Here is a 655,215-nt window from a genome sequence, read left to right on the forward strand (position 1 = left end):
GAAACGGTGCATCTGTCATCGTAGAACATAATACAGTTCTTCCTGAAGCACAACAAGGTTTTGGTACAGTGCACCATGCGGCATTCCGCGTAGAAGATCGCGCTGTATTAGAAGAATGGATTGAGAGAATCAGTAGCGTAGGGCTTCCTTCATCGGGTTATGTAGATCGTCACTTCTTCGAGTCATTATACGCAAGAGTTGCACCACAAATCTTATTTGAATTTGCAACAGACGGCCCAGGATTTATGGGAGATGAGCCATACGAAACACTTGGTGAAAAATTATCTTTACCTCCATTCCTAGAGCCAAAACGTGAAGAAATTGAAAAATTAGTTCGTCCAATTGATACAGTGAGAAGTACGAAGGAATTTATTAAAGAGTAAAAATAGAGCAAGTAGTTTTAGCGGATTGCTGGAACTACTTGCTTTTTTATTTATTCTAGTAAGTTTTCTGACAATTGTTTCTCAAGTTATCAAAAAGGAAAACTTTGGTATAATTAATTTAAATATTTAATTTTCTGATAATTGTTTTTCAATGCATAGAAAAGGAGTGGTAATATACAATTTTGATAATTGTATAAAAATCCTAATTTTGTAATTTTGGAGAAAAGGGGATGCGAGTGTATGGGAGCAGATGTAGTAACGCGGGAGCAAATGAAACATTCTTTAGATGATTGGTATCGTGTAATGTTGCAGCAAAACATAGAGAAGGCCACAGAAATGAAAGAGGAGATTGAAAGTAAGATTAGTGGGTTGGATGTGGATCAGGAGGTATTGCTTTATCATGCGTTGTTGAATTTTAGATATGATGCATTAGTTGATTGGATTTCAGTTAGAGAAGATAGTTTTGATAAAGTGGAATCTTTCGAAATTCCAACAGAGGGCTTTTTAGCTTATTATTATCACTTCTTTAAAGGGTTTCATTGCACATTAATTTCAAATTATAACGAAGCGAAAGAACAGTATGAGCAAGCTGAGAAGTTATTGAAATATATTGCCGATCCGATAGAACATGCGGAGTTTAATTATCGTTATGGATATCTTTATAACCAATCATATCAACAAATGTTAGCGATTGATCAAATAAAAACAGCAAAAGAGGTTTTTTTTAAACAACCAGGTTATGAAATTAATCTTGCGTTGTGCGAAAATATGTTAGGGTTGTGTTATATTGATTTACAACAATTCGAGTTCGCTGAAGAAACGTTTAATACAGCATTGAATGTTTTCCAACAAGTTAATCATGAAAAATATATATTAATGGTTAGAAATAATTTAGGTTTATTGTACGCGAATCAAAATTTATCTGAGTTAGCTATCCGTCACTTATCAGAAGTAACAAAGAAATCTCCTAATCATTTTCGAGCACTATACTTGGAATCAGACGAATACCTAAAACTAAATGAATTAGAAAAAGCAGAGTCGTTAATAAATAAAGGGTTACGTATTTGTAATCAGTTAAAAAATCAAGAGTATCAATACCGATTCATGATTTTAAATAAAATGAATGCGACTACTGGTGAGTTTGAAAATGTTATTTTAGATGCGATTTCTTATTTTGAAAAAGAAGAATTATTTGATTGTATTCAAGAGTATACGGAACGCTTAGCAGATAAATTTTATTATGAAAAAAATCATGAAAAATCTAGCGAATATTATCATATGAGTAAAGAAGCAAGAAAAAAACAAATGATAAAAGGAGCGTTAAAATAATGAAAAAAATTGTATTAACGGTAATAGGGTTCGCATTTACTTTATCTCTAGGATTTCATGATTTTAATTCAGTTGCACTTAATAAAGGGGATGGTGGCGGAGCACCAGCAAGACCAGACTACATTAACATTGGCGACACAGGCGGAGCACCAGCAGATAATAAAGGCGACGGCGGAGTAAGCCAACTATAGTAACAAAGAAAGGGATTTCAACATGAAGTCCCTTTTTCTATTTTCAGGCCATGTAGAGAAAAGAATTGACTTACTTTAAATGTGTAACTATAATAGTTACAGAACAACCATTAGTAATAGAAATGAGTTATATTTTTTTAGTTTAATTGTAACTGTTGCGGTTACAATTAAAAAGAGAACATAAAATAACCAAAAAATGTAAAAACTTTTAAATAGCAACAAGAGAAAGGAGACGGGAACTTTGAAAAGGTTTAAGTTTTATATGATTAGCGGTATTGTGCTCGTTTTGTTAATTGTTTGTAACTTCGTTGAGAAGCCGATTGCGAAGGTTGGCGAAGTGAAAGATACTGTTATGATGAAGCTGAATACGAAAGAGAGTATGGCGCAAATTGACGGGCAGACGATTTATTTTAAGCAAATTGGTGAGGGGAAACCCCCGTTACTCATGTTGCATGGGTTTGGTGGTTCTTCTGATGGGTTTAGTGATATTTATCCGGAACTAGTGCGAGACCATACGATTATTGCGGTTGATATTTTAGGGTTTGGGCGTTCTTCTAAGCCAGTTGATTTTCAGTATTCGTTTCCTGCGCAAGTGAATTTATATTATAAGTTAATGAAGAAGCTCGGATACGATCAGTTTGCGGTGCTCGGCCATTCAATGGGCGGAGAGATGTCCCTTAATTTAGCGTATTTATATCCGGATGCAGTGACGCATCTCATCTTGGCGGATTCTACAGGGATAGAGTCTTTCCAGCAAAAAGAAAGTTATGAAGTACCACCGCTATCGACGGACTTACAAACTGTAACTGAGATTGCGAAGTATAATAAAAGTGAAGTGAAAAATAGTCGTGATGATAAAGAGCATTATGATCAGCTTACGAAAATGAGAGAGCGCCGCATTGCGATGGAAGCTGATAAAATTAAGGTACCGACTTTAATTATATGGGGACGACACGATAAAAGTGTTTCTTGGAAAAATGGTGAACTGTATCATGAGCTATTTGCGAATAGCACGTTCCACATTATTGAAAAAGGATACCACGCACCGTTTCGTCAAGAACCAATTGAGTTTATGGAATATGTACAAGCATTTTTCGCGAAGCATCCACAATAAAAATTTTAAGCATAAATCCACTTCTTTCCTCATAAAGTGAAACTAATAAGGCTTGTCTAAGGAAAGGAATGAAGTGATTTGGAAACTTTACCATGGTGGGTTTATCTTGTAATTGTCGGGATTGTACTAAGTGGCTACATGGTTTTATATACTTCGAAAAAAGAGCAAGATATGGATAATGAGTTTATCGAAAAAGAAGGCGAAGTGTATATGAAGCGCTTAGAAGAAGAGCGCGAGAAACGTAATCAGGATAGTGATAAAGATTCGGTATTGCTTTAATAGAAATTTTGAAAGGCTACCACCTAGTAGGATTTTACATCTAGGTGGTAGCTTTTTTCTTCTGGGGGAGCAGTATATGTTCATCAAGCTAAGGTTATATTAGTTTAATTTTACATGTATAAGAGAGTCATCATAAACTTTTATTGATGGCATTTATATATATTTTTCCTCATAAGAATGGAACTAGCGGGGATTTTACTGGGGGGGATTAACAATGCATAGGGATGAAACTTCATTACATCCTGATACAGGCGTTACGTCTGTAATGTTTGTTGAGCGTTCATTAAATGAAATTCGTTTTTGGTCTAGAATCATGAAGGAGCATTCTTTTTTTCTTCGATTGGGATTTAGATGTGAGGATACTCAATTAATTGAAGAGGCGAATCAATTTTATCGGTTGTTTGAACATATTGAACAAATAGCGCATTCCTATACAAATGAAACAGATCCTGAGCAAATCAAAAGGTTTAATGCAGAAGTACAACAAGCCGCAACTAATATTTGGGGATTTAAACGAAAAATTTTAGGATTAATTCTCACATGTAAATTGCCAGGACAAAATAACTTTCCACTTTTAGTTGACCATACAAGTAGGGAAGCTGATTATTTTAGAAAACGTTTAATACAATTAAATGAAGGTAAATTAGATGCTCTTCCTGATGCTATTATTAAAGAAAATGTTTTCTTTTTAAGGATTATGGCAGACCATGCTAAATTTATTGGCCATCTTCTTGATCCATCAGAAAGAAAGCTTGTAGATACAGCACGGAATTTTAGCAATGATTTTGATGAATTGATGTATCAAGCAATTGACTTAGAATCTATGAAACCACAATCCCAAACAGCTCCTCTTTTAGATCAATTTTTAGATCAAAATCGCGTGTCAGTTGCATCTCTTCGGGATTTTAAGAAAACAGCACGTGATTTAATTGAGCAATGTAAAATAAAGAGCATCATTCATCCATTATTGGCAGACCATGTTTTCCGTGAAGCTGATAGATTTCTTGAAATCATTGATATGTACGATGTTCATCTTACAAATATTCAATCACAACCTAGATATTAGAAGATAAGGAAAGATACTATTTTTTCCTTAAGCTGAGAAGTTAACAATTTATTGTTAGCTTCTTTTCTTTGCGATTAAAATTTCCTTTTAAGAACTACATAAATCCCTTTGACCAAATATGTAATTCTTTGTAAAATGATATATATGGAAAGATTATGAATATACAGGAAATCTATGGATAGTAGATTTTAATAAATTACTCGGGGGAAATTTATTAGTTAAGTATATTAACTTGTTTGCACTACATTTTACAAATAAAGGGGTATTAGTAATCATGAAAGCAAAGAAATTAGTAAGTTTGGCGTTACCAGTTATGTTATTGAGTGGTTGTATTACAATTGAAACTGATGGTAAGAAAGCTGAACCAAAGAAAGAAGAAACGCAAAAGGTAGAGAAAGAGAGTAAGGCTACTGAAAAAGAGAGTAAGTCAACTGATAGCAAGAAAGAGGATAGCTTATCTGTAGCGAAAGGTGAAGGTACAAATAGTAGTTCATCAAGTAGTCAACAAAGTTCCTCTTCAAATAATTCAACTTCTTCTAGTTCTTCAACTGGCAAGGTAACTGGTTCAGATGTTGAAAGGTACAAGGCAGAAATCATAAATAGTGCTACTCAAATTGAAAATACAATGAAATTAATTGAAGGAATAGCAGATTCAGACGTAAAATCATACAAACAAAAGAAAAGTGAAGTACAACTGAGTTTAGGTGGAGCAAAGGCAACTGCAACGAAACTGAAGAATCTACAAGCACCTCCTGAATTACAGGGAGAACAAGTGAAGATAAAGCAATCGATGGAACTGTATGCGGATTGTTTCCAACTTCTCTTTGATGCATTAGACCAAGAAGACGAGAGTAAAATGCATCAATCATTAAGTAAAGCACAAGAAGGTTCAAAACTGTTTGAAGAAGCAGCGAAGAGTATCGGTAGCAAAACCAACTAAGAGTAAATTACTTTAAGGAGTATGAGGTATGAAAGTGAAGAAACTAATAGCTGCTGCAGTTCCAGTTACATTGTTAATATCGTGATTTTATTTCAAACTCACCTGCTACTTAATATATTTTTACTACATATAGAAAAGAAACCCTAACTTCATTTTTTATAGTGAATTTAGATCAATTATGAAGTAGTAATATTGAAGAATTATAGGATCGTTTTAAAAGCATCTCATTTAGTAGAGGAAGAACCAAATGGATGCTGTTAGCTATCACAAAAAGCCAATGTGCATATGCGAATGGAAACAAAAACAGGCCATAATATAGAAAAAATCTATATTATGGCCTGTTTTTATATGTACTTTGGTTTTCTTGAGTATATGTATTTTTAGATAATCAAATAGATTAACGTAAAAATGAAAATGTAATTGATTTTTACTAGAGAGTAATTTATATTTAAATAATATAATATATAGTTTTAACATTATCAGGAGGGATGTATTATGAAAAAAAGTAAATTTCTTAATTTAACAACGGCCGCCACACTAAGTTTAAGCCTTTTATTCACAGGAGCTGTATCCGCCGCTACTGAAGAAAATTTCAGTCCAAAACAAATTAGTTTAGATAAAGTTACATCTGAAAAAATTGATATGTATCAACTAAATCAAATTCAAGATACATTTACAAAAAACACTGACAATCAGGTAACTTTTTATTGGAAAAATACACAAGGTATAGAGGAATCAATTGATCTATCTGTTCGAACAGATGCTAGAGGGAATATAACCTCCGTAAAAGAAGTCACTACACATGACAACCTAGTTGATTCTCTAGTTAAAAAGAAAAAACCAGGGAAACCAGGGAAAGGTTCGAGTCCAAAGGTACCATATAAATTAAATGGTGGAACAAATAAATCTAACTTTATTAACGAACACGCTTATAATAGACATAAATATAATCAAAAAGAAAAATCTACTTCTAGCAAAACTCAGTATGGTCGAGATGTTGACGTGAAGAAGTTAAGGGAGGAAACAATGCATAATTATGAAAATAAGTGGAGTCAAACGGATAACAAGGGTAACAGAACAACAACTTATGCTAAACAATTTGATGGTAATGTAAGCACTTCTGATTCATCAACAAGTCATCATAGGGTTATAATCAATCATTCTGACTCATCAAGAAGTACACAATTCCCATTGTACTTAAAGAACTAACATGAATACAAAAAAATTTCAAACCTATGTGGCGTTGTCAACAAAAGACTGGAGTGCTGAAACATTTGTAAGAACCTTAGAAGAGATTGTATCTTCGGCAAAAGAATATGAAAATGATTATATTGAAGTCCATCAAGTACTAGAAATGGTAGTAACAGAAGTTGAAGTTGAGTATGTAATCATTCTAAATCATACGAGAAACTTAGATGATTTGGGGAAATACCTTAAATAATAATTTTTAAATACTGTTTATAAAAAGGAATGCTGTTCTATTTGGATAGAATGGTATTCCTTTTTGTCGCTGTTAATAATATAAGGGATTTTGATATGGAATTTTAAAAAGAGAGTGTTAATATTGGCCTCTAAAAAAGGGTGTAATCAGTATGACAAAGGAAAGATTTTTGGACACTTTACGTAAAAAAAAGAAAACGCCCTCTGTTAACCTTTCTGAAACAGAGGGCGTTTTTTGCATTTTACTTAAAGTTTTTGTTGTCCATCTTCTGTTTTAAATAGTAATGGGTAGTAGACTGTTAGAGCGAAAATTGCCGAATCTATAGTAAAAGTAACCATTCAAAGCCCAATTCATACACTATGATGGAGGCTTTTTACTTCATAACCGGATGAAAAAGGAGTGTAATCATGAAGAAACGTACTGTTAATGAAGCAGGAAGGAATGTGCCACAACCAATCCGCAGCGACGGAGCAGGTGCGATTGATTCTGGACCTCGTAATGTTATGCGGGATATTCAAAATCCGAATATGCTTGTTCCGCCTATAACGGATGCAGGGTTAGTTCCTAACTTGAAGTTTTCATTCTCGGACACTTCTATGATTTTGAAACAAGGCGGGTGGTCTCGGGAGATTACTGCTCGGGAACTACCGGTTTCGACGACGATTGCCGGAGTAAATATGAGTTTAACGGCCGGTGGAGTACGAGAACTACATTGGCATAAAGAAGCGGAATGGGCGTATATGCTTTTAGGACGGGCACGCATAACGGCTGTTGATCAAAATGGACGGAATTTTATTGCTGATGTTGGACCAGGTGATCTTTGGTATTTTCCGCCTGGTATTCCGCATTCCATTCAAGGGTTGGAACATTGTGAATTTCTACTCGTTTTCGATGATGGACATTTTTCTGATTTATCTACTTTAGCTATTTCTGATTGGTTTGCGCATACGCCAAAAGAGGTGTTGTCGGCTAATTTTGGAGTACCTGAGAGTGCTTTTCGTTCTATCCCTTCAGATCAAGTTTATATTTATCAAGGAGAGGTGCCAGGTTCCCTTGAAAGTCAGGAAGTTCAATCACCGAAAGGAGAAGTTCCTTTAACATTTAAACATGAATTGTTAAAACAAAAGCCGATTAAGACGCCTGGTGGTAGCGTTCGAATTGTAGATTCCACAAATTTCCCTATTTCCAAAACAATCGCAGCAGCGCTCGTTGAGGTTGAGCCTGGTGGAATGAGAGAACTTCATTGGCACCCGAATAATGATGAATGGCAATATTATTTGACAGGGGAAGCGAGAATGACTGTGTTTCTTGGAAATGGTACCGCTCGTACATTTGATTATAGAGCTGGCGATGTCGGATATGTACCGTTTGCGACGGGGCATTATATTCAAAATACAGGTACCGAAACATTATGGTTTTTAGAGATGTTCAGAAGCAATCGTTTTGAAGATGTATCGTTAAATCAATGGATGGCACTGACTCCTAAAGAAATAGTGGAGAGTAATATACATGTTGGCCCGCAAGTAATGGATTCTCTGCGTAAGAAGAAGTGGCCTGTTGTGAAATACCCGGGGTTTTCATATAGTCCGAAAAATGATGAGTAAAAATGAAAATTTGCGTTATTCTTTCTGGAGACTGATAAGAAGGGATGGCGTATTTTTTATGCCTAATCTAGTCTTTATCCCGCTATTTGTCGGGCAGTAAGACCCACCTCAAAATTCAGCGGAATCAAAGAAGTTAGGTGGGGCGCGGGCTGTCCGTAAAAGCCCGATTAGTGAGGGCTGATTAAAGTTTCACTTTATTAGTATCCGTCCCTTGTATTATTGTTCGGGAAATTATTATTGGAGCATAGTATAGGGAAGATACATATAAAAGAGCGCCATTATAAGCTGTAACGTATAAGTTGTGCAGGAAATGCAACGATAACTCGCTTTACTCTTCATCATTTATTTGAACATAATGGGCATAGAGAGGTGATAAACACAGTATGATTTTTAGTGAGCGTTTAAAAGAAGAAAGGGAAAAAAGAAATTGGTCGCAAAATGATTTGGCTGAAAAACTTCATGTGAGCAGGCAATCTGTTTCGAAATGGGAGACGGGAAAGAACTATCCGAGCATTGAAATTATTATTCATTTAAGTGATCTGTTCGGTATTACAATTGATGAACTGCTAAGGAGTGATGAAGAATTGACGCAGAAAATAATTGAAGATAGTAAACAATTAGCATATCCAAAATGGAAGTTGTTTTTCGATAGTCTATTCACGCTTGGAGTATTTTTGTTTCTTATCAAAATCGTTGTATGGATGCTAAATAAGTTTGCAGGAGCAAGTATTACAATTGTAGCAGATGCGCCATATGTAATGAATCTTTTGCCCCTTGTATTCATGATTATAGGTGGTATAGGTTCTGATAAGTTGAAGAAAATATATAGATAAGAGAAAGATTTGAAAGAAATCCCCGACACTAGCTGTTCTTTTCACTTAAATTGTGTACTATAAAGGATAGGATGACATAAAGAAGGGGACGTATAGAATGGAATTTCATGAACAGAAAATTTTGCCGGCAGTGAGGCAAATTAAAGATTTGGAAAAGCTATTACATAGTTCGTATGAATATATCGTTATTTTAGATATTCATGTCGGCCAATTGAAGAGTGTTATATCGCTTGCGAAGCAATATTGTAAAAAGGTGTTTTTACATGTGGATTTAATTCATGGTTTGCAGAGTGATGGGCATGCGACGGAATATTTATGTCAGGAGTTTAGACCGTACGGGTTACTTTCAACAAAGGCGAGCGTTATTATGAAGGCGAAGCAAAAAGGTGTTGTGGCAATACAACGCATCTTTTTAATCGATTCGAGTGCGATGGAGAAGAGCTGCAATCTTTTAGATAAGACGAAACCGGATTATATTGAGGTACTTCCTGGAGCATTAACGGATGTTATCGCTGAAGTGAAAGAGCGTACTGGTGTACCGATTTTAGCAGGTGGTTTTATTCGTACTGTAGAAGATGTGGAAAGAGCTTTAAACGCTGGTGCGACAGCAATTACGACATCAAAACGTGAACTATGGAAACATTACCAAAAAAAGTGACGAAAATGTGAAAAAATTCTGTTGACACCGCTTTCATAAGAGGTTAACATTATAGACAAGTTAATAAACGTGACGGAGAAAAGTAGAGATCCACATTTCATTGTTTCTATATAAATTTATATAGAAGCGTGCAAAGCTGTGGGTCTTTTTCTTTTGACAAAAACGAATGGCCATTCATTTTACCTCTATCACATTTGGAAGCGTTTAAATTGATTGTGGAGGGATACTATGTCAGCATTTTTAGGAGAGTTAATAGGGACTGCGTTGTTAATCGTACTTGGTGGCGGCGTTTGTGCTGGTGTAAGTTTAAAGAAATCGTTTGCGAAAGATTCAGGTTGGATTGTTATTACAATGGGCTGGGGCTTAGCAGTAGCGGTTGCAGCGTATGCGGTTGGATCAATTAGTGGGGCACATTTGAATCCAGCTTTAACGATAGGATTAGCATTTAAGGGAGCGTTCCCATGGAGTGACGTACCAGGTTATATCGTAGCACAAATGATTGGGGCAATTATCGGGGCAGTTATCGTATATTTACATTACTTACCACACTGGAAAGAAACAGAAGATCCAGGAACAAAGTTAGGTGTATTTGCAACAGGTCCAGCAATTCCGAACACATTTGCAAACCTTTTAAGTGAAATGATTGGAACATTCGTTTTAGTATTTGGTATATTAGCAATTGGTGCAAATAAATTTGCAGATGGATTAAATCCATTTATCGTAGGTTTCTTAATTGTAAGTATTGGTTTATCATTAGGTGGGACAACAGGATACGCAATTAACCCAGCGCGTGATTTAGGTCCGCGTATTGCACACTTCTTCCTTCCGATTGCAGGAAAAGGCGGTTCAAACTGGAAGTATGCATGGATTCCAGTAGTTGGTCCAATTTTAGGTGGATCACTTGCAGGTTTATTCCATCAAGTTGTATTTGAAGGAAAACAAAATTCAGCACTTATTTATGTGATTATCGCAACTGTGATTGTACTAGCAATCTCTTATATGACAAGTAAAAAAAGCGGAAGCAATACAAATAGTAGAAAAGTAGCATAAGGGGGAAACCGATATGAAAAAATATATTCTTTCATTAGACCAAGGAACAACAAGCTCACGCGCAATTCTGTTCAATAAAAAAGGTGAAATTGTTCATTCAGCTCAAAAAGAGTTTACACAACATTTTCCAAAGCCAGGCTGGGTAGAGCATAATGCACAAGAAATTTGGGGATCTATTTTAGCAGTTATCGCAACTTGCTTAAGCGAAGCAGATGTAAAACCAGAACAAATCGCAGGTATCGGTATTACGAACCAACGTGAAACAACGGTTGTATGGGATAAAACAACTAGTAAACCAATTTACAACGCAATCGTATGGCAATCTCGCCAAACAGCTGAAATTTGTGATGAGTTAAAAGAAAAAGGTTATAGCGAAATGGTTCGCGAAAAAACAGGTCTTTTAATTGATGCATACTTCTCTGGTACGAAAGTAAAATGGATTTTAGATAACGTTGAAGGTGCAAGAGAAAAAGCAGAAAACGGCGATCTATTATTCGGAACAATTGATTCGTGGCTTGTATGGAAACTATCTGGTGGTAAAGCACACGTAACAGATTACTCAAACGCATCACGTACGTTAATGTTTAACATTCACGACTTACAGTGGGATGATGAGCTTCTAGAAATGTTAACAGTACCAAAGAGCATGCTTCCAGAAGTGCGTCCATCATCTGAAATATATGGAGAAACAATTGATTACCACTTCTTCGGCCAAAATGTACCGATTGCAGGTGTAGCTGGTGACCAACAAGCAGCATTATTTGGACAAGCTTGTTTCGGTGAAGGTATGGCGAAAAATACTTACGGAACTGGTTGTTTCATGTTAATGAACACTGGTGAAAAAGCAGTAGCTTCTGAGCACGGCCTATTAACAACAATTGCATGGGGAATAGATGGTAAAGTAAACTACGCATTAGAAGGAAGTATTTTCGTAGCAGGTTCTGCAATTCAATGGTTACGTGACGGAATGCGCATGTTTAAAGATGCAAGTGAGAGTGAAGTGTACGCAAATCGCGTTGAATCAACTGACGGTGTATACGTTGTACCAGCATTCGTTGGACTAGGAACACCTTACTGGGATAGTGAAGTACGCGGCGCTATGTTTGGTGTAACGCGCGGTACGACGAAAGAGCATTTCATTCGTGCAACGCTAGAATCTTTAGCTTACCAAACGAAAGATGTATTATGCGCAATGGAAGCAGATTCAGGTATTGAGCTGAAAACATTACGCGTTGATGGCGGAGCAGTTAAAAATAACTTCTTAATGAAGTTCCAAAGTGATATTTTAGATGTTCCTGTAGAGCGTCCAGTAATCAACGAAACAACGGCTCTAGGTGCAGCATACTTAGCTGGTCTTGCGGTTGGATATTGGAAAAACCAAGATGAAATTAAAGAACAGTGGCATATGGACAAACGCTTTGAACCAACGATGGAAGCGAAAACAAGCGAAGAGCTATATGCTGGATGGAAAAAAGCAATTGAAGCAACAAAAGCTTTCAAATAATCATAAACAGTGTTATAATGGTGACAAGTTAATAATTCGGTAGGAGATTTGGAGAGACCACAACGCGCTATAGAGGCGAAATCTATAGCGGAGTTTGTGGTCTCTTTTTTCGTTATCAAAGGGAGGAATTACCATGAAATTTTCAAGTAAACAACGTAAAGACGTATTAAACGGAGTAAATAAACAAGAGTTAGATGTGATCGTAATTGGTGGAGGTATTACTGGTTCTGGTATTGCATTAGATGGAGCAACACGCGGGTTATCAACAATTGTGTTTGAAATGCAGGACTTTGCAGCAGGTACATCAAGTCGTTCAACGAAGCTTGTACACGGTGGTCTACGTTATTTAAAACAACTTGAAGTGAAAATGGTAGCAGAGGTGGGTAAAGAGCGTGCGATCGTATATGAGAACGGTCCCCATGTAACAACACCAGAGTGGATGTTACTTCCGTTCCATACAGGCGGTACGTTCGGATCATTTAGTACATCAATTGGTCTTCGTGTATACGACTTCTTAGCAGGTGTAAAACGAAGCGAGCGCAGAAAGATGTTTAACCGTGAAGAAACGCTAAACAAAGAGCCTCTTGTAAAAAAAGAAGGATTAAAAGGCGGCGGTTACTACGTAGAATATCGTACAGACGATGCGCGTCTTACAATTGAAGTAATGAAAGAAGCAATTGAGCACGGCGCAAAAGCTGTTAACTACGCAAAAGTAGACAGTTTCTTATATAAAGATGGAAAAGTATGCGGTGTACGTGTAATCGATTTACTAGACGGTGAAGTATACGAAGTTTACGGTAAGAAAATTGTAAACGCAGCTGGTCCTTGGGTAGATACACTTCGTGAAAAAGATAACTCGAAAAAAGGAAAAGTACTTCAGTTATCAAAAGGTGTTCACTTAGTAATTGATCAAAAACGTTTCCCGTTAGGTCAAGCGATTTACTTCGATACACCAGATAAACGTATGGTGTTCGCGATTCCTCGCGGCGGAAAAACATATGTAGGTACAACAGATACGTTCTACGATAAAGACGCAGCTGTACCACAAATGACAACAGAAGATCGCACATACATCATTAATGCGATTAACTACATGTTCCCGAGCGTAAAAATTACGGAAAAAGACATCGAATCAAGCTGGGCTGGTGTACGTCCGTTAATTTATGAAGAAGGTAAGAGTGCATCTGAAATTTCTCGTAAAGATGAAATTTGGACTTCTGAATCTGGTTTAATTACAATCGCAGGTGGTAAATTAACAGGATACCGCAAAATGGCTGAAATGGTAGTAGATTACGTAACGAACTTACTACAAAAAGAAGGCCATAGTGCATATCCGAAGAGTACAACGAAACATATGCCAATCTCTGGTGGACATGTAGATGGTTCACACGGATTCCCAGCATTCGTTGCGAAAAAAGCTGGCGAAGGTACGAAATATGGTTTAACGACAGCACAAGCAGAAGAATTCGCGAAATTCTACGGCTCTAACGTTGACGTACTATTTGACTTAGCGAAAAAACATAAAGACGAAGCGAAAGAATACAACATGCCGCTAGACGTTCTAATCCCACTTGTATATGCAATGGATTACGAAATGACAGCAAAACCAGTCGACTTCTTCGTACGCCGCAGAGGCGCTGTATTCTTCAACATCCACTGGGTATACGAGTGGAAAGAAGCAGTAATTAACTACATGGCTGCGAAACTAGGCTGGAGCAAAGAAGAGCAAATGAAATACACAGCTGAATTAGAAAAAGCATTAACAGACGCTGTCATTCCTGTAGATCAACAAGAACAGGCAGCTGCGTTAGCGTAAAATAGAGAACCACCTGAAGGGGAGCCTTTAGGTGGTTCTTTTTTTTATGGAATATTCTTCTAACTATATTGTATAACGACATATGTTGTTATACGATGTATATAAGGTGGTGGTATTGTTGGACAAAGAAATCTTGAAGGGAAGTATAGATATTTTATTACTTTCTATCATTGCAAAACGTGATACATATGGATATGAAATAGCTCAAAGTTTAAAGGATGCAAGTGAAGATTTGTATAGTATGGGGCAGGGAACTTTGTATCCTGCTTTAAAGAGATTAGAGAAAAAGGAGTTTCTTGAATCTTATTGGAATGAATCTGAGAATGGGATGAAAAGGAAATTCTATACTATTACAGATAAAGGGAAAAAAGAATTGCAGAAGAAAGTGAATTCTTGGGAGAGTGTAACAGCATTAATTCAAGCTTGTCAGAAAGGAGTTATTTATGAGTGAATTTGACGAGTATATTAAGTCTATTTTAGCCTATTCAGAACTTAGTGATATTGAACAGGATGAGTTATTTCTAGAAATGTATGATCACTTGAACAGTTTGAAAGAAGAATATATGGAACAAGGTATGAATGAAAAAGAAGCGATTTATAAAGCGATTCAAAGTTTTGGAGAATCAAAAGTTATTGGCGTAGAGATTAATAAATCGGTATACGAAGTTCCTAGGCCATTAAAGGTATTATCAAAAATTTTATGTATTCCTTATATAATCATTTGTTTTATTGTCTTTTTAGGAACGTTTATTTCAACTTCTACATTTGAATCTGTTCGCAGTTTGACAGGTGGGACTGTCTATCATCCCATTGAATTTTGGCAGCAATTTTTACATATATCTGATTTAGAAACGTTATTACAACTTTTTGGAATAACACTTTGGCAAGTTAAAGATTTTATTGCACATCCAGGTCCTTGGGGAAACTCAACTTATTGGTTAAGCGTTTTACAACATATAATATTAGTAGTTCCATTCGGATTTTTCGTTCCAGTGCTCATTAATAAAGTGACTAATTATAAGAAAGCTCGTAAGTGGTATGTTATGACCTTTCTTGTTTGGGAGATATTACATTTACTAACTTTGTCTGATGTTTTTGATGTGTGGCGGATTGCTATAAATATGCTCGGTGCGTCGGTAGGATATCTTTTATTTATAAGCATGATACAAATAGATAATAAATTTAGGATAATGCGCAAGAACATATTTGAAAATTAACTTGCTATTCTGTAGTTTAAATTATACAAATTTAGTTTGATGGTAATAGAGTATCGCTGAAAACATAGGTGCTATGTAGTGAGGGGATTTTTTATATTCGTAATAGGCGTTGTTCCTTGTTTATTCATCCTGTTATGAAGCGGGTACATAATCCGTCTTTATTGGTGCTATAAATGATGAGAGCGGCACAGCTGAACTAGAAAAAGTCTAGAACAACAAGAACAGGCAGCTGCGTTAGCGTAAGATAGAGAACCACCTGAAGGGGGAGCCTTTAGGTGGTTTTTTCTCTTGACTAAAAATAAATAAAATGTGTTACAATGATGATAGAGTATTTAGTGTGAATTTTGCATAAAATAAAAAAGACAGAAGCCTGAGAAACTTCTGCCTTGTGTAACCTAACTTGCTATTGTGGTGGTAGTAGGTGCGGTTATAAGACAATTACATTAACGTTTTAGCCGAGAACCGCCCTTACCTTTTCCACGAAGCAGGGTGGTTCTCGCTTTTTTGTATACAGAAATTAGCCACGGACCGACGTATCTTCTACCGATGACAACGCCAGCTCCGGTTAGGATACCATACACTAATTTAATTACAAACATCGCGATTATATTATCACCTCCCCCTTTTTTCAAAATGGAAGAGATGATTGCCACACCTACTAGTTATAGCTTATTAAGTTACGTATTCATTGTATTATGTTTTAAAATAGGGAACAAGATATATGGATGAAAATTCCTGTTTTTAAGCAGAACATTAGTGTCAGGGGACAAGAAGTAAATAAATATTCATAAAAAAACGGTATGGACATTACCATCCGTATTTTTTTATGTATTTATAAAACTTTTCCATACAGTGCGTCGTCTAATATATGGGAAGGAGGAAATGATGTGGATGAATTAACGATAGAAGCGTTTGAAATAGAAGATAAGGAGGACCTTATCGACGAAATAATGAACAAGTATGGACAAGAAGTCCTGCAGCTTGTGTATTCGTATGTGAATAATAAAGAGGTTGCGGAGGATGTAACGCAAGATATATTTGTGAAATGCTATAAATCTCTTCATACATATAAAGGGAAATCGAATGTGAAAACGTGGTTATGGAGAATTGCGATCAATCAATGTAAGGACTATATAAAAAGTTGGTATAACAAAAAAGTTATCGTTACAGAGGGTGACTTTACGTATATGGAGAGTCAAAAAGAAAGTGTGGAACAAACTGTCATTCAAAATGCGGAGGATCGTGAACTGGCTTCTGCGGTAATGAATTTACCGATAAAATATCGAGAAGTCATTTATCTATTTTATTATGAGGAATTATCAATTAAAGAGATTGCTACAGTAATAGATGTGAAAGAAAACACGATAAAGACAAGACTAAAAAAAGCGAAGGAACTTTTGAAGGAAGGATTGGAGGAATAATCAAATGGAAGATCGATTAAAAGGCTTGCGAAAATCAATGGAGAACACAACGTTTAAACATTTGAGTTTTTCTGATCAACACCAGAAGCAGGTGCGCGAAAAAATTAAGCAATCGTCCGAAAAGGAAGAAGATATCCTTTTAGCAGTGTTACAACTTCTTATGAATGAAAAAACAGGTTATGAACTGATGCAGTTGCTAAGAGGGAGAGGGATTCAAAAATTCGAAGGTGATGAAGGGTCTCTATACACTTTATTACATCGTTTAGAACGGAATCGCTTTATCCAATCTAGCTGGGATCACGCAGGAGCTAAATATTATCAATTAAATGATAAAGGAAACAAGATGCTGCGAAAGGCAGAGAAGAATGCTACGAAGGCACGATTTATATTAAAAGGCTTAGTACAGGAGTGAGAAAAAATTGAACAAAAAAGGGGAGCGTTTTTTAAAAGAAGTTACGAACCATATTAAATCAAAAGAAGCGAAGGACTTAGTAGCAGCTGAACTAAATTTTCACTTGAAACAGGCGAAGAATATGTGGATGGATAAAGGATTAAGTGAGGAAGTTGCTGAAGATAAGGCTGTTGAACAAATGGGGAGTCCGATTAAACTTGGCCGGGAACTTAACAAACTTCATAAGCCAAAGGTGGATTGGTTCTTACTTATTTTATTAGTAGCTGCTATGGGGTTAGGGTTTTTACCAATAATCGCTCTTGGGCATACGAACGATTTACTAATGGACAAAGTAATTTTTGTAATTCTCGGCATTGCAACAGCTGTTGGGATGATGCTGCTTGATTACCGGAAGCTAGAAAGACTCGGGTGGCTGTTTTATACAATTGGAATACTTATCTTGTTAGCTATAAAATGTTTTCCGACTGGTTACGTGATTGGGGAAGCGATAATAAAAATTGGCCCCATCAAAATTGACTGTTTAATGACGATACCATTCTTCTTTTTAGCTTGGGCTTCGTTTTTCAATAATAGTAGGTTAAAGTTTATACATCTTCTCATGTTGTACGTATTTTCTTTATATTTATTTTCAACTATATCAATTCTTTTACCCATTTTCATCTACATTACGATGGTATTTGTTATGCTTTGGTGGAGTAAGTTAGGAAAGAAAACGGCATGGCTCATTACGATTTTACCTATTGTACCATTGATTATTAGGGATCTACTTTCCTGGTCTGCTGTAAAAGAATACCGTATGGCCAGAGTTTTAGGAATGTTAAACCCAGAGCATGATCTATGGTATTTACGTTTAAAAGAGGCGATGTCTTCAGCAGGTTGGTTTGGTACATATGGAAATATAAAGTCTATCCGTGCTGCCCATACTGATTTTGTATTTGCAAGTTTGACTTACTATTATGGATATGTACTTGCGCTAGTTCTTGTCGTGATTCTTTCTCTTTTTGCAGTAAGAATAATGAACATAGCTTATAAAATAAATGATGGTTATGGTAAATTGCTTCTCGTTGGCGGAGTGACTCTTTTTGTAATCCATTTTATTTGTAACGTTGGCATGACCCTCGGGATATTACCACGTGTTTCTATATCATTACCTTTTATTAGCTACGGATTGATACCAACTCTGTTTCATGCATTTATAATGGGAATTGTGTTAAGTGTATATCGACGTAAAGATATTCCTTTTAGAATGAGAAAAACACCTTGATGATTATCAAGGTGTTTTCGTTATAAGCTCAAAACTCTCCGAATCAGCCCCAAGCACAAAAGGACTAACCTCGCCAACGCTATAAAGGTGCAATTCATGCATTGCGCGCGTACAAGCAGTGTAGAACAATCTACGAACGCTCTCATCGCTGTACACATCTTTAGAAGCATCGTAAATAATAACAGCATCAAATTCGATACCTTTCGCTAAGTAAGCGGGGATCACGACAATGCCTTGCTCATACTCGGCTGAGTTACTTTTCACAAGTTTAATATTCTCGATATGAGTAAGTGCTTCGTAGGCAGCGGCGCTCTCAGCTGCAGATTTACATATAATTGCGATCGTATTGTGCTGCTCTTTTTGTAGTTCAGCAACTTTGGCAGTAATATGTTCGTGCAGTTCGCTTTCATTTGATACTTTCGTCACTGTAGGTTTCTCGCCGTCACGTTCAAAGGCGTGAATGTTCTTCCCTTCCGGTACGAGAGCACGTGTAAATTCAATAATCGGTTTTGTTGAGCGATAGCTACGAGTTAAGTTAATGCCGTTTGTTTCGTCTGGCCCGTATAAATTCGTAAGTGTATCGAAATTCACCGTTTCACTCGCATGGGCAAATATCGCTTGGTTAAAGTCTCCGAGTACCGTCATTCTTGCAGCAGGGAAGAGACGTTTTAAAAACTCGAACTGAAACGGCGAGTAATCCTGTGCTTCGTCTACGAGTACGTGTTTAATCGATCTGTTCGTTTGGAAGCCTTCAATTAATTCTTTTAAAAGTAAAAATGGAGTCGCATCCTCGTAATATAGCTTTCCTTCATCAAGCATGTTTACTGTTAATGAGCAAATGTCATCCCACTCTTTCGGTTTTTCTCCAGTAACCCATGATGCATCTGTGAAGAGCTGTTTATATATGCCTGTGAAATTGATAAAGCGCAGTGTTTGAACGCCTTTACGAAGCGGCTTCATTTTTTTACGGACAATCATACGCCCAAGTACTCTTGTTTCTTTCTCAAAGTCTTGAAAGGAGTTGTCGTCAAACTCGCCTTTTTTCTGTAAATATTTATAAGCCTTTTGGTATTCATCTTTACTAAGTAATTCAATTTCCTCTTCTACCCAAGGTTTTTTCAGTTCTGCTTTTTCAAGTGCATCTATTTGCTTATTTAGCCAATCCGTTAACTTCTCAATTCGACTATGGAAGCGGAGGGAGGAGTCAGTATTATAAAATTGCTCTGTGATTTCTTTAGCTGAGGCAATTAGTTTCCCTCTAAATTTCATTCCTCTAAATAGCATGCCTGAAGATTCAAGAGATTGTCTGTAAGCTCTAATCATCTCGAAAAATTGAGTAGATGCTTTAAATCGGATGCTAGCATTTCTCGTTTTATAGGTAGGGCTATTTGTTTCAGTTAGCATATATTCTAATTGCTCATAAGGGTCTTCAACGTCAAATGACTTGCTCAGTCTATGATTTAAATATTCTTGGAATGTCACTTGCTGCATATTTTCTTCACCGAGTTCAGGTAGTACGTTAGAAACGTAGCTATTGAACATAGAGTTAGGGGAGAAGAGAATAATTTGATCCGCTTTTAGCCATTCGCGATATTTATATAGTAAGTAGGCGATTCGCTGCAGGGCAGCTGACGTTTTACCACTACCAGCAGCTCCTTGCACGATAAGGAGTCGGCCTTCATCGTGACGAATAATTTCATTTTGTTCACGCTGAATTGTAGCGACGATACTTTGCATATGTTTGTTCGTACCTTTTCCGAGCGCTTGTTGCAAGATTTCATCGCCAATTGTAAGGCTCGTATCGAACATAGAATCAATCTCGCCATTTTGAATAATGTATTGTAATTTTTTCTCCACATTACCGTGGATTACGCCTCCTGGTGTACTGTACTCAGCTGGTCCTGGTGGATAATCGTAGTATACACTCGAAATAGGTGCGCGCCAGTCATATATAAGAAAGTTTTCTCCGCTAGCATCCGTAAGTGTAGCAACACCGATATAAATTTGATCCGCAGCAGATTCTCCTTCTTCTTTGAAATCAATTCGTCCAAAATAAGGTGCTTTATGCATGCGTTTTAGTGCGGCAAGTCGATTAAAGGTGTGCTTATGAGTAATTTGTGTAACAGCTAGTGACTGAGCTTGTTGTCTTAAGTTGATAACTGTTTCAAGATAATCATCAAAAGTATCCGTGTTCACTTTCACATCATCCCAAAAGTGTTTACGAATATTGATTACTTCTGCCCGGCGTCTGCCAGTTTCGTTTTCCAGTTTATCAATTTGCTCCTTAATCGTTTCGATTACGGTATCCAATCTTTTTTGCTCTAAATCAAGTTTTTTGTTCATACGGTAGCACTCCTTTAAAAGTGAAAAATAGAGGTTGACTGAAGATGTGTTTTGGTGTACAATTAAGATACGGATAAATACGTTCCTTTCGTTTTAGAAAACGTGTTTCTGTACTAATTTAACATAGTTTTTGAATTTAATCAATGATAATAAGATAAACCTTGGTTCTGCGTGGCGTGGATCAAGGTTTTTTTGTGTTTTTCTTTAAGGAAGAATTGCAATTTTATTGAGGAGAATGTAAGTAAAGCAAAGAAGAAAATCAGGAATAGGGGGATACTGATGCAAAAATATTTTGAGGAAGCGCATCGTTTTTGTTCTCGTAATAGAAAGCACTTAGAAAAGGATGTTATATGTGGTTGTTTCTATTGTTTAGAAATTTTCCATCCAGAAAAAATTACAGAGTGGTGGGATGATGATAACACAGCAGTTTGTCCGCATTGCGGGATTGACTCTATTATAGGAGAAAATTCTGGATTTAAAATTACAGAAATGTTTTTAAGTGAAATGCATAAAAGATGGTTTTAGTTAAACGAATGAAAAAATAAACTTTCATTAACGAAGAGGATACATAAAAAAGCTCGGGCCGAAGCCCAAGCTTTTTTTACTTCATTATTTCTTTTCTTCTTTTTTATCGTCAGCTTTTTTCTCTTCGAAAAGATCTTTTAAATCTTTATCGTCAACTTTTACGTCAGCTTTTTTGATTTCTTTCATCATAAGATCGTTCATGAATGCAGCATCTTGTGCTTTCTTTTGAACTAGATCTTTTTTGATGTCGCCTTTTACTTCATCAAATGGTTTTTGTTCTTTAATGTCTGTTACTTTAATGATGTGGTAACCGAATTGTGATTTCACAGGTTCGCTTACTTCATCTTTTTTCAGCTTGTAAGCAGCATCTTCGAATTCTTTAACCATTTTACCAGCAGTAAAGTAGCCAAGGTCTCCGCCTTTTTCTTTTGAACCAGTATCTTCAGAGTATTGTTTCGCTAACTCTTCGAAAGATTTACCTTGTCCAAGTTCTTCTTTTACCTTTTTCGCAGTAGCTTCATCTTTTACAAGAATGTGGCTTGCTTTAATTTCAGGCTTGTAGTTTTCTTTTAGTTCTTTATCAGTGATTGTTTTCTCGATAGCTTTTTCTTGAGCTAATTGAGCACGCACACCAGTTTTTATAGTTTCTTCTTTAATACCTTGTTGTTTTAATAGTGTATCGAATTGATCACCGTATTGTTTTTTCATTTCATCGAACTTTTTGTCTACATCTTTGTCTTCAACTTTGTAGTTTTTAATAAGTACTTTTTCCATAACCATGTTGTTTAGTACTTGTTTACCAGCTTGTGTCTTCATTTGATCGTAGAATTCTTCTTTTGTAATGTCACCAGCTTTAGATGTAACAATTTTGTCTGATGATGATGTTCCACATGCTGATAATGCGATTACACTTGTTGCGGCTAAGGCAAGCATAGCTTTCTTCATTCGATAAACACTCCTACTATTATGTATTTTTAATTTATCCTACACCAATGAATTTTGATTCATAAGAGCCCGATTAAGTCTCACTGATACTTTTGCTTTTTTATATTGGTAAAGCGCGCTTAACAGGGCTTACCGAGGCTGAGGATAAAGTTTTGATGAATGTTTTGTTCTATAGTATAAGCAATATGTACAAAATTTAATATATCATATTTCGAACCGTTTTCATATTGATAAAGAAAAATTAACCAGCACGTGTCAGATTTTGAAAGTGTGCCATATTGGGCGTATGCCGCATATACAGAATAGAGGAGGGGATGGGGATGAATTCTCAACTTATTTTATTACTTGTACTGTTTATTTTATTGGTTATTGTAGGTATAATTTGCTTATAGAGGAAAAAAGTGAGGAAGGGGCTTTCCTTCCTCACTTTCCATGAAATATAATTTCTATATAACTAGAAATTAATAAAATTGTTATACATACATTAATAACCCGAAAGACACCGGGCTGGCGGCTCGCAGCTATTTGTTTTCGTTCACACAGTGTATGTGTCATGAAATTCGTGTAAAATATAACAAGAAGTGCGAATGCGACAAAAACAACTGTTATAAGTGTCATGAGGCGAGACCTCCTTTTGGCTAAAATACATATACATATATTGTATCACACGATATTTTGTTCGTGTTACAAAATTCAGAAATAGAAGACTTTGTGTTAGAAAGTGAGGGAGAAAATGGACGTTGTTAGAAGATTAGAACAAGCTGAATACTATGTAGACCTACTATTTAAAATGATTGATGAAGAGAAGTGTCCATTTTATTCTTTGATCATAAAGAAAAAAGCTCGTAAAAAAGATATTGAACGTATACTAAATCTTTGTGAAAAACTGAACGAGCAATATGTAGTGGAGAAAGCAGAAGGGCTTCTTTTGTTCGATGCGCTGTTAGATCAATTTGAAAAAGCGCTTCCACATCAGCTCGAAGTACACGAAACTGCGGAAGCGCTAGCAAAACAAGGTTTATTTAAGCCGCTTATGAATGAATTCTTAAGCATGATTGCGAAAAAATAAATAGATTATTTCTTAACTAACTTTTGATCGGATTCTGTAAAGTTCTCTTCAATATCTTCTAATGATTTCTCAAAAATATCGATAAAGTCTTGTCCGTAAATATTACGCAGGATTGCAATCAGTTCGATATTTTCTGGGAACTTCCCATAAAAATTACGAAGTGCAAGAGCCCCATTAAACACTGAATTATTTTCAGGATCATACTCCTCCATTAAGCGAAGTAGTAATTCTTCCCCTTTGTCTGTAATTTCAATGTACGTATTTCGTTTATCATCTTCCTTTTTTGAGAATACAAGATAGCCACGTTCTTCTAGCTTTTTAGAGAAGTTAAACGCCGTTGATACGTGCATAACTCCAAACTTAGCAATCTCAGAAATAGAAGCCCCTTTTAAATGATAAGCGATTGTTAAAATATGATGTTCATTAATATTTAAATCGTAAGGTTTAATCCACTGCTGCCAATCTTTCTCTACACATTTCCATAACGCTTTCGATAATTGAGCAATGCGTTGGCTGAAAATCATCGCTTCTTTTACCGAGTAATCTTTTTCTCCACTTTTCATTTACTCACCCACTTTAACATTCTTTTTTCATTACTATCTATTATGCCAGTAAAATAAAAATTAATAAAGTCTTTTTGTGAGAATTGTGAAAATTTTTCGGAAAAATGACATTCTATACAAATCATGCATAACTATGGAAGCGTTTTATGAGTCGTGAATACATACGTTGTCCTTACATGTTAAGTGATAACATATATTGTAAATGCATAAAAACACGGCATATCTATACGACATGCCGTGTCAAGGTCAATTTATATAAAAAATATTTGTTATATGCAAAAAACTAAGCAGGAATTTGTTTACGCTTTTTCTGGAACAGCTTCTTGTAGTTTCTCAATTGACTTTTGGATGTCCAAAATTTCTTTCTCAATATGGCGCTTGTTTTGAGAAATATCCTGCTTCCAGTTAGAAAGTGTATCGTGCATATCGTCTTTTAATTCTTGGAACACTTCTTTACCTTCTGAAGCAGTTTCAACGATTTGACGTTTTAATAATTTCGTATCAGCTGTAATATCAGCTAAAGTCTTTTTAATATCATTTCCTTTTTCTTTTAACTTGCCGCGCATGTCTTTACCAGAAGAAGGAGTTGAGAAAAGAACAGCTAGTCCAGCAACTGCTCCGCCGCAAATAACACCTGTAATAAAGGATTTAGCTTTTGACATAAAAGGAGACCTCCTTATTTTTTGTTCGTATTCATGATGGGAAAATATGCATATCTTTCTTATATGTGCTATGCACAAACAATCATCCCTGAGCATTTTAAGTAAAGAAACAAGCCATGCGGAATTTGATGACTTCAGGGAAGTGGCTTGTTATGTATTACGCCTTCTTATAGTGTCATTATTTCACACTATTTGCAATTGTACTTGCGATGTTTTGTAAATTTTCCATAGTGTATTCATTTTGGTGTGATTTCCAAACAGCACCGAAACCATCTTTTTCACCGTAGCGTGGAATTAAATGAAGGTGGAAGTGGAACACAGTTTGTCCAGCTTTTTCACCGTTATTGTTAAGTAGGTTAAAGCCAACTGGATTAAACTCTGCTTTAATCGCATTTGCGATTTTTGGAACGACAGAAAAAATGTGTGATGCGATTTCTGGCGTTAACGCAAAAATGTCTTGTTTGTGAACTTTCGGAATAACAAGAGTATGTCCTTTTGTTACTTGACTAATATCTAAAAATGCAAGCACATGTTCATCTTCGTATACTTTTGAGCAAGGGATTTGCCCGTCAATGATTTTACAAAAAATACAATTGTCTGCTGTATGATTCATTGATCTCATCCTTTCAAATATCCTTAGCCGTATTTTACCATAATTACATAAGAGAACAAACACGAAAAACAGGAAGCTGACTCAGCTTCCTGTTTTCTGAAGAGGGATTGAAAAAGCATTATCGTAATTTACGTTTCGCAGACACCTCATTTATTTAAGAAATGCACGGTAAATCGGCTAAAGTTTCTGCCGCAGACACCCCATTTTCAAGTGAAATGAATTGCAATCTTTTTTAAAATGAAATTGTTTATTTTTTAAAACAGTATATGCTCTTTCAGAGACACCCCGTTTCGAAAATGAAACAAATGATCTGGTTATGTGTAAATTTCATTGTCCAACTTGGACACCCCATTTCATGATGACTTCACTATGTTGTTGTACTCATCAATTGGTGGTTGCTTTTTCAATGTGTTCCTTCTTCAATAATTATGATGTCCGCTTTCGGGAAATTATATGCTAATAAATTTAAAAAATTTTTTTGAGTACATGGATACTATGTAGTACAGCATAATTTTTGGTAAGATGAATATAGAATGAATACTAATGAAGAAAGTGGTGTCGTATGAGCGAGTTATTGCGTGTGGAAAATGTTACAGGAGGATATACGAAACGACCTGTATTAAAAGACGTTTCGTTCTCTGTTAATAAAGGCGAACTTGTCGGCTTAATCGGTTTAAATGGAGCTGGTAAAAGTACGACGATTAAACATATTATCGGTTTAATGGAACCGAAAAAAGGAACTGTCACAATTAATGGGAAAACAATTCGTGATGATATGACAGCGTACCGTTCTAGCTTTTCATTTATTCCGGAAACGCCGGTATTATATGATGAATTAACGTTAGAAGAGCATTTGAAATTAACAGCTATGGCGTACGGCGTGGATGAAAAACAATATGAAGAACGTGTAGGACAACTACTACAAGAGTTTCGTATGAAAAATCGTTTAAAATGGTTTCCATCTCATTTCTCAAAAGGGATGAAACAAAAAGTAATGATTATGAGCGCATTTTTAGTGGAGCCATCTCTTTACATAGTAGATGAACCTTTCGTTGGATTAGATCCGTTAGCGATTCAATCCCTTCTTCAAATGATGGACCAAATGAAAAAGAGTGGTGCCGGTATTTTAATGAGCACACATATTTTAGCGACGGCAGAGCGTTATTGTGATTCGTTCATTATTTTGCATCAAGGTGAAGTAAGAGCGAAGGGAACGCTATCTGAACTGCAATCACAGTTTAATATGCCAGGTGCAACGTTAGATGATATTTACATCGCGCTAACAAAGGAAGAAGATTATGAATAGCACAGCGTTATGGAAAGAACGATTTCGTCACTTTCTAAAAGAAGTTCGTACATATAGTAAATACGTATTTAATGATCATTTGAAATTTATTTTCGTGTTCATCATCGGTGCGGGAGCGTATTATTACCAGCAATGGTTACAAACGTTAACAACTTCGTTTCCAACTGCGCTCGTAATGGCAGTATTAATTGGACTCGTGTTAACGGCTGGATCCATTCAAACATTATTAAAAGAAGCGGATCTCGTTTACTTACTGCCAGTTGAAGAAAAGTTAAAACCTTACTTCACAAAGGCATTTCTTTTTACATTTATGATTCAGTTATACATAATCGCAATCGTAGCAGCCGCGCTTGCTCCGTTATACTTCCAACAAATGAAGCAAACAGGAGCTGGCTACATATGGATCGTACTCGCATTTGTCATTGTAAAAGCGTGGAATTTATTTGTAGCGTGGGAAAAGTCATTTTTAACAGATCAAAATATACAAAGGGCTGATTGGTTTATTCGTTTTATCCTAAACGGTTTATTTGTATATTTCCTTGTAGAACGTACTTCAGTTCTTTTCATTGGTGGAATCGTCCTTCTCATGGTGTTATACCTTGCTATCATGCATCAAATGGTCAAAGGAAAGCCACTAAACTGGGAGTATTTAATTTCCGAAGAAGGTAAGAAGATGATGCTACTGTACCGCATTGCGAACATGTTCGTTGATGTACCAGCATTAAAAGAAAGAGTAGCCCGCAGAAAATGGCTAGATTTCATTCTGTCGATGATAGGCGAAAAGCGTACATATTTATACTTATATACGAGAACATTTTTAAGATCTGGTAATTATTTTGGATTATATGTGCGTCTGCTCGCTCTTGGCGGAGTAATTCTTTACTTCATTCCATTTTTATATGGACGATTTATCGTAAGCCTTATCTTCCTATACTTAATCGGTTATCAGCTATTAACTTTATGGAAACATCATCGCATGAAAATTTGGCTTGATTTGTATCCAGTAGGGGGAGAAGAGAAGAAGAAAGATTTTCTTGCTTTATTAAACGCGATTCTAATCATCGGAAGCGTAATCTTTACAGTTATATTTGCACTAGCAACGAAAGATTTCATGATGACAGGAATTTTACTTATCGTAAGCATATTATTTAGTATCGGTTTCGTTTACCAATACGGGGCGAAGCGCATTGAGCGTTTAAATTGAAAGGAATGAACCTATGATTACATACGAAGAGAAGGTTATAAAAGAATTGGAGCAGTGGAAAGCTACATTCATGAAAGATTCTTCTATGATGACACGGTTCTCCAAAAAAGTGCAGACGAAGGTGCAACAGCTCATTCCGGCGAAAGTACAAAAGGTACTAACAGAGACGATTCGTATGATGGTGCAAACGATTAGCGCCGGGTCAAACTTTATAAAGCCGAAACTAAAAGAGACGACATGGTCACTGCAAAGACGTGACGATGAAGTTCGTAAAAAAATGGATGAGTACAAAAAAATAGCAGCGGCAGAAGGAGCAGGGACTGGAGCTGGTGGTATTCTCCTCGGTCTTGCTGACTTTCCGCTTTTACTTACAATTAAAATTAAATTTTTATTCGATGCAGCGACATTGTACGGATTTGATACGAGTAAACAAGAAGAGCGTCTTTTTATCCTTCACGTTTTCCAACTTGCCTTTTCAAGTGACGATCACCGAAAAGAAATATGGAAAGCAATCGAAACGTGGGATACAGAAAAAGAAAATCATATGGACTGGGAAAAGTTCCAAACAGAGTACCGAGACTATATTGATTTAGCGAAAATGCTTCAGCTCGTACCAGTAATCGGTGCCCCAGTCGGCGCATATGCGAACTATCAATTACTGCAAAGGCTTGGAGAAGTGACGATGAATTGTTATCGTATGCGATTGCTGAATAGAGATTAAAAACAAGGCGTCCTACATATGTAATGTAGGACGCCTTTTCTTAGAAGCTAAGTCCGATATAGCTAATTCCAGCTATAATCAATACGATAAAAAGTACAATGATTAATGAAAATCCGCTCTTACCAGCTTGTCCCGCTTCACCGCCGCCATTACCACCAAGTCCCATATGATATCCTCCTTATTCTTATATGTTGCTTTTACTTTATAACTTTCTGTATTTTCCGATAAATACCTTCTGTAGTGCTAACTAAATTGAAAATCATTTCGTTTTGTTTTATAATTTACTTACCGAACGGTAAGTAAAAATAAGTGAGGTACAGTATGACGAAGAATTTACAAACATCGCAGAACATTGTAGAGGCATCATTTAAACTTATGGCAGAACACGGCATTGAGAAGATGAGTCTTTCCATGATTGCGAAAGAGGTAGGTATTTCAAAACCGGCTATTTACTATCATTTTTCTTCTAAAGAAGCGTTAGTTGATTTTTTATTTGAAGAGATTTTTTCTGATTATCATTTTACAAAATACTTTAATGAAGAGCGGTATACGAAAGAAAACTTTGCAGAAAAGCTAATCGCAGATGGTTTACATATGCTCTCTGAGTATGAAGGGCAAGAAGGAATACTACGCGTTATCAATGAATTTATCGTAACTGCATCGCGAAATGAAAAGTATCAGAAACGTTTATTTGAAATACAAGAGGATTTTTTGCGTGGTTTCCATGATTTATTGAAGAAAGGCGCGAGACTGGGCGTTGTGTCACAACATGAAACGGAAGAAAATGCTCATACGCTAGCGCTCGTGATCGATAATATGAGCAACTATATGCTCATGGGATTCCAGTTAAAGTATAAAGAAATTTGGATTCGAAATGTGAAAAACGTAATGAAGGAGGAGTAAAAATGAAAATGCAAAAAAACTGGTGGCTCGGTTTTCTTGGATTTATTGGGGTTTATAAAATACCAGGTATGATTGAAGCTTTTCAAGCGGATGGAAATTGGATGAAGTTAATCGGTTTCATTTGGCTACTTTGGTTCGGATATTTTATTCCTGAGAAGAAAGAAGATTAAATTCCAATTTTCTGTAAAGTTACGTAAAATATAGATTGAGAGTATTCATATATTAGATTACTAGATTTGGAGTGGTTACATGGATTCATTGAAAAATGAAATTCACCCTGACATGGTCAAGGTGTGGAAAGCGCGTTCTTTAATTGAGCTAGGAATCAGTATTATAGTCATTTTTGCATATCTTTTCTTTATGATTAAGTTTAATTGGTGGGCTTGGATTTTCTATGTGCTCATCGGATTAACAATCGTATATACACCGTTTGATTACTTTACGTTTCCGAAACTACGTCAACGTTATTACAGCTACCAACTAAATGAAGAAGAACTTGAAATTCAGCATGGCCTTTTCGTTGTTAAGCGCGTATTAGTGCCGATGATTCGTGTACAGCACGTAACGATTGAACAAGGGCCAATTATGAGAAAATACGGATTAGCAGAATTACACATTTCAACAGCAGCAACTTCTCATAGCATCCCAGGTTTAACGATGTATGAAGCTGAAATGTTGAAAACGAAAATCGCAGAATTAGCGAAAGTGAGTGATGAGGATGTATAAAAGGCAGCATCCAATCACGATGTTATTAGAGTTAAAAATAACAGACTTTATACCACTCATTATTTTCATGTTTAGCTTAAACGGAAAGTTCCCGTTTTGGTATTTAATTCCCGCTGCATTCGGTTTACTCACCGTCTTTTCAGCGTTTGAAAAATGGTATTACACAACATACTGGGTTGAAAATAACGTATTACATGTGAAACAAGGTCTCTTTGTGAAAAAGGAGAGCTACTTAAATAAAGAACGTGTTCAAACGATTAATACAAGTTCTAACGTACTATATCAAATGCTCGGTTTGAAAAAAATTCAGATTGAAACAGCTGGCGGAGGCGATGAAGCAGAAGTTAGCTTAGCTGGAATTACGGTAGAAGAAGCGACAGAGCTTATCGCAATGTTAAATGAGTCGGCTTCAGAATTGAAAGTAGAAAAAACATTAGAAGAAGTAGAAGTAAAAGAAATTATTACAGAGGAAAAACAAGCGAGAGAATACAAATTAACGTGGAAAGAGATTTTAATAGCCTCTGTTACATCTGGTCAATTTGGATTATTATTCTCATTAATCTTTTTTGTGTATCACCAAGTAGATGAGTACATTCCGAAATGGATAGAGAATAGCGTAAAGTCGTATGTAATGGAACATGATATATATGGCTGGATTTTGATGATAGCTATTTTGCTCGTCCTTTCGTGGATTATATCGACAATTGGTTATGCGCTAAAACATGGAGATTTCACAGTGAATCGAAGAAATGACGAAGTCCGTATTTCGCAAGGATTACTGGAGAAAAAAGAACTCGTACTAAAATTGCACCGTATTCAAGGGATTACGATAAAAGAAGGTATTTTACGCCAACCGTTCGGTTATTGTGCTGTGCAAGTAGAAGTCATTCAAAGTAAGGGAACGGGTGACGAAAAAGAAAAAGTTACACTGCATCCTATCATTCGAAAAGATCGAGTGCAACAGTTACTCGCGCATTTACAATTACCATACGAACTGAATGCAAATATTACTTCGTTACCAAAAGCAGCATTGCGCCGCTATCTCATTGATAGTTTCATCTTTTTCGCTATGCTCGCAATCCCGCTTACTGGAATAGGCATATACTTTGAAAAGTATTACATCATGTGGGCATTACTACCGCTCGCAATCCTTATCTTTACACTTGGATACGCAACATTTAAAACAAATGGTTACAGTGTTAACGGAGAACAAATTACACTTGTCTATCGTAGCGTCGGAAAATATACAGGACTTATTAGAAGAAGACACGTCCAATCAATGGAGAAGACACAATCATATTTCCAGCGCCGTGCGGATTTATGTACGTATAAGTTTTCGAGTGCATCATCTAGTTACAAAATAGAGCATACGAGAGTAGAAGATGCGGAGAGAATGCAGGATTGGTATAAGAAGAAGTTAAATGAGAATTAAGTGGAACGGCTCGCCTTTCGCGGAAGACGGGCTATTTTTTTATGCGAAAATAATGAATAATATATGTAAAGAAACAAGCGAGGTGAATGAGAGTGAGCAAATTTTTAATACCGTATTCATTTTCTATATTAAGTTTCTTTATTTCAGCAACAGCACTTGATTTATATGATAGGATGGGAAACAATAGTGAGCTGGTTTCGCCGAACATAATTGGAAAGATAATTCAATCTACTGCGCAAATGGGAGTCCTTACATTGTATTTCGGAGTACCTATTATTTTAGGTGGCTGTCTACTTGGTGAGCTATTGTTTAGAGGTATCATTTTACGATTTAAACTCAGCTATATTATATCTTTATTATTATATCTACTTTTAGCTTTTAGTATTGTTTTCGTAACGGTAGGCATTCCAACTACATATGAAGATTCTAATACATTTTTCATGGGGATAACTATGATTTGTGCTGTTACATTCTTTGTGAGTCGGAATATATGGGAAAACAAGTTAATAATGGAGTGACAAAATGAAATACACCTGTCCATGTTGCGGATATAAAGTTTCACTTTATTGGATCAGTTAGAAAACCGACTAGTGAAGATGTGAAGGATGCTAGTTGGCAGCGAATTTGTTAAGTAGAATGTTATTACTCAATTTAATGGGAGTAATAACATTTTTTATTTAGTACTGAAAGAATTACTGCTGTCTTAAAGTAATAAGAAGGAATAAATCGGTAAATTTTATTAATGGATATATTTTCAATAAATACAAAAGTATAGATGTATAGTCAGCTTTGTGTATTTAATGTTATCATATTGAATGATATGGAAATTTTTAATAGAATAAGTAACTAAAAATTCAAAGGTAATGAAGCTTTTGTTGTATAAAGAAAATACTTAGTAGTAATCAACAATATTAAAAATAAGATTCGTATTTATATAAATTTAGTAGAAATGGGGTTTTAAAAAGGAATGAGTATAAGCATAACGCGGCAAAAGATTTTGGCGGCCGCTTCTCAAATTGTGCAATGTAAAGGGGTTGCTAAATTAACCTTAGAAGCAGTGGCAAAAGAGGCGGGTGTAAGTAAAGGTGGATTATTGTATCACTTTTCAAATAAAGAAGCTTTAATAGAAGGTATGATAGTCAGAGGGGTAGAGGATTATGAGGGAGCCATTTACAATAAAGTAGCGGAAGACGCAGAGAAGAAAGGGAGATGGGTTCGCTCTTTTGTAGAGGAAAGATTAAATAATGAGAGAAGAACAGAAGAGTTATCTAGTAGTATGATGGCAGCATTCATGTTAAAACCTGAATTACTTGAGCCATTACAACAATCATTTCAGCAACTGCAAAAGAATATAGAAAACGATGAGATAGATGCAGTTTGTGCAACAATTATTAGATTAGCAGCAGATGGATTATGGTATTCGGAATATTTAGGGGTTGGAAGACTAAGCCCTGAGTTAAGAGAAAAAGTGATTCAAGCTCTTATTAGGAATTCATATAAATAGAATATACGAACTATATAATGTAAAAATAATTCACCGTTGCTTCTTTAATGTAGTGGTGAATTATTTTTTTTATTAGAAAAATAGAACAATTTTATAGAGTATTGAATTATAACCGTCCAGACGGTATAGTAATATTTGGTTTAAGAGGAAAATGAAACAAAAAAAGAATAAAAGATATTTTTAGCACACTATTCGAAAGGATAGGCCGCAAAGCTTAGAGTCTACGGTAATACATATTGGTTACTAAGATCGTCTGGTTGCACATTTTTGATGCAACCGGACGGTCTTTTTTTGTTATATAAATATAAAAAATAGGAGGGAACTATGCAAATGAAAAGTACTAAAAGACATATTTCAATGGTTTCATTAGTTTTTCTAGTATTATTTTCAGTGCTGAATGTGTGGGCTCCAGTTATTCAAGCTGCTGTGATGAAAAGTCCAGTGGACGAAATTAATATTTCCCGTACTGATGGCACGACATCTGAACCGTATCAAGCCTCAGATGGTATGAAAGTAGAAGTGAAGTGGTCAGCTAAAGAAAAAATAAAAAGTGGAGATCAATTCACAATTGATATGCCAAAAGAGTTTCGAAAAGACCTTATGAATATGAGTTTTCCTTTAAAAGATACTGAAGGAAAAATAGTTGGTACATGTGAGATGAAAAAGGGTCTATTAACGTGTACTATGGGGGATTACGTAGAAGGAAAGAATAACATTAAAGGTTCTTTATTCGTAGAATTCTACTTTGGTCTAGAAGCATATGATGGTGTTAAAGAAATTCCATTAGAATTTAACGTTGATGGTCAAATCGTCAATAAAGAAGTAAATGTAAGTAATACGACAGAGAGACCGAAGCCACAGCCCAATACAGATAATCTATTGAAATGGGGTTCTTATAATCAAGAAGATCCTTCGATTGCTGATTGGCTTGTATATGTAAATGCAACTGGAACAGAAATGCAAGATCTTAAATTAACAGATACATTAGGACCTGGGCATGAGTTAATTACAGACAGCGTAGTATTAGAAGAGGCTGTATTTGAAGATGGTTATGCACCAACAAATATTAAGCCAGCAGATTTATCTAACATTAAAATTAATGCAACAAAGGCTGGATTTACAATTGAGTTTCCAGACAGTTCAAAAGGTTATATTTTAAGATATAAAACAAAGATTACTAATCCTTCTGCAAAGCCTCATAAAAATACTGTGAAATTAGAAGGTAAAAATATTAAAACTGAAGAAAAAGTAGGACAAGTATTCGTAAGTGGTGGAGGGGGAACCGGTTCAGGTGACGATAATCCACCTAGTATTGAAAAAAATATAGTTGATGAGAATGGCAAGCTTGTAGAGAATGAGCAGCTAACACAAATGGATCAAGTGATTCAATACCAAGTTGGTACACATATACCAAACGATCCTCCTAAATACACATCAATGGTAATTCGTGATGATTTAGAAGATGTTTTAGAAGTATTAGAGGCAAAAGTATATGATCAAAATGGCCAAGATATTACTTCTAAAGGGACGTTAAAGATAGATAAGCAAAGAAGTGAAGTAACATTTACGTTTGGTGAGAATTTTGACTATAAGTCATATGAAGACCAGATAATTAATCTTAGTATCAAGGCGAAAATTAAAAATAATGCAGACTTATCTTCTTACGTAGATAAGAAGATTCCTAATAAAGCGGAATTACATTTTGATGATAAAACATTAACATCAAAAGAAGTAACTATTACGCCGCCTGAAGCTCCAAAAGACGGTACAGTATCGATTCATAAAATAGATTCTGAGAATCTGAACAAAGGGTTAAAAGGTGCCGAATTTGAAGTTCGAAATAGTGCAAATGAAGTTGTTGCAAAACTGAAAACGGACGAAAAAGGTTTTTCAGTACCTCAACCTTTAGCTCCTGGGACGTATAAAGTATATGAAACAGTAGCACCAGAAGGATATCAAAAATTAAAAGAACCAGTAGAGGTTACACTTCAAGCTGGAGAAACAAAAACAATTGAAATTAAAAATACTATGCAAAAGGGTCAAATTGAAGTAAAGAAAATTGATTCGGAAAATGGTGAAAAACCATTAGCAAATGCAGAGTTTGATATAGTAAAAGACGGTGTAGTAGTCGAACATATTATTACAGATAAAGATGGTAAGGCAATCTCTAAACCGTTAGCACCAGGGAAATATATTTTAAAAGAAACGAAAGCGCCTGAAGGCTACCAATTAAAAGAAGCAGAGTTCGAAGTAAATGTAACAGGGGACGGCATATTCCCAATACAAGTGGAAAATGCAATGGTTGACAAAGGTAATATAGAAATTACAAAAGTGGACAAAGAGAACGGGGCAGTATTAGCGGGTGTCGAATTTGAAGTCCAAGATGAGAAAGATGGAGTAGTAAGAAAAGTAGTAACAGATAAAGATGGAAAAGCAAACGTTTCAGATCTATCAGTAGGAAAGTACAAATTAGTAGAGACGAAAAGCTTACCAGGTTATAAAAAGCTAACAGAACCAGTACCATTTGAAATAAAAAAAGGTATGACAAAATCTTTAGCAATAAAAGTAGAAAATGAGCAGTTAGACAAAGGCTCAGTAGAAATTATAAAAATAGATAAAGATAGCCAAAAAGTACTAGAAGGCGTAGTCTTCGAAGTGCAAGATGAGCAAGGCAAAGTAGTAACAGAAGTAAAAACAGATAAAGATGGTAAAGCAAAAATCTCTGATTTATCAGTAGGGAAGTACAAATTAGTAGAGACGAAAAGTTTACCAGGCTACAAAAAGCTAACAGATTCAGTATCATTCGAAATTACAAAAGGTATGACAACAGTCCTATCGTTGAAAGTAGAAAATGAACAGTTAGATAAAGGTTCAGTAGAAATTACAAAAATAGATAAAGACAGCAAAAAAGCATTAAAAGGCGTAGTCTTTGACGTGCAAGATGAAGCTGGAACAGTAGTAAAGGAAGTAAAAACAGATAAAGATGGTAAAGCAAAAATCTCAGATCTATCAGTAGGAAAGTACAAATTAGTAGAGAAAGAAAGTTTACCAGGCTATAAGAAATTAACAGAGCCAGTATCGTTTGAAATTACAAAAGGTATGACCGAGATCTTATCATTAAAAATAGAAAATGAAATGGTAGATACGGGAAATATAGAGATAACAAAGATAGATAAAGATAATAAAGCACCGTTAGCGGGAGTAACATTCATCGTACAAGATGAAAAGGGTAAGGAAGTTACGAAAGTAACGACAGATAAAGAAGGAAAAGCAAATGTTTCAGATTTACCTGTAGGAAAGTATGAATTAGTAGAGGTAGAAAGTTTACCTGGTTATAAAAAGTTAGAAAAACCAGTATCATTTGAAATTAAAAAAGGCATGACCGAGGTCCTATCATTGAAAGTAGAAAATGAAATGGTGGATACAGGGAATATAGAGATAACAAAAATAGATAAAGATAGTAAAGCTCCATTAGAAAATGTTGTATTTGAAGTACGTGATTCAAAAGGAAAAGTAGTTGCGAAAGTAAAAACGGATAAAGAAGGAAAAGCAAACGTTTCAGATTTATCTATTGGAAAGTATGAGTTGGTAGAAGTAGAAACACCGGCAGGATACAAACCACTAGAAAAGCCAATTTCATTCGAAATTGAAAAGGGTAGAGTAACAGCATTACAATTGACTGTAGAAAATGAATTAGTGGATACAGGAAATGTAGAAATTACAAAAGTAGATAAAGAAAATAAAGATGCTTTAGCTGATGCAGTCTTTGAAATTCAAGATGAAGCAGGACAAGTAGTCGCTAAAATAACGACAGATAAAAAAGGACAAGCACAAGTTACTAATTTATCAGTCGGCACATACAAGGTAGTAGAAGTAAAAGCACCAAAAGGATATAAACAATTAGTAGATCCGATTACTTTCCAAATTGAAAAAGGTATGACAAAATCTCTTGCTTTAACAGTAGAAAACGAAATGTTAGACAAGGGAAATGTGGAAGTAACAAAAGTAGATAAAAATAGTCAAAAAGTATTAGAAGGCGTAGTCTTCGAAGTTCAAGATGAGCAAGGCAAAGTAGTAACAGAAGTAACGACAGATAAAGATGGAAAAGCAAACGTTTCAGATCTATCAGTAGGAAAATACAAATTAGTAGAGACGAAGAGTTTACCAGGTTACAAAAAATTAACGGAACCAGTATCATTCGAAATCAAAAAAGGTATGACGAAAGTTTTATCATTGAAAGTAGAGAACGAACTGTTAGATAAAGGTTCAGTAGAAATTACAAAAGTAGACAAAGAAAGTGGCGCAGTATTAGCGGGCGTAACATTCGAAGTGCAAGATGAAAAAGGCAAAGTAGTAACAAAAGTAACGACAGATAAAGAAGGAAAAGCAACAATTTCAGATTTACCAGTAGGAAAATATAAGCTAGTAGAGGTAGAAAGCTTACCAGGATATAAAAAACTAGCGAAACCAGTATCATTCGAAATCAAAAAAGGTATGACAGAAGTTTTATCACTAAAAGTAGAGAATGAGCTAGTAGATAAAGGTTCAGTAGAAATTACAAAAGTAGATAAAGATGGTCAAAAAGCATTAGAAGGCGTAGTCTTTGAAATCCAAGATGAAGCGGGAAAAGTAGTAACAGAAGTAAAAACAGATAAAAATGGTAAAGCAAAAATCTCAGACTTATCTGTAGGAAAGTACAAATTAGTAGAGAAAGAAAGCTTACCAGGCTACAAACAATTAACAGAACCAGTATCATTCGAAATCAAAAAAGGTATGACAGAAGTCTTATCATTAAAAGTAGAGAATGAACTAGTAGATAAAGGTTCAGTAGAAATTACAAAAGTAGATAAAGATAGTCAAAAAGTATTAGAAGGCGTAGTCTTCGAAGTACAAGACGACAAAGGCAAAGTAGTAGCAGAAGTAACGACAGATAAAGAAGGAAAAGCAAACGTTTCAGATCTATCTGTAGGAAAATATAAATTAGTAGAGACGAAGAGCTTACCAGGTTACAAAAAGTTAACGGAACCAGTATCATTCGAAATTACAAAAGGTATGACGAAAGTTTTATCATTGAAAGTAGAGAACGAACTGTTAGATAAAGGTTCAGTAGAGATTACAAAAGTGGACAAAGAAAGTGGCGCAGTATTAGCGGGCGTAACATTCGAAGTGCAAGATGAAAAAGATAAAGTAGTAACAAAAATAACGACAGATAAAGAAGGAAAAGCAACAATTTCAGATTTATCAGTAGGAAAATATAAGCTAGTAGAGGTAGAAAGCTTACCAGGATATAAAAAACTAGCAAAACCAGTATCGTTTGAAATTAAAAAAGGCATGACAGAAGTTTTATCACTAAAAGTAGAGAACGAATTAGTAGATAAAGGCTCAGTAGAAATTACAAAAGTGGACAAAGAAAGTGGCGCGTTATTAAAAGGCGTAACATTCGAAGTGCAAGATGAGCAAGGCAAAGTAGTAACAAAAGTAACAACAGATAAAGAAGGAAAAGCGAAAATTTCAGATCTATCTGTAGGAAATTACAAACTAGTAGAAGTAGAAAGCTTACCAGGCTACAAAAAGCTAGCAGAGCCAGTATCATTCGAAATTAAAAAGGGTATGACAGAAGTCTTATCATTAAAAGTAGAGAATGAACAGTTAGACAAAGGTTCAGTAGAAATCACAAAAGTAGATAAAGATAGTCAAAAAGTATTAGAAGGCGTAGTCTTCGAAGTACAAGACGACAAAGGAAAAGTAGTAACAGAAGTAAAAACAGATAAAAATGGTAAAGCAAAAATCTCAGATCTATCAGTAGGAAAGTACAAATTAGTAGAGAAAGAAAGTTTACCAGGTTACAAACAATTAACAGAACCAGTATCGTTTGAAATTACAAAAGGTATGACAGAAGTTCTATCATTAAAAATAGAAAATGAAATGGTAGATACGGGAAATGTAGAAATTACAAAAATAGATAAAGATAATAAGGCACCGTTAGCAGGTGTAGTCTTTGAAGTACAAGACGACAAAGGCAAGGTAGTAACGAAAGTAACGACAGATAAAGCTGGAAAAGCAACAGTTTCAGATTTATCAGTAGGAAAGTACAAGCTAGTAGAAGTAGAGAGTTTACCAGGCTACAAAAAAATAGAAAAGCCTGTACCATTTGAAATTACAAAAGGTATGACAAAATCTTTAGCGTTCACTGTAGAAAATGAAATGGTAGATACGGGGAATGTAGAAATCACAAAAATAGATAAAGACAGTAAAGCACCATTAGAAAATGTTGTATTTGAAGTACGTGACTCAAAAGGCAAAGTAGTTGCGAAAGTAACGACGGATAAAGAAGGAAAAGCAAACGTTTCAGATCTATCAGTAGGAAAATACAAATTAGTAGAGACGAAGAGCTTACCAGGTTACAAAAAGTTAACGGAACCAGTATCATTCGAAATTACAAAAGGTATGACAAAAGTCTTATCATTGAAAGTAGAGAACGAACAGTTAGACAAAGGTTCAGTGGAGATTACAAAAATGGCCGCTGAAAGCAAGGAAGTCTTATCAGGAGCTGTGTTTGAAGTTCATGATGAAAAGGGAAAAGTAGTAGTGAAAGTAACAACAGATAAAGATGGAAAGGCAAAAATCACAGATCTATCTGTAGGTAACTACACACTAGTAGAAGTAGAAGCACCAAAAGGATATGAAAAATTAACTAATCCAATTCCATTTGAAATTACAAATGGAATGATAAATGCAGTTCAATTAGAAGTATTAAACAAATTGAATCATTTAGCACCACCAGGTCCAGAAACACCAGATCCAGAAAAGCCTGGAACACCGAATCCAGAAAAACCTGGAACACCAGATCCAGAAAAACCTGGAACACCGGATCCGGAGAAGCCTGGAACACCGAATCCAGAAAAACCTGGAACACCAGATCCAGAAAAACCTGGAACACCGAATCCAGAAAAACCTGGAACACCAGATCCAGAAAAGCCAGGGACACCGAATCCAGAGAAACCTGAAAAAGAATTACCGAAGACAGGGCAGAAAATGCCTGTGGAACCATATATGGGAGCACTTCTTGTAATGATGAGTTTTGGGTTACTCGTATTAGGTAGAAAACAGCAGAGATAATAAAGGTGAAAAGGTATCCTCAAAGTATTTGAGGATACCTTTTTTAGCATAAAAAAAAGCATCTAGCAAAAGTACTAGATGCAAATAAAAACACAAGGGAAGACAAAATTCTTCCCTTTTCCCGTATGTAATTATATCAAAAAATTTATAAAAAACTAGCTATATTTAAAATATAATTTTTAAAAAAGTTATATACATAAATAATTGCAATACGCGCAGTTTTATCTTTCTGAAAAATCCATTTCTTTAATTTCGAATATTAAGACTAATGTTGATAAATCTTCAGATAATTAGAAAAAATAACCAAAAGGATATATAATATTGCTTAATAAATAATTTTAATGAATTACATATATTTCATTTGGTGTATTAATTGAATATCATAATTTAAAATTTTATTAAGCAAGAATCTCGGTTACTTATTGCATTTCTAACATAGGGTGAGATAGAAAAATACAATAGTGTGGAGGTTTTTATAATGACATTTGTTCTTAGTAAAATGAATGGGTTTAGCATAGAAGAAAAGGTACATGAATTTGAATCTAAAGGATTCCTTGAAATCTCAAATGAAATCTTTTTACAAGAGGAAGAGAATCATCGTTTATTAACACAAGCACAGTTAGATTATTATAATTTGGAAGATGATGCGTACGGTGAATGCCGTGCTAGATCTTATTCAAGGTATATAAAGTATGTTGATTCACCAGATTATATTTTAGATAATAGTAATGATTACTTCCAATCTAAAGAATATAACTATGACGATGGCGGGAAAGTTAGACAGTTCAATGGCATAAATGATAGCTTTTTATGCAATCCTTTAATTCAGAATATCGTGCGTTTCGATACTGAATTTGCATTTAAAACAAATATAATAGATACAAGTAAAGACTTAATTATAGGTTTACATCAAGTAAGATATAAAGCTACTAAAGAAAGACCATCTTTTAGTTCACCTATTTGGTTACATAAAGATGATGAACCAGTAGTATTTTTACACCTTATGAATTTAAGTAATACAGCTATTGGTGGAGATAATTTAATAGCTAATTCTCCTCGGGAAATTAATCAGTTTATAAGTTTGAAGGAGCCTTTAGAAACTTTAGTATTTGGACAAAAGGTCTTCCATGCCGTAACGCCACTTGGAACAGAATGTAGTACGGAGGCTTTTCGTGATATTTTATTAGTAACATTTTCTTATAAGGAGACAAAATGAGAGAGAATAAAATAATTATGATTTCTGGAGCCAATAGCGGTATAGGTCATGCTTGTATAAAATACTTTTTAGAAAAATCATTTCATGTAATAGCGCTTGATATTCATAATAATAATTTAATAGATTATATGAAAACAGATATGCCTTTGAAAGTAGTGCAAATTGATTTAAGTAATAGCGAAGCGATTCATAATCTTTTTACTCAATTAGATTTAGAAAAGCTTTCTCCTGATATATTAATAAATGCAGCTGGTATTCGAGAGATAACACCTGTTTTACATTTATCCGATGATATGTTTAAAAAAGTAATTGATGTAAATTTAGTAGCCCCATTTATCCTTTCTAGGGAAGTAGCTAAGCGATGGTGTGAATCGAAAATAAAAGGTTGTATTGTGAATATAGCATCGGTTTCTGGATTAATGGCTGAACCAGAGCGAGCTGCTTATGTTGCATCAAAGCATGCTTTAATCGGATTGACTAAACAGATGGCTATGGAATTTGGTAAGCAAAATATAAGGGTAAATAGTATTTCTCCCGGTGTTATTAGAACTGAACTTACAGAAGAATACTTTAGTAATAAAGCCTTGATGTCTATGATAAAAAGTAATCAATCTTTAGATACTTGGGGGTTGCCGCAGGATATTGTTTCATGTATTGATTACTTGATTTCTGATCAGGCCCGCTTTATTACTGGTTCTAATTTTGTAATTGATGGTGGTTGGACTGCTGGAAAAAATTTATAATTGAGTGTTTTTGAGGAAAAGCACCTGTCCTTTTTTTAGGCTGGTGTTTTTCTCACTATAAACCGAGTTTTTATTGGAGGGGGATTAATTTGCTTCAAAAGAGTTTTAAGCAAGAGAAAACGGTACCGGCCTTAAAGATGATAGCATCAATGGTTATCTTTGGATCAGTTGGCTTTTTTTCGGTTCAAACAAACTTACCTTCGTTTGAATTAGTGTTTGTAAGGTGTATTTTTGCGACAATATTTTTAAGTGTATGCTGGTTGCTTACAGGGCAATATAAACAAGATAAATGGGAACGAAAAGAAGTTATTCAAGTTTTAATATGTGGCTTTTTCTTAGTATTTAATTGGGTTTTCTTATTTAAAGCCTTTGAAAATATGTCAGTTACAATTGCTATCTCAGTTTATCATCTTGCACCAGTAATTGTACTGTTAATTGGAAGTATCGTCTTTAAAGAAAAATTAACATTCATATCTATCATTTCAATAATTGTGTGTTTTGCAGGAGCTTTATTAATTGCTGGTATCGATGGAAGCTTCTCTTTCGGTTCATTAATGTCTTCAGGTATGATATGGGGATTTCTTGCAGCTCTCTTTTATGCATTTACAACTTTATTTGGTAAAGGGATTAACAAAATGAGTGCGTATGCAATGACATTTTTACAAACATTCTTGGGGATATTTCTTTTAATACCATTTATAGATTTAGATGCTTTTAGTGGCCTCACTCAAAGTAATTGGACATATATTATAGCTACTGGTTTTATTCACACAGGGATAGTATATTATCTGTTTTTTGATAGTTTACGCTATTTATCTACAAAAACAATCTCAATATTAGTTTTTTTAGATCCGGCAGTGGCAATATTATTAGATACTGTACTTACTGGATTCCGTCCAACTTTAATGCAAATAACAGGAATTCTTTTTATTTTTATTGGCATGACTTTAACATTAAAAAAATCTAAAGATAAAAAACTGAGCCAAAAAGAAAAGCGAATTGAAAGCGATGCTAGTATATCTCAACAATAATGAAATATATTGTGTATAAAACGATAAACCTTACATGAATCATGTAAGGTTTATTTTAGTTCAATATAATTCATATTTATAATACATAATTTTCAAAACTGAGGTGTGTGTTTCTTTAATATGCTTTTGATTCAACTATTTTTATTTGACTATAAATTTACAAAAATGTATATTAAATCTTATTTTTTGATAATATATAAGTAATAAATTCATAGAATTGGAGTGATGAGATGCAGCCGTTAGAAAGGGAGATTCATTCTAATATGCTGAAAGTGTGGCGAATTCACGCTTTAATTGGGACGGCAGTTATACTAACAGTCGTAATTGCGTATTTCTTTTTTATGATTAACTTTAACTGGTGGGGCTGGTTGTTTGGACTATTAGTAACAGGAGCTATTACATTTATTCCACTTGATTATTTTGTGTTTCCAAATTTACGTCAGCGCTATTATAGTTACAGATTAAATGAAGAAGAGATTGAGATTCAAAAGGGAATGTTCGTTGTAAAACGCGTACTTATTCCGATGATCCGTGTGCAGCACGTAACGATTGAGCAAGGGCCGATCATGAGAAAGTATAATTTAGCAGAATTACATATTTCAACAGCCGCAACTTCTCATAGTATTCCAGGTTTAACGAAAGAAGAAGCAGAACAGCTGAAAAGACAAATTGGAGAACTTGCGAAAGTGAGTGATAAGGATGTATAAGAGGCAACATCCGATTACGATATTGTTAGGTATTAGGATTGCGAGTTTGTTGCCACTTATTATTCTTGTTTTATTTAAACCTGATGAACAAGTGGAACCTTGGTATTTATTTTATCTTTTTCTTCTGGTTGTTTTATTCATCATGGCTATTTTTTCAGCAATTAAATGGTATTTTAAAGTGTACTGGATTGAGAATAATATTTTACATATAAAGCACGGTGTTTTTGTAAAGAAGGAAAGCTGTTTAAATAAAGAACGTGTGCAAAATATTAGTACGTCTTCTAACATCATTTATCAAATGCTCGGACTTATGAAGTTAAATATAGAAGTAGCCGGTGGTGGTAATGAACCAGAAGTGATGTTGGCTGGTATTAAAGAAGACGAGGCAAAACATTTAATTTCTTTATTACATAAGAAAGAAACTACTGTAAAAGAAGAAATAGAAGAGGAAGAAAGCAAGACGGTTTATCAGTTAACAGCGAAAGAGGTTTTAGCCGCAGCGATTACATCTGGTCGGTTCGGACTAGTGTTCTCTGGACTAGTACTTCTTTACACAAAGTTTGATTTTGTTCTTCCTGAAGGATTCACAAGTAAAGTAGAAGCGTATGTGATGGGAAACGGTGTTTATAAACTAATTGTAATTGCATTAATTTTAATGGGAATTTCGTGGATTATTTCCACGGCTGGATATGTGTTGAAATATGCAAACTTTAAAATTGAGCGAAAAGGGGAAGAGATTCGTATCGTTCAAGGATTATTTGAAAAGAAAGAGTTTGTCTTAAAATTGCACCGCATTCAAGCGATTACTGTAAAAGAAGGTATGCTTCGCCAGCCGTTTGGCTATTGTGCTGTTGAAGTGGAAGCAATTCAAAGTATTGGAGCAGCAAGTAACGAAGTAATGTTGCATCCATTTATGAAGAAAAAAGATGTACAGCACCTGATCACATATTTAGAGTTACCATATGAAATCGAAGCGGAGATCGTTCACTTACCAAAAACAGCGTTGCGTCGTTATTTCATTATGGGCTGGTTAATAAGTATCATACTCACAGTTCTAATTGCCAGCGTGAGTATATATTTTAAACAATATATTGCGTTGTTTTTTATTTTACCGTTATTTATCGTGTTTTCGTTATTTGCGTATGCTAGATATAAAAGTGGCGGTTATGAATTAAGAGAAAATCAACTAACGGTTGTATATCGTAATTTTTCGAAATATACAGGAATAATGCGAAGAAGACATGTTCAAGCAGTAGGTTATAATCAATCGTATTTTCAAAGAAAAGATGAATTATGTACAACTCTTGTAGCGGTAGCTGGGCGGGGTTATGAAGTAAAGCATATGAGAAAAAAAGATTCACTTCGTATATATAATTGGTACAAAGAAAAAGGAAACACCGGTGTGTAATGGTGTTTCCTTTTTGTCATTAAATTGATATCTTTAGTCGAATCGTTGATATATTTCAAGATGTGATAGATATATTCGGAAAATCGTTGATATATTCAAAGATATGATAGATATATTCGGAAAATCGTTAATATAATTTCACGTACTGTTAGTGTTGTATTATGTTTTAATTAAACTAACACATCAAAAGTAGTCACAAAAGATGGACGAGAGAAAATACTCTTTTGCTGTTCCGCATGTGGATGCGCTTGAGCTTGTCCTTCTGCTTGCGTGGGACGTTTTTTATGAGCGTTTTCGAATGAACGTGATTCTGTCCAGTCTTTAAAGTTTTGCTCTGTTTCCCACATCGTTAAGATGACGTATGTATCGTTACTTAATGGGCGTAGAACACGGATCGCTTGGAATCCTGGTTCGTTTTCAATAAGGCCTGCGCGGTTTTTAAAACGGTTTTCAAATACAGGGCGACCTTCGTCTGTGACAGAAATGTTGTTACAAACGATATAGCCAGGTTGTCCTTTAAATTCACCGACAGCATCTAGTACATCATATTGAAGTGAACCTTCTACAGATTCTTCTGTATTTTCTTTATAAAACATATTTTTTTCATCATTTTTTGCAGTGAAATGTGCTTGTTCTAGAGGTGTTTCGTATGAAATAATAGCCTTCATTTTAATGCCCCCCTTAATAGTTTGTTTCTATTATATCAACTCTCTTAAAAAACTTCGAAGATTATATACATAAAGATACTTCTTTTTCAAATAATAAATGTACCATCATTTGGAAAGAAGGACGATGTATGAAGAAAGTAAAGTGGACTTTATTAGGCGGCGTCGCAACGTTCGTAGTAGCGATTGTAATCTATAAACTTATCGTGTTAGCTGGTGGCTATATGATGGATGAAAAGCAGCTCGTTTTCCACTCTTCATCACGTATCGTTGACCAGAAAGGGAAAGAAATTACGAAATTATACGTAGAAAATAGAGAGCTCGTACCAATCGAGCAAATTCCGAAGTATGTGCAGCAGGCGTTTGTTGCGGTGGAAGATTCTCGTTTTTATGAGCATCAAGGGATTGATTATCCGTCTATATTCCGTGCTCTTTATAAAGATACGTTAGCTAGAGAGAAGGTAGAGGGCGGTAGTACCATTACGCAGCAACTCGCTAAAAACGTCTTTTTAACTCGTGAAAAAACATTTACGCGCAAATTGAAGGAAGTCGCAATTTCTCTTCAATTAGAGCAAAAATATACGAAGCAACAAATTCTTGAAATGTATATGAATCATATTTATTTTGGTCATGGGGCTTACGGTATTCAAGCGGCAGCAAAGTTGTATTTTAATAAAAATGTTGAGGATTTAACAGTAGAGGAAGGGGCAATGCTTGCAGGCCTTCCGAAGTCACCAAACGGATATTCACCGTACTATTCTGCAGAGAAGAGTAAGGAACGCCGTGATCTAGTGTTGTCACTTATGCATAAACAAGGCTATTTGACTGCAGAAGAAAGCGTTCGTTATCAAGGGAAGACAATTGCTCTATATAAAAATTTAGATGAGAATGAGCTTGCATATATGCCGTATATTGATATGGTCATAGATGAAGCCGCTCGTTTATACGGGTTGTCTCATCAAGAAGTACTTCGCGGAGGATATACGTTTGTCGTACCTATGGATGAAAAGATTCAAAAGGTAGCATATAACCAGTTTCAAGATGCAAGGAATTTCCCTGGGAAAGAAGAGGGGGCGCAAGGTGCTTTCTTATTAATGGATAATCGTACGGGAGGGATTAAAGCGGCGATTGGGGGAAGAAAGTACGTCCCGAGAGGATTTAATCGTGTTTTTGCCAAAAGGCAGCCTGGATCTGTTTTAAAACCACTTATCGTTTATGCACCAGCACTAGAAACGAAAAAGTATAATCCGTATTCTTTATTAATGAATGAAAGAAATTCTTTTGAAGGGTATGAACCTCGAAATTATAATCATGAGTATTCAAAAGAAATGACGATGTATGATGCGATTTTAGAGTCGGCAAATGTACCGGCAGTTTCTTTATTAAATGAGTTAGGGGTAGAAGAAGGAAAGCAATATTTAGAAAAAGGAAATGTTCATATTGCAGATGCTGGTTTAAGTACAGCGCTTGGCGGATTGAAAAATGGCGTTTCAACATTTGATCTTGTAAAAATGTATCGTTCATTTTTAGCAAATGGAAATATTATCGAGCCGCACGTTATTGATAAAGTATTAAATAGACACGGTGCAGTCATTGGGGAATCTCCAAAAGTAGAGACAAAAATCTTCTCGAAGCAGACAGCATGGTATATGACGAAAATGTTAGAAGGAGTTGTGAAGGAAGGAACAGCAAGAGTTGGTGTATATAACGGTGCGTTAGCTGGAAAAACGGGTACAACTTCATTGCCAAATGACGATAAGGGAGCAAGAGATATGTGGTTCGTTGGTTATACACCGAACTTAGTAGGCGCTGTTTGGATTGGTTATGACCGTACGGATAAGGAGCATCAGTTGCAAGGAGAAAGTGCATCTGCGACAAAATTGTTTAAGAAAATTTTAACGAAGGCTAATGTAGAACATAAAGAGAAGTTTATGAAGCCTGAAGGTGTGGAAACAATCGGCGCTCCGATTCGGCTGCGCAAAATTGAAGATGTAAAAATGAAATTATCATTTAGCCCTTTCGGTTTATTTAAAGCAAAATTAAGCTGGACACCACTTCCAGATAACAGAATTATGTACCGAATCTATAGAGTGGAGAATGGAATTCATACGCATGTTAGCACTGTAAATGGTGCTGGGGAATATGAGGAAAAGTTCATTAACATATTTTCAAAACCGAGCTTTTACGTTGTACCATATAATACACAAACGAATCGTGAAGGAGAAAAGTCAAAAGTAGCTAAACCATAGTTTTTCTCTGTGTTATAATAAGAATGTTGTGAAAATAGTAAGCGTTTTTACGAATGTTTGTGTCAATTTAATGAACAACGTACATAATATTATGCATTTTGTTTTTACAAGCTGTATAGTAAAAAAAGATAAATATCGAACGTATTCGAAGCATTGGTAAGGAAGGGAGCAAGGGTCTTGGTAAGAACTATAAATGAGACATTTTTAAAAGCATGTAGGGGGGAACGTACTGATTATGTACCAGCATGGTATATGCGTCAGGCAGGTCGTTCGCAGCCGGAATATAGAAAGATAAAAGAAAAGTATTCTTTATTTGAAATTACACACAATCCAGAGTTGTGTGCTTACGTGACAAAGTTGCCGGTTGATCAATATAACGTAGACGCAGCAATTCTTTATAAAGATATTATGTCACCACTACCTGCAATTGGTGTGGATGTAGAAATTAAATCAGGTATTGGCCCAGTTATCGATAACCCAATCCGTTCTTTACAAGATGTAGAAAAACTAGGGGAAATCAATCCAGAAGATGACGTACCGTACATACTAGATACAATTCGTTTATTAACGACAGAAATGTTAGACGTACCGTTAATCGGTTTTTCAGGAGCTCCATTTACATTAGCGAGCTATATGATTGAAGGCGGTCCATCTCGTAACTACCATAATACGAAAGCGTTCATGTATGCAGAGCCAAAAGCTTGGTTTGCTTTAATGGATAAACTAGCAGATATGGTTATTACATATTTAAAAGCGCAAATTAACGCAGGAGCAAAAGTAGTTCAAATTTTCGATTCTTGGGTTGGAACAGTAAATGTAGCGGATTATCGCGTATTTATTAAACCAGCAATGGAGCGTATTTTTGCAGAAGTTCGTAAGATGGGTGTTCCAATGATTATGCACGGCGTAGGAGCTGCACACTTAGTGAATGAGTGGCACGACTTACCGCTTGATGTAGTCGGCTTAGATTGGCGCTTACCGATTGAAGAAGCACGTGCACGGGGCGTTCATAAGGCGGTACAAGGTAATATGGACCCTTCATTCTTACTTGCACCATGGTCTGTTATTGAAGAACATGTAAAAGGTATTTTAGATCAAGGGATGAAACAGCCGGGTTATATCTTTAATCTAGGTCACGGTGTATTCCCAGAAGTAAATCCAGATACATTAAAACGTTTAACTACATTTATTCATGAATACTCTAAAGGGCAGTTAGCGAAGTAAAGGAGCATTGCTGTATGAAAAAGAAAATTGGTTTGCTTGTAATGGCATACGGAACGCCATATAAAGAAGAAGATATTGAACGTTACTATACACATATTCGCAGAGGAAGAAAGCCAAGTCCTGAAATGCTGGAAGATTTAACAGAGCGTTACCGTGCAATTGGTGGTATTTCTCCTTTAGCTACTATTACATTAGAGCAAGCTAAGAAGTTAGAGAAGCGTTTAAATGAAGTACAAGATGAAGTAGAGTACCATATGTATCTTGGCTTAAAACATATTGAACCGTTTATTGAAGATGCGGTGAAAGATATGCATAACGACGGAATACAAGATGCAATCGCACTTGTTCTTGCACCTCATTATTCTACGTTTAGCGTGAAATCGTACGTTGGACGAGCACAAGAAGAAGCTGAGAAACTTGGAAACTTAACAATTCACGGCATTGATAGCTGGTATAAAGAGCCGAAATTCATCCAGTACTGGGTTGATGCAGTGAAAGGTATATATAACGGTATGTCAGATGCAGAGCGTGAAAAAGCAGTATTAATCGTATCTGCACATAGCTTACCAGAGAAAATTATTGCAATGGGCGATCCATATCCAGATCAATTAAATGAAACAGCGGATTATATCGCGCGCGGAGCTGAAGTAGCAAACTATGCAGTAGGCTGGCAAAGTGCAGGAAACACACCAGATCCTTGGATTGGTCCAGATGTACAAGATTTAACGAGAGAACTAAATGAAAAGCACGGTTATACTTCATTCGTATATGCACCAGTTGGATTTGTTGCGGAACATTTAGAAGTTTTATATGACAACGACTTTGAGTGTAAAGTTGTAACGGATGAAATTGGTGCAAAATATTATCGTCCAGAAATGCCAAATGCATCGGAGGCATTTATTGATTGTTTAACAGATGTTGTATTAAAGAAAAAAGAATCTGTACTGTAAGAAGAAAGGAGGAGCCTGCTTGAGGAAAAAAGTTGTGATCGTCGGCGGAGGCATCACTGGATTAACAGCAATGTATAACTTACAAAAAAATATTCATGAAAAAAACTTGCCGATTGATACATTACTTATAGAAGCATCGGGTAAACTTGGCGGAAAAATTCAAACCGTTCGAAAAGATGGATTTACAATTGAGCGCGGACCAGATTCTTTCTTAGCACGAAAAGAAAGTGCAGCTAGATTAGTGAAAGAATTAGGTCTTGGCGATGAACTTGTAAATAATCAAGCCGGTCAATCATTTATCCTTGTAAACAATCGGTTACATAAAATGCCGAATGGATCAATGATGGGAATTCCAACGCAAATTACGCCGTTTCTATTTTCCGGGCTGTTCTCCCCAATTGGTAAACTAAGAGCTGGCTTTGATCTATTAATGCCGAGGTCAAAGCCAGTATCTGACCAATCACTCGGACAATTTTTCAGACATCGTCTTGGAAACGAAGTGGTTGAAAACTTAATAGAACCGTTACTATCGGGTATTTATGCAGGGGATATTGATGAAATGAGCTTAATGTCAACATTCCCGCAAATGTATCAAATTGAGCAGAAACATCGCAGTATTTCACTCGGTATGCGTACGCTCGCTCCGAAAGAAGAGAAAGCTGAACCGAAAAAGGGAATGTTCCAAACAGTGAAAACAGGTTTAGAATCTATCGTAAAATCTCTCGAAGCAAAGATGCATGAAGGTACGATAATAAAGGGAACTCGCATTGAAAAAGTTGCAAAACAGGGTGATGGTTATACGATTACTCTTAGTAACGGAAAAGAAATAGAAGCGGACGCCATCGTAGTGGCAACTTCGCATAAAGTATTGCCGTCCATGTTTGCTCAGTACAAGCAGTTTCGTTTCTTCCGTAATATTCCATCCACATCCGTTGCGAATGTGGCACTTGCTTTCCAAAAATCTGCAATCCAGCGCGATATTAATGGTACAGGATTTGTCGTATCACGAAATAGCGATTACACGATTACAGCATGTACGTGGACGCATAAAAAATGGCCACATACAACGCCAGAAGGAAAAACACTCCTTCGCTGTTACGTTGGACGTGCTGGTGATGAAGCGGTTGTAGAACAAACTGAAGAAGAACTCGTTCAGCTCGTACTAGAAGATTTAAGGAAGACGATGGATATTACAGAGGATCCAGAGTTTACAATCGTAAGTCGCTGGAAAGAAGCGATGCCTCAATATACAGTAGGCCATAACGAGCGAATGAAAAAGCTCACAACATTTATGGAGAAAGAGTTGCCAGGTATATACTTGGCAGGTAGCTCCTATGCTGGTGCTGGACTTCCAGACTGTATGAATCAAGGTGAGGAAGCTGCAAAGCGTGTATTATCTCATTTGGAGAAAGTAATAGATGCTGAATTAATCGCACAATAAATTATAAGAAACGCCTTCAATCATATTGAAGGCGTTTCGTTTATTATATAAAATACTTATTCGCCAATAAACATATATAAGTTATTTGGCTTTATAACAGCATCTCCTGCATAAATAACCCAATCTGTTAAGTTATCAAAATCTAAATGATAACTATTTCCTTCACTCATATCTTCTATAAAATATGGTTCATTGATGAGTATTCCTTGAATCAGGTCTTCTGTAATATGTTGCATTTCAAACCACATATGTTCGCTTTTACCCTCTTCATAGGAAACACCAAACTTAGCGAGAAAACGAAACTCTTCATTGGATTTTTCAATTTGAAAAATGTTGCTGAAATACCCGAAAGTATTTTTCACATTATAAGCCATACGATCGGTTTCACTATTTGTTTTATAGAACATGAGCCCTGTAGCTTCCTCGTGTTCTTTGAAAAAACTTTCAATATATTCTTCTGAAGTATTAAATTTGAATAAGAGAACGGATGGAGATTGATGGTATTCATCTCGGGCATCCATTCCGCCTAAGAATGTATTTTGTGCATCTATTGGTTGTAATTTCACTTCTTCATCCTCGATTGAAGATAATTGGTCCATACTCGTTTTATGCCCTATATAAGATAATCCTTTTTCCCACGGAACAGCGACTGTATGTATAGAACCTTGCTGACTATGCGCGATAACCATAGGCTCATTCATAGGGACTTGTCCATTCTCAACGGCATTATTAGCAAATGTTTGAAAGAGATCGCCAATGCCGTAGTAGGAAGAAATGCGATTTGGAATAATTAACTCTATTTCAGTTACGCCCGCTCTTAAAAGGCCGTGTGTATGAAACCAATATTGCGTAGGCTCGCCTTCTTTATCGTCTTCATAAACGGAATGAATAACGTATAAGTCAGGAATGTCAGGTAATAATTCATTTTCAACGTGATATTCAATATAGTTTCTAGATATCACTTTCATTGCTGCACTTGAATCGATTACAAATAACAAATCTGGGGCGAGGTTCCATAAAAATTGTATTTGCTGGAAAAAGCAGTCGAGTACATCGCCTACAAATAGCGTACGAGTGAAAATTTCAGTACCGAAAGCCGCATCTTCAAAATTCCGATCTACGATTGTAGAATCTTGTCTATTGTACATTTTATATTCTTCTGGGTCATTCGCCTCATCAATATGCAGTTCATACGGTATGATTGTTTCATCCATATGTAACTCAACAATAAGGCTTGTCTCATCACTATAAACAATTTTTAACTCATCAACTTTAGTAGCGATATTTTCTAGCCGTTGTTTTAACTGCTCAATTGTAATTCTAGTTGGTATAACGGCAATCATATCTGAAAAATGACGTTCTAATGTTCCATTCATAGCTGCGCGGTATGTTTCTGTTTGCACTTCCATCCAATCACTCCTATTCAAATGAATCCATTTTACATGCCAATCAAATGTCGATATTTTCTGTTTTCTCTCTCTCTAACATTATAGAGTGCATTTGTAGAAGGTGTAAAATTATTATTTTGTATTATAGTTTGAAAGCTTGTAAATTAAATAAATCTTTTGTAAAATTTGTCGAAAAATAGTTCTATATAACGAATCATTTGTTATGATAGAAATGCTGAGAAAATATGAAATAGAGAGAGGAAAATGGCTGTGAAGAAATTGTTAAGTGTCTTTTTATCATTCTTGCTATTGCTTTCATTTATTGGAACTTTAGCGCAAGCAGAAGAAACTGCTTCTATGTCAGTAGAAAAAGCAATTCAAGTATTTAAGCAGCAAGGGAAAACGAAGGGGATTGTGGAAGGATATATTGTTGGATATACGCAAAGTTCTTCTAAATATACGAAGGATCCAGCTAAGTTTGATGATACAAACGTAGCAATTGCAGATTCACCAAACGAAAAGAATCCAGACAAAATCATGCCCGTTCAGTTGCCAAAAGGTGATGTGAGAACGGCAGTGAATGTAAAAGATCACCCTGAAAATATCGGGAAGAAAGTTAGTTTGATTGGGACTCTTGAATTATATTTTAGTAACCCAGGCCTAAAATCAGTAACAGCTTATAAGTTTCAAGGTGAAGGACAGAATCGTGTTAGCGATGTAGTAGCTTCACCGAACGGCGGAGAAGTTGCTAAAGGAACAGCGGTAACATTAACGACGAATACAGAAGGCGCAACAATCTACTATACGTTAGATGGCTCTAATCCTACTAATAAAAGTGTTCGTTATAATGGACAAATTATAGTGAATGAAAATAGTGTAGTGAAAGCAATCGCAGAAAAAGAAGGACTTACTTCTTCAGCAATTTCGACATTTTCATTTATTATCGTAAATAATGAACAGGTTCGTATTCATGACATTCAAGGAAAATCACATATGTCTCCTTACAACGGGAAGAAAGTAAACAATGTGGAAGGCGTTGTCACAGCGCTTGATAAAAACGGCTTTTATATAGAAGATAATCAGCCAGATAATGATCCAGCTACTTCAGAAGGTATGTACGTATATAAAAAAGATGCGAATGTAGCAGTAGGAGATCTTATTCAAGTTGATGGAGTAGTAGAAGAATATGTTGGACCAGGATATGCAGAGCGATTTGAAACAGACTTAACGACGACAGAAATTAAGGCGAGTCGCGTTGCTGTAATCGCAAAAGATCAATCTTTGCCGGCACCGATTGTACTTGGGGAAAACGGTGTGAAAATCCCAGACCAGATTATTGATAATGATGCATTCGGTTTATTTGATCCAAATGAAGATGCAATCGACTTTTATGAAAGTATAGAAGGTATGCGTGTTACGATGCCAACACCAAAAATTATTACACCTCAGAAAAACGGAAATTTATATGTAACAGTAAAAAATGGTGGAGATAAAGTAGTAACACAATATGGCACACCTCTATTAGATGAAAATCAATTAAACCCAGAGCGCCTTTCTGTAAAAGTACCTCGTGATTATGTAGCAAAAGTAGGAGATACTTTCACTGGAGATATAACAGGGGTAGTAGGATATGATTACGGTTCTTTCCGTATTTCGCCAATAACAGAACTGCCAGCTGTAGTGGATGGTGGATTTAAGCAAGTAGGCGCAAATATTCAGCCACGTCTTGATAAGTTAACGGTTGCTACATATAACATTGAAAACTTCTCAGCGAATAAAAAAGAAACAACAGATGAAAAGGTAAAAGCGTTAGCGTATTCTATTAAATACAACTTAAAAATGCCAGATATTATCGGTGTAGAGGAAATGCAAGATAATAACGGATCAATTAATGACGGTACAACAGATGCGTCATTAAGCGCAAAACGTATCATTGATGCAGTTCTAGAAATTCGTGGACCGAAGTATGAGTATGTAGAAATCGCTCCAAACAATAATCAAGACGGAGGAGCACCAGGAGCGAATATTCGCGTCGGCTTCTTCTATAATCCATCACGCGTGAAATTAGCGCCGGTACCAAAGTTACTTGATAAAAATGTTGTTCGTATTGGAGACGAAAATCCATTATTTGAAAGTACACGTAAACCGTTAGCGGCAGAATTTACGTTCCAAGGACAAAACATTGTTGTCGTTGCAAATCACTTAAACTCAAAACTAGGAGATGCAACGCCATTTGGAAAAGTGCAGCCGCTCGTATTAAAAAGTGAAGACAAACGAATTCAGTTAGCACAAGAAGTAAATCATTTCGTGCAAGGAATTCAGAAAAAGAATACGAATGCACCAGTTGTCGTGTTAGGTGATATGAACGATTTCGAATTCTCTAAACCACTAAAAACACTAGAGGGAACAATCTTAAAAGATATGTTAAACACAGTGCCAAAAGAGAATCGTTACACGTACATTCACGAAGGAAATGCACAAGTGTTAGATCATATTTTAGTAACAAATAATATCGCACCACACACAATTGTAGATCCAGTGCACTTAAACTCAAATATAATGAAAGAGCACGGACGTGTAAGCGACCATGACCCAGTACTTGCTCAAATTGATTTGAAGAAAGCTTCTTAAAGAAAGGAACGCTTAGGTGACTAAGCGTTCTTTGTTTGCATCGTTATAGAATAGTATAAAGAGATGATTCCTTTTTTTGTAATCTAATGATAAAATTGATTGAATATTTAGTTTTTAATAAGGGGGACAACAATGCAGTTACAAATAAATGGAAAGGTAATGAATCAGTTTGCAATTTTTTTTAGTACGATCATCATGCTTCAGTTTGTAGCTGATATAACAGGACTTACAAGCAATCTAGATATTACGTATAACTTAATACATACAGCAGCTTCTTATATAACATTTAGTTTGGCGGTTATTTTCACTTTAATAGGTGCAAGAAGAGAATTAAGTAAATATGCAATTGTTTCATTATGTTTAGTAATAGCGATTAAAGCGATTTATTTTGTAGCGGTTGTTATTTTATGGGGATTGGCAGGTACACCGTAAGTGAATAGTAAATAAAACCCTAATTTCCAATATAGTAAGGAAATTAGGGTTTTATTATACTTGAAACGCTTTTCTGCACCGCTCTCTTTTTTGCAACCTTCTTCTATATTTTTTTCTATCACGTTTTACTCCTTGTATATACATGATTAAGCTAACGAAGAGGAAGAAGGCACATTGTATTGTCAAAATATATGGTGACATGCCATGCAGCGGCTGCCTTGGATCATATAAATGAATAGGTGCTCCGCCTATTGTAGGGAGTACCGTATTTAGCAGGACGTAAGGAATAGAGGTAGTTGCAAATGGAAATAGAAGCGCCATATAGTCCTTTTGGGACCATGCAGATGCAGCAAGTCCTAAAAGAGCCATCAAACCTGCAAATAAAAAATTAATTCCGATATATACAGCAATGTAAGTGATGGGAGAAGTTTCATATAAGTTTGCGAACATCCCGTTATCATTTATAATGCCTGAACCAGCCGTTGGTACTCCGTCTGGAATGGTTAATTTGCAAAATAATAACGATAAGATGAATGGAAATGTATAAAGAAGTCCGCCGCAAAAAAATGTAACGATATATTTCGTTACTGAATAAGAAAATAAAGAAATTTCTTTACTGACAAACGGTTTAAAACCATCGGACTTATCCGAGTTATAACTTGTACTAAAGGGAAGACTTGCAATAACTGGCATTAATAATAAATAAACATCCATTTCATTTCCACGAAATCCAATCCATTTAATATCCGTCGATATAGGTCCATTCGCAGCGTCTCCTAAATAACGAATTACATAATAATAATGATAAATACAAATAAGAACAAATCCACTAAACATAATAATTAAAGAAACACGATTACAAAAAGCTTGCTTTATATTTAAACGAAGCGCACGCATCATGACTGAAAAAGCCTCCACTATTTTGATAAACTTGTCTATTTTCTATATTACTATTAATTGTAAAGATTTTCTTGTTTTTTTATTTGATTATTTGAAAAAGAGGAATTTTGTTGTTGTGAAGTAAGGTTTAGCTGAAATTAATTTTTCTAAAATATGGTTGACAATTAAGTATTACATTTGTAATCTTAATTATAGATTACAAATGTAATACTTAGGAGTGAAACATACGATGACAAATCAATTACCTAAAATATCTGAAGCGGAATTAGAAATTATGAAAGTACTTTGGTCGAGTTCTCCGCAAACAGCGAATGAAATTATAGAAGAACTGGAAGATGCAATGGACTGGAAACCGAAAACAATCCGCACATTAATTAATCGATTAGTACAAAAGGAAGCCGTTTCTTACCATCAAGATAAAGGGCGTATGTACGCTTATTATCCGTTAGTATCACAAGATAATTATTTGCAAGTGGAAACGAAATCTTTACTAAAACGTTTTTGCGGTGCAGCGTTTAAGCCATTACTTGTTAATTTCTTAAAAGAGGAGAAATTATCTTCAGAAGATATTAATGAATTAAAACGCATTTTAGATGAGAAGACAGAGGAGAATAAGAGGAAGGATCGATAAAAATGATAAACACGCTTATAAATGTATACCTTCCTCATTTTTTTGATTGGCTTATAGAAACGTCACTTATGGCTAGCATATTAGTCGGATTTATTTTATGTATAAAAGTTCTATTTAGAAATAAATTAACCCCCCGGTGGCAATATATGCTGTGGATCGTATTAATGATAAGACTCCTTTTACCGTGGTCGCCAGATAGCTCTTATAGCATTTACTCATTACTTTCTTATAGTTCTAGCGTATCGGAAGTTATTCCAAAAAATATGCCGGCTACTGAGAATATAGTGAACATAGAAAGCGACCGAAAAGTGGAATTGGAATCAAATTCTAAAATGGTGACAAAAACTAGCGAACCGGAAGTAAAAGTCAGTTCGGAAAAACAGACTACATTTTCTTTATACAAACTTGCTTTGTATGTGTGGCTAGCTGGGGTAATCATAGTAGCAGCCATCACGTTTCTTACAAATAGACGTTTATATTCTTACATAAAGAAACAACCGGATATTACGGACGAACAGGTCACTACAGTGTTTAATCGCTGTAAGCAGTCTATGAAAATGAAGAAGGCAGTTTCATTACGTCTTGCAGGAAAGATTGCAAGTCCAACGGTTTTTAGTTTCTTTCGCCCGAAAGTATTACTATCAAAAAAACATATGAAAGTATTAAATGAACAACAATTACAATATGTCTTTTACCATGAGTTAGCTCATATTAAGAGAAACGATGTAGCTGTAAATTGGATTATGTACAGTTTAATCCTATTAAATTGGTTCAATCCGATTCTTTGGTACGCCTATTTTTGTATGCGAGAAGATCAAGAATTAGCCTGTGATGCATATGCACTTACTTTTATAGATAAAGAGGAACAAATTGCATACGGACATACAATTATTACCCTTCTACAACACTATTCCTATCAAGTACCAAGCCTAGCAAATTTAAGTAGAAATAAACGAACACTAAAAAGGAGAATCATTATGATTAAAAAATTCCAAAAGAAATCGTATCGTCTTTCTTTACTTGGGATTATTGCTATAGCAGCTATAGCAGGCGGATTTTTATTAAATGCAAGGATAACTGAGGGAGATGAAAGACAAAAGGAAAAGGTTGTAGAAAACAAGCAATATAAACCTGCATTTGAAAAAGCGATAGAAACAGTATATGGTACACCAGAGAATGCAAGTAGAGAATGGGGTATGTCGATAAAATCATATAAAAGAGATACAGATTTTTTGTATTTGGCAGAAAAGAATTTTACAAAAGAAGAATTTGAACAATATGTCCAATTATTTAAAGAGGCTAGCGAAATTCAGAAAAAAGCAATGGTTAAGAAAAATGTGCCTGAGAATTATGATGGAGATACAAAGGAATATAAACCTGAACGCTTGAAGAAAGCTGATCAAGAAAGACTAGCTACTATTCAGAAGAAATTAAAACCTTTTGATGATAAATTGCAGAAGTCTTTAACATATACTATGGAAGAAGCAAAAAAACATGTACCGTATCAAATTAAGCAGCCGACTTATATACCTGAAGGTTATGAGTTAAAGAGAGAGTGGGCTGACTCATATTTTGGAAGAGACGTAGAATTAGTTATTAAATCAGAATATACAAAAGGAAAATATGGTTTTACGATTTATCAGTCAAGGATGTATATGGATGGTAATGGTAATGGCACTAAGGATCCGCTACACTATATGATGCCTGGAGTAGAGAATCTAGAAAGTTATAGTTTAGATGGGAAAGAAATGGTATATAATAAATCTTCTCATGGAGAGGGGAAGTTAAGAGGCCTTAAAATGTTTGTACCAGCACAAGGTAAGAATAGTGATTATCAAATTGTCATAGTGAATGATATTTTTACAAGAGATACAAAGATATACGAAGAGATAATCGATGATGAGCTAACTAAGAAAGAAATGGAGAAAATATTACTTTCTATGTCAAAATAATAGACAGTGTTCTTAAACCTTTGGTTTTAAGAACACTGTCTATTTTATTAAATTTCTAGTGGGATCTAGTCAGCAATTATTTACGAATATATTCTAGCTTTCCATACAAGTATACTTTTTGATAAACTATGGAAAGTATGATATACACTGACTGGAATTTTTTTATACTGGAAATAATAAAAAGAGAACTTGTATAGAATGTAAGCGTGTGGTAATATCAAAGATGTACTGATTGACTATATTATCCAATTGGTCATTTTTGGAGGTGATGATGTGGCAATAGATCGAAAACGTTCTATTATTGAGGCTGCAACAAAGTCTTTTTCAGCGTTCGGTTATAAAGCAACAACGATGGATCAAGTAGCGAAGTTAGCGAATGTAGGAAAAGGAACGATTTATACTTTTTTCAAAAATAAAGAAGAGCTATTTGGTGAAATTATTTCTAATTTAATTACAGAAATGAAGCAAGTTGCAGAAAGTGCAATTCGTTCAGATGTTTCATTTTTTGAAAATGTACATAGAGCATTATATAGCATCTTGGAATTTAGAAAAGAACATCAGCTCATGATTAAATTAATTCAAGAAGAGCGCGATATGGGAACGAAAGAAGTACAAGAAGTTATGCAGCAAGTTGATGTGGAAATCGTTTCTGTTATTCAATCGTATTTAAAGATTGCGATTGAAAAAGGTGAAATTAGCAAATGTGATCCAGAAATTACAGCATTTATTATGCTTCGTCTATATGTATCGCTTATTTTTGATTGGGAAAAAAATCATGAACCGCTAGAAAAAGAAAAAATTGCAGAGTTATTTGAACTTTATTTACTAAAAGGATTGTCAAACTAAGATAATCCTTTTAATTTTATAAAAAAATGACCGAATGGACAATGTGGTCATATATTTAAGTTAAGGGGGGATATAGAAAAATATAATCATAATGAGAAAAAGTTGCATAGTAATAAATTCGGGAATAAGGCATATGTATGAACAAGTATAGCCTTTTTGTTTGGGTGAAAATGACTATATGAACATTTTGGTCATTTTATAAAAGGGGGAGAAATTATGAAAGGGAATCAGTTACTTCGGAAAGAGTTCACGGAAATTATAAAAAGTAAAAAAATATTAATTCCAATTATTGCGGTCTTATTCGTACCGATTTTATATGCAGGGATGTTTTTGTGGGCCTTTTGGGATCCGTATAAACAGTTAGATGACTTACCAGTTGCAGTAGTCAATTTAGATAAAGGCGCAGTATTTGATGGGAAACCAATTGAGGTCGGAAAAGGGCTCGTTGATAATTTAAAAGATAATAAAAGTTTTAAATGGGAGTTCGTAAGTGAAAAAGAAGCAAAGAAAGGAATGGAAGGTAGAAAGTATTACATGTTAGTGCGCATTCCAGATGACTTCTCAAGTAACGCTACAACGTTACTAAAAGACAATCCAAAGCCATTAAACTTAGAGTACATTCCAAACGAAAGTTTAAACTTCTTATCTTCACAAATTGGAGGAACAGCCATTGAAAAGATTAAAACTGAAGTATCAAGCACGTTAACGAAAACATATGCAGAGAAAATGTTTGATTCCATTCAAGACGTCTCAAAAGGATTAGCAGATGGGGCGGAAGGAGCAAGTAAACTACACGACGGATCAAGTGAGCTGCATGATGGTTCAAGTAAAGTGACGGATGGCCTTCATACACTTCAAGGGAAGTCTGGGGAGATGAAGGATGGAGTAGGGAAACTAGCAGATGGATCTAATAAGTTAGTAGATGGATCAGGCAAAGTAACAGATGGTTTAAATACGCTAAATAACAAAACCGGTGAAATGCAGATAGGTATTGGGAAATTAGTAGATGGATCAGGCAAAGTAACAGATGGTTTACATGTATTAAATAGCAATGCAGGTATTGGGAAACTAGTAGATGGATCAGGCAAAGTAACAGATGGTTTACATGCATTAAATAGTAATACAGGTATAGGGAAATTAGTAGACGGCTCGGGCAAAGTAACAGACGGTTTAAATACGTTAAATAGCAAAACAGGTGAATTACGTGATGGATCTGAGAAAGTGACCGGTGGTTTGAACCAATTAGTAAGTAAATCCGGTGAATTAAAAACAGGAACAACTGATCTATCAAATGGTATAGGAGAACTTGTTGAAGGACAAAATCAATTAGAAAAAGCGTCTCAAGAAATTCAAAAGGGATTACAAGATTTAAATAGTAACGTACAAAAGTCTGCTGCAGGCTTAGAGGAAATACAGTCGAAAATTCCTTCTATATTGAATACAGTAAATGAGAAAATAGATGCGGCTGGGGCGAATGTAAATCAGTTAAATGAACTTACGCAATCAACAGCAGGAGATGCAAAAAATGCAGCGCAAGAGGTAGTAAATTTACAAAAGCAAATTGAAAGTTTACCAAAAGAATATCAAGAGCAGTTACAACCATTCATAGCAAGTGCTGTAAAAAGTACAGGGACAGTTCAGCAAAAAGCTACCGGAGTAGCAGGTGGAACAAATAAATTAAATGAAGAAGTAAAACAAGTAAAAGGCGAAATACATCAAACAACAAATGGACTGCAAAACAAATTACCAAATCCAGAAGGGATGAAAATTCTAGCAGGTGGTATTCAGAAACTAACGAATGCACAAAATGAATTTGTTAGTAAGTTTCATGGATTTGGTGAGGGGTTAGATAATGCAAAAATAGGTGCCGATAAATTAAAAGATGGATCAGTTCAATTAATTGATGGCGTAACGCAATTACAAAGCGGCTCTGGAAAAGTGACAGCAGGATTAGGTCAATTATCTGCAGGAGTAAATCAATTAGCAGATGGGTCTGGTCAAGTAACAGGTGGTTTAGGAACATTATCTGTAGGAGTATCCAAATTAGCAGATGGATCTGGTCAAGTAACAGGCGGTTTAGGAACATTATCTGTAGGAGTATCCAAATTAGCAGATGGGTCTGGTCAAGTAACAGGTGGTTTAGGAACATTATCTGTAGGGGCAAACCAAATGGCAGGTGGCGTAAATCAATTAGCAGATGGCTCAAATCAAGTAACAACAGGTCTGGGCGATCTAAATGGTGGTCTAAATAAAATGTCAACAGGCTCAACCCAGCTAATCGATGGAGTAAATAAACTAGCAGACGGATCAGGCAAAGTAACAGATGGCCTCGTAAAAGTAAACGACGGTTCAGGTGAACTTGCTGAGAAGCTTGGCGAAGGGGCAGAGAAAACTGGTGAAGTAAAAGGAACTGATAAAACGTACGATATGTTTGCAAGTCCTGTAAAAGTGAAGACAGAGAAAATGGCGGAAGTTCCTAACTACGGAACTGGATTTACGCCGTATTTCTTATCACTCGGTTTATTCGTTGGGGCATTATTATTATCGATCGTATACCCATTACGCGATACAGTCGGCGTTCCAAAATCAGGGTTTAGTTGGTTTATTAGTAAGTTCGGCGTATTACTATCAGTCGGTATTATTCAAGCTGTAGTAGCAGATGTTATATTACTGTTCGGATTAGGTGTAGAAGTACAAAGTATTCCGTATTTCATACTCTTTAGCATCGTTACAAGCTTAGCGTTTATCGCATTAATTCAATGTTTAGTAACAGCATTCGGTGATGCAGGCCGTTTTATCGCCATCATCACATTAATTATGCAGCTTACAACAAGTGCTGGAACATTCCCGTTAGAGTTGATTCCGAAGTTTTTACAACCATTCAATGCTTGGTTACCGATGACATATTCTGTATCAGGACTGAAAGCAGTCGTATCAAGCGGAGACTTTGACTTCATGTGGCAAAACGTAGGGGTGCTCATGATTTTCATTGTTGTATTATCACTTGGAACAATTGCATCCTTAACTTGGATGCACAAACGACAATTTAGAAATATTGCGGAAAATCAATCGATTGAAGCTTAGAAAAAAGCACCTTTTTGGTGCTTTTTTATTTTAATAGAGGGCATCTTTTCCTTAGTTCATCTATAAATCTTTCTAAAAGCTATAGAAACGAAAGAAAAGGAATTACAACAATTTACAGAGAAACATAGGGTAGAGGAGTTGATATGATGAAAGGCAATCTTACTTATTATTTTATCGTAAATCCGCTAATAATCTTTCTTGTTTATGCCCTTTCACCTATATTGTTTGATAAAGAAGTATATACAAGTATGAAAGATGCATTTGGAATACTTACGTTCTATTATGTGTTAATGAGTGGATATTACTTTATTGATATTTTAAGTGAAAAGATAAAGAAAAAAAGTGATGGAGGATAACAAAATGACTGAAAGTGAAATGAAATTCCGGGATACGACCATTCGTAACTTTTTCGATAAAGAGGATCGTTTAAAATCGATTCCAGGTCAAAAGAAGAAAAAACTAGTATTGTTAGAGCATTTAATTAGCAAGTTAAATGCTGAAAATCAATATACAGAAAAAGAAATTAATACATTTATAAAACAATATCATGATGATTTTTGTACAATTAGACGTGAATTTATTGTACAGGGGTTTATGAATAGAGAGGATAATATGTACTGTATAAACGGGAGAGAAGTTTGGAAGAAGTGGGAGGAGTTAAAATAATGAATCAGCGAGGGGATCCCCGCTGATTATAAGCCTGTGCTAGTCTTGCTGTTTCTTTGTAGTAAGTCTATGAACGCTTCAACATTCGAACTTGTAATGTATCCAAGCGTTATATATTCATCTTCATAGTAAAATATTATTTTTTTGTCAAAGATTCTTCTCTTCGTTTCTATGGATAGAATTTCTTCATAATCAAATTCGGCAATGAATGTATTTTTATATTGGCTAAAAAAGAGAAGTCTTTGATTAGTAGCAAGTAACATGCCAGGATACGGGACTTTATGCGTAATCGTATAGCCAGTAAGTGAACATTTTAAAGTAGATAAAATTTTTTCTTCTTTATGTAATAGTTGTTTTGCAGCTGTTAAGATTGGATTCATTGTATACATTCCTTTTATTTTGATATATGAATATTGTATCAAGAGTAAAAAGATTCTCAATATGTAATATTGCATATTGGCCGTTTTATAGTTGTAATATTATTTTTAAAAAGAAAAAGTACGAGGTGATTCAATGATACGGTTAGTAAAAGAGACTGATGCAGAAGCAATTATGAATATTAGAAAAGAAATTATATTATCGGAAACTACTACAAAATTTTTCATAGTATCCCCAAAGAAGTTACCGAATGATATGAATGCAGAAAGAGAAAAGATACGGAAAAGTAATGAGAAAGGTAATCTTTATATCGTGTATGAAGTAGATGGGAAGGTAGTTGGCTTTTTAATTTTCAACCGATATGAACTAGAACGGTTACAACACGCAGGCACAATGGGAATGGGGATTAAAGAGGCGTATTGTAATCAAGGCATAGGCACGAAATTAATTGAATTTCTTATTAGATGGGCGAAAGGGCAGAAAGGTTTAGAAAAAATTTGTTTAGGTGTAGTTTCTGTTAATGATCGGGCAATTAAAGTGTACAAACGTATGGGCTTTGTAGAAGAAGGTAGACAACGAAAGCAAATTAAATATGAAGATGGATCATATGGAGATGACGTATTGATGGGGTTTTATATTGAATAAAAAAGAGAAGTATTCTATTGATAGAAAGTGGGAATTTATGAGTAATTGTATAGGCGGTACATATTTTAGTGAAGAGACTGCCAATATTGGCAGTCTCTTTTTGGTGAAAATGTTAAAATTTAGCGAATCTTAAGTTCCAATCTTTCTTTCTGACGAAGATGATGAGCAAAATGCATAGAAATAAGTTGAAACCATTCTATTGCATTTAAGTAACCAAGCCCAGGATGTTCGACTTTACAATCACTTGGAATAGAAGAAAGTGTTAGCTCTGTATTTTTTACAATTGTAATTAATTCTAGAAATTGTTTCTGCATTTCTTCTTTGGTGGCTGGATTTTCAGGTGTATATCCAGGATGATTTGGTACTTTAATTTGTATATTTGGGAAAGCACCAAGTTTATATACTTTTTCACCCATCTCTGTTTTTATGTTAGTTATTGATGGTGTTTCTATTTTACATTTTGTGATTGCATTTAACTGCATGTATGTGGAGGCAATTAAATGATTATACATTTGACCAAGAGACCATTCCTCACTAGAAGGCTTCATCCTAAATTGCTCTATAGAGTACTTTTCTAATTCCTCTATGTAATACGTTGCTAACTCCTCAAATTTCTTCATAGTGTTAACTCCTTTTTATAAAAATGTATTTGTTAATACCTAATATAAAGGATGGCTACTGACAACATTATGTCAGTAGTGAAATTAAAGTTTTAACATTTTTTTTGCTTCATCACGAATTTTCTCAGAAAGAATTTTTGGCTCAAGTACTTTCACTTGGCTTCCCCAGCTCAATACCCACTGAAATACTTCGTCTATGTTTCTTGATTTCAAAAAAACGTGAAAACTGCTATCTCTATGCTCGTATGAATCTATAAAAAAGTAGCGTGATTCAATAATCTTATGCGCAATATGTGATGGAAATAGTAAATGAACCGTAACAGTCCGATTGCTTTCAGGTTTATAGTTTTGTAAAGAAAAGTCTTTTGGCTTTGTAAAGAATTCTTGTTCTTGCTGTAACGTATCCATACGATCTAAACGAAAATTGCGTATTTGTTTTCGAAGTAAGCAATGTGCAACGATGTACCAAATTCCCGAAATATTGACTAAGCCGTAAGGATGGACGGTCCGCTGCATTTTTGTATTTTCCCTCGGTTTACGATAAGAAAAAGAGACAGCTTGTTCTTTTTGTATAGATTCTTGCAACAGAATCAGTTGGTTTTCAAGTTTTTTTTGTTCAGGTTGTTGCTGCGAAAATATAGGAGAAAGAAAACGAAAAGTTCCTCGTAATTCCCGGGCTTTCTTTTGTTGATCAGCAGGGAGAACAATTTCAAGTTTCTCTTTTGCTGATCGTGCATGTACAGAAAAAGAAGAAGTGAAAGTTTTCTCGATATAATCACCGCCTAATAAAAGAGTAACAGCCTCTTCAGGCGTAAGCTGAATGGGTGGTAAGAAATAACCATCCATTAATGAATAGCCGTAGCCAGGCATTGAATAAATAGGAACACCCGATTCGTTAAGTGCATCCATATCTCGATAAATAGTTCTTATACTAGTTTCGAATTTTTTAGCCAAGCTTTGTGCTGTAACAGTTTGTCTTCTTTGTAATTCAATTAATATAGCTAATAAACGATCTGTCCGATTCATGGAATATCACCTTCAAATTTTTATAAATATACCTACTGTAAACTTCTAAAAGCAGTATAAATTCCCCTGCATTAACAGACTTTTACCTATGTATAATATTAATATAGTAAAATCATAACAACCGATATTGCAGTTTCCAATAATATACTATATAATCAATTTAAGAAAACGTTTTCATGCAAAGGGGGAGAATTTCGTGTCGACTATAGAGGACGTGGCGAAATTAGCGGGGTTATCAAGGACAACGGTTTCTAGGGTGATTAATAATCATCCATATGTTTCAGATGAGAAGAAAAAAAGGGTTCAATTAGCAATGAAGCATTTAGGCTTCGTTCCTAATTCTGCGGCGAGAAGGCTTCGTAAACAAAAAACGGAAACAATTGCGGTGCTCGTTCCAAGGATTACAAATCCTTTCTTCAGTAGATTTATCGAAGCAATCGAGATTGCTGCTTCTGAACATAAATATAAACTGATTATTTGTCAAACAAGGTATTTACCGGAAAAAGAGATGGAGTATTTACAATTATTATCTACGAAACAAGTAGATGGGATTATTCTATGTTCACTAGAAAATCCGTGGGAAGATGTAGAGCCATACTTACAGCACGGTCCAATCGTGTTGTGTAATGAATATATTGAGGAAGCAAATATTCCAACAGTGAAATTTGATCATGCGCAAGGAGCATACATAGCTGCGAAGCATGTGTTAGATCAAGGATATCGTAATCTTATTTTTTGCCGTGGTAACGAAACCAAAGTCGTTAGCCAGCAGCGAAAAATGGGCTTTTTACGTGCAATAACTGAGAAGAGCCGCCAAGTAGAAGCGATTGACTTTCTTGAAAACGCTTTCTCTTGGGAAGATGGAAAACGAATATTCCATGAAGTATTAAAGGACAAAAAAAATCCTACCGCGATTTTGGCAGGAGGCGATGAGGTAGCAGCTGGAATTATCTCAGAGGCGAAACGCCATAACTGGAGCATTCCAGATGATCTCGCTGTTATCGGTTTTGATAATCAAATATTATCGCAGATTACAGAACCAGGTATTACGACAATTGAACAGCCAATTGATGAAATGGCCCGAAAAGTTGTCGACCTAATGATGGATAAAATTCATACGAAAAATTATCGAAAAAAAGAATTGTATGAGTTTGAACTGGAGCTCTTGGTGAAAGGTTCAACGATGAAGGATAAGATGTTATTAGCCTAGTAGACTATGTCTGCTAGGTTTTTTTCTGTTCACAAACTACTATTCTTCGTGAACGCAATCATCACATTTGTTATGGTATGCTTCGTGCTGCTCATCAATTTCTTTCCCGCAGTGTGCACAAGTTTTCGTCGGTAAATTTCTGAAAAACTCCATTGGTTGATCGATCATGTCAATCCCTCCATTTCCATTTCTTACTATCATTGTATTAGTACAAAAAATAAAAGTCAACAACTGTTTTATAACAAAATTGAAAATTAATGAAAAAGTTTAGGAAATGGATTATAGTTAACAATGTAGGATGTAAGCAAAACATGCATTTCTACTCGGTTTTAGAAAGGATGGATACATATGAAAATGACTGTTGTCGGCTTTTGGGGCGGCTTTCCAGAAGCGGGAGAAGCAACGTCGGGGTATTTGTTTGAACACGATGGTTTTCGTTTACTTGTAGACTGTGGTAGTGGTGTACTAGCACAGCTTCAAAAATATATAACACCGTCTGATATAGATGCAGTTGTACTGTCGCACTATCATCACGATCATGTTGCAGACATTGGGGTATTGCAATATGCGAGACTAATTACGAGTGCGACAACAAGGCAACTACCAGAACTACCAATATACGGTCATACATTTGATGAGAATGGATTCAACTCTTTAACGCATGAACCGCATACGAAAGGAATCGCGTACAATCCAGAAGAAACACTTCAAGTTGGACCGTTCTCGATTTCATTCTTAAAAACTGTTCATCCTGTTACATGCTTTGCGATGCGTATTACAGCTGGAGATGATGCTGTAGTATACAGCGCTGATTCAAGTTATATTCCTGAATTCATTCCATTCACAAAAGATGCTGATCTTTTCATTTGTGAGTGTAATATGTATGCACATCAAGAGGCTGCAAAAGCAGGACATATGAATAGTACAGAAGTAGCAAGTATTGCAAAAGATGCGAATGTAAAAGAACTTTTATTAACGCACTTACCGCATACAGGCAACCCATCTGATTTAGTAACAGAAGCAAAACAAATTTTCAGTGGTCACATTACGCTAGCGCATAGTGGCTACGTATGGAACTCATGAGGTGATACGATGTTATTTATTGATAATAAAGGAATTACAGATCCTAGAATAAACTTAGCGATTGAAGAATATTGTGTGAAGAATTTAGATATTAACGAAACATATTTACTGTTTTACATTAATGAGCCTTCGATTATCATTGGTAAAAACCAAAACACAGTAGAAGAAATTAATGCAGATTACGTAAAAGAAAAAGGTATTCATGTCGTTCGTCGTCTATCAGGCGGAGGCGCAGTATATCATGATTTAGGAAACTTAAACTTCAGTTTTATTACGAAAGATGATGGAGACAGTTTCAGCAACTTCAAAAAATTCACAGAGCCTGTAACGAAAGCGCTTAGTAAATTAGGCGTAAATGCAGAACTAAGTGGTCGTAACGACATTTTAGCTGAAGGTAGAAAAATTTCAGGTAACGCACAGTTCGCAACGAAAGGTCGTATGTTCAGCCACGGTACGTTACTATTTGACTCTGAAATCGATCACGTCGTATCAGCGTTAAAAGTAAAAATGGATAAGATTCAATCAAAAGGAATTAAGTCAATCCGTAGCCGCGTTGCGAACATTACAGAGTTCCTAAACGAAGAAATGACGACAGAGGAGTTTAGACAACTTCTTCTAGAAACAATTTTCGAAGGAGAAACAGAAATCCCAACGTATGAATTAACAGAAGAGGATTGGAAAGCAATCCATAAACTTTCTGAAGAACGTTACCAAAATTGGGATTGGAACTACGGAAAATCACCGAAGTTCAACTTACAACATTCACACCGCTTCCCAGTTGGACAAGTTGATGTTCGTCTTGAAGTGAAAAAAGGAACAGTAACAGAATGTAAAATTTACGGCGACTTCTTCGGTTCACTAGATGTTCATGATATTGAAGAGCGTCTAACAGGTATACAATTTGATAAAGATGCATTTACTGCAGCTTTAGAAGGCGTAGATATTAAACGCTACTTCGGTAATATTACAACAGAAGATTTCTTACATTTGTTCTTCTAAAAGTAAGGGAGGCTGCCGTAACTGGCAGCCTCTTTCTTTTTGCGTAGATTGTCAGGTTTTGTCGGTAAGTCGATATAACTGAAAAATCGCTCATATAATTTCATTTACCGCAAAACATAAAATCACAGGACATCTGCCTCTTATAAAGGAATATATATATTCAAAAGGAGGCGAATCGAAATGAAAAGGGTGATGTACGTTGTATTATTACTCAGCTTCGTCATCGGAATGACAGCGTGTAACAGTGGATTGCCCTCAAGTCGTACAATTTTGTCTATCGGAAAACCGGCTGAGGATAATGTTATATATTTTACGCATACAGATCACAAACGAAAGATACATGATATACAAGACATGTTTCAAAATAAGAAGTGGAAAAGAAATGAAACATTCAGCACTGTTAATAAAACGCCAGATGTCGTCTTATCAATAGATGAAAACAACAAAGGGTTACCGATGTTATATGTTACGGTGTATTTTCATGAAGATGGAGCGGACGCTCTTAACTTGCACGGCGAGCATACGACGTTAAATAAAGAGGAACTTAATAAACTTAGAGAAAAGATGAATGCATATTATCCTAAAATGATTTCTGGTCTAGTTTCATAAATTACTTACAAATAAAATCCCCTTATTTTTCCAAAGTAAACTAAGAGAAGGTGGTCTGTCTATATGCAGTTAATAGAATATCACTTGCCACTTTAATTTTCTTTTAATATAATTAATTTAGAATTTTTAAATATTCTAAATTTTATAAAGGTGGGGTTTTTGTGAATCTCGTTCAATCTTTGGCTGAAACGGCAAAAAAGAAGGGGGATAAACCGGCTTATATATTTATGGATCAGTCGGTCTCATATGACCAATTAAACAAAATGGTCACAAGGTTTTCTAGCAATTTAGCAGAAATGGGCATTGGAAAAGGGGACAATGTCGCATTAGTTGTTGGGAACTCACCACATTTTTTGGTCGGTTTATACGGAACAATGAAAGCCGGAGCAACTGTTATTCCAGTTAATCCAATTTATACAGCAGACGAAATGCATTATATTTTACAAAATGGAGATGTAAAAACAATCATCGTACTCGACGTCCTTCTACCTGTTATACAATCTCTTACAACAAGACTTCCTTCATTAGAAAACATCATCATATGCGAAACCTCATCAGATTTTAACCATACAGAAACCGAAAAAATGAAAACGTTTACTAGTTTTGTGGGGACTGGAGATACAACTTACGAAGGTCCTGAACTAGATGAAGAAGATGTAGCGGTTATCCTATACACTTCGGGTACAACTGGAAAACCGAAAGGCGCTATGCTTACACATAAAAATTTATATAGTAATGCGAGCGATGTGGCTTCGTATTTACAATATACGGCTGATGACCGTGTTGTTGCGGCACTGCCTATGTTCCATGTATTCTGTTTAACAGTTGCGGTAAATGCACCGATTGTGAACGGGGCAACGATTTTAATGTTACCGAAATTTAGTCCGAAAGAAGTATTCCGTATTTGTCGTACGTACGAACCAACGATCTTTGCTGGCGTACCGACGATGTACAATTATTTATATTTATTTGAAGAAGCAAGCGCAGAAGATGTGAAGACGCTTCGTCTTTGTATTTCCGGTGGCGCATCGATGCCTGTTGCTCTTCTACAAAACTTTGAAAAACGTTTTAACGTTATTGTTTCAGAAGGATACGGTTTATCAGAAGCATCACCAGTTACTTGTTTCAATCCGCTAGATCGTCCTCGTAAACCAGGGTCGATTGGCACAAATATTTGGCATGTAGAAAATAAAATTGTAAATGAACTTGGGGAAGAAGTACCTGTCGGCGCAGTCGGCGAATTAATCGTTCGCGGACCTAACGTTATGAAAGGATACTATAATGCACCAGAAGATACAGCTGCGACATTGAAAGACGGCTGGCTATATACAGGTGACTTGGCGAAAATGGATGAAGAAGGTTACTTCTATATCGTTGATCGTAAAAAAGATATCGTCTTAGTTGGCGGTTATAACGTATACCCTCGTGAAGTAGAAGAAGTATTATATACGCACGAATCAGTAGCGGAAGTTGTTGTAATCGGTGTTCCTGATGAAAACTTAGGAGAAGCAGTGCGAGCTTACGTCGTTCTGAAACAAACGAACGTAACAGAAGAAGAACTAATGCATTACTGTACGTTACATTTAGCGAAATATAAAGTGCCGAAAAGCATTGAGTTTTTAATAGAATTACCGAAGAATACGACTGGTAAGTTGTTAAGAAGAGCATTGAGAGAGAAAGCGATGCAAGTGTAAAAATGAGGCAACCATCTTTGAAGGTGGTTGCCTCATTTTTTATGTATTGATTAAGCTGTGGTGCCATATATTTAAAGCTTCATATGACCAACAAGGAGGAGATATACATAGAACAGAAGGGATTAACGGTTACGGCGAGTGCAATATCTTATTTGTGAAATTATGGATGAACTCTGAAAATGATAAGAACGGTAATTTTAATCAAAATGGAGTAATGAACCGTGAATCAATGGCTACGGTGTTAGTAAATGCATATAAATTAGAATGGAATGAAAATAGTAAGTTACCAAAAGAATTTGCTGATTTGAAAAATCATTGGGCTCGAAGTATGCCAATATTTTAGTTTAGTAAGAAAATTTAAAATCCAAGTTGACACATATGAATTACAGAATTAAAATGAAAAGAAATCGAATAGAATACATTAGAAGCTAATCAGATAAACTGAAGGCGCACAATGTTCACATTTGTGAATATATTGTGTGCCTTTTTCTATTGTATAAACTAAGGGGGCTTAACGATGAAAAAGTGGGGTAAGACAGCGTTTATGAAAAGTACAGGTGTTTTATTATCAGCAGTTGTACTTTTATCAGGGTGTGGTTCGGCAACATCCACTAGTAATTCTGAAGGAAGTGGAGATAAAAAAACAGTTGAGCTTTTAAATGTTTCTTATGATCCAACTAGGGAGTTATATCAAGATTTTAATAAAGATTTTGCGAAGTATTGGAAAGAGAAGCATGGGCAAACAGTAAATGTAAAACAATCACACGGGGGATCTGGAAGTCAAGCGCGCTCTGTTATTGATGGCTTAGAAGCAGACGTTGTTACACTAGCACTTGCTTATGATATTGATGCGATTAGTAAGAAAAAACAATTAGCAGAAGATTGGCAGAAGCGACTTGCGAATAATTCCACTCCATACACGTCAACAATTGTATTTCTTGTTCGAAAAGGAAACCCGAAAGGAATTAAAGACTGGGATGACTTAACGAAAAAAGGTGTGTCTGTCATTACACCAAACCCAAAAACATCAGGCGGAGCACGTTGGAACTATTTAGCGGCGTGGGGATACGCATTGAAAAAATATAATAATAGTGAAGATAAGGCGAAAGAGTTTGTTAGCCAAATTTATAAAAACGTAGAAGTATTAGATTCAGGAGCGCGCGGAGCAACGACAACATTTGTTGAAAAAGGAATTGGAGACGTATTAATCGCGTGGGAAAATGAAGCGTTATTATCTCAAAAAGAGCTTGGAAAAGATAAATTTGAAATTGTAACCCCTTCTATTAGTGTACTTGCAGAACCACCAGTAGCGGTTGTAGATAAAGTCGTTGATAAAAAAGGAACGAAAAAAGTAGCAGAAGGATACCTGGAATATTTGTACTCAGAAAAAGGGCAGGAAATTGCGGCGAAAAACTTTTATCGCCCGCGCAATGAAAAAGTAGCAGAAAAATATGCATCCCAATTTCCGAAAGTTCAATTATTTACAGTAGATGAACTATTTGGTGGCTGGAAAAAAGCACAAGAAAAACACTTTAATGACGGCGGCGTATTCGATAAAATTTATCAAAAATAATGCGTACTGCTAAAGGGGGATGAGGTGAAAGAGGATGAGGAAGAAGCGTGTTTTACCAGGGTTTGGATTATCGCTTGGATTTACAATGTTGTACATGAGCTTATTCGTACTTATACCACTTTCTATCGTATTTATTCAAACTTCACAGTTAGGTTGGAAGAAGTTCGCTGGGGTTATAACGAACGAGCGTGTGTTGCATTCCTATCAAGTTAGTTTTACAACTTCATTTGCAGCTGCTATTGTAAATGCCATTTTCGGTTTATTAATAGCTTGGGTGCTCGTACGCTACAAGTTTCCAGGGAAACGACTATTAGATGGACTCATTGATTTACCGTTTGCACTTCCGACAGCTGTAGCTGGTATTACACTTACAACGCTTTATGCGGAAAATGGATGGATTGGGAAAATATTTAGTCTGTTTCATATAAAAGTAGCTTTTACACCGCTCGGAATTATCGTTGCGCTTACTTTTATCGGTTTACCATTTGTCGTTCGAATGGTGCAACCAGTGCTGCAAAATATTGATAAAGAAGTAGAAGAGGCGGCTTCGAGTTTAGGTGCATCCCGCTTGCAAATATTTGTGAAAATCATTTTACCAGAGATCTTTCCCGCTCTTCTTGCAGGTTTTTCACTCGCATTTGCAAGAGCATTAGGAGAATACGGATCTGTCGTTTTCATCGCAGGTAATATGCCGATGAAAACAGAAATTGCGCCACTGATGATTATGACGAAACTAGAACAATATGATTATGCGGGGGCAACAGCTGTAGCGACCGTGATGCTTATTATTTCTCTCCTTTTCCTTCTCCTTATTAATATGATTCAAAGCTGGAGTAGAAGGCATGAACTAAAAAGTGAATAGGAGGAGAGAAAATGGAACCAACAGTATTAGAAAAGAACATAGTAAAAAGCGTATCAGCTAAAAAAGAATCTAAGCTTGTATCAGGCATATTAATTACGATTACAGTTTTATTTTTATCTCTCTTTCTATTACTGCCACTCATAACTATTTTTCTAAAAGCCTTTGAAAGAGGGATGGATGTATACATTGCCGCTATTACAGATCAAGAAGCATTTTCAGCAATTAGGTTAACGCTACTCGTTGCGTTAATCGTTGTGCCTCTTAATACGATATTTGGGGTAGCGGCCGCGTGGCTTATTACAAAGTTTCAGTTTAAAGGAAAACAAGTATTACTCTCTCTTATTGAACTGCCGTTTGCTGTGTCACCAGTTATCGCAGGATTAGTATTCGTTTTACTTTTCACACCGAGGGGTGCTCTTGGCGAATGGTTACTTGAACATGGAGTGAAACTCATTTTCTCTGTACCAGGCATTATTATCGCAACAATCTTTGTAACCTTCCCGTTCGTTGCACGTGAATTAATTCCGATTATGCAGGCGCAAGGGAAAAGTGAAGAAGAGGCAGCTTTATCACTTGGCGCAAGTGGCTGGAAAATGTTTTGGCGCGTTACGCTTCCAAATATAAAATGGGGTCTTTTATACGGCATGATTCTATGTAATGCCCGTGCTATCGGTGAGTTTGGAGCCGTTTCTGTCGTATCAGGTCACGTGCGCGGTATTACGAATACGATGCCGCTCCATATTGAAATTTTGTACAATGAATATCAATTTTCAGCAGCATTTGCAGTAGCGACGTTAATGTCATTAATTGCAGTGTTTACACTCGTTATAAAAAACTGGATTGAATGGCGAATGGAAAAATGACAATAAGAGGGGGATTACGGTGAGTATTCAAATTCAAGGTGTATCAAAGCAATATGGTACATTTCAAGCACTAACAGACATTCATTTGGATATTCCAAAAGGTGAACTTGTTGCCTTATTAGGCCCGTCAGGTTCTGGGAAAACGACGTTATTACGCATTATTGCAGGATTAGAAGAAGCGGATGGAGGCTCTATTTCATTTGATGGGGAAGATCTAACAGACATTCACGTGAAAAACAGGCAAGTCGGTTTCGTCTTCCAGCACTATGCGCTCTTTAAGCATATGAATGTATTTGAGAATGTCGCTTTCGGTTTAAAAGTAAGAAAGAAAAGCTTAAGACCGTCAGCAGAAGCAATAGAAGAAAAGGTAACAGAATTATTAAAGCTCGTAAAAATGGATGGCTTTGCTAAACGTTATCCAGCGCAATTATCTGGTGGACAACGTCAACGTATTGCACTAGCCCGGGCACTTGCAGTCGAACCGAAAATTTTATTACTCGATGAACCGTTCGGTGCACTTGATGCAAAGGTGAGAAAAGAATTACGCAGATGGCTCCGAAAATTACATGACGAATTTCAAATTACGAGCGTATTCGTGACACATGATCAAGAAGAGGCGTTAGACGTTGCAGACCGCATCGTTGTAATGAATGAAGGTTGCATTGAACAAATGGGAACACCGGAAGAAGTATATGAAAACCCAGCAAGTCCGTTTGTATATGACTTTTTAGGAAATGTAAATTTATTTCACGGCCGCGTTCATAAAGGAAAGCTAAATGTAGGATCGATCGAACTAGAAGCACCAGAGCATAAGCACGTTTCCAACGTAGACGGAATAGCCTACGTAAGGCCGCATGACTTATCAATATCTCGTACGAAACAAAGCATAGATGCAATCCCGGCAAAAGTATCTTATTCTCACGCAGTCGGAAATGTCGTATATGTAGAATTAAAACGAGACGGAACAGATGAATATTTAGAAGCAGAAATTACGAAAGAACAGTTCAAGCAGCTGAACATTCAAGCGGGTGATTTCGTATACGTACAGCCGAAAGAAGTGAAAGTGTTTATTCCGGAGGATTTTGTAATTTAAATAAAAACCGAACCGTCATCTAAGTGGCGGTTCGGTTTTCTTTATTTTTTCTCTACTAATTTTTTATTCTTCCAATCTAGTGTGAACAATTTATTAAATGTTTTTTGATCAACGTCTTTTACGTTGTTTCCAACCCAGTTTGCAGTTCCGAATGTGTAGCCTGGACGAAGTTGGTAGTCGTCGGCGTGTTTTGTATAAGCGACTTGTAAGTTAGATTGATCTGTATTTTTTTCAGAGATAACAACAGCAATCATACCAGGAGAGAAACCGCTATTTGTTAATGCTGGAAGTTGATCCATCGGTATTAAATTACCTTTTGCATCAGATTCATATAGGTATGTGCGAGAGTACATGAACAGTTGGTTTCCATATAAAGAATGATAGGAGTCACGTGTGTAAATACCCCAGTTTTGATTGTTATATCCGTTAAAGAATACGTTCCACTTTACGTTTTTGTTTGTTTGGTCAATTAAATTTGTTTTATAACTAGTTTGTTTATAGCTTACAGAGTCAGACCAAGTGACTTGACCAGTTGCACCAGCTTCACCGCTAGGGCCATTAGGCGTTACAGAAGCTTTAACAGAGCCACCAAGTTGATAAGATACGCTAGATGTTACAGTCGTTTCTTCTACAGCATTTGTAGGTGCTACGTTAAAGAAACGAGCGCTGTTATCTTGAAGGTTAAATGCAACATCATATTGTGAAGGATAACGTAATGTTGCACTAGCGCCAGGGATTGGGTAGTTATCAATAGGTGCATCACTTATAGTAGGATTTGCTTTTAGAAAACTACCAGTTGTATTAATAACGGCAATCTGTTTATCAGCGCTCGGGTCATCGATAAAAGTTACCTTTAAAGACATTGTCATATTATCAGCTTGATCATTATTAAATGTATTATAGCTCGTATGTGTTTTTGCATTTTGCCCGATATCTGTTACAACTTGTGACGTCGTTTGAGCGTAAGCAGCAGGTGTTGAAAGAGTTACAGCGCTACTAGCAAAAACAGCGGATAATGCTAAACACTTTAAGTATGTTTTAGAACGTTTCATACAATCACTTCCTTTTATCTTTGTCGATATATGTCGTATTACATTTATATCGTAACATGAAAATAAAACGGAATGGATGGTTATGCATAATTGCATAGGTGAGTTTTGAACGATAAAGATAATAGAATTTCATCCAACACTTAAGACTCAAAAATGTCCATTACAGCCGTTCTTAAAAATTTTAAGATAATATGTTTATCAATGTTCTTATTATGAAGATTGAAGCGCTTAATATTTACGTTATAAGTGCATAACAAGTTATAATAAAAGAAATCAATAAGGAGGCTGGCTGTGAAGAATCTTCGTTATCTCAATATATTTACCATATTAATTATATACACACTACTTATGTTTTACATCGGCTGGAACGGATGGGTTTGGCTTCATGCGGTATTTGGCTGGGAATCTTGGGGATATTATGCTTTTATAGTCGCATTTATTTCATATGCGTACATTCTCGTGCAAGTGTTTAAGTTTTTGCCATTTCTACGAACGATCGGTTCAATTTGGTTCGCGGTCATACAATACGCGCTTATGTTGTTGCCATTAGCTAATATTATGGTCTTTCTTTTACAGTTTTCAGTAGAGAAAGAAGCGGCAATTATTTGGACAGGGGCGGCTGTGATAGCTGCATTTATCTTTATCTTTGCGTATGGAGTATTTAATGCGTATAGTCCGGTAGTAAGAAAGTACGAGGTGCACATACCGAAAAAGGTAGAGGGGCGTAAAAGTTTACGCATTGCGATGGCTTCTGATATGCATTTCGGTAAACTGTCTGGCGTTTCGCATTTAAAAAGACTTGTTCGTCATGTAAATGAGATGGAACCTGATATTATTTTACTGCCAGGTGATATTATCGATGATCATCCAGGTGTGTTCATTCAAAAGAATATGGGACCAATCATGAAACAAATGAAAGCACCATTAGGCGTATATGGCGTATTAGGAAACCATGAATACTACGGCAGAGCGGTTCCAGAGTTTTTACAAGAGATGGATAAGATTGATATTCGTATTCTTTTAGATGAAGTAATTACAATTGAAGATGACTTTTATCTCGTTGGAAGAAGAGATAAAACAGAGCGAGATCGTCAAAGCTTTGAACAATTAATGAGTACGGTAGATAAATCGATGCCTGTTATCGCAATGGATCACCAGCCATTTGAGTTGAAACAAGCAGCAGCGGCAGGTGTAGATTTATTATTATCCGGTCATACGCACCGCGGACAAATGGCGCCCAATCATATTGTAACGAGAAGAATGTACGAGCTAGACTGGGGATACGCACAAAAAGGCGCGTTCCACGCAATTGTTTCTTCTGGATTTGGATTTTGGGGACCACCGCTTAGACTTGGAAGTAGGTCGGAGATTGTGCAGGTAGAAGTTACATTTGAATAGGGGTTATGAAATAGAGAGCTGATGGCTCTCTATTTTTTCAATAAAAACAAATAACAATAAATATTTATGTTGGTGCTAATTTCATAAAAGAGATAAGATTATAAGACTCGATTAAAATAAAGGGGGATTGTAAGTGATCATATCAGATGTACTATACGGAGAATTTGAAGTGGATCAAGTAGTAGAAGAATTAATTTCAAGTAAGTCTATGCAAAGGCTAAAAGGCATTCATCAAAATGGCGCAAGTTACTTAATGAACGAGAAATGGAATGTAACGCGCTTTGATCATTCAGTTGGTGTTATGTTATTAGTTAAAAAACTAGGTGGTTCAGTAAAAGAACAGATTGCTAGTTTACTGCATGACGTATCACATACTGCTTTTTCCCATGTGATTGATTACGTTTTTGATAATGAAGATGAAAGTTATCATGAGGAGATATTTAGTTCTGTTGTGAAAAACTCAGAAATTCCAGCGATCCTTGCGAAGCATGGTTATAACTATGAAGATATTTTATTAGATGATTTGAAGTGGACATTACTGGAAAGGTCAGCGCCCGAATTATGCGCAGATCGAGTAGATTATACGTTACGAGATATGTATACATACGGATATATTTCTTTAGAAGAGGTTCATAGATTTTTAGAGGATATTATTGCAGTAGAGGGGAAAATGGTTGTTCAAAGTGTCGAAATGGCAGAATGGTTTACAGAAACGTATTACAAAGAAGTAATTGATTTCTTTATGAAACCAATGAATATTTACGGAAACGATATGTTAGCGAAAACGTTAAAGTTATCTCTTCATAAAAAGGTTATTCATGCAGATGATTTTCTTCTTGAAGATGAGGAGCTTATTTCGAAATTGCAGCAATGTAATGACCCCGAAGTAGAAGCTTTATTAAGCAAAGTTCATCCAAATGTAAAGGTAAAAGAAGATAGAAACGATTATGATTTACATCAGAAAAATAAAGTGCGTCTTATTGATCCGCCGTTACTTCGTGAAGGGAAAATCGTTCAGTCATCTGTTGTGTCAGAAAACATAAGACAGATAAGTGATATTGCTTATGAAAAAGCGGTGAGAGGGATGTATGTGAAAGTGATTTCGAATTAAAAAAGAAGTAGCGCATCGTTTTTAGAGCGCTACTTCTTTTTTATTAATGATCAAACCAATTCCAAATCTCAATATCTCCAAGAGTCGCATAACGTACGTGCGGGGAGTTTTGTAATTTTAATAACTCTTTCGATGGACCAGTAATAACAATTCCGTATACTTTTACACCGTTGTCCTTTACATATTGATAACGTTTATCTAAGTTTAGTTCTTTCTCAGAAAGCGCTGCTATTTTGCTTACCGTTTTTTTATGGATAGAAAGGACGCGCATCATTTCGGTTACTTTGTCTTCTTGCGTTTTCCGCCCGTCAGTTTCATTATCGAGGAATCTTACATGTTCTGGAAACCCTATAGCTTCTCCGCCATGTAGGATATAGTCATCTACATTTTTTCTTTCTTGTCCTGTATCTAAAGCGTACCATAAAGGAGTTGGAGGGAGTTCTTGTGCCTCGAATATGCTATATAGAAGCGGTTCTAATTCTTTTAAAGTGTAAGCTTTATCAAAAGAAATTGCTACTTCTGCAACGGTCCCATCATGTACTTTTGCAAGTGTATCCCATACTTTTTTTGATGAATCTTTTAAATAATCACCCTGCTCTGTTTTTGGATGAACAAAGAAGAGTTTTGGTTGATAGAACGGATTCATCCAAGTTCGCTTCGTAACATCTACAGATGATAAGAAGCTTTTTGTTTCTATTGTACCGAGGGGCATTTCTTTTTTACCGACGGTTCGTACTAAATCAAATTGGCTATTCGTACGGAAAAAAGCTTCTACACTTGTTCCACCTCCCATAACACGGCTATTTGGGATCGTTGCTTCAAGTGCAAGCGAAGGAACCTCTCTAATTTCTTCTAGCCTTTTATCATTATTAGCTTGAAAATAAAAGGCTGATAATACCCCGCCGATTATATAGATAACGATGCAAATTGATAATATAAAACCAAACGTTTGTAAACGATGTTTCCACTTAATTCTCCAAAAAGGAATTTTAAGATTTTTTGGGGGTAACTTTTTCTTAATTGGTTCTGTTTTTGTTAACAGCTCATCTAAGTAAGCTTCACACTCTTCACATGACTCAATATGACTTTCTAACAGTTCTTGTTCATCATGCGTGAGCGTTCCATTTTCATACTTCTTCCATAGTTTTTTAAATTCTGTACAACCCATCCGTATCACTCCTTTATGCTTTTTATGTCTTTCCGTCCCCTGTGTAATTCAATTTTCACTTTCGCTAATGAGAGACCAGTCATTTCTGCTATTTCCTTATAGGAGAATCCATAGTAATCTCGTAGTAGTAGGACATTTCGTCTTTCGAGCGGAAGAGCGTATAAACTGTCTAACCAACTAGCAATCTCATGTTTTACGAAATATTCATGTTCTGTACTTGGCACGTTTGGTAAATGGAATTCTTCCACTGTAGTTGTTTTATACTTTTTTTCTTTTCGATACCAATCGATAAAGGCATTGTAGGCAATTGTAAATAACCACGGCCTAATTTCTTCTCCTTTATAATAGTCAATATGGACGAGCATTCGGTAAAATGTTTCTTGCATGAGATCTTCCGCATAGTGGGAATCTCCGGTTAGGGAGAGAAGATAGCGAAATAAATCTTGCATATGCTCTGAGTAAATTTCTTCTAATGATTGTTTACGTTTCACTACATTTCCCTCCCTTCATACATAACAACGAAATACATATAAAAAAGTTACAATTTTTTATGGAATTATAGTAAAAAACGTCAAGAATTGGATTGCGTTCTCTTTTATCATAATACATATAAGGCGGGTGAACAGAGATGGAAAGCTATGAAACACAAATTCAAAGGTCAATTGATTATATTGAGGAAGATGTAATGGAAAAACAAACGCTGCGTAATTTAGCGCGGGTTGCAGGTTTTTCTGAGTCTCATTTTCATCGTGTATTTCAGGCGTTAGTAGGTGATACGGTAATGGAGTATGTTCGAAAGAGGAGGTTAGCCCGGGCAGCTTATCAACTTTCTCATACGGATGAAAAAGTTATTGATATCGCGTTTGAACATGGCTTTCAATCTCACGAAACGTTCACGAGAGCCTTTAAAAAATTATTTCAAATGACACCGAGTGAATATCGAAAACAAGAAATCGAAACACCGATGTATTACAGAGTAAATGTAAAGCAAAGAAAATTAAATCCGTATTTAGGAGGCATACAAATGGAATATCGTATTGTAAATAAACCAGAATTTTTAGTGGCGGGTTATGAACTGAAGACGACAAGTAAAGAAGGGAAAAACCATCAAGACATTCCAGCATTTTGGCAAGAATATTTACAAAAAGATCTTGGAACGACGATTCCGAATCGTAAAGATACGAGCCAATGGGTAGAGCTTGGATTATGTACTGATTTTAATTTAGAAACAGGAGACTTCACTTATATTATCGGAATGGAAGTTACAGACTTTGAAAATGTACCAAATGAAATTGCAAAGCGTACTTTCCCGGCAGCAACATATGCAGTATTTACAACGCCGAAAGTTCCTCATGAAGAAATGGTATCGTCTATCCACCAAACTTGGAATGCAGTATTCTCAGAATGGTTTCCGCATTCAGGCTATGAACATTGCGGAGTTACAGAGTTTGAATTATACGATGAGCGTTGCCACGAAGATAAGAGTGAGTTTGCACAAGTAGAGCTTTGGATACCGGTGAAGAAAAAATAATAGGGTAAGAGCGAATCATTGGGAGATGGTTCGCTTTTTTTATAAGTGGATTGTTAAATTTGTATTGTTTTATCTGTAATACATATGAAAATGGTAAAATAAAGTAGCAATTAAATATTGCGGGTGGAAGGTTATGCCCTTTCTTCATTTTGTGAAGAAAGGAGGTGTAATCGTATGGAATTTCTTTTGCAAATTTTGTTGGAAATTACAAAAACTATAGCTAGAGAAGGTATAGTTTTTGGATTTAAGAAATTAACGGCAAAAAAGCGCAAAAAGAAGACCACCCGTCTGCCTGCGAAGCGTGGGAAGTCTTCTAAGCGCAAATAAGCTTTAGTTGCAACCTTCCACCTTGCGGTAATTAGTTGCAGTGACGGGGTGTTGGAAGCACCTCGTCTACTTCATTTTATGCAAAACTTAGTTAGTTTATACTTCTATTTATAGTATAACAGTTTAGAAATGTATTTGTTAATAGTTTTATTTTTACTTTTACTTTGTATAGTAGGGAAGTAGGTTAGTATTGTCGGTTTTTGTCGGTAAGTCGATATATCTAGAAAATCGCTGATATAATTCGAGTTGCGCCGATATATTCAAAAAATCGCCGATATAATTTCATATACCGTTAAAACACCTCAAAAAAACGATTCGCATAATTTCAATTACCGCGAAATTCTCCCAGAAAAGAAAAAAGACGCCACATAGCGTCTTTCCTACGAACGAAACGGAAATACAAGAATAATCGTCGTTCCTTTTCCGAGTGCACTATCAACGGAAATTGTTCCGTTATGAGCATGAACGAGCTGTTTTGTAATGGCTAGGCCAAGTCCAGTTCCGATGTTGCTTTCTTCTGTGTTTGTTCCGCGGTAATATCGTTCAAATAGAAGTTCTTTCGTTTTTTCATCCATTCCTTTTCCGTCATCTGAAATGGAGAGTGTAAAGGAATTAGCGTTTTGTGATAATTTTACGATGACAGTAGTTGTTTCGTTATTATGTTTTACAGCATTTACTAGTAAGTTTTCGATAATACGCTGGAACCATTTTTCTTCAATGAAATATTGAATTTTATTTGAGCTCGGTACGAATTCAATATTTTGATTTTGAAGTGTTGGATTATTAATAAATTGCAATAACACTTTTTGAACGAACTGATTGATTTCAACGTTTACGTGTTGGGCAGGAAGGCTGTTATTTTTTAATTGATACGTTAAGCTTAAATCATCAATTAATGTCGTCATATATTGAGATTTCTCTTTCATAACACTACCAAATTGTTGAATATCACGATCAGTCCAGTTATATTGATTCGATTCGAGTAATAATGCGTAGCCATATATAGAGCTAAGTGGTGTTTTTAAGTCGTGTGTTAGACCGGTAATCCATTCTTCTCGTGTTTGCTGGAGTACTTGCCTCATCGCATCATTTTTTTTGAGTGTAATAGAAAGGTGTTCTAGTGAACTTGTTACATCTCTAAACAAACGAAATGACCATTTTTCTTTACCAGATCGCCGGAACCTGACAGGTTTTCCTTTTTTACTAATAGGTTCTTCATACTTTCCACCAGCGATATTTTTAAGCCAGCGCATCGCATGTAATAACGGTTTCCCGAATTTATTACCGTACCAAATAGAAAGAATGACTAAATAAACAAATACGATAAGAAGGATTAATCCGCATCCAATGAGAAACTTCTTAGTAAATACATCTTCAATTTCGTCATCTGGATAGTAGTGCTCATTTTTTGCAGTTACAACGAGAAGGTTGCCACTATTTGCATCGTAAAAGCTAGACGTATTTTCTTTATGATTCCACGGCTCTTTTTCATTAAGGGCAATTTGTATCGCTGAAAATGTTTTTTTCTTTCCAGCTGGATAGGCAAAAACCTCTTCGCCATTTTGATTAAATATTTGAAGTGCTGCTTTTTCTTTAGACAGTAACTGTTTTTCTTGATCTGTTAATGTGAACGAATCCATCGTTAAAGAGGAGTGATCCTTTTGAATTGCTGTCAGTAACGCATTGCTTTTTAACATACCACCATAAATAACAAGTACTTTCTTTTCTTCTAATTCAATTTCCCAATATGTAAATTTATAATTACTTTCGATATGATGTTGTATATATGCGACTAAAGATGTCTTCGTATAAGCATTCGGAACATCATTTGGTGTATTAAAGTGGTAGAGGATTTTTCCGTTTTCATCTACAACTTGGAGCCAATCATTTTTCTCCTTTATTAAATCTTGCACTTCAGATTGTAACGAAATATGCCCATCTTCTGAAGAGATGTATCTTGAAATTGTAAAACTATCAGAATCTGGAATATTAGGTTCGTATAAAGTACTAGTAAGAAGAAAAATTAAATAAGTAAAAGCAGCAACTACAGCGATAAGTAATGTAACTAAAACAAAAACGTGTTGCATGATAAATTGAATAATAAGTCGTTTATTAAAATTCATATCGTCACCCTACTTTGTAACGAACTTATAACCAAGCCCGCGAACGGTTTTTATATATTCTGGTTTACTTGGATCATGTTCAATTTTTTCACGTAGTTTTCGAATGTGGACCATAACAGTGTTGTCATCGCCATTATAGGCAGGTGCTCCCCAAACTTTTTCGTATATTTCCTCTTTCGAAAATACGTAGTTCGGATTCTCGCAAAAGAAGAGTAGTAGTTGAAAGAGTTGAGCGGAGCATTCGACAATGTGCCCATCTACTGTTAGTTCTGCAGAGTGCTGATCAATTTCAAATCTTCCAAATGAAATCGAGTGTGATTTTTGTTCGTGTGGTACGGTTTGTTTCATATGTCTCCGAAGCTGTGCTTTCATGCGTGCTACTACTTCTAATGGATTAAATGGTTTCGTAATATAATCATCTGCACCGTATGAAAATCCGGATATTTTATCTAAATCAGATGCTTTTGCTGATAGGAAGAAAATTGGACAATCTGTTTGTTGGCGAATGATTGGACAAATATCAAAACCAGATTGTCCAGGAAGCATTACATCTAAAATAATTAAATCGTAATTGTTTTGCTTAGTTAGAGATAAAGCCATTTCAGCTGATGTTGCAGTTGTAATATGAGAAAAGCCTTCTTTTTCAAGAATGGTAGTTAGTAATTGTAAAATTGCTGTTTCATCATCAACGAGTAAAATATTTGCTTGGTACATAAACATCCCTCCTAATTTCCTCGAATATCATATCATCATTTTGTAACTTATGGAATTTTTAAGGAAATTTTAAGGTTTTCTTTCGCAAAAAATTAAGAATCAAATGATATGATAAAAGTAACATAGGGGAGGAGATGAGTGTGAACCCGTTTCAAGTGATGCGAGCTAGATATTTTTTAATTGTATTTGCACTATTAATTTTAATAGCGAGAAGTAGTGGCGATTTGCTAACAAGTATATTTCATATACAAAATTCTTCTTTTATAAATATTCTTATATTCTATATCCTTCCGATGGTATGGATTTCTTATGAGTATAGAAAGCACCACATTTCATTTTCATTATTTGTTAATAAAAATGAAACATTTAACTTGGTACAAGTTTTATACATTACGGTTATGTTATGCATGTTTAGTTACGGGTATCTTATTTTGTATATGTATAGTTTTGCATGGATTACACCGGACTTTATTATGAACGCCCTGCATGAACCAATTGTAGATAGTACTGGGGGATATGTATCTCAAGTCATTAGGGTCGTATTCATCGCACCAATTATCGGGGAATTTGTTTTTCGCGGATTTTTACTTCAACGTTTTGCAACAAAATGGGGAACGAGCATAGCGACCATCGTTGTAGCAATATTGTTTGCGTTGTTACATGTTGATTTCCTCGGTGCAGCCATATTCAGCATCGTATTGTCAATCGTATATATTCGTACGAAAAGTTTACTCATGCCAATTGCAATACATATGTTAAACAATGCATTTGTAATAGGTGCGTCTTTTCTAATAAGTAGAGAAAAAATTATGAGTTTTGCCGATTTCTCAAATTATACGACATTCTTTCCTGGACTTATTATTTTTATAACAGGATTAAACTTAGTACTTATCTTTTTATTTGTTAATCGCAAATATTGGAGTAAAGAAGTGCCGGTTATATATGCAGAGCAGGAAAAGAGCTTTTCAGATGTAGTCGGGAGTAAATAAGATGAAGAAGACGGTTGAAAAAATATTAAAAGACATTATAGATTCTACGTCTATTACAGATATGTGTGATAAAAGCGTTTGTCATTGGCTTCAACCTGTAGTAGATACGATTGTGTTTCCAGAGTATTACTTATTTTCTAGTACTCATTTAAAAGAAAATATTATTTCTCTTCTTATTGTGTTCGGGGTTTTACTAATATTTGGTCTAATTGTAGAAGAAATGATGAAGCGCATCTTCAGAAAGAATGAAGAGAAGTATATGTGGATTCATAAAGTATTCGAGAAAGTAATGGTGGCTTTCCTTTTGTTTTATGGTATAAAAACAATCATTTACTTTATAGCTTTGAAACATCATTAATTCGAAATTTGAAAGGGATGTATAAAATTATATGAATGAAACGATATCATCAAATAAGTTTTTTTATTTGATTTTACTTAGTCTAGTGTTAATAACGACAGTGAATGTTATTTTGCGCTGGGAGGAAGCTTATTTTTTCATGTATTTAGCGCTCCATTTGCTAGGGATTTTATGTATAAGTGGTGGAGTGGTTACTGAAAAAAAGAATGAAGAAAGCGTTAACTATATGTGTGTGATCGGTCTTGTTTTACTTTTAGCTGTACAAGGTATTATGAAATATAGTTCTTTCTCTTTACAAGATTTTAGTTTATTAATAGATGTACTTCCTTAAAGAGGCTTTTTATTTTATCTAAAAAGCAAGTAGGGTACGTGTTGGTTTGTAAGTGTGATCCTTATTACGGATTGTGAACCGAAGAAAGTGTTTAAAGATAGGTAAAACTCTTCTTATGTAGAAGAGTTTTTTTATGTAAATAAAAAGATCCAGAGCAATTCACATAATAAGCTTGTTCTAATTTAGCGTGTACGAACTTACAATAATAATAGACAGGCAGCATAGAGGAGGGAATAGCGTGAGGAAGGTTATCGGTTGGTCGCTTTTTTTGTACGTTGGATTTGCGTTACTTATATATTGGTATTTATTTGGATGGAATCATGAACTTATTCCGGACATGTATAAGGGAACGAGTGCAGATCCAGAAACGTTTATGAGTACGAGAGAGCTTACGCTAAGCCAAGATTATTCGCGCGTGAAAAATTTACTATACTTTTTAGCGACGCCTCTTGAATGGATTATTTTATTATTTGTACTTGTGCTAGGTATTTCAAGAAAGTTTGAGAAATGGTCGAAGGAAACGACTAAAATAAGTGTTTTGCAAGTTGCGATTTATTTCTTTTATTTATCATTACTGACAACAGTGCTTGCCTTACCGATGCAATGGATTGGCCGGAAAGTGTCCGTTGATTACGGCATTTCAACACAAAGTACACAAAGCTGGATAAAAGATCATGTTATCGGTTTTTGGGAAAGTTATGCGACTATGTTAATCGTAGTTACCGTTCTATTATGGCTTATCCGTAAATTTCCGAAGAGATGGTGGCTCGCAGGATGGGCGCTCTCTGTTCCATTTACAATCTTTTTAACATTCATACAGCCTGTCGTTATTGATCCACTGTATAACGACTTCTCGACGCTGAAAAATAAAGAATTAGAAACGAAAATTTTAGCGATAGCAGACAAAGCGGACATTCCTGCTAAACACGTATATGAAGTAAATATGTCAGAAAAAACGAATGCATTAAATGCTTACGTAACAGGAATTGGCCCTAACGCCCGTATTGTAATGTGGGATACAACACTTAAGCAGTTAAAAGATAAAGAGATTTTATTTATCATGGCCCATGAAATGGGGCATTATGTTATGAAGCATATATATTTTGGCGTTGCAAGTTATGTATTGCTATCGTTTATAGGTATGTTTTTAATTAGTCGTATTATAAATATGTGTATTCGCAAATGGGGAGATACATTGCAAATTTCAAAAGTAGCATGTTTCTCCATTTTACCTTTATTTTTCTTAATTTCTTCTGTCCTCTCTTTTGCAGCACAACCAGCAACAAACTACGTTTCACGTATAGAAGAAAGAGCGGCAGATCAATATGCTTTAAATATGACGAAGGATGGGAAATCTGGTGTGAAAACTTTTCAATATTTATCAAAAACAAGTTTAAGCCAAGTAAATCCGCCTGCGTTAGTAAAATTTTTCTTATACACGCACCCACCAATTTTTGAAAGAATTCATACGTTTGAACAATATGAGAAACAAAGCAAAAAGGAGTAGCATGATAGCTACTTCTTTTTTTATAGAGATATAAGTTTCATATTGGGAATATTTATCATTGCTTTTTATTGTGATTTTGTAAATAATAAGCTATAAAATTCTAAAAATCTATATATAAAGGAATAAAGGTGGAAAAATGTATTTTTTACAAAATTTAAAAGTGAAATATAAATTATTGTCGCTTATTTCATTAGCAGTTTTAGGTATGGTAATTATAAGCAGTGTAGCAATTAGTTCTATTAATAAGATTAAGCATGATACAGAGGTTGTAGTAGATGATTATCAATATTCTGCAATTTTATTAGAAGGAATGCTTCGCACACAAAATTCACTAGAATATAACCTACTAGAATTAATTACGGTATCACAAAATGAAGTGGCAAATAAAGAGGGAATAATTGATAATATTGAAAAGGATCTTAAAAAATATGATTCTTTATTAAAAGAATATGATGATGGTTTTAATTTAAGTAAGCAAGAGGATGAACTGTTTCAGAAGATGAAGAAATCTTTGCCAAGTTATAAAGATACATATAAAAAATTATTTGAAAAGGCAAAGGCAACAAACGAGCCACAAATGGTAAATGAATTTCAGAAGGAATTAAAACCGAAGGGAATAGAGTTAGCCGGTTATGCAGTGGATCTAGAATCGTATGTTTCAAATTTAGCTGACCAAGTATTTAAAGATTCTCAAAAAATGATTGATCGTTCCGTTATTACCTTTATCATACTTGTAGTAGTTACTACAATCGTTATATGTATAGTAAGTTATATTATTAGCAAGCTTATAGTTGCTCCTTTACAAACGGTTAGTCGTATGATGGAAAGAGCGAAAGAAGGAGATTTAACCGTACATGGTGATTATAATGCTAAAGATGAATTAGGTGTATTAGTAAGTAATTTTAACGAGATGATTGCAGGGCTAAGAACAAATATGCAAGAAGTAGAGAATAATATTCAGCTTTTATTTCAACATGCAGACGGAGTAGTATCTGCATCAGAAGTATCTAGTAGTGCAGCAAAGAAAATCACTATGGATATTGAAGAAGTTGCAAATGGTGCAGAGAGTCAAATGCAAGCAATGGAACAAACTGCGGGTGCGATGGAAGAGTTGACACAAGGAATGCAGAGTATAGTCAATACATCGTCCTCTGTAAATGAATTATCTGCTCAATCAGCATTAGATGCAGAGAATGGTAACAAATTAATGAAACAAATGATTCAACAGATGGATACAATCCAAAATTCGGTACATAGTGGTGTGAAACAAGTAGAGACTATGAAAGAACAATCAGAAGAAATTGTTAAAATCATTGATGTTATGCAAGGTATTACCTCCCAGATTAACTTATTAGCATTAAACGCCGCAATTGAGGCTGCACGTGCTGGTGAAAGTGGTAGAGGATTTGCAATTGTGGCAGATGAAGTGCGGAAATTAGCAGAACAATCTAGTGATTCTGCAAAACAAATTGAGAATCTTATTACTCAAGTTATGGGAACAACGAACCATACGGTACATATGATGGGGAAGGTAGATAATGAGGTACAGGCAGGTACACAAGTAGTAATGCATACCGAAAAAGTATTTGGAACAATTACAGAAAAAGTACAACAAGTATCTGAGCAAATTCAAACGGTATCTATGTCTACAGATGAAATTGCAGCGAGTAGTGAGGAAATCTCGGCTTCTGCAGAAGACATGGCTCAAATTTCCCAAAGATCATCTGACCGAACTGATAGGGTAAAAGAGTCTATTCAACAGCAAGAAAAATCTGTTCAAGAGATTTCGGTTTCAATTGAACATATGCATAACGCAGCAGGAAAACTAAAACAAATAGTTGCCCAATTTACTCTTCAAAAGTAGTAGCATATTTGAGTGTTAATAAATATAAAAAATCATCCTCTTTTAAGAAAAAAGGATGATTTTTTTATCCCGCTATTTGCTGGGCAGTAAGACCTCCACCTCAAAATTCAGCGAAAGCGAGTTATCAGTGAAGGGGAATGCTACCTCTGAAATATAAACCATGAATATAGTAGCCTCCACTAGGTATCTCCTTTAGGTGCCAATAAAGGGAAGTTATAAAGTGAAAAGGAGTTTATAAAGAGATTGTAGAATGTTTTAGTATATAACACCTTAGATGTGACAACTTCCTTTTTGAAAAAGAAAGAAGGGAGTATAAAGCAGAAAGGTAGTGGAAATATTTCTTCTAGAAGATTTACATTTTATCTTACATTCACCAAAAAATAATACTCCTGAAACAATGAAGTTCATTTTATTTGAATGAAATAGGGAGAGAGGACAATGAAGAAAAAAATATTGGGTGTAATGATGATTGCGACAATGGCAGGAGGTATATTTGCAGGGACGAATGTGACGCCTGTAAAAGCAGAAGAGTATCCACAAATGATTGTGTTTGAAGATGTTCCATACGGATTTTGGGCATATGATGCTATTATGGACTTAGCATATCATAAAATTATATTAGGGTATGGAAACGGGAAGTATGGTGTTGGCGATCTTATAACACGTGAACAAGTAGCTGGGACTATTTACAGAACACTTGAGATAAAAGAAGAAGGGCCAGTAGCGAATCCATATAAAGATGTTTCTGATAGTACAACAACTTTTAAAAAGGAAATTTTGGCGTTAACAAAACGTGGTGTTTTTTCAGGGGATGGCCAAGGGAATTTTAGGCCGAAAGCACCAATCTCTAGAGCGGAAATGTCTGTCATTTTAAAACGAGCATTTAATTTTGAAACGAAACAAAAACATACATTTAAAGATATTCCAAAAGGCCACTGGGCAGAAGATGCAATTAGTGCGTTACAATCTAATAATGTTGTGAGAGGAACTGGGAATGACATGTATGAATTAAATCGCCCTGTACCTAGAGAACAATATGCTCAGTTTATTAATAATGCGATTATTAATTATCATTTGAAAGAGGATTGGAAGTAGAGTGAAATATGAAAGCACAAATAGAAATATTTGTGCTTTTTTGTTTGTTTAAAAAGAATTATTATTCGAATTTATGTATTTTTATGGTTATACACAAGCTTTATAATCAACCCGATGAAAAAGACATGATGTGTAATATGATTCACAAAACCGTCACGAAATGTGTCGAAAAATATATTGTCACTATACCATTTATTCTGTATATTTTTAAAAAAACATATACATATTGGGGAGATAATTTGATGAGCAAAAAATTATTAAAAACAGCTACAGCATTAACAATTATGGGTGGGGTGTTATTCTCAGCAGAGAGTAACAGTGTAAAAGCGGAAAGTGCACCGTTGCAAAAAACAAATACAATTGTATTTAAAGATGTACCAAAAGGGCATTGGGCATATGAGGCAATTCATGAATTAGCGGAACAAGAAATTATTTTAGGATATGGCGATGGAATATTCGGTTTTGGGGATAATGTAACACGTGAGCAAGTTGCAGCTTTAATTTACCGTGTGTTTGATATGGAAGAACAAGATGAATATGAAAACCCATATGGAGATATTGATGAAAATTCAACAAGCTTTATCGAGGAGATATTGGCTTTAACGGAAATGGGAATTTTCCAGGGAGACGAGAATGGAAACTTTAGACCGAAGGCGACGTTAACGCGTGCAGAAATGGCACAAGTTCTTACGAATGCTTTTGACTTACAGGCAAAGGGATCTCATAACTTTAATGATGTTTCAGCAAATTCATGGGCAACGAATGCAATTAGTGCAGTACAAACAAATGGTATTACAATAGGAATCGGAGAAGGTAAATTCGGTCCGTCTATGAAGGTAACGAGAGAACAATACGCACAGTTTTTACATAGAGCAATATTGCATGATATGGAACAAGGGCAGTAATAAAGTTTAACTAGTCAAAGTGAAATTTAAAAATAATACAAAAAGGTCGTTGTTGTATAACAGCGGCCTTTTTTGTATGAAATAAAGCGCGAAAGAATGGCGTTTTGAAAAAAAAAATGAAATGAATTTTCAAAAAAAACTTCCTTTTCTGAAGATTTGTTATATAATATAAAACATAAAATCAAATCTGTTATAAAACAGTTTAAGAAGGGGATGCTAATATGTCGACGCAAACTTCACGGGTTACACTGCCCGGAGAAATGTTACCAGCGTACAACGAAATATTGACACCTGAGGTGCTTAGTTTTTTGAAGGAACTACATGAGAATTTTAATGAGCGCCGCATAGAACTTTTACAAAAACGTGTAGAAAAACAAAAGAGAATTGATGCAGGGGAGTTTCCGAAGTTTCTAGAAGAAACAAAACATATACGTGAAGCGGATTGGACAATTGCCAAGCTGCCAAAAGACTTAGAGGATCGCCGCGTAGAGATTACTGGACCGGTAGATAGAAAGATGGTCATTAACGCTTTAAATTCAGGAGCGCATCTTTTTATGGCGGATTTTGAAGATTCGAATTCACCAACTTGGGAAAACGCAGTTGAAGGGCAAATCAATTTACGAGATGCAGTAAAGGGAACGATTTCACATAAAAATGATAAAGGGAAAGAATATAGATTAAATGAGAAAACAGCTGTACTCATTGTACGTCCAAGAGGATGGCATTTAGAGGAAAAGCATATGCAAGTTGATGGGAAAAATATGTCGGGTAGTTTAGTAGATTTCGGCTTGTATTTTTTCCATAATGCGAAAGCTCTTTTAGCAAAAGGGAGCGGCCCATACTTTTACTTACCGAAAATGGAAAGTTATTTAGAAGCGAGATTATGGAATGATGTATTCGTATTTGCTCAAAAATATATCGGCATTCCAAATGGAACGATTAAATCAACTGTGTTACTAGAAACGATTCACGCTTCGTTTGAAATGGATGAAATTTTATATGAGCTAAAAGATCATTCTGCTGGCTTAAATTGCGGAAGATGGGATTATATTTTTAGCTTTTTAAAGAGTTTCCGTAATCATAATAAATTCTTACTACCAGATAGAGCACAAGTCACGATGACGGCGCCATTTATGCGTTCGTATTCTTTGAAAGTAATTCAAACATGTCACCGCCGTAATGCACCAGCAATTGGAGGAATGGCGGCACAAATTCCGATTAAAAATAATCCAGAAGCAAATGAAGCAGCTTTTGAAAAAGTGCGTGCTGATAAGGAACGCGAAGCTTTAGACGGTCATGACGGGACTTGGGTCGCCCACCCTGGACTTGTACCGGTTGCAATGGAAGTGTTTAACCACATTATGAAAACACCAAATCAAATTTTTAGAAAACGTGAAGAAATATGTGTAACAGAAAACGATTTACTAGAGGTACCGGTGGGAACGATTACAGAAGAGGGCCTTCGCATGAATATTAGCGTAGGTATTCAATATATTGCATCTTGGTTAAGCGGACGGGGAGCAGCACCCATTTATAACTTAATGGAAGATGCGGCAACAGCTGAAATTTCAAGAGCACAAGTATGGCAATGGATTCGTCATGAAGGTGGAAAACTAAATGATGGTCGTAATATTACGCTTGAATTAATGGAAGAGCTAAAAGAAGAAGAATTAGCAAAAATAGAAAGAGAGATTGGTAAGGAAGCCTTTAAGAAAGGGAGATTCCAAGAGGCGACAACGTTGTTTACAAATCTCGTTCGAAATGATGAATTCGTACCATTTTTAACATTACCGGGTTATGAAATTTTATAAAAAACGAAAAGGGGATGGAACAAATGAAAAACGAAAGAATCGAGAAGTTGCAAGAAAGCTGGGAATTAGATGAGCGTTGGAAAGGGATCACACGTCCATATTCGGCAGAAGATGTAATTCGCCTGCGCGGGTCAATTGACATTGAACATACGTTAGCGCGTCGCGGTGCTGAGAAGCTTTGGACATCGCTTCATACAGAAGACTATATTAACGCACTTGGCGCATTAACAGGAAACCAAGCGATGCAACAAGTAAAAGCTGGGTTAAAAGCGATTTACTTAAGTGGTTGGCAAGTAGCAGCTGATGCAAACCTTTCTGGACATATGTATCCAGACCAAAGTTTATATCCAGCGAACAGCGTACCTGCTGTAGTAAAACGAATTAATCAAACGCTTCAACGTGCGGACCAAATTCAGCATATGGAAGGAAGCGATGATACAGACTATTTCGTACCGATTGTAGCAGATGCAGAAGCTGGATTTGGTGGGCAATTAAATGTATTCGAACTGATGAAAGGTATGATTGAAGCAGGTGCATCAGGTGTGCATTTTGAAGATCAATTATCTTCAGAGAAAAAATGTGGCCATTTAGGTGGAAAAGTACTACTACCAACGCAAACAGCAGTACGCAATTTAATTTCTGCACGCCTTGCAGCAGATGTAATGGGAGTGCCGACAATTATCGTTGCAAGAACAGATGCGGATGCAGCTGATTTAATTACGAGCGATATCGATCCTGTTGATAAAGCATTTATTACAGGAGAAAGAACACCAGAAGGATTTTACCGTACGAATGCAGGTCTTGATCAAGCAATTGCGCGCGGTTTAGCGTATGCACCGTACGCAGACCTCGTTTGGTGTGAAACGTCAGAACCAAATTTAGAAGATGCAAAACGATTTGCGGACGCAATTCATAAGGAGCATCCAGGGAAGCTACTTGCATATAACTGCTCACCTTCATTCAACTGGAAACAAAAACTAGATGAAAAAACAATTGCAAGCTTCCAAAAGGAAATCGCATCTTACGGTTACAAGTTCCAATTCGTAACACTTGCTGGATTCCATTCATTAAATTACGGTATGTTTGAACTAGCACGTGGCTATAAAGAGCGCGGCATGGCAGCATACTCTGAACTACAACAAGCAGAATTCGCAGCTGAAAAACATGGCTACTCTGCAACACGTCATCAACGCGAAGTAGGAACAGGTTACTTTGATGAAGTAGCACAAGTGATTACAGGCGGAACTTCATCAACGACAGCGTTAAAAGGATCTACGGAAGAAGCACAGTTTACGAAATAAAAGGAAGGGGCACCTTTTTTGAAAGGTGCCCCTTGTTATTTTCTAAACGATTCGAAAAGAGAGATGGAGTTGTCGGCAAAAAACGATACTCCCTTTTCTTTATTACTAAATCAACTCCACTCAGCCCTATGATCACGAATAAACTTTATATCTTTCTCATAATGCTCTAGATGTCCTTCATCGATCATTCTTTGGAAATTCAAGTCGCCTTCTTGCGCTTTTCGTTTCATATATGTACATAATCCTTCTAATCGAAGTAACACCATTCCTAAGTAATCTTCATTCATATTTTTATCATAGGACTGAACGAACAAATTCATTCTCTCTTTAATACGATCTGCATGTTGCGATGAGTCATAATGAACGGCTTCACCGGATTCTGTATAATATACTCTACTTAAAGGCACACAAGTATAAAGTGTATAAGCGATATCCCATAGTCTTGGACCAGGAGCAGCAACATCGAAATCAATAATCCCTACTGGCTTCTCATTATTAAAAATAATGTTATATATGGCAAAATCATTGTGACATAAAACCTCAATGTTATTTGGAGTATGATCCATCGGTTTCCAATCATCTAATAACGGAAAATCACTTACAGCATCATGGTAAAGGCGGAGCATCTTTGCTATTTCTTTTAATACATCATTAGATCGCATATATTCTTTTAAAGGATAATTGCCAGCTTCTCCTTCAATAAAGGATAAAATCTCTCTATCCTTTTCATCTACACCTAAAAACTTTGGAGCATAATGAAATCCTTTGTTTTCTAAATGTTGCAATAGCTTATGAATCTTTTCACTGCCTGGCTTTAACTCTCGCCGAACAGTATTTTCAGAACGATATACGCTTGAGACGTTTCCCCCTGTTAGCCTTTCTTCTTTAGCGTAGTTTGACATGTGAAAATTCCCCCTGTAATTAAAAAATCCAATTCCAAATAGTGAATAGACCAACAACGGCAGAAAAGAGAAGGGAAGCAAGCAATGCTAGACAGCCAAAAGGAACTAGCTTATCTTGCCATGTTTCTTTATACTCATAAATTAACTCCTCTGCTACTTTCTTCTGCACTGAAGATAAAGGTTGATCTTTATACAAACCTTTTATATGGTTAGAATCGCCTTTAAACTTTAAAGCACGTGCAATATGATGAGGACTATTTCCCATTGATTTTTCAAATAATAAACATGATTCATGCATAATATCTGTTTTATGCTCTTCTAGATACCAGTAACGTCCAGCCATTTCTGGATATTGTAATGTATAATAAATATCTCCGAGTTGTTTTCGAAGATGTAATTCATTTGGGTATGTAAAGATGAGGCCGTGCAATCTATCTCTTGCTTTTCCAAGATTATTATTTTCAATATCCTCTTCAATTCTTTTTAATGTTTTTCTAGGAATTTTATTGGTCATAAACTCCTCCTTATTTAGAATAGAGATAAGTATATTTTATAAGAAATACTAAAAATTAGAAATTCTATTTTCGAAAAAGATTGTACATTTTATTTTAATGTGCTATGATGATGTCAGTTGAATAGTTAAATTAAGCAATCCATATGTTATCAAGTGCTGAAAACGAACGAGAAAAAGTATGTGAGAACTAGTTTATGTTTCGTATTTGATAATGTGTGGATTCTTTTTTTAGACAGGAAGACTAAAAAATTTAAAATTTGTATTTTCTTAGGAGGAAATAATTATGGCAGTAACAGGACAAGTAAAATGGTTTAACAACGAAAAAGGTTTCGGTTTCATCGAAGTTCCAGGCGAAAACGACGTATTCGTACACTTCTCAGCAATCGAAACTGACGGTTTCAAATCTTTAGAAGAAGGTCAAAAAGTTAGCTTCGAAATCGAAGACGGTAACCGTGGACCTCAAGCTAAAAACGTAATCAAACTATAATTTTATAGTTGATGATGGAAAAAAGGATGGCTAATGCCATCCTTTTTTTGTTGTGGGGAAAGTTTTTTCAGAGCCTGTTTTTATATCTAAATCTCTTTTTCTATGTTACAACGGGTGAAAAATTATCTGGAATGCGTATTAGTTTCTGTAGAAGAATTAGTTCAGCAAGAGCATTTGCTGCGTATGATAGTAAATAACTATAAATTTGTATTCTCTATTGAAATAGGGGAATCTTTTCCAGATAGACCTTGAGTAACATCTTTTTTGTTAGCATTGTTGTTGGAATTTTGTACGTTTTGAGATGATGTTTCTAACAGTTGTTCTTGTTCCTTACTAGGGGTATTCAGAGCATCTGAGGGGATGCTATTAACCTGCTGATTTAATGGATTTTCTTTATCCATAGTATACAACTCCTTTTTAGAATTCGATAAAAAGCAATGTAATTATAAATAGCTACTTATATATATTGTGTTTTTGAATGACATTATATACAAAACTTATATTACAAAGTTAACTAATTAACGAATTGTTAGTGATGGATAAAGATGTACAAATTTGAAGTGTTTAATAAAAATTAAAAGCGGGTAACAAGTAATACTCTTTCTCATGTTTTATATAAGGATCATATTACAAATCAAAAAAGATGTAGAGAACCTTGGAAGAAAATATAGTCGTTTTTTAGGGGGAAGAAGAATAAATAAAATGATACTACGAATGTAAAAAGACATTCCATAAAGGAAGGCCTTTTATTGTTCTTGTCCTGATTTTTTCTTCTCACGTTTTTTACATTCTGGACATTTTGATTTACGAAACGGTTTGGCAAAGAATAGCAGAATGAAAAATAAACCGAATATAATACTAGCTGAGTTTTTCACGATAATGACGCTACTATTTTTCATTTGAATCGATGGTTGGATCTCTTTTTCTTCCATAGTGGCCCTCCATATATTGGATTTACATTTTAATTATAGCAAAGTTAATTGTTTTCATGATGTGAAAATAGGAAGGGATAATAAATATTTATAGGTAGTATAAATGCTGTTTTTATAACTTTAAAATTAAATCATTACTATATCGTGATTTTTTTATTTAACAAATGTTTGATAAATGATAAAAAATTGTAAAAAAGCGGAACTTGTAAGCTATTTCCTTTTCATAGATGCTAAAATTATATATGCAGCTGCTAATATAAATGGAAAAAAGGAGATAATGGAGTATGGAAAGTAAAGTGGAACGCTATGTCGAAAATTATGTTGTAACGAAAAATACGATGGCCTTACTTCCTGTTATTCTAAGTGAAAAGAAAATTGTTACGCGAGTCGTTGAAATGAATGATTCTTTTTTCGTATTTCAAAAACCTCTAGATATTATAGAAAGAAGTTGCCGCAAGCATGGCTCTAGTTTCTTAGGCAGAAAAGAAGGAACGAAAGAGTTAACTCATATTACACATAAAGCACCGATTGCGATTAGTCCAGCAGATCAACTTTATTTTTTCCCTACCTATTCTTACTCTAGAAAAGAGTGTGCTTGGTTGTCTCATTTTTATATTGAAAGTAATAAAGAATTAAAAGATGGAAATCTTATTATTAGATTTATAAATGGCTTTGCTGTGAAATTAGAGATATCAAAAACTAGTTTTGAAAATCAACAAAATCGTACAGCAAAATTACGTACTGAATATGAAGATCGTAGGAAAAAACAAGGGAATCCTTGTTTTAAAGAGGTTGATAAAAAAGAGGAATCAACATTAAGACCCGCTTATGAGAGTGTGTATTTTGTAAAGGAAGGCGAAGTGTGAAAGGATGGGGGAATCCCCATTCTTTTTTTGTTTATCCTGTTATTTGTGGGCAGTAAGACCCCGCCTCAAAATTCAGCGAAAGCAAAGAAGTTAAGCGGGGTATCAACAAAATCCCCACTGATTAAAGTTTCACTTTATCAGTCTTTGTAGGTAAGGCGATATATTAGAAAAACCGAGTTGTAATTGTTATATTTAGAAAATCACCATTGTAATTTCATTTACCGAAAAAATCAAAAAACAATCTAAATAACAAAACGAACGACACGTCCTGTCGAATATTGATAGATTATCATAGCTAAATAATGAAGGAATTCTTATGAAAGATATGGAAACTTTAATAAATACATCTCCATATGTCGTATCTACCATTTCCTCTTTCATATAAGCAATGATACAGTAGGGATAGTATTTAGAGTAAAGGGGTAAAGTGTAGAATGGATTTTCAGACAATCAAAGAGTATTTTTCACCAGAAAATATGGATCATATTGTTGAGAGTTATAAAGCGTTCGGACCACTTCTTGGTATTGGTTTACCGATGATAGAGGCGTTGATTCCAGCATTACCGCTTATCGTATTTGTACTGGCGAATGCTGTTGCATTTGGCTTTTGGCTCGGTTTTCTTTATTCATGGCTTGGATCAGTAATGGGTGCACTACTTGTCTTTTTCATCATCCGCCATTTTGGTCGCAGTCGTTTCTTTTCGTTTGTAAATAAGCATGAGAGAGTACGAAAAGCAATGGGGTGGATTGAAAGGAAAGGATTCGCACCGATTTTTGTTATATTTTGTTTTCCGTTTACACCGTCAGCGCTCATAAATGTTGTCGCTGGTTTATCCCGAATTAGTGTAAAACAGTTTGGTCTAGCGTTAGCATTCGGAAAACTTGTGATGATTTTTATTTTAACGTATATCGGTCATGATTTAATGTCATTTATTCATAATCCGGTGAAATCAGTTATTGTAGCGATTGGTATTTTTATTTTATGGTATGTCGGTAAGAAAATCGAAGTAAAGTTAGAACTACATTAAGAATAGTCTTCTTTGTAAAGGAAAGCTTCAGTATTAAAGGATAAGGGGAGAAGCAGATGAAGAAAACTTTGAAAAAAGAAGGCATGGAGTGGATACGAACAATTTTAATTGGTGTATTATTAGCTGTATTTTTTCGAACGTTTTTCTTTTCAACGTATGTTGTAGAGGGGAAGTCAATGATGCCGACATTGCAAGATGGCAATATGCTAGTTGTAAATAAGGTGAGTTATCAAGTTGGGGACTTGAACAGATTTGACGTTGTGGTATTTCATGCGAATAAAAAAGAGGACTATGTAAAGCGGATTATCGGTTTACCTGGAGATCATATTGAATATAAGCAGGATAAGTTATATATAAACGGTCAATTTATTGATGAGCCGTATTTAGAGAAGTATAAGAAAGAGATAAACGGAAGGCAACTAACAGGCGACTTTACATTAGAAGAGTTAACGAAAGAAAAACTGGTGCCACCTGGGTTTATTTTTGTAGTAGGTGATAACCGGCTCGGGAGCTGGGATAGTAGACACTTTGGCTTTGTAAAAGCTGATACAGTCGTCGGTAAAGTTGATTTGCGATATTGGCCAATTCAAGAGGTGCAAACGAATTTTTCAAAAGGTTGATATAATAGATAGAAGTATAGAAAAAGGCAAACAACTCAGTTTGTCTTTTTTCGTGTCCTATAATACAATTATAGTAGCAAACTAACGTTCGTTATGTAAGTGAAAGGTGGGGTTACATGTCACTTCGATTTGTGATTGGTAGAGCGGGAAGTGGAAAAAGTACACTTTGTTTACGCGAAGTGCAAGAAGAGTTAAAACAATGCCCGAGAGGGAAAACAATATTGTATCTTGTGCCAGAACAGATGACATTCCAGACGCAGCAGGCGTTAATTGGAAGTGAGGATGTAAGAGGTTCTATTCGGGCACAAGTTTTTAGTTTTTCACGATTAGCGTGGAAGGTACTGCAAGAAGTTGGCGGAGCGAGTCGTCTTCATATTGATGAAGCTGGTGTACATATGTTACTCCGTAAAATTGTAGAGTCTCGTAAAGATGGATTATCGGTGTTCCAAAAAGCAGCGGAGCAAAACGGTTTCTTTGAACATCTTGGCAGTATGATTGCAGAGTTTAAACGTTACAATGTAACGCCATCTAACGTATATGAAATGTGGCAACAATTAGATGCGCATAGTAGCAGTGCCGAACAAAAGTTACTAGCGAATAAAGTGTATGATTTACAGCTATTATACGATGATTTTGAACGTGCTTTAATTGGAAAATACTTAGATTCAGAAGACTACCTGCAATTGCTAGTGGAAAAGCTTCCGCAGTCTGAATATGTAAATGGTGCGGAAATTTATATAGATGGATTTCATTCATTCTCCCCGCAAGAGTTAGAGATTGTAAGACAGCTTATGATTTGCGGAGCGAAAGTTACGATCACGTTAACGATAGATGAAAAAACGTTAGCACAGCCAGTAAATGAACTCGATTTATTTTATGAAACGACGTTAACGTATGAAAAAATAAAACAAGTAGCGCGTGAAGAGAAAATAGAAATTGAAAAAACAATTCCACTTATGGAACAGCCGCGTTTTCATTCTCCAGCATTAGCGCATTTAGAAGCTCATTATGAAGCGCGTCCGAATGAAAAATTTAACGGTGAAGCGAGTGTAACGATTAGTACAGCTGCGAATTTACGAGCGGAGGTAGAAGGTGTTGCTCGTGAAATTCGTAAACTTGTTGCGGACGAAAAATATCGTTACCGAGATATTGCAGTGCTTCTTCGTAATGGGGAAAGTTATTACGATGTGATGCGAACGTTATTTACAGATTACAATATCCCGCACTTCATCGATGAAAAGCGCCCGATGTCACACCACCCATTGGTAGAATGTATTCGTTCTGCACTCGAGATTATTAGTGGGAATTGGCGTTATGATGCGGTGTTCCGCTGCGTGAAAACAGAGCTTTTATATCCATTAGACGTAAGAAAAGAAACGATGCGTGAAGAAATGGATGAATTTGAAAATTACTGTTTAGCGTACGGTGTACAAGGAAAGAGATGGACTTCAGAGGATCCATGGATGTATCGTCGTTATCGTTCTCTTGATGATACGAACGGGATGATTACAGACAGTGAACGTGAAATGGAAGAGAAAATAAATAGACTACGTGACGTTGTAAGAATACCTGTTATTCGCATGCAAAAAAGGTTAAAGCGTGCAGGAACAGTTATGCAAATGTGTGAAGCAGTTTACTTATTTTTAGAAGAGCTGGATGTTCCGAAGAAACTAGAAGAATTACGTATACGTGCAGAAGAAAGTGGAGATTTTTTATTTGCGACAGATCATGAACAAGTATGGGAAGAAGTAATGAGCCTTCTTGATACGTTTGTAGAGATGCTTGGTGAAGAGAAAATGTCTCTTTCTATGTTTACGGACGTTATGTCGACTGGTCTTGAGGCGCTTCAATTTGCTAACATTCCGCCGTCATTAGACCAAGTGTTAATTGCTAATATTGATCACTCCAGGTTATCTGACGTGAAAGCAACGTTTATTATAGGTGTAAATGAGGGTGTTATTCCAGCAGCACCTATGGACGAAGGTATGCTTTCTGATGAAGAAAGAGAAGTTCTTGGTGCAGCAGGGATTGAGTTAGCGCCAACGACGAGACAAACTTTGTTAGAAGAACAGTTCGTTATGTATCAAATGGTAACGAGAGCATCTGAGAAGCTATACATTTCATGCCCGCTTGCAGATGAAGAAGGAAAGACGTTACTTGCGTCTAGCTTTATTAAGAAAATAAAAAGAATGTTCCCTAATGTGAAAGATTCATTTATTACGAATGACGTAAACGATTTATCACGTTCAGAACAAATTTCATACGTAGCAACGCCAGAAGTAACGTTATCTTACGTTATGCAGCAACTACAAACGTGGAAGCGATACGGATTTGAAGGGAATTTAGACTTTTGGTGGGACGTATATAATTTCTACGTAACTTCAGATGAATGGAAACAAAAAAGTAGCCGCGTCTTATCAAGTTTATTCTATCGAAATCGTGCGAAGAAACTAAGTACAGCAGTAAGTAGAGATTTATACGGAGATATAATTAAAGGAAGCGTCTCTCGTATGGAACTATTTAATCGTTGTGCATACGCTCATTTTGCGCAGCACGGTTTATCGCTTAGAGAGCGTGATATTTTCAAGCTTGATGCGCCAGACATCGGCGAATTATTCCATGCGGCATTAAAGAAAATTGCGGACAAGTTATTGCGTGAAAACCGTACTTGGGCGGATTTATCTATAAAAGAGTGTGAGCATCTTTCTGTTTTAGTAATAGAAGAAATTGCGCCGTTATTACAACGACAAATTTTATTAAGCTCAAACCGTCATTTCTATTTAAAACAAAAACTACAACAAATCATTTTCCGTACTTCAATCATTCTTCGTGAACATGCGAAGTCAAGCGGATTCGTACCAGTTGATTTAGAAGTGCCGTTCGGTATGGGTGGTACAGGATCACTTCCGCCGATGGAATTCTCATTACCAAATGGTGTGAAGATGGAAGTAGTCGGCCGTATTGACCGTGTTGATAAGGCAGAAGATGAAAACGGGACGTTCTTACGTATTATTGATTATAAATCAAGTTCAAAAGCGTTAGATTTAACGGAAGTGTATTACGGATTAGCACTTCAAATGTTAACGTATTTAGATGTCGTTACTTCGAATGCACAGACGTGGATGAAAAAAGGCCACGCAGCATCACCAGCTGGTGTATTGTATTTCCATATTCATAACCCAATCGTTGAGATGAAAGGTGACGCATCTGAAGCTGAAATTGAAAAAGAAATTTTAAAGAAATTTAAAATGAAAGGGCTCGTATTAGGAGATGCTGACGTTGTTCGTTTAATGGATAACAAACTTTCAACAGGAAGCTCAGATATTATTTCTGCTGGCCTGAAAAAAGACGGTAGCTTTAGTGCGCGTTCAAGTATTGCAAGTGAGCAAGAGTTTAACGTACTGCAAAAATATGTACACCATACGTTTGAAAATATCGGAAAAGATATTACAGAAGGTGTTATCGATATTGCTCCTTATAAAATGGGAAATAAAGCAGCATGTACGTTCTGTAACTTCAAGTCTGTTTGTCAATTTGATGAGTCACTTGAAGATAATCAGTTCCGATCGTTAAAAGATATGAAAGATAGCGAAGCGATGGAGAAAATAAGAGAGGAGGTTGGCGGAGAATGATAGAAAATTGGCCTAAAAAACCAGAAGGTAGTCAATGGACAGATGACCAGTGGAAAGCTGTTGTAGCGAACGGGCGTGATATTTTAGTTGCGGCTGCAGCTGGATCAGGTAAAACAGCAGTATTAGTTGAACGTATTATTAAAAAGATTATTAATGAAGAGAATCCAGTCGATGTCGACCGCCTGCTCGTTGTAACATTTACGAATGCAGCAGCGCAAGAGATGAAAAACCGAATCGGGGAAGCGTTAGAAAAAGTATTAATTGATGAACCAGGCTCTCAACACGTAAGAAAGCAGCTGAGCCTATTAAATAAAGCTTCCATTTCAACAATTCACTCATTCTGTTTACAAGTTATTAGAGGATATTACTACATGCTTGATGTTGATCCTCGTTTCCGTATTGCGAATCAAACAGAAAATGAATTGTTAAAAGAAGAAGTGTTAGATGACATATTAGAAGAAGAGTATGGCATCGAAGATAATACGATATTCTTTGAACTCGTTGATCGTTATACGAGTGACCGTAGTGATGATGACTTACAACGTATGATTTTAGCGCTTCATACAGAATCAAGAGCGCATCCAAATCCGGAAAAATGGCTTGATAAATTAGTAGAAGCATATGACGTAGAAGGAAAGACAATTGAGGATTTAGTATATGCTTCTTATTTATTAGAAGATGTGAAATTCCAGCTTGAAACAGCGGAACAGCATATTCGTAAGGCAACTGAACTCGCGATGCTTCCTGACGGTCCAGCGCCTCGCATTGAAACTCTGCAAGCAGATGTAGCTTTACTTGGAACGCTATCATCAGCTGCTCGTGAGTCGTGGACAAGTTTGTATGAAGCGATGCAAAACGTATCGTGGCAAACGTTAAAGCGTATTAAGAAAAGTGATTACAATGAAGATGTTGTAAAACAAGTAGACTCTCTTCGTAATAAAGCGAAAGATGAAGTGAAGAAATTACAAGAAGAGTTATTTAGCCGCAAACCTGAAAGTTTCTTACGAGATTTTCAAGATATGCACCCAGTATTAGAAAAGCTTGTTCAACTTGTAAAAGTATTTACAGAGCGTTTCCAAGCGATGAAGCGAGATAAAGGAATGGTCGATTTCACAGATTTAGAGCATTTCTGTTTACAAATTTTAAGTGAACAAAGTGAAAATGGTGAAATGAATCCTTCAGCAGTAGCGCTTCAATATCGTAATAAATTTGCTGAAGTGTTAGTCGATGAATATCAAGATACGAACTTTGTACAGGAATCCATTATTAAATTTGTAACGAAAGATTCTGAGAGTGAAGGAAACTTGTTCATGGTTGGCGACGTAAAGCAGTCAATTTATCGTTTCCGACTAGCCGAACCAGGCTTATTCCTAGGAAAGTATAAACGCTTTACGCAAGAAGGATCGGGCGGCGGAATGAAGATTGACTTAGCGAAAAATTTCCGTAGTCGTCATGAAGTGCTAGCAGGAACGAACTTCATCTTCAAACAAATTATGGGCGAAGAAGTTGGGGAAATCGATTACGATGCTGACGCTGAATTAAAGCTAGGTGCTAGCTATCCAGAAGGTGAAGATGTAGCGGCAGAGCTATTATGTATTCAGCAAACGGAAGAAGAAGTAATAGACGGTGAAGAAGGTGCAGAAGTCGAAAAAGCACAGCTAGAAGCTCGTCTTATGGCGCAGCGTATTAAAGCGATGGTTGATTCAGGTTATGAAGTGTATGATCGTAAAACGGATAGTATGCGCCCTGTACAATACCGTGATTTCGTTATTTTACTCCGCTCGATGCCGTGGGCGCCGCAAATTATGGAAGAGTTAAAATTGCAAGGAATTCCAGTATATGCTGACCTTGCGACGGGTTATTTTGAAGCGACAGAAGTAAATATTATGATGAACGTATTCCGCGTTATTGATAATCCGATGCAAGATATTCCGCTTGCAGCTGTACTTCGTTCTCCAATCGTTGGATTGAGCGATGAAGAACTTGCAACGCTTCGTGCTCATGGAAAGAAAGGCTCGTTTTATGAAGTAATGAGCTCATTCTTAAAAGGGGCACCGCTTGAAGAGGAGCAAGAACTTCATGATAAATTAGAGTGGTTTTATAACTTACTGCAAGGATGGCGTGAATTCGCCCGTCAACAATCACTTTCTGATTTAATTTGGAAAGTGTACGGTGAGACAGGTTATTACGACTTCGTTGGCGGTTTACCGGCTGGAAAGCAAAGGCAGGCAAACTTACGCGTACTATATGACCGCGCAAGACAATATGAAGCAACATCATTTAGAGGATTATTCCGCTTCTTACGTTTTATTGAACGTATTTTAGAACGCGGTGATGATATGGGTACGGCGAGGGCTCTCGGTGAACAAGAAGACGTTGTTCGCATTATGACAATTCATAAAAGTAAAGGGTTAGAGTTCCCAGTTGTATTTGTAGCTGGACTCGGTCGTCGTTTTAATACACAAGACTTAATGAAACGTTTCTTATTGCATAAAGATTTCGGTTTCGGTTCGCAATTTATCGATCCGCGTAAACGAATTAAATATACAACATTATCACAGCTTGCGATTAAGCGTAAAATGAAAATGGAATTAATTGCGGAAGAAATGCGCGTACTATACGTAGCATTGACGCGTGCGAAAGAGAAGTTAATTTTAATCGGCACAGTTAAGGATGCAAATAAGGAAATGGAAAAATGGCTTGATGCGAGGGAACATAGTGAATGGTTATTACCAGATCACATACGTGCTGGAGCGTCTTGTTATTTAGACTGGATTGCACCTTCATTATATAGACACCGTGATAGTGAAATGCTTCTTGAATTAGGACAAGGAAGTATTCCAGATGAAATTTACGAGTATGACACTAGCTGGAAAGTAGAAGTTGTGGACGGTAACACGCTACTTGCACCAGAGCCAGTTCAAGAAGAGAAACAAGAATTGTTAGAAGCGCTTCGTGAGAAACAGGCTGTTCCCCTGCAAAGTGAACGGAAAGAAGAAGTGTACGACAGATTAATGTGGAAGTACGGATATGAGGATGCGACATCTCATCGTGCGAAGCAATCTGTTACAGAAATAAAGAGGAATTATCAATCTGAAGAAGGTAGCGATAACGCCTTTATTAAAAAACTACGTGCACCAATTAAAACACGCCCGCGATTTATGGAGAAAAAAGGGTTAACGTACGCAGAGCGCGGAACAGCAGTCCATGCCGTTATGCAGCATGTTGATTTGAAGAAGCCGATTACGATTGAGGTTCTTCAAGAGCAAATTGCTGGAATGGTAAATAAGGAATTATTAACATTCGAGCAGGCGGAAGAAATAGCGATTGAAAAAGTAATTTCATTCTTTGACAGTGACTTAGGTAAAAGGGTATTAGCGGCGAAAAGTGTTGAGCGTGAAGTACCATTTACGATGATGCTTGCAGCAGAAGAAGCATATCAAGATTGGCAAGGGAAGAGCGGGGAAATGATTCTTGTCCAAGGGGTTATTGACTGCATGATTGAAGAGGAAGATGGCATTACGTTAATCGACTTCAAAACAGATACGATTGAAGGGAAATTCCCAGGCGGATTCGAACAAGCGAAACCAATTTTAGAAGATCGATATAAAGTGCAGCTTTCGTTATATGCAAAAGCACTGGAGAAAAGCTTACAACATCCTGTAAAAGAGAAATGTTTATACTTCTTTGATGGGAATCACGTTGTAAATATTGAAGAATAGAGGGGCTTGAAAATGGTAACGGAAAAAACGTTAAGAACTTGTGAACAGGGACACGAGTACTATAAAAGTAGCGATTGTCCAACTTGCCCAGTCTGTGAGAAAGAGAGAAAACCAAAAGAAGGTTTTCTCTCTCTTCTTTCAGCGCCAGCAAGAAGGGCATTAGAGCACCGTGGAATTCAAACTGTAGAAGAACTCTCAAAATATAGTGAAAAAGAAATTTTAAAACTGCATGGTATGGGACCTGCGTCTTTGCCGAAGCTTAGGAAGGCTTTGGAGGAGAGTGGGTTATCATTTAAATAAAATAGTGCCTCTTCACTACTTACTTGTTTATACCACTATTTGTGGACAGTCAAGCTCTTGCTTATTAAAATTTCATTTTAATAATTTTGAATTAGATAAAAGAAAAAAGTAGGAGAATATCTCCTACTTTTTTTACGCTGTTCCAATCTGATCTTGATCTGCCACATCAGAATCAAATGTATTCGTTGCACTAACACCGTTAAACGTATTCACGACAAATCCAACATTGGAAGCTCCGGACCCATTATAAGCTTTCGTGTTTTCTTTCGGAGAAACGTTATAAAAATCTCCTAAATTGAAAGAACCGTTACTGTTTTGAACGACGAGATTTCCAACAACAGAAGGCATATCCATCCACCTACTTTACTAAACTTTGTAATTACTATATGAATTATTGTGCGGAAGGTTCATCTGTAATATATTGGCGGATTTGCATAATACGAGAGTTATTAAAAACATAATCAACATTTCCAATTTGAAATCCACCAGAGTTTAAAAGTGTGCGCAATTCAACGTTATTCACTTCAATAAAAGGGCATTCATTTACAATATTTAATTTTACATCTGTCGTTCGTTTTGGAATTGTAATGTGTTCATCTGTAAAGATTTCAAAAGCATCAAAGCTACCTTCTCCCCGTATATAACAAGGAATTTCACGGTGGACGGCAATAGCTCTACTTTTTAATTCCATTTGATTGGCATCTCCAACTTGAAATACGGCAGCAATCCCTAACGAAACAATAGAAACATTTTGGACAATAGACACATGATGCAACATAATTTTTCAGTCTCCTTAACCTGGAGTAGGAGGGACATCTGTTACTAATGGTACAAATGGACCCTCTGTAACTGTTTCAAATGGTGTATCGAGAATAGAAGATAGAATGAGGAGATTTGCATCTCCAATTAAAAAGAGTGCGGACGACGATACACCGTTCATTTTAATCTGTCCGACTTTTAACTCACGGTTTACAACGTTAAGGTTCATACCTACTTACTCCTTTCGGAAATTTCCCGGTATGTGCTGAATAAAGGAGAGAAAGGCTTTGTCAATATCTTGTTTCATTGCCTGAATAATGATATCTCGTAAATAGTCTGGATCTGTTGAAATACCTTCATATGATTGCGCTTGTGATAAATAATAAGGGAGTCGATGCTCCATCTGTTTTTTTATGTCATCCACCATCATTTGTCGATACATTTCATCAAGCGGTGTTCTCTCTTCTTGTTCAAAATGGAGAATACGATTATATGCTTCTTCATCTAAGTATCGATGCATTTCTTGGAGGATACCTTGATAAAAGTCTGGGTTTGTTTCGGTTTCAGGGTTTACCTTCAATGTTTCTGTATCCACTTGAAAATCTTCAATTTGTTGTCCTTTTGCTGAAAATGGGTTTAAACCAATATTTAAAGTACCATTTAAATTTTCGACTTTTAATTGATCGAATTTGTATTCCACTTTTCCTACAGAAGAGGAGGGGCGATTTTTTAATTCGTTAAGCTCTTCTTGGAGTTGGCGCACTTGATCTTCTAAATTCAGGATGGTTGCTTGTTGTGTTTGAAGAGCTTGTTGAAGTTGGTGTAAGTAAGTATATATATCTTGATTCATTTGTGAAACCTCCTTTTCAATAGGGAGGGTAAAAATATTCCTGCTATATATTTATGACAAGGATGTCTTAAGAAGAACTAGTTGATGGTTTGATAGAAATAATTTGTCCTTTCGCCTGTAATGGGCGAAGCGGTTCCGTAAATCCGCCCGTATTTGAAAATTTAGATAGGGCTTTAATACTTCCGGCAGTACCAATTTGGAACACAGAAGAGGTTGTAATGCTATCAATTTTAATACTGTTGATGATGATACTTTGGTTTACATAAAAATTCAATGCAATTGCCTCCTTTAAGTTGAGCCAATTATCGCTTGATCGATTACATCTGAATCGTTGACAGTCGTTGCACTTTGATAATTGTAGACAGAAACATTATCTCCAACGTTGAAAGAGCCGGCCCCGGCGAAAGCACGTGAGTAACTAATAGGCCTAATCGCAAATACATCTCCAATATGAAAAATACCACTTGATCCAATATTGACGATACGAATATGTCCGACCATAGCTGGCATACAAAACACCCTTCGCTTTTAAAATTTTCTTTTCTACTATTGTATGGGCGTTTCCAATAAAATGTGTATTTTTTTGAAATAAAAGAAACACACGCATTATTGCGTGTGTGTTTTGAACGTTTGATTAGGGTGTAAATCCGTATGTACATGACAAATTACATTTAAGAGCCTGTCCAGTTCTTGGCTACAATCCACTGTTTTTTGAGAAGTCATTCCATAGCGTTCAGCAAAATAAATCATTTTTTCACGTTTTTTTTCAATCGCTTGCTCAAACATTGAAATCGGCTCCATCTCTAAATGAAATTTTTAGTATATATGTAGTACATATTATACAAAAACTTCATAAAAAAGAAATGCATTCGCTAAAAAAAGTAAAATTTCTACATTTTATGCCAAATGATAAAGGGGTAACGAATAGGGGATGAGAAGAATATTGTAAAAATTAGCGTGCATGAGAAGGTTTTTTTCTTGCGGATGCGAATACAATTAAAGGGTATGAGTTTTAGGATGGAGAGTGGAAATATTGCGTTTTGTAACGGTGAAGAAAGAAGAAAAGGTATTTGTAGGTATTGTAGATGAAGAAGAAGAAAAGGTATTACACTTAAGAGAAGCGCAAAGACAAAAAGGGGAAAAGGTTACAATCCCTATTACAATGTTAGAGTGTATTGAAAGAGGGACTGAATGCTTTGAGAAAGTATGTGAAATTGTAAATTGGGCAAAAGAGAACGGGGAAGCGGCGTATTATCCGTTAACAGAGGTGAAAATATTAGCGCCGATTCCAAGGCCAAGAAAGAATATTTTGTGCGTTGGAAAAAACTATCGTGAGCATGCGGTAGAAATGGGCGGAGTAGAGTCTATTCCAGAAAATATAATGATCTTTACGAAAGCACCAACAACAGTTATTGGCATAAATGAGCAAATTAATGGTCACCCTCATGCAACGGACGAACTAGATTACGAAGGAGAATTAGCTATCATTATTGGTAAGCGAGGGAAACAAATAAAAAAAGAAAAAGCGCTTGAGCATGTTTTTGGTTATACGATTATCAATGATGTAACAGCTCGAGACATTCAAAGAAAACATAAACAGTTTTTCCTTGGGAAAAGCTTCGATACATTTTGTCCGATGGGACCGTATTTAATTCATAAATCGGTGGTTAATGCGCCGAATGCATTACACATTGAAACGGTAGTAAATGGAGAAGTAAGGCAAACTTCTAACACAAATAAAATGATTTTTTCAATAGAAGAAATTATTTCAACGATAAGTAAAGGAATGACTTTAGAACCAGGCGATATTATCGCAACAGGAACGCCGGCTGGTGTCGGAAAAGGTTTTACACCACCGAAGTTTTTACATGCTGGTGATGAAGTGGTCATTACAGTAGAAGGAATTGGTACTTTACGAAATGTAGTGAAATAAAGAAAAGAGCTATCTTGTTAAAAGATAGCTCTTTTTTATGGCCTTGGGTTATAGAGGTAATCGATAACGGCAAAAGTGTAAAGACCAATGAATGCAAGTGTACAAATGCCAAATAGTATAACCGTAAGTGCGCTTTTTTCTCGTCCAAAACCAATGATAGTAAGAATAACAGCAGTCCAAAATGATGCTTTCAGTAGTGTGAGTGTAGTAGGAGTTGAGTAATGAAGCCATGTTGTGGAAAGTAGGAAACCAAAGAATGTAACTAAAATAAAAGCTGTAGCTAAATAGTTAATATGTTTACCATATCTTAATAGCATGTCGCACCTCCTTTACGATTTTAAAATACAGAAAATTACAATTTCATCTTAATATAAATGAATATAAAAAGAAAGAGGTTGTCCCAACATGTCGGACAACCTCTCTATCATTACGATAATACAGCTTTAATTTTTTGGAATGCCCACTCTAAATCTTCTTCAGAGATTACTAGAGGTGGTGCGATACGAATTACATTTTCGTGTGTTTCTTTACATAATAGACCAGCTGCTTTTAGTTGTTCACAGTAAGGACGAGCTGGCTCGTTTAATTCGATACCGATGAATAAACCTTTACCACGAACTTCAGTGATCATTGGGTTATCAATCTCTTTTAATTGCCCAACTAATTTTTCACCTAATTGAAGAGAACGCTCTGTTAATTTTTCTTCTTCTAACACTTCAAGAGCCGCGATAGAAACAGCACATGCAAGTGGATTACCACCGAATGTAGAACCGTGAGAACCTGGTTCAAATACACCTAAAATGTCGCGGTTTGCTGCTACGCAAGAGATTGGGAACACACCGCCGCCAAGTGCTTTACCAAGTATGTACATGTCAGGAGTTACATTGTCCCAGTCACAAGCAAATACTTTACCAGTACGGCCTAAGCCAGTTTGGATTTCATCTGCTACAAATAAAACGTTTTCTTTTTTACATACTTCAAAAGCTTCTTTTAAGTAACCAGCTGGTGGGATATTAATTCCTGCTTCACCTTGAATTGGCTCTAAAATGAATGCTGCTGTGTTTGGTGTAATTGCGGCTTTTAATGCTTCTAAATCACCGTAAGGAATTACAACGATGCCAGGAAGCATTGGACCGAATCCACGCTTGTACTCTTCATTTGAAGACATGGAAACAGAACCCATTGTACGTCCGTGGAAGTTATCTTCACAAACGATGATTTCAGCACGGTTTGCTTCCACTTTCTTCACATCATAAGCCCAGCGACGAACTGTTTTAATTGCAGTTTCAACAGCTTCAGCACCTGTATTCATTGGAAGTACCATTTCTTTATTAGTTAGTTTCGCAACTTTTTCGTACCAAGGACCTAATTGATCGCTATGGAAAGCACGAGAAGTTAACGTAACACGATTAGCTTGGTCAATTAAAGCGTTAATAATTTTCGGGTGACGATGACCTTGGTTTACTGCAGAATATGCACTTAATAAGTCCATATAGCGGTTTCCTTCAGGATCTTCTACCCAAACACCTTCTGCTTTAGAAATAACGATTGGAAGTGGGTGATAGTTATTTGCTCCGTATGTGTCTGTAAGTTCGATAATATCCTTAGTTTGAATCATGATTGTTCCCCCTTTTGTTATTACAAGAAGTTTGTAAATACTCTAAATATTATAGCATTTAAATGTAAAAAAGCGAAACATTTCCTGAAAATAAATGAACATGTTATCATATAGAGTGAAAAAGTGTGAAAAGAGGAGGTAAGGGATACGATGGTACATATGCATATTACAGCATGGGCGTTAGGTTTAATTTTATTCTTCGTTGCGTATTCACTTTATTCAGCAGGAAGAAAAGGGAAAGGTGTACATATGGGGCTTCGCCTAATGTATATCATTATTATTGTGACAGGCTTCATGTTGTACATGAGTATTGTGAAGACAGCAACAGGTAGCATGCACATGTGGTATGGCTTAAAAATGTTAGCTGGTATTTTAGTTATCGGTGGAATGGAAATGGTTCTTGTGAAAATGAGCAAAAACAAACCAACAGGGGCGGTTTGGGGCTTATTTATTGTTGCGCTAGTAGCAGTATTTTACCTTGGGCTGAAATTACCGATTGGCTGGAAAGTATTCTAATAAAAAATAAAGCCACCTTATAATCTCAAAGACTTGGGAGATTATAAGGTGGTTTTTTACTTTATCCCGTAAACATCAGATTGGTGAAGGCTAATAATCAGTGGGCTACCCCACTGATTAAAGTTTCACTTTATGTCGCATCGATATGCAACTCTTCTCCATTTACTTTCGTAAAACGGAACATATTTTTATTTGACGTAGTGTGACGGACGAAATGGTGCTGCAGTGTACAGATCATTTCTTCGTTATCAAACAAAAGAATATTTACTCCTTCGCGTGACTCCTCTTGCGGTAAGAAAGATAAATAATTATGACAATACATGCAATCATATAAAGAGTAGTGAAGTGATTGCAATGATTCGGTTAATAATGTGAAGACAGAGTCAGGTAATTCCTCCAGCCATTCATTATAGCTAAGAAGTAACTTTTTTCGAATACGTATCATTTCACCATTTTGCAAATGGTGTTGCTCGTTGGCGATTTGTAATACATCTTGTTCATAGAAACGGGCTGGTAGCCAATTGTTATTATACAAAATTTCAAACCCATCTTCGGCAATATCTTCTAATAAAAACGCTTCATCATTTTCATCATCAAAGAATACCCACTCATTGTTTATATATTCTACATTACCGACTGTATGAGCACGGGGCTGATTATATAAAATATGTTTACGTTGTATCATACACGATTTCTCCTTTATGAAAAGTAGTTATTCCTGTTATAGACAGTTCGTGCGTTCTTTATAACTAGACACATCTAGACATAGGTGGGCATACAATAAAACACGTTTTACTGAGTGAGAATGCTATTCCATATGTGGATAGTAGGTTATCGTCAAGTTTTTCATTTTTTGATCCGCACTCTTAGGGTGGGGATTACTGCACGTTCAAGAAAAAAAATAAGATGGAAGGATGATTTATATGTGCGGGATTACAGGATGGGTGGATTATAAACGCTCATTAGAAGGAGAAAGAGATGTCGTTACGAAGATGGCTGAGACGTTAGCGAAACGGGGGCCGGATGATAATAAAGTTTGGATTAAAGGAAATGTCGCATTTGGGCATAAGCGGTTAATCGTTGTGGATCCTGAGGGCGGTAAACAGCCGATGACTTGTTTAAAAGATGAAACGAATTACGCCATTTGCTATAACGGTGAACTTTATAACACAGAAGACATTCGAAAGGAATTATTAAGAAGAGGATATACGTTCAAAGGTCATTCTGATACAGAAGTATTATTAGCTTCTTATATTGAATGGAAAGAAGAATGTGTCGATCATTTAAACGGTATATATGCGTTTGCAGTATGGGACGAACAGAAAGAGCAAGTATTTATTGCGAGAGATCGATTAGGTGTAAAGCCACTTTTTTATAAATATGATAGCGGACGCTTACTATTTGGTTCGGAGTTAAAAGCGATATTGTCGCATCCAGATGTGAAGGCGGAAGTAACGTTAGAAGGATTATCAGAAATATTCGGGCTCGGACCGTCAAGAACGCCTGGCCACGGTATTTATGCTGGTATAAAAGAATTGCGTCCAGGTCATGCGATGACATTTTCAAAGAACGGTTTATGCATATGGAGATATTGGAATGTAGAAAGTAAAAAACATGAAGACTCTTTTGAAGAAACAGTAGAGAAAACGCGCTTTTTATTACAAGATGCTATTACAAGACAGCTTGTTTCTGATGTACCACTATGTACTTTTTTATCGGGTGGTGTAGATTCGAGCGCTATTACAGCTATTGCAGCGAAAGAATATGAGAGATTGGGAAAAGGGCAATTACACACGTATTCTATTGATTACGAAGATAATGACAAATACTTTAAAGCGAATGCATTCCAGCCAAATTCAGATGCTCCGTTTATTAATTTAATGACTGAGACATTTCAAACAACCCATCATCGCTGCGTCATTTCGAATGAAAAATTAGCAGAGTATTTAACTGAAGCAGTACTCGTTCGTGATTTGCCTGGTATGGCAGATATCGATTCGTCATTATTATGGTTTTGCCGAGAAATTAAACAAGATTTTGTCGTTGGCTTATCTGGAGAATGTGCAGATGAAATATTTGGTGGATATCCGTGGTTTTATAGAGAAGATGATTTACAATCGAGTGCATTTCCGTGGATGCGTTCTACAGAGGCACGTGAACAACTTCTAAAAAAAGAATGGAGAAATAAATTAAATTTACAACAATATGTACAAAGGCGCTATGAAGAGTCGATTCAAGAAGTTCCTATTTTAGAGGGGGAAAGTCCGCTAGAAGCAAAAAGACGCCAATTATTTTATTTAAATATGGTATGGTTTATGACAACATTATTAGACAGAAAAGACCGCATGAGTATGGGAGCGAGCTTAGAAGTACGTGTTCCATTTGCAGATCATCGTCTTGTCGAATATGCGTGGAATATTCCTTGGGAAATGAAAATGTATAAAAACCGCGAAAAAGGTCTATTACGTAAAGCGTTAGAAGGTGTACTTCCACATGACATCTTATATAGAAAGAAGAGTCCTTATCCGAAAACGCACAATCCGCACTATACAAAAGCAGTAACAGTATGGCTTCAAAATCTATTAACGGATAAAGGTTCAATTTTACACGAACTGTTTGATAAAGAGCAGTTGAGCGGATTAATTCAGTCTGGCGGCAGTGCATTTCAAACACCATGGTTTGGTCAATTGATGACTGGGCCACAGCTTTTAGCTCATTTAGCACAAATTCACGTTTGGTTTAAAGAATATGGGGTAAATATTAAGGAATAAGGGAAAAGCGGCTTACAATTATGTAAGTCGCTTTTTATTAAAGAAATTTTCATATAAAATTCAAAATCACCTTATAAATAATATTTAATTAGAATTATTATTTTGACGTATTTATTATTACTTGTTATAATTGGGAACGAATGTTCTGAAAAGTATTCTCATTTATAAAATTGAGGTGTTATATAGATGACAAAGAAAAAAATAGGTTTACTCGTAATGGCGTATGGAACACCAGAATCATTAGACGATGTAGAGGCATATTATACACATATCCGTCACGGGCGTACGCCATCAGAAGAAGCGCTTGAAGATTTAATTGGCCGCTATAAAGCGATTGGTGGAATTTCGCCGCTTGCAAAAATTACGAAAGAACAGGCGCATAAATTAACAGATTCAATGAATAACATATTTACAGAGTATCAATTTACTTGTTACTTAGGTTTAAAACATATTGCACCATTTATAGAAGATGCGGTAGAAGAAATGAAGCGTGATGGGATCGAGCAAGCGATTAGTATCGTATTAGCGCCACATTACTCTACATTTAGCATTAAAGCGTATAATGACCGTGCTATTCGTCTTTCAAAAGAAATCGGTGGTCCTGTTATTGAACCAATTGAACAATGGTACGATGAACCGAAGTTTATTTCGTATTGGGCAGACCAAATAAAAGAGACGTTTACTAATATTATAAATAAAGAGAAAGCAGTCGTAATTTTTTCAGCGCATAGTTTGCCAGAAAAAATTATTGCAGCAGGAGACCCTTATGTAGAACAACTAAAGCATACGGCAGATTTAATTGCAGAAGCTGCAAATATTCAAAACTATACAATCGGTTGGCAAAGTGCTGGGAATACTCCAGATCCGTGGATTGGTCCAGATGTGCAAGATTTAACGAAAGATTTATATGAAGAGCATGGGTACGAATCTTTCATATATTGCCCAGTTGGTTTTGTAGCGGAGCATTTAGAAGTTTTATATGACAACGATTATGAATGTAAAGTTGTAACTGATGAATTAAATGCCAAATATTTTAGACCAAATATGCCGAATGCACAATCAGCATTTATCGACTGTTTGGCTGAAATTGTTTCCAAAAAAGTGAAGGAAATAGTTGACAAAGATTTAGTTTTGAATAATAATTAATTTATAATAATTTTAAATAAATAATAATTACTACGAAATAAAGAGGAGGATCCCCCTAGATGAATCCAAATAATCGCTTAACAACAAACCAAGGTGCTCCAGTTGGAGACAACCAAAATTCTCGTACAGCTGGTCGTCGTGGACCAGTATTATTAGAAGACTATCATTTAGTAGAAAAACTTGCACACTTTGATCGTGAACGTATTCCAGAGCGCGTTGTGCATGCACGTGGTGCAGGTGCTCACGGTGTATTCGTAACGAAAAATAGTATGAAGCAATATACGAAAGCGGCATTTTTACAAAATGAAGGAACTGAAACGCCTGTATTTGTTCGTTTTTCAACGGTTATTCATGGTCAAGGTTCTCCTGAAACAGCACGTGACCCACGTGGGTTCGCTGTTAAATTTTATACAGAAGAAGGAAACTACGATATCGTAGGTAATCATTTACCAGTTTTCTTCATTCGTGATGCAATTAAATTCCCAGATATGGTACATTCCTTAAAACCAGCACCTGATACGAATATTCAAACGCCAGATCGTTATTGGGATTTCATGACGTTAAGTCCAGAATCTACACATATGATGACATGGGTATTTTCTGATTACGGTACACCAGCAAGCTATCGTGAAATGGAGGGTTTTGGCGTCCATTCATTTAAATGGATTAATGAAGAAGGTAAAATTGTTTATATAAAATACCACTGGAAACCACAGCAAGGTGTACGTAACCTAAATGCGAAAGAAGTGCAAGAAGTACAAGGGAAAGACTTCAATCATGCAACTCGTGACTTGTTCGATGCAATCGAAAAAGGAAATCACCCAAAATGGGATTTACACGTACAAGTTATGCAATTAGATGAAATGGACTCTTTAGACTTTGATCCACTAGATCCAACGAAAGTGTGGCCAGAAGATCGCTTCCCATTAATGGAAGTAGGGACAATGACGTTAAATCGTAATCCGAAAAACTTCTTTGCAGAAGTAGAACAAGTAGCGTTCTCTCCAAGTGCAACTGTAAATGGTATTGAGCCATCGGAAGATAAATTATTACAAGGTCGTTTATTCTCTTACCCAGATACACAACGTTATCGTCTTGGGGCAAATTACTTACAAATTCCTGTAAACTGCCCATACGCAGCTGTTCATAACCAACAACGTGATGGTGCGATGCAAGTAAATCAAAACCCATCTACAATCAACTACGAACCGAGCCGTCATGCTGAAAATCCAGTTGAAGACCCAGCTTACCGCGATTCAACTATGAAAGTAGAAGGCTATGTATCTCGTGAAAAAATTGAGAAACCAAATGACTTTAAACAAGCAGGTGAGCGTTACCGTTCATTCTCTAAAGAAGAGCAAGATAACTTAATTGCAAACTTAACAAATGACTTGAAAGACGTAAATGAACGCACAAAATTATTAGCTGTTTGTAACTTCTTCCGTGCAGATCAAGAATACGGTATGCGTTTAGCGCAGGCATTAAATGTTGATATTACGCAATATGTAGGAAATGCTCCGAAATAAATAGGAAAAGACGACCGGGCTTCGGTCGTCTTTTTTGTATAAAGTTATGTGGGGTATTTCGCATGTAAAACATGTCGGAATTTGTTGGTAAATCGATATGTTGTGTCGAACCGTTGATATATTGAAAGAAACAATCGATATATTTGAAAAATCGTTGATATATCCAAAAAACCGTTAATATATTTCCAGTTATATTAGGTGGGGTATGTTGCCCGGTACGCAAAAAAGAGATGCAATCTATCATCGATAGATTGCATCTCTTTTTTAGTTCACTCGCTCAGTATATTCATAAGCTTTCTCCCCATGCATCGAAATATCAAGTCCCATATGTTCCTCGTGCTCATCTACCCGGACAGGGAGGAAGAAGTTGATTGCTTTAATAATGGCATACGTCATTATAATTGTGAACGCATATGTTGCGCCGATCGCTACAAGTTGTTTCAACAGCAGCGAGGCGTTTCCGTAAAATAATCCGTTAGCGCCATCACCGTTTACGGCAGTAGTTGCAAATAATCCTGTCGCAATACCGCCCCAAGTTCCACCGATGCCGTGACATCCGAATGCATCGAGTGTATCGTCGTATCCGAATTTTGTTTTTAAGAAAAAGACCGCTCCGAAGCATAATACGCCGCCAATTGCTCCGATAAGAAGAGCTGAGAAAGGTGTAACGAACCCGCAAGCTGGTGTAATAGCGACTAGACCGGAAACGGCGCCACAAGCAGCTCCCATCGCAGTCGGTTTTGATTGGAAGAACCACTCTGAAAGCATCCAAGTTAATGCTGAGGCAGCAGCAGCTATATTTGTATTAATAAATGCAGTTAAAGCTACATCATTTAAAGATAATGCGCTTCCGACGTTAAAACCGAACCAGCCAAACCATAATAATCCTGCGCCTAACATTGTAAATGGCAAATGGTGAGGAGAAGAACCATTTATGTTTTTTCGTTTTCCAAGGAAAATAGCTAATACAAGACCAGCAACTCCGGAAGTGATGTGAACGACGTTTCCGCCAGCGAAGTCTAGTGCACCAAGTTCCCTTAGCCACCCGCCGACGCCCCATACCCAATGAGCGACAGGATTGTAAACAATCGTTGTCCATAGAAGGATAAAAATAAGAAAGGCAGAAAATCGCATTCTTTCAGCAAATGCACCTGAAATTAAAGCTGGAGTTAAAATGGCGAACATGAGTTGAAACATCATGAATAAATTGTGAGGAATAGTAGATGAGTAGTCTGGATTTGGTGCGTAGGTAACTCCGTTTAGACCGAACCAATCAAGTGTACCGATAAGCCCGTGCCAATCTGGTCCGAATGATAAAGAATAGCCGATAACAATCCATTGAATCGAAACGATAGCCATTGCACTATAACTATGCATCGTTGTACTGAGTACATTTTTGCTGCGAACCATACCTCCATAAAAAAGTGCCAATCCTGGTGTCATCAACATGACCATTACTGTCGTCACAAACATAAAAACTGTATCTCCCATATTCATGAGCTCTCCTCCTGTAATGTTAGAAAAAATAACATCTTTTTGTTATGTTTCATATCATATTCGAAAAGGAACTAAAAATCAACTAAAAATTCAGAAAAATATATACATGATGTTAGAAAATGTAACATAGATTATTTTGTGAGGATTGAAATCGACATATGCGTTTCTCTCGGATAATTGGTATAATATTCTTACAATTAAAAACTTGGGGGATGCGTGTGGGAAAAATACGGACTAGGAAACTATTCATTTGTTTTTGCTTAGCTTTTGTTTTGTTTGTACCAATACATACTTTTGCAGACGAAAAAAGAGAGTGGAAAGATGAAGTTATATACTCCATTATGATTGATCGCTTCAATAATGGAGAACCGAAAAATGACAAACAATTAGAAGTTGGTAATTTAGAAGGGTATCAAGGCGGGGATATAAGAGGAATTATAAAAAGGTTGGATTACATAAAAGAAATGGGTTTTACTACCGTTATGCTTTCGCCGCTTTTTGAAAGTGGAAAGTACGATGGATTAGACGTGCGAAATTTTAAAAAGGTAAATGAACATTTCGGGACAGACAATGATGTGAAAGAACTTGTAAAAGAAGCTCATGCAAAAGGAATGAAAGTTGTATTTCAATTTCCGCTTGGAGAAAACGAACGACAGGTAATTGACGCAATGAAATGGTGGATAAAAGAAGTTGATTTAGACGGAAGTTATGTTATACATAGTGAAAAAAAGCCGCGTTCCTTTTGGGATAACGCGCAAAAAGATATGCAAGTGATAAAGAAAGATTTTCGTATTATGACAAAGGAGGATAGCGAATACAACGAAAAAATAGTAGAATCGTTTTCCGAAGCGGATGTATCGGTGAAATCGTTATACGATGTGAGTAAAAAAGAAGGGGACTTTGTTACGTTTTTAGATGATCAAGAAACAAAAAGATATGCGCGTATTGCAAAAGAAAATATGTATTATCCGCCATCACGTTTAAAGTTGGCGCTTACTTATTTGTTAACATCACCTGGGATTCCGAATTTTTATTACGGAACTGAAATTGCATTAGATGGAGGAAGTGTACCCGATAATAGACGATTAATGGATTTTAAGTCAGACGAAAAGTTTATGCAACACATAACAAAACTAGGTGAACTTAGGCAGGCGAGACCGTCTTTACGACGCGGTACGTTTGAGCTTCTGTATGATAAGAGCGGGATGAGTATACTAAAGAGAAAATATAAAGATGAAGTAACTTTAGTAGCAATTAATAATACGAAAGAAACACAAAAAGTCTCCTTACCTGCAAGTGAAATTGGTGAAAAACAAGAGTTAAGAGGATTGTTAGAGGATGAAATTATAAGAGAGGAAAACGGAAAATTTTATCTCGTTTTAAAGCGTGAAGAATCAAACGTGTATAAAGTTAACGGAGAAACAGGTGTGAATTGGTTATTTATCTCCTTAATCGTTGGTGTGAATGTATTATTTATTGCGTTTCTAATTGCAGTTAAAAGGAAAGGTAGATGAGATGAGAAGTTACTCACTCTATGTTCATGTCTTCTTATTGGATTTGTAAGTTTGTTCGGTGGGGCCAGGTTAGGGAGAAAGTCTTCTTCCTAGCCTGTTTTTGTGTCCATACGGATAGAGAAAGACCTTTGAAACAATAATTGCAACTATATTAATTTTACATTACATTAAAAGTTAGAGAATACTCTTATACTAATATAGTGCTAAATAGTAGGTGGGAAAATGGAGTTTTACGATTTGGGTATTACCATTAAAGAGCTTAGAATTAAAAAAAATATATCACAATCCGAATTATGTCATGGAATATGTTCACAAAGTCAAATTAGCAAAATAGAAAAAGGTGTGATTTATCCATCTAGCATATTATTATATCAATTATCAGAAAGACTTGGTATTGACCCAAATAATATATTTGCATTAACTCAAAACAAAAAATTAAAATATGTAGAAAATGTAAAATGCGTAATAAAAGATTGCTTAAAGCAAAAACAATATAGTGAACTTTATGAAATCGTGAAAAAAGAGAAAGATGAAAAGAATTTCCAGGCAAAAGAAGATAAACAATTTCTCCTATGGCATGAAGCGATTGCTATATTTGAGGTGAACAGATCCATAAAAACTGCTTTAAAGCTTTTAAATAATGCATTAAAACTAACTTTAACCAATGTTGATTTTTTATCAGAAAGAGAAATAGATATTATGCAGACAATGTCTATATTTTATGCGGAAAATAAAGAATATGATAAAAGTATTACTATATTAAGAAGGTGTTTAACTAATTTTAATAAGTTAGATTTCCCGAGAGATAAAGCGATTAAATTAAAAATCATTTTTAATTTAGCGAAATGTTTAGGTATGACCTATCAATATGAAGAGGCGGTAAAATACATTGATAAAGGAATCAAATTAGCTATTAATCTAAATACTTTATACTTATTAGGTGAACTTTACTATTTAAAGGGATGGAATTTATTAAGATTTAAACAACAGAATGAAGAAGATATTGCAAATAACATGAAAAAAGCATTATTTATATTTGAACTAACAGAAAAAGAAAATCTGATAAAAATGGTTAAAGAAAAATATTTAGAAAACCAAACTGAAAAAAGTCACTTATAATTCATTTGGAAATCACTTGAAATATAATAAAACCTACAGGGAAAATCTCTGTAGGTTTTATACTTATAAACTTGCTTCTAAAATATTAGTGTTTAATATAAATTTTTGAATAAGAGTTTACTTAGTGTACTTTTTATTTTGAAGTCTGCATCTTTATTAACAATTTATGCTTCTTTTTAATCACATCCAAATATTGTTAAGATTGAGATGATTCAAGTCGGAGGAAGGCACTTTGAGGTGTCTTTTTTTTATGACCTTTATCATTAACTATTTAATGTTTTTTTAAATGATTACATGACATATTTTTTTTGTACCAAGCTTTGTTGATACAGTTAGACTTATCCGTTAGTGTATTCGTATTATTAGAACATCCTACAGTATTTAGGGAGAATGTGGCCAATAAAAACCATAATATTAATTTCTTCAAATAACCACTTCTAACTCTTTTTTAATTAACATTTTTTAAAATACTTATTAATTTTACATTACATTAAAGGTTGGAAAATATTCTTATACTCATAAATTGTTACGTTTCGGCGAGGAGAGGAATTATGAGTTATAGCAATTTTTAAGATGACTTTGGCCTAGGATGTAATTGCTAAGAAAAGTAATTCAAATCGAAGGGAAAACGTCTTAAGGTGTCTTTTCCTTATTTTCAATTTACTTAGCGATTTTTACCGCACATACCCTTTTTTCTATGGTTTGTTCTTGTAATATTGTCTCTACAAGACAAAAAGAAAACTCCTCTAATTAAGAGGAGTTTTCTTTTTAGCGGTAGTTAATGAACTGTACGTCGATTGGTAAATCAGCGCTACGAACAGCTGTGATTACTGCTTGTAAGTCATCACGGCTTTTCGCTGTAACACGTACTTGATCATCTTGTACTTGTGTTTTTACTTTTAATTTCATTTCTTTAATGATGTTGTTAATTTTTTTCGCGTTATCTTTATCGATACCTTGTTGAAGTGTTGCGCGTTGGCGAACAGTGTTGCCAGTTGCAGCTTCAACTTTTCCGTAATCTAAGTTCTTAATTGGAACGTTACGTTTTACAAGTTTAGAGATAAGAACGTCTTTTACTTGCTCTAATTTAAACTCGTCATCAGAAGTTAAAACAAGTACTTCTTTTTCTAATTTAATATCACTTTTACTTCCTTTAAAGTCATATCGGTTTTGGATTTCTTTTAATGCGATGTTAATTGCGTTTGTTACTTCAGGTAATTCTACTTTCGAAACGATGTCAAAAGAACTATCTTTTGCCATAGTTAGCACCTCCAAATAAATTTCTAATCTTGTTATGTACTGTACATACTAAAGTATAGCTGAAAACGAGTCTAGACTTAAGTGTTTTCGTACTTATATTCATGTAACCTCATTTTATTATAGTGAATTTTGGGCAGTTGGACAAATACAGGAAAAATCATGTTATAATTAACTTTTGTTTGGAATGATAAAAAAGATAATTTTATATATATAGAAGGGAATTAAAAAATATGTATTTGCAAATAGGATCGATTGAACAGGTAACTGTTTTACGCGAAACGGAAATCGGATATATGGTTGGGAATGAAGAAGAAGAAATTTTCCTACATAAAAACGAAGTAGCTGGAGAAATTGAAGAAGGCGATACGATTGATGTATTCTTATACCTTGATCACCAAAATCGTATTTCAGCAACAATGAAGGAACCAATTATTACAACTTATGATTGGAACTGGGTAAAGGTTGTAGAAGTTATTCCTAGTTTAGGTGTGTTTGTTGATATTGGTGTGTCAAAAGATATACTAATTCCAGCTGATGAGTTCCCGATTTATATGCCGGTATGGCCAGAAGTAGGCGACGAATTATATTGTACGTTAAAATTAACGAATCGTGATCGTTTAATTGCTCTTCCGGCAAGAGACAGTGACATGCAAGAAATTATCGTAGATGCAACGCCATCTATGCGTAATAAAAACGTAAATGGACGTGTATATCGTTCGCTTCAAGTAGGTTCATTCGTTTTAACAGATGAACATTTCCGTGCTTTCTTACACCATACAGAAAGAAAAGAACAAGTCCGCATCGGTCAGCGTGTAACAGGCCGTATTATTGACGTAAAAGATGACGGTACAATTAACATTTCACTTCTTCCTCGTAAAGAAGAAGGAATGGAAGACGATGCTGCAGTAATTTATGCATATATGGAAGAACGAGGCGGAGCAATGCCGTTTTGGGATAAGAGCCATCCAGAAGATATTAAAGAACGCTTTAACATGAGTAAAGCTGCATTTAAGCGTGCACTTGGTAAGTTGATGAAAGAAGAAAAGGTTTACCAAGAAGAAGGTTGGACTTACTTTAAGAAATAAAGTAGATGAAAGATTAAAAAGCACAACCTTATTTAAAAAAATAAGGTTGTGCTTTTTTAATTTCCTTGCGGAGAAACAAGAGTAAATGTATCTTTCAAATCACTATCATTTATTTTAATATTTGCCTTTTTTAATTCCTCTTGTAACAATTTTTTGCTGAATACAGGATCAGCAGTACGTTCTTCCTCTAAGTTTTTGCGAATAGAGTTTTTTACTTCATCGTAAGGTTTTAAATCTTTTTTATCAGTTAATTTAATAACGTGATAACCGTTTGATGATTTTACGGGATTGCTAATTTGTCCAACATTTAGTTTGTAGGCAGCCGTTTCGAATTCAGGAGCCATTGTACCTGAATTGAAGTATCCAAGGTCTCCGCCTTTATCTTTTGATAGTAGATCTTGTGATTCTTGTTTTGCTAATTCTTCAAATGAAGCACCAGCATCTAGTTTACTCTTTATTTCTTTCGCTTCATTTTCGTCACTTACTAAAATGTGACTCGCTTTAATTTCTGGCTTATAGTGGTCTTTTATGTCTTTTTCTGTAATGCTTTTCTTAATCGCTTCATTCATAGCAAGTTTGAACTTAATTTGATTTTTGAAATCCTCTTCATCTTTTAAACCATAATTTTCTAATACTTTTTTGAATTGATCTCCATATTGTTTTTTTACTTTTTCTACTTCTTTATTTACCTCTTCATCAGGTACTTTATATTTTTTTGTGATGACGTCTTGTGCCATCATTTCGTATAGCATGTCTTTTCCGTAACGATTTTTCAATTGTTTTTCGAAGTTATCCTTTGTAATGGTGGAGTCTGTTGCTGTAGCGACTGTAGCTGAGCCATTCTTTTGTTCGCAAGCAGATAGCATCAATATACTTATTAGTGCAGTAATAATGAAAATATGTTTCCCTCTCATGCCAACACCTCATCCGAATATGTTATCGCTATTGTAGAATATAGAAGTGAACATGAAGTGAATTTTTAATGTTTTTTTCCTTTAAAATGTAAAAAAGTACATCAACATAATTGTTGATGTACGATGGAATCAAAGGTGATCGGTCTTTTTAGAATATGCACGTTTACCTTGCTGAATATTTTTTTGCTCTTGCTCATTTTTTTGTGTGCGTTTTGCGTTATTATCGCGTGCTTTTTTGTCGTTATCACTCGTATGTGGCATATGTATCAACTCCATTTCTAAACGTTGTACGTTTATCATTTCCTTTTTCGTAAAGACTATGTATAGCGGTGCATTTATGAAGGGTAAAGGTGGATTCGAAATGGATTTGAAGTTGAATTATACTGAACTTATAAAGAAGTTAATCGTTGTAATCATCGCAGGTTTATTAAATGCGATTGGGATGAATTTATTTTTAACGCCAGCAAAAGTGTATGCGAGCGGCTTTGCTGGATTGTCTCAATTATTATCACAAATATTAGGTGATTTTTTATCGATTCACATATCTACGGGAGTATTGTTTAGCTTATTTAATATTCCTGTCGTTATTTTAGCGTGGAAAAAGGTTGGAAAGGCCTTCACCTTTTTCAGTTTTCTTTGTGTTATATTTATGACTTTGTTTCTAGAAGTCATCCCTGTTAGAGCGGTTTCGAATGATATCATATTAAATGCGATTTTTGGCGGGATTATTTCGGCGATTGGAGTAGGGATTGCTTTAAAGTGGGGTGCTTCTACAGGTGGATTAGATATTATCGCCATGATTTTATCAAAAATAAAAGATAAGCCTGTCGGTACATACTTTTTCTTTTTTAATGCAATTATCATTATCGCTGCTGGCTATGTATATGGATGGGAAAAAGCGTTATATACGTTAGTGACTTTATATGTATCAACGAGAATTATTGATGCAATTCATACTCGTCATGTAAAGATTACAGCATTAATTGTTACGAAGAATGGGGCAGATGTAAGAAAGGCGATTCACTCGCGATTAGTAAGAGGAATTACAACGATACCAGCAACAGGTGCTTATACGAATGAAAATAAAGAAATGTTAATGATGGTTATTACCCGTTACGAGTTATACGAATTAGAGAGGATTATTAAACAAGTGGACCCAGGTGCATTTACAAATATACTGCAAACAGTTGGGGTGTTCGGATTGTTTCGGAAAGATTAAAGAGGACCGAAGTTGGTCCTCTTTTTTAATGTAAATTCGTAATGTTTTGCAATTGCTCTTGCATTTCACGGAGCTGAACTTTTTCAGCAGTTGAAGAGTTTGCGTAAGCGGATTGCAAAGCATTTTTTGCTCTATACACGAGATCTTGTTGCTCAGTACCGCTTGAACAAGATACGGCATTTTCAACAGCATCTCTAGCTTGTTGGAATAGTAAGTTCCCCATTTAAACCCCTCCAAAAGAAGAGTTACTTCTTGCTTTTTCTGCCTCAGCTAATGTACCTCTGTACGGGAATCTTGCATCATGCTTCATAACAGCATCGGCTCCTTGTTGGATAAAACGTTTTGATTTGTTCTTTTTACCCATTCGAAAAACCCCCTTTATTTAGCTGAAAACAATCGACGCAATGTCTCATGCGTCTACTTATAGTATGGACATTTGGCAGGAAACTATAAGTAGGAAATTTTTAGATTACAACCCAAGAACCTCTTCTAAATATAAAGCAATACCATCTTCTTCGTTCGTTAACGTCGTATGGTTTGCGAGTGATTTTAATTCAGGGATGGCATTTCCCATTGCGATGCCGTGACCAGCAAATTCAATCATTTCAAAATCATTATCTTCATCACCGAAAGCGATAATTCGCTCTTGTGGAATGTTGTAATGACTAGAAATTTTTTGTAATCCAACTGCTTTATTTAATCCGCTTTTCACAATTTCAATAATCGGCCAAGGTGCGCCCCATTTTCTATGGTCGATTACTTCCGCATGCATATCGGTTAAATGTTGACGAATTGCAGTAGAATGCTCGTCATGGGCGTCAATTAATAAGCAAGTTGGATGATCGTTTAAAATATTTAATAAGTCTCCCGTAAAAATCTTAGGAGAGCCGAATTCGAAAATGTGTTTTTTATCTTCATCAATTTCACGAACATACACATCGTCCATTACTTCCGCGTATATATTTTTTACGCCAAAATCAAAGCAAGCTCGGACAATTTCTTGCGCTGTTGCTAGCTCAAGAGGAGAGTGATGTGTTCCCCAGTTTGAATCAAGAGGATGATGTACGTAAGCGCCGTTAAAGTTTACGATAGGTGTGTTAAGATCAAGTTCTTTATAGTAATCATAACTAGCACGGAATGGACGTCCTGTTGAAATAACGACAATATGTCCCTGTTCCTTTGCTTTTGCAATTGTATGTTTCGTTCGAGTGGAAATTATTTTGTTGTCTGTTAATAAAGTGCCGTCTAAGTCTAATGCGATTAAATGTTGTTTGTTCATAATTTCACCTCTTATAATAATTTTTTTGTATCTATCTGTATTTCCGTTTTTAATATGCAGAAATAAGAGGTTAGACTCGGTGGAATCACCATAGATGGAAATTTCACTATATATCCATCTTACGTCTCAAAGTGCTATGGTGTCTACTATTTATCGTTGGAAATTAAGAAAAGTCAACATCTTTTTAGAAAGTTCAAACAATGTTTCTTTCATTATGTACAAATTGTGAAAAGGGTTACATTGCTCGTGTGATGAGGCATATAATGAACATGTAATCTTCTCGTATATGTTTGACTCTCCTTTGAAACTAGCCTAGAGTAGGTTGGTTTCTTTTTTTTTCTACAAGTAGGAAAGAAATCCCTGCTTACGCTTGTGTCATTCATATATATGTACAAGAATGAGATGTAGTACTGTTTCCTAAACATGACAGAAAAGCTTTCTTTTAAAATGGATATACTAATGAGGCAAGACGTCATGGAAGGAGAATGAAGATGGGACAAAATCGCAGGTTTCGTTCTGGACAAAAAGCGCCGAATGATGGCATTTACGTAGAAATTGGTGAAACGGGAAGTATGGTGAAAGATCCGCAAATGGTGAAATTAACTGCCGGTGAAAAGTTTCCGGATAACACGAATCATAACCGCCAGTGGACATATAAAAGAAAACCGTAACAGAAGCCGCAATCATTATTGCGGCTTTTTTGTCGTTACACATTGTAATTTCATTTACCGTATTTTTTAGCGGTATAATGAATGCTCTCTTTTTCTTTTTCAAATAATAAGTTTGAAAATACATAGGCAAAATTATTGTATAAAAAAGTCAGTTGGCGTATAATCAAATCAAAGGTCAAAGAAAGTCAAACTTTTGGAGGGCTGTAAAGATGGACTTAAATCAAATGACAACAAAAACACAAGAGGCGATTATGAGTGCCCAATCTTTAGCGGTATCTCATCATCACCAAGAGGTGGATACTGTTCATCTATTATTTGCATTATTAGAAGAGCAAGATGGGTTAGCGGTACGTATATTTCAAAAAATGAATGTTGATATAGAAGCATTAAAGCAAGGTGCTGAAAGTTTAATTAAAAAGAAACCTTCTGTAACGGGGAGCGGTGCAGAAGTTGGAAAATTGTATGTAACGAGCGCTCTGCAACAACTGCTTGTAAGAGCAGGGAAAGAAGCAGAAAAACTGCAGGATGATTACATTTCAGTAGAACATGTATTGCTTGCTTTTTCTGAAGAAAAAGGCGATATAAATCAATTATTTACAAGATTGCATATTACGAAAGATAACTTATTACAGTCTTTAATGACAGTTCGGGGGAATCAAAGAGTGACGAGTCAAAATCCAGAAGCAACTTATGAAGCGTTAGAAAAATATGGTCGTGATTTAGTGGCGGAAGTGAGAGCAGGGAAAATTGATCCTGTAATCGGCCGTGATAGTGAAATACGACGTGTAATCCGTATTCTTTCACGTAAAACGAAAAACAATCCGGTTTTAATTGGGGAGCCAGGTGTTGGTAAAACAGCAATCGTTGAAGGGCTAGCCCAGCGTATTGTGAAAAAGGATGTACCTGAAGGATTGAAAGATAGAACGATTTTTGCGTTAGATATGAGTGCACTCGTAGCTGGTGCGAAATTCCGTGGTGAGTTCGAAGAGCGTCTGCAAGCTGTATTAAATGAAATTAAAAAGAGTGAAGGACGCATTTTATTATTCATTGATGAACTTCATACAATAGTTGGAGCTGGTAAAACAGAAGGAGCCATGGATGCAGGAAATATGTTAAAACCGATGCTTGCACGTGGTGAACTGCATTGTATTGGAGCCACAACACTAGATGAATATCGCAAATATATTGAGAAAGATCCAGCGCTAGAAAGACGTTTCCAACAAGTATTAGCAGAAGAGCCAACTGTTGAAGATACGATTTCCATTTTACGTGGATTAAAAGAACGCTTTGAAATTTATCACGGTGTAAATATTCATGACCGTGCGATTGTAGCAGCATCTGTTTTATCAGATCGATATATTTCAGATCGCTTCTTACCAGATAAAGCAATTGATCTTGTTGACGAAGCGTGTGCAACAATTCGTACAGAAATTGATTCTATGCCAACAGAATTAGATGAAGTAACGCGCCGCATTATGCAGCTGGAAATTGAAGAAGCGGCTCTTGGGAAAGAAACGGATCGTGGTAGCCAAGAGCGTCTAAAAACATTGCAACGTGAATTATCGGATTTAAAAGAAGTTGCCAGTGGCATGAGAGCGAAATGGGAGAAAGAAAAAGAAGACATTCACAAAGTTCGTGACTTACGTGAGCATTTAGAACGTTTGCGTCGTGAATTAGAAGAAGCAGAAGGCAATTACGATTTAAATAAAGCAGCCGAACTTCGTCACGGGAAAATTCCCGCAATTGAAAAAGAGTTAAAAGAAGCGGAAGAAATGGGCGCGCATAATAAACAAGAAAATCGTTTATTACGTGAGGAAGTAAGTGAAGAAGAAATTGCAGATATTGTTTCACGCTGGACTGGTATTCCTGTTGCGAAACTCGTGGAAGGTGAACGCGAGAAATTATTACGCTTAGAGCAAATCTTATCAGAGCGTGTCATCGGACAAGAGGAAGCAGTAAGCTTAGTGTCAGACGCGGTTCTTCGTGCTCGCGCTGGTATTAAAGATCCGAACCGCCCGATTGGTTCTTTCATCTTCTTAGGGCCAACAGGTGTTGGTAAAACAGAACTTGCAAAAACGTTAGCCCAGTCTTTATTCGATAGTGAAGAGCAAATGATTCGCATTGACATGTCTGAGTATATGGAAAAACACGCCGTGTCTCGCTTAATTGGTGCACCTCCTGGATATGTAGGATATGAAGAAGGCGGTCAATTAACAGAAGCGGTAAGACGTAAACCATATTCCGTTGTTTTATTAGATGAAATTGAAAAAGCACATCCAGAAGTATTCAACATTTTATTACAAATGTTAGATGATGGACGCATTACAGATTCGCAAGGTCGTACAGTGGACTTTAAAAATACAGTTATTATTATGACTTCAAATATTGGATCTGCTCATTTACTAGATGGATTAGAAGAAGATGGTTCGATTAAAGAGGAATCAAGAGACCTTGTAATGGGGCAATTAAGAGGACATTTCCGCCCTGAATTTTTAAACCGTGTGGATGAAATTATTTTATTCAAACCTCTTACAACGAATGAAATTAAAGGCATTGTTGATAAAATTGTAAAAGAACTACAAGGTCGTCTAGCTGACCGTCACATTACAGTAGAATTAACAGATGCAGCAAAAGAATTTGTTGTGGAAGCCGGTTTCGACCCAATGTACGGAGCTCGTCCATTAAAACGATACGTACAGCGTCAAGTGGAAACGAAATTAGCACGAGAATTAATTGCAGGAACAATTACTGATAATAGTCACGTAGTTGTTGATGTAGAAAATAACGAATTAGTCGTTCATGTGAAATAAAAATAAAAAAGAGTTCGGATAAAATCCGGACTCTTTTTTTAGTGTTGTTCTACTGGCTCGTTTGGAATTGCAGCTGAAATTGCTAGTACTAACACAGCAAGAACAACTGAGAAAATAGACGCTTGGTTAAAGTCGTATGTACCGCCAGTCATAGAGCCGATTACATAGCTCATCATATGTACAAGTAAGAACGACCAAATTAATGCCCAAATGAAACGCATATTTTACACCTCTATTCGTTCAATCTGTCCTTATTGTAACACAATTGAAAAAAGAATATAGAAAAATATTTGTAGATTTTTCAACGCAAATTTGCATTCCGTTCATACATTATAAAAGAGTACTTTTATATGTTTAGAAAATAAGGCGGGGGAAAAATGAGTATTACGGAACGTTTTTTTTACTTAGAAAAAGAACCATGTGTCATTTATTTACCGGAGAAGCCAAATGGATTTTCTGTTATGCTCCTCGGTGATTATAACTACTTTATTGAGAATGGTACAAGTTTATGGACACAACATGCGGGTAAATCTTATTTTTTACATGGTCTTATTGAACAAGGCTACACGGTCTTTTCCTCTAATTTATACGGAAGACATTGGGGAAACGATCAATCTGTTCGTCTGGCAAAACGTTTATATGATGTTGTTTTGAGAAAAGAGACGTTAAATGCGAAAATGCACATTATGGCAGATGGTATGGGAGCGCTTGTAGCACTTGAAATGATGAACAAATATCCTGAATGTATTCGTTCTGTTGTTATGCTAAATCCGTGTTTAGATTTACCGGAATATGTAAGTTTTGAGAAAGAGCATAAATTTTTTTACAAGAGACTCGTGAAGGAATTAAGTTTGGCGTATGATGCCAAAGAAGAAGAATTAGAATCAAAAATAAATAAGAAATCATTTACGCTTCTTCCATCTTGTGTACCTGTTAAAATTTTCGTATCAACACAAGAAAAAAGAGGAAGAAAACAGCAGTTGCGTAGATATGAGAAAATGAGGCAACTAAATCAATGTGATACTTCTGTCTTGTTCCATCTGCAAGATGTGAAATATAAAATGGTTAGGCAAACGACTGATTTCTTTAAAAAATATGAAGAAGAATTATGAAGCTCCCATATACATAAATGAGGAGCTATTTGTTTCAGAGGGAAAGGGTTGGTGGTATGGAACGCGTGCTGATAATAGGTGCACTTACGTTTGTAGGTTATCACCTTGTAAATAAAATGATTGCAGAAGAAGTGGAAGTCTATGGTCTTGATTTTGATGAATTCGATAGTATGACGAAAATTAATGAAGAGAAGTTATTATTAATTGGGCGAAATGCGTTATTTACGTATTATTCGATAAGAGATGAAGATGGATGGAGATCGGTTGAGGAAGAGAGATTCGATACTGTTTATTTTTGCTTATATGAGCCAAATCAGCAAAGTGGATTTCGGAATGAAAGAGTCATATTACAATATTTAAAGCGAATTATAAGAATGTGTGAAGAACAAAAAGTGAAGTTAAATTTAATTTCTTCTATTGAAGTAGGCAGTACAGATGAATCCGAAAATAAGCGCCTATTTTTGAAAGTAGAAGAAGGATTGAAAAAAGGGAATTTACAATATAGTGTATTTCGAGTTCCAACATTATATGGACCGTGGCAACCGTCCTTTATGATGTTTCATCAGCTTATTTTATCAGAATTAGGTGAAAAAGAGTGCCGTTGTACGATTGAGGAAAAGGGGAATGATTTACTTTACGTTGAAGATGTATGTGAATACTTATGGGAAAATGGAACGAACGGGGCGCAGCTTGGTATATACAATTTACTTAGTGGTAAACAGTCATTATGGGAAAAAGGTATGAATCTTTTACGTGCGGATGATAAAGTAAATAAAAATAATAACGAAGTAAGAGATGAGGCTATCGAGGTAATTTCAATAAAAAGAAATACTCCGTTAGAATACGGTTTAAATAAACAACTGGCACACATGAAAAAATATAAAGAGTTATACGAAGGGTAGTACGCGTGTTACACTATTGTATGTGAAAGTTTTAATGGAGAGGAAGAGCATAATATGAACGAAAAAAGCATGCAGTTTTTACAAATCGCAATGAAGCATTTACCGGAAGCAAAGGCAATTTTAGATGATAATGGAATTGCACTTGATATGGAGAAGGCACAGCCGGTGTTAGAGTTGTTAATGAAAGTTATGAACGAGGCCTATGAGCTCGGGAAAGCAGATAAAGAATAAAAAGAATAAAAAGAATAAAAAGAATAAAAAGAATAAAAAGCATCTTCTTAAGATGGAAGAGAGGCTCGAACCGTGAATAGAAGCGGTCAGGGCCTTTTTTATTCTCGCCTGGGAGAAAACCAGAGATATGAAGAGGATAAAGGAAAAGTAGTGAGGAGAACTCTCTAGTTTAGAAGGAAAGCAGATCAAGAATAAAAAGCATCTTTTTAAGATGGAAGAGAGGCCCGAACCGTGAATAGAAGCGGTTTGAGCCTTTTTATATTTAAGAGGTATGTTTCTGTTTCTTTTAATGAAAAATAACGTGAATAATGCGTTAGCTTTCTGTTTTATGCGAAATATATTCTAGACAAAAATACATTTATGTTTTAAAATTAGTACCAAGTCATAATAATTGATATAAAACGGAGGGCTGCGATGTGAACGTGGGCATTTTAGGGATCGGAAGATATGTGCCAGAAAAAGTAGTCACAAATCACGATTTAGAGAAAATAATGGAAACATCCGATGAATGGATTCGTACGAGAACGGGAATTGCAGAAAGACGCATTGCCGATGATACAATAGATACTTCATATATGGCCGTAGAGGCTTCTAAAAAAGCACTTGAAGATGCAGGAATTAGCGGAGAGGATATCGATCTTATTTTAGTAGCAACAGTAACACCAGATCGTGCTTTTCCAGCAGTTGCTTGTGTAATTCAAGAAGCAATAGGAGCGAAACATGCAGCTGCAATGGATTTAAGTGCAGCATGTGCCGGTTTTATGTACGGAATGATTACAGCGCAGCAATTTATTCAAACAGGAACGTATAAAAATGTATTAGTAGTTGGTAGTGATAAACTATCTAAAATTGTAGACTGGAACGATCGAAATACAGCAGTACTATTTGGAGACGGAGCCGGTGCTATCGTAATGGGAGCTGTTTCAGAAGGTAAAGGTGTTCTATCTTTTGAATTAGGAGCAGACGGAAGTGGCGGCAAGCACCTTTATCAAGACGAGTATGTTATGATGAATGGCAGAGAAGTGTTTAAATTTGCCGTTCGTCAACTTGGTGATTCTTGTCTTCGCGTTTTAGATAAAGCTGGTCTTACGAAAGAAGATGTGGATTTCTTAGTACCGCATCAAGCAAACATTCGTATTATGGAATCTGCAAGAGAGAGGTTAAATTTACCACAAGAAAAAATGAGTATGACAATTGAGAAGTTCGGTAATACATCAGCTTCTTCCATTCCGATTGCAATGGTAGAGGAATTGCAAAACGGACGTATTCAAGACGGTGATTTAATTATACTTGTTGGTTTTGGCGGCGGATTAACATGGGGAGCAGTCGCTCTTCGTTGGGGTAAATAAGGACTGAGAGAAAAAAAGGAGTGTATTTTGTATGGAAAAAAAGAGGGTCGTAATTACAGGACTAGGAGCTGTTACACCGGTCGGAACAGATGTTGAAACAGCGTGGGAAAACATTAAAAAGGGTGTATCTGGAATCGGGCGACTTACAAGAATTGATCCAGAACTATTTCCAGCAAAAGTAGCAGCGGAAATTAACGACTTTGAAGTCGAGAAATATATTGATAAAAAAGAAGCGCGCCGTATGGATCGCTTTACACAATATGCAGTAGCAGCAGCGAAAATGGCAGTTGCAGATGCAAAGCTTGAAATTACAGAAGAAAACGGACCTCGAATTGGTGTATGGATTGGATCTGGTATTGGCGGTATGGAAACATACGAAGAACAATTTAAGATTTTTACTGAGAAAGGCCCACGCCGCGTGAGCCCATTCTTCGTGCCGATGATGATTCCAGATATGGCAGCAGGTCAAGTATCAATCGCAACAGGAGCAAAAGGAATTAACACTTGTTCTGTAACGGCTTGTGCATCTGGTGCAAACTCAATTGGTGATGCATTTAAAGCAATTCAGCGTGGTGATGCTGATGCAATGATTACAGGCGGAGCAGAAGCGCCGCTAACAAGTATGGCATTCGCAGGATTTAGCTCAGCGAAAGCATTAACATTTAATGAAGACCCAGCAACAGCTTGCCGTCCATTTGATAAAAACCGTAGCGGTTTCGTAATGGGTGAAGGTTCAGGTATTCTAATTCTTGAAGAATTAGAGCACGCATTAGCACGCGGTGCTCACATTTACGCGGAAATTGCTGGTTATGGTGCAACTGGAGATGCATTCCATATTACAATGCCTGCTCCTGGTGGGGAAGGCGGAGTGCGTGCAATGCGTCAAGCTTTAGCTGATGCAGGCCTACAGCCAGAAGATATTGATTACATTAATGCGCACGGTACAAGTACTGATGCGAATGAAAAATATGAAACGATGGCAATTAAAGAAACTTTCGGCGAGCACGCGTATAAAGTAGCAATTAGCTCAACGAAATCAATGACAGGTCACTTATTAGGAGCAGCTGGTGCTGTTGAAGCGATTTTCTCTATTAAATCAATTACAGACGGAGTAATTCCTCCAACAATTAACTATGAGACACCAGATCCAGAATGTGACTTAGATTACGTACCAAATCAAGCGAGACACCAAGAAGTAAATGCAGTATTAAGTAACTCATTAGGATTCGGTGGTCATAACGCAGTGTTAGTATTTAAATCGTATAAATAATAGATGAAATAAGGAGTTTTTTCGCAATAGATTGCGAAAAAACTCCTTATTTATTTTTACGCCTTTTTCTCCTGTAGCATATACATAAGAAAAAGGAGGGATAAAGATGGGGATTGTTGAAACAGCTGAATGGCTACATTTATATTATGGACGGCCAGAAAAACTTTGTGAGAAATTTACGAAGTATATTCCGTTGCCAAAAGAAAGGTTGTATCGCTTTTTAATTTCAAAAGGGATGTATCGCCCGATCATGCGCGGAGAAAAGGAAATTAAAGAATTAGAGGAAAAGGAAATTTGGAAAGAATTGAGCCTGGAGTATGATAAACTGAAAAATTGGTTAAAAGGTCCAGATGTCCCTGTCTTTATTTTATTATCAGATTCCTATAATCGAACTGTACAAGAAGAGTATAACGGTAGGGCTGGATTATCTATGCGTCATGTTATTTTCTTATTCGTATGTGGGCGGAATTCGGTAGAAGAATTAAAAGTGTTATTGGCGCATGAATATCATCACATATGCAGGTTACATCAAATTGAGACGAAAGAAACAGAATATACATTACTTGATACGATGATTATGGAAGGGCTAGCGGAACAAGCAGTAACAGAAAGGTATACAGAAAAAAACAATGCACCGTGGACGGCGTATCTTTCAAAAGAAGAGGCTGTTTATTATTGGAAAAATGTTGTACATGAAAGAATAAGTATAAAACGAGGAACAAGGGAACATGACATCTTATTAAATGGCTTTCACTCTTATCCGAAGATGCTTGGCTATGCGCTTGGATTTCATATTGTCAAAGATTGTGTAACTTTGGAAGGAGAAGATACACTTTCTTTATTATCTATAGATGCAAAAGAAATATTGAATAAAGCAAGTACATTTCATATATAAAAAAACAGGAGTTCTATTTCCTGTTTTTTTAGTATTAATAGAAGAAAAAATAATAATTAGAATATATTTCCTCAAGTGGAATAAAGTTAAGCAAAAATGAACATAATGATTGGTACAAACAGTAGTGAAGTGAGGGGTAGTGAATGTTATATCTACATGATGTATGGGTAAATTGGTTTGAAGGTGAAGAAAATGGGTATAACGTTTGTCATTTTTACGAATGGCGGAAAGATGATACGATTGAGCTATTAGATCAAGTGCCATTATTAAAAGTAGATGCCACATTATATCATTACATCGAGAACGAATTGTTAGAGCTTCCGCAAAAAATGCTGGAAGACGTACATCATAAGGCTTATATTCGTAAAAATCATGAACGTTTGCAGCAAGAGTATTGCTTTGTTGTTACAGATGGAAAAGGAATTATTGCGATTGACACAATTGGTTACAATGTACCAATTCGCAAAAGTAGACTTATACCACGCCAAGAGCAGATGGTATATGAGATGGTAGAAAACGTACAAGCAGAAAAGTATGAGTTCCAAGTAGAAGAAACAGAAAAAGAACATCACATTTTATCACCATCGCCTTTCATTATGAATGGCTTGACTCGTAAAGAAAGACAGCTAAAACAATTATTATTTATGGCGTTAGATCAATTACATACAACGAAAAACACAGCAGAAATTCGCTATTGGTTCACAGAGTGGGATCCATCAGCATATGGAATGGTTCAACATATGGAATTTGAAGATATTTGGGCTAAGCTGTATGATGAAGCGAAAACAGGCTGGTCTGATAAGCACGAACAATTATGCGAGCGTCTCGTAAAAGGACAGCCATTTTTTGAAAAGTTATGGGAAATGGAAAATGAGCAAAAGGTAAATTAAAAAACCGCCAATTGGCGGTTTTTTAATTTTGTAGTAATCTAGCTCCGGCAGCAAGAATGTTCGGTGGCTTCGCGCCTTCCTGCGAGGCAAAAAGCGCCTCTACGTCAGGAGCTCCATCCCCCTCACATTCTAAACGAGCCGCCTCCGCTTTTTGTAGAAATCCAGCTCCGGCAGCAAGCTCTTCGTGTCTAAGAACCTTTCGCATAAGAAGACAAAAAGCGTCTTCTATGCGAAAGAACCTTAGCCAGTCAGAGCTGAACGAGCTGCCTCCGCTTTATATGTTACCTACGTTTTCTGCTTAGTCCCATTGCGTTTTCTACTTTGCGTAGTTGTTTGAATGCGACGCGGTTTGCTTTTTCTGCACCTTTGTCTAGGATTTCGTCTAGTTCTGGTGAGTTGATTAGTTCGTTATATTTGTCTTGAATTGGACGAATAGCTTCTACGACTACTTGCGCTAGGTCGCCTTTGAAGTCGCCGTATCCTTTTCCTTCGTACATTGCTTCGATTTCTTCAACTGTTTTTCCAGAGAATGAAGAGTAGATTGTTAATAAATTAGAGATACCAGGTTTGTTTTCCTTATCAAATTTCACAATACCTTCAGAGTCAGTTACAGCACTCTTAATTTTCTTTTCAATTGTTTTTGGCTCATCAAGCATACTAATCATTGATTTTGGATTCGGATCAGATTTACTCATTTTTTTCGTAGGCTCTGTTAATGACATAACGCGAGCTCCTACTTTTGGAATGCGAATTTCAGGCATTGTGAAGATTTCGCGGTAACGTTTGTTGAAACGCTCTGCTAAGTCACGTGTTAATTCGATATGTTGCTTTTGGTCATCACCAACCGGCACGATTTCAGTGTTGTAAAGTAAAATATCAGCAGCCATTAATGGTGGATACGTAAGTAATCCAGCTGGAACTGAATCTCTACCAGAAGCTTTATCTTTATATTGCGTCATACGTTCTAATTCTCCAACGTAAGCAACAGATTGCATGATCCATCCTAGTTGAGCGTGTGCTGGTACTTCTGATTGTACAAATAAAGTAGCTTTTTCAGGATCGATGCCGCATGCTACATAAAGTGCAGCAAGACTGCGGATGTTTTTACGAAGCCCGACGGGATCTTGAGGTACTGTAATCGCATGTTGGTTTACAATACAGAAATAACAGTCGTGTTCATTTTGAAGCTCTGTAAACTGCTTCATTGCTCCTAAATAGTTTCCAAGTGTAATCGTTCCACTTGGTTGAATACCAGAAAAGATAACTGACATAAGTAATTCCTCCTAAAATAGAATGCGTGATGTGGGGAAGAGAAGGCAAACAAAAAAGCCCATTCATCCCAAAAAACTATAGGGACGAATGGACCGTGGTACCACCCTAATTATTTCACTACTGTGAAATCTCTCTAATCCATAATAACGTTTGGATATAACGCCAAAGCCTACTACTTTCGGTTCGGTTTGGTGCTCAAAAGCCCATTCCATACTGTACAATTACTTGTTCACACCAACCACAAGCTCTCTGAAATTGCCTCAATATGTACTCTTCTTTATCATCGCATACATATAAATTTATTTATTGTTACTTGAGCTCTTTTAATATGAAAGAACTAAAGTTTTATAACAAAATGTTTTGCTGATTATTATATCATATGGGATAGTGTTTGCAAACTACATCAAAATAGTAAAGCTAATGAGGGTCGAGAACAACCCAAGGAAGATACCTGTAATACAAATTGGATATGTCCATTTGAATGAATATGTTTTATAAATACGTTCTTTCTTATCTGTAGGTTCCTCGACTTCTTCAATTAAAGAGTCAATCTTTTTGTTCGTACCAAATACTCTTTGGAATGCGTAAATGGTTACATTGAAAAAACCATTTTGAAATATGTATAAAAAACCGCCGATAAGAATAAAAAACAGTGCAATATAAAACAAAATGTTGACAAAGTTCAACAAAAATTGAGATGAAATGAGGAATGCACCAATACTAGAAGCAATCATCGCTATAAAAATTAGTATACAAGTATGAAAAAAAACTTTATTCAAAATATTCCCCTCCGTCAAAATATTACTAGAATTATTATACTATAAAAGCTATAATAAGTACTAGGATTAATTTTTTGAAAATTATACGCAATTAAAGGTCTGATTTTAAGATGATGGTAGCAATGTTAATGTATCCCTTTACGAAAAATTAAAAATATAAATATTTTATTAAAAATTTTAACAAAAAAACAAAAAACTATATTCACAATTGTTATATTATATGTATAATGAAAATTGTAGAAACTTGGAGATTATTCTTTCAATTCTACTTTTTAACAAGTGAGGGTACAGGAAGTGCAATTAGGGGAGGCAACACAACATGAAGAAAAAGATACCGTTATTACTTGCATTAACTTTAACTGCAAGTATGTTGCTTAGCGCGTGTAGCTACCAAAAAGATGACGCAAAAGCAAAAGGGAAAGAGAACGCTACGAGTAGTAGTAACGGAAAACAGATTCTTAATTTAACAGAGTTATCTGAAATTCCGTCAATGGATGCATCATTAGCATCTGATTCTTCATCTTCTACAGCATTAAATAATACGATGGAAGGTTTATATCGTATTGGCAAAGATCAAAAGAGAATGCCTGGAGTTGCAGAAGATGTCGAAAAGCTAGATGATGGGAAGAAATACATATTTAAATTAAGAAAAGATGCGAAATGGTCGAATGGGGAACCTGTAACAGCTAAAGATTTTGTGTATTCATGGAAAAGAGCAGTAAATCCAGATACAAAAGCAACGTATTCGTACATTATGTTCGATATTAAAAATGCAGAGAAAATTCATAAAAAAGAATTACCTGCTGACCAATTAGGTGTAAAAGCGATTGATGATTATACATTAGAAGTAGAATTAGACAATCCCGTTCCTTATTTTATCGATTTAACAGTTTATCCAGTATTTTACCCACTAAATGAAAACTTTGTAAAAGCACAAGGTGATAAATTTGGTTTAGAGGCAAATACAACATTATATAACGGTCCATTCGTTATGAGTGATTGGAAACATGAACAAAGTTTCCAATTCAAGAAGAATCCTTCATATTGGGATAATAAAACGGTTAAAATCGAAGAAATCAACTTTAATATTGTAAAAAATACAGCAACTGATGTAAATTTATATGAGACAAACGCGATTGACCGAGCGGCTTTAACGTCTGAATTTGTTGATAAGTTTAGAAAAAGTCCAGAGTTCCAAACAAGAAAAGAAGCAGGGGTTGCTTACTTAAGATTTAATCAAAGTAATCAGTACTTAAGTAATAAAAACTTAAGAAAAGCAATTTCAATGTCCTTTGACCGTGATAACATTGCAAAAGTTATTTTAAATAACGGTGCAATTGGAGCTTACGGATTTGTTGGAAAAGATTTCGCTGAAGGTCCGAATAAAAAAGATTTCCGAGCTGAAAATGGAAAGCTAGTTGAAACAAATCCAAAAGAAGCGAAAAAGCTTTGGGAAACAGCGAAGAAAGAGCTTGGAACTGATAAAATCGAACTAGAATTCTTAAACTTTGATAATGAAGATGCTAAAAAGGTTGGGGAATTCTTAAAAGGTGAGATGGAAAAGAACTTACCAGGTTTATCAATTAAAATTAAACAGCAACCATTCGCACAAAAAAATAAATTAGAAGATTCTCAGCAATATGATATTGCGTTTGGTATTTGGGGACCAGATTTCCCAGATCCAATCTCATATTTAGATATGTTTGTTACGAATGGTTCTCAAAATAAAACAGGGTATTCTAATCAGAAATATGATGAGTTAATCCTAAAAGCTAAAACAGATACAAAAGATTTACAAGCTCGCTGGGACAACCTTCTAGAAGTAGAGAAGATGTTAATTAAAGAGGATGCAGTTATCACTCCAATCTTCCAAAAAGGTTCAGCGTATGTAGTAAAAGGTGCCGTAAAAGATATTATCCCAATTAACTATGGTGGTAAATTAACTTACAAATGGGCATCTGTTGAACAAAAATAATCTTTTTTTCCATCGTTTACAAGGGTATATGCCTATGATGGGCATATGCTCTTATTTTAAAAAAATAAAAGTAAGAATATTTTAAACTATCTTATTGCTTTTGAGAAAAACGGGGAGGTGCTTGATATGGGACGTTATGTATTAAAACGTTTCGTGTACATGGCTTTGACATTATTTTTAATTACTACAATGACTTTCTTTTTGATGAAATTACTTCCGGGTTCTCCGCTTAAAAACCAGGAGAAGCTATCACCGGCACAAAAAGAAATCATTCTTGAAAAATACGGATTGAATGATCCGGTACCAGTTCAATACGCACGTTACTTAGGTAACCTAGCAAAAGGTGATTTAGGGGTATCATTCCAATATGATAACCGCCCAGTAACAGACATGATTGTGGATCGTATTGGGCCATCAGCCCAATTAGGTTTACAAGCGATTATATTAGGAACATTTATCGGTTTAATTTTAGGTATTGTTGCCGCACTTCGTAATAATACGTGGGTAGATTATAGTGCAACAGTTATTTCGGTACTCGGAATGTCGGTACCATCATTCGTATTCGCCGCATTACTGCAATATTTCGTAGGGGTAAAACTTGGCTGGTTCCCAGTAGCATTCTGGAAAGGACCAGAGTTTACTGTAATGCCTACAATTGCATTATCGATGGGAGTTATTGCAACAATCGCACGTTTCTCTCGTGCAGAATTAATTGAAGTTATGCAAGCCGATTACATTTTAACAGCGAAAGCGAAAGGAATTAGCCAAGGCGTTATCATTGTCAAACATGCACTTCGTAACGCGTTAATTCCAGTTGTAACAATTTTAGGACCAATGGTTGCGGCATTAATTACAGGAACACTTGTTATCGAGCAAATTTATGCTGTACCAGGACTTGGGGAACAATTCGTTAAATCGATTACTTTAAATGACTATACAGTTATTATGGGAACTACGATTTTCTATAGTGCAATCTTCATTTTAGTTATTTTCATTGTCGATATTTTATACGGAATTATTGATCCTCGTATTCGTTTAGCGGGAGGGAAAAAATGATGAAAGATGTACAAAAATTATCTCCAGATTTATTTCAACAAGCCAATCAAAATAATGTTGATAATGAAGTCATTGCCCGTCCAAGCCTAACGTTTTGGCAAGATGTAAGAAGACGTTTATTCCAACATAAAGGTGCGATGCTTGGCCTTGTATTATTAGTTATCATTGCACTATTAGCGATTTTTGGACCGATGGTAAGTAAACACTCGTATAAAGAGCAAGATTTAGGTCGAGCGAAATTACCACCAAAAATTCCAGTTATTGAAAATGTTCATTGGTTACCATTTGACGGTACAGATCAATATGGTGTTGACCAATATGAAAAACGTGATATTAAAGAGTACTTCTGGTTTGGTACAGATGATCTTGGCCGTGACTTATGGACAAGAACATGGGAAGGTACACGCGTATCATTATATATCGCTCTTTTAGCAGCAGCAATTGACTTAGTAATTGGGGTTGCATACGGAGGTATTTCAGCATTCTACGGCGGTAGAGTAGATAACATTATGCAACGTATTATGGAGATTATTAACGGTATTCCATACTTAATCATCGTTATTTTAATGGTAATCATTATGGGATCTGGTATTTGGTCAATTACACTCGCGATGGCGATTACAGGTTGGATAGGGATGTCGCGTATTGTTCGTGGACAAATCTTAAAGTTAAAAAACCAAGAATATGTATTAGCATCTCGTACATTAGGTGCAACAAATACACAATTAATTGTGAAACATTTAATTCCAAACGTAATGGGACCTATTATCGTAATGACAATGTTTACAATTCCATCAGCGGTGTTTGGTGAAGCGTTCTTAAGTTTCATCGGTTTAGGAATTCAGCCGCCATTTGCGTCACTAGGTTCTCTTGTAAATGATGGTTATAAATCTATTCAAACGTATCCGCATATGATGTTCATCCCTGCGGTTGTCATCAGTATATTAATTTTAGCGTTTAACTTAATGGCAGACGGATTACGCGACGCGTTAGATCCAAAAATGCGTAAGTAAAAGAGGGGAGAGGCAAAGATGAAAACATTGTTAGAGGTAAAAGATTTACAAGTCTCCTTTGATACACATGCAGGTGAAGTACAAGCTGTACGCGGCGTTACTTTTGATTTGAAAAAAGGAGAAACATTGGCGATTGTAGGAGAATCTGGTTCAGGGAAATCAGTTACTTCTAAAGCGTTAATGGGATTAATTCCGAATCCTCCTGGACGCATTAAAAATGGTGAAATCGTATTTGAAGGTCGTGACTTAACGAAATTAACAGAAAAAGAAATGCAGCAAGTACGCGGTAAAGATATCGCGATGATTTTCCAAGATCCAATGACATCATTAAACCCAACGATGACAATTGGAAATCAAATTATGGAAGGTCTAATTAAACACCAAGGGATGAGTAAAGCAGATGCACGTAAAGTTGCTTTAGAATTAATTGACCTTGTAGGTATTCCAAATCCAGAAGCTCGTTTAAAACAATATCCTCACCAATTCTCAGGTGGTATGAGACAGCGTGTAGTTATTGCGATGGCGTTAGCTTGTAACCCGAAATTATTAATTGCCGATGAGCCGACAACAGCGCTAGACGTTACGATTCAGGCGCAAATTTTAGAACTTATGAAAGACATTCAGCAAAAAACAGAAGCAGCAATCATTTTCATTACGCATGACTTAGGTGTAGTAGCAAACGTTGCGGACCGAGTGGCAGTTATGTACGCTGGTAAAGTTGTTGAAATTGGAACTGTAGATGAAATTTTCTACAATCCGAAACATCCATATACTTGGGGTTTAATCGCATCTATGCCAAGTTTAGATGGTTCAGAAGAAGAGTTATATGCAATCCCTGGAACGCCTCCAGATTTATTGAAGCCGCCAAAGGGAGATGCTTTTGCACCACGTAACCCGCAGGCACTGAAAATTGATTTTGAAATGGACCCACCTTTATTTAAAGTAAGTGATACGCACTATGCGGCAACTTGGTTACTTCACGAGCAAGCTCCAGAAGTAAAACCGCCAGCAGTCGTTGAAAAACGCATTCTTCAAATGAAAGCAGGTGAACAACATGACTAAACAACGTGAGAAATTAATTGAAGTAAAAAATGTAAAGCAGCACTTCGACGTGAGTGGTGGTGTTGTCAAAGCGGTTAATGATATTTCATTTGATATTTACCGCGGAGAAACATTTGGTCTTGTAGGAGAATCAGGTTGTGGTAAATCGACAACTGGAAGAACGATTATTCGTTTATATGATGCAACTGCTGGTGAAGTATTGTTCGATGGTGAAAACGTACATGGTAAGAAATCACGCGCAGAACTGAAGAAATTCAACCGTAAAATGCAAATGATTTTCCAAGATCCATACGCATCATTAAATCCTCGTATGACAGTAGGGGATATTATCGCAGAAGGTATTGATATTCACGGATTAGCGAAAAGTAAAAAAGAGCGCATGGACCGTGTTCATGAACTATTAAACACAGTTGGTTTAAATAAAGAGCACGCAAACCGTTTCCCACACGAATTCTCAGGTGGACAACGTCAGCGTATCGGTATCGCTCGAGCGCTTGCTGTAGACCCAGAATTTATCATTGCCGATGAGCCGATCTCAGCACTTGACGTATCGATTCAGGCGCAAGTTGTAAACTTACTGAAAAAGTTACAAAAAGAAAAAGGTTTAACATACTTATTCATCGCCCATGATTTATCAATGGTAAAATACATTAGTGATCGTATTGGTGTAATGTACCGTGGCCAAATCGTTGAGTTAACAACAAGTGATGAATTATATGCGAATCCAATTCATCCATATACGAAATCACTATTATCAGCGATTCCACTTCCAGATCCAGATTATGAGCGCAATCGTAAACGTATCGTATATGATCCATCACAGCATAATTATGGTAGTGAAGCACCAACAATGCGTGAAATTCGCCCAGGACATTTCGTACTATGTTCGGAAGCGGAGTACAAGAAATATAAAGAGATTTATCAATAAGAAAAAGAGCCATTCTTCTGTTATGGAAGGATGGCTCTTTTTCTACTATATAAAAGAATTGTATACATTTGTCGGTCAGTCGATATATTTAAAGAATCGCCGATATAAATCTCATGTATCATTAGTGATATCCATATGCAAAATTACTGAACTTGAACAGAAACATTCTCCTCTTGTTCTTCAGGTTTAACAAGTGCATAACGCTCCCATGCTCTACTTTTCCAGCGGAAGAACATAATAATGGCACGTGTCCATTCGTCGATGGCGATTGCTAGCCAAATACCAACGAGCCCCATATCTAAATGAAAGGCGAAAAAGTAACCTAGTGGTAAACTCATTAACACCATAGAGAAGGCACCGATTAAAACAGGATATTTTGCATCACCAGCTGCACGAAGCGAATTAATGATGACGATATTCATCGTACGTCCCGTTTCAAGTAGTACACTTAGTAAAAGAACACTTGCGCCTAACCCGATAATGTACGGATTATCTGTAAACAGTCCCATTAATTGTGTACGGAATGTAATAACGAGAGCGACCATACATAAAGTTACACCAATCGCCCATTTTACACTTTTCCACAAGCGTTCGTATGCTTCATCTTTTTCGCCACCACCAACGAGGCGGCCAATAATAATGGCTGTTCCCATACCAATTGCAATAGCGAATAAATAAGTGAACATAGAAATGTTCGTAGCGTATTGTCTAGCCGCTAACGATTCCGTTCCTAAATATGTTGCATAGTATAAGAAGACAATTTGACAAGCTTGATACATAACTTGCTCAAAAGCAGATGGAATCCCGATTTTTAAAATTTTCCCGATATATTCTTTTGATAAGGTGAAATAATATTGTAATTTTACACGATATTCCATAACGCGGTATAGTAACCAGAAGAAAACAATAAGCGCTATAAGTCGGCTGACAGCAGAAGAAATGGCAGCCCCTTGTACACCGAGCTCAGGGAAACCAAATTTCCCGAAAATGAGTACATAGTTTCCAGCGATATGAATCATATTCATTCCGAGTGAAATAAACATCGCTTGCTTTGTGAAACCGTGTACACGGATAATTGCGGCTAATGAGTTAATAATAGCTTGTAGGAAGATGGCTCCTCCGACGATAGATAAGTAGTTTTGCGCATACGTTAGTACATCGCCTTGTAAGTTCATTGCGAGCATCATATGTTTCGAAAATAAAAGAAAACCAGCGCTTATAACGAGCCCAACTATTAAATTTAATGTGACGGCTAATGCTGATATTTTAGATGCTTCCATAAAGCGTTTGGAACCGAGGTATTGAGATACGACGATAGCTGCGCCGTTCCCGATGACTTCTAGTACCAAAATAGCGATATGGAGGTATTGATTCGCTGCACCAACCCCAGATACAGCATCGTCTGATAATGCACTTAACATGAAAGTATCAGCGATCCCCATTAACATAAAAAGAAAAACTTCTAGAAAAATAGGCCATGTTAATAAGAATAAACTTAATTTCTCAGTAGGCCCGTTTTTTGCCTGAATTGCTGCCATGTCCGTCCCCTCTTTACCGATATCTATTTTTAGCAAAATGTATCGTAACATACTTTCTTAACCTTTGCACTCATTTTAGCCTACATATTTTTATTATGAAGAGAGTGCTATTTTATGATAAAAACAAAAGGATAATTATACATAAAGTATTATGAGATATAAAATTCATTTTTCTCTGATAATTTAGAAAAGTATAAAAAATATTGTTTTTAACACTTTAGTAAGAATAATCAGCAATATGAAACGTTTACAAAGATTTATTTTTTAACAGGAAATTTTAATGAAATAGAAATATAAATATACAAAAAATATATTTGTGTGTATAATATGAATTATTAGAACATATATATATTTCTTTCTGTTTGAAAATGAAAGGGCTAACATTTTTATGGAGGGTGGAAGTATGAAAAAAAAGATTCCAGTTTTTGTAGTATCAACAGTAGCAATGAGCATGATGTTAGGGGCATGTAGCTACCAAAAAGATGAACCGCAAGCGAACGCAAAAGGGGATAGCGGGAAAAGCGGTGCGAAGCAAGTTATTAACTTAATTGAAACGCAAGAAATTCCAACGATGGATCCAGCGTTATCAGCTGATGCAGTTTCTTCAAGAGTAATGGGTAATACGATGGAAGGCTTATACAGTTTAGGAAAAGATGATAAGCTAGTTCCTGGTGTAGCGAAGGAATTCCAAAAATCAGAAGATGGTAAAAAATATACATTTAAATTACGTGAAGACGCAAAATGGTCAAATGGTGATCCTGTGACGGCAAAAGATTTCGTATACGCATGGCAAAGAGCGATTAACCCAGATACAGCTGCGAAATCAGCGTACATTATGTATGATATAAAAAATGCAGAGAAAATTAATAAAAAAGAGATGAGTCCGGATCAATTAGGGGTAAAGGCGATTGATGATTATACATTAGAAGTGGAATTAGATAATTCAATTCCATACCTTGTAGATTTAATGGTATATCCAATCTTCTATCCTGTGAATGAAAAGTTTGTGAAAGAGCAAGGTACGAAGTTTGGTTTGGAAGCGAATACAACGCTTTATAACGGACCATTTACATTAAGTGATTGGCAACATGAACGTAGCTTTAAAATGACAAAGAGCGCGTCATATTGGGACAATAAAGAAGTGAAGATTGAAGAAGTAAACTTTAATATTGTAAAAGATACATCTACGCCAATTAACTTATATGAAACAAATGCAATTGATCGAGCGTCGTTATTAGCGGAGTTTATTGATAAATATAAAGGAAAACCAGATTTCCAAACAGTAGAAGATACATCTGTATTCTTCCTTCGTTTAAATCAAAAAGATCCAGCTTTAGCAAATAAAAATATTCGTAAAGCAATTTCACTTGCTTTTGACCGTAAGCCATTCGTGGATACATTATTAAATAACGGTTCTAAGCCAGCAACAGGATTAATTCCTGATAACTTCATTAAAGGACCAGATAAAAAAGATTTCCGTGCTGTAAACGGGGATATTGTAAAACCAAACGTGAAAGAAGCGAAGAAATATTGGGAAGCTGGTAAAAAAGAACTTGGTAAAAATGAAATCGAATTAGAATTATTAAATGAAGATGTAGAGTTATCAAAGAAAACTGGTGAATATTTAAAAGGTGAATTAGAAAAGAATTTACCAGGTTTAACAGTAAAAATTAAACAACAACCATTCGCACAAAAACTAAAATTAGAAGATGCGGGCGATTATGTCATGTCATTCTCTGGATGGAGTGCGGACTTCCCAGATCCAATTACATATCTTGATATGTTTGTAACAGATGGGTCACAAAATAAGATGAAGTACTCTAATCCAAAATACGATGAAATCATTATGAAGGCGAAAAAAGATGGAAGCGATGTAAATGCTCGTTGGAAGAACTTATTAGAAGCAGAAAAAATGTTACTTGATGATGCTGCGATCGTTCCAGTATATCAACGTGGTAGAGCATATTTACAAAGAGATTCAATTAAAAATATGTATAACCATAAATATGGCGGCGATTTAAGCTTTAAATGGGCGTCAGTAGAGAAATAAGAAAAAAAGCAGGCGATCGCCTGCTTTTTTTAATACGTTCGTTTCTTATAAATGCCTTTTCCGCCAACTTGGTTCCAGCCAGATTGTACACCCAAACTTTTGTTAACAAACTTCATTTTTTCTTTTCCACCAAAGAGCTTTTCGCCGATGCTATTTGTAATGACACCAATCAATGCTGTTATTCCGATGATGAGGGCAGCAACCGTAATAAAATCAATAAAAAAAGCAATCATTTGAAAACTCCCCCTTTGCCTGTCTGTATGTTTATTGTATGAGATAAAAAATGAAAAAGAAAGAAATGTCAGAAAAATATTTAATTTACTTTAGAAATCGTGTAGACAGGAGGGAGGATATTTGTTAAAATAAGAACAAACGTTCCTTTTTATTCTCATTTGTATAGTCTTACATTTCTTAATTGATTTATCAAGAAAAAGTAAGAAAACGTTCTCTTTTTCATAGGGAAGATTATAGATAAATAACTATATATTATATGAAAAATCTATGAGAAGTGAGTAGTAAAAGGATTGAAAGTTATTGTTAAAGTACAGCTGAAGTGAGCGTAATCATGTTACATAGCAGTGAAATGCACAGAAGAGTTTTCTCAACTAGCAGGAAATTTACTGTATATTTCTTGCAAAATCTATTGTATAATGATTATAGAAGTTACTTATTAAAAGTAATTGTTGTTTATTATAAGTTGTTGCTTACATGAAATGCGATTTTTGTACTTTTCAATAAGACAAGTTATCGCGAAAAATTGCTGAAGTTAGAAATTAAAACTGTATTTAGTACAGAATTTGTACTCTTTAAGGAGAGTGAGCTTTGTATGGTAACATTATATAGTTCTCCAAGCTGTACGTCTTGTAGAAAGGCGAAATTATGGCTAGAGGAAAATCATATTCCCTATACAGAACGTAATATTTTCTCAGATCCATTAACGATTGAGGAAATTAAAGAGATTTTACGTATGACAGAAAGCGGAACGGATGAGATTATTTCTACTCGTTCGAAAGTTTTCCAAGAATTGAATGTAAACTTAGAGTCTTTACCACTTCAAGATTTATATAAGATGATTCGTGACTATCCAGGGATTTTACGTCGTCCAATTATGATTGACGAGAAACGCCTTCAAGTTGGTTACAACGAAGACGAAATTCGTCGTTTCTTACCACGTACAGTAAGAACGTTCCAATTACGTGAAGCACAACGTCTTGTAAATTAATTATAATAATATGAAAACCTTCTACCTATTATATAGTAGAAGGTTTTTTTTAATGTTTCACATTGCGTAATCGAACTTGTTGTACGATAAAGCCGATGCATAAAATAGTGAAAATGAACAAATAAGGAATGCTTGTAGTGAAACTTGGATTGTTATGAAAAAAGGTTGCAAGTCTGTCTTCATGTGTAACCATTTTTCCTGCAGTATAGGCAAGAATCGCTGCCCCGCAATAAATGAGGAATGGAAATCGTTCCATAAGTATTAAAATAAGTTTGCTGCCCCAAATAATAATCGGGATAGAAATGAGTAAGCCGATTATGACGAGTAAAAATCTCCCGTGAGCTGCACCTGCAATGGCAATAACATTATCAAACCCCATAACGAGATCCGCGAAAACAATTGTCCGCACAGCTTGAAATAAAGTTGTTTTTCCTTGAATAGAAGAAAGATCGTTGCTATTATCGGTTAATAAATTGACTGCAATTAATGTAAGTAAAACCCCGCCAATCAATTGTAGAAATGGAATGTCGAGTAAATAGACAGCTAGTATAGTAAGGATGATTCTTAGTACAATCGCTAAAAGAGTACCGATCAAAATAGCCTTATTTCGTTTCGATTCAGGTAAATTTCGGCTAGCTAGTGCGATGACGATTGCATTGTCACCACCTAATACAACATCGATACCGACAATCATTAGTACGGATGTTAAAAACTCTAAGTCCATTCGTCTGCCTCCATTTATGATGTTTTAATAAGCGAACTATATGTATGTGATGAAGAAAGTTGTTGTTAAATAATCTCTTCTAATAGAAGTTTCACTTTATTACAGTGTACGGGGGAATGTGGAAATGTATGTCCAAATTTTTTGTAAGTAAGAAATCGCTATAATAATATATTTATGTAGTTTATCGAGGAAAGATAGGCATATAACTATTTTTGTAAAATAAATCGATTTTATTTCCATTCTGGAGAATCTTATCATAAAATGAGAGTACAAGGATCTATTGATTTGTCATATGAGTGGGGAATCCCTTCATAACAATTCTAAGCAGGAAGGGAGAGTTGTATTTTGGATATTGAAAGAATTAATGATCATACGATGAAATTTTTTATTACGTACATTGATATAGAGGATAGAGGATTTAATCGTGAAGAAATTTGGTATGATCGCGAACGAAGTGAAGAGCTCTTTTGGGAGATGATGGACGAAGCTCGTGATCATGACGATTTCTTTATTGATGGACCGTTATGGATTCAAGTGCAAGCAGTCGATAAAGGGATTGAAGTACTTGTCACGAAAGCAGAGCTTTCAAAGGACGGACAAAAGCTGGAACTACCGATAGGGGTAGACAAAATTATAGATATTCCTCTAGATGAAGGCATCGAATCATTATTCCAACAAGAATTAGTCGAAGAGGTAGAAGAACAAACAGGAACAAACTTTAATGAAGATGGTACGTTTGGCTTTTTAATTAAATTTAATGATTTTGAAGATGTCATTTCATTAAGTCATCGTCTTATCTTTGAAGATATAAAAGATGAGCTGTATTCATTTGAGGACCGCTATTATGTATATGTGGAATTCGATGAAGTGCTACATGATGAAGAAGAAATCGATCGTATTTTAAGTATTATTTTAGAATATGGAGAAGAATCAACTTTAACAATTCATCGTGTAAGTGAGTATGGAAAACAAATTGTGAAAGAGCATGCGCTTGAAACGATTCGCAATAATTTTCCTGCTAAAACGTAGGCCGATTTCTGTAGTATGAAATCGGCTTTTTATATGAAGAATAGGAAAGCTTTCTTAGTTAGGAGGTAAGAGATGAAAAATACGTTAAAGCTGATTTTCTTTATACTGCTATTGTTCGCATTATTTGTTTCGTTACGTATGTTTATTGATGTAGCATTTTATTCAGATGTGATTGGGATAAAAGATGTTTCGATTTTAGGTATTATTAGTATTTTATTTACAGTATCTGCGTTTTTAATTGGTTGCGTTATTTTCTTAGAAAATCGACATCCATCTAAAACACTTACATGGTTAATTGTTTTAGGGATTTTTCCGGTATTTGGTTTCTTTGCTTATTTATTATTTGGACAAAATTTTCGAAGAAAAAGAATGTTCCAAAAGAAGGCGTTACTTGATGAACAGGCGTTTTTACAATATAAAGGGCATGAAGATTACGAAGAACGAATTTTACGCAATCATAAGCATCAAGAACTGTTATTTCGTTTAGCGGATCGATTAGGAGCTTTAAATATTTCATTTCAAACTGAAACGAGGACATTAACAAATGGAGATGAAACGTTTCGGGCTATTTTAAATGGGTTAAAACGAGCGAAACATCACATTCATATGGAATATTACATTGTGCGTGATGATAAATTAGGAACAGAAATTAAAGATATTTTAATACAAAAATCGAAAGAAGGCGTTGTTGTTCGCTTTTTATATGATGCGGTTGGAAGTTTTAAGTTATCGAAATCGTATATTGAAGAATTAAACGATGCAGGTGTAGAAATGATTCCATTCTTTCCTGTGCGCTTTCCGATTTTAAACGATAAGATTAATTATCGAAATCATAGGAAAATTGTTGTGATTGATGGGAACGAAGGGTTTGTAGGCGGATTAAATATCGGTGATGAGTATTTAGGGAAAAATAAATATTTTGGCTTTTGGCGAGATACGCATTTGTATTTACGTGGTGAAGCGGTTCAAAGTTTACAACTTATTTTCCTTCAAGACTGGTTTTATATGACTGGAGAGGCTGTGCTAGCCCCTGAATATTTACAAGCAAAAGCAGTTGAGGGTGATCATTGGGGAGGAGTGCAGCTAGTTGCAGGTGGCCCCGATAATAAGTGGGAAACGATTAAGCATTTATATTTCGCAATGATCGCTTCTGCTCGGAAATCAATTTGGATTGCAACGCCGTATTTTATTCCGGATGATGATATTTTATCCGCATTAAAGGTTGCTGCACTTGCTGGTATTGATGTTCGTTTATTAATGCCGAGTAAACCGGATAAGCGTACTGTCTTTTACGCATCGAGATCGTACTTCCCAGAGCTTTTAGATGCAGGAGTAAAGATATATGAATACGAAAAAGGTTTTCTTCATAGTAAAATTGTCATCGTTGATTCTGATTTAGCTTCAATTGGGACAGCTAATATGGATATGAGAAGTTTTCATTTGAATTTTGAAGTAAATGCCTTTTTATATGATACAGATAGCATTCGAAAACTTGTTCAAGACTTTAAAGATGATTTAGAAGAATCAAGTGAAATTCATGGTGATCATTTTCATAAAAGACGTCTTCATAGACGAATTGTTGAATCAACGTACCGATTATTATCACCTTTATTATAAAAAGAGATGTCCGAAATTGGGACATCTCTTTTTTAAAAGGAATTTGTAACAAATTGTAGAATATAAGGAGTTGAAAGGGTGTGATTACGATATTTATCGCTAAAAGAGAAAACGGTGAAAAAATTCATTTACTCTATAATTGTAATGAAGAGCTTTTGCGCCGTATGCGTCAACAAGAACGATTCTTTTGTGTAGCTTGCGGAAAGGAAGTGCAAATGAAATTAGGGAAACAAAAAAGTTGGCATTTTGCTCATAAAAAAGTGGATTCATGTCTTGCCTTTTATGAAGCGGAATCAAAGTATCATATGCATGGTAAAGAATTGTTATATAGATGGTTCAAACGTCAAAACTTTCAGGTGGATATAGAGTACTACCTCCCAGAAATTAAGCAACGACCAGATGTTTTTGTAGAGAGGGCGGGTAGAAAAATTGCAATTGAATACCAATGTGCAAACCTCGCTATAGAGCAGCTGTACAAAAGAACATATTCGTATTGGCAAGCTGGTATACAGGTCATTTGGATCGTTGGTGGAAATCAATTGAAAAAGCAATCTGCATATTGGATGAAATTTTCCTCACTTATGGCTTTCTCCTTACAATCTTATCCTCAGCCACTTCTTATTTTCTTCTGTCCGAAACAAAAATCATTTATGAAATGTGCATTTGTCACTCCCTTTTCTACAAATGTTTTTTTCTCACATACTATATATTTACCAACTGATGCGACTACTTTTGAAATGCTTTTTTCTCCTGTTCCTTTCGGGAAAGAAAGATTGGGTGAAGAGTGGAAGAAGAGAAAGAAAAACTTTCGCCAAAATGCCTTACCGATTTGGAATTATAATTATAAGTCATTATTACGCCTCTTATATCAATTTAAATGTACCCCAGCGAGCTTTCCTTCTGAAATTGGTGTTCCACTCCCTTCTGCATTTGCTTTTCAAACAAACCCATTTATATGGCAAGCTTTTCTATATATGAAGTGTATAGGGGAGCTTGCAGTGGGAGAGTGTATTTCTCTTCAATACGTGTGTAGTTATGTAAAAAGGTATACGAAAAGGCGGATACTTCCGTACTTTTCGCAGCACATATGGAAAATGGCAGTTACTGAATATATGACATTTTTATGCTATATAGGTGTTTTACGTAAAGTGGGAACTTATACGTACCGAAAAATAAGGGATGCCGTGATGTTAAAAACAGAGGAGGAAATTATGAAACATGATGAGATTTGCTTAATACATGCGCTATCTTTATTTGAGGCAAATTTTAACATGAGAGGAGGAAAAGCGGATATAATAAAGAATGATTGTGAAGGAATTACATAAGAAAAAAACGAATTGTACTTAAGTAGAGATATTTAAAGGAGGGCTTAAAGAATGTCTGAACAAAACAAAGCGAAAGCATTACCAGATCGCAACGAGATTGAAGAAGCAAGTACGTGGCGATTAGAAGATATTTTCCAAACGGATGCAGAATGGGAAAAAGAATTCCAAGCTATTAAAGAGCTATTACCGAAGTTAACTGAATTTAAAGGGAAACTTGGTGACTCTGCGGACAATTTACTTGAGGCATTGCAATATGAAGATGAAATATCAATGCGATTAGGTAAGTTATATACATATGCTCATATGCGTTACGATCAAGATACAACAAACTCTGTATATCAAGCATTAAATGATCGTGCAACAAATTTATATTCACAAGTATCTAGTAGCACAGCGTATATTGTGCCTGAAATTTTATCGATTTCAGAAGATACATTGCAAACATTCTTGAAGGAAAATAGAGATTTAAGTGTATATGAACATGCATTAGAAGAAATTACACGTCAACGCCCGCACGTATTATCAGAAGCTGAGGAAGCTTTATTAGCGGAAGCATCTGAAGTAATGAGTTCATCAAGCAATACATTTGGTATGTTGAATAACGCGGATTTAAAATTCCCATCTATTAAAGGGGAAGACGGAGAAGAAATAGAAATTACACATGGCCGTTACATTCAGTTTTTAGAAAGTGATGATCCTCGTGTTCGCAAAGATGCATTTAAAGCTGTATATGAAACGTACGGAAAATTTAAAAACACATTCGCAAGTACGTTAAGCGGAGCAGTAAAACGTAATAATTTCAATGCGCGTGTTCGTAAATATGATTCTGCTCGCCAAGCTGCACTGAGCAATAATAATATTCCGGAAGCAGTATACGATCAACTCGTTGAAACAGTAAATGACAACTTACATTTATTACACCGTTACATCGATATTCGTAAGCGTGCACTAGGACTTGATGAGCTTCATATGTATGATTTATATACACCACTTGTACCAGAAGTGAAAATGAATGTGAAATACGAAGAAGCGCAAGACCTTTTATTAAAATCTTTAAACGTACTTGGTGATGAATATGTTGATATTTTGAAAGAGGCATATGAAAATCGCTGGGTAGATGTGTATGAGAATAAAGGAAAACGAAGCGGGGCATATTCATCTGGTGCATATGGAACAAATCCGTATATTTTAATGAACTGGCATGATAATGTAAATAATTTATTTACACTTGCTCATGAGTTTGGTCATTCGGTGCATAGTTACTATACAAGAAAAACACAACCGCACGTATATGGTGATTATTCCATCTTCGTAGCAGAAGTGGCATCTACTTGTAATGAAGCACTTCTAAATGATTATTTATTAAAAACGACAGAAGATAAGAAAGAGCGTCTATATTTATTAAATCATTATTTAGAAGGGTTCCGTGGTACTGTATTCCGTCAAACGATGTTTGCAGAGTTTGAACATATTATTCATAAGAAAGTACAAGAAGGACATGCTGTTACGCCAGACATGTTAACGGAAATTTACTATGATTTAAATAAGAAATATTTCGGTGACGCTTTAGTAATCGACGAAGAGATTGGTTTAGAATGGTCTCGTATTCCACACTTCTACTACAACTATTACGTATATCAATACGCAACAGGATTTAGTGCAGCGACAGCTCTATCTAAACAGATTTTAGAAGAAGGACAACCAGCAGTAGAACGTTATATTAACGAGTTCTTAAAAGCAGGAAGCTCTGATTATCCAATTGAAGTGCTGAAAAAAGCAGGAGTAGATATGGCATCTCCTGAACCAGTAAAAGAGGCACTACAAGTATTTGAAGAGAAATTAAATGAATTAGAAGCATTATTATTTGAAGAAAAGTAATGAAAAAAGACGAGGGATTGTATCCTCGTCTTTTTGTTGAATAGATTCAATGTCGATATTTGTCGGAGAGAAAGGTGAATTTCTTTGTTTTTCTAACTGAAAGGATAGTTTTACGACTGATTTTTAAAATTAAAACCCTTTGAATCGTTTTTTATAATTGAAATAAGAGAGAGTGATAACGATGATTCCGAATAAAAGAGGTAAGGCAATAATTTTAGGAAAAGCTTGTAGTAGAGAGAGGATGTACAAGAAAAAAGAAACGATGACAGCTAGAAAGAGAAGAGCAATATAAGATTTTTTCATAAATAAACCCCCCTAAATGACCTTTTTTATAGCTTATTCAAAAATGAAAACGTTTAGAATGTGACAAAAGTGTGAAATTCGACAAAAGGGGTTGTCATCTGACGTCGAATCTTGTAATATAATAAGCGTGAACGAATTCACATACAAACATATACCCCTTTGTTTGAACGTGAAAATTTCTCCCATCCCCTTTAATATTTTTATAAGCCGTAAAGAAAAAGACCTGGTGTTTACACCAGGTCTTTTTCTTTTGCTATCCATTTCCAATAACGTTCGCATTTTACTTCTATCATTTGTACTTTTCGTTTCAGTTGTAATTTTTTTAGTTCGCGTTCAATTTCTTGTTGCGGACAATCATAAATAAATGCTACTTCTTTTGAAGATATAAATTGTGTTGCTTCTAGTAACACTTCTAAAGGTGGTAATGGTTCTGGCTCAATTTCACATTTTACAAGTTCTTTCAATAATTGTACGTATACATCGTAGGAATAATTTCCAGCGATTTTAATACCTTCTTCATCTGAGTTCGCATGAAAAAAGACGAGGGAAGGTATTTCTGTAATATGCATTTCATTCGTGAATTTCAAGTCACATTGGAAAGCTTTTTTTGCACTAGCAGAATGTAGATCTTTTTTAAATTCTTCTACATCAATATTGCTATCTTTCGCACATGCAAGTAATAGTTCGCAGTCAGGGTTTGATACATTTTCAAGGAAAATGTATTCTTGGAGTTTTCGCAAAAACTTCGAACCTGCTTTTCGGCCTTGCAACTCCGCTGCCTTAATTGCCATCGAAACTAAATATGGTGTTGACGATGCTTCTTGCATATGTACCTTTCCATCACATGAAAAACCTTGTAAACTGGTTGTCTTTTCCCACACAAATCGAATATTAGCAGGTTTATTCCATTTGTGTGAGGAAGCGTTCGTTCCATCCACTTTTCCTGTTACGATATGACGAATAGAGAAGTATTTCCCGTATTCAAGCCATAGTTTAATAATAAAAGGCTCAATTTCCCAGCAATCTTTACAAAGTGGATCAATAAATAAATATGCTTCTACAGACTTATGCTCGCATGCGGAAGGAGATGGCATATTTATATGCTTTGCTTCCTGCTTATCCATTACACTTCACCTGTTTCGTTTGGAGTATTAACCATATGCTGAGCGGTTAATGCTAAACGTTCAAAAACAAACTCTCTTATATGACCATGAACTCCAGTATCATCCATTGCTTGCTCCATACATGATAGCCAAGCCTCTGCTCGTTTTGGAGTAATCTCAAACGGAAGATGGCGTGCTCTTAACATAGGATGACCATGTTCTTCAGTGTACAAATTAGGACCACCTAAATATTGTGTTAAAAATTGCTTCTGCTTCCTAGCGGTTTCTGTTAAATCTTCCGGGAAGATGGGAGATAAGTCAGGGTGTTTACTGACATAGGAATAAAATGTATCTACTAATATTGCAATGCATTGTTCACCGCCAATTGCTTCAAATGGTGTCATCGGTTGCTTGCTCATCCTTTATAAACTCCTTTTTCCATGAAATGTATATCTATTGTAGCAATGGAATGTTCGAGAGGGCAAATAAACAGCTTTCTCAAAGATTCTTTGCTTATTCTACGGGTGTAAACTTTTTTAGTGAGATGTATCCACTAGTGAAACATATTCACTAGTGGAATTTTCACTTTAGCGTGCTTTTTTTTGTTTGGCAAGGAAAAAGCGTTTTACTTTGTTATTTGTATGGCGAACAGGTATGTTATGTTGCGTTAATAAATGAATAAATGCAGCTTTTCCTGTTTCTTCATCTTGCACTTCAAATTCAATTTCATAATCATCGTGATTGTAATAGAAACTATGATCAAAGACAAGCGTTCCGCCTTTAAATAATGTTTCTGCTCTTTCTGTTGTTAAACTACCCATATATGTTAAAGCAGAAACAGGAATTTGTAATTTGTGTAATTGATCTACTACTGCTCCTTGAATGATTGTGTTTGTTTCCATCATCATTTTTGCTTCGTCTTCTGTTACGACTTGATGCGTTTCTAATAAACCGATTTCTGCAGGTTGTTTCAACGTTAACGTATAAGTTTCTCCTTTATGACGAATACGAAGTGCAGAGCCAGCTTCTTTTAACGAGAAGTCAGGTGTTTCAAAGTAGTGATTCACTTGTTTTGTAAATGCTTCAATAGAAAACGATTTACATAATGTATCGAATTCTTCTTTTGTAACGATATTTTTGAATTCAATTTCAATTTCTTGTGTCATTGTATAATCTCCTTTTGAAAAATAATTCTTTACACATTATCGCTTTTTCATAAATTTGGTTCAATGTTTTATTTGTTTGCGTCCATGTTATGATACAATAATACTGTTAAGTAAGACAGGAAGTTGAGATGGAGGAGTTAGAGCATGCAAAATAAAATCCAAGTTAAGAGCGTAGAAAAGAGAGAGAATGCTCTTATTTTTTGTGCGGAAAATAGTGAAATAGAGGTAAAGGAGTTAAGTACGCGTAATCACGTACTTGTAGACTCAGACAATTTATCATTTTTATATATCTTAGAAAATGAATCATCTTTCATTTATGTAAGTATTCCGCACACATGCTGGGAAGCAATGCATGAAGCGATGAATAACGATGTGGTTATGTTCGTTCGCGTGAATGACATTGAAATGGAATTAGAAGGATTAAAAGAAGAAGTAGAATATTTAGTTGAAAATATTGAAGGTAATGCAAATTACGGAGAAGAATTAGTAACTGCTGTAGAAAAAGTATTTCTATAAGCAAATGGATTGATTTTGGTGGTGGTTGAAATGAATCGAAATTGGGAAGAATTTTTAGCACCTTACCACCAAGCGGTGGCAGAGCTAAAAGTGAAACTAAAAGGAATGCGTACTCAATTTGCAATGTTAACAGAGCATTCTCCAATTGAGTTTGTAACAGGAAGGGTAAAGTCGGTTGCAAGTATTATTGATAAAGCGGAGAAGAGAAATGTACCGCTAGACCGATTGAGAGAAGATATGCAGGATATTGCTGGGCTTAGAATGATGTGTCAATTTGTTGATGAGATTAAGCCTGTTGTAGAATATCTTCGAAAACGAAATGACTTTGAAATCGTGGAAGAACGTGATTATGTCACGCAAAAGAAAGATAGCGGTTATCGTTCTTATCATGTTGTCATTAGTTATCCTGTTCAAACGATTCAAGGTGAACAAAAAGTATTGGTAGAAATCCAAATACGCACGCTAGCAATGAACTTTTGGGCAACAATTGAGCATTCTTTAAATTATAAATATAGTGGACGTTTTCCTGAAGATATTAAAATACGATTGCAACGTGCAGCTGAAGCGGCGTTTTTATTAGATGAAGAAATGTCTTCTATTCGTCTTGAAATTCAAGAAGCGCAAAAGGCTTTTTCAAGAAAGCAAGAAACGAAAGATTCCGAATCATAAACTAAAGGGTGTTGGGCGATGAAATTTACAATTATGTCAAAGGGAGATCAATCATCAGATACACTGGCAAGCACGATGAAAGAGTACTTGCTAGATTTTGGATTTATAATGGATGAAAAGGAACCCGATATTGTAATTTCTGTTGGGGGAGATGGAACGCTTTTATATGCATTTCATCGTTATTATAATCGATTGGATGAAACAGCATTTGTTGGTGTACATACAGGACATCTAGGTTTCTATGCAGATTGGTTACCGACAGAAGTAGAGAAATTAGTAATTGCGATTGCGAAAACACCATTCCAAGTGGTGGAATATCCGCTTTTAGAAGTTATTATTCGCTATGTGAATGGAAGTAAAGAGTCACAGTATTTAGCGATGAATGAGGCGACTGTAAAAAGTGCAGAAGGTACATTAGTAACAGAAGTAGAAATACGCGGAGAATATTTTGAAACATTCCGCGGAGATGGCCTTTGTATCTCTACTCCTTCAGGAAGTACCGCGTATAATAAAGCGCTTGGCGGAGCAATTATTCACCCATCTATTGAAGCGATTCAAATTGCAGAAATGGCGTCCATTAACAATCGTGTATTTCGTACTGTAGGATCGCCACTCGTATTGCCGAAGCATCATACATGTGTGTTAAAGCCAGCTGCAGGAATGAACTTACAAATTACAGTGGATCATTTAACGATGGTTCATCAAGATGTGAAATCAATCCAGTATCGCGTCGCAAACGAGAAAGTACGATTTGTTCGTTTCCGCCCATTCCCGTTCTGGAAACGAGTTCGTGACTCGTTTGTTGCAGATAAATAGAAAGGGTTATATATTTGAACAGATTTACATTGAAATGGGATATAGGGCCGGCTGAAGAGGGAACTTTAGTTAGGGAATTTTTGAAAACGAAAGGTATTTCTAAAGCCGCTTTAACGGATATAAAGTTTCATGGCGGAGCAATTGAAGTAAATGGTCAACATGCGAGTGTTCGTCATCAGTTGCGTGCTGGTGAAGAATTACGTGTCTTTTTTCCAGTGGAGGAAAGAAGTGAAGGGATGATGGCAGAAGATATTCCTTTATGCATTATATATGAAGATGACGCGGTTCTTATCATTAATAAAGAGGCGAATATGTCAACGATTCCGTCTAGAGAACATCCGGCAGGAAGTGTTGCCAATGCGCTGTTATCTCATTATGATAAGCAGCATCTTGCAAGTACAGTGCACATCGTAACACGTTTAGATCGTGATACTTCGGGGCTTATGCTTATTGCAAAAAATCGTTTCGTGCATCATCTTTTATCGAAGCAGCATCAACAAAAAGCTGTGAAACGAACGTATGAAGCAATTGTTCACGGAAAGATTGTAGAACGAGAAGGAATGATTGATGCACCAATTGGTCGAAAATCTGATAGCATTATTGAGCGAACGGTTTGTGAGGATGGACAAAGGGCAGTTACTCATTTTAAAGTAATTGATAGTACATATCATAAGACACATGTAGCGCTTGAGCTTGAGACAGGAAGAACGCATCAAATTCGTGTGCATATGGCTCATATAGGACATCCATTACTTGGTGATAGCTTATATGGAGGGAGAAGGGATGAAATGAAACGGCAAGCACTTCATAGTAAATCTTTGACGTTTTATCATCCTATTTTAGAGAAAGAGATGTCTTTCACTATAAAGCTTCCAAGCGATATGCAAGAAGTGTTGCGGCATACTTAAAAAAGGGAACAAAATTCTTATATTATAAAGAATTTTGTTCCCTTTTTTCTTAGCGGAATAATATTAAAATTTGGTTTTCACCCGTACGCTTTATAACGAAAAATCCACTTTCGGCTTTTGTAGCAATGCCATTGTCATTTGGAAGGCAAAATTCATGTGCTTCGCAAGTGCCGTCATCACGTACTAACATTTGTCCAATTAATCCGACAGGAAGCCACTCGGCGCGATCTTTTCTTGCTACATATTTGCGAGTTGGATCCCATTCTGTATTTAAAAGAGGTTGTATTTCTTCGGTTTCCGTCCATACATATTGGCGTTTTCCAAAGTTATCTGTTTTATAACGTTTTTCCCAACTTAAAGCCCCGCTATTTCCTATAAGGGCAGGGGTTGCACTAGATATTCCTAAAATGAACGAGTCGTGTGAAGTAGCTATCCGAATTTTTTCTTCGCTACTAAATGTAACGAAATAACCGACATCAATAGGTTTATGATCTTCGGTTTCAAACATTTGTGCAAAATCCGTTCCACTTGCATTGTAAGACGCACCCTCAATGTACATTTCTCCATTATGGGCAAGCCATTTAGCCCCGATATTATGGTCGGTGTCGCTTACACCATTTGCAATAAACCAAGAATAAGCTTCTTCTGCAGTGCCGAAGCGCCCCATAATATGGCTACCTGCAAAATGAGCTGTTGATGTATGATGACCTTCCGCATGAGAAGAGGATCCGTTAGCGATAGTTGCGGTTCCTTCTGCGTGTGCTGCTTCGCCTAAAGCAATCGTCTGTTTACCCTCTGCATGAGAATAAGCTCCGCCTGCTGTCGTTTCACTTCCCTCACTATGGGAACTATGTCCGGTTGCTTTTGAGTTTGATCCCTCTGCATGAGAGAAAGAACCTTTTGCGTGTGTTAATAAGCCTTCCGCATGTGCTGCCATGCCCTCCGCATGAGAGTGAAGCCCTTCCGCATATGCATATCGGCCGCCCCTTTTAACTTTTGTATTTTCAGGTGTAGGTGTCTCAATTATGAGTGGTTTTTCAGTTTGTATATCATTCGATGAAGCCAATGCCTCTTTTATTTTTTTTACTTTGTTTATAATAGCAGCTGGAATTTCTGGTTCCACTTTTTTATTTATTGCTACAGAAATATTTTCTTCCGTCTTTTCTTCTGTTTGATTAGAATGTATTACCTGTTCATCTTGATTTGAGAGCTGTTTATTTTTTTGTTGCATCTTTATTTTTCTGCGATCGATTATGCGGCTCATCACAGCATTTTCTAAAGAGACATATGTTGGTTTTACTTTGCTTTTTTTTGATGACTCTTGTTCTTCCAGTTCTTCTATCGCTGCAGCCCGAATACTACACCAGTTGTTAATTCCGTACATGGGCAGATATAAAGGGGGAAATTTTCTTTTTTGTTTAGAAGATTTTTTCTTCATTCTGTCACCTCCTGCGACATTATATGTAGTGTAATTAAAAAAAGATGCACTTTATTGCATCTTTTTTTAATTACTTTATCTAGTTTTATATGAGATCTGCCTAAATAATACGGTAATCTTTCGCTAAGTAAGGTAGTTATGAAATTGGACGGAATTTCTCAGCGACAAAAGGTAAAGAAGAAGGAACAGAGATAGTCTCCATTTCAGGATAACGTAATCCGGTTAATTTGCCACCAAATACAGCACCAGTATCAATATTGACTGTCTGATTGACGAATCGAGGTTCTGCTACTGGTGTATGTCCATATACAATCCAAGCTTGCCCCTTGTACTCTTGCGCCCAATCGCGACGGACAGGTGAGCCATCGGCATGCTTTTCTCCTGTAATATCGCCATATAATACAAAGGTTTGTACTTTTTTATCTCGTCTTCCTATGTAATCTTGCCGAATCCCAGCGTGACATACGATTACTCTTTTTTCATCTAGTATGTGGTAGAGCGGTGATTGTTCATAAAGAGTGATAAACTTTTCTTTTATAACGTTTTGCTTATGAGAAGGAAGTGCCTCATATTCAGCAACAGTTGTTTCAAGTCCGTGAGCGACTGTTACATTATGCCCAAGGAAAAATCGATATAGTTTATTACAGTGATTTCCAGGAGCGTAATAAGCTTCTTTTTTATGTATGACAAGTTCCCATACAATTTCAATCATACGTAATGAATGAGGACCACGGTCTGTAATATCGCCAACGAATGCAAGTTTACGTTGGTCAGGGTGAACCGGTAGACCGCTACTCCAGTTATATCCTAGCTTCTCTGTTAAATTTTGAAACTCTTGGAAGCATCCATGAATATCTCCTATAATGTCATATTTCATATTTAAACCTCCATCGTATTTTTCATTAGTATATCTAAAAAAGGATAGAGATAAAAATATAGCATTTTTGTGTTGTTCATTTAAACATAAAGATTTTCGTTCTTGAGCGAACATTTAAAATGAATCCAATCGCAATCATGTATGTAAGCAGTGAACTTCCTCCGTAACTCATAAGAGGTAATGTTATCCCTGTAATGGGAAGTAATCCGATTGTCATCCCGATATTTTGGAATACTTGGAAAGTAAACATTCCGATTGTACCAGCGCAAATGTAACTACCGAAAGGGTCATTACTTTCTAAAGCAATATGGATCATTCGAAAAATGAGTAAGAAAAAAAGAGAAATAATGACACTTGCGCCTAGAAATCCAAATTGTTCAGCGACATTAGTGAAAATAAAATCTGTATGTGGTTCTGGAAAATATACTTGTCCATTTTCCCACCCTTTTCCTTGCATTTCTCCGGATCCAGTCGCTAAGAATGCTTGTCTTAATTGATAGCCTTGTGCATCATATTTGTAAGGTGCTAACCATCCGTAGAAGCGATTTAATTGATATTCTTTTAAAATGTGTGCTTTAAAGAAATCTGTGTGAGTAAAAAAAATATATATTAATGTAGATCCAGCAACGAAAGTACCTGAAACTAATCCAAAAATAAAACGCCATCGGATGCCAGAAACTAGTATCATTGCTGCAAGCATCGCTGAAATGACCATTGTGTTTCCTAAATCTGGTTCTTTTGCAATAAGTAGTAGTGGTGGCAAGCTTGTCGCAAATATTTTTCCAAGTAGTAAAAAATCGTCATGTATCGTTTGGGAAAAATATTTCTCATTATGATTTGCTATAATTCTTCCAATGACGATAATTAAAAACAATTTCATAATTTCAGAAGGCTGAAAATTTCCAATGCCTGGGAGCCTGTACCAAGCGGTAGCGCCTTTAATTGTAACGGCACCTGGTACTTGAAGTTCTAGTCCAATAAGTAGTACCATTGCAAAGCTATACAAATACCAAGCAATTTTTTGATAACGATCGAAATCGATAATCATAATAACACCAATGGCTATAAATCCAATGAAGTACCATTGGATTTGCTTTAGTACAAAATTGACGTTTTGTAAAAATGGCGGTAAAGAGGCTTGCGCACTTGCAATAGCACAACAACTAACAATCCCAATGGCAAATAAAATAAATAGTAATACGTAGTCTATTTGATATTGAGAATTTGGATCTTTCAATGTAGGTATTCCTTTCTACTGCTCTTTATAGTAATGGATTTTATCCCGCATTAATGGGCAGTAAGACCCCCACCTCAAAATTCAGCGAAAGCGAAGAAGTTAGGTGGGGGATCAACTGCCCGTAAAAGCCCGATTGGTGAGAGCTGATTAAAGTTTCACTTTATAGTATGAGAAAGAATGTATGAACTATACGAATGATTCACATATAGTCCATACACTTTTAATTTTGCAGAGTAGTTTAATTGTTTAGCTCTTTAATAATTATATCCAAACAATGGGAGAGACGTACATGTGCGTCAGGAAAAATATCTAGTTGATGAAGATAGTATTTTAAGGAACTTTTACACCATTGGTAAGCACTAAGTAGAGCTGCTCTATAGTCCGTAGTATTTTGTAAAAAGCCATATTCTTTTGCTGTTATAACAAGGTGTGTGAAATCTTCACAACCTTGAAGGAGCTTATTGTGTATTTGTTGTCCAGCATGGTAGCGAAATTGACTTAAAGGCTCAGAAATGTATATTGCATTTCCTTTAGAAAGTAAAGAAATCCATGAGGCCATATCAACACTACAAGAATATTGTCGCTCTTTAAGGGTGCCAAAAGGTTCAGTGAGCAATTCCTTTCGGAACAAAGTAGTTGTAGGCTCACCGATAATGTTGTGTCCGCCCTTTAACATCCAATTACCTAAAAATATCCCGTTTAATGGGGTGTCTTCACTATATAACCTTTGTGTTGGATGGGAATCACCTATTAGATTTCCATGATCATCAATGCGTACTCGATAAGAAGTAACAAGAGCAAGATTTTTATTGGGATCTTGCTCAAAATAGGTCATCATTTTTTGTATTTTATGCTTATAAAACACGTCATCGTCCATTAAAAAATTTATATACTCACCATTTGATTTTTCTATGAGCATAAGGTCATTGTGAAATTGTCCTAGAGTAGGGGTATTTCGAATGTATGTTATATTTTTATAATTTGGTAAGTATTGTTCGCGTATTAAAGTTGCTGTTTCATCATTTGTGCTGTCATCTCCAATGATAATTTCAATATTAGAATAAGTTTGTGCCAATGCACTTTCTAGAGCAATTTTGAAATAATGAGGCCGATTATAAGTAGGAATAAGGATGGAAACGAGAGGTAGATTTTTTTCATTCATCATACATAACTTCCTTTCAGAAGCTTTTTTTTGTAAGAACAATATCTTGGTAACTTGTATATTCATGTCTGCCGCACCATAAACCGTAATGCGGCTTATTGATTATTTCTAGGCCGTACTTATTCAATAGATTGCAAATATCTGTCTCAGGATAAGCAACTGCGAAATTCGGAATATCTTTATTTACAACGTAGCAATTTTCGATTCGATGATAAAAACCTAATGTACTTTGTCCTGCATTTAAATAATAGGACGATTCAGGATTTATAAGAAAGAATGTAATGAAACATCTCCCGTCTTTTTTTAATACACGTACAATTTCAGATACGTAATGTTCTAATTCTTTTGGAAGAAGATGCGTAAATACAGAAGTTAAAAAGATAAAATCGAATGTCCCGTCTTCATAGGGAAAACGATATTGAGAGGCATCTTCTTTTCCTTCTGGATTATAGAATTGATTGTATATGTCAACATGTTCAAAGTGAAAATTATTACGCATAGTTGAAATGTTATTTTGACACCAAGCAATTCCATCTTTAAACAAATCAAATCCATAATACGCCCCATCATCATTTAAGTAATTCAATAATGGTACAGCCATTCGGCCGACGCCGCAGCCTACATCTAATACTTTTTCATTTGGTTTTAAAGCGCCAATTTGAATAAAATGCTTTAGGAACTCTTTTCCAACTCTTTTGAAGTCGCCACCTACATATTGGACGAGTTCAGGAGGGGGGAGTAAAGTCATTTCTTTGTTAATTTCGCTCATGAGTATACCCCTTTCTTGTATGAGAAGATGCAGTAAATCTATTAATAAAATTTTCAATTTGTAGTGAGAGAACACAGGAAAACAATTGTTATATGTAGGGAGATTCCGAAAAAGAATACTTAATTGGATTAGAAGTAAGAGAAGAATGAGTGAAAATGGAATCTCCTATAGATTAAATCTTTTTTATTCTTTTCTCCAATAAACGCCAAATACATCAATTTTAGTAATAGGGGCTTTTAAATTTCGTTGGTTTCTAAAGTCTGTCACAGCCTCAGCGCATGGCGGTAGCCCGTAGTCATCGATAATTATATAGCCACCTTTAGAAACTTTATCATATAAGTTCACGAGACCATCCATTGTGGATTCGTACATATCACCATCAAGCCGTGCAATTGCAATTTTTTCGATTGGTGCTGTTGGTAAAGTATCTTTAAACCAGCCTTTTAAAAATTTCACTTGATCATTTAGTAAATCATATTTTTTGAAATTCTCTTGTACTTGTTCTAAAGAGACGCGTAAGTAATCGAATGTGTGTAAATAATCACCGTAATCTTTTGGATATTGTTCTAGATTCGGTGCTGGCAAACCTTCAAATGAATCTGCAACCCACACATTACGATTCGTAATGTTGTTTGCTTGTAAAAAACCATTCATAAAAATGCATGAACCTCCGCGCCATACACCTGTTTCAATAAAATCACCTTCTATATTTTCACGAACAACGGTTTCCATCGCCTCTTGTAATTGGTTCATACGTTCTCGACCAATCATACTATGTGCTGCTCTTGGCCAATCCATTCCATCATGGCGTTCACTTTTTGAAACATTTGGTTTTACAATTTTTAAGTTATGGTTTTCAGCATATTGCTTAATGAATAAAGGGAGGGGGACTGTAACTGGCTCGAATTCTAGTTCTTTCGAAATATGTAGAGATGCGGGTAAGTATGCCTCATATTCTAACCATATTTCAAATAAAATTGTCTTCTTTAGCAATTCGAGATAAAGCTGAACAGCAGATTTACTTTCCATATTTGTGCCTCCTGCAAAATGTCATACAACAATATGATTATGTAGATAGCGAATGTTTCATGATTGAATTTGAAATTGAAAAAGCAGTAAAACTGATATCAGTTTTACTGCTAAGTAAAAAATTAAGCGATTTTTTCAATAATAATAGATGCATTTGTACCAACAGCTAATGATAGCCCAAGCCCTGTAACGATTACTTCAACTAATGATGGAGTTGTCGTAATTTGCGTAATTGCTTGAACAACGATAGGTGCTCCAACTGAGATTAAAGTGGCCCCAGTACCTGGAACAGATACCCCATTTACTTGGATTGTAAGTCCTCCTAATAGACTTACTGCTGCAGTGTATACGATAACGGTAATTTTATAGAATCCAGTTTGACTAATTACAAAAGTATCAGGATCTAATTGAGAAATTGCTGTACCAAACTGAGATCCAACAGTATTAAATGGTACTGGAGCATTAAGTCCAATATCCAAAGAAATCCCAGCGGAGTTAAATGCATACAATCCTGCTGGAAGTCCTAGTCCGGATGGTCCAGTAGGTCCAGTCGGTCCAGTAGCCCCAGTCGGCCCCGTAGGTCCAGTAGCTCCAGTGTCACCAGTCGGCCCCGTAGGTCCAGTAGCCCCAGTGTCACCAGTCGGCCCCGTAGGTCCAGTAGCCCCAGTGTCACCAGTCGGCCCCGTAGGTCCAGTAGCTCCAGTGTCACCAGTCGGCCCCGTAGGTCCAGTAGCCCCAGTGTCACCAGTCGGCCCCGTAGGTCCAGTAGTCCCAGTGCCACCAGTCGGTCCAGTAGGTCCAGTTGGCCCCGTAGGTCCAGTAGGTCCAGTTGGCCCGGTAGGTACAGTCGGCCCCGTAGGTCCAGTAGGTCCAGTCGGCCCGGTCGGCCCAGTCGGAAGGGTAAACGGTGGTATCGGTGGTAATGTTGGTCCTACAAGATTAGGGTCAAATGCACTAGCAGATAAAGATTCATCGGGATTTAATCCATTTGAATAATTATTATTTGACATAAATTCACCTCCATAAAGCGTTCATTATATAGTAGATGCAAAACCGAAAGAAAATGACACGGACATTTGAATTATTGAAAAGAAATCTTAAACTACTTGAACAATTTAAAAAAATGGAAAGTTTAGTATATGTATAACATATGATTGATTTGGAAGAGGGTGATTATGTTGAACAAGCAAGGAATTACAATTAGTTTATGTATGATTGTTCGAGATGAGGAGGAGACAATAGCCCGTTGTTTAGAAACAGTTGAAAAAATTGTGGATGAAATTATAGTAGTTGATACAGGTTCCGTCGATCGAACGAAAGAAATCGTAGAGAAATACACTTCTAACATATATGATTTCCAGTGGATTGATGATTTTGCAGCAGCAAGAAATTTTTCTTTTTCAAAAGCGACGCAAGAGTATATATTGTGGCTAGATGCAGATGACGTCTTATTAGAAGATGCTCAAGAAGCATTGAAACTTTTAAAAAGTGAATTAGATCCTAAAATTGATGCTGTTTCGATGCCTTATCATCTTGCAATGGATTCTAACGGGAAACCTTTATATTGTACAAAAAGAAATCGACTTGTAAAGCGTGAAAAACAATTTCAATGGTTTGGAAAGGTTCATGAGTATTTAGCTATTTCTGGTGAGGTTTTTAGTAGTAATGTTGCTATTACACATAAAAAAGAAAAAAAAGTAACAAATCGTAATTTGAAAATTTTTCAAAATACTGTAGCGGCAGGTGAAGAATTAAGTCCGAGAGATTTATTTTATTACGCAAATGAATCGACGGATAACCAAAAATATGATGATGCAGTTCTTCTATATGAAACATTTCTTAATCAAGACGAAGGATGGTATGAAGAGAAAATTTATGCATGTGGTAAGTTAGGAGATTGCTATGCAAAGCTCGGAATGTGGGAGAAGGCAATCGAATCTTGTGTGAAGTCGTTTCGGTATGACGTCCCTAGAGGAGAGAATTGTACAAGAATAGGATATATATATATGGAACAAGAAAAATATAATGAAGCGATATTTTGGTTTAAACTTGCAACGGAAGTACCAATGGCAACGGAGAGTCCTTTCCATAGTCCAGCTAGCTACACATGGTTACCCTATTTACAAATGTGTATTTGTTATAGCAGGTTAGGGGAGCAGGATAAAGCGTATTATTACAATGAATTAGCAGCTTCTTATGTTCCAAATAATGCTGCAATTGAATATAATCGTAAATATTTTCGGGGGGTTTTTGATAAACCATATAAAGTGTAATAGGTTTCGTTTTTTAGAAATGATGTATCTTTATTCTAACTCTAATAGATTGGTTATATATTAGAGTATCAGTAACGTAACCAATATAAATAAAAGATTTTATACTACTATTTGTGGGCTAATAATCAGTGGGGGATGAACAAAATCTGCACTTTATAGAATTCATATGAGATTTATATTTCTAATTCAATTTGCATAAGGAGTGTGTGAAATGAGTCGCGAAAAAAGTTCTTTATATGAAGAAAAATCCGAGCATTATTATAATGCAGCGAATCCGAATTTATTAAAGCATATAAAAAAGGAATGGAAAGAAGTTCTTGATATTGGTTGCTCGAGCGGTGCATTGGGAGCAGCTATTAAAGAAAACGGTACACGTGTATCAGGAATTGAGGCATTTCCAGAGGCGGCAGAAAAAGCGAAGGAAAGACTAGATCATGTTATTTTAGGGGATGTAGAAAAAATAGATCTTCCTTATGAGGAGGGGCAATTTGATTGCGTCCTATTTGGGGATGTATTAGAGCATTTATTTGATCCGTGGGCTGTGATTGAAAAGGTTAAGCCATATATAAAGCAAAATGGTGTGATTTTAGCAAGTATACCAAACGTTGCTCATATTTCAGTATTAGCTCCCTTGCTTGCTGGAAATTGGACGTATACAGAATATGGTTTATTAGATAAAACACATATTCGTTTCTTTACATTCAATGAAATGCTAAGAATGTTTTTAAAAGCAGGATATTCAATTAGTAAAGTAGATCGTGTATATGTTGATCATAAAATGTATGAGCCGCTTATTGAGGAGTTATATGGAATTTGTAAAAAATATCGTCTTGGAAGTGGCTTCATGGCTGAGACAGTTGTATTTCAGTATATTATTGAAGCTGAAAAATCACAATTATGAGTGCTGCAGACAAAACAATATTATTTGTTACATGTATAAATGATCGGAAATTGTATGCAAACTGCGTTCGACATATATTGCAATTGTTAGTACCGCCAGGGTATATTGTACAATTTATGCCGATTCGAAATGCGAAAAGTATGACGAGTGGATACAATCAAGCCATTTCGCATCCAGCGAAGTATAAAGTGTATTTACATCAAGATGTTTTTATTATAAATAGGGCTTTTTTATACGGATTACTTCAATTATTTGAGGAACATGAACACCTTGGTATGATTGGGATGGTTGGAGCGCAATATGTTCCTCCGACTGGTGTATGGAACGAAGGGCGTGGAATTGTAGGAAAGGTCATTGGTTATATGAATGATTTGTTTTATATGGCAAGTTTAGAACAACCGTATCATGAATCAAAAACATTTATTCCTGTAGAATGTATTGATGGTTTATTAATGGCGACACAATATGATGTTCCGTGGCGAGAAGACTTATTTGACGGATTTGATTTTTATGATGTATCTCAATCATTTGAATTTAGGAAAGCAGGATATACAGTTGGTGTACCTGTACAGCGCGATGCTTGGTGTATCCATTATCATTTTGATGTGAATATGACGAACTATGAAAAGTATCGGAAAATATTTGTGGAACAATATATGTCAGATATAAATAAGGAAGAATAAAAGGGGGGACAAAAATGAAAGATCATACAATATTAGTCGTTGTTTGTGTAAATAATGAGGAGCTTTTCAAACAATGTGAGAGCCAAATAAGAAACATTTTTGTTCCCCCAGGTTATGTCGTGCAAATTTTTCCGATACGAGATGCACAAAGTATGGCAAGTGCATACAACCGAGCCCTTTCATATCCAGCGAAATACAAAGTGTATATACATCAAGATACATATCTTATTAATCGAGACATGTTTTCTACACTTATATCTCTTTTTAAAGAAAATGAAAAGCTTGGTTTAATAGGAGTCGCTGGGGCTCAGTTTTTACCGAATAACGGGATATGGTGGGAAGGAAAAAATTTAGTAGGGAAAGTGATTGAGTATAGAAGATGGAATTATCAATTATTAAATTTAGATCAGGTTTTTTATGGTAATCAACCATTTTTGTCAGTTCAGGCAATTGATGGCTTATTCATGGCAACGCAGTATGATATTCCGTGGCGAGAAGATTTGTTTCAAGGGTTTCACTTTTATGATGTGTCACAGTCTTTAGAGTTTCAAAGGGCTGGTTATTTAATCGGTATCCCAAATCAAGCAAATTTATGGTGTATTCATTACAACGGGGATGAGTTTGATGCGGATACATATGAGAAGTACCGGAAAGTGTTTGTAGAACATTACAAAGATATATTATCTCCATCATAAAGGAGAGATGCAAAGTGAAAGGAATTATTTTAGCAGGTGGTACTGGATCGAGATTATATCCAATAACGAAAGTAACGAATAAACATTTACTTCCTGTTGGTCGGTATCCGATGATTTATCATGCGGTATATAAGCTAAAACAATGCGATATTACAGATATTATGATTATTACGGGTAAAGAGCATATGGGGGATGTTGTTAGCTTTTTAGGGAGTGGTCATGAATTTGGAGTGTCCTTTACGTATCGTGTGCAAGATAAAGCGGGCGGGATCGCACAGGCGTTAGGGCTTTGTGAAGATTTCGTCGGGAATGATCGTATGGTAGTTATATTAGGGGATAATATTTTTTCAGATGATATTCTTCCGTATGTTGAAGAGTTTGCAAATCAAAAAGAAGGTGCGAAAGTGCTATTGCAATCTGTAGAAGATCCCGAAAGATTTGGCGTAGCACATATTCAAAACCGAAAAATAGTTGAAATTGAAGAAAAGCCGAAAGAGCCGAAAAGTTCTTATGCGGTTACGGGAATTTATTTGTATGATTCGAAAGTCTTTTCTTATATTAAAGAATTAAAACCTTCTGCACGGGGAGAACTTGAAATTACAGATATAAATAATTGGTATTTAAAACGAGGGGTACTTACTTATAATGAAATGAACGGCTGGTGGACTGATGCGGGAACTCATGCTTCGCTTCAAAAGGCGAATACGTTAGCGCGTGATATTAATTTTGGGAAACAGTTTAACGGAGAATAGGTGAGAATATGAAAGTTGTAGAAACAAATTTTACCGATGCAAAATTGTTAGAACCGAGGTTGTTTGGAGACGAGCGTGGCTTTTTTTCAGAGAGTTATAATAAGCAGGTGCTAGAAACATTAGGGATAACGTATTCATTTGTACAGGATAACGTATCTTATTCGGCTAAGGCAGGAACGATTCGGGGACTACACTTTCAAAAAAAACCGAAAGCACAAACGAAACTCATTCAAGTTATGCAAGGGGCAATTTATGATGTTATCGTTGATTTACGAAAAAAATCACCAACATTTAAACAATGGAAAGGATATATTTTAAGTGCAGATAACCATCGGCAATTACTAGTGCCAAAAGGGTTTGCGCATGGATTTTGCACGCTTGTTCCGCATACTATCGTTATGTATAAAGTAGATGAATATTATAGCGCAGAGCATGACTCAGGATTACTTTGGGAAGATAAAAATTTAGCAATTCCTTGGCCAGTAACCGATCCTATATTGTCCGATAAGGATCAGATATTACCATTATTAGAGGAATATGAAGATAGTTTTTAAGTAGGAGCGTTGTTTATGAATATATTAGTAACAGGTGGGGCTGGATTTATTGGAAGTAATTTCGTTCATTACATGCTACAAAGTTATGAAACATATAAAATTATTAATTACGATGCATTAACATATAGCGGGAATTTAAATAACGTAAAATCTCTTCAGGATCACCCGAATTACTCTTTTGTAAAGGGAGAAATTCAAAATGGAGAGCTATTAGAACACGTTATAAAAGAGCGGGATGTACAAGTGATTGTAAATTTTGCAGCTGAATCACATGTGGACCGTAGTATTGAAAATCCGATTCCTTTTTATGATACAAATGTAATTGGGACGGTCACTTTATTAGAACTAGTTAAAAAATATTCGCATATAAAACTTGTGCAAGTATCAACGGATGAAGTGTATGGCTCTTTAGGAAAAACAGGGAAGTTCACAGAGAAAACGCCGTTAGCTCCAAATAGTCCATATTCTTCAAGTAAGGCGAGCGCGGACATGATAGCTCTATCTTACTATAAAACATATCAATTACCGGTTATAGTAACGCGTTGTTCTAACAATTATGGGCCGTACCAGTATCCCGAAAAATTAATTCCGTTAATGGTTACGAATGCACTGGAAGGAAAAAACCTACCGTTATATGGTGATGGTTTAAATGTAAGAGATTGGTTACATGTAATGGATCATTGCAGTGCGATTGACGTTGTTTTGCATAAGGGACGTGTAGGAGAAGTATATAATATAGGTGGAAATAATGAAAAAACAAATGTAGAAGTTGTGGAACAAATTATTACTCTTTTAGGAAAAACAAAAAAAGACATTGAATATGTTACAGATCGTTTAGGGCACGATCGTCGTTATGCGATTGATGCAGAGAAAATGAAGAATGAATTTGATTGGGAACCGAAATATACGTTTGAACAAGGATTACAAGAGACGGTGAAATGGTATGAAAAGAATAAGGAATGGTGGAAACCACTAAAAGACCAGTAAGGGGCATGTTAAATGAAAGAGAGGGTTATCATAACAGGAGCAAACGGTCAATTAGGAAAGCAACTATTTGAAGAGTTAGACTCTGAAGAATATGATATATATCCATTTGATAAAAAGTTATTAGATGTGACAAATATATCCCGAATACAACAAGTGGTACAAGAAATAAAACCACATATAATTATTCATTGTGCTGCCTATACGAAAGTAGATCATGCGGAGAAAGAACAGGATCTTGCATATAGAATAAATGCAATCGGAGCTCGAAATGTAGCGGTTGCTTCACAATTAGTAGGGGCGAAGCTAGTTTATATTAGTACTGATTATGTATTTCAAGGCGCCAGACCAGATGGATACGACGAATTTCATAGTCCAGCGCCGATAAATATATATGGGGCCTCTAAGTATGCGGGGGAGCAGTTCGTCAAAGAGTTACATAATAAATATTTTATCGTTCGCACATCGTGGCTATATGGTAAATATGGGAATAATTTCGTGAAAACGATGATGCGATTAGGAAAAGAAAGAGATGAAATATCTGTTGTAGCGGATCAAGTTGGCTCTCCTACGTATGTGGCGGATTTGAATATGGTTATTAATAAGCTCATTCATACTTCTTTATACGGTACATACCACGTATCAAACAGAGGCTCATGCTCTTGGTTTGAATTTGCACAAAAGATATTTTCGTACGCCAATATGAAAGTGAATGTATTACCTGTTTCAACGGAAGAATTCGGGGCTGCGGCTGCGAGGCCCAAATATTCTATTTTTCAACATAACATGCTAAGATTAAATGGTTTTTCACAAATGCCGTCTTGGGAAGAAGGATTAGAGCGGTTTTTTATAGAAACCAAAAGTCATTAACAAATTTCTGTTAATGACTTTTTTGTTTGCCTTTAAGCGGTTTTATGGTACTATAATTATAGTATCAGGTACTAATAACAAGTATAAGTATTTCTGGGAGGATATATCATGGAACTATTACAAGGGAAAACATTTGTTGTTATGGGCGTTGCGAACCAAAGAAGTATTGCATGGGGAATAGCTCGCTCTTTGCATAATGCAGGTGCAAAATTAATATTCACATATGCAGGAGAACGTTTAGAAAGAAACGTTCGTGAATTAGCGGACACATTAGAAGGACAAGAATCACTTGTATTACCTTGTGATGTAACGAATGATGAGGAACTTACAGCTTGCTTTGAAACAATTAAACAAGAAGTAGGTACTATTCACGGTGTAGCACATTGTATTGCTTTTGCAAATCGCGATGACTTAAAAGGTGAATTTGTAGATACTTCTCGCGATGGATTTTTACTTGCACAAAATATTAGTGCATTCTCTTTAACAGCTGTAGCAAGAGAAGCAAAAAAAGTAATGACAGAAGGCGGAAATATTTTAACGTTAACATACCTTGGCGGCGAGCGCGTTGTGAAAAATTATAACGTTATGGGTGTTGCGAAAGCTTCATTAGAAGCGAGCGTGAAATATTTAGCGAACGATTTAGGTCAACACGGTATTCGTGTTAACGCTATTTCTGCAGGACCAATTCGTACGTTATCTGCAAAAGGTGTAGGCGATTTCAACTCAATCTTAAGAGAAATTGAGGAGCGCGCACCACTTCGTCGTACAACAACGCAAGAAGAAGTTGGCGATACAGCAGTATTCCTATTCAGTGATTTAGCACGCGGTGTAACAGGAGAAAACATTCATGTTGATTCAGGGTATCATATCCTAGGATAAATATAATATTAATTTTTAAAGGACAATCTCTAAATGCTGAGATTGTCCTTTTTATTTGTTCTGAGAAAGAACGATTTTTAACGAAAGTTCTTACCACGTGATGAATATAACTATAATAGTACACGATTTATTTAGCTACGTATGGAAGTGGGAGGGACGAGTGTGAAGAATAAAAATAAAAGTTCAACAGTTGGAAAACCGTTGTTATATATCACGCAAGTAAGTTTAGAACTTGCTGCACCGAAAATAAAAAGGATTATTCTGACAAACTTTGAAAATGAAGATCAAAAAGAGAAAAGTAATAGACAAGAAAATATTGTAAGTAGTGCTGTGGAAGAGGTAATAGAACAAGAACAACAAGAAGAGCAGCAAGTGGAAGAAAAAATAGAAGAAAAAGAAGAACACGCAGAACAAGAAGAGCAAGAACCAGAACCAGTAAGAACTGTCCCGTATAATAAATCATTTAAGGATATGAATAATGATGAAAAAATTCATTTTTTACTAAACCGCCCTCATTACATTCCGAAAGTAAGGTGCAGAATAAAAACAGCTACAGTCTCATATGTTGGATCGATCATATCGTATCGAAATGGCATTGTATCTATTATGCCGCAAAATAGTATGAGAGATATTAGGCTGTCTATAGATGATATCCAATCGATTAGTATGGCCGGTTTTTAAATATGTAAAGGTGGTAGAAAGCTTCTACCACCCCAATAGTTTTTTAGTTTACTTTACGATAGAAACGTCGCGTAAGCATTGAATCGCACAGAAACAGCTTAAATCAACAGTAATGCAAGTAGTTGTAGATATTAATCTTGCATTTGGTACAGCTAAAAACGTACAAATTGGATCGTCACCAGGTGGTACCGGAGAACTGTCACCTAAAACTACAGTTAATACACGTAGTACAGCACAGCTATCGTCATCTACACTTTCCACACGGAAAATTGGAGAACGGCAGCTAGTAAGGCTTGATGATGGTGCAAATGCTTCAAAAGGTTCTCCAGTTTTTGTGTATAAAATAAAAGGGCGTGTATTAGCTACTGATGCAGTATTGTGTGCACCTAAGAATGGGATTTCACAACCAGATCCACATGTTGTTGTAGAACAATCTTGTAATTCATTGATGAATTTTACAACGTCAACTACACAATGAGAAGAGCCATGGTGTTTATTTTCGTTACAACTCATTAATGTCACTCCTTATCTTCTTGTTTGTATTTACATTAATAAGATATTGGAGTCGAGGAGATTTGGTCACAATCTCAAGACCTTTTTTTTTAAATAGGCGAAAGAGGATAAGGGAAGGTGGAATCATGCTGTTTACAAGCTGGCTTTTATTTTTTATTTTTGCGTTAGCTGCTTTTAGGCTCACTCGTTTAATTGTTTATGATAAAATTACAGCCTTTTTGCGAAGACCATTTATTGATGAATTAGAGATTACGGAGCCGGATGGAAGTGTATCAACGTTTACAAAAGTGAAAGGTAAAGGATTAAGAAAGTGGATTGGCGAATTGTTAAGCTGTTATTGGTGTACAGGTGTATGGGTTAGTGCTTTTTTATTAGTCTTATATAATTGGATTCCTATCGTTGCAGAACCGTTACTTGCATTATTAGCTATTGCAGGAGCAGCAGCAATCATTGAAACGATTACAGGATATTTTATGGGAGAATAATATATTTTCATAATACGAGAAAAAGCGGAGTTTAAAAGAATGAGGGAACGGAAATAAAGAGTTGTTCATATAGTAAATAGACAGAATTGACAGTAGAGGAGATGTTTGCTGTGAGCAATAATCCAAGGCAAAATTCATATGACCTGCAGCAGTGGTATCATATACAGCAACAACACCAAGCACAACAACAGGCATATCAAGAACAATTACAACAACAAGGATTTGTGAAGAAAAAGGGATGCAATTGTGGGAAAAAGAAGAACACAATAAAACAATATGAAGAATGAAACACTCATGCTACTGTGAGTGTTTTTTATTATATATAAAAAGCGGTATTTCTGTATTAGAAATACCGCTTTTTACTAGCTAATTTGTGCAACTGTTAATGCTGCAGCACGAATGTCTACAGTTCCAATTAACTGAACTGGCACAATTTGAATTAAGTCACCAGGATTTAAGTTAATAAGAATAACACCGCTGGATACGTCTACTTCACCAGTACCAATAACGTTAGAACGAACTGCTGTACCTGATCCAGGAATAATGTTAGCTGGTGTATTTAATGATAAGAAGAAACGACCAGCTTCTGGTGCAACAGGTGAGTTATCAAGACTAATTGTTAATGTATAACTGATTTGATAAATACCAGCTCGTAGAATTCGAATGCCATCTCCGACACTTACTGTATCATTTATTACAGGAACAGTAATATTTGGGTTTGGACTTACGCTAGGTAATAATAGTGGTGTAAATAGTGAAGCAAACTGAGGTGCAGACGCGTTGAAAGCAAAACCAAAGGCAGGTAGTGTACTAGCTGGCTTCGCCTCGCAATCGATTTTAGTAAATTCGCAATCAGAAGAGAACATGTTTTTCACTCCTTTATCTGTTTCTACTTTCAGTTAATGAAAAGGACAGGTTCTATGTTCTAGACAAGTTCCCAATTTTAAGAAATTTACATAAGAATACTCTTTAAGCATGGATTGGGTGGCAGAATTATCTGCCACCCAATCCATGCTTAACTCATTATTTAGTTTTAAATAGAAACATCGCGTAAGCATTGAATAGCGCAGAAGCAACTTAAATCAACAGTAATGCAAGTGGAGGTTGATATTAGTCTTGCATTTGGTACAGCTAAAAACGTACAGATTGGGTCGTCACCAGGTGGTACAGCGGTACCATCACCTAAAACTACAGTTAATACACGCAATACAGCACAGTCATCATCATCTATACTTTCTACGCGGAAAATGGGAGATCTGCAGCTAGTAAGGCTTGAAGATGGTGCAAATGCTTCAAAAGGTTCTCCAGTTTTTGTGTATAAAATAAAAGGACGTGTATTCGCTACTGATGCATTGTTATGTGCACCTAAAAATGGAACTTCGCAACCAGATCCACATGTTGTCGTTGCACATTCTTGTAGTTCATGTATAAAACGAACAACATTCGATACACAGTTGAAATCACACTCATGTTGATGATCTTCATTACAATTGCAGCTCATTATGTTCACTCCTTCTCGTGAGTTCTGACATACACTATTACAATATGAGTGGAATATGGCTGATATTACGTTAATTCTCACGATAAAAACAAGGAATTTATATAGGAGGGATGTACATAACGTGATATAAAAAAAGACATCCTTATTTAGTGGATGTCTTTTCAGGTAAATCTTTTCGCACAGTATATAAAAAACGAGATATATCTAATTTCTTTCCTCTGAAAAATTGCGGAGAAGAAATATAAAGTTCTTCTTTCGCACGTGTAATGGCGACATACAGTAATCGGCGTTCTTCTTCTAACGCTTCAGAAGTTTCCGTAACACGATCATTTGCATCTTTTAAAGAAGAAGTATGAGGCAGGATTCCATCACTTGCTCCAAGTAAAAAGACACATGGAAATTCAAGGCCTTTTGCGTTATGGATTGACATAAGTGAAACGGCATCTTTTTGCGGCATTGTTTTTAATGCTTCCATTTCTTTTTGACCTTGAATCGCCTCGTCGATAAATTGTAAATAAGCTGGAATATCGGTGAAACGAGTTGCAGACTCCATTAATTCTTCCAACATTTCTTCTTGTATGTCTTTATGCATCGTAAAGGAAGAACGATCGTTATTTTGTAAGTACTCTAAATATTTTCCTTTACCATAAATGATTTCTTTTAATGCTTTTTTCGGTTCTAATTCTTTAATAAACTTAATAAAATCGATGCGCTCATTTACCTTTTTCACTTGAAAAGGTTTTAAGCTTGGATTTAATAGTAAGAAATGAAGAAGAGAAGGGAAGCGTCCCTCACCATATTTCCATTGTTCACGTTCAATAAATGAAATACAATCATCACGTCCGATATACATCGTCGGCAATATGTTTGAAAGTGATTCTAGTCGAAACGGCTCAATCACGAGTCTTAAATGATCTAATACAGGCTTGATTAAAGAATGTTCATAAAATGATTGGCTCGCCCCGTGTTTAATAAACGGGATTTTATGAATGGTAAGCTGATCAAGTAACGAACGACTTACAGAATGTGTACGATACAGTAAACAAAAATCTTTAAAGTTACGTTCACCACTCTCTACTTTTTCTTGAATAAGCTGCAAAATTTGATTTGCTTCGTCAAGAGTCGTAGCAGGTCTTGCATAAAAAGGTTGTACACCTTCCTCACGAACAGAGTATAGCTCTTTATCAAAACGTTCTTGATTTAATTTTATAACTTCATTTCCAAGCCCGACGATAAAGGGATTGGATCGATAATTCGTATTTAGTGCAATGATTGTTGTGTTATCAAATTCTTTTGGAAAAGATAAAATAATTTGGTGACTTGCCCCTCGCCAACCATAAATTGCTTGATCATCATCACCTGCGATGAACAAATTATTTCTTGGCGTGGCTAACAATTTTACGATTTCATATTGTGCATAGGATGTATCTTGAAACTCATCGACTTCAATGTAGTGAAACCGTTGTTGTAATTGAGTTAGTAAAGGAGCATTATTTTCTAACATATAATATGTTTCCAATAAGATGTCATCGAAATCAATATAATTGTATCTTTGTTTTACCTCTTCAAAACGTTCGTATACTTCTTTAAATTCTTGTTCGACTGGTGTTTTCGCTTTTACATCTTTCGGACGATTTAATTTGTTTTTCTCAAGTGAAATCATCGCGAGCATCGTTTCCGCATCATAATCGTCTTTTAAACGCAATTCTTTTAAGATTTTCTTTATCATAATTTGTTTATGTTTTTCATTTGCTAAAATTTGCTGATTATAACCTTGACTACGAAGTAATTTTAAGAAAACAGAGTGGAATGTACCAGCAACAACGTAGCTACTTGCTGCATGATTCATACCTGGTAACTTCGCAACACGACTTCGGATTTCTTCAGCTGCTTTTTGTGTAAATGTAAGTAATAAAATATTTCGTGGATGAACTTGTTTTACATTTACTAAATAACCAACGCGAGTTGTTAAAACCGATGTTTTCCCGCTTCCAGCACCAGCTAGTGTAAGAACAGGACCTTCTGTTGTGCGCACGGCTTCTAATTGTTTTTCGTTTAAAAAAACATTTTGTTGTTCAAGAGCGCGGAAATAAGCCGCGTCTACATCTTCTTCCATAATTAAATGGGTAGATGTTTTCGGAATATGATATGTCGCACGCGGAATATCAGCGTGTGTTAACGATTTTTGTGAAAATTTTTCTTGTGTCATATGTTCACCTTCAAAACTATAGCATCAACATTTAACTTTAGCGGAAGAAAAAGAAAATAGCAATGTAAAAAAACAGGAGGGGTCACCTCCTGTTTTCAAATTACAATTTTTTTATCATTACGACGTGCGGGATATTTGCTTCCATAAATACATCAGAACTTGTTACATATCCAAGTTTTTTATAGAAATCTTCAGCATGTGTTTGAGCGTGAAGTTTCAATTTTGGTAGCGAATTTTCTTTTGCATACGCTTCAAGAGAATCCATAACAATTTTTCCAATCCCTTTTTTGCGATGGGAATTTAGCACGCAAATGCGTTCCATTTTTCCTATACCATCAAGGATGCGAAAACGTCCAGCACCAACTGGAACATCATTGTCATATATAACAACGTGTGTTGAAGTTTCTTCAAACTCATCGTACTCTTCTTCAGCAGAGACACGTTGTTCATTTACAAACACTTGTTTACGTACAGAGAATGCATCTCTTAGTTGTTCGTCCGTTTGTACAATCTGTGCGTGCAAATTAGTTGTTCCCCTTTCCAAGACGGAATGTTTCGTGTACAGTCCATGTTCCATTTTCTAATTGATATAGAAGATGGAAACGATCAATTGGTTGTTCGTAATAGAAATCTTTCATACGTAATCGGCCCAACACATCAGCATGCTCTGCATCTGATAAGCCTTGTCCGATTGTTAAATGAGGTACGAAAGCATATTCGCGTTCTTGCGTGAATAACCCGCTATGCATTTCTTCATTTAAGAAAGTAAGTTCAGGTGTTTTTTCTACTTTAAAGTAAAGGACGTTATTAACAGGTGCGAAAGAACCAACTTTCCCAACATGAAGGGTGAAAGGGTTCGTTTTACTTGCGATTGTATGTAACTCGTTTACAATCGACTCTAATTGTTCATCTTGCGCCTCAAAGGGTGTTTTCAATGTAATATGTGGCGGAACTAATGCGTAGTGCGGGTCATAACGTTTACGCAATCCGTTCGCTTTATCTTGAATCATTTTAGATGGAAAAATTACAATGCCTAATTTCATGTTCCAATTCCTCCCTTTGTAAGTCTAGTTAGATTTTGAGATAAATCTCTTTATCTATTATATCAAATTATTCTGAATACTGCTCTCTATTATTTCATTGATAGAATATGAGAGAAGGCTTTCGGTAAATCAGTCTGCCAATATTTCCAAGTATGATTGCCTTCAAATTCCTCGTAATGCGTGATGAAGTTTCTATCTGTAAGAAGCGTATTTAACTCACGGTTCGGCCCTACGAAATCAGATACTTGTCCATCAGTACGCTTTACAGCCGTTTCTTCTGTACCGATGACGTGATACAGTTCTAACGCCTGTGGATCTTTGAATTCTTTTGCTAAGTTCATCACTGTCTCATCCACAAATGGTGATTGCATAACGACTTTACCGAATGTATGCGGATACATAAGTGCAGTCATAAAGGAAACTGTTCCGCCAAGAGAATCACCAATTAAAACACGACCTTTTCCCATTTGATACGTTGGATAATTTTCATCAATATATGGTGCAAGTTCATGAGCAAGGAAACGAATATATGCAGCATTTTTCACTTCATTTGGGAAATATTTTTCTTTACGATCATGTACATTTTTATATGGAATACCGACAATAATTGTACGGTCAATTTCTTCGGTTTCACGAAGGCGCTCAATTACACGGTGCGCTTTACCGAGCTGAAAATAATCTCTACCATCTTGTGCAATTACAACTGTATGTTTGTGCAGTGGTGTGTAATTTACTGGTAAATAAACGAGAAGTGTAACATCTTCTTGAAGTGATGCGCTATAAAATGAAATTTCTTCAATTCTCCCTATTGTTTGACTCATGTAGATCCCCCTAAATAAAAATTTACTGTAACGATTGTAAGAGCGACGCTTGTAGTGAAAAGGAAAGAAATATTCACTAATTGGTGCCTTAATTTCTATTTTACCATAATGGTACGAAGAATCTAAAAAATTAGTATTTAAGTTACGAAAGAAAACGGATATAATGAAGTGGGATTTTTGACAGGTGAGAGGGGAGACAGGATTTGAAACAAGAAAAATCAATCGCACTACCATTGGCTATTTCTATAATTGCCATTTCCTTTGCAGCAGTTTTTGTAAAGATGTCCTCAGCACCATCTTCAATATTAAGTATGTACCGCTTATGGATTATCGTACTTATTATGCTGCCTATCGTATGGAAAAAAAGAGAGGAATTTAATAGGATTCAAATGAAAGATTGGGGCTTTTTAATTGGATCTGGTTTCTTTTTAGCACTTCATTTTCTTTTATGGTTTGAATCTTTAAAGCATACAACAGTTGCTAGTTCAACAATTATTTTGGCACTTCAACCAATCGTATCTTTAGTTGGAGGTTTTTTTCTATTTAAAGAAAGAACAACATATTCAGCCATTGCAACGATGGGAATCGCTATTTTGGGAGTAATGTGCATTGGTTGGGGAGATTTAGGTTTAAGTAAGCAAGCAATTTATGGTGACATATTATCCTTTCTAAGTGTAATAGCGGTTGTCGGTTATTTATTTATCGGGCAAACGACAGTGAAGAAAGTATCGCACTGGATTTATAGCTTTACAGTCTTTGCGTTCGCAGGTCTTTTTATGGGGATTTATAATGTCATATTACAAGTACCCTTTACAGGTTATACGAAGTGGGATTGGACTGTTTTTCTTTTACTTGCGGTTGTGCCGACAGTGTCACATGTAATTAATAACTGGCTATTAAATTATGTAAATGCAACGACAATTTCAATGAGTATTTTAGGAGAACCTGTTGGAGCATCTATACTTGCGTTCTTCTTACTTGGAGAAAAATTAAATGCAATGCAAATCATCGGTAGCATGCTCGTATTGTTTGGTGTATCTGTTTTCTTACTACAGCAACAAAAGCGAACAGCAAAAAATGTCGTAAACGAGCCGGTATATACACAGGAATTATAGTGTTAGGGGAGAAAAGAGAAGTTGTGATACTTCTCTTTTTGTTTTATAGGAATATGGGCATAGAAGGGGGATGGAAATCGAATTTCCATCAAAAAAAGATACATGGTTATATCCAATTTTTGTAGGGAGAGAATATTTTCTTTTGCTTTTTACAATTCCATTAGCAATGTTGTTTAGTTGAAGTTGATTTTTGGCAAAATATATTGCCGGGAAAGAAACAATTACGATTAGATCGGGTCTCATTACAAAACGTATATTTATACGAGATATAAAACAAATTTCAAATACGAAAAATCCAATAGCAACTCATGCATTATCATTTGACTGACTTGAAATTGTTTACGATACACATAAAAACAGAAATTATTTCTCCAAGAAATAAAGAACAATTTATTAACTTTGTAAAAAGTAAAAACTCAAATATTGAAACAAAGTAAAAGAGTGGCTACGAAGCCACTCTTTTACTTTGGGTTTGTCATATAAGGTTGTACGTGAATGACACATAGGTCACGGAATTTGCCTTCAGCAGTTGTGACAATTACGACTGCTTTACCTGCACTTTTTCCAGTAATCGTCACGGTGTCACCTTTTGGATATATGGTGATGATATCAGAATTCATATTTGACCAAATAAGCTCTTTATTCGTTGCTTGTATTGGCAAAATGGAAGCTGCTAACACAATGTTTTGTCCCGTTTTTATTTTTAATTTATGTTTTTCCATATGAACACCGATGACTGAAATAACAGAAGGAGCAATTGAAATTTTAGGCGGGTTAGGTTGCATGTTTAAACAAGATGCAGAAGTATTTGTGATAGGTGAAAATTTTCGTGTTTGTTGTTGCTGGAAAGCTGCTAACATGTTGGAGTCCCCTTTCTGTATAAGTGCTGATATTCATACTATAAAGGAGTAGTGTTATGTTAAATTTAACGAAACATAAAGAATTTGTTAAATTTGATAAGAAGATTGTCGAACTGTAAAAAAATCTCTGCTGTTACGATAACAGCAGAGATTTTTTTATAAATTATGACGATGTTGTTTTTCGAAATCCTCAAATTGCTCTTCAACTTCTTTTGAAGGTTGTGTTAGTAAACTAACAATTACGATGGCTAGTAAACTAATAGCGAAACCTGGAATCATTTCATATAAGAAATCTTTTAAGAATTTGAATTGAGTCCAGATAATAACAGTAGCGGCACCAGAAATCATACCAGCAAGCGCGCCCCATTTCGTCATACGTTTCCAATATAAGCTTAATAAAATAGCAGGTCCGAATGAAGAACCAAAACCAGCCCAAGCGTATCCAACAAGAGCTAAAATCGTATCATTTTGTTTAAACGCTAAAGCGCACCCAACTAATGCAATAACAAGTACAGCCATACGACCGATAAATACAAGTTCTTTATCAGATGCAGAACGTTTGAAGAATGTACGATATAAGTCTTCCGTTACGGCACTAGAAGTAACGAGTAACTGAGATGAGATTGTACTCATAATTGCTGCTAAAATAGCGGCTAATAAAAATCCAGTAATAAGTGGGTGGAATAAAATTTTCCCAAGTTCAAGGAAAATTGTTTCTGGGTTAGATAATGTTAACTCTTGTTGTGAATAGTAAGCAATACCAATAAGACCAGTAAACATAGCTCCAACAACAGAGAAAATCATCCAGCTCATACCAATTCTTCGTGCGCTTTTAAGTTCTTTTACAGAAGAAATTGCCATAAAGCGTACGATAATATGAGGTTGTCCGACATAACCAAGGCCCCATGCGAATAGAGAAATCATTCCTAAAGTAGAGGCACCTTTAAAAATATCTAGACGTGTTGGATCTACAGATCGAATTGTATCAAATGCAGGTCCAAGTCCGTTCGAATTCATAATTGTTACGATAGGAACAAGAATAAGAGCAACTACCATAATGATTCCTTGCACGAAGTCTGTCCAACTTACTGCTAAGAAACCACCAAATAATGTGTAAGCGACAACAACGCCAGCTACAATGAATAATCCAACATGATAGTTCATGCCAAATGAATTTTCAAATAATACAGCGCCTGAAACTAATCCTGAAGCTACATAGAAAGTAAAGAAAATCATAATAACAAGTCCAGATACTAAACGTAGCATATGAGATTTGTCGTGGAAACGGTGTTCCAAAAATTCTGGGATAGTAATAGAGTTATTTGCAATTTCTGAGTAGGTACGTAAGCGAGGAGCGACATATAGCCAGTTTGCGTATGCGCCTAGTGTCAGGCCGATCGCAATCCAACTACTACTTAATCCAACGCTAAACATTGCACCGGGTAATCCCATTAAAAGCCAACCACTCATATCGGATGCTCCAGCGCTTAATGCTGTTACTGCGGGGCCTAGTGTACGCCCGCCAAGCATATAATCTGTTAAGTTGGACGTTCGTTTATAAGCGAAATAGCCAATGACTAACATCCCGAGCATGTAGATAGAGATTGAAGTTAAAGTTAACATCTGCGTACTCATGTAGTTCCCCTTCCTTTTGTCATGTCTTTTGATGCGTTATGCATATTTATCCCGCATAAACGGGCAGTAAAACTCCCACCTTAAAATTGGCTGGGCAAGGAAATTAGGTGGGAGATCAACTGCCCGTAAATGCCCGATTGGTTCAACTAATAATCAGTGGGGAGAACAAAACCCTCACTGATTAAAGTTTCACTTTATAATCTATCATGATTATTCTGAAAAATCCATATAGAAATACGAATTTTCAGAAATGTAAGCGTTTTTTGATGTCATTTTACTTTTTTAATATATAATATTCATACAAAAAACCTTATTTTTAATAGAGTATTTATTATATTTACATAAAAAGAGGTTGTTTTGTCAATATAATATTGAAAGGAAAGAAAAATAAAATTTTTGGAAAAGTATTGACTTGTGAAAAAAGTTAGGTCTATAATGAGTGCAACTTAAAAAAATGCAAGCGTTGATGAAGAAGAGTACACATGATGAACATGTCAGAGAGCTGATGGTTGGTGCGAATCAGTATGGAATTGATGTGGAATGGGCTTCGGAGCTTCCAAACCGAAACGAAAGAAGTAGGCTTTGGCGACATGATCTCATCGATACAAGAGACACGTATTGTTTTTGATACGGTAAAGTGCGTTACATTTGTAACGAATTAAGGTGGCACCACGGGAGTACCCGTCCTTTCTATAGGATGAGTACTCCCTTTTTGTGTATAAAAAATTAAATAAGTGAAATCGTTTAAGTAAGAAGAGTACGTATATTGGAGACGTTACAGAGAGCCGGGAATAGGTGGGAGCCCGGTACGGTGCCATATACGGAATGGGCTTACGAGAGGTATGCTGAACAATTATTTTCAGTAGGCAACCCGGGTTCCGCCGTTACAAGGATAAGGTATAAATTTTGTACCTGAACAAAGCGGGATGCTTTTGCATCCAACACGAGGTGGTACCGCGGTATATTTATCGTCCTCTACATATTTTCGATATGTAGAGGACTTTTTTATTTTTCAGGGCGAGGTGAAGGACATGATGACGAAAGAAGAATTTATAAAACAAAAAAGAGAGAGAAAGACATTTTTAGTAATCACTGAAGAAGAAGGAGATAGCATTACGCCAATTTCTTTATATAGACGTATGAAAGGGAAGAAGAAATTCTTATTAGAAAGTTCACAGCTTCATCAAGATAAAGGGCGTTATTCTTACTTAGGATGTAATCCTTATGGAGAAGTGAAAAGCGTTGGTACGGAAGTGGAACGAACGATTTACGGCCGGTCAGAAAAGTTGCAAAGTAACGTACTTCAAGTGTTAGAAGAAGTGATCGCGTCAGCTCAAGTAGAGAGTCCATTTCCATTTTGCGGGGGAGCAGTTGGTTATATTGGATATGACGTCATTCGGCAGTATGAAAACATTGGAGCGGATTTACACGACCCATTAAATATTCCGGAAGTACACCTTTTACTATATCGTGAGTTTATCGTTTACGATCATTTACGCCAAAAGTTGTCGTTTGTATATGTATGCAGGCAAGATGATTCAGCAGATTATGAAGAAGTATACGAAAGGCTACGAGTATACAAAGAGGAAGTGCTACAAGGAGAAGAAGCTGAAGTAAATGCAATACAATCCCCATTATCATTCACTTCTTCTATAACGGAAAAAGAGTTTTGTGAGATGGTAGAAATGGCGAAAGAATATATAAGAGCGGGAGACATATTCCAAGTTGTACTGTCACAGCGTTTACAAAGTGAATGTATTGGTGATCCATTCGCGTTATATCGAAAACTTCGAATTGCAAATCCATCACCATATATGTTCTATATCGATTTTCAAGATTATGTTGTACTCGGTTCTTCGCCAGAAAGTTTACTATCAGTAAGGGAGGATAAAGTGATGACGAATCCAATTGCTGGTACAAGGCCGAGGGGGAAAACGAAGAGGGAAGATGAGGAAATCGCAAAAGAACTGTTAGGCAATGAGAAAGAGCGAGCAGAGCATATGATGCTTGTAGATCTTGGGCGAAACGATATTGGTAGAGTGAGTGAAATCGGCTCGGTTACGATAGATAAATATATGAAAGTAGAAAAATATTCTCACGTTATGCACATTGTATCCGAAGTTTACGGAACATTGCGAAAACAAATGGGTGGATTTGATGCGTTAGCGTATTGCTTACCAGCAGGGACGGTTTCTGGAGCTCCGAAAATTAGAGCGATGGAAATTATAAATGAACTAGAGAATGAAAAAAGAAATGTATACGCTGGTGCAGTTGGATACGTTAGTTTTTCAGGAAATCTTGATATGGCGCTCGCCATTCGAACGATGGTCGTAAAGGATGAAAAAGCATATGTTCAGGCAGGAGCAGGAGTCGTTTACGATTCAGATCCAGTAGCTGAATATGAAGAAACATTAAATAAAGCGAGAGCGCTTTTGGAGGTAATGAAATGATTGTACTTATCGATAATTACGATTCGTTCACATATAACTTGTATCAACTGTTAGGCGAACATAAAGAAGAAATTGTAGTTGTAAGAAATGATGAAATAACGATAGAACAGCTAGAAGAGGTGAATCCAAGAGGAATTGTACTTTCACCAGGACCAGGAAAACCAGAGGATGCTGGCATTTGTATCGACGTCATCCGTCATTTTTATAAGAACGTTCCCATATTAGGGATTTGTCTTGGCCACCAAGCGATCATAGCTGCATTTGGAGGAGACATTGTTAGAGCAGAATGTATTAAACATGGAAAAACATCGCGTGTGAAACATAACGGAACGTCAATCTTTTCATACGCTACACAGCCGCTAACGGCAATGCGCTATCATTCCCTTGTTGCAGAGCAAACGAGCTTGCCAGAGTGTTTTGACATATTAGCAACAGCGATGGACGACGGAGAGATAATGGCAGTCCGTCACAATTATTATCCGCTCTTCGGATTACAGTTTCATCCGGAATCAATCGCAACAGAAGAAGGCGGAAAGTTAATACGTGCCTTTTTAACAGAAATAAAAGAGGAGGAAAGAGTATGAATAACTATCTTCGTAAATTAGTGGAGGGTCAACATTTAACAGAAGGGGAAATGTATAAAGCAGGACTACTTTTATTAAGTGAAAACATATTAGAAAGTGAAATTGCAGCTTTCTTAGTCTTACTGAAAGCGAAAGGTGAAACTGCAGAAGAAATATACGGTCTCGTTCGAGCTCTTCGCGAAAAGGCATTGCCGTTTTCGAACCATATACAAGGAGCAATGGACAATTGCGGGACGGGTGGTGACGGTGCTCAAACGTTTAATATTAGCACAACATCAGCATTCGTACTGGCAGGAGCAGGTGTAAAGGTTGCAAAACATGGTAATCGTGCTGTTTCTAGTAAAACAGGAAGTGCAGACTTATTAGAAGAACTAGGTGTAAATATTAGTAGTACGCCAAACGAAATTGATTATTTACTAGAGCATGTGGGCATTGCATTTTTATTTGCACCAGTGATGCATCCAGCACTAAGGCGCATTATGAAAATAAGAAAAGAGTTAAACGTGCCGACGATCTTTAATTTAATTGGTCCTTTAACAAATCCAGTGAATTTAGAAACACAATTTGTCGGTATTTATAAACGAGATATGTTATTACCAGTTGCAGAAGTATTACAAAAGTTAGGCCGGAAACAAGCGCTTGTCGTAAATGGAAGTGGTTTTTTAGATGAAGCGTCATTACAAGGGGAAAATCACGTAGTCCTTTTAAAAGATAATGAAATAGTAGAAATGAGTATTGATCCAGAAAAGTATGGTTTTTCAAGAGTGAAAAATGAAGAAATTAGAGGGGGGAATTCAAAAGAAAATGCAAAGATTACGCTTGAAGTATTGAGCGGAGAAAAGAGTGTTTATCGTGATACAGTTTTATTAAATGCAGGTCTAGCTCTTTTCGCAAATGGAAAAACGGAAACGATTGAAGAAGGAATTAAACTCGCGGCACATAGCATTGACTCTGGAAAAGCATTAACCAAATTAAACTTATTAATTGCAGCAAGCAATGAAAAATTAGAAAGGGTGAACTAAAGTGGGGACGATTTTAGATGAAATTGTAGAACAGAAGAAAAAGGAAGTTGCGGAGTTGTATGAAATATATACACCAGTAAAAACAAAAAGAAAGACACATTCACTTGTAGAAGCGTTACAGCAGTTTACTGTCATTGCAGAAGTAAAGCGAGCATCACCATCAAAAGGAGATATCAATTTACACGTTGACGTACGAAAACAAGTGGGAACATATGAGAAATGTGGTGCAGGAGCAGTATCTGTTTTAACAGATGGTCAATTTTTTAAAGGGTCGTTTCACGATTTACAAACAGCAAGAGAAGAAAGTAACATTCCGCTTTTATGTAAAGATTTCATAATCGATAAGATTCAAATTGATAGAGCATATGAAGCGGGAGCAGATATTATTTTACTAATTGTAGCAGCGTTAACGAAAGAGAAGTTAAAAGAGTTGTATAGCTACGTGTTAGAAAAAGGATTGGAAGCGATTGTTGAAGTTCATGATGAACAGGAATTAGAAACTGCGATTGTATTAAATCCGCACGTTATTGGCATTAATAATCGTAATTTAAAAACGTTCGAAGTAGATTTAAGCCAAACTGAAAAGCTTGGAAAAAGATTGAATGAGGAGAAACTACTTTGGATTAGTGAAAGTGGCATTCATTCAAAAGAAGATATTATTCGTGTTAAAAGAGCTGGGGCCAAAGGTGTATTAGTTGGAGAGGCGCTTATGACATCATCTTCTATTAGTAGTTTTTTTGAAGATTGTAAGGTGAATATATGAAAGTGAAAATTTGCGGCATCACTGATGTGGAAACAGCGAAAAGTGCGTGCGAATACGGCGCAGATGCACTCGGATTTGTTTTTGCAGAAAGTAAACGGAAAATCACTCCAAAGAGAGCGAAAGAAATCATTCAGGAGCTTCCAGCCAACGTGTTAAAAATTGGTGTTTTCGTAAATGAATCAGTAGAAGTGATCCGGAAAATTGCAGATGAGTGTGGGTTAACACATGTACAACTACATGGGGATGAAGACAATTATCAAATTAGAAGATTGAATATTCCGTCTATAAAATCGCTAGGAATAACTTCAGAGAGTGATATGAAAAACGCTCAAAGGTATGAAACGGATTATATATTATTTGATAGCCCGAAAGAAAAGTTTCATGGAGGAAATGGAAAGACATTTTCATGGGAACTACTTGGACATATGCCAAAAGAATTGCGAAAGAAAACGATATTAGCTGGTGGATTAAACGCTCTTAATATAGAAGAAGCAATTCGAACTGTTCGGCCATACATGGTCGATGTGAGCAGTGGAGTAGAGACAGAAGGAAAGAAAGATGTAGAGAAAATAAAACAATTTATTATAAAAGCGAAGGAGTGTTCCAAATGAACTACGCATATCCAGATGAAAAAGGACATTACGGTATATACGGAGGACGATATGTTCCAGAAACGTTAATGCAATCTGTACTAGAACTAGAAGAAGCATATAAAGAAGCGATGCAAGATGAAGCATTTCAAAAGGAATTAAATCATTATTTAAAAACGTACGTCGGAAGAGAAACACCGCTATATTATGCTGAAAATATGACGAAGTATTGCGGTGGTGCAAAGATTTATTTAAAACGTGAAGATTTGAACCATACAGGAGCTCATAAAATTAACAATACAATCGGTCAGGCACTACTTGCAGTGCGAATGGGCAAGAAAAAAGTTGTCGCTGAAACAGGAGCTGGACAACACGGAGTTGCAACAGCTACTGTATGTGCTCTTCTCGGATTAGAATGCGTCATTTTTATGGGAGAAGAAGATGTAAGACGTCAAAAATTAAATGTGTTCCGAATGGAATTACTCGGAGCGAAAGTAGAAAGTGTAGCGGCAGGTAGCGGTACATTAAAAGATGCGGTAAACGAGGCGCTTCGTTACTGGGTTTCACATGTGCATGATACGCACTACATTATGGGATCTGTTCTCGGACCACATCCATTCCCGCAAATTGTCCGTGATTTCCAAAGTGTAATTGGAAATGAAACGAAAAAACAATATGAGGCGTTAGAAGGAAAGTTACCAGAAGCAGTCGTTGCTTGTATTGGCGGTGGTAGTAATGCGATGGGGATGTTTTATCCGTTCGTACACGATGAAGAAGTTGCTCTTTACGGCGTAGAAGCAGCTGGAAAAGGCGTTCATACAGAAAAGCATGCAGCAACTTTAACGAAAGGAAGCGTTGGCGTTCTCCACGGATCAATGATGTATCTTCTGCAAAACGAAGAAGGACAAATTCAAGAAGCACACTCTATTTCAGCAGGACTTGATTATCCAGGTGTTGGTCCAGAACATAGCTTGCTAAAAGATATTGGCCGCGTTTCCTATCATTCGATAACAGACGAAGAAGCATTAGAAGCATTTCAATTATTAACGAAAAAAGAAGGCATTATCCCGGCGTTAGAAAGCTCGCATGCTGTCGCATACGCATTAAAATTAGCGCCGCAAATGAAGAAAGATGAAGGGCTTGTCATTTGTTTATCTGGCCGCGGTGATAAAGATGTAGAGAGTATAAAACGTTATATGGAAGAGGTGTAAAAAATGGGAGTAGAAAAAATTAAAGCAGCGTTTGAAAATGGCAAGAAAGCATTTATTCCGTACGTAATGGGCGGAGATGGTGGCCTTGAAAAATTAAAAGAAAGAATTCGTTTTCTTGATGAAGCAGGAGCAAGCATCGTTGAAATTGGTATTCCGTTTTCAGATCCAGTTGCAGATGGCCCAACGATTCAAAGAGCAGGGAAACGAGCGCTAGATAGCGGCGTAACATTAAAAGGCATTTTTCAAGCGTTAGCAGAGGTAAGGAAAGAAGTACAAATGCCTTTTGTTCTTATGACATATTTAAATCCGGTACTTGCATTCGGAAAAGAGAGATTCATTGAGAACTGTATAGAAGCAGGTGTAGACGGCATCATCGTTCCAGACTTACCGTATGAAGAACAAAATATTATTGCGCCGTTACTTCGAGAGGTAAACATTGCGCTCATCCCACTGGTTACCGTAACGAGTCCTATTGAAAGAATTGAAAAAATTACGAGTGAATCAGAAGGGTTCGTTTATGCTGTTACAGTAGCGGGCGTAACGGGAGTACGTCAAAACTTTAAAGAGGAGATTCATAGTTACTTAGAAAAAGTAAAATCACACGTCAACTTACCAGTAGTCGCTGGATTCGGCATCTCAACAAAAGAACATGTAGAAGAAATGGTTACAATATGCGACGGAGTTGTCGTTGGAAGTAAGGTCATTGAGCTTTTAGAAAATGAAAAGCGAGAAGAAATATGTGAATTAATATATGCAACAAAACAAAAAGAAGAGGCGTAGTCTCTTCTTTTTGTTTTGCGTAATAAATGTTAAAATATACAGAAAATACATATAATTCAGAGGGGGAGAAGGCATGCTAAGACGTAAATTACTATATCTATTTTTAACTGTACCGTTATACGCTTGGCTCATTAGCATGACGAAAATAGAGTTAATGGCTCTATTTTTAGGGTATGTATTCATCTTTTCCAACTTAAATCGCATTCAAGAACAGTCTATTTTAGAAATATGTCTATTTTCGATTAGTATAGAATTATTTAGTATCGTTTCGATTGTATTATTAAACGAACTATTTCTACGGATTCATTCATTTACATTAATGAAATTTTGGAATATTATATTGCAAGCAATATGTACTTACATTGTGTTTGTTGTGTTGAAAGAAATAGTCGGAAAGCAGACAGTTTTTCAGGATAATAGAAAATGGGAGTGAATGAAAAGGAGCCGTTTGGTTCCTTTTTTGAATCTGTTTTAAAAACAATTGAAAATTATAGCATCTGTTATATAATAGTTAAAAATTGTATTTTAAACGAAATGAGATGATAACATGGCCATATTGTTGGCACTTATCCCAATTATGATGATTTTCATTTGTTTATTTTTATTTAAACAAACGTCATTAAGGTCTTCGTTAATTTCTTATGCTGTATGTGTTGGAATCGTTTTACTCTCGCCAACGTTTCAATTAGGGATAAGTGAAACTGTACACGCAACGATTAAAGGATGGTTAATTTGTTTTATTGTCGGGTACGTTTTATTTTTCGGTATTTTTTTATTTCACCTCATGAACAAAATGGGGTACATCGATCAAGTGGCACGTTTTCTAGAAGCAGTGACGCAAGATCGCTTATTACAAATGCTGCTTATGTGTTTTGGCATTTGCCCGCTTATTGAATCAGTAAGTGGATTCGGTATCGGCTTCATGGTTGCAGCACCTATTTTTCTTTCACTAGGATATAAACCATTTCAAGCTGTACTACTCTCATTCATCGGCTTACTAGCTAGTTCATGGGGCGCAATGGCAACTGGTACGATTATCGGTTCGCAGCTAATAAATATGCCTCTTACAACACTTGGCACAAATACAGCGCTACTAAGTATTCCGATGTTTGCTTACTTCGTTATTCTTTCTTTACACGTTGTTGGCGGCTGGCAAGCGGTTATAGAAAAGTGGAAAGAAGGAGTAGGATTCTTTCTATTATTTTCTCTCGGAATCTATCTTTCTAATGCATACGTAAGTGTTGAACTAGCCGGGATATTAAGTTCTATCGTTACGATTACATTTGGCTTTTTTATCATTAAATTAAAAGGAAAAAGTGGGCAAAATCTTATAACAGAGCATGCGGCTGCAACGGAGAGAGAAGTATCCATTATAAAAATTATTAGCCCTTATATATTTCTAACAGTTTGTATTTTACTTTCTCGCCTCGTTCCAGCATTACATGATTTGTTCAGATCATATGCGGTTCTTGATTTGAAATCATACTCTTACAAACTAGAGTTACTATATTCACCAGGATTTTGGCTCGGTATGACTTGCTTATTTACTATTATTTTCTTCCGCATCCCGTCTAATATTATTAAACAATCACTCTCACAAACGATCAAACAATGGATTCCTTTTGCGATTACGACGACAATGTTTATCGCCATTTCAGAACTAATGGGTGCATCAGGCATGCATTCATTACTCGCAAAGACAGCTGGTGATACATTTGGAACATTTTTCGTTTTCGTTGCGCCGTTTATTGGCGCTATTGGTGGATTTTTAACAGGTAGTAACGCAGGATCAAATGCAATGTTTATAAAACTACAAATGCAAACCGCACAAAACGTAGCACTCCCGTGGCAATATGTCACAACACTTCAAAACACCGCATCATCAGTAGCGACAATCGCTTGTCCATCACGGATTACACTAGGTGCTTACTTATGTAATATCCCTTACCGTGAAAATGAACTATTAAAGAAGACGACGTTAATGATTTTTGGTGCGGTTTTGCTTGTAGTGGTAGAGGTTATTGTTTGGTATATGTTGAGAAATTAAAAATCCTCTTAACATAGGAGGATTTTTTTTATGAATGGATAATGTTTTAAATATGAAAAGCTTCTACTAGATGAATAGGAGATGAAATGTATGCCCTTAAAAAATTATGGTGTGTTAAAAGGTACCGTTATACAATCTAAGATCGGAAAAGGGAAAACTCCTCATTATCAAGTTCATTTACAAGGCGAAGCAGAAGTAGATTATCGTATTGCAATTAACGTAAAATCGCAAAGCTATCCATCAGAAGTTTTATATTTTGCGAGTAACAATATTAAGTCAGAGGCGATTCATATTTTACCGACATTACCATTCGGTTTTACAGAAATAAAAAACAATGAACCGAAAGTAGCTTTAGATTATGTAAGAGGAAATCTATTTGACTCAAATCAAATGATTCCTTTGCCTCCCGAAAAAGCAGGAGCAGATAATGATTTAAATGAAAAAATAGAACGTTATATAAAACGAGCAATAGAAGAAAAAGCAATTATTTACGCGTTTGGTGAAAGATGGGGACCAGAAGAAAATACACCAGATTCCTATTTTCATTTCAAACCAGGAAACGGTATACATGATATTCATATGAATCAAGGGAATGTAGAAAAATGGCAAGGTGATGATGGCATATGGCAAGACGGAGGAATACTCATTCACTTTGAAAAGGAAGAAGAATGGATTGGTATCTTTCTTGCATTCCAATCACAGTCATGGTGTACCGATGAAGAAGGACATGCTCGGGTGCCGGTTGAGCATTGTGATTATAAGAGGAATAAGTGAGGAGAAGAGCTAGTCTGAAATGGACTAGCTCTTCTAGTTGGAGTACATTCTGTTCTAAAAAAATTGTTGTTAATTTGCAATACTAAATAATAGGGAGATGATTTGAATTTTTAAACATTATATATTAATATAATGTTATATGTATTGTTTAAAAGTGCTAGGAGGAGATTTTTTCTTGGGTAAAACTGAATATTTAGAAATGTTGCGAAGGACAAAAGAATTTTTACAAAAGAATTTCTCTTTTATAAAAGTAGGATTCTTTGGTAAGCGGATTATTTCAATTATAATCATTTTAATATCATCGTCAGTGGCATATTTTTCCGGATATCTGTTTTTATGGGGATACTATTTTGGAGGTGAAAAGGACCAATCACTGTTATCAGTTGCAGTTAATTTAGTGCCTATTGATCGTGTGATAGCTTTTTCTGTGGGCTTCTTTTACATCATCTTAATTGGAATTATTGTTTTGTTTTTTGTAGCTATATTAAAAAATAAAGATAGTTTTGACTCAGCTTTTTTAATAGCGTTGGCATTAGGTTTAACAAACATAGCGATTGTATATTTTTTTGCAGCAGAAATAACATTTATGGCATATATTCAGACGTTATTACTTTGGGTGTTACCTTTACTTCTTGTACTTATAAGTGCAAATTTTTATTTTTGTTTTAAAGATTTTTATACTTTTATAAGTTATGAGGTATATTGTTACACTACATATATTAGTTTTATAATAATATCCAAATACTTTAATTTAACATCGCTAGGGGATTTATTATCCAGATTTGAATTTTTTATATTAATGTTTATTATTGGTGCACCCACGATATTTCTAATAAATCAGATAAAAAATCAAATGATTTTATTTACAGTGAAAAAAATATTGAAATCCATTGTGATAATTCCGATACTTTTAATGCTAGGGTTACATATTTATGTAGACGCATGGGCTAAAGCAATTTTCACTGTATTTATTATTAATACTATGATTTATATAAGAGTACGGAGGGGAGAAGATAAGACGACAAAAATATTAGCAGATGAAGGGCGTAGGGGAGTTACAAAGCCACTATATATTACGAAACCGTTCACGGTAATATTATATATGTTAGTGGTGTTTTTTATTATAAGTAATTTAACTCTATATTCTTTGGTTCAAGGAGGAAAATATATGTATTTAATTCTTCAACCAAATAATTATCAGACAATAGAGTATATATGGGATGGAAAATTGAAACGTATAAAGGGGAATATTATTTCTAGTCAAAATGATACGTATTATATATCAACAACTGAGAGAAAATTAATGATTTTAAAAACAAAGGATATAATTATAGATTCAAATCAATAAGAAGAGGGCGTTCAAAACGAACGCCCTCCTCTTATTTTATAAAACCCAAAACTAACAAGTGTAGAAAGGCAAGAGAACAGCAGTGCCACACTAGAAAATGCAATGAGGTACATATTATATTTCATCACTTTGCCAATTAGTTGATTACTGTCGTATTGAAATAGTCCTGCGATTATGTTGAATAAAAATAATACGATAAACATGACGATCACACCGTCTATTGATCCTTTAATATCTGGTTTACTTAAAGCGATATGTGCAGAAATACAAATGGCGATAAATAAAAATAGCCAAAAGGAAGGATTCAATAAATTACTTATTGTAAATAAGCTTTTCAATAATACAAACGTCGACAAGAGCATGTTTTGAACCATTTCTATATTAATAGAAGTAGAAGCGATTGTTTTTTCGAGAGTTGTATTAAATAAGAAATATGAATTCGGTACGAAATAGCGCATTAAAAGGATTAACGCAGTAATACCAGAAATAATAGGACCAATTCCAATGAAGAAGTTCCCAATTCGTTGATATACACTTTTTTGATTGTATTGATGTTGTACGTATCCTAAAGCACCTTGACTTGTATCTGTTGGGAAAAACTGCGTTCCTACAATTTTATGACGAAATAGCACACACATAATGGCATGTCCAAGTTCGTGAATCGGAACACCAATCCAAGCCGTTAAAAGGAATCCTTTTCTTCCGAAAGCTCTCGACCAATACATGCGTGTGAGAGATTCTAAATATCCTAATAAAAATCCAATTACAATGATAACGCCAATTAAAGATAATAATTGGATTACGCTTGTAAGGAGTATTTGAAAAATTGAGTTTACCAATTCCATTGCCAGTCATCCAATCTGTTAAAAATATTATTTATTCTGTTTCATAATAGCATTTTTTTTCAAGATTACTAGCACATATATTTTCTTTCGGAAGAAGGATTTCAGAATCTTTTTCTTGTAGTCATGTTTTATGTCCAAAGTCATATATTGAACTTGTAACACCCTATATGGTATATGCTTAAGGAGGGATAAGAGAATGAAATGTCCGTCATGTCATACAGAAAATGCAGCGGAGGCAAAGTTTTGCGGGAATTGTGGACATTCGTTAACGGAAGAAGTAGTGGCAAGTAGTGGCCAAGAAGAAGGGCCGGAACAAGCACGTGCGGCACAAGCAAAGGAAGCTCGGCCAAATGAAACGGTAGAGCAAGCGAAGCGGTTCGCGAGCGGCTATTTTCAATTTTTTAAACATGCATTACAAGCACCGACAGCGATTATGAAAAGCGGCGCTATTGAAGTGCGAAATGGAATTGTAAGTCTTGTTCTTATTTGTTTTTTAGGAGCATGTATTTTTTATAGAATGATGAGTGCAGCATCAGCAGTTACGAGAACATTTGCACCAGATATATCTACTCCCACGTTTTTTGGAGAATCTATAACGGTCTTTTTCTTTTTATTAATTTTAACTTTATTTGTCGGATTTATTATTTTTGTAAGTGGCAAGATGATGAAATCATCTTTTTCGTTTCTTGAAGTATTTGGTATATGGGGAACGATAGCGACGCCGGCTATTGTCATATTAGTCCTTTCTTTTCTTTTTAGTTTCTTATTAATCTTTTTCTTACCTATATTATTATCCGTAGCTGCAACTTATATAGGAATTAGTATAACTGTAGCCGTATTAAAGCTAGACAATGGCGGATTAGATCTCGTTTACACACTTATTATTGCAAATGTTTTAATTGGAATTGCAACGTTCATTGTACTTTGGTCTTACATTAGCACGATAATTCAAGCCTTAACAAAGGGAATAACTGGCTTCTAATGAAAAGGTGGTTGACTGAATGAATGTATGTACAAAGTGCGGAGCTCAGTTTGAAGATGGTGTGCAATTTTGTCAAAACTGCGGGTCGAAGAGGGGACGTCCTGTAGTAAAGAAGAACATGAGCGGCGGTACAAAAGTTGGCATTACACTGTTAGCACTATTTGTTATAGTGATTATTGGCTTGTATTTGTACGGAGCATCGTATTATACGCAGGTGGCACAAGTAGACCGGATGATTACGATTTTACAAGAGCAAGACGGAGAGAAATTAGCTGAGATCGTTACGGCAGATGATCCATCGGTTATGATAACGAGAGAGAGTGTAACGCCCCTATTTTCATATATAAAAGAAAATCCATCTTACGTAAATGAATTAAAAGGATATTTGAGACAAGGTGAAAAACAACGGGACGGAATAGAAAGAGCTGATTTTTCATTAACGAAAGACGGAAAGTATTTCTTTATATTTGATCGATATAAATTGAAAGCGAAGACGTACTATACAACTTTGCTTACAAATGAAAAAGGCGTATCGTTAAAAATGAACGGAAAAGAAATTGATAAGACAGATGACAAAAAGTTTGAGAAGCAATATGGGCCATTTCTTCCGGGAAATCAAGTGTTTCAATCAGATTATAAAAATGACTATGTAAAATTATCTCGTGAGGAAAAGGTTGTACTTATGAAACAAAGCCAAAATAACGTAACGATAGATTTAACGTTGCAAGGTCAATATATTACAGTTCAAACGAACGCGCCTGGTGCAACATTGTACGTAAATCAAAAACCGGTTACAGCGCTGGCAGGAGAAGAAATTACATGGGGGCCAGTAGCGACTGATGGAAGTGCGACGATTTATTTAGAACGAAATGGAGAAAGCGGACGGGAAACGACACAAGTAGAGACGGTAACGGCACTTTCGTCTTATAATCTTCCATTCCAAAAGAAAAGTACAGAAAAAACAGTTGTTTATAATGTTACTCCAACGCCCGCGACTGGGTATGTATATAATGGTTTCATCTTTCCTGATAGTGATATTCGAAAATTAACGAGCGCAGATTTAACATATTTATCGAAAGAGCAGTTGAAAATTGCTAGAAATGAAATATATGCAAGGCATGGACATATTTTTCAAACGAAAGATATGCAAGCGTATTTTGCAAAACAGTCTTGGTATAGAGAAAATCCTTACTTTACAGGAACGTTAACAGATATCGAAACTTATAATATTGAACTAATCAAATCAAGAGAATAGAACACATGAAAAAAGTACAGTGCATAACTGTACCTTTTTTATGGTTTTTTATCTGAACCAGGATCCCTTGAGAAAAAGATATGAAAGAGAAATGTGACTTTACTTGCTCCTCCTGATGTACTTGCTTGCACATCAGATAAACCATTAGATGTTAAAACACCTTCAGAATGAGGGGGTACGACTATTTTGAGATTATCATCTGATTCTGATGATGCAGTAACTGTTATTGTATCATCAGATAAGTTCAAAATTTTTACAGTGCCGATTGGTAAGATGGACTTGCCAGCGTGTGATGCTGAAGCGAAGCGAGAGCCTTTCCAAATCGTTTGTGGGAAAGTCTCATCATTAGATAACCAAGCACGAGCACTATAGATGGTTGCGTTAATAGAGAATTCTTGATCAAGCGACAAGGCGGGTTTTGGTTCTTTCGGTTCCTCTGGAGTTTGAGCGAGAAGGCCGGCGCACATGTATGTTTCACCTACTTTCAATTGTTACTGTTATAGCATATTAAACATATTGTTTATAAGACACGACAGTTACCTATTCAAGCATAGGTTTGTGCACAAAATTTGAAGATGAAATTCTCTTTCTTTACAATGGAAGTAGGTGTTATTTCTATAAAATATGGAAAACGTAAAGAGTATGTAAAAAAGAAGGAGTGGTAAAGTGAACTATGTCATTATTGGCGGAGATGCAGCTGGTATGAGTGCAGCTATGCAAATTGTTAGAAACGATGAAAATGCAAATGTTGTAACTTTAGAAAAAGGTGAAATTTATTCGTACGCTCAGTGTGGATTACCGTACGTCATTAGTGGTGCTATCGCTTCAACTGAAAAGTTAATCGCGCGTAACGTAAAGACGTTTCGTGAGAAATATGGAATTGATGCGAAAGTGCGTCATGAAGTAACGAAAGTAGATACGGAAAAGAAAATGGTGTACGCAGAGCATACGAAGACGAAAGATGTCTTTGAATTTCCGTACGATCGATTATTAATTGCGACTGGAGTGCGTCCTGTTATGCCAGAATGGGAAGGACGGGAATTACAAGGCGTTCATCTTTTAAAAACAATTCCTGATGCTGAGCGCATATTAAAAACGCTAGAAACGAATAAAGTTGAAGATGTAACGATTATTGGCGGTGGTGCCATTGGACTTGAGATGGCAGAAACATTCGTCGAACTTGGTAAGAAAGTAAGAATGATTGAGCGAAATGATCATATCGGTACGATTTATGATGCAGATATGGCAGAGTACATACATAAAGAAGCAGATAAGCATCATATTGAAATTTTAACGAATGAAAATGTAAAAGCATTCAAAGGGAATGAACGAGTAGAAGTAGTTGAAACGGATAAAGGTACGTATAAAGCGGATCTTGTTTTAGTATCTGTCGGAGTGAAGCCAAATACTGATTTCCTTGAAGGGACAAATATACGTAAGAATCATAAAGGGGCAATTGAAGTAAATGCATATATGCAAACGAATGTGCAAGACGTATATGCAGCTGGTGATTGCGCAACACATTACCACGTTATAAAGGAAATTCATGATCATATCCCGCTCGGAACGACTGCCAATAAACAAGGGCGACTTGCTGGACTGAACATGCTGGATAAACGAAGAGCCTTTAAAGGTACGTTAGGTACAGGTATTATTAAATTTATGGATTTGACGCTTGCAAGAACAGGATTAAATGAAAAAGAAGCGAAAGGGCTACACATCCCGTATAAAACAGTTAAAGTAGATTCTACAAATATGGCGGGCTATTATCCAAATGCAAAACCACTTTACTTGAAATTACTATATCGATCCGATACGAAACAATTATTGGGCGGGCAAGTAATTGGAGAAGAAGGCGTAGATAAACGGATTGATGTGATTGCAATGGCACTTTTCAATAAAATGAGTATTCACGATTTAGAAGATGTCGACTTAAGTTATGCACCACCATATAACAGCGTTTGGGACCCAATTCAGCAAGCGGCAAGGAGAGCGGAATAGCACTTTTTAAAGTGCTATTTTTTTTACAATGAGGGAGTAAATAAAGTTTCACTTTATTTTGAATATACCCTTTCCCCTTGAAAACATATTACGTATCGCTTATATTTTCATATAGTATTTATTTTTTAAACGAAGCAATGAATGAACCAGGGGGCGCAGTATGGCAATTAACATGAAAACAATCGAAGAATGGATTGCTGAATCAAATGCAAGACATGAAGAAGACTTTGGACACGTTGTGGAAGAAATGAAAGAAGTATGTGTCGGACTTGATAACGCGACATTAATTTATACGAAAAATGTATTTTGTTTCGGTAAAAAAGTAGAAGTATTTTTCTTCTTCCAAGACCATGTCGTGATTGGACAAGAAAAAGACGAATATATTGAAATTGAAAAATTAAAGTATGATGACATTACAAATAGTAACTTAAAAACAAATGACAAAAATACTACGTTAGAATTAAAGTTTGCTAACGGACAATCTATCAATTTAGATAGTTTAAATGATAACTACGGTACGAAAAATTGGTTATTTGCTAGACAAATTAAGAGTATTTTTAAGTTAATCTAGTAAAAAAGCACGCCGATAGACGGCGTGCTTCTAACAATGCAAAGCCCCTTTTAACCAATTCCGCGCTCGATATGCCCCAACTGGAACTTGAATAAGAGATGTTTCATTCCCAGCATCTATTCCGTACAATTGATCACATGAATTTGTATCAAAACTAAGTAAAGGATGCCCGCCCATCCCCATCGCGGTCGCTGCAAAAACGAGTTTATGAACGAGTATACCTGCTTCCATTTGATGGATACGGTACCCTCTATAGCCTAATGCATTTGTATAATAATCTTTCTTTCCGACTACATGTAGGCAAAGTGGTACTTGAAAAAGGTTTACGTTATCCATCGTCATACTAGACTGAAGTGGGTAGCGAAGGTCTCCATATCGAATTGGTTGTATGGAATGTGTTTTACTGTTATAAGCGTAAGCTCCGTTTTCAATATTTTTCACGTTATAAAAACATCCATATAAGGAGACGCGTGTATTTTTATTTGTATACTTACCATCAAGGTCGTTGTAATAGGGGAAGGAGAGGCTCGCTTCTTGTAGTAAAGTAGCGAGCTCAGCTGCATCCCATTTCGTTAAAGTAAAGTCAGCATCAGGGGAATACCGTTTTCTGCAAAGTTGCAAGAAATCATAAGATAAATGCTCTACTTTCGGCAGTTGTACAGCATACTCATGATGTTGATAGTGCTCTTCATGAGCTAGTGTTTGGAAGTGTGCTGTCGATTCGATCATAGAAGCTTCATTTATTTTTGTTATCATCGGATATTCATCTACATGTTTTGAGCGAACGAAATGTTCATGTGCGAGCGGCGGAATTTGTTGCAACAACTCATGAGAAGTAACTGTTTTATTTTCACGGTAATCATTGTGAAACCAATTAGTTTCTGGCTCTGTACTTAAAGGAATAACGGCATACACACTTTCTTCACCTTCTGACAATCCGAGTAAATGGTTCAGTGCACGGTCTAGAAATTGAAAGTATACGCCGTTCGTATAACCGAACTGATTTGCACATTCTAGTAATTGTCCAATGAGAACCCCGCTATCTAATCCTTGAAGTCGATATGAAAAGTTATTGTATTTAAAGAAGTTTTTCCAAAACATAGTGGATACGAATGCAGCACCGAAACAATCCTGTATGTTACAGCGATTACCGAGTGCGTCTGCTAAATAAGAATCGAAATTTCCTTCGCGAAGTAAAATAAGTCGGTGATGCGCGGCGTCATAATGGTAAATGCCGTCTGGATAATCGTCAATCTTTAAATAGATATACAATTCATTCGGGTATAAGGCACCGCCTGAAGGAATGGATCTACGTAATACATTTCTCTCGCTATTTAGCTGACATAATTGTGTTACACCAAATGAATACCAAAGGTAGTGACCAATCTCATTTAGAGTAGGTGTAGTAGAAGAGTTCGATAAAGATAACGGGATTTCTAAGGAGAGCGGGATGGTAGGTACATTTCGATATAATTTATAAGGAAGCGGTGCGTCTTTCCAGTCCACCTCATGATTTGGCATAATTTCATCGATAGAGAAATGGAGATGATGTAAAAAAGTATCTAGCTGCATGAAATCCCTCCTTTACTATGGAAACGGATGTGGATGTGGATTTAATCTTTCATTTGTTAAAGGTTCGTCTGTATATCCAATTGTCATCGGTACGGTATATACCCGGTCCAGTCCTGTAACCCGAGTAAGATGGTGTCCGAACGTCATCGGTAACATACCTGGAATAATAACTTTTACACAGTGTAGTCCGTTCTTTTCTATAAGGGGAACGGTTTGATCTACAACGATTACTTCAAGGTCAGATTGATGCAAACGATTTAAAAGTTGGTGGAGATCGGATGTTAAATCCATATCAAATGATTGTGATACATTTATTTCTTGGAACGTTTGCACCGGTGCATCTTCTCGTAAAAGGAAGTGAAGACGTTCTTCCGTTTCTTTCAATCCGTACAGCATACTATGGTCTTCCATTTTATTAACGAAATAAGGATCTTGTAAGCACTTTTCGTAGTATTCTCTTTTGTGCTCGAGCTCATCGTCTGTTATTAGTAACATGCCTGCTATTTCTTGAATGGCGCTTTTTAAGGCTCGAATAGGATCTAAATGAGCGCCTCCCGCACAAACAACGTTCATTCCATTTTCACGCGTATTTTTTGCAATTACCCATAAGCTCGGGATGCCGTGTTCCATCGTCGCATTAAAAGCGTGTAATTCATACCCGGTAATCGTACGTAACCGCTGGATCATTAATTGTAATTCTGTATCATTTGCTGAACTCAGATCAAGGCGGGGAAGAGGTAATTCTGCATACCAAGTGAGTAAGAAGGCATCACGCTCTACAATTTCTAAAATACCGTGAAAAATCGCTTCTTCTAAACTACCGCCAATTGCACATCCATTTGATGTTTCATACACGAAAGCATCTCGATGACCGAGGCTATAATAAGCAATTGATTCAGGAACTAAAAGCGGTCTGTTTTGTGATAAAGAATATCCCCATACCCAGTTTTGCTCATAATCAGGATCAAACGGCTTAAATGGAAAATTATCACGATTGTAATGTTCATTTGCATGTACACCGAGTGTGAGGGGATTTAGTGCATGTTCCTCTAAATCATGAAAACTACCATGCACATTTGTCTTTTTCCCGCGAGGCGACATACCGCAATATCGTTCTAAACCTTCTAAAATAGCAGTTGCTTCACTCACTGCAAATGAATGAGTTCGGCCTGCAACACCTTCATTTCCGAACATTAATGGCATGTTTATAATGACGTCAGCGAATGGTAATAATGAATGCTGCATTTTGCCGTTTAACATACCGACCCGATAATCTAAATAGTCTCGCGTTAAAAATGTGTTTAATTCATGAATGGAACGGCAGCGATACGTTTCGGTGCTTACTTTTAAACTCGGTTGTAAAGAAACTTCCGCCGCATCCGCAGTATCATCAGGTAAATTACTACATACAGGACAGAGAGGATCTGGAAGAAAAGAATGCCGCGTACATTGTAATGTTTGTAAGTTTAGTAAAATAAGTTCATTTTCTAAAGAAGAATGGTTATGAGTTAATATTTTTTCTGTTTCTGCGCAAATAAGATGGCACATTTGTAACATTCCATTTTGGGTGGCACGTACATCACGCCTCGTTACATTATCTGCTTTAAAGGCATATTTCCGTTGTAGTTCCCACATTTCTTTTTGATCAAAGCCAGCGATAAAACGGCGTCCATCAGAACAATGGGAACATCCGGGCGTAAGAGGATGAATGTAAGGACCGATAATACCTTCGCCAAATGAAGTAAAACCACGTAACCACGGAATATGATTTGACCGAAAAATTAGCTCAGCGTCATGATGAATAGTAGAAGGAGATCCGTCATGTAATACGAGAGCGAGATGAATATTTTCAGGAAGTTCTTCTGTAAGGGTATGCTGACGAATGATGGAATATTGTTTGCATAATTGATCATGTACATAGTCTGCAAGAAGGCCATCCCCTATAAGTAATATATTTTGAGTCATAGACCGTCCTCCTTTGCAATTAATACCCCATACACACCGTCTAAGTTTTCTTTCAAAAATGGTTCGATTGCTAAATCAAACACGAAGGGATAAAAATTATGTTCTTCTAAATGCTGTAAGGCAAGCTGTAAAGATTGCACACTTGGAATTTCTTCTTCCGCTTGTATTTCCACTCTAAAAGAATCCGTGTCATATAAAATAATAGATGATTCAGGCAAGATATTAGCTCTGTAAGGAGTCTCTTCACTTTGAATGTGTAGCAGTGATAGTTGTAGTGCGCTTCGTAACGCTAACGTCATATTAATATTAGATGCACCGTACCATCTATCATTTATACCAATCCAAATGACTGGAAAACTGAGAATCTCTTCACTCATTGCAATTTTAGGTGTTTCATGAATTGTAGCAAGAGCATCGTAATAAAATCTACAATGTTTATCGTGAATATCAGTTAAATCAATCGTTGTAAGTTCTTCTAGCATATGTGACTGCCGCTCATACAGTTTATTGTTTAAATGTTGTTGTAGTGCCCGGTAAAATCCTTCTGTCATCGTTTCTCCAGCACCGATACCGATATCGTTATGTTCAGGAATAAGGCGGTGAATGATTTCTGCTACATATGTTTCAATTCCTGTTAAACCGGCTTCTCGGCGTGCTTCATTATGAGTCAATCCACTGCAAGTCATAAGAGGCAGAAGGGGAGCTGGGCCATCTGATAGTGGAGTGGCTACTTGAATATAGCACTGTGATAACGGTAATTGATATGAATCTTGTTCATCCCATACATGGAATATACCGGCTTCTTTAGAAGTTAATGAGTCGAAAAAGCGGAATACATCAGTTGAAGTATGTTGGCCATACCGATGCTCAAGTTTTTCAGAAAGATTTTCTATCGTATCAATTGTAAAACTTTCATCAGTTGCAAGAGGGTGTTTTATAAAAGGATGCCACGTTCCTTCAAGTGTTTCATAGTTTAATAAAAAGAATTGTGATTCTTTTTCACGATATGAATCATCCGCGACATGTTTAAACAATTCAAAAACGATTACATTTGCTAACATGGCAGATGCAATTTGTGAGAAGGAATCCGATGAATTTTCATTTTGCAAAGTCGTTTCATGTAGTCGATGCCATGCGGATTCCCAGCATTCATCACGGTTTTCCATTACGACAGGTCCAGCTATACCGAGTGTTGATAAACAAATAGCTGGTATAAAATTCTTTTTCGTTTCTCTACAAATAGTGTGAACTGTTTTTAAACCGTCAATGTCTCCGTTTTGAGAAACATATAAAATCCAATCAAAAGGTTCGAATACTTCATGCAAGGGACGGTCAATTGTAGTATCGATTTCTTGAAGGAGTACACTGTTATCAACTTCATATGCACGTTCTATTAGCTCATGTATTCTGTCATAGTTTGTTTCATCCCGATCTGTAACGAGGTAATAAAATGTAGGTAAACCAGATTCTAATAAAGAAGAAACTAAGGAAGTGAGCATATCCCCAGAACCAAGTACAAGGACATTTGCTCCGCGGTACGTTTCGAATTTTAAAGCACCTGAATGAGAATCGGCTTCTAAAAATTCAATTTGCGAAGCATATCTGTCGAGTAATGTACTGTTTAATTCATGAGGTGCATCTTGATTTGCATCGCGAACGAAACCATTTTCATATAAAATCTCTCCAATTTCAAATACCCGATTTTGATAGGGGAGAGGGAGGCCATCGGTTATTTCTGCTAAAGAATAATTTCCGTTAAACATTGGCATTAATTTTTCAATCCAGTCATAAATTCCATCACCGTCCATGCGAAATGAACTGGCGTTATTTCGAAAATAGACACCCCCGTTTGAATCGGGAAGGAAGAAAGTATCCTTATTTACTTTAAGTTTTGCATGAATTGGAAGGTTATTCATTTTAATCCTCCTTACGTTTAGGCATACATTATTACTTTATGTCATGAAATTTGTCCCGTATGAACACAATAAAAAAAGGCTGTAGAATGATTCATTCTACAGCCTTTAATAGATTTTTAATCTATCAACCTTCTAATAATAATGACTTTGGATCTTCAAGCATATCTTTAACAGCAACAAGGAAGCTAACTGCTTCTTTACCATCAACAATACGGTGATCGTAAGATAAAGCAATGTACATCATTGGGCGGTTTTCCATACGCTCGTTATCAATTGCAACTGGGCGTACTTGGATTTTATGCATTCCTAAAATACCAACTTGAGGGCTATTTAGGATTGGTGTTGACATTAGAGAACCGAATACACCACCGTTTGTAATTGTAAATGTACCACCTTGTAGTTCTTTTAATGAAAGTTTGTTATCGCGTGCTTTTTTACCTAATTCACGAATTTCGCTTTCGATTTCAGCGAAGTTTAATTGGTTAGCATCGCGTACAACTGGAACAACTAATCCATCTGGAGCTGCTACTGCAATACCGATATCATAGAATTTTTTAATGATAAGCTCGTCACCTTGAATTTCAGCATTTAATAATGGGAATTGTTTTAATGCTGCAACAACTGCTTTTGTGAAGAATGACATGAAGCCAAGACGTACATCATGTTTTTTCTCGAAAGCATCTTTGCGTTCTTTACGTAATTCCATGATCGCACTCATATCAACTTCGTTAAATGTTGTTAACATTGCAGATGTTTGTTGAACTTCTACAAGACGTTTTGCAATTGTTTGACGGCGGCGGGACATTTTCACGCGCTCAACTGGTTTTTCGAATTCCGTTTTTGCAACTGGAGCAGGAGCTGGACTCTTTGGAGCAGCTGGTGCTTCTTTTGGTGCTGCAGCATGAGCTTGTACATCATGTGGTCTCACGCGTCCAAGTGGATCTGTACTACGTACGTCGTTTAAGTCGATTCCTAATTCACGAGCCATCTTTCTAGCAGCTGGTGATGCGATAGGACGGTTTGTATTTGGTAACCCTTGTAGTGTTGCAGTTTGCTCAGCACTTGGTGCCGCAGCTTTCGGTGCTTCAGCTGTTTCTTGTTTTGGTTGCTCAGCAGCCGGTGCAGGTGTACTTACTGCAACTGGTGCTCCATTAGCATCTAAAATTGCGATAGTTGCGCCAACTTCAACTGTATCCCCAGGTTCGCCTAGTAACTTCGATACAATACCTGAATCTTCTGCAATGATTTCTACATTGACTTTATCAGTTTCAAGCTCAACAACGCTGCCACCTTTCTCAACTTTGTCGCCTACGTTGATAAGCCATTGTGAAATAGTTCCTTCAGTAATAGATTCTGCAAGCTCAGGTACTTTAATTTCGATCATTTTAAATGTCCTCCCCTTATTTGCCTAACGGTGTGTTTTTTCTTCTTTTGTCTTCGGTAATCTCCATTTGTTAGCCTGGCCTTGGGCAGAATATCTGCCCAAGGAACAAGCTAGAAACATTCATTGTTACTTTTTAGTTGCTGTAAACTTCAATTTCTTGTTTATCTTGACGGAAGTTATACTTCACATCTAAAGCATGTGCAACAATTAGCTCTTGCTCAGCTTTGTGAGCGAATGGATCGCCGCCAGATGGACTAGAGCGATCAGGACGTCCAATGTAGCCTGTTTTCACTTTATCTCCAGCAAGTTCGAACAGAATTGGAGCCATGTAATGCCATGCGCCCATATTACGAGGTTCTTCTTGAACCCAAATGATTTCTTCTAAGTTTTTAAAGCGTTTAATAATAGATTGAACTTTCTCAGCAGGGAATGGGTATAATTGCTCAATACGAACGACATGAACTTCGTCTAAGTTGTACTCATGTTTACCAGACTCGATTTCTGCTGCTAAGTCAATCGCCATTTTACCTGTGCTTAAAACAAGACGTTTTACTTTATTTGGTTTCATGCCAAGGTTTTCTTGTTCTAAAGCAGGTTGGAAACGTCCTTCGCTTAACTGACTAGCAGTTGAAAGCGTAAGTGGGTGACGTAATAAACTCTTCGGCGTCATCAATACTAATGGTCGAACAGCTTCTGTTCCTAAGATAGATGCTTGACGACGCAGGATATGGAAGTATTGAGCCGCGCTCGTTAAGTTTGCAACTGTCCAGTTATTCTCAGCAGCTAACTGTAAGAAACGCTCTGGACGTGCACTAGAGTGCTCTGGTCCTTGACCTTCATAACCGTGTGGTAATAGAAGAACTAAGCCAGATTTTTGACCCCATTTTGCTCTTCCAGCTGAAACATATTGATCAAATAATGCTTGCGCAGTATTTGAGAAGTCACCATATTGCGCTTCCCACATAACAAGAGTTTCTGGAGCGAATACGTTATAACCATATTCGTAACCAACAACAGCAGCCTCTGATAACGGACTGTTATGAACAGAGAACGATGCATTAATGTTTGGTAAGCGATGCAATGGTGAATATGTTTCGTTTGTATCAGTATCGTGTAATACGATATGACGGTGTGCGAATGTACCACGCTGTGAATCTTGACCAGTTAAACGAATTGGCGTACCTTCTTGTAAAATAGAAGCGAATGCTAACGATTCAGCAAGTGCCCATTCAATTTTACCGTTCTCTTCAAGAGCATCTTTACGGCGCTCAAGAATTTTCTTCACTTTCGGATATACGTTAAATCCTTCCGGCCAAGATAGTAGACCTTCATTAATTGCACGAAGTGAGTCAATCTCAACACCAGTATCAATTGACTGAATACCTTTTGCAACAACATCTGGTACTTTAACGTGAATTGTTGCGTCGCTCGTATCAGCTGGTGGTACTTGTGCATAGTCGGATTTTAATTGCTCTTGTGTAAACTGTGTAATTGTTTCAACCTCATCTGCATTTAGAACACCAGCAGCTTGTAATTGATCTGCATAAATTGCTCTTACAGTTGGATGGTTTTTAATTTTTTTGTACACTTGTGGTTGCGTAACTGCTGGATCATCCATTTCGTTATGACCGTAGCGGCGGTAACCAATTAAATCGATTAAGAAATCTTTTTTGAACAACATGCGATATTGAATCGCAAGGTTAGCAGCTGCAAGACAAGCTTCCGGATCATCAGCGTTCACGTGAACAATCGGAATATCGAAACCTTTTGCAAGGTCACTAGAATATTTCGTAGAACGAGAATCATAGCTATCAGTTGTAAAACCAACTGCATTGTTTGCGATAACATGAATCGTTCCGCCTGTTTGATACGCGTTCAATCTGCTTAAGTTGAGTGTCTCAGATACAATACCTTGACCAGGGAATGCAGCATCACCATGAACTAAAATTACGAATGATTTTGAAGTATCTTGATCTGGAAGACCAGATTTTTTACGATTCTCTTGAGCAGCACGTGCGAAACCTTCTACTACAGGATTCACGAACTCAAGATGACTCGGGTTATTTGCTAATGTCACGCGAGTGCTAACTTCTTCGTTACTAACGACTTGTTCTCTACCTAGGTGGTATTTCACATCGCCAGTCCAGCCAGAATTAGCCACTGCGCCTTCTATTTTTGCATGTTTGAACTCAGCAAACATGTGGCTATATGGTTTTTCTAATACGTGAGCAAGTACGCTTAGGCGACCGCGGTGAGCCATACCAATCATGACATCCTCAACGCCGTTTTTAGCACCTTCTAGAACAATTTCATCTAAAACAGGTACAAGCATATCAACGCCCTCGATAGAGAAACGTTTTTGCCCAACGAATGTTTTATGCAAGAATTGCTCGAAACCTTCAACAGCTGTTAAACGTTTTAAAAGAGCAGTTCGTTTTTTATTTGATAGTGGTTGACGCAATGAATTTGATTCCACCATTTGATGCAACCACGCGCGTTCTTCACTATCTTGTATATGAGAAAATTCATAAGCTAAAGATTTTGTATAAACGTCTTTTAATCTATGAATTACATCAAGTGCAGTGTGAATACCTTCTGGTGCATCTGGCCATACTGTTTTCGCTGGAATCGCTTTCAAGTCAGCATCACTCAGTTCGCTCATTGCTTTCTCAAGAAGAGATTGTCCATTTGCAGCATCTTCCATCGGGTTGATGTGAGCCAACGTGTGCCCGAAAGAACGAATCTGCTCAACAAGTTGAACGACTTTAAGAATTTTTTCAATGTTACCTGTGTTTTGAGGAGAAAAATGTGTTGCTGTGTTGTCCCCTGTTACGACATCATCTTGAAACGAAGGAGCTCCAAAAATTTCAAAAAGCTCTTGTAATTCCGGATCAACAGAACCTGCTCCAGTTACGTAAAGATCATACTGTTCAATAACATAACCAAGGTTCGGACCGTGGAACTTGGCCCAAGGGTTTGTCGTTGTATTCTTCCTCGTCATTTGTTTAAACCTCCCAATGCATATAATCCTTTTCCATACAAAGGTGCATTTTGCTCTTTTTCAATAAGTAATGAATCAATAATCAATGTAAATGTTTTCTTTACTCTTATGTTATTACAATAATTTACATAATACCAAACACTATTACTTATCTGTTTTGTAAAAAAACATTCACAATAACTTATCACCCAAGTTAATCTTTCATGTTATAAAGTAATTTTACAGAAAAATGGGGTGGATATATTTGGTATGCCTATACTAATAGCTATAATTGTTGCATTTAAATATAGGTATAATAGTTAGAATGTTTCGATAAAATCGGTTTGAATTATGTATATTGAAATAATAAGCGCTTTCATAGATATTATACAACAATATAACGGAATATAGTATAAAAAATAAAAAATTATGAATTTATCGTAAACTTTATTTAGATAGTGTTAAATATTGAAAGGAAAGTGAAGGATTTCTACAAAAAAAGTTGCTAAACATAAAAAATGCTCCATAAACAGTTAGTTTCTATAAATATGACGAAAAACACCGTAAAACAAATAACGTATTTCGTGAAATAAAGAAATAAATGAAATATTTTAAAAGGATAAAACAAATATGGAGATATTAAATTTAAAAAAAAGAAGTGAGGAGATATAGTAACAGTTATTTACAGTGTTCCGTGTTTCGCTTCAAAATAGACGTGCTGAAATTGAAAAAAGTTTCTTCTATATAAATAGCGTGAATAATAATCAAAATATATGTAAAGGGAACTTGACGTAAAGTTTCCTTTACATATATACTCGGTATATGGAAGGAGGGAGAAATTTCCTTGGAAAATAAAATGGTCGAATACCGAAAAAAATTTGGACTATCTCAAGAAAAGTTGGCTGAGAAACTTGGAGTTTCCAGACAAACCATTATCTCAATTGAAAAAGGGAAATACGATCCATCACTTCCGCTAGCATTTGAAATAGCGAAAACATTTCAGACAACGATAGAACATGTATTTATTTATGAAGGAAAAGAAGAGGGGGAATAGGGATGAATTATTCACAAAAGTACTTTGTAATTATGGGGATTATTTTTCTATTTATGAGTGGATTTATGATATTAACAGGTATAATGACGCATTCTGCACCGCCAGCCATAACGTATCCATTGCTTGGGATGATGATTATGAGTTTCTGTCTAAGCTACTTGCACCCGCAATTTAAAGAAAAAGATGAGCGAATGAAACTTATTCGTTATAAAGGAATGTTTGTAACCTTTTTTGCGTTAACGGCATATTATCTTCTTTTCTCTATCGGCTTAAACTTAAAAATACTTACACTATCTGCTACTGAATTATTAAATATACTTATGGCACTTACAATGAGTACAGTTTTTATCTCATTTGTTGTTTTATCAAAAAGATATTAAGATGGAAGAGAGAAAGGAAGATTAACATATGCAAATGATGTATGCTTTTGGCATTGGGCTTGTATTATTTTTAGCCGTATTCTTATTTATTCGTAAAGACGTTCAAGGCGGGAAGTTAACGAAACGAGGATTTTATAAATTAATCGCCTGTTTAGTTGTTATGCTTATAGCGATTATTGTAATGATTGTTTTAATAAGTCAGTCACTATAGAATGTAAAAACGGAACCTTACTTCGGTAAGGTTTTTTTATATTATTCAACCTAAAAAATACCATTAAATCCATTTACTATAAATAACTTATATTATATAATCCAATGAAATGATAGATAAGGAGTGTAGTATATGAATAAAAAAACTATCTTCTATTTATTAACTTGTCTACTACTTGTAGCTAGTACTACTTATATAATATGTAACAAAAGAGAACAAGTGCCACCTATATTAGTATGGGACGAACAAGAATATTATGTTACGAATGAACCTGCCAAAGTAGAAGAAGTTGGGCGAAAACTTGGCGAAGTAACAAGGGAAATTAAAACAAGTAAAAAACCTACTAAAAATAGAGAATCTAATACATTACAAGAGAAAACAGAAGTATTCACAATGATTGAGGAAGAAAAAAGTGAATATCCGCCTTTAATCATAAAGGAAGCTTATAGTGATGAATATAGGGTAGTGAGGCCGATGTCGAAGCAGGTATTGTGATGAAAAGGAGAATCTTTTGTAGACAGTAATTTAGTATTCGTGGTCGTTAAGAAAAATATTTGTCTTTTCCTCCTATCGGTGCCGTTTACATTTTGATGAATAGAGGAGCAATGCAAAAGAGAGATTTCATTTTATATTTATTATTTACTGCTATTAATATATCGCTTTGGTTATCGTTTATGATTTTTGATTGGAGTATGTGGATGGTAGTAGGGCATTATTTGTTTGGAGCAGTTGTTATTGTTTTTTCGAATATGAATAAGAGCTAAGCCAGCAACCTTAAAGTTGCTGGTTTTTATTTTGCTATTTATAATGAAGAAACAAATTTTTAATAGAGAGTAGTGGGCGTTATGAGATGGAAAGAGGGAACGTTTGAAAAAATAGACACGAATGACTCATCTGTTGAGCAACTTATAAACACGTTTAAGGAACAAAACTTAATTGGTGGAACAATAATAAGCTGTTTTAAAGTGCATAACGAAAATTTTTTTAAAGAAATACCACATTCGAAAGATGGACATGAGCACTTCTTTAGAAGAATCTTCAACTCTTTAGACATAATCAATAACTTAGAAGAGTTAAAAATACATACATCAGACAAATATAAGTTTCGTTTTAAAGAGCAGCTGGCAGCTATGCTTGATGGTAGCATTGCTGCGCAAATTTTGTGGGGCGGAGCATATGAAGGGTTTAAGGAACGACCAGTTATCGCAAAACAATTAGCAGTCAATGTATGTCAATATATGTTCCAAGATCGATACGAAGATATTAAAGTGTTCGAAAGCTATCGCCCTTGGACAGATTGGTTTTACGATGTTGCGTGGGATGTTACTTGGATGGTGTTAGATAGTAGGGAACAGAAAATGTGGTTCATTTGTGCTACGGATACAGATTGATAGAAGAGGGTCTTGTAGGAATGCTGCAAGGCCCTTTATCTTTTGGGAATTAATAGAAAACGAATCATATAAATGCTATACTAAAAAATGTTTGTAATGTCAGTTTCATAATATTGTATGATGCTGACTTACTAGAAAAGATAAGAGGAGAATGAGCGTGCAAAAGATAAAGAAATTATTGCTATTAATGATGGTAGTAGGATTAACAGCAGGTGTTTTAGCAGGGTGTGCAAATCCCAAAGATACTACAGAAGAATTTTTAACAGCGATACAAAAAGGTGATGTAGAAAAGGCTCGTACATTTGTTGAGAGTGACAAGGAATTTAATAAGCTAAATGAAAAAACAGATGATGCTGAGGCAAAAGCAATGCTAAGTGCAATTACAAAGAACTTTAAATTTGAAAAGATAGAAGAAGTATCGAAAAAGGATGACAAAGCAGAAGTGAAAGTGAAAATTACATCTGCTGATCTATCCGTTGCTGTAACAAAAGCAGTGGGAGAAGTTATGCCAATGGCGTTCGCTAGTGCCTTTAGTGAAGACAAAGAACAATCTGAAAAAGCTATCGAAAAAACAATGACCTCAACTATCGTCAAAAACTTAGCAGATAAAGATGCAGCAATGGCAACTCGCGAAGTTACCTTGAACTTAAAGAAAGACAAAGATGACGACTATAAAATCGTTGCTGACGATAACTTGAAAGAAGTATTGTTTGCCAATGCAAAGTCTTTGGAGAAGATGTTTGGTGGGAAGTAATTGAATGAGATAAAAAAGAGACACTATATCACGTAGAAGGTTGATATGGTGTCTCTTTTTTATATGACCCCGGAGAGGCTCGAACTCACGACCTCCACCCTGTCAAGGTGGCGCTCTCCCTGCTGAGCTACGGGATCCCAACTATAAATGTTACCATCAGCAATGTATTTTCATTTCATTCGTGTAATCGGAGGATTTGTACAATTTGTTGGGTATTGTAACATTTGATGTATTCCTATAATAGCAACAAACTTTAATGGTGTAAAGATGTAATTTTCTGAATATTTATATTCTAATTTTTGTATAAAAAAATAAGCCCCGAAGAGCTTATTTTAATAATAATATCAACGCAATTATCAATGATATTTTCAAAAATACAATCATAAATAATGGAGCTTGTTCATAAGCTATCGTCCTGTAACTGTCATTCCTGCTGTGTAAATTGTATCAATAGAACCGTCAGCGCCTTTTATTTCGACTTTATAACGATATGTTCCATCCTCATAAATATCATCGCCATATCCTGTGAAAGTTGCAATTTCATCATTGCTTCCAGCTGGGACCCATTGATTTTGCCAACGGAAGTTGGTTTCAAATTCTCCCCATCTATCGCCATATTTCTTTTCAAGGCTGACATTGTAATGAATTTCTTCAGCTCGGTCATTTGTAATTCTTGCAATTACGCTGTTACCAAAAGTAACTTGTGTAGAGTGTACCTGAACTGTAACACCCTTCACCGTTTCACCAGGACCACAAATGTAATGACAACCATCCCATTCGTCAGCATGTGCTTTTGGTGTTTCAATGTTCATAACCGTTAAACCGCCTAAAGCTAAAGCTCCTGTTAATAATACTTTACTAAATGTTTTCACTTGAAATTCCCCCTAAGTATATTCTCAATTCGTTCCATAGATATCACATTAAGTAGTTTTATAACATTAATCTAATCGAACGCTTTTTTTCTCGAGTGTATTCGCTATGAATCTTTCATCTTGTAGTAATCTAACCTCTACATATAATTTCATAGTTTTGATTCCATATATGTATCATGATTTACATAGAGCAAATCTGTTAATACGTTTTGGTTATTTGCTTATCCCACTACTCTTTATTACCTTTTATTGGTAAAACGTTGATTTTATTATATACCATTATTATCTATTTACAAGAGAAAACAATACTGTATGCAAAAATGCATAATAAAAAACACTACTTGTATTCTGAATTACAGAATACAAGTAGTGTTGGGTTTCAATTAATATTTAATTGGAACCTAATGCTAATTTTTTATGTTTAACAGTATACATATATCACTGTTTTTTTAGTCATAATTGATAAAATTTGTTCAGGGGACGCTCTTCCTGTTGAGCTATGGGATCTTTAAAAGGGAAAGTATAAGCGATTATGAGAGTAATGTATGAAGGGATAATGATGAGAAGCGAATTTAGTAGAAAGTAGTCTTTGGATGTAGAGGTTATATTATTTCCGATACCAATCCAAAGGACCTTCATCACTCAAATCAACAAGAAAAGGGAACAAGAAGTGTAAAGGTAAGCTTATAAGTTCTGGCATAGCGTTCACTGTTTTCTTTGATAGATATTGCCTCCCAAAACAATACGGACAATCTTTTTCAAATGTCACGAGTATTGACCATACATCTTTTACTTTCCATTTCGTTTTACAATACGTACAATGCGCCATTGAGTTCCTCCTCAGTTTAAGGTGTTTTCTAATATATTCTACTTTATTGTACGAAAGTCATTTGAATTTGATGTGGTAAAATGCAAAACAAGCCTAACCTCTTTCTACATTCAGGAAGGGGCTAGGCTTGTTTTAATTACGTTCAAAGTCTCTTTGTATCAGGCTGTTTATACATTGCCTAGATAGCTTCGCGTTAAATTCGGGAGAATAATTTTTCCATCTTTACTGTATTTTTCGAATAGCTCTGATAGGAGAAAAATAAAGTTTTTATACTGTTCGTCATTTTCTTTCGGAGCATAAGATGCTGATAAATTCCTTCCCAAAAACCCTTCATAATCAAAAAGTAAATCATTTTGATATTCTTTAAAATCATACTTTCCATCTTTAAAAAAGCTGTTAAATACTTCTGGAGTTTCATCTATTCCACCGCTAAATCCTTTAAAGGTTGGGCAGGTTTTCTGGCAAATTTCTGCGTTCTCTTTAATAAGTGGACTAGTTAAATCTCTACTATTCCAAACAAGTGCAACATTTGCTTTTTGTTTTAAAATTCGTTGGCATTCGATTTTGAAAGCCTCTTTATTAAACCAATGAAATGCTTGGGCAACAGTTACTAAATCTACACTATTTTCTTTTAAAGTGGTATGTTCAGCAGTTGCTTTTATGGATTGAAAACGAGAATATAGTTTTAACGATTGCTCAGCGATCTTCCTCATATCATCATTTGGTTCAACTCCAATAACATGTAAACCACTTTCAAGCAGCTGGTGGCTAAATATCCCCGTACCTGAACCAATATCAGCTACAATCCGATTCCCTTTCAGTTGGTTAGCTGAAAGCAAGTAATCAATATATTCATTAGGATAACTAGGGCGATATTTTGCATATATATCGGCCCTGTCAGTAAAATTTTCTGTTGTTTTCACAGTACTACCTTCTTTCTTACGATATGATGTACAGAAATAGAAATTAAATATGAATTCAGGCATCAGTCTTTAAGTCTACAACTTAAGAATCCAGCTAAATAGAGGGCCTCAGTTTCTTTATTCAAATATCCTTTATCCGTTTAGTATACTATTTTAGATAATATCTTCCAAAAGACTAGAATGGCTTACTCAATTATGTTTTAAAGTGTATATTTTTATGGATTTATTTAATAATTTATGAGCGATTGTATGTCGTATTACGTTTACGTAGGTAAGAGATTTTTATTTTTGCTATTTAAATTGGCCAATATATCCTTTTTACAATTTACTGAAAATCATGTATAACAGAGATACATGATTATTTTATCTCGCTATTTGCGGGCAGTAAGATCCCTTACCTCGAAATTCAGCAAAAGTAAAGAAGTTAGGTTCGGGTTGGAATGCCCGTAAAAGTCCGATTCGTGAGGGTTGATGAAAGTTTCACTTTATAAATATTCAGAAGTAGAGGGAGAAAAGTTGTAATGGTAAGAAAAACGTTCAAGATGCGCGTGTCTAAAAATAGAACGATTTCGATTAATGGATCGATTCTTGATGTGGATGTTACACATGATGAATTTTTACAAGAGTTTGTTGAGTGGGTCGATTCTAAAGGTTGGTCGTTTATGGGAATAACAGATGAGATTACGCCCGAGGAAGCTAGTCAAAAGTTAATAGATTCGTTGATTGATGAGAAGGATAAGAAAGAGTAATTCCTTCTTATTTTTATTGTATATTTATGTTCTTTATCGTAAAAGTATGATATAGTAAAAAATAGTGAAATTTCTTCCAATATAATACAAATTACATATGATTGGTAGATTTATTATTTTGTTAAGGAGTAAATGGAAAAGGGAGAGTCATATGGTAAATTTTAAGAAAATTTTGGTTTTTATTACAGTTATTTGTTCGTTTTTTTTGACGCCCATAACATTGCGTGCTGAGACGAATATTGGAGTAAATCCAGAACAAGTTGCACCACCACCTGCGGAAGGACCGAATGTTTTTAGTCAGTTTGCAACGACAATTGATGCGAAAACAGGAGATGTTTTGTATGATAAAAACGCATATCACCGAGCATATCCTGCTAGTACGACGAAGGTGTTAACAGCGATTTTACTCATGGAGCATACAAAGCCAGAGGATCAATTTACATTTTCACAATTAGCATTAGATCAAGAGAAGAGTAATTATCAAATTGAGTTTCAACCTGGAGAGACAATTAATAGAAATACTGCGCTTATGATTTTAATGGTGCTGAGTGCGAATGATGTGTCGTATGCGATTGCGGAGCGGATTGGCGGGAGTGTTGAGAATTTCGCTAATATGATGAATGAGAAAGCGAAGCAATTAGGGGCGAAAGATAGCCACTTTGTAACACCGAATGGATTACATGATCCGAACCATTATACGACGCCGTATGATATGGCTATGATTACGAAGGGTGTGCAAAAGTATCCTGAAATTTTACAAGCGATGAATACGAAAAGAACGACAGTTACGACGTCTATGCAGACGGTGTCTATTTTTAATAAATCTAATTTTTTTGAAAATCCATATAGCATTGGCGGTAAAACAGGGTTTACGAATGAAGCGCGTAATACACTTGTTTTATTAAATGAGAAAGATGGAAATCGTATTATAAGCGTAGTAATGGCTTCTCAAAGACCTGAAATTTATGAAGATTTGAAGCAGATGGCGGAATATTCTTTCGGTCAATTTACGAAGCAAATGGTGCTTGATAAACATAATTGGCATCAAAAAACAACATATTTAAATAAAGATGTTAATTCTGAGTTGGAACAAAGTGCAGAGCTTATGCTTAAGAAAGATGAAGGGAAAAATGTGAAAACTATTTTCCGGGCGGCTTCATTAGATAAAGAATCTTTATATCATAAAGGAATACATCGTGGTGAGGTAGTTGGTGCAGTTGATATTACGAAAAATAATCAAACAATTGCGACGGTAAATGTTCTTTCAACAGAAGATGTCACTTTTGCGATGCCTAAAAAAGATACAACTATGCCTGAAGTAAAAGACTCAAATATGAAAGTAATAAGTGTTGGGATAGGTGCGATTGTATTATTTGGAGCAATTTTATATGTAGTGTTGCGCCGAAATACAAAAGGAATGAAATCAGAAGGTAAATAAATTACTAATAAAAAGACTGTGTAAAATTTTGGCACAGTCTTTTTTCTATATTTTAAATAACTAATAATTGTAAATTTTCTTATTGCAATAACTTAAAGTTCGTTATATCATTTACTTGTGTTCTTGTTAAAGAACAAAGTGGATATTGCATACTTCAAATAATATAAAACAACGGAGAGGGAGAGAGACGATGAAATTAATATGGAAGATAATTAGCAACGCGATCTCATTTGTTTTATTTGCATTGATGGTTTTTTTAGCTTTTGTAGTTATTTCTTCAAAAGCAAGCGGTGGTGATCCGACAGTGATGGGATATCAATTTAAGAGCGTTCTTTCAGGATCAATGGAGCCGACGTTTTTAACAGGATCAATCATTGCAATAGAACCAAACAAAGATGGTTCTAAATATCAAAAAGGTGATGTTATTACCTTTAAAGAGAAAAATCAAAAAATTATCACTCACCGTATTATCGGTGTGAAAGATACAAATGGAAAAGTAATGTATGAAACAAAAGGGGATAACAACAACGGACCAGATTTAGAGCCAGTACTTGCAGAAAATGTAGTTGGAAAGTATGCAGATATTACAGTTCCATATGTTGGTTATTTACTGAATTATGCGAATTCGAAAGCAGGAGCAGCATTACTTCTTATTATTCCAGGAGTCTTTTTGCTTGGTTATTCCGCTATTTCTATTTTTGGTGCTATTCGTAGCATTGACGGAGAAAAGAAAGATAAAAAAGTAGAACAATCCGTCTAGTTCGTTTGGTTATACTTTCCGTTTAGGAAGTTAACAAATATATATTAAGGGGATATGGACATGACTTTAAAGAAAAAATTAGGAATGGGTATTACATCAGCAGTATTAGGAGCAGCTTTAGTTGGTGGAGGAACATTTGCATTTTTCAGTGATAAAGAAGTGTCAAACAATACATTTGCGGCTGGAACACTGGATTTAGCATTAAATCCATCAACAGTTGTTAACGTATCGAATTTAAAGCCTGGGGATACAATTGAAAAAGAATTTAAACTAGAAAATAAAGGCTCTTTAGATATTAAAAAGGTTCTACTGAAAACAGATTATAATGTAGAAGATGTAAAGAAAGATAATAAAGATGATTTTGGTAAACATATTAAAGTAACATTCTTAAAAAATGTAGATAAGCATGAGACAATTGTGAAACAAACTACTTTAGATAAATTAAAAGGTGACACACTTACAGCTGTAGATAATGATTTATCGGCTTGGTTCTGGGATGAAAAAGGTATTTCAGCAGGTAAATCTGATAAATTCAAAGTGAAATTTGAGTTCGTTGATAATGGAAAAGATCAAAATCAATTCCAAGGCGATAAGTTACAATTAAATTGGACGTTTGATGCACAACAAACAGCAGGTGAAGAAAGATAATAATAAAAAGGGCTATCACATGGATAGCCCTTTTTCTATTTTTCTAGTATTTGTCTATCAATTTTAATAGTTCTTTACTATAATATAGATAATGTTCTGTATAAAGAACGTAATGTTCGATGGGAGAGATTAAGATGCTGAAAAGACCGCGTAATTTTAAAAAGATGCTTATATTGCCGTGTATGTGTTCTATTACGTTTTATTTAGGATCTCAAATTATGACGCATACAGAAGCGGCGTTCATTCATGAAACGAAAGTAGAAGCGACGCTTTCTACAGCAATTATATTTCCGAAAACAGTTAATACGTTAAAAGAGCAATCTGAGAAACATAAACAGTTTATTGAGCGTGAGTATGGAACGATGAAGGGGAAATCGAAAGCAACTTCTATTGAAGAAATAAAACAGGCGATTTCTGTATGGCAACAAGGGCGTGAGAAAATTGTTGCTGAGAAGGAAGCTCTGCAAAATGTATATACTGAAATAGAAGCTCCTTACAATCAAATACAAGAAGAATTAAAGGTAAATAAAGATGAGTCGATGCAGCAAGTGTCCATATATGTAAATGAAGGCTTTCGCAGTATCAAAGAGAAGCGTGACTATATTGAGAAAGAAATTAGCTTGAAAGCTATTGATGAGCAAATTCAGGCTCTTCAGCAACAATTAAACGTTGCAATTGAAGCGGAAGGACAAAAGAAAGTAGAAGAACAAAAGAAAGCCGAAGAACAAAAGAAAGTAGAAGAACAAAAGAAAGCCGAAGAACAGAAGAAAGTAGAAGAACAGAAGAAAGTAGAAGAACAGAAAAAAGTAGAAGAACAGAAAAAAGTAGAAGAACAGAAAAAAGTAGAAGAACAGAAAAAAGTAGAAGAACAGAAAAAAGTAGAAGAGCAAAAGAAAGCGGAAGAACAGAAAAAGCTAGAAGAGCAGAAGAAAGCGGAGGAACTGCTTTAGTGAAACAGCTAGAAAACAAGAATGTGGTGTAAGAGAGAGTGAACGAATAAGCAAGACTAGTAATATTTATACGAGTGTGAGGGAACGTTAGCCCTCACCTCTTTGTTTTTCTTTTTTCTTATAGTATTAAATGATTTGAGTGTGAAAAAAGTTATAAATTATCATCATTTTTTCTGAAAAGTCTAAATAATATTGAGAAATAAAAATAACTGAAAATATTAATAAATATGTGTTGTGTTTATATAGGGTTGTTCGTTATAATGAACATAAGGTTTTTAAAAAAGAACACATATTAGCTAAGCTAATATAGTTTTCTTTACATCTCTTATTGAAAAATAAGTGATAAAAATATAAAAAAAAGCTAGGGGGAATTGATTGTGAGTCTGAAAAAGAAATTAGGTATGGGAGTTGCATCAGCAGCATTGGGGTTAGCTTTAATTGGTGGAGGAACATTTGCATTCTTTAGCGATAAAGAAGTATCAAACAATACATTTGCAGCTGGGACGTTAGACCTTACATTAAACCCTAAGACGCTTGTAGATATTAAAGATTTAAAACCAGGGGATTCTGTTAAGAAAGAGTTCTTATTACAAAACAGCGGTTCGTTAACTATTAAAGATGTTAAATTAGCAACAAAGTATACTGTTAAAGATGCAAAAGGTGATAATGCTGGTGAAGACTTTGGTAAGCACGTTAAAGTAAAATTCCTTTGGAACTGGGATAAACAAAGTGAGCCTGTATACGAAACAACTTTAGCAGACTTACAAAAAGTTGATCCAGATCTTTTAGCTAAAGACATCTTTGCTCCTGAGTGGGGAGAAAAGGGTGGATTAGCAGCTGGTACAGAGGATTATCTATGGGTACAATTTGAATTTGTAGATAATGGAAAAGATCAAAATATCTTCCAAGGTGATACATTGAATTTAGAATGGACATTCAATGCTAACCAAGAAGCTGGGGAAGAAAAATAATAAAAAAGCGGGTATCCCCCGCTTTTTTTATAAAGAAAAAGAAGTGCTACTTGTAAGCACTTCTTTCTATTTATTATTTTGCTTCCACTTTGTAAATTCAAGAAATTCACGAAATTGTTCTTTGGAGACACCAGAGTTCATTGCATCTTTAACGAGTTGTGTCCATTCGGAGTCTAGGTTAGTTTCCTTTGTTGTTTCATCATGAAGTAAAGTATCAACTGGAATTTGTAGAACTGCTGCGATCTTTTCAAGAAACTGAATGGAAGGGTTTTTTTGTAAATTTCGTTCTATAGAACTAATGTAAGATTTAGCAACGCCAGCTTTTTCGGCAAGTTCAGTTAATGAAATCCCTTTTTGTAAACGAAGGCGTTTTATACGTTCTCCAATCATATTTGCGCACCTTTCTATCAATATGTAGTTGTCTTATGATGTCATTATTATAACATAAACTTCGTTAAAAAGAACAAACCTATTGAGCCTGACTGGATGGCTTCATACGTTGGAAAAATTGCTCGATGTCTTGCATGGCGATACCAGCATCTAGAGCTTCAAGTATTAAATCAATCCATTCTTGATCCAGTGCGTCTGTCTTATCTTTGTACAAATGTAATTCCTCCCTAATTATCGGTCATAATTGCTGCTACAGAATACATGATAATGCAATTGGATTTTGTGTTTTATATAGTGAATTATCAAATATTGTGTAGATGAAACAAAGATAAAATCCCCATTAAACTCCCTCTATGGAAATTATAAATTGTTCGATAAAAACTTTCAATATTTTCAGAAAACATTGTTGAATTGTGATATATTCGTATGCTAACTATGAAATTTTTACAAATATATTAAAAATATTACATAATATGACTAAATATTGAAAAAATATTGAATTTTTAATAAAATTCAATTTGTAATACATATTATTTATTAGGGGAGGAAATAAGGGATGAACAAGAAACCGTTCAAAGTTTTGTCATCAATCGCTTTAACAGCTGTATTAGGCCTTTCATTCGGGGCTGGCACTCAATCTGCATATGCTGAAACGCCTGCGAATAAAACGGCTACGAGCCCAGTTGATGATCACTTAATTCCGGAAGAACGTTTAGCAGATGCGCTAAAAAAACGTGGGGTAATTGATTCGTCAGCTTCAGAGAAAGAAACAAAGAAAGCTGTCGAAAAGTATGTAGAGAACAAAAAGGGTGAAAATCCTGGGAAAGAAGTACCGAATGGGGATCAACTTACGAAAGAAGCATCTGATTTTTTAAAGAAAGTGAAAGATGCGAAAGCAGACACGAAAGAAAAATTAGATAACCCTGCAACAGGAACACCTGCAGCGACAGGCCCAGTTAAAGGCGGTCTAAATGGTAAAGTACCAACTTCTCCAGCGAAACAAAAAGACTATAACGGTGAAGTTCGTAAAGATAAAGTACTCGTTTTACTTGTAGAGTACGCTGACTTTAAACATAATAATATCGACAAAGAGCCTGGATATATGTATTCTAACGATTTTAATAAAGAACATTATGAAAAAATGTTATTCGGCAACGAGCCGTTTACATTAGATGATGGAAGTAAAATTGAAACGTTTAAACAATATTACGAAGAGCAATCTGGTGGTAGTTACACAGTGGACGGAACAGTTACAAAATGGTTAACAGTTCCTGGTAAAGCTGCTGATTACGGTGCAGATGCTGCTAGCGGCGGTCATGATAATAAAGGACCAAAAGGCCCACGTGATTTAGTAAAAGATGCATTAAAAGCAGCTGTAGATAGCGGTCTTGATCTATCAGAGTTTGATCAATTTGATCAATATGATGTAAATGGTGATGGAAATAAAAATCAACCGGATGGTTTAATTGATCACTTAATGATTATTCATGCAGGTGTTGGACAAGAAGCAGGTGGGGGTAAATTAGGTGATGATGCAATTTGGTCACATCGCTGGACAGTTGGACCAAAACCATTCGCAATTGAAGGTACACAAGCGAAAGTTCCATATTGGGGTGGAAAGATGGCAGCGTTCGACTACACAATTGAACCAGAAGATGGAGCAGTTGGTGTATTCGCGCATGAATATGGTCATGATTTAGGTTTACCAGATGAGTATGATACACAATATAGCGGTGCTGGTGAGCCAATTCAAGCTTGGTCTATCATGAGTGGCGGAAGCTGGGCTGGTAAAATTGCAGGTACAACACCAACGAGCTTATCACCACAAAATAAAGAGTTTTTCCAAAAAACAATCGGTGGTAACTGGGCAAATATCGTAGAAGTAGATTACGAGAAATTAAATAAAGGTATCGGCCTAGCAACATATTTAGACCAAAGTGTTACGAAATCTAACCGTCCAGGTATGATTCGTGTTAACTTACCAGACAAAGATATAAAAACAATTGAACCGGCATTCGGAAAACAGTATTACTACAGCACAAAAGGTGATGATCTTCATACGAAGATGGAAACACCACTGTTCGATTTAACAAATGCAACGACTGCAAAATTTGACTTCAAATCATTATATGAAATTGAAGCAGAGTATGATTTCCTTGAAGTACACGCTGTAACGGAAGATGGTCAACAAACGTTAATTGAAAGACTTGGTGAGAAAGCAAATAGTGGAAATGCAGATTCGACAAATGGAAAATGGATTGACAAATCATATGATTTAAGCCAGTTCAAAGGTAAGAAAGTAAAATTAACATTTGATTACATTACTGATGGTGGTTTAGCATTAAATGGTTTCTTACTTGATAATGCTTCATTAACAGTAGATGATAAAGTAGTATTCTCTGATGACGCAGAAGGTACGCCACAATTCAAATTAGATGGTTTTGCTGTTTCTAACGGAACAGAGAAGAAAAGCCATAACTACTATGTTGAGTGGAGAAACTATGCTGGTTCAGATAACGCGTTAAAATTTGCACGTGGTCCAGTATATAACGCTGGTATGGTCGTATGGTATGCAGATTCAGCTTATACAGATAACTGGGTTGGTGTACATCCAGGACACGGTTTCCTAGGTGTAGTTGATTCTCATCCAGAAGCAATTGTAGGAACTTTAAATGGTAAACCGACAGTGGAAAGTAGTACACGATTCCAAATCGCAGATGCGGCGTTCTCATTTGATAAAACGCCAGCTTGGAAAGTCGTATCTCCAACGCGTGGAACGTATACGTATGATGGTTTAGCAGGTGTACCGAAGTTTGATGATTCTAAAACGTATATTAATCAACAGATTCCAGATGCAGGACGTATTTTACCGAAGCTTGGTCTGAAGTTTGAAGTAGTAGGACAAGCTGATGATAATTCTGCAGGTGCTGTTCGTTTATATCGTTAATACTGTAAAACTACCGAGAGATTTTCTTTCGGTAGTTTTTTTGTGAGCAATGAATTTTATATAGCTGAAAAAGTCATATATAATGTAACCTTAAGAATAGAAATTTGTTATATATGAAGTCTATATAAATAATGAAAGAATTGGATAAAAATAGTGGGAGAAGGTGAGTGAATGAGTATTTCCTCTATTGTAAGTAGGCAAAAGGAATATTTTTTAAAAGGGCATACGAGAAGCATCGAAATGCGAAAGAATAATTTGAAGAAGCTTTATGAAGGCATTCAGCATTTTGAAGAAGAAATATTTCAGGCATTGAAATTAGATTTAAATAAGTCAGTTCACGAGTCGTTTACAACGGAAGTTGGATATGTATTAAAAGAAATTTCCTTTCAATTGAAACATATTTCATCGTGGAGTAAACCGAAACGAGTTCGAACAGCACTTACTCATTTTGGATCAAAAGGAAAAGTAGTGCCAGAACCGTATGGTGTGACGCTTATTATTGCACCGTGGAACTATCCTTTTCAATTAGCAATTGCACCACTTGTAGGAGCACTGGCAGCTGGAAATACAATCGTTTTAAAGCCGTCAGAGTTAACACCAAGCGTTTCAAAAGTGCTTAAGAGAATGTTAGATGAATTATTCCCAGAAGAGCTTGTAGCGGTAGTAGAAGGTGGCGTTGAAGAGAGTACATCTTTGCTGAGGGAACCGTTTGATTATATTTTCTTTACTGGTAGTGTTGGCGTTGGAAAAGTTGTAATGGAAGCAGCAGCGAAGCAGTTGACGCCGCTCACTTTAGAACTTGGCGGGAAAAGTCCTTGTATTGTACATAAAGATGCAAAGATAGAGATGACAGCAAGAAGAATTGTTTGGGGTAAGTTTTTAAATGCGGGGCAGACGTGTGTAGCGCCTGATTATATGTATGTGCATTCTTCCGTGAAAGAAAAGCTAATTGAGGCACTGCGACATGAAATTATAGAGCAGTATAGTAAAGAACCTTTGCAAAATGAAAATTATGTGCGTATTGTAAGTGAGCGCCATTTCGAACGATTATGTGGATTTTTACAAGATGGTCAAGTCGTAATTGGTGGAAACTATAAGAAAGATACATTACATATTGAACCGACAGTACTAGCGGATATTACATGGAAAGATACTGTTATGGAAGATGAAATTTTTGGTCCGATTTTACCAATCATAGAGTACGACAACATAGAAGATGTAATTGGCACAATCCAGCAACATCCGAAGCCGTTAGCGTTATATGTATTTTCTGAAGATAAAGAAGTACAAAAGAAAGTGACGAGTAATATTTCATATGGTGGAGGCTGTATTAATGATGTTGTCTATCATCTTGCCACGCCATATTTACCTTTTGGGGGTGTTGGAAGTAGTGGATTAGGGGGTTATCATGGGAAAGAAAGTTTTCGGACTTTTTCACATTATAAAAGCATTTTAGCCCAATCTACAGCATTCGACATGAAAATTCGTTACTCTTCTACAAAAAGTGCTTTAAAATTCATACGAAAGTTGTTAAAATGATGATGGTGTTTATCAGTAGGCGTAGCCGTATGATAATAGCCCCTTCGCAATGGAAGGGGTTTTTCTGTTCGACGTTATGTATCATGCGAAAATGAATCAAACATACTACATAAAGAATAGAAACGAACGCTTGTTAAATAACCATTTTTGTTTGGATCGAAACAAAAAATAGTCTATAGAACATAAATATTTATTCATGAATATAAAAATTTAAAATTTAAGGTAGATAGGACGGGAAAATGAAAAAGATTATTAAAGTTGAAGCAGTTGAAAAACATTTTGGAAATCAAGTGATTATCCCACCTCTTTCTTTAGATATTAAAGAGGGAGAGTTTTTAACAATTTTAGGGCCGAGTGGCTGCGGGAAAACGACTTTACTTCGTATGATCGCAGGATTTGAAACTCCAACTAAAGGGAATCTTTTATTAGATGATGAAAGAATTAACGATTTGCCGCCATATAAGCGTCATATGAACCTAGTGTTCCAACATTACGCACTATTCCCACATATGACAGTAGAGAAGAATATTTGTTTTGGTATGAAAATGCAGAAAGTATCAGCAGCAGAGCAGAAAGAGCGTGCTGAAGAGGCAATGCGTTTAACGCAGTTACTTGAGTTCCGTAATCGTAAACCTGCGAAGCTTTCTGGTGGACAACAGCAGCGTGTTGCAATTGCAAGAGCGATTGTAAATAATCCGCGTGTATTACTATTAGATGAGCCACTTGGAGCGCTTGACTTTAAGTTACGAAAAGACTTGCAACGTGAATTGAAAAACTTACAACGTAATTTAGGAATTACGTTCATATACGTAACGCACGATCAAGAAGAAGCAATGAGCATGAGCGATCGTATTGTCGTTATGAATAAAGGACATATCGAACAAATCGGAACGCCGAAAGAAATTTATAATAAGCCGAAAACATTGTTCGTTGCGACATTCATCGGTGAAAATAATATTGTGAAGAACGGGGAAGGCTATGTAGCAATTCGCCCTGAAAATGTAAAAGTACGTTCGGTTGAAGAACCAATTTTAAAAGAATACCATCTTGGACATATTGAAGATATTGAGTTTGTCGGAAATATGGAGAAGCTTTATGTACGTGATGAGAAAACATCAGAATTACTAATGGCATATCAAACTGCTGAAGAGGCAGCGCAGTGGAGCATTGGAGATAATGTATATGTAGGCTGGGAGCAAGAGGACGAGGTGACCTTAAATTGAAAAAAGGGAAATTACTCGCACTACCTACAGTCGCGTGGCTGTTAATTTTCTTCCTAATCCCGCTCGTATTCGTATTAGGATTCGCCTTCATGCAGCGCGGAGCTTACGGGACAGTAGAAATGCAATTTACGCTGGAGAATATATCCCGTGTATTTGATCCATTGTACTTAGGAACGTTATGGGAAACTGTTAAGATCGCAGTTATTACAACAGTAATATGTTTATTAATTGGTTATCCGTTTGCGTATACAATTACAATTGTTGACCGCAAATACCGCTCTATTCTTTTATTATTGGCAACGATCCCGTTTTGGATTAACTTTCTTGTTCGTTCATACGCATGGATTGTTATTTTACGTTCACAAGGTCTTGTGAATACGTTGTTATTAAAGCTTGGCATTATTAGTGAACCGTTAAATTTATTATATAATACTCCTTCTGTAATACTCGGAATGGTCTATTCTTTATTACCATTTATGATTTTACCAGTGTATGCAGCAATTGAGCAGCTGGATAAGCGTAAGCTAGAAGCGGCTTATGATTTAGGAGCAACACCAATAAAGGCATTTTGGAATATAACAGTGCCGATGACGATGTCAGGAATTGCGACTGGTTCTATTTTAGTATTCGTTTCTTCTATCGGAATGTTTGTTGTATCAGACGTGATGGGCGGATCGAAAGTAGCATTAATCGGAAACGTTATTCAAAATCAATTCTTAGGTGCACGTGACTGGCCGTTTGGATCTGCGTTATCGATTATCGTTGTTCTATTCTCTGTTCTGTTAATTTACTTATATTATCGTGCAACGAAAGTATATAAATATAATGAGAACGGAGGGGAATAGGCAAAGATGAAGAAGTTTTTAGTTTCTTATTCTTGGTTAATTTTGTTATTCTTGTATTTTCCAATGATGGTTTTAATGGTCTATTCTTTCAACGACTCTCGCATTAATGCGGAGTGGGAAGGTTTTACATTCCATTGGTATACAGATTTATTTCAAAAACAAGATGTTATTGATGCATTTGTAAATAGTATTACGATTGCAGTTATAACAACGATTGTGACAACGGTACTTGGTGTATTCTTTGCAATTGCTTTACATCGTTATAAATATCGTTTCGAAGGGGCTATTAATGGCCTTGTATATTTACCAATTTTAATTCCTGATATTTTAATGGGATTATCTTTACTAATTCTTTTCAGTCAGTTAGGAATGGAACTTGGACAAACAACGATTATTATTGCACATATTACATTTAGTATTTCGTTTGTTGTTGTTATTTTAGCTGCGCGTCTTTCAAGTATGGGACGTGACTTAGAAGAAGCTGCAAATGATCTAGGAGCAACACCTTGGCAAACGTTTCGTTATGTAACGTTCCCAGCAATTGCACCGGGAGTTATTTCGGCAGCATTATTAACATTCACATTATCAATTGATGATTTTGTAATTAGTTTCTTCGTATCAGGACCAGGATCAACAACATTGCCACTATACATTTACAGTATGGTTAAGCGCGGAGTATCACCAGAAATTAATGCTCTTTCTACAATTTTAATTGTTGCTATCGTAGGATTAATGGTTCTATCTGAAATCTTCCGGAACAAAGGTGCAGATGGTGAAGAAAACTCTGGAGGACACCTTCCTTTATAATACGAACGATATAGAAAGTACAAGGGGGTAATAAACCGATGAAATTAATGAAAAGAATAGCTGGCGCAGCAATTAGCTTTAGCCTTGTTGCTGGTGTGCTTGCTGGTTGTGGTGAAAAGAAAGAAGAATTAAATATTTATAGTTGGGCTGACAATTTTGATGAGCAAGTGCTAAAAGATTTTGAAAAGAAGTATAATGTGAAAATTAACTATGACAAGTACGCAAGTAATGAAGAAATGCTTGCGAAATTACAAGCTGGTGGCGCAAAGTATGACTTAATTCAGCCGTCGGATTACATGGTTAAAACAATGGCGAAAATGGACTTATTAGCTCCGTTAGATAAAAAGAATATCCCGAATATCGAAAATATGGTTTCTAATTTTAAAACACCTGCGTTTGATCCAGAGAATAAATATTCTTTAGTGTACACTTGGGGTGTAACAGGGATTGCATACAATAAAAAGTATGTGAAAGAAGCACCTACAAGCTGGGCGGACTTATGGAATGAGAAATATAAAGGACATGTAACGTTACTGAACGATTCTCGTGAAGTATTAGGAGTGGGTCTTAAGAAGCACGGGTTCTCAAACAGTACGAAAGACGATGCACAATTAAAGACAGCAGCAGATGATTTAAAGAAGCTGCTTCCAAACTTATTAGCATTTGATACAGATAACATTAAACAAAAATTCATTACAGAAGATGCTTGGATCGGAACAGTTTGGTCTGGAGATGCAGCATTTATCGCAAAAGATAATAAAGATGTAGAATATGTTGTACCAAAAGAAGGCGGCACAATTTGGGCTGATACGTTAGCAATTCCAAAAGGTGCAAAACATAAAGAGCTTGCTGAGAAATTTATGAACTACTTACTAGATGAAAAAGTAAGTGTGAAAAACTACGAGTCAATTGGTTACAGTAATCCAAATGAAAAAGCTCATCCTCTTCATAGTAAAGAATACCGTGATAATCACATGATTTTCTTAACGAAAGAAGAGTTAGATCGTACAGAATGGCTTGTTGATGTAGACGATAAGTTAAAAGACTATGATCGTTACTGGACAGAGCTAAAAACAAAAGGTAAATAAGCAAGGAAATGCGGTTTCTAAAGTAGAAATCGCATTTTTTCATAGTAGGAGGAAATCGTTTGAAGAAGAAGTTACATAAGTATGAGGTAATGTGTATCGGTTTGTTATTTGCTGTATTTGGTATTGTTGCTTGGCGCGTACATGCAGGTGGCGTTACAGTGATGGATACATATGTCCGTGGATTAGTAAGAGGGCTACAAACGGAAAGTTCTCTTACATTTTTCTCGTGCTTTACAAAATTGGGATCAGCAATTGGGATAGTCGCTACGCTCGTTATAAGTTTGCTTGTTTTTTGGAAGAAGCGTTATTATGCTGCGATGATTGTATATCCAATGGGAATTTTAATAACACATCTTGTGAATAAAGGGATAAAAGAGATTGTAAAGAGAGAACGTCCGTCATTAAATGAAGCGCTAGATGCACTTGGGTATAGTTTTCCTAGTGGACATGCAATGTTATCGATTATGACATTTGGATTTCTTACTTATATCATTGCTGCTAATTTGAAAAGCGTAGCTGGGAAATGTGTCACAACGATTTTGATGGGTATAGTAATTCTATCGATTGGATTAAGTAGAGTCATTTTAAATGTACATTACCCAACTGATATTTTAGCTGGTTACTGCGTAGGTGGTATTTTGTTAATTATCGCGATTTACTACCATCGTTTACTTACTGAGAGATTAGGGCTTAATAAAGAGAGATAGAAAAACGTCTGGAAAAACTATTATTATAGTTTTTCCAGACGTTTTTTGTTTATATCAAGATGTGATACAGTATAAGTGACAATTGAATTATGTAAAGTAGGTGAAAATGTGTGAAGACAAATGTACATAAAGTTGATAAGTGGGGGAAGTTAGGAGCCTTTTTGTATCAGTTTCGTTATACAGTAATTGTAGCGTTACTGTTGCTCGCAATCGCACTTGGGATTTTTGCTCCAAAGCTACCGGGAGTATTAGGTGGTGACGGTTTCCAAACGGAAGGCGACTATCAAAAAACGAAAGAAATTTTAGATAAAGATTTTAAGAAGTCTCAAGATACGCTGCTGCTCGTTTTTGAGAAAAATAAAGATGCTTCGCATGAGGAATTTAAAAAGCGAATAAATGAAATTGTAAAGAATGTTCAAGAGAAAGAGAACTATGAATCTTTCCATCACCCAATCCAAAATAAAGAAATGCTACAAGATGACATCGGCTATGCGACAATTTTATTTTCCGGGAAAACAAATAAGGAACGAATGGAAAAGACATTACAATTTGCTGATGAGATTGAGAAAGAAAGTAATATAGCATTAAAAGTAACACCTACAGGGTTTCCGAAAATTAATAAAGAGATTAATGAAAGAACGCAAAATGATTTAAAAGTAGCAGAGATGATTGGATTACCAATTGCGTTTCTTGTATTACTATTTTCGTTTGGTAGTCTTTTGGCATCAATTTTACCGATTTTGAATGGGGCGCTTAGTGTTATTAGTACGATGGGTATATTGTATTTCATCGGTGTTGATAAAGAACTATCTATTTTCGTGTTAAATGTTGCACCGATGATTGGACTTGCATTATCTATTGATTTTGCGCTATTATTTGTGAACCGTTTTCGAGAGGAAGTTGCTAAACGAACGGTAAAAGAAGCGATAGCAATTACATATCAAACGGCAGGACGTGCGATTGTATTTTCAGGATTATGCGTATTTGTTGGGTTATCCGGTTTGTTTTTCTTTAAGATAGATTATATTCAATCTGTCGCGATTAGCGGAATGATTGTTGTCATTATGAGTATTTTATTCTCACTCACACTTCTTCCAGCACTATTATCGTTAATCGGTAAAAGAATATTAAAAAAGAATCAAGTAGCACATACGCCGGCAAAAGCATGGCGTAAATTTGCACAATTTGTGATGAAACATCCAATTGCAATGATTATTGTTGTTACAACATTTATTGTTATTTGCTTATTACCGTTACGTACAGCTAATTTGCAGTTCCCTGGTGTTGAAGCTTTACCTGAAAAGAGTGATACAAGGATTGCATATGAAAAGTATGAAGAAGCATTTAATGAAACTGTCAAAACACACGCTGATGTTACATTAGTTGTAGAGACGAAAAAAGATATGAAAGAAAAAGAAAGTCTACAAAAGATAGAAGAAGTCGTTCAAAAGTTAAAAGATGATAAGAAAGTACATGAAGTAAGAAGTTTATACGACGGGTTAACTGGAATGAAAGCAGATCAAGTTGTTGGAATGTTGCAGTCGCCAGAATCAGCGAAACTAACTCCTGTATTTGAAGCATACACGCAAGGGAATAAGACGACGATAGAAATCTTTTTGAAAACAAAACCACGTACAGAGACTGCAAAACAGTGGGTACGTGACTTTAAAAAGAACTATAAAGAAACGGATGTTACGTATTATCTAGGCGGAATGACGACGTTTCAACAAGAATTAGAAGATGAAATTAAAGATAAAGTTGTAATTGGTATGTCTGTTATATTTGGATCGACCTTTGTTATATTATTATTTGCATTCCGATCTATACTCATTCCAATTAAGGCAATTGTTATGAATATACTTAGTTTAAGTGCAACCATTGGAATTGTTGTTTGGTTATTTGAAGGTGGTCATTTCGGTTTAGAAGCAAGTCCGGTTCTGTTTGTCTTACCAATCTTCATTTTTGGCCTCGTATTTGGGCTTAGTATGGATTATGAAGTATTTCTTATTTCACGTATTCATGAGCTCTATGAAGAAACAGGAGATAACGATCAAGCAACGTTAGAAGGGCTCGTTTCAACAAGTAGAATTATTACATCAGCTGCTTTAATAATGATTGTTGTAACTGGTGCATTCGCATTTACTGATATTTTACCAGTAAAGCAGATGGGTCTTGGCGTTGCATTAGCAATATTTCTTGATGCAACAATTATTCGTCTTATGCTCGTACCAAGCTTAATGAAGTTATTTGGAGACTGGAACTGGTGGTTACCATTTCGAAAAAAAAGAGAAAAAGCATCATAAAAAATGCTCATCAATATGATGAGCATTTTTTATGAATAGCAAAGCCTACATTTTGCAAATAGTATGTGATAAGAACATTACATAATAAGTAGGTGAAGGCAATGTTTCGTTATTTTAAGTTTAAGTTAAATGATACAGTACAGTTTGCCGAGAACGATGGGCATATGTATCGCATTGTCGGTTATCGGTTAGAAAAAGGGTTTTATCCAAAAGATGAATGGACTCATATCATTTATGAACTACTTAGAGAATTTGACGGGTATACGATGGATGCAGAAGAGGAAGAACTTGTAAAGGTCGTTCAAGTAGAGGATGAGTATTACAAAATACAAGAAGTATCAGGTTATCGCTATCCAGTAAAAATGAAACAAAAACAACAAGTGATGAAAATAGAAAAGATGGACGATTTATTAGATGCTTACAATGATTATAAAAGGTTGGCGGATTTCTTTAAAGATTTATCGTATGAACAAAAAGCTGAAGAAGTATTGTTAGAAATGAAAAGACTTAGAGCTTGAGGGGCAGTCTATTATAAGACTGTCCTCTATTTTTGACGGTGCATCAAAGTGTGTTTTCCGTTACAATGAGAGAATCAATAGAAATAAGGTGATAAACAGTATGGAAACAAAGAAAAAGGGTGAATGGTGTGAAATTATCGTTCCAGCTAAATGGAATGGTATAAGTATTGAATCGGTATTAAAAGTAGAATGGGAAATACCGAAAAAGCTATTACATCAGCTTCGTATGGAAAAAGGTGTTACGGTTAACGGGGAACAAAGAAGATGGAATGAGCTTTTAAAAGAGAACGATAAGTTACAAGTCCATATGTTTGCTGAGGAAGAGTACGGTGTAGATCCAGAATATGGTGAATTACATGTAGTATACGAAGATGATCACGTACTTATCGTAAATAAACCAGAGCAAATGGACACGCACCCTGCTGAAAAAGGTGGAACCGGGACGCTTGCAAATCTTGTTGCTTTTCATTTTCAAATGCAAGGTTTAGAGACGAAGGTGCGTCATATTCATCGTTTAGATAAAGATACGACAGGTGGTGTCGTGTTTGCTAAGCATAGAATTGCTGGTTCAATTATGGATCGCTTATTAATGGAAAGAAAAATTAAAAGAACGTACGCAGCGCTCGTTGAAGGGAAAGTAAAGAAGAAAAAAGGAAAGATTGATGCTGCTATCGGAAGGGATCGCCATCATGCTACAAGGCGTCGTATTTCTCCAAAAGGTGACCAAGCTATCACATATTATAAAGTAGAAAAGTATTTTAAGAAGCAAAACACGACTTTCGTAACGTTACAATTAGAAACGGGTAGAACACATCAAATTCGTGTTCATATGAGTCATAATGGTAATCCATTAGTTGGGGATGTATTATATGGTGGACAAACAAAATATATGTCCAGTCAAGCATTGCATGCGATGAAGATAAATTTCTTGCATCCAATTACGAAAGAAGCGATTGAAGTTGATGTGCCGTTTCCTACAAAGTTAAATAATAAAATAAAAGAATTTCAAAAAGAAAATGCGTAAAGTATAAGTTTTAACTTGAAAAAAGTAGATTTTTGCAGGGATTTCTCTAAAAGAAGCGAAGCCGTTAAGAGAAAAGAGAGGTGAGAATCACTTGATTAAATATAAGTATGTACTGGGAATATTTTTCGCTTGTCTTTTACTTACTCTATTTCTCTATCCCTATTTACCAAATCGTATGGCAGTACATTGGAATGTAAATGGTCAGCCAAACGAGTTTATGAGTAAACAAGTCGTTGTAGCATTTATTCCCTGTTTTATTATTTTTTCATATGGATTTTTGTATATTATTTCACATAATATATTTAAGTTTAATGAAAGAGAGCATGGTATTATAGGCGGATTTATAAAGAAAATTACGTTATTTATGTTGTTTATTCATACGCTTATCCTCTTTATTAATTTTGGGGATTTGATATCCTTTCAAACAGGATTAACGATTGGGATTAGTATGTTTCTTTTTATGCTGAGTAAAGAATTTAAGAAAATAAAAGGCAAAGAAAAAGAAAAAGATCCAATTAAATTACAAAAAATTTGTTTAGTGAGTAGACGGATTTTTCAAGTGATGGCATGTGGCATATTGTTTTCATTGTTTTTGAACTTAGAGTGGGGATTTTATGTATTGCTTAGTGTAATAAGCTGTGGATCTATGTTGTTTATGTTATATATTTTCTATTCATACATAATAGAAAGCTATGAAACTTAAAAAAGAGTCTTCTCATTATGAGAAGACTCTTTTAATCTATTTACTTCGTAATAAATTGTTGTGTCCAGTAGTTGCCGCTTTCTACATAACCAACACCGATGTGAGTGAAGCCGTTATTTAAGATGTTTGCACGGTGTCCAGCGCTGTTCATCCAAGCTTGTACTACTTCTTCAGGTGTACGTTGACCTTGAGCGATGTTTTCACCTGCAGATGTATAAGAAATACCAAATTTCTTCATCATGTCAAACGGAGACCCGTATGTAGGGCTGTTATGATCAAAGTAGTTGTTTTTTTGCATATCTTCAGACTTAATACGTGCTACTTTGCTTAATTCAGTATCGATTTTTAGTGCTGGTAAGCCTTGTTTTGCACGCTCAGCGTTTGTTAATTCAACAACACGTTGTTCAAACTCGCTTAAAGATTTTGCTTCTTCAGCAGGCTTTTGCTCAGCTGGTTTTTGCTCAGCTGGTTTTTGAGTATTGTTGTTTTCAGCAGGCTTTTGAGCTTCTGGTTTTTGAACTTCTTCAGCAGGCTTTTGCTCGGCAGGTTTTTGCTCAACTGGCTTTTGAGTTTCTGGCTTAGCTGTTGGTTGCTCAGTTACAACATTTTCAGTAGGTTGTTGACCAGGAATGAAGCAGTTTGGTTGGAAGTTTCCTTGTTGCCATTGTGCTAATGATTCAACTCCCATAGATTGTAAGAATGCTTGTAATTCTTGTTGGCTCATTTGTTTCATCATTACTTTTGAATGCTGAATATTTTGAACCTTTACGTTAGATGGTTGTACTGTTGCAGCTTGTGCATCTAGAGAAGATACTCCTAAAGTAAGAGCTGTTGCAGCAGCTACAGATAATAAAACACGCTTTTTCATGATGTGTGTCCCCCTATATAAAGTTTTAATTTGTTTTCACACGATTTGTTTTTGACAGCCTGTCTGACTGACAAATTCATCGTAGCATACAATTTGCAAGAAAAAAGATGGAAAAAAATTCATAGACTTTAAAATTACCTAATTTATCCTAAGAGAAGAAGGGAGTAAAAATAAGAGAAATATAGAGTATAAAAGGAATTTATAGTGTTTTTATACTTGGTTTTAAGAGGGGATTTTTGGATAAAGTTACCTAAATAGAAAATGAAGAATCCTATTGTATCAATGGTTTGAACGATTTTTCGAGGAATATAATGGATTGATTTTTACAAAACTGTAATGTTTCTGTTGTTCTTTTTTATAATAAAGTAACATATTTTTAATGTTGTAGCAGACAAAAAAGCGGCTATCTCTTTACATAGACGAAGGAGATAGCCGTTTTCCTATTATTACGTATGTTACGAGTTATTACGAGTTAGTTTCAATTGCTTCTAATAATAAATCCACAATGTGAATTCCTCTCATTTTATGAGAAAGCCCTTCTCGCTCAATGCCCAATTTCATTTGTAATAAACAACCTGGATTTGCAGTAACAATGGTTGCTGCTTCTGTTTCATGCACACGGTCCATTTTGTAATCTAGAAATTCCATTGATAACTCTGAATGAACAATATTGTAAATACCAGCAGAGCCACAGCAGCGGTCGGCATCTTTCATTTCTCGATATGTTGCACCTTGGATAGCCTCTAGTAACATACGAGGTTCAGAAGATGTGCGCATAACATTGCGTAAATGACAAGAGTCTTGATACGTAATAACCTGCGGCGTGAGTCGTAAGTCAGTTCGCTTATGGAAGTCTAGTTCTACTAGTATAGCAGTAATATCTTTAATTTTAGAAACAAACTGCTTAGCACGTTCAGCCCAATCCGGATCATCCTTTAAAAGATAATCATAGTCTACAAGATAAGCCCCGCAACCACCTGCATTCGTAATAATATAGTCGATGTTTAAATTTTCGAATGCTTTTATATTTCGCTTTGCTAATTCTTTTGCTCCACTCTTTTCACCAGCATGTCCATGCAATGCACCGCAGCAACTTTGTGTTTTCGGAATAACGATATCACAACCAGCTAATTGAAGAAGTTTCATCGTTGCATTATTTGTTTCTAAAAACATCGTATCCATTAAGCAGCCTGTAAAGAATGCAACTTGTTTTTTCTTTGTACTTTCTGCAGGTAAAAATGAAGGACGATCTTTCATCGCTTTCATTTTAGGGACTTTTGGTAAAACGAGATCCATCGTTGCAAGGGTTTCAGGGAATAACTTCATAATCCCTGTTTTATGTGTTAGCGTTTGTAAACCAGAACGTTGATAAAATCCGATTAGTCCAGTTAATGTTCTCATTCGATTTTGATGGGGGAATAATCCTTCAAAAACGACTTTTCGAACAGCTTTCACTGGCACTGAGAATTTTTTATTTTGATTAATAATATCACGAGCTTCTTCTAATAAATGTCCATAATTTACACCAGATGGACAAACAGGCTCACAAGCACGGCAACCAAGACAAACGTTTAATGTATGTTCAACATCTTCATCTGGTTCGATTAAACCATCAACGACTGCTTTCATTAATGCAATACGTCCGCGCGGTGAATGTGACTCTTTATATCCGGATTGAATGTAGGTAGGACAAGTAGGTAAACAAAAACCGCATCGCATACAGTTTAGTAATTCATCTTCACTTAATCGTTCTTTAAATTCTTTTTGAATATTTTCTTTATTTAATGTGGTCATCGCTCAACCACCACTCTTTTTCGAGTGTCTTTCGCGAACATTTTTCCAGGATTCATAATGTTATTTGGATCGAAAGCTTGCTTTATTCCTTGCATAGCTGCAATACCTTCTTTACCTAATTTCATTTCTAAATATGGAGCTTTCATTGCACCAACACCATGTTCACCAGTAATTGTGCCACCAAGTTCAATTGCTTTCGCAAATATTTCAGCAAAAGCTTGCTCAGCTCGGTGCATCTCTTCTGCATTACGAGCGTCTGTCATACAAGTTGGATGTAAATTACCATCACCAGCATGTCCAAACGTACAAATAGGAATATTATATTTTTTTGCAATGGCATTAATAGCTTCAACCATCGGAGCGATTTGTGAACGTGGTACAGTCGCATCTTCTAATATTGTAGTAGGTTTTAATCGTGCGAGCGCTGATAGAGCACTACGGCGAGCGGTACGAAGCGCATCTGCTTCTGTTTCACCTTTTGCAACGCGAACATCAACCGCATTCATAGAGTGACAAACGTTAGCCATGTTTTCAATATCTCGATTGACTACTTCGGGCGGACCGTCTTGTTCGATTAATAAAATTGCTTTTACATCTGTAGGTAAACCGATTTGTGCAAACGCTTCTACTACTTCAATTGTCGGTTGGTCTAAAAACTCCAGTGTTGCTGGAATGATTTTATTTGCAATAATAGAAGAAACAGCACGTGCAGCTTCATTAATATCTTCATATAGTGCAAGCATTGTTTTCTTTGTTTCAGGCATAGGAACAAGTTTTAATATAGCTTCTGTTACCACGCCAAGTGTTCCTTCAGAACCGATAAATAAACGAGTTAAATCGTAACCAGCTACATCTTTTGCTAATTTACCACCAGTGCGAATAATATCGCCATTTGGTAAGACAAGTTCAAGCCCCATTACATAATCACGTGTTACGCCATATTTCAAACCGCGTAATCCACCTGAGTTTTCATTAATATTACCGCCGATTGTAGAAATTTTCATCGAGCTTGGATCTGGTGGATAAAATAAACCTTTTTCTTCTACCGCTTTAATAATATCAAGTGTAATGACACCAGCTTGTACAGTAATTGTTAAGTTTTCTTCATCAATTTCTAAAATATTGTTCATATGGCGGAAAATAAGGACGATACCGCCTTCAAGTGGACATGTTCCTGCGCAAAGGTTTGTTCCAGACCCGCGCACATACACAGGGATTTTGTGAGTGTTACATACTTTTAACACTTCAGCTACTTCATTTGTATTACGAGGAGCAATGACTGCATCAGGCATTGCTTGGAAGTTTGGAGTGGCATCATAACTATAAGTTAAACGCCCCATATTGGATGTATCTACATTATCTTCGCCAACAATAGATACGAATGAATGAATAATTTGTTTTTCTAACATTGGAAATCCCCCTCAAACTGTTAACGTGTTTAGTTATAATAAACAACGTGGTAACAGTGCTTTCATTATAATGATAAAAAAGTCGAGGGATTCTTTCTATGTATAATCATCTAAAGATTAATCTGTTTTATCATTCTTTTTTGTATAATTATCTAATAGGAGAAGTGCGAAGTACAAAACGTTTAAGTCTTTGAATTGTTTTGGATCAAGTCCTGTATGTTCTTCAATCTTTTTTAGCCTGTAATGTAATGTGTTAATGTGTATATGTAATTGTTTAGCCGTCTGTTTATAAGATTGGTTATAATCGATAAATAAGCGTAAAGTTTGCATAAGCTCAGGAAATGATAATAAGTTTTCGATGGTACGCTCTAGAAATTGTTCACGCGTTTCGACAGAAATATCTTGTAAACACATTTCTAAACGTAAATCTTCATTAAATACAATTTTTTTCGTCTCCAATGATACAGAAAGAGCGCGTAATGCTTGTTCGTAACATATGCTCATATTGTTTGGGGTAACTGTTTGTCCAATCCCTATATATAAAGGAATAGAAAATAAAGTTTCGCAGTCTTGTTTTAACCGTTTTAAAAATTGATAAGTTTGTTCTTTGTAGCTCATCGCTGTAAATAAAATAAAACGATCATTTCCCCAGCGAACAAATAGATGCTCTTTTGTTAAAATATTACGTATGTGTTGCCATATTTTACGCTGGAGCATCGTGTCATTTTTGCCAATAGAAAACAAAATAAGTTGTTTTTTCTTATATAAATCAATGCCAAGTGTTTTGGCGCGATCAAGAAAACTTGGAGACCACTCTGTATTTTGAAGCCAATCAAAGACAAAAGCTTCATAAGAACGGTGCTCAAGTTCTAGTTGCTCTAAAAAGTAGTTTTCATGAATTAATAATTCGGTCATCTTACGCAATATTTCTCCGTAGCGTGAAATATTTTCAGGTTCTCCTGTAATTCCAATGACACCAATTACTTCATCATGAAATAATAAAGGAAGATTCATCCCAGCCTTTACACCTTGCAATCGCCTTTCATCTTCTTTTGTAATGATGACGGTTTTCTTTTGTTTGGCACAGCGGAGTGCACCTTCATGAAATTGACCAATTCTTTCTGTATCTGTACTTGCGATAATAACGCCTTCTATATTAATGATAATAATATTTTCTGTAATTAGTCTGCGTACTTCTCGTACAATTTTATTCGCTAAATCAGGAAATAGCATAATTGACACACCTCAAATTCTATTTGTTGTACATTATATATGTAAATTGAGTAAGAAAGGGAAATTTCACACTTTCCACACATTTATTTGTTATTTTACAATTATAACGAAATCATCCGAAGATGGAGGGAATCTTTTGAGAAAGTATGTTTTTCTTCTCTGTTTTTTATTTCTACTAGTAGGGTGTCAAGGAAGTTCATATACACCAATTGCTAAAGATAAAAATGTTATTATAACTACGAATATAAAAGAAGGCAGCATTAGTTTTATTGATAAAAAAGATAAAAAGTTAATTACGACATGGGAACTAAATGAGCCAATGGCCGGAATCACACTGCTTCCAAATGGCGATGAAATACTTGTATACGGTAAGCAATTAGAATATATGTATGTATATTCACTAGCGGAAGGAAGGCAAGTGGGAAAATATAAAACTGGAAAGGGCATTGTAAATGTGGTCGTATCAGCAGATAAAAAACAATTATTTGCTGCTGATCAAAATGTTCAAAAGGTAAGGTTCTTTACGATAAATGGGAAAGAGACAGGAAATGTTTCAACAGGAAAAGGGCCTATAACGATGGTAGAGTATCAGAATCGGTTATCTGTACTAAACTTTTATGATACGAAACTAACGACAATTGATACGAAGAAAAAAGAAGTTATTCAATCCTTTATGATTCCGCCAGCATCAACAGGAGCGACGATTAGTCCTGATGGGAAAGAAATATGGATTGGCGGACATGGTGATGGAAATCAAGTAAATGAGAAAGTGTTAGTGTATTCTTTACAGAGTGGAGAAATGGTGCGTTCTTTACACGCTCCATTTATGCCTGTGAATATAACGAGGGATAGTAAGTATGTATATGCACTCAGTCATGGGTCGAATACACTTAGAAAGTTTGATATTAGAACATATAAAGAAATAGCTTCTGTAGAAGTAGGGTCGAATCCATTTGCATTTTTTGAGAGCGGAGCAGAAGGGTATGTAGCCAGTTATGATAGTGATGAAGTGTGCGTTATAGATATGAAGAATTTGAAAATAAAACAAACAATTAAAGTCGGAAAAGGACCGTTTCAACTCATAGAGAGGGAAGGGAAGGACAATGAATAAATATAGAGTGCTAGTTGTAGATGATGAAAGTGATATGAGACAGCTTGTTGGAATGTATTTGGATAACTTTGGATATGAGTGGGGAGAAGCTGAGAATGGAAAAGAGGCTCTTAAAAAACTAGAAACGGATCATTATGATTTCGTTGTATTAGATATAATGATGCCAGAAATGGATGGACTTTCAGTTTGTAAAGAAATTAGAAAAACGTCAGATGTGCCGATTATATTTTTAACGGCAAAAGGTGAAGAGTGGAATAGGGTGAACGGCTTACGTATGGGAGCAGATGACTATATTGTAAAACCGTTTAGTCCTGGTGAATTGGTTGCCCGTATGGAAGCTGTGCTAAGAAGATATACAAAGCAAGAACAGCAAGAAGAGATTCAATTTGGACCAATTCTTATCAATGAAAAAAGTAGACGAATAGAGGCGGATGGTGAGTCGATTTCTCTTACTGTAAAAGAGTTTGATTTATTATATTTTCTTTGCCAACATACAGGACAAGTATTTAGCCGGGAGCAATTACTTGAAAAGGTATGGGGATATGATTATGCCGGAAGTACAAGAACGGTAGATACGCATGTGAAAACGATGCGCTTGAAGCTTGGAGAAAGTGGAAACTACATTCAAACTGTTTGGGGTGTAGGCTATAAATTTGAGGTGTAACGTATGTTTACGATGGTACAAAAACTTTGGCTTACAGTAGTATGTGCAGTATGTGTAACAGTGTCCTTTCTTTATTTCGTATCTTTATACTCGTATGAAAAATTATACGTTGATAATTTAAAAGCTTCGTTAGTAATGGAAGGAAAAAGTCTTGCTGCTCAATATGATAAGCGTGAAGGAATATCAACTTTTGAAGAGAAAGTAAGATCGTTTGATCAAATATCTAGTTCAGACGTTATTTTCGTGTCTAATCCGCGTGATTTAAGCGCATGTTTGCCTTTTGATGTGCATCATCATTCTCTTATAAGTGAAGGAGATAGGCAAACGCTATTAGACGGGAAAACTGTGACAAAAATAGGATATGAAGAACATTTTGACCGTAATATTATGGGGGTTGTCATCCCTGTATTGGAAAATAAAAAATTAGTCGGAATTGTCTATTCGTATATTCCTTTAAAAAGTATAAAAGATTTAATCTATGATATGGGTCTTATTTTAGCACCGTTAGCAATTGCTATGATTTTAATTACGATATGGGTTGGAAGGAAAATTATAATTGCAATTACGAAGCCACTTTCGCAAATGGAGCGGGTTGCAAATCATTTGGCTACGGGAGATTTTTCGGAGCGGATTACAGTTTCTTCAGAGGATGAAATTGGACGATTAGGAAAAGCATTTAATAAAATGGCAAATTCATTAGAAACAGAAGATGTAAAGCGTAAGGAATTTTTAGCAAATGTTTCGCATGAACTTAGAACACCACTTAGTTATATAAAAGGGTATAGCGAGGCTATTTTAGATGGTGTTGCAAAGGGACCGCAGCAGGAAAAAGTAACGCAGCTAATTCATAAAGAAGCAGGTCGTATGCAGCGTCTCGTTCATGACTTGTTAGACTTAGCACAATTAGAAGGTGAGCACTTTCCGTTAAAGAAGCAACCTATCGTTTTTTCACAGCTGATTGAAGACGTATTAGATACGTATGAGATTAAGTTTATAGAAAAGGAAATTCATATTTCAACTAATTTAAATCCAGAGGTCATTGTCATGATTGATGAAGATCGTATGCAACAAGTGCTTCATAATGTGTTAGATAATGCGATACGGTATACAAATCAAAAAGGAAATATCGTTATAACTTTAGAGCAAATCGATGATTACTGTGAATTAAAAATAAAAGATACAGGAATTGGTATTGATATAGAACATTTGGAGAATCTTGGAGAACGCTTTTACCGAGTTGATAAAGCGAGAAGTCGTCAACATGGTGGAACAGGTTTAGGCCTTGCTATTGTGAAACAAATTGTTCATATACATGGTGGACAGTGGAAAATTGAAAGTGAAAAAGATAAGGGAACAACGGTTATTATTAAACTGAATGTACAGGATGAGGGGAGCATGTTCTAATTTTTAGGACATGTTCTTTATATTGAAGAAAATATTTATCCCGCTATTCGCCGGGCAGTAAGACCCTCACCTCAAAATTCAACGGAAGCAAAGAAGTTAGGTGGAGGCCCTGCTGCCCGTAAAAGTCCGATTCGTGAGGGCTAATAATCAGTGGGCGATGAACAAAACCCCCACTGATTAAAGTTTCACTTTATACGTAAAAATATAAATTAATATGTAATAAATATCGAAAATTTGACTATTTTATGAACAAAACATTTGTACTTCTTATCAATTCGGTCTAAAATAGTTATGATGCAAAGTTCTTATAAATCGTTTCAATTGTTGTTTGGAAGATACTGAGGTGATTTAACTGGAGTACAAATCTATTAAACCGAAAAAAATTTACGAAGAAGTATCTGAAGCTATTTTAACAATGATTAAAAATGGTACGTTAAAACCTGGTGACAAACTACTCCCTGTGCATCAATTAGCTGAGCAGTTTCAAGTTGGCAGATCTGCTGTTCGTGAAGCGCTAAGTGCGCTAAGAGCGATGGGCTTAATTGAGATGAAACAAGGAGAAGGTACATATGTGAAGAACTTCGATTCTTCTTCATTAACGAAATCATTAAACAATAGATTATTAATGAAGAAAGAAGATATTTTGAATTTATTAGAAGTACGAAAGGTGCTTGAAGTGGGGGCAGTTCGAGTAGCGGCGGCAAAACGTACGGAAGATAATTTACAAAATATGAAACATTGGTTAGATGAAATGGCAAAGAGCATTGGAGATGAAAAGGCTGGCGAAAAAGCCGATTTTCAATTTCATATGGGAATTGCAGAGTCTTCGCATAATAACATTTTGCTTGAACTCATGAATCATGTTTCAGAGATGATTGCTGAAACAATTGGTGAATCAAGACGCATTATTTTATATGGTGAACAAACGACATCAGAACGACTTATAGAAGAGCATCAAGTTATATATGATGCGGTGTTAAAACAAGATGTAGAATTAGCGCAGCAAGCAATGCTAGATCATTTAACAAATGTAGAACATATTGTCACAGGTAAAAACGATATAAATTCGTAATTTAATCTTTTAAAAATTTAATTTTCTGATAAAATAGAGAAAGATTAAGTAAGCGTTTTCTTTAGAAGAGGGAGAGGATAGGCCACGGTTGAGCCTATTTCTTCTCTACTAAGTCATCTGATGACCATATGTTTGTTGGTGAAGTTGTAAAAAGGGGGAGTAATAGTTATGAAAGTTACTTTATTTGTTACTTGTTTAGTCGATATGTTTGAAACAAATGTCGGCAAAGCAACAGTTGAAGTGTTGGAGCGTTTAGGTTGTGAAATTGAATTTCCAGAAGCACAAGTTTGTTGTGGGCAGCCTGCTTATAATAGCGGCCATGTAGAAGCAGCAAAAGAAGCGATGAAACATATGATTGAAACTTTCGAAGATGCAGAATATATCGTTACGCCATCTGGTTCTTGTGCGACAATGTTTCATGAGTATCCGCATGTTTTCAAAGATGATCCAAAGTGGGCTAAACGTGCACAAAAAGTTGCTGATAAAACTTATGAATTTACACAGTTTATTGTAGATGTTTTAAAAGTTACAGATGTTGGTGCAAGTTTACCAGGGATAGCTACTATTCATAAATCATGTCATATGACGCGTATGCTTGGAGTAAAAGAAGCACCAGGAATTTTATTATCAAATGTAAAAGGATTAACTGTGAGAGATTTGCCAAACGTGCAAAATTGTTGCGGGTTTGGGGGAACGTTTTCAGTTAAGATGACTCCAATTTCTGAGCAAATGGTAGACGAAAAAGTAGATAGTGTCATGGAAACAGGTGCAGATTATTTAATCGGTGCAGATTGTGGGTGTTTGTTAAACATTGGCGGACGTATTGAGCGTTTAGGAAAAGAAGTAAAAGTAATGCATATTGCTGAGGTACTGAATAGTCGCTCATGAAGGGGGAACATAAGCTATGTCTATGAAAATCAGTGAGAAAAAATTTAATGATCGCGTTGGTGATGGAATTCAAGATTCGTTTATGCGCGGAGCAGTATCTTCTGCACAAACGCGTTTATATACGAATCGCTTAAAAGCTGCAGATGAATTAGGAAACTGGGAAGAGTGGCGTGAACTAGGTGAACAAATTCGTCAACATACGTTAGAAAATCTGGATTATTACTTAATGCAGTTAAGTGAAAATGTATCAAAAAGAGGCGGACACGTGTACTTTGCGAAGACGAAAGAGGAAGCTGCAAAGTATATTCAAGACGTTGCCAAAAAGAAACAAGCGAAAAAAGTAGTAAAATCAAAGTCGATGGTAACAGAAGAAATTAGTATGAACCATGCGCTTGAAGAGATTGGCTGTGAAGTGTTAGAGAGTGACTTAGGAGAGTATATCTTGCAAGTAGATAACGATCCACCTTCACATATTATTGCACCTGCACTTCATAAAAATAGAACGCAAATTCGCGATGTATTTAAAGAAAAGCTAGGCTATGAAAATTCTGATGACCCATATGAAATGACAAAGTTTGTTCGTAAACAACTTCGTGAGAAATTTATGGATGCAGAAATTGGTGTAACTGGTTGTAACTTTGCTGTTGCAAATACTGGATCTCTTTGTTTAGTAACGAATGAAGGTAATGCAGATCTTGTTATGTCAATTCCTAAAACACAAATTGCGGTAATGGGTATGGAACGTATGGTTCCGACAATGGAAGAATTAGATGTTTTAGTTGGTTTACTATGTCGTAGTGCAGTAGGTCAAAAATTAACAAGTTATGTAACAGTAGCAGGACCAATTCAAGAAGAGGAAGTTGATGGACCTGAAGAATTCCATTTAGTGGTTGTTGATAATGGTCGCTCTCAAATTCTTGGATCTGAATTCCGTTCCGTATTACAATGTATTCGTTGCGCTGCTTGTGTTAACGTATGTCCTGTATATCGTCACGTTGGTGGACATTCATATGGATCGATTTACTCAGGACCAATCGGTGCGGTATTAACACCGCTTCTAGGTGGATATGATGATTACAAAGAGCTTCCTTATGCATCTAGTTTATGCGGAGCATGTACAGAAGCTTGTCCAGTAAAAATTCCATTGCATGATTTATTATTAAAACATCGTCAAGTCATCGTTGAGCAAGAAGGTCGTGCACCACTTGCAGAAAAACTAGCGATGAAAATGTTTAGTATGGGTGCTTCTTCAGCTGCTTTATATAAAATGGGTTCAAAAATGGCACCAGCGGCAATGAGTCCATTTACATCTGGTAATCGTGTATCAAAAGGTGTTGGACCACTTAAAAACTGGACGGATATTCGTGAATTCCCAGCTCCAAGTAAAGAACGATTCCGTGATTGGTATAAAGATCATAAGAAAGGCGGGGATAAATAATGACAGGATTAATTCAAAACCGTGATGCCTTTCTAGATAACATTGCAAAAGAACTTGGGCGCGCACGTAAAACAGAAGGTGTAGAGCGTCCAGTATGGAAAAGTAATGTGAATATAGAAACGTTAAAAGATTATTCACAAGAAGAATTACTAGAAGTGTTTAAAAAGCAATGTACAAACATTCATACAACTGTAGTAGAAACGACAAATGACCGTTTAGGTGAAGACCTTCAAAAAGTAATCATGGAAAACGGCGGGGGACCTATTTTATTATCAGCAGATGATCGTTTTGATGCATATGGTTTAACATCTTTATTTAAAGAAGAACTTCCAAAGCGAGACGTTGAAGTAAACGTATGGGATCCAGAGAGAAAAGACGAAAATATGCGTTTAGCTGAAAAAGCGAATATTGGTATTGCATTTAGTGATTATACATTAGCCGAATCTGGTACAATTGTTGTACAAAGTCATAAAGGGCAGGGACGTTCTTTACACTTTTTACCGACTGTATATTTTGCTATTATTCCACGTGAAACACTTGTGCCTCGTATTACACAAGCAGTTCAGGATATGAACTCACGCGTAGAAAATGGGGAGACAGCGGCATCTTGTATTAACTTTATTACAGGGCCAAGTAACTCGGCTGACATTGAGATGAATCTTGTTGTCGGAGTACATGGACCATTAAAAGCAGTATATTTCATCGTATAAAAGAGGGGAAAGCAGGCCGGAAAATGGCCTGCTTTTTTAGTAGAATAAAGGATAATATGAAGTAGAAGTTCTCTCCTTTTTTTGCTATGTTTTTTTGGAAAGGAGAGGAAGGGATGTTCACTTATTTATATGCACTGTTAGCAGGGATGGTGTTTGGTTCTTTTTTTATGTTAGTTGCGGTGAGGGTTCCATTAGGTGCGTCTATTATTACCCCGCGTTCACATTGTTATTATTGCAAATATGTGCTAAGGCCAAAAGAACTAATCCCCATCATTTCATTTTATATACAAAGAGGCTGTTGTACGAATTGTAAGAGGAAAATTCCAATTATATATGTAGCATTTGAATGTATAACAGGAAGTATATTTCTTCTTACCGTGTATATGATTGGAATAGAACGAGAACTTATTATCATTTTATCCCTTTTTTCGCTACTTCTTATTATTTCAGTTACAGATTACTTATATATGTTAATTCCTGATTGTATTTTAATTTCGTTTGCCGTTTTACTCATTCTCGAAAGTATTTTTGTACAATTAGTTACTTGGACAGATAGTATAGTTGGTAGTGGTGTTATATTCCTTTTGTTATATTGCATGCAAAAGATATATCCAGAAGGGCTTGGCGGAGGAGATATAAAACTACTTTCGTTACTTGGTTTTATAGTAGGAGTGAAGGGAGTTTTTATCGTTTTATTTTTAGCATCTTGTTTTAGTCTTTGTTTTTTCGGGATTGGTATCGTATTAAAACGTATAGAAGTAGGAAAGCCAATTCCATTTGGTCCTTTTATTAGTCTTGGGGCAATGTGTTATGTATTGGCCGCATATTCAAATTAGAGAGGGAGTCAAAAATGAACGTATATATGGATGATCAAAGAAGTTGCCCGTTCGGGTATGTGTCCGCAACTACGGTAGAATGTGCCTTGCAAATGGTTCGGAATTATGATGTGAATATTCTTTCCCTTGATTTTAATATGGGGTGGAGAGCAAAAAATGGACTAGATTTTGTAGAAGCTTTTTGTACAGAGGGATTATATGTGAATGAAATTCACCTTCATACGAATGATGTCATCGGTATGCACAAGATGAAACAGAGAATGGATAAGGGAAAAGAAGAAGGAGAAATTAATCCTCACCTTGTTGTTAAATACGTGGGAAGCTAAAAACTCCAAAGTAAAACTTTGGAGTTTTTAATGTTTCATATGTGCTTGTAAAGGAATAATCTCTTCTTGTTGAGCTGCTGCGATTTCAGTTTCTTCCTGTTGAACTTCAGGTGTTTTCTTTGTTAAGTAGTGGTATACCATACCGACAAATACTGATCCGCCAATAATGTTACCGATTGTAACAGGAATTAAGTTATGAATAGCACCTGAAAAAGAAATTGTCTCAGGATGCGGTGAAACTAAAGATAAAGCAAAGAGTGATAAGTTTGCAATACTATGTTCGTAACCAGATAAGAAGAATGTGAAAACAAGTAGCATCATGACTATTATTTTTGCTGTGTCACCTTTAACCTGAGAAGGTAAGAAACAAGCAAGACATACGAGCCAGTTACATAAAATGGCTTTAAAGAATAACTGCATTGTAGGTGTGTTCATCTTTCCTTCAACGACTTTACTCATTAAGTGACCGTGATCAATTGCTTCAAAAATTCCAGTTGCGTAAAATAGTAAGGCAAAGAATAACGCGCCGGCTAAGTTACCTGCATAACAAGCAACCCAGTTACGTAGTGTATCAGAAATCGTTGTTTCTTTTCTTAAAGTTGCTACAGTAAAGTACATTGTGTTCCCAGTAAACAATTCAGCACCGCCATATATAATAAGTACGAGAGCAATCCCGAAAAACATAGAAGCAGCTAAATAAGTTGCTGGTGAATCTGCAATGTGAAAAAAGTTACCTAATTTAAAACATAGTACAATAATAAAACCGATATAAATACCCGCAAGTGCAGCACGAATGAAATATTGCATTGGGTTTGTATCTAGTATTTTCTTTTTGCTTTTAGCCAGTTTGACAACATAATCTAGTCCTTGTTCTAGCATGAGTAATACGCTCCTTTAGTAAATCTTCTATAAATACTCCTTATATGAATAAAGTACATGGAATTGTTCTCACTTTCAATAAGTTTGTGCAATGTTTCACAAAAAGGACATACATACATTAAGAAAACGTTTACAAAAGGTAGTATAATGGAATTTTTTCTGGACATTGGGAGGAAGAAAGAAAAAGAAAAAGCGCTGTAATTACAGCGCTTTTTCGTCTAAATTCTTTTCTACTTTTACTTCTACTTCTTTTGAGAAGAACCAACCACCAACTGCGATTCCGACTAATACAATCCAGAATGTAAGCTTCCACGGAGTGGATTCTGGGAATGAATGTGGAATTACATTTAATGCAGGGTGTGCTAATGTATAAACTGCTAGCTTCACACCAACCCAACCTACAATTAAGAATGCTGCGGTTTCAAGTCCTGGTTTACGTTTTAAGATTTGTACGAAAGCAGTTGCTGCAAATCGCATAATGATTAATCCGATAAGTCCACCTACAAAGATAACAACGAATTGCCCAGTATCAAGACTACCAATTGTACCTAATCCTGTTTTTGGTAAAGTCATTGCTAGTGCAACAGCAGCTAAAATTGAATCAACTGCGAAGGCGATATCAGCAACCTCAACTTTAAATACAGTCCACCAAAAGTTCTCTTGTTTTTTCTTTGCTTCTTTTTCTTCTGTTTCTTCATCTGTGTTCTTTTTAACATATGTTTTAAATAAGTGATTACCAGCGATAAACATAAGGTAGATGGCACCGATTGCTTGCACTTGCCATACATCGACTAAGAACGAAATCATAAATAACGATCCAAATCGGAAAACAAATGCCCCCGCTAATCCATAAAATAGTGCTTTCTTTCTTTTTTCTTCTGGTAAATGTTTTACCATAATTGCAAGAACAAGAGCGTTATCAGCCGCTAAAATCCCTTCAAGTGCAATTAGGATGAGTAATACCCAACCATACTCCAATAATAATGATACATCCATGTACATTCTCCTCTCATTTCTATAAGTTCTAAATAAGTGAAGAATTTCCCCACTATTTAGTTTCCCCATACTCCTGCCTATTAACTTTGGAAGAATCTGGAAGTGAATGCAAAAAAGACCTCTGCCGTTAATAGGCAAAGGTCTTGCTAGACATATGTAATAAAAAATGCCAACAAAGCCGGAAGAACTAAGTTCTACGTAATGACGACTTTGTTTCCAAGAAATATTCTTGGACGCTACTCCCCTTTGGAGATATGTTATTGTATTCTCATTATATGGATAATTTATACGGTTGTCAACCTGTTAAAATATCTTCATTCGGATATTTTATTTTCAGGTTCTTTTTACGAGCAAATGAAAAAGCCAATGTTAAAGGACCCATTTTCCCGAAAAACATCATAAAGATAATAATAGCTTTTCCGATTATAGTTAAGTGGGGTGTTAAATTCATACTGAGGCCAACAGTCCCAAATGCTGAAAATACTTCGAAAGCACTCATCAATAGAGGAACTCGCTCAGTAATACTCAAAATTAAAATAGCAAAAAAGATAAATGAAATTGAAATAATAGTAATGGTTAATGATTTGACAATGAGAGTATCTTTAATGGATTTTTTAAATACGACAATATCCTCTTGTTGTTGTAAAAATTTAAATACGCCAAAAAATATGATTAAAAATGTTGTTAACTTAATCCCACCACCAGTTGAAGCGCTACCAGCACCAATAAACATAAGGAGCATCATTAATAGAAGAGAAGGTTTTGACAATGTAGAAATATCAACTGTATTAAACCCGGCAGTTCGCGTTGAAATTGCTTGGAAATAAGAGGCTAATCCTTCTTCAAATGGGGTAAAACCTCTCATAGAAAGGGAGTTATGGAACTCGAATATAAAAATAAAAAGGGTAGCAATAATGTTGACGATTAGAGTAGAAGAGAGCATAAGTTTTGAATGTAGTGTAAGGTTTTTAAAGTTTTTCTTTCTTTTTATGTCTACGATTACTGTAAAACCAATTCCACCTAAAATGATGAGAGAGGAAATGACGAGATTGACAAGAATGCTATGAGAATGGGACATTAAATTATCGCTCCACACAGAAAAGCCAGCATTGTTAAAGGCTGAGATTGAATGGAAAAAACTATAATAGATCCCTTTCATAACCCCATATTTTGGTACCCATTCAAAAGAAAGAATTATAGTAGCGATACATTCGACTGTAAAAGAGAATAAAAATAATGCTTTGGCAAGACGGATGATGCCGCCGATATTCGTTTGATTTAATGCTTGTTGCAGTAAAATCCGATTTTGAAGACCGATTTTTCTTCCGAGCATAATCGCAATTAAGACAGCAAAGCTCATAATGCCAAGCCCGCCAACTTGTATAAGCGTTAAAATGACACATTGTCCAAACAAAGTAAATACTTTTCCAGTATCTACAACACCAAGCCCAGTAACAGTACAAGCGGAAACGGTTGTAAATAAGGCATCGAGCCATGAAATGGACGTTGTCGTAGCAATGGGTAGTTTTAATAAACATGTGCCGACAACTGATAATACAAGAAAAGACAAAGTAAGAACGCGGGGAGGGCTCATGCTAATATTAATCCGTTTCATTTCACATATCGCTCCTTTCGTTTTGCTTTGATTAGTATGTGAAAAAGCACCATTATGTATGTTGAAAATAGAAAGAGGCAGAGAATATCTGCCTCTAAGCCATATGTTATATTATTATCCACGTAATTGTTGTTGAGCTAAAGCAACAAGACGTTTTGTTACTTCACCGCCAACTGAACCGTTAGAACGAGATGCTGTATTAGATCCTAAACTTACACCAAATTCTTGTGCAATTTCATATTTAAATTGTTCAAGTGCTTGTTCTGCACCTGGAACTAATAATTTGTTTGTTTTTACCATGTTGATACACATCCTTATGAGTAGTCCAGTTCAGCTAAGTTCTTATCTAAACTGGTAACGTTATTTTATGTGGAAACGACGTACTCATACGCGGAAGTAATCGGTGCGATTAGAAGTTCTTGGATAGAAAAAAGAGTAGCAAATTTGCTACTCTTTTTTTAGTATTGTCGCTGTTCCTTCCACGACAATATCATCTGATTGATTATATATGTTTGTTTGCAGCGTAATGATTTTTTTATCATCACGCTTCTTAATAACCTCTGCCACAACGCGAAGTGTATCACCGATTTTGACAGGGGCACGGAATGAAACATTTTGGGATAAATAAATCGTATTTTTGCCTGGGAGTTTCGTTCCAAGGATGGTAGAAATAAAACTCGAAACGAGCATACCGTGAGCAATACGTTCTTTAAACATTGTCGTTTTTGCAAAAGAATCTAAAATGTGAATAGGATTCACATCCCCAGTCAATTTTGCAAAATTGATAACATCTTCATCTGTAATTGTTTTTGTAAGGGATGCTTGATCACCGACTTGAATCTCATCATAACGAAGCTCCGGAACAGTTTGTGCTTCTTGAAATGGATTCATTTTGTCCTCCTTCTTTTCCATATCGAAAAATGTTAGCCATCTTGATGTAGTAGGAGGAAGAAAGAGTTTTGTTTGTGCTGCGGTTAGCTCCCACATTTTTCTTACTTGATGGAAGTAAATAGATTTTTTGAGTTTTCCTCGAACTTTTTTGCGAGTTCCAACTGTTTTGACTTGAACTCTTCCAAAAAACCCTCTAACTGTTTTTGAGCCTCTTCACGTTGTAATTGTTGTTGCTCAATAAATTGTTTTGTTGTTTCTTCAAATTGGCCGCTTGTTTGGGTAAGAATTGACAATGATGTTTTTGTAGGAGAAACAGTAAGCTGATGCATATGAGCAGAAAGTTCCTTCCATTTGTCCTGCCACTCGTTAATTTGATCATTTAAGGAGTTTCCAGTTAATTGTTTCACGTAATCTGTATATTGGTTATTGAACTGAGCAGTGAGTTGTTGTAGTTCTTTTTCTAGTTCATCTACTCCTGATGTTAATTTATGCAAAGCGTCTTGTTGTTGTTTTAATGTTTCTAAAGTAAGTTGCTCTAATTGCTTCCCAGCTGAAGAGAAAAGGGAAAGTGATTGAGACCAGTTTTTCCAAAATGCATCGACTAATTCGTATGGTTTAGTTTCCATTGTTTGACCCCCAAATGTTTTTTTGCATATTGTGAACGCAGATTACTCTGCTGTACCACCAGGTGAAGATGAAGAATCCGTTTCATCCTTTTCTGGAGAAGTAGAAAATGGAAAGAATGCATTGGTGTATAACGTGAAAAACGTTCGCAACATATTTTGATAATGTTCAAAAGAAGTCGCACATGTTGTTAAATATTGCTCTCCATATTCAGTTAAAGAATAAATTCTTTTTGCCGGCCCTCCATCGCTTGTATCCCAAGTAGAAGAAATAAGGTTTTCTTTTTCTAATTTGCGTAGTGTTCTATAAACATTACCTTGGTCAACAGAAGAAAAGCCGATATCCATTAGCATTTGAATAAGTTTGTAACCATGAAGACTCCAGTCTTTTAGACAGAGAAGTAAGAAGGGAACTAAGAAGTTTTTTGGCATGGAGTTTGGTTGTTTCGCTTGGTTGCTCTCCAAACTTTCGCGTTGTTCTGGTTCATTTTGTAGCATGATTGTGCATCACCTCATGAATCAGTTAGATGGAATTTTTTGCTTATAAGTGCAATTTACACCTATCTGTTTTTAAAGTCAACACATTTGTTAGAAAATAGAAAAAAATAAAATATAGACTTGAAGTTTTATTCAGAATATTAGAAAATAGTGAATAGGTTGAATTGTTTCAAAAACGAAAAAGGGAGTGTAGGTAAAGTGATTGATCAAAAATTCGATCCACTACAAGCATGGAAAAATGCTTATGAACAAACCGAAACATTTTGGGGAAAAGCGCTCAATGAAACAATTAAAACAGAAGAATATTCTGCTTGGATGGGCAGCGTTCTAGATTTGAATTTGTTTTATCAAAAAGCATTAAATGATACGACAAAAAACTATTTAGAACAAGTAAATGTGCCGACGAAAGAGGATATCGCAAGAGTGGCTACGCTTGTTATTAACTTAGAAAATAAAGTAGATAACATTGAGGAGTTTCTAGAGGAGAAAGTAGATTCTTTAGGGCAAGCTCCTACATTAAAGCGTGATGTAACGAAAGTAAAACAAGATATTCGTACGCTTGAAACAAAAGTAGATCAAATTTTAGAATTGCTAGAAAAGCAAAATGCAGTACTAGCTAAACTACAAGTACCTGTAAAAGAAGAGGTAAAGCCTGCGAATAAACCAGAAAATAAAAAATGATAAAAGCGCTTGTTTATAACAGATAAAAGAGAGAGGGAGAATCTCTTTTCACGTATAAACAGCGAAACATAATTATATATGGACTCTATAGTATGAGTACCAAAATGATTCATAACAATCGTTCACAAATTCATTTAAGGGGGAAAAGAAATGGTTCAATTAAATGGAAAAGTAGCAATCGTAACAGGTGGAGCAAAAGGAATTGGAAAAGCAATTACAGTAGCATTAGCACAAGAGGGAGCGAAAGTAGTTATTAACTATAATAGCAGTAAAGAAGCAGCTGAAAATTTAGTAAATGAATTAGGAAAAGACGGACATGACGTTTATGCAGTGCAAGCGGATGTTTCTAAAGTAGAAGATGCAAACCGACTTGTAGAAGAAGCTGTGAATCATTTTGGTAAAGTTGATATTCTTGTTAATAATGCTGGTATTACAAGAGACCGTACATTCAAAAAGTTAAATCGTGAAGATTGGGAGCGCGTAATTGACGTGAATTTAAGCAGCGTATTTAATACGACAAGTGCGGTTCTTCCATACATAACGGAAGCAGAAGAAGGAAGAATTATTAGCATTTCTTCTATTATTGGTCAAGCAGGTGGATTTGGCCAAACAAACTACTCAGCAGCAAAAGCGGGGATGTTAGGATTTACAAAATCATTAGCGTTAGAACTTGCAAAAACAAATGTCACTGTAAATGCTATTTGCCCAGGATTTATTGATACTGAAATGGTAGCAGAAGTACCAGAAGAAGTACGTCAAAAAATCGTTGCAAAAATCCCGAAAAAACGTTTTGGTCAAGCTGATGAAATTGCAAAAGGTGTAGTATACCTATGCCGTGACGGTGCGTATATCACAGGTCAACAATTAAACATTAACGGCGGATTATATATGTAATGAAGTAAGAAAAAAGTGCATATCCATAGCAGGAATGCACTTCTTTTTTTTAAGAAGGAAATCGACCAAAAAGGAGATAGAAAAATGACTACATTCGCAACAGAATGGGAAAAGCAATTAGAGCTATACCCAGAAGAGTACCGAAAAGCATACCGCCGAGTGAAAAGGGCGAGTGAAATTTTATTACGTGAACCAGAGCCGCAAGTCGGATTAACGCCGAAAGAGGTTATTTGGACGAAGAATAAGACGAAGCTTTATCGCTACATTCCAAAACAAGAAAAAACACAAAGAGTTCCAATTCTGTTAATATATGCTCTTATTAATAAACCATATATTATGGATTTAACTCCTGGAAATAGTTTAGTGGAATATCTAGTGGATCGTGGTTTTGATGTATATATGCTTGATTGGGGCACATTTGGTTTAGAAGATAGTCATTTGAAATTTGATGATTTCGTGTTTGATTATATTGCAAAAGCAGTAAAAAAAGTAATGCGAACTGCAAAATCGGACGAGATTTCTTTACTTGGTTATTGCATGGGTGGAACGCTAACTTCTATTTATGCAGCGCTTCATCCGCACATGCCAATTCGTAATTTAATTTTCATGACAAGTCCTTTTGATTTCTCTGAAACAGGATTGTATGGTCCTTTATTAGATGAGAAATACTTCAATTTAGATAAAGCGGTTGATACATTTGGAAATATTCCGCCAGAAATGATTGATTTCGGAAACAAAATGTTAAAGCCAATTACGAACTTTGTTGGTCCATATGTTGCTCTAGTAGATCGTTCAGAGAATGAACGCTTCGTCGAAAGCTGGAGATTGGTTCAAAAGTGGGTTGGTGATGGTATTCCGTTCCCAGGTGAATCATACAGACAGTGGATTCGTGATTTTTATCAAAATAATAAATTGGTTAAGGGTGAACTCGTTATTCGCGGACAAAAGGTAGATCTTGCAAATATTAAGGCGAATGTCTTAAATATTTCCGGGAAACGTGATCATATCGCTTTGCCATGTCAAGTAGAAGCATTACTAGACCATATTTCTAGCACAGATAAACAATATGTATGTTTACCGACAGGGCATATGTCTATCGTTTACGGTGGAACAGCTGTAAAACAAACATATCCGACGATTGGAAATTGGCTTGAAGAGCGTTCTAATTAAAAATAAAAAATCCAACTAGCCTATGTTAGTTGGATTTTTTTATGAAAAATAACAAAACATAGAAAGGAGAAATTTATATTTTAGGAGTATAATTATGAAACTTATGATGGGTAAGTTGTTTTGGAATACAGGAGTTTCTGTACCTTGTTATCCACTGTTAGAAAATGATATGATATGTGATGTGCTCGTAGTCGGAAGTGGCGAAGCCGGTGCTCATATAGCGCATTCGTTAGCGAAAATTGGCATGAGTGTTACACTTATTGAAAAAAGAGTAATTGCATGTGGTAGCACAGCTGCTAATACAGGTTTACTACAATTTCTTCATGATAAATCGTTAACCTCTCTTATCCATACATTGGGTAAAGAAAAAGGGGTACGAGCATATAAGCTTTGTTATGAAGCGCTAAGAACAATGGAAGAGGTTATACCGACTCTTGATATTAATCCCCATTTTATTTCGCGAAATAGTTTATATTATGCAAGTAAAAGTGAGGATGTCTCATTTTTACAAGAGGAATATAATACGTTACAGAATTATGGATTTCCAGTTGAATATTTTACAGAAGCTGATATTAAGAAACGTTATCCTTTCATAAAACAAGCGGCATTATATACACACGGTGATGCCGAGGTGAATCCGTATTTATTAGCGCACAGTCTTTTGCATAAAGCAAATCAAATGGGAGCTAATATATATGAACATACAGAGGAAATACATATAAAAAAACGCAAAAATGATTTAATTTGTTACACGAAAACAGGAAATCAAATTGTAGCAAAGAATATTATTATGGCGACAGGTTATGAAGCGCTTTTTGGAAAGAAAGAAAGAAAAAATACAACAGTAGACACCTCTTATGCAATTGTAACAAATGAAATAGATCAGTTTGAAGGCTGGCATGAGCGATCGTTAATTTGGGAAACGGCACGGCCCTACTTATATTTTCGAACGTATCGAAACCGCATTATTGTAGGCGGATTAGATGAAGCGCTGCAAATTCAAACAATTGGTGATACGAAATTATTGCATAAGCGTGATATCCTTATTAATATTGTAAAAGAGATGTTCCCGCAGTATAAAAATATACAGGCAGACTACTATTGGGCAGCCGCATTTGGTGGTACTCATGATGGTCTCCCCATTTTAAAAGAAGACGAAAAGATACATAATTTGTTTTACGCATTGCCGTATGGAGGTAATGGAACTGTATATGGAATGGTCTTTGCTAAATTATTTGAGCAGTTATTTACAAATAAAGAAAGTAAAGATTTTTCTTTATTTAATCGATAGAAAAAAGGTAGCGAAGTGATGGAATGAGAGATATAAAAAAGTTTTTACAAAAATTACGTCCTGTACAACTCATCGTCTTGTTTTATTTATTAGCGGTAGTTGTATCGGTGATATTGCTTAGTTTACCGTTTGTTACGAAGCCTGGTGTGAAATGGACATTTATAGATGCGCTTTTTACATCGGTTAGTGCGGTAAGCGTTACGGGACTGTCTGTTATTACGATTTCAGATACGTTTACTACAGCAGGAATTATTGTTTTAGCCCTTATTCTACAATTAGGCGGCTTAGGAATTATGGCGCTTGGTACATTTGTTTGGATCATTACGGGGAAAAAGATTGGTTTGCAAAGAAGAAGATTAATTATGGCAGACCATAATCAAGGGAATTTATCGGGTCTTGTAGAATTGATGCGTTCTATTTTGATTGTAATTATTTCAATAGAACTTATTGGAGCAATCCTATTAGGTACAAGATTTTTACTTTACTTTCCGACTTGGCAAGAAGCTTATTTTCACGGTTTCTTTGCAGCTGTTAGTGCGACTACGAACGGCGGATTTGATTTAACAGGACAATCATTAATTCCGTATAAAAAAGATTATATTGTTCAAATGATTCATATGTTACTAATTATTTTGGGAGCGATTGGTTTCCCTGTGCTAATGGAAGTGAAACAATTCCTTAGTAAAAGGAGACAACAATTATTCCGTTTTTCATTATTTACAAAATTGACGACAACAACATTTTTTGCACTCGTTGTTGTTGGTACAATTATGATTTTTTTACTGGAGAGAAATCATTTTTTAGTAGGAAAGTCATGGCATGAAACTGTCTTTTATACATTATTCCAATCTGTGACGACGCGAAGTGGTGGACTTGCTACGATGGATATACGTGAATTGTCACAACCGACGCTTTTATTTATGAGTATATTAATGTTTATAGGGGCATCTCCAAGTTCGGTTGGGGGCGGAATACGTACAACAACATTTGCTGTTAGTATATTGTCACTATACACCTTTGCAAGGGGCGGTAGAACAGTTAGAGTCTTCAAACGTCAGCTACATGAAGAGGATGTACTGAAAGCATCTGTCGTTATGACGATGGGGATTTTGTTATGTGCTACTGCGCTATTCATTTTATCTATTACGGAAAATGTACCGCTTATGAGCTTAATTGTTGAAGTTTGTTCGGCTTTCGGAACGACGGGACTATCAACAGGTGTTACGCCTGATTTAACAACTGTTGGGAAACTTGTACTTATTGTGCTTATGTTTATCGGACGCGTTGGCATTTTAACATTTATTTTAGCTAGTGGTGGAAGGGAACAACCACCTCGCTATAAATACCCGAAAGAGCGGATTATTATTGGATAGTATGAAACCATTCTACCTACGTTAGGTAGAATGGTTTTTTAGTCGTTAATGCCAAATTGTGGATGCATAAAAGCTTCATTTTTATTATCCGCTTCGTTTTTTAGCAATTCTTGATTTTCTTCTGAAATCCAGCCAATATCATTTGTAGGATGGATCCACTCATCGCCAGCCATAATGGCAGGATCTACTTCATCACTCCAATTGTTAAGCGGACTGTTCTCGGAATTATATTTACTGTCTCCAATTACAACATCATATTGATTCACAAAAGGTTGTTGCATCGTTTTTCCTGTTCCTTTAAAAGATGGAAAATTCATTTGATGCGGGAGCGTTTCGTCTAAAATCGGTGATTGAATCTTTTCTTTTTTCTTCAAAATCATCGCTCCTTTTTATAATGGTTTCTTCATATGTAGTATTTCCATCGAACGCCTCTTATGTACTTGTTAACACTTGCCAGTAATAATTATTTTAAGTTGTTTCAAAATAGAGTAGAAAGTGATTTCTTGAGAGCAGGTGAATGTATTGGTAAAAAGAAAAGTGAAACAAAATGCGGCAATCAATAATAATAAAACTCCGAAAGAAAGCTTACCAGATGCAGAATTTGCATTAGAGTATGAAGGAGAAAATAGCGCAAAGTATGCTAATCGTAATTCAAAAAAAGGGAAACAAAAATGAGGCGTTTTTTACAAACGCCTCATTTTTTTGTGGGATTATAAAGGTTTTTTTAATTATTTGTAAATTTAGTGTTTTCTATTAGCAGAAAAATGCGAAAAAACATAGAAGTAGCAACGTATTACACAAAAACAAACAACAAACAAAAGATTAATGTTGGTTTAATACTGCTTTTACACTAGTTGTTTATATTTGAGTTGTACATAAGATTTGTAAAAGGAGAGAGAAACAGTGAAAAAAACAATCTTTAAAGCTGTAGCGACTGGAATGGTATTTTCGTTATTAATGGGGTGTGGTGCAAAGAAAGAAGAAAGTGCTGGAGCGAAAGTGAAAGATGACAAATTATCTGGATCATTAACTGTTTACACAGCCATTGAAGAAGAGCTTGTACCAATTTATCTTGATTCCTTTAAAAAGAAATATCCTGATGTGAAATTGAACATTGTACGTGATTCAACAGGAGTTATTACTGCGAAATTACTAGCTGAAGGGAAAAATACACAAGCAGATGTTGTATGGGGAACTGCGGCATCAAGTCTATTAGCTTTAGATAAAAAAGATATGTTAAAAGGATACTCTCCAAAAGGAGCAGATCGTGTTCTTCCACAATTTAAAGATGATAAGCAACCTGAAAAATGGGTAGGAAATACTGCATTTATGACGGGGATTGCTGTAAATAAAGAAGAGTTAAAGAAGAAAAATTTACCGATGCCAGAATCATATGAAGATTTAACGAAACCAGAGTATAAAGGAACACTTGTTATGCCACATCCAGCATCATCTGGAACAGGATTTTTAACAGTTTCTGCATGGCTACAAATTATGGGTGAAGATAAAGGCTGGGATTACATGAAGAAACTTCATGATAATATGGCAAGTTATACGCATTCAGGTTCAAAACCAGCGAAATTAGCAGGAGCAGGTGAATATCCAGTCGGTGTATCAATGGTTTATAGTGCTTTAAAAGAGAAACAAAAAGGTGCACCAGTTGAAGTTGTACTGCCGAAAGAAGGATTAGGATGGGAAGTAGAAGCGAACGCACTTATTAAGAAAGATAATGCGAAAAATGATAAATTAGCGCAAGCATTTTTAGATTGGGCAATTACTGATGATGTAATGAAGTTATACTTTGAGAAAAATGGATTTGCGACAATTAAAAATGACTATAAACTTCCAGAGGGATTCCCGAAAGATGTTACGGAAAAATTATATAAAAAGAATGACTTTAAATGGGCAGCAGAAAATCGTGACAAAATTTTAGAAAAATGGGAAAAAGAGTTTGGCCAAAAAGCAGAACCGAAAAAGTAAGTGAGTGGGAGAGAGAAAAATGAGCGAATATTTATCAATTCAACACATTCAAAAACAGTTTGATGCATTTACAGCGTTAAAAGATATTTCTTTTACTGTGAAAAAAAATGAGTTTGTTTGTTTATTAGGCCCAAGTGGCTGTGGGAAAACGACGTTGCTTCGCATTTTAGCGGGACTAGAGGAACCAACGACTGGCAGTATAGCTGTGAATGGAAAAGATATTACAGCATTGCCTCCTGGAAAGAGAAACTTCGGAATGGTTTTCCAATCGTATGCTTTATTTCCGAATTTAACAGCACTTGAAAATATTGAATACGGCTTAAAGACAAAAAAATATGGGAAAGCAGAAGTGAAAGAGAAAGCGCTAGATGCGTTAAAACTTGTAGATTTGCTGAATGTAAAAGATAAATATCCTGCTCAAATGTCTGGTGGACAACAGCAGCGAGTAGCACTTGCACGTGCGCTCGCTCTGTCTCCAGATATTTTGTTACTCGATGAGCCGTTATCAGCTTTAGATGCAAAAGTGCGTGAAAAATTACGTAGGGAAATGCGTGATTTGCAAGAGAAAATAGGAGTAACGACGATTATGGTAACGCATGATCAAGAAGAGGCATTAACGATGGCTGATAAAATTGTTGTAATGAATCATGCGGAAATTATGCAGATTGGAACACCAGAGGAGATTTATCAAAGACCAGCCAATCCGTTTGTGGCAGATTTTATTGGTTCTATTAATTTCTTTTCGAAAAATAACGAAGAACATGCAATTCGTCCTGAACATGTAACAATTGTACAAAAGGACGGTATTAAATCAGTTGTGGAAAGTATGGAATTTCGCGGATCTGTATATCGGACGGAAGTGCGAGTCTTAGAAGAAAACACACACCTTTATAATGAGAAAATTGTAGTGGATATATTAGCATCAGAAGTAGAAGCAACGGCTATTAGAAAAGGAAAGCCGATTCAAATCTCTTTCTCAGAAAATCATATGTTGTCATATGGAAAGAAGGTCATTGTATAGATGGAGATGTTAGAAAACTATAAGGTAGAAAGTACGAAAAAAAAGATTAAGAGAAGTATAGGGAAAGAGGAATGGATCCAAAGGCTCGTAATTATCGGTATGATTTTTTCTTTCCTTATCATACTTGTATTACCGCTATTACAACTATTTACACAAGCTTTTTATAATAAAGATGGAGCTTTCGTTGGTTTATCGAATTTCAGTAAATATTTCACAACACCAACTTTAGTTCAGTCTTTACAAAATACAGTATGGATTTCGGGCGCAACAACAATTATTTCAGTTGCAATCGCATTCGTTTACGCATATGCAATTGCCCGTACGAATGTTTTTGGAAAGCGTGTATTTCAGTATGTAGCGTTATTACCATTGTTTGCACCAACGATGATGCACGGTATAGCACTTACATATTTATTTGGTAATCAAGGGCTAGTAACGAAAGGAATGTTTGGTTTATTTGAAGGTATACAAATCCCTTTATATGGACCAGTAGGAATTGTAATAGCTGAAGTTATGTATACATTTCCGCAAGCCTTTCTCATATTGCTAATTGCCTTTCAAGGATCTGATTATCGTTTATATGAAGCTTCTAATATGTTAGGAGCCAGTAAAACAAAGCAATTTTTCACGGTTACTTTACCTAGTGTAAAGTACGGATTAATTAGTGCAATGTTTGTTGTGTTTACACTTAGTTTTACTGATTTTGGGGCACCAAAAATTGTTGGTGGGCAATATAATGTGCTTGCTACTGACGTATACAAACAAGTAATTGGACAGCAAAATATGCCGATGGGTGCAACTGTCGGAATGATTTTATTAATCCCAGCTATATTCGCATTTGTAGTTGATCGTATTACGCAAAGAAAGCAGGCGAATTTCTTATCTTCAAAAGCAGTACCATACAGAATAATAGCTAATAAGAAAAGAGATGTAATCTCATTCATATATTGTAGTGTGATTACCCTTATGATCATTCTATTATTTGTTGCAGTTGGTATTGCTGCAAGTGTGAAAGTATGGCCATATAATATGAGTTTTACATTTGAGCATTTTAATTTTTCAAGTTTAACAGGAGATGGACTTGAAGCATTTAAAAATAGCGTAATTGTTTCAGCAGTTACAGCAGTTATTGGGGCGATCTTAACATTTGTATTCGCATATGCAATTGAGAAAATAGACCAGCTACAATTTTTTAGAAAAACAGGTTACTTTTTCTCTATAGTGCCGTTAGCGATACCAGGTTTAGTACTCGGATTAGGATATGTCTTTTTCTTTAGTCAACCAACGATTCAAATTCTTGGACTATCAGTAACGAATCCGTTTCATTCTTTATACGGAACAATCGCTGTATTAGTACTAGTAAATATCATTCATTTTTATTCTGTAACATTTGTCACGGCAACGACTGCCTTAAAGAAATTAGACCGAGAGTTTGAGCTTGTTTCGCAGTCGATGGGTATTCCGTTTTATAAAACATTCTTCCGAGTAACAGTACCAATGTGTTTACCAGCAATTTTAGAAATGGTAATGTACTACTTCGTAAATTCAATGGTAACTGTATCGGCAGTTGTGTTCCTATATGCAGCTGATTTTAAACTAGCTGCCGTATCAATCGTAAATATGGATGATGCAGGAAATGTAGCGCCAGCAGCTGCAATGAGTGTACTTATTGTTGTTACAAATATTGTAGTGAGAGTTGTATATGAATGGGGAACGAAAGCACTTCGTAACCGAACTTCACAATGGCAAAAAAGATAAGTAAGAAGGGTGATGGACAGAATGAAAATTGAAGCAGTTATTTTTGATTGGGCAGGTACGACGGTTGATTACGGATGCTTTGCACCGCTAGAAGTATTCATGAAGATTTTTCATAAACGCGGCGTTGAAATTACAGCAGAAGAAGCACGTAAGCCAATGGGATTATTAAAAATAGATCATGTAAGGGCACTAACAGAAATGCCTCGTATTGCGGATGAGTGGAAGCGTGTCTTCGGTCAATTACCAACAGAAGCAGACATTCATGAGATGTATGAAGAGTTTGAAGAAATTCTCTTTTCTATTTTACCAAGTTATGCTACGCCGATTGATGGGGTAAAAGAAGTAATCGCTTCTTTACGTGAGAGAGGCATTAAAATCGGTTCAACAACGGGCTATACGAGAGAAATGATGGAAATTGTAGCAAAGGAAGCAGTGTTACAAGGATATAAACCTGATTTTCTTGTTACGCCAGATGATGTTCCAGCAGGCCGTCCATATCCATGGATGTGCTATAAAAATGCAATGGAACTTGGTGTGTATCCGATGAACCATATGATAAAAGTAGGGGACACAGTATCAGATATGAAAGAAGGTAGAAATGCTGGAATGTGGACAGTTGGTGTAATTCTTGGAAGTAGTGAGCTTGGTTTAACGGAAGAGGAAGTGGAGAGTATGGATTCGGTAGAGCTTCGTGAAAAAATAGAAATAGTTCGTAATCGGTTTGTTGAAAATGGGGCTCATTTTACGATTGAAACGATGCAGGAGCTCGAAAACGTAATGGAACATATCGAGAAACAAGAACTTATTATTTCATAAAAGGGGCACGGGATCATGAATGAAAATCACTACTTATTATTAACACCAGGACCATTAACGACAACAAAATCAGTAAAAGAAGTTATGCTATACGATTGGTGTACGTGGGATGATGAATATAATACGATGGTGCAAGAAGTAAGAGCTAAACTTGTATCGTTAGCGACGAAGGAAGAAGAGAAATATACAACAGTGTTAATGCAAGGAAGCGGTACGTTTTCAGTTGAAGCAGTAATTGGTTCTGTTATTCCGGCAAATGGGAAGCTTCTCGTTTGTACAAATGGTGCGTACGGTAAGCGAATTGTGCAAATGGCAGAGATGTTACAGATTGATGTAGTGATCAGTCAAACAGAAGAGTGGGAACCTACTAATATTGTAGAAGTAGAAAAGTTATTGCAAGAAGATAAAGAGATTACGCATATTGCAGTTGTTCATTGTGAAACAACGACAGGAATTATAAATCCAATTGTAGATGTATGTAAATTAGGACAACAGTATGGAAAGGTTACAATTGTTGATGCGATGAGTAGTTTCGGCGGGATTGAAATAGACATTGCTGATTTACAAATTGATTTTTTAATTAGTAGTGCAAATAAGTGTATTCAAGGGGTTCCTGGATTCGGATTTGTAATCGCAAAACGTGATGAATTATTGAAGTGTAAAGGGCAAGGACGCTCTTTATCTCTTGATTTATATGATCAGTGGGAAACGATGGAAAAACAAAATGGGAAATGGCGTTTTACTTCACCTACACATGTTGTACATGCTTTTTATCAAGCGCTACTTGAGCTAGAAAAAGAAGGTGGAGTAAGAGCGCGTTACAATCGATATTACAACAATCAAAAACTACTAATGAATAGAATGGGAGAAATCGGATTTAAGCCACTAGTAGATAAGAAATATCAATCTCCTATTATTACATCTTTCATTTATCCAAAAGAGGGGTTTGAGTTTCAACAGTTATATAATGAATTAAAGCGTTATGGATTTGTTATTTACCCTGGGAAAATTTCGAAAGTAGATACGTTCCGCATTGGAAATATCGGTGATGTACATGAAGAAGATATTAATCGCTTAGTTGATTGTATGGCTAAAGGAGCTGTTATTGGGTGAAAGTATTTTGCTTAGGTGGAGCAGGTAAAATTTGTCGTGAAGCTATTTTGGATTTAGTTCAATTTTCATCTTTTGAGACGATTACTGTAGCCGATTTTAACGAGGAAGAGGGCCGTAAAGTAGTAGAATGGCTCAACGATCCTCGTGTTGATTTTGTAAAAGTAGATGTAACGAATCACGAGGATACGGTTGCAAAAATGAAAGGTTATGACATTGTAATGGACGGTACGACGATAAAGCTAAACGGATTGTCGACTCGCTGTATTGCAGAAGCAGGCTGTCACGGTGTGAACTTAAATGGATTTGGTGAAGAAAATGAATCGCATGCTATATTTGTTCAAAATGAAAAAACATGTTTACCTGGATTTGGCATGACGCCAGGTGTAACGCAAATGATGGCAATGCATGCAGCAAATCAACTGGATACTGTAGAGTCCGTCCGTGTAAGTCACGGTTCGTATCGTCCGATTGCTTTTTCTGCTTCAATTACAGAGACAACGACATATGAATATGATCCACATTTATCATCGCGTATAGTGTATGAAGATGGTGAATTTAAGCAAGTACTTCCGTTTGCGCGTCCGAGAGAAATAGAATTGCCAGCGCCTTATGGTAAGGCAACACAGTATATCATTCCGCATTCTGAAACGATTACGTTAGCAAAGGCACTAGAAAATAAAGGTGTCAAACTAATAGAGACGAGAGGAACTTGGCCAAAGCAAAATATGCAACTTGTACGTGCTTTATATGATTACGGCATATTGCGTAATGATCAGATTGAAATAAACGGGAAAGAAATAGGAATTATGGATTGTATTTCGCAGTATTTATTGCAATCGAAAGAAGGTCAAGAAACAGAGCTTTATGGTTATGCACTTCATGTAGAAGTAATAGGTATGAAAAATAATGAGAAGCAAAGACATGTGTTATATCATACACATCCGTTATCTGATGGTTCTGTTGTAGGATGGGAAAAATTAAGAGCGTATACGAGAAACGTCGGTATTCCATTTGGGGTTGCTACAGAGTTAATTGCAAATGGAAATGTAAATAGGGTGGGTGTTGTTACGCCTGAAGAAGCCTTTGAAAATCCACAATTGATTTTTGATGAGCTAGCAAAGCGCGGTATTCATATTCATGAAGAAGTTTCTACTTATAAAGAAAATTATAACTTTGTATAAGTAAGGAAGTTTATAAGGGAGATATAAATGAGGTGAAGCTATGTCTGTAGTAGGAGAAGAAAGAAAGCGAACCATTCTTGAAAAGGTAGAATTTAAAGGGAAAGTAAAGGTCTCAGAATTAGCGAGAGAATTTGCTGTATCAACAGAAACGATTCGTCGATATTTAGAAGAATTAGATCGTGAAAAGAAGCTGAAAAAAGTGTATGGTGGAGCTGTTCAACTTCCAGGCGCTGGAGTAGAGGCACCAATGTTAGAAAGAGAAATGCTACATATAGAAGAGAAGAAAAGAATTGGTTATAAAGCAGCGACATTTGTAGAAGATGGTGATGTCATTGCAATTGATGATGGAAGTACACCGCTTCAGATGGTTCCATACCTTGTTCATCGTAAGAACTTAACAATTGTAACAAGTTCATTTCCAGTCGCAACACAATTAATTTCTTCTATTAATAAAAAGATGTTTCATGGTGAAGTTTTATTTATAGGTGGAAAAGTATCTCCAAAGCATTCGCGTGTATCAGGGTCTATTTCTCAGCAAGTCATACAGCAATTCCATTTTCATAAAGCGTTTGTTTCGATTGATGGGTTATTACCTAGTTTTGGAGTTTCCAGCTTTGAATTAGAGAAAGCGAAATTGTCAGAGGCGATGATGAAATTAGCTGAGAAAACATATATTTTATGTGATCATACGAAGGTAGGCGTGAAAGGGAATTATCGTATAGCAGCAATTTCGCGTATTCAACACGTAATTTGTGATAAAAAAATGCCATATAGCTTTGAAGAAGAACTTATGAAGCATAATATTCAGTGGACAGTTTGTTAAATACAGTGAAAGCACATAAACTCCCACCTAATTTTTAGGAGGGAGTTTTATTATCTGTAAATCGTAAAATAAAAGATTTGCAGTTATGCAAAAAGTGGACACATTTTCTCACCTCTTTCATATAATTTACCAATACAAAAAAAGTTGGTCGAAGGAAAGAAGGGAGAACATGTCAGAACGAATATATAATAAACTTGTATTGTACGCGAATATTTTGCAAAAAATAGGTGTCATCAATGAGAAGGAAAAAAGTGAAATTCTTCATACGATAGGTAAAAAAGCCCTTTGAATAAAGGGCTTTTTTATTTTGTACCTTTAAAAATATAAATTTAATGTAATATTCTCATTGACAATGATAATGAGATTCATTATCATTTATTTGTGATTAATTGATAAATATTATCAATTGTGAAAATTATATATGATAGGGGATATTATTTTGAAAAAAAATTATATGAAGGCGCTAGTAGTAGCGACAACATTAGCGATTCCATTTGCTACGTACTCTACTCCAGCATTAGCGGCATTAAAAGTTGAAGCAAATCAATCGGTAGCAGCAGCGAGTGATCGCACGTATGATACTGAGATTAAAATATATAAGGACCAAAAAGATGAGCCATCTATGGTTTCTCAATATATAAAAGATCCTAAAGTAACGATTGCAGCTGGCAAAAAAATTGTCACTGTAACAATGCAAGATAGCGATTATTTTCAATATCTTAGAATAGAAGATAAAAACCAGCCTGGTGTATTTCATGATGTGAAGGTTTTGTCAGAAGATAAGAGGAAGAATGGAACGAAGGTAGTTCAATTTGAAATTGGCGAGTTTGAGAAGAAGCACAATATGCAAATGCATATACTTATTCCAGCTATTGGATATGATCACAAATATCAAGTTCAATTTGAAATTAAAGATCCAACTGTAGGTAACAAAGAAACAGAGAAACCAGATGATAACTCTAATTCAGGAAATACGGAAACGGATAATCCAGTTGATAATCAAAATATGATAACAGATAACAAATTAAGAGAGCTTGTTAATAAAAAAGTATTTAATAGAAAAGATTTAAATACACCAATTACGAAAGAAGATTTATTACAAGTAAAGGATTTGTTTTTAAATACAAATGAGATACTTGATTATAGTGCATTAAAATATATGCCAAATTTAAAATCTTTAACAGTTGCGAATGCGAAGATAAAGGATCCGTCGTTCTTTGCGAACTTAAAGCAATTAAATCATTTAGCTTTGCGTGGTAATGAATTTGCAGATGTAATGCCACTTGTTAAGATGGATAATTTAGAATCCCTTGATTTAAGTAATAATAAAATTACAAACGTTGCACCACTAACTGAAATGAAAAATGTAAAAAGTTTATTTCTATCAGGCAACCAAATAGAAGATGTAACAGCATTAGCGAAAATGGAACAACTAGATTACTTGAATTTAGCAAATAATAAAATTACGAACGTTGCTCCATTAAGCAATTTGAAAAATGTAACATACTTAACTTTAGCAGGTAATCAAATTGAAGATATTAAACCGCTTTATACGTTACCGTTAAAAGATTTAGTATTAACACGTAATAAAGTGAAAGATTTATCAGGCATTGATCAATTGAATCAATTACAAGAGCTATGGATAGGGAAAAATGAAATAACAGATGTTACTCCTCTAAGTAAGATGACACAGTTGAAAATTTTAAACTTACCCAACAACGAGTTAAAAGATATTACTCCATTATCAAGTTTAGTAAACTTACAAAAGCTTGATTTAGAAGCGAATTATATTTCAGACTTATCACCAGTTAGTAATTTAAAAAAATTAGTATTTCTAAGTTTTGTTGCAAATGAAATCCGTGATGTCCGACCAGTTATAGAACTAAGTAAGACGGCTTATATTAATGTCCAAAATCAAAAAGTATTTTTAGAGGAAACAGAAGTAAATAAAGAAGTAAAAGTACCTATATATGAAAAAGATGGTGAGATTTCTACGAAAATCCGTCTGAAGAGCGATAATGGTACGTATAGTAATGGTGTAGTGAAATGGAGTACACCAGGTGAGAAAGTATATGAATTTGGTGTGAAAGATTCATTCGCGGATACAGGAATCTTCTTTACAGGATCTGTTATTCAAAATGTAGTAGAAAGTAAAGACGGTAATACATCTAAAGAAGATGAGAAAACAGAAGTGGTAGAATTTAAAGATGTACCAAAGGGACATTGGTCAGAAGAAGCAATTAATTACTTAGCGAAAGAAAAATTATTTATAGGCTATGGAAATGGTGAATTTGGATTTGGTGATAACATTACTCGTGGACAAGTAGCACTTCTAATACAAAGATATTTAAAATTAGAAAATAATCTAGAACAAAAAACGGCATTTACAGATACGAAAGGAAATATGTATGAAACGGCTATTGATGCAGTGGTTCAAGCTGGAATTATGACAGGCTATGGAAATGGTATGTTCCGTCCGGATGGAGTATTAACTCGATATGAAATGTCAGTAGTACTACAAAGAGTATTTCAGTTAAAAGAAAATGAAAATAGTGCAGAGAATTTTAAAGATGTACCAAATGGCCATTGGGCGAAAGGATATGTGAAAGCTTTAGTGGATAATAAAATATCAAAAGGCGACGGGGAAGGGAATTTTTTAGGAGATAATTTCGTAACACGTGAACAATACGCACAGTTTTTGTATAATGCAATAAAGAAATAAAGTGAAACTTTATTCAGTGGGGGTTTTGTTCATTCCCCACTGATTAGTAGCCCTCACCAATCGGGCTGCCCGTTAATGCGGAATAAAAAATGAGGAAAATACGCTATTCTTTAATTAAAGAATAGCGTATTTTTTATGTGCAAAATGAAATAGGAAATAGATAGGAGTATAGACATATGAATAGCCTATTTTAAAGAAGAACCACGAAACTATATTGACAAAAAAGCGTTCTCATGTGATAATTCAATTAAATTTTTAGAATAATCAAAAAATATTCCTTTTACATAGAAAGGATTCGAACCTTATATGAATATTATGCCGGGGGTGACGAAATGTTATTTTTTCTGAAGAAATGGAATGAATTAAAAGATGTGAAATCTGAATTGGCACTTCGTGATTGGTTTTATGGTACCAAAATTAGCTTATCGCTATGTACGTCAAAAGAGCCGTTAACATTTTTAGTAAATGTTGAGGGAAGAGATAAAGGGCTATTTTCGGAAGAAGATTTTATTGTCGTAAATTGCATGTGCGAGTCAGTATTTGAAAATGAAGAAAAACCAGCTGCAGAGTCATTTATGCATGCGGATATTTATAAAAAAAGTAGTGCAGGATGTATTTTACAAGTGCAGACTGTAGATAGTCATTTAATATCAGAGTTATATGGGGAAGAAGGAGAAGTAACGTTCGATAAACGCAGTGTGGAGCGTGTTTTCGGAAAAGAAGGTATAACAGAAATGACAATTCCAATTGTAGAAGATGAAAAAAAATTCGCTGATTTATTAGAAAGCAATGTTCCGAATTTCATTGAAGGTGGAGGAGTAGTTCTTGTTCATAATTACGGCATGATTGTGTGGGGAAAAACGCCAGAAGAAGCGAAAAAATGGCTAGAGGGTATAGAATATTTAATGAACTATCATGTAAAGTTATTAATGATTAAGGGTGCAAGGAGCTCTGTTATATAAAAATGGATGTGATATGGATACAAGTTAATAAACAAATGAAAGCGTTTTAAAAATAATTTCACTCATAAAATATAGGTCTCCTTATTATATATAGATTACATGTTGACATGTAAGGAGGAACATATTTTGCGAGTTAAATATCATTTTCTGCCAAAGCAGCAAGTAACATTTTGCAAGATAAATGATTCTGGTGAAGAGGCACTGCAAATGATGAACGAAACGGGATTTCGAGCCATCCCGGTATTAGCAGAAGATGAGAAGAAATTCACGGGGATTATTTATAAAGTAGATTTATTAGAAAAAAAATGCAATAGCGGATTAGAGCATGTAAGTGCAGGGGATATGCTTGATGATTCCAATGCATTTATTTTTGAAAAGGATTCATTCTTCAGAGCTTTTTATGTAATTCGTCGGCTTCCGTTTTTAGCCGTGCTAAATGATTATAATGAATTTGTCGGTATGTTAACGCATTCGAATATATTTGATGTTATTGAAGATTCATTTGGTATGCGAACAGGTGGTTATATATTAACAATTGCAACACAAGATTGTAAGGGAACGATTAAAGAGCTTGGGACATTGTTAAAAGCATATAATATCGGTGGCCTATTTACGTTAGATAACGGTGATCAATATATCCGCCGCGTTATTGTAAATATATCAGATGAGTTAGATGAAACAAGATTAAAGCAATTAATCGGAAAAATAGAGAAAAAAGGATTCAGAGTGAGTCATGTAGATTATATTTAAGTTAAAAAAAGTACCTATCTGTTATATATAGATAGGTACTTTTTTGTCCCGCCATTTGTGGGCAGTAAAATCCGAGCCTCAAAATTCAGCGCAAGTAAAGAAGTTAAGTGGGGGGACGGATTGCCCATAAAAGCCCAATTGGTGAGGGCTGATTATATGTGAGTAATGAACTTTATTTTGAAACAGGAGGCGGGGATAATGCTAGATCAGATAAGAAAATAAAGTCTGCATGCTCACGAATTTTAGGGATAGAAGTTTCAATAACGCGTGATGTAATTTCACCTGGAGGGCCCACATGCCCGATAGCTACCATAATAGGTTTTTCTTGAATTTTTTTGATGAGTAATTGGGCTTGTTTTGAAATATGTCCTGCTGTATACACATCATCAAAAAATAGTTGGTTTTCAATAATAGGAACTCCTAATTCTTTTCCGATTTTTGGGACGACACTATTAGGATTCGTTTTACTATCTAAGTAAAATAAACCGTGTTTTTTACAAGCAGCAAGTATAAGGCGAACAATTCTTTCATCCGCTGTTACTTTTGACCCCATATGATTGTTCATTCCAATTGCATGCGGTACTTCTTGAATCGCTTGTTCAAGTCGGTTGTTTATTTCTTCATCGCTTAAATCAGTTGTAATTGCTTTCGGCCCAAGCCATTCTTTTTTACCTTTTATAGGTTCCATTGGCATATGTATAATAACTTCATGGCCTTTCTTATGGGCAGCTATTGCATCTTCTTTTGTGGAAGGAAGAAAAGGCATAACAGCAACAGTGAGTGGAATGGGAAGTGATAACATTTGATTAGTCCCCTTCATATTATTTCCGAAATCATCAATGACAATAGCAACTTTATTCGTATGAGCATTTGCTTGAATAGGAAATAAGAAGGACGGTAAAAACAAAACAATGATGAATAATGCAATCGTATATTTTCGCATATAAATATTTCCTTTCTATTGTTATCCCGCTATTTGTGGGGAGTAAGACTCCCACCTCAACATTGGGCTGGATAGGTGGGAGACCCACTGCCTATAAACGCCCGATTGGTGAATGCTAATAATCAGTGGGGGCTGAACAAAAAACACTGATTAAAGTTTCACTTTATCAATCATCATTATGTTTTGCTTTTTTATATAAATTAAACAAAAAATGTCGAAGAAAAGTAGATGGAAAATTAAGAATCCCCGGTTTACGTAGAATTTATAAAAAAACAAGATGAAAAAAATGTCTATTATTGCGAATGTATTTACAAAGATAGAATAATTTGTAATAATTCTCAAAGTGAGGGTAAAGATTTGTAAATTACAGGGAGAAAATGTTAAATTTTCTGATTCTTCAAATTTGCATATGATTAAGTAGTTAAAAAAGTCAATGGAGAAGTGAAGTTAAGAGCATGGAAGTATAATAAGGGGGATATGGATGTTTACTGTAAAAAGGAAGTACACATTAGAAAAGCTTTCACGTGATATTCATATGAAACGTGAAGAAATGATTCAACTAGGATTAACAAGTGGGCTAAATAGTAGGGAGACAATTCAAGTTAGTCAAGAATTGGACAAGCTTATTTTACAATATCAATGTTATAAAGAAAAACAAACACCGAAATGGTTTTCAATTATAAAAATACCTATTTTCCAAATCGGGTATGAAGGAAAATCAAATAATTTTTGGCGAATGCTTGTGGCTGGTTTTATGAAATAAGTATAATTACCCTTATAGGATAAGGATAATTATACTATGTGTAACGGAATTTCGATATGAACTGTTGTTCCTTCGTTTTCTGTACTGTCAATAAAAATATGCCCATTATACATCTCTACAATTCGTTTACATATGACAAGTCCAAGACCTGTTCCAGTATCTTTATTAGTAAAGAACGGATGAAAGAGGTGTTTTTGAATATGTTGCGGAATCCCTTTTCCAGTATCTATAATCTGCAATTGTGCGTGTGTTTCATTGTTTTTTACTACAATGGTTAGTGTATCACTAGAAGTCATGGCCTCAATTGCATTTTTTGTAATGTTTAAAACCACTTGTTTCATATGGTCTTTCGAACAACGGATATGAACAGGATGGTCTGGCAAATGTAAATGGAATACAATGTTATGTAAATTCGCCTCAGATTGAATAATTAATGCTACCTCATTTAGAATTGTTCTTACATCATACGTTTGTTCGATGATGGCGGTTGGCTTTCCGAGAATAAGAAATTCACTTACAATTTCATTGATTCGCTCTATTTCTTGTTCAATTACGGAAAAGTAGAACTGATCTTGCTCATCTTTATATTTCTCTTTTAATAGAGCGACGAGCCCTTTAATTCCAGTAAGAGGATTACGGATTTCGTGTGCTGTACTCGCTGCAAAAGTTCCAACTAATTCAATTTTCTGTAGTTCATTTTGTTGTCTTTCAAGTTTTGTTTGCCGTTTTAACAAAATATATTGAGCAAGTAAAAATAAAATAGACATTAAAAATAAAGTAGCTATACACTCTATTGTAACCCACTGGTATAAGGTTTTTTGATGAATAGGTAATGGAGAAACAGAGACCTTCCAATTTAATCTTTGGAGTGGGGTAGTAAGCATATTAGAATGCGTATCACTTGTGTCGTTATTATCATCGGTTAGAAAAACTACATCATGTTTATCAGTTACCTCAAAATGGTATTGTGGTTTAATGGCATTTAAAGAAGATGAAATGTAATCAAAGCGTAAACTAGCTAATAATAATCCTGAGAGCTCCTTCTGTTTATTAAATATGGGGGCAGCAATTATAATAGCTTTATGTCCAAGAACGCGATCAGTAATGACTGATGATACAGTGGTTTTTTTAGTTTGGAGCGCGTCTTGAATATATTTACGGTCTGAAACATCTATAGGCTTTGATTCATCTTCAGATGCGATTGTAATGACTCCTTCTGGTGTAGCGTAATATAGACCAGAAAAGCGTGCATCGTTTCCATCTGTATCATGTACAATTTGTTTAATGCCATTTATATTACCAGTCTCGGTGCCTACAACTTTTGCAAGCATGTCTAAAGCAGAAATTGCTTCACCAAGATGATGATCCAAATAATCTCTATATAAAAAGAGAACTGTATGAGCAGATAATTTGTTTTCCTGTTTCATTTTATATGTATGATACGAATAAAATGTAGCACCAATCCCTATTGTCGGTAGGATAACAAGCAATATATATACAATTATGCTTTGGAATTTGACTTTCAAATGTGGTACTCCTTCTTTTTTTATTATCATTATATATAAACTATGTTAAAATTGTCATGTTTTTATTCAAGAATGATTCTTAATATATTAGGGGAGAGGAAATGGATGAGTGAATGCTCATTCGGAATTCACATGAAGTATGAAGTGGCATTTTCTTTTTATTGCTGAGAATTTAAGTGAAGGGTTGAAAGTTGTATGACATCAAATAATGAACGAGAAGATATTTCTCAATCTTTAAAAGTATTTATTGCATTATCTCGTGTACATCGTTCTGTTATGGATACTACAAATAAATCTATACAAAGTAACGGATTAAATCCAACTGAATTTGCTGTATTAGAACTGCTATATCATAAAGGCGGTCAACCACTTCAGCAAATTGGTGAGCGTATTTTAATAGCTAGTGGCAGCATTACATATGTTGTAGATAAGCTGGAGAAAAAGGGATTAGTAAAGAGAATTCCATGTCCGAATGACAGACGTGTTATTTACGCGCAATTAACTGAGTCTGGCGAGAACTTTATTGCTTCTATTTTTCCGGGGCATGAGAAAGTTATACATCAGTCTTTTGAAATGTTAACGAAAGATGAAAAAGATGAATTACTTGATTTATTAAAAAAAATTGGGAAGTATGAAAAATAATATGTTCCAAAGGAGCTTTGGATAAATAAATCCAAGGCTTTTTTATTTGTAATGAACTCAGGGCAGTCACTGCCGAAATTTGTTGAAAATTAAGAGGGAATTCAAGAATACGTATTGAATTATAATAAAGGTATGTAATGGAGAGGAGGCTCGTTCATGTCATTTAAAGACTATGAATATAAACGCCCAAATATTGAAGAGTTAAAAGAGAAATTTACTGTTGCTTTAGAGAAGTTTGATAACGCAAAAACTGTAGAAGAACAAAAACAAGTCATTCATTCAATTAATGAGATTCGCAACGATTTTGGTACAATGGGAAACCTTTGTTACATTCGCCATTCTGTTGATACGACGGATACTTTTTATAAGGAGGAGCAGGATTTCTTTGATGAATTCTCTCCAGTTGTACAAGGATATGGTACAAAATATTATAAGGCACTCATTAATTCTCCATTTCGTGAAGAATTAGAGGCGTATTATGGAAAACAATTATTTGCTCTAGCAGAATGTGATTTAAAAACATATTCAGATGAAGTCGTGAAAGATTTACAATTAGAAAATAAATTATCATCGCAATATACACAGTTATTAGCATCTGCAAAAATTGACTTTGCTGGAGAAGAAAGAACGTTATCGCAACTGATTCCGTTTATGCAAGGAAAAGAAAGAAGCGAACGTAAAGCAGCAAGTGAAGCATACTACGGATTTTTAGCTGGAAATGAGGAAGAACTAGATCGTATTTATGATGAGCTTGTTAAAGTGAGAACGAAAATCGCAAAATCTTTAGGTTTCAAAAACTTTGTTGAACTTGGATATGCAAGAATGTACCGTACAGATTATAATGCGGAGATGGTGGCTAATTACCGTCAGCAAGTGCTAGATTATATCGTTCCCGTTACAACGGAATTAAGAAAGCGACAACAAGCACGTATCGGTGTAGAGAAGTTAGCTTATTACGACGAAAACTTTGAGTTTGCTACAGGTAACCCAACTCCAAAAGGAGATGCGGATTGGATTGTTGATCATGGAAAGACAATGTATAAAGAGTTATCGGCTGAAACAGATGAATTTTTCAATTTCATGCTAGATAATGATTTATTAGATTTAGTTGCGAAAAAAGGAAAAGCTGGTGGCGGATATTGTACATATATTGAGAATTATAAAGCGCCATTTATTTTCTCAAACTTCAATGGAACATCTGGTGACATTGATGTATTAACACATGAAGCAGGTCATGCCTTCCAAGTATATGAAAGTCGTAAATTTGAAATTCCAGAATATAATTGGCCAACATATGAGGCGTGTGAAATCCACTCTATGAGTATGGAATTCTTTACATGGCCATGGATGAAGCTATTCTTTGAAGAAGATGCAGATAAATATTACTTCTCTCACTTAAGTTCAGCACTTCTGTTTTTACCTTATGGTGTATCTGTTGATGAATATCAACATTATGTATATGAAAATCCTGAAGCATCACCTGAAGAGCGTAAGACAGCATGGCGTAACATAGAGAAGAAATATTTACCACATCGTGATTATGAGGAGAATGATTATTTAGAGCGCGGTGGTTTTTGGCAACGTCAAGGGCATATTTATAGCTCACCGTTCTATTATATTGATTACACGCTTGCTCAAATTTGTGCGCTACAATTTTGGAAACGTGCAAGAGATAATAGACAAGAGGCGTGGGAAGATTATGTGAATCTGTGCCAACAAGGTGGAAGTAAATCGTTCTTAGAATTAGTAGAGGTTGCAAATTTAACATCACCATTTGCTGAAGGCTGTGTGAAAAGTGTTATTACAGAAATTGAAGCATGGTTACATGCGATTGACGACACAAAATTGTAAAAAACATGCGCTTTTTTCACATGTTTAACATCGACATAATGGGAAAATGATGAGATAATAAAAGAAAATTCAGAATACTGAAGGGGTGTTTCTAATAAGGAGCACCTCTTTTCACCAACAAAAGGGGGGAACAAGTATGCTTCAATCTAATATGGATGTAAGTTTAGAAAGTTTAGTAAACTCATTACAGGCTACTCGAAGCACGCTATTATCAGAAATTGAAATGTTAAATGACACAGAAGTGAATGTAAAGCCACGCCGTGATAAATGGAGTATTATTCAAATTTTACACCACTTGCATTTAGTTGAACAATCTGTCACGTCTGCCCTTGTATATGCTTTACAAAAAAATGAAAGAAACATGACTCCATTTAAAGACCTCCAACTTACGCTTAATCGCACACATAAACGAGAAGCTCCTCAGCAAATGCAACCAACAGAAACTTTAATGAAAAAACAGCAAGGAATTCAATTACTAGAACATTCACGCCAAGAACTATTACACGCGCTTCATAGTGTTATAGATGAAAAAGATTTATTTGAAAATGGATTAAAGCATCCTGTTTTTAATGATCTGAATTTGTATCAATGGGTTCAATTTCTTGATTTGCATGAACAAAGACATCTTACGCAGTTAAAAGAGGCGAAACATGCAATTTTGCAACGCTAAAGTGGAAGAAGTGGGAAACCACTTCTTTTTTGATACGTGCATAGTTTTCTTTCTTATTTTGGAATACTACATGGAGAAAGAAAAGAAGGAGTTGAAAAAACATGTCTAAGAAGAAGCGAGAAGAAGAGCGCGCCTGGAAAGCACGTAAAGAAAATCAACAACCGCACGGAAAAGTGAAAGCTTTTGCTGAATTAGTTGAAGGAACAGAAAAAACGTGATGAGTATTTCATCACGTTTTTTGTATGAGTGGAAAAGTTAATAAAAAGGTTGTACCGATTCCTTTTTCACTTATAATATCAATTTTTCCATTCATAGCTTGAACAACACTGAATACGACCATCATTCCAAGTCCAGTACCTTTTTCTTTCGTTGAATAAAAGGGCGAACCAAGACGTTTTACTTGTTCTGAATCCATACCGACTCCTGTATCTTTTATATATAACTGAATATGCTTATGATCAGGAACTAATGTGAAATAAAGATCACCGCCTTTTGGCATAGCCTCAATGCAATTTTTTAAAATATTTAATAAACATTGATTTAGTTTTTGCTTTTCTCCAGCGATAAAAAAAGAAGTGCTTTGCTTTATATAATGAGTACGTACATTTGTTAAATTAGCAAGCGGTGTAATTAACGACAATGCATGTAGTAATTCTTCTTCTAACTGTAATGTTTGTTCTTTTTCAATGCTTGGTTTAGCAAAGGTTAAATAATCTGTAAGAACATGATTTGCTTGTTCGATGCCATTAATGGCAATGTCGATATATAATTTTCGTTCCTGCTCAGTGCATGTATCTGATTGTAACAGTTGTAAAAAACCTTTCGTTGAAGTTAATGGATTGCGAATTTCATGAGAGATAGACGCTGCCATTTCACCAATTAAATGAAACTTTTCAGCATTTATAAGTTCGTTTTGGAGACGAACTTGAGTTTGTAATATGTGTAGTAAATATAAAATTAGAATCGTACCAAGCATTGAACATAATTCATACACAATAATATGCGGTATATAATCAGTCTTATTTGTAACCTTTGAAAGGAAGAAGGGTATCCAACTAAATCCGTATGTGAGACTGTAGATAATAGCAAGTGTTATTTTTATACGATTAGAAGTTCGATTGAAAAATTTATATGTTAATAATAGAACAATAAATAGAAGAACAGAACCGATAAGAGATGGGAAAACACCTATCCCACCTAATAATAAGCGATATATGTTTAATACAACTAAGATAGAACCACCAGCAATAGGCCCTCCCGTTAATGTACCGACAATTAATACAATATGGCGCATATCAAATTGAAAACCATTATTTGTTTTTGCTGCAAATGTAATACAGAGTACGGTAGCAAGGCAACAGAGTACAATGAATATAGCTGAATTTAATTTAGGAGAGCGTTTCCCTTTTTGATTCCAAAATAAATGATATACGAGCATTGTAATCAGGATGAATAATATATTTAAAAAGAGATAAATAATAAAGGGTTTCAGTGGGATGCCTCCTCTCTTCTTATATTAAATTAATCATACTATAAAATGAAATAATAAATAGCTGAAAAATCAGAAATTTTTACGCTAGTATACAATATGTTACAATAAGCTGTGTCAATGAAAGAAGAAATTCCGTGCACCGCGCGGGAGAGGTTCGCGAACTCCCTCTATAAAAAACTATGGAAACAACAATATCCTTAGGTATTGTTTTGTTTTTTTATTGTGACAGTTCAAGAACGTTCTTTCTTCTTATTTATAGTAGAGAAGGAGAATGAGTGAAATGAAAAAAGAAAAAGCAGTTGTTGTTTTTAGTGGAGGACAAGATAGTACGACATGTTTATTTTGGGCAATAGAGCAGTTTGCAGAGGTAGAAGCTGTAACGTTTAATTACAATCAACGTCATAAGCTAGAAATTGATTGTGCAGCGGAAATTGCAAAAGAACTAGGAATAAAGCATACGGTACTAGATATGAGTCTATTAAATCAACTTGCTCCAAATGCTTTAACGAGAACGGATATGGAGATTACACATGAAGAAGGTGAATTGCCATCGACATTTGTAGATGGACGAAATTTACTCTTCTTATCATTTGCTGCTGTATTAGCAAAACAAGTTGGAGCACGTCATATTGTAACGGGTGTATGTGAAACTGATTTCAGTGGTTATCCAGACTGCCGTGACGTGTTTGTGAAATCGTTAAATGTTACTTTAAATTTATCTATGGATTACCCGTTTGTCATTCACACGCCACTTATGTGGATTGATAAGGCTGAAACATGGAAATTATCAGATGAACTTGGAGCATTTGAGTTTGTTCGAGAAAAAACATTAACATGTTATAACGGAATCATTGGTGATGGTTGCGGTGAATGTCCAGCATGTCAACTTCGTAAAGCAGGATTAGATACGTACCTACAAGAACGCGAAGGAGCGAACAACTAATGGATAACTTTTTTGGATTTCGCATCGTAGAGAATTTGCAAAAAATGGACAAGGATATTCAGCGTAAACAACTCAAATACCATAATAAAAGAGTAATGGTCAGCAAGGAATTTACATTTGATGCAGCACACCATTTACACTGTTATGAAGGGAAATGTAAAAACTTACATGGTCACACATATAAAGTTGTATTTGGAATTAGTGGATATGTAAATGAAATAGGTCTTGCAATTGACTTTGGAGATATAAAAGAAATTTGGAAGAATGAAATAGAAATTTATCTAGATCATCGTTATTTAAACGAAACGTTACCTGCAATGAATACGACTGCTGAAAATATGGTCGTTTGGATTTATGAAAAGATGGCAGAAGCACTAACAAAAGAGAATCGAGTGAACGAATATAAAGGAGCTCGCGTTGAATTTGTTCGTCTATTTGAGACGCCGACTAGTTATGCGGAAGTAAGACGGGAGTGGATGCTTGATGAGTAAAATCCCTGTCTTAGAAATATTCGGTCCGACTATTCAAGGTGAAGGAATGGTTGTAGGGCAAAAGACAATGTTTATCCGTACAGCTGGTTGTGATTATAGCTGTGCTTGGTGTGATTCTGCTTTTACGTGGGATGGATCAGCTAAAGATCAAATTAGACAGATGACACCAGAAGATATTTGGGATGAGCTTGTTGCAATTGGAGGAGAAAATTTTTCTCATGTTACGATTTCAGGTGGAAATCCGGCATTACTGAAAAATATTGAGTTTCTTCTTTCTATATTAAAAGAAAATGGAATGCGAACGGCAATTGAAACGCAAGGGAGTAAATGGCAAGATTGGTTACTTCAAATTGATGAGATAACAATTTCTCCAAAACCACCAAGTTCAACGATGAAAACAGATTTTCAGAGGTTAGATGCTATTATTCAGAAACTAGCAGGAAAAGATATTAGTTTAAAAGTAGTAGTATTCGATGATCATGATTTTGAATATGCAGTTAAGATGCACGAACGTTATCCAAAGGTACCATTTTTCTTACAAGTAGGAAACGATGATACAAAAACAGTGGATGATGCGATGCTTATAAAAAAATTATTAGATAAGTATGAATGGCTGATTGATAAAGCTGTAAATTGTAAAGAGATGAATGATGCAAAAGTATTGCCTCAGCTTCATGCGTTAGTATGGGGAAATAAGCGCGGCGTATAACGAGAAGGGATGTTTAAAATGACAGGAAGATTAGATGAAGATTTAAAAGATGTAACATTACTAGGGAATCAAAATACAAAATATTTATTTGAATATAGCCCAGAAATATTAGAGGTATTTGATAATAATCATCCAAACCGTGATTATTTTGTAAAATTCAATTGTCCTGAATTTACAAGTTTATGCCCGAAAACAGGACAACCAGATTTTGCAACAATTTATATTAGCTATATTCCAGAGCAAAAAATGGTAGAGAGTAAATCTTTAAAGTTGTATTTATTTAGTTTCCGCAATCATGGTGATTTCCATGAAGATTGCATGAACGTTATTATGAACGATTTAATTAAATTAATGGATCCACGTTATATTGAGGTATGGGGGAAATTCACACCACGTGGTGGTATTTCAATTGATCCATACTGCAACTACGGGCGCCCAGGGACGAAGTATGAACAAATGGCTGATTACCGCATGATGAACCACGATCTATATCCGGAAACAATTGATAATCGTTAATAGAAAGAAAGGGCCTGTATAGTATACAGGCCCTTTCTTTCTATTATATTATGCATTTTGATTAATGACAGTATAGTTTTTATGACTTACAACTGTAAGAGGTTCCATATCTAGTTCTCTAAAATTCTTCATAATTGTTATATCAACAATAACAGAGTTTTGATTTACTTTTTGAACACGGCCTTGCATTCCACCTTTAAATTCGATGATATCTCCAGTTTCTGCGATCTGCATAAGCAACTCTCCTTGTTACAGTTTTCCCAAAAAAAGAATAAATTTGGGTTTTTTTATTTCCTCCTATTTTGAACCATATTTCCTACTTTGTAAATGTTTCCAAAGTAAAAATTCGAAAAATATTCACTTTTTGTAAGAAAATATGTAGAAAATCCATGTTTTTTGAAAAAAATAGCAAAAATGCGAGAATCTTTATATCGAGGTATAATGAAAAAGTAGAATAACCTGCTGAAGTGGGAGAAATTAGAGGCGGTAAAATGATGTTTGAATTTGTGGGGAGTGTTATAGCTTTAATTTTATTTTTATTTTCTTATATGCATTTAAAAAAGATTCGTCAATATGATACGAGTACATATTTTGATGGGATGGATGGTATCCATGCTTCGATAACACATGATAATGGTGGGGAGATGTAAAGGTATATAACTTTATTTTCTTGCGTGGTATGATGTTTAGAACTAGTGCATAATAGAGTTCATAAGTGATGAATGGAGAGTGAAAAGAATGAAGATTTCTTTTATTCGTCATGGTCGCTTAGATTGTACTATAGAACCAATGACGGTTACATCCTTTCATGAATGGATAAAAGGATATGACTTACATACTATAACAGAAAAACAACCTATACCATTGGAAACAAGAGAAGCGGTTGAAGTAGCGAAATTGATTGTAACGAGTGATCAAAAGTGTGCTGTACAGTCAGCAGCTGAATTAATGGATTCTTTATGTTTTATACAAAATTCTCTTTTTAGGGAAGTGGCAGTTCCGGCGAGCTTTTATGCGCCAAAATGGTTGAAGTGTAAACTTAACGTATGGATGTGTATTGGACGAGCATTATGGATACTTGGTTACCATAAAAATGTTGAATCTTATAAGGAAGTAAGAGAGAGGGCAAGGCAAGCAGCTTACGTATTACATCGTTATGCTCTCGTACATGGAAGTATTGCTCTTGTAGGTCATAATTATTTTAATTCGATGATTGGAACGGAGCTGAGGGCAATGGGATGGTCTGGTTCGCCTATTTTGCATAGAAAGCCATGGGGATGTACAACATATACGTTTCACGAGGCGATGGATGGAAATATATTAAATACGAATTTAACATAAAAGCACACGATTTATATAAATCGTGTGCTTTCTTTTTAAGATACAGAAATTTTGACGTTTAATGGTTTTACGAGATGAGCATAAGGTTCGCCTACTAGCATAACAATTTCATCTTTTTTATAACCTAACTTTTCGTATAGTGAATAGGCGCGTGTGTTTTCTAAATTAACAAGTAAAGCGATTTTTTCATGCCCTTTTTCAGTTGCATAGATTTCGGCAGCTTCAATTAATTTAGAACCGATACCTTTTCCGCCGTGTGCACTTGAAACTGATAGTGTATCAATGTAATACTCATCAAGCTCAGCTTCTTTTTCTAACGTAATTGATTCATCTTTATGTAATTCTCTTAAGTGATGTACAATTGGTGCGTCAAGCTGTGTTGCTTCACTACCGTGATAAGCGACAATAACTCCAACTGCACTCTCGTCTTGTTCATAGACAAAACAGTTTTCGTAGCTCAGACGGTTATTTTCTTTTGAGAACCATGTCTCAAGTCCTAGTAATACTTCTGCTTCATCTGTGCTACCTGTGATTTTTTCAGCAATTTCATGCAGAGCATTATACAATAAAGGAGCTATTGCCATTGCATCTGTCTTTTTTGCTTTCCGAATCATAGTATCCCTCCTAGTTCTATTTGTATATTGTAGCATAGTGGTATGGAACTTTGCATAATTGAATGCCGAAATGTTTGATATAGAGAAGTAGCTATGTTAGTATATGATATTTAGTGGACATATAGTAAAACGATATTGTTTGCGAAATAACGAAAATAAAATCATGGCATAACAACGAGATAAAGTGAAACGTTAATCAGTAAGATTTTTTGTTCATTCCACGACTGATTAGTAGTCAACACCAATCGCACTACCTGCAAATAGCGGGATAAATTTACAGTTGTTGACCTATAGAATATACGATAAAATAAAATATTGCAGAGAGGTGAAATACATGGATAAAGAATTAGCAAATACAATTTTAGATCAGCTAAAAAATGGTGAAATAAAGGAGTATGTTGTTACGAAAGATGTATTTTATACGTTCAGAGAAGTTGTTGTAAATAGAGAAGACTTTAAGCATTTCATTGGTAACGCACAGCGAGGCGGGCAAGTGATTTATACATATTCAGAAACGCCACGTTCATAAAGGGGAATTTTGATCAGCAGGGCATCTCTCACTGATTAGTAGCCTTTCACCAATCGGACGTTTAATGCGGGATAAATAAAAGATAAAGGAGAGGGGAATTATGGGCGATTTTAAACAAGGCATTTTACCACATTGGGATTATATGTGGAAAGATAGAGCCGGCAATCGATTTATGGGAATGGTTATGTATCCAGAGAAACGAAAATGTTCAGCAAAAATGCTTCAGAAAATAAAAAGAGCATATGAAGAAGCAGTAGAAATTAAAGTAACTGTACAAGTTCGACATACATATCAGTACGTAGAAGGAATGATTGTATACTTTGATGAAGAGGCTCCGGTATGTACAATGATTGATAAAGATGAAAATCCGCATCATATATTTGTAAAAGATATTTTGCGCATTGAGCACTCTGAATAAACTTTTCATAAATAAATTGAAGTTCCATAATAATAATCTTTTTCTATAATAGTTATCTTTTAGTATGTAACGAGAAACGAAAGTATATGTATAATATATTTAATAAGGTAAATTTGATAAATGTAATCGTTTTTTAGAGCAGATTATAGTTTCATATCTGTTCTTTTTTGCGTGATGCTGGAGAAATATATTTCTTCAGCATCTACCGTTTTATGACAAAATATATTGTTAACTTTTTTAAAAATAAGGTTAAATTCGTTGACAACTTTTTTGAAAAGCACTTTATTGACATGAGTTTTAGAATGTTGTTTCATAGTCATTGTATTGAAAAAAAACGGCTATCATGTCGAAAAGTAAAAGTTAAAAAAAGAAAGAATTTATACATATATCTTGTGTCTTATTTTGAAACGTAATACAATATATAGAGAAATCAAGAACAACATATAGAGAATATAGATTTGAGAGGGAGGGTCGGAAATGTTAGTTGCATATGATTCTATGACAGGAAACGTGAAGCGTTTCATTCACAAATTAAATATGCCGGCCGTTCAAATTGATGAAGATCTAGTAATAGATGAAGACTTTATTCTTATTACGTATACAACAGGTTTTGGCAATGTACCAGAACGTGTTTTAGACTTTTTAGAGCGCAATAATGAAAAATTAAAAGGCGTATCTGCAAGCGGCAATCGTAACTGGGGAGACATGTTCGGTGCAAGTGCTGACAAGATTTCTACTAAATATGAAGTGCCTATTGTATCAAAATTTGAGTTATCTGGAACAAATAACGATGTAGAATATTTTAAGGAAAGGGTGCGGGAGATTGCGACACATTGAACTGAATAATGAAATCACGCAAATGCAGGACGGTTTTTATCAGCTTCATAAAGATAAAGAGGCATTAGAAGTCTTTATGGAAGAAGCTAGAGAGAATACCGTTCCTTTTAATAGCGTGGCAGAGCGAATGGAGTATATGAAAGAACATGATTACTATTACAACGTTCTGGACGAGTATAGCTTGGAGGAAGTAGAGGAAGTATATAACATCGCTTATGGTGAAAACTTCGAGTTCCAATCTTATATGGCAGCATCTAAGTTCTACAAAGATTATGCGTTAAAAACGAATGATCAAAAACAATACTTAGAAAGCTATGAAGATCGTGTAGCAATTGTTTCATTATACTTAGGACGCGGTGATGTTTCGAAGGCAAGACAATTCGCAAGCATGATTGTAAAACAAAACTACCAACCAGCGACACCAACCTTTTTAAATGCGGGAAGAAGCAGAAGAGGAGAAATGGTGTCTTGTTTCTTGTTAGAGATGGACGATAGCTTAAATTCGATCGGCTTTAACATTAATACTGCGATGCAATTATCGAAAATCGGCGGGGGAGTAGCTTTAAACTTATCTAAGCTACGCGCACGCGGTGAGCAAATTAAAGGTATCGACAACGCTGCAAGTGGCGTAGTACCTGTTATGAAATTGCTTGAAGATTCGTTTTCATATGCGAATCAGCTTGGCCAACGAAAAGGTGCCGGTGCAGTATATTTAAACATTTTCCATTGGGATATTATTGAATTCCTTGATACAAAAAAAATAAATGCCGATGAGAAGAGCCGTATTCAGTCTCTATCAATCGGAATTATCGTTCCAAGTAAGTTCTTTGAGCTTGCTGAGAAAAACGAACCTTTCCATGTTTTCGCGCCTTATACGGTTTATAAAGAATATGGCAAGCATTTAGATGATATTGACATTGATGAAATGTACGATGAATTAATGAGCAATCCGAAAGTGAAGAAGAAGCCACTAGATATTAGTGCACGTGATATGCTTATTAAAATCGCTATGATTCAGCTTGAGTCTGGTTACCCATACTTAATGTTTAAATCAAATGCAAATAATCAACATCCATTGAAGGATATTGGAACTGTGAAGATGTCGAACTTATGTACAGAAATCTTCCAGCTTCAAGAAACTTCAGAAATAAATGATTACGGTACAGATGACATTATCCGTCGTGATATTAACTGTAACTTAGGATCGTTAAATATCGTAAACGTAATGGAAAATAAAGAAATTCGTGAAGCAGTTCATGCGGGAATGGAAGCTTTAACAGCTGTTTCTGATATGACGATTATTCCGAATGCACCAACTGTGAAAAAAGCAAATGACGAGCTTCATTCAGTTGGACTTGGAGCAATGAACTTACACGGATATTTAGCAAAAAATAAAATCGCTTATGAAAGTGCAGAAGCGAAAGAATTCGCTCGTACATTCTTTATGATGTTAAATTACTACTCTATTGAGAAAAGTATGGAAATCGCTACAGAAAAAGGTGAGACATTTAAGGACTTCGATAAATCTGATTATGCGAATGGCACATACTTCGAAAAGTATGAAACGACAGATTACAGCCCAGTAACTGAAAAAGTTCAGCAACTATTTGAAGGAATTCATATTCCAACAAAAGAAGATTGGACAAGTTTAAAAGAGCAAGTACAGAAGAATGGTTTATACAACTCATATCGTCTTGCCATTGCTCCAACACAATCAATCAGTTACGTTCAAAATGCAACTTCAAGCGTAATGCCGATCGTAAGTCAAATCGAATCAAGAACATATGCGAATGCGACAACATATTATCCAATGCCGTATTTATCAAAAGATACGTTCTGGTACTATAAATCTTCTTACGATATGAATCAGTTTAAATTAATTGATTTAATCGCAGAAATTCAAGAACATATTGACCAAGGAATTAGTACAATTCTTTACGTTAATAGTGATATTTCAACACGTGAATTAGCACGTTACTACATCTATGCACATAAAAAAGGCTTAAAGAGTCTGTATTATACGAGAACACGTAAATTAAGCGTGGAAGAGTGTGTGGCTTGTACCGTTTAATATAAAAAGTGAGACATGATGAGCAGGGTTTTCTGAACCCTGCTCATGCTTAGTTATCATATTTAGAGAAGGGGCGATTTAATGCGTGCGGTAAACTGGAACAAAAAAGAAGATGATTTTAGTTTAATGTTTTGGAAGCAAAACATCGCTCAGTTTTGGACAGAAGAAGAAATTGCGGTTTCGTCTGACAAAAATACTTGGGTGCAATTATCGAAAGAAGAGCAAATTGCTTATAAGCGTGTATTAGGTGGTTTAACACTTTTAGATACGAAACAAGGTGGCGAAGGAATGCCACTTGTACTGGTTCATCTTGAAAATTTACAAGCGAAAAGTGTATTAGCTTTCATGGGAGCTATGGAAGAAGTACATGCGAAAAGTTATAGTCACATTTTCACAACATTAGCTACAGAAGAAGAGATTGATGATATTTTTGACTGGGTAGACAATCATCCGTTACTTGAGAAAAAAGCTGGTATTATTACTAGTTACTATCGTCGTTTATTAAAGCCTGAAGTAACAAAAAAAGAGTTATACATGGCAATGGTAGCAAGTGTGTTCTTAGAAAGTTACTTATTCTATAGCGGATTCTTCTATCCACTTTACTTAGCTGGTCAAGGAAAACTAACAGCAAGTGGTGAGATTATCAACTTGATAATTCGTGATGAGTCAATTCACGGCGTATTCGTCGGTATTTTAGCACAACAAATCTTCGCAGAACTTTCTGCAGAAGAGCAACAAGAAGTGCAAAAAGAAACACAAGATTTATTAATGGAACTATATGAAATTGAAATGGCCTATACAGAAGAAATTTACACTTCTATCGGTCTTGTAGAAGATGTAAATCGTTTCGTTCGTTACAATGCGAATAAAGGGCTTATGAACTTAGGACTTGAGCCGAAGTTTGAAGAAGAAGAAATTAACCCAATCGTTTTAAATGGTTTACGTACAGATACGAAAAACCATGATTTCTTCTCTGTAAAAGGAAATGGTTACGTAAAAGCAACGAACGTTGAAAAGTTAGCTGACGATGACTTCGTGTTTAACTTTTAATATAGGATTATAAAGAAAAACTGTCTTATTCATTGATAAGACAGTTTTTCTTTATAATTTTGTTTACATAACACTATTATTTTTGTATAGCGATTTATATTTGGGAAGTTCTATTCGTTTAACGGATAGAACTTTTTTGTAATTAAATGGGTATTTACAAACCTTTTGTATCGGTGTATTATTTAACTAGTACACCGATACAAAAGGAGGGAAGAAATGAAAATAGAGTTTTCTCCAAATACACCAATTTACATTCAGGTAATGGAATACATAAAAAAAGAGATCGTAACAGGACATTTATTGCCTGGTGATAAAATTCCCTCTGTCCGTGAATTAGCGAGTGAATTACAAGTGAATCCAAATACGATTCAGCGTACATTTCAAGAGCTAGAACGGGATGGAGTTGTTGTCACACGTAGAGGAATGGGACGGTATGTAACGAATGAAGGGGAGAAAATTATGGAGCTGCGAAAAGAGATGGCGAAAGAATTACTTCATTCTTTTATAGATGGAATGGACAATTTAGGTTTTTCAGAAGAAGAAATTCTTACAATTCTTCGTTCTTCATTACATGATAAGAGGGAGGAGAGCCAATGACAGAGCTATTGAAAATAGAAAACTTATGGAAGAGATACGGATTAAAAGCAGTGATCCGTGAATTAAACATAGAGATTACGGAAGGGAAAATCGTTGGGCTTGTTGGAGATAACGGGAGCGGGAAAACGACGTTATTGAAAATGATTGCAGGCTTGCAACACCCTTCTGAAGGTAGTATTACAATAGACGGTAAAAAGGTAGGGTTACAGACGAAAGAAATTGTTTCATTTATGTCCGATAAGCCAATCTTTGATGATTGGATGACTGTAAAAAACGCTTTATTTTTCTATCGAGATTTTTATAAAGACTTCGATATTCAAAAAGCGGTAGATACGATTGCAGAATTTAAAATACCGTTAGAAGAAAAAATTACAGCATTGTCAAAAGGTATGGTTGAGAAGTTGCAGATTATTTTAACGTTTTCTCGAAAAGCGAAGCTATATGTACTGGATGAGCCATTGGGCGGGATTGATCCTCTTTCTAGAGAACATGTATTGGATCTAATTCTACAGTTCTATAGGGAAGATTGTACGATATTAATTTCCACTCACTTAATAAATGAAATTGAAAATATTTTTGATGAAGTGATCTTTTTAAAAGATGGAGAAATGGTTCTATATGAAAATGTAGAAGAAATTCGTTTTCAGAGAGGAAAAGCAGTTCATGAATTGTTTAAGGAGGTGTTTAGTAAGTGAAGTCAGTACTTTCCTATTTATGGAATGTAAATAAGAAAAGATATATTGTTACTTTTTTATTCTTTGTGCTAATTGAAGCTGTGTTATTTTCACAAATGATTGTAAGAAAAAGTGATGCGGCTATCAGTAGACAAGAGGGTATATTTGGAATCATTATGATTATATTTTTCTTTTATATTGTTTATATGTTTATACAAACAATGAAATCATATTCACGCTTACTAACTAATCCAATGTTACGACTTACAGCAATATCTGGGAAACAATATGTAATTTCTATGCTTATTTTCTCATTTATCGCAATGGCTATATGGTATGGGATATGTGGAATTCTTTTCTACGTAAGTTATGTATTAGCTTTTCCTACGACTTCTGTATATGTAGAAGCAAAAGAGATTATGCAAGTAGGCATAATTAATAATTTAATATATACGATAAGCGATTTATTTGAGTTTTTGTTTAGTGTTTTACAAATCATATTGGTAATTACTCTAGTAAAGTTACTTACGAAAAAGAAAAAGGCGCAAAATATACTAATCGTTATTATTTTTCTAGTAATAAATATCGCGATTACTTTAGCGACAACCTTGCTAGGAAAATTAGCTCCAGCTTTCCAAGTATTGCGAAGAGTAGAATATCATAGTGAAAGCAAGAGTCTGTTTATTAATATGTTTCAAGAAAATGGATTTAACATTTTTAATATAAGTTTCATGGTAATGGTTAGTGCTCTAATAATATATGTAATTGCTTATATTATCGATAAAAAACTAGAAGTCTAAAGGAGGAATCAGCATTGGGAAACGTAGTAGTAAAGTTAGAGAATGTTCGAAAAAAGATTGGTGGAACGGAAATTATTCGTGGTTTATCATTTGAGGTTCGTGAAGGAGAAGTATACGGATTCCTTGGACCGAACGGTAGCGGTAAGACGACGACGATCCGTATGATGACAGGTCTTATTTCAATGACAGAGGGCGATATTACAATTTGTGGACATAGTATTCGCTCGGAGCGTGAAAAGGCACTAGAGCAAATTGGAGCGATTGTAGAAAATCCTGAACTATATGATTATATGACAGGAATGCAAAACTTAAAGCATTTTGCGAACATGGCCATTACACCAATTAGTAAAGAGCGCATTGCTGAGATTGTAAAGCTTGTTGAGTTAGAGCATGCGATTCATAAAAAGGTGAAAACATATTCACTTGGTATGAAACAACGTTTAGGAATTGCACAGGCATTACTTCATCAGCCGAAAATCTTAATTTTAGATGAGCCGACAAATGGATTAGATCCAGCTGGTATTCGCCAAATTCGTGATTATTTACAACGTTTAGCGAAAGAAGAGAATATTGCTGTAATCGTATCAAGTCACTTATTGAGTGAAATTGAATTAATGTGTGATCGCGTCGTTATTATTAAACAAGGTGAGTTTGTACAAGAGTACAACTTACATGAAAAAGTGAAACATGATGAGGCAGTCGTTGTAGCGTTTGAAGTAGATGAAGTTCAGAAAGCGAATGAAATCATTAAAGGTAAAGCAAAAGGGAATGTAATTGTAGCATCTGTAACAAAAGACAACATTCCGCAACTTGTAAAAAAACTTGTTCATGCTGATGTGCTTGTATACGGAGTTACTGTTCAAAATAAAACGTTAGAGGATGAGTTCTTAGCGATTACTGGGGGAGTGAAAGCGTAATGTTTAAATTAATTCAAAATGAATTTTTAAAGTTGCATGCGAAAAAAGGTATGTATATTTTAATTGGTGTCATTGCTTTATTGGAGATTTTAGGAGCAGTAGTACTGGCGAAATGGGGTGAAGCTGGTAGTTTAAATGGATCTTACTTAGATTTTGTAAGTTCAGATATCGGCTTAATTATGATATTCGCAACGATTTTTGGAATTACAACAGCTTCGCGTACAATTACAGATGAATTCCAAAAAGGAACGATTAAACAATTATTAATTCGTCCAAGAAAACGAATGACAGTTTTATTTTCTAAATATATTACAGTGTTATTAACGATGTTATTTATTGTATTTGCTAGTACGTTAATTGCTATGATTATTGGATTAATTGTAATGGACGGTAGTAAAACTGAATTAACGTTAGGAATTGTTTTAAAAACAATATTATATCAGCTGCTATCACCATTTTTCTTTGCAACACTTGCATTTTTCTTAGCAAACGTATTTAGAAAATCTGTATTACCATTAATTATTACGATGTTCCTATTCTTCTTACAAGGTGCAATTAATATGGTATTAATAATGTTTGCAAAAGGTGTAGCGAAGTTTGTAGTATTCAACCATTTGGATTTAAGAGCTTACGATAGCAATAAATTAATCAATGGTGGAATGGAACCAACATTTACAGAATTTACGTTTACAACTTCATTATTACTTGTAGCTGCATACTTTGTTGTGTTACTTGTAGCATCAAGTGCATTATTCCAAAAACGTGACGTATTATAATAAAAGAAATCCCCGCTTGTAAAAACGGGGATTTTTATTACATAAATTTCACTTGGATTGCAACTTGAAGAACAGCGATATGGTATTTTAAGAGATATGCTGTTTAAAAAAATGAGAAAAATAGGAAGGATTTCAACTATATTCATATTATAATTTAGTTATCCTGCTATTTATAGGGAAAGGATTGCCTATAAAGTACTAATTAAAGTTTTATTTTTACTATCTTTGGGGGTGTTTTATATGCACTATGCATTTTCACGTATAAGGCTACGTAGCTTTTTTGGATGGATGATTATAGGGGTGTTCCTTATAATGATTCCATTAGATCTAACAAATGTTTCTGAGAATACGATGGAGGTTATTTCACAAATAACTGTATTTTTTGTATTTCCGTTACTTTGGCTATACGTAAAAACAAATAAAAATAATGTTGTATTTAACAGTTTTTTTGATAAGCCAGGACGTTTATCTTGGGGATTAATTGTATTAGCAACGATAATGGGGATGATTTTTTCAGTTGGCATATCTCAGATTCAATTTTACATATTAGCACATACGTTACCGAATTTCTTAGTTACTATGCTAGAAGACGGAAATGTTATTAATACGAGTAACGTATATATGACGATATTTACTTTCATTTCAGCATGTGTGTTAGCACCTATTATGGAAGAGGTTATTTTTAGGGGATTTTTCTTACAGCGAATGGCTTATAAATGGGGAATTAAAAAAGCTGTAATTATATCTTCAATTATTTTTGGCTTAGGACATTTTGATGTTATTGGTGCGTTCATGTTTGGTGTCGTTATGTGTCTTTTATACATAAAGACAAAAAATATATGGACGAATATAGCTGTGCACGCTCTAAATAATTTGATTGCAACAAGTATGCAATTTTTCGGTGGAGAAGAAAGCGGTACAATCTCAATTACTGAATTACAAGCGCAAAGTAATTTATGGATTGGTATCGGTCTTACAGTTGTTGGATTGCTTTGGTTAATTCCTTATGTTTGGAAACAATGGCGTACAGTAAAAGAAGTTGGCGTGCCACCAGTACGTTTTATAAATGAGCAAAAAGTAGTGAGTTCATCACAAGAAAATGAAGTGTATAGTCAAGTGATCTTAACCGATAGATTGATGGCCATAGAGTTACCAGATGAGGCTGTAAATAAGCTTCGGTTAGAAGAAAATGATTATGTAACAGTATCTGTAGAAGAAGATAAAATCGTTATAAAGAAAGCACATAATAGATAATTAAAAAGTAGCTCCTAAAGAGCTACTTTTTAATTTGTAATAATTTCTACTCGAAAATTATTACCGTTCTTTACATATTTAATATCTGTAACAGTGCGGACCGTCTTTAAAATCTCCACTTTTTCACCAATTCGCGGGATGGTTGGAACATTGTCCCAAATACCAAGCAAGTCATCTAATTGTGCCGTTTTTTCATAAAACCAGATTTTCAATGTAAAGCCCCTTTCTCGAACTTTATGTATTTTAATACATAATATATTATTTTTATTCTTATTGTAAGGGGTTTTTTTATATTTTTTGAATAAAAATAAATTAATCTTCTGGGAAGATATGTTCAATATCAGGAGTAAGAGATACTTCTGATAATACGATATGAGAAACTGTCGTTGCATATGAAGAAACATCATTGATAAATTCTTCAAGTTCAACGAGTGAAGGAACAGAAATTTTTACAATGTAGCATAAGCTTCCTGTTACTCGGTAACAAAAACTTGCAGATGGATAAGACTGAATAAATTGTTGCATACGTGTTGTATCACCATTTTTTAAAGTGATTTCTAAAATACAATCTAAAACGAGTCCTGCCTTTTTATAATCAATATCGATTGTGTATTTTTGAATAACACCTTCGCTTTCGAGCTTACGAACACGTTCTGAAGTAGACGGAGCAGATAAGTTTACTCGTTTCGCCAATTCACGCATCGAAAGGCGACTATCATTATATAATTCATTTAAAATTTTTCGATCAACACGGTCTAATTGCATTTGTAAATATACCTCCAGTAAAATAATGATTTTTGTAAAGGGAAAATATAAATTAAGATTCATATGAAATGTAAAGTGAACGTTATTTATTTTACAATAAAACAGAAGGAAATAGGAGGGGAAATGATGGAGAGAATTTCATTATCAAATGTAGGAGATACAAAGTTTCAAAAGTTATTAGGGCATAATTCGGATATATTACATTCGTGGAGTACGTTAGAAGATACACTGTACAATACAGGAACTCTTTCAGCAGAGTTGAAGGAGCAAGTGAGAAGAACATTAGCGTATGGGAATGAATGTCCGTACTGTATGGCAAAGGGAAGACCTGATGATGTGCAAAAGGCAGAGGAGATTGGTGTAGCTGTTACTTTTGCGCATACATTTGTTCATGACCGAAAAGCAATAGATGATACTATGTTTCACGTATTAAAACAATATTGGACAGAAAAAGAAATTGTAGAGCTTTGCGCCTATGTTTGCTTTATTACTGCGTCACAACAACTTGGTTTTCTATTTCAATTACAGCCAAATTAAGGGGGAAATGATGACAAATCAAATAGCACTTATCATAATCGATGTACAAAAGGCATTTCAATTACCAGATTGGGGCGAGAGAAATAATATTTTTGCTGAAAAAAACATGAGAATTTTGTTAGAAGAATGGAGAAAAAGGGAACGACCAGTTTTTCATATTCAACATGTAAATAAAGAAAATGCTCAGTCAATGTTTTATGAGAGAGCGGAAACGGTAAACTTTAAAGAAGAAGTGCAACCACTACTTGGTGAAGTGGTTATTCAGAAATTCGTTAACAGCGCGTTCATTGGGGCAAATTTAGAAGAGCAATTAAGAAAGAACAAATGTAATGCAGTAGTGGTTGTAGGATTAACGACAAATCATTGCGTGGAAACTACGACACGAATGGCAGGGAATTTAGGATTTACAACATATTTAGTGAGTGATGCAACGGCTACGTTTAACCGTAAAGGTTTAGATGGTAAGGAGTATAGTGCAGAGGATATTCACAATATGACACTTGTAAATTTACATGAAGAGTTTGCTACGATTGTGACGACAAAAGAAGTATTAAAATTATTTTAAGAAAATAATTGCGAATTATGTAGAAAAAAATAAGAATATTTCGTATAATCTAAGTACAATCATTTTGAAAATAGGGGTGGCATCATATGGAGCAAATTTCAGTAAAGAAATTAGAAGAGGTACTTGTTGTAGCAGGGGATGATAAACAGAAGCAAAAGGAATTTTATGAATTGCTCTTATCTACTGAGTTTTATGTTGCTGGTTCACTAGAAGCAGAGGACGGGGCAACAGAAGGAATACTTCGTTTGCGTCATTTCCAAGGAGAAGGTAGATGGATCGTTCCGTTCTTTACACAAATGGAATTTGTAAAAGATGTGTTGCCAGAAGGAACGCCCCTTATTACGATACGTGGGAAAGAGTTATTTGGTAGCATTGAGAAAGATGCTACAGCTGTATTAAATGTTGGCACTGATATAAGTAAAACATTTATTCCAGAAGAAATTGCAGATATCGCATCTGGACGAATTTTTAATTATTATAAGTAAAAGGAAAAGCGTAATCGCTTTTCCTTTTTAATTTGAATATGGAGTGGCTATACCAGAAGAAATAGAGACTGTTTTATTATTCGTGTTTATTGTTGCTGTAGCTCCAAGTGGAATACCGATGTTTGGACTTATATGTCCAATTGGTAAATCGAATAGGACAGGTATATGATATGGCGCGAAATATTCATATAATATTGTTTGCAATGATTGAGAGGGCTTTGAAGGAGTGCAGTCGTGACAACTTGTGAAAATAACGCCCCTGCATTCATTAAACTTTCCAGATAAAAGTAGCTGATTTAACATACGGTCAATGCGGTACGGTTCTTCACCAATGTCTTCAAGTAATAAAAGTGTATTGTCCGTATTTATCTCGTAGGGCGAGCCAATTATACTTGTTAACACAGCTAAATTTCCTCCAACTAACGTACCTGTAACTGTACTGTGAGAGCTAGGTACGATACATTCTGATGCAGATAAAATGGTTGAATACGGATGGAATAGCTGATTAAAAGAGGATAAAGATAGGGAATCAATGCCTTTTCCTAGTTCTTCAATCATCGGACCATGAAATGTTATAAGCTTTGCATAACGTGAAACAGCAGTATGTAAAGCTGTAATATCGCTATATCCCCAAAAGATTTTTGGATTCTGCCTAATAACTTCATATTGAATGTGAGGAAGAAGACGAGCACTTCCATAACCACCTCGTGCACAAAAAATTGCCTTCACTTCATTATTTGTAAATGCTTCATGTATATCGTCAAGCCGAACTTGATCACTTCCGGCTAAAAATCCATATTTCTCGTAAACACTCTTCCCGATTATTACGGATAACCCCATCTCTTGTAATACATTCACACCTTTTAATACATTTTCGATTGTAGGTGGACCAGATGGTGCAATAATCATTACTGTATCACCTTGTTTTAATGCATTTGGATAAATCATTAAGCTCAGCCTCCTTCTCTTTCAATATATTCGCTTCATATGAAGTTCAACCCTTGCAAAAGCAGGGGAAAGCTTATCAAATAAAGAAGATATAAAGGAAATAGGAGGGGAAATGATGTTTACAAGTCGAGTAACAGACATATTAAAAATTGAGTATCCCGTTGTTCAAGCCGGTATGGCAGGCGCGATTACGACGCCAGAACTTGTTGCAGCAGTAAGTAATAGTGGAGGATTAGGGACGCTTGGAGCGGGCTATATGAGCCCAGAACAAATTCGTGAAGCGATTTATAGAATAAGAGAACTAACAGATAAGCCTTTCGGTGTTAATTTACTTGTAACGAAAGAGATAGAAATAGAAGAAGAGAAGGTAGATGAGGCGAAAGTATTACTAAGCGGAGTGAATAGAGAATTAGGTATAGAAGTAGAAGGAACGTTAAAGCTTCCAAAAAGCTATAAGGAACAATTACAAGTGCTATTAGATGAAAAAGTACCGGTCGTTAGCTTTGCATTTCAAACGTTAGAAAAAGAAGAAATAAATGATTTAAAAAGAAGTGGAATAAAAGTTATCGGAACAGCTACCCATGTGAAGGAAGCGAAAGTACTTGCTGAGCTAGGAGTAGATATTATTATTGGGCAAGGTAGCGAAGCAGGAGGGCATAGAGGAACGTTTATTGGGAAAGAACGAGATGCTATGATTGGTACGTTTGCGTTAATACCTCAGTTAGTAGGGGCTGTTCCGCATATCCCAATTGTCGCAGCAGGTGGTGTAATGAACGGACAAGGGCTTGTTGCGGCATTGGCACTAGGAGCAGAAGGTGTTCAAATGGGATCAGCCTTTTTAACAAGTGAAGAGAGTATTACGCACGATGTGTATAAAGAAGCGGTTTTACATAGTACAGATACGAGCACAACTGTAACTCGTGCGTTTTCCGGGAAATATGCACGCGGTATTCGGAATGAATTTATAGAAAGATATGAAGGAAAAGAAGAAGGGCTTCCGATGTATCCAGTGCAAAACGTATTAACTTCTAAAATACGCCAAGAGGCAGCGAAGCAAAATAAGGAAGAATATATGTCACTTTGGGCAGGACAGGCAGCATCATTGGCACGAATCGAATCAGCTCAGCATGTAGTGGAGCGAGTTATGAAAGAAGCGGCGAATGCAATCGAGCAATTACAAAATATATACAAAAAGACCACTTGAGTAATTCAAGCGGTCTTTTCGTTAGTTTGCTTTATAAAATTGTTGGATGGCTTCGTCGATGTAAACCCAGCCTTTCCAACCTAAGTGCATATGATCTTTTAAGAAGTATTTATCGTATTCATGATTTGAGAAGTCGGCAATTGGATAACCAGCTTTTTCAATTTGCTCATGAACTTTCTTATAGTATGCTTCGCGGCGTTCTTTCGGGAAGCCAGCGTAGTCGTACCAAGGACCTTTGACAGGAACAGAAATGAAGAGTGGTTTTGCACCAGATTGTTTTAATAAATCAAGTACAATTTGTAAATCTTCATATTCTGGCGATTGGTCATAAGCATCATTTTTTAAGTAACCTTCACGTTGCTTTAATTTTTTCTTAATTTTGCTATTGAAGTAACCATCTTCGATACCATATTCATTAGATCTAGATTCTGCTGCACCTGTTTGATCCGCATGTTTACGAGCCTCTTCCCAGTTCATTTGTTTTAATGAAGAATCGAGCTTCTCTTTGTGCGGTTTAATATTAAACATAGCTGTAAATAAATCTTTACGATCTAAAATGTTACGGTAAATATAAGCGAAAGGTTTAGCAGCAAGTGCTTTTACTTTATACTTCGTATCATCATAAGCGATACCTTCAAGCGAAATTTTTAATAAAGTTTCTTTTTTTACAATCTCAAAGTTTAATAAACGCTTTGCAATTTGTTTTTTCATTTCAGGTTTTAAATCATTGTTGAAAATGAAGTGGTAACCTTGTTGTTTTGAAAAGTTAGGTGCAAAGTGCGTTTCGTCAATACCTTGTGGTACAAACCATTGCGGAGAAAGAACGAATACCATTTTCTTATCTTTCAATTGATCCATTGTAGATGCGAAGTTTAATACATGTACAAGGTCTTGTGTTCCGCCGCGTCCAAGAAGGAATGGCGTAAATCCTTCAGGCTTTACTTTAAAATAATTAGATGGATGGAAAGCATCCATACGTGCGAATTCCGATGAACCGTACATCGGAAGATATTTTGGATCTGCTAACATCTTTTGCTGTAAAATCATACTTTGAATTTTTTCTTCTTTTAAAGAAGTAGCAGCTTGTTCTACTTTTTCATCACTTAAAAGTGGAAGTAGGAAGCGCGTTGGAATAAGTAAGAATACAGCAAAAAGGGCCAATGCTAAAAGCATCGGACCAAATTTTGCTTTGTTCATCGGATTTCTTCCAACTTTTTAATAACCATGTTTGGTGTAGCCCACTCGTCACGGTCAAAATCAGAAATAGAAACTTCAATATCTAAACGCTCTTGGAATTCAACTAATAAAGATACTACAGCGAAAGAATCAAGGATACCTTCTTCAAATAATTGAACATCTAAGTTTTCTTTCACAATATCGTTTTCACATACTTCTTCTAAAATATCTAATACTTGCTCTTTGAATTCTGCCATTTTTAAAATCTCCTTTATATCCGAAATTATTATATGTGCAACTTCTTAATGGAATAAGAAGGGTGCATTAAAAGTATCTGTTAAGGTGTCCAGAGAAGATTAGGAAACCGAAACATACAACGTGGAACGTAATTACAATCGCAAGGATGTGTGTAAATTTATTGTTTGGCCAAAACTTATGCTTCTTGTTTTTTCGTTCAAAAATATCGAATAAAATAAACAGTGCGGCATGGTATAGACCATAAATAACATACTGCGCAACAGCGCTTCCTTGGATGTGCCAAATTCCCATAATGAAGAAGTTTAAAAATGCCCCGATATACGAAATAGTGTAACGGTTCTTAATTAACTTTTTCTTCGTTGCAAAAAAGACGAAACGCATGTAAATAAAATCACGGAACCAGAATGATAAACTCATGTGCCAGCGGTTCCAGAAGTCTTTAATATTACGACTAAGGAATGGCTTATTGAAGTTTTCTGGCGTTTTAATTCCCATCATGTAACTTACACCAATTACAAAAGAGCTATAACCAGCAAAATCAAAGAATAGATATAAGCTATAGCTATACATGTAAATCATATTTGAAAATATTGTATCGTGTTGAGCGAATGCTGGATCCATACAATATTGCTTTATTAAGTAAGCAATAATAAATTTATACAAGAAACCTTGGAAAATACGATTTAGTCCTGTATATAGTAAATTTTGATATTCTTCAGCGCTAGGTGGCTTTTGAATATCTTTTTGGAATCTTCGGTAACGATCGATAGGTCCTGTTGAAATTGCAGGGAAGAATAAAACGAATTCCCAGAAGTTAAAGAAAGAAAGCTCTTTAATTAAACCATCACGAACTTCAAATACCATTTGAACTGCTCTGAATGTTACGTAAGATATACCTAGGAAAACAACAAGTTTTAACTCAGGTAAAAACGATGCAAACGGCGCGATTTTTGCCAAAATAAGAGGCAAAATCGATAAAATAACAGCTATGCAAAATGTGAATGTACTATTATTTTGTTTTCTTAAAATTAAATAGCCTTTAATTAAGGCATATTGCCAAATAATAAATGCAGCTAGCATCATTGCTTGCTTTGGTTTATCTGAGAAGATAATAGCAATCATGACTAATGTTAAAACGGCATTATATTTGCGCAACATTTTACCTTTTAATCCAGCTATGATAGTAGGTATTAATAAAATGCCCACTATAGCGAAAAAATAAAATGATCCATATGCGGTCATGCTGTAACCTCACTCAATAATTTTTTGCGATCTACCTTTCCATTTGGTGTCATTGGAATAGAAGATTGATACATGAATTTACGTGGAATCATGTAGTTTGGTAATCGCTCATTGAGTTCTTTTTTGATTGCAGATGTTAATTTGAATTCTTTTTCAAACGAATGCTCTCCAGGAACAACAACCGCTAATAAATAATCGTATTTCTCACCTTTTTTAATTGGAACGATAACTGCTCCTTCTACGTAAGAACACGCACGAAGGTGATGCTCAATTTCTTCTAATTCCATTCGATAACCATGCAGCTTAATTTGGAAATCAAGACGACCATTATAGAATAGAAGACCATTTTCAACATAGCCAGCATCGCCTGTTTTATAGGCGCGCTCACCGTCAATCATAGTAAATGCTTTTTCTGTTAATTCAGGGCTTCCTAAATATCCAACGCTTACGCTTGGACCGACAATTACGATTTCACCTTTTTCACCATCAGGTGCAATCGTGCCATCTTCTTTCATAATAAGAAGGCGACAGTCTGATTTACAATAGCCAACTGGAAGTGATTTGTATTGATCAAGCACTTCTTCTGTAACGTGAATACCTGTTACAGCGACAGTAGCTTCTGTTGGACCATACGTATTCATAATTGTTGCTTTAGGGAAACGCTCAATTAATTTTCTAGCTACTTCATTTGGTAACACTTCACCGCAGAATAAGAATGTTTTCATGTTCGGTAGCATACTCTCAGAGAAAGATGCTTCCATTAAACACATTTCAGCGAAAGAAGGTGTGGAAGTCCATACTTGAATATCCGATTGCTCTAAAGAAGCAAACAAGTCTTTTGGACGCGCAATCATATCTTTATCGATTGCCCAAAGTGTACCACCTGTTACTAATGATGGGTAAATATCCATTACAGATAAATCAAATGAGAAAGGTGCTTGGTTTAAGAATACTTGCCCTGTTTGTAAGTTGAAATCTTCTACAGCCCATTTTGTAAAGCTAACAAGGCAGTTATAAGTAATCTGAACCCCTTTCGGATTACCTGTGCTTCCTGATGTGTAAATAATGTAGAAGTTCTCATCACCTTTTACCGCATGTTCAGGATTTGGAGTGTTCCCTTTATGAGTAAAGAAAATATCTTTTAAGTTGTCTTCACTTACGATGCGAACTGGTAAATCAGTTACAGTTACTGCTGTTGCCGATAAAAGTAATTTCGCACCAGAATTTTCAGCAATACGTTGTACACGATCAGCTGGGATAGATAAATCTACAGGAATGTAAGCATGTCCAGCTTTTACACATCCTAAAAAGTTAATAATCATTTCAGGTTGCATATGGCCATACACCATAATTGGTGAACGATCGTCTGGATACTCAGAAGAAATCCAATGTGCCAACGCATCAGAATCTTCCTTTAATTGTTTGTACGTAATTTTCGCATCTCGCCAAACAAAAGCGGTTTGATCAGGCGTTTCTGCAGCCCACTTTTCAATTTGTTCTAATAACTTCATAACGTTCCCACCCTAGAATTCATTGTAAATAAATGTACTTGTGTTTGTATCATGGAATCCATACAACCAAAGTAATGCAAATAAAATTGCAAGATAATAAACCGTCTTTGCAACCCATTGTGTGAGTGGTCGAGACCATATCTCTTTTAATCTTTCCATGTCTTTCCCTCTCTTAATGAAATAATAGCTCTTTGTAGGTATCATGTCCTACATTATTGTGAAAAAAACAAAATCCCACATTTTAGGTAAAAATAAGTCAAAAGGCTCTTTTTTGATATTAGCACTAAATACTAAAAAAGAAAATCCCTAACTTAGCAATTATATTACATTCAGCATGAATTTGTAATGGGTTTGACATGTAAATAGAAAGTGGATTGTGTGAATACATAAAAGTGGACTATAAGAATACGTAAAAATACAGTGTTTGTTTTTATTAATCATTTAAGACGGAGTAAACTTTTAAATTTCTAGTTCTTTTGAAAAGGAGGAAATTATCATGAATAGAGTGTGGAAGAATCTAATTTCGGAAGAAAATATCGTGAAATGGAGAAGGCATTTCCATAAGTATCCGGAATTATCATTTCATGAAAAAGAAACTTCGCAATTTATATATGATACATTATGCTCATTTTCTTCTTTTGAAGTAACGAGACCGACGAAGTATAGTGTACTAGCAATTAAAAGAGGTGTGAAGCAAGGGAAAGTAATTGCGATTCGAGCTGATATAGACGCTTTGCCAATTCAAGAGGAGACAAGTAAATCTTATACATCTGTGAATAAAGGAATGATGCATGCATGTGGGCACGATGCTCACGCAGCTATTTTATTAAGTACAGCAGAGGTGTTATCAAATATAAAGGAAGATTTTGCAGGTGAGATTCGTCTATTCTTTCAGCACGCAGAAGAGGTGTATCCCGGTGGGGGACAAGAAATGGTTGAGGCAGGTGTAATGGACGGTGTTGATTATGTAATAGGTTTACATGTTATGTCAGGACTTGAGAGTGGAAAGATAGGAATTGCATATGGACCGATGATGGCAGCTCCAGACGTATTTACAGTTGAGATTCAAGGCAAAGGAGGACATGCGGCGCGACCAGAAGAAACGATAGATCCTATTGCTATCGGAGCACAGATTATTACAAATCTACAACATATCGTATCAAGAAATACAAGTGCTTTTATGCAAAGGGTTGTTTCAGTTACACAATTTCATGGGGGAACGGCTGACAATATTATTCCTAGTACAGCAACTTTAATGGGAACTGTTCGTTCATTTAATCAAGCATTGAGGGTGGAAGCAGAAGGGAAAATCGAGAAAATTGTGAAAGGAATTACAGAAGCACATGGAGGATCGTATACATATACGTATCGATATGGATATGATCCGGTTATTAATGATGAATATATTACGAAAATAGTAGAAGAAAGTGCACTACATTTGTTTGGGAATGAGCGTGTTGTGAAGCTTGAACCTTCTATGGGTGGAGAAGATTTTTCAGCATATTTAAGAAAAGCACCTGGTTGTTTCATTAAATTAGGAACAGGTAATGAAAATATATATACTTGTTATCCACATCATCATCCGAAATTTGACGTGGATGAATCAGCATTAATTTGTGGAGTGGAGCTATTTTTAGAGACGACTATAAGATTACTAAAATTATAGAAAAACAAAAAAAGGCAACTGCACTCTATTGCAGTTGCTTTTATTTCTTTCCGTCAGAGAGGGCTGAGAAAGAACTATGCTCATTCATAGTATATGAATAGCTAACGGACAAGCTTGTACATTTTAATCATTTTTTTAAAAATAGTTATTGACATTGATAATCAATGTCAATTAATCTAAATATAGTTGAAATTGATAATTATTATCAATAGGATGGATGCGACATGTTAATGAGAAAGAATTTTCACCTTCTGCGGAGGGGATTAAAAGATAAAAATAAAGATGTTGATCAGCATATGGAATGGCAAAGAAATGTAATTCGGTCTGAATATGTAGATGAGAAGAAGAGCATTCAAACAGAAAAAGAGATACAAAGTAAAGGGAGAGGTTCAGTTGAGTAAGTTAGTAATGATTTTTGCAAGTATGAGTGGAAATACAGAGGAAATGGCTGACCATATTGCCGGCGTAATTCGTGAAACAGAAAATGAAATTGAAGTTATTGATATTATGGATTCACCAGAAGCTTCTATATTAGAACAGTATGATGGAATTATTTTAGGTGCATACACTTGGGGAGATGGCGATCTTCCTGATGATTTCTTAGATTTTTATGATGCAATGGATTCTATTGATTTAACTGGGAAAAAAGCGGCAGTATTCGGATCATGTGATTCGGCTTATCCGAAATACGGAGTGGCAGTTGACATTTTAATAGAAAAGCTACAAGAGCGCGGGGCAGCAGTTGTGTTAGAAGGACTAAAAGTAGAATTAACGCCAGAAGATGAAGATGTAGAAAAATGTTTACAGTTTGGAGCTGAATTTGTAAAACACCTTTCTTAATGGCAGAAGGGAGATGAAGAGCAAGTGCATGAGAAAATCTCAATCAAAACGATGACAGATTATCATTTGTATGATTTTATGCGTTGTCCGCATAAATTTTATTTTCGTCACATAAAAAGAAGAGAACCTTCTTCATTTGAATGGCAACAAATAGCACAAATGATTGTCAATCAAATTATTAACGAGTATTACACGCTACCTGCGGGTCAACAAACGAAAATTGTACTTTTAATATTAATAGAAAAGTATTGGAAAAAAGTAAGGATTAATATGTTTGCTTCGAAGACGGAATACTATATTGTATTAGCGAAGCTAACGGATCACTTATTACAGTTCGTTGAAAAGGATGATAGTCAGACACCACCATTGTTTTTATACGAGAAGTTTCAAACATATATGGAAGAGTTAGGTGTCCACATGTCATTGACATTTGAAGTTGGTGAGTGGAGTGCTGAGTCGTTTGTAATTAAAAAGTATGTTGTCGATGCAGATGAGGAAATGCTTGCTCTTTGTCAGAAGCTAATGACAGTATTCAGTTATAAAGCTTTCGGAGTTCTTCCAGGAAAAATTGAAGTTATTAATTTAATAGAAGGAACTAAGTATGAGTACATTCCGAAACAGGAAGATATTATAACTGGAATGGCTGATTTATCTAGAATGAAAGAAATGTTAGAGCAACCTGAGCATTATACAGAGCGTCATTTTCGTTCTGAGTGTATAAGTTGTGCGTTTCGTAGTGAATGCCAAGGGGAAGAAGTAAAGACAGAAGCGAAACAGAAGAAAAATATAGTTCATTAAAGGATGCAACTTTGCATCCTTTTTTGTTATTGACATGAAAAGCTTTTCATCATTTACGGTATATTTGTAGCAGATTTTAATAAAGTGAAACTTTAATCAGTGGGGGTTTTGTCAATCACCCACTGATTATCAGCCCTCATTAATCGGGCTACCCACAAATCAGAATAAAGGGAGGAATAATCAATGAAAGATGAAACAAAAGTATTTCAATGGTTAAAAGAACAAAATGCTCCTTTTGAAATTCAACTGCAAATTTTACAGGCGTTTCAATTGTATAAAGTTATTGTTGAAATGGATAAAAAGTTAATGATGTATGAGGAGAGAGTATATAGGGAGAGAATGTAATCTCATCCCTGTAATATCGTTTTTAGCTGTTCTGTGCCTGTAATGAATTCGAGTTCATTCTCTGACTCAAAATTATAAATAATATTATGTAGTAAAGGACTGTATTGATAAAAGGTAGTAATACGATGAATGAGTAATGGATCATGATGAGAAATAAGTGTACTGTACTGTTCATATACAGATGTAGTAAACTCATGTCCGAAATCATAATATAGTCCTGCAAAATCAAAAGCAGGATCGCCAATTTGCGCATCACCAAAATCGATAACACCTGAAATGCTTTTGTTATGCTTGTTAAATAAAATGTGATGATGAGTAAAATCAGCGTGAATGATTGTGTTTTGAAAAGTGGATGTAGCTAAACATGCAAAGAAATTTTCAAATAAGCGATTTAAGGCTAGTTTCTGTAATGAAGTAAGGCTAGTAGTGAGATATTGGTTTAATTTTGTTTGTAGCTCTTTCCAGTAGGTACATGTTTTTTCAATAGGGAAACATAGCGTTGTAACTTGGTGTAAAGGAATACTATGTAGTACCGCAAGGAAAGTAGCTAATTGTGTAATAATTGCTTTCAGCTTTGGATCCTCCAGCGTGGCAACTGTTTCTGTTTTTAATGGTTCACCATGAATGAGAGTATAGTAACTACAAAGAGGAACCTCATCAGATTCATTTTTATAAATTAGGTGATATTGTGGAACTTCGATTTCTTGTAGTGATTGAGTGAGAATTGCGCATAGTTCTTTTTCTAACGGAATTCGCATCGCATATTCCTGTTTTCGCGGGAAACGAAACAGTAGCTCATCATTTACTATAACTGCTACATTATCCCATCCTTCTTCATTTTGTTTATATGAATGTATAGAAAGATTAGGCAAAGCTTCTTTTATATAATGTTTGTAAGAGTCCATAATTGTTCCTCGTTTCTGAGTTAAGTTATTCTATTTTATGATATCAGAATTTTCTTTCTATATGTTAAAATATATCTATTATTATGAAGAAGGGCGGGAGTATTACGAAAAAAAGACTGTTAATCATTTCTCTATGTATCGCTTTTGTATTGTTTTGGTCATATAAAGAGGAGGTTTTTGCTACCTTTAAACCGATTGATCAGTACGAGTTAAATAAGGAGTTAAAGAACAAAAGTATAGAAAACTTAACTCATAATGAAATGAAAAAGGTAGGAGAGCATTTTGTGACCGAGCAACTATCAGTGTTTGGGTCTACTAATAAAGAAGATGTGAAACGAAAAGGTGAAGAACTATTTTTAAATAGAGGGTATGAACAATTAATGGGAAATTATTATCCAAATCGTTTTCAAGATTTAGAGTATAAATTTACAAACGAGGAGATACGTGAAGAGACCAATGAGAGTTTTCTTTATCAAGCTGTAGCGTACGTTGCGGGTACTGAAAATGGTAAGAGTAAGAGAAGCGAAATGAAATTGAATTATGAAGTGAAAATTGTAAAGGTTAATAATATATTTATGGTGCTAGAACAAAAGCAGCGCGTACAATAAAGGAAATTCATTGCTCAATAGAACATTTGAGGGTGTATTACTTAATGCGGAATAAAAAGACCCTTAAGGAATAAAGGGCCTTTAAAGATTTTCATTTTGTTGACCAAGTTCTTTTTGAGCAATATATAAATTCCCTTGCTCGACTTGTTTAAGAGTATGAACAGAATCTCCTGCATATCCTTTTTGTGTTTTAACAGTTCTTTTTGAACGATTGGAATCTTGTTTCTTCATATAATAGGCCACCTTTCATCAAAAATAAACGAAAATGATAAGTATGAGTAATACAGCAGCGAAAATGGTAATGCCCATTAAAAACGAAGTGTTTTTATATTTAGGTGGCTTATGTACATCTTGCCGATATCCAGGTGAAATTTCAGGGGCAAATTCTTCATCGAATGATTGCTTTTTTTCTTTGTCGTCCATATGTACCCACCTTTCTTTTTCATTATATTATACGTTACAAGAAAAAATATGCATAAAGAAAACAGCCGCTTTATTATTAGCGGCTGTTTTGTGTTGTATATTTTCGTTGTACTTGAAAGAGACGGATAAGTAGGAAGGCAGCGCCAAATGCTAGACCGATAATAAGACCGATCCAATAGCCTTTCGCGGCCCATTCTGTATACGTCGCTAATATGTAACCTAGTGGTAGACCTATTATCCAATAAGCAATTAAAGTCATAATTAGAGCAACATTTACATCTTTATAACCACGCAAAGCTCCTTGTACAGGGGTTGCAATTGCATCTGAAATTTGAAATAAAATTGCAAAGATAAGAAATTCTTTTGCTAAATGATGAACTTTTGCATCTGTCGTATAAATAGAAGCAATTTGATCATCAAAGAAGTAGAGAAGAATCGAATATAATAAAGCAAAGGCAAGGGCTAATCCAATTCCAATCAGTCCGTATTGTTTTGCATTATCGTAACGTTTTGCTCCAACTTCGAATCCAACCGCAATAGTCATTGCCATTGCTAAACTTAGCGGAGTCATATATAACAAGGAAGCAAAGTTCATAGCTGCTTGGTGAGCTGCAATAGTTGTCGTACTAAAATTACTCATCATGAGCGTTACCGCAGCGAAAATACTCGTTTCAAAAAAGATAGCAAATCCGATAGGGACGCCAAGTTTTAAGAATGCTATCCAACTCGAAAGAGAAGGTCGGTATAATTGTTTGAAAATGTTGAAAGAGGCAAAAGGCTCTTTCGTCTGAATAATAATGACTGTAATAATTAAAATGCACCAATATGTTGCAGTGGAAGCAATTGCTGCTCCGACACCACCGAGCTTTGGGAAACCGAAGTTACCAAAAATTAATAGGTAATTTAATATTACATTAATTGGTAATGATAATAATGTAATAATCATCGTTGTTCGAGTTTTTCCTAATGCATCAATAAATCCACGTAAAACAGTGTAAGTGAATAAAGGTATAATTCCTATTGCGATAATACTTAAAAATTGCGCTGCAATACGTTCCACAGGTTCTTCTAAGCGCATGCCATTTAAAATAGGTGAAACGACGAAAAAACCGATGAGGATAACAACGAAGCTAGCACAAATTGCTAAATAAACTGCTTGTATGACAACGTGGGGAACGTCCTCTTTTTTCTTGGATCCAACGAGCTGTGCAACAATGGGAGTAGTAGCCATTAAAATTCCTGTTAACCCCGTACTAACTGGAATCCATATACTTGTTCCAATTGCAACACCTGCTAAATCAGTTGGACTTGCATGTCCTGACATCGTTGTATCAAAAAAACTCATCGCAAATAATGACATTTGCGTTACGAAAATCGGAAAAAATAGTAATACAAATTGCTTTAACTTTTGTGAGAATGAAGTAGTTTCTTTCATAAAATCCCCTTTCCGTATAAAAAAACAAACTCTTACTATCATACAATTTAATCAAAGATTAGAAAAGAAATACGCGCCTATAACATATGAAGCCAATAAAAAAAGGATGCACTTTGAAAAGGGATAAGGTATTATGATAAGGTGTGAAAAAATTACATATTATTTGTTATTAAGGAGGCACTACTTGTGGCTGATTGGTTAATTGGTTTAATCATGGGTGCTGTTGAAGGGTTAACAGAGTTTCTACCAGTATCATCAACAGGACATATGATTTTAACAGGACATTTAATTGGATTTGACGATGAGAGAGCGAAAGTTTTTGAAGTTGTTATCCAATTGGGATCGATTTTAGCAGTTGTTGTTATATTTTGGAAGCGTCTATGGTCGTTAGTTGGAATAGGTAAAGTAACAGACGGACCATCGTTAAATTTATTACATATTATTATCGGGATGATTCCTGCCGGGGTACTTGGCGTATTATTCCATAGCACTATTAAAGAGGTTTTATTTGGTCCAGGACCAGTTGTTATTAGCTTAGTAGCCGGTGGTATTTTAATGATTGTTGCTGAGAAGTTTTCGAAACCAAGTACAGCAAGAACGTTAGATGAAATCACATATAAACAGGCATTTACAATTGGAATGTTCCAATGTTTAGCTCTTTGGCCAGGATTTTCTCGTTCTGGTTCTACAATAAGTGGTGGTTTATTAGCTCGCGTGTCGCATACAGCGGCAGCTGAATATACGTTCATTTTAGCGGTACCGATGATGGTAGCTGCAAGTGGCTTAGATTTAATTAAAAGCTGGGATGTATTAAGCTCAGCAGATATAACGCTATTTGTAACAGGATTTGTAACTGCATTCGTTGTTGCGATGCTTGCAATTGTTTCATTCTTGAAATTATTATCTCGTGTAAAACTAACACCGTTCGCTTATTATCGTTTCATTTTAGCTGCGGTATTCTATTTCTTCATTATGTAATAAAAAAACCTGCCGAGCTCGGCAGGTTTTTATTTTACTACTTTTTCCATCATGTTTTCCATTACATGTTCCCAAAGAGAAGTATCATCAGCTAATGTAGCACGGAAATTAGCATACATTTCTTTTTGTTTTTCTTCGAAAGTTGGATCTTCTTTTTCAGGTAATGTAGCGCGCATTGAAGTTACTAATTCTTGTACTTTTGGAGCGCGTGGTCCCCAAACAGCTTGTTCATTTCCATCTTTATCAATGAAAATAAAGATTGGAATCGCACGTGCTGTTCCATTTGTTAAATATTGATCCATTAATTCTAAGTTTTCATCGCGAATTAATAAACTCATATCAATATTTGCAACTTCAGAAATTCGTTTCATAACAGGTACGCATAAAAGAGCATCGCCACACCAATCAGCAGTTAATACGATAACACGCCAGCCATCATTTTGACGTTCTTCTAATACAGGAAGTAATTCATTTGGAATTAAAAAATTATTGTAAATGTGTAGTAGCTCGTATTGGTTTACTTGCATTTCATTCACATATGTATCAAAGGACATACCTTTATCAGCCCATTGTTGTAAGTTCATAATTAACACCTCTTTAGTAAGATTTGCTTTCATTGTACCAATTTTTATATAGAAAAGCTTGTATTCTTACTCTTTCTTGTCACTTAATAATTTATTTAATAGAAAAAAGAATAGTACGACACATAATTCAGTTAAGTTGGACATTTGTACGCTTTCTATCCAATCATCAGCAGTATGAATGACGAACCAATCTAGTGTAATTTCAATGAATGAGAAAAGAGTGAGAGAAATCCAATTTGGCATGTTTTGAGTCAATGGATATAGCAGCGCTTTGAAGAAACTGAAAATAAATAATGTAATACCATCTAAGAAAGTGATTAATAAAAAAAGAGAAGTAAAGCAGTACGTGAACTATACGCTATACCTGTAATTTGAAAGATTCCTACATATACAAAAAATATAAATGTAAAAACTATAATGAGAAAAAGAGCAATAATACTAATGATAATTGTTTTATCTTTTAGGCTGAGATTTGAGAACCTATCCTCCTCATGCATTAAAATACCCCTTTTTCTGGAAGTTGACTGCATTTTATCATGAAATACATATTAAAAAACTACGAATTATGGGAAAATAAGGTGACAAAAAGTAAGATTTCATGTAAAATTATTAATAAGGTTTTTATTTAACTAAATGAAATAAAAGGAGCTGTCAATGTTGTCTCAAAATCGAGAGCAATTAATGGAAGAACTATCGACAAATGTGTTTGCTATGTTTCGCACGTTGCGTAATGATATCGGAAAAATATTTGGTGGTTACATACCGTGGAATGAATTCATCGTCCTAAGAATATTAAATCGTACGAATAAAGAAATGGTATCGCGTGTAGCAAATGAATTAAATGTGTCGAATAGTCATATTACAGCTGTTACAGAAAAATTAATTAATAAGGGTTTTGTAACTCGTTCACGTTCTACATCAGATCGCCGAGTTGTGTATTTAGAGATTACAGAACAAGGGAAAGATTTAGTTGCGAAAATGGAAGATGCGAAAAAACAATATTTACAAGAAAGATTCTCTGCACTTTCAGAAGATGAAATGAATGTAATGATTTCAATTTCCAAAAAACTTATTTAAGTGATTATAAACAAGAAAACGCTTACGTGATAAAATAGAAGGTCTTCCTTATAGATGGGAGATCTTCTTTCGTGTGTAATAGATGTTAATAAATAAAATGTGTATGAAAAAAGATAGAGCGCCATACTACTAATACAAGGAAGGAGGGAGAAATATGACGAATCGTAACGGTAGTAAAGGGAGCGGTAATCAAGGATCACCAAAGTCCGGCCAGTTTAATCAGGAATTTAGCACTGAATTTGAAACTGGTAATGATAATAAAGGGAAAGAATATCGTTCTAAAAAAGGGAGTAAATCAAAAAAGGAGTGAAATAATTCACTCCTTTTTTGATTTACGATGCTGCCGATTGATCCGTATTATATTTTTCTTCTGATTTTGCGACAATCATTGCGCAAATTGCATCACCAGAAATGTTTACAGCTGTTCTAGACATATCTAGAATACGGTCAATACCGATAATTAAAGCGATACCTTCTACTGGTAGATTTACTTGATTTAAAACCATTGTAAGCATTACAAGTCCAACACCAGGTACACCAGCAGTACCGATACTAGCTAGTACAGCAGTTAATACGACCATAGCTAATTGCGGTAATGTAAGTTCAACTCCGTATACTTGAGCGATAAATACAGTGGCTACTCCTTGCATAATGGCAGTACCATCCATATTAATAGTTGCCCCTAGTGGTTGTACAAATGAGCTTATCGCTTTTGGAACGCCAAGCTTATCTTGTGCTGTTTTCATTGCAAATGGAAGCGATGCATTAGAGCTAGATGTACTAAATCCAATTGCCATTACTGGTCCGAAATGTTTAAAGAAACGAACAATACTTTCTTTTGCTAATACCTTTAATAAGCCGCCATATACAAAGACCCCGTGAATAATGAGTACTAACATAACGACAATCATATACTTGAACATCGCAGCGACGCCTGCAAGCCCCATTTTACCAACGGATGAAGCGAGCAAACCGAATGTTCCAATTGGGGCTAATTTCATAACGAGATTAACAAGATACATCATTAATTCGTTGCCCTGTTCAAGTAATGAATGGATACCTTGAACTCGTTTTCCTAAAATAGCTATACCGAGTCCAATCAATACGGCAAAGGCAATGATTTGTAACATGTTTCCGTCAGCCATCGCTTTTGCTGGGTTATCTGGTACGATATTTAGCAATGTGTCGACGAAAGATGTTTCAGTTTTTGCACCTTCATACTTAAGACCTTCTGTTTTAAAATTACCGCCAGCTCCTGGTTTTATAATAAGTGCAAATGTAACCGCTATAGAGATGGCAACCGCAGTTGTTACGAGAAAGAATGAAATTGATTTTAAACCGATTCTTCCAAGTTGTTTCGGATCTCCAAGGCCGGCAGCACCAAGTACGATAGAAATGAACACAACAGGAACAACTAGCATTTTAATAAGTCGAATAAACAATTGACCAATTGGGTTGAACACATATTGATTTAGTGGCTCAAAGATAGATGGAGCAGCTAAATTTAGAGTGAGTCCAACAACTAGACCTAGAAATAATGCGATTAAGATTGCTTTTGTTTGTTTCAATAAAATCCCCCCTTTTGTTTTTGTGAAATTTCTTTCTAAAGTAATTATACCGAAAAAAATCCCTAATTTAACAATATTTTCTGAATTTTTTGGTTTTTAGGTGTAGATAGACTGATTTTGTGTTTGGAAAATAAAATAGACCATCACATAGGATGGTCTAGGGAAGGGGACAATTTATGTCAATTTAATTAGGGATGGAAGTTGCTTTAAGACACTGGGGAATGTCTTATAAATTAGGGAGGAACAACTTCAATACATATACTATAAAAGGTAGGTGTGACTCTCATGTGAACATAGGGTGAAAGAGAGAGGGAGTTTTAAATAAAAGATAGAAAGACAAAAAAATAAGACCATCACATAAGATGGTCAAGGAAGGGGACAATTTATGTCAATTTAATTAGGGATGGAAGCTGTTCAAAGACACTGGGGAATGTCTTATAAATTAGGGAGGAACAACTTCGATACATATACTATAAAAGGTAGATGTGACCTCTGTGTGAACATAGAGTGAAAGAGAGAGGGAGTTTTAAATAAAAGATAGAAAGACAAAAAAATAAGACCATCATTTATAAGATGGTCAAGGAAGGGGACAATTTATGTCAATTTAATTAGGGATGGAAGCTGTTCAAAGACACTGGGGAATGTCTTATAAATTAGGGAGGAACAACTTCGATACATATACTATAAAAGATAGATGTGACCTCTGTGTGAATATAGAGTGAAAGAGAGAGGGAGTTTTAAATAAAATGAAAATTTAATGAGTGTTTTTTGTTCATCCCCTGTTGATTATTAGCCTTAACCAATCGGGCGTTTATTGCCCACAAATAGCGGAATAAAAGATAAAGCAAACAAAAAATAAGACCATCATTTATAAGATGGTCAATGGAAGGGGACAATTTATGTCAATTTAATTAGGGATGGAAGCTATTCAAAGACACTGGGGAATGTCTTATAAATTAGGGAGGAACAGCTTCGATACATATACTATAAAAGGTGGATGTGACCTCTATGTGAACATAGAGTGAAAGATATGGGGATTTGAAAGATAGTACATATGAAATTGTTATTGCTAGCAATATAGAATTAGGATATAGAGTTTTCCAGCATAAAACGAAAAGGAATCTGAATATAAATAAAAGTTGTAATCTATGAAAAAAAAGATTATGCTCAACTATATTATGAGAATATAAGGTTTGTCCCAATTATTTAAGGGCTTTTAAAAAGCTTTTTATTGTATGAGGGGAAGCTTCACTTTAATAAGGGAGTTAGTGATATGGACGTAACAAAAAAACAAGGGCTGTATAATCGTCTTATACGATTAAACCCACCACAAATATTAGCATTAGGCTTTTTCTGCTTAATTGTGGTTGGCGGTTTGTTATTAAAATTACCATTCGCAACGAAAGTACATATTAGTTGGGTAGATGCTTTCTTTACAGCAACGTCAGCAGCGACCGTAACTGGTTTGGGAGTAGTGGATACAGCAAGTACATTTACGATGTTTGGCGAAATTGTTATTATGTTTTTAATTCAAACAGGTGGTCTAGGCCTTATGACAATTGCCATTTTAATTGTTTGGGTACTAGGTAAAAAAATCGGATTACGCCATCGTTTATTAATTGGAGAAGCATTTAATCAAACAAATATAGGTGGTCTTGTAAAATTAGTAAAACGTGTCTTTATATTTTCGATTTGTATTGAACTTATTGGGGTCATCTTTTTATCGTTTCGCTTTATTCCAGAGTTTGGTTTTGGAAAAGGTTTATACTATAGTATTTTTCATGTAATTGCATCTTATAATAATGCAGGGTTTGCTTTATGGCCAGATAATTTAACAAGATATGTAGGGGATCCCATTATTAATATTGGGATTTGCTCTTTAATTGTAATTGGTGGACTCGGTTTTACCGTATTAATTGATATATGGTATAGTCGCAGTTTTCGAAAATTATCACTTCACTCAAAAATAATGATTATTGGAACAGTAGTACTAAATGTTATAGCAATGATTGTGATTTTTGTATTGGAATATAATAATGTGAAGACGTTAGGGAATTTATCTTTAAATGAAAAACTATGGGCTTCCTTCTTTCAAGGTATTACTCCGCGGACAGCTGGATTTAATACGGTTGACTATGGAGGTATGGAAGAATCATCTATATTATTTACGATGATTTTAATGTTTATTGGTGCAGGAAGTGTATCAACAGGTGGAGGAATTAAATTAACGACGTTTGTTATCTTAATTACATCTGTCCTTTCTTTCTTTAGAAAAAAGGAGGAAATTGTTTTATTTCAGCGTACAATTAAAATGTCGACAGTAACGAGGGCCTTAGCGATTGCTGTTGCCAGTCAAATACTTATTTTAGCAGCGGTATTCATATTAATGCTTACAGAAAACTTCAGCTTTATTCAATTATTATTTGAGACAATATCAGCGTTTGGCACAGTCGGATTAACGATGGGAATTACTGCAAAGCTATCGGCATTTGGAAAATGTATTATTATGTTTGTTATGTTCTGCGGATTAATTGGACCATTAACACTTGTGTTCTCTTTAGCGCGACCAGCAAAACAAAAAATAAAATATCCATCGGAAGATGTGTTTACAGGATAAGGTATCCCGCGTTAAGCGAGATACCTTTTTCTTTTTTAGAACAGGGAGAACAATAGACCAATAAGTGCTACTCGGAATAAAATTGCGATAAGTGCAGCAATTCCACCGACAACTGCAGCGATACCGCCAGTTACAGTAGCTCCGCGATTATAAGCGTAAATACCGAGTAAAACAGAAACAAGACCAAATAGTGTTGGAAATGTAAATAGCGATAAGATAGATAGCGCAAGAGCGATAAAACCAGCAGTTGATCCAGCAGCGGACGATTTTACAACATCTTTATCGTCTTTATCATCGTAATCATAATCAATGCGTTGTGGTGCAACCTCAGCGGCGTACTCTTCTTTATAGTCACTATAATCACTATCTATTCTATCTCTTTTTTTATAATCATCAAATTTCTCAGTCAAAGTCATGACTCCTTTCATAACAAGGTTCAATAGTAGTATGTATCTCTTTTTCTTTTTTATCCCGCTATTTGTGGGAGTCGAGCTACGTACACATCCCACTGATTAAAGTTTCACTATACCGGAGCATGTACAGGGAGTAGTATCTTTTAAAAAAAGGAAAATGTTTTTTTGAAATAGGAAAAGTTAGTATGACTTCCTCTATTTTGGAAAATATAAAAAGGAATAATGAGGAAAGGGTGCAATACATAATGGAACATCCAATTGAAAATTTAATGAAAACGGCAATGACAAATTTAAAAGAGATGGTAGATGTAAATACAATTGTTGGGAGCCCGGTTTCAACAGCTGACGGAAATGTAGTATTAACAGTATCTCAAGTGGCTTTTGGTTTTGGAGCTGGTGGAAGTGATTTTAAAGGGGATTTCATCACTGAAAAACATAACGGTGGGCAAAATCAGCATAAAGAGAACAAACAAGGGCATCCATTTGGAGGAGGAAGCGGGGCTGGGGTTTCCATTAGTCCAGTAGCTTTTTTAGTAGTTGGTTCTAATGGGGTGCAAGTATTACATCTCAACAGCAGTACACATTTAATTGAAAAGGCTTTAAATACTGTACCAAGCACTGTAGATAAATTTGTGAATGGTCGTCAAAAGTGAACTTGCATTTTTTAGGAATTATGATATATTAGAAAAAGTGCGCTTTAGGATGATCGGAATAATTGAAATGTAAATATATATGATGTGTGGAATAAGGGAGAGGAATTTATGATTAATATCAAAAACTTAGTAGTTGGCTTATTTATGTTAGTAAGCGGCTTTGTTGTATATGTAATAAAAGAAAAAGCTCCATTCTAAAACAGACAAACCGTTAATGTCTGTTTTTAATTTGCGGAAAAAAGTTGACAAGTTATTGTATTGGTGTTATAATTTTAATTCGTGTCTCGGTTACAGCTAGTGTAAAGTAAATATCTCTTATGAATGCAATACGAAAAGTTTGCGAAAGATCGGGTAATTTTATCAACAACTTTTGTGAACAAACCCTATAAATTGTATTTGTAAGCTATATATGTATACTAGTGAATCAAGGAGCGGTCAGTGGAACCGTAATGATGAGAGAGAGGTAGGGCTTTCATCCAGTATATGTTACTTTCCCGTTAGGTGAATATAAAAAAGAGGACTCCTTTTAAAAGGGGTCCTCTTTCATTTTTTAAGTGCGACTTTCAACTTGTTGACAAATTTCATCCGTTGTTAAACCGTGAGCTGTAATGACTGATCCTTTAATTGATGTATCTGCAATGCCCATCACATTAGAATCTTGCCCAGTTACAACGCAACAATCACACCCTTGTGCATCCTGTTCTGAGTTAAGTGTAACAACTTCATGACCTTGTTGTTGAAGAGCTTGTTGAACGTCTGTTAATGAGTTTTCAACGCCAATTCTAGCCATAATTCTCACCTCCTACCATCTAATTGCTAGTATGCTCAAGTTCACTGCATATATTTATGAAAAGACGGTAGGAAGTAAATCTTTGTTTAGTCGTTATATACGCCAGTAAGCATTTGACTAACGAATTGATCGTTTAATGTATCTTGTGCTGAAGAAGTATTTGAATGGATGTCGATTGAAGCAATAAAATGATTATGTTCTTTCGTATTTGGTTCTACCTCTACGTAATTATCGAATTTACAAAAACCTTTCGTATCCATTAGATCAAATAATTGCAGCATTTCTACTACCTCTTGTCTCGTTCCTTTAATTTGTACACACGCCATATTTATTTCCTCCTTTATTTTGACAAATTGTTTTTTAAAAATAGGATTATGATTACGAAATGAAAAATATGAATGTTATTTTTAGACAGCGCTATTTTTGTTATTTTCCCCCTTTTTCAGCAAAAGTCGTTATATATCCCCGGATTTATAAAATCGGACGTCCGTTTATTGAATACAATAGATTCGTATCAATTGATGAAAATCCTTCTTTTAAACAAATATTTTTTTAGTGGAAATTGGCGAAAAAAATTTTTTGACTTTTTGTAAACGTTAACAATGTTGTTAAATCAGTATAAGCAAAGAAGTACGTATGATTAAAAATTATAAATTTTCTAAAAATTAACTTGATTTATTTAGAAAGGAGAGTAAACTAGGAAACAATAAAAAATTCATAGAACATAGGAGGCGCTTCTAGTGAATGAGCAATGGATTTTCTTAAATGGAGAATTTGTTCCAAAAGATGAGGCAAAAGTTTCAGTATATGATCATGGCTATTTATATGGCGATGGAGTGTTTGAAGGAATTAGAGTTTATAGTGGTAATGTTTTCCGTTTGAGAGAGCATCTTGTCCGGCTGTATGAATCAGCAAAATCAATCCTTTTAGAAATTCCATATTCATTAGATGAAGTAACAAATATTGTTGTTGAGACGATTCGACAAAATAAATTATCTAATGGATACATTCGCCTTGTTGTATCAAGAGGAGCAGGAAATCTTGGATTGGATCCCGATTCATGTAAGAAGCCGAATGTAGTAGTAATTGCAGAACAATTATCTTTATTCCCACAAGAATATTATGAGAAAGGGATTCCAGTTGTAACAGTTGCAACGCGCCGAAATCGTCCCGATGTTTTATCCCCTCAAGTAAAATCTTTAAATTACTTAAACAATATTTTAGTTCGTATTGAAGCGAAATTAGCTGGAGTACAAGAAGCACTTATGTTAAATGATCAAGGATATGTAGCTGAAGGATCAGGAGATAACGTGTTTATTGTTAAAGGAAATAAATTAATTACACCACCAAGTTCTGCTGGAGCGTTAGAAGGTATTACACGAAACGCCATTTTAGAAATCGGCGAAAAACTTGGGTATGACGTAAGAGAAGAGTTATTTACAAGACATGATGTATATGTAGCTGATGAAGTGTTTTTAACAGGAACAGCTGCTGAAGTGATTGCTGTTACGACAGTAGATGGTAGAACGATTGGCTTAGGGCAAACAGGTCCACATACGAACCGTTTATTAGAAGAGTTTCGTAAGTTAGTTGTAGAAGATGGAGAGAAAATTTACGAAGAAAATAAAGTTGGATAACAACTTTTTTAACATAAGAAAGCGTTGATAGGGAGGAGTAGTTGATTGTGAAGCCTCACAGAGAGTCGGTGGTTGCTGAAAACCGATGGTTCACGTCGACGAACATCGCCCTTGAGTGCTAAGCTAAAGCATTTGTCTAGGCTTAGACGGTAGCTCCGTTATTAGCTAGATCCATTTATGGATCACTGAGGCAAGAGTATTCTTGCAAAGAAGGGTGGTACCGCGAAATCTTTCGTCCCTTCAGCACATAGCTGGAGTGTGGACGTAGGATTTTTTTATTGTATAAAAGGTTGAAAAAGGGGGCTTATAAGAACAATGTCTTCAAAAACGGAAGAGAAACTGGAAACTGGTGCACAGCTATTGTTAGAAGCGCTAGAAAAGGAAGGCGTAGAAGTGATTTTCGGTTATCCGGGTGGTGCCGTTTTACCTCTCTATGATGCATTGTATGATTGTGAAATTCCGCATATTTTAACAAGGCATGAGCAAGGGGCAATTCACGCTGCTGAAGGGTATGCCAGAATTACAGGGAATCCAGGGGTTGTAATTGCAACGAGTGGACCAGGTGCTACAAATGTAATTACGGGTCTAGCTGATGCGATGATTGATTCATTGCCACTTGTAGTATTTACAGGCCAAGTAGCAACAACGTTAATTGGGAGCGATGCTTTTCAAGAGGCAGATATTATGGGACTTACGATGCCAGTGACAAAACATAACTATCAAGTGCGAAAGGCCTCAGATTTACCTCGAATTATTAAAGAAGCATTTCATATTGCTAAAACAGGAAGACCAGGACCAGTCGTTATTGACCTTCCGAAAGATATGGTAGTCGAGAAAGGTGAGCGATGTAGCAATGTACAAATGGATTTACCAGGATATAACCCTAATTATGAACCGAATCTACTTCAAATAAACAAATTACTCAAAGTAATTGAAACCGCAAAAAAACCGTTAATTTTAGCTGGAGCGGGTATATTGCATGCGAAAGCTTCGAAAGAATTGACAAGTTTTGCTCGTAAATATGAAATCCCTGTTGTGCATACATTACTTGGACTTGGTGGTTTTCCACCAGATGATGAACTATTTCTAGGGATGGGGGGAATGCACGGTTCTTATACAGCCAATATGGCATTATATGAATGCGACTTACTCATTAATATAGGCGCGAGATTTGATGATCGTCTTACTGGAAATTTAGCTTTTTTTGCTAAAGGGGCGACTGTTGCACATATCGATATTGATCCAGCAGAAATCGGGAAAAATGTGCCAACAGAGATTCCTATTGTTGCAAGTGCTAAGCAGGCGTTAGAAGTATTGCTTCAATCAGAAGGAAAGAAAGAAAATCATCATGAATGGCTCTTTTTATTAAAGAATAGAAAAGAAAAATATCCATTCTCTTATAAAAGAAATTCTGAAAGTATTAAACCTCAATATGCGATTGATATGCTATATGAAATTACGAAGGGAGAAGCGATTGTAACAACAGACGTTGGGCAACACCAAATGTGGGCAGCGCAATATTATCCACTGAAAAATCCAGATAAATGGGTAACTTCTGGTGGATTAGGAACGATGGGGTTCGGATTTCCAGCAGCAATCGGTGCGCAAATTGCAAAGCCTGAAGAATTAGTTATTGCAATTGTTGGTGATGCTGGGTTTCAAATGACTCTGCAAGAATTAAGTGTATTAAAAGAACACGCTTTACCCGTTAAAGTATTTATTTTAAATAATGAAGCTTTAGGAATGGTAAGACAATGGCAAGATGAATTTTACAATCAAAGATATTCACATTCTTTATTACCATGCCAACCAGATTTCGTCGCTCTTGCAAATGCATATGGCATAAAAGGTGTTCGTATTGACGATCCACTTCTTGCAAAGAAGCAAATCCAGCATGCGATCGAATTACAAGAGCCAGTCGTAATTGATTGTCGTGTACTTCAATCAGAGAAGGTTATGCCGATGGTTGCGCCAGGAAAAGGTGTTCACCAAATGGAGGGAGTGGAAAAAGGGTGAAGAGAATTGTTACAGCGACAGTTCGAAATCAAAGTGGTGTGTTAAACCGAATTACAGGGGTTATGACACGAAGACATTTTAATATTGAAAGTATTTCAGTAGGTCATACAGAATCATCAGATATATCGCGAATGACGATTGTTGTACACGTTGAAAGTGAACAGCAAGTGGAGCAGTTAATTAAACAACTGCATAAGCAAATTGATGTTCTGAAAGTATCAGATATTACAGAAGAAGCGATGATTGCTAGAGAGCTTGCTCTTATTAAAGTAGCAACTTCTGTAGCGAGGGCAGAATTATATAGTTTAATTGAACCGTTTCGAGCCGCTGTAATAGATGTTGGGAAGGATTCCATAGTTGTGCAAGTAACAGGTACGCAAGATAAAGTAGAAGCGTTAATTGAATTACTTCGTCCATACGGTTTGAAAGAAATTGCTAGAACAGGTGTAACAGCATTTACACGTAGTATGAAAAAACAAGATAAGCAAGTTATGTTAATTCAATAATCATTTAAATATAGGGGGAAATGAAAATGGCAAAAGTTTATTATGAGAAAGATGTAACAGTAAATGTATTAAAGGAAAAGAAAGTAGCAATCATCGGATATGGCTCGCAAGGTCATGCGCATGCGCAAAATTTACGTGATAACGGATTTGATGTAGTAGTAGGTTTAAGAAAAGGTAAGTCTTGGGATAAAGCGAATGAAGATGGGTTTTCTGTATATACAGTAGCAGAAGCTGCGGAAAAAGCTGATGTAGTAATGATTCTATTGCCTGATGAATTACAACCAGAAGTATATGAAGCTGAAATTGCACCAAATTTACAGGCTGGAAACTCTCTCGTGTTCGCACATGGATTTAATGTTCACTTTGATCAAGTAAAACCACCAGCTAATGTAGATGTATTTCTAGTAGCGCCAAAAGGACCAGGGCATCTCGTACGCCGTACGTTCGCCGAGGGCGGGGCTGTTCCTGCATTATTTGCAGTATATCAAGATGCAACAGGAGTTGCGACTGAAAAAGCACTTTCTTATGCTGACGGAATTGGAGCAACGAGAGCTGGTGTACTAGAAACGACGTTTAAAGAAGAAACAGAAACAGATTTGTTTGGAGAGCAAGCTGTACTTTGCGGCGGAGTGACTGCACTTGTAAAAGCAGGGTTTGAAACGTTAGTTGATGCGGGATATCAGCCTGAACTTGCATATTTTGAATGTTTACATGAACTGAAGCTAATCGTTGACCTTATGTACGAAGGTGGACTTGAAAATATGAGATATTCAGTTTCAGATACAGCGCAGTGGGGAGACTTCGTATCAGGACCACGCGTTGTGACTGAAGATACGAAGAAAGCGATGGGGGCAGTATTAGCAGAAATTCAAGATGGTACATTTGCAAGAGGGTGGATTGCAGAACATAAAGCAGGAAGACCAAATTTCCATGCGACAAATGAGAAAGAGAATAAACATGAAATCGAAGTAGTTGGACGTAAATTACGTGAAATGATGCCTTTCGTACAGCCGCGAGTAAAGGTAGGGGTTAAATAATATGAAGCAGGTTTTGTTCATGGATACAACGCTTCGTGATGGCGAACAATCACCAGGAGTAAATTTAAATGAACAAGAGAAATTACAAATTGCTAGGCAATTAGAGAGGCTTGGTATTCATGTAATGGAAGCTGGATTCGCGGCAGCTTCCGAAGGCGACTTCCAATCGGTAAAACGTATTGCGAATACAATTCAAAATGCTACGGTTATGAGTTTAGCTAGAGCGAAAGAAAGTGACATTCGAAGAGCATATGAAGCTGTGAAAGGCGCTGTATCTCCTCGTCTACACGTATTTCTAGCTACGAGTGATATTCATATGAAATATAAACTTTGTATGTCAAAAGAAGATGTGTTAAATAGTATTCATCGCTCGGTTACGCTCGGAAAATCATTATTTCCGACAGTACAATTTTCTGCAGAAGATGCGACAAGAACATCGAGAGTATTTTTAGCTGAAGCAGTAGAAATTGCGATTCGAGCAGGAGCGAATGTAATTAATATTCCGGATACAGTTGGATATACAAATCCGGAAGAGTATTATTCTCTTTTTAAATACTTACAAGAATCCGTTCCATCATATGAAAAAGCGATTTTTTCTTGTCATTGTCACGATGATCTTGGTATGGCAGTAGCAAATTCGTTAGCTGCGGTTGAAGGGGGAGCATTGCAAGTAGAAGGAACGATTAATGGCATTGGAGAAAGAGCAGGGAATGCAGCGTTAGAAGAAGTTGCGGTAGCTCTTCATATTAGAAAAGATTTTTATAAAGCAGAGCCTTCGATGACTTTAAAAGAAATTAAGGCGACGAGTATATTAGTAAGCAGGTTAACGGGTATGGTTGTACCGAAAAATAAAGCAATCGTTGGAGCGAATGCATTTGCTCATGAATCGGGCATCCACCAAGACGGGGTTTTAAAAGAAGTAACAACTTATGAAATTATCGAACCAGCGCTTATAGGAGAATCTCAAAATCTCTTTGTACTTGGGAAACACTCTGGCCGTCATGCGTTTACGGAAAAAATGAAAGAGCTTGGTTATGAATTTACAAATGAAGAGCGAGATGCGGCATTCGAAGCATTTAAAAAATTGGCTGATCGTAAAAAGGAAATTACTGAAGAAGATTTACGCGCACTTATGCTTGGTGAAGCAGCATTTGCAGCTCAGCAATATAACATTACGCAATTACAAGTACATTTCGTATCAAATAGTACACAATGCGCAACAGTTGTGCTGAAGGATGAGGAAGGAAATGTATATGAAGATGCAGCCACTGGTTCTGGTAGTATTGAAGCGATATACAATGCGATTCAAAGGATTTTAGGATTAGAATGTGAATTGGCAGATTATCGCATACAATCTATTACACAAGGTCAAGATGCACTTGCTCACGTTCATGTTGAATTAAAAGAAGGTAGTCACCAAATATCAGGTTTCGGAGTTGCGCAAGACGTATTGGAAGCGTCGGCGAGAGCTTATGTCCATGCAGCAGGGAAATTAAAATCTCTTATAGCGCTTGTGAAATAAATAATTGATAGGTGAGAGAAGCTTTCCTCACCTATCAAATTAAAGTTCTGAAAATTCAGTTAAAAGGAGTGTTAAAAATGGAAAAACGTATCGTTTGTTTAGCTGGTGATGGTGTCGGTCCAGAAGTAATGGAGAGTGCGAAGGAAGTATTGCATATGGTAGAAAGGCTATATGGACATCATTTTCATTTGCAAGATGAGTACTTTGGTGGTGTTGCTATCGATTTAACTGGGCAACCATTACCACAGCGAACACTTGCCGCCTGTTTAGCGAGTGATGCGGTTTTACTTGGAGCAGTAGGTGGACCAAGGTGGGATAGTGCGAAAGAAAGGCCTGAGAAAGGATTATTAGCATTAAGAAAAGGACTCGGTGTATTTGCGAATGTTCGCCCTGTAACGGTAGAAAGTGCAACTGCACATTTATCACCATTAAAAAACGCTGATGAAATTGATTTCGTTGTCGTTCGTGAATTAACAGGCGGAATTTATTTTTCTTATCCGAAAGAGCGAACGGAAGAAGTGGCGACAGATACACTTACGTATCATCGCCATGAAATTGAACGTATCGTTTCGTATGCTTTTCAATTAGCAAATAAGCGGAAGAAAAAAGTAACATCTATTGATAAAGCGAATGTTTTAGAGTCTAGTAAATTATGGAGAACTGTGACAGAAGAAGTAGCACTTCGCTACCCAAATGTGGAAGTAGAACACATTTTAGTAGATGCAGCAGCTATGGAATTAATTCGGAATCCAGGAAGATTTGACGTTATTGTAACGGAAAATTTATTTGGTGATATTTTAAGTGATGAGGCTTCAGTATTAGCTGGATCATTAGGAATGCTTCCATCAGCAAGTCACGCTGAAAAGGGACCTTCATTATACGAGCCTATTCACGGATCAGCACCGGATATTGCGGGGAAAAATAAGGCGAATCCAATTGCGATGATGCGTTCTGTTGCAATGATGCTTGGGCAATCGTTCGGATTAACGAGAGAAGGATATGCAATTGAAGAAGCAGTTTCTGCAGTCCTTAAATCAGGGAAATGTACAGCAGATATCGGGGGGACTGAAACGACAACTTCATTTACAAAGGCAGTTATTCAAGAAATGGAAGAGCAAGCGTTAGTAGGGAGAGGGAGATAATGGGAAAAAGGTTACTAGATAAGCTTTGGGAAAGACATGTAGTTGCGACTAATGAAAATGGATTGGATTTATTATATATCGATCTACATCTTGTTCATGAAGTAACGTCACCGCAAGCCTTTGAAGGCTTGCGGCTTACAAATCGAACAGTCCGCAGACCAGATTTAACATTTGCAACGATGGATCATAATATTCCAACGAAAGATGTTTGGAATATTACCGACCGCATTGCGAAGCAGCAACTAGATACACTTCGGCAAAACTGTAAACAATTTCAGGTGCCATTAGCGGATATCGGAGATGAAGAGCAAGGGATCGTTCATGTAATAGGACCAGAACTTGGACTCACACAGCCAGGAAAAACGATTGTTTGTGGTGATAGTCATACAGCAACACACGGTGCTTTTGGCGCACTAGCGTTTGGTATTGGTACGAGTGAAGTGGAACATGTATTGGCAACGCAAACGTTATGGCAACGAAAGCCGAAAGCGATGGGCATTGAGTTAAAAGGGAAGTTACCGCAAGGTGTCTATGCGAAAGATATTATTTTACACCTTCTTTCAAAGTACGGAGTAGCAGTTGGAACAGGTTACGTAATGGAATTTTATGGAGAGGCCATTCATGCTATGGATATGGAAGAGAGGATGACGCTTTGCAATATGGCAATTGAAGGGGGAGCAAAGGCTGGCATTATTGCACCAGATGAAAAAACGTTTGCTTACGTAAAAGGGCGTAAATATGCACCGAAAGACTATGAATCTATTAAGAAAAAATGGTCAGAACTTTATACAGATTTAGATGCAGTTTATGATTTACATATTCTAGTAGATGTTACGGATTTAGCGCCGTACGTTACGTGGGGAACAAATCCTAGTATGGGTGTTCGGATCGATGAGAAATTGCCAGAAAAGCATGATGCAAATGATGAAAGAGCGTTTTCTTATATGGGATTGAGTCCCGGACAAAGTACGTATGACATTCCAGTTCAACATGTTTTCATTGGATCTTGTACAAATTCCAGGCTTTCTGACTTAGAAATTGCTGCATCTGTCGTGAAAGGTAAAAAAGTAAAAGAAGGTGTGCGAGCACTTGTTGTACCTGGATCTCAAAGGGTAAGAGAAGCAGCGATGCATAAAGGATTACATCGCATATTTGAAGAAGCTGGATTTGAATGGAGAGAGCCCGGATGCTCAATGTGTCTAGGTATGAATCCAGATCAAGTGCCTGAAGGAGAACATTGTGCCTCTACGTCCAATCGCAATTTTGAAGGAAGACAAGGAAAGGGAGCACGAACGCATTTAGTTAGCCCGGCAATGGCGGCAGCGGCTGCGTTATATGGTCATTTTGTTGATATTAGAAAGGAGAGTTATGATGGAGCCATTTCGTATTCATAAAGGTACTGCCGCAGTACTGATGAATGATAACATTGATACAGATCAAATTATTCCGAAGCAATATTTAAAGAGAATTGAAAGAACTGGGTTTGGGAAGTTTTTATTTGATGAGTGGCGATATGATAATAATCGCCAAGAAAACCCTAATTTCCCGCTTAATGCACAAGAAAGAAAAGGAGCCAGCATATTAATTACAGGTGATAATTTTGGATGTGGCTCGTCAAGAGAACATGCTCCATGGGCACTTGCTGATTATGGTTTCCGCGTTATTATCGCTGGAGGATTTGCCGATATCTTTTATATGAATTGTATGAAGAATGGCATGTTACCGATTGTAATGGATAAAGATATGCGTGAACAACTTGCTAAAACAGATGCGAGGGAACAAATTACAGTTGATTTAGAAAATGAAATAATGACAACGAATACGCATAGATTCCATTTTACGATCGAGAAAATGTGGAAAGAGAAGTTATTAAATGGTTTAGATGAAATTAGTATTACAATGCAATATGAACAAGAAATAAAAGAGTATGAAAGAAAAGTGGCTTTACATTAAAAAATGACGGAATATTAAAAATGTATTTACATTCAAAATTAACTGTTATATACTATGTGAAAATCAGAGGAGAAAGGGAGTAAGTATTATGAATATCGTGCAATCTATTACAATGCTTACACAACTACATCATCATACATGAAACCCTTGAACCTAGCGTGAAAACGTGTAGGTACAAGGGTTATTCCCGTTGTACCTACACTCTACTGAAGAGCCTTGTAGGTATTTTGTCTACAAGGCTCTTTTTATTTTCGGCTTAGGGGAATGAAATAGGCATACATTAGAAGGGGAAAGGTGTGAAAATTTAGATGACAAAATGGAAACGAGCAAACCCGAATGGAACGAGAGATTATTTATTCGAAGAATGTACGTTAATTGAAGAAGTAGAACAAAAATTAAGGCTTACTTTTTTAGAGAGAGGTTATGAGGAAATAAGAACACCTACAATTGAATTTTATGATGTTTTTGCATTTCAAAATAGACCGATAGATGAAGAGAAGATGTATAAATTTTTTGATGAAAAGGGAAGGATTATCGTTTTACGTCCAGATATGACAATTCCTTTAGCGAGAGTTATTGGAACACAGAGATGGGATACGCCACTTAAAGTGACGTATAGCGGGAATGTATTTCGAGCGAATGAATCCCATTCTGGAAAATATAATGAAATCGTACAAAGTGGTATTGAAGTTATCGGGATTGATAATGTAAGAGCTGAAATTGAATGTGTAATAAGTGTCATTCAAGCACTTCAAAAGTTGAAGGTGCAATCTTTTACAATTGAGATTGGGCAAGTACAGTTATATAAATGTATTGTAAAAAAACTCTCCATCCAGGATGAAGAAGAAAGGGTACTTAGAACGTATATAGAAAGTAAAAATTATGCAGCCCTCTCAAATTTTATCGGAGAAAAGAAATTAGATCGATGCGATGAGACAGTAAGATTACTTGAGAAATTGCCAAGGCTATTTGGAAATTTAGAAGTTATTGAGGAAGCAGAAAAGCTTGCTTCAAGTAATGAAATGAAAATGGCAATTGCAAGAGTAAAAGAAATGTATGAAACAATTGAAATGTTAGGATATGGTTCTTACATATCAATTGATTTGGGCATGATTCAACACTTAGATTACTATACGGGTGTTATTTTCAAAGGATATATATATGAAATTGGAGAAGAAATCGTTAGTGGCGGAAGGTACGATGAGCTAATTGGGAATTTTGGAGAAATGCTGCCAGCTGTTGGACTCGCGGTACAAGTAAATCAAATTGTGAAGGCGCTGCAAGAGCAGCAAGAACCATATGAACGAAATCAAATTGATATTGTGATTCATTATGAGTTAAATAGATTAGCGGAAGCAGAAAGGCTACGAAATTTACTTCGAAAGGATGGGAAAAATGCTTGGTTATCTCTATTCTCTAATTTAAGCGATACCTTTCAATTTGCAAGAAAAAATAAAATAGGAACGGTCGTTGAGGCAAAGAATGAATACTTAGTGGAATATGTATGGAATGAGAAATGGGTAGTCCAGAAAGAAGGAGAGGCTTCATGCGTAACATTCAAATTGCGTTAACGAAAGGAAGATTAGAAAAACATGTCATTCCACTTTTTGAGCAGATTGGAATTGATTGTTCCGAGCTCAAAAATAAAGGTCGGAAGCTTGTATTTCAAAGTAAAAATACAAATGTTTCATTTATTTTAGTAAAAGCGATTGATGTTGCTACTTATGTAGAACATGGGGTAGCTGATATTGGCATCGTTGGAAAAGATATTTTAATGGAAAACGAGAAAGATATTTATGAAATGCTGGATTTAGGAGTGGGGATTTGTAAGTTTTGTGTTGCTTCTATTCCTACGTATAATCCGAAGAGTTACCGGAAGAAAAGAATCGCTACGAAATACCCCCATATTACTTCTACTTATTATCATGATAAGGGAGAGGATGTAGAAATTATTAAGATAGAAGGTTCTGTAGAAATCGCTCCTCTTCTTGGATTGGCAGATGCGATTGTAGATATTGTTGAAACAGGAAAAACATTACAAGAGAATGGACTCATTGTATTTGAGGAAATGTACTTTATATCGGCTCGGATGATTGTAAATAAGGCAGCCTTAAAAACTAAAAAAGACGAAATATTCAGCATTATAAATATGATGGAGCAAGAAATCTTATCAAGGAAATAGGAGGATTTAAAATGGAAATCATTTATGAAGAATTTAAGGAGGCATTATCTAAAATAAAAGTGCTAAGAGAAAACGCTAATATAATAGAAGAAACTGTTCAAAGAAGTGTAAGAGAAATCATTAGACATGTAAGGGAAGGGAAAGATGAGGCTTTATCTTTCTATACAAAAAAGTTTGATGGTGTAGAGATGAAAGATTTTCGTGTAAGTGAAGAAGAAATACAGCAAGCGAGTATGTTTGTAGAGAATTCATTTTTAGAAGCTTTAAAAGAGGCGAAGAAAAACGTTGTTTCGTATCACGAAAAGCAAAAGAAGCACTCAATATTCGATTGTGAAAGTAAAGGGATAATTAGAGGGCAACTCATTCGGCCGTTAGAAAATGTAGGTGTATATGTACCGGGTGGGACAGCCTCATATCCTTCTTCAGTATTAATGAATGTATTGCCGGCGAAACTCGCAGGTGTGAAAAAGATTGTAATGGTAACACCGCCGAGGAAAGGAGGAATTGATCCGCATATATTAGCTGCTGCAGATCTTGCGGGAGTAGATGAAATTTATACGATAGGTGGCGCACAAGCAATTGCTGCTTTAGCATACGGGACGGAATCGATTCCGAAAGTGGATAAAATAGTTGGACCGGGAAATTTGTACGTCGCTCTAGCGAAACGAGAAGTATACGGAATAGTAAATATCGATATGATTGCTGGTCCATCAGAAATTGTAGTTGTCGCGGATGAAACAGGTAATGCAAAATATATCGCAGCGGATTTATTATCGCAAGCAGAGCATGATGAGAGAGCAACGGCGATTTGTATTACAACGAATATAGAACTAGCTAAAGAAGTAGAAAAAGAGGTAGAAAGACAGTTAGAAACGTTACCAAGAAGTGAAATTGCACGTGAATCAATAAATAGAAATGGAGCCATCTTTATCGTTCCTTCTTTAGAGGAGGCGCTAAAGTTATCAAATGAAATTGCTCCAGAACATTTAGAGTTACATATAAAAGAACCGATGAATGCTCTAGATTATGTGAAACATGCAGGTTCTATTTTCCTTGGGTCATATGCACCTGAACCGCTCGGGGATTATTTAGCGGGACCGAATCATGTATTACCAACGAGCGGAACGGCAAGATTTTTTTCTCCGTTATCAGTCGATGATTTCGTGAAAAAATCAAGTTTTATTTCTTATACGGAGGAAGCATTAAAAAATGTACAGCATCATATTGTAGAGCTTGCAAATAAAGAAGGGTTACATGCACATGCGAGAGCAATCCAAATAAGGTTTGAGGAGGAACAATAATGCGTCAGTCCAGTCAAGTACGTGAGACGACAGAAACAAAAATTAAATTAAGTTTGCAGCTTGATGAAAGTACAAATGTATCTATTCAAACGAGGGTTGGTTTTTTCGATCATATGCTTACTTTATTTGCTAGACATGGAAGATTTGGATTGCAAGTTGAAGCAGAAGGTGATGTATTTGTCGATGCACATCACACCGTTGAAGATGTTGGAATTGTACTCGGAAATTGCTTGAAAGAAGCATTGCAAAACAAAGAGGGAATTAATCGTTACGGTTCTGCGTATGTACCGATGGATGAATCTTTAGGATTTGTCGCAATTGATATAAGTGGACGCTCATATTGTGTATTTCAAGGGGAATTAACAAATCCGAAGCTTGGGGATTTTGATACAGAATTGACGGAAGAATTTTTTAGAGCAGTTGCACATGCTGCCAATATTACATTACATGCGCGCGTTCTATACGGAAGTAATACGCATCACAAAATTGAAGCATTATTTAAAGCTTTTGGTAGAGCGCTTAGAGAAGCGGTCGAAAAAAATGCCAACATTACTGGTGTAAATTCAACGAAAGGGATGTTGTAATTGATTGCCATTATAGATTATGGAATGGGGAATATTCGCAGTGTAGAGCAAGCATTAAAATATATTGGCGCAGAGTACATTGTAACGAGTAATAAAAAAGAGATATTGAGAAGCGATGGCGTGATTTTACCGGGAGTAGGTGCATTTCCGAAAGCGATGGACGTATTAGAAGAAAGAGATTTAGTGTGTGTACTAAAAGAGGTTTGTGATATAGGAAAACCACTCCTCGGTATATGTTTGGGCATGCAGCTTTTATTTGAACGAAGTGAGGAACTAAAAGATTGTAGCGGGTTAGGTTTACTACCAGGGGAAATTCGTAAGTTAAAAGTTTCGTATAAAATTCCTCATATGGGATGGAATGAATTAAGGAAGGAAAGAGAATTTCCGCTTTGGAATGGATTAGTGGATGGTTCTTTCGTGTATTATGTTCACTCATATTACGCGGATTGTCCAGATGAAATTGTATGCGGAGTAAGTGATTATGGAATGCAAGTACCAGGGTTTGTAGCGAAAGGAAATGTATTTGGTGCACAGTTTCATCCAGAAAAAAGTGGTGAAATTGGCATGCAAATATTAAAAAATTTTCAAGGGGTGGTAGAAGCATGGAAATCTTCCCAGCTATCGATTTAAAAGAAGGACGATGCGTTAGACTTTATCAAGGAGAGTTTAGTAAAGAAACGGTGATGAATGAAGATCCGGTAGCGCAGGCAATCATATTTGAAAAGCTTGGAGCGGAAATACTACACATTGTTGATTTAGACGGTGCAATTGCTGGCGAGTCGTTAAATTTGCCCGTCATTGAAAAAATCTGCAAGGCGGTACGTATTCCTGTGCAAGTGGGAGGAGGAATTCGTTCACTTGTAGCGGTGGAGAAGTTATTGTCAGTAGGTGTAGAAAAAGTGATTTTAGGAACAGCAGCTCTTTATGATAAGTCATTTTTAGAGGAAGCAGTTCGTCTATATAAAGAGAAAATCATTGTTGGAATTGATGCGAAAAATGGTTTCGTAGCAACGAGAGGTTGGCTTGATCTGTCTGAAATTTCTTATATTAGTTTAGCGAAACAAATGGAAAGTTTAGGTGTTCAAACGATTGTGTTTACAGACATTTCGAAAGACGGGACGCTTGCAGGGCCAAATTTTGAACAATTGGCGTTACTTCAAAAAAGTGTGGGCATTCGTCTCATTGCCTCTGGAGGAGTGGCATCTATTCAAGATGTGAAAAAGTTAAATGATATGAATATATATGGTGTCATAATTGGAAAGGCGCTTTACGAGAAAACGATTGATTTAGAAGAAGTGTTACAGGTAACGAAGTTATGTTAGCGAAACGAATTATTCCATGTCTAGATGTGAAAGAAGGGCGAGTCGTAAAGGGTGTAAATTTTATAGGATTACAAGATGTCGGTGATCCGGTTGAAATAGCTGAAGCATATAACGTGGCAGGGGCAGATGAAATCGTATTTTTAGATATTACAGCGACTCATGAAGGAAGAAAAACGATTATAGATGTTGTAGAAAAAACAGCAGCTAAAGTATTTATTCCTCTTACGGTTGGCGGGGGGATTTCAAGTGTGAAAGATATGTACAATTTACTAAGAGCTGGAGCAGACAAAGTTTCAATAAACTCAGCGGCAGTGCGAAACCCGAAGCTAATAGAAGAGGGCGCAGAACACTTTGGATCACAATGTATTGTCGTGGCAATTGACGCTAGAAAAGTAGCAGAAGATAAATGGAACGTATACGTCAACGGCGGAAGAGTTGACACAGGAATGGATGCCATAGAATGGGCGAATCGTGTTGTTAAACTTGGGGCAGGTGAAATTTTGTTAACGAGTATGGATGCAGATGGAACGAAAAGCGGATATGACCTTCGTTTAACAGAAGAAATTTCAAAAAGTGTTTCTATTCCAGTCATCGCATCAGGGGGCTGTGGTCATACGGATCATATTATAGAAGTTTTTCAAAAGACAACAGTTGATGCAGCGTTAGCGGCATCCATCTTTCATTATGGTGAGGCGACAGTGCATAGTGTAAAGCGAAAATTAAGAGATGCAAATATTGAGGTGCGGTTATGAAACCTAATTTTTCAAAAGGATTAATACCGGCAATTGTCATCGAAGAAGGTACGAAAGACGTTTTAATGCTAGCTTATATGAATGAAGAAGCATATGAAAAAACGTTAGAGACGAAAAGAACATGGTTTTATTCTCGTTCGAGGCAGTCGTTATGGAATAAGGGGGAAACATCAGGGAATGTTCAATATGTGCAATCTTTATATTTAGATTGTGATCAAGATTCAATTGTTGTGAATGTGAAACAAGTAGGACCTGCTTGTCATACGGGAGAGAAGACATGTTTTCACTATCAAATTATATAGGGGGATACATATGGAAAATGCCTTTAAGTTGCTGTATAAAACAATTGAAGAACGAAAGGGAAGCCCACTTCCTGAATCGTATACAAATTATTTATTTTCAAAAGGAGAAGATAAAATTTTAAAGAAGATTGGTGAAGAGTGTGCTGAAGTAATTATCGCATGTAAAAATAATGATAAAGAAGAAGTAGTGAAAGAAATGGTTGATGTATTTTATCACTGTTTCGTTTTATTAGCTGAAAAAAATATTGCATTGGAAGATGTCATGCGAGAGGTGAAAGAACGAAATGGAAAGCTTTCGAGAGTTGGGGATAGAAGGGAAATAGATACATTATAAGGGGGAATGTATATGAAAGTAGATTATCATCTTCACTTAGAAGAAGGACCGTATTCAATAGGATGGCTTGCTAAAATAAATGAAGCGTTGGAATGTTATGAACCGCTTCAAGAAAGACATTCTATTGATTGGCTTATGAAAACACAAGAGCGTTTGCAAAAGCGTGTGAAGGAAGGGCCATTTACAACAGAATGGATAGATCTATATTTAGAAGAAGCTGTACGAAAAGGAATAAAAGAAGTGGGAATTGTTGATCATCTATATCGTTTTCATGAAGCAAAAGGATATTATGAAAAATATGTAGATATTAGTGATTCTAAGCTCGGTCGTATACAGAAAGAATGGTTGGATCAAGTAAGGGTAGTTTCACTGTATGATTTTACAAAGGCAATTGAAGAGGCGAAAGAACGATGGGGGAAAAGAGGTGTCACACTTAAACTTGGAATTGAAGCGGATTATTTTATTGGTTGTGAAGGAGAGTTAAAAGAATTATTAGCGCTAGGAGACTTTGATTATGTAATTGGTTCCGTTCATTTTCTAAATGGCTGGGGATTTGATAATCCAGATACGAAAGAATATTTTGAGGTGCATGACCTACGCGCATTATATGATATGTTTTTTAAAACAGTTGAGAGTGCGATTCGTACCGAGTTATTTGATATTATCGCTCATCTTGATAATATAAAGGTATTTAATTATCGATTGGATGAGAATGAACAGCTTTCTTATTATGAGGAAATTGCCTGTGCGTTAGTAGAAACGAATACGGCAACAGAAATAAATGCAGGATTATACTATCGTTATCCTGTTCGTGAAATGTGCCCAAGTCCACTATATTTACAAGTATTAGCTAAGTATGGTGTTCCAATTACGATTTCTTCGGATGCCCATTACCCAAATGATTTAGGGAATTATGTACAAGAAAATGTACAAACATTACGAGCTCACGGTGTTACTCAGGTTGCAACATTTACGAAGCGAGCAAGAGTAATGAGGTCGCTTGAAGAAGAAGTAACAAATTCAAAATGAAACGCAATTTTTTGATGAAAACGGTCCTTTTTGTTCAAAATAAGAAAGAATGAAAAGGAGGGTAAGAAATGGCGAAACAACAAAATAAACAAAATGTACAAGGTGCACAGCAACAAGCTTATACTTCTGAAACGAATGCTGCATCTCAATCGGTTATTGAGGAGCAAATTAGCGATACGGTTGCAGAAGGAACTATTGATGTGAAGCTCGGAAAAGAATCGCAGGAAAAAGCGTAAGAAAAGGGGAGAGTTGCATCTCCTCTTTTTTCATGGAAAAGTGTCGATTTTCAAAACTATAATCAAATTCCTTGGTTTTTATATGTGGATTTCTTACAATGAAATATAAGAGATGTCTTATTTTCTATAGAAGAGGTGTTAGTAGTGGCAAAAATATTAGTAGCGGGAAAAATTCCGGAAATTGGATTAGAACTATTAAAAGATCATAATGTAGAAATGTACAATAAAGAGGAGTTAATTTCTATAGATGAATTAACAGAGCGTGTAAAAGATAAAGATGCATTGTTAAGTTTACTTTCGACAAAGGTGCCAAAAGAAGTTATTGATGCAGCGCCTCATTTAAAGATTGTTGCAAACTATGGTGCTGGTTACGACAATATTGATTACACGTATGCGGGCGAAAAAGGAATTGCAGTTACGAATACACCGAAAGTATCAACGGAAGCGACTGCAGAATTAACATTTGCACTTCTTTTAGCAGCGGCGCGTAGAATTCCTGAAGGGGATACGTTATGTCGTACGACTGGATTTAACGGATGGGCACCGTTATTTTTCTTAGGACGAGAAGTTCATGGTAAGACAATCGGAATTATAGGTCTTGGAGAAATTGGGAAGGCTGTTGCAAAACGTGCGAAAGCATTTGGAATGGATGTTTTATATACAGGGCCAAATCGTAAGCTTGAAGCTGAAAGTGAACTGGGAGCAACGTATGTGACGTTGGAAGAATTATTACAAACAGCAGACTTTATTACAATTAACTGTGCTTATAATCCAAAATTACATCATATGATTGATGAAGAGCAGTTTAAAATGATGAAGAAAACAGCGTATATTGTAAATGCTTCACGTGGACCAATTATGAATGAAGCAGCACTTGCTCATGCATTAAAAACAAATGAAATTGAAGGAGCAGCTCTTGACGTGTTTGAATTTGAACCGAAAATTACAGAAGAGCTAAAAGAATTAAAGAATGTAGTACTTGCTCCACATGTAGGGAATGCAACATTTGAAACTCGTGATGCGATGGCTGAAATGGCTGTCAGAAATATTTTAGCTGTATTAAACGGCGAAGAGCCAGTAACACCTGTAAATCAAAAGGTATTAGTTACAAAATAAAAAGAAACCTTCCGGACTTGGAAGGTTTTCTTATTTTTCTTTATTCGCTTTTTTAGACGGTCTTTGTCTAATGAATTGAGATAACATGTACAAAATATATAGTGGAATGGCAATGAATAAGAAAACAGAAAAATTTCCAAATCCTGTTTGATACATTGTAATAATGATTCCAACTAAAAATAGTGTAATAATGATGCTATATCGTGGAATTGGTACATCTTTTAAACTTGGGATACGAATGCGGCTCACCATTAAAAATGCGAACGTTACAAATACGGTAATAAGAACGATTTTTGGAATGGTATGTGAAAATAATGTTAAGAAAGCAACAAGCCCTCCCGCTGCTGTAATCGGTACTCCAGTGAAATATTTCATTGAAGTAGAAGATGGTGTTACATTAAATCGTGCTAAACGATATGCTCCGAAAAGAGGGAATAATCCCGCTATGTATAATCCGATGATTCCGTAGTTTGAGAAAGATGTGTAATACATTAAAACAGCTGGTGCTGCACCAAATGTTACGACATCTGCAAGCGAGTCGAGCTCTTTTCCCATTTGTGAATCAACACGTAATAAACGAGCAACACGACCATCAAGACTATCTAACATCATCCCGATAAGTACTAAAATAGCAGCTGATTTATAATATCCTAAAGATGCATAGCCGATTGATAAAAATCCGCTATATAAATTTCCGAGCGTAAATAAGTTTGGAATAGCTGCTCTATACAAAATCTGATCCCTTGCTTTCTGTAATAAATTCTTAATTAGTGTATGAAAGTTTACTTATTTTATCATACCATAAATTTATTCCTCATACGAAAGAAATTACCAATTTGTGAAAGATTTCATAGAAGGATGGTTTGAAAATTAAGTGAAAATAAAAAGAGGAAGCAACTTGTATAAAGTTGCTTCCTTTACTATTCAAATTTCGTTGTCATCGTTCCAGTTTTATATCGATTATTAGGATCGAAGCGTAATAAATCTCCATAAATTAATTTGTCGGAGAATTTTAATTCTGTTTTTGCTTTTTCAATATACGGCTGACATAGCGTCATGTCAGCTTCTTCACCCGTACTTCTTTTGTAGCACATATTTTTTGTATAAACATACTCTTCAGAAACAAAGCTACCATCACGCATTACCATAAGCGGGTCTTTCTCTTTAATAAATAAGTCAGTTCCAAATTCAACGGATTTATTTGTTTTAATACCAAGTAAATGAAGGAGCGTTGGCTTAATATCAATTTGACCGGATACTTTAGAAACAACTTTTCCTTCTTGGCCAGGCACATGAATAATAAGAGGAACTCGTTGTAATTGCATAGAATCGAATGGTGTAATAGTATCTTTTCCTAGGAACTGTGCCATAGCTGTGTTATGGTTTTCGGAAATACCGTAATGATCACCATAAATGACAATAACGGAATTATCATATAATCCTTCTTCTTTTAATTGTTGAATAAATAATTTAAGAGCTTCATCTGTGTAACGAACAGTTGGGAAGTAGCGGTTTACAACACCACTTTCCGAGTTGAATTCATCAACATATTGATCTTCCGGATTTAGAAGAAACGGAAAATGATTTGTTAATGTAATAAATTTTGTATAGAACGGTTGCGGTAAAGATTTTAACTTTGGAATAGATTGTTCAAAGAACTCTTTATCTTTTAATCCCCAACCGACAGACATTTGCTCCGTTCCTGCGTAATCATTTAAATTAAAATAACGATCATATCCAAGCGCAGGATACATTACATCCCGATTCCAAAACGTTTTATCGTTTGAATGGAAGACGGCAGAAGAATATCCGTATTTCTTTAATTGTTCTGGTGTCGCTGTGTATTCATTTGTTGCATGAGTAAAGAATACAGAACCACGATCTAGCGGATAAAGTGAGTTTTCAACGATAAATTCAGCATCAGAAGTTTTGCCTTGTCCAGTTTGATGATAGAAGTTATCGAAATAGAAACTATCCTTAATAAATTCATTTAAAAATGGTGTAATTTCTTTTCCATTTATTTTTTTATTAATAACAAAGTTTTGTGTAGATTCCATTGAAATTAAAATTACATTTTTACCTTTTGCAGCTCCAAATAAGTTTTTATCAACTTGTTTGTCTTTTGAGTCTGTATAGTTTTTAATTTCAGAAAACCCATCCCCACTTGCAAATACACGCTCAGCTGAAGACTTGGATTGAAGCGTAATATCAAATAGATGGTATGTGTATAAACCTAAATTCTTCACGACAGTTTGACGGTCAAATGAGCGCGAGAACATTTGTGGTTTATAAATAACTGATACAACAATTTGTAGTGCTAATAAAGCTGTTACACCGCTAAAGAAAGTTCGCTTCTCTGAGCGGGAAAGTGGTGTTTTGTCGCCAAATGATGGGAATTTACGTGAAATAAACATTAAAATAATTGCATCTGCAAATAAAAGTAATGTTTTGTACGTAAAGAGTTCTTTTATACTTGTCCCTAAATCAGCCATATTGTTTGTTTGGAATAAAACCGGGAAAGTAACGAAATCGTTATAGAACCCATAAAACATTGCGTTTCCAAATAAAATAAATGACAGTATAAAACTGATTCCAATTATAATTCGGTTTCGGTGCTTAGATGCAAGTAAAGCTAAGCCGAAAAATAAAAGTAACGCAGCTAGTGGATTGATAAAAAGCATGAATTCTTCAAAGAAATTATCAATTTTAATATCAAATGCTAGCTTGTACACAATATATGTTTTAATCCATAGTAAAACGACTGCAACGAGTGCAAATCGCAGTTTTGGAAACAGATGTTGTAGCATAATATACTCCTCTCCTAAAAAGCATGACAGTTCTTGTGAGTCAGTTTGCTTAACGACTCATTTTATATATACGAACAGTCCTTTGTTATTATGATTATTATACTATGAGTATCATTATACGAAAATAAAAGAAGGTTGTGGGCTTTTTTATAATAATCGAGTAGAAAAAGAGTGGTGGGAGACAATAAAACAGAATTTCTATGTATGATAATTATCGTACGCAGAAAGAATCGCGTGATTATACGGAGGTTATAATGCGAAAATTATTATATTTTATAGCATGCAGTAGTGTTATACTTTTTACTTCACCGAGTGTGTCGGTAGCCCAATATGATGCACCTCTTATGGAAGATGCACTTTATTCTGTTTTATTTCCAAAAATAAATAAAGCAATTGAAAAACAATATGGAAGTTTGAAACCTTATCAATGTCCTAAAATTATTAGTTTAAAAAAAGTGTATAGCGGTACATATTTATTTCAAGCAAGTATTGAAGTGACAAAGTATGAACGTGTTGCTGGGAAAATTGCTCCACCATTTGAGAAGGTAACGATTACATTTAATAACGAAGAAGGCGAATGGGAAGTGACAAAGATTTCAGTAAAGCGCTTACCAAATGATACGAAACTAAACTGTAAAAAAACAATATAAAAAATTGTTTGACAAATAAAATGGTCCTTTGGTATTGTTAATAGCAACAATTAGATGTTTGAAAATTAAATAGACTTACCTCATCTACTCTCAAAGGTAGAGGCCGCGATAGGAAAGAGTAAGCTATGGGAGATTTAATGGAATCTGTGATCATAGGTTGAAAGGGACTATTGCCGAAATATAAGAATAACCATCTTATTCATATATTGGGACTGCATTGAATAAATGTAGTACTGTCATAAGATTTATTTTATGGAGAGCTATTTGGAGATGTTGATGCGGTTTCTTATTTTGAGGAGATAACAACTCGTTTATTTTTTCAATATATATTTTTCCTAATAAGAAACGCGTGTGAACATTGTTCCGCGCGTTTTTTGTCTATCTAAAAGCGTGCTGCAATGAATAGAAGATTGGGGTTATGAGTTTTAGAGGAAATAAGGGAGGAATTAAAATGTATTTACACGGCACAAGCCGAATTAATGGGCAAGGACACTTAGAAATTGGAGGGTGCGATACGACGCAGCTAGCAAAGCAATACGGAACACCACTTTATGTATACGATGAAGAGTCTATTCGAGGAAAATGCCGAGCATTTCATCGTGCTTTTAAAGAAAGTGGTTTCTCTTATCAAGTAGCATATGCAAGCAAGGCGTTCTTGTGCATGGAGATGTGCCGAGTAGCTCGTGAAGAGAGTATGTCATTAGACGTTGTTTCTGGGGGAGAATTATATACTGCGCTCCAAGCAGGATTTCCGGCATCACGTATTCATTTTCATGGAAATAATAAAACAGAAGAAGAAATAGTGATGGCTCTTCAGGCGAATATCGGTTGTTTTGTCGTAGATAATTTCTTTGAATTAGAAGTTTTACACGATTTAGCGATGCAACATGGGAAATTTGTGAACATATTAATTCGTGTAACGCCTGGAGTAGAGGCGCACACACATGAATATATTACAACAGGTCAAGATGATTCGAAATTTGGATTTGGTGTTTCAAACGGTCAAGCGATGCAGGCAATTGGATTTGCTTTACAAAAATCAAATTATAATGTGCTAGGGATCCATTCACATATTGGGTCGCAAATATTTGAAACAGCTGGTTTTGTTCGAGCAATTGAAGTTCTTCGCCAATTTTTAGAAGAAGTGAGAGAGCAAACAAACTATGTAGTAAAAGTGTTAAATGTAGGCGGGGGATTTGGAATACGTTACACAGAGTCAGATACACCATTAACTCTTGAGACATATGTGCGAGCTGTAACAAGTGCAGTGAGAGAACAATTTACTGTATGTGAATATCCATTGCCAGAAATATGGATTGAGCCAGGCCGTAGCATTGTAGGTGATGCTGGGACAACAATTTATACAGTTGGATCTGTGAAAGATATTCCTGGTATTCGGAAATATGTATCAGTCGATGGTGGAATGACAGATAATTTAAGACCTGCTTTATATAGTGCGCGTTATGAAGCGATGTTAGCGAATCGAGGGAATGATGAGAATGAGGAACTCGTTTCGATTGCTGGGAAATGCTGTGAGAGTGGAGATATGTTGATTTGGGATATTCATTTACCGAAAGTCGCTGCTTCTGATTTACTAGCAGTTTCCTGTACAGGAGCATACGGGTACTCGATGGCGAATAATTACAATCGGATTCGAAGACCAGCCGTTGTCTTTGCAAAAGGCGGAACATCGCAAGTAGTTGTGGAACGCGAAACATATGAAAATATTATTGGGAACGATCGCATACGTATTAAAGAGCTTGTCTAAATAGGAAAAGGAGTTGTTCGAATGGACAATTCCTTTTTTATAAAATAAAATAATTAAAATATATCGGAAAACTAGGATTGAAAAAAATCAGAATTGTGATAAAATACAAATACAAAGCTTATCAAGAGAAGCGGAGGGAACTGGCCCGAAGAAGCTCGGCAACCTGCTTATAGAAAGCAAGGTGCTAAATCCAGCAAAATGGGATCCATTTTGAAAGATAAGGTAAAATATATTACCGAACAGTCTTTTCGAAATGGGAAAGATTTTTTTTATGAATAAAAAGGGGGGCTGTTCGCGTGAGTGTACGGGAACATTTTGATGAAGTATCCGAGAAGATTGAAGCGATGCTTGCTGATATGAAATATGGTTCAATTACAATTGTTGTGCAAGATGGAAAAGTAATTCAGTTAGAGAAAAGTGAAAAAGTACGTTTAAAGTGAAAAGCGCTGACTAGAAAAACTAGAGGCGGTTTTAACCTATTTTCATTAGGTTAAAACCGTCTTTTTGCTTTTACAGGGGGAAAAAACATGTTGACGTATGAAACGTGGGAAGAAAATGTTGTTTCGTTTTCGGAAGAAGATGAAACAAAAGGTGCGTTATCAGTATTAAATTGGGCTTATAAAGAATATAAAGATGAGGTTGTCTACGCATGTAGCTTTGGGGTGGAAGGTATGGTATTGCTGCACATTATAAACCAAGTAAATCCATCTGCTAAAGTTGTATTTTTGGATACAAATGTTCATTTTCAAGAAACGTATGAATTAATTCGAAAAGTGCGGGAACGATTTCCTTCATTGAATATTATAGAAAAACAGCCAGAACTTACACTTGATGAACAGGCGAAGTTGCATGGTGAAAAACTGTGGGAGAGCAATCCGAATCTTTGTTGTAAGATTAGAAAAATTTTACCTTTAGAAAAATCATTAGTCGTGGAAAAAGCATGGATATCGGGCTTAAGAAGGGAACAATCAGAAACACGTAAGCATACAAAGTTTATAAATCAAGATCATCGTTTTCAATCTATTAAAGTTTGTCCACTCATTCATTGGACGTGGAAAGAAGTTTGGCGATATGTATACAAACATAGCTTGCCGTATAACCCGTTGCATGATGTTGGCTATCCAAGTATTGGGTGTGAGAAATGTACGTTACCTGTAGGGGATGGTGGCGATTCAAGAGATGGTAGATGGGCTGGAAAAGTGAAAACTGAATGTGGTCTTCATTACCAATAAGATGAATCTTGAAATAAAGCGAAGAGAGGATATAGAAAAATGAGCATAGTAAACGAATTAGTAAACCGTATAGATGAGACATATGACGTATCACAAATTGAAAAAGAGATTAAATTAGACAATATTGCGTTAAGTGATTTAGAACTATTGGCGACAGGTGGATATAGCCCCCTTACTGGTTTTTTAGGGAAGGAAGATTATGATTCTGTTGTAGAAACGCTTCGTTTAGCAAATGGTAGTGTGTGGAGTATACCGATTACATTACCGGTAACAGAAAAAGTCGCAGAAAGCCTGAAGGCTGGAGAGGAAGTAAAGCTTGTCAACAATGGAAATATATACGGTGTCATTCAAATAGAAGATATTTTTGTACCAGATAAAGAAAAAGAAGCGTTACTTGTATATAAAACAACGGATGAGGCTCATCCAGGAGTGAAAAAATTATATGAACGACCAAACGTTTACGTTGGAGGAACTATTATTCTAACAAAACGCTTTGAAAATAATCAATTTCCTTTTTATCATTTAGACCCAATTGAAACGAGGGAAGCATTTAAAAAACGTGGGTGGAAAACAGTGGTCGGATTTCAAACGAGAAACCCGGTACATCGTGCCCATGAGTATATTCAAAAATCTGCTCTTGAAATTGTAGATGGTCTCTTTTTAAATCCGCTCGTTGGAGAAACGAAATCGGATGATATTCCTGCTGATGTAAGAATGGAAAGCTATGAAGTACTTCTTCAAAACTATTATCCGAAAAATCGTGTCTTTTTAAGTGTATTTCCTGCTGCCATGCGTTACGCAGGACCAAGGGAAGCGATATTTCATGCGTTAGTAAGAAAGAATTTTGGATGTACCCACTTTATAGTAGGGCGTGATCATGCTGGAGTAGGAGATTATTACGGAACGTATGAAGCGCAAGAAATCTTCACAAATTTTACGATAGAAGAGTTAGGAATTACACCACTATTCTTTGAGCATAGTTTTTACTGCACGAAATGTGAAGCGATGGCTTCAACGAAAACATGTCCGCACGGAAAAGAAGATCATGTTATTTTATCGGGTACGAAAGTAAGAGAATTATTAAGAAACGGTGAGATTCCGCCAAGTACATTTAGTCGTAAAGAAGTAGTGGAAGTGCTAATTAAAGGCTTGAAAAAAGAAGTAGTAACAGAATAGGGAGAGAACGAGATGGATACGAATATTACTTGGCATACAGCTTCGGTTTCAAAAGATGAGAGAAGAGTGAAGAATGGACATCATAGTTTTGTAATTTGGTTTACTGGTTTATCAGCTTCGGGTAAATCTACAGTAGCGAATGCGGTCGCTCGTAAACTGTTTGAAAAGAATATTGGAAATTATGTGCTGGATGGGGATAACATTCGCCACGGTTTAAATAAAGACTTAGGATTTTCTGAAAGTGATCGCATGGAAAATATAAGACGTATTGGCGAAGTGGCAAAGTTATTTGTAGACCAAGGAGCAGTTGTCCTTACAGCATTTATTTCACCATTTCGAGTAGACCGCAAACAAGTAAGAGATTTATTAGCGGCAGATGAATTTATTGAAATTTTTGTGAAGTGTCCGATTGAAGAGTGTGAGAAACGTGATCCGAAAGGACTTTATAAAAAGGCAAGAAAAGGTGATATTAAGGATTTCACAGGTATTGATTCGCCTTATGAAGAGCCAGAGCAAGCGGAATTAATTGTAGAAACGCACAAATATTCTATTGAAGAATGTGTAGAACAAATCGTGAAGTACTTACAAGAGCGTAGTTTTATATAGGGGGATAAACAATGAGTTATGAAAAAGTGTGGGCTAACAATGAAAAATTAAATCAGACCGAGAAAAATAAATTAGAAAAAGATGGCTTAGAAATTTTTAATGATATTCCTTACTATGCGGAAAATGGTTTCGAATCTATTCCGAAAGAAGAGTGGGATGCCTTTAAATGGGCAGGCTTGTATTTACAAAGACCGAAAGAAGCTGGTTATTTTATGATGCGGGTAAATATTCCGTCAGGGATTATTACAAATGCACAGGCAGAAGTACTTGCTTCTATCGCTGAAGATTATGGACGTAATGTAATAGATATTACGACGAGACAGGCGATTCAGTTTCACTGGTTAGAAATTCAGCAAATTCCAGATATTTTTAAAAGATTAGCAAGAGTTGGGTTATCTTCAGCGGGGGCTTGTGGTGATATAACGCGGAATATTACAGGTAATCCGCTTGCTGGCATTGATGCAAATGAACTATTCGATACAACGCATATTGTAAAAGAAGTATATGATTACTTCCAACATAATGAGGAGTTTTCTAACTTGCCACGTAAATTTAAAATGTCTATTAGTTCTAATATTTATAATTCAGCAAACGCAGAAATTAACTGTGTTGCATTTACGCCTGCAACGAAAGAAATAGATGGTGAGAAAAAAGTTGGTTTTCATATAAAAGTAGGTGGAGGATTATCAGCTCGACCGTATTTAGCTGATGAATTAGATGTATTCGTTTTACCAGAAGAAGTGAAGGCGGTGGCGATTGCGATTGCTACTATATTCCGTGATTTTGGATATCGTGAAAAACGTCATTTAGCTCGGTTGAAATTTCTTGTTGCGGACTGGGGAGCAGAGAAATTTAAAGAGAAACTAATAGAGTATACAGGGCCTTTACAAAGTAAAGGGGAAAGTGCACTCAAAGGATGGAATGCAGGCTATTTTTATGGTGTTCAAGACCAAAAACAAAAGGGATTAAAATATGTAGGTTTTAATGTACCGGTAGGTCGTTTACATGCAGAAGAAATGTTTGAGATTGCAAGAATCGCAAAGCAATATGGAAATGGACAAATTCGTACATGTAACTCGCAAAACTTCATTATTCCGAACGTTCCTCCAGAAAATGTAAAAGGATTACTTAGTGAACCGCTGTTTGAAGCGATATCTGCTAGCCCGAAATCATTTATTGGTCATGCGGTTTCATGTACCGGTATTGAATATTGTAATCTTGCACTAGTAGAAACGAAAGAAAGATTACGAAAAATTGCAGAATACTTAGATACACAAATTGCACTCGATGTTCCAGTTCGAATTCATATGGTAGGCTGCCCGAATTCATGTGGTCAACGTCAAATTGCTGACATTGGGTTACAAGGGGTGAAAATGAAAACGAAGGAAAAAGGTATTGTTGAAGCGTTTGAAATATACGTAGGTGGAACATTGTTAGATGGCGGTGCCTACAATCAAAAGTTAAAAGGAAAAATAGATGGCGAGGATCTACCTGATGTACTCGCATCATTTATAAGTTATTTCAAAGAGAATAAATTACCAGCCGAAACATTTTATGATTTTGTAGGTCGTGTTGGTGTAGATACATTACAAATAGCGTTAAATAACGTGCTAGAAGAAGTAATAGCGTCTTAGGAGGGACGATATGGATTTATATCGATTTGAAGCTGTGTTAGTAAATAGTATTGTTCCGATTGTTGTTGTTGCTCAAAGTGAAGAACAGGCATTTAAGCTTGCGGAGATTGAGCTTGAAAAGCATTTTTTACCGTTGCCAGAGGTAAAAGAGATTTCTTTGTTTGAAAAAAAGAAGATTCGAAAAGGTGGGGCATTTGTTATCCATGAGTAGAGATCAGTAATACGAAAAAATAAAAACTTCCATTCTTATATACGAATGGAAGTTTCATTTTAATAGAAGAAATGAGGAGAGATGATGGGAAAGGTTTATATTGTTGGAGCGGGTCCTGGCGATCCAGATTTAATTACTGTTAAAGGGTTGAAATGTATTGAGAAGGCAGATGTTATTTTATACGACCGACTTGTGAATAAAGAGCTGCTTTCATACGCAAAGCCTGACGCGGATTTAATTTATTGCGGAAAACTCCCGAATTATCACACGATGAAGCAAGAGACAATTAACACGTTTCTTATTAAGTATGCGAAAAAAGGAAAAGTTGTAACGAGGCTTAAGGGCGGCGATCCATTTGTGTTTGGTAGAGGGGGAGAAGAAGCTGAAGCATTAGCAAAGCAAGGTGTACCATTTGAAATCATTCCTGGTATTTCAGCTGGAATAGCTGCTCCTGCTTATGCGGGCATTCCAGTGACGCACCGTGATGCAAGTGCAAGTTTTGCTATTGTGACTGGGCATAGGAAAGAAGGTGCTGAAGAAGAAGTGAAATGGGAAAGTTTAGCGAAAGGTGTAGAGACTTTAGCGGTATATATGGGGGTTAGTAATTTGCCCTACATATGTGAGCAACTTATGAAGCATGGAAAAGATAAAAGTACGCTAGCTGCTATTATTGAGCAGGGGACGACGTCTATGCAACGCACAGTTGTTGGAACGTTAGGGACAATTGTAGATGTTGCGAAAAAAGAGCAAATTCAAAATCCGAGTATGATTGTAATTGGAGAGGTTGTCCGTTTTAGAGAAAAAATTCATTGGTTTGAGAAGCAGACAGAAAATGCTTATCAAGTAAGTGGAGTGTTGTAAAATGAAAGCCGTCTTATATATATGTCATGGAAGTCGTTTGAAGACAGCGAAAGAAGAGGCGATTCAATTTATTACATCATGCATGAGCCGTATAGAAGCGACTATTCAAGAAGTTTGTTTTTTAGAGTTAGCGAATCCTTCTATTGAAGATGGTTTTCGTACATGTGTGAAGCGTGGGGCCACTGAGATTATTGCTATCCCTGTTTTTTTATTAGCGGCAGGTCATGTAAAAAAAGATATCCCTTTTGAATTGGAAAAGTTAACTAATCAATTTTCGGATGTTAAAGTGACCTATGGTAATCCGTTTGGTGTATCAGAAACACTTGTTAAATCGGTGTATAGCGGAAGTGGCATCGAACAGGAAGATAAAAATGAAGTGACGTTACTTCTTGTTGCAAGAGGGAGCAGTGATCCTGAAGTATTAAGAGATATAAACTGGATTGCTTCTTTATTTCAAACAAAAGAGAAGGTTAAAAAAGTAGAAGTTTGTTATTTAGCGGCTGCAGAGCCAAAATTTGAGGAGAAGTTAAAGGAAGTTGTAGAACGAAAAGAAAAGAACATCGTTGTACTGCCTTACTTGTTATTTACAGGTTTACTTATGAAACATATTGAGAAAGAAGTGCGCCAATATGAAGTGGAAGAGATAAAAATCAGTCCATATTTAGGGAAGAATGAAGCGTTTCAAGATATGTTAATTCAGAAAACGACGGAGTTATTGAAAGGAGATCAGTATGTATCCACTTACAGTGCGAGTTAATGAGAAACGCGTTGTTGTTATTGGCGGGGGAAAAGTTGCAGGATTTAAAATTATTCCTTTACTCAAACAGGGTGCGGATATAGTTGTGATAAGTCCAGAATTAGATGCGAATTTAGTAAAACTTGTGGAAGAAAAGAAAATTCGTTGGTATCAAAGAGAATATGAAAAAAGTGATATTAAAAGTGCTTTTTTAGTTGTTGCAGCGAGTAGTGATTCAATATTAAATGAACAAGTTGCTGAAGATGCCGCTGAGAATCAATTAGTAAATATTATTACAAATCCGGAAAGTGGTAATGTTCATTTTCCGGCAGCGATTCATCGTGGTTTACTTAATATAGCAGTTTCTACTGGGGGAGCGAGCCCGAAGCTCGCAAAAAAAATTCGAGATGATATTGCAAATAAATATGATGAGACATATGAATCGTATTTAGATTTTTTATATGAAGTAAGGTTGAAGTTAAAAGATTTACAGTTAGAAAAGAGGGAACGAAATATATTGCTCCAAGAAGTGTTGAAATCAGTATATGTGCAAAATGAGGGGAAAAGAGAAAGTTTTTTACGTGAGTTAGAGGAAAAGGTTTTAAAATAATAAAAGATAAAGTGCGCTTTACAAATATAAAAATATAATTTATAATCACAAGTAACTTCAATAGATGAAATCGATGAGCAAGAAGAGTACGTATATTTGATGCGTTCAGAGAGCTGGGGTTAGGTGGGAGCCCGGTACGATAAAATATACAGAATGGGCTTGCGAGAGGTATGTTGAACATTGTAGTAGGCAACCCGGGTTCCGCCGTTAAAAGGATAGAGTATCGGAATTATTCCTGTACTTGAACAAGTGGGATTTATCAATCCAATTGAGGTGGTACCACGGTATTTACATTACATATATCGTCCTCTACATGCATATTTGCGTGTAGGGGACTTTTTTATTTTCTAAAGGAGGTGTGCGAGTATGAAATGAAAGTGTATAATTAACAAAAGTTTAAATATTCAGAAAAGGAGAAATTATGATGAAAGAAACACAGCAATGGACGTCGAAAATAGGCTTTGTACTCGCAGCAGCCGGAGCCGCAGTAGGTCTTGGTGCGATATGGAAATTTCCATATGTTGCAGGTAATGGCGGGGGAGGCGCATTCTTCCTTGTATTTTTACTATTAACTTTATTTATAGGTATGCCTCTTTTAATAGCGGAGTTTGTTATTGGACGTAGCACGCAAAAAGAGGCCGTTACAGCTTATAAAGTACTAGTGCCAAATAGCAAAGTATATCCTTGGATTGGTCGTATGGGAGTTGTTACTTGTTTTAGTGTACTATCTTTTTATAGTGTTGTAGGTGGATGGATTTTACTTTATTTATATTATAGTGTGACAGGAAGTTTCTGGAATGGTGCAGCTGATTATGGACAATTGTTCGGTGAAACGATTTCAAATCCATTAAGTGCGATTGGAGCACAATTTATCTTTATGCTTTGTACGATTTTTGTTGTAAGTAAAGGTGTAGAGAAAGGTATAGAAAAGGCAAGTAAGTACATGATGCCGCTATTATTTATTTTATTTATTGCGATTATTGTTCGTGCGTTAACACTCGATGGTGCTTTTGCTGGAGTAGAGTTCTTCTTAAAGCCAGATTTTTCAAAGCTTACAGCAGATACAATTTTATATGCGATGGGACAATCTTTCTTCTCGCTAACTGTAGGTGCCTCGGTAATGGTAACGTATAGTTCGTATTTAAAGAAAGAGGAACATTTAGCGAAATCGGCAACATCTATTGTAAGTTTAACTGTTTTTGTTACAGTACTTGCAGGATTAGCAATTTTCCCAGCGATTTTCGCATTAGGAGTAAAACCAACTGAAGGACCAGGATTACTGTTTATCGTCCTTCCAGCAGTATTTGCAAAAATACCATTTGGTCAATTTTTCTTTATTATGTTTTTAATTTTATTCTTCTTTGCGACTTTAACATCAGCAATTTCAATGCTTGAAATTGTAGTAGCATCTGTTGCGAAAGGTAATGAGAAGAAGCGTCCGTCAGCATCATTATTAATTGGTATTCTTATTTTTGCAGTCGGTATTCCATCAGCGTTATCATTTGGGATTATGAGTGACGTGAAAATATTTGGGAAAACGTTCTTTGATTTAGTCGACTTTTCGGTAAGTAACGTATTGCTACCGTTAGGAGTACTAGCTATTTCATTATTTGTACCAAATAAAATGAGTAAAGAATTGTTGATGAAAGAATTAGAAGTGACGGAAACGAAAGGGAAAACGTTATTTAACATTTGGTTCTTCTTACTTCGTTATGTTATTCCGGTAACTGTAATAATTGTATTTTTAAATGCGATAGGTGTATTTAAAATGTTTGCATAAAAAAAAGGCGGGGATCTCCCGTCTTTTTTTATGTTGATGAATGTAATAGACGATTATACGCTTTATAGGCTGTGGTGACTGCGAGGAATGAACCGATTAAAAATAAAACTGAGCCGCCAAATGTAAATATTCGGCCAATATACGTTCCTCTAGCTTCTTCTATTTTTTGTTGTAATTGCGTATTCATATGGATCACCTCGTCAACTATAGGCATTTAGTTATAGTCTATGTAGAACGCCTATATTGTGTGAAGTGTAAATGAAAAACCTCGGTAGGCACCGAGGTTTTTTATAATCCGATATAAGGAGATGGGTCAACTGCGTTTGTCTTGCCGACATTCCATTCTCCAAGATGAAGTTCGAAGTGTAAATGTTGTCCGTATGATTGGCCCGTATTCCCCATAAATCCAAGCTGATCGCCTTGTTTTACAGTTTGTCCATTCGATACAGAACGACTATTCATATGAGCATATACTGTCGTATATGTTTTTCCGTTTATACGGTGAGATAAATACACTACGTTTCCGTAACTAGATGATAATTCTGAGCGAATAACAACGCCATCTGCAGCAGCGATAATTGGAACCGTTCCCGAAGCAGCGATGTCAATTCCTTTATGGTTATCTAAAGAACGTACACCAAATCCGGAAGTTTTTGATCCAGCTGCTGGTTTGATAAAACCACCGATATTTGTATCATGTGGTGTTGGGGCCGCTTGAGCAGATTTAGTAGCTTGTTGTTTGCGAGCCTCTTCTGCCTGGCGGGCTTCTTCCGCTTTACGAGCTTCTTCCGCCCGTTTTTCTTCTTCAATTGCTTTTTGAACAGCTTGACGTTGATTTTCTAAAATGCCCTTGGATTCTTCTAATCCTTCAATCTCTGAATCTACTTTTGCTACTTTCGTATGTAGATCGTTAATAAGAGTTTGTTGCTGCTGTTGATTATTTTGTAATTCTTGTTGTTTTTGTTCTAGTTTTTGTTCAGAGTCTTTCAGTTGTTGTTCTTTTTTCTCAACAGCCTCTTTTTCTGTCGTTACAGCATTTTGATCAGATGTTTGTTTTTTTACAATATCTGTATCGTTGTTTAATATTAAACTTACGGAGTACATATTATCAACAAGATCAGCAATGTTTGTAGAGTTTGTTAATACTTCTGTAATGATATTTGTACGCGGTTTTTCTTGCATAGATTGTAATCGTTGTTTAATAACTTCCTGACGTGTATCTATGTTTGTTTGTAATTGTTCTATATGTTTCTTTTTGTCAGTAATTACTTGTTGTGTTTTGCTAATTTCTTTTTTTGTATCGTTTAATTCAGTCTCATTTTTATTAATGGAAGTAGTTAATTCATCGATTTTCTTCTGTAATTCTTGAATTTCTTTTTCTATTTGTTCTTTCTCGACTGATTTATTTTGTAAGTCACTTTGTTTGCCTTCTAATTCAGATTGAATGTTAGATAATTTATCTTGATTCGTTTCAGCGTATACGGGTGAAAGTAACGGGGAAGCAAAAATCGTTCCTGCTGCTAAAACGCTAAACGCTGCAAATTTCTTTTTCATTGTTGTCTGACTCCTTTCCCTATGAATGTTATATATCATAAGAAGAAGGGTGTCTATCGTTGTAATCATAATGTAAAGAAAATTTTATAAAATTGCTAAGTTTTGTCGGAATTTATCATTTTTCAACTGTAATTGTCATAGTGCTTACATTTTATTCATATGTGTAACAAAGGTAAATTTTGGGATTTATCTGTGGAATGAAGGAGGAAAGTAATCGTTTTTATGAGGTGAAATATTACTTGGAAAGCTAATAAAACACTAGTAAGGAATCGTTCTCATGTTAGGTTTTCTAACATTGGTCTGCTTTTTGTCAAGAAAATTATTTGTGTTCGGGCAAAGTTATTTTGTTGTCAGATTTAAATTTTTGATTTATGATTTTTAACAGGGACAAAATGTAGTGAATTGTCGAATAATATGTAATACTCTTAATTTCTTAGTTTTATAGAGATAGAATGAGAGATAGAGTGACACATCGAAGAGGGGGTTACAACAAATATGAAAAGAATAGGACTTGCATGGCAAATATTAATAGGACTTGCGCTTGGTATTGCGGTTGGTGCGATTTTCTTTGATAATCCAGCTGTTGTGAAGTACTTACAACCAATTGGTGATATTTTCATCCGATTAATTAAAATGATCGTTGTACCGATTGTTGTAGCAAGTATTGTTGTTGGGGTTGCTGGTGTTGGCGATGTTAAAAAACTAGGTCGACTAGGCGGAAAAACAATTCTTTACTTTGAAATTATTACAACAATTGCAATTATTGTTGGTCTATTAATAGCGAATATTTTCCAACCAGGAAAAGGCGTAAATATGGAGCAGTTAACAAAGACAGATATTTCGAAATATACACATACGACAGAGCAAGTACAAAGTCATTCATTTGCAGATACATTTGTAAATATTGTTCCAACGAACATTATGAAGTCGTTAGCTGACGGAGATATGCTTGCTATTATCTTCTTCTCTGTACTATTTGGTTTAGGTGTAGCAGCGATTGGTGAAAGAGGAAGACCAGTTCTTCAATTTTTCCAAGGTGTAGCTGATGCAATGTTTTACGTAACAAACCAAGTTATGAAATTTGCACCATTTGGTGTGTTTGCACTAATTGGTGTTACAGTTTCTACATTTGGTCTTGCTTCATTAATTCCGTTAGGGAAATTACTAATTGTCGTATATGGAGCAATGATTTTCTTCGTCGTAGTTGTCTTAGGACTTACAGCGAAAATATTTGGAATTAACATTTTCCAATTCTTTAAGATTTTAAAAGACGAGCTGATCTTAGCGTATTCTACAGCAAGCTCAGAAACAGTTTTACCAAAAATCATGGAGAAAATGGAGAAATTCGGTTGCCCGAAAGCAATTACATCTTTCGTTATTCCGACAGGTTATTCATTTAACTTAGATGGATCAACTTTATATCAAGCAATTGCGGCTATTTTCTTAGCGCAAATGTACGGTATTGATTTATCTATTACACAACAAATTACATTGTTGCTTGTATTAATGGTTACATCAAAAGGTATCGCAGGTGTACCGGGCGTATCATTCGTTGTATTATTAGCGACACTTGGTACAGTAGGTATTCCACCTGAAGGCTTAGCGTTCATTGCTGGTATTGACCGTATTTTAGATATGGCTCGTACAGCAGTTAACGTTGTAGGAAACTCTTTAGCAGCTGTAGTTATGTCTAAGTGGGAAGGTCAATATGACGCTGAAAAAGGACAAGCTTATTTAAAAGAGATTTCTGAAAAGGGTCAAGCGGCTTAATTATAATATGAACAAGCTCTCACATAATATGTGGGAGCTTTTCTGTATATAGAAGAGGAGCAGACATAATGAAACGAAAATATGGTGACGGTTCTTCGTGGAAGAGACTAATAGAAAAGAGTTATACGGTTAAGCAAGTGGAAGAGGGAATGCTCGGAATACTGGATATAAAAAAGGTGAGAGAGCCTAGTTGTAAAGAATATGATGGTAAAGAAATTTGTATTGCAAGTGATGGGTATACGTGGGTTCAATATTTCATTAATGGAAAGAACTTTGCGATTACCGCTATGTTAGATGATAGGCACAATTTAGTGCAATATTATATTGATGTGACGAAAGAATATGAAATAGACGATCGTGGTTTACCGTATTTTGATGATTTATATTTAGATGTAGTATTATTACCCAGCGGTAAGGTGTATATATTAGATGAAGAAGAGCTAGAGGATGCTTATAAAAGTGGCGATGTCACGAAGGAAGAGTATGAGTTAGCTTGGTACACTACGAAATGGATATTAGCAGCAATAAAAAATAGTGAATTTTATTGGATTTCAATATTGGAAGAAGAAATCGAAAAGTTAAAATGATTGTTGTATTCGAATTTTTGTATAATTACCAAAAAAATCTATACAAAAAATAATTGACTTTTGTTTTGTAAGCGAGTAAAGTTAGGGAAGAAATTATTATTAAAAAATAAATATGAAACCTTCTTATAAAGAGAGGCGGAGGGACTGGCCCTACGATGCCTCGGCAGCGGACTCGATTTCAGAGTGCTGTGCCAAATCCAGCAAGCATGTGCTTGAAAGATGAGAAGAGCGTTTCTTATAGATGTATAAGACCTCTTCTCATCGGAAGAGGTCTTTTGTTATTCATTAGAAAAAGGTTGAAACTAGGGAGAGATGGTACTTTGAAAGAAACGAGAGGAAATGGTTTAGCTTTATTACCACTTGGGATATTTTTGGCGCTATTTATTGGTTCTGGAATTATTACAGGTGATTTCTATAAATTGCCGATACTTGTAGCGATTTCAATTGCTGTAGGAGTCGCTTTAGTGATGAATCGTAAAGAAAGTTTTAATGTGAAAGTAGAGCGGTTCGCTAAAGGTGCAGGAAATCCGGATATCATGATTATGGTATTAATTTTTGTGCTTGCAGGTGCATTTTCTGAAACTGCTAAAGGAATGGGCGGAGTAGACTCAACTGTTAATTTAGCGTTAACTATTTTACCGCCAGGATTTATCGTAGCTGGAATCTTTGTTATTGGTGCATTTATTTCATTAGCGATGGGAACTTCAATGGGAACAATTGCAGCATTAGCGCCGATTGCTGTAGGTATTAGTGGTCAAACCGATATCTCAATTGCGCTTGCAATGGCTACTGTTGTTGGCGGAGCGATGTTTGGTGATAATTTATCATTTATTTCAGATACAACAATCGCAGCTGTTCGTTCACAAGGAACAGAAATGAAAGATAAGTTTAAAACGAACTTTTTAATTGTGTTACCAGCGGCTATTATTACAATTGTACTATTAGTAATAGTTACTTCAGGAAGTGACACGCAGATTAAAGCACATAGCTTTGATTGGATAAAGATTTTACCGTACGCAGGAGTACTTATTACAGCGCTACTTGGCTGGAATGTACTTATTGTATTAACTGGTGGAACTGTACTATCTGGTGTTATCGGCCTTATAGATGGAAGTTACACGTTAGAAAGTTTCTTTAAAAGTGTAACGACTGGAATGGGCGGTATGATGGAGTTAGTATTACTTGCTATATTAATTGGCGGTATGGTTGAATTAATCCAATATAATGGTGGTATTCAATATTTAATGAATGTATTAACACGTAATATTCGTTCGAAAAAAGGAGCGGAATTTGGTATTGCTGGTTTAGTGAGTATGACGAATATGTGTACAGCGAATAATACGATTTCAATTATCTTTACAGGCCCGCTTGCAAAAAATATTGCAGATCAATATGAAATAGACCCTCGTAAATCAGCGAGTGTATTAGATCTTTTCTCATGTTGTGTGCAAGGATTAATTCCGTACGGTGCCCAAATGTTAACGGCAGCAGGATTTGCAGCGTTATCTCCGGTTGAATTGTTGCCATATGCATTTTATCCAATCTTAGTTGGAGTATGTGGGATTGCTTCTATTTTAATTGGGTTTCCAAGGTTTTCGAAAGTAGCTGAGAAAAAAGAGTATCATAAAACAGCTTAATTTAATATGAATGTTAGTAATTAAAAAACGTGCAGAGGATAGACTCTGCACGTTTTTTTGCGTAAAGGGCTGAATATGACTCGGTCTTAAGTCTGAGTTAAAAACGGTTCTTAAGCTCGTTATGGAAAGATGAAAAAATAGTTAAGATAAGAGTATCAAATCGAAGGGAGGCAAGCACAAGATGAAACAATTTCTAGCGTTTATCGCAGCCGGTATTTTGGCTTTAATTGCTCTTGGTAGTCTTGCTGGTATTGTAGGATTTGCAATCGGAGCAGGAGTTGTATATTGGAGCTATAAATCATTTGTGCGAGCTAAATCATTTTTTGGAAAGTTAGCTTGGGGGATTGTTGGTTTAATCGGTTTATCCATTGCACTTTCTCATTCGCCAGCATTAATCGGTATCGCTGCTTTAGTGGTTTTATACTACGGATACCGTGAGTGGAAAAAAGAAAAAGATGTAGTTGTTGAATCTGCTCCAGAAAGTTCTAAACCATATAGCAACTTTGAAGATGAGTGGAACAAATTAATGAAAAACTAAAACAATAAATCAAATTATAATTAAAGTAGAAGAGAGGAAGATTTATAATGAAACAATCTTTATTCGGACGTGTACGCGATGCAATTTTAGCTGATTTTCATAACGTGTTAGATGAGAAGGAAAGAAAAAATCCAATTGCGATGTTAAACCAATATTTACGTGATAGTGAGCGTGAAATAACAAAAATTGAGAAGTTAATTGAGCGTCATAAAACATTAAAATCTAACTTTGCTCGTGAGCTTGAGCAAGCACGTTATTTCGTTAATAAAAGATCAAAGCAAGCTATCATTGCTCAAGAAGCAGGCGAATTGCAATTGCACGAACGTGCGTTAGAAGAGGTAGCTTATTATGAAGGTCAAGTAACTCGATTAGAAGAAATGTATGCAGGTGTTGTAGAGCAAATTGATGAGTTAGAGCGTCGTCTTTCTGAAATGAAAAATAAATTAAAAGAAATGCACGCAAAGCGTATGGAACTAATGGCACGTGAAAATATGGCACATGCAAATCGTCGTATGAATACTGCGATGCATAAAATGGATGAAAATAATCCGTTCTTACGATTTGAAGAAATTGAAGATCACATTCGTGACTTAGAAACTCGTATGAATGAAGAGCATGAGCGTGATACATTTGATATGAAAATTGCAAAACTTGAGCGTGAAATGAAAGAAAAGAATGATGTATCGTTAACGAAAGAGTTAACAAAATAATAGTAGTATATTATAAAACAGGCTTATGATATAGTGATAGGAGAAAAGGTGTTGGAAAGCAATGCCTTTTCTTCTATGTATATGTGACAAGAAGGGGGGAGCTGAAATGAAGAAACATTTTTCAAAGACACAATTAATGGGGATGCTCCTCATCATATTTGGATTCGGTCTTTTTCTTGATATGATACTTGGACATTTTGAACCAGGTGGTCTCATTTTTGCATTTATTATGCTTATGTTTGGAAGGCATTATCGTAAAAAGAATCGTTATGTACGGGGAAATGTATTTTTATTTGTTGGTGGTATCGTATTTTTATTTTTCTTATTTTCATCAGCAGCATTTGTTCTTGTCGTATTTGCTTGTTTAGCTTTAATTGGTTATCAATTGATTCAACAAGGGCATCAGCAAAAAGCAATGAAGGTTGAAATTAAAGAAAAAGGGATTATAGACGAAGAGAAGCAAATATATCGTACAGAAACATATTTGAAAAATATGTTTGTAGGCAATGTGCGAATGATGGATCATATTTATGAACTTGAGGATATTAATGTTCAATATGGTGCTTGTGATGTGGAAATAGATTTAACAACTGCTATGATTCCAGAAGGGGAAACGGTAATTGTTATTCGGGGTGTCGTTGGTAATATTCGTTTATATGTGCCGTATGATATTGAACTTTCTTTAAATCATTCTGTTATTGTCGGACGTGTGCTCTTGCCAGGTCATGAAGAGACAGGGTTTAACCGCAATGTTACATTTAGAACAGAGCAGTATAAAGAGGCTCCTCGACGTATTAAAATTATTTCTTCGCTTGTCGTAGGCGACACGGAAGTGAGGAAAGTATAATGAAGAAACAAAAAAATATTTCGTGGATGTATATTCGTTATTCTATGTTGTCCTCTGTTAGTATCGCACTCATTTGTACAATTGTATATGTATGGAAAAGCGAGCAACAAGTGTATGATTTATTATGGAAGGAATCCATCGCTTCTGTTCCAATTGGCTTGTTTATTATGACTACAAGTTTACTTATCGGGGGAATTGTAGGATATGCAATCGGTTATTATATAGAGCAGCGTATACAAGGATTAAATACTTTTCTATTTGAAGTAGAGCGAGGGAATTTTCCGAGCGATGTTTCGTTTACTGCAGATGATGAATTTCATGAAGTGGAACGAAAAGTAATCGTTCTGGCTCGTCGATTAGAGGAGCAAGCTGGACTCTTTCAAAAAGTAACGAATGAACGAGCTCATTGGAATGAAGAGATGAGACAAGAAGCGATTTCTCAAGAAAGGCATCGTTTAGCAAGGGAGTTGCATGATTCAGTAAGTCAGCAGCTTTTCGCAATGTCGATGATGATGTCAGCGATTAATGAACAAATAACTGAATTTCCAGATGTGACAAAAAAACAATTGCAACTTGTTGAAAATATGGTTGTAAATGCTCAATCAGAAATGAGAGCATTGCTCCTTCATTTACGTCCTGTACAATTGGAAGGTAAGAAACTGACAGAAGGTATAGAGGAATTATTAACGGAATTATCGCGAAAACAACATATGAAAATTGAATGGCTTATTGAGCCAATAGAATTAAAAAAAGGTGTAGAAGATCATTTATTCCGTATTGTGCAAGAAGCGCTATCAAACACGTTGCGACACGCGAAGGCAAAGAAAACAGAAGTGCGCCTTCGAAAAATTGATCAATATGCGATTTTAAAAATCATTGATGACGGCGTTGGGTTTGAAGTAGGGGTTAATAAGGCTGGTTCATATGGCCTAAGATCGATGCAAGAGCGTGTTCATGAAATTGGTGGGACACTTAAGGTACTTAGTTTCCCGGCCAAAGGTACACAAATAGAAGTAAAAGTACCGATTATGATTGAGAGAGGGGGAGAAGTATGATAAAAGTATTGCTTGTCGATGATCATGAAATGGTTCGTATGGGTGTATCGGCATATTTATCAACACAGCCAGATATTGAAGTAGTAGGGGAAGCTGAGAATGGAAGAAAAGGATCAGAATTAGCATTGCAATTAAGGCCGGATATTATTTTAATGGACCTTGTTATGGATGAGATGGATGGTGTCGAAGCAACACGTGCTATTATTCAAGAATGGCCAGAAGCAAAAATTGTAGTTGTAACAAGCTTTTTAGATGACGAAAAATTGTATCCTGTTATTGAGGCTGGGGCGACCAGTTACTTATTAAAAACATCAAGAGCAAGTGATATTGCTGATGCTGTACGAGCTACTTATGATGGAGAAACAGTATTAGAGCCGAAAGTTACCGGGAAAATGATGTCCCGTATGCGTCAAAAGAAAGAGCAACCTTTGCATGATGATTTAACGGAAAGAGAGTTTGAGATTTTGTTATTAATTGCAGAGGGAAAAAGTAATCAAGAGATTGCGGACGAGTTATTTATTGCACTGAAAACGGTAAAGACACATGTGAGTAATATATTAAATAAATTGAATGTAAGTGACCGTACTCAGGCGGTTATTTATGCATTTAGGCATCAATTAACGAAGTGATAAAGTGAAACTTTAATCAGTGGGGAGGTTGTTCCTCTCCCACTGATTATCAGCCCTCACCAATCGGACTTTTACGGGCAGTTAATGCGGGATAAAGTAAAACTTTAATTGGCGGGGAATTCCTCGCTGATTATTGGCTCGATGCAATATAGATTTGGCGTTAAAACAATTGAATGTTTTTATTGACGACAAATAATGTAAGCGTTATCATTGAGGTGTTAACAGTACATATAAAGGGGAGAATGTATATGTTAGTTCAAACTATATTCGGAATGGATAAGTCTAAAAAATTAGGGGATTATGTGAACGCATTACAAGCGCTTTGTGAACAATATAATGTTGAAACAGATAAAATTGCGATTATTGAGGCAACAGAGGAATACTATTTATTTTTAGTAAAGCAAGAAGAGCGCTATGATGTTGTCAAGGTAGAAACAGTTGATACGAATATTGAATATTATACGAAGGCTTATAAAATAAGCAGTTTTAATCATGCTGCGTATCAAATGTAAAAAAAACTCCCTTTTGGGAGTTTTTTTAGGAGGCTTTTACTTCGTGAGATTCGGTTACTAATGGAACTTTTTTCGTACCGCTTAACTTAGCCATTGCAAGACCAATAAGAGCTCCTACTAATGCTGGTATTAGCCAGCCGATTCCTTCATTATATAAAGGGATAAATTCAAAATATGGTGTGATAAATGAAACTGAAATACCACCTTGTTTTAATCCATCAAATACGCTCACTACAGCTGCTCCAATTAAAGCACCTACATAAACAGAGCGATATCCACCGAAGTATTTATGAAGTAATGATAGTAGTACGAGTACAATCGCAATTGGATACACAACAAGTAGAATTGGAACAGAGATTGCGATAATTTTCGTTAAACCTAAGTTGGCAACTAGTAATCCTAATGCGCAAATGATACTCGCGAACGTTTTGTATGAAAATGTAGTCAATAATGTTGAAAAATATTGGCTGCACGCAGATACGAGTCCAACGCATGTCGTTAAACAAGCGAGTGTAACGATAAGAGATAATAGGAGCAAACCGTATGGACCGAATAATTGTTGTACGATAACAGTAAGTAGCTGTCCGCCATTTTTTGCATATCCGAGCGAGACGCTAGTTGCCCCAAGCCAGCCGAGTGCACCGTATACAAGTACGAGCCCTGTAGCGGCAATAAGCCCTGCTTTTGCTGTGGCGATGGCAATGGACTTACGATCATTCACACCTTTAGAGCGAATTGCATTTACAACGATAATTCCGAATGCAAGTGCTGAAATAGTGTCCATTGTTAAGTAGCCTTCCATAAAGCCTTTGAAGATTGGAGAAGTTTGATACTCTTGCATTGCTGGTCCTGATTGCCCAAGTGGTGTAAATACACTTTTAACAAACAATAAGAAAATAGAGAGTAATAAAATAGGTGTTAATACATTTCCAATACGATCAACAAGTTTAGATGGATTCAAACTCAGCCAAAATACGATAGTAAAGAAGATGATTGTATATACAAATAGCACTAGGCTGCTAGAGCGGATTGTTTCTGGCAAGAAAGAACTAACCCCCATTTCATAAGCGACATTTGCAACACGTGGGATGCCCATGGATGGACCGATAGCAATGTATACAACTACTGTAAAGAAAATTCCGAATAATGGATGGACATGACTTGCAAGTTGCTGCATTCCATTTCCTGATAGAGAAATTGCGATAACAGTAAGTAGTGGTAAGCCAACTCCTGTTAGTAAAAATCCAATCATTGCTGGCCAAAAGTTTTCACCTGCGTTTTGCCCAAGCATGGGAGGGAAAATTAAATTACCTGCCCCAAAAAATAAAGAAAATAGCATAAGACCCGTGAAAAAAATATGTTTTTTTGATACAGTGTTCATTGTTTTTCCTCCTTTTTCATTCATTTGTAAGAACACAAAAAACTCGTCCCTAAAGAAAGGGACGAGTTATATTTACCCGCGATACCACCCTAATTTACACATGTAGAAATAAATCTATATGTATACGGCTTTGCAACGTACAACATGATACGTGTTCCTTGTAACGGGGGACGGCCGGTAAGAACTTACTGTAACATTCGGTTCTACTTCTCGGAGATGATTTTCGGTTACGCACTGAACGTTGGCTTTCAGCAAATCGCCAACTCTCTGGGGAACAGTTCTATAACGTACTCGTTCTCGTCAATGAATTTTTATTCAAGTATTCTGACAGTATTGTTGCATGTTTTTTTTAGAAAGTCAATATGTTTTTTGAAAGATATATTTATATACGGAAATATCGAAAGTGATATTCGTTGTTGCAAAAGGAATAATGAATTGTAAAATAGGAGTAAAAATTTACGGAGAATTGTAAAATTTATAGAGAAAGTTGATATTTATAAGAGTAAAGAAGGGATTGTTTGAATTTACAGAGAATAATACAACAATCCACTTGCTGGAAAGAACAAACCAAAAGAGGTGACTGAAATGCTTGCGATGGGAGTATTATTTGGCATTATTGCTATAATTGGTTTTATGTGGTTATATTATTCGCGTTCGTTTAAACAAGCAGAAGTTTTACTCTTTCAAAAAGGTAGTTTATTGACAAATCAGTCTAGATATTTAGTATGTCCGAAGTGTGGAAGTGCACAGGCCAGAAGTGGAGGATATCAAGAGTGTTGCAAAATTAGATTATGAAAGAAAGGAAGCCTCACATTATTTTGTGAGGCTTCCTTCCTTACAACTTCATGGCGCTCCAAATTGTCCATCGATCTCTTTCAATAATAGGAGAGACGTTTTGTAATGCGGTCTGTATATGTTGTAGAAGTTGAGAAAGTTCATCATCTGTTAACTCATATAGAATAGATCGACCTGTTCGAGGAGATAAATCTTGCAATAATGCTTCTACAGAATCATGTATTTTTCGTATTTCCCATTGTGTTTGTGTGGGAAGTACATGAAGAGAATGTTTTTGTAATTCTGTCTGTATAGTGTTGGTTTTTGGACGTCTTTTTGACTCTATTTCAATAAGTTTTGGAAATAGAGAGAAAAAATATCCGCGAATGTGTTCGGGACTTCCTGGAATTGTACAATCTTCAATTGTTCGATCTTGTAAAATAAGTACACCGTTTTTATTTAATATACGAGAAGCTTCACGTAAAAATGTAGGAATGTCTTGTAAATGATGAATAACTGCACGCGAAATAACTATGTCGAATGTTTCATTAGGGTATGGGATATTATGTGCATCACCGTGGATGAATGAAATGTTTGAAAAGTTGTTACAATTTTCTTTTGCAGCTTGTAATATTTCTTTTGAAAAATCAAGTCCCACAACATTATTGGCTCCCATAAGAGCGAGTTCTTTCGTATAAATCCCACCACCACAGCCGATATCAATTATTTGCTTGTTTTGTATTTCTGTAATGTTTTTTACCATTTCAGCCCAAGAAATATGAGCGTTTCTTGTTGCGTATGTGTACTTATTATTTTCATCATGAAAATTAATGGACATGATAAAGACCTCCTTTCAATGATTAGTATAGCGTATTTAATAGGATGTCACGTTTTTGTTTTATGTATGAAGATTATAAGGATTTCTTATCGTAAGAGGAGGATTAATTTGAAAGGGAAATATGTATTGGTGTTGTTGTTTGTTATGTTACTAGCAGCTTGTGGTCAAGTTGAACCGAAAAAAGAAACAAAAAAAGTAGAAGAGACGGTGAATGAAGTGAAAGAAACAATAGGGGTAACCGTTATACAAAAAAAACATAAAGAGAAAAAGTTGCAGGAATCAGAAGCGAAGTTAGTAATAGACATTTTGAATAAAGCTGAGAAACAAGAAATAACAGGAAGCTTCGGTGAACCTGAATATGAAATACAAATTAGTAGAGATGGGAAAAAAGAAACTTATTATGCATGGTTAAGGGGAGAAGATAGACGAGGATGGGTGCAATATAAGAAAGCTATGTATATGTTGAATGAAAAAGATACGGAAAAGCTTTTGAATATATTTCCAAATGTCTCAGAACAAAAAGAAGATGAGATGCAGGTAAGCCCTTTAACGGAAGTAACAAAAAAAGATTTGCAGATTACCGCGTTTCATATTAAAACAGGCGATCAAAACGTGAATTATACGGTACGGTATACGATTTCACAATCACTATACAATAAGTTAGTGAAGGAGCAAGAATATTATTTGCAACTCAATTTTCCAGAAAAAGTTCAAAAATTAATTGGAGCAAAAGAGAGTGAAATGATTTTAGGTGAAAAAGTAAAGGAAGGGTATAAGCAATATGAATTACATGCTACTGTTCCGATAAAAAGCGCTTCAGAATCACAATTAAAATCATTAGAAACATATTACGAAAGTTATGATTTGAAAATATTAAACAGTGAAAAAGAAAAAATAGGTGTGTTTCAAAATATAATTCAGATTGTTAAAGATTATGGTGAAAAAATGAATTTTCAAAGATAAAGTGAGACTTTAATTAGCCCTTACGGATTGGAATGAATATAAACTCGTCAAATCTATATGACCTTTCCTAGGAAATGATAATAGAGAGGGGAAAGCACCCCTCTCTATTACTTTGCTTTTGTAGATGGCTCATTCATTGATTTTCGTGTAATAAGAAAAGAAATCATAAGAGCGGAAAGGATGACAAGGGCAATAAATACGTGATTGGGCAACAAATCTAATAATAATACGTAACTAACGGTATAAAAAATAAGAGTTGAAGCTAAAAACGATAGAGCACCTATTATAAGAGATTGTAAATTCATTTGTGTACACCTCCTTTTATTTATATTTTTGGCTGAAAATGGATTATATAAACATTATTTCTAACAATAGAAAAAAATATGTCATAATAGAGAAAAGAACAAGCTTTGATGAATGATATGATTCATTAATGAGAGATAAAGGAGAGGAATATGAAAAATAATAAAAAAGGATTATGGGGAATTATTGTTGCGATAGGTCTATTTTTACTGTCTAAGTTAAAGTGGGTATTTGCAATTTTTAAATTAGCAAAGTTTTCAACGGTATTTAGTATGTTTCTATCGCTTGGCGCATACGCAGTTCTATATGGTTGGAAATTTGGAGTGGCGCTCATTTATTTGTTGTTTGTTCATGAAATGGGCCATTTATGGGCTGCGAAAAGAAAGGGGATCCCAACATCGCCAGCAATCTTTATTCCATTTATGGGGGCCCTTATTGGAATGAAAGAGATGCCGAAAAATGCGAAAGATGAAGCTTACATTGCCTATATGGGTCCGCTTTTCGGACTTCTGTCATTTTTACCAGCGATACCGCTTTATATAATGACGAAAGAGCCATTTTGGGCGCTTGTTATTTTGCTTGGAAGTATGATTAATTTCTTTAATTTAATTCCCGTTTCGCCGCTAGATGGTGGGCGAATTATTTCAGTTGTCAGTACTAAAATTTGGGGAGCAGGCCTTATTTTATTACTTGGCTATTCAATTTACTTTAAAAGTATTTTGGGAGGATTTATTGTTATTATCGGTTGTATGGAGTTATATAGAGTAATAAAGAGAGATGAGCCGATTAAGGAATTAGGGCATAAAATTGATGGGATGAAAGAATATGTTACTAGGCTTGAAGAGGAATTAAAAGAAACGGGTGCTGTACATCGGACTATATACGTGATGCATCATGAGATGAATGCATTAAGACAAAGAGAACGGGAAAAAGAGTTACAAATAGGTGAACTTCAAAAAATGGAAGTGTTAGAGTATCTTTTACCGAAGTTCGAACCGTTAGATTATGTTCCATATGAAGATGAAAAAGATGAGTATACAATTCACATAAGGGAAGCATTTGAAGCGTCAGAAAGAAAATTAAATGAATGGAAAACAGAAAAGGAACAACAAGAAAACTATTATAAAGTGGATGCGAAAACGAAATGGACAGTATTTGCTTGTTATATCGGATTAATGGCTATACTCGGTTACACAGCTTATGAAGGATATATTGTTTTACAAGAACATTTGCCAACGAGAAATGTATAGAAAAATATTGTCGAAATGATAGGAAGAATTTATACAGGAATTATATTTCTACGAGAGAAAGTTACAAGTATAGTCATACATTGTAATATTTTTAGTAGAGAAGGAGTTCTGTATATGAAGAAATTGTTAAGTGTATTCGGGATTATTATCGTGATGATCATTGCAAGCTATAGTCTTATGAAAGTGCTGTTACATTATGCGAATAAGCCTGCTGAGGTAAATACAATAGCTCAAATAGAAGATGTGCAAGAAGAGACAAAAGTGCTAAATTTTATTCGAATGACACATGAAAGCTATAATAATTTCTTAAATTACGGTAAAGCAGAGAATTATACAGACGGGGATTGGAATCAATTTAAGCAATGGTTTCAACAACAAGAATCATCGTTAAAAAATATACATACAGAAATAAAGAATGAAAAAATAAAACGCGATGTAAATAGAAGCTATGAAATTGTAAAAAAAGGTGTGGAACTTCAAAATATTGAGTATGTAGTGTATGCCCACCGTGTATATCATGACTTGGATATTATCGTAAATAAATATAGAGGTGAAACGAATATCTGGGGATATACGGAGTTTGGCGATGGGAAAGATATAAAAGTAATTGAACAAGCTATACAAACAAAATAATAAGCTAGCTAGAATTCTAGTTAGCTTATTTTCTTTTGTAAATATAATGTTCATATATTATTCACAAAAACACCGTGTTAATAGTGATTAAAATCACAATCTGCATTATAAGATTCAGTTAAACTAAAAACAGTTAAGGAAATAGAGGAGTGGGATACAATGTTAAGTGCAAAAACAATTGAAATCGTAAAGTCAACAGTACCATTATTACAAGAAAAAGGCGTTGAAATTACAACGAAATTTTATGAAATTTTATTTTCGGAACATCCGGAGTTATTGAATATTTTCAACCATACAAATCAGAAAAAGGGAAGACAACAACAAGCGTTAGCGAATGCTGTTTATGCAGCTGCAACGTACATTGATAATTTAGAAGCTATTATTCCAGTTGTAAAACAAATTGGTCATAAGCATAGAAGTTTAGGTATTAAAGCAGAGCATTATCCGATTGTAGGTACATGTTTACTACGTGCCATTAAAGAGGTCGCAGGTGCACCTGATGAAGTTTTAAATGCATGGGGAGAAGCATATGGTGTCATTGCTGATGCATTCATTAGCATTGAAGCAGAGATGTATGAAGAAGCTGCACATAAAGAAGGTGGATGGAAAGACTTCCGCAACTTTGTGATTGTAAAAAAAGTGAAGGAAAGCGATGTTATTACGTCATTTTATTTGAAACCTGAAGATGGAGGGAAAGTTTCTTCATTCATCCCAGGTCAATATGTAACGATTCAAATCAATATTGAAGGTGAGACATATACACATAATCGTCAATACAGTTTATCCGATGCTCCTGGGAAAGAATATTATCGTATTAGTGTAAAAAAAGAAAAAGGTGTAGATACACCAGACGGTAAAGTGTCTAATTACTTACATGAACATGTAAAAGAAGGAGATGTTTTACCAGTAAGTGCACCAGCGGGAGATTTCGTGTTAAATATGGATTCAACATTACCAGTTGTACTAATTAGTGGTGGAGTAGGGATTACACCGATGATGAGTATGTTAAATACGTTAATTGAACAAGATTCAAAACGTAATGTATATTTTGTTCATGCAGCAATAAATAGTAATACACATGCAATGAAAGAACACGTTAAGGCAGTAGAAAATGAATATGAACAAGTTAAAGCATATACTTGTTATTCTGCACCGACTGAAAAAGATTTAGAAATGAAGAACTTTGATAAAGAAGGTTTCATTGAAAGTGAATGGTTAAAAACTATTATTCCGACAACTGAAGCAGAGTTCTATTTCTGTGGTCCAGTAGCATTTATGAAGCATATAAATGCTGCACTAACTGATTTAAGTGTGAAACAAGAGCATATTCATTATGAATTTTTCGGCCCAGCAACAAGCTTACAATAAGCAAAAAAACGAGGTATTTATTTTACCTCGTTTTTTATTTGTTCTCGTAATAAACGGTTTACTGTTTCACGGCGTATACCTATCAGTTGGCCAATTTCGGTTTGTGTTAATATTTCATATATAGGAATGTCACCTAAATATAGAGTGAACCATTCTTGTAAACGATGAAGACGTTCTTTCGGAGAGACGGTTGTCAATTGATCAATTCGTTGTTGCATCATTCTTAATTTAGATTGCAATTGCATAGCAATGTTAGCATACGATTCGGGATTTGCTTGAAGCCTCTCATACCATTCACTACTAGTGATCGGTTCCACTTCTGTTTTTATTAAAGCGATAGCTGTACCGTGATATTCTTTCGGTGAAATTAAAGAATGATGAGGTATCGTTTCACCTGGAACGATAATATTGAATAAAAATGGTGTTCCGTTTTCTTCTAGCCGAACTACTTTTAATAAGCCTGTTTTTATAAAGTATAAAGGACCGTCCTCGCCTTGACGGAATAGTACATCTCCTTTGTGTAGAATCAATGTTAGCCCCCCATTAATATGTTTCTATTTCTTCTATTTTAGCGTATATGTATATAGACAATATGCTATTTCAACAGCAATTTCATTGACGAAATGTATGCTATTACAGTAGTATACTATTTAGTGTGTAATAGTACTAGCAATGAATACGCTGTAGGGGGTTTAGTATATTGTTAGATGCGATGAGAATGACGGATATGAGAATTCCGGCGAATGCTATCATTCATGTAGAAGAGATGAAAGGTGGAGTCGTTTTATCCGTTGAAGTAGACGGCCAAATTATTTATACGATGGCTTATGATGAAGAAACAGATAGCTATGCTGAATTATATGATCGAAACGATAAGAGGGCGTGCCAAGTACATGAAGACTTCATGGGGTGGTCACTTCTTCATTAAAAAAGATGTCAATATGACATCTTTTTTTATTAAATCGATAGAATATACAAAGAAATGAAATATAAGGATAAAATTTGTAATAATTGATTTTGCATTGTTAGCACTCTGTAACTGCAAGTGAACTATTTTTTCGCTATCATAAAGATAACAGTCGCAGTTATAGGAGTGGTCAACTTGAAGAAAGTACATATTTCAAATTATATGTTATTATGTGTTTGTTTAATTTTATTTGTTCTCCTCGGAGGATTTTTATATTCATGTGTATAAGAAAAACGCATTCTAAAAAGAATACGTTATAAAAGGGAAATAATGATTAATCTAGTTCCAAGAATAATCAACGTAATACGTAATAAATTAATTACGGCGTTACCACTTAGTTTTGTATTAATGTAAGCCCCGATTTTTCCGCCAATCCATGCACCCGGAATCAGGATTAATGCATAAATCCAGCTGACATTTCCAAGTGAGATGTGAGTTGCAGAACTTACAATTGCTGATAGAAATACGATGAACATTGAAGTTGCTACTGCAATATGTGCTGGGAATGCAAAAAGAAGCATCATTGCTGGAACAAGTAAGGCACCGCCACCAATTCCAAATAATCCAGATATAAACCCAACTATAAAGGCGATAAAGATAGCAAGAAACGGTGGGAATTGGTAGTGTACAGTATTTCCATCATTATCTGTAAAAGAACGCTTAATTACAGACGTATTTGAGAGGGAAAGAGGTTTTAATTTGTCTCGAAGCATAAGTAGAATTGAGACGAATATAAGGAAAATCCCAAAGTATAAAGAAAATGTGTCTTGGTTTAAAAATTTATTTGCCCATGATCCGATAATACCACCAGGGCCGCTTCCGATAAATAAAATAAGTCCACTTTTATAATCTACTCGCTTATGCTTCATGTAAGTAAGGGTGGAAGATAGTCCTGTGAAAACGACTGTTACCATAGAAGTCCCTACTGCAAGTTGTGGTGATAAACTGTGTAATCCAATTAATAACGGAACAATAATAATTCCGCCTCCAAGCCCAACTAGGCTGCCGACTGTTCCGGCGATTAGTCCGATGAAAAGTAACATGATGTATTCCAAAATTGCCAACTCCTCTAAATAACTTATCCACCAATTATTATACACGCTTTTTAATGAGAAATAGGCTTGTTCACAAAAAAGTCGTCTTCCTAGAAAAATAAGGAAGACGACTTTTGATTAGAAAACAAAATATAATAGGTAGTAAAACAGAGCAGCTAAAGAAGCTGAAATAGGAAGTGTAATAACCCATGTAATTAACATGCGTTTTGCAGTTCCCCATTTTACCCCTTTCACACGGTGAGAAGCACCAACCCCTAAAATAGAAGAAGAGATAACGTGCGTCGTACTAACCGGTAAGTGAATGAATGTTGCACCGAAAATAACAAGTGATGATGATAAATCGGCAGCTACACCATTTACAGGACGAATTTTCATAATTTGTCCACCGACAGTTTTAATAATTTTCCATCCGCCGACAGAAGTACCAAGCCCCATTGCGATAGCACAAGATAATTGTACCCAGAACGGGATATCGCTAGAAGTATGATAGTTATTAGCCATAAGAGCCATCGTAATGATTCCCATTGCTTTTTGTGCATCATTCGTACCGTGTGTGTAGGCTTGTAATGCTGCAGTGAAAATCTGGAATATACGGAAGTTCTTATTCGTTTTTGTTAAGTTAAAGTTTTTAAATACTACTTTAAAAATACTGTATACGGTATAACCAATAACGAAAGCGATAATCGGTGAAATGATTAAAGCTTCAATAATTTTAATAAATCCTTTAAGATTTAGCGAGCTAATCCCAGCGGCCGCAATTGCTGCACCTGCGATTGAGCCGATAATTGCATGCGAAGAACTACTTGGAATACCGTAGTACCAAGTAATTAAGTTCCAAGCTATTGCCGCAAGCAAAGCAGCTAAAATTACAAGAGAACCATTTTGTAAGGCGAATGGATCAACGATATCTTTTGTAATCGTTTTTGCTACACCTGTAAATGTCATTGCGCCTAAAAAGTTCATAATAGCCGCCATAATAATGGCATGTCTAGGCTTTAGAGCTTTCGTTGAAACAGCCGTTGCAATAGCGTTTGCTGTATCGTGAAATCCATTGATAAAGTCAAAAGCTAAAGCGCAAATGACTACTAAAACGGTCAGTATCAAGAGTGTATCCATGATCAAACTCCTTACGCGTTCTTCATAATAATTGTTTCTAATACGTTTGCAACGCTTTGACAGCTATCAGCTACTTCTTCAAGCTCTTCGTAAATCTCTTTAAATTGAATAATCTTAATCGGATCTTTTTCACGAGAGAATAAGTTCTTAATCGCATGACGGCGAATATCATCACACTGTGATTCATAATCCTTAATCTTAATCGCATTTGTACGAATGTCGACTAATTTTTTGTTAGACATTAATTCAACAGAGTTTGCAATCTCAATCGCACATTGATTAATTGCTTCTACGAATTTAATCATGTATTCATCAGCTTCTGTAATAGAATACATTTCGAACAGACCAGCACTGTGATCTAATCCGTCTAATACATCATCCATACTCATTGCAAGTTGTAGGATGTCCTCACGCTCAATCGGAGTGATAAACGCTTTGTTTAACTCCATAATGATTTCGTGAATAAATGAGTCACCTTTTGACTCATACTCTTTCATGCGCATAGAAAACTCTTTTAAATCGCTAGCATTTTTAATTTTATACTCCACGAAAAACTGCGCGCCTTCTTTTAAATTTTCGGAAACATTCATTAACATTTCAGAAAATTTATCTTTTTTTGATTTAAAGACCATTATTGTTACCCCCACAAAAGTAATATATGTAAAATATATTGGCTAATCAATTCTAACAAAAAACTGTCGTTTTTTAAAACATTTTATCGAAAAGTTTACAAAAACTTAACATAACTCTCGTTGTTCTATTAATAATATTAATATCCAATAGTGAATATCTTACTTGTAGAATGTCCTTTTCTTGCAAAAAGTATGAATGCAAAAGAAAAGCTTTACACTATAGGAATGACTACGTTATTATAATAAATTTAAAAGGCGGTATATTCTTCCTTTTAAAAAGAAGAGTGTAAATAAATGAAGGAAGTGAACGAATGAAATTGAAGAACACTCATTTTAAAAAAATGCTTGAGTGGTTCAATAAGAGGAAGAAACTTCGTAATTCATTAATTGTATTGGGAAGTGTATTCGTTACTCTATTTATTGCTGTAAATATAATAATTTCCATTCAAGACATATCTGAATTAAAACAAGCTGTTCCACAACCGACTTTAATTTATGATGCAAATAATGAGGTCGCAACTAAATTAGCTTCTTCGAAAACAGAAGGCGTTAAAAGAAAAGATATTCCTGATATTATGGTTCAGGCAATTGTTGCAGTAGAAGATAAGGAATTTTTTAACCATCATGGTATTTATTATAGTGGAATTATAAGTGCGGTTTTTAAAAATATTACAGCAGGAGAAGTTGTAGCTGGGGGAAGTACAATTACACAGCAGCTTGCGAAGAATGTATTTCTGACACAAGATCGTACATTTTCTCGTAAAATAAAGGAATACTTTTTAACAAAAAAAATAGAACGTACTTATACAAAAGATGAAATTATTGAAATGTATATGAATCAAATTTATTTTGGGGAAGGTGCTTGGGGGATAAAGAGGGCAGCTAAATCTTATTTTGATAAAGAGGTAAAAGATTTATCAATTTCAGAAGCTGCAACGATTGCGGGATTAATTAAAGCGCCGTCTGCGTATTCGCCTTATAAAAACTTTAATAAATCAATTGAACGACGTAATGTCGTATTAAGTTTAATGAAAGAGCAAGGGTATATTTCTGACGAACAGTATAATAAAGAAAAAGAGTCAGGCCTTGTATTAAAACGTGGGGTTGATGATAAATACAAAGGTAAATACTCCCAATATGTAGACTATATAGTTAGGGAAGCGATGGATAAGTATGAATTAACACAAAATGAAATTTTAGCAGGTGGTTATCGTATTTATACAGAGCTTGACCCGAAAAAGCAACAAGCTGTAGAAGATGTTGTGAATAATGATAGTTATTTCAAAGATAGTGGCTCAGATCAACTTATGCAAACGGGTGTAGTCCTTATAAATCCCAAAACAGGCGGTGTTCCAGCTTTAGTTGGTGGTAGAGGACCATATCAGTTTTTACAATTTAATCATGCTACGCAATTAAAAAGACAACCAGGTTCAACGTTAAAGCCTCTAGCTGTATATGTACCCGCTTTAGAACAAGGGTATGAAGTATACGATATATTAAAGGATGAACCATTTCATATTAAAGAATATGAACCGAAAAATAGTGATCAGGCTTTTCATGGTAATGTGACAATGTATGAAGCGGTAGCAAAGTCGTATAATGTTTCCGCTGTGTGGCTATTAGAACAAATAGGATTAGATAAAGGATTGAAATCTTTAGAGCGATTTGGTATTCCATTAGTACCAGAAGACCGTACGTATCCAATTGCTTTAGGTGGGATGCATGTAGGGACATCACCATTTGTAATGGCCCAAGCATATAGTACATTTGCTAATGATGGGGTTCAAGTAGAGGCTCATGCAATTAGAGAAGTTCAAAATGCTGAAGGAGAAATAATAGGGAAATGGTATAAGAAAGAGACACGAGTGACGAGTGAGAAAATTGCTCAAAAGATGACGTATTTATTAAAAGGTGTTGTAGAAAAGGGAACAGGTGGAAAAGCGAAAGTTACTAATGTTGATACAGCAGGAAAGACAGGGACTACTCAACTTGTAAATGGTCCGAGCGTAGGGGCAAAGGACTCGTGGTTTGTAGGATACACACCAGATTTAGTAGGTGCGATTTGGGTAGGATATGACAAAACAGATAGCGAGCATTATGTTCCAGGTGGTAGTCAAATTACAACGACGATGTTCCGGGATATCATGAAAAAAGCAAATGCAAACCCAGCCCAAAAAGCGTTCCAATTGTCGTTAATATCTGAAGCGGACTATAAAAAACAATTGCAAACAATTGAAGAAGAAAAGCGAAGAAAAGAAGAAGAAAAGAAAAGGCAAGAAGAAGAACAACAAAGGAAAAAAGAACAGCAAGAGTGGTTTAATAAAGTGAAAGAGTGGATTCCATCATTATGGTAAAAAAAGAGGCGAATTTCGTTATTCGCCTCTTTCTCATGTGAAAAATAAAGTTTGCTCATAATTTGTGAGGTAAATGCTACTATTCATTAAGAGTAATGTTCGTACTGCCAAAGGATTGGGAATCGTATGTGATGATTATTGTTCCTTTACTAATCGGTTCGTATAGTAATTCTTCTTCATAACTACCATTATTTTCATTATGGATAGACAGCGTGATTTCATCAATTCCTTTATTTGTATATTGATTTTTAATCGTTTCAGCAATTTGAAGTAGAGTTTCGTAACTAGGAGCTTCCGTAATAAGCATTCCTTTTATAACTTTTTTTTCATTATTTGTGGAATTGGAATAAAGGATGTTGTTTTGTTTCGTATACAAAAGTGTGTATGGAACTGTTTTTCTCTCTGCTTTTGAAATAGTGGAATATTTTAGAGTTAAAAAAAATCCTACACATAAAATAATGCATATCATAAGAGCAAACCAAATGCGTATTAGTGACATAACTCTCATTTTCATCCCTCTTTCATATCTTTGACTTCATTATTTATCATACAAAAAGAGGATTAAGATAGAGTAAATTTGAGGTAAAGAAACGTAAAGAAGGAGCACTTATCCTCCCAAATAAGTGCTCCTTTTTATTAAAAGAGAGATTTAATAGTCAATCAAAATCACATCTATTACTTATAAATGTGCCTAGTCCTCCCAAAATATTTTCGGAAATTGTGGTTAGTAAATTCGGAAGACAGATAGTGTCGCAGTTGTATCGCCCGCAGGTCCTTGTTGAGGCCCTTGAGCACCAGTAGTCCCCGTAGTTCCTCCGCCTAGGCAACCAGATCCATATTGAACTAGAATAGCTTGACCAAGAGTTTGAAGAAGTCTAACAAATTCTGTAAGTTCTGACTTAGGGATGTTAATGTGACTGCAAGTTCTGACTTCACAACAATCATTACCATAAAATACTTTTCCTTTATTTTTATTGTTCATCTTTTCATTCTTTTCTTTCATAGAATCATTAGTCATTACTATATATTAAAATGAAATTTATACTAAATTCGTGATGGACAAACTACCATTTCTAAAAAAATAAGAAATTGGCCCACCTAGAAAGAAATAAGTAAGATATAGAGAAAGGTTTATATAATGTAAAGAAGAAAAGTGCAACATAAAAAACTACATGCTAATTGTTGGGAGTGTTTAACAATTGGCATGTAGTTCGTGCATTAGTCCTTTATTTACATTGATTTAATTTTTCAAGGGTTGTTTTAGGTAAGATTGGAATAGAAATAGTGAAAGTTGTACCGTTTGAAGCACTAGTCATTTTGAGCGTGCCGTTATGATTTTGGATGATTTTTTTTGTTACTGACAAGCCTAGTCCTGTTCCCGAATCCTTCGTTGAGAAGAATGGATCAAAGATATATTCTTGAATAGCTGGAGGAATACCAATTCCATTATCTGTGAAAGTAATCCGAACGAAGTTATCAAGGCGATAACTAGTAATTTGAATAGAAAGAGGTTCGTCGCCTTGAGCATCGACGGCATTTTGAAATAGATTTAAAAACACTTGAACAAGTTCATGTCGATCAATATTGACTAAAATATCATCTAATTCATTAGAGAAGTTATAATCAATTGAAATATTATGCAAGGAAACTTCACTAACTAGTAACTGTTGAATATACTCACGTAAAAATGTATTAATGGGAAAGGGTTCTCTTTTAAATTCACGTGTTTTTGAAAGAGATAAAAATTTTGTAATGATACTATTTGCTCGATCTAATTCAGGAATAAGTAAATTTTTAAATAGTTCTTTATTAGATGGAGAAACACTTTCTTGTAAAAATTGTAAATATCCTCGTACTGTTGTAAGAGGATTTCGTACTTCGTGTGCAATTCCAGCTGCGATTCGCCCTGCTAACGAAAACTTCTCTGCATCACGTTCTGTATTTAAATAATGAAAGACACTAATAACTCTAAAAATCTCCCCGTTATAATCACGAATAATTCGGTTATTTATAATGCCATAGTTTTTGTCTAAAACTTCTTCATTATATATTTCTGTTCCCGTTTTTAATGTTTCAATCGCTTTAATTTTTTCTTCCGGCAAGTTTAGTAATTGTTGAATCGGTTTTCCGATAATATCATTTCGTATTACACCGAAATCATCTGCAGCAACTTGATTACATAAAGTAATATTCCCTTTATTATCGACAAAGGTTACATGATGTGAAAAGGCATCAAAAATATGTACAAAGTGTTTTTCGAGTTGTTCAAATAAAAATAATGAATCACAAGTAAGTTGAAAATGAGCCTCTTTATTCTCTTTTGGTATTTCTTGAATGGAATGGGTTGTTCTAGTTTTCTTTATTCGTAAACCAATATGTGGATTTTTGTATGTGAAATGATGTGGTAATTGATTCACAAGTTCTTCATAAAAACGTACTTTATTTTCTAGTTCTTCAATTCGTTTTTCATGAGATACAGTAGCATCGTTTGGAAGCATAAATAAATAACCCCTCATTTTAAAAATTCTTCCATATAGTATATCATATTTTTATAAGGATACTCTTAAAGAAAAGGCTACATGATGCAAAGTGTTTGGAAAGTGAATAGAAGATGAAGTTAAAAAGGGAGGGGTATATGTGCTGTTTATTGGAGTGACAGGATGGGGAGATCATGATTCTTTATACATAAATCCCTATGAAAATAGAAATAAATTACGAACATACAGCGAGTATTTTCCTATAGTAGAAGTGGATAGCTCATTTTATGCGATGCAACCTGCACGAAACTATACAAAATGGGCAATGGAAACACCGAAAGATTTTTCTTTTATCGTAAAAGCATATCAAGGAATGACAGGACATATGAAAGGTGAAATTCCTTTTTCTACGTTCGATGAGATGTTTGATGTATATAAACAATCTATTCTTCCTTTAATTGAAGCTGGTAAATTAAAAACGATTTTATTTCAATATCCACCATGGTTTGATTGTAAAAAGAAAAATGTAGATTTTCTCCGATATACAAAAGAAAAAATGGAAGGTTTACCATGTGCAATAGAATTTCGAAATCAAACATGGTTTTATCCAGAAATGAGAGATAGGACGTTACAGTTTCTAGAACAAGAGAAATGGATTTATACAATTTGTGATGAACCACAGGCTGGGATAGGTTCTGTGCCACTCGTGTTAGAGGTTACGAATTCAGACATGGCATTAATACGTTTTCACGGTCGAAATGTTCATGGTTGGCTTGATAAAGGGGAAAACTGGAGAGCGGTTCGCTGTTTATATCGCTACAACAATAAAGAATTAGAAGAATGGGTAGAAAGACTAGAACAATTAAAAAAGAAGACAAAGGACATATACGTACTGTTTAACAACAATTCAGGTGGGGATGCAGCAGATAATGCGAAACAGCTTATGAAAATGATGAACATTACATATGGTGAGCCGAAGCCGGAGCAATTAAATTTTTTTGAATGATAATAAACAAGAAAGGCACTGTACAAACAGGGGGAATGTACAGTGCCTTTCTATATGAAAAAGAGGGGTAACAATGTTACTGAGCGTTTGGTTGATTCATCAATTGTTGGCTTCATAATAAATGATAATGGTTATCATTATCATTGTCAATGGTTTTTCTAAAAATATATATAAAACTTTGTATATTTTAAATAGAGATAAAAAAAGAACAGCATTAATGCTGTTCTTTTCCGTTGACGAATTGTTGTAAATCAAAAGGAGTTATCGCCTGGATAAATTCTTTTGAGATAAGTGTTTGAACGAGAGTGCTCTCAGAGATAGAAGCACCTGTTTTCTTTTCATAAGCTTGTTTTAATAAATCAAGTTTTTCAGCCGTTTCTTTCGGTAATTCAATTGTAAGTGTGTTCATAATTTCTCCCCCTTATTATTAGAGTACCACTACAGTATAGGAGAGACAAGAAAAGAGAATATGAAATATAAAAAAGGTTACCAAATTTTCAAATGGTAACCTTTTTTATGTATAAGAGTTATTAAGCAATACCGATATACTTTAAAGTTTTTGATGGAGTACTGTGATCAAAGAAGTGTTGTAAAAATGCAATATCAACACCTGATTTGTATGCACAATAACCCCAAGTTTTTCGAAGTGTATGTGAGCTAATCCCTTCTAATCCAACTTCTTTTGCAGCTTTGTTTAAAATGTACCATGCATGTTGTCTCGTAATAGATTTTGTTCCTTTTTGAGATTTTAACAATGGTTCATTACGTTTCCAAGTTTTACGTTCTTTCATGTAGTCTTCGATTGCGTGCTGTAAGTCTTCATTTACAGCAAACCATTTATGTTTCTTCACTTTTTCATTGTAAAATAAAATGGAATGGCGAACATTTTCATTTTCATCGATTACATCACTAACTTTTAATTGTAAGATTTCACTTACTTTTAAGCCAGAATTTACAGCTAATACGAATAATAAGCCATCACGTTTCGAAGATTGTAAAAGTATATTTTTGATAGTTTCTAATTGTTTTTCATTTTGAATAGGTTGTCCTGCTTGTTTCATTTCACGCACTCTCCTCTTTTATATGTGTAAAGGAAAGGATTAACTTGTTTCTTACTATAAAGGGAGAGTGTGAATTTCATGTGAACTCCTAGTGAAATTAAGACAAATTATTTGACTTCTTTTACTTTTTGTAAATTGAAATAGAATACAACACTGTTAGTCGTATTATACACACCATACTCGGCATGATGGAGGTCTAAAATGTTTTTTACAATAGATAATCCGAGACCGGTACCTCCAGTGTGACGGCTACGCGATGCATCTAGACGATAGAAGCGATCCCAAATTTTTTCAAGACTTTCTTCAGGGATAGGGTTTCCTGTATTCTCGATTTCGACTTTTACGGTATCTTCTGCTTCTATAATGGAGACTTGTATTTTTTCTCCCTCTGGCGTATAACGGATTGCATTACTTAGTAAGTTCACAACTACTTGCTCAATGCGACTGCGATTTGCTTTAACAAGTATAGAAGAGTCTGCATCGATGTTCACTTGTAAATGTTTTTCTTCCATGCTAAATAATAATTTTGTGTAGACTTGTTGCGTTAATTCACCGATTGAGAACGTCGTCATATCTAGTTTGTAAGTACCAGATTCCAACTTTGCTAATTCTAACATTTCAACAATCAGCCTGTTCATATTTTCTGTTTCTTCTAAAATAACATCAGTATAATACGAAGTATCCTTACTAACACCATCTTTAATTCCTTCTGCAAAACTTCTAATTACACTTAGCGGTGTTTTTAATTCGTGTGATACGCCAGAAATGAATTCTTTTCTTGTTTTTTCTAATTGACGTTCACGTTCAATATCTTGTTGTAACTTTGTATTAGCAACATTTAATCGATCGATTCGATCTTTTAAATTTACAGATAATGTATTGATACTGCCAGAAAGCCCGCCAATTTCATCGTCAGCTGTAACAGGTAATTTCTCGCTGAAATCAAAATTAGCCATTTTTTTTGTAACACGATTTATTTTAATTAATGGCTTAACAATGATTTTTGAGTAGTAGAAGGATAACAAAATAATTACGAGAAACACGATGATTAAGGCATAGACATAATAATCTTTTAAAACGAGCATCGCTTCATTAACAGGCTGCAAAGATGCTATCGCAAAAGCGTATTCTGTAATCCTTCCATTTTCTATAATCGGTTTTACAAAGATACTATTTTTTATATTTTCTCCGCCATCTAATATGAAAGTACTTAATTGGTTCGAGTTAGAAGTTCCCTCTCTAATCATATCTGCAAAATATTGAACGGCTTGTAATGTTTCAATATCATTTGCAAGACGAACCTCCGCTTTGGATGGGAGCTGTAACTTAGTTATAACACCTGTAAAGACAATTCGAGTTGTAGATTTGTATCGGCTTGCAAGTCTGTTCTTAGAAGGGTTACCATTAATTGACTGAAAATCCGAATAGAAATGTTCGTTCTGCCATTGATTATAATTCGTTCCTAATTTTTGTGGTGTGATTATATTATTCTCTTGTACGACTCCATCAACATTGATTATTACATCTTTTTTTAAACCTAAATTTTCGAATTTATTATATTCTTCTGGTGTTAAAAGATTATTGAGTGGAATGGAATACTGTTTATTATTGTTGGGATTAAATACATCGATATAGTAATTGTTATCACTTTTAATAATACCGTTAGAATCCAAAAACTGCATATCGGCATTTGTTTTATCATGAAATTCTTGTTTTAATTTTCTAACCTGCTCATAACTTTTATCACTTTTATCATAATTATCTACGAATTTTTCAAAAGCAGTTTGGACTGTTTTTACTTTCTTATTAATATAAAATTTCTCTAAAAATAGAGATTGTCCTAGGAAAAAAAGTAGGAATATGATTGTAAATAAAGTGGATGTTAATAAAAATAGTTTAAAGACGATACTTCTGTTTTTCACTGCGTCACCTCTTATGAGAAATACTGTAAATGATTTCTTTATCCCGCTTTAACGGGCAATAAGACTCCCACTTCAAAATTCGGCGAATACAAGGGAGTTAGGCGGGAGATCAATTGCCCGTAAAATCCGATTGGTTCAACTAATAATCAGTGGGGGATGGAAAAAACCTCCACTGATTAAAGTTTCACTTCATTATAACAAACGTTACAAGAAAGTAGAGGGGAGAAATCTGTCTCTTTATAAAGTAGTTATTTATAAAAAGTCACATAAAAAGAACTCGCCAGACGTATGACAAGTTCTTTAGTGTATTATTGTTGAATTGCTGCATCTAAAGCGATTTCAATCATTTCGTTAAATGTAGTTTGACGCTCTTCAGATGTTGTTTCTTCGCCAGTGAAGATGTGATCGCTAACTGTTAATACAGATAATGCATTTACACCGTATTTCGCTGCTAATGTGTAAAGAGCAGTTGTTTCCATTTCTACTGCTAATACACCGTAATCTCCAAGTTTTTTAACCATGTCCATGCTTTCACGATAAAACACATCTGCTGTTAAAACGTTACCGACACGAACGTGTAATCCTTTTTCAGTTCCAGCATCATAAGCTTTCTTTAAAAGGTCAAAGTTTGCAGCTGGTGCAAAATCAAATCCTGGGAATGTTAAACGGTTCATATTAGAATCAGTACAAGCCGTCATTGCGATAATAACATCACGAACTTTTACATCTTTTTGAATTGCACCGCAAGTTCCAACGCGAATTAAATTTTTAACTCCGTAGCTTTGGATTAATTCGTTTACATAAATAGAAATAGAAGGAACACCCATACCTGTACCTTGAACAGATACACGTTTTCCTTTATAAGTTCCAGTGAAACCTAACATACCACGCACATTATTATAGCAAGTAACGTCCTCTAGAAATGTTTCAGCGATATATTTTGCACGTAATGGATCACCAGGTAATAGAATAGATTCAGCGATTTCGCCTTGTTTTGCTTCGATATGTACACTCATAAAAAAGTCCTCCTTATAATGTATTGATAGAAATCAATATCATTTGCATTATACACTACGAATCCTTTCAATTAAAATCTTTTTATTATTTGTAATATGTACAAAATAGGAGGATTTCATAAATCATAATCTAGAATATATATCTTAAGAAGTTTTGTATGAATAGAGACAATAAAAATGGTAGGTGATGTTTTGAAAAATCTTGTCATTGGGCTTATTGCGTTAGTACTTATTGTGGCAGGAGGATTTTACATAAAAAAATATCAAGAAAACGAAGAGACTGTAGGAGATGTTCAGGAAGTAAAGTGGGATGTTTCAAATGGAAAGGGAAATGAGAAAGTAGATATTGTATTTCAGTTGTTAAACAACAAGAATAATGAAATTCGTGGTGTAAATGATCAAATGCGGGCAGTGATTGTAGATGGACAGTTAAAAAACATACAACAAATTAAACCCACATTTGCAGGGAACGGGTCATATAAGTTATCTTCCAAAATAGCGAAAGACGAAGAATATACAATATTTTTATACGAAGACAAAAATAAGTCCGTAGAGTCATTCGCTAGGAAGAATTTTGGTAGAACGAAAGAGGAGAACAATAAGAAAAAAGTGAAATTTCCAATCGACAGTGTACTTACAAAAAAAATAGGAGAGTATGAAGTTTCTCTTTTATTTGGCGCATTACATCCGAATGAACCAGTTACGTTAACATTTCAGTTTCAAGCGAAAAAGGGTGAAAAATTGAAATTGCATTCAGAGAGAGGAGAAGTAGAGTCACTCTATATAGTGGATGAAATGAAGGAGAATTTTTTATACGCTATGCCTGTAGATACGGATGAGCAATTACAATACCGAATTACATTTCCTGCCGAGGGCACGTATAAAATGTGGGGGAATTTCTATATAAATGGTAAGAAGTATGAAAAAGAATTTATTGTACAAGTTCAAAAAAGAAAAAACAGCTAAGAATTTAGCTGTTTTTTCTTTTTCCTATTAATTTTGTTACAGAGAGCATTGTAATTGGTAAAGAATGATTCTTCCTAAATGCTAAATATTTACCGCTCCATGCTGGTTTATATTTTTCTTTAAAATGTCGTAATCCGCTGAAACTATACGTATAACGAACGTTATTAAAGATTGCAGCAGCCACTCGTTCAGACCAGAAAGACTGTGTGGATAAACCAACATTTGAAAGTGGTGCCATACCGATATTAAAGGAGTGGTATTCATTTTCTTTTGCCCACTGGAATAAGTGGATGAAAATTGCGTCCATAATGCCGCTAGGCGCATCTGGATAATATCGCATTAAATCGACAGATAATGATCCGTTTTGATATACAGGCATGAATGTTGTGAATGCAATAATTTTTCCATCCGCATCAGATAATGTTGCGATAGGAGCGCGACTAATATATTCACGATCGAAGTATCCGAGTGAAAAACCTTTCTCTTTTTTTCCACCAAGCCATGCATCTGAAACTTTTCTTAACTCTTCATATAATTCGTCGGAGAAAGGTGGCTCATGAATAGAGAATGTATAGCCTTCTCTTTCAAAACGGTTGAAAGTAGCTCGCATGCCAGCGCGTTTCTTTCCTGTTATTGTAAAGGTATTTAAATCAACAACAGCTTCTTCACCAAGCTTAAAGAAGTTATAACCAAAATCGTGGTATAAACTCATCCATTTACTTTCAATTTGATAGAATACACAAATGTATCCAAATCGATCAGCCTCAGCTAAAAACTCTTGCAATACAGTACGATAGGAGGAAGGGGCCCCAATTGGATCACCTAGTACAATAAGTCGTTTTCCAGTTATTGAGAAGAGAATGAGTGCTTTTCCATCACTACTGAAAAAGAATTGTTTATCTCCTAAAAAACCTAAATGACTAAGTACATTTCCACCATGTTCATCTAAGAAGTTTTGTAATCGTTTATCATTAGCTGGTTGCCCGGGAAATTCATTTCGATAACGATTTGCAATGAGTGAACCAATTAGTAAAAAAGTAGGAACAAAAAAGGCAGCTGCTAATGCACTTCGTTTTACTTGTGTAATATTACGAACGACAAAATCAGGTTTGAAAGCTTCTTTTGCACCTGCAAATAAAATACCTAAGTTTTTATATAAATATAACGTTACAAGTAGGAATATAAAAACTTTTACGATATCGGAAAGTGAGACTTCCATTTTCTCACGTACAAACCTTTTACGAAGCATATACAATACAGCGAGTACGATTAATAAAATAAAAGTTTCTTCAACATCAATTCCTTTTAGTGTGTTAAAAATAGCCGCTCCAATTAAAGAAACAATCGTCATATAATAAGAACGTTTTGTTCCGTAATATATCCCCCGCGAAAGAATGAGGAGGAGGATACCGAATGTTAGCGATAAGCTAAAAGAAAATTGAATAAGATGTTTTGGAGCTAGAATATGTAAGGCGTGTGCCCGATTTATACTTGTCGGTAGAATGGTTGATAAAATAACCATTAAGCCAGCAAATACTGTTAAAGCAGCAGATGCCCAAGAACCTAACTTTCCTAGAAAGTCACGCTGCAAAGTCCATATAACACCAGTTGTCTCTAATGCAGGCGCAATAAAAGGTTTATCTTCAAACTTTTTAATGGCTACTCCTGTCATTTCAAAAGCTGCAAAAATGAGACCAAGGCAGAAGGGCAAGATGTAATAGACGAGACGATATAATAACATAGCAGGGAGTAAAACACCTGTATCGATGCCGTATTGCCCAAGCCCAGTTAAGAAGACAAGATCAAATGATCCAAGGCCACCAGGAACAAGACTAACGACACCAGCTAAAGCAGCAATAACATATACGCCTAAAAACTTTTGGAATTCAATTTCAATGCCAAATAATAGTAATATGACGTACATAACAATACCAGCAGATACCCATTCGACTAATGAAACTAATGAGTATAAAACAGTTGGGTTTTTCTCCTCTTCTTCTTGTTCCTCTGTTTGCGTCGCTTTTCTATTTTTTAATTTAGAAAATCCGATATATATAGGGACGAAAAGAGCGAAGAAGATAAGAACAGGCCATAGCCATGGTTTTTCATGCAAAATAAATCTCGTGTCTAATATTCCGATAAGACCAAGAAATGAAAGAATGGCTAATCCATTAATAAAGGCAGTTGTCATCCAAGCGATACTTTTAATAAGTTTTCCATTTTCTTTTATATATGGACGATAAAGCATTGTGCGTACGCCGGCTCCAACAAGACCACCAAACCCGATAAATCCATTTAAAGTATTAGCAATCCACGAGATACGGAAAATCTTTTGGACAGGAATATCAGCTTTTAAGTAACGAAGCATAACATAGTCATAAAAGAACATTGTTGATACAGCGAATGCACCAAGTGTAATTGCTAAAAAGACTCCTCCAGTTGGAATGTTTTTAATTGTATCAATCGCTTCTAAAAAAGAAATGCCCGCTAATTCTTTTTTTGCTTGAAAGAATACAATTGTTAATACAACAAATGGGAAGATAATTTTCCCGATTTGTAAGAAACGTTTCCATGAAAACGACATAAATACAACTCTCCTTGTATAAGAAAACTGAGACAATAATATTATTATGACAAACTTCAAGAAAAATAAAAAGGTAATTTCCTGTATAGGGGAGCTATTTTTTATATAGGTATATTTAAAAGAATATTTTGTTTATCGGAAAATTAAGTTAGAATAAGGTGAAAGAAGGGTGAGGGGGGAGTATATGATTATAAAAGGTTACGTAGGATATGAGTTAGAAAAAGAGAAACCTAATACATCAGAAGATTTTTTTAACAGATCTGAAGTGACATATATATTAAATGGTAAAGAGAAAACTTTTTCGGTTTTATACGTTCGATATTTTGAAGAAGTTTTACAAGAAATTACTCCTTTTGAAGGAAATCCAGTGTATAAAGTAGAAGAACAAAACATATATTTGCGCGATATTGTAGCGATATGTTGTTTAATGAAAGATAAGGAGCTTCGTGCGCAAAAACGTTTGTATTTAAATAATATGGAAGAATTTCAACAATATTTTGATGAGGGAACGGTGTCGAAAGTACAAGAAATATTGGCTGAATTACATAAAAATAAAAGAGTAGAAATAGCGTGAAATGGCAAAGGAGAGAGAAAAAATGTCTAATTTGATGGTTGAAAATCAAACAGAACAAGTTTCTATATTTTTAGAAGATGCTATTAATTTGATAACCAATTATGTAAATTATCATACGTTACCTTCTTTATTAGAGGAAACACCAGCAGGGAATGAGCGATATTATAAAGGGTTATTAGCATCAATGAGACGACTTCTCGTTTTTTGCGAAGAAGGACAGGATGCATGTTTTGTTTTGTTGAATAGCCAGCCATTTCGAAAAACAGCAGCTGAAAAAATTTTATATAAGATTTACCATCAAGTAATTGCAGAGTTTTTTTCACCGAAGAGTGATCATTGGTATGAAAATAGTCGGTCTGCATATACAGGGAAAAATTCTATCGTTTTTCAACAAACACCACCTGCATCTTTAGAGCAAGTGATGAAGAGTTTAGAAGGTAAATTTCAATTGATGCGTGAAGAACTAGAATATTATGAGACGGATTATCAGACAAAGATGTTACACAAATATTGATTGAGGAAAAGAAGCTAAGGTGACTTAGCTTCTTTTCCTTTTGTACAGTTATATAAGGGATTTTCATTGAATATAGTTAAGTGGATAGCATTAGGGAGGTGCAACATGAATCAGCAAGGTGTATTTACAGATTACTTTCATGAAGTAGAAAATTGGTGTGAAAGTGTTCTTCACGTATTAGATAGTCGCGCAATGGAAGTGTATGATGTCCATATGCTTGCTTATAAAATTCAGACGTTATTAGAGCGTATGAAAGAGCATGAGTATGAAACAGATGCAGAGTTTATGTATGAAATAAGCGATGATGTAGAACATATTCAGCATCACTTGCAGGAAGTATTTATGCAAGAAGAAGAGGAATATGAATTATATGAAAGAGGGGATAGTGAACGAGCTGTCCCAATTGGAGGACATACACTCCCGCCATTACCTTATCCATATAATGCGTTAGAACCGTATATTTCTAAAGAGATTATGATGTTACATCATGATAAACATCATCGGAGTTACGTGGAAGGATTAAATAAAGCAGAGAAGATGATGGAAGAAGCGAGAAAAACAAATAAATTTGATTTAATTAAGCATTGGGAAAGGGAAGCGGCTTTTCATGGGTCAGGTCATTACTTACACACGATATTTTGGAATAACATGAAAAAAGACGGTGGTGGAAGTCCAAGAGGAACTTTTTCACAACAAATTGAACAAGATTTTGGGAGCTTTTTACGTTTCCAAAAACATTTTACAGAAGCAGCCTCTAAAGTAGAAGGTTCAGGCTGGGCAATTCTCGTTTGGGTACCCCGGTCTGGAAGGTTAGAAATTTTGCAAAGTACACTTCATCAATTATTTACACAATGGGATACGATACCGCTCCTTGTACTAGATGTCTGGGAACATGCGTATTATTTACAATACCAAAATCGAAAAGATGAATATATTAAAAACTGGTGGAATGTTGTAAATTGGCCTGATGTAGAAAAAAGGTTTGAAACTGCGAAACAAATTGAATGGACACCATATTAGACGCAAATTCTCTGCGTCTTTTTTAATGGAAGTAGAAGGAAGATTTCGTTCATATTTTAAAAGGCCAAGCATACACTTGTACAAAAAGTGCCAAAAGGACGTGGGGGGAAATATGAGACGAATTTGTGTAATCATTACGCTTCTTATGATGTATGCAAGCGTTATGCCGATTCCTACATATGCAAAGATGAACAGCAATGTTAGTGCTCGAAATGCTGTATTAATGGAGCAACAGTCTGGTCGTGTATTATACGGAAAGGCAGAACATGAGCCTCAAAAAATTGCTAGTATAACAAAAATTATGACCGCCTTATTAGCTGCTGAATCAGGGAAGATGAAAGAAATGGTATCAGTTAGTAATGAAGCGGTGAGGGTGGAAGGATCGGCAATCTATTTAAAGCCTGGACAAAAAGTGAAGTTAGAAGATTTAGTATACGGACTCATGCTTAGATCTGGTAATGACGCAGCGCAAGTAATTGCTGAAAGTGTGGGTGGGAGTATAGATGGATTCGTATATTTAATGAATCAAAAAGCGAAAGAAATTGGAATGAAAGATACGCACTTCTCAAACCCTCATGGCTTAGATGGAGATGGATCACATTATTCGTCGGCTTACGATATGGCATTATTAACGAAATATGCAATGGGAAACGAGACATTTAAGAAAATCTTTGGAACCAAAACATATAAATCAGATTCTTGGGATTACCCGTGGAAAAATAAACATAAGCTGGTAACGTCTTATTATGAATTTGCAACAGGGGGAAAAACAGGCTTTACGAAGAAAGCTGGGCGAACGCTTGTTACAACGGCATCAAAAGGTGGACTAGATTTAATTGTCGTAACTTTGAGTGCCTCTAGTGATTGGGATGATCATATGAATTTGTTTGATAAAGGTTTTGACCGTTTCAAACAAACGAAAGTTTTAGGACAAGGAGCAATTGCTGAAATAAATGAAAAGAAGTATGCCAACCATGTTTATACGAAAAATAGTTTTTCGGTACCGTTAACTGAAGAAGAAAAAAAGAACGTAGTATTAAAAGTTGAACTCGATAAAAGTACAAAACTTACGGATGGAGTAAAGGTTGGGAAGACAGACATTTATGTTGGTAATGAAAAAGTTGGAGAACGGAATTTATTTTATAGTAAACGAAAGTTAGTAGCTACAACGGGACTTTACTGGAATAATGTGAAAGAAATTTTTTCTTACATGATAGGTGTTGGGAACGATGGTTAATCTCGTATGGGTAGCGATGGCTGTCATTGGGATTGTATACGCCATGATAAATGGAACGATGGAAGAAGTGAATAAAGCTGTATTTGACGGAGCAAAAGATGCGGTAACGATTTGTATAGGACTTATTAGTGTTTTAGTATTTTGGCTCGGTTTAATGAAAATTGCAGAGGAAGCCGGATTGTTAAAAAAATTAGTTACACTTTTTATGCCGATAGTAAAAAGGTTGTTTCCAGAAATACCAAAGAATCATCCGTCTATGGGATTTATTCTATCAAATATGATGGCAAACTTTTTTGGTCTAGGTAATGCAGCGACCCCTCTTGGTATTAAAGCGATGGAACAACTGAAAGAGTTAAATGGAGGAAAGGATTCGGCGAGCCGTTCTATGGTGACGTTTCTAGCATTAAATACATCAGCTATTACATTAATTCCTACGACAGTCATTTCCATTCGAATGACGTATGAATCAGCGAATCCTACTGAAATTGTTGGGGTAACATTTATTGCACAAGTACTTTCTATGATTGGGGCAATTTGGATTGACCGCTATTTTTACCGAAGAAGGAGTAGAAAGGGGCGGAAAAAATGAGCATTGTAAATACAATTTCCTTATGGGTAATCCCTTGTGTAATTGGTTTTATCCTTTTATATGGCACAATAAAGAAAGTACCGACGTATGAATCGTTCGTTGAGGGAGGAAAAGAAGGGATTCAAATTGCAATTTCCATCTTACCGTTTATGGTTGGAATGCTTGTGTCTATTTCTATATTCCGGTCTTCAGGTGCGTTAGATGCAATGATATCGGTAATGAAGCCAATGTTAGATTTGATCCATGTTCCAGCAGAAATTGTACCCTTAGCACTTATACGCCCTATTTCAGGCTCTGCTGGTTTAAGTATTACGACCGATTTAATTGCAACATATGGGCCAGATTCGTTTATTGGGAGATTGGCTTCTACGATGCAAGGGAGCACAGATACGACTTTCTATATTTTAACTGTATATTTTGGAGCGGTTGGGATTAGAAAAATGGGGGATGCACTAAAAGTAGGACTTTTTGCAGATTTAATCGGGATTATATGCTCAATTGTGTTCGTTTCTTTATTGTTTCAGTAATACTATTCATTTTTTACGCTATTTCGCTTATAATACGTATACGACCACTATTAAGGTGTAGCTTAATAGTGGTTTTTTTATGTGGTATTTTTGACAAAATGATGAACTTTTATTGTGAGAAATATGAAAAATATGGACAATAATAAAGGGTAAAAACATGATTTGACCTTTATATGTTTATTATCATCGCTATGTTGTTTAAGTAAGATGAAGCGAATAGCCGTAAAGCGTATGCGGTTGCCAAGTCTTTCTAATGTAAGGTAAGATAAATTCGAGGTGAAAAAAAGAAATGGAACGATTACAAAAAGTGATTGCGCAAGCAGGTATTGCATCGAGAAGAAAGGCTGAGGAATTAATTCAGCAAGGAAAAGTGAAAGTTAATGGAAAAATAGTGAAAGAGTTAGGGACAAAAGTAACTCCTCAAGATAAAGTAGAAGTAAATAACATCCCTCTTGAAAAAGAAGAACCTGTTTATTTTTTACTATATAAACCAACTGGCGTAATTTCAAGTGTATCAGACGATAAAGGAAGAAGTGTTGTAACGGACTTTTTCCCGGAAATTACACAACGTTTATTCCCAATCGGACGCTTAGATTATGATACGTCTGGCGTATTATTAATGACAAACGATGGGGACTTCGCAAACGTATTAATGCATCCTAGATATAAAGTTGAAAAAACATATGTTGCAAAAATAAAAGGGCCATTAACAGGTGAGAAAATTCGCATGTTAGAACGCGGTGTTACGTTAGAAGACGGTAAAACAGCACCAGCACGTGTGAAAATTATTTCTTGGGACAAGCGTAAAGAGATGGCTATTGTACAATTAACAATTCATGAAGGACGTAATCGTCAAGTACGTCGTATGTTTGAAGCGTTAGACTGTAAAGTAGTGAAATTAAAACGTGAACGTTATGCTTTCTTAGAAGTAGGAAGCCTGCGACCTGGTGATGCGAGAGAATTGACACCACATGAGGTGAAACAATTACGCGCGCTTGCTTCTACAAAGCCAAGATAAGCTATAGAGTTAAAAATTCACCAGTGGAGTGCTCTGCTGGTGATTTATTCAATACAACATTTACAGAAGATAATACATAACATTTACCGAGGAGAGGAGAGGTAATATGAAGAAAAATCGCTTATTATTTCGCGTTATTATTCTACTCATTTTATGTGGTGCTGTAGGATTTACCCTTTATCAAGGATTCTTTGCTAATAAAGAGAAAATGCAAATCGGAAAAGAAGCACCTAACTTTATTGTGACGGATTTAGAAGGAAAGAAAATTGAACTAAAAGATTTAAAGGGAAAAGGTGTATTTTTAAACTTTTGGGGCACGTGGTGTAAACCTTGTGAAAAAGAAATGCCTTATATGAATGAATTATATCCAAAGTATAAAGAAAAAGGCGTTGAAATCATAGCGTTAGATGCAGATGAAACGGATATTGCAGTAAAGAACTTTGTGAACCAATATGGTTTGAAATTCCCAGTTGCCATTGATAAAGGACAAAAGATTATAGGAACATATGGAGTAGGTCCTTTACCGACAAGCTTTTTGATTGATAAAGATGGAAAAGTAGTGGAGCAAATTATAGGGGAACAAACGAAAGAACAGTTAGAAGGGTATTTAAAGAAAATTACTCCGTAATAAAGAAAGCCTTTACATAAGGGGTGCGTGTTTATAGTGCCTCTGGTTTAAAAATTCTGAGTATTGCGGTAACTCGAGGTTAGAATATACAATAGTACATATAGATACAGGGGCGGTGAGAGTGTTGAAAGAAATTAAATGTGAATGTGGACATGTTAATCCGATAGGAACCGTTTTTTGTGAAGCTTGCGGGAAACCATTTGAAAGCAATGAAAATGCAAAACTATTGGATATGCGCTATGAGGGGAGTGCACGGAGATCTCTCACGCAGACAAAAACGATAGTCGATAAAATTTGGAGCTTTTTCTCTTCTGTAAAAGTAGGTGTATGGCTAATCGTAATAACTTTAGCTGCATCAGCGATAGGAACTATATTTCCGCAAGAAATGTACATAACTCCAGGTATTGCACCAGCTGAATATTATAAACAAGAATACGGATTTTTAGGACAATTATACTATCAATTAGGGTTTAATAATTTATACGGTTCATGGTGGTATATGATTTTGATTGCTTCTATCGGTATTTCACTTGTGATATGTAGTTTAGACCGCGTTATTCCACTTTATAAAGCTTTAAAAAAGCAAGGCGTAAAAAGACATCCTAGTTTTTTAAAGAGACAGAGATTATATGGGACTGGTACACCGCAAGAAGGTGACCTGGAAAGAGTGCAAGAGAATTTAAAGAAAAGAAACTATAACGTGAAAGTGGAAGACGGAAACGTTTTAGCAGAAAAGGGACGCTTCTCGCGTTGGGGTCCATATGTAAATCATATCGGTCTTATTATCTTTTTATTCGGTGCGATGCTTCGTTTTTTACCGAGTATGTACGTAGACGAAGCACTTTGGTTACGTGACGGTGAAACGAAAGAAATACCAGGGACGGATGGACAATACTACTTAAAAAACGAGAAATTTATAAAAGAAGTTTATGATAAAAGTAAGGACAAGGAAGTTTTTGATGAAGCGATTGATCGTGTAGGAGATAAAATGATTGCGAAAAACTTCCAAACGAATGCCGTATTATATAAAGCAGTAGGAGAAAATATAACAGGACAAAAACCGAAATTAGAAAAAGTAAAAGAAGCGGAAATTCGAGTGAATGAACCACTGAAATTTGATCAATTTGCAGTGTATCAAGTGGATTATAAAGAAAGTGAATTTAAAAGTATGTCCTTTAACTTGCAAAATAAAGAAAATAATCAAAAGTGGGGACCAATTAAAGTAGATTTAACGAATCCTAAGGAAAAATATGATTTAGGAAATGGTTATTCTCTAGAACTATTAAGCTATTTTCCTGATTTTTATTTTGATGAGAATGGAAAACCAAATACAAAAACGAAATTACCAAACAATCCTGCATTTGTATTTAAAATGTTTACACCTGAAACACCAGATGGTGAAGTGAGTTTTGTTGGTATTCAGCAAAATATAGAACCAGATGGAAACAACAAATATAAAATGTCGTTTGCAGGTGTTGAAATGCAAAATGCAACAGCACTTACTGTAAGAAAAGATTTAACGCTTTGGATTCTCGGCATTGGAGGATTTATATTTATGGTTGGTGTCATTCAAGGTATGTATTGGAATCATCGCCGTATTTGGATACAACGTGTTAATGATGAATGGTGGATTGCAGGGCATACAAATAAAAATTGGTTCGGTTTAAAGAAAGATATTGAAAGAGTACTAGAAGGTACAGCAATTCCACAGCCAAATGATAAAGTAATTGATAAAAAAATTAGTTAAGGTGGGGAAACGATATGGTGCAAATAAGTAGTAACTTTCTCTTTACCGCATTTATTTTATATTTAATTGCCACTCTATTTTTCGGGGGAGCAATTAAAGAAAAGGGTCATAAATGGGCAAATGTAGGAATAACGATTACAATTTTAGGGTTTATTGCACAAACAGTATATTTTGTTACAAGGTGGATTGCATCAGGACATGCGCCAGTTAGTAACTTTTTTGAATTCGGTACATTTTTCGGCATGATGCTTGTAGGAGCATTTATTGTCATGTATTTTATGTACCGTGTAAGCATAATCGGACTATTTGCATTACCAGTTGCGCTTTTATTAATTGCCTATGCAAGTATGTTTCCGAGGGAAATATCTCCGCTTATTCCATCTTTAAAAAGTAATTGGTTACATATTCACGTGACGACGGCAGCAGCAGGACAAGCCATTTTAGCGATTAGTTTTATTACAGGTGTTATGTATTTATTGAAAAATGTAGATCAATCGACGAGAAGTAAACGTACATTTTGGCTAGAGACGGTAGTATTTACACTTGTTTGTACAGTTGGATTTATTGGAGTAACAACGGTATTTTCTAGTATGAAATATGAAGCGAAGTTTCAATGGATTGATAAAAATGAACAACAAGTGGAAATGAAATACAATCTTCCGGCTTTAGTTGGACCGCACGAAGGGAAGTTACTGACAGAAAATAAATTAGAACCGGCAGTTGAAGTTCCAGCGATTGTAAATGCGAAAAAATTAAATACTGTTATTTGGTCAGTGTTAGTTGGAACATTACTGTATATTGTATTAAGACTTGTTTTACGGAAGCGAGTATCGGCGGCACTTCAGCCGTTAGTAAAGAATACGAATAGTGATTTACTAGATGAAATCGGATATCGATCTATTGCAATTGGATTCCCAGTGTTCACATTAGGTGCATTAATTTTTGCGATGATTTGGGCACAAATAGCGTGGACACGTTTTTGGGGTTGGGATCCAAAAGAGGTTTGGGCACTTATCACTTGGCTCTTTTATGCGGCAGTATTACATTTACGCCTATCAAAAGGATGGCATGGAGAGAAGTCAGCTTGGCTTGCAGTAATTGGTTTTGCAATCATTATGTTTAACTTTATTGTAGTAAACTTAATTATTGCCGGTTTACATTCATATGCATAGAGAAATAAAATAGGGGAGTGCATGTCACTTTCCTATTTTATTTTTGTCAACTTTTCTTCTTTTTTGAGAAAAACATGACAAAGTAGCGGTTGATTTTGTAAAATGATGTCGAGGACATTATATGCTGTTCAAAAAAAATACATAGTTTTGGAAAAAAATTGAACAAAATTTATTATTCTTGTGAAGCATAATATGGGAAGTGAAACATTTAGAAGATTGCTTAAATAAACGAGAATAGCGCAACATAATAGTTAAAGAAGGGTAGGTGTGAACCGCTGAGGTGAGAGTGCGCAGCGGGTAGAGATGGAAAATGAATCAAGAATTTTAATTGTAGATGATGAGGATCGTATTCGTCGTTTATTGAAAATGTACTTAGAAAGAGAACAATATACGATTGAAGAAGCAGATAATGGTGATACAGCTTTAGAAATGGCGTTGCAAAATGATTACGATTTAATCTTATTAGATCTTATGATGCCTGGTAAAGATGGCATTGAAGTATGTAAAGGGGTTCGTGAGAAGAAAGCGACACCAATTATTATGCTGACAGCAAAAGGTGAAGAAGTAAATAGAGTACAAGGATTTGAAGTTGGAACAGATGATTATATTGTAAAGCCATTTAGTCCACGTGAGGTCGTACTACGTGTGAAAGCGGTATTACGTCGTGCTGTACCAACAACATTCTTTACACAAGATACAACGACAAAAGATGTTACTGTATTCCCGCACTTAACAATTGATAACGATGCACACCGTGTTACTGCAGATGGTAATGAAGTAAACTTAACGCCGAAAGAATATGAGTTACTATTATTTTTAGCGAAAGCTCCTGATAAAGTATTCGATCGTGAGCAACTGTTAAAAGAAGTATGGCAATATGAATTCTTCGGAGATTTACGTACAGTTGATACACATGTAAAGCGTTTACGTGAGAAGTTAAGCAAAAAATCACCAGATGCAGCGAAAATGATCGTTACTGTTTGGGGTGTAGGTTACAAATTTGAGGTTGTGAACGACTGATGCTTTGGAGAAGTGTAGTAGGGAAGTTATGGATGACCATATTACTTCTCGTTTCGTTTGTTCTTGGATTTGTTGCGATTTTACTTTCACAGTTTTTTAGAACGTATTATGTTGATATGAGTGAAGCTAGGCTTCAAAAAGTTGCAACAAGTGTTTCAGAGTTAATTGAAGAAGGTGCCGATGTAAAAACGATTGAGAATATCGCTTACAAATTCTCTGACCCACTTTCAAGGATTATTATTGTAGAAGATGGTAAAGAAATCTCTTCTTCACCGAAACAAGAAGGGTTAGTCACTCTTACAATGGATGACTTAAAAGAAGATAAAGAATTAGCGGCTGTGTTTACAGACAAAAAAGAAATTAAGAATAATATTAGAAAAGCGTCTAATAGTAGGAAGAATAAAAACACCGAAAATGATATTATGATCGTCGGAAAACCAGTGCAATCAAAAAATCAAAGTGCAGTGTTCGTATATGAATCTTTACAAGTACCGATACAAGGTATGGAAAGAACAACTGATTTTATTTTCTTATCGGCTGGAATTGCGATTATATTAACAACTTTCTTTGCGTTCTTCTTATCTACTCGGATTACAGCACCGCTTCGTAAAATGCGTGAGGTTGCTTTTGAAGTGTCACGTGGGAAGTTTGATGCAAAGGCTCCTATGGTATCTCAGGATGAGATTGGTGAGCTTGCAACGGCCTTAAATCAAATGGGAAAACAGTTGAAGTTTAATATGAACGCCTTGCAACAAGAAAAAGAGCAGTTAGCAAGTATTTTGAGTAGTATGGCAGATGGGGTTATTACGTTAAATCAAGAAGGTGAAGTCGTTGTAATCAATCCGCCGGCCGAACATTTCTTACAAGTTTGGCAAGAAGAAAAAGAGATAGAGTTAAGTAAAAAATTACCTTCTGAACTTGTGGAATTATTCCATCTCGTTGTAGAAAGCGAACAACAACAAGTTGTTGAAATTAATTTACAAAAAGGAAACTATGTAGTTCTTATGACGCCGCTTTACAATCAAACGAAAATTCGTGGAGCTGTAGCAGTGCTGCGAGATATGACGGAAGAACGTCGTCTTGAAAAGATGCGTCAAGATTTTATTGCGAATGTATCACATGAACTTCGTACACCAATGGTCATGCTGCAAGGGTATAGTGAAGCGATTTTAGATGATATTGTGCAAACGAAAGAGGAAATAGATGAGTTTGTTCAAATTATTTATGATGAATCTGTTCGTTTAGGTAAACTTGTAAATGAATTGTTAGATTTAGCTCGTATGGAAAGCGGTCATGTAGAGTTACATATTGGTGAAGTGGATATACATCCGTTTGTTGAAAAAATTGGTCGTAAATTCCAAGGGATTGCAAAGGATAAAGAGGTCGCGTTAACGGTTGATTTCAAAGATCCAATTGAACAATACCCGTTTGATGCAGATCGTATGGAACAAGTATTGACGAATTTAATTGATAACGCAATACGTCATACGAATGCAGGCGGACATGTAACGCTTGTAATTGATACGAAAAATAACGGTCTTATTTTTGAAGTACAAGATTCGGGTGCAGGCATTCCAGAAGAAGATATTCCATTTTTATTTGATCGTTTCTATAAAGCTGATAAAGCAAGAACACGTGGGAAAAAGGGTGGAACAGGACTCGGGCTTGCGATTGCGAAAAATATTGTTCAAGGCCATGATGGTAAAATTTCTGTATCAAGTGTTGTTGGAGAAGGAACTACATTCTCTGTATATTTACCGAATCGTATAATTTAGATATGCGTTTTTAAAGTTGATAATGAATAAAGTTCTGCTGTTTTTTATTTTTTTGTAAACTCAATTAAATAAAGAATGGTAGAACTTTTTTCTATGTTGCTCGAATTAAAAATAACAAGAGAGGTGCTGTGAAGAAATGAAATTATATACAAAAACAGGAGATAAAGGAACGACAAGTGTAATAGGTGGCAGGGTTGATAAAGATGATATCCGTGTGGAAGCGTATGGAACAATAGACGAGGCAAATTCTCATATTGGATATGCAATGACTAAGCTTCAAGGTGGGGCTTTTATAGATATTTACAATGAGCTCGAAAATATTCAACATGAACTATTTGATTGTGGAGGAGACTTGGCAATAGTGGAACAAAAAATTCCTTATAAAGTGACAATTGAGATGGTTGAAAGTTTAGAAAGAAAGATTGATTTATATATAGAAGAAGCCCCGCCACTAGAACGCTTTATTTTGCCAGGTGGTAGCGAGGCGGCGGCTACTATTCATATTGCACGTACTGTTGTAAGGAGAGCAGAACGCTCTATAGTATCATTGCAAAAAGAAGTGAAAATAAATGAAGTTGTATTAAAGTATGTAAATAGATTATCTGATTATTTGTTTGCGATAGCTCGAGTAATAAATGCCCGATTACAAGTGAAAGATGTGGAGTATAACCGTAGTGCATTAGTTTTTCGTGATAAAAAAGAGAAGGAAGTGGAGTAATTCACTTTCTTTTTTTGTATACTTTTTTCTGTAATATACCAAAATAGAGAAGGTATGGTGGTAATTAGAAAACGGAGGATGTATATGAAAGTTTTAAAATGCGGTGTCATGTTATTGAGTATACTGTTTGTATCTCAATTACATGTTTATGCAGAAGAAAATCGATGGACATGGCCTGTTGAAGGTCAGATAAGTGATTATTTTGGGACAAGGCATGGAAAACACTATGGTATTGATGTAGCTGCGCCGATTGGAACGCCTGTGGCAGCTATCCAAGATGGTAAGGTAACGAGGTCTTATTATTCAAGTAGTTATGGAAATGTTGTATTTATTAAACACGGAGAATATGAGGCTGTATATGCACATTTAAATAAGAGATATGTGAATCAAGGAGATTATATTTCCAAAGGAGAAAAAATTGGAGAAGTAGGGAACACGGGAGAATCGCGAGGTGCGCACTTACATCTAGAACTTCATCAAGGAAGATGGACGATGGCGAAAAAGAATGCGATGAACCCATTGCTTGTTTTAAGTGAACAAAGAAATGAAGTTGTTTCTTCGTCATTATATGTCGTACAAAAAGGCGATACTTTAGTTAGTATTGCACGGAAATTTAGTATGACACTTAAGGAAATTAAAGAAAAAAATGGATTGCAGCAAGAGCTAATTTATCCTAATCAACAATTATATGTTAAGTAAAGGAAACGCCTCAAAAATTAAACTTTGAACAAATTTATGTTCTTCTTAAATAAGATTCAATGTAAATGAAATTATATGGGCGCTTTTGCTAGAACTATTGAGTGAATCAGAGCATCTATATCTAAAAGAAAACCGTCCCAAAATTTATTTTGGGACGGCTTCTTTTACCAAAAAATAAAGACACATATAAATCCAGAAATAGCTAAATAGCTATATAAGTAAAAAACTTTTGTTCTTGTTTTCTCTTTTGTTCGAAACAGTACGATAGTCGGTTCAATTAAACCGATTGTCAAACAAAGTAGGCCAAGAAGCATACAACCAATCGAAATAGAATACAGGGCGATTTGTGGTGCTTGAAATGGAATCATCCATTTTAATAAAAATGCAATAAGTGCAGTGTAACAAATACTACCGATGTATTTATTCAGTGGTGTATTAGAACGAAAACCAGGAAGTTTTTTTAAGAAAGAGCGGGAAACAACTTCTGTTTGTAAAGATGTATGCTCTTCAATAATTTTTTGAGCTTCTTTTCCTTTTTGAAAAAGAGATAAGATCCAATTTCGCTCACCCTGAAAAATAAATTGAGAAGTTGTCAAATAGTGATCAATCTTCACTTTATTCCAACTCTTCCACGGATGACGCTCACACAATTTTAATTTACTTTCTGTTTTTTTATCATACTGATAAATACTGATGCCATCTTCATCGAAAGTAGCATAGTATGTCTCGTTTGAGAATGTGCCTAAATCAATTGGGCAGTAGAAAAGTAATTCTTTTTTTAAGTAAAAGTATTCTTTTCTTAAGTTTTTTTTCATTGCTTCTCGAATAGAATGTCTCTTGTCTTTTTTCATGACATTTCCTCCATAACTCAGAAAATGTTCTTATCTTAACAATTCAATATCTTATCACTTTTAATTATATATGACTAGGTAATTCAAAAGAGAAATGCCGAATAATAAAAAATATGGATTGTATTGTAAAATATCTCGCAATTTATTTTTTGTTACGAAAAATAAATAACTAATTTTAAATAAGTTACAATTTTTTAGTTCACAATGTTATGAGGTTGTTGTATAATGAAGGGGAAAATAGAATATCGGTCTATCTTCGGGGCAGGGTGAAAATCCCGACCGGCGGTGATGAACTATTTATGATTTTGTTCTAAGCCCGCGAGCCGTTAAGGCAGGATTTGGTGTGATTCCAAAGCCGACAGTATAGTCTGGATGGGAGAAGATGGAGGTTCAAGCGTTCAAAAAAGATATGGATTTGAACGTCTGTTTGATGTGCCTTAAATTCTCCCTTTGTGTAAAACACAAAGGGTTTTTTCGTTCTATGAAAAAATAGGCATAGCAGAACCTTTCCACTTTCCATGAGATGATCGATGGAAAAGGAGAGAGAAAGATGAAACAAAAAAACAGTGTAGTGCAGATGGTGAGTGTAGCGATGCTAAGTAGTATTGCATATTTACTAATGATGTTGGATTTCCCGTTCCCAGGGCTTCCGCCATTTTTGAAAATTGATTTTAGTGATGTACCAGCTCTAATTGCGGCAATTATCTTTGGACCAGTAGCAGGAGTGATTGTAGAGGCGATAAAGAACATTTTACATTACGGGATTCAAGGAAGTCTAACGGGAGTACCAGTTGGAGAAATTGCAAACTTTATTGCAGGATGTTTATTTATTGGGCCAGCAGCTTTCTTATTTAGAAAGTATCGTACTGTGAAGAGTTTAACTACAGGATTAATGCTAGGGACAATTACAATGGCACTTATTATGAGTGTATTAAACTACATCATCATATTCCCGGCGTACACTTGGTTTTTAAATTCACCAGCTATGTCTAGCGAAGCTATAAAAACAACGGTTGTAACGGCAATCTTACCATTTAATTTAATTAAAGGGATTGTTGTAACAATTGTATTTGTAGCATTATTCTCACGCCTGAAAGTATGGGTGTTTGCAAAAATGAAAAATGCATAATATATACTAAAACCATTAGTAGTGTGAAACTACTAATGGTTTTTTATTAAGGAAAATAAAATTTAGATACAAAAAACGCCCCTCATCAATAGGAGGGGCGTTTTTTGAAGTTAATAAAAGACTATTCGAATTTTAAAGCGTCTCCGTCGAATGATTCGTCAGCAACTTTAATTGAGTCAGTTGGACAGCCTTCGAATGCATCCATCATATCTTCAATTAATACATCTGGAATTTCAACGATACCTTGGTTATCATCTAATGTTACAAATGCAATACCTTCATCATCATAGTCATAAATGTCTGGTGCAGCAGCGCCACAAGCACCACATGCAATACAAGTATCTTTATCAACGATTGTATATTTTGCCATCTTTTTTCCCTCCTGATAATATGTATGTGAAAAGCTCGCCATAAAAATTATAACCTTATTGTAAAACGGTTTGTAAAACTTTTCAACATAAAATTATAATGATAATGCTTATCAATTAGAGTGTCAACTTATTTTTGAATTATGTCATAAGATTTTCAAAATACGTAAATATGATTTCGTTTGATACAATAGAATATATACAAGTATATAGTTCTTATATGATAAGTTTAATGAGCGACAGTAGATAGTGTAATTGTACTGAAAAGAATGAAGTTAAGATTGGAAGGTGGAAGCGGTCATGCAAATACAATATACTTTGTTGCATTGTTTAAAACAATTGAATGGTGAAAGAACCGTTTCTTCTATTTATTATTTACTAAAGGGCAAACGTTCTTCGCAAACTTTACAAGATGGAAACATGTTCCGAATTTCTTTTTTGTTCGGAATATATAAATCATTAAATAGAAATGACTATGATGGTGAAGTTGCAAAGTTGTTGCAAGCGGATTTTATTCAAGAAATACATGAAAATACATATGTGTTAACACCTACGGGTAAAATGCAGTTACATAAATGGGAGGAAGTTTATGCTTTTCCGGCGCATTTGCATGGTTTACATTATGGTGAATTAGGTGAAACATTTTGGAAAAGATTATCATTAATTATTCAAACCATATCAAATTTACAACAGAATAATACGAGGTTTATTCCAATTCAGCAAGATACAGAAATAATGATGTGGGTGAAACGTTTTCTAACAGGAAGGCCATATAAGAGAAGTGAGTTGGCGAGAAAACTATGGACGGAAGTACATAATCTTTTAGAAAAGAGTAATGCGATAGAAGCGACGATTGTAACATATCGATTAACGGGTTATGAACGCATTGGTTGTACATTGCAACAATTAGCAGAAATTACGAAACAAGATATATTCAGGGTGTATTTTTTATTTTGGGGTACAATACATTTCTTTATACAAGAAGTTCGTGATAAAGAAAATGAATTTCCGCTATTAGCTGAAATTATATCTTATCCAAATGAGAGAGCTGAATTATTTAGTTTATCCACGAAAAAAACATATAATTTTTGGAGACAAGGACGTTCTTTAGAAGAAATAGCGACGATTCGGAATTTAAAGGTTGCAACGATAGAAGATCATTTTGTTGAAATTGCTTTGCGAGAAAAAGATTTTTCTATTGAAATGTTTATGGAAAAAGAAAAGATAGACAAAGTAATAAAAGTAATTGAAGCATTGCAAACGCGGAAGTTACGTGTTTTGAAACAAGCGGTTGGAGAAGATATCTCTTATTTTGAAGTTCGTCTTGTATTAGCGCGGATGGAGGGTGTAAATGAAACTTGAAGAATATTTATATAAGTGGTTTGGATATTCTGAATTTCGTCCAGGTCAAAAAGGAGTAATTACAGATTTATTAGAAGGAAAAGATGTGATAGCAATGCTTCCGACTGGAAGAGGGAAATCTATGTGCTATCAGTTTCCGGGGCTTATGCGAGAAGGAACAGTGCTTGTTGTATCACCGTTATTATCTTTAATGGAAGATCAAGTGACACAATTAAAGTATGTTGTGAAAAACCGAGTGATAGCATTTAATAGTTTTCGGACATTAAATGAAAAAAGAGAAGCGATGAAAAAATTATCTTCATATAAATTTATTTTTGTTTCACCAGAGATGTTGCAGTCGGAGTTATTAATTAGGGAATTGAAGAAAATTCATATTTCATTATTTGTTGTTGATGAGGCTCATTGTATTTCTCAATGGGGTTATGATTTTAGACCGGACTATAAAAAACTAAATGTAGTTATTGAAAATATTGGTTCTCCTACAGTATTAGCATTGACAGCCACAGCGACAAAAGGGGTACTGCAGGATATCGCAGATAGTTTAAATTTAAAGGGTGCCGCGGAACATGTATACTCTATTGATCGTCCTAATATTGCAATGGATGTGCAATTTGTAGAGACGATAGAAGAAAAGAAAGAGGCGCTTTTAGAGCAGGTGATGTATTTACAAGGGCCGGGGATTGTATATTGCTCAAGTAGAGCGTGGACAGAAAGGTTAACGGAATACTTGAGAGGGAAAGGTGTTACTGGTGTAGCTTTTTATCATGGTGGTATGGAACATGAAGAGCGTATGTTAATTCAACAGCAGTTTATGAACGATCAATTGCAACTTGTAATATGCACAAGTGCATTTGGTATGGGGGTAAATAAGGCGAATACGCGATATATTATTCATTTTCATTATCCAACTAATATAGCCTCTTACTTACAAGAAATCGGAAGAGCTGGAAGAGATGGCGAACCGAGTATAGCTATTTTATTATGTAGTCCGTTGGATCATGATTTACCAATTTCAATCATTGAGGATGAATTGCCAAGTAAGTCACAAATAAAATTTTTATTTTCTTTACTACAAGAAAGAATGTTTCAAACGAAGGAATTACCAATAGAAGATGTAGAAGAAATTTGTTATAATGCAGCAAGATTTAATGAGCAATATTGGCGTTTCGTTCGTTATCATCTCGAACAGGTTGGAATTATACAACAACGAAGATTATTATTAGAAGGTTTGTCAGATGAAATCATGAACCGATTAATAGCTGAAGTAGAAATAAGGTTGCGTAATAAATATAGTGAGCTAGAAAATATGAAGTCATGGATACAAGTTAAAGGGTGTAGACGTGAATATGTGCTGCAACAGTTCGGTTATAGGAAAGAGCAAGAGTTAATTAATTGCTGCGATTATTGCGGTATTACCAAAGAAGATTATAAAAAAAGACGAGCGCAACAATCGGATTTCGACTATAATTGGGAAACAGAGTTACAAAAGCTTTTCGGCCTAGAAAAGATGGAGGAATGATGAACATTCAAAGGCATAATGTTGAAGATATGAGTCCGCAGGAAATAAGGCTGAATCTATATATAACACAGTTAATTATTATCGGTATTGGCTGTTTACTGGCATATATATTATTTCAAGATGTAAAAGAAGTCTTTAATTTATGGAAATGGGAACCAGTATCTATACTTATTATAGGTGGTTTGTTAGCGATTGGTATTGTGTTATTAGATTATGTTGCAATGCGAGTGTTTCCGGAGTCTTGGTTTGATGATGGTGGTATTAACGATAAGATGTTTCGAGGAATGTCCGTTCTACACTTACTCGTTATTACGTTCTTGATTGGTTTTGCAGAAGAATTTTTATTTAGAGGTGTAGTACAGACTCATTTTGGAATTGTAATTGCGAGCTTCGTATTTGCAGTGTTACATATTCGTTATATAACAAAGCCATTTTTATTTTGTTTCGTCTGTTTCATTAGTTTTGTCTTTGGTTATGTATTTGAATGGACAGGAAATTTGTTTATAACAATCTTTGCACACTTTCTTGTTGATTTTATAATGGGACTCCAATTAAGAAAATAAATGGAAGGTGGTGGTGAACAACATGAGGAAACGAATTCCTGATTTTGAAGAGGAATTAGAAGTTGAGCGAGTGGAAGAAAAAGAAAGTTTACCGCCGCGTAGTGAAATTCATAGAAATAAAGAGAAAAAACAAAAGTTTAAAATAAATCACATTTTCGTCCGGGTTTTAACATTTCTATTCATTCTTCTGCCGATTAGTATTTTGTGGTACACGGATAAATATATTCAGGTGAAGGGTGATAGTAATAGTGCTGGAAAAAGTGCGTTTGAAGTAATCTTCTTTGATTCAGCTAAATCTGAGTCGCAGAAACATTCTGAAAAAGTAATAACGCATACTGTGAAAGAGGGAGAAACTTTAGAAAGTATAGCGAAGCAATATTTTTCAGATGGAAATGGAATTGAAGTAATTAAAAAGTATAATAACTTGCAGGAAGATGAAGTGAGTGCAGGTCAAGAATTAAAAATTCCGATAAAAGATAAGTCCACAAAGCAAGAAAGCTAGCGAGTTAAGCGATCACAGTTTGTTATAAAAGCCTAGGATTATCTTTATGAGGAGGGAGTCAAAAATATGATATGGATTATATTATTCAGTACTCTCATAGGCATGGGGATTTTATTACTTTTTGTGATGTATAAAGAAGCGATGCGTAATACGGTGTTGGAACATACTTTAGTATTTAAAGAATTTCCGAAAAGTTTTCAAAAAGTAAATGTGTTTTTTATTTCTGATATTCATAGAAGGGTCATTTCGAATTTGTTAATTGAACAAGTAAAAGGAAAAGTAGATCTCGTAATTATCGGAGGAGATTTAGCAGAGAAAGGTGTCTCTTTATCAAAAATCTCTGCGAATATTCAAAAGTTAAGAGAGATAGGTCCTGTATATTTTGTGTGGGGAAACAATGATTATGAGATAGAATATCATGAATTAGATGCGTTATTATTAGAAAATAACGTAAAAGTTTTAGATAATACAAGAGTGGTATTTGAGTCTGAATTAGGAGAGAAAATTTGTTTGCTCGGTATAGATGATGTTGGATTGCACCGTGATCGTCTAGATTTGGCATTGGCGGATTGTAAAGAAGATGGTTTTCGTATCCTAGTTAGTCACAACCCTGATATAATAAAAAAAATGTCTGGAAATGAACAGATTTCACTTGTGTTAAGTGGACATACGCATGGAGGACAAATCCGATTATTCCCATCTAAAAAATATTTAAAAGGTGGCGTATATAACCATTTGAATACGATTCTCTTTGTTAGTAATGGGTATGGAACAACATTGATACCACTTCGTTTCCGAGCACCTGCTCAAACACATATCATTACATTGTGCGGAGGGAAATGATGCCAACTCTTAGTGGGAAATATAATATAAAAGCCGTTTCGAATATAATTGGAGTTCAGCCGAGTACGCTTCGTGCATGGGAAAGACGATATCAAATTATTGCCCCAAAGCGGAATCAAGCTGGGCATCGCTTATATACAGAAGAGCATATTCAAATTTTAAAATGGTTAATGGAAAAAGTTTCTTCCGGTATGATGATTGGACAAGCAGTTCAGTTATTAGAAGAGAATCGTTTGCAGAGTACAGTTCAAAAAGAGATACATTTCGATAAAGAAGTTGTTTTAGTGGACGATTTGCTACAAGCTTTGTTAAAATTTGATGAAATTACAATTGCTGCATTATTAAACGAAGCTTTTAGTATATATTCAACAGAAAAGGTTGTTGCCAGTATCGTTCTTCGAGTGACAGACAAATTATTAACGTCAAAAAATAATAATGAGATTTCAATGGTGCAATTTCAATATGCACTATCATTTTTACAAACGCGTCTAGGGATGGTGTATCACAATGCCTCAATGTTTTCCTCTTTACACAAAGTTATTGTGTTAGAAAAGGATGCATTGAAAGGATTTATTTTTTCAACTTATTTACGCTTAAAAGGATATGAGGCGATATATATTAGGACAAGCTTAGCTGAAGATGGTATGTTATCAGCGGTAGAGGAAATACAGCCGAAATATGTATTTATATCTTTTGCTGACGAACAAGAAATGAAAAAGACGATGAACTTTATAAATGTATTACAAGAAAAAAGGGAATCTCTTTCTGTTGGATTTATCGGAAAGCTAGGCGTTCTAAACCAGTTGGACATTGAAACAATCTTAATTGGTGATACGAAAGAAGAATGGGATGGATGGTTAAAAATGTCGGAATAGTTGTTCGAAAAGAACCATCTATTTTCTATTTCATATAATAAAAATTAGATGCATTGGTTACGTAGGGAGGGTATGAGATGAGGCTGGAACGATTAAATTACAATAAGATAAAAATTTTTCTAACATTTGATGATTTATCTGAACGAGGATTAACGAAAGAAGATTTATGGAGAAATGCACCGAAAGTACAGCAATTATTTCGTGATATGATGCAAGAAGCAAATAAGGAATTAGGGTTTGAAGCAGATGGTCCGATTGCAGTTGAAGTGTTTTCTCTACAAGCACAAGGGATGGTTGTAATTGTAACGAAAGAAAATCAAGAAATGGATACAGATGATGAGTTCCGTGACGAGTTTATTGAAATGCAAGTGACTCTAGATGAAAGTGAGCATATATTATATGAGTTTGCTACGCTAGATGACGTAATTAACCTGTCGAATCGCTTATATAACCTTGGTGTAACTGGCGGAAAGCTATATACGTGGGATGAGCGCTTCTATCTTTGGGTGGAAGAAGAGGAACAAATTCAATTGTTAAAGGCGGATTTTATAGCTATTTTAGCGGAATACGGTAATCCGTCTACAGCAACCATTTATCGCATCATGGAGTACGGTAAAGAATTAATGGATGTTAACGCGATAGAACAAATACACAATTACTTTGTGAAAAAACAAAACCTCAGCTAATACAACATAGCTGAGGTTTTGTTTTTATTTGGAGAAGGGAAGGGAGGATTGTAAATACTCGAACATACTTTTTGAAAATAAAATATGCAGTTTTATGGGAGTGTGGTTGATGGGAATAAAAAATATTTAAATATTTAAGTATTTTACTTTTCTAAAAGTAATAAAAGGACTATAATAATAGTGAAAACGCTTGCAACAGAAAATAGTTTGTATATATTTGTTAGCGTTTTCTATTGCATTCCAAATTTAAGGGTGTATACTAGGCAATGAAGGTTTACTAAACAAGTGAAATTACAGGGGGTTTACTTACTATGGTAGCCGAAAAGGGAACTCAAACAAAAACACAACAACAAAGGGAACAACATTTTGAACTATTGAATTCAACACAAATTGTTATTAGTGAAGCGTTAGAAAAATTGGGTTATCCAAACGAAGTATATGAATTATTAAAAGAACCAATTCGTATGATGACAGTGAAAATACCAGTTCGTATGGATGACGGGACTGTTAAAATATTTACAGGATATCGTGCGCAACATAATGATGCTGTTGGTCCAACGAAAGGTGGAATTCGCTTCCATCCGAATGTAACAGAAAATGAAGTGAAAGCACTTTCAATCTGGATGAGTTTAAAATGTGGTATTGTTGATTTACCATATGGTGGAGGTAAGGGTGGAATTATCTGTGATCCACGTGAAATGTCATTCCGTGAGTTAGAAAGATTAAGCCGCGGTTATGTACGAGCAATTAGCCAAATCGTAGGTCCGACGAAAGATATTCCAGCTCCAGATGTATTCACAAACTCTCAAATTATGGCGTGGATGATGGATGAGTATAGCCGTATTGATGAATTTAATTCACCAGGATTTATTACAGGTAAACCGCTTGTATTAGGTGGATCACATGGACGTGAAACAGCAACAGCGAAAGGTGTAACAATTTGTATTCGCGAAGCTGCTAAAAAACGTGGCATTGATATTAAGGGTGCACGCGTTGTTGTTCAAGGATTCGGTAATGCTGGTAGCTTCTTAGCTAAATTTATGCATGATGCAGGTGCGAAAGTTATTGCAATCTCAGATGCTTACGGCGCGTTACATGATCCAAACGGATTAGATATTGATTATTTATTAGACCGTCGTGATAGCTTCGGTACAGTAACAAAGCTATTTAACAATACAATTTCAAACAAAGAATTGTTAGAACTTGATTGCGATATTTTAGTACCAGCTGCAATTGAGAACCAAATTACAGAAGAAAATGCTAATGATATTAAAGCAAAAATCGTTGTTGAAGCTGCAAATGGTCCAACAACATTAGAAGCGACTAAAATTTTAACAGATCGCGGAATTTTGCTTGTTCCAGACGTGTTAGCAAGTGCTGGTGGTGTAACAGTATCTTACTTTGAGTGGGTACAAAACAACCAAGGTTACTACTGGACTGAAGAAGAAGTAGAACAACGTTTAGAAAAAGTAATGGTAAGATCATTTGATTCTATTTATGAAACAGCACAAGTTCGTAAAGTGAACATGCGCTTAGCGGCGTACATGGTTGGTGTTCGTAAAATGGCTGAAGCAAGCCGCTTCAGAGGTTGGGTATAAAATATTATATCTTGAGAAAACGTGATTTCCTTTCGAGGGAATCACGTTTTTTTGTTGAAGTATTAAATGAGGTGTTGTATATGGAGAATGAAATGCTGGAACGAGTAGAACAATTAGAAGAGAAGGTTAAGAGGTTAGAGGGAGAACTTGCAAGAACGATGAAAGCTCGAAAAATAAGTACCGTTCGGATGTTCGGGGAAGGGCTACTGTTTTTGGTATTTGGTGTGGTTGTAGTAGGGCCGATTATTGCCGTTGTAATCTCGATTTTTACTTGGCTTGCTGAAAAATAAAATAAAATAAAAATAAAAAGAACGCTTGTTCTATACGAACAAACGTGCTATACTCTCCTTAGATAAACAAAACGGAAATGATTTTAAGGAGAGATAAATGATGAAAATGACAGTAGACCAAAGATTTATGATGCCAGCAGATGTTGTAGAGCGAGTGGAAGTATTACGAAACAAACAAAGCAAGCGTGGCACATTATTACAATCGGTAAATAAATTTTTCGGTTTAGATACGAAAGAAGATTGTGTTTGGTTTTACGGTTTTTATGGAGTGGCTGTAAGTATCTTGTTGTTTATGGTGTTCACTTCAAATATTTTCGATTTTCTCTTCGCGTAAGAAATATGCGATAAGGACATTGCTACCGAATACATATATAAGGAAGTAAGGTAATCTTCTAGAGCGGGAGTTGGTAGCAATGGCGATGTTTCCTATAGAGCGCAACTATATTGGATATGGAAGTTCACGACCGGGGATTCCTCTGACTAAAGTGAGATTTATTGTAAGCCATGATACGGGGAATCCTGGAAGCAATGCGATAGGGAATCGAGATTACTTTAATGAATTACAACCGAAAGCTTCGGCGCATACATTTATAGATGATAAAACAATATTGGAGATTATTCCTATAAATGAAGTTGCGTATCATGTTCGATATGGTGTGCCGACGGATAATGACTTATATGGCTATGACGCGAATAAGGCGGCCATTGGAGTGGAACTTTGTTATGGTGGTGATGTTAACTTTTGGGAAGCATATAATCGTTTTACATGGTATCATGCGTATTTATGCCAAAACTTTGGCTTAAATCCGAAAAAAGATATCGTGTCACATAAAACGCTTGATCCAGCTAGAAAGATTGATCCTGAGAATGTATTAGGGAAACAAGGTATTAAATTTCAGCAGTTTTTAGCAGATGTCTATCGGATGTACGTTTCGTTTAGATGACAAATATATGAAAAATGAATACAATAAAGATAGGTGCCTACTGCTGTAAGTAGGTTTTTTCTTGTTTTTATAAATAGTGTATTGGTAGAAGACTAGGAGTGGACGAGTATGCAGAAAGAAACAGTTATTATAATCGGAGGCGGTCCGTGCGGATTAGCGGCTGCAATTTCGTTGCAAAAGGTAGGGATAAATCCGTTAGTAATTGAAAAAGGAAACATTGTAAATGCCATTTATAATTATCCAACTCATCAAACATTTTTCTCTTCTAGTGAAAAATTAGAAATTGGTGATGTAGCTTTTATTACAGAAAATCGTAAGCCAGTTCGAAATCAAGCGCTTGCGTATTATCGTGAAGTAGTAAGACGTAAATCTGTACGTGTAAATGCTTTTGAGCGAGTGGAGAAAGTTCAAAAAGATGGAGAAGTTTTTCAGGTTGAGACGACAAAGCGTGACGGAAGTAAGGAAATATATATAGCGAAATATATTGTTGTAGCAACTGGATATTATGATAATCCAAATTATATGAATGTTCCAGGTGAGGAATTGAAGAAAGTAGCTCACTATTTTAAAGAGGGGCATCCTTATTTTGATCGAGATGTAGTAGTTATAGGTGGGAAAAACTCGAGTGTAGATGCCGCGTTAGAACTTGTTAAATCTGGTGCACGTGTAACGGTACTGTATCGTGGAAGTGAGTATTCACCAAGCGTAAAGCCTTGGATTTTGCCGGAATTTGAGGCGTTAGTACGAAATGGTACAATTCAAATGCATTTTGGGGCTCATGTGAAAGAAATTACTGAGCATACATTAACGTTTACAGTTGATGGTGAAGCTCTTACAATCAAAAACGATTTTGTATTTGCGATGACTGGTTATCATCCTGATCATAGCTTCTTAACGAAGATGGGTGTTCAGATTGATGAAGAAACAGGACGTCCAATTTATACAGAGGATAGAATGGAAACGAATGCTGAAAATATTTTCATTGCAGGTGTCATTGCTGCTGGAAATAATGCAAATGAAATATTTATCGAGAACGGAAGATTTCATGGAGATGCGATTGCGCAAACCATTGCATCAAGAGAAAAATAAAAAGGAGCTGTCGGGAAAACCTCGACAGCTCCTTTTTATTCGTGCATAAACATATTTTGAATGGATTCATGAGAATTTGTATTCTCTAATGCAACAAGTAATTTAATGCGTGCTTTTTGTGCATTTAAGCCGTATGTGAATACAATGCCCATATCTTTTAAGTGTTTACCGCCACCTTCATACGAATATACGTCTTGAACGATACCGTTGAAACAGCGAGAAACTAATACGACAGGAATACCTCTATTTAATAATCTTTCTAGACTAGGTAGTGTTCTTGGAGGGAGATTACCTTGTCCAAGAGCTTCGATAACAATGCCGTCTACAGGAAGATTTTCGATTGCTGCTAATAATGTATCATCCATGCCAGCATATGCTTTTAGAACAACTACATTTTTAGACACTTTGTTTATCGTATATGTTTCGTGATGTACTAAAGCGTGATGGAAGACAACGCCGCGTTTTGTTACCATTCCAATTGGTCCGTATTGTGGGCTTTGGAATGTTGCAACATTACTTGTATGTGTTTTCGTTACATTTGTAGCGCAATGAATTTCGTCGTTTAATACGACTAAAACACCTTTTTCTGCAGCTTCATCACAACTAGCAACTTTTACAGCTGATAAGAAGTTATATAGACCATCAGCACCTAACTCATTGCTAGAGCGCATTGCACCTGTCACTACGATCGGAATAGTTGCTTGTACTGTTAAATCTAAGAAATAAGCTGTTTCTTCTAATGTATCCGTGCCATGCGTAATGACTACGCCATGAATGTTGTCTTGTTTTACTCTTTCATCAATGATGACTTGTAATTGTAACATTTCGCTCGGTGTCATATGAGGAGATGGTAGGTGGAACACATCTTCAACGATTAAATCAACATCGCCTTCTAAATCAGGAATGAATTTTAAAAGAGGATTTTTTTCACCTGGTTGTACGACCCCAGTTTCTTTATCTTCCTCCATTGCAATTGTTCCACCTGTGTGTAAAACTAGGATTCTTTTCAATGCTTATACCCCTTTCAAGTAAAAAAATACATTTAGAACATAACATGTTTTGAGTAAATTCGACAATGGAAATGTATAAAAGTATGCCTCGAAAATGACAATAAAATTAACTGCTATATGTACGATGTATAAAATTATGAAACGAAATGTGCAAATATAGTATAGGAGGGAAGAATTCCGGTGAAAAAGATGGAGAGAATTTTTATTCGTATATTAATAATACAATTCATTTGTCTTTCTGTTGTGCAATTGTTATTTATACATAAGTCATCAGTGAAATATTTATCTAAAATTGTTTATTATGAAGGTGTCATGGTAAAAAACAAAGTGGAAATCTTGCAGGTGAATAGGTAGTTTTCATTTTCTTCTATGAAGGATTATGCTACAATAATTGAGGATTTAATGACGTGAAGCAAATGAGAAGAAGCAGGGTGAACACCTGCTTTTCGTTTTGTTTTATAAGTGAAAAAATGAGGTGTTACAATGGATAAACGAATTTCAATTGCTATAGATGGTCCAGCAGCTGCTGGGAAAAGTACAGTGGCAAAAGTTGTTGCGAAGGAACTTTCTTACGTTTATATTGATACAGGCGCAATGTACCGTACGCTTACATATGCAGCCCTTGAACAAAAAGTAGACATTGAAAATGAAGAGCAGTTAATGGAAGTTGTAAAGAATGTAAATATTGAGTTTCAGCAAGGAGAAAATACACAGCTTGTATTTTTAAATGGACAAGATGTTTCTGAAGTAATTCGTACACCTGATGTGACGAATCGAGTATCTATTGTAGCGAAACATCGCCTTGTTCGTGAAGAAATGGTACGTCGTCAGCAAGAGTTAGCGAAAAAAGGCGGCGTTGTAATGGACGGCCGTGATATTGGTACACATGTATTACCGGATGCTGAAGTGAAAATCTTTATGCTTGCTTCTGTTGAAGAAAGAGCGGAAAGAAGACATTTAGAAAATTTAAATAAAGGTTTCGATTCTAATTTAGAGCAGCTAAAAGAAGAAATTGCTCAGCGTGATAAATTAGATTCAGAACGCGAAGTTTCTCCACTAAAAAAGGCTGATGATGCATTGGAATTAGATACGACTTCTTTATCAATTGAAGAAGTTGTCCAAAAAATTATGAGCATTGTTTCTGGAGTGTTTGCGAAATAAAGAAAGGGGATAGTCCTCTTTCTTTTTTTGTTTAAATAGAAATGTAAAGGATACGTGAATTGTGAGTCTCTTTCCTTGACAAATGAGCTGATTTGTAAGAAGTTAGTTAAAGAGGAATGAAACTGTCAGAATATATTCGCTATTATATTTCAAAACATACTTTTTTCAAGCTGGTTTTGCTGTATACTATTTATATAGGTTTAATATATTTTCTTGTGAATGTTATTGAAAAAGAGTATGTGATGAGAAATTCTTAAACATGCAAATGAAAACTTTGTTTTCATTTCGTATATACATAAAAAATGCTTTGTCAATTCTGTAGGGAGGTATTTCCATGGTAGAGAAAATGAATGAAGAAGTTATGGATTCAAAAGAATTACAAGTTGGTGACGTTGTTACAGGTTCTGTAACGAAGGTTGAAGAGAAACAAGTGCTTGTAAATGTTGGATACAAAACAGATGGCGTAATTCCAATTAGTGAATTAGCTAACGTTCATATTGAAAAAGCAAGCGATGTTGTAGAATTAGATCAAACACTAGAGTTGAAAATTATTAAATTAGAAGAAGATGATCTTGTCTTATCTAAACGTGCTGTTGATGCAGAAAAAGCATGGGTAGAACTACAAGAGAAATTTACTTCTGGTCATGTATTTGATGTTACTGTAAAAGATATTGTGAATGGCGGATTAGTTGTGGACCTTGGTGTTCGCGGTTTTATTCCAGCTTCACTTGTAGAAGTACATTATGTAGAAGACTTTACTGACTATAAAGGTAAAACATTAGCGGTGAAAATTGTTGAATTAGACCGTGAAAAAAATCGTGTAATCCTTTCGCATAAAGCGGTAGTAGAATTAGAACTAGATTCTAAGAAAAAAGAAGCAATTTCTTCATTAAAAGAAGGGGACGTTGTTGAAGGAACAGTACAACGATTAACTGACTTTGGCGCATTCGTTAACGTTGGTGGAGTGGACGGTTTAGTTCACATTTCACAAATTTCACACGAACGTGTAGAGCAACCTTCTGAAGTGTTAGAGCAAGGTCAAAAGGTTAAGGTAAAGGTGTTATCTGTTGATGCTGATACACAACGTATTTCTTTATCAATTAAAGCAGCTCAACCAGGACCTTGGGAAAACGTTGCTGGCGAAATAAAAGCTGGAGATATTCGTGAGGGAGTAGTAAAACGCCTTGTTACATTTGGTGCATTCGTTGAGATTTTACCGGGCGTTGAAGGGCTTGTACACGTATCTCAAATTGCAAATCGTCACGTGAAAAATCCGAATGAAGTATTGGAAATGGGACAAGAAGTAAAAGTGAAAGTACTTGAAGTTCACGTAGCAGAGAAACGTATTTCTTTAAGTATAAAAGAAGCGCTTGAGGAAAATAATGTAACTGAAGATTATAGTCAGTATGAGCCAAATGCTGATTCTGCTACTTTCCAATTAAGTGATATTATTGGTGAACAACTGAAAAAATTAAAGAAATAATGAGGGGTACAAGTGGTAAGGGCAAAACGTAAATTAGATCATATTGAATACGCTCTTTCTACTGGTCAGTCTCGTACGCATGGCTTTCATGATATTGATTTTGTGCATCAAAGCTTGCCAAATTCAAATTATGACACAATAACATGTGAAACAAAAATCGGCGAACTTTCACTAAGTTCGCCGATTTTTATCAATGCGATGACTGGTGGTGGAGGAGAGAAAACGTTACATATTAATGAGCAATTAGCATATGTAGCGAAACATCATAACCTTGCTATGGCTGTAGGTTCGCAAATGGCGGCGTTAAAAGATGAAAGTGAAGCTGCTTCTTATAAGGTGATTAGAAAGGTAAACCCAAATGGTATTTTCTTTGCTAATTTAGGTAGTGAGGCAACTATCGAGCAGGCAGAGCGCGCCGTTGATATGATTGAAGCGAATGCATTACAAATTCATTTAAATGTCATACAAGAGTTAACGATGCCAGAAGGAGACCGTGATTTTACTGGAGTACTTCAGCGCATTGAGAAAATTGTTTTAAATAGTAAAGTTCCTATCATTGTAAAAGAAGTTGGATTTGGGATGAGTAAGGAAACAATGCAACAGTTAGTGAACGTAGGTGTAACAGCAATTGATATTGGTGGGCAAGGTGGTACGAATTTTGCTGCTGTTGAAAACGAAAGAAGACAGCGAATGCTTTCTTATTTTAATAACTGGGGCATACAAACAGCAACCTCGATTATTGAAGCAACCACTACAAATAATAACCTCTCTTTTATTGCATCTGGGGGTATACAAACAGCGCTTGACGTAGCGAAAGCAATCGCATTAGGGGCGAATACAACTGCGTTTGCTGGTTATTTTTTACGTATTTTAATGCAAGATGGTATCGAGAAGTTAGTAGATGAAATTGAGCTTCTACATACAGATTTGAAATTTATAATGGCAGCTCTTGGTGCGAAGACGATAGAAGAGTTGCAATCTGTACCTCTTGTTGTAAAGGGTGAAACATATCATTGGTTAATGCAGCGTGGTATTGATACTGCGCATTATAGTAGGAGATAAAAAATCAACCATTCGGTTGATTTTTTTTTGTTCTATTCTTTTTCGTAATATAAAGTGGAGAATGGAATTAGCATTATATAAAAATATCATTTCGTAAAAATTGTAATTGAAAAAGGGTTGAAAAATGTAGATGGTGTGTTGTCGAATTACTGGAGAGAACTTAATTTTTAATGGGAATAGGTGAAGGTAAAAAGAAGTAATGGGAGGATATAGTGCGCGAAATATTATTTCAATATAAATAGAAATCATTAAACTGATTATGTAAAAGACGGTTTCGTACAATATAGAAACCGTCTTTTGGTATTAATTAGTGCTGGTTTTGTTTTCGAGCCTGTTCTGGTGTATCAAGTCCAGTTGCACCTGGATATTGTAGTGATTGATCACGATCGGATTCAACGCGGCGTGATTCTCGTAGTTTTCGTTCTTGGCGATCTTTACCCATAATGAATAACACCTCCTTGTTAAAAGTGTTGCTGTTATAAGAAAAAACTATGCGTAAATAAAGTGGATTAACTTTCATAAAAAGTTCCCATAATGGAAAACATAGGAGGTGAAGTTGATGGATGGAAGTACTTTTTATTTTGTAGCTTGGATAGGGTGGATCATTGTAACCTTTTTTATGAAAAAGGACCCTATCCGGTGGAAGTTAGGCGCTTGTATACTGATTTTTATAATTTGCTCTCCGTTACATGTAACGATTGCCTCATTCGTGGTATCAGTAAATGCTCTTTTACTTTGTATTATTTCTTTTATAGGGATCACGCTATATTCTGTCTGGAAAAAAGTGTATAGCTTACTTTCGGCACTTATTATTGCAATGTTATATACAAGTTTTCATCTGTTAGAAATATATGATCCGATTTGGATTGTGGTGGATAGAGTGTTTCTGCTAAGTAGTGCTCTTGTGTATGCATCGGTGTTATTGCATGGGGATCGCATATTACGATTATGTTCTCTATATGTAGGGATGTTACAAGGAGAGCTGCTAGTGACATTTATTTTTAGGAAATTGAATTTTCCATATGATTACGGTAGTTTAGCATTTTTTGATATCGTCGCCATTTCTACATTATTCATGGCAATATTGTTTTGGATTGCAAAAGCATCAGTATACATGGAACGGTTTAAGAGAAAAATACGTAAAAGAAAGGCGAGGGTAATACATGACTGAATATACACCAGCCATTTTATGCGGCGTAATAGCGGGGACAGTTACAAGGGTGCTAATGCTTCGGACGGATACGCGGCAATATCCGACGAGGCTACATGGGAAAATTATTCATATTGCAATGGGGTTAATTGCAGCTGCTTTAGGAGCGATTGCAATCCCGTCTATTTTGAAAAAAGATTTTTCTGCCATTACATTTCTTACATTAGCAGCGACACAATTTCGTGATGTACGTAATATGGAAAGAAATACGCTTCAACAATTAGATGGGTATGAGCTCGTACCGCGTGGAAATACATACATTGAAGGAATTGCATTGGTTTTTGAAAGTCGCAACTATTTGGCAATGTTAACGTCGTTTGCAACGACGTTTGCGTATATAGGATTCCGTTCATGGATTGCAGGAGTAATTATGGCTATAATCGCATTTTTTATCGCGAAAAAATTAATGTCTGGTAAAAGGCTACATGATCTTGTTGAAATTGAGCACGTTCCGCTTCGTTTTGAAGGAGCAGGGCTTTATATTGACAATATTTACATTATGAATATTGGATTGCCAGCAAGACAAGAAGAAATTATGAAATATGGTATGGGTTTTATTTTAAAGCCGAAATCAATTGATGCGATGGTTACAATCTCAAATTTAGGGCAACGACAAGCTATTTTACACGATGTTTCAGTAGCGTTAGGGATTTATAGAGATTCTGGTACACCAGCGCTTGTACCGTTAGCAAAGCGTGATTTAGAGGATGGCAGGGTTGGGATTTTTGTCCTGCCGCAAGATCAAGATGCAGAGAAAGCGATAGGTGTCATAGGAAATGTACCAACGTTAGAAAGTGCTGTCCATATGTCATCGGAAGCCCCAAAAGGAAGGGGAGATAAGAGATGATGTTAGAAAGTGTTATTCTGGCAGTTATAACAACGACTCCAGAAAAATTTGCAGGTGGTGCTCCTTTATTCGTTTGCGAATCGACGGAGGAACTAGAATTTGTTGCAAATAATTTAGAAGCAATTTTAGATGGTATTGCACATCGCTTACAAGAGAATGTATATATTATTGTGAAACATTAGCAACGTGTGTTATAATGTGAGGTGTTTTGATACGTTGAGAAATATTCTGGAATGCAAATCCCTTCTTGCACAAAGAAGGGTTTTTTACATAATAAACAGAAGCAAGTTGAAAGGATGAAAGTATATGCCGAAACCAGTAATAGCGATAGTAGGTCGCCCGAACGTAGGGAAATCTACTATTTTCAATAGAATTGTTGGAGAAAGAGTTTCAATCGTAGAAGATATTCCAGGTGTAACGCGCGATCGTATTTATAGCGCTGGAGAATGGTTAAATCATGAATTTAACATTATTGATACGGGCGGAATTGATATTGGAGACGAGCCGTTTTTGACACAAATTCGTCAACAAGCTGAAGTAGCAATTGATGAAGCGGATGTTATCATTTTTATGACAAACGGTCGTGACGGTGTAACAGCAGCTGATGAAGAAGTTGCAAAAATTTTATATCGTTCAAATAAACCGGTTGTACTTGCAGTAAATAAAGTGGACAATCCGGAAATGCGCAGTGACATTTATGACTTTTATGCATTAGGATTTGGCGAACCATTCCCAATTTCAGGTACACACGGATTAGGGTTAGGTGACTTACTAGACGAAGCTGCACAACATTTTCCAAAGATTGAAGAAGACGGATATGATGAAGACACAATTCGTTTCTCTTTAATTGGACGTCCAAACGTAGGGAAATCATCACTTGTAAATGCTCTTCTTGGTCAAGAGCGTGTAATTGTTAGTAATGTAGCAGGAACAACTCGTGATGCTGTCGATACACCATATAGTAAAGATGGAAAAGATTATGTAATTATTGATACAGCTGGTATGCGTAAAAAAGGAAAAGTGTATGAAAGTACAGAAAAATATAGTGTACTTCGTGCGCTAAGAGCGATTGAACGTTCTGACGTTGTTTTAGTCGTTTTAGATGGTGAAGAAGGAATTATTGAGCAAGATAAAAAAATCGCTGGATATGCTCATGATTCAGGGCGAGCTGTTGTTATCGTTGTAAATAAATGGGATGCAGTGAAAAAAGACGAAAAAACAATGAAAGCATTTGAAGAAAATATCCGTGCTCATTTCCAATTCTTAGAATACGCACCAATTGTGTTCTTATCTGCAAAAACGAGAAAACGTACACAAACATTAATACCGGTTATCGATGAGGTAAATGAAAGTCATAGTATCCGTATTCAAACGAACGTATTAAACGATGTAATTATGGATGCGGTAGCGATGAATCCGACGCCAACTCATAATGGTAGCCGTCTGAAAATTTTCTATGCAACACAAGTTGCGGTAAAACCACCGACATTTGTTGTGTTTGTAAACGATCCAGAATTATTGCACTTCTCATATGAGCGTTTCTTAAAGAATCGCTTACGTGAATCATTTGGCTTCGTAGGAACGCCGATTCACATTATCGCTAGAGCAAGAGACTAATGGAGAGGATGTGATTTTATGACAAAAATCACAGTAGTAGGAGCAGGTAGCTGGGGAACAGCGTTAGCGATGGTATTAGCTGACAATGGACATGATGTACGTATTTGGGGAAATCGCCCAGAACTTATGGATGAAATGAATACGAAACATGAGAATAGTCGATATCTCCCAGGCATTACATTGCCAAGCACAATCGTAGCCTACTCTTCTTTAGAAGAAGCATTAGTAGATGTAAATACAGTACTGCTAGTAGTACCAACGAAAGCGTACAGAGATGTATTACAAGAGATGAAAGAAATTGTTACTGAACCAATTACTTGGATTCATGCGAGCAAAGGAATTGAACCTGGTACGTCAAAACGTATTTCGGAAGTGATTGAGGAAGAAATTCCAGAGCACTTAATTAAAGATGTTGTTGTACTGTCTGGACCGAGTCATGCTGAAGAAGTCGGTTTACGACAAGCGACAACAGTTACGTCTGCAGCAAAGCGTATGGAAGCGGCTGAGGAAGTACAAGATTTATTTATGAATAGTTATTTTCGTGTATACACAAATCCAGATATCGTTGGAGTTGAACTTGGTGGTGCGTTAAAAAATATTATCGCATTAGCTGCTGGTATAACTGATGGTCTTGGATTAGGTGATAATGCAAAGGCGGCATTGATGACACGTGGTTTAACAGAGATTGCTCGTTTAGGAAGAAAAATGGGCGGGAATCCGTTAACGTTTGCTGGTCTAACTGGTATGGGAGACTTAATTGTAACTTGTACAAGTGTTCATAGCCGAAATTGGCGCGCTGGAAATATGCTTGGAAAAGGACACTCTTTAGAAGAAGTGTTAGAAAGCATGGGTATGGTTGTGGAAGGTGTAAGAACAACGAAAGCTGCTCATGAATTGGCAGAGAAAATGGAAGTTGAAATGCCGATTACAGCTGCTTTATATGACGTGCTGTTCAATGGGAATAACGTAAAAGATGCAGTAGGCTCATTGATGGGACGTGTTCGAAAACATGAAGTGGAAGCTATACCTGATTTACTGTAAAGAAAAGCGACAGAAGTACATTTGTACTTCTGTCGCTTTTTTATTTTTTGGGTCTTTTCACCATTTTTTCATTTTTGCATAGGATGAAGAGTAACTTGAGGAGAGGGTGAAAAGAATGGATAATAATATTTTTAATAATATTGAGAAGGAAGCGAAAGTAAATAAAGAGGATATTTTTAAATTAGCATCATCCGTGCAAAATGCGAATTTACGTGATGAAACTGTACTTCGTCAATTAATTCATCAAGTGGCTCTTATGGCGGGACGTGAAGTGCCGAAAGAGCAAGAGGATCAAATTGTAAAAGCGATTATTAATAATAATATGCCAACAGATTTTGGCTCGTTAAGCAAAATGTTTAAAAAATAAATTATGAGAAACAAAGAGTTTGGAGATTGCATATGATAGCCATGAAAGAATGGGAATAGAGCTGTTTTTGGGCATATTTGGTCAACCGAAGCGAGAGATACAATCGCTTCGGTTTTATTTTTTCCTAGATTGGTGAGAAATGCTGGAAAACCTATTGATTAAAGTTACATACTCGCGATTTGTAGTAAAATGTTCTTTTTGTATTTGTTTAAAGATTTTAATTTGTTAAAATAGTATAAAAATAGATTAATAAAAAGGGGTGTGTATATGTCAGAAGGGCTTATGAAAATGTGGTTGGCTTTAGGGGCAATTGGATTTATGTTTTTTGCAGTAAGTTTTATTTTATTAAGTAGACATAGAATAAAGAATAAATTTTTGAAAGGGATTACAGCGTTAGTAGCGTACACCCTTATGATTGTGTCAGGAATTGTTATTTTTCTTGTTGTATTTAGTGGACCTGTACAGCAGTAAATGGAATGGTCTCGAAAATACTACATACGGAGCAAATTAGATTAGTATGAAAAGGTGATGCTAGTGAAAAAATTCCATATTATTTTAATATTTTGTTGTATGAGCCTTTTAACGGGGTGTCTGTATCCGAAAGAAAATATGAAGCAAAATGCGGTTCCTTATGAAGATCAGCTACAGGTTGTTCAAAAAGCTGTTGTGACATTTAAGGAGCAAAATGATGGGATATTGCCAATTAAGACGAGGGATATGAGTACACCTATTTATCAAAAGTATCCAATCGATTTTCAACAGATTGCCCCGCGTTACATACAAGAAGCGCCAGGGAATGCGTATGAAAGTGGAGGAGTATATCAATACGTATTAATAGACGTTGAAACAAATCCGACAGTAAAGTTAATTGATGTTAGGATGGCTGAACAAATTCAGGAACTATCTTTAAAGCTTAGGATGTATCGTGATGAACATCAATATCCACCTTTTAAAAAAGTAATTTCAGATGGTGTATATGAATTGGATTTCAAAAAACTAGGATATAAAGATGTGCCACAAGTGACAAGTCCATATTCTGGTAAAGGACTTCCTTTTGTAATTAATGAAAAAGGAGAAGTTTTTGTTGATTATAGAATCGACTTATATGACGCTTTGAAAAAAAATGAAGGGCAGTTTACAGAGGGAGAAGATATTCGAAATATCCTTTCGAAAGGTTCCCCATTTGTACCAGCTTATTCTTTACCGTACACAGTAAAGGACGGAGAACCAATTTTTTTAAAATGATAAGTCATGAACCTTTCTTTTAGTGAATAAGTTCTAGAAGAAAGGTTTTTTATGTTATACAACTTACGATGCAAACAAAAGATATTTTTTAATAGTCATATGAAATTGGACAAAATTATATGATATATTGTCCGAACTTCTAGAATACCATTATATTATATCAGATATTATAGGCAACGTTAGAGAAGGTATTAGTTGACTATAAACGCGGAATTATTCCCAAAAATTTTGAGGGAGGGAATCACTTGGAAAAGGTAGATATTTTTAAAGATATTGCAGAACGAACAGGCGGTGATATTTATTTTGGAGTTGTAGGAGCTGTTCGAACAGGGAAATCAACATTCATTAAAAAATTTATGGAACTTGTAGTTATTCCAAATATTGAGAATGAGTCTGACCGTCAAAGAGCGCAGGATGAATTGCCTCAAAGTGCTGCTGGTCGTACAATTATGACGACGGAACCGAAGTTTGTTCCAAACCAAGCGGTTTCTATCGAAGTAGATGAAGGACTTGAAGTGAATATTCGATTAGTAGATTGTGTTGGATATACGGTTCCTGGAGCGAAGGGCTATGAAGATGAGAATGGCCCGCGTATGATTAATACCCCTTGGTATGAAGAACCTATTCCATTCCATGAAGCTGCAGAAATCGGCACGCGTAAAGTAATTCAAGAACATTCAACAATTGGTGTTGTAATTACAACAGATGGAACAATTGGTGAAATTCCAAGAAGAGATTATATAGAGGCAGAAGAACGCGTTGTAAATGAGTTGAAAGAAGTAGGAAAACCTTTCATTATGATAATTAATACGGTACAGCCGTATCATCCAGATACAGAGCAATTACGCCAAAGTTTATCAGAAGAATATGATATCCCGGTTATTGCAATGAGTGTGGAGAGTTTAAGAGAAACAGATGTATATAATGTACTTCGTGAAGCGCTATTTGAATTCCCTGTATTAGAAGTGAATGTGAACCTTCCGAGTTGGGTAATGGTGCTAAATGAAGGGCATTGGTTGCGTCAAAGTTATCAAGAAGCAGTTCAAGAAACTGTGAAGGATATAAAACGTCTTCGTGATGTGGATCGCGTTGTTTGGCAGTTTAGTCAATATGAATTTATTGATCGAGCGAGCCTAGCTGGCATTGATATGGGGCAAGGTGTGGCGGAGATTGATTTATATGCGCCAGATGAATTATATGATCAGATTTTAAAAGAAGTAGTAGGAGTAGAAATTCGAGGGAAAGATCATTTATTAAAGCTTATGCTCGATTTATCTCATGCGAAAATAGAGTACGATCAAGTGGCGGATGCACTGCGTATGGTTAAGCAAACAGGATATGGTGTAGCAGCACCTGCATTAGCGGATATGAGCTTAGATGAGCCAGAAATTATTCGTCACGGTTCAAGGTTTGGTGTGAAGTTAAAAGCGGTAGCGCCATCTATTCATATGATTAAAGTAGATGTAGAGTCAACGTTTGAGCCGATTATTGGTACTGAAAAGCAAAGTGAAGAATTAGTTCGTTATTTAATGCAAGATTTTGAAGATGACCCGTTATCAATTTGGAATTCTGATATATTTGGACGTTCACTTAGCTCGATTGTTCGAGAAGGAATTCAGGCGAAATTATCTTTAATGCCAGAAAATGCTAGATATAAATTAAAAGAAACGCTAGAAAGAATTATTAATGAAGGATCTGGCGGATTAATTGCGATTATACTATAAGAAAAAATCCCTCTCATTGTAGAGGGATTTTTTGTTTTTTTTGATTATAAAATAGAAAAATAAACAGTCATTATCTAATACATTGTTGTAAATTGTCAAGTTTCATCAGATTTTCACATTTTAAGAGTAACAATTTCCTTAAAAATATTGAATTATAAAGGAGAATCGTATAATATAGGCGTTGATAATGATTTATCTACATCTTTGTAGTATAGAATTTGCAAAAATTGCCTACAAATGAAAGTAAGACTCATTTTATGATCATTATACAGTCTTATCTTTGGGAGGAGGTGAATGGCATGAACAAGACAGATTTAATCAATGCTGTTGCAGAAGCAAGTTCCCTTTCTAAAAAGGACGCAACAAAAGCAGTAGACGCTGTTTTTGATTCTATCTTAGAAGCTTTAAAACAAGGTGATAAAGTACAACTGATCGGATTCGGTAACTTCGAAGTTCGTGAGCGTGCGGCTCGTAAAGGTCGTAACCCACAAACAGGTGAGGAGATTGAAATCGCTGCAAGTAAAGTACCTGCATTCAAACCTGGTAAAGCGTTAAAAGATGCGGTTAAATAATCCTTACATATTAACAGGGAAGAAGAGTTTCCTTTTTGGGAACTCTTCTTTTTGCTTTTAAAAACATAAATATGCTAGAATGTGTTCGTATCACTTTTAGGTTTTCGGGAGGGCTAGCGGATGGCAAAAGTTAATTTAGAACAAATTGAACATGCAGTACGCCTTATTTTAGAGGCGATTGGGGATGACCCAAATCGTGAGGGAGTACTTGATACACCAAAGCGTGTTGCAAAAATGTACGCAGAAGTGTTCTCAGGTATGCATGAAGATCCGAAAGAGCATTTGCATAAAGTATTCGGAGAAGATCACGAAGAGCTTGTACTAGTAAAAGATATACCATTTTATTCGATGTGTGAGCATCATTTAGTACCATTCTATGGAGTTGCTCACGTTGCATATATTCCGCAAGGTGGAAAGGTAACAGGGTTAAGTAAATTAGCTCGTACCGTAGATACAATTGCACGTCGCCCACAACTGCAAGAACGTATTACATCAACAGTAGCGAACTCTATTATGGAAGTACTAGAGCCTCATGGTGTAATGGTAGTAGTAGAAGCAGAACATATGTGTATGACGATGCGTGGTGTGAAAAAACCAGGTGCGAAAACAGTAACGACAGCAGTGCGTGGTGTGCTTGAAAATGATGCTGCAGCGCGCAGTGAAATTTTATCGTTTATTAAAACGAAGTAAAGAAAAGCGGGAAACTGCTTTTCTTTTTTTTTTTTAGTAAATAAATGATATAGTTTTAACTAGACAGAGTGAGATTAGAAAGATTGCTTACATGAATGGTAGGTGTAGCCAAGTTTTGGTTATAGAAAATAGAGTGTATGTGTTATAATAAGTTTTATGAATTAGAAAACAAGGGTGATTTTTTGTGTGTGACATCTACGGAGGGTATGCGGGTATAAAAGAAAAATTGATGGAGAAATTACGCCATCCTTATTTTATAAACTATATTGAAGAACCATTTATTGATGAAGAAAAGATAGCATTGTTATATGGTGCTTTAAAGAGTGCAAACTTACATATAGAACAAATTGAGCATTACGTAGTAACAATTATGCTTGTACAAATTGCGCTTGATACGCATGAAAGGGTATCAAATAAAGCAGGCGAGGAAGAGATTGGATTCCATAAATGTCGTCAATTAACAGTACTTGCAGGCGATTACTATAGTGGACTATATTATTATTTATTGTCTATGAATCGTGATATTGTTTTAATTCGTGCACTTGCTGAAGGAATTAAAGAGATAAATGAACACAAAATTATGTTATACCAAAAAGCGCATGAAACGACGGATGACATAATGAAAAGCATAGTAACGATTGAGTCTGCGCTCCTTCAAAAAACATGTGATCATTTTCAGTTATCACATTGGAAGCCATTTATCACATACGTATTAGGTGGAAATCGCCTTCAAAAAGAAATTCAATTGTATGCTGATAAGCAACATTCACCTGTTTTTCAAGCTATGCAAGATGCTTTAGGGGATAAAGCAGAAGTAGTGATTAATGGTTGGATGAAGGAATTGAGAAAGAAAGAAAAACAATTTTTAGAAAATCACACAGACATAAATGAAATAAATTCTGTGTTAAGGAATAAATAGAAGACATAAGCAATTTTACATTGGAAGAAGGTACGAGCATGCAACAATCAAAAGAAGAAAGAGTACATGACGTATTTGAAAAGATTTCTGATAAATACGATGTGATGAATTCTGTAATTAGTTTTCAAAGACATAAAGCGTGGCGGAAAGAAACGATGCGAATTATGGATGTACAACCAGGCAGTCAAGCGCTTGATGTATGCTGTGGAACCGCAGATTGGACAATTGCGCTAGCTGGAGCCGTAGGTGAGCAAGGAAAGGTTGTTGGCTTAGACTTCAGTGAAAATATGTTATCTGTCGGTAAGCAAAAGGTAGAGGCGTTACAATTAAAACAAGTAGAACTTCTACATGGGAATGCAATGGAACTTCCGTTTGAAGATAATACGTTTGATTATGTGACGATTGGGTTTGGTTTACGTAACGTACCGGATTATATGCACGTATTAAAAGAAATGACGCGTGTAGTAAAACCAGGTGGAAAAGTAATCTGTTTAGAAACATCTCAACCAACAATGATTGGTTTTCGACAAGGGTATATTTTATACTTTAAATATATCATGCCGTTATTTGGAAAGATGTTTGCGAAAAGTTATAAAGAATATTCATGGCTTCAAGAATCTGCTAGTACGTTCCCAGGGATGAAAGAATTGGCTCAAATGTTTGAGCAAGCTGGACTTGAACGTGTGCAAGTGAAACCATTTACTTTTGGGGTAGCAGCAATGCATTTAGGAATTAAACCAGAATCAAAATAGAAAAAAGAAGTTTTAGGTTAAGGTGAACAATATGAAGTTACAACTTATGTACTCTTTTTTACGATCGGATATTAATGTGATAGAAAAAGAATTAAAAAAGACAGTCGCTTCTGAACAGCCATTAGTAGAAGAGGCAGCATTACAGCTTATTGAAGCTGGTGGGAAACGAATTCGTCCTGTATTTGTGTTGCTTGCAGGGAAATTTGGAGATTATAAGTTAGATGCGATTAAGCATGTTGCTGTTGCGTTAGAACTTATTCATATGGCTTCTCTTGTTCACGATGATGTTATTGATGCTGCATTTTTACGACGCGGCAGTGCGACTGTGAATGCGAAATGGGGAGATCGTATTGCGATGTATACAGGGGACTATCTGTTCGCTAAGTCTCTTGAATGTATAACCAATATCGAAATTCCAGAGGCACATCAAGCGTTATCACATACTATTTTAGAAGTCTGTAAAGGTGAAATTGAACAAATTAAAGATAAATACAATTATGACCAAAATTTAAGAACGTATTTAAGAAGAATAAAGCGAAAAACAGCATTATTAATTGCCGCGAGTTGTCAATTGGGAGCGATTGCTGCTGGTGCTAATCGTGATACGGTAAATCGTCTATTTTGGTATGGGTATTTTGTAGGAATGTCTTATCAAATTATTGATGACATTTTAGACTTCGTTTCTACAGAAGAGAAACTTGGAAAACCTGCTGGTGGAGATTTACTACAAGGGAATATTACACTTCCTGCTTTATATGCGATGGAAGATCCCGTACTTCGTCAGAAAATCACATCTGTACATGAAAATTCAACAGCAAGTGAAATGCAAGAAATTATTGATGCTGTAAAAAATAGTACAGCAATTGATCAAGCATTTGCGTTTAGTGAACGTTATTTACATAAAGCTTTAGAAATAATAAAACCACTCCCACGTGGAAAAGCAAAGTACGCATTACAAAATGTTGCAAAGTATATTGGAAAACGAAAATTTTAAGGTTTATTCTAAAAAATAAAATAATCTCTCTATTTCAAAACTATTGCACAATTGTGATAAGGGTGATAATATGTGTGTGGGGATATACAATTACATACATAATTCAGAAGTGGAGAGATTTTTTATGGAAAAAACATTTCTAATGGTAAAACCAGACGGTGTACAACGTGCCTTCATTGGGGAAATTGTAGCTCGTTTTGAGAAAAAAGGCTTTCAATTAGTTGGTGCAAAATTAATGCAAGTCACTCCAGAAATTGCTGGACAACACTACGCTGAGCATAAGGAAAAACCTTTCTTTGGTGAGTTAGTAGACTTTATTACATCTGGACCTGTATTCGCAATGGTATGGCAAGGTGAAGGTGTAGTAGATACAGCTCGTAACATGATGGGGAAAACAAGACCACATGAAGCAGCTCCTGGAACAATTCGTGGAGATTTCGGTGTAACTGTTGCGAAAAACATTATCCATGGTTCTGATTCTTTAGAAAGCGCAGAGCGCGAGATTGCTATTTTCTTTAAAGAAGAAGAATTAGTTGACTACTCAAAATTAATGAATGAATGGATTTACTAATTATTTTGAAATAATTTGTAAACGCTTTAATCACTGTGATAATAGTAAAAAGTGCAAGGAGAATAGGGGTATTCTTCTTGCACTTTTTTTATTTTCAGTTAGTTACGAAGTTTGAACTGTTATGATATGTTGATATTTAAATTAGGACTATCGGAAATATAGAATAAGAAAATGGTCGATTTATGATATAATTTCTTTAATATTTTTAGAATGATAAAAGTTAATATAGTGAGATAAATACATATACGAAAAGAGGAATAACGTATGCGATATATTACAGCTGGTGAATCTCATGGTCCACAACTTACAACGATTATAGAAGGTGTTCCGGCAGGATTGTCTTTAGTAGCAGATGATATAAACGAAGAGTTAGCTAGAAGGCAAAAGGGATATGGGCGCGGTAGACGCATGCAAATTGAAACGGATCAAGTGCAAATTTTAAGTGGTGTTAGACATGGAGAAACATTAGGTTCCCCTATTGCACTTGTTGTTGAAAATCGTGATTTTGCACACTGGACAAAAATTATGGGGGCGGAGCCTTTAACTGAGCAAGAAGAAAAAGAGATGAAAAGGAAAGTGACAAAACCAAGGCCTGGGCATGCTGATTTAAATGGTGCGATTAAATATGGTCATAGAGATATGAGGAATGTACTGGAACGTTCGTCAGCGCGCGAAACGACGGTGCGTGTTGCTGCTGGTGCGGTTGCTAAAAAGGTGTTAGCAGAACTTGGTATTAAAGTAGCGGGCCATGTAATTGAAATTGGCGGTGTACAAGCTAAGGAGATTACGTATAGTTCAATTGAAGAATTAAAGAGTATTACCGAAGCATCTCCTGTACGTTGCTTAGATGACGAAGCTGGTAACCAAATGATGAAAGCGATTGATGATGCGAAAGCAAATGGTGATTCAATTGGTGGAATCGTTGAAGTAATTGTGGAAGGGATGCCAATTGGAGTAGGTAGCTACGTGCATTATGATCGAAAACTGGATGCGAAATTAGCAGCTGCAATTATGAGTATTAATGCTTTTAAAGGTGTCGAGATTGGAATTGGTTTTGAAGCAGCGCATAGACCAGGAAGTGAAGTTCATGATGAAATTCTGTGGAATGAGGAGCATGGATATACACGAAGAACAAATAATGCAGGTGGATTAGAAGGCGGTATGACGACTGGAATGCCAATTGTTGTGCGCGGTGTGATGAAACCGATACCTACACTTTATAAACCTCTTCAAAGTGTAGATATTGATACGAAAGAGCCTTTTACAGCGAGCATTGAACGTTCAGATAGTTGTGCAGTGCCAGCAGCTAGTGTCGTTGCAGAAGCGGTTGTGGCTTGGGAATTAGCGACAGCTTTAATAGAACAATTCGGATTAGATCGTATGGAACTAATTCGTGAAAATATTGAGAAACATAATGAATATGCGAGGGGATTTTAATGGGAAACATACATATTCAAACGAAATCAAAAGAATATGATGTACATGTTGGTAAAGAAGTGTTGTCAAACTTAACAACGATCGTTCAGAATATGCAGCCAGCGGTATCTAACGTAATGATTATTTCAGATGAAGCTGTTGCATCACTACATTTACAGACAGTTATCGATGCATTACAAGTAGAGCAGCACGTGTTTTCGTTTGTTGTACCAAGTGGCGAAAAAGAGAAGTCTTTCGAAAATTTCTATGCGGCTCATACGTCAGCTCTTCAAAATAAATTAGATAGAAATTCTTTAATTCTTGCACTTGGAGGCGGAATGATTGGAGATTTAGCTGGTTTTGTTGCTGCATCGTTTATGCGTGGTATTCGCTTTGTGCAGGTTCCGACAACTTTATTAGCGCACGATAGCGCAGTGGGTGGGAAAGTAGCGATTAACCATCCGTTAGGTAAAAATATGATTGGTGCATTCCATCAGCCAGAAGCAGTTGTATATCATACACCGTTTTTACAGTCTCTTCCTGAAAAAGAGTGGCGTTCAGGTTATGCAGAGGTGATAAAGCATGCTCTTATCGGTGATGTGGAGCTATACCATTGGTTAAAAGAAGAAGTGCAAACATTAGCGGATCTTCATGATGAGAAGTTAATCCATATATTAACGAAGGCGATTCCTGTAAAGGCAAATGTTGTGTCACAAGATGAAACAGAGAAGGGTGTACGTGCTCATTTGAATTTTGGACATACGTTAGGACATGCTCTTGAAAAAGAGCTAGGGTATGGAAATATTACTCACGGTGACGGTGTAGCGGTTGGAATGTTATTCGCCATATTTTTAAGTGAGCAAGTGTACAAGGTTGATCTTGCTTATGAAGATATGAAGCAGTGGTTCTTGAAATACGGCTATCCAAAAATGCCAGGGGATTTGAATGTAGAGCGCCTCGTTCAATTGATGAAACAAGATAAGAAAGCAAATGCAGGAGCAATTCATATGGTGCTTATGCAGGAATATGGGGTAGTGAATGTCGTATCTATTTCAGATGAGACTGTTCATATTGCGTTAGAGGCATTTCAAAAAGATATGGTTTAAAATGATAGCGAAGTGCTGTGAAGTGCTCATTTAGAGGTATTCTCGTAATAGTGACGGTTATGACAAAAGATTACAGTAAGGGGCTATAACCGTATTGTAATCAAATTGAATGAAATGACTGGGGGAAGAAAAATGAGAGTGAAAGAGCAATTGTTAACTTTGAGAGCGTATGTGCCTGGGAAAAACATTGAAGAAGTAAAACGAGAATATGGTTTATCAAAAATTGTGAAATTAGCATCCAACGAAAATCCATTCGGTTGCTCAGCACGTGTGACAGAAGCATTAACTTCTTTAGCGAGCCAATATGCCCTTTATCCAGATGGATATGCCTTTGAACTTCGGACAAAAATAGCGGAACATTTAGGTGTAAAAGCAGAACAACTACTATTTGGTAGTGGATTAGATGAAGTCATTCAAATGATTAGCCGAGCGTTACTACATGAAGGAACAAACGTTGTAATGGCGAATCCTACGTTTTCACAATATCATCACCATGCTGTTATTGAAGGAGCAGAAGTTCGTGAAGTATCACTTAAAGATGGTATTCACGATTTAGATGCAATGCTAGAGCAAGTAGATGAGAAAACGAAAATTGTATGGATTTGTAATCCGAATAATCCAACAGGTACATATGTTGAGAAACAAAAATTACTTTCATTTTTAGAATCAGTTCCTAAGTCGGCTCTCGTTATTATGGACGAAGCATATTATGAATACGCGGAAGCAGAAGACTATCCGCAAACATTACCACTTCTTGAAAAGTATGAAAATCTTATGGTTTTACGCACGTTTTCAAAAGCATATGGTTTAGCTGCTTTTCGTATCGGATATGCGATTGGGGATGCGAAGTTAATCGGACAGCTAGAAGTAGCTAGGTTACCATTCAATACATCAACTGTAGCCCAATCTGTAGCACTCGCTGCATTAGAAGATCAAGCTTTTTTACAAGATTGTGTGCAAAAGAATGCTGAAGGTTTAAATCAGTATTATGCATTTTGTAAAGAATATAACGTATTCTATTATCCATCTCAAACAAATTTCATTTTCTTAAAACTCGGTATACCAGGTAATGAAGCTTTCGAACGATTAATGAAAAAAGGATATATCGTTCGTTCTGGTGCTGCATTTGGTATCGATGATGGTATTCGTATTACTGTCGGTTTGAAGGAAGAAAATGATGAAATTATAGAGTTACTGAAAGAGCTTGTAAATGAGCAAGTACAGAAAGAAGAAACATATTCTTAAGAGATTGTGAAGGCTCCTATTATAGGAGCCTTTTTTATCGCATTCAAAATAAAGGTTGAAGACTGCTAATTAAGTTATTCTGTAAACCACGGTTTGTATGGCTTGATAATTAGTGAGAGAAGTTATTTGCACGGTCATAAAAGAAAGCGGTACAATAGAAGATGATGATAAGGTATCGGTGTCATATCCGAACCTTTTGAACAATTAACTACTCTGTAGGAAGAAGTATAAGAAGAAGCATGCTCATTCTAAAGGTTGCGTTCTAACAGTGAGTTGCTTATGATAAATGAACAGAAGAGAATATTTTTTAGAATTAAAGGAGACGTTTATGCAAAAGTTTGAACAAGCTGTTTCATATATTGAAAATGGTGAAGCAGAAAAAGGATTACAATTATTAAAAGAACAATTAAAAATTGCGAATGATGAAGAGAAGTATGATATCGCTCGTTACTATCATACACTTGGATTTACAGATGAGGCATTAGCAATTACTGAAGACTTACGTTTACTGTATCCAGAAGAAAGTGAATTCACTGTATTTTTAGCAGAATTATATATTGATCTAGATAAAGAAGATGAAGCGATTGAAGTGCTTCATGATATTCCAGAAAATGACGATTTATATGTTCAATCGTTATTACTTGTTGCAGATTTATTCCAAATGCAAGGTTTTGATGATGTAGCAGAGCAAAAACTATTAAAGGCGAAAGAAATGATGCCTGATGAACCTGTTATTACGTTTGGGTTAGCAGAATTATATAGTAGTAAAGGTGAAGAACAAAAGGCAATTACTTATTATGAATCGCTATTAGCGGAACATAAAGTAATGGGTGGTGTTGTGATCGCACTTCGCCTCGCAGAAACGTTAAGCGCGATCGGAAACTGGGAAGAAGCGATTTCTTATTATGAAGCAGGCCTAGAGGAACAAAAAGATATTCACTCATTATTTGGATATGCCTTCACATTATACCAAGGTGAAGAATATCAGAGAGCAATTGGTGCTTGGCAAGAACTAAAAGAATTAGACCCTGAGTACGCATCACTGTACATGTATTTAGCGAAAAGCTATGAAAAAGAAGGAATGCTTCAAGAAAGCTATGAAACGCTTCATGAAGGAATTAAAGTAGATGAGCTTTCAGTTCCATTTTATGTAGAGTTAGCGAACATTGCGGCGAAATTAGGAAAAATAGTAGAAGCAGAGGAAGTTCTTCAAAAAGCGCTTGAGTTAGATCCAGGGCATTTAGGTGCAACATTAAAATATGCATATATCTTAAAAGAACAAGAAAAGTACGAAGAGTTAATTGCAATTGTAGAGCGTGCTATTGATAGTGGAGAACCAGATACACAACTACTTTGGGATCTTGCGTATGCAAAAAAACAATTAGAAATGTATTCGGATGCATTAAAACACTATGAAAGTGCATATACTTCTTTTAAGAATCATCCAGACTTCTTAGAAGAGTACGGTTATTTCTTATTGGAAGAAGGAAAACGAAAAGAGGCGAAAGAAGTATTTACCCAGTTATTACAACTAGACCCGACACAAATTCATATTGAAGAGTTGTTATATAATTTAGAGGATTTTTCATAAGTTGGAAGGAAACTGAATGCCGCTTCTTGAATCTAAAAAGAAAAGAGAAAGACAGAGGAGGGACTTAATTGCTATGAATACCCCTGTTTCTGTAAACGAGAAGAAGGATTTTGTAAAATGGTTTTTGAATAATTACCAACTGAAACAGCGTGAATGTGTATGGATTCTGAATTATTTAATGAGTCACGACCAATTGATGCATAAAGTCCACTTCGTAGAGCATGCAAAATATTGTCCGCGTGGCTTAGTGATGTCAGCGAATTGTGTGAAAGACACACCGTTTCACTTTTTTAAACAAAATGTTATGACAACAGATGCTGAAAAATCGTTTCATGATATTCGTTTAAATCGAGATGAGGATATTTATATTCAACTCAACTTTAAATCATCGTTTCAAAATGCGAATTATGTAGCTGTATTAGAAGAAAACCCATATCTACCAAAGCATATTGAAGTAAATGAAAAAGATCGTTTACTTGCAGAAAGGTTTTTGGAAGAAAGTGTATTTTCGTTTAGGAGAGAACGCCTTTTGAAACAAATTGATGAAGCGTTAGATAAGCAAGATAAGGAAGCGTTTCATAGATTAACGGCAGAGTTAAAAACTTTATAGAATTTATTTGGATTAATAAATTTTTACAAATTTCAGACTTTCATCAAGAAAAACTACCTATATTGGGTAGTTTTTCTTTTTTTACCTCTTTTAGTATGGTTTAATATATATAAAGTGAAAGTTCTGTCATTTGCAAGTGAAGGAGGGAAGGAATTTGAAGTGGATTGTAAAAGATGTGGAACAGTTTGAGCAAGCAAGAGAGTATGTTGATACAGGAGTAATACCGCTGTTATCAATTTCGGCAGCAAAAGAAATGAAAATGGTTGTAGAACAAGGTGAATTTATCGAATTGTTGAGCACGGAATTGGAAAGAGAGTATAAGGGAAGAGTGCTTTTACTGCCTGCGTTTACGTATTTGGTAGAAAGTCAAAAGAATGAAAAAGGTCGTTTGCAAGAATGGACAAATCATTTACGAAGTGAAGGTTTTAAGCATATTGCTTATGTTACAAGTGATTTTTCATGGAAAGAGGATATGCAAGAGTTACAGGGAGATTTGTTTTGGTTTCCTTCATTAGCATTAGAACAATTTAGTGATCAAGCAAAAAGAGAAGTTATTCATGCACATATAAAAAATATAATGGTGATGTTGGAAGAGAAATGGGGAAACTCATAATAAACAGAAAGTTCTTATTATTATGAGTAGTATGATATTGACCTGTGCATGAGCGTATTATATCATGATAGTGTCCTAGTTTTTATTTTTTATATAATTTATCACGAGGGGACAATTTCTGATAGAGGGGGGAAATTTTCGTGAGCGAGAAAGAACATCGCGTGTCAAGAAGACAATTTTTAAATTACACACTCACAGGGGTAGGAGGCTTTATGGCTGCCGGTATTTTAATGCCGATGACGCGATTTGCGCTTGATCCGGTGTTAAGAAAAGAAGCGGGAACGGATATGGTTGCTGTTGCGCAAGTAAAGGATATTACAACAGAGCCGAAGCGTTTCGATTTTAAAGTGAAGCAGGTTGATGGTTGGTACAAGTCTGAAGAACCAAAATCAGCTTGGGTTCATAAAGATGAAAGCGGAGACATTGTTGCGTTCTCTCCAGTATGTAAACATTTAGGATGTACAGTTAACTGGAATTCGGACAAAGCACATCCGAATCAATTCTTTTGCCCATGTCACGGGGGTCGTTATACAAAAGATGGGATTAACATTAAAGGTACGCCACCCCTTGCTCCGCTTGATGTGTACGAGTCTAAAGTGAAAGATGGAACGCTGTATCTAGGAAAAGCGAAGCCAAGAGGGGGTGCAAAGTAGATGTTAAATAAAATTTATGATTGGGTGGATGAAAGATTAGATATTACACCAATATGGCGTGATATCGCTGATCATGAAGTACCTGAACATGTAAACCCGGCACATCACTTTTCTGCATTCGTCTATTGCTTTGGAGGACTTACCTTTTTCGTTACTGTAATTCAAATTTTATCTGGAATGTTTTTGACGATGTATTATGTGCCTGATATTAAAAATGCTTGGGAATCAGTTTACTATTTACAAAATGAAGTTGCTTATGGGCAAATTGTTCGTGGTATGCACCACTGGGGTGCTAGTCTCGTAATTGTAATGATGTTTTTACATACACTCAGAGTTTTCTTCCAAGGTGCGTATAAAAAGCCCCGTGAGTTAAACTGGATTGTTGGTGTTCTTATTTTCTTTGTTATGTTAGGTCTTGGTTTTACCGGATATTTATTACCGTGGGATATGAAAGCTTTATTTGCTACAAAAGTAGGGATTCAAATTGCAGAGCAAACACCGCTCATTGGTCCTTATATTAAAACATTACTCGCTGGTCATTCCGAAATTGTTGGCGCTCAAACATTAACTCGCTTCTTTGCTATTCACGTCTTCTTCTTACCAGCAGCACTTCTAGGTTTAATGGCCTTCCACTTCATCATGATTCGCAAACAAGGTATTTCCGGTCCACTATAAGAGATTGCTAAATTAAAGGGGAAAGAACTAAAGGAGGGAGATTATGCATCGCGGCAAAGGGATGAAGTTTGTAGGAGATTCTCGGGTACCAGTAGCTCGGAAACCAAATATTCCAAAAGACTATTCTGAATACCCAGGGAAAACAGAAGCATTTTGGCCGAACTTCTTGTTAAAAGAATGGATGGTTGGTGCAGTTTTTTTAATCGGTTATTTATGTTTAACAGTGGCGCATCCGTCGCCGCTTGAGAGAATGGCGGACCCAACAGATGCTGGATATATACCACTTCCAGATTGGTATTTCTTATTCTTGTATCAGTTATTAAAGTATTCGTATGCTTCCGGTTCATTTACTGTAATTGGAGCATTTATTATGCCAGGGATTGCGTTTGGAGCATTACTGTTAGCTCCATTTCTTGATCGAGGTCCAGAAAGACGTCCATTGAAGCGTCCTGTGGCAACTGGATTTATGCTTTTAGCAATTGCATCGATTATCTTTTTAACTTGGGAATCTGTAGCACACCACGACTGGGAAGCTGCAAAAAAACAAGGAGCAATTGTAAAAACAGCGCCAGTTGATAAAAATGATGATGGCTATAAATTAATGCAAAAAAATACTTGTTTAACATGTCATGGTGACAATTTACAAGGCGGGGCAGCAGCACCGGCACTGCAAAACTTAACTTTAAAGCCAGAAGAAATTGCTAAAATTGCGAAAGAGGGAAAAGGTTCAATGCCTAAAGGTGTATTTAAAGGTACGGATGAGGAACTGAAGAAGCTTTCGGAATTCGTTGCAAAGTATAATAAAAAATAATAAAAAAGCTGACTACAAAATTTGTAGTCAGCTTTTCTATTTAGTTGGATGAAGTTTGTTATAATAGAGTAGGATTTAGTGAATGAATTACTTTGCTTGAAAGGTGTTGGACATACGGATTGGTGTACTTGTATGCAATGTTAAGACAACGCTCGGTATTATTATTTTTATTAATTGTTAACTTATTAGGTACAATTTATGGATTTATATGGTACGGAAATCAATTGAAAGAAACGTCACCTATATTTTGGCCGTTTGTACCAGATAGTCCTATGGCGACTCTCTTTTTTGTCTTTGTTTTAATTGCTTTTTTGGCAAAGAGAAACTGGGGATTAATAGAAGCGTTAGCGATTGTAACTTTAATAAAATATGGTATTTGGGCTGTTGTTGTAAACGCGATTATGATTTACGTAAAAGGGCCTATAGGCCTTATGGGCTACATGTTAATGCTTTCGCACTTCGCGATGGCAATACAAGGATTTTTATATGCTCCATTCTATCGTATAAAAAAATGGCATTTTATAGTAGCAGCTGTGTGGACGTTGCATAACGATGCAATTGATTATTTATTTTGGCAAATGCCGCGATATGGAATTATGCATTTGTTTGTAGAGGAAATTGGTTATTTTACGTTTTGGTTAAGTATTGCTGTACTATGTATTACATATTATTGTTGCTTACGTGAGCAAAGAAAACAATTTTCTTTATGATGGTTAGAACATTTAGGGGGAGAACATGGAGAAAAATAAGAGTGGTACAAAAATATTGGATCGATTGATTACTTTAGTTGTTTCATATAGCATAGCATTTTCTATTTTTGCACTCGCAACAACGGCAGTTGTATATGGAAAATGGTTGTATTATTTTGAAATTGATTTTTTAAATATTCCTGATTTAGCGGATATGACGAAGGATGAAATTAAAAGAAATTACGATGTGCTTATTACATATTTATCCCCGTTTTATGACGGAGCATTACATTTGCCCACATTAGATATGTCCACAAATGGCCGTATTCATTTTGTAGATGTTAAAAATATTTTAGTAAAGATTCAATATGTAATGTATGCGACAATTATGATTGCAGTGATAGGCGGAATTTATTTATTAAAAAAGAAAAATGAAAAGTTTTTACTGCACGGATCGATTTTAACAATCATTTTTCCGATAGCGCTTATGTTACCAATTGCTATTAATTTTGAAAAGAGTTTTGTATTATTCCATAAACTTTTATTTAGTAATGATTATTGGGTTTTTGATCCTGAAAAGGATCCAATTATATTAATGTTACCAGAAGAGTTCTTTATGCATGCTGCGTGTGCTATTTTATTATTCATTTTAGGTGGGAGTATACTTTGTTACAGCTTATATAGATATCTCGTAAAAAAGAAAAGGATGTCACAGAAAAAATTCTCTGCTTAAAGAGAATTTTTTTCTTTGTAAAACGATAATATATTTTTCGGTCTAGTTCTGTTCTATTCTTGTCCAAATTAACATATTTTGTACTAGTAGTTAAGGGGGGACCGGGATGAAGAGAACATTAATTGGATTGATAGCATTTCTAATTATAATGTTTCCGTTACGTATATATGCTGAAGAGTGGAATGAGCTAACAGGGTTGTTAGACGACTCGTTACAGTTAGTGAAGCGTAATGAAGATGAAAAAGCGGTACAAGTATTACAACATTTCTCGGAGCAGTTTTTAATAAAGGGGAATGAAAAGAAGCAGGAAGTAACACCAGATCAAGTTAGAGTTATTTCTTTAGCTTACGATAAGGCGCAACAATCGCTCTCTGAAGAAGGTTTAGGTAAGCAAGCTAAAATTGATAATGTGCTGGCATTACAACTTGCTGTTGATGCACAAGTATCGAAATATCAACCACTTTGGATGGAAAGAGAAAGGAAAGTAATGGATGCCTTTTCTCAAATGGAAAAAGCGATGGAAAAAGAAGATGCTGGGCAGTTTCAACAAACGTTAAATACGTTTTTAAATGAATTCAATATTATTTATCCAAGCTTAATGATTGCTTTGCCAGAAAACGAGGTCCAGCGTGTAAATGTTCATTTATCTTATTTAGATGAATTTCGTAACGTTATGTTAAAAACGAAAGGCGGCCAAATGCAATTAGGGATTATTAAAGGGGATTTGCAAAAGATATTTCACACAGTAAAAAAAGATGAAATTGCACCCTCTCTCATTTGGTTTATGACAATTACTGGGGGACTTATTTTATTCACATTAACTTATGTTGGATGGAGAAAGTATAAAGGAGAGAGAGAAAAAAGAAAAAGTAATGTACATTCTAAAAATAGATAATGCAATAAATAAAGATATGGATTGTAAGGTTTATTCATTGACAATAGTGGCAGAAGAAAATAGAATGAGAAGTACTATAATTAAAACTTCAATGGAGGTTCATGATGTTTTATTTAATTTACTTCGCGATCATAATGATCATACCGTTGTATGCACAGTCAAGAGTACGTAGTGCCTATAGCAAGTATTCACAAGTTTATTCAACATCAGGTATGACAGGAGCGGAAGTGGCTCGAAAAATTTTAGATGAAAATGGATTATACAACGTAGCTGTAGAAGAAACACCAGGTCATTTATCAGACCATTATGATCCAACCGCTAAGACGGTTCGATTATCAACAGATAACTATTATGGACATTCAGTTGCTGGTACAGCAGTTGCAGCACACGAAGTAGGACACGCAATTCAAGATGCAAAAGATTATAAATTTATGCGCGTTCGTCATTCGTTAGTGCCAGTTGCAAACTTTGGTTCGAATATGTCTTGGATTTTCGTCCTAATCGGTATATTTGCACAAATGTCTGGTTTGTTGTTATTAGGTATCATTTTAATGGCAGCAGGTGTTGTGTTCCAGCTCGTTACATTGCCAGTTGAGTTTGATGCGTCAAAGCGCGCAATGCAACAAATTGAAGCGTTAGGTATTGTATCAACAGATGAATATGGGCAAGCTCGTAAAGTATTAAATGCGGCAGCATTAACATATGTAGCAGCTGCAGCTGTAGCGGTATTTGAATTATTACGTCTCGTATTAATGTATACTGGTATGCAGCGTAGCGACGACTAAAGACTATCAATTTTGATAGTCTTTTTTTGTTGTATGGATTGAATTATATAATGTATTGCAAATAGAAATAATAGAAGTAATGCGGAAAGGTGGTGGGGGAAATGAAATATCCAGACCATTTAGTAAAACAAGTACAAGAGCGTAGTGCTCCTTACCAACTAGAAGGTTTTTTAAGTGGACAAGGTCCTGAAAATCCCAAATTTATGTTGTTAGGAGAAGCACCTGGTGAAACAGAAATTCATAATGGGATTCCGTTTAGCGGGAGGGCGGGAAAACAATTAATGGTTTTTTTAGAGCGTATCCACGTTACAAGGGAAGAAGTATATATTACGAGCGCTGTTCGGAGTAGACCTTATAAATGGCGAGAGAAAAAAGAACGAAATGGTGAAATCATACAAAAAAAGTATAATAGAACGCCAAATCAGGGAGAAATAGTTGCCCATGCGCCTTTGTTAGATTATGAATTAGAGAAAATACATCCGAAGCTTATCGTCACGCTTGGAAATATCGGTCTTCAACGTTTAACAGGAAAAAATAAAAAAATCACAGATGTACACGGGCAATTATTAAAACAGCCCATTCAAAAATTAAAGGATATGCAAAGTGCAGAGTTTACATGGTCAGAGAAAGAATATCATGTTTTTCCGACTTTTCATCCAGCTTCCATTTTTTATAATCGGAGTTTATTGGAGCTTATTCATGAGGATTTTGAGAAGCTTAAAAGACTTGTAATAAAAAACTAGAAAAGCTAAGGCGCTTTTCTAGTTATATTTAATTATGTAAAGGGTTTTTATTTTCATCTAACGTAAACCCTTCACCAACTACATCATGTACATCACTTACAGCGACAAAAGCATGAGGATCTACAGAAGTAATGATATTCTTTAATTTCACGATTTCATTTTTAGCAACAACGCAATACAATACATTACGTTCCACTTTTGTATACGATCCAACAGCTTTTAAAAAGGTTGCTCCGCGCTCCATTTCAGATAAAATTTTGGCAGCAATTTCATCGTTTTTCTCTGAGATAATAGTCGCTCCTTTGGCAGCATAAGCTCCTTCTTGCATAAAATCAATGACTTTAGCACCGATAAAAACAGCAACTAGCGTATACATGCCCTCGCGGTATGATAAATAGGTAAGAATAGAGACGACGATAACGACAGCATCAAACATAAACATTGTTTTCCCCATACTCCAGCCAACATATTTGTGCGCTAGTCGTGCGATAATATCTACACCGCCAGTAGTCCCGCCATATTTAAATATTATTCCAAGGCCGATACCGATAAATGCCCCGGCGAATAAAGCTGCGAGTGTCATATCATTTTGCAAGTTTAAATGTAAGTTGAGTACTTCGTAACGCTGGAAAATCCATAGAAATAAAGATACGCTAAAGGTTCCAATTAATGTATATAAAAATGTCGTTCTGCCAAGTAACCTCCAGCCAATAAAAAATATAGGGATATTTAAAATTAAGTTTGAGTAGGAAGGATCAAACTTAAATAAAAAATACAATAATAGTGTAATACCAGTAAACCCACCCTCTGCAAGGTGGTTTTCAATATTGATATTGACAATACCGAAAGAAAATATAGCGGAACCAATTAAAATAAAAATAATATTTCGCATCTTCAATTTTGATGTCATATAGAAATCCCCCTAATTATGTAATGATTGCATTGCTCCGCTGAAACGGTAAAACATAATAATAAGTAATTTCTAGTTGCTAGTGAAAATAGTAAGAACCTGATTGATGTGGGCTGATTTTTTGTGAAAAGTGCAAAAGAAAGTTTCACTTTATCCCGCTCTAAAGGCTGATAGGAGATGAAGCAAAGAAGAGGGGCAAACCAGCCGTAGGAACCCGATTGGTGTGGGCTGATCTTTTGCAAAAATCGCAAAAGAAGTTTCACTTTACCCCGTACCAACGGCTGGTAGGAGATAAACCTCTGAAGAAAGGCAAACCAGCCGTAGGAACCCGATTAGTTCAACTAATCTTTTGCAAAAAAATCACAAAAGAAGTTTCACTTTATTATAGTCTATCCAAAAATGGGTCGCAAATAGGTGTTTGGCGGGGAATAATATTTGTCAAATCGCGATGAATTGGCTAACATGAAAGAGGAAGGATTAGAGGTGAATAGTATGGAAGCAAAAACGATGAAAGATATGCAGAAAGAAGTAGATGCATATATTGGTCAGTTTAAAGAAGGTTATTTCAGTCCGCTTGCAATGATGGCTCGTTTAACGGAAGAAATGGGAGAGCTTGCAAGAGAGGTAAATCATTATTATGGTGAGAAACCGAAGAAAACAACTGAAAAAGAAAGAAGTATTGAAGAAGAGCTTGGAGATGTATTATTTGTTATGATTTGTATGGCAAATAGTTTAAATATTGATTTAGAGACAGCACATAACATTGTAATGAATAAATTTAATACACGTGATAAAGATCGCTGGACACGTATTGATGAGGGAGAGAAAGAATAATGAAAGAAATTAAAGTAATTATCGCCGGACCAAGAGGACGTATGGGACATGAAGCAGTCCTTCTTATGGAAAGAACGGAACATTTTAATTTAGTAGCAGCAGTGGATTATAAGCATGGTGGTGAGAAGATTTCTGATTTACCTGGCATGCCAGCATTACATGCGCCGATTTATGCTGATTTACATACTTGTTTAGATGAAGTAGAAGCAGATGTGTTGTTAGATTTAACAACACCAGAAGTGGGGAAACAACACGTTACACTTGCAGTTGAGCGTGGACTTCGTTCGGTTATTGGTACAACTGGATTTACAGAAGAAGAATTGACACGTTTAACAGAGAATGCAAAAGAAAAAGCAGTAGGAACAATTATTGCTCCAAACTTTGCAATTGGTGCAGTTCTTATGATGAAATTCTCACAAATGGCAGCGAAATATTTCCAAGATGTTGAGGTAATTGAATTACATCATGATCAAAAATTAGACGCACCATCTGGTACAGCTGTAAAAACGGTAGAGTTAATTCGCCAAAATCGTGAATCAAAGCAGCAAGGTCATCCAAATGAAGTAGAGCAACTAGCAGGTGCACGAGGTGCAAATGTAGACGGTATTCACATTCATAGTGTACGTTTGCCAGGGCTTATTGCACACCAAGAAGTAATGTTTGGTGGAGATGGACAAATGTTAACAGTTCGTCATGATTCATTCAATCGTGCATCATTTATGTCAGGTGTAAAACTATCAATTGAGACAGTAATGAACCTTGATCATCTTGTGTACGGTTTAGAAAATATTATCGACTAAAGGGGAGACAACGGATGAAAATTGCCTTAATCGCACATGACAAAAAGAAAAATGATATGGTTTCGTTTGCATACGCATATAAACCAATTTTTGAACAACATGAATTATTTGCAACAGGAACGACAGGGCTTCGCATTATGGAAGCGACTGGATTAGTTGTAACAAGATATCAATCTGGCCCTCTTGGTGGAGATCAAGAAATTGGTGCAATGATTGCAAAGAACGATTTAGATATGGTGATTTTCTTCCGCGATCCATTAACAGCACAGCCGCATGAACCGGATGTGAATGCATTACTTCGTTTATGTGATGTATATGCGATTCCACTTGCAACGAATATGGCAAGTGCTGAAATGTTAATGCACGCATTAGAGCGAGGAGATTTAGATTATCGTAAGTTAAGAAAATGAGGGGAACAATTATGAGTGGATTACATATATTAGCGTTTGGTGCTCATGCCGATGATGTTGAAATCGGCATGGCTGGTACCATCGCTAAATATACAAAGCAAGGGTATGAAGTAGGTATTTGTGATTTAACAGAAGCTGATCTTTCTTCAAATGGAACGATAGAGTTGAGAAAAGAAGAAGCGAAGGTCGCAGCTCGTATAATGGGAGTAAAAACGAGGCTGAATTTAGCGATGCCAGACCGTGGTTTGTATATGAAAGAAGAGTATATACGTGAAATTGTCAAGGTGATCCGTACATATAAACCAAAACTAGTTTTTGCGCCGTATTATGAAGATCGCCATCCAGATCATGCAAATTGTGCAAAGCTTGTGGAAGAGGCTATTTTTTCAGCAGGAATCCGTAAATATATGCCGGAACTTTCACCACATCGTGTGGAGTCTTTTTATAATTATATGATTAATGGTTTTCATAAACCGAATTTTTGTATAGATATAAGTGAGTACCTCTCTATAAAGGTGGAAGCATTAGAAGCGTATGAAAGTCAGTTTTCAACAGGGAGTGATGGTGTTAAGACACCGTTAACAGAAGGTTACGTTGAAACTGTGATTGCTCGTGAGAAGATGTTTGGAAAAGAAGTTGGAGTCTTGTATGCCGAGGGATTTATGAGTAAGAAACCGGTTTTATTACATGCTGATTTATTAGGGGGATGTAAATGAAATTAAAAATAGGTATTACATGTTATCCTTCTGTAGGTGGTTCTGGAGTTGTTGGAACAGAATTAGGAAAGCAATTGGCGGAACGTGGGCATGAAATTCACTTTATTACATCGGGTTTACCATTCCGGTTAAATAAAGTATATCCAAACATTTATTTTCATGAAGTGACGGTAAATCAATACTCTGTATTTCAATATCCACCATACGATTTAGCGTTAGCAAGTAAAATGGCCGAGGTTGCACAAAGAGAAAACTTAGACATTTTACATGTGCATTACGCAATACCACATGCAATTTGTGCATATTTAGCAAAACAAATGATCGGAGAGCGTATTAAAATTGTTACAACCTTACATGGAACAGATATTACTGTGCTAGGTTCTGACCCTTCGTTAAATAATTTAATTCGTTTTGGTATTGAGCAATCGGATGTTGTTACTGCTGTCTCGCATTCATTAATTAACGAAACACATGAGCTTGTAAAACCAAGTAAAGAAATTCAAACGGTATATAACTTTATAGACGAACGTGTATATTTCAAGCGTAATATGTCTCAATTAAAGAAAGAATATGGTATAAGTGAGAGTGAAAAAGTACTTATTCATATTTCGAATTTCCGTAAAGTGAAACGTGTGCAGGATGTTGTTCAGGCATTTGCTAAAATTGTTAAAGAAGTAGATGCGAAGTTGCTTCTTGTTGGAGACGGACCAGAATTCTGTACGATTTTACAGATAGTGAAGAATTTACATATTGAAGATCGCGTTTTATTCCTAGGGAAGCAAGATAATGTTGCAGAACTACTTGCGATGAGTGATTTAATGTTGCTTCTATCAGAGAAGGAAAGTTTTGGTCTTGTTTTATTAGAAGCAATGGCGTGTGGTGTACCTTGTATCGGAACACGGGTTGGAGGTATTCCAGAGGTTATTCAACACGGGGAAACAGGATATTTATGTGAAGTTGGCGATACAACAGGAGTGGCAAATCAAGCTATTCAGCTATTAAAGGACGAGGAACTTCACCGTAATATGGGAGAACGAGCAAGAGAAAGTGTTTATGAGCAATTTCGCTCAGAAAAAATTGTTTCACAATATGAAACGATTTACTATGACGTACTAAGGGATGACAAAAATGGAAAGATTTAAAAAAGCTAGTTCTATTATTGAGACATTAAAGCAACAAGGACATGAGGCTTACTTTGTTGGTGGGAGCGTACGAGATCTTATTATCGATAGGCCGATTGGAGATATTGATATTGCGACATCTGCTCTACCAGAAGAAGTGATGGCTATATTCCCAAGAAATGTTCCTGTTGGTCTTGAGCATGGAACTGTAATTGTTGTAGAAAATGGTGAGCCCTATGAGGTAACTACTTTTCGAACAGAAAGCGAATATGAAGATTTTCGAAGACCTAGTAGTGTTCAATTTGTTCGTTCATTAGAAGAGGATTTAAAACGTCGTGATTTCACGATGAATGCAATTGCTATGACAGAAGAAGGCAAAATGGTCGATTTATTTGCTGGACAGGAAGCCATTCAACAGAGAGAAATTGTGACAGTTGGAAATGCTGCGGATCGTTTTCAAGAAGATGCCCTGCGAATGATGCGTGGTATTCGGTTTGTAAGCACGTTAGGTTTTTCATTAGAAATGAAAACGAAGCAAGCGATTGAAACGTATGGGCATTTGCTAGAACATATAGCAATTGAGCGTATTACAGTAGAGTTTGAGAAACTGTTAACTGGTACATATTGTGTGAAAGGTCTCAAAGAATTAGTAGAGACGAAGCTATTTTCTCATTTGCCATATTTACAAATGTCAGAAGAGAGACTGTTAAAAGCTACGCAGTATAAATGGGATTCTTTCGAAACGGATATTGAGGCGTGGGCATTTTTCTTATATTGTATCGGAGAAGAACATCCATCTGTCTTTTTACGTCAATGGAAGTTTTCGAATAAAAAAATAAAAGATATTGTTGCAGTTTTATTGACAATCCGTACTAGAAAGGAGAAGGATTGGGATACAGTCCTTCTTTATAAAACGGGAATTCATATCGCTGAAATGGCAGAGAGAGTATATGAAGCGATGATTGAACGCTATGACCCTACATCTGTTGAACGAGTACAATCAATGTTTCATGCATTGCCAATCCAGGAGCGTCAAGAAATGAATGTGACTGGTAATGATTTATTAAACTGGGCAAACAAAAAGCCTGGTCCGTGGGTTGCTGAGATGCTTCAGAAAATCGAAGAAGCAATCGTACAAGGAAACGTAGTTAATGAGAAAGAGCGTATAAGGGAGTGGCTACAAGGATGCAATCTACTATAAGAAAGCAGTTATTGCAAGTTTTTTCTGAAGCGGATGGCGAGTTTGTATCCGGCCAAACAATTAGTGATAAACTTGGTTGTTCAAGAACTGCTGTGTGGAAACATATGGAGGATCTGCGGAGTGAGGGATATGAACTTGAAGCTGTGCGTCGATTAGGTTACCGAATTGCAAGTAAGCCAGACAAAGTGACCGCTAATGAAATTCAGTTAGGGCTACAAACGAAGCGGATTGGTAGAACAGTGTATTTTGAAGAAACTGTTGAATCAACGCAGCACATTGCAGCAAAACTTGCTTATGAAGGTGCAGAAGAAGGAACAGTCGTTGTAGCAGAAGAACAAACAGCGGGAAGAGGTCGTTTAAGCAGAAAATGGCATTCACCAAAAGGAACAGGGATTTGGATGAGTATTATTTTACGCCCATCAATCCCAGTTCATCATGCACCGCAACTTACTTTGTTAGCGGCCGTTAGTGTTGCACAAGCAATTGAAAAATGCACGGGTGTAAACGTAGGAATAAAATGGCCAAATGATATTTTAATTCAAGGTAAAAAGGCTGTAGGTATATTAACAGAAATGCAAGCGGATCCTGATAAAATTAATGCTGTCATTATGGGCATCGGTATTAATGCGAATCAAAAGCAAGAACATTTTGATGAAGAAATTCAGCACATTGCTACTTCATTAGCGATTGAATCAGGTAAGCCGATTGTTCGTGCAGAACTTATGCAACAAATCTATTTACAACTAGAAAAATTATATGAAGAGTATTTACAAAATGGTTTCTCTGTCATTAAAATTCTTTGGGAAAGTTACGCTGTGAGCATCGGGAAAGAAATTACCGCTCGAACGATGAGAGAGACAATTACGGGGTTAGCAAAAGGAATCACAGAGGATGGTGTATTACTTCTGGAGGATCATGAGGGGAAAGTACATCATATTCATTCTGCAGATATTGAAATTAAGTAAAAGAAGTTCCTCTTTTGGAACTTCTTTTTATTTCAATAGTTTTGAGTTGAATTTGTAACATGATAATAAATTTTTTTCATATTTAAATTTCATTTCAAAATATCTTCCGCCTAATTGGCAGGGCATGTTATTTGACGATTACTTTGCCTGCCATTCCTTTAAGAAGATGGTATCGACATATTAATTCATATGTACCAGTATTTTTAGGTTTCACGGTAATATTCTTTTCTTTTCCTGACTCGATTACGACGTCAATGCCGAGTTTTTTCACTGTAAAGGTGTGCTCGTTTTTACCTTTATTTTTCAATAGTAATGTTGTTGATCCTGCAAGCGGAATCGTGATAACATTTGGATTAAAGTAATCATCATTTAGTTCAACCTCAATCACTTTCGTTAAATCGGTGGGGGGTGTTACGACAGTAAATGAGGCAAATACATGGGAGGATCCTAAAGACATCCACCATACAATCATTACAAGCAAACTGCTGAATCGAAATAACCACCTGTTCATAGACATCTGCAATTCTCCTTTGTTAAGTACTTTCCTCAATTAACCTGCATCATTAGTTTAAGAGTTATACTATACAGTTAAATGGATTACAGAAAAAATTAACTTGGACTTTTTTAGCATGCGTTGAAAAAACATGTATCTTTTCAGGATAGAATTCTCCATAAAAACTGTATAGCATATATACTCTCGTGTTAAATTTCATATACCGTAATAAGAATAAAAAATTATTTTTTCAAAAAAATGTAGTAATTCCTTTTTGTAGTTTGCTATAATTAGTTCGAATGTGGGCAGTATCAGAGCGAACTGCACCATGATTCGAAGTCATACGAAAAATAATAACTTGGATTCTGCCTTGATCCAATAACGGACTGGGACAGAGGGATGAATAATGCCGACTAACACACAACCCTTCTGCCCTTTTATGGTCAGAGGGGTTTTTTATATGATTTCGGCCATCTCCTCTCTCCTGCATAAAGGAGGAGTAGTTTTTGAAAACAAAAACAGATTTTTTGAAGATGAAAGAGCAAGGTGAGCCGATTACAATGCTAACGGCGTATGATTATCCATCTGCTAAATTAGCAGAAGAAGCTGAAGTTGATATGATTCTAGTTGGAGATTCTCTTGGAATGGTTGTACTCGGATACGATTCAACAGTACCTGTAACAGTAGAGGATATGATTCATCATACGAAAGCTGTACGCCGTGGAGCGAAAGAGACGTTTATTGTAACTGATATGCCATTTATGTCGTATCACGTATCATTACAAGAAACGATGGTGAATGCACGTCGCATCGTTCAAGAGAGCGGGGCACACGCACTGAAGGTAGAAGGTGCTGGAGAAGTTATATCGACGATTCAATATTTGACGAACGCAGGAATTCCTGTTGTAGCGCATTTAGGTTTAACCCCTCAATCGGTAGGAGTGTTGGGTGGATATAAAGTGCAAGGAAAAGATGCGGAGAGTGCAAAAAAATTAATAGAAGATGCAAAGAAATGTGAAGAAGCTGGTGCAATAGCGCTTGTGTTAGAATGTGTACCAATGCAGTTAGCAGAACTTATTTCAGAGCAACTAACAATACCAACAATTGGGATTGGTGCAGGACAAAAAGTAGATGGACAAGTGCTTGTTTATCATGATCTTATCTCATACGGCGTAAATCGTGTTCCGAAATTTGTGAAGCAATATACGTCTGTTCAAGAGGAGATTGTGCGTGGGATTTCACAATATGTTACTGAAGTAAAGACAAGGCAATTTCCTGAAGAAAAACATTCGTTCACAATGAAAGAGGAAGAATGCTTAGCGTTATACGGAGGAAAACAATAATGAAAATCGTAACTACAGTGCAAGAGATGCAGCAAATTACAAGCGAACTTCGTGCAAGTGGAAAGAGTATTGGTTTTGTTCCAACAATGGGTTATTTACATGAAGGCCATGCTACTTTATTACGTAAGGCAAGAGAAGAAAATAAAATTGTAGTTTTAAGTGTATTTGTAAACCCGCTACAATTCGGCCCAAATGAAGATTTAGATCGATATCCTCGTGATATTGATAGAGATGAAAATGTAGCAAAAGAAAACGGTGTAGATTATTTATTTTATCCGAGTGTAGAAGAAATGTATCCAGCAGAACAAACAACAACAGTAGAAGTTGTGAAGCGCACGGACGTATTATGCGGTCAACAAAGACCTGGTCATTTCGCTGGTGTTGCAACTGTACTGATGAAACTATTTAATATTACGGTGCCAACGCGTGCTTATTTCGGTATGAAAGATGCTCAACAAGTTGCAGTAATTGAAGGATTTGTAACTGATTTCAATATTCCAGTTACAATCGTACCAGTTGATATTGTAAGGGAAGAAGATGGTTTAGCGAAAAGTTCTCGTAACGTGTACCTATCACAAGATGAACGTGAAGAAGCTCTTCATTTATACCGCAGCCTATGTATAGCGAAAGAAAGAATTGAGGCAGGTGAACGTAATCCGGAAATCATTACAAATCTTGTGAAAGATTATATTGAGACGCATACGAAAGGCACTGTAGATTATGCGGATTTATATGCATATCCGTCATTAACAATGGTAGAGAAAGTCGAAGGAAGAATCATTTTAGCTATTGCAGTTAAGTTTGAAAATGTAAGATTAATTGACAATATAACATTAACGGTTAAATAAGGGGGAGCATCTATGTTTCGCACAATGATGAGAGCAAAGTTACATCGTGCAACTGTAACGGAGGCAAATTTAAATTATGTAGGTAGTATTACAATTGATGAAGACTTAATGGATGCAGTAAATATTGTAGAAAACGAAAAAGTCCAAATTGTAAATAATAATAATGGTGCTCGCTTAGAGACATACGTTATTAAAGGGGAACGCGGTAGTGGTGTTGTTTGTTTAAACGGTGCTGCGGCAAGACTTGTACAACCAGGGGACAAAGTAATTATTATTTGTTATGGGCTAGTTACGGAAGAAGAGATTCATACACAAGAACCAAAAATTGCAGTACTAGACGATAATAATCAAATTATTGAAATGTTAGGTGCTGAAAAAGCGGGTACGATATTATAAGTAGAAAGGCTATCTCCATTGCGGAGATAGCTTTTTTGTGCATCTTTTCATTAAGATGAGATAAAACGTGGTATAGTAACATTATATAAATTATTGTTGTTTGAAAGGTAAGAAATTGAGGTGTTACATATATGAGTAAGCGTTATGTCGTTGTTGATTTAGAGACGACAGGGAACTCCTGGAAAGATGGGAAGGATAAAATTACCCAAATTGCAGCTGTTGTAGTAGAAGATGGAGAGATATTGGAGATTTTTTCGTCTTTTGTTAATCCAAAGAGAGAGATCCCACCATTTATTACAGAATTAACAGGGATTGATGAAAGTCTTGTAAAACAAGCCCCGTTATTTCAAGATGTAGCCCCGATGATTGTTGAGCTATTACAAGGTGCGGCTTTCGTTGCGCATAATGTTCACTTTGATTGGAATTTTTTAAATGAAGAATTAAGGCAAGCTGGATATACAGAAATACATTGTCCGAAAATCGACACGGTTGAATTGGCTCAAATTCTTTTGCCGACAGCCGATAGTTATAAATTACGTGATTTAGCTAAGAAGCATGAACTAGAGCACGATCAACCACATCGTGCGGATAGTGATGCTCTTGCAACAGCGGAATTATTTTTACAATTTTTAAATGAAATTGAAAAGTTACCACTTGTCACGTTGCAATCGCTTTATGAATTAAGTGATGTGTTCCAAAGCGATATAGCTGATGTGCTTTCTGAAAATATTTTAAAGAAAGTAATGCACGGTAAAGAAGATATAGCGGAGTATGAAATACATCGAAATATTGCGCTGAAAAAGCGGAACTATTCCTTAAACCTTGGAGAAACGTGTTCATCAAAGTTTGATGCTTTCTTGAATAAAACGATGGATAAATTGGAATCACATATGCCAAAGTTTGAAAGAAGAGAAAGTCAACAACTGATGATGAAAGAGATATATACGGCGTTAAGAGATTCTCGTTTTTCACTAATTGAAGCCGGTACAGGAACAGGAAAGACTCTCGCTTATTTGCTTCCTAGTCTTTATTTTGCAAAGAGAAAAGAAGAACCTGTCATTATAAGTACACAAACGGTACAACTCCAACAACAAATATTAGAAAAAGAAATTCCGTTATTACAAAAAATAATGCCATTTTCATTTGAGGTAGCTCTTCTAAAAGGAAGAAAGCATTATTTATGCTTACATAAATTTGAGTATGCTTTGCAAGAGGAAGAAAAAAATTATGATATGGCACTTACAAAGGCGAAGATTTTAGTTTGGCTATTGCAAACTGAAACAGGTGATCGAGACGAATTAAATATTCCTGAGGGCGGAAAGTTACTTTGGAATCGTATTTGTAGCGATGCGTATAGTCCAGGCGGTATGCAAAGTAATTGGTTTAGTCGTTGTTTTTACCAGCGAGCGAAGAATAAAGCTTTATTTGCAGATATCGTTATTACAAATCATGCGTTATTATTTCAAGATTTTTCAAGTGAAGAACCGTTGTTTGCTTCATGCGAACATATTATTTTTGATGAAGCTCACCATATTGAAGAAGCCGCGAGTAGAACATTGGGTGAACAGTTCTCTTGTATGTATTTTCAATTGGTTATATCTCGTCTTGGGACACTAGAAACAGAAGATGTACTCTCCAAAGTATATAAAATGATGAAAAAATCAGAGCAAGCATCTCGTTCAACTTTCCGTATGATAAGTTATAGTTTGAAGGAACTTAAGTTTGATGCGGATGAACTCTTCCAAATGTTACGTACTTTTATATTTAAACAAACAAAGCAAGAGCAAGGAACGAATAATATGCCGCTCATCTATAGGTATAACGCAGAACTAGAAAAAGGTAAGTTGTGGGATAGTATCGTCGAATTAACAAATCGTTTTATATATGAATTAAGAAGGGTAGTAACTGCTCTTGAGAAGCAAGTGGATATATTGCAAAGTAAGTTAGAATGGGAGATGCATGTTGTAACAGGTGAATTTATGCATTTAATTGAGTTGCTGAGAAAGATGGCAGAATCATTACAGTTACTCGTATTAGAAAAGAATTCGTATGTAACTTGGATGGAGACTGAAACGAAAGGGACGATTCATTCAACAGTTCTATATGCACAGCCTGTTCATATTGGTGAAAGATTTGCTGATGAATTTTTAACAGAAAAAAAGAGTGTTATTTTTACATCCGCAACACTAACAGTTAACGATACGTTTGATTATATAAAAGAGGAACTTGGTTTACATGATTTCGCTCCAAATACTTTAAAGGTTCCGTCGCCATTTCGTTATGATGAACAGATGAAATTAATGGTGTCAACGGATGTACCTTTTATTAAGCAAGTAAGTAATGAGCGATATATTGAATCTATATCGGAACATATTGCAAAGATAGCGAAAGCCACAAAAGGCAGAATGCTCGTTTTATTCACTTCGTATGAAATGTTAAAAGAAGCGTATGCGAATTTAAAAAATAATGATGAATTAGAGGGTTATTTATTACTCACCCAAAGTGTGAATAATAGAAGTCGAAGCCGCTTAATTCGAAAGTTTCAAGAGTTCGACAAATCAATTTTATTAGGGACGAGCAGTTTCTGGGAAGGAATAGATATTCCTGGAGATGCCTTAAGTTGTCTTGTTATAGTCCGTCTACCATTTACACCTCCTCATCAGCCGATGATGGAAGCGAAAGGTGAGTGGCTAAAAAATCAAGGTGAAGATGTATTCGCTAAATTAGCGCTCCCACAAGCAATATTACGTTTCAAACAAGGATTCGGCCGCTTAATTCGAACGAATACAGATACAGGAACGGTAGTAGTGTTAGATCGTCGTTTGACGAGTTCTTCCTATGGAAAACGATTTCTACAATCGATTCCTAACGTACCTCTTTATGAAGGACCATTAGAAGAATTGTTAGTACAATTAGAAGAACCATCAAATGAATAAAAATGGAAGAAAAATACGCCTGAAGTACTTATAAACTTCAGGCGTAAAAAATGTGGGTAGGAGGAATTTTATTTTTCTTACTTCTTGTATACAAAATGTGTTGGTTTTCGACTTGAAACCTTTTTTTGCTGTACATGTCCTGCTATAATAGATGGGTGATGAAGCAGGGGTTGTAAAGAATGTACTCTTATTGTAACCGCATTGCGTTCTTCTATAATTAGAAATTTTTGTGTAACGGAGGAGTTTTTTCATGGATAAGAAAATCGAAGTACTATCAACGACGCGTATTAAATATTCGTCGGATTTGTATAAAATTGTTGATAGTTTAAATCGTACGTTAAAAGAGCAGGACCTCATGTTCGGACTAGCATTAGACGAAAAAGATAAAGAAACAGCTGTATTTACGATTTACAGAACGTAGTGATACAATGAAAAAGTGGATCTTTGCAATCATTATTGTTATCGTTGCTAGCGGAATATATGGGGCGTATGTTTATAATAAAGCGATGGGAAAGAAAATTCCAAAAGAGTCGAAATTTGTAGAAATTGCTAAAGAAAAAGCAAAGCTTACAAAGGTGAAATCTGTTGATTATTACAACGGAAAATCTGCATATATAGTCGTGCAAGGTACAGATGAAAAGGGAGAACAACTTATCGTTTGGGTGCCTGAGAAAAAAGGGGATACTGTAGTAAGGAAAAAGAGCGAAGGTATTTCTGAAAAAGAGGCTATACAAAGAACAATAGAGCAAGTCGGCAATGAAAGTAAGGAATCAAAAAGTAAGCCGAAAGAGATTATGAAAGTGAAATTAGGCTTTGAAAATGATGTACCACTATGGGAAGTTACATATATTGATGATGACAATCGTTATAGTTATTACTATCTTGAATTTAAAGATGGAAAATTTTTAAGACGATATAGCATTGAAAAATAGATGTAGGGGGAACTACAAATGAAATTAGCAAAGCGAGTAGCTGCTTTAACACCGTCTTCAACTTTAGAAATTACAGCAAAGGCACAAGCATTAAAAGCAGAGGGTCATGATGTAATTGGATTAGGGGCAGGGGAACCTGACTTTAATACACCAGAGCATATTATGGATGCTGCACATAAAGCGATGTTAGAAGGGCATACGAAGTATACACCAACAGGTGGATTACAATCGTTAAAACAAGAAATTGTGAAGAAATTTACTCGCGATCAAGGTATTGCGTATGATCCATCTGAAATTATTGTATGTAATGGTGCAAAGCATGCATTATATACATTATTCCAAGTATTACTTGATGAGGGAGATGAAGTTATCATCCCAACTCCTTACTGGGTAAGCTATCCAGAGCAAGTAAAGCTTGCTGGCGGTAAGCCGGTTTATGTAGAAGGTTTAGAAGACAATGAGTACAAAATTACAGCAAAGCAGCTGCGTGAGGCAATTACAGAGAAAACGAAAGCAGTTATTATTAATTCACCGAGCAATCCAACAGGAATGATTTATAGCAAAGAAGAATTACAACAGCTTGGAGAAGTATGTTTAGAACATGATATTTTAATCGTTTCTGATGAAATTTATGAAAAATTAATTTATGGTGGCGTAGAATATACTTCAATTGCCCAGCTTTCTAATGCATTAAAAGAACAAACACTTATTATTAATGGTGTATCTAAATCTCATTCTATGACAGGATGGCGTATTGGATATGCTGCAGGAAATAAGCAGCTTATTAAAGCAATGACGAATTTAGCGAGTCATAGTACGTCAAACCCTACTTCAATCGCTCAATACGGCGCAATTGCGGCATATGCAGGCTCACAAGAACCTGTGGAAACAATGCGTCAAGCCTTTGAAGAGAGATTAAACATCATTTATGATAAATTAATTCAAATCCCTGGCTTTACTTGTATTAAACCGCAAGGGGCATTTTACTTATTCCCTAACGTAAAAGAAGCTGTAGCTTTATCAGGATATGCAACAGTTGATGATTGGGCAAAAGCTCTATTAGAAGAGGAAAAAGTGGCTCTTGTACCAGGTACAGGATTTGGTGCTCCAAATAATGTTCGTTTATCATATGCGACATCTCTTGAACAAGTAGAGAAAGCATTAGAGCGCATCCATACATTTATGAAAAGTAAAGTGCAAGCTTAATTTTATATTTCATTCATGTAATATAAAAAACCTCCCTATTAATGGGGAGGTTTTTTTGACGGATTGTGGCAAAAAGAAATAGCTAAAGGTGTGTTATACTAGAGAGCGAGGTGTTTGGTGATGAAAAAGAAAATGATGTTACAGTGGTTTGAGCAGGGAAGCATTGCAATTCCAAAATTGCTTATGATGCATTATAAAAAATTAGGTTTAAATGAGACGGAATTTATGGTTGTACTTCATGTACACACATTTTTAGAATCAGGTAATTCGTTTCCGACTCCTTCAGAGATTTCTGAACGGATGACGATAACGGAAATGAAATGTATGGAAGTAATTCAGACGTTGATTCAAAAAGGTTTTTTATCACTAGAAGGTGGACAAAGATCAGAAGCGATGATGTGCGAAAGTTATTCTTTACAACCGTTATGGGAAAAAATATTACATTTCTTAATGGATGAATCAATAGAGGAAGAGCAAAAAGAAAAAAAACAGCTACAAGTAAATTTATATACAGTATTTGAAAAAGAATTTGGAAGACCACTTTCGCCGTTCGAATGTGAAACGTTAGGGATGTGGGAGGACCAAGATCAACATCATCCAAATTTAATTCAAGCGGCTCTTAGAGAAGCTGTAATGAGTGGAAAACTAAATTTCCGATATATTGATCGTATTTTATTTGAGTGGAAAAAGAATGGAATTAAAACGGTAGATCAGGCTCAAAATCAAGGTCAAAAATTTAGAGCGAATCAACAAAGGGCACAACAAATGACAAAACAAGAGACGAAATTTACTGGAAAAGTGCCTTTTTATAATTGGTTGGAGCAGTAATATAGGAGGAAAAATATGCTTAACAAAACGCAAATCCGTTATTGTTTAGACACAATGGCGGATATGTATCCAGAAGCACATTGTGAATTGGTTCATGATAATCCATTTGAACTTGTAATCGCGGTGGCGTTATCTGCACAATGTACGGATGTACTTGTAAATAAAGTGACAAGAAATTTATTTCAAAAATATAAAACACCAGAAGATTATTTAAGTGTTTCTCTAGAAGAATTACAACAAGATATACGCTCTATCGGATTGTATAGAAATAAAGCAAAAAACATTCAAAAATTATGCCGAATGTTATTAGATGACTATAATGGAGAAGTACCGAACGATCGAGATGAACTTACGAAATTACCAGGTGTAGGAAGGAAAACAGCGAATGTTGTAGTTTCCGTAGCGTTTGGAATTCCGGCAATTGCTGTTGATACACATGTGGAGCGAGTGAGTAAACGATTAGCTATGTGTAGATGGAAAGACTCTGTGTTAGAAGTAGAAAAAACATTAATGAAGAAAGTACCAATGGATGAGTGGGGAGTTACACATCATCGTATGATTTTCTTTGGACGTTATCATTGTAAAGCACAACGACCGCAATGTGAGGAATGCAGACTGTTAGAAGTATGTCGTGAAGGAAAGAAGCGAATGAAGGTGAAATAAAGGATGGAACGAGTTATAGAAATACCGAAAGAATTTCACTGTTTACCATTTTTTAAAGAAAGTGTAAATTTAATTAAGTATCATACAGACAATTCTTTTGAAGAGATAATACAAAATACTTACTTTATATTTGATATTGAAAGACAGTATGAGCCATGGAAGGAAATTGAAAACAGCATTCCAGTGATGTTGAATGTATGGAAAAATAAGCATGAAGACATTGCTATACTGTTTCGAAATAGAAATAAGCAAGAGGCTGAGGGACCAATGATTCTTTTTGCAGCTCACTTGTTATCGGTTGTCTATTGGCTAAATGAACAACCTGTTCATAGTTTGAATGAAATGCAAATAAATACGAATAAATTAAAAGTGCAACCTGTTAATTTTATGGAAAGATATTCATTCATTATAAAGAAACCGAGTAATTATCATTCTTATATTCAATTAGCGCAGTTGTATATCGAAATAGAAAAGCTGTATGTAAAGAAAATGATAACAAAAAAGAAGTCCGCTTCTCGTTAAGAGAAACGGACTTCTTTTTTTGTATATTAGGACTCTGTTGTAACAACAGCACCGTCTGCGTGAGGTGTCTCTCCTCCGGGATTTTGGTGTTGCTGTTCTTGTTGTTTCTTAGCCTCTTCTTCAGCTTTTTTCTTGGCCTCTTCTTCAGCTTTCTTCTTAGCTTCTTCTTCAGCTTTTTTCTTAGCTTCTTCTTCAGCTTTCCTTCTAGCTTCCTCATCAGCTTTCTTTTGAGCTTCTTCTTGCTGTTTACGTTGTTGTTCTTGCTGTTGTTCTTGTTGTTTCTTAGCCTCTTCTTCAGCCTTTTTCTTAGCTTCGTCTTGTTTTACTTTATCTTCATTAGCCTTTTTCTGGGCTTCCTCATCAGCTTTTTTCTTAGCTTCTTCATCGGCCTTTTTCTTAGCCTCTTCTTCAGCTTTTTTTGCATCTGGAGTTCCGCCAGGCGCAGTGAAGGATGCACCAACTGCTGGGCTTGTGCCAGTACCTTTTTTCGCTACTACAGAGAAGCTGTAAGTAACACCTGGTTTAATACCACCAAGAGTAGCTGTCGTACCACTTATTGATAGGCTACCACTTGAACCGTCAGTTGCTTTATAGCTGGCTGCATATGCATCAACTTCTGCTGGTCCAGACCAGTTTAGTGTAACTGTGCTAGCGCCATCAAAAGTGACATTCAGACCACTAGGGGCATCTACTTTAATTTGTTTAATTGCATCTTTTTTCGCACCTTTTACGTATAACTCTCCGTTTATTTCTTGTACAGAAGAAGGACGTTCAAAGCGTGATTTATCTGTAGCGAATTTGCTCATCATTACTTGGAACATTTGCTGTGCAATTCTAGTGGAGCGATCGCTAACATAATTTTTTGGACCATCTTTTTCGTAACCGGTCCAAACAGCCATTGTGTATTGTGGCGTATATCCAGCAAACCAGCTATCTCTGTTTGCATCAGCTGGGATGTCATATTTTTGAAGAACTGATTCATCAAAGTTTTGTGTTCCTGTTTTACCTGCTACGTCAACACCTGAAACGTATGCTGTTGGACCTGTACCACCAGAACCAGGTTTTACTACGTCACGAAGAACGTCAGTAACCATATAAGCTGTATAGTCTTGCATTGCGCGATGTTCTTTCGGTTTAAAGCTTTTCTTTTTCCCGTCCGGGAAGGTTACTTCTTTTACGAAGTGTGGTTTATTATAGTTACCACTATTACCAAAGGTTGCATATGCACCTGCTACTTCTAATGGAGAACTATCGTTACTACCGATTGCTGTTGATTCGTAGACTTTTCCTTCTTTAAAGGTCATGCCTAAACCTTCAGCAAATTCTTTTGACTTATTAAGACCAACTGTTTGTGCTGTCTTTAAAGCTGGAATGTTTAATGACTTTTTCAAAGCTTCACGTAGTGAAACGTCACCTTTGTAACTCTTTGTTGCATTTTGTATTTTCTTACCATTGGAATACGTATACTCTGAGTCGTTTAATTGATGGTATGTAGACCATTGTAAATTTTCAATTGCCGGACCGTAGTCGAAAATTGGTTTCATTGTTGAACCAACTTGGCGTTTTAAATCAGTTGCCATATTATGACCTTTGAAAGTAGACTTACTTTCTTTACGTCCAGCACCAATTGCTCGAACTTCTCCAGACTGTGTATCCATAAATACGAATGACCCTTGGAATTGATCGTCCGGATACTTAATAAGATTGCCATCCATAATTTTGTCGGCGTAATCTTGAGCATCTTGATCAAGTGTTGTATGAATCGTTAAACCATCTGAACCGATATTTACATCAGGATATTCTTTTTCAACTTCTTTTACAACCGCATCTAAAAATGCTTGATACTTCATCTCAGTTACTTCTGAAGACGGTTGAAGGCCCTCGGTTACTGGAATCTTAACGGCGTTATTCATTTCTTCTTTTGTTATATAACCATGTCGATTCATTAATGATAATACGACATTACGACGATTTGTTGCTCGTTCAACATTTTCCTTTTTTGTTGGATCATAAATGTTTGGACCTTGGGGTAAACCAGCGAGCATAGCAGCTTCATGTAATTGCAAGTCTTTTAAATCTTTACCATAATATTTTTGCGCTGCTGTCGCAATACCGTATGAACGGTTACCTAAATTAATCTTATTTAAGTACATTTCTAAAATCTCATGTTTAGAGTATTGTTGCTCTAATTTGTAAGATAAGTACCATTCTTGTACTTTTCTTTTAGCAGTTTTGTCCATCGTTAGAAAGTAGTTTTTAACGACTTGCTGTGTAATCGTACTACCACCTTGGGAACCGAAACCACCAGTGACATTTTCCATAACTGCTTTTGTAGTTCGTTTAAAATCAATTCCATTATGATCATAGAAACGCGAATCCTCAGTTGCAAGGAATGCATTTTCAACTACTTTTGGAATTTGATCATAAGTAACGTGTGTTCGTTTTTCAGCACCGTATTCATAGAAGAAATTCCCGTTTTTATCAAGAAACTTTGTTGATAAAGGATTAACAAGTTTGGCTTTGTCTAATTTTGGAGCATCCTTTACCATAACAAAGAAAGCGGAAACGCCGGCTACAAGACCAACGATACCAAGAAGTAGACAACCTATAAGAAATTTCTTGAAAAAGGAGCCTTTTTTCTTTGGTTTTTCTTCTTTATGTGTTTTTTTCTCTTGATTTTTCACATGATTTCGTTCTGTACGAGAACGATAATTATCTGACATTATACTTTCTCCTACCTTTCATTCTCTCCCCCAAAAGTCGAAAAAAGAGCCTTAGTGATGACTCTATCACGAAAAATAAACCATGTCTAGTACACGGATATAGTCAATCCGAGGGTGATAACCGCATGATAATAAGGATCCATGCTCTTCTATTTCTTCTTTCGTAATCGACTTGCGTCCACCAGTATTTTGACGATTCCAAAATGCAATAATATGTTTTGCATCTAGTAAATAAAATTCATCAAAAAGTGTAAATTTAATAATAACAAATGCAATTCCATTATGAGCAACCACTTGCTTCATATGTTCAATTTGATGAAGGTGGAAGTTTTGAAGTGGGAAACTAGTTTTATTTTTTGTTTCCTTTGCTTCAAAATCGATGTATTTCCCTTTGTATACACCGTTGTAATCTGTTGTAGAAGGTTGTTTAAAATACGCTTCTTTTACCACTGCAGCACTTCGAGCGGGGTAATCTACTTTTACAATTTGAAGAGGTGTAGGCTTTTTATGTACACATGCAATATTATGGGTTAAGTAATATTGATTTGTTTCATTCAATTCCTCTTCAAGGGACATACCTCTATTACTATAAGTATGTGTTTTTATAGGTGTTTTTTGAGGTTGTGAAGCTTGATTATACCTTTTTCCATTTGGGTAACGAATGGTCATAGTGTGTCCACCCCCAACTTGCTAAGAATTACTTACAAAGGTGATTATATCAAAAAATGAAAAAAGATGTGACCTTTTTGATGAAAGGTATGATGACTTATTTATGTTTACATGGAATGATTATATGAAAATGAAACAAAATCGAGAAAAAAATTTTTGTACAGAGGAAGAAAAAGCAATCATTCACAATATTAAAAAGAAAACAGAAATAGCTAATGTGGACAATATTTCTCGGACACAATCTTATCAAGAATATTATTTAAGAAATAGTGAAATCAGGTGGGCCTTTTTAGCGAGTATGGTTTCGAGAAATGCGGGCTGGAATATGACTGATTTAGAAGGGAGATATTATGCTACTGTTTTACCTAGAACGATAAAAAAACATTTATTTATTCTGTACGAACAGGCTAATTGGATTATTTTTTTAGATGCATTTCCTCAGCTATTATTGTATGAGGAAAGTAAGAAGAGACGTGCACCTCTCTTTCATTTGTTGCAATATTTCAACGTATCAATTTTTATGGAAAAAGAATGGTTACTTTTCTGGGAAAGAAGAGATATGAATAGGCTTATGACAGCGCTTATTATAAATGAACAAAATAAAATTCAAAAACCAGTCATTGAGAACACATATTTTAAAAAACATGTATTCCATACTGCACTTTTTAAAGTACAAGAAAGACTTCATATTAGTGCAGTTATCTTCCCAACAATTGAAGGGAGAATGTATGGATTTTCGGTTTATCAATTTGAAACGTTACAACAGCGCATAGAACTAGGAAAAAAATTAGCATGGTTATTGTTTCATCCAATTTATAATGGTTCGTTTTATAAGTTTGCATTGCAAACTACACATACTGGGTCTAGAGAAGATTATGAAGTTTACGCAAAGGAAACTCGAAAGTCTTATACGCCAACACTTAGAGATATTTATCCTGTTATTTTACATGAAGAAATAAAAATGAGAGATTGGTTTTGTGCAAATATGAAAATGAATGTGCTATTTGTACCTGAAGAACCTAAAGGGGAAGTTAATATAACAGAATGGTATAGAAGAAAGAGAGAACAAATCTATAGGCTATCTATCGCAAATCGTTTTGCTAAAAGGATGGATGAGTTCATGATATAATAAAAAAGAAGTCCCGTCTTCCATTTTGAAGACGGGACTTCTTAATTTGAAACAATCCTGCTATGTGTGCTACAACTTTAATCTCAAAACGCAATGCTAGTAGGAGATTAAGGGTGACTTGAAATTTAACTGTTCGTAATAAAGTCTCGCTTTATGTAGCAGGGAAGTTTGGACCATCTAGCTTTGGATTGCCAGTCTCGGGTTTATTTTGTTGTTTGTTTTGGTTTTTCTTTTTTTCATTTTTGTTCTTTGCCATTGTAATACACCTCCTTTTTGTATTGTTACCATTTCTATAAATGACATACGAAATGATTTCTTTGACGAATAACAACTAGTTTTGTCATGTGGGCAGGAGTGGTGAATCATTCGGCGAAATTACATGACAAAGGAAAAGCAAAGAAGGAGGCGTTTTGTATATGGCGATGGTTCAGAAGGAAGATGTAATGAAAAAAATGGATCAAATGTTAAGTTCTCTCGATTTGCTGGAAATGAATATAGGGATTAGAATGAATCATGCATTAAAGGATGCGAGTGAAAAAATATGCAATAAGATAGAAATAACAGAAATGCATATTGAACATATGGAAAATAAATTAGTGCATCACGAAGAGAAAGGGAATTGGGTAAAGACATTTCAAAACGTCGTAGTGAGTGCATAATAAGGTGGGAAAGAAATGAAGAATGAAGCATTAATACAGTCTTCAGAAAAACTCATGCAGTATAATAATGAAGCGAATGTAAAAAAGAGAGAACTAACCGAATACGACTTTTATAAGGATATGAAACCGTTTGTAGATATGGTAGATGAGGAATTAAAGAAGTGGAAAGAATTAGCTTATAAGTGGATTAAAGAAGAAAAGCCAAAATATATACATGTACAGCAAATTGATCAAGTATATGATAATTTACAAACGAATGTGTTGCAATGCTTTGTAAATAAAGGTAAAGGTAAACGATTCTTTGAAACACACCAAGCCATTTCGTATACTTTGCAAAATATAGTTGAGCAATGTAAATAACAAGAGGGAGAGCCCTCTTGTTATTTTTATGCTTCTGTCATTGTTGTAGGTTTTGTTGCGCCGTTTATTTCTAATTCTTTTATTAATGTTCGATAATCTGATATGCATATTTTTCCTTCGAGATACCAATGTCTCGCAAAGTCTAATAATTCATTTGCATTCTCTGTGCAATACCCCTTTTTTTGAGAAAACGCTTGTTTTAAATCCCCTAATACCATGTTGATTCCTCCCCCATGAGAATCTTCTTCTTCATTATCATAGCATGGAAGGGTTTTCTTTTTTAATTTTTTAAAAATTTAAACTTCCGACAAAAATAGACAGATACTCCATCACACATATTATTTTATAGGTACATATTATATATGTAGAAACTTATGTGAAGGAGGAGAGAATGCATGTTTCAACAACCTAACTTATATCAGCAAACGAATCCATATGCACAGCAAAATATGTACCAATATAATACGGATACATATTTACGGTATAATATGTATCCTTTCGAGCCTTATTATGGAAATCAAAATTATTATCAACCGTTTGAAGTGTCCTTTATGAATCAAGCTCAACAACCACAACAGCAGCAACCTTATGTGAATCAAGCTCAACAATCACAAGCTCAGCAACCATACATGAATCAACCACAGCAGCAGCCTTATATGAATTCGCAATATTATATGCCACCACCATCTCCGTATGCTAATCAACAAGCGATGTTTTATCCACCAAAACAACCGTACCCGACGCAGGGTAAGCAAAAGCAACAACAGCCAAGTCAGTTTTCTAGTTTTGTTTCTCAATTTAAAACATCAGATGGTAACTATGATGTAAATAAAATGATGAATACAGCTGGACAAATGATGAATGCGATGAATCAAGTGACAGGTATTGTAAAGCAAGTTGGAGGCTTTTTTGGTAAGTGATGTTGAAGGATTGTCTATAAAAACAATGTAAATGAAATAAAGGACTAGACAAATTTCCTTGTAATAAATGGGTATATATAACAAACGGCTTTCTCTCTTTTCTCATACTGTAAAGTGTAATCAGATTTTTTTAACGAGAGAGGAGAGAAAAAACTATGCATCATTGTCATCCTTGCTTTGGAGGGCATAAGCCTACAGGACCTATTTGTACGACTGCTCCTGTCATTCATCCGACGAAACAATGCGTAACACACTCTTTTTCAACAACGGTGGTGCCACACATTTTCCCAACACATACAACACATGTACATCATCAACAAATTAAAAACCAAAACTTCTTCCCGCAAACAAATTCAAATGTAAATGTTGTGGACCCAATCGACCCAGGATTCGGTGGCGGATGTGGACCGTGTGGCCATGGTCATCATCATCATCACCACGGTCATCAAATATCTCCATTTGGGCCAGGACCGAATGTATCACCGTTTGGACCAGGACCAAATGTATCACCGTTTTTACCAAACAATGTATCACCAGTAGGTCCAAATATCGGACCAAACGTTGGTGGAATATTTAAAAAGTAAATGATATGTTAGAACTAGCGAAATGCTAGTTCTTTTTTTGTAATTGGAGTGTTGATATGAAAGTTATTGCAGTAACAGGATATAAGCCATTTGAACTTGGAATATTTAAAAATGATCATCCAGGAGTGGAGTGTATAAAGAAAGCATTACACCGTAAATTAATCACTTTTGTAGAAGATGGTTTAGAATGGGTTATAATAAGCGGCCAATTAGGTGTAGAATTATGGGCTGCTGAAGTTGTTTTTGAAATGCAAGTAGAATATCCTGATTTAAAATTAGCGGTATTCACTCCGTTTTTAGAACAAGAAGAAAATTGGAAAGAAGATAATCGTGAATATTACGAATTTATTCTTTCTCAAGCAGACCATGTTGATAGTATCACGAAACGGAAGTATGAAAGCCCAGAGCAATTTAAATTAAAAAATCAATTTTTTATTGAAAAAAGTGATGCGCTTTTAGCGGTATACGATGAAGAAAAACCAGGAAGTCCCAAATATATTGTAGAATCAGCAAAGAAAAAAGGGGAAATAGAAAATTATCACAGTTATTTCATTCTTTTTTCTGATTTACAAGATATAATAGAAGAGGAACAGTGGAATAATGCAGAGTAATATGTAATATAGTACTCGTATATATGATTGACAAAAAGCATTGTTTCTGAAAAAATTTAGTTAATGAAAGTTTTGGTAAAAATTTGAGGTGAAGAAAATGATTTCGGATAAAATTAAATTAACAGCGAAAGATATTTTAGAAAAAGAATTTAAAACAGGTATGAGAGGTTATCAGCAAGAAGAAGTAGACAAGTTTCTTGATATGATCATTAAAGACTATGAAGCTTTCCACAAAGAGTTTGAGCAATTAAAGCAACAAAATGCTCGTTTAAAGCGTGAATTAGAGGAACAAAAACTAGCAGTAACGCAAGTTCCACAACAACCTGTACAAACACCAGTTGCACAACCGGTTTATAACAACACGAATACGGATATTTTAAAACGCTTATCTAACTTAGAAAAAGCTGTATTTGGAAGTAAGTTATACGAATGATGTAAGGTGGGAAAAGTTTTAAGCATTTTACATAGAAAAAAACGTTGCAAAATCTTTTTGTTTCCACTATACTAATGGATGTCATAACGTTTGGGTAATCGCTGCAACGCCAACGTTGTAGAGGAAAGTCCATGCTCGCACGGCCTGAGATGGCTGTAGTGTTCGTGCCTAGCCAATTCATAAGCTAGGGTATTCTGGCTGTAAGGCTGGTTTAACGGCAGGGAAAAAACCTAAGTCCTTTCGGATATGGTTTGACTACCTTTAAAGTGCCACAGTGACGAAGTCCTTGAAGAAATGATAGGAGTGGAACGAGGTAAACCCCACGAGCGAGAAACCCAAATAATGGTAGGGGAATCTTTTCCAAGGAAATGAACGACGGGAAAGGACAGGTTTTATAACCTGTAGATAGATGATTGCCACCGGAGTACGAGGCGTGGGCCGTTTGTAGTACAAAGGAACAGAACATGGCTTACAGAACGTTATGAACCAACTATGAAATAACTCAGCTCTCCTTTGTTAGAGGAGGGCTTTTTATTTGTATGAAGTTATAAAGTATGAGTTAAAATGGTTAATGAGAAAATTTTTCGTAAAATGTAATAATTAATAGGACCAATTGCTATTAATTATTGTTTGAATATACATAAGAGGTGAATGCAAATGGGAAAAGTTACTTTAATTGCAACAGCGGCAATGGGTATTGAAGCGTTAGTTGCCCGAGAAGTTCGCGATCTTGGTTATGAATGTCAAGTAGAAAACAGCAAAGTAACATTTGAAGCAGATGAAAAGGCGATTTGTCGTACGAACTTATGGTTACGTACTGCGGACCGTGTAAAAATTAAAGTTGGCGAATTTAAAGCAACGACATTTGATGAGCTATTTGAAAAAACGAAAGCATTAAACTGGGGAGATTATATTCCAGAGAATGGTGAATTCCCTGTTATCGGTAAATCTTTAAAATCTGAATTATTCAGTGTTTCGGATTGCCAACGTATCGTTAAAAAAGCTGTCGTTGAAAAATTAAAAACAACATATAAACGTACAACTTGGTTTGAAGAAGATGGTCCGTTATTCCGTATCGAGATTGCAATGCTCAAGGATATTGCAACATTAACAATTGATGCGAGCGGTGTTGGGCTTCATAAACGTGGATACCGTATGGATCAAGGGGAAGCTCCGTTAAAAGAAACATTAGCTGCGTCTTTAATTAAATTAACAAACTGGAAGCCAGATCGTCCATTTGTTGATCCATTCTGTGGATCAGGTACAATTCCGATTGAAGCAGCATTAATTGGACAAAACATTGCACCAGGATTTAACCGTGGTTTCGCATCTGACGAGTGGGGCTGGGTAGGTAAACAAAACTGGCGTGAAGCTCGTCAAGAAGCTGAAGATTTAGCGAACTATGATCAACGATTACAAATTATTGGATCAGATATTGATCATCGTATGATTCGAGTTGCTCAAGATAACGCAGAAGAAGTAGGCTTAGGCGATTTAATTACATTTAAACAAATGCAAGTAAAAGATTTCACAACAAAAGAGGATTATGGCTACGTTGTAACGAATCCTCCATACGGAGAACGTTTAAGTGAAAAAGCACTCGTTGAACAACTGTATAAAGAAATGGGACAAGTATTCCGCCCATTAGATACATGGTCAGCGTATGTATTAACAAGCTACGAAGCATTTGAGAAGTGTTACGGAAAAGATGCGTCGAAGAAGCGTAAGCTGTTTAACGGATTTATCCGTACAGATTACTACCAATACTTCGGAAAACGTCCACCGCGTAATTCATAGTATAAAACTCCTCTAGCGCGCATATACTGGCTATTATGTAATGCGTAAAGGAGGAAGTCATATGGATAATTTTCAATTATCAATGATTCAAAAAGCTATTCACCGTACGTATGATGAGCTCGGAAAAGAAGTGGATAGTCAAGGTGCGATTGTAGATGAAATACAAAAAGCACAAGAAGAATATTTGTCAGCTCTTTCACATGAAACAGCGATTGATAAACGGTATTTAAAGTCATTAATATAGAAGAAAATTTTCCTTTTTCGAAAGGAAAATTTTTTTTCGTGAATTTCTATGTATTGCAACAGGGGAAAGTGGCTGCACACATATGCGTAGCAGTTGCTATTATCTTTTTATAGAAAAACTTTTTGGTTGGAGGCTAAGGATGTTTACTGAGAAGAGATTACCATTTGAAGTAGGAAAACAAGATAATTTTTATGATAAGTTGAATGAGTGGATTGGAGATGTGTTTTACGACATCCTTCCGGAAAAAGGCTTTGAAGAGCGTGATGAACAAATTTTTATGGCGTTTCAGTTAGAACGCGCTTTCCAAGAAAAGAAAGTTATGTTCGCAGAAGCTGGTGTAGGAACAGGGAAAACAATTGTATATCTTCTATATGCAATTTGTTACGCGCGTTATACTGGGAAACCAGCTATTATTGCTTGTGCAGATGAAACGTTAATTGAGCAGCTTGTGAAAGAAGAAGGGGACATCGCTAAGTTATCTGAAGCATTAGGGCTATCTGTTGATGTAAGGCTTGCAAAATCAATGGATAATTATTTATGCTTACGTAAACTTGAAGATGTTATGAGTGGACGAGCTCCAGAAGTAATTGAAGACGTATATTACGAGTTACCACAGTTTGTATTCGATCATGGTACGATGCAAAACTTTACTCACTATGGTGACAGAAAAGAATTTCCACTTTTAAATGACGAAGAATGGTCAAAAGTAAATTGGGATTACTTCCAAGATTGCTTTACTTGTGATTCTCGTCATCGTTGTGGACAAACTCTTTCTCGTGAACATTATCGTAAAGCAGCAGATTTAATTATTTGTTCTCAAGATTTCTATATGGATCATATTTGGACGTACGATGCTCGTAAGCGTGAAGGGCAAATTCCATTATTACCAGAAAGTAGCTGCGTTGTATTCGATGAAGGACATCTTGTAGAATATGCAGCTCAAAAAGCTTTAACATACCGTTTAAAGCAAACGATGATGGAGCAACTATTAACGAGATTGCTACAAAACGATATTCGTGAGGAGTTTGCACATTTAGTAGAAGAAACAATTTGGCAAACTGAACGATTCTTTGATGTGTTACAAGAGAATAAAAAGGAAATTGCCGGTTCTGATCGTCTAGAAATTACTGTGACAGAAAAAGTAACAGCTGAAGCGAAACGACTTTATGCAAAAATCGGTGAAGTTGGAGATGCATTAGTATTCGAAAGTGAAATGCATACAGTAAACACGTATGATTTAAATATTGTTGATGAGCATTTAGATGTATTAGAACATTCACTTCGTCTGTTCATGCACGAGAAAAATGTAATTACTTGGGGTGAAGAAGGTGATGGTGCCTTCACGTTAGTTATTATGCCGCGTGCAGTTGAAGAAGTGTTACAAGAGAAAGTATTCTCGAAGAAAATACCGTATATTTTCTCTTCTGCGACATTATCGAACAACGATTCATTCGCTTTCACAGCTAATAGCCTAGGGGTAAAAGATTACTTGTCATTCTCAGTTGCTTCACCGTTTGATTACGAAGAGCAAATGACAGTAAACTTACTATCACATACGAAAGAAAATGAATGGGAAAGAAAGTGTCAATATACACTTGAAAATATACAAAAAACAAATGGACGTACGCTTGTATTATTCCGTACAACGCAAGAGCTTGCAGCGTTCAAAGAGTATGTAAGTAAAGAGCAAATGTCGGTTCCGTTCTTATATGAAGGAGATCAGGAAATTAGCCAGCTCGTTTCTCGTTTCCAAAATGAAGAAGAGACTGTACTTTGTGCGGTTCATTTATGGGAAGGTTTAGATATTCCTGGTTCATCATTATCGCACGTTATTATTTGGTCTTTACCATTCCCTCCAAACGATCCTGTGTTTGAAGCGAAACGTAAGCACGTAAATGATCCATTCTGGGATGTAGATGTACCATATATGATTTTACGACTTCGTCAAGGAATTGGGCGTTTAATTCGTACAAGTGAAGATAAAGGTGCTATATCAATTTTCTTATCTGATTCAGAAGATGAGAAAGTAGTTGCAGCTGTGAAAAATGTACTGCCAGTAGAAGGTAAAGAATTATAAGGAGAAAGCTTGGCGCTTGCCAAGCTTTTTTTCTATTATAAAAGGAATTTATGTTTCTGTGTCGAATTAAATTTGAGGTAGAAAAAGGAGGCTTTTATACGATGACAGTTGCTACATATGAAGTAGAAAAACAATTTTTAACATACGTGAAGAAGATACAAAATTACGGAGAAGCATTAAGTTTAATGTTTTGGGATTTAAGAACAGGTGCACCAAAAAAAGGTGTAGATCAGCGTTCAGAAGTAATTGGTATGCTTTCGTCAGAAGTGTTTGCTATGTCGACTTCAGATGAGATGGGAAACTATTTAACAGAGCTTGAAGCTTTAATACGTGAAGATAAACTTTCTGAAACAACGAAGAAAATGGTTGAAGAGTGTCGGAAAGAATATGATAGAAATAAAAAAATTCCACAAGCTGAATATGAGGCTTATGTGAAATTAGAAGCGAAAGCAGAGAGTGTGTGGGAAGAAGCTCGTGAAAAATCTGATTTCGAAATGTTCCGCCCATACTTAGAAAAAATTGTTGAATTTAAAAAGAAATTTATTACATATTGGGGTTATGAAATATATAAATATAATACATTATTAGACATGTATGAGCCAGGTATTACAGTAGAAGTTTTAGATCACGTATTTGGTCAACTTCGTGAGCGCATCGTGCCGCTTGTAAAAGAAATCTCTGAGTCTAAAAAAGGATTAAAAACAAGTGCTTTATCGGAACAATTTTCAAAAGAAAAACAAAAGAACTTTACATTAGAACTATTAAAGCAATTGAATTATGACTTTGAAGCAGGTCGTCTTGATGAAACAGTGCATCCTTTCGAAATTACATTAAATAGAGGGGATGTTCGTATTACGACACGCTATGATGAAAAAGATTTTCGTATGGCTGTTTTTGGAACGATTCATGAATGTGGTCATGCAGTATATGAACAAAATATTGCAGAACAATTTGAAGGTACACCACTTTGCAGTGGTACATCTATGGGTATTCACGAATCACAATCATTATTCTTTGAGAACTTTATCGGCCGTAATAAATCATTCTGGAAGAAAAATTATGATTTATTAAAAGAGTATAGCAATGGTCAATTTGATGATATGTCAGTCGATGAATTTTATGATGCAATTAACGAATCGAAGCCGTCATTCATTCGTATAGAAGCAGATGAGCTTACATACCCGCTTCATGTTATGGTGCGTTATGAATTAGAGAAAGAATTATTTGATGGTACATTACAAGTGAAGGACTTACCAGCAGCTTGGAATGATAAGATGGAAGCATATTTAGGAATTCGTCCGGAAAATGATGCACAAGGTGTATTGCAAGATGTTCACTGGGCTGGTGGCTCATTTGGATACTTCCCATCTTATGCGCTTGGTTACATGTATGCAGCGCAATTTAAGCAAAGAATGTTAAAAGACATTCCGAACTTTGATGCATTATTAGAAGAAGGAAACGTAACACCGATTCGTGAATGGTTAACAGAACATATTCACCAATATGGTAAAACGAAAAAGCCGCTTGAAATTTTAGAAGATGTAACAGGTGAAGGCTTAAATGCAAACTACTTAGCCGATTATTTAGAAGCGAAATATAAAGAGATTTATGAGTTGTAAAAAAAGAGCTGCTTAATTGCAGCTCTTTTTTAAAGGGGGATGGGAGAATGGACTATACATATACAGTAATGACGCAAGAAGAAGCAGAAGAAATTGCATACAACTGGCATTATGAAGGGAACTATTCCTTTTACGATATAGAGGCAGATGAAGAAGATTTAGCTGAATTTTTACATGATGAAAGTAGAGGGAATCATACATTTTCTGTGAAGGAAAATGGCACTCTCATTGGTTATTTTACTGTTTGTAAAATAAATGACGGAACGGTTGATATTGGTCTTGGAATGAGACCTAATATAACTGGGAACGGATTTGGTTTACAGTTCTTAAACGCTATACTAGCTTTTAGTAAAGAAAAATATGGATGCAAGTATATAACACTATCAGTAGCTATATTTAATGAGAGAGCGATTAAAGTGTATAAAAGGGCAGGATTTGAAGTAGTTGGAACGTTTATACAGAAAACAAATGGTAGTTGTTTTGAGTTTTTGAAAATGAATTATATATGTAAAAATGATTAAAAAACAGAAGAATCTCCTTCTGTTTTTTTATGCAGAAATAAATCATACTTTTTGTAATTGGAAGTTTTGAAATTTTGGAAGAGGATGTGTATGATTGAAGTTTAATAGTAAATAGCAAGTTTAGTAAGGAGAGACAGCATGAGTATAATTAAAACGAAAAATGAAATAGAGTTAATGCATGAATCTGGAAAATTACTTGCTTCATGTCATAGAGAAATTGCGAAGATGATGAAACCAGGTATTACTACAAAAGAAATTAATACGTTTGTTGAAGCATATTTAGAACAGCATGGTGCAACGTCTGAGCAGAAAGGGTACAACGGATATCCATATGCGATATGTGCATCTGTAAACGATGAAATGTGTCATGCGTTTCCGGCCGATGTTCCTTTAACTGAGGGTGATATTGTAACAATTGACACGGTAGTAAACTTAAATGGGGGTCTTTCAGATTCTGCTTGGACGTATAGAGTTGGAAAAGTTTCTGATGAAGCAGAAAAGTTGTTGTTAGTAGCTGAGAATGCTTTGTATAAAGGAATTGACCAGGCGGTAATTGGTAATCATGTAGGAGATATTGGCTATGCAATTGAAAGTTATGTAACAAATGAAGGTTTTTCTGTTGCAAGAGACTTTACGGGGCATGGAATCGGTAAAGAGATTCATGAAGAACCAGCAATTTTTCATTTTGGGAAACAAGGACAAGGACCTCAGTTACAAGAAGGAATGGTAATTACAATTGAACCGATTGTAAATATAGGTATGCGATATTCTAAAGTAGATTTAAATGGGTGGACTGCACGAACGATGGACGGGAAATTATCAGCTCAATATGAGCATACAATTGCGATTACAAAAGATGGGCCAATCATTTTAACGAAGTTGTAATTGGAAATGAAAGAGTTTGCAAAACTCGAACAAAAATAGTAGTTTTTAAAAATTTGTACGTGTTTTTTCGATAAATGCTTTTCAAAGCATAAAAAGTACGTTATAATCCTTCTATAAAATAAATAGTTAGCTACACTCATATAATCGCGGGGATATGGCCTGCAAGTTTCTACCGAAGTACCGTAAATACTTTGACTATGAGTGAGGACGAATATAATTGCTTGTTTAGCATTCTTTTTTTGCGAAACTCAAAAAGCGCGTCTCTCACTTGTAACGAGTGGTGGTGGCTTTTGGAGTTTTTTTATTGCATAAGAGGGGGAACAAACATGAAAGTATTACAAGAAAAGATTTTGAACGAAGGAAAGGTTTTATCTGGTGACGTATTAAAGGTAGATGCTTTTTTAAATCATCAAATTGATCCAGTACTTATGCAAGAAATCGGAAAAGAATTTGCTAAACGTTTTAAAGAAGAGAACATTACAAAAATCGTGACGATTGAATCTTCAGGCATTGCACCAGCAGTTATGGCTGCATTAGAGCTTGGTGTAAAAGTAATTTTTGCACGAAAACGTAAATCGTTAACGTTACAAGATAATATGTACGTTGCAAACGTATATTCATTTACAAAACAAGAAACAAATGAAATTTCATTATCTCGAAATCATATCGATGAAAATGATCGTGTATTAATCATCGATGACTTTTTAGCAAACGGTCAGGCTGCTTTAGGTTTAATGAGTTTAGTAGAGCAAGCTGGAGCGAGTATTGCAGGAATTGGAATTGTTATTGAAAAAGCATTTCAAGATGGAGGAAAGAAGCTTCGTGAACAAGGCGTTCGTGTTGAATCACTAGCAGAAATTGCATCACTTGATAACGGCACAGTTACATTTGTACAGCAAGAAACTGCGGAGGTGAAATAAACGATGAAGCAGCATCCATTTAAAATTGCATCGCTTGGTATGCAGCATATGCTTGCAATGTATGCTGGAGCAATTATCGTTCCGCTTATTGTGGGCGGTGGACTTGGTTTAAATCAAAAAGAGTTAACATATTTAGTCTCAATTGATTTATTAATGTGCGGCGTTGCGACAATTTTACAAGCATTATCAAATCGCTTTTTCGGTATAGGACTTCCCGTTGTACTTGGTTGTACATTTACAGCCGTTGGACCGATGATTGCGATTGGAAAACAATACGGTGTGTCTTCAATTTATGGAGCAATTATTGCTGCTGGGTTATTCGTTGTTATTTTTGCGAAATTATTTGGAAAACTTGTAAAACTGTTTCCACCTGTTGTAACAGGATCTGTTGTTACTGTAATTGGAGTTACACTTGTTCCAGCAGCAATTAATGATATGGCTGGAGGAGTAGGAAGTAAGGATTTCGGTAGTCTTGAAAATTTAGCATTAGCATTTGGTGTGTTATTATTTATCATCATTATGTATCGTTTCTTTGATGGATTTATTCGTTCAATCTCTATTTTACTAGGTCTATTGTTCGGTACTATCGTTGCAGCGTTTATGGGGAAAGTAAGTTTGCAAGCGGTTGGAGAGGCGGATTGGTTCCACGGTATTCAACCATTTTACTTTGGTACACCAACATTTGAATTAACACCAATTATTACGATGATTCTCGTTGCTTGTGTAGGGATTGTAGAAGCAACGGGTGTATACTTTGCATTATCTGATATTTGCAATAAAAAAATCGGTGAAAAAGAATTAACAAAAGGCTATCGCGCAGAAGGATTAGCGATGGTGTTAGGTGGCATTTTCAACGCGTTCCCATATACAACATACTCTCAAAACGTAGGACTTGTTCAATTAACTGGAGTAAGAAATCGCGTTATTATTTATACTTGCGGTGGTATGTTAATCGTACTTGGTTTCATTCCTAAAATCGCAGCTATTACAACAATTATTCCGAAATCAGTACTGGGCGGTGCGATGTTAGCGATGTTCGGTATGGTTATGGCATATGGTATTAAAATGTTAAGTAGCGTTGACTTCGGAAGACAAGAAAACTTATTAATCGTTGCATGTTCTGTCGGAATTGGGCTTGGCGTAACAGTCGTTCCTACATTATTTTCACAACTTCCAGAAAGCATTCGTATTTTAACAGATAACGGAATTGTACTTGGAAGTGCGTCAGCAGTACTTTTAAATATCGTATTTAATATGGTGCCGCAGCGCAAAGTGAAAGTAGAAGAAGAGCCAGTATCTATGCAAAATGCAGTAAGAGAAGCGTAAAAAAGCAAGGTCTCGTTACGAGACCTTGCTTTTCTTTTTAAGTGGCATCATTTTCCCGTAAGTACCAAGACGCCAAATGTACTCAAGTGGCCCGTATTGGTACTGTGAAAGCCACCAGCGGCTAATAAAGATTTGTAACGTGTAGAAACTAATGCAGAATATTGGTCCAACCCATAATGGAGCAGGATAATAATTTTTAAGAAATAGACCAAATACAAGTAATGTAACAATTGTATGCGAGATGTAATTTGTTAATGCCATTCGTCCAACGTATTGGAATGGACGTAATAACGTTTGCCATTTTTCTTTTTGTAATAAACGCATTAGTGTGAAAATGTAGAATATGAATAACGTTTTTCCGCTAAACATTGTAAAGACCTGCATATAAATTGGTTCATAAAATGGTTTTGATAAGAAGTAACGAACCATGAAGAACCACATTGGTAATGTAAAAAGGAACATAATAATTTGCCATTTTTTAAGCTTTGGATCTAACTCTTTCGCGCGGCGGAAAATATCCTTTTTGCCGGCGTATAAACCAAGTAAAAACAGCCCAACTGTTTCTGGGAGCATAAGTAAATTTAATCCAATTCCATCAGCGTAAAATGCATGGAAACGATTTTGTATTTGTGACAGCCAGTCTTCTAATGGCATGATAGGTAAGGAAAAACCTAGCTCTTCCTTTGGTACCAATGCAACCGTAATACCAGCCATTAGCATAATGAATTGAAAAATACTCAATAAAACGATAGCCCATATTAAAATAGTACGAGGTTCTCTCTTATAAAATAAAAATAAGAAAAATCCAGCAATTGCATAAGTATGTAAAATGTCTCCGTCCCATAAAAGAACGTAATGTAAGAAACCGAATAATAATAAAATAAGTAAGCGGCGAACAAATAAAATTTTTGGATGATCTGTTTTCGCTTCAGCACGACTCATAAAAATATAAAAACCTAATCCGAATAAAAACGAAAAAATTGTATAAAATTTCGTTTGAATAAACATATCGTAAAATAGGCGAATGTAGCTGTCTATCCCTTCGTAAATTCCTGAAAGATCACGTGAGTCAACCCCGGCGATAACAGGCCAATTCACAAGAAAAATACCTAGTACAGCTATTCCTCTAATAATATCAATGGAGTGTATCCTCTCGCCTTGTGTGAGATTTTGTGTCATTTTTTTCCTCCTTGTTAAGTAATTCCCTTTTATTATACGAAATGTAAGGTGGAGGGGATAGGGGATATTTCCATTTTTTTAAACTGTTAAGTTATGTAGGATGAGATATAATAAGAGTGCACAACAAGTTTTAACCTTTTTCAAAACAGGCAGTAAAGCTCCTTCTTATAAGGAGCTTTCTTTATGAAAAGTGTTGATAATGATTCTCTTTAATGATAAACTGTATTCAAAAGTGATAATCATTATCAAAAAGGTTGGTGCGTAAGTATGGTATATGCATTAGTAGCAGGTACAGTCGCTGTATATGCAGTTATTGCGAAGTATGTTTTAAATGGAGTAGGAACAGCAAAATGAGTGATATGACATAAAATCCCTTTCATTTGTAAAAAGAATGAAAGGGATTTTTTATTTTTAATGAGAATATGCTGAAAATTTAGTATGATAGTAAAGTGAAACTGTAATCAATGGGTAGGTGTAACTCTCACTGGTTATGAGCTCGCAAATAGCGGGGAAAAGTATATACATCTTGGATAAAGGGGAACAAGGGGATGACAAACATAGTACAGACAAACGGTATGAAAAAACTTGTTTGTTTTTATGAAGAGTGGCAAAAACACGGCGATGCAGAGAATAGTTTAAAGTTGTTTGAGGTAATTCAAAAATATAAACAAGAACAGCTTATGATAGCGTTCTGCGGTCACTTCTCTGCAGGGAAATCAACGATGATGAATCATCTATATAAAGCGCAGTTGTTACCGACAAGTCCAATTCCGACAAGCGCTAACGTTGTCAAAATTGAAAAAGGAATGGATCGTGTTGTTGTAACGGTTAAATCTGGAGAGCAGTACGAATATGACGGTGCATATTCAGCAGAAGAATTAAAACAAATTTGTAAAGACGGCGATGAAGTAATTGGTGTTCATATTTATCGAAACGACGCGCCGATTCCTGAAGGGGTTATGTTAGTTGATACACCAGGGATTGATTCAACAGATGATGCCCATCAATTAGCGACAGAGTCGACACTTCATCTGGCAGATGTCATTTTTTATATGATGGATTATAATCACGTCCAATCGGAAGTGAATTTACAATTTGTTAAAGAATTGAAACAACGTAATAAAACGGTTTATCTCGTTGTAAATCAAATAGATAAACATAAAGAAAATGAATTATCGTTTGAGAATTATAAAGATAGTGTAAAACAATCATTCTCTAACTGGGATATTGAAGTAGATGGTGTTTATTATACGTCATTACGAATGATGAACCATCCACATAATGAAATTAGAAGCTTAGAAGCGTTAATTACTTCTATTATGAAAGAAAAAGAGCAGTATGTAAGGACTGGAATGGAGCGAGAAACAGAATATTTAATGGGAGAACATTTCTCGTTTATTGTTTCTGAAAATGAAAAAGCTCTCTTGAAATATGAGGAAGAGTTAGCATCACCACTTTCTATTTCAGAGGTAGTTGAAAAGAAGGAAGAGTTAACGGAAGCGAAAAATCGTGAGGCAAGTAAAGAATCTCATGTGAGAAACGAATTTATAAAAGGTTTACAAGCTATATTAGATAACGCTTATTTAATGCCATTTGAAATGAGAGAATTGGCAAATGCATATTTAGAAACGAAATTAACAAAATTTAAGGTCGGTTTGCTATTTTCGAAAGGAAAGACGGAGCAAGAAAAACAAAGACGTGTAGAGGCGTTTTATTCTGCCCTTCAAAAGACTGTTGAAACGCAGCTTGATTTTCATGTGAAGGAATTTATTGTAGCCTTCTTAAAAGAAGAAGGATTGTTCACGGAGGAAATTGGGAAAGACATATATGGGTTAGAAATTGCTTTCGGACCAGAAATGTTGGCCGAAGTAATTAAACAAGGTGCAGGTTTCACAGGTGATTACTTACTTCTTTATACAGCGGATGTAGCGAATGAACTGAAGAAACGTTATTTTATAAAAGCGCAGCAAATTTTTGATAAAAGTGCGGTCGTTTTAAAGCAAAAGGTGAGAGAAGCAGTTGCTCGTATTGAAGAAGAGATTGAAACATATACGATGCTGCAAACGGCGAAAGAAACACAATTACAATACAGTAACAATTTGGAGGCATATGAAGACTATTTACGAAATGTTTGGCACGATCATGTTGCTACGCCTGAAGGGCTGCAAATAGATGAGATATTGCAAAGGGAAAAGCAAATTGTTAGTGAGAAATTTACACTACAAGAGCAGGAAATCGTAAGCGATAACGTAGCGGTTCATGAAGAAGAGCTGAAAGGAACGGCGGCTTTAAATATTCAGCGGATATTAGAGAAAGTGAAAAAAGCTGAAACGATATTAGAGCCATTGCCAGCGCTGAAACATGTACAGCAAGAGGTAATAGAGAAAAGAAGACGTGTGGAAACAAAACAATTTACAGTAGCGTTATTCGGGGCATTTAGTGCTGGAAAATCATCATTTGCCAATGCCTTACTCGGTGAGAAAGTACTTCCTGTATCACCAAACCCGACGACGGCAACGATTAATCAAATTTTGCCGGTTACAGAGGAAAAACCACACGGAACAGTAATTGTTCAGTTTAAATCAAAGCAAGCGTTATTAGAAGATATGAAAGCTGTTTATAAGCTGTTTCATTATGAGATTGCTACGTTAGATGAAGCGTTAGCACAAATTGATAAAGTTATGAAATATCCTTCACCAACTGGGAAGCAAAAAACAACATTTAGCTTTTTACGAGCGGTACAAAAAGGATATGATGCAGTTTCTACTTATTTAGGAGAACAAGTACAAGTTACATTAGAAGAGTTCTCTGATTATGTAGCGAATGAAGAGAAATCATGCTTCGTTGAGTATATGGAACTTTATTATGATTGTGCTTTAACAAGGCAGGGAGTAGCGCTTGTAGACACACCTGGAGCGGATTCTATTAATGCTCGCCATACGGATGTTGCATTCCAGTATATTAAAAACGCAGATGCTATTTTATTTGTAACATATTATAATCATGTATTCTCTCGTGCTGACCGTGAATTTTTAATTCAGCTTGGTCGTGTAAAGGATACTTTTGCCCTTGATAAAATGTTCTTCTTAATTAATGCGGCGGATTTAGCAGAGTCTGAAGAAGAACTTGAAATGGTAAAAGGTTATATCGCAGATCAGCTGCTGCAATACGGTATTAGAAATCCGCGTTTATTTGCAATTTCAAGTTTATGTGCGCTTGAAGAGAAACAAGGAAAGAATGTTGAAAAAGAGAAGTATGGTATTTTACAAAACTCTGGGATTACGAAGTTTGAGGAATCATTTACGTCCTTTATGATGAGAGATTTAATGCTTGTTTCTGTGCATGCTCTATATGGTGCTTTGCAAGGGGCAGATCAGCTTTTAGTAAACATGATAAAGGGTGCAAAACAGGGGAATGAAGAGAAAGAGAAGCAAACGAAAAAATATGAAGCAGAGCGTGATCAACTACTTCATATCATTTCATCATATAGTGTACTTGCTGAAGAACAGGCGATGCAAAATGAAGTGAAAGAGTTGCTTTATTACGTGCAACAGCGTCTATTCCTACGCTATAACGATGTGTTTACTGAATTTATTAATCCGGCGTCACTTCGAACGGATGGAAATGTGAAAACACAATTGCAACAGTGTGTTATGGAATTAGTAGCATTTATTCAGCATGATTTATTGCAAGAAATGCGTGCGACATCATTACGCCTTGAAAAATGGATAGACGAAGCGATGAAGCGTGCAAAGGACGAAATTGTAGTGAACTGTAAAGTAGAAAATGAATCAATTTCTATGAATGGAACAGTGGAGTATGAATATAAAGATATTACACATAAAGAACCGTTCCCTTCAGTTGAAATAAAAGATTTCAAAAAAGCACTGGCACATTTTAAAAATGAGAAAAGCTTTTTTGAAAAGAATGACAAAGCTTTTATGCAAGAAGACGCTAAATCTGTATTAGAACCGTTCGTATCAAACTATGTAGCTGATGAAAAAGATTTATTTGTTCATCATTATAAGCAAGAGTGGGATATGAAGTGGAACTTATTCCAAAAAGTGATGCAGCAAGATGTGATGAACTATTATGAAAGTATATTGTTTGCATTGGCTGAAACGATCGATGTATCTCTATATGAACAAAGTAAAGAACAATTGCAAAAGCAGTTAGTAGAGATTGAAAAAGAAATTTATGTTATATAGTCGTTATGAGAAAAAGATTCGTTCAATTTTCTTTTGCAGTACAGTATCTAAAGATTTTACAAATCCAGCAAATTCATCGGTAGAAATCATATGAGTAAGAACGAGTCGTCTGCCATCTGGTGTTTCACCGCATAAGACGAATGAAGAAAATTCATATGTTTTGTTTTCAACTACTAATTTTGGATAGGAATACGTGTCGCTTTTCTTCTTCTTTCCATCAATAGAGATGACGTTGCATTTTTTCTCATTGTTGTCCATGGTGAATCCCTCCTTTCTATTACTTATGGTAGACAAGGAGGGTTTAGAACAATAGAGAAGGGGGAATTTTTTATGTCTGTTGTAATAGAACGTATTCCAAAAGAGGCTATACCGAAGTCTTTATTGCTACTTGCTGATCCAAGTGAACGGCAAATAGCTACATATGTACAAAGAGGATTAACATACGTAGCTAAGCAGGGGGGGAGCGTTATCGGTGTATATGTTCTTTTGGAAACAAGGCCAAAGACGATGGAAATCATGAATATTGCGGTTGCAGAGCATTTACAAGGAAAAGGGATTGGGAAGAAGCTATTAAGGCATGCTGTAGAAACTGCTAAAGGATATGGTATGTCAAAACTTGAAGTTGGTACAGGCAATTCTAGTGTTTCACAACTTGCTTTATATCAAAAATGTGGATTTCGTATTTTTTCTATTGATTTTGATTACTTTTCGAAGCATTATGAAGAAGAGATTATTGAAAATGGGATTGTATGTCGTGATATGATCCGGCTTGCAATGGAATTGAATAAAAACGTATAACTATTTAGGGGGAAGAGAAGATGGAAGTACATAAAGCAATTACAGCACATTCTCGTAAACAAAATGAAAGTGTAAAAGCATGTTTACAATTAGATGCACAGCGTGAAGCAGCTATTGAAGCTGCCGTATCTCTTGCGTCAAATGGGAAAGAATTTTCGGTTGATGTCATTAATGTTGTAACGAAGCAAATTAATGATCTTGCAAAAAATGGTGTTACCTTGCAGCGTAAATATGTTACAGAAGAAATGGTTATGGAGTATGTAAGTCGTTTGAAAAAGAAAGAAGGTCGTTAAAGATGATAGTTACAGTCGAATGGTTACGTGAGCATATAGAAGATGAGAATGTCCGTATAATCGATTGTCGTTTTGATTTAGCGAATCCTAATTGGGGTAGAGAAAAGTATGAAGAAGGACATATTCCTCATGCGTTATATTTTGATTTGAATTTAGATTTATCAAGTCCTATAGCAGAACATGGTGGCCGCCATCCTTTACCAAATATTGAGGAGTTTGCAGACAAGCTTTCGGAGGCTGGTATTGATGAGCATACGACAGTAATTGCGTATGACAGTCAAGCCGGTGCAAATGCTGCTCGTTTATGGTGGTTATGTAACTATGTAGGACATGAGAAAGTATATATATTAGATGGTGGTTTCCCGGCTTGGAAAGAGAATGGACTACCGACAACAACGGAAATTCCTGTTGTTATACGAAAAACATTCAAAACAAACATACAAGATCATATGCTTGTAACGATGGAAACGGTCAGAGAGAATATCCGTGCAGGTGCGGATGTTACATTAATTGATTCTAGAGAGCCAAAGCGTTATGCTGGTGTCGAGGAACTTGTCGATCATAAAGCAGGTCATATTCCGACAGCGGTAAACCATTTTTGGAAGGATGGAATGTTGCAATCAGGACAATTTAAGAATGGAGCTGGGCAACAAGAACGCTTCCAAAATCTTTCGAAAGATAAGGAAACCATTGTATATTGTGGTTCTGGTGTTACAGCGTGCCCAAATATCGTTGCATTAAAATTAGCTGGATTCCAAAATGTTAAATTGTATGCAGGTAGCTGGAGTGATTGGATTTCTTATCCAGAAAATCAAATTGCAAAAGAAGAAGATTAATCACTTGCATGCAAAAATAATTTGTATTAAAATAAGGTCACAAGCAAGAGATTGCTCGAAAAACTTTGTATTTTACACATTGGAAACAATGTGATAATATAACGACAAGTAAATAATACATCCTGCGGTGTACGTAACTTATTTATGTCTAAAACCGATGTTAGTTATACGGAAGCTCAATATTTAGCGACCATCATCAAGCCTTCCTTGTGGAGGAAGATGTACGGTAACTGTGAGGGCATCCACCTGCGAGTAGCGGGTTTTTGGACATTTACGAGGAGCGGCACGTGCGGGGGTCTTATTTCAACTAACCTTATATAAAATTCCTACGGTGTACGTAGCTTATGCATGTCTTAAACCAATAAGTTTAATATGGAAGTTCAATATTTAAATGTAGCTAACATGCCATCTTTTTAAAAAGGAAGTTACAAACATTTGTGAGAGCATCCACCTGTGAGAGCAGGTTTATGGACATCTAGAGAGAACGGCATATGTGGGGCTATATAAAAACCTTACGTTTTATACGTAAGGTTTTTTTGTTGCATAGATATATCAATATTATCTTGATTCACCTGTGAAGTTTCCGTAATAAATGTAGCACTTTCTGTCTTCATCAATCTCTCTTGAATCTAAGGAGAACTCCATAGACATGCCGTCTCGCTGAATATATATAATATCTGAATGAAGAGATGGTAAAATTTCTTCATAGTTCCATACATCTTGACTATCTACTATGTTTGAACTCGTTTCACTTAGTTCTCTAATTTCAAAACCGATGTAGGAGTATGTAGGGTCTGAAGGGTCATTTGCGAAAACTTCTTTTTGAATATAAATAACTGCTGTTCCGTCTGGATCAACCGAAGTTGCAGTAACAACATAAGTATTTTTCTCTTTAATAAAATATTCACAAGTCATGCGTGCGATAATTTCAGAATTAGAAATATTGGCGTAGTTCCATAAAGCAGGATACCCTTTCGTTTCATCATTAAGTCGATATTCTAAGCGCATTTAATCCCTCTTCTTCCTTTTTCTTCTACTTTATCATGCCATCCTATATAATAGGAATAGAATTTAAAAAGGGGAGTGCGAAGGTGACAAAAACGAAATGGCTAGTAGGTGGTGTCGTAACGTCTTTAATGACTGGCACTTTATTTGGTTGCGCACAAGATCTTCCCCCAAAACCAAATGATAATAGTTGTTCTGATTGGGATTGGGATGATGAACTTGGGGTATGGCAGTGTGATGATAGTAGTTCAGGTTATCGTGGGCATTATTTCTATGGTGGGCGATACTATCAAAATAAATCCACTTTTAAAAATTCATCGGCGTTTAAATCGTATCAATCGTCTGCTGAATTTAAAGGTGGAATTGGAAGCGGTTCAAAGGGAGGATTTGGGGGCTAAAATATGTCGCAATACATAAGGGATCGAAAAGAATTTTATTTAAAATATCCGGATTTTTGGTCGGATTTATATGAATGTGAGTATAGTTTGTTTCATGTTTTTTCTATAACAAATCAGACTTTGGACCAATTACACTTAGCGACTGAACGAATGGGGAAAATATTTTTTAAGACTGCTAGACTGCTGCGTAATTTAAGTGACGAACAGCTTCTAGATCTTGGCTTTCCATCCGCGAGTTTATCTTTCATTAGAATGAAAGGGCTCTATCCTGAATCTGTAATTTCGCGATTTGATTTTGCTGTAACAGAGGATAACAAAATCAAAATGCTTGAGTTTAATAGTGATACACCAACTTTTATTGTGGAATGTTTTCAAATGAATGGGAAAGTATGTGGAAATCTAGGCTATGATGATCCAAACTCGGATCAAGAACGATTGCTATCTTCTGGTGTAACGAAAGCAGTAATGGAAGCGACAAAGGGATTAGATAATCCAAATGTTGTTTTTACAGCACATCATGAACATATCGAGGATTGGAATACCACTATGTATTTAAGTCAGCTATGCCATGTTGAAAATAAAGTAGTGCCAATGTCAGAACTTAGAATTACAAAGGATGCTCTAGTCGATAAAGATGGGGCGAAGATTGATGTTTTATATCGCCAAACATATCCGATAGAAGATTTAATTGAGGATCAAGATCCTGAAACAGGAGATTTGGTAGGTGTGGAATTGTTACAACTTGTAAAAGCCGGAAAGCTTTTTATAATAAATCCTTTGTCAGCATTTTTACTTCAGCCAAAATCAATTCAGTGTCTTATTTGGGGGTTAGCAGAAGAAGAGGCCTTTTATACAAATGAGGAACAACAGTGGATTAAAGAATATATGTTACCTACATATTTAGAACCAGATTTATTTTTAGGAAAAGGTTCTTTCGTTCAAAAACCTTCATTTGGGAGAGAAGGAGATACAATTACGATTCGCGATAAAGACGAAAATATTATGCTTCAAAATGCACACCAAACATATAAAGCGTCACTGCCGATATTTCAAAAGTATATCGAACTGCCAGTCGTATCCTTGGAAACAGAAAAAGGGATCGAGAAACTGTCATATGTGTTTGGTTCGTTTTTAATTGCTGGAAAAGCGAGTAGTATCGGTATTCGTGCGGGAGAAAAGATTACAGGAAATGAATCGTACTATTTACCGGTAGGTATAAAAAGGAGGGGAAAAAATGATTAATTTTTTATTATATTTAGTAGTAACACTCGGCCTTTTATGTATAGGTCTGTTCTTGATGGAAGTGACAACGAAAGTAAAGGAATTTAAGTTAATGGCTCAAGGAAATAAGGCGGTAAGCTATGTGCTTGGAGGACGATTACTTGGGTTAGCTGTTGTTTTATATTCGACAGCAGCTAATTCAATTTCACTTCTTGATATGATTTCGTGGGGAGCAGTTGGGATTTTGGCTCAAATTATCGTCTTTTATTTAGCTGAGTGGCTTACACCACGCTTTAATATAAACAAAAGTCTCGAAGAAGATAATCAAGCAGTTGGTCTTTTTCTTATGTTTTTATCAATTTCAATTGGGATTGTAATTGCTGGTTGTATAACTTATTAAAAACTTTACGTTTAAACGTAAAGTTTTTTATTTTATCCCGTAAAAGCCCGATTGGTGAGGGCTAATAATCAGTGGGGGATGAACAAAACCTCCACTGATTAAAGTTACACTTTATATATGTTAGTTTGCCATACCTTTTGAAAAAATTGTAGGCTACGGTTGACATCTATTTTAAATAAGAGTAACATTTTCAATGTAATGAAAATAAGTCTCTGTTAGGTGAGGCTCCTGTATAGAGAAATGCTACTGCCCAAAAATGTCGAGAGACGCCAATGGGTCAACAGGAATGATCGAATTAAGGTTTTTCTTAACGTAGCTGGTAATGTACCTATGCTATACAGTGCTAAAACTCGGTGAGGGAGAGGTCCGTAGATTTCTAATTATATTAGAAATCGTTTATTTGTGTATGTAATGGCCGCTACTCTCTTAAGGGTAGGGGTCTTTTTTGTTACCAAGCTATGAGTAATTTCATAGTATAAACTATAAAATTAAACGAGGAGGTGAGGAGCATGTCAAATTCTGACTCGGTTCCGTTACCCATATACTTCAAATCAAAAATATATGATGTAGGCAGGAAACGATTTGTTCCTCCCTCTATATTTATCACAATGTAGCGTTTATAAAGCGCGAGACACTTTCACAGTAAAGTGGATAAATTGAGAAACAAAGCGTTTCTTCCTATGTTGTAAAGGAGGAGACGATAATATGTTATATGCAAACAAAACTGTGGGTAACACGTCATATAAACTAAGTAAAAAATCAATAAAAGAACAAACAATGCTCCAAAAAAATAAAGATTTATTAATTGAAATTGCAACAAGAGATGTAAAATCTGTATTTGCATATTTTAAAACAACAAGAGACGGACTATCAATGAAAGAGGCGCAAAAACGTATTCAAGTATATGGCCGAAATGAACTAACTTCAAAAAGAGCACTTCTCGCAGAAGTAATGATGAAGCTTGGTGGCATGATTCCAGGTTTTTCAAAACAACGTGTGTGTGATGAATTACAACGTGAAACGATTACTGTATCTAGAGTAGAATGTTCTAGTAGTACAGGGTTAAATAGTGAACTGAAAATGATGGAGATACCAGTGCAAGAACTTGTACCTGGAGATATGATTTTTCTTTCGGCTGGAGATGCTGTGCCAGCTGATGTACGTATTATTTATGCAGATGATTTATTAGTGAATGAGTCTGTGTTAACGGGAAACGAAGCGAATATAGAGAAGTTTGAGAGCTGCTATCACCTTGAACGTAAACGATTTATTCCATTAAAACGGATGAAAGATTATAATCCACTTGAGCTTGAAAATGTATGTTTTAAAGGTTCGCATATCGTTAGTGGAAATGCAAAAGCTATCGTTGTTTCTACTGGAAAAAATACGTATTCAGGCATATTGCATACTTGTTGTAGTAGAATGTCTTAATGTGTTAATGGTGCTAAATATACAAAAACAATGTATAATAGACAAAGTTGAGCAAAAACGTAGAATGGTAATCTATTTATATAACCTTACGTGATAACGTGAGGTTATTATTTTTTTAATAGGAGAGGAATTATGAAAAAAGTATTATTAGTTGATGGTATGGCACTATTATTTCGTGCTTTTTACGCAACAAGTGTCTACGGACAATTTATGAAACGACAAGATGGAACCCCTACGAACGGGATTCATGGTTATATGAAACACTTGTTAACAGCTACGCAAGCGATCGAACCAACACATATCGTTACATGCTGGGATATGGGAAGTACGACATTTAGAACAGAATCGTTCTCGAATTATAAAGCAAATCGTGCAGCGCCACCAGAAGAATTAATTCCTCAATTTGATTTAGTGCAAGAAATGACTGCGAAATTATCCATTCCAGTTATCGGTATGAAAGGCTACGAAGCGGACGATTGTATCGGTACGCTTGCAAAACAATACTGCAATGAAGCTGAAGTTTATATTTTAACTGGTGATACAGATTTACTTCAACTTGTTGATAAGAACGTTACAGTTATGCTTCTGCGTAAAGGAATTGGAAATTACGAATATTACACACCGGAGAAAATCATGGAAGAAAAAGGTGTAGAGCCGTGGCAAATCGTCCATGCAAAAGCTTTCATGGGAGATACAAGTGATAATTATCCAGGTGTAAAAGGTATCGGTGAAAAAACAGCGTATAAGCTTATTCAAGAGCACGGAACAGTATCCGCTGTACTAGAAAATGTAGAATCATTAACAAAAGCGCAGCGTACGAAGATTGAAAGTGATTTAGAGAACTTAAATATTTCGTTACAATTAGCCCAAATTCACTGTGAAGTTCCAATTTCATGTTCACTAGAAGAAGGATTACACACAATGGATGAAGAAAAACTTAGATTTGTTTGTGAAGAAATGAATTGGGGAAGACCTGAAATATTAATAAATATGCTATAAATAGTTTGGGAAGAGGGATGTTGCATAAGTCGAACTTTGACTTGGTGACACCTTCTTTTTGTTTTTGTAAACAGTATTATAATAAATAAAATTATGTCGAACTCAATTTTAAATATATAAATATTTCGACAAGATATAATGATAAAAGTTGATGAAAATAATAACTTTTATCATGAAGTGAATTAATTTCAACATAGTTTTAGATAATCATTTTTTCGTGTTCACAAAGTTGTCAGAAAATAAACGAGATTTTCATATGAAGTTCAAATAGAATTCACAACAATCAATTATTATAAGGACACACAGATAATTCTTTATCTTTTATATAAACCATCCCCCAAGGAGGACAATGAAAATGAGAAAAAAAGTGAGAAAATCTTTTAAACAATTATTAATTGAAAATAAACAATCACTATTAAATAATAAAGAAAATATGAAGGAAATTGAAGAGAGAATTGAGAAACGACATGTAGCATATAGTGGTGCTAGTAATTAAATAAAATAAAAAAGATAGCCTATGTAGGCTATCTTTTTTATTTTATATTGAAAAAACGCTATTCAGCTCTTTAATTTTGTAAATATGCAAGATATTTTTATAGCGTTTTTCTATCAATATTACTCATTTTTCGAGGTTGAAATTGGTATATACCAATTTTTGAGATTTTCTATTCAAAATATTACAAAAAATGTTACAATACACTCAAATTTATACTATAAAATCATTTTAATATGAAAAATTGGAATGAAAAGAAAGGAGAGGAATATGAATAAAGATGTCGCTTTGAAATGATTATTATCATTTCATTAGGAGTTGATGTAAAAAGATGAAAAGATACGAAGAATTGGACTCTATAAGAGGGATTTCTTCATTAGTAGTAATGATCGGTCATCATTTAATGATTTTTTCAGCATTTCAAAATTACAGTTATGAAGATAATAAACCATTTGTTGTGTATCTATTAAAAGAAACGCCTGCTCGTCTAATTTTTAGTAGTGGTAACGAATCAGTTATTATCTTTTTTGTTTTGAGCGGATTTGTTTTGTATGAATCTATTCAAAAAAACTATAGTAGCTATGGGTCATACCTTTTAAAACGTATATGCAGAATATATATTCCTTATATTGTGGCAATAATTATAGCTATTGTATGCCAGATTACAATTAGTGAATATGGTATTTCTTATTTAAGTGAATGGTTTAATCGCTCATGGACGATTGAAAGTTCTTCAAGCTTAATCGCACAACATATTTTATTGGTTGGGAAATATAATACAGATGCATATAACGGTGTGATTTGGTCACTTGTCCATGAAATGCGAATATCAATAATTTTCCCGTTAATTTTGATGATTTGCTTACGAAAAACGTTAAGGTGTTCATTACTATTATTGTTTAGTTTTAGTATATGTTCTGTCGTAATATTATTTTTGTTTCGCTCGGGCTTAACATTAACAAGCTATGCATTAACATTGCATTACACAGTACTGTTTTTACTAGGAGCACTAGTTGCGAAGTATAAAAATAATTTAATAGTTTTTTATAGTAATTGTACTAAAAACACGAAAATTGCATGGTTTTTATTTGCGATTTTACTTTTTATGTATGAAGGGCTTATAGGAGAAATGAAAGTGCTCAATAATTTTATATTTCGAGACTACGTAGTGGCGATAAGTGCATGTTTATTTGTCATATTAAGTTTGTCAATATCAACTTTGTCGTCCTTGCTACATAATAAATATTTGTTATATTTGGGGAAGATTTCTTACAGTCTTTATTTATACCATATTATATCGTTGTTTTCCCTTATATACATGCTCCATGAAATATTACCGTTGCCTATTATTTTAATTTTTTCACTTGTTTTTTCGTTTATACTTGCAATGCTTTCGTATGTATATGTAGAAAAATTTGCATTCGGAGTCGGAAAGTATGTAACAAAACAAGTGGATAGAAGAGAGAAAGGGTTATCTGTAAAGAGTGAATTGCAGGATGTTATTCAGAAAAGGGCGGTGAAATAATTGAAGCAAGAAATGAGTATAAAAGATTTTCAACAATTACTGAAAAGAAGATTCGTAACGATTATTTTAACGATGTGTTGTTTAACCGCTTCTTTAGTTCTTATCTCTATGTATGTTTTAAAGCCGTCATATCAATATTCAACGCAAATTCTTGTTGGGAATTTAGATGAGTTTAATAAGGAAAATTCAACAAATAAAACACAAGAAAATAAGCAACTAGTAACATCGTATGTTGATATTTTAAAAAGCCCATTAATTATTTCAACAGTCAAAAAAACTTTGAAATTAGAGCAATCAAGTTATGAATTAGCACAAAAAATCTCGGTTGTGAATACGGACAACTCACAAATTGTAACTGTTACAGTAAAAGATTCCAATCCGAAAATCGTGAAAGACATTGTAAAGACATTGGCAGAGCAATCACAAAAAAGCTTTCAACAGTACACAAATGTACAAGGGGTGAAAGTATTAACTGATCCTGAGTTACAGGAACAGGCTGAAAAATTGTTTCCGAAATTTCAACTAATCATTCCTATTTCTTTAATTGTTAGTTTTTTTGTTGGGATAGGTTTAGCTGTATTTCGAGATTATTTTGATGAACGTATATACACGGAACAGGATTTAGAGAAAATAACAACAGTCTCTGTTATTGGTCACATAAATATGGAACCGAATAGAAAAAAGAAACCTACAGAGGTTGATAAAAAATCATCTATATATCGAGGTGAACATGTCGATGTTTAGGACAAAGAAGCAGCTGCCATTCAATTTGCATGATGATCTGATGAAAGAGCAGTTTTATACGGTGTATCACGAGCTGAAAAAATCCGGAAAACAACTGTTCACAGTTAGTTCAACGAAGGACAGAGGTGTTGTTGCCTCGCTTATAGTAAATATGGGTCTAGTGTTTGCGGAAATGAAAAAAAAGGTGTTACTTATTGATGTGAATTTTTCTGACCCTAAACTACATGTATTATTACAAAGTGATCACATGATAACAGTAAACGATATAATAAGCTCTTCCTCCTGCAATTATGAATCTTTTTCTAGTAATTTGTCTAATTACTTATATTGTATTCCTGCAAAAAAAACAGTACATACAGGGACGCCTTTAGTTGCTATGGATGAATTTGATAATGCGATTGCTAAGTGGAAAGAAGATTTTGATTACATTTTCGTTTATTCTTCTGAAGTATTTGAACTTCCTGCTACGCACATTATTGCAGGGAAATGCGATGGAGTGGTCTTAGCAGTTAAAAAGCGAAAAGATTCACTACGTACAGTGCAAAAAGTAATAGCGGATATAAATAGGAAAGAATGTGAATTAATAGGTATAATTTTATATTCTTGAATGTGGGGGTAACGATCCATGATTCGTGAAACAAATCAAGCCAAGTTGTATACGATTCCGGCTCAAGAAAAGCCTAGCATATTGAATCGAAGTGTAAAACGCTTGTTTGATATTATATTTTCAATCATATTGTTACTATTAACAATACCAATTATGTTGTTCTTTTGTATTATGATTACCTTGGAAACATCAGGGGCTCCAATATACTTTCAAGAACGTTTAGGTATAAACGGGAAGAAGTTTAATGTATTTAAATTAAGGTCGATGGTAAAGGATGCTGAAATGAACGGACCACAATGGGCAAAAGAACATGATCAAAGAATTACAAAAGTTGGATTGTTTATAAGAAAAACGAGAATTGATGAATTACCGCAACTTTTAAACATTTTAAGAGGAGATATGTCTTTTGTAGGCCCTAGACCAGAGAGAGAGTTTTTTTATAATGAGTTTGATGCGTATATTCCAGAATTTAAGGAACGTTTAATAGTAAAACCAGGATTAACAGGATGGGCACAAATAAATGGAGGGTATAATCTTGATCCAAAGGAAAAGTTGAGGCTGGACATGGAGTATATTGAAATGAAAACATTTCGGATGGACATCCGTATTTTATGTAAAACCGTTTTAATTGTATTGAACGGTAATGGTGCAAGATAAATATATATGTAAACAAACAACATATGTAAGTAGGTTACTTGCAAAGGAGAACTTGTATGGGTAGATCTATTCTAAGCAATATTATCCATCTATTTTATAGTACGATTTTAGCTAACCTTCTTCAGGCCGTCAGTTTAATTGTTTTAGCAAACTTTTTTAACGCACAACATTATGGGATGTTTAGTGTTGCCATAGCAGTGACGTTTGTTATGTTATTTTTTACAGACTTAGGACTTAGTAATACGTTTCTTCGAGAAGGGGCAAAGGATGGAGCAGATTTAGAGAAGATTTTATCATCGTATATAAAAATAAGGATGATTCTACTTATTTTTATTTCTATCATCGGTTATATTGCTATTCATTATATGTATGCGGATAAAAATTTAATTTATATGATGATAAACGTAATGTTTTTCATGTTAATAGGATTAACTTGGCAAAACATAGGGATTGCCTATTTTCAACTGACGGAACGTATGAAGTATATAGCGCTCATAAAAGTTGTATCAGCATCAGTTGTCATTATAATTACATGTTTTTGTATTTTCGGAGAGTTACCGGTGTATGTAACAGCTCGCTTATATGCTTTTGGGTATATGATTGGTGGTTTATTCAGTATATATATCATGAGAAGAAAGACGAAAATGAATATGAAAGTCGTAATTCATAAAGCGTTATTTTGGCAATTAACTCCCTTTATTATTAGCGGTTTTTTAATAATGAGTACGCCACAATTAGCACCTATCTTGCTCAACTATACATTGCCATTAAGTATGGTAGGTGTTTTTGCAGTGGCGTACCGGATGCCGGCAGCTTTATATCAAGTACCAGGGGTAATTGCAGGTGCATTTTTTCCGGTGCTCTTTAAGCATTATAACCAGAATAATATAGAAGAGCATACGAAATTAAATTTACTTCAAATTAAATCAATGGCGATTGTAGGAATATGTATGACGATCGGTTTATATCATTTAGCACCATACTTTATTTCTATATTTTTTCATGAAGAATGGAGGAATGCAGTAGAACCACTCCAAATATTATCATTTCTTATTGTGCTACAAAGTTTAAATATTGCCATTGCTGACGGTTTAACGACGAGTGGTTGTCAAAATAAGAGGACTGTTGTGCAGTGTGTAGCATTGGTGATAGGTGGGGTTATGCTTTATAGCTTTAGTAGTCTTGGTGGAGTGATAGGAGCGGCATACGCTATGGTTTTATTTGAAATAGTCGCTTTAGTGGGATATATAGCGGTAAGTGTAGTGAAGAAAAAAATTGTATTCCAAATTGTAATACCGTATACAATTTATTTTGGTGTAACCTTTATTGGAGTGCAATATATATTGCATACATATCATTTAATTGCGCTTGTTCTTAATATACTAATTGTACTAGCTGCCATATTCCTATATGATTATGAGCTAAAAAAACTTCTTCTTTCTTTTATAAGAAAAATACGCAAAAAGGATTATATTACGAAACAGGGGATATAGCCTATGGAAAATAATATGAAAGTATCAATGGGATGGATTATTCTTCTAATATTATTTGTCATGTTAAGTAAATACAATTTATATATTGGATTTTCATTGAAGATATATATGATTTTTTTAGTCATATATTTTTGTTTAACAATTAAAGGCTTTCATATTCAAAAGTTATATTTTCATGAAGTTATATTTTTACTGTTTTATTTCATTTATTGTTTAAGCGGAATTCTTTCTATGTATTTAAATGCTAGTATTCGTATGATTTTTGGCGTGCTACTCGTTTTAGGATGCTATTTTATAATGAGAAATTTATTGGGGAATACTGAAATAGTGGTACTTGAATCATCTATTGCTTATGTAGGAGTAGTATTTAATGTTGTAAGTCTAATACTCTATATAATCGGTTTACAATACTTTAGTTTATACGGTGGAGAAGAGAGAGAAATTTTTGCTGGTTTATTAGTTGATAGAGGATATCCACGGTTAATTGGATTGCTAGATGATCCTAACATCTTTATTTTCTATAATACAATATTTTTTATGTACTATATGACGAATTTACAAAATATCACTAACATTCTAGGGTTAATTTTATGTGTTACGACGAGTTTATTAACCTTTTCAAGGGGTGGTATACTAGCGCTTGTGCTTGTCGTTTTTGTATATATATGTATGTCTAGTTTCGCTAAAAGAATAAAAATAATTATAAGTTTAGTATTGTTTAGTGTAGTTATTTTTAGTTTATCGAATAGTGTAATGGGGGGCCAATTAGATGACATATTAAATAAACGAATTTCTGATTTTTCCCATGATAATGGAAGTGGTAGATTTACATTATGGGAAGCTGCTTTTAAATATTATTTATCCAATCCATATATCGGAATCGGTGCTTTTAACTTTTCGAATTATTATGAGTATCAATTTAATGAAAAATTATATGTACACAATACATTTTTAGAAATCTTGTCTGAATCGGGTACAATTGGTTTTCTTCTATATAGCGCGTTTTTATTCATATTAATGTTCAAGCTAGCGCAGCATACTTTGTTTCGTGAAAAACCATATCTTCTATTGACTATGATTGCATTTATATTTCAGATGATGTCATTGTCACTCATTATTAACGAAGCGTTCTTTTTATTTTTAGCAGTTGTTGTGAAGTATATTTCAATATATGAAGGAAGGGGAAAGATAGATGGTAAAATGTCTATCAGCACATAATAAGGCGCCTCATGTTTCTGTAATAACACCTTCTTATAATAGTAGACGATTTATAGGTGAGACAATTTTATCTGTACAGAATCAATCGTATGAAAACTGGGAAATGATTATCGTTGATGACTGTTCAACCGACCAATCTGCCGCAAAAATTAAAGAGATAATAGAAGGAGACTCACGTATTAGGTTATTATCATTAAAAGAAAATGTTGGTGCTGCTAAAGCTCGGAATTTAGCGATTCGAGAGGCGAGAGGAAGGTACATTGCCTTTTTAGATAGTGATGATATATGGTTGCCGCATAAATTGAAGACACAATTGTTATTTATGGAAGAAATGAATATTGCTTTTTCATATGCGTCGTATAGTTTAATTGATGAAAATGGTAATGAATTAAATCGCGAAGTGAGTGTACCAAAATCTGTTGATTATCATTATTTAGTAGGAAATACAATTATCGGGTGTTTAACGGTGATGATTGATCGTGAAAAAATTCCGTATGTCGAAATGCCTAGTGTACAGCCGGAAGATACAGCGTTATGGCTGAACTTATTACATGAAGGGCATGAAGCAAAAGGGATACAGCAAGTATTAGCGAAGTATCGAATTGTAGCAAATTCTGTTTCGAGAAATAAAGTTAGAGCAGCTTTTCGGTATTGGAAATTATTAAGGGACCAAAAAAGTCTTAATGCAGTGCAAAGCTTTTACTATTTTAGTAAGTATGCTTATCATGCTTATAAAAAAAATAAAATCAATGTAGTTGGGAAGACGCAATTATGAACATACTGTTGATGACAGATAAATTGATAACTGGCGGAGCCGAAAATTATTTCTGTAAATTAGAAAATAATTTGCATTATGAGGATTTTAAGATTTATACAGCTGCAGGTGATGGAGAACTATATGAATCCCTTACTAGAAAAGAAAATTTTATATTACTTAGTCGATGGAATCATTTGAGAAATATTTATTATTTACGAAACGAAATTTGTAAACGAAAGATAGAACTTATTCATGCAAATAGTTTGCGAATGGTATTATATGCTTTTCTACTTCAAAAGTTTATTAAAAAAAAGATGAAAATTGTTTATACGAAACACAATGTAACGATATTAGAAAAGAAAATGCCAACGCTTTTTCGGTATTTCATGAATAAATATGTGAACAATATTATTACAGTAAGTGAGTTTGAAAAGAACAATTTAATTTCAATTCATGTAGCAGAAGAAAAAATAAATACAATTTATAACGGTGTTGATATTGAAAAGTTTTTATTCCAGCAGAAAAAGAAAGAATCTACATATAAAATAGGGATATTAGCTAGATTATCCAAAGAGAAAAACCATCAACTATTTGTCAAAATTGCAAATGTGTTGAAAAAGAGAAATGATTTTATGTTTTATATTGCTGGTGATGGACCAGAGAAAGAATCGATTATGAAAGAAATAGAAAAATATGGATTGCAGCAAAGGGTGAAGATGCTAGGGAATATTTCAGAGCCGCATGAGTTTATAGGGAATATGGACGCCTTACTTTTATTATCTTTTCGTGAAGTGTTTCCAATGGTAGTAATTGAAGCGATGGCTACAGGGACACCAATTGTTTCAATAGATGTTGGTGGAATACATGAAGCGGTAATAGATGGAGAGTCAGGTGTTTTGATATCTGAATATTGCGAATCTGAATTCGCAAGTGCGCTTGAGGAACTACAAGGGAATGAAGAAAAGGTAACTGCTATTAGATTGAAAGCACGAGAGAAAGCAATGAGATATTTCTCGTTAACTAAAATGATAGAGGAAACGAAAAATATATATGAATTAAACAAATGACCGAGTAGGTCGTTTGTTTTTTTTATTATAGAAACTTTTAAGAGACAACTCACATATTATATGAAAAAGGTAATATGAGGAGTGAATTTATTTTGTCAGAATATATTTCATCCCAAGAAGATTGTGCGCCAGAAAGTAGCGTTCATATTGATTGTTTTGGCGCAGTTCCAAACTCGGGAAATGATAGCTCATTAGCAATTCAGCAAGCTATTGATTATTGTGTAGCGAATCGAATTTCGACGGTTAGAATTACAGGGGTAAATACGTACAAAATTGTAAAGCCGATTGTTATTAAATCAAACGTAAGATTAGAGTTGGATCCTACCGTAACACTGCAAATTGATGGGGATTTTAATGCATTTGAGCTACAAAGTAACGCTTCGATAGTTGGTGGTACTCTTCAAGTTATAAATCCATTGTTTCAATCTGCTGTTATTTATGTTTCTGGTTCACAACAAATCGAAGTACCTAATCAATCTGTTATATCAAATATAAATATAATAAATACAACTCCATCGTATAAAGGAAAAGCTATACATTTTTATTGTCAAAAGGCATGGGATTTTATTAGTTTCTTTCAAGTTAAATTTATTCAAATTAAAAACTTTCAAACTGCAATACATTTGAAGACAGAATATATAAATGATATCAATACACCTTGCTGGATTAACGCCAATGTATTTCAATCTATATTTATTGATGGATGTGTGTATGGGATTGAAGTAGATGGAAATAGTGATTTGCCAAATGAAAGTTCAGGAAATACGTTTCATGATATTCAAGTGCAATGTAGACAACAAACGGAAAAAGTAATTCGTTGTTCAGGTGCGTATAATACATTTAATTGTATGATCTGGGATACGTACCGGATGAGTAGTGAACAAATTGTTATTGAATTTTCTTCCAATTCTCATCGTAACTACCTTTTTTCAAATCTGCTTTCGACAACTATTGTAGATAAAGGACAGTACAATGTTTGTAAGTCTACTTATGAAGAATCCCTACGAATTCAGTTACCTTTGACGTTAAATAGACCTCATTTAATAGGAAATCAAGATGATATTTTAGTAAATGCTCAGCAGAAATATAACGTTAAGCAAGTAAGTGGAAAAGTGCCGTACGGGGGAAATCTCACAAATTGCTTTAATTTAATAGATGAACAAAGTGTAAACTATATTGACGTTCCAGATAGTAATCCAGTTGTAATTGAAATGGATTTTACGAAAAAACCAATACAAATGTTAAATTGTTTTGGAATGTATTTTGGATGGGGAGAGAGCCCAAAGAAAATTAAAATTGAATATGCATTAAGTGCAACTGGAAGTTGGGTTATCGCGTTGGATGTTCCATTAAATGTTGGCGATACAATTATATCGAATATGAAGGCCAGTCAGTTATATAAAGTTAGAATTACATTAAGTGGTTATTCTCAAGATCATAAACGTTTTCGAATTAATCGTATCTTTGCAAGATCTTCTATGGAAAATGGGAGTGCTTGGTTAGCGACAACTGGCGGAAGAATGTTTGGAGATATTGAAATAGAGGCAAGTAAAGGTATAATTATGAAGACTGCTAGTGGAGTGAAATGGAAAGTTACCATTAATGAAGCTGGCCAACTTATTACGACTAAAATAACTTGAGGTGGTGTTTAATCGTATATCCTTGGACGAGTTACAACGTAGTGGAATATAGGTAATGAAAAAGAGATTGTAATTTGGTTTCAACCAAACTACAATCTCTTTTTTGTTTCAATTACTTCCACCAAATCCAAGTCCAAAGGTAGTTTCGTACATTTCGAGGAGTAATGCGAATGAAGCGTTCACCGTCAAAGAAGCAATTTAAATTTGGAAGTGTTTCATCTGGATTTTCTGGAACAAAGGTGACGATGTTTTCGTTACTTGTAACGGTTACTGTAATTGGTGGGTCGGTAGGCGAGACTTGAAGTTGTAACGAAATATTGGCCGTATTTTTAAACTCATTATTAACAGGTGGACTTATTACTTGTACTGTGAATAACACGATAATTGTTTCGTTTGGTTCCAAATTAGTAGCAACTAGGAAACCGATATTCGGATTCGCTAGTGGAGAGCGTTCACCGTTAATAAAGACAGTGCCATTTATAAATTGTAAACCTGCTGGAATAGTATCTTGTAACGAAATATTTGAGAGTGAAATTTTGGAAGTATTTGTAATGCGTACCGTGTAATCAAAATATTGATTTAAATAAGCTGAGCTGACGGAAGCATTTTTCGTGACTGTTGCAGTTATAAATTGAACTGGTATACGAACGATATTTGAATTAACAATGAAAGTAATAATTGGATCCTGTGGTGTCAACTGAAAAGCAGCGGTAACTGTTGCAGAATTTATAATTGTACTGTTTGAAGGAATAGAAGTTGCGAGAACTTGAAATGTTATAGTTGCTACTGTACCTGCAGATAAAGAACCAATATTAATACCAGTGTCTGGACGAACATTTGGAACGGGAGTGCCGTTAATGGTTACGCTGTTTTCTATAAATGTTGTACCAGCTGGAATTGTGTCTATAACAGAAGTACTGATTGTAGGAATTGGGGAATGATTGAATACCGCTAATGTGAATGTAATGATATCTCCTATAACGACAATAGATTTGTCAGCTGTTTTTTCAATGCGAACCATCGGATCAATAACTGTCGTTGTAACGGTATTTGTTTGTTTTGTAATTGTAATAGGTGGTTTTGTTGGATCAATGATAACGGTATAGGAAACAGAAGCATCATTATTAATTGTAGATTGAAGAGTAGAAGAAGATATTGTCACTTGGAACGTAATAATAACAAATTCATTAGGAGCAAGATTTCCTAACGTAATACCATTTTCAGGATTCTCATTAGGCTGATTGATTCCGTTAATCGTAACACTACCAGCAACAAAAGTCGTATCTATTGGTACGGCGTCTATGGCAAGAAGGTCTTCAATCGTTACATTACCGCTATTCGTAATCGTAATTGTATACGTTAAAGTTTGACCAGGTAAGGCGTTTGTTACATCAGCAGACTTAAAAGCAATGACATTATCATTTTGGACAGTAGTTTTGACAGTATTTGTTGTAGTCGTATTTGTAACAGGTACGTTATTTGGGTTGACTATATAGTTAAAAGTAGTAATTGCGTTGTTGTTTAGTTCATTTGGTGTTGGAATAGAAGTCACAGTTACTTGGAATGAAACGATAGCATCTCCACCAATAGTTATAGTACCAATTGGTATGCCGCTTACTGGATTCACTCCTGGAAGAGTTTCTCCGTTTACAATGACGCTATTTTCTATAAACGTAGTACCTTGAGGAATAATATCTTGAATGATTACATCATTTACTGCAACATTACCGGTTTGATTTAGTGTAATCGTATACGTTAACGTATCACCAACCGTTGCAAATGCAAGGTCAACAGCTTTATTACTATTCAAATTCGCATGATTAATTTCTGTTAAAGCAGCTGATGAAATAATAGTTTCGGTAATAGGTGGTCGATTTGGTACCGTGTATTCATATTCAATTGTACTCGTGTTAGAGATTGGATTTGTTTGTGGAATCGAAGTAACCCGTACTTGGAATAGAATGGTTGCTGTCGTATTAGGCGGAATGTTATCAATTTGTATACCGTTAAGTGGATTGTCATTTGGCCGAGCGTTGCCATTCACGATAACACTATTCTCTATAAAGCTCGTATTTGCTGGGATGATATCTGTAACAATAATGTTTTCTACTTGTATATTCCCATTGTTTGTAATGGAAATAGTGTAAGGGATAATAGTTTGTAGGTCAGCATATTGGATAGGTGTTGTTTTTGTCGCAATTACATTAGCAGAAATAACTTCAGTGAAGGTAATATTGCTAGTCGATATTTGTTCTTCCACGTTTATTGTATAACGAGAAGTTGATTGATTTTGAACACGACCGCTGGCTGGAAGAGCTACGACGGTAACAGAAAATGTGACTGGGATAGAAGTGTTAGGAGCAATCGTTCCTACAAGTATACCAGCACTTGGATTGGCATTAAGCTGAGGAATGTTATTTACTAAAACGCTACCGTCAATAAAGGTTGTTCCATCAGGTATATTGTCTGTAAATACAACAGCAGTTGCATCCGTATTCCCCGTATTCGTTAAAGTTGTTGTATAAGTTAAAATGTCACCAATCGTTACAGAGGTCAAATCAACAGTTTTAAGTGAAACGATATCAGCATCATTAATTTGAACAAAAGTAGTATTGGAAGTAGTAGATTTTTGAATTGGTGCAAAGTCAGAATTGAAAATAAAGTCGTAGACGATGTTTGCAGTATTAGGTGTTGGATTTACAGCAGGTAAATTCGTAACGGAAACTTGGAATGTTATTGTAGCCATTTGACCTGCTGCGACATTAGGAATGGAAAAGCCGATATTTGGATCTGCTGCAGGAAGCACAGTATTATTAACTATTACACTTCCTGGAATAAATACTGTTCCATTCGCTATAGTATCTGTAAAAAAGATGGAGTTAGTTGTAGTCGATCCATTATTTTGAATGAATACTGTATATTCAATGGTTTCATCAATGTTAGCTAATACAGTATTAGTGGACTTTGTAGCAATAAGAATAGCATCAATAAATTGTATGTTTGTAGCATTGGAAGAGGTCGTTTCTGAAATTGGTGGTGTGCTTGGGTCTGGTCGATACTCATAGTGAATGACGGCGATATTATTAATGTTATTTTGTGGCGGTATAGAAACTACGCTTACTTGGAACGTAACAATAATCGTATTATTTGGAAGAATTATATCAAGATTGATACCGGTAATTGGATTTTCGTTAAGTCTTGGTACGCCATCTACAAGAATGCTATTTGGAACGAATGTGGTGCCAGAAGCAATTGCGTCAAGTAGGAGAGTATTTGTAATAGGTATTGTACCGGCGTTTGTAACTGCGACTGTATATGTGATGATTTGACCGATACGTGTAATGGATCTGTTAGCGGATTTAATTGCACTAACATTTGCCGTTCGCACTTCAGTATTTACTGCATTTGATAACGATCTACGCTGAATAATTGGAGAACTAGGGTCAATTTGGTATTCGTACGAAGTGTCTGAAATATTAATGACTGTATTGCCCTCTGGTATATTTGTAAGTTGTACTTGGAATGAAATAGTGACTGTTTCATTTGGTTGTATCGTGCCGAGAGTTACTCCGTTTTCAGGATTCACGCCAGGCTGAATTACATTATTTATTGCTAAGCTATCTTCAATGAATATAGTACCTTCTGGAATGGTATCAATGAACACGATATTGTTAGCCGGAACGGTTCCTATATTTTGAAGTGTATTTGTGTAGGTAATCATTTGCCCGATTGATACGAAATTTACATCCGCACTTTTAACAGAAATAATATTTGCATTTTGAAGTGATGTTGTAACAATGTTAGAATTTGCAGAGCGATTTACTGGTGGGGCTGTAGGAATACTTACATATTGGTAAGTTGCTGAAGATTGATTTACAATTTCAGTTTCATTCGGTGGATTATTTGTTTGCACTTGAAATAGTATCGTTTTGGAACTGTTTGCTGGAATTGTTCCAATCGGTATTCCGTTTTCAGGGTTTACACCTGGCTGAAGGACACCATTAATTGTGACACTATCGGGAACGAATGTAGTCCCAGCAGGGATAGAATCTGTAAAATTAATATTTATTGCGTCAACATTACCGATATTTTTCACTTCAGAAATATAAAGGATAGTTCCACCGATATCTACAGTTGTTGGATTGGATGTTTTTGTAATTGTCAATTGTGCTTGCACGAAATTTGTAATAACGATATTACTAGTAGATGTTTCAGTAATAGGCGGTTGCCCTGGGTCTGGTTGGATTGTATATGTTGTATTGGATTGATTTGTAATCGATTCTTGGGAGAATGAATCGTTAATAAGAATTTGGAACGAAATAAGGTGAGTAGCGTTTGCTGCTAAAGTAGGTAAAGTAACACCTACATTTGGATTGGCACCAAGTATAGTTGTTCCGTTAAGTGTAAAACTATTTTCTACGAATGTAGTATCTTGGGGGATCGTATCTGAAAATATGAGATTCGTAGCTGGAATATTTCCGGTATTTTCTAGTGTTATTGTGTAAGTCAAAATATCACCTGTTGTTGCTTGCTGTGCATTGACTGCTTTTAAAGAAAGGATAGTCGCATCCGAAATTTGTGTGAAAGCAGGATTAGACGTAATTGTTCGAGAGATGATAGGAGCAGTTGGATCGGCGATAAAAGTATAGTCAATACGGGCTGTATTAGAAATTGGGTTTACGCTTGGAATAGATTGAACGATAACCTGGAATGCTACAGTGACGATTTCTGACGGTGTGATGGAGTTTAATGGTATTCCTATGTTAGGATCAGCATCTGGAACGGAAACGCTATTAATAGTTACGCTATTCGGAATAAAGGCAGTTCCTTCGGGGACCAAATCTGTTAAAGTAACTGTATTTGCAGTAGTATTTCCGTTATTTTGAACGACTACTGTGTAAGTGATTGTACCGTCAGTAGATTGAACGAGAGAATCTGTACTTTTAATTACGGATAACGATGCATCAACAACAGCTGTATTAACCGTATTAGACGAGGATGTTGCTGTAACAGGAGGTTGACTTGGATCGACAATATACGTGTAACTTGTAAGTGCTTGATTTATAATTGCTCCTTGCGGTGGAATAGAACTTGCAAGAAATTGGAACGTAATAGTAGCGGAATCACCTGGTGCGATAATACCAACTGGAATACCGAGAGTTGGACTTGCATCTGGAAGTGAAATCCCGTTGAGCGTAACACTATTTGGAACAAATAATGCTCCTTCAGGAACTCCGTTAATGAGTAATACAGAGTTTGCAGGGAAGTTTCCAGTATTCGTTAATGTTGCTGTATACGTAATTATATCCCCGATAGATACAATTGAGCGATTTGCTTGTAAAACAGTTGTAACAGTCGCGTTATTAATTTGTGTTGAAGCGCTATTAGAATTTATCGTGCCTGTAACAGGAGGAGAGGCCGGATCAACGATGAATGTGTATTGAATAGATGCTACGTTTGTAATCGGATTTGAAGGTGGAGTTGATGTAACTATGACTTGGAAAGTAACGGTTAAGGAACTATCCGAGCTAATTGTTCCGATATTCACTCCGTTATTTGGATTTGCACCTGGAATGGTACTTCCATTTACAGCAAAACTATTTTCAACAAAGGTTGTTCCTGCTGGAACTGGGTCTGAGAAATTTACATTCGTAGCGTTTGTATTGCCGCTATTTTGAATCAAAACTGTATAAGTGATCGTATCTCCAATATTTGCAAAGGCTGTATTAGCAGTTTTTACAGCTGAAAGTATTGCTGTATTAATAGAAGTAACGAAGACATTCGTTTCCACATTGCCAGGCTGAGCCAGTAATGCATTGCCTACGTTATATTGGAAGTTAACAAATCCTAAGTTTTGGAGTTCAGGTGTGAACGTTGTTGGATTACTTACGATTTGTACTTGAAATATGATTGTAACAGTTTGATTTGGATTGATTATATTTATGCCAACACCGTTAATAATCGAAGCGGATGGTAATGGAGTGCCATCAACAATAACTGATCCTGCAACAAATTGTGTCCACGATGGTAAAGGGTCTGAGAATATAGCGTTGTTAGCAGGAATATTGCCTGTGTTCGTAATAGTCGTTGTATACGTAATCGTATCACCAATCGTCGCAAAAGTTTTATCTCCTATTTTAATAGTATTTAAAATAGCACTTTCAATTTTTGTTGTAACGTTGTTAGAAATAATATTTTTTGAAACTGGGGGATTAGCTGGATTAACGATATGTTGAAAGCTAACGCTAGCTTGATTAGTAATTGGATTTATAGGCGGAATTTCATTGGCGATAATGTGAAATGCTACGATGACAGATTCGTTTGGCGCGATATCACCGATTGGAACGCCTGTAATGATATCTGCATTTGGGATGCTAGTTCCGTTCAGTGTAAAGCTATTCGGTTCAAAGGAAGTTCCGTCTGGAATAAGGTCGGTAAAAATAACATTTGTTGCACTCACATTTCCGCTATTTGTAATTGTAACGTTGTAGGTAATATCCTGCCCGATATCTACCGTAGATACATTTGAATTTTTTTGTGCAGTAAGGATAGCGCTATTAATTTGTGTTGTCGTTGTATTAGATTGATTAGAAGTTGTAATAGGTGGCTGGCTAGGATCAACGACATAATGATATGTGGTAGAAGCAGAGTTAGAAATGGGATTAAGTGTTGGAAGTGTAATAACAGTTGCTTGGAATGTAACGATTGCCGTATTACCACCATTAATGGAACCAATATTTACACCAGTTGATAAATCGGCGTTTGGAATGGTTTGCCCATTAGCTGTGAAACTATTTGGAACGAAACTTAAATTGCTATCAAGAATATCGATAATAGTTACATCAGTTGCGGTCACATTCCCGGTATTAGGAAGGTTAAGTGTAAATGTTATTGTATTACCAACATCCGCAAAAGTAAGATTGGCTGTTTTGGTGCTAATAATAGTTGCGTTGTTTATTTGAAGGAGTGTAGTGTTGGAAGTAGCTGCACTTGAAACGGGAGGATTAACAGGATCAACAGTAAATTCATACGTCGTTGATGCTGTATTTGGTGCTGGGTTACTAGGGGGAATGCTGTTCACTGTAACTTGAAAGACGATACTATATATTTCGTTTGGTGGAAGTGTTGCAAGTAATACACCTGTATTTGGATCCGCGTTAGGTTGTAAAACGCCATCGACAGTTAATGTGTTAGGAACAAATGTGAGTCCACTTGGTAATGTATCTGTGAATACAATATTAGTTGCATCGGTATTGCCTACATTGGTAATAGAAGTAGTATAAAAAGCAGTTTGCCCGATATCTGCAAAGGATACACTTTCATTTTTCGTCATAGACAATATTGCTTCGTTAATTTGGGTTGAAACAGGATTACTAATTGAAGTTTCTGCATCAGGTGGTGAGACTAATTGATACGATGTTGATGAGAAATTTACAATTGGGTTTTGGTTTGGTAATGATGTTACAGTAACTTGGAACGAAACTGTTACTGTAGTCCCGGCTGTTATTGTCCCAATATTCACACCGTTCGATGGATCCGCCCCACTTTGAGGAACTCCGTTAATAGAAAATGTGTTTGCAATAAATGTAGTGACGCTTGGCACTGTATCTGTAAATATAACATTTTGTGCAGATGAGTTTCCATTGTTTGTTAAAATGACAGTATAAGTGAGTGTGTCTCCAATACGACTAAAGGATTTATCGACTTGTTTTAATGAAAGAATGTTAGCTGTATTAATCGTAGTAAACACTGTGTTTGAAGTAACGTTTCTTGAAACAATCGGTGCATTTGGATCAGCGATAAATGTGTAAGAAGCAGTAGCGGAATTGGCTACAGGATTTTGGTTTGGTGTAGAAGTAGCAGTAACTTGAAATACGATAGATATTGAGTTGTTAGGAGCAATTGATCCGATTGTTATACCTGTATTAGGATCGAGTCCGATGTGTGTACTGCCATTGATTGTGACACTATTCGGAATGAAAGTTGTGCCGTCTGGAATAAGATCAGTGAAAGTAATATTCGTTGCATTTGTATTGCCATTATTCGTTAAAATGGTTGTATAGGTAATAGTATCACCTAGTGTAACAATTGTTTGATCGACCGATTTTACCATCGTTATCATAGCATCTAGTACCGGATTTGTAACGATATTCGTTGAAGTAGAAGTTGTAATAGGAGCGGCACTTGGATCAACAGTATAAGAGTATAAAATTGTATCGTTATCCATAATTGAACTTGAAGGAGGCACAGAAATAACATTTACTTGGAAAGTAACGGTTACTGTTTTACCAGGAGCGATATTTGGTATAGTTACTCCGAGCGCTGGCCGTGCACCAAATTGCGGTATACCATTGATTGTGAAAGAATTTGGTATAAATGTAGTGTTAGCTGGAATAGCGCTTGTGAATGTAATATTGGTTGCTGTTGTATTTCCTGTATTTGTAATAGTAGATGTATACGTAATCGTATCGCCAACAGAAATAATGGATTTATCAGCATTTTTTGTGGTAGTTAATATTGCGCTATTTATTGTCGTAGTAACGGTATTCGATGAAGCAGTTTGAGTTATAACTGGTTGATTTGGATCGACAATATGCTGAAATTGTACAGAACTAAAATTAGAAATTGGATTTATACTTGGAATGTTTGTAACAAGTACGTTGAGAGTAATCACGGCCGTTCCATTTGGGTTTATATTTCCAATCTGAATCCCGTTAGATGGATTTCCGATTTGCTGTGTACCAGAATCGTTTGTAAGAGTGCCAGATATGAATGTCGTCCCATCAGGTAAAGTATCCGTGAAAATTATATTTTGTGAAGTGACATTTCCAGGGTTACTTAATGTAATTGTATAAGAAATTGTATCACCAATCGTTGCGAAAGTTTTATCTACAGATTTGATTGCCACAATTTCTCCAGAATTTATTTGTGTCGAAACAGAATTAGATGTCGTATTTCGTGAAACAAGTGGTAAATTAGGTCCTGTCATAAATTTATAATCAATAGAAGCGCCGTTTACAACCGGTGAGTTTGGTCCGCCTGGTCCAATTGTGAAAATTGGATTTGGAATGCTAACTACTTGCACACGAAAGGTAACATTTATAAAATCTCCTGCAATAATATCTCCAATTGGTATCCCGTTCGCTGGATTTACTCCAGGTAATAAAACTCCGCCTACTCGAACGCTATCTTCTATAAATACTGCGTTATTTGGAATCGGATCTGTAAAAATGATATTCGTAGCAGTTGTGTTTCCTACATTTTCTAATAAAACTGTATACGTTAAAAATGAATTTCCAGGTGCTATGTCAGAAAATAGCCGATCCACACTTTTCGTTGCTTGAATAATCGCTTCGTTAATTTGAACTAAAGTTGGATTACTTGTAGCTGTTTCTGTCACCGGCGGCTGGGTAGGATCAACAATGATCGAGTATGTCGTGCTAGACTGGTTCAAAGTTGGATTTGTAACTGGTATTGAGCCAACGATAGCTTGAAAGCTAATTGTTGTCGTTCCTCCAACTGGAATTGAGTCTAAAGAAATCCCGCTATCTGGTCTAAATCCAAGTTGTGGGATGGTATTAATTTGTACGCTATCAGGAACGAATGAAAGTTCAGGTGGTAATATATCGATAAAAACAGGTGTGTTTGCGGCAGTATTTCCGCTATTGGTGAGGGTAGTTGTATACGTAATTGTATCTCCAACAGCAGCAAAAGCACTGCTTGCAGTTTTTGTTGCGATGACAGAAGCAGTATTTACTTGTGTAAAGGTTTTATTAGATTGAACTGTTCGTGAAACTGGCGGTTCATTTATATCTACAATAAAGCTATATTGAAGCGATGATTTATTCGGGATTGGATTAGGGTTTGGAAGTGTTGTAATGTTTACTTGAAAACTGAGTGTAGCAGATGCATTTGAATTCAAGTTACCAATATTGATACCGTTTTGTGGATTTGCATTCGGAACGGTTACACCATTTATCTTAAAGCTATTTGGGATAAAGGTAGTACCGTTTGGAATTGTATCAGTAAAAATAATGTTGTTCGCAGTAGTATTTCCGTTGTTTGTAACAGCTGAAGTGAATGTAATTGTATCACCAATTGTAGCGAAAGTTGTACTAGCGCTTTTATTTATTACTAAAGTAGCGTCAATAATTGGTGTAACTGTTGTATTTGTTACAGTGCTACCAACAGCAGGGGATTGGTTTGGATTTACGGTATATTCATAATTTACAAGAGCATTATTTGTTAATGTGCCACTAGGTGGTATCACTAAAATTTGTGCTTGAAAAGTAATGAATACAGTATCTCCTGGCGAAATATCTGCCAAGTGAACACCAAGTGATGGATCTAATCCTGGTTGTGGAACATTATTGATCGTTACGGAGTTTTGGATAAATGAAGCTCCTGCGCCAAGCCCATCTGTTAAAACAGTTGCACTAGCAGGGATATTACCTATATTTGTTACTGCAATCGTATAAGTAACAATATCACCAATTGCAGCTGTCGGTGTATTCACAGACTTAGTAGCGACAATAGTAGCGTTATTAATTTGAGTTGTTATTACGTTACTTAACGTATTGGCGGATGCTGGAGGTAAGTTAGGATCTACGACATACTGGTACGTTGTATTACTTTGGTTCGGGATTGGATTTGGATTCGGGATAGAATTTACTTGTACTTGGAATGAGATGATTGTATTTGCATTCGGATTTATTGGGTCGATTGCAATTCCGCTTGCTGGATTGACATTAGGCAGTGTATTCCCATTTACAGTAACACTATTAGGAATAAACGATGTTCCGTTTGGAATTACATCTGTAAATATTACATTTGATGCAAGTGTGTTCCCGTTATTCGTTAAAGTAGTCGTGTACGTAATAATATCATTTACGTTAGCAAACTGTTTATCTGCAGATTTAGTAGCGGCAATTGAGGCGTTATTAATAGTTGTCTGTACAGTGTTAGAAGCAACCATCTGCATCACAGCAGGTTTGGATGGATCATACGTATATTGGAATGTTGTGCTTGATTGATTTGTAATTGGGTTTACAGCAGGGATAGTTGGTACAAAAACTTGAAATGCAACGGTGCGTGATGAATTCGCTCCTATCGTACCAATTGAAATGCCGGTGGCAGGATTTGCGTTAGCTACAGGGACATTATTAATCGTTACAGTATTAGGAATGAAGAGGGTACCCGCTGGAATGATATCTGTAAACGTTACATTAGTAGCAGAGATATTCCCGTTATTTGTTAAAATAGTTGCATATAGTATGACATCACCAACATCAGCGAAGTTTGTGCTTGTGAGTTTTGTAGCAACGATATTAGCAGTATTAATTTGTGTAGTTACTATATTGCTAGCAGTGTTTCTAACGAGAGCGGGTAAGTTTGGATCAGCGATAAAGCTATATTGAAGTGAAGCGCTGTTTTGAATTGGGTTTGGTGAAGGTAGCCTATTTGCACTTATTTGAAAAACAATTGTTGTAAAACCACCTGAAGGAATGGAGCCGACTTGAAGACCGGTACTAGGGTCTGCACTTTGTTGTAAAGTACCACCTATAAAAATACTATTTGGTACGATAGTGGAGCCATTAGGGATTATATCGGTAACAATAACATTATTTGCTGTAGTATTTCCAAGATTAGCTAAAGAAATTGTATATGTGATTGGTTGCCCGACATCGGCGATAGTTAAATCTACTTCTTTGACAATCACTACATTTGCCAAATTAATTTGTGTACTTACAGTATTACTTACAGATGTTTCTATAGTTGGTGGATCGCCCGGATTTAGAATAAAGCTATACTGTGTACTAGATGAATTTAATGTTGGGTTTTGTGTTGGTAAAGAGGTGACGGTTACTTGATAAGAGACAGTAAGTGAGCCATTAGCAGCAATGGAAGGTAGTGGAACACCTATATTTGGATCTGCGTTATTTTGGAGTACACCATTAATAAGAAAAGTGTTTGGGATAAAGGTAGTACCGTCTGGATTCGTATCTACGAAAGTAGGACTATCAGCAGAAACACTTCCTGCATTCGTCAAAGTAACAGTATAAGTTAATATATCCCCTACGGTAGCGAACGCTCGGTCCACTGTTTTGGCTGAAATGACATTTGCATCGTTTACTTGAGTAAATGTAGTAGTTGAAGTAGTGTTCTTACTTACAGGTGAAGCGTTTGGATCAACGATAAAGTTATAGGAGATGGAAGCGCTATTTGAAATAGGGTTTGGAGTTGGAATGCTAGTTATTACTACTTGGAATGAAGCTGTAATTGTAGTATTAGCATTGATGCTACCAATATTGATGCTAGCTGGTGTAACGCCTGGCTGAGTAACACTGTTAACTATAACGCTGTTTGGGACAAAGGCGGTTCCATTCGCAATTGAATCAGATAGTAATATATTGTTCGCTGCAACATTTCCATCGTTAGTAAGAGCAAAGGTGTAAGTTAATACATCGCCAACTTCCGCAAACGTTTTATCTACAGATTTATTAACATGGAGATTTGCTAGTCTAATTGTTGATGTAACAGAATTAGAATTTGCTGTTTTTGAAGTCGGTGGCAAACTTGGATTTACAGTATATAGATAAGAAGCGAAGGCGTTATTAATGATAGGATTTTGGGTCGTAATATTGATGACTGTTACTTGGAAAGAAAGGGTAACAGTAGCCCCACCAGGAATTGTGCCGATAGGTAAAGCAACGAGAGAATCTACATTTTGTAAAACTCCGTTTAGTGTTACAGTACCAGGAGTCAATATCGTTCCGTTTGGAAGTGGATCTGTTAGTTGCACGTTATTAGCGGCTGTATTTCCACTGTTTGTAATAAGGATTGTATAACTTATTGTTTCGCCAATTGTAGCAAATTGTTTATTTGTTGATTTTGTTAATGTTACATTCGCATTGTTAATTTGGGTGGAAACGAGATTCGAAGAAATATTTTTTGTAACAGGTGATTGGCTAGGATTGACAGTATATTGATAAGAAGCGCTTGATCCGTTAGATACGACATTTGACGTGGGTATTGTGTTTACTACTACTTGAAATGCAACATTTTTTGTTGTGCCGCTTGTTATGGATCCAATGTTCACGCCGGTAGCGGGATTTGCACCCACTTGTGTCGTGCCATCTATTGTTAAACTGTTTAGAACGAAAGTTGTTCCAGTAGGGATGATATCTGTAAAAATAACATTGTTCGCATTTGTATTACCTGTACCTGTAAAGGAAACGGTGTACGTTAGTGTATCACCAATATCTGCAAAATTTTTATCTACTGCTTTCGTCATTGTTACAGTAGCATTATTCACTTGAGTGGAGACAATATTTGTCGTATCAGTCCCACTTACTGCTGGTTGATTAGGTACAGGAATGTATTGATATGTTGTTGTTCCACTATTTAATATTGGGTTTGTTTGAGGGATAGAAGGAACGAGCACTTGGAATGAAATAGTAGTAGTGGAATTTGCGGCAATTGAACCAATTGTTATACCATTAGCGGGATTTGCGCCAGCTTGAGTAACTCCGTTCACAGTTACACTCCCTGGAATGAAAGTAGTCCCGCTAGGAATCGGATCCGTATATATCACATTCGTTGCAGCGATATTTCCTATATTAGCTAAGGCAATACTGTAAGTTAATGTTTCACCAATATCGGTAAAAAGTTTGTTAACTGATTTTGTTCCATTAATATCTGCAAGGTTAATTTGTGTTCCAGCAGAGTTACTTGTTGCAAGACCATTAAAAGTTGTTCCTCCGGCGATTGGTGTATATTGAAATGTAATATTAGCAGTGTTAGAGATAGGATTTTGACTTGGAAGAGAAACGACAGTAGCTTGGAAAGTTACTATACGAGAAGCACCATTATTAATTGTTCCAAGAGATATACCAGCCGCAGGATTTGCATTTGTTTGTGGTACGTTATCTACTGTTACAGTGCCGGGTATAAAAGAAGTACCGTTAGGGAGACTATCTATAAAAATAGCGTTATTGGCAGGAAGAAGCCCGGTGTTAGGGATAGTAACTGTATAAGTGAGAATATCTCCAATTGCAGCAACACTTTTATTTACGCTTTTCGTTGCTTGTATATTTGGGGAGTTTATATTAATTTGTAAGCCGACTGTATTTAACATATATGCATCTCCGTTAGTAGTTAAACGGATTGCAGCGGATACTTGTGAGTTTGTTAAATAAGGAGAAATATCAATAGAAGTAATATCCCAGCCCTGTCTTCCTGCTGAGATGTTTGTACTTGTAGAAGCACTTTGATTTCGCGTTCCAAATGTCCCTGTTGTATCTAAGTTTCCTGCAGCATTATTAACTTGAGAACCGAAGAAATTATTTATGGCATTATTTGGCCCAGATAAAGCATTTAATGAACTGAAATTTGGTCCAAATAAAGCTTGATCCCCGGTTAAATCTGCATCTCCTTCGGTAGAACTTAAAAATAATCTCCCGCTTACTGGTCCTCCTGAAGGTGTTAAAAATCCAGAAACAGATACATCGGCACTACCAGTTTCTGCAGAAACACGGTTACCAGCTACATAAATGGTTAAGTTTCTTGCTGGCAATGTCCCATTTTGATAAGCAACGATAAGCGTCCATCCAGCTGAATTAATTGTTCCATTAGAAGCATCTATAGGATCTACAAGTCCAGGAACCGCTCCTGTAGTATAGGAACCAGCACCTCCCGCTTGAATAAGAGTTGTTACGTCTGCTGAACGAGTGTAAAAGCCAAATGTAATAGAGTTTGAAACGAAAGTTTGATTTGAAGCCGTAACAGCTGAAGGAGTAATCGAGTATGTTGAAACAGGTGTTGTAAAAGAAACTGGGTTTCCTAATACACTCGTAATGTTTTGATCACGAGATAAATAGTTTCCACCCCAAACGAGTTCTGCGTAAAGAATAGTACTACCAGCAGGGATATTTAAAATAGCGGTAGAACTATTTTGTGTATAGTTTAATGTTGTACCAGCAGGAAAAGTAGTTACTTGTAAAGCGGTATTCGTAGTTGCGAATGCACCAATTGCCCCGATTGTACCAGCACGGTTTTGATTGCTGATTTTACTTAAGCCTAAAGTATTACCTGTAATAGCGAGTGCGCCGTTAGTGGTGGTAGAAAATCGATTCGTAATGGGCATGTTGTCACCTCATTTACAATATAGTCTTGGTCAAAATAACATATGTGTGTGACAAATAAAGGGAAACATGTACAAGTTGATTTCGTAATAATGATTTAAATGTCTAGATAAGGGGATGGAGTATGAGTGAATTAGAAATTAGGTTGGAGCGTCTTAGGGAAGAACAAATAGGCAATATTGTATCATTATCTTCTTATATTGGTTGGGATTATAACAGAGAAGAAATTGAGACTATTTTTAACGCAGGGATTGTATACGGTGTTTGGAATGAGAAAGAGGAACTAATAGCTAGCGCGGCAATAATATTATATGGGGAGAAATTAGCATCTATCGGAATGGTGATTGTACATCCAGATTATAAGGGGAGAGGGATTGGAAAGATAATAACGGAAGCGTGCGTTAAAAGCGTATCAGCTCATACTCCAATTATGCTTATTGCTACGGATGAAGGGAAACCTTTATATGAAAAGTTAGGATTTAGGGCAGTAAGTTATGTTTCTAAATACATATGTAACTCATACAATGCGAAAGATTATTGTGTAAGAAATGAAGATTATGTGATGAATTATGAAGAGGGTGATTTAGAAAAAATAATAAAAATAGATGAATATGCGTTTGGAACAAATAGAAAAGAGTTTTTAAAGAAAAGAATTATGCAAAGTGAACAGTGTATCGTTGTAAAGGACAAGGAACAAAATGTATTAGGTTACGGTTTAAGCATACAAACACCAGAAAATAAGATAATAGGGCCGGTTGTTGCTAAAAATGATGAGATGGCAATGAGAATTGTACATGATTTAGCAAAAGGGCATAATGGTAAATTAAGAATTGATGTACTAGAAGGAAAGAAAGATTTTATGAAAGTATTAGAGATTGCTGGTTTTAAAAAGGTGAATACACCACCAATTATGATGAAAAATAGCGGTCAATTATTAAAAAGGAATAATGAGCTATATAGCATTGCAGCACAAATTTTTGGGTGAAAAAGAATCCTTCTGAATGAAGGATTCTTTTTCGCTAATCACGATATTGATCATGAGTCGGCTGAAAGAGGTCTTCCTCGATATCTCTCACCATAGAAAAATGATCAACGTTATAATGACCGTGTAAAGTTTTATTGTGATGACTAATAATTTGTTCTGCAGACAATACGTTAGAATCAGTTGTTGAATGACCGTTTTTAATTAATGTAACGTCAAATCCTTGTACAGTTGCTGCTCTAACTGCAGTGTCAATGCAATGTTCTGTTTTACATCCGCCTATAACAATATGATTAATGTTTTCTTCTTTTAAAAGTTCAAGTAAAGAAGTGCCGTAGAATGAATTGGTTGCTGCTTTATTAATAAAGATTGCAGACTGAGGTATTTGAATTTGATTATGTACTTCAAATCCTTCGCCACTACCAGAAGCAACATCGATATCTCTTACGAAAACAATAAGGGCATTTGAATCTATTGCTTTCTGCAGGGCTATATTTAGTGTAGATAATAGCTCAGTTTTACGAAAAACTTCATTTTCTTGCTCATTTCCATCAATTAATTCTTGCTGAGCGTCGATAATTAATAGTGCTTGTTTCATCGTGTCTCCCCTTTAATATGAAATAAGTTCCACTGTACATATTCCTTCAGATTGTTAGAAAATCCTCCATTGTAAGCGAAGTAGAAGATTGATTTACAAAGTTGTCAAAGAAATTTCATTCTCATAGCGTGTAAAAACATGTATGATAGGAGATGGAGAATTTTTGAGTAGGTGGGAATAACATGCAAACAGTAGAAGATTATCTTTCATTCTTACATACGAAAGGATTTAAATTATCAGAGGAAGCACAAGGGTTTATTATGTTTGGACAAGGATATACTGGTGCGTCTGATGGGATTGTGAACGCAGCAATAGAAGCCACAATTAAACATCAATTGCAGTTTGATGGTAGTTATTTCGTTGCGTTATTAGAACGATTGAAAGAGGAAGAAATTACAGATAAAAAAAGCGCTAAGGCTTTTATGCGGAAGTTACAAGCGTAACTTCACGCAGCCTGCGCTTCTTTTTTTGTTTTGGAAGGTAATTCAACAAAAATCATGCCTAGAAAAATACATAGACATCCGATAATAGCAGAAATAGAAAGTTGTTCATTTGCAACGAGAACGCCTGTTAATGCAGCAAAAACGGGCTCCATTGCGAAAATAATTGCTACTCTCGTTGGAGAAGTGTGTTTTTGTGCCGATGTTTGAATGAAAAAAGCAATAGATGTTGCAAACAGGGCAGTTAGAAAGAGTGCGAATAAAAAGGATTGATTCGTCCATAGTGATACTGAAAATAACTTTTCCCAATCTTCAAACAAGAAAGCGCAAATAGAAGAAAATATACCAACAGCTAATACTTGAGATGTGCTTAATAATAAAGGTGATATTTTTTTAGAAAAGAAGCCGTTAATAAGAATATGGGCAGCGAAAGCGACTGCACAACCAAGAACAAGTATATCTCCTATATTTAATTGGAAAGAATCAGCAGCTGTTAATAAGTACAAACCTGTTGTAGCTACAGCAATACCAAGTACGATGAAAATGGTGGCTTTTTGTTTTAAAAAGATAAATGATAAGATTGGGACCATAACAATGCTTAGCCCAGTTAAGAAACCTGCTTTTGAAGAAGTTGTATAAAGTAAGCCAAATGTTTGTAATAAATAGCCGACAAATAAGAAGAACCCAACCATTAATCCAGCTAAACTACTATGTTTTAATTCTTGTTTTGAAGTTTTCTGTGAGAAAATAATTTGAACGAATAATAAAATAATTCCAGCGAATAAAAAGCGAATACCATTAAAAGTAAATGGATCAACGAAAGACATAGCGTTTTGAACGACAACAAACGTAGCTCCCCAAATAAAAGAGACAAATAATAAAGCAAGAGGAGCAATCCACTCTTTTTTCACACTCATACCCCCGTTAATTTTGTAAGATAGCTTTTCTAGCTAATTCATCAGCTACTTTATTTTGACTACTTGGAATCCACTTAATAAAAAAGAGATCGAAGTTTTTTATGTACTGCAGTGCTTCATCTAAAAGAGGTGCAAATATTTTATTTTTTGCGTATTCCTTTTCAACAGCCCGCTCAACAAGCTGCGAATCTGTACGAAAAGAGACAGTGCTATAATTATGCTCGATGCAATATTTTAATGCTAAAAGTAAAGCGCGGTATTCTGCTTCATGATTGGACATTGTTCCAAGTGGTACTGATAATTGTACAGGTGGCTGAACGCCTTTAATAAACACTCCTGCACCAGAAGGACCAGGATTTCCTTTTGATGCACCATCAATATATACTTCAATCAAAATGAGAAACCTCCAAATTATAAGATGATCCCCTACTTAAATATTTTTTGAAGTAGGGGATAGAGTAGTTATCCGATTGTGATGCTGTAACGACATGTAAATGTTTCATTCGCTTGTAAAGATTGAATTCCCTTTTTGTCCTTGAAATCTTTTGCTGGATTTACTTCATCAGCGATGCCATACCAAGGTTCAATACATAAGAAAGGTGCGTTATCCCCTGGTGTCCATACGCCAACAAATGGGAATCCATCAAATTCTACTTTTACAAATTTATTATGTTTATGAGAACGAATCGAAATTTCATTCGTATTCATATGTTCAAAAATAAGTGCATCATTTTTGAATAAATCATATGTAAGTGGCAATTCAGTCGTATTTTCAGCGATTAATTGCTTTTTGTTTGAAAGATAAGGTCCTTCTAATACGCTTGTTTCTAAGCGTTCCGAACCATTAAACGATAAGTGATAATCTGTAAATGATTCACCGTCCAATAAAGGGAAGTTGAATCCAGGGTGTGCTCCAATTGAGAAGAACATCTCTTTTGAAGTAGGATTGTTTACTTCATATGTTACATGAACACTTTGTCCATCTAGCTCATAAGAAACGAGTAATTCGAATTCGTATGGGTATTTTTTTAATGTTTCTTCATTACTAGTAACGATATAAGTGATCTTTGTTTCGCTTTGTTCTTTCACAGAGAAAGTAAGATCACGGGCGAAACCGTGTTGTGTTAATGAATATGGTTTACCGTCTACGTAGTATGTATTATCTACTAATCGACCGACAATTGGGAACAAAATTGGTGCACGGCGTCCCCAATAAGTAGAATCACCTTGCCATAAATATTCTATGTTGTCTTCTTTTAAGCGAACGCTCTGTAATTCTGCACCTTTGTCAGAAATGGAAACGATCACTTTTTCATTTTGAATTGTTGCTGTCATGAAGTGAAACCTCCTAAATCTTTCATATGTTTTATTATACGTTGTCTAAAAGAAAAAAGGTAGTTCACGATAGGAATCTATTGACGAAAGAGGGGCTACCACGTAAAATATAATCTTGTTGCTTAAAAAACGAATAACGTGGTTCGAAACCATCCCACGTAAAAAAACTAAGGAGATTTTGTCATGAATATTAGAACATTAGTCGGTAATGGTATTTTAGCGGCATTATATATTGCTGTTTCTATGCTTATTCAGCCATTTGGCTTTACGAATGTACAATTTCGTATTTCAGAGATGTTTAATCATCTCGTTGTATTTAACAAGAAAGCAATTTACGGAATTGTATTAGGTGTATTTTTAACGAATCTCTTTTTCTCACCTATGATCGCTTACGATTTAGTATTTGGAGTAGGGCAATCTATTCTGGCGTTAGTTGCAACGATTATTTCTATGCGATTTATTAAAGGTGTTTGGGCTCGTATGATTTTTAATACAGTTATCTTTACAATTACAATGTTTATGATTGCAATTGAACTTCATCTTGCATTGGGTTTACCATTTATGTTGTCTTGGTTAACTTGTGCAATTGGTGAATTTGTTGTCATGGCGATCGGTATGCCTGTAATGTACTGGATTAATAAGCGAGTACAATTTGAAAGATTTATGTAATAGATGAAAGAGCTATTCCTATAGGGATAGCTCTTTTTGTATGTAATCATATTGAATATAATGCTGTGACTCTAGATAAAATATAATAAAATAAAGTGAGGCTTCAATTAGCCGGATATATATAAGAAGTCTTACATAAGGGGAATGTAGTATGAAATATAAAATTCATTGGTTGTATAAAACGAAGCGTGGATTGCAGACGGAATTAACAACAGAGTATATGAACATAGAAGAAGTACTTCAATTTGCAGAGGATTTTGAGAAAACAGGAAGAGCTAAGGAACTTTTATTTTACGATGAAATGGACGCAGAATGGTCATTAAAAGAGATGAAAAAGTTAAGTAAGCAAGTAGAGGAAGAGCCCCAAGAAATACTCGTTTATTTTGATGGGGGGTATGATGTGCAAACGAAAGAAGCTGGCGTTGGTATATGTGTGTATTATAAAAAAGGAAATACAAACTACCGCATTCGCCGTAATGCATATATAGAAGGTATATATGATAATAATGAAGCGGAATATGCATCATTATTATACGGTATGAATATACTCGAGGAACTAGGGATTAAGTATGAAGCAGTTACACTTCGCGGAGACTCACAAGTGGTACTGCAGCAATTAGCCGGAGAATGGCCTTGTTATGATGAACATTTAAATCATTATTTAGATCAAATTGAACAAAAGGCGAAGCAAATGAAATTAAAACTTATATGTGAGCCGATATCTAGAAAACAAAATAAAGAAGCACATCAATTAGCTACGCAAGCATTGGAAGGAACAGTTATTGATAGTCATAAAGAAATAACTGAATAGAGAGGTGCAAAGGTGGATAAAAAGCAACTCATTACAGAGGTAAATGACTTATTAGAAACGTATTGTGAAGGCTGTTTTTTGCGAGAACATAATCGAAAGACAAATAGTAAATATTATGCTCATTCATTTTGTATAAGGCAATGTACAGTTGGAGAAACATTGAAAAAGTATGGGGACCAGTTGTCATGAAAAACATCCAGAGAAAATTCTCTGGATGTTTTTTAGTGTCTTGCTTCGTTTAGTTGATGCTCACATTTATTTAATTTCTTTTCCTCATTCATTAAAAATGGTTCATCTAAATCAGTTGCAACAGATTTCATAATTTCAAGCTGAGAGCGAGCTGCTTCTACAGCAGTAGTAGCATGCTCTAATGTATCTGGATCCATTGAAATTGTTGCTGATCCTACCATTTTTTGTGCTGTTTCTACACGGAATTTCACTTCTTCAAAATCATTTACTTCTGATCCCATTAATAATTCCTCCTTTGTATAGTGCGCATTTCACATAGTTTTTGCTCTGTAAAACGGAAATATACAAAGGAATAACAAAGGAGGTTACCAAGTAAGGTAACCTCCTGTTATATGTTGGATTAAAGTTTTACTACGTTAGCAGCTTGAGGTCCGCGGTTACCTTCAGTAATGTCGAAAGATACTTCTTGACCTTCTTCTAAAGCTTTGTAGCCGTCGCCTTGAATAGCAGAGAAATGTACGAATACATCGTCAGCGCCTTCCATTTCGATAAATCCAAAACCTTTTTCGTTGTTAAACCATTTTACTTTTCCTTGCATGTTACAATTCCTCCTAAAAGCGTTTACTATTTTCATTTAGTGAAATTCATTTTAAAAAAATAATATAAACTAAAAATGCTATATTCTTGAATATTCTGCTAAATGATTAATTTAAATATACACGAATTGGGAGAATTTAGTCAAGTAAGCGATTTTATTTTTTTGTATTTTTAAATAATTTTTCAGTCAAATTTTTAAATAGGTATAGGACAGGCTGAGTATATAATATTCTTAATTGAATGCTATACATAATGAGGTGAAAGAATGAATAAGTCTTACTTATTAGATAATGAAGGAATGAGAACGAGAACCGACATACCGGATTGGGTTGCAAAAGAATTTGAGATTTTTTCAAATGTTGTGTTAGAACCAACTTTTCCATGTTATTTCGGTTTAACAGCTTTGAAAAAGAATGAACTTCGTTATTCATTTCTTTCTCATAATGATTGGAGTCATTTACCACATACAATGTTATCTTTTTTAGAGTTAATGAAAGAGAGGCCGATTGTAAGAAGGGGCTTTTTCCTTTTTGTAGAACCGGAATGTGAAGAACAGCCACTCGAATATTACCGTGATTCCTTTTGGAAAGTGTTACAGTATTTACATGAAAACGATAATCAAGCATGGCCAAAGCAAATTCCTGAAGATCCAGACCATTATTTATGGGAATTTTCATTTGGTGGTGAGCCAATATTCGCATTTGGAAATGCGCCAGCTTATAAACAACGAAAAACTAGACATTTAGGGAATTCTCTCGTTATTGGGTTTCAGCCACGCACTATTTTTGATGGATTAGAGGGAGATCGTCCTAAAGGAGCATATTCAAGACAAATGGTTCGTGAGCGAGTTGAAAAGTGGGATCAATTGCCGAAACATCCTAACATTAGTCATTATGGTGACCCAGAGCATCGTGAATGGAAACAATATTTCATAGGAGACGATGTAGAGCCAATAAAAGGGAAATGTCCTTTTCTTCATAGGATAGAAAAGTAAGAGCCATCACCTAGATGGCTCTTTTGTATATTTTGGATAAAAAAGGGTATTTTATTATGAAAGCTAGTCTATTTTTTCAAATTACATCATTAACTAGTAGTAAAGAGAGTAGAAAGGATAGAGCGATGTTTGGAGCAATTATACAGCAAATCGTATTAGGTATATCATTAGCTGCGCCAGTAGGGCCGATTAATATTGAAATGTTAAAACGAGGAATTGAACGTGGGTTTTGGCACGCTTGGGTTGTTGGAATTGGTGGAATGACTGCAGATGTTTTATTTATGCTTCTCATTTATTTCGGTTTATCTTCTGTGTTTATGTATACATATGTACAAGCCTTCATGTATTGCACGGGTTTTTTCTTGTTATTTTATTTAGGATTTCAAAGTGTAAAACAAGGAATTTTCGACTCGAATATGGAATATAAAAAAGAAGAGGTAGGTGGCCTTAAGCAATCGTTTATGGCAGGATTTTTAATTGCGATATCCAATCCATTAAATCTTGTTTTTTGGTTTGGTATATACGGAAGTACACTTAGCTCATTACTTACGAAGGTAACGAAACAAGAAGCTTTTTTGTACAGTCTTTGCATTATTGTTGGTATTATTTTATGGAATTTAAATATTGCTTTTTCTGTACATTTTGGAAGAACTTTATTAAAACCAAAAGCGCTTGGCTACATAACAGCCGGAGCAGGTATTATTTTAGTAGGTTACTCTATACATTTTGCATACAAAGCTTTACAGTTGTTCACATAAGATTGAAGGGGAGATTTTTATGTATCGAACCACTATTGACGGAAAAGAAATTATAATTACGTTAGCGCCAAAAATCCGAAAAGAAATTACTGATAGAAATCCACTATATGAAGCGGTATTTCATAATGCTGCAAGATTGTTACAAACAAAGCAACCGACGTTTGCAGTAAATCATGAAATATTTGGGCTCATTATTGGAGAAGTGCAAAGAGGAGAAGTAACAGTGTTTGCAGTGGAACATATTATTCCCAAGCAAAATATATTTGGACCAAACAATTTTTTCTCGACAATAGAACAGCAGGCAAATTTGTAAAGTGAATAGAATAAGAATAGAAAAGAAATAGTCGTAACGATATGTTGCGGCTGTTTTTTTGGAAAAGGGGGAAACAAGATGAAGAAAGTGGGGAAAGAGTTCTTTTTACAACATGATATCGTTATTATGTATAGCATTCTATTTGTTTTCATTATTATTTTAAAAATGCAATTTTTTACGTGGTTTGGCATGTTAGCATGTATGTTTGGGATTGTTTTCTATACACTTAATGAATATATGACACATCGTTTTTTATTCCATATAAAGCCACCTAAAAACACATTTCTATTAAAAATGTTAAGAAGATTGCATTATGATCACCACGTATATCCAGATGATTTAAAACTTTTGTTTTTACCTGTATGGTTTAGTATACCTAGTTTTACTATATATTTACTTATAGCATATGGTATTACAAAAAGTGTTACTATTACACTTTCATTTGGAATCGGAATGATTATTATGCTGCTCGTTTACGAATGGAAACATTATATTGCTCATAGACCGATTCGTCCTGTCACTAAGTTTGGAAGATGGCTAAAAAAACAACATATATTACACCATTATAAAAATGAAAAGTTTTGGTTTGGTGTTTCAAATCCAGTATTCGATTTTATATTTGGAACACTGAAAGACGGAAAAGATGTTGAGCTAAGCGAAACGGCTCGTAATTTAGAAAAGGAAAAAAAGACAAAAGTAGTGCGTTAAGCACTGCTTTTGTCTTAATGAGGATAAATAAGTAAAGTGTCACTTTATTTTGAAAAAGTATATTAAAAATTTAGGGGAAATTGCCGAAAAATGTCTATCAAAAAATCTTTGCATGAATGCATGGATTGTCTAAAATGAATGTAAGTTTCTGAATATTTATAAAATTTAGTCTTCAGTTATGCAAGGGGGAAGTGTATTTCAAGTAAGAGAGGGGATCGGTTAATGAAACGAGACGATACGTCAGCACGTAAGTTGCAAAATGAGGTGAATTATACAGAGGTCGTTCAGTCGGAAGAATTTCAATTGTTATTAAATACGAAAAAGAAGTTTATCATTCCAATGAGTATTTTCTTTTTTAGTTTTTTTATCGCATTACCTATTTTAACATCGTATTCAAAGGTACTTAATACACCTGCATTTGGAGACGTTACATGGGCGTGGGTATTTGCTTTTTCCCAATTTATCATGACATGGGCACTATGTATGATTTATAGCAAAAAAGCAGAATCATTTGATGAAATCTCCCGGAAAATTCTGCAAGATATGCAAAAAGGGAGGGGCTGAACTTGAATACTACTGCATTTGCACTATTTTTAATTATTGTTCTTGGTACGCTCGTCATAACCTATTTTGCATCGAAAAAAACGAAAAATGCGAGTGAATTTTATACGGCTGGAGGGGGATTAACTGGTTGGCAAAATGGTCTGGCCATTGCTGGAGATTACATGTCTGCTGCTTCATTTCTCGGTATAGCTGGAGCAATCGCATTAACTGGGTTTGATGGATTCTTTTATAGTATCGGTTTTTTAGTTGCTTATTTAGTTGTACTATATCTTGTTGCAGAACCGCTTAGAAATTTAGGAAAGTACACTTTGGCGGATATGATTGCAGCACGCTTTGATGCGAAAAAAGTTCGCGGAGTTGCAGCTCTTAATACGATGACGATTTCTATCTTTTATATGATTGCACAATTAGTTGGCGCGGGTGCACTTATTAAGTTATTATTAGGGATTGAATATACGACATCTGTATTAATCGTTGGAACACTTATGACGGTGTATGTTATTTTTGGTGGTATGACAGCAACGAGCTGGGTACAAATTGTAAAGGCTGTATTACTTATGGCTGGTACGTTTATTATTTCTGTTATCGTTTTCGCAAAATTCAACTTCAGCGTGACTGAAATGTTCGCTCAAATGAAAACAGCTACCCCTTTAAAAGATTCATTTTTAAATCCAGGTGTAAAGTATAAGGATGGTCTTGATACACTGTCTTTAAATTTAGGACTAGTACTTGGTACAGCTGGATTACCACATATACTTGTCCGCTTTTTTACAGTACGTGATGCAAAAACTGCACGTCAATCTGTCGTATATGCGACGTGGTTAATTGGTGCATTTTATATTATGACGATTTTCTTAGGATTTGGTGCGGCAGCGTTTGTAGGAAATGAAGCGATTATTAAAGCGAACCCAGCTGGTAATATGGCGGCACCTTTATTAGCCAAAGCGTTAGGTGGAGACTTCTTATTTGCTTTCGTATCAGCAATTGCTTTTGCAACGATTTTGGCTGTAGTGGCAGGTCTTGTATTAACAGCAGCATCAGCATTCGCTCATGATTTTTATAATGAAATCATTCGCAGAGGGAAATCAACGGAAAAAGAGCAAGTATCTATGGCTCGTTATGCATCTATTGGAGTAGCGATACTATCTATCATACTTGCATTATTTGCCCAAACATTAAACGTAGCATTTTTAGTATCATTAGCATTTGCAGTTGCAGCGAGTGCAAATCTACCAGTGATTTTATTTACAATATATTGGAAGCGTTTTAATACAACGGGCGCTATTTCTGGTATGATTGTGGGTCTCGTATCAGCTATTGTTCTCGTAGCGTTGAGTCCGAATGTTTGGAACCCTGTAGCTGGAAAAGCTATTTTTGTTGGGGAAGCGATATTTCCATATACGACACCAGGAATTATTTCAATTCCGCTCGGATTTCTTGCAGCATATTTAGGAACTGTTTTATCTAGTAAGAAAGAAGATGCAGCGAAATTTGATGAAATTCTCGTAAAATCTAATACTGGTCACGGTATTAGTGATGTGTCTTCACATTAAATAAAAGAGGAGCTTTTCGATAGATAAGAAAAGCTCTTTTTTCTTTTGTCATTTTCTTGTAAATATTACTGATTTGTAAGTAGGATTTGTCTTAATTTTGTGGAATGAAAATAGCAGGGAGAAATTTAAGTCATCATGGCACCAGCGCAGCTTTTGTGAAAAATAAGTTGTTATGGAAGGTGGAAGTAATGATGAAAACGAAGCAAACTGATGAATTATTAGCAAAAGATGAGCAATATGTTTGGCACGGAATGCGTCCCTTTAGTCCAAATAGTACAATGGTAGGGGCAAAAGCTGAAGGGTGCTGGGTTGAAGATATACAAGGAAAAAGATATTTAGATGGTATGAGTGGCCTTTGGTGTGTCAATAGTGGATATGGAAGAAAGGAGCTCGCAGAAGCGGCTTATAAGCAATTACAAACATTATCATACTTTCCAATGTCACAATCCCATGAGCCAGCTATAAAGCTTGCTGAAAAGTTAAATGAGTGGCTTGGGGGAGAGTATGTTATTTTCTTCTCAAATAGTGGTTCAGAAGCGAACGAAACAGCTTTTAAAATAGCAAGACAATACTATGCTCAAAAAGGTGAACCACATCGTTATAAATTTATGTCACGTTATCGTGGGTATCATGGGAATACAATGGCGACAATGGCAGCGACGGGACAAGCGCAGCGTAGATATCAATATGAACCGTTTGCTTCAGGTTTTTTACACGTAACACCACCGGATTGTTACCGTATGCCTGGGATTGAAGGGCAGCATATTTATGATGTAGAATGTGTGAAAGAAGTCGATCGTGTTATGACGTGGGAATTAAGTGAAACAATTGCCGCTTTTATTATGGAACCAATTATTACAGGCGGGGGCATATTAATGCCACCACAAGACTATATGAAAGCTGTTCATGAGACGTGTCAAAAACACGGTGCCTTGCTTATTAGTGATGAAGTAATTTGCGGTTTCGGTCGTACAGGAAAAGCATTTGGGTTTATGAATTATGATGTGAAGCCAGATATTATTACAATGGCAAAGGGCATTACGAGCGCATATTTACCATTATCTGCAACAGCTGTGAAAAAAGAAATATATGAGGCTTTTAAAGGTAAAGGAGAATATGAATTCTTCCGCCATATTAATACATTTGGTGGAAATCCAGCAGCTTGTGCATTAGCACTTAAAAACTTAGAGATTATGGAAAATGAAAATTTAATCGAGCGATCTGCGCAAATGGGTTCCCTTTTATTAGAGCAACTAAAAGATGAAATTGGGGAACATCCGCTTGTTGGGAATATTAGAGGAAAAGGCCTATTAGTTGGAATTGAATTAGTAAATGATAAAGAGACGAAAGAGCCAATTGATAACGACAAAATTGCAAGTGTTGTAAATGCTTGTAAAGAAAAGGGCTTAATTATAGGACGCAATGGTATGACAACAGCAGGGTATAATAACGTCTTAACATTAGCACCGCCGCTTATTATTTCAAGTGAAGAAATTGCCTTTGTTGTTGGAACGTTGAAGACGGCGATGGAACGTATTTAATAAATAGAGAGAGGAGCGAGCTTTAATATAAGGCTCGCTTTTGTTTAGTAGGAGGGGACTTTTAATGGATAAATATGATCCGAACAAACATTATCACATCGGATATTATGAAGACGGATATGATTTAGAAGTGACGGCGTATAAAAGAATAAATGAACCAGTTTGGGATGCTTATCTTCCGCACTATGAGGCAGACGATTTTTATAAGAAAGTGGAGGAAATGAAACTGGGTGAATATATAGATGATTATGGTATTAAGGTGTATTCATTTAGTAATGATATCAATGATGAAGAAGCACGAACTATTTTTGAAAAATGGTTAAAAAAGAACGAGATTGTTTAAAGATAAAACAAAAAGGAGATTGCTATCTTATAAAATAGCAATCTCCTTTTATTATAGTAAACTTATTTACTTGCTTTCATTGCTTTATCTTTTGCACCAAAAGTGTATTTTAACATTGGTGGTGTAATCATTGTAGTTAAAATAACGACAATAACGATTGCTGTAAAGTAATCTTGTGCCAATAGACCTGAAGAAAGTCCTGTTCCTGCAATGATAAGTGCAACTTCACCACGAGAAACCATTCCAGCACCGATAATTGCAGAAGACTTAGCGTCAAATCCAGTCATTCGTGCACCGAATCCACAGCCGATTAATTTCGTTAATACAGCGATAACAGTTAATGCTAAGATGAACCAAATTTGATTGCCGATACCGTCAAATGTAATATTCATACCGATACTAACGAAGAATACTGGAACGAACATAGCGTAAGCAATTGGTTCTACTTTCTTTTCTACTTCATGTTTGTAGTTTGTTTGAGAAATTGCAATACCAGCAGCGAAAGCACCGATAATACCAGCAATTCCTAATAATTCGCCGAAATATGCGAATGAGAAACAGATGATAAGGGCCGCGCTCACGATAGACTCAGATACGCGCAGTGGTGATAACCAGCGCATAATCGCAGGAACACCTTTCCATCCGATTAAAATAATAGAAGCGAAGAATACTACTTTCTTCAAGATAACCATTGTTAAGTTAACATCATCAGTACCTAAGAAGCTCATTGCAAATGCTAATAAAATAACGACAAGAATGTCATCAAATACAGCTGCGCCTAGCATAGTTGTACTTTCACGTGTTTTCATCTTTCCTAAATCGCGAAGTGTTTGAACGGAAATACTAACACTTGTCGCACATAAAAGTAATCCTAAGAATACAGCGTTTCCTTGTTCCATTCCCATAATAAGGCCGGAAACGTAACCACCTACGAATGGAAGAATGATACCTCCGAGTGCAACTGCTAAAGAAGAATTACGATTTGCGTTTAATTCTTCTAAGTCTGTTTCAAGTCCAGCCATAAACATTAAGAGAATAACCCCGACATTACTTAATTGAGTTAGAAGCTCTGAATTTTCAATCCAACCTAATACAGCTGGACCGATAACGATACCGACAATTAATTTACCTAGTACAGAAGGTTGACCTAATCTAACACTAAGATCACCAGCAAGCTTTGTACTTAATAAAATAAGTGCAATTTGAAAGAAAAATTCGAATTCCATCTGATCCTCTCCTCGTCATTTTTAATTTTATCATACGATTTCTCGGAATTTGCCTAATGAAAATATGTAAAACCCATTAAACAAAAGGGTCTGATTACGAGTTCTTTTGAACTCGTAATTTGAACCTGTAATTAATATATAATAGATTTTATAAAAAATCAATGAAAAAATGGGAGCTTTTTGAGGAAGAAGCTGTCTTATTGGGATATAGGTGTAAGAGTAGTGTGTGAATTTTATATGTATAAAATAGTATGAAGTCCTTTTCCATTACAAATAATAAATTCTACATACTATTTCACGAACTATAACTGTGAAAGGGAGGATTTATAATTTGAAGGCATTAAAAAATAACTTGTCTATTGTTGCTTTAGGTGGAGTAAATGAAATAGGAAAAAATATGTATGCTATCCAATATGAAAATGATATTGTCGTCATTGATTGTGGATCTAAATTTCCAGATGAAAGTTTATTAGGGATTGATTTAATAATTCCAGATGTCACATATTTGCAAGAAAATAAAGAAAAAATTCGCGGTTTAATAGTAACGCACGGGCATGAGGACCATATTGGCGGAATACCATATTTTTTAAAACAACTAAATGTACCAATCTATGCAACAAAGTTAACGTTAGGTTTAATTGAAATTAAATTAAAGGAACACAATCTTCAAAATGATACGGAATTAATCGTTATTCATTCAGAATCAGAAATTGATTGTGGTTCTATTAAGGCAACTTTTTTTAAAACGAACCACAGTATTCCGGATTGTCTCGGTATTGTTTTTCATACACCAGAAGGTACTGTAGTACATACAGGTGATTTTAAATTTGATTTAACACCAGTAAATAATCAACATCCTGATATTCATAAAATGGCTAAAATAGGAAGTGAAGGTGTACTAGCTTTATTATCTGAAAGCACAAATGCAGAACGCCCAGGTTTTACTCCATCAGAAAGGTCAGTAGGAGAACGGATAGAGGAAATATTTATGAAAGCAAATAGAAAAGTAATTATTTCTACGTTTGCTTCTAATGTGAATCGTGTTCAGCAAATAGTTGAAGCATGTATAAAAACAAATCGAAAACTAGCTTTGCTAGGGAGAAGTATGGTAAATGTAGTAGAGGTTGCTCTAGAGAAAGGTTATTTACATATTCCAGAAGGTATGTTGATTGAAGCAAATGAGGTAAATCGTTTAGATCCAAAGCAGGTTGCAATACTTTGTACAGGAAGTCAAGGAGAACCAATGGCAGCTTTAGCGCGTTTAGCTAGTGGAAACTATAGGCAAGTGGATATTTTACCAGAAGATACGGTTATTATAGCCGCGACCCCTATCCCAGGAAATGAACGTAACGTTTCTCGAATTATCGATAATTTATTTGCATTAGGAGCAAAGGTGATTTACGGATCAGGTAGTTCTACTGGAGTGCATGTATCCGGTCATGCATATCAAGAAGAGTTGAAGTTAATGCTTACATTAATGAAGCCAAAATATTTTATTCCAATTCATGGAGAGTTTAGAATGCTACATCACCATAGTTTGTTAGCAGAATCAATTGGTATTGAAAAGGAAAATATCTTTATTGTACGTAATGGAGATGTTGTAGATATAAGTAATGAAGTGGCAATTCAATCTAGAAGAATACAGGCAGGAAATATATATGTAGATGGATTAGGAATTGGAGATGTTGGAAATGCATTATTACGTGATCGTAAACAACTTTCAGAAGATGGAATGCTCGTTATAGTTATTACTTTTAATAAAGTGGATGGAGAAATAATTTCAGGTCCAGATATTATTTCTCGTGGATTTGTCTATGTCCGTGATTCAGAAGAATTTCTAAGAGAATTAAATAAATTAGCTGTTATTACGATTAATAATTTAAAGAAAGAGAATGTGAATAGCTGGGGTATTTTGAAAAGGGAGGTAAGAGAAGCATTAGGGAAGTATATATATACAAATACAAAACGAAAGCCGATGATTCTTCCTATAATAATAGAGGTTTAATAGTAAAAAAGAATTCTCGTATGGGAATTCTTTTTTGTTTTGAAGAGAAAATGAACATATAATGAAATAAATAGAAATGGAAGGAAATAAAAGATGTTATTAAATAAACGTTTTACAATTGGAGAAATGGCGAAAATGCATAATATCGCAGAATCTACATTAAGGTATTATGATGAAAAAGGAATTTTTCATCCGTCCATTGTGGATCCTCAAACGAATTATCGTTATTATACAATCGATCAATTTTCACTGTTAGATACGATTAAATTTTTACGCCAGTTAAATATTCCGTTAAAGGAAATTAAGAAATATATTGATGAAAGAAATCCAGCATACGCACTCAATTTACTGGAAAAACAACAAGAGATGATGCTGAAGAAACAAAGAGAAATTGAGTATGCTTTGGCGAAAATGGAGCATAGAATTCATTTAATTAAGAAAGCAACAAAAGCAAAAGCTGAACAAATGGTAATTAAAGAGATTCCGCAGCGAAAAATAACAGCTATTGCGGTTGCCCCGAATACGACGGATGATATGTTTGAGTACTACATTCATTCGTTGCAAAAAAATATGAGGCAAATGGATGATAGTCTATTTTCAGGAGATATAGGTGTGACAATTTCCAAAAAAGCATTAATGCAAAAGGAGTTTCAAGCATATAGCAGCGTATTTATTCTTTTGGATTATATGCCGTATGAAGTGCATACTTCAGATGAAATTAAAGAAGGTTTATATGCTTGTTCTTATCATCATGGACCGTATGAAGAAACAGATGCAACGTACAAGGAGTTACTTACATACATTGATAAAGAAGGTTACGAAGTACATGGAGATTCGATTGAGATTGGATTGATTGATTGGTCTGTAACAGAAAATCCAGAGGAGCAAGTAACAGAAATTCAAATTCCTGTAGTAAAAAAATAAGATGAAAACCTTTGAATTGATTACAAATTTACATTCATTAATATAATTCAGTTACCTATTTTTTAATTCTCTCTTGACCTTCAAGTTACTTGAAGGTTTAAACTGTGAACAGAGAGTTGAAAAAGGAGCATAATAGTATGGAAGCAACAGAAAAATTAAGAGAAAAACCAATTAAAAGTTTATTTATTTCATATTTAATACCAGCCGTTCTTGGAATGGTATTAATGTCAGTGAATATTGTAATTGACGCGGTCATGATTAGTAGAGGAGTTGGGGCGAACGGTTTAGCAGGAGTAAACGTGGCTATTCCAGCGTTTTCGATTTTCTTCTCTATTTCATTATGGATTGGAATGGGCGGGGCAACGTTATATTCCATTGCATTAGGTGAAAATAAACGAGAAAGAGCAAGGTCTATTTTTACTCAATCCATGACGGTAGCAGTTGTTATCGTAGGGATTTTAGCAGCGATTTGCTTATGGAGAATAGAAGATTTAGCATATTTATTTGGTGCAAATGAAGTGATTCTACCATATGCGTTAGACTATTTACACGTATTATTAACATTTGGAATGATATACGTTTTAGAAAATATTTTAAGTACATTCATACGAAATGATGGAAATCCTAATTTAGCAATGGCTGGTCTTGTTGTAACAGCTGTATTAAATATAGTGTTTGACTATATCTTTATTTTTATCTTTGGATGGGGTGTAACAGGTGCTGCTTCAGCGACTATTCTTTCGGCAGCGATTGGTTTCCTTGTATTATTAACTCATTTCTTTAGAAAAAGTAGTATTTTAAAGTGGACGAAATTCCATTTTGAATGGGATACTGTCAAACAAATTATGGTGATTGGTTTCCCAAGTTTTACAGCAGAAAGTACGGTTGCAATCGTAACGGTTGGTTTTAATATCGCATTCGTCCAATATGCAGGAGAAGTAGGAGTAGCTTCCTATGCGATGGTGAATAGTATTCATGCAATGACATTACTATTATTCTTTGGTGTTGGAGCAGCATTACAGCCAATTGCTAGTTTCCATTATGGGGCAAATTTATCAGAGAGACTTCGTGAAGGATTGAAGTTTGCTGTGAAAATTGCAGTTGTCCTCGGAGGCATTGCGATAATTGTCGGATTATTCTTCGGGAAATATATCATTGGTTTATTTGATGTTCAATCTCCAGAATTATTGGAGTTAACCTTAACAGGTATTAGCTTATTCTTTATCCAATACGTATTTTTAGGTTATAACATTGTGTATGGAGAGTATTTCCAATCAGTACGACAAACGAAGAAATCAGTACTTATTATAATGAGCCGAGGATTACTATTTATTATTCCATTGTTATGGATTATGCCGAAATTATTTGGTATAAATGGAATTTGGCTCGTTATGCCAGTTGCTGAAGTAATGACAGCAATTATCGTATTTACGATGAATCGCATGAAACATCCTGTGCCATTAAATATGGCAGGAGAGAAAGAAGCGATATGATGAAGAAAATCCCCTTAAGCAATTAAGGGGATTTTTTATTCCTTTAAACTAATCGCAAAAGATCCATCTGTTTCTTGAACAGAAGCAAAGGCAACGTTTTTAATATTTGTAATTCCTTTTTCTTTTAATTCTTTATATAACCATTTTTCATCTTTATGTATTAACTTTAAGTTATCGTATTGAATTTGTGAATCGACGATAAGTGCAATTGGTAATCCAGCATACTTAACTTCTATGTTTAAATCCTTTGGAGTTAATGGTACAAGTTCTCTTTTTGGTAAAATACTAATAGCGCCGTTCGCTTCTAAAATAGCGTATTCAATTTCATGAACACTTGGATATCCTGCAACGCGAAGATTAGAAAGTAGTTCTGCAATGGGGTATCTACTTTTTTGTAAGTTCTCAAAAATAATATCACCATGTTTAATTAAAATGATAGGGTGTCCAAGAATAAAACGATTTAGTTTGTTGAATAGGCTTAATTTTGTAAGAAGTAAATGTAAACATGTGATAACAACCATACCGAGAAATGCTTGTAAAGCACCAGAGACGGGTATGGCCTGGAAAGCTAAATAAGATAAAAAGATTATAGCCCCAAAATCATGAGGAGTTAGTTGTGCTAACGCGGATTTACCGAGTAACTTAAGCGATAGTAAAAATAAGATAAAAAAGAACGACACGTTACATAAAAAGAGAAGCAATAGAGACACTCCTTCGTGTAAAGTTGTACTTACTATTCCCGAAAGTAATATAAATATTACCTTTCAGAGGATAAATTAGGGTTTATTGGAATCTGTCTGTATACAAACAAATAAATGGATATTATCATGAAGGAAGTAAAAGAAAATAGGAGTATATGAATATGAGAAAGAAGAAAATAATGAAGGGCATTTTAGTTGTTATAATGATTTGCGCCGTGTATGCGGGTTTTTTACAATATCACATTTATAAGCATGGGCATATGAATGCAACCTACGATGCTGATTACATAATTGTACTAGGATCGAAAGTAAATGGGACGAAACCATCTTATTCATTGCAATATCGTATTGATAAAGCAGCTGAATATTTAAAATCACATGAGAAAACAATCGCTATCGTATCTGGAGGACAAGGAAAAGGCGAAGACATTTCAGAAGCATTAGCAATGAAACAAGGACTAATAAAACAAAATATCGCAGAAGACCGCATTATAATGGAGGACAAATCTACGAGTACAGATGAGAATATTACATTCTCAAAACCGTTAATTCCAGCCGATATGAAAAAAGGTATGATCGTAACAAACGATTTTCACATGTTTAGAGCGAAAAAAATAGCGGCCAAACAAGGTTTACAATTAGAAGGTCTTCCGGCAAAAACACCGAAACCAATCATCATTCCATCGAATGTACGAGAATATTTAGCAATTACAGAGTATTGGTTTATGAATCGAATATAGTGAAAGTGATCCCGTCTGAAACTCAGGCGGGATTTAGTTTGAGGAAAATCTTACAAATATGTCACGTTCGTGAAAGGTAAAGCGATAGTTTCTAGAATGATTTCCTGACATAATGAAGGTAACAAAAACTATTTAGAGGTGAATCGGATGAAAGGAAATAATATTTTATCTTCGTTATGTTACTTTAGTATCTTTTTTGCACCATTTTTACTACCAATTATCGTGTACTTTGTTGCAGAAGATGAAGTGAAGTATCACGCGAAAAAAGCATTTTGGTCACATGTTTTCCCATACGCAATCTTATTTGGAGGACTAGCAGTATCAGGCATGTACGGTTTAGGTTTCAATCAATCTGACGGTGCTGGAATTGGAATGGCTATCACATATGCAGTGTTCATTCTTGTAGGAATTTACTACTTCATTTGGAATATCGTAAAAGGTATTAAAGTTTTGAAAACGGCGTAATATGATAAGTGTAATTTCATTTACCGTATCGATAAACGTTTTAAAAAAGAGCAGTTCAAAAAGAATTGCTCTTTTTGTGCTTATAAGTTGTGAAAATTGAAAAAGATATGTTAATTTTTCATTATGAAGAGAAAAAAGGAGTGATTTTCATGAATGAGATCATACATAAGATGGAGCAACATGTTTCAGTTCGTAAATATAAAGAAGAATCAATTCCGAAAGATGTAGTAGAAAAGATGGTGCACGCTGCGCAACATGCAGCTTCATCACATTTTGTACAGGCGTATTCTGTTATATATGTAACAGATCAGGAATTAAAGGCTAAACTAGCAGAGCTATCCGGAAATCGTCATGTGAAGGACTGTGCAGCATTTTTTGTTTGTTGTGCAGATTTAAAACGACTTGAAATTGCATGTAAAAAACATAGTACAGAGATAAAGCATGAGGGAGTAGAAGACTTTATCGTTGCGACGGTAGATGCTTCGCTTTTTGCGCAAAACTTAGCACTAGCAGCAGAATCGCTAGGATACGGTATTTGTTATATTGGTGGTATTCGTAATAATCCGAGAGAAGTGAGTGAACTGCTTCATTTACCTGATAAAGTATATCCTGTATTCGGAATGACAGTCGGCGTACCAGATGAAGATCATGGAGTGAAACCACGTTTACCAGTAGCAGCAATCCTTCATGAAAATGGATATGATGAAAAGAAATATGATGAATTATTAAATGAATATGATGAAACGATGAGCGCGTATTATAAAGAAAGATCATCAAACAAGAAAAACGTAACATGGACGGAATCAATGAGTTCGTTTATGTCTAAAGAAAAAAGAATGCATATGAAAGAGTTCTTAAGTGAAAAAGGATTAAATAAGAAGTGAGTAAAGAGGCAAACCTGTGATGTAGGTTTGTCTTTTTTGGAGGAGAAAGGTCATTGTCTTCGAATAAGTATAGAGGGAGGGGATAATATGAAAAAAGCTTTAATCTTTTTATTTGATGGATTTGCAGAATTTGAAGTGAATATAGCGAGTTTATTTTTGATCAGTAAGGAATTCGAAATAATAACAGCAACAGTAGATGGAAAAACAGTTACAGGAGAAGGCGGGTTTTTGTGTCAACCACATGTCTCTATGGAGCATATTGAAGTAGCGGACTATGAAGTGTTTATCGTACCAGGAGGACATATTTTTGATCATTTAGAAAATGAACAATTGTTATCTATCGTGAACGAATTACATAAGCAAAATAAATGGATAGCGGGTATTTGTGCAGGAACATCTTTACTACATGCGGCTGGAGTGCTTAATAAGAAGAAATTCTCAACATCATTAACATCTGGTGAAAAACAGTTAGCACATTTACATGAATGGGAATATAAACAAAATAAAGATGTAACTGTTGATGGAAAAATAATAACAGCGGTAGGGTCTGCGTACGTTGAATTTGCTACTGAAATAATGAAGCAACTCAATTTATTTAATGAAGGTGAAGCGAAGGAGAACCTGCAATATTTTAAAAATGTAACAGAGATTTGTGATAAAACTTTAGTATAAGTGAATAGTTTGATTGTTAATACCTAAGCCCAGAAAGTTGTTTATTCTTTCTGAACTTAGGTATTTTGTTTGTTATCATATACATAGAAATAAAAATTAATAATTTTTTACAAAAGTGATAGAAAATGAGAATGAAATGCCAATAGTAAGTAAAAGCGGCATAATAGCCGCTTTTTATCGTTTTATTTAGTATTTGATTTGAAATGTTTATCTTATGAAAGAAAGATTATTGCTAATTGTAAACTGTCAATAAAGTTATTTAAGTTTTGATATGGAATACCCTGCCGGAAAATACAGCAATAATTTTGTTTGAACATATCTGTTATGGCGCAATCTAAAGCATCTTCTATAACAAGTTCAAACTTTCAATAAGAAGATACCCCCCTGTACAACTTAAAAGAATGTACGTAAATATTTTAAAAATCCGTTGATTAAGCCATTTAAAAATAATTTGACCTATAAACAAACCTAAAAATACAATTGGAATGGCATAAAAACTTGATTCCCAAATGGTTTTGTTTGTGCCAGTAAAGAGTATTTGAGTTACTAGGCTAATGAAATATATAAACAAATAAAAAGCTAATGTAGTTGCTCTTAACTTCTCTTTTTCAGTATCAGTTCCTGTAAAATAAAGTAACAGGGGTGGGCCGGGCATACCGATACTTGTCGTTAAAAGACCAGATAATCCACCAACTATGAAATCTCTAGATTGTGTTGATCTAATCTTAACGTTGCATATTAGCAATAATGTTAATAGTAAGAGTAGGATGCTAACTGCTAATTTAAAAGTGTTTATGTTAACGGAAATGAAAATTAAAATGCCAAAAGGAACACCAACTATACTTCCAAAAATAAACCTTTTCAGTAGAACAAAATCAACGTCCATTCTTATTTTCCAAATGAGTGAAATGGAAATAATTAAAGATAAAATAATGTTTATTTGTATAGCTTCTTGTGGTAGAAATAACATAAGTAAGAAAGGGGTTGCCATTATGGAAAAGCCAAAACCTGTACTTGCTTGCAGAATAGAAGCCACTAATATAATACATACGAAAATGAATGTTATACCCAAAACAGCCCTCCTATTTAATCAAGTTTAACTAGTTAAAGTCTATTATTTAAGTGCAATATTTCACAAACTCATTTGTATTTTAACATAAATATCTAGTTTTTTCTCAAATAGTATTGCCATATAAGGCTCTTTAACTAAAAAATCCGACTTACATTTTGAAACAATTTTATTATGGGGAAACAAATAATGAATGGGATCAAAATGTATTGATTATCATTAATTTATTCACTGAGATCCCCGCGATAAAACAAGAACAGCCATATAAAACTTACAAAAATACAGCATGTAGCTAATAAACTGCCAATCATTTGAGGAGAAAGAATTTCTAACAGCCCTCCTGTAAAAAACATCGATAACTGAATAAGAGATCCGTAAATAGAATAATGGAATGAAAAAACTTTACCTATCATATTTTCGTGTGTGTAAGTTTGAAGTAATGTCGTATCAAGTGGAACGATGATTCCTCCTGCTATACGCATACAGAATAAAGTAATGATACCGATAATAAGTTGATCGGATAGAATGAATCCGAGAAAGAAAATTCCTTGTAATAAGTAGGCCCAACCGAATACTTTTTTCATTTTTTCTTTATTATGGGATATATAAAGATTAACGAGAAGGCTTCCTATCATAAGCCCAGCCCCTTGAACCGTATATAAAATCCCAATGTTCGTATGGAAAATTTTTTCGGCATAGATCGTTAGAAGTAGTTGATAAGCGCCTCCAATAATGCCCCATGAAATGCCGACAAGAATTAATGTTAAAATGATTTTTGTTTGTAATATGTATGTATAACCATCTTTTATATCAGTGAAAAATGTTTCTTATTCCATAGTAAACAATATGTTGCTAGTTGAAATCGCAAATAAGAGGGATATAAATTCATACGAAAGTATGAAAAAAAACAGCTCATATTTGAGCTGTTTTTCTATAGTTTTTCGTTCATTTTTCAAGGATAGGATATATTAATATCCGTATCCGCCGCCACCCCAACAGCTACATCCGATGATGATTAGAAGGATGAATAGTACGATAAGCAAAGCAAATCCACCGCCGAAACCAGCGCAACTTCCACCATAACTCATATGTTTTCCTCCTTTTTAGTAAGTTAATCTATATGGTTCATGGACTACTATATACAGTATGTTTTTTGTATAGAAAACGAGCCAGTCTCATTTATAATTAGACAAATGCCTGTAGATTCATTAGGATTGCATGTTAGTGATTTGTAAATAAACCTTTACGTAATTCATAATTTAGGCATAAAAAATAAAAAATTGTAAAAAAAACCATTTTCTTATTTTTTTATGAGAGAATATGTACTATAATTTTACAAGTAATATTATGGGAAAAGGGAGTTTTAGTATAGAGATGGAGATGGGACAATTAAAAAATAAAATAGAAAACAAAAAGAAAGAGTTAATTCAACTTGTTGCGAGACACGGATTGGATCATGATAAAGTTTTGTTATTTAGCCGAGATTTAGATATACTTATTAATAAGTTTATGAATGTAAAAGACAAAGTGCATAAATAAAAAATTTATAGTTTTTTATATTAAGATGTTTCACGGAAAGGGGGGACAGTAATTGGAACATTTACAGGAAGAATTGTATAAACAAATAAAAGAAGAAAAAGGTACAGTTACAATTTTCTTAAAGAGTGGTGTTAGAATAATAGGAGAAGTTGTTGGAGTAGATAAATTTACAGTTTTAATCTTAGTGGATGGAAAACAACAGCTTATTTATAAGCAGGCTATATCAACAATAATGAAATAAGACACTCTTGTTGAGTGTCTTATTTCATTATTGCTTGCATGCCTCAACATCAATGCCGGCAGCAATTAACTTCTTTTCTCCATCTTGTTCAATAATTTTTTGTAATTTAGATAGGAAAGAATCAAAGTTTGTATGCTTTGCTACTTGGAATGTCATTTTATGTTCAATTGGTAGCCACGTATCAATATCAGCTTCGTTATGCTGAATTTTTACCTCAAGTTTATCGAGTGCATTAGCAACTTTTGCTTCGTACGTTTCTTTCGCTTCAAACTCTATCCATAAGTCATATAATTCCTCACCGAGAGAACCTGTTAATGTTTGTTTAATATTTAAAATAGCTTCTAGTTCATTTTTTTGTTTTTGTAGCTGTAATTCATGACTATTCATTGTATCAAATGCAGGGATATCACCAGCTTCGGCTTCGACTAGGTCGTGAATAATAACCATTTTAAGTAATTTCTCAATATTTACTTTTTGATCCAAATAAGGTTCAACTAAAATGGCCATTAGAGACATACGCCATGTATGTTCGGCAACACTTTCTTGACGTCCGTTGGAAAGCCAGCTATGTCGCATTTCATATTTTAGTTTTTCTGCTAATGCAATGACTTGTAAAATGTTGTGTTCCATCGTGATCCTCCTCATTTATTCATACCATAATTCTAATATAGAAATGAAATGTGTCAATTTAATGAGTATATTGCGATAAACAGATGATAAGCGTATAATACATGTTATATGTGAAAACGTATTATTAAAATAAAAAAATGTTATATAAAAATGGAAAGGAAAGGGCAGAAATATGGGAGAGAAAAATCAAGTATTAGCTAGACCACAAAGAAGAAAAAGGAAGTTTGATATTTCTAGCCCAGTGGGCATTATAGTAGGTTTCATTATAGTGATAGCGGCAATTATGCTTGGCGGCGGTGGAATAAAAGCTTTCAAAAACTTTTTAGATGTTTCATCTATTTTAATTGTCATAGGGGGAACAACAGCGACAATTGTTGTGGCATATCGATTTGGAGAAATAAAAAAATATACGAAAAGCATTTTTACTGTTTTACATAGAAGAGAAGAAGATTTAGAACAGTTAACGGATTTGTTTGTCGATTTTTCGAAAAAGTCTAAAAAGCACGGCTTGCTTTCTTTAGAGGTAGATGGAGAGCAAGTGGATAATCCTTTTATTCAAAAAGGAATTCGATTAATGTTAAGCGGTTACGATGAAGATGAATTAAAAGAAGTGTTATTGAAAGATATTGAAACGGAAGTGTATGAGTTAAGAAAAGGAGCAGCATTATTAGATAAAATTGGTGATTTTGCTCCAGCTTGGGGCATGATAGGGACTTTAATTGGTCTTATCATTATGCTCCAAAACTTACAAGATACATCGCAAATTGGTACAGGGATGGCAGTTGCGATGTTAACGACATTATATGGGTCTGTACTTGCGAATATGATTGCAATCCCTCTTGCGGAAAAAGTATATCGTGGTATTGAAGATTTATATACAGAGAAGAAGTTTGTAATAGAAGCAATTTCAGAATTGTATCGTGGACAAATCCCTTCTAAATTAAAGTTGAAACTGGATACATACGTATACGAAACAAAGGTAAAAAAGGTAAAAGGAGCAGCCTAATATTTCAAGGAGTGGTATGATGAGTAAAGGACCGCAAAAGGGATCGCCTCGTTGGATGACGACTTTTACAGATTTAACGATGTTATTATTAACTTTCTTTGTATTACTAGTTGCTACATCAAAGCAAGATGCAGTAAAATTGTCAAAGATGCTTGAAAAGTTTAGTGATACGGGGCAAGTAGATGCAAAAGTAATGGAAAATACAATACCAGATATTTCACATGAAAAAAATGATGAAAAAATGATCTCAAAAAAGAGAATGGATGAATTATATAAGAAGTTAAAAGCGTATGTAGATAATAACGGTATTAGTCAAGTGAATGTATATCGGGAGGATACAGGGGTAAGCGTCGTTATAGTAGATAATTTAATATTTGATACAGGCGATGCAAACGTTAAGCCCGAAGCGAAAGGGATAATAAGTCAATTAGTTGGATTTTTTCAATCCGTACCTAACCCAATTGTTGTAGAGGGACATACAGATAGTAGACCTATTCATAACGAGAAATTCCCTTCTAATTGGGAGTTATCTTCAGCACGAGCGGCAAATATGATTCACCATTTAATTGAAGTGTATAATGTGGATGATAAAAGGCTAGCTGCGGTAGGATATGCAGACACAAAGCCAATTGTACCAAATGATTCACCGCAAAACTGGGAAAAAAACCGTCGCGTTGTTATTTATATAAAAGAGTAGTATATTATTATTTTAATAATAAAATAATAAAAATACGAAAATTCTTTTAAAAAAATATTAAATTTTATCATTTTATTTTGTATAATGAGTGAGAATGATAAGGTGAAATATTAAGATATATTTATACATAGAAGGAGAGAATTAAAAAGAATGGCACATAAAATTTTAGTAGTAGACGATGCGATGTTTATGCGAACGATGATTAAAAACTTATTAAAAAGTAATGCTGACTTTGAAGTTATCGGCGAAGCAGAGAATGGGGTAGAAGCGATTCAAAAGTATAAAGAACTTCAACCTGATATTGTAACATTAGATATTACTATGCCAGAAATGGACGGGCTTGAAGCATTAAAAGAAATTATTAAAATTGATTCAAGTGCAAAGGTTGTTATTTGTTCTGCAATGGGACAACAAGGTATGGTATTAGATGCAATTAAGGGCGGGGCAAAAGACTTTATTGTAAAGCCATTCCAAGCCGATCGTGTAATTGAAGCTTTAACAAAAGTAGCAAATAGTTAATATAGAAGGGGTGCCACAAGGAATCAAAACAGTGATAGCAGATCGACGTGTGGCCCCCTTTTTTCTCATTGTAAAACACTAAATTGTTATACATAAATGAAATGTTTGTTAGACAGGTAGGGGATAAAAATGCAAACAGATCTATTAAATATATTTTTCGAAGAGTCAGAAGAACATTTACAGTCGCTAAATGAAAATGTGCTAGTGTTAGAGCAAAATCCTGCTGATATGGATGTTGTGGGAGAAATATTCCGCTCCGCTCATACATTCAAAGGTATGTCTGCGAGTATGGAATTTACGGAGATGGCTGATTTAACGCATAAGATGGAAAATGTGTTAGATGAAATTCGTCATGGAAATATAGTTGTAAATGCGGATATTATTGATGTGATTTTTGAGTGCATTGATAATTTGGAGAAGATGGTTGCAGATGTGCAACAAGGTGGAATGGGCAATATTGATGTAGCCTCAACTAAACAGAAATTAGAAGCGTTATTGAACGGCAATGTAGAAACTCCTACGGAACATATAGAGCAAAATCATATAGACAACGATGATGCAGTTTCGCATGAAGTGCATATAACAGTTGAACAGCAAGCGATTTTAAAAGCAGTACGTGCCATTATGTGTATTGAAGCATTGCAAAATGTAGGGAATATACAAAAAACAGCTCCGAGTATTGAAGAAATTGAAGCAGATGCTTTCGGATTTGAATTTACAGTATTTATGGATACGGATTGTAGTATAGAAGAATTGAAACAAGTAGTACTTCATGTTTCTGAAATTGAGAAAGTGGAAGTAAAGCAAGGAGAACCTATATCGAAGGAAGTAGCTTCTAAAAAAGTCGTTACACAAGAAGTTGTGCAAGTAGAAGAAAAGCTACAACCAGCTGTGGCTACGCAGGTAGAATCACCAATAGAGGCAACGAATCAACCTTCAAGTGCTATGCCAGCTAAAAGTACTACAAAAACGAAAAATGCTAAAGTGGAGAATCGTTCAATTCGTGTTCAATTAGAGAAAATCGAAAGATTAATGAATATGTTTGAAGAAAGTGTAATTGAACGTGGGCGCATTGATGAATTGGCTCAAACGATTCAAAACAAGGAGCTAATTGAACATTTAAATCGATTAGGCGATATTTCAAAAGATATTCAAAATGTACTATTAAATATGCGTATGGTGCCGATTGAAACTGTGTTCAATCGTTTCCCGCGTATGGTACGTATGTTAGCGAAAGATTTAGGGAAAAAAATCGATTTACAAATTACAGGTGAAGATACTGAAGTAGATAAAATTGTTATTGATGAAATCGGTGATCCGCTCGTTCATTTAATTCGAAATGCAATCGATCACGGTGTTGAAACTGTTGAAAAACGACGTGATGCAGGTAAAAATGAGACAGGTACGATTAAATTAGAAGCCTTTCATAGTGGAAATCATGTCGTTATTCAAATTACGGATGATGGAAACGGTATTAATAAAGGGAAAGTATTAGAAAAAGCGATTAAAAATGGCGTTGTAACTGAAGCAGATGCGAATAGATTAACAGATCGTGAAGTGTTTGATCTTATTTTCCAACCAGGATTTAGTACAGCTGAAGTTGTATCAGATCTTTCTGGACGCGGTGTCGGATTAGATGTTGTAAAACATACGATTCATAGTTTAGGTGGACATTTAATTATTGATTCTGAGGAAGGAAAGGGAAGTACATTTAGAATTGAACTTCCATTAACGTTGTCTATTATTCAATCTATGCTTGTTCAAACGAATGATAAGCGTTATGCTTTACCTCTTGGAAATATCGTTGAAGCAATTCGAATTAAGAGAGAAGACATCCAATCCTTACAAGGGAAAGATGTGTTAAATTATCGTAATCAAATTATTGAAGTGAAACATTTAAGTACTGTATTTGGTGAAAAAACAGTAGATGAGGCGTTTGCGTCATATGATGGTCAAATGGTTCCTGTGTTAATTGTTCGTAATACACATCGCAGCTATGGACTTATTGTAAACACAATTATCGGTCAAAGAGAAATAGTCTTAAAGTCATTAGGTGACTTCTTTGCAGAGAGTTCTAACTATTTCTCTGGTGCGACGATTCTCGGTGATGGACGAGTGGTCCTCATTTTAAACCCAGAAGGTTTATAATAGGAATGAAGGAAAGCTCCCCACTTGTATACAATTGGGGAGCTTTTTGGCTAATTGCTACGAATCTAATAATGGGATACATAGTAACGTTTTATACTAATGAGTTTGCTAAAATAAAATAAGAGTTTATATTATTTGATAGAAAAACAGAAATGAGGAGGCAGGGAAAATGCCTGAGCAACACACAAAAGGGGATACGAGCACGATTGTGCTAGAAAAAGAAAATGAGCATTTAACGCCTCAAGAATGCGATATTCTTGGCGAAATTGCAAATATATCATTTGGTTCAGCTTCGACTGTATTATCAACAATTTTAAATAGGCAAGTAAGCATTACTGCTCCTCGCATAGAGTTGGTAGATTTATATGATTCAAGAGATGTCGAAGTTCCACATGTTGTATTAAACATTCATTTTACAAAAGGATTAGATATGGAAAACCTTCTTGTCCTTAAGCAAGATGTTGCATTGTCCATTGCTGATTTAATGATGATGGGAACAGGTGAAATCGAGGACGGAAAAGAACTTGGTGAATTAGAGCTAAGTGCTGTACAAGAAGCGATGAATCAAATGATGGGATTCGCAGCTACATCTATGTCGGAATTCTTCCAAGATACAGTAGATATGTCTCCGCCGACGATTAAAGTTGTAAAGTTATCAGAAGAAATGGAGAAAATCTCTGAAATTGATGGGAATCATACGATTGTTAAAGTGTCTTTTGATTTAAAGATAGATAATCTTGTAAACTCTAAACTTGTACAAATTGTTTCAGTTGATCATGCGAAACAAATGGTAAATAAATTAATGCAATTATCTGGTGAAGTAGAAGAAACAGTCGAACCAGCAGAAGTAGTGGAAACTGAGATTGTAGAAGAACAAGTTGAAAAAGAGCATTTAACACAAGAAGAGAAAGATGTACTTGGTGAAATTGCAAATATTTCAATTGGTTCCGCTTCAACAGTATTGTCAACGCTTTTAAATCAGCCAGTTACAATTAGTACACCAAATGTGGAAGCAATCAATGTTCGTCATTATGATGGAGTACCAGTGCCATTTGTTATTTTAAATGTTGACTTTGTTGAAGGGCTAAAGAATGAGAATGTATTCGTATTTACGAAAGATGTCGCCTTAACAATGGTAGATTTAATGATGATGGGAACAGGGGAAGTTGATCCGGAAAAAGAGCTTACTGAATTAGAACTGAGCGGTATTAAAGAAATTATGAACCAAATGATGGGTCATGCTGCTACGGCGATGTCAGAAATGTTCCAAGAAAAAATGGACATGACGCCGCCAAATGTTAAATTTGTAACGTTAAAAGAAGAAATGGAGTATTTGGGAGAGTCAATGGAAGTGGACGAACTCGTTCAAATTACGTTCAATCTTGAAATTGGTGATCTGCTTCAATCGAAAATGTATCAAATTTTGCCAATTTCTGAAGCGAAAGAAATGGTAAGGCGACTTCTGTATCCAATGGTGGAAGAAGAAGAGATTGCCACAGAAGAAATTGAAGAAGAAAAAATTGTAGAACCAGTTGTGCAACCTATTGAATTTAAAGAAGTAAAACAAATGGAACCAGTATATATGGACACGTCCATTCTACAAAATGTAGAAATGAACGTGAAATTTGTATTTGGAAGTACAGTGAAAACGATTCAAGATATATTAAGTTTACAAGAAAATGAAGCAGTTGTGCTAGATGAGGATATTGATGAACCAATTCGTATTTATGTAAATGATGTATTAGTGGCGTATGGTGAACTTGTAAATGTAGATGGATTTTTCGGAGTAAAAGTGACGAAATCACTATAAGGCATTGAAATAGGAGTTTGAACTAGTAGATGAAAAACGTAAAGTTTTTTCTAATGAGTTGGCTATGCATACATGTATGCTTGTTCTTCCCCTTGCAAAGTCAGGCTGAGGAACAAATTGAGTCAGATCAAAAAATAAATGAAGTGAATGTACAAGAAGAAAATAAGGAATCTCAAGAATCGTCAGAGCAAGTGGAAACGAAGCAAGATGAAGAGAAACAAAAAGAAGCAGAACAACAAGAAGTAGTAAATAAACAATTGAGTGAAAGAAAGATAGAAACAGAACAGGGAATTATTACAGTAAATAAGCCGGAGCTTAAAGTTGGCGAAGAGGTGCGAATTGCTGTAGAACCAAATGGGAAAAACATTCAAAGTATGAAAGGTATATTGCAGTTACAAAAAAATGGGGAGCAATATGCGCAAGAAAGAATGTTATCTTTTGAGTATGATGAAGAAACGAAGAGCTGGGTTGCTAACTATAAAGCAGGGGATTTTGATTTGCAAGGTGATTGGAATCTTCAGCTCGTTCAAAGTTACAAAGAGAATGAGAAAGAAGAGCTCATAAAAAATGAAGTGAAAGTCCCGCTCATTCGTATTAAAAATGAAACGCCAACTATAGATAAAGAATTGCCAAAGTTACAGAAAGTTACTATTGATGAAGTAAAAGAGAACTTAGTTGAACGAAAACAGGGAGATTCTATACATATACGAGTAAAAGCATCAGATATAGAATCGGTTGTAAAAGAAGTGCGCGTTACATTAAAAGGGAAAGAAAATAAAGAGCTTTCGTTTTTATTAGACTACAACAAGCATGATATGGATTGGCAAAAAGTATTTGAAATAACAGAAGCATTGCCGGCTGGGCCATACGAATTACTTGTAGAGATAATAGATGCAGCAGGTAATAAACTTGTTGAGGAAAGTGAATATACCATTTCTGTTTTGGTGCCAAAAAATGAAGATGATAAAAAGATAGAAGAGAAAGAAGATAAATTAGATAATAAACTAGAAAATGAATTAGAAGATAAGAAAGAAAATGAGAAGCAAGAAGATTCCAAAGTCAAAAACCCGGTTCCAGAAGAAAATTTGCCAGTTGTTCAAATTCCGAAGCGAGATGAGAAAGTAAATAAGTTTATAAAAGAACCGTTGGAAGAGAAAGAGGAATTTACTTACGTTATAAAAGAGCCGTTCGAAGACAACAAGGAAGTACATAAGGGGAAGGACCAAAAAGAGAAAAATAACAAACAAGTTGTCTCTAAAAAGAAAGAACAAAAAGAAGAACCGAAAGACAAGAAAGAAGAAAAAGGTGAACAGGGAGTGCAAGCTTCTGATGTGTTTACTATCATGTCAGGTTTATTCGTACTGTTTTTAGTTTTAAAGAGTAATAAAGAATGGGGCTAATTATTTCATAGTAGTGGAGGCGCTTAAATGGAGATTAAACGTACGACAATTGAAGATAAGGCGTTACAACCATTAAAACAGCCTGCAGCTATTTCAGAGCATGAAATCCAGAAAGAACGAAAGCGTAGCAATTTAGTGTTTACTGGACAGTCTAAAATTATTTCGAAAAATAATGAAATAGGTATTTTACTTGCAAGTTTAAGTGATGGAAAGATTATGAAGGAAATGCTTTCTAAAGAGATGGATACAGTGTTACAACTTTTTAAAAAGTTACATACGTTATCTGGAGAAGGTAAGCAAACAGAAAAAATATTTGAACAAGTAATTAGAAGCCTACAAGGGCTTGTTAAGCAGGCGCATATAAAAGAACTTCCTTTGTTAGATGGAACATATGATTTCGCTGAAGTACAACTATCATTTGGTAGAAAAGTACATATTCCGTTACTAGATGTGAGTGCACTTATCTCTAGAGTGGAAAGTGATTCTTCAGAAGGAAATATAAATTTGATGGTAACGGTTATTACTGCTTATATAACGAAATTGTCTAACGAAACAATTTTAATTAGTGTTACAGACCGCATTGCTAAAGATCGGGATGTAAGTGTATGGAGAGCGCTTGCGGAAATGAACATGACACAATTATCACAGGCATTGAAACAAACGATGCAAGAACATAAATGGTCTATGACGCTTCTTTTTCTCTTTATATGGATTGTCGGTATTATTTTAATTCGAGTTATGTAAAAAGGTCGTCACTCCATTGTGACGACCTCTTTTATATTTTTTCGTAGAAGAATGTATCAAATCGCTGAAGATTGTAACGCTCGGGTGTTAAAATTTGTTCCGTACTACCAACAAATAGTACACCGCCTTTTCGTAAAGAACGACTAAATTTTTCGTAAAGTTTTACTCTTGCTTCTTCTGTGAAATATATCATTACATTGCGACAAATAATCAAATCATAATTTGTATCGAATGACTGCATTAAAAGGTCATGTTGTTTAAACGAGACGTTTTGTTTAATGTTTTGATGCAATGAATATAGATCATTCTCTTTTGTGAAATGACGTTCTTTCAAATCAGTAGGTAATTCCTTTAACGAACGTTCTGTATATTGAGCGCGTTTTGCGGTTTCTAAAATATGAAAATCAAGATCTGTTGCTTGAATTTCAAAACGAAATGGAGCTAGATGCTTTGATAAAATTAAAGAGAGTGTATATGGTTCTTCACCAGCAGCGCAAGCGGCACTCCATACCTTTAATTTTTCGCTATTTTGTTCGAGTAATTTTGGTAGTGCTTTCGACTCTAAAGTTTGCCATCGTTCTTTATTTCTAAAAAACTCTGAAACGTTAATTGTAATATAGTCAATAAAATTTAAAAATAAATTTTGATCAGCGCGTAATTTGTTTAAAAAATTAGTGTAGTTTTCGAAGCCTTTTCTCGAAATGAAAGCATCGATTCTACGGCGCATTCTATCTTGTTTATATGAAGCGATGTCCATATTGAATTGTTGTTTAAAACTCGCGATAAAATGATCATAATCTTGTTCAATTATCATATTTACAATGGGCACAATAATGGTATTGTGCCTCCCCCTTTACATCATACGAATTTTTTGTTCAAAGCTTTTTTTCATTTGCTTTTCATGTAATCCTGGTAAATCATAAATGACAGCATCAATACCTGCTTCTTTTGCAACATCGACAGGGATGACAGATGTATGTTTGTCACCATTATAAAAACAGAGAACTAAATCAGTGTCTTCAATAATTTGTTTAACAAAAAACATATAATCTGATCGGTAAATGGAGTCGGAAGGATGATCAAAAGCAACATATTCGGCTCCGTGTTTTTTTAAGTAATCAACGACTTCTTGAAATTCATCTGTAATTGCTTGCAATGGTTGCAGCGTGTAAAGGCATAAATTTTGAGCGAGTCTTTCATTCTCAACGAAAAAACGAAGAACCTCATTTTCAATAGTTTTATAACATAATATGTAAATTTTATGTTTGTGAGCATAGTCAGTTAAAAATTTTTTAATTTCTTCTTGATCTAATGCTGTTAATTGATTTGAACCACAAAGGAAAATATTCATAGAATTGTGCCACCTCATGCTAAATTGTAACATATCTTTTATAAAAAATAACTGCAAAATATTACTGTTCAGAGTATAATTATAAATAACTGGATTTTACGATTAAGTTTAGGAAGAAATAAAAAAATAAATAGGTGATATATATGCTACGTTCTATCTCGCATAATCCAATTTTATCGCATATACCGCCTGCTACTCAAATGCCGAAAGAAGCAAATGTCAGGACAGGACTTGCATTTTCGGATAATTTGCATGCAGATCCGAAAAAAGATAAATTGCTAGAACAAATGGAAGCGTTTGTCGATAATATTGGAGAAATTAAAGAGAAAATTGAAATGGAATTAACGCTTGATAATGTAATGGAATACAAAAATACAGTAAAATCATTTTTGAATTTTTACGTTGATAATGTATTGCAGTATAAAGATGTCATGTCTCGTCACCCGCGTTACGGATATTCACAGAAAATGACGATTGTGAAACAGGCAGAAATGGGATTGAATGAATTAGAAGATGTTATGAATTTAATTAATACGAAAACAGGACATTTAGAAATGTTAAATCAAATTGGAGAAATCCATGGTTTAATTGTGAATTTAGTCTTGTAAAAGAAAGGAAGCTATATGTACATACAATTATATGAAAAACTCGTTATTATTCAAAAAGCGTATGAAAATATTCAAGCGCTTGGAGAGCAAATATATGAGAATTTAAAAAATAAAAATGTAAATGCAGTTCAAAAGTTGCAAGTAGAGCAATTGCAGTACATTGATGGTTTAAAAGGGTTATCAAGCTCATTTGAAGAAATGGTTGTTCAGTTCTGTAAAGAACAAGGGGTTGAATCGTTTCGTGTAAGTGCGTTATTTTCGTATTTTTCTCAAGAAGAAATTGAAAAAATGGAAGAATTACAAAAAAACGTAACTGAATTAGAAGAGAATGTAAAAATGATTCTTTTGAAAAATCAATATTACTTAAACGTACTATTAAAAACTACAGAAAGTATTGTGGATTCTGTTTCTGAATATAACTTAGAGCGAAACAATAATTCGCAAATCTTTATGAATGAACTATTGTAAAGGAGAAGTGAAGCTTTATGAGATTATCTGATTATAATACACCGCTATCGGGTATGTTAGCGGCTCAAATGGGGTTACAAACAACGAAACAAAACTTGTCTAACATTCATACACCGGGTTATGTTCGTCAAATGGTGAATTACGGATCTGTTGGAGCAAGCAATGGTCATACGCCAGAACAGAGAATTGGTTACGGTGTACAAACGCTAGGTGTTGACCGTATTACTGATGAGGTAAAAACGAAGCAGTTTAATGATCAATTATCTCAGCTCTCTTACTATAACTATATGAATTCGACTTTATCACGTGTAGAGTCTATGGTTGGAACGACAGGGAAGAATTCATTATCTAGTTTAATGGACGGTTTCTTTAATGCCTTTCGTGAAGTAGCAAAAAATCCAGAGCAACCAAACTACTATGATACATTAATTTCTGAAACTGGGAAGTTCACAAGTCAAGTGAATCGTCTTGCGAAAAACTTAGATACAGTGGAAGCGCAGACAGCAGAAGATATTGAAGCGCATGTTAATGAATTTAATCGTCTGGCTGCTAGTTTAGCAGAAGCGAATCATAAAATTGGACAAGCGGGTACACAAGTGCCGAATCAACTTTTAGACGAACGAGATCGCATCGTTACAGAGATGTCTAAGTATGCAAACATCGAAGTATCTTATGAATCTATGAATCCTAATATCGCGAGTGTTAGAATGAATGGTATTTTAACAGTAAATGGACAAGATACATATCCACTTCAATTAAATAAAGAAAAAGACCCAATGTCAGTTGAGATTTACGGTTCAGAAATCTCTGTAACTAGCGGAGCGATAAAGTCAGCGATTGATACGAAAGCAAAGATTGTTGATTATAAAAAAAATCTCGAAGACTTAATGAGTTCAGTGAAAAATCAAGTGAATACAGTGATGGGAAAAGATTTCTTCGTTGGAGATTATGCGAAGGATATGAAGTTAAATCCAGAATTCCAAAAAGATGTTTCGAAAATGAAAATATCTGCTGAAACAGCAAATAAACTAGCAGCAATTACAGATGGAGATTATAAAGAAGGTCTTTCTTATAAACAAGCATTAGACCAATTTATAGTTCGTGTAGCCTCTGATAAAAGTGCAGTGAATGCTTATCAAAAAATTCATGGAGACTTACTAGAAGGTATTCAGCAAGAAAAAATGAGCGTCGAAGGGGTAAATATGGAAGAGGAAATGGTAAATTTAATGGCCTTCCAAAAATACTTCGTCGCAAATTCTAAAGCTATTACTACGATGAATGAAGTGTTTGATAGTCTATTTTCGATTATTCGATAAGTGATAGTAATTGATTGGAAATATATAAGGAGGAGATAGAAATGAGAGTATCTACATTTCAAAATGCAAACTGGGCAAAGAATCAGTTAATGGATTTGAATGTGCAACAACAATACCATAGAAACCAAGTAACTTCAGGGAAGAAAAATCTTCTTATGAGTGAAGACCCACTTGCAGCGAGTAAATCATTTGCGATTCAACATTCATTGGCAAATATGGAGCAAATGCAAAAAGATATAGCGGATTCGAAAAATGTATTAACACAAACTGAAAATACTTTACAAGGTGTTTTGAAATCTTTAACGAGAGCAGATCAATTAACAGTACAAGCATTAAGTGAGCAAAATGGTGAAAAAGAATTGAAAGCAATCGGTGCAGAGATTGATCAAATTTTAAAACAAGTTGTATATTTAGCGAATACGAAAGAGCAAGGCCGTTATATTTTCGGTGGTGATAGTGCAGAGAAGCCACCATTTACAGAAGATGGTACATACCAGGGCGGAAAAAATGATGTGAACTGGCAACTAAATGACGGTTATGAATTCAAAGCGTTCCGTAACGGAGAAGCATTATTATCCCCGGTTATAAAAACGTTAAAACAGATGAGCGAAGCGATGCAAAAAGGTGACCAAAAAGCGTTACAACCGTTATTAGGAGAAAATAAGAAAAACTTAGATGGCATCATTAACCGTACAACTGAAGTTGGTTCAACAATGAACACAATGGAGACGTTTAAAACAATTTTAAGTGAACAAAATTTAGCGCTTCAAGAAAATCGTAAAGAAATTGAGGATGTCGATTTAGCGGTCGCAATTTCTGACTTAGCATATATAAATGCAACGTATGAAGCGACGCTTAAAGCAGTTAGTACGATGAGTAAAACGAGCATTTTAGATTATATGTAAACGAATAAGGAGTGATACAACATGGCAGGAACATTAACAGGTATTGGCGGTAGACAACAAATTTGGAACCTCGGAAATAATATGATCGATACTTCTAATCTTGTAGAATTAGAACTACAAGCATTAAATATGAAAAAAACACCCTATACAACGGAAAAACAACAACTTACACAAGATAAACAATTATACACAAGTTTAAAAACAGAATTTAGTTCTTTTACACAAACATTTAAAAACTTAGCATCATTTAAAGGAAATGAAAAAAAAGTTACAACAACACAGGATGGCTATATTAATGTAATAGCTGATGGCGGAGCAATCTCGGGAACATTCAATATGACAATTAAGCAACTTGCGCAACGCCATCAAATTGCTTCAAATGATATTAAAATTGATGAAAAATTACCTGCAGAAGAAACATTAGAAATTAATGGGAAACCACTTAAAGTAACAACGGATATGACTTATAAGGACTTAATTAATAAAATTAATGATGGTGACTATGGTGTTTCTGCATATACGCTTGGTGGCAAAGTATTTATGTCTGCTAAAAATGAGGGAATGGGAGGCGAAATTAAGTTTACAAGTGAAAAATCTGATTTGTTCCAAAAAATGGGTTTATCTACAGTGGATGGTAAAGCAGTGAACGTCATTAATGAAGCACAGGATGCAATATACAGTATTAATGGCATTGAAGGGAAAAGTGCTAGTAATACAATTGAAACACTCCCTGGTGTAAAAGTGGAGTTATTAAAAGTAACTGAATCGAAGGTAACGGACGGTGGAACTGGTACAGACACAAAAGGAATAGATTTAAAATTTACAGTAAGTGATTCAAATGTAACCGACGCATCCAACCTTATTAAAAAAATGGTGGCAGATTATAATAAAGCGGTTTCTACAGTAGATCTTTTTGCTGGAAAAGGTGGAGCCTTCCAGGGACAAGTAATTATGCAAAGCATACGTCAAGTAATGAATAGCGTTGTAACATTTTCTCAAGATGATAATTATTTATTTAATTTTGGTATCCAAATAAAGCAGGATGGGACATTAGAAGTCGATGATGAAGCTCTAACAAAGGCATTAAAAGAAAAGCCAGATACAGCTAAACAGTTTTTCTTTAGCTCAAATGGTTTAGGGAAAATGATGGAGGCCCCGCTTGAAAAGCTTTTCGGTGATAAAGGTGTCGTTGGGGAACGAGTAAAGAGTATAGATTCGCGTGTAAGTGATTTAGATAGAAAAATTAGCGATATTGATATGCAAAATAAACAAAAGCAAGATGAAATTGTGAAGAAGTATCAAAAGCTAGAAAGTACATTGGCGGCGCTTGATAGCCAACTAAAAACAATTAAAGCAATGACAAAACAAAAAAGTGATGATTAATGAAAGTTGAGGAAGTGATCGTATGCAAGCATGGCAACGTTATATGCAAAATGATATTATGACGAGTAATCCGATTAAAAATACAATTTTTATTTATGAAAGATGTATTGTAGAGTTTCGTAATTTAGAAGAACTTTTACATACTTTTAAACTACAAGAAGGGGACGCACTTCTTGAAAAATTAGAACGTATTTTTGAAGAACTAAAGCTTCAATTAAATCCTGAGATTACGAAAGATTTATATGACAGTCTCTATGGTTTATATGATTGGATTAGCATTCAAATTCAAACGATGAAAGTAACGCGTGAAGCGAAAGATATTGATGCAATTGTGAAAGTGTTACAAGATTTAATAGACGGCTACCGCGGAGCACTTGAAAATGAACAATGATATTTATCGGACGTTTGTCGACTGTTTTAATGAAATCGGTGAATTGCAAGTGTCAGATGAAGAGTTTGCTGAGAAGAGTGAGATGTTAAATCGCTGGATGATGACACTAGATGAAGAAAGACGTGCACAAGTTGCAGCAGAAGTAAGCCCATTCATTATTAAGGCAGCACAGCACATTCGAGATAAGCAAAAGATTTTGGAAGAAATGATAATGGCAAATGATGGGCGAATGAAGGCTAATTCATTTTACGGTAAATATTAATAATAACGTCTGGAAACAGATTCCCCTTTTAAAAGGGGGTCTATTCCTTCGTTTACATAAAGAACTCCGCTGATTGAGGTTTCATTTTATGACTGTGATGAAAAAATAATAGTAATCTAAATAATAGAAAAATGGACTTTAGTTTATAGTTTATATATTGAAATGTTCTATAGATTACTATGTGTATACAGTTTTTTGCATTCTTTTTTTATATTTTTGTATTTTTCTAAAGACAACAATGAAAAAATGGAATAAAATATGTAAGGGTACGTAATAGTAAATATTTTAATAAACGCATATAAGAAAATAAATAATGAAGTGAAACTTCTATCAGTGGATCATTACGTTAGAAAAGGAAGGGTGTGGAATATGCCAGATTTAGTGAGTGATGTAAGCCATTATATGAATTATTTAGTAACGAAACGAAATACTGTTTCCAGTAATATTGCAAATGCGAATACACCTGGCTATAAAGCACAAGATGTAACATTTGCTGAGCAGATGAATAAAAGTAGTGCATTATATAAAAACAATGCGGCTGATTTAAAGAGCAATCCAGATTTATATCAAACGAATGAAATGCACTTGCCGACAGTAAATACGAAAAATACATATGCAAAGATTCAAACAAAATCAATGCAAACGAATAAAGACGGAAATAGTGTGGATGTAACGACAGAAATGCTAGATTTAATGAAAGCAAATCAGTTATACGGTATTTCAATTAACGCAATTAATACACAATATGCAATTAACCAAGCGGCACGCGGACGTTAAAAGTAGAAGGAGAGACAACGAATGTTTCAGGCAATTAATGCAAGTGGCTCAGGGCTAACAACAGCGAGAAAGTGGATGGAAGTTACTTCTAACAATATTGTAAATGCAAATACGACGGCGGCTCCGGGGGCAGATTTATATGAGCGTCGTAGTGTGGTGCTAGAATCAAACAATAGTTTTGCAAGTATGCTAGATGGGGCTCCTACTAATGGAGTAAAAATAAAAAGTATTGAAGCAGACAAAACGGAAAATTTAGTGTATGATCCGACGCATCCGCACGCAAATGAAGAAGGATATGTACGTTATCCCAATATTGATGTAACTGCTGAAATGACGAATGTAATGGTTGCTCAAAAAATGTATGAAGCGAATACGAGTGTATTAAATGCGAATAAAAAAATGCTTGATAAAGATTTAGAAATCGGCCGAGGATAAGGGGGAAGATAGTAATATGAAAATTCAACCAATGTTACATACACAACCATTTGGAGCAATTCAGTCAATTGGTGCACCGAAAACTTCTCAAACATCTGTAGCTCCGGAGAAAAAGTTTATTGATTTATTGGAAGATATGAATCAAACACAAAACAATGCACAAACAGCAGTATATGATTTACTAACTAAAGGGGTAGGAGAAACACATGACGTTTTAATTCAGCAAAAGAAAGCTGAGTCTCAAATGAAAACGGCTGCTCTCGTACGTGATAATCTTATTGAAAATTATAAGTCACTAATTAATATGCAAATTTAGGAAAGTGGACGGGTGTGTTTAAATGGAAAAGATGAAAAATGTTATCCAATCGTTAAAAACGTGGCATAAGTTAGTAATCGGTGCTGCGCTTTTAGCGATTGTAACAGGAGCACTTTTATATTTCACCTTGCCAGATAAATATGTTGTTGTATATCAAAATTTAAATGATGCAGATAAACAAGAGATTACAGCAGAATTATCGAAGTTAGGTGTCGATTACCAATTAGCGGCCGATGGTTCAATTCGTGTGCAAAAGAATGATGCTCCATGGGTTCGAAAAGAAATGAATGGGATGGGCTTACCGTTTAATTCGAAAAGCGGTGAAGAAATTTTATTAGAAAGCTCTCTCGGTTCAAGTGAACAAGATAAAAAAATGAAGCAAATTGTCGGTACGAAGAAGCAATTGGAACAAGATATTGTAAGAAACTTTGCGACAGTTGAAACGGCAAATGTTCAAATTACATTGCCTGAAAAAGAGACAATTTTTGATGAAGAAAAAGCGAAAGGAACAGCGGCGATTACGGTTGGAGTGAAACGTGGACAATTGTTAACGGCTGATCAAGTTGCAGGTATACAGCAAATGATTAGTGCAGCGGTTCCTGGTGTGAAAGCAGAAGAAGTAAGTGTTATTGATAGTAAAAAAGGTGTTATCTCAAAAGGAGCAGATGAAGCACATTCTAGTAGTTCCTCTTCTTATGAGAAAGAAGTAGAGATGCAGCACCAACTTGAAGGTAAATTAAAGCAAGATATTGATGCAACGTTAATGACGATGTTTAAACCGAATGAATATAAAGTGAATACGAAAGTATCTGTAAACTACGATGAAGTTACACGTCAGTCAGAGAAGTATGGTGATAAAGGTGTACTTCGTAGTAAACAAGAGCAAGAAGAAAGCTCTACTGCGCAAGAAGGGGCAGATACGAAGCAAGGTGCTGGTATTACAGCGAACGGTGAAGTGCCAAACTACGGTACGAACAATAATCAAAATGGTAAAGTTGTCTACGATAATAAAAATGGCAACAAAATCGAAAACTATGAAATAGATAAAACAGTTGAAACAATTAAGAAACACCCAGAATTAACGAAAACAAATGTTGTTGTATGGGTAGATAATGATACGTTAGTAAAACGAAGAATTGATATGACTACTTTCAAAGAAGCAATTGGAACAGCGGCAGGACTTCAAGCTGATCCGAACGGTAACTTTATAAATGGTCAAGTTAACGTTGTAACTGTTCAGTTCGATCAGCCGAAAGCTGAAAAAGAGAAAGAGCCAGAAAAAAGTGGTATGAACTGGTGGTTATTCGGTGGAATTACAGCTGGCTTATTAGCAATCGGTGGTCTAGTATGGTTCTTATTAGCAAGACGTAAGAGAAAGAAAGAAGAAGAGGAATATGAAGAATACTTAGCAGAAGATGAAATTGCTGCAAGTAATGAAAGTATCTTGGAAATTCCTGAAGAAAAAATAGTGCCAGAGCCAAAACCTGAACCAGAAGAACCGAAAGAACCAACGTTAGATGAACAAGTGCAGGATGCTACGAAAGAACATGTAGAAGGTACTGCAAAAGTAATTAAAAAATGGTTAAACGGACAGTAAGGGAGGAACAACGATGTTAGATGAAATCTCCTCCAAAGAAAAAGCTGCCATCCTCATTCGTACATTAGACGAAGGGGTGGCAGCAAAAGTCATTGAATATATGACAGCTGAGGAAAAAGAAGTATTACTTCGTGAAATTGCGAAGTTTCGTGTATATAAACCAGAAACGTTAGAGAATGTACTAGGAGAGTTCTTATATGAACTAAATGTAAAAGAATTGAACTTAGTCACTCCAGATAAAGAGTATATTCGTCGTATATTTAAAAACATGCCAGAAGACGAACTGGAAAAATTATTGGAAGACCTTTGGTATAACAAAGATAATCCATTTGAATTCTTAAATTCACTTACAGATTTAGAACCACTTCTTACAGTGCTTAATGATGAGTCACCACAAACAATTGCAATTATCGCTTCTTATATTAAACCGCAACTTGCGTCTCAATTAATTGAGAGATTGCCAGATCATAAGCGAGTAGAAACGGTAATGGGTATTGCGAAACTAGAACAAGTTGATGGTGAATTAATTAATCAAATTGGTGAGTTGTTAAAAACGAAATTAAATAATATGGCATTTAGTGCAATTAATAAAACTGATGGCTTGAAAACAATCGTAAATATTTTAAATAATGTTTCACGAGGTGTTGAAAAAACAGTCTTTCAAAAACTGGATGAAGTCGATTATGAGTTATCTGAGAAAATTAAAGAAAATATGTTTGTCTTTGAAGACTTACTTGGTCTTGAAGATCTTGCGCTTCGCCGTGTATTAGAAGAAATTACAGATAACGGTGTTCTTGCGAAAGCACTTAAAATTGCAAAAGAAGAAATTAAAGAGAAATTATTTACATGTATGTCTTCAAACCGTAAAGAGATGATTCTAGAAGAATTAGATGGCTTAGGACCGCTTAAGATGACGGATGCTGAAAAAGCGCAGCAAACGATCACTGGTACAGTGAAAAAGCTAGAGAAAGAAGGAAGAATTATCGTTCAAAGAGGTGAAGAGGATGTCCTTATTTAAAAACAGAATTCCGAAGAATTCTGTTTCTTTTTCTGAAGAAACGTATGAATTACAATTTCCAAGACCAGCTTCAGTTCAAATAGAAGAGGAAGAATTACAAGCTGATCATGCAGAACTTCGCGCCCAGCAAGAATCGTTACATATGGAAATGAATCAGCTAAGGCAAGAGAAGCAAATGCTAGAACGAGAGCGGCAGCAGTTATTACAAGATAAAGAACAATTTCAAATGCATATTCATGAGCAAATGGAACAGATGGAAGCAGCGCGTGTGCAATTTCAAAAAGAACAACAAGAAACAGCGTATGAATGGACAGAGTTATTATGGGATCAATCTTTTCATCTAGCAGAAAAAATCGTGAATCAAGCGGTAGATTCACGATTGCTTGATGTGTTACCTATTTTAACTGGCATCGTGCAAACACTGCCAACTTCGTTTGAAAAATTAATCATTACAGTACATCCAGAAACGTTTGAACGTATTCAAGAAGAGAAGGAGAATTCGAAAGAATATTGGTTACTACAATTAGTAGAATGGAAATATGATTTCTCCCTGCAGTTTGGTGAATTTGTTCTGGAAGAAGAGAAAGAGTTCTTTGAATTTAAATTTGCACCTATATTTGCGAAACTTCGTCAGAAATGGGAAGAAGAGAAGTTATTTGAGGAGCAAAATGTATGAGCCGCCTGTTAATGAATGAAAACGAAAAATGGAATAAGTTCATTGAAACACCGCTGTATACGAAAGTAGGCAAAGTTCATAGTGTACAAGAACAGTTTTTCGTAGCAAAAGGGCCGAAAGCGAAGATCGGAGATGTTTGCTTCGTTGGAGAACATAACGTCTTATGTGAAGTGATTGCCATTGAAAAAGAAAATAATATGCTACTTCCATTTGAACAGACAGAAAAAGTATGTTATGGAGATTCAGTGACATTAGTTTCAGAAGATGTTGTTGTACCACGTGGTAATCACTTGCTCGGAAAAGTGTTAAGTGCAAATGGTGAAGTGTTAAATGAGGAAGCTGAAAACATTCCATTACAGAAAATAAAACTAGATGCACCACCTATACATGCATTTGAACGTGAAGAGATTACCGATGTATTTGAAACAGGAATAAAATCAATTGATTCTATGCTAACAATTGGTATCGGTCAAAAGATTGGTATTTTTGCTGGGTCAGGTGTTGGTAAATCAACTTTACTTGGAATGATAGCAAAAAATGCAAAAGCTGATATAAATGTTATTAGTTTAGTAGGAGAACGTGGCCGGGAAGTAAAAGACTTTATTCGAAAAGAGTTAGGCGAGGAAGGTATGCGAAAAAGCGTCGTTGTTGTAGCGACGTCAGATGAAAGTCATCTTATGCAACTTCGTGCAGCGAAACTTGCAACGTCTATTGCTGAATACTTCCGTGATCAAGGCAATAACGTATTACTTATGATGGACTCTGTTACTCGTTTTGCCGATGCACGAAGAAGTGTTGATATTGCTGTTAAAGAGTTACCGATTGGTGGTAAAACACTGTTAATGGAAAGTTATATGAAGAAGTTGTTAGAGCGTTCCGGAAAAACACAAAAGGGATCTATAACAGGTATTTATACGGTGCTTGTTGATGGGGACGATTTAAATGGTCCTGTACCAGATTTAGCACGTGGTATTTTAGATGGACATATCGTATTAAAGCGTGAGCTTGCAACGCTTAGTCATTATCCTGCAATTTCAGTATTAGATTCAGTAAGTAGGATTATGGAAGAAATTGTTTCGCCACATCATTGGCAACTTGCAAATGAAATGAGAAAGATTTTATCAATTTATAAAGAAAATGAATTGTATTTTAAGCTAGGAACGATTCAAGAAAATGAAGAAAATGCTTATATTTTTGAATGTAAAAATAAAGTAGAAGGCATAAATACATTTTTAAAGCAAGGTCGATCGGATAGTTTCCAATTTGATGATATCGTTGAAGCGATACAGCATATAGTATAAGGCCTCTGCATAAGAGGTCTTATTTTTTTGTTTTTTAATATTTCACAGATTTTTTTGGGAAAAAACTATATAATAGAAAAAGAGAACGTTATAATAGAAAGGGGTTATGAAAACAGGTGGATAAACAGCAGTACGACACAATAAAATTGCAAATAAATCAAGAAAAAGAACATATTTTAAAAGAAGTGTATGAATTAACAGCTGAAAAAAGAAAAATAGAACAAAAAAAAGAATATGATTTATATGTTGTGAAATCGCGTAGTAAAGTCGTACAAACTGGGCAACGTATTATGGCTGGTATGCTTTCTTCACATACGTTTTCACCTGAAAGAATAGAAGAATGGAATCGAAAAATTAAAAAAACGGAAGGTTTTATTCAAAAAAATGAAAGCCTTTTAGAGCAAGTAAAAGAAAAAGAACGTGTCATTGATGAGATGTATCAAGAAGATTGCAAAAAGCTTGCGAAAGCACAAGAAAAGCTGGAAGAAAAAATGCTTCTGGATTTGAAAATGTGTATGAATGGATGAGGTGAATGTAGTGATACAGTCTGTATTACCGGTGCAACAAAGTTTACCTCCGCAAAAAGAAAAAGGGCTAGAAGTACAATCAAAAAATGAAGATTCTTCATTCGATCGTACGATGAGAATGGAAAATAAAAAACAGCCGCAAACGGAGAAAACGAAACGAGAAGAAGCACCAAAAGAAGAGAGAAAAGATTATATTCTTTCTAAAAAATCGGTAACGGAAGAAGAACCTATTGTAAAGAAAGAAGAAAAAAAAGAGACAGAACAGTTGTTATTAGCTGTATCTGAGCAAATGGTTGCAATTGAGCAATTACATGTGCAGCCGGAATTGTTATATCAATACATACAAAAAATACAAGAGCTATATAAAGAATATGGCAATATTAAACTTAATGAATTACCTGCAGCTGAATTACAACAATTACAAGAACTTCTTTCAAATATGAATATCAAAAATGCTATATGTTTAGAAGATACAATGCAAATGGTATTAGAAAAAATGAAGATGCCAGAGCAAGCGATGCAAGCATTGAAGGCTGTAGAAACAGAAACTTGTAATATTGCAAAGGAACAAGAAGAGTTTAAAGACGTAGATCTTCCGAAACTTGAGAGCGATGATACAAAGGTAGAGTTGCCTGAGGTTGATGCATTAAACGATTCGAGCTCTGCAGGTGCAGAATTATTAAATAAAACGACGAGTACCGAACAAGTAGGGAAATCAAATAGTGGTGCTGAGAAAGTTTCATTACCTGACTTAGGAAAGAAAATGGAAGCGCAAGTAGAAGCGTTGCAAAAATTTGTAGTGAAACAAGAACGTGTTTTATTCCAGTTAAATCCAGAAAAACTTGGTACATTAACAGTGTTTATGAAAAAACACGGAGATCAAATTGACGTTCACGTAGAAATGGAAAAACACGATGCGAAAAAACGTGTTGAAATCATTTTTGATGAATTGAGATTAAAGTTAAAAGAAAAAGAAATCAATATTCAAATTAGCTATTCAGATAAAGATGAAAATCGCAAAGAACAGCGAGAACAAGACCAAAGGCAAAAACAGAAATTAGCAAATACAAATCATGAAAAACAACAATCAACAGAATTTGCGGGATTATTGGAGGAATAAAGCGTGCCAACAGTTGGATTAAATACAACGAGTACAAATCATATTCCGTTACAAGCAGGAGTGCAAAAAAGTAATGTACCTGTTAATGGTGTACAATCGCCAGTGCAACAAAGTAATGGAGTTTCAGCAGGAGCGCAAAAGACTCCTGGGGTAATGGGGAAAGATGATTTCTTAAAATTGTTTTTATCAAGTTTCCAACATCAAGATCCATTTAATGCGATGGATATGAATCAAATGATGAATCAGACAGCGCAGTTATCTCTTATGGAACAAGTACAGAATATGACGAAAGCAGTAGATAAGCTGCAATCAACGATGTATTCAACAGCACTTGATGGTGGAATGAAGTTTTTAGGGAAATACGTAAGAGGTGTTGACGGTGACGGAAACAAAGTAACCGGTCAAGTAGAAACGGTTCGTCTTGCGGAAAATAACGATGTACAGCTCGTTATTAATAATAAAGTTGTCTCTCTTCGTTTCGTTGAGAGAGTGTCTGATAAACCGATTGGGGAAACGAATCCAGAAGACGCAAAGAAAGACGATCAAAAAGTAACTGAAGAAGTAAAAACTACAAATTCATAAGGAGTGTCCATACGTTATGATTAAAGCGTTATATACAAGTATTACAGGGATGAATGCAACACAAAATGCATTAAGTGTAACTTCAAATAATATTGCCAATGCACAAACAGTAGGTTATAAAAAACAAAAAGCAATGTTTGATGATTTACTATATAACAATTCGATTGGTGCAAAAGGTGACGGTAAATACGCCGGAACAAATCCGAAAAGTATTGGTAACGGTGTGAAAATGAGTGGTACGGTTACGGATTATAGTGATGGTACAATTACGTTAACAGGTGGTAAAACACAAGCGGCAATGGAAGGTAATGGTTTCTTCGTTGTGGGTGATTCAAAAGGCGGAAATATGGAATTTACTCGTAAAGGTACGTTTGGGATATCTTCAGATTACTATATTACGAATACTGAAGGTCAATACGTATTTGCATACCCTGCAAATGAGGCAACTGGTGAAGTTGATTTATCTGGAATTCCAGGACCGTTGCAAATTCCAATGGGAACAGCAATTGGTGGTATTCGAACATCGAAAGGGACAATTAAAGGGAATATTCCAACTGGTGAAAAACAAATTACACAAGATTTACCTGTATATGATAATGCGGGGAATACATGGACAATGCGTGTAGAGTTTAAACAAACGAGTGAACATAACTATACATATAAAGTACAAATGCGTAATGACTCGAAAAAAGAAACAGAGTTTAAGGATGTTCCAGGTGCAGGTGGTAATATGACATTTGATGCTGTCGGAAATCCAAATCCGAAAGAGCAAGGAGCCAATATTCCATTTGATGGCGGTTCTATAAAATTAGACTTAAGCCATTTAACAAATCATCCAACAGATAAAACATTATCAGTAACAGACGTAGATGGTAGAGCAGCAGCGACGGTTAAAGATTGCTTCATTGCTGACGGTGGATACGTAATGGTAAAATATTCTGATGGAAGTATGAAATCTGCAGGTCAATTAGCTGTTGCAATGTTCCCGAACGAAGGCGGACTAATGAAAACAGGTAATGGTAACTATACAGCAACGAATACAACAGGTATTTTAGCTCTTGGTGCATCTGGTCAAAACGGTGCAGGTAAAGTACGTGGTGGTGCACAAGAAGGTGCAAACGTAGATTTATCTGTAGAATTCGTTGACTTAATGTTATACCAACGCGGATTCCAAGGAAATGCGAAAGTAATTAAAGTTTCAGATGAAGTATTAAATGAAGTTGTAAACTTAATTCGATAATATATCGTAAGGAAAAAATGTAATGGAGTAGAAAGGGTTTTTTATTCGTATGACAAGACAAGAGCGAATTTTACAATTGCCTTTTTTCGAAAATAAACGTGAACTTGCCGAGCAAGTATTAAAAATAGAACGAGAAGAGCATGTATATTTACCAGATCAATTTGAAATTAAGCAAGTGCCTCCGTATTCATTTGGCGAAAAACAAGCAATCATTGGCCGTATCCATGAGTTTTATTTCATAAGTGTTGGTAGCGATACTGTTTGGAAGTATCAACTGTTTAAGGATGAGATGAAGTGTCGTGAGTTTTTTGTTATGTTGCCAAATATTACGGATCAGCAGATAGCGTTTTGGTTTAATAACATAGAGTTATTGAAAAGTTCTTAAAAAGATCTAAAAAGCTCTTTTTAGGGTTGATGAGAGGACCTAGCGTTGTTTTTGAGCGGTTAGTGCCTAATAGGGCCTCGACTGGTGTGTAAGGACAAAGGTATGGAGAGTTACTAGGGTAGTATAAAAAGAGGTAAGCAAAGTTTAGTGTGGATAAACAGTTATGGTCCAGAAGAGCTCCTAGTTGTAAGAATAGAGCTATGAAGGCGTACTGAGATAGTTGGAGATGAGATAATCATTTTATAGTAGGACAGTGCCTTCTGGATAGAATGTGACGATAGATTTTTATAAAAGGAGAGGTGAGGAGGATGGCGCAAAATAAGTATCGCGTTACATTCATTTCGCCGAGTGAGGTTGAGCAGCGGACTGTAATGGCGGCGAATAGTTTGCCAGATTTAATTCGTAAAGTAGAAAGTATTATCGCAGATCCAAACGGTTATTTTGTGAATGATAAAAAAAATAATTGTTATTTTAAAGTGATTAAAGAAAATGTTACGTTTATTCAATATGAGTTACTATTTTCGGATAAGGAAATTCATATTGAAAAATTAAAACATATAGCACCGGTAGTATTAAAGCGATTATTCGAAAAAATAAATGACCCGGAATTATATGCACTCGCGCTACTTGATGTTGATATAGCAACGAAAGAATATGTGCTAGCAGAAATGAATTCTGAACTGAGAATAAGAGTAGAGACAGAGCTTTCGAAAAAATGGGAAGCAATGCCGACGGAAATTGTAGGTGCACAAGAAGTTTTATTAGAGGCACTTGCTTCGTTTATACAAGATTAATTGTTTTTTAATAAAATGAATCGTTCGACTATCTATATTTTTTATATAGGTAGTTGACTTTTTCTCTTTTATAAAGCTTAATAATTAGATATACGGAATTAATGGAAGGGGAGCGACACCTTTATGTCACAAGCACAAAGTATTTTATTAGAAAGCGGAACAAATGAATTAGAGATTGTTACGTACACTGTTGGTGAAAACCTATTTAGTATTAATGTAATGAAAGTACGTGAAATCATTAATCCATTCCCTGTTACAACTGTGCCAGAATCTCATCATGCAGTTGAAGGTGTTGTTCAAGTACGTGGTGAAATTTTACCTGTTATTAACTTGGCAATGGCTCTTAATTTAAAGTCAACAAAGCCACTTGATCAAACGAAATTTATCATCTCAGAATTAAACCAAATGAAAGTTATTTTCCGCGTTGATGAAGTGCATCGTATTCAACGTATTTCGTGGGAACAAATTGATGAACCAGCTTCATTATCTATGGGACTAGAAGAAACGACATCTGGTATTGTAAAACTAGATGGAAAAATCATCTTACTATTAGATTATGAAAAAATTGTATGTGAAATTAGCGGCACTGGTTATGACAATAAATCAATTGCAGGATTAGAACAAAAAACAGATCGAGCTGAAAAAGTAATTTACATTGCAGAAGATTCAGCGATGCTTCGCCAAATATTAGAAGAAACATTATCATCAGCTGGATATACAAAAATGAACTTCTTCAGCAATGGTGCAGAAGCGTTAGCGCAAATTGAAAAATTAGCGAAAGAGCAAGGCGAAAAAATGTTTGAGCATATTCACTTGCTAATTACGGATATTGAAATGCCAAAAATGGATGGACATCATTTAACGAAAGTGGTTAAGGATAGTGAAGTAATGAATCGTTTACCAGTCATTATTTTCTCTTCATTAATTACAAATGAATTATTCCATAAAGGTGAAGCTGTAGGAGCAAATGCTCAAGTAAGTAAGCCAGATATTCAAGAGCTAATTGGTTTAGTTGATAAGTTAGTGCTTTAAAAGCTTCTATTTAGCCGGAATAGAAGCTCTAGCTAAGTGTTGAGCGGTCAGTGCTTAATAGAGCCCTATGCGATGTTGAGACCAGAGATATGGAGTGGTTATAGGTAAGTAGAAGAGCTGGCGTATAACATTTTTCTATTTAGTAGGAATAGAGGAACTACTTATGTAAGGAAGTTTTCAGTGCTTAATAGAGTCTCATGCGATGTGAGTTCAGAGGTATGAAGTAGTTTTAGGTAAGAAGAAGTGAGACTTTGATTGAGGATTTGAAGACTGGTTTTATAACTCTATTCTGTTAGAGAGAGGAAGGAATTAGCCAATGCTACATATGGCTAATTCCTTTTTAGTATTCTATACTTTAAGCTGGTAGAAAAATGAAAGGTTTCTTGGGTGTTTGTCGCTGTATGTGTGAATAATCTTTATTTAGAGATTTTTAATTTAAAAATATAAGTGAACGTATTTTTTTGATTACTTTAGTAACATTTCGTGGTAACGCAAAGTTTTTCGGTGAAAAAACATTCAAAATACCATATAATATAATTAAATGTAATTAATATGCAATTTTACATATTAATAAAAAACATTTTCCAAATTTTTATACTTTCTATACATTTTTGTATGTTTATTATTTGACAGATAATTTCGAACTGTTATAATATGGATATGTAAAAATTGCTATTTTCTTAAAAGACATGGGAGTCAGATGAGAATTGTGAAAGGATGAGGGGGAGTGGCACAGATTATGTATCACCACACAGCAATTAATGTATTAGGTCTTTTACAAAACATGTCAAATAATAAAATGAACGATATGCAACTAGAGGTGGAATTAAAAAAAATAGAAAAAGAATTCCAAGTAAAGTATGAAGAGTTAGTTGATTTACATAATAGAATGGTATTATTTCAAATAGATATAGAAAAAAATGGCGGGATGCGTGCATATGAAAAATCAACAATTACATGGCTGAAGTCTGAACTAGAGCTACTGTATGAAGTGTATCAATTTTGTCAACGTCACGGTTTAAACATTTTAAATATTTCAAAATACGTAAGTAAAAATGAACTAAATCTTTTTCCTAAAACAGAAAGTCAATTGCAAAATACGTATTATAAATTGAAAAAACGTGAAATACCATTTGAAAATATTGAAAAACAAAAACCGGGACGAAAGCGAAAATATATACCAGTAAAAGAGACAATCGTTGCAAGAAAACAAGAAAACGAGTACGAATTAAAAGAAGAAATCCAGCATAAAGAGGATGAAAAAAATCTTGTAACAGTTATATCTGGTATCGTTGATAACTTTGAAACAATTAATCAATGTAGTGAAAGGAAAGAAGACGAACTACATCAGTTTATGGAAGGTATTTATAAGCTTTCTAGCATGGCAGCAGGGCGTTCTAGAGAAGCAAAGAATACACGTAGTCTAGAAGGCGAATTGCAGTCGTTACAACTAGAAAATGAAAGGCTAAAACGAGAGAAAGAAGAGCTTGTACAAGATATTAAAGGTATGACGCAGCTTTTAATTCATTTCATTACAAGTTCTGATATCGATCAAATTCGTAAATTACCAACTTTCGTACAAGATTGTAAAATGGAATTACATAAACTCGGGCTATATAATGCACAAGACGGAAAAATGAAAATAATGGTTGACCGTAGCGGACAAGTTATGACGGTAACACAGTAATAAAATTTGGGTACAAAACAAAAGGGAGATACATAGTTTATATGTATTTCCCTTTTGTTTTGTATGGAATCGTTCCAAAAATGGAAGATTAATTTTTATGATTGTAGTAGTTTAAAGACCATTTGCGGAATTTGGTTTGCTTGTGAAACCATACTAAGTGCAACTTCAGTCAATAATTTGAACTTTAAAAAATCACTCATCTCCTGCGCCATGTCTGCATCTTCAATTCGAGATGCAGCATCTGTTAACGCCATACTTTGGCTATTTAAATTTTCAATATTAAACTGTAAACGATTTATCATTGCACCAAGGTCGGCACGATGAAATGACACACTTTGCAAAGCCTCTTCGATTTTACGAATTGCCGTTCTTGCTTCTTGTTCCGTTGAAATCTTGATGTCATGTTGTGTAGGGGAAGGGGGAATATGTTTCGTCATATTTATTGTATGACCGATATCGTCTAATGTAACAGGGCGGTTTTGACCGTCAAATACGGATAAATCATTAAACTCAGTCGTTTCGCCAATATAGCCAATTTGTTCTGTTAAAGATTGAAACTCTTTATTTAGTGAATGACGGTTTTTATTTGAATTTGTACCGTTTGAGGATTGAACGGCTAAATCACGCATACGCTGCAAAATATTTATCACAGTTTGAAGTGCAGCTTCTGCCGTGCGAAGCATCGATATCGCATCCTCATTATTACGAATCGCCACGCGCATACCACTTGCTCTCGCATGCATTCGAGTCACAATTGCAACATTAGCGGGATTATCAGAAGCATGGTTTAACTTCTTACCAGTCGCCAAATGCTCCATTGACACATTCATACGTTTCTCATTCTCATACAACGACTGCCTAGCATTTATACTCAAAACATTTGTACCAATACGCATAATAGACACTCCTTATAGATTGATATAGTCAGTGTTCTAAAGCTAATAAACGGTTATGAAGAGAAAAAGAGACTTATGCTCACTTTATCTTTTTGTTTTCATACACGGAACGAGAATAAAATAGGCCCTGACCGCTACTAAATATGGCTAGAGCTTCTCTTTAAGCTAAAAAATCTTTCAATCTATCTATATAGAAAAAATAAACCTCTCCGCAAGCAGAGAGGTTTATTCGGGAAACTAACTCAAATGGCTTATTGTAATAATTTAGAAACCATTTGTGGAGTTTGGTTTGCTTGAGAAAGCATGCTGATACCAGCTTCGTTCAAGATTTTGAACTTAGTCATTTCAGACATTTCTTTCGCCATGTCAGCGTCTTCGATTTGAGAAGCAGAAGCTGCCATAGAGTTTTCTTGGCTCTTAAGGTTTGTTACGTTAAAGTCAAGGCGGTTTAATGTAGCACCTAAAGTAGCACGGCTAGAAGCAATTTTTTCAATTGCTTGATCAATCTTTTCAACAGCTGAAGATGGATCGAATGCTGCTCCTGTAGGTTTCGTTAGTTTTGCAAATTCTTTATTAATGTTTTCTGCAGCAGCTTTAAGAGCAGCTTCATTAGCTGTTGCATCAGCAATTGGATTAGCTAATGCTTTATCATAAGCTTTGAAAACATCATTCATTTTCTCTACGTCTGCTGCTGAGTAACCTGATTTGACTTTATCAAAAGCATTTTTTGCATCTTTAACGTCTTGAGCTTGTACTGCTCCATCTGTAGCAGGTTTTTCTAGTCGTTTCATAGAATTATCAAGAGTTTCAAGATCATTTTTGTTAACTGTGTTTGCACCAATTGCTAAATCTTTAATATCTAAGTTTTTAAGTGATGCAGAATCAAGTGAAATTGTAATTTGTTTAGTTTTATCATGTGAGTCAAGAGTTTGGATATTAATTGTATTATTAGATCCATCTAATAATTTTTTGTCGTTAAATTCAGTGTTGTCCGCAATGTATTGAATTTGTTCTTTTAATTGATCAAATTCTTTTTGCATTGCAGCTTGGTTTTTATCAGTATTAGTACCACTTGCAGATTGGTTTGCAAGGTCACGCATACGAAGTAAGATGTTTGACACAGAGTTTAAAGCTGAGTCAGCTGTACGAATTAAAGACATACCGTCTTCTGTATTACGGGCTGCAACGTTTAAGCCACCTTCACGTGAACGCATACGAGTTGCGATTGCAAGACCTGCTGCATCGTCAGAAGCGTTGTTGATACGTTTACCGCTTGATAAACGGTCCATAGAATTGCTCATTTTTGCTTGGTTTTGGCGCATGTACTCTTGAGTACGCATGCTGTTAATGTTTGTATTAATTCTCATGTTAAGAAACCCCCATTTTTTTATATTGACTTTTCTGCAAATTGAAAAACGGTAATATGCGAAAAAATCAATTTCGAGATTTATTGTAATCCTTGCCACAACGGGTGTCAACTAAAAATTCGAATTAATAAATATAAAAAAATAACAGTTTAACAATATATTCATTTTTTTATTACATAATTATTAAAAGGATTATTGCAAACTTTAAAAAAAAACTCTAATATTAGATTATCTTTGTTTACCGAAAAGGTGATATTATGATAGTTGGAAATATAGTAAAAGAAGTGCTTGCATATAAGAAAGGGCAAATTCAGCAAAAGCTAAGTAGTCCACAAGCATTCGTTAGTAGTCGTTTTCAAGAGAAGTTGCAGAGTGAACCTGCGAAGGAGACGAAAGAAACTACGCAGCCGGCAAAAGTAGAAGATATGAGTCAGCCGGTACAATCTACGAAAATAGAAGCGGTTGTTAATAAACCGGCAGAAACTATTAATAAAGTAGAGGAAGCGAGTAAGCCTGAAGAAAAGGCTGAAACGAAGAAAGTAGATGAAGTGCAAGTTGCGCAAAAAGAGTTTGAACGACGTTTCCCAGAAACGAAAAATGAGGCCGCTGATACGTGGGAATTAACGAAGAAGTATAATATTCAAAAAATACGTTCTTCCAATGAAGGGAAGTATGAGGATATTATTGATCGAGTAAGTCGTACATATGGAATTCCGAAAACGTTAATTCAAAAAATGATTGAAGTAGAGTCTAATTTTAATCCGAAAACGGTGTCACATGCCGGTGCGATGGGTCTTATGCAGCTTATGCCAGCGAATGTGAAGGAGATGGGTGTGAAGAATCCCTTTTCACCAGCTGAAAGTATTGAAGGTGGCGTGAAAGAGTTAAGCGGTTATTTAAAGAAAAATAACGGCGACTTAGTATTGGCGCTTGCTTCTTATAATGCTGGTCCTGGTAATGTGAGAAAGTACGGAGGCGTACCGCCATTTAAAGAAACGCAAGGATATATTAAAAAAATATTAAATATCGACGTTTCAAAATAAGAAGTTTCATATATAGAGAGAACATGAAATTTTCGTGAACATGATATGGGAGTTGGCTAGATTTGAAATTACAAGATGATATTCCGTTAACAATTTATTTTGAAATCGGAAATACGAAAAAGAAAATTGAAGATCTGCTTCATATTACGAAAGGTACATTGTATCGTCTTGAAAATTCAACGAAAAATACGGTGCGTCTTATGCTTGAGAATGAAGAGATTGGAACCGGAAAGATTTTGACGAAGAATGGAAAGATGTACGTTGAAATCGTTGAATTGAAAAGGTAGGGAAGGGGATTGTCATGAGTGGCGAAAAATTAAGCCAAGAGCAAATTGATGCCCTGCTGAAGGCGGTAAATGAAGGCGAGGAAATGCCAGCTTTCGCACAAGAAGCAGGAAAGCAAGAGAAATTTCAAGAGTATGATTTTAATAGACCAGAGAAGTTCGGTGTTGAGCATTTACGTAGTTTGCAAGCGATTGCTTCTACGTTTGGAAAGCAGACGTCACAGACGTTATCAGCGCGTATGCGTATTCCGATTGAACTAGAACCTTCAACAGTTGAGCAAGTTCCATTTACGAGTGAGTATGTGGAGAAGATGCCGAAAGATTATTATTTATATTGCGTAATTGATCTCGGTTTACCAGAGCTTGGAGAAATTGTTATTGAGATTGATTTAGCATTCGTTATTTATATTCATGAATGTTGGCTTGGCGGAGATAGTAAACGTAACTTTACGATGCGTAGACCGTTAACAGCGTTTGAGTTTTTAACGCTTGATAATATATTCTTGCTTCTTTGTAAAAATTTAGAGCAATCATTTGAAAGTGTTGTTGCGATTGAACCGAAATTTGTAACGACAGAAACAGATCCGAATGCACTAAAGATTACGACAGCGAGCGATATTATTTCATTACTTAACGTAAATATGAAAACAGATTTTTGGAATACGACGGTGCGTATCGGAATTCCATTCTTATCTGTTGAAGAAATTATGGATAAGTTAACGTCTGAAAATATTGTCGAACATTCTTCAGATAAACGTAAAAAGTATACGTCTGAAGTGGAAGTGAAAGTAAATCAAGTGTACAAACCTGTTCACGTTGCAATTGGTGAGCAGAAAATGACAATGAGTGAGATTGAACAAATTGAAGAAGGCGATATTATTCCGCTTCATACGAAAGTTTCGGATGAATTACTTGGTTATGTAGATGGAAAGCATAAATTTAATTGTTTTATTGGAAAAGATGGAACGCGTAAGGCGCTCCTATTTAAAAGTTTTGTAGAGTAGGAGGATCCATATGAAGCATGAAGTATCTCCCGTGTCATTAATGGGATTAGAAGATTTTGCAGGAAAGCGAAATGAAGCAGGTAAGGCACATATTGATACTGTTTCAGATATTTCGATTGAACTCGGTGTAAAGCTTGGAAAGTCATCTATTACACTTGGTGATGTAAAGCAGTTAAAAGTTGGCGATGTTCTGGAAGTAGAGAAAAACTTAGGACATAAAGTAGATGTGTATTTAAGTAATATGAAAGTCGGCATCGGTGAAGCAATCGTAATGGACGAGAAATTCGGTATTATCATTTCTGAAATTGAAGCTGATAAGAAACAAGCGGCGCTTATGAAAGCCCAAAGTCAAATGCAAGATAAAGAGTAGAGGAGGAGTCATATGTCGTATATGACGACCTTATTTCAAGTCGTTTTACTGTTTGGTGCGCTCGGTTACGGTGCATATTATATGACGAAAAAGACGCGCAAACAGCAGTTTTTTAAGCAGGGTGAAAATGGCCATATTCAAGTAAAAGACGGCGTGTATTTAAATCATCAAACGAGTGCCTTTTTATTTGAAGTGGACGGAAAGCAAGTGTTCACTGTTATTAGTAATAACGGTGTGCAGTCTGTGCAATTAACCGGAACAGGAAATCAGTTTCAACAAGCACTAGAAGACGCGGTGAAGACTGAAACGAAAAAAGTAGAGGATCCATCATGAGAATAAAGAAACAGTTATCATTATTAGCCGTTATTTTCGTATTTTCTATCGTTTTTTCAATTATTTTTGTAAATCCAGCGTATGCGGCCCCGAACGGTTTTATTAATTTCGAAAATGGAAAAGAGTTTACGAGTAATTCAAGTGTACAACTATTTGCGCTCGTTACCCTTTTATCATTATCTTCTTCTATCGTTCTATTATTTACACATTTTACTTATTTTATGATCGTTCTTGGGATTACACGTCAAGGACTTGGGGTAATGAATTTACCACCAAACCAAGTGCTTGTTGGACTTGCATTATTTTTATCACTCTTTACGATGCAGCCTGTACTCGGGCAACTGAAGAGCGATGTGTGGGATCCGATGACGAAAGAGAAAATAACAGTAAGCCAAGCTGCGGAAACGACAGCTCCTATTATGAAAGAATATATGTCAAAGCATACGTATAAGCATGATTTGAAAATGATGCTGAAAGTACGCGGAGAAGAGTTGCCGAAAGATTTGAAAGATCTTTCCTTATTTACACTTGTACCATCCTTTACGCTAACGCAAATTCAAAAAGGTTTACTAACAGGGATGTTCATTTATTTAGCGTTTGTATTTATAGATTTGATTATTAGTACACTTTTAATGTACCTCGGGATGATGATGGTACCGCCGATGATTTTAAGTTTACCGTTTAAAATACTCGTTTTCGTATATTTAGGTGGATATACAAAAATTGTCGATATTATGTTTAAGACGGTCGCCTGAAGCGTTTGATGCTATGTGATAGGAGTCATATAAATGAATACGTCACCAATTATAGATATTTTCCAAACCTTTTTTTATAAAGGGGTTATGATTTTAATGCCGATTGCCGTTGTAAGTCTGATTGTCGTTATTATTATCGCGGTTATTATGGCAATGATGCAAATTCAAGAGCAAACGCTGACGTTTTTACCGAAAATGGCGAGTATTGTGCTCGTTATTATCATTTTAGGTCCGTGGATGTTCCAAGAGTTAACGATGCTTATTTTAGATTTATTTGATAAAATCCCATCGCTATTGCGTTCGTACTAAGATAGGTGAACTGAAATGAATATGGAATTATGGGCGGCAACGTTTTTTGCGTTTTGTCGCATTACTTCATTTTTATATTTTTTACCGTTTTTCTCAGGCCGATCCATTCCAGCAATGGCGAAGGTTACTGTTGGACTTGCTCTTTCAATTACAGTGGCTGATCAAGTGGATGTCTCTCACATCAAGACAGTTTGGGACGTTGCAGCTTATGCAGGAACGCAAATTGTAATTGGATTATCACTTTCAAAAATTGTAGAAATGCTGTGGAACATTCCGAAAATGGCCGGGCATATTTTAGACTTTGATATCGGTTTATCACAAGCAAGTTTGTTTGATGTAAATGCGGGCTCACAGTCTACTTTACTATCAACCATTTTTGATATATTTTTTCTCATTATTTTTATTTCACTTGGCGGCATTAATTATTTCGTTGCCACGATTTTAAAGTCGTTTCAATATACAGAGGCGATTTCAAAATTGCTGACGACTAGTTTCTTAGATAGTCTACTCGCAACGCTATTATTTGCGATCACATCAGCGGTTGAAATTGCTCTTCCACTTATGGGAAGTTTATTCATCATTAACTTTGTTCTAATTTTAATTGCAAAAAACGCTCCGCAATTAAACGTTTTTATGAATGCATACGTAATTAAAATTACATGTGGTATTTTGTTTATTGCGATGAGTGTACCGATGCTCGGTTATGTGTTTAAAAATATGACGGATGTATTACTTGAAGAATATACGAAACTATTTAACTTTTTCTTAACGAAGTAGGGGGACGCGCATGGCAAAGGATAATAAAACAGAAAAGGCCACCCCGCAGAAGCGTAAAAAATCGCGTGAAGAAGGGAATATTGCCCGGAGTAAAGATTTAAATAATTTATTTTCCATTCTCGTATTAGCAGTTGTCGTTTATTTCTTCGGAGATTGGCTAGGGTATGAGATTGCAAATTCCGTAGCGGTGCTGTTTGATCAAATTGGAAAAAATACAGATTCAACCGAGTATTTTTATTTAATGGGGATTTTATTACTGAAAGTATCGGCTCCGATATTAATACTCGTATACGCTTTTCATTTATTCAATTATATGATTCAAGTCGGCTTCCTATTTTCTTCTAAAGTCATTAAACCGAAAGCGTCACGTATTAATCCGAAAAACTATTTTACGAGACTGTTTAGTCGTAAAAGTTTAGTAGATATTTTGAAATCACTATTTTATATGGGATTAATCGGTTACGTCGCTTACGTTCTCTTTAAAAAGAATTTAGAGAAAATTGTCAGTATGATTGGATTTAACTGGACTGCATCACTTACTGAAATTATTAGGGAAATTAAATTTATTTTCTTAGCAATTTTAATTATTTTAATCGTTCTTTCTATTATTGATTTCATTTATCAAAAATGGGAGTACGAGCAAGATATTAAGATGAAAAAAGAAGAAGTGAAACAAGAGCATAAAGATAATGAAGGGGACCCGCAAGTTAAAGGGAAACGAAAAAACTTTATGCATGCAATCTTGCAAGGAACAATTGCGAAGAAGATGGATGGCGCAACGTTTATTGTAAACAACCCGACTCATATTTCGGTCGTACTTCGTTACAATAAACACGTTGATGCAGCACCAATTGTCGTTGCAAAAGGGGAAGATGAGCTCGCATTATATATACGAACGCTTGCCCGTGAACAAGAAATACCAATGGTGGAAAACCGTCCGCTTGCTCGTTCTTTATATTATCAAGTCGAGGAAGATGAGACGATTCCAGAAGATTTATATGTAGCTGTAATTGAAGTTATGCGCTATTTAATTCAGACGAATGAACTTGAAGTATAATAGCGCGTTTGGAGGAGATCTCTTTGTTTAAGATAGATTCTGCAAGAACCTATTTTTCTATCTTTTTAGCAGCGTCATTCGTAGTGGCGCTCTTAATTCCACTTCCACCATTTATACTTGATATCATTATCGTTTTTCTACTAAGTATGTCAGTGCTTATTTATATGCGAGCGACAAGTATTAACGAGTGGGATGAATTAAAGTCATTTCCAACGATGTTGTTATTAATCGGGATTTTCCGCGTATCGATTAACGTTTCGACGACGCGAGCGATTTTGACAGATGGAAATGCAGGTCATGTTATTGAAGAGTTCGGCCAGTTCGTAATTGGCGGAAACTTATTAATTGGTATCGTTATTTTTACAGTATTAATCATATTCCAGTTTATCGTTGCAAACGGTGCGTCTCGTACAGCTGAAGTTGCAGCTCGTTTTACACTTGATTCTTTACCAGGGAAACAAATGTCTATCGATGCTGATTTAAACCAGCGTATTATTTCAGAAAAAGATGCACAAGCAAAACGAAAAAAATTAAATATGGAAACAGAGTTTTACGGGGCGATGGATGGTGCCGGAAAGTTCATTAAAGGGGACGTTATTTTCGGGATTGTCATTTTATTCGTAAACATTATTTTCGGTTTAATTGTCGGAATGATGCAGCAAGGGATGAGCTTTGCAGATGCGGCTCTTCATTATACACAGTTAACTGTCGGTGACGGAATCGTAAACCAAATTGGATCGCTAATGCTTGCAATTTCAACAGGTATTATCGTAACGCGTGTATTTGACGGCTCACCGGATACAGTAACAGAAGGTATCTTTAAAGAGTTATTAGCGCATGAAGTCGTTGTATATGCGCTCGGTGGTTTATTTATCGCAATGGGTATTTTTACTCCGCTACCATTTCTACCATTCGCACTCGTTGGCGGAACAATTATCTTCTTAGGAATTCGTAATAAAAATCGAATAAAGAAAGAAAAAGAAGACGAGCTTCAAAAAGAAATAGAAATGATTCAAGGCGAAGATGAGCAACTGCAACAAGTGGAAGATTCATTTGGAGTATTTACGGATAAATATCCAATTATAGTAGAACTCGGTTTAGATTTAGCAGCACTTGTAAAGCAGAAAATTAACGGGGAAACAGCGCGTGATAAAGTTGTTCTTATGAGGAAGTCAATTATTACTGACCTTGGTATTAACGTTCCTGGAATTAACTTTAAAGATAATACGAGTTTTAGACCACGCGGACGTTACATTATTCGAATTAAAGGTGCGAAGGCGGCTGAAGGTGTTTTAAAATCAGGTTATTTATTAGCACTGAAAACACCGAACGTAATGGCTGATTTAGATGCAGAGCCAGCGAAAGATCCAATTTTCGGTGAAGATGGATATTGGATTTTAGAGCATATGGTGCAAGATGCACAAATGAAAGGCTATCAAGTGTTAGAGCCACTTAGCATATTAATTACACATTTAGATGTTGTCGTTAGACGTAATCTTCACGAATTAATTCAGCGTCAACATGTAAAAGACTTAATTAACTCGCTTGAAAATGATAATGGCGTTCTATTAGAAGAGATTAAGAAGAAAGAAATTGATTTATCACTCGTTCAAAATGTTATTAAACAACTTCTAAAAGAAGGTATTTCTATTCGTGATTTACCAACAATTATTGAAGGTATTATTGACGGCAAAGAAATTTATCAAAACCACGTGGATGGTGTAACATCATTTGTTCGTGAATGTATTTCAAAAGTTATTTGTGAAAATGCGAAAAATCCAGATGGAAAAATATATGCAGCGCTTTTCTCTGATTCAATTGAGTTAGATGCGGATGTTGTGAATAATTCATATCAAGGTTACTTATTAAACTGGGATTTAGATTTAGAAACACGTGTCGTTGAGCAAGTGCAGCGCGTCTTTAAACAAGCACGTTTAATGGGAAGAGAACCAGTGTTATTAACACGTAGAAAAGATTTTAGATTTGCGATTGTAAGACTGCTAGAACGTTATCAAGTGGAAGCACAAGTACTTTGTATTAGCGAATTAGCACCAGAAATTGTTGTGGATCAAATTGCCTATATTGAATAGTAGGGGGTGAAGTAATGGAAAGTACAGAAAAGAAAGAAGCGTTAATGCGAATAAAAGCAGCTTCGAAAAATGAATTGTATCGAAAGTTATTTGACCAATATGGTACAGATTATTATTACGTTGTCGATGAAAGTGTAAAACGAAATATACCGTTTTTTTGGAAAAAGGATTATGAAATGTTAGTTGCTTTTCCAGAAGAAAAACAGGAAGAAGTGAATGAAGGTACAGCTCAATTTCATGAACAGTTAATGGATGTTGTGAATGATCCTTCAGAACAAATTGTGAAGGCGAATGGAATTCAATCAGTACTGCACAATTTAGAAAACGTAACGACTCCTATGTCATACGCGGCGATGCAAACAGGAAATAGTGAAGAATGGGCAAGAAAAAAAGAGAAACTATTAAAGCTGTTTGAAAAAGGAATTGTCGTGGTGAAACCGATGAAAGAAACGGAAGTAACGAAAAAGAAAAAAGTTGTGAAACAAGTCGTTCCACTAAAGAAAGAAGAAGTGGTTACAAAGAAAGAAAACCAAGAATCTGTACCGTTTATTATTCAAAAAGTAATTCGGATGCTAGAACAAAACGATGTGGAACAATATTTCATTCATGCATATGCTGAAAAGTTAAAAATAAAGTTTGAAAATGCAACGATGATTACGGAAGAAGAAGTTATCAGGTACATATTGGAAGATATGAAATCTCATTTCAATACGGAAAACGTCTTTGAAAAAGAAGTACAAACAATTGCATTAATCGGTCCAACTGGCGTTGGTAAAACGACGACACTGGCGAAAATGGCATGGCAATTTCACGGTAAGAACAAAACAGTTGGTTTTATAACGACCGATCATTCGCGCATAGGGACAGTGCAGCAATTGCAAGATAACGTAAAGACAATTGGATCTGAAGTAATTGCTGTGCGTGATGAAGCTGCAATGACAAGAGCGCTTACGTATTTTAAAGAAGAAGCACGCGTCGATTATATTTTAATTGATACAGCTGGAAAAAATTATCGTACGTCAGAAACAGTAGAAGAAATGATTGAAACGATGGGACAAGTAGAACCAGATTATATTTGTTTAACGTTATCAGCTTCAATGAAAAGTAAAGATATGATCGAAATCATTACAAACTTTAAAGATATTCATATAGATGGTATTGTGTTTACGAAATTTGATGAAACAGCAAGTAGTGGCGAATTGTTGAAAATTCCAGCAGTATCATCAGCTCCTATTGTATTAATGACAGATGGCCAAGACATAAAGAAAAATATACATATCGCTACAGCTGAACATTTAGCAAAACAAATGTTACAAACATCGTAGAAAAGAGGTGAAGAATAAGGCGCTTGCCTTATTCAAACGAATATGAACGGTCTTTATATAGGTTCTATGGGCATGATGAATTACATGCAGCGCATTAATGTTCATTCGAATAACGTTGCAAATGCTCAAACGACAGGATTTAAAGCAGAAAATATGACGTCTAAAGTATTTGATGTACAAGACACATATCGCCGCGGAGATGGGGCGGTAACAAATATCGGTTCGGTCGATTACGCTGTAGTACCAGCTGCAACGCATGTGAATTTAGTACAAGGAAATATACAAATGACAAATAGCGCTACAGATTTCTTTTTAGATGACGGCGCGGCCGGCACAACATCATTTTTTGTTACTTCTAAAAATGATGAAACGTTTTTAACGAGAGATGGTAGCTTCACATTAAATAGTGATCGATATTTACAAACATCTTCAGGTGCTTTCGTAATGGGAGAGAATAATGAGCGTATTCGTATTCCAGAAGGAGCAAAGGTTGCTGTACAAGCAGACGGTACATTATATGATGAAGTAACACAAAATAATATTGCTCGTTTGCAAACAAAAACAGTAGATGCAGAAACGAATGCACGTCTCGTACAACGTGAAAATAAAAGCTTTACACTAGCAGAAGGAAACATTGCTAATTTACCGAACGGAACAGGAATAGTAAAAAATCATATGCTAGAAAATTCAAATGTAGATATGACGAAAGAGATGGCAGATCTTATGACAGATCAAAAGATGATTCAAGCATCACAGCGCGTTATGACGTCATTTGATAAAATTTATGAAAAAGAAGCGAATGAAATATTAAGATAGTGGACTCCTAATAAAGGAGTCTTTTATTAATTTTAAATTTCAGAATTATCAATTGACTTTACAGAGCTTCTTTTTTATATTAGTAGGTATAACTATAACTACTAAAGAGGTGAGAGTATGACAACGGCATTATATTTAGAAGATGCATACAAAACGAGTTGTGAAACAGAAGTGATAAAAGTAGAAGGGAATAAAGTATTTGTGAAAGAAACAGTTTTTTATCCAACTGGTGGAGGGCAGGAATGTGATACGGGTGTCATTGTACAAGATGGGTCTGTATTTGAGGTTGAAAAAGTAAAGAAGGAGCAGGGAGAAATAGTTCACTATATAAAAGATGAAGCTCAAGTAAAATTAGGTCCAGTTAAATTAGAGATGAATTGGGAAAGACGTCATAATTTAATGCGTCATCACTCTTTACTGCATCTTATCGGAGCTGTTGTTTATGAAAAGTATGGAGCTCTATGCACCGGAAATCAAATTTATCCTGATAAAGCACGTATCGATTTTAATGAGTTACAAGAGTTATCGAGCGTGGAAGTAGAAGAAATTGTTGAGGAAGTGAATAAACTTATTAAGCAAAATAAAGAAATTTCCACTCGTTATATGAGCCGCGAAGAAGCAGAAAATGCTGTAGGAATGATTAAAACAGCAATAAATCTCCTGCCAACTACCATCCAAGAAATCCGCATTGTTACAATTGAAAATTTAGACGAACAAGCTTGTGGAGGCACACATGTGAAAAATACGAGTGAAATAGGAACACTTGTTATTGATAAAGTAAAAAGTAAAGGGAAGCAAAATCGTCGTTTTGAAGTAAGGGCGATTTAGATTGTGAGGGGTTACCGATGGATGAAATTATAAAGGAGTTACAAAAGTTAGGATTTTCCCAGTATGAATGTAAAGCGTATATTGGATTGTTAAAACATTCGCCAGTAACGGGCTATGAAGTGAGTAAACAAACAGGAGTACCTCGTTCTATGATTTACGAGGTACTCGGTAAGTTAATGGATAAAGGAGCGGTGCATATTGTACCCTCTGAACCAGTTAAATATGTACCAGTACCAGCTACCGAATTAATGAATCGAATGCGAAAAGACTTTGAAAAGTCCTTTGAATTTTTAGATGAGAAATTAAATTGTTTAGAACAAGAGCGACAAATAGATGTAATTTCGCATATTCGTTCAAATGATCGTGTTTTAAAAGAGATATGCAATATAATTAATAGGGCAAAGGAAGAGTTATGGATTTCTGTATGGGAAGATCAAGTGCATGAAATTGAGCCATACATTCATCAAAAGGAAGAGGAAGGCGTACATATATTTTCAATCTTATTTGGAGCCCCAGAAACAAAAATAGGAGCGACGTTTCACCATAATTATATGACGCCCCACGTTGTTGAAAAGAGAATGGGTGGTCATTTAACTGTTATTGCTCGTGATGGAGAGGAGGTATTAATTGCGAACTTTTCAAATGATAGCACTTCATGGGCCGTTACAACGTATGACCCAGCGCTAGTTCTCGTTGCTACAGAGTATGTGCGGCACGATATTATGGTTGAAGAAATCACAAAGGAATTTGGAGCTGATAAGTTAGATACGTTATGGCGTGAAAATATAGATTTAGTTCATGTCGTAACAGGAAAACGAACTTTAGAAGGAATGGAGAATGATAGAGATGAGTAAAGCTCAGGCACATGTAGCTTTGCAGAGTGACGATACATTTCAGCAAGGAGTAAAAGATTGTTTACCAACTGTATTTGGTTATTTGAGCATCGGTATAGCAGCTGGTGTAATTGCAAAAACAGCAGGTTTTTCTATCATTGAAATTGCATTTATGTCGACTTTAATTTATGCAGGTTCTGCCCAATTTATATTAGCTGGTATGTATGCAGCCGGTGCTCCTGCTTCCGCAATTATTTTTACTGTGTTTTTTGTTAATTTACGCCATTTATTAATGAGTGCTGCCCTCGCACCGTACTTTACGAAACTACCTCTATTAAAAAACGTCATTATTGGTTCGCAAATTACAGATGAAACGTTCGGCGTCGCAGTGCAGCATGCAGCGCAAAAAGGATATTTAGGCGAAAGATGGATGATTGGGCTAAATGTAACGGCTTATTTAAACTGGATTCTTGCTACCATTATTGGTGGTCTGTTTGGTGAGTGGATACCAGATCCACATACATACGGGATGGATTATGCATTACCAGCGATGTTTATCGGATTATTTGTACTTCAACTCATAAGTAGTAAACCAAAGCTAGCAATTCATTTAAGTGTTGCAATTGTAGCAATTATTATCGCATACGTTTCACACCTATTTATGCCAGATAGTATAGCGGTTATTATCGCAACCTTACTAGCTGCGACGATTGGAGTGGTGATTGAAAAATGGAAATGAGATTAGATGTATTATTACTTTTACTAGCAGCAGGAGCTGTTACACTCGTGCCACGTATTTTACCTCTACTCGTATTTAGCAAACTACAAATTCCAGACTGGGGTTTAAAATGGTTAAATTACATACCAATTGCAATATTAGCAGCACTTTTAGCACAAGTATTATTTATGCATGAGACGGTGCAATGGGATTACCTGATCGCAGCAATTCCAACATTTCTTGTAGCCATATATACTCGTAGTTTATTAGGTACAGTATTAACAGGAGTGGTTGTGATTATTTTGTTACGTTTCTTTTTCTAAAAAGGATTACGCTCATATAATAGCGAAAGGTGTAATAACATGAAAATATAGGGGTGGTGTTATGATACTTTTAACGATAGGAGCAATTTTGTTAACGTTGTTTATTTTCTTTATTATCGGTTTCGTTACGTTTATGATGTTTGTTGATAAGGCGACACCTCAAATATATTATACACCTTGTGAATCAGTGACAGTGAAAACTAAAGGTAAACAGAGAAGGAAGAAAAGTTGAAAGTTGGCTTTTCTTCCTTCTTCTATTACATCCCCAAAAGAACTAACAACAATAACCCAAATAAAAAACTAATAAAGGAAAGAAGAACGATACATATGGAAAATACACGATTATTTCTCCATTCGCGCAAGAAAGTTATAAAACCTAAAATACAAAGGAAAAACCAAATGGGTAGGAATAGGAACTCACTAATTTTCTCGGGAAGTAACGCATAAAAAGTTGATAAATATAAAATCCAATTTGTAAAAAAAATGCAAACGATAATAGATTGTAAGTAGGGCCGTTTGGAAAACTCCCCCTTTTTTACGGTTACGAAAATAATAGTTAGCACTGAGAAAAAGGCAATGAATATGAAAATAAGTAAGAGTAATGTAAGTGTCATTTACATCTCCTGTATAAGAGTGTTTTTTACAAGAAATGAATCTATTACATTATATGCTTGTTTTGTAGAGTGCCCGTTATATTTTTCAGTGTACGGATTTAGAAAGCCATGTTCACCGTGTAGTTGTTTTATTTCTAATAAAGGGTTATTCTGTTGCTGCAATGTTTGAATGAAAGCGGATACTGAAAAACTAGCTTCTTTTTCAGGGAATATAAGTAGTGTAGCGCATGTAGGCTTTATGTGAACATAGTCACGTATACGGGAACCGTAGCATCCGATAATAAAATCTATTTTCGGATTGTTACTACATAGCCATGAGATGGTAGCTCCAACACTAAAGCCGATAAGTCCAATATGTGTGTAACGACTAGAAAGATGAGTAATGAATGTTTCAATTTGCTTTTTTCCATCTTCAAATCCAATATGATTCATAAAAAAATGATATGCTTTTTCTTCATCAATATAATGAAATGCAGGTTGCGATTGTAGCAGATTAGGACAGAATACATCTATATGAGATGAAGTAAAGTGCTGGGTAACGTGATGCATATGGTCGTTCACACCATATATTTCATGAACAATAACGAGAGCTAATTTTTCCTTCATAGTTATAAAGTACCTCTATGAAACTTAATTTCTTTCTCAACAAGACAAATACGCAGGTGGAAGTTTTCATACCATTGCTCACGACCTCTTTTTTTCGCTTCTTTATGTAAGGTGTTCTTTTTCCAATTTTCAATCGCATCAAGTGATTCCCAATAAGAAATTGTTATTCCGAGTCCAGAATTACCTCTTGCATTTTCTACACCTAAAAATCCAGGTTGTTGCTTTGCAAGTTTCTCCATTTCTTCGGCAACGGTATTATAGTCTGTTGTATCATTTGATAAATTAGAAGTGAATATAACTGCATAATAAGGCTTGTTTTTTTCTAAAGTAGATGCCATTATTTTTCCTCCTTAATGTATAGTACGAATAATTAATCCATAGTTTGTATTTTAGCAGGTCACAAAAAGAAAAGAAGTAGAAAATTCTTATTTTTTCAGCTCCTGTAAAATAAAGGGTTGAAGAAATTTATAATAAGTAATCTGAAAGAAGAAAAATGCCACTTCAAAAGAGAAGTGGCATTTCTTATATTTCCTCTAAGCTATTAACTGGAACAGTTAATTCGCGTCCTGGGTTTTTTACTTCATATATGCGGGCGGTTTCATTGCTTTCATCGACGTGTTGAATCATAACAGGCATGCCTTGAAAATTGACATTGGCTTGTTCTGCTGACATAGAAAGCTCTTTTGCACGTTGTATATTCATTTATATTCCTCCCATCATTATTATCTTTGCTAAAAAAGAGGAATAATATACCATTTAGAGACATTCTTAAAGTTTTTGTATTATTTGTAATGTTTCTTTAATAAATGAAGAAAAGATGGAATCAGGATAACCATCTATCGTTTGAACTGCTTCTTTTGCTTCTTTCAGAGCAGCTGGTTTATCTTGAAGTTTTATATGACACAGGGCACGATAAGACCCAGCTGTTAATACCCACGATTGATCAAGTGGATGACTCATATAATCTGGTATGGTAGCGTGTTTTAATATTGCCAAAGCTTCCTTATAACGTTTTAAGCCATACAAAGATTTTCCTTTTTCAAGATAATATAATCCATCGTCTTGAAAGATTGGTTCATCTTTTAGTTTTTCTCGGAATTGTTCTAGATGTTCTAATGCGATTGTATATTCATTAGTAATTGTGTTGTAGTAGTAAGCTTTTAAAATATCAATAATCGCAATGGATAGAATATCTTCTGTAAAAATGGCAAATTGCTCCGATTTTTTTATGTAATATAAATACTGTTCTTTATCAGCTGTAATGACTTTTTGGTAAGATAAAATGCGATAAAATTCATCTGTTTTATAATACACTTGATGTTTTTTTGAAAATGCAAGTGCATCTAAAATGACTTTTTCACATTTTTCATAATTGCCGTATGCGAGTAAAATAATGGCTTCTTTTAAGTATAATTGTATATGTGTAATGAGATCCATTTCTAAATTCTTCGCTTTATATTCATCACGAATTGTAGCAATCATCTGTAAACATTCTTTATATTTTTTACGTTTGAAGAGCATATAGTAAAACAGTAGTTTCGTTTCAGTGCTTTCTCGATATAAAGTATATTTTTCAAATATAGAAACAGCAGTTTCAACGTAATATTCAATATGATAATCGTTCATAATAGTTGCTCCTGTTAGGAACTGTTTATATAAGCGAGCTGTATTTAAAGTAGAAGGTAGCTCTGTTTGAACGATAGGTAGTAAAGTCTTGTATACTTCATCGCATTTATTTGCCTTTATTAGTTGCTCCATTTTTTGAATGAGTTCTACAATTTCTCCTTCATCTTCTTCTAATAAAAAGCTCGTTTCACATTCAAGTTTTTCCGCAATATATTGTAATGTTTTCATAGAAGGTGTAGCTTTTCCATTTTCAATTTGACTAAGCATACTTTTTGTCAGTTCCGAACCTGCCAGTGCTGTTTGCGTAAGCTTTTTTTCTTTTCGTAATGCTTTAATTTTTTCGCCGAGAGTTGCCATATTGTTGCTCCTTTATATTTAAAAAGTTTAATTGTATTTAACTTTTTGTTGTGAAAATTGGAAAGTTGATTATATAATAAGTTTAACACAATTTAACTTTTAAGGGGAGAGAGTCAAAAATGGGAGATATAAGTATAGGACAACATGATTCAAGAATGAAGATTGCAACTAGAAATATCATTTTAATGATGATTGGAAAAATGACGTCTTTATTAGGCGCAGGTATTTATACGTTCGCAATGGGGTTATATGTATTAAAGACTACTGGTTCAGGGATGGGGTTTGCAATTACGCTCGTTTGCGGATCACTTCCAAGGATGATCTGTGGCCCAATTGCTGGTGCTGTAGCAGACCGTGTGAATCGAAAATGGCTTGTCATTGGTACTGATTTATTAAGTAGTTTAACGATGCTTAGTATGTTTATTCTTGCTACTATATTTGGGCCATCACTTCTTTTTATTTATATTTCAGCAGCATTATTATCAATTTGTGCAAGTTTTTATTCTGTTGCATTAACTTCGTCTATTCCGAGTTTAGTAGATGAAGGACGTATTCAAAAAGCGAGTGCTTTAAATCAAACGGCAGCTTCTTTATCAAATATTTTAGGACCGATTATTGGCGGAGTTGTATATGGTTTCTTTTCAATTAAATCGTTTTTCCTATTAAATAGCATTACGTTCTTTTTAGCGGTTATTTTGCAATTATTTATCGTATTTGATTTATATAAAAAAGAAGTGGCTGAAAGTACAGAGCATTTCTTGATGAGTATAAAAGAAGGTTTTTTATATGTAAAAAGACAACGTGAAATATATGGTTTAATGAAAATAGCATTGTGGGTAAACTTTTTTGCGTGTGGTCTAACAGTTGCACTTCCGTACATTATCGTCCATACATTGCATTTATCTTCAAAGCAACTCGGTACTGTAGAGGGAATGTTAGCAGTCGGGATGCTAATGGGAGCGATTGCTTTATCAGTTCGTAAAGAAGTGAATAATCCGTTTCGTTCTATTTATACTGGACTGTTTTTGTTTGCAGGTTTAAGTTTATGTACAGTCTTTCCGTTGTTAGTTATCATTCCAAAAGTAGCAAGTTTTATTTACTATATTGCTTTTATGATGTTAACTGGTATAGCAATTATGATTGTAAACATTCCAATGCAAGTACATATGCAAAAAACGACAGATCCGAGCTACCTAGGGCGTGTGTTTGGCCTACTTGAAACAATTGCGACTGCAATCGCACCGCTTGGTATGATTGTATATGGACTACTATTAGATATGTTGCCAACTAGCATTGTTATGATGACAATAGGTGGAGGGTTATTGTTAGTTGTATTAGTTGGAGTAAAGCAACATATGGCGAAAAAACAAGTAGATGTGTCCGCTTAAAAATAAGAAAATAATAAAAATTTGACTTATCATTATAAAAATGACTAAATTAGTATTTTAGTTTTTGAAACTCTTTTTCATGTATGTTAAAGTAAAGTGAGCTTGCAAAGAAAAGGAGACAACAGCATGAAAAAATTAAGTTTTGTTATGCTTTTTCTATTAGTCGTAATGGCTGGATGTAGCAATTATGACACATATATTGAAACAGGTATGCAATCATTGAAAGATGAAAAGTATAGTGATGCAAAAATGTGGTTCGAAAAAGCAGAAAAAGAGAAATCAGGAAATGAAGCGAAATCATATAAAGAAGTTGCTGAGAGAATGGATCACGGAGCAACAGCATTAAAAGACGGTAAGTATTTAGAAGCGAAAGACATTGCAAATGAAGTGTTACAAAAGAAAAAAGATGCTGAACTTGAAAAAGCTGTAACATCAAATGCAGAGAATATGCTTCAAAAAGCAAAAGATGTGGAAGAGAAAGTAAATGAAAGAGTGGCAAAGCGTAGAAAGGTAGAAGAAGAAGGAATCGATAAAATTATTAAAGCTGTCGATAGTATAGATGAAGTGAAAGAAAAAGAGAAGAAAGTATCAGAAGCATTAGATAAGGCTGAAGAGGCGCAAGCAAAAATTGAGGCAAAGAAAAATAAATAGATTTATAGTTTGAAAGGCTGTCGTGCATAACGACAGCCTTTTAATTTTTTGTTGCAAATGAAGTGATGCTCTGTAGTAAAAAAGAAATGATTTTAGAATTCCATCTGTCCTCATGATGAATCGTATAAATGTTACGCTGAAATTCAAATTCAGGGATTGGTATATAGCATAGCTCATTTCGTTGTATTTCTTGCTCGATAGCAAGTTTAGAAATAAAGGCAATTCCATTACCATATTTTAAAATTTGTTTCATCGTTTCTAATGAGTCTAATTCAATTTCAGATTGGAATGTAATGTTGTGCGCCAACGTCCATTGTGTAAGTAAATCTCTCGTTGTAGATGGATTACGATGCAATAGTATGCGTTCCTTTTCGATATTTTGTAACGATACATTGTCTTTCTTTGAAAAATGATGTTCTTTGGAAAAGGCAAGAACAAGTGTATCGGGCATTATATTCGTTTGTTTTAAAAGTGGTTCATCAAATGGAGCAGCGGAAATTATCCCAAGATCGATTTCGTGATTTTGTAGCATCATTCGAATTTCAGGGGCTGTTTTCACTAGTAGCGTTATTTTTATATTGGGAAATTCACATTGAAATTGATGAACGACTTCTGGCAAAAGATAAGTCGCTGGTACATAACTAGCGCCGATTGTTATAGCACCTTTATGAAAATCTTTAAACTCTTGCGTGACACGTCTAGCTTCTTTCATAAGTGCATCTATTTTACAAGCATAATGGTGCAAAGCCTCACCAGCCTCTGTTAAGAAATACCTTCCAGAACGTAATTCGAATAGAGATACACCGAGTTCTTCTTCTAAGCTTTTTATATGAAATGTAATAGTTGGTTGTTTAACGCCAAGTTTTTCTGCAACGATTGTAAGCTTTTTGTATTTCTTAATAAGTACTACAATTTCTAATTTTAAGAGATTCATTATGAATTGCCGCCTTTTTTATTTTAACTATAGAAAAAATCTATAGAAATAAATAGTTTATTAGAAGTTTTTTAATTTAATCTTTACAGTACATTAACATTCAGTATAAATCTTCCATATAGAATGAAAGCAGGTTAAGAATGAGGGGAGAGAGGTGAAGCAATGGATATTACAATTAGTGGATTAGAAAAGGCATTTGGAAAAATACAGGCGTTAAAGACGTTGCAGATTGTAATGAAACAAGGGGAATTCACTACACTTTTAGGACCTTCGGGGTGTGGGAAAACGACTTTACTTAGAATGATAGCAGGGCTTGAAGAACCAGATAAGGGAGAAATATATTTTGGAGACCAGTGCATGTATTCTGCTGCAAAAAAGATAAAGACATCTCCTCATGAACGGAATATCGGTATGGTATTTCAAGATTTTGCTTTATGGCCGCACATGACTGTTTTTGAAAATGTTGCATTTGGTTTAAGAGCTACAAAGCAAACGAATCAATTGCGAGAAAAAGTAGAAGATGCGATAAAGCGAGTTCGCCTGCAAGGTATGGAGAAAAGGTATCCACACGAACTTTCTGGTGGACAGCAACAACGTGTCGCATTCGCTAGAGCAATTGTAACAAAACCTCATTTTATTTTGTTTGATGAACCGCTAAGTGCACTCGATGCAATTTTGCGAGAAGAAATGAGAATAGAGCTTATGGATATCGTTCATTCCATTGGTTTAACTGCACTGTATGTCACTCATGACCAAACAGAAGCAATGTCAATGTCAGACCAAATTATTGTCATGAAACAAGGAGAAGTATTACAAAAAGGAACACCGGAAGATATTTATGTGAAACCGTCTCATGAATTTGTTGCCAAATTTGTTGGTAAGGCGAATTGGCTTGTAGAGGGTAAAAAAATGGTTCGTCCAGAGCATGTGAGCTGGACGAAAAATGAAGTGTGCGAAATGTATACAGGTGAAATTAAGCACGTTACATATGTAGGAGAACGGTATGAAATAAAAGTAAACATGGGGGCACTCGGAATATGGACAGCTTATCACAATAGTAAATTAAGCATCGGTAAACCAGTATCGTTATATGTGCCAAAAAAATGTATTCATCATATAGGGGGAGAATCATATGAAGAAATTCAGTTCGCTTAAGTCTTTATTTGTATGTACTTTATTATTTTCGGCTGTAGTAACAGGGTGTAGTTCAAAGACAGGCAATGCAGATGCAAAAAGTAAAAATACGACTGAAAAGAAAATTGTTGTATATAGTGCAGGGCCAAAAGGGTTAGCAGAAAAAATTCAAAAAGACTTTGAAAAGAAAACTGGTATAAAGGTGGAAATGTTTCAAGGGACAACTGGTAAAATTTTAGCGAGAATGGAAGCTGAAAAGAAAAATCCAGTCGTTGATGTAGTCGTACTTGCATCATTACCAGCGATGGAAGGATTAAAGAAAGAGGGTCAAACGTTAGCTTATAAAGAAGCGAAACAAGCTGATAAGCTGCGTTCTGAATGGTCAGATGATAAAGGACATTATTTCGGGTATAGTGCTTCAGCATTAGGGATTGTGTACAATACAAAAAATGTGAAGACAGCGCCTGAAGATTGGAGCGATATAACGAAAGGGGAATGGAAAGGAAAAGTGAATCTTCCAGATCCAGCACTTTCAGGTTCAGCTTTAGACTTTGTAACTGGATATGTGAAAAAGAATGGAAAAGATGGATGGAATTTATTTGAACAACTTAAGAAAAATGAAGTTACAGTAGCAGGAGCAAATCAGGAAGCGTTAGACCCAGTTGTAACAGGTGCGAAAGATATGGTAATTGCGGGTGTTGATTATATGACGTACAGCGCAAAAGCAAAGGGTGAACCTGTTGATATCGTATATCCAAAAAGCGGAACAGTTATTAGTCCACGCGCAGCGGGAATTATGAAGGATAGTAAAAATGTAGAAGGCGCAAAAGAGTTTATTGATTATTTATTATCCGATGATGTACAAAAACAAGTTTCTAAAGCGTATTTATTGCCTGGTAGAACAGATATAAAAGCTGAAAATAGACCAAATGTAGAAGAGATTCCAGTATTAAATATTGATTGGAAAACAGTTGAGAAAGAGCAAAATGAAATAGGAAAACAATTTAAGAAAGTATTTCAATAAGATGGTGATTCCATGGTAAATCGATTCGTATCAGTAAGACAAGTTGGAATGACGGTAGCGTTATTGCTTGTGGCGATGTTAATCGTCATTCCCCTTTTTCTTATTTTATTTTCTAGTATATATGAAAATAGCAGTTGGAACTTTTTAAAGCCTTTTGAAGTGATGCAGAGTGGTGGATTAGCTGGGATTTTTCTAAATTCGATGCTTCTAGGTGTACTCGTTGTAATAGGAGCTACAATATTTGCATTTCCATTGGCATTTATTATGAGCAAAACAGATGTAGGAAAGTATAGTAAGTTAGATATTGTTTTTACGATTCCATTTATGACACCGCCGTATATTGGATCAATGGGCTGGATTTTGTTCATGCAACCTAACGGCTATTTTGAACAATTTTTTCCGATGCTAAAGACAGTTTCATCATCGTTTTTTAGTTTAGGAGGTATGGTCTTAATTATGAGTCTGCATTTATTCCCATTCCTTTATTTCATGCTGAAAAACACGTTACTTCAGATTGGGAGTAGTAAAGAAGAAGCTGCAGCAGTTCATGGCGGAAGTTTTTTCTATCGTTTAAGAAAAATAATATTGCCGTTATTAGTATCAAGTTATGTAATGGGTGCTTTACTCATTTTCGTAAAGACGATTGCTGAATTTGGAACACCGGCTACATTCGGACGTAGAATAGGATTCCACGTGTTAACATCAGAAATCCATAAATTTATTTCGAGTTGGCCAATTGATTTTAGTAGTGCAACAGCATTATCTTCTTTATTACTTAGTGCTTGTATGCTTATTTGGTATATGCAAAATGTATTGAATCGAAAGTATTCATATGCAATGGTTAGTGGAAAAGGTGTGAAATCTAAAAGATATACTTTGTCTATATTTACGCGCGTTGTAGCATGGATGTATGTAATTGGTTTATTAATAGTATCAATTGGAATTCCATACTTTTCTATACTTATTGCTTCTTTGTCAAAATTAAGAGGCGGCGGTTTACATGTAAATAACTTTACAACAAGCCATTATGAGGCATTGTTTACAATAGGATCTCCGGGATTAGAGGCTTTATGGAATAGTTTTCTTTTTTCACTCGTAACAGCGATTATCGCGGTAATGATTGGAGTCTTTTTGGCACTTATGATTCGAAAGGGGAAAAAAACCTCTGAAAAATGGCTTGATATGTGCGGTATGTTACCGAATATGGTACCAGGAATCGTTATGGTTGTAGGTCTTATTCTATTTTGGAATTCACCATATATGCCTATGTCAATTTACAATACACCAATCATGGTTATCGTAACGTATGTTGTTCTGTTTTTACCTTACACGGTGCAATATGTAAAATCATCACTCGGACAAATTGATGATTCTCTCATGCAGGCAGGAAGTGTTTTTTCTGGAAATTATATTTATATTTTTAGAAAAATAATAATGCCTCTTATTATCCCAGGCATTATTGCTGGATGGGCGATGACATTTACAATTTCGATAAGAGAGTTAGTAGCATCGCTTCTCGTATTACCTCCATCAGTAGAAACGTCAGCAACGTTTATTTTTGCTCAATTTGAACAGGGTGAAGTATCTATAGGCATGGCGATGGCCGTTGTTTCTGTTGGACTTACAACAATGTGCTTATTACTGCTGCAACATATGGAGCAAAAACGAAAAGGGGTAGCATGATGAGAGTAGAAGTATGGGGAGGAGCTGGAGAGTACGGTCGCTCCTGCTATTTTGTAAAAAATAAAGAGACGAAAATAGTATTTGATTGTGGTATTAATCGATCTTATGAGGATAGTTATCCAAAAATAGAGAGAGAAGCTGTTCCATTTCTAGATGCGGTATTTTTATCACATATTCATGAAGATCATACGATGGGTTTACCTTTATTAGCGAAGTATGGCTATAAGAAAAAAATTTGGACGACTCGTTATACGAAGGAGCAACTTCCAACTTATTATGAAAAATGGAGAAACTACAATGTGACGCGAGGATGGAATGTACCTTATAGTGACCAAAACATAAAAGATTTAAATTATGTATATATTGATGAGATTAGTAATCCGAATGAATGGATACAAATTACTCCTTCATTGCGGTTTCAATGGGGATATAGTGGACATGTATTAGGGGCTGTTTGGTTTTTAGTGGATATGAGTCATACATATGTATTTTATTCTGGCGATTATTCAGCAGAGTCTAACATACTACAAGCGAATTTACCTGAGAAATTGCGTGGCGATATAAAAGTTGCAATTGTAGATGCCGCGTATCATACTGATGATATTTCGCAACATGAACGAGTAAACGAACTATGTGCAGAAATTGAACGAGCTGCGGGGCAAAAAGGGATAGTATTACTACCTTTGCCACCCCTTGGTAGGGCGCAAGATATCGTGTTGTATTTATATAAAAAATATAAAGAACTTCCCATTATAGTAGATCAAGAAATTTTGGATGGATTCGAAGAAATGATCGTATATAAAGATTGGATCAAAAATAATGAAGAACTTGAAGAGCTGTTGGAGAGTTTAAAAAGAAACGTAATAGTTATGGATGATGACAGCGGTACGCAATATAGTTTTGGAATAGTTGTAATGAGTGATGCGAATATGCAAACGAAACGAGCGCAGTTATATTATGAACAAATTCGACGTGACGAACGAAATTCTATTATCTTTACTGGACATATTGCTAAAGGGAGTTTTGCAGAAAAAGTTATGAAAGAGCATGTAGGTAAAGAATGTAGGGTGAAGCGAGTTCCATATAAAGTTCACCAAAGTATAAGAGACGTTAAAGAGATGTTAAATACATTATTACCAGAACATACGGTGCTAGTGCACGCTTTGAAAGAGGATACGGATCGATTACAACAAAAGCTAAGTTCAGCAGGATATGAAAATGTATATTCACTTGCAATGGAACGTATAGAAGTCATTTAAAATGCAAAGGGGATAGGTATATGAAAAAAGTATTTGTATTCGTAAGCATTTTCTTTTGTTGTTTCCTTTATAACGTTAAGGAAGGGTTTGCTGCTAGTCCAATGAAACCTAGTTTTGAAGTAAAGTTATTATTGAAGCCAGAACAAGTATTAGGTGATAACAAAGAGATGAAGCAAGAGGTGTTAGAACATTTCCAGGCTGGTACAAAATATGAAAGAATACAAGTGCAATTTTTAGATACTGCGAATAAAAGTTTAAGCGAGGAAGGTTGGTTTGCTAGAATTCGAAAGAAAGAATTTAGTAAAGATTTTGAACTAACATATAAAAAAAGATATCCTATTCCAAATGGTGTAATTCAAGATGCACTAGAAGTAGCTAAAAAAGAAGGATTCGATAGTAATACGGATAGTTATGAGGCGGAAATAGATTGGGGATTTGAGAAGAAAACATTAAGCATTTCAAATAAGAAAAGCTACAGTGCTAAAGGATATGGGATACTTGATTTACCAAATGAACAAGCTGCTCAAAACATGTTAATAGAAAAATTACCAGGGAAAATGAACAAATGGTTGTATACAAATTGGGGAGAAGAGATGTTAAAGAATTCCCGTATTTACGGTCCTGTATTAATGAAGCGATATACAGGAGATTTTGAAAACATAAAAGCAAATATTGAAATTTGGCCATTAAGTAATACTGGGAAATTAGAAGATGACTTCGTAATAGAAGTGTCATTTAAAACAAATGAAGAAAGTATTGCGACAAAACAAAGGGAATTATTAATAGCGAGTTTAGAGAAAAAAGGCTGGTTGTTACCGAAAGATAGTTTAAAGACAGAGCTTATTTTTCAGTAAATAGTAAAAAGGAATCCATATGCCATGGATTCCTTTTTATATATGAGTATTAAGCTAAATCAGCTGACACGAACATATCACTATTTTGAAGGTTTTTAGAGCGTAAACTATAAGCAACTACCTTCTTTTTATATTGTTTTACAACATCAACATGCTCTTCATGACTATAAATATAAAATGTAAAATCTTTTTTACCACGTTTTGCATTGATAATTAAAGGTGTGCCTTCATTATGGGGTGGTGCATAATAGCGATCTAAAAATAAACCTTCGTTAAAATCATGAATAATTTTTGATTTCTGTTCGCCTACTAAGTTATTTCCGTTCATTGTAACAGTCACATTCTCTTCTTCGAGTTGTGGATGTGTTTCAAAGCGACTAATAATGGATTCAATAACAGAGTTAGGAAGGCTAGAAACGATAATTTTAAATGCTCCAAATACAACTAACATTACAATAAACCAAGTCGTCATAGTATATCATCCCCTTTATTCTATTTAATAATATAACTCATATGGTAATAGTACATATGGTGAAGTTTTGTATAATTTGTGAAAAATATGCCATTTTCACGAACGAAATGTTAGAAAAATCAATTTTGTTACAAAAAGTTGAAATCGAAGTATTTTAAAAGAAAAAGGTTTATAATAAAAATATAACTAATAACCACATTACTAATTATAAGGAAGTGTAACTATGAGTACTGTAGCAATCGTATATGGTATTATTCTTTCCACAATTATTGTTTTGTTTTTTGTTGGGGTTTCACGTTATATTCATAAATGGAAAGAAGGCGTTGCGAAATTAAATCACATTGAAGAAGAACTTAGTGATTTAATGTTACATCATGGTAAGTAAACATTTATTTTTTAACTAAACAATGTGAAGGATATCACAAAACATGCTTTCCTAATGAAGGCATGTTTTTTTGTTGTTTAAGAAAAGAAGTGTTTTTGTATAAATAATCTAATTATTACTTAAAAAGGGAAATTTATTTAGTATAATATATAATATGTTTATTTTAGGGGGAGTATCATGAGGGGATTAAAAGTTGTTGGAATTATAGCTGGAATTACTATAGTAGGCTGTATAGCTTTCTTTTCAGTGAAGGAATATGTCAATTCCAAAGAAGACTCTAATTATGTGCTAAATTATATAAAAGAACATAAGGATGATAAAACAACTTCTTTAATTGTTAAAAGAAATGGTGAAACATTGACATCAATAAATGAAAAAGAAAAACTACCGCTAGCAAGTATGTCGAAAATCGTTATAGCAATTGAATATGCTAAGCAAGTAGCTGAAGGGAAAATAAGAAAAGACGAGCAAATTTCATTGAAAGAATTAGAAAAATACTATGTGAAAAATACTGATGGTGGTGCACACCCTGCCTGGCTAGATGATGTAAAAGTTAAAGAGTTAGTGAAGGGTGGTCAAACTTCTTTAGAAGAAGTAGTGAAAGGAATGATCCATTATAGTTCGAATGCGAATGCATCATATTTATTGGACAAGCTTGGAGCAGCGCGGATAAATGAAAGTTTGAAAGAGTTAGGCTTAAATAGTCACGATGAATTTTATCCAACGTATACAGGGGCATTATATATGAGGGGCTATGTTGAAAAAGAACTGCATATTCCTCAAAATAAAGCATTGGACAAGCTACGTAATATGTCTAATGATGAATATGTTAAGCATGTATGGCAAATACATGAATGGATGAAAGACGAGAAAGAATGGACAAAACGCGAGATATCTTTAAGAGCCGATATGGACTTTCAGCGTATTTGGTCAGATCGGTTTATAGGTGCAAATGCGAAGGATTACATGAGTTTACTGGAAAAGATAAATAGCAGAAATTATTTTACACCACAAATGCAAGGTGAGATTGAGAATATATTTAAAGGAACCGTAGGAGAGGGTATGTTCGAATTTGCTGGACAGAAAGGTGGTTCTACGGCATTTGTATTAACAAATAGTTTCTATGGTACTGATAAAAAAGGGAATAAGATTGAGATTGTCTTTATGATGAACAATTTGAGTGAAAAAGCATTTGAAAAACTTCTAAGTAATATGGATTACTTTATTCGAGATATTGTCATAAGTGAGGAATTCAGAAATAAATTATAATGAAATAATTTTATTATGTAAACAAAGGGGCACTTATGAAAAGTGCTCTTTTGTAATACAGGATTTTCCAATCTTATTATTGAATATAGATGGAAAATAAGATTGGAGGTTAAAAAATGACAACAATATATTTCGTTCGCCATGCCCATTCTACATATACAAAAGAAGAACGGGAGCGACCTTTATCTGAAAAAGGGCACTGTGATGCAGAGAATGTAACACATTTATTAAAAGATAAACATATTGATGTTGTTATTTCTAGTCCGTACAAAAGAGCAATCCAAACTGTACAAGGAATTGCGAATACATATAAATTATCAATACAAACAGAAGAAGATTTGCGTGAAAGATTATTGAGTACAGAGCCAGTATCAAATTTTAATGATGCTATGCAGAATGTGTGGGAAGATTGGAGTTTTGCATACGAAGGCGGAGAATCGAATGATATCGCACAAAGGCGCGCTGTAATATGTATGCAAAATATATTAAAACAATATGAAGGTAAGAATATTGTAATAGGTACGCATGGAAATATTATGGTATTACTCATGAATTATTTTAATTCGAAATATGATTTTGAGTTTTGGAAAACACTTCATATGCCTGATGTGTATAAATTAAATTTTGATAAAAATCGTTTCATTTCTGCTGAAAGAATAGAGAAAACAGGTCATCGGTTAAATATTTTGTAAAAGTTTATCAAAAAAAGAGGAAAGAGAGAAGTTATTGTAGAAGTATGACTTTGTAACATAAAAAATATATGTTAAAGGAGGCTGTTTACATGTTTGAGAAAGAGAAAGAAGGGCTTATTGAAGTTCAAAACGTATATGAAATTGCACCAGAAGATGGAACAATCATTGGTATGGCAACGGAAGAAGAAATGGAAATTGCTGCTGAACTAGAGTTACAGTACTATGCCCATTCTCGTTTGTTAGAAGCAAATATTCAGTTAGACGGTTCCTCCTACAAAGAGTTACTTCAGGAGTTCCAGGAGTACGAAAGAAAATCAATGAGCTTTTGGCGAGCAATACATAAACGTTTAGCTGTGCCATGGGCGTGGGTACTACGTATTGATGTTGCGAATGGCCCTATATATGTAAGTAATGGGAGTTCATATTACGAAGAAATCGATGATGAAGAAGATTATGAATAGATAAGTAAGGAAGCAGCTTTAGTTGCTTCCTTTTTTGATATGTAAGAAATGAATCGCTTCAATAATAATATCTGGTCGATCATTTTCTATACCGTGACTAGCATGTTCGGCAAGAATATATTGGTTGTTAGTTGAGAGGTGTAATTGTTCGTGAATTAGTTCTTGCCACATTGCTTCAAGTTGTGTTGCTTCCTCTTTTGGCATGCCACCATTAGTCAATTGAGTAATAGAATATTGAGGATCTCTACCGATAACGATTAATGGTATTTCTAATGTTTTACATAGCTCTTTTAGTGAGAGAGCACAGTTTTTCCACTCCGATAGTTCAGAAGCTGTCGCTTTATATAATGAAGGCGAGGTAGAGAATTCAATTTGCTGTTTTGATTGATCGGTGAAAATAGGTTTTAGTTCATTATAAAGTGTGTCTACATCCATTTTGGAATATATATTATATTTTTGAAACCAAACATCATCAGAATCAGTTTGATCAGAAATTGGTAAATGAAGTTCATCTAAACGGTGTAAGTTCATCGAAGTAGAATCAACTAAAATAAGTGCTTGCAGCTTATCTTCATGTAACATCGCAAAATGTTGTGCACATAATCCTCCATAGGAATGACCGATTAGAATAAATGGTTCTTGAATAGCTAGTTTGTTTAGTAACATATGTAGCTCTTTTGTAACTTGCCTTATTGTACGCGGCTGATTGCCTAAATCACTTTTTCCGTAACCTGGGCGATGGTATGAAACAACTGTAAAGTGCTCTGAAAGCTTTTCTATAATAGGAAACCAATCATAAAATGAGCAAGTCATTCCGGTTTGAATGACTACAGTTTGTTTACCATCTCCTTTTATATGTACTTCTATATTTTGCCCCATTATTTCTACAAATTTATGAATGTTAATTCCTCCTAAGCTTGAAATAATTTTTGACAAGCAAAAACGATACACCAAACACCTATACCAAGTAGGACAGATGTACTAAGTGTAAATGAATTTTTTAAACCAATATAGACAATAAATAATAGTAGTGCTGATGCGGGGAATCCATATAATACCCCTAAAGCAAATTGACTCAATTCTTGTTTATTTCCGCCTTCGAATGAAATCCAAAATAGACTAAGTAAACTCACGAGAGGAAGGGCAGCAATAAAGCCACCTATCGTACTGTAATGTTTAGCGACTTCAGTGATAACGCCGATAATAAGTGCCGAAACGATTATTTTAACGAGGAAATGCATATTTTGCCTCCTTCGCTAATAAGGAAAATGCTTTTTCAATTAATTGTTGTTCTTCTTTTGATAACTGTGATTCTAATATTTTTATCTTTTCTTTATCTAGTAAAGTATGTTTTTCTAATACTTCAATTCCTTCAATTGTTAATGTAAGGTTTACCACTCTTTCATCTTTTTTATTTCTCTCTTTAACGATGAAACCCTTTTGAATAAGGCGTTTTATATGTTCAGATGCTGTGTTATGAGAAAGACTAAGCTCAGTAGCGACTTTTCCAATTGTTATATCTTTCTCACGAGAAACGATTTGTAAAATACGAATTGCTTGGTGGGAAAGGTTGTCCTCGTATTCGTATCGTAAGTGATAATAAATGCTCTCCCAATGTTGATTAATGTTGTTCATAATAATAAATCCCCTTTTTATATCGTATAGTAAGATATATTCGTTATTTTAGAAATAAAATCCTTTTATTTGGATAAAAAATGTTGAAAAAGTTTATTTTTATTGAAATATAAGGTAATCTATGTGTAAAGGTATACATTTAGCAAGAGAGAGGATGATAGCTGTGAATACATTCAAATGGATTAGTCATGAACAGATGTATGTAGATGAAATACATGTTGAAAAATGTGGTCCTCTTTCAGTCGGCGTATATGGGGGAAATCAAGAGAGTGATGCATATGAACGAGGAGATGCGGTGCTTGCTTGGTGGGATCCTGAATTACACTTTGAATTTGTTATGATTTTTGATACACATCACAAAACAAAAAATATAGATTATATAATAGAAGCGATTTCGGAAAGAAAAGAAAAACTAAAAGAGTTATTCTCATATCCAATACATTTAGCTTTTCATCATACACATATGTACTTATTAGCGTTATTTACAGATGAGTTATTTATTAAAAAGTGTGATCAAGATGATGAGGAACTCGCTTGCTTAATTTGTTTACGAAAAGGCGAATTTTTATATTGGTTATCAGTTGGTGATTGTTTCGCGTATTTATTCCATTCTGAGAAAACGAAAAATGGAAAAGGACGATTAAATAAACGGAAAAATTACGAATATATTGGCAGGAAAAATATTTTTGCAGCAAATACACCTTGCTTTACGTCAGGTGTAAGAGGATTAGAAAAAGGAATGAATCACATTGTAATGGCAACGGACGGTATTTTAGAGTGTGATAAACGAAGGTTTGATGATGATCAATCTTTAGTAGAAATATTACATGACGGGAATAGCTTGCAGATTGAGCCAGTATTAACAAATGTACTGCAGTGGAAAGGTAGAGATTGTGCCACGATTATTGGGTGGTCTATTGATACTGATAATAAACAATGTGCTAATTAATATAAAAGGAGTTCAAGGCTTTTATCCTTGAACTCCTTTTTGTTAAGCAATATGAATATGATATGTTTTTAACCATTCATTTACTTGTAGCATATACTCCATGGCACTTCTTGCCTCAAAATTGTTAATCTCTTTATTACTTTGATCAGCAATTGAAAGTAAGATGGAATGGTTAATAAGTGAGAAAATAGGATTGTTTTTATTGCTACACATATCAAGTGTTAAATTACGGATTGTTTGTAAGTAGTGTGGATCTTGTGAAGTTGGATAAGCGCTTTTTCTTCTATTACGTACATCGTCAGGTAAAGCTGGTTGTAGTGCTCTACGTAAAATGCCTTTTTCAATATTATCAATACTTTTTATGTTGAAAGGAACATTCCATAAATATTCAACTAATCTATAATCGCAAAACGGTACACGAACTTCAAATCCAACAGCCATACTCATGCGATCTTTACGGTCAAGTAAGAAAGGAAGGAATCTTGTTAAAAATAAATAAAACATTTGGCGTTGTTTCGCGGATTTTTTACTTTCCCCTTCAAGAGTAGGTACTTCAAGTATCGCTTCTTGGAATCGTGTATCAATATAGTTTTCTAGATTACATTGGTTACTTACTTCATTTAGTAGAAGAGGAGATGTATTTTTCCAATTTGTTAGCCAAGGAAACTTATCTACATATAGTAATTCTTCTTGATGAAACCAAGGGTATCCACCGAATACTTCATCAGCCGATTCACCGGATAAAGCTACGGTCGCATCTTTTTTCATTTCGCAAAATAGTAAATATAGTGAAGTTTCCATTTCACCAGCACTCGGTAAATCTTTCGCATGAAGGGGAACGAATAAGTGATTTGCTAATTCTTCAGCATTCACAATAATATCATGATGCGCTGTCCCTACATGTTCAGAAACGCGTTTTACCCAAGGAGCGTCTAAACCAGTGCGAGCAAATGTCAGCTCGAAATCTTTTGCACTATTTACAAAGTCAACGGAATACGTATGAAGTGTTTTATTTTCCGCAGCAAATTCTTTACCCGCAAGTGCAGTAATACCGCTAGAGTCTAATCCGCCTGATAACATACAAACGAGAGGAACATCGGCAATTAATTGTCTTTTTACTGTATCTTGTAAAATAGATAAAATATGCGAAGATGTATCTTCTATAGAGTCTGTATGGAACTTACTTTCTAAATTCCAATACTTCGTAACTACTTTTTTATGACGTGTAAACGTTATACAATGTCCAGCACGCACTTCTTGAATATGTTTAAAGACGCCACATCCTGGAGTGCGAAATAAGCCTAATCCAAATATTTCATTTATTCCACCCGCATCAATTTCAGCAGGAACAGATGGATGCGCTAATAATGCTTTTATTTCAGATCCGAAAATAATGCTGTCATTTCTTTCTGTGTAAAAGAGTGGTTTTACACCTAAATGATCACGCGCTAAAAATAATTGTTGCTTCTGATCATCCCATAAGGCGAAAGCGAAAATTCCGTTTAAATATCGCACGCAGTCTTCTTTCCATTCTAGATAAGCATGTAGTAACACTTCTGTATCTGAATGGGTTTCAAATGCATGCCCACATTTTTGAAGCTGCTCTTTAAGTTCACGGAAATTATAAATTTCTCCATTATAAGTAAGAGCATACGTATAATCACCAGCACGGAATGTCTTCGGCTGTGTACCGCCTTCTGGATCAATTACAATTAAACGCCGGTGTGCAAAGGCCGCATGAGGTGAAAACCAAAATCCTTCAGCATCTGGACCACGATGCTGAATACGATTTGCCATCTTTTTTAAAATAACATGTTGATTTGAAAGGTCTTCCTTCCAATCTACCCAACCTGTAATTCCACACATACACATCTCATCTCCTAAATTAAAATAGTAGATTAACGAAATAAAATGTACATCAAGTTAAAAAATGACTATATAAATAGTGTACTACATGAATTAAATTACAGACTTGAGAAAATTTTCTTTGAACGCATAGTTATGTGAGACAATGGCTAAGGGAAAGTATTCCATTACATACAAAAAATAAAAAAGATGAGAGAAAAAATTTTTTCAGACGTTATATAGGATGTAAAAGCTTTTACAAAACAATAAGGGGAATCGCTACATGAAATCAAATGAGAAAAATTTTATAAAAAGATTACAGCGGCAAAAAGAAGACGCGTTAGAATTTGTTGTCGATACATACTTACCACTCATAAAGGGGATCACGCATAAAGTTCTACTCCCAATTCAAAATGATGGACTCATAGAGGAATGTATAAACGATATATTTCTTTCCATTTGGAATAACGCAAATAAATTTCATGGAGAGCCGAGTGATTTTAAAAAGTGGATTGCAGCGATTGCGAAGTTTAAAGCAATTGATTATTACCGGAAATCGACTAAAACAGTAGAAATCATTTCAGATGAGTTTCATATCAGTACAGAAAAATCAGCAGAAGACGAATTAATCGTTATGGAAGATAGGGAAGAATTATTGAAGCTCATTAATCAATTAGAACCGCTAGATCAAAAGGTGTTCATTATGAAATATTTACTTGGTATGAAGACAGAGGAAATAGGTGGCAAGTTAGGATTAACTCGGGCAGCAATTGATAATCGAGTGTACCGGGGGAAAAAGAAACTACAACAAAATGCTACGAATATTAGTTTTGGAGGTAGTGCAATATGAAAGACATTTATGAACTATTAAATGATATTGATATAGATGAAAAAGAACTAGAAGAAATTGAGGCTTCTGAAATTGAAAAGGAAAAAGTAAAACGAAATGTAAAACAATCGATACGTACGAAGAAAAAGATGAAAAGTTGGAAAAAAGGTGTCGCTGCTGCATCTATTTTAGTAGGATTATCAGTTGCAACTCTTGGTATCGGTTTTCCTACATATGCTGGAGGGTTGCCAATTGTAGGTGACATATTCCGATTTTTAGATAATGGTAGAACGGGGTTATATGAAAACTCTAAAACTGACGCAGGGAAGATAATGGAGCCTCATTATAATTATAAACAATACACTACAGTACTAAATATGACAAAAGAAAGCAAGGGAATAAAGATAACGATTAATGATGCCATTTTTGATGGGAAGACAGTATCAATAAACTATTCTATAGAAAGTAACAGAGATCTAGGCGAAAATCCAAGTACGTTGGATTTTTTAACTATTAAAGGAGCAGGTACCCAATCAGGTAGCAATAAAATTACTAAAGTCGCAGATAGAAAATATACAGGTTTAATAAAAACAAGTAGCGATCTAGTTGGTAGTAAAGAAACTATAGTGAATGTTGAATGGAATGTACAAAGTATAGCCATTTTAGAAACTGAAGAAGAGATAAAAGGGGATTGGAATTTTAATATTAATCTAAAAGGAATAGAAAATAAAGAGACATTGATTGGAGGTAGTACAGAAAAAGATGGTGTCAAAGTAAATATGGAGAGAATGGAAATAACACCAATTTCGTTTATTCTATATTACAACCAAGAAGTATCTCAAAAGATAAGGGGTGTATGGGATGGAGTGGATGTCGATTTAGAAGTGAGAGATGATTTAGGTAATCAGTATTATGGAGAAGGAAATGGAGGTTCAGGTGAAGATTCTTATAATTTTAATTGGAGTAAAACATTCCAACAACTTAATGAGAACGCTACTAAGTTAATAATAACACCTCACGTTAATTTAAGAATCCACACTCCTGAAAATTATGGATCGGTAACAATAGTTGAAGGACAAGTAAAGGAGCGTTTTGTACCTCGAAGATTGGGAGGCAATAAGGGTATTGTATTAGATGATATTGTCATTGATTTAAAGAAATAAAAGAGAGACTGCCTAAAATCATTTAGGCAGTCTTTTTTCGTTAAGAACTAGTGACGAATAGTGCATGCGGATGCTGCGTTTTATACTCATCTTTCCACGGAATGTTTAGTTGTTCCCACGATTCGCCGCTATCATTGGATTGAAAGACGCCATTGTTATTTAACGTGTAAAACGTATGTGGTTCGGCTTCGTTTGTAGCAAACATCGAAATGACTGTACCGATTGCAGATGGTAGTCCTTGTTGTACTTGCTGGAACGGAGTATCTTTCGTTTTTCGATAAATATAAGATTCATAAGGGATACGATGATGAGCGAGATCAGCACTTGGCGCAGCAGAAACGAGAATCGTATCACAATCAGCTGGATCGATAGCCATGCTGTATAAATAATGATTTTCAAGTCCTGCACTACATGAGATCCAACTGTTTCCATTGTTATAACTCTCAAGATAAGCACGATCAGGTCCGCCCATAAATCCGTCACCACATGATGCATAAAGGCGATTTGGTGCTTTAGGGTGCATAAGTAATTGATGAGCATCGATAGGAGCACCGAATTTTTTATCAATCCATGTATGCCCTTTATCGTTACTTTGAATAACAGCACCAGCTTCGATTGAAACGTGTATTGTATTAGGGTTATTTGGGTCAACTGTAATCCAGCGTACGTGATGGGTAAAAGGTCTAGGCGGAAATGCCCACGTATAAGAAGATAATAATGATTTCATATTTTTAAGTTCAGTCCACGTTTCACCACCATTTTCAGAGCGAAATAAAGCGCTCGGTTCTGTGCCGACATAAACGACACCATATCCGTTAACTTGTTCATTTGAGCTTATTGTTATGGAAGTGATAGAGGAGTGCAAAATACCATCTTCTTTAGGGAAATCAAAGTAACGATAAGAATCTCCAATTGGTCTCCATGAATCCCCACTATCGTCACTTAACCATAGACCTCGTCCAAATGTTCCGCAATATACACGATTCTTTTGAAATGGATCAACAGCGATACAGGTAGGTTGCATATTTTGTAAGTGATAAGTCGTTTCATAGTTATCATTGTGTTCTTTCACTACAACAAGTTCACGTTCCATACAGAGAAATAAACGTTTCATTTAAGTAACCTCCTTAAAAATTCTTTCATTAGTAAACAATATGAAAATAAAAAAGAAGTAGTCTTGTTTTATTTGAGAAAAAGGGATTGTTTAAAAAATAGCGAAGTGTGTATACAGAGGAAGCGGGCGTTTACAATCAGTCAATTCGGGATAAAGATGGGGAGTTTGTTTCATACTAACATACAGATATTGTACTTAAAGGAGTATAAGTATGGGACATTCGCATGATCATGGTCATTCAAAAAATAAAAAGGCGTTACTAATTGCCTTCCTACTAACAACAAGTTTTATGATTGCAGAAGTTGTTGGTGGATTTGTAACAAATAGCTTAGCACTACTATCTGACGCGGGGCATATGCTAAGTGATGCAGTATCTTTAGCTTTAAGTTTACTTGCGTTTAAACTTGGAGAAAAAACAGCAACAACTGCGAAAACATACGGGTATAAGCGAGTCGAAATGTTAGCAGCATTATGTAACGGTGTCGTTCTTATTGTCATTTCGGTATACATTTTTATTGAAGCAATCCGTCGTTTTAAAGAACCAGTTGAGATTGCTAGTAATGGGATGCTCATTATTGCAGTCCTTGGTCTGCTTATTAATATTTTATCAGCTTGGATATTAATGAGAGGCGGAGATGTGAAAAGTAATTTGAATTTAAGAAGTGCTTTCCTGCACGTACTAGGCGATCTATTGGGTTCCGTCGGAGCGATTATTGCTGCGTTACTTATTAAATTTTTCGGATGGACTGCTGCAGATGCGATTGCTAGTATTCTTGTGTCTATTTTAGTCATTATTAGTGGATGGCGTGTAACACGTGATACGGTTCATATATTAATGGAAGGTGCACCACAGCACATAAATGTTGAAGAGGTAAAAAGTACGTTATTAAATATTCCGATTGTCAAAGAAGTTCATGATTTGCACATATGGTCTGTCACATCAGATTTTCAAGTATTAACATGTCATCTTATTATTAAAGGGAATGAAACGCAAAGTGTATTAAAAGAGGCTACGTATGTATTAAAGGAGAAATTTCATGTAGAACATGTCACCATTCAAGTAGAAATAGATGGTGAATTTAATCATGATGAGACAACTTGCAAAGTATGAAAGAAAAAGGATAAGAAAAAGTGTCATAACATTTTTCGCACGGCATACATATATATAATGTGGCCACAAGTACTTTGCAAGGTAAATATTTCATGAAATTACTTTACTTATAAAGAGTCATCTTTTATAATCAAAAGTGGTAATTGATAGAGATTATCATTTTCAATGATCGTAGAAAGGAGTTTTTTAAAAGATGAGTAGTCAACTCCGTTTTGCTGTTGAAAATCGTAAGAGGCATTTAATTGATGAGTTAATTGGAGCAGGTGTGTTTAAGATTCGCGACCGACAATTATACGAGCTGTCTTTAGAGGAATTGGAAAAAGAGTACGAAGATATGGAAGATTATGCGAATATTCAGGCGTAGCTATATAGATTAGTAAAAAGAGAGCTGGTTACGATTTTGTGTAACCAGCTCTCTTTTTATTTCGTAGAAATTATTTTTTGTATTTCTTTCATGGGACGGAGCCAGTTTTGGGTCATTATTTGTTCCATTTGTTTTTCGTCCTGCTTCTGTAATGCTTGAATGATAGAGTGATGTTCTTCAATAGATTGACTTGCTGGAACAAAGTTTTGGAAAAACAAATATTCAAGACGTAAAACGTGAAGTTGCATATTTTCTAAAAAGGGTTCAATATATTGGTTTTTAGCAATAGAAGAAATTGTATTGTGGAATTGTATATCTAATTCTAAAGCTTGTTTTGCGTTTTTTTTCTCTATAGAGTGCTGAAAATGATCATTTATTTCAGAAAGTAGTTGAATATCAGCGTCTGTAATGTTTTGAAGAGCTTGCTTTCCTATAATAGAGTGAAGACCAGCCATCGTTTCATAAATGATAGATACGTCGTCTAACTTAATAGGAGCAATTTTTGTTTTTTGCCCTGGTACCATTTCCACTAATCCAGAAAGCTCTAATATTTGAAGTGCTTCTCTTACAGGTGTTCTGCTTACTCCTAGTGCCTCAGCCAATTCCCCATCATTAATTTTTTCATTGGGCTTCAGTACACCTTCAATAATCCAATTTTGTAGTTGATTTAAAACGAGTGATTTTGCTGAAATTCTTCCTGGTTTTTTATAATTTTGAGGGACAGGCATAGTGAATTCAATCCTTTCATTGTATATTTTCCTTTTTTGCATGAACAAGCTTTAATTTTTGTTTCCCTTCATCCGGCTTTTGGCTTAAGATGAGCACCATTACAATGACACAAAAAGCGCCTAATAACTGAAAAGATTGAAATGGCACGTGCAATATAAGTACAGAAGAAATAATAGCTGCGAGTGGTTCTGTGCAACCAAATAATGTTGTTTCTTTCGGAGTCAGGTATCGTATGCTGTCTAAGTATAAATAAAAGGCAATAAGTGTCCCGAAAATGACGACAAATGTGATGAGCGGTAGGGTACTTAGTTTTACATATTTCATAGTTGATAATAAAATGAATTCGTTTGTAGAAATAAAGTGTACAATCGTTACACCAATACCCCCAATAATCATGCCCCATCCAACGATAACGGAGGAAGACCATTTTTCTAACAATTCCTTTGAATATAAACTATAAAAAGCGAGAGATAATCCAGATAAAATACCCCAAATAATAGCTGGTGTAGAAACAGCCAAGTTATGAACAGACCCGTTTGTTAGTAAGAGAAAAGTGCCTACTAATGAAAGGGTAATTGAAATGAAATCAATTTTTGATGGACGAACGTTCCATTTGAAAAGTAAGTATACAGTGATGAATATAGGAGCTAAATATTGTAATAATGTTGCCACGGCGGCATTTCCTTCTTTAATTGAAGCGAAATACGTATACTGTACAGCAAGCATACCGAATAGACCAAACAAAATCATTTTAATAGCATCAGATTTTTGTTTCCAAATGCCAAATATCTCTTTTTTTCTCGTTCCGAATGAGGAAATAATGAGCAAAATAATTCCAGATATAAGTAAACGGATCGTAACTAACCATTCGGTTGAAACATTGTCATATTGAAAAAGTTGTTGTGCAGCTGTACCAGACAAGCCCCATAAACAAGCACCGATTATGACCATTATAATTCCTTTTAATCGATTTGAATCCATATGATCTAAAATTCTCCTTTCTAAAAATACAAATTGAATACAATATGCAATATATCACAGAATGACTCGTTAATAAACTGAAATTTCTAATTTTATTTTTTTTATGTATAGTAAAATATTGTAGAGGAGGGGGAGGATATGTTAGCTGGATTTTTAGTTTGTTTATTTGTTGGGTTACTTATCATTTTTTTAGGGTATCAAATACATGTGAAAAAGAGGTTGTTTTTGTTAGCAGGATATCAAGAAGAAACGTTTGTTGGAGATAAAAATAAATTAGCGAAGCTTTCAGGAGCATTTTCTTATATAGTTGGAGTTGCTACTATAATATTACCGCTTGGCTTAGAAAAAATAGGTAATGTAGTTGGTATCGTATATGCTATATTAATTGTTTTAGGTACAATTGTATTCATAATTAAAGCAAACTTATTAAATAAGAGTACTATAAAGTAAAAAAGGCTTCATTCTACTGAAGCCTTTTATTAATTGTTATGAAGTATAAGTAAAAGCTGGAATAGGATCAACAAATATATCCCAATCTTGTTTCATTTCTTTCTCTGTTAATAGACAACTATCTAATGATTGTTCAATTAAAGAACGGTTCATATCAATTCCGATAAATACGAGTTCGGTTATTCGATCTCCATATTGTTTATCCCAGTTTTTCAATACTTCTGGTTCTTCTGTAATCATTTGATTTCTTTCAGTTTCAGATAATGCCGCTATCCACTCACCGGCTCCTTGAATTGTAATAGAGGAACCTGCTTGAGATAGAAGCCCTATCATATTATTACGAGATGCCAGCCAGAAGAATCCTTTCGCTCTTACAACATCTAAAGGCCATCTTTCTAGCCAATTCATAAGGCGCTCGGGATGGAAAGGATATTTGCGGCGGTAAACAAAGGAATTGATACCGTATTCTTCCGTTTCCGGTGTATGATGGTCACTATTTAATTCTTGTATCCAGCCGGCCGATTGACTGACTTCTTCATAATTAAATAGATTTGTGTTTAAAATTTCTTGTAATGGTACTTTGCTAAACGAAGATTCAAGAACTTTTGCATTAGGATTTAATTTTTTTAGTAAATGATGAAGCTCTATCACATCTTCTTTTTCTAGCAAATCTATCTTATTAAGAATAATTACGTTTGCAAATTCAATTTGATCTATTAATAAATCAATAACTTCTCGGGTATCATTCTCATCGATTGCTTGTTTTCGGTCTAATAAACTTTCTCCATCTGCAAAATCATCCCAAAATCTATTTGCATCTACAACTGTAACCATCGTATCGAGGCGACAATTTTTCGTTAAATCAATGTTAAGGACTTCGTCTGTATAAGTAAACGTTTGAGCAACTGGAATAGGCTCACTTATCCCAGAAGATTCAATAATAATATAGTCAATATCACCATTTTCCACAAGACGATTCACTTCTATCATTAAATCTTCTCGTAGTGTACAACAAATACAGCCATTTTGAATCTCTACTAGTTTTTCCTCCGTACGTGAAAAACCACCCTTTTTTATAAGAGATGCATCAATGTTTACTTCGCTCATGTCATTAACGATGACAGCTACTTTTAAGTTATTCTTATTAGTCAAAATGTGATGTAGTAAGGTAGTTTTTCCAGATCCTAAAAAACCACTTAATACAGTGATAGGTACTTTTTTCATGAAATGATCTCTCCTTTAAATCGTAATGATTACGTTTTATGTTAAACGATAGGAAAAGAAAAAGCAAGAATAAATCATAATGATTACGATTTAAGAATAGAAATAGACTATAAAATTTGTGCTGTAGTATGGAGCATTTGGACAAGCACATGTTTACATATAAATAAAATGGAGGCGAGAAGCTTGGTCTTTAATAGGGTTTCAAAAGAATTAGTAGGCATAGCTCTTATCGCTATGTTTCTCTTTTTATTATTTTTTGTAGATTTTACAAGTCTAGCAAATTTGCACAAAAATATGCCACAGGAATGGTTGAATGTGAATACAGTATTTTTAAGTATCATTTTTGAAGCAATACCCTTTATTTTATTAGGGGTAATTGTTTCTTCATGTATTCAAGTGTTTGTGACGGAAGATATGATTCAAAAAGTAATGCCGAAATCTCCGATTGTTGCAATGATTCCAGCAGTATTTGTGGGAGTTCTTTTTCCAATGTGTGAATGTGTCATTATACCAATTGTAAGAAGGCTCATTCAAAAGGGGCTACCACTTCATGTAGGCATTGTTATTTTATTGAGTGCACCCATTATGAATCCAGTTGTTCTTTTATCTACTGTATATGCGTTTCAAAAAAATGATTACGTTGTATATGCACGCTTTGGGATAACAATTCTAGTTGCTCTATTCATAGGTCTAATTGTGTATTATTGCTATCGCGAAAGAAATGTTTTAAAAGACGTAGAGGTTTCAGTTCAAATAAGCAAAAAAAAGAGTTGGAAAGATGTTATGAATCACACTGTAGATGAGTTTTTTGATACTGGTAAGTATTTATTGATTGGTGCTTTTTTAGCAAGTGTATTTCAAACGTTTTTTGATCGGAATGTACTGGATGCAGTAGCACATAACGAAGTAATTGCTCCCATTATTATGATGGGGTTTGGTTATGTTTTATCAATTTGCTCTGCAGCCGATGCTTTTATAGCTGCGTCTTTTGGACATGTTTTCTCGATAAAGGCACTTCTCGCATTTCTTGTGTTTGGGCCTATGCTTGATATGAAAAATACGTTAATGCTATTTGCGTATTTTCAAAAAAGATTTGTATTCTTTTTGATGGGAATTGTCATTGTATCTGTGTATACCATCCTGCAAATCATAATGTTATAGGAGGTGAGAAAGAATGGAGAAAGAGGAGCAGAAGGCATATCATCGCTATATTCGTGGCATTATTTTAATTGGTTTAGCAATGCTCTTATTTAAACTACTTGTAACAGGGAATATTTATAATTTTATCGCTCCAAAAATGATCAAATTTACGTATATAGCTTTTGTAGTAATTTTAATTTTTGGTATTGTACAAGTTTGGGGAGATGGAAGAGAAAAACAGCATGATTATAATTGTTGTAAACATCATACAACATCAAAATCAGGGATAAAAAGTTTCTTTGTATATGTTTTATTTGTTGTTCCGATAGTTAGTGCTTTTCTCTTTGGAAGTGTAACAATTGATGGAAGTTTAGCAGGAAAAAGGGGTATGAATCAAAGTGTACAGGCGAGAAGTCTGGAAAGAAACGAAAAAGAGGGGAAACAGGTTAAGTTTGATGAGCGAGAAGTATTAGTTGATTCAGAAGAAACATCAAATTTAGCAACGACTTATAAAACGGAAGAGCAAGTAGTAAAAAGTATGTTAGGACAGCGTAAACTACAAGTAAAGGATAAGGATTATGTTCAAACAATGAATGTAATTGGTCAAAATGTTAATTGGTTTAAAGGGAAAGAAATTACATTCTTAGGGTTTATATATAAGGATAAAGATGTGACGGGGAATCAAGCAGTAGTGGCTCGATATGGCATAACTTGTTGTATTGCGGATGCATCAGTCTGGGGGATGATTGTTACCGGGAAAAATATTGAAAAAATTCCAGAAGAAACATGGGTAAAAATAACAGGATTATTAGATGAAACGACATATAAAGGAACAGTCTTTCCACTTGTAAAAGTAAACAAAATCGAGAAAATTAATAAGCCAACTGACCCATATGTATATGATGCTTTACCTCAATAGAAAAGAATAAATTCTTCATATTTTCATGAAATAGAATCATAATCAAGGCGATAAAAAAATAAAGATAAGAGTAATTTGGTTTGTTAAAAATATGTGCAGAAGGAGTTATGCGATGAACTGGGTTACTCATAAACCATCATTTGAATTTGAAACATTTAGTCCTATTATTCGGTCACAATCTGCGTGGAGTGGACATTTAGATTTTGCATATGACTTAGTACGATTTGAAAAACCAGAAACTTTAGTTGAGTTAGGTACACATTTAGGAGCTTCCTTTTTTAGTTTTTGTCAGGGAGTAAAAGATGGAGGGTTATCGACTAAATGCTTTGCAGTAGATACTTGGGCTGGAGATGGGCATACAGGTCCATATGGAGAAGGGGTTTTTCAAATAGTAGAAAAAGTAGTGAGCGATAACTACCTTAATATAGGAAATTTAATTCGATCTACTTTTGATGATGCTGTAGACCGGTTTCAAGATGAAACGATAAATCTTTTGCATATTGATGGCTATCATACGTATGAAGCTGTTTCTCACGATTATAATACATGGCTACCGAAAGTCGCGAAAAACGGTATTGTATTATTTCATGATATTGAAGTTAGAAGTAGTGATTTCGGCGTATATAAGTTTTGGGATGAGGTAAAAGCGAAGTACCCTCATTTTCAATTTGCGCATTCATATGGACTGGGAGTGTTATTTCCGAAGGGTTGTAGTGATAAGTTTGAGGAAATACTTAAAAATAAAGAAGAAATACAAAATATGTATAAATAAAGATAGGGCATACATCATTTTTATGATGTGTGCCCTATTTTTTATGTAGAAAATAATGGTGTGAATTAAAAAGCGAAGATAGTTGTAAAAAGTTTTATTGCAGCAAATATTAAAAAAGTTAGTATGGGATTTTTCTTTGTAAATAAAGTGAAGCTTTAATACGTTCATATCAATTCGGAATTTTACAGTAGTTAATTTCTTACCTAAGTGCTTTGCACTTACTGAATTTTGAGACGGGGGTCTTATTGGCCGAAAATATTGGGATAAATAAAAATACAACATTTTTTATATTTTTCATTGCGAAAAACGTAATCTACTTTTACAATAGAAAGGGTTGTGAATATATTATACTGGAAAAATAAATCGAAATAATATGAAAATTTTGTTTTGTCTTCGCTAATTGTATATTACATACATGTAAGACGACATACGTCATGTTATCGACTTGTAAGGAGAGAAAAAAATGAAAAGTGTAAGATTACCATCGATGCTAGAAATCATAGTTCTTTTATTACTATTTCTTGCTGTTGTCTTTTCCTTCCAAACGATTTTTGATCTCCCAATTCAATTAGCGCTATTTATTTCATGGTTTTTAGTAATTGCGCTTGGATTAAGATTAGGATTTCGTTATCAAGAATTGCAAGATGCAATTACGAAAGGGATTTCTAACGGATTAGAAGCGATACTGATTTTAGTTGCAGTAGGTGCTTTAATTGGAACATGGATTGCTGGTGGGGTAGTACCAACATTAATCTATTATGGATTAGAATTTATTCACCCTAGCATATTCCTATTAGCAACATTAATTATTTGTTCTATAACTTCTATCGCAACAGGAACGTCTTGGGGAACAGTGGGAACAGCAGGTATTGCTATGATGGCGATTGGTGAAGGACTTGGTTTACCACTTCCGCTTGTTGCTGGTGCAGTTCTTTCAGGAGCTTATTTCGGCGACAAATTATCACCACTTTCTGATAGCACAGTTCTTGCAGCTTCTATGGCGAAAGTAGATGTTATTGCTCACGTTCGAGCTATGCTCGTATTAGATGTTCCAGCTTATATTATTACTAGTATTATGTTTACTGTAGCTGGTTGGATGTATGGCGGCGATAATGTAGATTTGAATCGAGTAGAATTTTTAAAAGAAGCTTTATTAAAGCAATTTGATATTAAAATATGGATGCTTGTTCCGGCGGTCATTGTTATCGTTCTATTAGCGATGAAGAAACCGTCTATGCCAACAATTGCAATGGGAGCTTTAATTGGTGCAATTTGGGCAACCCTTTTCCAAGGGATGAACTTTGGAGAGGCGATTGGAACAGCTTATAACGGATTCTCAATTCAATCTGGTGTTGAGTTTGTTGACAAGTTATTAAACCGTGGTGGAATTAACGGCATGCTTGGCTCAGTAGCCGTTATTATTTTCGGTTTAGGATTTGGTGGATTACTTGAAAAACTAGGTGTTTTAAAAGTAATCGTATCAAAATTTGAGAAGAAATTAAATTCTGCAGGTAATGTAACATTGTCTACATTAATCGTGGCATTCTTAGCTAATATATTTGGTTGTGCGATGTATGTATCACTAATTTTAACACCAAAAATTATGGAAGATAGCTATGATAAATTAAAAATAGACCGTCGTGTATTAGCGCGTAACTCAGAAGTAGGTGGAACGTTAACTTCAGGTATGGTTCCATGGTCTGATAATGGTATTTTTATGGCTGGTATTTTAGGTGTAGCAACGTTCTCATACGTTCCGTTTATGTGGTTAAGCTTCGTATCGTTAATTTTAGCAGTTATTTACGGATATACAGGCAAATTCATCTGGTATGTAGATGATGCAGATAAAGGAAAGCAAGCATCATAAAATAAAAATCACCTTCTACAATATGTAGAAGGTGATTTTTTTATTTTTTAATAGCATTTGCTGAAGTTATTTCATTCTCATATTTAGCAATTTTTTGTTGTATCTTTTTTAAGTTTTTTTCAGTGTCTTGAATGAGCTGTAAGACATTGGTCTCCTGTTGTTTCATTAATTCTAACCTTTGAAGGATGGTAGATTCTCCTTCCATAGACCAGTCGATAAATTGTTTTATTTTTTGAATTGGCATACCAGTGTTTTTTAAACACAAAATCATCTCTAAATATTTCAGTGCTTCTTCATCAAAAACTCGATCTCCTTTTTCGTTTCTTTGCAGAAAAGGAAACAGTCCTTGTTTATCGTAATAACGTATTTGAGAAATAGTTAAGTGTTGCATTTTGGCGACTTGCCCAATTGTATAATACATATCATTCATCCTTTTATTACCAAGGTATAATGCCATCTTTGTTAAGTATTTTACCATTATAGTTTGTTTCACTTAATGCATATTTAATAATAATTTTAGCACTTTCAGTGGTTGTATGGCCACCGGGGGAATTTCCATTAAGATCCGTAGTTGTAAAACCAGGAGTTACCCCAAATACTTCTGGACCGTTAGTGGCAAATTCTTTACTAAAAGCTAATGTTAAAGCATTAATAGCTGTTTTTGAAGAATTATATCCTAGTGTATTAATTGGATGTGTTTCACCATTAGCAAACATTGTTAGTGAGGCCATGTCAGTTGTTACATTTATTATTTTACTGTTGCTTGAATTCTTTAATAATGGCAAAAAGGCTTGCATCATTTGGAAAGTTCCAAAAAAATTAACTTCAAATCCTTGGCGTAAAGTTTCAATATTTAATTCACTAGGTAGTGTATTGAAGTCTAGCGCTATGCCTGCGTTATTAATTAATAAATGTAAGTGGTCAGTCGTTTCGTAAATTTTCTTTATTGCTTCTTGAATGGATTGTGAATTTGAAATATCTACTTGAATATAGGAAACGTTTGAAACATTTAAAGATTCTACGGCTTGTTGTCCAAGTTGTTCATTACGAGCACCTAAAAATACGTGATAATCTTTTTCTGCTAATTGACGAACAAGTTCATATCCAATTCCTTTATTTGCACCTGTTATAAAAGCATATTTTTTCATATTGAATTCCTCCAGTAGTGTTATAGTAGGTTACACTGGAAAGGATACAGCCTAAACTTAAGTTTAGGTCAAGAGGAATTTTTTTAAATAAATATAGAATATCTATATATAAGAGTGAGAATTCTTATCATTTAAGAGAAAGTCTGTTATTATAAGAGATGTAGGTATTATATTTTCAAGGGGATGAAAACATGGAGTACAGAATTGAAAGAGATACATTAGGAGAAATAAAAGTTCCAGCTGATAAATTATGGGCAGCACAAACACAACGTAGTAAAGAAAACTTTCCAATTGGAACAGAGCAAATGCCGCTTGAAATTGTAAAAGCATTTGCAATTTTAAAGAAGAGTGCAGCGCTTAGTAATCAAAAATTAGGAAAGCTATCAGAAGAAAAAGCAGAAGCAATTGTAGAAGCTGCGGATGAAGTGATTGCAGGGAAATGGAATGAACATTTTCCGCTTGTCGTATGGCAAACAGGTAGTGGTACACAGTCAAATATGAATGTGAATGAAGTAATTGCAAATCGTGGGAATCAAATTTTGAAAGAGAAGGGATCTGACGTACATATTCATCCGAATGATGATGTGAACATGTCACAAAGTTCAAATGATACATTTCCAACGGCGCTTCATGTAGCTTGTGTAATCGCAGTAGAAAATCACGTATTACCAGCAATTACGAAATTAAAAGAAACTTTAGCAGAAAAAGTAACTGCATTTGAACATATTATAAAAATTGGTCGTACACATTTACAAGATGCAACGCCGTTAACTTTAGGGCAAGAAATTAGCGGATGGCACCGTATGCTTGAAAAAACAGAGCGTATGATTGCAGAGAGTAATACATATATGAAAGAGTTAGCAATTGGTGGAACTGCGGTTGGAACAGGTATCAATGCTCATCCTAAATTTGGTGAGATGGTATCAGAGGAAATTAGTCAATTTACAGGTAAACAATTTGTTTCTGCACCAAATAAGTTCCATGCATTAACGAGCCATGATGAAGTTGTATATACTCACGGTGCATTAAAAGCATTAGCTGCAGATTTAATGAAGATCGCTAACGATGTACGTTGGCTTGCAAGTGGTCCACGTAGTGGTCTTGGAGAAATTATTATTCCAGCAAATGAACCGGGAAGCTCTATTATGCCAGGGAAAGTAAATCCAACGCAAAGTGAAGCATTAACGATGGTTGTAGCGCAAGTGATGGGGAATGATGCAACAATCGGATTTGCTGCGAGCCAAGGTAACTTTGAGTTAAATGTATTTAAACCTGTTATTGCCTATAACTTCTTACAATCAGCTCACTTATTAGCGGATGCAATTGTTTCGTTTAATGACAATTGTGCAGTTGGTATTGAAGCAGATGAAGAAGTAATTAATGAAAATGTGAATCGTTCACTAATGCTTGTAACAGCGCTAAACCCACATATCGGATATGAAAATGCAGCGAAAATTGCGAAGCATGCTCATAAAGAAGGGTTAACTTTAAAAGAAGCAGCATTGCAATCTGGGCTACTAACAGAAGAGCAATTTGATGAAATTGTAGATCCAAAGAAAATGATTGCTCCAAAAGAGTAATAGAGAAAGCCAAGGTTCTTAGTATAGAATCTTGGCTTTTTTGATGTTCATTTTTATGTTTCATCTACTTGCAATACTACAAGCTTCAAAATATATTATTTGTTAGCAGGCGTATTCATTACTTTCATCTGTGGGCAGTTCTCTTTTAAGAGTGAAATGAATTTTTCTTCTTCTAGTGGTACGAAAGTGGTCACTGAGTCAAATAAATTGTAATGGATTTCTAATTGTTGTCTAGTCCATTTTTTTGAATGAAGTTTTTTACCAGAGTATTTAACGTGACGAATATCTTCAAATGGAATTTCAGTATGAAAAATGAAACCGTGTTTTACAACAAGAGATGATTCCGTTATGTTGTAGTGAGAGAAATAGAATGAAGAAAGATTCACGATGTTTAATAGCATCATGAGGGTGAAAAAAATAGAATTTTCATTTTGGAAGAATAGCGAAATGAAAAAAATAATTATAAATAATGTAATAAAAATGACGTGGAATGGATTTTTTTTCGCTTTAAACTTCAAGTTAGTCACCTCAGTATACTTGTCCTTTAACTAAATTAAATCATAACATTGTGATAAAACGTGTGAATATGCAGAATTGCATATTTATACATTTTATTATTCATGTGAAATTTCTTGATGGGATAAATTCAAAAGAAGTTTTGTAATAGTGGAGTGGCATAAAGTGACTTACAAGAATAGAAAGATAGCGTTAGTCATAATTAGTTGTATGATGATTATGAGTAGTTGTGCTAATAAATTTGTTGAAGATAGAAATCGAAAGCATACATTTGTACAAGCAAGTAAGGTTTTAGTAGAGACTGTAAATAGAATATATAAAGTGAAACGTTAATCAGTGGGAGGCTTACTGCCCGGTAAATAGCGGGATAAAAAGTAAAAGGTGTTTTCTTATACGGAAACATCTTTTTTGTAGTTAAAATTGAATACTGAAGTTTTGGAATGAGTGAATACCGGTTTCATATTCACTAATCGCATATGTATTCTGTGCAATTTACTTAACGGTAAACCATAGGTCTTGAAGAATATTCATGTTCTATTTTACATCCTATAAAATGAATTTGTATAAACATATTCGCTTTTCGTTGTATTAAATCCTTTCGATAGATGTTTTTATAAAAGTTTATAAAATGGGCAAACGAAACGTTGAAATGTTTGTTTGTGTTGTGATAAGATGATGAAGTGATAATAAACGATATAGTGATTTGTTTGGTTTTTAAATAAACATTTTGAAGGAGTGTTTAGTATGAGCGATATTTCAGAGAAGTTTTGGGATGCGTCAATAGAGGAATTAAAGAAAGGGTATGTGTTTGATGAAGAAAAAGAGGGGTACATTTGCTTAGCTTGTGGTGAAACATTTATTAAAGGTGTTATTTATCAAGATAATCAAGTTTTGTATGAAGCAGAGAAGTTCGTCCAATTGCATATTCAAAATGAGCATACGTCTATGTTTGATTATTTGCTAAATATGGATAAGAAATTTACTGGATTAACGGATTTACAAAAGAAAATGGTTCAGTTTTTCTATACGGGACTGAATGATAAAGAAATTGTAAAAGAGTTGGATGGCGGGAGTACATCAACAATTCGTAATCATCGATTTACACTGCGAGAGAAAATGAAGCAAGCAAAAGTATTTTTAGCGCTAATGGAATTATCAGAAGAAAAATCAAAAGTACAAACGAAATTTGTGCCAATTCATAGAACAGCAACGATGGTGGATGATCGATACAATATTACGGAAGAAGAAAATAATGAAGTATTAAAAGCTCATTTTCCAGAAGGATTGGATGGACCTCTCTCTAAATTTCCGAAGAAACAAAAGCGTAAATTAATTATATTGCGCCATTTAGTGAAGAAGTTTGATAGTAATAAAAAGTATACTGAAAAAGAAGTAAATACAGTGATAGAAAATGTATACCCTGATTTTGTAACTTTAAGAAGATATTTAATCGAATATGGATTTTTAGATCGAACAGCCGATGGAAGTCAATATTGGGTGAAGTTATAATCATACGAAAAGAAAATGAATAGAAGCACAGTATTATAACAACTATACAAAGAGATAGAGATTGAAAATAGATTTTTAATAAAAGGAGAAATGACATTTGAAACCACCTGCAGATAACAATAAAGAAGGTGCGGAGTCACATAAGTTGGAAAGTGAGAGTAAACCGATTTGGAAATCGATGTCGATGTTTTTAGTACCGTTATTATTAAGTAATGTACTACAATCGGTTGGACAATTATTTGGTATGGTAGTAGTAGGAAGATGGCTTGGAGTTAATGATTTAGCGGCTATATCAGCATTCTTCCCATTATTTTTCTTGCTCGTTTCATTTGTAATTGGTATAGGTTCAGGAAGCTCTATTTTAATTGGTCAGGCGTTTGGTGCTAAAAACGAAGATCGTTTAAAAGCTATCGTTGGTACGACGCTGACATTTACCTTTATTATTGGAGTTGTGTTGGCGATAATAGGCAGTATTTTTGCGATGGATATTATGCGTCTAATGGGAACGCCAGAAAATATCATTGAAATAAGTGTACATTATGCACGGATTTTATTTATATCGATGCCAGTATTATTTTTATATTTCGCATATACAACATTTATGAGAGGTACAGGAGATTCTAAAACGCCATTTTACTTTTTAATTGTAAGTACAGGGCTAAATATGATTTTATTACCAGTTCTTATTTTTGGATGGTTAGGGGCTCCGAAATTAGATGTGTATGGAGCAGCCTATGCCTCTGTTATATCTACAGTTATTACGTTTATTGTCATGCTTGTGTATTTAAAGAAGAAAAATCACCCATTACAACTAGATGGAACAGTTAGAAAATACCTTCGAATGGATGGAGAGTTATTAAAGCTATTACTAAGGCTCGGTATTCCAGCGAGTATTAATATGATATTAGTTTCATTATCTGAAATTGCCGTAATCGCATTTGTAAATCGTTACGGTTCGGATGCAACAGCTGCTTACGGCGTTGTGAATCAAGTTGCAAGTTATGTACAAATGCCAGCAGTTAGCCTTGGTATTACAGTTTCTATTTTTGCGGCACAATCGATTGGTGCGAATCAATTTGATAGATTGCAAAAAGTTGTGAAGGCCGGAATTATTATGAACTACGTCATCGGTGGTGTGTTAATATCTCTTATTTACTTATTCTCAAGAGACATTTTATCACTATTTTTAACGAGTCAAACTACAATTGAAATTGCTCATAGCTTAGTTATGATTACGTTATGGAGTTATTTAATTTTCGGTCATGCACAAATTATTAGTGCGACAATGCGAGCGAGCGGTACAGTACTTTGGCCAACTGTTATTGGAGTTGTTTCAATTTGGCTTGTAGAAGTACCCGTAGCATATTATCTTTCTTACCATACAAGTCTTGGAATAGAAGGCATTTGGATCGGGTATCCAGCAGCATTTATTGTCAGCTTACTATTGCAGTATGCATATTATAAGCTTTCATGGCAAAAGAAACGAATTACACGATTAGTTAGTTAAATAGAAAAATGTCCCTAAGTTATTAGACTTAGGGACATTTTTTCGTAAGTGCAGGTTTACAAATAGCTTTTTAAAGTTATATCAAAATGTTGTCTAATGAGTGTTTTATCACTCATATAAAACTCCCATGCTTTTTCCGATTCACCGATAATCTCAAAGGATTCCTCTGTAATATATAAAGCGCAATTATCCTCCAGTGCAATTCCTTCTATATTCCCTTGATGATTTTGTAAAAAGGAATGGAAGGCGTTCATTCTGTTTAATTGATTATAATGTGGACAGAATCTTTTATTAACAATTCCCCAACCGTTACTCTCTATATAACCAGAACCCTCATAATCTGATCGGATACTAGACGTGAACCAACACATAGCACCAGCGCTATAACCAGCAATAAGTGTTCCTTGTTGCAGAGCCAATAATAATTTTTCATCGAGTCTATGTTCTTTCCATTGCGTAAGCATGTGAATATAGTTCCCGCCACCTAGATAAATTAAATCGGCTGAATGAATCATCTCGTCTATTTCATACTTAGAAGGTGAATCTGTTGTAATGCGTAAAATTTGTACTTCACAATGTAATTGTTTTTCAAACGTGTCTAAAAATAATTTTATATAGCTTTCATCATCATGACTAGCCGTTGGAATAAACAATATTTTTGGGTACTGTTTATTTGTTAATTCTATAAGGCGTTCATTAATAGGCAAGTGATTTGAATCTTGTAAATCACCGCCACCAATGACAGCTAATTTCATAGTAAAGCACCACCTAATTATTTTTGTTATATAAAAATTCGATAGAAGAGAGTTACATTCCTTCCGTAATGTAATCAATAATTAGAAAATGTAGCTTAAGTATATCGGAATAGTAAAGAAACTACTGACTATATATACCAATGCATTAGAAACCATACATTGATATATAATATTTCATACTAATGTTTCAAAATATGGAAAAAATATGTTTAAATAGATATAATGACGCATTGATTCATATTGAATTTATACTTATATTTTAAAAGGGTATCGGAAATAATAGCGATTTTTTAAAACAGTTTTTACTTTTAATAGGAAGTTGTATTACAATATGTTAAAATTATTTCAATATATTTATTTAATATGAAATACAAAGAAGGAGCGTGAAAAAAGTGGATTTTCGATTTGAATTTACAACGAAGCTGAAAGAATACTTAGACGATGAGAAGGATGAAAAAATAATAAAAGATGGACACAGAGATGTAATTTTTCACTATTTATATGCGTTAGAGACTGAAATTGGCGTTGTTAAAAATCCTAATTTTACTTTTTTTGCATCAGGAAGACGTTCACATATAGTGTTAGAAAACGTTGAATTTAAAACAGAAGTAAATGTAAAAAGTAATATAATTGAAATTACAAAAATAGTGGATAATGTAGCTATTCCGTTAGATACTATCGTAGCGAAAGATCGGGAATTATTTGCACTTGGACGTAATGAGAAGTTTAGTGTACAAATATTAGAGCAGTATCTTTTTGATACATTTGGAGAAAAATTAGGTTTAAAATGAATGGAATAGCCTATGTATTTATGGGTAGTTAATTTTCATATATATCATTTACGTTTGACCTTTCATTTAATTTATACTACAATTCGTAGTGTGAAAGGAGTTGTACAATGTTTACTCAAAACTATAAGTTAAATGAGCACGGGTTAAATCATTTCTTTGGACCGCTTGAAGCGAAAATTATGGAGATTGTTTGGTCTAGCGATGGTATTACTATTAAAGAAGTGCAGCAGAAATTAAGTGAAGAATCACCTGTGAATTTTAACACTGTTATGACAGTTATGAACAGGTTAGTAGAGAAATTACACTTAGAAAAACAGACTGTGAAAAGAAGTGGTATATATCGTGCTGTACAAACAAAAGAAGAATTCTTATCCAATCAAACGAAGAAAATGACACAGGAATTGATGGGGGAATTTGGAGATTTAGTTGTAAATCATATGTTAGATGAGTTAGAGCAGGCTGATCCGACTTTAATAAAAAAGTTAGAAGACAAATTGAGTCAGTTAAAAAGAGAGGATTAATGAAATGAAATGGCAAATGCGTAAAATCGTATTGTTAGCAGTAATTGTTAGTATCCTTTTTTTCAGTATGTTAGTGTATTACGTTACATATCCATTTCTGTTTCAAAATAAGATGTTCCTTCTTTCAAATTTTTGCTTGTTCCAGTTAGAAAAACATATGAAAGAATTATCGCTGATTCGTATTATAATCGCTGGATTATTATTACTTACTGTATTAATCGTGTGCAAAAGAATTTGGCGACAATTTTTCTATAGTAAAAAATTACAAAAAGTACTTATCCCTTTCGTCCGAAAAAGAAAACAAATATATATATTGCCGACTACGGAAGTTGCGGCATTTACAATTGGGCTATTTCGTCCGAAAGTTGTCATATCGGAAGGGTTGCTTCAAACATTTTCAAATGAAGAAATTGATGCGATTATTTTCCATGAAGAATATCATCAAAAGAATTGGGATCCGCTAAAATTATTTTGTTTTACGCTATTAGCAGAAGGAATGATGTACATACCGATATTAAAAGGGTTGTTACAGCGATATCATACGTATCAGGAGCTAGCTGCTGATAAATATGCGATGCAAAAAATGGAATCTTCATTTGAGTTAGGTAGCGCGTTATTAAAATTAATTAAAATAAAGACAATGGAAAATCGATGTGTTACAGCTTCATTTGCAAAAACAGCAATAAATTTACGAATCGAGCAAGTGTTAAATGAAAAGGTTGTTAAGCTTACTATTCCGTTACATACGAATTCGGTATATGTAACAGTAGGTTTATTCTGTATGTCGGTTGTACTTATTGTCGGAGAGTGCATATAGCCTCTTTTTTTAAGAATAAACACTACTCATTGTAGTGTTTTAGGGGGAATAAAATGAATGCAGCAGATTTAACAATTTGGCTTGTGGCTGGGGCGGGAGTATTGTCATTTATATCACCGTGCTCTTTACCGCTATATCCATCTTATTTATCTTATATTACAGGTGTGTCTATTCAAGATTTAAAAGAAAATCGTGGGATTATGCAAAAATCAGCGATTATACATACAGTATTTTTTATGATCGGATTTTCGGTTATATTTTACGCGTTAGGTTTATCGGTAAGTTGGATTGGAATAACATTTTCATCTAACCAAAAATTGATTCAACAAATTGGTGGGATTTTTATTGTTTTAATGGGGCTATTTATGACGGGCTTGTTTCAGCCTAAGTGGCTTATGGCAGAGAAAAAGGTGCAGTATAGAAGTAAATCGACTGGATATATTCGCTCGATTTTAGTCGGTATGACATATGCAGCAGGTTGGACGCCATGTGTTGGACCGATATTTTCAGCTGTACTCATGCTTGGCGCGACGAATCCTGAAGGGGCGCTTCTTTATATTACAGCGTATACTCTTGGGTTTGCGGTTCCATTTTTCGTGATGGCATTCTTTATTGGGAAGGTAAAATGGATTGTTACATATGCCAATGTCATGATGAAAATTGGCGGTGGAATGATGATTGTAACAGGTATTTTATTGTATACAAATCAAATGACGAAAATTACAGCATTCTTTATTCGTCTATTCGGTGGATTTACAGGTTTTTAAAAATGAGGAGGAAGAAAAGTGAAGAAACTAATTGCTATTATACTAGTAGGTGCTCTCGCTTGGGCGGGGGTTAACTTTTATAATTCAAAGAAAGAAGAAAAGGAAAGAAAAGCAAAGCAAGCAGAGTTACAAGAGAAAGAAGTATTACCACAAGTAGGTTTTAAAGCACCTGGCATCACATTAAAAGGATTAGACGGAAAGTTGCAGTCGTTAAATGATGCCAAGGGAAAACCATATATTATTAATTTTTGGGCATCATGGTGTGGGCCGTGTGAAATGGAGGCACCTGACTTAGTTCATATGTATGATAAATATAAAAAGGATGTTGAAATTTTTGCGGTGAATGCAACTGTTAGTGACCCAGTACAAGAAGCAAGCGCATTTGCTAATCGCTATGGATTTGAGTTTCCGGTTCTACTAGATATGGACGGAGTAGCTGGACTAGATTATAAAGTATTCTCTTTACCGACGACATTTTTTGTTAATAAGGATGGAATTATAGTAGATCATGTACGAGGTGTATTGCCACCAGATCAATTAGAAAAGAAATTTAAGAAATTGATTGAGAGCTAAAAGGGGATTTCGTGATGATGGAGTGGATCGTGAGATTACAACCCGTATCTCTTATAATTGGAAGTCTATTTGGATTTATGTTGATGAAACGAAAGATGAGGCATCAAAATGTATCATATGAAAAAATGATGGATGCCGTAACAAATGCGTTTCTTATCATCGTATTTGTATGGAAGTTTGCACCAGCAATTTTAAATCCTGTATGGGCTTTTGGATCGCCAGTGCAAGCAATATTAGCTGTTGGAAGTATGCAACATATTGTAGTAGGATGCGTAATTGCTAGTGTATACATTGTTTGGAAAAGTAAAAAGGAAGAATTTTCGCTTCGTATTTTACTTGATGTACTGCCTTTTGGATTGTGTGTGAGCATTATCTTTTATTTTCTATTTCATCATGAAGTAGGTGCACAAACGACACTACCATGGGGAATGAAAATATATGAATCTAAACTATTATATCACCCTATTTTCGTATACGAGATCATCCTTGCTCTTTGTATAATGGGCTTGTTATGGATGAAAAATGAAAGGCTCGGAAATGGAAGGAATATAAGTATTTTTCTAATTGTTGAGGGGTTTGCTCATATTATTATTTCGCTTGTTAGTGAACAAAATTCGGTTCTGTTTGGTCTATCAGCACAGCAAATAATGAGCTTTTGTATTATTAGTTTAGGGATTTTGTTGGTGCCTAAAAAATAAAAAATAGCCATTAACGGATATTCCCCGTACATGGCTATTTTTTTATTACATATATTAAAAAATCGGCGGAGTAACAGAAAATAAGACTACCGCATTTTTCTCAAAATGATTCACCCATTTATGCTTTAAATAAGCAGGTATTTTTACACTGTCACCAGTTTCTAATACGTATTCTTCCTCATTTAAATATAATGTGATTTTCCCTTCTAAGACAAATGCTAATTCTTCTCCTTTATGTTCTAGCACATTTTCTGATGAAGCTGTATTAGGCGGGACGGTCATAATTGCTGTTGCTAAATTTCCAGTGAAATCAGGTGAAAGCATTTCATATGATAAATTATCGATAATCATTTTCTTTCGTTTATGGGAACGTACAATTAAATCGTCTGTATTTGTATCTTCAAGTAAAAAGCTAAATGTTGGCACATCAAGAGCTTTAGCAAGCACTTTTAATGTTTGAATAGAAGGGTTAGCGGACCCACGTTCAATTTGACTTAACATTGATGGTGTAATATTGGCCATCTTTGCTAGTTCTTTACTAGTTAAACCTTTTTCTTTTCTTTGTTTTTCAATTTTTTTACCAATATCTATATTTTCCATAATGAAAATCTCCTTAAGAATCATTAAATTATATTTAAATAAATTAAATTAAAATTAACTAAAGTGAACGATTTGTGTTAAACTATATTAAAATTAATTTAATTATAATTTATTATATGGTGAGCTACAAGGATATAAGGAGGAAACAAAATGAAAGAAATAGGGGCATTACAAGCAGAATACCCATTAGTGAATAAACTTATTGCAACAGAAGAAGTATTTTGGATAAACCCACACATAGAAAAGTATGAAAGGGCAATAAAAGATTCACCACTTAATGAAGAGAATGTAAAAGATGCGGAAGAGAGATTAAAGCGTTTTGCACCATATATTGCGAAAGTTTTTCCTGAAACGAAAGGGACGAACGGCATAATCGAATCACCTTTAGTGAAAATATCTTCTATGAAAGAAGCTTTAGAGACAACTTACAAGCAACCTATTTCAGGAGAATTATTATTAAAATGTGATAGTCATCTTCCAATATCAGGATCAATTAAAGCTAGGGGTGGCATTTATGAAGTGCTAAAATATGCTGAACAATTAGCTTTGCAGCACGGTATGTTAACAGAAGAAGATGATTATTCCATTTTAGATAGTGATACATGTAGAGAGTTTTTTGCCAAACATTCAATTGCAGTAGGTTCTACAGGGAATTTAGGACTTAGCATAGGGATTATGAGTGCGAATCTAGGTTTTAATGTAACTGTTCATATGTCAGCAGACGCAAAAGAATGGAAGAAAGATTTATTAAGAAGTAAAGGTGTAAACGTTATTGAATATGAAGATGATTATAGTAAAGCAGTAGAAGAAGGAAGAAGACAAGCGGATGCGGATCCTAGCTGTTATTTTGTAGACGATGAAAACTCACATGATTTATTTTTAGGATACGCAGTAGCAGCATCACGATTACAAAAGCAATTAGAAGAGTTAGAGGTTGTAGTAGATAAAGACCATCCTTTATTTGTTTACCTTCCGTGCGGAGTAGGAGGAGGACCGGGTGGAGTAGCATTCGGTTTAAAGTTATTGTATAAAGACAATGTTCATTGTTTCTTTGCAGAGCCTACGCACTCTCCATGTATGTTACTCGGCTTAATGACAGGCCTTCATGACAAAATTGCCGTTCAAGATATCGGAATTGATAATGTAACGGATGCGGATGGACTTGCGGTAGGAAGGCCATCTGGATTTGTCGGGAAAACGATGGAACCATTTTTGAGTGGGAATTACACAGTAAGCGATGAAGAGTTATATAGATTGTTAAAAGAACTAGCTGATACGGAGAATATTTATTTAGAGCCTTCTGCACTAGCAGGTATGATAGGGCCAGTGAAAGTATGTAAAGAAGATGAGTATTTACAAAAGCAACAGTTAACAGAGAAGGTGAAAAAAGGTACTCATATTGTGTGGGGAACGGGTGGAAGTATGGTTCCAAAAGATGTAATGAATGAATATTATAGGAAAGGTTTGGAATTAACGGTATAAGAAAAATGAGGCTAGTTGTAGCCTCATTTTTTCATGTACATAAAAATCTTTGTTATTTTCACAATAGTTCTTTATAGTATATATAAAGGATAACTAATATTGAATAAATACAACAAAAAGCTTTATTTTACATAATAAGAGGATGTGTATACGATGTCATTACAGACTAAATATATAGCGGGTATTTCGCTTGGGGTTATGGGTGTAGGCTTTGCGGCTTCTATCCCTTTTCAAGGAACGATAGCTGGAGAGATTATACAAGGGGGATTTGAAGCTGGGTTAGTTGGCGGGCTTGCAGATTGGTTCGCAGTTACAGCATTATTCCGTCACCCGATGGGAATTCCAATTCCGCATACAGCTTTGTTACCTAAAAACCGTAAACGAGTAACGAAAGGGCTCATCAATACGTTAGAAAATGAGTGGCTAACGAAAGAAAGTATTACGAATAAAGTAAAAGAAATGCAGCTAGCACAAATGGTGCTACAAATTGCAGAGAGAGAAATACAGTCTGATGCTGTGAAAAAAGGCATTGTAACGATTGCTGAGAAGGCGATTGTTTCAATCGATCCAGAAAAATTAGCGGTTATTATTGAAAAAGAATTAAAGACGTATTTACATACAATTAATACAAGTAACATCTTACAAGTGCTTGTTGATCAATTAGTTGTGCAAGAATATGATGAGAAGACACTTGATTACATTTTAGTAAAAGTGAAAGATTGGACAGCGCAAGATGAAGCACGCTACCAGCTTGGAAGTTTAGGTATGAAGGCGATGGAAAATATAAAAGTAGATGGATTCTTACAGTTTACATTGAAATCGTTTATGAATATTGTAGATGAAGATAAAATTGGCGGCATTTTGCAGAAGTTTATTATTAGCAATATTAACAGCTTACAAGATGCAGATAATAGCACGAGACAACTTATATTAGCGAAAATTCGTCAAGAAATTATAAATGTAAAAGAAAATGAAGCGTTACTACAAGAATTAGAAAATTGGAAAGAAAAATGGATTGCCAATTGGAATGCTACTGACAAAATAAAAGAGATGCTAGAGCAAGTACAGCAAAGAGCAGTTGCTTTTGTAAATAATGAAGAATTTGCTGATAAATATGTTATTCCATTTTTACAAAAACAAATGAATAAAATAAAAGAAGATGAACAGACAGTTCAAAAAATAGAAGATTGGTTACAAAAACAAGTTGTAAGTCTTGTTGAGAAGAACCATTCGAAAATTGGTAAGCTTGTACAAGAAAACCTTGATAAGTTAGATGATAAGACGTTAATCGAAATGATTGAAAATAACGTCGGTAAAGATTTACAGTGGATTCGAGTAAACGGGGCTGTTTGCGGATTTATGATTGGATTAGTGTTAGAAGGAATTAAAGCGATTATATGAGAAAAACCTTCCGCAATTGCGGAAGGTTTTTTATTTTTCGAGAACACTCATATTCAAATTATAAGCTTTCTCAATATTTAACTTGTACGTCCCATTTCCAGTTTTAATCGAATTTTTATACCAATGTTCTTGGCTGTTTAATTCTGGATGTTCTTCTGAAGAAGTATTTTCGTTTTTCGTTAAATCTTCTACTTGTTCCCAAGGTGTACTTCCATGTGTTTCTTTTTGATTCGTTACTGCTGTTAAAGATACATCACTTTCTTTTGCAAGATGGACAGACACTCTTGAGCTTTCCTGTACAAACCAATTATTTTGTAATTGACCTGGATAAAGAGATAGTTCGTTATTTGAAGCACGGATTTCCACATTTTTATTTTGTGGAAGAACAAGCGTTGGTTTCACCTGTGGTGCTGAATTAAATAACGTATGCTGAACAGGTAATGATTTTAAAGTGATATACATCGTTTCTCCAGCCGTTTGAACTGAAAGGAAATCATCTCGTTTTAAATTGAGTTTTTCATTTGCTTTCGTTGTCATTTCATAAGTTCCCAAAAGATGAATTTGATTTGTATTATTTCCCTCTATCGTTAGAGGTTGATGTCCTGCATCTACTACGATTTTTTTGATAGATTCAGGTATATCAAATTGTCCGTCTGGAATATTACTCGTTTGCCTCGTTGTGTTAATAGAGTGACGAACTTCTTCTAGTAATCCAGTTGATAATAAACAGTAAAAAGCAATTCCGACGCTTCCTAAAACGCCGATAAAGAAAATACTAAAAATATCATATTTAATAAATGATTGTTCCTTCTTAGAAAATAGAAGGTATAGTAAAACTTCGGCTCCAAGTATGATAAGTAAAACTGGCCACCATGCAGTTAGTGTATCTAATACTTGAATTCCTTTTACGACTGAAAATAGTAAAAAGCATCCTAACGATATAATAGAAAACCCCATTGAGAATGTTCCAACACGCCAAGTCCTCATTCGCTTGTCCCACCTTTGTTTTCTTTATTTCCAAGTAACAATTTAAAGCCGCCGCCAATTAAAAGGAGCGCAACGATAGATGTTTGGAAATAGCGATAATATAGTTCACTAAGATGAATATTAAATATAGTTGCAAAATAATCATTCAAAATAGGAAGGACTGTTTGATTTAATAAATAATAACCACCGAGTGTAATTAATCCGATACCGATCCATCTTTGATGATTTATAAAATAATCGATAATGGGTTCGTCTTGAACTCGTTCTTTTCCGTATTTTGCTGTTTGCTGTAACGCATCAAAAAAGCTATAGAACCAAATGATTGGTACTAAAAACAAAAATGCAGAAAGTCTTAATAAGTCGAGTAAATAAATAGATAGTAAGAAGGCTGCCATAAGCTGAAGACCACGGCGTTGTAAGCCTAAATACATATGACCTGCTCCAGGGAACATCGCTAAAATAGAAGCAAATGTTTTACTTTTCTTTCCCTGCTCTTGATGTTCTTCAAAATCTTCGAAAATAGTACGGTCAATTAATTGCTCGTCGCGTTCTTTTTTCTGTAGTTGCTGAACAACGTCAAAGAAATTATAAATCCATAAAACAGGTAATGTAATAAGGAAGATAAGGAAACTTCCTTGAGATGTTAATAAAGTCACAAATATAATCATGCTGCCTAAGCCAGCGCAAGCGACTAAAAACGTAAGACCGCGTTGCATAAGTCCTAATTGGAAATGGCCAAGTCCAGGGATGATAGATAGGAGAATGATATAAAATCGTTCGCTCTCTTTAGAGGAATTTATCAATTCTCCAGCTTCTTGTTTTTTCGGTTGTTTTATAATGGTGATAACTAAATCTAGTAAGTTAATTGCCCATAGAACGGCTAGTAAAAATAGAGAAAGAAAAGCAATATCACGTTCTCTTACTACTATTGTACAAAATACTGCAAAGGAGAATAGAAATAAAGATCCTCCGCTATATAAAATAAACCGTCCTAGCTTTTTTAAGTATAAATGTCCAAGCCCAGGAATTAGCCCTAATACAAGTGCTAAAAAGGGATTTTTATTCATGCTTTGAACCTCCGTCCTTTTTGGATGTGTCTACCGATTTGTTTACAATTTGTTGTGAAATAGAAGACTCGTTATGTTTTGAAGATTTCTCGAAATTTGATGTCGCTGTAAAAATATATTGGAATAAACCACTTACCATAAAAATAATTGTAGCCGCAGTCGCAATTATGTAGTGAATGATTGTGCGCTTTAGTGAGTTTGTTTTTATATTTTTATTAGACTGTAGTGTTTCAAAATTAATTTGCGTCATAACTTCGTTCGTAAATGAATCATCATTTATCATTGGAAGGTTTTCATGTTGTTCATCAATACTTTCCATATAAAGTGCTAAACAATCATCACATTCATAAAGATGTTCTTCCATAGATTCACGTTCATTGCTTTCTATAAAATCTAATGTATAATTGCGCCAATCTTCTTTTGAATAATGCATCATAGAAACTCTTCCTCCTTCCAATGTTTTTTAATCCATTTTCGTGCCCGATACAGTTTCATTTCGACTGTTTTTACTTCGATGTTTTCCTGTAAAGCAATTTCTTGATAACTTTTTTCTTCTAAGTAATGTGCGAGAACGACGTCACGGTAATTTTCGGGAAGTTCTCTCAGTTTTTGAGCAATGAGTAATTTTTGCTCTTTCGTCAATAGTAAAGCTTCAATGTTATGAGAGGATTTTATATTTTCCTCTGTTTCTTTACATAAGGAGAGTTCTTCGTTTTCTCTAGCTTTCTTTCTCTTATAATCAATAGCGTGATTGGTGGCAATACGTGCCATCCACGTTTTTAATCCGCGAAATTGATAATTTGGGAGAGAGGTGTGAATTTTTACGAATACTTCTTGTGTAACATCTTTCGCATCTTCTTCATGTCTTAAAATAGAAAAGATAACTTGAAAAATATAATGACGATATGTTTGTACAAGGATACGAAAAGCATGCTCGCTTCCTTGCTTTGCTTTTTCAATTAATTGTTTTTCCTCAATCGGTCTCTCCCTCCTTTTTGACGCATTCTATTATATAGACGTAAAGAATGATAAGTCACCCTACACATATTGTAAAAAAAGAATAATATATTTTTTGCAGGAGAGCTAGATGAAAAAAGGTGTGAAAAAATGGTAAAGAGAAGTATATAATGAGCAAGTAGGAAATGTTACGGGAAGAAAGGATGTGAATGTTAGTAGGGGAAGGGCCATACTAACAAACATGAAAATTAAAATATTAATAGCGGATGATAACTCTTTTATTAGAGAAGGCATGAAAATTATTTTAAATACATACGAAGAGTTCGAAGTGGTAGATACTGTAAATGATGGGGAAGAAGCTGTAGCATATTGTAAAAAGCATGAAGTTGATATTGCTCTTTTAGATGTTCGTATGCCAAATATGAACGGTGTAGAGGCGACGAAGTTCATTTGTGAAGAGACGAAAACAAAACCGCTTATTTTAACGACGTTTGATGATGATGAGTATATTTTGGATGCAGTAAAAAACGGAGCGAAAGGTTATTTATTAAAAAATAACGATCCGGAGCGTATTCGTGATGCGATAAAAGGAGTATATAACGGTCAAACTGTTATGCAAGATGTTGTCCTCGATAAAATTAAGTCTAATTTAATGGAAAGTAAAGAGGAAGAATGTAAAATTGATAAGAGTCTTTTCACAGAAAGGGAGCTTAGTATTATCGCATTAATTGCAAAAGGTTTCTCAAATAAAGAAATTTCGAAACAGCTTTTTATATCTGAGGGAACAATTGCAAATTATATTACGTCAGTTTTAGGGAAAACTGGACTTGAACATCGCACACAAATTGCGATTTATTACTTAACAGGGAAAGTAGATTAATGATATGGAGTTTTGGTTAACTGTAAGTAAATTAATTGTCTTTTTATATATTGTGTTTAGTTATATTTACGCAAATGTAGCGAATTTACCATGGGTTATATTTACATTACTTATTTACCTCTCTGTAAACGTAATGATTTCTATATTTAAAAAAGATATGTATAAAAAAATATTAATCTGTATGTCCATTGGCATAGTTATGTTATTTACATGGAGGGTTCATCCATTTTTTATTTTGTTTTTACCATTGAACTTATACGAAATTACATTCCATTACATAGAAAAGAATTGGCCACGCTTTGTCGTTATGATGCTCCCAATTACGATTGCAGATGAAAGTATTCGAATGACTTATGGATTAATTGTTGCATTTTCTTTTCTCGTTTTAACTATGGCAGATCGATATATATCGCGTGTAGTAAAGCTTGAATCGCAAAATGATAAGATGCGAAAAGATATGCAACGACTTACGAAAAGCTTACATGAAAATAAAGAGTACATAAGACAATCTGAATACACATTTAAGCTAGAAGAGAGAAATCGGTTATCGCAAGAAATTCATGATAAAATTGGTCACTCGATGACGGGTGCACTTATTCAAATGGAAGCAGCAAAAAGATTAATGGAAATAGATAAAGAAAAATCTGCGGAGTTATTACAAAATGCAATTCACATTTCAAAAGATGGAATTGAAAGTATTCGCATTACATTAAAAAATATGAAGCCACCAACTGAGCAAATTGGCATTCATCGTATGAAATTATTCATAGAGGAATTTGCCGGTAAGAATGATGTGAATATTCCTTTTGTATACAAAGGGAACTTAGATATGATTTCTCCCATTCAGTGGAAAATTATCGGTGAAAATGTTACAGAAGCACTAACAAATGCAATGAAATATGCTGATGCGACAGTTATTTCTATAGATATTCATGTGCTTAACAAGATGGTTAAGGTGCAAGTGAAGGATAACGGGAAAGGCGCAGCTTTTGTTAAGAAAGGTCTCGGTATTATGGGGATGGAGGAGCGAACAGCATCAGTAAACGGAAAAATTATTGTAGATGGAACAAGTGGTTTTTCAGTGACAATGTTGTTTCCGATATAAGAGAATGGGATGAAGATGAACCATCTCATATGAAAAAAGTGAATATTCTCATGTGAAAAGAATGAATTTCTGCACTGAGCAGGTTCATTCTTTTTGTTTATAATAACAGCAGAGAAACCGAAATAGGGGTGAAATGATGAATACATTAGAAATTAAAAATTTAACGAAAAAATTTGGTGATTTCATCGCAGTTGATAATATGTCTTTATCTATTAAAGAAGGAGAAATATTTGGCTTTTTAGGATCAAATGGTGCTGGTAAGAGTACAACGATAAATATGATTGCTGGTTTGTTAAGAAGTAATGAAGGTGAAATTAGCATATTAGGAAAAAATATAAAGAAACATAATCGATTTGCGAAAATGAATATCGGTATTGTTCCGCAAGATATTGCGATTTATGAAGAGCTAACTGCCTATGAAAATGTGAAATTCTTTGCTGGATTGTACGGATTAAGAGGGGCCGAACTAAGAGCGAGAGTAGAGGAAGCACTTCAATTTGTAGGACTTAGTGATAAACAGAAAAGTTATCCGAAAAACTTTTCTGGCGGGATGAAAAGAAGATTGAATATTGCTTGTGCAATTGCACATAGACCGAAGTTAATTATTATGGATGAACCGACAGTTGGAATTGATCCACAGTCAAGAAACTATATTCTTCAGTCTGTCCGGAAGTTAAATGAAATGGGAAGCACTATTATTTATACGAGTCACTACATGGAAGAGGTAGAAGAGATTTGTACGAAAATAGCGATTGTAGATCACGGTAAAGTGATTGCAGAAGGTACGAAAGAACAACTAAAATCGATTATTACTGATACGAAAGATATTTGGATTGAAGTGAAGTCGGTGGAAAATTTAGACGTGGAAAAATTAAAAGAGATAAACGGTGTGAAAGCAGTTCAAATTGAAGAAAACGTAATTAAAGTGAATTCTGATGCGGGATTAAATAATTTAAATAAAATCATTCAACACTGTATCAATCATGATATTGAAATTCGTTCATTAGAGGAGCAGGCTCCCAACTTAGAAACAGTATTCCTTACATTGACGGGAAGAAACTTACGAGATAAATAAAAAGTAAATGAAGAAAAGGTAAAGGGAGGTTCATCAATTGAACATCTTCAATATTGCAATTATGCATATTAAAAGAGATTTCAGAGACGTAAGAACTTTAGTTTTTATGTTAGCATTTCCGATTGTGCTTATGCTTGTGTTAGGAACAGCGTTAACCAACGCATTTAATAGTGATAGTCATTCGATTAAAGATATACAAGTGCTATATAAAGATGAAGCGAGTAGCACGTTTTCTCAATCATTTGAAGCATTTACGAAAGAAGTGGATAAATCAGGTATTCATTTTAAAAAAGCTTCCGGCAGTATAGATGGGAAAGAAGAAGTGAAGAAAAATAAATATGCTGCTTATGTAGAGTTAAATAAAGATGGTGCAAAATTTTATGGGAGTGACAAAAGTAGTATTGAGGGAAGTATTGTGGAGGGAATGCTTACAACATTTGTTGATAAGTACAATGTAGCGGTCGAAGTTGCAAAAGTAGATCCTACTAAGGTTAGTACGGTTATTTCAAACGGAAATCATAATGATTATATAAAAGAAACATCTTTACAAGCTGCGAAAAAACCAGGTTCTATGGATTACTATGCGGTTGTAATGACAACGATGATTGCACTATATGCTGCGATGGGAGCGAGTTCTTTAATTCGAGGAGAACGAATACGTAAAACAGGAGATCGTCTCATTGCTGCACCTATAAGTAAAGCTGAAATATTCATTGGAAAAGTACTTGGTAGCCTAGTAGCAAATGCCCTGTGCATATTACTCGTCATGTTATTTAGTAAATTTGTTTTTCAAGCGAATTGGGGCGACCATCTTGGAATCATATTTCTTATTTTATTAACACAAGTCTTTCTAGCAATTAGCTTCGGTTTAGGAATCGGATATATCACGAAAACAGCTGAAGCGTCTAGGGCAATTATTATGGTTGTTGTGCAATTAGCTTCTATTTTTGGAGGTGCATATTTCGTAGTAGAAGAAAATTTCGTTACGAATTTATCGCCATTAACTTGGGCAAATACAGCTGTTATGAAAATTATTTATGCAAATGATGTAGGGGCAGCACTACCAGTCATTTCTTTAAACATTGGAATTTCAGCACTCTTTTTATTAATTGCAATTATTGCATTACGTAGACGGGAGGGGCTATAGCATGAAGGATATTTTATGGCTCATACAAAAAACGTTATCTGTGCTTTTGAAAAATAAAAAAAGTTTACTCATTATAATTAGCTTGCCGATAATAGGGACGCTCATTTCCTTTTCGATATACGGAAATGCAGGGCAAGGAACGTTAAATATCGGGATTGTAAATAAAGAAAATGAGCCAATAGCAAATGATACGATAAAGTTTTTAGAAGGATTAAATCATGTGAATGTGAGTAAGGTTAAGGAGTCTGAAGTAGAAGATAAACTCACTTCCAAAAAACTTGATGGAGCTATTACATTAGATTCTGGTTTTTCAAAAAGTGTTCGAGAAGGGAAACCAGAGCATATTGAAATTTCATCGATTAAAGGTGATCAAGTAACAGGATTTATAAAATCATATTTATATAATTATATTGATAATATAGCAGCTATTAGTAAAGTAGCAGGAACAGATCAAAGTATATTCGACAATATGTACGCAGGGTATCAAAAAAGTTCATTTAAAATGAAAACTGAGACGCTAGAAGATACTTCGAAAAATAAAGATATGACAAATCAAACGATGGGTTACCTTATTATGTTTATGCTGTTTTCAGCAGCGAACTTATCAGGTCATATTTTAAAAGAAAAAGAGAATAGAACGTACTTTAGACTATTATCAACGCCGATAGATGGGAAGAAGTTCATATTATCTAATGTCGGGGTAAATATGATAATACTAACAGTACAAATTTTGATTACAATCCTATTCCTAACGAATGTTTTTCATACGAATATCAATATGCCTTTCATAGTGATGATGGGCGTACTAATGCTATTTGCATTAATCGCAATTGGAATATCATTAGTCCTTGTAGCTTTTTCGAAAAACTCAGCATCGGCAAATGCGATGCAAAACATGGTCATTGTACCAACATGCTTACTAGCGGGTTGTTATTTCCCATATGACATTATGCCAAGTGCAGTACAAAAAGTAGCTAATTTTCTTCCACAGCGCTGGTTGTTAGACACAGTATCGAAACTACAACAAGGAATACCATTCTCGGAGTTGTATTTAAACATTTTAATTTTATTCGCTTTCGCAATTGCATTCTTCTTAATTGCTATTTATAAGTTTGGAAGAAATAATGATGCGAGGAATTTTGTTTAATGTGAAAAGGTGTGGCTTAATGCCATACCTTTTTTTGAAATTTAGAGTATCTTTTGTAGTATAGGAATGCTTTTGTAGAGCACTTCGTTATGTGAAGCATGCAAAACATATTTATTTCCCTCTAGAAGAAAAACGCTATGTAGAACAGCGTTACCGTCACCATGTTTTGTAAGTAAATCACCGACGACTTTGCCGTCTGTCCATTTCAGTTTGGAATGTGAAGGGACGACTTGTAAATATTGAATTGTTTCCTCTCCATCTCCGGCAATGAGTGTCGTTTCAATATTTCTTTTTTGTATAATAAATCTATTTTCATTTAATGTATCGAGGAAAGGGTTTTTCGTTTTCATCTTACTATAAGGAAGAAATGTAATAGAAGAGCCGGATCTTATAAATAAATAATTTCCGTAATCTTTACAAGGAATAACATCTTGTAATCCTGGAAAGTAAATGTGTATCGCCTCAACTTTATTCATTTTATGTAAGATGCTTAAGTAACAAATATATTGTTCCACATAAAAATGAACGATATTTATTTTAGAAGAGGCATGGATAGGGAGAGTACCTCCAGTCCAATAACTATAATTTGGTGAAGATCCAGCGTTTGGTGTGCAGAGTATTATAAGCTGATTTACATCATTTTTATATGTTGCACTTTGAACGTAAGAACGTCCAAGAAGGCCGCCCATACTATGACAAATTAGATTTAGTTTATCGCAACCTGTAATCTTTTTAGCATAAGCAATCGTTTGTAATAAATATTTTTGTGTAGAAAAAACAATACGCTGCCGCCAGTCATAAAAACAGATGAACAAATCTTTATTTCGTTCGTACCCCATACTTTCTAGCATCATGATGAATGGTTCGTAAACAAATGCAGAAAGTCCAAAACTCCAATTACCAGTGCCGGGAATAATAATATTGCTCATTGAACCGAAAAGACCTGGGATAAAAACAATAGGAGTTTTCCCTTTTCTCATATTCGTATCTCCTTTAACTGTTTAGTATCAATAAAAATAAGAAATACATTTCGTATGAAAACATATTTAAATGAAACACTACGAAATAGTAAGGAATATGATTGGAAGGAAACCAAAATGATTAAAAAAATATTAAGAGTTACTTCTATTATTATTGCTATTTTCGTTTTTATTTTAATTTGGATGCATATCGATGTTACCTTAGGTAGGAAAATGGAAGCCGGGAAAAACATGCCGACAGAGTATGCGCCTCATTATAGTGACTTTCAATTATATGTAGAAGGGAAGTCTTTTTATAAACAATTATTTACTGATATAAGAGAAGCGAAAAGCTCCATCTACACTTATTTCTTCATTTTGTCGGATGATAAAAGTAGTCATACTTTTTTAAACTTATTAAAAGAGAAGGCAAAAAAAGGAGTAAACGTCTATTTATCAGTTGATCGCATTAATGATTTATCATTTGAAAGAAAGGTGATAAATGAATTGCGGAAAAGTGGTGTACATTTTACATATAGTAGAAAACCTACATTGCCATTCGGATTTTATTCACTTCACCATCGTAATCATCGCCGTATTACGACGATTGATGGGGAGATTGGCTATACAGGCGGATTTAATATAGGAGATGAGTACTTAGGGAAAGATAAGCGATTTGGATATTGGCGTGATTATCATGTACGACTTAAAGGAGAAGGAGCAAAAGATTTAGAACAGCAATTCGCTTTAGACTGGAAACGAGATACGAAAGAAGAGATAAAGAGAAGTACGAATAAAGCTAGTAAAGGGAATACATTACATACTATGACTAGTTACAATGGGCATTACGTTGCTGAAAAATATATAGAGCTCATAAAACAAGCTCAGCACTCCATTGTAATTGCAACGCCGTATTTTATAGCAAAAAATAAAGAGTCCATGAATGCTTTAATCGCAGCACAAAAGCGTGGTGTTACAGTAAAAATACTTTGGTCATATAAACCAGATCTACCTCTTATAAAAGAAGCGGCGTATCCATACATACGTCAAGCTGTTAATAATGGGATTACTGTATATGGGTATAAAAAAGGAATGTTCCATGGCAAATTAATGCTTATTGATAATGAATTAACCGTTATTGGTACAACAAACTTTACTTCGCGTAGCTTCAATATAAATGATGAAATGAATTTTTATATTTATGGTGGTCCTATTGTAGGACAAGTTAATAAGGCGTTAACAGAGGATTTTCATGATTCGAAAGAAATGACGAAAGAGTTTTTTGAAAAGTTATCTTTTTGGGAGCGTTGTAAGGAGAAAGTGGCGGGATTGGTTGACTTCTATTTGTGATGATGAATTAGGAAAGGGTGCCTACAAAAGACACCCTTTTTTGGTGGGAAATCATTATTTTTCATGCACCAACATCGTAACATCATCATTAATCAACGTCCCCACATGTTCGCCTAAACATATTTTTTTCATGACTCCAGGCTCATCAAAGTTAAAGACATGTGCTGGTAAATTGTAGTCCCGGGCAAGCAGTAATGCCGCTTGATCCATAACTTGTATATTTTGTCTAACGACATCATTATAGTTTAGTTTGCTGTACATTTTTGCTGATTTGTTATGCTTCGGATCACTTGTAAAAACGCCATCGACACCCTGTTTTGCGACTAATATGGCATCACTATTCATTTCAATGGCTCTTTGTACACTTGGATAATCTGTCGTCACGAACGGTTGCCCGTTTCCGCCTCCAAAGATAACGATATAACCGTTATCTAAATGGTGGACTGCACGCAAGCGAATGTATGGTTCAGCTACTGCATTAAATGGAATGGACGTCATAACGCGTACTTCTCTATTTGTTTTACTTGTTAAAACACCGCGAAGCATTAAGCTGTTAATAATTGTACCTAACGTACCGATATTATCAGCTTCTACGCGATCGATTCCCCATTCTTCAGCTAGATGCCCCCTAAAAATGTTACCGCCACCAATGACGATGGATACTTCGATACCTAAATCAACAATGGATAAAATTTCGTTTGCGATATGTTCTAATCGTTTGGAGTTAAAGCTATTTCCAGTTTGATCGGCAAGTGCACCGCCGCTTAATTTAATTAAGACACGTTTATATGGTCTCATAACAATTCCCCCTATATAGATCGCAATAAAAAAGGAACAAAGGCGAATGCCTTTGTTCCTTTTTAAGAAAATGAAAAAGAAAAGAAGAAGATAGGACGAAGTGCTTTGTATAGTTTTTCATAACATCCACTCCTTTTCATTTTGATTTGTTTTAAGTATATATCTTTTTGATTATACGAAACAATCTGATTACTTATCAAGTTTATTTTATCGTTTTTTAACAAAATGGTGTCAATGAAAAAAAGAAGAAAAATATTTGAATTTTTTGTGACGAACTTGTAGGTTTTTGTATGATTTTGTAGGTTCGCTTATAAGATGTGTGAGTAGCTTTTATAAATTCAAATTGAAAGCGTTCGCATGAAGGGGATGAACATAAATGAAAAAATTCGGATTGGCAACACAAATTTTTGTCGCGCTTGTTTTAGGGATTGTAGTAGGGGCAGTCTTTTATGGCAATAAAACGGCGATTTCTTATATCACACCAATTGGGGATATATTTATTCACTTAATTAAAATGATTGTAGTACCAATTGTTATTTCAGCATTAATTGTTGCAGTAGCTGGTGTAGGAGATATGAAGAAGCTTGGGAAACTGGGTGGTAAGACAATTCTTTATTTCGAAATTATTACGACGATTGCTATTTTAATGGGATTACTTGCAGCGAATATATTCCAACCAGGTACTGGTGTTGATATGAGTAATTTACAGCAAAGTGATATTTCTTCTTATAAACAAACTGCAGATGCAACAGAGAAGAAAGGTTTTGCTGAGACAATTGTTCACATTGTACCGAAAAACGTATTTGAATCGATTGCACAAGGTGACCTATTACCGATTATATTCTTCTCAGTACTATTCGGCTTAGGAGTTGCAGCAATTGGAGAAAAAGGAAAGCCAGTCTTTAACTTCTTTGAAGGTGTACTCGAAGCCATGTTTTGGGTTACAAATCAAGTTATGAAATTTGCACCATTTGGTGTATTCGCATTAATTGCCGTTACGGTTGCAAAATTTGGTGTAGCAACATTACTTCCGCTAGGAAAACTAGTGCTAGCTGTATACGTAACTGTTATACTATTCGTTGTGATTGTATTAGGTATTAATGCACGAATGGTTGGAGTAAACATTTTTACATTAATGAAAATTTTAAAAGAAGAACTGATTCTTTCGTTTACGACAGCAAGTTCAGAAGCTGTTTTACCTAATATAATGAGAAAAATGGAAGAGTTCGGTTGTCCAAAGGCAGTTGCCTCTTTCGTAATTCCGACAGGTTATACATTTAACTTGACTGGATCGGCTATTTATCAAGCGTTAGCGGCATTATTTGTTGCACAAATGTACGGTGTGCACATGTCACTAACGGAGCAAATAACGTTATTATTCGTTCTCATGTTAACATCCAAAGGTATGGCGGGAGTTCCAGGTGCATCGTTCGTTGTTGTATTAGCAACGTTAGGTTCGATGGGGCTACCACTAGAAGGTATCGCGTTAATTGCGGGAATTGACCGCATTTTAGATATGATTCGCTCATCTGTCAATGTATTAGGAAATGCATTAGCGGCCATTGTTATGTCGAAGTGGGAAGGCGAATTCGATAATGAGAAAGCAAAACAATATGTAGAAACAGTCAAAGAAACAAAAGCAGCATAAGAAATCGTTAAGGAGTGAATAATCATGGCAACATTAACTGAAGTTAAAAATGGTGTTCGAATTGAAAAAGATTTTTTAGGTGAAAAAGAAGTACCAAACTATGCATACTACGGCGTACAAACAATGCGTGCAGTTGAAAACTTCCCAATTACAGGATACAAAATCCATGAAGGC

At 35.3% G+C, this 655,215-nt stretch carries 685 protein-coding genes, 1 tRNA gene, 3 other RNA genes, 7 pseudogenes, 10 riboswitches and 6 other annotated features (1 of these 712 only partly in view); of the genes and pseudogenes, 505 read left to right on the plus strand and 191 right to left on the minus strand.

Annotated features, from left to right (window positions below):
• The 21 genes from ACZDYH_RS08080 to ACZDYH_RS08180 form a co-directional block, all read left to right on the plus strand.
• On the plus strand, positions 1–383 hold the 3' end of the coding sequence (locus ACZDYH_RS08080; protein WP_088859426.1) for a ring-cleaving dioxygenase. Its footprint begins 595 nt before the window's first position; the window shows 383 of its 978 coding nt (coding positions 596–978); its start codon lies off the left edge, out of view; it ends in the stop codon at positions 381–383.
• A gap of 240 nt (positions 384–623) precedes the next feature.
• Positions 624–1,712 (plus strand): response regulator aspartate phosphatase, encoded by a 1,089-nt coding sequence (locus ACZDYH_RS08085; RefSeq protein ID WP_290102218.1) that lies wholly within the window; start codon positions 624–626, stop codon positions 1,710–1,712.
• Positions 1,712–1,903, plus strand: coding sequence for a hypothetical protein (locus tag ACZDYH_RS08090; RefSeq protein ID WP_229175409.1), 192 nt, complete (start codon positions 1,712–1,714; stop codon positions 1,901–1,903). Before ACZDYH_RS08085 ends, ACZDYH_RS08090 begins: the two co-directional genes overlap by 1 nt.
• Positions 1,904–2,144: 241 nt before the next feature.
• Entirely contained in the window at positions 2,145–3,017 is an 873-nt protein-coding gene (locus ACZDYH_RS08095; protein ID WP_152121445.1) for an alpha/beta fold hydrolase, read from the plus strand.
• 78 nt (positions 3,018–3,095) lie between these two features.
• Positions 3,096–3,296, plus strand: coding sequence for a sporulation YhaL family protein (locus tag ACZDYH_RS08100; protein ID WP_000449223.1), 201 nt, complete (start codon positions 3,096–3,098; stop codon positions 3,294–3,296).
• Positions 3,297–3,510: 214 nt separating this feature from the next.
• Complete coding sequence (locus ACZDYH_RS08105) at positions 3,511–4,362, plus strand: DUF2935 domain-containing protein (protein ID WP_000554479.1); 852 nt, start codon at positions 3,511–3,513, stop codon at positions 4,360–4,362.
• Positions 4,363–4,636: 274 nt separating this feature from the next.
• Positions 4,637–5,302, plus strand: a complete 666-nt coding sequence (locus tag ACZDYH_RS08110) for a DUF7018 domain-containing (lipo)protein (protein WP_046392426.1) — start codon at positions 4,637–4,639, stop codon at positions 5,300–5,302.
• 495 nt (positions 5,303–5,797) lie between these two features.
• Entirely contained in the window at positions 5,798–6,511 is a 714-nt protein-coding gene (locus ACZDYH_RS08115; RefSeq protein ID WP_434713679.1) for a hypothetical protein, read from the plus strand.
• A 1-nt stretch (position 6,512) separates the two neighbouring features.
• Entirely contained in the window at positions 6,513–6,743 is a 231-nt protein-coding gene (locus ACZDYH_RS08120) for a hypothetical protein (RefSeq protein WP_001093032.1), read from the plus strand.
• 407 nt (positions 6,744–7,150) lie between these two features.
• A complete protein-coding gene (locus tag ACZDYH_RS08125) occupies positions 7,151–8,347 on the plus strand; it encodes an oxalate decarboxylase family bicupin (RefSeq protein WP_434713681.1) in 1,197 nt (398 codons plus the stop codon).
• A gap of 383 nt (positions 8,348–8,730) precedes the next feature.
• Complete coding sequence (locus tag ACZDYH_RS08130; protein ID WP_025687725.1) at positions 8,731–9,180, plus strand: helix-turn-helix domain-containing protein; 450 nt, start codon at positions 8,731–8,733, stop codon at positions 9,178–9,180.
• 97 nt (positions 9,181–9,277) lie between these two features.
• Complete coding sequence (glpP, locus tag ACZDYH_RS08135; RefSeq protein WP_000394285.1) at positions 9,278–9,838, plus strand: glycerol uptake operon antiterminator GlpP; 561 nt, start codon at positions 9,278–9,280, stop codon at positions 9,836–9,838.
• A gap of 228 nt (positions 9,839–10,066) precedes the next feature.
• Entirely contained in the window at positions 10,067–10,888 is an 822-nt protein-coding gene (glpF, locus tag ACZDYH_RS08140) for a glycerol uptake facilitator protein GlpF (RefSeq protein ID WP_001272200.1), read from the plus strand.
• A gap of 13 nt (positions 10,889–10,901) precedes the next feature.
• The gene (gene glpK / locus ACZDYH_RS08145; RefSeq protein ID WP_000760009.1) at positions 10,902–12,392 is read left to right on the plus strand and encodes a glycerol kinase GlpK; all 1,491 of its coding nucleotides are present in this window, start codon (positions 10,902–10,904) and stop codon (positions 12,390–12,392) included.
• 133 nt (positions 12,393–12,525) lie between these two features.
• On the plus strand, positions 12,526–14,208 hold the full coding sequence (gene glpD / locus ACZDYH_RS08150) for an aerobic glycerol-3-phosphate dehydrogenase (RefSeq protein WP_016122054.1): 1,683 nt from the start codon (positions 12,526–12,528) through the stop codon (positions 14,206–14,208).
• A gap of 118 nt (positions 14,209–14,326) precedes the next feature.
• A complete protein-coding gene (locus ACZDYH_RS08155; RefSeq protein WP_000356630.1) occupies positions 14,327–14,659 on the plus strand; it encodes a PadR family transcriptional regulator in 333 nt (110 codons plus the stop codon).
• On the plus strand, positions 14,652–15,425 hold the full coding sequence (locus ACZDYH_RS08160) for a permease prefix domain 1-containing protein (protein ID WP_434713685.1): 774 nt from the start codon (positions 14,652–14,654) through the stop codon (positions 15,423–15,425). The genes ACZDYH_RS08155 and ACZDYH_RS08160 overlap by 8 nt, the downstream gene beginning before the upstream one ends.
• Positions 15,426–15,929: 504 nt before the next feature.
• A complete protein-coding gene (locus ACZDYH_RS08165) occupies positions 15,930–16,154 on the plus strand; it encodes a hypothetical protein (protein ID WP_162871148.1) in 225 nt (74 codons plus the stop codon).
• 158 nt (positions 16,155–16,312) lie between these two features.
• Positions 16,313–16,846: a sigma-70 family RNA polymerase sigma factor gene (locus ACZDYH_RS08170; protein WP_048534227.1), complete on the plus strand. Its 534-nt coding sequence runs from the start codon at positions 16,313–16,315 to the stop codon at positions 16,844–16,846.
• 4 nt (positions 16,847–16,850) lie between these two features.
• Positions 16,851–17,258: a PadR family transcriptional regulator gene (locus ACZDYH_RS08175; RefSeq protein ID WP_000390150.1), complete on the plus strand. Its 408-nt coding sequence runs from the start codon at positions 16,851–16,853 to the stop codon at positions 17,256–17,258.
• A 7-nt stretch (positions 17,259–17,265) separates the two neighbouring features.
• Positions 17,266–18,522, plus strand: coding sequence for an FtsW/RodA/SpoVE family cell cycle protein (locus ACZDYH_RS08180; RefSeq protein ID WP_434713688.1), 1,257 nt, complete (start codon positions 17,266–17,268; stop codon positions 18,520–18,522).
• A 6-nt stretch (positions 18,523–18,528) separates the two neighbouring features.
• Here ACZDYH_RS08180 and helD read toward each other — a convergent pair whose 3' ends face one another.
• Entirely contained in the window at positions 18,529–20,865 is a 2,337-nt protein-coding gene (helD, locus tag ACZDYH_RS08185; RefSeq protein WP_088362537.1) for an RNA polymerase recycling motor HelD, read from the minus strand.
• 279 nt (positions 20,866–21,144) lie between these two features.
• Between helD and ACZDYH_RS08190 the strand changes: the two genes are divergently transcribed.
• Complete coding sequence (locus tag ACZDYH_RS08190; protein WP_001174905.1) at positions 21,145–21,390, plus strand: hypothetical protein; 246 nt, start codon at positions 21,145–21,147, stop codon at positions 21,388–21,390.
• Positions 21,391–21,474: 84 nt separating this feature from the next.
• Here the strand turns inward: ACZDYH_RS08190 and prsA (ACZDYH_RS08195) are convergent, their stop codons facing one another.
• Both prsA (ACZDYH_RS08195) and ACZDYH_RS08200 read right to left on the minus strand, forming a co-directional pair.
• Positions 21,475–22,335, minus strand: a complete 861-nt coding sequence (gene prsA / locus ACZDYH_RS08195; protein WP_000710058.1) for a peptidylprolyl isomerase PrsA — start codon at positions 22,333–22,335, stop codon at positions 21,475–21,477.
• A 423-nt stretch (positions 22,336–22,758) separates the two neighbouring features.
• Positions 22,759–22,953, minus strand: a complete 195-nt coding sequence (locus tag ACZDYH_RS08200) for a hypothetical protein (protein WP_000172690.1) — start codon at positions 22,951–22,953, stop codon at positions 22,759–22,761.
• Positions 22,954–23,068: 115 nt separating this feature from the next.
• On the opposite strand from ACZDYH_RS08200, the gene ACZDYH_RS08205 reads away from it, so the two are divergent.
• Positions 23,069–23,404, plus strand: a complete 336-nt coding sequence (locus ACZDYH_RS08205) for a DUF1878 family protein (protein WP_000383655.1) — start codon at positions 23,069–23,071, stop codon at positions 23,402–23,404.
• A 5-nt stretch (positions 23,405–23,409) separates the two neighbouring features.
• Here ACZDYH_RS08205 and ACZDYH_RS08210 read toward each other — a convergent pair whose 3' ends face one another.
• The 3 genes from ACZDYH_RS08210 to ACZDYH_RS08220 all read right to left on the minus strand — a co-directional run bounded on the left by ACZDYH_RS08210 (position 23,410) and on the right by ACZDYH_RS08220 (position 25,242).
• Positions 23,410–23,967, minus strand: a complete 558-nt coding sequence (locus ACZDYH_RS08210) for an HTH-type transcriptional regulator Hpr (RefSeq protein ID WP_000834924.1) — start codon at positions 23,965–23,967, stop codon at positions 23,410–23,412.
• A gap of 299 nt (positions 23,968–24,266) precedes the next feature.
• Complete coding sequence (locus ACZDYH_RS08215) at positions 24,267–24,629, minus strand: YtxH domain-containing protein (protein ID WP_000030300.1); 363 nt, start codon at positions 24,627–24,629, stop codon at positions 24,267–24,269.
• 178 nt (positions 24,630–24,807) lie between these two features.
• Entirely contained in the window at positions 24,808–25,242 is a 435-nt protein-coding gene (locus ACZDYH_RS08220) for an HIT family protein (protein ID WP_001016835.1), read from the minus strand.
• A 562-nt stretch (positions 25,243–25,804) separates the two neighbouring features.
• Here ACZDYH_RS08220 and ecsA point away from each other — a divergent pair.
• The 3 genes from ecsA to ecsC are packed head-to-tail and all read left to right on the plus strand — an operon-like array spanning position 25,805 to position 28,473.
• Positions 25,805–26,548: an ABC transporter ATP-binding protein EcsA gene (gene ecsA / locus ACZDYH_RS08225; RefSeq protein ID WP_001292603.1), complete on the plus strand. Its 744-nt coding sequence runs from the start codon at positions 25,805–25,807 to the stop codon at positions 26,546–26,548.
• Positions 26,541–27,752, plus strand: a complete 1,212-nt coding sequence (gene ecsB / locus ACZDYH_RS08230) for an ABC transporter permease EcsB (RefSeq protein WP_001089131.1) — start codon at positions 26,541–26,543, stop codon at positions 27,750–27,752. The genes ecsA and ecsB overlap by 8 nt, the downstream gene beginning before the upstream one ends.
• A 13-nt stretch (positions 27,753–27,765) precedes the next feature.
• The gene (gene ecsC, locus ACZDYH_RS08235; RefSeq protein WP_000634142.1) at positions 27,766–28,473 is read left to right on the plus strand and encodes an ecs operon protein EcsC; all 708 of its coding nucleotides are present in this window, start codon (positions 27,766–27,768) and stop codon (positions 28,471–28,473) included.
• A gap of 40 nt (positions 28,474–28,513) precedes the next feature.
• Here the strand turns inward: ecsC and ACZDYH_RS08240 are convergent, their stop codons facing one another.
• A complete protein-coding gene (locus ACZDYH_RS08240) occupies positions 28,514–28,639 on the minus strand; it encodes a YjcZ family sporulation protein (protein WP_074619092.1) in 126 nt (41 codons plus the stop codon).
• A 155-nt stretch (positions 28,640–28,794) separates the two neighbouring features.
• Between ACZDYH_RS08240 and ACZDYH_RS08245 the strand changes: the two genes are divergently transcribed.
• The 12 genes from ACZDYH_RS08245 to ACZDYH_RS08300 all read left to right on the plus strand — a co-directional run bounded on the left by ACZDYH_RS08245 (position 28,795) and on the right by ACZDYH_RS08300 (position 45,262).
• Positions 28,795–29,376 (plus strand): TetR/AcrR family transcriptional regulator, encoded by a 582-nt coding sequence (locus tag ACZDYH_RS08245; RefSeq protein ID WP_434713695.1) that lies wholly within the window; start codon positions 28,795–28,797, stop codon positions 29,374–29,376.
• A 2-nt stretch (positions 29,377–29,378) separates the two neighbouring features.
• Positions 29,379–29,546, plus strand: a complete 168-nt coding sequence (locus ACZDYH_RS08250) for a hypothetical protein (protein ID WP_000783813.1) — start codon at positions 29,379–29,381, stop codon at positions 29,544–29,546.
• 79 nt (positions 29,547–29,625) lie between these two features.
• On the plus strand, positions 29,626–30,102 hold the full coding sequence (locus ACZDYH_RS08255) for a PH domain-containing protein (protein ID WP_000377670.1): 477 nt from the start codon (positions 29,626–29,628) through the stop codon (positions 30,100–30,102).
• On the plus strand, positions 30,095–31,534 hold the full coding sequence (locus tag ACZDYH_RS08260) for a PH domain-containing protein (RefSeq protein WP_326304040.1): 1,440 nt from the start codon (positions 30,095–30,097) through the stop codon (positions 31,532–31,534). Before ACZDYH_RS08255 ends, ACZDYH_RS08260 begins: the two co-directional genes overlap by 8 nt.
• 92 nt (positions 31,535–31,626) lie before the next feature.
• A complete protein-coding gene (locus tag ACZDYH_RS08265) occupies positions 31,627–32,052 on the plus strand; it encodes a hypothetical protein (RefSeq protein ID WP_063535832.1) in 426 nt (141 codons plus the stop codon).
• Positions 32,053–32,501: 449 nt separating this feature from the next.
• Positions 32,502–33,038, plus strand: a complete 537-nt coding sequence (locus ACZDYH_RS08270; protein WP_000028016.1) for a TetR/AcrR family transcriptional regulator — start codon at positions 32,502–32,504, stop codon at positions 33,036–33,038.
• 172 nt (positions 33,039–33,210) lie between these two features.
• Positions 33,211–33,303, plus strand: a riboswitch (cyclic di-GMP riboswitch).
• Between the two features lie 59 nt (positions 33,304–33,362).
• Entirely contained in the window at positions 33,363–40,157 is a 6,795-nt protein-coding gene (locus tag ACZDYH_RS08275) for a SpaA isopeptide-forming pilin-related protein (RefSeq protein WP_474886136.1), read from the plus strand.
• Positions 40,158–40,635: 478 nt separating this feature from the next.
• On the plus strand, positions 40,636–41,373 hold the full coding sequence (locus tag ACZDYH_RS08280; RefSeq protein ID WP_000144812.1) for a 2OG-Fe dioxygenase family protein: 738 nt from the start codon (positions 40,636–40,638) through the stop codon (positions 41,371–41,373).
• Positions 41,370–42,116, plus strand: a complete 747-nt coding sequence (locus ACZDYH_RS08285) for an SDR family NAD(P)-dependent oxidoreductase (protein ID WP_139849529.1) — start codon at positions 41,370–41,372, stop codon at positions 42,114–42,116. The genes ACZDYH_RS08280 and ACZDYH_RS08285 overlap by 4 nt, the downstream gene beginning before the upstream one ends.
• 89 nt (positions 42,117–42,205) lie before the next feature.
• Positions 42,206–43,147, plus strand: a complete 942-nt coding sequence (locus ACZDYH_RS08290) for a DMT family transporter (protein ID WP_000939621.1) — start codon at positions 42,206–42,208, stop codon at positions 43,145–43,147.
• A 230-nt stretch (positions 43,148–43,377) separates the two neighbouring features.
• Entirely contained in the window at positions 43,378–43,854 is a 477-nt protein-coding gene (locus tag ACZDYH_RS08295) for a PH domain-containing protein (RefSeq protein ID WP_001182725.1), read from the plus strand.
• Positions 43,847–45,262 (plus strand): PH domain-containing protein, encoded by a 1,416-nt coding sequence (locus ACZDYH_RS08300; protein ID WP_474886140.1) that lies wholly within the window; start codon positions 43,847–43,849, stop codon positions 45,260–45,262. Before ACZDYH_RS08295 ends, ACZDYH_RS08300 begins: the two co-directional genes overlap by 8 nt.
• A gap of 170 nt (positions 45,263–45,432) precedes the next feature.
• On the opposite strand, the gene hmoB is transcribed toward ACZDYH_RS08300, so the two are convergent.
• On the minus strand, positions 45,433–45,930 hold the full coding sequence (gene hmoB, locus ACZDYH_RS08305; protein WP_000644063.1) for a heme-degrading monooxygenase HmoB: 498 nt from the start codon (positions 45,928–45,930) through the stop codon (positions 45,433–45,435).
• A gap of 128 nt (positions 45,931–46,058) precedes the next feature.
• On the opposite strand from hmoB, the gene ACZDYH_RS08310 reads away from it, so the two are divergent.
• The 4 genes from ACZDYH_RS08310 to hemY all read left to right on the plus strand — a co-directional run bounded on the left by ACZDYH_RS08310 (position 46,059) and on the right by hemY (position 51,791).
• On the plus strand, positions 46,059–48,176 hold the full coding sequence (locus ACZDYH_RS08310) for a transglycosylase domain-containing protein (RefSeq protein ID WP_474886142.1): 2,118 nt from the start codon (positions 46,059–46,061) through the stop codon (positions 48,174–48,176).
• A 177-nt stretch (positions 48,177–48,353) separates the two neighbouring features.
• Positions 48,354–49,400, plus strand: a complete 1,047-nt coding sequence (hemE, locus tag ACZDYH_RS08315) for a uroporphyrinogen decarboxylase (protein ID WP_168411106.1) — start codon at positions 48,354–48,356, stop codon at positions 49,398–49,400.
• Between the two features lie 14 nt (positions 49,401–49,414).
• On the plus strand, positions 49,415–50,350 hold the full coding sequence (gene hemH, locus ACZDYH_RS08320; RefSeq protein ID WP_000726779.1) for a ferrochelatase: 936 nt from the start codon (positions 49,415–49,417) through the stop codon (positions 50,348–50,350).
• Positions 50,351–50,369: 19 nt separating this feature from the next.
• A complete protein-coding gene (gene hemY / locus ACZDYH_RS08325; protein WP_001228101.1) occupies positions 50,370–51,791 on the plus strand; it encodes a protoporphyrinogen oxidase in 1,422 nt (473 codons plus the stop codon).
• Between the two features lie 56 nt (positions 51,792–51,847).
• Here the strand turns inward: hemY and ACZDYH_RS08330 are convergent, their stop codons facing one another.
• The gene (locus ACZDYH_RS08330; protein WP_474886146.1) at positions 51,848–53,200 is read right to left on the minus strand and encodes a DUF4026 domain-containing protein; all 1,353 of its coding nucleotides are present in this window, start codon (positions 53,198–53,200) and stop codon (positions 51,848–51,850) included.
• A gap of 243 nt (positions 53,201–53,443) precedes the next feature.
• Here ACZDYH_RS08330 and ACZDYH_RS08335 point away from each other — a divergent pair, with 243 nt between their 5' ends.
• A complete protein-coding gene (locus ACZDYH_RS08335) occupies positions 53,444–55,810 on the plus strand; it encodes a DUF6359 domain-containing protein (protein ID WP_474886150.1) in 2,367 nt (788 codons plus the stop codon).
• 132 nt (positions 55,811–55,942) lie between these two features.
• Entirely contained in the window at positions 55,943–56,242 is a 300-nt protein-coding gene (locus tag ACZDYH_RS08340; RefSeq protein ID WP_001176843.1) for a hypothetical protein, read from the plus strand.
• Between the two features lie 54 nt (positions 56,243–56,296).
• Here the strand turns inward: ACZDYH_RS08340 and ACZDYH_RS08345 are convergent, their stop codons facing one another.
• Entirely contained in the window at positions 56,297–57,142 is an 846-nt protein-coding gene (locus ACZDYH_RS08345) for a hypothetical protein (protein ID WP_000984145.1), read from the minus strand.
• Positions 57,143–57,371: 229 nt separating this feature from the next.
• Here ACZDYH_RS08345 and ACZDYH_RS08350 point away from each other — a divergent pair, with 229 nt between their 5' ends.
• The 6 genes from ACZDYH_RS08350 to ACZDYH_RS08375 all read left to right on the plus strand — a co-directional run bounded on the left by ACZDYH_RS08350 (position 57,372) and on the right by ACZDYH_RS08375 (position 64,321).
• A complete protein-coding gene (locus ACZDYH_RS08350) occupies positions 57,372–57,773 on the plus strand; it encodes a BlaI/MecI/CopY family transcriptional regulator (protein WP_000184509.1) in 402 nt (133 codons plus the stop codon).
• 2 nt (positions 57,774–57,775) lie between these two features.
• Positions 57,776–59,725: a M56 family metallopeptidase gene (locus ACZDYH_RS08355; protein WP_088361827.1), complete on the plus strand. Its 1,950-nt coding sequence runs from the start codon at positions 57,776–57,778 to the stop codon at positions 59,723–59,725.
• A gap of 273 nt (positions 59,726–59,998) precedes the next feature.
• Positions 59,999–60,571 carry a TetR/AcrR family transcriptional regulator gene (locus ACZDYH_RS08360; protein ID WP_000963381.1) on the plus strand — a complete coding sequence of 191 codons (573 nt, stop codon included), beginning with the start codon at positions 59,999–60,001 and terminating at the stop codon, positions 60,569–60,571.
• 216 nt (positions 60,572–60,787) lie between these two features.
• The gene (locus tag ACZDYH_RS08365) at positions 60,788–63,655 is read left to right on the plus strand and encodes a YhgE/Pip family protein (RefSeq protein WP_474886156.1); all 2,868 of its coding nucleotides are present in this window, start codon (positions 60,788–60,790) and stop codon (positions 63,653–63,655) included.
• A 143-nt stretch (positions 63,656–63,798) separates the two neighbouring features.
• The gene (locus ACZDYH_RS08370; RefSeq protein WP_025710375.1) at positions 63,799–64,011 is read left to right on the plus strand and encodes a hypothetical protein; all 213 of its coding nucleotides are present in this window, start codon (positions 63,799–63,801) and stop codon (positions 64,009–64,011) included.
• A 4-nt stretch (positions 64,012–64,015) separates the two neighbouring features.
• Positions 64,016–64,321 carry a DUF2087 domain-containing protein gene (locus tag ACZDYH_RS08375; RefSeq protein ID WP_000140290.1) on the plus strand — a complete coding sequence of 102 codons (306 nt, stop codon included), beginning with the start codon at positions 64,016–64,018 and terminating at the stop codon, positions 64,319–64,321.
• Positions 64,322–64,347: 26 nt separating this feature from the next.
• Here ACZDYH_RS08375 and ACZDYH_RS08380 read toward each other — a convergent pair whose 3' ends face one another.
• Positions 64,348–64,701: a PH domain-containing protein gene (locus ACZDYH_RS08380; RefSeq protein WP_001068223.1), complete on the minus strand. Its 354-nt coding sequence runs from the start codon at positions 64,699–64,701 to the stop codon at positions 64,348–64,350.
• Between the two features lie 133 nt (positions 64,702–64,834).
• On the opposite strand from ACZDYH_RS08380, the gene ACZDYH_RS08385 reads away from it, so the two are divergent.
• Entirely contained in the window at positions 64,835–65,344 is a 510-nt protein-coding gene (locus ACZDYH_RS08385) for a GNAT family N-acetyltransferase (RefSeq protein ID WP_000620466.1), read from the plus strand.
• A gap of 119 nt (positions 65,345–65,463) precedes the next feature.
• Here the strand turns inward: ACZDYH_RS08385 and ACZDYH_RS08390 are convergent, their stop codons facing one another.
• Positions 65,464–65,964, minus strand: coding sequence for a DinB family protein (locus ACZDYH_RS08390; protein ID WP_049107261.1), 501 nt, complete (start codon positions 65,962–65,964; stop codon positions 65,464–65,466).
• An 84-nt stretch (positions 65,965–66,048) separates the two neighbouring features.
• On the minus strand, positions 66,049–66,990 hold the full coding sequence (locus tag ACZDYH_RS08395; RefSeq protein WP_049107262.1) for a helix-turn-helix transcriptional regulator: 942 nt from the start codon (positions 66,988–66,990) through the stop codon (positions 66,049–66,051).
• Positions 66,991–67,186: 196 nt separating this feature from the next.
• On the opposite strand from ACZDYH_RS08395, the gene ACZDYH_RS08400 reads away from it, so the two are divergent.
• Positions 67,187–68,200 carry a LacI family DNA-binding transcriptional regulator gene (locus ACZDYH_RS08400; protein ID WP_000103715.1) on the plus strand — a complete coding sequence of 338 codons (1,014 nt, stop codon included), beginning with the start codon at positions 67,187–67,189 and terminating at the stop codon, positions 68,198–68,200.
• A gap of 39 nt (positions 68,201–68,239) precedes the next feature.
• Here the strand turns inward: ACZDYH_RS08400 and yhfH are convergent, their stop codons facing one another.
• Entirely contained in the window at positions 68,240–68,368 is a 129-nt protein-coding gene (gene yhfH / locus ACZDYH_RS08405) for a protein YhfH (protein ID WP_000567010.1), read from the minus strand.
• A gap of 180 nt (positions 68,369–68,548) precedes the next feature.
• Between yhfH and ACZDYH_RS08410 the strand changes: the two genes are divergently transcribed.
• From ACZDYH_RS08410 to ACZDYH_RS08450, 9 genes are all read left to right on the plus strand, one after another.
• The gene (locus ACZDYH_RS08410; protein WP_063535849.1) at positions 68,549–69,283 is read left to right on the plus strand and encodes an MBL fold metallo-hydrolase; all 735 of its coding nucleotides are present in this window, start codon (positions 68,549–68,551) and stop codon (positions 69,281–69,283) included.
• 9 nt (positions 69,284–69,292) lie between these two features.
• A complete protein-coding gene (locus ACZDYH_RS08415; protein ID WP_434713717.1) occupies positions 69,293–70,282 on the plus strand; it encodes a lipoate--protein ligase in 990 nt (329 codons plus the stop codon).
• Positions 70,283–70,462: 180 nt separating this feature from the next.
• Positions 70,463–70,891, plus strand: a complete 429-nt coding sequence (locus ACZDYH_RS08420; protein ID WP_434713719.1) for a hypothetical protein — start codon at positions 70,463–70,465, stop codon at positions 70,889–70,891.
• A 161-nt stretch (positions 70,892–71,052) separates the two neighbouring features.
• A complete protein-coding gene (locus tag ACZDYH_RS08425) occupies positions 71,053–72,585 on the plus strand; it encodes a fatty acid--CoA ligase family protein (protein ID WP_001055178.1) in 1,533 nt (510 codons plus the stop codon).
• Positions 72,586–72,751: 166 nt separating this feature from the next.
• On the plus strand, positions 72,752–72,928 hold the full coding sequence (locus ACZDYH_RS08430) for a hypothetical protein (RefSeq protein ID WP_001986183.1): 177 nt from the start codon (positions 72,752–72,754) through the stop codon (positions 72,926–72,928).
• Positions 72,929–73,102: 174 nt separating this feature from the next.
• Entirely contained in the window at positions 73,103–74,158 is a 1,056-nt protein-coding gene (locus tag ACZDYH_RS08435; RefSeq protein ID WP_000758702.1) for a sulfate ABC transporter substrate-binding protein, read from the plus strand.
• A gap of 34 nt (positions 74,159–74,192) precedes the next feature.
• Positions 74,193–75,020: a sulfate ABC transporter permease subunit CysT gene (gene cysT / locus ACZDYH_RS08440; protein ID WP_001227879.1), complete on the plus strand. Its 828-nt coding sequence runs from the start codon at positions 74,193–74,195 to the stop codon at positions 75,018–75,020.
• Positions 75,021–75,031: 11 nt separating this feature from the next.
• Positions 75,032–75,883 (plus strand): sulfate ABC transporter permease subunit CysW, encoded by an 852-nt coding sequence (cysW, locus tag ACZDYH_RS08445; RefSeq protein ID WP_434713722.1) that lies wholly within the window; start codon positions 75,032–75,034, stop codon positions 75,881–75,883.
• 19 nt (positions 75,884–75,902) lie between these two features.
• Positions 75,903–76,976: a sulfate/molybdate ABC transporter ATP-binding protein gene (locus ACZDYH_RS08450; RefSeq protein ID WP_029442090.1), complete on the plus strand. Its 1,074-nt coding sequence runs from the start codon at positions 75,903–75,905 to the stop codon at positions 76,974–76,976.
• Between the two features lie 41 nt (positions 76,977–77,017).
• Here the strand turns inward: ACZDYH_RS08450 and cytK2 are convergent, their stop codons facing one another.
• Positions 77,018–78,028 carry a beta-channel forming cytolysin CytK2 gene (cytK2, locus tag ACZDYH_RS08455; RefSeq protein ID WP_000830629.1) on the minus strand — a complete coding sequence of 337 codons (1,011 nt, stop codon included), beginning with the start codon at positions 78,026–78,028 and terminating at the stop codon, positions 77,018–77,020.
• 143 nt (positions 78,029–78,171) lie between these two features.
• Positions 78,172–78,285, minus strand: a pseudogene (locus ACZDYH_RS08460) (TetR family transcriptional regulator); the annotation flags it as partial.
• A 34-nt stretch (positions 78,286–78,319) separates the two neighbouring features.
• Here ACZDYH_RS08460 and ACZDYH_RS08465 point away from each other — a divergent pair.
• Both ACZDYH_RS08465 and ACZDYH_RS08470 read left to right on the plus strand, forming a co-directional pair.
• A complete protein-coding gene (locus ACZDYH_RS08465; protein WP_000793735.1) occupies positions 78,320–79,426 on the plus strand; it encodes a metallophosphoesterase in 1,107 nt (368 codons plus the stop codon).
• A 133-nt stretch (positions 79,427–79,559) separates the two neighbouring features.
• Positions 79,560–80,537, plus strand: coding sequence for an HD domain-containing protein (locus ACZDYH_RS08470; RefSeq protein WP_000587068.1), 978 nt, complete (start codon positions 79,560–79,562; stop codon positions 80,535–80,537).
• 43 nt (positions 80,538–80,580) lie between these two features.
• Here the strand turns inward: ACZDYH_RS08470 and ACZDYH_RS08475 are convergent, their stop codons facing one another.
• Entirely contained in the window at positions 80,581–81,705 is a 1,125-nt protein-coding gene (locus ACZDYH_RS08475) for an anti-sigma factor (protein ID WP_074619146.1), read from the minus strand.
• Positions 81,706–81,710: 5 nt separating this feature from the next.
• Entirely contained in the window at positions 81,711–82,196 is a 486-nt protein-coding gene (locus ACZDYH_RS08480; RefSeq protein WP_434713726.1) for an RNA polymerase sigma factor, read from the minus strand.
• Positions 82,197–82,333: 137 nt separating this feature from the next.
• On the opposite strand from ACZDYH_RS08480, the gene ACZDYH_RS08485 reads away from it, so the two are divergent.
• Together ACZDYH_RS08485 and ACZDYH_RS08490 are read left to right on the plus strand one after the other, a co-directional pair.
• Entirely contained in the window at positions 82,334–83,236 is a 903-nt protein-coding gene (locus ACZDYH_RS08485) for an AraC family transcriptional regulator (RefSeq protein WP_000446855.1), read from the plus strand.
• A 174-nt stretch (positions 83,237–83,410) separates the two neighbouring features.
• Positions 83,411–83,563, plus strand: a complete 153-nt coding sequence (locus ACZDYH_RS08490) for a hypothetical protein (RefSeq protein ID WP_000394943.1) — start codon at positions 83,411–83,413, stop codon at positions 83,561–83,563.
• Positions 83,564–83,943: 380 nt separating this feature from the next.
• On the opposite strand, the gene ACZDYH_RS08495 is transcribed toward ACZDYH_RS08490, so the two are convergent.
• Together ACZDYH_RS08495 and ACZDYH_RS08500 are read right to left on the minus strand one after the other, a co-directional pair.
• Positions 83,944–85,686, minus strand: coding sequence for a sensor histidine kinase (locus tag ACZDYH_RS08495; protein ID WP_001010447.1), 1,743 nt, complete (start codon positions 85,684–85,686; stop codon positions 83,944–83,946).
• A 9-nt stretch (positions 85,687–85,695) separates the two neighbouring features.
• Positions 85,696–86,400, minus strand: a complete 705-nt coding sequence (locus ACZDYH_RS08500; protein WP_000283871.1) for a response regulator transcription factor — start codon at positions 86,398–86,400, stop codon at positions 85,696–85,698.
• Between the two features lie 140 nt (positions 86,401–86,540).
• On the opposite strand from ACZDYH_RS08500, the gene ACZDYH_RS08505 reads away from it, so the two are divergent.
• From ACZDYH_RS08505 to aceA, 10 genes and pseudogenes are all read left to right on the plus strand, one after another.
• Complete coding sequence (locus tag ACZDYH_RS08505; protein ID WP_001067985.1) at positions 86,541–87,389, plus strand: CPBP family intramembrane glutamic endopeptidase; 849 nt, start codon at positions 86,541–86,543, stop codon at positions 87,387–87,389.
• A 1-nt stretch (position 87,390) separates the two neighbouring features.
• Entirely contained in the window at positions 87,391–87,747 is a 357-nt protein-coding gene (locus ACZDYH_RS08510) for a hypothetical protein (RefSeq protein WP_000754334.1), read from the plus strand.
• A gap of 31 nt (positions 87,748–87,778) precedes the next feature.
• Positions 87,779–88,078, plus strand: a complete 300-nt coding sequence (locus ACZDYH_RS08515; protein ID WP_001006050.1) for a DUF2101 family protein — start codon at positions 87,779–87,781, stop codon at positions 88,076–88,078.
• 238 nt (positions 88,079–88,316) lie between these two features.
• Positions 88,317–89,585 carry a M48 family metallopeptidase gene (locus tag ACZDYH_RS08520; RefSeq protein ID WP_001233329.1) on the plus strand — a complete coding sequence of 423 codons (1,269 nt, stop codon included), beginning with the start codon at positions 88,317–88,319 and terminating at the stop codon, positions 89,583–89,585.
• A 136-nt stretch (positions 89,586–89,721) separates the two neighbouring features.
• Positions 89,722–90,501 (plus strand): annotated as a pseudogene (locus ACZDYH_RS08525) (MCP four helix bundle domain-containing protein); the annotation flags it as partial.
• 156 nt (positions 90,502–90,657) lie between these two features.
• A complete protein-coding gene (locus ACZDYH_RS08530; protein WP_406940645.1) occupies positions 90,658–91,449 on the plus strand; it encodes a methyl-accepting chemotaxis protein in 792 nt (263 codons plus the stop codon).
• Positions 91,450–91,887: 438 nt separating this feature from the next.
• Positions 91,888–92,544 carry an S-layer homology domain-containing protein gene (locus ACZDYH_RS08535; RefSeq protein WP_140159368.1) on the plus strand — a complete coding sequence of 219 codons (657 nt, stop codon included), beginning with the start codon at positions 91,888–91,890 and terminating at the stop codon, positions 92,542–92,544.
• A gap of 137 nt (positions 92,545–92,681) precedes the next feature.
• Positions 92,682–93,449 (plus strand): S-layer homology domain-containing protein, encoded by a 768-nt coding sequence (locus tag ACZDYH_RS08540; RefSeq protein ID WP_139304517.1) that lies wholly within the window; start codon positions 92,682–92,684, stop codon positions 93,447–93,449.
• A gap of 221 nt (positions 93,450–93,670) precedes the next feature.
• Positions 93,671–95,260 carry a malate synthase A gene (gene aceB, locus ACZDYH_RS08545; RefSeq protein WP_086411905.1) on the plus strand — a complete coding sequence of 530 codons (1,590 nt, stop codon included), beginning with the start codon at positions 93,671–93,673 and terminating at the stop codon, positions 95,258–95,260.
• 23 nt (positions 95,261–95,283) lie between these two features.
• Complete coding sequence (gene aceA / locus ACZDYH_RS08550) at positions 95,284–96,561, plus strand: isocitrate lyase (protein ID WP_000787346.1); 1,278 nt, start codon at positions 95,284–95,286, stop codon at positions 96,559–96,561.
• 110 nt (positions 96,562–96,671) lie between these two features.
• On the opposite strand, the gene ACZDYH_RS08555 is transcribed toward aceA, so the two are convergent.
• A complete protein-coding gene (locus ACZDYH_RS08555; RefSeq protein WP_000073793.1) occupies positions 96,672–97,463 on the minus strand; it encodes a phosphotransferase in 792 nt (263 codons plus the stop codon).
• Between the two features lie 19 nt (positions 97,464–97,482).
• Positions 97,483–97,977 carry a DUF6584 family protein gene (locus tag ACZDYH_RS08560; RefSeq protein WP_000182396.1) on the minus strand — a complete coding sequence of 165 codons (495 nt, stop codon included), beginning with the start codon at positions 97,975–97,977 and terminating at the stop codon, positions 97,483–97,485.
• 283 nt (positions 97,978–98,260) lie between these two features.
• On the opposite strand from ACZDYH_RS08560, the gene cspA reads away from it, so the two are divergent.
• Positions 98,261–98,464, plus strand: a complete 204-nt coding sequence (gene cspA / locus ACZDYH_RS08565; protein ID WP_000301518.1) for an RNA chaperone/antiterminator CspA — start codon at positions 98,261–98,263, stop codon at positions 98,462–98,464.
• 197 nt (positions 98,465–98,661) lie between these two features.
• On the opposite strand, the gene ACZDYH_RS08570 is transcribed toward cspA, so the two are convergent.
• Together ACZDYH_RS08570 and ACZDYH_RS08575 are read right to left on the minus strand one after the other, a co-directional pair.
• The gene (locus ACZDYH_RS08570; RefSeq protein ID WP_000356924.1) at positions 98,662–98,865 is read right to left on the minus strand and encodes a hypothetical protein; all 204 of its coding nucleotides are present in this window, start codon (positions 98,863–98,865) and stop codon (positions 98,662–98,664) included.
• Positions 98,866–99,210: 345 nt separating this feature from the next.
• Positions 99,211–99,396 carry a hypothetical protein gene (locus ACZDYH_RS08575; RefSeq protein ID WP_000391373.1) on the minus strand — a complete coding sequence of 62 codons (186 nt, stop codon included), beginning with the start codon at positions 99,394–99,396 and terminating at the stop codon, positions 99,211–99,213.
• 284 nt (positions 99,397–99,680) lie between these two features.
• Here ACZDYH_RS08575 and ACZDYH_RS08580 point away from each other — a divergent pair, with 284 nt between their 5' ends.
• The 6 genes from ACZDYH_RS08580 to ACZDYH_RS08605 all read left to right on the plus strand — a co-directional run bounded on the left by ACZDYH_RS08580 (position 99,681) and on the right by ACZDYH_RS08605 (position 109,564).
• On the plus strand, positions 99,681–100,262 hold the full coding sequence (locus ACZDYH_RS08580; RefSeq protein ID WP_000444443.1) for a competence protein ComK: 582 nt from the start codon (positions 99,681–99,683) through the stop codon (positions 100,260–100,262).
• A gap of 434 nt (positions 100,263–100,696) precedes the next feature.
• Positions 100,697–101,290 (plus strand): TVP38/TMEM64 family protein, encoded by a 594-nt coding sequence (locus ACZDYH_RS08585; protein ID WP_000347517.1) that lies wholly within the window; start codon positions 100,697–100,699, stop codon positions 101,288–101,290.
• A 56-nt stretch (positions 101,291–101,346) separates the two neighbouring features.
• Complete coding sequence (gene lepB / locus ACZDYH_RS08590) at positions 101,347–101,910, plus strand: signal peptidase I (protein ID WP_000751919.1); 564 nt, start codon at positions 101,347–101,349, stop codon at positions 101,908–101,910.
• 116 nt (positions 101,911–102,026) lie between these two features.
• A complete protein-coding gene (gene addB / locus ACZDYH_RS08595; RefSeq protein WP_434713735.1) occupies positions 102,027–105,542 on the plus strand; it encodes a helicase-exonuclease AddAB subunit AddB in 3,516 nt (1,171 codons plus the stop codon).
• Positions 105,539–109,264, plus strand: a complete 3,726-nt coding sequence (gene addA / locus ACZDYH_RS08600; RefSeq protein WP_088361814.1) for a helicase-exonuclease AddAB subunit AddA — start codon at positions 105,539–105,541, stop codon at positions 109,262–109,264. Before addB ends, addA begins: the two co-directional genes overlap by 4 nt.
• A 12-nt stretch (positions 109,265–109,276) precedes the next feature.
• Entirely contained in the window at positions 109,277–109,564 is a 288-nt protein-coding gene (locus ACZDYH_RS08605) for an RNA polymerase alpha subunit C-terminal domain-containing protein (protein WP_000255728.1), read from the plus strand.
• A 132-nt stretch (positions 109,565–109,696) separates the two neighbouring features.
• Here the strand turns inward: ACZDYH_RS08605 and gerPF are convergent, their stop codons facing one another.
• From gerPF to ACZDYH_RS08640, 7 genes are all read right to left on the minus strand, one after another.
• Positions 109,697–109,912 carry a spore germination protein GerPF gene (gerPF, locus tag ACZDYH_RS08610; protein ID WP_001141566.1) on the minus strand — a complete coding sequence of 72 codons (216 nt, stop codon included), beginning with the start codon at positions 109,910–109,912 and terminating at the stop codon, positions 109,697–109,699.
• A 43-nt stretch (positions 109,913–109,955) separates the two neighbouring features.
• Positions 109,956–110,342, minus strand: a complete 387-nt coding sequence (locus tag ACZDYH_RS08615) for a spore germination protein GerPE (protein ID WP_000902333.1) — start codon at positions 110,340–110,342, stop codon at positions 109,956–109,958.
• 15 nt (positions 110,343–110,357) lie between these two features.
• The gene (gerPD, locus tag ACZDYH_RS08620; RefSeq protein ID WP_001052807.1) at positions 110,358–110,552 is read right to left on the minus strand and encodes a spore germination protein GerPD; all 195 of its coding nucleotides are present in this window, start codon (positions 110,550–110,552) and stop codon (positions 110,358–110,360) included.
• 6 nt (positions 110,553–110,558) lie between these two features.
• Complete coding sequence (gene gerPC, locus ACZDYH_RS08625) at positions 110,559–111,173, minus strand: spore germination protein GerPC (RefSeq protein WP_025709865.1); 615 nt, start codon at positions 111,171–111,173, stop codon at positions 110,559–110,561.
• A gap of 67 nt (positions 111,174–111,240) precedes the next feature.
• On the minus strand, positions 111,241–111,447 hold the full coding sequence (gerPB, locus tag ACZDYH_RS08630; RefSeq protein WP_001012508.1) for a spore germination protein GerPB: 207 nt from the start codon (positions 111,445–111,447) through the stop codon (positions 111,241–111,243).
• A 14-nt stretch (positions 111,448–111,461) separates the two neighbouring features.
• Entirely contained in the window at positions 111,462–111,683 is a 222-nt protein-coding gene (gene gerPA, locus ACZDYH_RS08635) for a spore germination protein GerPA (protein WP_001111187.1), read from the minus strand.
• Between the two features lie 96 nt (positions 111,684–111,779).
• A complete protein-coding gene (locus ACZDYH_RS08640) occupies positions 111,780–111,959 on the minus strand; it encodes an aspartyl-phosphate phosphatase Spo0E family protein (RefSeq protein ID WP_000462841.1) in 180 nt (59 codons plus the stop codon).
• A gap of 247 nt (positions 111,960–112,206) precedes the next feature.
• On the opposite strand from ACZDYH_RS08640, the gene ACZDYH_RS08645 reads away from it, so the two are divergent.
• The gene (locus ACZDYH_RS08645) at positions 112,207–113,106 is read left to right on the plus strand and encodes a fumarylacetoacetate hydrolase family protein (RefSeq protein ID WP_336456220.1); all 900 of its coding nucleotides are present in this window, start codon (positions 112,207–112,209) and stop codon (positions 113,104–113,106) included.
• A 35-nt stretch (positions 113,107–113,141) separates the two neighbouring features.
• On the opposite strand, the gene ACZDYH_RS08650 is transcribed toward ACZDYH_RS08645, so the two are convergent.
• Together ACZDYH_RS08650 and rocD are read right to left on the minus strand one after the other, a co-directional pair.
• Positions 113,142–113,423 carry a hypothetical protein gene (locus ACZDYH_RS08650; RefSeq protein WP_000926857.1) on the minus strand — a complete coding sequence of 94 codons (282 nt, stop codon included), beginning with the start codon at positions 113,421–113,423 and terminating at the stop codon, positions 113,142–113,144.
• Between the two features lie 110 nt (positions 113,424–113,533).
• Complete coding sequence (rocD, locus tag ACZDYH_RS08655) at positions 113,534–114,724, minus strand: ornithine aminotransferase (RefSeq protein ID WP_000616658.1); 1,191 nt, start codon at positions 114,722–114,724, stop codon at positions 113,534–113,536.
• Positions 114,725–114,874: 150 nt separating this feature from the next.
• Between rocD and ACZDYH_RS08660 the strand changes: the two genes are divergently transcribed.
• A complete protein-coding gene (locus ACZDYH_RS08660; protein WP_000233494.1) occupies positions 114,875–115,240 on the plus strand; it encodes a YisL family protein in 366 nt (121 codons plus the stop codon).
• Between the two features lie 130 nt (positions 115,241–115,370).
• Here the strand turns inward: ACZDYH_RS08660 and ACZDYH_RS08665 are convergent, their stop codons facing one another.
• Positions 115,371–115,925 carry a DUF2777 domain-containing protein gene (locus ACZDYH_RS08665; protein WP_000616046.1) on the minus strand — a complete coding sequence of 185 codons (555 nt, stop codon included), beginning with the start codon at positions 115,923–115,925 and terminating at the stop codon, positions 115,371–115,373.
• Positions 115,926–116,163: 238 nt separating this feature from the next.
• Between ACZDYH_RS08665 and asnB (ACZDYH_RS08670) the strand changes: the two genes are divergently transcribed.
• From asnB (ACZDYH_RS08670) to katB, 3 genes are all read left to right on the plus strand, one after another.
• On the plus strand, positions 116,164–118,011 hold the full coding sequence (gene asnB / locus ACZDYH_RS08670) for an asparagine synthase (glutamine-hydrolyzing) (protein WP_000333997.1): 1,848 nt from the start codon (positions 116,164–116,166) through the stop codon (positions 118,009–118,011).
• Between the two features lie 186 nt (positions 118,012–118,197).
• Positions 118,198–119,157 (plus strand): ferrochelatase, encoded by a 960-nt coding sequence (hemH, locus tag ACZDYH_RS08675; RefSeq protein WP_000162629.1) that lies wholly within the window; start codon positions 118,198–118,200, stop codon positions 119,155–119,157.
• A 59-nt stretch (positions 119,158–119,216) separates the two neighbouring features.
• The gene (gene katB, locus ACZDYH_RS08680) at positions 119,217–120,683 is read left to right on the plus strand and encodes a catalase KatB (protein WP_001069179.1); all 1,467 of its coding nucleotides are present in this window, start codon (positions 119,217–119,219) and stop codon (positions 120,681–120,683) included.
• Positions 120,684–120,947: 264 nt separating this feature from the next.
• On the opposite strand, the gene ACZDYH_RS08685 is transcribed toward katB, so the two are convergent.
• Positions 120,948–122,180: an ammonium transporter gene (locus tag ACZDYH_RS08685; RefSeq protein ID WP_001055855.1), complete on the minus strand. Its 1,233-nt coding sequence runs from the start codon at positions 122,178–122,180 to the stop codon at positions 120,948–120,950.
• A gap of 158 nt (positions 122,181–122,338) precedes the next feature.
• Here ACZDYH_RS08685 and ACZDYH_RS08690 point away from each other — a divergent pair, with 158 nt between their 5' ends.
• Both ACZDYH_RS08690 and ACZDYH_RS08695 read left to right on the plus strand, forming a co-directional pair.
• On the plus strand, positions 122,339–123,694 hold the full coding sequence (locus tag ACZDYH_RS08690; protein WP_140421502.1) for an alpha-amylase family glycosyl hydrolase: 1,356 nt from the start codon (positions 122,339–122,341) through the stop codon (positions 123,692–123,694).
• 222 nt (positions 123,695–123,916) lie between these two features.
• Positions 123,917–124,813: a helix-turn-helix domain-containing protein gene (locus tag ACZDYH_RS08695; protein WP_016122099.1), complete on the plus strand. Its 897-nt coding sequence runs from the start codon at positions 123,917–123,919 to the stop codon at positions 124,811–124,813.
• Positions 124,814–125,581: 768 nt separating this feature from the next.
• Here ACZDYH_RS08695 and ACZDYH_RS08700 read toward each other — a convergent pair.
• The gene (locus ACZDYH_RS08700) at positions 125,582–126,073 is read right to left on the minus strand and encodes a YajQ family cyclic di-GMP-binding protein (RefSeq protein ID WP_434713742.1); all 492 of its coding nucleotides are present in this window, start codon (positions 126,071–126,073) and stop codon (positions 125,582–125,584) included.
• 230 nt (positions 126,074–126,303) lie between these two features.
• On the opposite strand from ACZDYH_RS08700, the gene ACZDYH_RS08705 reads away from it, so the two are divergent.
• Positions 126,304–127,158, plus strand: coding sequence for a CvfB family protein (locus ACZDYH_RS08705; protein ID WP_000281262.1), 855 nt, complete (start codon positions 126,304–126,306; stop codon positions 127,156–127,158).
• A gap of 56 nt (positions 127,159–127,214) precedes the next feature.
• On the opposite strand, the gene prsA (ACZDYH_RS08710) is transcribed toward ACZDYH_RS08705, so the two are convergent.
• Positions 127,215–128,072: a peptidylprolyl isomerase PrsA gene (gene prsA / locus ACZDYH_RS08710; protein WP_434713744.1), complete on the minus strand. Its 858-nt coding sequence runs from the start codon at positions 128,070–128,072 to the stop codon at positions 127,215–127,217.
• 129 nt (positions 128,073–128,201) lie between these two features.
• Complete coding sequence (locus tag ACZDYH_RS08715; RefSeq protein ID WP_001120851.1) at positions 128,202–128,333, minus strand: DUF3941 domain-containing protein; 132 nt, start codon at positions 128,331–128,333, stop codon at positions 128,202–128,204.
• A 100-nt stretch (positions 128,334–128,433) separates the two neighbouring features.
• Here ACZDYH_RS08715 and ACZDYH_RS08720 point away from each other — a divergent pair, with 100 nt between their 5' ends.
• Entirely contained in the window at positions 128,434–129,291 is an 858-nt protein-coding gene (locus ACZDYH_RS08720; protein WP_000364444.1) for a YitT family protein, read from the plus strand.
• 25 nt (positions 129,292–129,316) lie between these two features.
• On the opposite strand, the gene ACZDYH_RS08725 is transcribed toward ACZDYH_RS08720, so the two are convergent.
• The 3 genes from ACZDYH_RS08725 to ACZDYH_RS08735 all read right to left on the minus strand — a co-directional run bounded on the left by ACZDYH_RS08725 (position 129,317) and on the right by ACZDYH_RS08735 (position 130,570).
• Positions 129,317–129,514, minus strand: coding sequence for a DUF3813 domain-containing protein (locus ACZDYH_RS08725; RefSeq protein ID WP_000527407.1), 198 nt, complete (start codon positions 129,512–129,514; stop codon positions 129,317–129,319).
• Positions 129,515–129,655 carry a hypothetical protein gene (locus ACZDYH_RS08730; protein ID WP_000516816.1) on the minus strand — a complete coding sequence of 47 codons (141 nt, stop codon included), beginning with the start codon at positions 129,653–129,655 and terminating at the stop codon, positions 129,515–129,517.
• A 105-nt stretch (positions 129,656–129,760) separates the two neighbouring features.
• Entirely contained in the window at positions 129,761–130,570 is an 810-nt protein-coding gene (locus tag ACZDYH_RS08735; RefSeq protein ID WP_001041232.1) for a Cof-type HAD-IIB family hydrolase, read from the minus strand.
• A gap of 491 nt (positions 130,571–131,061) precedes the next feature.
• On the opposite strand from ACZDYH_RS08735, the gene ACZDYH_RS08740 reads away from it, so the two are divergent.
• Positions 131,062–131,241 carry a YjzC family protein gene (locus tag ACZDYH_RS08740; RefSeq protein WP_000531421.1) on the plus strand — a complete coding sequence of 60 codons (180 nt, stop codon included), beginning with the start codon at positions 131,062–131,064 and terminating at the stop codon, positions 131,239–131,241.
• Between the two features lie 209 nt (positions 131,242–131,450).
• Positions 131,451–134,051, plus strand: coding sequence for an ATP-dependent chaperone ClpB (gene clpB / locus ACZDYH_RS08745; RefSeq protein WP_088361810.1), 2,601 nt, complete (start codon positions 131,451–131,453; stop codon positions 134,049–134,051).
• 38 nt (positions 134,052–134,089) lie between these two features.
• On the opposite strand, the gene ACZDYH_RS08750 is transcribed toward clpB, so the two are convergent.
• Complete coding sequence (locus ACZDYH_RS08750) at positions 134,090–134,272, minus strand: YjzD family protein (protein WP_001211116.1); 183 nt, start codon at positions 134,270–134,272, stop codon at positions 134,090–134,092.
• Positions 134,273–134,428: 156 nt separating this feature from the next.
• Here ACZDYH_RS08750 and ACZDYH_RS08755 point away from each other — a divergent pair, with 156 nt between their 5' ends.
• The 7 genes from ACZDYH_RS08755 to ACZDYH_RS08785 all read left to right on the plus strand — a co-directional run bounded on the left by ACZDYH_RS08755 (position 134,429) and on the right by ACZDYH_RS08785 (position 140,700).
• On the plus strand, positions 134,429–135,163 hold the full coding sequence (locus ACZDYH_RS08755; protein ID WP_000028691.1) for a lipase family protein: 735 nt from the start codon (positions 134,429–134,431) through the stop codon (positions 135,161–135,163).
• A gap of 29 nt (positions 135,164–135,192) precedes the next feature.
• The gene (locus tag ACZDYH_RS08760; protein WP_006921015.1) at positions 135,193–136,065 is read left to right on the plus strand and encodes an NAD-dependent epimerase/dehydratase family protein; all 873 of its coding nucleotides are present in this window, start codon (positions 135,193–135,195) and stop codon (positions 136,063–136,065) included.
• Positions 136,066–136,119: 54 nt separating this feature from the next.
• Entirely contained in the window at positions 136,120–136,296 is a 177-nt protein-coding gene (locus ACZDYH_RS08765) for a ComZ family protein (RefSeq protein ID WP_001986215.1), read from the plus strand.
• A 416-nt stretch (positions 136,297–136,712) separates the two neighbouring features.
• Positions 136,713–137,645 carry a beta-ketoacyl-ACP synthase III gene (fabH, locus tag ACZDYH_RS08770; RefSeq protein ID WP_001100545.1) on the plus strand — a complete coding sequence of 311 codons (933 nt, stop codon included), beginning with the start codon at positions 136,713–136,715 and terminating at the stop codon, positions 137,643–137,645.
• 31 nt (positions 137,646–137,676) lie between these two features.
• Entirely contained in the window at positions 137,677–138,915 is a 1,239-nt protein-coding gene (gene fabF, locus ACZDYH_RS08775) for a beta-ketoacyl-ACP synthase II (RefSeq protein ID WP_000412656.1), read from the plus strand.
• Positions 138,916–139,021: 106 nt separating this feature from the next.
• Entirely contained in the window at positions 139,022–139,810 is a 789-nt protein-coding gene (locus ACZDYH_RS08780; protein ID WP_000513278.1) for a DUF2268 domain-containing putative Zn-dependent protease, read from the plus strand.
• 143 nt (positions 139,811–139,953) lie between these two features.
• A complete protein-coding gene (locus ACZDYH_RS08785) occupies positions 139,954–140,700 on the plus strand; it encodes a YjbA family protein (RefSeq protein WP_000966127.1) in 747 nt (248 codons plus the stop codon).
• 22 nt (positions 140,701–140,722) lie between these two features.
• Here ACZDYH_RS08785 and ACZDYH_RS08790 read toward each other — a convergent pair whose 3' ends face one another.
• The 3 genes from ACZDYH_RS08790 to ACZDYH_RS08800 form a co-directional block, all read right to left on the minus strand.
• Positions 140,723–140,905: a hypothetical protein gene (locus ACZDYH_RS08790; protein ID WP_001233404.1), complete on the minus strand. Its 183-nt coding sequence runs from the start codon at positions 140,903–140,905 to the stop codon at positions 140,723–140,725.
• A gap of 76 nt (positions 140,906–140,981) precedes the next feature.
• Entirely contained in the window at positions 140,982–141,971 is a 990-nt protein-coding gene (gene trpS / locus ACZDYH_RS08795) for a tryptophan--tRNA ligase (protein WP_000110982.1), read from the minus strand.
• A gap of 77 nt (positions 141,972–142,048) precedes the next feature.
• Positions 142,049–142,265: a binding site (T-box leader), on the minus strand.
• A 105-nt stretch (positions 142,266–142,370) separates the two neighbouring features.
• The gene (locus ACZDYH_RS08800) at positions 142,371–142,751 is read right to left on the minus strand and encodes a DUF3899 domain-containing protein (protein ID WP_001044997.1); all 381 of its coding nucleotides are present in this window, start codon (positions 142,749–142,751) and stop codon (positions 142,371–142,373) included.
• Between the two features lie 319 nt (positions 142,752–143,070).
• On the opposite strand from ACZDYH_RS08800, the gene ACZDYH_RS08805 reads away from it, so the two are divergent.
• From ACZDYH_RS08805 to ACZDYH_RS08825, 5 genes are all read left to right on the plus strand, one after another.
• The gene (locus tag ACZDYH_RS08805; RefSeq protein WP_102956172.1) at positions 143,071–144,726 is read left to right on the plus strand and encodes a peptide ABC transporter substrate-binding protein; all 1,656 of its coding nucleotides are present in this window, start codon (positions 143,071–143,073) and stop codon (positions 144,724–144,726) included.
• A 126-nt stretch (positions 144,727–144,852) separates the two neighbouring features.
• Positions 144,853–145,782, plus strand: coding sequence for an oligopeptide ABC transporter permease (gene opp3b, locus ACZDYH_RS08810; RefSeq protein WP_000534172.1), 930 nt, complete (start codon positions 144,853–144,855; stop codon positions 145,780–145,782).
• Positions 145,779–146,795 (plus strand): oligopeptide ABC transporter permease, encoded by a 1,017-nt coding sequence (gene opp3C / locus ACZDYH_RS08815; RefSeq protein ID WP_000974106.1) that lies wholly within the window; start codon positions 145,779–145,781, stop codon positions 146,793–146,795. The genes opp3b and opp3C overlap by 4 nt, the downstream gene beginning before the upstream one ends.
• Before the next feature lie 18 nt (positions 146,796–146,813).
• Positions 146,814–147,857 carry an ABC transporter ATP-binding protein gene (locus ACZDYH_RS08820; protein WP_000854346.1) on the plus strand — a complete coding sequence of 348 codons (1,044 nt, stop codon included), beginning with the start codon at positions 146,814–146,816 and terminating at the stop codon, positions 147,855–147,857.
• Positions 147,850–148,785: an ABC transporter ATP-binding protein gene (locus tag ACZDYH_RS08825; protein WP_000166348.1), complete on the plus strand. Its 936-nt coding sequence runs from the start codon at positions 147,850–147,852 to the stop codon at positions 148,783–148,785. Before ACZDYH_RS08820 ends, ACZDYH_RS08825 begins: the two co-directional genes overlap by 8 nt.
• 143 nt (positions 148,786–148,928) lie before the next feature.
• Here ACZDYH_RS08825 and ACZDYH_RS08830 read toward each other — a convergent pair whose 3' ends face one another.
• The gene (locus tag ACZDYH_RS08830) at positions 148,929–150,374 is read right to left on the minus strand and encodes an MATE family efflux transporter (RefSeq protein ID WP_002164600.1); all 1,446 of its coding nucleotides are present in this window, start codon (positions 150,372–150,374) and stop codon (positions 148,929–148,931) included.
• Positions 150,375–150,726: 352 nt separating this feature from the next.
• Here ACZDYH_RS08830 and ACZDYH_RS08835 point away from each other — a divergent pair, with 352 nt between their 5' ends.
• Positions 150,727–152,373: a peptide ABC transporter substrate-binding protein gene (locus tag ACZDYH_RS08835; protein ID WP_114556157.1), complete on the plus strand. Its 1,647-nt coding sequence runs from the start codon at positions 150,727–150,729 to the stop codon at positions 152,371–152,373.
• A gap of 29 nt (positions 152,374–152,402) precedes the next feature.
• On the opposite strand, the gene ACZDYH_RS08840 is transcribed toward ACZDYH_RS08835, so the two are convergent.
• Complete coding sequence (locus ACZDYH_RS08840; protein WP_000559972.1) at positions 152,403–152,606, minus strand: hypothetical protein; 204 nt, start codon at positions 152,604–152,606, stop codon at positions 152,403–152,405.
• Between the two features lie 593 nt (positions 152,607–153,199).
• Between ACZDYH_RS08840 and spx the strand changes: the two genes are divergently transcribed.
• Entirely contained in the window at positions 153,200–153,595 is a 396-nt protein-coding gene (gene spx / locus ACZDYH_RS08845; protein WP_000258267.1) for a transcriptional regulator Spx, read from the plus strand.
• A gap of 49 nt (positions 153,596–153,644) precedes the next feature.
• Here spx and ACZDYH_RS08850 read toward each other — a convergent pair whose 3' ends face one another.
• The gene (locus tag ACZDYH_RS08850; protein WP_000362607.1) at positions 153,645–154,319 is read right to left on the minus strand and encodes a TerC family protein; all 675 of its coding nucleotides are present in this window, start codon (positions 154,317–154,319) and stop codon (positions 153,645–153,647) included.
• A 345-nt stretch (positions 154,320–154,664) separates the two neighbouring features.
• Here ACZDYH_RS08850 and mecA point away from each other — a divergent pair, with 345 nt between their 5' ends.
• The 4 genes from mecA to pepF all read left to right on the plus strand — a co-directional run bounded on the left by mecA (position 154,665) and on the right by pepF (position 160,168).
• Positions 154,665–155,348 (plus strand): adaptor protein MecA, encoded by a 684-nt coding sequence (gene mecA, locus ACZDYH_RS08855; protein WP_000350713.1) that lies wholly within the window; start codon positions 154,665–154,667, stop codon positions 155,346–155,348.
• A 72-nt stretch (positions 155,349–155,420) separates the two neighbouring features.
• Positions 155,421–156,965 carry a cardiolipin synthase gene (locus tag ACZDYH_RS08860; protein WP_000799194.1) on the plus strand — a complete coding sequence of 515 codons (1,545 nt, stop codon included), beginning with the start codon at positions 155,421–155,423 and terminating at the stop codon, positions 156,963–156,965.
• A gap of 80 nt (positions 156,966–157,045) precedes the next feature.
• Positions 157,046–158,290 carry a competence protein CoiA gene (locus ACZDYH_RS08865; protein ID WP_000628315.1) on the plus strand — a complete coding sequence of 415 codons (1,245 nt, stop codon included), beginning with the start codon at positions 157,046–157,048 and terminating at the stop codon, positions 158,288–158,290.
• A gap of 51 nt (positions 158,291–158,341) precedes the next feature.
• Complete coding sequence (gene pepF / locus ACZDYH_RS08870) at positions 158,342–160,168, plus strand: oligoendopeptidase F (protein WP_000003348.1); 1,827 nt, start codon at positions 158,342–158,344, stop codon at positions 160,166–160,168.
• Positions 160,169–160,297: 129 nt separating this feature from the next.
• Here the strand turns inward: pepF and ACZDYH_RS08875 are convergent, their stop codons facing one another.
• From ACZDYH_RS08875 to ACZDYH_RS08890, 4 genes are all read right to left on the minus strand, one after another.
• Positions 160,298–160,471, minus strand: coding sequence for a hypothetical protein (locus ACZDYH_RS08875; protein ID WP_000750355.1), 174 nt, complete (start codon positions 160,469–160,471; stop codon positions 160,298–160,300).
• A 230-nt stretch (positions 160,472–160,701) separates the two neighbouring features.
• The gene (locus tag ACZDYH_RS08880) at positions 160,702–161,595 is read right to left on the minus strand and encodes a ClpXP adapter SpxH family protein (RefSeq protein WP_000360645.1); all 894 of its coding nucleotides are present in this window, start codon (positions 161,593–161,595) and stop codon (positions 160,702–160,704) included.
• Positions 161,595–161,993, minus strand: coding sequence for a globin domain-containing protein (locus tag ACZDYH_RS08885; RefSeq protein WP_000043386.1), 399 nt, complete (start codon positions 161,991–161,993; stop codon positions 161,595–161,597). The genes ACZDYH_RS08880 and ACZDYH_RS08885 overlap by 1 nt, the downstream gene beginning before the upstream one ends.
• Positions 161,994–162,161: 168 nt before the next feature.
• Positions 162,162–162,740, minus strand: coding sequence for a CYTH domain-containing protein (locus ACZDYH_RS08890; protein WP_000191121.1), 579 nt, complete (start codon positions 162,738–162,740; stop codon positions 162,162–162,164).
• Between the two features lie 144 nt (positions 162,741–162,884).
• Between ACZDYH_RS08890 and ACZDYH_RS08895 the strand changes: the two genes are divergently transcribed.
• The 4 genes from ACZDYH_RS08895 to ACZDYH_RS08910 are packed head-to-tail and all read left to right on the plus strand — an operon-like array spanning position 162,885 to position 165,649.
• Positions 162,885–163,256 (plus strand): UPF0738 family protein, encoded by a 372-nt coding sequence (locus tag ACZDYH_RS08895; protein ID WP_048564983.1) that lies wholly within the window; start codon positions 162,885–162,887, stop codon positions 163,254–163,256.
• Between the two features lie 30 nt (positions 163,257–163,286).
• Positions 163,287–163,925, plus strand: coding sequence for a GTP diphosphokinase (yjbM, locus tag ACZDYH_RS08900; RefSeq protein ID WP_001081482.1), 639 nt, complete (start codon positions 163,287–163,289; stop codon positions 163,923–163,925).
• 18 nt (positions 163,926–163,943) lie between these two features.
• Complete coding sequence (locus ACZDYH_RS08905) at positions 163,944–164,741, plus strand: NAD kinase (RefSeq protein ID WP_000673190.1); 798 nt, start codon at positions 163,944–163,946, stop codon at positions 164,739–164,741.
• Positions 164,742–164,755: 14 nt separating this feature from the next.
• A complete protein-coding gene (locus tag ACZDYH_RS08910; protein ID WP_001079136.1) occupies positions 164,756–165,649 on the plus strand; it encodes an RluA family pseudouridine synthase in 894 nt (297 codons plus the stop codon).
• Positions 165,650–165,698: 49 nt separating this feature from the next.
• Here the strand turns inward: ACZDYH_RS08910 and ACZDYH_RS08915 are convergent, their stop codons facing one another.
• The 7 genes from ACZDYH_RS08915 to ACZDYH_RS08945 form a co-directional block, all read right to left on the minus strand.
• Positions 165,699–167,087 (minus strand): peptidase G2 autoproteolytic cleavage domain-containing protein, encoded by a 1,389-nt coding sequence (locus ACZDYH_RS08915; RefSeq protein ID WP_434713761.1) that lies wholly within the window; start codon positions 167,085–167,087, stop codon positions 165,699–165,701.
• Positions 167,088–167,223: 136 nt separating this feature from the next.
• Positions 167,224–167,964 carry a bis(5'-nucleosyl)-tetraphosphatase PrpE gene (gene prpE, locus ACZDYH_RS08920; protein ID WP_474886196.1) on the minus strand — a complete coding sequence of 247 codons (741 nt, stop codon included), beginning with the start codon at positions 167,962–167,964 and terminating at the stop codon, positions 167,224–167,226.
• A 76-nt stretch (positions 167,965–168,040) separates the two neighbouring features.
• Entirely contained in the window at positions 168,041–169,201 is a 1,161-nt protein-coding gene (locus ACZDYH_RS08925) for an FtsW/RodA/SpoVE family cell cycle protein (protein WP_000654702.1), read from the minus strand.
• A gap of 238 nt (positions 169,202–169,439) precedes the next feature.
• The gene (locus ACZDYH_RS08930) at positions 169,440–170,366 is read right to left on the minus strand and encodes a glycosyltransferase family 2 protein (protein WP_012593172.1); all 927 of its coding nucleotides are present in this window, start codon (positions 170,364–170,366) and stop codon (positions 169,440–169,442) included.
• Positions 170,367–170,379: 13 nt separating this feature from the next.
• Positions 170,380–171,132, minus strand: a complete 753-nt coding sequence (locus tag ACZDYH_RS08935; protein ID WP_001289841.1) for a class I SAM-dependent methyltransferase — start codon at positions 171,130–171,132, stop codon at positions 170,380–170,382.
• Positions 171,133–171,315: 183 nt separating this feature from the next.
• On the minus strand, positions 171,316–172,161 hold the full coding sequence (locus ACZDYH_RS08940) for a TylF/MycF family methyltransferase (RefSeq protein ID WP_000444386.1): 846 nt from the start codon (positions 172,159–172,161) through the stop codon (positions 171,316–171,318).
• 122 nt (positions 172,162–172,283) lie between these two features.
• The gene (locus ACZDYH_RS08945) at positions 172,284–173,171 is read right to left on the minus strand and encodes a BclA C-terminal domain-containing protein (protein ID WP_000069728.1); all 888 of its coding nucleotides are present in this window, start codon (positions 173,169–173,171) and stop codon (positions 172,284–172,286) included.
• 165 nt (positions 173,172–173,336) lie between these two features.
• Here ACZDYH_RS08945 and ACZDYH_RS08950 point away from each other — a divergent pair, with 165 nt between their 5' ends.
• The 10 genes from ACZDYH_RS08950 (at position 173,337) to ACZDYH_RS08995 (ending at position 181,433) form a co-directional block, all read left to right on the plus strand.
• Complete coding sequence (locus tag ACZDYH_RS08950; protein ID WP_000932915.1) at positions 173,337–174,434, plus strand: glycosyltransferase; 1,098 nt, start codon at positions 173,337–173,339, stop codon at positions 174,432–174,434.
• Between the two features lie 211 nt (positions 174,435–174,645).
• Entirely contained in the window at positions 174,646–175,335 is a 690-nt protein-coding gene (locus tag ACZDYH_RS08955; protein ID WP_434713765.1) for a class I SAM-dependent methyltransferase, read from the plus strand.
• Positions 175,332–176,018 (plus strand): glycosyltransferase family protein, encoded by a 687-nt coding sequence (locus ACZDYH_RS08960; RefSeq protein ID WP_434713767.1) that lies wholly within the window; start codon positions 175,332–175,334, stop codon positions 176,016–176,018. The genes ACZDYH_RS08955 and ACZDYH_RS08960 overlap by 4 nt, the downstream gene beginning before the upstream one ends.
• 14 nt (positions 176,019–176,032) lie before the next feature.
• Positions 176,033–176,713 carry a glycosyltransferase family protein gene (locus tag ACZDYH_RS08965; protein WP_000651528.1) on the plus strand — a complete coding sequence of 227 codons (681 nt, stop codon included), beginning with the start codon at positions 176,033–176,035 and terminating at the stop codon, positions 176,711–176,713.
• A 14-nt stretch (positions 176,714–176,727) separates the two neighbouring features.
• Positions 176,728–177,465, plus strand: coding sequence for a sugar phosphate nucleotidyltransferase (locus ACZDYH_RS08970; RefSeq protein ID WP_000676157.1), 738 nt, complete (start codon positions 176,728–176,730; stop codon positions 177,463–177,465).
• Positions 177,466–177,473: 8 nt separating this feature from the next.
• On the plus strand, positions 177,474–178,019 hold the full coding sequence (rfbC, locus tag ACZDYH_RS08975; RefSeq protein ID WP_434713769.1) for a dTDP-4-dehydrorhamnose 3,5-epimerase: 546 nt from the start codon (positions 177,474–177,476) through the stop codon (positions 178,017–178,019).
• A 15-nt stretch (positions 178,020–178,034) separates the two neighbouring features.
• Positions 178,035–179,006: a dTDP-glucose 4,6-dehydratase gene (gene rfbB / locus ACZDYH_RS08980; RefSeq protein ID WP_474886200.1), complete on the plus strand. Its 972-nt coding sequence runs from the start codon at positions 178,035–178,037 to the stop codon at positions 179,004–179,006.
• Positions 179,007–179,018: 12 nt separating this feature from the next.
• Entirely contained in the window at positions 179,019–179,873 is an 855-nt protein-coding gene (gene rfbD, locus ACZDYH_RS08985; RefSeq protein ID WP_000664653.1) for a dTDP-4-dehydrorhamnose reductase, read from the plus strand.
• A 108-nt stretch (positions 179,874–179,981) separates the two neighbouring features.
• Entirely contained in the window at positions 179,982–180,752 is a 771-nt protein-coding gene (fabI, locus tag ACZDYH_RS08990; RefSeq protein WP_000421886.1) for an enoyl-ACP reductase FabI, read from the plus strand.
• A gap of 141 nt (positions 180,753–180,893) precedes the next feature.
• Positions 180,894–181,433, plus strand: coding sequence for a CotO family spore coat protein (locus tag ACZDYH_RS08995; RefSeq protein WP_080348333.1), 540 nt, complete (start codon positions 180,894–180,896; stop codon positions 181,431–181,433).
• A 48-nt stretch (positions 181,434–181,481) separates the two neighbouring features.
• Here the strand turns inward: ACZDYH_RS08995 and exsY are convergent, their stop codons facing one another.
• Positions 181,482–181,946: an exosporium assembly protein ExsY gene (gene exsY, locus ACZDYH_RS09000; RefSeq protein WP_001277744.1), complete on the minus strand. Its 465-nt coding sequence runs from the start codon at positions 181,944–181,946 to the stop codon at positions 181,482–181,484.
• A gap of 125 nt (positions 181,947–182,071) precedes the next feature.
• Between exsY and ACZDYH_RS09005 the strand changes: the two genes are divergently transcribed.
• On the plus strand, positions 182,072–182,431 hold the full coding sequence (locus ACZDYH_RS09005; RefSeq protein WP_000899662.1) for a DUF1360 domain-containing protein: 360 nt from the start codon (positions 182,072–182,074) through the stop codon (positions 182,429–182,431).
• 101 nt (positions 182,432–182,532) lie between these two features.
• Complete coding sequence (locus tag ACZDYH_RS09010) at positions 182,533–182,718, plus strand: hypothetical protein (protein WP_029948404.1); 186 nt, start codon at positions 182,533–182,535, stop codon at positions 182,716–182,718.
• 75 nt (positions 182,719–182,793) lie between these two features.
• Here ACZDYH_RS09010 and exsF read toward each other — a convergent pair whose 3' ends face one another.
• From exsF to ACZDYH_RS09040, 6 genes are all read right to left on the minus strand, one after another.
• Positions 182,794–183,297 carry an exosporium protein ExsF gene (gene exsF / locus ACZDYH_RS09015; protein WP_000492939.1) on the minus strand — a complete coding sequence of 168 codons (504 nt, stop codon included), beginning with the start codon at positions 183,295–183,297 and terminating at the stop codon, positions 182,794–182,796.
• 167 nt (positions 183,298–183,464) lie between these two features.
• Positions 183,465–183,932 (minus strand): spore coat protein CotY, encoded by a 468-nt coding sequence (gene cotY, locus ACZDYH_RS09020; protein WP_001277719.1) that lies wholly within the window; start codon positions 183,930–183,932, stop codon positions 183,465–183,467.
• Between the two features lie 142 nt (positions 183,933–184,074).
• The gene (locus tag ACZDYH_RS09025) at positions 184,075–186,141 is read right to left on the minus strand and encodes an ATP-dependent helicase (RefSeq protein ID WP_434713776.1); all 2,067 of its coding nucleotides are present in this window, start codon (positions 186,139–186,141) and stop codon (positions 184,075–184,077) included.
• 100 nt (positions 186,142–186,241) lie between these two features.
• Positions 186,242–186,664, minus strand: a complete 423-nt coding sequence (locus ACZDYH_RS09030; protein WP_000543296.1) for a GNAT family N-acetyltransferase — start codon at positions 186,662–186,664, stop codon at positions 186,242–186,244.
• A 1-nt stretch (position 186,665) separates the two neighbouring features.
• Positions 186,666–187,184 carry a YjcG family protein gene (locus ACZDYH_RS09035; protein ID WP_000765863.1) on the minus strand — a complete coding sequence of 173 codons (519 nt, stop codon included), beginning with the start codon at positions 187,182–187,184 and terminating at the stop codon, positions 186,666–186,668.
• Between the two features lie 89 nt (positions 187,185–187,273).
• On the minus strand, positions 187,274–188,005 hold the full coding sequence (locus tag ACZDYH_RS09040; RefSeq protein ID WP_000084013.1) for an alpha/beta hydrolase: 732 nt from the start codon (positions 188,003–188,005) through the stop codon (positions 187,274–187,276).
• 203 nt (positions 188,006–188,208) lie between these two features.
• On the opposite strand from ACZDYH_RS09040, the gene ACZDYH_RS09045 reads away from it, so the two are divergent.
• Both ACZDYH_RS09045 and ACZDYH_RS09050 read left to right on the plus strand, forming a co-directional pair.
• Positions 188,209–189,120 carry a DMT family transporter gene (locus tag ACZDYH_RS09045; RefSeq protein WP_000806939.1) on the plus strand — a complete coding sequence of 304 codons (912 nt, stop codon included), beginning with the start codon at positions 188,209–188,211 and terminating at the stop codon, positions 189,118–189,120.
• Positions 189,121–189,196: 76 nt separating this feature from the next.
• A pseudogene (locus ACZDYH_RS09050) lies at positions 189,197–189,557 on the plus strand (PH domain-containing protein).
• A gap of 24 nt (positions 189,558–189,581) precedes the next feature.
• On the opposite strand, the gene ACZDYH_RS09055 reads toward ACZDYH_RS09050, so the two are convergent.
• Both ACZDYH_RS09055 and putP read right to left on the minus strand, forming a co-directional pair.
• Positions 189,582–189,980 (minus strand): Ig-like domain-containing protein, encoded by a 399-nt coding sequence (locus tag ACZDYH_RS09055; protein WP_000878730.1) that lies wholly within the window; start codon positions 189,978–189,980, stop codon positions 189,582–189,584.
• Positions 189,981–190,136: 156 nt separating this feature from the next.
• Positions 190,137–191,615: a sodium/proline symporter PutP gene (gene putP / locus ACZDYH_RS09060; RefSeq protein WP_434713780.1), complete on the minus strand. Its 1,479-nt coding sequence runs from the start codon at positions 191,613–191,615 to the stop codon at positions 190,137–190,139.
• Between the two features lie 454 nt (positions 191,616–192,069).
• Positions 192,070–192,307: a binding site (T-box leader), on the plus strand.
• A gap of 42 nt (positions 192,308–192,349) precedes the next feature.
• Positions 192,350–192,594, plus strand: a binding site (T-box leader).
• A gap of 52 nt (positions 192,595–192,646) precedes the next feature.
• On the opposite strand from putP, the gene trpE reads away from it, so the two are divergent.
• From trpE to ACZDYH_RS09115, 11 genes are all read left to right on the plus strand, one after another.
• On the plus strand, positions 192,647–194,065 hold the full coding sequence (gene trpE, locus ACZDYH_RS09065; protein ID WP_002183416.1) for an anthranilate synthase component I: 1,419 nt from the start codon (positions 192,647–192,649) through the stop codon (positions 194,063–194,065).
• Complete coding sequence (locus ACZDYH_RS09070) at positions 194,062–194,649, plus strand: aminodeoxychorismate/anthranilate synthase component II (RefSeq protein WP_000636324.1); 588 nt, start codon at positions 194,062–194,064, stop codon at positions 194,647–194,649. Before trpE ends, ACZDYH_RS09070 begins: the two co-directional genes overlap by 4 nt.
• Positions 194,646–195,671 (plus strand): anthranilate phosphoribosyltransferase, encoded by a 1,026-nt coding sequence (gene trpD, locus ACZDYH_RS09075; protein ID WP_434713784.1) that lies wholly within the window; start codon positions 194,646–194,648, stop codon positions 195,669–195,671. Before ACZDYH_RS09070 ends, trpD begins: the two co-directional genes overlap by 4 nt.
• Position 195,672: 1 nt before the next feature.
• The gene (gene trpC / locus ACZDYH_RS09080) at positions 195,673–196,434 is read left to right on the plus strand and encodes an indole-3-glycerol phosphate synthase TrpC (RefSeq protein ID WP_016124289.1); all 762 of its coding nucleotides are present in this window, start codon (positions 195,673–195,675) and stop codon (positions 196,432–196,434) included.
• Positions 196,431–197,045 (plus strand): phosphoribosylanthranilate isomerase, encoded by a 615-nt coding sequence (locus ACZDYH_RS09085; RefSeq protein WP_434713787.1) that lies wholly within the window; start codon positions 196,431–196,433, stop codon positions 197,043–197,045. The genes trpC and ACZDYH_RS09085 overlap by 4 nt, the downstream gene beginning before the upstream one ends.
• Positions 197,042–198,235, plus strand: a complete 1,194-nt coding sequence (gene trpB / locus ACZDYH_RS09090) for a tryptophan synthase subunit beta (RefSeq protein WP_016124290.1) — start codon at positions 197,042–197,044, stop codon at positions 198,233–198,235. Before ACZDYH_RS09085 ends, trpB begins: the two co-directional genes overlap by 4 nt.
• Before the next feature lie 3 nt (positions 198,236–198,238).
• Positions 198,239–199,015 (plus strand): tryptophan synthase subunit alpha, encoded by a 777-nt coding sequence (trpA, locus tag ACZDYH_RS09095; protein WP_000537825.1) that lies wholly within the window; start codon positions 198,239–198,241, stop codon positions 199,013–199,015.
• Between the two features lie 73 nt (positions 199,016–199,088).
• Positions 199,089–199,448 (plus strand): DUF4029 domain-containing protein, encoded by a 360-nt coding sequence (locus ACZDYH_RS09100; RefSeq protein ID WP_000946131.1) that lies wholly within the window; start codon positions 199,089–199,091, stop codon positions 199,446–199,448.
• Between the two features lie 114 nt (positions 199,449–199,562).
• Complete coding sequence (locus ACZDYH_RS09105; protein WP_017672804.1) at positions 199,563–201,062, plus strand: L-lactate permease; 1,500 nt, start codon at positions 199,563–199,565, stop codon at positions 201,060–201,062.
• A gap of 90 nt (positions 201,063–201,152) precedes the next feature.
• Complete coding sequence (locus ACZDYH_RS09110) at positions 201,153–201,836, plus strand: DUF2278 family protein (protein WP_434713789.1); 684 nt, start codon at positions 201,153–201,155, stop codon at positions 201,834–201,836.
• Between the two features lie 175 nt (positions 201,837–202,011).
• A complete protein-coding gene (locus ACZDYH_RS09115) occupies positions 202,012–203,184 on the plus strand; it encodes a hypothetical protein (RefSeq protein WP_000520587.1) in 1,173 nt (390 codons plus the stop codon).
• Between the two features lie 11 nt (positions 203,185–203,195).
• On the opposite strand, the gene ACZDYH_RS09120 is transcribed toward ACZDYH_RS09115, so the two are convergent.
• A complete protein-coding gene (locus ACZDYH_RS09120; protein ID WP_434713791.1) occupies positions 203,196–204,029 on the minus strand; it encodes a hypothetical protein in 834 nt (277 codons plus the stop codon).
• Between the two features lie 196 nt (positions 204,030–204,225).
• On the opposite strand from ACZDYH_RS09120, the gene ACZDYH_RS09125 reads away from it, so the two are divergent.
• A complete protein-coding gene (locus tag ACZDYH_RS09125) occupies positions 204,226–205,011 on the plus strand; it encodes a zinc ribbon domain-containing protein (RefSeq protein ID WP_325863543.1) in 786 nt (261 codons plus the stop codon).
• A gap of 19 nt (positions 205,012–205,030) precedes the next feature.
• The gene (locus ACZDYH_RS09130; protein WP_434713794.1) at positions 205,031–206,266 is read left to right on the plus strand and encodes a TcaA 3rd/4th domain-containing protein; all 1,236 of its coding nucleotides are present in this window, start codon (positions 205,031–205,033) and stop codon (positions 206,264–206,266) included.
• Positions 206,267–206,304: 38 nt separating this feature from the next.
• Here the strand turns inward: ACZDYH_RS09130 and ACZDYH_RS09135 are convergent, their stop codons facing one another.
• Entirely contained in the window at positions 206,305–206,733 is a 429-nt protein-coding gene (locus ACZDYH_RS09135) for a hypothetical protein (protein ID WP_000332414.1), read from the minus strand.
• A 199-nt stretch (positions 206,734–206,932) separates the two neighbouring features.
• Between ACZDYH_RS09135 and ACZDYH_RS09140 the strand changes: the two genes are divergently transcribed.
• Both ACZDYH_RS09140 and ACZDYH_RS09145 read left to right on the plus strand, forming a co-directional pair.
• Complete coding sequence (locus tag ACZDYH_RS09140; RefSeq protein ID WP_025709879.1) at positions 206,933–208,267, plus strand: CoA-disulfide reductase; 1,335 nt, start codon at positions 206,933–206,935, stop codon at positions 208,265–208,267.
• A gap of 160 nt (positions 208,268–208,427) precedes the next feature.
• Positions 208,428–208,838, plus strand: coding sequence for a DUF3908 family protein (locus ACZDYH_RS09145; RefSeq protein ID WP_000996781.1), 411 nt, complete (start codon positions 208,428–208,430; stop codon positions 208,836–208,838).
• A gap of 30 nt (positions 208,839–208,868) precedes the next feature.
• On the opposite strand, the gene ACZDYH_RS09150 is transcribed toward ACZDYH_RS09145, so the two are convergent.
• From ACZDYH_RS09150 to odhA, 5 genes are all read right to left on the minus strand, one after another.
• Complete coding sequence (locus ACZDYH_RS09150) at positions 208,869–210,410, minus strand: SagB family peptide dehydrogenase (protein ID WP_434713797.1); 1,542 nt, start codon at positions 210,408–210,410, stop codon at positions 208,869–208,871.
• 15 nt (positions 210,411–210,425) lie between these two features.
• Complete coding sequence (locus tag ACZDYH_RS09155; RefSeq protein WP_434713798.1) at positions 210,426–212,375, minus strand: TOMM precursor leader peptide-binding protein; 1,950 nt, start codon at positions 212,373–212,375, stop codon at positions 210,426–210,428.
• Positions 212,372–214,291, minus strand: coding sequence for a putative thiazole-containing bacteriocin maturation protein (locus ACZDYH_RS09160; RefSeq protein ID WP_434713800.1), 1,920 nt, complete (start codon positions 214,289–214,291; stop codon positions 212,372–212,374). The genes ACZDYH_RS09155 and ACZDYH_RS09160 overlap by 4 nt, the downstream gene beginning before the upstream one ends.
• Positions 214,292–214,415: 124 nt before the next feature.
• A complete protein-coding gene (gene odhB / locus ACZDYH_RS09165) occupies positions 214,416–215,675 on the minus strand; it encodes a 2-oxoglutarate dehydrogenase complex dihydrolipoyllysine-residue succinyltransferase (protein WP_000569896.1) in 1,260 nt (419 codons plus the stop codon).
• A gap of 133 nt (positions 215,676–215,808) precedes the next feature.
• Entirely contained in the window at positions 215,809–218,676 is a 2,868-nt protein-coding gene (odhA, locus tag ACZDYH_RS09170) for a 2-oxoglutarate dehydrogenase E1 component (protein WP_000197158.1), read from the minus strand.
• Positions 218,677–219,499: 823 nt separating this feature from the next.
• On the opposite strand from odhA, the gene ACZDYH_RS09175 reads away from it, so the two are divergent.
• From ACZDYH_RS09175 to ACZDYH_RS09205, 7 genes and pseudogenes are all read left to right on the plus strand, one after another.
• Positions 219,500–219,709, plus strand: coding sequence for a helix-turn-helix transcriptional regulator (locus ACZDYH_RS09175; RefSeq protein WP_000428506.1), 210 nt, complete (start codon positions 219,500–219,502; stop codon positions 219,707–219,709).
• A 2-nt stretch (positions 219,710–219,711) separates the two neighbouring features.
• Complete coding sequence (locus ACZDYH_RS09180) at positions 219,712–220,089, plus strand: hypothetical protein (protein ID WP_001109902.1); 378 nt, start codon at positions 219,712–219,714, stop codon at positions 220,087–220,089.
• A 28-nt stretch (positions 220,090–220,117) separates the two neighbouring features.
• Complete coding sequence (locus tag ACZDYH_RS09185) at positions 220,118–220,300, plus strand: DUF3976 domain-containing protein (RefSeq protein ID WP_434713804.1); 183 nt, start codon at positions 220,118–220,120, stop codon at positions 220,298–220,300.
• 132 nt (positions 220,301–220,432) lie between these two features.
• Positions 220,433–220,795 (plus strand): hypothetical protein, encoded by a 363-nt coding sequence (locus ACZDYH_RS09190; protein ID WP_001036583.1) that lies wholly within the window; start codon positions 220,433–220,435, stop codon positions 220,793–220,795.
• 55 nt (positions 220,796–220,850) lie between these two features.
• Positions 220,851–221,064, plus strand: a pseudogene (locus ACZDYH_RS09195) (hypothetical protein).
• A gap of 81 nt (positions 221,065–221,145) precedes the next feature.
• Positions 221,146–221,691: a hypothetical protein gene (locus tag ACZDYH_RS09200; protein ID WP_434713806.1), complete on the plus strand. Its 546-nt coding sequence runs from the start codon at positions 221,146–221,148 to the stop codon at positions 221,689–221,691.
• A gap of 157 nt (positions 221,692–221,848) precedes the next feature.
• The gene (locus ACZDYH_RS09205) at positions 221,849–222,445 is read left to right on the plus strand and encodes a hypothetical protein (RefSeq protein WP_459070458.1); all 597 of its coding nucleotides are present in this window, start codon (positions 221,849–221,851) and stop codon (positions 222,443–222,445) included.
• A 64-nt stretch (positions 222,446–222,509) separates the two neighbouring features.
• On the opposite strand, the gene ACZDYH_RS09210 is transcribed toward ACZDYH_RS09205, so the two are convergent.
• The 4 genes from ACZDYH_RS09210 to ACZDYH_RS09225 form a co-directional block, all read right to left on the minus strand.
• Positions 222,510–222,582, minus strand: a tRNA-Val gene (locus ACZDYH_RS09210).
• A 270-nt stretch (positions 222,583–222,852) separates the two neighbouring features.
• Positions 222,853–223,317 (minus strand): hypothetical protein, encoded by a 465-nt coding sequence (locus ACZDYH_RS09215; RefSeq protein WP_434713808.1) that lies wholly within the window; start codon positions 223,315–223,317, stop codon positions 222,853–222,855.
• 607 nt (positions 223,318–223,924) lie between these two features.
• Positions 223,925–224,146, minus strand: coding sequence for a hypothetical protein (locus ACZDYH_RS09220; RefSeq protein WP_000929654.1), 222 nt, complete (start codon positions 224,144–224,146; stop codon positions 223,925–223,927).
• A 167-nt stretch (positions 224,147–224,313) separates the two neighbouring features.
• Entirely contained in the window at positions 224,314–225,069 is a 756-nt protein-coding gene (locus ACZDYH_RS09225) for a class I SAM-dependent methyltransferase (protein ID WP_069604301.1), read from the minus strand.
• A 521-nt stretch (positions 225,070–225,590) separates the two neighbouring features.
• Here ACZDYH_RS09225 and ACZDYH_RS09230 point away from each other — a divergent pair.
• From ACZDYH_RS09230 to calY, 6 genes are all read left to right on the plus strand, one after another.
• Complete coding sequence (locus ACZDYH_RS09230) at positions 225,591–225,818, plus strand: hypothetical protein (RefSeq protein ID WP_000251856.1); 228 nt, start codon at positions 225,591–225,593, stop codon at positions 225,816–225,818.
• 151 nt (positions 225,819–225,969) lie between these two features.
• A complete protein-coding gene (locus ACZDYH_RS09235) occupies positions 225,970–227,256 on the plus strand; it encodes a D-alanyl-D-alanine carboxypeptidase family protein (RefSeq protein WP_048538165.1) in 1,287 nt (428 codons plus the stop codon).
• Positions 227,257–227,446: 190 nt separating this feature from the next.
• Positions 227,447–228,016 carry a signal peptidase I SipW gene (sipW, locus tag ACZDYH_RS09240; protein WP_048655964.1) on the plus strand — a complete coding sequence of 190 codons (570 nt, stop codon included), beginning with the start codon at positions 227,447–227,449 and terminating at the stop codon, positions 228,014–228,016.
• A 60-nt stretch (positions 228,017–228,076) separates the two neighbouring features.
• Positions 228,077–228,664: a CalY family protein gene (locus ACZDYH_RS09245; RefSeq protein ID WP_000172852.1), complete on the plus strand. Its 588-nt coding sequence runs from the start codon at positions 228,077–228,079 to the stop codon at positions 228,662–228,664.
• A gap of 134 nt (positions 228,665–228,798) precedes the next feature.
• A complete protein-coding gene (locus tag ACZDYH_RS09250) occupies positions 228,799–229,614 on the plus strand; it encodes a DUF4047 domain-containing protein (RefSeq protein ID WP_157418863.1) in 816 nt (271 codons plus the stop codon).
• Positions 229,615–229,991: 377 nt separating this feature from the next.
• A complete protein-coding gene (calY, locus tag ACZDYH_RS09255; protein WP_000053714.1) occupies positions 229,992–230,585 on the plus strand; it encodes a biofilm matrix protein CalY in 594 nt (197 codons plus the stop codon).
• 66 nt (positions 230,586–230,651) lie between these two features.
• Here the strand turns inward: calY and ACZDYH_RS09260 are convergent, their stop codons facing one another.
• Entirely contained in the window at positions 230,652–230,975 is a 324-nt protein-coding gene (locus ACZDYH_RS09260) for a helix-turn-helix domain-containing protein (RefSeq protein ID WP_000578884.1), read from the minus strand.
• 79 nt (positions 230,976–231,054) lie between these two features.
• Positions 231,055–231,189 (minus strand): anti-repressor SinI family protein, encoded by a 135-nt coding sequence (locus ACZDYH_RS09265; RefSeq protein WP_000276219.1) that lies wholly within the window; start codon positions 231,187–231,189, stop codon positions 231,055–231,057.
• A 342-nt stretch (positions 231,190–231,531) separates the two neighbouring features.
• Between ACZDYH_RS09265 and inhA1 the strand changes: the two genes are divergently transcribed.
• The 11 genes from inhA1 to ACZDYH_RS09320 all read left to right on the plus strand — a co-directional run bounded on the left by inhA1 (position 231,532) and on the right by ACZDYH_RS09320 (position 244,679).
• A complete protein-coding gene (gene inhA1 / locus ACZDYH_RS09270; RefSeq protein ID WP_001035937.1) occupies positions 231,532–233,922 on the plus strand; it encodes a M6 family metalloprotease immune inhibitor InhA1 in 2,391 nt (796 codons plus the stop codon).
• Between the two features lie 171 nt (positions 233,923–234,093).
• Entirely contained in the window at positions 234,094–235,461 is a 1,368-nt protein-coding gene (locus ACZDYH_RS09275) for an aldehyde dehydrogenase (RefSeq protein ID WP_025709888.1), read from the plus strand.
• A 239-nt stretch (positions 235,462–235,700) separates the two neighbouring features.
• Positions 235,701–236,684 carry a spermidine/putrescine ABC transporter ATP-binding protein PotA gene (potA, locus tag ACZDYH_RS09280; protein ID WP_000720333.1) on the plus strand — a complete coding sequence of 328 codons (984 nt, stop codon included), beginning with the start codon at positions 235,701–235,703 and terminating at the stop codon, positions 236,682–236,684.
• Positions 236,681–237,529: a spermidine/putrescine ABC transporter permease PotB gene (gene potB / locus ACZDYH_RS09285; RefSeq protein WP_000715500.1), complete on the plus strand. Its 849-nt coding sequence runs from the start codon at positions 236,681–236,683 to the stop codon at positions 237,527–237,529. Before potA ends, potB begins: the two co-directional genes overlap by 4 nt.
• Positions 237,530–237,535: 6 nt before the next feature.
• Positions 237,536–238,336, plus strand: a complete 801-nt coding sequence (gene potC, locus ACZDYH_RS09290; RefSeq protein ID WP_000714192.1) for a spermidine/putrescine ABC transporter permease PotC — start codon at positions 237,536–237,538, stop codon at positions 238,334–238,336.
• A 38-nt stretch (positions 238,337–238,374) separates the two neighbouring features.
• Positions 238,375–239,424: a spermidine/putrescine ABC transporter substrate-binding protein PotD gene (gene potD / locus ACZDYH_RS09295; RefSeq protein ID WP_000772485.1), complete on the plus strand. Its 1,050-nt coding sequence runs from the start codon at positions 238,375–238,377 to the stop codon at positions 239,422–239,424.
• 59 nt (positions 239,425–239,483) lie between these two features.
• Positions 239,484–240,131, plus strand: coding sequence for a phosphatase PAP2 family protein (locus tag ACZDYH_RS09300; protein WP_140421610.1), 648 nt, complete (start codon positions 239,484–239,486; stop codon positions 240,129–240,131).
• Positions 240,132–240,241: 110 nt separating this feature from the next.
• Positions 240,242–242,434, plus strand: coding sequence for an MMPL family transporter (locus ACZDYH_RS09305; protein WP_000856409.1), 2,193 nt, complete (start codon positions 240,242–240,244; stop codon positions 242,432–242,434).
• Between the two features lie 101 nt (positions 242,435–242,535).
• Positions 242,536–242,952: a hypothetical protein gene (locus ACZDYH_RS09310; RefSeq protein ID WP_000490301.1), complete on the plus strand. Its 417-nt coding sequence runs from the start codon at positions 242,536–242,538 to the stop codon at positions 242,950–242,952.
• A 100-nt stretch (positions 242,953–243,052) separates the two neighbouring features.
• On the plus strand, positions 243,053–243,976 hold the full coding sequence (locus ACZDYH_RS09315) for an RluA family pseudouridine synthase (RefSeq protein WP_088363118.1): 924 nt from the start codon (positions 243,053–243,055) through the stop codon (positions 243,974–243,976).
• A 91-nt stretch (positions 243,977–244,067) separates the two neighbouring features.
• Complete coding sequence (locus ACZDYH_RS09320; protein WP_006917704.1) at positions 244,068–244,679, plus strand: DUF1648 domain-containing protein; 612 nt, start codon at positions 244,068–244,070, stop codon at positions 244,677–244,679.
• A 40-nt stretch (positions 244,680–244,719) separates the two neighbouring features.
• Here ACZDYH_RS09320 and ACZDYH_RS09325 read toward each other — a convergent pair whose 3' ends face one another.
• The 4 genes from ACZDYH_RS09325 to ACZDYH_RS09340 form a co-directional block, all read right to left on the minus strand.
• Positions 244,720–245,547, minus strand: a complete 828-nt coding sequence (locus ACZDYH_RS09325) for a CAP domain-containing protein (protein ID WP_000747596.1) — start codon at positions 245,545–245,547, stop codon at positions 244,720–244,722.
• Between the two features lie 465 nt (positions 245,548–246,012).
• On the minus strand, positions 246,013–247,341 hold the full coding sequence (locus ACZDYH_RS09330; RefSeq protein WP_025687758.1) for a (Fe-S)-binding protein: 1,329 nt from the start codon (positions 247,339–247,341) through the stop codon (positions 246,013–246,015).
• The gene (gene glcD / locus ACZDYH_RS09335) at positions 247,338–248,750 is read right to left on the minus strand and encodes a glycolate oxidase subunit GlcD (protein WP_434713820.1); all 1,413 of its coding nucleotides are present in this window, start codon (positions 248,748–248,750) and stop codon (positions 247,338–247,340) included. The genes ACZDYH_RS09330 and glcD overlap by 4 nt, the downstream gene beginning before the upstream one ends.
• Positions 248,751–248,867: 117 nt before the next feature.
• The gene (locus tag ACZDYH_RS09340) at positions 248,868–249,992 is read right to left on the minus strand and encodes a CdaR family transcriptional regulator (RefSeq protein WP_116269183.1); all 1,125 of its coding nucleotides are present in this window, start codon (positions 249,990–249,992) and stop codon (positions 248,868–248,870) included.
• A gap of 127 nt (positions 249,993–250,119) precedes the next feature.
• Between ACZDYH_RS09340 and ACZDYH_RS09345 the strand changes: the two genes are divergently transcribed.
• From ACZDYH_RS09345 to ACZDYH_RS09385, 9 genes are all read left to right on the plus strand, one after another.
• Positions 250,120–251,094 carry a YncE family protein gene (locus ACZDYH_RS09345; RefSeq protein WP_001234152.1) on the plus strand — a complete coding sequence of 325 codons (975 nt, stop codon included), beginning with the start codon at positions 250,120–250,122 and terminating at the stop codon, positions 251,092–251,094.
• Positions 251,087–251,758, plus strand: coding sequence for a response regulator transcription factor (locus tag ACZDYH_RS09350; protein WP_001046397.1), 672 nt, complete (start codon positions 251,087–251,089; stop codon positions 251,756–251,758). The genes ACZDYH_RS09345 and ACZDYH_RS09350 overlap by 8 nt, the downstream gene beginning before the upstream one ends.
• A gap of 3 nt (positions 251,759–251,761) precedes the next feature.
• Complete coding sequence (locus ACZDYH_RS09355) at positions 251,762–253,162, plus strand: sensor histidine kinase (protein WP_000494796.1); 1,401 nt, start codon at positions 251,762–251,764, stop codon at positions 253,160–253,162.
• 382 nt (positions 253,163–253,544) lie between these two features.
• Positions 253,545–254,234, plus strand: coding sequence for a FadR/GntR family transcriptional regulator (locus ACZDYH_RS09360; RefSeq protein ID WP_254904515.1), 690 nt, complete (start codon positions 253,545–253,547; stop codon positions 254,232–254,234).
• A gap of 168 nt (positions 254,235–254,402) precedes the next feature.
• The gene (locus ACZDYH_RS09365; protein WP_000869148.1) at positions 254,403–255,122 is read left to right on the plus strand and encodes a (Fe-S)-binding protein; all 720 of its coding nucleotides are present in this window, start codon (positions 254,403–254,405) and stop codon (positions 255,120–255,122) included.
• Between the two features lie 16 nt (positions 255,123–255,138).
• Complete coding sequence (locus ACZDYH_RS09370) at positions 255,139–256,560, plus strand: LutB/LldF family L-lactate oxidation iron-sulfur protein (protein WP_000061930.1); 1,422 nt, start codon at positions 255,139–255,141, stop codon at positions 256,558–256,560.
• A complete protein-coding gene (locus tag ACZDYH_RS09375; RefSeq protein WP_000147187.1) occupies positions 256,560–257,270 on the plus strand; it encodes a LutC/YkgG family protein in 711 nt (236 codons plus the stop codon). The genes ACZDYH_RS09370 and ACZDYH_RS09375 overlap by 1 nt, the downstream gene beginning before the upstream one ends.
• 113 nt (positions 257,271–257,383) lie before the next feature.
• On the plus strand, positions 257,384–258,106 hold the full coding sequence (locus ACZDYH_RS09380) for a prepilin peptidase (protein WP_000495725.1): 723 nt from the start codon (positions 257,384–257,386) through the stop codon (positions 258,104–258,106).
• A 14-nt stretch (positions 258,107–258,120) separates the two neighbouring features.
• Positions 258,121–258,432 (plus strand): cyclic-phosphate processing receiver domain-containing protein, encoded by a 312-nt coding sequence (locus ACZDYH_RS09385; protein ID WP_001103771.1) that lies wholly within the window; start codon positions 258,121–258,123, stop codon positions 258,430–258,432.
• Positions 258,433–258,459: 27 nt separating this feature from the next.
• Here the strand turns inward: ACZDYH_RS09385 and ACZDYH_RS09390 are convergent, their stop codons facing one another.
• The 7 genes from ACZDYH_RS09390 to phaQ form a co-directional block, all read right to left on the minus strand.
• Complete coding sequence (locus ACZDYH_RS09390; protein ID WP_000893026.1) at positions 258,460–259,311, minus strand: formate/nitrite transporter family protein; 852 nt, start codon at positions 259,309–259,311, stop codon at positions 258,460–258,462.
• 201 nt (positions 259,312–259,512) lie between these two features.
• Positions 259,513–260,307, minus strand: coding sequence for a TerC family protein (locus tag ACZDYH_RS09395; RefSeq protein WP_000383326.1), 795 nt, complete (start codon positions 260,305–260,307; stop codon positions 259,513–259,515).
• Positions 260,308–260,397: 90 nt separating this feature from the next.
• Positions 260,398–260,564, minus strand: a riboswitch (yybP-ykoY riboswitch).
• 38 nt (positions 260,565–260,602) lie between these two features.
• The gene (locus ACZDYH_RS09400) at positions 260,603–261,922 is read right to left on the minus strand and encodes a TrkH family potassium uptake protein (protein WP_000822361.1); all 1,320 of its coding nucleotides are present in this window, start codon (positions 261,920–261,922) and stop codon (positions 260,603–260,605) included.
• A gap of 114 nt (positions 261,923–262,036) precedes the next feature.
• Positions 262,037–262,222: an alpha/beta-type small acid-soluble spore protein gene (locus tag ACZDYH_RS09405; protein ID WP_000241212.1), complete on the minus strand. Its 186-nt coding sequence runs from the start codon at positions 262,220–262,222 to the stop codon at positions 262,037–262,039.
• Positions 262,223–262,369: 147 nt separating this feature from the next.
• Positions 262,370–262,813, minus strand: coding sequence for a MaoC family dehydratase (locus ACZDYH_RS09410; RefSeq protein ID WP_001067916.1), 444 nt, complete (start codon positions 262,811–262,813; stop codon positions 262,370–262,372).
• Between the two features lie 101 nt (positions 262,814–262,914).
• A complete protein-coding gene (phaP, locus tag ACZDYH_RS09415; RefSeq protein WP_000448594.1) occupies positions 262,915–263,439 on the minus strand; it encodes a polyhydroxyalkanoic acid inclusion protein PhaP in 525 nt (174 codons plus the stop codon).
• A 42-nt stretch (positions 263,440–263,481) separates the two neighbouring features.
• Positions 263,482–263,934, minus strand: a complete 453-nt coding sequence (phaQ, locus tag ACZDYH_RS09420) for a poly-beta-hydroxybutyrate-responsive repressor (protein WP_000939956.1) — start codon at positions 263,932–263,934, stop codon at positions 263,482–263,484.
• Positions 263,935–264,132: 198 nt separating this feature from the next.
• Here phaQ and phaR point away from each other — a divergent pair, with 198 nt between their 5' ends.
• The 5 genes from phaR to ACZDYH_RS09445 all read left to right on the plus strand — a co-directional run bounded on the left by phaR (position 264,133) and on the right by ACZDYH_RS09445 (position 269,343).
• The gene (gene phaR, locus ACZDYH_RS09425) at positions 264,133–264,615 is read left to right on the plus strand and encodes a polyhydroxyalkanoic acid synthase subunit PhaR (protein WP_000566942.1); all 483 of its coding nucleotides are present in this window, start codon (positions 264,133–264,135) and stop codon (positions 264,613–264,615) included.
• A 150-nt stretch (positions 264,616–264,765) separates the two neighbouring features.
• Positions 264,766–265,509, plus strand: a complete 744-nt coding sequence (locus tag ACZDYH_RS09430) for an acetoacetyl-CoA reductase (protein ID WP_000250407.1) — start codon at positions 264,766–264,768, stop codon at positions 265,507–265,509.
• Between the two features lie 84 nt (positions 265,510–265,593).
• The gene (gene phaC / locus ACZDYH_RS09435) at positions 265,594–266,679 is read left to right on the plus strand and encodes a class III poly(R)-hydroxyalkanoic acid synthase subunit PhaC (RefSeq protein ID WP_000206336.1); all 1,086 of its coding nucleotides are present in this window, start codon (positions 265,594–265,596) and stop codon (positions 266,677–266,679) included.
• Positions 266,680–266,773: 94 nt separating this feature from the next.
• The gene (locus ACZDYH_RS09440; RefSeq protein ID WP_434713829.1) at positions 266,774–267,970 is read left to right on the plus strand and encodes an NAD(P)/FAD-dependent oxidoreductase; all 1,197 of its coding nucleotides are present in this window, start codon (positions 266,774–266,776) and stop codon (positions 267,968–267,970) included.
• 23 nt (positions 267,971–267,993) lie between these two features.
• Positions 267,994–269,343: a TrkH family potassium uptake protein gene (locus tag ACZDYH_RS09445; RefSeq protein WP_001204707.1), complete on the plus strand. Its 1,350-nt coding sequence runs from the start codon at positions 267,994–267,996 to the stop codon at positions 269,341–269,343.
• Between the two features lie 38 nt (positions 269,344–269,381).
• Here the strand turns inward: ACZDYH_RS09445 and ACZDYH_RS09450 are convergent, their stop codons facing one another.
• Entirely contained in the window at positions 269,382–269,717 is a 336-nt protein-coding gene (locus ACZDYH_RS09450) for a DUF3905 domain-containing protein (RefSeq protein WP_000726024.1), read from the minus strand.
• A gap of 148 nt (positions 269,718–269,865) precedes the next feature.
• Between ACZDYH_RS09450 and ACZDYH_RS09455 the strand changes: the two genes are divergently transcribed.
• The 11 genes from ACZDYH_RS09455 (at position 269,866) to cbpA (ending at position 282,469) form a co-directional block, all read left to right on the plus strand.
• The gene (locus ACZDYH_RS09455) at positions 269,866–270,018 is read left to right on the plus strand and encodes a hypothetical protein (RefSeq protein ID WP_000240799.1); all 153 of its coding nucleotides are present in this window, start codon (positions 269,866–269,868) and stop codon (positions 270,016–270,018) included.
• A 228-nt stretch (positions 270,019–270,246) separates the two neighbouring features.
• Positions 270,247–271,323, plus strand: a complete 1,077-nt coding sequence (locus tag ACZDYH_RS09460) for a putative 2-aminoethylphosphonate ABC transporter substrate-binding protein (RefSeq protein WP_000750893.1) — start codon at positions 270,247–270,249, stop codon at positions 271,321–271,323.
• A gap of 19 nt (positions 271,324–271,342) precedes the next feature.
• Positions 271,343–272,344, plus strand: coding sequence for a putative 2-aminoethylphosphonate ABC transporter ATP-binding protein (locus ACZDYH_RS09465; RefSeq protein WP_000006189.1), 1,002 nt, complete (start codon positions 271,343–271,345; stop codon positions 272,342–272,344).
• Positions 272,345–274,102 carry a putative 2-aminoethylphosphonate ABC transporter permease subunit gene (locus tag ACZDYH_RS09470; protein ID WP_434713833.1) on the plus strand — a complete coding sequence of 586 codons (1,758 nt, stop codon included), beginning with the start codon at positions 272,345–272,347 and terminating at the stop codon, positions 274,100–274,102. It begins immediately after the preceding gene.
• Between the two features lie 21 nt (positions 274,103–274,123).
• On the plus strand, positions 274,124–274,918 hold the full coding sequence (gene phnX, locus ACZDYH_RS09475; protein ID WP_006917745.1) for a phosphonoacetaldehyde hydrolase: 795 nt from the start codon (positions 274,124–274,126) through the stop codon (positions 274,916–274,918).
• A gap of 15 nt (positions 274,919–274,933) precedes the next feature.
• Positions 274,934–276,031, plus strand: coding sequence for a 2-aminoethylphosphonate--pyruvate transaminase (gene phnW / locus ACZDYH_RS09480; protein WP_434713835.1), 1,098 nt, complete (start codon positions 274,934–274,936; stop codon positions 276,029–276,031).
• Positions 276,028–277,212 (plus strand): saccharopine dehydrogenase family protein, encoded by a 1,185-nt coding sequence (locus tag ACZDYH_RS09485; RefSeq protein WP_000862165.1) that lies wholly within the window; start codon positions 276,028–276,030, stop codon positions 277,210–277,212. The genes phnW and ACZDYH_RS09485 overlap by 4 nt, the downstream gene beginning before the upstream one ends.
• A 40-nt stretch (positions 277,213–277,252) precedes the next feature.
• Entirely contained in the window at positions 277,253–278,035 is a 783-nt protein-coding gene (locus ACZDYH_RS09490; protein WP_000117668.1) for a DeoR/GlpR family DNA-binding transcription regulator, read from the plus strand.
• Positions 278,036–278,456: 421 nt separating this feature from the next.
• Positions 278,457–280,757 carry an NEAT domain-containing leucine-rich repeat protein gene (locus ACZDYH_RS09495; protein WP_434713838.1) on the plus strand — a complete coding sequence of 767 codons (2,301 nt, stop codon included), beginning with the start codon at positions 278,457–278,459 and terminating at the stop codon, positions 280,755–280,757.
• Between the two features lie 332 nt (positions 280,758–281,089).
• On the plus strand, positions 281,090–281,719 hold the full coding sequence (locus ACZDYH_RS09500; RefSeq protein ID WP_000896006.1) for a class II aldolase/adducin family protein: 630 nt from the start codon (positions 281,090–281,092) through the stop codon (positions 281,717–281,719).
• A 126-nt stretch (positions 281,720–281,845) separates the two neighbouring features.
• Entirely contained in the window at positions 281,846–282,469 is a 624-nt protein-coding gene (cbpA, locus tag ACZDYH_RS09505; RefSeq protein WP_001264208.1) for a cyclic di-AMP binding protein CbpA, read from the plus strand.
• Positions 282,470–282,641: 172 nt separating this feature from the next.
• Here the strand turns inward: cbpA and ACZDYH_RS09510 are convergent, their stop codons facing one another.
• Entirely contained in the window at positions 282,642–283,412 is a 771-nt protein-coding gene (locus ACZDYH_RS09510) for a divergent polysaccharide deacetylase family protein (protein WP_001234107.1), read from the minus strand.
• A gap of 481 nt (positions 283,413–283,893) precedes the next feature.
• Here ACZDYH_RS09510 and ACZDYH_RS09515 point away from each other — a divergent pair, with 481 nt between their 5' ends.
• A complete protein-coding gene (locus tag ACZDYH_RS09515; RefSeq protein ID WP_000495536.1) occupies positions 283,894–284,175 on the plus strand; it encodes an aspartyl-phosphate phosphatase Spo0E family protein in 282 nt (93 codons plus the stop codon).
• A 29-nt stretch (positions 284,176–284,204) separates the two neighbouring features.
• Here the strand turns inward: ACZDYH_RS09515 and ACZDYH_RS09520 are convergent, their stop codons facing one another.
• Entirely contained in the window at positions 284,205–285,701 is a 1,497-nt protein-coding gene (locus ACZDYH_RS09520; RefSeq protein ID WP_025687770.1) for a DUF3149 domain-containing protein, read from the minus strand.
• A gap of 195 nt (positions 285,702–285,896) precedes the next feature.
• Between ACZDYH_RS09520 and ACZDYH_RS09525 the strand changes: the two genes are divergently transcribed.
• From ACZDYH_RS09525 to ACZDYH_RS09540, 4 genes are all read left to right on the plus strand, one after another.
• Positions 285,897–286,343, plus strand: a complete 447-nt coding sequence (locus ACZDYH_RS09525; RefSeq protein ID WP_000203336.1) for a MarR family winged helix-turn-helix transcriptional regulator — start codon at positions 285,897–285,899, stop codon at positions 286,341–286,343.
• 156 nt (positions 286,344–286,499) lie between these two features.
• A complete protein-coding gene (locus tag ACZDYH_RS09530; RefSeq protein ID WP_000008577.1) occupies positions 286,500–288,194 on the plus strand; it encodes a M3 family oligoendopeptidase in 1,695 nt (564 codons plus the stop codon).
• 136 nt (positions 288,195–288,330) lie between these two features.
• Positions 288,331–288,864: a DinB family protein gene (locus ACZDYH_RS09535; protein ID WP_000941962.1), complete on the plus strand. Its 534-nt coding sequence runs from the start codon at positions 288,331–288,333 to the stop codon at positions 288,862–288,864.
• A 101-nt stretch (positions 288,865–288,965) separates the two neighbouring features.
• A complete protein-coding gene (locus ACZDYH_RS09540; protein ID WP_000038355.1) occupies positions 288,966–289,082 on the plus strand; it encodes a DUF6254 family protein in 117 nt (38 codons plus the stop codon).
• Between the two features lie 11 nt (positions 289,083–289,093).
• Here the strand turns inward: ACZDYH_RS09540 and kinB are convergent, their stop codons facing one another.
• Positions 289,094–290,302 carry a sporulation sensor histidine kinase KinB gene (gene kinB, locus ACZDYH_RS09545; protein WP_000964151.1) on the minus strand — a complete coding sequence of 403 codons (1,209 nt, stop codon included), beginning with the start codon at positions 290,300–290,302 and terminating at the stop codon, positions 289,094–289,096.
• A gap of 197 nt (positions 290,303–290,499) precedes the next feature.
• Positions 290,500–290,543: riboswitch (PreQ1 riboswitch) on the plus strand.
• 93 nt (positions 290,544–290,636) lie between these two features.
• On the opposite strand from kinB, the gene queC reads away from it, so the two are divergent.
• Genes queC through queF form a run of 4 tightly spaced genes read left to right on the plus strand, consistent with a single transcriptional unit; the run spans position 290,637 to position 293,015 of the window.
• The gene (queC, locus tag ACZDYH_RS09550) at positions 290,637–291,299 is read left to right on the plus strand and encodes a 7-cyano-7-deazaguanine synthase QueC (RefSeq protein ID WP_000711595.1); all 663 of its coding nucleotides are present in this window, start codon (positions 290,637–290,639) and stop codon (positions 291,297–291,299) included.
• Positions 291,299–291,790 carry a 6-carboxytetrahydropterin synthase QueD gene (gene queD, locus ACZDYH_RS09555; RefSeq protein ID WP_000368414.1) on the plus strand — a complete coding sequence of 164 codons (492 nt, stop codon included), beginning with the start codon at positions 291,299–291,301 and terminating at the stop codon, positions 291,788–291,790. Before queC ends, queD begins: the two co-directional genes overlap by 1 nt.
• Positions 291,783–292,499, plus strand: a complete 717-nt coding sequence (gene queE / locus ACZDYH_RS09560) for a 7-carboxy-7-deazaguanine synthase QueE (RefSeq protein ID WP_000036294.1) — start codon at positions 291,783–291,785, stop codon at positions 292,497–292,499. Before queD ends, queE begins: the two co-directional genes overlap by 8 nt.
• Before the next feature lie 18 nt (positions 292,500–292,517).
• The gene (queF, locus tag ACZDYH_RS09565) at positions 292,518–293,015 is read left to right on the plus strand and encodes a preQ(1) synthase (protein WP_001986050.1); all 498 of its coding nucleotides are present in this window, start codon (positions 292,518–292,520) and stop codon (positions 293,013–293,015) included.
• Between the two features lie 48 nt (positions 293,016–293,063).
• Here queF and ACZDYH_RS09570 read toward each other — a convergent pair whose 3' ends face one another.
• Positions 293,064–293,249, minus strand: a complete 186-nt coding sequence (locus tag ACZDYH_RS09570; RefSeq protein WP_001165082.1) for a YkvS family protein — start codon at positions 293,247–293,249, stop codon at positions 293,064–293,066.
• Between the two features lie 260 nt (positions 293,250–293,509).
• On the opposite strand from ACZDYH_RS09570, the gene ACZDYH_RS09575 reads away from it, so the two are divergent.
• Together ACZDYH_RS09575 and ACZDYH_RS09580 are read left to right on the plus strand one after the other, a co-directional pair.
• Positions 293,510–293,665 (plus strand): hypothetical protein, encoded by a 156-nt coding sequence (locus ACZDYH_RS09575; protein WP_000461431.1) that lies wholly within the window; start codon positions 293,510–293,512, stop codon positions 293,663–293,665.
• Between the two features lie 88 nt (positions 293,666–293,753).
• Entirely contained in the window at positions 293,754–294,356 is a 603-nt protein-coding gene (locus ACZDYH_RS09580) for a hypothetical protein (RefSeq protein ID WP_000703102.1), read from the plus strand.
• Positions 294,357–294,391: 35 nt separating this feature from the next.
• Here ACZDYH_RS09580 and ACZDYH_RS09585 read toward each other — a convergent pair whose 3' ends face one another.
• Positions 294,392–294,970, minus strand: coding sequence for a GNAT family N-acetyltransferase (locus ACZDYH_RS09585; protein WP_000619542.1), 579 nt, complete (start codon positions 294,968–294,970; stop codon positions 294,392–294,394).
• A gap of 334 nt (positions 294,971–295,304) precedes the next feature.
• Between ACZDYH_RS09585 and ACZDYH_RS09590 the strand changes: the two genes are divergently transcribed.
• The 11 genes from ACZDYH_RS09590 (at position 295,305) to ACZDYH_RS09640 (ending at position 304,893) form a co-directional block, all read left to right on the plus strand.
• Positions 295,305–295,499, plus strand: coding sequence for a hypothetical protein (locus ACZDYH_RS09590; protein ID WP_000356684.1), 195 nt, complete (start codon positions 295,305–295,307; stop codon positions 295,497–295,499).
• A 100-nt stretch (positions 295,500–295,599) separates the two neighbouring features.
• On the plus strand, positions 295,600–295,917 hold the full coding sequence (locus tag ACZDYH_RS09595; RefSeq protein WP_000502205.1) for a hypothetical protein: 318 nt from the start codon (positions 295,600–295,602) through the stop codon (positions 295,915–295,917).
• Between the two features lie 477 nt (positions 295,918–296,394).
• Positions 296,395–296,754, plus strand: a complete 360-nt coding sequence (nrdI, locus tag ACZDYH_RS09600; RefSeq protein WP_000959447.1) for a class Ib ribonucleoside-diphosphate reductase assembly flavoprotein NrdI — start codon at positions 296,395–296,397, stop codon at positions 296,752–296,754.
• Positions 296,741–298,825: a class 1b ribonucleoside-diphosphate reductase subunit alpha gene (nrdE, locus tag ACZDYH_RS09605; RefSeq protein WP_001215839.1), complete on the plus strand. Its 2,085-nt coding sequence runs from the start codon at positions 296,741–296,743 to the stop codon at positions 298,823–298,825. The genes nrdI and nrdE overlap by 14 nt, the downstream gene beginning before the upstream one ends.
• 81 nt (positions 298,826–298,906) lie before the next feature.
• Positions 298,907–299,875, plus strand: coding sequence for a class 1b ribonucleoside-diphosphate reductase subunit beta (nrdF, locus tag ACZDYH_RS09610; protein ID WP_001203028.1), 969 nt, complete (start codon positions 298,907–298,909; stop codon positions 299,873–299,875).
• A gap of 216 nt (positions 299,876–300,091) precedes the next feature.
• Positions 300,092–300,472, plus strand: coding sequence for a GntR family transcriptional regulator (locus ACZDYH_RS09615; RefSeq protein ID WP_000687512.1), 381 nt, complete (start codon positions 300,092–300,094; stop codon positions 300,470–300,472).
• Positions 300,469–301,167 (plus strand): ABC transporter ATP-binding protein, encoded by a 699-nt coding sequence (locus ACZDYH_RS09620; RefSeq protein ID WP_000137745.1) that lies wholly within the window; start codon positions 300,469–300,471, stop codon positions 301,165–301,167. Before ACZDYH_RS09615 ends, ACZDYH_RS09620 begins: the two co-directional genes overlap by 4 nt.
• Positions 301,164–301,946: a hypothetical protein gene (locus ACZDYH_RS09625; protein ID WP_000843921.1), complete on the plus strand. Its 783-nt coding sequence runs from the start codon at positions 301,164–301,166 to the stop codon at positions 301,944–301,946. Before ACZDYH_RS09620 ends, ACZDYH_RS09625 begins: the two co-directional genes overlap by 4 nt.
• 14 nt (positions 301,947–301,960) lie before the next feature.
• On the plus strand, positions 301,961–302,863 hold the full coding sequence (locus ACZDYH_RS09630; protein WP_000528788.1) for an ABC transporter ATP-binding protein: 903 nt from the start codon (positions 301,961–301,963) through the stop codon (positions 302,861–302,863).
• Positions 302,863–303,639, plus strand: a complete 777-nt coding sequence (locus ACZDYH_RS09635) for an ABC transporter permease (protein WP_000475435.1) — start codon at positions 302,863–302,865, stop codon at positions 303,637–303,639. Before ACZDYH_RS09630 ends, ACZDYH_RS09635 begins: the two co-directional genes overlap by 1 nt.
• A gap of 240 nt (positions 303,640–303,879) precedes the next feature.
• Positions 303,880–304,893 (plus strand): CPBP family intramembrane glutamic endopeptidase, encoded by a 1,014-nt coding sequence (locus tag ACZDYH_RS09640; protein WP_000558806.1) that lies wholly within the window; start codon positions 303,880–303,882, stop codon positions 304,891–304,893.
• A 29-nt stretch (positions 304,894–304,922) separates the two neighbouring features.
• Here ACZDYH_RS09640 and ACZDYH_RS09645 read toward each other — a convergent pair whose 3' ends face one another.
• Complete coding sequence (locus tag ACZDYH_RS09645) at positions 304,923–305,105, minus strand: DUF3913 family protein (RefSeq protein WP_000707107.1); 183 nt, start codon at positions 305,103–305,105, stop codon at positions 304,923–304,925.
• 100 nt (positions 305,106–305,205) lie between these two features.
• Positions 305,206–305,658 (minus strand): Lrp/AsnC family transcriptional regulator, encoded by a 453-nt coding sequence (locus ACZDYH_RS09650; RefSeq protein WP_001175505.1) that lies wholly within the window; start codon positions 305,656–305,658, stop codon positions 305,206–305,208.
• Positions 305,659–305,784: 126 nt separating this feature from the next.
• On the opposite strand from ACZDYH_RS09650, the gene ACZDYH_RS09655 reads away from it, so the two are divergent.
• The 3 genes from ACZDYH_RS09655 to ACZDYH_RS09665 all read left to right on the plus strand — a co-directional run bounded on the left by ACZDYH_RS09655 (position 305,785) and on the right by ACZDYH_RS09665 (position 307,245).
• On the plus strand, positions 305,785–306,195 hold the full coding sequence (locus ACZDYH_RS09655; RefSeq protein WP_000439759.1) for a carboxymuconolactone decarboxylase family protein: 411 nt from the start codon (positions 305,785–305,787) through the stop codon (positions 306,193–306,195).
• A gap of 10 nt (positions 306,196–306,205) precedes the next feature.
• A complete protein-coding gene (locus ACZDYH_RS09660; protein ID WP_474886248.1) occupies positions 306,206–306,760 on the plus strand; it encodes a cysteine hydrolase family protein in 555 nt (184 codons plus the stop codon).
• An 86-nt stretch (positions 306,761–306,846) separates the two neighbouring features.
• Positions 306,847–307,245 (plus strand): SseB family protein, encoded by a 399-nt coding sequence (locus ACZDYH_RS09665; RefSeq protein WP_000435265.1) that lies wholly within the window; start codon positions 306,847–306,849, stop codon positions 307,243–307,245.
• Between the two features lie 27 nt (positions 307,246–307,272).
• Here ACZDYH_RS09665 and ACZDYH_RS09670 read toward each other — a convergent pair whose 3' ends face one another.
• Entirely contained in the window at positions 307,273–308,193 is a 921-nt protein-coding gene (locus ACZDYH_RS09670) for a S66 peptidase family protein (protein WP_000640062.1), read from the minus strand.
• A gap of 115 nt (positions 308,194–308,308) precedes the next feature.
• On the opposite strand from ACZDYH_RS09670, the gene ACZDYH_RS09675 reads away from it, so the two are divergent.
• Positions 308,309–309,397 (plus strand): NAD(P)H-dependent flavin oxidoreductase, encoded by a 1,089-nt coding sequence (locus ACZDYH_RS09675; protein WP_434713854.1) that lies wholly within the window; start codon positions 308,309–308,311, stop codon positions 309,395–309,397.
• Positions 309,398–309,418: 21 nt separating this feature from the next.
• On the opposite strand, the gene dltD is transcribed toward ACZDYH_RS09675, so the two are convergent.
• The 5 genes from dltD to ACZDYH_RS09700 all read right to left on the minus strand — a co-directional run bounded on the left by dltD (position 309,419) and on the right by ACZDYH_RS09700 (position 313,743).
• The gene (gene dltD / locus ACZDYH_RS09680; protein ID WP_001030273.1) at positions 309,419–310,594 is read right to left on the minus strand and encodes a D-alanyl-lipoteichoic acid biosynthesis protein DltD; all 1,176 of its coding nucleotides are present in this window, start codon (positions 310,592–310,594) and stop codon (positions 309,419–309,421) included.
• Entirely contained in the window at positions 310,591–310,830 is a 240-nt protein-coding gene (gene dltC / locus ACZDYH_RS09685) for a D-alanine--poly(phosphoribitol) ligase subunit DltC (RefSeq protein WP_000807310.1), read from the minus strand. Before dltC ends, dltD begins: the two co-directional genes overlap by 4 nt.
• Before the next feature lie 67 nt (positions 310,831–310,897).
• Positions 310,898–312,073 (minus strand): D-alanyl-lipoteichoic acid biosynthesis protein DltB, encoded by a 1,176-nt coding sequence (dltB, locus tag ACZDYH_RS09690; protein WP_088350607.1) that lies wholly within the window; start codon positions 312,071–312,073, stop codon positions 310,898–310,900.
• Positions 312,070–313,584: a D-alanine--poly(phosphoribitol) ligase subunit DltA gene (gene dltA / locus ACZDYH_RS09695; RefSeq protein ID WP_000770505.1), complete on the minus strand. Its 1,515-nt coding sequence runs from the start codon at positions 313,582–313,584 to the stop codon at positions 312,070–312,072. Before dltA ends, dltB begins: the two co-directional genes overlap by 4 nt.
• Before the next feature lie 12 nt (positions 313,585–313,596).
• Positions 313,597–313,743, minus strand: coding sequence for a teichoic acid D-Ala incorporation-associated protein DltX (locus ACZDYH_RS09700; RefSeq protein WP_000440293.1), 147 nt, complete (start codon positions 313,741–313,743; stop codon positions 313,597–313,599).
• 337 nt (positions 313,744–314,080) lie between these two features.
• Here ACZDYH_RS09700 and amaA point away from each other — a divergent pair, with 337 nt between their 5' ends.
• The 5 genes from amaA (at position 314,081) to ACZDYH_RS09725 (ending at position 317,233) form a co-directional block, all read left to right on the plus strand.
• A complete protein-coding gene (gene amaA / locus ACZDYH_RS09705; protein ID WP_006928846.1) occupies positions 314,081–315,250 on the plus strand; it encodes an N-acyl-aliphatic-L-amino acid amidohydrolase in 1,170 nt (389 codons plus the stop codon).
• A gap of 224 nt (positions 315,251–315,474) precedes the next feature.
• Positions 315,475–315,651, plus strand: coding sequence for a hypothetical protein (locus ACZDYH_RS09710; RefSeq protein WP_000929023.1), 177 nt, complete (start codon positions 315,475–315,477; stop codon positions 315,649–315,651).
• Complete coding sequence (locus ACZDYH_RS09715) at positions 315,644–316,090, plus strand: flavodoxin (protein ID WP_000041153.1); 447 nt, start codon at positions 315,644–315,646, stop codon at positions 316,088–316,090. Before ACZDYH_RS09710 ends, ACZDYH_RS09715 begins: the two co-directional genes overlap by 8 nt.
• Positions 316,091–316,114: 24 nt before the next feature.
• Positions 316,115–316,888 carry a hypothetical protein gene (locus tag ACZDYH_RS09720; protein ID WP_000544574.1) on the plus strand — a complete coding sequence of 258 codons (774 nt, stop codon included), beginning with the start codon at positions 316,115–316,117 and terminating at the stop codon, positions 316,886–316,888.
• 183 nt (positions 316,889–317,071) lie between these two features.
• Positions 317,072–317,233 carry a hypothetical protein gene (locus tag ACZDYH_RS09725; RefSeq protein ID WP_000651086.1) on the plus strand — a complete coding sequence of 54 codons (162 nt, stop codon included), beginning with the start codon at positions 317,072–317,074 and terminating at the stop codon, positions 317,231–317,233.
• 2 nt (positions 317,234–317,235) lie between these two features.
• Here ACZDYH_RS09725 and ACZDYH_RS09730 read toward each other — a convergent pair whose 3' ends face one another.
• Positions 317,236–318,138 carry an aminoglycoside phosphotransferase family protein gene (locus ACZDYH_RS09730; protein ID WP_000378982.1) on the minus strand — a complete coding sequence of 301 codons (903 nt, stop codon included), beginning with the start codon at positions 318,136–318,138 and terminating at the stop codon, positions 317,236–317,238.
• A gap of 83 nt (positions 318,139–318,221) precedes the next feature.
• Here ACZDYH_RS09730 and ACZDYH_RS09735 point away from each other — a divergent pair, with 83 nt between their 5' ends.
• Entirely contained in the window at positions 318,222–318,746 is a 525-nt protein-coding gene (locus tag ACZDYH_RS09735) for a hypothetical protein (RefSeq protein WP_000715254.1), read from the plus strand.
• Between the two features lie 81 nt (positions 318,747–318,827).
• On the opposite strand, the gene ACZDYH_RS09740 is transcribed toward ACZDYH_RS09735, so the two are convergent.
• The 3 genes from ACZDYH_RS09740 to ACZDYH_RS09750 all read right to left on the minus strand — a co-directional run bounded on the left by ACZDYH_RS09740 (position 318,828) and on the right by ACZDYH_RS09750 (position 320,604).
• A complete protein-coding gene (locus tag ACZDYH_RS09740; RefSeq protein WP_000743742.1) occupies positions 318,828–318,977 on the minus strand; it encodes a hypothetical protein in 150 nt (49 codons plus the stop codon).
• An 18-nt stretch (positions 318,978–318,995) separates the two neighbouring features.
• On the minus strand, positions 318,996–319,169 hold the full coding sequence (locus ACZDYH_RS09745; RefSeq protein ID WP_000341062.1) for a hypothetical protein: 174 nt from the start codon (positions 319,167–319,169) through the stop codon (positions 318,996–318,998).
• Positions 319,170–319,245: 76 nt separating this feature from the next.
• Positions 319,246–320,604 (minus strand): MATE family efflux transporter, encoded by a 1,359-nt coding sequence (locus tag ACZDYH_RS09750; protein ID WP_000665546.1) that lies wholly within the window; start codon positions 320,602–320,604, stop codon positions 319,246–319,248.
• 186 nt (positions 320,605–320,790) lie between these two features.
• On the opposite strand from ACZDYH_RS09750, the gene uppP reads away from it, so the two are divergent.
• Positions 320,791–321,582: a bacitracin resistance undecaprenyl-diphosphatase gene (gene uppP / locus ACZDYH_RS09755; RefSeq protein ID WP_000796256.1), complete on the plus strand. Its 792-nt coding sequence runs from the start codon at positions 320,791–320,793 to the stop codon at positions 321,580–321,582.
• Between the two features lie 29 nt (positions 321,583–321,611).
• On the opposite strand, the gene ACZDYH_RS09760 is transcribed toward uppP, so the two are convergent.
• Positions 321,612–322,199 (minus strand): thioredoxin family protein, encoded by a 588-nt coding sequence (locus tag ACZDYH_RS09760; RefSeq protein WP_002023667.1) that lies wholly within the window; start codon positions 322,197–322,199, stop codon positions 321,612–321,614.
• A gap of 33 nt (positions 322,200–322,232) precedes the next feature.
• Positions 322,233–322,663: pseudogene (locus ACZDYH_RS09765) on the minus strand (regulatory YrvL family protein).
• A gap of 160 nt (positions 322,664–322,823) precedes the next feature.
• Between ACZDYH_RS09765 and ACZDYH_RS09770 the strand changes: the two are divergent.
• Both ACZDYH_RS09770 and ACZDYH_RS09775 read left to right on the plus strand, forming a co-directional pair.
• Complete coding sequence (locus ACZDYH_RS09770) at positions 322,824–323,243, plus strand: MarR family winged helix-turn-helix transcriptional regulator (RefSeq protein ID WP_000081432.1); 420 nt, start codon at positions 322,824–322,826, stop codon at positions 323,241–323,243.
• A 154-nt stretch (positions 323,244–323,397) separates the two neighbouring features.
• Positions 323,398–323,553: a hypothetical protein gene (locus tag ACZDYH_RS09775; RefSeq protein ID WP_000184928.1), complete on the plus strand. Its 156-nt coding sequence runs from the start codon at positions 323,398–323,400 to the stop codon at positions 323,551–323,553.
• 22 nt (positions 323,554–323,575) lie between these two features.
• Here the strand turns inward: ACZDYH_RS09775 and ACZDYH_RS09780 are convergent, their stop codons facing one another.
• A complete protein-coding gene (locus ACZDYH_RS09780; protein ID WP_000814809.1) occupies positions 323,576–324,811 on the minus strand; it encodes a dicarboxylate/amino acid:cation symporter in 1,236 nt (411 codons plus the stop codon).
• 1,273 nt (positions 324,812–326,084) lie between these two features.
• Between ACZDYH_RS09780 and ACZDYH_RS09785 the strand changes: the two genes are divergently transcribed.
• Positions 326,085–327,428, plus strand: a complete 1,344-nt coding sequence (locus ACZDYH_RS09785) for a TrkH family potassium uptake protein (protein WP_000383526.1) — start codon at positions 326,085–326,087, stop codon at positions 327,426–327,428.
• Positions 327,429–327,463: 35 nt separating this feature from the next.
• Here the strand turns inward: ACZDYH_RS09785 and ACZDYH_RS09790 are convergent, their stop codons facing one another.
• Entirely contained in the window at positions 327,464–327,838 is a 375-nt protein-coding gene (locus ACZDYH_RS09790; RefSeq protein ID WP_000136535.1) for a hypothetical protein, read from the minus strand.
• A gap of 188 nt (positions 327,839–328,026) precedes the next feature.
• Between ACZDYH_RS09790 and ytfJ the strand changes: the two genes are divergently transcribed.
• Entirely contained in the window at positions 328,027–328,494 is a 468-nt protein-coding gene (gene ytfJ / locus ACZDYH_RS09795; RefSeq protein WP_000204234.1) for a GerW family sporulation protein, read from the plus strand.
• 108 nt (positions 328,495–328,602) lie between these two features.
• Positions 328,603–328,692, plus strand: a complete 90-nt coding sequence (locus tag ACZDYH_RS09800) for a hypothetical protein (RefSeq protein WP_000608227.1) — start codon at positions 328,603–328,605, stop codon at positions 328,690–328,692.
• A 352-nt stretch (positions 328,693–329,044) separates the two neighbouring features.
• On the opposite strand, the gene ACZDYH_RS09805 is transcribed toward ACZDYH_RS09800, so the two are convergent.
• A complete protein-coding gene (locus ACZDYH_RS09805; protein ID WP_000101022.1) occupies positions 329,045–329,284 on the minus strand; it encodes a YkuS family protein in 240 nt (79 codons plus the stop codon).
• A gap of 86 nt (positions 329,285–329,370) precedes the next feature.
• A complete protein-coding gene (locus tag ACZDYH_RS09810; RefSeq protein WP_000752512.1) occupies positions 329,371–329,610 on the minus strand; it encodes a DUF3911 family protein in 240 nt (79 codons plus the stop codon).
• 414 nt (positions 329,611–330,024) lie between these two features.
• Here ACZDYH_RS09810 and ilvE point away from each other — a divergent pair, with 414 nt between their 5' ends.
• From ilvE to ACZDYH_RS09910, 20 genes are all read left to right on the plus strand, one after another.
• Positions 330,025–330,921 (plus strand): branched-chain-amino-acid transaminase, encoded by an 897-nt coding sequence (gene ilvE, locus ACZDYH_RS09815; protein ID WP_001005486.1) that lies wholly within the window; start codon positions 330,025–330,027, stop codon positions 330,919–330,921.
• Between the two features lie 15 nt (positions 330,922–330,936).
• Positions 330,937–331,164, plus strand: a binding site (T-box leader).
• A 72-nt stretch (positions 331,165–331,236) separates the two neighbouring features.
• The gene (gene ilvB, locus ACZDYH_RS09820) at positions 331,237–332,937 is read left to right on the plus strand and encodes an acetolactate synthase large subunit (RefSeq protein ID WP_000095876.1); all 1,701 of its coding nucleotides are present in this window, start codon (positions 331,237–331,239) and stop codon (positions 332,935–332,937) included.
• Positions 332,934–333,443, plus strand: a complete 510-nt coding sequence (ilvN, locus tag ACZDYH_RS09825) for an acetolactate synthase small subunit (RefSeq protein WP_000822952.1) — start codon at positions 332,934–332,936, stop codon at positions 333,441–333,443. Before ilvB ends, ilvN begins: the two co-directional genes overlap by 4 nt.
• 26 nt (positions 333,444–333,469) lie before the next feature.
• Positions 333,470–334,480 (plus strand): ketol-acid reductoisomerase, encoded by a 1,011-nt coding sequence (ilvC, locus tag ACZDYH_RS09830; RefSeq protein ID WP_001151741.1) that lies wholly within the window; start codon positions 333,470–333,472, stop codon positions 334,478–334,480.
• A 1-nt stretch (position 334,481) separates the two neighbouring features.
• Positions 334,482–336,002 carry a 2-isopropylmalate synthase gene (leuA, locus tag ACZDYH_RS09835; RefSeq protein WP_434713864.1) on the plus strand — a complete coding sequence of 507 codons (1,521 nt, stop codon included), beginning with the start codon at positions 334,482–334,484 and terminating at the stop codon, positions 336,000–336,002.
• 77 nt (positions 336,003–336,079) lie between these two features.
• Positions 336,080–337,144, plus strand: a complete 1,065-nt coding sequence (gene leuB, locus ACZDYH_RS09840) for a 3-isopropylmalate dehydrogenase (RefSeq protein WP_000415384.1) — start codon at positions 336,080–336,082, stop codon at positions 337,142–337,144.
• Positions 337,144–338,538 (plus strand): 3-isopropylmalate dehydratase large subunit, encoded by a 1,395-nt coding sequence (leuC, locus tag ACZDYH_RS09845; RefSeq protein WP_000518111.1) that lies wholly within the window; start codon positions 337,144–337,146, stop codon positions 338,536–338,538. The genes leuB and leuC overlap by 1 nt, the downstream gene beginning before the upstream one ends.
• Positions 338,516–339,097 carry a 3-isopropylmalate dehydratase small subunit gene (leuD, locus tag ACZDYH_RS09850; RefSeq protein WP_000433189.1) on the plus strand — a complete coding sequence of 194 codons (582 nt, stop codon included), beginning with the start codon at positions 338,516–338,518 and terminating at the stop codon, positions 339,095–339,097. Before leuC ends, leuD begins: the two co-directional genes overlap by 23 nt.
• Positions 339,098–339,405: 308 nt before the next feature.
• The gene (locus ACZDYH_RS09855) at positions 339,406–340,668 is read left to right on the plus strand and encodes an ATP phosphoribosyltransferase regulatory subunit (RefSeq protein WP_000170296.1); all 1,263 of its coding nucleotides are present in this window, start codon (positions 339,406–339,408) and stop codon (positions 340,666–340,668) included.
• Complete coding sequence (gene hisG, locus ACZDYH_RS09860; RefSeq protein ID WP_001244488.1) at positions 340,644–341,279, plus strand: ATP phosphoribosyltransferase; 636 nt, start codon at positions 340,644–340,646, stop codon at positions 341,277–341,279. The genes ACZDYH_RS09855 and hisG overlap by 25 nt, the downstream gene beginning before the upstream one ends.
• Positions 341,280–341,290: 11 nt before the next feature.
• Positions 341,291–342,580, plus strand: a complete 1,290-nt coding sequence (hisD, locus tag ACZDYH_RS09865; protein WP_000402930.1) for a histidinol dehydrogenase — start codon at positions 341,291–341,293, stop codon at positions 342,578–342,580.
• A complete protein-coding gene (gene hisB, locus ACZDYH_RS09870; protein ID WP_001249960.1) occupies positions 342,580–343,164 on the plus strand; it encodes an imidazoleglycerol-phosphate dehydratase HisB in 585 nt (194 codons plus the stop codon). The genes hisD and hisB overlap by 1 nt, the downstream gene beginning before the upstream one ends.
• Entirely contained in the window at positions 343,165–343,794 is a 630-nt protein-coding gene (hisH, locus tag ACZDYH_RS09875) for an imidazole glycerol phosphate synthase subunit HisH (protein ID WP_000560361.1), read from the plus strand.
• Positions 343,767–344,486 carry a 1-(5-phosphoribosyl)-5-[(5-phosphoribosylamino)methylideneamino]imidazole-4-carboxamide isomerase gene (gene hisA, locus ACZDYH_RS09880; protein WP_000402296.1) on the plus strand — a complete coding sequence of 240 codons (720 nt, stop codon included), beginning with the start codon at positions 343,767–343,769 and terminating at the stop codon, positions 344,484–344,486. The genes hisH and hisA overlap by 28 nt, the downstream gene beginning before the upstream one ends.
• Positions 344,480–345,238 carry an imidazole glycerol phosphate synthase subunit HisF gene (hisF, locus tag ACZDYH_RS09885; protein WP_000880112.1) on the plus strand — a complete coding sequence of 253 codons (759 nt, stop codon included), beginning with the start codon at positions 344,480–344,482 and terminating at the stop codon, positions 345,236–345,238. Before hisA ends, hisF begins: the two co-directional genes overlap by 7 nt.
• The gene (hisI, locus tag ACZDYH_RS09890) at positions 345,235–345,540 is read left to right on the plus strand and encodes a phosphoribosyl-AMP cyclohydrolase (protein WP_000803955.1); all 306 of its coding nucleotides are present in this window, start codon (positions 345,235–345,237) and stop codon (positions 345,538–345,540) included. The genes hisF and hisI overlap by 4 nt, the downstream gene beginning before the upstream one ends.
• A gap of 10 nt (positions 345,541–345,550) precedes the next feature.
• A complete protein-coding gene (gene hisE, locus ACZDYH_RS09895; RefSeq protein WP_000426358.1) occupies positions 345,551–345,874 on the plus strand; it encodes a phosphoribosyl-ATP diphosphatase in 324 nt (107 codons plus the stop codon).
• Positions 345,875–345,886: 12 nt separating this feature from the next.
• Positions 345,887–346,903 (plus strand): histidinol phosphate phosphatase domain-containing protein, encoded by a 1,017-nt coding sequence (locus ACZDYH_RS09900; RefSeq protein ID WP_000861838.1) that lies wholly within the window; start codon positions 345,887–345,889, stop codon positions 346,901–346,903.
• A gap of 68 nt (positions 346,904–346,971) precedes the next feature.
• On the plus strand, positions 346,972–347,139 hold the full coding sequence (locus tag ACZDYH_RS09905) for a YozQ family protein (RefSeq protein WP_001118878.1): 168 nt from the start codon (positions 346,972–346,974) through the stop codon (positions 347,137–347,139).
• 144 nt (positions 347,140–347,283) lie between these two features.
• Positions 347,284–348,255 (plus strand): NAD(P)-dependent oxidoreductase, encoded by a 972-nt coding sequence (locus ACZDYH_RS09910; RefSeq protein ID WP_001062858.1) that lies wholly within the window; start codon positions 347,284–347,286, stop codon positions 348,253–348,255.
• Between the two features lie 30 nt (positions 348,256–348,285).
• Here ACZDYH_RS09910 and pssA read toward each other — a convergent pair whose 3' ends face one another.
• Entirely contained in the window at positions 348,286–348,987 is a 702-nt protein-coding gene (gene pssA / locus ACZDYH_RS09915) for a CDP-diacylglycerol--serine O-phosphatidyltransferase (RefSeq protein WP_000285417.1), read from the minus strand.
• 188 nt (positions 348,988–349,175) lie between these two features.
• Entirely contained in the window at positions 349,176–351,062 is a 1,887-nt protein-coding gene (locus ACZDYH_RS09920) for an LTA synthase family protein (RefSeq protein WP_000939079.1), read from the minus strand.
• 254 nt (positions 351,063–351,316) lie between these two features.
• Between ACZDYH_RS09920 and ACZDYH_RS09925 the strand changes: the two genes are divergently transcribed.
• From ACZDYH_RS09925 to ACZDYH_RS09980, 12 genes are all read left to right on the plus strand, one after another.
• Complete coding sequence (locus ACZDYH_RS09925) at positions 351,317–351,712, plus strand: DUF3888 domain-containing protein (protein WP_001228823.1); 396 nt, start codon at positions 351,317–351,319, stop codon at positions 351,710–351,712.
• Between the two features lie 89 nt (positions 351,713–351,801).
• Positions 351,802–351,983, plus strand: a riboswitch (Lysine riboswitch).
• A 180-nt stretch (positions 351,984–352,163) separates the two neighbouring features.
• Positions 352,164–353,480 (plus strand): diaminopimelate decarboxylase, encoded by a 1,317-nt coding sequence (gene lysA / locus ACZDYH_RS09930; protein ID WP_000280676.1) that lies wholly within the window; start codon positions 352,164–352,166, stop codon positions 353,478–353,480.
• Positions 353,481–353,595: 115 nt separating this feature from the next.
• A riboswitch (SAM riboswitch) is annotated at positions 353,596–353,704 on the plus strand.
• A gap of 72 nt (positions 353,705–353,776) precedes the next feature.
• Positions 353,777–353,920 carry a YezD family protein gene (locus ACZDYH_RS09935; RefSeq protein ID WP_000116158.1) on the plus strand — a complete coding sequence of 48 codons (144 nt, stop codon included), beginning with the start codon at positions 353,777–353,779 and terminating at the stop codon, positions 353,918–353,920.
• A gap of 87 nt (positions 353,921–354,007) precedes the next feature.
• A complete protein-coding gene (locus ACZDYH_RS09940; protein ID WP_000959022.1) occupies positions 354,008–354,712 on the plus strand; it encodes a phosphoadenylyl-sulfate reductase in 705 nt (234 codons plus the stop codon).
• A 39-nt stretch (positions 354,713–354,751) separates the two neighbouring features.
• A complete protein-coding gene (sat, locus tag ACZDYH_RS09945; RefSeq protein WP_059303994.1) occupies positions 354,752–355,888 on the plus strand; it encodes a sulfate adenylyltransferase in 1,137 nt (378 codons plus the stop codon).
• Between the two features lie 12 nt (positions 355,889–355,900).
• The gene (gene cysC, locus ACZDYH_RS09950; RefSeq protein WP_000380500.1) at positions 355,901–356,494 is read left to right on the plus strand and encodes an adenylyl-sulfate kinase; all 594 of its coding nucleotides are present in this window, start codon (positions 355,901–355,903) and stop codon (positions 356,492–356,494) included.
• Positions 356,495–356,505: 11 nt separating this feature from the next.
• Positions 356,506–358,128, plus strand: a complete 1,623-nt coding sequence (locus ACZDYH_RS09955) for a nitrite/sulfite reductase (RefSeq protein WP_000119621.1) — start codon at positions 356,506–356,508, stop codon at positions 358,126–358,128.
• 10 nt (positions 358,129–358,138) lie between these two features.
• The gene (locus ACZDYH_RS09960) at positions 358,139–358,339 is read left to right on the plus strand and encodes a DUF3906 family protein (RefSeq protein ID WP_000366914.1); all 201 of its coding nucleotides are present in this window, start codon (positions 358,139–358,141) and stop codon (positions 358,337–358,339) included.
• Positions 358,340–358,423: 84 nt separating this feature from the next.
• Positions 358,424–359,200 (plus strand): uroporphyrinogen-III C-methyltransferase, encoded by a 777-nt coding sequence (gene cobA, locus ACZDYH_RS09965; RefSeq protein ID WP_000521261.1) that lies wholly within the window; start codon positions 358,424–358,426, stop codon positions 359,198–359,200.
• A gap of 1 nt (position 359,201) precedes the next feature.
• Positions 359,202–359,957, plus strand: coding sequence for a sirohydrochlorin chelatase (locus ACZDYH_RS09970; RefSeq protein WP_000648887.1), 756 nt, complete (start codon positions 359,202–359,204; stop codon positions 359,955–359,957).
• Positions 359,932–360,546 carry an NAD(P)-binding protein gene (locus ACZDYH_RS09975; RefSeq protein ID WP_000283353.1) on the plus strand — a complete coding sequence of 205 codons (615 nt, stop codon included), beginning with the start codon at positions 359,932–359,934 and terminating at the stop codon, positions 360,544–360,546. The genes ACZDYH_RS09970 and ACZDYH_RS09975 overlap by 26 nt, the downstream gene beginning before the upstream one ends.
• A 64-nt stretch (positions 360,547–360,610) precedes the next feature.
• Positions 360,611–360,859: a binding site (T-box leader), on the plus strand.
• A gap of 111 nt (positions 360,860–360,970) precedes the next feature.
• Positions 360,971–362,326, plus strand: coding sequence for a sodium-dependent transporter (locus ACZDYH_RS09980; RefSeq protein ID WP_000665440.1), 1,356 nt, complete (start codon positions 360,971–360,973; stop codon positions 362,324–362,326).
• A gap of 28 nt (positions 362,327–362,354) precedes the next feature.
• On the opposite strand, the gene ACZDYH_RS09985 is transcribed toward ACZDYH_RS09980, so the two are convergent.
• Positions 362,355–362,513: a hypothetical protein gene (locus tag ACZDYH_RS09985; RefSeq protein ID WP_001096006.1), complete on the minus strand. Its 159-nt coding sequence runs from the start codon at positions 362,511–362,513 to the stop codon at positions 362,355–362,357.
• Between the two features lie 101 nt (positions 362,514–362,614).
• Positions 362,615–363,880, minus strand: coding sequence for a murein hydrolase activator EnvC family protein (locus ACZDYH_RS09990; protein WP_000726086.1), 1,266 nt, complete (start codon positions 363,878–363,880; stop codon positions 362,615–362,617).
• A 495-nt stretch (positions 363,881–364,375) separates the two neighbouring features.
• Here ACZDYH_RS09990 and gltP point away from each other — a divergent pair, with 495 nt between their 5' ends.
• The 9 genes from gltP (at position 364,376) to ACZDYH_RS10035 (ending at position 372,165) form a co-directional block, all read left to right on the plus strand.
• A complete protein-coding gene (gene gltP / locus ACZDYH_RS09995; RefSeq protein WP_000821130.1) occupies positions 364,376–365,650 on the plus strand; it encodes a glutamate/aspartate:proton symporter GltP in 1,275 nt (424 codons plus the stop codon).
• Between the two features lie 68 nt (positions 365,651–365,718).
• A complete protein-coding gene (locus tag ACZDYH_RS10000; RefSeq protein WP_000824668.1) occupies positions 365,719–366,237 on the plus strand; it encodes a ribonuclease FAU-1 family protein in 519 nt (172 codons plus the stop codon).
• Positions 366,238–366,357: 120 nt separating this feature from the next.
• A riboswitch (SAM riboswitch) is annotated at positions 366,358–366,463 on the plus strand.
• A gap of 94 nt (positions 366,464–366,557) precedes the next feature.
• The gene (locus tag ACZDYH_RS10005; protein ID WP_000665494.1) at positions 366,558–367,874 is read left to right on the plus strand and encodes a Na+/H+ antiporter NhaC family protein; all 1,317 of its coding nucleotides are present in this window, start codon (positions 366,558–366,560) and stop codon (positions 367,872–367,874) included.
• A gap of 181 nt (positions 367,875–368,055) precedes the next feature.
• Positions 368,056–368,412 (plus strand): lmo0954 family membrane protein, encoded by a 357-nt coding sequence (locus ACZDYH_RS10010; protein WP_000808640.1) that lies wholly within the window; start codon positions 368,056–368,058, stop codon positions 368,410–368,412.
• Positions 368,413–368,459: 47 nt separating this feature from the next.
• The gene (locus ACZDYH_RS10015) at positions 368,460–369,122 is read left to right on the plus strand and encodes a PspA/IM30 family protein (RefSeq protein ID WP_000814127.1); all 663 of its coding nucleotides are present in this window, start codon (positions 368,460–368,462) and stop codon (positions 369,120–369,122) included.
• A gap of 106 nt (positions 369,123–369,228) precedes the next feature.
• Positions 369,229–369,969 carry a cell wall-active antibiotics response protein LiaF gene (liaF, locus tag ACZDYH_RS10020; RefSeq protein WP_000716095.1) on the plus strand — a complete coding sequence of 247 codons (741 nt, stop codon included), beginning with the start codon at positions 369,229–369,231 and terminating at the stop codon, positions 369,967–369,969.
• Positions 369,969–371,024 carry a sensor histidine kinase gene (locus ACZDYH_RS10025; RefSeq protein WP_000744326.1) on the plus strand — a complete coding sequence of 352 codons (1,056 nt, stop codon included), beginning with the start codon at positions 369,969–369,971 and terminating at the stop codon, positions 371,022–371,024. The genes liaF and ACZDYH_RS10025 overlap by 1 nt, the downstream gene beginning before the upstream one ends.
• Entirely contained in the window at positions 371,021–371,653 is a 633-nt protein-coding gene (locus ACZDYH_RS10030) for a response regulator (protein WP_000598707.1), read from the plus strand. The genes ACZDYH_RS10025 and ACZDYH_RS10030 overlap by 4 nt, the downstream gene beginning before the upstream one ends.
• A gap of 173 nt (positions 371,654–371,826) precedes the next feature.
• A complete protein-coding gene (locus tag ACZDYH_RS10035) occupies positions 371,827–372,165 on the plus strand; it encodes a DUF3922 domain-containing protein (RefSeq protein WP_002025529.1) in 339 nt (112 codons plus the stop codon).
• A 25-nt stretch (positions 372,166–372,190) separates the two neighbouring features.
• Here the strand turns inward: ACZDYH_RS10035 and brnQ3 are convergent, their stop codons facing one another.
• Positions 372,191–373,546: a branched-chain amino acid transport system II carrier protein BrnQ3 gene (gene brnQ3 / locus ACZDYH_RS10040; protein WP_001099176.1), complete on the minus strand. Its 1,356-nt coding sequence runs from the start codon at positions 373,544–373,546 to the stop codon at positions 372,191–372,193.
• Positions 373,547–373,600: 54 nt separating this feature from the next.
• Positions 373,601–373,859 (minus strand) — a binding site (T-box leader).
• Between the two features lie 272 nt (positions 373,860–374,131).
• Between brnQ3 and ACZDYH_RS10045 the strand changes: the two genes are divergently transcribed.
• Positions 374,132–374,341 (plus strand): hypothetical protein, encoded by a 210-nt coding sequence (locus ACZDYH_RS10045; RefSeq protein WP_000880630.1) that lies wholly within the window; start codon positions 374,132–374,134, stop codon positions 374,339–374,341.
• A gap of 40 nt (positions 374,342–374,381) precedes the next feature.
• Here ACZDYH_RS10045 and ACZDYH_RS10050 read toward each other — a convergent pair whose 3' ends face one another.
• Positions 374,382–375,158 carry a class I SAM-dependent methyltransferase gene (locus ACZDYH_RS10050; RefSeq protein WP_000026285.1) on the minus strand — a complete coding sequence of 259 codons (777 nt, stop codon included), beginning with the start codon at positions 375,156–375,158 and terminating at the stop codon, positions 374,382–374,384.
• 108 nt (positions 375,159–375,266) lie between these two features.
• Here ACZDYH_RS10050 and ACZDYH_RS10055 point away from each other — a divergent pair, with 108 nt between their 5' ends.
• Positions 375,267–376,121 (plus strand): YhfM domain-containing protein, encoded by an 855-nt coding sequence (locus tag ACZDYH_RS10055; RefSeq protein ID WP_474886280.1) that lies wholly within the window; start codon positions 375,267–375,269, stop codon positions 376,119–376,121.
• A gap of 107 nt (positions 376,122–376,228) precedes the next feature.
• Here the strand turns inward: ACZDYH_RS10055 and ACZDYH_RS10060 are convergent, their stop codons facing one another.
• On the minus strand, positions 376,229–376,426 hold the full coding sequence (locus tag ACZDYH_RS10060) for a hypothetical protein (protein ID WP_001053357.1): 198 nt from the start codon (positions 376,424–376,426) through the stop codon (positions 376,229–376,231).
• Positions 376,427–376,576: 150 nt separating this feature from the next.
• Between ACZDYH_RS10060 and ACZDYH_RS10065 the strand changes: the two genes are divergently transcribed.
• The 3 genes from ACZDYH_RS10065 (at position 376,577) to hmpA (ending at position 379,675) form a co-directional block, all read left to right on the plus strand.
• Positions 376,577–377,674 carry a site-2 protease family protein gene (locus ACZDYH_RS10065; protein WP_000794491.1) on the plus strand — a complete coding sequence of 366 codons (1,098 nt, stop codon included), beginning with the start codon at positions 376,577–376,579 and terminating at the stop codon, positions 377,672–377,674.
• 114 nt (positions 377,675–377,788) lie between these two features.
• On the plus strand, positions 377,789–378,307 hold the full coding sequence (locus tag ACZDYH_RS10070) for a hypothetical protein (protein ID WP_000735526.1): 519 nt from the start codon (positions 377,789–377,791) through the stop codon (positions 378,305–378,307).
• Positions 378,308–378,466: 159 nt separating this feature from the next.
• On the plus strand, positions 378,467–379,675 hold the full coding sequence (hmpA, locus tag ACZDYH_RS10075) for an NO-inducible flavohemoprotein (protein WP_434713883.1): 1,209 nt from the start codon (positions 378,467–378,469) through the stop codon (positions 379,673–379,675).
• 17 nt (positions 379,676–379,692) lie between these two features.
• Here hmpA and ACZDYH_RS10080 read toward each other — a convergent pair whose 3' ends face one another.
• Positions 379,693–380,205, minus strand: a complete 513-nt coding sequence (locus ACZDYH_RS10080; protein WP_000600589.1) for a Crp/Fnr family transcriptional regulator — start codon at positions 380,203–380,205, stop codon at positions 379,693–379,695.
• A gap of 170 nt (positions 380,206–380,375) precedes the next feature.
• Here ACZDYH_RS10080 and ACZDYH_RS10085 point away from each other — a divergent pair, with 170 nt between their 5' ends.
• On the plus strand, positions 380,376–380,603 hold the full coding sequence (locus tag ACZDYH_RS10085; protein ID WP_000883009.1) for a hypothetical protein: 228 nt from the start codon (positions 380,376–380,378) through the stop codon (positions 380,601–380,603).
• Between the two features lie 293 nt (positions 380,604–380,896).
• Here ACZDYH_RS10085 and ACZDYH_RS10090 read toward each other — a convergent pair whose 3' ends face one another.
• The 3 genes from ACZDYH_RS10090 to ACZDYH_RS10100 form a co-directional block, all read right to left on the minus strand.
• A complete protein-coding gene (locus tag ACZDYH_RS10090) occupies positions 380,897–381,697 on the minus strand; it encodes a sulfite exporter TauE/SafE family protein (protein WP_000455762.1) in 801 nt (266 codons plus the stop codon).
• A 117-nt stretch (positions 381,698–381,814) separates the two neighbouring features.
• The gene (locus ACZDYH_RS10095) at positions 381,815–382,813 is read right to left on the minus strand and encodes an inorganic phosphate transporter (RefSeq protein WP_474886286.1); all 999 of its coding nucleotides are present in this window, start codon (positions 382,811–382,813) and stop codon (positions 381,815–381,817) included.
• 11 nt (positions 382,814–382,824) lie between these two features.
• A complete protein-coding gene (locus ACZDYH_RS10100; protein WP_000231449.1) occupies positions 382,825–383,445 on the minus strand; it encodes a DUF47 domain-containing protein in 621 nt (206 codons plus the stop codon).
• A 311-nt stretch (positions 383,446–383,756) separates the two neighbouring features.
• Here ACZDYH_RS10100 and ACZDYH_RS10105 point away from each other — a divergent pair, with 311 nt between their 5' ends.
• Positions 383,757–385,799 (plus strand): transglycosylase domain-containing protein, encoded by a 2,043-nt coding sequence (locus ACZDYH_RS10105; RefSeq protein WP_086385526.1) that lies wholly within the window; start codon positions 383,757–383,759, stop codon positions 385,797–385,799.
• A 79-nt stretch (positions 385,800–385,878) separates the two neighbouring features.
• Here the strand turns inward: ACZDYH_RS10105 and ACZDYH_RS10110 are convergent, their stop codons facing one another.
• From ACZDYH_RS10110 to ACZDYH_RS10120, 3 genes are all read right to left on the minus strand, one after another.
• Complete coding sequence (locus ACZDYH_RS10110; RefSeq protein WP_166694834.1) at positions 385,879–386,307, minus strand: hypothetical protein; 429 nt, start codon at positions 386,305–386,307, stop codon at positions 385,879–385,881.
• Positions 386,308–386,523: 216 nt separating this feature from the next.
• Positions 386,524–386,802 carry a hypothetical protein gene (locus ACZDYH_RS10115; protein ID WP_025689010.1) on the minus strand — a complete coding sequence of 93 codons (279 nt, stop codon included), beginning with the start codon at positions 386,800–386,802 and terminating at the stop codon, positions 386,524–386,526.
• Between the two features lie 223 nt (positions 386,803–387,025).
• Entirely contained in the window at positions 387,026–388,297 is a 1,272-nt protein-coding gene (locus ACZDYH_RS10120; RefSeq protein WP_166694835.1) for an ATP-binding protein, read from the minus strand.
• A 139-nt stretch (positions 388,298–388,436) separates the two neighbouring features.
• Between ACZDYH_RS10120 and ACZDYH_RS10125 the strand changes: the two genes are divergently transcribed.
• Positions 388,437–389,282 (plus strand): DUF72 domain-containing protein, encoded by an 846-nt coding sequence (locus tag ACZDYH_RS10125; RefSeq protein WP_166694836.1) that lies wholly within the window; start codon positions 388,437–388,439, stop codon positions 389,280–389,282.
• 214 nt (positions 389,283–389,496) lie between these two features.
• On the opposite strand, the gene ACZDYH_RS10130 is transcribed toward ACZDYH_RS10125, so the two are convergent.
• From ACZDYH_RS10130 to deoD, 4 genes are all read right to left on the minus strand, one after another.
• The gene (locus ACZDYH_RS10130) at positions 389,497–389,691 is read right to left on the minus strand and encodes a DUF3924 domain-containing protein (protein ID WP_001094860.1); all 195 of its coding nucleotides are present in this window, start codon (positions 389,689–389,691) and stop codon (positions 389,497–389,499) included.
• A 121-nt stretch (positions 389,692–389,812) separates the two neighbouring features.
• Positions 389,813–390,343: a tyrosine-type recombinase/integrase gene (locus tag ACZDYH_RS10135; RefSeq protein WP_000806236.1), complete on the minus strand. Its 531-nt coding sequence runs from the start codon at positions 390,341–390,343 to the stop codon at positions 389,813–389,815.
• Between the two features lie 107 nt (positions 390,344–390,450).
• Positions 390,451–392,265, minus strand: a complete 1,815-nt coding sequence (locus ACZDYH_RS10140; protein WP_000797518.1) for a sensor histidine kinase — start codon at positions 392,263–392,265, stop codon at positions 390,451–390,453.
• Between the two features lie 308 nt (positions 392,266–392,573).
• Positions 392,574–393,281: a purine-nucleoside phosphorylase gene (deoD, locus tag ACZDYH_RS10145; RefSeq protein WP_000110707.1), complete on the minus strand. Its 708-nt coding sequence runs from the start codon at positions 393,279–393,281 to the stop codon at positions 392,574–392,576.
• Positions 393,282–393,458: 177 nt separating this feature from the next.
• Between deoD and ACZDYH_RS10150 the strand changes: the two genes are divergently transcribed.
• Complete coding sequence (locus ACZDYH_RS10150) at positions 393,459–394,247, plus strand: hypothetical protein (protein ID WP_166694837.1); 789 nt, start codon at positions 393,459–393,461, stop codon at positions 394,245–394,247.
• 4 nt (positions 394,248–394,251) lie between these two features.
• On the opposite strand, the gene mprF is transcribed toward ACZDYH_RS10150, so the two are convergent.
• Positions 394,252–396,831 carry a bifunctional lysylphosphatidylglycerol flippase/synthetase MprF gene (gene mprF, locus ACZDYH_RS10155; RefSeq protein WP_000010845.1) on the minus strand — a complete coding sequence of 860 codons (2,580 nt, stop codon included), beginning with the start codon at positions 396,829–396,831 and terminating at the stop codon, positions 394,252–394,254.
• Between the two features lie 184 nt (positions 396,832–397,015).
• On the opposite strand from mprF, the gene ACZDYH_RS10160 reads away from it, so the two are divergent.
• From ACZDYH_RS10160 to ACZDYH_RS10225, 14 genes are all read left to right on the plus strand, one after another.
• On the plus strand, positions 397,016–397,405 hold the full coding sequence (locus tag ACZDYH_RS10160) for a hypothetical protein (RefSeq protein ID WP_000584367.1): 390 nt from the start codon (positions 397,016–397,018) through the stop codon (positions 397,403–397,405).
• A 22-nt stretch (positions 397,406–397,427) separates the two neighbouring features.
• Positions 397,428–397,919 carry a YpuI family protein gene (locus tag ACZDYH_RS10165; RefSeq protein WP_000067557.1) on the plus strand — a complete coding sequence of 164 codons (492 nt, stop codon included), beginning with the start codon at positions 397,428–397,430 and terminating at the stop codon, positions 397,917–397,919.
• 105 nt (positions 397,920–398,024) lie between these two features.
• Positions 398,025–398,939 (plus strand): superoxide dismutase, encoded by a 915-nt coding sequence (locus ACZDYH_RS10170; RefSeq protein ID WP_001075741.1) that lies wholly within the window; start codon positions 398,025–398,027, stop codon positions 398,937–398,939.
• Positions 398,940–399,051: 112 nt separating this feature from the next.
• Positions 399,052–400,176 (plus strand): D-alanyl-D-alanine carboxypeptidase DacB, encoded by a 1,125-nt coding sequence (gene dacB / locus ACZDYH_RS10175; RefSeq protein WP_001252638.1) that lies wholly within the window; start codon positions 399,052–399,054, stop codon positions 400,174–400,176.
• Positions 400,169–400,765, plus strand: coding sequence for a spore maturation protein SpmA (gene spmA, locus ACZDYH_RS10180; RefSeq protein WP_121868160.1), 597 nt, complete (start codon positions 400,169–400,171; stop codon positions 400,763–400,765). Before dacB ends, spmA begins: the two co-directional genes overlap by 8 nt.
• On the plus strand, positions 400,762–401,292 hold the full coding sequence (spmB, locus tag ACZDYH_RS10185) for a spore maturation protein SpmB (protein ID WP_000029514.1): 531 nt from the start codon (positions 400,762–400,764) through the stop codon (positions 401,290–401,292). Before spmA ends, spmB begins: the two co-directional genes overlap by 4 nt.
• Before the next feature lie 289 nt (positions 401,293–401,581).
• Positions 401,582–402,310 (plus strand): 23S rRNA pseudouridine(2605) synthase RluB, encoded by a 729-nt coding sequence (gene rluB, locus ACZDYH_RS10190; protein WP_000440556.1) that lies wholly within the window; start codon positions 401,582–401,584, stop codon positions 402,308–402,310.
• A 106-nt stretch (positions 402,311–402,416) separates the two neighbouring features.
• A complete protein-coding gene (resA, locus tag ACZDYH_RS10195) occupies positions 402,417–402,938 on the plus strand; it encodes a thiol-disulfide oxidoreductase ResA (RefSeq protein WP_000742192.1) in 522 nt (173 codons plus the stop codon).
• A 121-nt stretch (positions 402,939–403,059) separates the two neighbouring features.
• Entirely contained in the window at positions 403,060–404,685 is a 1,626-nt protein-coding gene (gene resB / locus ACZDYH_RS10200; RefSeq protein ID WP_166694838.1) for a cytochrome c biogenesis protein ResB, read from the plus strand.
• A gap of 14 nt (positions 404,686–404,699) precedes the next feature.
• Positions 404,700–405,857, plus strand: coding sequence for a cytochrome c biogenesis protein ResC (gene resC, locus ACZDYH_RS10205; protein ID WP_000250083.1), 1,158 nt, complete (start codon positions 404,700–404,702; stop codon positions 405,855–405,857).
• Positions 405,858–406,160: 303 nt separating this feature from the next.
• Positions 406,161–406,877, plus strand: coding sequence for a DNA-binding response regulator ResD (resD, locus tag ACZDYH_RS10210; RefSeq protein ID WP_000426861.1), 717 nt, complete (start codon positions 406,161–406,163; stop codon positions 406,875–406,877).
• Positions 406,877–408,652 (plus strand): sensor histidine kinase ResE, encoded by a 1,776-nt coding sequence (gene resE / locus ACZDYH_RS10215; RefSeq protein WP_000964673.1) that lies wholly within the window; start codon positions 406,877–406,879, stop codon positions 408,650–408,652. Before resD ends, resE begins: the two co-directional genes overlap by 1 nt.
• Positions 408,653–408,788: 136 nt before the next feature.
• Positions 408,789–409,370: a cob(I)yrinic acid a,c-diamide adenosyltransferase gene (locus ACZDYH_RS10220; RefSeq protein WP_000781266.1), complete on the plus strand. Its 582-nt coding sequence runs from the start codon at positions 408,789–408,791 to the stop codon at positions 409,368–409,370.
• A gap of 84 nt (positions 409,371–409,454) precedes the next feature.
• Complete coding sequence (locus ACZDYH_RS10225) at positions 409,455–410,069, plus strand: peptidoglycan DD-metalloendopeptidase family protein (protein WP_000866119.1); 615 nt, start codon at positions 409,455–409,457, stop codon at positions 410,067–410,069.
• A 164-nt stretch (positions 410,070–410,233) separates the two neighbouring features.
• On the opposite strand, the gene ACZDYH_RS10230 is transcribed toward ACZDYH_RS10225, so the two are convergent.
• A complete protein-coding gene (locus ACZDYH_RS10230; RefSeq protein ID WP_000710837.1) occupies positions 410,234–410,920 on the minus strand; it encodes a hypothetical protein in 687 nt (228 codons plus the stop codon).
• 248 nt (positions 410,921–411,168) lie between these two features.
• A riboswitch (FMN riboswitch) is annotated at positions 411,169–411,308 on the plus strand.
• Positions 411,309–411,470: 162 nt separating this feature from the next.
• Here ACZDYH_RS10230 and ACZDYH_RS10235 point away from each other — a divergent pair.
• On the plus strand, positions 411,471–412,049 hold the full coding sequence (locus tag ACZDYH_RS10235) for an ECF transporter S component (RefSeq protein ID WP_000810855.1): 579 nt from the start codon (positions 411,471–411,473) through the stop codon (positions 412,047–412,049).
• Positions 412,050–412,170: 121 nt separating this feature from the next.
• On the opposite strand, the gene ACZDYH_RS10240 is transcribed toward ACZDYH_RS10235, so the two are convergent.
• The gene (locus tag ACZDYH_RS10240; protein WP_001151993.1) at positions 412,171–412,419 is read right to left on the minus strand and encodes a ferredoxin; all 249 of its coding nucleotides are present in this window, start codon (positions 412,417–412,419) and stop codon (positions 412,171–412,173) included.
• Between the two features lie 298 nt (positions 412,420–412,717).
• Between ACZDYH_RS10240 and ACZDYH_RS10245 the strand changes: the two genes are divergently transcribed.
• From ACZDYH_RS10245 to ACZDYH_RS10300, 12 genes are all read left to right on the plus strand, one after another.
• Positions 412,718–413,779, plus strand: a complete 1,062-nt coding sequence (locus ACZDYH_RS10245; protein ID WP_001167004.1) for a YpbB family protein — start codon at positions 412,718–412,720, stop codon at positions 413,777–413,779.
• A complete protein-coding gene (gene recQ / locus ACZDYH_RS10250) occupies positions 413,769–415,298 on the plus strand; it encodes an ATP-dependent DNA helicase RecQ (RefSeq protein ID WP_048655803.1) in 1,530 nt (509 codons plus the stop codon). The genes ACZDYH_RS10245 and recQ overlap by 11 nt, the downstream gene beginning before the upstream one ends.
• Positions 415,298–415,861, plus strand: coding sequence for a CPBP family intramembrane glutamic endopeptidase (locus ACZDYH_RS10255; protein WP_001025780.1), 564 nt, complete (start codon positions 415,298–415,300; stop codon positions 415,859–415,861). Before recQ ends, ACZDYH_RS10255 begins: the two co-directional genes overlap by 1 nt.
• A gap of 22 nt (positions 415,862–415,883) precedes the next feature.
• On the plus strand, positions 415,884–416,363 hold the full coding sequence (locus ACZDYH_RS10260; RefSeq protein ID WP_166694839.1) for a LysM peptidoglycan-binding domain-containing protein: 480 nt from the start codon (positions 415,884–415,886) through the stop codon (positions 416,361–416,363).
• Positions 416,364–416,429: 66 nt separating this feature from the next.
• Positions 416,430–417,206, plus strand: coding sequence for a metallophosphoesterase (locus tag ACZDYH_RS10265; protein WP_000637791.1), 777 nt, complete (start codon positions 416,430–416,432; stop codon positions 417,204–417,206).
• Positions 417,206–418,081, plus strand: a complete 876-nt coding sequence (locus ACZDYH_RS10270) for a MerR family transcriptional regulator (RefSeq protein WP_025709291.1) — start codon at positions 417,206–417,208, stop codon at positions 418,079–418,081. Before ACZDYH_RS10265 ends, ACZDYH_RS10270 begins: the two co-directional genes overlap by 1 nt.
• 77 nt (positions 418,082–418,158) lie before the next feature.
• Positions 418,159–418,767 (plus strand): genetic competence negative regulator, encoded by a 609-nt coding sequence (locus tag ACZDYH_RS10275; protein WP_001235402.1) that lies wholly within the window; start codon positions 418,159–418,161, stop codon positions 418,765–418,767.
• Between the two features lie 311 nt (positions 418,768–419,078).
• Complete coding sequence (gene gudB / locus ACZDYH_RS10280; protein ID WP_000225173.1) at positions 419,079–420,365, plus strand: NAD-specific glutamate dehydrogenase; 1,287 nt, start codon at positions 419,079–419,081, stop codon at positions 420,363–420,365.
• A gap of 80 nt (positions 420,366–420,445) precedes the next feature.
• The gene (locus tag ACZDYH_RS10285; protein ID WP_000426763.1) at positions 420,446–420,655 is read left to right on the plus strand and encodes a hypothetical protein; all 210 of its coding nucleotides are present in this window, start codon (positions 420,446–420,448) and stop codon (positions 420,653–420,655) included.
• Positions 420,656–420,752: 97 nt separating this feature from the next.
• A complete protein-coding gene (locus ACZDYH_RS10290; RefSeq protein WP_001983018.1) occupies positions 420,753–420,989 on the plus strand; it encodes a DUF3961 domain-containing protein in 237 nt (78 codons plus the stop codon).
• 79 nt (positions 420,990–421,068) lie between these two features.
• Complete coding sequence (locus ACZDYH_RS10295; protein WP_001240655.1) at positions 421,069–421,599, plus strand: peptidoglycan recognition protein family protein; 531 nt, start codon at positions 421,069–421,071, stop codon at positions 421,597–421,599.
• 108 nt (positions 421,600–421,707) lie between these two features.
• Complete coding sequence (locus ACZDYH_RS10300) at positions 421,708–422,688, plus strand: YpdA family putative bacillithiol disulfide reductase (RefSeq protein WP_434713900.1); 981 nt, start codon at positions 421,708–421,710, stop codon at positions 422,686–422,688.
• Between the two features lie 35 nt (positions 422,689–422,723).
• Here ACZDYH_RS10300 and ansA read toward each other — a convergent pair whose 3' ends face one another.
• Positions 422,724–423,698: an asparaginase gene (gene ansA / locus ACZDYH_RS10305; protein WP_000822010.1), complete on the minus strand. Its 975-nt coding sequence runs from the start codon at positions 423,696–423,698 to the stop codon at positions 422,724–422,726.
• Positions 423,699–423,878: 180 nt separating this feature from the next.
• Here ansA and ACZDYH_RS10310 point away from each other — a divergent pair, with 180 nt between their 5' ends.
• From ACZDYH_RS10310 to ACZDYH_RS10325, 4 genes are all read left to right on the plus strand, one after another.
• Positions 423,879–424,052: a YpfB family protein gene (locus tag ACZDYH_RS10310; protein WP_000738057.1), complete on the plus strand. Its 174-nt coding sequence runs from the start codon at positions 423,879–423,881 to the stop codon at positions 424,050–424,052.
• A gap of 129 nt (positions 424,053–424,181) precedes the next feature.
• On the plus strand, positions 424,182–424,859 hold the full coding sequence (gene cmk / locus ACZDYH_RS10315; RefSeq protein WP_000361252.1) for a (d)CMP kinase: 678 nt from the start codon (positions 424,182–424,184) through the stop codon (positions 424,857–424,859).
• 334 nt (positions 424,860–425,193) lie between these two features.
• Complete coding sequence (gene rpsA, locus ACZDYH_RS10320) at positions 425,194–426,342, plus strand: 30S ribosomal protein S1 (protein WP_000229559.1); 1,149 nt, start codon at positions 425,194–425,196, stop codon at positions 426,340–426,342.
• A 12-nt stretch (positions 426,343–426,354) separates the two neighbouring features.
• Positions 426,355–427,404, plus strand: a complete 1,050-nt coding sequence (locus tag ACZDYH_RS10325; RefSeq protein ID WP_434713903.1) for a type 2 isopentenyl-diphosphate Delta-isomerase — start codon at positions 426,355–426,357, stop codon at positions 427,402–427,404.
• Positions 427,405–427,711: 307 nt separating this feature from the next.
• On the opposite strand, the gene ACZDYH_RS10330 is transcribed toward ACZDYH_RS10325, so the two are convergent.
• Complete coding sequence (locus ACZDYH_RS10330; protein WP_000513900.1) at positions 427,712–427,846, minus strand: YpzI family protein; 135 nt, start codon at positions 427,844–427,846, stop codon at positions 427,712–427,714.
• 117 nt (positions 427,847–427,963) lie between these two features.
• Between ACZDYH_RS10330 and ACZDYH_RS10335 the strand changes: the two genes are divergently transcribed.
• From ACZDYH_RS10335 to ACZDYH_RS10475, 29 genes are all read left to right on the plus strand, one after another.
• Complete coding sequence (locus tag ACZDYH_RS10335; RefSeq protein ID WP_474886298.1) at positions 427,964–428,575, plus strand: YphA family membrane protein; 612 nt, start codon at positions 427,964–427,966, stop codon at positions 428,573–428,575.
• Positions 428,568–429,461: a YIEGIA family protein gene (locus ACZDYH_RS10340; protein WP_000141596.1), complete on the plus strand. Its 894-nt coding sequence runs from the start codon at positions 428,568–428,570 to the stop codon at positions 429,459–429,461. Before ACZDYH_RS10335 ends, ACZDYH_RS10340 begins: the two co-directional genes overlap by 8 nt.
• Positions 429,458–429,643 carry a capping complex subunit for YIEGIA gene (locus tag ACZDYH_RS10345; RefSeq protein ID WP_000979059.1) on the plus strand — a complete coding sequence of 62 codons (186 nt, stop codon included), beginning with the start codon at positions 429,458–429,460 and terminating at the stop codon, positions 429,641–429,643. Before ACZDYH_RS10340 ends, ACZDYH_RS10345 begins: the two co-directional genes overlap by 4 nt.
• 124 nt (positions 429,644–429,767) lie before the next feature.
• Positions 429,768–431,078, plus strand: coding sequence for a ribosome biogenesis GTPase Der (der, locus tag ACZDYH_RS10350; protein ID WP_001125893.1), 1,311 nt, complete (start codon positions 429,768–429,770; stop codon positions 431,076–431,078).
• An 18-nt stretch (positions 431,079–431,096) separates the two neighbouring features.
• Complete coding sequence (locus ACZDYH_RS10355; protein WP_048655807.1) at positions 431,097–432,119, plus strand: NAD(P)H-dependent glycerol-3-phosphate dehydrogenase; 1,023 nt, start codon at positions 431,097–431,099, stop codon at positions 432,117–432,119.
• A gap of 115 nt (positions 432,120–432,234) precedes the next feature.
• Positions 432,235–432,486, plus strand: a complete 252-nt coding sequence (locus ACZDYH_RS10360; RefSeq protein ID WP_000369754.1) for a stage VI sporulation protein F — start codon at positions 432,235–432,237, stop codon at positions 432,484–432,486.
• Positions 432,487–432,753: 267 nt separating this feature from the next.
• Positions 432,754–432,957, plus strand: coding sequence for a DUF2768 domain-containing protein (locus tag ACZDYH_RS10365; protein ID WP_001289008.1), 204 nt, complete (start codon positions 432,754–432,756; stop codon positions 432,955–432,957).
• A 63-nt stretch (positions 432,958–433,020) separates the two neighbouring features.
• Positions 433,021–433,731 (plus strand): hypothetical protein, encoded by a 711-nt coding sequence (locus tag ACZDYH_RS10370; RefSeq protein WP_000713407.1) that lies wholly within the window; start codon positions 433,021–433,023, stop codon positions 433,729–433,731.
• 245 nt (positions 433,732–433,976) lie between these two features.
• A complete protein-coding gene (gene spoIVA, locus ACZDYH_RS10375; RefSeq protein ID WP_000416519.1) occupies positions 433,977–435,455 on the plus strand; it encodes a stage IV sporulation protein A in 1,479 nt (492 codons plus the stop codon).
• A 299-nt stretch (positions 435,456–435,754) separates the two neighbouring features.
• Complete coding sequence (locus ACZDYH_RS10380; RefSeq protein WP_001043860.1) at positions 435,755–436,027, plus strand: HU family DNA-binding protein; 273 nt, start codon at positions 435,755–435,757, stop codon at positions 436,025–436,027.
• A gap of 120 nt (positions 436,028–436,147) precedes the next feature.
• A complete protein-coding gene (gene folE, locus ACZDYH_RS10385) occupies positions 436,148–436,717 on the plus strand; it encodes a GTP cyclohydrolase I FolE (protein ID WP_001151482.1) in 570 nt (189 codons plus the stop codon).
• A gap of 184 nt (positions 436,718–436,901) precedes the next feature.
• Positions 436,902–437,636, plus strand: coding sequence for a heptaprenyl diphosphate synthase component 1 (locus ACZDYH_RS10390; protein WP_000332854.1), 735 nt, complete (start codon positions 436,902–436,904; stop codon positions 437,634–437,636).
• 38 nt (positions 437,637–437,674) lie between these two features.
• Positions 437,675–438,388, plus strand: coding sequence for a 2-heptaprenyl-1,4-naphthoquinone methyltransferase (gene menG, locus ACZDYH_RS10395; RefSeq protein WP_001187674.1), 714 nt, complete (start codon positions 437,675–437,677; stop codon positions 438,386–438,388).
• Between the two features lie 31 nt (positions 438,389–438,419).
• Positions 438,420–439,382, plus strand: a complete 963-nt coding sequence (hepT, locus tag ACZDYH_RS10400; RefSeq protein ID WP_000776077.1) for a heptaprenyl diphosphate synthase component II — start codon at positions 438,420–438,422, stop codon at positions 439,380–439,382.
• A 124-nt stretch (positions 439,383–439,506) separates the two neighbouring features.
• Positions 439,507–439,953: a nucleoside-diphosphate kinase gene (gene ndk / locus ACZDYH_RS10405; protein ID WP_000415883.1), complete on the plus strand. Its 447-nt coding sequence runs from the start codon at positions 439,507–439,509 to the stop codon at positions 439,951–439,953.
• 264 nt (positions 439,954–440,217) lie between these two features.
• A complete protein-coding gene (gene aroC / locus ACZDYH_RS10410; RefSeq protein ID WP_001269384.1) occupies positions 440,218–441,390 on the plus strand; it encodes a chorismate synthase in 1,173 nt (390 codons plus the stop codon).
• Positions 441,390–442,475: a 3-dehydroquinate synthase gene (gene aroB, locus ACZDYH_RS10415; protein WP_434713908.1), complete on the plus strand. Its 1,086-nt coding sequence runs from the start codon at positions 441,390–441,392 to the stop codon at positions 442,473–442,475. Before aroC ends, aroB begins: the two co-directional genes overlap by 1 nt.
• A gap of 132 nt (positions 442,476–442,607) precedes the next feature.
• Complete coding sequence (gene hisC / locus ACZDYH_RS10420; RefSeq protein WP_001264019.1) at positions 442,608–443,720, plus strand: histidinol-phosphate transaminase; 1,113 nt, start codon at positions 442,608–442,610, stop codon at positions 443,718–443,720.
• A gap of 328 nt (positions 443,721–444,048) precedes the next feature.
• Complete coding sequence (locus ACZDYH_RS10425) at positions 444,049–445,311, plus strand: tetratricopeptide repeat protein (RefSeq protein ID WP_001168671.1); 1,263 nt, start codon at positions 444,049–444,051, stop codon at positions 445,309–445,311.
• A gap of 73 nt (positions 445,312–445,384) precedes the next feature.
• Positions 445,385–445,921, plus strand: a complete 537-nt coding sequence (locus ACZDYH_RS10430; protein ID WP_001095925.1) for a ReoY family proteolytic degradation factor — start codon at positions 445,385–445,387, stop codon at positions 445,919–445,921.
• A 154-nt stretch (positions 445,922–446,075) separates the two neighbouring features.
• Positions 446,076–446,534 (plus strand): YpiF family protein, encoded by a 459-nt coding sequence (locus ACZDYH_RS10435; RefSeq protein ID WP_000871313.1) that lies wholly within the window; start codon positions 446,076–446,078, stop codon positions 446,532–446,534.
• Between the two features lie 140 nt (positions 446,535–446,674).
• On the plus strand, positions 446,675–447,187 hold the full coding sequence (qcrA, locus tag ACZDYH_RS10440; protein ID WP_001290418.1) for a menaquinol-cytochrome c reductase iron-sulfur subunit: 513 nt from the start codon (positions 446,675–446,677) through the stop codon (positions 447,185–447,187).
• A complete protein-coding gene (gene qcrB, locus ACZDYH_RS10445; RefSeq protein ID WP_000932700.1) occupies positions 447,188–447,862 on the plus strand; it encodes a menaquinol-cytochrome c reductase cytochrome b subunit in 675 nt (224 codons plus the stop codon).
• Positions 447,863–447,905: 43 nt separating this feature from the next.
• Positions 447,906–448,673 (plus strand): menaquinol-cytochrome c reductase cytochrome b/c subunit, encoded by a 768-nt coding sequence (gene qcrC, locus ACZDYH_RS10450; RefSeq protein WP_000554603.1) that lies wholly within the window; start codon positions 447,906–447,908, stop codon positions 448,671–448,673.
• Between the two features lie 119 nt (positions 448,674–448,792).
• Positions 448,793–449,383: a lipoprotein heptaprenylglyceryl N-acetyltransferase LhaT gene (lhaT, locus tag ACZDYH_RS10455; protein WP_025709269.1), complete on the plus strand. Its 591-nt coding sequence runs from the start codon at positions 448,793–448,795 to the stop codon at positions 449,381–449,383.
• A gap of 25 nt (positions 449,384–449,408) precedes the next feature.
• On the plus strand, positions 449,409–450,095 hold the full coding sequence (gene lit / locus ACZDYH_RS10460; RefSeq protein ID WP_000414378.1) for a lipoprotein intramolecular transacylase Lit: 687 nt from the start codon (positions 449,409–449,411) through the stop codon (positions 450,093–450,095).
• Positions 450,096–450,201: 106 nt separating this feature from the next.
• Positions 450,202–450,990 (plus strand): sporulation protein YpjB, encoded by a 789-nt coding sequence (gene ypjB / locus ACZDYH_RS10465; protein ID WP_000831584.1) that lies wholly within the window; start codon positions 450,202–450,204, stop codon positions 450,988–450,990.
• Between the two features lie 101 nt (positions 450,991–451,091).
• Complete coding sequence (locus ACZDYH_RS10470; protein WP_058839490.1) at positions 451,092–451,775, plus strand: zinc metallopeptidase; 684 nt, start codon at positions 451,092–451,094, stop codon at positions 451,773–451,775.
• Between the two features lie 101 nt (positions 451,776–451,876).
• On the plus strand, positions 451,877–452,518 hold the full coding sequence (locus ACZDYH_RS10475; RefSeq protein ID WP_000876873.1) for a uracil-DNA glycosylase: 642 nt from the start codon (positions 451,877–451,879) through the stop codon (positions 452,516–452,518).
• Between the two features lie 28 nt (positions 452,519–452,546).
• Here the strand turns inward: ACZDYH_RS10475 and ACZDYH_RS10480 are convergent, their stop codons facing one another.
• On the minus strand, positions 452,547–453,428 hold the full coding sequence (locus tag ACZDYH_RS10480; protein ID WP_000202121.1) for a YitT family protein: 882 nt from the start codon (positions 453,426–453,428) through the stop codon (positions 452,547–452,549).
• A gap of 492 nt (positions 453,429–453,920) precedes the next feature.
• Between ACZDYH_RS10480 and ACZDYH_RS10485 the strand changes: the two genes are divergently transcribed.
• Genes ACZDYH_RS10485 through ACZDYH_RS10515 form a run of 7 tightly spaced genes read left to right on the plus strand, consistent with a single transcriptional unit; the run spans position 453,921 to position 459,475 of the window.
• The gene (locus ACZDYH_RS10485) at positions 453,921–454,262 is read left to right on the plus strand and encodes a nucleotide pyrophosphohydrolase (RefSeq protein WP_002108639.1); all 342 of its coding nucleotides are present in this window, start codon (positions 453,921–453,923) and stop codon (positions 454,260–454,262) included.
• Positions 454,262–455,062, plus strand: a complete 801-nt coding sequence (dapB, locus tag ACZDYH_RS10490) for a dihydrodipicolinate reductase (RefSeq protein ID WP_000658813.1) — start codon at positions 454,262–454,264, stop codon at positions 455,060–455,062. Before ACZDYH_RS10485 ends, dapB begins: the two co-directional genes overlap by 1 nt.
• Before the next feature lie 14 nt (positions 455,063–455,076).
• Positions 455,077–455,472: a methylglyoxal synthase gene (gene mgsA, locus ACZDYH_RS10495; RefSeq protein WP_000684765.1), complete on the plus strand. Its 396-nt coding sequence runs from the start codon at positions 455,077–455,079 to the stop codon at positions 455,470–455,472.
• Between the two features lie 11 nt (positions 455,473–455,483).
• Positions 455,484–456,188 (plus strand): bacillithiol biosynthesis deacetylase BshB1, encoded by a 705-nt coding sequence (gene bshB1 / locus ACZDYH_RS10500; RefSeq protein ID WP_000015673.1) that lies wholly within the window; start codon positions 455,484–455,486, stop codon positions 456,186–456,188.
• Complete coding sequence (gene bshA / locus ACZDYH_RS10505; RefSeq protein WP_000768305.1) at positions 456,185–457,330, plus strand: N-acetyl-alpha-D-glucosaminyl L-malate synthase BshA; 1,146 nt, start codon at positions 456,185–456,187, stop codon at positions 457,328–457,330. Before bshB1 ends, bshA begins: the two co-directional genes overlap by 4 nt.
• A complete protein-coding gene (locus ACZDYH_RS10510; RefSeq protein WP_000439321.1) occupies positions 457,317–458,510 on the plus strand; it encodes a CCA tRNA nucleotidyltransferase in 1,194 nt (397 codons plus the stop codon). Before bshA ends, ACZDYH_RS10510 begins: the two co-directional genes overlap by 14 nt.
• A complete protein-coding gene (locus ACZDYH_RS10515) occupies positions 458,495–459,475 on the plus strand; it encodes a biotin--[acetyl-CoA-carboxylase] ligase (RefSeq protein WP_001192063.1) in 981 nt (326 codons plus the stop codon). The genes ACZDYH_RS10510 and ACZDYH_RS10515 overlap by 16 nt, the downstream gene beginning before the upstream one ends.
• Before the next feature lie 127 nt (positions 459,476–459,602).
• Here ACZDYH_RS10515 and ACZDYH_RS10520 read toward each other — a convergent pair whose 3' ends face one another.
• The gene (locus tag ACZDYH_RS10520) at positions 459,603–459,992 is read right to left on the minus strand and encodes a cupredoxin domain-containing protein (RefSeq protein ID WP_434713916.1); all 390 of its coding nucleotides are present in this window, start codon (positions 459,990–459,992) and stop codon (positions 459,603–459,605) included.
• A 482-nt stretch (positions 459,993–460,474) separates the two neighbouring features.
• On the opposite strand from ACZDYH_RS10520, the gene panB reads away from it, so the two are divergent.
• From panB to ACZDYH_RS10570, 10 genes are all read left to right on the plus strand, one after another.
• The gene (gene panB / locus ACZDYH_RS10525) at positions 460,475–461,311 is read left to right on the plus strand and encodes a 3-methyl-2-oxobutanoate hydroxymethyltransferase (protein WP_000851108.1); all 837 of its coding nucleotides are present in this window, start codon (positions 460,475–460,477) and stop codon (positions 461,309–461,311) included.
• A complete protein-coding gene (gene panC / locus ACZDYH_RS10530; RefSeq protein WP_000707029.1) occupies positions 461,311–462,159 on the plus strand; it encodes a pantoate--beta-alanine ligase in 849 nt (282 codons plus the stop codon). The genes panB and panC overlap by 1 nt, the downstream gene beginning before the upstream one ends.
• Positions 462,160–462,171: 12 nt before the next feature.
• Positions 462,172–462,555, plus strand: coding sequence for an aspartate 1-decarboxylase (gene panD, locus ACZDYH_RS10535; protein ID WP_000490184.1), 384 nt, complete (start codon positions 462,172–462,174; stop codon positions 462,553–462,555).
• Between the two features lie 131 nt (positions 462,556–462,686).
• Entirely contained in the window at positions 462,687–465,491 is a 2,805-nt protein-coding gene (gene dinG / locus ACZDYH_RS10540; protein WP_000044960.1) for an ATP-dependent DNA helicase DinG, read from the plus strand.
• A gap of 250 nt (positions 465,492–465,741) precedes the next feature.
• On the plus strand, positions 465,742–465,912 hold the full coding sequence (locus ACZDYH_RS10545) for a YpmA family protein (RefSeq protein WP_000358352.1): 171 nt from the start codon (positions 465,742–465,744) through the stop codon (positions 465,910–465,912).
• Between the two features lie 7 nt (positions 465,913–465,919).
• The gene (locus ACZDYH_RS10550) at positions 465,920–466,423 is read left to right on the plus strand and encodes a cell wall elongation regulator TseB-like domain-containing protein (RefSeq protein WP_000758739.1); all 504 of its coding nucleotides are present in this window, start codon (positions 465,920–465,922) and stop codon (positions 466,421–466,423) included.
• 18 nt (positions 466,424–466,441) lie between these two features.
• Complete coding sequence (aspB, locus tag ACZDYH_RS10555; protein WP_000761571.1) at positions 466,442–467,629, plus strand: aspartate transaminase AspB; 1,188 nt, start codon at positions 466,442–466,444, stop codon at positions 467,627–467,629.
• A gap of 120 nt (positions 467,630–467,749) precedes the next feature.
• Positions 467,750–468,457, plus strand: coding sequence for a DNA replication protein DnaD (gene dnaD / locus ACZDYH_RS10560; RefSeq protein ID WP_000728552.1), 708 nt, complete (start codon positions 467,750–467,752; stop codon positions 468,455–468,457).
• A gap of 15 nt (positions 468,458–468,472) precedes the next feature.
• Positions 468,473–469,120 carry an endonuclease III gene (gene nth, locus ACZDYH_RS10565; RefSeq protein ID WP_000933034.1) on the plus strand — a complete coding sequence of 216 codons (648 nt, stop codon included), beginning with the start codon at positions 468,473–468,475 and terminating at the stop codon, positions 469,118–469,120.
• 3 nt (positions 469,121–469,123) lie between these two features.
• Positions 469,124–469,642 (plus strand): YpoC family protein, encoded by a 519-nt coding sequence (locus ACZDYH_RS10570; protein ID WP_000442652.1) that lies wholly within the window; start codon positions 469,124–469,126, stop codon positions 469,640–469,642.
• A 26-nt stretch (positions 469,643–469,668) separates the two neighbouring features.
• Here ACZDYH_RS10570 and ACZDYH_RS10575 read toward each other — a convergent pair whose 3' ends face one another.
• Both ACZDYH_RS10575 and recU read right to left on the minus strand, forming a co-directional pair.
• On the minus strand, positions 469,669–472,365 hold the full coding sequence (locus tag ACZDYH_RS10575; RefSeq protein ID WP_474886299.1) for a PBP1A family penicillin-binding protein: 2,697 nt from the start codon (positions 472,363–472,365) through the stop codon (positions 469,669–469,671).
• A gap of 66 nt (positions 472,366–472,431) precedes the next feature.
• Positions 472,432–473,034, minus strand: a complete 603-nt coding sequence (gene recU / locus ACZDYH_RS10580) for a Holliday junction resolvase RecU (RefSeq protein WP_000155598.1) — start codon at positions 473,032–473,034, stop codon at positions 472,432–472,434.
• 103 nt (positions 473,035–473,137) lie between these two features.
• Here recU and ACZDYH_RS10585 point away from each other — a divergent pair, with 103 nt between their 5' ends.
• Positions 473,138–474,163, plus strand: a complete 1,026-nt coding sequence (locus ACZDYH_RS10585) for a DUF2515 domain-containing protein (RefSeq protein ID WP_434713922.1) — start codon at positions 473,138–473,140, stop codon at positions 474,161–474,163.
• A 151-nt stretch (positions 474,164–474,314) separates the two neighbouring features.
• On the opposite strand, the gene ACZDYH_RS10590 is transcribed toward ACZDYH_RS10585, so the two are convergent.
• Entirely contained in the window at positions 474,315–474,494 is a 180-nt protein-coding gene (locus ACZDYH_RS10590; protein WP_001987054.1) for a hypothetical protein, read from the minus strand.
• An 85-nt stretch (positions 474,495–474,579) separates the two neighbouring features.
• Between ACZDYH_RS10590 and ACZDYH_RS10595 the strand changes: the two genes are divergently transcribed.
• Together ACZDYH_RS10595 and ACZDYH_RS10600 are read left to right on the plus strand one after the other, a co-directional pair.
• Positions 474,580–474,822, plus strand: coding sequence for a hypothetical protein (locus tag ACZDYH_RS10595; RefSeq protein ID WP_001252036.1), 243 nt, complete (start codon positions 474,580–474,582; stop codon positions 474,820–474,822).
• A 15-nt stretch (positions 474,823–474,837) separates the two neighbouring features.
• Positions 474,838–475,182 (plus strand): YppE family protein, encoded by a 345-nt coding sequence (locus ACZDYH_RS10600; RefSeq protein ID WP_000786939.1) that lies wholly within the window; start codon positions 474,838–474,840, stop codon positions 475,180–475,182.
• Between the two features lie 26 nt (positions 475,183–475,208).
• Here ACZDYH_RS10600 and ACZDYH_RS10605 read toward each other — a convergent pair whose 3' ends face one another.
• On the minus strand, positions 475,209–475,400 hold the full coding sequence (locus tag ACZDYH_RS10605; RefSeq protein ID WP_000242652.1) for a YppF family protein: 192 nt from the start codon (positions 475,398–475,400) through the stop codon (positions 475,209–475,211).
• A 177-nt stretch (positions 475,401–475,577) separates the two neighbouring features.
• Between ACZDYH_RS10605 and ACZDYH_RS10610 the strand changes: the two genes are divergently transcribed.
• The 13 genes from ACZDYH_RS10610 (at position 475,578) to pbuX (ending at position 487,119) form a co-directional block, all read left to right on the plus strand.
• Positions 475,578–476,102 (plus strand): YppG family protein, encoded by a 525-nt coding sequence (locus tag ACZDYH_RS10610; protein ID WP_006924368.1) that lies wholly within the window; start codon positions 475,578–475,580, stop codon positions 476,100–476,102.
• A gap of 155 nt (positions 476,103–476,257) precedes the next feature.
• On the plus strand, positions 476,258–476,686 hold the full coding sequence (locus ACZDYH_RS10615) for a CotD family spore coat protein (RefSeq protein ID WP_000546270.1): 429 nt from the start codon (positions 476,258–476,260) through the stop codon (positions 476,684–476,686).
• Positions 476,687–476,742: 56 nt separating this feature from the next.
• Positions 476,743–477,297: an SLOG family protein gene (locus ACZDYH_RS10620; protein ID WP_000862908.1), complete on the plus strand. Its 555-nt coding sequence runs from the start codon at positions 476,743–476,745 to the stop codon at positions 477,295–477,297.
• Positions 477,298–477,394: 97 nt separating this feature from the next.
• Positions 477,395–477,730, plus strand: coding sequence for a cell division regulator GpsB (gpsB, locus tag ACZDYH_RS10625; protein ID WP_000622431.1), 336 nt, complete (start codon positions 477,395–477,397; stop codon positions 477,728–477,730).
• Positions 477,731–477,816: 86 nt separating this feature from the next.
• Positions 477,817–478,207, plus strand: an RNA gene (rnpB, locus tag ACZDYH_RS10630) — RNase P RNA component class B.
• Positions 478,208–478,387: 180 nt separating this feature from the next.
• Entirely contained in the window at positions 478,388–479,527 is a 1,140-nt protein-coding gene (locus tag ACZDYH_RS10635; protein ID WP_000521224.1) for a THUMP domain-containing class I SAM-dependent RNA methyltransferase, read from the plus strand.
• Between the two features lie 61 nt (positions 479,528–479,588).
• The gene (locus tag ACZDYH_RS10640; RefSeq protein WP_000368570.1) at positions 479,589–479,771 is read left to right on the plus strand and encodes a DUF3921 domain-containing protein; all 183 of its coding nucleotides are present in this window, start codon (positions 479,589–479,591) and stop codon (positions 479,769–479,771) included.
• Between the two features lie 139 nt (positions 479,772–479,910).
• Positions 479,911–481,848, plus strand: a complete 1,938-nt coding sequence (locus ACZDYH_RS10645; RefSeq protein ID WP_000493709.1) for an ATP-dependent DNA helicase — start codon at positions 479,911–479,913, stop codon at positions 481,846–481,848.
• Between the two features lie 101 nt (positions 481,849–481,949).
• Positions 481,950–483,467, plus strand: coding sequence for a carboxypeptidase (gene ypwA / locus ACZDYH_RS10650; RefSeq protein ID WP_410990351.1), 1,518 nt, complete (start codon positions 481,950–481,952; stop codon positions 483,465–483,467).
• A gap of 47 nt (positions 483,468–483,514) precedes the next feature.
• Positions 483,515–483,988: a GNAT family N-acetyltransferase gene (locus tag ACZDYH_RS10655; protein ID WP_017657091.1), complete on the plus strand. Its 474-nt coding sequence runs from the start codon at positions 483,515–483,517 to the stop codon at positions 483,986–483,988.
• A 138-nt stretch (positions 483,989–484,126) separates the two neighbouring features.
• Complete coding sequence (locus tag ACZDYH_RS10660) at positions 484,127–484,873, plus strand: type I methionyl aminopeptidase (RefSeq protein WP_000022487.1); 747 nt, start codon at positions 484,127–484,129, stop codon at positions 484,871–484,873.
• Positions 484,874–484,989: 116 nt separating this feature from the next.
• Positions 484,990–485,091: riboswitch (purine riboswitch) on the plus strand.
• 108 nt (positions 485,092–485,199) lie between these two features.
• The gene (locus ACZDYH_RS10665; RefSeq protein ID WP_000866483.1) at positions 485,200–485,793 is read left to right on the plus strand and encodes a xanthine phosphoribosyltransferase; all 594 of its coding nucleotides are present in this window, start codon (positions 485,200–485,202) and stop codon (positions 485,791–485,793) included.
• A gap of 3 nt (positions 485,794–485,796) precedes the next feature.
• Positions 485,797–487,119: a xanthine permease PbuX gene (gene pbuX / locus ACZDYH_RS10670; RefSeq protein ID WP_000809224.1), complete on the plus strand. Its 1,323-nt coding sequence runs from the start codon at positions 485,797–485,799 to the stop codon at positions 487,117–487,119.
• A gap of 15 nt (positions 487,120–487,134) precedes the next feature.
• Here pbuX and ACZDYH_RS10675 read toward each other — a convergent pair whose 3' ends face one another.
• Positions 487,135–488,298 (minus strand): DUF418 domain-containing protein, encoded by a 1,164-nt coding sequence (locus tag ACZDYH_RS10675; protein ID WP_434713929.1) that lies wholly within the window; start codon positions 488,296–488,298, stop codon positions 487,135–487,137.
• A 548-nt stretch (positions 488,299–488,846) separates the two neighbouring features.
• On the opposite strand from ACZDYH_RS10675, the gene ACZDYH_RS10680 reads away from it, so the two are divergent.
• Positions 488,847–492,506, plus strand: a complete 3,660-nt coding sequence (locus ACZDYH_RS10680) for a dynamin family protein (protein ID WP_016124333.1) — start codon at positions 488,847–488,849, stop codon at positions 492,504–492,506.
• Between the two features lie 3 nt (positions 492,507–492,509).
• Here the strand turns inward: ACZDYH_RS10680 and ACZDYH_RS10685 are convergent, their stop codons facing one another.
• Positions 492,510–492,764, minus strand: a complete 255-nt coding sequence (locus tag ACZDYH_RS10685; protein ID WP_000369740.1) for a DUF3931 domain-containing protein — start codon at positions 492,762–492,764, stop codon at positions 492,510–492,512.
• A 72-nt stretch (positions 492,765–492,836) separates the two neighbouring features.
• Here ACZDYH_RS10685 and ACZDYH_RS10690 point away from each other — a divergent pair, with 72 nt between their 5' ends.
• The 5 genes from ACZDYH_RS10690 to ssrS (ACZDYH_RS10710) all read left to right on the plus strand — a co-directional run bounded on the left by ACZDYH_RS10690 (position 492,837) and on the right by ssrS (ACZDYH_RS10710) (position 494,937).
• Positions 492,837–493,304, plus strand: a complete 468-nt coding sequence (locus ACZDYH_RS10690) for a GNAT family N-acetyltransferase (RefSeq protein ID WP_000117689.1) — start codon at positions 492,837–492,839, stop codon at positions 493,302–493,304.
• 20 nt (positions 493,305–493,324) lie between these two features.
• Positions 493,325–493,597 (plus strand): YpbS family protein, encoded by a 273-nt coding sequence (locus ACZDYH_RS10695; protein ID WP_000451819.1) that lies wholly within the window; start codon positions 493,325–493,327, stop codon positions 493,595–493,597.
• Between the two features lie 2 nt (positions 493,598–493,599).
• Positions 493,600–494,433, plus strand: a complete 834-nt coding sequence (locus ACZDYH_RS10700) for a sulfurtransferase (protein WP_000637560.1) — start codon at positions 493,600–493,602, stop codon at positions 494,431–494,433.
• 116 nt (positions 494,434–494,549) lie between these two features.
• Positions 494,550–494,732, plus strand: a non-coding RNA gene (gene ssrS / locus ACZDYH_RS10705) — 6S RNA.
• Positions 494,733–494,753: 21 nt separating this feature from the next.
• A non-coding RNA gene (gene ssrS, locus ACZDYH_RS10710) (6S RNA) lies at positions 494,754–494,937 on the plus strand.
• Between the two features lie 54 nt (positions 494,938–494,991).
• On the opposite strand, the gene ACZDYH_RS10715 is transcribed toward ssrS (ACZDYH_RS10710), so the two are convergent.
• Complete coding sequence (locus ACZDYH_RS10715) at positions 494,992–495,441, minus strand: hypothetical protein (protein ID WP_001235523.1); 450 nt, start codon at positions 495,439–495,441, stop codon at positions 494,992–494,994.
• 83 nt (positions 495,442–495,524) lie between these two features.
• Between ACZDYH_RS10715 and ACZDYH_RS10720 the strand changes: the two genes are divergently transcribed.
• From ACZDYH_RS10720 to ACZDYH_RS10790, 15 genes are all read left to right on the plus strand, one after another.
• The gene (locus ACZDYH_RS10720; RefSeq protein WP_000169030.1) at positions 495,525–495,836 is read left to right on the plus strand and encodes a hypothetical protein; all 312 of its coding nucleotides are present in this window, start codon (positions 495,525–495,527) and stop codon (positions 495,834–495,836) included.
• A gap of 3 nt (positions 495,837–495,839) precedes the next feature.
• Positions 495,840–497,078, plus strand: coding sequence for a glutathionylspermidine synthase family protein (locus ACZDYH_RS10725; RefSeq protein ID WP_000084933.1), 1,239 nt, complete (start codon positions 495,840–495,842; stop codon positions 497,076–497,078).
• Complete coding sequence (locus ACZDYH_RS10730; protein ID WP_000606868.1) at positions 497,071–497,457, plus strand: DUF350 domain-containing protein; 387 nt, start codon at positions 497,071–497,073, stop codon at positions 497,455–497,457. Before ACZDYH_RS10725 ends, ACZDYH_RS10730 begins: the two co-directional genes overlap by 8 nt.
• A gap of 204 nt (positions 497,458–497,661) precedes the next feature.
• A riboswitch (M-box (ykoK) riboswitch) is annotated at positions 497,662–497,827 on the plus strand.
• A 335-nt stretch (positions 497,828–498,162) separates the two neighbouring features.
• Complete coding sequence (locus ACZDYH_RS10735) at positions 498,163–498,888, plus strand: P-type ATPase actuator domain-containing protein (protein ID WP_474886300.1); 726 nt, start codon at positions 498,163–498,165, stop codon at positions 498,886–498,888.
• A 132-nt stretch (positions 498,889–499,020) separates the two neighbouring features.
• On the plus strand, positions 499,021–499,887 hold the full coding sequence (locus ACZDYH_RS10740) for a 5'-3' exonuclease (protein ID WP_000757072.1): 867 nt from the start codon (positions 499,021–499,023) through the stop codon (positions 499,885–499,887).
• A 355-nt stretch (positions 499,888–500,242) separates the two neighbouring features.
• Positions 500,243–500,383 carry an FbpB family small basic protein gene (locus ACZDYH_RS10745; RefSeq protein ID WP_001228048.1) on the plus strand — a complete coding sequence of 47 codons (141 nt, stop codon included), beginning with the start codon at positions 500,243–500,245 and terminating at the stop codon, positions 500,381–500,383.
• 328 nt (positions 500,384–500,711) lie between these two features.
• The gene (locus ACZDYH_RS10750; protein WP_074554069.1) at positions 500,712–501,905 is read left to right on the plus strand and encodes an acyltransferase family protein; all 1,194 of its coding nucleotides are present in this window, start codon (positions 500,712–500,714) and stop codon (positions 501,903–501,905) included.
• Entirely contained in the window at positions 501,906–502,649 is a 744-nt protein-coding gene (locus tag ACZDYH_RS10755) for a YveK family protein (protein ID WP_000807055.1), read from the plus strand.
• Positions 502,636–503,256, plus strand: a complete 621-nt coding sequence (locus ACZDYH_RS10760; RefSeq protein WP_002133101.1) for a CpsD/CapB family tyrosine-protein kinase — start codon at positions 502,636–502,638, stop codon at positions 503,254–503,256. The genes ACZDYH_RS10755 and ACZDYH_RS10760 overlap by 14 nt, the downstream gene beginning before the upstream one ends.
• A gap of 18 nt (positions 503,257–503,274) precedes the next feature.
• A complete protein-coding gene (locus tag ACZDYH_RS10765; protein ID WP_000617648.1) occupies positions 503,275–503,913 on the plus strand; it encodes a sugar transferase in 639 nt (212 codons plus the stop codon).
• Between the two features lie 56 nt (positions 503,914–503,969).
• Positions 503,970–505,406 (plus strand): oligosaccharide flippase family protein, encoded by a 1,437-nt coding sequence (locus tag ACZDYH_RS10770; protein ID WP_434713934.1) that lies wholly within the window; start codon positions 503,970–503,972, stop codon positions 505,404–505,406.
• Between the two features lie 3 nt (positions 505,407–505,409).
• A complete protein-coding gene (locus ACZDYH_RS10775; protein ID WP_163093191.1) occupies positions 505,410–506,624 on the plus strand; it encodes an O-antigen ligase family protein in 1,215 nt (404 codons plus the stop codon).
• Positions 506,599–507,399: a glycosyltransferase family 2 protein gene (locus tag ACZDYH_RS10780; RefSeq protein ID WP_000237694.1), complete on the plus strand. Its 801-nt coding sequence runs from the start codon at positions 506,599–506,601 to the stop codon at positions 507,397–507,399. The genes ACZDYH_RS10775 and ACZDYH_RS10780 overlap by 26 nt, the downstream gene beginning before the upstream one ends.
• Positions 507,396–508,448, plus strand: coding sequence for a glycosyltransferase family 4 protein (locus ACZDYH_RS10785; protein ID WP_001023684.1), 1,053 nt, complete (start codon positions 507,396–507,398; stop codon positions 508,446–508,448). The genes ACZDYH_RS10780 and ACZDYH_RS10785 overlap by 4 nt, the downstream gene beginning before the upstream one ends.
• A 92-nt stretch (positions 508,449–508,540) precedes the next feature.
• Positions 508,541–510,088: a glycoside hydrolase family protein gene (locus ACZDYH_RS10790; RefSeq protein ID WP_434713936.1), complete on the plus strand. Its 1,548-nt coding sequence runs from the start codon at positions 508,541–508,543 to the stop codon at positions 510,086–510,088.
• Between the two features lie 112 nt (positions 510,089–510,200).
• Here ACZDYH_RS10790 and ACZDYH_RS10795 read toward each other — a convergent pair whose 3' ends face one another.
• Positions 510,201–525,233, minus strand: coding sequence for a DUF7507 domain-containing protein (locus ACZDYH_RS10795; RefSeq protein ID WP_434713937.1), 15,033 nt, complete (start codon positions 525,231–525,233; stop codon positions 510,201–510,203).
• 122 nt (positions 525,234–525,355) lie between these two features.
• Here ACZDYH_RS10795 and ACZDYH_RS10800 point away from each other — a divergent pair, with 122 nt between their 5' ends.
• Complete coding sequence (locus tag ACZDYH_RS10800; RefSeq protein WP_163093194.1) at positions 525,356–526,216, plus strand: GNAT family N-acetyltransferase; 861 nt, start codon at positions 525,356–525,358, stop codon at positions 526,214–526,216.
• A 34-nt stretch (positions 526,217–526,250) separates the two neighbouring features.
• On the opposite strand, the gene ACZDYH_RS10805 is transcribed toward ACZDYH_RS10800, so the two are convergent.
• Positions 526,251–526,811, minus strand: coding sequence for a cysteine hydrolase family protein (locus ACZDYH_RS10805; RefSeq protein WP_025688374.1), 561 nt, complete (start codon positions 526,809–526,811; stop codon positions 526,251–526,253).
• Positions 526,812–526,993: 182 nt separating this feature from the next.
• On the opposite strand from ACZDYH_RS10805, the gene ACZDYH_RS10810 reads away from it, so the two are divergent.
• The gene (locus ACZDYH_RS10810; protein WP_001195212.1) at positions 526,994–527,254 is read left to right on the plus strand and encodes a DUF6123 family protein; all 261 of its coding nucleotides are present in this window, start codon (positions 526,994–526,996) and stop codon (positions 527,252–527,254) included.
• Between the two features lie 2 nt (positions 527,255–527,256).
• Here ACZDYH_RS10810 and ACZDYH_RS10815 read toward each other — a convergent pair whose 3' ends face one another.
• The 3 genes from ACZDYH_RS10815 to ACZDYH_RS10825 form a co-directional block, all read right to left on the minus strand.
• Positions 527,257–528,162 (minus strand): DMT family transporter, encoded by a 906-nt coding sequence (locus ACZDYH_RS10815; RefSeq protein WP_134266157.1) that lies wholly within the window; start codon positions 528,160–528,162, stop codon positions 527,257–527,259.
• Positions 528,163–528,175: 13 nt separating this feature from the next.
• Positions 528,176–528,562, minus strand: a complete 387-nt coding sequence (locus ACZDYH_RS10820) for a reverse transcriptase-like protein (RefSeq protein WP_000573880.1) — start codon at positions 528,560–528,562, stop codon at positions 528,176–528,178.
• Between the two features lie 68 nt (positions 528,563–528,630).
• A complete protein-coding gene (locus ACZDYH_RS10825; protein WP_000127397.1) occupies positions 528,631–529,503 on the minus strand; it encodes an aldose 1-epimerase family protein in 873 nt (290 codons plus the stop codon).
• Positions 529,504–529,635: 132 nt separating this feature from the next.
• Positions 529,636–529,680: riboswitch (PreQ1 riboswitch) on the plus strand.
• Positions 529,681–529,686: 6 nt separating this feature from the next.
• Here ACZDYH_RS10825 and ACZDYH_RS10830 point away from each other — a divergent pair.
• The 3 genes from ACZDYH_RS10830 (at position 529,687) to ACZDYH_RS10840 (ending at position 531,172) form a co-directional block, all read left to right on the plus strand.
• Positions 529,687–530,172, plus strand: coding sequence for a QueT transporter family protein (locus ACZDYH_RS10830; protein ID WP_001026474.1), 486 nt, complete (start codon positions 529,687–529,689; stop codon positions 530,170–530,172).
• 151 nt (positions 530,173–530,323) lie between these two features.
• Entirely contained in the window at positions 530,324–530,983 is a 660-nt protein-coding gene (locus tag ACZDYH_RS10835; RefSeq protein ID WP_048538189.1) for a ribonuclease H family protein, read from the plus strand.
• Positions 530,984–530,995: 12 nt separating this feature from the next.
• Positions 530,996–531,172: a zinc-finger domain-containing protein gene (locus ACZDYH_RS10840; RefSeq protein ID WP_002023738.1), complete on the plus strand. Its 177-nt coding sequence runs from the start codon at positions 530,996–530,998 to the stop codon at positions 531,170–531,172.
• Positions 531,173–531,204: 32 nt separating this feature from the next.
• Here the strand turns inward: ACZDYH_RS10840 and ACZDYH_RS10845 are convergent, their stop codons facing one another.
• Both ACZDYH_RS10845 and cspB read right to left on the minus strand, forming a co-directional pair.
• The gene (locus tag ACZDYH_RS10845) at positions 531,205–531,453 is read right to left on the minus strand and encodes a DUF2564 family protein (RefSeq protein WP_000534392.1); all 249 of its coding nucleotides are present in this window, start codon (positions 531,451–531,453) and stop codon (positions 531,205–531,207) included.
• Between the two features lie 119 nt (positions 531,454–531,572).
• The gene (cspB, locus tag ACZDYH_RS10850; RefSeq protein ID WP_001161731.1) at positions 531,573–531,770 is read right to left on the minus strand and encodes a cold shock-like protein CspB; all 198 of its coding nucleotides are present in this window, start codon (positions 531,768–531,770) and stop codon (positions 531,573–531,575) included.
• Positions 531,771–532,034: 264 nt separating this feature from the next.
• On the opposite strand from cspB, the gene ACZDYH_RS10855 reads away from it, so the two are divergent.
• The 8 genes from ACZDYH_RS10855 (at position 532,035) to ACZDYH_RS10890 (ending at position 538,543) form a co-directional block, all read left to right on the plus strand.
• A complete protein-coding gene (locus ACZDYH_RS10855; protein WP_001043767.1) occupies positions 532,035–532,763 on the plus strand; it encodes a YqcI/YcgG family protein in 729 nt (242 codons plus the stop codon).
• Positions 532,764–532,777: 14 nt separating this feature from the next.
• The gene (locus ACZDYH_RS10860) at positions 532,778–533,521 is read left to right on the plus strand and encodes a LysE family transporter (protein WP_001196841.1); all 744 of its coding nucleotides are present in this window, start codon (positions 532,778–532,780) and stop codon (positions 533,519–533,521) included.
• 19 nt (positions 533,522–533,540) lie between these two features.
• Entirely contained in the window at positions 533,541–533,834 is a 294-nt protein-coding gene (locus tag ACZDYH_RS10865; protein WP_000286361.1) for a hypothetical protein, read from the plus strand.
• Positions 533,835–533,912: 78 nt separating this feature from the next.
• Complete coding sequence (locus tag ACZDYH_RS10870) at positions 533,913–534,542, plus strand: sterol desaturase family protein (protein ID WP_000755401.1); 630 nt, start codon at positions 533,913–533,915, stop codon at positions 534,540–534,542.
• A 222-nt stretch (positions 534,543–534,764) separates the two neighbouring features.
• The gene (locus tag ACZDYH_RS10875; protein WP_000817366.1) at positions 534,765–535,106 is read left to right on the plus strand and encodes a DUF485 domain-containing protein; all 342 of its coding nucleotides are present in this window, start codon (positions 534,765–534,767) and stop codon (positions 535,104–535,106) included.
• A gap of 2 nt (positions 535,107–535,108) precedes the next feature.
• Positions 535,109–536,659, plus strand: a complete 1,551-nt coding sequence (locus ACZDYH_RS10880; protein WP_001098243.1) for a solute symporter family protein — start codon at positions 535,109–535,111, stop codon at positions 536,657–536,659.
• Between the two features lie 191 nt (positions 536,660–536,850).
• On the plus strand, positions 536,851–538,200 hold the full coding sequence (locus tag ACZDYH_RS10885; RefSeq protein ID WP_000850964.1) for an aspartate aminotransferase family protein: 1,350 nt from the start codon (positions 536,851–536,853) through the stop codon (positions 538,198–538,200).
• Between the two features lie 64 nt (positions 538,201–538,264).
• Positions 538,265–538,543 carry a DUF3986 family protein gene (locus ACZDYH_RS10890; protein WP_000362149.1) on the plus strand — a complete coding sequence of 93 codons (279 nt, stop codon included), beginning with the start codon at positions 538,265–538,267 and terminating at the stop codon, positions 538,541–538,543.
• 62 nt (positions 538,544–538,605) lie between these two features.
• Here ACZDYH_RS10890 and ACZDYH_RS10895 read toward each other — a convergent pair whose 3' ends face one another.
• On the minus strand, positions 538,606–539,769 hold the full coding sequence (locus ACZDYH_RS10895) for a cation:proton antiporter (protein WP_000393889.1): 1,164 nt from the start codon (positions 539,767–539,769) through the stop codon (positions 538,606–538,608).
• Between the two features lie 331 nt (positions 539,770–540,100).
• Between ACZDYH_RS10895 and ACZDYH_RS10900 the strand changes: the two genes are divergently transcribed.
• The 3 genes from ACZDYH_RS10900 to ACZDYH_RS10910 all read left to right on the plus strand — a co-directional run bounded on the left by ACZDYH_RS10900 (position 540,101) and on the right by ACZDYH_RS10910 (position 544,191).
• Positions 540,101–541,774: a ribonuclease J gene (locus ACZDYH_RS10900; protein ID WP_000645618.1), complete on the plus strand. Its 1,674-nt coding sequence runs from the start codon at positions 540,101–540,103 to the stop codon at positions 541,772–541,774.
• A 93-nt stretch (positions 541,775–541,867) separates the two neighbouring features.
• Positions 541,868–542,698 (plus strand): MerR family transcriptional regulator, encoded by an 831-nt coding sequence (locus ACZDYH_RS10905; protein WP_000925932.1) that lies wholly within the window; start codon positions 541,868–541,870, stop codon positions 542,696–542,698.
• A gap of 137 nt (positions 542,699–542,835) precedes the next feature.
• Entirely contained in the window at positions 542,836–544,191 is a 1,356-nt protein-coding gene (locus ACZDYH_RS10910) for an MATE family efflux transporter (RefSeq protein ID WP_325863655.1), read from the plus strand.
• Positions 544,192–544,226: 35 nt separating this feature from the next.
• Here the strand turns inward: ACZDYH_RS10910 and ACZDYH_RS10915 are convergent, their stop codons facing one another.
• Positions 544,227–544,892: a DUF421 domain-containing protein gene (locus ACZDYH_RS10915; protein WP_000923924.1), complete on the minus strand. Its 666-nt coding sequence runs from the start codon at positions 544,890–544,892 to the stop codon at positions 544,227–544,229.
• Positions 544,893–545,053: 161 nt separating this feature from the next.
• Here ACZDYH_RS10915 and ACZDYH_RS10920 point away from each other — a divergent pair, with 161 nt between their 5' ends.
• The 4 genes from ACZDYH_RS10920 (at position 545,054) to ACZDYH_RS10935 (ending at position 547,653) form a co-directional block, all read left to right on the plus strand.
• Complete coding sequence (locus ACZDYH_RS10920) at positions 545,054–545,632, plus strand: YdcF family protein (protein WP_006928736.1); 579 nt, start codon at positions 545,054–545,056, stop codon at positions 545,630–545,632.
• Positions 545,633–545,779: 147 nt separating this feature from the next.
• Complete coding sequence (locus tag ACZDYH_RS10925) at positions 545,780–546,097, plus strand: magnetosome magnetite crystal formation protein family (protein ID WP_000678055.1); 318 nt, start codon at positions 545,780–545,782, stop codon at positions 546,095–546,097.
• 149 nt (positions 546,098–546,246) lie between these two features.
• Positions 546,247–546,981 carry an oxygen-insensitive NADPH nitroreductase gene (gene nfsA, locus ACZDYH_RS10930; protein WP_016122206.1) on the plus strand — a complete coding sequence of 245 codons (735 nt, stop codon included), beginning with the start codon at positions 546,247–546,249 and terminating at the stop codon, positions 546,979–546,981.
• Between the two features lie 87 nt (positions 546,982–547,068).
• A complete protein-coding gene (locus ACZDYH_RS10935; RefSeq protein WP_016122207.1) occupies positions 547,069–547,653 on the plus strand; it encodes a type 1 glutamine amidotransferase family protein in 585 nt (194 codons plus the stop codon).
• Positions 547,654–547,999: 346 nt separating this feature from the next.
• Here ACZDYH_RS10935 and ACZDYH_RS10940 read toward each other — a convergent pair whose 3' ends face one another.
• From ACZDYH_RS10940 to ACZDYH_RS10950, 3 genes and pseudogenes are all read right to left on the minus strand, one after another.
• Positions 548,000–548,725 (minus strand): sulfite exporter TauE/SafE family protein, encoded by a 726-nt coding sequence (locus tag ACZDYH_RS10940; RefSeq protein WP_016122208.1) that lies wholly within the window; start codon positions 548,723–548,725, stop codon positions 548,000–548,002.
• A gap of 221 nt (positions 548,726–548,946) precedes the next feature.
• Positions 548,947–549,549, minus strand: a pseudogene (locus ACZDYH_RS10945) (MFS transporter); the annotation flags it as partial.
• A 141-nt stretch (positions 549,550–549,690) separates the two neighbouring features.
• Complete coding sequence (locus tag ACZDYH_RS10950) at positions 549,691–549,810, minus strand: YjcZ family sporulation protein (protein WP_000120179.1); 120 nt, start codon at positions 549,808–549,810, stop codon at positions 549,691–549,693.
• A gap of 232 nt (positions 549,811–550,042) precedes the next feature.
• Between ACZDYH_RS10950 and ACZDYH_RS10955 the strand changes: the two genes are divergently transcribed.
• Both ACZDYH_RS10955 and hfq read left to right on the plus strand, forming a co-directional pair.
• Positions 550,043–550,261, plus strand: a complete 219-nt coding sequence (locus ACZDYH_RS10955) for an aspartyl-phosphate phosphatase Spo0E family protein (RefSeq protein WP_000291689.1) — start codon at positions 550,043–550,045, stop codon at positions 550,259–550,261.
• Between the two features lie 52 nt (positions 550,262–550,313).
• Entirely contained in the window at positions 550,314–550,502 is a 189-nt protein-coding gene (gene hfq, locus ACZDYH_RS10960) for an RNA chaperone Hfq (RefSeq protein ID WP_000400664.1), read from the plus strand.
• 27 nt (positions 550,503–550,529) lie between these two features.
• On the opposite strand, the gene ACZDYH_RS10965 is transcribed toward hfq, so the two are convergent.
• Entirely contained in the window at positions 550,530–551,132 is a 603-nt protein-coding gene (locus tag ACZDYH_RS10965; RefSeq protein ID WP_000400766.1) for an HD domain-containing protein, read from the minus strand.
• Between the two features lie 172 nt (positions 551,133–551,304).
• Between ACZDYH_RS10965 and ACZDYH_RS10970 the strand changes: the two genes are divergently transcribed.
• The 7 genes from ACZDYH_RS10970 to ACZDYH_RS11000 all read left to right on the plus strand — a co-directional run bounded on the left by ACZDYH_RS10970 (position 551,305) and on the right by ACZDYH_RS11000 (position 559,456).
• Positions 551,305–552,138, plus strand: a complete 834-nt coding sequence (locus ACZDYH_RS10970; RefSeq protein ID WP_000504191.1) for a flagellar motor protein MotP — start codon at positions 551,305–551,307, stop codon at positions 552,136–552,138.
• Positions 552,139–552,157: 19 nt separating this feature from the next.
• The gene (locus ACZDYH_RS10975; protein ID WP_000033627.1) at positions 552,158–552,835 is read left to right on the plus strand and encodes an OmpA family protein; all 678 of its coding nucleotides are present in this window, start codon (positions 552,158–552,160) and stop codon (positions 552,833–552,835) included.
• A 150-nt stretch (positions 552,836–552,985) separates the two neighbouring features.
• On the plus strand, positions 552,986–553,354 hold the full coding sequence (locus tag ACZDYH_RS10980; protein ID WP_000940565.1) for a response regulator: 369 nt from the start codon (positions 552,986–552,988) through the stop codon (positions 553,352–553,354).
• Positions 553,355–553,483: 129 nt separating this feature from the next.
• Positions 553,484–555,502 (plus strand): chemotaxis protein CheA, encoded by a 2,019-nt coding sequence (locus tag ACZDYH_RS10985; RefSeq protein ID WP_001192608.1) that lies wholly within the window; start codon positions 553,484–553,486, stop codon positions 555,500–555,502.
• 169 nt (positions 555,503–555,671) lie between these two features.
• The gene (locus ACZDYH_RS10990) at positions 555,672–557,312 is read left to right on the plus strand and encodes a flagellar motor switch protein (RefSeq protein ID WP_001115001.1); all 1,641 of its coding nucleotides are present in this window, start codon (positions 555,672–555,674) and stop codon (positions 557,310–557,312) included.
• Positions 557,313–557,341: 29 nt separating this feature from the next.
• Positions 557,342–558,712: a transglycosylase gene (locus ACZDYH_RS10995; RefSeq protein WP_434713951.1), complete on the plus strand. Its 1,371-nt coding sequence runs from the start codon at positions 557,342–557,344 to the stop codon at positions 558,710–558,712.
• A gap of 27 nt (positions 558,713–558,739) precedes the next feature.
• Complete coding sequence (locus tag ACZDYH_RS11000) at positions 558,740–559,456, plus strand: hypothetical protein (protein ID WP_000403950.1); 717 nt, start codon at positions 558,740–558,742, stop codon at positions 559,454–559,456.
• Positions 559,457–559,487: 31 nt separating this feature from the next.
• On the opposite strand, the gene ACZDYH_RS11005 is transcribed toward ACZDYH_RS11000, so the two are convergent.
• Positions 559,488–560,270, minus strand: a complete 783-nt coding sequence (locus ACZDYH_RS11005; protein ID WP_434713953.1) for a CheR family methyltransferase — start codon at positions 560,268–560,270, stop codon at positions 559,488–559,490.
• A 39-nt stretch (positions 560,271–560,309) separates the two neighbouring features.
• Entirely contained in the window at positions 560,310–560,807 is a 498-nt protein-coding gene (locus ACZDYH_RS11010; protein ID WP_006922662.1) for a hypothetical protein, read from the minus strand.
• Positions 560,808–560,950: 143 nt separating this feature from the next.
• Here ACZDYH_RS11010 and ACZDYH_RS11015 point away from each other — a divergent pair, with 143 nt between their 5' ends.
• The 22 genes from ACZDYH_RS11015 to ACZDYH_RS11120 all read left to right on the plus strand — a co-directional run bounded on the left by ACZDYH_RS11015 (position 560,951) and on the right by ACZDYH_RS11120 (position 579,627).
• Positions 560,951–561,415, plus strand: a complete 465-nt coding sequence (locus tag ACZDYH_RS11015) for a YaaR family protein (RefSeq protein ID WP_000946323.1) — start codon at positions 560,951–560,953, stop codon at positions 561,413–561,415.
• A 15-nt stretch (positions 561,416–561,430) separates the two neighbouring features.
• Entirely contained in the window at positions 561,431–561,883 is a 453-nt protein-coding gene (locus tag ACZDYH_RS11020; protein WP_000275878.1) for a hypothetical protein, read from the plus strand.
• A 17-nt stretch (positions 561,884–561,900) separates the two neighbouring features.
• Entirely contained in the window at positions 561,901–563,199 is a 1,299-nt protein-coding gene (flgK, locus tag ACZDYH_RS11025) for a flagellar hook-associated protein FlgK (protein WP_001239713.1), read from the plus strand.
• A gap of 41 nt (positions 563,200–563,240) precedes the next feature.
• On the plus strand, positions 563,241–564,104 hold the full coding sequence (locus tag ACZDYH_RS11030) for a flagellar hook-associated protein 3 (RefSeq protein ID WP_001266413.1): 864 nt from the start codon (positions 563,241–563,243) through the stop codon (positions 564,102–564,104).
• A gap of 21 nt (positions 564,105–564,125) precedes the next feature.
• Positions 564,126–565,487, plus strand: coding sequence for a flagellar hook-associated protein 2 (locus ACZDYH_RS11035; protein WP_006922666.1), 1,362 nt, complete (start codon positions 564,126–564,128; stop codon positions 565,485–565,487).
• A 22-nt stretch (positions 565,488–565,509) separates the two neighbouring features.
• Entirely contained in the window at positions 565,510–565,878 is a 369-nt protein-coding gene (locus ACZDYH_RS11040) for a flagellar export chaperone FliS (protein ID WP_001149516.1), read from the plus strand.
• Positions 565,868–566,140 (plus strand): flagellar biosynthesis protein FlgG, encoded by a 273-nt coding sequence (locus tag ACZDYH_RS11045; RefSeq protein ID WP_434713955.1) that lies wholly within the window; start codon positions 565,868–565,870, stop codon positions 566,138–566,140. Before ACZDYH_RS11040 ends, ACZDYH_RS11045 begins: the two co-directional genes overlap by 11 nt.
• A 318-nt stretch (positions 566,141–566,458) precedes the next feature.
• Positions 566,459–566,917 carry a flagellar basal body rod protein FlgB gene (gene flgB, locus ACZDYH_RS11050; RefSeq protein WP_370445031.1) on the plus strand — a complete coding sequence of 153 codons (459 nt, stop codon included), beginning with the start codon at positions 566,459–566,461 and terminating at the stop codon, positions 566,915–566,917.
• Between the two features lie 21 nt (positions 566,918–566,938).
• Positions 566,939–567,352 carry a flagellar basal body rod protein FlgC gene (gene flgC / locus ACZDYH_RS11055; RefSeq protein ID WP_000484680.1) on the plus strand — a complete coding sequence of 138 codons (414 nt, stop codon included), beginning with the start codon at positions 566,939–566,941 and terminating at the stop codon, positions 567,350–567,352.
• 16 nt (positions 567,353–567,368) lie between these two features.
• Entirely contained in the window at positions 567,369–567,668 is a 300-nt protein-coding gene (gene fliE / locus ACZDYH_RS11060) for a flagellar hook-basal body complex protein FliE (protein WP_000701670.1), read from the plus strand.
• Between the two features lie 22 nt (positions 567,669–567,690).
• Complete coding sequence (locus ACZDYH_RS11065; RefSeq protein WP_000413931.1) at positions 567,691–569,265, plus strand: flagellar M-ring protein FliF C-terminal domain-containing protein; 1,575 nt, start codon at positions 567,691–567,693, stop codon at positions 569,263–569,265.
• A 13-nt stretch (positions 569,266–569,278) separates the two neighbouring features.
• A complete protein-coding gene (gene fliG, locus ACZDYH_RS11070; RefSeq protein ID WP_000883356.1) occupies positions 569,279–570,283 on the plus strand; it encodes a flagellar motor switch protein FliG in 1,005 nt (334 codons plus the stop codon).
• Positions 570,270–570,959: a FliH/SctL family protein gene (locus ACZDYH_RS11075; protein WP_006922670.1), complete on the plus strand. Its 690-nt coding sequence runs from the start codon at positions 570,270–570,272 to the stop codon at positions 570,957–570,959. The genes fliG and ACZDYH_RS11075 overlap by 14 nt, the downstream gene beginning before the upstream one ends.
• A complete protein-coding gene (gene fliI / locus ACZDYH_RS11080; protein ID WP_000088693.1) occupies positions 570,956–572,260 on the plus strand; it encodes a flagellar protein export ATPase FliI in 1,305 nt (434 codons plus the stop codon). Before ACZDYH_RS11075 ends, fliI begins: the two co-directional genes overlap by 4 nt.
• 116 nt (positions 572,261–572,376) lie before the next feature.
• The gene (locus ACZDYH_RS11085; protein WP_000360855.1) at positions 572,377–572,787 is read left to right on the plus strand and encodes a hypothetical protein; all 411 of its coding nucleotides are present in this window, start codon (positions 572,377–572,379) and stop codon (positions 572,785–572,787) included.
• A gap of 10 nt (positions 572,788–572,797) precedes the next feature.
• A complete protein-coding gene (locus ACZDYH_RS11090; protein ID WP_006922671.1) occupies positions 572,798–573,907 on the plus strand; it encodes a flagellar hook-length control protein FliK in 1,110 nt (369 codons plus the stop codon).
• Between the two features lie 3 nt (positions 573,908–573,910).
• Positions 573,911–574,489 (plus strand): flagellar hook assembly protein FlgD, encoded by a 579-nt coding sequence (locus ACZDYH_RS11095; RefSeq protein WP_434713957.1) that lies wholly within the window; start codon positions 573,911–573,913, stop codon positions 574,487–574,489.
• A 16-nt stretch (positions 574,490–574,505) separates the two neighbouring features.
• The gene (locus tag ACZDYH_RS11100; protein WP_000588320.1) at positions 574,506–575,729 is read left to right on the plus strand and encodes a flagellar hook protein FlgE; all 1,224 of its coding nucleotides are present in this window, start codon (positions 574,506–574,508) and stop codon (positions 575,727–575,729) included.
• 49 nt (positions 575,730–575,778) lie between these two features.
• Positions 575,779–576,114 carry a DUF3964 family protein gene (locus tag ACZDYH_RS11105; RefSeq protein WP_000198170.1) on the plus strand — a complete coding sequence of 112 codons (336 nt, stop codon included), beginning with the start codon at positions 575,779–575,781 and terminating at the stop codon, positions 576,112–576,114.
• Between the two features lie 308 nt (positions 576,115–576,422).
• The gene (locus ACZDYH_RS11110) at positions 576,423–576,908 is read left to right on the plus strand and encodes a hypothetical protein (protein ID WP_000068301.1); all 486 of its coding nucleotides are present in this window, start codon (positions 576,423–576,425) and stop codon (positions 576,906–576,908) included.
• Positions 576,909–577,031: 123 nt separating this feature from the next.
• Positions 577,032–577,940 (plus strand): chemotaxis protein, encoded by a 909-nt coding sequence (locus ACZDYH_RS11115; RefSeq protein ID WP_000075943.1) that lies wholly within the window; start codon positions 577,032–577,034, stop codon positions 577,938–577,940.
• A 739-nt stretch (positions 577,941–578,679) separates the two neighbouring features.
• The gene (locus ACZDYH_RS11120; RefSeq protein WP_006923336.1) at positions 578,680–579,627 is read left to right on the plus strand and encodes a DNA-binding domain-containing protein; all 948 of its coding nucleotides are present in this window, start codon (positions 578,680–578,682) and stop codon (positions 579,625–579,627) included.
• 95 nt (positions 579,628–579,722) lie between these two features.
• Here ACZDYH_RS11120 and ACZDYH_RS11125 read toward each other — a convergent pair whose 3' ends face one another.
• Both ACZDYH_RS11125 and ACZDYH_RS11130 read right to left on the minus strand, forming a co-directional pair.
• Positions 579,723–580,523, minus strand: coding sequence for a flagellin N-terminal helical domain-containing protein (locus ACZDYH_RS11125; RefSeq protein WP_006923325.1), 801 nt, complete (start codon positions 580,521–580,523; stop codon positions 579,723–579,725).
• 251 nt (positions 580,524–580,774) lie between these two features.
• Entirely contained in the window at positions 580,775–581,890 is a 1,116-nt protein-coding gene (locus ACZDYH_RS11130; protein WP_006923323.1) for a flagellin N-terminal helical domain-containing protein, read from the minus strand.
• Positions 581,891–582,147: 257 nt separating this feature from the next.
• On the opposite strand from ACZDYH_RS11130, the gene ACZDYH_RS11135 reads away from it, so the two are divergent.
• The 17 genes from ACZDYH_RS11135 to ACZDYH_RS11215 all read left to right on the plus strand — a co-directional run bounded on the left by ACZDYH_RS11135 (position 582,148) and on the right by ACZDYH_RS11215 (position 594,987).
• Positions 582,148–582,933 carry a lytic transglycosylase domain-containing protein gene (locus ACZDYH_RS11135; RefSeq protein ID WP_330939858.1) on the plus strand — a complete coding sequence of 262 codons (786 nt, stop codon included), beginning with the start codon at positions 582,148–582,150 and terminating at the stop codon, positions 582,931–582,933.
• Between the two features lie 62 nt (positions 582,934–582,995).
• A complete protein-coding gene (locus ACZDYH_RS11140; protein ID WP_000775712.1) occupies positions 582,996–583,220 on the plus strand; it encodes a flagellar motor switch protein FliN in 225 nt (74 codons plus the stop codon).
• Between the two features lie 14 nt (positions 583,221–583,234).
• A complete protein-coding gene (fliM, locus tag ACZDYH_RS11145) occupies positions 583,235–584,221 on the plus strand; it encodes a flagellar motor switch protein FliM (protein ID WP_000012360.1) in 987 nt (328 codons plus the stop codon).
• A gap of 10 nt (positions 584,222–584,231) precedes the next feature.
• Positions 584,232–584,591: a flagellar motor switch protein FliN gene (fliN, locus tag ACZDYH_RS11150; protein ID WP_000680010.1), complete on the plus strand. Its 360-nt coding sequence runs from the start codon at positions 584,232–584,234 to the stop codon at positions 584,589–584,591.
• Positions 584,592–584,603: 12 nt separating this feature from the next.
• Entirely contained in the window at positions 584,604–584,924 is a 321-nt protein-coding gene (locus ACZDYH_RS11155; protein ID WP_000121178.1) for a hypothetical protein, read from the plus strand.
• A complete protein-coding gene (locus ACZDYH_RS11160) occupies positions 584,921–585,679 on the plus strand; it encodes a flagellar type III secretion system pore protein FliP (protein ID WP_001220582.1) in 759 nt (252 codons plus the stop codon). Before ACZDYH_RS11155 ends, ACZDYH_RS11160 begins: the two co-directional genes overlap by 4 nt.
• A 33-nt stretch (positions 585,680–585,712) precedes the next feature.
• Complete coding sequence (locus tag ACZDYH_RS11165; protein WP_001098080.1) at positions 585,713–585,988, plus strand: flagellar biosynthetic protein FliQ; 276 nt, start codon at positions 585,713–585,715, stop codon at positions 585,986–585,988.
• A 15-nt stretch (positions 585,989–586,003) separates the two neighbouring features.
• A complete protein-coding gene (locus tag ACZDYH_RS11170; RefSeq protein ID WP_001055718.1) occupies positions 586,004–586,765 on the plus strand; it encodes a flagellar biosynthetic protein FliR in 762 nt (253 codons plus the stop codon).
• A 10-nt stretch (positions 586,766–586,775) separates the two neighbouring features.
• On the plus strand, positions 586,776–587,822 hold the full coding sequence (flhB, locus tag ACZDYH_RS11175; RefSeq protein ID WP_001030111.1) for a flagellar type III secretion system protein FlhB: 1,047 nt from the start codon (positions 586,776–586,778) through the stop codon (positions 587,820–587,822).
• 23 nt (positions 587,823–587,845) lie between these two features.
• Positions 587,846–589,912, plus strand: a complete 2,067-nt coding sequence (gene flhA, locus ACZDYH_RS11180) for a flagellar biosynthesis protein FlhA (RefSeq protein ID WP_000472534.1) — start codon at positions 587,846–587,848, stop codon at positions 589,910–589,912.
• Between the two features lie 14 nt (positions 589,913–589,926).
• Complete coding sequence (flhF, locus tag ACZDYH_RS11185) at positions 589,927–591,237, plus strand: flagellar biosynthesis protein FlhF (protein WP_016122232.1); 1,311 nt, start codon at positions 589,927–589,929, stop codon at positions 591,235–591,237.
• 42 nt (positions 591,238–591,279) lie between these two features.
• Positions 591,280–592,053: a flagellar basal-body rod protein FlgG gene (locus tag ACZDYH_RS11190; RefSeq protein WP_001013934.1), complete on the plus strand. Its 774-nt coding sequence runs from the start codon at positions 591,280–591,282 to the stop codon at positions 592,051–592,053.
• Positions 592,054–592,170: 117 nt separating this feature from the next.
• Complete coding sequence (locus tag ACZDYH_RS11195; protein WP_000205381.1) at positions 592,171–592,881, plus strand: alanyl-tRNA editing protein; 711 nt, start codon at positions 592,171–592,173, stop codon at positions 592,879–592,881.
• Between the two features lie 17 nt (positions 592,882–592,898).
• Entirely contained in the window at positions 592,899–593,735 is an 837-nt protein-coding gene (locus ACZDYH_RS11200) for a TrmB family transcriptional regulator (RefSeq protein ID WP_000343353.1), read from the plus strand.
• Entirely contained in the window at positions 593,728–594,453 is a 726-nt protein-coding gene (locus ACZDYH_RS11205; protein WP_000030489.1) for an AzlC family ABC transporter permease, read from the plus strand. Before ACZDYH_RS11200 ends, ACZDYH_RS11205 begins: the two co-directional genes overlap by 8 nt.
• A complete protein-coding gene (locus ACZDYH_RS11210) occupies positions 594,444–594,755 on the plus strand; it encodes an AzlD domain-containing protein (protein ID WP_000425946.1) in 312 nt (103 codons plus the stop codon). The genes ACZDYH_RS11205 and ACZDYH_RS11210 overlap by 10 nt, the downstream gene beginning before the upstream one ends.
• A 61-nt stretch (positions 594,756–594,816) precedes the next feature.
• Positions 594,817–594,987 (plus strand): DUF3951 domain-containing protein, encoded by a 171-nt coding sequence (locus ACZDYH_RS11215; protein WP_086384950.1) that lies wholly within the window; start codon positions 594,817–594,819, stop codon positions 594,985–594,987.
• Between the two features lie 25 nt (positions 594,988–595,012).
• On the opposite strand, the gene ACZDYH_RS11220 is transcribed toward ACZDYH_RS11215, so the two are convergent.
• The 5 genes from ACZDYH_RS11220 to ACZDYH_RS11240 form a co-directional block, all read right to left on the minus strand.
• Positions 595,013–595,369 carry a hypothetical protein gene (locus ACZDYH_RS11220; protein ID WP_048558354.1) on the minus strand — a complete coding sequence of 119 codons (357 nt, stop codon included), beginning with the start codon at positions 595,367–595,369 and terminating at the stop codon, positions 595,013–595,015.
• Complete coding sequence (locus ACZDYH_RS11225; RefSeq protein ID WP_000660128.1) at positions 595,370–595,975, minus strand: dienelactone hydrolase family protein; 606 nt, start codon at positions 595,973–595,975, stop codon at positions 595,370–595,372.
• Between the two features lie 2 nt (positions 595,976–595,977).
• Positions 595,978–596,313, minus strand: coding sequence for an antibiotic biosynthesis monooxygenase family protein (locus tag ACZDYH_RS11230; protein WP_102956123.1), 336 nt, complete (start codon positions 596,311–596,313; stop codon positions 595,978–595,980).
• A gap of 184 nt (positions 596,314–596,497) precedes the next feature.
• Positions 596,498–596,677, minus strand: a complete 180-nt coding sequence (locus ACZDYH_RS11235) for an H-type small acid-soluble spore protein (RefSeq protein ID WP_001025737.1) — start codon at positions 596,675–596,677, stop codon at positions 596,498–596,500.
• A gap of 66 nt (positions 596,678–596,743) precedes the next feature.
• Positions 596,744–597,958, minus strand: a complete 1,215-nt coding sequence (locus tag ACZDYH_RS11240) for a helix-turn-helix domain-containing protein (protein ID WP_000212351.1) — start codon at positions 597,956–597,958, stop codon at positions 596,744–596,746.
• Between the two features lie 119 nt (positions 597,959–598,077).
• Between ACZDYH_RS11240 and ACZDYH_RS11245 the strand changes: the two genes are divergently transcribed.
• The gene (locus ACZDYH_RS11245; RefSeq protein ID WP_000502472.1) at positions 598,078–599,346 is read left to right on the plus strand and encodes an MFS transporter; all 1,269 of its coding nucleotides are present in this window, start codon (positions 598,078–598,080) and stop codon (positions 599,344–599,346) included.
• A 126-nt stretch (positions 599,347–599,472) separates the two neighbouring features.
• Positions 599,473–599,997, plus strand: coding sequence for a DUF4398 domain-containing protein (locus ACZDYH_RS11250; protein ID WP_102956124.1), 525 nt, complete (start codon positions 599,473–599,475; stop codon positions 599,995–599,997).
• 40 nt (positions 599,998–600,037) lie between these two features.
• Here ACZDYH_RS11250 and ACZDYH_RS11255 read toward each other — a convergent pair whose 3' ends face one another.
• On the minus strand, positions 600,038–600,931 hold the full coding sequence (locus ACZDYH_RS11255) for a LysR family transcriptional regulator (protein WP_001050611.1): 894 nt from the start codon (positions 600,929–600,931) through the stop codon (positions 600,038–600,040).
• 162 nt (positions 600,932–601,093) lie between these two features.
• Here ACZDYH_RS11255 and ACZDYH_RS11260 point away from each other — a divergent pair, with 162 nt between their 5' ends.
• From ACZDYH_RS11260 to ACZDYH_RS11280, 5 genes are read left to right on the plus strand one after another with little or no spacing between them, the layout of a single operon-like run.
• Positions 601,094–602,086: an ABC transporter ATP-binding protein gene (locus tag ACZDYH_RS11260; protein ID WP_078994771.1), complete on the plus strand. Its 993-nt coding sequence runs from the start codon at positions 601,094–601,096 to the stop codon at positions 602,084–602,086.
• Complete coding sequence (locus ACZDYH_RS11265) at positions 602,064–603,089, plus strand: ABC transporter substrate-binding protein (protein WP_086389336.1); 1,026 nt, start codon at positions 602,064–602,066, stop codon at positions 603,087–603,089. Before ACZDYH_RS11260 ends, ACZDYH_RS11265 begins: the two co-directional genes overlap by 23 nt.
• 12 nt (positions 603,090–603,101) lie before the next feature.
• Complete coding sequence (locus ACZDYH_RS11270; protein ID WP_434713971.1) at positions 603,102–604,772, plus strand: ABC transporter permease; 1,671 nt, start codon at positions 603,102–603,104, stop codon at positions 604,770–604,772.
• Complete coding sequence (locus ACZDYH_RS11275; RefSeq protein WP_434713973.1) at positions 604,769–606,031, plus strand: MBL fold metallo-hydrolase; 1,263 nt, start codon at positions 604,769–604,771, stop codon at positions 606,029–606,031. The genes ACZDYH_RS11270 and ACZDYH_RS11275 overlap by 4 nt, the downstream gene beginning before the upstream one ends.
• Before the next feature lie 20 nt (positions 606,032–606,051).
• Complete coding sequence (locus tag ACZDYH_RS11280) at positions 606,052–606,885, plus strand: hypothetical protein (protein WP_098236613.1); 834 nt, start codon at positions 606,052–606,054, stop codon at positions 606,883–606,885.
• Positions 606,886–606,934: 49 nt separating this feature from the next.
• On the opposite strand, the gene ACZDYH_RS11285 is transcribed toward ACZDYH_RS11280, so the two are convergent.
• Complete coding sequence (locus ACZDYH_RS11285; protein ID WP_000214581.1) at positions 606,935–607,357, minus strand: YfmQ family protein; 423 nt, start codon at positions 607,355–607,357, stop codon at positions 606,935–606,937.
• A gap of 41 nt (positions 607,358–607,398) precedes the next feature.
• Here ACZDYH_RS11285 and ACZDYH_RS11290 point away from each other — a divergent pair, with 41 nt between their 5' ends.
• The 5 genes from ACZDYH_RS11290 to ACZDYH_RS11310 all read left to right on the plus strand — a co-directional run bounded on the left by ACZDYH_RS11290 (position 607,399) and on the right by ACZDYH_RS11310 (position 610,164).
• Positions 607,399–607,515, plus strand: coding sequence for a hypothetical protein (locus ACZDYH_RS11290; RefSeq protein WP_001987133.1), 117 nt, complete (start codon positions 607,399–607,401; stop codon positions 607,513–607,515).
• A 65-nt stretch (positions 607,516–607,580) separates the two neighbouring features.
• The gene (locus ACZDYH_RS11295; protein WP_000108701.1) at positions 607,581–607,742 is read left to right on the plus strand and encodes a hypothetical protein; all 162 of its coding nucleotides are present in this window, start codon (positions 607,581–607,583) and stop codon (positions 607,740–607,742) included.
• A gap of 177 nt (positions 607,743–607,919) precedes the next feature.
• Entirely contained in the window at positions 607,920–609,011 is a 1,092-nt protein-coding gene (locus ACZDYH_RS11300) for a serine hydrolase (RefSeq protein WP_309305255.1), read from the plus strand.
• Positions 609,012–609,127: 116 nt separating this feature from the next.
• Positions 609,128–609,703: a histidine phosphatase family protein gene (locus tag ACZDYH_RS11305; protein ID WP_000208265.1), complete on the plus strand. Its 576-nt coding sequence runs from the start codon at positions 609,128–609,130 to the stop codon at positions 609,701–609,703.
• An 89-nt stretch (positions 609,704–609,792) separates the two neighbouring features.
• Positions 609,793–610,164, plus strand: a complete 372-nt coding sequence (locus ACZDYH_RS11310; RefSeq protein ID WP_000461779.1) for a hypothetical protein — start codon at positions 609,793–609,795, stop codon at positions 610,162–610,164.
• Positions 610,165–610,182: 18 nt separating this feature from the next.
• Here ACZDYH_RS11310 and ACZDYH_RS11315 read toward each other — a convergent pair whose 3' ends face one another.
• Genes ACZDYH_RS11315 through ACZDYH_RS11325 form a run of 3 tightly spaced genes read right to left on the minus strand, consistent with a single transcriptional unit; the run spans position 610,183 to position 611,799 of the window.
• Positions 610,183–611,115, minus strand: a complete 933-nt coding sequence (locus ACZDYH_RS11315; protein ID WP_139124022.1) for an alpha/beta fold hydrolase — start codon at positions 611,113–611,115, stop codon at positions 610,183–610,185.
• Complete coding sequence (locus ACZDYH_RS11320) at positions 611,076–611,405, minus strand: DUF3147 family protein (RefSeq protein ID WP_000545608.1); 330 nt, start codon at positions 611,403–611,405, stop codon at positions 611,076–611,078. Before ACZDYH_RS11320 ends, ACZDYH_RS11315 begins: the two co-directional genes overlap by 40 nt.
• Positions 611,389–611,799 (minus strand): MarR family winged helix-turn-helix transcriptional regulator, encoded by a 411-nt coding sequence (locus tag ACZDYH_RS11325; RefSeq protein WP_001059785.1) that lies wholly within the window; start codon positions 611,797–611,799, stop codon positions 611,389–611,391. The genes ACZDYH_RS11320 and ACZDYH_RS11325 overlap by 17 nt, the downstream gene beginning before the upstream one ends.
• A gap of 121 nt (positions 611,800–611,920) precedes the next feature.
• Here ACZDYH_RS11325 and ACZDYH_RS11330 point away from each other — a divergent pair, with 121 nt between their 5' ends.
• Positions 611,921–612,748 (plus strand): PP2C family serine/threonine-protein phosphatase, encoded by an 828-nt coding sequence (locus ACZDYH_RS11330; RefSeq protein WP_002023784.1) that lies wholly within the window; start codon positions 611,921–611,923, stop codon positions 612,746–612,748.
• A 42-nt stretch (positions 612,749–612,790) separates the two neighbouring features.
• On the opposite strand, the gene asnB (ACZDYH_RS11335) is transcribed toward ACZDYH_RS11330, so the two are convergent.
• Positions 612,791–614,614, minus strand: coding sequence for an asparagine synthase (glutamine-hydrolyzing) (asnB, locus tag ACZDYH_RS11335; protein ID WP_000333916.1), 1,824 nt, complete (start codon positions 614,612–614,614; stop codon positions 612,791–612,793).
• 262 nt (positions 614,615–614,876) lie between these two features.
• On the opposite strand from asnB (ACZDYH_RS11335), the gene ACZDYH_RS11340 reads away from it, so the two are divergent.
• On the plus strand, positions 614,877–615,443 hold the full coding sequence (locus tag ACZDYH_RS11340) for a sigma-70 family RNA polymerase sigma factor (protein WP_046392557.1): 567 nt from the start codon (positions 614,877–614,879) through the stop codon (positions 615,441–615,443).
• Complete coding sequence (locus tag ACZDYH_RS11345; protein ID WP_000653121.1) at positions 615,440–616,585, plus strand: DUF4179 domain-containing protein; 1,146 nt, start codon at positions 615,440–615,442, stop codon at positions 616,583–616,585. Before ACZDYH_RS11340 ends, ACZDYH_RS11345 begins: the two co-directional genes overlap by 4 nt.
• Positions 616,586–616,625: 40 nt before the next feature.
• On the opposite strand, the gene ACZDYH_RS11350 is transcribed toward ACZDYH_RS11345, so the two are convergent.
• On the minus strand, positions 616,626–617,699 hold the full coding sequence (locus tag ACZDYH_RS11350) for a WD40/YVTN/BNR-like repeat-containing protein (protein ID WP_139849103.1): 1,074 nt from the start codon (positions 617,697–617,699) through the stop codon (positions 616,626–616,628).
• A gap of 211 nt (positions 617,700–617,910) precedes the next feature.
• Between ACZDYH_RS11350 and ACZDYH_RS11355 the strand changes: the two genes are divergently transcribed.
• Entirely contained in the window at positions 617,911–618,810 is a 900-nt protein-coding gene (locus ACZDYH_RS11355) for a cation diffusion facilitator family transporter (protein ID WP_139849102.1), read from the plus strand.
• 193 nt (positions 618,811–619,003) lie between these two features.
• Positions 619,004–619,174 carry a Fur-regulated basic protein FbpA gene (fbpA, locus tag ACZDYH_RS11360; protein ID WP_000098302.1) on the plus strand — a complete coding sequence of 57 codons (171 nt, stop codon included), beginning with the start codon at positions 619,004–619,006 and terminating at the stop codon, positions 619,172–619,174.
• A 56-nt stretch (positions 619,175–619,230) separates the two neighbouring features.
• Here fbpA and ACZDYH_RS11365 read toward each other — a convergent pair whose 3' ends face one another.
• Both ACZDYH_RS11365 and ACZDYH_RS11370 read right to left on the minus strand, forming a co-directional pair.
• Positions 619,231–619,902 (minus strand): GntR family transcriptional regulator, encoded by a 672-nt coding sequence (locus ACZDYH_RS11365; protein WP_002023787.1) that lies wholly within the window; start codon positions 619,900–619,902, stop codon positions 619,231–619,233.
• 16 nt (positions 619,903–619,918) lie between these two features.
• Entirely contained in the window at positions 619,919–620,884 is a 966-nt protein-coding gene (locus ACZDYH_RS11370) for a DMT family transporter (protein WP_000378080.1), read from the minus strand.
• 138 nt (positions 620,885–621,022) lie between these two features.
• On the opposite strand from ACZDYH_RS11370, the gene ACZDYH_RS11375 reads away from it, so the two are divergent.
• The gene (locus ACZDYH_RS11375) at positions 621,023–621,334 is read left to right on the plus strand and encodes a DUF3784 domain-containing protein (protein ID WP_000879376.1); all 312 of its coding nucleotides are present in this window, start codon (positions 621,023–621,025) and stop codon (positions 621,332–621,334) included.
• A gap of 36 nt (positions 621,335–621,370) precedes the next feature.
• Here ACZDYH_RS11375 and ACZDYH_RS11380 read toward each other — a convergent pair whose 3' ends face one another.
• Positions 621,371–622,558 (minus strand): GTP-binding protein, encoded by a 1,188-nt coding sequence (locus ACZDYH_RS11380; RefSeq protein ID WP_139849101.1) that lies wholly within the window; start codon positions 622,556–622,558, stop codon positions 621,371–621,373.
• Positions 622,559–622,726: 168 nt separating this feature from the next.
• On the opposite strand from ACZDYH_RS11380, the gene ACZDYH_RS11385 reads away from it, so the two are divergent.
• From ACZDYH_RS11385 to nhaC, 4 genes are all read left to right on the plus strand, one after another.
• The gene (locus tag ACZDYH_RS11385; RefSeq protein ID WP_180352093.1) at positions 622,727–623,719 is read left to right on the plus strand and encodes a permease; all 993 of its coding nucleotides are present in this window, start codon (positions 622,727–622,729) and stop codon (positions 623,717–623,719) included.
• 13 nt (positions 623,720–623,732) lie between these two features.
• The gene (locus ACZDYH_RS11390; RefSeq protein WP_139849099.1) at positions 623,733–624,617 is read left to right on the plus strand and encodes a TIGR03943 family putative permease subunit; all 885 of its coding nucleotides are present in this window, start codon (positions 623,733–623,735) and stop codon (positions 624,615–624,617) included.
• A 112-nt stretch (positions 624,618–624,729) separates the two neighbouring features.
• A complete protein-coding gene (locus ACZDYH_RS11395; RefSeq protein ID WP_001104673.1) occupies positions 624,730–625,389 on the plus strand; it encodes a class I SAM-dependent methyltransferase in 660 nt (219 codons plus the stop codon).
• 463 nt (positions 625,390–625,852) lie between these two features.
• Complete coding sequence (nhaC, locus tag ACZDYH_RS11400; protein ID WP_000843992.1) at positions 625,853–627,256, plus strand: Na+/H+ antiporter NhaC; 1,404 nt, start codon at positions 625,853–625,855, stop codon at positions 627,254–627,256.
• A gap of 40 nt (positions 627,257–627,296) precedes the next feature.
• On the opposite strand, the gene ACZDYH_RS11405 is transcribed toward nhaC, so the two are convergent.
• Positions 627,297–627,677 carry a MerR family transcriptional regulator gene (locus tag ACZDYH_RS11405; protein WP_000291861.1) on the minus strand — a complete coding sequence of 127 codons (381 nt, stop codon included), beginning with the start codon at positions 627,675–627,677 and terminating at the stop codon, positions 627,297–627,299.
• Between the two features lie 16 nt (positions 627,678–627,693).
• Positions 627,694–628,404 (minus strand): SDR family NAD(P)-dependent oxidoreductase, encoded by a 711-nt coding sequence (locus ACZDYH_RS11410; protein WP_025709158.1) that lies wholly within the window; start codon positions 628,402–628,404, stop codon positions 627,694–627,696.
• 191 nt (positions 628,405–628,595) lie between these two features.
• On the opposite strand from ACZDYH_RS11410, the gene fumC reads away from it, so the two are divergent.
• On the plus strand, positions 628,596–629,984 hold the full coding sequence (fumC, locus tag ACZDYH_RS11415; protein WP_000456608.1) for a class II fumarate hydratase: 1,389 nt from the start codon (positions 628,596–628,598) through the stop codon (positions 629,982–629,984).
• Positions 629,985–630,079: 95 nt separating this feature from the next.
• Here fumC and ACZDYH_RS11420 read toward each other — a convergent pair whose 3' ends face one another.
• A complete protein-coding gene (locus ACZDYH_RS11420; RefSeq protein WP_000669066.1) occupies positions 630,080–630,502 on the minus strand; it encodes a PH domain-containing protein in 423 nt (140 codons plus the stop codon).
• A gap of 163 nt (positions 630,503–630,665) precedes the next feature.
• Between ACZDYH_RS11420 and ACZDYH_RS11425 the strand changes: the two genes are divergently transcribed.
• The 3 genes from ACZDYH_RS11425 (at position 630,666) to ACZDYH_RS11435 (ending at position 633,516) form a co-directional block, all read left to right on the plus strand.
• Positions 630,666–630,833 (plus strand): hypothetical protein, encoded by a 168-nt coding sequence (locus tag ACZDYH_RS11425; protein ID WP_000221433.1) that lies wholly within the window; start codon positions 630,666–630,668, stop codon positions 630,831–630,833.
• Between the two features lie 411 nt (positions 630,834–631,244).
• The gene (locus ACZDYH_RS11430; protein WP_001280279.1) at positions 631,245–632,009 is read left to right on the plus strand and encodes a DUF2087 domain-containing protein; all 765 of its coding nucleotides are present in this window, start codon (positions 631,245–631,247) and stop codon (positions 632,007–632,009) included.
• A 97-nt stretch (positions 632,010–632,106) separates the two neighbouring features.
• Positions 632,107–633,516, plus strand: a complete 1,410-nt coding sequence (locus tag ACZDYH_RS11435) for an MATE family efflux transporter (protein WP_000804129.1) — start codon at positions 632,107–632,109, stop codon at positions 633,514–633,516.
• A gap of 56 nt (positions 633,517–633,572) precedes the next feature.
• Here ACZDYH_RS11435 and ACZDYH_RS11440 read toward each other — a convergent pair whose 3' ends face one another.
• Positions 633,573–634,271, minus strand: a complete 699-nt coding sequence (locus ACZDYH_RS11440) for a peptidase E (RefSeq protein WP_000762111.1) — start codon at positions 634,269–634,271, stop codon at positions 633,573–633,575.
• Positions 634,272–634,663: 392 nt separating this feature from the next.
• Between ACZDYH_RS11440 and ACZDYH_RS11445 the strand changes: the two genes are divergently transcribed.
• From ACZDYH_RS11445 to ACZDYH_RS11470, 6 genes are all read left to right on the plus strand, one after another.
• Positions 634,664–635,062, plus strand: a complete 399-nt coding sequence (locus tag ACZDYH_RS11445; RefSeq protein ID WP_000347525.1) for a DUF3942 family protein — start codon at positions 634,664–634,666, stop codon at positions 635,060–635,062.
• Positions 635,063–635,169: 107 nt separating this feature from the next.
• Complete coding sequence (locus tag ACZDYH_RS11450) at positions 635,170–635,583, plus strand: BlaI/MecI/CopY family transcriptional regulator (protein ID WP_000495053.1); 414 nt, start codon at positions 635,170–635,172, stop codon at positions 635,581–635,583.
• A gap of 4 nt (positions 635,584–635,587) precedes the next feature.
• Positions 635,588–636,400, plus strand: a complete 813-nt coding sequence (locus ACZDYH_RS11455; RefSeq protein WP_049108326.1) for a M56 family metallopeptidase — start codon at positions 635,588–635,590, stop codon at positions 636,398–636,400.
• A 53-nt stretch (positions 636,401–636,453) separates the two neighbouring features.
• A complete protein-coding gene (gene ccdA / locus ACZDYH_RS11460) occupies positions 636,454–637,167 on the plus strand; it encodes a cytochrome c-type biogenesis protein CcdA (protein ID WP_000990443.1) in 714 nt (237 codons plus the stop codon).
• A gap of 18 nt (positions 637,168–637,185) precedes the next feature.
• The gene (locus tag ACZDYH_RS11465) at positions 637,186–637,740 is read left to right on the plus strand and encodes a TlpA family protein disulfide reductase (RefSeq protein WP_000733174.1); all 555 of its coding nucleotides are present in this window, start codon (positions 637,186–637,188) and stop codon (positions 637,738–637,740) included.
• 17 nt (positions 637,741–637,757) lie between these two features.
• Complete coding sequence (locus ACZDYH_RS11470) at positions 637,758–638,438, plus strand: prolipoprotein diacylglyceryl transferase family protein (protein WP_025689552.1); 681 nt, start codon at positions 637,758–637,760, stop codon at positions 638,436–638,438.
• A 54-nt stretch (positions 638,439–638,492) separates the two neighbouring features.
• On the opposite strand, the gene ACZDYH_RS11475 is transcribed toward ACZDYH_RS11470, so the two are convergent.
• The gene (locus ACZDYH_RS11475) at positions 638,493–639,038 is read right to left on the minus strand and encodes a helix-turn-helix domain-containing protein (RefSeq protein WP_000427653.1); all 546 of its coding nucleotides are present in this window, start codon (positions 639,036–639,038) and stop codon (positions 638,493–638,495) included.
• 150 nt (positions 639,039–639,188) lie between these two features.
• On the opposite strand from ACZDYH_RS11475, the gene ACZDYH_RS11480 reads away from it, so the two are divergent.
• Both ACZDYH_RS11480 and ACZDYH_RS11485 read left to right on the plus strand, forming a co-directional pair.
• On the plus strand, positions 639,189–640,520 hold the full coding sequence (locus ACZDYH_RS11480; protein WP_000658530.1) for a D-serine ammonia-lyase: 1,332 nt from the start codon (positions 639,189–639,191) through the stop codon (positions 640,518–640,520).
• A 153-nt stretch (positions 640,521–640,673) separates the two neighbouring features.
• Positions 640,674–641,921, plus strand: coding sequence for a DUF445 domain-containing protein (locus ACZDYH_RS11485; RefSeq protein WP_016122259.1), 1,248 nt, complete (start codon positions 640,674–640,676; stop codon positions 641,919–641,921).
• Between the two features lie 30 nt (positions 641,922–641,951).
• On the opposite strand, the gene exsE is transcribed toward ACZDYH_RS11485, so the two are convergent.
• From exsE to ACZDYH_RS11505, 4 genes are read right to left on the minus strand one after another with little or no spacing between them, the layout of a single operon-like run.
• Positions 641,952–642,908 carry an exosporium protein ExsE gene (exsE, locus tag ACZDYH_RS11490; protein WP_163093211.1) on the minus strand — a complete coding sequence of 319 codons (957 nt, stop codon included), beginning with the start codon at positions 642,906–642,908 and terminating at the stop codon, positions 641,952–641,954.
• Positions 642,905–643,975 (minus strand): hypothetical protein, encoded by a 1,071-nt coding sequence (locus ACZDYH_RS11495; RefSeq protein ID WP_049108324.1) that lies wholly within the window; start codon positions 643,973–643,975, stop codon positions 642,905–642,907. The genes exsE and ACZDYH_RS11495 overlap by 4 nt, the downstream gene beginning before the upstream one ends.
• Complete coding sequence (locus ACZDYH_RS11500) at positions 643,968–644,411, minus strand: hypothetical protein (RefSeq protein WP_000972344.1); 444 nt, start codon at positions 644,409–644,411, stop codon at positions 643,968–643,970. The genes ACZDYH_RS11495 and ACZDYH_RS11500 overlap by 8 nt, the downstream gene beginning before the upstream one ends.
• Positions 644,408–644,953 (minus strand): RNA polymerase sigma factor, encoded by a 546-nt coding sequence (locus ACZDYH_RS11505; RefSeq protein WP_306418681.1) that lies wholly within the window; start codon positions 644,951–644,953, stop codon positions 644,408–644,410. The genes ACZDYH_RS11500 and ACZDYH_RS11505 overlap by 4 nt, the downstream gene beginning before the upstream one ends.
• 220 nt (positions 644,954–645,173) lie before the next feature.
• Here ACZDYH_RS11505 and ACZDYH_RS11510 point away from each other — a divergent pair, with 220 nt between their 5' ends.
• From ACZDYH_RS11510 to ACZDYH_RS11530, 5 genes are all read left to right on the plus strand, one after another.
• Positions 645,174–645,812, plus strand: a complete 639-nt coding sequence (locus ACZDYH_RS11510; RefSeq protein WP_000694093.1) for a response regulator transcription factor — start codon at positions 645,174–645,176, stop codon at positions 645,810–645,812.
• 4 nt (positions 645,813–645,816) lie between these two features.
• Positions 645,817–646,917 (plus strand): sensor histidine kinase, encoded by a 1,101-nt coding sequence (locus ACZDYH_RS11515; protein WP_000397683.1) that lies wholly within the window; start codon positions 645,817–645,819, stop codon positions 646,915–646,917.
• A gap of 136 nt (positions 646,918–647,053) precedes the next feature.
• A complete protein-coding gene (locus tag ACZDYH_RS11520) occupies positions 647,054–647,992 on the plus strand; it encodes an ABC transporter ATP-binding protein (protein ID WP_016122261.1) in 939 nt (312 codons plus the stop codon).
• Between the two features lie 37 nt (positions 647,993–648,029).
• On the plus strand, positions 648,030–649,139 hold the full coding sequence (locus ACZDYH_RS11525) for an ABC transporter permease (RefSeq protein WP_001020154.1): 1,110 nt from the start codon (positions 648,030–648,032) through the stop codon (positions 649,137–649,139).
• Position 649,140: 1 nt separating this feature from the next.
• On the plus strand, positions 649,141–650,286 hold the full coding sequence (locus ACZDYH_RS11530; protein WP_139849096.1) for an ABC transporter permease: 1,146 nt from the start codon (positions 649,141–649,143) through the stop codon (positions 650,284–650,286).
• A 41-nt stretch (positions 650,287–650,327) separates the two neighbouring features.
• Here the strand turns inward: ACZDYH_RS11530 and ACZDYH_RS11535 are convergent, their stop codons facing one another.
• The gene (locus ACZDYH_RS11535) at positions 650,328–651,266 is read right to left on the minus strand and encodes an esterase/lipase family protein (protein ID WP_001225397.1); all 939 of its coding nucleotides are present in this window, start codon (positions 651,264–651,266) and stop codon (positions 650,328–650,330) included.
• 117 nt (positions 651,267–651,383) lie between these two features.
• Between ACZDYH_RS11535 and cls the strand changes: the two genes are divergently transcribed.
• On the plus strand, positions 651,384–652,595 hold the full coding sequence (gene cls / locus ACZDYH_RS11540) for a cardiolipin synthase (protein ID WP_139849095.1): 1,212 nt from the start codon (positions 651,384–651,386) through the stop codon (positions 652,593–652,595).
• 54 nt (positions 652,596–652,649) lie between these two features.
• On the opposite strand, the gene pyrH is transcribed toward cls, so the two are convergent.
• Entirely contained in the window at positions 652,650–653,393 is a 744-nt protein-coding gene (pyrH, locus tag ACZDYH_RS11545; RefSeq protein ID WP_001248059.1) for a UMP kinase, read from the minus strand.
• A 376-nt stretch (positions 653,394–653,769) separates the two neighbouring features.
• On the opposite strand from pyrH, the gene ACZDYH_RS11550 reads away from it, so the two are divergent.
• Both ACZDYH_RS11550 and aspA read left to right on the plus strand, forming a co-directional pair.
• On the plus strand, positions 653,770–655,041 hold the full coding sequence (locus ACZDYH_RS11550; protein ID WP_000713293.1) for a cation:dicarboxylate symporter family transporter: 1,272 nt from the start codon (positions 653,770–653,772) through the stop codon (positions 655,039–655,041).
• Between the two features lie 24 nt (positions 655,042–655,065).
• Positions 655,066–655,215, plus strand: a pseudogene (gene aspA, locus ACZDYH_RS11555) (aspartate ammonia-lyase); the annotation flags it as partial.

This window comes from Bacillus sp. EB V-12 (genome assembly GCF_056158125.1).

Excerpts from the sequence above, each read along its gene's own strand:
- asnB (WP_000333916.1), bottom strand. The coding sequence starts at position 614,614 with ATGTGTGGAATTACAGGTTGGGTAGATTGGAAGGAAGACCTTTCAAAT.
- ACZDYH_RS11200 (WP_000343353.1), top strand. The coding sequence starts at position 592,899 with ATGGATGAAATTATAAAGGAGTTACAAAAGTTAGGATTTTCCCAGTAT.
- ACZDYH_RS11450 (WP_000495053.1), top strand. The coding sequence starts at position 635,170 with ATGTTTACTCAAAACTATAAGTTAAATGAGCACGGGTTAAATCATTTC.
- addB (WP_434713735.1), top strand. The coding sequence starts at position 102,027 with ATGTCACTTCGATTTGTGATTGGTAGAGCGGGAAGTGGAAAAAGTACA.
- potA (WP_000720333.1), top strand. The coding sequence starts at position 235,701 with ATGAAAAAGATTATTAAAGTTGAAGCAGTTGAAAAACATTTTGGAAAT.
- ACZDYH_RS09315 (WP_088363118.1), top strand. The coding sequence starts at position 243,053 with ATGGAAACAAAGAAAAAGGGTGAATGGTGTGAAATTATCGTTCCAGCT.
- ACZDYH_RS09395 (WP_000383326.1), bottom strand. The coding sequence starts at position 260,307 with ATGGATGTATCATTATTATTGGAGTATGGTTGGGTATTACTCATCCTA.
- hmoB (WP_000644063.1), bottom strand. The coding sequence starts at position 45,930 with ATGAAGGCTATTATTTCATACGAAACACCTCTAGAACAAGCACATTTC.
- ACZDYH_RS10245 (WP_001167004.1), top strand. The coding sequence starts at position 412,718 with ATGCAAATACAATATACTTTGTTGCATTGTTTAAAACAATTGAATGGT.
- phnW (WP_434713835.1), top strand. The coding sequence starts at position 274,934 with ATGAATGAAAATCACTACTTATTATTAACACCAGGACCATTAACGACA.
- ACZDYH_RS10510 (WP_000439321.1), top strand. The coding sequence starts at position 457,317 with ATGGAAAGATTTAAAAAAGCTAGTTCTATTATTGAGACATTAAAGCAA.
- ACZDYH_RS08390 (WP_049107261.1), bottom strand. The coding sequence starts at position 65,964 with ATGAAGAAATTTGAGGAGTTAGCAACGTATTACATAGAGGAATTAGAA.
- ACZDYH_RS09325 (WP_000747596.1), bottom strand. The coding sequence starts at position 245,547 with ATGAAAAAGCGTGTTTTATTATCTGTAGCTGCTGCAACAGCTCTTACT.
- ACZDYH_RS08700 (WP_434713742.1), bottom strand. The coding sequence starts at position 126,073 with ATGGCAAAAGATAGTTCTTTTGACATCGTTTCGAAAGTAGAATTACCT.
- rfbC (WP_434713769.1), top strand. The coding sequence starts at position 177,474 with ATGAAAGTTGTAGAAACAAATTTTACCGATGCAAAATTGTTAGAACCG.
- ACZDYH_RS08130 (WP_025687725.1), top strand. The coding sequence starts at position 8,731 with ATGATTTTTAGTGAGCGTTTAAAAGAAGAAAGGGAAAAAAGAAATTGG.
- ACZDYH_RS09670 (WP_000640062.1), bottom strand. The coding sequence starts at position 308,193 with ATGATTTATCCAAATGCATTAAAACAAGGTGATACAGTAATGATTATT.
- rocD (WP_000616658.1), bottom strand. The coding sequence starts at position 114,724 with ATGATTCAAACTAAGGATATTATCGAACTTACAGACACATACGGAGCA.
- opp3b (WP_000534172.1), top strand. The coding sequence starts at position 144,853 with ATGGGACGTTATGTATTAAAACGTTTCGTGTACATGGCTTTGACATTA.
- fliG (WP_000883356.1), top strand. The coding sequence starts at position 569,279 with ATGTTAGATGAAATCTCCTCCAAAGAAAAAGCTGCCATCCTCATTCGT.
- panC (WP_000707029.1), top strand. The coding sequence starts at position 461,311 with ATGAAAATCGTAACTACAGTGCAAGAGATGCAGCAAATTACAAGCGAA.
- ACZDYH_RS08715 (WP_001120851.1), bottom strand. The coding sequence starts at position 128,333 with ATGCCACATACGAGTGATAACGACAAAAAAGCACGCGATAATAACGCA.
- yhfH (WP_000567010.1), bottom strand. The coding sequence starts at position 68,368 with ATGATCGATCAACCAATGGAGTTTTTCAGAAATTTACCGACGAAAACT.
- ACZDYH_RS09135 (WP_000332414.1), bottom strand. The coding sequence starts at position 206,733 with ATGTGCGCCGGCCTTCTCGCTCAAACTCCAGAGGAACCGAAAGAACCA.
- ACZDYH_RS09490 (WP_000117668.1), top strand. The coding sequence starts at position 277,253 with ATGTCTGTAGTAGGAGAAGAAAGAAAGCGAACCATTCTTGAAAAGGTA.
- aceB (WP_086411905.1), top strand. The coding sequence starts at position 93,671 with ATGTCGACGCAAACTTCACGGGTTACACTGCCCGGAGAAATGTTACCA.
- ACZDYH_RS11115 (WP_000075943.1), top strand. The coding sequence starts at position 577,032 with ATGTCACAAGCACAAAGTATTTTATTAGAAAGCGGAACAAATGAATTA.
- ACZDYH_RS08690 (WP_140421502.1), top strand. The coding sequence starts at position 122,339 with ATGCGTTTCTCTCGGATAATTGGTATAATATTCTTACAATTAAAAACT.
- ACZDYH_RS08575 (WP_000391373.1), bottom strand. The coding sequence starts at position 99,396 with ATGGAAGAAAAAGAGATCCAACCATCGATTCAAATGAAAAATAGTAGC.
- ACZDYH_RS08890 (WP_000191121.1), bottom strand. The coding sequence starts at position 162,740 with ATGACACAAGAAATTGAAATTGAATTCAAAAATATCGTTACAAAAGAA.
- ACZDYH_RS08330 (WP_474886146.1), bottom strand. The coding sequence starts at position 53,200 with ATGGAAGTGCAAACAGAAACATACCGCGCAGCTATGAATGGAACATTA.
- ACZDYH_RS08740 (WP_000531421.1), top strand. The coding sequence starts at position 131,062 with ATGGGACAAAATCGCAGGTTTCGTTCTGGACAAAAAGCGCCGAATGAT.
- ACZDYH_RS09635 (WP_000475435.1), top strand. The coding sequence starts at position 302,863 with ATGTTTAAATTAATTCAAAATGAATTTTTAAAGTTGCATGCGAAAAAA.
- ACZDYH_RS09375 (WP_000147187.1), top strand. The coding sequence starts at position 256,560 with ATGACAGGATTAATTCAAAACCGTGATGCCTTTCTAGATAACATTGCA.
- ACZDYH_RS09410 (WP_001067916.1), bottom strand. The coding sequence starts at position 262,813 with ATGAATCCATTTCAAGAAGCACAAACTGTTCCGGAGCTTCGTTATGAT.
- ACZDYH_RS09105 (WP_017672804.1), top strand. The coding sequence starts at position 199,563 with ATGGCCATATTGTTGGCACTTATCCCAATTATGATGATTTTCATTTGT.
- ACZDYH_RS11215 (WP_086384950.1), top strand. The coding sequence starts at position 594,817 with ATGATACTTTTAACGATAGGAGCAATTTTGTTAACGTTGTTTATTTTC.
- ACZDYH_RS11390 (WP_139849099.1), top strand. The coding sequence starts at position 623,733 with ATGGAGAAAGAGGAGCAGAAGGCATATCATCGCTATATTCGTGGCATT.
- ACZDYH_RS10655 (WP_017657091.1), top strand. The coding sequence starts at position 483,515 with ATGGACTATACATATACAGTAATGACGCAAGAAGAAGCAGAAGAAATT.
- aceA (WP_000787346.1), top strand. The coding sequence starts at position 95,284 with ATGAAAAACGAAAGAATCGAGAAGTTGCAAGAAAGCTGGGAATTAGAT.
- ACZDYH_RS09615 (WP_000687512.1), top strand. The coding sequence starts at position 300,092 with ATGAAAATAGAGTTTTCTCCAAATACACCAATTTACATTCAGGTAATG.
- ACZDYH_RS09445 (WP_001204707.1), top strand. The coding sequence starts at position 267,994 with ATGAGAGATATAAAAAAGTTTTTACAAAAATTACGTCCTGTACAACTC.
- ACZDYH_RS10230 (WP_000710837.1), bottom strand. The coding sequence starts at position 410,920 with ATGAAAAAAGACAAGAGACATTCTATTCGAGAAGCAATGAAAAAAAAC.
- ACZDYH_RS09955 (WP_000119621.1), top strand. The coding sequence starts at position 356,506 with ATGAGTTATGAAAAAGTGTGGGCTAACAATGAAAAATTAAATCAGACC.
- ACZDYH_RS09150 (WP_434713797.1), bottom strand. The coding sequence starts at position 210,410 with ATGCAGCTAGATACTTTTTTACATCATCTCCATTTCTCTATCGATGAA.
- ACZDYH_RS08385 (WP_000620466.1), top strand. The coding sequence starts at position 64,835 with ATGATACGGTTAGTAAAAGAGACTGATGCAGAAGCAATTATGAATATT.
- ACZDYH_RS10610 (WP_006924368.1), top strand. The coding sequence starts at position 475,578 with ATGTTTCAACAACCTAACTTATATCAGCAAACGAATCCATATGCACAG.
- hepT (WP_000776077.1), top strand. The coding sequence starts at position 438,420 with ATGAAGTTACAACTTATGTACTCTTTTTTACGATCGGATATTAATGTG.
- aroB (WP_434713908.1), top strand. The coding sequence starts at position 441,390 with ATGGGAAACATACATATTCAAACGAAATCAAAAGAATATGATGTACAT.
- ACZDYH_RS09580 (WP_000703102.1), top strand. The coding sequence starts at position 293,754 with ATGAAGATTTCTTTTATTCGTCATGGTCGCTTAGATTGTACTATAGAA.
- ACZDYH_RS10295 (WP_001240655.1), top strand. The coding sequence starts at position 421,069 with ATGGCGATGTTTCCTATAGAGCGCAACTATATTGGATATGGAAGTTCA.
- ACZDYH_RS10220 (WP_000781266.1), top strand. The coding sequence starts at position 408,789 with ATGAAATTATATACAAAAACAGGAGATAAAGGAACGACAAGTGTAATA.
- ACZDYH_RS11325 (WP_001059785.1), bottom strand. The coding sequence starts at position 611,799 with ATGAACAACATTAATCAACATTGGGAGAGCATTTATTATCACTTACGA.
- ACZDYH_RS10430 (WP_001095925.1), top strand. The coding sequence starts at position 445,385 with ATGAATACCCCTGTTTCTGTAAACGAGAAGAAGGATTTTGTAAAATGG.
- ACZDYH_RS08510 (WP_000754334.1), top strand. The coding sequence starts at position 87,391 with ATGAAGAAGACGGTTGAAAAAATATTAAAAGACATTATAGATTCTACG.
- dinG (WP_000044960.1), top strand. The coding sequence starts at position 462,687 with ATGAGTAAGCGTTATGTCGTTGTTGATTTAGAGACGACAGGGAACTCC.
- ACZDYH_RS08895 (WP_048564983.1), top strand. The coding sequence starts at position 162,885 with ATGCAAAATAAAATCCAAGTTAAGAGCGTAGAAAAGAGAGAGAATGCT.
- ACZDYH_RS11225 (WP_000660128.1), bottom strand. The coding sequence starts at position 595,975 with ATGAAGGAAAAATTAGCTCTCGTTATTGTTCATGAAATATATGGTGTG.
- ACZDYH_RS10100 (WP_000231449.1), bottom strand. The coding sequence starts at position 383,445 with ATGGTCTTTAAATCAAAAAAAGATAAATTTTCTGAAATGTTAATGAAT.
- ACZDYH_RS11480 (WP_000658530.1), top strand. The coding sequence starts at position 639,189 with ATGAAAGAAATAGGGGCATTACAAGCAGAATACCCATTAGTGAATAAA.
- katB (WP_001069179.1), top strand. The coding sequence starts at position 119,217 with ATGAATCCAAATAATCGCTTAACAACAAACCAAGGTGCTCCAGTTGGA.
- hisI (WP_000803955.1), top strand. The coding sequence starts at position 345,235 with ATGAAACCTAATTTTTCAAAAGGATTAATACCGGCAATTGTCATCGAA.
- fliI (WP_000088693.1), top strand. The coding sequence starts at position 570,956 with ATGAGCCGCCTGTTAATGAATGAAAACGAAAAATGGAATAAGTTCATT.
- pepF (WP_000003348.1), top strand. The coding sequence starts at position 158,342 with ATGTCTGAACAAAACAAAGCGAAAGCATTACCAGATCGCAACGAGATT.
- ACZDYH_RS08885 (WP_000043386.1), bottom strand. The coding sequence starts at position 161,993 with ATGAGCAAGCAACCGATGACACCATTTGAAGCAATTGGCGGTGAACAA.
- trpD (WP_434713784.1), top strand. The coding sequence starts at position 194,646 with ATGAATAACTATCTTCGTAAATTAGTGGAGGGTCAACATTTAACAGAA.
- ACZDYH_RS10730 (WP_000606868.1), top strand. The coding sequence starts at position 497,071 with ATGATTAATTTTTTATTATATTTAGTAGTAACACTCGGCCTTTTATGT.
- ACZDYH_RS08935 (WP_001289841.1), bottom strand. The coding sequence starts at position 171,132 with ATGAGCGAAATTAACAAAGAAATGACTTTACTCCCCCCTCCTGAACTC.
- hisC (WP_001264019.1), top strand. The coding sequence starts at position 442,608 with ATGAGAGTGAAAGAGCAATTGTTAACTTTGAGAGCGTATGTGCCTGGG.
- ACZDYH_RS08735 (WP_001041232.1), bottom strand. The coding sequence starts at position 130,570 with ATGAACAAACAACATTTAATCGCATTAGACTTAGACGGCACTTTATTA.
- ACZDYH_RS08685 (WP_001055855.1), bottom strand. The coding sequence starts at position 122,180 with ATGAATATGGGAGATACAGTTTTTATGTTTGTGACGACAGTAATGGTC.
- nhaC (WP_000843992.1), top strand. The coding sequence starts at position 625,853 with ATGAAAAGTGTAAGATTACCATCGATGCTAGAAATCATAGTTCTTTTA.
- ACZDYH_RS08375 (WP_000140290.1), top strand. The coding sequence starts at position 64,016 with ATGACTGAAAGTGAAATGAAATTCCGGGATACGACCATTCGTAACTTT.
- ACZDYH_RS09540 (WP_000038355.1), top strand. The coding sequence starts at position 288,966 with ATGTCTAAGAAGAAGCGAGAAGAAGAGCGCGCCTGGAAAGCACGTAAA.
- ACZDYH_RS08220 (WP_001016835.1), bottom strand. The coding sequence starts at position 25,242 with ATGAATCATACAGCAGACAATTGTATTTTTTGTAAAATCATTGACGGG.
- ACZDYH_RS10330 (WP_000513900.1), bottom strand. The coding sequence starts at position 427,846 with ATGGGTAAAGATCGCCAAGAACGAAAACTACGAGAATCACGCCGCGTT.
- ACZDYH_RS10680 (WP_016124333.1), top strand. The coding sequence starts at position 488,847 with ATGACAAACATAGTACAGACAAACGGTATGAAAAAACTTGTTTGTTTT.
- ACZDYH_RS10030 (WP_000598707.1), top strand. The coding sequence starts at position 371,021 with ATGATAAAAGTATTGCTTGTCGATGATCATGAAATGGTTCGTATGGGT.
- ACZDYH_RS08570 (WP_000356924.1), bottom strand. The coding sequence starts at position 98,865 with ATGGATAAAGAAAATCCATTAAATCAGCAGGTTAATAGCATCCCCTCA.
- hisB (WP_001249960.1), top strand. The coding sequence starts at position 342,580 with ATGCGTCAGTCCAGTCAAGTACGTGAGACGACAGAAACAAAAATTAAA.
- hisF (WP_000880112.1), top strand. The coding sequence starts at position 344,480 with ATGTTAGCGAAACGAATTATTCCATGTCTAGATGTGAAAGAAGGGCGA.
- ACZDYH_RS11280 (WP_098236613.1), top strand. The coding sequence starts at position 606,052 with ATGAAAAAAGTATTTGTATTCGTAAGCATTTTCTTTTGTTGTTTCCTT.
- glpP (WP_000394285.1), top strand. The coding sequence starts at position 9,278 with ATGGAATTTCATGAACAGAAAATTTTGCCGGCAGTGAGGCAAATTAAA.
- ACZDYH_RS10355 (WP_048655807.1), top strand. The coding sequence starts at position 431,097 with ATGACAAAAATCACAGTAGTAGGAGCAGGTAGCTGGGGAACAGCGTTA.
- ACZDYH_RS08380 (WP_001068223.1), bottom strand. The coding sequence starts at position 64,701 with ATGAATCCAATCTTAACAGCTGCAAAACAACTATTACATAAAGAAGAA.
- flgC (WP_000484680.1), top strand. The coding sequence starts at position 566,939 with ATGTTTCAGGCAATTAATGCAAGTGGCTCAGGGCTAACAACAGCGAGA.
- ACZDYH_RS10910 (WP_325863655.1), top strand. The coding sequence starts at position 542,836 with ATGGAAGCAACAGAAAAATTAAGAGAAAAACCAATTAAAAGTTTATTT.
- ACZDYH_RS08695 (WP_016122099.1), top strand. The coding sequence starts at position 123,917 with ATGGAGTTTTACGATTTGGGTATTACCATTAAAGAGCTTAGAATTAAA.
- ACZDYH_RS09730 (WP_000378982.1), bottom strand. The coding sequence starts at position 318,138 with ATGGACTCTTACAAACATTATATAAAAGAAGCTTTGCCTAATCTTTCT.
- flhB (WP_001030111.1), top strand. The coding sequence starts at position 586,776 with ATGGCAAAGGATAATAAAACAGAAAAGGCCACCCCGCAGAAGCGTAAA.
- ACZDYH_RS09725 (WP_000651086.1), top strand. The coding sequence starts at position 317,072 with ATGAAAGATGAAACAAAAGTATTTCAATGGTTAAAAGAACAAAATGCT.
- ACZDYH_RS09660 (WP_474886248.1), top strand. The coding sequence starts at position 306,206 with ATGACAAATCAAATAGCACTTATCATAATCGATGTACAAAAGGCATTT.
- ACZDYH_RS09330 (WP_025687758.1), bottom strand. The coding sequence starts at position 247,341 with ATGACCACATTAAATAAAGAAAATATTCAAAAAGAATTTAAAGAACGA.
- ACZDYH_RS10585 (WP_434713922.1), top strand. The coding sequence starts at position 473,138 with ATGTTTACATGGAATGATTATATGAAAATGAAACAAAATCGAGAAAAA.
- mgsA (WP_000684765.1), top strand. The coding sequence starts at position 455,077 with ATGAAAATTGCCTTAATCGCACATGACAAAAAGAAAAATGATATGGTT.
- ACZDYH_RS11500 (WP_000972344.1), bottom strand. The coding sequence starts at position 644,411 with ATGATGCATTATTCAAAAGAAGATTGGCGCAATTATACATTAGATTTT.
- cspA (WP_000301518.1), top strand. The coding sequence starts at position 98,261 with ATGGCAGTAACAGGACAAGTAAAATGGTTTAACAACGAAAAAGGTTTC.
- ACZDYH_RS08665 (WP_000616046.1), bottom strand. The coding sequence starts at position 115,925 with ATGATACAACGTAAACATATTTTATATAATCAGCCCCGTGCTCATACA.
- ACZDYH_RS10475 (WP_000876873.1), top strand. The coding sequence starts at position 451,877 with ATGAAATATCCAGACCATTTAGTAAAACAAGTACAAGAGCGTAGTGCT.
- ACZDYH_RS09130 (WP_434713794.1), top strand. The coding sequence starts at position 205,031 with ATGAATGTATGTACAAAGTGCGGAGCTCAGTTTGAAGATGGTGTGCAA.
- ACZDYH_RS10160 (WP_000584367.1), top strand. The coding sequence starts at position 397,016 with ATGATTATAAAAGGTTACGTAGGATATGAGTTAGAAAAAGAGAAACCT.
- ACZDYH_RS10980 (WP_000940565.1), top strand. The coding sequence starts at position 552,986 with ATGGCACATAAAATTTTAGTAGTAGACGATGCGATGTTTATGCGAACG.
- ACZDYH_RS11105 (WP_000198170.1), top strand. The coding sequence starts at position 575,779 with ATGACAAGACAAGAGCGAATTTTACAATTGCCTTTTTTCGAAAATAAA.
- ACZDYH_RS09310 (WP_000490301.1), top strand. The coding sequence starts at position 242,536 with ATGTTTCGTTATTTTAAGTTTAAGTTAAATGATACAGTACAGTTTGCC.
- ACZDYH_RS09590 (WP_000356684.1), top strand. The coding sequence starts at position 295,305 with ATGGATAAAGAATTAGCAAATACAATTTTAGATCAGCTAAAAAATGGT.
- ACZDYH_RS10905 (WP_000925932.1), top strand. The coding sequence starts at position 541,868 with ATGTTATTAAATAAACGTTTTACAATTGGAGAAATGGCGAAAATGCAT.
- recU (WP_000155598.1), bottom strand. The coding sequence starts at position 473,034 with ATGACCATTCGTTACCCAAATGGAAAAAGGTATAATCAAGCTTCACAA.
- bshA (WP_000768305.1), top strand. The coding sequence starts at position 456,185 with ATGAAATTAAAAATAGGTATTACATGTTATCCTTCTGTAGGTGGTTCT.
- trpS (WP_000110982.1), bottom strand. The coding sequence starts at position 141,971 with ATGTCAGTTATCTTTTCTGGTATTCAACCAAGTGGAACGATTACACTT.
- putP (WP_434713780.1), bottom strand. The coding sequence starts at position 191,615 with ATGAGTACGCAGATGTTAACTTTAACTTCAATCTCTATCTACATGCTC.
- ACZDYH_RS10845 (WP_000534392.1), bottom strand. The coding sequence starts at position 531,453 with ATGGGATCAGAAGTAAATGATTTTGAAGAAGTGAAATTCCGTGTAGAA.
- ACZDYH_RS11250 (WP_102956124.1), top strand. The coding sequence starts at position 599,473 with ATGAAAAAATTAAGTTTTGTTATGCTTTTTCTATTAGTCGTAATGGCT.
- ACZDYH_RS09145 (WP_000996781.1), top strand. The coding sequence starts at position 208,428 with ATGGCAATTAACATGAAAACAATCGAAGAATGGATTGCTGAATCAAAT.
- ACZDYH_RS08175 (WP_000390150.1), top strand. The coding sequence starts at position 16,851 with ATGGAAGATCGATTAAAAGGCTTGCGAAAATCAATGGAGAACACAACG.
- ACZDYH_RS09500 (WP_000896006.1), top strand. The coding sequence starts at position 281,090 with ATGTTATTTTTTCTGAAGAAATGGAATGAATTAAAAGATGTGAAATCT.
- ACZDYH_RS10740 (WP_000757072.1), top strand. The coding sequence starts at position 499,021 with ATGAAAAAAGTATTATTAGTTGATGGTATGGCACTATTATTTCGTGCT.
- ACZDYH_RS09515 (WP_000495536.1), top strand. The coding sequence starts at position 283,894 with ATGTTTACTGTAAAAAGGAAGTACACATTAGAAAAGCTTTCACGTGAT.
- ACZDYH_RS08370 (WP_025710375.1), top strand. The coding sequence starts at position 63,799 with ATGATGAAAGGCAATCTTACTTATTATTTTATCGTAAATCCGCTAATA.
- folE (WP_001151482.1), top strand. The coding sequence starts at position 436,148 with ATGGCAAAAGTTAATTTAGAACAAATTGAACATGCAGTACGCCTTATT.
- ACZDYH_RS08250 (WP_000783813.1), top strand. The coding sequence starts at position 29,379 with ATGAAAATGCAAAAAAACTGGTGGCTCGGTTTTCTTGGATTTATTGGG.
- ACZDYH_RS10365 (WP_001289008.1), top strand. The coding sequence starts at position 432,754 with ATGTCAGAAGGGCTTATGAAAATGTGGTTGGCTTTAGGGGCAATTGGA.
- ACZDYH_RS11135 (WP_330939858.1), top strand. The coding sequence starts at position 582,148 with ATGATAGTTGGAAATATAGTAAAAGAAGTGCTTGCATATAAGAAAGGG.
- ACZDYH_RS08345 (WP_000984145.1), bottom strand. The coding sequence starts at position 57,142 with ATGATGCGTGCGCTTCGTTTAAATATAAAGCAAGCTTTTTGTAATCGT.
- ACZDYH_RS09235 (WP_048538165.1), top strand. The coding sequence starts at position 225,970 with ATGGTAAATTTTAAGAAAATTTTGGTTTTTATTACAGTTATTTGTTCG.
- cotY (WP_001277719.1), bottom strand. The coding sequence starts at position 183,932 with ATGAGCTGCAATTGTAATGAAGATCATCAACATGAGTGTGATTTCAAC.
- glpK (WP_000760009.1), top strand. The coding sequence starts at position 10,902 with ATGAAAAAATATATTCTTTCATTAGACCAAGGAACAACAAGCTCACGC.
- ACZDYH_RS08215 (WP_000030300.1), bottom strand. The coding sequence starts at position 24,629 with ATGTCAAAAGCTAAATCCTTTATTACAGGTGTTATTTGCGGCGGAGCA.
- ACZDYH_RS11260 (WP_078994771.1), top strand. The coding sequence starts at position 601,094 with ATGGATATTACAATTAGTGGATTAGAAAAGGCATTTGGAAAAATACAG.
- ACZDYH_RS09575 (WP_000461431.1), top strand. The coding sequence starts at position 293,510 with ATGTTTGAATTTGTGGGGAGTGTTATAGCTTTAATTTTATTTTTATTT.
- ACZDYH_RS10620 (WP_000862908.1), top strand. The coding sequence starts at position 476,743 with ATGAAAGTTATTGCAGTAACAGGATATAAGCCATTTGAACTTGGAATA.
- prsA (WP_434713744.1), bottom strand. The coding sequence starts at position 128,072 with ATGAGAGGGAAACATATTTTCATTATTACTGCACTAATAAGTATATTG.
- hemH (WP_000162629.1), top strand. The coding sequence starts at position 118,198 with ATGACAAAGAAAAAAATAGGTTTACTCGTAATGGCGTATGGAACACCA.
- ACZDYH_RS10695 (WP_000451819.1), top strand. The coding sequence starts at position 493,325 with ATGGAAGTACATAAAGCAATTACAGCACATTCTCGTAAACAAAATGAA.
- ACZDYH_RS09085 (WP_434713787.1), top strand. The coding sequence starts at position 196,431 with ATGAAAGTGAAAATTTGCGGCATCACTGATGTGGAAACAGCGAAAAGT.
- ACZDYH_RS08640 (WP_000462841.1), bottom strand. The coding sequence starts at position 111,959 with ATGTTTGAGCAAGCGATTGAAAAAAAACGTGAAAAAATGATTTATTTT.
- ACZDYH_RS08090 (WP_229175409.1), top strand. The coding sequence starts at position 1,712 with ATGAAAAAAATTGTATTAACGGTAATAGGGTTCGCATTTACTTTATCT.
- ACZDYH_RS11285 (WP_000214581.1), bottom strand. The coding sequence starts at position 607,357 with ATGACGACTTGGTTTATTGTAATGTTAGTTGTATTTGGAGCATTTAAA.
- ACZDYH_RS08270 (WP_000028016.1), top strand. The coding sequence starts at position 32,502 with ATGAGTATAAGCATAACGCGGCAAAAGATTTTGGCGGCCGCTTCTCAA.
- ACZDYH_RS09585 (WP_000619542.1), bottom strand. The coding sequence starts at position 294,970 with ATGATTCGGAAAGCAAAAAAGACAGATGCAATGGCAATAGCTCCTTTA.
- ACZDYH_RS08755 (WP_000028691.1), top strand. The coding sequence starts at position 134,429 with ATGAGTATTACGGAACGTTTTTTTTACTTAGAAAAAGAACCATGTGTC.
- ACZDYH_RS08660 (WP_000233494.1), top strand. The coding sequence starts at position 114,875 with ATGGTACATATGCATATTACAGCATGGGCGTTAGGTTTAATTTTATTC.
- ACZDYH_RS09655 (WP_000439759.1), top strand. The coding sequence starts at position 305,785 with ATGGAGAGAATTTCATTATCAAATGTAGGAGATACAAAGTTTCAAAAG.
- ACZDYH_RS10595 (WP_001252036.1), top strand. The coding sequence starts at position 474,580 with ATGGCGATGGTTCAGAAGGAAGATGTAATGAAAAAAATGGATCAAATG.
- ACZDYH_RS10010 (WP_000808640.1), top strand. The coding sequence starts at position 368,056 with ATGAAACAATTTCTAGCGTTTATCGCAGCCGGTATTTTGGCTTTAATT.
- ACZDYH_RS09900 (WP_000861838.1), top strand. The coding sequence starts at position 345,887 with ATGAAAGTAGATTATCATCTTCACTTAGAAGAAGGACCGTATTCAATA.
- ilvC (WP_001151741.1), top strand. The coding sequence starts at position 333,470 with ATGGCAAAAGTTTATTATGAGAAAGATGTAACAGTAAATGTATTAAAG.
- ACZDYH_RS10870 (WP_000755401.1), top strand. The coding sequence starts at position 533,913 with ATGAAGAAAGTGGGGAAAGAGTTCTTTTTACAACATGATATCGTTATT.
- ACZDYH_RS10955 (WP_000291689.1), top strand. The coding sequence starts at position 550,043 with ATGTACTATAATTTTACAAGTAATATTATGGGAAAAGGGAGTTTTAGT.
- ACZDYH_RS09070 (WP_000636324.1), top strand. The coding sequence starts at position 194,062 with ATGATTGTACTTATCGATAATTACGATTCGTTCACATATAACTTGTAT.
- ACZDYH_RS10810 (WP_001195212.1), top strand. The coding sequence starts at position 526,994 with ATGCAAACAGTAGAAGATTATCTTTCATTCTTACATACGAAAGGATTT.
- ACZDYH_RS08260 (WP_326304040.1), top strand. The coding sequence starts at position 30,095 with ATGTATAAAAGGCAGCATCCAATCACGATGTTATTAGAGTTAAAAATA.
- ACZDYH_RS09200 (WP_434713806.1), top strand. The coding sequence starts at position 221,146 with ATGAGATGGAAAGAGGGAACGTTTGAAAAAATAGACACGAATGACTCA.
- ACZDYH_RS09055 (WP_000878730.1), bottom strand. The coding sequence starts at position 189,980 with ATGTTAGCAGCTTTCCAGCAACAACAAACACGAAAATTTTCACCTATC.
- ACZDYH_RS10115 (WP_025689010.1), bottom strand. The coding sequence starts at position 386,802 with ATGAAAGAAAAGAATGAAAAGATGAACAATAAAAATAAAGGAAAAGTA.
- ACZDYH_RS11000 (WP_000403950.1), top strand. The coding sequence starts at position 558,740 with ATGGAGATTAAACGTACGACAATTGAAGATAAGGCGTTACAACCATTA.
- ACZDYH_RS09180 (WP_001109902.1), top strand. The coding sequence starts at position 219,712 with ATGAATTATTCACAAAAGTACTTTGTAATTATGGGGATTATTTTTCTA.
- ACZDYH_RS08475 (WP_074619146.1), bottom strand. The coding sequence starts at position 81,705 with ATGGGTTGTACAGAATTTAAAAAACTATGGAAGAAGTATGAAAATGGA.
- ACZDYH_RS11100 (WP_000588320.1), top strand. The coding sequence starts at position 574,506 with ATGATTAAAGCGTTATATACAAGTATTACAGGGATGAATGCAACACAA.
- ACZDYH_RS08410 (WP_063535849.1), top strand. The coding sequence starts at position 68,549 with ATGAAAATGACTGTTGTCGGCTTTTGGGGCGGCTTTCCAGAAGCGGGA.
- ACZDYH_RS08835 (WP_114556157.1), top strand. The coding sequence starts at position 150,727 with ATGAAAAAAAAGATTCCAGTTTTTGTAGTATCAACAGTAGCAATGAGC.
- ACZDYH_RS11195 (WP_000205381.1), top strand. The coding sequence starts at position 592,171 with ATGACAACGGCATTATATTTAGAAGATGCATACAAAACGAGTTGTGAA.
- ACZDYH_RS10485 (WP_002108639.1), top strand. The coding sequence starts at position 453,921 with ATGGAAGCAAAAACGATGAAAGATATGCAGAAAGAAGTAGATGCATAT.
- ACZDYH_RS09530 (WP_000008577.1), top strand. The coding sequence starts at position 286,500 with ATGTCATTTAAAGACTATGAATATAAACGCCCAAATATTGAAGAGTTA.
- ACZDYH_RS09640 (WP_000558806.1), top strand. The coding sequence starts at position 303,880 with ATGCACTATGCATTTTCACGTATAAGGCTACGTAGCTTTTTTGGATGG.
- dltB (WP_088350607.1), bottom strand. The coding sequence starts at position 312,073 with ATGACCGCATATGGATCATTTTATTTTTTCGCTATAGTGGGCATTTTA.
- ACZDYH_RS08515 (WP_001006050.1), top strand. The coding sequence starts at position 87,779 with ATGAATGAAACGATATCATCAAATAAGTTTTTTTATTTGATTTTACTT.
- ACZDYH_RS09745 (WP_000341062.1), bottom strand. The coding sequence starts at position 319,169 with ATGGACGACAAAGAAAAAAAGCAATCATTCGATGAAGAATTTGCCCCT.
- ACZDYH_RS11305 (WP_000208265.1), top strand. The coding sequence starts at position 609,128 with ATGACAACAATATATTTCGTTCGCCATGCCCATTCTACATATACAAAA.
- ACZDYH_RS11345 (WP_000653121.1), top strand. The coding sequence starts at position 615,440 with ATGAAAGACATTTATGAACTATTAAATGATATTGATATAGATGAAAAA.
- ACZDYH_RS10860 (WP_001196841.1), top strand. The coding sequence starts at position 532,778 with ATGGCTCTTTTGTATATTTTGGATAAAAAAGGGTATTTTATTATGAAA.
- ACZDYH_RS10780 (WP_000237694.1), top strand. The coding sequence starts at position 506,599 with ATGGTAAAATGTCTATCAGCACATAATAAGGCGCCTCATGTTTCTGTA.
- fabI (WP_000421886.1), top strand. The coding sequence starts at position 179,982 with ATGGAACTATTACAAGGGAAAACATTTGTTGTTATGGGCGTTGCGAAC.
- ACZDYH_RS09805 (WP_000101022.1), bottom strand. The coding sequence starts at position 329,284 with ATGGCTAGAATTGGCGTTGAAAACTCATTAACAGACGTTCAACAAGCT.
- ACZDYH_RS10935 (WP_016122207.1), top strand. The coding sequence starts at position 547,069 with ATGAAAAAAGCTTTAATCTTTTTATTTGATGGATTTGCAGAATTTGAA.
- ACZDYH_RS10700 (WP_000637560.1), top strand. The coding sequence starts at position 493,600 with ATGATAGTTACAGTCGAATGGTTACGTGAGCATATAGAAGATGAGAAT.
- resE (WP_000964673.1), top strand. The coding sequence starts at position 406,877 with ATGCTTTGGAGAAGTGTAGTAGGGAAGTTATGGATGACCATATTACTT.
- ACZDYH_RS11300 (WP_309305255.1), top strand. The coding sequence starts at position 607,920 with ATGAGGGGATTAAAAGTTGTTGGAATTATAGCTGGAATTACTATAGTA.
- trpE (WP_002183416.1), top strand. The coding sequence starts at position 192,647 with ATGATGACGAAAGAAGAATTTATAAAACAAAAAAGAGAGAGAAAGACA.
- dltC (WP_000807310.1), bottom strand. The coding sequence starts at position 310,830 with ATGGCAGAATTCAAAGAGCAAGTATTAGATATTTTAGAAGAAGTATGT.
- ACZDYH_RS10235 (WP_000810855.1), top strand. The coding sequence starts at position 411,471 with ATGAAACAAAAAAACAGTGTAGTGCAGATGGTGAGTGTAGCGATGCTA.
- ACZDYH_RS11485 (WP_016122259.1), top strand. The coding sequence starts at position 640,674 with ATGTCATTACAGACTAAATATATAGCGGGTATTTCGCTTGGGGTTATG.
- phnX (WP_006917745.1), top strand. The coding sequence starts at position 274,124 with ATGAAAATTGAAGCAGTTATTTTTGATTGGGCAGGTACGACGGTTGAT.
- ACZDYH_RS08965 (WP_000651528.1), top strand. The coding sequence starts at position 176,033 with ATGAAAGATCATACAATATTAGTCGTTGTTTGTGTAAATAATGAGGAG.
- ACZDYH_RS09985 (WP_001096006.1), bottom strand. The coding sequence starts at position 362,513 with ATGAATACGCAATTACAACAAAAAATAGAAGAAGCTAGAGGAACGTAT.
- spx (WP_000258267.1), top strand. The coding sequence starts at position 153,200 with ATGGTAACATTATATAGTTCTCCAAGCTGTACGTCTTGTAGAAAGGCG.
- ACZDYH_RS10570 (WP_000442652.1), top strand. The coding sequence starts at position 469,124 with ATGGAACGAGTTATAGAAATACCGAAAGAATTTCACTGTTTACCATTT.
- ACZDYH_RS11520 (WP_016122261.1), top strand. The coding sequence starts at position 647,054 with ATGAATACATTAGAAATTAAAAATTTAACGAAAAAATTTGGTGATTTC.
- ACZDYH_RS08605 (WP_000255728.1), top strand. The coding sequence starts at position 109,277 with ATGGTAACGGAAAAAACGTTAAGAACTTGTGAACAGGGACACGAGTAC.
- dltD (WP_001030273.1), bottom strand. The coding sequence starts at position 310,594 with ATGAACAAAGCAAAATTTGGTCCGATGCTTTTAGCATTGGCCCTTTTT.
- ACZDYH_RS11410 (WP_025709158.1), bottom strand. The coding sequence starts at position 628,404 with ATGAAAAAATATGCTTTTATAACAGGTGCAAATAAAGGAATTGGATAT.
- ACZDYH_RS09185 (WP_434713804.1), top strand. The coding sequence starts at position 220,118 with ATGCAAATGATGTATGCTTTTGGCATTGGGCTTGTATTATTTTTAGCC.
- leuB (WP_000415384.1), top strand. The coding sequence starts at position 336,080 with ATGGAAAAACGTATCGTTTGTTTAGCTGGTGATGGTGTCGGTCCAGAA.
- ACZDYH_RS09750 (WP_000665546.1), bottom strand. The coding sequence starts at position 320,604 with ATGAAAGAAACTACTTCATTCTCACAAAAGTTAAAGCAATTTGTATTA.
- hisA (WP_000402296.1), top strand. The coding sequence starts at position 343,767 with ATGGAAATCTTCCCAGCTATCGATTTAAAAGAAGGACGATGCGTTAGA.
- ACZDYH_RS10065 (WP_000794491.1), top strand. The coding sequence starts at position 376,577 with ATGAAAAATAATAAAAAAGGATTATGGGGAATTATTGTTGCGATAGGT.
- ACZDYH_RS10950 (WP_000120179.1), bottom strand. The coding sequence starts at position 549,810 with ATGAGTTATGGTGGAAGTTGCGCTGGTTTCGGCGGTGGATTTGCTTTG.
- cmk (WP_000361252.1), top strand. The coding sequence starts at position 424,182 with ATGGATAAACGAATTTCAATTGCTATAGATGGTCCAGCAGCTGCTGGG.
- nrdI (WP_000959447.1), top strand. The coding sequence starts at position 296,395 with ATGTTAGTTGCATATGATTCTATGACAGGAAACGTGAAGCGTTTCATT.
- ACZDYH_RS10800 (WP_163093194.1), top strand. The coding sequence starts at position 525,356 with ATGAGTGAATTAGAAATTAGGTTGGAGCGTCTTAGGGAAGAACAAATA.
- ACZDYH_RS10425 (WP_001168671.1), top strand. The coding sequence starts at position 444,049 with ATGCAAAAGTTTGAACAAGCTGTTTCATATATTGAAAATGGTGAAGCA.
- ACZDYH_RS10825 (WP_000127397.1), bottom strand. The coding sequence starts at position 529,503 with ATGACAGCAACAATTCAAAATGAAAAAGTGATCGTTTCCATTTCTGAC.
- ACZDYH_RS10170 (WP_001075741.1), top strand. The coding sequence starts at position 398,025 with ATGAATCAGCAAGGTGTATTTACAGATTACTTTCATGAAGTAGAAAAT.
- ACZDYH_RS08530 (WP_406940645.1), top strand. The coding sequence starts at position 90,658 with ATGCAAGCAATGGAACAAACTGCGGGTGCGATGGAAGAGTTGACACAA.
- hisD (WP_000402930.1), top strand. The coding sequence starts at position 341,291 with ATGGAAATCATTTATGAAGAATTTAAGGAGGCATTATCTAAAATAAAA.
- gerPA (WP_001111187.1), bottom strand. The coding sequence starts at position 111,683 with ATGCCAGCTATGGTCGGACATATTCGTATCGTCAATATTGGATCAAGT.
- resC (WP_000250083.1), top strand. The coding sequence starts at position 404,700 with ATGGTGCAAATAAGTAGTAACTTTCTCTTTACCGCATTTATTTTATAT.
- ACZDYH_RS09470 (WP_434713833.1), top strand. The coding sequence starts at position 272,345 with ATGGAGATGTTAGAAAACTATAAGGTAGAAAGTACGAAAAAAAAGATT.
- ACZDYH_RS08125 (WP_434713681.1), top strand. The coding sequence starts at position 7,151 with ATGAAGAAACGTACTGTTAATGAAGCAGGAAGGAATGTGCCACAACCA.
- ACZDYH_RS10805 (WP_025688374.1), bottom strand. The coding sequence starts at position 526,811 with ATGAAACAAGCACTATTAATTATCGACGCTCAGCAAGAATTAATTGAT.
- ytfJ (WP_000204234.1), top strand. The coding sequence starts at position 328,027 with ATGACTTCCTCTATTTTGGAAAATATAAAAAGGAATAATGAGGAAAGG.
- ACZDYH_RS10300 (WP_434713900.1), top strand. The coding sequence starts at position 421,708 with ATGCAGAAAGAAACAGTTATTATAATCGGAGGCGGTCCGTGCGGATTA.
- ACZDYH_RS11040 (WP_001149516.1), top strand. The coding sequence starts at position 565,510 with ATGCAAGCATGGCAACGTTATATGCAAAATGATATTATGACGAGTAAT.
- ACZDYH_RS11430 (WP_001280279.1), top strand. The coding sequence starts at position 631,245 with ATGAGCGATATTTCAGAGAAGTTTTGGGATGCGTCAATAGAGGAATTA.
- ACZDYH_RS08115 (WP_434713679.1), top strand. The coding sequence starts at position 5,798 with ATGAAAAAAAGTAAATTTCTTAATTTAACAACGGCCGCCACACTAAGT.
- deoD (WP_000110707.1), bottom strand. The coding sequence starts at position 393,281 with ATGAGTGTACATATCGAAGCAAAACAAGGCGAAATCGCTGAATCTATT.
- ACZDYH_RS11395 (WP_001104673.1), top strand. The coding sequence starts at position 624,730 with ATGAACTGGGTTACTCATAAACCATCATTTGAATTTGAAACATTTAGT.
- ACZDYH_RS08705 (WP_000281262.1), top strand. The coding sequence starts at position 126,304 with ATGTATTTGCAAATAGGATCGATTGAACAGGTAACTGTTTTACGCGAA.
- asnB (WP_000333997.1), top strand. The coding sequence starts at position 116,164 with ATGTGCGGGATTACAGGATGGGTGGATTATAAACGCTCATTAGAAGGA.
- ACZDYH_RS11380 (WP_139849101.1), bottom strand. The coding sequence starts at position 622,558 with ATGAAAAAAGTACCTATCACTGTATTAAGTGGTTTTTTAGGATCTGGA.
- fumC (WP_000456608.1), top strand. The coding sequence starts at position 628,596 with ATGGAGTACAGAATTGAAAGAGATACATTAGGAGAAATAAAAGTTCCA.
- ACZDYH_RS09760 (WP_002023667.1), bottom strand. The coding sequence starts at position 322,199 with ATGAAAGCAAATCTTACTAAAGAGGTGTTAATTATGAACTTACAACAA.
- ACZDYH_RS09510 (WP_001234107.1), bottom strand. The coding sequence starts at position 283,412 with ATGCGAAAATATACGATTGCATTATTCATCATTGTTTTGTTTTTACCG.
- ACZDYH_RS08300 (WP_474886140.1), top strand. The coding sequence starts at position 43,847 with ATGTATAAGAGGCAACATCCGATTACGATATTGTTAGGTATTAGGATT.
- hisE (WP_000426358.1), top strand. The coding sequence starts at position 345,551 with ATGGAAAATGCCTTTAAGTTGCTGTATAAAACAATTGAAGAACGAAAG.
- ACZDYH_RS09710 (WP_000929023.1), top strand. The coding sequence starts at position 315,475 with ATGTTAATGAGAAAGAATTTTCACCTTCTGCGGAGGGGATTAAAAGAT.
- ACZDYH_RS10890 (WP_000362149.1), top strand. The coding sequence starts at position 538,265 with ATGGATAAATATGATCCGAACAAACATTATCACATCGGATATTATGAA.
- ACZDYH_RS11530 (WP_139849096.1), top strand. The coding sequence starts at position 649,141 with ATGAAGGATATTTTATGGCTCATACAAAAAACGTTATCTGTGCTTTTG.
- gerPF (WP_001141566.1), bottom strand. The coding sequence starts at position 109,912 with ATGCCTTCTGTTGTTGGAAATCTCGTCGTTCAAAACAGTAACGGTTCT.
- ACZDYH_RS08730 (WP_000516816.1), bottom strand. The coding sequence starts at position 129,655 with ATGGGTAAAAAGAACAAATCAAAACGTTTTATCCAACAAGGAGCCGAT.
- ACZDYH_RS11375 (WP_000879376.1), top strand. The coding sequence starts at position 621,023 with ATGTTAGCTGGATTTTTAGTTTGTTTATTTGTTGGGTTACTTATCATT.
- ACZDYH_RS10615 (WP_000546270.1), top strand. The coding sequence starts at position 476,258 with ATGCATCATTGTCATCCTTGCTTTGGAGGGCATAAGCCTACAGGACCT.
- amaA (WP_006928846.1), top strand. The coding sequence starts at position 314,081 with ATGAATAGAGTGTGGAAGAATCTAATTTCGGAAGAAAATATCGTGAAA.
- ACZDYH_RS09940 (WP_000959022.1), top strand. The coding sequence starts at position 354,008 with ATGTTGACGTATGAAACGTGGGAAGAAAATGTTGTTTCGTTTTCGGAA.
- ACZDYH_RS10885 (WP_000850964.1), top strand. The coding sequence starts at position 536,851 with ATGAAAACGAAGCAAACTGATGAATTATTAGCAAAAGATGAGCAATAT.
- ACZDYH_RS08280 (WP_000144812.1), top strand. The coding sequence starts at position 40,636 with ATGACATTTGTTCTTAGTAAAATGAATGGGTTTAGCATAGAAGAAAAG.
- ACZDYH_RS09960 (WP_000366914.1), top strand. The coding sequence starts at position 358,139 with ATGGATTTATATCGATTTGAAGCTGTGTTAGTAAATAGTATTGTTCCG.
- queD (WP_000368414.1), top strand. The coding sequence starts at position 291,299 with ATGGATAACTTTTTTGGATTTCGCATCGTAGAGAATTTGCAAAAAATG.
- ACZDYH_RS10110 (WP_166694834.1), bottom strand. The coding sequence starts at position 386,307 with ATGAGAGTTATGTCACTAATACGCATTTGGTTTGCTCTTATGATATGC.
- ACZDYH_RS08915 (WP_434713761.1), bottom strand. The coding sequence starts at position 167,087 with ATGAAGAAAAAATCTTCTAAACAAAAAAGAAAATTTCCCCCTTTATAT.
- gpsB (WP_000622431.1), top strand. The coding sequence starts at position 477,395 with ATGATTTCGGATAAAATTAAATTAACAGCGAAAGATATTTTAGAAAAA.
- ACZDYH_RS08825 (WP_000166348.1), top strand. The coding sequence starts at position 147,850 with ATGACTAAACAACGTGAGAAATTAATTGAAGTAAAAAATGTAAAGCAG.
- ACZDYH_RS10275 (WP_001235402.1), top strand. The coding sequence starts at position 418,159 with ATGAGGCTGGAACGATTAAATTACAATAAGATAAAAATTTTTCTAACA.
- ACZDYH_RS09735 (WP_000715254.1), top strand. The coding sequence starts at position 318,222 with ATGAAGAAGGGCGGGAGTATTACGAAAAAAAGACTGTTAATCATTTCT.
- ACZDYH_RS09155 (WP_434713798.1), bottom strand. The coding sequence starts at position 212,375 with ATGACTCAAAATATATTACTTATAGGGGATGGCCTTCTTGCAGACTAT.
- ACZDYH_RS09405 (WP_000241212.1), bottom strand. The coding sequence starts at position 262,222 with ATGGTAAAAACAAACAAATTATTAGTTCCAGGTGCAGAACAAGCACTT.
- ACZDYH_RS10855 (WP_001043767.1), top strand. The coding sequence starts at position 532,035 with ATGAATAAGTCTTACTTATTAGATAATGAAGGAATGAGAACGAGAACC.
- ACZDYH_RS08430 (WP_001986183.1), top strand. The coding sequence starts at position 72,752 with ATGAACTCTGAAAATGATAAGAACGGTAATTTTAATCAAAATGGAGTA.
- ACZDYH_RS09245 (WP_000172852.1), top strand. The coding sequence starts at position 228,077 with ATGACTTTAAAGAAAAAATTAGGAATGGGTATTACATCAGCAGTATTA.
- ACZDYH_RS10520 (WP_434713916.1), bottom strand. The coding sequence starts at position 459,992 with ATGTCTATGAACAGGTGGTTATTTCGATTCAGCAGTTTGCTTGTAATG.
- ACZDYH_RS09785 (WP_000383526.1), top strand. The coding sequence starts at position 326,085 with ATGGACGTAACAAAAAAACAAGGGCTGTATAATCGTCTTATACGATTA.
- ACZDYH_RS10640 (WP_000368570.1), top strand. The coding sequence starts at position 479,589 with ATGGATAATTTTCAATTATCAATGATTCAAAAAGCTATTCACCGTACG.
- potD (WP_000772485.1), top strand. The coding sequence starts at position 238,375 with ATGAAATTAATGAAAAGAATAGCTGGCGCAGCAATTAGCTTTAGCCTT.
- ACZDYH_RS08535 (WP_140159368.1), top strand. The coding sequence starts at position 91,888 with ATGAAGAAAAAAATATTGGGTGTAATGATGATTGCGACAATGGCAGGA.
- ACZDYH_RS11495 (WP_049108324.1), bottom strand. The coding sequence starts at position 643,975 with ATGAATAAAAATCCCTTTTTAGCACTTGTATTAGGGCTAATTCCTGGG.
- ACZDYH_RS11370 (WP_000378080.1), bottom strand. The coding sequence starts at position 620,884 with ATGGATTCAAATCGATTAAAAGGAATTATAATGGTCATAATCGGTGCT.
- ACZDYH_RS11160 (WP_001220582.1), top strand. The coding sequence starts at position 584,921 with ATGAGAATAAAGAAACAGTTATCATTATTAGCCGTTATTTTCGTATTT.
- ACZDYH_RS08310 (WP_474886142.1), top strand. The coding sequence starts at position 46,059 with ATGAAGAAAGTAAAGTGGACTTTATTAGGCGGCGTCGCAACGTTCGTA.
- ACZDYH_RS08210 (WP_000834924.1), bottom strand. The coding sequence starts at position 23,967 with ATGAAAAGTGGAGAAAAAGATTACTCGGTAAAAGAAGCGATGATTTTC.
- leuC (WP_000518111.1), top strand. The coding sequence starts at position 337,144 with ATGGGAAAAAGGTTACTAGATAAGCTTTGGGAAAGACATGTAGTTGCG.
- ACZDYH_RS08615 (WP_000902333.1), bottom strand. The coding sequence starts at position 110,342 with ATGTTGCATCATGTGTCTATTGTCCAAAATGTTTCTATTGTTTCGTTA.
- ACZDYH_RS11510 (WP_000694093.1), top strand. The coding sequence starts at position 645,174 with ATGAAAATTAAAATATTAATAGCGGATGATAACTCTTTTATTAGAGAA.
- dapB (WP_000658813.1), top strand. The coding sequence starts at position 454,262 with ATGAAAGAAATTAAAGTAATTATCGCCGGACCAAGAGGACGTATGGGA.
- ACZDYH_RS10545 (WP_000358352.1), top strand. The coding sequence starts at position 465,742 with ATGGATAAGAAAATCGAAGTACTATCAACGACGCGTATTAAATATTCG.
- cysT (WP_001227879.1), top strand. The coding sequence starts at position 74,193 with ATGAGGAAGAAGCGTGTTTTACCAGGGTTTGGATTATCGCTTGGATTT.
- gltP (WP_000821130.1), top strand. The coding sequence starts at position 364,376 with ATGAAAAGAATAGGACTTGCATGGCAAATATTAATAGGACTTGCGCTT.
- ACZDYH_RS09800 (WP_000608227.1), top strand. The coding sequence starts at position 328,603 with ATGATTAATATCAAAAACTTAGTAGTTGGCTTATTTATGTTAGTAAGC.
- ACZDYH_RS09005 (WP_000899662.1), top strand. The coding sequence starts at position 182,072 with ATGCTGTTTACAAGCTGGCTTTTATTTTTTATTTTTGCGTTAGCTGCT.
- ACZDYH_RS08415 (WP_434713717.1), top strand. The coding sequence starts at position 69,293 with ATGTTATTTATTGATAATAAAGGAATTACAGATCCTAGAATAAACTTA.
- ACZDYH_RS10775 (WP_163093191.1), top strand. The coding sequence starts at position 505,410 with ATGGAAAATAATATGAAAGTATCAATGGGATGGATTATTCTTCTAATA.
- ACZDYH_RS09975 (WP_000283353.1), top strand. The coding sequence starts at position 359,932 with ATGTATCCACTTACAGTGCGAGTTAATGAGAAACGCGTTGTTGTTATT.
- ACZDYH_RS10770 (WP_434713934.1), top strand. The coding sequence starts at position 503,970 with ATGGGTAGATCTATTCTAAGCAATATTATCCATCTATTTTATAGTACG.
- ACZDYH_RS08490 (WP_000394943.1), top strand. The coding sequence starts at position 83,411 with ATGGAATTTCTTTTGCAAATTTTGTTGGAAATTACAAAAACTATAGCT.
- qcrB (WP_000932700.1), top strand. The coding sequence starts at position 447,188 with ATGTTAAATAAAATTTATGATTGGGTGGATGAAAGATTAGATATTACA.
- ACZDYH_RS10340 (WP_000141596.1), top strand. The coding sequence starts at position 428,568 with ATGACTGAATATACACCAGCCATTTTATGCGGCGTAATAGCGGGGACA.
- ACZDYH_RS09700 (WP_000440293.1), bottom strand. The coding sequence starts at position 313,743 with ATGGAAAGATTAAAAGAGATATGGTCTCGACCACTCACACAATGGGTT.
- ACZDYH_RS09355 (WP_000494796.1), top strand. The coding sequence starts at position 251,762 with ATGTTTACGATGGTACAAAAACTTTGGCTTACAGTAGTATGTGCAGTA.
- ACZDYH_RS11125 (WP_006923325.1), bottom strand. The coding sequence starts at position 580,523 with ATGCGTATTGGTACAAATGTTTTGAGTATAAATGCTAGGCAGTCGTTG.
- exsY (WP_001277744.1), bottom strand. The coding sequence starts at position 181,946 with ATGAGTTGTAACGAAAATAAACACCATGGCTCTTCTCATTGTGTAGTT.
- ACZDYH_RS09100 (WP_000946131.1), top strand. The coding sequence starts at position 199,089 with ATGCTAAGACGTAAATTACTATATCTATTTTTAACTGTACCGTTATAC.
- ACZDYH_RS08350 (WP_000184509.1), top strand. The coding sequence starts at position 57,372 with ATGACAAATCAATTACCTAAAATATCTGAAGCGGAATTAGAAATTATG.
- ACZDYH_RS11020 (WP_000275878.1), top strand. The coding sequence starts at position 561,431 with ATGTACATACAATTATATGAAAAACTCGTTATTATTCAAAAAGCGTAT.
- ACZDYH_RS08950 (WP_000932915.1), top strand. The coding sequence starts at position 173,337 with ATGTTGAACAAGCAAGGAATTACAATTAGTTTATGTATGATTGTTCGA.
- ACZDYH_RS11515 (WP_000397683.1), top strand. The coding sequence starts at position 645,817 with ATGGAGTTTTGGTTAACTGTAAGTAAATTAATTGTCTTTTTATATATT.
- ACZDYH_RS10685 (WP_000369740.1), bottom strand. The coding sequence starts at position 492,764 with ATGGACAACAATGAGAAAAAATGCAACGTCATCTCTATTGATGGAAAG.
- recQ (WP_048655803.1), top strand. The coding sequence starts at position 413,769 with ATGAAACTTGAAGAATATTTATATAAGTGGTTTGGATATTCTGAATTT.
- queF (WP_001986050.1), top strand. The coding sequence starts at position 292,518 with ATGACAGGAAGATTAGATGAAGATTTAAAAGATGTAACATTACTAGGG.
- sat (WP_059303994.1), top strand. The coding sequence starts at position 354,752 with ATGAGCATAGTAAACGAATTAGTAAACCGTATAGATGAGACATATGAC.
- ACZDYH_RS09970 (WP_000648887.1), top strand. The coding sequence starts at position 359,202 with ATGAAAGCCGTCTTATATATATGTCATGGAAGTCGTTTGAAGACAGCG.
- menG (WP_001187674.1), top strand. The coding sequence starts at position 437,675 with ATGCAACAATCAAAAGAAGAAAGAGTACATGACGTATTTGAAAAGATT.
- ACZDYH_RS11455 (WP_049108326.1), top strand. The coding sequence starts at position 635,588 with ATGAAATGGCAAATGCGTAAAATCGTATTGTTAGCAGTAATTGTTAGT.
- sipW (WP_048655964.1), top strand. The coding sequence starts at position 227,447 with ATGAAATTAATATGGAAGATAATTAGCAACGCGATCTCATTTGTTTTA.
- ACZDYH_RS08830 (WP_002164600.1), bottom strand. The coding sequence starts at position 150,374 with ATGTTACGATACATTTTGCTAAAAATAGATATCGGTAAAGAGGGGACG.
- yjbM (WP_001081482.1), top strand. The coding sequence starts at position 163,287 with ATGAATCGAAATTGGGAAGAATTTTTAGCACCTTACCACCAAGCGGTG.
- ACZDYH_RS10920 (WP_006928736.1), top strand. The coding sequence starts at position 545,054 with ATGAGAAAGAAGAAAATAATGAAGGGCATTTTAGTTGTTATAATGATT.
- ACZDYH_RS09010 (WP_029948404.1), top strand. The coding sequence starts at position 182,533 with ATGTTTGCTGTGAGCAATAATCCAAGGCAAAATTCATATGACCTGCAG.
- ACZDYH_RS10750 (WP_074554069.1), top strand. The coding sequence starts at position 500,712 with ATGAAAAGATACGAAGAATTGGACTCTATAAGAGGGATTTCTTCATTA.
- ACZDYH_RS10660 (WP_000022487.1), top strand. The coding sequence starts at position 484,127 with ATGAGTATAATTAAAACGAAAAATGAAATAGAGTTAATGCATGAATCT.
- ACZDYH_RS11385 (WP_180352093.1), top strand. The coding sequence starts at position 622,727 with ATGGAGGCGAGAAGCTTGGTCTTTAATAGGGTTTCAAAAGAATTAGTA.
- ACZDYH_RS08790 (WP_001233404.1), bottom strand. The coding sequence starts at position 140,905 with ATGCGAAAGGTTCTTAGACACGAAGAGCTTGCTGCCGGAGCTGGATTT.
- ACZDYH_RS09040 (WP_000084013.1), bottom strand. The coding sequence starts at position 188,005 with ATGAGTCAAACAATAGGGAGAATTGAAGAAATTTCATTTTATAGCGCA.
- ACZDYH_RS10765 (WP_000617648.1), top strand. The coding sequence starts at position 503,275 with ATGATTCGTGAAACAAATCAAGCCAAGTTGTATACGATTCCGGCTCAA.
- leuD (WP_000433189.1), top strand. The coding sequence starts at position 338,516 with ATGGAGCCATTTCGTATTCATAAAGGTACTGCCGCAGTACTGATGAAT.
- fliM (WP_000012360.1), top strand. The coding sequence starts at position 583,235 with ATGAGTGGCGAAAAATTAAGCCAAGAGCAAATTGATGCCCTGCTGAAG.
- ACZDYH_RS08485 (WP_000446855.1), top strand. The coding sequence starts at position 82,334 with ATGGAAAGCTATGAAACACAAATTCAAAGGTCAATTGATTATATTGAG.
- ACZDYH_RS10290 (WP_001983018.1), top strand. The coding sequence starts at position 420,753 with ATGATGAAAATGACAGTAGACCAAAGATTTATGATGCCAGCAGATGTT.
- ACZDYH_RS08805 (WP_102956172.1), top strand. The coding sequence starts at position 143,071 with ATGAAGAAAAAGATACCGTTATTACTTGCATTAACTTTAACTGCAAGT.
- ACZDYH_RS08275 (WP_474886136.1), top strand. The coding sequence starts at position 33,363 with ATGCAAATGAAAAGTACTAAAAGACATATTTCAATGGTTTCATTAGTT.
- prsA (WP_000710058.1), bottom strand. The coding sequence starts at position 22,335 with ATGAAGAAAGCTATGCTTGCCTTAGCCGCAACAAGTGTAATCGCATTA.
- ACZDYH_RS08750 (WP_001211116.1), bottom strand. The coding sequence starts at position 134,272 with ATGCGTTTCATTTGGGCATTAATTTGGTCGTTCTTACTTGTACATATG.
- odhA (WP_000197158.1), bottom strand. The coding sequence starts at position 218,676 with ATGACGAGGAAGAATACAACGACAAACCCTTGGGCCAAGTTCCACGGT.
- ypwA (WP_410990351.1), top strand. The coding sequence starts at position 481,950 with ATGACAGTTGCTACATATGAAGTAGAAAAACAATTTTTAACATACGTG.
- ACZDYH_RS08580 (WP_000444443.1), top strand. The coding sequence starts at position 99,681 with ATGGAAAGTAAAGTGGAACGCTATGTCGAAAATTATGTTGTAACGAAA.
- ACZDYH_RS08540 (WP_139304517.1), top strand. The coding sequence starts at position 92,682 with ATGATTCACAAAACCGTCACGAAATGTGTCGAAAAATATATTGTCACT.
- ccdA (WP_000990443.1), top strand. The coding sequence starts at position 636,454 with ATGAATGCAGCAGATTTAACAATTTGGCTTGTGGCTGGGGCGGGAGTA.
- ACZDYH_RS10975 (WP_000033627.1), top strand. The coding sequence starts at position 552,158 with ATGAGTAAAGGACCGCAAAAGGGATCGCCTCGTTGGATGACGACTTTT.
- ACZDYH_RS09120 (WP_434713791.1), bottom strand. The coding sequence starts at position 204,029 with ATGGAATTGGTAAACTCAATTTTTCAAATACTCCTTACAAGCGTAATC.
- rfbD (WP_000664653.1), top strand. The coding sequence starts at position 179,019 with ATGAAAGAGAGGGTTATCATAACAGGAGCAAACGGTCAATTAGGAAAG.
- ACZDYH_RS09125 (WP_325863543.1), top strand. The coding sequence starts at position 204,226 with ATGAAATGTCCGTCATGTCATACAGAAAATGCAGCGGAGGCAAAGTTT.
- ACZDYH_RS09230 (WP_000251856.1), top strand. The coding sequence starts at position 225,591 with ATGGTAAGAAAAACGTTCAAGATGCGCGTGTCTAAAAATAGAACGATT.
- ACZDYH_RS09385 (WP_001103771.1), top strand. The coding sequence starts at position 258,121 with ATGAACGTATATATGGATGATCAAAGAAGTTGCCCGTTCGGGTATGTG.
- ACZDYH_RS09035 (WP_000765863.1), bottom strand. The coding sequence starts at position 187,184 with ATGAAATTAGGCATTGTAATTTTTCCATCTAAAATGATTCAAGATAAA.
- ACZDYH_RS11475 (WP_000427653.1), bottom strand. The coding sequence starts at position 639,038 with ATGGAAAATATAGATATTGGTAAAAAAATTGAAAAACAAAGAAAAGAA.
- ACZDYH_RS11550 (WP_000713293.1), top strand. The coding sequence starts at position 653,770 with ATGAAAAAATTCGGATTGGCAACACAAATTTTTGTCGCGCTTGTTTTA.
- ACZDYH_RS08850 (WP_000362607.1), bottom strand. The coding sequence starts at position 154,319 with ATGGACTTAGAGTTTTTAACATCCGTACTAATGATTGTCGGTATCGAT.
- cspB (WP_001161731.1), bottom strand. The coding sequence starts at position 531,770 with ATGCAAGGAAAAGTAAAATGGTTTAACAACGAAAAAGGTTTTGGATTT.
- ACZDYH_RS09665 (WP_000435265.1), top strand. The coding sequence starts at position 306,847 with ATGGAGCAAATTTCAGTAAAGAAATTAGAAGAGGTACTTGTTGTAGCA.
- ACZDYH_RS10000 (WP_000824668.1), top strand. The coding sequence starts at position 365,719 with ATGAAACGAAAATATGGTGACGGTTCTTCGTGGAAGAGACTAATAGAA.
- phaC (WP_000206336.1), top strand. The coding sequence starts at position 265,594 with ATGACTACATTCGCAACAGAATGGGAAAAGCAATTAGAGCTATACCCA.
- ACZDYH_RS10035 (WP_002025529.1), top strand. The coding sequence starts at position 371,827 with ATGTTTTTATTGACGACAAATAATGTAAGCGTTATCATTGAGGTGTTA.
- ACZDYH_RS10360 (WP_000369754.1), top strand. The coding sequence starts at position 432,235 with ATGGATAATAATATTTTTAATAATATTGAGAAGGAAGCGAAAGTAAAT.
- ACZDYH_RS11010 (WP_006922662.1), bottom strand. The coding sequence starts at position 560,807 with ATGAATATTTTCCTTTGTGGTTCAAATCAATTAACAGCATTAGATCAA.
- ACZDYH_RS08875 (WP_000750355.1), bottom strand. The coding sequence starts at position 160,471 with ATGAAAAAATCTTATATTGCTCTTCTCTTTCTAGCTGTCATCGTTTCT.
- cytK2 (WP_000830629.1), bottom strand. The coding sequence starts at position 78,028 with ATGAAACGTTCTAAAACATACTTAAAGTGTTTAGCATTATCCGCTGTT.
- ACZDYH_RS08720 (WP_000364444.1), top strand. The coding sequence starts at position 128,434 with ATGGATTTGAAGTTGAATTATACTGAACTTATAAAGAAGTTAATCGTT.
- ACZDYH_RS10130 (WP_001094860.1), bottom strand. The coding sequence starts at position 389,691 with ATGAACACACTTACAATTGAATTACCGAAAGAAACGGCTGAAAAACTT.
- ACZDYH_RS08105 (WP_000554479.1), top strand. The coding sequence starts at position 3,511 with ATGCATAGGGATGAAACTTCATTACATCCTGATACAGGCGTTACGTCT.
- ACZDYH_RS10970 (WP_000504191.1), top strand. The coding sequence starts at position 551,305 with ATGGGAGAGAAAAATCAAGTATTAGCTAGACCACAAAGAAGAAAAAGG.
- ACZDYH_RS10345 (WP_000979059.1), top strand. The coding sequence starts at position 429,458 with ATGATGTTAGAAAGTGTTATTCTGGCAGTTATAACAACGACTCCAGAA.
- cysW (WP_434713722.1), top strand. The coding sequence starts at position 75,032 with ATGGAACCAACAGTATTAGAAAAGAACATAGTAAAAAGCGTATCAGCT.
- ACZDYH_RS10795 (WP_434713937.1), bottom strand. The coding sequence starts at position 525,233 with ATGCCCATTACGAATCGATTTTCTACCACCACTAACGGCGCACTCGCT.
- ACZDYH_RS09110 (WP_434713789.1), top strand. The coding sequence starts at position 201,153 with ATGCCCTTAAAAAATTATGGTGTGTTAAAAGGTACCGTTATACAATCT.
- ACZDYH_RS09740 (WP_000743742.1), bottom strand. The coding sequence starts at position 318,977 with ATGAAGAAACAAGATTCCAATCGTTCAAAAAGAACTGTTAAAACACAA.
- ACZDYH_RS08905 (WP_000673190.1), top strand. The coding sequence starts at position 163,944 with ATGAAATTTACAATTATGTCAAAGGGAGATCAATCATCAGATACACTG.
- ACZDYH_RS09190 (WP_001036583.1), top strand. The coding sequence starts at position 220,433 with ATGAATAAAAAAACTATCTTCTATTTATTAACTTGTCTACTACTTGTA.
- ACZDYH_RS10015 (WP_000814127.1), top strand. The coding sequence starts at position 368,460 with ATGAAACAATCTTTATTCGGACGTGTACGCGATGCAATTTTAGCTGAT.
- ACZDYH_RS11265 (WP_086389336.1), top strand. The coding sequence starts at position 602,064 with ATGAAGAAATTCAGTTCGCTTAAGTCTTTATTTGTATGTACTTTATTA.
- nrdF (WP_001203028.1), top strand. The coding sequence starts at position 298,907 with ATGCGTGCGGTAAACTGGAACAAAAAAGAAGATGATTTTAGTTTAATG.
- ACZDYH_RS09275 (WP_025709888.1), top strand. The coding sequence starts at position 234,094 with ATGAGTATTTCCTCTATTGTAAGTAGGCAAAAGGAATATTTTTTAAAA.
- glcD (WP_434713820.1), bottom strand. The coding sequence starts at position 248,750 with ATGTTAGAAAAACAAATTATTCATTCATTCGTATCTATTGTTGGCGAA.
- ACZDYH_RS11165 (WP_001098080.1), top strand. The coding sequence starts at position 585,713 with ATGAATACGTCACCAATTATAGATATTTTCCAAACCTTTTTTTATAAA.
- ACZDYH_RS09990 (WP_000726086.1), bottom strand. The coding sequence starts at position 363,880 with ATGAAAAAGAAATTTGCAGCGTTTAGCGTTTTAGCAGCAGGAACGATT.
- ACZDYH_RS10895 (WP_000393889.1), bottom strand. The coding sequence starts at position 539,769 with ATGGAATTCGAATTTTTCTTTCAAATTGCACTTATTTTATTAAGTACA.
- ACZDYH_RS10095 (WP_474886286.1), bottom strand. The coding sequence starts at position 382,813 with ATGGATACACTCTTGATACTGACCGTTTTAGTAGTCATTTGCGCTTTA.
- ACZDYH_RS10135 (WP_000806236.1), bottom strand. The coding sequence starts at position 390,343 with ATGAAACAAGCAGGACAACCTATTCAAAATGAAAAACAATTAGAAACT.
- leuA (WP_434713864.1), top strand. The coding sequence starts at position 334,482 with ATGAAGCAGGTTTTGTTCATGGATACAACGCTTCGTGATGGCGAACAA.
- helD (WP_088362537.1), bottom strand. The coding sequence starts at position 20,865 with ATGAACAAAAAACTTGATTTAGAGCAAAAAAGATTGGATACCGTAATC.
- ACZDYH_RS11535 (WP_001225397.1), bottom strand. The coding sequence starts at position 651,266 with ATGAGAAAAGGGAAAACTCCTATTGTTTTTATCCCAGGTCTTTTCGGT.
- ACZDYH_RS08930 (WP_012593172.1), bottom strand. The coding sequence starts at position 170,366 with ATGATGAATGAAAAAAATCTACCTCTCGTTTCCATCCTTATTCCTACT.
- ACZDYH_RS08725 (WP_000527407.1), bottom strand. The coding sequence starts at position 129,514 with ATGGGGAACTTACTATTCCAACAAGCTAGAGATGCTGTTGAAAATGCC.
- aspB (WP_000761571.1), top strand. The coding sequence starts at position 466,442 with ATGAAATTAGCAAAGCGAGTAGCTGCTTTAACACCGTCTTCAACTTTA.
- ACZDYH_RS09160 (WP_434713800.1), bottom strand. The coding sequence starts at position 214,291 with ATGAATAACCTTCCAATTCATGCAAAACTTAAAGTAAATAAGGATACT.
- nth (WP_000933034.1), top strand. The coding sequence starts at position 468,473 with ATGCTTAACAAAACGCAAATCCGTTATTGTTTAGACACAATGGCGGAT.
- pyrH (WP_001248059.1), bottom strand. The coding sequence starts at position 653,393 with ATGAGACCATATAAACGTGTCTTAATTAAATTAAGCGGCGGTGCACTT.
- ACZDYH_RS10715 (WP_001235523.1), bottom strand. The coding sequence starts at position 495,441 with ATGCGCTTAGAATATCGACTTAATGATGAAACGAAAGGGTATCCTGCT.
- ACZDYH_RS08500 (WP_000283871.1), bottom strand. The coding sequence starts at position 86,400 with ATGTACCAAGCAAATATTTTACTCGTTGATGATGAAACAGCAATTTTA.
- ACZDYH_RS08395 (WP_049107262.1), bottom strand. The coding sequence starts at position 66,990 with ATGAATCGGACAGATCGTTTATTAGCTATATTAATTGAATTACAAAGA.
- ACZDYH_RS11005 (WP_434713953.1), bottom strand. The coding sequence starts at position 560,270 with ATGATAATTGAACAAGATTATGATCATTTTATCGCGAGTTTTAAACAA.
- ACZDYH_RS09855 (WP_000170296.1), top strand. The coding sequence starts at position 339,406 with ATGACAAAATGGAAACGAGCAAACCCGAATGGAACGAGAGATTATTTA.
- ACZDYH_RS10785 (WP_001023684.1), top strand. The coding sequence starts at position 507,396 with ATGAACATACTGTTGATGACAGATAAATTGATAACTGGCGGAGCCGAA.
- aroC (WP_001269384.1), top strand. The coding sequence starts at position 440,218 with ATGCGATATATTACAGCTGGTGAATCTCATGGTCCACAACTTACAACG.
- ACZDYH_RS10045 (WP_000880630.1), top strand. The coding sequence starts at position 374,132 with ATGCTTGCGATGGGAGTATTATTTGGCATTATTGCTATAATTGGTTTT.
- ACZDYH_RS10515 (WP_001192063.1), top strand. The coding sequence starts at position 458,495 with ATGCAATCTACTATAAGAAAGCAGTTATTGCAAGTTTTTTCTGAAGCG.
- rpsA (WP_000229559.1), top strand. The coding sequence starts at position 425,194 with ATGGTAGAGAAAATGAATGAAGAAGTTATGGATTCAAAAGAATTACAA.
- trpA (WP_000537825.1), top strand. The coding sequence starts at position 198,239 with ATGGGAGTAGAAAAAATTAAAGCAGCGTTTGAAAATGGCAAGAAAGCA.
- ACZDYH_RS10165 (WP_000067557.1), top strand. The coding sequence starts at position 397,428 with ATGTCTAATTTGATGGTTGAAAATCAAACAGAACAAGTTTCTATATTT.
- ACZDYH_RS08365 (WP_474886156.1), top strand. The coding sequence starts at position 60,788 with ATGAAAGGGAATCAGTTACTTCGGAAAGAGTTCACGGAAATTATAAAA.
- ACZDYH_RS09980 (WP_000665440.1), top strand. The coding sequence starts at position 360,971 with ATGAAAGAAACACAGCAATGGACGTCGAAAATAGGCTTTGTACTCGCA.
- ACZDYH_RS11245 (WP_000502472.1), top strand. The coding sequence starts at position 598,078 with ATGGGAGATATAAGTATAGGACAACATGATTCAAGAATGAAGATTGCA.
- flhF (WP_016122232.1), top strand. The coding sequence starts at position 589,927 with ATGGAAAGTACAGAAAAGAAAGAAGCGTTAATGCGAATAAAAGCAGCT.
- inhA1 (WP_001035937.1), top strand. The coding sequence starts at position 231,532 with ATGAACAAGAAACCGTTCAAAGTTTTGTCATCAATCGCTTTAACAGCT.
- ACZDYH_RS10550 (WP_000758739.1), top strand. The coding sequence starts at position 465,920 with ATGAAAAAGTGGATCTTTGCAATCATTATTGTTATCGTTGCTAGCGGA.
- ACZDYH_RS10470 (WP_058839490.1), top strand. The coding sequence starts at position 451,092 with ATGATGTTTTATTTAATTTACTTCGCGATCATAATGATCATACCGTTG.
- ACZDYH_RS10600 (WP_000786939.1), top strand. The coding sequence starts at position 474,838 with ATGAAGAATGAAGCATTAATACAGTCTTCAGAAAAACTCATGCAGTAT.
- fabF (WP_000412656.1), top strand. The coding sequence starts at position 137,677 with ATGGAAAAAAAGAGGGTCGTAATTACAGGACTAGGAGCTGTTACACCG.
- hmpA (WP_434713883.1), top strand. The coding sequence starts at position 378,467 with ATGTTAAGTGCAAAAACAATTGAAATCGTAAAGTCAACAGTACCATTA.
- ACZDYH_RS11120 (WP_006923336.1), top strand. The coding sequence starts at position 578,680 with ATGTATCACCACACAGCAATTAATGTATTAGGTCTTTTACAAAACATG.
- opp3C (WP_000974106.1), top strand. The coding sequence starts at position 145,779 with ATGATGAAAGATGTACAAAAATTATCTCCAGATTTATTTCAACAAGCC.
- ACZDYH_RS08860 (WP_000799194.1), top strand. The coding sequence starts at position 155,421 with ATGAAAAATACGTTAAAGCTGATTTTCTTTATACTGCTATTGTTCGCA.
- ACZDYH_RS11210 (WP_000425946.1), top strand. The coding sequence starts at position 594,444 with ATGGAAATGAGATTAGATGTATTATTACTTTTACTAGCAGCAGGAGCT.
- dnaD (WP_000728552.1), top strand. The coding sequence starts at position 467,750 with ATGAAAAAGAAAATGATGTTACAGTGGTTTGAGCAGGGAAGCATTGCA.
- ACZDYH_RS11295 (WP_000108701.1), top strand. The coding sequence starts at position 607,581 with ATGAGTACTGTAGCAATCGTATATGGTATTATTCTTTCCACAATTATT.
- ACZDYH_RS10105 (WP_086385526.1), top strand. The coding sequence starts at position 383,757 with ATGAAATTGAAGAACACTCATTTTAAAAAAATGCTTGAGTGGTTCAAT.
- ACZDYH_RS08960 (WP_434713767.1), top strand. The coding sequence starts at position 175,332 with ATGAGTGCTGCAGACAAAACAATATTATTTGTTACATGTATAAATGAT.
- flgK (WP_001239713.1), top strand. The coding sequence starts at position 561,901 with ATGAGATTATCTGATTATAATACACCGCTATCGGGTATGTTAGCGGCT.
- glpF (WP_001272200.1), top strand. The coding sequence starts at position 10,067 with ATGTCAGCATTTTTAGGAGAGTTAATAGGGACTGCGTTGTTAATCGTA.
- lysA (WP_000280676.1), top strand. The coding sequence starts at position 352,164 with ATGTATTTACACGGCACAAGCCGAATTAATGGGCAAGGACACTTAGAA.
- ilvB (WP_000095876.1), top strand. The coding sequence starts at position 331,237 with ATGTCTTCAAAAACGGAAGAGAAACTGGAAACTGGTGCACAGCTATTG.
- ACZDYH_RS09775 (WP_000184928.1), top strand. The coding sequence starts at position 323,398 with ATGACGAATCGTAACGGTAGTAAAGGGAGCGGTAATCAAGGATCACCA.
- ACZDYH_RS10380 (WP_001043860.1), top strand. The coding sequence starts at position 435,755 with ATGAACAAGACAGATTTAATCAATGCTGTTGCAGAAGCAAGTTCCCTT.
- cls (WP_139849095.1), top strand. The coding sequence starts at position 651,384 with ATGATTAAAAAAATATTAAGAGTTACTTCTATTATTATTGCTATTTTC.
- ACZDYH_RS08435 (WP_000758702.1), top strand. The coding sequence starts at position 73,103 with ATGAAAAAGTGGGGTAAGACAGCGTTTATGAAAAGTACAGGTGTTTTA.
- ACZDYH_RS11270 (WP_434713971.1), top strand. The coding sequence starts at position 603,102 with ATGGTAAATCGATTCGTATCAGTAAGACAAGTTGGAATGACGGTAGCG.
- ACZDYH_RS09025 (WP_434713776.1), bottom strand. The coding sequence starts at position 186,141 with ATGACACAAGAAAAATTTTCACAAAAATCGTTAACACACGCTGATATT.
- cobA (WP_000521261.1), top strand. The coding sequence starts at position 358,424 with ATGGGAAAGGTTTATATTGTTGGAGCGGGTCCTGGCGATCCAGATTTA.
- ACZDYH_RS11310 (WP_000461779.1), top strand. The coding sequence starts at position 609,793 with ATGTTTGAGAAAGAGAAAGAAGGGCTTATTGAAGTTCAAAACGTATAT.
- exsE (WP_163093211.1), bottom strand. The coding sequence starts at position 642,908 with ATGAGGACTTGGCGTGTTGGAACATTCTCAATGGGGTTTTCTATTATA.
- ACZDYH_RS11045 (WP_434713955.1), top strand. The coding sequence starts at position 565,868 with ATGAACAATGATATTTATCGGACGTTTGTCGACTGTTTTAATGAAATC.
- ACZDYH_RS10635 (WP_000521224.1), top strand. The coding sequence starts at position 478,388 with ATGGGAAAAGTTACTTTAATTGCAACAGCGGCAATGGGTATTGAAGCG.
- ecsC (WP_000634142.1), top strand. The coding sequence starts at position 27,766 with ATGATTACATACGAAGAGAAGGTTATAAAAGAATTGGAGCAGTGGAAA.
- ACZDYH_RS10690 (WP_000117689.1), top strand. The coding sequence starts at position 492,837 with ATGTCTGTTGTAATAGAACGTATTCCAAAAGAGGCTATACCGAAGTCT.
- ACZDYH_RS08340 (WP_001176843.1), top strand. The coding sequence starts at position 55,943 with ATGCAGTTACAAATAAATGGAAAGGTAATGAATCAGTTTGCAATTTTT.
- ACZDYH_RS10575 (WP_474886299.1), bottom strand. The coding sequence starts at position 472,365 with ATGTCAGATAATTATCGTTCTCGTACAGAACGAAATCATGTGAAAAAT.
- ACZDYH_RS10925 (WP_000678055.1), top strand. The coding sequence starts at position 545,780 with ATGAAAGGAAATAATATTTTATCTTCGTTATGTTACTTTAGTATCTTT.
- ACZDYH_RS10480 (WP_000202121.1), bottom strand. The coding sequence starts at position 453,428 with ATGACATCAAAATTGAAGATGCGAAATATTATTTTTATTTTAATTGGT.
- ACZDYH_RS10835 (WP_048538189.1), top strand. The coding sequence starts at position 530,324 with ATGAAATATAAAATTCATTGGTTGTATAAAACGAAGCGTGGATTGCAG.
- exsF (WP_000492939.1), bottom strand. The coding sequence starts at position 183,297 with ATGTTCTCTTCTGATTGCGAATTTACTAAAATCGATTGCGAGGCGAAG.
- ACZDYH_RS10060 (WP_001053357.1), bottom strand. The coding sequence starts at position 376,426 with ATGAATTTACAATCTCTTATAATAGGTGCTCTATCGTTTTTAGCTTCA.
- ACZDYH_RS09925 (WP_001228823.1), top strand. The coding sequence starts at position 351,317 with ATGCGAAAATTATTATATTTTATAGCATGCAGTAGTGTTATACTTTTT.
- ACZDYH_RS11275 (WP_434713973.1), top strand. The coding sequence starts at position 604,769 with ATGATGAGAGTAGAAGTATGGGGAGGAGCTGGAGAGTACGGTCGCTCC.
- ACZDYH_RS11190 (WP_001013934.1), top strand. The coding sequence starts at position 591,280 with ATGAACGGTCTTTATATAGGTTCTATGGGCATGATGAATTACATGCAG.
- ACZDYH_RS11320 (WP_000545608.1), bottom strand. The coding sequence starts at position 611,405 with ATGCATTTCCTCGTTAAAATAATCGTTTCGGCACTTATTATCGGCGTT.
- queC (WP_000711595.1), top strand. The coding sequence starts at position 290,637 with ATGAAAAAAGAAAAAGCAGTTGTTGTTTTTAGTGGAGGACAAGATAGT.
- pbuX (WP_000809224.1), top strand. The coding sequence starts at position 485,797 with ATGAAGCAGCATCCATTTAAAATTGCATCGCTTGGTATGCAGCATATG.
- ACZDYH_RS09400 (WP_000822361.1), bottom strand. The coding sequence starts at position 261,922 with ATGAAACGGATTAATATTAGCATGAGCCCTCCCCGCGTTCTTACTTTG.
- ACZDYH_RS11470 (WP_025689552.1), top strand. The coding sequence starts at position 637,758 with ATGGAGTGGATCGTGAGATTACAACCCGTATCTCTTATAATTGGAAGT.
- ACZDYH_RS08245 (WP_434713695.1), top strand. The coding sequence starts at position 28,795 with ATGACGAAGAATTTACAAACATCGCAGAACATTGTAGAGGCATCATTT.
- ACZDYH_RS08295 (WP_001182725.1), top strand. The coding sequence starts at position 43,378 with ATGCAGCCGTTAGAAAGGGAGATTCATTCTAATATGCTGAAAGTGTGG.
- ACZDYH_RS11290 (WP_001987133.1), top strand. The coding sequence starts at position 607,399 with ATGGTAATAGTACATATGGTGAAGTTTTGTATAATTTGTGAAAAATAT.
- resD (WP_000426861.1), top strand. The coding sequence starts at position 406,161 with ATGGAAAATGAATCAAGAATTTTAATTGTAGATGATGAGGATCGTATT.
- ACZDYH_RS10120 (WP_166694835.1), bottom strand. The coding sequence starts at position 388,297 with ATGCTTCCAAACGATGCTACTGTATCTCATGAAAAACGAATTGAAGAA.
- trpB (WP_016124290.1), top strand. The coding sequence starts at position 197,042 with ATGAACTACGCATATCCAGATGAAAAAGGACATTACGGTATATACGGA.
- ACZDYH_RS11035 (WP_006922666.1), top strand. The coding sequence starts at position 564,126 with ATGGCAGGAACATTAACAGGTATTGGCGGTAGACAACAAATTTGGAAC.
- ACZDYH_RS08495 (WP_001010447.1), bottom strand. The coding sequence starts at position 85,686 with ATGAATTTTAATAAACGACTTATTATTCAATTTATCATGCAACACGTT.
- dltA (WP_000770505.1), bottom strand. The coding sequence starts at position 313,584 with ATGAAGTTATTAGAACAAATTGAAAAGTGGGCTGCAGAAACGCCTGAT.
- fbpA (WP_000098302.1), top strand. The coding sequence starts at position 619,004 with ATGAGTAGTCAACTCCGTTTTGCTGTTGAAAATCGTAAGAGGCATTTA.
- ACZDYH_RS10265 (WP_000637791.1), top strand. The coding sequence starts at position 416,430 with ATGATATGGATTATATTATTCAGTACTCTCATAGGCATGGGGATTTTA.
- ACZDYH_RS10645 (WP_000493709.1), top strand. The coding sequence starts at position 479,911 with ATGTTTACTGAGAAGAGATTACCATTTGAAGTAGGAAAACAAGATAAT.
- phaP (WP_000448594.1), bottom strand. The coding sequence starts at position 263,439 with ATGGAAACTAAACCATACGAATTAGTCGATGCATTTTGGAAAAACTGG.
- ACZDYH_RS08240 (WP_074619092.1), bottom strand. The coding sequence starts at position 28,639 with ATGGGACTTGGTGGTAATGGCGGCGGTGAAGCGGGACAAGCTGGTAAG.
- ACZDYH_RS11130 (WP_006923323.1), bottom strand. The coding sequence starts at position 581,890 with ATGAGAATTAATACAAACATTAACAGCATGCGTACTCAAGAGTACATG.
- ACZDYH_RS09595 (WP_000502205.1), top strand. The coding sequence starts at position 295,600 with ATGGGCGATTTTAAACAAGGCATTTTACCACATTGGGATTATATGTGG.
- ACZDYH_RS10225 (WP_000866119.1), top strand. The coding sequence starts at position 409,455 with ATGAAAGTTTTAAAATGCGGTGTCATGTTATTGAGTATACTGTTTGTA.
- ACZDYH_RS11355 (WP_139849102.1), top strand. The coding sequence starts at position 617,911 with ATGGGACATTCGCATGATCATGGTCATTCAAAAAATAAAAAGGCGTTA.
- ACZDYH_RS08355 (WP_088361827.1), top strand. The coding sequence starts at position 57,776 with ATGATAAACACGCTTATAAATGTATACCTTCCTCATTTTTTTGATTGG.
- ACZDYH_RS08285 (WP_139849529.1), top strand. The coding sequence starts at position 41,370 with ATGAGAGAGAATAAAATAATTATGATTTCTGGAGCCAATAGCGGTATA.
- nfsA (WP_016122206.1), top strand. The coding sequence starts at position 546,247 with ATGAATGAGATCATACATAAGATGGAGCAACATGTTTCAGTTCGTAAA.
- ACZDYH_RS09390 (WP_000893026.1), bottom strand. The coding sequence starts at position 259,311 with ATGCTAGAACAAGGACTAGATTATGTTGTCAAACTGGCTAAAAGCAAA.
- ACZDYH_RS10675 (WP_434713929.1), bottom strand. The coding sequence starts at position 488,298 with ATGACACAAAATCTCACACAAGGCGAGAGGATACACTCCATTGATATT.
- ACZDYH_RS09675 (WP_434713854.1), top strand. The coding sequence starts at position 308,309 with ATGTTTACAAGTCGAGTAACAGACATATTAAAAATTGAGTATCCCGTT.
- ACZDYH_RS09570 (WP_001165082.1), bottom strand. The coding sequence starts at position 293,249 with ATGCAGATCGCAGAAACTGGAGATATCATCGAATTTAAAGGTGGAATG.
- ACZDYH_RS11030 (WP_001266413.1), top strand. The coding sequence starts at position 563,241 with ATGAGAGTATCTACATTTCAAAATGCAAACTGGGCAAAGAATCAGTTA.
- ACZDYH_RS08205 (WP_000383655.1), top strand. The coding sequence starts at position 23,069 with ATGGACGTTGTTAGAAGATTAGAACAAGCTGAATACTATGTAGACCTA.
- ACZDYH_RS11015 (WP_000946323.1), top strand. The coding sequence starts at position 560,951 with ATGCTACGTTCTATCTCGCATAATCCAATTTTATCGCATATACCGCCT.
- kinB (WP_000964151.1), bottom strand. The coding sequence starts at position 290,302 with ATGCTCGTATATCATTTATTTTGGAATCAAAAAGGGAAACGCTCTCCT.
- ACZDYH_RS11065 (WP_000413931.1), top strand. The coding sequence starts at position 567,691 with ATGGAAAAGATGAAAAATGTTATCCAATCGTTAAAAACGTGGCATAAG.
- ACZDYH_RS10255 (WP_001025780.1), top strand. The coding sequence starts at position 415,298 with ATGAACATTCAAAGGCATAATGTTGAAGATATGAGTCCGCAGGAAATA.
- qcrC (WP_000554603.1), top strand. The coding sequence starts at position 447,906 with ATGCATCGCGGCAAAGGGATGAAGTTTGTAGGAGATTCTCGGGTACCA.
- ACZDYH_RS08420 (WP_434713719.1), top strand. The coding sequence starts at position 70,463 with ATGAAAAGGGTGATGTACGTTGTATTATTACTCAGCTTCGTCATCGGA.
- ACZDYH_RS11255 (WP_001050611.1), bottom strand. The coding sequence starts at position 600,931 with ATGAATCTCTTAAAATTAGAAATTGTAGTACTTATTAAGAAATACAAA.
- spmA (WP_121868160.1), top strand. The coding sequence starts at position 400,169 with ATGGTTAATCTCGTATGGGTAGCGATGGCTGTCATTGGGATTGTATAC.
- fliE (WP_000701670.1), top strand. The coding sequence starts at position 567,369 with ATGAAAATTCAACCAATGTTACATACACAACCATTTGGAGCAATTCAG.
- resA (WP_000742192.1), top strand. The coding sequence starts at position 402,417 with ATGAAGAAAAATCGCTTATTATTTCGCGTTATTATTCTACTCATTTTA.
- ACZDYH_RS10760 (WP_002133101.1), top strand. The coding sequence starts at position 502,636 with ATGTCGATGTTTAGGACAAAGAAGCAGCTGCCATTCAATTTGCATGAT.
- ACZDYH_RS10285 (WP_000426763.1), top strand. The coding sequence starts at position 420,446 with ATGGAGAATGAAATGCTGGAACGAGTAGAACAATTAGAAGAGAAGGTT.
- addA (WP_088361814.1), top strand. The coding sequence starts at position 105,539 with ATGATAGAAAATTGGCCTAAAAAACCAGAAGGTAGTCAATGGACAGAT.
- gerPD (WP_001052807.1), bottom strand. The coding sequence starts at position 110,552 with ATGAACCTTAACGTTGTAAACCGTGAGTTAAAAGTCGGACAGATTAAA.
- ACZDYH_RS09250 (WP_157418863.1), top strand. The coding sequence starts at position 228,799 with ATGCTGAAAAGACCGCGTAATTTTAAAAAGATGCTTATATTGCCGTGT.
- phaQ (WP_000939956.1), bottom strand. The coding sequence starts at position 263,934 with ATGCTACAAAATGAACCAGAACAACGCGAAAGTTTGGAGAGCAACCAA.
- lepB (WP_000751919.1), top strand. The coding sequence starts at position 101,347 with ATGAAGAAAACTTTGAAAAAAGAAGGCATGGAGTGGATACGAACAATT.
- ACZDYH_RS08190 (WP_001174905.1), top strand. The coding sequence starts at position 21,145 with ATGCAAAAATATTTTGAGGAAGCGCATCGTTTTTGTTCTCGTAATAGA.
- ACZDYH_RS08940 (WP_000444386.1), bottom strand. The coding sequence starts at position 172,161 with ATGGAAAGTAAATCTGCTGTTCAGCTTTATCTCGAATTGCTAAAGAAG.
- ACZDYH_RS10335 (WP_474886298.1), top strand. The coding sequence starts at position 427,964 with ATGGATGGAAGTACTTTTTATTTTGTAGCTTGGATAGGGTGGATCATT.
- rfbB (WP_474886200.1), top strand. The coding sequence starts at position 178,035 with ATGAATATATTAGTAACAGGTGGGGCTGGATTTATTGGAAGTAATTTC.
- ACZDYH_RS08200 (WP_000172690.1), bottom strand. The coding sequence starts at position 22,953 with ATGACACTTATAACAGTTGTTTTTGTCGCATTCGCACTTCTTGTTATA.
- ACZDYH_RS09525 (WP_000203336.1), top strand. The coding sequence starts at position 285,897 with ATGACATCAAATAATGAACGAGAAGATATTTCTCAATCTTTAAAAGTA.
- ACZDYH_RS08820 (WP_000854346.1), top strand. The coding sequence starts at position 146,814 with ATGAAAACATTGTTAGAGGTAAAAGATTTACAAGTCTCCTTTGATACA.
- ACZDYH_RS10865 (WP_000286361.1), top strand. The coding sequence starts at position 533,541 with ATGTATCGAACCACTATTGACGGAAAAGAAATTATAATTACGTTAGCG.
- ACZDYH_RS08120 (WP_001093032.1), top strand. The coding sequence starts at position 6,513 with ATGAATACAAAAAAATTTCAAACCTATGTGGCGTTGTCAACAAAAGAC.
- ACZDYH_RS08955 (WP_434713765.1), top strand. The coding sequence starts at position 174,646 with ATGAGTCGCGAAAAAAGTTCTTTATATGAAGAAAAATCCGAGCATTAT.
- ACZDYH_RS11350 (WP_139849103.1), bottom strand. The coding sequence starts at position 617,699 with ATGAAACGTTTATTTCTCTGTATGGAACGTGAACTTGTTGTAGTGAAA.
- hisG (WP_001244488.1), top strand. The coding sequence starts at position 340,644 with ATGCGTAACATTCAAATTGCGTTAACGAAAGGAAGATTAGAAAAACAT.
- ACZDYH_RS11340 (WP_046392557.1), top strand. The coding sequence starts at position 614,877 with ATGAAATCAAATGAGAAAAATTTTATAAAAAGATTACAGCGGCAAAAA.
- glpD (WP_016122054.1), top strand. The coding sequence starts at position 12,526 with ATGAAATTTTCAAGTAAACAACGTAAAGACGTATTAAACGGAGTAAAT.
- ACZDYH_RS08160 (WP_434713685.1), top strand. The coding sequence starts at position 14,652 with ATGAGTGAATTTGACGAGTATATTAAGTCTATTTTAGCCTATTCAGAA.
- ACZDYH_RS08785 (WP_000966127.1), top strand. The coding sequence starts at position 139,954 with ATGTTATATCTACATGATGTATGGGTAAATTGGTTTGAAGGTGAAGAA.
- ACZDYH_RS09370 (WP_000061930.1), top strand. The coding sequence starts at position 255,139 with ATGTCTATGAAAATCAGTGAGAAAAAATTTAATGATCGCGTTGGTGAT.
- ACZDYH_RS09465 (WP_000006189.1), top strand. The coding sequence starts at position 271,343 with ATGAGCGAATATTTATCAATTCAACACATTCAAAAACAGTTTGATGCA.
- hemH (WP_000726779.1), top strand. The coding sequence starts at position 49,415 with ATGAAAAAGAAAATTGGTTTGCTTGTAATGGCATACGGAACGCCATAT.
- clpB (WP_088361810.1), top strand. The coding sequence starts at position 131,451 with ATGGACTTAAATCAAATGACAACAAAAACACAAGAGGCGATTATGAGT.
- ACZDYH_RS09220 (WP_000929654.1), bottom strand. The coding sequence starts at position 224,146 with ATGGCGCATTGTACGTATTGTAAAACGAAATGGAAAGTAAAAGATGTA.
- ACZDYH_RS09810 (WP_000752512.1), bottom strand. The coding sequence starts at position 329,610 with ATGGCGTGTGTACAAATTAAAGGAACGAGACAAGAGGTAGTAGAAATG.
- ACZDYH_RS11110 (WP_000068301.1), top strand. The coding sequence starts at position 576,423 with ATGGCGCAAAATAAGTATCGCGTTACATTCATTTCGCCGAGTGAGGTT.
- ACZDYH_RS09350 (WP_001046397.1), top strand. The coding sequence starts at position 251,087 with ATGAATAAATATAGAGTGCTAGTTGTAGATGATGAAAGTGATATGAGA.
- panD (WP_000490184.1), top strand. The coding sequence starts at position 462,172 with ATGTTTCGCACAATGATGAGAGCAAAGTTACATCGTGCAACTGTAACG.
- liaF (WP_000716095.1), top strand. The coding sequence starts at position 369,229 with ATGAAGAAACATTTTTCAAAGACACAATTAATGGGGATGCTCCTCATC.
- ACZDYH_RS09365 (WP_000869148.1), top strand. The coding sequence starts at position 254,403 with ATGAAAGTTACTTTATTTGTTACTTGTTTAGTCGATATGTTTGAAACA.
- ACZDYH_RS08945 (WP_000069728.1), bottom strand. The coding sequence starts at position 173,171 with ATGTCAAATAATAATTATTCAAATGGATTAAATCCCGATGAATCTTTA.
- ACZDYH_RS11440 (WP_000762111.1), bottom strand. The coding sequence starts at position 634,271 with ATGAAATTAGCTGTCATTGGTGGCGGTGATTTACAAGATTCAAATCAC.
- ACZDYH_RS11220 (WP_048558354.1), bottom strand. The coding sequence starts at position 595,369 with ATGACACTTACATTACTCTTACTTATTTTCATATTCATTGCCTTTTTC.
- brnQ3 (WP_001099176.1), bottom strand. The coding sequence starts at position 373,546 with ATGAACACTGTATCAAAAAAACATATTTTTTTCACGGGTCTTATGCTA.
- ACZDYH_RS09905 (WP_001118878.1), top strand. The coding sequence starts at position 346,972 with ATGGCGAAACAACAAAATAAACAAAATGTACAAGGTGCACAGCAACAA.
- ACZDYH_RS10735 (WP_474886300.1), top strand. The coding sequence starts at position 498,163 with ATGTTATATGCAAACAAAACTGTGGGTAACACGTCATATAAACTAAGT.
- ACZDYH_RS09380 (WP_000495725.1), top strand. The coding sequence starts at position 257,384 with ATGTTCACTTATTTATATGCACTGTTAGCAGGGATGGTGTTTGGTTCT.
- ACZDYH_RS10605 (WP_000242652.1), bottom strand. The coding sequence starts at position 475,400 with ATGGTATTAGGGGATTTAAAACAAGCGTTTTCTCAAAAAAAGGGGTAT.
- ACZDYH_RS09440 (WP_434713829.1), top strand. The coding sequence starts at position 266,774 with ATGAAACTTATGATGGGTAAGTTGTTTTGGAATACAGGAGTTTCTGTA.
- queE (WP_000036294.1), top strand. The coding sequence starts at position 291,783 with ATGAGTAAAATCCCTGTCTTAGAAATATTCGGTCCGACTATTCAAGGT.
- ACZDYH_RS11205 (WP_000030489.1), top strand. The coding sequence starts at position 593,728 with ATGAGTAAAGCTCAGGCACATGTAGCTTTGCAGAGTGACGATACATTT.
- mprF (WP_000010845.1), bottom strand. The coding sequence starts at position 396,831 with ATGTCGTTTTCATGGAAACGTTTCTTACAAATCGGGAAAATTATCTTC.
- ACZDYH_RS10260 (WP_166694839.1), top strand. The coding sequence starts at position 415,884 with ATGAGGAAACGAATTCCTGATTTTGAAGAGGAATTAGAAGTTGAGCGA.
- ACZDYH_RS10240 (WP_001151993.1), bottom strand. The coding sequence starts at position 412,419 with ATGGCAAAATATACAATCGTTGATAAAGATACTTGTATTGCATGTGGT.
- ACZDYH_RS09260 (WP_000578884.1), bottom strand. The coding sequence starts at position 230,975 with ATGATTGGAGAACGTATAAAACGCCTTCGTTTACAAAAAGGGATTTCA.
- ACZDYH_RS10875 (WP_000817366.1), top strand. The coding sequence starts at position 534,765 with ATGAAACGAGACGATACGTCAGCACGTAAGTTGCAAAATGAGGTGAAT.
- ACZDYH_RS11170 (WP_001055718.1), top strand. The coding sequence starts at position 586,004 with ATGAATATGGAATTATGGGCGGCAACGTTTTTTGCGTTTTGTCGCATT.
- ndk (WP_000415883.1), top strand. The coding sequence starts at position 439,507 with ATGGAAAAAACATTTCTAATGGTAAAACCAGACGGTGTACAACGTGCC.
- ACZDYH_RS10665 (WP_000866483.1), top strand. The coding sequence starts at position 485,200 with ATGAAAGTATTACAAGAAAAGATTTTGAACGAAGGAAAGGTTTTATCT.
- ACZDYH_RS10050 (WP_000026285.1), bottom strand. The coding sequence starts at position 375,158 with ATGTCCATTAATTTTCATGATGAAAATAATAAGTACACATACGCAACA.
- ACZDYH_RS08110 (WP_046392426.1), top strand. The coding sequence starts at position 4,637 with ATGAAAGCAAAGAAATTAGTAAGTTTGGCGTTACCAGTTATGTTATTG.
- ACZDYH_RS10745 (WP_001228048.1), top strand. The coding sequence starts at position 500,243 with ATGAGAAAAAAAGTGAGAAAATCTTTTAAACAATTATTAATTGAAAAT.
- ACZDYH_RS11405 (WP_000291861.1), bottom strand. The coding sequence starts at position 627,677 with ATGTATTATACAATTGGGCAAGTCGCCAAAATGCAACACTTAACTATT.
- prpE (WP_474886196.1), bottom strand. The coding sequence starts at position 167,964 with ATGAAATATGACATTATAGGAGATATTCATGGATGCTTCCAAGAGTTT.
- ACZDYH_RS10025 (WP_000744326.1), top strand. The coding sequence starts at position 369,969 with ATGAAGAAACAAAAAAATATTTCGTGGATGTATATTCGTTATTCTATG.
- ACZDYH_RS08995 (WP_080348333.1), top strand. The coding sequence starts at position 180,894 with ATGGAAGTGGGAGGGACGAGTGTGAAGAATAAAAATAAAAGTTCAACA.
- spmB (WP_000029514.1), top strand. The coding sequence starts at position 400,762 with ATGAGCATTGTAAATACAATTTCCTTATGGGTAATCCCTTGTGTAATT.
- ACZDYH_RS10985 (WP_001192608.1), top strand. The coding sequence starts at position 553,484 with ATGCAAACAGATCTATTAAATATATTTTTCGAAGAGTCAGAAGAACAT.
- ACZDYH_RS10990 (WP_001115001.1), top strand. The coding sequence starts at position 555,672 with ATGCCTGAGCAACACACAAAAGGGGATACGAGCACGATTGTGCTAGAA.
- ACZDYH_RS11365 (WP_002023787.1), bottom strand. The coding sequence starts at position 619,902 with ATGCCTGTCCCTCAAAATTATAAAAAACCAGGAAGAATTTCAGCAAAA.
- ACZDYH_RS08335 (WP_474886150.1), top strand. The coding sequence starts at position 53,444 with ATGGCTGTGAAGAAATTGTTAAGTGTCTTTTTATCATTCTTGCTATTG.
- ACZDYH_RS08560 (WP_000182396.1), bottom strand. The coding sequence starts at position 97,977 with ATGACCAATAAAATTCCTAGAAAAACATTAAAAAGAATTGAAGAGGAT.
- ACZDYH_RS08585 (WP_000347517.1), top strand. The coding sequence starts at position 100,697 with ATGGATTTTCAGACAATCAAAGAGTATTTTTCACCAGAAAATATGGAT.
- ACZDYH_RS11235 (WP_001025737.1), bottom strand. The coding sequence starts at position 596,677 with ATGAATATACAACGTGCAAAAGAGCTTTCTATGTCAGCAGAACAAGCC.
- ACZDYH_RS11230 (WP_102956123.1), bottom strand. The coding sequence starts at position 596,313 with ATGGCATCTACTTTAGAAAAAAACAAGCCTTATTATGCAGTTATATTC.
- bshB1 (WP_000015673.1), top strand. The coding sequence starts at position 455,484 with ATGAGTGGATTACATATATTAGCGTTTGGTGCTCATGCCGATGATGTT.
- ACZDYH_RS11330 (WP_002023784.1), top strand. The coding sequence starts at position 611,921 with ATGTGTAAAGGTATACATTTAGCAAGAGAGAGGATGATAGCTGTGAAT.
- dacB (WP_001252638.1), top strand. The coding sequence starts at position 399,052 with ATGAGACGAATTTGTGTAATCATTACGCTTCTTATGATGTATGCAAGC.
- ACZDYH_RS10150 (WP_166694837.1), top strand. The coding sequence starts at position 393,459 with ATGGTAGGTGATGTTTTGAAAAATCTTGTCATTGGGCTTATTGCGTTA.
- ecsB (WP_001089131.1), top strand. The coding sequence starts at position 26,541 with ATGAATAGCACAGCGTTATGGAAAGAACGATTTCGTCACTTTCTAAAA.
- ACZDYH_RS11155 (WP_000121178.1), top strand. The coding sequence starts at position 584,604 with ATGTCGTATATGACGACCTTATTTCAAGTCGTTTTACTGTTTGGTGCG.
- ACZDYH_RS09535 (WP_000941962.1), top strand. The coding sequence starts at position 288,331 with ATGCTTCAATCTAATATGGATGTAAGTTTAGAAAGTTTAGTAAACTCA.
- ACZDYH_RS08555 (WP_000073793.1), bottom strand. The coding sequence starts at position 97,463 with ATGTCAAACTACGCTAAAGAAGAAAGGCTAACAGGGGGAAACGTCTCA.
- ACZDYH_RS08650 (WP_000926857.1), bottom strand. The coding sequence starts at position 113,423 with ATGCTATTAAGATATGGTAAACATATTAACTATTTAGCTACAGCTTTT.
- ACZDYH_RS11075 (WP_006922670.1), top strand. The coding sequence starts at position 570,270 with ATGTCCTTATTTAAAAACAGAATTCCGAAGAATTCTGTTTCTTTTTCT.
- gudB (WP_000225173.1), top strand. The coding sequence starts at position 419,079 with ATGGTAGCCGAAAAGGGAACTCAAACAAAAACACAACAACAAAGGGAA.
- odhB (WP_000569896.1), bottom strand. The coding sequence starts at position 215,675 with ATGATCGAAATTAAAGTACCTGAGCTTGCAGAATCTATTACTGAAGGA.
- ACZDYH_RS11240 (WP_000212351.1), bottom strand. The coding sequence starts at position 597,958 with ATGGCAACTCTCGGCGAAAAAATTAAAGCATTACGAAAAGAAAAAAAG.
- ACZDYH_RS09920 (WP_000939079.1), bottom strand. The coding sequence starts at position 351,062 with ATGCTACAACATCTGTTTCCAAAACTGCGATTTGCACTCGTTGCAGTC.
- ACZDYH_RS09495 (WP_434713838.1), top strand. The coding sequence starts at position 278,457 with ATGATAGGGGATATTATTTTGAAAAAAAATTATATGAAGGCGCTAGTA.
- ACZDYH_RS08880 (WP_000360645.1), bottom strand. The coding sequence starts at position 161,595 with ATGGATAAGCAGGAAGCAAAGCATATAAATATGCCATCTCCTTCCGCA.
- potC (WP_000714192.1), top strand. The coding sequence starts at position 237,536 with ATGAAGAAGTTTTTAGTTTCTTATTCTTGGTTAATTTTGTTATTCTTG.
- ACZDYH_RS10965 (WP_000400766.1), bottom strand. The coding sequence starts at position 551,132 with ATGGAACACAACATTTTACAAGTCATTGCATTAGCAGAAAAACTAAAA.
- ACZDYH_RS08780 (WP_000513278.1), top strand. The coding sequence starts at position 139,022 with ATGGGGATTGTTGAAACAGCTGAATGGCTACATTTATATTATGGACGG.
- ACZDYH_RS09620 (WP_000137745.1), top strand. The coding sequence starts at position 300,469 with ATGACAGAGCTATTGAAAATAGAAAACTTATGGAAGAGATACGGATTA.
- rluB (WP_000440556.1), top strand. The coding sequence starts at position 401,582 with ATGGAACGATTACAAAAAGTGATTGCGCAAGCAGGTATTGCATCGAGA.
- fliN (WP_000680010.1), top strand. The coding sequence starts at position 584,232 with ATGAAGCATGAAGTATCTCCCGTGTCATTAATGGGATTAGAAGATTTT.
- lit (WP_000414378.1), top strand. The coding sequence starts at position 449,409 with ATGGAGAAAAATAAGAGTGGTACAAAAATATTGGATCGATTGATTACT.
- ACZDYH_RS10995 (WP_434713951.1), top strand. The coding sequence starts at position 557,342 with ATGAAAAACGTAAAGTTTTTTCTAATGAGTTGGCTATGCATACATGTA.
- ACZDYH_RS08765 (WP_001986215.1), top strand. The coding sequence starts at position 136,120 with ATGAACGAAAAAAGCATGCAGTTTTTACAAATCGCAATGAAGCATTTA.
- ACZDYH_RS08085 (WP_290102218.1), top strand. The coding sequence starts at position 624 with ATGGGAGCAGATGTAGTAACGCGGGAGCAAATGAAACATTCTTTAGAT.
- ecsA (WP_001292603.1), top strand. The coding sequence starts at position 25,805 with ATGAGCGAGTTATTGCGTGTGGAAAATGTTACAGGAGGATATACGAAA.
- ACZDYH_RS10725 (WP_000084933.1), top strand. The coding sequence starts at position 495,840 with ATGTCGCAATACATAAGGGATCGAAAAGAATTTTATTTAAAATATCCG.
- ypjB (WP_000831584.1), top strand. The coding sequence starts at position 450,202 with ATGAAGAGAACATTAATTGGATTGATAGCATTTCTAATTATAATGTTT.
- cysC (WP_000380500.1), top strand. The coding sequence starts at position 355,901 with ATGGATACGAATATTACTTGGCATACAGCTTCGGTTTCAAAAGATGAG.
- gerPC (WP_025709865.1), bottom strand. The coding sequence starts at position 111,173 with ATGAATCAAGATATATATACTTACTTACACCAACTTCAACAAGCTCTT.
- ACZDYH_RS08255 (WP_000377670.1), top strand. The coding sequence starts at position 29,626 with ATGGATTCATTGAAAAATGAAATTCACCCTGACATGGTCAAGGTGTGG.
- ACZDYH_RS10270 (WP_025709291.1), top strand. The coding sequence starts at position 417,206 with ATGCCAACTCTTAGTGGGAAATATAATATAAAAGCCGTTTCGAATATA.
- ACZDYH_RS10830 (WP_001026474.1), top strand. The coding sequence starts at position 529,687 with ATGAATATTAGAACATTAGTCGGTAATGGTATTTTAGCGGCATTATAT.
- ACZDYH_RS08840 (WP_000559972.1), bottom strand. The coding sequence starts at position 152,606 with ATGATTGCTTTTTTTATTGATTTTATTACGGTTGCTGCCCTCATCATC.
- ACZDYH_RS09430 (WP_000250407.1), top strand. The coding sequence starts at position 264,766 with ATGGTTCAATTAAATGGAAAAGTAGCAATCGTAACAGGTGGAGCAAAA.
- ACZDYH_RS09650 (WP_001175505.1), bottom strand. The coding sequence starts at position 305,658 with ATGCAATTAGACCGTGTTGATCGAAAAATTTTAAATGAATTATATAAT.
- der (WP_001125893.1), top strand. The coding sequence starts at position 429,768 with ATGCCGAAACCAGTAATAGCGATAGTAGGTCGCCCGAACGTAGGGAAA.
- ACZDYH_RS10070 (WP_000735526.1), top strand. The coding sequence starts at position 377,789 with ATGAAGAAATTGTTAAGTGTATTCGGGATTATTATCGTGATGATCATT.